The organism is Streptomyces roseoviridis (assembly GCF_039535235.1).
GTDB classification, from domain to species: domain Bacteria; phylum Actinomycetota; class Actinomycetes; order Streptomycetales; family Streptomycetaceae; genus Streptomyces; species Streptomyces roseoviridis.
The window spans coordinates 1-922746 of record NZ_BAAAWU010000001.1 but is presented as its reverse complement, the minus strand read 5'-3'; the positions used below and the strand labels follow the sequence as shown (position 1 = coordinate 922746).

Annotated in this window: 771 protein-coding genes, 1 tRNA gene, 26 pseudogenes and 2 riboswitches (1 of these 800 only partly in view); of the genes and pseudogenes, 452 read left to right on the top strand and 346 right to left on the bottom strand. The window is 73.7% G+C overall.

Annotated elements, in window-relative coordinates; translation table 11 throughout:
• From ABD954_RS04005 to ABD954_RS03990, 4 genes are all read left to right on the top strand, one after another.
• On the top strand, positions 1–386 hold the final stretch of the coding sequence (locus ABD954_RS04005; protein WP_345484350.1) for an amino acid ABC transporter permease. It extends 580 nt beyond the left edge of the window; the window shows 386 of its 966 coding nt (coding positions 581–966); its start codon lies off the left edge, out of view; its stop codon occupies positions 384–386.
• Entirely contained in the window at positions 383–1147 is a 765-nt protein-coding gene (locus tag ABD954_RS04000) for an amino acid ABC transporter ATP-binding protein (protein WP_345484349.1), read from the top strand. The genes ABD954_RS04005 and ABD954_RS04000 overlap by 4 nt, the downstream gene beginning before the upstream one ends.
• Positions 1144–2361, top strand: a complete 1218-nt coding sequence (locus tag ABD954_RS03995; protein ID WP_345484348.1) for a M20 family metallopeptidase — start codon at positions 1144–1146, stop codon at positions 2359–2361. Before ABD954_RS04000 ends, ABD954_RS03995 begins: the two co-directional genes overlap by 4 nt.
• A 175-nt stretch (positions 2362–2536) precedes the next feature.
• Positions 2537–3856, top strand: a complete 1320-nt coding sequence (locus tag ABD954_RS03990; protein ID WP_345484347.1) for a cyanophycinase — start codon at positions 2537–2539, stop codon at positions 3854–3856.
• A 95-nt stretch (positions 3857–3951) separates the two neighbouring features.
• On the opposite strand, the gene ABD954_RS03985 is transcribed toward ABD954_RS03990, so the two are convergent.
• Together ABD954_RS03985 and ABD954_RS03980 are read right to left on the bottom strand one after the other, a co-directional pair.
• The gene (locus ABD954_RS03985; protein ID WP_345484346.1) at positions 3952–4830 is read right to left on the bottom strand and encodes a MurR/RpiR family transcriptional regulator; all 879 of its coding nucleotides are present in this window, start codon (positions 4828–4830) and stop codon (positions 3952–3954) included.
• A gap of 211 nt (positions 4831–5041) precedes the next feature.
• Positions 5042–5182: a hypothetical protein gene (locus ABD954_RS03980; RefSeq protein ID WP_345484345.1), complete on the bottom strand. Its 141-nt coding sequence runs from the start codon at positions 5180–5182 to the stop codon at positions 5042–5044.
• Positions 5183–5520: 338 nt separating this feature from the next.
• On the opposite strand from ABD954_RS03980, the gene ABD954_RS03975 reads away from it, so the two are divergent.
• The 3 genes from ABD954_RS03975 to ABD954_RS03965 all read left to right on the top strand — a co-directional run bounded on the left by ABD954_RS03975 (position 5521) and on the right by ABD954_RS03965 (position 8911).
• Positions 5521–6963: a serine/threonine-protein kinase gene (locus ABD954_RS03975; RefSeq protein WP_345484344.1), complete on the top strand. Its 1443-nt coding sequence runs from the start codon at positions 5521–5523 to the stop codon at positions 6961–6963.
• Positions 6964–7084: 121 nt separating this feature from the next.
• On the top strand, positions 7085–7987 hold the full coding sequence (locus tag ABD954_RS03970; RefSeq protein ID WP_345484343.1) for a YihY/virulence factor BrkB family protein: 903 nt from the start codon (positions 7085–7087) through the stop codon (positions 7985–7987).
• Positions 7988–8059: 72 nt separating this feature from the next.
• Positions 8060–8911, top strand: coding sequence for a DUF72 domain-containing protein (locus ABD954_RS03965; RefSeq protein ID WP_345484342.1), 852 nt, complete (start codon positions 8060–8062; stop codon positions 8909–8911).
• Positions 8912–8936: 25 nt separating this feature from the next.
• On the opposite strand, the gene ABD954_RS03960 is transcribed toward ABD954_RS03965, so the two are convergent.
• The 5 genes from ABD954_RS03960 to ABD954_RS03940 all read right to left on the bottom strand — a co-directional run bounded on the left by ABD954_RS03960 (position 8937) and on the right by ABD954_RS03940 (position 13965).
• The gene (locus ABD954_RS03960) at positions 8937–9344 is read right to left on the bottom strand and encodes an FKBP-type peptidyl-prolyl cis-trans isomerase (protein ID WP_345484341.1); all 408 of its coding nucleotides are present in this window, start codon (positions 9342–9344) and stop codon (positions 8937–8939) included.
• A 94-nt stretch (positions 9345–9438) separates the two neighbouring features.
• Positions 9439–10818 (bottom strand): XrtP-associated glycosyltransferase, encoded by a 1380-nt coding sequence (locus tag ABD954_RS03955; protein ID WP_345484340.1) that lies wholly within the window; start codon positions 10816–10818, stop codon positions 9439–9441.
• Between the two features lie 90 nt (positions 10819–10908).
• Positions 10909–11082, bottom strand: coding sequence for a hypothetical protein (locus tag ABD954_RS03950; RefSeq protein WP_345484339.1), 174 nt, complete (start codon positions 11080–11082; stop codon positions 10909–10911).
• A 91-nt stretch (positions 11083–11173) separates the two neighbouring features.
• Positions 11174–12313 (bottom strand): non-hydrolyzing UDP-N-acetylglucosamine 2-epimerase, encoded by a 1140-nt coding sequence (wecB, locus tag ABD954_RS03945; protein ID WP_345484338.1) that lies wholly within the window; start codon positions 12311–12313, stop codon positions 11174–11176.
• 251 nt (positions 12314–12564) lie between these two features.
• Positions 12565–13965, bottom strand: coding sequence for an erythromycin esterase family protein (locus ABD954_RS03940; RefSeq protein ID WP_345484337.1), 1401 nt, complete (start codon positions 13963–13965; stop codon positions 12565–12567).
• 368 nt (positions 13966–14333) lie between these two features.
• Here ABD954_RS03940 and kdpF point away from each other — a divergent pair, with 368 nt between their 5' ends.
• The 5 genes from kdpF (at position 14334) to ABD954_RS03915 (ending at position 19456) form a co-directional block, all read left to right on the top strand.
• Positions 14334–14423 carry a K(+)-transporting ATPase subunit F gene (gene kdpF / locus ABD954_RS03935; RefSeq protein ID WP_123452475.1) on the top strand — a complete coding sequence of 30 codons (90 nt, stop codon included), beginning with the start codon at positions 14334–14336 and terminating at the stop codon, positions 14421–14423.
• Between the two features lie 8 nt (positions 14424–14431).
• Positions 14432–16096, top strand: a complete 1665-nt coding sequence (kdpA, locus tag ABD954_RS03930; RefSeq protein WP_345484336.1) for a potassium-transporting ATPase subunit KdpA — start codon at positions 14432–14434, stop codon at positions 16094–16096.
• Positions 16093–18204, top strand: coding sequence for a potassium-transporting ATPase subunit KdpB (gene kdpB / locus ABD954_RS03925; RefSeq protein WP_345484335.1), 2112 nt, complete (start codon positions 16093–16095; stop codon positions 18202–18204). The genes kdpA and kdpB overlap by 4 nt, the downstream gene beginning before the upstream one ends.
• Positions 18205–18209: 5 nt before the next feature.
• Positions 18210–18881: a potassium-transporting ATPase subunit C gene (locus tag ABD954_RS03920; protein ID WP_345484334.1), complete on the top strand. Its 672-nt coding sequence runs from the start codon at positions 18210–18212 to the stop codon at positions 18879–18881.
• Positions 18882–19114: 233 nt separating this feature from the next.
• On the top strand, positions 19115–19456 hold the full coding sequence (locus tag ABD954_RS03915) for an alpha-amylase (protein ID WP_345484333.1): 342 nt from the start codon (positions 19115–19117) through the stop codon (positions 19454–19456).
• Positions 19457–19596: 140 nt separating this feature from the next.
• On the opposite strand, the gene ABD954_RS03910 is transcribed toward ABD954_RS03915, so the two are convergent.
• On the bottom strand, positions 19597–21126 hold the full coding sequence (locus ABD954_RS03910) for a SulP family inorganic anion transporter (RefSeq protein WP_345484332.1): 1530 nt from the start codon (positions 21124–21126) through the stop codon (positions 19597–19599).
• A 320-nt stretch (positions 21127–21446) separates the two neighbouring features.
• Between ABD954_RS03910 and ABD954_RS03905 the strand changes: the two genes are divergently transcribed.
• From ABD954_RS03905 to ABD954_RS03825, 17 genes and pseudogenes are all read left to right on the top strand, one after another.
• Entirely contained in the window at positions 21447–21863 is a 417-nt protein-coding gene (locus ABD954_RS03905) for a MerR family transcriptional regulator (protein ID WP_345484331.1), read from the top strand.
• Between the two features lie 221 nt (positions 21864–22084).
• Entirely contained in the window at positions 22085–23344 is a 1260-nt protein-coding gene (locus tag ABD954_RS03900; protein WP_345484329.1) for a helix-turn-helix domain-containing protein, read from the top strand.
• Positions 23345–23736: 392 nt separating this feature from the next.
• Positions 23737–24204 carry a cobalamin B12-binding domain-containing protein gene (locus tag ABD954_RS03895; RefSeq protein ID WP_345484328.1) on the top strand — a complete coding sequence of 156 codons (468 nt, stop codon included), beginning with the start codon at positions 23737–23739 and terminating at the stop codon, positions 24202–24204.
• Positions 24201–25832 carry a methylaspartate mutase gene (locus ABD954_RS03890; protein ID WP_345484327.1) on the top strand — a complete coding sequence of 544 codons (1632 nt, stop codon included), beginning with the start codon at positions 24201–24203 and terminating at the stop codon, positions 25830–25832. Before ABD954_RS03895 ends, ABD954_RS03890 begins: the two co-directional genes overlap by 4 nt.
• Positions 25829–26830: an asparagine synthetase A gene (locus ABD954_RS03885; protein ID WP_345484326.1), complete on the top strand. Its 1002-nt coding sequence runs from the start codon at positions 25829–25831 to the stop codon at positions 26828–26830. Before ABD954_RS03890 ends, ABD954_RS03885 begins: the two co-directional genes overlap by 4 nt.
• Positions 26827–28086 carry a glutamate synthase-related protein gene (locus ABD954_RS03880; RefSeq protein WP_345484325.1) on the top strand — a complete coding sequence of 420 codons (1260 nt, stop codon included), beginning with the start codon at positions 26827–26829 and terminating at the stop codon, positions 28084–28086. Before ABD954_RS03885 ends, ABD954_RS03880 begins: the two co-directional genes overlap by 4 nt.
• A 237-nt stretch (positions 28087–28323) precedes the next feature.
• Positions 28324–33096: an amino acid adenylation domain-containing protein gene (locus tag ABD954_RS03875; RefSeq protein WP_425584107.1), complete on the top strand. Its 4773-nt coding sequence runs from the start codon at positions 28324–28326 to the stop codon at positions 33094–33096.
• Between the two features lie 50 nt (positions 33097–33146).
• Positions 33147–37760 carry an amino acid adenylation domain-containing protein gene (locus tag ABD954_RS03870; RefSeq protein ID WP_345484323.1) on the top strand — a complete coding sequence of 1538 codons (4614 nt, stop codon included), beginning with the start codon at positions 33147–33149 and terminating at the stop codon, positions 37758–37760.
• An 874-nt stretch (positions 37761–38634) separates the two neighbouring features.
• Entirely contained in the window at positions 38635–40509 is a 1875-nt protein-coding gene (locus tag ABD954_RS03865; RefSeq protein WP_345484322.1) for a non-ribosomal peptide synthetase, read from the top strand.
• Positions 40506–41360, top strand: coding sequence for a thioesterase II family protein (locus ABD954_RS03860; protein ID WP_345484321.1), 855 nt, complete (start codon positions 40506–40508; stop codon positions 41358–41360). The genes ABD954_RS03865 and ABD954_RS03860 overlap by 4 nt, the downstream gene beginning before the upstream one ends.
• Entirely contained in the window at positions 41354–42562 is a 1209-nt protein-coding gene (locus ABD954_RS03855; protein ID WP_345484320.1) for a cytochrome P450, read from the top strand. Before ABD954_RS03860 ends, ABD954_RS03855 begins: the two co-directional genes overlap by 7 nt.
• Positions 42563–42760: 198 nt before the next feature.
• A complete protein-coding gene (locus ABD954_RS03850; RefSeq protein WP_128984835.1) occupies positions 42761–42973 on the top strand; it encodes an MbtH family protein in 213 nt (70 codons plus the stop codon).
• 8 nt (positions 42974–42981) lie between these two features.
• Positions 42982–43980, top strand: a complete 999-nt coding sequence (locus tag ABD954_RS03845) for a TauD/TfdA family dioxygenase (RefSeq protein ID WP_345484319.1) — start codon at positions 42982–42984, stop codon at positions 43978–43980.
• Between the two features lie 45 nt (positions 43981–44025).
• A pseudogene (locus tag ABD954_RS03840) lies at positions 44026–57558 on the top strand (non-ribosomal peptide synthetase); the annotation flags it as partial.
• A gap of 6 nt (positions 57559–57564) precedes the next feature.
• The gene (locus ABD954_RS03835) at positions 57565–58872 is read left to right on the top strand and encodes an MFS transporter (RefSeq protein ID WP_345484316.1); all 1308 of its coding nucleotides are present in this window, start codon (positions 57565–57567) and stop codon (positions 58870–58872) included.
• A gap of 68 nt (positions 58873–58940) precedes the next feature.
• Entirely contained in the window at positions 58941–59753 is an 813-nt protein-coding gene (ddaH, locus tag ABD954_RS03830) for a dimethylargininase (RefSeq protein ID WP_345484315.1), read from the top strand.
• Between the two features lie 233 nt (positions 59754–59986).
• Positions 59987–60199 carry a hypothetical protein gene (locus ABD954_RS03825; protein ID WP_345484314.1) on the top strand — a complete coding sequence of 71 codons (213 nt, stop codon included), beginning with the start codon at positions 59987–59989 and terminating at the stop codon, positions 60197–60199.
• A 63-nt stretch (positions 60200–60262) separates the two neighbouring features.
• On the opposite strand, the gene ABD954_RS03820 is transcribed toward ABD954_RS03825, so the two are convergent.
• Entirely contained in the window at positions 60263–63754 is a 3492-nt protein-coding gene (locus ABD954_RS03820) for an AfsR/SARP family transcriptional regulator (RefSeq protein WP_345484313.1), read from the bottom strand.
• Between the two features lie 282 nt (positions 63755–64036).
• Here ABD954_RS03820 and ABD954_RS03815 point away from each other — a divergent pair, with 282 nt between their 5' ends.
• On the top strand, positions 64037–65131 hold the full coding sequence (locus ABD954_RS03815) for a hypothetical protein (protein WP_345484312.1): 1095 nt from the start codon (positions 64037–64039) through the stop codon (positions 65129–65131).
• A 4-nt stretch (positions 65132–65135) separates the two neighbouring features.
• Here ABD954_RS03815 and ABD954_RS03810 read toward each other — a convergent pair whose 3' ends face one another.
• Positions 65136–65861 (bottom strand): DUF2470 domain-containing protein, encoded by a 726-nt coding sequence (locus ABD954_RS03810; protein ID WP_345484311.1) that lies wholly within the window; start codon positions 65859–65861, stop codon positions 65136–65138.
• A gap of 266 nt (positions 65862–66127) precedes the next feature.
• Between ABD954_RS03810 and ABD954_RS03805 the strand changes: the two genes are divergently transcribed.
• From ABD954_RS03805 to ABD954_RS03780, 6 genes are all read left to right on the top strand, one after another.
• A complete protein-coding gene (locus ABD954_RS03805; protein ID WP_345484310.1) occupies positions 66128–66259 on the top strand; it encodes a hypothetical protein in 132 nt (43 codons plus the stop codon).
• A 265-nt stretch (positions 66260–66524) separates the two neighbouring features.
• A complete protein-coding gene (locus ABD954_RS03800; protein WP_345484309.1) occupies positions 66525–67769 on the top strand; it encodes an FUSC family protein in 1245 nt (414 codons plus the stop codon).
• Positions 67766–69259 carry an MFS transporter gene (locus ABD954_RS03795; RefSeq protein WP_345484308.1) on the top strand — a complete coding sequence of 498 codons (1494 nt, stop codon included), beginning with the start codon at positions 67766–67768 and terminating at the stop codon, positions 69257–69259. The genes ABD954_RS03800 and ABD954_RS03795 overlap by 4 nt, the downstream gene beginning before the upstream one ends.
• A gap of 386 nt (positions 69260–69645) precedes the next feature.
• Positions 69646–71061 (top strand): family 2B encapsulin nanocompartment shell protein, encoded by a 1416-nt coding sequence (locus ABD954_RS03790; protein ID WP_345484307.1) that lies wholly within the window; start codon positions 69646–69648, stop codon positions 71059–71061.
• 83 nt (positions 71062–71144) lie between these two features.
• Positions 71145–72404 carry a family 2 encapsulin nanocompartment cargo protein terpene cyclase gene (locus ABD954_RS03785; protein WP_345484306.1) on the top strand — a complete coding sequence of 420 codons (1260 nt, stop codon included), beginning with the start codon at positions 71145–71147 and terminating at the stop codon, positions 72402–72404.
• Between the two features lie 17 nt (positions 72405–72421).
• Positions 72422–73306: a geranyl diphosphate 2-C-methyltransferase gene (locus ABD954_RS03780; protein WP_345484305.1), complete on the top strand. Its 885-nt coding sequence runs from the start codon at positions 72422–72424 to the stop codon at positions 73304–73306.
• 71 nt (positions 73307–73377) lie between these two features.
• Here ABD954_RS03780 and ligD read toward each other — a convergent pair whose 3' ends face one another.
• The 3 genes from ligD to ABD954_RS03765 all read right to left on the bottom strand — a co-directional run bounded on the left by ligD (position 73378) and on the right by ABD954_RS03765 (position 76039).
• A complete protein-coding gene (ligD, locus tag ABD954_RS03775; RefSeq protein WP_345484304.1) occupies positions 73378–74307 on the bottom strand; it encodes a non-homologous end-joining DNA ligase in 930 nt (309 codons plus the stop codon).
• Positions 74308–74607: 300 nt separating this feature from the next.
• Positions 74608–75069, bottom strand: coding sequence for a GreA/GreB family elongation factor (locus ABD954_RS03770; RefSeq protein ID WP_345484303.1), 462 nt, complete (start codon positions 75067–75069; stop codon positions 74608–74610).
• A gap of 331 nt (positions 75070–75400) precedes the next feature.
• Positions 75401–76039, bottom strand: a complete 639-nt coding sequence (locus tag ABD954_RS03765; RefSeq protein WP_345484302.1) for a carboxymuconolactone decarboxylase family protein — start codon at positions 76037–76039, stop codon at positions 75401–75403.
• A 99-nt stretch (positions 76040–76138) separates the two neighbouring features.
• Here ABD954_RS03765 and ABD954_RS03760 point away from each other — a divergent pair, with 99 nt between their 5' ends.
• Positions 76139–76834, top strand: a complete 696-nt coding sequence (locus ABD954_RS03760; RefSeq protein ID WP_345491950.1) for an HAD family hydrolase — start codon at positions 76139–76141, stop codon at positions 76832–76834.
• On the opposite strand, the gene ABD954_RS03755 is transcribed toward ABD954_RS03760, so the two are convergent.
• From ABD954_RS03755 to ABD954_RS03745, 3 genes are all read right to left on the bottom strand, one after another.
• Complete coding sequence (locus tag ABD954_RS03755; RefSeq protein ID WP_345484301.1) at positions 76821–77924, bottom strand: trypsin-like serine peptidase; 1104 nt, start codon at positions 77922–77924, stop codon at positions 76821–76823. The genes ABD954_RS03760 and ABD954_RS03755 overlap by 14 nt on opposite strands.
• 27 nt (positions 77925–77951) lie before the next feature.
• Positions 77952–83546, bottom strand: a complete 5595-nt coding sequence (locus ABD954_RS03750; protein ID WP_345484300.1) for a trypsin-like peptidase domain-containing protein — start codon at positions 83544–83546, stop codon at positions 77952–77954.
• Between the two features lie 239 nt (positions 83547–83785).
• Positions 83786–84646 (bottom strand): DNA/RNA non-specific endonuclease, encoded by an 861-nt coding sequence (locus ABD954_RS03745; protein WP_345484299.1) that lies wholly within the window; start codon positions 84644–84646, stop codon positions 83786–83788.
• 104 nt (positions 84647–84750) lie between these two features.
• Here ABD954_RS03745 and ABD954_RS03740 point away from each other — a divergent pair, with 104 nt between their 5' ends.
• The gene (locus tag ABD954_RS03740; RefSeq protein ID WP_345484298.1) at positions 84751–85563 is read left to right on the top strand and encodes a caspase family protein; all 813 of its coding nucleotides are present in this window, start codon (positions 84751–84753) and stop codon (positions 85561–85563) included.
• Positions 85564–85721: 158 nt separating this feature from the next.
• On the opposite strand, the gene ABD954_RS03735 is transcribed toward ABD954_RS03740, so the two are convergent.
• The 7 genes from ABD954_RS03735 to ABD954_RS03705 form a co-directional block, all read right to left on the bottom strand.
• A complete protein-coding gene (locus tag ABD954_RS03735) occupies positions 85722–89267 on the bottom strand; it encodes a helix-turn-helix transcriptional regulator (protein ID WP_345484297.1) in 3546 nt (1181 codons plus the stop codon).
• 227 nt (positions 89268–89494) lie between these two features.
• A complete protein-coding gene (locus ABD954_RS03730; protein WP_345491948.1) occupies positions 89495–91192 on the bottom strand; it encodes a S8 family peptidase in 1698 nt (565 codons plus the stop codon).
• 502 nt (positions 91193–91694) lie between these two features.
• Complete coding sequence (locus ABD954_RS03725; protein ID WP_345484296.1) at positions 91695–92543, bottom strand: GNAT family N-acetyltransferase; 849 nt, start codon at positions 92541–92543, stop codon at positions 91695–91697.
• Between the two features lie 207 nt (positions 92544–92750).
• The gene (locus ABD954_RS03720; protein WP_345484295.1) at positions 92751–93650 is read right to left on the bottom strand and encodes a diacylglycerol kinase catalytic domain-containing protein; all 900 of its coding nucleotides are present in this window, start codon (positions 93648–93650) and stop codon (positions 92751–92753) included.
• Positions 93647–94651 carry an SPFH domain-containing protein gene (locus ABD954_RS03715; protein WP_345484294.1) on the bottom strand — a complete coding sequence of 335 codons (1005 nt, stop codon included), beginning with the start codon at positions 94649–94651 and terminating at the stop codon, positions 93647–93649. Before ABD954_RS03715 ends, ABD954_RS03720 begins: the two co-directional genes overlap by 4 nt.
• A 239-nt stretch (positions 94652–94890) precedes the next feature.
• Positions 94891–96060 (bottom strand): DMT family protein, encoded by a 1170-nt coding sequence (locus tag ABD954_RS03710; RefSeq protein ID WP_345484293.1) that lies wholly within the window; start codon positions 96058–96060, stop codon positions 94891–94893.
• Entirely contained in the window at positions 96057–96875 is an 819-nt protein-coding gene (locus ABD954_RS03705) for a phosphatase PAP2 family protein (RefSeq protein WP_345484292.1), read from the bottom strand. Before ABD954_RS03705 ends, ABD954_RS03710 begins: the two co-directional genes overlap by 4 nt.
• Before the next feature lie 167 nt (positions 96876–97042).
• On the opposite strand from ABD954_RS03705, the gene ABD954_RS03700 reads away from it, so the two are divergent.
• The 3 genes from ABD954_RS03700 (at position 97043) to ABD954_RS03690 (ending at position 99759) form a co-directional block, all read left to right on the top strand.
• A complete protein-coding gene (locus tag ABD954_RS03700; RefSeq protein WP_345484291.1) occupies positions 97043–97672 on the top strand; it encodes a TetR/AcrR family transcriptional regulator in 630 nt (209 codons plus the stop codon).
• Positions 97673–97886: 214 nt separating this feature from the next.
• Positions 97887–98264 carry a DUF488 domain-containing protein gene (locus ABD954_RS03695; protein WP_345484289.1) on the top strand — a complete coding sequence of 126 codons (378 nt, stop codon included), beginning with the start codon at positions 97887–97889 and terminating at the stop codon, positions 98262–98264.
• Between the two features lie 226 nt (positions 98265–98490).
• A complete protein-coding gene (locus tag ABD954_RS03690) occupies positions 98491–99759 on the top strand; it encodes a cytochrome P450 (RefSeq protein WP_345491946.1) in 1269 nt (422 codons plus the stop codon).
• Here the strand turns inward: ABD954_RS03690 and ABD954_RS03685 are convergent.
• Complete coding sequence (locus ABD954_RS03685) at positions 99749–100258, bottom strand: DUF309 domain-containing protein (RefSeq protein ID WP_345484288.1); 510 nt, start codon at positions 100256–100258, stop codon at positions 99749–99751. The genes ABD954_RS03690 and ABD954_RS03685 overlap by 11 nt on opposite strands.
• Before the next feature lie 115 nt (positions 100259–100373).
• Between ABD954_RS03685 and ABD954_RS03680 the strand changes: the two genes are divergently transcribed.
• Positions 100374–100447, top strand: a tRNA-Pro gene (locus ABD954_RS03680).
• 137 nt (positions 100448–100584) lie between these two features.
• Here ABD954_RS03680 and ABD954_RS03675 read toward each other — a convergent pair.
• Positions 100585–103524 (bottom strand): ABC transporter permease, encoded by a 2940-nt coding sequence (locus ABD954_RS03675; protein ID WP_345484287.1) that lies wholly within the window; start codon positions 103522–103524, stop codon positions 100585–100587.
• Complete coding sequence (locus tag ABD954_RS03670) at positions 103521–104261, bottom strand: ABC transporter ATP-binding protein (RefSeq protein ID WP_345484286.1); 741 nt, start codon at positions 104259–104261, stop codon at positions 103521–103523. The genes ABD954_RS03675 and ABD954_RS03670 overlap by 4 nt, the downstream gene beginning before the upstream one ends.
• Positions 104262–104514: 253 nt before the next feature.
• On the opposite strand from ABD954_RS03670, the pseudogene ABD954_RS03665 reads away from it, so the two are divergent.
• From ABD954_RS03665 to ABD954_RS03655, 3 genes and pseudogenes are all read left to right on the top strand, one after another.
• Positions 104515–104700: pseudogene (locus tag ABD954_RS03665) on the top strand (DUF1918 domain-containing protein); the annotation flags it as partial.
• A 256-nt stretch (positions 104701–104956) separates the two neighbouring features.
• Entirely contained in the window at positions 104957–105874 is a 918-nt protein-coding gene (locus ABD954_RS03660) for a universal stress protein (RefSeq protein ID WP_345484285.1), read from the top strand.
• Complete coding sequence (locus ABD954_RS03655) at positions 105871–106566, top strand: helix-turn-helix domain-containing protein (RefSeq protein WP_345484284.1); 696 nt, start codon at positions 105871–105873, stop codon at positions 106564–106566. The genes ABD954_RS03660 and ABD954_RS03655 overlap by 4 nt, the downstream gene beginning before the upstream one ends.
• A gap of 33 nt (positions 106567–106599) precedes the next feature.
• Here the strand turns inward: ABD954_RS03655 and ABD954_RS03650 are convergent, their stop codons facing one another.
• Complete coding sequence (locus ABD954_RS03650) at positions 106600–107064, bottom strand: MFS transporter (RefSeq protein WP_382746010.1); 465 nt, start codon at positions 107062–107064, stop codon at positions 106600–106602.
• Positions 107065–107127: 63 nt separating this feature from the next.
• Entirely contained in the window at positions 107128–108507 is a 1380-nt protein-coding gene (locus ABD954_RS03645; protein ID WP_345484283.1) for an NAD(P)-binding domain-containing protein, read from the bottom strand.
• Positions 108508–108740: 233 nt separating this feature from the next.
• On the opposite strand from ABD954_RS03645, the gene ABD954_RS03640 reads away from it, so the two are divergent.
• Together ABD954_RS03640 and ABD954_RS03635 are read left to right on the top strand one after the other, a co-directional pair.
• Positions 108741–109103: an ArsR/SmtB family transcription factor gene (locus ABD954_RS03640; RefSeq protein ID WP_345484282.1), complete on the top strand. Its 363-nt coding sequence runs from the start codon at positions 108741–108743 to the stop codon at positions 109101–109103.
• Positions 109104–109149: 46 nt separating this feature from the next.
• A pseudogene (locus ABD954_RS03635) lies at positions 109150–109450 on the top strand (GNAT family N-acetyltransferase); the annotation flags it as partial.
• 17 nt (positions 109451–109467) lie between these two features.
• On the opposite strand, the gene ABD954_RS03630 reads toward ABD954_RS03635, so the two are convergent.
• The 3 genes from ABD954_RS03630 to ABD954_RS03620 are packed head-to-tail and all read right to left on the bottom strand — an operon-like array spanning position 109468 to position 111633.
• Positions 109468–110523 carry an ArsO family NAD(P)H-dependent flavin-containing monooxygenase gene (locus tag ABD954_RS03630; RefSeq protein ID WP_345484281.1) on the bottom strand — a complete coding sequence of 352 codons (1056 nt, stop codon included), beginning with the start codon at positions 110521–110523 and terminating at the stop codon, positions 109468–109470.
• The gene (locus ABD954_RS03625) at positions 110520–111290 is read right to left on the bottom strand and encodes an aquaporin (RefSeq protein WP_345484280.1); all 771 of its coding nucleotides are present in this window, start codon (positions 111288–111290) and stop codon (positions 110520–110522) included. The genes ABD954_RS03630 and ABD954_RS03625 overlap by 4 nt, the downstream gene beginning before the upstream one ends.
• Before the next feature lie 34 nt (positions 111291–111324).
• Positions 111325–111633, bottom strand: a complete 309-nt coding sequence (locus tag ABD954_RS03620; RefSeq protein WP_345484279.1) for an ArsR/SmtB family transcription factor — start codon at positions 111631–111633, stop codon at positions 111325–111327.
• A gap of 109 nt (positions 111634–111742) precedes the next feature.
• Here ABD954_RS03620 and ABD954_RS03615 point away from each other — a divergent pair, with 109 nt between their 5' ends.
• Entirely contained in the window at positions 111743–112156 is a 414-nt protein-coding gene (locus tag ABD954_RS03615) for an arsenate reductase ArsC (protein WP_345484278.1), read from the top strand.
• Between the two features lie 207 nt (positions 112157–112363).
• The gene (locus ABD954_RS03610; protein WP_345484277.1) at positions 112364–112939 is read left to right on the top strand and encodes a flavodoxin domain-containing protein; all 576 of its coding nucleotides are present in this window, start codon (positions 112364–112366) and stop codon (positions 112937–112939) included.
• A gap of 55 nt (positions 112940–112994) precedes the next feature.
• On the opposite strand, the gene ABD954_RS03605 is transcribed toward ABD954_RS03610, so the two are convergent.
• A complete protein-coding gene (locus ABD954_RS03605) occupies positions 112995–113855 on the bottom strand; it encodes a universal stress protein (protein ID WP_345484276.1) in 861 nt (286 codons plus the stop codon).
• A gap of 218 nt (positions 113856–114073) precedes the next feature.
• Between ABD954_RS03605 and ABD954_RS03600 the strand changes: the two genes are divergently transcribed.
• The 6 genes from ABD954_RS03600 (at position 114074) to ABD954_RS03575 (ending at position 120507) form a co-directional block, all read left to right on the top strand.
• Positions 114074–114979, top strand: a complete 906-nt coding sequence (locus ABD954_RS03600) for a universal stress protein (protein ID WP_345484275.1) — start codon at positions 114074–114076, stop codon at positions 114977–114979.
• Positions 114976–115896, top strand: a complete 921-nt coding sequence (locus ABD954_RS03595) for a universal stress protein (protein WP_345484274.1) — start codon at positions 114976–114978, stop codon at positions 115894–115896. The genes ABD954_RS03600 and ABD954_RS03595 overlap by 4 nt, the downstream gene beginning before the upstream one ends.
• A 266-nt stretch (positions 115897–116162) precedes the next feature.
• Positions 116163–116618 (top strand): Hsp20/alpha crystallin family protein, encoded by a 456-nt coding sequence (locus ABD954_RS03590; RefSeq protein WP_345484273.1) that lies wholly within the window; start codon positions 116163–116165, stop codon positions 116616–116618.
• Positions 116615–117118: a flavodoxin domain-containing protein gene (locus ABD954_RS03585; RefSeq protein WP_345484272.1), complete on the top strand. Its 504-nt coding sequence runs from the start codon at positions 116615–116617 to the stop codon at positions 117116–117118. The genes ABD954_RS03590 and ABD954_RS03585 overlap by 4 nt, the downstream gene beginning before the upstream one ends.
• Before the next feature lie 49 nt (positions 117119–117167).
• Positions 117168–117758 (top strand): Rv1733c family protein, encoded by a 591-nt coding sequence (locus ABD954_RS03580; protein ID WP_345484271.1) that lies wholly within the window; start codon positions 117168–117170, stop codon positions 117756–117758.
• A gap of 19 nt (positions 117759–117777) precedes the next feature.
• The gene (locus ABD954_RS03575; protein WP_345484270.1) at positions 117778–120507 is read left to right on the top strand and encodes a cation-translocating P-type ATPase; all 2730 of its coding nucleotides are present in this window, start codon (positions 117778–117780) and stop codon (positions 120505–120507) included.
• Here ABD954_RS03575 and ABD954_RS03570 read toward each other — a convergent pair.
• Positions 120438–121106 carry a DUF4389 domain-containing protein gene (locus ABD954_RS03570; protein WP_345484269.1) on the bottom strand — a complete coding sequence of 223 codons (669 nt, stop codon included), beginning with the start codon at positions 121104–121106 and terminating at the stop codon, positions 120438–120440. The genes ABD954_RS03575 and ABD954_RS03570 overlap by 70 nt on opposite strands.
• Positions 121107–121353: 247 nt before the next feature.
• Between ABD954_RS03570 and ABD954_RS03565 the strand changes: the two genes are divergently transcribed.
• From ABD954_RS03565 to ABD954_RS03555, 3 genes are all read left to right on the top strand, one after another.
• A complete protein-coding gene (locus ABD954_RS03565; RefSeq protein WP_345484268.1) occupies positions 121354–121773 on the top strand; it encodes an Hsp20/alpha crystallin family protein in 420 nt (139 codons plus the stop codon).
• 158 nt (positions 121774–121931) lie between these two features.
• The gene (locus ABD954_RS03560; RefSeq protein ID WP_345484267.1) at positions 121932–122810 is read left to right on the top strand and encodes a universal stress protein; all 879 of its coding nucleotides are present in this window, start codon (positions 121932–121934) and stop codon (positions 122808–122810) included.
• A 78-nt stretch (positions 122811–122888) separates the two neighbouring features.
• Complete coding sequence (locus tag ABD954_RS03555; protein ID WP_345484266.1) at positions 122889–123740, top strand: DMT family transporter; 852 nt, start codon at positions 122889–122891, stop codon at positions 123738–123740.
• A 24-nt stretch (positions 123741–123764) separates the two neighbouring features.
• Here ABD954_RS03555 and ABD954_RS03550 read toward each other — a convergent pair whose 3' ends face one another.
• Genes ABD954_RS03550 through ABD954_RS03540 form a run of 3 tightly spaced genes read right to left on the bottom strand, consistent with a single transcriptional unit; the run spans position 123765 to position 126266 of the window.
• The gene (locus ABD954_RS03550) at positions 123765–125129 is read right to left on the bottom strand and encodes a nicotinate phosphoribosyltransferase (protein WP_345484265.1); all 1365 of its coding nucleotides are present in this window, start codon (positions 125127–125129) and stop codon (positions 123765–123767) included.
• A 2-nt stretch (positions 125130–125131) separates the two neighbouring features.
• Positions 125132–125785 carry a CBS domain-containing protein gene (locus ABD954_RS03545; RefSeq protein WP_345484264.1) on the bottom strand — a complete coding sequence of 218 codons (654 nt, stop codon included), beginning with the start codon at positions 125783–125785 and terminating at the stop codon, positions 125132–125134.
• 10 nt (positions 125786–125795) lie between these two features.
• Complete coding sequence (locus ABD954_RS03540) at positions 125796–126266, bottom strand: cyclic nucleotide-binding domain-containing protein (RefSeq protein ID WP_345484263.1); 471 nt, start codon at positions 126264–126266, stop codon at positions 125796–125798.
• A 536-nt stretch (positions 126267–126802) separates the two neighbouring features.
• Here ABD954_RS03540 and ABD954_RS03535 point away from each other — a divergent pair.
• The 4 genes from ABD954_RS03535 (at position 126803) to ABD954_RS03520 (ending at position 130190) form a co-directional block, all read left to right on the top strand.
• On the top strand, positions 126803–128188 hold the full coding sequence (locus tag ABD954_RS03535; protein WP_345484262.1) for a rhodanese-like domain-containing protein: 1386 nt from the start codon (positions 126803–126805) through the stop codon (positions 128186–128188).
• Between the two features lie 202 nt (positions 128189–128390).
• The gene (locus tag ABD954_RS03530; protein WP_345484261.1) at positions 128391–128975 is read left to right on the top strand and encodes a rhodanese-like domain-containing protein; all 585 of its coding nucleotides are present in this window, start codon (positions 128391–128393) and stop codon (positions 128973–128975) included.
• The gene (locus tag ABD954_RS03525) at positions 128972–129868 is read left to right on the top strand and encodes a sulfite exporter TauE/SafE family protein (protein ID WP_345484260.1); all 897 of its coding nucleotides are present in this window, start codon (positions 128972–128974) and stop codon (positions 129866–129868) included. Before ABD954_RS03530 ends, ABD954_RS03525 begins: the two co-directional genes overlap by 4 nt.
• Before the next feature lie 55 nt (positions 129869–129923).
• The gene (locus ABD954_RS03520) at positions 129924–130190 is read left to right on the top strand and encodes a metal-sensitive transcriptional regulator (RefSeq protein WP_031004254.1); all 267 of its coding nucleotides are present in this window, start codon (positions 129924–129926) and stop codon (positions 130188–130190) included.
• Positions 130191–130294: 104 nt separating this feature from the next.
• Here ABD954_RS03520 and ABD954_RS03515 read toward each other — a convergent pair whose 3' ends face one another.
• The gene (locus ABD954_RS03515) at positions 130295–131734 is read right to left on the bottom strand and encodes an MBL fold metallo-hydrolase RNA specificity domain-containing protein (protein ID WP_345484259.1); all 1440 of its coding nucleotides are present in this window, start codon (positions 131732–131734) and stop codon (positions 130295–130297) included.
• Positions 131735–131909: 175 nt separating this feature from the next.
• Here ABD954_RS03515 and ABD954_RS03510 point away from each other — a divergent pair, with 175 nt between their 5' ends.
• The 3 genes from ABD954_RS03510 to ABD954_RS03500 are packed head-to-tail and all read left to right on the top strand — an operon-like array spanning position 131910 to position 136173.
• The gene (locus tag ABD954_RS03510) at positions 131910–132992 is read left to right on the top strand and encodes an alcohol dehydrogenase catalytic domain-containing protein (protein ID WP_345484258.1); all 1083 of its coding nucleotides are present in this window, start codon (positions 131910–131912) and stop codon (positions 132990–132992) included.
• Positions 132989–133786 (top strand): HAD family hydrolase, encoded by a 798-nt coding sequence (locus ABD954_RS03505; protein WP_345484257.1) that lies wholly within the window; start codon positions 132989–132991, stop codon positions 133784–133786. Before ABD954_RS03510 ends, ABD954_RS03505 begins: the two co-directional genes overlap by 4 nt.
• On the top strand, positions 133783–136173 hold the full coding sequence (locus ABD954_RS03500) for a glycoside hydrolase family 65 protein (protein WP_345484256.1): 2391 nt from the start codon (positions 133783–133785) through the stop codon (positions 136171–136173). Before ABD954_RS03505 ends, ABD954_RS03500 begins: the two co-directional genes overlap by 4 nt.
• Before the next feature lie 52 nt (positions 136174–136225).
• Here the strand turns inward: ABD954_RS03500 and ABD954_RS03495 are convergent, their stop codons facing one another.
• The gene (locus tag ABD954_RS03495) at positions 136226–137218 is read right to left on the bottom strand and encodes an Acg family FMN-binding oxidoreductase (protein WP_345484255.1); all 993 of its coding nucleotides are present in this window, start codon (positions 137216–137218) and stop codon (positions 136226–136228) included.
• Positions 137219–138310: 1092 nt separating this feature from the next.
• Between ABD954_RS03495 and ABD954_RS03490 the strand changes: the two genes are divergently transcribed.
• The 3 genes from ABD954_RS03490 to ABD954_RS03480 are packed head-to-tail and all read left to right on the top strand — an operon-like array spanning position 138311 to position 143585.
• Positions 138311–139171, top strand: a complete 861-nt coding sequence (locus tag ABD954_RS03490) for a universal stress protein (RefSeq protein ID WP_345484254.1) — start codon at positions 138311–138313, stop codon at positions 139169–139171.
• A gap of 7 nt (positions 139172–139178) precedes the next feature.
• Positions 139179–141800, top strand: coding sequence for a cation-translocating P-type ATPase (locus ABD954_RS03485; RefSeq protein WP_345484253.1), 2622 nt, complete (start codon positions 139179–139181; stop codon positions 141798–141800).
• Between the two features lie 51 nt (positions 141801–141851).
• Positions 141852–143585, top strand: coding sequence for a sensor histidine kinase (locus ABD954_RS03480; protein WP_345484252.1), 1734 nt, complete (start codon positions 141852–141854; stop codon positions 143583–143585).
• Positions 143586–143587: 2 nt separating this feature from the next.
• On the opposite strand, the pseudogene ABD954_RS03475 reads toward ABD954_RS03480, so the two are convergent.
• Together ABD954_RS03475 and ABD954_RS03470 are read right to left on the bottom strand one after the other, a co-directional pair.
• A pseudogene (locus ABD954_RS03475) lies at positions 143588–144102 on the bottom strand (response regulator transcription factor).
• An 88-nt stretch (positions 144103–144190) separates the two neighbouring features.
• Positions 144191–144823 (bottom strand): CBS domain-containing protein, encoded by a 633-nt coding sequence (locus ABD954_RS03470; protein WP_345484251.1) that lies wholly within the window; start codon positions 144821–144823, stop codon positions 144191–144193.
• A 518-nt stretch (positions 144824–145341) separates the two neighbouring features.
• On the opposite strand from ABD954_RS03470, the gene ABD954_RS03465 reads away from it, so the two are divergent.
• Entirely contained in the window at positions 145342–145536 is a 195-nt protein-coding gene (locus tag ABD954_RS03465) for a hypothetical protein (protein WP_345484250.1), read from the top strand.
• 354 nt (positions 145537–145890) lie between these two features.
• Here the strand turns inward: ABD954_RS03465 and ABD954_RS03460 are convergent, their stop codons facing one another.
• Positions 145891–146817 (bottom strand): universal stress protein, encoded by a 927-nt coding sequence (locus ABD954_RS03460; RefSeq protein ID WP_345484249.1) that lies wholly within the window; start codon positions 146815–146817, stop codon positions 145891–145893.
• Between the two features lie 63 nt (positions 146818–146880).
• Positions 146881–147672, bottom strand: a complete 792-nt coding sequence (locus tag ABD954_RS03455) for a sigma 54 modulation/S30EA ribosomal C-terminal domain-containing protein (protein ID WP_345484248.1) — start codon at positions 147670–147672, stop codon at positions 146881–146883.
• A gap of 213 nt (positions 147673–147885) precedes the next feature.
• Between ABD954_RS03455 and ABD954_RS03450 the strand changes: the two are divergent.
• Positions 147886–148104: pseudogene (locus ABD954_RS03450) on the top strand (phosphoketolase family protein); the annotation flags it as partial.
• A gap of 186 nt (positions 148105–148290) precedes the next feature.
• Here ABD954_RS03450 and ABD954_RS03445 read toward each other — a convergent pair.
• Positions 148291–148953 carry a CBS domain-containing protein gene (locus ABD954_RS03445; RefSeq protein ID WP_425584026.1) on the bottom strand — a complete coding sequence of 221 codons (663 nt, stop codon included), beginning with the start codon at positions 148951–148953 and terminating at the stop codon, positions 148291–148293.
• Positions 148954–149087: 134 nt separating this feature from the next.
• Entirely contained in the window at positions 149088–150098 is a 1011-nt protein-coding gene (locus ABD954_RS03440) for an alcohol dehydrogenase catalytic domain-containing protein (RefSeq protein WP_345484246.1), read from the bottom strand.
• Positions 150099–150332: 234 nt separating this feature from the next.
• On the opposite strand from ABD954_RS03440, the gene gap reads away from it, so the two are divergent.
• The 4 genes from gap to ABD954_RS03420 all read left to right on the top strand — a co-directional run bounded on the left by gap (position 150333) and on the right by ABD954_RS03420 (position 156548).
• Positions 150333–151361 carry a type I glyceraldehyde-3-phosphate dehydrogenase gene (gap, locus tag ABD954_RS03435; RefSeq protein WP_345484245.1) on the top strand — a complete coding sequence of 343 codons (1029 nt, stop codon included), beginning with the start codon at positions 150333–150335 and terminating at the stop codon, positions 151359–151361.
• A 56-nt stretch (positions 151362–151417) separates the two neighbouring features.
• The gene (locus tag ABD954_RS03430) at positions 151418–151963 is read left to right on the top strand and encodes an Rv1733c family protein (protein ID WP_345484244.1); all 546 of its coding nucleotides are present in this window, start codon (positions 151418–151420) and stop codon (positions 151961–151963) included.
• 142 nt (positions 151964–152105) lie between these two features.
• Entirely contained in the window at positions 152106–154766 is a 2661-nt protein-coding gene (gene adhE / locus ABD954_RS03425; RefSeq protein ID WP_345484243.1) for a bifunctional acetaldehyde-CoA/alcohol dehydrogenase, read from the top strand.
• 69 nt (positions 154767–154835) lie between these two features.
• A complete protein-coding gene (locus ABD954_RS03420; RefSeq protein ID WP_382746012.1) occupies positions 154836–156548 on the top strand; it encodes a sensor histidine kinase in 1713 nt (570 codons plus the stop codon).
• A gap of 178 nt (positions 156549–156726) precedes the next feature.
• Here ABD954_RS03420 and ABD954_RS03415 read toward each other — a convergent pair whose 3' ends face one another.
• Positions 156727–157191: a pyridoxamine 5'-phosphate oxidase family protein gene (locus tag ABD954_RS03415; protein ID WP_345484242.1), complete on the bottom strand. Its 465-nt coding sequence runs from the start codon at positions 157189–157191 to the stop codon at positions 156727–156729.
• Between the two features lie 148 nt (positions 157192–157339).
• Positions 157340–157666: an STAS domain-containing protein gene (locus tag ABD954_RS03410; protein ID WP_345484241.1), complete on the bottom strand. Its 327-nt coding sequence runs from the start codon at positions 157664–157666 to the stop codon at positions 157340–157342.
• A gap of 376 nt (positions 157667–158042) precedes the next feature.
• On the opposite strand from ABD954_RS03410, the gene ABD954_RS03405 reads away from it, so the two are divergent.
• Entirely contained in the window at positions 158043–158768 is a 726-nt protein-coding gene (locus ABD954_RS03405) for a response regulator (RefSeq protein ID WP_345484240.1), read from the top strand.
• Positions 158769–158938: 170 nt separating this feature from the next.
• Here ABD954_RS03405 and ABD954_RS03400 read toward each other — a convergent pair whose 3' ends face one another.
• A complete protein-coding gene (locus tag ABD954_RS03400) occupies positions 158939–159811 on the bottom strand; it encodes a universal stress protein (RefSeq protein ID WP_345484239.1) in 873 nt (290 codons plus the stop codon).
• Positions 159812–160152: 341 nt separating this feature from the next.
• Between ABD954_RS03400 and ABD954_RS03395 the strand changes: the two genes are divergently transcribed.
• The 4 genes and pseudogenes from ABD954_RS03395 to ABD954_RS03380 all read left to right on the top strand — a co-directional run.
• The gene (locus ABD954_RS03395) at positions 160153–161022 is read left to right on the top strand and encodes a universal stress protein (protein WP_345484238.1); all 870 of its coding nucleotides are present in this window, start codon (positions 160153–160155) and stop codon (positions 161020–161022) included.
• A gap of 327 nt (positions 161023–161349) precedes the next feature.
• Positions 161350–163620 carry a formate C-acetyltransferase gene (pflB, locus tag ABD954_RS03390; protein ID WP_345484237.1) on the top strand — a complete coding sequence of 757 codons (2271 nt, stop codon included), beginning with the start codon at positions 161350–161352 and terminating at the stop codon, positions 163618–163620.
• A complete protein-coding gene (gene pflA / locus ABD954_RS03385; RefSeq protein ID WP_345484236.1) occupies positions 163617–164345 on the top strand; it encodes a pyruvate formate-lyase-activating protein in 729 nt (242 codons plus the stop codon). The genes pflB and pflA overlap by 4 nt, the downstream gene beginning before the upstream one ends.
• Before the next feature lie 69 nt (positions 164346–164414).
• Positions 164415–165467: pseudogene (locus ABD954_RS03380) on the top strand (PEP/pyruvate-binding domain-containing protein); the annotation flags it as partial.
• Positions 165468–165877: 410 nt separating this feature from the next.
• Here ABD954_RS03380 and ABD954_RS03375 read toward each other — a convergent pair.
• Complete coding sequence (locus ABD954_RS03375) at positions 165878–167083, bottom strand: globin domain-containing protein (RefSeq protein ID WP_345484235.1); 1206 nt, start codon at positions 167081–167083, stop codon at positions 165878–165880.
• A gap of 568 nt (positions 167084–167651) precedes the next feature.
• Between ABD954_RS03375 and ABD954_RS03370 the strand changes: the two genes are divergently transcribed.
• Positions 167652–168527, top strand: coding sequence for a universal stress protein (locus ABD954_RS03370; protein ID WP_345484234.1), 876 nt, complete (start codon positions 167652–167654; stop codon positions 168525–168527).
• A 234-nt stretch (positions 168528–168761) separates the two neighbouring features.
• Here the strand turns inward: ABD954_RS03370 and ABD954_RS03360 are convergent, their stop codons facing one another.
• Complete coding sequence (locus ABD954_RS03360; RefSeq protein ID WP_345484233.1) at positions 168762–170168, bottom strand: flotillin family protein; 1407 nt, start codon at positions 170166–170168, stop codon at positions 168762–168764.
• A gap of 58 nt (positions 170169–170226) precedes the next feature.
• Positions 170227–170733 carry a hypothetical protein gene (locus ABD954_RS03355; protein ID WP_345484232.1) on the bottom strand — a complete coding sequence of 169 codons (507 nt, stop codon included), beginning with the start codon at positions 170731–170733 and terminating at the stop codon, positions 170227–170229.
• Positions 170734–171181: 448 nt separating this feature from the next.
• Here ABD954_RS03355 and ABD954_RS03350 point away from each other — a divergent pair, with 448 nt between their 5' ends.
• The 4 genes from ABD954_RS03350 to ABD954_RS03335 all read left to right on the top strand — a co-directional run bounded on the left by ABD954_RS03350 (position 171182) and on the right by ABD954_RS03335 (position 175688).
• Positions 171182–171583 (top strand): hypothetical protein, encoded by a 402-nt coding sequence (locus tag ABD954_RS03350; RefSeq protein WP_345484231.1) that lies wholly within the window; start codon positions 171182–171184, stop codon positions 171581–171583.
• A 328-nt stretch (positions 171584–171911) separates the two neighbouring features.
• Positions 171912–173462, top strand: a complete 1551-nt coding sequence (locus tag ABD954_RS03345) for an alanine/glycine:cation symporter family protein (protein ID WP_345484229.1) — start codon at positions 171912–171914, stop codon at positions 173460–173462.
• Between the two features lie 240 nt (positions 173463–173702).
• Entirely contained in the window at positions 173703–175004 is a 1302-nt protein-coding gene (gene nhaA / locus ABD954_RS03340; protein ID WP_345484228.1) for a Na+/H+ antiporter NhaA, read from the top strand.
• A gap of 279 nt (positions 175005–175283) precedes the next feature.
• Complete coding sequence (locus ABD954_RS03335; protein ID WP_345484227.1) at positions 175284–175688, top strand: type II toxin-antitoxin system PemK/MazF family toxin; 405 nt, start codon at positions 175284–175286, stop codon at positions 175686–175688.
• A gap of 296 nt (positions 175689–175984) precedes the next feature.
• Here the strand turns inward: ABD954_RS03335 and ABD954_RS03330 are convergent, their stop codons facing one another.
• On the bottom strand, positions 175985–177307 hold the full coding sequence (locus ABD954_RS03330; protein WP_345484226.1) for an ROK family protein: 1323 nt from the start codon (positions 177305–177307) through the stop codon (positions 175985–175987).
• Between the two features lie 184 nt (positions 177308–177491).
• Between ABD954_RS03330 and ABD954_RS03325 the strand changes: the two genes are divergently transcribed.
• Genes ABD954_RS03325 through ABD954_RS03310 form a run of 4 tightly spaced genes read left to right on the top strand, consistent with a single transcriptional unit; the run spans position 177492 to position 182077 of the window.
• Complete coding sequence (locus tag ABD954_RS03325) at positions 177492–178805, top strand: ABC transporter substrate-binding protein (RefSeq protein WP_345484225.1); 1314 nt, start codon at positions 177492–177494, stop codon at positions 178803–178805.
• Between the two features lie 14 nt (positions 178806–178819).
• Positions 178820–179815, top strand: coding sequence for a carbohydrate ABC transporter permease (locus ABD954_RS03320; protein WP_345484224.1), 996 nt, complete (start codon positions 178820–178822; stop codon positions 179813–179815).
• Positions 179816–179846: 31 nt separating this feature from the next.
• A complete protein-coding gene (locus tag ABD954_RS03315; protein ID WP_345484223.1) occupies positions 179847–180686 on the top strand; it encodes a carbohydrate ABC transporter permease in 840 nt (279 codons plus the stop codon).
• A 35-nt stretch (positions 180687–180721) separates the two neighbouring features.
• Entirely contained in the window at positions 180722–182077 is a 1356-nt protein-coding gene (locus tag ABD954_RS03310) for a GH1 family beta-glucosidase (RefSeq protein ID WP_345484222.1), read from the top strand.
• Positions 182078–182114: 37 nt separating this feature from the next.
• On the opposite strand, the gene ABD954_RS03305 is transcribed toward ABD954_RS03310, so the two are convergent.
• Positions 182115–183134, bottom strand: coding sequence for a LacI family DNA-binding transcriptional regulator (locus tag ABD954_RS03305; RefSeq protein ID WP_345484221.1), 1020 nt, complete (start codon positions 183132–183134; stop codon positions 182115–182117).
• Between the two features lie 226 nt (positions 183135–183360).
• On the opposite strand from ABD954_RS03305, the gene ABD954_RS03300 reads away from it, so the two are divergent.
• The 8 genes from ABD954_RS03300 (at position 183361) to ABD954_RS03265 (ending at position 197325) form a co-directional block, all read left to right on the top strand.
• Positions 183361–185562: a discoidin domain-containing protein gene (locus ABD954_RS03300; protein WP_345484220.1), complete on the top strand. Its 2202-nt coding sequence runs from the start codon at positions 183361–183363 to the stop codon at positions 185560–185562.
• A gap of 253 nt (positions 185563–185815) precedes the next feature.
• A complete protein-coding gene (locus ABD954_RS03295; RefSeq protein WP_345484219.1) occupies positions 185816–187993 on the top strand; it encodes a discoidin domain-containing protein in 2178 nt (725 codons plus the stop codon).
• 163 nt (positions 187994–188156) lie between these two features.
• Positions 188157–189248, top strand: coding sequence for a DUF1996 domain-containing protein (locus ABD954_RS03290; RefSeq protein ID WP_345484218.1), 1092 nt, complete (start codon positions 188157–188159; stop codon positions 189246–189248).
• Between the two features lie 176 nt (positions 189249–189424).
• Complete coding sequence (locus ABD954_RS03285) at positions 189425–191860, top strand: glycoside hydrolase family 3 C-terminal domain-containing protein (protein WP_345484217.1); 2436 nt, start codon at positions 189425–189427, stop codon at positions 191858–191860.
• A 131-nt stretch (positions 191861–191991) separates the two neighbouring features.
• On the top strand, positions 191992–193500 hold the full coding sequence (locus ABD954_RS03280) for a DUF4246 domain-containing protein (protein WP_345484216.1): 1509 nt from the start codon (positions 191992–191994) through the stop codon (positions 193498–193500).
• Positions 193501–193713: 213 nt separating this feature from the next.
• Positions 193714–195243: a Re/Si-specific NAD(P)(+) transhydrogenase subunit alpha gene (locus ABD954_RS03275; RefSeq protein WP_345484215.1), complete on the top strand. Its 1530-nt coding sequence runs from the start codon at positions 193714–193716 to the stop codon at positions 195241–195243.
• Between the two features lies 1 nt (position 195244).
• Entirely contained in the window at positions 195245–196663 is a 1419-nt protein-coding gene (gene pntB, locus ABD954_RS03270; protein ID WP_345484214.1) for a Re/Si-specific NAD(P)(+) transhydrogenase subunit beta, read from the top strand.
• Between the two features lie 80 nt (positions 196664–196743).
• Positions 196744–197325: a HutD/Ves family protein gene (locus ABD954_RS03265; RefSeq protein ID WP_345484213.1), complete on the top strand. Its 582-nt coding sequence runs from the start codon at positions 196744–196746 to the stop codon at positions 197323–197325.
• A gap of 97 nt (positions 197326–197422) precedes the next feature.
• Here the strand turns inward: ABD954_RS03265 and ABD954_RS03260 are convergent, their stop codons facing one another.
• Positions 197423–198118, bottom strand: coding sequence for a type 1 glutamine amidotransferase domain-containing protein (locus ABD954_RS03260; protein ID WP_345484212.1), 696 nt, complete (start codon positions 198116–198118; stop codon positions 197423–197425).
• A gap of 222 nt (positions 198119–198340) precedes the next feature.
• Here ABD954_RS03260 and ABD954_RS03255 point away from each other — a divergent pair.
• The 3 genes and pseudogenes from ABD954_RS03255 to ABD954_RS03245 all read left to right on the top strand — a co-directional run bounded on the left by ABD954_RS03255 (position 198341) and on the right by ABD954_RS03245 (position 200459).
• A pseudogene (locus ABD954_RS03255) lies at positions 198341–199248 on the top strand (LysR family transcriptional regulator).
• A gap of 104 nt (positions 199249–199352) precedes the next feature.
• Complete coding sequence (locus tag ABD954_RS03250) at positions 199353–199745, top strand: nuclear transport factor 2 family protein (RefSeq protein ID WP_345484211.1); 393 nt, start codon at positions 199353–199355, stop codon at positions 199743–199745.
• Positions 199746–199904: 159 nt separating this feature from the next.
• A complete protein-coding gene (locus ABD954_RS03245; protein ID WP_345484210.1) occupies positions 199905–200459 on the top strand; it encodes a flavoprotein in 555 nt (184 codons plus the stop codon).
• Here ABD954_RS03245 and ABD954_RS03240 read toward each other — a convergent pair.
• A complete protein-coding gene (locus ABD954_RS03240) occupies positions 200448–201326 on the bottom strand; it encodes an SDR family oxidoreductase (RefSeq protein WP_345484209.1) in 879 nt (292 codons plus the stop codon). The two genes, ABD954_RS03245 and ABD954_RS03240, sit on opposite strands and share 12 nt — an antisense overlap.
• Before the next feature lie 103 nt (positions 201327–201429).
• Between ABD954_RS03240 and ABD954_RS03235 the strand changes: the two genes are divergently transcribed.
• The 3 genes from ABD954_RS03235 (at position 201430) to ABD954_RS03225 (ending at position 202741) form a co-directional block, all read left to right on the top strand.
• Positions 201430–201705 (top strand): hypothetical protein, encoded by a 276-nt coding sequence (locus ABD954_RS03235; RefSeq protein WP_382746013.1) that lies wholly within the window; start codon positions 201430–201432, stop codon positions 201703–201705.
• 205 nt (positions 201706–201910) lie between these two features.
• Positions 201911–202468 (top strand): phosphatase PAP2 family protein, encoded by a 558-nt coding sequence (locus ABD954_RS03230; RefSeq protein WP_345484208.1) that lies wholly within the window; start codon positions 201911–201913, stop codon positions 202466–202468.
• Between the two features lie 75 nt (positions 202469–202543).
• The gene (locus tag ABD954_RS03225) at positions 202544–202741 is read left to right on the top strand and encodes a hypothetical protein (protein WP_345484207.1); all 198 of its coding nucleotides are present in this window, start codon (positions 202544–202546) and stop codon (positions 202739–202741) included.
• A 444-nt stretch (positions 202742–203185) separates the two neighbouring features.
• Here ABD954_RS03225 and ABD954_RS03220 read toward each other — a convergent pair whose 3' ends face one another.
• The 6 genes from ABD954_RS03220 to ABD954_RS03195 all read right to left on the bottom strand — a co-directional run bounded on the left by ABD954_RS03220 (position 203186) and on the right by ABD954_RS03195 (position 207290).
• Positions 203186–203941 carry a DJ-1/PfpI family protein gene (locus tag ABD954_RS03220; RefSeq protein WP_345491940.1) on the bottom strand — a complete coding sequence of 252 codons (756 nt, stop codon included), beginning with the start codon at positions 203939–203941 and terminating at the stop codon, positions 203186–203188.
• A gap of 152 nt (positions 203942–204093) precedes the next feature.
• Positions 204094–204369 carry a DJ-1/PfpI family protein gene (locus tag ABD954_RS03215; protein ID WP_345484206.1) on the bottom strand — a complete coding sequence of 92 codons (276 nt, stop codon included), beginning with the start codon at positions 204367–204369 and terminating at the stop codon, positions 204094–204096.
• 590 nt (positions 204370–204959) lie between these two features.
• Positions 204960–205907 carry a GlxA family transcriptional regulator gene (locus tag ABD954_RS03210; protein WP_345484205.1) on the bottom strand — a complete coding sequence of 316 codons (948 nt, stop codon included), beginning with the start codon at positions 205905–205907 and terminating at the stop codon, positions 204960–204962.
• Between the two features lie 274 nt (positions 205908–206181).
• On the bottom strand, positions 206182–206448 hold the full coding sequence (locus tag ABD954_RS03205) for a DUF4235 domain-containing protein (protein WP_345484204.1): 267 nt from the start codon (positions 206446–206448) through the stop codon (positions 206182–206184).
• 9 nt (positions 206449–206457) lie between these two features.
• Complete coding sequence (locus ABD954_RS03200) at positions 206458–206922, bottom strand: DUF3618 domain-containing protein (RefSeq protein ID WP_345484203.1); 465 nt, start codon at positions 206920–206922, stop codon at positions 206458–206460.
• A complete protein-coding gene (locus tag ABD954_RS03195) occupies positions 206919–207290 on the bottom strand; it encodes a phage holin family protein (protein WP_345484202.1) in 372 nt (123 codons plus the stop codon). Before ABD954_RS03195 ends, ABD954_RS03200 begins: the two co-directional genes overlap by 4 nt.
• 422 nt (positions 207291–207712) lie before the next feature.
• On the opposite strand from ABD954_RS03195, the gene ABD954_RS03190 reads away from it, so the two are divergent.
• Together ABD954_RS03190 and ABD954_RS03185 are read left to right on the top strand one after the other, a co-directional pair.
• Positions 207713–208990 (top strand): geranylgeranyl reductase family protein, encoded by a 1278-nt coding sequence (locus ABD954_RS03190; protein ID WP_345484201.1) that lies wholly within the window; start codon positions 207713–207715, stop codon positions 208988–208990.
• A 200-nt stretch (positions 208991–209190) separates the two neighbouring features.
• Positions 209191–210063, top strand: coding sequence for a DUF1206 domain-containing protein (locus tag ABD954_RS03185; RefSeq protein ID WP_345484200.1), 873 nt, complete (start codon positions 209191–209193; stop codon positions 210061–210063).
• A gap of 158 nt (positions 210064–210221) precedes the next feature.
• Here ABD954_RS03185 and ABD954_RS03180 read toward each other — a convergent pair whose 3' ends face one another.
• Positions 210222–210674, bottom strand: coding sequence for an SRPBCC family protein (locus ABD954_RS03180; protein WP_345484198.1), 453 nt, complete (start codon positions 210672–210674; stop codon positions 210222–210224).
• A 147-nt stretch (positions 210675–210821) separates the two neighbouring features.
• Here ABD954_RS03180 and ABD954_RS03175 point away from each other — a divergent pair, with 147 nt between their 5' ends.
• On the top strand, positions 210822–211340 hold the full coding sequence (locus ABD954_RS03175) for a DUF6328 family protein (protein WP_345484197.1): 519 nt from the start codon (positions 210822–210824) through the stop codon (positions 211338–211340).
• Positions 211341–211371: 31 nt separating this feature from the next.
• Here ABD954_RS03175 and ABD954_RS03170 read toward each other — a convergent pair whose 3' ends face one another.
• On the bottom strand, positions 211372–212502 hold the full coding sequence (locus ABD954_RS03170; protein ID WP_382746015.1) for a lactonase family protein: 1131 nt from the start codon (positions 212500–212502) through the stop codon (positions 211372–211374).
• Positions 212503–212639: 137 nt separating this feature from the next.
• Here ABD954_RS03170 and ABD954_RS03165 point away from each other — a divergent pair, with 137 nt between their 5' ends.
• The 3 genes from ABD954_RS03165 (at position 212640) to ABD954_RS03155 (ending at position 214620) form a co-directional block, all read left to right on the top strand.
• Positions 212640–212801: a DUF5670 family protein gene (locus ABD954_RS03165; protein ID WP_345484196.1), complete on the top strand. Its 162-nt coding sequence runs from the start codon at positions 212640–212642 to the stop codon at positions 212799–212801.
• 142 nt (positions 212802–212943) lie between these two features.
• Positions 212944–214032, top strand: coding sequence for a magnesium/cobalt transporter CorA (gene corA, locus ABD954_RS03160; protein ID WP_345491936.1), 1089 nt, complete (start codon positions 212944–212946; stop codon positions 214030–214032).
• An 84-nt stretch (positions 214033–214116) separates the two neighbouring features.
• Entirely contained in the window at positions 214117–214620 is a 504-nt protein-coding gene (locus ABD954_RS03155; protein WP_345484195.1) for a universal stress protein, read from the top strand.
• Between the two features lie 137 nt (positions 214621–214757).
• Here ABD954_RS03155 and ABD954_RS03150 read toward each other — a convergent pair whose 3' ends face one another.
• Positions 214758–215114: a helix-turn-helix transcriptional regulator gene (locus tag ABD954_RS03150; protein WP_345484194.1), complete on the bottom strand. Its 357-nt coding sequence runs from the start codon at positions 215112–215114 to the stop codon at positions 214758–214760.
• Between the two features lie 149 nt (positions 215115–215263).
• On the opposite strand from ABD954_RS03150, the gene ABD954_RS03145 reads away from it, so the two are divergent.
• The 6 genes and pseudogenes from ABD954_RS03145 (at position 215264) to ABD954_RS03120 (ending at position 220956) form a co-directional block, all read left to right on the top strand.
• Complete coding sequence (locus ABD954_RS03145) at positions 215264–215818, top strand: universal stress protein (RefSeq protein WP_345484193.1); 555 nt, start codon at positions 215264–215266, stop codon at positions 215816–215818.
• Positions 215815–216876, top strand: a complete 1062-nt coding sequence (locus ABD954_RS03140) for a TerC family protein (protein ID WP_345484192.1) — start codon at positions 215815–215817, stop codon at positions 216874–216876. The genes ABD954_RS03145 and ABD954_RS03140 overlap by 4 nt, the downstream gene beginning before the upstream one ends.
• A 14-nt stretch (positions 216877–216890) precedes the next feature.
• Positions 216891–217309, top strand: a pseudogene (locus ABD954_RS33545) (hypothetical protein); the annotation flags it as partial.
• Complete coding sequence (locus tag ABD954_RS03130) at positions 217306–217704, top strand: hypothetical protein (RefSeq protein ID WP_345484191.1); 399 nt, start codon at positions 217306–217308, stop codon at positions 217702–217704. The pseudogene ABD954_RS33545 and the gene ABD954_RS03130, both read left to right, overlap by 4 nt.
• Before the next feature lie 161 nt (positions 217705–217865).
• The gene (locus ABD954_RS03125; RefSeq protein WP_345484190.1) at positions 217866–219698 is read left to right on the top strand and encodes an ABC transporter ATP-binding protein; all 1833 of its coding nucleotides are present in this window, start codon (positions 217866–217868) and stop codon (positions 219696–219698) included.
• 22 nt (positions 219699–219720) lie between these two features.
• The gene (locus ABD954_RS03120) at positions 219721–220956 is read left to right on the top strand and encodes an ankyrin repeat domain-containing protein (protein ID WP_345484189.1); all 1236 of its coding nucleotides are present in this window, start codon (positions 219721–219723) and stop codon (positions 220954–220956) included.
• Positions 220957–221061: 105 nt separating this feature from the next.
• Here ABD954_RS03120 and ABD954_RS03115 read toward each other — a convergent pair whose 3' ends face one another.
• A complete protein-coding gene (locus ABD954_RS03115) occupies positions 221062–223536 on the bottom strand; it encodes an endo-beta-N-acetylglucosaminidase (protein ID WP_345484188.1) in 2475 nt (824 codons plus the stop codon).
• Positions 223537–223625: 89 nt separating this feature from the next.
• Positions 223626–224684 (bottom strand): LacI family DNA-binding transcriptional regulator, encoded by a 1059-nt coding sequence (locus ABD954_RS03110; RefSeq protein WP_345484187.1) that lies wholly within the window; start codon positions 224682–224684, stop codon positions 223626–223628.
• A 157-nt stretch (positions 224685–224841) separates the two neighbouring features.
• Between ABD954_RS03110 and ABD954_RS03105 the strand changes: the two genes are divergently transcribed.
• The 5 genes from ABD954_RS03105 (at position 224842) to ABD954_RS03085 (ending at position 232336) form a co-directional block, all read left to right on the top strand.
• On the top strand, positions 224842–226152 hold the full coding sequence (locus ABD954_RS03105; RefSeq protein ID WP_345484185.1) for an ABC transporter substrate-binding protein: 1311 nt from the start codon (positions 224842–224844) through the stop codon (positions 226150–226152).
• Positions 226153–226157: 5 nt separating this feature from the next.
• On the top strand, positions 226158–227030 hold the full coding sequence (locus ABD954_RS03100; protein WP_345484183.1) for a carbohydrate ABC transporter permease: 873 nt from the start codon (positions 226158–226160) through the stop codon (positions 227028–227030).
• A gap of 4 nt (positions 227031–227034) precedes the next feature.
• Positions 227035–227883, top strand: a complete 849-nt coding sequence (locus ABD954_RS03095; protein ID WP_345484182.1) for a carbohydrate ABC transporter permease — start codon at positions 227035–227037, stop codon at positions 227881–227883.
• An 89-nt stretch (positions 227884–227972) separates the two neighbouring features.
• Positions 227973–229247, top strand: a complete 1275-nt coding sequence (locus tag ABD954_RS03090; RefSeq protein ID WP_345484181.1) for a glycoside hydrolase 5 family protein — start codon at positions 227973–227975, stop codon at positions 229245–229247.
• A 56-nt stretch (positions 229248–229303) separates the two neighbouring features.
• Complete coding sequence (locus ABD954_RS03085; RefSeq protein ID WP_345484180.1) at positions 229304–232336, top strand: alpha-mannosidase; 3033 nt, start codon at positions 229304–229306, stop codon at positions 232334–232336.
• Positions 232337–232482: 146 nt separating this feature from the next.
• Here ABD954_RS03085 and ABD954_RS03080 read toward each other — a convergent pair whose 3' ends face one another.
• Together ABD954_RS03080 and ABD954_RS03075 are read right to left on the bottom strand one after the other, a co-directional pair.
• On the bottom strand, positions 232483–233412 hold the full coding sequence (locus ABD954_RS03080) for a ketopantoate reductase family protein (protein WP_345484178.1): 930 nt from the start codon (positions 233410–233412) through the stop codon (positions 232483–232485).
• Complete coding sequence (locus ABD954_RS03075; protein ID WP_345484177.1) at positions 233409–233963, bottom strand: winged helix-turn-helix transcriptional regulator; 555 nt, start codon at positions 233961–233963, stop codon at positions 233409–233411. Before ABD954_RS03075 ends, ABD954_RS03080 begins: the two co-directional genes overlap by 4 nt.
• 89 nt (positions 233964–234052) lie before the next feature.
• On the opposite strand from ABD954_RS03075, the gene ABD954_RS03070 reads away from it, so the two are divergent.
• The 3 genes from ABD954_RS03070 to ABD954_RS03060 all read left to right on the top strand — a co-directional run bounded on the left by ABD954_RS03070 (position 234053) and on the right by ABD954_RS03060 (position 237585).
• On the top strand, positions 234053–235273 hold the full coding sequence (locus tag ABD954_RS03070; RefSeq protein WP_345484176.1) for an ROK family protein: 1221 nt from the start codon (positions 234053–234055) through the stop codon (positions 235271–235273).
• A 414-nt stretch (positions 235274–235687) separates the two neighbouring features.
• On the top strand, positions 235688–237124 hold the full coding sequence (locus tag ABD954_RS03065; protein ID WP_345484175.1) for a WGR domain-containing protein: 1437 nt from the start codon (positions 235688–235690) through the stop codon (positions 237122–237124).
• Entirely contained in the window at positions 237121–237585 is a 465-nt protein-coding gene (locus ABD954_RS03060; protein ID WP_345484174.1) for a hypothetical protein, read from the top strand. The genes ABD954_RS03065 and ABD954_RS03060 overlap by 4 nt, the downstream gene beginning before the upstream one ends.
• A gap of 131 nt (positions 237586–237716) precedes the next feature.
• Here the strand turns inward: ABD954_RS03060 and ABD954_RS03055 are convergent, their stop codons facing one another.
• Positions 237717–238139, bottom strand: a complete 423-nt coding sequence (locus ABD954_RS03055; RefSeq protein ID WP_345484173.1) for a DUF350 domain-containing protein — start codon at positions 238137–238139, stop codon at positions 237717–237719.
• A 124-nt stretch (positions 238140–238263) separates the two neighbouring features.
• Positions 238264–238920, bottom strand: a complete 657-nt coding sequence (locus ABD954_RS03050; RefSeq protein ID WP_345484172.1) for an HdeD family acid-resistance protein — start codon at positions 238918–238920, stop codon at positions 238264–238266.
• A gap of 209 nt (positions 238921–239129) precedes the next feature.
• Between ABD954_RS03050 and ABD954_RS03045 the strand changes: the two genes are divergently transcribed.
• The 14 genes from ABD954_RS03045 to ABD954_RS02980 all read left to right on the top strand — a co-directional run bounded on the left by ABD954_RS03045 (position 239130) and on the right by ABD954_RS02980 (position 269166).
• Positions 239130–239735: a DoxX family protein gene (locus ABD954_RS03045; RefSeq protein WP_345484170.1), complete on the top strand. Its 606-nt coding sequence runs from the start codon at positions 239130–239132 to the stop codon at positions 239733–239735.
• An 18-nt stretch (positions 239736–239753) separates the two neighbouring features.
• A complete protein-coding gene (locus ABD954_RS03040) occupies positions 239754–240668 on the top strand; it encodes an NADP-dependent oxidoreductase (protein ID WP_382746016.1) in 915 nt (304 codons plus the stop codon).
• A gap of 106 nt (positions 240669–240774) precedes the next feature.
• A complete protein-coding gene (gene opcA / locus ABD954_RS03035; protein WP_345484168.1) occupies positions 240775–241719 on the top strand; it encodes a glucose-6-phosphate dehydrogenase assembly protein OpcA in 945 nt (314 codons plus the stop codon).
• Between the two features lie 330 nt (positions 241720–242049).
• Positions 242050–242571: a hypothetical protein gene (locus ABD954_RS03030; protein ID WP_345484167.1), complete on the top strand. Its 522-nt coding sequence runs from the start codon at positions 242050–242052 to the stop codon at positions 242569–242571.
• A gap of 155 nt (positions 242572–242726) precedes the next feature.
• Positions 242727–243698: an alpha/beta hydrolase gene (locus ABD954_RS03025; RefSeq protein WP_345484166.1), complete on the top strand. Its 972-nt coding sequence runs from the start codon at positions 242727–242729 to the stop codon at positions 243696–243698.
• Positions 243695–246151 carry a vWA-MoxR associated conflict system protein gene (locus ABD954_RS03020; protein WP_345484165.1) on the top strand — a complete coding sequence of 819 codons (2457 nt, stop codon included), beginning with the start codon at positions 243695–243697 and terminating at the stop codon, positions 246149–246151. The genes ABD954_RS03025 and ABD954_RS03020 overlap by 4 nt, the downstream gene beginning before the upstream one ends.
• Positions 246148–247092 carry an AAA family ATPase gene (locus ABD954_RS03015; RefSeq protein ID WP_345484164.1) on the top strand — a complete coding sequence of 315 codons (945 nt, stop codon included), beginning with the start codon at positions 246148–246150 and terminating at the stop codon, positions 247090–247092. Before ABD954_RS03020 ends, ABD954_RS03015 begins: the two co-directional genes overlap by 4 nt.
• On the top strand, positions 247085–252061 hold the full coding sequence (locus ABD954_RS03010) for a NaeI family type II restriction endonuclease (protein WP_345484162.1): 4977 nt from the start codon (positions 247085–247087) through the stop codon (positions 252059–252061). The genes ABD954_RS03015 and ABD954_RS03010 overlap by 8 nt, the downstream gene beginning before the upstream one ends.
• Before the next feature lie 231 nt (positions 252062–252292).
• The gene (locus ABD954_RS03005; protein WP_345484161.1) at positions 252293–253774 is read left to right on the top strand and encodes an MFS transporter; all 1482 of its coding nucleotides are present in this window, start codon (positions 252293–252295) and stop codon (positions 253772–253774) included.
• Positions 253775–253800: 26 nt separating this feature from the next.
• Positions 253801–265356, top strand: coding sequence for a non-ribosomal peptide synthetase/type I polyketide synthase (locus ABD954_RS03000; RefSeq protein WP_345484159.1), 11556 nt, complete (start codon positions 253801–253803; stop codon positions 265354–265356).
• Between the two features lie 394 nt (positions 265357–265750).
• Positions 265751–267172 carry a DEAD/DEAH box helicase gene (locus ABD954_RS02995; protein WP_345484158.1) on the top strand — a complete coding sequence of 474 codons (1422 nt, stop codon included), beginning with the start codon at positions 265751–265753 and terminating at the stop codon, positions 267170–267172.
• A gap of 68 nt (positions 267173–267240) precedes the next feature.
• Positions 267241–267483 carry a DUF5302 family protein gene (locus tag ABD954_RS02990; protein WP_345484157.1) on the top strand — a complete coding sequence of 81 codons (243 nt, stop codon included), beginning with the start codon at positions 267241–267243 and terminating at the stop codon, positions 267481–267483.
• 664 nt (positions 267484–268147) lie between these two features.
• Entirely contained in the window at positions 268148–268510 is a 363-nt protein-coding gene (locus ABD954_RS02985; protein ID WP_345484156.1) for a hypothetical protein, read from the top strand.
• Positions 268507–269166: a nucleotidyl transferase AbiEii/AbiGii toxin family protein gene (locus ABD954_RS02980; protein ID WP_345484155.1), complete on the top strand. Its 660-nt coding sequence runs from the start codon at positions 268507–268509 to the stop codon at positions 269164–269166. Before ABD954_RS02985 ends, ABD954_RS02980 begins: the two co-directional genes overlap by 4 nt.
• Positions 269167–269582: 416 nt before the next feature.
• Here the strand turns inward: ABD954_RS02980 and ABD954_RS02975 are convergent, their stop codons facing one another.
• The 6 genes from ABD954_RS02975 to ABD954_RS02950 form a co-directional block, all read right to left on the bottom strand.
• Positions 269583–269750 carry a hypothetical protein gene (locus ABD954_RS02975; protein WP_345484154.1) on the bottom strand — a complete coding sequence of 56 codons (168 nt, stop codon included), beginning with the start codon at positions 269748–269750 and terminating at the stop codon, positions 269583–269585.
• A gap of 87 nt (positions 269751–269837) precedes the next feature.
• A complete protein-coding gene (locus ABD954_RS02970; RefSeq protein ID WP_345484153.1) occupies positions 269838–270275 on the bottom strand; it encodes a hypothetical protein in 438 nt (145 codons plus the stop codon).
• Positions 270272–272488: a hypothetical protein gene (locus tag ABD954_RS02965; RefSeq protein ID WP_345484152.1), complete on the bottom strand. Its 2217-nt coding sequence runs from the start codon at positions 272486–272488 to the stop codon at positions 270272–270274. The genes ABD954_RS02970 and ABD954_RS02965 overlap by 4 nt, the downstream gene beginning before the upstream one ends.
• A 50-nt stretch (positions 272489–272538) precedes the next feature.
• Positions 272539–273279, bottom strand: a complete 741-nt coding sequence (locus ABD954_RS02960; protein WP_345491934.1) for a hypothetical protein — start codon at positions 273277–273279, stop codon at positions 272539–272541.
• A gap of 168 nt (positions 273280–273447) precedes the next feature.
• On the bottom strand, positions 273448–274092 hold the full coding sequence (locus tag ABD954_RS02955; protein ID WP_345484151.1) for a Crp/Fnr family transcriptional regulator: 645 nt from the start codon (positions 274090–274092) through the stop codon (positions 273448–273450).
• A 57-nt stretch (positions 274093–274149) separates the two neighbouring features.
• Complete coding sequence (locus ABD954_RS02950) at positions 274150–274668, bottom strand: Pycsar system effector family protein (RefSeq protein WP_345484150.1); 519 nt, start codon at positions 274666–274668, stop codon at positions 274150–274152.
• Positions 274669–275290: 622 nt separating this feature from the next.
• Here ABD954_RS02950 and panD point away from each other — a divergent pair.
• Entirely contained in the window at positions 275291–275716 is a 426-nt protein-coding gene (gene panD, locus ABD954_RS02945; RefSeq protein WP_345484149.1) for an aspartate 1-decarboxylase, read from the top strand.
• A gap of 434 nt (positions 275717–276150) precedes the next feature.
• A complete protein-coding gene (locus tag ABD954_RS02940) occupies positions 276151–277638 on the top strand; it encodes a peptidoglycan DD-metalloendopeptidase family protein (protein WP_345484148.1) in 1488 nt (495 codons plus the stop codon).
• Here the strand turns inward: ABD954_RS02940 and ABD954_RS02935 are convergent.
• Together ABD954_RS02935 and ABD954_RS02930 are read right to left on the bottom strand one after the other, a co-directional pair.
• Positions 277519–278517, bottom strand: a complete 999-nt coding sequence (locus ABD954_RS02935) for a DMT family transporter (RefSeq protein WP_345484147.1) — start codon at positions 278515–278517, stop codon at positions 277519–277521. The genes ABD954_RS02940 and ABD954_RS02935 overlap by 120 nt on opposite strands.
• A 115-nt stretch (positions 278518–278632) precedes the next feature.
• Positions 278633–279394: a carbonic anhydrase gene (locus ABD954_RS02930; RefSeq protein WP_345484146.1), complete on the bottom strand. Its 762-nt coding sequence runs from the start codon at positions 279392–279394 to the stop codon at positions 278633–278635.
• Positions 279395–279712: 318 nt separating this feature from the next.
• Here ABD954_RS02930 and ABD954_RS02925 point away from each other — a divergent pair, with 318 nt between their 5' ends.
• From ABD954_RS02925 to ABD954_RS02915, 3 genes are all read left to right on the top strand, one after another.
• On the top strand, positions 279713–280429 hold the full coding sequence (locus ABD954_RS02925) for an IucA/IucC family C-terminal-domain containing protein (protein WP_345491932.1): 717 nt from the start codon (positions 279713–279715) through the stop codon (positions 280427–280429).
• A 62-nt stretch (positions 280430–280491) separates the two neighbouring features.
• Entirely contained in the window at positions 280492–281976 is a 1485-nt protein-coding gene (locus ABD954_RS02920) for an SDR family NAD(P)-dependent oxidoreductase (protein ID WP_345484145.1), read from the top strand.
• A 314-nt stretch (positions 281977–282290) separates the two neighbouring features.
• Positions 282291–282461: a hypothetical protein gene (locus tag ABD954_RS02915; protein WP_345484144.1), complete on the top strand. Its 171-nt coding sequence runs from the start codon at positions 282291–282293 to the stop codon at positions 282459–282461.
• 77 nt (positions 282462–282538) lie between these two features.
• Here ABD954_RS02915 and ABD954_RS02910 read toward each other — a convergent pair whose 3' ends face one another.
• Both ABD954_RS02910 and ABD954_RS02905 read right to left on the bottom strand, forming a co-directional pair.
• Positions 282539–283948, bottom strand: a complete 1410-nt coding sequence (locus tag ABD954_RS02910) for a lipase maturation factor family protein (protein ID WP_345484143.1) — start codon at positions 283946–283948, stop codon at positions 282539–282541.
• Between the two features lie 24 nt (positions 283949–283972).
• Positions 283973–284137 (bottom strand): hypothetical protein, encoded by a 165-nt coding sequence (locus ABD954_RS02905; protein ID WP_345484142.1) that lies wholly within the window; start codon positions 284135–284137, stop codon positions 283973–283975.
• A 352-nt stretch (positions 284138–284489) separates the two neighbouring features.
• Between ABD954_RS02905 and ABD954_RS02900 the strand changes: the two genes are divergently transcribed.
• From ABD954_RS02900 to ABD954_RS02870, 7 genes are all read left to right on the top strand, one after another.
• Positions 284490–285659, top strand: a complete 1170-nt coding sequence (locus ABD954_RS02900; RefSeq protein ID WP_345484141.1) for a DUF6777 domain-containing protein — start codon at positions 284490–284492, stop codon at positions 285657–285659.
• A gap of 192 nt (positions 285660–285851) precedes the next feature.
• Entirely contained in the window at positions 285852–287840 is a 1989-nt protein-coding gene (locus tag ABD954_RS02895; RefSeq protein ID WP_345491930.1) for a SpoIIE family protein phosphatase, read from the top strand.
• A gap of 215 nt (positions 287841–288055) precedes the next feature.
• Positions 288056–288916 (top strand): Fpg/Nei family DNA glycosylase, encoded by an 861-nt coding sequence (locus ABD954_RS02890; RefSeq protein ID WP_345484140.1) that lies wholly within the window; start codon positions 288056–288058, stop codon positions 288914–288916.
• A gap of 30 nt (positions 288917–288946) precedes the next feature.
• Positions 288947–289699, top strand: a complete 753-nt coding sequence (locus ABD954_RS02885) for a LytR/AlgR family response regulator transcription factor (protein ID WP_345484138.1) — start codon at positions 288947–288949, stop codon at positions 289697–289699.
• 91 nt (positions 289700–289790) lie between these two features.
• On the top strand, positions 289791–290165 hold the full coding sequence (locus ABD954_RS02880; protein ID WP_345484137.1) for a hypothetical protein: 375 nt from the start codon (positions 289791–289793) through the stop codon (positions 290163–290165).
• 24 nt (positions 290166–290189) lie between these two features.
• Positions 290190–291935: a sodium/solute symporter gene (locus ABD954_RS02875; RefSeq protein WP_345484136.1), complete on the top strand. Its 1746-nt coding sequence runs from the start codon at positions 290190–290192 to the stop codon at positions 291933–291935.
• On the top strand, positions 291932–293149 hold the full coding sequence (locus ABD954_RS02870; RefSeq protein WP_345484135.1) for a sensor histidine kinase: 1218 nt from the start codon (positions 291932–291934) through the stop codon (positions 293147–293149). The genes ABD954_RS02875 and ABD954_RS02870 overlap by 4 nt, the downstream gene beginning before the upstream one ends.
• A gap of 24 nt (positions 293150–293173) precedes the next feature.
• Here ABD954_RS02870 and ABD954_RS02865 read toward each other — a convergent pair whose 3' ends face one another.
• From ABD954_RS02865 to ABD954_RS02855, 3 genes are all read right to left on the bottom strand, one after another.
• The gene (locus tag ABD954_RS02865; RefSeq protein WP_345484134.1) at positions 293174–293617 is read right to left on the bottom strand and encodes a M14 family metallopeptidase; all 444 of its coding nucleotides are present in this window, start codon (positions 293615–293617) and stop codon (positions 293174–293176) included.
• A gap of 228 nt (positions 293618–293845) precedes the next feature.
• Positions 293846–294259, bottom strand: coding sequence for a PaaI family thioesterase (locus tag ABD954_RS02860; RefSeq protein ID WP_345484133.1), 414 nt, complete (start codon positions 294257–294259; stop codon positions 293846–293848).
• A 4-nt stretch (positions 294260–294263) separates the two neighbouring features.
• Positions 294264–294830 (bottom strand): sigma-70 family RNA polymerase sigma factor, encoded by a 567-nt coding sequence (locus tag ABD954_RS02855; RefSeq protein WP_345484131.1) that lies wholly within the window; start codon positions 294828–294830, stop codon positions 294264–294266.
• Between the two features lie 230 nt (positions 294831–295060).
• On the opposite strand from ABD954_RS02855, the gene ABD954_RS02850 reads away from it, so the two are divergent.
• Both ABD954_RS02850 and ABD954_RS02845 read left to right on the top strand, forming a co-directional pair.
• Positions 295061–296251 (top strand): CapA family protein, encoded by a 1191-nt coding sequence (locus ABD954_RS02850; protein WP_345484129.1) that lies wholly within the window; start codon positions 295061–295063, stop codon positions 296249–296251.
• 90 nt (positions 296252–296341) lie between these two features.
• Complete coding sequence (locus ABD954_RS02845) at positions 296342–297226, top strand: polysaccharide deacetylase family protein (RefSeq protein WP_345484128.1); 885 nt, start codon at positions 296342–296344, stop codon at positions 297224–297226.
• A 77-nt stretch (positions 297227–297303) separates the two neighbouring features.
• Here ABD954_RS02845 and ABD954_RS02840 read toward each other — a convergent pair whose 3' ends face one another.
• The gene (locus ABD954_RS02840; RefSeq protein ID WP_345484127.1) at positions 297304–297963 is read right to left on the bottom strand and encodes a class F sortase; all 660 of its coding nucleotides are present in this window, start codon (positions 297961–297963) and stop codon (positions 297304–297306) included.
• A 347-nt stretch (positions 297964–298310) separates the two neighbouring features.
• On the opposite strand from ABD954_RS02840, the gene ABD954_RS02835 reads away from it, so the two are divergent.
• Positions 298311–298841: a hypothetical protein gene (locus ABD954_RS02835; protein WP_345484126.1), complete on the top strand. Its 531-nt coding sequence runs from the start codon at positions 298311–298313 to the stop codon at positions 298839–298841.
• A gap of 135 nt (positions 298842–298976) precedes the next feature.
• Here ABD954_RS02835 and ABD954_RS02830 read toward each other — a convergent pair whose 3' ends face one another.
• From ABD954_RS02830 to ABD954_RS02820, 3 genes are all read right to left on the bottom strand, one after another.
• Positions 298977–299543, bottom strand: coding sequence for a hypothetical protein (locus ABD954_RS02830; RefSeq protein ID WP_345484125.1), 567 nt, complete (start codon positions 299541–299543; stop codon positions 298977–298979).
• A gap of 167 nt (positions 299544–299710) precedes the next feature.
• Positions 299711–300475 carry a bestrophin-like domain gene (locus ABD954_RS02825; protein ID WP_345484124.1) on the bottom strand — a complete coding sequence of 255 codons (765 nt, stop codon included), beginning with the start codon at positions 300473–300475 and terminating at the stop codon, positions 299711–299713.
• 18 nt (positions 300476–300493) lie between these two features.
• Positions 300494–301090 carry a hypothetical protein gene (locus ABD954_RS02820; protein ID WP_345484123.1) on the bottom strand — a complete coding sequence of 199 codons (597 nt, stop codon included), beginning with the start codon at positions 301088–301090 and terminating at the stop codon, positions 300494–300496.
• A 496-nt stretch (positions 301091–301586) separates the two neighbouring features.
• Here ABD954_RS02820 and ABD954_RS02815 point away from each other — a divergent pair, with 496 nt between their 5' ends.
• Positions 301587–302399 (top strand): SAM-dependent methyltransferase, encoded by an 813-nt coding sequence (locus tag ABD954_RS02815; RefSeq protein WP_345484122.1) that lies wholly within the window; start codon positions 301587–301589, stop codon positions 302397–302399.
• On the top strand, positions 302396–304648 hold the full coding sequence (locus tag ABD954_RS02810) for a putative bifunctional diguanylate cyclase/phosphodiesterase (RefSeq protein ID WP_345484121.1): 2253 nt from the start codon (positions 302396–302398) through the stop codon (positions 304646–304648). The genes ABD954_RS02815 and ABD954_RS02810 overlap by 4 nt, the downstream gene beginning before the upstream one ends.
• 30 nt (positions 304649–304678) lie before the next feature.
• On the opposite strand, the gene ABD954_RS02805 is transcribed toward ABD954_RS02810, so the two are convergent.
• Positions 304679–305575: a LysR family transcriptional regulator gene (locus ABD954_RS02805; RefSeq protein ID WP_345484120.1), complete on the bottom strand. Its 897-nt coding sequence runs from the start codon at positions 305573–305575 to the stop codon at positions 304679–304681.
• Between the two features lie 95 nt (positions 305576–305670).
• Between ABD954_RS02805 and ABD954_RS02800 the strand changes: the two genes are divergently transcribed.
• The 5 genes from ABD954_RS02800 to ABD954_RS02780 all read left to right on the top strand — a co-directional run bounded on the left by ABD954_RS02800 (position 305671) and on the right by ABD954_RS02780 (position 309855).
• Complete coding sequence (locus ABD954_RS02800) at positions 305671–306396, top strand: succinate dehydrogenase (protein WP_345484119.1); 726 nt, start codon at positions 305671–305673, stop codon at positions 306394–306396.
• A gap of 1 nt (position 306397) precedes the next feature.
• On the top strand, positions 306398–308353 hold the full coding sequence (locus ABD954_RS02795; protein WP_345484118.1) for a fumarate reductase/succinate dehydrogenase flavoprotein subunit: 1956 nt from the start codon (positions 306398–306400) through the stop codon (positions 308351–308353).
• A complete protein-coding gene (locus tag ABD954_RS02790; RefSeq protein WP_345484117.1) occupies positions 308350–309099 on the top strand; it encodes a succinate dehydrogenase/fumarate reductase iron-sulfur subunit in 750 nt (249 codons plus the stop codon). Before ABD954_RS02795 ends, ABD954_RS02790 begins: the two co-directional genes overlap by 4 nt.
• Positions 309100–309265: 166 nt before the next feature.
• The gene (locus ABD954_RS02785) at positions 309266–309412 is read left to right on the top strand and encodes a hypothetical protein (protein WP_345484116.1); all 147 of its coding nucleotides are present in this window, start codon (positions 309266–309268) and stop codon (positions 309410–309412) included.
• 32 nt (positions 309413–309444) lie between these two features.
• Positions 309445–309855 carry a DUF3662 domain-containing protein gene (locus ABD954_RS02780; RefSeq protein WP_345484115.1) on the top strand — a complete coding sequence of 137 codons (411 nt, stop codon included), beginning with the start codon at positions 309445–309447 and terminating at the stop codon, positions 309853–309855.
• 50 nt (positions 309856–309905) lie between these two features.
• On the opposite strand, the gene ABD954_RS02775 is transcribed toward ABD954_RS02780, so the two are convergent.
• Positions 309906–310253 carry a winged helix-turn-helix transcriptional regulator gene (locus ABD954_RS02775; RefSeq protein ID WP_345484114.1) on the bottom strand — a complete coding sequence of 116 codons (348 nt, stop codon included), beginning with the start codon at positions 310251–310253 and terminating at the stop codon, positions 309906–309908.
• Positions 310254–310376: 123 nt separating this feature from the next.
• On the opposite strand from ABD954_RS02775, the gene ABD954_RS02770 reads away from it, so the two are divergent.
• Entirely contained in the window at positions 310377–311291 is a 915-nt protein-coding gene (locus tag ABD954_RS02770; RefSeq protein WP_345484112.1) for an NAD(P)-dependent oxidoreductase, read from the top strand.
• A 222-nt stretch (positions 311292–311513) separates the two neighbouring features.
• Here ABD954_RS02770 and ABD954_RS02765 read toward each other — a convergent pair whose 3' ends face one another.
• On the bottom strand, positions 311514–312527 hold the full coding sequence (locus ABD954_RS02765) for an LLM class flavin-dependent oxidoreductase (protein ID WP_345484111.1): 1014 nt from the start codon (positions 312525–312527) through the stop codon (positions 311514–311516).
• Between the two features lie 73 nt (positions 312528–312600).
• Here ABD954_RS02765 and ABD954_RS02760 point away from each other — a divergent pair, with 73 nt between their 5' ends.
• Positions 312601–313089, top strand: coding sequence for a phosphatase domain-containing protein (locus tag ABD954_RS02760; RefSeq protein ID WP_345484110.1), 489 nt, complete (start codon positions 312601–312603; stop codon positions 313087–313089).
• A 49-nt stretch (positions 313090–313138) separates the two neighbouring features.
• Here ABD954_RS02760 and ABD954_RS02755 read toward each other — a convergent pair whose 3' ends face one another.
• Complete coding sequence (locus ABD954_RS02755; RefSeq protein ID WP_345484109.1) at positions 313139–313354, bottom strand: dodecin; 216 nt, start codon at positions 313352–313354, stop codon at positions 313139–313141.
• A 216-nt stretch (positions 313355–313570) separates the two neighbouring features.
• On the opposite strand from ABD954_RS02755, the gene ABD954_RS02750 reads away from it, so the two are divergent.
• The 3 genes from ABD954_RS02750 (at position 313571) to ABD954_RS02740 (ending at position 316693) form a co-directional block, all read left to right on the top strand.
• The gene (locus ABD954_RS02750; RefSeq protein ID WP_345484108.1) at positions 313571–314818 is read left to right on the top strand and encodes an extracellular solute-binding protein; all 1248 of its coding nucleotides are present in this window, start codon (positions 313571–313573) and stop codon (positions 314816–314818) included.
• A 152-nt stretch (positions 314819–314970) separates the two neighbouring features.
• Positions 314971–315798 carry a GNAT family N-acetyltransferase gene (locus tag ABD954_RS02745; RefSeq protein ID WP_345484107.1) on the top strand — a complete coding sequence of 276 codons (828 nt, stop codon included), beginning with the start codon at positions 314971–314973 and terminating at the stop codon, positions 315796–315798.
• A 7-nt stretch (positions 315799–315805) separates the two neighbouring features.
• Positions 315806–316693 carry a lysophospholipid acyltransferase family protein gene (locus ABD954_RS02740; RefSeq protein WP_345484106.1) on the top strand — a complete coding sequence of 296 codons (888 nt, stop codon included), beginning with the start codon at positions 315806–315808 and terminating at the stop codon, positions 316691–316693.
• Here ABD954_RS02740 and egtD read toward each other — a convergent pair.
• From egtD to egtA, 4 genes are read right to left on the bottom strand one after another with little or no spacing between them, the layout of a single operon-like run.
• Entirely contained in the window at positions 316588–317553 is a 966-nt protein-coding gene (egtD, locus tag ABD954_RS02735) for an L-histidine N(alpha)-methyltransferase (protein WP_345484105.1), read from the bottom strand. The two genes, ABD954_RS02740 and egtD, sit on opposite strands and share 106 nt — an antisense overlap.
• Positions 317550–318302, bottom strand: coding sequence for an ergothioneine biosynthesis protein EgtC (gene egtC / locus ABD954_RS02730; protein ID WP_345484104.1), 753 nt, complete (start codon positions 318300–318302; stop codon positions 317550–317552). The genes egtD and egtC overlap by 4 nt, the downstream gene beginning before the upstream one ends.
• Complete coding sequence (egtB, locus tag ABD954_RS02725; RefSeq protein ID WP_345484103.1) at positions 318302–319630, bottom strand: ergothioneine biosynthesis protein EgtB; 1329 nt, start codon at positions 319628–319630, stop codon at positions 318302–318304. The genes egtC and egtB overlap by 1 nt, the downstream gene beginning before the upstream one ends.
• Positions 319627–320895 carry an ergothioneine biosynthesis glutamate--cysteine ligase EgtA gene (gene egtA / locus ABD954_RS02720; RefSeq protein ID WP_345484102.1) on the bottom strand — a complete coding sequence of 423 codons (1269 nt, stop codon included), beginning with the start codon at positions 320893–320895 and terminating at the stop codon, positions 319627–319629. The genes egtB and egtA overlap by 4 nt, the downstream gene beginning before the upstream one ends.
• Positions 320896–321024: 129 nt before the next feature.
• On the opposite strand from egtA, the gene ABD954_RS02715 reads away from it, so the two are divergent.
• The 6 genes from ABD954_RS02715 to ABD954_RS02690 all read left to right on the top strand — a co-directional run bounded on the left by ABD954_RS02715 (position 321025) and on the right by ABD954_RS02690 (position 325634).
• Positions 321025–321858: a TIGR02452 family protein gene (locus tag ABD954_RS02715; protein ID WP_345484101.1), complete on the top strand. Its 834-nt coding sequence runs from the start codon at positions 321025–321027 to the stop codon at positions 321856–321858.
• A 46-nt stretch (positions 321859–321904) separates the two neighbouring features.
• Entirely contained in the window at positions 321905–322090 is a 186-nt protein-coding gene (locus ABD954_RS02710; protein WP_345484100.1) for a hypothetical protein, read from the top strand.
• 71 nt (positions 322091–322161) lie between these two features.
• Positions 322162–322548: a hypothetical protein gene (locus tag ABD954_RS02705; RefSeq protein WP_345484099.1), complete on the top strand. Its 387-nt coding sequence runs from the start codon at positions 322162–322164 to the stop codon at positions 322546–322548.
• Between the two features lie 306 nt (positions 322549–322854).
• The gene (locus ABD954_RS02700) at positions 322855–323877 is read left to right on the top strand and encodes a LacI family DNA-binding transcriptional regulator (RefSeq protein ID WP_345484098.1); all 1023 of its coding nucleotides are present in this window, start codon (positions 322855–322857) and stop codon (positions 323875–323877) included.
• Between the two features lie 117 nt (positions 323878–323994).
• Complete coding sequence (locus tag ABD954_RS02695; protein WP_345484097.1) at positions 323995–324264, top strand: hypothetical protein; 270 nt, start codon at positions 323995–323997, stop codon at positions 324262–324264.
• A gap of 182 nt (positions 324265–324446) precedes the next feature.
• On the top strand, positions 324447–325634 hold the full coding sequence (locus tag ABD954_RS02690; RefSeq protein ID WP_345484096.1) for a thiolase family protein: 1188 nt from the start codon (positions 324447–324449) through the stop codon (positions 325632–325634).
• 159 nt (positions 325635–325793) lie between these two features.
• Here ABD954_RS02690 and trxA (ABD954_RS02685) read toward each other — a convergent pair whose 3' ends face one another.
• Complete coding sequence (gene trxA, locus ABD954_RS02685) at positions 325794–326162, bottom strand: thioredoxin (RefSeq protein ID WP_345484095.1); 369 nt, start codon at positions 326160–326162, stop codon at positions 325794–325796.
• Positions 326163–326285: 123 nt separating this feature from the next.
• Here trxA (ABD954_RS02685) and ABD954_RS02680 point away from each other — a divergent pair, with 123 nt between their 5' ends.
• Positions 326286–327812, top strand: coding sequence for a dihydrolipoyl dehydrogenase family protein (locus ABD954_RS02680; protein WP_345484094.1), 1527 nt, complete (start codon positions 326286–326288; stop codon positions 327810–327812).
• Complete coding sequence (locus tag ABD954_RS02675; protein ID WP_345484093.1) at positions 327809–328819, top strand: 3'-5' exonuclease family protein; 1011 nt, start codon at positions 327809–327811, stop codon at positions 328817–328819. The genes ABD954_RS02680 and ABD954_RS02675 overlap by 4 nt, the downstream gene beginning before the upstream one ends.
• A gap of 79 nt (positions 328820–328898) precedes the next feature.
• Here the strand turns inward: ABD954_RS02675 and ABD954_RS02670 are convergent, their stop codons facing one another.
• A complete protein-coding gene (locus ABD954_RS02670) occupies positions 328899–329456 on the bottom strand; it encodes a TetR/AcrR family transcriptional regulator (RefSeq protein WP_382746021.1) in 558 nt (185 codons plus the stop codon).
• Positions 329457–329677: 221 nt separating this feature from the next.
• On the opposite strand from ABD954_RS02670, the gene ABD954_RS02665 reads away from it, so the two are divergent.
• Together ABD954_RS02665 and ABD954_RS02660 are read left to right on the top strand one after the other, a co-directional pair.
• Positions 329678–331093 carry a purine-cytosine permease family protein gene (locus tag ABD954_RS02665; protein WP_345484090.1) on the top strand — a complete coding sequence of 472 codons (1416 nt, stop codon included), beginning with the start codon at positions 329678–329680 and terminating at the stop codon, positions 331091–331093.
• A gap of 195 nt (positions 331094–331288) precedes the next feature.
• Entirely contained in the window at positions 331289–332938 is a 1650-nt protein-coding gene (locus tag ABD954_RS02660; protein WP_345484089.1) for an amidohydrolase, read from the top strand.
• A 243-nt stretch (positions 332939–333181) separates the two neighbouring features.
• On the opposite strand, the gene ABD954_RS02655 is transcribed toward ABD954_RS02660, so the two are convergent.
• The 3 genes from ABD954_RS02655 to ABD954_RS02645 form a co-directional block, all read right to left on the bottom strand.
• Positions 333182–333814, bottom strand: a complete 633-nt coding sequence (locus ABD954_RS02655; protein ID WP_345484088.1) for a DUF305 domain-containing protein — start codon at positions 333812–333814, stop codon at positions 333182–333184.
• A gap of 83 nt (positions 333815–333897) precedes the next feature.
• Entirely contained in the window at positions 333898–334461 is a 564-nt protein-coding gene (locus ABD954_RS02650; RefSeq protein WP_345484087.1) for a hypothetical protein, read from the bottom strand.
• A 59-nt stretch (positions 334462–334520) separates the two neighbouring features.
• Positions 334521–334868 (bottom strand): tetratricopeptide repeat protein, encoded by a 348-nt coding sequence (locus tag ABD954_RS02645; RefSeq protein ID WP_345484086.1) that lies wholly within the window; start codon positions 334866–334868, stop codon positions 334521–334523.
• 152 nt (positions 334869–335020) lie between these two features.
• Between ABD954_RS02645 and ABD954_RS02640 the strand changes: the two genes are divergently transcribed.
• Entirely contained in the window at positions 335021–335986 is a 966-nt protein-coding gene (locus ABD954_RS02640; RefSeq protein ID WP_345484085.1) for a pirin family protein, read from the top strand.
• Between the two features lie 239 nt (positions 335987–336225).
• Here ABD954_RS02640 and ABD954_RS02635 read toward each other — a convergent pair whose 3' ends face one another.
• Positions 336226–336369, bottom strand: coding sequence for a hypothetical protein (locus ABD954_RS02635; RefSeq protein WP_345484084.1), 144 nt, complete (start codon positions 336367–336369; stop codon positions 336226–336228).
• Between the two features lie 324 nt (positions 336370–336693).
• Between ABD954_RS02635 and ABD954_RS02630 the strand changes: the two genes are divergently transcribed.
• Together ABD954_RS02630 and ABD954_RS02625 are read left to right on the top strand one after the other, a co-directional pair.
• Positions 336694–337107 (top strand): hypothetical protein, encoded by a 414-nt coding sequence (locus ABD954_RS02630; protein WP_345484083.1) that lies wholly within the window; start codon positions 336694–336696, stop codon positions 337105–337107.
• A gap of 683 nt (positions 337108–337790) precedes the next feature.
• Positions 337791–339032 (top strand): hypothetical protein, encoded by a 1242-nt coding sequence (locus tag ABD954_RS02625; protein WP_345484082.1) that lies wholly within the window; start codon positions 337791–337793, stop codon positions 339030–339032.
• Positions 339033–339222: 190 nt separating this feature from the next.
• On the opposite strand, the gene ABD954_RS02620 is transcribed toward ABD954_RS02625, so the two are convergent.
• The 4 genes from ABD954_RS02620 to ABD954_RS02605 all read right to left on the bottom strand — a co-directional run bounded on the left by ABD954_RS02620 (position 339223) and on the right by ABD954_RS02605 (position 344141).
• The gene (locus ABD954_RS02620; protein ID WP_345484081.1) at positions 339223–340485 is read right to left on the bottom strand and encodes a cytochrome P450; all 1263 of its coding nucleotides are present in this window, start codon (positions 340483–340485) and stop codon (positions 339223–339225) included.
• Between the two features lie 397 nt (positions 340486–340882).
• Entirely contained in the window at positions 340883–341251 is a 369-nt protein-coding gene (locus tag ABD954_RS02615; RefSeq protein WP_345484080.1) for an STAS domain-containing protein, read from the bottom strand.
• Positions 341248–342651 (bottom strand): PP2C family protein-serine/threonine phosphatase, encoded by a 1404-nt coding sequence (locus tag ABD954_RS02610; RefSeq protein ID WP_345484079.1) that lies wholly within the window; start codon positions 342649–342651, stop codon positions 341248–341250. Before ABD954_RS02610 ends, ABD954_RS02615 begins: the two co-directional genes overlap by 4 nt.
• 491 nt (positions 342652–343142) lie before the next feature.
• Positions 343143–344141 carry a collagenase gene (locus ABD954_RS02605; RefSeq protein WP_345484078.1) on the bottom strand — a complete coding sequence of 333 codons (999 nt, stop codon included), beginning with the start codon at positions 344139–344141 and terminating at the stop codon, positions 343143–343145.
• A 214-nt stretch (positions 344142–344355) separates the two neighbouring features.
• Between ABD954_RS02605 and ABD954_RS02600 the strand changes: the two genes are divergently transcribed.
• Positions 344356–344841: a hypothetical protein gene (locus ABD954_RS02600; RefSeq protein ID WP_345484077.1), complete on the top strand. Its 486-nt coding sequence runs from the start codon at positions 344356–344358 to the stop codon at positions 344839–344841.
• A gap of 427 nt (positions 344842–345268) precedes the next feature.
• Here ABD954_RS02600 and ABD954_RS02595 read toward each other — a convergent pair whose 3' ends face one another.
• Positions 345269–345700 (bottom strand): cupin domain-containing protein, encoded by a 432-nt coding sequence (locus tag ABD954_RS02595; protein WP_345484076.1) that lies wholly within the window; start codon positions 345698–345700, stop codon positions 345269–345271.
• Between the two features lie 134 nt (positions 345701–345834).
• The gene (locus tag ABD954_RS02590; RefSeq protein WP_345491928.1) at positions 345835–346482 is read right to left on the bottom strand and encodes a pyridoxine/pyridoxamine 5'-phosphate oxidase; all 648 of its coding nucleotides are present in this window, start codon (positions 346480–346482) and stop codon (positions 345835–345837) included.
• Positions 346483–346756: 274 nt separating this feature from the next.
• Here ABD954_RS02590 and ABD954_RS02585 point away from each other — a divergent pair, with 274 nt between their 5' ends.
• From ABD954_RS02585 to ABD954_RS02575, 3 genes are all read left to right on the top strand, one after another.
• Positions 346757–347497, top strand: a complete 741-nt coding sequence (locus ABD954_RS02585) for a class I SAM-dependent DNA methyltransferase (protein ID WP_345484075.1) — start codon at positions 346757–346759, stop codon at positions 347495–347497.
• Between the two features lie 338 nt (positions 347498–347835).
• Positions 347836–349215 (top strand): chloride channel protein, encoded by a 1380-nt coding sequence (locus ABD954_RS02580; RefSeq protein ID WP_345484074.1) that lies wholly within the window; start codon positions 347836–347838, stop codon positions 349213–349215.
• Between the two features lie 394 nt (positions 349216–349609).
• On the top strand, positions 349610–352165 hold the full coding sequence (locus ABD954_RS02575; RefSeq protein WP_345484073.1) for an NACHT domain-containing protein: 2556 nt from the start codon (positions 349610–349612) through the stop codon (positions 352163–352165).
• 63 nt (positions 352166–352228) lie between these two features.
• Here ABD954_RS02575 and ABD954_RS02570 read toward each other — a convergent pair whose 3' ends face one another.
• From ABD954_RS02570 to ABD954_RS02550, 5 genes and pseudogenes are all read right to left on the bottom strand, one after another.
• Positions 352229–352978: a class I SAM-dependent methyltransferase gene (locus ABD954_RS02570; RefSeq protein WP_345484072.1), complete on the bottom strand. Its 750-nt coding sequence runs from the start codon at positions 352976–352978 to the stop codon at positions 352229–352231.
• A gap of 38 nt (positions 352979–353016) precedes the next feature.
• Positions 353017–353601 carry a class I SAM-dependent methyltransferase gene (locus ABD954_RS02565; RefSeq protein ID WP_345484071.1) on the bottom strand — a complete coding sequence of 195 codons (585 nt, stop codon included), beginning with the start codon at positions 353599–353601 and terminating at the stop codon, positions 353017–353019.
• A 37-nt stretch (positions 353602–353638) separates the two neighbouring features.
• Complete coding sequence (locus ABD954_RS02560; protein WP_382746018.1) at positions 353639–355582, bottom strand: ATP-binding cassette domain-containing protein; 1944 nt, start codon at positions 355580–355582, stop codon at positions 353639–353641.
• Between the two features lie 304 nt (positions 355583–355886).
• Entirely contained in the window at positions 355887–357278 is a 1392-nt protein-coding gene (locus ABD954_RS02555; RefSeq protein ID WP_345484069.1) for a cellulase family glycosylhydrolase, read from the bottom strand.
• Positions 357279–357340: 62 nt separating this feature from the next.
• Positions 357341–359578 (bottom strand): annotated as a pseudogene (locus tag ABD954_RS02550) (glycoside hydrolase family 9 protein); the annotation flags it as partial.
• A 331-nt stretch (positions 359579–359909) separates the two neighbouring features.
• Here ABD954_RS02550 and ABD954_RS02545 point away from each other — a divergent pair.
• The 3 genes from ABD954_RS02545 (at position 359910) to ABD954_RS02535 (ending at position 363404) form a co-directional block, all read left to right on the top strand.
• Complete coding sequence (locus ABD954_RS02545; protein WP_345484068.1) at positions 359910–361022, top strand: lytic polysaccharide monooxygenase auxiliary activity family 9 protein; 1113 nt, start codon at positions 359910–359912, stop codon at positions 361020–361022.
• 479 nt (positions 361023–361501) lie between these two features.
• Entirely contained in the window at positions 361502–362755 is a 1254-nt protein-coding gene (locus tag ABD954_RS02540; protein ID WP_345484067.1) for an MFS transporter, read from the top strand.
• 439 nt (positions 362756–363194) lie between these two features.
• The gene (locus tag ABD954_RS02535) at positions 363195–363404 is read left to right on the top strand and encodes a hypothetical protein (protein ID WP_345484066.1); all 210 of its coding nucleotides are present in this window, start codon (positions 363195–363197) and stop codon (positions 363402–363404) included.
• Positions 363405–363939: 535 nt separating this feature from the next.
• Here ABD954_RS02535 and ABD954_RS02530 read toward each other — a convergent pair.
• The 3 genes from ABD954_RS02530 to ABD954_RS02520 all read right to left on the bottom strand — a co-directional run bounded on the left by ABD954_RS02530 (position 363940) and on the right by ABD954_RS02520 (position 369116).
• On the bottom strand, positions 363940–365970 hold the full coding sequence (locus ABD954_RS02530) for a S9 family peptidase (protein ID WP_345484065.1): 2031 nt from the start codon (positions 365968–365970) through the stop codon (positions 363940–363942).
• Positions 365943–367727, bottom strand: a complete 1785-nt coding sequence (locus ABD954_RS02525) for an N-acetylglutaminylglutamine amidotransferase (RefSeq protein WP_345484064.1) — start codon at positions 367725–367727, stop codon at positions 365943–365945. Before ABD954_RS02525 ends, ABD954_RS02530 begins: the two co-directional genes overlap by 28 nt.
• 198 nt (positions 367728–367925) lie before the next feature.
• Complete coding sequence (locus tag ABD954_RS02520) at positions 367926–369116, bottom strand: carboxylate-amine ligase (protein WP_345484063.1); 1191 nt, start codon at positions 369114–369116, stop codon at positions 367926–367928.
• Between the two features lie 687 nt (positions 369117–369803).
• Between ABD954_RS02520 and ABD954_RS02515 the strand changes: the two genes are divergently transcribed.
• From ABD954_RS02515 to lexA, 3 genes are all read left to right on the top strand, one after another.
• A complete protein-coding gene (locus ABD954_RS02515; RefSeq protein ID WP_345484062.1) occupies positions 369804–370067 on the top strand; it encodes a hypothetical protein in 264 nt (87 codons plus the stop codon).
• Between the two features lie 354 nt (positions 370068–370421).
• The gene (locus ABD954_RS02510; RefSeq protein ID WP_345484061.1) at positions 370422–371042 is read left to right on the top strand and encodes an L-threonylcarbamoyladenylate synthase; all 621 of its coding nucleotides are present in this window, start codon (positions 370422–370424) and stop codon (positions 371040–371042) included.
• Between the two features lie 109 nt (positions 371043–371151).
• Positions 371152–371874 (top strand): transcriptional repressor LexA, encoded by a 723-nt coding sequence (gene lexA / locus ABD954_RS02505; RefSeq protein WP_345484060.1) that lies wholly within the window; start codon positions 371152–371154, stop codon positions 371872–371874.
• A 131-nt stretch (positions 371875–372005) separates the two neighbouring features.
• Here lexA and ABD954_RS02500 read toward each other — a convergent pair whose 3' ends face one another.
• The 3 genes from ABD954_RS02500 to ABD954_RS02490 form a co-directional block, all read right to left on the bottom strand.
• Positions 372006–372662 carry an isochorismatase family protein gene (locus ABD954_RS02500; RefSeq protein ID WP_345484059.1) on the bottom strand — a complete coding sequence of 219 codons (657 nt, stop codon included), beginning with the start codon at positions 372660–372662 and terminating at the stop codon, positions 372006–372008.
• Between the two features lie 62 nt (positions 372663–372724).
• Positions 372725–374026: a cation:proton antiporter gene (locus tag ABD954_RS02495; RefSeq protein ID WP_345484058.1), complete on the bottom strand. Its 1302-nt coding sequence runs from the start codon at positions 374024–374026 to the stop codon at positions 372725–372727.
• A gap of 3 nt (positions 374027–374029) precedes the next feature.
• The gene (locus tag ABD954_RS02490) at positions 374030–374500 is read right to left on the bottom strand and encodes a cation:proton antiporter regulatory subunit (protein WP_345491926.1); all 471 of its coding nucleotides are present in this window, start codon (positions 374498–374500) and stop codon (positions 374030–374032) included.
• 305 nt (positions 374501–374805) lie between these two features.
• Between ABD954_RS02490 and ABD954_RS02485 the strand changes: the two genes are divergently transcribed.
• Positions 374806–376146, top strand: a complete 1341-nt coding sequence (locus ABD954_RS02485; protein WP_345484057.1) for a hypothetical protein — start codon at positions 374806–374808, stop codon at positions 376144–376146.
• A 334-nt stretch (positions 376147–376480) separates the two neighbouring features.
• Positions 376481–376837: a hypothetical protein gene (locus ABD954_RS02480; protein WP_345484056.1), complete on the top strand. Its 357-nt coding sequence runs from the start codon at positions 376481–376483 to the stop codon at positions 376835–376837.
• Here the strand turns inward: ABD954_RS02480 and ABD954_RS02475 are convergent.
• Positions 376827–377647 (bottom strand): IS5 family transposase gene (locus tag ABD954_RS02475; protein WP_382745999.1). Its coding sequence is split into 2 segments (ribosomal slippage): positions 376827–377297 and positions 377300–377647, totalling 819 coding nucleotides; the frame shifts between segments, so codons are not numbered across the junction. The two genes, ABD954_RS02480 and ABD954_RS02475, sit on opposite strands and share 11 nt — an antisense overlap.
• 113 nt (positions 377648–377760) lie before the next feature.
• Between ABD954_RS02475 and ABD954_RS02470 the strand changes: the two genes are divergently transcribed.
• A complete protein-coding gene (locus tag ABD954_RS02470; protein WP_345484054.1) occupies positions 377761–380007 on the top strand; it encodes a LamG domain-containing protein in 2247 nt (748 codons plus the stop codon).
• A gap of 98 nt (positions 380008–380105) precedes the next feature.
• Here ABD954_RS02470 and ABD954_RS02465 read toward each other — a convergent pair whose 3' ends face one another.
• Positions 380106–380750 carry a response regulator gene (locus ABD954_RS02465; RefSeq protein ID WP_345484053.1) on the bottom strand — a complete coding sequence of 215 codons (645 nt, stop codon included), beginning with the start codon at positions 380748–380750 and terminating at the stop codon, positions 380106–380108.
• Positions 380738–381916 carry a sensor histidine kinase gene (locus tag ABD954_RS02460; RefSeq protein ID WP_345484052.1) on the bottom strand — a complete coding sequence of 393 codons (1179 nt, stop codon included), beginning with the start codon at positions 381914–381916 and terminating at the stop codon, positions 380738–380740. The genes ABD954_RS02465 and ABD954_RS02460 overlap by 13 nt, the downstream gene beginning before the upstream one ends.
• Before the next feature lie 256 nt (positions 381917–382172).
• Between ABD954_RS02460 and ABD954_RS02455 the strand changes: the two genes are divergently transcribed.
• Positions 382173–383462 (top strand): YncE family protein, encoded by a 1290-nt coding sequence (locus ABD954_RS02455; RefSeq protein WP_345484051.1) that lies wholly within the window; start codon positions 382173–382175, stop codon positions 383460–383462.
• 66 nt (positions 383463–383528) lie between these two features.
• Here the strand turns inward: ABD954_RS02455 and ABD954_RS02450 are convergent, their stop codons facing one another.
• Both ABD954_RS02450 and ABD954_RS02445 read right to left on the bottom strand, forming a co-directional pair.
• Complete coding sequence (locus ABD954_RS02450; protein ID WP_345484050.1) at positions 383529–385598, bottom strand: galactose-binding domain-containing protein; 2070 nt, start codon at positions 385596–385598, stop codon at positions 383529–383531.
• A 147-nt stretch (positions 385599–385745) separates the two neighbouring features.
• Positions 385746–386339 carry a TetR/AcrR family transcriptional regulator gene (locus tag ABD954_RS02445; protein WP_345484049.1) on the bottom strand — a complete coding sequence of 198 codons (594 nt, stop codon included), beginning with the start codon at positions 386337–386339 and terminating at the stop codon, positions 385746–385748.
• Between the two features lie 529 nt (positions 386340–386868).
• Between ABD954_RS02445 and ABD954_RS02440 the strand changes: the two genes are divergently transcribed.
• The 9 genes from ABD954_RS02440 (at position 386869) to ABD954_RS02400 (ending at position 397005) form a co-directional block, all read left to right on the top strand.
• Positions 386869–389223: a collagenase gene (locus ABD954_RS02440; protein ID WP_345484048.1), complete on the top strand. Its 2355-nt coding sequence runs from the start codon at positions 386869–386871 to the stop codon at positions 389221–389223.
• 59 nt (positions 389224–389282) lie between these two features.
• Entirely contained in the window at positions 389283–390437 is a 1155-nt protein-coding gene (locus ABD954_RS02435) for an NAD(P)/FAD-dependent oxidoreductase (protein WP_345484047.1), read from the top strand.
• The gene (locus ABD954_RS02430; protein ID WP_345484046.1) at positions 390434–390703 is read left to right on the top strand and encodes a (2Fe-2S)-binding protein; all 270 of its coding nucleotides are present in this window, start codon (positions 390434–390436) and stop codon (positions 390701–390703) included. Before ABD954_RS02435 ends, ABD954_RS02430 begins: the two co-directional genes overlap by 4 nt.
• Complete coding sequence (locus tag ABD954_RS02425; protein WP_345484045.1) at positions 390684–392102, top strand: FAD-dependent oxidoreductase; 1419 nt, start codon at positions 390684–390686, stop codon at positions 392100–392102. Before ABD954_RS02430 ends, ABD954_RS02425 begins: the two co-directional genes overlap by 20 nt.
• A gap of 73 nt (positions 392103–392175) precedes the next feature.
• Positions 392176–393078 (top strand): dihydrodipicolinate synthase family protein, encoded by a 903-nt coding sequence (locus ABD954_RS02420; protein ID WP_345484044.1) that lies wholly within the window; start codon positions 392176–392178, stop codon positions 393076–393078.
• Positions 393079–393091: 13 nt separating this feature from the next.
• Entirely contained in the window at positions 393092–394096 is a 1005-nt protein-coding gene (locus ABD954_RS02415) for a proline racemase family protein (protein ID WP_345484043.1), read from the top strand.
• Positions 394097–394152: 56 nt separating this feature from the next.
• Positions 394153–395199, top strand: coding sequence for a proline racemase family protein (locus ABD954_RS02410; RefSeq protein WP_425584106.1), 1047 nt, complete (start codon positions 394153–394155; stop codon positions 395197–395199).
• Positions 395196–396248 (top strand): ornithine cyclodeaminase family protein, encoded by a 1053-nt coding sequence (locus ABD954_RS02405; protein ID WP_345484042.1) that lies wholly within the window; start codon positions 395196–395198, stop codon positions 396246–396248. Before ABD954_RS02410 ends, ABD954_RS02405 begins: the two co-directional genes overlap by 4 nt.
• Before the next feature lie 40 nt (positions 396249–396288).
• Complete coding sequence (locus tag ABD954_RS02400; RefSeq protein ID WP_345484041.1) at positions 396289–397005, top strand: GntR family transcriptional regulator; 717 nt, start codon at positions 396289–396291, stop codon at positions 397003–397005.
• A gap of 88 nt (positions 397006–397093) precedes the next feature.
• Here the strand turns inward: ABD954_RS02400 and ABD954_RS02395 are convergent, their stop codons facing one another.
• The 3 genes from ABD954_RS02395 to ABD954_RS02385 form a co-directional block, all read right to left on the bottom strand.
• Positions 397094–397525, bottom strand: a complete 432-nt coding sequence (locus ABD954_RS02395; protein WP_345484040.1) for a PPOX class F420-dependent oxidoreductase — start codon at positions 397523–397525, stop codon at positions 397094–397096.
• Between the two features lie 318 nt (positions 397526–397843).
• A complete protein-coding gene (locus ABD954_RS02390) occupies positions 397844–398512 on the bottom strand; it encodes a phosphatase PAP2 family protein (protein WP_345484038.1) in 669 nt (222 codons plus the stop codon).
• Positions 398509–399954, bottom strand: coding sequence for a diacylglycerol/lipid kinase family protein (locus tag ABD954_RS02385; protein ID WP_345484037.1), 1446 nt, complete (start codon positions 399952–399954; stop codon positions 398509–398511). Before ABD954_RS02385 ends, ABD954_RS02390 begins: the two co-directional genes overlap by 4 nt.
• Positions 399955–400129: 175 nt before the next feature.
• Here ABD954_RS02385 and ABD954_RS02380 point away from each other — a divergent pair, with 175 nt between their 5' ends.
• Positions 400130–400600 carry a GNAT family N-acetyltransferase gene (locus ABD954_RS02380; RefSeq protein WP_345484036.1) on the top strand — a complete coding sequence of 157 codons (471 nt, stop codon included), beginning with the start codon at positions 400130–400132 and terminating at the stop codon, positions 400598–400600.
• A gap of 21 nt (positions 400601–400621) precedes the next feature.
• On the opposite strand, the gene ABD954_RS02375 is transcribed toward ABD954_RS02380, so the two are convergent.
• Positions 400622–401080, bottom strand: coding sequence for a Crp/Fnr family transcriptional regulator (locus ABD954_RS02375; RefSeq protein WP_345484035.1), 459 nt, complete (start codon positions 401078–401080; stop codon positions 400622–400624).
• Between the two features lie 190 nt (positions 401081–401270).
• Complete coding sequence (locus ABD954_RS02370; protein ID WP_345484034.1) at positions 401271–401906, bottom strand: hypothetical protein; 636 nt, start codon at positions 401904–401906, stop codon at positions 401271–401273.
• 167 nt (positions 401907–402073) lie between these two features.
• On the opposite strand from ABD954_RS02370, the gene ABD954_RS02365 reads away from it, so the two are divergent.
• The 12 genes from ABD954_RS02365 (at position 402074) to ABD954_RS02310 (ending at position 414420) form a co-directional block, all read left to right on the top strand.
• Positions 402074–402829, top strand: a complete 756-nt coding sequence (locus tag ABD954_RS02365) for an amino acid ABC transporter ATP-binding protein (RefSeq protein ID WP_345484033.1) — start codon at positions 402074–402076, stop codon at positions 402827–402829.
• A 50-nt stretch (positions 402830–402879) separates the two neighbouring features.
• A complete protein-coding gene (locus ABD954_RS02360; RefSeq protein WP_345484032.1) occupies positions 402880–403722 on the top strand; it encodes a glutamate ABC transporter substrate-binding protein in 843 nt (280 codons plus the stop codon).
• Positions 403723–403732: 10 nt separating this feature from the next.
• Positions 403733–404398: an amino acid ABC transporter permease gene (locus tag ABD954_RS02355; RefSeq protein WP_345484031.1), complete on the top strand. Its 666-nt coding sequence runs from the start codon at positions 403733–403735 to the stop codon at positions 404396–404398.
• On the top strand, positions 404395–405318 hold the full coding sequence (locus ABD954_RS02350) for an amino acid ABC transporter permease (RefSeq protein ID WP_345484030.1): 924 nt from the start codon (positions 404395–404397) through the stop codon (positions 405316–405318). Before ABD954_RS02355 ends, ABD954_RS02350 begins: the two co-directional genes overlap by 4 nt.
• A gap of 114 nt (positions 405319–405432) precedes the next feature.
• Positions 405433–406713 carry a sulfite oxidase gene (locus ABD954_RS02345; RefSeq protein WP_345484029.1) on the top strand — a complete coding sequence of 427 codons (1281 nt, stop codon included), beginning with the start codon at positions 405433–405435 and terminating at the stop codon, positions 406711–406713.
• Positions 406710–407540 (top strand): ammonia-dependent NAD(+) synthetase, encoded by an 831-nt coding sequence (nadE, locus tag ABD954_RS02340; RefSeq protein WP_345484028.1) that lies wholly within the window; start codon positions 406710–406712, stop codon positions 407538–407540. The genes ABD954_RS02345 and nadE overlap by 4 nt, the downstream gene beginning before the upstream one ends.
• A gap of 153 nt (positions 407541–407693) precedes the next feature.
• Positions 407694–408089: a VOC family protein gene (locus ABD954_RS02335; protein ID WP_345491922.1), complete on the top strand. Its 396-nt coding sequence runs from the start codon at positions 407694–407696 to the stop codon at positions 408087–408089.
• 130 nt (positions 408090–408219) lie between these two features.
• The gene (locus ABD954_RS02330) at positions 408220–409695 is read left to right on the top strand and encodes a cellulase family glycosylhydrolase (RefSeq protein ID WP_345484027.1); all 1476 of its coding nucleotides are present in this window, start codon (positions 408220–408222) and stop codon (positions 409693–409695) included.
• Between the two features lie 68 nt (positions 409696–409763).
• Positions 409764–411101, top strand: a complete 1338-nt coding sequence (locus ABD954_RS02325; protein WP_425584025.1) for an alpha/beta fold hydrolase — start codon at positions 409764–409766, stop codon at positions 411099–411101.
• Between the two features lie 323 nt (positions 411102–411424).
• Complete coding sequence (locus ABD954_RS02320) at positions 411425–412546, top strand: substrate-binding domain-containing protein (protein WP_345484026.1); 1122 nt, start codon at positions 411425–411427, stop codon at positions 412544–412546.
• A gap of 122 nt (positions 412547–412668) precedes the next feature.
• Positions 412669–413562 (top strand): SIS domain-containing protein, encoded by an 894-nt coding sequence (locus ABD954_RS02315; RefSeq protein WP_345484025.1) that lies wholly within the window; start codon positions 412669–412671, stop codon positions 413560–413562.
• 96 nt (positions 413563–413658) lie between these two features.
• Positions 413659–414420, top strand: coding sequence for a PIG-L deacetylase family protein (locus ABD954_RS02310; protein WP_345484024.1), 762 nt, complete (start codon positions 413659–413661; stop codon positions 414418–414420).
• A gap of 66 nt (positions 414421–414486) precedes the next feature.
• Here the strand turns inward: ABD954_RS02310 and ABD954_RS02305 are convergent, their stop codons facing one another.
• Entirely contained in the window at positions 414487–415266 is a 780-nt protein-coding gene (locus ABD954_RS02305) for a VOC family protein (RefSeq protein WP_345484022.1), read from the bottom strand.
• Positions 415267–415411: 145 nt separating this feature from the next.
• Entirely contained in the window at positions 415412–416386 is a 975-nt protein-coding gene (locus ABD954_RS02300) for an NAD(P)/FAD-dependent oxidoreductase (RefSeq protein ID WP_345491918.1), read from the bottom strand.
• Positions 416387–416449: 63 nt separating this feature from the next.
• Here ABD954_RS02300 and ABD954_RS02295 point away from each other — a divergent pair, with 63 nt between their 5' ends.
• From ABD954_RS02295 to ABD954_RS02245, 11 genes are all read left to right on the top strand, one after another.
• On the top strand, positions 416450–417034 hold the full coding sequence (locus ABD954_RS02295) for a helix-turn-helix domain-containing protein (RefSeq protein ID WP_345484021.1): 585 nt from the start codon (positions 416450–416452) through the stop codon (positions 417032–417034).
• A gap of 104 nt (positions 417035–417138) precedes the next feature.
• Positions 417139–418143 (top strand): NADPH:quinone oxidoreductase family protein, encoded by a 1005-nt coding sequence (locus ABD954_RS02290; protein ID WP_345484020.1) that lies wholly within the window; start codon positions 417139–417141, stop codon positions 418141–418143.
• Positions 418140–419366, top strand: a complete 1227-nt coding sequence (locus ABD954_RS02285; RefSeq protein WP_345484019.1) for an acyl-CoA dehydrogenase family protein — start codon at positions 418140–418142, stop codon at positions 419364–419366. Before ABD954_RS02290 ends, ABD954_RS02285 begins: the two co-directional genes overlap by 4 nt.
• On the top strand, positions 419363–420451 hold the full coding sequence (locus tag ABD954_RS02280) for an acyl-CoA dehydrogenase family protein (RefSeq protein ID WP_345484018.1): 1089 nt from the start codon (positions 419363–419365) through the stop codon (positions 420449–420451). The genes ABD954_RS02285 and ABD954_RS02280 overlap by 4 nt, the downstream gene beginning before the upstream one ends.
• A 98-nt stretch (positions 420452–420549) precedes the next feature.
• Positions 420550–422178 (top strand): ABC transporter substrate-binding protein, encoded by a 1629-nt coding sequence (locus ABD954_RS02275; protein ID WP_345484017.1) that lies wholly within the window; start codon positions 420550–420552, stop codon positions 422176–422178.
• Entirely contained in the window at positions 422175–423167 is a 993-nt protein-coding gene (locus ABD954_RS02270; RefSeq protein ID WP_345484016.1) for an ABC transporter permease, read from the top strand. Before ABD954_RS02275 ends, ABD954_RS02270 begins: the two co-directional genes overlap by 4 nt.
• Entirely contained in the window at positions 423160–424005 is an 846-nt protein-coding gene (locus tag ABD954_RS02265) for an ABC transporter permease (protein WP_345484015.1), read from the top strand. Before ABD954_RS02270 ends, ABD954_RS02265 begins: the two co-directional genes overlap by 8 nt.
• Positions 424006–424025: 20 nt before the next feature.
• The gene (locus ABD954_RS02260; RefSeq protein ID WP_345491916.1) at positions 424026–425081 is read left to right on the top strand and encodes an ABC transporter ATP-binding protein; all 1056 of its coding nucleotides are present in this window, start codon (positions 424026–424028) and stop codon (positions 425079–425081) included.
• Positions 425074–425781, top strand: coding sequence for an ABC transporter ATP-binding protein (locus tag ABD954_RS02255; protein WP_345484014.1), 708 nt, complete (start codon positions 425074–425076; stop codon positions 425779–425781). Before ABD954_RS02260 ends, ABD954_RS02255 begins: the two co-directional genes overlap by 8 nt.
• On the top strand, positions 425778–426410 hold the full coding sequence (locus ABD954_RS02250) for a hypothetical protein (protein WP_345484013.1): 633 nt from the start codon (positions 425778–425780) through the stop codon (positions 426408–426410). Before ABD954_RS02255 ends, ABD954_RS02250 begins: the two co-directional genes overlap by 4 nt.
• Positions 426411–426535: 125 nt before the next feature.
• Entirely contained in the window at positions 426536–426730 is a 195-nt protein-coding gene (locus ABD954_RS02245; RefSeq protein WP_345484012.1) for a hypothetical protein, read from the top strand.
• Between the two features lie 144 nt (positions 426731–426874).
• On the opposite strand, the gene ABD954_RS02240 is transcribed toward ABD954_RS02245, so the two are convergent.
• From ABD954_RS02240 to ABD954_RS02230, 3 genes are all read right to left on the bottom strand, one after another.
• A complete protein-coding gene (locus tag ABD954_RS02240; RefSeq protein ID WP_345484011.1) occupies positions 426875–427672 on the bottom strand; it encodes a VOC family protein in 798 nt (265 codons plus the stop codon).
• A gap of 129 nt (positions 427673–427801) precedes the next feature.
• The gene (locus tag ABD954_RS02235) at positions 427802–429019 is read right to left on the bottom strand and encodes a phosphodiester glycosidase family protein (protein WP_425584024.1); all 1218 of its coding nucleotides are present in this window, start codon (positions 429017–429019) and stop codon (positions 427802–427804) included.
• Between the two features lie 121 nt (positions 429020–429140).
• The gene (locus ABD954_RS02230; protein ID WP_345484010.1) at positions 429141–430055 is read right to left on the bottom strand and encodes a DUF6585 family protein; all 915 of its coding nucleotides are present in this window, start codon (positions 430053–430055) and stop codon (positions 429141–429143) included.
• A gap of 602 nt (positions 430056–430657) precedes the next feature.
• On the opposite strand from ABD954_RS02230, the gene ABD954_RS02225 reads away from it, so the two are divergent.
• The gene (locus ABD954_RS02225) at positions 430658–430999 is read left to right on the top strand and encodes a VOC family protein (RefSeq protein ID WP_345484009.1); all 342 of its coding nucleotides are present in this window, start codon (positions 430658–430660) and stop codon (positions 430997–430999) included.
• On the opposite strand, the gene ABD954_RS02220 is transcribed toward ABD954_RS02225, so the two are convergent.
• Positions 430978–431502, bottom strand: a complete 525-nt coding sequence (locus ABD954_RS02220; RefSeq protein WP_345484008.1) for a nucleotide triphosphate diphosphatase NUDT15 — start codon at positions 431500–431502, stop codon at positions 430978–430980. The two genes, ABD954_RS02225 and ABD954_RS02220, sit on opposite strands and share 22 nt — an antisense overlap.
• Before the next feature lie 64 nt (positions 431503–431566).
• Positions 431567–432697, bottom strand: a complete 1131-nt coding sequence (locus tag ABD954_RS02215; RefSeq protein ID WP_345484007.1) for a YncE family protein — start codon at positions 432695–432697, stop codon at positions 431567–431569.
• 233 nt (positions 432698–432930) lie between these two features.
• Between ABD954_RS02215 and ABD954_RS02210 the strand changes: the two genes are divergently transcribed.
• Complete coding sequence (locus ABD954_RS02210) at positions 432931–433512, top strand: Type-2Aa cytolytic delta-endotoxin (protein ID WP_345484006.1); 582 nt, start codon at positions 432931–432933, stop codon at positions 433510–433512.
• An 80-nt stretch (positions 433513–433592) separates the two neighbouring features.
• Here ABD954_RS02210 and ABD954_RS02205 read toward each other — a convergent pair whose 3' ends face one another.
• The gene (locus ABD954_RS02205; RefSeq protein ID WP_345484005.1) at positions 433593–434489 is read right to left on the bottom strand and encodes an NAD(P)-dependent oxidoreductase; all 897 of its coding nucleotides are present in this window, start codon (positions 434487–434489) and stop codon (positions 433593–433595) included.
• 71 nt (positions 434490–434560) lie between these two features.
• On the opposite strand from ABD954_RS02205, the gene ABD954_RS02200 reads away from it, so the two are divergent.
• Complete coding sequence (locus tag ABD954_RS02200; protein ID WP_345484004.1) at positions 434561–434911, top strand: winged helix-turn-helix transcriptional regulator; 351 nt, start codon at positions 434561–434563, stop codon at positions 434909–434911.
• A 149-nt stretch (positions 434912–435060) separates the two neighbouring features.
• Here ABD954_RS02200 and ABD954_RS02195 read toward each other — a convergent pair whose 3' ends face one another.
• From ABD954_RS02195 to ABD954_RS02185, 3 genes are all read right to left on the bottom strand, one after another.
• Entirely contained in the window at positions 435061–435513 is a 453-nt protein-coding gene (locus ABD954_RS02195; protein ID WP_345484003.1) for a DUF6114 domain-containing protein, read from the bottom strand.
• 2 nt (positions 435514–435515) lie between these two features.
• Positions 435516–436169, bottom strand: a complete 654-nt coding sequence (locus tag ABD954_RS02190; protein ID WP_345484002.1) for a DUF6230 family protein — start codon at positions 436167–436169, stop codon at positions 435516–435518.
• 179 nt (positions 436170–436348) lie between these two features.
• Positions 436349–437056, bottom strand: coding sequence for a TetR/AcrR family transcriptional regulator (locus ABD954_RS02185; protein WP_345484001.1), 708 nt, complete (start codon positions 437054–437056; stop codon positions 436349–436351).
• A 479-nt stretch (positions 437057–437535) separates the two neighbouring features.
• On the opposite strand from ABD954_RS02185, the gene ABD954_RS02180 reads away from it, so the two are divergent.
• On the top strand, positions 437536–438201 hold the full coding sequence (locus tag ABD954_RS02180) for a Tat pathway signal sequence domain protein (protein WP_345484000.1): 666 nt from the start codon (positions 437536–437538) through the stop codon (positions 438199–438201).
• Positions 438202–438295: 94 nt separating this feature from the next.
• On the opposite strand, the gene ABD954_RS02175 is transcribed toward ABD954_RS02180, so the two are convergent.
• Positions 438296–439786, bottom strand: a complete 1491-nt coding sequence (locus tag ABD954_RS02175) for an alpha/beta hydrolase (RefSeq protein WP_345483999.1) — start codon at positions 439784–439786, stop codon at positions 438296–438298.
• A 129-nt stretch (positions 439787–439915) separates the two neighbouring features.
• On the opposite strand from ABD954_RS02175, the gene ABD954_RS02170 reads away from it, so the two are divergent.
• Positions 439916–440857, top strand: coding sequence for a helix-turn-helix domain-containing protein (locus ABD954_RS02170; protein ID WP_345483998.1), 942 nt, complete (start codon positions 439916–439918; stop codon positions 440855–440857).
• Positions 440858–441071: 214 nt separating this feature from the next.
• On the opposite strand, the gene ABD954_RS02165 is transcribed toward ABD954_RS02170, so the two are convergent.
• Positions 441072–444080, bottom strand: coding sequence for an AfsR/SARP family transcriptional regulator (locus ABD954_RS02165; RefSeq protein ID WP_345483997.1), 3009 nt, complete (start codon positions 444078–444080; stop codon positions 441072–441074).
• Between the two features lie 238 nt (positions 444081–444318).
• The gene (locus ABD954_RS02160) at positions 444319–445089 is read right to left on the bottom strand and encodes an NPP1 family protein (RefSeq protein ID WP_425584105.1); all 771 of its coding nucleotides are present in this window, start codon (positions 445087–445089) and stop codon (positions 444319–444321) included.
• Between the two features lie 670 nt (positions 445090–445759).
• Between ABD954_RS02160 and ABD954_RS02155 the strand changes: the two genes are divergently transcribed.
• Positions 445760–446419, top strand: coding sequence for a hypothetical protein (locus ABD954_RS02155; protein WP_345483994.1), 660 nt, complete (start codon positions 445760–445762; stop codon positions 446417–446419).
• A gap of 193 nt (positions 446420–446612) precedes the next feature.
• Positions 446613–447764, top strand: a complete 1152-nt coding sequence (locus ABD954_RS02150; RefSeq protein ID WP_345483993.1) for an LCP family protein — start codon at positions 446613–446615, stop codon at positions 447762–447764.
• 18 nt (positions 447765–447782) lie between these two features.
• On the opposite strand, the gene ABD954_RS02145 is transcribed toward ABD954_RS02150, so the two are convergent.
• From ABD954_RS02145 to ABD954_RS02125, 5 genes are all read right to left on the bottom strand, one after another.
• A complete protein-coding gene (locus ABD954_RS02145; RefSeq protein WP_345491912.1) occupies positions 447783–448718 on the bottom strand; it encodes an ABC transporter ATP-binding protein in 936 nt (311 codons plus the stop codon).
• Between the two features lie 83 nt (positions 448719–448801).
• On the bottom strand, positions 448802–449806 hold the full coding sequence (locus ABD954_RS02140) for an ABC transporter ATP-binding protein (RefSeq protein ID WP_345483992.1): 1005 nt from the start codon (positions 449804–449806) through the stop codon (positions 448802–448804).
• Entirely contained in the window at positions 449806–450792 is a 987-nt protein-coding gene (locus ABD954_RS02135; protein ID WP_345483991.1) for an ABC transporter permease, read from the bottom strand. Before ABD954_RS02135 ends, ABD954_RS02140 begins: the two co-directional genes overlap by 1 nt.
• Positions 450789–451706 (bottom strand): ABC transporter permease, encoded by a 918-nt coding sequence (locus ABD954_RS02130; RefSeq protein WP_345491910.1) that lies wholly within the window; start codon positions 451704–451706, stop codon positions 450789–450791. The genes ABD954_RS02135 and ABD954_RS02130 overlap by 4 nt, the downstream gene beginning before the upstream one ends.
• A gap of 60 nt (positions 451707–451766) precedes the next feature.
• The gene (locus ABD954_RS02125; protein WP_345483989.1) at positions 451767–453524 is read right to left on the bottom strand and encodes an ABC transporter substrate-binding protein; all 1758 of its coding nucleotides are present in this window, start codon (positions 453522–453524) and stop codon (positions 451767–451769) included.
• 124 nt (positions 453525–453648) lie between these two features.
• Here ABD954_RS02125 and ABD954_RS02120 point away from each other — a divergent pair, with 124 nt between their 5' ends.
• The 6 genes and pseudogenes from ABD954_RS02120 to ABD954_RS02095 all read left to right on the top strand — a co-directional run bounded on the left by ABD954_RS02120 (position 453649) and on the right by ABD954_RS02095 (position 460079).
• Entirely contained in the window at positions 453649–455016 is a 1368-nt protein-coding gene (locus ABD954_RS02120; protein WP_345483988.1) for an aldehyde dehydrogenase family protein, read from the top strand.
• A 149-nt stretch (positions 455017–455165) separates the two neighbouring features.
• Positions 455166–456280, top strand: a pseudogene (locus ABD954_RS02115) (SDR family NAD(P)-dependent oxidoreductase).
• Positions 456259–456723 carry an SRPBCC family protein gene (locus ABD954_RS02110; RefSeq protein ID WP_345483987.1) on the top strand — a complete coding sequence of 155 codons (465 nt, stop codon included), beginning with the start codon at positions 456259–456261 and terminating at the stop codon, positions 456721–456723. Before ABD954_RS02115 ends, ABD954_RS02110 begins: the two are co-directional and overlap by 22 nt.
• Complete coding sequence (locus ABD954_RS02105; protein WP_345483986.1) at positions 456710–458284, top strand: phytoene desaturase family protein; 1575 nt, start codon at positions 456710–456712, stop codon at positions 458282–458284. The genes ABD954_RS02110 and ABD954_RS02105 overlap by 14 nt, the downstream gene beginning before the upstream one ends.
• Positions 458285–458481: 197 nt before the next feature.
• On the top strand, positions 458482–459348 hold the full coding sequence (locus ABD954_RS02100; protein ID WP_345483985.1) for an SDR family oxidoreductase: 867 nt from the start codon (positions 458482–458484) through the stop codon (positions 459346–459348).
• A gap of 83 nt (positions 459349–459431) precedes the next feature.
• The gene (locus ABD954_RS02095; protein ID WP_345483984.1) at positions 459432–460079 is read left to right on the top strand and encodes an alpha-ketoglutarate-dependent dioxygenase AlkB; all 648 of its coding nucleotides are present in this window, start codon (positions 459432–459434) and stop codon (positions 460077–460079) included.
• A gap of 144 nt (positions 460080–460223) precedes the next feature.
• On the opposite strand, the gene ABD954_RS02090 is transcribed toward ABD954_RS02095, so the two are convergent.
• The 5 genes from ABD954_RS02090 to ABD954_RS02070 form a co-directional block, all read right to left on the bottom strand.
• Complete coding sequence (locus ABD954_RS02090) at positions 460224–463196, bottom strand: NHLP bacteriocin export ABC transporter permease/ATPase subunit (RefSeq protein ID WP_345483983.1); 2973 nt, start codon at positions 463194–463196, stop codon at positions 460224–460226.
• A gap of 1 nt (position 463197) precedes the next feature.
• On the bottom strand, positions 463198–465444 hold the full coding sequence (locus tag ABD954_RS02085) for an NHLP family bacteriocin export ABC transporter peptidase/permease/ATPase subunit (protein WP_425584104.1): 2247 nt from the start codon (positions 465442–465444) through the stop codon (positions 463198–463200).
• A 5-nt stretch (positions 465445–465449) separates the two neighbouring features.
• Positions 465450–466220: an HlyD family efflux transporter periplasmic adaptor subunit gene (locus ABD954_RS02080; protein ID WP_345483982.1), complete on the bottom strand. Its 771-nt coding sequence runs from the start codon at positions 466218–466220 to the stop codon at positions 465450–465452.
• 104 nt (positions 466221–466324) lie between these two features.
• A complete protein-coding gene (locus tag ABD954_RS02075; protein ID WP_345483981.1) occupies positions 466325–466576 on the bottom strand; it encodes a hypothetical protein in 252 nt (83 codons plus the stop codon).
• Between the two features lie 519 nt (positions 466577–467095).
• Positions 467096–468079, bottom strand: coding sequence for a helix-turn-helix transcriptional regulator (locus ABD954_RS02070; protein ID WP_345483980.1), 984 nt, complete (start codon positions 468077–468079; stop codon positions 467096–467098).
• A 196-nt stretch (positions 468080–468275) separates the two neighbouring features.
• Here ABD954_RS02070 and ABD954_RS02065 point away from each other — a divergent pair, with 196 nt between their 5' ends.
• The 4 genes from ABD954_RS02065 (at position 468276) to ABD954_RS02050 (ending at position 473199) form a co-directional block, all read left to right on the top strand.
• Positions 468276–469685 carry an aminopeptidase P family protein gene (locus ABD954_RS02065; RefSeq protein ID WP_345483979.1) on the top strand — a complete coding sequence of 470 codons (1410 nt, stop codon included), beginning with the start codon at positions 468276–468278 and terminating at the stop codon, positions 469683–469685.
• Positions 469686–469959: 274 nt separating this feature from the next.
• Positions 469960–471048 carry a substrate-binding domain-containing protein gene (locus ABD954_RS02060; RefSeq protein ID WP_345483978.1) on the top strand — a complete coding sequence of 363 codons (1089 nt, stop codon included), beginning with the start codon at positions 469960–469962 and terminating at the stop codon, positions 471046–471048.
• A gap of 52 nt (positions 471049–471100) precedes the next feature.
• Positions 471101–471901 (top strand): ATP-binding cassette domain-containing protein, encoded by an 801-nt coding sequence (locus ABD954_RS02055; protein WP_345483977.1) that lies wholly within the window; start codon positions 471101–471103, stop codon positions 471899–471901.
• Complete coding sequence (locus ABD954_RS02050) at positions 471898–473199, top strand: sugar ABC transporter permease (RefSeq protein WP_345483976.1); 1302 nt, start codon at positions 471898–471900, stop codon at positions 473197–473199. The genes ABD954_RS02055 and ABD954_RS02050 overlap by 4 nt, the downstream gene beginning before the upstream one ends.
• Before the next feature lie 112 nt (positions 473200–473311).
• Here ABD954_RS02050 and ABD954_RS02045 read toward each other — a convergent pair whose 3' ends face one another.
• A complete protein-coding gene (locus ABD954_RS02045) occupies positions 473312–474577 on the bottom strand; it encodes an alpha/beta hydrolase family protein (protein WP_345483975.1) in 1266 nt (421 codons plus the stop codon).
• Positions 474578–474745: 168 nt separating this feature from the next.
• Between ABD954_RS02045 and ABD954_RS02040 the strand changes: the two genes are divergently transcribed.
• Positions 474746–474946, top strand: coding sequence for an antitoxin (locus tag ABD954_RS02040; protein WP_345483974.1), 201 nt, complete (start codon positions 474746–474748; stop codon positions 474944–474946).
• A 69-nt stretch (positions 474947–475015) separates the two neighbouring features.
• Here the strand turns inward: ABD954_RS02040 and ABD954_RS02035 are convergent, their stop codons facing one another.
• Positions 475016–475438 (bottom strand): CBS domain-containing protein, encoded by a 423-nt coding sequence (locus ABD954_RS02035; protein WP_345483973.1) that lies wholly within the window; start codon positions 475436–475438, stop codon positions 475016–475018.
• Positions 475439–475501: 63 nt separating this feature from the next.
• Complete coding sequence (locus tag ABD954_RS02030) at positions 475502–476047, bottom strand: type 1 glutamine amidotransferase domain-containing protein (RefSeq protein ID WP_345491906.1); 546 nt, start codon at positions 476045–476047, stop codon at positions 475502–475504.
• A gap of 364 nt (positions 476048–476411) precedes the next feature.
• On the opposite strand from ABD954_RS02030, the gene ABD954_RS02025 reads away from it, so the two are divergent.
• The 3 genes from ABD954_RS02025 to ABD954_RS02015 all read left to right on the top strand — a co-directional run bounded on the left by ABD954_RS02025 (position 476412) and on the right by ABD954_RS02015 (position 480255).
• Positions 476412–477326: a SigB/SigF/SigG family RNA polymerase sigma factor gene (locus ABD954_RS02025; protein ID WP_345483972.1), complete on the top strand. Its 915-nt coding sequence runs from the start codon at positions 476412–476414 to the stop codon at positions 477324–477326.
• A 143-nt stretch (positions 477327–477469) separates the two neighbouring features.
• Positions 477470–478456 carry an LLM class F420-dependent oxidoreductase gene (locus ABD954_RS02020; RefSeq protein WP_345483971.1) on the top strand — a complete coding sequence of 329 codons (987 nt, stop codon included), beginning with the start codon at positions 477470–477472 and terminating at the stop codon, positions 478454–478456.
• Positions 478453–480255, top strand: coding sequence for a thiamine pyrophosphate-requiring protein (locus ABD954_RS02015; protein WP_345483970.1), 1803 nt, complete (start codon positions 478453–478455; stop codon positions 480253–480255). Before ABD954_RS02020 ends, ABD954_RS02015 begins: the two co-directional genes overlap by 4 nt.
• A 93-nt stretch (positions 480256–480348) precedes the next feature.
• Here the strand turns inward: ABD954_RS02015 and ABD954_RS02010 are convergent, their stop codons facing one another.
• Positions 480349–480864 (bottom strand): rho GDP-dissociation inhibitor, encoded by a 516-nt coding sequence (locus ABD954_RS02010; RefSeq protein WP_345483969.1) that lies wholly within the window; start codon positions 480862–480864, stop codon positions 480349–480351.
• 540 nt (positions 480865–481404) lie between these two features.
• On the opposite strand from ABD954_RS02010, the gene ABD954_RS02005 reads away from it, so the two are divergent.
• The gene (locus tag ABD954_RS02005; RefSeq protein WP_345483968.1) at positions 481405–481722 is read left to right on the top strand and encodes a hypothetical protein; all 318 of its coding nucleotides are present in this window, start codon (positions 481405–481407) and stop codon (positions 481720–481722) included.
• A 164-nt stretch (positions 481723–481886) separates the two neighbouring features.
• Here ABD954_RS02005 and ABD954_RS02000 read toward each other — a convergent pair whose 3' ends face one another.
• Together ABD954_RS02000 and ABD954_RS01995 are read right to left on the bottom strand one after the other, a co-directional pair.
• Positions 481887–482042 carry a hydrophobic protein gene (locus ABD954_RS02000; protein ID WP_345483967.1) on the bottom strand — a complete coding sequence of 52 codons (156 nt, stop codon included), beginning with the start codon at positions 482040–482042 and terminating at the stop codon, positions 481887–481889.
• Between the two features lie 59 nt (positions 482043–482101).
• Complete coding sequence (locus ABD954_RS01995) at positions 482102–482593, bottom strand: SRPBCC family protein (RefSeq protein ID WP_345483966.1); 492 nt, start codon at positions 482591–482593, stop codon at positions 482102–482104.
• A 184-nt stretch (positions 482594–482777) separates the two neighbouring features.
• On the opposite strand from ABD954_RS01995, the gene ABD954_RS01990 reads away from it, so the two are divergent.
• The 3 genes from ABD954_RS01990 (at position 482778) to ABD954_RS01980 (ending at position 484976) form a co-directional block, all read left to right on the top strand.
• On the top strand, positions 482778–483536 hold the full coding sequence (locus ABD954_RS01990) for a HemK2/MTQ2 family protein methyltransferase (RefSeq protein WP_345483965.1): 759 nt from the start codon (positions 482778–482780) through the stop codon (positions 483534–483536).
• A 55-nt stretch (positions 483537–483591) separates the two neighbouring features.
• On the top strand, positions 483592–484284 hold the full coding sequence (locus ABD954_RS01985) for an HAD family hydrolase (RefSeq protein ID WP_345483964.1): 693 nt from the start codon (positions 483592–483594) through the stop codon (positions 484282–484284).
• A gap of 167 nt (positions 484285–484451) precedes the next feature.
• Positions 484452–484976 (top strand): VOC family protein, encoded by a 525-nt coding sequence (locus ABD954_RS01980; RefSeq protein ID WP_345483963.1) that lies wholly within the window; start codon positions 484452–484454, stop codon positions 484974–484976.
• Positions 484977–485155: 179 nt separating this feature from the next.
• Here the strand turns inward: ABD954_RS01980 and ABD954_RS01975 are convergent, their stop codons facing one another.
• The 3 genes and pseudogenes from ABD954_RS01975 to ABD954_RS01965 form a co-directional block, all read right to left on the bottom strand.
• On the bottom strand, positions 485156–485791 hold the full coding sequence (locus ABD954_RS01975; RefSeq protein WP_345491904.1) for a UdgX family uracil-DNA binding protein: 636 nt from the start codon (positions 485789–485791) through the stop codon (positions 485156–485158).
• A gap of 98 nt (positions 485792–485889) precedes the next feature.
• Positions 485890–487176, bottom strand: coding sequence for a cytochrome P450 (locus ABD954_RS01970; protein ID WP_345483962.1), 1287 nt, complete (start codon positions 487174–487176; stop codon positions 485890–485892).
• 243 nt (positions 487177–487419) lie between these two features.
• Positions 487420–487878: pseudogene (locus ABD954_RS01965) on the bottom strand (SRPBCC family protein); the annotation flags it as partial.
• Between the two features lie 160 nt (positions 487879–488038).
• Between ABD954_RS01965 and ABD954_RS01960 the strand changes: the two are divergent.
• From ABD954_RS01960 to ABD954_RS01940, 5 genes are all read left to right on the top strand, one after another.
• Positions 488039–488533, top strand: coding sequence for a CDGSH iron-sulfur domain-containing protein (locus tag ABD954_RS01960; protein WP_345483961.1), 495 nt, complete (start codon positions 488039–488041; stop codon positions 488531–488533).
• Positions 488534–488630: 97 nt separating this feature from the next.
• Positions 488631–489746 carry an iron-containing redox enzyme family protein gene (locus ABD954_RS01955; protein ID WP_345483960.1) on the top strand — a complete coding sequence of 372 codons (1116 nt, stop codon included), beginning with the start codon at positions 488631–488633 and terminating at the stop codon, positions 489744–489746.
• A gap of 69 nt (positions 489747–489815) precedes the next feature.
• Positions 489816–490550, top strand: a complete 735-nt coding sequence (locus ABD954_RS01950) for a nucleotidyltransferase family protein (protein ID WP_345483959.1) — start codon at positions 489816–489818, stop codon at positions 490548–490550.
• A complete protein-coding gene (locus tag ABD954_RS01945; protein WP_345483958.1) occupies positions 490543–490815 on the top strand; it encodes a BON domain-containing protein in 273 nt (90 codons plus the stop codon). Before ABD954_RS01950 ends, ABD954_RS01945 begins: the two co-directional genes overlap by 8 nt.
• Entirely contained in the window at positions 490812–491618 is an 807-nt protein-coding gene (locus tag ABD954_RS01940) for a metallophosphoesterase family protein (protein WP_345483957.1), read from the top strand. Before ABD954_RS01945 ends, ABD954_RS01940 begins: the two co-directional genes overlap by 4 nt.
• 104 nt (positions 491619–491722) lie before the next feature.
• Here ABD954_RS01940 and ABD954_RS01935 read toward each other — a convergent pair whose 3' ends face one another.
• Positions 491723–491959 (bottom strand): DUF6480 family protein, encoded by a 237-nt coding sequence (locus tag ABD954_RS01935; RefSeq protein ID WP_345483956.1) that lies wholly within the window; start codon positions 491957–491959, stop codon positions 491723–491725.
• Between the two features lie 226 nt (positions 491960–492185).
• Positions 492186–492383, bottom strand: coding sequence for a hypothetical protein (locus ABD954_RS01930; RefSeq protein ID WP_345483955.1), 198 nt, complete (start codon positions 492381–492383; stop codon positions 492186–492188).
• A gap of 385 nt (positions 492384–492768) precedes the next feature.
• On the opposite strand from ABD954_RS01930, the gene ABD954_RS01925 reads away from it, so the two are divergent.
• Positions 492769–493242 (top strand): DUF5709 domain-containing protein, encoded by a 474-nt coding sequence (locus ABD954_RS01925; RefSeq protein ID WP_345483954.1) that lies wholly within the window; start codon positions 492769–492771, stop codon positions 493240–493242.
• Between the two features lie 584 nt (positions 493243–493826).
• A complete protein-coding gene (locus ABD954_RS01920) occupies positions 493827–494105 on the top strand; it encodes a hypothetical protein (RefSeq protein WP_345483953.1) in 279 nt (92 codons plus the stop codon).
• Between the two features lie 90 nt (positions 494106–494195).
• On the opposite strand, the gene ABD954_RS01915 is transcribed toward ABD954_RS01920, so the two are convergent.
• The 6 genes from ABD954_RS01915 to ABD954_RS01890 form a co-directional block, all read right to left on the bottom strand.
• Positions 494196–495419: an amidohydrolase gene (locus ABD954_RS01915; RefSeq protein WP_345483952.1), complete on the bottom strand. Its 1224-nt coding sequence runs from the start codon at positions 495417–495419 to the stop codon at positions 494196–494198.
• Positions 495420–495548: 129 nt separating this feature from the next.
• The gene (locus ABD954_RS01910; protein ID WP_345491902.1) at positions 495549–496238 is read right to left on the bottom strand and encodes a GntR family transcriptional regulator; all 690 of its coding nucleotides are present in this window, start codon (positions 496236–496238) and stop codon (positions 495549–495551) included.
• Positions 496239–496329: 91 nt separating this feature from the next.
• Entirely contained in the window at positions 496330–496581 is a 252-nt protein-coding gene (locus ABD954_RS01905) for an EF-hand domain-containing protein (protein WP_345483951.1), read from the bottom strand.
• 195 nt (positions 496582–496776) lie between these two features.
• The gene (locus tag ABD954_RS01900; protein WP_425584023.1) at positions 496777–499605 is read right to left on the bottom strand and encodes a hypothetical protein; all 2829 of its coding nucleotides are present in this window, start codon (positions 499603–499605) and stop codon (positions 496777–496779) included.
• Positions 499606–499844: 239 nt separating this feature from the next.
• Positions 499845–500399 (bottom strand): NUDIX domain-containing protein, encoded by a 555-nt coding sequence (locus ABD954_RS01895; protein WP_425584022.1) that lies wholly within the window; start codon positions 500397–500399, stop codon positions 499845–499847.
• A gap of 403 nt (positions 500400–500802) precedes the next feature.
• Positions 500803–501222: a DUF2690 domain-containing protein gene (locus ABD954_RS01890; RefSeq protein WP_345483950.1), complete on the bottom strand. Its 420-nt coding sequence runs from the start codon at positions 501220–501222 to the stop codon at positions 500803–500805.
• 218 nt (positions 501223–501440) lie between these two features.
• Here ABD954_RS01890 and ABD954_RS01885 point away from each other — a divergent pair, with 218 nt between their 5' ends.
• A complete protein-coding gene (locus ABD954_RS01885) occupies positions 501441–502691 on the top strand; it encodes a sensor histidine kinase (protein ID WP_345483949.1) in 1251 nt (416 codons plus the stop codon).
• Entirely contained in the window at positions 502688–503368 is a 681-nt protein-coding gene (locus ABD954_RS01880) for a response regulator (protein WP_345483948.1), read from the top strand. Before ABD954_RS01885 ends, ABD954_RS01880 begins: the two co-directional genes overlap by 4 nt.
• A 115-nt stretch (positions 503369–503483) precedes the next feature.
• On the opposite strand, the gene ABD954_RS01875 is transcribed toward ABD954_RS01880, so the two are convergent.
• Together ABD954_RS01875 and ABD954_RS01870 are read right to left on the bottom strand one after the other, a co-directional pair.
• The gene (locus ABD954_RS01875) at positions 503484–504455 is read right to left on the bottom strand and encodes an ADP-ribosylglycohydrolase family protein (RefSeq protein ID WP_345483947.1); all 972 of its coding nucleotides are present in this window, start codon (positions 504453–504455) and stop codon (positions 503484–503486) included.
• Positions 504456–504516: 61 nt separating this feature from the next.
• Positions 504517–505347 (bottom strand): SDR family NAD(P)-dependent oxidoreductase, encoded by an 831-nt coding sequence (locus tag ABD954_RS01870; RefSeq protein WP_345483946.1) that lies wholly within the window; start codon positions 505345–505347, stop codon positions 504517–504519.
• A 185-nt stretch (positions 505348–505532) separates the two neighbouring features.
• Between ABD954_RS01870 and ABD954_RS01865 the strand changes: the two genes are divergently transcribed.
• The gene (locus tag ABD954_RS01865) at positions 505533–506093 is read left to right on the top strand and encodes a hypothetical protein (protein WP_345483945.1); all 561 of its coding nucleotides are present in this window, start codon (positions 505533–505535) and stop codon (positions 506091–506093) included.
• A 34-nt stretch (positions 506094–506127) separates the two neighbouring features.
• Positions 506128–506733: a hypothetical protein gene (locus tag ABD954_RS01860; protein ID WP_345483944.1), complete on the top strand. Its 606-nt coding sequence runs from the start codon at positions 506128–506130 to the stop codon at positions 506731–506733.
• Positions 506734–506786: 53 nt separating this feature from the next.
• Here ABD954_RS01860 and ABD954_RS01855 read toward each other — a convergent pair whose 3' ends face one another.
• Positions 506787–507812: a DNA topoisomerase IB gene (locus ABD954_RS01855; RefSeq protein WP_345483943.1), complete on the bottom strand. Its 1026-nt coding sequence runs from the start codon at positions 507810–507812 to the stop codon at positions 506787–506789.
• Positions 507813–507997: 185 nt separating this feature from the next.
• Between ABD954_RS01855 and ABD954_RS01850 the strand changes: the two genes are divergently transcribed.
• Positions 507998–508471 (top strand): hemerythrin domain-containing protein, encoded by a 474-nt coding sequence (locus ABD954_RS01850; protein WP_345483942.1) that lies wholly within the window; start codon positions 507998–508000, stop codon positions 508469–508471.
• Positions 508472–508546: 75 nt separating this feature from the next.
• Here the strand turns inward: ABD954_RS01850 and ABD954_RS01845 are convergent, their stop codons facing one another.
• Positions 508547–509083: a cysteine hydrolase family protein gene (locus ABD954_RS01845; RefSeq protein ID WP_345483941.1), complete on the bottom strand. Its 537-nt coding sequence runs from the start codon at positions 509081–509083 to the stop codon at positions 508547–508549.
• A 183-nt stretch (positions 509084–509266) separates the two neighbouring features.
• Here ABD954_RS01845 and ABD954_RS01840 point away from each other — a divergent pair, with 183 nt between their 5' ends.
• Positions 509267–510232: an LLM class F420-dependent oxidoreductase gene (locus ABD954_RS01840; RefSeq protein ID WP_345483940.1), complete on the top strand. Its 966-nt coding sequence runs from the start codon at positions 509267–509269 to the stop codon at positions 510230–510232.
• Positions 510233–510314: 82 nt separating this feature from the next.
• Here ABD954_RS01840 and katG read toward each other — a convergent pair whose 3' ends face one another.
• The 3 genes from katG to ABD954_RS01825 form a co-directional block, all read right to left on the bottom strand.
• Complete coding sequence (gene katG, locus ABD954_RS01835; RefSeq protein ID WP_345483939.1) at positions 510315–512510, bottom strand: catalase/peroxidase HPI; 2196 nt, start codon at positions 512508–512510, stop codon at positions 510315–510317.
• 183 nt (positions 512511–512693) lie between these two features.
• Positions 512694–514373 (bottom strand): mucoidy inhibitor MuiA family protein, encoded by a 1680-nt coding sequence (locus ABD954_RS01830; RefSeq protein ID WP_345483938.1) that lies wholly within the window; start codon positions 514371–514373, stop codon positions 512694–512696.
• Between the two features lie 8 nt (positions 514374–514381).
• A complete protein-coding gene (locus ABD954_RS01825) occupies positions 514382–516544 on the bottom strand; it encodes a DUF4139 domain-containing protein (protein ID WP_345483937.1) in 2163 nt (720 codons plus the stop codon).
• A 107-nt stretch (positions 516545–516651) separates the two neighbouring features.
• Here ABD954_RS01825 and ABD954_RS01820 point away from each other — a divergent pair, with 107 nt between their 5' ends.
• Together ABD954_RS01820 and ABD954_RS01815 are read left to right on the top strand one after the other, a co-directional pair.
• Positions 516652–517008: an MmcQ/YjbR family DNA-binding protein gene (locus ABD954_RS01820; protein ID WP_345483936.1), complete on the top strand. Its 357-nt coding sequence runs from the start codon at positions 516652–516654 to the stop codon at positions 517006–517008.
• Between the two features lie 207 nt (positions 517009–517215).
• Positions 517216–519342 carry a SpoIIE family protein phosphatase gene (locus ABD954_RS01815; RefSeq protein WP_345491895.1) on the top strand — a complete coding sequence of 709 codons (2127 nt, stop codon included), beginning with the start codon at positions 517216–517218 and terminating at the stop codon, positions 519340–519342.
• Positions 519343–519348: 6 nt separating this feature from the next.
• Here ABD954_RS01815 and ABD954_RS01810 read toward each other — a convergent pair whose 3' ends face one another.
• The 3 genes from ABD954_RS01810 to ABD954_RS01800 form a co-directional block, all read right to left on the bottom strand.
• Complete coding sequence (locus ABD954_RS01810; protein ID WP_345483935.1) at positions 519349–521244, bottom strand: transketolase; 1896 nt, start codon at positions 521242–521244, stop codon at positions 519349–519351.
• Between the two features lie 131 nt (positions 521245–521375).
• Positions 521376–522554: an alcohol dehydrogenase catalytic domain-containing protein gene (locus ABD954_RS01805; RefSeq protein WP_345483934.1), complete on the bottom strand. Its 1179-nt coding sequence runs from the start codon at positions 522552–522554 to the stop codon at positions 521376–521378.
• A gap of 115 nt (positions 522555–522669) precedes the next feature.
• Positions 522670–523416 (bottom strand): SDR family oxidoreductase, encoded by a 747-nt coding sequence (locus tag ABD954_RS01800; RefSeq protein ID WP_345483933.1) that lies wholly within the window; start codon positions 523414–523416, stop codon positions 522670–522672.
• A 537-nt stretch (positions 523417–523953) separates the two neighbouring features.
• On the opposite strand from ABD954_RS01800, the gene ABD954_RS01795 reads away from it, so the two are divergent.
• The gene (locus ABD954_RS01795; RefSeq protein ID WP_425584103.1) at positions 523954–525384 is read left to right on the top strand and encodes an MFS transporter; all 1431 of its coding nucleotides are present in this window, start codon (positions 523954–523956) and stop codon (positions 525382–525384) included.
• Positions 525385–525971: 587 nt separating this feature from the next.
• Here the strand turns inward: ABD954_RS01795 and ABD954_RS01790 are convergent.
• The 10 genes and pseudogenes from ABD954_RS01790 to ABD954_RS01745 form a co-directional block, all read right to left on the bottom strand.
• Positions 525972–527033: a glycosyltransferase family 9 protein gene (locus ABD954_RS01790; RefSeq protein ID WP_345483931.1), complete on the bottom strand. Its 1062-nt coding sequence runs from the start codon at positions 527031–527033 to the stop codon at positions 525972–525974.
• The gene (gene rfaE2 / locus ABD954_RS01785) at positions 527030–528835 is read right to left on the bottom strand and encodes a D-glycero-beta-D-manno-heptose 1-phosphate adenylyltransferase (protein WP_345483930.1); all 1806 of its coding nucleotides are present in this window, start codon (positions 528833–528835) and stop codon (positions 527030–527032) included. The genes ABD954_RS01790 and rfaE2 overlap by 4 nt, the downstream gene beginning before the upstream one ends.
• Positions 528832–529578 carry a D-sedoheptulose-7-phosphate isomerase gene (locus tag ABD954_RS01780; protein ID WP_345483929.1) on the bottom strand — a complete coding sequence of 249 codons (747 nt, stop codon included), beginning with the start codon at positions 529576–529578 and terminating at the stop codon, positions 528832–528834. The genes rfaE2 and ABD954_RS01780 overlap by 4 nt, the downstream gene beginning before the upstream one ends.
• 133 nt (positions 529579–529711) lie before the next feature.
• Entirely contained in the window at positions 529712–531118 is a 1407-nt protein-coding gene (locus tag ABD954_RS01775) for a glycosyltransferase (protein WP_345483928.1), read from the bottom strand.
• Positions 531115–532080, bottom strand: a complete 966-nt coding sequence (locus tag ABD954_RS01770; RefSeq protein ID WP_345483927.1) for a glycosyltransferase — start codon at positions 532078–532080, stop codon at positions 531115–531117. Before ABD954_RS01770 ends, ABD954_RS01775 begins: the two co-directional genes overlap by 4 nt.
• A 305-nt stretch (positions 532081–532385) precedes the next feature.
• Positions 532386–533369: pseudogene (locus tag ABD954_RS01765) on the bottom strand (glycosyltransferase family 9 protein); the annotation flags it as partial.
• A 20-nt stretch (positions 533370–533389) separates the two neighbouring features.
• Complete coding sequence (locus tag ABD954_RS33540) at positions 533390–534775, bottom strand: D-glycero-alpha-D-manno-heptose-1,7-bisphosphate 7-phosphatase (RefSeq protein WP_425584021.1); 1386 nt, start codon at positions 534773–534775, stop codon at positions 533390–533392.
• Positions 534772–535842 carry a glycosyltransferase family 2 protein gene (locus tag ABD954_RS01755; RefSeq protein ID WP_345483926.1) on the bottom strand — a complete coding sequence of 357 codons (1071 nt, stop codon included), beginning with the start codon at positions 535840–535842 and terminating at the stop codon, positions 534772–534774. The genes ABD954_RS33540 and ABD954_RS01755 overlap by 4 nt, the downstream gene beginning before the upstream one ends.
• Positions 535839–537530 (bottom strand): carbamoyltransferase family protein, encoded by a 1692-nt coding sequence (locus tag ABD954_RS01750; protein ID WP_345483925.1) that lies wholly within the window; start codon positions 537528–537530, stop codon positions 535839–535841. The genes ABD954_RS01755 and ABD954_RS01750 overlap by 4 nt, the downstream gene beginning before the upstream one ends.
• A 143-nt stretch (positions 537531–537673) precedes the next feature.
• The gene (locus ABD954_RS01745; protein ID WP_345483924.1) at positions 537674–538633 is read right to left on the bottom strand and encodes an NAD-dependent epimerase/dehydratase family protein; all 960 of its coding nucleotides are present in this window, start codon (positions 538631–538633) and stop codon (positions 537674–537676) included.
• Positions 538634–539051: 418 nt separating this feature from the next.
• Here ABD954_RS01745 and ABD954_RS01740 point away from each other — a divergent pair, with 418 nt between their 5' ends.
• Together ABD954_RS01740 and ABD954_RS01735 are read left to right on the top strand one after the other, a co-directional pair.
• A complete protein-coding gene (locus tag ABD954_RS01740) occupies positions 539052–539819 on the top strand; it encodes a 2OG-Fe dioxygenase family protein (RefSeq protein ID WP_345483923.1) in 768 nt (255 codons plus the stop codon).
• A gap of 188 nt (positions 539820–540007) precedes the next feature.
• Entirely contained in the window at positions 540008–540247 is a 240-nt protein-coding gene (locus tag ABD954_RS01735; RefSeq protein ID WP_345483922.1) for a hypothetical protein, read from the top strand.
• A 176-nt stretch (positions 540248–540423) separates the two neighbouring features.
• On the opposite strand, the gene ABD954_RS01730 is transcribed toward ABD954_RS01735, so the two are convergent.
• Positions 540424–541896, bottom strand: coding sequence for an aminotransferase class I/II-fold pyridoxal phosphate-dependent enzyme (locus ABD954_RS01730; protein ID WP_345483921.1), 1473 nt, complete (start codon positions 541894–541896; stop codon positions 540424–540426).
• A 267-nt stretch (positions 541897–542163) separates the two neighbouring features.
• Here ABD954_RS01730 and ABD954_RS01725 point away from each other — a divergent pair, with 267 nt between their 5' ends.
• The 4 genes and pseudogenes from ABD954_RS01725 (at position 542164) to ABD954_RS01710 (ending at position 544603) form a co-directional block, all read left to right on the top strand.
• Positions 542164–542976: an SDR family oxidoreductase gene (locus tag ABD954_RS01725; RefSeq protein ID WP_345483920.1), complete on the top strand. Its 813-nt coding sequence runs from the start codon at positions 542164–542166 to the stop codon at positions 542974–542976.
• 115 nt (positions 542977–543091) lie between these two features.
• Positions 543092–543510 (top strand): annotated as a pseudogene (locus ABD954_RS01720) (CBS domain-containing protein).
• Between the two features lie 260 nt (positions 543511–543770).
• Complete coding sequence (locus tag ABD954_RS01715; protein ID WP_345483919.1) at positions 543771–544220, top strand: universal stress protein; 450 nt, start codon at positions 543771–543773, stop codon at positions 544218–544220.
• Positions 544217–544603, top strand: a complete 387-nt coding sequence (locus tag ABD954_RS01710) for a DUF6213 family protein (protein ID WP_345483918.1) — start codon at positions 544217–544219, stop codon at positions 544601–544603. The genes ABD954_RS01715 and ABD954_RS01710 overlap by 4 nt, the downstream gene beginning before the upstream one ends.
• Positions 544604–544755: 152 nt before the next feature.
• Here ABD954_RS01710 and ABD954_RS01705 read toward each other — a convergent pair whose 3' ends face one another.
• Positions 544756–545526: a class E sortase gene (locus ABD954_RS01705; protein ID WP_345483917.1), complete on the bottom strand. Its 771-nt coding sequence runs from the start codon at positions 545524–545526 to the stop codon at positions 544756–544758.
• Positions 545527–545957: 431 nt separating this feature from the next.
• Positions 545958–546112, top strand: a riboswitch (cyclic di-AMP (ydaO/yuaA leader).
• A gap of 4 nt (positions 546113–546116) precedes the next feature.
• Here ABD954_RS01705 and ABD954_RS01700 point away from each other — a divergent pair.
• Positions 546117–546938, top strand: coding sequence for a transglycosylase SLT domain-containing protein (locus tag ABD954_RS01700; protein ID WP_345483915.1), 822 nt, complete (start codon positions 546117–546119; stop codon positions 546936–546938).
• Positions 546939–547124: 186 nt separating this feature from the next.
• Here ABD954_RS01700 and ABD954_RS01695 read toward each other — a convergent pair whose 3' ends face one another.
• The 5 genes from ABD954_RS01695 to ABD954_RS01675 all read right to left on the bottom strand — a co-directional run bounded on the left by ABD954_RS01695 (position 547125) and on the right by ABD954_RS01675 (position 551484).
• Positions 547125–547697: a hemerythrin domain-containing protein gene (locus ABD954_RS01695; protein WP_345483914.1), complete on the bottom strand. Its 573-nt coding sequence runs from the start codon at positions 547695–547697 to the stop codon at positions 547125–547127.
• A 226-nt stretch (positions 547698–547923) separates the two neighbouring features.
• A complete protein-coding gene (locus ABD954_RS01690) occupies positions 547924–548568 on the bottom strand; it encodes an endonuclease (RefSeq protein WP_345483913.1) in 645 nt (214 codons plus the stop codon).
• 234 nt (positions 548569–548802) lie between these two features.
• Entirely contained in the window at positions 548803–549414 is a 612-nt protein-coding gene (locus tag ABD954_RS01685; protein ID WP_345483912.1) for a histidine phosphatase family protein, read from the bottom strand.
• Positions 549415–549453: 39 nt separating this feature from the next.
• Positions 549454–550350, bottom strand: a complete 897-nt coding sequence (locus ABD954_RS01680) for a class II fructose-bisphosphate aldolase (protein ID WP_345483911.1) — start codon at positions 550348–550350, stop codon at positions 549454–549456.
• Between the two features lie 240 nt (positions 550351–550590).
• The gene (locus tag ABD954_RS01675) at positions 550591–551484 is read right to left on the bottom strand and encodes an SIS domain-containing protein (protein WP_345483910.1); all 894 of its coding nucleotides are present in this window, start codon (positions 551482–551484) and stop codon (positions 550591–550593) included.
• A gap of 184 nt (positions 551485–551668) precedes the next feature.
• On the opposite strand from ABD954_RS01675, the gene ABD954_RS01670 reads away from it, so the two are divergent.
• The 4 genes from ABD954_RS01670 (at position 551669) to ABD954_RS01655 (ending at position 556801) form a co-directional block, all read left to right on the top strand.
• Positions 551669–552454: a DeoR/GlpR family DNA-binding transcription regulator gene (locus ABD954_RS01670; protein WP_345483909.1), complete on the top strand. Its 786-nt coding sequence runs from the start codon at positions 551669–551671 to the stop codon at positions 552452–552454.
• Positions 552455–552656: 202 nt separating this feature from the next.
• Positions 552657–553037 carry a hypothetical protein gene (locus ABD954_RS01665; RefSeq protein ID WP_345492649.1) on the top strand — a complete coding sequence of 127 codons (381 nt, stop codon included), beginning with the start codon at positions 552657–552659 and terminating at the stop codon, positions 553035–553037.
• Positions 553034–555841 (top strand): TIM-barrel domain-containing protein, encoded by a 2808-nt coding sequence (locus ABD954_RS01660; RefSeq protein WP_345491891.1) that lies wholly within the window; start codon positions 553034–553036, stop codon positions 555839–555841. The genes ABD954_RS01665 and ABD954_RS01660 overlap by 4 nt, the downstream gene beginning before the upstream one ends.
• Before the next feature lie 165 nt (positions 555842–556006).
• The gene (locus tag ABD954_RS01655; RefSeq protein ID WP_345483908.1) at positions 556007–556801 is read left to right on the top strand and encodes a polysaccharide deacetylase family protein; all 795 of its coding nucleotides are present in this window, start codon (positions 556007–556009) and stop codon (positions 556799–556801) included.
• 4 nt (positions 556802–556805) lie between these two features.
• Here ABD954_RS01655 and ABD954_RS01650 read toward each other — a convergent pair whose 3' ends face one another.
• Positions 556806–557003, bottom strand: a complete 198-nt coding sequence (locus tag ABD954_RS01650) for a ferredoxin (RefSeq protein WP_345483907.1) — start codon at positions 557001–557003, stop codon at positions 556806–556808.
• Between the two features lie 7 nt (positions 557004–557010).
• Complete coding sequence (locus ABD954_RS01645; protein WP_345483906.1) at positions 557011–558240, bottom strand: cytochrome P450; 1230 nt, start codon at positions 558238–558240, stop codon at positions 557011–557013.
• A 396-nt stretch (positions 558241–558636) separates the two neighbouring features.
• Between ABD954_RS01645 and ABD954_RS01640 the strand changes: the two genes are divergently transcribed.
• Positions 558637–559245 (top strand): SGNH/GDSL hydrolase family protein, encoded by a 609-nt coding sequence (locus ABD954_RS01640; RefSeq protein ID WP_345483905.1) that lies wholly within the window; start codon positions 558637–558639, stop codon positions 559243–559245.
• A gap of 31 nt (positions 559246–559276) precedes the next feature.
• Here ABD954_RS01640 and ABD954_RS01635 read toward each other — a convergent pair whose 3' ends face one another.
• The 4 genes from ABD954_RS01635 to ABD954_RS01620 form a co-directional block, all read right to left on the bottom strand.
• The gene (locus ABD954_RS01635; protein ID WP_345483904.1) at positions 559277–560686 is read right to left on the bottom strand and encodes an FAD-dependent oxidoreductase; all 1410 of its coding nucleotides are present in this window, start codon (positions 560684–560686) and stop codon (positions 559277–559279) included.
• A 54-nt stretch (positions 560687–560740) separates the two neighbouring features.
• A complete protein-coding gene (locus tag ABD954_RS01630) occupies positions 560741–561910 on the bottom strand; it encodes a polysaccharide pyruvyl transferase family protein (protein WP_345483903.1) in 1170 nt (389 codons plus the stop codon).
• 130 nt (positions 561911–562040) lie between these two features.
• The gene (locus ABD954_RS01625) at positions 562041–564551 is read right to left on the bottom strand and encodes a SpoIIE family protein phosphatase (protein ID WP_345483902.1); all 2511 of its coding nucleotides are present in this window, start codon (positions 564549–564551) and stop codon (positions 562041–562043) included.
• Positions 564548–566872 carry a SpoIIE family protein phosphatase gene (locus ABD954_RS01620; RefSeq protein WP_345483901.1) on the bottom strand — a complete coding sequence of 775 codons (2325 nt, stop codon included), beginning with the start codon at positions 566870–566872 and terminating at the stop codon, positions 564548–564550. Before ABD954_RS01620 ends, ABD954_RS01625 begins: the two co-directional genes overlap by 4 nt.
• 577 nt (positions 566873–567449) lie before the next feature.
• Between ABD954_RS01620 and ABD954_RS01615 the strand changes: the two genes are divergently transcribed.
• Both ABD954_RS01615 and ABD954_RS01610 read left to right on the top strand, forming a co-directional pair.
• Complete coding sequence (locus ABD954_RS01615; protein WP_345483900.1) at positions 567450–568544, top strand: globin domain-containing protein; 1095 nt, start codon at positions 567450–567452, stop codon at positions 568542–568544.
• On the top strand, positions 568541–569425 hold the full coding sequence (locus tag ABD954_RS01610; RefSeq protein ID WP_382746078.1) for a pyridoxamine 5'-phosphate oxidase family protein: 885 nt from the start codon (positions 568541–568543) through the stop codon (positions 569423–569425). The genes ABD954_RS01615 and ABD954_RS01610 overlap by 4 nt, the downstream gene beginning before the upstream one ends.
• A gap of 184 nt (positions 569426–569609) precedes the next feature.
• Here the strand turns inward: ABD954_RS01610 and ABD954_RS01605 are convergent, their stop codons facing one another.
• The 4 genes from ABD954_RS01605 to ABD954_RS01590 all read right to left on the bottom strand — a co-directional run bounded on the left by ABD954_RS01605 (position 569610) and on the right by ABD954_RS01590 (position 574403).
• A complete protein-coding gene (locus ABD954_RS01605) occupies positions 569610–570266 on the bottom strand; it encodes a lysophospholipid acyltransferase family protein (RefSeq protein ID WP_345483899.1) in 657 nt (218 codons plus the stop codon).
• A gap of 182 nt (positions 570267–570448) precedes the next feature.
• Positions 570449–572062 carry a pectate lyase family protein gene (locus ABD954_RS01600; RefSeq protein ID WP_345483898.1) on the bottom strand — a complete coding sequence of 538 codons (1614 nt, stop codon included), beginning with the start codon at positions 572060–572062 and terminating at the stop codon, positions 570449–570451.
• Between the two features lie 156 nt (positions 572063–572218).
• A complete protein-coding gene (locus ABD954_RS01595; protein ID WP_345483897.1) occupies positions 572219–573217 on the bottom strand; it encodes a glutathione S-transferase family protein in 999 nt (332 codons plus the stop codon).
• Positions 573207–574403 (bottom strand): YihY/virulence factor BrkB family protein, encoded by a 1197-nt coding sequence (locus tag ABD954_RS01590; protein WP_345483896.1) that lies wholly within the window; start codon positions 574401–574403, stop codon positions 573207–573209. Before ABD954_RS01590 ends, ABD954_RS01595 begins: the two co-directional genes overlap by 11 nt.
• Before the next feature lie 178 nt (positions 574404–574581).
• On the opposite strand from ABD954_RS01590, the gene ABD954_RS01585 reads away from it, so the two are divergent.
• Positions 574582–575475: an SDR family oxidoreductase gene (locus ABD954_RS01585; protein ID WP_345483895.1), complete on the top strand. Its 894-nt coding sequence runs from the start codon at positions 574582–574584 to the stop codon at positions 575473–575475.
• A 77-nt stretch (positions 575476–575552) separates the two neighbouring features.
• On the opposite strand, the gene ABD954_RS01580 is transcribed toward ABD954_RS01585, so the two are convergent.
• Positions 575553–576590: a GlxA family transcriptional regulator gene (locus tag ABD954_RS01580; protein ID WP_345483894.1), complete on the bottom strand. Its 1038-nt coding sequence runs from the start codon at positions 576588–576590 to the stop codon at positions 575553–575555.
• A gap of 137 nt (positions 576591–576727) precedes the next feature.
• On the opposite strand from ABD954_RS01580, the gene ABD954_RS01575 reads away from it, so the two are divergent.
• The 4 genes from ABD954_RS01575 (at position 576728) to ABD954_RS01560 (ending at position 581063) form a co-directional block, all read left to right on the top strand.
• A complete protein-coding gene (locus tag ABD954_RS01575; protein ID WP_345491887.1) occupies positions 576728–577651 on the top strand; it encodes an NADP-dependent oxidoreductase in 924 nt (307 codons plus the stop codon).
• Positions 577652–577781: 130 nt separating this feature from the next.
• On the top strand, positions 577782–578579 hold the full coding sequence (locus tag ABD954_RS01570) for a VOC family protein (protein WP_345483893.1): 798 nt from the start codon (positions 577782–577784) through the stop codon (positions 578577–578579).
• 122 nt (positions 578580–578701) lie between these two features.
• Complete coding sequence (locus ABD954_RS01565; RefSeq protein ID WP_345483892.1) at positions 578702–579262, top strand: PadR family transcriptional regulator; 561 nt, start codon at positions 578702–578704, stop codon at positions 579260–579262.
• Between the two features lie 76 nt (positions 579263–579338).
• Entirely contained in the window at positions 579339–581063 is a 1725-nt protein-coding gene (locus ABD954_RS01560) for an acyl-CoA dehydrogenase family protein (protein WP_345483891.1), read from the top strand.
• 99 nt (positions 581064–581162) lie between these two features.
• On the opposite strand, the gene ABD954_RS01555 is transcribed toward ABD954_RS01560, so the two are convergent.
• The 3 genes from ABD954_RS01555 to ABD954_RS01545 form a co-directional block, all read right to left on the bottom strand.
• Positions 581163–582797, bottom strand: coding sequence for an ABC-F family ATP-binding cassette domain-containing protein (locus ABD954_RS01555; RefSeq protein WP_345483890.1), 1635 nt, complete (start codon positions 582795–582797; stop codon positions 581163–581165).
• A 263-nt stretch (positions 582798–583060) separates the two neighbouring features.
• On the bottom strand, positions 583061–584860 hold the full coding sequence (locus ABD954_RS01550; protein ID WP_345483889.1) for an ATP-binding SpoIIE family protein phosphatase: 1800 nt from the start codon (positions 584858–584860) through the stop codon (positions 583061–583063).
• A gap of 424 nt (positions 584861–585284) precedes the next feature.
• Entirely contained in the window at positions 585285–585839 is a 555-nt protein-coding gene (locus tag ABD954_RS01545; RefSeq protein ID WP_345483888.1) for a helix-turn-helix domain-containing protein, read from the bottom strand.
• A 195-nt stretch (positions 585840–586034) separates the two neighbouring features.
• Between ABD954_RS01545 and ABD954_RS01540 the strand changes: the two genes are divergently transcribed.
• Together ABD954_RS01540 and ABD954_RS01535 are read left to right on the top strand one after the other, a co-directional pair.
• Positions 586035–587162, top strand: coding sequence for an arylsulfotransferase family protein (locus ABD954_RS01540; protein WP_345483887.1), 1128 nt, complete (start codon positions 586035–586037; stop codon positions 587160–587162).
• Positions 587159–588829, top strand: coding sequence for a uracil-xanthine permease family protein (locus ABD954_RS01535; RefSeq protein WP_345483886.1), 1671 nt, complete (start codon positions 587159–587161; stop codon positions 588827–588829). Before ABD954_RS01540 ends, ABD954_RS01535 begins: the two co-directional genes overlap by 4 nt.
• Before the next feature lie 70 nt (positions 588830–588899).
• Here ABD954_RS01535 and ABD954_RS01530 read toward each other — a convergent pair whose 3' ends face one another.
• Entirely contained in the window at positions 588900–589220 is a 321-nt protein-coding gene (locus ABD954_RS01530; protein WP_345483885.1) for a YkvA family protein, read from the bottom strand.
• A 187-nt stretch (positions 589221–589407) separates the two neighbouring features.
• On the opposite strand from ABD954_RS01530, the gene ABD954_RS01525 reads away from it, so the two are divergent.
• A complete protein-coding gene (locus ABD954_RS01525) occupies positions 589408–590040 on the top strand; it encodes a hypothetical protein (protein WP_345483884.1) in 633 nt (210 codons plus the stop codon).
• A 446-nt stretch (positions 590041–590486) separates the two neighbouring features.
• Complete coding sequence (locus tag ABD954_RS01520; protein WP_345483883.1) at positions 590487–590882, top strand: hypothetical protein; 396 nt, start codon at positions 590487–590489, stop codon at positions 590880–590882.
• A gap of 171 nt (positions 590883–591053) precedes the next feature.
• On the opposite strand, the gene ABD954_RS01515 is transcribed toward ABD954_RS01520, so the two are convergent.
• The gene (locus ABD954_RS01515; protein WP_345483882.1) at positions 591054–591227 is read right to left on the bottom strand and encodes a CsbD family protein; all 174 of its coding nucleotides are present in this window, start codon (positions 591225–591227) and stop codon (positions 591054–591056) included.
• A 210-nt stretch (positions 591228–591437) separates the two neighbouring features.
• Between ABD954_RS01515 and ABD954_RS01510 the strand changes: the two genes are divergently transcribed.
• A complete protein-coding gene (locus tag ABD954_RS01510) occupies positions 591438–592250 on the top strand; it encodes an RNA polymerase sigma factor SigF (protein ID WP_345491885.1) in 813 nt (270 codons plus the stop codon).
• Positions 592251–592413: 163 nt separating this feature from the next.
• Here ABD954_RS01510 and ABD954_RS01505 read toward each other — a convergent pair whose 3' ends face one another.
• Positions 592414–592671 carry a WhiB family transcriptional regulator gene (locus ABD954_RS01505; RefSeq protein WP_382746080.1) on the bottom strand — a complete coding sequence of 86 codons (258 nt, stop codon included), beginning with the start codon at positions 592669–592671 and terminating at the stop codon, positions 592414–592416.
• 213 nt (positions 592672–592884) lie between these two features.
• Here ABD954_RS01505 and ABD954_RS01500 point away from each other — a divergent pair, with 213 nt between their 5' ends.
• Positions 592885–593253, top strand: coding sequence for a PRC-barrel domain-containing protein (locus tag ABD954_RS01500; RefSeq protein WP_345483881.1), 369 nt, complete (start codon positions 592885–592887; stop codon positions 593251–593253).
• 92 nt (positions 593254–593345) lie between these two features.
• On the opposite strand, the gene ABD954_RS01495 is transcribed toward ABD954_RS01500, so the two are convergent.
• From ABD954_RS01495 to ABD954_RS01485, 3 genes are all read right to left on the bottom strand, one after another.
• Entirely contained in the window at positions 593346–593948 is a 603-nt protein-coding gene (locus ABD954_RS01495; RefSeq protein ID WP_345483880.1) for a TIGR03086 family metal-binding protein, read from the bottom strand.
• Positions 593949–594458: 510 nt separating this feature from the next.
• Positions 594459–595388, bottom strand: a complete 930-nt coding sequence (locus ABD954_RS01490; RefSeq protein ID WP_345483879.1) for an anti-sigma factor RsbA family regulatory protein — start codon at positions 595386–595388, stop codon at positions 594459–594461.
• Positions 595385–595678, bottom strand: a complete 294-nt coding sequence (locus tag ABD954_RS01485) for an STAS domain-containing protein (RefSeq protein WP_382746082.1) — start codon at positions 595676–595678, stop codon at positions 595385–595387. The genes ABD954_RS01490 and ABD954_RS01485 overlap by 4 nt, the downstream gene beginning before the upstream one ends.
• Positions 595679–596051: 373 nt before the next feature.
• Here ABD954_RS01485 and ABD954_RS01480 point away from each other — a divergent pair, with 373 nt between their 5' ends.
• From ABD954_RS01480 to ABD954_RS01455, 6 genes are all read left to right on the top strand, one after another.
• A complete protein-coding gene (locus ABD954_RS01480; protein ID WP_345483877.1) occupies positions 596052–600347 on the top strand; it encodes a HAMP domain-containing protein in 4296 nt (1431 codons plus the stop codon).
• A gap of 47 nt (positions 600348–600394) precedes the next feature.
• A complete protein-coding gene (locus ABD954_RS01475; protein WP_345483876.1) occupies positions 600395–602905 on the top strand; it encodes a SpoIIE family protein phosphatase in 2511 nt (836 codons plus the stop codon).
• A gap of 38 nt (positions 602906–602943) precedes the next feature.
• Positions 602944–603366 carry an STAS domain-containing protein gene (locus tag ABD954_RS01470; RefSeq protein ID WP_345483875.1) on the top strand — a complete coding sequence of 141 codons (423 nt, stop codon included), beginning with the start codon at positions 602944–602946 and terminating at the stop codon, positions 603364–603366.
• Positions 603367–603428: 62 nt separating this feature from the next.
• Positions 603429–603971 carry an ATP-binding protein gene (locus ABD954_RS01465; protein ID WP_345483874.1) on the top strand — a complete coding sequence of 181 codons (543 nt, stop codon included), beginning with the start codon at positions 603429–603431 and terminating at the stop codon, positions 603969–603971.
• A 255-nt stretch (positions 603972–604226) separates the two neighbouring features.
• Positions 604227–605753, top strand: a complete 1527-nt coding sequence (locus tag ABD954_RS01460) for a DHA2 family efflux MFS transporter permease subunit (protein WP_345483873.1) — start codon at positions 604227–604229, stop codon at positions 605751–605753.
• Positions 605754–606196: 443 nt separating this feature from the next.
• Positions 606197–608182 carry an FG-GAP-like repeat-containing protein gene (locus tag ABD954_RS01455; RefSeq protein WP_345483872.1) on the top strand — a complete coding sequence of 662 codons (1986 nt, stop codon included), beginning with the start codon at positions 606197–606199 and terminating at the stop codon, positions 608180–608182.
• A 239-nt stretch (positions 608183–608421) separates the two neighbouring features.
• On the opposite strand, the gene ABD954_RS01450 is transcribed toward ABD954_RS01455, so the two are convergent.
• Complete coding sequence (locus ABD954_RS01450; protein WP_345483871.1) at positions 608422–609537, bottom strand: AI-2E family transporter; 1116 nt, start codon at positions 609535–609537, stop codon at positions 608422–608424.
• A gap of 198 nt (positions 609538–609735) precedes the next feature.
• On the opposite strand from ABD954_RS01450, the gene ABD954_RS01445 reads away from it, so the two are divergent.
• The 4 genes from ABD954_RS01445 (at position 609736) to ABD954_RS01430 (ending at position 615170) form a co-directional block, all read left to right on the top strand.
• Entirely contained in the window at positions 609736–611520 is a 1785-nt protein-coding gene (locus ABD954_RS01445) for a hydroxysqualene dehydroxylase (protein ID WP_345483870.1), read from the top strand.
• A gap of 322 nt (positions 611521–611842) precedes the next feature.
• Positions 611843–612019 carry a hypothetical protein gene (locus tag ABD954_RS01440; RefSeq protein ID WP_345483869.1) on the top strand — a complete coding sequence of 59 codons (177 nt, stop codon included), beginning with the start codon at positions 611843–611845 and terminating at the stop codon, positions 612017–612019.
• A gap of 288 nt (positions 612020–612307) precedes the next feature.
• Complete coding sequence (locus ABD954_RS01435; protein WP_345483868.1) at positions 612308–613966, top strand: cellulase family glycosylhydrolase; 1659 nt, start codon at positions 612308–612310, stop codon at positions 613964–613966.
• Between the two features lie 199 nt (positions 613967–614165).
• Positions 614166–615170: an acetylxylan esterase gene (locus ABD954_RS01430; protein WP_345483867.1), complete on the top strand. Its 1005-nt coding sequence runs from the start codon at positions 614166–614168 to the stop codon at positions 615168–615170.
• Positions 615171–615339: 169 nt separating this feature from the next.
• On the opposite strand, the gene ABD954_RS01425 is transcribed toward ABD954_RS01430, so the two are convergent.
• From ABD954_RS01425 to ABD954_RS01410, 3 genes are all read right to left on the bottom strand, one after another.
• Complete coding sequence (locus tag ABD954_RS01425) at positions 615340–616356, bottom strand: S1 family peptidase (RefSeq protein ID WP_345491880.1); 1017 nt, start codon at positions 616354–616356, stop codon at positions 615340–615342.
• Positions 616357–616675: 319 nt separating this feature from the next.
• Positions 616676–617692, bottom strand: coding sequence for a LacI family DNA-binding transcriptional regulator (locus tag ABD954_RS01415; protein ID WP_345483866.1), 1017 nt, complete (start codon positions 617690–617692; stop codon positions 616676–616678).
• Between the two features lie 285 nt (positions 617693–617977).
• Complete coding sequence (locus ABD954_RS01410) at positions 617978–619429, bottom strand: NUDIX domain-containing protein (protein ID WP_345483865.1); 1452 nt, start codon at positions 619427–619429, stop codon at positions 617978–617980.
• A gap of 394 nt (positions 619430–619823) precedes the next feature.
• Between ABD954_RS01410 and ABD954_RS01405 the strand changes: the two genes are divergently transcribed.
• The 6 genes from ABD954_RS01405 (at position 619824) to ABD954_RS01380 (ending at position 624046) form a co-directional block, all read left to right on the top strand.
• The gene (locus ABD954_RS01405) at positions 619824–620228 is read left to right on the top strand and encodes a ChaB family protein (RefSeq protein WP_345483864.1); all 405 of its coding nucleotides are present in this window, start codon (positions 619824–619826) and stop codon (positions 620226–620228) included.
• A 111-nt stretch (positions 620229–620339) separates the two neighbouring features.
• Positions 620340–620735, top strand: coding sequence for a hypothetical protein (locus tag ABD954_RS01400; protein ID WP_345483863.1), 396 nt, complete (start codon positions 620340–620342; stop codon positions 620733–620735).
• Between the two features lie 113 nt (positions 620736–620848).
• Positions 620849–621235 (top strand): hypothetical protein, encoded by a 387-nt coding sequence (locus ABD954_RS01395; RefSeq protein ID WP_345483862.1) that lies wholly within the window; start codon positions 620849–620851, stop codon positions 621233–621235.
• A gap of 219 nt (positions 621236–621454) precedes the next feature.
• Positions 621455–621910, top strand: coding sequence for a CBS domain-containing protein (locus tag ABD954_RS01390; RefSeq protein ID WP_345483861.1), 456 nt, complete (start codon positions 621455–621457; stop codon positions 621908–621910).
• A gap of 209 nt (positions 621911–622119) precedes the next feature.
• Positions 622120–622224: riboswitch (ZMP/ZTP riboswitch) on the top strand.
• 28 nt (positions 622225–622252) lie between these two features.
• The gene (locus tag ABD954_RS01385) at positions 622253–623107 is read left to right on the top strand and encodes a bifunctional 5,10-methylenetetrahydrofolate dehydrogenase/5,10-methenyltetrahydrofolate cyclohydrolase (protein WP_345483860.1); all 855 of its coding nucleotides are present in this window, start codon (positions 622253–622255) and stop codon (positions 623105–623107) included.
• Between the two features lie 120 nt (positions 623108–623227).
• Entirely contained in the window at positions 623228–624046 is an 819-nt protein-coding gene (locus ABD954_RS01380; RefSeq protein WP_345483859.1) for a hypothetical protein, read from the top strand.
• A gap of 230 nt (positions 624047–624276) precedes the next feature.
• On the opposite strand, the gene ABD954_RS01375 is transcribed toward ABD954_RS01380, so the two are convergent.
• On the bottom strand, positions 624277–624510 hold the full coding sequence (locus ABD954_RS01375; RefSeq protein WP_345483858.1) for a hypothetical protein: 234 nt from the start codon (positions 624508–624510) through the stop codon (positions 624277–624279).
• A gap of 87 nt (positions 624511–624597) precedes the next feature.
• Here ABD954_RS01375 and ABD954_RS01370 point away from each other — a divergent pair, with 87 nt between their 5' ends.
• Positions 624598–624747, top strand: coding sequence for a hypothetical protein (locus tag ABD954_RS01370; protein WP_345483857.1), 150 nt, complete (start codon positions 624598–624600; stop codon positions 624745–624747).
• Positions 624748–624853: 106 nt separating this feature from the next.
• Here ABD954_RS01370 and ABD954_RS01365 read toward each other — a convergent pair whose 3' ends face one another.
• Together ABD954_RS01365 and ABD954_RS01360 are read right to left on the bottom strand one after the other, a co-directional pair.
• Complete coding sequence (locus tag ABD954_RS01365) at positions 624854–626263, bottom strand: SWIM zinc finger family protein (protein WP_382746084.1); 1410 nt, start codon at positions 626261–626263, stop codon at positions 624854–624856.
• Positions 626260–629370: a DEAD/DEAH box helicase gene (locus tag ABD954_RS01360; RefSeq protein WP_345491877.1), complete on the bottom strand. Its 3111-nt coding sequence runs from the start codon at positions 629368–629370 to the stop codon at positions 626260–626262. Before ABD954_RS01360 ends, ABD954_RS01365 begins: the two co-directional genes overlap by 4 nt.
• Positions 629371–629669: 299 nt before the next feature.
• Between ABD954_RS01360 and ABD954_RS01355 the strand changes: the two genes are divergently transcribed.
• Complete coding sequence (locus ABD954_RS01355; RefSeq protein WP_345483856.1) at positions 629670–630797, top strand: acyl-CoA desaturase; 1128 nt, start codon at positions 629670–629672, stop codon at positions 630795–630797.
• Positions 630798–630879: 82 nt separating this feature from the next.
• Positions 630880–631545 (top strand): MOSC domain-containing protein, encoded by a 666-nt coding sequence (locus ABD954_RS01350; RefSeq protein ID WP_345491875.1) that lies wholly within the window; start codon positions 630880–630882, stop codon positions 631543–631545.
• A 2-nt stretch (positions 631546–631547) separates the two neighbouring features.
• Here the strand turns inward: ABD954_RS01350 and ABD954_RS01345 are convergent, their stop codons facing one another.
• From ABD954_RS01345 to ABD954_RS01335, 3 genes are all read right to left on the bottom strand, one after another.
• Complete coding sequence (locus tag ABD954_RS01345; protein ID WP_382746100.1) at positions 631548–632990, bottom strand: tannase/feruloyl esterase family alpha/beta hydrolase; 1443 nt, start codon at positions 632988–632990, stop codon at positions 631548–631550.
• Between the two features lie 199 nt (positions 632991–633189).
• Positions 633190–634137 carry a hypothetical protein gene (locus tag ABD954_RS01340; protein WP_345483855.1) on the bottom strand — a complete coding sequence of 316 codons (948 nt, stop codon included), beginning with the start codon at positions 634135–634137 and terminating at the stop codon, positions 633190–633192.
• A 258-nt stretch (positions 634138–634395) separates the two neighbouring features.
• Complete coding sequence (locus ABD954_RS01335; RefSeq protein ID WP_345483854.1) at positions 634396–634998, bottom strand: class I SAM-dependent methyltransferase; 603 nt, start codon at positions 634996–634998, stop codon at positions 634396–634398.
• Positions 634999–635190: 192 nt separating this feature from the next.
• Between ABD954_RS01335 and ABD954_RS01330 the strand changes: the two are divergent.
• The 8 genes and pseudogenes from ABD954_RS01330 to ABD954_RS01295 form a co-directional block, all read left to right on the top strand.
• Positions 635191–635952 (top strand): annotated as a pseudogene (locus tag ABD954_RS01330) (MHYT domain-containing protein); the annotation flags it as partial.
• Positions 635953–636264: 312 nt separating this feature from the next.
• Positions 636265–639225 (top strand): nitrate- and nitrite sensing domain-containing protein, encoded by a 2961-nt coding sequence (locus tag ABD954_RS01325; protein WP_345483853.1) that lies wholly within the window; start codon positions 636265–636267, stop codon positions 639223–639225.
• Positions 639222–639656 carry a roadblock/LC7 domain-containing protein gene (locus ABD954_RS01320; protein WP_345483852.1) on the top strand — a complete coding sequence of 145 codons (435 nt, stop codon included), beginning with the start codon at positions 639222–639224 and terminating at the stop codon, positions 639654–639656. Before ABD954_RS01325 ends, ABD954_RS01320 begins: the two co-directional genes overlap by 4 nt.
• 11 nt (positions 639657–639667) lie before the next feature.
• The gene (locus ABD954_RS01315) at positions 639668–640084 is read left to right on the top strand and encodes a DUF742 domain-containing protein (RefSeq protein WP_345483851.1); all 417 of its coding nucleotides are present in this window, start codon (positions 639668–639670) and stop codon (positions 640082–640084) included.
• Positions 640065–640679 carry a GTP-binding protein gene (locus tag ABD954_RS01310; RefSeq protein WP_345483850.1) on the top strand — a complete coding sequence of 205 codons (615 nt, stop codon included), beginning with the start codon at positions 640065–640067 and terminating at the stop codon, positions 640677–640679. The genes ABD954_RS01315 and ABD954_RS01310 overlap by 20 nt, the downstream gene beginning before the upstream one ends.
• Before the next feature lie 107 nt (positions 640680–640786).
• Positions 640787–641200 (top strand): roadblock/LC7 domain-containing protein, encoded by a 414-nt coding sequence (locus tag ABD954_RS01305; RefSeq protein ID WP_345483849.1) that lies wholly within the window; start codon positions 640787–640789, stop codon positions 641198–641200.
• 111 nt (positions 641201–641311) lie between these two features.
• Positions 641312–642472: a DUF6397 family protein gene (locus ABD954_RS01300; RefSeq protein ID WP_345483848.1), complete on the top strand. Its 1161-nt coding sequence runs from the start codon at positions 641312–641314 to the stop codon at positions 642470–642472.
• A gap of 129 nt (positions 642473–642601) precedes the next feature.
• Positions 642602–644149 carry an ATP-dependent DNA ligase gene (locus ABD954_RS01295; RefSeq protein WP_345483847.1) on the top strand — a complete coding sequence of 516 codons (1548 nt, stop codon included), beginning with the start codon at positions 642602–642604 and terminating at the stop codon, positions 644147–644149.
• Positions 644150–644163: 14 nt separating this feature from the next.
• Here ABD954_RS01295 and ABD954_RS01290 read toward each other — a convergent pair whose 3' ends face one another.
• Positions 644164–644697 carry a DUF6328 family protein gene (locus ABD954_RS01290; protein WP_345483846.1) on the bottom strand — a complete coding sequence of 178 codons (534 nt, stop codon included), beginning with the start codon at positions 644695–644697 and terminating at the stop codon, positions 644164–644166.
• A gap of 101 nt (positions 644698–644798) precedes the next feature.
• On the opposite strand from ABD954_RS01290, the gene ABD954_RS01285 reads away from it, so the two are divergent.
• The 3 genes from ABD954_RS01285 to ABD954_RS01275 all read left to right on the top strand — a co-directional run bounded on the left by ABD954_RS01285 (position 644799) and on the right by ABD954_RS01275 (position 646665).
• Entirely contained in the window at positions 644799–645209 is a 411-nt protein-coding gene (locus ABD954_RS01285) for a hypothetical protein (RefSeq protein ID WP_345483845.1), read from the top strand.
• Between the two features lie 377 nt (positions 645210–645586).
• On the top strand, positions 645587–646297 hold the full coding sequence (locus tag ABD954_RS01280; protein WP_345483844.1) for a hypothetical protein: 711 nt from the start codon (positions 645587–645589) through the stop codon (positions 646295–646297).
• Positions 646294–646665, top strand: a complete 372-nt coding sequence (locus ABD954_RS01275; protein WP_345483843.1) for a peptidase inhibitor family I36 protein — start codon at positions 646294–646296, stop codon at positions 646663–646665. Before ABD954_RS01280 ends, ABD954_RS01275 begins: the two co-directional genes overlap by 4 nt.
• Before the next feature lie 62 nt (positions 646666–646727).
• On the opposite strand, the gene ABD954_RS01270 is transcribed toward ABD954_RS01275, so the two are convergent.
• From ABD954_RS01270 to ABD954_RS01245, 6 genes are all read right to left on the bottom strand, one after another.
• Positions 646728–647897 carry a nuclear transport factor 2 family protein gene (locus tag ABD954_RS01270; RefSeq protein WP_345483842.1) on the bottom strand — a complete coding sequence of 390 codons (1170 nt, stop codon included), beginning with the start codon at positions 647895–647897 and terminating at the stop codon, positions 646728–646730.
• 624 nt (positions 647898–648521) lie between these two features.
• Positions 648522–649343 carry a rod shape-determining protein MreC gene (locus ABD954_RS01265; RefSeq protein WP_345483841.1) on the bottom strand — a complete coding sequence of 274 codons (822 nt, stop codon included), beginning with the start codon at positions 649341–649343 and terminating at the stop codon, positions 648522–648524.
• Between the two features lie 272 nt (positions 649344–649615).
• On the bottom strand, positions 649616–650602 hold the full coding sequence (locus ABD954_RS01260; RefSeq protein ID WP_345483840.1) for a hypothetical protein: 987 nt from the start codon (positions 650600–650602) through the stop codon (positions 649616–649618).
• A 453-nt stretch (positions 650603–651055) separates the two neighbouring features.
• The gene (locus ABD954_RS01255; protein ID WP_345483839.1) at positions 651056–651514 is read right to left on the bottom strand and encodes a peroxiredoxin; all 459 of its coding nucleotides are present in this window, start codon (positions 651512–651514) and stop codon (positions 651056–651058) included.
• 69 nt (positions 651515–651583) lie between these two features.
• Positions 651584–652147, bottom strand: coding sequence for a PadR family transcriptional regulator (locus ABD954_RS01250; RefSeq protein WP_345483838.1), 564 nt, complete (start codon positions 652145–652147; stop codon positions 651584–651586).
• A 40-nt stretch (positions 652148–652187) separates the two neighbouring features.
• Positions 652188–653366, bottom strand: a complete 1179-nt coding sequence (locus ABD954_RS01245; protein ID WP_345483837.1) for an FAD-dependent monooxygenase — start codon at positions 653364–653366, stop codon at positions 652188–652190.
• A gap of 178 nt (positions 653367–653544) precedes the next feature.
• Here ABD954_RS01245 and ABD954_RS01240 point away from each other — a divergent pair, with 178 nt between their 5' ends.
• From ABD954_RS01240 to ABD954_RS01230, 3 genes are all read left to right on the top strand, one after another.
• Complete coding sequence (locus ABD954_RS01240) at positions 653545–654051, top strand: TetR/AcrR family transcriptional regulator (protein ID WP_345491871.1); 507 nt, start codon at positions 653545–653547, stop codon at positions 654049–654051.
• Between the two features lie 44 nt (positions 654052–654095).
• Positions 654096–654842 carry an SRPBCC family protein gene (locus tag ABD954_RS01235; protein ID WP_345483836.1) on the top strand — a complete coding sequence of 249 codons (747 nt, stop codon included), beginning with the start codon at positions 654096–654098 and terminating at the stop codon, positions 654840–654842.
• Between the two features lie 233 nt (positions 654843–655075).
• Positions 655076–655531 carry an MBL fold metallo-hydrolase gene (locus ABD954_RS01230; RefSeq protein ID WP_345483835.1) on the top strand — a complete coding sequence of 152 codons (456 nt, stop codon included), beginning with the start codon at positions 655076–655078 and terminating at the stop codon, positions 655529–655531.
• A 66-nt stretch (positions 655532–655597) separates the two neighbouring features.
• Here the strand turns inward: ABD954_RS01230 and ABD954_RS01225 are convergent, their stop codons facing one another.
• From ABD954_RS01225 to ABD954_RS01175, 11 genes and pseudogenes are all read right to left on the bottom strand, one after another.
• Positions 655598–655855 carry a DUF6221 family protein gene (locus ABD954_RS01225; protein ID WP_345483834.1) on the bottom strand — a complete coding sequence of 86 codons (258 nt, stop codon included), beginning with the start codon at positions 655853–655855 and terminating at the stop codon, positions 655598–655600.
• A gap of 33 nt (positions 655856–655888) precedes the next feature.
• Positions 655889–656693 (bottom strand): annotated as a pseudogene (locus ABD954_RS01220) (IS5 family transposase).
• 91 nt (positions 656694–656784) lie between these two features.
• Complete coding sequence (locus ABD954_RS01215; protein WP_345483833.1) at positions 656785–658434, bottom strand: extracellular catalytic domain type 2 short-chain-length polyhydroxyalkanoate depolymerase; 1650 nt, start codon at positions 658432–658434, stop codon at positions 656785–656787.
• Between the two features lie 221 nt (positions 658435–658655).
• The gene (locus tag ABD954_RS01210) at positions 658656–658988 is read right to left on the bottom strand and encodes a cupin domain-containing protein (RefSeq protein WP_345483832.1); all 333 of its coding nucleotides are present in this window, start codon (positions 658986–658988) and stop codon (positions 658656–658658) included.
• 110 nt (positions 658989–659098) lie between these two features.
• The gene (locus ABD954_RS01205; RefSeq protein ID WP_345483831.1) at positions 659099–660304 is read right to left on the bottom strand and encodes an oxygenase MpaB family protein; all 1206 of its coding nucleotides are present in this window, start codon (positions 660302–660304) and stop codon (positions 659099–659101) included.
• An 85-nt stretch (positions 660305–660389) separates the two neighbouring features.
• The gene (locus ABD954_RS01200; RefSeq protein ID WP_345483830.1) at positions 660390–661499 is read right to left on the bottom strand and encodes a polyprenyl synthetase family protein; all 1110 of its coding nucleotides are present in this window, start codon (positions 661497–661499) and stop codon (positions 660390–660392) included.
• A complete protein-coding gene (locus tag ABD954_RS01195) occupies positions 661492–661824 on the bottom strand; it encodes a polyprenyl synthetase (protein ID WP_345483829.1) in 333 nt (110 codons plus the stop codon). The genes ABD954_RS01200 and ABD954_RS01195 overlap by 8 nt, the downstream gene beginning before the upstream one ends.
• 196 nt (positions 661825–662020) lie before the next feature.
• On the bottom strand, positions 662021–662233 hold the full coding sequence (locus ABD954_RS01190) for a hypothetical protein (protein WP_345483828.1): 213 nt from the start codon (positions 662231–662233) through the stop codon (positions 662021–662023).
• Between the two features lie 573 nt (positions 662234–662806).
• A complete protein-coding gene (locus tag ABD954_RS01185; RefSeq protein ID WP_345483827.1) occupies positions 662807–664459 on the bottom strand; it encodes an acyl-CoA dehydrogenase family protein in 1653 nt (550 codons plus the stop codon).
• Positions 664443–665060 (bottom strand): TetR/AcrR family transcriptional regulator, encoded by a 618-nt coding sequence (locus ABD954_RS01180; protein WP_345483826.1) that lies wholly within the window; start codon positions 665058–665060, stop codon positions 664443–664445. Before ABD954_RS01180 ends, ABD954_RS01185 begins: the two co-directional genes overlap by 17 nt.
• A gap of 98 nt (positions 665061–665158) precedes the next feature.
• Positions 665159–665743 (bottom strand): TMEM165/GDT1 family protein, encoded by a 585-nt coding sequence (locus ABD954_RS01175; RefSeq protein WP_345483825.1) that lies wholly within the window; start codon positions 665741–665743, stop codon positions 665159–665161.
• Positions 665744–666086: 343 nt separating this feature from the next.
• Here ABD954_RS01175 and ABD954_RS01170 point away from each other — a divergent pair, with 343 nt between their 5' ends.
• The 4 genes from ABD954_RS01170 to ABD954_RS01155 all read left to right on the top strand — a co-directional run bounded on the left by ABD954_RS01170 (position 666087) and on the right by ABD954_RS01155 (position 671796).
• Positions 666087–666779 carry a TetR/AcrR family transcriptional regulator gene (locus ABD954_RS01170; RefSeq protein ID WP_382746086.1) on the top strand — a complete coding sequence of 231 codons (693 nt, stop codon included), beginning with the start codon at positions 666087–666089 and terminating at the stop codon, positions 666777–666779.
• A complete protein-coding gene (locus ABD954_RS01165; RefSeq protein WP_345483824.1) occupies positions 666776–668548 on the top strand; it encodes an MFS transporter in 1773 nt (590 codons plus the stop codon). The genes ABD954_RS01170 and ABD954_RS01165 overlap by 4 nt, the downstream gene beginning before the upstream one ends.
• Before the next feature lie 39 nt (positions 668549–668587).
• Positions 668588–669733: a PP2C family protein-serine/threonine phosphatase gene (locus ABD954_RS01160; protein WP_345483823.1), complete on the top strand. Its 1146-nt coding sequence runs from the start codon at positions 668588–668590 to the stop codon at positions 669731–669733.
• A 212-nt stretch (positions 669734–669945) separates the two neighbouring features.
• Positions 669946–671796, top strand: coding sequence for a CocE/NonD family hydrolase (locus tag ABD954_RS01155; RefSeq protein ID WP_345483821.1), 1851 nt, complete (start codon positions 669946–669948; stop codon positions 671794–671796).
• Positions 671797–671861: 65 nt separating this feature from the next.
• Here ABD954_RS01155 and ABD954_RS01150 read toward each other — a convergent pair whose 3' ends face one another.
• The 6 genes from ABD954_RS01150 to ABD954_RS01125 form a co-directional block, all read right to left on the bottom strand.
• Positions 671862–673226: an NtaA/DmoA family FMN-dependent monooxygenase gene (locus ABD954_RS01150; RefSeq protein WP_345483820.1), complete on the bottom strand. Its 1365-nt coding sequence runs from the start codon at positions 673224–673226 to the stop codon at positions 671862–671864.
• Positions 673223–674479, bottom strand: coding sequence for an LLM class flavin-dependent oxidoreductase (locus ABD954_RS01145; protein ID WP_345483819.1), 1257 nt, complete (start codon positions 674477–674479; stop codon positions 673223–673225). Before ABD954_RS01145 ends, ABD954_RS01150 begins: the two co-directional genes overlap by 4 nt.
• 714 nt (positions 674480–675193) lie before the next feature.
• A complete protein-coding gene (locus ABD954_RS01140) occupies positions 675194–675778 on the bottom strand; it encodes a nucleosidase (RefSeq protein WP_345483818.1) in 585 nt (194 codons plus the stop codon).
• 78 nt (positions 675779–675856) lie between these two features.
• Positions 675857–677269 carry a VWA domain-containing protein gene (locus tag ABD954_RS01135; protein ID WP_345483817.1) on the bottom strand — a complete coding sequence of 471 codons (1413 nt, stop codon included), beginning with the start codon at positions 677267–677269 and terminating at the stop codon, positions 675857–675859.
• Positions 677266–678168, bottom strand: a complete 903-nt coding sequence (locus tag ABD954_RS01130) for an AAA family ATPase (RefSeq protein WP_345483816.1) — start codon at positions 678166–678168, stop codon at positions 677266–677268. The genes ABD954_RS01135 and ABD954_RS01130 overlap by 4 nt, the downstream gene beginning before the upstream one ends.
• Before the next feature lie 123 nt (positions 678169–678291).
• On the bottom strand, positions 678292–678822 hold the full coding sequence (locus ABD954_RS01125; protein WP_345483815.1) for an SMI1/KNR4 family protein: 531 nt from the start codon (positions 678820–678822) through the stop codon (positions 678292–678294).
• Between the two features lie 267 nt (positions 678823–679089).
• Here ABD954_RS01125 and ABD954_RS01120 point away from each other — a divergent pair, with 267 nt between their 5' ends.
• Positions 679090–679467, top strand: a complete 378-nt coding sequence (locus ABD954_RS01120; RefSeq protein ID WP_345483814.1) for a luciferase domain-containing protein — start codon at positions 679090–679092, stop codon at positions 679465–679467.
• Positions 679468–679594: 127 nt separating this feature from the next.
• The gene (locus tag ABD954_RS01115; RefSeq protein WP_345483813.1) at positions 679595–680485 is read left to right on the top strand and encodes a YhjD/YihY/BrkB family envelope integrity protein; all 891 of its coding nucleotides are present in this window, start codon (positions 679595–679597) and stop codon (positions 680483–680485) included.
• A 50-nt stretch (positions 680486–680535) separates the two neighbouring features.
• Here the strand turns inward: ABD954_RS01115 and ABD954_RS01110 are convergent, their stop codons facing one another.
• Positions 680536–681060, bottom strand: coding sequence for an AMIN-like domain-containing (lipo)protein (locus tag ABD954_RS01110; RefSeq protein WP_345483812.1), 525 nt, complete (start codon positions 681058–681060; stop codon positions 680536–680538).
• A 182-nt stretch (positions 681061–681242) separates the two neighbouring features.
• Between ABD954_RS01110 and ABD954_RS01105 the strand changes: the two genes are divergently transcribed.
• Together ABD954_RS01105 and ABD954_RS01100 are read left to right on the top strand one after the other, a co-directional pair.
• Positions 681243–681464, top strand: coding sequence for a hypothetical protein (locus tag ABD954_RS01105; protein WP_345483811.1), 222 nt, complete (start codon positions 681243–681245; stop codon positions 681462–681464).
• Positions 681465–681559: 95 nt separating this feature from the next.
• Positions 681560–682057: a peptidylprolyl isomerase gene (locus ABD954_RS01100; RefSeq protein ID WP_345483810.1), complete on the top strand. Its 498-nt coding sequence runs from the start codon at positions 681560–681562 to the stop codon at positions 682055–682057.
• A gap of 88 nt (positions 682058–682145) precedes the next feature.
• Here ABD954_RS01100 and ABD954_RS01095 read toward each other — a convergent pair whose 3' ends face one another.
• The 3 genes from ABD954_RS01095 to ABD954_RS01085 form a co-directional block, all read right to left on the bottom strand.
• A complete protein-coding gene (locus ABD954_RS01095; RefSeq protein WP_345483809.1) occupies positions 682146–682907 on the bottom strand; it encodes an alpha/beta fold hydrolase in 762 nt (253 codons plus the stop codon).
• Between the two features lie 90 nt (positions 682908–682997).
• Positions 682998–683252, bottom strand: coding sequence for a type B 50S ribosomal protein L31 (locus ABD954_RS01090; RefSeq protein WP_345483808.1), 255 nt, complete (start codon positions 683250–683252; stop codon positions 682998–683000).
• A gap of 106 nt (positions 683253–683358) precedes the next feature.
• Positions 683359–685971 (bottom strand): SpoIIE family protein phosphatase, encoded by a 2613-nt coding sequence (locus ABD954_RS01085; RefSeq protein WP_345483807.1) that lies wholly within the window; start codon positions 685969–685971, stop codon positions 683359–683361.
• Between the two features lie 125 nt (positions 685972–686096).
• Between ABD954_RS01085 and ABD954_RS01080 the strand changes: the two genes are divergently transcribed.
• The 3 genes from ABD954_RS01080 (at position 686097) to ABD954_RS01070 (ending at position 689026) form a co-directional block, all read left to right on the top strand.
• Positions 686097–686861 carry an alpha/beta fold hydrolase gene (locus ABD954_RS01080; RefSeq protein WP_345483805.1) on the top strand — a complete coding sequence of 255 codons (765 nt, stop codon included), beginning with the start codon at positions 686097–686099 and terminating at the stop codon, positions 686859–686861.
• A gap of 102 nt (positions 686862–686963) precedes the next feature.
• The gene (locus tag ABD954_RS01075) at positions 686964–687212 is read left to right on the top strand and encodes a hypothetical protein (protein ID WP_345483804.1); all 249 of its coding nucleotides are present in this window, start codon (positions 686964–686966) and stop codon (positions 687210–687212) included.
• A gap of 152 nt (positions 687213–687364) precedes the next feature.
• Positions 687365–689026, top strand: a complete 1662-nt coding sequence (locus ABD954_RS01070; RefSeq protein ID WP_345483803.1) for a GMC oxidoreductase — start codon at positions 687365–687367, stop codon at positions 689024–689026.
• Between the two features lie 85 nt (positions 689027–689111).
• On the opposite strand, the gene ABD954_RS01065 is transcribed toward ABD954_RS01070, so the two are convergent.
• From ABD954_RS01065 to ABD954_RS01055, 3 genes are all read right to left on the bottom strand, one after another.
• Positions 689112–689591, bottom strand: coding sequence for a carboxymuconolactone decarboxylase family protein (locus tag ABD954_RS01065; RefSeq protein WP_345483802.1), 480 nt, complete (start codon positions 689589–689591; stop codon positions 689112–689114).
• Positions 689588–690667: an NAD(P)H-dependent amine dehydrogenase family protein gene (locus ABD954_RS01060; RefSeq protein WP_345483801.1), complete on the bottom strand. Its 1080-nt coding sequence runs from the start codon at positions 690665–690667 to the stop codon at positions 689588–689590. The genes ABD954_RS01065 and ABD954_RS01060 overlap by 4 nt, the downstream gene beginning before the upstream one ends.
• A gap of 194 nt (positions 690668–690861) precedes the next feature.
• Positions 690862–691344, bottom strand: coding sequence for a GNAT family N-acetyltransferase (locus ABD954_RS01055; protein WP_382746088.1), 483 nt, complete (start codon positions 691342–691344; stop codon positions 690862–690864).
• A 183-nt stretch (positions 691345–691527) separates the two neighbouring features.
• Between ABD954_RS01055 and ABD954_RS01050 the strand changes: the two genes are divergently transcribed.
• From ABD954_RS01050 to ABD954_RS01040, 3 genes are all read left to right on the top strand, one after another.
• Positions 691528–692298 carry a hypothetical protein gene (locus ABD954_RS01050; RefSeq protein ID WP_345491866.1) on the top strand — a complete coding sequence of 257 codons (771 nt, stop codon included), beginning with the start codon at positions 691528–691530 and terminating at the stop codon, positions 692296–692298.
• 167 nt (positions 692299–692465) lie between these two features.
• Positions 692466–693143: a helix-turn-helix domain-containing protein gene (locus ABD954_RS01045; protein ID WP_345483800.1), complete on the top strand. Its 678-nt coding sequence runs from the start codon at positions 692466–692468 to the stop codon at positions 693141–693143.
• 166 nt (positions 693144–693309) lie between these two features.
• Entirely contained in the window at positions 693310–693777 is a 468-nt protein-coding gene (locus ABD954_RS01040; RefSeq protein ID WP_345483799.1) for a hypothetical protein, read from the top strand.
• On the opposite strand, the gene ABD954_RS01035 is transcribed toward ABD954_RS01040, so the two are convergent.
• The 4 genes from ABD954_RS01035 to ABD954_RS01015 all read right to left on the bottom strand — a co-directional run bounded on the left by ABD954_RS01035 (position 693756) and on the right by ABD954_RS01015 (position 698093).
• On the bottom strand, positions 693756–694295 hold the full coding sequence (locus ABD954_RS01035) for a CGNR zinc finger domain-containing protein (protein ID WP_382746102.1): 540 nt from the start codon (positions 694293–694295) through the stop codon (positions 693756–693758). The two genes, ABD954_RS01040 and ABD954_RS01035, sit on opposite strands and share 22 nt — an antisense overlap.
• A gap of 54 nt (positions 694296–694349) precedes the next feature.
• Positions 694350–695717 (bottom strand): NAD(P)/FAD-dependent oxidoreductase, encoded by a 1368-nt coding sequence (locus tag ABD954_RS01025; RefSeq protein WP_345483797.1) that lies wholly within the window; start codon positions 695715–695717, stop codon positions 694350–694352.
• Positions 695718–695930: 213 nt separating this feature from the next.
• Positions 695931–696935 carry an SGNH/GDSL hydrolase family protein gene (locus tag ABD954_RS01020; RefSeq protein WP_345483796.1) on the bottom strand — a complete coding sequence of 335 codons (1005 nt, stop codon included), beginning with the start codon at positions 696933–696935 and terminating at the stop codon, positions 695931–695933.
• A 270-nt stretch (positions 696936–697205) separates the two neighbouring features.
• Positions 697206–698093, bottom strand: coding sequence for a DUF2382 domain-containing protein (locus ABD954_RS01015; protein WP_345483795.1), 888 nt, complete (start codon positions 698091–698093; stop codon positions 697206–697208).
• A 212-nt stretch (positions 698094–698305) separates the two neighbouring features.
• On the opposite strand from ABD954_RS01015, the gene ABD954_RS01010 reads away from it, so the two are divergent.
• On the top strand, positions 698306–700321 hold the full coding sequence (locus tag ABD954_RS01010) for a prolyl oligopeptidase family serine peptidase (RefSeq protein ID WP_345483794.1): 2016 nt from the start codon (positions 698306–698308) through the stop codon (positions 700319–700321).
• Between the two features lie 507 nt (positions 700322–700828).
• Here ABD954_RS01010 and ABD954_RS01005 read toward each other — a convergent pair.
• Complete coding sequence (locus ABD954_RS01005) at positions 700829–700996, bottom strand: hypothetical protein (RefSeq protein WP_345483793.1); 168 nt, start codon at positions 700994–700996, stop codon at positions 700829–700831.
• Positions 700997–701305: 309 nt separating this feature from the next.
• Between ABD954_RS01005 and ABD954_RS01000 the strand changes: the two genes are divergently transcribed.
• From ABD954_RS01000 to ABD954_RS00970, 7 genes are all read left to right on the top strand, one after another.
• The gene (locus ABD954_RS01000) at positions 701306–702523 is read left to right on the top strand and encodes an RNA ligase (RefSeq protein ID WP_345483792.1); all 1218 of its coding nucleotides are present in this window, start codon (positions 701306–701308) and stop codon (positions 702521–702523) included.
• A gap of 2 nt (positions 702524–702525) precedes the next feature.
• A complete protein-coding gene (locus ABD954_RS00995) occupies positions 702526–703437 on the top strand; it encodes a phosphatase domain-containing protein (RefSeq protein ID WP_345483791.1) in 912 nt (303 codons plus the stop codon).
• Positions 703438–703607: 170 nt separating this feature from the next.
• Positions 703608–704924, top strand: coding sequence for a radical SAM protein (locus ABD954_RS00990; RefSeq protein WP_345483790.1), 1317 nt, complete (start codon positions 703608–703610; stop codon positions 704922–704924).
• 100 nt (positions 704925–705024) lie between these two features.
• Positions 705025–706719, top strand: coding sequence for a serine/threonine-protein kinase (locus tag ABD954_RS00985; protein WP_345483789.1), 1695 nt, complete (start codon positions 705025–705027; stop codon positions 706717–706719).
• A gap of 81 nt (positions 706720–706800) precedes the next feature.
• Positions 706801–707793, top strand: a complete 993-nt coding sequence (locus ABD954_RS00980; protein WP_345483788.1) for an adenosine kinase — start codon at positions 706801–706803, stop codon at positions 707791–707793.
• Positions 707790–708491, top strand: a complete 702-nt coding sequence (locus tag ABD954_RS00975; RefSeq protein WP_345483787.1) for a ribonuclease H family protein — start codon at positions 707790–707792, stop codon at positions 708489–708491. Before ABD954_RS00980 ends, ABD954_RS00975 begins: the two co-directional genes overlap by 4 nt.
• A 257-nt stretch (positions 708492–708748) precedes the next feature.
• Positions 708749–709501, top strand: a complete 753-nt coding sequence (locus tag ABD954_RS00970) for a GNAT family N-acetyltransferase (protein WP_345483786.1) — start codon at positions 708749–708751, stop codon at positions 709499–709501.
• A 44-nt stretch (positions 709502–709545) separates the two neighbouring features.
• Here ABD954_RS00970 and ABD954_RS00965 read toward each other — a convergent pair whose 3' ends face one another.
• From ABD954_RS00965 to ABD954_RS00950, 4 genes are all read right to left on the bottom strand, one after another.
• On the bottom strand, positions 709546–709941 hold the full coding sequence (locus tag ABD954_RS00965) for an STAS domain-containing protein (protein ID WP_345483785.1): 396 nt from the start codon (positions 709939–709941) through the stop codon (positions 709546–709548).
• Positions 709942–710131: 190 nt separating this feature from the next.
• Positions 710132–711076 carry a universal stress protein gene (locus ABD954_RS00960; RefSeq protein ID WP_345483784.1) on the bottom strand — a complete coding sequence of 315 codons (945 nt, stop codon included), beginning with the start codon at positions 711074–711076 and terminating at the stop codon, positions 710132–710134.
• 117 nt (positions 711077–711193) lie between these two features.
• Positions 711194–712840: an FAD-dependent oxidoreductase gene (locus tag ABD954_RS00955; RefSeq protein WP_345483783.1), complete on the bottom strand. Its 1647-nt coding sequence runs from the start codon at positions 712838–712840 to the stop codon at positions 711194–711196.
• Between the two features lie 54 nt (positions 712841–712894).
• Positions 712895–713809 (bottom strand): AurF N-oxygenase family protein, encoded by a 915-nt coding sequence (locus ABD954_RS00950; RefSeq protein ID WP_345483782.1) that lies wholly within the window; start codon positions 713807–713809, stop codon positions 712895–712897.
• Positions 713810–713966: 157 nt separating this feature from the next.
• Here ABD954_RS00950 and ABD954_RS00945 point away from each other — a divergent pair, with 157 nt between their 5' ends.
• The gene (locus ABD954_RS00945; protein ID WP_345483781.1) at positions 713967–714353 is read left to right on the top strand and encodes a nuclear transport factor 2 family protein; all 387 of its coding nucleotides are present in this window, start codon (positions 713967–713969) and stop codon (positions 714351–714353) included.
• A gap of 318 nt (positions 714354–714671) precedes the next feature.
• Here the strand turns inward: ABD954_RS00945 and ABD954_RS00940 are convergent, their stop codons facing one another.
• The 4 genes from ABD954_RS00940 to ABD954_RS00925 all read right to left on the bottom strand — a co-directional run bounded on the left by ABD954_RS00940 (position 714672) and on the right by ABD954_RS00925 (position 717827).
• Complete coding sequence (locus ABD954_RS00940) at positions 714672–715040, bottom strand: DUF4180 domain-containing protein (RefSeq protein ID WP_345483780.1); 369 nt, start codon at positions 715038–715040, stop codon at positions 714672–714674.
• Positions 715037–715516, bottom strand: a complete 480-nt coding sequence (locus ABD954_RS00935) for a helix-turn-helix domain-containing protein (protein WP_345483779.1) — start codon at positions 715514–715516, stop codon at positions 715037–715039. The genes ABD954_RS00940 and ABD954_RS00935 overlap by 4 nt, the downstream gene beginning before the upstream one ends.
• Positions 715517–715666: 150 nt before the next feature.
• On the bottom strand, positions 715667–717574 hold the full coding sequence (locus ABD954_RS00930; protein ID WP_345491864.1) for a serine/threonine-protein kinase: 1908 nt from the start codon (positions 717572–717574) through the stop codon (positions 715667–715669).
• Positions 717575–717644: 70 nt separating this feature from the next.
• Positions 717645–717827, bottom strand: a complete 183-nt coding sequence (locus tag ABD954_RS00925; RefSeq protein ID WP_345483778.1) for a hypothetical protein — start codon at positions 717825–717827, stop codon at positions 717645–717647.
• 402 nt (positions 717828–718229) lie between these two features.
• On the opposite strand from ABD954_RS00925, the gene rpmG reads away from it, so the two are divergent.
• A complete protein-coding gene (rpmG, locus tag ABD954_RS00920; protein WP_345483777.1) occupies positions 718230–718394 on the top strand; it encodes a 50S ribosomal protein L33 in 165 nt (54 codons plus the stop codon).
• Positions 718395–718666: 272 nt separating this feature from the next.
• Entirely contained in the window at positions 718667–719140 is a 474-nt protein-coding gene (locus ABD954_RS00915) for an SMI1/KNR4 family protein (RefSeq protein ID WP_345483776.1), read from the top strand.
• 48 nt (positions 719141–719188) lie between these two features.
• Here the strand turns inward: ABD954_RS00915 and ABD954_RS00910 are convergent, their stop codons facing one another.
• Positions 719189–720094 (bottom strand): arginase family protein, encoded by a 906-nt coding sequence (locus ABD954_RS00910; RefSeq protein ID WP_345483775.1) that lies wholly within the window; start codon positions 720092–720094, stop codon positions 719189–719191.
• Positions 720095–720210: 116 nt separating this feature from the next.
• Between ABD954_RS00910 and ABD954_RS00905 the strand changes: the two genes are divergently transcribed.
• From ABD954_RS00905 to ABD954_RS00890, 4 genes and pseudogenes are all read left to right on the top strand, one after another.
• Complete coding sequence (locus ABD954_RS00905) at positions 720211–721146, top strand: LysR family transcriptional regulator (RefSeq protein WP_345483774.1); 936 nt, start codon at positions 720211–720213, stop codon at positions 721144–721146.
• Positions 721147–721624: 478 nt separating this feature from the next.
• Positions 721625–722983 (top strand): carbohydrate-binding protein, encoded by a 1359-nt coding sequence (locus ABD954_RS00900; protein ID WP_345483773.1) that lies wholly within the window; start codon positions 721625–721627, stop codon positions 722981–722983.
• Between the two features lie 131 nt (positions 722984–723114).
• A pseudogene (locus ABD954_RS00895) lies at positions 723115–723741 on the top strand (discoidin domain-containing protein); the annotation flags it as partial.
• Positions 723742–723789: 48 nt separating this feature from the next.
• The gene (locus tag ABD954_RS00890) at positions 723790–724542 is read left to right on the top strand and encodes a chitosanase (RefSeq protein WP_382746104.1); all 753 of its coding nucleotides are present in this window, start codon (positions 723790–723792) and stop codon (positions 724540–724542) included.
• 133 nt (positions 724543–724675) lie between these two features.
• Here the strand turns inward: ABD954_RS00890 and ABD954_RS00885 are convergent, their stop codons facing one another.
• From ABD954_RS00885 to ABD954_RS00865, 5 genes are all read right to left on the bottom strand, one after another.
• Complete coding sequence (locus tag ABD954_RS00885) at positions 724676–726952, bottom strand: protein kinase domain-containing protein (protein WP_345483772.1); 2277 nt, start codon at positions 726950–726952, stop codon at positions 724676–724678.
• Positions 726953–727153: 201 nt separating this feature from the next.
• Positions 727154–727483 carry a hypothetical protein gene (locus tag ABD954_RS00880; RefSeq protein WP_345483771.1) on the bottom strand — a complete coding sequence of 110 codons (330 nt, stop codon included), beginning with the start codon at positions 727481–727483 and terminating at the stop codon, positions 727154–727156.
• Between the two features lie 9 nt (positions 727484–727492).
• The gene (locus ABD954_RS00875) at positions 727493–727783 is read right to left on the bottom strand and encodes a DUF6296 family protein (RefSeq protein WP_345483770.1); all 291 of its coding nucleotides are present in this window, start codon (positions 727781–727783) and stop codon (positions 727493–727495) included.
• A gap of 10 nt (positions 727784–727793) precedes the next feature.
• Complete coding sequence (locus ABD954_RS00870; RefSeq protein ID WP_345483769.1) at positions 727794–728618, bottom strand: N-formylglutamate amidohydrolase; 825 nt, start codon at positions 728616–728618, stop codon at positions 727794–727796.
• A 182-nt stretch (positions 728619–728800) separates the two neighbouring features.
• Positions 728801–729769 carry an aldo/keto reductase gene (locus tag ABD954_RS00865; RefSeq protein WP_382746105.1) on the bottom strand — a complete coding sequence of 323 codons (969 nt, stop codon included), beginning with the start codon at positions 729767–729769 and terminating at the stop codon, positions 728801–728803.
• 272 nt (positions 729770–730041) lie between these two features.
• On the opposite strand from ABD954_RS00865, the gene ABD954_RS00860 reads away from it, so the two are divergent.
• Positions 730042–730572, top strand: a complete 531-nt coding sequence (locus ABD954_RS00860; protein WP_345483767.1) for an HPP family protein — start codon at positions 730042–730044, stop codon at positions 730570–730572.
• Positions 730573–730811: 239 nt separating this feature from the next.
• On the opposite strand, the gene ABD954_RS00855 is transcribed toward ABD954_RS00860, so the two are convergent.
• From ABD954_RS00855 to ABD954_RS00845, 3 genes are all read right to left on the bottom strand, one after another.
• On the bottom strand, positions 730812–731486 hold the full coding sequence (locus ABD954_RS00855; protein ID WP_345483765.1) for a beta-glucanase: 675 nt from the start codon (positions 731484–731486) through the stop codon (positions 730812–730814).
• 74 nt (positions 731487–731560) lie between these two features.
• Positions 731561–732676, bottom strand: a complete 1116-nt coding sequence (locus ABD954_RS00850) for a mechanosensitive ion channel family protein (protein WP_345483764.1) — start codon at positions 732674–732676, stop codon at positions 731561–731563.
• A gap of 105 nt (positions 732677–732781) precedes the next feature.
• Positions 732782–734800 (bottom strand): CASTOR/POLLUX-related putative ion channel, encoded by a 2019-nt coding sequence (locus ABD954_RS00845; RefSeq protein WP_345483763.1) that lies wholly within the window; start codon positions 734798–734800, stop codon positions 732782–732784.
• A 306-nt stretch (positions 734801–735106) separates the two neighbouring features.
• Here ABD954_RS00845 and ABD954_RS00840 point away from each other — a divergent pair, with 306 nt between their 5' ends.
• Positions 735107–735331: a DUF6458 family protein gene (locus ABD954_RS00840; RefSeq protein ID WP_345483762.1), complete on the top strand. Its 225-nt coding sequence runs from the start codon at positions 735107–735109 to the stop codon at positions 735329–735331.
• A gap of 224 nt (positions 735332–735555) precedes the next feature.
• On the opposite strand, the gene ABD954_RS00835 is transcribed toward ABD954_RS00840, so the two are convergent.
• Entirely contained in the window at positions 735556–735942 is a 387-nt protein-coding gene (locus tag ABD954_RS00835; protein WP_345483760.1) for an ATP-binding protein, read from the bottom strand.
• 260 nt (positions 735943–736202) lie between these two features.
• Between ABD954_RS00835 and ABD954_RS00830 the strand changes: the two genes are divergently transcribed.
• Entirely contained in the window at positions 736203–737057 is an 855-nt protein-coding gene (locus tag ABD954_RS00830; RefSeq protein ID WP_345491862.1) for a SigB/SigF/SigG family RNA polymerase sigma factor, read from the top strand.
• 364 nt (positions 737058–737421) lie between these two features.
• Here ABD954_RS00830 and thpD read toward each other — a convergent pair whose 3' ends face one another.
• The 4 genes from thpD to ectA form a co-directional block, all read right to left on the bottom strand.
• Positions 737422–738321, bottom strand: coding sequence for an ectoine hydroxylase (thpD, locus tag ABD954_RS00825; protein WP_345483758.1), 900 nt, complete (start codon positions 738319–738321; stop codon positions 737422–737424).
• Between the two features lie 106 nt (positions 738322–738427).
• On the bottom strand, positions 738428–738832 hold the full coding sequence (locus ABD954_RS00820; protein WP_345483757.1) for an ectoine synthase: 405 nt from the start codon (positions 738830–738832) through the stop codon (positions 738428–738430).
• A gap of 194 nt (positions 738833–739026) precedes the next feature.
• Positions 739027–740313 carry a diaminobutyrate--2-oxoglutarate transaminase gene (gene ectB / locus ABD954_RS00815; RefSeq protein ID WP_345483756.1) on the bottom strand — a complete coding sequence of 429 codons (1287 nt, stop codon included), beginning with the start codon at positions 740311–740313 and terminating at the stop codon, positions 739027–739029.
• A gap of 156 nt (positions 740314–740469) precedes the next feature.
• Positions 740470–741012, bottom strand: a complete 543-nt coding sequence (gene ectA, locus ABD954_RS00810; protein ID WP_382746091.1) for a diaminobutyrate acetyltransferase — start codon at positions 741010–741012, stop codon at positions 740470–740472.
• A 392-nt stretch (positions 741013–741404) separates the two neighbouring features.
• Between ectA and ABD954_RS00805 the strand changes: the two genes are divergently transcribed.
• The 4 genes from ABD954_RS00805 (at position 741405) to ABD954_RS00790 (ending at position 746115) form a co-directional block, all read left to right on the top strand.
• Positions 741405–742394 carry a Gfo/Idh/MocA family protein gene (locus ABD954_RS00805; RefSeq protein WP_345483753.1) on the top strand — a complete coding sequence of 330 codons (990 nt, stop codon included), beginning with the start codon at positions 741405–741407 and terminating at the stop codon, positions 742392–742394.
• A 48-nt stretch (positions 742395–742442) separates the two neighbouring features.
• Positions 742443–742937 (top strand): MarR family winged helix-turn-helix transcriptional regulator, encoded by a 495-nt coding sequence (locus ABD954_RS00800; protein WP_345483751.1) that lies wholly within the window; start codon positions 742443–742445, stop codon positions 742935–742937.
• A gap of 134 nt (positions 742938–743071) precedes the next feature.
• Entirely contained in the window at positions 743072–745318 is a 2247-nt protein-coding gene (locus ABD954_RS00795; RefSeq protein WP_345483750.1) for an MMPL family transporter, read from the top strand.
• 275 nt (positions 745319–745593) lie between these two features.
• Positions 745594–746115 (top strand): hypothetical protein, encoded by a 522-nt coding sequence (locus ABD954_RS00790; protein WP_345483749.1) that lies wholly within the window; start codon positions 745594–745596, stop codon positions 746113–746115.
• Between the two features lie 794 nt (positions 746116–746909).
• Here the strand turns inward: ABD954_RS00790 and ABD954_RS00785 are convergent.
• From ABD954_RS00785 to ABD954_RS00775, 3 genes are all read right to left on the bottom strand, one after another.
• Positions 746910–747812 (bottom strand): oxygenase MpaB family protein, encoded by a 903-nt coding sequence (locus ABD954_RS00785; protein WP_345483748.1) that lies wholly within the window; start codon positions 747810–747812, stop codon positions 746910–746912.
• 302 nt (positions 747813–748114) lie between these two features.
• Positions 748115–749200 (bottom strand): nitric oxide synthase oxygenase, encoded by a 1086-nt coding sequence (locus ABD954_RS00780; protein ID WP_345483747.1) that lies wholly within the window; start codon positions 749198–749200, stop codon positions 748115–748117.
• Positions 749201–749573: 373 nt separating this feature from the next.
• On the bottom strand, positions 749574–750011 hold the full coding sequence (locus ABD954_RS00775) for a nitroreductase family deazaflavin-dependent oxidoreductase (RefSeq protein ID WP_345483746.1): 438 nt from the start codon (positions 750009–750011) through the stop codon (positions 749574–749576).
• A 207-nt stretch (positions 750012–750218) separates the two neighbouring features.
• Here ABD954_RS00775 and ABD954_RS33535 point away from each other — a divergent pair.
• Both ABD954_RS33535 and ABD954_RS00755 read left to right on the top strand, forming a co-directional pair.
• Positions 750219–751275: pseudogene (locus tag ABD954_RS33535) on the top strand (AraC family transcriptional regulator).
• Between the two features lie 540 nt (positions 751276–751815).
• Positions 751816–753735 carry an FAD-dependent oxidoreductase gene (locus ABD954_RS00755; RefSeq protein ID WP_345483745.1) on the top strand — a complete coding sequence of 640 codons (1920 nt, stop codon included), beginning with the start codon at positions 751816–751818 and terminating at the stop codon, positions 753733–753735.
• A 55-nt stretch (positions 753736–753790) separates the two neighbouring features.
• Here the strand turns inward: ABD954_RS00755 and ABD954_RS00750 are convergent, their stop codons facing one another.
• The gene (locus tag ABD954_RS00750; protein ID WP_345483744.1) at positions 753791–754660 is read right to left on the bottom strand and encodes a maleylpyruvate isomerase family mycothiol-dependent enzyme; all 870 of its coding nucleotides are present in this window, start codon (positions 754658–754660) and stop codon (positions 753791–753793) included.
• 387 nt (positions 754661–755047) lie between these two features.
• Here ABD954_RS00750 and ABD954_RS00745 point away from each other — a divergent pair, with 387 nt between their 5' ends.
• From ABD954_RS00745 to ABD954_RS00730, 4 genes are read left to right on the top strand one after another with little or no spacing between them, the layout of a single operon-like run.
• Positions 755048–755671: a histidine phosphatase family protein gene (locus tag ABD954_RS00745; protein ID WP_345483742.1), complete on the top strand. Its 624-nt coding sequence runs from the start codon at positions 755048–755050 to the stop codon at positions 755669–755671.
• Between the two features lie 60 nt (positions 755672–755731).
• Positions 755732–756070, top strand: coding sequence for an ArsR/SmtB family transcription factor (locus tag ABD954_RS00740; protein ID WP_345483741.1), 339 nt, complete (start codon positions 755732–755734; stop codon positions 756068–756070).
• Positions 756067–756453 (top strand): VOC family protein, encoded by a 387-nt coding sequence (locus ABD954_RS00735; protein WP_345483740.1) that lies wholly within the window; start codon positions 756067–756069, stop codon positions 756451–756453. Before ABD954_RS00740 ends, ABD954_RS00735 begins: the two co-directional genes overlap by 4 nt.
• Positions 756454–756479: 26 nt before the next feature.
• Positions 756480–756950, top strand: a complete 471-nt coding sequence (locus tag ABD954_RS00730; protein WP_345483739.1) for a hypothetical protein — start codon at positions 756480–756482, stop codon at positions 756948–756950.
• A gap of 90 nt (positions 756951–757040) precedes the next feature.
• On the opposite strand, the gene ABD954_RS00725 is transcribed toward ABD954_RS00730, so the two are convergent.
• Positions 757041–757568 (bottom strand): NUDIX hydrolase family protein, encoded by a 528-nt coding sequence (locus tag ABD954_RS00725; protein ID WP_345491858.1) that lies wholly within the window; start codon positions 757566–757568, stop codon positions 757041–757043.
• Between the two features lie 206 nt (positions 757569–757774).
• Positions 757775–759502: a PP2C family protein-serine/threonine phosphatase gene (locus ABD954_RS00720; RefSeq protein WP_345483737.1), complete on the bottom strand. Its 1728-nt coding sequence runs from the start codon at positions 759500–759502 to the stop codon at positions 757775–757777.
• Between the two features lie 390 nt (positions 759503–759892).
• On the opposite strand from ABD954_RS00720, the gene ABD954_RS00715 reads away from it, so the two are divergent.
• The 4 genes from ABD954_RS00715 (at position 759893) to ABD954_RS00700 (ending at position 762385) form a co-directional block, all read left to right on the top strand.
• Entirely contained in the window at positions 759893–760933 is a 1041-nt protein-coding gene (locus ABD954_RS00715; protein WP_345483735.1) for a helix-turn-helix domain-containing protein, read from the top strand.
• Between the two features lie 100 nt (positions 760934–761033).
• Complete coding sequence (locus tag ABD954_RS00710; RefSeq protein ID WP_345483734.1) at positions 761034–761447, top strand: hypothetical protein; 414 nt, start codon at positions 761034–761036, stop codon at positions 761445–761447.
• 112 nt (positions 761448–761559) lie between these two features.
• Positions 761560–761982 carry an STAS domain-containing protein gene (locus tag ABD954_RS00705; protein WP_345483733.1) on the top strand — a complete coding sequence of 141 codons (423 nt, stop codon included), beginning with the start codon at positions 761560–761562 and terminating at the stop codon, positions 761980–761982.
• A gap of 130 nt (positions 761983–762112) precedes the next feature.
• Entirely contained in the window at positions 762113–762385 is a 273-nt protein-coding gene (locus ABD954_RS00700) for a GlsB/YeaQ/YmgE family stress response membrane protein (protein WP_345483732.1), read from the top strand.
• 176 nt (positions 762386–762561) lie between these two features.
• Here the strand turns inward: ABD954_RS00700 and ABD954_RS00695 are convergent, their stop codons facing one another.
• Positions 762562–763764 carry an erythromycin esterase family protein gene (locus tag ABD954_RS00695; RefSeq protein WP_345483731.1) on the bottom strand — a complete coding sequence of 401 codons (1203 nt, stop codon included), beginning with the start codon at positions 763762–763764 and terminating at the stop codon, positions 762562–762564.
• A gap of 69 nt (positions 763765–763833) precedes the next feature.
• Between ABD954_RS00695 and ABD954_RS00690 the strand changes: the two genes are divergently transcribed.
• The gene (locus tag ABD954_RS00690; RefSeq protein ID WP_345483730.1) at positions 763834–764688 is read left to right on the top strand and encodes a TioE family transcriptional regulator; all 855 of its coding nucleotides are present in this window, start codon (positions 763834–763836) and stop codon (positions 764686–764688) included.
• A 114-nt stretch (positions 764689–764802) separates the two neighbouring features.
• Here the strand turns inward: ABD954_RS00690 and ABD954_RS00685 are convergent, their stop codons facing one another.
• Positions 764803–765921, bottom strand: coding sequence for an ABC transporter substrate-binding protein (locus ABD954_RS00685; RefSeq protein WP_345483729.1), 1119 nt, complete (start codon positions 765919–765921; stop codon positions 764803–764805).
• 436 nt (positions 765922–766357) lie between these two features.
• Here ABD954_RS00685 and ABD954_RS00680 point away from each other — a divergent pair, with 436 nt between their 5' ends.
• Complete coding sequence (locus ABD954_RS00680; RefSeq protein ID WP_345483728.1) at positions 766358–766669, top strand: hypothetical protein; 312 nt, start codon at positions 766358–766360, stop codon at positions 766667–766669.
• A 481-nt stretch (positions 766670–767150) separates the two neighbouring features.
• Positions 767151–768692 (top strand): right-handed parallel beta-helix repeat-containing protein, encoded by a 1542-nt coding sequence (locus tag ABD954_RS00675; RefSeq protein ID WP_345483727.1) that lies wholly within the window; start codon positions 767151–767153, stop codon positions 768690–768692.
• Positions 768693–768782: 90 nt separating this feature from the next.
• Here ABD954_RS00675 and ABD954_RS00670 read toward each other — a convergent pair whose 3' ends face one another.
• The gene (locus ABD954_RS00670) at positions 768783–769823 is read right to left on the bottom strand and encodes a vWA domain-containing protein (protein WP_345483726.1); all 1041 of its coding nucleotides are present in this window, start codon (positions 769821–769823) and stop codon (positions 768783–768785) included.
• 205 nt (positions 769824–770028) lie between these two features.
• Between ABD954_RS00670 and ABD954_RS00665 the strand changes: the two genes are divergently transcribed.
• Positions 770029–770865 (top strand): polysaccharide deacetylase family protein, encoded by an 837-nt coding sequence (locus ABD954_RS00665; protein ID WP_345483725.1) that lies wholly within the window; start codon positions 770029–770031, stop codon positions 770863–770865.
• A gap of 102 nt (positions 770866–770967) precedes the next feature.
• On the opposite strand, the gene ABD954_RS00660 is transcribed toward ABD954_RS00665, so the two are convergent.
• Entirely contained in the window at positions 770968–772842 is a 1875-nt protein-coding gene (locus ABD954_RS00660) for a vWA domain-containing protein (RefSeq protein ID WP_345483724.1), read from the bottom strand.
• Positions 772843–773174: 332 nt separating this feature from the next.
• On the opposite strand from ABD954_RS00660, the gene ABD954_RS00655 reads away from it, so the two are divergent.
• Positions 773175–773645 carry a DUF3592 domain-containing protein gene (locus ABD954_RS00655; protein WP_345483723.1) on the top strand — a complete coding sequence of 157 codons (471 nt, stop codon included), beginning with the start codon at positions 773175–773177 and terminating at the stop codon, positions 773643–773645.
• Between the two features lie 75 nt (positions 773646–773720).
• On the opposite strand, the gene ABD954_RS00650 is transcribed toward ABD954_RS00655, so the two are convergent.
• Positions 773721–774164 carry an excalibur calcium-binding protein gene (locus ABD954_RS00650; RefSeq protein WP_345483722.1) on the bottom strand — a complete coding sequence of 148 codons (444 nt, stop codon included), beginning with the start codon at positions 774162–774164 and terminating at the stop codon, positions 773721–773723.
• A 354-nt stretch (positions 774165–774518) separates the two neighbouring features.
• Between ABD954_RS00650 and ABD954_RS00645 the strand changes: the two genes are divergently transcribed.
• Entirely contained in the window at positions 774519–775946 is a 1428-nt protein-coding gene (locus tag ABD954_RS00645; RefSeq protein WP_345483721.1) for a M20/M25/M40 family metallo-hydrolase, read from the top strand.
• Positions 775947–775954: 8 nt separating this feature from the next.
• Here ABD954_RS00645 and ABD954_RS00640 read toward each other — a convergent pair whose 3' ends face one another.
• Positions 775955–777190: a preATP grasp domain-containing protein gene (locus ABD954_RS00640; RefSeq protein WP_345483720.1), complete on the bottom strand. Its 1236-nt coding sequence runs from the start codon at positions 777188–777190 to the stop codon at positions 775955–775957.
• 245 nt (positions 777191–777435) lie between these two features.
• Complete coding sequence (locus ABD954_RS00635; RefSeq protein ID WP_345483719.1) at positions 777436–777825, bottom strand: DUF6463 family protein; 390 nt, start codon at positions 777823–777825, stop codon at positions 777436–777438.
• 93 nt (positions 777826–777918) lie between these two features.
• On the opposite strand from ABD954_RS00635, the gene ABD954_RS00630 reads away from it, so the two are divergent.
• Positions 777919–778503, top strand: a complete 585-nt coding sequence (locus ABD954_RS00630) for a TetR/AcrR family transcriptional regulator (RefSeq protein WP_345483718.1) — start codon at positions 777919–777921, stop codon at positions 778501–778503.
• A 430-nt stretch (positions 778504–778933) separates the two neighbouring features.
• On the opposite strand, the gene ABD954_RS00625 is transcribed toward ABD954_RS00630, so the two are convergent.
• From ABD954_RS00625 to ABD954_RS00605, 5 genes and pseudogenes are all read right to left on the bottom strand, one after another.
• Positions 778934–779416, bottom strand: a complete 483-nt coding sequence (locus tag ABD954_RS00625) for a DedA family protein (RefSeq protein WP_345483717.1) — start codon at positions 779414–779416, stop codon at positions 778934–778936.
• A 296-nt stretch (positions 779417–779712) separates the two neighbouring features.
• Positions 779713–780120 (bottom strand): VOC family protein, encoded by a 408-nt coding sequence (locus ABD954_RS00620; protein ID WP_345483716.1) that lies wholly within the window; start codon positions 780118–780120, stop codon positions 779713–779715.
• A gap of 120 nt (positions 780121–780240) precedes the next feature.
• A pseudogene (locus tag ABD954_RS00615) lies at positions 780241–780638 on the bottom strand (sigma-70 family RNA polymerase sigma factor family protein); the annotation flags it as partial.
• Positions 780639–780963: 325 nt separating this feature from the next.
• Entirely contained in the window at positions 780964–781569 is a 606-nt protein-coding gene (locus ABD954_RS00610; RefSeq protein ID WP_345483715.1) for a class F sortase, read from the bottom strand.
• A 6-nt stretch (positions 781570–781575) separates the two neighbouring features.
• Complete coding sequence (locus ABD954_RS00605) at positions 781576–782256, bottom strand: DUF4142 domain-containing protein (protein ID WP_345483714.1); 681 nt, start codon at positions 782254–782256, stop codon at positions 781576–781578.
• A 332-nt stretch (positions 782257–782588) separates the two neighbouring features.
• Here ABD954_RS00605 and ABD954_RS00600 point away from each other — a divergent pair, with 332 nt between their 5' ends.
• Positions 782589–783692: a glutamate--cysteine ligase gene (locus tag ABD954_RS00600; RefSeq protein WP_345483713.1), complete on the top strand. Its 1104-nt coding sequence runs from the start codon at positions 782589–782591 to the stop codon at positions 783690–783692.
• Between the two features lie 222 nt (positions 783693–783914).
• Here the strand turns inward: ABD954_RS00600 and ABD954_RS00595 are convergent, their stop codons facing one another.
• On the bottom strand, positions 783915–784328 hold the full coding sequence (locus ABD954_RS00595; RefSeq protein ID WP_345483712.1) for a hypothetical protein: 414 nt from the start codon (positions 784326–784328) through the stop codon (positions 783915–783917).
• A gap of 230 nt (positions 784329–784558) precedes the next feature.
• Here ABD954_RS00595 and ABD954_RS00590 point away from each other — a divergent pair, with 230 nt between their 5' ends.
• The 7 genes and pseudogenes from ABD954_RS00590 (at position 784559) to ABD954_RS00555 (ending at position 788745) form a co-directional block, all read left to right on the top strand.
• Entirely contained in the window at positions 784559–784981 is a 423-nt protein-coding gene (locus ABD954_RS00590) for a hypothetical protein (protein WP_345483711.1), read from the top strand.
• An 86-nt stretch (positions 784982–785067) separates the two neighbouring features.
• A complete protein-coding gene (locus ABD954_RS00585) occupies positions 785068–785793 on the top strand; it encodes a DUF6766 family protein (protein ID WP_345483710.1) in 726 nt (241 codons plus the stop codon).
• Between the two features lie 105 nt (positions 785794–785898).
• Positions 785899–786440, top strand: a pseudogene (locus ABD954_RS00575) (SDR family NAD(P)-dependent oxidoreductase); the annotation flags it as partial.
• Positions 786441–786550: 110 nt separating this feature from the next.
• A complete protein-coding gene (locus ABD954_RS00570) occupies positions 786551–786955 on the top strand; it encodes a hypothetical protein (RefSeq protein ID WP_345492645.1) in 405 nt (134 codons plus the stop codon).
• 55 nt (positions 786956–787010) lie between these two features.
• Entirely contained in the window at positions 787011–787469 is a 459-nt protein-coding gene (locus ABD954_RS00565; protein ID WP_345483709.1) for an SUKH-3 domain-containing protein, read from the top strand.
• Positions 787470–787511: 42 nt separating this feature from the next.
• Positions 787512–787751 (top strand): hypothetical protein, encoded by a 240-nt coding sequence (locus tag ABD954_RS00560; protein WP_345483708.1) that lies wholly within the window; start codon positions 787512–787514, stop codon positions 787749–787751.
• 181 nt (positions 787752–787932) lie between these two features.
• On the top strand, positions 787933–788745 hold the full coding sequence (locus tag ABD954_RS00555; RefSeq protein WP_345483707.1) for a DUF6042 family protein: 813 nt from the start codon (positions 787933–787935) through the stop codon (positions 788743–788745).
• Between the two features lie 195 nt (positions 788746–788940).
• Here ABD954_RS00555 and ppk2 read toward each other — a convergent pair whose 3' ends face one another.
• Complete coding sequence (gene ppk2, locus ABD954_RS00550; RefSeq protein WP_345483706.1) at positions 788941–789930, bottom strand: polyphosphate kinase 2; 990 nt, start codon at positions 789928–789930, stop codon at positions 788941–788943.
• A 134-nt stretch (positions 789931–790064) separates the two neighbouring features.
• A complete protein-coding gene (locus tag ABD954_RS00545) occupies positions 790065–790637 on the bottom strand; it encodes an antibiotic biosynthesis monooxygenase (RefSeq protein ID WP_345483705.1) in 573 nt (190 codons plus the stop codon).
• Positions 790638–790903: 266 nt separating this feature from the next.
• On the opposite strand from ABD954_RS00545, the gene ABD954_RS00540 reads away from it, so the two are divergent.
• On the top strand, positions 790904–792244 hold the full coding sequence (locus tag ABD954_RS00540; RefSeq protein ID WP_345483704.1) for an APC family permease: 1341 nt from the start codon (positions 790904–790906) through the stop codon (positions 792242–792244).
• A gap of 288 nt (positions 792245–792532) precedes the next feature.
• Positions 792533–793867 (top strand): PP2C family protein-serine/threonine phosphatase, encoded by a 1335-nt coding sequence (locus ABD954_RS00535; protein WP_345483703.1) that lies wholly within the window; start codon positions 792533–792535, stop codon positions 793865–793867.
• A gap of 123 nt (positions 793868–793990) precedes the next feature.
• Here the strand turns inward: ABD954_RS00535 and ABD954_RS00530 are convergent, their stop codons facing one another.
• Complete coding sequence (locus ABD954_RS00530; protein WP_345483702.1) at positions 793991–795088, bottom strand: carboxylate-amine ligase; 1098 nt, start codon at positions 795086–795088, stop codon at positions 793991–793993.
• A 350-nt stretch (positions 795089–795438) separates the two neighbouring features.
• Here ABD954_RS00530 and ABD954_RS00525 point away from each other — a divergent pair, with 350 nt between their 5' ends.
• The 3 genes from ABD954_RS00525 (at position 795439) to ABD954_RS00515 (ending at position 797834) form a co-directional block, all read left to right on the top strand.
• Positions 795439–796035, top strand: a complete 597-nt coding sequence (locus ABD954_RS00525; protein WP_345483701.1) for a DUF2165 domain-containing protein — start codon at positions 795439–795441, stop codon at positions 796033–796035.
• A 177-nt stretch (positions 796036–796212) separates the two neighbouring features.
• On the top strand, positions 796213–796902 hold the full coding sequence (locus tag ABD954_RS00520) for an esterase/lipase family protein (RefSeq protein WP_345483700.1): 690 nt from the start codon (positions 796213–796215) through the stop codon (positions 796900–796902).
• A 245-nt stretch (positions 796903–797147) separates the two neighbouring features.
• Positions 797148–797834: an esterase/lipase family protein gene (locus ABD954_RS00515; protein WP_345483699.1), complete on the top strand. Its 687-nt coding sequence runs from the start codon at positions 797148–797150 to the stop codon at positions 797832–797834.
• Between the two features lie 141 nt (positions 797835–797975).
• Here the strand turns inward: ABD954_RS00515 and ABD954_RS00510 are convergent, their stop codons facing one another.
• Complete coding sequence (locus ABD954_RS00510) at positions 797976–798413, bottom strand: GNAT family N-acetyltransferase (protein ID WP_345483698.1); 438 nt, start codon at positions 798411–798413, stop codon at positions 797976–797978.
• A gap of 118 nt (positions 798414–798531) precedes the next feature.
• Here ABD954_RS00510 and ABD954_RS00505 point away from each other — a divergent pair, with 118 nt between their 5' ends.
• Positions 798532–799872 (top strand): phospholipase D-like domain-containing protein, encoded by a 1341-nt coding sequence (locus tag ABD954_RS00505; protein WP_345483697.1) that lies wholly within the window; start codon positions 798532–798534, stop codon positions 799870–799872.
• Between the two features lie 162 nt (positions 799873–800034).
• Positions 800035–800472, top strand: a complete 438-nt coding sequence (locus ABD954_RS00500) for a hypothetical protein (protein ID WP_345483696.1) — start codon at positions 800035–800037, stop codon at positions 800470–800472.
• Positions 800473–800577: 105 nt separating this feature from the next.
• On the opposite strand, the gene ABD954_RS00495 is transcribed toward ABD954_RS00500, so the two are convergent.
• Positions 800578–801258 (bottom strand): NAD(P)H oxidoreductase, encoded by a 681-nt coding sequence (locus ABD954_RS00495; RefSeq protein WP_345483695.1) that lies wholly within the window; start codon positions 801256–801258, stop codon positions 800578–800580.
• Positions 801259–801385: 127 nt separating this feature from the next.
• Between ABD954_RS00495 and ABD954_RS00490 the strand changes: the two are divergent.
• Both ABD954_RS00490 and ABD954_RS00485 read left to right on the top strand, forming a co-directional pair.
• Positions 801386–802312 (top strand): annotated as a pseudogene (locus ABD954_RS00490) (AraC family transcriptional regulator); the annotation flags it as partial.
• A gap of 370 nt (positions 802313–802682) precedes the next feature.
• Complete coding sequence (locus tag ABD954_RS00485) at positions 802683–804164, top strand: hypothetical protein (protein ID WP_345483693.1); 1482 nt, start codon at positions 802683–802685, stop codon at positions 804162–804164.
• 209 nt (positions 804165–804373) lie between these two features.
• Here ABD954_RS00485 and ABD954_RS00480 read toward each other — a convergent pair whose 3' ends face one another.
• Positions 804374–805282, bottom strand: coding sequence for a hypothetical protein (locus tag ABD954_RS00480; protein ID WP_345483692.1), 909 nt, complete (start codon positions 805280–805282; stop codon positions 804374–804376).
• 74 nt (positions 805283–805356) lie between these two features.
• Here ABD954_RS00480 and ABD954_RS00475 point away from each other — a divergent pair, with 74 nt between their 5' ends.
• Positions 805357–805515, top strand: coding sequence for a hypothetical protein (locus ABD954_RS00475; RefSeq protein ID WP_345483691.1), 159 nt, complete (start codon positions 805357–805359; stop codon positions 805513–805515).
• 238 nt (positions 805516–805753) lie between these two features.
• Here ABD954_RS00475 and ABD954_RS00470 read toward each other — a convergent pair whose 3' ends face one another.
• Positions 805754–806635 (bottom strand): winged helix-turn-helix transcriptional regulator, encoded by an 882-nt coding sequence (locus ABD954_RS00470; protein ID WP_345483690.1) that lies wholly within the window; start codon positions 806633–806635, stop codon positions 805754–805756.
• Positions 806636–806774: 139 nt separating this feature from the next.
• Here ABD954_RS00470 and ABD954_RS00465 point away from each other — a divergent pair, with 139 nt between their 5' ends.
• Positions 806775–808031 (top strand): MFS transporter, encoded by a 1257-nt coding sequence (locus ABD954_RS00465; protein WP_345483689.1) that lies wholly within the window; start codon positions 806775–806777, stop codon positions 808029–808031.
• Positions 808032–808297: 266 nt separating this feature from the next.
• Here ABD954_RS00465 and ABD954_RS00460 read toward each other — a convergent pair whose 3' ends face one another.
• The 5 genes from ABD954_RS00460 to ABD954_RS00440 all read right to left on the bottom strand — a co-directional run bounded on the left by ABD954_RS00460 (position 808298) and on the right by ABD954_RS00440 (position 814601).
• Positions 808298–809014 carry a TSUP family transporter gene (locus tag ABD954_RS00460; RefSeq protein ID WP_345483688.1) on the bottom strand — a complete coding sequence of 239 codons (717 nt, stop codon included), beginning with the start codon at positions 809012–809014 and terminating at the stop codon, positions 808298–808300.
• A gap of 10 nt (positions 809015–809024) precedes the next feature.
• Entirely contained in the window at positions 809025–811460 is a 2436-nt protein-coding gene (locus tag ABD954_RS00455) for a WD40/YVTN/BNR-like repeat-containing protein (RefSeq protein ID WP_345483687.1), read from the bottom strand.
• Positions 811461–811537: 77 nt separating this feature from the next.
• Positions 811538–812443, bottom strand: coding sequence for an outer membrane protein assembly factor BamB family protein (locus ABD954_RS00450; protein WP_345483686.1), 906 nt, complete (start codon positions 812441–812443; stop codon positions 811538–811540).
• Between the two features lie 239 nt (positions 812444–812682).
• The gene (locus tag ABD954_RS00445; protein ID WP_345483685.1) at positions 812683–813912 is read right to left on the bottom strand and encodes an MFS transporter; all 1230 of its coding nucleotides are present in this window, start codon (positions 813910–813912) and stop codon (positions 812683–812685) included.
• An 86-nt stretch (positions 813913–813998) separates the two neighbouring features.
• Entirely contained in the window at positions 813999–814601 is a 603-nt protein-coding gene (locus ABD954_RS00440) for a TetR/AcrR family transcriptional regulator (RefSeq protein WP_345483684.1), read from the bottom strand.
• A 252-nt stretch (positions 814602–814853) separates the two neighbouring features.
• Here ABD954_RS00440 and ABD954_RS00435 point away from each other — a divergent pair, with 252 nt between their 5' ends.
• The 4 genes from ABD954_RS00435 (at position 814854) to ABD954_RS00420 (ending at position 818858) form a co-directional block, all read left to right on the top strand.
• The gene (locus ABD954_RS00435; protein WP_345483683.1) at positions 814854–815585 is read left to right on the top strand and encodes a DUF2625 domain-containing protein; all 732 of its coding nucleotides are present in this window, start codon (positions 814854–814856) and stop codon (positions 815583–815585) included.
• Positions 815586–815801: 216 nt separating this feature from the next.
• Complete coding sequence (locus tag ABD954_RS00430; RefSeq protein ID WP_345483682.1) at positions 815802–816098, top strand: hypothetical protein; 297 nt, start codon at positions 815802–815804, stop codon at positions 816096–816098.
• 263 nt (positions 816099–816361) lie between these two features.
• The gene (locus ABD954_RS00425; protein WP_345483681.1) at positions 816362–818119 is read left to right on the top strand and encodes an immunity 49 family protein; all 1758 of its coding nucleotides are present in this window, start codon (positions 816362–816364) and stop codon (positions 818117–818119) included.
• Positions 818120–818654: 535 nt separating this feature from the next.
• Positions 818655–818858, top strand: coding sequence for a cold-shock protein (locus ABD954_RS00420; protein ID WP_345483680.1), 204 nt, complete (start codon positions 818655–818657; stop codon positions 818856–818858).
• Positions 818859–819039: 181 nt separating this feature from the next.
• Here the strand turns inward: ABD954_RS00420 and ABD954_RS00415 are convergent, their stop codons facing one another.
• Positions 819040–821205, bottom strand: coding sequence for an MMPL family transporter (locus tag ABD954_RS00415; RefSeq protein ID WP_345483679.1), 2166 nt, complete (start codon positions 821203–821205; stop codon positions 819040–819042).
• Positions 821206–821568: 363 nt separating this feature from the next.
• On the opposite strand from ABD954_RS00415, the gene ABD954_RS00410 reads away from it, so the two are divergent.
• Positions 821569–822900 (top strand): sensor histidine kinase, encoded by a 1332-nt coding sequence (locus ABD954_RS00410; RefSeq protein ID WP_345483678.1) that lies wholly within the window; start codon positions 821569–821571, stop codon positions 822898–822900.
• A complete protein-coding gene (locus ABD954_RS00405; protein ID WP_345483677.1) occupies positions 822897–823574 on the top strand; it encodes a response regulator in 678 nt (225 codons plus the stop codon). The genes ABD954_RS00410 and ABD954_RS00405 overlap by 4 nt, the downstream gene beginning before the upstream one ends.
• A gap of 190 nt (positions 823575–823764) precedes the next feature.
• Here the strand turns inward: ABD954_RS00405 and ABD954_RS00400 are convergent, their stop codons facing one another.
• From ABD954_RS00400 to ABD954_RS00390, 3 genes are all read right to left on the bottom strand, one after another.
• Positions 823765–824073: an SCO5918 family protein gene (locus ABD954_RS00400; protein ID WP_345483676.1), complete on the bottom strand. Its 309-nt coding sequence runs from the start codon at positions 824071–824073 to the stop codon at positions 823765–823767.
• Between the two features lie 216 nt (positions 824074–824289).
• Entirely contained in the window at positions 824290–825786 is a 1497-nt protein-coding gene (locus tag ABD954_RS00395; protein ID WP_345483675.1) for a DEAD/DEAH box helicase, read from the bottom strand.
• A 341-nt stretch (positions 825787–826127) separates the two neighbouring features.
• The gene (locus tag ABD954_RS00390; protein WP_023586116.1) at positions 826128–826331 is read right to left on the bottom strand and encodes a cold-shock protein; all 204 of its coding nucleotides are present in this window, start codon (positions 826329–826331) and stop codon (positions 826128–826130) included.
• A 504-nt stretch (positions 826332–826835) separates the two neighbouring features.
• Between ABD954_RS00390 and ABD954_RS00385 the strand changes: the two genes are divergently transcribed.
• The 7 genes from ABD954_RS00385 to ABD954_RS00355 all read left to right on the top strand — a co-directional run bounded on the left by ABD954_RS00385 (position 826836) and on the right by ABD954_RS00355 (position 842963).
• Positions 826836–828113, top strand: coding sequence for a M20 family metallo-hydrolase (locus ABD954_RS00385; protein ID WP_345483673.1), 1278 nt, complete (start codon positions 826836–826838; stop codon positions 828111–828113).
• A 15-nt stretch (positions 828114–828128) separates the two neighbouring features.
• Positions 828129–828983, top strand: a complete 855-nt coding sequence (locus ABD954_RS00380; RefSeq protein WP_345483672.1) for a formyltransferase family protein — start codon at positions 828129–828131, stop codon at positions 828981–828983.
• A 218-nt stretch (positions 828984–829201) separates the two neighbouring features.
• The gene (locus tag ABD954_RS00375; protein WP_345483671.1) at positions 829202–834913 is read left to right on the top strand and encodes an SDR family NAD(P)-dependent oxidoreductase; all 5712 of its coding nucleotides are present in this window, start codon (positions 829202–829204) and stop codon (positions 834911–834913) included.
• On the top strand, positions 834910–840006 hold the full coding sequence (locus tag ABD954_RS00370; RefSeq protein ID WP_345483670.1) for an amino acid adenylation domain-containing protein: 5097 nt from the start codon (positions 834910–834912) through the stop codon (positions 840004–840006). The genes ABD954_RS00375 and ABD954_RS00370 overlap by 4 nt, the downstream gene beginning before the upstream one ends.
• Entirely contained in the window at positions 840003–841364 is a 1362-nt protein-coding gene (locus ABD954_RS00365; RefSeq protein ID WP_345483669.1) for a hypothetical protein, read from the top strand. Before ABD954_RS00370 ends, ABD954_RS00365 begins: the two co-directional genes overlap by 4 nt.
• Positions 841365–841560: 196 nt before the next feature.
• A complete protein-coding gene (locus ABD954_RS00360) occupies positions 841561–842535 on the top strand; it encodes a helix-turn-helix domain-containing protein (RefSeq protein WP_345483668.1) in 975 nt (324 codons plus the stop codon).
• A 110-nt stretch (positions 842536–842645) separates the two neighbouring features.
• The gene (locus tag ABD954_RS00355; protein WP_345483667.1) at positions 842646–842963 is read left to right on the top strand and encodes a hypothetical protein; all 318 of its coding nucleotides are present in this window, start codon (positions 842646–842648) and stop codon (positions 842961–842963) included.
• 132 nt (positions 842964–843095) lie between these two features.
• On the opposite strand, the gene ABD954_RS00350 is transcribed toward ABD954_RS00355, so the two are convergent.
• Together ABD954_RS00350 and lat are read right to left on the bottom strand one after the other, a co-directional pair.
• Positions 843096–844682: an aldehyde dehydrogenase family protein gene (locus ABD954_RS00350; RefSeq protein ID WP_345483666.1), complete on the bottom strand. Its 1587-nt coding sequence runs from the start codon at positions 844680–844682 to the stop codon at positions 843096–843098.
• Entirely contained in the window at positions 844679–846058 is a 1380-nt protein-coding gene (gene lat, locus ABD954_RS00345) for an L-lysine 6-transaminase (protein ID WP_345483665.1), read from the bottom strand. The genes ABD954_RS00350 and lat overlap by 4 nt, the downstream gene beginning before the upstream one ends.
• Positions 846059–846424: 366 nt before the next feature.
• Between lat and ABD954_RS00340 the strand changes: the two genes are divergently transcribed.
• The 7 genes from ABD954_RS00340 to ABD954_RS00310 all read left to right on the top strand — a co-directional run bounded on the left by ABD954_RS00340 (position 846425) and on the right by ABD954_RS00310 (position 856473).
• Positions 846425–847453, top strand: a complete 1029-nt coding sequence (locus ABD954_RS00340) for a TauD/TfdA family dioxygenase (RefSeq protein ID WP_345483664.1) — start codon at positions 846425–846427, stop codon at positions 847451–847453.
• A complete protein-coding gene (locus ABD954_RS00335) occupies positions 847450–850437 on the top strand; it encodes an AMP-binding protein (RefSeq protein WP_345483663.1) in 2988 nt (995 codons plus the stop codon). Before ABD954_RS00340 ends, ABD954_RS00335 begins: the two co-directional genes overlap by 4 nt.
• Positions 850438–850510: 73 nt before the next feature.
• Positions 850511–851377, top strand: a complete 867-nt coding sequence (locus ABD954_RS00330; protein WP_345483662.1) for a thioesterase domain-containing protein — start codon at positions 850511–850513, stop codon at positions 851375–851377.
• Positions 851374–852597 carry an MFS transporter gene (locus ABD954_RS00325; protein WP_345483661.1) on the top strand — a complete coding sequence of 408 codons (1224 nt, stop codon included), beginning with the start codon at positions 851374–851376 and terminating at the stop codon, positions 852595–852597. Before ABD954_RS00330 ends, ABD954_RS00325 begins: the two co-directional genes overlap by 4 nt.
• Positions 852584–853957, top strand: a complete 1374-nt coding sequence (locus ABD954_RS00320; protein WP_345483660.1) for a hypothetical protein — start codon at positions 852584–852586, stop codon at positions 853955–853957. Before ABD954_RS00325 ends, ABD954_RS00320 begins: the two co-directional genes overlap by 14 nt.
• Entirely contained in the window at positions 853939–855315 is a 1377-nt protein-coding gene (locus tag ABD954_RS00315; RefSeq protein ID WP_345483659.1) for an ATP-grasp domain-containing protein, read from the top strand. Before ABD954_RS00320 ends, ABD954_RS00315 begins: the two co-directional genes overlap by 19 nt.
• 48 nt (positions 855316–855363) lie before the next feature.
• Positions 855364–856473: a hypothetical protein gene (locus tag ABD954_RS00310; RefSeq protein WP_345483658.1), complete on the top strand. Its 1110-nt coding sequence runs from the start codon at positions 855364–855366 to the stop codon at positions 856471–856473.
• Here ABD954_RS00310 and ABD954_RS00305 read toward each other — a convergent pair.
• Positions 856447–857484 (bottom strand): helix-turn-helix transcriptional regulator, encoded by a 1038-nt coding sequence (locus tag ABD954_RS00305; protein WP_345483657.1) that lies wholly within the window; start codon positions 857482–857484, stop codon positions 856447–856449. The genes ABD954_RS00310 and ABD954_RS00305 overlap by 27 nt on opposite strands.
• 159 nt (positions 857485–857643) lie before the next feature.
• On the opposite strand from ABD954_RS00305, the gene ABD954_RS00300 reads away from it, so the two are divergent.
• The 3 genes from ABD954_RS00300 to sbnA all read left to right on the top strand — a co-directional run bounded on the left by ABD954_RS00300 (position 857644) and on the right by sbnA (position 859966).
• Positions 857644–857868 carry a hypothetical protein gene (locus tag ABD954_RS00300; RefSeq protein WP_345483656.1) on the top strand — a complete coding sequence of 75 codons (225 nt, stop codon included), beginning with the start codon at positions 857644–857646 and terminating at the stop codon, positions 857866–857868.
• A gap of 69 nt (positions 857869–857937) precedes the next feature.
• Positions 857938–858978, top strand: coding sequence for an ornithine cyclodeaminase (locus tag ABD954_RS00295; protein WP_345483655.1), 1041 nt, complete (start codon positions 857938–857940; stop codon positions 858976–858978).
• A gap of 16 nt (positions 858979–858994) precedes the next feature.
• Positions 858995–859966 carry a 2,3-diaminopropionate biosynthesis protein SbnA gene (gene sbnA / locus ABD954_RS00290; RefSeq protein ID WP_345483654.1) on the top strand — a complete coding sequence of 324 codons (972 nt, stop codon included), beginning with the start codon at positions 858995–858997 and terminating at the stop codon, positions 859964–859966.
• A gap of 315 nt (positions 859967–860281) precedes the next feature.
• Here the strand turns inward: sbnA and ABD954_RS00285 are convergent, their stop codons facing one another.
• The 5 genes from ABD954_RS00285 to ABD954_RS00270 form a co-directional block, all read right to left on the bottom strand.
• Positions 860282–861349, bottom strand: a complete 1068-nt coding sequence (locus ABD954_RS00285) for a type III polyketide synthase (protein ID WP_382746095.1) — start codon at positions 861347–861349, stop codon at positions 860282–860284.
• Between the two features lie 412 nt (positions 861350–861761).
• Positions 861762–862037, bottom strand: a complete 276-nt coding sequence (locus tag ABD954_RS33530) for a hypothetical protein (RefSeq protein ID WP_425584102.1) — start codon at positions 862035–862037, stop codon at positions 861762–861764.
• 396 nt (positions 862038–862433) lie between these two features.
• Complete coding sequence (locus tag ABD954_RS00280) at positions 862434–862700, bottom strand: acyl carrier protein (protein ID WP_345483653.1); 267 nt, start codon at positions 862698–862700, stop codon at positions 862434–862436.
• Positions 862697–863767 carry an acyl-ACP desaturase gene (locus ABD954_RS00275; RefSeq protein ID WP_345483652.1) on the bottom strand — a complete coding sequence of 357 codons (1071 nt, stop codon included), beginning with the start codon at positions 863765–863767 and terminating at the stop codon, positions 862697–862699. Before ABD954_RS00275 ends, ABD954_RS00280 begins: the two co-directional genes overlap by 4 nt.
• Before the next feature lie 475 nt (positions 863768–864242).
• Positions 864243–865499, bottom strand: coding sequence for a beta-ketoacyl-[acyl-carrier-protein] synthase family protein (locus tag ABD954_RS00270; RefSeq protein WP_345483651.1), 1257 nt, complete (start codon positions 865497–865499; stop codon positions 864243–864245).
• Positions 865500–866088: 589 nt separating this feature from the next.
• Between ABD954_RS00270 and trxA (ABD954_RS00265) the strand changes: the two genes are divergently transcribed.
• Positions 866089–866415 carry a thioredoxin TrxA gene (gene trxA / locus ABD954_RS00265; RefSeq protein ID WP_345483650.1) on the top strand — a complete coding sequence of 109 codons (327 nt, stop codon included), beginning with the start codon at positions 866089–866091 and terminating at the stop codon, positions 866413–866415.
• 207 nt (positions 866416–866622) lie between these two features.
• Here the strand turns inward: trxA (ABD954_RS00265) and ABD954_RS00260 are convergent, their stop codons facing one another.
• Both ABD954_RS00260 and ABD954_RS00255 read right to left on the bottom strand, forming a co-directional pair.
• The gene (locus tag ABD954_RS00260; RefSeq protein ID WP_345483649.1) at positions 866623–867153 is read right to left on the bottom strand and encodes an NUDIX domain-containing protein; all 531 of its coding nucleotides are present in this window, start codon (positions 867151–867153) and stop codon (positions 866623–866625) included.
• A 45-nt stretch (positions 867154–867198) separates the two neighbouring features.
• Positions 867199–867921: a hypothetical protein gene (locus ABD954_RS00255; RefSeq protein WP_345483648.1), complete on the bottom strand. Its 723-nt coding sequence runs from the start codon at positions 867919–867921 to the stop codon at positions 867199–867201.
• Between the two features lie 496 nt (positions 867922–868417).
• On the opposite strand from ABD954_RS00255, the gene ABD954_RS00250 reads away from it, so the two are divergent.
• From ABD954_RS00250 to ABD954_RS00210, 9 genes are all read left to right on the top strand, one after another.
• Complete coding sequence (locus ABD954_RS00250; protein WP_345483646.1) at positions 868418–868609, top strand: hypothetical protein; 192 nt, start codon at positions 868418–868420, stop codon at positions 868607–868609.
• Position 868610: 1 nt separating this feature from the next.
• On the top strand, positions 868611–869081 hold the full coding sequence (locus ABD954_RS00245; RefSeq protein WP_345483645.1) for a hypothetical protein: 471 nt from the start codon (positions 868611–868613) through the stop codon (positions 869079–869081).
• 23 nt (positions 869082–869104) lie between these two features.
• On the top strand, positions 869105–871885 hold the full coding sequence (locus tag ABD954_RS00240; protein WP_345483643.1) for a toll/interleukin-1 receptor domain-containing protein: 2781 nt from the start codon (positions 869105–869107) through the stop codon (positions 871883–871885).
• Between the two features lie 373 nt (positions 871886–872258).
• Positions 872259–872576 (top strand): hypothetical protein, encoded by a 318-nt coding sequence (locus ABD954_RS00235; RefSeq protein WP_345483642.1) that lies wholly within the window; start codon positions 872259–872261, stop codon positions 872574–872576.
• Positions 872577–872804: 228 nt separating this feature from the next.
• The gene (locus tag ABD954_RS00230) at positions 872805–873518 is read left to right on the top strand and encodes a peptidase inhibitor family I36 protein (protein WP_345483641.1); all 714 of its coding nucleotides are present in this window, start codon (positions 872805–872807) and stop codon (positions 873516–873518) included.
• Positions 873515–875107, top strand: coding sequence for a phosphodiester glycosidase family protein (locus ABD954_RS00225; RefSeq protein WP_345483640.1), 1593 nt, complete (start codon positions 873515–873517; stop codon positions 875105–875107). Before ABD954_RS00230 ends, ABD954_RS00225 begins: the two co-directional genes overlap by 4 nt.
• Positions 875108–875331: 224 nt before the next feature.
• Positions 875332–875898 (top strand): esterase/lipase family protein, encoded by a 567-nt coding sequence (locus ABD954_RS00220; protein WP_345483638.1) that lies wholly within the window; start codon positions 875332–875334, stop codon positions 875896–875898.
• 43 nt (positions 875899–875941) lie between these two features.
• The gene (locus ABD954_RS00215) at positions 875942–878896 is read left to right on the top strand and encodes an AfsR/SARP family transcriptional regulator (protein ID WP_345483637.1); all 2955 of its coding nucleotides are present in this window, start codon (positions 875942–875944) and stop codon (positions 878894–878896) included.
• Between the two features lie 54 nt (positions 878897–878950).
• Positions 878951–879931, top strand: a complete 981-nt coding sequence (locus ABD954_RS00210; RefSeq protein ID WP_345483635.1) for an AraC-like ligand-binding domain-containing protein — start codon at positions 878951–878953, stop codon at positions 879929–879931.
• Positions 879932–880001: 70 nt separating this feature from the next.
• On the opposite strand, the gene ABD954_RS00205 is transcribed toward ABD954_RS00210, so the two are convergent.
• Entirely contained in the window at positions 880002–880526 is a 525-nt protein-coding gene (locus ABD954_RS00205; RefSeq protein WP_345483633.1) for a peptidoglycan-binding domain-containing protein, read from the bottom strand.
• A gap of 312 nt (positions 880527–880838) precedes the next feature.
• On the opposite strand from ABD954_RS00205, the gene ABD954_RS00200 reads away from it, so the two are divergent.
• On the top strand, positions 880839–882188 hold the full coding sequence (locus ABD954_RS00200; protein WP_345483632.1) for an outer membrane protein assembly factor BamB family protein: 1350 nt from the start codon (positions 880839–880841) through the stop codon (positions 882186–882188).
• 66 nt (positions 882189–882254) lie between these two features.
• Here ABD954_RS00200 and ABD954_RS00195 read toward each other — a convergent pair.
• Positions 882255–882456, bottom strand: a pseudogene (locus tag ABD954_RS00195) (alpha/beta fold hydrolase); the annotation flags it as partial.
• A 294-nt stretch (positions 882457–882750) separates the two neighbouring features.
• Between ABD954_RS00195 and ABD954_RS00190 the strand changes: the two are divergent.
• Complete coding sequence (locus ABD954_RS00190; protein WP_345483631.1) at positions 882751–883272, top strand: hypothetical protein; 522 nt, start codon at positions 882751–882753, stop codon at positions 883270–883272.
• Positions 883273–883631: 359 nt separating this feature from the next.
• Here ABD954_RS00190 and ABD954_RS00185 read toward each other — a convergent pair whose 3' ends face one another.
• The 3 genes from ABD954_RS00185 to ABD954_RS33520 form a co-directional block, all read right to left on the bottom strand.
• Positions 883632–883964, bottom strand: coding sequence for a hypothetical protein (locus ABD954_RS00185; RefSeq protein WP_345483630.1), 333 nt, complete (start codon positions 883962–883964; stop codon positions 883632–883634).
• 446 nt (positions 883965–884410) lie between these two features.
• Positions 884411–884578 carry a DUF6959 family protein gene (locus ABD954_RS33525; protein WP_425584101.1) on the bottom strand — a complete coding sequence of 56 codons (168 nt, stop codon included), beginning with the start codon at positions 884576–884578 and terminating at the stop codon, positions 884411–884413.
• Positions 884571–884690, bottom strand: coding sequence for a DUF6959 family protein (locus ABD954_RS33520; RefSeq protein ID WP_382746097.1), 120 nt, complete (start codon positions 884688–884690; stop codon positions 884571–884573). Before ABD954_RS33520 ends, ABD954_RS33525 begins: the two co-directional genes overlap by 8 nt.
• A 236-nt stretch (positions 884691–884926) precedes the next feature.
• Between ABD954_RS33520 and ABD954_RS00175 the strand changes: the two genes are divergently transcribed.
• Positions 884927–885532 carry a dihydrofolate reductase family protein gene (locus ABD954_RS00175; protein ID WP_345483626.1) on the top strand — a complete coding sequence of 202 codons (606 nt, stop codon included), beginning with the start codon at positions 884927–884929 and terminating at the stop codon, positions 885530–885532.
• A 112-nt stretch (positions 885533–885644) separates the two neighbouring features.
• On the opposite strand, the gene ABD954_RS00170 is transcribed toward ABD954_RS00175, so the two are convergent.
• Positions 885645–885836 (bottom strand): hypothetical protein, encoded by a 192-nt coding sequence (locus ABD954_RS00170; protein ID WP_345483625.1) that lies wholly within the window; start codon positions 885834–885836, stop codon positions 885645–885647.
• Between the two features lie 347 nt (positions 885837–886183).
• Here ABD954_RS00170 and ABD954_RS00165 point away from each other — a divergent pair, with 347 nt between their 5' ends.
• The 8 genes and pseudogenes from ABD954_RS00165 to ABD954_RS00130 all read left to right on the top strand — a co-directional run.
• On the top strand, positions 886184–886351 hold the full coding sequence (locus tag ABD954_RS00165; protein WP_345483624.1) for a hypothetical protein: 168 nt from the start codon (positions 886184–886186) through the stop codon (positions 886349–886351).
• 792 nt (positions 886352–887143) lie between these two features.
• The gene (locus tag ABD954_RS00160; protein ID WP_345483623.1) at positions 887144–887425 is read left to right on the top strand and encodes a hypothetical protein; all 282 of its coding nucleotides are present in this window, start codon (positions 887144–887146) and stop codon (positions 887423–887425) included.
• A 139-nt stretch (positions 887426–887564) separates the two neighbouring features.
• The gene (locus ABD954_RS00155) at positions 887565–887738 is read left to right on the top strand and encodes a hypothetical protein (RefSeq protein ID WP_345483622.1); all 174 of its coding nucleotides are present in this window, start codon (positions 887565–887567) and stop codon (positions 887736–887738) included.
• 221 nt (positions 887739–887959) lie between these two features.
• Positions 887960–889069, top strand: coding sequence for a hypothetical protein (locus ABD954_RS00150; protein ID WP_345483621.1), 1110 nt, complete (start codon positions 887960–887962; stop codon positions 889067–889069).
• A 34-nt stretch (positions 889070–889103) separates the two neighbouring features.
• Complete coding sequence (locus ABD954_RS00145) at positions 889104–889583, top strand: hypothetical protein (RefSeq protein ID WP_345483620.1); 480 nt, start codon at positions 889104–889106, stop codon at positions 889581–889583.
• A gap of 470 nt (positions 889584–890053) precedes the next feature.
• Positions 890054–892210, top strand: coding sequence for a prolyl oligopeptidase family serine peptidase (locus ABD954_RS00140; protein ID WP_345483619.1), 2157 nt, complete (start codon positions 890054–890056; stop codon positions 892208–892210).
• 30 nt (positions 892211–892240) lie between these two features.
• Entirely contained in the window at positions 892241–893722 is a 1482-nt protein-coding gene (locus ABD954_RS00135; RefSeq protein WP_345483618.1) for a hypothetical protein, read from the top strand.
• A gap of 100 nt (positions 893723–893822) precedes the next feature.
• Positions 893823–894159, top strand: a pseudogene (locus tag ABD954_RS00130) (IS5/IS1182 family transposase); the annotation flags it as partial.
• A gap of 566 nt (positions 894160–894725) precedes the next feature.
• Here ABD954_RS00130 and ABD954_RS00125 read toward each other — a convergent pair.
• From ABD954_RS00125 to ABD954_RS00115, 4 genes and pseudogenes are all read right to left on the bottom strand, one after another.
• A complete protein-coding gene (locus tag ABD954_RS00125) occupies positions 894726–894872 on the bottom strand; it encodes a hypothetical protein (RefSeq protein ID WP_345483616.1) in 147 nt (48 codons plus the stop codon).
• Between the two features lie 625 nt (positions 894873–895497).
• Positions 895498–896483, bottom strand: a pseudogene (locus tag ABD954_RS00120) (TniB family NTP-binding protein).
• 384 nt (positions 896484–896867) lie between these two features.
• Positions 896868–897056 (bottom strand): annotated as a pseudogene (locus ABD954_RS33515) (NucA/NucB deoxyribonuclease domain-containing protein); the annotation flags it as partial.
• A 56-nt stretch (positions 897057–897112) separates the two neighbouring features.
• Positions 897113–897898 carry a hypothetical protein gene (locus tag ABD954_RS00115; RefSeq protein ID WP_345483615.1) on the bottom strand — a complete coding sequence of 262 codons (786 nt, stop codon included), beginning with the start codon at positions 897896–897898 and terminating at the stop codon, positions 897113–897115.
• Between the two features lie 168 nt (positions 897899–898066).
• On the opposite strand from ABD954_RS00115, the gene ABD954_RS00110 reads away from it, so the two are divergent.
• The 3 genes from ABD954_RS00110 (at position 898067) to ABD954_RS00100 (ending at position 898893) form a co-directional block, all read left to right on the top strand.
• Positions 898067–898231: a hypothetical protein gene (locus ABD954_RS00110; protein WP_345483614.1), complete on the top strand. Its 165-nt coding sequence runs from the start codon at positions 898067–898069 to the stop codon at positions 898229–898231.
• A 66-nt stretch (positions 898232–898297) separates the two neighbouring features.
• On the top strand, positions 898298–898465 hold the full coding sequence (locus ABD954_RS00105) for a hypothetical protein (protein ID WP_345483613.1): 168 nt from the start codon (positions 898298–898300) through the stop codon (positions 898463–898465).
• Positions 898466–898485: 20 nt separating this feature from the next.
• On the top strand, positions 898486–898893 hold the full coding sequence (locus ABD954_RS00100; RefSeq protein ID WP_345491854.1) for an ATP-dependent DNA ligase: 408 nt from the start codon (positions 898486–898488) through the stop codon (positions 898891–898893).
• A 554-nt stretch (positions 898894–899447) separates the two neighbouring features.
• Here ABD954_RS00100 and ABD954_RS00095 read toward each other — a convergent pair.
• A complete protein-coding gene (locus ABD954_RS00095; RefSeq protein WP_345483612.1) occupies positions 899448–900926 on the bottom strand; it encodes an MFS transporter in 1479 nt (492 codons plus the stop codon).
• A gap of 758 nt (positions 900927–901684) precedes the next feature.
• Between ABD954_RS00095 and mobF the strand changes: the two are divergent.
• A pseudogene (gene mobF, locus ABD954_RS00090) lies at positions 901685–903079 on the top strand (MobF family relaxase); the annotation flags it as partial.
• A 186-nt stretch (positions 903080–903265) separates the two neighbouring features.
• On the opposite strand, the gene ABD954_RS00085 reads toward mobF, so the two are convergent.
• Positions 903266–904273, bottom strand: a complete 1008-nt coding sequence (locus ABD954_RS00085; protein ID WP_345483611.1) for a helix-turn-helix domain-containing protein — start codon at positions 904271–904273, stop codon at positions 903266–903268.
• 258 nt (positions 904274–904531) lie between these two features.
• On the opposite strand from ABD954_RS00085, the gene ABD954_RS00080 reads away from it, so the two are divergent.
• The gene (locus tag ABD954_RS00080) at positions 904532–905446 is read left to right on the top strand and encodes an endonuclease/exonuclease/phosphatase family protein (RefSeq protein ID WP_345483610.1); all 915 of its coding nucleotides are present in this window, start codon (positions 904532–904534) and stop codon (positions 905444–905446) included.
• A 322-nt stretch (positions 905447–905768) separates the two neighbouring features.
• Here ABD954_RS00080 and ABD954_RS00075 read toward each other — a convergent pair whose 3' ends face one another.
• Both ABD954_RS00075 and ABD954_RS00070 read right to left on the bottom strand, forming a co-directional pair.
• On the bottom strand, positions 905769–905906 hold the full coding sequence (locus ABD954_RS00075) for a hypothetical protein (protein WP_345483609.1): 138 nt from the start codon (positions 905904–905906) through the stop codon (positions 905769–905771).
• A gap of 324 nt (positions 905907–906230) precedes the next feature.
• On the bottom strand, positions 906231–907031 hold the full coding sequence (locus ABD954_RS00070) for a hypothetical protein (protein ID WP_345483608.1): 801 nt from the start codon (positions 907029–907031) through the stop codon (positions 906231–906233).
• Positions 907032–908244: 1213 nt separating this feature from the next.
• On the opposite strand from ABD954_RS00070, the gene ABD954_RS00065 reads away from it, so the two are divergent.
• The 3 genes from ABD954_RS00065 (at position 908245) to ABD954_RS00055 (ending at position 910989) form a co-directional block, all read left to right on the top strand.
• Entirely contained in the window at positions 908245–908709 is a 465-nt protein-coding gene (locus ABD954_RS00065; protein ID WP_345483607.1) for a hypothetical protein, read from the top strand.
• 208 nt (positions 908710–908917) lie between these two features.
• Entirely contained in the window at positions 908918–909514 is a 597-nt protein-coding gene (locus ABD954_RS00060; RefSeq protein ID WP_345491852.1) for an ADP-ribosyltransferase, read from the top strand.
• Positions 909515–909966: 452 nt separating this feature from the next.
• On the top strand, positions 909967–910989 hold the full coding sequence (locus ABD954_RS00055) for an ADP-ribosylglycohydrolase family protein (RefSeq protein WP_345491851.1): 1023 nt from the start codon (positions 909967–909969) through the stop codon (positions 910987–910989).
• Between the two features lie 405 nt (positions 910990–911394).
• Here ABD954_RS00055 and ABD954_RS00050 read toward each other — a convergent pair whose 3' ends face one another.
• Positions 911395–911811, bottom strand: a complete 417-nt coding sequence (locus tag ABD954_RS00050; RefSeq protein ID WP_345483606.1) for a DUF3224 domain-containing protein — start codon at positions 911809–911811, stop codon at positions 911395–911397.
• Positions 911812–911926: 115 nt separating this feature from the next.
• On the opposite strand from ABD954_RS00050, the gene ABD954_RS00045 reads away from it, so the two are divergent.
• A complete protein-coding gene (locus ABD954_RS00045; protein WP_345483605.1) occupies positions 911927–912898 on the top strand; it encodes a helix-turn-helix transcriptional regulator in 972 nt (323 codons plus the stop codon).
• On the opposite strand, the pseudogene ABD954_RS00040 reads toward ABD954_RS00045, so the two are convergent.
• Positions 912895–913246: pseudogene (locus ABD954_RS00040) on the bottom strand (integrase core domain-containing protein); the annotation flags it as partial. The gene ABD954_RS00045 and the pseudogene ABD954_RS00040 sit on opposite strands and share 4 nt — an antisense overlap.
• A gap of 264 nt (positions 913247–913510) precedes the next feature.
• Here ABD954_RS00040 and ABD954_RS00035 point away from each other — a divergent pair.
• From ABD954_RS00035 to ABD954_RS00020, 4 genes are all read left to right on the top strand, one after another.
• On the top strand, positions 913511–914800 hold the full coding sequence (locus ABD954_RS00035; protein ID WP_345483604.1) for an AAA family ATPase: 1290 nt from the start codon (positions 913511–913513) through the stop codon (positions 914798–914800).
• A 187-nt stretch (positions 914801–914987) separates the two neighbouring features.
• Positions 914988–916703: a Mu transposase C-terminal domain-containing protein gene (locus ABD954_RS00030; RefSeq protein WP_382746112.1), complete on the top strand. Its 1716-nt coding sequence runs from the start codon at positions 914988–914990 to the stop codon at positions 916701–916703.
• A gap of 79 nt (positions 916704–916782) precedes the next feature.
• Complete coding sequence (locus ABD954_RS00025; RefSeq protein WP_345483602.1) at positions 916783–917289, top strand: AAA family ATPase; 507 nt, start codon at positions 916783–916785, stop codon at positions 917287–917289.
• A 44-nt stretch (positions 917290–917333) separates the two neighbouring features.
• The gene (locus ABD954_RS00020; protein WP_345483601.1) at positions 917334–918413 is read left to right on the top strand and encodes a hypothetical protein; all 1080 of its coding nucleotides are present in this window, start codon (positions 917334–917336) and stop codon (positions 918411–918413) included.
• A 31-nt stretch (positions 918414–918444) separates the two neighbouring features.
• Here the strand turns inward: ABD954_RS00020 and tpg are convergent, their stop codons facing one another.
• Together tpg and ABD954_RS00010 are read right to left on the bottom strand one after the other, a co-directional pair.
• Positions 918445–919002, bottom strand: a complete 558-nt coding sequence (gene tpg, locus ABD954_RS00015; RefSeq protein ID WP_345483600.1) for a telomere-protecting terminal protein Tpg — start codon at positions 919000–919002, stop codon at positions 918445–918447.
• 524 nt (positions 919003–919526) lie between these two features.
• Positions 919527–922058 carry a DEAD/DEAH box helicase gene (locus ABD954_RS00010; protein WP_345483599.1) on the bottom strand — a complete coding sequence of 844 codons (2532 nt, stop codon included), beginning with the start codon at positions 922056–922058 and terminating at the stop codon, positions 919527–919529.
• A 314-nt stretch (positions 922059–922372) separates the two neighbouring features.
• On the opposite strand from ABD954_RS00010, the gene ABD954_RS00005 reads away from it, so the two are divergent.
• Positions 922373–922666: a hypothetical protein gene (locus tag ABD954_RS00005; RefSeq protein ID WP_345483598.1), complete on the top strand. Its 294-nt coding sequence runs from the start codon at positions 922373–922375 to the stop codon at positions 922664–922666.
• The last annotated feature ends 80 nt before the right edge of the window (positions 922667–922746 follow it).

The following is a 922746-nucleotide window of genomic DNA, read 5'->3' as shown; positions in this document are numbered from 1 at the left end:
AGGCCGCGCACTCGCTCGGCATGCGGCCCGCGCTCACCATGCGCCGGATCGTGCTGCCCCAGGCCATGCGCGTGATCATCCCGCCCATGGGCAACGAGACCATCAACATGCTGAAGATGACCGCCCTCGTCTCGGTCATCTCCGCCCACGACCTGATGTCGAACATCCAGGACGTGTACGCCCAGAACTACCAGGTCATCCCCATGCTGGTCGTCGCCAGCATCTGGTACCTGGCCCTCGTCACCCTCCTCGGCCTGCCCCAGGCCTGGCTGGAACGGCGCTACGGCCGCGGGACCACCCGGGCCGGACACGTCTCGCCCTTCCGGCGCCTGCTCGGCGGAACGGCGGAGCGGTTCGGCAGGAACAGCAAGGAGCAGAAGCGATGAGCACCCCCATGGTGCGCGCCGAAGGCGTACGCAAGCACTTCGGAAGACTCGACGTGCTGAAGGGCATCGACCTCACGGTCGAGCGCGGCCAGGTCTGCTGCCTCCTCGGCCCCTCCGGCTCCGGCAAGTCCACCTTCCTGCGCTGCATCAACCACCTGGAGAAGGTCGACGGCGGCCGGCTCACCGTCGACGGCGAGCTCGTCGGCTACCGGCAGCAGGGCAACAGGCTCCACGAGCTGCGTGAACGCGAAGTCGCCGCACGGCGCCGGGACATCGGCATGGTCTTCCAGCGCTTCAACCTGTTCCCGCACCTGACCGCCCTGGAGAACGTCACCGAGGCGCCCGTCAAGGTCGGCGGCGTCTCCAAGGCCGACGCCCGGGAACACGCCCACGCCCTGCTCGAACGGGTCGGACTCGGCGACCGTGCCCACCACTACCCCGCCGAGCTGTCCGGCGGCCAGCAGCAGCGCGTCGCGATCGCCCGCGCGCTCGCCATGAAGCCCAAGCTGATGCTCTTCGACGAGCCGACCTCCGCGCTGGACCCCGAGCTCGTCGGAGACGTCCTGGACGTCATGCGGCAGCTCGCCGCCGACGGCATGACCATGGTCGTCGTCACCCACGAGATCGGTTTCGCCCGCGAGGTCGGCGACACCGCCGTCTTCATGGACGAGGGCGTCGTCGTGGAGGCGGGCGACCCCCGCCAGGTGCTCGCCGACCCGCGGGAGGAGCGCACCCGCGCCTTCCTGTCCAAGGTCCTGTGAGCGCCCCCACCCGCCGGCAGGAGAGGATCGACGACCTCCTGGACCTGGCCCGCGCCCGCCGCGGCGGTTACCTGCGCGACCTGGAGGAGCTCGTCTCCCTCGACTCCGGCTCCCACAGCGCCGACGGCGTCAACCGGGTCGCCGACTGGGTCGAGCGCAGGCTCGAACGGCTCGGGTTCACCGTGGAGCGCGTCCGTCTCCCGTCGACGCCCGACGGAGACCGGACCGGTGACGCCCTCGTCGGGCGGCGGCGCGGCGGGCTGCCCGAGTCGGCCGGAGGCCGCAGGATCCTCCTCGCCGGCCACATGGACACCGTCTTCGAGGACGGCACCGCGGCCGCCCGCCCCTTCCGGGTCGACGGCTCCAGGGCGTACGGCCCCGGCGTCAGCGACGACAAGGGCGGCCTGCTCGCGGGACTCACGGCCCTGGAGATCCTCGGTGAACTCGGCGTCGACGCGTACGACGAACTGGTCCTCCTCGCCACCCCCGACGAGGAGATCGGCTCACCCGCCAGCCGGTCGCTGATCGAGCAGACGGCCGCAGGCGCGCACTTCGGGCTCGGCCTCGAATGTGCCCGGGAGAACGGCGACCTCGTCATCGCGCGCAAGGGCGTCGCGGACTTCCGCCTCACCGTCACCGGTCGGGCGGCCCACGCCGGGATCGAACCCGAGCGTGGTGCCAACGCCGCCCTCGCCGCCGCCCACCTCACCGTCGCCCTCCAGGCCCTCAACGGCCACTGGGACGACGTGACGGTCAACGTCGGTGTCGTCAGGGCCGGGACCCGCGCCAACATCGTCTGCCCCCGCGCGGAACTGCGCATCGAGGTGCGCGCCGCGACGACGGCCGACATCCGGCGCGTCACCCGGGCCATCCGGGAAGCCGCCGGCCGGCCCGGCGTCCCCGGCGTCACCGTCGAGGTCGAGCGACTCGACCTGTGCCCGCCGATGGAGGACACCCCCGCCTCCCGGCGGATGTTCGACCACGTGCGCCACGTGGCCCGAGCGGTCGGCATCGGACTGGGCGCCGCCGCCACCGGAGGCGTGGGGGACGCGAACCTCATCGCCGGCACGGGAATCCCCGTCCTCGACGGCCTGGGCCCGGTCGGAGGAGCCGACCACACCCCCCAGGAGTGGCTCGACGTCGCCAGCGTCCCGCAGCGCGTCGCCCTCCTCGCCGACCTGATCGCCTCGCTGGGCAAGGCCGGCACCACCTGAACGCGACCGCCGCCGGTCCCTGCTCCGGGTCGCCCCGGGAAGGCCCCCGAGCCGGACCGGCACGGGCCCCTTCCGGGGCGCCCCGGGCAAGCCCCTGAGCCGGTCCCGCAGGGGACCCCGGCCCCCGCACGCCCCACACGAAAGCCCCACCCCCCCGTCCCTCAACGGAGGCACCATGCGCGTCCCTTCCGTACCCGTACCCGTACCCGTCCCCGTACCCGTAGCCGCACGCCGCACCGCGCTCGCCTGCGCCCTCGCCGTGTCCCTCCTCTCCGTCTCGCCCTCCGCCCTCGCCGACGCCCCCACGGCCCGGACCGCGGCGGGATCCCTCGTACTGATCGGCGGAGCCCTCGAGGAGGACAACGCCCGGGTCTACGGCGAGATCATCAAGAGGGCCGGCGGCCGGGACGCCCGCATCGGCGTCATCACGGCCGCTTCCGTACCCGAGAGCCAGGACCCGCACGCCGACGACCCCGAGCGGTGCAGCAACTCCGCCTGCAACGGCGCCTATTACGCCGACGTCTTCGAGCGGCACGGTGCCGCGGACGCCCAGTGGATCCCCCTCGACCTCGACCACGTCGCCAACGCCGACTCCGACGCCGTCGTCGCGCAGGTCGAGTCCATGACCGGCTTCTTCTTCGGCGGAGGCGACCAGTACCGCTACGTCACCACCCTGCTGCGCGGTGACGCGCACCGGGACTCCAAGGTCCTCGCCGCCATCCGCGCCAAGCTCGCCCGGGGCGCCGTCGTCGCCGGGTCCTCCGCGGGCGCCCAGATCGCCTCCGGCCCCGACATGGTCAGCGGGGGAGAGTCCTACGACGCACTCAGGGACGGCAGCGCACCCGGCTACTTCGACGACCCCACGCGCCTCGGCTACCTCCCCGAGGGCGGCTTCGGCTTCCTCGGGTCCGGGCTCATCGACACCCACACCGGTGCCTACGGACGCGAGGGCCGTGCGCTGCGCCTCGCCGCCGACACCGGCCACGACCGCGTCTACGCCCTGGAGGAGAACACCGCCCTCGTCGTCGACCGGCCCGGCAGCGACCGCGAACACCTCGGCGTCCTCGGGCCGAACGGCGTCGCCGTCCTGGACCCGAGGGACGCCCGCGCGCACGACTCCGCGGACGGCTGGTCCCTCCGCCGGGCCCGGTACAGCTACCTCACGGACGGAGACCGGTACGACGCGCGCAGCTGGACGCCGCGCGTCCACCCGTCGAAGCAGCCGCTGAGCCCCGTCGGCACGACGCCCGTCCCCGTCAACAGCGACGTCTTCCACTCGGCGGCGAACCCCGACGGGACCCCCTACGCCTTCCGGAGCACCGCGCGCGCCCTCGCGTCGACGCGGGCGCAGAACAGCGCGACCGCGACCACGTACGAGTCCGGGCCGCGGTTCGCGGTGACGTTCACCAAGGGGCGGGGATTCGCCGCCTTCACCGGCGACGGCGCGGACGTCCGCACGCTCCTCTCGCTGCGCGTCGACATCGCGCCGCGCTGATCGGCCGCGTGAGGCGGAGCCGGCGCCGCTCGGGGGGCCGGCTCCTCGTGCGCGCGATCCCCCTCACAGGAGGCCGGTGCGCCGCGCGATCCCCCTCACAGGAGGCCGGTGCGCCGCGCGATCCTCTCCGCCTCCTTCATGCGCTCGTGGCCGCTGCCGCCGATCCGGTCGAGGACGGCGGCGACGAGCGCTTCGACGACCGCCAGGGCCGGAACGAGGCTGTCGTAGGGGGAGTCGGAGGAGACCTGGGTGATGAGGACGACGTCCGCGTGGGCGGCGGCGGGGGAGAGCCACGGGTCGGTGAAGACGACGACCTTGCCGCCCCGCTCCCGGGCCAGTTCGGCGATCAGCGTCTTGTCGGTCTCGTAACGCCGGTAGTCGAAGAGCACGGTGACGTCGCGTCGGCCGAGCTGCGTGAGGAAGGAGGTCCGTTCCACGTCCTTGTGCGGAAGGAAGCTCACCTGGTCCCGGAACTGCATCAAGTGCAGGCCGAGGTACTCGGCGAGCAGATGTGTGAACCGGCCTCCTGCCACGTGCACGCGGCGCCGGGGGTCGGAGAGGAGGCTCACCGCGTCCCCGAACTCGTGCGCGGCCACCTCGTCGAAGGTCTGGGCGACGGCCTGCCGCACGAGCGACGAGCGCTCGCCGAGGCGGGTGGCGGCCGCGTCCCGCGCGTCCTCCGTCCGCTCGTGCCGCGGCGTCTCCGCGGCCGCGTAGAGCGTGATCGGCGAGGCGTTGCGCGCGTCGAGCTCGGAGCGGAGGGCGGCCTGGAGATCGGGGAAGCCCCGGTAGCCCAGCCGGGAGGCACATCTCAGCACCGTGGGTGCCGACACACCGGCCCGTTCCGCGATCGTGGCGACCGTCTCGAAGACCGCGGCCGGATAACCCGCGAGCAGCACCCGCGCGACCTTGCGCTCCGCCGGGCTCAGTTCTCCGAGCCGGCTGCGGATCTCGTCGGCCAGCGTGGGACCCATGGCTTTCCCCTCCGCGCGTGGGATCACCGAGACGGACGGAACGGTGTCCGTCGAGGCCGCGTCCTCCGGCTTGCCACGTTTCAGATCAGTCGGTTTCAGGGACCGAATGTACCGCCTATTACGGAAGCTGCCCAGTCCCTCCCGAGCCCCCTCCCTCCTGCGCCCGGTCCCTCCTGAGGAGGGGTCGTGAGGGCCGGTCCGAGCCCGGCCCTCACGACCCCTCGTCCTCGTCGTCCCCACGGGTGGGGCGGGCGAGGGGAATGCGGGTCTGGCCCTCGATCGGCGCGGGGGTGCGCTCGCCGAGCCGCTCCTCCAACTGCCGCAGCCTGGTACGGGTCTCCTCAGGCGTCATGTCTCCCCCCGTCACCGCTGTCCCGCGCCGGGGCACAGGAAGGTGTCGTCGGTCATGCTCGTCTCCTTCGCGGTCGCGTTCGCCGTGTGCCGCCCTCGCCTACCCCCTCCGGCACGAGCCACCGCGCCCCCGGGTCGCGTGCGCACGGACCTCCGTCGTGCCGGTGCGACACCCGGCCCTCCTTCCGCGAGGCCGTGGGCCGGACGGGGGATGGCCGGCGGCTGAGGGGGCACACGGTGCACCAGGGCTCGCACCCAGGCGGCCGGGTACGCCATCGGCGGCGCACACGTGGGCGGGCGGACGACGGCAGGTGACGACAGGACGCAGGGAGCGCAGTGATGAAAGTCCGCTCGTGGCCGATCCGACCGGACCTCCGGCTCACCGCCCACGCGGTGGCCGGCCGCTACCGGCTCGACGAACTGCTGGGCCGCGGCGGCGCCGCCGACGTGTACGAGGGAGTGGACCTGCGCCTGCGGCGGCCGGTCGCCGTGAAGGTCTTCCGCCCGGACGGTGCCGCCGACACCGAGGAGCGGTTCGACACCGAGGGCCGGCTGCTGGCCCAGCTGCAGCACCCCGGCCTGATCACCGTGTACGACTGCGGCCGGGACGACGGAACGCCCTACCTGGTGATGGAGCTGGTCAGGGGCACGACGCTGCGCCGGCGGATCGCCGCGGCCACGCTGTCGCCCGCCGAAGCGTGCCGGATCGGAGCCGCGCTCGCCTCGGCGCTGGCCCATGTGCACCGGGCCGGGGTCGTCCACCGCGACGTCAAGCCCGCCAACATCCTGCTGGACGAGACGGGCGCCCCCCGCCTGACGGACTTCGGGATCTCCCGGCTGCTCGGCACCACCGCCCAGACCGCGACGGGCGCCCTGGTGGGCACCGCCGCCTACATGGCCCCGGAGCAGGTGCTGGGGCGGGGAGCCGGGCCGGCAGCGGACATCTACAGCCTGGGACTGGTCCTCATCGAGTCGATCAAGGGTGAACTGGAGTACGACGGGGCGCCGCTGGAGGCGGCGGTCGCCCGTCTGCACCGTTCCCCGGTCATACCGCAGGACATACCGTCGGCGGTCGTCGAACTGCTGGAAGCCATGACCGACGCGGACGAGAGCCGCCGGCCGGACGCCCGCGCCTGTGGGCGCGCCCTGGCCGCCCTGGCATCGGAGGATCCCGCGGCGACGGCCGACGCGCCCGCGGGGTCCTCCGTGCCCGCGGCCGCGCCCGGGAGCGGCGAGAACGGCGCCGACGAGCGACGCGACGCGGACACGCTGAGGTCGCCGGGGACGGGCGCGGCGGCGGGGGCGGCCGGCGGCGAGGCCGCCGTCCCCGCCCGGGGCGGGCCGGAGGCCGCACGGCCGTCTTCCGGCCGGTCCGCCGCACGCCGGGCCGGCCGGCTCCTGGTGACCGCCGGCGCGGCACTGACCGTCCTCGGCGTCGGACTGGCCGGTTCGGTGGGCGGGCCGACCGCCGAGGCGGAGAACGCCGAGTCCGTTCCGTCCCGCCCGGCCGCGACCGAGCCGGCCTCCCCGGCCGCCTCGCCCGCTCCGCCGGCCGGCGCCGCCCCCGTCTCCGCGCCCGCGCCGCGGTCCCCCTCGTACGCCGGGGAACGGCCCGCCGGCTCCGAGGACACGGCCGCCGACAGCGGGACGCCGTCGGCTTCCGGCGTCTCGGAGCGGCAGCGCGGCCGTGCGACCGTCCCGCGGACGGCCGGGCCGGCCCCCGAGAAGGGCGAGGCGCGGCAGGGGAAGCCGAAGCCGGGCAAGGGCAGGCACGCGCGGTGACACCGCCGCGGCTCCCGGCGTCCACGCCCCCTGACGGGGCACCAGACGGCCGACGCGCCGGTGATCCGCCCGGACCGGTGGCGGCCGGGCGGCGGCAGGCCCAGAAGGGAGCGGTGCTGTCATGACGACCGATGCACCCGTGAGCGGCTCACCGCCCGGTCGGCGCGAGCACGGGGCGTACGCCAGGGCCATGGCCCGTACACCGGTCGCCGTCTGGGAGGACGACCTCACCGACTGGGCGGCGGCGCTGACGTACTACGCGGTGCTGGCCGTCTTCCCGGCCCTGCTGGTGATGCTCTTCTCCATCGCCCTGCTCGGCACCGACACCCCCGAAGAGGTCGTCGTGCAACTGTCCGCCTTCGTGCCGGAGGCGGCCCGGCCGGTCCTCGCCCAGGCCCTGACCAGCCCTCAGGACGGCGCGTCGGTGCGCCGGCTGCTGCTCCTGGTCACCGCAGGCGCCGCGCTGTGGTCCGCCTCCAGCTACCTGGCGGTCTTCCGGCGCGCGCTGCACGCGATGTACGGGGTCGCCGACTGCCGCCCGGCGTGGCGGACCTTCCCCGCCACCGTGCTCAGGGCGTTGACCGTGCTCGCGCTGCTGGTCAGCGGGGTGCTGACGCTGACGGCCGCCGAGCGGGTCGCCCGCGCCATCGGCCGGGGCACGGGAACGGACCACCAGGCCGCCCTCGTCTGGGCGGGCCTGAAGTGGCCGCTGCTGTTCGCGGTGGTCGTCGCCCTGGTCCTGCTCCTCTTCCGGTCCGGGCCGCCGGAGACCCGCGGAGTGCGGCAGACGCTGCCCGGCGGAACGCTGGCGGTGCTGCTGTGGCTGCTGGCGTCGGCGGGCTTCGCCTTCTACGCGTCGCACGTCGCGACGTACAACCGCCTCTACGGCTCCCTGGCGGGCGTGGTGGCCTTCCTGGTCTGGCTGTGGGTCTCCCACGTCGTGCTCCTCGCGGGCGCTCAGTTCAACGCCGAACTGGCGCGGGACGGAAGGAACGCGGACCGGGACCCGTGCTCTCCGCCGTGAGAGCCGCCTTCGCCCGTCCGGGGCCGTGACGTGAGCTTTCCCGGGTAGAGGGGCCCCGAGGGAGGGACCGGCATGGGTGAGTTTCTGATCGGTACGTGTTCATGGACGGACAAGGCGCTGGTGGCCAGCGGCTGGTATCCGCCCGGGCGGCGTGACCCGGAGGGGAGGCTGCGGCACTACGCCGAACGCTTCTCCGTCGTCGAGGTCGACGCCGGCTACTACGCTCTTCCCAGCGTGCGCAACAGCCTCCTGTGGAACGAACGCACTCCACCGGGCTTCCGGTTCGACGTCAAGGCGTTCTCCCTCCTGACCGGCCACCCGACCCGCACGGCCGCCCTGCCCGCCGACCTGCGCGGCCACGCCCTCGGCGACCCGGAGCTGCTCGACGAGGTCTGGCACCGTTTCGGCGCCGCGCTGCGGCCCCTGCGCGAGTCCGGCCGGCTGGGCGCCGTACTGTTCCAGTTCCCGCCGTGGTTCGCTCCCGGCGCGCGGGCGGAGACCGTGCTCCAGGCCACCAGGAAACGGGCGCACGACTGGCCGATGGCCGTGGAGTTCCGCCATCCCGACTGGTGGCGCGAGGACCGGCGGGAGCGCACCGCCGCCCTGTTGAGGGACCTGGACGCCACCGCGGTGGCCGTCGACACGGTCCAGGGGCTGCCCGGCTCGATGCCCGCCGTCACACCCGTCACGTCGTCGAGCCTCGCCGTGGTCCGCTTCCACGGCCGGAGCCCCGCCTGGGGCACCGGAAGCAAGGAGGACCGCTTCCGCCATGCCTACACACGGGAGGAACTGGCCGACTGGCTGCCGCGCCTGCGCCTTCTGGCGGACCGGACCGAGCAGTTGCACGTCCTGTTCAACAACTGCTGCGGTGACGCCGCGGTACGCGCCGCCGAGACGCTCCGCGACCTGCTGGAAGGTTCCTGAACGCGGGCCGGGCGGCCGGTCCGTCTCAGGACGTGCCGCTCCACCCGGTGGTCGGGGAGTAGACGTCGAGCAGGTCCACCACGAAGACGAGGGTCGAGTGTGCCGGGATCAGGGGCGAGGGCGACTCCTTGCCGTAGCCCAGGCGCGGGGGAACGACGATCTCGCGCCGGCCGCCGACCCTCATCCCCCGCACGCCCCGGTCCATGCCCTTGATGACCCGGCCGCCGCCCAGGGCGAACTTGAACGGCTCGCCGCGGTCCCAGGAAGCGTCGAACTGCGTCCCGGACGCGAACGTCACCCCGACGTAGTGCACCCGGACCACCATGCCGGGCCTTGCCTCGGGCCCGTCGCCGACGACCAGGTCGCGGACGGTCAGCTCACCGGGAGCGGCACCCTTCGGCACGTCGACCTCGGGCTTCGTCTGCTCACCCATCACAGCCTCATCACTCTCACCGGCACCCCGCACGGACCGGCCGGACGCACGGACTCTTACGGCAGCCTATGCCCACGCGGCCGGGGCAGCGGGGTCAGGCCTCCTTGGCGACGGGGCCGCCGGTCGGGGCCTCGGCGTTGCGGCGGGTCTTGGCCCAGCCGTTGCGGCCGCTGATCATCCGGCCGACGGCCCGCCAGGAGACGACGTAGAGGAAGAGCAGGTAGAAGGGGTAGGCCAGGCCCCAGCCCAGGGAACGCCAGAAGCCGGCGTCCGGTTCGCACTTGCGCCGGTAGAGGGGTCCCCAGATGACGAACTGGCCGAGCGCCATGGCCACGTACAGGACGATGCCGCGCCAGCCCCCGTCGGCGAGGTAGGCGGCCGCGGCCTCGGGGTGGCGGGCGTAGGAGACCGCGAGGGCGATCATCGGGATGGGGTAGAGGAGCGCGCCGATGAGCTGGAGCCAGGGCTGGCTGAGGAAGAAGGAGAGTTCGAGGAAGCCGATGTTGGGGATCCTGTTGCTGCGCCAGATCGCCGGGATGTAGCCGAAGCACTGCATGACGCCCTGGGCCCAGCGGGTGCGCTGGGTGAGGAAGCGCTTGGTGTCGAAGAGGGCTTCCTGCTCGACGTAGGTGTCGGCGCAGAAGGAGTTGATCCAGCCGGCCAGCATGAGGTGGATGCCGAGTTCGAAGTCCTCCAGGAGCCGCCCGGTCCAGGGGCGGCCGCGCTCGGAGTCGAGGTCGTCGAGCGCGGACATGCGGACGAACTGGCCGTTGCCGCCGAGGCACACCGTGCGGGAGGTCTTGCGGGCGTGCTGGAGCGCGGCGACGGGAGCGCGGAACTCCAGGTCCTGCATGCGGATGAGGAGCCGGCTGTAGAAGTTGCCGAGGGCGCCCTTGTCGCGGGCGGGCCGCGGGTCCTCGCGGTTCATCATCCGCACCTCGATCTGGACGCCGCCGATCTCCGAGCGTCCGAAGAAGCGGCGGGCGGCGACGTGGTCGAGGCAGCCCGGCGCGGGGCGGCCGTCGGCGTCGAAGACGCCGACGATGACGCGGTGGCGGTCGGTGCCGGGCGGAAGCGTCGCGCTGAGCATGTCGTACGCGGCGTTGAGGGCCTCGCCCTTGCCGAGGCGGGCGTTCGGGCGCCGGCGCTGGACCAGGTGGACCCCCGGGTCCCGGGTGGCGGCCCGGCGCACGATGTCCCCGGTGCGGTCCTCGGAGTCGTCGTCGATGACCCAGATGTGGGCTTCGGGGCAGGAGGCCCGCAGATAGGCCAGGGTGTCGCCGATGACGGCTTCCTCGTCGCGGCAGGGCACGAACAGGTGCCACCGGTAGTCGCCGGCCTTCCCCTGACGCCGCTTGCGGCGCAGGAGCAGCGGCAGGACCAGCCCGATGAGGTAGAGCGGGAAGAACACGCTCAGGATGAGGCTGAAGTCGGCCAGCAGACCCAGCAGGCCGGAGGGCTCGGAGGACGTCACGGGCGGTTCCTGGTTCGAGGCGGGGGAGCGGGGGGCGGGCGCGGAGCCGGTCCGGCCGGCGCGTACGGCGGACGGACCGGCCGGGCCGGGTCAGCCCTTGGCTGCCTTGATGCGGGCGGAGCGCACCATCAGCACGCCGCCGAGCACCAGGGCGACGGCCAGGAGGGTCGTCACGACCCCCGGTGTCCCGCCCGTCACGGCGAGCTGGCCTCCGCCGATGACCACTCCGGCGCCCACGGCGCCCTTTCCTGCCGACCCGTACACGGGTCCTCCTTTCGTCGGGGAGCCGCGCCGAGCGCTGCGGCGCGGCTCCGGTGGTCGCCGTCGCGCGGTCGGCGCGCCGGCTGCTGCGGGCTCAGTGGCCGTTCGCGGTGCCCGGCAGGGGCGTGCCGTCCGCGAGGGCCGTCGCGAGGGCGTGGATCCGCGCGGAGGCGGTGCCGTCGCCGTACGGGGAGGCGGTGTCCCGCAGGCGGTCGTACGCGTCGGGGCGGGCGAGCTCGGCGCGGGCGGCGTCCAGGAGCGGGGTTCCGGGCTCGACGAGCCGGCTGAAGCCGGCGGTGACGGCCTCGGGGCGTTCGGTGCTGGTGCGGACGACGAGCAGCGGCTTCTTGAGCACGGTGGCCTCTTCCTGGACGCCGCCCGAGTCGGAGACGAGCAGCCGCGCGCGGTCGGCGAGGGCCAGGAAGGTGGGGTGGTCGACGGGTTCGGTCACGTCGAGCCGGTCCAGCAGGTGCTCCAGGCCGAACTGCTTGGCCTTGGCGCGGGTCCTCGGGTGCAGGGGCATCACGACGCGTTCGCCGAGGCCGGCCAGTGCGGTGAGCAGCGCCCGGAGGCGTTCGGGGCGGTCGGTGTTCTCGGGACGGTGGACGGTCGCGAGGACGAACGGCCCGTCGACGCCGTGCTCGCGGGCGATGCGGTCGCGGTCCGCGGGGTCCGGCAGGGACATGAGGGTGGCTTCGACGACCGTGTTGCCGGTGACGCGGATCCGCTCGGGCGCCGTCCCGGCCGCGCGGAGGTTGGCGGCGGCCTGCTCGGTGGCGGCGCAGTGCACGTCGGCGAGGACGCCGACGACGAGCCGGTTGATCTCCTCGGGCATGCCGCGGTCTCCCGAGCGCAGCCCCGCCTCGACGTGGACGACGGGTATGCCGCAGTAGTGCGCGGCCTGCGCTCCGGCGGAGGTGCTGTTGGTGTCGCCCTGGACGACGACCACGCGCGGCGGGTCCTCGACGAAGGCGCGGGCCAGTTCCGCCGTCAGCCGGCCGATCTGCGCCCCGCGTCCCCATGGCCCGGTGGCGCCGTCGAGCAGCAGATGCGGGTGCGGCAGACCGAAGTTGGCGAAGAACGTGCCGGACAGGGCGCTGTCGTAGTGCTGGCCGGTGTGCACGACCCGGGCCCGCTCGCCGAGGAGCCGGATGAGGGGCGCCAGCTTGATGATCTCCGGACGGGTGCCGAGCACCACGGCCACGTCGCGTCTGCCGGAGGGGGTTTCACTCATGTTCTGGTCCTGCCGCGCACACCCGAGCGACCGGAGCACGTGCGCGCGGCCTGGTACCCGGAGCCGTACGTGGTCGACGCGACAGCCGTACACAGCGTATGAGCCATCAGTTGGCCGAAAATGCCACTCCCCGCACTTGTGATCGAATTGTGTTCAACCCGAGGAGATTCGGTGCCTCACGCCCGGAAAGTCCCTTGCGTGCCGCCTGAGTGACACGGGGCCACTCTCCCGCCCCTCGCCCTCCCGGCCGTTCACAGGTCGTCGGCCGCCCGGACCCGGTGCAGGTGGATCAGGATGTCGTAGGCCCGGCCGAGGGCGAGGGTGGGCGGCGGGTCGGGGGTGAACGTCGACCCGGCGTCGTAGACCGGCCGGGCCCGGTCCAGCCAGGCGCGGGCCGGGGCGGGTGCGGTCCGCAGGTCGAGGTAGAAGTCCCGGTGTCCGACCCGGTCCAGGGTGTGCTCGTTCGTTCCGGGGGCTGCCGGCGGCACCGTGACCGGCTTCCAGTCCCCGCCGAGGGAAGCGTCCTTGGTGAGGAAGGAGCCGCCGGCGAAGGCGAAGCCGACGGCGGCGTAGTCGCGGCCCAGCCGCTCGCGCAGCACCGCCCCCTGGGTCCGCGGGTACATGTCCGGATGAGTGGACCGATATCCGACGTGGCCGTTGTGGGCGGACAGCAGCATCTTGTGACCGGTGTGGCGGTGCCACCACAGCACGTTGTCGGCCATGGCCTGGTCACGCAGGCGCTCGGCGGCGGTGACGGACGCCGGGTCGGTGAGGTCGACGGTCGCGAAGGCGAAGGTCTGCGCGATGTTCCGGGCGTGCTGCACCGTCCACGCGTAGGCGTCACCGTCCGCCGCCCGGTGCCCGGCGACCAGGTCCAGCGCCTCCTGGGCACGAGCGGCGTTCGCCTCGCGTTCCGCGACCGGCTTGCGCAGATAGGCGAAGACGTCGTCGAAGGGACGCAGCCCCCGGTACAGCTCGGTGAGCCGGGGCAGGACCTCCGGCCGGTTCTCCCGGACGGACTCCAGGACGCGCTCGAAGACGGCGTCCCCGAGCTTCGGCGCCCCGAGGTCGTCCCCCACGAAGTGGACCCGGTGGCCGGGATGGCGGCGGTTGTGTTCGCGCATCCAGCCGATCAGACTGACGAACTCCTCGCGCTCCCAGGGCGATCCGCCGAGGGCCTCCCGCGCGACGCGCCGCGGGTCGCCCGGGCCGCCCTGCACGTACTCGTCGATCCGCAGCCCGGCCGACCAGCTCATCTCCAGCGCGAAGGCGGTGAAGCCGCGCTCCTCGACGAGGTACCGGAAGACGCGCTCCTTCATGGTGAAGAACTCGTGCGAGCCGTGCGTGGCCTCTCCCAGGCCCACCACCTTCGCGTCCCCCAGCATGCTGCCGAGCGCCCGGAGGTCCGCCGTCCGGCCGCCGGGTTCGGTCGAGCGCAGCGGGTGCGCGGTCCGTTCCAGCGCGCGGACGACGGCCTGTTCCCGGCCCGCGGCGGCGGAGCCGTCCGCGACGGCCGACGCGGCGCGTGCGGCTCCGGCAGCCCGGGCGACCGGAGCCGTCGACGCCGCCGTGACGGCGACGGCCGTGGCGGCGATCACTCCCGTGAGGACGGCCGGCCACCGCCGGCCGGTGGCTGTCCCGTACGCGCGCATGCTGATCACTCCTGGTGGGTGGTGGTTCCGAGCCGATGAAGCGATCTTCGCGTGCCGCGGCGCGGATCGCGCTGGGGCGGCCCACCGGCTCGCCCGAGGGGACGTCCCCGGGGCGGCCCGGGGGACAGCCCCCGTGCCGGGGGGTTCGCGCCGGCACGGCGCGTAGAGGTCGCGTCAAGAGGACCGCCCACGGCGTCAGGAGGGCGTCAACGGAGACGGAACGCGGCCGGGAAGGCTGTTTCCTCGTCTCGTCCGAGAATCCGTCCTTCTTCCCGTCAGGAGCTCACGATGGCCGATCTGGCCTTCGTCGTCACCACGGTCGCGCTCTTCGCGCTGGTCGCCCTCGTCGCCAGGGGGGTGGCGAAGCCGTGAGTGCCGAGAACGTCGTCGGCCTGCTCGTGGCTGCCGCCCTGCTGGGCTATCTCGTCCTCGCCCTCGTCAAGCCCGAGAGGTTCTGAGCCCCGAGATGAGTCCCGTCCTCGCTGGAGTCCTCCAGCTCCTCGCGCTGGTGGCCGCCCTCGTGCTGTCGTACAGACCGCTCGGCGACCACATGGCGCGCGTGTACTCCTCGCAGAAGCACCTGCGGGCCGAGACCTGGGTCTACCGTGCGATCGGGGCCGACCCGTCGGCGCAGATGCGCTGGCCCGCCTATCTGCGCGGAGTGCTGGCCTTCTCCGCGGTCGGCGTGCTGTTCCTCTACGGGCTCCAGCGCGTGCAGGGCCGGCTGCCCGGCTCGCTCGGCTTCACGTCGATCGACCCCGACCAGGCCTTCAACACGGCGGCGTCCTTCGTCGCGAACACCAACTGGCAGTCCTACTACGGCGAGCAGGCCATGGGCCACGTCGTCCAGACCGGCGGCCTCGCCGTGCAGAACTTCGTCTCCGCGGCCGTCGGCATGGCGGTCGCCGTGGCCCTCGTCCGCGGCTTCGCCCGGTCCCGCACCGGCGAACTCGGCAACTTCTGGGCCGACCTCGTCCGCGGCGTCGTGCGGATCCTCCTGCCGCTCTCCGTCGTCGGTGCCCTCGTCCTGGTCGCCCGTGGGGTGATCCAGAACTTCTCCGGGATCCACGAGGTCGGCCAGTTCACGGGCGGTCCGCAGCAGTGGAACGGCGGCGCGGTCGCCTCGCAGGAGGTCATCAAGGAGCTGGGCACCAATGGCGGCGGCTACTTCAACGCCAACTCCGCCCACCCCTTCGAGAATCCCGACGGGCTGTCGAACCTGTTCGAGATCTATCTGATCCTCCTCATCCCCTTCGCGCTGACCCGGACCTTCGGGCGGATGGTCGGCTCGCCGAGGCAGGGGTACGCGATCCTCGGCGCGATGGCCGCGATCTGGATCGGCTTCACCGCGCTGATGATGTGGACCGAGTTCGCGGGCCGGGGAACGGCGTTCGAGCTCGCGGGCGGTGCGATGGAGGGCAAGGAGACCCGCTTCGGGATCGCCGGCTCCTCCCTCTTCGCGGTCGCCACGACACTGACCTCCACCGGCGCGGTGAACTCCTTCCACTCCTCGTACACCGGCTTCGGCGGCGGCATCACGATGCTGGGCATGCAGCTGGGCGAGATCGCGCCCGGCGGCGTCGGCTCCGGCCTGTACGGCATGCTGATCATGGCGGTCATCGCGGTGTTCCTCGCCGGTCTGATGGTCGGCCGCACCCCGGAGTACCTGGGCAAGAAGATCGGCACCCGCGAGATCACGTGCGCGGCCTGCTACCTCCTCGTCACCCCGGCGCTCGTCCTCGGCTTCACGGCCGCGTCGCTCGCCCTCGGCACCCCGGCGCACTCCATGACGAACTCCGGTGCCCACGGCTTCTCCGAGGTCCTCTACGCGTACACCTCGGGCGCCAACAACAACGGTTCGGCGTTCGCGGGGCTGAACGCGGACACCCCGTGGTTCAACGCCACGATCGGCGTCGCGATGCTCCTCGGCCGGTTCCTGCCGATGGTGTTCGTCCTCGCGCTCGCCGGCTCGCTGGCCGAGCAGCGGCCCGTACCGGAGACCGCGGGCACGCTGCGGACCGAGAAACCGCTGTTCACCGGCCTGCTCGTCGGCACGATCGCGATCATCACCGGTCTCACCTACTTCCCGGCCCTCGCCCTTGGCCCGCTCGCCGAAGGACTCGCAGCATGAGCACCCTCACCCCCACCCGGCCCCCCAGGACCGGGACGCCCGCCGCAGCGCCCGCCGGGACCGGGCGCGTCGGCGGCGGGCTCTTCGCCCCCCGGCAGCTGCTCGCCTCCCTCCCGGACGCCCTCCGGAAGCTCGACCCGCGCGTGATGGTCACGTCGCCCGTCATGTTCGTGGTGCTCGTCGGCTCGGTGGTCACCACCGTGCTCGCCGTGAAGAACCCGGGGGACTGGTTCGGCTGGGCGATCACCGCCTGGCTGTGGCTGACCGTGGTCTTCGCCAACCTGGCCGAGGCGGTGGCCGAAGGCCGCGGCAAGGCCCAGGCCGACACGCTCCGCAAGGCCAAGACCGACACGGTCGCCCGTCGCCTGACCAAGGACGGCAAGGGCGAGGAGGAGGTCCCCGGTACCGGGCTGCGCGTCGGCGACCTGGTGGTCTGCGAGGCCGGTGACGTCATTCCCGGCGACGGTGACGTCGTCGAGGGCGTCGCCTCGGTCGACGAGTCCGCCATCACGGGCGAGTCGGCCCCGGTGATCCGCGAGTCCGGCGGTGACCGGTGCGCGGTGACGGGCGGCACGAAGGTCCTCTCGGACCGGATCGTCGTCAGGATCACGATGAAGCCGGGCGAGACCTTCATCGACCGGATGATTGACCTGGTCGAGGGAGCGGCCCGGCAGAAGACCCCCAACGAGATCGCCCTCGACATCCTTCTGGCGTCCCTCACCCTCGTCTTCCTGCTCGCGGTCGTGACCTTGAAGCCGTTCGCGATCTACGCCGGGGCCGACGAGCAGACCTCGCTCATCGTCCTCGCGGCGCTCCTCGTCTGCCTGATCCCGACGACCATCGGCGCCCTGCTCTCCGCGATCGGCATCGCCGGCATGGACCGGCTCGTGCAGCGCAACGTCCTCGCGATGTCGGGCCGCGCCGTCGAGGCCGCCGGCGACGTGAGCACCCTGCTCCTGGACAAGACGGGCACGATCACACTGGGCAACCGCCAGGCCGCCGCGTTCGTCCCCGTACGCGGGACGACGGAGGCCGAGCTCGCCGACGCCGCCCAGCTCTCCTCGCTCGCCGACGAGACGCCCGAGGGCCGCTCGATCGTCGTCCTCGCCGAGGAGAAGTACGGGCTGCGGGAGCGCCACCGGGGCGAACTGGCCCACGCCGCCTGGATCGAGTTCACCGCCCAGACCCGTATGTCGGGCGTCGACGTGGACGGCAGGAAGATCCGAAAAGGCGCCACCGCTTCGGTTGTCGCCTGGGTGAAGGAGCGGGGTGGCGCCGTCGCCGAGGACGCACAGGCACTCACGGACCGGATTTCCGGGGCGGGTGGCACGCCGCTGCTGGTGGCTGTGGAAGACGGCAGGGGCGCGCGGGTCCTGGGCGTCGTCCACCTGAAGGACGTCGTCAAGGAGGGCATGCGGGAGCGGTTCGACGAGCTGCGCCGCATGGGCATCAAGACCATCATGATCACGGGTGACAACCCGCTCACCGCCAAGGCCATCGCCGAGGAGGCGGGCGTCGACGACTTCCTCGCCGAGGCCACCCCCGAGGACAAGATGGCCCTCATCAAGCGCGAGCAGGCCGGTGGCAAGCTCGTCGCGATGACCGGCGACGGCACCAACGACGCCCCCGCGCTGGCACAGGCGGACGTCGGCGTGGCGATGAACACCGGTACCTCGGCCGCCAAGGAGGCCGGGAACATGGTCGACCTCGACTCCGACCCGACCAAGCTCATCGAGATCGTCGAGATCGGCAAGCAGCTCCTCATCACCCGCGGCGCGCTGACGACCTTCTCCCTTGCCAACGACGTCGCGAAGTACTTCGCGATCATCCCCGCGATGTTCACCGTCGCCTACCCCAGCCTCGACAAGCTCGACATCATGGGCCTGGCCTCACCCGAGTCCGCGATCCTGTCGGCCGTCATCTTCAACGCGCTGATCATCGTGGCCCTGGTCCCGCTGGCCTTGAAGGGCGTGCGCTACCGGCCCTCCAGCGCCGACTCGATGCTCCGCCGCAACCTCGGCCTGTACGGACTCGGCGGCCTGGTCGCCCCGTTCATCGGCATCAAGCTCATCGACCTGCTCCTCTCCCTCATCCCCGGAATCGGCTGACGATCATGAACCACTCGGTAGGAAACACCGGCCGCGTCCTGTGGGCGGCCCTCCGGGCCCTCCTCGTCCTCACCGTCGTCTGCGGGGGCCTCTACCCGCTCGCCGTCACCGGGATCGCCCAAGCCGCCTTCCCCGGCAAGGCGAACGGCTCCGAGATCAAGGACGCGAGCGGGAAGGTCGTCGGCTCGGCGCTCATCGGCCAGCGCTACGACCTGCCGCTCAAGGGCGGCGAGGAGACTTTGACCCCGGACCTGCGCTGGTTCCAGCCGCGCCCGTCCAACGGCCTGGGCACCAACTCCGTCAACACCCGGTACGCGCTCATCCTCTCCGGGGCCACCAACCGCTCCGGCGACAACGCCGACCTGATCCGGTGGGTCAAGGACGCCAAGGCGGCGGTGGTCAAGGACAACTCCACCGCCGACTACGAGGTGAAGCCCTCCGACGTGCCGGCCGACGCCGTCACCTCGTCCGGCTCGGGCCTGGACCCGCACATCTCCCCGGCGTACGCGAAGCTTCAGGCCCACCGTGTCGCCGAGCGCAACGGGCTGGACGTCGCCACGGTCGAGAAGCTGGTCGCCGACCACACCGAGGGCCGCGTCCTCGGCTTCGTCGGCGAGCCCCGCGTCAACGTCCTGGAGCTCAACGTCGCGCTCAGGAACCTGACGGGCCGGAGCTGAGGGCGGGCGCCCGTGCCCGTGCCGGCCGTTCCGTGGCCGTCCCCGCAGGGCCTCCGCACTCCCGTGACCTGGACGAAGCCCTTCGTGCGAGTCCAGGTCCTTCCGGCAAACGATGCAAGAACTTGCGACCCGGTAGTGGCTCTGACCTGCATGTTTATTGAGCGATTCGCTGCATGGCTGAAAATAGTTTCATCGGCTTGCGCAAGTGTTGGCAGGCCGTGATGATCCGGGGCATGAGACACCTCCTGACGCTCATCTCCCGTCCTGCCGCCCTCGCCGCCGCCACCGCGACCGGGCTCCTGGCGGCGTCCCTGACCCTCGCGCCGACCGCCGCCGCGGCCACAGAATCCGCGCCCCCGGAGTGCGTGCGGTACTACGAGGGCTGGCGCTACACCCAGGTCGAGAACGCCTGCGACGCCGCCGTCGCCGTCACCGTCGAGTACGCCGACGGTCAGGTCGCCCCGTGCCGCGTCATCGAGCCCGGCGCGTGGGCGACCTTCGCCGGGTACGGGCCGCAGCTCAACCACGTCACCGGCCTCAGGACCTGCGACCCGACGGCGACCGGCGCCGCCTGATCCGCACCGACCGCGACAGGCCCGAGGGACCCCGGCCGGGACCGGGCACACGCGGCGGTCCCGGCCGGCGAACCGGCGCGCGACCCCGACGGCCGACGCCTCGTCCCGCCCGAGCCGCCGGGCGCGGCCGGGGCGAGACGTCAGTTCCCGCCCGCGAGTTCTCCGCTGAGCCTGCCGTGGAGGTCGGCGCTGGGGGAGTTGAGGCCGGTGATCTCGACGGTCTTGCCGCGCTGGGCGTAACGGGTCTCGATCGCGTCGAGCGTCGCGACCGAGGAGGCGTCCCAGATGTGGGCCGCGCTCAGGTCGATGACGACCCTGCCGGGGTCGCCCGCGTAGTCGAAGCGGCCGACCAGGTCGTTGGAGGAGGCGAAGAACAGCTCACCGGTGACCCGGTAGACGACCGTGCCGCCGTCCGGGGCGGTGACGGCCGTGACGTCCGCGAGGCGGGCCACCCGCTTGGCGAAGATGACCATGGCGGTGACCGAGCCGACGACGACGCCCACGGCCAGGTTGTGCGTGACGACCACACAGACGACCGTGACCAGCATGACGGTGATCTCGCCGGCCGGCATCCGCTTCAGGGTCTTCGGGGCGACGGAGTGCCAGTCGAAGGTCGCGAAGCACACCATGACCATGACGGCGACCAGAGCACCCATGGGGATGTCGGACACGACGGGCCCGAAGACGATGCACAGCACCATCAGGAACGCGCCGGCGAGGAAGGTCGACAGGCGGGTGCGGGCGCCGGAGACCTTCACGTTGATCATCGTCTGACCGATCACGGCGCAGCCGCCGATGCCGCCGAAGAAGCCCGTCACGATGTTGGCGATGCCCTGCCCGATGGACTCACGGGTCTTGTTCGAACGGGTGTCGGTGATCTCGTCGACCAGCTTGGCCGTCATCAGCGACTCCATCAGTCCGACCAGCGCCATGGCGAAGGCGTACGGAGCGATCGTCGTCAGCGTGTCCGGCGTGAACGGAACGTCGGGCAGCCCCGGCACCGGCAGCGCGGACGGCAGCTCGCCCTTGTCGCCCACGGTCGGCACCGCGATGCCGGCGGCGACCGTGATCACGGTCAGGACGACGATGGAGACCAGCGGTGCCGGGACCGCGGTGGTGATCTTCGGGAGGAACACCAACAGCGCCAGCCCCGTGGCGATCAGCGGATACACGGCCCAGGGGACACCGGTCACCTCGGGGACCTGCGCCATGAAGACGAGGATGGCGAGCGAGTTGACGAAGCCGACCATCACCGAGCGCGGGATGAACCGCATCAGTCTCGCCACCCCCAGCGCCCCCAGGACGATCTGGAAGACGCCGCCCAGGATCACGGCCGCGATCAGGTACCCGAGGCCGTGCTCGCGGTTCAGCGGGGCGATGACCAGGGCCACGGCGCCGGTCGCCGCCGAGATCATCGCCCGGCGGCCCCCCACGACCGCGGTCGTCACGGCCATCGTGAACGAGGCGAACAGGCCGAGCGCCGGATCGACCCCGGCGATGACCGAGAACGAGATCGCCTCGGGTATCAGCGCGAGGGCGACGACCAGCCCGCCCAGGACCTCGGTGCGCCAGACCTTCGGATCCGACAGCCAGTCCGGCTTCAGACCCCGCAGGCGCGCGGCGGCGGAGGAGAGGGCGGACGAGGACGGCGAAGAGGGCAGGGAAGACAAGAGGGGGACGGACCCGTCGTGCTCGGGCGCGCCCCGTTCGGCGGACCGGGGCGGGCGGGACGACGCGGAAGGGCCGGCTCGGCACTCCGCGGGCGGCTCCGGGGGCGCCATCGGCCCCGGCGCGGCGACGGTCGGGGCAGCGGCACGGCATGACCCGCCCTCGCCACCGGAAACCCTACCCTAACGTTAGGGTAGGGTTCGGCGGCACCGACCCCGGCCGGCACCACGGGGGCGAGAAGGACTCCGCGGAGACGCGGAAGGAACGCCGCGGCGAGCTCAAGGACGTCGCGGCGACGCGAAGAACCGGGGGACCAGCGGGCGTGGACGGCACACACATGCAGATCGGCGAGGTCGCCGCGCGCACGGAGCTGTCCCTGCGCACCATCCGCCACTACGAGGAGACCGGCCTGGTCATCCCCTCCGCCCGCTCGCAGGGCGGCTTCCGCCTGTACACGGAGGCCGACGTCGCCCGGCTGATGGTGATCCGGCGCATGAAGCCGCTCGGCTTCACCCTGGACCAGATGCGCGACCTCCTCGCCGCCACCGACCGCCTCGATGGCGAACCGGGCCTCGGCGCCGCGGACCGCGCGGCCCTGCTGGAGCGGATCCGCTCCTACGAGCGGGCCGCCGTCGAACGGGTGGAGAAACTGCGGGTCCAGCTCGCACGCGCCGAGGACTTCGCCGCCACCCTGGGCGCCCGCCTGGAACACGACGCCGCCGCCCCCACCCCTCCCTGACGCGTCGCAGCGCCCGCGGGAGCCGACGGGCCGTGTGGAGAACGCGTGAACGTGTGGTGATCGGCCGTTGATCGCCCGTAGAGCCGACCCGTGGACCATCGGAGCCAGGGGGAAGACGGCTCGACGGTCACCACCGGTGCGCCGCCGCCCTCGGCGCGCCGCACGGCCGCCCGGGTCCCCCGTCCCCCGTAGTTGGCCATCCCACGGAAGGTGGACCAGGCATGGACGGTGTGCGGTCGCCGCAGTCGACGGCGGGCTTCGGAGAGCTGCTCAGGATCTGGCGCGAACGGGTGGGCCTGACCCAGCAGGTGCTCGCCGATCACGCGACCCTGAGCGTCCGGGCCATCCGGGACATGGAGAGCGGACGGGTGCGGCGCCCCCGGCAGGAGACGGTCCGGCTGCTGGCCGACGCCCTGCGCCTCGAAGGCCGCAACCGGTCGCTCTTCGAGGCCACCGCGCGCCGGCAGACGCCCGCCGAGGAACCGGCCGACGAACCGGCCGCGCCGCCGGTCGCCCGGGGCGCCATCGTCGGGCGCGACCTGGAGGTCGAGGTGCTGGCCGACGCCTTCGCCGTGCACGGCGACCGGCTGGTCACCGTGGCCGGCCTCGGCGGGGTCGGCAAGTCCCGGCTGGCCCTGGAGGTCGCGAGACGGCTGCACCTGGCCTCCCGCTGGTCGGTGCGCTGGATCGACTGCGGCCGGCTGCCGGTCGCCGGTCTCGAACGCCGCACCGACCTCGCCCGCGCGATCGGGGAGCGGCCCACCCTGCTGGTCCTGGACGGCGCCGACGCCGGCGTGGACACGGCACTGCTCGACGAACTGTTCCAGCGGTGCCCCGGCCTGCGGGTCCTGATCACCGCCCGCGTCCCGCAGCCGCTGCCCGGCGGCCAGGTGATCCCGCTCGCCCCCCTGCCCACCCCCGGTCCCGAACTCGACCACGACCCCCTCGCCCTGGCCGACGTGGGCGCCGTCCGGCTGCTGCTCTCGCACCTGCGCCGACTGCGGCCCGGCTACCGGCTCGAGCCCGACGAGGCCCCCGCCGTCGCCGCCCTCTGCCGTCAACTCGACGGCCTGCCCGGCGCCTTGGAGCTCGCGGCCGGCTGGTCCACGGTGCTGTCCCCGCGTCAGCTGGTGGCGCGCCTCGCGGACGGGCCGTTCCACCTGGCGCCGCCCCCCGCCGGTTACGGAGGCAGGGCGGACATCCGGGCGGCGCTGGGAGCCGCCCTCGACCGGCTGACGCTCGGCCAGCGCGACCTGCTGGAGCGGCTCGCGGCCGAACCGGGGGACTGGTCCGGTGAGGACGCCGTCGCACTGAGCGGCCGGCCGCCGCAGGAATGCCTGGCCGCGGTGCACGAGTTGCTGGCGAGCGGCCTCATCCGCAGCGTGCAGGCCCGCGACGGCGTCCGGTTCACCGTGCTGAACCTCTGCCGGAGCCTGTGCGGAAGCCGTGTGGCCTACGCGGAACTGGCCACGGCGAGCTGAAGCCCGTGGGGCGCTCGGCGCCCAGCGGTCACGGCGGCCGACGTACGGCGACCCGCGTACGACTTCCCGCGCGCGACGGTCCTCGTGCGGCGGTCCTCCTACGGCGGTCCTCCTACGGCGGTCCGCGTACGGCGTCGTGGGCGGCGGGTCCGTCCCGGGCGCCGCACGGCGGGCGTTCCGCCATCCCGGGCGCCGCACGGCGGGCGTTCCGCCGTCCCGGGCCGCGGCGATACTGCCCGCATCCTGCCGGGCGAGCTGCCGGTCCGGCGGGCGGATCCTCCCTAGCGTTCTGTCCACGGCCGGGCGAGCCGGACACCCGGACCTCGGGACGCCCCGGCGGGGCCCACCACCCCGGGTCTTCCCACCACCTACCGACACAGAGGGTTTGCGCCGTGGATCAGCATGCCGTGGAGCAGCACGGAAAGGCCGAGCCGGCCGGTCTGGACGTCGTCGTGACGACCATGGCGTCGGACTCCCACACCTGGAACCTGGTCTTCCTTCACCTCCTGCTCGAAGAGCTCGGCCACCGGGTCACCAACCTGGGCGCCTGCGTGCCGGACGCGCTGCTGGTCGCCGAGTGCCGCCGGATCGAGCCCGACCTGATCGTGCTGAGCAGCGTGAACGGTCACGGCTTCCACGACGGCCTGCGGGTGATCGCGGCGCTGCGGGCCTGCCCCGAGCTGGCCCGTACGACGACCGTGATCGGAGGAAAGCTCGGGATCGCCGGCTCCGGCGCCCCCGCCCGGCGGCGGACGCTGCTGGCGGCGGGCTTCGACGGAGTCTTCGAGGAGGGCCGTGCGGTACGGGAGTTCCCGTCCTTCGTGGCCTCGCTGACCGCCGGCGCGGGGGTGCTCCTGTGACCCGGTCCGCCGCCCTGCCGGCGTCCGGATTCGGGGCCTTCGTCGCCCGGGCGAGGGCGGCCGGGGTCCTCGTCGTCCAGCCCAGGATGGGCATGGCCGACCCGCTGCGGATGCGCGAGGGCCTGCTCGCCACCCGGGGCGCCGACGCCGTCACCGTCGGCACGATCACCCTCGACAGCTACACCCGCACCGGTGACCTCGCCGCCGCCCGGCGCGCGCTCGCCGAGGGCGTCGGCCTGAACGGCTACCCCATCGCCACCCACCCCGCGGACACCACCCGCGCGGTGCTCCGGGGCATCGCGGACCCGCGCTTCCCGGTGCAGGTCCGGCACGGTTCGGCGGCGCCGGAGCACATCGTCCGCGCCCTGCTCGCGGCCGGCCTGGACGCCACCGAGGGCGGCCCGGTCTCGTACTGCCTCCCCTACAGCCGGACACCGCTGCGCGAGGCGGTCGAGGACTGGCGGCGCAGCTGCGAACTGCTCGCCGCCACCCGGGAACTCGGCGCCGCGCCGCACCTGGAGACGTTCGGCGGCTGCCTGATGGGACAGCTCTGCCCGCCGAGCCTGCTCATCGCGGTCAGCGTCCTGGAAGCGCTGTTCTTCCGGCAGCACGGCCTGCGCGACCTCTCGCTCAGCTATGCCCAGCAGGCCGATCCGCGCCAGGACGAGGAAGCGCTCACCGTGCTCGGGCGGCTGGCCGCCGAACTGCTGCCGGACGTGGACCACCACCTCGTCCTCTACGCGTACATGGGCGTCTTCCCGCGCTCGCCGGGCGGTGCCCGGCTGCTGCTGGAGGACGCGGCGCGCCTCGCGGTACGGGCCGGTGCGGCCCGGCTGATCGTCAAGACCACCGCCGAGGCGCACCGGATCCCGACCGTGGAGGAGAACGTCCGGGCACTGGAGGCGGCCGCCGCGGCCGCCGCCCACGAGCACGCCCGCCTGGCACGGTCCGGCGCCCCGGGCCCGTACGGCCCGGGCCTCCAGGCCGTCGCCACCGGCTCCGACGACACCGTTCGCGCCGGCACCGGCCTCGTCGGCACCAGCCCCGTCGGCAGGACCGACGGCACCGGCCTCGTCGGCACCAGCCCCGTCGGCAGGACCGACGGCACCGGCCTCGTCGGCACCAGCCCCGTCGGCAGGACCGCCGGCACCGACCCCGTCCGCACCGGCCTCGTCGGCACCGGTCACGGCCCCCAGGTCGTCGACACCGGCATCGAGGCGGAGGCGCGGGCCCTGATCGGGGCCGTCCTCGACCTGGACGCCGACATCGGGCGGGCACTGGTGCGGGCCTTCGCCGCCGGATATCTGGACGTGCCCTACTGCCTGCACCCCGACAACGCGGGCCGCGCCCGCAGCTCGCTCACGCCCGACGGACGGCTCCACTGGTCGAACACCGGGTCCATGCCCCTCGCCGGACTGGCCGACGGCGGGCCGCGCCCGCCGATCCTCGGCTCGGCCGGGCTGCTCTCGGCCCTGTCCCACGTCCAGCGGACCTACGACGCCCGCGCCGCCGCACGCCCGGCCGCCGAAACCTTCGACGGCGCCGCCCCCGTGCCGATCCGAACGCCCGCCGCACCGCCCCGTACGACGTCCATGCCACGACGAGAGTTGGGACTCACCACACCATGACCACCGACGGGCACACGGCCACCTCACCGCTCCCCGACCCCGGCCGCCACCTGACCGCCCCGGCCACCCGCAGCGCCCTGCGGATCCAGCACCAGCTCCTCTCCTCCGCACGGTCCTTCCTGCGCGAGCGGGGCTTCACCGAGCTGCTGCCGCCCGTCATCGGCCCGGTCACCGACCCCGGCTCGCGCGGCTCCAAGCAGGTCGACGTCGACTTCTACGGCCACCGCTACAAGCTGATGACCAGCGCCATCCTCTACAAGCAGACCTCGCTCCTCGCCTTCGACAAGATCTTCTGCGTCGCCCCCAACGTCCGTCTCGAACCGCTGGAGACCGCCGGCACCAGCCGCCACCTCGCCGAGTTCCACCAGCTCGACGTGGAGATGGCGGGAGCGAGCAGGGACGACGCCGTCCGGCTGGTCGAGGAGCTGGTGGTGCACATGGTCGACAGCGCCGTCCGGGAGCTGCCCAAGGACTTCGCCGAACTCGGCCGCGACGTCGAGGCGTTCACCGAGCTCCTGAAGGGGTCCTTCGGCCGGATGCGGCACGCCGAGGCCGTCGCCGAGCTCCGCGGACTCGGCCACGCGCAGAGCTCCGACGCCGAACTCGACTGGGAGGGCGAGGCATTGCTGTCCACCCGCCGCGACCGCCCCTTCTTCGTCACCGACTACCCGAAGGGCTCGCGCGGTTTCTACGACCGGGAGGACCCCGAGAACCCCGGGCTGCTGCGCAACTTCGACCTGATCGCGGCCGAGGGCTACGGCGAGCTGTGCAGCGGCAGTCAGCGCACCAACGACTACGCGGAGATCGTCACCCGCATGCGGGAGACCGGCGAGAACCCGCAGAAGTACCGCTGGTACCTGGACCTGGTCCGCGAGGGCGTGCCCGGCAGCGCCGGCTTCGGCATCGGCGTCGAGCGGCTGACCCGCTACGTCGCCGGTCTGGACGCCGTGTGGCAGGCCAGTGCCTTCCCCAAGCTGGCGGGGGTGGTGTCCCCGTGAGCGACCTCTCGGCGCCCGGCTTCCCGGAGGAGGAGGTCCGCCGCCGCGCCCGGGCGGGGGCGGCCGCCGCCTTCCCGCCGCCCGGCGCGTACGGCAGGGTCCTGTTCGGTTCGGAGCACCGGGGCGACCGCCACCGCCCGGGCGGCGAGCGGGACCCGCTGGACGCCCTGCGGATCACCCCGCCGGTCTTCATGCCCCAGCGGCTCGCCCGGCTGATCGAGCTGGGCAGGGAGCCGGACCACCGGGACGTCGAACTGACCACCGCCGTCGGAGGGTTCACCTCCCCGCTGCCCGTGTACGTGTCGGCGCTCGGCTCCACCCGGGCCGCCGGCGGCGACCTCGGCCTCGCGCTCAGCCGGCAGGCGGGCGAGCTCGGCCTGCCCATGGTGATCGGCGAGAACGTCGTCCCGGTGAACGGTTACGGCCGGCTCGGCGAGGCGGCGGACCGGGCGCTCCTCGGCCGCCTCCGCGCCTACGCCGCAGAACTGCCGGACGGGCGGGGCGGCGTCGCCGTCCAGCAGTCCACGGAGGACGCGGACGCCGAGGTGTGGAACCTCGTCTACAGCGACCCGGCGGCGCTGCCCCTGCTCGAAACGGGCCGGCTGGCCTTCGAGCTGAAGGTCGGGCAGGGCGCCAAGCCGGGACTCGGCGGAATGACGGTGCTCGATGCCGAGGCGGCCGCCCGGCTCGGCGACCGGTACGGGATCGACGACGTCTTCGGCGACGGCCGCGTGCTGCGCTCCGGCACGCCCGGCACCTTCACGGCGGAGATCCTGCGCCAGCAGGTCCGGCTGATGCGCAACAACTTCCCCCGGGCCCGCGTCTGGGTGAAGCTGCACCCCGGCCGGGACGTCGCCGAGGCCGCCCGGGTGGCCGCCGAGGCGGGCGCGGACGCCGTCACGGTGGACGGTGCCGAGGGCGGCACCGGGTGGGCGCCGGACGCCTTCCCGGCCGAGGTCGGCCTGCCCCTGGCGGAGTGCCTGCGCCGGCTGGCCGCCGCCGGGCCGCCGCCCTGCCTGCTGGTGTCCGGCCGGATGTGGGAGGGCGGCCGGGCGGTCAAGAGCCTCGCGCTCGGCGCCCGCGCCGTGGGCCTGGGCCGGGCGGCCCTGCTCGCGACGGCGGAGGACCCGCGGGCCGGGCTGGTCCGGTTCGCCGAGTGCCTCGCCCTCGAACTCCGCCTGCTGATCAGCGCTCTGGGGAAATACGCGCCGGCCGCGCTCGACCGGGACGACGTCTGGTCTCCTGAATTCTCCTGAAGCCCGCCGCAGTACTCTGGATTCTCCCCTCCGGGTGACCGGAGATGAATTCGAGCAGCCCGCCGAAACGCCCGTGCGCGTGTCGGCGGGCTGACCCTTTTCAGGGACAAGACCCGCAGGTCATGCGGCAGGTGAAACTGCCGATGGACTTCCGTGCATTCTGCCGATCGGCCCGCCGGGGCCGCCCTATCGTCGATCTCACTGCTCGCAGCGTCGTCAATTCATCGGGGTTGGATGATGGAATCTCTCGGTTTCCCCTTCATATCCGTCGCACGCCGGTTTCCGGACCGCCCGGCCCTGAGGACCGGCGCGCGGACCGTCGCCTACCGGGAGCTGGACGAGCTGAGCGGTGCCCTCGCCGCCCGGATCCCTCCCGGGCGGACGCTGGCCGTCACCGGCCGCGACCGGCTCGACCACGTGGTCGGCCTGCTCGCCGCCCTCCGCGCCGGCGCCACCTACCTGGCCGTGGACCGGGAGGCGCCCGAGGAGCGCAACCGCTGGATCGGCGAGGACGCCGGAGCCGCCCTCGCCTTCGTCGACGGCGAACTCGTCGGGACGGACGCGGGCGTCCGCACCCGGGCCGGCGACGAGGCCGCCCCCCACCCCGGCCGCGAGAAGGCCGCGGGCTACCTCGTCTACACCTCCGGCACCACCGGCCGTCCCAAGGGCGTGCACGTCCCGCTCACCGCGCTCACCGGCCACCTGGCCGCCGCCGTCGAGCGCTTCGGCCTCACCGAGGACGACGTGGTCCTGCACCTCGCCCGCCCGACCGTGGACGTGGCCGTCGAACAGGCGCTCACCGCCCTGTCGGCCGGCGCCTGCCTCCTCGTACCGGAGGAACACCTCCTCGCGCCGGCCGCCCTTCTGGAGCTGCTCGACGCCGAGGGCGTCACCGTGGCGAACCTGGCCGCCGGTTACTTCCAGGAGGTGGTGGCCGCGCTGCGGGCCGGAGGCCGCGTCCCGCGCGCCCTGCGGCTGATGATCTCCGGCAGCGACCGGCTCCACCCGGACGCCGCCGCCGGCTGGTGGGACGCCACCGGCGTGCCGCTGCTCAACGCCTACGGGCCGACCGAGACCGTCGTCACCGCCACCGTCCACGAGCTCGCGGGCCCCACGGCGACCGCGGAGTGCGATACGGTCCCGATCGGCCGTACGCTCGGCGACCGGCGCGCGTACGTCCTCGACGACCGGCTGCGGCCGGTGCCCGCCGGCACGGCCGGTGAGCTGTACGTCGGCGGGCCGCTGCTCGCCTCCGGCTACCACGGCCGGGCGGGCCTGACGGCCGGCCGGTTCGTCGCCGACCCCTTCGCGCCGGAGCCGGGCGCCCGGATGTACCGCACCGGCGACCTGGTCCGCCGGTCCGGCGCCGACGCCCCGCTGGAGTTCCTGGGCCGCACCGACCACCAGGTGAAGATCCGCGGCTTCCGGGTCGAGCCCGGCGAGATCGAGCAGGCGCTCGCCCGCCACCCGGACGTCGCCGGAGCCGTCGTGGTCGCGCACGAGGGCCGGCTCGCCGCCTACGTCACCGGCACCGGGGGAGGGGCGGCGACCGCCGGTGACGCTCCCGGTCCGGGCCCCGACGCCGCCCTGCTGCGCTCCTACCTGGCCGAGCGGCTGCCCGAGCACATGGTCCCCGCGACCGTCACGCCGCTGGCCGCGTTCCCGCTCACCGCGGGCGGCAAGGTGGACCGCACGGCGCTGCCCGAACCCCAGGCCGCGCCCGCCGCACCGCCCGCCGGCCGCCGCCCGCCCCGCACCCCCGCCGAGCAGCTGATCGCCGCCGTCTGGGCCGACGTGCTCGGCGTGCCCGAGGTCGGCGCCGACGACAACTTCTTCCACCTGGGCGGGGACTCCCTCACCGCCGTACGTGTGGTCGGCCGCGTCTTCGACGTGTTCGGCATGATCTCCCCGTACACCATCTTCGACGCCCCGACCCTCGCCGAGTTCGCCGCCGCCGTCACCGCCGCCTCCGACGCCGCCGAACGGCCGGAGCTCACCCGGACCGGCGCCGCGCAGGCGCCGCTGGCCGGCCTCCAGCGCGGACTGTGGTTCCTCGACCAGTGGAATCCGGGAGCGCCCACGTACAACGTGCCGTGGGTGTTCCGCTTCGCCGGACCCGTCGACCCCGAACTGCTCCGCCGGGCCCTCGCCGGCGTCGTCGACCGGCACGAAACGCTGCGCACCACCTTCGAGCCGGCCGACGACGGCCCCCGGCAGGTCGTCCACCCCTCCGTGGACCTGCCGTTCACCGTCCGCGAGACCACCGCCGACGCCCTGGACGGCCTGCTCGCCGAGGCCGCCCTCGTCCCCTTCGACCTGGAGACCGGCCCGCTGGTCCGCGCCCACCTCTACCGCACCGGCACCACGTCCACCCTGCTGCTGCTCTGCCACCACATCGTCTGGGACGAGGGATCCCTGCCCGTCCTGGAGGCCGAACTCGCCGCACTGTACGAGTCCCTGGCCACCGGACGCCCCGCCGAGCTGCCCGCACTCCCCGTCCAGTACGCCGACTACAGCCTCTGGCAGCAGCGGGACGACACCCCCGAGCGGCAGCTCGACTACTGGCGCGAGCACCTGCGGGACGCGCCCGCCGAACCCCCGCTGCCCACCGACCGCCCCCGCCCCGAACGACAGGCGTTCCGGGGCGCCTTCCACCGCTTCGTCATGCCCCGCCCGGTGGCCGAGGGCGTCCGGGCGCTGGCCCGGGGCGAGGACGCGACCCCCTTCATGGTGCTCCTCGCCGGGCTCGCCCTCACCCTGCACCGGCGCACCGGCCGCCGCGACCTCGTGCTCGGCTCCCCGGTGAGCGTCCGCGGCCGGTCCGAACTCGACGCGCTGATCGGCTACTTCGTCAACCTGCTGCCGCTGCGCGTCCGGGTCGAGGAGGGGATGGACTTCCGCGACCTCGTCCGGCACGTCCGCGAGGTGGCGATCGGCGGCTACCGCCACCAGGAGGCACCGTTCGACGCCATCGCCGGCGCCGTCATGGCGGAGCGCCCCGACGACCGCACCGAGGACCGCAACCCGCTCTGCCAGCTGCTGCTGGAACTCCACCCGCTGGACACCCGCCCGCTGAGCGTCGGCGGCACCGAGGTCACCCGCGAGCTGTACTCCAACCCGGTCTCGCGCTTCGACCTGTCGATCTCCGTCGACGACCGGGGCACCGACTTCACCGGCCGCTTCGAATACGACTGCGACCTCTTCGACGCGGCCACCATGGCCGAGCTGTGCGAGGCATGGCTCGGCACCCTCGCCGCCGCCGTCGAGACACCCGTGCACACGCTCTTCGAGGACCGGGCCGCCCGGCAGCCGCGGGCCCTCGCGCTGGTGTCCGGCGAGGACCGGCTCGACTACGGCACCCTGAACGAGCGGGCCAACCGTCTCGCCCACCACCTCCGCGACCTCGGCATCGGCCGCGGCGACACCGTCGCCGTCCTGGTCGAGCGCGGACCGGACCTGGTCACCGCCCTGCTCGCCGCGCTGAAGGCCGGCGCCGCCTACACCCTGCTCGACCCCGACTTCCCCGCCGGGCGGCTGGCCGGGGCGGTCGCCGACAGCGGCGCCGCCCTGCTGGTCACCCACCGCCACGCGAGCCCCCCGTTCCCCGTCGCCCGCCACCTCGACCTGGACGCCACGGCCACCGCCCTCGCCGCCCGCCCCGGCCACGACCCGGGCCTGCCGGTCACCGGCACCGACCTGGCCTGCGTGATGTTCACCTCCGGCTCCACCGGCCGCCCCAAGGGCGTCGCCGTCCCGCACCGCGCCCTCACCACCACCTACCTCGGGCAGGACTACGCCCGCTTCGGGCCCGACGAGGTCTGGCTCCAGTGCTCCCCGGTCTCCTGGGACGCCTTCGCCCTGGAGCTGTACGGCGCCCTGGCCTTCGGCGGCACGTGCGTCCTCCAGCCCGGCGGGCGGCCCGACCCGCAGGCGGTCACCGAACTCACCCGCCGCCACGGCGTCACCCAACTCCAGCTCTCCGCCAGCCTGTTCAACTTCCTCCTGGAAGAGTTCCCGGAGACCTACGACGAGCTCGCCGTGGCCTTCACCGCCGGCGAACGGGCCTCCGTCACCCACGTCGGCAAGGCCCTCGACCAGTACCCGCGGCTCGTCGTCGCCAACGGCTACGGACCGGTCGAGAGCCTCGGCCTCACCACCTGCCACCGCGCCACCCCGCAGGACGCCGCCGGCACCTCCATCCCCATCGGCCGCCCCCTGCACGGCAAGGCGGTCCACGTCCTCGACGACCACCTGCGCCCCGTCCCGGACGGAACCACCGGCGAGCTGTACGCGGCCGGCGGCGGACTCGCCCTCGGCTACGTCGGCCGCCCCGGGCTGACCGCCGAACGGTTCGTCGCCTCCCCCTTCGGCGCGCCCGGCGAACGGCTCTACCGCACCGGCGACCTCGGCCACCGGACGGCGGACGGCGTCCTGGAGATCACCGGCCGGATCGACGACCAGGTGAAGGTCCGAGGCTTCCGGATCGAGCCGGGCGAGATCGAGGACGCGCTCACCCGCCACCCGTCCGTGCGGGAGGCAGCCGTCACCGTCCGCGAGCCCGCACCCGGCGACCACCGGCTCGCCGCGTACGTCACCACCGCCCCCGACGCACCCGCGCCCGACCCCGGCGCGCTGCTCGACCACCTGGCCGGGCTGCTGCCCGAGCACATGGTGCCCGCCACGCTCGACGTCCTCACCGCACTCCCGCTCAACCCCAACGGCAAGGTCGACCGCCGGGCCCTGCCCGCCCCGGCGGAGCGCCCCGGAACCGCCCCTGCCGACCCGCTCACCGCCGCCGAACGGCTCGTCGCCGACGCCGTCCGGGCCGTCCTCGGCCGGACCGAGGACCTCGGCCCCGACACCGACTTCTTCCGGATCGGCGGCAACTCCCTGGCCGCCGTACGGGTCGCCATGCGGCTCACCCAGGAGACCGGCACCCGGGTCCCGCCGCAGACGGTCTTCCGCGGCCGGACGGTCGGGGCCATCGCCGAGCGGCTGGCCCCGCGATGACCCGGCACCCCGACCGCCCGCCCACCCGACCGACCGAAGGGAACGAGGCCGTGAGCCCGTCCGCCGACCTGCCCGCCGCGCCTTTGCCCGCCGCGCCGGCCGCTCCGCCCGTCGCCCCGCCGGCCCCGGACCCGGCCACCGCGCCGGCAGGCCCGTCCGCCGACCTGACGGCCACCCCGGAGCCCGCCGCCCCGCCGGAGCCCCCGGGGCCCGCGGACCCGGTCCGCACCGCCCCCCTCTCGGGGCTCCAGCGCGGCCTGTGGTTCCTCGACCGGTGGAACCCGCGGGACGCCACGTACACCACCCCGTGGACCTACGACGTCACCGGCCCGCTCGACCTCACGCTGCTCCAGCGGGCACTGGACGGCGTGGCCGGCCGGCACGAGGTGCTGCGCACCACCTTCGCCCTGGACGCCGACGGACCCCGCCAGCACGTCCACCGCACCCTCGCCCTGCCCCTCGCCGTCACCGACCTGCGCGGACTGCCCGAGTCCGAACGGGCGGAGCACGCCGAGCGGCTGATCGCCGAACGGGCCGCCGAGCCGTTCGACCTGAGCACGGGACCGCTGCTGCGCGCGGAGGCGTTCCGGCTCGCCGACGAACGCACCACGCTCCTGTTCGCGGTGCACCACATCGTCTGGGACGGCTGGTCGGCCGACCTCTTCGAGCGCGAACTCGCGGAGCACTACGCCGCCCTCCTGGAGCACCGGGCCACCGACCTCCCCGCCCTCACCCTCCAGTACGCCGACTGGGCCGAGGAGGGACGGCACACCTCGTACGAGGAGCACCTCGCCCACTGGAAGCGGACCCTCGACGGCGCGCCCACCCTCCTGGAGCTGCCCGGCGACCGGCCGCGGCCCGCCGAGCGCGGCCGGCACGGCGCCACCGAGCCGTTCGACCTCCTCCCCGGCACCGCCGCCCGGGTCCGGGCGCTCGCCGAGCAGGAGGGCGTGACCCCGTACACGGTCCAACTCGCCGCCTTCGCCCTGCTGATGGGCCGCTGGACCGGCGCCGACGACCTACTCGTCGGCACGCCCGTCACCACCCGCGACCGGCCCGAACTCGCCGACCTGCTCGGCTACTTCGTCAACCTGCTGCCGCTGCGCGTCCGGCTCGCCCCCGGCACCACCTTCCGCGGACTGCTGGCCGACATCCAGGACGGCGCCTTCGACGCGTTCGGCCACCTCGACGTGCCCTTCGACCAGCTGGTCGACCTGCTCGGCACCACCCGTACGCCCCAGCACCCGCCACTGGTCCAGGTGGTCTTCGGCGCCCACGGCGAGCAACGCGCACCGCTCCCGCTCGGGACCGCCACCGCCGAGCGCACCGTCCGCTCCAACGGCACCAGCAAGTTCGACCTCACCTGGTCCGTCTTCGAGGACGCCGACGGCGGCGAACTGCGCGGCGAGGCCGAGTACAGCACCGACCTCTTCGACCCCGGCACCGTGCGCCGGCTCGCCGCCGACTACGCCGCCCTCCTCGACGCCGCCCTCGCCGAGCCGGACGCCACCGTGCTCCGCCTCACCTCCGCCGCCCCGCCGCCCCGCCCCGCCCGCCTCGACCCGGGCCACTGCCTGCACCACCTCTTCGAGCGGGCCGCCGACGCCCACGGCGACCGGCCCGCCGTCAGCGACCCGGACGGCACCCTCAGCTACGCAGAACTCGACCGGCGCGCCAACCGGCTGGCCCACGCCCTGCTCGCCCACGGCGTGCGCCCCGGCGACCGGGTCGGCCTGCTCCTGGAACGCACCGCCGCCGTACCCGTCGCCATCCTGGCCGTGCTCAAGACCGGCGCCGCCTACGTGCCGGTCGACCTCGCCGCCCCCGCCGACCGGGCCGCCCTGGTCTTCGGCGACACCGCCGTCACCCTGGTCCTCACGGACCGCCCCGACCGCGCCCCCGACGGCAGCTGGCACACCCTCGACCTCGTCGCCCGCGCCGAGGAGATCGCCGCCCGTCCGGCCGTACGACCGCCCGCCGCCGGCCGCCCCGGCGACCTCGCCTACCTCATCTTCACCTCCGGGTCCACCGGCCGCCCCAAGGGCGTCGCCGTCGCCCACGAGCACGTCAGCCGCCTCCTCGACTCCGGCCGCGACCACTTCGGCTTCGGCCCCGACACCGTCTGGACCCTGTTCCACAGCTACGCCTTCGACTGGACGGTCTGGGAGCTCTGGGGCGCCCTGCTGCACGGCGGCCGCCTCGCCGTCGTCCCGTACCTCACCAGCCGCTCGCCCGACGACTTCGCCGCCCTGCTCGACGAGGAACGGGTCACCCACCTCTGCCTCACCCCCTCCGCGCTGCGCCAGCTCGAGCCGGCGCTGCGCCGCAGGCCCCGCGCCCTGCCCGCCCTGCGTCGGATCATGCTCGGCGGCGAGGCCCTCGACCCGGGCGTCGTCCAGCGCTGGTACGACCTCGACCCGCTGCCGCCCGCCCGCCTCTGCAACCTCTACGGCATCACCGAGACCACCGTCCACGTCACGACCCACGACATCGCCGAAGGCGGCGCAGGCTTCGAACGCAGCCTGGTCGGCGCACCCATGGCACACCTCACCGCGCTCGTCCTGGACGACTGGCTGCGCCCCTGCCCGCCCGGCGTGCCCGGCGAGCTGTACATCGGCGGCGGAAGCCTCGCCCACGGCTACTGGGGCCGCCCCGGCCTCACCGCCGGACGCTTCGTCGCCGACCCGTACGGCCCGCCCGGCGCCCGGCTCTACCGGACCGGAGACGTCGCCCGGCGCCTGCCCGACGGCGGCCTCGAATACGTCGGCCGGGCGGACTTCCAGGTGAAGCTGCGCGGCTTCCGGATCGAGCTCGGCGAGATCGAGAACGCCGTCGCCGCCCACCCCGACGTGGACGCCTGCGTCGTCACCGTCCACGACGACCGGCTCGCCGCCTACCTCACCGTGCGCTCCACCGGGAACGCCCCGGCCGAGCCCCACGACCTGCGCGGCTTCCTCGCCCGTACCCTCCCCGACTACATGATCCCGGCGAGCGTCACCGTCCTCGACGCCCTGCCGCTCACCGTCAACGGCAAGGCCGACCGCGCCGCGCTGCCCGCCCCCGACCGGGCTGCCGCCGCCCCGGCCGGCCGGCACGTCGAGCCGCGCACCCCGGAGGAGGAACTGTTCGCCGCCGTCTGGACGGAGGTGCTGGGGGTCGCCGGGATCGGCGTCCACGACGACTTCTTCCACCTCGGCGGCGACTCGATCCGCGCCGTCCAGCTCGCCGGCGCCCTGCACGACCGGGGCTGGCAGATCACCCTGCGCGACGTCTTCAACGCCCCCACCGTCGCCGGACTGCTGCCGCTGGCCCGCCCGGTGGCCGCGGACCCCGACGCCGCCCGGCCCTTCGCGATGGTCGCCGAGGAGGACCGGGCCGAGCTCCCGCCCGACGTCGTCGACGCCTACCCGATGGTGTCCATGCAGCTCTCCATGGTCTTCCACATGGAGGTCGCCGGCGGCACCGACAGCTACCACAACGTCAACTCCTACCGGATCACCGGCCGTCTCGACGAGACCGCCTTCCGCCGCTCCGTCGGCGAGGCCATGGCCCGGCACGCCGTGCTGCGCACGGGCCTCGACCTCTCCGGCTACGGCGAACCGCTCCAGCTGGTGCACGGCACCCTGCCCGCACCGGTCGAGTTCGCCGACCTGCGCGGCCGGCGGGAGCAGGCGCAGGACGAGCGGATCCGGGACGTCTTCGCCGACCACCGGGACCGGCCCTTCGACCTCGCCGCACCGCCGCTCTTCCGGATCACCGTCCAGCGGCTCGCCGACGACGCCTTCCAGCTCACCGTCTCCGAACACCACGCCATCCTCGACGGCTGGAGCTTCACCTCGCTGCTCACCGAGATCCTCGAACGGCACACCGCGCTCGCCGCCGACCCGGCCTCCGCGCCCGCCCCGCCGCCGCGCACCACCTTCCGGGACTTCGTCGCCGTCGAACGCGCGGCCGCCGGTGACGAGGAGTCCCTCGCCTACTGGCAGCGGCGTCTCGCCGGCGCCACCGGTCAGCTGTGGCCCGGCAGCGAGGACGTCCACGAACTGCCCCGCACGGTGGAGCGGGTGCTGCCCGACGCGCCCGGGCAGCTGCGCGCCGTCGCCGACGCGCTCGCCGTCCCCGTCAAATCGGTCGCCCTCGCCGCCCACCTCCACGCCCTCGCCCGGATCACCGGCCGCCGCAGGGTCACCACGGGCCTCGCCATGAACGGCCGTCTCGAACGGCTCGGCGGCACCGAGGTGTACGGGCTCTTCCTCAACACCGTCCCCCTGGTCGCCGCACCGGACCCGGACGACCTGGCCGCCCTCGTCCGGCACGTCCACCGCGAGGAGCTCGACATGATGCCGCACCGGCGGGTGCCCTTCGCCCGGCTCGCCCGGATGATGGCCGACACGTCGCTGGACAGCCAGTTCGGCTACCTGCGCTTCCACGCCCTCGGCCGGCTCACCTCCGCCCGCATCGAGGACGGCCGCATCGGCTGCGAACCGACCCTCCGCCACGAACCCAACAGCTTCGCCTTCGGCGCCTCCCTCATCCAGGACCCGGTCTCCCAGCGCGTGCTGCTCGCCGTGGACCACCAGCGCGCGGTCGTGGACGACGCCACGGCGGAGGAGTTCGTCGACGCCTACGCGGAAGCACTGGCCCGCCTGGCGGCGGACGCCTGACGGGGAGCGTCGGGGGTACGGGCGGGCGCGGGGCGGGTGTGGGTGCGCGGTCCGCGGGGCTTGGGCTACGGCCCGCGGGGCCGGTGCGGCCGGCGCGGTGCGCGCGCCGCGGCCGGGTGCGCGCCCGGGGCGGCGCGGGTGCCCTGGTGCCGGCCGGGGGCCCTGGCCGCCGCCCGAGCTGGGGCGCCTGGCGCGCGCGGCCGTCCGGCCGTCCGGCCGTCAGGGCCCCCAGCCCCACGGCCTGGGCAGCCCGAGCTGGGGCGCCTGGCGCGCGCGGCCGTCCGGCCGTCCGGCCGTCAGGGCCCCCGGCCCCACGGCCGGGACGCCCGAGCCGGCACCAGCCCCGCCCGGCTGCCCGGCCGACAGAGAGTTCCCGCTCCACGGGCCGGCCCCCCGTACGGACGTCCGGCCACCGGTGGCCGTCCGGCCGACGGCAGCCTCCCGCCACCCGGCCGCACCTGACGCCCTGCCCGCGCTGCGTGCCACGCCCGCCCCCGACGCCACGCCGACAGGACGCGACGCCCGCACCCGTCACCACGCCCGCCCCTGACACCCACGCCCGCACCCGACGCCACGCCCGCCCCTGACGCACGCCCGCACCCGACGCCACGCCGACAGGACGCGACGCCCGCACCCGTCACCACGCCCCGCACCCGTCACCACGCCCGCCCCTGACACCCACGCCCGCACCCGTCACCACGCCCGCACGGATGCGACGCCCCCATCCGCCCGCCCGCAGCCCCCACCGTCCCACCCGCCCGGCCGCCCCCGTGTCGCCGAGTCACCCCGGCGGGAGACCGGACCGCACGGTCCTCCGGCCGGACCCCTACGTGATCCGACCCACCCGTCCCACCACCACCGAGGAGCCCTTCCCGTGACCACCTTCGCCGAGCCGTCCACCACCACCGCGGCCCCCGCTCCCAGTCCCACTGCCGGCCCCACCCCCACCCCCGCCCCCGATCTGCTGTCCCGGCTGCGGGCCGTCGTCGCCGCGCACCCGGGGCGGGCGGCCGTGCACGCCGTGGACGGCAGTCTCGACTTCGCCGCACTGGACCGGCGCACCGCCGGCCTGGCCCGGGCCCTGCGGGCGCGCGGGGTGGGGCGCGGGGACCGGGTCGGGGTGCACCTGGCCCGTACGGTCGACCTGCCGGTCGCGCTGCTCGCCGTCTGGCGGGCCGGTGCCGCGTACGTGCCGCTCGACCCGGCGTACCCGGCCGAGCGGATCGCCTTCGTGGCCGCCGACGCGGGCCTCGCCGCCGTGGTGAGCGCCGACGCGGCGCCGCCCGTACCGGCAGGCGTCCCGGTGCTCCGGCCCGACGCCGCCGCCGACGGGCCGGAGCCCGACGCCACGCCCCACCCGCTCGACTCCGCCTACGTGATCCACACCTCCGGCTCCACCGGCCGCCCCAAGGGCGTCGAGGTCCCGCACGGCGCCGTCGCCGCGCTCGCCGCCGCCCTGGAAACCGGCGGCGCCTACCGCCCCGAGCCCGGGGTCGTCGCCTGGAACGCCAGCGTGTCGTTCGACGCCTCCGTCCAGCAGTGGATCCGGATCTGCCGGGGCGACACCCTGGTGGTGATCGACGACGAGCGGCGGGCCGACCCCGCCCGCCTGGTGCGGCTGCTCGCCGAGCACGGCGTCACCGACCTCGACCTGACCCCCTCGCACTGGCAGCTGCTCCGCGAGCCGCTGACGGGCACCCGGGTGCCGCGGCTGTTCATGGGCGGGGAGCCCGTGCCCGCCCGGACCTGGCGCGAACTGGCCGACGGGGGGATCGACGCGCTCAACCTGTACGGGCCCACCGAGTGCACCGTCGACGCGATCACCGCCCGGATCACCGGACCCGGCCCGCACCTGGGCGAGCCCCTCCACGGCGTCCGCGCCCACCTGCTGGACGACCGGCTCGCCCCCGTGACGGCCGCCGGTGCGGTCGGCGAGCTGTACCTGGCCGGGCCCGGCCTCGCGCACGGCTACCCGGGCCACCCCGGGCTGACCGCGGGCCGGTTCGTCGCGGACCCGTTCGCACCGGAGCCCGGCGCCCGGATGTACCGCACGGGCGACCAGGCCCGCCGCACCGCCGAGGGCCTCCTCGAGTACGTCGGCAGGGTGGACCGCCAGGTCAAACTGCGCGGCTTCCGGATCGAGCTCGGCGAGGTCGAGCACGCGCTCGGTGCCCTCGCCGGGGTCACCGCCGCCGCGGTCACCGTGCACGAGGCCGCTCCCGGCGACCAGCGGCTGGCCGGCTACGTCACCGGCGCGGCCGTCCGTCCCGCCGACTTGCTGGCCGGGCTGCGCCGCATCCTGCCCGCCCACCTGGTGCCGTCCACCGTGACCGTCCTGGACGCCCTGCCGCTCACCCCGAACGGCAAGGTCGACCACCGAGCGCTGCCCGCCCCCGTGGCGGAGGCCGTCGCCCCGGCGCCGGCCCCCACGCCGGTCCGGGCCGCCGAGACCCCCGTACCGGACGCGCCCGGGGGAGTGGACGAGCAGGTCGCCGAGGTCTGGCGCACCGTGCTCGGCGTGCCCGCCGTCCGCCCCGACGACGACTTCCTGTCCCTCGGCGGCCACTCCCTCGCCGCCCTGCGCGTCGTCCACCTGCTGCGCCGCAAGCTGAACGTCGAGCTCCAGCTGCGCCACCTCCTCGACGCCGCCGACCTGGCCGACTTCACCGCCGCCGTACGCCGTGCCGCCGCGGCCGGCCCGGCCGCCGCCCGCCCCGCGCTCACCGCCCGCCGCGAGGCCGTCCGATGACCGTCACCCTCGGCGGCGCGCCCCGCACCCCGGCCCCGCGGACCGCCCGGCCCCGCGTCGAGGGCGACTGGCTCCTCGTCCCCGCGCCCCAGGACCACCGCCCGTTCCGGTTGTTCTGCTTCCCGCACGCCGGCGGCGACGCCACCGCCTACACCCCGCTGGCCCGCGCCCTCGCCCCCGTCGCCGAGGTGTGGGCGCTGCGCCCGCCGGCCCGGGGCGGCCGCAGCCGGCACCCCATGCCGCCCGACTTCGACGCCCTGGCCGGTGCCGTCGCCGAGGCCCTCACCCCGCACCTGACGGGCGGCGCCGGCGGCCGCTTCGGCTTCTACGGGCAGAGCTTCGGCGCCCTCCTGGCCTACGAGGTCGCCCGCGCCCTGCCCGCGGACCTGCGCCCCGCGCTCGTGGTGACGGCCGGCGCGCCGGCCCCGGCCGAGTGGGCCGGGCGCGGGACCAGGGACCTGGACGCCGCGGAACTGCTCCGGCTCACCGGTCTGGAGGAGCTGGTCCGGGCCGATCCGGACCTGGCCGAGCTCGCCCTCGGCGCCATCCGTACCGACCTCGCCGTCAGCGCCACCTACCGGTACCGGCCGCACGCCCCGATCGGCTCCGCGCTCCACGCCCTGGCCGGGGCCGACGACCCGATGCTCGCCACCACCGAACTCACCGGCTGGGCCGCACACACCCGCGGCGCCTTCGGGCACCGCGTCGTGCCCGGCGGCCACCTGCTCGCCACCGTCGGCCGGCCCGGCCCGGCCGACCTCCTGGCCTCCCTCATCACGCCCCTGACCGGCCGCCAGGACCCCGCCCCGTCCCGTACCGACCGCAGCAGCCCCCAGGAGCAGCCATGCTGACCACCACCGCCCCCGCCACGGCCACCACGACCGGCGTCGACCTCACCGACCCGGGCCTGTGGGCCCGGTCCGACACCCCGGCCCTGGTCGACGAACTGCGCAGGCAGGCCCCGGTGCACCTCACCGACACCGTCGACGACGGTCCGGTCTGGTCGGTGCTCACCTACCGCGAGTCGGCCGACGTGCTGCGCAACGCGGCCGTGTTCAGCTCGGAGTCCGGCTCGCTGCTCGGCGCCGGTCAGGGCAACGTGCCCGTCGGATCGGGCCGCATGATGGCCCTCACCGACCCGCCCCGGCACCGCGAACTGCGGGCCCCCGCCAACCCGTTCTTCTCCAAGGGCGGGGTGCGCGGCGCCGCGCGCTCGATCGCCGAACGGGCCGGCGAGCTCTTCGACCGGGCCGTCGAGCAGGGCGAGGTCGACCTCGTCGACGTGGTCTCCGCGCTGCCGCTCGCCGTCATGTGCGACCTCCTCGACGTCCCCGAGAAGGACCGCGACATGGTGGTACGGGTCTGCGACGTGGCCTTCCTCGGCCGCACCCCGGAGGAACGCCGCGCCGGACACCAGCAGTTGATCCCGTACCTGCTGCACCAGGTGATGCTGCGCCGCTCCGACCCGCGCGACGACCTGATCTCCATGATGGCCACGTACAAGGTCGGCGGACGGCTGCTGCCGGTCGAGGACGTGGTGCTCAACCTGGACAACATCGTGGTCGGCGGCGTCCAGACCGTCCGCCACACCGCCGCCATGGGGCTGCACACCCTCGTGCAGCGTCCCGACCTGTGGCGGAAGTTGCAGCGGGGCGAGGTGTCCATGGACTCGGCCGTGGACGAGCTGCTGCGCTGGACCTCGGTCGGCCTGCACACCCTGCGCACCGCCACCCGGGACGTCGAGCTGGGCGGCCGGCACATCCACCGGGGCGACCGGGTCGCCGTCTGGGTGTGGTCCGCCAACCGGGACCCGGAGGCGTTCGAGGCCCCCGAGGAGATCCGGCTCGACCGCTCGCCCAACAAGCACCTCGCGCTCGGCCTCGGCGCCCACTACTGCATCGGCGCGCCGCTGGCGAAGGCGGAGCTGAGCGCGCTGTACACGGCCGCGCTGGAGAAGGCCGCCGTCATCGAGCCCACCGGGCCGGTCCGCCACAACCGCTCGATCATCAACTTCGGCCTGGACCACTTCCCGGTCCGTCTGACCCCCAGGTGACCCCGCCCGGCCCCGCCGCCGCCCCGCCCCCGAGGACCCGCCACCCCACCCCGGGACCTCCGCCGCGCGCCTCGGCGGCCACCGCGCGGCAGCGCCGTAACTGCCGCTCACCTGCCGTCCCTTGTGCCGCTGACGCCCGCCCGGCGCCCCTACCTTCGAATCACACCCCAGAGCACCTCTCACCCAACGGAGACCACCATGAGCAACCCGTTCGAGGACGACAACGCCGGCTACCTGGTGCTGGTCAACGACGAGAACCAGCACTCGCTCTGGCCGGTCTGGATCGACGTGCCGGCCGGCTGGACCACCGTCCACGGCGAGGCCCCGCGCCAGGAGTGCCTCGACTGGATCGAGGCCAACTGGACCGACATCCGCCCCGCGAGCCTGCTCGCCACCCTCGACCAGCGGTGAGCGCCGCCATGCCGACCTGGGAACTGAATCCCGGCCGCCCGGCCCTCGCCCACGCGCCGGCCGGCGCCGGCCTCGCCGAGGCGTGCGCCTGGCTGCGCGAGAACGAGGCCGCGCTGACCGCCGCCCTGCACGAGCACGGCACGATCTTCCTGCGCGGGCTGCCGGTGGCGACCAGCGCGGACGTCGCCGCCGTCCGTGACGTGCTGATCCCCGAGCCCACCCCGTACCGGGAGAAGGCCACCCCCCGCAGCGACTTCGGCGACGGCGTCTACTCGTCCACCGACCTGCCGCCCGCCCAGTCGATCCGGATGCACAACGAGAACAGCTACACCCTGACCTTCCCCGGCCGGCTCCTCTTCGCCTGCCTGACGGCCCCCGAGTCGGGCGGCGCCACGCCGACCGCCGACGTCCGCAAGGTCCTCGCCGCCCTGCCCGACCACCTGGCCCGGCGCGGCCGGTCCTCCGGCTGGACCCTCACCCGGAACTACTCGGACTACGTCTCGCTCGGCTGGCGCACCGCCTTCGGCACCGAGGACCGCGCCGACGTCGAGGCGTACTGCCGGGAGAACGGCATCGCCTGGCAGTGGCAGGCCGACGGCAACCTGCGCACCAGCCAGCTGCGTTCGGCCACCGTGCACCACCCGCACACCGGCGAGGAGGTCTGGTTCAACCACCTGGCCTTCTGGAACGAGTGGTCCCTCGACCCGGACATCCGGGAGGCCATGGTCGACGAGTTCGGAGCCGACGGACTGCCGTTCAACACCGGCTTCGGCGACGGCGAGCCGCTGACCCGGGAGGACGTCGACGCCCTCAACGCGGCCTACGACGCCGCCACCGTCCGCGAGACCTGGCAGGCCGGCGACGTGATGCTGGTCGACAACGTGCTCTGCGCGCACGGCCGCGATCCGTACCGCGGCGACCGGAAGATCGCCGTCGCGATGGGCCGCCCCGTCGACCTCCTGGACTGCCGGCCGACGGTGCGGCCCACCGCCGCCGTCCCCGCCTGAGGCAACCGAACCCATCCACGCCGTGACGTGAGCAGAGGAAGCACCGTGATCCCGGTTTCGTACGCACAACAGCGTCTCTGGCTGATCGACCAGATCGAAGGGCCGACCGCGCTCTACAACCTGCCGTTCGCGGTCCGTCTGCGCGGCACGCTCGACACCGCGGCCCTGCGCGCCGCGACGGCGGACGTGGTCGCCCGGCACGAAGCCCTGCGCACGGTGTTCCCGGTGGTCCAGGGAGTTCCGGTGCAGCGGATCCTGCCGTCCGCGGAGGCGGAGACCGCCTTCGAGACGGTGGACTGCGCACCGGACGACTACCCCGCCCTGCGGGACCGGGCCGCCGCCCGCACCTTCGACCTGAGTGCCGAGACGCCCCTCCGGGTCACGGTCTTCTCGCTCACCCCCGCCGCCCCGCCCGGCTCAGGGCACGCGGCACCGGCCCCCGCCGAGCACGTCCTGCTCCTCGTGCTCCACCACATCGCCGGCGACGGCTGGTCGCTCGGCCCGCTCCTCCGCGACCTCGCCACCGCCTACGCCGCCCGCCTGGACGGCCACGCCCCCGACTGGGAGCCGCTGCCGGTCCAGTACGCCGACTACGCCCTCTGGCAGCGCGAACTGCTCGGCGAGGACACCGACCCCGACAGCCTGATGGCCCGCCAACTCTCCTACTGGAGCGCGACGCTGGCCGGACTGCCGGAGGAGCTGGAGCTTCCGGTGGACCGCCCGCGCCCGCCCGCACCGACCGGCGCCGCCGACGCCGTGTCCTTCGCGTACGGCCCCGCACTGCACGCTGCCCTCGCCGACCTGGCCCGCCGCCACCGCACCACCCTGTTCTCCGTCCTCCAGGCCGGTCTGGCCGCCCTCTTCACGCGGCTCGGCGCCGGCACCGACATCCCCCTCGGCACCGGCGTGGCCGGCCGCTCCGACGAGGCCCTGAACGACCTGGTCGGCTTCTTCGTCAACACCCTCGTGCTGCGCACCGACACCTCCGGCGACCCCTCCTTCGCCACCCTCGTCGGCCGGGTCAGGGAAGCGCAGCTCGACGCCTTCGCCCACCAGGACGTGCCCTTCGAGCGCCTGGTCGAGGAGGTCAACCCGGCCCGCGCCCGCGGCCGCCACCCGCTCTTCCAGACCCTGCTCGTCCTGCAGAACCACGAAGAGGGCGCACTCGGCCTGCCCGGCCTCGACACGGCTCCCGAACCCCTCGGCCTGCGGGTCGCCAAGTTCGACCTCAACATCGGCATCACCGAGCGGCACACCCCCGACGGCACCCCGGCCGGCCTCAGCGGATCCGCCGAGTACGCGGCCGACCTCTACGACGCCGCCACCGTCACCGCCCTCTTCGCGCGCCTCGGCCGGCTCCTCGCCGCCGCGGCCGCCGACCCCGAGGCGCCGATCGGCACCCTCGACATCCTCGCCCCCGAGGAGCACCGGCGCCTGCGCGACGAGTGGAACGCCACCGACGCCCCCGTACCGGCCGGCTCGCTGACGGAGCTGTTCGAGGCCCAGGCCGCCCGCACCCCGGACGCCACCGCCCTCGCCCACGACGGCGGCACCGTCTCCTACGCCGAGCTCGACACCCGCGCCAACCGCCTCGCCCACCACCTGATCGCCTCCGGCGTCGGCCCCGAGTCCCCGGTCGCGCTGCAGATGGAACGCTCCGTCGACCTGGTCGTCGCCACCCTCGCCGTCCTCAAGGCCGGCGGCTGCTACGTCCCCCTGCACGCCGGCCTGCCGCCCGAGCGGATGACCGCACTGCTCGCCGACACCGCCGCGCCCGTCCTGCTCACCGACCGCGCCGACCCCGGCTTCCCGCACACCGCCGTCGTGGTCCGCCCCGGCGACGAGAAGGACGCCCCGGCCCACGCCCCCGCCCTGCCCGTCCACCCCGACCGGCTCGCCTACGTGATGTTCACCTCCGGCTCCACCGGCACCCCCAAGGGCGTCGCCGTCCGCCACCGCGACGTGGTCGACCTCGCCGCCGACCGCCGCTGGCGGGACGGACGGCACGAGCGGATCCTGCTGCACTCCCCGCACGCCTTCGACGCCGCCACCTACGAGCTGTGGACGCCGCTGCTGTCCGGCGGCACCGTCGTCGTCGCCCCGCCCGGCGGCCTGGACGCCGACGCCCTGCACGCCGTCGTCACCCGCCACCGCGTCACCGCCGTCTTCCTCACCAAGGCGCTCTTCGACCTCGTCGCCGAGCAGAACCCGGAGACCTTCCGCACCCTGCGGACCGTCTGCACCGGCGGCGAGGCCGCCTCCGCCACCCTCATGCGCCGCGTCCTCGACCACTGCCCCGACCTGCTCCTCGCGCACGTCTACGGCCCCACCGAGGCCACCACCTTCGCCACCCACCACCCCCTCGACCCGGCCGACCTGACCGGCCCCCGGCCCCCCATCGGCGCCCCCCTCGACAACATGCGCGCCCACGTCCTCGACGCCCGTCTGCGGCCCGTGCCGCCCGGCGTCCCCGGCGAGCTGTACGTGGCCGGGGCGGGCCTCGCCCGCGGCTACTGGCGCAGACCCGCGCTGACCGCCGAGCGGTTCGTCGCCGACCCGTACGCCGCAGGGCAGCGGATGTACCGCACCGGCGACCTCGTCCGCCGCAGGGCCGACGGCGCGATCGAGTTCCTCGGCCGGATCGACGGCCAGGTCAAACTGCGCGGCTTCCGCATCGAGCCCGGTGAGATCGAGGCCGTGCTCTCCCGCCACCCCGCCGTCCGCCAGGTCATCGTGATCCCCCGCGAGGACCGCCCCGGCGACGTCCGGCTCGTCGGCTACTGCGCGGTGCTCGACTCCGTACACCAGGAGAACCCCGGACTCGCCGCCGAACTGAAGCACTTCGCCGCCGCCGTCCTGCCCGGCTACATGGTCCCCGCCGCCGTGGTCGTGCTCCCCGCCCTGCCCCTCAACGCCAACGGCAAGGTCGACCGGCGTGCCCTGCCCGCCCCCGGCCTCGGCGCCGACACCACCGGCCGCGCCCCGCGCGACGAGCGCGAGCGGGCCCTGTGCGCACTGTTCGGCGACATCCTCGGCATCGACGACATCACCATCGACGACGACTTCTTCGAACTCGGCGGCCACTCCCTCCTCGCCACCCGCCTGGTCGGCCGGGCGCGCACCGAGCTCGGTGCCGAACTCGCCATCGCCGACCTCTTCCAGGCCCCGACCGTCGCCGCCCTCGCCGCCCGCCTCGCCACCGACCCGGCACGGCCCGCCCTGCGCCCCGAACCCCGGCCCGAGCGGCTGCCGGTCTCCTTCGCCCAACGCCGCCTGTGGTTCCTCGGCCAGGCCGAGGGCCCCGCCGCCACCTACAACGTCACCCTCGCCCTCCGGCTGACCGGCCCGCTGGACGCCGCCGCCCTGGAAGCCGCGCTCGGTGACGTCGTCGACCGCCACGAGGCCCTGCGCACCGTCTTCGACGAGCACGACGGCGTCCCCCACCAGCGGGTCCTGCCCGCGCCCCCGGCGCCGCTGCTCACCCTCACCGACCGTCCCGTGCAGGAGCTGGCCGGCCACACCTTCGACCTGGCCGCCGACATCCCGCTGCACGCCTACCTGCGCCCCGAGCCGCCCGCCACCCCGCACGGGCCCGACGAGCACGTCCTGCTCCTGGTGATGCACCACATCGCCAGCGACGGCTGGTCGCTGCGGCCCCTCTTCCGCGACCTGGCCGCCGCCTACACCGCCCGGCTCGGCGGCGAACGTCCGGTGTGGGACCCCCTGCCGGTCCAGTACGCCGACTACACCCTCTGGCAGCACCGGCTGCTCGGCACGGACACCGACCCGCAGTCCCCGCTGTCCCGGCAGCTCGCCCACTGGCGCGACGCCTTGGACGGCCTCCCGGACGAACTGCCGCTCCCGCTCGACCGGCCCCGGCCGGCGGTCGCGACCCACCGGGGCGACGTCGTCCCGCTGGACCTGGACCCGGACCTGCACGCCCGCCTCGCCGACCTGGCCGCCGCCCACGGCGTCACCCTCTTCATGGTGCTCCAGGCCGCCTACGCCGCCCTGCTGCACCGCTTCGGCGCCGGCGACGACCTGCCGATCGGCACCCCGCTGGCCGGCCGCCTCGACCCGGCCCTCGACGAACTCGTCGGCTTCTTCGCCAACACCCTGGTGCTGCGGACCGACCTCACCGGCCGCCCCACCTTCGCCGAGCTCCTCGCCCGGGTGCGGGAGGCCGACCTGGCCGCGTACGCCCACCAGGACGTGCCGTTCGAGCGGATCGTCGAGGAGCTCAACCCCGCCCGCACGCTGGCCCGGCACCCGCTGTTCCAGGTGATGATCGCCTTCGACAACACGGCCGGCGGCGGCCCCGGGTTCCCCGGCACCCGCACCGCCTACGAGCCGCTCGGCCTGCCCACCACCGCCTTCGACCTCACCCTCAACCTCTCCGAGCGCCACCACCCCGACGGCACCCCGGCCGGCATCGAGGGCGGCCTGGAGTTCGCCACCGACCTGTTCGACCGGTCCACCGCCGAACGGCTCGCCGACGCCCTGCCCCACCTGCTCGCCCAGGCCGCCGACGACCCGCACCGCCCGGTCGCCGAGCTCGATGTCCTGGGCGCGGCCGGCCACGCCGCACTGGCCGAGTGGAACGCCACCGACCGCCCGGGCCCCTGCCCGCTCGTCCCGGCTGCCTTCGCCGCCCAGGTGGCCGCGAGTCCGGAGGAGACCGCTCTGGTCTTCGGCGGGACGCGGCTGACCTATGGCGAGCTGGAGGCGCGTGCGAACCGGTTGGCCCATGGTCTGGTGGCCTCGGGTGTGGGGGCGGAGGACGTGGTGGCGCTGGCGCTGCCGCGCTCGGTGGAGTCGGTGGTCGCGGTGTTCGCGGTGCTGAAGGCGGGGGCGGCGTTCCTGCCGCTGGACGCCGAGTATCCGCGGGAGCGGACCGCCCACATGCTCGCCGACGCCCGTCCGGCGGCCGTGCTGACGACGGCCGGGTGGCCGTTGCCGGAGGTCCTGGAGGGGCTGACCGTGCTGGACGCGGGGGAGGAGACCTGGTCGGGGCAGCCCGCCGTGGCGCCGCCCGTACGGATCGATCCCTCGCACGCCGCGTACGTGATCTACACCTCCGGTTCCACCGGCCGCCCCAAGGGCGTCGTCGTCAGCCACGGCGCACTCGCCGACCTCCTCGCCTTCCACCGTGACGAGACCCTCGCCGCCGCCCGGAAGGCCCACCCGGGGCGCAGGTTCCGGTTCGCCCAGACCGCCTCGCTCTCCTTCGACACGGCCCTCGAATCCCTGCTGTGGATGGTCGCGGGCCAGGAACTCCACCTGCTCGACGACGACGTCCGCCGCGACGCCGCCGCCCTCGTCCGCCACGCCGAGCACACCGGCGCCGATGTCCTCGACGTCACCCCCGGCCAGGCCGAGCGGCTGGTCGAGGAGGGTCTGCTCGACCGCTGCCCGCCCGCCCTCCTGATGGTCGGCGGCGAGGCCCTGGGCCAGAGCCTCTGGACGACCCTCGGCGCCGCCCCCGACACCGTCGTGCTCAACATGTACGGCCCCACCGAGTGCACCGTCGACGCGCTGTACCACCGGCTGGCCGGCGACCCGCGCCCGCTCATCGGCCGTCCGCTGCCCAACCTGCGCGCCCACGTCCTCGACACCGGCCTGCGGCCGGTACCGCCCGGCGTCCCCGGCGAGCTGTACCTCAGCGGCGCCGGCCTGGCCCGCGGCTACCTCGGCCGCCCCGCGCTGACCGCCGAGCGCTTCGTCGCCGACCCGTACGCCGCGGGGCAGCGGATGTACCGCACCGGCGACCTGGTCCGACGGCGCGCCGACGGCCGGATCGAATACCTGGGCCGCACCGACCACCAGGTGAAGGTGCGCGGCTTCCGCATCGAGCCCGGCGAGATCGAGGCCGTCCTGGCCGCCCACCCCGACGTGCTCCAGGCCGCCGTGCTGCCCCACACCGACGCCACGGACGGCGCGGCCGGCACCCGGCTCGTCGCCTACCTCGTCGCGCACACCCCGCTCGACCCGGCCGCGCTGCGCGCCCACACCGCCGCCGTCCTGCCCGACTACATGGTCCCCGCGGCCTTCGTGCCCCTCGACGCGCTGCCGCTCACCGCCAACGGCAAGCTCGACCGGTCCGCGCTGCCCGCCCCCGACTTCGCGGCGAGCGGCGGCACCGGCCGGGCCGCCCGCAGCGCGCACGAGGAGATCCTGTGCGCCCTGTTCGGCGAGGTGCTCGGCGCGACCGGCCCGGTCTCGGCCGACGACGACTTCTTCGCCCTCGGCGGCCACTCGCTCCTCGCCACCCGGCTGCTCAGCCGGGTCCGCGCCACCCTCGGCACCGAACTCGGCATCCGGGACGTCTTCGAGGCGCCGACCGCCGCCGGCCTGGCCCAGCGCCTCGACGGGGCCCGCACCCGCCTCGCCCTGACCGCAGGAGAGCGGCCGGAAAGACTGCCGCTCTCCTCCGCGCAGCAGCGGCTCTGGCTCATCGACCGCATGGAAGGGCCGAGCGCCCTCTACAACATGCCCCTCGCCCTGCGCCTCACCGGCCCGCTCGATCCGGACGCCCTCGCACTCGCCCTCGCCGACCTCGCCGTACGGCACGAGATCCTGCGCACCGTCATCGAAGAGCACGACGGCGAACCCCACCAGGTGATCCTCGCCCCCACCGACGCCGCACCGCCCGTCGAACACCGCGACTGCGCCCCCGAGGCCGTGGACGCCGAGGTCGACCGGGCCGCCCGCCGCCCCTTCGACCTGGCCGCCGAACCGCCCGTACGGGTCACCCTGCTCCGGGTCGCCCCCGAGGACCACGTCCTCGTCGTCGCCCTGCACCACATCGCCGGCGACGGCTGGTCGATGGGCCCGCTCCTGCGCGACCTGGCCGCCGCCTACGCAGCCCGACGCGACGGCACGGCCCCCGACTGGCAGCCGCTGCCCGTCCAGTACGCCGACTACGCCCTCTGGCAGCGCGCGCTGCTCGGCGACGAGTACGACGAGGAGAGCCTGGTGTCGCGCCAGCTCGCCTACTGGCGCGACACCCTCGCCGGCCTCCCCGAGGAGCTCACGCTCCCCGTCGACCGGCCGCGCGGAGCCCGGGCCGACCACCGGGGCGACCGCGTCGCCCTGCCCATCGGACCCGAACTGCACCGCTCGCTCCTGGAGTTGAGCCGGGAGAACCGGGTCACCCTGTTCATGACCTTCCAGGCGGCCCTCGCCGCGCTGCTCACCCGGCTCGGCGCCGGCACCGACATCCCGATCGGCTCCGTGGTCGCCGGCCGCTCGGACGAGGCCCTGGACGACCTGGTCGGCTTCTTCGTCAACACCCTGGTGCTGCGCACCGACACCTCCGGCGACCCGACCTTCGCCGAGCTCCTCGCCCGGGTGCGGGAGACCGGCCTCGGGGCCTACGCCCACCAGGACGTGCCCTTCGAGCGGATCGTCGAGGAGCTCAACCCGGCCCGCTCGCTCGCCCGCCACCCGCTCTTCCAGGTGGCGATGGTCCTCCAGTCCAACGCCGCCGCCGACCAGGCGCCGGCCGGACTGCGCGCGGAGGCGCTCCCGGCGGACACCGGCGTCGCCAAGTTCGACCTCAACGTGACGCTGGAGGAGTTCTTCGACCCGGACGGCACCCCCGCCGGCCTGGACTGCGCGATCGACTTCGCCACCGACCTGTTCGACCGGGAGACCGTCACGTCCCTCGCCGCCCGCTTCGGCCGGCTGCTCACCGCGGTGACGGCCCGGCCCGACCAGCGGATCGGCCGCGCCGCACTGCTGGCCGACGACGAGCGCGCCGCACTCCTCGGCGGCCACCGCCCCCTGCCCGCCGAACGACCGCTCGTCCCGGCTGCCTTCGCCGCCCAGGTGGCCGCGAGCCCGGAGGAGACCGCTCTGGTCTTCGGCGGGACCCGGCTGACCTATGGCGAGCTGGAGGCGAGGGCGAACCGGTTGGCCCATGGTCTGGTGGCCTCGGGTGTGGGGGCGGAGGACGTGGTGGCGCTGGCGCTGCCGCGCTCGGTGGAGTCGGTGGTCGCGGTGCTGGCGGTGCTGAAGGCGGGGGCGGCGTTCCTGCCGCTGGACGCCGAGTATCCGCGGGAGCGGACCGCCCACATGCTCGCCGACGCCCGTCCGGCGGCCGTGCTCACGACGGCCGGGTGGCCGTTGCGGGAGGTCCTGGAGGGGCTGACCGTGCTGGACGCGGGGGAGGAGACCTGGTCGGGGCAGCCCGCCGTGGCGCCGGCCGTACGGATCGACCCTTCGCACGCCGCGTACGTGATCTACACGTCCGGTTCCACCGGACGCCCCAAGGGCGTCGTCGTCAGCCACGGCTCGATCGCCGGTCTCCTCGCCGCCCACCGGGCGGAGACCTTCGCCGGGCCCACCCGGGCACACGGCCGGATGCGGGCCGCGCTGACCGCCTCGCTCTGCTTCGACGCCTCCTGGAACAGCCTGCTGTGGATGGTCGCCGGACACGAACTGCACCTCATCGGCGACGACCTCCGCCGCGACCCCGCCGCCCTGGTCCGGCACCTCCGTACGGCCGGCGTCGACGCCGTCCAGTTCACCCCCACCTACGCCGAACAGCTCATCGAGGAGGGCCTGTTGGACGAGCCCGCGCCCCGGGTCGTCCTGCTCGGCGGCGAGGCGGTCGGCCCGTCCCTGTGGACCCGGCTGCGCGAGGCCCCCGCCACCACCGGCCACAACCTCTACGGCCCCACCGAGTGCACCGTCGACACCCTGCTCCAGGCGTACGAGGACGCGGAACGCCCCACCCTGGGCCGCACCGTGCTCGGCACCCGCGCCTACGTCCTGGACGAACACCTCAACCCCGCGCCCGCCGGGGTGCCCGGCGAGCTGTACCTCGGCGGCGCCGGTCTGGCCCGCGGCTACCTCGGCCGCCCCGCCCTGACCGCCGAGCGCTTCGTCGCCGATCCGTACGCCGCAGGGCAGCGGATGTACCGCACCGGCGACCTCGTCCGGCGCACCCGCGACGGCCGGATCGACTACCTGGGCCGCACCGACCACCAGGTCAAGATCCGCGGCTTCCGCATCGAGCCCGCCGAGATCGAGGCCGTCCTCGCCGCCCACCCGGCCGTCCACCAGGCCGTCGTCACCCCCGACGGCGACCGCCGGCTGGTCGCCCACTGCGCGGTCGCCGCCCCCGGCACCGAACTCGCCCTGGAGCTGCGGCGGTTCGTGGCGGACGCCCTGCCCGCCCACATGGTGCCCTCGGCGGTCGTCACCCTCGACGCCCTGCCGCTGACCGGCAGCGGCAAGGTCGACCGGCGCGCCCTTCCCGCCCCCGACTTCCAGCTGTTCACCGGCGGCCGGGCCGCCCGCACGGCACGCGAGGAACTCCTCTGCGGCCTCTTCTGCGACGTGCTCGGCGTGACCGGGCCGGTCTCGGCCGACGACGACTTCTTCGCCCTCGGCGGGCACTCCCTGCTCGCCATGAAGCTGGTCAGCCGGGTCCGCACGGTCCTCACCGCCGAGATCGGCGTCCGGGACGTCTTCGAAGCCCCGACGGTGGCCGGCCTCGCCCGGCGCCTCGACCGCGCCGGGACCGACGGCACCGGGACCCGCCCCGCGCTCACGGCCGGCGAGCGGCCGGACACCCTTCCGCTCTCCTTCGCCCAGCGGCGGCTCTGGCTCATCGACCGCATGGAAGGGCCGAGCGCCCTCTACAACCTCCCGCTCGCCCTGCGCCTCACCGGCCCGCTCGAGCCGGACGCCCTCGCACTCGCCCTCGCCGACCTCGCCGTACGCCACGAGGTCCTGCGCACCGTCATCGAAGAGCACGACGGCGAACCCCGGCAGCGGATCGTCCCGCCCGCCGAGGCCCGCATCCCCCTCGACCGGCGCACCACCCCGCCCGCCGACCCGGCGGCCGCCCTGGCCGAGTGCGCCGCCCGCCCCTTCGACCTGGCCGCCGAACTCCCGCTGCGGGCCCACCTGCTGCCCCTGCCGGACGCCGACGGCGCCGACCGGCACCTGCTCGTCCTCGTCCTGCACCACATCGCCGGCGACGGCTGGTCCATGGACCCGCTCCTGCGCGACCTGGCCGCCGCCTACGCAGCCCGACGCGACGGCCAGGCACCCGACTGGCAGCCGCTGCCCGTGCAGTACGCCGACTACGCCCTCTGGCAGCGCGCGCTGCTCGGCGACGAGGACGACGAGCAGAGCCTCGCCTCCCGGCAGCTCGCCCACTGGCGCACCGCGCTGGCCGGCCTCCCCGAGGAGCTCTCGCTCCCGCTGGACCGCCCCCGTCGCGCCGACAGCGGACACCACGGCGACCGGGTCGTCGTCCCGCTCGGCGCCGCACTGCACCGCGCGCTCGTCGAGCTCTCCCGCGAGCACCGCGTCACGATGTTCATGACCCTGCAGGCCGGCCTCGCCGCGCTGCTCACCCGGCTCGGCGCCGGCACCGACATCCCGGTCGGCTCCGTGGTCGCCGGGCGCTCGGACGAGGCCCTGGACGACCTGGTCGGCTTCTTCGTCAACACCCTGGTGCTGCGCACCGACACCTCCGGCGACCCCAGCTTCACCGACCTGCTCCACCGGGTCCGGGAGACCCAGCTCGACGCCCACGCGCACCAGGACGTGCCCTTCGAGCGGATCGTCGAGGAGCTCAACCCCGCCCGCTCGCTCGCCCGCCACCCGCTCTTCCAGGTGATGCTGCTGCTCCAGGGCGTCGGCCGGAGCGGTGGCCGGGACGGCGGGCCGGGCGCTCCCGGCGAGGCACCGCTCGACCTGGCGGGCCTGCCCGCCACCGTCGAGCCGATCGGCGGACACGTCGCCAAGTTCGACCTCTCCATCGCCATGGGCGAGTCCTTCGACACCGACGGGGCGCCCGCCGGCCTCGAATGCGCCATCGACTTCGCCACCGACCTCTTCGACCGCGAGACCGTCGAGTCCCTCGCGGTCCGCCTGGGCCGCCTGCTGGCGGCCGCCGCCACCCGACCCGACCGCCCCATCGGCCGGATCGACCTCCTCTCCGCCGACGAGCACGCCGAACTCACCCGAGGCGCCGACCCGTTGCCCGACGACGTGCCCCTGCTGCCCGCCGCCTTCGAGGCCCGGGCGGCCCGCACCCCCGACGCGACCGCCCTGGTCGCCGGGGCGACCCGGCTCACCTGGGCCGAGCTGAACGACCGGGCCAACCGCCTCGCGCACCGCCTCACTGCCGCGGGCGCCGGGCCCGAGTCGGTCATCGCCCTCGCCCTGCCCCGCTCCGCCGAGAGCGTGATCGCCCTGCTCGCCGTGCTCAAGGCGGGCGCCGCCTCCCTCCCGCTCGACGCGGAGCACCCGGTCGACCGGACCGCCGCCATGCTGGCCGACGCCGCCCCCACGCTCGTCGTGACCGCCGACGGCTGGCCGCGACCCGAACTCCTCACGGACCTGCCCGTCCTCTCCGCCACCCCGGAGTACGAGGACAGCGGCCCCGGCGCCGGGAATCCGCCGCCCCGCGCCACCGCCGGCGACGCCGCGTACGTGATCTACACCTCCGGCTCCACCGGCCGCCCCAAGGGCGTCGTCGTCAGCCACGGTTCGATCGCCGCCCTCCTCGCCTCCCACCGCTCCCCGAGCGGCCCCATCGGCGCCACCGAGCTCGAGCACGGCAACCGCCCGCAGAGCGTCGCGCTCACCGCCTCGCTCTGCTTCGACGCCTCCTGGGACGGACTGCTCTGGCTGATCGCCGGCCATGAACTGCACCTCATCGGCGACGAGGTCCGCCGCGACGCCGCCGCACTCGTCCGGCACGTCCGGCAGGAAGGCGTCGACGTCCTGGAGGTCACCCCCTCGTACGCCGAACAGCTCATCGAGGAGGGCCTGCTGGAGGAGCCCGCGCCCCGGGTCGTCCTGCTCGGCGGCGAGGCGGTCGGCCCGTCCCTGTGGACCCGGCTGCGCGAGGCCCCCGCCACCACCGGCCACAACCTCTACGGCCCCACCGAGGCCACCGTCGACGCGCTGACCCGGCCGTTCACCGCCGGGGACCGCCCGGCCCTCGGCCGCACCGTGCTCGGCACCCGCGCCTACGTCCTGGACGAACACCTCAACCCCGTCCCGCCCGGCGTTCCCGGCGAGCTGTACCTCGCCGGGGCCGGCCTGGCCCGCGGCTACCTCGGCCGCCCCGCCCTGACCGCCGAGCGCTTCGTCGCCGACCCGTACGCCACGGGGCAGCGGATGTACCGCACCGGCGACCTGGTCCGGCGCACCCGCGACGGCCGGATCGACTACCTGGGCCGCACCGACCAGCAGGTCAAGATCCGCGGCTTCCGGATCGAACCCGGCGAGATCGAGCACGTCCTCACCCGCCACCCGCGGGTCCTCGCCGCCACCGTGACGGCCCACGAGGACGAGGGCGGCACCGCCGGTCCCCGGCTCGTGGCCCACGTCGTGGCGGACGGCCCGCTCGACCCGGCCGAACTGCGCGCCTTCGCGGCCGAGTCGCTGCCCGGCTACATGGTCCCGGCCGCCGTCGTCCCGCTCGACGCGCTGCCCCTGACCCCCAGCGGCAAGGTCGACCGGCGCGCCCTCCCCGCCCCCGACTTCCTCTCCGCACCCGCCGGCCGCGCCCCTGGGACGTCCCACGAGGAACTGCTCTGCGGCCTCTTCGCCGAGGTCCTCGGCCTCCCCGGCCCGGTCTCCGTCGACGACGGCTTCTTCGACCTCGGCGGGCACTCCCTCCTCGCGATGAAGCTGCTCGGCCGCATCCGCACCGCGCTCGGCGCCGACCTCGGCATGCGGGCGCTCTTCGAAGCCCCGACCGTGGCGGCCCTGGCCCGGCGCCTCACCCCCCACCCGGGCACGCCGGACGGCGCTCCCGGCCTCACCGGCCCCGCCGGTGCCCCCGGCACCTCCAGCGCCCTCGACGTGCTGCTCCCGCTGCGCCCCGGCGGCACCAAGGCCCCGCTGTTCTGCGTCCACCCCGCCGCCGGCATCAGCTGGGTCTACTCCGGCCTGCTGCGCCACCTCGACCCGGACCGCCCGGTCCACGGCCTCCAGGCACGCGGCCTGCTCGGCGGCTCCCCGTCCTCCGTCACCGAGATCGCCGACGACTACGTACGCCAGATCCGCGCCGTCCAGCCCGAAGGGCCGTACCACCTGCTCGGCTGGTCCTTCGGCGCGGTCGTCGCCCAGGCGATGGCCGTCGCCCTCCAGACGGCGGGTCAGGAGGTCGCCCTGCTGGCACTCCTCGACGGCCTGCCCGCCGACCCGGCCCGCCACGCCGCCGCCGGCGGCCCGCCCTCCGACGACCCCGTCGACACCCTCGCCGAACTGCTCGCCTCCCTCGGCCACGACCCGGCCGACGGACAGGGACCGGCCGCCCTCACCGCCCTCCTCGGCGAAGCGGCCGGCGTCCTGCCCGACGTCTTCGACCAGCACCGCAAGCTGATGGCCGAGCACGCACCCGACCGCTACCGCGGCGACGCCGTCTTCTTCGGCGCCACCCTCGACAAGCCCGGCGACTGGCCCCACGGGGCGGCCTGGCGCCCGTACGTCGACGGGCTCGTCGAGGAGCACCGCATCCCCTGCACGCACGGCGCCATGACGCGGCCGGAGCCGATCGCCCGGATCGCCGCCGTGCTGGCCGAGAAGCTTGGAGAGTGACCCGCCATGACCACCGCCTCCGTCCAGCCGCCCCCGGTGCCCGCCTCCTCCCCGGCGGCCGGGAAGCCGCCGAGGAGCCGCTGGGGCCTGTGGGCCCAGGGCGACTTCCGCAAGCTCTGGATCGGTGAGACCACCAGCGGCCTCGGCACCGCCGTCGGCAACGTCGCGCTCGCCCTGGTCGCCGTCGTCACCCTCGACGCCTCGCCGTTCATGGTCGGGGTGCTGACCGCCTCCGCCTGGCTGCCGTGGCTCTTCCTCGGCCTGCTGGCCGGGGCCTGGGTGGACCGCTGGCCCCGCCTGAAGGTGATGCTGGTCTGCGACCTGCTCCTGCTGGTGCTGTTCGGCAGCGTGCCGGTGGCCGGCTGGTTCGGCGTGCTGACCATGGCCCAGCTGGTGGCGGTGGCGCTGCTGGCCGGCGCGGTGAAGGTGTTCCTTTCCACCGCGTACGGCGCCGTCCTGCCCTCGCTGGTCGCCAAGAAGGACCTGCTGGAGGCCAACGTCAAGCTCCGGTCCGGGGACGCGGCGGCGGAGATCGCCGGCCCCGGCCTGGCCGGTCTGCTCGCCCAGGCGTTCGGCGCGGCCAGCGGTCTGCTCGCCGACGCCGCCACCTACCTCGTGTCGGCGCTCTTCCTGGGCTCCATCCGGGCCGAGGAGAAGCCGCCGCCGGTGTCCGAGCGGCGCGGGATCCTGCGCGAGATCGGCGAGGGCGTCCGGTTCCTGGTGCGCGACCCGTACCTGCGGACCCTCGCGAGCTTCGCGGCCGTCGGCAACCTCGGCCTCAACGGCATCCAGGCCGTTCAGATGATCTTCCTGGTCCGCAGCGTGGGCGTGACGCCCGGCGGCGTCGGGGCGGTGTTCGCCGTGGTGTCGGTCGGCGGCCTGGCCGGTGCCGCGCTCGCCGGGCGGATCGCCCGCCGGTTCGGCACGGCGCGCGGCCTGCTGCTGTGCGAACTGGTGGGAGCGCCGTTCATCCTCCTGCTGCCGCTGGCGGGGGAGCGGCTGCCGCTCCCGGTGAGCGCGGCGGCCTGGGCGATCGCGGTCTGCGGCGTCATCGCCGGAAACGTCATCGCCGGCAGCTTCTACCAGGCATACTGCCCGCCCGCCATGATCGGCCGGATCCGGGCCAGCGCCTCGACCGTCAACTTCAGCGCCATCCCGGTGGGCGCTCTGCTCGGCGGCTGGCTGGGCGGCCTGCTCGGTGCCCGCACCACCCTGTGGATCATGGCGAGCGTGCTGCTCTCGGCCGGCGCCGTGCTCCTCGCCAGCCCGCTGCGCCGGCTGCGCAGCTTCCCCGACCGGCCCGCGTCCTCCTGAAACCCCTCGTCCCTCCCCGCCGTCCGGTCCCCTCCCGGCGCGCACCTCCCGACCTCCCGGAGCCCTCCATGACCCGCACCGCGCGCCCGCGCCGCTTCCTGATGTGCCGGCCGACCCACTTCGAGGTCAGCTACGCGATCAACCCCTGGATGGACCCCGCCAAACCGGTCGACACCGACCTCGCCGTCGTCCAGTGGGAGCGGCTCCACGACCTGTACGTCGAACTGGGCCACCGCGTCGACCTGATCGACCCGCTGCCCGGACTGCCCGACATGGTGTACGCGGCGAACGGCGCCACCGTCGTCGACGGCAAGGTGCTCGGCGCCCGGTTCCGCAACGCCGAGCGGGCCGCCGAAGGCCCCGCCTACCTGGAGTGGTTCCGGGCCCGCGGCTTCACCGCCCACGACCCGCTCCACGTCAACGAGGGCGAGGGCGACCTGCTGCTGACGGGCCGGCACCTCCTTGCCGGGCGTGGCTTCCGCAGCGAGTCCGCGGGACACGCGGAGGCCCAGGAGTTCCTCGGCCGCCCGGTGATCGGCCTGGACCTGGTCGACCCGCGCTTCTACCACCTCGACACCGCGCTCGGCGTCCTGGACGCCGACCAGATCGTGTACTACCCCGGTGCCTTCTCGGCCGGCAGCCGGGCGGTGCTGCGACGGCTGTTCCCGGACGCGGTGCGCGTGGAGGAGGAGGACGCGGAGGCGTTCGGGCTCAACCTGATGAGCGACGGCCTGAACGTGGTGCTGCCCGAGGCCGCGACCGGCGTGGCGGCCCGGCTGCGGGAACGCGGCTTCCGGCCCGTCGGGATGGACCTCTCGGAGCTGCTCAAGGGCGGCGGCAGCGTGAAGTGCTGCACCCTGGAGATCCGTGAGGCCGTCTGACCCGTACGGGACGGACGGCCTCGGCCCCGAGCGGCCCCCGATGACCCTTTGAGCAGCACTCCCGGGTCAACGCCTGGGCCGACCCCCCGATCAACGACGGCGGTCGACGCACGGTGCTCGTGCGTCGATCGGCCGTTGAACGCGCCTTGCCATGGTGGTGCCATCAGCCCGGAGCACTCCGGGAGCCCCGAAAAAACCCCTTCCCACCAGGGAAGACGTCCTAGGGAGCAGACATGGCGAAGCGTTTCGACACCCTCGGTGCCACCCGGATCCGCCTGGCCGTCGCGGGCCTCGGCCTCGGCGCGGTGATCGCCCTCGCAGCGGCGGGCACGGCGACGGCCGACGGCAGCACCGGCGCCGGCCAGAGCGGGGCCGTCACCGGCACGGTGGCCACCCCCACCCCCACCCCGACCGACGACAAGGACTGGAACAGCACCGGCTCCTGAGCCGCCGTACCGCGACGCCCCTCCCGCGCAGGACCGTTTCTCCCGGCCATGGCCGCCAGGTCCTCACGGATCGACCAGCGCGAGCTCCGGCTCTTCGAGGAGCCCCGCCACCTCGGCGGCCTCCGGCAGCCCCAGCCGGCAGAAGATCTCATGCGCCTCCCGCAGCCGCACCCCGGCCTCGGCCCCGCGCCCCAGGTCCCGCAGCGCCCCGCCCAGCACCACCAGCGCCTGCGCCTGGTCCCGTTCCGCCCCCAGCTCCTCGCACAGCACCAGCGCCTGCCCGGCGTGGTCGAGCGCCTCGTCGGCCCGGCCCAGCGACCGCAGGCTGTCCGCGAGCCGGTAGCGGGCGTGCGCCGCCCGGTCGCGCAGACCGGCACCCGTCGCCACCGCCAGGCACTCCCCGAACCAGGTCACCGCCTCCTCGTGCTGCCCGAGCCCGTGCAGCGCCAGGCCGAGCACGTACAGGGTGTACGCCCGCCCGGGCTCGTCCTGCCGGGTGCGCAGTTCGGCGAGCACCGCGTGACAGATCTCCACCGCCTCGGCGGCCCGCCCGCTGCGGACGCGTGCGAGCGCGGCGTTCACGGTCGTCACCAGGGCGCCGGAGCGGTGCCCCAGCTCGTTCGCGAGCACCAGGGCCTCGTCGTAGTGGTCCACCGCCTCGTCGAAGCGGCTGAGGAACTGGCAGATCAGCCCGAGGTCGTTGAGGGCCTGGCGCAGGATCACCGTGTCTCCGGCCGTCCGCGCCGCGGTCACCGCCTGGCGGGCAGCCGCCTCGGCCGCGTCGAGACGGGTCGCCGCCAGGGCCACGTTCCCGCGCAGGAAATGCGCCCGACCGGCCGCCCGCACGTCACCGTGTCGTACCGCGGCCTCGGCCAACGCGTCCGCGGTCGTCGCGAGTTGACGGCTCGGCGGACTGAGGACGAACGGGGTGAGCGCGATCAGCAGGTCGATCGCCGCCCGCAGCGCCGTCCAGGGCACCCCGTCCGGAGCCCCGCCCCGGTCCGTCGGCCCCGTCGGCACCCCGGCCCCGGCACCGGTCAGCACCCCCTCCGTTGCCCCGTCCGTCATCGCGGCCGATGCCCCCGCGGGCCCGCCGGTCGTCGTCCCCCTCGTCACTCCGGCCGCCATTCCGGTCGGCGGACCCGCGCTCGCGTCCGCCGCGACCTGGGCCGCCAGTGCCGCCGCGCCCGCCCGTTCCGCCGCCGCCCACTCCCGGGCCGCGTCCCGTCCGGCCAGCGCCACTCCCGGGGAGCGGGCCGGGCCCAGTGCGCCCGCCGCCGGGTCGCCGGGCACCGCGTGCTGGAAGGCGGTGCAGGCCGTGGCGAGGAGATGGTCCAGCAGCCGGTCCCGGGCCGCCACCGCCTCTCCGGCAGCCGCCTCCCCGGCGGCCGCCCCGCCGCCCGCCGCCGCACCGTCCGCCGCCGAGGCGCGGTCCCCTTCCTGCGCGGGACGCCGCCGCGCGAACGCCCGCAGCAGGTCGTGGTAGCGGTAGCGCCCCGGGAACGGCGACTCGACCATCGCCACGTCCACCAGCGCCTCCAGGAGGTCCTCGGCGTCGTACTCGTCGAGGTCGAGCAGCGCGGCGGCGGCCGGGAGGCCGATGTCCGGACCGTCCACCGAGGCGACGAGCCGGAACGCCCTGGCCTGGTCGGCGGTCAGCTGCCGGTAGCTCAGTTCGAAGGCCGCCGCGACCGCGAGGTCGCCGATCCGCAGTTCGTCGATGCGCCGCCGCTCCACCTGGAGCCGGCGGCTCAGGGTCTCCACCGTCCAGCCCGGGCGGGCCGCGAGCCGGGCGGCCACGATCCGGACGGCGAGCGGCAGATGGCCGCAGGCCACCACCAGTTCGCGCGCCGCCTCCCGTTCCGCGTCCAGCCGTGCCGCGCCGATCGTGCGGCCGAGCAGGTCCAGCGCCTCGGCGGGCTGGAACACGTCCAGGTCGACCTGGACCGTGGCCGGGATCCCGGCGGGCCGGGTGCGCCCGGTGGTGAGGACCGCGCAGCCGACCGATCCCGGGAGCAGCGGCCGGATCTGCGCCGCGTCCTTGGCGTTGTCGAGCACCAGCAGCAGCCGCCGCCCGTCCACCACGGACCGGAACAGCGCCGACCGCGCGTCGAGACCGTCCGGCACGGCGTCGCCCGGCACTCCGAGCGCGACCAGGAAGCCGCTGAGCACCGCCTCCGGATCGGCCGGTACGGGGTCGGAGCCGCGCAGGTCCACGTACAACTGGCCGTCCGGGTAGCTCTCCCGGACCCGGTGGGCCACGTGCAGGGCCAGCGCGGTCTTGCCGACCCCGCCCATGCCGACCACGGTGGCGATCACCAGTGCCTGGGCGGAGGGGGTGCCGAGCGCCTCGACCAGCATGCGGACGGACGCGGTCCGTCCGGTGAAGTCGGCGGCGTCCGGCGGGAGCTGGGCCGGTCTGGGCGGTGCGGCGGCCGGTCTCGCGACCGCTTCCCGCGGGTCCCTGCCGTCCCGCTCCGTCCGGCGGCCGGAGTCGGCCGCGTGAGGAGCGGAACCGTCCCCCTCCGCACCGTCGCCACCGGGGCCGTGCGCGCCGGATCCGGCCCGAGCCGCCTCCGCGTCCCGCCGCTCGTCCTGCGGGACCGGCCCCGAACCCGGCCCCGAACCCTCGGATCCCGCCGCCCCTGCCCCCGCTCCTGTCCCCGCGCCCGCTTCCGCCCCTGCTCCGGTCCCCGGCTCCGTCCCCGCGGCCGTGACGGCGGCCGTCGCCGACCGGGCGGTCACCGGGCTCGGTGCCGGAGCGGCCAGGGCCGGATCGCCCTCCAGAATCCTCCGGTGCAGGTGGTCCAGTTCCGCCCCCGGGGCGACGCCCAGCTCGGCGAGGAACAACTGCCGTACGCCGCGGAACACGGCGAGCGCGTCCGCCTGCCGTCCGGCCTGGTACAGCGCCCGCATCAGCAGCCCGTACGCCCGCTCGTGCAGCGGGTGTTCGGTGGTCAGCGAGGTCAGCTCGGGGATGCAGCGCGAGTGGCGGCCGAGCGTCAGGTCGAGGCCGATCCGCTCCTCCAGGAGGGTCAGCCGCAGTTCTTCGAGCCGCTGCCGGTGCCGTTCGGCGAACGGGCCGGGCACACCGGCCAGCGGCTCGCCCTGCCACAGCTCCAACGCCTGGTTGAGCAGGTCGCGGGCGCGCAGCGGATCGGTCCGCGCGGTGCGCTCCGCCTCGCTGCCCAGCGCCTCCGCCCGTGCCGCGTCCACCGCGAGCTTCGGCAGGACCAGCCGGTAGCCGTCGCCCATCGACACCAGCACGCTCGACGCCGGACGTTCGGACCCGGCGCCGGAACCGGACCCGGCTCGGGCGCCCGTGGCCTCGGCCCCCTCCTCGCCCTTCCCCTCGGCGTCCAGCACCTTGCGCCAGCGCCATGCGTAGGTGCGCACCGTGGTCATGGCCGCGCCCGGCGGCTCCTCGCCCCACAGCGCGGAGATCAGATCGGTGGCACTCGCCGCGTACCCCGGCCGCAGCAGGAGCACCGCCAGCATCGCCTGCTGCTGCGGACTGCCCACCTTGAGCGCCGTGGCGCCCCGGTGAGCCCGCATCAGACCGAGTAACGAGAAACGGAGATCGCCCATTGTGCCCCCAACACCCCGGAACACGGTGCCCACCCCCGTCGGCACGCATGTCAGATTTGTGTCACCTTTTTAACCACAGCGTCGTGCTCGGTGTCGAGAGTGTGTTGAGCGTGTGGTGACCGGGTGTTGAACCGTACTGGGCAGAATCGTCGTGCCGCGGGCCCGCCGGAGACGGTACCGGGACCGCCGCCCGCCCCTCTCGCCCGCCGGTGGAGCCGGGCCCTGACCCTACCTTCGGAGGCGGACGTCGTGAACACCGCACTGCTGTACCGGCTGCTCGACGCCGACCCGGCCGACGGCCCCGCCGAACTGCTCCACCGCGCCCGGTCCTGTCGCCATCTGCCGCACCTGGTGCTCTCCGCGCTGGTCCGCGACGGGGTGCGGATGGGCGAGCCCGCGCGCGACGAACTGCGCCGGGCCCGCGACCGCGCCGCCCACTACGCCCGCCTGGCCGCCGGCCTCGCCCGGTCCACCGGCGTCCGCCCCCTCCGCGGTCTCCCGCTCGCCGGTTACTACCCGGCCGGTCTGCTGCGGCCGCTGGACGGCCTCGAACTGGTCGCCCCCGACGAGGCGGCGCTCTGGCAGGCCGTCGTCCGCGTGGTCACCGACCACCCGGTGGAGCACATCGACGTGTCGCTGCTCGGCGAGCGCCCGCACCACACCGCCGTCACGGTCCACTGGCCCGCCGAGGACCCGCTGGCCGACCCCTGGTACCGCGTCCACCTCAGCACGGCCGCGCTTCCGGGTGACGGCGCGACCGTGCCGGTACGGCCGTACCTGGTCGCCGACGAGCCCGTGGAGTGCCTCATCGCCCTCGCCGAGTCCCGGTTGCACCGGCCCGCGCTGCCCCCCGGTCCCGTGACCCTCCTCGACGTCGCCGGGCTCACCGGCCGTCCCTTCGAACCCGCGGAGACCGCCGCCGTCGTCGCCGCCTACCGGCTGGCCCCGGAGGCCGCCGCGCTCCTGGACCGGGCCGCCGACCACCTGCCGCTCGGCCCCCTCGCCGCCGTCCGCGCCGCTCTCGCGCGCGAGCTCGCCCCCGAACACCGGCGCCGCGCCGAGGCGTCCCGTACTCCGCCGCGCCCCGCTCGGCACGGTGTCCTCCTCCGACGCACCGTCATCCGGCACACCTGGGACCGCGCCCGCTTCCTCACTCCCGCGGCCGGCACCCCGCTGCTCCTCACGCCGGTCGCCGACTTCCTCCTGACGCCGGGCCCCGCGTGCCCGGCCGAGAACGCGTGTCCGGCCGAGAGCGCCTGTCCGGACGACTCCGCCGGCCCCGCGGCCCCCGGCCTCCGCGCCGCCGCCCTCCGGGCGCTCCACCAGTGGGACGCCCTGTGCTGACGGCTCAGGGGCGGGGGGACGGGTGGCGGTGGTGATGCGCGCAGCGGGGTGTGGTGAGGAGCCGCCGGACCTGCTCTCCGGCCTCGGCGGCGTCGCGCGCCGTCGCCGGGAAGAGCAGGCGCAGGTCGCAGTGTCCTTCGCGGTACTCGCAGCGCAGCGTGATGCCGTGCCGGTCGACGGCGAGGGGCATCGCCCGCACCACGCCGTGCGGCAGGCGCGAACCGGCGAGGACGACGAGGTCGGCCACCATGTCCTCGTGGGCGTCGGCGAGATGCGTGAGCATCGCCGCCTCCTCGACGGCGAGCGGGTCCGCCTCGGCGAGGGCGAAGGCGCCGAGGCCGACCTCGTGGCGAGCGGTCGCGGTGCGCAGCGTCACCCGCGCCGGTTCGAGCCGGGCCGCACCGCCGCCCGGCGCCCCGGTGGGGACGAGCCGTCCGGAGACCGTCACCCTGGCGCGTACGCGGTCGCGCAGCGGGGTGGGCGCGATGTCGGTGAACTCCAGTACGGCGGGGGAGCCGTCGCCCGGCCCGGTGGCGATCCGCACGGCGAGGGGACTGTCGGCCGGGAGGTGGAGGGTGATCCGCCCGTCGGCGTCCACGGAGTGCATGCCGATCAGGTCGACGTCCTGTCCCTCCAGGGTGAGGGTGAGGGAGATGGCCCGGGCCAGTACGGAACGGACGTGCTCGGCCGCGGTCTGCTCGGGCGGGACGGTGTCGTGGGCGGCGCTCAAGGGGACTCCTCGCGGGACGGATCGGCGACTGAGGTAAGGCTAACCTAACTTATTGCCCACTCGGTGGACCAGCCCTCCCACCGCCCCGCCGTCCTGCCGACATCCACCGCCCGGAACGGCCCTCCGCCCGAGGTGGTCCCGGAGTGGCCACTGGGCTCCACGCCCATGACCACTGACCGTCCCTCTGGTGGCCGGCCCTGCCGCTCGCCGCCGGGCTCGCCGTGACGGGCGTACGGGAAGGGCGCGCGGCCGTCACGGGTCTGGCCGTGACCGTCGAGGCGGCCGTGGACACCGGCCTGGACGGCCTGGCCGAAGCCCTCGGGGTGCCGCTGCGGCACGGCCGGGTCCCGCCCGCCGACGGCGCGTTGGTCAACGCGCTCCTCCACAAGGGCCGCTGAGGCCGCCGCCCCGCCCCCGCCCGGCCGGAGCCCGGCACCCGCCGCACCCGGACCGCCTCGCACGACCCCGGGCGTGGACCGCGTCGAGCGGGGCAGGCGTGGGGCGTGCCCTCCCCCTTCGGAGGGCACACGGACCCGGGCCCGGTGTGCCGGAAGGGCGCCGACGAGGCGGGATGGCACGCTCGGGCGGGCGGGACACCGTACGGCGATGGCGAGGGAGCACGTGACGCAGCCCAGAAGGCGAAGCGCCCGGGACACCGAGCTCATGAGGAAGCTGCGGCGCGATCCGTTCGTCGTCCAGACCGTGCGGTCCACGGCGGCGGCGACCCTGTCGTACGTCGTCGCCCTCTGGCTCAGCAGCGAGGCGGCGCCCCTGACCGCGCCGCTGACCGCCCTGCTCGTCGTGCAGGTGACGCTGTACTCGACCCTCACGACCAGTCTGCGCCGGGTCAACTCCGTCGTCGTGGGCGTGCTCATCGCCATCGCGTTCAGCGTGCTCGTCGGCCTCTCCTGGTGGAGCCTCGCCCTCATCATCCTGGCCTCGCTCCTCGTCGGCCGGATGGTCAAGGTGGAGGAGTTCGTCCCCGAGGTCGCCATCAGCGCGATGCTCGTGCTCGGCGTCACCCAGGTGGCCCACACCGCCTGGGACCGGGTCCTGGAGACGCTGATCGGCGCCGTCGTCGGCATGCTCTTCAACCTGGTGCTCGCACCGCCCGTCTGGGTGGACACCGCCGGGGAGTCCATCGAGGACCTGGCCCGGCGGATGCGCAGACTGCTGCTCGACGTGGCCGAGGAGTTCACCGGCGCCACCCCGTACGAACGGGCCGCGGCCCGGCTGCACGAGGCGCGCCGCCTCGACAACGACGTCGCCGACGTCGACGCCGCCCTGCGCACGGCCGAGGACAGCCTCCGGCTCAACCCGCGCGTCAAGGAGGGCCTGCTGCACCGCATCGTGCTGCGCACCGGCCTGGACACCCTGGAGATCTGCGCCGTCGTGCTGCGCGTGCTGACCCGCACCATCACCGACCTGGCGAAGGAACGCGCCGGCCGGGACCTGCTGCCCCGCTCCACCGCCCTCGCCCTCCAGGAGACCGCCCAGCACACCGCCGACGCCTTCGTCAGCTTCGCCGTCCTCGTCACCGTGTCCGGCAGCGAGGCGGCCGAGGCGGCCGAGACCCGGCTCGCCGGCGAACTGCGGGCCGCCCGCGTCTGCCGCGACCGCGCCGCCGACCTGCTGCTCGCCCTCGCGCTGAGCGAGCCCGCCCGGTGGCAGCTCTACGGGGCGATGCTCACCGAGGTCGACCGCATCCTGGACGAGCTCGACCCCGAGCACCGGGGACGGCGCCTCATGGAAGAGCTCGACCGGCAGGGGCGCGAACGCCGCGAACGGCGCGCCCGGCGCCTGCGGCTGACGTCCCGGCGGGGCGGGTCCCGCAAGCGCCCACGGGGGAGGAAGGCGGACCGGGAAACGCGGGGGACCATCCACGAGAAAGAGGAGAGGGAGACATGACGGCCCCATCGTCGTCCGCGCCCGTGCCGGAGGAGACCGGCACGGTCACCACCGCCGTACCGGCGCGCCTGGACCGGCTGCCCTGGTCACGCTGGCACTGGATGATCGTCATCGGTCTCGGCACCGTCTGGATCCTCGACGGTCTCGAAGTCACCATCGTCGGCAACGTCGCCGGCCGCATCGCCGAGGACGGCAGCGGACTGGCCATCACCTCCGCCCAGGTCACCGGCGTCGCCGCCGCCCTGTACGTGGCCGGAGCCTGCTCCGGGGCGCTGTTCTTCGGCTGGCTGACCGACCGCTACGGCCGCAAACGGCTCTTCATGGTGACGTTGGCGGTCTATCTGGCCGCGACCGCGCTGACCGCGCTGTCGACCGAGGTCTGGTGGTTCTTCCTCTTCCGCTTCCTGACCGGCTTCGGCATCGGAGGCGAGTACGCGGCCATCAACTCCGCCATCGACGAACTGATCCCGTCCCTCTACCGGGGCCGGGTCGACCTGATCATCAACGGCAGCTACTGGCTCGGGGCCATCGGCGGCGCCCTGCTGTCCATCGTCATGCTGGACACCGACATCTTCCCCGAGAACGTCGGCTGGCGGCTCAGCTTCGCCCTCGGCGTGGTCCTCGGCCTGGTCATCCTGCTCGTCCGCCGGCACGTACCGGAAAGCCCGCGCTGGCAGTTCATCCACGGCCGCGGCGAGGAGGCGGAGAAGCTCGTCGCCTCCGTCGAACGCGAGATCGAGCGGGAGAAGGGCGAGCCGCTCCCGCCGCCCGCCCGTGAGATCACCATCCACCAGCGCAAGAGCGTCGGATTCGGCGAGATCGCGAAGACCGTCTTCGCCCGCTACCCCCGCCGTGCCGTCCTCGCCCTGTCGCTCTTCATCGGCCAGGCGTTCCTGTACAACGCGATCACCTTCGGCTTCGGTGCCATCCTCACCACCTTCTACGACGTGCCGACCGGGCACACCGGCTACTACTTCGCCGTCATCGCCGCCGGCAACTTCGTCGGCCCGCTGCTGCTCGGCAGGCTCTTCGACACCGTCGGCCGCCGCATCATGATCTCCTCCACCTATCTGCTGTCCGGCCTCCTGCTGTTCGCCACCGCCTGGCTCTTCGACCGGGGCTCCCTGAGCGCGGCCGGCCTCACCGCCTGCTGGTGCGTGGTGCTCTTCTTCGCGTCGACCGGCGCCTCCAGCGCCTACCTGACCGTCTCCGAGGTCTTCCCCATGGAGACCAGGGCCATGGCCATCGCCTTCTTCTACGCCCTCGGCACCGCGGCCGGCGGCATCAGCGGACCCCTGATCTTCGCCGGCCTCACCGAGTCCGGCGTGGTCGCCGACACCGTCCTCGCCTTCCAGATCGGCGCCGCCCTCATGTGCGCCGCCGGCCTCGTCGCCGTCTTCCTGGCGGTGAACGCCGAACGCCGCTCCCTGGAGGACATCGCCGAGCCCCTCTCGACGGCCAAGCCGTCCACGGAGCGCGTCCGGCCCTGACGGTGGCCAAAAACGTCTCTGCACGAAGACGGCACCGGCGTTTCCGCCGCCGCGACGCGGCCCCGGAGCGCCGGGCACGTCCTGCGCGTCCCCACCGAAGACATCACACCAAGGAGAACGGGAAAGGCAGTTGGCGCCCGGGCGCGGCGAGGAGCCGCCGCCCGGGCGCCCTCGCGCGACTGGCTCGAATGCGGCAGGTGACCCGGATAAACCCCACACCGAGCAAGATCACCGCATCGAGGTAATGCCTCCGGTCTCATGCGGCACGCCGTGCACACGGAGCGTTACTGTTCCCCAGGATCTGGCCGATCTGGCCGGTCTGGCCCGGATTCCCGGTGATTGACCCGGGTTTTCCGCATTCCGCCTTCCAAAGGAGTACCCGTTCCATGACCGTTGAGACCGGTCCGGAGTCCCAGGTGGAGCCGCCGCGGCAGCAGTCCAGCCTGAGCACCGCGGCTGCCCGGAACCTCGCCACCACGACCAAGTCCGCCCCGCAGATGCAGGAGATCACCTCCCGGTGGCTGCTGCGCTCGCTCCCCTGGGTGGAGACGAAGGGCGGCGCCTACCGGGTGAACCGCCGGCTCACCTACACCGTCGGGGACGGGGTCATCGAGTTCGTCCAGGACGGCGCCGCCGTCCGCGTGATCCCCCGCGAGCTCGGCGAACTGGCCCTGCTGCGCGGCTTCGAGGACGAGGACGTGCTCACCGCCCTGGCCGGCCGCTGCGTCCAGCGCGACTTCCGCGCCGGCGAGGTCCTCGTCGAGCGCGGCGCGCCCGCCGACCAGATCCACCTCATCGCCCACGGCCGGGTCAACCAGGCGTCCGTCGGCAAGTACGGGGACGAGGTCTCCGTCGCCGTCCTCGCCGACGGCGACCGCTTCGGCGAGAACGCCCTCCTGGACGCCGACGCCACGTGGGACTACACCGCCACCGCCGAGACCCCCGGCACCCTGCTCACCCTCTCCCGCTCCGACTTCGCCTCCGTGATGGCCCAGGCGCCCAGCCTCGAGGCCCACATCCAGGCGTTCAGCTCCCTGCCCCAGCAGCGGCAGAACCGTCACGGCGAGGCCGAGATCGCCATGTCGGCCGGCCACGTCGGCGAGGTCGAACTGCCCGGCGCCTTCGTCGACTACGAGCTCAACCCGCGCGAGTACGAGCTCTCCGTCGCCCAGACCGTCCTCAAGGTCCACACCCGCGTCGCCGACCTCTACAACGGCCCGCACAACCAGACCGAGGAACAGCTCCGCCTCACCATCGAGGCGCTGCGCGAGCGCCAGGAGCACGAGCTCGTCAACAACCGCGAGTTCGGCCTCCTCCACAACGCCGACTTCAAGCAGCGCATCCAGCCCCACTCGGGCCCGCCCACCCCGGACGACCTCGACGAACTGCTCTGCCGCCGCCGCGGCACCAAGTTCTTCTTCGCCCACCCCAAGACCATCGCGGCCATCGGACGCGAGTTCAACGCCCGCGGGCTCTACCCGGACCACGTCGACCTCGGCGGCCAGCTCGTACCGGCCTGGCGCGGCGTCCCGATCCTGCCCTGCAACAAGATCCCGATCAGCAAGGAGCAGACCAGCTCCATCATCGCCATGCGTACCGGCGAGGACAACCAGGGCGTCATCGGCCTGCGCCAGACCGGCCTGCCGGAGGAGTACGAGCCGGGCCTCTCGGTGCGCTTCATGGGCATCAGCGAGCAGGCGATCATCTCGTACCTCGTCACCACCTACTACTCCGCCGCCGTCCTCGTCCCCGACGCGCTCGGCGTGCTGGAGAACGTCCAGATCGCCCGCAGGCGCGACTAGGACGCCCGTCGAGGAACCTTCCGAGGGCCGCGCCGGGCTTCCCCGGGCCGGGACGGCCCACCCACCCCAGCAAGGAGCCACGGATGCCCGACCCCGGGCTTTCCCCAGCGCAGTCGAGCCCGCCCTCCGCTTCCTCGTCCGCCCCGCCCGCACGGCCGCCGCTGCCCGGCCCGCCCTCCCTCCCGTTCCCGTCCGCCCACCCGGCCGCGCCCGCCGAGCCGGCCGCACCCGACGGCGTACCCGCACCGCCCCACCCCGAGCTCGCACGGATCCTGCGCGGACCCAGCGGGCTCGGCACGGCGGCCCTCTCCCTGGCCCGGCGGCCCGAGCCGCCCGCTTTGCCGGTACCCCCCGCCCCGGCGGAGGGCACCCCGATCCCGGGCCTCTACCACCACCCCGTCCCGGAACCCGATGCGGCCCGGGTGGCGGAGGTCAGCCGCCGGATCAAGGAATGGGCCGTCGACGAGGTCGACCTCTTCCCCGACGAGTGGGAGGGCGACTTCGACGGCTTCTCCGTCGGGCGCTACATGGTCGCCTGCCACCCGGACGCCCCGACGATCGACCACCTGATGATCGCCACCCGCCTGATGGTGGCCGAGAACGCCGTCGACGACTGCTACTGCGAGGACCACGGCGGCTCCCCGATCGGCCTGGGCAGCCGGCTCCTGCTCGCCCACACCGCCCTCGACCCGCTGCACACCACGTCGGAGTACGCCCCCGGCTGGGCCGAGTCGCTCGGCTCGGACGCCCCGCGGCGCGCCTACCGCTCGGCCATGGCCTACTTCGTCCAGTCGGCCACCGCCTCCCAGGCGGACCGCTACCGGCACGACATGGCCCGGCTGCACATGGGCTACCTCGCCGAGGCCGCCTGGGCCGAGACCGACCACGTGCCGGAGGTCTGGGAGTACCTGGCGATGCGCCAGTTCAACAACTTCCGTCCCTGCCCCACCATCACCGACACCGTCGGCGGCTACGAACTGCCGGCGGACCTGCACGCCCAGCCCGCCATGCAGCGGGTCATCGCGCTCGCCGGGAACGCCACCACCATCGTCAACGACCTGTACTCCTACACCAAGGAGCTCGCCAGCCCCGGCAAGCACCTCAACCTGCCCGTGGTGATCGCCGAACGCGAGGGCCTCTCCGACAAGGACGCCTATCTGAAGGCCGTCGAGGTCCACAACGACCTGATGCGCGCCTTCGAGGCCGAGGCCGCCGAGCTGGCCGCCGCCTGCCCCGTACCGACCGTGCTGCGCTTCCTGAAGGGCGTGGCCGTGTGGGTGGACGGCAACCACTACTGGCACCAGACCAACACCTACCGCTACAGCCTGCCCGACTTCTGGTAAGAAACGGACCCTTATCTGTGACCAGCACCGAGTTCACCACCGCCGACCACGCCTCCGCGTTCGTCCCGTCGCCCGCGACGCCCTATCAGGGGGACATCGCCCGCTACTGGAACAACGAGGCCAGGCCCGTGAACCTGCGCCTCGGAGACGTCGACGGGCTCTACCACCACCACTACGGCGTCGGTGCCGTCGACCACGCCGCGCTGGGGGACCCCCAGGACAGCGAGTACGAGAAGAAGCTGATCGCCGAACTCCACCGGCTGGAGTCGGCGCAGGCCGAGATCCTGCTCGACCACCTCGGCCCCATCGGGCGCGACGACACCCTGATGGACGCGGGCTGCGGCCGCGGCGGCTCCATGGTCATGGCCCACCAGCGCTTCGGCTGCACGGTGGAGGGCGTCACCCTGTCGGCCAAGCAGGCCGACTTCGCCAACGGGCGGGCCGGCGAGCTCGGCATCGAGGACCACGTCCGCGCCCGGGTGTGCAACATGCTCGACACCCCGTTCGAGACCGGGCAGATGGCCGGCTCGTGGAACAACGAGTCCAGCATGTACGTCGACCTGCACGACCTGTTCGCCGAACACTCCCGGGTCCTCGCGGTCGGCGGCCGTTACGTCACCATCACCGGCTGCTGGAACCCCAAGTACGGGCAGCCCTCGAAGTGGGTCTCCCAGATCAACGCCCACTTCGAGTGCAACATCCACTCCCGCCGCGAATACCTGCGCGCCATGGCCGACAACCGCCTGGTGCCCCAGGCGGTGATCGACCTGACCCCCGACACCCTGCCGTACTGGGAGCTGCGGGCCACGTCCTCCCTGGTCACCGGCATCGAGGAGGCGTTCATCGAGTCGTACAAGGACGGCTCCTTCCAGTACGTCCTGATCGCGGCCGACCGCGTCTGACCCGCCCCGACCGGCGCAGCCCCGGGGCCGGACCCGCCCGCCGGCGGGTCCGGCCCCGGAGGGACGCGTGCCTAGGACGCCGGCGGTTCCCGCAGGGCGGTGAGCCGGCGACGGGCCGCCGCGAGGGAGCGGCCGCGCGGCGGGTCCCGCCACGGGTCGCGGTCGAGGAGCCGGTCGGCGTCGGCCAGGGTCCAACGGCGCGCCGTCAGGTCAGGGTCGTCCAGTTCGTCCCAGGCCAGCGGCGCCGCGACGGGCGCGCCGGGCCGGGCCCGTACGGCGTAGGGGGCGACGGCGGTCTGGCCGTATCCGTTGCGCTGGACGTCCAGGTAGAGCCGCCCCCGGCGGTCCCGCTTGCGGGCCGCCGTCGTCAGCTCGTCCGGGTACCGGTCGGCCAGCAGGTCCGCGGCCTCCCGGGCGAAGTCCCGTACGTCGTCGAAGGAGTCCCGGCGCAGCAGCGGCACCACCACGTGCAGGCCGCGCGAGCCGGTCGACATCGGCAGCGCGGGCAGCTCCAGTTCGTCGAGGAGCGTGCGCAGCCGCCGCGCCGCCCGCCGGACGGCGCCGAAGTCGTCGCCCGGCGGATCCAGGTCGAACACCAGCCGGTCGGGGTGGTCGGGCCGGTCGGCGCGGGACAGCCAGCGGTGCGGGGTGACGCACGCCTGGCCCGCGAGGTAGACGAGCGAGGCGGTGTCCTCGCACAGCGCGTAGGTGACCGTCCCGTCCTCCTTGGGCAGCTCCACGCGGTCCAGCCAGTCGGGGAAGTGGCCCGGGACGTCCTTCCGCATGAAGCCGGGGTCGTCGATGCCGTCCGGGTGCTGTTCGAGCATCAGCGGGCGGCCGCGCAGGTGCGGCAGCATGCGGGCCGCCACCCGCTGGTAGTAGTCGGCCAGGCCGGCCTTGGTGATGCCGTCGTCGGGGAAGAGGACCTTGTCGGGCCGGGCCACCTCGACGGTGTGCCGTCCGACCCGGATCTCCCGCCTGTCGCCCTTCGCCGCCGTCACGAGACGCCTCCCGTGGTCCGGGCGAAGCCCCGGTGCCGGTGGTACTCGCTCAGCGCGGCCCTCGGACCCACGTCCGCCTCCTCGTGCCTCGTCCCCGCGTTCCGTACGTCCCCGCGCCTACCCCGCGCCCTCCGAGGAATTCCCTTCGGCGGCGCGGCGCATCGCGGCGGGCGGGCACCGGACTCCGGCCGGTGGCCGGGGCGACGAGCGGTCTCTTCGCCGTCCGGCGGCCGGGACCCGTGCGCTGGAAGTCAGGCATGGGGAGCCGGGCCCGGGTCCGGCGGCCCGGCGCCCCGCGCCTCAGTCGCCGAGGGAGACGGCGGTCGCCGACATCGGGCCGCCGGGCGTCCGGTAGCTCACCGTGTCGCCGGGCCTGTGGCCCGTCAAGGCGGTGCCGAGCGGGCTGTCGGAGGTCACCAGGGCCGGATCGTCCGCGTCGGCGAGCTCACCGATGTGGACGGTCGACTCGCGACCGTCCTCGAACCGCACGGTGACGGTGCTGCCCACCCCCACCCGGTCCGAGGGCGGCGCGCCGGCGATGCCCGCGCCGCGGACGCGGCGCTCGATCTCGGCGATGCGCCGGTCGAGCCGGGCGACGTCCGAGGCCCGCCGCAACTCGTCCGCCGCGTCGGCGTCGTCGCCGACCGTGTCGTCGTCCCCCAGCGTCGAGGCCGCCGCCTCGCGTTCGGCGCGCAGCTCGGCCAGCTCCTCCCGGAGCGCCCGGAGGGTGTCGGCGCTGATGGGCTCGGGACCGTCGGTCATGCCTGCTCCCATGTCGTTGGTGGCACGTGCAGTACCAGGGGCTTTCATGAGCGCACCGCCCCGAGGGCCCGGCACATCACCGTGGTCCGGGCGCGCGCGGTCCGCGGAGCGGGTGCCCCGGGGCCGCCGCCCGCGCCGCGTGACCCCCGGGCCGCCCGCGCCGCGTGACTCCGGGACAGCGCCTGAGGAGGGCGGGTCGGCGCCGAACGGCGCGGCGGCCCGGGGCGACCGTGCGGCGTCACCGGGCCGGGACCGGGCACGTCCGTCGCGCCCGGCTCCGGCGCGCCGCCCTCAGGTCCCGTCGTGGGCGCCGTCTCCGGGCCCGCCCTCCTCAGGCGCTGTCCCGGAGGTGCTCGCCCTCCTCCTGCTCGCCCGCTGCCCCGGCCTCCTCCGGCTCCTCCGGCTGGATCCCGGCCAGCAGGTTGAACGCGCCCGTCAGCAGATTGAGCGTCACCACGCCCACCACCTCGGTGATGACGCGGTCGCTCCAGCCGTGGGCGCGCAGCTCCGACACGTCCTGGTCGCCCAGCGTGCTCGGCTCGGCGAGCACGCGCAGGGCGACCGTGATGAGGGCGGCCTCACGGGCGTCCGTCGACGTGCCCTGCCGGGCCAGCTCGATGTCCCGCTCGGACAGGCCGACGGCGCGGGCCGCGGCCACGTGGGCCTCGCGGCAGGTGCCGCAGCCGATCCACTCCTGCACGGCCAGCGAGATCTTCTCGCTCAGGGCCCGCGGCAGCTTCACCCGCTTCATCGCCCGGGACAGGCTCAGATAACCCTCGAGGACCGCCGCCGAGTGGGCCATCGTCGAGACCATCTCACCCGCGGAGCCGTGCCGCTCCACGATGTCGGCGAGCAGCTCGCGCGCCTTCCCGGTGGCCTGCTCCGGTTCGAGCGCGGTCAGCCGCCGCCCCTTGCCTCCCGGCCCCTTGCCTCGCGGCCCCTTGCCTCCCGGCTGGTTGTCACCTGGCACCCTGCCTCCTCAGTTATACCCGTGGGGGGTATAACGCGGGCGCGGGTCCTGGAGTTCCCCGGGGGCCGTTCGTACGATCGGAGGGTGATCAAAGGCGTCATGTTCGACTTCTCCGGGACTCTGCTGCGCATCGAGTCCGTCGCCCACTGGCTGGACGCGGCGCTCGCCGAGACCGGCATCCGGCTGGCCGGCGACGAGTTCGCCCGCACCGTGGAACGGCTCGCCTTCCACGGTGCGATGCCCGGCGGCTCGCACCCGCGGCGGATGCCCGGCCGGCTGGAGCCGCTCTGGGCCGAGCGCGACCTCGACGCCGAACGGCACCACGCCGTGTACACGGCCCTCATGCGCGAGGCCGGCGTGACCGAACCCGCGCTGTGCCGGGCGCTCTACGAGCGCCACAAGGCCCCCGCTGCGTGGCACCCCTACCCCGACGCCGCCCGCACCCTCGGCGAACTGAGTCGCGGCGGCGTCCGGGTGGCCGTCGTCAGCAACGTCGGCTGGGACCTGCGCCCCGTCTTCCGCGCGCACGGGCTCGACGAGTGGGTCGACGTCTACGCGCTCTCGTGCGAGCTGGGCGTCCAGAAACCGGACCCCGGGATCTTCCGCTTCGCCTGCGAGGGGCTCGGCCTCCGTCCGGCCGAGACCTTGATGGTCGGCGACGACCGTACGGTCGACGGCGGGGCGCAGGCGCTCGGCGCCCGGGTCCACTTCGTCGATCCCCTGCCCGTCGACCGGCGGCCGCACGGCCTGCTCCCGGTCTTCGGCCTTCTCGGCGACGCCGTCACACCCAGTTGACGTTCGCCTTCGCCAGCAGAGGATCCTCGAGGAGTTCCCACAGCGCCACGGCCACGTTCCCCATCCGGTACCGCCCGCCGAAGTGCAGACCGAGGACCCGGTGGTCGGTGAGGTCGAAGACGGGGGAGCCGCTGTTGCCGCCGAGGGTCGAGCAGTCGTGCCGCATCACCAGGCCGCCGGGCGTGAACTCGGTGGCCGTCCCCGGCTGCAGGCGCTTCACGTTGTAGACGTCCATGAAGATCCGCCGCATGGACTCCGGCTCGTTGCGGCGCCCGTCCCACGCCGGGTACCCGACGACGTACACCGGCCGGCCCGACAGCTCCGCCGGGGCGTCGGCCGCGACGGCGAGGGGCGTGGGCAGCGGTTCCCCGTCGGGCGGGGCGATCCGCAGCAGGGCCAGGTCGACGTCCGGATGGATGCCGATCACCTCGGTGACCTCGTACGGAAGGGGGCCGGCGGCCGGCACCGGGCCGGGCGCGGGGTGCGGGGGCAGCTCCTCGCCGGGGTCGACGCGGGCCGACATGCCCTGCTGGAAGGACCAGCCGGCGTCCTCGGCGCGGCTGAACTCGACGGCCACGTGCCGGTTGGTCATCACCGTGTCGGGGCCCACGTGGAAGGCGGTCCCGACCCAGTCCAGGTTCGGGTGGCCGCTGACCTCGACCCGGCCCACCCGGGCGATCGACTCGCGGATCGCGGCCCGTGCGGCGTCGAGCACCGACCAGTCGCCCGGCTGCGGGGCGAAGTCCTGCCCCTGCACCAGGATCGCGGGCCGCCCCTCCAGGAGGACGATCGCCTCCACCCCGAAGTACTCGTCCTCGTCGACCTCGTCCGACCGGCCGTGCGCCAGCTTCTCCAGGCCGAAGACACCCGCCTCCAGGACCCGGGCCCGCTCCTCCTGCGCGAAGCGCCCGATCTCGGCGCCCGGGGCGGCGCCGGGCGGAAGGTCCAGGGCGGACTCCTGGATCTCCAGCTCCTGTTCGAGCCGGGCCCGCACCCGGGCGGCCACCTCGCCCAGATCGCCGAAGACCTGCTCGGGTCCGGTCGCGACCGGTGACCCGCTGTGCGAGCCGCTCCGTGATCCGTACGGCATCTCCCGTCACCTCTCCCACGGTCCGTCTCAAAGGTCCGGTTCCGGCGGCAGCGCCGACTGCGCCGCCATGATCTCCTCGTACAACTCCGGTCGGCCCTCCCGCAGATGGGCCAGGATCCGGCTGATCTGCGTACCGACGTTGACGACGGCGCTCGTCCGGCCCCGGTACTCGACGCCGCTGATCCGGCGGGCTCCCCGGTGCAGCGCGACCACCGTCCACCGGTCGGTGAAGACGGGGGAGCCGGAGGAGCCGCCCTGGGTGTCGGTGAAGTAGGCCAGGTTCTTCTCGTCCGCCTGGTAGACCGTGTTGTTGCGCAGCGCGACCCGCTTCGGCATGCCCTTGGGGTGCTGGATGATGTTCACGGCCGGGGCGTCGGCGCCCGCCATCTCGAACGGGGCCGTCGCCACCCGCAGCACCTGCCGCTCCGGCTGGGCCACCGTCAGGCGCAGCACCGCGTAGTCGAGTTCCTCGTCCCAGGCGACGAGACCGGAGGCGGTCGCCTCCTCCGTCTCGGCCTGGTCGGCCCCGTAGTCGAAGCGCGAGCGCGAATTGCGCACCTGGAGCTGGAGGTCCTCCTCCGCGACCCGTCTGCGGCCGCCGCCGATGCCGTTGCGGGCGTTCACCACATGGTGGTTGGTGACGAGGAGCCCGGGAGCGATCAGCCAGCCGGTGCCCGCGTGCGGATAGGCGGGACGCAGCGGTCTGCCCGACTCGTACGGCGGCACGGTGAGCCGGGCGACGGCCGCGCCGGCGAGGAAGCCCTCGTGCAGGAACTCGAACGGCATCATGTCGTCCCGTACGACGATCTCCTCCTTGAACTCGGCGGACAGGAACTCCGCCGGAAGCTCCGGCTCGCCGGCCGCGTCCCGCACCACGTGGTCGAGCGCCCGCTGGAAGACGGCGACCGGGCCCGGCTCCGCGGCCAGCCGGATGGCGTTGCGCAGCCACAGCTCCAGCGGAACCTCGCCCTCCATCAGCCGCTCGACCCGGTTCATGGTCCGCAGATCGGACCGGATCTGCGTGAACGGGGTCGGCTGCGGCGGCAGCGCCGCCCGGAAGTGGTCCTTGACGCCCGCGAAGAGCCCGCCCCGCAGTTCCCGGTCGGCCAGGCCCGCCTCCATGGCGGCCGTCTCCACCGCGAGCAGTTCCTCGTCGGTCAGGTACGGCTCGTCCCGCCACGCCGCCTGGGCCTGGTCGGGTGGCGGAGTGACCCCCACCAGGTCCGTGCCGCCGGACACCGGCGCGTACCAGGGGCGGCCGGCCGCCCCGGACCGGCCGGCGTCGACCGCCTCGGCCACGCCGCGCAGCAGATCGCCGCTGCGGTCGCTCAGCGTCAGCGCCCGCCACGCCAGACTGTCCAGGGTGCCGTGACGCCGCGCCTCCCACAGCGCCTCTTCGACCCGGGAGTGCGGCAGGGTGCTCCCGTACGGGCCGCTCCCGCTCCCGTCCGCTCCCGTCCCGTCCTGCCCCGTCCCGTAGGGGCCGCCGTAGGGGTGGTCCCCGTACGGGTCGCCCCCGTAGGGGCCGGGCAGCGGCGGCGGGGACGGCGGGGACGGCGCGGACGACGGCGGCGGGCCCGTCGGCCGGGCGCCCGTCGCGGCCGAGGCCAGCATGCGGGCCAGCGGCGCGCGCAGCCGCGGCTCGTCCGCCATCGCCGTCTCGATCCAGCGGGCCAGCGCCGCCACCACGGCCTCGTCGTCACCGGGCAGCCCCACGAGCCGCAGGGTGCGCGCCAGGGCCGGCGGGTCCACCCGGCTGGCCGAGACGGCGGCCGCGCGGGCCAGGGCGGGCTGCCGGGCCAGCGCCTCGTCGGGCAGGCCGCGCAGGCTGCGGGCCAGCCGGGCGTCCGTCTCGCCGGAGTCCGCACGGGCGGCCACCGCCAGCCGGGACCGGGCGACCAGGACACCGATCGACTCGTACGGCAGGCCGAGGCCCGCCGCCACCGCCTCGGCCTCCTGGAGCGCGCGGTCGGCGTCGGTGAAGTCGCCCGCGTCCTGCGCGAGGCGGGCGGACAGCTGCAGCAGCTCCAGACGGGTCTCCGCACAGCCGGCCTCCTCCGCCCGGTCCACGGCCCGCTCGGCGGTCTCGCGGGCGTCCGCGCTGCGCCCGGAGCGGGCCAGGGTCTCCACGAGCAGGGCGTGCAGTCGGCTGCACGGCGTCCACGGCTGCCGCTCGGCCAGCCGCCGCGCGGCCACCTCCGGATAGCCCTGGGTGAGCAGGTCCTCGACCTCGCGGGCGGCGATCCGCTCCCAGTCCTCCTGGTCGGCCTCCGCCATGAGCCGGTCCGGCACGTGGCCGCCGATCCTGCCGAGCAGGAACGCCGCCGAGCGGGGAGCCATGTCCCGGTCCGCGCCCGCCAGGTGGTGCTCCACGCCCGGCCGCCAACGCGCCTCCACGGTACGGGGGTTCTCGCCGAGCCGCAGCCGGTGGTAGATCTCCTCGGCACGGTCCGCAACGGAGTCGCGGGCGGCGTAGTAGGCCACCGCCCGGCGGTCCACGGCGCGCATCAGATCCGTCCGCGCGGCGTCGGACAGCCGCAGCATGATCGACCGGAGGTCGGGCCGGTGCCGGATCGCGCGGGGGCCCGCCGACTCCATCAGGTCGAGCCGCGACGTCAGCAGACCGAAGAGCCGGCCCGCCTCGGCGGGCTGGGCGACCGTCACCCCGGCGGGGCCGGCGAGCACCTCGCGCACCAGCTCCGGGGTGATGACCCGCAGCGCCAGACCGGCCTGGGCGAGGGCACGCACGTCGGGGTCGGCGATGTGGTGCAGGATCCGCTCGTAGAGGGTGCCCTGGATCAGCATCCGGTCGACGCTGCCCCGCAGCCGCCTCCGTGACGTCAGGTCGTGCAGCAGTCCGCCGAGCGAGTCGCTGTCCTCGCCGAGCGTCAGCGCCGTGCGCGCGGCGAGCTTCAGGCTGAGGGGATGGCCGCCGACGTGCCCGTACAGCACGCGCGCCACCGGTTCGTCGTCGACGCCGCAGGACATGAGGAGGTCCACGGAGGCCTCTTCGTCGAGCTCCGTCAGCTCCATGGTGCGCGGCGCGAGCACGCGTGCCGGATGGTCGATGGGGGCCCGCCCGGCGACCACGAACCGCAGCCGCGGATAGGCGGCGCGCAGCGCCGTCCACACCGCCCACATGCGCGACAGCACGGGCGAACCGCGGTACTGGGCCTCCTCGAAGGAGTCCAGCGCGATCACCAGCGGCGGTTCCATCCTGCCGGGAGGCGTGCCGACCGCCTCGGTCACCAGGACGGCGAGCTCGCGGGCCAGCTCCTGTTCGACGGCGCTGGCGCGGGCGTGGAACCCGGCGGAGTAGTCGCGGCCCATGGTGGCGCGGGTGGCGGAGAGCCGGGACAGTTCGTCGATCCGGTCGCGTTCGCCGCGCTGCACGGCGGCGGTCCGCCCGCACCGGTCGGCGAGGGCGTCGAACGCGGCCCGGTGACCGGGATACTGCACGCCGAGCTGGCGGGCCGCCTCGGCGATCACCGTCGCCGGTTCGTGGAGGGAGAGCGTCGGGCGTTCGAAGTCGACGTAGGCGAAGGGAAATCCGTCCGGCGCCGCCTCGCGCAGACCGTCCAGGAGGAAGCGTGCCAGCAGGGTGCTCTTGCCGATGCCGCCGATGCCGTGCAGGAGTACCGGCGGCTCCGCGGGCTCCGTCGGCAGCGCGATGTACGCCCGCAGGGCGTCCAGTTCGCGGGAGCGCCCGTGGAAGGTGACCCGCACCAGCCGGCGCAGCGGTTGCAGCAGCCTGGCCCGCTCCAGGCGCCGCTGGATGTCGGCTGAGGACGGCAGGAGGCCCGCGGTGCCGGGCACCTGCTCCAGCCACAGGACGGCCTGGAGGAGGTCGGTGAGCTCGTCCACCTCCGGTTCCGTGCCGTACGTGTCGTACGTGTCGTACGGGCCGTACCCGGGGGCAGCCGGGTGCCCGAGGGACGCGCCGTGCCCCGCGGACGTGCCGTGCTCGCCGTGTCCGTCCTGCGGGCCGGGCGCCGCCGGACCGGCCGCCGTGCCCGAGAGCAGGGCCAGCGCCGCGCGTTCCACCCCCGGCCCCTCCGGCAGCGAGTCGGCGTTGGCGGCGAGCGCGGCCCGCGCGGCCTCGGGGCCGGCGAGTTCCTTCAGGGTGGCCGAGCGCACCTGTGGGCTGAGCACCCAGCGCACCGACCGCTGCGGTCCCGCGAGCGCCGTACAGTCGTCGACGAGCTCCAGGGCCGCCCGGCCGCTCGGTTCGCGCTCGCCGGGCAGGCGCAGCGTCGCCGGGTCGAAGGCGTCGAGCAGGCAGGCGGCCTCCCGGTAGGCGCGGCGCAGCTCCGGCAGGGCGGGCGCGCTCGGGGCCGCTGGGGGCGAGCGCAGGGTGCTGCGCAGCGGCCCGGCGAGGTCCTCGCCGGGGCCGAGGCCGAGCGAGAGCCGTACGACGTGCTCGACGGCCGTGCAGACCCGCCGCATGTGACTGTCGGCGGGATCGGCCGCGTCCACCGCCCGCAGCACCTCCCCGACCGCCGTCTCCACCAGCCCGGCGGGCGGCTCGGCGGCCGGCAGCCGGGCAGGCTCCCCGGACGGCGCGCCGCCAGGACCGTTCGAGCCCCCTTCGGCCCCCGCCCAGGCCCCGGTCTCGGCCCCCGCCCCGGCGCCGTCCCGCGCCCCCGCCCCCGTCTCGGCGAAGAAGCGGCCGAAGAACGCCCGCAGTTCCTCCGGCCCGACCGGGCGCGCCGTGTCCCGGCACACGCTGTTGCGCGTGTCGTACGGGAGGGGGTGCGCGGTGGGGGAGTAGCCGAGGAGCACCAGGCGGGGCACGCCCTCACGCCGTACCGGCGTGTGCTCGTAGACGGCGAGGGCCAGTTTGCCGATGCAGTCCCACACGTCGGAGGTGGGGTCGAGCGCGTCGCACTCGTCGAGGACCAGCCAGAAACGGTCCTCGGCGGCGGTGGCCCGCCCCACGATCCGGTGCACGGCGTCGTCGATCGAGGGCAGTGGATCGTTCAACCGTGTCGGGTTCAACGGAAATCCGTCGGCCTCCGGGCCCGACACGAACGCGGCGAGCCGTTCCACCAGCCGCGCCGCCGTCGAGGTGCGCCCCAGCGTCACCCGCACCGGGCGGAACCCGCAGTGCTGGCCCAGGTGCCGGATCAGCCGGTAGGTGTACGAGCGCCCGCTGTCCGGGGGGCCGTCCACCACCAGCACCGAGAGGTCCGGGTCGGCCACGAACCGGCGCAGCGTGGCCCGCAGCTCCGCCCGGTCGACGAACACCTCGGTGCCGTGCCGCAGCACCAGCGCCTCGAACGGGTCCCGCGCCGCGTGCCGCGCCGCTTCGTCCTCGCGCAGCCGGGCCAGCAGCGCCCGGACCTCCATGCCCCGCCCGACGGCGTCGGTGGCGTCGAGCCGGTCGAGGGCGTCGAGCCGGGAGAGCGCGTCGAGCAGCCGCCGCTGGTCGGCGACGTCCCTGCGGGCCGCTTCCACGATCCGGCGGGCGTTCGCCTCCCGGTCGGGAGTGAGCGGGAGGTCCGCCACGAAGTCGGTGGTCAGCGGGGTGTGGAGCAGCCGCGCCCGGGGATCGGGGTCGTCGAGAAGGTGGTCCCGCACCCAACTGGTGACGAGGCCCCACTCCGTCTCGGTGAGAGGCATGAGGCACCTGACCGGTCGTCCCTGCGCCGATGGGGGGACGCCTGACTGCACCCTGTCATCGTCCCGCCGGGTGCCGGGGGCCGCAATCGCTGCCGGCGGGCACGGCTCCGTCGGTCACCGCCCCGTCCCGGTCACCAGCCGGCCATCGCCCGGTCGGCCATCGCCCGGTCGGTGCGGGTCCGGTCGGTCCGTGCCCGGTCGGTGCGTGCCCGGTCGGTGCGTGCCCGGCCGGTCCGCGCTCAGTCGGTCATCGCGATGTCCTCGTACGACTCCAGGCGCCGCCAGCGCTCCTCGGGCGTGCGCAGCAGGGGCATCAGGTCCACGTCCGGCAGCGGCCCCAGCTCCAGCTCGGCGATCTCGGCGACGTCCGAGACCGGCACCTGGTACGTGCGGAACGGACCGAGCGGCGGCGGCGCGCCCGCCGGCACCCCGGTGAGCGCCCGGTCCGCGTCCCGGCTCAGGTCCGGGCTCTGGTCGAGCACGTACGCCGTCGCCGCCAGCGCCCCGTCCTGCATGAACGCGGCCACCTTCCAGAAGCGCAGCGGCACCTGGATGCCCCGGTAGGGCGGGTCGGAGTCCTGGAGCACGGGCCCGGTGAGCACGACCAGTCTGCGGTCGAAGGCGGCCGCGTGGTCGAGGAGGTGGTTCTCCAGGCCCTGCCAGAGCTTCTTGCCCTGGTTGAACACGTCCGCCTGGGGCGCCGCGTTGGTGAAGTAGAAGGTGTCGGTGTTCGCCCGGCCCGCCACCGCCGCGGTGCCCCACACCGGATCGAGGCGGCGGACCAGGTGCCCGCGGTCCAGGCTGTTGTCGCGGTAGACGTCGTCGCCCGCCTGCTGCTCGCGGGGCAGGCGCGGGTCGTACAGCCACACGTCGTCCCTCGGGACGTCGTCGAGCAGTTCGCGGCCCTCGATGCACACGGCGGTCGACACGGCGAGCCGACGGTCGGGCCGGAAGACGACGGTGAAGTGCGTGTAGGGCAGGATCACGGTCTCCACCGAGGTGCGGGCCGGCAGGGCGAGCGGCACCGTCGGTCCCAGGAAGTCCTCGTCGTAACCGGTGCGGTCGGCGAGCAGATCGTGCCGGGAATCGCTGGAATTCATACGATATGAGTACCGCGTGGTGGAGGGTCGTCCACCGCCCCGGCCCCCCAGGCCACTCGAACAGACGCTCCCGGCGCCCCCTCCACCCGGCCGAGGAGGCACCCATGCCCACCGGAATCTCCCTGCACGTCGGACTGAACCGGGTCGACCCCGACCGCTACGACGGCTGGGACGGCACCCTCATGGCCTGCGAGAACGACGCCCACGACCTGGCGAGGACCGCCCGCGCCAACGGCTTCGAGGACACCGTCCTGCTCACCCGCGAGGGCACCGTCGACCGGGTCACCGCCGCACTGCGCGCCGCCGCCGAACGGCTCGCCGCGGGCGACATCCTGCTCTTCACCTACTCGGGCCACGGCGGCCAGGTCCCCGACCTCACCGGCCCCGACGACGAACCCGACCGGCTGGACGAGACCCTGGTCCTCTACGACCGCCAGTTCCTCGACGACGAGGTCCACCAGGAGTTCCTGCGCTTCGACCACGGCGTCCGGATCGTCACCTTCTTCGACTGCTGCCACAGCGGCAGCAGCATCGAGATCCCCGGCCTCACCGACGAGGCTCCCGGCCGCTATCTGCCCGAGCCGCAGCAGGCCGGCCTCTACGCGCGCGACCGGGACTTCTACGAGGACCTCCAGCGCTCGCTGGCCAAGGCCGCGGCCGTCACCGCCGACGGCCAGGGACCGCCGGCCATCCTGGTCTCGGCGTGCCAGGACAACCAGGTCGCCCTCGACGGAGCCGTCAACGGGGCCTTCACCGAGGCGCTGCTCGCCGTCTGGGACGACGGCGCCTTCCGCGGCGACTACCGCACCTTCCACCGGGCGGTCCAGCGGCGACTGCCGCCCACCCAGAGCCCCAACCTCCACACCACCGGAGCGCCCTCGGAGGCGTTCCTGGCCCAGCGCCCGTTCACGATCTGAGACCACCGCGGTCCCGGCGGCCGGTGGCGGCGGCAGGCCGCCCCGTCCGCCCTCGTCCGCTGCCGTCCCCGTCCCGTTCCGCTGCCGTCCCCGTTCCGCTGTCGGCCGGGTCGGCCGCGTCGGACACGGCCCCGTCGGCCACGGCCCGGGCCGCTCCGTCAGGGCCGGAGTGCGGTCGCCAGCTGCGCCCGCGAGCGCACGTCCAGCTTCTGGTAGATCCTGGTCAGCCGCGCCTCGACCGTCTTCACGCTCAGATACAGCTTCGCCGCCGCCTCCTGGTTGCTGGCGCCCTGCCCCACCAGCCGGGCCAGCCGCAGCTCCGCCTCCGTCAGCGTCGACAGCGCGGGCAGCGTCTCCTCGCCCACCGGTCCCTCGCCCGCCGGACCCGCCGGCGCCTCCGTCGCCAGCGCCAGCCACGGCGCCGCCCCGACCCGCTCGAAGACCGCGGCCGCCGAGTGGAGGGCCGCCTGCGCGGCCGAACGCCGCCGCCGACGACGCTCCACCCGGGCCAGCGCCATCAGCGCCCGGCCCTGTTCGAGCGGCAGCTCCGCCTCCTCGAACCGGGCCGCCGTGCCCGCGAGCAGCTCCGCCGCCTCGTCCGTACGGCCCTCCGCCGCCTGGCAGAGCGCGTACGCCCGGTCGAGTCCGAGCAGCACCGTCGTCCGGCCCAGGCGCTCGCCCACCGGCCGCACCGCCGCGAGGACGGAAAGGGCCTCCTCCACCTCGTCGTGCGCGAGCAGTGCCTCCGCCAGCTCCTCGTGCCAGCGCAGCATCGACGGATCGACCGTCGACTGGGCCCGCTCGTTGGCCTCGACCCGCCGCAGCGTCTCGAGGGCCGCCGCCACGTCCCCGTTGACCAGCTGCACCCGGCCCAGCGCGTACAGGCTGCGGGAGAGGAAGACCCGGTCGCCCTCCTCCTCCGACGCCTGCACGCTGCGCCGGGCGTAGCTGGCCGCCCGGGCGAAACTCCCGCCGGCCGTCTCGGCGAGCGCCAGCGCGTACCACGCCGGCCCGGGCGAGAGGCCCGCCTCCAGGGTGAGCGCGAGCGACTGTCCGGCATGCCCGAGGGCGGCGGGGCACGGGCCGATCCGCGACTCGATCTCGGCGAGCGTGCTCAGCAGCTCGATCGCGTCCTCCACCGAACCGCGCCGCTGCACCAGCGGCAGCAACGCGTTCAACTGCGTCCGCGCGTCCACCAGGCGCCCGTCGAACAGGGCATGACGGATCGTCAGGATCTGTGCCGCGTTGCGGATGCCGGCCGGCCGCTCCGCCGTCTCCAGGGCCCTCGCCTGCGCCAGGACCGCCTCCGCGTCCGGCGAGCCGAGCGCCCGCTCCATCCGTGCCTGCACGGTCAGGGCCTGCGCGGCCGTGCGCGGATCGCCCATCGACGCGGCCAGCGCCGCCGACTCCATCGCGGCCGCCCGCGAACGCAGCGGATCGCCGTCCGCGAGCACGTACTTGACGGCCAGTCGCAGCTGGACGGCGGCCCGCAGGGCGGTGTCGCCCTCGGAGTCCTCCATGGCGTGCACGTACATCTCGTCGAGGCCGGTCAGCCCCTGCCCGGCCGTGTCGAGCACGGCGAGCCGGGCCCGCACCCGGTCGGCGGGCGCCGCGTCCCGGGCCAGCAGGTCGGTCGCGGCACGCATCGCCAGATCCGCCCGCGCGGCCCGGGCGGCCTCCTCGGCCGCGTCCGCCAGCCGCGCGATCCGCCGCTGCCCGTGCGTGCCGGGCGTCGACTCGGCGGCGAGCATGGCCAGTTCGGCGGCGAGCGCGCTGTTTCCGCGCCGCCGGGCGAGGTCCGCCGCCTCGGCGACCTCGGCGGCCAGCTCCTCCCGCGGCGCGTCCGTGGCGAGCGCCCGGTGCCGCACCGCCTCCACCGGATCGTCCACGACCCGCGCCAACGCCGCGTGCCCCGCGCTGCGTTCGGCCCAGCACGCGTCGTGCACCAGGGTCGACGGCAGCAGCCCGGCCGTGAACGCGACCGTGCCGTCCTCGGCGAGCGACACCAGACCGGCCCGCTCGGCCGCCGCCAGGTCCGCCTCCGCGTTGGGGCGGCCGGCCCGCCGCACCAGGGTCGCGGTGGGCCGCAGCGCGAGCGCGGCGTACAGCAGCGTCTCGCGCACCTCGGGCGGAGCGGCCCCCAGCAACTGCCGGGCCAGATCACGGGCACGCCCGGAGACCGTCAGCGCCTCGGCGTGGTGCACCGGCGTGCGCGCGTCGGCCAGGGAGCGGCCCACGGCCAGCGCGAGCCGCGGATTGCCGCCGCTCGCCTTGTGGATGCGGCCCGCCATCCGGGACGGCAGCCGGTGGTGGATGAGCAGCTCGGCGATCTCGTCGGCGTGCAGCGGCGGCACGAGCAGCACGTCCGCCTCCGACGGCACCCACAGCCGGTTGTCGTGCGGGTCCTTGCCGCCGTACGCGGCGCCGGGCACCGTGCCGCGGGCCGCGTCGTACGCCGCGTACGCCTCGGGCGTCTCCACGGCGATCACCCGCAGCGTCGGCGGCACCAGGTGCAGCGCGAAGCGGAGCAGGTCGGCGCTTTCCGGGTCGATGTGCTGCACCCCGTCCACGACGAGCAGCGCGGGCCCCCGGGCGGTCAGCTCGCGCAGGATCCCGGCGAGCCCCAGCCGCAGGGCGATCGGGTCCCAGCCGCCGTCCTGCTGCGGCGCCTCGCGGCACAGCATGGCGACGGCGGCGCGCTGCGGCCCCGGCAGTCCGTCGCACACCCTCGACGCGGTCACGCCGAGGCCGGTGACGGCGTGGCCGTGGTCGCAGCGGGCGTCGGACCCCGCACCGTACGCGGAGGCATCCGCGCCGGGGTGCCCAGGGTCATGGCCGGGACCGCGTCCGGCCAGGAGCGCCGCACCCCCGGTGCCCGCGCCGAACCCGTCGCCGTACCCCGCACCCTGCCCGCCGGCATCGCCGCCGTCGGCGTCGGCCGCGCCGGCGTCGCTCCCGGCATAGGTGCCTTCCCGGCCGGTGTGCGCCGCGGCGAACCCCGTGTCGTGACCCGCGCCGGGGCCTGCGCCGGGGCCCGGGCCCCGCCCCGTGAGGTGCGCCGCGCCGGGCCCGGAGGCGGCGCCGGCGTCCCCGGCGCGCTGCCCGGGCAGACCGGTCTGCCGGGAGGCGTGTCCGGAAGGGTGGGCGCTCCCGGCACCGGGCCGGGCGCCGGGACCGGTGGCCGCCGGTGCGGCCGGTCCGGCGGGTCGTGCTTCCGTGGCGGGGCCGGCGGCACCGCCTCCGGTGGTCGGCGCCGCGCCGGCGCCGCGTCCGCCCCAGTTGCCCGCCGGTCCGCCCGGCTGTCCCGTGGCGGGGTGGCCGGACGCGCCGTCAGAGCCCGCCGGAGCCGGTCCGCCGTCGGTGGTGCGCCGGTCCGAGAGTCCCGAATCGCCCCCGGGTGACGCGCTCCTGGCGCCGCCGGCCCCGGCGGCCGGCCCCGGCCAGGTCACGGTCGCCGCCACGGAGGCGACGAGCGCGGCCGCGGCCGCGCCGGGTATCTCGCGGTCGCCGGGGAGCGTGGCCAGCCACAGCACCGTCTCGCCGCGCGCCTCGGCGCGGGCGGCGGCGGCGAGGGCGACCTCGGTCTTGCCGACGCCGGCGGGCCCGGTGAGCAGCGCTCGGCCCCGGTTGTGCAGGACGCGTTCGAGTCGGGAGAGGAGTTCCTCCCGGCCCACCGGCGCAGGCCGGAGAGGCACTGTCGTCATAGGTCCACCACCCTCCGGCACTCGGGCCCCGGCCCATGAGCCCCGTTGCGCAGAGAATACGGAGCAGATCGCCCCCGTCCAGGCCCTGTGTCCGGCATACGGACAGCGGTCCCCGGTCAACCGAGCGTGGCCGACACACGGAAGCGCCCGTGGTGTAGACCACGGGCGCTTCGCTGACCAGCGAAAACGCTGGTGTGGGGGGTGGGTCGGATGAGAATCCGGGTGGATCAGAAGGTCAGGCTCCACGAGTCGATGTAGCCGGTGTCACCCGACGCCACATCGCGGACCTGGAGCTTCCAGGTGCCGTTGGCGACCTCGCTGGACGCGTCCACGGTGTAGGTGGCCAGGACGTTGTCGGCGCTGTCGGAGGAGGCGGACTGCTTCAGGTTGCGCACGGTGCCGTCGGGGGCGACCAGGTCGATGACCAGGTCACCGCGCCAGGTGTGCTTGATGTCCACGGCGACCTTGAGGGTGGCCGGGGCGTTGCCGGTGAGGCCGGTGACCGCGATGGACGACGACACGGTGGTGTTGTCCGAGATCGTCACGTTGTTCGCGTTGGTGAAGGTGTTGCCGGCCGGCGGCGTGGTGGAGGTCACCGCGTCCACCGTCTTGGCGGCGTCGGCGATGCCGGCGCCGCAGCCGCCGGTGCAGGTGCCGGGCAGCGGACGGGCGTTGGTCTTGATCGCGGACTCGATGTCGGCCGGGGTCAGGGTCGGCTTGACCGACTCCAGCAGGGCGGCGAGGCCGGCGATGTGCGGGGCCGCCATCGAGGTGCCCTGGTACGGCTTGTAGTTCTCGGTCGACTGGACGGTCGAGCCGGAGTTCAGCGTGGAGTAGATGCCGTTCTCGGGCGTGGTGACCGTGCCGGGCGTGTCGGTGGCGCGACGGGTCTCGCCGCCGGGCGCCGCGATGTCCACGATGGTGCCGTAGTTGGAGTAGTACGACCGGTTGCCCTCGCGGCTGGTCGACGCCACGCTGATGACGTTCGAGCAGTTCGCGGGCGTGAAGCCGGAGGTGTTGGCGTTGCTGTTGCCCGCGGCGACGACGACGGTGGTGCCGCGCGAGACGGCGCCGTTGATCGCGGTCTGGTAGACGCTCGGGCAGGTGGAGCTGGCGCCGCCCAGGCTCAGGTTGATGACCTTGGCCGGGGTCGCGTTGGCCGGGACGCCCGGCACGGTGCCGCCGGAGGCCCAGGTGATCGCGTCCGCGATGTCCGAGGACGAGCCGCCGCACTTGCCGAGGACGCGCACGTGCTGGACCTTCGAGCCGTACGCGATGCCGGCGATGCCCTTGGTGTTGTTGGTCACCGCGCCGATGGTGCCGGCCACGTGGGTGCCGTGCCAGGAGGAGTTGGAGGCCCGGGAGCCGGTGCCGCACTCGCCGTCGGTGGCGTTCCAGTCGCCCTCGTCCTTGGCGTCCGCGTCGCGGCCGTTGCCGTCGCGGGCGTCGGCGGACGTGGAGATGAAGTCGTAACCGGCGACCGTGTTGGCCGCGAGGTCGGAGTGGGCGGCGTAGCCGGTGTCGATGACGGCGACGGTGACGCCCGAGCCGGTCGTCTTGTCCCAGGCGGCAGGAACGTTCATGCCACCGGTGGTCTCGAAGAGGTCCCACTGCTTCGCGTAGTCGGTGTCGTTCGGGGTCACCGCCATCGCGTAGGCGCGGATGTCGGGCTCGACGGCGGCGACCTGCGGGTCGGCCTTGAAGGCGGCCATGACCTCGGCCACGTCCTGCGTCGTCGCGGAACCACCCAGGTTGACCAGCGCGGCACCGCCGGCCAGGCGGCGCTCGAAGGAGAGCTTCTCGCCGGTCTTGGTGGCCTTCTCGGCCGTGTCGGTCTTGGCGGCGGCGTTGGAGCCCGCCTCGGCGGACGAGGACTTGTAGGTGACGATGACCTTCTCGACCGGGGCGCTGGGAAGCGCGGTCATCGCCTGCGAAGCCGGTGCGGGCTTCGGGGTGGCAGCGGCCGGGACGGCGGCGAACGCCCCGGAGGTGGTGGCAGCGGCACCGAGGATCGCGGCGCTCGCAACCACCACGGATATGACTCTCCGCCTGGAACCGTTCAAGGTGTGGCCCTTTCGAGTACGACGTGTGTGGAGCAGTGGCGGCGGCGCGGGACAACGGGGCGAAGTGGGGTCGCGTACCGCTGTTCCCTGGGCGTGGGGGGCCCGTGCGCCGCCACCGGCGCGACGGCCCGGGTCAAGGCCGTCCCCGGCGACACTACCCATCCCTTCTCATGCACCTGACAGGTGGGGGAGGGGTTGGGATCCGCCGGTGCGGCAGACAGTAGGGAAAGCCGAGGTGAACTCGATACGGGGAAAACCCTTGTCCCCCCGGGAGGGTGGGAGGGGGAGGGGAGGGGGCACGCTTCCCCGGGCCGCCGAGGAGGCCCGGGAGGCGGGTCTCGGACCCGCTGACCGGCCCGGTGACTCAGCCCAGTTCGAGGGTGGTCACACCGAAGACGCGCTCCCGGGCGAACGGGCGGATCGGGCCGGTGTACATCCGGGCCGTCTCGAAGGTCGGTTCAAGACCACGGGACTCGGCGAGCCGGGCCGCGGCCGGGTTGGACTCCGGCATGTCGACGGCGATCCGGGGCGCGCCGAAGGCGCGGGCCTCCGCGGCGAGGGCGTCGAGCAGCGCGGCCGCGTCGGCGGGCGTGTCCGCGAACAGCGGCCCGATGCGCGCCTCCTGCTCCGCCGGCCGCACGACTCCGTAACCGCAGGGGCGCCCGCCGGTGAGCCGGACCAGGGCGCGATGGCCCGGCGCGGTCAGCCAGGACCGCAGGAAGCGCGGGCGGTCGGCGGGGTGACAGGCGCTGTCGTACGCGGCGATTTCGGCCGGATCCACCCGTTCCGCGGCGACCACTCCGGTCACCGGCCGGTCGGGAAGCGGCATTTCGCCCACGTATCGGGCGGTTCGGTACGCGGGGGCGAACCCGGACCGCCGATAGTTGTCCTGCTGCGCCGGCACGCCGTCCAGACCCACCGTCCGCCCGCCCGCGTGCGCGAGTGCGGCACGCCAGGTCGCCAGGCCGTGACCGCGGCCGCGCAGATCGGGCCGTACGAGATAGAAGCCCAGGAAGGCGTAGTCGTCGCCGTAGTTCACGACCGAGATCGCGGAGACGGGCTCCCCGTCGATCCGCCCGAGGAAGAAGCCCTCCGGATCCTGCGCGAAGAACGCCCCGGCGTCGGACACCCCGGGATTCCACCCCTCCGCCGCGGCCCACGCGCGGACCAGCGCCCAGTCCTGGAGGGAGGCGCGGGAGACATGGAGGGCCATGGGGGTCCCTTCGGCGACGGGGGCGAGCGCGAGCGAGCATAGACCGCCCCGCCCGCCCAAACGGAACCCCACCATCACTTTCCGGCCGCGAGGAGACCGGCGGCGGTGCGGGGCCGGCTCCGCACCCTGCACGCGCGCCGAACGCGCCCGCACGGACGCCGGTCCGTGGGTCCGGACGGGGCGGCCCCGCTTCCGAGCTCGCCTCCCTCACCCCACCAGGCACAACCCCGTCCCCGCCACCCCCACCCGCACCGACTGTCCCCACGTCAGTTCCAGCGCGTCCGACTCCATGCCGTCGCCGAAGGCGACCAGGCGGTCCGACTCGACCTCCAGGCGCAGCGCGTCACCGGCGGTGAGCAGGCCCTCGACCCGGCGGGTGCCGGTGGCGGGGGAGGGCCACGCCTCGCGGACGGTCCAGGCGAGGCGGGAGTCGGACGGGGCGGGCAGCGGGAGCCGGCTGGACCGCTGGGTCCACAGCGAGCGGAGCCAGCCGGTGGCGCCGGTTCCCGTGCCGACGAGGACGCCCGAGGACGCCTGCGCCTCGGGCGGGGCGGCGGGGGCGTGCAGGGTGTAGCGGGCGGTCTGGTGGCCGGGCGGCCCGACGTAGACCTCGTTGAGGGCGAGCAGCCGCTGCCCGTCGTCGGTGACCGCCTCCGCCATGGTGAGCAGGTCCGCCCCCGTCCGTACGGGCGCGGCCGCGACGGACGGCAGCAGCCGCCGCGCGTCCCCGGGCCGGTGGCGGACCAGGACGCCCGGATTGCGCCCCGGATCGCTGTCGATGCCCACGACCGGCTGCCCCGTCAGATACTTGGCCGCGTTGGCCACCAGGCCGTCCTGCCCCACGACCACGACCACGTCCTCGGGTCCGAAGAGGAAGCGGTCGAGGTCCGCCCGCTCGACCCGGGCCTGCCGCCACTGCAGCGGCACCGCCCCGGCCACCTCGGCGAGCGCCCGCCCGGTCCGCTCGTGCCGCTCGCGCACCTCGTCGAGGGAGCGGCCCCGCGCGGCCAGGTGAAAGGCGGCCTGCCCGTGCGTCCCGTGCCGGGCCAGCAACTCCTCGTACTCCGTGGTCCGGTGGACGAGCACCGCCCGCGGCGCGAGGCTCACCGCTCCGCACCGCCGCCCAGCCGGGCGAGCAGCCCGGTCAGCACGTCCGGGGACAGCGTCAGGTGCCCGATCCGCGGCAGCTGCTCCGCCGCCTTGGTCGCCGCCAGCGCGTGGAGCGTCGCCGGAGGGACCTCCGCGTGCGCCCGCAGCCACGCCGTCTGCGCCTCCGCGCGGGCCGCGCCGACCTCGCGCGCCGCCGCCGCCTCGGCGCGGGCGAGCCGCACCTTCCGGGACGCCTCGGCCTCGGCCCGCACCGCGTCGGCCGCCGCCGACTCCTCCGCCTCGCGCCGCGCGTTGGTGCCGCGCTGGTCGACGAGCTGCTCCTCCTGGCGGGCCAGTTCGATCTTGCTGGCCAGCTCGTTCTCGGCGATGGTCCGTTCCCGTTCCACGGCGACCGCCCGGCGCTCGTACGTCGCCCGGTCGGCCTCCTGCTGGATCTGTTCGCGGGCCGGGGTGCGCAGGGCGCGTTCGACCTCGGGTTCGGGGCGCAGGGCCACCACCCGCACGGCCACGACCTCGATGCCCGTGCCGGGCAGTCGCGGTTCCTCCGCGAGCCCGGCCGCGATCCGGTCCCGGACCGCCGCGACCCCGTCCACCAGTGCCTGCGCGAGCGGGATCCGGGCGAGCACGGCGAGGGCGTGCTGCTGGGCGGTCTCGGTGAGCAGGGTGGCGATCTGCTCCAGCGGCGTGCCGCGCCAGGCCCCGGTGTCCGGGTCGACGGAGAAGTCGAGCCGGGTCGCCGCCGCGGCGGGGTCGCCGATGCGGTACGTCACCGTCGACTGGACGCTCACGTCCTGGAAGTCCGCGGTGCGGGCGTGGAAGGCCATCGCCAGCTCCCGGTCGTCGACCGGCACCTCCGAGAGCGCCGCGGAGAGCGGGCGGAACCAGAAGCTGAGTCCCGTGCCGTCGTGCACGAGCCGTCCGCGCCGCTGGTGGCGGATGTGGGCGGTGGGCGCGGAGCGCAGATGGCGCCAGCCGGCCCGCCGGGTGATGTCGGCCATGGGACCTCCCCTTGTCGTCACTGTGACGATAGAGGTCGGTCCACTTGTCGTCAAGGTGACGAATAGAGTGTCGCTGCTTCCCGGCCGGACCGCGCGACGTACAGCCGGCCGGAGAGGTCCTCGTGTCCGAGCCGCCGCGGCACCGGCTGGCTGCGCACCCTCCGGCGACCCCGTCGGCGCCGCCCGGCCGCGGGACGACGACGGGCGGCGCGCCCTGATCCGCACGGAGGCCCGTTCCGTCAGCGGGTCCTGACCGGCTGACGGGCGGGCTCGGGAGCCGGAGCCGGTGCGGGGACCGGTTCGGGTGGGGCGGGGGACGCGGCCGCGCGTTCGGGGGCGAGGACCGGGTGCGGGGGCCCGCCGACGGGGCGGGACGTGGCGCCGGCGCGGGGTGCGGGGGCGGCGTCGAGGGGCCGGGCTCCGCCTCGGCCTCGGCCCGCGGTCCGGGGAGCCGTCTCCTCGCTTCCCGCCTCCGGGCCCTGCCCCGCCGTCAGGAGCACGACGCCGCGTGCCGCGACCAGGGACGCGGCGGCGGCCACCCCCCAGCCCCAGGCCCCAGCCCGGAACGTCTCGCCGAGCAGGGCGACGCCGATGACCGCGGCGGCGGCCGGGTTGGAGAGGTTGACGACCGCGAGCGGTGCGGCGAGCCCGCCCCGGTACGCGGCCTGGGAGAGCAGCAGGCCGCCCACCGCGAAGGCGGCGATCAGGACCGCGAGCAGCGCCGTCTGCCACCAGCCCGCCGGCCCGCCGGGCAGGTCGCGGGCGAGCGCGGCGGTGAGGGTCTGGGTCAGCGCCGAGCCGACCCCGGAGGCCACCCCGGACGCCGTCGCGTGCCCGAGCCCCCGGCCCCGGCCCACGCCCTGGCGCCGACCTGGACCCCGACCCCGCGCCTGACTCCGGCCCGGGCCCCGGCTCCCGACCCCGGCCGCCGCGCCGCCCCCGGCCCGCCCGCGCCCGGCGAGCACACCGATGAGCAGCAGCGTCACCGCCGTCACGACCAGGGCCTCGCGCAGGTTCAGCGCCTCGTCGGGCGCCGCCGGGCCGGTCACCGCCACGAGTCCGACCAGGCCCACCAGGGTCCAGGCCGCCCCGCGCCACTCCGCCCGGGTCACCCGGCGGTGCGCCCCGTACGCGCCGATCGGCAACGCCGCCACCAGCGTCAGCGCGCCCAGCGGCTGGACGAGGGTGAGCGGCCCGTAGTGCAGGGCGGCGACATGGGCGAGCGCGCCGGCGGCGTTCAGGCCCACCGCCCACCACCACTGCGGGCGGGCGAGCAGCCGCCGCAGCGCTCCGGGCCCGCCGGTCGACGCGGAGGCGAGCCGGGACTGGGCGACGGCGGCCAGGGCGTAGCCGGCTGCCGACAGGAGCGAGAGGAGGACCGCGGCGACGGTCCCGCCGACGGCGCTCACCGCGGCGCCCCGGCGGTCGCGGCGGCCGTGGCCGGGGTGAGGGGAGGGAGTGGTCGTTCCTCGTCGGACCGGCGACGGAGGGGCGGCGGTACGAGGAGCAGGGCCAGCGCGAGCAGGGCGGCGGCGGCCAGGGCGTCGAACCAGTAGTGGTTGGCGGTGCCGACGATGACGAGCAGGGTCACCGCCGGGTGCAGCAGCCACCACGCGCGTGCCCGCGAGCGGGTGGCCGCGATCAGTCCGATCGCGAGCATCAGCGCCCAGCCGAAGTGGAGCGAGGGCATCGCCGCGAACTGGTTCGCCATCGAGTCGGTCTCCGGCGTGGCCCCGTACACCGACGGCCCGTAGACCCGGGCGGTGTCGATCAGGCCGCTCTCGGCGAGCATCCGCGGCGGCGCCAGCGGCACCAGCAGGTGCAGCGCGAGTGCGGCGGCGGTCAGCAGGGCGAGGACCCGGCGCGCCCAGACGTAGTGGGCGGGGCGGCGCCAGTAGAGCCAGGCGAGGAAGAGGAGCGTGGCCGGGAAGTGCACGGCGGCGTAGTACGTGTTCGCGGCGCGGACCAGGCCCTCGCCGTGCAGCAGCAGCTGCTGGACCGCGCCCTCGCCGGGCAGGTGCACCGCGCGCTCGGCGTCCCAGACGCGGTCCGCGTTGTGGAAGGCCCGGGTCTCGTGACCGTTGGCGAGGAGCCGGCCGGACTTGTAGACGAGGAAGAGGACCGTGACGAGCAGGAGCTCGCGCACGAGCGGCGGTCGGGGGGTAGCCGTCGCCCCCGGTCCAGCAGGACGTGATCTTCGTATCCCGCGTATCCCGGCAGCCATGGCGCGGCCCCTTTTTCCGTCAAATCCGGCAGCAAACGGACGAACTCTAGATCCGATCCCATCGAGACGCAAGCGTATCGATACGTTTGCGTCTCGATTGTGGAGCCCCTACTCTCGGATGTGCGGAGACAGGGCCGCTGGGGTACGGGGTGTCCGGGAGGAAATCGATGTCCACGCAGGCCGCGACCGCCGCCGCCCGTCGCGGCAAGCTCACGCCCGAACGCGAGGCGGAGCTCTACGAGGCCGTCATCGGCCTGCTGCGCGAGGGCGGCTACGACGCCGTCACCATGGAGGGCGTCGCCGCCCGCACCAAGTGCGGCAAGGCCACCCTCTACCGTCAGTGGGGCACCAAGCCCCGCCTCGTCACCGCCGCGCTCGACAAGCACCGCTGCCCGGTCTTCACCGGCATCGACACCGGCTCCCTCGTCGGCGACCTGCGCGAGGCCGCCCGCCTCGCCGCGTCCCGCCGCGAGCGCGACGCCGAGCTCATGGAAGCGGTCAGCCAGGCGTACATCCAGCACCCCGACCTCCGCGCCGCCCTGCGCGAGACCGTCCTCGAACCGGAGGTCGCCGCGCTCGACCGGATCCTGGCGCGGGCCGTCGAACGCGGCGAGATCGACGCCGGCAACCCGGCCATCGCCTTCGTCGCCCCCTGCTTCCTCGGCATGCTCCGCATCGAGCGCATCTTCGAGGACCGCTTCGCGGACGCGTCCACCCTGCGCACCTTCGTGGACGCCGTCCTGCTGCCCGCCCTCCGGGCGGAGCGGTCCGCCGACGGGGCGGAGCCGGGGGCGTGACCGGTGTGGGCGCTGGGCCGGGGCGTGACCGGTGCGGGGCGGGGCCTGCCCCGGGCGGGAGCCGGCCGGCGGCCGGGGGCGTGACCGGTGTGGGCGCGGGGCCGGGGCGTGACCGGTGCGGCGCGGGGCCTGGCCCGGGCGGGAGCCGGCCGGCGGGGCCGGGGCGACGAGCGGCCGAGGTGTGAGGCCCGGGCCCGTCCGGCACCCTGAAGCCATGCCCGACACCTCAACGTCCCCCGCCCGGGTCCGCGTCCGGCGGATCTACGAGCCGCCCGAGCCCGACGACGGGCTGCGGGTGCTCGTCGACCGGCTCTGGCCGCGCGGGCTGTCCAAGGCCGACGCGCACGTGGACGCCTGGCCCAAGGACCTCACCCCCTCGACCGGACTGCGCCGCTGGTACCACGGCCCGGAGGGGGAGTACGAGGAGTTCCGCCGCCGGTACGAGCTCGAGCTCGCCGAACCGGCCGCCGCCGAGGCGCTCGCGGACCTGCGCTCCCGCGCCGCCGAGGGGCCGGTCACCCTCCTCACCGCCGCCAAGGACCTCTCGGCCGGCCACGCCACCGTGCTCACGGAGATCCTGAAGGCGCCGTAACCGCCCGGCCGTAGCCGCCCGGCCGCGCCGTCGGGCCGTGCCCCGGCCGCCTCTTTCCGCGCTTTTGCGTGCCTTTCCCGCCACCTCCCGGCCCGGCCCTGTTCACCCGCGCGCGGCCCCTGCACCATGGCCGCATCCGACGGCGGCGGCGACCGCGAGGAGGGACCACGTGGACCCGGCCCAGCAGACGGAGCAGGGCGACGAGCGGAGCCCGGCCCCCGAGGAGGTGTCCGACCGGGAGGCGCCGCCGCGTCGTCACGCCGAGCTCGACGAGTTCCAGCGCGACCCGTACCCCCTCTACGCGCGGGCGCGCCGCACCCCCGGCCTCACCTACGTCCCCGCCCTGGAAGCGTGGCTGGTCTCCCGGGACGCCGACGTCCGCCAGGTGCTGCTGCGGCCCCGGGACTTCTCCTCCGCCCAGGCCCTGCGCCCCGACGTGCGGCCCTCACCCGCCGCCCTCGCCGTCCTCGGCGGCGGGTTCGCACCCCGGCCGACCGTCGTCTCCACCGACGGCCCCGCCCACCGCCGCCACCGCGCCCCGCTCAACGACGGCCTGTCCGCCGCCCGGGTGGCCGCCCTCACCCCGTACGTCACCCGGCAGGCGGAGAACCTCGCCGAAGCCTTCGCCGCCACCCTCGCCGCGCACGGCCACGCCGACCTCATGAGCCACTACGCGCGCGTGCTGCCCGGCACGGTGACCGGCCGGCTCCTCGGCCTGGACCCGGCGGACGTCCCGGCCGCCGTCCACGGCTCGTACAGCGCCGAACGCCTCCTCTTCCGCCCGCTCACCGAGGGCGAGCAGATCGCCGCGGCCCACGACGTCCTCGCACTCCAGCACCTGCTCGACCGCTACGCCCGCGACCGCCGCGCCCGGCCCCGCGAGGACCTGGTCACCGCCCTCGTCACCGCCCTGGCACCCGCCTCCGGGCTCGGGCCCGGCCCCCGCGGCCTGAACGACGACCAGCGCTGCGAACTGGTCTCGAACCTCCAGAACCTGCTCATCGCCGGCCACCTCACGACCACCGCCCTCATCGGCACCACGGTGCTCCACCTGCTGCGCCACCGCGACCAGTGGGAACTGCTGTGCTCCCGGCCCGAACTCATACCGGCCGCCGTCGAGGAGGCGGCGCGCTACGACCCGCCCGTCCAGGGCTTCCGCCGGACCACCACCCGGCCCGTCACCCTCGCCGGCACCGAACTGCCCGCCGGTGCCACCCTCTTCGTCGCGTACGGCTCCGCCAACCGCGACCCGGCCCGCCACCGGGACCCCGACGCCTTCGACATCACCCGGCCCCCGCCCCGGCCCCGCCACCTCGCCTTCGGGCACGGCCCGCACGGCTGCCCGGGGGCCCGGCTGGCCCGCGTCCAAGTCCACGCCGCCCTCGCCGCGTTCACCCGGCTGCTCCCCGGCCTGCGGCCCGTGGACGACCGTCACGTCCCGATGCGGCCCACCCTCATCCACCGCTCGCCCGAGGAACTCCTCCTCACCCGCTGATCCGCAGCCGCGGCGCCTCCGCCCCGGCGTCCGGCACCCCGCCGCCCGTCTCCACCCGCGCCGCCAGCTCCCGCGCCCACGCCACGACCCCGGCGACGTCGATCCCGTACACCTCCGCGCCGCCCCGCGCGTACTCCTCGAGCCGCCCGGCCCCGCGCCGCAGCAACCGCGCCCCGCCCGTCGCGTTCCCGCGCGCCGCGTGCGTCAGCCCGACGGCCAGCTGCGCGAGCCCCTGCCACAGGTCCCGCTCACCCGCGGGCCCCGCCTTCCAGGCGTCCTCGAACACCTCGTGCGCGTGGAACGGCATCCCGGAGTCGAGCAGCCGCTGCGCCTCCCGCACCGTCCCCTCCGGCCCCCGGACGACCCCCTCCGGCTGGCGTGCCACCCCCTCGGCGCCGTACGCCAACGGCCGCCCCAGCCCGTCCCGCGGCCGCGCGCTCCGCGCCCGCCCCTCTTCGTCACGGTCCCTGCGCACGTCCCTGTCCCGGTCGCTGTCCATCCCCCCATTGTCCGCCGCCGCCCCGGTGACACCCCGTGTGGTGATCCACCCCGTGAAGTGAGGTAATGTTCTCTTGCACGCCGCCGCGGGGCACGAACCCGGGACGGACGGGCAACGGGACGTGGCGCAGCTTGGTAGCGCACTTGACTGGGGGTCAAGGGGTCGCAGGTTCAAATCCTGTCGTCCCGACTTGCTTTTACGCAGGTCGGAGGCCGTATCGGAAGTACTCGATACGGCCTCGAGATCGTTTTTGGGGACCAGTTGGGGACCTACCCGTCTTGACCGCGTCAGCGGGGACCATGATCGCGCTGGGCCGGGCCGCGGAGTCACTCCGCGACCCGGACCGCGCGTGCGGGCCGGATGGCGGCGGCCCGGCGGGCCGGGCCCACGGTGGCCAGGAGTGACGCGGCGAACGTGGCCGCGGCCAGGCCGACGATGCTGCTCCACTCGACGGGGAACCCGCCTTCGAGACCCGCGAAGGCCGCGCTGTTGTGGTACATGAGCCAGGTGGTGAGGACGCCCAGCACGGATCCGAGGACGATTCCCTCCGCGGCGACGAAGGCGCTCTCCGCGAGGAAGGAGCGTCGGAGGGTCCGTGCCCGGAAGCCGAGGGCCCGCAGGATGCCGATGGTGCGGCGGCGTTCGCGTACGGCCCGGACCATGACCACGCCGAGGCCGGTGATGCCCACGCCGAGGCCGAGGGCGAGGAAGCCCTGCATGAGGCGGAAGAAGGCGGTGCTGGCGTCGAACTGGTGGCGGATCTCGGAGGCGATCGGCGTGGCGACCAGGCTGGACGCCAGCTGCTCGCCCTGGAGTTGGGTCGCCAGGGCGTCGGGGGAGGTCCCGGGGCGGGTGCTGACGAGGGCGGAGGCGCTCTGGGCCTGGTCGTCGAACAGTTCGCGCATGCCCCGCTCGCCCATCACCACAGGGTAGGTCGTCGAACTGGCACCGGTGCCCGGGTAGAAGACCATGCCGTTGCTGAGCACACCCGCGATCACCTTCCGTTCGCTGCGTCCGGTCCGTGGGTCCGTGACGGTGAGGGTGTCGCCGGGGTCGTAGTAGTCACCTGCCGGGCCGCCGGTGCTCCCGAAGAAGCCGTCGACGACGACGAGTCGAGGATCGGTGGCGAGTGCCTGCCACACCGCGGGGTCGTCTCCCAGGCCGGGCAGCCGCTCCCGGAAGGTGATGCCGGTGATCGCGCCGTCGGGGACGCCGACGGCGGCGACGTCGAGCGGCTGAGTGCTGCGGTTCCCGGGATCGGTGGCCCGGCCGGAGGCGTTGAGCAGCGGTGCCACGGTGGCGATGCCGTCGGCCGACGGGCCGCCCCGCAGATCGGCGATCAGCCGGTCGCCCGCGACCTGGGGGTTGTAGTCGAGCCGCAGGGAGTAGCCGGACGTGGCGTCGCGGACGACTCCGTCGACTCCGGCGCGCAGGACCCCGGAGATCTCCGTCAGGAGGACGAGGACGAACACGATCAGCGTGTACATCACCAGCGTCGCACCCGTACGGAACCGCTTCGCCAGCGGATAGGCGACCGCCAGCCGCGCCGCCAGCCCCGACTCCGACGGCCGCTCCAGGAGCCGCCGCACGGGGCGGAGCAGCGTCTTCTGGTTGTCGCTGACGAGCACCACCGCCGAGAAGGCGGCCAGGGCGCCCTGGATGACGTACACGGACATCGACGGCGTGTCGAAGATCCGGGGACGTACGACCGGTGCCAGCAGCGTCCAGGCGAGGACACCGCCCGCCACGAGGGTCGTGACCGTGTGCCGGGGGAGGAGGCGCAGCAGCGCCGGAGTGGCGAAGGCCAGGGCGAGCGCCGGCATCAGGTAGGTCGCGTCGGGCTGGCTCCGTGCCACCGCCGGAACCGCCACGAGCGCGCACAGGACCGCAAGGACGGAGGACACCACGAGCAGTCGGCGGCGCGGCCCCCGCCCGGGCGTCGCGGGCAGGTCGCGGATGGCCGCGATGATGTTGAACCTGCTGATCCGGACGCTGGTCGCGAGGATCGCGGCGAAGGCGATGAGCAGCCCCATGGCCGCGCCGTTGAGGATGCTGGTGGGCGTGACGGCGAAGGCGATCCGGATGCTGCTGCCACCGACCGACCAGCCCTGGAAGATCTCCGCCGCCACCACGGCGACACCCCATCCGACGGCCACTCCGATGGCCACGCCCGGCAGCGCCGACAGCAGCGCGTAGGCGGCTCCCTCGACGGTGAACGACGCGACCAGGCGGGACCGCTTCATGCCGATCGCGCGGACCATGCCCATCTGGGCCTTCCGCTCCTCGCCCAGCATGACGAAGATGTTCACCAGCAGCAGCGCGCCCGCGATGATGCTGAAACTGCCGATCATCAGGAACAGGGCGCCGAGGGAGTCTCCGGCCTGCTGGGCGTCGCGCAGCACGGTGTGCTTGGGCGTCTCGATCGCGGTCCGGTCCGCGAGCGGGCCCAGGGCCTGGCGGATGTCCGAGGTGACCTGCGACGTCAGGGCGTCACCGCCCTCGACACCCCCGCGGTTGGACACGAAGGTGACCGAGCGCGGCTCCGCGCCGGCGGCTCGGGCCGCGGCGTCCAGGGTGCCCGGGGCCAGGAAGGCGTCACGGTTCAGCCTGCCGCCCAGGCCCACGCCAGCGAGGCCCTGCTCCGGCACCACACGGTCCACCCGGAAGGTGTGCGGCGTGCCGAACAGATAGAGCGTGATCGACTGCCCCGCTCCGACCCGCAGCGACTGCGCCAGCGGCGCGTTGATCACGACCTCGCCGGGCTGGGGATCCGGGCCCTCGATCCCGGACTTCCCGCCCGCGGCGCCGAAGCCCGATGCCTTGTCGAAGTCCATCTGCCACGCCAGCACACGGGGTTCGGCGACCGTCCGGCCGTCCAGGCGCGAGACGGCCGACGCCTGCGTGGCCCGGGCGGTCAGCACGCCGTCGACATCGGCATCGCCCTCCAGGACGGCCAGCCGCTCGGCGACCGTACGGCCGGCCGGTCCGGGCGGTGCGACGACGCGCTCGTCCACCGGGCCCAGGGTCCGGTACGCCTCCTGGCGTACGGAGAAGTTCAGGGTGTCACCGACGACCAGGGCGCCGACGATGATGGCCGTCCCGAGCACCGATCCGCCGATCACGAGCGCGGCCTCGGTGCGCCGCCGGGCGAGTTGCCGGAAGGCCAGCCGACGGGACACCGGCTGCCGGACGGCGACCAGTACCAGTGCCGCCAGAGCGAGTGCGAGGACGATGAGCAGCGGGGCCAACAGGTTCGGATACATCATCGGTCCCTGGATGGGGCGTTGGCCGGGTCCGTCGCGGGGACGAGCTGCCGGCGGTCGTCGACCAGCCGCCCGTCGCGCATCCGGATGAGCCGGGGGACGCGGGCGCCGATGGCGCTGTCATGGGTGACCAGGACGATCGTCTGGCCCTCGTCCCGGTTGAGTTCGCACAGCAGGTCCATGACCTGGTCGGCCATGGCGGTGTCGAGGTTGCCGGTCGGCTCGTCGGCCCACACGATGGCCGGCCGTCCGGCGAGGGCACGGGCGATCGTCACCCGCTGCTGCTCACCGCCGGACATCTCGCTGGGGCGGTGCTCGACCCGGTGGCCGAGACCGACCCGTTCGAGCATGGCCAGTGCCCGGCGCCTGGCCTCTCGGGGCCGGGTGCCCACGAGCAGCAGGGGGAGTTCGACGTTCTCCACGGCCGAGAAGACCGGGATGAGGTTGAACGCCTGGAAGACGAAGCCCATGGTGCGCGCGCGGTGCTCGGTGCGGGCGGCGTCCGACATCGCGAAGAGGTCGTGGCCGTCGATCTCCACCCGGCCGCCGTCGATGTCGTCGAGCCCGGACAGACAGTTCAACAGAGTGGTCTTCCCGGACCCGGAGGGACCCATGACCGCCACGAGCTCTCCATGGCGCACGACGAGATCCAGATCGTCGAGGGCGGTGACCGCCACCGAGCCGGTCCGGTAGATCTTGCGGACTCCGGTGGCGACCATGAGGGGTCGGTCGCTGTTCATGTGTTCCATACGAGCCCCCGGGCGGACGGGACGGCCACGGCCGACCAGGCCACCGTTGAGTGCCGAACGGTCCCCTTCCGGGACCGTTGGCCCCTGTGGGCCACGCCGGCTCGCCCGCAGGGTGAAGGGAGGAGCCGCAGAGCGCGGAGACATCGCGGAGATCCGGGACACCGGTGCCCCGCTCTCGCTCCGGGAGGTGAGGACCATGACCGGGACCGGAGCACGATCCGCGCGGGACGAGGACCGCGCCGGTCTGTGGGCCCACGTCGGCGACCGGCTGATCATCGGCGGCGCGACCATCGATGACGCGGGGCGCGACGGTGAGATCGTCGGGCTGCATCATGCTGACGGGACCCCGCCCTACGACGTCCGTTGGTCGGACACCGGCCGGGTCAGCCTGGTCTTTCCCGGCCCCGACGCGCGTGTCCACCACTTCGCGGACTCCGGAGCGGAAGCGGCTGCGCCGCGGCGCTGAACCCCGTCGAGGTCGGCCGCGCGAGGGCCGCACCGGGTCTGGCAAGGACTGGTCAGCCCTGGTGCGTGGCGAGCCGGCGGCGTTCGCCGCTTCCGCACCCGGCTCCGCCGCGACGCGGGACCGGGTGGGCCGATGACAGGACCGACCGGCCCTACCGGGGCATCGCGTCCGGTGCGAGCGTGGCAGTGATCCACCTGGCACTCGAAAGGCGGTGGGGACGATGGCATCGACTGTGGCGGCAGCCCCCGTGGTGGTGGGCGTCGACGGTTCCGACGCGAGCCTCACGGCTCTGGACTGGGCAGTCGACGAAGCGGTACGGCACGGACACCCGCTGCGCATCGTGCACGCCTCTCTGTGGGAGCGGTACGAGGGCGCCGTGCCGGCCTGGACCACGGACCGGCCCTCGGGCCAGGTCCTCGCGGAGAACATCGTCGGCACGGCCGCGGACCGTGCCCGGCGCCGTGCTCCTGGACTCGCCGTCAGCGCGGACGTCCTCGCCGAGGACGCCTCCGGCGCCCTGCTCCGTGAGGGGCAGGACGCCATGGTCCTCGTCGTCGGCTCCCGTGGGCGGGGAGAGCTGGCCGACCTGCTGCTCGGCTCCGTCGGCCTCGTCGTGGCCGCCCGGGCCCACGGCCCGGTCGTCGTCGTCCGCGGGGACCGGTACGCCCTGCGAGCACGCCATCAGCGGATCCTGCTGGGCATCGGCGATCACGACGTGGACGCACCGGCCGTCAGGTTCGCCTTCCGTGAGGCGGCGGTCCGGGACGCGGAACTCGATGTCGTGCGCACATGGCGACGCCCCGCCCACGAACCGGTCGAGCACCCGCTGCTGAGCGGCGAGCCCCGCACGTACTTCGAGCACCGGGCCTCCGAGCTCCTCGACAAGGTCCTCGACCCGCTGGTGCGCGAATTCCCCCGCGTCCGGCTGCGCAGGAGCACCGTCGAGGGTTCCGCGCACCGGGTGCTGACCGACCGCTCCGCCGCCGCCGACCTGCTGGTCGTCGGGGCGCGACGCCAGGGCCGCCTGGTCGGCCTGGAGCTCGGCAGGGTCGCGCACCGGGCGCTGCACCACGCCTCCTGCCCGGTCGCCGTCGTCCCCCAGCACCACCACGCTCCCTCGGAGGGAGAGCAGCCATGAACTCCGCTGCCCCGCACCACATGAGCGACCTCGGCCGCCGCGTCGAGGCCAGGCGAGCCCATCTCGGCCTGTCCCGCGAGGAGGTGGCCGCACGGGCCGGATCCACGCCGGGGTACATCGACCTCCTTGAGGAGCAACTGCCTTCCCCCGGGATCGAGTTCCTGGTACGGCTCGCGAACGCCCTGGAGACCACCGTTCAGGACCTGACCGGTTACACCGCGGAGTTCGGGCCCGGACGTGGCCGGGCCGCCTATCACGCCCGGATGGACACCATCGACGAGCAGGAGTGCTGGGCGCTGCTCGCCGACCACGGTGTCGGCCGCGTCGCCGTCACCGGAAGCGACGGGCCGGAGATCTACCCCGTGAACTACCAGGTCGTGGGCGGAGAACTGGTGTTCATGACCGCGCAGGACGCGCCGCTCGGCCGGGCGGCCGCTGCCGGCGCGGCGATCGCCTTCGAGGAGGACCACGCGGACGAGGCGTTCAGCCAGGGCTGGAGCGTGCTCGTCGTCGGACCCGCGCGCACGGTGTCGGACCCGGCCGCGGCCCGGGCTCTCAGGGAAGCCGCGTACTCGACACCGTGGGCGGACGAGGGACGGGACACCGTCGTCGTGCTCGCCCCTCGCCGGGTGACCGGACGCCGTGTCCGTGCGCCGGGCGCCCCGGGGACGTCGCCCGCGCCCGAGTCCTGACCGAGAACGGGTGCCGGTGCCGGTTCGGCGTGATCAGCGTGCTCGTTCTGCGTGGGAGGTGGAGGTGCCGGCCGCGAAGGCGGTGGAGGCCGGTCCGCCGTCGAGGGTGACGACCGTGAGGGCGCGGACGTGGTCGGGGGCGAAGGAGCGGGTGAGGGCGGCGAACGCGGGCTGGTGGAACGTGGCCGCCATGGCGAGGCCGGCCAGCGGCCAGCCGGTGAAGAAGACCGGCGGGTTCGGCGCCCCCGCGACGACGACGGGACTCACGACGCCCGCGACGGAGCCCGCCGTCATCACCGTGCGGGGCCCGCGGTGGTCGATGGCCTTGCCGACCAGTATTCCGGCGATGCCGGAGGTGATCACGGCGAGGGAGAAGGCGGCCGACGTCATGCTGGTCGACCAGCCGGTCGCGCGGGCGATCCCGGGATTGAGCACGGGGAAGGCGTAGGAGACGACGCCCCAGCCCGTGATCTGCGGGGCACAGAGGGCGGGCAGCACGGCCCGGGGGCCGCGACCGGCCCCCGCCCGGTCGCGGCCCCGCTCAGCGGGTGTTCCGTTCGGTCACGAGCCGCAGGACGGTGCCGGGGCCGCGGTGCCGAGCTGGATCAGCGCCGGGGCGGGGGCGCAGCAGCCGCCGCCCGCCTCGGTCGCCTCGTCGGTCCGGGGCTGGTCGAAGAGGCCGGCGCCGCCGCAGACCCCGGTCTCGGGCAGGACGAGCTCGACGCGTTCGGCGGACTCGCGGTCGCCGGCGATGGCGGCCACGACGGAGCGGACCTGCTCGTAGCCGGTGAGGGCGAGGAAGGTCGGCGCGCGGCCGTAGGACTTCATGCCGACCAGGTAGACGCCCTGCTCCGGGTGCGAGAGCTCGTTCACGCCGTGGGGGTAGACGGTGCCGCAGGAGTGCTGGTTGGGGTCGATGAGCGGGGCGAGGGCGACGGGGGCCTGGAGGCGCTCGTCGAGGCCGAGGCGGAGCTCGGAGAGGAACGAGAGGTCGGGGCGGAAGCCGGTGAGGACGACGACCTCGTCGACCGGGTCGAGGCGGCGGCCGTCCTCCGCGACCAGGACCAGGCGGCCGTCGTCGGCGCGCTCGATCGCCTCCGTGCGGAAGCCGGTGACGGCGTCGGCGTGACCGTCGTCGACGGCGGCCTTGGCCGCGAGGCCGAGGGCGCCGCGGGCGGGCAGCTGGTCGGCGGCGCCGCCGCCGAAGGTGGAACCGGAGATGCCCCGGCGCAGGATCCACACCGCCTTCGTCCCCGCGCCGTCCTCGGACCCGGCCAGGTCCGCGAGAAGGGCGAGGGCGGTGAACGCGGAGGCGCCGGAGCCGATCACGGCGGTGCGCCTGCCCGCGTAACGGGCGCGCACGGCGGGGTCGCCGAGGTCGGGGACGCGGTAGGAGACGCGGTCGGCTGCGGCCTTCTCGCCGAGCGCCGGCAGACCGGAGGCGCCCGCCGGGCTCGGAGTGGACCACGTGCCGGAGGCGTCGATCACCGCGCGGGCGAACAGCCGCTCCTCGCGTCCGTCGGCGTACGTGAGGTGGACGACGAAGGGCTGGGTCTCCCGGTCGGCGTCGACGATCCGGTCCCGGCCCGCGCGGGAGACGCCGGTGACCCTGGCGCCGAGGCGGACCCTGTCACCGAGGACGCCGGCCAGCGGCTCCAGGTACGTCTCCGCCCAGTCGCCGCCGGTCGGGTAGGTCGCCGCGTCGGGCTTCACCCAGCCGGTCGGCGCGAGGAGCTTCTCGGCGGCCGGGTCGGTGACCTCGCCCCAGGGGGAGAACAGTCGCACGTGCGACCACTCGCGCACCGCCGCGCCCGCCTGCGCCCCGGCCTCCAGGACCAGCGGCTCCAGACCCCGGTCGACGAGGTGGGCAGCGGCGGCCAGACCGGCCGGACCGGCTCCGATGACCACGACGGGCAGCTGCTCGGTGGCGGTGACGTTCATGACGAGTCCCCTTTGTTTCGACGTTCGTCGATCTCTTGCGCCTTCAGCATGGCACCGGACATAGATGGACGTCAACATAGACGTTCATCGAAACGACCGGTCGGTGAGGGGAGTACGCCGGGACGGTGGGGTCGAGGGGGCGGCTCCGGAGGGGCGGTCCCCTCCTGGCCGCCGGTCCGACCGGTGTCCGGCGGCCCCTGCCCTGTTGGTTTGACGTGTGTCAACATAGACGTATGTCGAATGCCGAGGTGTTGCCGCTGCTCCAGCCCGAGGTCGAGCCGTGCTGCCCGCCGCTGACCGAGCGACCGCTGACGGCGGAGGAGGCGGAGCGGACGGCGAAGATGTTCAAGGCCCTCGGCGACCCGGTGCGCCTGCGGCTGTTCGCCGCGGTCGCCTCGCACGAGGGCGGGGAGGCGTGCGTGTGCGACATCTCCGACGTCGGCGTCTCCCAGCCCACGGTCTCGCACCACCTGAAGAAGCTGAAGGAGGCCGGGCTGCTGTCCTCCGAGCGGCGCGGCACCTGGGTGTACTACCGGGTCGAGCCCGCCGTGCTGGCGGCCATGGGGCAGCTGTTGACGAAGGCGGCCGCCGCGTAACCGCCTCCGCCCTCGTGTACCGCTCGCGGAGGCGCATGCCGACGAGGTGATCGCGACTCAGGCGGCACCGGCGAGGGCGACGCCACCTTCGAGACCTCGGCCCCACCTGGGAGCAGTTCGACGCGGCCCAGCTGCCCGAGCACCGCTTCGCCGCCGTCGACGCGACCGGCCGGGTCCTGGGCTGGGTCGCCGCCACCCGGTTCTCCGACCGGCGCGCGTACGCCGGCGTGGTCGAGCACTCCTTCTGCGTCCGTCCCCGGGCCCGCGGCCGGGGCCTCGCATCCGCCCTGCTGAAGGTGCTGATCGACGCCATCGAGGCGGCCGGGATCCGGACCGTCGCGTCCGGCACGTGTGCGCTCCCCGGTCAGCGGAGCAGGGCGGAGATCGCGCGGGCGGCTTCGCGGGCGGGGCGGCCGACGCCGATGAGGGTGGCGGAGGCGGGGCCGGTCCAGTCGCCGTAGCCGAGGAGGTGGAGGCGGGGCTCGCCGCTCGCCCGGGTGCCGGCGGTGGGGATGTGGCCACGGGGCCCGCGCAGGCCGAGGGGCGCGAGATGGGAGAGGGCGGGGCGGAATCCGGTGCACCAGATGATCGCGTCCGCTTCCGCCGTCGTGCCGTCCGCCCAGGCCACGCCGCTCCGGGTGATGCGCGCGAACATCGGCCCGGCCTTGAGCAGGCCCGCGTCGCGGGCCGCGCGGACCGGCGGGACGGCGACGATGTCGCCGAGGGAGGCGACGCCGCCGGTGTCGGTGCGGCCCTCGTCGAGGGCGCGGCGGCGTGCGGTGGCGTGGTCGAAGAGGGCGCGGCCGTCGATGTCGTCGGCGAGGTAGCGGGGCAGGCGCGGGGTGACCCAGGTGAGGTCGGTGTCGTGCGCGAGGTCGGCGGCGATCTGGGCACCGGAGTTGCCGCCGCCGACCACGATCACCCTCTGTCCGGCGAAGTCGCGCGGGCTTCGGTACTCGACCGTGTGCAGCTGGGAGCCCCGGAACTCCGTACGACCGGGTACGGCGGGGACGAAGGGCCGTGACCAGGTTCCGGTGGCGCTGACGACCGCCCGGGCGCGCCACGTACCGGAGTCGGTCTCGACGCGCAGGAGTTCGCCGTCGCGGTGGACGGCGGTGACCCGTACGGGGCGGTGGACGGGGAGCTCGTACCGCTGTTCGTAGTCGGTGAGGTACGAGACGACGTGGGCGGCGTCCGGATAGGTCTCGCCCGGCTGCGGGGGCATGAGACGGCCGGGCAGGGAGGAATACGCGGCGGGCGAGAACAGGTGGAGGGAGTCCCAGGTGTGCTGCCACGCCCCTCCCGGCGCCGGCTGGGCGTCGAGGATGAGGAAGTCCAGGCCGAGGCGACGCAGGTGGTAGCCGGCGGCGAGCCCGGACTGGCCGCCGCCGATCACCACCACGTCCACGACCCGGGTCACTCCGCGTCCGCCCTGCCGCGCACGAAGACGACCGCGACGAGCACCAGACCCACGACCGTGCCGACCAGCTGCATGCCGATGAAGCCGGGCACCGAGCCGGGGGCGATGCCGGCGAAGGTGTCGGTGAACGCCCGGCCGGTCGTCACGGCGGGATTGGCGAAGGAGGTGGAGGAGGTGAACCAGTAGGCGGCGCCGATGTACGAGGCGACGGCGACGGGCGCGAAGCGGAGCCGGTCGGTGCGGGCCAGGCCGAAGATCAGCAGGATCAGGCCGGCGGTGGCCACGACCTCGCCGAGGAGCAGGTTCCCGGCGGAACGGTCGTGCGTGGACCACTTGACCAGCGGCTCGCCGAACATGGCGTCCGCCAGGACCGCGCCGAGGACCGCGCCGGCGATCTGGGCGGGGACGTACGCGGCGAGCTCGCGGGCGTTCACGCCGCCACCGCCACGGCGGGCCGTCCACCACTCGGCCAGGGTGACGGCCGGGTTGAAGTGCGCGCCGGAGACCGGGCCGAGGAGGGTGATGAGCACGCCGAGGCCGAAGACGGTGGCCGTGGAGTTGGCGAGGAGCTGCAGCGCGACGTCGTCGGTGAGCCGCGTGGCCTGAATGCCGGAGCCGACCACGATCGCGACCAGGGCCGCGGTACCGACGAGTTCGGCAGCCGCCCGGGCGGTGAGCGGAGCGCGGGGCGGGGTGGCGCCGGGCGCCGGCTGAGGCGACGGGGCGGTGGCTGTGGCGCGCCTCGCGGCGGGCTCGGTGGCGGTCACGGGCGGGATCTCCTCGGGCAGGTGGGGCGAGAGGCTAGGGGCAGGCTCTCTTGGTGGCGGCGGTGGCGCGGGCGGTCGCGGCCAGGGCGGCGAACTGTTCCGCGAGCGTGTGGATGACGTCCGGCTTGAGCCGGTAGTAGGTGAACCTCCCGCAGGGCTCCGTCTCGACGACCCCGGCCTCGCGCAGCACTCTCAGGTGGTTGGAGAGGTTGGTCTGCCGGGCACCGGTCTCCTCCACGAGGTGGGTGGTGCACAGCGTCTCGCGGGCGAGCAGGGTCACGATCCGGAGGCGCAGAGGGTCGCTCAGCACCCTGATCAGATCAGTATCGACTGACGTCATCATGGGCTGATACTGTCACATCACCTGAGACTGATACCAGTCCGGGCTGATCTCCGTGCATGCGCAGCCGGCACCCGTCGCCATGGCCGCGCCGTCCCCCGAGGATGAATCGATGACCGCTCCGCTCGCCTCCGTGCTCTTCGTCTGCGTTCACAACGCCGGCCGCTCCCAGATGGCCGCCGGATTCCTGCGGCACCTGGCCGGCGACCGCGTCGAGGTCCGCTCCGCGGGTTCCCTGCCGGGCGACCGGATCAACCCCTCGGCCGTCGCCGCGATGGCCGAGCTGGGCATCGACATCTCCGACCAGCAGCCCAAGGTCCTGACCGCCGAGGCCGCGCAGGCGTCGGACTACATCATCACCATGGGCTGCGGTGACGCCTGCCCGTACTTCCCCGGCAAGACCTACCTCGACTGGCAGCTGGAGGATCCCGCCGGGCAGGGCGTCGAGGCCGTCCGCCCCATCCGCGACGAGATCAAGGTCCTCATCGAGGGTCTGATCGCCGACATCGACGCCAAGACGGCCTGAACGTGTGACCGACGGAGACCAGGCCGACGATGACCGGACCGACGGAGACCAGGCCGACGGTGACCGGACCGACGGAGACCAGGCCGATGGAGACCGGACCCACGACGATCAGACCGACGACGTAGGCGACGTCGTCACCGTCGGCTCCGGCCGCCGTCGCGGCTCCGCGACTCGCGGTCGGCACGGCACGGCAGGAGACTGGCGGGTGTGAGCACCGTTCCGCAGTCTCTCCGACGACGCGATGGCGTCCGCGTACTCGTCGCCCATGCCGGTGTTCACGGTTCGACCAGGAGCATCGCCGAGCGCATCGCCGCTCGTCTCCAGGAGCAGGGGGCCCGGGTCGGCGTGCTTCCCGTCGAGGAGGTGGGCGACCCGGGTGAGTACGACGTCGTCGTGGTGGGCAGCGCCGTTCACGACATGGCATGGCTTCCTGAGGCGCTGAGCTTCGTGCGCGCCGGCGCGGACCTGTTGGCCGCGCGAGACGTCTGGCTCTTCAGCGTGGGGATGCCGGCCGCCGCGCGGGGGCCGTGGCGGGCGCTGGTCGGCAGGGAGGAAGGCCATGTGGTCGGCGGCCTGATCGACGAGCTGCACCCGCGCGGTCACCGCCTGTTCTCGGGCGTCATCGCCCCCGAGCACCTGACGCCGACAGGGCGCTTGAAATTCCAGGCGATGGGGCTGCGCTACGGCGACTACCGGGACTGGCCCGCGGTCGACGACTGGGCCCGGCACATCGGTCGTGAGGTGCTCGGCAGCGGCGCGGAAGCCGACGACACGCCGGACTGACGACCGCCGAGCCCAGACCGGCCCGCCCAGGACCCGGCGCTGCTCGGCGGCCGGATCACACCAACGGCACCAGGACGACGGGCGCGGGACTGTGGTGGATGACCGCGTGCGCCACATGGCCGAGGTGCGGGCCCACGGGGACCCTCCGGGTCCGGCGTCCCACGACGACGAGATCCGCGTCCTGCGACGCCTCGACCAGGTGGTACGCGGCAGGACCCATGGCAGCCCCGGCCGTCACGCGCACCTCCGGGTACCGCCTCCGCCACGGCTCCAGGAGATCGTCAAGGCCCCCCTCGAGACGGTCGCCCAGCTCCTCGCCGAGCCCCGGATCCGCCAGAGTCGCGTAGCCGTACGAGGCCGGCAGCGTCCAACTGTGCAGGAACCGGAGGGGCAGACCCGTACGAGCGGCCTCCGCGAACGCGAACCCGAGCAGCGCCTCGCACGGGTGGTAGATGTCGACGCCCACGACGATGCCGGCGCGGGGCGGCACCGGCCGTTCACCCTTCGCGCGCACCAGGGCGACCGGCTGCCGGGCGGCGCCGACGACGGAGAGGGACACCGAGCCGACGGCAAAGCCGAGGACGCCGCCCAGACCGCGCGAGCCGAGTACCGTCAGGTCGGCCTCGTTCGCGGCGGCGGTCAGTATCCCGGCCGCCCGGCCCTGCGCCCGCTCGGTGAACACCTCCAGGTCGGGATGCTCCTTGCGTGCCTCGTCCGCCGCGTCCGCGAGCAGGCCGCGGGCGCGTTCCGCGTGGGTGCGGGCGTACGGGGCGGGGATCTCCGGTGTGCTCGGCCACTCGTCCACGTGCACGAGCCGGAGCGGCACTTCGCGGAGCACCGCTTCCTTCGCCGCCCAGCGAGCGGCGGCGGCGCTTTCTTCCGAGCCGTCGAGACCGACGGTGACCTGGGCTGTCATGACCTGCCTCCTCAGCCGGGTCCGTGCCGCGACGTCCGAGCGCCGCGCGCACGCGCCTTCAGCTCCAGCCTGCTGCCCGAGCCTCCACGCCGCAGGGGCCGGGCAGGTCCCGCTCGGGGCCGAACGGCCCATCGCCTCGGAGCCGACCACGGTGCCAGCGTGGGAGATGTCGCTCCCCAGGCTCGGTTCCCGGGTGGCGTACCTGTGAAGGAGGAACCATGAACAACGAGACCCCCGCCCGACCGGAGCTCGGCGATGTCGTCGTGGGCGTCGACGGGTCCCCCTCCGCCCGGACCGCCGCGTTCTGGGCCGCCGCCGAAGCGGACCGCCGGGGCCGGCCACTGTGCCTGGTGCACGCCGCCGGCACCGACCGGCGCGCGTACTGGACGGACGCGGAGACTCTCCAGGCGGTACGGGAAGCGGGCCGCGACCTGCTGACCGAGACCGCGCACGCCGTCCGGGAACGCTACCCGGAGCTTGCCGTCACCAAGGTGCTCAGCCGTCGCGATCCGGTCTCCGGCATCCAGGAGACCGCCGGCGACCGCGGGACCGTGGTGGTCGGCAACCGGGGGCTCGGAGGCTTCTCCGCCCTCCTGCTGGGCTCGGTCGGCCTCGGTGTGGCGGCCCGCGCCGAGGTGCCCGTGATCGTCGTCCGCGGAGACAACGAGCGACCCCAGACCGGATCCGTGACCGCTGCCGTACACGACGCTGCGGACCTCGACGTGTTGCTGCTCGCCGCCGCCGAGGCCGATGCCCACAAGGCGGCCCTGCGCATCGTGAGCGTGTGGAACGTGCTGACGCACGTCGGCCAGGTCACGACCATGCTCGACGACCTCGACGAGATCGCCCGGCACCGCGTGCACGAGGTGAAGGCGCTCGCCGACACCGTCCGCGAGATCTGTCCCCAACTGATCGTCACCCACCACGTGGAGACCGGCACGAGCACCCCCGGCATCCTGATCGAGGCGAGTGCCCGCACCGACCTGCTCGTGATGGGCCGGGGCCGCCGCTCCCTGGGCCTGGGCCCGTCCCTGGGTCGGGTCGCGCACGCTCTCATCCACCACGCCCACTGCCCGGTCCAGATCGTCCCGGACGCCTTCACGGCACGTGACGAGGGGCCGTGAGCGACGTGCTGGCGGGGGTCGACCCCGGCGACTTGTCCGTCCCGGCCCTCGTCTGGGCCGCCGACGAAGCCGCACGCAGACACGCCCGGCTCCGCCTCGTGGCGGCCGTTCCCCCGGTCCACGACCGGCTCCCCTACGCCGCGGTCGGCCACCTGAGCGCCCTGCGGATGCGAGCCGAGGCCACGCTCTCGAACGCGGAGGACGTCGTACGGCGACTGCACGGCGGCCTGCGCACCGCGACGGAACTCGTCCACGGGCTGCCCACGGCCGTGCTGCTCGAGAGAACACCGGGTGCCGTGCTCGCGGTGGTCGGGTCCCGTCGCCTCGGCAGGGCCGCCGAGATCTTCAGCGAGGGCTCCGTGGCGGTCCCGCTGGCGGCGCGCGCCGAGTGTCCCGTCGTCGTGATCCGGGAACCGGAGCACACGGCCGTCCGCCCGCCGCTGATCGTCGTCGGCGTGGACGGCAGCGGAGACTGCCGGGCCGCCGTCGCGTTCGCCATGGCAGAAGCGAGTCTGCGTGGGGCGCGACTCAAGGCGGTGTGGGTGTGGCCCCGGCCGTTGCTGTCGGCCGGCGACGAGAACGAGGGCCTGGCCGAGCGCCGCCTCCTGCTCGCCGAGGCGGTCGCCGGCTGTGCCGTACACCACCCGGACGTCGAGGTGGAGGACGTCGTCGTGCGCGGTCACCCCGTCGAAAAGCTCACCCGCGCCTCCGCGGAGGCACTCGCGGTGGTGGTCGGTCGCAGGGGCCGCGGTGGCCACACCGGAATGCGCCTCGGCTCCACGGTCCACGGTCTGTTGCACCACGCCGAGTGCCCCGTGGTCACCGTCCCGCTGCCGGCGGTCGCAGGGACGGACGGTACCTCCCCCAGGGCCGACCGGTCCCGGCCCCGCACGGACCGACCGGCCCCGACGGGATGACCCTCCTGGCACTGGGGCGCGACAGGCCCCGGGCGGCACGGTGGGAGGACGAGAGGGAGCCCGGACCGCCGTCCGGATCCCCGGAGGAGTGAGCACGATGCAGCAGATCCGGATCAGCCGCCGCCCCCAGCAGCCGCGCCGCCCCGGCCCGCTCGACCTCCGGACGCCCTCCGGCCGCCCGCTCCCGTACTGAGCGCGCGGTGGGAACACCACTTACGCCCTTGATCCATCCGTAGGGCCCAGGCCCGCACATGAGGAGCACGACGATGACCGGACACAAGGTGGAACGCAGGCACAGCCTCTTCCCCGACTTCAACGACTGGTTCAACCGTGAGTTCCCGGGGCTGCCCGGATGGCGTCCCGCCACCGCCGCGCACTCCATCCCGGTGGAGGTGTCCAGCGGTGAAGGCGCGTACGTGCTGCGGGCCGAGCTGCCCGGGATGGACCCCGACGACGTCACCATCACCGTCGACGACAACCTCATCACGGTGAGCGCCGAGCACAGCGAAAGCTCGGAGGACAAGGAGCACTCGGAGTTCCGCTACGGCTCCTTCCGCCGGACCGTACGCCTCCCCGAGACGATCCCCGCCGACGACGTCGACGCCACGTACAAGGACGGCATCCTCACCATCCGCGTCCCGATGCCCGAGCGGAAGCCGGAGACCCGACGGACCGTACCCGTGCGGCGAGCGGGCGGCACAGCAGGAGAAGAGCAGTCATGAACCCGACACGAGTCCTGGTCGCCTACGGCAGCAAGCACGGCGCGACCGCGGGCATCGCCGACGAGATCGGCAGGACGCTCCGGGCCGACGGCCTCGACGCGGTCGTCCTGCCGGCCGACGAGGTCAGGGACGTCAGCGGATACGACGGGGTCGTGCTCGGCGGCGCCCTGTACGCAGGGCGCTGGAACGGCAAGGCGAGCCGCTGCGCCCGCCGCAACGCCGACCAGCTCCGCGACCGCCCCCTGTGGCTGTTCAGCAGCGGCCCCGTCGACAGCTCCGCCGAGCAGGACGACATCCCGCCGGCGCCCGGCGTGGCCCGCCGCATGAAGAAGCTCGGCGCACGGGAGCACGTCACCTTCGGCGGCGCCGTGACCGCCGAGACACCCGGACGCATCGCACGCACCCTGGTCCGCCACGGCAAGGGCGGGGACTTCCGCAATCCGGCACGGATCCAGGAATGGGCGCACCACATCGGCGACGAGCTCGGCACCACGCGCTGAGCGGCACCGCCTGGACGTCCGGCGGACTCGCGCATCCCGGAGGTGCGACATGAGCGAGGAGACGACGGGGCGAGGGGCCACCGTGTCCGGGAGGGGATCCGCCGTGCGGGTTCCGCTGGTCCTGGTCAGCGTGGCCGCCCTCGTCTGCGGCGCCGTGGCCGCGGTCGTGCTGTGGGCCGCCGGTGCCGACGCCGCCCGCGACCTGGCCGCCCACCGCCACCAGGTGCAGGCCACCACGACCGGGCGGGCCGAGGACCCGCCCGTCGCCTCGCGGCAGGGAGGCAGACCACCCTCCGTGGCCCCGGCGGTCTGGGAGTACCCCGATGACGTCCACAGGTCCGGAACCGTCGACGTCCCGCGCCGGACGCCTCAGGGCCGTACCGTCACCATCTGGGTGGACGACCGCGGCACTCCCGTCCGCCCACCCGACGCCACGGCTGACCTCGTCCTGACCGCGCTCGCGGGCGGCACGGCGGCTGCCGGAGCCGTGGCGGCGTCGGGCGCGGGTCTTCTCGCCCTGGTCCGACGAAGCTCCGAAGGGCGCCGGCTCGCCGCCTTGGAGCGGGAGTGGGAGCAGGTGGAGCCTCTCTGGTCCGGCCGGCTACGGCGCGGCACCGGCCCCGGGGGCGACGATGCATGACCGCGCGGGTCGGGACACCGTGGCCGACTCGCAGGCACGGGCGGCGGCCGAGGCGCTTCCCTTCGACCCCAGCGAGCCACTGCCCCGACTGCGCCGCGAACTGGCGACCGGAGCGGACGGTCTGTCCGCCCGCGAGGCCGCCCGTCGCCTCGCCGTCCACGGGCCCAACGAGGTACGGCGCACAGCGCGTTCCTCCCTCGCCCGGGAGCTGACCGGACAACTGGTCCATCCCCTCGCACTGCTGCTCTGGGCCGCCGCCGCGCTTGCCTTCGTCGCCGACCTCGCGGTCCTCGGCTGGGCGATCCTCGCCGTCATCGCCGTCAACGCGGCCTTCGCCCTCCTCCAGGAACGGCAGGCCGAGCGCGCGGTGGAGACCCTCGCCCGGTATCTGCCCGAACACGCCCTCGTCGTGCGGGACGGAAAACCGACCACCGTGGAGGCCCGCGACCTGGTGCCGGGGGACGTCATCGTCCTGGAGGAGGGCGACAAGGTGCCCGCCGACGCGCGCGTGACCGACGGCGGGGTCGAGGTCGACCTGTCGATGCTCACCGGTGAGTCCGTCCCGGCCGAACGGGTCGCCGCGGCCGGGCTTCTCGGCGCGCCGCTCCTCGACGAACCGAACCTCGTCTTCAGCGGGACGACCTGCGTCGAAGGCCAGGCCCGGGCCGTGGTCTTCGCCACGGGCCACCACACCGAACTCGGCCGCATCGCCGCGCTCAGCCAGCGGACCCGGCGTGAGGCGAGCCCGCTGGAGAGGCAGGTCAAGAAGGTGGCCTGGCTCATCGCCGGCGTGGCCACCGGCATGGGCGCCCTGTTCCTCGTCGTCGGGGTGGCCGTCGGCCTTCCGCTCACCGACTCGCTGATGTTCGCCATCGGACTGCTCGTCGCCAACGTCCCGGAGGGACTGCTCCCGACCATCACCCTGGCCCTCGCCGTGGGCGTCCGCGCCCTGGCCCGGCGCGGTGCCCTGGTGAAACGGCTGAGCGCGGTGGAGACCCTCGGCTCGACCAGTGTCATCTGCACGGACAAGACGGGCACGCTCACCCGCAACAGAATGCGGCTGCGCGCCCTGTGGACACCCGGCCACGGCGCCGAAGCGGGCCCGTGGGCCCAGGAACTGGTGCGGACGGCCGCGCTGTGCACGACCGTCACCCGGGACGCCGACGGCGAACCGCACGGCGACCCGACCGAGGCGGCCCTCGTCGCCGGTGCCGCCGAGCGCGGTGTCCCCGTGGACCTCGCGGGCCGGGACACGGGGCGGCTGGCACTGTTCCGCTTCGATCCCCGGCTGCGGCTGATGTCGGCGGTGCAGGACGATCCGGGAACGGGCGGCCAGGTACGGATCGTGGTGAAAGGAGCCCCCGAAGCGGTGCTGCCCCGGCTGCAGCCAGGGGCCGACGTGGACAGCGCCCGTGCGGCGGCGGAGGAGCTGGCCGGGGGCGGCATGCGCGTGCTCGCCGTGGCCGTACGAGAACTGCCCAAGGGCGCCCATCCGCCGACACGGCGCGAGGACGCCGAGTCGTCCCTGAGCCTGCTGGGTCTTGTCGGTCTGTACGATCCGCCGCGCTCCGAGGTGGCCGCCGCCGTCCGGCGCTGCCACGAGGCCGGGGTACGCGTGCACATCGTGACGGGTGACAACGGCGCCACGGCCGCCGCCGTGGCCCGGGAGGTCGGCATCGGCGTACCCCGCCTCCAGGTCGTCACGGCCTCCGAGCGGCTGGACGACGAGGAGCTGGACCGGCTGCTGGTCAAGGGCGATGCCGAGATCGTCTTCGCCCGCTCCTCGCCCGAGACGAAACTCAAGGTGGCCGACACCCTCCGCGCCCACGGCCGGATCGTCGCCATGACCGGAGACGGAGTCAACGACGCTCCCGCACTTCACCGTGCCCACATCGGAGTGGCCATGGGACGCTCCGGCACCGACGTCGCCCGCGAGGCGGCCGCCATGGTCCTCACCGACGACGACTTCACCACCATCGTGACGGCGATCGAGTCCGGGCGCCGCGTCTACGACAACGTCCGCAAGTTCATCGTCTACATCTTCGCCCACGCCACCCCGGAGATCGTCCCCTTCCTCGTCTTCGCGCTGTCCGCAGGGGCGGTCCCGCTGCCGCTCACCGTGCTCCAGATCCTCGCCATCGACCTGGGAACCGAGACCCTGCCCGCCCTCGCCCTCGGCCGGGAACGCTCCGAACCCGGGGTCATGGAACGGCCACCGAGGCCACCGCACCAGGGCGTGATCTCCCGGGACATGCTCGTGCGCAGCTGGGGCTACCTGGGGCTCACATCGGCCGTCCTCGTCATGGCCGGCTACTTCTACGTACTGTGGCGCGCGGGCTGGCACCCCGGCGACCCGACCGGCGTCGGCAGCCCGCTCCATCACGCGTACGTGACGGCCACCACCGCCACGTTCGCCGGCATCGTCACCTGCCAGGTCGGCACTGCCTTCGCCGCCCGCACCGACCACGCGGCGCTCCGCGACATCGGCGTCCTCTCCAACCCGCTGCTCCTCGCCGGCATCGCCTTCGAGCTCGCCTTCACCGCCGCCCTCGTCTACGCGCCCCCGCTCCAGCACCTCTTCGGCACCGCCGCCCTCCCCTTGGACGTCGTCCTGCTCGTCCTGACCTTCCCCGTCCTGGTCTGGGGCACGGACGAGCTGCGGCGCGCCCGACGACGCCGTCAGAGGCGCTTGGCGTCAACCTCGGCCCCGTGCTCCGTGCCGCCCTGGTCGAGCCGGAACGGCGGGTAGGCGTCCGTCATGAGGCTCGCGTACGCGGCGACGCGCAGGACCCAGCGGTTCAGCCCGACGATCAGGGCGAACAGGTCCCGCGGATAACGCTCCGTGAAGGCGAGGGCGAAGGCCGCGATCAGCGCGAGCAGGCTGATCAGTCCGCCGGTCCACCAGCCGGCCCGCAGACCGCCGGTGAAGAAGGCGATCACCAGGTAGTGGGGGATTGCCAACAGCCACCACTTGACCAGGACCAGCGAGCGCGACAGCCGCTCCGGGTAGGCGATGTCGAGTCGGGCCGGATAGTCGGGCTCGGGACCCAGACTGAACGGTGGGTAGCGGTCGGTGCCGAGGGCGCCGTACGAGTAGTACGACACGCGCCAGGACCAGCGGAGCACGCCGAGGTTGAAGTCGAACAGGCCCCGCGGGAACCGCTCGGTGAAGAGGATCGCGAAGAACGCGATCACCGCGACCACGAGGAAGGCGATCCACAGGAAGAACAGCACGATCCAGTGCGGAATCACCAGGACCCACTTGACCAGCCACAGCCAGCGGGACAGCGGGGCGTCGAGCCGGCCCGTGACCGTGACCGGGGGGTACAGGGGGGACGGGTTCTCCATGAGGGGCACTTCCTCACCGCGTCGTCGTGTTCGCCGGCCCACGATCCCGAGTGCGACCTGCGCCCCCCTCCCAGGATCGCCGCCATCTGCGTTCGTGGGCGACCGGGAGGGCCCGTTCGAAGCGATGGGGACCGGTCGGCCCCTCGGCCGAAAGGGCCGACCGGGCCCATAGACGAGGACCGGTCGGCTCATGCGCCTTCTAGCTCTCCTGGTGACGCTGGAGGCGAGGAGGAAGGAGGCGGTGGAGATGACCGCCACGACGGAGCGGCTCCTCGATCGGCCCCCACCGCCGGCCGAGCCCCACCCGTCCGACTGGGCGACGGCGGGATACCCCGTACTGGACGAGATCTCGGCAGCGGACGGGGTCCACGTGGAAGAACGCCTGGCGGACGGGCGGTACGTGCTGCAGGCCGAGCTTCCGGGGATCGACGCCGAGGACATCGAGGTCACGATCACGCAGGGGCGTCTCATCCTCCGTGCCGGACGCAGCGACGAGAGCACCCGGCCGGGCCGCGCGGAATTCCGGTACGGCTACTTCACCCCGTTGCCGCCGGGGGTCATGAGTGACGAGGCGACGGCTGCGTACGAGCAAGGCGTCCTGACCATCACCATGCCGGTGCTGGAGGTGAAGGACGGCCTGAGGGCCGTGTCGGTGCGACACCTCTGAGTGTGTGCCTGGACTGAACCGCGGCGGTGCGCGGGCGCGTGGACATACTGGACGTATGGGAGGCGAGCGGAGTCCCGCGAGGAAGACCCACGTCGCAAGTCCCGAGCCACCAGCCCGCGAGCCGGAGCCGCACCCCCTGACGAAAGGGAGGGCGCAGCATGATCCGTCCCGTGACCGTCGGTGTGGACGGGGCACCCGAGTGCGTCGCGGCGGCCGCATGGGCCGCGCACGAAGCGGTGCTCCGCGGTGTGCCCCTGCGGGTCGTCCACGCGGATCCGTGGCCGGACGGGGTGAAGGTACGGCACGACGCCCCCGAAGCGCGGCGCCTCTGGGCAGAGAACCTGTTGGCCGCCATCGTGGAGACGGCACGGCGAGAGCACCCCTCGCTGGAGATCGAGACCCGGCATCTGTCCGGCCAGCCCGCCGAGGCCCTTGCCGAAGAGGCGGCCGACGCGGGTCTTCTCGTCCTCGGCTCGCGAGGGCTGAGCGGGGTCAGAGGGTTCCTGCTGGGGTCGGTCGGCATGGCGACGCTCCACGCTACGGAGCGGCCGGTCGTGCTCGTACGGGCACCCGGGCGGTCGGCCGCGCCGGAGCAGGCTGCGCCCTCCTCTTCGTCGCACACCGTCGTCGTCGGTGTGGACATCGACCAGTACTTCGCCCCGCTCATGGATTTCGCCTGCCAAGAGGCCGCGGTGCGTGGCGGTCGCGTGCTCGCGCTGCACGGATGGAGGATTCCGCCCGTGGTCCGCGACGCCTCGGCACTGGTGGCCGCCGAGCGGGAGATGGGCCCGGACATGAGCCGGCGTCTCACACAGGCCCTGGAGCCGTGGCGGCGGAGGTTCCCTTCGGTGGAACTCGCGGAGCGGTGCTGCGTCGGCGGCCCCGCCCCACTGCTGCTGGACAGCGCCAGGGACGCGGATCTGGTGGTGGTCGGCCGGCGGGTGCGCAGGGCGTCTCTCGGCACGCACATAGGGCCCGTCACCCACGCGGTCATGCACCACTGCGCCGTGCCCGTGGCCGTCATCGCCCATGACTGACGAGGCGCCCGTGCCGCTCGCGCTCCCCCTCGCGCGTCGAAAGCCGAACCACGGGGCAGTGGCGGGGATCCTGGGGTCATGAACACTGCGGTGGCGGTGCTGAGCGCTCTGCTGTCCGCCGTGTGCTTCGGTGTCGGGTCGGTGCTCCAACACCAGGCGGCGCGACAGACATCCGCACGCAAGGCGCTGCACCCTCGGCTTCTGTTCGACCTGGCGCGTCGGCCGATGTGGGTGGCGGGGACGGCGCTGTCCGTCTCCTCGTTCGCGTTCCTGGCGCTCGCGCTGGCCTTCGGGCCGCTGGTCCTGGTGCTGCCGCTGGCCGCGATGGATCTCCTGTTCGCCTTGCCGCTGCTGGCCCGGCGGCGCAGGGAGCCGCTGACCCGTGTCGAGGCGGCCGGGATGATCTGCACAGCGGGGGGAGTGGCCGTGTTCCTGACGGTCCTCCCGCACTCTCCCGCGAGCTCCGTCGCGACGGTGCGTGACTGGGCACCGGCGTTCGCGGCCTTCGCCGGCGCGGTGTTCCTGCTGGCACCCCTGGGAGCGAGCCGGCCAGGGCGGGTGCGGACGGCCTCGTACGCCGTCTGCGCCGCCTTGACGCTGGCTCTTCTCGACGGCCTGACCAAGAGCACGGCCGGTCGGTTCAGGGCGGACGGTCTCGGAGCGCTCTTCCACTGGGAGCCGTACGCCCTGGTGGCCGTCGGAGTGACGAGTCTCGTCCTGTCACAGAGCGCTTTTCAGGCGGGCTCCCTGGCCATCGCCCTGCCCGTCATCGACACGCTCGAACCGATCGGTGCCGTGGCCATCGGTGTAGCCGTCTTCGGCGAACAGCTCGCCCTCACGGCCGGGGCGCTGACGGTACAGATGGCGGGAGCGGCGGCGGCCCTGACCGGCATCGTGCTCCTGGGCCGGTCACCGTTGGCAGCGGAATGACGCTGCTGATCGTGTCCGGTGTCTTCAGATGCGCGACGCCGCGGTGCCTCGTCGCCCGTCGCCTTCCCGTATGCGCTCCTCGATCCCACGGCGTACGGACGCGGTCAGGGCCGCCAGCCGGGCCGACACCGCGGGCCGGGGCGGAACCGGCTGCCCGATCCTCCTGGCCTCGTCCGGAACCTCCGCGACGTCGGCCTCGAAGCGGGCGCGGGCGGCAGCCAGGTCGTCGGGCGGCCCCGTACGCCGCCCGTCGCGCATCACGGTCCGCAGCAGGGGCTCCGTACCCGCGGGCGGTTCCTCGTCCGCGAGGCCGATGACGTCACGGAGACCGGGGCCTCGGAAGACCTGCTTCCGGCCGGGGGCGGACACCTTCGTGGAGGAGAGCTTCATGACGGGGCGGTCGTCGTACTCGACCAGCTTGTACGCGGTGTCCAGGTACGGGGCGTCGGCGGCCGTGCCGACCTTGGTCCCCACGGCGAACACGTCGATCGGTGCCCCGTCGCGTACGAGCCGGTCGACGCCGTACTCGTCCAGACCGCCGCTCGCGATGATGCGCACGGTCCCCAGCCCCGCGTCGTCGAGGGCCGTACGGGCCCGGCGAGCGAGCGCGCCCAGATCCCCGCTGTCCAGACGGACGCCGCACCCCGGGCCGAGCCCCAGGTCCTTGAACACGCGGGCCGCGGTGGCCACACCACGGCCGGTGTCGTAGGTGTCGACCAGGAAGGTCACCGGGCCGGGATGGCTGCGGGCGAAGGCTCGGAACGCCTGTTCCTCCGAGGCGAAGGTCTCGATGTACGCATGGGCCATCGTCCCGGCGGCGGGGATGCCGTACCGGTGGGCGGCGGCGACGTTGCTGGTGCCGGCGAAGCCGACGAGCGCGCACAGGCGTGCCGCCTGCATGCCCGCCTCCGGCCCGTGCGTGCGGCGCAGGGAGAAGTCCACGAGCGGCCGCCCGCCGGCGGCGAGGACGCAGCGTGCCGCTTTGGAGGCGACAGCCGTCTGATGGCACAGGAGGGACAGCAGGTACGTCTCCACGAGCTGCGCCTGCGGCAGCGGCGCCGTGACCTCCACGAGTGGCTCGCCGGCGAGGACGAGGCGCCCTTCGGGCACGGCGCGGACCTGCCCGTCGAAGGACAGCCCGTGCAGCGGTGCCAGGTCCTCCACCGGACGCTTCAGCGCCTCGGCGAACTCCTCGACATCCCCGCGGCCCACCCGGAAGCGTGAGAGGTAGTCCAGGGCCGGTTCGAGCCCCGCGGCGACGAGGAATCCCCGGCCCGGCGGAAGATCCCTGACGAAGAGGTCGAAGGTGGCCGGTGCCCGCTTGTCCTCCCGCAGGTACGAGAGCGCCATCGTGACCTCGTACAGGTCGGTGGCCGTCACCTCGGACACGGCTACGTCCCGTTCCGGGCGGTGAGCTCGCAGCGCACGTCCACGACCCCTTCGACGGCCCGGGCAAGCCGTTCCGCGAGGGGGACGAGTGCGGGGTCGCGCACCTCTCCGGACAGGGTCACGACACCCGCCTCGACACGGACGTCGACCCGGGGGCCGGACACCGGGAACAGGTGCGCGACGACGTCGCGGCGGACCTCGGCGGCAAGGTCGTCGTCAGGGCGGAGGAAGACCTTGAGGAGGTCGGACCGGCTGACGATCCCTTGGATCGTGCCGCCGGAGTCGACCACCGGCAGCCGTTTCACACGGCGGGTGGCCATGAGGCGCGCGGCCTGCGGCAGGGACGCCTCGGGCGCGATGGTGACGGCGGGCGAGGTCATCAGGTCCTCGGCCCGGCGCGAACCGGCCTTGGCCGTGGCGTCGAGCCGGCGCAGCTGCTCCATGAGCCCCAGGCGGTGGTCGTGGAACTCCTCTTTGAGAAGGAGGTCGGCTTCCGAGACCACACCCACGACACGGCCTTCGCCCTCGACGACGGGGACGGCGGTGACCTTCCACCGCTGCATCGTGGCGACGATCTCCTTGAAGTCCGCTCCGGGCAGGACCGCGACGACCTTCTTGGTCATCACGTCGGCGACGGTGAAGGGCTGGGTGGTCATGGCTGTCTCCTCACCGGGCGTAGGCCAGGGGTTCCGCGCCGACGCGCGGCATCAGGTCGGCGAGGAGCCGGCCGCGGGCGGCCAGCAGCCGACGCGCCATCGTCGCCGCGACGCATCCGAAGACGGCCTCGCCGACGGAAGGGTCCAACGCGCAGAGGTCGCGTACGGCCTGCGCGTCGAACTCGAGAGCCTGGACCTCTGTGGTCGCGGTCGCACCGAGGTGCCAGTGGTAGGGCGGCATGATCCAGGAGCAGCCGAGGAGCGAGCCGCCCACCAAGGTGTCCACGGCGGCGTTGCGGCGCCCGGGCACGTGCGTGTCGAGCTCGACCCTGCCGGTTTCGATGATCCAGAAATGGTCGGCGTGCTGCCGCTCGCGGAAGATGCGGGTGCCCGCCGGGAAGCGGACGGGGCGGGAGTGCTCCAGGAGCCGCCTCCGCGCCTCGGGAGCGAGTTCGTTCAGGAGCGTCCGCGTGGTGGTCATGGTGTCCTCCAGCCCTTCCCTCACAGACTCCCGCGCGGCGTGCGATCCCCGGCAGGGCCGCCCAGGGCACACCGGGGGCCGAAAGGCCCGGGTCGGCGGACCGGGACGGCCTTCCCCGGCCGGGGTGCGAGGGCCCGGCTTCCCAGGCCCCGGTGCGGAGGCGGTGTCAGGGACGACACGGAGCGTCAATACCCCAGGGGGTATTTGACAAGGCTCGATGACGGGTCCTACTGTCGAGAGGGTAATACCCCGGGGGGTATGTGGAGGTATCCCGCCCATGGTTCGTGAAGCAGACCTGCCCGCCTTTGTCGCCGTACGGAGTGCCGGCGCTCGCGGCATCGACGCGCATGAGCCGGAAAAGGGTCGAGCGGGCCCCGGGCCTGGATGGACGGCGGTCGCCCGGTGGTGACGGGGTCCGCCCCCGGATCGGTCTGGCCTTCTGCGCTCGCGCGCCGCCCTCGCGGTGGGAGTGGGCCGCTCCCTGACCTCTCTAATACCCCCCGGGGTATTGAATCAACTCTCTCACGGAGGTTCCCGTGTTCTTCGCCCAGTACTACCTCGACTGCCTCTCCCAGGCGTCGTACATGATCGCCGACGAGACCACCGGCCGGGCCGTGGTCGTCGATCCCCGCCGGGACGTCTCGGAGTACCTGGCGGACGCCCAGGCCCGAGGCTTCACCGTCGTAGGCGTCATCAACACCCACTTCCACGCCGACTTCGTCGCCGGTCACCTGGAGATGGCGGCCGAGACGGGGGCGTGGATCGGCTACGGCCGGCGTGCCGAGACCGAGTATCCGATCCGCAAGCTCGCCGAGGGGGAGACGATCAGCCTCGGCGACGTGACTCTGGAGATCATGGAGACGCCGGGGCACACGCCGGAATCGATCAGTGTGCTGGTCTACGAGCGCGGTGCGGACACCGTCCCCTACGGCGTCCTCACCGGCGACGCGCTCTTCATCGGGGACGTGGGCCGCCCCGACCTGCTCGCCTCCATCGGCGTGACCGCCGAGGAACTCGGCGCCATGCTCCACGACAGCGTGCAGAACAAGCTGATGGGCCTGCCGGACGAGGTGCGGGTCTTCCCCGCGCACGGCGCCGGGTCCGCCTGCGGCAAGAACCTGTCCGCCGAGAAGCAGTCCACCATCGGCGAGCAGCGGGTCACCAATTATGCGTGCGCGCCCATGTCGCAGGCCGATTTCGTGGCCCTCGTGACCGCCGGCCAGTCCGCCGCTCCCGGCTACTTCGCCTACGACGCCGAGCTCAACCGCAAGGAGCGGGAACTGTTCGACCCGGCCGCCGCCCCCCGCCCCCTTGCCGCCGACGACTTCGCCGGTCTACGGGCCTCCGGTGCCGTGGTCGTCGACGCCCGCGATCCGCAGGAGTTCGCCGCCGGTCACCTGCGCGGCGCGATCAACGTCCCGGCAGACGGACGGTTCGCCGAGCAGGCCGGCACCGTGCTGCCCGCAGATGCCGACCTGCTGGTGGTCGCGCCGCAGAACCGCGAGGAGGAGATCGTCACTCGCCTGGCCCGGATCGGCTTCGACCGCGTGGCCGGCTACCTGCGCTCCCCGGACGACGCCCTGACGGCGATGTCCCAGGAGGTCACCCCGGCCAGTCGGCTGACCGCGGCTCAGGTCCGTGCCGCCCTGGCGGGCGACAACCCGCCGGTCGTCATCGACGTCCGCAACTGTGGCGAGCGAGGCGAGCACGGCTTCATCGACGGAGCCCTGCACATCGCGCTGGGCGAGCTGCCCGGCCGCCTGGACGAGATCCCCCGCGAGAAGCCCCTGGTCCTGCACTGCGCGGGTGGCCACCGCTCCTCGATCGCCGCGAGCCTGCTGCGCCACCACGGCTTCGACGACGTCTCCGACATCCTCGGTGGCTACGCCGCCTGGGCCCTGTCGAACACCCCCGCCGCCTGACAGGCAGGGCCGACCCCACGGACACCGACCCGTGCGCGGTCCGCCGGCCTGTGCCGTGCCAGGCCCGCGCGGGGCGGCCGATCTGCCGGTGGGGACGACATTCCGCGGCCTGAACAAGACCTCGGAGCCCGGCGACGGCCTCGTTCTGCTGTCTCACATATACCCCACCCCGTATTCGAACCTTCACCTTGACGGAGTTTTCATGACCACCGACGTCTCCCACACCACCGGCCTCACCCCTGCTGTCCTCCAAGGGCTCATCAAGGACGGGGCCGGGCCGCGGCTGCTGGACGTGCGCACCCCGGGCGAGTTCCGAACCGCCCACATCCCCGGTGCCTACAACGTTCCGCTGGACACCCTGCGTGAGCACCGCGCCGAGCTCCTCGCCCACCTCGACCAGGACGTCGTCCTCGTCTGCCGCTCGGGCGCCCGCGCCTCCAAGGCCGAGCAGGCGCTCGCCGAAGCCGGTCTGCCGAATCTGCGGGTCCTTGACGGCGGCATGATGGCCTGGGAAATGGCCGGGGCTCCGGTCACTCGCGGCGAGGCGCGCTGGGACCTGGAGCGCCAGGTCCGCCTGATCGCCGGATCGATCGTGCTCGTCACCGGCGTCGTGGGCGTGCTCGTGCCGGGCGTGCACCTGATCGGTACTGCCATCGGCGCGGGGCTGACCTTCGCCGCACTGACCAACACCTGCGCCATGGGCATGCTGTTGTCCAAGCTGCCCTACAATCGCGGCCCGCGCACCGACATCCGCACCGTCATCGCCTCGCTGCGGGACCGCTCGTGATCACGCTCGTCCTCGTGGCGTCCGTCCTGATCGGCGTCAGCCTGGGCGTCCTTGGTGGCGGCGGTTCCATCCTGACCGTGCCGATCCTCGTCTATCTGGCCGGGATGGACACCAAGGAGGCCATCGCCACCTCGCTGTTCGTCGTCGGCGTGACGAGCCTGGTCGGGCTCGTCCCGCACGCTCGCGCGGGTCGGGTGCGGTGGCGCACCGGACTGATCTTCGGCGCGGTCAGCATGGTCGGTGCGTACGGCGGAGGCCGCCTGGCCGAGTACGTCCCCGGCACGGCGCTGCTCGTCGCGTTCGCCGTGATGATGCTGGCCACCGCCTCCGCCATGCTCCGCAAGCCCCGTAAGCCGAAGCGGGCCGGGCCCACCCACGCGGACCTGCCCGTCACGCACGTGATCGCCGAGGGCCTGGTGGTGGGCGCGGTCACCGGCCTGGTCGGCTCCGGCGGCGGCTTCCTCGTCGTCCCCGCGCTCGCCCTCCTCGGCGGACTGCCCATGAGCGTTGCCGTCGGCACCTCACTCCTGGTCATCGCCATGAAGTCCTTCTCCGGACTCGCAGGCCACCTCGACGCGGTCCAGATCGACTGGAACCTGGCCTTGCTCGTCACCGCCGCGGCCGTGGTGGGCAGTCTGATCGGCAGCCGCTTCGCCGGGCGCATACCCCAGGAGACGCTCCGCAAGGCGTTCGGATGGTTCGTCGTCGTCATGGGTGTCTTCGTCCTCATCCAGCAACTGCCCCCCACTGTCTGGGCCAGCCCCCTGGCCTGTGCCGGAGCCGCACTGGCGGCGGCGTCGGCCGTCGCCGGGGCCACCGTGCGGGCACGCCGTCGGCGGACCCACACGAACCCGCCCCAGGTAGGCTCTCGGGAGCCGGTCGCGCACTCCTGAATGCATACCCCTCGGGGTATCCTTGAGGGGAAGGCCCACGAGGAGGAGGAGCCCGGTGAAGGTGGAAGAAGAAGCGGCGACCGCGGTCCTCAACCGACTGCGCCGCGCGCAGGGCCAGCTCGCAGGCGTCATCGCCATGATCGAGGCCGGCCGCGACTGCAAGGACGTCGTCACACAGCTCGCCGCCGTCTCCCGCGCCCTCGACCGGGCCGGCTTCAAGATCGTCGCCAGCGGCATGCGACAGTGCCTCGCCGAGAGCGAGGAAGGCGCGCCCCCGATGAGCGAACAGGAACTGGAAAAGCTTTTCCTCACTCTCGCGTGAGTGAACCACGACAGCGGCCGGCGGACATCCGCCGGCCGCGCCGCTTCACACCGCCGGCGGAGGCGTGACGGCCGCGCAGACGGACCGGGGCGCGAAAGGCCCGGTCAGCGGACGAGAACCGCCTCACCGGACCGGGGTACGACGGCCGTCCAGCCCAGCTCGCGGTCGATGCGGTCGCGCAACGCCTCGGAAGCGGCCGGTTCGCCGTGCACGAGGTACGTGGTGTGCGGGGCCGGGGCGCCGCGCAGCCAGTCGACGATCTGGGCCGCGTCGGCATGCGCGGAGAAGTGCGGCACGTCGGCCACCTCGGCCCGTACCGGCACGTACTCGCCGAACATCTTCAGGACCCGGGCCCCGTCCACCAGGTCCCGCGCCCGGGTCCCGGCCGCGGCGAAGCCCACCACGACCACCGCGTTGCGCGGGTCGGGCAGCAGGCGGTGCAGGTGGTGCAGGACCCGGCCTCCGGTGGCCATGCCGGCCGAGGAGACGATGACGGCGGGGCCTTGGGCGCTGCTGATGTCGATGGACTCCTGGACCGTGCGGGCCGCCAGGAACGGGGCCGGGCTCAGCGCGGCCTCGCCCCGGTCCAGGATCTCCGGCCGCAGCTCGGCGGACCGCTCCCGTACGGCCTCCCGGTACACGTCCAGCGCCGCCAGGGCCATGGGGCTGTCCACGTACACCGGCACCGACCGGGGCAGCACACCCGTCTCGCGCAGCCGGGCGAGTTCGTGCAGGACGACCTCTGTCCGGTCGATCGCGAAGGCGGGGATCACCACGGTCCCGCCGCGCGCGACGGTCCGTGCGACGACATCGGCGAAGGCGAACCGTCCCGACTCCTGGTCGTGGCGCCGGTCGCCGTACGTCGACTCCATGAGGAGCACGTCGGCGCCCGAGAACGGCTCCGGCGGCAGCAGGAGAGGGTGCCCGGGACGTCCCAGGTCACCCGAGACGGCCAGGGTGTGACCGTCCTCCAGCGTCAGGCGGGCCCAGGCCGAGCCGAGGATGTGCCCGCCGTGGTGGAGGGCCAGCCAGGTGCCGGCCGTGATCTCCACGTCCTCGCCGACCGGAACCGGGTCGAGGAAGGCCAGCGTCTTGTCGACGTCGGAGTCGTCGTACAGCGGCTTCGCCGGGCGGTGCTTCGACCAGCCGTGCTCGTTGGCGTGCCGGGCCGCCTCCATCTGGAGCCGGGCGCTGTCGCGCAGCACGATCCCGGCGAGCCGGGCGCTGGGGGCGCTGGTGAGGATCGGTCCCCGGAAGCCCTGACGGACGAGGCGCGGCAGATAGCCGCAGTGGTCCAGATGAGCGTGGGTGACGACCACGGCGTCGATGTCGGCGGCGTCACGTGCGAACCGGTCCCAGTTGCGCCGGCGCAGGTCCGCGAAACCCTGGAAGAGACCGCAGTCCAGGAGGATGCGCGCATGGTCGCTCTCGACGAGGAACTTACTGCCGGTGACCGTCCCCACCCCGCCCAGGAAGCTGAGCAGGGCCGGTCGCGGACCGGTGGCCGGAGCGAGGGGATCCGGGTTCGGGTCTGTTTCGGACATCGCCGTCCTCTTTCGGAGTGTGTGCCGGTGTCCACCGTCGCACCCGGACGCTCCTCGACCGGAGGGCCCGACCGGCCCTTCCCTCGGGCCGGTCGGCACATGCGCCGCCGCGCCGCGACGGCCGAGCCTGGACGAGGAAGACGTCCCCACGCGTGACAGGAAGTGGGTGGGCACCATGAAGGCAGCCGTTTTCGAGGGCCCGGGCCGGATCGTCTGGCGGGACGTACCCGATCCGGCCGTCAAGGACCCCGGGGACGCGGTCGTGCGCGTCGACGTCGTCACGATCTGCGGAACGGACCTGCACATCCTCAAGGGAGACGTGCCGGAGGTGACACCGGGCCGGGTGCTCGGCCACGAGGCCGTCGGCACGGTGGTCGAGACCGGACGGGACGTCCGCACGGTACGGCCCGGGGACCGCGTCCTGATCTCCTGCATCTCCGCCTGCGGCCGCTGTCGCTTCTGCCGCGAGGGCCGCTGCGGCCAGTGCCGTGGCGGGGGCGGCTGGGTCCTCGGCCACCTGGTCGACGGCACGCAGGCCGAGTACGTCCGCGTACCGTTCGCCGACCTGTCCGTCCACCCGCTGCCGAGCGCGGTCGACAGCTACGACGCGGTGCTGCTCGCCGACATCTTCCCCACCTCCTACGAGGTGGGCGTCCTGAACGGCCGCGTCCAGCCCGCCGACACGGTCGTCGTGGTCGGCGCGGGCCCCATCGGCCTCGCCGCCATCGCCACCGCACGGCTCTACAGCCCCGGACGGATCATCGCCGTCGACCTCGCGGAGTCGCGGCTCGCGGCGGCGCGCGCACTCGGCGCCGACGCCACCGTGACGGCGGAAGAAGGTCCGGAACAGCTCGTCGAGGACCTGACCGACGGTCTCGGCGCCGACGTCGCCATGGAGGCCGTGGGCGTGCCCGAGGCCTTCGAGATGTGCACGCGGATGGTCCGGCCCGGCGGGCGGATCGCCAACATCGGCGTGCACGGGAAGCCCGCGGTCCTGCACCTCGAAGACCTGTGGATCAAGGACGTCACGATCACCACCGGCCTCGTGGACACCTCGTCGACCCCCATGCTGCTGCGCATGATGGCCGCCGGACGGCTGCCCGCGGCCGAGCTCGTCACCCACCGCTTCGAACTCGGGCAGATGGAGGAGGCGTACGACGTCTTCGCCCGCGCCGGCGACACCGGCGCCCTGAAGGTCGCGCTCGGCGGGCCGCAGCACACGGCCGTGCAGGTCACCGAGACCCCGGACGCCGCGTGAGCGGCCCGCTTCCGGGATCCGTGCCGCCGCGCGGTGTCGTCCTCGACACCGACGGCGTGCTGCTCGACTCCGCCGCCGTCCACGCCGCGGCGTGGAAGACCGCGTTCGACGCCTGCCTCGCGGCACTGGCCCCCGACGACGGAAGCCGTTTCGGCACGCCCTCGTCCGACACGAGGCCGTTCGACGCGGACGCCGAGTACCGGCGGTTCGTCGACGGCAGGTCGCGCCACGACGGGGCCGAGGCGTTCCTGACGGCCCGCGGTATCCGCCTGCCCCCGGGCGAGCCCGGCGACCCGCCCGGGTGCGGGACCGTCTGGGCGGTCGCGGCACGCAAGGAGGCGGCGTTCCGGGAGGCCCTGGCCTCCGAGCCGGTCACCGCCTTCGACGACGCGGCGGTGGCGCTCGAGGCCCTGCGCGTTCGTGGCGTGCCGTGCGCTGCCGTGTCGGCATCGCGCCATGCCCGGGCCCTGCTCGCCGCCGCCGGTCTGGACACGGCACTCGCCGCCCTCGTGGACGGCGAGGACGCCGCCCGGCTCGGCCTCGCCGGGAAACCGGACCCGGCGCTCTTCCTGCACGCGGCCGGTCTCCTCGGCCTCCCGCCGGCCGCCGCCGCGGTGGTCGAGGACGCCGTCGCCGGAGTCCGCGCGGCCCGCCGGGGCGGCTTCGGCCTCGTCGTCGGTGTCGACCGCACCCCTGACGGGCACGGCGCCTCGCTTCTGGACGAGGAGGGTGCCGACCTCGTCGTACCCGACCTCACGACGCTGGTCCGGAGCGTGTGGGGGGAGGGAGGATGACCGTCGACCGCTCCTGGACGTACGACCGCTACGAGCCGGACCGCGAACGGCTCGTCGAGTCCCTCTGCACGCTCGGCAACGGCCGGTTCGCCACCCGCGGCTCCGCCCCCGAGTGCACCGCCGGCCCCGTCCACTACCCCGGCACCTACCTGGCCGGCTGCTACGACCGGCGCACCTCGCTCGTCGCAGGGAGGCGCGTCGAGAACGAGGATCTCGTCAACCTGCCCAACTGGACGCTGCTGCGCTACCGCTGCCTCCCGGACGACGGGCCGCCCGGCGACTGGCTGACGCCCGACTCCGACGACCTGCGCCACAGCGACGTGCACCTCGACCTGCGCGGGGGCGTGCTGAACCGCCACCTGTTCTACCGGGACGCCCAGGGCCGCGGCCTGCGCGTCGGCCACATCCGGATCGTGCACATGGGAGACGCCGGGCTCGCGGCCCAGTGCACGATGTTCCGCGCCTACGGCTGGAGCGGCTCCGTGGAGGTCGAATCCGTCCTCGACGGAGCGGTCGTCAACGCCGGCGTCGAGCGCTACCGGCACCTGGAGGGCCGTCACCTCACGGACCGGCGGAGCGGCTTCGAGCCCGGCGGAGTGGCCTGGCTGACCTGCCGTACGGACGACCCGGGCCGGCGGATCGCGATGGCCGTCCGCACGGTCACCCGACCCGTCCGCCCCGCACGGCAGGACGCCAACAGGACCGGCACCGTCCAGATCTACCGTCTGCCGGTCCGTCCCGGGCGCTCGGCGACCGTCGTGAAGACGCTGGCCCTGCGCACCTCGGTGGACCGGCCCGCCGGCGACCCCCTGGCGGCGGCCTGCGACGCCGCCGCCAACGCCCCGGCCTTCCCCCGGCTGGTCACCACCCACAAAGCGGCCTGGCAACGACTCTGGGAACAGGGCGAGCTGCACGTGCCCGGGGAAGCGGGGCACATCCTGCGCCTGCACCTCTTCCACCTCCTGCAGACGCTGTCCCCGCACACGGCGGAACTCGACGTCGGAGTCCCCGCCCGCGGCCTGCACGGCGAGGCGTACCGCGGTCACGTCTTCTGGGACGAGCTGTTCGTCCTGCCCTACCTCAGCCTCCACTTCCCCGAGGTGGCCCGTGCGCTGCTCATGTACCGGCACCGCCGGCTCCCCGCCGCCCGCGAGGCGGCGCGCCGGGCCGGCGGCGTCGGGGCGAGGTATCCGTGGCAGAGCGCCAGCTCCGGTCGGGAGGAGACCCAGGAGCTGCACCTGAACCCGCGCTCCGGCCGCTGGCTGCCCGACTTCTCACGGCTGCAACGCCATGTGAACTCGGCCGTCGCGTACAACGTCTGGCGGTACGCGCAGACCACCGGCGACCGGGGCTTCCTGCATTCCGCCGGTGCCGAGGTACTCCTGGAGATCGCCCGCAACTGGGCGGGCTCCGCCACGTACGACTCCGCCCTCGGGCGCTACCGGATCCGCGGGGTCGTGGGCCCCGACGAGTACCACGACGCCTATCCCGACGCCTCGATGCCCGGCATCGACGACAACGCCTACACCAACGCGACCACCGCCTGGGTGCTGGCCCGGGGGCTCGACGTGCTGGAAGAACTGCCCGAGGGCCGCCGCGCGGAACTGTCCGAACAACTGGCGCTCGACGACGAGGAACTCGCCCGCTGGGAGGACGTCTCCCGCCGCCTGTACGTTCCGTTCCACCGCGGCCTGGTGAGCCAGTTCGAGGGATACGGGGACCTGGCGGAGCTCGACTGGGAGGGCTACCGGGCCCGTTACGGCGACATCCGCAGGCTCGACCGGATCCTGGAGGCCGAGGGCGACACCGTCAACCGCTACCAGGCGTCCAAGCAGGCCGACACCCTCATGCTCGGCTACCTCTTCCGGCCCGAGGAGCTGTACGCGTTGTTCGCCCGGCTCGGTTACCCGCTGGACGACGAGATCTGGCGCGCCACCGTCGCGTACCACCTCAGCCGCACCAGCCACGGTTCGACGCTCAGCAGTCTGGTCCACGGCTGGATCCTGGCCCGGCAGCAGGGCGCCGACGCCTGGCGGCACTGCCAGGAGGCGCTGCTCGCCGACGTGGCCGACGTCCAGGGCGGAACGACGGGGGAGGGGATCCACCTGGGGGCGATGGCCGGGACGATCGACCTCGTCGAACGCGGGATCACCGGAATGGAAGCCGGACCGGGCGAGCTGCGCGTGGCTCCGGTGGCGCTGGCGGAACTCCCTCGGTTCGCCTTCACGCTCTGCGTCCAGGGCCATCGAGGAGTGCGAGTGCGCGTACTGCCCGGGCGGCTGGCCGTCCGCGTACCGGCGTCGCCCGGCAGCCCGCTCACCGTCGTCCTCCCCGGAGAGCGGCGGGTCACCGTCGCGCCCGGGGAGGAGCGCTGGTTCCGTCTGTGACGGGGCCGGGTCCTCGTGACGCGGCCCGGCCGAAGGCGAGGACCGCCGCAGCTCAGTCGAACGTGAGGACGTCGGAGGCCGGCCGGCGCGGGGTGGCCCGGCCGCGGGGCCCGTATCCCAGGCGGATCATCATCTGGACGTGGCCCGTGGTGGACCCGGGATCCCTTGCCACCGACCGGAGTTCGGGCCATTCCAGCGGCTGGGACATGAGGGAGGCCGACAAGCCGTCGAGGGTGGCCCGCAGCAGCACCCGGTGCATTGCCTGGCCGGCCTTCAGCCACTCCACCGGGGTGTCCTCGACCGTACCCAGCAGGGCGATCTGGGGACTCTTCTCGAAGGAAGCCGACCCGCGCCCAGGGACTCGCCGGTGGGAGCCGAAGTCCCGGACCGGGGAGGTGACGTCGTACTGGCGCGGGCCGAAGGCGTACGACGGGATGCCCTCGGATCCGGCGCCCTCACCGGCCGCACCCGTGCGCGTCCACGCGGCGACCTCGTCCCGTACCGACGCGTCGGCCGACTCGAACCTCTCCGAGTCGTGGACGAGGCCGAGGACGGTGTCGGCGTGCCAGGCGCCCGGAACGACCAGCCGGCAACCCTCCAGGAGGGCGGCCGCCCGGAGGCCGTCGAGAATCTCGGCGGGGATCCGCTCCTCGCTGAACGGGAAGCGGCTGGTGTGCCGCTCGCGCAGCGCCGGCCGGAACACCGCCAGTTCCTCGTCGTGCTCGTCGGCGGCACCGGACGGAAGCACGTCGGCCAGGTGCCAGGGGTCGTCGGGATCGGGCAGCAGCCGGACGGTGGCGTGCAGGCCGCGGTGGGCGGCGGCGACGTGCAGACCGAACAGGGCGGCGCCGCAGCCGAGATGGAGGGCGCGGTGGTCGGGGTCCTCCCTCGGCATCCCCCGGGAGGCGTCGCCGTGCAGCTCGATGGTGCCGGTGCCGGTCCGGTGGACGAACTTCCATGGCTGGGCGTTGTGCATCGACGGGGCGGTGACGGCGTCTTCGATCAGCGACGTCACCAGCGGTCGGGTCAGAGCGGTGGCGGACACGGTTCGTCCTGTCTGTGTGGGGTCACCAGGTGATCGGGTGCGCGCTGCGCGCGGGGAACGCGGATCCGGACGCGTCCTCGTCGACGGCGAGCCGGTCCACCACGGCGACGACGCCGTCCCCTCGTCGGCGAGGCCGACGAGGTCGGTCATCAGGGCACCGACCTTCGGGTGCTTCATCGCCGGGCCTCCTGTTCGAGCGTCTCGAGCGTCCGGCCGTCCAGCCGTCCGGCCGTCCGGCCGTCCGGCCGTCCAGCGGTGGTTGCCTTGCTCCTCCCACCGTCGGCCGCGCGTCGGCGACCTGCGAGGGCCGAACGGGCCAGCGTCGGGCCCGACCGGTCCCGACGGCGCGAACGGGACCTTTGGCCCCGACCTTGCCCCCAGCGGCCCTCCGGCCGCCCGACCGGCGGATGTCACGGTGAGACCAGTCCGAACGGAGCCCGCGGACCGGACTCCCACCGACCGGACTCCCACGGACCGGACGAGGAGGAGCGATGGACGGAACCCCGGACCGTCCCGGCCTCGGCAGGATCGTGGTCGGAGTGGACGGATCACCGTCGGCCCGGACCGCTGCCCGCGGGCCGCGAACGAGGCCGCGCTGCGCGGCAGCGGACTCTGCCTCGTCCACGCGACGGACACCGACGCCGCCCCCTGGATCCGGTCGCCGGCGGAGATCGTCCGGATCGGACGAGCCGCTGAGGAAGTCCTCGACCGGACCGCCGAGGTGGTCGCGGCGCGCCACCCCGATCTCCCGGTCGTCACGGAAGCCCGTGGCGGCCCCCACCCGCGGAGGCCCCGCGACAGGCCGCAGCTCGGAGCGGGACGATCGTCGTCGGACCGGGGCCGCGGCGGATTCTCCTCCCACCTGCTCGGCTCAGTCCAACGCGCCGTCGCGGCCGGCGCCACCACACCGGTGGTCGTGGTGCACGGGCCCGCCGAGGCGACACGGCACGCCGACCTCGTGGTCATCGGCGGCCGCAGGGCCCCCGGATACCTCGGACCGACGCTCGGCCGGACCACGCTCGGCCCGCTACAGCACGCTCACTGCCCGGTGGAACTGATCCCCCGGCACGGACCCGGACACGGGAGCACGACATGACCAGCACCATGGAACGCCGCGACATCGTCGTGGGCGTCGACCCCGTCAGGAACTGGAAGCTCGCGCTGGCCTGGGCGGCCGACGAGGCCCACCGGCGCCGCCGCGCCCTCCGTCTCGTGGTCGTCGTCCCGCCGCTGCACGACACCCAGCACGTCGACGACAGCCCTCGCCACCAGGCACAGACGCAGAACGCCAAGGAGACCCTGCGCGCCGCGGCCGACTGGGCACGCGCCCGGCAGCCGGGCCTGGACGTCACCTCCGCGCTGTTCGACGGATTTCCGGCGCGGGTACTGGCCGCGCAGTCGCAGGATGCCGCCCTGGTCGTGCTCGGCTCCCGGCACCTCAGCCGCACGGAGGAGTTCCTGAGCGCCGGCTCCCTTGTCGTCCCGGTCACCGCACGGGCGCGATGCCCCGTGGTCGTCGTGGGCGACGCCGAGCACAGCACCCAGGACCCGCCGTACCTGGTCGTCGGCGTCGACGGCAGCGAGTCCTCCCGGGCCGCCGTCGCCCTGGCCTTCGAAGAGGCGGACCTCCGGGGATGCGCGCTGCGCGCCGTCGCCGTCTGGCAGCCGCCCGTGTTCACCCTCCGGACGGACGACACCCTGTTCCACGCCGAGCGCCGGCTGCTCTCGGAGACGACCGCCGGATGGGCGGAGAAGTACCCCGACGTGCGGCTCACCCACGAGGTGCTCATCGGCTCACCCGTCGAGATGCTCGCCGACGCCGCCGAACACGCCCTTGCCGTCGTCGTCGGCCGTCGCGGACGGGGCGGGTACATGGGGATGCGCGTCGGCTCCGTCGTCCACGGCCTGCTGCACCGGGCCCAGTGCCCCGTCATCACCGTTCCCGCCGCGTGAGCCGGCCATGACGACCGCCGCAGCGGTGTCGGTCGACGCGGCCGCCGGTCTCACCGAGGCGGAGGCCGCCCGCCGGCTCGCCGCCTCGGGACCCAACCAGGTGGCCGCGACGAAGCCCGTACGACTCCCCACCAGGATCCTGGCCCAGCTGCGCGACCCCCTGATCACGGTGCTGCTCGGGGCCGTCGTGCTCACCCTGGCGATCGGTGACCATCCCGACGCGATCGTCATCGCGGTCGTCGTGGTCGTGAACACGACCGTCGGCGTCGCCCAGGAGATCCGGGCCGACAACGCCGTCGCCGCCCTCTCGGCACTGAGCGCACCTCGCGCGCGCGTCAGGCGCGACGGCGCCGTCCGAGACGCGCCGGCCGCGGAGATCGTCCCCGGCGACGTGCTCCTCCTCGGCGAGGGCGACATCGTCGCCGCCGACGCCGAGCTCGTCGAGGCGTCCGCCCTTCTCGTGGACGAGTCCATGCTCACCGGGGAGTCGGTGCCCGTGGACAAGGACACGGGCGACACCCTCAGCGCGGGTACGGTCGTGGCGCGCGGCAGAGGTGTGGCCGTCGTGACGGCGACGGGCGCCTCCAGTGCCCTCGGCCGCATCGCGGCCCTCCTCGACGACCACCGCGAGCCGACCCCGCTCCAGCGCCGCCTCGCCGCGCTCGGGCGTGTCCTGGCCGCCGTGACGCTCGCACTGTGCGCGCTGGTCTTCGCCCTCGGCCTGGTCCGCGGGCTTCCGCTCGGCACGATGGCGGTCACGGCCATCAGCCTGGCCGTGGCGGCCGTGCCCGAATCCCTGCCGGCGGTCGTCACGCTGGCCCTCGCCCTGGGGGCCAGGCGCATGGTCGCCCGGCACGCCCTGGTGCGGCGGCTGCCGGCTGTGGAGACGCTCGGCTCGGTGTCCGTCCTCGCCACCGACAAGACCGGAACCCTCACGGAGGGCCGCATGGTCGTCCAGCACGTCTGGACGCCGAGCGTGAGCGCGGAACTCAAGGGTGTCGGCTACGAGCCCGAAGGCGAGGTTCTCGTCGACGGGAGGCGGGCGGAGGCGGACGCGCTCGCGCCCGTGCGGACACTGCTGACGATCACGGCCCTGTGCAACGACGCCGCCCTGCGGCCACCGGACGCCGATTCGCCCGACGGTCGCTGGGCAGCACTCGGAGACCCGATGGAAGCCGCCCTGCTCGTGGCCGCCGCCAAGTCCGGGTGCCCGGACCAGGACGAGCTGGCGGCCACCCGGCCCCGTATAGGGGAGGTGCCCTTCGACAGCCTCCGCAAGCGCATGACCACGCTGCACACCGCCGCGGAGGGCGGGGTGCTCGTGTGTCTCAAGGGCGCCCCCGAGGCCGTGCTCGACCGCGCGGTGCTCGTGGACCCTCCGGAGATGCTGAACCAGGCCCGGCAGCGGGCCGCCGACCTGGCCGCGCGCGGCTACCGGGTCCTCGCCGTGGCCTCCGGCGTACGGGACGACGTGCCGGCCCCGGTCGCCGCGGCGGAATCGGGACTCACACTGCTCGGGCTCGTCGCGCTGAGCGACCCGCCCAAGCCGCACGCCGCCGCGACCCTCGCCGCCTGCCGGGCGGCCGGGATCACGCCCGTACTCATCACGGGCGACCACCCGGCGACGGCGCGGGCGGTGGCCTCCAGGGTCGCGCTCGTCGCGGACTCGGACGGAGCGCGGGAGGACACCGGAGGGCGCGTCGTCACGGGGGCGGACGTGGCCGCCGGCCGGGTCCCCGACCTCACCTCCGTGAGGATCTTCGCCCGCACGGACCCCCAGCAGAAGCTGGACATCGTCGAGGCGTGGCGGGCCGGGGGAGCGGTGACCGCCATGACCGGCGACGGGGTCAACGACGGCCCGGCGCTCCACCGCGCCGACATCGGCGTCGCGATGGGCGCCCGGGGCACGGAGGTCGCGCGGCAGGCGGCGGACCTCGTCCTCACGGACGACGAGCTCTCGACGGTCGTCGCGGCCGTCGAGGAAGGCCGCCGTGTCTACGACAACATCCGCCGCTTCCTGGTCTACGGAATGGCGGGGGGCGCTGCCGAAATCCTTGTCATGCTGCTCGGCCCGCTGCTGGGCCTTCCCCTCCCCCTGCGCGCGGGCCAGATCCTGTGGATCAACCTCCTCACGCACGGCCTCACCGGGGTCGCCATGGGCGCCGAACCGGCGGCCCCCGGCACGATGCGACGACCGCCCCGCCCGCCGGACCAGCACATCCTCGGCGGCGGTGCCTGGCAGCGCCTGCTCCTCCTGGCGGCCGTCGTCACGACCGCCACGCTCGGCGCCGGACTCGCCGCGCGGGCGCTGGACCTGCCCTGGCAGAGCGTCCTCTTCCTCGCCCTGCTGGCCGCCCAGCTCGGGGTCGTCCTGGGACTGCGGGCCCGGCTGCTGACCCGCGAGAACCCCTTCCTCCCGCTCTCGGTCCTCGCCTCCGCCCTTCTGGCCGCTGCCGCGTTGTACGTGCCGTTCCTGAGGACGGTCCTGGATACCGAACCGCTCGGCTGGGCGGGCATCGGCCTCGCCGCCGTCTGCGCGCCGGCCGGATTCCTCACGGCACGGCTCGTCCGGACGGCCTTCCGGCAGCCGGGCCCAGCAGGAACCGTCGCGACATCGGGGCTACGGTGAGATCAGGCGTGCCGGGTCCGTCGGGCGCGCCTGACGCGACCGGAGGTTTCGATGGACCGGGAGGGCGCCGGGGCCGCGGACGCACGACTGCCGCGGCTGAGGCTGGACGAGCTCCTCGACGAGCTCCAGGGACGCATCGACGAGGTACGAGGCACCAGGGACCGGCTCAACGGGCTGCTCGAAGCCGTCATGTCCGTCGGCCGAGAGCTGGACCTGCCGCAGGTGCTGCGCGGCATCATCGAGGCCGCCGTGACGCTCGTGGACGCCGAGTACGGTGCGCTCGGCGTGATCGGCGACGACCAGAAGCTCGCGGAGTTCGTCACCGTCGGCATCGACGACGACCTGCGGGAGCGCATCGGCACGCTGCCGTCCGGCCACGGCATCCTCGGCGAGCTGATCCGCAACCCCGAACCACTGCGCCTGTCCGAGTTGTCCGACCATCCGGCCTCGTACGGCTTCCCGCCCCACCACCCGCCGATGCACGCGTTCCTCGGAGTTCCGATCCGCGTACGCGACGAGGTGTTCGGCAACCTCTACCTCACCGAGAAGAGGGGAGGGGCCGACTTCGACGCCGAGGACGAGGCCGTCGTGACGACCCTGGCCGTGGCCGCCGGTATCGCTGTCGAGAACGCACGGCTTTACGAGGAGGGGCGGCTCCGCCAGCGGTGGCTGGCAGCGAGCTCCGAATTCACCAGCGCCCTCCTGTCCGGCGCGGCGGAGACGGACGTCCTCGACGGGATGCTGGAGCGTTCCGTGGACATCGCCGGCGCCGACATGGGGGTCTTCTACCTGGTGGGCCGAGGGGGAGAGCTCCGCGGGTCACTGGCACGCGGTGAAGGAGCGGAGGCGCACCGGGGCGTCGTGCTGCCCAGCAGCGAGGGAACCCTCGCCGCCGTGGCTCTCGCCCAGGACGGTCTGACCAGCGTGGCCGATGTGGAGAACGAACCGCGCATCACCGTGCAGCCGGAACGCTGGAAGGGTCTCGGACCGGCGGTGGCCGTCACGGTCGGCACGAAGGAACGGCTGAGCGGAGTCCTGATCCTCGCCAGGTTCCGCGGGCGGTCGCCCTTCACGGGCGTCGAGATCAGCGCCCTGCCAGGATTCGCCGGACAGGCGGCGCTGGCCCTGGAACTCGCCGAGCGGCGCCGTGACGCCGAACAGGTCAGCCTCCTGGAGGACCGCGACCGGATCGCCCGGGACCTGCACGACCTCGCGATCCAGCGGCTCTTCGCCACCGGCATGACCCTGCAGAGCGCGCGGCGGTTCGTCGAACACCCGGAGGCCCTGGACCGGCTGGCGCGTGCCATCGACGATCTCGATGCCACCATCAAGATCATCCGATCGACCATCTTCGGACTCAGGGAAAGCGAGACCAGGGCAACGGCGCCGAAACTCAGGAACCGCATCGTGCAGGCGGTCGACGCGGCCGCCTCGACCCTCGGATTCGCCCCGGCGCTGCGCATGGAGGGCCTGCTCGACACCGACGTGCCCCCCGCGGCAGCCGAGGAGGTCGTCGCGGTCATCGGCGAAGCCCTCACCAACGTGGCCCGCCACGCGAGCGCACGTCGCGCCGAGGTGGCGGTCGTCGTGGAGGAGAACGTGCTGGCCGTCACGGTGAGCGACGACGGCGTCGGCATCCGGCCCGGTGGCCCGAGGAGTGGCCTGCGCAACCTCACCGCACGGGCGGAACGGCTCGGCGGCGACCTCTCGGTCCGGACCCGGTCGGGCGGGGCGGGCGGCACGCTGCTCGAATGGCGCATCCCGCTGCCGCCCGACCAGGGGTGAGCCTACTTTCCCTCGGCGTCGTGCTCGTGGACCTGTGCCGCGATGACAGCGGCCTGCACACGGCGTTTTACGCCCAGCTTCCCGAGCAGCCGTGAGATGTGGTTCCTGACCGTCTTCTCCGACAGGTGGAGCCGCATGGCGATCTGCCGGTTGGTGAGTCCCCCGCCGATCAGTCCGAGCACCGACCGCTCCCGCTCGACAGCCCGGCCAGCCGCTCGTCCTGCGGCGCCTTGGCCATGATCGCGTCGATGAGGGCGTCCTCGTCGTCGAAGGACGTCAGCATCAGGCACGCGAGTTCCGGCATGCGTGATCGCAGCTCGCGGTACACGGTGATTCCGTCACCGTCGGGCAGGCGGACATCGAGCACCGCCACGTCGGGCCGCAGCGCCGGGCCCCTGGACAGCGCCTGACCGGCCGTCGACGCCTCCCCGACCACCTCCATGTCGGGCTCGTCGTCGATGAGGTCGCGCATGCCCCGGCGGACCACCTCGTGATCGTCCACGAGGAAGACCCGCATGGGTGTGTCGGCTGCCGGCAGACGGTCATGGCGACCCCTGTGGTCGATCGGTGCGTGCCCTACCCGCCCTCACGAGGACGGCCCGTCATCAGGCGTCCTCATGGGCGCCGAGCTCCATCCGTACGTCGACGACTCCTTCCACGGCCCGCACGGCTTTCGCGAGCAAGGGGACCAGCGAGCGGTCGCCGAGGGCGCCACGCAGCGTCGCCACACCCTCCACCACGGTCACGTCCAGCCCCGTGAGCGCCGCCCCTCCGAGCACCGACCGCCGGATCTCCGCCTCGATCTCGTCGTCCTTGCGCAGGAACACCTTGAGCAGATCGCTCCGGCTCACGACCCCCTCCAGCAGCCCGATCTCGTTCACCACCGGCAGCCGCTTGACCCTCCGCCGGGCCATGATGCGCGCCGCCTCCGCGAGCGTGGCGCCCGGGTGCACGGTGACGGCCGGACTCGACATGAGCTCCCCGGCCCGTACGGCCCCGGCCTTGGCGGCCTCCGCGAACTCGTCCGGTCCCGGTTCCCCGCCCCGGAACTCCTCCTTCGGCAACAGATCGGCCTCCGAGACCACTCCCACGACACGTCCTTCCCCCTCCAGGACCGGAAGAGCGCTCACCTTCCACTGGTCCATCAGGGCGACGATCTCCTTGTAGGGCGCGTCACGGCCGATCGCGACGGCGGTGTGGGTCATGACGTCACTGACGCGGTAGCTGGGGGAAGGCATGGTGTTCTCCCGGGGCTGAGGGCGAGTACGGGCGCATGACGCCGAAGAGCGACGCAGTTTCACGCGACTCCCGAAGGTCTTCCCTACGAGTCTCCCCTCACGGGGCGGACGCGAGGAGGGCCGGACGGCCCCCTTGCCCTCCCTGCGCAGACCGTGCGTCCCCTGCGTGTGTGTCCTTCCCCCCCCCACAGGGCCCAGGCCCCCGGGCCCCCAGGGCCGAAGGGCCCTGCGTGCCGTGACCAGTACCTGCGCTTCATGGCACCCCTCATGGGCATGTTGCTGGTGGCGGTCCTCGGCTTCCTGGCGCTCGGGGCGGCCGTGAGCTGAGTCCGGTTCCGACGGCCGGCCGGTGGATCGACGCACGCGCTCCGCCGGCCGGCCGTCGTGTCTGCCGCGGTACGGGCCTCATGGCTCTGCCGGACGGGCCATCAGGCCCCTGGGTGCCCTGCCGCCGTTCGGCGACAGTGTGATCCGGCAGGGGGCAGGGTGCCCGTCAGCCGTTGAAGGAGGTGGGCCCCATGCCCGGGCTGCTGGCCATCGGAGCGATCACATCGATCGGGCTCGGCGCGATACTCGTGTTCGCCGTCGACTGGCAATGGGAGGGCGCCGACCGGCCCCTGGTGGGACTGATCATGATGGCGGTCGGCATGCTGGCCCTGGTCGCCGCCACGCACATGTACGGCCATGACTCCCACTCCGGGAACACGTCCTGAGTCCACGGGGCATTCGTTCCACCGGTGGACCCAAGGCGTCCGGCGGTAGGTGAACTCGTTCCGCCCCCTGCGGCAGGAACGGTGAGGTGACAGCCTCGGCGCCACACCCGGCGTCGGGGCTGTCGTCGGTGACCGTCCGGATGGGCCGCAGGCACCTTGCCGCTTCCCGGCCCGGCCGTGTCGGCTCCGCCGTCGTGGTGCTCGGTCGTCATCGTCGAGAACCGCCGCGAGCGACACCGACCGGCTGGGGGCGGCAACGACCGGGGCCCGGTGTGGCCGCTTCTCCTGAAGGGAAGCGGCCACACCGGGCCCCGGCAGAGACCCCAGCGAGGTCATGCCGACCGCGAACAGCGGTCAGAGGTGCTGCACCACCGCCACGGGCGCCGCCGCACGGTGCAGCACCGCGTGCGTGACCGGGCCGATGCGCGGGCCGACCGCCGAGCGGCGTACCCGCCGTCCCAGGACCAGCAGCGAGGCGTCCCGCGAGGCGTCCACGAGGTGGTCAGCCGCCCCGCCCACCACGCACTGCTCCTTGACGTCGACCTCCGGGAACTTGCCCCGCCACGGCCGCAGCACGTCGGTGAGCACGCTTGCTTCACGCAGTGCCATCGCGACGCCGTGTCCGGGATCGACGGCTTCGGGGTCGTGTCCGGACAGGATCGGTACGTCCCACCCGTGGACGACCCTGAGGGCGGCCCCGCGTGCGGCGGCGGCGGAGAAGGCGAACTCGATCAGCTCGTCGCATGGCCGGGTGAGGTCGAGCCCCAGCACCACATCGAGGTACCGTGCCCGGCCGGCCGGGCCGTCCTCCGGCTGCTTCTCGCACGCGACCCGCTCGCCGGCCCGCACGACGACGACCGGGCACTCGGCGTGCGCGATGACGGGCAACGACACCGATCCGGCCAGAAGACCACCCAGGGCGCCCAGCCCTCGCGAACCCAGAACCAGGACCTCCGCCTTGCTCGCCGCGGCGAGCAGCACCTCGACGGGACGGCCGAAGACCTGCTCGACGCTGACGCGCAGACCGGGATGATCCGCTCGCACCCGCCGGGCCGCCTCATGGGGGACACGCCCGGCCCCGTGCCGGGTGGTGGCCGTTTCGCCGGGGGCGGTGTCCGCACCGGTGAACGGGGCGTGGGCGAAACCCGGCGACCAGTCCTGCCAGGCGTGGACGATGTGCAGGGGCAGACCTCGCAGCAGCGCTTCTCGGGCAGCCCACTGCGCGGCAGCCTGCGACTCCAACGAGCCGTCCACAGCGGCGATGACGGTACCTTGTGACATGGAATCCTCCGTGTAGGGCGGACGGGGCGGAAGCGGGGTGCTTCCGGCCAGAGGGTGCGAGCTCTACCGGGCCAGGGTGATCAGCCCGTAATGGCCGTCGTAGCGGTGGTAGAGCACGCTGCCCCGACCGGTGGCCGTGTCGGCGAAGAAGACCCACGGCAGACCGGTGAGGTTCAGCCGCTGAACGGCCTCGGGCACCGTGCTCACAGGCACGGGGACCGTGCTCACGCTCAGCCGCCCCTCGGCCTCGCGCTCCTGCCCCGAGGGCCCCAGCGATGCCAGACGGTGGCGGCCGGTGCGGACGTCGCGGTAGACCACGCTGTCGTGCCCGGAGGCCAGGTCCGTGAAGACCCAGAAGTCGTAGTCCATGGCCTCCAGGTCGATCACGGCGTCCTCGGGCGTCTGCCGGGTCCGGCTGAACGCCTTGTACCGCTCGATGCGGCGCTCTTCGGCCGGCAGGTGCTGACGGTGCGGACGGTGCTCGCGGCTCGCCCCGTCCCACCACACGTCCTGGACGGTGCCGGAGAGCCCGCGCGGCCCGTACCGCCGTGCCCGGGCCAGCCGCACCGTCAGACGCTCCTGCAGAAGGTCGACCGCTTCGAACATGGTGCCTGCCGCCACGTGGGCACGTACCGGCCGACCGCTCACATCGACCACGGCCTGGGCCGTGGCGGGGCGAGCCGCCGAGCAATGGACCGCCTGGGTGAGCTTCACCTGGGCGGCCAGCACCGGCTCGCCCACGTGGTCGAGGGCCGCGAGCACCTTCTCCCGTGCGTAGGTGGCCGCGCCTCGAGGCACCTGTCCTCGGCTGCGGACCTGGACGTCGACTGCCTGGCTGGTCTTGAGACCGCTCATGGAACTCCTCCTTGATCGCTCTCAGCCTGTCGGGCGCCGACCGTTCCCGGCAGAGCCGACGGGGCCCGTCGCCGCGGGGCGACCGGTCCCCTCCCCGCCCATCCGTCCGGGACGTCCGGGCATCCGCGAAGGGCCGTTCGGTCCAGGGCCAGGCCGGGCACGGAGCCGGGGGCGACGACAGGACGTCCAGCGGCAAGCCCGGACCGGCGCCCCGTCGGACGGCCGCGCCGGCCGGTGATCGTCCTGCGGACGCCGAAGGGCTGGACCGGACCCGCCACCGTCGACGGCCTTCCCGTCGAGGGCACCTGGCGTGCCCACCAGGTGCCCCTGGCGGGCGTCCGCGACGACGAAGGCCACCGGGCCCAACTGGAGGCGTGGCCGCGCTCGTACCGGCCCGAGGAACTCCTCGACGAGACCGGCCGGCCGAGCCCCCATCCGCACGGTCCGACGAACGCCGGATCTCTCTACAGGCCGGCGCGGCACCCCGGCGCGGTGTCACCGCCCCACGGCACCGACGGAGGCGTCGCAGCCGCCCCCGTCCGCGGAGTACCCGGCCCCCCGTCCGGCTCCCGGGGCATCGTCACGGCGGCGGGGCATGTGCGGTACCTGCGAGTCCTCTCACCTGTCCGCCGTCAGCCGGTTGACCACGCCGACGACGCCGTCGACCCGCCAGGCGGACCGGACCAGAGCCGTGGTGTCGATCCCCGGTCCCGCGACGCCCTCGATGGTGACGATCCCGTCCCGGACGTCGATGTGGAGCCCGCCGGCGTCGTGCGAGGAAGCGTGAGGGCGCACCACGCCGGCCACGGATTCGTGGATCTCCTCGTCGGTGCGCAGGAAGACGCGCAGGAGATCGCGGCGGGTGGCGATGCCGATGAGACGGTCCTCCTCGTCCACCACGGGCAGTCGGTCGATGCGGCGGCGTTCCATGATGCGCGCCGCGTCGACCACACGCTGTTCGGGATGCACGGTGACCGCGGGACTGGTCATCAGCCCGTGCGCCGTCAGGGCCGGCCCTGGGGCGGGGCGCGCGTGAACGATCCGCCGCAGGGCCCGCATCACGCGGCCCCGGCCGGATCCGCTCCGGCCGGGCGCCGCCTGCCGCCGGGTGAGGTCGGTCTGGGAGACCACGCCCATGACCTTGTCGTCGTCGTCCACCACCGGAAGACCGCTGATGTGGTGGGAGGTCAGCAGGCGGGCCAGCTCCTTGAAGGAGGTGTCCGGGCGGGCCTGGACCACGTCGCTCGTCATCACTTCGCCCACCGTCCGGTGCTTGACCACGGTTCTCATCTCCCTTTCGCCTGGGTAGCTCGTGCCCGCCGCCCACGGCATCACGGCCTTCGTCCCCGGCAGCGGGGGAGCGGGTCCCGGGGGCGCGGATGGGGGTGCGCGCTCCGCGGGAGGCCGGGGGTGCCTCACATGTCGAAGACGATGCGTGCCTTGACCTGGCCGTCGAGCACCTCGTCGATGCACTCGTTGACGGACGACAGCGGCCGGGTTTCGTAGATCACTCGGGTGCGTCCGGCGGCGTGCAGCTGGAACACCTCGGCCAGGTCCTGGCGGGTACCGACGATCGAGCCGATGACGGACGTGCCGCCGAGGACGGTGGAGAAGACCGGCACCTGGACGACGCCGTCCGCGGGAAGAGCCACCATGACCAGCTTGCCGCCGCGGCGCAGACCGGCCAGGGCCGTTGCGAAGGTCTCCTCGTTCACCGCCAGTGCCAGGGCCGCGTGGGCTCCTCCGTGTCGCTGGAGCACCGCCGCCGGGTCCTCCTTGCGGGCGTCGATGAGGATGTCCGCGCCGAGCTCGCCGGCGAGCCGGAGCTTGTCGTCGGAGATGTCGATCGCGGCGACCGTCGCGCCGGCGATCTTGGCGTACTGCACGGCGAGATGTCCCAGCCCGCCGATACCGGAGATCGCCACGAGGTCGGCCGGCCCGACCCCGGCCACCTTCAGAGCCTTGTAGGTGGTGACTCCCGCACAGGTCAGGGGTGCCGCCTCGCGCGGGTCGACGCCGTCGGGCACGGGCTGCGCGAAGTCGGCGTGGGCGAGCATCTTCTCGGCGTAGGCACCGTCGGTGCCGTAACCGGTGTTGACCTGCTGCGGGCACAGTGTTTCCCAGCCGGACAGGCAGTGCTCGCACCGTCCGCAGGCCCAGCCGAGCCAGGGCACGGCCACGCGCTGCCCGACCGACAGGTGCGTGACGCCCTCGCCGAGCTCCTCGACGACGCCGACCCCCTCGTGCCCGGGAACGAACGGGGGCGCGGGCCTGACCGGCCAGTCGCCGTGCGCCGCGTGGATGTCCGTGTGACACAGGCCGGACGCCTCGACGCGTATGCGTACCTGTCCGGGGCCGGGCACGGGATCGGGCCGCTCCTCGATGACCAGCGGTTCTCCCAGGGTCTTCACCACTGCTGCCTTCATCGCCTGCTCCTTCGTTCGTCGCTGCTTCCACAGTGGTGTGAGGCGCCGGGAGGGGACAGAACCGGTCAGGACCCCTGTCGCGGGCCGAACGGCCCGCGACGGGCCGGGCCGCTCGGCACGTGCCGGAGACGAGGGCCCTACGGCCCCTGCGGCGTCCCCGTTCGACCCTGCCGAGGGGAGGCGGCGGACCGCACGCTGACACCACCGCATCGGCACCCCGGGAGGACGGCGGAGATGACCGTACGCATAGGAATCAACGGCTTCGGGCGCATCGGGCGCACCTACCTGCGCTGTGTCATGGAACGTACGGAGGCAGCCTGCGGCACGCCGGTGGAGGTGGTGGCCGTCAACGACCTGGCCTCGCCGGCCGCGCTGGCCCACCTGCTCACCTACGACTCGACCCACGGCAGGCTCCGCCGCACCGTCGGGCACGACGACGCATCGCTCACCGTGGACGGGCACCGCATCGCCGTCACGTCCGAGCCCGACCCCGCCGACCTGCCCTGGGAGGCCCTGGGCGTGGACGTGGTCATCGAGGCCACGGGCCGCTTCCGCACCAGGGAGGACGCCGGCCGGCACCTGCGGGCGGGTGCGCGCAAGGTGCTGTTGTCGGTCCCCGGCAAGGGCGTGGACGCCACCCTCGTCATGGGCGTCAACGAGTACACCTACGACCCGTACGCGCACCACGTGGTCTCCAACGCGTCCTGCACCACCAACTGCGTGGCCCCGATGGTGAAGGTGCTCGACGAGCGCTTCGGGATCGTCAGGGGACTGATGACCACCATCCACGGCTACACCAACGACCAGGTCGTGCTCGACGGTCCGCACAGCGATCCGCGGCGGGGCCGTACCGCCGCGGTGAACATCATTCCGACCAGCACCGGCGCCGCCCGCGCCGTCGGACTCGTGCTCCCCGAGCTCGCCGGCACCCTGGACGGCATCGCGGTGCGCGTGCCGGTCGAGGACGGTTCGCTGGCGGACCTCACCCTCGTCCTTCAGCAGTCGGTGTCCGTGGAGGACGTCAACTACGCCTTCCGCGACGCCGCGGACGGTCCGCTGAAGGGCATCCTGCGCGTGAGCGACGACCCGATCGTTTCGCGCGACATCGTGGGCGACCCCGCCTCCTGCATCGTGGACGCCCCCCTGACCCAGGCGCACGGGAGCCTGGTCAAGGTCTTCGGCTGGTACGACAACGAGTGGGGTTACACCAACCGTCTGGCCGACCTGACCCAGTACGTCGCCGGCCTGCTCGACCCCCGATGAGGGCCGGGCGCCCGGCCGACCGGGAGGAGGAAGGTGCGACGGATCGGGTCCGCAGGGTGCTGCTGTGGCGGTGGCGCCGCAACGAGCTGCGGCACCGTTCCCACGCGGTGGAGGGCTGGGTCCTTGTGGTCCTGATGGTGGCCGGGTTCATCGGTGCGCCACTGGGCGGCGCGGTGGCCGGGGACGCGGTGCTGGAGGCACGGGCACGGCAGCGGAGCGAGAGCCACCTCACCGTTGCGGTGCTGGCGGAGAGCGCCACACCGCCGGCCGGGGGCAGTACGCGCACCACGGCCGAGGCGCGGTGGACCGACGCCGGCGGCGCGACGCACAGGGGGCGGGTGCCGGTCGCAAGCCACCTGGAGCGCGGTGCGCGTGTCCCGGTGTGGACGGACGAGGACGGGGCGATGACCTCCGCGCCGCCGGGGCAGGCTGCCGCGCGGTACGACGCCGCTGTGGCCGCACTCGCCGTCACGGTGAGCCTCGGTCTTCTGGTGCTCACCCTCCACCGGCTCGTGCGACGGCACTACGAACGGCGCCGCGCTGCGCTGTGGGGCCGGGGATGGGCACGGGTCGCCCCCGAGTGGGCCCGCAAGGACGCCTGACCACCGGGGGACCCGGAGGCCATCGGGCCCCTGCCCGGGACCTTCGGGACCTTCGCCCCGGGCCTCTCCGGCGGAAGGCTGGAGCTGACAGGACGAGCGGAAACCCCGTGACGGCCGATTCCCCGCATCCAGGGAGCTATCCATGACGCACGTGACCCATGACGGCCGCGACACCTCCGGCGGGGGTGCCCCCTCCGACGCGCGGATCGCCGTCGACGGACTGGTCGACAACGCCGCCAAGGCGCTCGCCGACTTCGAGTCCTTCACACAGGAGCAGGTCGACCACATCGTGGCCAAGGCCTCGGTGGCCGCCCTCGACCAGCACACCGCCCTCGCCCGCCTCGCGGTGGAGGAGACCGGTCGGGGCGTCTTCGAGGACAAGGCGGCGAAGAACATGTTCGCCTGCGAGCACGTCACGCACAGCATGTCCGGGACGAAGACCGTCGGGGTCGTCGGCCGGGACGACATCGAGGGCATCGTCGAGATCGCCGAACCGGTCGGCGTGCTGTGCGCGGTCACCCCGGTCACCAATCCGACGTCCACCACCGTCTTCAAGGCGCTGCTGGCGCTGAAGACGCGCAACCCGGTCGTGTTCGCCTTCCACCCCTCCGCGCAGACGTGCAGCGCAGAGGCCGCTCGCATCGTGCGGGACGCCGCCGTCGCCGCCGGGGCCCCCGAGCACTGCGTGCAGTGGATCGAGGACCCCTCGATCGAGGCCACCGGACTCCTCATGCGCCATCCGGGCGTGGCCCTGATCCTCGCGACCGGCGGGAACAGCATGGTCAAGGCCGCCTACTCGGCGGGCAAGCCCGCCGTGGGCGTCGGCGCGGGCAACGTGCCGGCCTACGTGCACCGCAGCGCCGACCTGCGCAGGGCCGTCAACGACCTGGTCCTGTCCAAGTCCTTCGACAACGGCATGATCTGCGCGTCCGAACAGGCGGTCATCCTCGACACCGAGGTGTACGACGAGGCCCTCGCCGAGTTCCGGCGCCTGCACGCCTACGTCGCGACGGCCGAGGAGAAGAGGAAGCTGGAGACGTACCTCTTCCCGCCGGACCCGGCAGGCAGGCAGGGCCGGGTCAACCCCGCAGCCGTGGGCCGCAGTCCCGCGTGGATCGCCGAGCGGGCGGGGTTCGCCGTCCCCGCCGACACGTCGCTCATCCTGGCCGAGGCGGGCCGTGTCGGGCCTGACGAGCCCCTGACGCGCGAAAAGCTCTGCCCGGTACTCGCCGTGCTGCGGGCCGGCTCGACCGAGGAGGGCTTCGACCTCGCGGCCGACATGGTCGCCTTCCACGGGCAGGGGCACAGCGCTGTGATCCACACCGGCGACCCGGGCCTGGCCGAACGTTACGGGCGCCGCATGAAGACCATACGGATCATCGTCAACTCGCCCTCGTCGCAGGGTGCCATCGGCGGGATCTACAACCGCCTCCTGCCTTCGCTGACCCTCGGCTGCGGCTCCTGGGGCAGCACCTCGGTCTCGGACAACGTCTCCGCCGCCCAGCTGCTCAACATCAAGCGCGTCACCACCCGGCAGAACAACCTGCAGTGGTTCAAGGTGCCGCCGAAGATCTACTTCGAGCCGCAGGCCATCCGCTACCTGGCCGCGATGCCGGAGGTCCACCGCGTCACGGTCGTCACCGACGCCACCATGACCCGGCTCGGATACGTCGACCGGGTGAGCCGCGTCCTGCAACAGCGGGAGCAGCCCGTGACCCTCCAGGTCATCGACGACGTGGAACCGGAGCCGAGCATCGGTTCCGTACAGCGCGGGGCCGCCCTCATGCGCGACTTCCGGCCGGACACCATCATCGCCCTGGGCGGGGGGTCGCCCATGGACGCGGCGAAGGTGATGTGGCTGCTGTACGAACAGCCGGACGTCGACTTCGCCGACATGCGGCAGAAGTTCTCCGACATCCGCAAGCGCGCCTTCCGCTTCCCCGTGCTCGGTGAGCGGGCCCGCCTGGTCTGCGTCCCCACCACCTCGGGCACCGGCGCCGAGGTCACCCCCTTCGCGGTGATCTCCGACCCGGCGAGCGGCAAGAAGTACCCGCTGGCCGACTACGCCCTCACCCCCAGTGTCGCGATCGTCGACCCGGTACTCACCGCCGACCTGCCGGCGACGCTCGCGGCCGACAGCGGCTTCGACGCCCTCACGCACGCCACCGAGGCGTACGTCTCCGTCTACGCCAACGACTTCACCGACGGCCTGGCGCTGCACGCCATCAAGCTGATCTTCGAGAACCTGCAAGAGGCCGTCACCGGCCGGGGCGCAGCGCGAACCCGCGCCCGGGAGAAGATGCACAACGCGGGCACCATCGCCGGCATGGCCTTCGGCAACGCCTTCCTCGGCATCGTCCACGCGATGTCCCACACCCTGGGCGCCACCTTCCACATCGCCCACGGGCGCACCAACGCGATCCTTCTGCCGCACGTGATCCGCTACAACGGCACGGTCCCCGCCAAGCTGACGGGCTGGCCCAAGTACGAGAGCTACCAGGCGCCCGAGCGCTTCCAGGACATCGCCCGTGCCCTGGGGCTGCCGGCCTCCACCGCCCCCGAAGGGGTCGCCTCGTACGCCGCCGCCGTGGAACGCCTGCGCGACGCCGTCGGCATCGAACCGTCCTTCCGGGCCCTGGGCATCGACGAGACCGCTTTCATCAGGGCGCTCCCGAGGCAGGCGATGAACGCCTACGAGGACCAGTGCGCCCCGGCCAACCCGCGCATGCCGATGCTGGACGACATGGAGGACATCATGCGCACCGCCTACTACGCCGGCCCTCGGCCACTGCCCCTGAACTGACGCTCCGGGTCACCCGCTCGGCCGCTAGGCTGTCACGGTACGGGCGGGTGATCGAGGTCAGGAGGACCGGTGGGCGTTGAGGAGCCGCTGTCGCGGATGCCCCAGATGCGGCTCGACGAGCTGCTTGAGGAGCTCCAGGCGCGCATCAACGCCGCGCGCGGCACCCGGGACCGCGTGCACAGCCTGCTGGAGGCCGTCGTTTCCGTCGGCCGCGAGCTGGACCTCCCCCAGGTGCTGCGGCGGATCGTGGAAGCCGCAGCGCTGCTGGTCGACGCGCAGTACGCGGCGCTCGGAGTGATCGGGCCCGACGGTCGGACCCTGTCGCAGTTCCTCACCGTCGGGCTGACCGAGCAAGAGATCGCGAAGATCGGCCCCCTGCCGGCCGGGCACGGCATCCTGGGCGAGCTCATCCGTCACCCCGAGCCGCTGCGGCTGACGGACCTCGGTGCCCACGAGGCGTCCTACGGATTCCCCGCCCACCATCCCCCCATGCGGACGTTCCTCGGCGTGCCCATCCGGGTGCGCGACGAGGTCTTCGGCAACCTCTACCTGACCGACAAGCACGGGGGCGTGGAGTTCGACGCCGAGGACGAATCGGTCATCTCCACGCTGTCCGTCGCCGCCGGCGTCGCCATCGACAACGCGCGCCTGTACGAAGCCTCGCAGCGCCAGCAGCGATGGCTGAAGGCCAACGCGGAGATCACCAACAGCCTGCTCTCCGGCAGCCCGCGACTGGCGGTGCTGGAGCTCATCGCCCGCCGCGCCCAGGAAATCACCGGGGCGGCGCTCGCCGACGTGTCCGTGCCCGTGGCCGGAACGAACGACCTCGTCGTCGAGCTCGCCATCGGCGCCGACGGAGAGACCCGCCGCGGCCTGGTGGTACCGGTCGAAGGCACGCTCTCGGGCGCCGCGTACCAAGCCGGCGCGCCCGCGACCACCGCCGGCCTCGCACAGGACGACCGGTACACCGCCGGCCCGCGCCGCTTCGACGGCCTCGGCCCCGCGGTCGCCGTGCCCCTGGGCACAGCCGCCAAGGACACCCGCGGTGTCCTGCTGCTGGCCCGGCACCAAGGAGACCCGGCCTTCACCGAAGCGGAGCTGGAGCCCCTGCTGGCCTTCGCCGGACAGGCCGCGCTCGCCCTCGAGCTGGCCGAACGCCGCAGCGACGCCGAGCAGCTCGCCCTCCTGGAGGACCGCGACCGCATCGCCCGGGACCTGCACGACCTCGCCATCCAGAGGCTCTTCGCCACCGGCATGACCTTGCAGAGCGCCGCACGCCTCGTGCAGCACGAAGGCGCCGCCGAACGCGTCTCGCGCGCCGTCGGGGACCTCGACGAAACCATCAAGATCATCCGCTCCACGATCTTCGGCCTGCGCGCCCGAGAGGAGGACACCGGGCCCAGTCTGCGCGCACGGGTCGCCCGCACCGTGGGGGAGACGGCGACCACCCTCGGCTTCCCGCCCCGTCTGAGCATGGAGGGCCTGCTCGACACGGACGTACCGCCCCAGGTGGCCGAGCACGTCACGGCAGCCCTGACCGAAATGCTCAGCAACGCCGCCCGCCACGCGCATGCGAGCCGGGTCGAGGTCGCGTTGCAGGCCACCAGCGAGGAGGTCGTCCTCACCGTCGCGGACAACGGCCGGGGCATCCCCGCCGAAGGCAGGCGCAGCGGCCTTCGCAACCTCGAGGAGCGGGCCCGCAGCGTGGGCGGCGCCCTGGAGATCGTCTGCCCGGAGGAGGGCGGCAGCCGGCTCGTGTGGCGTGCGCCTCTCGTCTTCTGACCCGCCGGGTGGCCGCAGGTCTCCCGGCCGGAGCACATCCGATCCCGCCCGGTGGCCCGGGGACGTTCGCACGTCGCCAAGGCTCCTGGGGCGGCGCGCATGCCGCGGGTGCCCGCGACGTCGGCGGCGGGCACGTGTGCCGTCGCGGGAGTCGGTCATCCGGTGTGACGGGCAGGCCCTACACGGTGAGCTGCAGGCCCGTCACCAGGTCCGGCCGGATGCGCAGCGCGGCGCTCGTGACGGGGTGTTGCGCCCATGGGCGCAGACGGGCGGCGAAACGCGCGAGCTCCCTCTCGTCGGTGACCCGGCGGGCGTATCCGGTGACCACCACGCTCCAGCCGAGGTGTGTCTCGGGGTCGATGACGTCCGCCTCGTACGCCACCACGACGCCGCCGGCCTGAGTGGGCGTCACGATGGAGGCGAGCACGGCGCCGTCGTGCAACCGGACGATGATGTCCTCGCCGTCCATGAGGTGGTTGACCGGGCGGATGGCCGGCAGGGCCTGGTGCGTGAACACGATGCGCCCGAGCGAGATGCTGCCGAGCAGCCGCAGGGCCTCGGCACGGCCGAGTCGCCCCATGCGCCGGGGCGCCACCGCCTCACGGTGGTCGTCCACCGTGGTACGCGCGGCTTCGTCCTTCATCGTGCTCACCTTCTGCTCCGGATCGGCCCCGACGGCTTCGCCGCCACCGCCAGCGTCTCCCCTCACACGCCGGCTCGGTAGGGCCGATCGGACCTTCTCGACCGGGCCGATCGCCGACGGTCCCGTCGGACCTGATCCTCGCGACGGGTCACGCGAAGGAGCAGGCCACGGCGCGGTCCACGCCCAGGGCGCAGATGACGCGAGCGGGAAGCCGCTGGATGCGGCACAGGCGCAGCCGCACACCGGCCGCCACGCACCGGCGGTGCACGCGCAGGAACAGCGCCACGCCGGAGCTGTCACAGAAGGTGACGTCTGCCAGGTCCAGCAGCAGTTCGCACTCGGTCTGCCCTGCCAGGCGGGTCAGCTCCGCCTCGATGTGCGCAGCGGTGTACAGGTCCAGCTCCCCGGCCAGGGCGACTTCCGTCGTGCTCTGGTCGAGCGGGGCTGTGGTCAGACCGATCGGAGGCGTCATCATGGCAGCTGCCCTGCTTTCGTGGTTCAGGCGGTGTTCCGGGGGCCCCGGCCGTGCCCGCGCCGGAAGTCCACCAGAGCGCGAGCCCGGACAGGCAGGTCCGGCGGGCCCGTAGCCAGAGGGCCGAACGTCCCTCCCCTGCCGTGCCCGGCGCGGGGGAACACACGTCCGAACGGTGAGGAGGAGCGACGGGTGCCGTTCACCCGGCTCGTGATCATCGGCAACAGGAGGTGTATGGGGCCTTGCGGCATCGGGTACGGGCACTGCGGGACCTCGCCCGGTATGAGGGCCGTCCGGCCCTGGGCGAAGGTCCCGCTCGCGCGGCACTATGCACGGAGAGCCCTCACGGGCGGAGAACTCGGCGAACACGGAGTGTGTGATGACGGACAGCAGCGGCGGCCTCACCGAGAAGGAGCCGGTCAGGGTCTTCCTTCTCGACGACCATGAGGTGGTGCGCCGAGGTGTGCACGATCTGCTGGACGCCGAGCCCGACCTGACCGTGGTCGGGGAGGCCGGCACCGCCGAACAGGCGCTGGTGCGGGTGCCCGCACTGCGCCCGCAGGTCGCCGTTCTCGACGTGCGCCTGCCGGACGGGGACGGCGTGAGCGTGTGCCGGGAGCTCCGCTCGCGCATGCCCGACCTGGCCTGCCTGATGCTGACGTCGTTCGACGACGAGGAGGCGCTGCTCGACGCGATCATGGCCGGTGCGTCCGGCTATGTCCTCAAGCAGATCACGGGCACCGACCTGGTCCACGCCGTCCGCACGGTGGCCTCCGGCCAGTCCATGCTGGACCCCGGCGCCACGGCCCGGGTCATGGCCCGGCTCCGCGGCGGATCCCCCCAGGAGGAGCAGCCGCAGGGCCTGCCCGGACTGACCGAGCGGGAACGGGAGATCCTCGCTCTGGTGGGGGAGGGACTGACCAACCGGGAGATCGGCAAGCGGCTGTACCTGGCGGAGAAGACCGTCAAGAACAACATCTCCCGGCTGCTCGCCAAGTTGGGCGTCGAACGCCGGGTGCAGGCCGCCGTCATCGCCACCCAGGCTCTGGCTGCCCGGGAGGACCAGGGCGGTGGGGCCGGGCGGGAAGGCCGCCCGCGAGGCTGACGCCGGTCCCACACGGCTGACGCCGGTCCCCCACGCGGATGCGAACCGCTGACAGCCCCTGCTCGCCGCTCCGCCAGAGCCGAGCAGGGGCCGCGGCGGCATGTCCCAGCGGCGTCGTTCTCGTGGCGCGGGGACCGGCTGTCCCACCGGTCCCCGCCACCAGGAGGCCGTCAGTCGTGCGGTACGACAGCGACCGGGCAGGGGGCATGGTGCAGGGCCGCGTGGGCGACCGACCCGATACGGGTACCGACGGGCCCGCGGCGCGCCCGTCGGCCGACCACGAGCAGCTGCGCGTCGGACACGGTGGACAGCAGTACCTGCCCCGCGCTGCCGATCTCGACGTGCTCGGTCACCGGGACGTCCGGGAACCGTGTGCGCCACGGGGCGAGCGCCTCCGCCAGGGCCTTCTTCTCGAACGGCTCCAGTCCTCCGGCCTCGTCCGCGAGGAGCATCGAGCCGGGGCTGAAGGCGACGACCGGCGGCAGGCTCCAGGCCCGTACCGCACGCAGGGCCGCACCGCGTGCCGCCGCCTCCTCGAAGGCGAAGCCGAGCACCGCGGCGCTGTCCTCCGGCGTGCCCTGCTGGCCCACGACGATCTCGCCGCCCTCCGCCCGGGGCGTCTGCCCGGCGCGGGCGCGCACGGACACCACGGGCCGTTTCGCGGAGGCGATCACCTGCTGACCGTAGGAGCCGAGGAGGAAGCCGACGAATGCCCCGTGCCCCCGCGAACCCAGCACCAGCATCTCGGCTGCTTCGGCTTCCTTCAGCAGAGCGGCGACCGCGGTGTCCTGGACCACTTCGGCGGTGACCGTGAGGGCCGGGTGGCGGCCGGCGACGCGCGTCTCGGCCTCGCGGAGCACGGCGCGGGCGGACGTGGCCTGCGTCTCCCTGTCCTGGACGACGGGGACCTCCAGGGGCTGCCACAGCCAGGCGTGCACGATACGCAGCGGCATACCGCGCAGCTCGGCTTCGCGTGCCGCCCAGTCCGCCGCTGCGAGGCTCTCCGCGGAGCCGTCCACTCCTACGGTGATGGCGCTGGTCATGAAAGTGCCTCCATACGGTTCCAGGGCATGGCCGCTTCGGCCGTGCTTCCTGTCATCAGCCTCCCTGGGGAGGTGGTGGTCCGCCGAGGGCCCATCGGCCCTGTCTCCCGGCCATTCGGCCACGACGGCGTGGCCGCCGGCCGGTGAAGCGCGGTGGCGGGGCCCGTCGGCCCCCAGCAGGGACCTCCGGCCCCCTGCGCGCACCGTCCGCGCCGACCACTGTGGAGGCGCAGGTCCGCCCAGCAGCGCCCCGGAGTGCCGGACGGCGATCGTCGGGCCCCTGAAGACAGCCCGCGTACGCCGCGTCCGGCCCGCCCGGCCGCCAGACCCACGGAGTCTCCATGTCCCGCACCGTCACCGCCGGCCTCGACGGATCCCCGGAAAGCCTCGCCGCCACGCAGTGGGCCGCTCAGGAGGCGTTGCGTCGTGCCGTGCCGCTGCGGCTGCTCCGCGCATGGAGCATCGACGAGGACCCCCGTACACGCGTGGTCGACCCGGCGACGGCACGCGAATGGGGCGCGCGCACCCTCGCCATCGCCGAAAGGCGTCTGCGGCGCCGCCACCCCGGCCTGGACGTCGAGACGGAGTGGGTCGCCGGGGACCCGGTGGAGGAGCTGTGCGGCGCTGCCGAGCAAGCGGAACTGCTCGTGCTCGGCTCCCGTGGTCTGGGCGGCCTGGCCGGGTTCTTCGCGGGGTCGGTCTCCCTGGCGGTGCTCGCCCGCACACGACGACCCGTCGTTCTCGTCCGCCCGCACGACCCCCTGGAGCCCGAGGAGGAACGTACGGGGGAGGTGGTCGTCGGTCTGGACGTGTCCGCCGCCGCCGACGAACTGCTCTCCTTCGGCTTCGCCGCCGCGGACCGGTACGGCTGCGGACTGCGCGTGGTGCACCGGTGGGCCGTTCCGGCACTCTACGGACCCGACCTGGTCGGCGCGCTGCCGCTGCTCATGACGGAGGTCGCCGCGGACGCGCGGCGCGAACTCGACGAGGCGCTGGCCCCCTGGACCGAGAAGTTCCCGGACGTGGCGGTGGTCCGCGACTGCCGCCAGGGCCGGCCGGAGCGGGACCTGACGGAGCTGTCGCGCGACGCCCGGCTCGTCGTCGTCGGCCGCAAGGTCCGCCGGGCACGGATCGGTACCCACATCGGGGCCGTCACCCACGCGGTCCTGCACCACTGCCTGGCCCCGGTCGCCGTCGTGCCCCACGACTGAACGGGCCTCACCGCTGAGCGGCGCGCACGACACCGCCCGTGCCGGGTGCGGCCTCCGGCACCGTCCTCGGACGACTCGGGCGGCCGAGCCGCCCATGCGGCCGCCCCACCCCCTCCCGGAGGCGACACCGGGCGTCCGTGAGGGAGGGCACAAGGTCCCTCGTGTCACCGGGACCACCGGTCCCGTCCATCCGGATCGACCAGGCCGGTCGGCGGCTTCGCACGACCTTTCCGGCCCTCGGCCGGCCGCAGGCGGGCGACGAACATCGAAGGTGAGACCGGACCACCTCGCCCGTCCCGCAGGCCGCCGTCCCTTGGAGATGACGACATGACCGTGACCGTCCAGCCCCCCGCCGACAACGCCGGCCAGACCGACGCGGCGTGGCGCGGCTTCACCGGTGAAGAGTGGATGCGGGAGATCGACGTCCGTTCCTTCATCCAGGACAACTACACGCCGTACGAGGGCGATGCGGCGTTCCTGGCCGGTCCCACGGACCGGACGCTCGCCGTGTGGAGAACAGTCGCCTCCCTCTTCCCCGAGGAGCGCCGCAAGGGCATCCTCGACGTCGACACGGCGACGCCCTCCACCATCACGTCCCACGCGCCCGGTTACATCGACCGCGACCGGGAGCTGATCGTCGGTCTGCAGACCGACGCCCCGCTGAAGCGGGCCATCATGCCCAACGGCGGACTGCGCATGGTCGAGAACGGGCTGCGCGCGTACGGCTTCGAACCGGACCCCTTCGTCACCACGGTCTTCGGCACCTACCGCAAGACCCACAACGACGGCGTCTTCGACGCCTACACCCCCGAGATGCTGCGCGCCCGCAAGGCGGGCGTCATCACCGGCCTGCCCGACGCCTACGGACGGGGCCGGATCATCGGCGACTACCGCCGCGTCGCCCTGTACGGGACCAGCCGGCTGATCGACGCCAAGCGCGCCGAGCGGTCACGCCTCGACCACATCCCGTCCGCGGCCGACGTCATCCGCGACCGCGAGGAACTGTCCGAGCAGATCAGGGCGCTGGGCGAGCTGGAACGCATGGCCGCCTCCTACGGCTGCGACGTCTCGCGTCCCGCCGCCACCGCTCACGAGGCCGTCCAGTGGCTGTACCTGGGCTTCCTGGCCGCGGTGAAGGAGCAGAACGGCGCGGCGATGTCCCTGGGCCGCACCTCCACCTTCCTTGACGTCTACCTCCAGCGCGACCTCGACGAGGGGCGCATCGACGAGACCCGCGCGCAGGAGCTCGTCGACGACTTCGTGATCAAGCTGCGGATCGTGCGGTTCCTGCGCACGCCGGAGTACGACGCACTGTTCTCCGGCGACCCCACCTGGGTCACCGAGTCCGTCGGCGGCATCGGAGAGGACGGCCGGCCCCTGGTCACGCGCACCTCCTTCCGCTTCCTCCAGACCCTCTACAACCTCGGACCCGCCCCGGAGCCCAACCTGACCGTGCTCTGGTCCCGTCGACTGCCCGAGGGGTTCAAGCGGTTCTGCGCCCAGGTCTCCGTCGACACCAGCTCGATCCAGTACGAGTCCGACGACCTGCTCCGCCCCCGCACGGGTGACGACTCGGCGATCGCCTGCTGCGTCTCCGCCATGGCGGTGGGCAAGCAGATGCAGTTCTTCGGCGCCCGCGTCAACCTCGCCAAGGCCCTCCTGTACGCGATCAACGGAGGCCGCGACGAGATGACCGGCGAGCAGGTCGCCCCCGCGACCACCCCGCTGACCGGCGAGTACCTCGACTACGACGAGGTGGCCGAGGCGTACGACCGCATGCTGGACTGGCTCGCCGCGACCTACGTCAACGCGCTCAACGTGATCCACTACATGCACGACAAGTACGCCTACGAGCGCGTCGAGATGGCCCTGCACGACCACCCGGTCCACCGCACGATGGCGTGCGGCGTCGCGGGTCTCTCCGTGGCGGCGGACAGCCTCTCGGCCGTCAAGCACGCTCGTGTGAAGGTCCTCCGGGACCACACCGGGCTCGCCGTCGACTACCGGGTCGAAGGCGACTACCCGGCCTACGGCAACGACGACGACCGGGCGGACGCGATCGCCGTCGACCTGGTCCGCTCCTTCATGGCCAAGGTGCGGCGCCACCCCACCTACCGGGGTGCCGAGCACACGCAGTCGGTCCTCACCATCACCTCCAACGTCGTGTACGGCAAGCACACGGGCAACACGCCCGACGGCCGGCGCGCCGGAGCACCGTTCGCGCCGGGCGCCAACCCGATGAACGGCCGCGACCACCACGGCATGGCGGCGTCGGCCCTGTCGGTCGCGAAGATCCCGTACGACCAGGCCCGCGACGGCATCTCCCTGACCTCGACCATCACTCCGGAGGGGCTGGGGCACGACCCGGACGAACGGGCGGGGAACCTCGTCGGAATCCTCGACGCCTACACGGCCGCAGGCGGCTTCCACATGAACGTCAACGTCCTCGACCGCGCCACACTGGAGGACGCCATGGAACACCCCGAGGACTACCCGGAGCTGACCATCCGGGTCTCCGGATACGCCGTCAACTTCGTCCGGCTCACCCGCGAACAGCAACTGGACGTCATCAGCCGCACGTTTCACGGTGCGCGATGACCACCGGCCGCATCCACTCCTGGGACCTGTCCACCGGCGTGGACGGGCCCGGGACCCGCTTCGTCCTCTTCCTCAGCGGCTGTCCGTTGCGCTGCCTGTACTGCGCCAACCCCGACACCTGGCACATGCGCGACGGGGAGCCGGTCACCGTGGACGACGTGGTGTCCCGCATCGAGCGGTACCGGCGGTTCACCGACCTGGCCGGTGGGGGAGTGACCCTCACCGGCGGTGAACCCCTGCTGCAGTCCGCCTTCACGGCCGAGGTCCTGCGGCGGTGCAAGGAGCTGGGCCTGCACACCGCCCTCGACACCTCCGGTGCCCTGGGCCATCGGGCCGACGACGCCCTCCTGGCCGACACCGACCTCGTCCTGCTCGACATCAAGTCCTTCGACGCCGGCGTCTACCGGCGCCTGACCGGCGGCCGCCTCGCGCCGACCCTCGACTTCGCCACCCGCCTGAACCGTCTCGGCGTCCCCGCCTGGATCCGCTACGTCCTCGTCCCCGGCTGGACCGACGACCCCGCGTCCGTCGACGGCCTCGCTCGCTTCCTCGTGGACCTGGACAACGTCGACCGCGTCGACGTCCTGCCCTTCCACAAGCTCGGTGCCGCCAAGTACGACGCGCTCGGCACCCCCTTTCCCCTCCGCGACAGTCCGCTTCCCGACGTCGCTCTCGTCGAGCGCGTGCGCGACCGGTTCCGCGCCCACGGCCTGCGAGCCCTGTGAGTCAACGGCACTCCGGGCCGTGCGGGGCGTCCACGGTGCCCCTGCTGCCCACAGGAAGGGAGACACCCCATGCATCCGAAGTACGTGTACGACTTCGCCGAGGGCGGCCGGCACATGACCGACCTCCTCGGCGGCAAAGGCGCGCACCTCGCCGAGATGACCCGCATGGGCCTGCCCGTGCCGCCCGGCTTCACGGTCACCACGGACGCCTGCCGGGTCTTCCAGGAGACCGGGGAGCCACCCCCGGAGCTGGAACGCCAGATCGGTGAACACCTCGCGGCCCTGGAACGCACCGTCGGGCGACGGCTCGGCCAGGTGGACGACCCTCTGCTGCTCTCCGTCCGTTCCAGTGCCCCGGTCCCCGTGCCGGGCACCATGGACACCGTCCTCGACATCGGTCTCAACGACCTGTCCGTCCTGGGCCTGGGCAGGCCCCCTGGACCGGAGCGGTTCGCCTGGGACTCCTACCGTCGCCTCGTGCAGATGTTCGGCAGCACGGTCATGGGCGTCGACAGCGCACGCTTCGAGAGCATCCTGACCGCGATCGAACGGCAGCATCACGCCGCCGACGACACCCAGGTGGACACCTGCGACCTGATCCGCCTGGTCGAGACGTACAAGGATCTGATTCTGGAAGAGACGGGAGAGGAGTTCCCACAGGACCCCGCCGAGCAGCTCCGCCGGGCCGTTCTCGCCGTCTTCACCACGTGGAACGGCGAGCGGGCGCGGCTCTCCCGGCGTCGCGAGCACATCCCCGACACCCTGGGCACCGCCGTCACCGTCCAGACCATGGTCTTCGGCAACCGCGGCCCCGACTCCGGCAGCGGCGTCGCCTTCACCCGTGCCCCGGGGACCGGACCGCCCGGCGTCTACGGCGACTACCTTCCGAACGCCCAGGGCGAGGACGTCATCGCCGGAATCCGTGACACCGTGCCCCTCCGGGAACTGGAACACCTCGACCCCGTCTCCTTCGGAAGGCTGCGCGACTGCATGCGGACGCTGGAGAGTCACTACCGGGGCCTGTGCTCCATCGAGTTCACCATCGAGCGGGGCACGCTGTGGATGCTGCGGATCCGCCCGCCGCGGCAGCCGGCTCCCTGCCGCGCCGACGCGACAGCCGAAACGTCCTCGCCGGCCCGGGTGGGCTGTCGGTGTGTGCTCCCGGCCACGGAAGGGGGGCACGCATAGCGTGGGCGTGATGAGTGAGGTGGTGTGGTGAACGCCGACGAGGAACCGGACGCCACACCGGGGCAGGGGCCGCTGCGCGGACCTCGCCGCCGCCCATGCCACCCGGCCACTGGACGCCCTGGTACACGCACTCGCCGACCACCATCCCAGCGACGGCCACGACGACATGGCCGTCCTCGCCATCCGGACCCCCGGCGGAGGGTGACCCCCGCCCGAGCGGCCTTCGCGTCCTGGAGCGCCATGCCCCACCTGGGCCTCCGGCCTGCCCCCCCGCAAGCAGGAGGGGGCAGGAGCCGCTCGGACACGGCGAGGGTCGAAAGGTCCTGGCCGTCGGCCGCGGAGGGTCAGTGCGTGGCGTCGGCCAGCCACAGGTCGGGGCCGAAGACCTCGTAGCGGATGTTGCGGGCGGGTATTCCGCCGCGCAGCAGTTGCGCCCTGACCTCGCGCATGAAGGGGAGCGGGCCGCACAGGTACACGCTCGCGTCGGCGGGCAGTTCCAGCGCATCGAGATGCATCCGCCCCGTCCGGAAGCCGGTCTCCTGCTCCGCGTCCCGTTCGTACCAGAACGTGGCGCGTGCGTTCGGCAGCGTGCCGACGAGCCGGTCGGTGTCGGCGCGCAGGGCGTGGTCGGCGGGTGAGCGGTCGGCGTGCAGGACGGTGACGGGGCGGGTGGGGGCGGTGGCCGCGAGGTGTTCGAGCATGGAGACCATGGGCGTGCAGCCGATGCCGGCGGAGACGAGGAGCAGGGGTGCGTCCGAATCGTCGAGCACGACATCGCCGAAGGGGGCGGAAAGGGTGAGTTCGTCGCCGGCCTCGAGGGTGCGGTGCAGCAGGCCCGACACCTCACCGTCGGGGGCTTCTCCTTCGCCGGTCGCGCGCTTGACGGTGATGCGGCGCATCTGGTCGCCGGGAGCCGAGGAAAGGCTGTACTGGCGAAGCTGGTGCACTCCGTCCGGCATCTGCACGCGCACGCTGACGTACTGCCCGGCCCGAGCACGAGGGGCAGCGGCGCCGTCGGCGGGGCGGAGCAGGAAGGAGACGGTGTCGGGGGTCTCCTGGCGGCGTTCGATGATGGTCCACTGCCGCCACGGGTGTCCGGGCCGTACCTGTGCCTCGAGGTAGAGGCGTGCCTCCTGAGCGATGAGAGCGCCGGCCATCAGCCAGTAGACCTCGTCCCAGGCGGCCGCGACGTCAGGGGTGACCGCTTCGCCCAGGACCTCGGCGATGGCGGCGAACAGGTACTTGTGCACGACCGTGTACTGGTCTTCGGTGACGCCGACGGCGACGTGCTTGTGGGCGATGCGGGCGAGCAGGGCGTCCGGGCGGGTGTCGGGGTCGGCCAGCAGCGCTCCGGCGAAGGCGGCGATCGACCCGGCCAGCGCCCGGCGCTGTGCGCCGTTCGCCTGGTTTCCTCGATTGAACATGCCGTCCAGCAGTTCGGGGTGCTCGGCGAGCATCGTCGCGTAGAAGCGGGTGGTTATCTCGTCCAGCGACTCGCCGACGGCAGGCAGGGTGGCCCGGATCAGCGAGGCCGACTCGGCAGACAGCATGACACTCCTGAGAGAGGAAGCGGAGGGATGGGCGCCGCGCAGCGGCAGGCACCGTCCGGTCTAACAGCTCGGGACCGCCGCGCCGCTTCGGAACGCAGGACGCGGGACCATGGTCCCGCAGGTCAGGGCCCCCCGGGCCCGTCCCGGGCCACGCGAGCCGGGACCAGCGGCCCCTGCGCGGTGCACGACGAACGATCGATGGTCCCGAGGTGCTGAGCAGGGGCCGAACCGGCACTGGCCGGTCACGAACGAGTCGCGGCTGTGGCGCGGTGCGTCGCGGCGTCAGCGGTCCCCCCTGAGCGCGGAGCACCCGGCGCCGAGGCGGACAGGAAGACCGCCGGGCGCCTCCCCTTCCACGGTGCATCAGCCTCGCGCGCCGGACCTTCGGGCGATCACGGCATCCACTCTGGCCGGAGAGCGGAAGGGGGGCGCCCACGCGTGGCAGACCAGGGCCGCTCAGGCCCGCATCGGGGACGATCGGCCCCGGTGCCGTCTGCCGGCCCCGTGTGAGGCTGAGGACATCACATCCGCTGGGGCCCCGCTCTCAACGGCGGCATCGGGAGGCAGCATGTCTGGCATCATCACCGTAGGACTGGACGGGACCGACCACGCCTCGGCGGCGGCGGACTGGGCCGCGCAGGAGGCCGATCGCCGGGGGGCGTCCCTGCGTCTTGTCCACGCCTGGGTCTGGCGCCCCACCGACGTGGTGTACGTCGGCGACCGGGCGGCCGAGGAGCGGTGGGTGCGCGACATGCTCGCCGAGGCCCGGTCCCGCGTGGTCGGGCAGCACCCGACCCTTGACGTCACCACGGAGCTCCTCGTCGAGGACCCGGTGCCCGCCCTCCTTGCCGAGGCCGCACGCGCCGACATGCTGGTCCTGGGGTCACGCGGATACGGGACCCTGACCGGATACCTGGTCGGTTCCGTATCGCTGAAGGTGTTGCGCCATGCGGCAGGGCCGGTCGTCATGGTGGGAAGGCCGAACCCCGGCGCGCCCGAGCGGACCCCGGAAGTGGTGGTCGGTGTCGAACCCGGGCAGACCGGTGAATCGGTCCTGGAGTTCGCCTTCTCCGCCGCGGCCGGACGCGGAGCGACGCTGCGTGCCGTACACGCCTGGAGCGTCCCGACGGTCCTCGCCTGGAGCCCGGGTTCGCTGTATCTGGTCCCCGAGGCGGACGGTCTGGAGCAGATCAACAGGGAGGTCCTGGCCGACACCCTGAAGCCGTGGCGCGACACGTACCCGCAGGTGGAGGTCGTCGAGCACTTCGAGATCGGCTCGGCCTCCGAGGTCCTGCTGTCCAGCAGCGCCCGTGCCGGCCTGGTGGTCGTCGGGCGGCGCAGCCACGAGGAGGGCCTGCGGCGCCTCGGTCCGGTCACCCACGCCGTTCTGCACCATGCCACGGCCCCCGTGGCTGTCGTGCCTCACGACTGTCCCGCCAGTTAGGGCCGCAGCCCGGGGGCGAGTACGCCGCGACCCCTTCGGCCCGCACATCGGCGGCGTCACGCACGCGGTGCTCCACCACGCCACCGCATCCGTCGCCGTCATCGTCCACGGCTGAAGCGCGCCGCGACGAAGAGTTCCGGCCGCCCGGCTGCGCCCGGTCGGCGCAGGAGGGCGTCAGCGCCGCCGCCGGCGAAGAGGACGGCACCCCTCGCGGGGTGCCGTCGGACCCGTCGTTCAGTCGGTGATCTCGACCTGCGCGCCCTGTGTCTCCGGCTTCTTCTGTGTGATGCCCTGGAGGAGCGCGGCGAGGTCGACGCCGGTGGCGGAGGAGAGCAGTTCCATGCCCTGGGTGACGTTGTCGGTCACGGTGCGGGTCAGCCGGCTCGCTCCGTCGGTGGAGATGACGGTCATCTTGTCGACCGCGGCGAGCGGTTCGGCGGCCTTGGCGACGACCTGCGGCAGGACCTCGACGAGCATCTGCAGGACGGCGGCGTCGCCGTACTGCGCGAAGGCGTCGGCCTTCTTCCGCATGGCCTCGGCCTCCGCCGCGCCCTTGGCGCCGATGGCGGCGGCCTCCGCCTCGCCCTCGATGCGTACGGCCTCGGCGAGCGCGGCGCGCTGCGCCTTCTCGCCCTCACCGGTCAGCCGGGCCCGCTCGGCCGCGGCCTCCGCCTCCTTCACCGAGGCGATACGGCGGGCCTCCGCCTCCTGCTCCGCCTGGTAGCGGGCGGCGTCCGCGGGCTTGCGGACCTGGGTGTCCAGCTGCCGGTCCGTCAGCGCGGCCTGGCGGGCGGCGACCTTCTCCTGCTCGGACAGGATGTCCTGCTGCCGGGCGGCCTCGGCGAGCGGACCCGCCGCGTTGGCCTGCGCCGCCGCCTCGTCCGTCTGCGCCTTGATCTCGGCCTGCTTCAGGTACAGCGTCCGCTGGGCGACGGCGATCTCCTCCTCCGCCTTCAGTCGGGCCTGTTCGGCGGCACGGCGGGCGACGGCCTCGGCGATGTCGGCCTCCTGCTTGGCCCGGGCCGCCTCCGGGCGGCCGAGGTCCTCCAGGTAGGAGCCCTCGGTGGTGATGTCCTGGATCTGGAAGGCGTCGAGCACCAGGCCCTGGCCCGACAGGCTCGCCTCGGCCTCCTCGGCGACCTGCCCGGCGAACGCGGCGCGGTCGCGGATGATGTCCTCCACCGACATCCGGCCGACGATGGAGCGCAGCGCGCCGGAGAGCACCTCCTGGGTGAAGCCGACGATGCCGTCCTGCTGCATCAGGAACCGCTGGGCCGCCGCCCTGATCGAGTCCTCGGTCCCGCCGACCTTGACGATGGCGACCCCCTCCAGGTTCGCCTTCACACCGCGCAGGGTGACGGCGCCGCGCACCGCGACGGGGATGTGCCGGCTGGACAGGTCGAGGCTGAACTTCTGCTGCACGAACGGCACGACGAAGACCCCGCCGCCGACCACGACCTTCTGGCCGCTGTTGTCCGTGTACTCGCGCCCGGTCGTGGGATCGGTGGTCTTCTTGCCGCGCCGACCGGTGATGATGAACGCCTCGCTGGGCCCGGCGACCTTGTAGCGCGTGATCACGACGAGGCCGAGCAGCACCAACAGGACGACGATGCCCACCACAGCGGTGAGGACAGGGCTCATGACGAGACCCCCTTCGATCGGAACCAAGAAGTGGAGAAAGCAGGCAGTGGCGGAGGCGTCAGCGTTCGACGGGGCGCACGGTCACCGACGTCGGCGAGAGCACGGACTCGACCCACACCTCGGTGCCGCGTGCGACGGGCGCGCCGGCCCTCGCCGCGTACTTCACCGGCTGACCCGCGAGGTGCAGCAGCACCTCGCCGTAACCGCCGGCCGGGATCGCCGTCACCACCGCACCCGACGTCCCGGTCAGGTCCTCGCCCCGCGGTGCGGGCGCGGCGCCGTCGCGCATGAGCGCCCGGCCGAACCGCCAGGTCCCCCACCCCACGCCGACCCCCGCGACCACGCCCGCACCGGTGGCGACCCCCGCCCCCGTACCGGTCGTGCCGAGCACGATCGCCCCCGTGAAACCGAGGGCCGACACGAACCCGGCGATCACTGGCAACGACAGGATCCCGTCCAGCCCCCCGCCGAACCCGTCGAGGACCCCCTCCCACACCCCGTCGAAGACCAGCGAGAGGACCAGCAGCACCAGACCCCCGATGCCGAGACCAAGAAACCAGACCATTCCCGCTCCTTCGGTCACCGGGTTCGTTCTGCCGTCAGGGCCATCGTGGCAAAGGACCGCGCATGCGTTCACTGCCGTACTTCGGCAATCTTTACGCCCTCTTAATGCCGTGGTCGCGCGGGGCGGGAACGCGGCGGAGAGAGCGGCCCTGCGCGCAGGTGCTTCCTCGAGGTCCACGGGCTCGTCCCGGCTGACGAAGTGCCGCGTGTGGGAGGCGCATCGAGCGGGGTGCGGTCGATGTGTGCGTACCTCGGGCCCCCTCGATCAGGGGCGCATCGCTCCCTGAACGCCGGGAGGGGCGCGGTTTCGGCATCAAGAGGGCGTAAGGATTGCCGAGAACCAGCAATGCGCCAGCGGACTCCCCAGGGTCAGAATCGCTCCGACGGCATCGCGGCCTGTGTGCCCCGATGCCGAGTTCCGGAAGAGGCGAGGGCTGGGGAGGGTGGGCATGTCGGTCCTCCTCGACGCGGCCTGCGGCTTTCCCACCATGCTCCTGACCTCTGCCGTCGCCGTGCTCGTCGGCTTCTGGTCGCTCGTGCTGTGCCGTGCGGTCGGGCGTGACGCCTTCGATGCCGACCTCGACATGGAAGCCCTGGGCTTCGGCGGTGCTCCCGTCGCGCCGGCCGGCACGCTGTTCATCGGGGTCGCATGGGTGCTCGACCTGTTAGGCATGGTGCTGCTGGGCCGAGTCGGTCTGCCCGGACTCTGGTCCCTTCTCTTCTCCGTCGTGCTGCTCGCGGCGGCTCTGGCGGTGTCGTGGCGGCTGACGAGGTGGCTGGCCGGACGGGTGAGGAAACGTCGCCGGGAGGACAGGACCATTTCCTCTCAGGCTCCTGACCTGCGGAGATAAGTGCACGATGAACGGACGGGACCGTCCGGATAACGGTCGCGTCACGAGTGCTGGGCTTTTGGAAGATCACCTTCCGTAATGTGATCCGCATCACGTGCTGTGTGTCAGGTCTCGTGGTAGGAATGCGCAACTCCGCAGGTGGCACCACCCCTCGCCGCCTCGTGGAGGGCCGGTGCACCTCCGGCCTGCTCGACCCCGGTGATCACTGTCCGAGTCCGCGGACGGTTCACCTCCGGTCGCCGAACGGACAACGGCGTTCGCTCAAAGCCCGCACCCCCCACCGGCGCTCCTCCCGCGCGTCGGCCCCTGCGCCATTGAGGTCCCCACCGTGTCACTCGACTCCATCACCCAGTCCGTCGACAAGGCAGTCAGCGGATTCTTCGAGCCCATAGCCACCTGGCTGGGCGAGGTCGTCTTCTTCGCCGTCCCCGTCGGCGGCACCGAGCTGCCCCTCATCGTGGCCTGGCTGGTCGTGGCCGGTGTGGTCTTCACCGGCTGGTTCGGCTTCGTGCAGCTGCGGAAGTTCCGCCTCGCGGTCGACGTGGTCCGCGGCAAGTACGACGAGAAGGGGTCGGCCGGTGAGGTCAACCACTTCCAGGCCCTGACGGCGGCCGTGTCCGGCACGGTCGGCCTCGGCAACATCGCCGGTGTGGCGGTCGCCGTCTCCATCGGTGGCCCCGGCGCGACGTTCTGGATGATCCTCTGCGGTCTGCTTGGCATGGCGACCAAGTTCGTCGAGGTCACCCTCGGCGTGAAGTACCGCGAGGTGCACGCCGACGGCACGGTCTCCGGCGGCCCCATGCACTACCTGCCCAAGGGCCTCGCCGACCGCTTCGGCAAGAACGGCAAGACCCTCGGCAAGGTCCTCGCGGTCCTCGCCTCCTTCTTCGTGCTGTTCTTCGGCCTCTTCGGCGGCAACCTCTTCCAGGTCAACCAGTCCTACGCCCAGCTCGTCTCCGTCACGGGCGGCGAGAGCGGCGCCCTGGGCTCCTCCGCGGGCGCTCTGTTCTTCGGCATCCTGATCGCCGCCCTCGTCGGCATCGTGCTCCTCGGCGGCATCCGCTCGATCGCCTCCGTCACCAGCAAGCTCGTTCCCGCCATGGCCGGCATCTACATCGCCGCCTGCCTCGTGGTCATCGCCGTCAACGTCACCGCCGTGCCCGCCGCCGTCTCCTCGATCGTCGAGGGCGCCTTCAACCCGCAGGGCGTCGCCGGCGGTGTCCTCGGTGCCCTGATCATCGGCTTCAAGCGGGCCGCGTTCTCCAACGAGGCCGGCCTCGGCTCCGCCCCGATCGCCCACTCCGCGGTCAAGACCAAGCACCCCGCCAGCGAGGGCCTGGTCGCCCTCCTGGAGCCGTTCATCGACACCGTCGTCATCTGCACCATGACCGCGCTGACCATCGTCATCGCCAACCCGGCCAGCTACGTCGAACTCCGCAACGGCGGCGACTCCATCGGCGGCGTCACCATCACCTCCGACGCCTTCGCCACCGTTCTGCCCTGGTTCCCGTACATCCTGACCCTCGCGGTCCTGCTGTTCGCGATCTCCACGGTGCTGACGTGGGGCTACTACTGCCAGAAGGCATGGACCCACCTGTTCGGCCGCAGCCGCGCCAGCGAGCTGACCTTCAAGGTCTCCTACACGCTCTTCGCGGTCGCGGGCTCCCTGCTCACGCTCCAGACCCTGATCGACATGGCCGACGCGGTGCTGTTCCTGCTCGCCGTCATCAACATCATCGGCCTCTACCTCCTCGCCCCCGTCGTCAAGCGGGAGCTGAACTCCTTCCTCGCCTTCGTCAAGCGCCGCGACGCCGGCCTCGACACCGACGAGGACACCGAGGGCGACACCGACCAGGAGCCGGTGAAGACCACCGTCTGACCGCCCCCCGGCGGCCCGGCTCCCGAAGGACCCCGTCCCCACCCCGCGCCTTGGTGAGGACGGGGTCCTTCACCCTGTTCCACGCCGTTCCAGCAGGTGAGAGACGCCCTGGTGAGACCCCCGCGCACCCGATAGGGTGTGAAGAACGCATCAAGAACACGATGCTGGTGTGCCGGGAAGTCTGGTCGGCGTCGAGGGGCCCGTGTGCCCACCTGCCGACCACCCCGGAGCTTCCTCCCCATGACCCAGGCACGCCCCCGCAAGACCGCCTTCGGACTGCTTCCCTGGCCCGAACGCCAGGCGATCACCGAGGCCCTGCGCACCGAGACCGTCGGCGGGCTCGTCCTGCTCGCCGCCGCCGTCGTCGCGCTCGTGTGGGCCAACAGCCCGTGGAGCGGCGCCTATGAGTCGATACGGGACTTCCACTTCGGCATACCGGCCCTCGGCCTCGACCTGTCCGTCGGCCACTGGACCGCCGACGGCCTTCTCGCCGTCTTCTTCCTCGTCGCCGGCATCGAGCTGAAGCGCGAACTGGTCGTCGGCGAACTGCGCACCCCCGCCACCGCAGCTCTTCCCGTCGTCGCGGCCCTGTGCGGCATGGCCGTCCCCGCCGCCCTCTACCTGCTCACCGCCTCGGCGGGCGGCGGCAGCCTCGACGGCTGGGCGGTGCCCATGGCCACCGACATCGCCTTCGCCCTCGCCGTCCTGGCCGTCATCAGCACCCATCTGCCCTCCGCGCTACGGGCGTTCCTGCTCACCCTCGCCGTCGTCGACGACCTCGGCGCCATCCTCATCATCGCGATCTTCTTCACCAGCGACCTGAACTTCTGGGCGCTGGGAGGCGCGTTCGCCGGGCTGATCCTCTTCTACGTCCTCCAGCGCCTCCGCGTGCGCGGCTGGTGGTGGTACGTGCCCCTCGGCATCGCGATCTGGGCGCTGATGTACAACTCCGGTGTCCACGCCACGGTCGCCGGCGTCGCCATGGGCCTCATCCTGCGCACCACCCGCGACAAGGGCGAGAAGGTCCCGCCGGGCGGGCGCGTCGCCCACCTCGTCCACCCCTTCTCCGCGGGCGTCGCCGTTCCCCTCTTCGCCCTCTTCGCCGCGGGCGTCAGCGTCTCCGGCGAGGCCCTCGGCCACGTCTTCACCGACCCCGAACCCCTCGCCGTCCTGACCGGCCTGGTCGTCGGCAAGATCCTCGGCATCTTCCTGGGCACCTACCTCGCCGCCCGCTTCACCCGCGCCGAGCTCAACCCCGACCTCGCCTGGGCCGACGTCCTCGGTCTCGCCACCCTCGCCGGCATCGGCTTCACCGTCGCCCTCCTCATCGGCGAACTCGCCTTCCCCGATCCGGCCCGGGCCGAACACGTCAAGGCCGCCGTCCTCATCGGCTCCCTCACCGCCGCCGCCCTCGCCGCCCTCCTCCTGCGCCGCCGCAACCGCGTCTACAAGCGACTGTGGGAAGAGGAGAACCTGGACGAGGACGCCGACGGCGTACCCGACATCTACCAGGCGGGAGCCCAGGCAGGCCGCTCGCATTGACGGGTGACGGCCCGGGGCCGGCCCCGCTCGGCGCGACCGTGGTCCTCGCGCTCCTCGTGAACCGTACGGCCGCCCGCGAGCTCAGGGCTCCAGGGCCCGCTGTCCGGCTCGTCCGGCGCTCGAAAGCCTCCTGCCGGAAGGTAGGGTCTACGCTGTGACGTGCGGTCACCGCATGATCGTCCGTCTTCACCGACCGACGGTCAACGCGGGTCGAACCCGTCTCGACACCGCGTCAGGCCGCGCGGCGTCCGCCTGCGGTCCTGTGTATCGGAGGGGCTTGTGCGACGTGGCGAAGTCTGGTGGGTCCGGTTCGACGAGCGGAGGCCGGTCGTACTGCTGTCCGGGGACGACGCGTCCGGGTTCCAGGTGATGCAGGTCGTCGCTCCGGCGGGCGTCGACATGAGCGGTCTGGGCATCGAGGTGTCGGTCGGCGTCGGTGAGGGGCTGCCGTTCGAAGGCGTGCTGCGGTTCGCGTTCCGGCGTCCGGGCTTCACCCCGTGCACGTGGCAGACCACCGTGTCCCGGGACGACCTGATCGAGCGGGCGGCCGTCCTGTCCTCCGGCAAGCTCGGCGAGATCGACGACGCCCTCCGACTCGCCGAACGCGCACAGGAGCCGACCCCGGCGACGACCGCGAAGCTCAGGGGGATGAGGGACGCCCTCCGTCGCGGTGAACTCGGGTAGGCGGAGAGGGAACCGACGCCCGCGAGGAGCGTGAGGGCGAGCCCGGACGTGCGCGGGGGACCGGTACGCGCGGCCCGGCCCCACCTGCTGCGGACACCCGGGATCGCGCGATCCGGCCGCATTGGAGTCGCTGGAGGCCCCCATAGAGCATGATCAGCGGTCCGGCGGCGGGACTCGGCGGGGGAGGCGGTGGTCAGCACGTCAGCACGTCCTCGGTCCCGCCGACCGCCGTTCCCGCCCGGCGCCCGCCCGGCTTCACGCTCCGAAGGAGCAGACCGCTCGCTCCGGCCTGCCGGTCACTGTGCCGCCCGCTGTCGCAGCGTGCTCTGCCACGCCGGAAGCGGTTCCTCGTCTTCGGTCCTCCTCTGGTGGCCGCCGCGTGCGAAGAAGTCGGCGAGCGGAAGGGTCCCCGCCCCGACGGTGACGGCGTCGGGACCGAATGTGCCGAGGTCGATGCGGACGTGCGCGGCGGGGTGGGCCAGTGCGTAGGAGGTGGCGTAGGTCCGCACCGACTGGAGGAAGCGCGAACCGAGCTGGAGGCCCGCCCAGCCGCCGACGAGGATGCGTTCGGGCTGGAAGAGGTTGATGAGGTTGGCGAAGCCGGCGCCGAGGTACTCGGCGGTCTCCTCCAGCACGTCCAGGGCGGTCATGTCGGGGGCGGGCACGGTGCCGTCGGGGCCGGGGGAGGGGTAGGCGGCGGCGAGCATCGCGGTGAGGGCCGTCTCCTCGTCCGCGTCGGCGGGCAGGCGACCGCCCGCCTCCGCCCAGCGTTCCAGGAGCGCCTCCGAGCCGGCGTACGCCTCCAGGCAGCCCTGGGCGCCGCACCGGCAACGGCGTCCCCGGACCCGTACGGTCATGTGCCCCCATTCCACGGCACGGCCGGTCGGCATGTCCTCGGTGACCACGCAGGCGCCGACGCCGGAGCCGAACAGGACGACGACGGCGCTCTGCGCTCCGCGGCCGGCTCCGAACCACATCTCGGCCTGGCCGAGCGTCTTGGCTCCGTTGTCGATGTAGTACGGGACGTCCGGTGGCAGCAGGCGGGCGTCGCGCAGCAGCCGTTCCAGTGGCACGGCGTCCCAGCCGATGGTCTGTCCGTGCACGACGGCGCCGTCCTCGGGTGTGCGGGCGACGATGCCGGGGACGCCGATGCCGACGCCGAGCAGGCGCTCCGGCGGGATGCCGGCCGTGTCGAGGACCTCGGTGATGCCCTCGCGGAGGTGCCCGACGACGACGTCGACGTCGTAGCGGTCGATGCGGCGCGGCCCTCCTGGCCTGAGGGGCTTCTCCGCGCGTGCCAGTTCGGTGAGGGCGAGGTCGAAGAGCTCGACCCGCACCCGCGTCTCGCCCACGTCCACGCCGATCATGTAGGCGCTGCCGGGTCTGATGCGCAGCAGGGTCCGTGGCCTCCCGCCCTTGGAGTCGACGCTGCCCGCCTCCTCGACCAGGCCCTCGGCGATCAGGTCCGACACCACGTTGCTGACGGATCCGGAGCTGAGTCCCGTGACGGGGCCCAGGGAGAAGCGGCTCAAAGGCCCGTCGAAATACAACCGTTGCAAGATGGCGGTCCGGTTCTCCCGTCGCAGGTCACGTACCGTTCGGCCGCTGCGTGCTCGCACTGTGCCCCCTGTCCTTGAGGTCTCTGATCGCAACATACCTCGGTGACCGCTCTTGACGGGCCCTTCGCTTGCAGTTTAACTCACATCCTAAATTAAGCCGTGGGGTTGTTGGGGAGCGGCTGCGGAGCGCCGCCCCTTCCCCCGCAGTCGGCTTCCCGCCCCTTCCTGAAAGGCCTCTGGAGCCATGCGCAGAGTCAGAGCCGCAGCCATCGGCGCCGTCACCCTCTCGCTCGTCCTCTCCGCCGCCGCGTGCGGCGGCGGGGCCGACGGCGGCGGCTCCCACGCACAGTCCAGGACACTCACGTACTGGGCGTCCAACCAGGGCGCCAGCCTCGAGGTGGACAAGAAGGTCCTCCAGCCCGAGCTCGACAAGTTCGAGAAGCGGACGGGCATCAAGGTCAAGCTGGAGGTCGTGCCCTGGGGCGACCTGCTCAACCGCATCCTCACCGCCACCACCTCAGGCCAGGGCCCCGATGTCCTCAACATCGGCAACACCTGGGGCGCCTCCTTGCAGGCCGGCGGCGCGCTGCTGCCGTGGGACGAGGCGAACTTCGAGAAGATCGGCGGCAGGGACCGCTTCGTGGAATCGGCGCTCGGCTCCACCGGCGCCACCGGCCAGGACCCCGCGGCCGTCCCGCTCTACTCCATGGCATACGCCCTCTACTACAACAAGAAGATGTTCGCCGAAGCCGGCATCACCAAGCCGCCGGCCACCTGGGACGAGCTGGTCGCCACCGGCAAGAAGCTGACCAAGGACGGCAAGGCCGGCATCGGAGTCGAGGGCTCCAACCTCTCGAACAACATCCACCAGGTCTTCGTGCTCGGCAAGCAGCACGGCGCCGACTTCTTCACGCCCGACGGCAAGGCCGACTTCACCTCGGACGGCGCCGTCGCCGCGGTCAAGCAGTACGTCGACCTGATGGCGGAGCACGAGATCGTGGCCGAGGGCAACGCCGAGTACGCCCAGAACCAGTCCCTGAGCGACTTCGCCAAGGACAAGACCGCCATGGTGCTGTGGCAGACCGCCTCCGCCACCTTCGCCTCGCAGGGCATGACGGAGGACGAGTGGGGCGTGGCCCCCGCCCCCGTGCAGTCCGGAGCACCGGGCCAGGGCAGGAACACGAACTCCATGGTCGCCGGAATCAACATGGGCGTGTTCAAGAACACCAAGAACCTCGACGGCGCCCTGAAGTTCGTCCACTTCATGACCGGGGACGAGGAACAGAGGATCCTCAACAAGGCGTACGGCTCCATCCCCCCGGTCAAGTCCGCCCAGCAGGACCCGGCGTTCGACACCCCCGCGCTCACCGTCCTGCGCGACACCCTCGCGACCAGCGCCGCCGCCCTGCCGCAGGTTCCCGAGGAGTCGCAGTTCGAGACCGTCGTGGGCACCGCGGTCAAGGAACTCTTCGCCGACGCGGCCGCCGGCCGGCCGGTGACCACGGAGTCGGTGAGGGCCAAGCTCGAGAAGGCCCAGCAGCAGATGCCGAAGAAGTGAGCGCGGACACCTCCATGACCACCACCGTCACTCCCGACACGGGCCGACGGACGGCAGGCAGGACCCCGCCCGGAGCGACGCCCCGCGCCCGCCGCTCCGGGCGGCTGCGCCGCGTCTCCCTGCCGTACGTACTGCTGCTCCCCGCCGTCGTCCTGGAACTCCTCGTCCACCTGGTGCCGATGCTGATCGGCATCGTCGTCAGCTTCAAGGAGCTCACCCAGTTCTACCTGCGCGACTGGAGCGCGGCGCCCTGGGCCGGGCTCGACAACTACACCGTCAGCGTGGACTTCGACGCCCCCGTGGGCCAGGCACTGCTCGGTTCCTTCGTCACCACGTGCCTGTTCACCGTGCTCTCCGTCGGGCTGTGCTGGCTGCTCGGTGTGACCGCCGCGATCTTCATGCAGGAGACGTTCAGGGGCCGGGGCTTCCTGCGCACGGTGTTCCTCGTCCCGTACGCGCTGCCGATCTACGCCGCGGTCATCACCTGGGCGTTCATGTTCCAGCGGGACAACGGTCTGGTGAACCACGTCATCCACGACCAGCTCGGCCTCACCGACAGCCCGCCGTTCTGGCTGATCGGCGAGAACAGCTTCGTCACCCTGCTCGTCGTCTCGGTCTGGAAGGGCTGGCCCTTCGCCTTCCTCATCATGATGGCCGGCCTGCAGAACATCCCCCGCGAGATGTACGAGGCCGCGGCCCTCGACGGCGCCGGGGTGTGGCAGCAGATCCGCCGGATCACCCTGCCGTCGCTCCGCCCCGTCAACCAGGTCCTGGTGCTGGTGCTGTTCCTGTGGTCGTTCAACGACTTCAACACGCCGTTCGTGCTGTTCGGCGAGGCGGCGCCCGAATCCGCCGACCTGATCTCCCTGCACATCTACCAGTCCTCGTTCCAGACCTGGAACTTCGGCACCGGCTCGGCCATGTCGGTCCTGCTGCTGACGTTCCTGCTCGTCGTGACGGGCGTCTACCTCGCGGTCACCTCCCGGGGAAGGGAGGCGAACGATGTCTGACCACGCTCGGCGTGCGCGCTCGAGGTCACCGATGGCGGCGCCCCGGTCGTTCCTCTGGAGCCGGCGGATCTTCCTGACGCTGCTGACCGCCTTCGTGCTGCTGCCGGTGTACGTGATGGTCTCCAGCTCGCTGAAACCGCTCCAGGACGTGTCGGGGAAGTTCCAGTGGATCCCCACGGGACTCACGATCCGGCCGTACTTCGACATCTGGGAGACCGTCCCGCTCGCCGACTACTTCGTCAACTCGCTGATCGTGGCCGGCGCCGCGACGGTCTGCTCGGTGGTGATCGCGGTCTTCGCCGCCTACGCGGTGAGCCGCTACTCCTTCCGCGGCAAACGGGTCTTCACGGTGACCGTGCTGTCGACGCAGATGTTCCCCGGCATCCTCTTCCTGCTGCCGCTGTTCCTCATCTACGTCAACATCGGCAACGCCACCGGCATCGCCCTCTTCGGCTCGCGCGCCGGGCTGATCATCACGTACCTCACCTTCTCCCTGCCCTTCTCCATCTGGATGCTCATCGGGTACTTCGACTCGGTGCCCCGCGAACTCGACGAGGCCGCCAAGGTCGACGGCTGCGGCCCGCTCGGCGCCCTCTTCCGGGTCATCGTCCCGGCGGCCGTCCCCGGCATCGTCGCCGTCGCCGTCTACGCCTTCATGACCGCCTGGGGCGAGGTCCTCTTCGCCTCCGTCATGACCGACGACACCACCCGCACCCTCGCCGTGGGACTCCAGGGCTACTCCACCCAGAACGACGTGTACTGGAACCAGGTGATGGCCGCGTCCCTCGTCGTGAGCCTGCCCGTCGTCGCCGGCTTCCTGCTCCTCCAGCGCTACCTCGTCGCCGGGCTCACCGCCGGCGCCGTCAAGTGACCTTCCCTCCCCAGCTGATCTCCGAGAGGTTCTCCGTGTCCGACTCCATAGACCTCGGCGCCTTCCCCCGCGACTTCGCCTGGGGCACCGCCACGTCCGCCTACCAGATCGAGGGAGCCGTCACGGAGGACGGCCGCGGCCCCTCCATCTGGGACACGTTCTCCCACACCCCGGGCAAGATCGACAACGACGACCACGGCGACGAGGCCTGCGACCACTACCACCGCTGGCCCGAGGACATCGCGCTCATGCGGCGGCTCGGCGTCGACGCCTACCGGCTGTCCATCGCCTGGCCCCGTGTCGTCCCCGACGGCAGCGGAGCGGTCAACGCCGCCGGCCTCGACTTCTACGACCGGCTCATCGACGCCCTGCTCGCCGCCGGGATCACGCCGTCGGTCACGCTCTACCACTGGGACCTGCCCCAGGCGCTGCAGGACCGCGGCGGCTGGACCGTGCGGGAGACAGCCGAGCACTTCGCGTCGTACGCCTCCGTCGTCGCCGCGCGCCTCGGGGACCGGGTCACCCAGTGGGCCACGCTCAACGAACCGCTCTGCTCGGGCTGGATCGGTCACCTGGAGGGCCGGATGGCCCCCGGCCTCACCGACCTGACGGCCGCCGTCCGGGCCTCCTACCACCTGCTGCTCGGGCACGGGCTGGCCACCCGGGCCGTCCGCGCCGCCCGCCCCGGCGCGCAGGTCGGCATCGTCACCAACCACAGCACCGTCGCGGCGGCCTCGGACAGCCCCGAGGACACCGCCGCGGCCCTCCGCATGGACGGTCACACCAACCGCTGGTGGCTCGACCCGGTCTACGGCCGCGGCTTCCCCACGGACATGCGCGAGCTGTACGGCGTCGAGCTGCCCGAGCAGCCCGGTGACGCGGCAACCATCGCCGCGCCCCTCGACTGGCACGGCCTCAACTACTACTTCCCGGTGACCGTCACCGACGACCCGGCGGGCCCCGTCCCGTACGCCCGCGAGGTGCGCCTGCCCGACGTGCCCCGCACGGGCATGGACTGGCAGATCGACGGGGGCGGCCTCGAAGCCCTCCTGCTGCGGCTCACCGAGGACTACGGCATCCGGAAGCTGTACGTCACCGAGAACGGCTCGGCCTTCCCCGACGCCGTCGGCCCCGACGGCGAGGTCCACGACCCCGAGCGGACCGCCTACTTCGAGGAGCACGTGGAGGCCTGCGCCCGAGCCGTCCGCAAGGGCGCCCCGCTCGCCGGCTACTACGCCTGGTCGCTGCTCGACAACTTCGAGTGGGCCTACGGCTACGACAAGCGCTTCGGGCTCGTCCACGTCGACTACGCCACCCAGAAGCGGACCGTGAAGACGAGTGGCCGGCGCTACGCGGAGATCATCCGCAGCCACCGCAGGATCCACGCGTAACCGCCCGCCACGGCCGGTGCACGCCGCTCGCGGCCGTTCAGGCCGACTCGCGCACGTCCAGCTCGGCGTCGAACAGCACGGAGGCGGGCCGGGTGCGGGTTCCCTGGATGTGTTCCGACAGGAGACGGGCCATCGCCGCCGCCATCTTCTCCACCGGCTGGCGCACCGTGGTCAGAGGAGGGCGGCACGTCACCGCCACGCTGGAGTCGTCGAAGCCGACGACCGCCACGTCCTTCGGGATCCGCTTGCCCTGCTCACGCAGGAACTGGCACGCCCCCTGGGCCATGAGGTCGTTCGCGGCGAACACACCGTCCACGTCCGGGTGGTCACGCAACAGCTCCGCCATGGCCGCGGCACCGCTGTCGACCGTGAAGGTGCCTTCGGCGACAGGAACGTCGGCCACCCCGGCGGAGGCCAGCGCCGCACGGAAGCCGTCGAGACGGTCGCGGGCCGCGGGGATCGACTGCGGGGCCGAGATCGTCGCGATCCGCCGGCACCCTCTGGCCAGGAGGTGCTCGGCGGCAAGGCGGGCCCCTTCGGCGTGCGCGAGGTCGACATGGCTGACGGTGTGCGGATGTTCGGGGCGGGCGAAGAGCACGACGGGGATCCGGGCGGCGGTCAGCATCGCGGGCAGGGGGTCGGCGACTTGGACGGAGACCACCAGCGCGCCGTCCGCGGTGCCCTGGCTCAGATAGTCGACGACCTGTTCCCTCGCGGCGTCGGACTCGGCGACCAGGAGCACCGGATGCATCGCGTGCGACCGCAGGTACCCGACCACGCCGCTGACCACCCGGCCGAAGAACGGGTCGGCGAACACGCGTGAGCCGAAGGTGTCACCCGCCCCGGAGATGATCAGCGCGACCGTCTCCGTCCGCTGGGTGACCAGCGACCTGGCGGCCCGGTTGGGCCTGTACCCCGTCTGCTCGATCGCGTGGCGGACGAGCTCCTGGATGTCGGGGGCCACGTTGCGAACGCCGTTGACGACCCGGGACACCGTCGCCCGGGACACCCCCGCCCGGCGTGCGACATCCTCCAGCGTCGGGCCCCTTCTGCTCATGTCCGGAACCCTAGCGCGCCGTTGCGCCCACGAGGTCGCCGAGCCGACGCGTGCCCGAAGGGCCCGCCCTGCCGCACGGCGGGCCGCCGGCCCGCTCCGTGACGCGCGCTCTCTCCTACTTAATGGAAGGCTAAAGAAAAGTCGGTCAGGATCCTTGACCGCCCCCAGAGGTACAGGCCAAGGTCTGGAGAGCGCTCTCCCGTATCAGCTTGTTAAGGAGCCCTCCATGCCCTTCGGCATACCGGACGCAGCCCCGTCCCGTGGACGCCCCACTCCTCCAGCCCGCAAGGGCATCGCCTTGGCGGTGGCCGCCGCCCTGGCCGGCAGCTTGCTCGCGCTGGTCCCGGCCACGACGGCGCAGGCCGCCCCCACCCTGCTGTCCCAGGGGAAAACGGCGACGGCCTCCTCCGTGGAGGGGCCCGCCTTCCCCGCGAGTGCCGCGGTCGACGGCAATCTCACCGGCACCCGCTGGGCCAGCTCCTGGCAGGACTCCCAGTGGCTCCAGGTCGACCTCGGCAAGAGCGCCACGCTCAGCCACGCCGTCCTGACCTGGGAAGGCGCGTACGGCAAGAGCTACCAGATCCAGTCCTCGGAGAACGGCACGGACTGGCGGACCGTCACCGCCGTCTCCGCCGGCGACGGCGGCACCGACGAGGTCACCCTGTCCGGCACCGGCCGCTACGTCCGGATGAACGGCATCACCCGGGGCACCGGGTACGGCTTCTCCCTCTGGGAGTTCCAGGTGTACGGCTCCGGCGACGGCACCGGACCGACCCTGCCCGGGGGCGGCGACCTCGGCCCCAACGTGCACGTCTTCGACCCTTCGACCCCGGACATCCAGGGCAAGCTGGACCAGGTCTTCCGGCAGCAGGAGTCGGCCCAGTTCGGCTCCGGCCGGCACGCCTTCCTCTTCAAGCCCGGCACGTACAACAACCTGAACGCGCAGATCGGCTTCTACACCCAGATCGCGGGCCTCGGGCTGCGTCCGGGCGACACCACCATCAACGGTGACGTGACCGTCGACGCGGGCTGGTTCAACGGCAACGCCACCCAGAACTTCTGGCGGGGCGCGGAGGGCCTGACCCTCAACCCGGTCAGCGGCACGAACCGCTGGGCGGTCTCGCAGGCATCCGCCTTCCGCCGCATGCACGTCAAGGGCGGCCTCAACCTCGCGCCCAACGGCTACGGCTGGGCCTCCGGCGGCTACATCGCCGACTCGAAGATCGACGGCCAGGTCGGGAACTACTCGCAGCAGCAGTGGTACACCCGCGAGAGCTCGATCGGCGGCTGGTCCAACAGCGTGTGGAACCAGACCTTCTCGGGTGTCGAGGGTGCTCCGGCGACCTCCTTCCCCGAGCCGCGCTACACCACGCTGCACACCACGCCGATCTCCCGGGAGAAGCCCTACCTCTTCCTCGACGGCAACGAGTACAAGGTCTTCGTGCCGGCCAAGCGCGTCAACGCGCGCGGTACGAGCTGGGCGAACGGCACCCCGCAGGGCCAGGCCGTCCCGCTCGGTCAGTTCTACGTGGTCAAGCCGGGCGCCACCGCCGCCACGATCAACCAGGCGCTGGCCCAGGGCCTGCACCTGCTGTTCACCCCGGGCGTCTACCACGTCGACCGGACCATCGAGGTGAACCGCGCCAACACCATCGTGCTCGGTCTCGGCCTCGCCACGATCGTCCCCGACAACGGCGTCACCGCGATGAGGGTGGCCGATGTCGACGGCGTCCGGCTCGCCGGGTTCCTCATCGACGCCGGCCCGGTCAACTCCCCGACCCTGCTGGAGATCGGCCCGCAGGGCGCCGGCGCGGACCACTCCGCCAACCCCACCACCGTGCAGGACGTGTACATCCGCATCGGCGGCGCCCACGTCGGCAAGGCCACCACCAGCATGGTCGTCAACAGCGACGACACGATCGTCGACCACACCTGGGTGTGGCGCGCCGACCACGGCGAGGGCTGGGGCTGGGAGACCAACCGGGCCGACTACGGTGTCCGCGTCAACGGCGACGACGTGCTGGCCACCGGCCTGTTCGTCGAGCACTTCAACAAGTACGACGTCGAGTGGTACGGCGAGCGCGGCCGCACGATCTTCTACCAGAACGAGAAGGCCTACGACGCGCCCAACCAGGCCGCCATCCAGAACGGCACCACCAAGGGGTACGCCGCCTACCGCGTCGACGACTCGGTGAACACCCACGAGGCGTGGGGCCTGGGCAGCTACTGCAACTACAACGTGGACCCGACCATCGTCCAGGACCACGGCTTCAAGGCACCCGTGAAGCCGGGGGTGAGGTTCCACAGCCTCCTGGTCGTGTCCCTCGGCGGCATGGGCCACTACAACCACGTCATCAACGACACCGGTGCCTCCACCATCCCCGCCGGCACCTCGACCGTGCCGTCGACCGTCGTGTCCTTCCCCTGACGCGCCACCGTCTCCTCGCCGGGCTTCGGTGACGAGACGGAGCCGGCAGCGACACCCCGGGCCGGGTGAACAGTCCCCGCGCCCCGGCCCGGGGCACCCACCGCACCACCCGACCGGCCAGGACGCCCCGCCCCGGACGTTCATGAATGACATGGGCATGACAGAGCCGCCGGGCCCGGAGAGCGCCGCACCGGCGGGCGAGCCCCCCCGCCGGGAACCGGCCGCACCACCGCCATCGACGTCAGGAGCCGCAATGCCCCCTCCCCACTCCCCGGCCGCACCGGCCCGCCGCACGCGCGGCACGGCGGCAGCCCTCACCCTCGGAGCGCTCCTCGCTTCCTCCCTCACCCTCACCACCGCGCCCCGCGCGAGCGCCGCGGAGACCCTGCTGTCCCAGGGCAGGACGGCCACCGCCTCCTCACAGGAGGGCGGGGCCTTCTCCGCCGCCGCCGCCGTCGACGGCGACCTCACCGGCACCCGGTGGGCGAGCCAGTGGAGCGACGCCCAGTGGCTCCAGGTCGACCTCGGCGCCGTCAGGGACCTGAGCCGCGTGGTCCTGACCTGGGAAGCCGCGTACGGCAGGAACTACGAGATCCAGGTCTCGGACAACGGAACCGGCTGGCGCACGGTGAAGACCGTCACCGGCAGCGACGGCGGCACCGACGACCTCGCGGTCTCCGGTACGGGCCGGTACGTCCGCATGAACGGCCTCGTCCGCTCCGGCGGCTACGGCTACTCCCTGTGGGAGTTCCAGGTCTACGGCACCGACGGCCCGACCGGCCCTCCGCCGGGCGGCGCGGTCGAGGTGACCGGCGCGCAGGGGAACTGGCAGCTGACCGTCGGCGGCCAGCCGTACACCGTCAAGGGCCTCACCTGGGGTCCGGCCGTCGCGGACGCCCCGACGTACATGCCGGACCTGAAGTCCATGGGCGTCAACACCATCCGCACCTGGGGCACGGACGGGGGCACCAAGCCGCTGCTCGACACCGCCGCGGCACACGGGATCCGGGTGGTCAACGGCTTCTGGCTCCAGCCGGGCGGCGGCCCCGGTTCCGGCGGCTGCGTCGACTACGTCACCGACACGACGTACAAGAACACCATGCTCAACGAGTTCGCCAGGTGGGTCGACGCCTACAAGTCGCACCCGGCGACGCTCATGTGGAACGTCGGCAACGAGTCCGTCCTCGGCCTGCAGAACTGTTACAGCGGCACCGAGCTGGAAGCCCAGCGCAACGCCTACACCTCCTTCGTCAACGACGTCGCCAGGAAGATCCACTCCCTCGACCCCGACCACCCCGTGACCTCCACGGACGCGTGGACCGGCGCCTGGCCCTACTACAAGCGCAACGCCCCGGACCTCGACCTGTACTCGATGAACGCCTACGGCGACATCTGCGGGGTCCGCCAGGACTGGATCGACGGCGGCTACGACAAGCCGTACATCATCACCGAGACCGGCAACGCCGGCGAATGGGAGGTCCCCGACGACGTCAACGGCGTCCCCGACGAGCCGACCGATGTCCAGAAGGCCGCCGGCTACACCAGGGCATGGGACTGCGTCACCGGCCACCGGGGCGTCGCCCTGGGCGCGACGATGTTCCACTACGGCCTCGAGCACGACTTCGGCGGAGTCTGGTTCAACCTGCGTCCCGACGGCCTCAAGCGGCTGTCCTACTACGCGGTGAAGAGGGCCTACACCGGGTCGACCGCAGGTGACAACACCCCGCCCGTCATCACCGGCATGACCGTTTCCCCGGCGTCACAGGCGCCGGCCGGCGGCGAGTTCACCGTCCGCGCCGACATCCGCGACCCCGAGAACGACCCCCTGACCCACAAGATCTTCCTCAGCGGCACCTACGCCAACGGCGACAAGCGGCTGATCGAGGCGAAGTGGCGCGCCACCGGCAACGGCACCTTCGCCGTCACCGCGCCCGAGAGGCTCGGCGTCTGGAAGGTGTACGTCCGGTCCGAGGACGGCCGCGGCAACGCCGGCATCGAGACCAGGTCCGTCAAGGTCGTCGCCCCGCCCGTCACCGGCACCAACCACGCCCTGAACAAGCCCACGACCGCCTCCTCCGCCCAGACCTCCTACGGCGACTGCCCCTGCCCCGCGTCCCGTGCCACCGACGGCGACACCGGCACCCGCTGGGCCAGCGACTGGAGCGACCCGCAGTGGATCAGGGTCGACCTCGGTGCTCCCACCGCGGTCCGCACGCTGCAGCTGGTCTGGGACCCCGCCTACGCCAGGTCCTACGAAGTCCAGGTCTCCGACGACGGCACCACCTGGCGCACGGTCCACTCCACGACCACCGGCAACGGTGACATCGACACGATCGACGTGTCGGCGACGGCCCGCCACGTACGACTGCACCTGACCGCGCGCGGTACCGGCTGGGGCTACTCGCTCCACGAGTTCGGGATCTACGGCTGACCCCGCACCCGTGACGGCGCGACCGCGACCGGTCCGCCCACCGCGGCGCCGACCCCGGCCGCACCACGTGTCCGGACCCCGGGCGGCGGGAGCGAGCCGCCTCCCGCCGCCCGCGGACGCACGGCAGCACCACGCCCACCTCACCCTTCGGCAGGAGATCTTCATGAGACTGACCTCCCAACGGCTCACCGGCCTCCTCCTCGGCTCCGCCCTCGCCGCCGGCGCCCTCGGCTTCGGCACGATGGCCCGGGCATCCGACCCGCAGGACGGCGTACCGCCCGCCGTCGCCGCGGCCGTCAGCCACGTCGGACACCCGACGGCCGCCTCCACCCAGGCGTCCGGCGACGACCCCGACGGCGACGGGTACGTTCCCGCGAACCCGCCGGTCACCGGCGTCACCCCGTCCACGGCCACCCCTCCGCCGGCCTACCATCACGAGTTCCAGGCCGGCTGCTCGGTCACCCACACCGCGCCGGACGACCCGATCGTCTACCCGGGCCAGTTCGGCAGGTCCCACGACCACACGTTCATGGGCAACACCTCCACCGACGCCGCGAGCACCACCGGCTCGCTCTACGGGGGCGCCACCACCTGCAAGGCGCCCGCGGACGCCTCGGCGTACTGGATGCCTTCGCTGTACCGGGGCGACCAGAAGATCCTGCCCGTGGGCCCGCAGGTCATCTACTACAAGGCGGGCGTGACCGACTACCGGAGCGTGCGGCCCTTCCCCAAGGGGCTGCGGTTCGTCGTCGGCAACCCGATGCAGACCGCCCAGGAGTTCCGGGCCCACAAGGGCTTCGTCGAGGGCTGGGAATGCGGTGACAGCTTCTTCAACACCGACATCCCTGCGCACTGCCCGAGCCGGCCCGACGTCCAGCTCAACCTGCGGATGCAGGCCCCCAGTTGCTGGAACGGCCTGCACCTCGACACCCCCGACCACCAGAGCCACATGGCCTACCCGGTGGTCAAGCCCGGCACCAACGACAACATGTGCCCCGCCTCCCACCCGGTCGCCCTGCCGATGATCGAGTTCAAGATGGCGTGGCCGGTCAACGGCGACATGTCCCAGGTCCGCCTGGCCAGCGGTCGCGGCTACTCCTTCCACTACGACTTCTTCAACGCGTGGGAGGAGCGCACCCTCAAGGCCCTGGTCGACCACTGCATCAACGGCGGCCTCCAGTGCGACACCCGGGGCTTCGACCTCTACCGCCCCGAACGCGGTGCCGTGCTCAACGCCGACCACCGCCTGCCCTGAGCCGGCCGGCCAACCGCAGGGGCCCGGTCGCCTCCTCCCGCGTACGGGGGGGCGACCGGACCTCCGGCGCGCGCCGGTGACGGCTGGTCAGGAGGGCCTCGACGCGAAGCCCTCAGCGACGAGATCTTGGCAAGCGCTCTCCCGGCCGGAGAGCGGAGGACGCGACCGGGGTGGCCATGACCGACGACCTGATCGATGGGATGCTGGAACAGCTCGATCTGACCCGGAAGGTGCGGCTGCTGAGCGGTGCCACCACATGGCGGACCGCCGACGAGCCGGCCCTCGGGCTACGCCGGATGGTCATGTCCGACGGGCCGGCCGGCGTAGGCGGAGAGGCGTGGGACGAGCGGCACACCTCCGCGCTGCTGCCCTCCGCGTCAGCGATCGGTGCGCTGTGGGACGAGGAGCTGACCGCACGGCTGGGCGGCCTGCTCGCCTCGGAAGCGGCCCGCAAGGGAGTGGACATCGTCCTCGCCCCCACCCTCAACCTGCACCGCACACCCCTGGGAGGACGGCACTTCGAGTGCTTCTCGGAGGACCCCGAGCTGACGGGCCGCACCGGCGCCGCGCTGATCCGGGGCATCCAGGCGGCCGGTGTCGCGGCCACGGCCAAGCACTACGTCGCCAACGACTCCGAGTCCGAGCGCATGCACGTGGACGTACGCGTCTCGGAGCGGGTCCTCAGGGAGGTGTACCTCGCACCGTTCGAGGCGGCCGTCGCCGCGGGCGTGTGGCTGGTCATGGCCGGATACAACAGCGTGAACGGCGCCACCATGACCGCCAACCCCCTCCTCACCGAGCCGCTCAAGGACGACTGGGGCTTCGACGGCGTGGTCGTGTCGGACTGGGGCGCGCTGCGTTCGACGACGGCCCCCGCGCTCGCCGCACTCGACCTGGCGATGCCCGGACCGCAAGGACCATGGCAGGCGGAGCTGGCCCGGGCGGTGAAGAACGGTCTGGTCCCCGAAGAGGTCATCGACGACAAGGTACGACGCCTCCTCAGACTCGCCCGCCGCCTTCACGCGCTCGGACCGCGCGGGCCCCGACGCGTACCGGCGTCCACATCCCGCGACACCCGTGCGCTGCTGCGCCGGACGGTGGCCGCCGGCGCCGTGCTCCTGCGCAACCGCGGGGTGCTGCCGCTGGACCGGGCCGCCCTGTCGACCGTCGCGGTCATCGGCGAACACGCCGCGTCCCCGCGGGTGCAGGGCGGCGGCAGCGCGGGCGTCTTCGACTCGGGCACGGTCACGCCCCTCGACGGAATCCGTGCCGGGCTGTGCGGACACGCCCGCGTCGTGCACGCGCCCGGCCCCTCCCTGGAGGTGCCCCCGGCCCCCCTCGACCCCGGCCGATGCCGCGACCCCAGGTCGGGGGAGCCCGGAGTGCTGCTGCGGCTCCTGGACGCCGCGGGCCAGGAGTTGTACGCGGAACACCGCCTGTCGGGGAGACAGCTGGAACCTCCGGTCGTCCCCGGCACGAGCACGGTGGAGGTCAGCGCGCTGATCGGAGCGGAGACGACGGGGGAGTGGACCTTCGGAGTCGCCGGCTTCGGCCGCATGTCGCTCACGGTCGACGACCGGACCGTGCTGGACGGCGACTTCCCGTGTACGACCGACGACCCGGCCGTCGTCCATGTGACCCCGCCTCTCCACACCGCACGAGCGACGATCGGCACACCACGAACCGTCCACCTGGTGGCCCGGCGCGAACTGGCCCCCGGAACCGGGCGGGCCGTGATCGTCGCGGCAGCGCCCCCCGAGCGCGAGGCGGCGGCCGCGCTCGCCGAGGCGGTGGAGGCGGCGCGGAACGCGGACGCCGCGATCGTGGTGGTCGGCACCACCGAACACACCGAGACCGAAGGACGCGACCGAACGGATCTCTCCCTCGGCGGACACCAGAACGCGCTCGTCCACGCCGTCGCTGCGGTCAACCCGCGCACGGTCGCCGTCGTCAACAGCGGGGGCCCCGTGGAGCTTCCGTGGCGGGAGGAGGCCGGCGCGGTCCTGCTCACCTGGTTCCCCGGGCAGGAGGCCGGATCGGGACTCGCCGACATGCTCCTCGGGATCACCGAGCCCGGCGGTCGCCTTCCGACGACCTGGGCGGCCTCGCTCCCGGACGCACCCGTCACCCGCTCACGGCCGGTCGCGGGCAGGCTCGACTACGAGGAAGGGCTGCACATCGGCTACCGCGCGTGGGCGCGCGCGGAGAGCGAACCCGCCTACTGGTTCGGGCACGGCGAGGGCTACACGACCTGGGAGTACGGCGCGGTGCGGGCCCCGGCACAGGTGACGGAGGGAACGTGGTTCACCGTCGGCGTCCAGCTGCGCAACACCGGCGCGCGGCCCGGCCGCGAAGTGGTCCAGGTGTACCTGGCACGCCCCGGCTCCACCGTGGAGCGACCGGCCCTCTGGTTCGCCGGCTACGCCGCGGTCCACGCGGAGGCCGGCGCGACGACGACCGCCGTGGTGGACGTGCCCCCACGCGCTCTGCGGCACTGGTCCGACGACGAGCGGACCTGGCGCACCGAGGCGGGCACCTACCGGATCATGGTGGGGAGGTCGGCCGGTCACCTCCTGTGGCACGGAGAACTGAGCGTCCGAGCGACCGGGTGACACGGACGGAAGGGCGGTGCGGGCCGGTGCGTGTCTCCTCACGCGGGCCGTGCCCCCGACGGACGGCCGGGGTGTCGGACCGCTGGGCTATTCTGCCCGGCACCGCACACCGACTGGGGGGACCAGCAGAATTGACCGGCCTGTCAGCATTCCCGCTGCCTTTTCACGCCGCCCGTTCCGGGGCGTTCGCGCCACCGCGGACCCTGAGGGAACTGGAGATGCTGCGGTGCAGCGCGCACATCCGGGAGAAGCCGGGGTGGTACGACAAGAGGAACGATCCCGAGATCGTGGCCAGATGGACGCGAGAAGCGGCCGCCCAGGGACTCACCGAAGCACAAGTGCGGTACGTGCTCGCCGAACTCGCGCACTACGCCGCCCTGCGGGACGCGCGAACGGGCATCGAGGTGTCCGCCGTCGACGGGGTGTGGCAGTCGGACACCCTGGTCGACGACACGCTCCGCTCCCGGCTGCGCGAGGCGGCCCGGGTCCTGGAGGACGTCCCCGAGGCGGAGCGGGACTGGCATCCCGGATCCGGCGGCCAGGTGCTGGACCTGGTGCACCCCTCGCTGTTCTGCCTGGTGCGCGAGGTCAGCGGCGCGCCCGAGCGGGCCTGGACGAACCCGACGGACCGCTACTCGGCGTACGAGTTCTCCGAGCGATTCCAGTGGCTGCCCACGGACGTCGACGTCAGCGACGACGGTGACGTCACCTTCCTCTCGTACGTCAACAACGTCCACCCGGAGAGACACCACGGGCTGGCCGCCGTCCTGCCGGACCTGTTCGCCCGCGTGCTGCCGCTGCTGGAGAACGTGCTCACCGATCTGCGGCACCCCCGGCCGCTGCGGATCGAGGCCGATCCCTACGGGTGGTACGACGCGGAGCCGGAGTGTCCCGACAGGTCCGCCTACGGCGACGACGCCGCCTACGCGGCGGCCCGCCGGGCATGGGCACAGGCCCTGGACGAATGGTGGGAGAACCGCCGCCCGGTCGTCCCGGACGCCCCGGCCTTCACCCCGCCGGAGCTGCCCGACGCCTCCGACCGGGTCGACCTGCGCGGCCGCCGGCTCCAGGTCGTCGTCAAGCTCGCCACCGTTCATCTGACCCCGGACAAGCCCGAGTACCCCGGAGGTTCCTGGCACGTCGAGGGCATGCTGAACGAGCGCATCGTCTCGACCGCCCTCTACTACTGGGACAGCGAGAACATCACCGAGAGCCGGCTCGGCTTCCGGACGGCGGTCGACGACCCGGCCTACGAGCAGAACGACGACAACGGTGTCCGCGAGGTCTACGGCCTGGAGAACGAGGACGCGCTGAACCAGCACCTGGGGTCCGCCCCGACCCCGGCGGGCCGCTGCCTGGCGTTCCCGAACGTCCTGCAGCACCGCGTCGGCTCGTTCCGCCTGGCGGACCCCACCCGCCCGGGACACCGCAAGATCCTCGCGTTCTTCCTGGTCGACCCGTCGGAGAGGATCGTCTCGACCTCCGACGTGCCCCCGCAGCAGCCCTGGTCCGACACCTCGACCATGACGCTGGACGAGGCCAGGGAGTACCGGGAGCAGCTCATGCGGGAGAGGAAGTTCTTCGTCGACGAGCACAACGAACAGCTCTACGAACGAGAATTCTCCCTCTGCGAGCACTGAACCACCGCCCGGGCCGGCCGGAAACGGCCGGCCCGGGCGGAAGCACGCGACGCGGGCCTTGTCGAGTGTTGCGTGTGCCTCACCGGCGGGTGCTGTTCAAAGAGAGCACTCGGCGGTCAAGCTGAGCGGCGTCGCTCCCGATCATCGTGGGCGCACTTCTGATCGAGTCGAGAACATGCCGTGTGCGGCCAGAGCAGCGAACGGAGAACACTCGTGATTGTCGGAGTGCTCAAGGAAGCGCGGGCGGGTGAGAGTCGCGTCGCGGCGACACCGGCCACTGTCGAACAGATCCGCAAACTGGGATATGACGTGGTCGTCGAGCCGGGGGCGGGCAGCGCGGCGGGCTTCACCGACGGCGCCTATGAGGCCGCCGGCGCGAGCACCGGCGACGCGGTGGTGGCGGATGTGGTGCTGGGGGTCAACGCCCCGGCCCCGTCGCAGCTGGACCGGGTACGGCCCGAGGCGACGGTGATCGCCCTGTTCGCTCCGGCGTTCGATCCGGCGATGGTCGAGGACCTGGGCCGGCGTCCTTTTACGGTGCTGTCGATGGACGCCGTGCCGCGCATCAGCCGGGCGCAGTCGATGGACGTGCTGTCGTCGATGGCGAACGTTGCCGGGTATCGGGCTGTCATCGAGGCGGCGCACGAGTTCGGGCGGTTTTTCACCGGTCAGGTGACGGCGGCGGGGAAGGTGCCGCCGGCGAAGGTGCTCGTCGCGGGCGCGGGTGTCGCCGGTCTGGCGGCGATCGGCGCGGCGGGCTCGCTCGGCGCGATCGTCCGGGCGACCGACCCGCGCCCGGAGGTGGCCGACCAGGTCCGCTCGCTGGGCGGCGAGTACCTGTCGATCGAGTCCCCCGAGGTGGAGGTCTCCAAGACCGGCTACGCCAAGGAGATGGGCGAGGACTACAAGGCGCGCGAGGCCGAGCTCTACGCCGCGCAAGCCCGCGAGGTCGACATCGTCATCACCACCGCGCTGATTCCGGGGCGTCCCGCGCCGACGCTGATCACCGCGGAGATGGTGGCGGGCATGAAGCCCGGTTCGGTGATCGTCGACATGGCGGCTGCCAACGGCGGCAACGTCGAGGGCACGGTGAAGGGTGAGAAGGTCGTCACCGCGAACGGTGTGACGATCATCGGCTACACCGATCTGGCTGGGCGGCTGCCGGCGCAGGCGTCGCAGCTGTACGGCACGAACCTGGTGAACCTGCTGAAGCTGATGACGCCCGCCAAGGACGGGCACCTGGTCCTCGACTGGGACGACCCGGTGCAGCGCTCCATCACCGTGGTCCGCGCGGGCGAGTCCGCCTGGCCGCCTCCGCCGGTCCAGGTCTCGGCGGCCCCGGCGCCCGCACAGCCCAAGGCCGCGGCGGAACCCGCGAAGCCGGCGAAGACGCCGATGACGCCGAAGCAGCGGTTCGGCGGCGTGGCCCTCGGCGCCCTGGCGCTGTTCCTCCTCGCCGCGTTCGCCCCGGCGGCGCTGCTGCCGCATGTGACGGTGTTCGTGCTGGCGATCGTGATCGGCTATTACGTGATCGGGCATGTGCATCACGCGCTGCACACGCCGCTGATGTCGGTGACGAACGCGATCTCCGGGATCATCGTCGTCGGCGCGCTGCTGCAGATCGGCCACACGAGCACGGCGGTCACGGTGCTGTCGGTCGTGGCGATCCTTCTGGCCAGTATCAACATCTTCGGCGGCTTCGCGGTGACGCGTCGCATGCTCGCCATGTTCAACCGGAGCTGACATGTCTGCGACCCTTGCCGCACAGGCGGCCTACCTCGTCGCCGCGCTGCTGTTCATCCTGGCGCTGGCGGGACTGTCCAAGCACGAGTCGGCACGGCTCGGCAACGCCTTCGGCATGCTGGGCATGGGCGTCGCGCTCCTCGCGACGGTCGTCCTCGCGATCGACGGCGACGTCAGCACCGCCGGTCTCGGTCTGATGGGCCTGGCGATGCTGACCGGCGCGGTGATCGGCCTCCAGCGGGCCCGCGGCGTCGAGATGACCGGCATGCCCGAACTGATCGCGCTGCTGCACTCATTCGTCGGTCTGGCCGCGGTGCTGGTCAGCTGGAACGGCTACCTCAACGTCGAGCACGACCCCGACGGTCACGAGGCCAGGGCCCTGAACGCCCTCGGCACGCTGGGCATCCACCACGCCGAGGTGTTCATCGGCCTGTTCATCGGCGCCGTGACCTTCACCGGGTCGATCGTGGCCTACCTGAAGCTCGCCGCGAAGATCGACTCCAAGCCGCTGGTGCTGCCCGGCAAGAACGCCCTCAACCTCGGCTCCCTGGTCCTGTTCCTCGCCTTGACGGTGTGGTTCGTGATCACGCCGGAGCTGTGGCTGCTGATCACCGTGACGGCCCTGGCCCTGGCCCTCGGCTGGCACCTGGTCGCCTCGATCGGCGGCGGCGACATGCCGGTTGTGGTCTCGATGCTCAACAGCTACTCCGGCTGGGCCGCGGCCGCTTCCGGCTTCCTCCTCGGCAACGACCTGCTGATCATCACCGGCGCGCTGGTCGGCTCGTCCGGCGCCTACCTGTCCTACATCATGTGCAAGGCGATGAACCGCTCGTTCATCTCCGTCATCGCGGGCGGTTTCGGCATCGAGGCCCCGTCGGGTGCGGACGTCGACTACGGCGAGCACACCGAGATCACCGCCCAGGCCGCCGCCGAACTCCTCGGCTCGGCCCGGTCGGTGGTCATCACCCCCGGCTACGGCATGGCCGTCGCCCAGGCCCAGTACCCGGTCGCCGAGCTCACCTCGAAGCTGCGGGCGAAGGGCGTCGACGTGCGGTTCGGCATCCACCCCGTCGCCGGCCGCCTGCCCGGCCACATGAACGTCCTGCTGGCCGAGGCCAAGGTGCCGTATGACATCGTCCTGGAGATGGACGAGATCAACGACGACTTCGCCAAGACCGACGTGGTCCTCGTCATCGGCGCCAACGACACGGTCAACCCGGCCGGAGCGGAGGATCCCAGCAGCCCGATCGCCGGCATGCCGGTGCTGAAGGTCTGGGAGGCCGGCAAGGTCATCGTGTTCAAGCGCTCCATGGCCTCCGGATACGCGGGCGTGCAGAACCCGCTGTTCTTCAAGGAGAACACCGCGATGCTCTTCGGCGACGCCAAGGCCCGGGTCGAGGACATCGTCGGCGCCCTCTGAGCCGTCTCTCGCGCCTTCGGGGCCTTGCGCACCCCGTACCCCCGTCCGCATCCGTACCGCACGCAGTCCGGGAGCCCTCCTTGCACCCCTTCGATGTCGAGCACCTGACGACGAGCCAGTGGCGCAACGGCGGCGGAGCCACGAGGGAGATCGTGGCGTGGCCCGTGGGCGACGAGGAGTTCCAGTGGCGGGCGAGCGTCGCCGACATCGACCGGGACGGGCCGTTCTCGGCCTTTCCCGGGGTCGACCGGACGTTCACCCTCGTGGCGGGCGACGGCGTGCGGCTGACCGCCCCGGGCACGTTCGACCGGACGGCGCGAGTGGGGGAGCCCCTGGCGTTCTCCGGAGACCTGGAGCTGACCGCCGAACGGCGGGGCGGCGCCTGCCGGGTGCTGAACATCATGGTGCGCCGCGGCCGTAGGGCGGCGCGGGTGGACCGGATCACCGGGCCCCTCGTACCGCCCGGCGGCCATGCCGGGGTGTTCTACGTGCTCCGCGGCCACTGGCGCACGGACGCCGCAGGACGCCCGCTGACCGCGGGGCAGGGCGTGTGGTGGGACGAGCCCGACGGCGCGCCGGACGGTGCGCCGGGCCGGGAGGCGGCCACACCGCTCTCGCCCGACGCGGTGGGCCTGTGGGCGGACATCGCACCGGTGCGGTGAGGACGGGGCCGGGGACGGCGGCGGCTGCCGTCGTCCCCGGCCGGTTCCGTCGGCGGCCGGGCCGGCTTCTTCGCCGGTCGGGCCGCTGCCGCGGCCGTCAGGCCAGCTTCTTCAGCAGTTCGGCGGCCAGCGGGGCGGAGGACGCGGGGTTCTGGCCGGTGACGAGGTTGCGGTCGACCACGACGTGCGGCGCCCACGGCTCGCCGGCCCGCACCTGGACCCCGGCCTCGACGAGGCGGGTCTCCAGCAGCCACTTGGCCTTCTCGGCGAGACCGGCCTGCGTCTCCTCGGCGTTGGTGAAGGCCGTCACCTCGTAACCGGCGAAGGCGTTGGAACCGTCGCCGCGCTCGGCGGCGAGCATCGCGGCCGGGCCGTGGCACACCACGCCCAGGGGCTTGCCGGAGTCGAGGGCGTCGACGAGCAGCCTGCCGGAGACCGGGTTCACGGCGAGGTCCTCCATGGGGCCGTGGCCGCCCGGGTAGAAGACGGCGTCGTAGTCGGCGAGGTCCACCTCCTCCAGGCGGACCGGGCTCTTGATCTCCGGGATCGCGTCGAGCGCGGCGGCCACCTTGTCGGCCCCCTCCTGCCCACCGTTGACGTCCGGAGCCAGGCTGCCCCGGTCCACGGTCGGCACGACGCCGCCGGGGGTGGCGACCGTGACGGAGTGTCCGGCGTCCTTGAAGGTCTCGTACGGGGCGACCACCTCTTCCGCCCAGAAACCGGTGGGGTGCTTGGTGCCGTCGGCAAGCGTCCAGTGGTCGACGCCGGTCATCACAAAGAGGATCGTGGCCATGATGTTTCCGCTCCGAAGACGGGGGGCCGTCGGGCCCGGGTGAATGGGACAACACCGACACGCTGCGGCGATGTCTCGAAGGTAGGCGGCCGCCGCGGGCGGTGACCAATGACGGGACCGATACCTGCCATAGGAGTTTTCATGCCGCGCGGGGGAACAAACAGGGGGCGGCGCCCACGGCACCGCCCCGGCGTGCCATAGGGAGGCATTACCCTCGACGGCGTGAGCCATAGGGATCCTGCGGGGAAAGCGCCAGACGGCCGGCCCGCCGCGCAGGCGGCCGCGCCACCCGACCTCAACCTCCTGCGGACGTTCCTCGCCGTGTACCGCTCGGGCTCCTTCACCGCGGCCGCGCACGCCCTGGGACTGTCCCAGCCCACCGTCACCACCCACATCCGCAACCTGGAGCGCGACACCCGGCGGGACCTCTTCGAACGCCTGCCCCGCGGCGTCGCCCCGACCCCGGTCGCCGACGAACTCGCGGCGCGCATCGCTCCGGCCCTGGACGCGCTGGCCGTCGCCGCCGGGCCCGGACCGGCCGGCGGAGGGCGCGCCGAACCCGTACACCTCGCCGGGCCCGCCGAGCTGCTGGCGACCCGGGTGCTGCCGGCCCTGGCAGGGCTCGTGGCCGAGGGGGTGCGCCTGCGCGTGACGGCGGGCCTGACCGACCCGCTCCTCGACGAACTGCGCGCCGGCCGCCACGACCTCGTCATCGCCACGAGCCGCCCGCGTGGACGGTCACTGGTGTGGGCGCCCCTGACGGACGAGGAGTTCGTCCTGGTCGCCGCCCCCGTCTGGGCGGAGAGGATCAGGGAACCCCTCGCGGCGGAGGGCCCCGGGGTGCTGCGGGCCGTGCCTCTCGTCGCGTACGCGGAGGACCTGCCCATCGTCCGCCGCTACTGGCGGCACGTCTTCGGCACGCGGCTGAACGGCCGGGCCGCGCGGGATTCAGCGTGCTGCCGCGCTACCTGTGCGAGGCCGAACTGCGTTCGGGAGCACTGGTCCAGCTGGCCGATCCCGAGGACCCCCCGATCAACACGGGGTACCTCGTGCAGCGCCCCGGCGTCTTCGCGAACCCGGATGCCGAGCGCGTGCGCGCCCTGCTGCTCGAGGCCGGCCGCTCCTTCTGAGGACGGGGCGTCTCCCGTCCCGGGACACCTCGGCTATGGACATCCACGCCGCACTGCCCTAGCCTCCGACGCAATTATTCAATTAATTGACTAGAGGTGTCCTTGTGCATCCGTTCCGCACGGCCGTCGAGAACCGGGACGAGGCCGCCATCGAGGCGCTCCTCGCCGAGAACGTCGTCTTCACCAGTCCCGTCGCCTTCAAGCCGTACCAGGGCAAGGCCGTCACCGCCGCGATCCTGCGCGCGGTGACGCGGGTGCTCGAGGACTTCACCTACGTCCGCGAGATCGCCGACCCGGGCGGCCGCGACCACGCCCTGGTCTTCACCGCCACCGTCGGCGGACGGCAGATCCAGGGGTGCGACTTCCTCCGCTGCGACGAGGAAGGGAAGATCGACGACTTCATGGTGATGGTCCGCCCGCTGTCGGCCGTCACGGCCCTTTCCGAGGCGATGGGTGCCCAGTTCGACCGGATCGCCCGGGAGGCGGCCGGGGCGTGAGGGGCGACCGGGGCCCGGGAGCGGAGGCCCGGGCCGGGGAACGGTCGCCGGGGAACGGTCGCCGGGGCGGGGTGCGTCCGGGGGCGTGGCGCGTCCTGGGGCGGGGCGCACTGGGCTCTGCCATGGGGGTGGTGAACCGGGTGTGATCGGATGTCCTTCATGATCACTCCGACCCTGTACCTGTTCAGCAGCGCGGCCACCCCCGTCTTCGACGTCGCTCGCGTCATCGAGGAGGCGCAGGCCGACGGCTGGGACGTATGCCTCGGTCTCACCCCGACGGCGGCCGGCTGGCTCGCCGGCTCCCTCGACGGGCTCGCCGCCCTCACCGGCCACCTGGTCCGCTGGGACCACCGCCTCCCCGGCCAGTCGGACCCCTGGCCGGAGCCGGACGCCGTCGTCGTCGCGCCGGCGACCTTCAACACGATCAACCAGTGGGCGCTCGGAATCACGGACAAGTGGCTCGTCGGGGTGGTCGCCGAGGGCATCGGCAAGGGCATCCCCATGGCCGCGATGCCGTGTGTGAACCGGGCGCTCGCCGCGCACCCCCAGTTCGAGCGCTCGATCGACACCCTCAGGGCCGCCGGGGTCAGGATCCTGTACGGCGAGGGCGGCTTCGTCCCCGACGAGCCCGGCCAGGGCGACCCCACCACGTACCCGTGGCGGGCGGCCCTGGACGCCGTCGCCGACGTCCTCCGCCCTGAATCATTCGCCTAGGCACCTCGCGCGCTCGCCCTGTCCGGTCGAGGGAGCCGTCCCTGCGAGGAACTCCCGCGCGCCGCGCAGCCTGGTGCGCAGCCGCGACCGCGAGACGCGGCCGTCGAGGCGTACGTCGAGCGCGCCCGGCAGGTCCGTCTCCGCGCGGAGGCCGGCGGGGAGCAGGGCGGGGTCGATGCCGTCGCGTCGGGCGACGAGCACGCCGAGCTCGTAGCGGCTGACGGCGTCCGGGCCGCCCAGGTGGAAGACCCCGGCCAGGTCGGACAGCGCGAGCTCCCAGAGGGCGGCTGCCAGGTCGGTCACGTGGACGGGACACCGGACGTCGTCCGTGAACAGGGCGCCGTCCCGCTCGCCCGCGGCGAGTTGCCGCACCACCCGCTCGTGGGCGGACCCGCCGTCGCCGATGATCAGCGAGGTGCGGGCGACGGCGGCGGCCGGGTGGAGGAGGCGTACGGCGGTCTCGGCGGCGGCCTTCGCCGCCCCGTAGGGGGTGACCGGGTCGGGGAGTGCCGTCTCGTCGTAGCGCACGTCGGCCCCGGAGAAGACCGCGTCACTGGAGACGTGCACCAGGCGGATGCCCCGCCGTGCCGACGCCTCGGCGAGACGGACGGAAGCGTCCGCGGTCACCCGCCAGTCGGCGCCCCCGCTGGACGCGTTGATCACCGTGCCCGGCGCCAGGGCGTCGAGGACCGCGTCGACGCCGTGGGGTTCGCGCAGGTCCAGCGGGTGCCACGAGACGCCGGCGGCCCCGCCGGGTCGGGAGTGGTACGTCGCGGCCGTGATCCGGCCCGGCCCGTTCGCGCCACCCGCCTGGCGCACCAGCTCGGCCCCCAGGAACCCGCTGCCCCCGATGATCAGCACCGTCATGCCGCCACAAGGTACGCGACGCGGATGACCGGTGCGCGACCGCTGCCCGCCCCGCATACCGGACGGGTCATCGGGTACCGGCGGACCAACGGCACATCACGGGATGAACCGTGCATCGCGCATCGACGAGGGAGTCAGCATGACCGGCAACGGCAGCACCGAGACCGGTGGCGTCACCGGCACGAAGGACAAGGACTACAACCTCTTCTGGTACGTCGAGAGCTGCCTGGCCAACGCCCTGCGGCTGGAGACCTACATCCAGGACGCGGACCGCGAGGGCGACGCCGAGGTCGCCGAGCTCTTCCGCAAGGCCCAGGCCGACAGCCGCAAGGGTGCGGAACTGGGCAAGCAGCTCCTCCGCTCGCGCATGGGAGGCTGACACGACCCCTGGGTCCGGACGCCCGCGGAGCCGTCGCCCTGGCACGGGCGCGGAGGCCGGCACCGGCGCCACCACCACCGGTGCCCACGAGGTGAGTGCCGGCGGGCACCGCGCCGACCGGGACGGCGTCCGGACGCCCGGCGCGGCAGGCCCGGCACGACGGCCCGCCGGGTGTGAAAGGCGGTCGAGCGGGGAGCAGAGGATCATGGGTGTGACCACCGACGTGAGACGAGCGGATCGCGACCTGACCCGGCGTGTCGCCGGCTGGCGGACACCGCTGACCCGCCGGGTCCTGCCCGTGGCACGGTCCGCGGCCGAACACACCAAACTGTGGTGGGGCGCGGCCGTGCTGATGAGCGCCTGCGGCGGCAACCGGGGCCGCCTGGCGGCGGCCGCAGGTCTCGCGGGCATGGCGACGGCCGAAGTGCTGTCCAACGCCGTCTGCAAGCCGCTGTACGAGCGCCGGCGCCCGCCCGAGGAACTCATCCCGCACGACGACGTGGAGGAACGGCCGGACAGTTCCTCCTTCCCCTCCGGGCACACGGCGGCGGCCGTCGGCTTCACCGTCGCCTGTGCGGGCACCTGGCCGGCGGCGGGCGCCGTCTGCGGGGTGCTGGCCGCCGTGGTGGCCGTGGAGCGGGTGCACTCCGGCGCGCACTACCCCAGCGACGTCGCCGCCGGCACCGCGATCGGCGCGGCCGCGGCCTGGCTGGTGCGCCGGTCGCCCCGCCTCTTGCTGCGTCACCTGCTGAAGCCGGGCTGACCGCGGACCGGCCGCGCCGCGAGGCGTTCCAGGCCCGGCCGACCGGCCGGGCGACGAAAGGAAGGGAGCCGAACGATGAGCGAGAACAAGGACCGGTTCGCGCGGGCGCGCAGCGAAGAGCAGCCGGGAGCTTCCTCCGGTTCCGAGCGTCAGGCGCAGGAGCGCGAGGTGCCCGGCACCGCCGGCAGCAAGGAGGGCTACCAGCGGGCGGGCACGGGCGAGGGCGAGCCCCTGAAGGGGGTCGAGGCCGACGAGCAGGAGGACGGCGCGTAGCGGGGAGAACGGGCTGGCCGGGCCCCGCGGGATGCCCCCGGGGCCCGGCCCTGCGCTGACGGCGCTTGCGTGATGCTTGCGGGGCGCTTGCCCGTACGGGGGTCGCGGGATGGCCCCCGGGCCGGGCCCTGCCGGGTACGGCCCTGCGGGATGGCCCCCGGGCCGGGCTCTGCCGGGTACGGCCCTGCGGGATGGTGCCACGGCGGTCCCGGGGCCCGGCCCTGCGCTCACGACGCTGCGGGGCCTTGCGGGATGGTGCCGCGCGGTGGTCCCGGGGCCCGGCCTGCGCTGTACGGCTCTGCGGGACGCCCGTCGGGGCCCTTGCCGCGTACAACGCCGCTGGATGAACCCGGGGCCGGGCCCTGCCGGGTTACGGCCCCGCGTGATGCCCCCCTGGCCCGCGGGCGGCCCGGCCGTGACCGGCCCCTGGTCACCGACGGCCGGTCAGGATGCCTGCCGGCCGGCGGTCCAGACCGTGCCGCGGGTCTCGTACTCCAGCATGGACTCCAGGCCGAGGGCGGCGTCGACGCCCAGTTCCCGGCGGACCAGCCACAGGGCGAGGTCCAGGCCCGAAGTGACGCCACCGGCCGTGACCAGGTCGCCGTCGTCGACGACCCGCGCCTTCTTCAGCACGCCGCCCTGCTGTGTCAGGTCGGCCTGGGCCCGGTGGTGCGTGGTGCAGGGGCGGCCACGGGTGACGCCGGCGGCCGAGAGGAGCATCACGCCGGTGCACAGGGCGGCGACCGTGAGGCCCGGCCGCCGGGCCTCGGCCAGGGCACGGGGCAGAGCACCCCGCCGGATCTCGGCCCGGACTCCCGGCGCCTCCGGGCGGGCGTAGCCGCCGCCGGGGACGACGAGGACGTCCGCCTCCTCGGGGGCCCAGCCGTGGTCGACCCGGAGACGGGTGCCGAAGGCGGCGGTGACGGTGCCGGGGCCGTCGAGGGCGACGTAACGCACCTCGACGTCGCGGTCGGTGAAGTGGTCGGCGGCCGAGAACACCTCGTACGGGGCGGCGAGGTCGAGTTCTTCGACGCCCTGGAAGAGCACGACCTGGACGCGCAGGCGGCCGCCGGCGCCGGACGACCCGGCGGGGGAGGCGGCGCCGGGCGACGTGGCCGCGGCGGTGGCGGCGGGGACACCGGTCGCGAGTCCGGCGGCGCCGAGCGCGGTCGCGGTGCGCAGCAGGGTGCGTCGGTTCAGGGACACACGGATCTCCTGTCGTGGTGCGGAGAAAGAGGAGGAAGGGGAGAAGGGGCAGGAAGGGAAGAGGGGGGAGAGGCAGACGAAGGGAGGAGGGGGCCGGCGGGACGGCGCCCGTGGCGGCGGTGCGGCCGGCCGCACCGCCGCGCCGGTCACACCGTGTTCACGATGCCGCGCCGCTCGTACTCCAGGACTTCCTCGGCGAACAGGGCCGTGTCCGCGCCGAAGAACCGCTCCACCAGCCAGATCCCCAGGTCCACGCCCGAGGTGACGCCTCCGCAGGTGACCAGGTCGCCGTCGTCGACGACCCGGCCGCCGACCACGCGGCCGCCCTGCGCCCGCAGATCGTCCAGGGCGATGTGGTGCGTCGTGCAGCGGCGCCCGGCCGTCAGGCCCGCGGCGGACAGCAGCAGGGTCCCGGTGCACACCCCGCCGAGGACCAGGCCGTCCCGGCGGGCGGGGCAGCGTGCCGCGCCGGATCTCCCGCTCGATGCCGGAGCCCTCGCCGTAGCCGCCGCCGGGCACGACGATCACGTCGGCGGAGCGCGGCGACCAGGCGTCCCGGCAGACGATCTCCATGCCGGCGGAGGTGGTCACCCGGCGGGTCCCGTCCACGGTGACGAACGACTGCGCGACGTGCTCCTCGCCGACGATGCCGAACACCTCGATGTGACCGGCGAAGTCCTGTTCCTCCACGCCGTCGTAGAGCACGGTGTGGACGCGGAGGGGGCGCGAGCGGCGGGGGCGTACGGACGGGGAAGGCATGAAGGGCCTCCGTGGCAGCAGAACGTGGTGGGCTCCCGGCGCGGGCCGGGAGGCGAGAACACGTTCAGTCTTCCGACGGGTGCCGGGCGGCGACACCGGCGCGCGTGCCCATGGTGCGCAAGATACGGCCAGGGCCGGGCCCGGCCGGGGAAAGGCCCGGCCGGGGAAAGGCCCGACCGGGGATAGGCGCGGCCGGGGAAAGGCCCGTCCAGGGAGGTCCCGGACAGAGGCGCGGCGCCCGGGTCCGCTGTCCTCAGTGGCGGAAGGCGGCCCGGTACGCGGACGGGGTCGTGCCGACCTGGCGGGCGAAGTGGTGGCGGAGCGTCTCGACCGAGCCGAAGCCGGTCGCCTCCGCGACGCGTGTCAGGGGGAGTCCCGTCGTCTCCAGGAGCTCCCTCGCGCGCTGGACGCGCTGGGCGAGCAGCCACCGCAGCGGCGTCGTGCCGGTCTGGGCGCGGAAATGGCGGGCGAGGCTGCGCCTGCTCATCATCGCGTGTGCGGCGATGTCGGCCAGGGAGAGCGGTTCGCCGAGCTTGCCGCGCATCCACTGAAGGGTCTCGCCGAGGTCGGCGGAATCCGTTCCGGGTGTGCGGTATTCGATGAACTGCGCCTGTCCGCCGGTGCGTTGGGGCGGCATCACCAGCATCCGGGCGGCCGCAGCCGCAGCCGCCGCGCCGTGGTCGCGGCGGACCATGTGGAGGCACAGGTCAAGTCCCGCGGCGATGCCGGCCGACGTGAGCACGGCCCCCTCGTCGACGTAGAGCACGGACGGGTCGACGCTGGTCCCGGGGAACCGCTCGGCCAGGGCGTCGGCGAACCGCCAGTGCGTGGTCGCCCTGCGCCCTTCCAGGAGTCCGGCGTGCGCGAGGGCGAAGGCCCCGGTGCAGATGGAGGCGATACGGGCTCCGCGGTCCGCGGCCTCCCGCAGCAGCCGTACCGCCCGGGGATCCGGTGTGCCGTCGGCGGGGATGCCGGGCACGACGACCGTGTCCGCGGCCGGCACCTCGTCCCATCCGTACGAGGAGGAGACCCGAAAGGGCGCCGTGGGCCCGGCCGTTGCCACGGTGTCGCGGTCGACGCACACGCGCACGTCGTAGGCGGGCGAGCCGTCGGGGCCGGTGACGAGCGCGAACACCTGGCAGGGTATGGCGAGATCGAAGGCCGACACCCCGTCGAGTGCGAGAACGGCAACCACGTGCATACGGCCGGAGCGTACGCCATCGTCGTGGGCGCCCCTCGAGCGCGACCACACCGTACGACCCGGGCCCCGCGACCACGCCGTACGACCCGCGACCGCGACCATGCCGTTGTCGGCCCCGGACCCGTCCGGTGCCCGAACGGGTCCGGGCCGACAACGGTGCCGCAGGTCCGGGCGCGCAGGGCGACCGGCCGGGACGTGCGTCCCCGCCGGTCGCCCTCTCAGCCCCGGAGCAGACCGGTGCCCCCGGCCGCGGGGGGACCGGGCCGGACGCGGGTCAGCTCGGCCACTTGCCCGTCACGCGGCGGGTGGCGGTCGCTCCGGCCCGGTCGACGGCGGCCTTCACGGAGGCGAAGATCGCGCCCTGCAGGGCGGCCGCGATCAGCACCTCCTTCCAGGACCGGTCCTCGTCGGTGGCGTCCGGCGCGTCATTGTTGGGGTCCAGCATCTTCCACGCCTTCTTGAACAGCGTTCCGGCGACCAGGCCGCTGAGCGCACCCAGGGCCAGACCGACCGGCCTGTAGGCGACCTTGGAGGGCTTCATCGGCTCACCTCACCCCTTCCCGTGCCGACGGACCCGCCACAGCACCACGGCACCGGCGACGGCCACCGCGAGCAGCAGCCCCCGGTGGTCGCGCGCCGCCCTGGTGCCCTGCGCGGCCTTCTGCCGCACCGGCTCCGGCGCCTTCTCGTCCCACAGCCGCCCGGCCCGCGCGGCCTGAGCCGCCGCCGTGTCCCGGACCGTGTCCGGCAGCTTGTCCTGGGCGCGGTGCGCGAGATCGGCCGCCTTCGCCCTGACCTCCTCGACCTGGACGGCCGCCTTCGCCCTGACCTCTTCGGCCCGGACGGCCGCCTCCTCCTTCACCTCCGCGGCCTTGCCCTTCACGCGGGCCTTGACGTCCGCCTGGGCCGCGAGCGCCTCGACGGTCCGCCCGAGCTCCGCACGGGTCCGCTCGACCTGATCGCGCAACTCATCGGGACCGGCGGTGGTCTCCTTGTCCTCTGCGGGACGGTTCATCGGTGCGCACTCTCCTTGATCCGGGCCACGTCGGCCTTGACGTTCTCGATCGTCTGTTCGGGAGCGAGCGGGGTCGCCCGGTCGAACTCCTTCTTGCCGGTCCGTGCCATGACGGCGGCGATCACCCCGAGCACGGCGGTGACGACGAGGGCCGCCGCCCACACCGGCAGCACCAGCGCCAGGGCGGCGATCACGGTGGCCACCAGCGCCTGCAGCATCAGGAACCCGACCACTCCGGCGCCACCGAACAGGCCGCCGCCCTTGCCGTAGCGCCGGCCCTTCTCCTTCATCTCCGCCTGCGCCAGCCGCAGTTCCCCGCGCACCAGCTCGGTCAGCTGCTGCGAGGCCCGCTGCACCAGCTCGCTCACCGGTTCGTTCCCGGGGGCCCGCACGGGCGCCCCTGTGGGGGCGCTCGCGGGGCCGCTCCGCGTTCCGCCCGCCGGCGCGTCCACCCGGCCCAGGCCCGTATCCCGGCCGCCTCCGGTGACCTCCGCTCGTGTGCTCGACACGGCACTCACCTCCCGCCCGTCTCGGTCCGTGCCGGCCGGGAGCAGGTCCCGGCCGCGTGCTCAGCCCTCGACTACCCCGAACCGGCCCGCTCACGGCTCCCGGCCCGCCTCCGGTTTTCCCGTCCGCGCGGGCGGGCGTGCCGGCGGCCGTGCGGGCGTCCGCGCGGACGGGGGAGCGGCCGTCGGGGGACAACCTCGCGCGCAGGCGATCGAAACCACGGGCCGTGGGTACGGATGGGACGCCCCTTCCGCCCGCCCCTCGGCCCCAGCAGAGGAACACCATGGACGACCTGTCTCCCCACCGCGACTCGGCGGACGTCATCGTCGTCGGCGCCGGTCCCGCCGGCTGCAGCGCCGCCTATCACCTGGCACGGGAGGGCCACGACGTCCTGCTCCTGGAGAAGGCCACCCTCCCCCGCGACAAGATCTGCGGTGACGGCCTGACCCCGCGGGCCGTGAAGGAGCTCGTCGGGATGGGCGTCGACGTGACCGGGGACGGCTGGGTCAGAACCCGGGGCCTGCGCGCCCACGGCTCGGGCACGACGGTGGAGATGCCGTGGCCCGTCGTGGCGTCCTTCCCCGACTACGGGCTCGTCCGGGCCCGCGCAGACTTCGACCACCTGCTGGCCCGCCGGGCCGTCGCCGCCGGCGCCCGGCTGCTCCAGGGAACCCAGGTCACCGAGCCCGTCCTCGACACGGCCACCGGGCGCGTCACCGGCGTGGTGGCACGGCGGGGCGACGCCTCCCGCACCTACCGGGCCCCCTTGGTGGTCGCCGCCGACGGCGCCTCCAGCCGGCTCGCCGTCGCCCTCGGCCTCCAGCAGCGCAGGGACCGTCCCATGGGCGTGGCCGTACGCCGCTACTACACCGCACCGCACCGCAACCGCGACCACCTGGAGGCATGGCTCGACCTGGAGACGCGCGACGGCCGCGGCCGGACGTACATGCCGTTCGGCTACGCGTGGATCTTCCCCGTCGGCGACGGCGCCTTCAACGTGGGGCTGGGCACCTTCCACATCGGACGCGGGCCGGAGGTCGACCACCGGCGGCTGTTCCGGGAGTGGACCGCCCGTCTGCCCTCGGCCTGGCACTTCGACGAGGACCACGCCACCAGCCCGCTGCGCGGAGCGCCCCTGCCGGCCGGACTCACCCGACGCCCCCAGTACACCCGCGGCCTGCTCCTGACCGGCGACGCCGGCGGAATGATCAACCCGCTGAGCGGTGAGGGCATCGACTACGCGATGGAGTCCGGCCGGCTGACCGCGGAGACCGTCACGCGCGCGCTGGCACGGCCCACCGCCCACGCGCGCGAGGAGGCCCTGCTCCGCTACCCGGAGGCCATCCGCGAGGCGTACGGGCGCTACTTCACCGTGGGGCGGCTCGTCGTGCAGGCCCTGAACCATCCGCGGGTGATGAAGGTCGTCGCCACCAGGAGCCTCCAGCGGCCCGTCCTGCGGCGGTTCATGTTCAAACTCTGGTCCAACCTCACGGACCCGCACAGCCCCGACGCGCTCGACCGCGTGATCACCGCCCTCCAGCGGGCGGTCCCCGCGGCCTGACCCCGGCGGCCCCTCCCTGGCGGCCCGAGCCTCCGCGGCCTTTCCCTGGCGGCCCGAGCCTCCGCGGCCTTTCCCCGGCGGCCCGAGCCCCCGCGCCCCTTCCCCGGCGGCCCGAGCCCCCGCGTCCCGTTCCCGTCGCTGGGCGGTTCGGCCGGTGCGGACGGGGCACCCGGAAGGGTGCCTATGAGGGGAGAGTCAACATGTCCACGACCGGGTCCACGGGATCCAGAGGCAGCAACGGGTCGGGGGGGTCCACCGGGCCGTCCGGGGCGACGGACGCCGGCCGGAGCGCCGTGCGGACGGCGGCCCGCGCGGGCTTCGTCGCGCGGGGTGTGCTCTACATGCTGGTCGGAGCGCTCGCCGTTCGGATCGGCTTGTCGGGTGCGCGCAGCAAGGAACAGGCCGACCGGGGCGGGGCGCTGGCCGAGGTCGCCTCGTCCCCGTTCGGAACCGTCCTGCTGTGGGCGCTCGGGCTCGGTCTGGCGGGCATGGCGCTGTGGCGGCTCACGGAGGTCTTCCTGGGCGCCGCCGGTCCGAACGGCGACCGCGCGACCCGCCGCGCCGCCTCCGCCGTCCGGGCCGTCTTCTACGCGGTCGTGGCCTTCCTGGTGCTGACCTTCGCGGTGGGCGAGCGGGGCAGCGGCGCCGGCTCGACCGACCGGCAGAGCCAGGACGTCACCGGCCGGCTTCTCGGCCTCCCCGGCGGGCAGTGGTGGGTCGGCGCGGTCGCCGCCGGCGTGCTCGTCGCGGGACTGTGCGTGGCGGGCTCGGCGCTGCTGCGGCGCTTCCGCAAGCGTCTGGAGTGGGGACGGATGTCACGGCACCAGCGCCGCTTCATGAACGTGACCGGTGTCGCGGGCGGTGTCGGCCGGGGACTGGTGTTCGCCGCGGTCGGCTTCTTCGGTCTGAAGGCGGCGGTCACCTTCGACCCGGCCCAGGCCAAGGGCGTCGACGACGCGATCCGCTCCTTCGCCCGGACACCGGTGGGCCCGTGGCTGCTGATCGCCGTCGCCGTGGGGCTCCTGCTGTTCGGACTGTTCTCGCTCGGGCAGGCCAGGTGGCGCAAGATGTGACGCCGACGCCGACGCCGACGCCGACGCCGACGCCGACGCCGACGCCGACGCCGACGCCGACGGGGCGGGGCGGGAACCGTTTCCGGTTCCCGCCCCGCCCCGTCGCCTCGGCCCGAGCCGGCCGGCAAGACCGCCGGGTCGCCGCGGTGTCGCGGGTCTCAGACCGCCCCGCGCCAGGCGCCCGTCGCGTCGCCGCCGCGGTCCTCGATGAAGGTCTTGAACCGCTTCAGGTCACCCGACACCTTCCGCTTGACGAAGCCGAGCTTGTCGCCGACTGTCTCGGTCAGCCCCTCGGGATCGAAGTCCATCTGCAGCATGACCTTCGTGCGCGCGTCGTCCAGGCGGTGGAAGGTGACCACGCCGGCCTGACGGGCCTCGCCGTCGACCGTCGTCCAGGCCACCCGCTCGTCCGGGATCTGCTCGGTGACCACGGCGTCGAACTCCCGCCGCACACCGCCGATCTCGGTCACCCAGTGCGTCAGCGTGTCCGTGCGCTGCTCGATCCGCTCCACGCCGTCCATGAACCGCGGGAACGTCTCGAACTGCGTCCACTGGTCGTACGCGGCGCGGACCGGCACGTCGACCTCGACGGACTCCTCGACCTTCGACATGGGATCTCCCTTTCGTTCGTCGGGACCGTCCCCGGGATGCCGGGAACGGTGTGTCACCGGTCCTCGCGTATCCCGTGCCGCCGGGATCACACCTCCCGTGGCCCTCCGGCCGCGGATGAGGAGTGCGTTCCGGGGCATGAGCCGAACATGGCAACGGACGCGATATCCGGCCGCGGGCCGGGAGAAGAGGAGCCGGGACGGCGCGAGACCCCGGCCGAACGGGCCGACCGGCGGTGGACGGAGATCGTCCAGGAGATACGGGTCGCGCAGACCGGCGTGCAGATCCTGCTGGGCTTCCTGCTCACCGTGGTCTTCACCCCGACCTTCCGGCAGCTCGGACAGACGGACAAGACGATCTACATCGTCACGGTCGTGCTGGGTTCGCTGGCGACCGGGGCCCTGATAGGCCCGGTGTCCCTCCACCGGATCGTGGCCGGACGGCGCATCAAGCCGCAGGCGGTCGTCTGGGCCGCCCGGCTCACCTTCGTCGGCCTCGTGCTGCTGCTCGCCACGCTGACCTCGGCGCTCCTGCTCATCCTGCGCGTGGCGACCCACGACGGCTACGTCCCCTGGCTGGTGTCCGGCGTCCTCGCCTGGTACCTGATCTGCTGGTTCGTCCTGCCCGCCTGGATCCGCATGCGGCACACCGGAGACAACGGCGGGTGACCGCCCGCCGGGCCCCGGCGGGCGGCGCCGGTCAGGAGAACACCAGGCAGGCCGCCGCCGGCACCCGCACCGCACCGGCCGGGCTCAGCCCGCCGTCCGCCGGATCCACCGCGAACCAGGTGACGTCCCCGGACCACTCGTTGACCACGTACAGCAGACGCCCCGAGGCGTCCGTCACGAGATCGCGGGGCCAGTCGCCGCCGCACGACACGACACCCGTCACCCGGGGCCGGTCGGCGCCGTCTGCCAGGGACAGGGTGTGGATCCGGTTCGTGCCGCGCACCGCGGCCCACGCGAAGCGCCCGTCCGGCGCGAACAGGACCACGGACGGGTAGGCCCGCACCCCGGCGGGGACGTCCTCTCCGCCGACCTTCAGCTCCGTCACCGGTTCGAGCCGTCCGGCGCCCGGGTCCCAGTGGCACACCGTCAGCCGGGGCATCAGCTCGTGCAGGACGTACACGACGTCCTCGTACGGGTGGAAGGCCAGGTGCCGCGGCCCGGACCCGGCCCGCAGCGCCGTCTCGGCGTGCGGGCGCGGCGCGCCGGAGTCCGGGTCGAGCGCGCACACCCTCACCGAGTCGGTGCCGAGGTCCACGCTGAGCAGCCAGCGGCCGCTGGGATCGGGCAGCACCTGATGGGCGTGCGGGCCGGTCTGCCGCTCGGGGTCGGGGCCCGCGCCCCGGTGCGCCAGCACGGCCGGCGGCCCCGCGGGCGAGCCGTCGGGGCGCAGGGCCAGGCTGCTGACGCTGCCCGTCCCGTAGTTGGCGGTCAGCAGGCGGCCCGCGGCCACGCTGAGGTACGCGGGTCCCGCGCCGCCCACGTCCACGGGCTCCCCGAGCGGCGCGAGCCGCCCGTCACCGGTGCGGAAGGCCGCCGCCCGCCCCTGGTCGGCGTCGCTCACGGCGTACAGCACCCCGGTGTCCCGCACGAGGGCCAGGCACGACGGATTGACGAGGGAGTTCACCGTCGTGACGGGGGTGAGTGCCCCGTCGGCCGGGTCGACCGAGGCGACCGTGATGCCGTGGCCGCCGCCCGACGTGAACGAACCGATGTACGCCCACCGATCGCCCCCCGGCGCCCCGGGCTCCGCCCGCGCCGTCCGCTCCGCCCGCCCTGCCCTCTCTGTTCGCTCTGTTCGCTCTGTTCGCTCAGCTCCGTTCATGGGTCGCCCAACGAAGCGGCGCGCCACCTGGTCACCGCCCGTTGGGCCGTTGGGATCTCCGGTTCCGGGCCGAAGATCGCACAAGGAGGCATGGGGTAGGGAGCTCGGGGCAGAAGGCGCCACGGAGGTCGATATACATGGTTCCCCTGATTCTGGTTCTTCTGCTCGCGCTCATCCTGTTCGGAGCGGGTTTCGCACTGAAGGCACTGTGGTGGATAGCCGCCATCGTGCTGGTGCTGTGGCTCGTCGGGTTCGTGGCCCGGCCACGCGGTGGCAGCGCGCGCTGGTACCGCTGGTGACCGACCGCTGACGCGGTACCGACGGCACGGCGCCGTCGGTGCCGAGGGGCCGTTCCGGAAGATCCGGGACGGCCCCTCGGCGTACCGCGGGAGCCGCTGGCAGACTGACCGTCGACCTGTCCGAAGGAGCAACCCCGTGTCGATGATCCACCGCCTGCGCAGCGCCGTCCGCCGGACGTACCGGCGTGCCGTGGACCTCAGCCACCCGGCGCGCTCGCCGCTGGGCAGTGCCGTCGTCAACTGCGTGGTGTACGCGGACGGGGTGCGGCAGGAGGACTGCCGGTCGGCCGAGGAGGCGCTGCGGCGGGTACGGCGCGGGCACGGCGGCGACGGTTTCGTGTGGATCGGGCTGCACGAGCCGGACGAGAAGGAGTTCGCCGGCCTCGCCGAACTGTTCGAGCTGCACCCGCTCGCGGTGGAGGACGCCGTCCACGCCCACCAGCGGCCGAAGATGGAGCAGTACGACGACGTGCTGTTCTCCGTCTTCAAGACGGTCCGGTACGTGGAGCACGAGGAACTCACCGCCACCAGCGAGGTGGTGGACACCGGTGAGCTGATGGCCTTCACCGGACCCGACTTCGTCATCACCGTCCGGCACGGCGGACACGGCTCGCTCGGCCCGCTCCGCGAGGCCCTGGAGACGGCTCCCGAGCAGCTCGCCAAGGGGCCCTCCGCCGTCCTGCACGCCATAGCCGACCACGTCGTGGACGACTACCTGGCGGTCGCCGACGCCGTGCAGGACGACATCGAGGCCATCGAGACCGCCGTCTTCTCCGAGCAGACGGACCGCGGCGACGCCGGCCGCATCTACCAGCTCAAGCGCGAACTCCTCGAACTCAAGCGGGCCGTGACCCCGCTGGGCCGGCCGCTGCAGCGGCTCGCCGCCGAGCCGTTGCCGATCGTCGCGCCCGAGATCCGCGCGTACTTCCGGGACGTGGTCGACCATCTGGCCCGGGTCAGCGAGCAGGTCGCGTCCTTCGACGCCCTGCTCGACTCGATCCTCCAGGCCCATCTCGCCCAGGTGACCGTGGCGCAGAACGAGGACATGCGCAAGATCACGGCCTGGGCCGCGATCGTCGCCGTCCCGACGATGGTGTGCGGCGTCTACGGCATGAACTTCGAGCACATGCCCGAACTGCGCTGGACCTACGGCTACCCGGTGGTGATGGGCGTCATGGCCCTGGCCTGCTTCGTCATCCACCGCGGCTTCCGCCGCAACGGCTGGCTCTGACCGGGGCCGCGCCGAAGTGTGCGGCGCCCCGTGCCGGGTAGCCGCGCCGGTGACGCGTCCGTTCCCGCGAGGAAGGACCCCACCATGGACACGAGCGAGGGCGCTCCGCGCGTGGTCGTGGGCGTCGACGGCTCACCCGAGTCGTACGGGGCGCTGCGGTGGGCCGTGCGGCACGCCCGGCTCATCGGGGCGACCGTGGACGCGGTGGCGGCCTACGACGTCCCGGGGGCGATCGGCTGGTCCGCGTCGACCGTGGACGCCGAGCTCGACGGGAGACAGGCCCGCCAGGACATGGCCGAGGAGCTCGGGTCCGTGCTCGGCGAGGGGGACGACGTGCCGGTGACGGAACACGTGGTGCGGGGCCACCCGGCCCAGGTGCTGATCGAGGCGTCCAGGGGAGCCGAGCTGCTGGTCGTGGGCAGCCGCGGGCGCGGCGGCTTCACCCGCCTGCTCCTCGGCTCCGTCAGCGGGCAGTGCGCCGCGCACGCCCCCTGCCCGGTCGTCATCGTCCGCCCGGAGGCGCTGCCGGAGCCCCTGCCTGAGGAGCCGTCCGACCCTGGGGATCACCGGAACCCTGGTCGGCGCTGAGATTGATCATGGTCGACCAGCACGGTGATCGTCCCCAGAGCAGGGGTTCGCTGAAGGGTTCGCCGATCATGAGCGGGGCGCTGCGGTCCGCCTCGTGCCGGTGGACCTCTCGCCCCCCGGTGGCAGCGGATGCCCGGTCACGGCCGTAGGGCCGCCTCCGCCTCGGCTTGCTCGGTGTCCGGGGCGTCCGGGGCGTCCTCGCGGTGGAGGAAGGCGCCCAGGAGGTCGCCGACGGGGTGGTCGGCCTCCAGCGGGTGGCGCAGGGCGACGCTGGAGTCGATGGTGTAGCGGTTGCGGCGGCCCACCCGGGTCCGGGTGAGGTACCCGGCCGCCTCCAGGTCGGCGACGATGATCTGCACCGCCCGCTCGGTGATGCCGATGCCGGCTGCCACGTCCCGCAGCCGCACTTCCGGGTCGCGGGCGAGCCACAGCAGCACCCGCGCGTGATTGGTCAGGAACGTCCATTGGTCGCCGCGTGCCGATGAGCTGCTCATGACCTCCATCATACGAAGCCTGGTTCGCGTATTCATCCACTCGTGCGAACCTTTATTAGCGAAAAAGTTTTCGCGTAATTGTTGACGCATGTCCGGTCGGAGGGTGACGCTGGAGGGGATTCCTCCCGTTCAGGAAGGCGGGCAGCGCCATGACCCGACCGATCTCCCACCCCGCACGCGACAGCGTCCACCGCCCCCCAGGTGCGGGTCTGGTCCAGCCGGTGGCGGCGGTGCTCACCGACCGCCTCGACGATGTCGCCGTGGCCGAGGCCGCCGCCCGCATGGCGCTCGCCCGCCGCGTCCCGCTGCTGCTGATCGCCGTGATGCCCCCGCACGTGCGCCGCTCCGCCGGCCCGGCCTCCGCGCCGGTGCGGGCGGTCCTGGCCCGGGTCATGCCCAAGGTCGGCCCGCACCCCACCGGCCGCATCCCCGAGGTCTTCCACCTCCCGGTGGGCCGGGGTTCGCGGCTGGCGGCGGCCAAGGAGCTGTTGGCGCTGGCCGGCCGTCACCGGGCCCCCGACGTGCTGGCCTCGCGCCACGGCCCGCACGGGATCGACGCCCACACCCTGATCGAGGCCGCGGCCCTGCGCGGCGGCCCGTTCGTCCACGCCGTCGCGCCCGCCTCGTGGGTGCCCCTGCAACCGTCCGCGCCGCCCGCGGCCGACCGGCCGTCCGGCTCCTGGAGAGGAAACGTTTCGCGATGAATGACCTGTCGTTCACGGTCCCGTTGTGGGTGTGGGCCGCCGTCACGGCCGGCATCTGTGTGATGCTCGCCGTCGACCTGATCGCCCACCGCGACAACCACGTCATCGGCTTCAAGGAAGCCGCGGTCTGGAGTGGTGTCTGGATCGCCATCGGCCTGGGCTTCGGCCTGATCCTGCTGGCGTGGCAGGGCGGTGAGGTGTCCTCCACCTACTACGCCGGCTACCTGATCGAGAAGGCCCTGTCGATCGACAACGTCTTCGTCTTCGCGCTGGTCTTCTCCTTCTTCGCCGTTCCCGACGCCTACCAGCACAAGGTCCTCTTCTGGGGCGTCCTCGGGGCGTTGGCGGCCCGGCTGGTGTTCATCTTCGTCGGCGCCGAACTGCTTCAGGTGTTCTTCTGGACCGCGTACCTCTTCGGTGCGTTCCTGATCTGGACCGGTTGGAAGATGGCCGTCTCCAAGGACGAAGAGGTCCACCCCGACCGCAACCCCGTCGTCCGCCTGGTCAGGAAACTCGTCCCCACCGACGCGAGGTTCCACGGCGACAAGTTCTTCGTCCGCATCAGCGGCAAGCGCATCGCGACGCTGCTGTTCGTGGTCCTGGTCGCGGTCGAGGCCACCGACCTGATCTTCGCCGTCGACTCCGTCGCCGCCGTCCTGGCGATCACCACCGACACCTTCCTGGTGTGGACCGCCAACGCCTTCGCCGTCCTGGGCCTGCGGAGCCTGTACTTCTGCCTCGCCGGACTGCTGCGCCGCTTCGCCTACCTCCACTACGGACTGGCGGTCCTCCTCGTCTTCGCCGGCGTCAAGCTCATCCTGTCCGAGACTCCCGTCGGCAAGCTCCCCATCCCCGTCACTCTCGGCGTCATCGCCCTCACCATCACCGTCTCCATCGCCTGGTCCCTGATCGCCACGCGAGGCCAGACCACCCACACCGACGACCAGGCCGCCGACACCGAGGGAGGCGAAACCGGTGAAACGGGTCGGCCGACCGCCGCTCCCGCACCCCAGCGGCCCGCTGCCACCCGCAGCCCGCACACCACGGACCCGTCATGACCACGACGCCCGGGTTCGGCGGACCGCTCGTGCGGTGGTCCACGTACGACCGCCCGGCCCGAAACCTGTTCCTCGGCGAGTCGTGCCGACCGCCGGCCTGGTCCTGCTGGTCCCCGGGCCGGCCCGTACGACACGCCTGCGCATCGCACCCGTCGCCGTGGCGGGCGCGTACATCGGCGCCGCCCACTGGTTCACGTCCTCGGCCTCGTTCGCGAACCCGGCGGTGACGGCCGGCCGTGCCGTCACCGACACCTTCGCGGGCATCGCGCCTGGACGAGGGCGGTCGCCCCGGCCCTCGTCCAGCTCGGCACGACCCGCCCCGCACCTTCCTGCGGCTGACGGAGGACCGGCACTCCATACGGGCGGCGGAGGTCCCGTACCGCGTGTCGTGGCGCTGTACAGAACCCGAGGAAACGTATCTGTGCATCCATGACCAACCACATGGGACATCCGCTGGACGTACGACTGCGCGAGCGTTTCGGCGACGAGGCCGACTGGCCGGAGGCGACCGGTCTCATCGCCCCCTACCTCCGCATCGTCATCGACGCGCTGGGGCCGGGGGACGCCGTCACGTTCCTGACCGCGGTGCGCCACGCGCTGGAGGAGGAGGAGTCCCGGGCAGGAACGATTCACCTCGGCTTCGGCGCCCATCTCTGGGCCCGGCTCGAAGCCGTCTCCTGGGGGAACTCCCTCGCCAAGACCTCGGCCTGGGAAGCGGCGCTCACCATGCACCGCCTCGCCGTGCTCGCCCCCGAACCCGGCCTCGGCGCCCACGTCGACTGCGCCCTGCGGGCCTGCCTCGCGCTGCGCGTCCCGGCCGCCGGCTGACGGCGGACAGCGGCGGGACAGCGGCGGGACGGCCGCGGGACGGCGGCGGGCGAACGGCCGCCGGCCGCCGTCGCATGGCCGGAAAAAACGCTTGGACCGTGCGGGCGGCCGTGCGGGACACTCCCCATTCTGACCTGAAAGCCCGACAAGACAGGGTTGGAATGGGAACGCCCGAATCACAAGGAAGTCCACCGGGCCAAGGCCCGGTCCTCCTCGCACTGCGCTACTACGGCCGGGAGTTGGCCCGCCTGCGGTGGCTGACCGCACCCGCGATGCTGCTCCCGGCCCTCGGCAACATCGGCATCGCCTACATCGCGCCGCTGCTCGTCGCGAAACTCGTCGGACACATCGCCGGGAGCGGCGACGGCGGCCAGGCCACCGGACTCGGCGCGATGCTGCCGTACGTCCTCGCCTTCGCCGGGGTCCTGCTGCTCTCCGAAGCGCTGTGGCGCGTCGGACTGCACTGCCTCAACCGCCTCGACGCCCGTGGCATCGAGCACCTCTACATCATCGGCATGGACGAACTCTTCGCCAAGGACGCGGCGTTCTTCCACGACAACTTCGCCGGGTCGCTCACCAAACGCGTCCTCAGCTTCGCCTCGCGCTTCGAGGAGTTCGTCGACACCCTCACCTTCAACGTCATGGGCAGCTTCGTGCCGCTCGCCTTCGCGTCCGTGGTCCTGTGGACGTACGAGCCGCTGCTCGTCGTCGGCCTCCTGGTGATGATCGCCCTCACGGCCGTGTGCGTGACACCGCTGATCCGCCGCCGCCAAGCGCTCGTCGGCGAACGGGAGGAGGCCATCGCCCGGGTGTCGGGACACGTCGCCGACAGCCTGATGAACATGGACACGGTCCGCGCCTTCGCCGCCGAGGAGCGCGAGGCGGCCGAGCACCGCTCCCGCGTCGCCGAGTCCCGACGGCTCACCCTGCGCTCGTGGGACTACGGAAACCTCCGCATCGACACGCTGGTCGCGCCCCTGTCCGTACTGACCAACGTCCTCGGCCTCGTCGTCGCCCTGTCCCTCGGCGCCGGACAGCACGGCGTGGAGGCGGTCATCGTCGCCTTCACCTACTACTCCAACGCGACCCGGATCATGTTCGAGTTCAACCAGATCTACCGCCGACTGGAGAGCTCGATGACGGAGGCCGCCCAGTTCACCGAACTCCTGCGCACCCCGCCGACCGTGACCGACCCCGAGTCGCCCGAGCCCCTGCGCTCGCCCCGCGCCGCCGACGTCCGGTTCGAGCGCGTGACCTTCACCCACGGGGGCGGCAAGCCGCTCTTCGAGGACCTCGACCTCGACGTGCCCAGCGGCACCCGGCTCGGCCTCGTCGGCCGCTCCGGCGGCGGCAAGACCACCCTCACCCGGCTGCTCCTGCGCATGACCGACGTCGACGCCGGCCGCATCCTGATCGGCGGCCAGGACATCAGCCGGATGGCCCAGGCCGACCTGCGCAGCCTGATCGCGTACGTACCCCAGGAACCGGCGATGTTCCACCGCACCCTGCGGGAGAACATCGCCTTCGCCCGCCCCGGCGCCACCGACGCCGAGATCCGGCGCGCCGCCGAGGCCGCCCACGTCACCGAGTTCGCCGACGCGCTGCCGGACGGCTTCGACACGATGGTCGGCGAGCGCGGGGTGAAACTCTCCGGCGGCCAGCGCCAGCGCGTCGCCCTCGCCCGCGCGATCCTCCGCGACGCCCCGATCCTGCTGCTCGACGAGGCCACCAGCGCCCTCGACTCCGAAAGTGAGATCCTCGTGCAGGACGCCCTGTGGCGGCTCATGGAGGGACGCACCGCGCTCGTCGTCGCACACCGCCTCAGCACCGTCGCCGGCATGGACCGGCTGGTCGTCCTCGACCGGGGACACGTCGTCGAACAGGGCACCCACCAGGAACTGCTCCTCGCCGACGGACCGTACGCGAAGCTGTGGCAGCACCAGTCGGGCGGCTTCCTCGACGACGCCCCGGCCGCCCCGGCCGCGGCGCACTGAACGAAGGAACCACGTGGAAGCCATGCTCATATCGGCCCTACGGGCGGGGGACACCGACGCCGTGGAACACCTGCTCCTGGCGGGCGCCGACCCCGACGTACGCGACGCCTCCGGATCCCCGGCCCTCTGCGTGGCGATCGAGTGCCGTGCCGCACCCGCCGCCCGACTCCTCGTCGAACACGGCGCCGACCGCCGGCGCCACGGACCGGACGGCGCACGGCCCTTGCACAAGGCGGTCGACTCCGGCTCCCCGGCGCTGGTCGAGGCCGTGCTCAGCGGCCGGCGGGGGCAACCCACCGGCGAGGCCGAGCTGCGGGAGGCGCGCGACCTCGCGCGGCACTGGTACGAGACCGGCACCGAAGCCGAACTGCGGCGCCGCACGGGCGCGCCCGGCCCGGCGGCCCGCACCCGCGTCCGGGACGGCGAGTTCCACCTCGTCGACGAGCTCGCGCTCGGCGGGGCGACCGTACGCGACGGGCACCCCGCCGTCCTCACGGACCTGGAGGCCCGGCTCGGCACCGTCCTCCCCTTCGACGAGCTGAGGGAACGCGCGCTCAGCCGCCCCCGCCAGGAGCACCCCGCCTGGTCGTCGTCCGTGACGCTCCTCGCCCAGCGCCGCGACGAGGACACCTGGCGGGCGGCGCGGGCCCTGCGCACCCACCCCGACCCCGTACACCGGCTCTTCGGCGCCGAGGTGCTGCGTCTGATCCACCTCTTCGACGAACGGGACGAGGACCCCTTCGCGGCCCCCGCCCTCGGGCTGTTCACGGACTGGGCGGCCGCCGAGGAGGACCCCGCCGTGCTCGCCGAGCTGCTCGTCGGCCTGTCCGAGCAACCGTCCCCGCACGTCGACGCGGCCCTCCTGCCGCACGCGGAGCACCGGGACGCCCGCGTGCGGCACGCCGTCGCCGCGGGCTTCGACACCGGCGCCCCGGCCTTCGCCCCAGCGGTCCGCGACACGCTGCTCGCCCTGCTGACCGACCCCGACGCCGACGTCCGGCAGCGCGCCTGCTCCACCCTCGCCTCCGGCAAGGACCGGACCCCCGCCCTCGCCGACGCCATGGCCCGGCTCCTGGACGACCCGGTCCGCCGGGTCCGCGTCGCCGCCGTCCACGGCCTCGCCCGCCACGACGACGAACGCTGCGTCGAGGGCGACCGACGCCTCCCGCCGGCCCCGCCCGGCACGCCGCACGAGTACGAACTCGACGAGGTCTGGCGCTACGAGATGCGCCGCGACGGCCCCGGCCGGCAAGGCTGACCGGGGCCGCGTGAACGCGCAGCCGTCGGCGCGGTCCACGCGGGGCGCGCGCCCCGTCCCCACGCTCGGGGTGGGGACGGCGCCCGACGTGTCGGCGTCCCCGGGCTACGACCCCCAGGCCTCGAACTCGTAGATCCTGGCCGCCGGATCCGAGGTCTGGGTCGGTGTGGTGATCACCAGGCGGACGTGCCGGGCCGTCACGGAGACCGGGTGCGTCGTGGTCGCCGCCGTGTTGCCGGTGACGGTCGCGACCGTGGTCCACGGTGCGCTCGCGCCGTCACGGACCTCCAGGCGGAAGTCCCGCGTGTTCCAGCTCGCGCTCTCGCCGCCCGCCGCCGCGTGCTTCACCACGAAGCGGTTCAGGGTGCGGGCCGCTCCGAGGTCCACCTCCAGCCACTTGGCGGAGGTCGTCGTGCACCATTTGTCGGTGTTGCCGCCCGAGGCGCTGCCGTTGACGGCCTTGGCCGGCGTCTCCGACGAGTTGCACTGCCCGGAGGCCGTCGCCGGCCGGTTCAGCGCGAGGTTGGCGTCGGCGGTCGCCGACCAGGTGACCGTGGTGCTCGCGGCGGGGGAGCGGCCGAACTCGGTGGAGACCGCCTCCACGTCCAGCGTCGTCGACGTCTCCGTGCCCGCCCGCTCCAGCTTCGGCACGAAGTAGCTGTCGTTGGGGGTGGCGCCCAGGAAGGTGCGGGAGCCGTCCGCGTTGCGGCGGTGGACCTCGTAGTGGTGCACCGCACCGGTGCCGGGCCCTGGCGCGGAGGCCGTCCAGGCCATCCGCAGCGACTTGGTGCCCGCGCCGGTGTCGCTCGCGCCGAGGACGACCGGCGCGGTCGGTGCCGCCGGGGCGTCCACCGTGCCGTCGTACAGCGCGATCTGGCCCACCCTGATGTCGTACGCGGACGCCGTGCCCGTGGTCTGGAGACCGATCTGCGCCACCGTGCGACCGGCGTACGCGGACAGGTCGAGGGTCTTGCGCTCCCAGCCGGCCGTGGTGGTGGAGCCGAGGTCCAGGGTGGTGAAGGCGGCCGGCGCGTCGGTGAAGGACACGGCCGCCTTGAGGCGGGTCGGGCCGGCCGCCGGGGTCTTCACCACCACGGACAGCCGGGTGTCGGCGGCCACGGGCAGCCGCGTCTGGTAGAGCCGTACGGTGTTGACGGCGTCGAGCGTGCCCGTGAGACGGAGCGCCGAGCCGCCTTCGTAGGCGTCGGTGAAGTCGATCGACGGCTTGAGCTTCGTCCCGGCGGACTGCACCAGCCACCGGTAGGTGGGCGGCACGTCCTGGAGGGACAGGTTGTTCCAGCCCGCCGAGGACACGCGGACTCCGGCGGAGTGGTGGAAGTCGCCCTGGCCGGCGTTGAAGGAGGTGACGAAGGGTTTGGCGGTGACCGGAGAGGACTCGGCGACGTAGTGCGCGAGGCCCTTCCAGGCGGAGGTCGTCGTGGTGTTCGACGGGTCGCCGTTGGCGCCGTCCCAGAAGCGGGCCTCGCGGGCGTAGGAGTCGGCGCGGTCGGCCGAGGAGTTGTGGGTCCACTCGGGGCGGTAGATGCCGAGCGAGGTGGTGTGCGGCTGTCCGGACGGGAAGACCGCGTTCCAGGGGGCGGAGGTGTTGTAGCCGTTCGCCTCGGTGTCGATGCCCGCGAACAGCTCGTACTCCGCGCGGCCCAGACCGCGGGCCAGGGTGCGGGAGGAGCCGAGGTCGGCCGCGTCCCAGCCGAAATCGAGGAACATCGAGTCACTGGTGCGCTGCGAACCCTCCTGGAGGAAGGCGTCGTTGGCGCTGGTGAGCGCGTCCTGCCAGGTCACCGATCCGGACTCGGTCATCGCGTCGTACCACATGAACTCGACGGGGCCGAGGGAGCGGGCGTAGCGCATGGCGTTGCGCAGCTCGGTCGCGAGGGCGGCGTCGCCGCCGGCCGTCTCCTGGTTCACGAACCAGCCGTCGAAGCCGTAGTGGCGTGCGACCTGGGCGAGCTTGTCGGCGACGGGGTAGCGGGTGCCGGACTTCTGGACGAAGTCACGGACCCACTGGATCTGGCCGCCGTAGGCGGTGGGCGGGAAGAAGACCGTGCCGTACACCTTGACGCCGTTGCGGTGGGCGGCGTCGATCACGGTCGGGTTCGGCGCCAGGATCAGGCCCTCCCCGGCGGAACCGCCCCAGAACACCAGCGTGTCGACGTACTGCCAGTGTCCGAAGGCGTAGTAGCGCGGGTCGAGTGACCCCTGGGACGGGTTGTTCGACGTCGGCGCGAAGGACACCAGTGAGGCGATCCTGCCCTCGCCCGCGCGGGCGTTGGCGTTCGCCTTCAGCGCGGGATCGGACACGCGGGGCGCGAGGGGCACGCGGGAGCGGTTGAAGCGTGCGTCGGGATCGGTGGCCGGATCCCAGTTCAGGATCGAGTTCGGGTACCAGTAGGAGGCGTGGGGTTGCCCGCCGGACGCGGTGGAGACAACGTTGTCGGGGGACGGTGCCGACGCGGGCGCCGACGGGGGGGCCGACGCGGAGGCGCTCGGCAGGGCGACGAGCCCGAGCGTCGCCGCGGACAGTGCGGCGGCCAGCAGGAGGTGCAGGGGTCTTCTCATCGGAGCTCCGGTCCAGCGTGAGGGGGAAGGGGCTGGTGGTGCCGGTGGCGCGATGTACGGGATGGTGCGGTGCCGAAAGCTAAAAGGCTTTAGTGAGCGGAGTCAAGGTCTGGGGCGCGGCCGGCGTCCGCGGGGGCCGCCGTGCTCTCCCGGACCGTGAGCCGGGGCGTGGGGTTCTGGACGTCGTGGGCCGAGGACGGGTCGTCGACCAGGGCCAGCAGGGCCGTCGCGACCTGCTCGCCGAGGGCGAAGGTGTCCCGGGAGAGGGCGGTGAGCGAGGGATGGACGATCCGGGTGAGGGCGGAGTCGTCGAAGGAGACGATCGACAGCTCGCCGGGGACCGGCACGCCCATCTCGGACGCGACCCCGAGCCCCGCCACCGCCATCACGTCGCTGTCGTAGACGATCGCCGTCGGACGCCGCCGTCCCGGCCGGGCGAGCAGCGCACGGGTGGCCGCGGCGCCCTCCGCGTCGCTGAAGTCGGTCGGTACGGAGACGGCGTCGGTCAGCCCCAGCCGCCGCGCCGCGTCCCGCACGGCCCGGATCCGGCGCCGGGTGTGCTGGAAGGAGGGCAGGCCCGCGAGGTGGGCGATCCGGCGGTGGCCGAGGGCGGCCAGGTACTCGACGATCGAGGTCATCGCCGCCCGGTCGTCCGCCCACACGGCGGGCAGACGGCCGTGCCGGCCCGGACCGCCGAGGACGACCGTCGGGGTGCCGAGCTCCTCCAGGACCGGGATCCGCGGGTCGCGCACCTGGAGGTCGACGAGCACGAAGCCGTCCACCCGGTGCTCGGAGGTCCACCGCCGGTAGACCTCGATCTCGGCGGCGGTGTCCTCGACGACGAGCAGCTGGAGCGCGGTGCCGCGGGTGGAGAGGGCGGCCTGGAGGCCGGAGAGCAGCTGGCCGAAGAAGGGTTCCAGGCCGATCGTGCGGGCGGGCCGGGCCAGCACCAGCCCGACCGCCCCGGCCCGGGCACCGCCGAGGGCCCGGGCGGCGCTGTGCGGGCGCCAGTTCATCCGTTCCGCGACCCGCAGGATCCGGTCGCGGGTGGCCTCGCTGACCCCCGGGCGGCCGTTGAGCGCGAAGGAGACGGCCCCCTTGGAGACCCCCGCCTCCCTGGCGATGTCGGCGATGGTCGGTCTCGCCATCGGTCGCCCCCTCGTCCCGCGCGTTTCCGCACGCTCTCTTGACACCGGAGTTTAGCCGGGAGCATAGTCCCGCATCGCTAGACCGGTTTAGTCAAGGCACGTCCCCAGCACATCCCGCGCCATGCCAGAGCAAGCGCCAGAGCAAGGGAGACACCTCGTGCGAGACCAACGCGTGCGACGCATTCGAAGGAGCCGGTGGGCGCGGTGGACGGCCGTCGCCGTCGCGGCCGTGACCCTCGCCGGCTGCGGTCTCGGCGGAGCCGAGGACTCCGGAGCTCCCGGCCCGGTGACCACCGGCGGCGAGGTGAAGGGCAGGGTCTCGCTCCAGACGTGGGCCCTCAAGCCGAAGTTCACCGCCTACGTGGAGGGCGTGATCTCCGGCTTCGAGAAGAAGTACCCGGGCGTCGAGGTCGAGTGGCTCGACCAGCCGGGCGAGGGCTACGCGGACAAGGTCCTCAGCCAGTCCGCCGGCGGCACGCTGCCCGACGTCGTCAACCTGCCCCCGGACTTCGCGCTGCCGCTGGTCAAGCAGAACCTGCTGCTCGACATCGGCAAGGCGGACCCCGCCGTGCGGGCCGACTACGTCGAGGGCGGCCTCGACGCGTACCGCTTCCCCGGCCACGAGGGCACCTACGGCTACCCCTGGTACCTCAACACCGACGTCAACTACTGGAACGGCGAGCTCCTCACGAAGTACGGGCTCGACCCGAAGAAGCCCCCGGCCACCCTCGACGAACTGGTCACCGCCGCCCGCACCGTCAAGGCGAGGTCCGGCGGCCAGACGTACCTGATGAGCCGCAAGCCCAACCTCATGGACCTCGCCAACGCCGGCGTCCCGATCCTCTCCGGCGACGGGAAGACCTTCACCTTCAACACCCCCGAGGCCGCCGCCGTCCTCGACACCTACCGCGCGGCCTACACCGAGGGCCTGCTCCCCAAGGACGTCCTCACCGAGACCTACGCCGGCAACACCAAGCTCTTCAGCTCCGGCACCGCCGCCTGGACCACCGCCGGCGCCAACTACATCACCAGCCTCGCCACGGACAACCCGACCCTCGCCCCCAAGGTGGTCTCGTCCCCGGCCATGGGCACCCCGCCGCTGTACGTCCAGGGCCTGTCCGTCCCGAGGAGCACCAAGAACCCGGCCGCCGCCCTGGCGCTCGCCCGCTGGGTGACCAACGCCGACAACCAGGCCGCGTTCGCCCGCGAGACCAGCGTCTTCCCGTCCACCACGGCCTCCGCCGCCGACCCGTTCTTCAGCCGGAGCGACGGCAGCAACGCCGGCGACGCCAAGGTCACCGCCTTCCGCTCGCTGGCCTCCGCCCGCGTCCTCGAACCCGTCCAGGCCAACGACGCGATCAAGACCGTGATCAACCAGCAGATCGCCCTCGCCATCAGCGGCCGGACCGGCTCCAAGGAGGCCCTGGACACCGCGGTCGCCCGGGCCAACCAGCTCCTGAAGGACTGACGTCGATGACCCACCGGCGCTGGTTCACGCCCTGGCTGCTCGCCGGTCCCGCCCTCGTCTGGCTGGCCGTCTTCAACCTGTGGCCCGCGGTCAACACGGTGATCCTGTCCTTCACCAACGCCAGACCGCTCGGCGGAGGACACTTCACCGGCCTGGACAACTACCACCGGGCCCTCGACGACGACCAGCTGACCGACGCCCTGCTCAACAGCGTCGTCTACCTGCTGGTCTGCCTGCCCCTGCTCACCCTGCTGCCGCTGCTGCTCGCCCTCCTCGTGGAGAAGAAGCTCCCCGGCATCACCTTCTTCCGCACCGCCTTCTACACCCCGGTCGTCGCCTCCGCGGTCGTCGTCGGCATCATCTGGGGCTGGGTGCTCGACGAGCGGGGCCTGCTCAACGGCATGCTGCACCAGCTCGGCCTCGCCGACCGGCCGGTCTCCTTCCTCACCGACCGCTGGCTGCTGCTGTTCAGCGCCATCGCCCTCACGGTGTGGAAGGGGCTCGGCTACTACATGGTCATCTACCTGTCCGCGCTCGGGAACGTCGGCCGGGAACTGCACGAGGCCGCCGCCGTCGACGGCGCCTCCGCCGTCCGCAGGTTCTGGCACGTCACCCTGCCCGGCGTGCGCCCCGCGATGCTCCTGATCTCCGTCCTGATCTCCGTCTCCGCGCTGCGCGTCTTCTCCGAGCTGTACGTGCTGTCCAACGGCACCGGCGGCCCCGGCGGGCGCGACATGTCGGTGGTCATGCTCATCCAGATGTACAGCCGCGGCTTCACCGGGCACATCGGCTACGCCTCCGCCCTCAGCGTGCTGCTGTTCCTCCTCACCGTCGGACCGATGCTCCTGCTGGCCCGGCTCAACCGGAAGGCGGCGTGAGCGCATGAGCTCCGGCAGCACCGGCCGCAACCCCTCCGCCACCGAGAAGGCGGTGCGCTACCTCCTCCTCGTACTCGTCCTGCTCCTCACCATCGGCCCCTTCCTGTGGCAGCTGTCCACCTCGCTCAAGGGCCCCGGCGAGGACGTCTGGTCCCGCACCCCCGGCTTCCTGCCCGAGGACCCCACCTTCGCCAACTACCTCCAGGTCGCCGACACCATCCCGGTGTGGACCTACGCCGCCAACTCGCTGATCGTGGCCGCCGTCGCCGTCGCCGGGAACGTCGTCGGCGCCACCCTCGCCGGCTTCGCCCTGGCCCGGCTGCGGTTCCGGGGAGCCCGGCTCGCCCTCGGCCTCTTCGTCGCCACCCTGGTGCTGCCCGGCGAGGTCACGATCGTCTCCCAATACGTGACGGTCCGCAGCCTCGGCCTGACCGACACCCTCCTCGGCGTCGCCCTGCCCGGCGCCATCGCCATGCTCAACGTGCTGCTCATGTACACCGCCTTCCGGGCCGTCCCGCCCGAACTCGACGCCGCCGCACTGGTCGACGGCGCCAACGTCCGGCAGCGGCTCGTGCACGTGGGCCTGCCCAGCGTCCGCGGCATGCTGAGCGTCGTCGTGATCTTCACCTTCATCGGAGCCTGGGACGACTTCCTGTGGCCGCTGATCGTGCTCAACGACCCCAGCCGCTACACGCTCACGGTGGGAATCCAGTACCTCGACGGCACCTTCTCCGCCAACCCCCGGCTCATCGCCGCCGGCACCATGATCGCCTTCCTGCCGATCGTGGCCGTGTTCGCGGTGCTCCAGCGGTTCTTCTTCAGGGGGGTCGAGGAGGGCGCGATCAAGGGATGACCACCGCGCGCCCCGGGACAACCCGGGCTCCCGCCCCGCCACCGCCGCGCCCGCCAAGGGACCGCACCCGCGAAGGGACCGCACCCCGCATGACGAACCCCCGGCACCGCCCCGGCCCGCGCTTCGGCGTCAACTACACCCCCAGCAAGGGCTGGTTCCACCACTGGCTCGACTTCGACCTCGACGCCGTCCGCGCCGACCTGGACTCCGTCGCCGCCCTCGGCCTCGACCACGTCCGCGTCTTCCCGCTCTGGCCGCTCTTCCAGCCCAACCGCGCCCTGATCCGCCCCAGGGCCCTCGACCAGCTCGGCCGGCTCGTCGACGCCGCCGGCGAACGCGGACTCGACGTCGCCGTCGACGGCCTCCAGGGCCACCTGTCCAGCTTCGACTTCCTGCCCGCCTGGACCCGGACCTGGCACCGGCGCAACCTCTTCACCGACCCCGAGGTCCTCGACGGCCAGACCACCTACCTGCGCACCCTCGCCGCCTCCCTGGCCGACCGGCCCCACTTCCTCGGCATGACCGTCGGCAACGAGATCGACCAGTTCTCCGGCGACCCCCACCCCGACCCCGACCGCATCACCCCCGCCGAGGCCGACGCGTGGCTGCGCCGCATGCTCGCCGCCTGCGAGGACGGCGCCCCCGGCCGGCTCCACCTGCACGCCACGTACGACGCCGCCTGGTACCTGGACGACCACCCCTTCACCCCCGCCCACGCCGCCCGCCTGGGCGCCGCGACCGCCGTCCACTCCTGGGTCTTCAACGGCACCGCGCAGCGCTACGGCTCCGCGTCCTTCGAGGTCGGACAGCACGCCGCGTACCTCATCGAACTGTCCAAGGCATGGGCGCAGGACCCCCGCCGTCCCGTCTGGCTCCAGGAGGTCGGCGCCCCCGCCCCGCACGTCCCGACGGACCGCGCGGCCGCATTCACCCGGACGACCGTCGCCGCCGCGCTCGACTGCCCGGATCTGTGGGGTATCACGTGGTGGTGCTCCCACGACGTCGACCGCTCGCTCGCCGACTTCCCGCAACTCGAATACGGACTGGGCCTCTTGACCAACGACCGGCGGGTCAAACCGGCCGGCCGGGCACTGGCCGCCGCCGTCGCCGAGGCCCGAGCGTCCGCGGACCCGCCGGCCACCCGGAGCACCGCGCTCGTCGTCGACCTCCCCGACGACGCGCCCGAGCGCGCCGCATGCGGTCCCGGCGGCCGGTACTTCGACGCCTTCATGCGGCTCGCCGCGGACGGTGCCCGCCCGGCCGTGGTCCTCGCCGACCGCGCCGCCGACCCCGCCCACCTCGCCGCCCGCGGCATCACCGAGCTCGTCGCCCCCGGCGACCTCGTCCCCGCCGCGCGCACCTGACCCGCTCGCATCCGCTCCGCTGAATTCCGTCCCGCCGCGCCCCCGGAGAGTTCCGCATGCATGACGACCGCAGCCTCGTCGAATCCCGGCTCAAGCGGGTCCTCGACGAACGGATCCGCCCCGCCGTCCACCCCGCCTCCGTGCCCCTCCAGGCCGGGATCTGGACCGCCCCGGGCGAACCCGTACCCGTCGCCGAGGGCCTCGCCGCGCCCCGTACCCCCGTCGCCGTCGGCGACGCGTGGGGCGCGCCCTGGGGGACCAGCTGGCTCACCGTCTCCGGCACCGTGCCCGAGGAGTGGGCGGGCCGCACCGTCGAGGCCCTGATCGACCTCGGCTTCGACGCCAACATGCCCGGCTTCCAGTGCGAGGGCCTGGTCTACCGCCCCGACGGCAGCCCGGTGAAGGGACTCAACCCGCGCAACCAGTGGGTGCGGATCGCCTCCCCCGCGGCGGGCGGCGAGGAGGTGTTGCTGCACGTCGAGGCCGCGTCCAACCCGGTCATCCTCGACTACCACCCCTTCCTGCCCACCGAGCTCGGCGACAAGGACACCGCGGGCGACCGGCCGCAGTACCGCCTCGCCCGCCTCGACCTCGCCGTCTTCGACCAGACGGTCTGGGAACTCGTCGCCGACCTGGAGGTCCTCGGCGAGCTCATGGCCGAACTGCCCGTCGAGGGCGCCCGTCGCTGGGACATCCTGCGCGCCGTCGAACGCGCCCTCGACGCCGTCGACCTCCAGGACGTCGGCGGCAGCGCCGCCCGGGCCCGCGCCGAACTGGCCGGCGTCCTCTCCGCCCCCGCCGAACCGTCCGCCCACCGCATCAGCGCCGTCGGCCACGCCCACATCGACTCCGCCTGGCTCTGGCCGCTGCGCGAGACCGTGCGCAAGGTGGCGCGCACCACCGCCAACATGACCGCCCTCCTGGAGGACGAGCCCGACTTCGTCTACACGATGTCCCAGGCCCAGCAGTACGCCTGGATCAAGGAGCACCGGCCGGAGGTGTACGCCCGGGTGAAGAAGGCCGTCGCCGAGGGCCGCTTCGTCCCGGCCGGCGGCATGTGGGTCGAGTCCGACACCAACATGCCCTCGTCCGAGGCGATGGCCCGTCAGTTCGTGCACGGCAAACGGTTCTTCCTCGACGAGTTCGGCATCGAGAACCAGGAGGCATGGCTCCCCGACACCTTCGGCTTCGCCGGCGGACTCCCGCAGATCATCAAGGAGGCCGGTTCGAAGTGGCTCCTCACCCAGAAGATCTCCTGGAGCCAGGTCAACTCCTTCCCCCACCACACCTTCTGGTGGGAGGGCGTCGACGGCACCCGGATCTTCACCCACTTCCCGCCGATCGACACCTACAACTGCTCCATGCAGGGCAAGGAGATCGCCCACGCCGTACGGAACTTCAAGGACAAGGGCCGCGCCTCGCACTCCATCGCCCCCACCGGCTGGGGTGACGGGGGCGGCGGCACCACCCGCGAGATGATCGCCAAGGCGGCCCGGCTGCGCGACCTGGAGGGCTCCGCCCGGGTGCGCTGGGAGCGGCCCGCCGAGTTCTTCGCCAAGGCCCAGGCGGAGTACCCGCAACCACCGGTGTGGGTGGGGGAGCTGTACCTGGAGCTGCACCGGGCGACCCTGACCAGCCAGGCCCGCACCAAGCAGGGCAACCGGGCGAGCGAGAACCTGCTGCGGGAGGCCGAACTGTGGGCCGCCACCGCCGCCGTGCGGGCCGGTCTCCCCTACCCGTACGAGGAACTGGACCGCATCTGGAAGACGGTGCTGCTCCACCAGTTCCACGACATCCTGCCCGGCTCGTCGATCGCATGGGTGCACCGCGAGGCCGAACGCACCTACGCCGCCGTCGCGGAGGAGCTCACCGCGATCGTCGACCGGGCCCAGCGCGCCCTCGCGGGCCCGGGGGACTCCGAGGTGGTCTTCAACGGTGCCCCGCACGCCCGAGCCGGAGTGCCGGCCGGCGGGGCCCGCCGCGCCGGCACCCTGCCCGCCGCCGGCGACCGCTGCACCCTGGAGGCCGCCGACGGCGGCGGCCACGTCCTCGACAACGGGCTGCTCCGGGTGACCGTGGACGCCCGCGGGCTCGTCGTCTCGGTCGTCGACCTCGGCACCGGACGCGAGACGATCGCCCCCGGCGCCGCCGCCAACCTGCTCCAGCTCCACCCCGACTTCCCCAACATGTGGGACGCCTGGGACGTCGACCGCTTCTACCGCAACACCGTCACCGATCTCACCGCCCTCGACGAGCTGGCCGTCACCGCCGACGGCCCCGAGGCCGTCGCCGTCCGCGTCACCCGCACCTTCGGCTCCTCCACGGCCGTCCAGACCGTCACCCTCACCGCCGGCGCCAAGCGGCTCGACCTCGACACCGAGGTCGACTGGCACGAGACCGAGAAGTTCCTCAAGGCCGCCTTCCCGCTGGACCTGCACACCGACCGGTACGCCTCCGAGACCCAGTTCGGCCACCTCTACCGCCCCACCCACACCAACACCAGCTGGGAGGCCGCCAAGTTCGAGGCGTGCAACCACCGGTTCACCCACTTCGAGGAGCCCGGCTGGGGCGTCGCCCTCGTCACCGCCTCGACGTACGGCCACGACGTCACCCGGACCGTACGGCCCGAGGACCACGGCACCACGACCACCGTCCGGGCCTCGCTGCTGCGCGCGCCCCGCTTCCCCGACCCGCGCACCGACCAGGGCCGCCACCGCTTCCGGCACGCCCTCGTGCCCGGTGCGGACATCGGCGACGCGGTCCGCGAGGGCTACCGGATCAACCTGCCTGAGCGGCGCGTGCCCGGCGGCGCCGACGTGGCGCCTTTGGTGACCGTGGACGACGACGCCGTCGTCCTCAGCGCCGTCAAACTGGCCGACGACGGCAGCGGCGACGTCGTGGTCCGCCTCTACGAGTCGCGCGGCGGCCGCGCCCGCCCCCGCCTCACCGCCGGCTTCCCCCTCGCCGCCGCCCGCCCCTGCGACCTCCTGGAACGCCCCCGGGAGGGCGCGCTCCCGGTGCAGGCCGACGGGGTGGCCGTGGACCTGCGGCCCTTCCAGCTGGTCACCCTGCGCCTGACCCGCGCCTGACCCCGCGCCTGACCGTGTCCGCCGCGTGCCCGGCCCGCGTGTCCGGCCCGTGTCCGGCCCGTGTCCGGCCCGCGTCCGGCCTGCGGCTGACCCGCGTCGGACGCGCCGCCCGAGGCCCACGGAGCCGCCGTGGGCCTCGGCGGGCCTCAGGCGGTGACCCGGGCCTGGTGGACCCTCAGGTGCAGGGTCGCCAGGTCCAGCAGGGGCGTGGGCACGCCGAGGGCGCGGGCCCGGGCCGTCAGGTCGCCGAAGAGGTGCTCGACCTCGGTGGGCCGCCCCGCCGCGAGGTCACGGTAGAGCGAGGGCACGATCGGCGACCCGGCGGCCGTCACCACGTCCAGGCTCGCCCGCCGCTCGTCCTCCGGTACGGCGTGGCCGGCGGCGGCCGACACGGCGGCCGCCTCGTCGAGCAGGGCGGTCGCCAGCTCCGTACCCCCCGGTGCCGCGTTGACCTCGCCGACCGTGCCCCGCATCAGGGCCGTCAGGCCACCGATCGTGGTGATGAAGACCCACTTGTGCCACAGCGCGGTGACGACGTCGGCCGGCACGCGCGCGTCGATGCCCGCGTCGGCGAACACCTTCCGTATCTCCTCCACGCGGGGCGACACGCTGCCGTCCAGCTCACCGAGCGCGAACTGCGCCAGCGGGGCGAGCCGCAGGATGTCGCCGTCCCCGTCGAGGGTCGTGACGACCTTCGCGACCCCGCCGAGCACCCGCTCCGCACCGAAGCGGGCGGCGAGCGCGTCGATGTGGGCGAGGCCGTTGAGCTGCGGCACGATCGCCGTGTCCGGCCCGACGGCCGGGGCGAGGTCGGCGATGGCGGCGTCGAGGGCGGTGGCCTTCACCGAGAGCAGCACCAGGTCGTACGGCGTGGGCGCGGCCGCGAGTTCCTCCGCGGTGACGAGCGCGGGGTCCAGTCGCCACACCTCGTCCCCGTCCACGACCCGCAGGCCCCGCCGACGCAGGGCGGCGGCGCGCCCCGGCCGGACGAGGAAGGTCACGTCCTGTCCGGCGCGGGCGAGCACGGCTCCGAAGTAGCCACCGGTGGCACCGGCGCCGACGACCAGGATCCTCATGGCTGTACGACCTCTCTGTGGTCGGGGTGGGGGAGGAGCGGGGTGAGCAGCCGGTGCGGCCGGGCCAGGGCCACCGTCACCGGATCGGCGTCCGGTCCGGCGGGAGCGGCCCCCGGGCCCGGGGTGACGAGGAGGTCGCCCACCGGGACGAGCGTGCCGCAGCCCGTACAGGCGCCGTCGGCCGGGACGGGGGCGTCGTCGGCGGCGTGCCGGTAGACGCGGCGCGGACCGCCGTCCGCCGGATAGAACCGCTCGCCCCACTCGACGAGCGCGCGGACGGCGGGCCAGAGGGCGATGCCCTTGGGGGTGAGCCCGTACACCTCGCGCCGGCCGGTGCCGGGGCGGCGCTCCAGGACGCCGGCCCCGGTGAGGGTCGCGAGGCGGTCGGTGAGGACGGCCCGCGGCACCGAGAGGTGCGCGGCGAACTCGCCGAAGCGGCGGACCCCGTGGAAGGCGTCCCGCACGATCAGCAGCGTCCAGCGCTCGCCCACGACCTCCATCGCGCGGGACAGGGCGCAGCTCTGCCCGCTGTAGTCACGAGGAAGTGTCATGGACAGACCCTACCCTCAAGAGTTCGGTCACCGAACCGTTCACCGGCGCACGGGCCGTACCGCCGCTCTGCGGTTAGGCTCTGCGCACGATGACCAGTCCGCGACACCCCCCGCAGCCCTCGGCGCCCAAGGCCGACAAGGCGGGCGTGCGCCGGCACAACCTGAGCCTGGTGCTGCGCACCGTGCACGAGAGCGGCGAGACGACCCGCGCCGCCGTCGCGGCCCGCGTCGGCCTCACCCGGGCCGCCGTCTCCTCGCTCGTCGAACAGCTCCTGGAACGGGGGCTCCTCGTCGAGTCCGGCAAGACCTTCAGCGGCCAGGCGGGCCGCCCCGGCACCGTCCTGCGGCCCGCCGCCACCGGACCCGCGGGACTGGGCGTCGAGCTCAATGTCGACTACGTGAGCGTGTGCGTGGCCGACCTCGCCGGCGCCGACCGGGTCCGCCGCACCGTACGGCTCGACAACCGCGCCCTCGCCCCGGTCGAGGTGCTGCGCCGGGCCGCCGCCATCGCCGCCGAAGTGCTCGCTGAGGCCGCCGAACGCGACCTGAGGCCCATCGGCGTACGGCTCGCGCTGCCCGGCCTGGTCTCCGGCGGCACCGTCCAGCAGGCCCCCAACCTCGGCTGGAACCGGGTCGACGCGGACGCCCTGTTCGCCCGCGCGCTCGGCGCGGCCCGGCCCTCCGGCGCCCCCGCCCTCCCCGTCGCCTCCGACAACGAGGCCAACGTCGCCGCGCTGGCCGAGCTGTGGTTCGGCGGCCTCGGCGACATCCGCAGTTTCCTGCACGTCACGGGCGAGATCGGCGTCGGCGGCGCCCTGATCCTGGACGGCGAACTCCTGCGCGGCGCCCACGGGTTCGCCGGCGAGATCGGCCACCTCACCGTCGTGCCCGACGGCCCGCGCTGCCGCTGCGGGTCCAACGGCTGCCTCGAACGGTACGCGGGACAGTCCGCGTTGCTGCGCGCCGCCGGGGCGCCCGGCGTCGACGCCCTCGTGCGCCGCGCGGAGGAAGGCGAGGCGCGCACCCTCGCCGCGCTCGGCCAGGCCGGCCGGATGCTCGGCGTCGCCGTCTCCGGCGCGGTCAACCTGCTCGACCCGCAGGCCGTGGTCCTCGGCGGCATCTACCCGCGCCTGATGCCCTGGCTCGCCCCGGCCGCGGAGGCGGAGCTCGCCGTGCGGGTCGTCTCCGGCCTCTGGGCCCCCGCCAAGGGCCGGCTCCGGGCCGCCACCGGCACCGCCGACGCGGCCCGCGGCGCCGCCGCCCTGGTGGTCCGCGACGTCCTGGCCGACCCGCAGGCGTACGGCGGCTGACCGCCGCGCGTACGGCGACCGACCCCCTCTGCCGGTGCGCGCCGCCCCGGCGCGGGTCCGCGCGCGGTGGCGCGTGGCGCCGGTGACGCGAAGGGGGCGCGCGGGTCTACGTCATGGCCGGCGAGCACGACCCCCTGAACGGGCGGCTCGCCCTCTCCGACCCGCTGGTCTCTCGCTACCGCGCCGCGGGCCTCACCGACGTCCGTACCGCACCTACGCGGGAGCCCGCCACGAAGTGCTCGACGGGACCGACCGGGACGAGGTCGTCGCCGATCTGACCGCCTGGATCGAGCGCGTGGCGGGCTGACCGCGGGCCGCGCGGTCACATCCGCACCCGGCTGCCCGCGGACTTCGGACCCTGCCGGCGACCGTGTCCGAGGCGCGTTGTCAGTGCCTCCCCCTACCGTTCTCGACATGACGACGAAGACCTATCTCGAGCTGTCCCAGGACGGCGGCGGCGCGCACAAGTTCTACGAGGTGACCGTCGACGGCACGGTGGTGTCGGTCCGTTACGGGCGGATCGGCGCGGCCGGCCAGACGCAGACCTCGACCTTCGCGACGGTCGAGAAGGCCCGGGCAGCGGCGGCGAAGAAGATAGGCGAGAAGGTCCGCAAGGGGTACGCGCCGGCCGTCCAGGGGCAGCGCGCCCCGCGCGCCGTGACCCGCCGCGCGGTCAGCTCCGCGCCCTCGACGGCCCGTTCCGTCGCGCCCGTCCTGTGGCGCTTCCGCACCGGCTCGGCGGCCTTCGGCATCCACGTCGACGACGAGCGCTGCTGGGTCGGCAACCAGGCGGGCGAGGTCTTCACCCTCGGCCACAGCGGCGAGGTGCAGGCCCGCTTCAGCCTGCCCGACGGCGTCAAGTGCCTGGTCGCCGACGACTTCTGGATCTACGCGGGCTGTGACGACGGCCGGGTGTACGACCTGTCGTCCAAGCTGCCCTTCGCCGCGTACGACATCGCCGCCGACGTGGACATCTTCTGGCTCGACATCCACGAGGGCGTGCTGAACGTGGCCGACCGCTCCGGCCGGCTCACCGTCATCGACCACGAGGACGAGCACCAGTGGGCGCGTTCCGGCCCCGGCGAGCACGCCTGGATGGTCCGCGCCGACTCCCACGCCGTCTACTACGGCGACAGCCGGGGCGTCACCGCCTACGCCCCCGACGGCGGCGGCGAGCTGTGGCACACCGCCGCGGACGGCGGGGTGCTCTTCGGCTGGCAGGAGGACGCGTCCGTCTACGCGGGCACGGCCCGCCGCAAGGTGCACCGCCTGGCCAAGAAGGACGGCCGGACCGAGGCGGTCTACGGCTGTGACAGCCCCGTCTACTCCTGCGCGACCTCGCCCGGCGGCCGGTTCGTCTTCGCCGGTGACAACGCCTCGTCCGTCTACTGCTTCGCCGAGGACGGCACCCGGCTGTGGAAGCTGGGCACGGGCGGCGGCTCGGCCCTCTCCATGCAGTACCGCGACGAGCGGCTGTATCTGGTCACCACCGACGGCTCGCTGCTGTGCGTGGACGCGAGCGAGGCGGCCATCGCCGCCGCCCAGCAGGGCACCGTCCCGGTCGCCCAGGACATCAAGCTCGCCGCGGCGCTCCCCACCTACGCCCCTGCGACCACCGTCGCCGCCGTCGACGCGGTCCGTGCCGTCCCGGCCGGCTCGGTCGTCGTCGAGTGCGTCCAGGAGGGCGGCAGGACCCGCGTCCACGTGGTGACCGAAGGCTACGAGTCCGGGTGGAACGTGCAGTTCCCGCGCGCCATCCGGGAGCCCGGCGCACGCTATGTGGTCGACGCCCTGCACCCGGCCTCCGGCGGCTTCTACCGGGTCCGCGGCGACATCCGGCGGCTGCTGTGAGCGGCGGCTTCGAAGCGGCCACGGGGGACGGGCCGCCGCTGCCCGAGAGCGAGGCGGAACAGCGCTCCCGCGAGGTGCGGGCCGCCGTCGGAGGACTGCTCCAGATCCGGCGCCTGACCGCCGGTCAGGGCGATCCCGCCGCCGCGCCCGCCGCGTGGGAGCGCCTGCGGCCGGTCCGGGCGGTGGCCCTGGCCCTGGAGGCGGCCGGACAGCCGCCGTCGGCGGTCGACGCCTCCGGCGCCCGCGTCGCCACCGGGTACCGCGTCACGCCGGGCGAGCGTCCCGGCACCGCGGTCGTCGAGTGGCTGGGCCCGCCCGGCTCCGGCGCCGCCCGGCAGGAGGAGGCCGCCCTCACCGCCTGCGCCGCCGCCCTCGGTCGTCTCGGCTGGGACGCGCTCCTCTACCGAGGCCCCCGTCGCCACCGCTTCCTGGAGGTGGAACCGGCCGGTCCGCCCGGCTGAGCCGGGCCCGCCCCGTCGGAGACCACTCGCGGCTCGGAGGGAGGCTGGGGGCGTCCTCCCCGGTGAGACCCCTCGGCCCTCAAGGGCCGCCGGCCGTCCGGGGGCCGGGGCGGCGTTGCCGAGGGAGGGGCTCAGGCGATGGAGGCGGACATGACGGCCGCCACCGCGAGGTTGCAGGAGGCCGTGACCCATACCGCCGGGTGCGGCTCCGGGTCGACCAGCGTCTTGCCCAGCTTGCCCGGCGTGACCAGGTCCACCACCCAGAACGCCACCGCCATCATCGCGAGTCCGAGCAGCCCGAAGGCGGCCGTGGACACCAGGCCCTTGCCGAAGTCCTCGTACGTCGTCCAGATCGAGGTGAAGACGATGCCTCCGATGCCCAGGAGCGCGGAGCTCAGCAGGACCGCCGCATTGCGGTTGCGGTCCTCCCAGATCTGCCGGCCGAGCTTGCCGGGCGTCAGGAGGTCGACCAGGACGATGCCGAGGATCAGCAGGACGACGCCGAGGGCGCCGTAGGCCGCCGTCCGGCCCAGGCCGTTGACGATGTCGGTCATGGAATGCCGGCTCCGGAGAGAAGTGATCGTGAACGATCGCGGTCAAGGACCGGCAAAATGTAGCGCAAGGCCCCCCGGCTCCTGCCGGGGGGCCTTGCGCGCCGGGCCTTGCGGGCCGGGCCGCTCAGACGCCCGGCGGGATGCGCTTGGCGCGCGAGCGCACCTGGAGCGCGGTCGCGATCTCCGCCGCTCCGACCGCGATCAGCCAGATCCCGCCCAGCAGGGTCAGCACCGCCGCCGACTCGAGCGGCGAGACGATGAGCACCGCACCGGCGAGCGCGCTCACGATCCCCAGGAAGACCTGCCAGCCACGGGCCGGCATCGCCGGGTCGGAGGCGGCCGCCACCGTCTGCGTGATCCCCCGGAACAGCCAGCCGATGCCGATCCACAGCGCGAGCAGCAGGATCGACTGCATCGCGCCCCGGAAGCAGAACAGGCCGAGCAGGATGGACAGGGCGCCGCTGACGAAGGCCAGCACCCGCAGCGAGGTGCGCGTGTGCGTACCGAAGGCCGCGACCAGTTGCAGTACACCGCTGAACAGCAGGTACAGGCCGAACAGGACACCCGCCGCGACCAGCGAGGCACCCGGCCACACCAGCACGAGCACGCCGAGTACGAGGGCGGCGACGCCGGCGAGCAGCAGCGCCTGCCAGGCGCTGCCGGCCAGCGCGCCGAGCGGCCCGGGCGGCAGGTCCTCCCGGGCGTCCGGCGACGGCCCCGCGTGCGACGGCCCCGTCCGCGTCGGTCCGGTCCGCGTCTGTCTTCCATGCGTCTGTGCCATGGCGGTACTCGCTCCTTCCCGGGCCCCGCCCTCGGAGCGGGGGACGTACGCACCAGCGCTCTCACTCAAGCAGCACGGGGCGAATGTCGCAAAACATGACCTGTATGGACGAACAACGCATCCTGGCAGACGTCCGCACGGCGCAGAGTGGAGGACGACTGTGGAGGGCGCGCACACCCGCCGCGCCCGCGTCCCTACCGGGAGAACCCATGACCGCTCTCAACCGCCGCGACCTCGGTCTGCTCGTCCTGCGGGTCGGCACCGGCGCCGTACTCGCCGCGCACGGAGCCCAGAAACTCTTCGGCTGGTTCGGCGGCGGCGGCATCGAGGGCACCACCCAGGCCATGGAGGCCATGGGCTTCTCGCCCGGTCGGCAGAGCGCCGTCGCGGCCGGACTCGGCGAGGCCGGCGGCGGCGCCCTGCTCGCCCTGGGCCTCGCCACCCCGGCGGCCGGCGCGGCCGCGGCCGGCGCGATGGCCGGCGCCGTCGCCGTGCACGCCCCCTCCGGTTTCTTCGCCATGAGCGGCGGCTACGAGTACCCGGCCTTCCTCGGCTTCGCCGCGGCCGCCATCGGCGTCACCGGAGCCGGCCGCTACTCCCTGGACCACGCCACCGGGCATGTGCTCGACCGGCCCTGGGTGGTCGCCACCGCCTTCATCGGCACGGCCCTCGCCGCCGCGGCCGTCGTCGGCCGCCGGGCCCAGGCGATCGCGGCCCCGGACGGGCAGGACGCCGAACCGGGCCCGGCCGGGGCGCCGTCAGCGTCCGGCGAGCCCGAGCCCGAGCACGGCACCGCCCGCGAGACGGAGGGCTGATCCGTGAAGGCGATGGCCATGCCCGCGTACGGGGGCTTCGAGAGGCTCGCCCTCACCGACCTGCCCGAGCCGAAGGTCGCCCCCGGCGAAGTGCTCGTACGGGTCGAGGCGGCGGGGGTCAACCCCGTCGACTGGAAGCTCGCCGCCGGCGGACTCGACCCCATCATGGTCGCCCACTTCCCGATGATCCCCGGATGGGACATCGCCGGGGTCGTGGCCGGCAACGGCCTCGACTCACCCGAATTCGCCCCCGGCGACGAGGTCTTCGGCTACATCCGCAAGGACAGCGCCGAGCACGGCGGTTACGCGGAACGCGTCGCCGTCCCCGTCCGCATGCTCGCCCGCAAGCCCCGCGCCCTCAGCTGGGCGCAGGCGGCCGGCCTCCCGCTCGCCGGGCTCACCGCGCTGCAGGCCGCCGACCGGGTCGGCGCGGGCGCCGGCGACACCGTGCTCGTCCACGCCGCCGCCGGGGGAGTGGGCTCCCTCGCGACCCAGATCCTGGTCGCCCGCGACGCCCGCGTGATCGGCACCGCGAGCCCCGCCAACCACGACTTCCTGCGCGACCTCGGCGCCGAACCCGTCGCGTACGGTCCCGGACTCGCCGACCACGTCCGTGAGCTCGCCCCCGACGGCGTCGACGTCGCGCTCGACTTCGTCGGCGGCGAGTCCGTGGACGTCTCCGTGGAACTGCTGCGCACCCCCGAGCGCCTCGTCTCCGTCGCCGACCACCGCGCCGCCGCCCTCGGCGGCCACTACGTGTGGGTACGCCCCGACGGCGAGGGACTGGCCGCCCTGGCCGCGCTCGCCGACGAGGGCCGGCTCACCGTCTTCGTCGAGAAGGTCCTGCCGCTGCGCGAGGCCGCGGAGGCATGGCGCCTCAACAGCGAGGGGCATACGCGGGGCAAGCTCGTCCTCTCGCTCGGCGAGTCCTGAGCGCCCGCATACCCTGGGGGAAGATCCGGAGCCGATCCGGTGCTACGGGGAGAGCGGGGGAGAGCCGCGACATGCGCGCACGCGACGGAAGGAACCGGTGCCGGTCATGAAGATCGACCTCACGGACACCAACTCCAGCAAGATCAACAAGGCGATCCTGCAGGGCCGCCGGGCCGTCGGCACCCCCGCCGTCGGCATGGTCCTCACCCTCGTCGTCGTCACCGACGAGGAGAACGCCTACGACTCCGTCAGAGCCGCCAACGAGGCGTCCCGCGAGCACCCTTCCCGCACCCTGGTCGTCATCAAGCGCCACGCCCGCTCGCCGCGCGCACGCAACGAGCCCCGCCTCGACGCCGAGGTCCGCGTCGGCACCGACGCGGGCGCGGGCGAGACCGTGCTGCTGCGCCTCCACGGCGAGGTCGCCCGCCGCGCCGACTCCGTCGTCCTGCCGCTGCTGCTGCCCGACGCGCCCGTCGTCGTCTGGTGGCCCGTCGACGCCCCCGACGTCCCCTCCCGCGACCCGCTGGGCGCCCTCGCCCAGCGGCGCATCACCGACGCGTACGCCGTCGAGGACCCCCTCGGCGCCCTCGCGACCCGCGCCGCGGCCTACGCCCCCGGCGACACCGACCTCGCCTGGACCCGGCTCACCCCGTGGCGCTCGCTGCTCGCGGCCGCCCTCGACCAGGCCCGTACGACGGTGACCTCGGCCGCCGTGGAGAGCGAGGCGGAGAACCCCAGCGCGGAACTCCTCGCCCGCTGGTTCGAGCAGCGCCTCGACGTCCCCGTCGAACGGGTCGTCAGCGACGGCCCCGTCGTCACGGCCGTCCGCATGGGCACGCCCGGCGGCGAGATCCGCATCGACCGCCCCGAGGGCCCGGTGGCCCACCTGGCCATCCCCGGCCAGCCGAGCCGCGTCATGGCCCTCAAGGTCCGCACCACGGCCGAACTCATCGCCGAGGAACTGCGCAGGCTGGACCCGGACGAAGCCTACGAGGCCGCCCTGCGCCACGGCACCGCTGACGAACGCGTCACCGGCGTTCGTACACGCTGAAGGGCCGTCCCCCGTCCTCGTCGGCCACGCGCAGAGGTCCCGGGACGTGGCACGTCCCGGCCCGTGAGGGCTGAGGGCCGGTCGGCGGAAGTCCCGCTCGTCCTCCTCGTCGCCCGTGGCCGCGTCGAGGGCGACCATCCGGTCGCCGTACGGGCAGCTGGGGCGGCCGGGATGGCGCAGCAGGGCCCGGCCACGGCCCGGGGCCGTAGCGCGGTGGAGCGCGCCGGGGCGCGGGCACGGTCTCCCGGTCGTCCGCCGTGCCCGCCGGAGCACCGGACGACGAGAGGGTGGGGCACCCGGGGCGCCGAGACGGGGGAGGGGAGCGGGCACATGGCGATCGGCGAGCTCGTACGGGCCGAACTGGCCCGGCACGACTGGGCGTCGTTGCGCTGCGGCTGCGGCGACGACGCGGAGCACCTGCCGTTGATGTTCGAGACGATCCTGGAGGCGCAGACCCCCCGGGACATGATCGGTTACACCCTCGAGGACCACGTCGAACGCAACGGCGCCCTCTTCTCCTGCTCGCCGCCCGCCGTCGCCGTGATCCTGGCCGCCCTCGCCTCCGGCCCCTCGCCGCTCGCGCGCGGAGTGCTGCTCCAGACCCTCTGGTTCATGTCGGGATGCGACCTGGCCCTCGGTCCGCCCGACACGATCCTGGCGGACTGCCGGGCCGCCGCCGGCCAGGGGTTCTGGGTCCTCGCCCACCTCGGGCTCGCCGGCGACGCCGAGGAGGCCGAGCACGTCGCCGACATCTGTGCCTCCTTCGGTCTCGGCGGCGAGCGGTACGCCGACTACCAACGGCTCCTGAGGGAGAGAGCGGTGGCGAAGACGAAGCGCCGCCACCGGAGGTGAGCACCGGCGGCCGCCTGGGCGCGACGGACCGCGTACATCTCGCCAAGCTGCCCGGGGAGTTGGCCGAGACGCGCTGGTGCCGCCTCCGCGGCTTGCTCCGACGCCGCCGCACCGGCGAGGATCGCCGCTGAACGACGCGTCGAACGGGGGACCCCATGAAGCCTCGCCTGGTCTTCGTCCACGGCATCGGCGGTCCCCGGGACGCCGCCGCCGACCTGGACGAGTGGCTGCGGGCCGTCGCCGCGGGCGCCCGCGCGGCGGGGCACTCCGCTCACGTCTCGGCACTGACCGGCGGCTGGGGAGCCGACGCCCGCTTCGCCTACTACGGCGACCTGTTCCGTACCGCCGGCGCCCAGGGCGGACCCGCCGGGACCACCGAGGACGAGGACGACGAGCTGCTCGCCGCGCTGCTCCTCGAAGCCGTCGACGAACGGCTCGCCGACCCCACCCTCGCCCCCGCCCTCGACCCCGCCGAGACCCGCGCCCTGCACGCCGCCCGCACCCGCCTCGCCCCGCCCGGCGGCGCCCAGGGCGCCGGCGCGCCGGCCCGGCGCGCGGTCAACGCCGTCACCAGCCTGCTCGCCGTGCCCGGCCTGCGCTCCGTCGGCGGCTGGCTCAGCGCCCGCGCCACCGTCGGCATGCTCGGACAGGTCGCCCGCTACCTCAACCGCGGCGAGACCGACGGCACCGCCACCCTCGACCAGCGGATCCGCGCCCGCGTCGCCGACTGCCTGGACCCCGACGGCCCCAACATCGTCGTCGCCCACTCCCTCGGCACCGTCGTCGCCCTGGAGACCCTGCACGAACAGGCCGCCGACGTCGCCCTGTTCGTCACCCTCGGCTCGCCGCTCGGCATCCGCACCGCCGTCCGGCCCCGGGTCCGCCCGCACCCCCTCGGCACGCCCGACGGCGTCCGCCGCTGGCTCAACTTCTGGGACCGCGACGACATCGTGGCCGCCCGGCCGCTCCTGGAAGGCTTCGTACGGCCCAACGCCGACGCCGTCGTGCCCGTGAGCCGCCGCGTCGACTCCGACGGTGCCTGGGTGCACCCGGCCGCCACGTACCTGGCCCAGCCCGCCGTCGCCGGTCCCCTCGTCGAAGCGCTCACCACCGTCGCGGAGCGATGAGCGCACCGCGGCACGTGCTGGTGATCGGGGCCCAGTGCCCCGACCTCGGCCTGCTCTCCGACCTCGAACGGGCCGCCCGCTCCCTGCACGACACCCTCACCACCCCCTGGGCCGGCGCCTGCGAGAAGGACCCGGCCCACGGACCCACCCTGCTGTACGGCCCCGGCCTGACCCAGCAGCGGATCGAGAACGCCGTACGCCGGGCCGGCCGCACCGCCGCCGAGGCGGGCGCCGTCCTCGTCCTCGCCTTCCTCGGCCACGGCATGGCCGCCGGCACCCAGCTGTACTTCATGGCCGGCGACTCCCGCGCCGAGGACCCGCTCAGCGCCGTCGACGTCGGCTCGCTGCTCGGCGGGCTCCTCGACAGCCCCGGCCTCGACGGGCTCGTCGCCCTCGTCGACACCTGTCACGCCGGCCACGCCCTGCCCGACCTGAAGTCCCTCGCCGGCGGCATCCGGCGCGGCGACACCCGCCTCTCGCTGCTCATGGGAGCCGCCGCCGACGAGGAGGCCTACGCCCTCCGCTTCAGCACCACCCTCGTCAAGGTGCTCCACGAGGGGATCCCCGACGCGGGCGAGACCCTCACCGGAGCCGTCGTCGCCCGGGCCGTACGCGAGGACGGCGGCGCGGTGGGCCAGGCCGTCCAGCACGTCGACTACGACGGCGCCCAGTTCGCCGCGGGCCCCCTGTGGCTCGCCCGCAACGCCCGGCACGCCGTCCACAGGACCGGATCCCCGCTCGGACCCGTCGGCCGCGCCGAACTCGACCGGGCCCTGCACCCCCTGCGCCTCCTGGACGGTGACGGCGACGGCGCACTCGGCCACGACGGAGGCGGCGAGGGCGGCGGCGCGAGCGCGTGCTTCGCCGCGACCGCCCTCGACGGCGAGCTCCACCCCCACGACCTGGAGGCCCTGCGCGCACGCGTCGAGACCCTGCCGGCGCCCGAACGCCAGTGGGCCCACGGCGTCCTGGACGCCCTGCGGGACGCCGCCCGCACCGTCGGCCTGCTCGACTCCTGGCCCGGCACCGCCCTCACCACCACCCTGCTGCGCCGCGCCCTCGCCGCCGTCGAGGCCGCCCCGACCGCCCCGCTCCCGCAGTCCACCGGCACCGACCTGCTCCGCGACGCCGTCGAGCACCTGCTGCTCCGCGCTCCCCGCGCGGGGCGCAGCCGCACCGGACCGCTCGCCGAGTTCGTCGCCCTGCTGGCGCGGGAGACCGGGGTCGACCCGCAGGACACCGCCCTGCGCGCCTGGGCCAAGGAGACCGGCGCCGTCATCGACCTCAACGACGCCTTCGCGCGACTCGCCGAACGCACCGAGGAGATGCGGCTCCGGCTCGTCGTCAGCCTCCACTCCGCCGTCGGCGACGAGTGGCCCGAGTCGCTCGCGGCCTGGCTCCTGGACGGCGGCACCGTCCGCCACCGCGAGGAGTTCCCCTGCGCCGGCCAGGACCGCGCCGGCACCGAACGCACCCTCGGCACGGTCCTGCGCTGGGCCTCCGGACTCGCCCGGACCCTGGACACGCCCCTGCGCCGGGTGGAGATCGCCGCGCCCGCCCCGCTGCTCGCCACCTGGCGCCCCGAGGAGACCGACCTCGGCATCCGCCTCGGCACCCGCTACGACGTCGTGCTGCGCTGGAGCGACCGGATCCAGCCGCCCGACCACCTGTGGTGGATCAACGACCAGGCCCGCGACATCCTCAAGGCCATCGACCGGGGGCCCGGCGGCGACGGCAGCCGCGTCGACTGGCTCGGCGAGGCCGACACCGGGCGCGTCACCGAACTGCGCGCCCGCCTCACGAGCACGCCCCGCACCCGGGCCCTCGCCCTGGCCCACCGCCCGGAACGGCTCGAAGACCTGATGGAGACCCTGCTCGCCTCCTCGCCCATCGTCCTGTGGCCCGACGACGACCCGGCCCGCCCCGCCGTGACGCCCGTCCCCGCGCCCGTACGACGCACCGTGGACACCCACTGGCACCTGCTGCCCGTCGGATTCTGCCGCGCCTACCGGGAGAAGTGGAGCGCCTGTTCCGTCCCCGACGACCACGCCTCCGCCGCCGACGGCGGCGGCCTGCACCACCTCGCCCGGCTCCGTACGGTCTGGGACGGGCCCGAATGGCTGGACTTCTGCGCCTGGTTCGACCGGGAACACCTGGACGACGCGCCCATGGACCACGCGCCCACGGTGTACGCGCACACCGACCACGCGCCCACGGCCCACGGGCACATGGATCGCCCGCACACGGATCCCGGCCACACGGACTCCGCGCACGAAGACCGCGCGCACACAGTCCCCGGCCACACAGTCCCCGGCCACACGGACCGCGCGCACCTGGGCCACGCGCACACCGACCACGCGCACACCGACCACGCGCGCATGGATCACGCGCACACCGAACGGGAAGGCTTCCACCCGGAGCCGCTCCCGACGCACGGGGAGGAACCCGCATGACCTGGCAGCCCTTCTACGCCGGCCACGGCACCCCGCCCGCCGAGCCGGCCGACCGCGTCGCACTCCCGCCGGCCCCGCCGTGGCGCGAGTTCCCGCGACGTTCCCTGCACCGCCAGTTCGTGCCGCCGACCGGGCTCGTCGAGGCCGTCAACGCCGCGCTCGCGCTGCGCCGCCCGCTCCTCGTCACCGGACCCGCCGGCTCCGGCAAGTCCACGGTGATCGAACAGGTCGCCGCCGAACTCGACCTCGGCACCGTGCTGCGCTGGCACATCACCTCCCGCAGCAACCTGGCCGACGCCCTCTACCGTTACGACGCCCTCGGCCGCATCCACGCCCAGCGCCTCCAGGGCCCCGCCGGCGGCGACGACATCGCCCCCTTCCTGCGGATGGGCCCCCTCGGCACCGCCCTGCTGCCCGCCGACCGGCCCCGCGCCCTGCTCATCGACGAGATCGACAAGAGCGACCTCGACCTGCCCAGCGACCTCCTCGACGTCCTCGAACGCGGCGAGTTCGAGATCCCCGAGCTCGCCCGCTACGGGACGGACGTCGTCGCCGTTCGGGAATGGCAGGGCGACGAGCACCACGAGGTGCGCCGCGGACGGGTGCAGTGCACCGAGTTCCCGTTCATCGTGATGACCAGCAACGGCGAACGCGACTTCCCCGCCGCCTTCCTGCGCCGCTGCGTCCGCTTCACCATGCCGCTGCCCACCCCCGAGACCCTGCTGCGGATCGTCGAGGCCCACATGGGCGCCGGCACCGCCGGCACCCCCGAGGCCGGCCGGCTCGTCACCACCTTCCTGGACCGCCTCAGCGCCGGGGAGAGCCTCGCCGTCGACCAGCTCCTCAACGCCGTCCACCTGCTGTCCGGCACCGACGCCCCCGACGAGGCACGCCGCCAGGCCGTCGAGGACCTGATCCTGCGCGAGCTCTCGCATGCCTGATCCCCTGCCCCGGCTGCTCTCCGCCCTGCGCACCGCCGTCCCCGAACTGGACGGCACGGCGCTGGCGGAGGCGCTGTGGCTGGCCGCCCGGATGGCCGACCGGCAGGAGGGCGCCGGGCCCGGCCCCGTACCCCACCCGCCGGCCGACCCGGACCGGCCCACCCGGGCGCACCCCGTGCCGCCCGCCGACGCCGGCGAGCACACCCGGAGCGCGACACCGGCCCCGGCACCCGCCCCGCGGTCCGGCACGCCCGACACCACGCCCGCCGCCCGGCCCCTGCACGAACGGCTCCCCGGCAGCGCCGCCCCGATCCGCGGCCACGCCGTCGCCGCGCCGCACGCCGCCGGCCTGCCCCGCCCCCTGGAACTCACCCGCGCCCTGCGCCCGTGGAAACGGCGCTGGCCGGAAGGCCGCCGCGCCGCCCTCGACATCGACGCCACCGTCGACGGCTACGCGCGCAGCGGTGAGCTGATCCCGGTGTTCAAGGCGGCGCCCGAGCGCTGGTTCGACCTGGTGCTGGTCGTCGACCGCTCACCCGGCATGCGGGTGTGGGCGGAGACCGTCGCCGAGTTCACCGCGGTCCTCGACCGCCTCGGCGCCTTCCGGACCCTCCAGGTCACCGACCTCACCTTCGCCGCAACCGGCGAACCGCACGCCCCGGGACCACTGCGCGCCGCCGACGGACGCCGGCTGGTCGTCGTGGTCTCCGACTGCATGGCCGACGCCTGGCGCCGCCCCGAGATCTGGCACCTCCTCAGGGAATGGGCCGGTGCCCATCCCACCGCCGTGCTCAACCCCTTGCCGACGAAACTGTGGCGGCGCGGCGGCCTCAACCTGCCCACCACCCGCTTCACCCCGGCGGCCCCCGGCACCCACCGCAGCCGCGTCCCCGTCACACCGCCGCCGATGCTCGGCCCCACGGGCCCGACAGCCCCGACAGGCCCGGCAGCCCCGACAGGCCCGACCGGCCCGGCGGCCCAGAGCCTGGCGACCCAGAGCCCGGCGACGGACGTCCGTGGCGGACAGGACGGCGACGGCCCGTGGCTGCCGATCCCGGTCCTCTCCCTCACCCCGCACTCCCTCGGCCGCTGGTCGCGCACCCTGATGCGGGGCGACCCCGAAGGCTGCACCGCCGTCCTCGTCCCGCCCACCGGCCGCACCACCACCGGGACCGCCCGCCCGCGCACCACCCCCCTGCCCCCGGCCGAACTCGCCCGCCGCTTCCTGCGCACCGCCTCGCCCCGGGCGGCCCGCCTCGCCGTGCTCTGCGCCCCCTTTGACCGGCTGAGCCTGCGCCTGCTGCACCTGATCCGCGAGAGGCTCGTCCCGGACGCGGCGGTGGCCGACGTGGCCGAGGTCGTCACGAGCGGCGTGTTCGACGTGGTCGAGCGGGACGGGAGCGGCCCCGGGACAGCCGCCGGAGCGGGGTTCGGGATCGTCGAGCTGGTCCTGCCGCCCGACGCCCAGGAGGTGCTGCGCGAACACCTCCCGGCCCACGAGGTGTGGGCCCTCCACCAGGCACTCGACCACCACATCGCCTCCCGCGGCAACGGGCGCACCCGCCTGCCCTCCGTCGCCCACGACGGCGAGGGCCCGCGCGACCTGGCGGCGGAGAAGGCGGCCTTCGCCCGCGCCTCCCGCCGCACCCTCGAACTCCTCGGTCTCGCCGAACCCCGGCCGCAGGGCGAGCCGGACCCCGCACCGGGGGAGGGGGACACCGCGACCGGGACGGTCCTGCCGCCGGCACCCGAGCCGTACATCGGCCACGCGGACCTGGCCGACGCCCTCGTCCGGAACCTGAGCCGGGGGACCGTGCGGGCCGCGTGGATCACCGCCGAGGCCGACGTTCCGGGCGCCGGCCGGACCGCCCTCGCCCTGCACGCGGCCCACCGGCTCCGCGAGGACTTCCCCGACGGGGTGTTCTTCGTACCGCTACGGAGTTCCGGCCGGCATCCGGTGGCCCCCGACGCGGCACTGCAACGTCTGCTCGGCGACCTCAGCGACCTCAGCGACCTCGGGACGCGGACGGGCCGGGCGCCGGAGCCGGTCCGGCCGGGCCGCGACGGGTTCGCGGACCTGGCCGCCGTCAGCGCACTGCACCGGGCCCTGCGCGGACGCCGGGTCCTGCTCGTCCTGGACGACGTGGCCACGGAACAGATCGCCCACGAGTTCGCGCGGGAGCTCGTCGACGGCCTGCCCGAGGGCTGCGCCGTCGTCCTCACCACCCGCGCCACGGAAGGAACGCCCGGGCGCCACATGGGCGTGGAACTCCCGCCGCTGACCGGCCGGGACGCCGCCCGGTTGCTCGCCGTCTCCGGCGAGGGCACCGGCGAACCCGCCGAGCACGGCGCCTGGTGGCCGCTCACCCTGCGCATCCTCGGCGGTGCCTTCGGCTCGCGCGACCCCATGGTGGTCCCCAAGGCCGGCCGCTACGCCGCCGAGTGGCGAGCCGCCGGCGGGGCGGAAAGCCCCGCCGGCGCGGTCCGCCTCTGGCTCACCGACCTCGCCCGGGGGCGCGCCACCACCCTCGTCGGACTGTCGGTCGCCGCCGCGGGAGAGTTCACCCGCGACGAGGCGGCGACCGTGCTGCGCGCGGAGCCGGAACGGGTCGCCGCCGAGCTCGAAAGCCTCGTACGGGAAGGGCTGTTGGAGCAGCCGGACCCCGGCCGGTACGCCTTCCCGGCGGTCGTCGAGGCCGAGCTCGCACGGCTCGAGGGCTACGAGGCGCGGCGAGAGGTCGCCCGCGCCCGCATCGGCCCGTTCTACCGGCGGGCCGCCGCCGCCCTCTACCGCGACCGGCGGGAGGGCGGCGCACTGGCCGAACGCCTGCGGATCAGGGCCGTACGAGCCCCACGGCCCGAGGTGTGGGTGCCCAACGCGCTCGCGTTCGACGGCGTCGACGCCGAGACGCTGCTGCTGCTCCACGAGGCGGGGGCGGCGGAGCTCCACCCGGAGCAGTTCCTACGGGCGGCGAGGGCGCTCCACGCGGCGACCGGCCCGGATCCGCGGGGAGACGGCCACGGGGAGGTGCGGGCGGCACTCGTCCTGGCGCTGGCGGAGTACGCGGCCGGGCGGCCCGAGACCGCCTGGGAAGCCCTCCAGGGCGTGGGCCCCAGCCGACTGGAGAGCGACCCCGCCGCGTACGGGGTGGCCGCGCCGCTGCTCGCGAGGACCGCATGGGCCGTCCTGCCGGACGGACCGCGCGCGGCCGTCGCCCGGGCCGAGGAGGCCCTGGCGTACCCCTGGGGCGACACGGCGCCGGAGACCGGGGACCTCCTGCACCTCCTCGCCGAGGCCCTCACCGCCCTCGGCGAGCACGAGCGACTGCTCTCCGTCCTCGTCCGGCTGGCCGGCCACTGCCGGGACCGCGGCCTGCGCGCCGGCCAGGCCCGGGCGCTCGTCCGCACCGCCACCACCCTGCTGCGGCTTGACCGTCCCGCCCAGGCCGAGGCCGCGGCGCGGCAGGCGCTCGACCTCCTGGACCACCTCGACCGCCTCGGGGACGGAGACCCGGCCGCCCGGGAGGACGCCTGGCGGCTGCTCCGTACCGCCCGCAAGGACGGCGCCTCCACCGTCATCGCGATCGACGTTGCCGCCGGCCGAGGCGGCCGCGTGCCGCTGAGGGAGGCGCTGTTCGCGAACCGGCCGCTCCTGGAGAACGCCCCCTACCGGACCCGGTCCTTCGACGACTGCCTGCTCCTGGTGGCCGACGGCGACGCGCCGCTCGGCCCGCTCCTGCGCGAACTCGCGGCCGCCCTGCCGGGATGGGGGGACGGCGCACCCCGACCGCGGGGCGTGCCGCGCCTCGCCGTGCACCGGGGCCCGGTGGGGCCCGACCCGGCCACGGACCTCGCCGTCGAGTACACGCGGACGATGCTGCGCTCGGCGGAGTTCCGCAGGGTGGCGGACAACTACCCGGACGACGCCGTGCTGTGCGTCTCCCCGGAGGCGTACGAGACGCTGGAGCGCGAGGAGGGAGCGGGCGCGGCGCTGACCCGTGAGCTCACCGCGCGCGAGGTGCGCGGTCCTTCGGGGGAGGTGGTGTGCGTCATCCTCGTCCCGCGCGTCGACCTGTCCGCCTACGACGCCGAACTCCTCCAGCTCGCGCGGCTCTTCAACGAGCTCGACCCGGAAGGCCGGACCCTCACGGGCGTCCTGCGCCGCTGCCTCGATGTCGCCCTGACAACCCGGCACCCGGGACTCGTCGACGTGCGGGACCTGGGCGACGCGGAACGGGAGGTGCTGCAGGAGGAGTTCGCGAAGGCACTGTGCGACGTCCTCCCCTTCGCCCCCGCGCCGGACGGCCGCACCGGCGGCCTCGTGTGGGAACGGCGGCAGGGAACGGTGCCGTTGCGGGTGCGGCTCTCCCTCGACGGCCCGGGCGCGACCCCGTTCGAGGCCGAGGCGGAAGGCTCCGCGTGCCTGGTCGTCTTCCCCGACGACCGGCGCGCCCGCTGGTCGGCCGGTCTCGTACGGGCCAAGGAGGGGCCGCTGGCACCCGGCGCGGTGCTCTGGCTGCACCGGGACGCGCCGCTCCCCGAGAACGTCCTCCTCGGCCTCGCCCCCGAGGACCGCGCCGCGGTCCTCGCCCGCCCCGACGACGTGCGACGTGTCGCCGAACTGTTCCGCCGTACCCCGGGCCGTACCGTGCCCGCCACCGCGCTGCGGCCCCTGGTGCGCGAGAGCGCGTGGGAGAAGGAATGGGTGGTGCGCCTCGCCGGCGCGGAGCTCCGCCGGGACGGGCTGCTGCTCCTCGCGGCGAACGCGCGCGGCCGGGCCACGGCGGAGGCGCTGCGACAGCCCGTACCGCGGCCCGGCGAGTACGTGTGCGTGCCGCTGGTCCGACGGCGGCCGGAGCACGGGGGCCGGCCGTCGGTCGTCGTGGACGGCGTCGCGTGGGTCGTGGCCCGCGAGGAGGACGAACGCGCGCCGCTGACGGGCGGATTCCCGGGCCTGCGCACCCGCTGACCGCTCGGTGGCGACCGGGGCGGCGGCCCGTACGCGCTCAGCCGGGCGGGTCCGGCCCCCAGGCGCCCCACGCCCGTCTCCTCACCCCTCCCGGGAAGGGCGCCGGTCGCCCGGACGTCATCTCCCCGCCCTTCGCAACGCACTCCCGCTGTCCGTGATCGCTTGGTAGCCTCCGTCCGTGCTGCACGCGCGTCGACCACCCCACGACGGCCGCGGCGGACCCTCGTGATCGTGCGTCAGGTGATGCGCCGGGCCGCCTCGGTCACCGGGCGACCCCCGCGTGTGGCGTCCGGTCCCGCCTCGGCGGGGCAGCTGAGGGCGGTCGTGGCGGCCTACGCGGTCTCCTCCTACGGCACCTTCCTCAACCTCGTCGCCCTGAGCCTGTTCGTCTACGCGGTGACCGGCAGCGGTCTCGGCCTCGGACTCCTGATGGCCCTGCGGCTGTTCGCCGGTCTGCTGGCCGGGCTCGGCGCCGGTGCGCTGGCCGCCGCGATCGGCCGCAGGCGGATGATGATCACGGCGGACCTGTGCCAGGCCGCCGCCATGGCGGTCCTCGTCGTGCAGGGCCGCGCGGTGCCGGTGTGGCTGCTGGCCGTCGTGGTGAGCGTCCTCGGCGCCGGGAACACCTTCTTCAACGTGGCCCTGCGCAGCGCGATCCCGGTCCTCGTGGGCGCCGGGGCGCGGGTGCGCACCAACGGCCGCCTGGTGACGGCCCGTTCGCTCGCCACCGTGGCCGGCTTCGCCTCCGCGGCACCCGTCGTCGGCCTCGCCGGCCACGAGGCCGCGTTCGCCCTGAACGGCGCCAGCTTCCTGGTGTCGGCGGCCGTGATGCTCCGCCTCCGGGTACGCACCGAGGAACCGGAGGATGCGCCACGGGCCGAAGACCCGGAGCAGGAGTCGGGGCCGGGGTCGGAGTCGGGGGCGGAGCCGAAGCCGGAGTCGGGGCCGGGGTCGGGGTCGGGGGCGGAGCCGAAGCCGGGGTCGGGGACGGAGCAGAAGCCGACGCCGGAGCCGGCGCCGGAGTCAGGGGCGAAGCCAGGGGCAGGGGCGAAGCCGGAGCAAGGTCCGGGGGCCGCGAACCTGAGGCAGGTCCTCACCACGGTGCCGGCCCTGCTGCTCGGCATGGTCGTCCTGCGCGGCGTCGACGCCCTCGCCTCCTCCTCGCACAACGTCGCCCTGCCCCTCGTCGCCGAACTCCGCACGCCCGGCAACCCCGCCCTCTTCATGACCCAGTTCTGGGCGTCCTGGGCCGCGGGCACCTTCCTGGCCCACCAGATCCTCGGACGGAGGCAGACGGCCGTCGCCGAGGGACCCGGCGGCACCCTCGCCTTCGCCGTCGGCACGTGCGCGATGTCGATCTGCTTCGTCCTCGCCTTCACCGGTCCGGGGCCCCTCCTCCTGGCCCTGGTCGCCGGCCTCGCGGGCGTCGCGGACGGAATCACCGAGATCGTCTACACCTCCCGCCTCCAGGCGGCCCCGGACCGGGAGCGCAGCCGTCTCTTCGGCCTGTCCGCGACGGCGGAGACCTGCGGCTTCACCCTCGGCACGGTCGGCGCCGCGGCCGCCCTCGACGCATGGCCGGCCCTCGTGGTCGTGGGCCTCTTCCACGGCCTGGCTTGCTGCGGCGCGCTGACCCTGCTGCTCACCACGTACACCGCCCGCCGCCGGGCGGACCGATCACGCCTCCCCGCCCCCCGCACCACCCCACGCTGACGTCGACGCACGAGGAGAGCCGACCCATGGAGCGAGCGCCCGGCCATGCCCTGTACCGAGGGCCGGAGCTGGAGTTCACCGACGACGACGCGCCGCACGCCGTCGCGGCCCTCCACCGTGCGGCGGAACGCCACCCCGAGGCCGGGGTCGTCATCGTCGAGGACGACGGCAGCACCCGCACGCTGCGCTACCCCGAACTGCTCTCCCAGGCCCGCCGCATGCTCACCGGGCTGCGGCGGCACGGCCTGCGCCCCGGCACGGACATCGTCCTGTGCGGCCTGCCGCTGCCCCTGTTCTTCCCGGCCGTCTGGGCCTGCCTGCTCGGCGGCGCCCGGCCCGCGCTCGTCGCCGAACGCGCCGAGCCCGCATCCCCCGCCCTCGAACGGCTGCGCCACGCCTGCGCGTTGCTGGAAGAACCGCTCGTGCTCACCGACCGGGCGGGCGCCGCCTCCCTGGCCACCACCGCCCCCGGCCTGCGCTCCGCGGTCGCCGAGGACTGCCTCGACGGACGGCCGCAGGGGGCCGGAGCCGACCACGGCGAGCACGGTGAGCACGGCGGACCCGGCGAGCACGGCGGACCCGGCGAGCACGACTGGTACGAGGAGGGCGTCGTCGAGCCCGAGGGCTCCGACGTGGCCCTCCTCATGCTCTCCTCCGGCAGCACCGGAGCGCCCAAGGCGGCCCGGCTCACCCACGCGGGACTCGCCGAGTTCGCCGCGAGCACCCGCCGGATCCTCGACGTACGGCCGGGCGACACGAGCGTGAACTGGCTCCCGCTGGACCACAGCGGAGCCTTCCTCCTCTCCCACCTGCTCGAGGTGTTCGCCGGCTGCACCAACGTGCACGCGCCGACCGGATACGTCCTGGCCGAGCCCCTGCGCTGGCTGGACCTCCTCGACGCGCACCGCGCGAACCACGGCTGGGCGCCCGCCTTCGCCTACCGGCTGGTCGCCGAAGCGGTCGCGGAGCACCCCGGCCGCACCTGGGACCTCACCGGCATACGGTCGCTCCTGTGCGGCGGCGAACAGATACCCCTGCCGGTGATGCGGGCGTTCCTCGGCGCCCTCGGACCGTACGGCGTGCGCGAGGAGCACATCGTCCCCGCCTGGGGCATGGCGGAGACGGTCACGGCCATCACGTACGGGCGGCTCGGACGCGCGGGCTCCGTGCACCGGATCCGGAAGGACACCCTCGGCGGCGCCCTCGTGACCGCCGACGCCGGCACACCGGAGCGGGACGTGCTGACCTTCGTGTCCGTCGGCGCCCCCGCGCACCGCACGGAGGTACGGGTCGTCGACGGCCGGGGCGAGCCGCTCCCCGAACGCCGGGTCGGTGCGCTCCAGGTGCGCTGCGCGGCCCGGGTCACGCCCGGTTACGTGCGCGACGCCGAGGCGGACCGCGCCGCCTTCCCGGCCGGCCGGGACTGGCTCGCCACCGGCGATCTCGCCTTCCTCGCCGACGGGCAGGTGACCATCACCGGCCGGAGCAAGGACCTGATCATCGTCAACGGGCACAACGTGCTCTGCCACGAGGTCGAGGACGTCGCCGCCACCGTCCCCGGCACGCGCGCGGGCGCCGTCGCCGCCTGCGGGGTGCCCGACCCGGCCACCGGCAGCGAGTCGCTCGTCGTGTTCTTCGTCGGCTCGGGCAGCCCGGCAACCGACCGGGACGTCGCCGCCGGGATCAAGGCGGCCGTCTTCGCGGGACTCCGGCTCACCGTCGCCCGCGCCGTGCCCGTCGCCGACGCGGAATTCCCGCGCACACCGGCCGGGAAGATCCGGCGCGGGGAACTGCGCGACCGCCTGCTCACGGGCACCTTCGACCGGGCCCCGGCCCCGGCCCCGGCCCCGGCCCCGGGCCCGGGTCCGGACGCGCAGGTGGACCCGGACGTGGTGCCGGGCCCTGACGCCGACACCGCTCCGGACACCGCCACCGCCACCGGCTTCGCCTTCGACTTCGCCTTCGATGCCGACGGCGACGCTCGGGACGCGATGCTGGACGAGGTACGGGAGGCCGTTGCCGCCCTGGTGGGGCAGCCGGTCGACCCGTACACGCCCTTCTACGAGCTGGGCCTGACCTCCCTCGCCCTCGGCCGGCTCCGGGGCCGTCTGGAACAGCGCCTGGGCCGGACCGTCCCGGTCACCGCCCCCTTCGAGCACCCCACCGTCGCCGCCCTCGCCGCCCACCTGGTGGGCGAACCGCCCCTGCCCGCAGGGCCGTCCACCGTCCGGGCGAGCTCCCGGCACGCCTCCGAGGCGCCCGCCCCCGAGGCCCCCGCCCCGGAGGCCGCCCCCGGCGACCCGGCCCGGCCCGAGCACCGCATCGCGATCATCGGCCTCTCCGCCCGCCTCCCCGGCGCCGCTTCGGTCGACGCCTTCTGGGACAACCTCCGCGACGGCAGGGACAACGTCAGCGTCTTCCCGCGCCGCTCCGCAGCACCGTCCCACGTGCCCGTCGGCGGTGTCCTCGACGACATCGAGGGCTTCGACGCCGAGTTCTTCGGCATGAACCCGAAGGAGGCCGGACTCACCGACCCCGCCCACCGGCTCTTCCTCGAATGCTGCCACGAGGCACTGGAACAGGCCGGTCACGCGGCGTCGGCGCCCGAGACCCGCATCGGCGTCTTCGCCGGCAGCGGCATGAACCTCTACGACCACCAGAACACGGCCCGCACCGAGCCGCCCACCACCGGCTCCGCCCCGGAGGTCCCCGCGGACCCGGCCACCGGGCTGCTCACGGCCATAGGACGGCAACCCGACTTCCTCGCCACCCGCGTCGCGTACCGGCTCGGCCTCACGGGTCCCGCCATCGGCGTCCAGACCGCCTGCTCGACCTCCCTCGTCGCCGTCCACCTCGCCGCCCAGTCGCTGCTCAGCGGCGACTGCGACCTGGCAGTGGCCGGTGCCGCCGCCGTCCACACCCCGCAGGACTCCGGCTACCACAGCCACCCCGGCTCCATCCTCTCCCCGACCGGCCGCTGCCGGGCCTTCGACGCGGACGCCGACGGCACCGTGGGCGGCAACGGCGTCGCGGCCGTCGTCCTCAAGCGGCTGGACCGCGCGCTCGCCGACGGCGACACCGTGCACGCCGTCATCCTGGCCTCGGCGGTCAACAACGACGGTGCGGACAAGGCCGGTTTCAGCGCCCCCGGGCCGGCCGGTCAGGTCGACGTCGTACGGCAGGCGCTGCGCAAGGCGGCCGTCCCGCCGGAGACCGTCACCTACGTCGAAGCGCACGGCACCGGCACCCAGCTCGGGGACCCCGTCGAATTCGAGGCCCTGTCCCGTGCCTACGGGGCCGGCACCGGGCACACCGGCTTCTGCACCCTCGGTTCGGTCAAGCCGGCCATCGGCCACCTGGACAGCTGCGCCGGCATGGCGGGCCTGATCAAGACGGTGCTGATGCTGCGGCACCGCACCCTCGTGCCGACGCTCCACCTGAACCGCCCCCACCCCGCCCTCGCCCTCGACGGCAGCCCCTTCGTGCTCGGCACCCGGCTGCGGCCGTGGACCGCGCCGCCCGGCATCCCGCTGCGGGCCGGGGTCAGCGCGCTCGGCGTCGGCGGGACCAACGCCCACGTCATCCTGGAGGAAGCGCCGGCCCGCCGCACCCCCGCCGCCTCCCCGCACCAGACGGCGACGCCCGCCACCTTGCCGCACCCCGTGCTCGTGCCCGTCTCCGCGCGGGACCCGCAAGCCCTGGCCGAGCTCACCGGCACGCTCCGCCGTCATCTGCTGGACCACCCCGGCCTGAGCGCCGCGGACGTGGCGGCCACTCTGGCACTCGGCCGGCCCCACCGCCCGCACCGCACGGCCGTCGTGGGCCGCACACCGGGGGAGCTCGCCGCCGCCCTGGAACACGCCACCGCCGACGGCACCCCGCTCGGCCGTGAGGCGTTCGCCTACCCCGGTCAGGGCAGCGCCCGCCCCGGCATGGCCCGCGAGATCCACGCCGCCCACCCCGAGGCCCGCCGGATCCTGGAGCTGTGCGAACGCCTCTACGCGGAGGAGTCCGGCGGCACCCTGCTGCCGCTGCTGCTCGACGAGGACGCGGACGCGGGCACGGGCACGGGCACGGGCACGGGCGACCACCGTCCCTGGCCGACCTCGGTGGCGCAACCCGCCCTCTTCGCGCACCAGATGGCGCTCACCGCGCTGTGGCGGGCGGCCGGTGTGACTCCCGCCCTCGTGCTCGGGCACAGCGTCGGCGAGTACGCCGCGCTGTGCGCGGCCGGCGCCCTGTCCGTCGAGGACGGGCTGCGGATCACCGCCTGGCGCGGCCGGCTGATGGAGCGCGCGTGCCCGCCGGGCGGCATGTTGACCGTCCGCGCCGACCTGATGACCGCGCACCGCGTCGCCGAGAGGTCCGGAAGCGAGCTGGCGGCGGTCAACGGGCCCCGCTCCCACGTCCTTTCGGGCACGCCCGACGCGCTGGCGGAAGCCCGCCGCCTCCTCGACGCCGAGGGCACCCCCTGGCGCACCGTGCCGGTCGACCGGGCCTTCCACTCGCGTCACCTCGACGCCGTGCTCCCCGAGCTGCGGACACTGGTCGAGGGCCTGGAACGCCGCCCGCTGCGGCTTCCGCTGGCCAGCACCCTCGACGGCGCGGTCCGCCCGCCCGGCTGGAGGGTCGACCCCGAGTACCTGGTCCGCCAGGCGCGCGAACCCGTCCGCTTCGACCTGGCGGCGGCCGCGGCCGCGCGCGAAGGATGCGCGGACTTCCTGGAGATGGGCACCGGCGAGGTGCTGGCCCGCGTGGGCCGGCACTGCCTGCCCGACAGCCGCTGGCGGCCCGGCCAGGGAGCCGCCGCGGGCGAGCAGTGGCAGGGCTTCCTCGACTCGCTCGGCGAGCGCTACCGGCGCGGTGCGGACGTCGACTGGTCGCGGGTGACCCCGGCGGCCGGGCGCGTTCCGCTGCCGGGCCACCCGCTCCGCCGGCGCCGCTTCCCGCTGCCGACCGCGCCTTCCACCCCTGCCGCCGCTCCTTCCCCCGCCGCTGCCGCCGCTCCTTCCCTCGCCCCTGCTCCTGCCTCCGAACCGGTGGGGGCGCGGGCCCGAGGGGCCGTGCCGGAAGACGTGATCCTCGGCATACGGGAGCTGGCCGCGGTCAAGCTGGGCCTGGACCCGGCGGAGGTGGGGCCCGAGCACTCCTTCTTCGCCCTGGGTGCCGATTCCCTGGCGTTGATGGGCCTCACCGCCGATCTGGAGCGCCGCTACGGGGTACGGGTCCCCGTGCGCGAGCTCTTCGCCGACGCCGACACGCCGCGTGCCCTCGCCGAACTCGTCGTACGGCTCAGGGGTGACGCGCTGGAGCAGCCGGCCCCGGAGCCGCGGCCGGAACCCGCCCCGGAGCTGCGGCCGACCCCGACCCCGACTCCGGCGCCCGAGCCGGAGCCGAACCCGGAGCCCGTCCCGGAGCCCGTCCCGGAGGCGGGTGACGGTGACGGCGGCGGTGATCTGCGGGAGGTCGTGGCGCAGCAACTCCGTTTTGCGGAGCACCTCGTGGACCGGATGACGGACCTGATGGAACGCCAGCTTGAGGCGCTGAGCGATGCCCGGTCGACCACCGCTGCCCCGGCCCCCGCCCGAGCCGCGACTCCTGCCGCAGTGACGACTCCTGCCCCGGTCACGACTCCTGCCCCGGTCACGGATACGGCGGCGGTCCCGCCCCGGGGCCCTGCCCCGGTCCCTGATGCGGCCATGACCCCTGTCCCGGAGCCGATTCCCGCACCCCGCCCGGCCCCGGCTCCGCAGCCGTCCCCCCAAGCCGCCCCGCCCGGCTGTGACTTCAGCCTGTACTTCTTCGGTGACTATCCCGAGACCGGCGTCGCCGATACCTACGGGCTGATCCTGGAGGCGACGGAGTTCGCGGACCGGAACGGCTTCCACGCGGTCTGGTTCCCCGAGCGGCACTTCGACTCGTTCGGCGCGCCGTTCCCCAACCCCTCCGTCCTCGCCGCAGCCCTCGCGACCCGTACCAGCCGGGTCCGGCTGCACGCGGGTTCCGTCGTCCTCCCGCTGCACCACCCCGTACGGGTCGCCGAGGAGTGGTCCGTCGTCGACAACCTCTCGGGCGGCCGGGCCGGGCTCTGCTTCGCGAGCGGCTGGCACGCCCGGGACTTCGCGCTCGCGCCGGAGAACTTCGGGTCGCACCGCGAGGTGATGTACGAGCGCCTGGACACGGTCCGCGCCCTCTGGTCCGGCCGGCCGGTCACCCTGACCGCAGGAGACGGAGACCCCGTCGACATCCGGCTGCACCCGACTCCCGTCCAGGACCGGCCGCCCCTCTACGTCGCCGTCCTGGGCAACCCCGGCAGCTACCGCCGGGCGGCCGCCGAAGGACTCGGCGTCGTCACCAACCTGATGGCGCAGTCGGTCGAGCAGCTGGCGGAGAACATCGCGCTCTACCGGCGGACCCGGGCCGAGCACGGTCACGACCCCGCCACCGGCCGGGTCGTGGTCCTGGTGCACACCTACCTCACGAAGGACGCGGAGACGGCACGGCAGGAGGCGTACCGGCCCTTCGTCTCCTACCTCCGCTCCTCACTGGCCCTCTTCGACCAGGTCACCAACAGCCTGGGCTTCGACGTGGACCTGGCGAACACCCCCGAGGAGGACGTCGAGTTCCTGCTCGGGCGTGCCTACGAGAGCTACTGCGCCTCCCGTGCGCTCATCGGTGACGCCCGGTCCGTCGCGGAGACCGTGCGGCGGCTGACCGAGGCCGGCGCGGACGAGATCGCCTGCTTCGTGGACTTCGGCGTCCCCGCGGACAAGGTGCTCGCCGGGCTGCCCGAGATCGACGCCCTCCGCAGGCGGACCGGAGAACGCCCCGCCGTCCCCAGCCCGGCCGCCGTACCCGCCCCGGCCACTGTCCCAGTGCCGGCCGCCGTCCCCGCCCCGGCCGTTCTCCCCGGCCCGGCCGCCCCCACTGCCGCCCCCGCCCCCGCCGTCACCTCAGCTGTCACCGTCACCGGTGAACTGACGCCACCCGAGCGGCGGATCTGGCTCGTGGAGCAGATGTACCCCGGCACGAGCATGTACCACGAGCCGAAGGCCATCCGTCTGGACGGACCCCTGGACGTGGACAGGCTGCGCCGGGCGCTGCGGTGCACGGTGGCGGGGCAGCCCGCGCTGCGCACGGTCTTCGACACGGTCGACGGCGAACCGGTCCGGCGGATCCACGACGCGGTCGAGGTCGACTGCCCGGTCGAGGACCACACGGGCTCCACCGAGGAGCAGGCCCTGGCCGCCGCGCTGGCCGGGGCGGCGGGGACGGGCTTCGACCTGGCGACGGGCCCGCTGTTCTCGTGCCGGCTGCTGCGCCTCGCGGCGGACCGGCACGTCCTCTTCCTCCTGGCCCACCACATCGTCTTCGACTCCTCCTCCACCGTCGTGTTCACCCGCGAGCTCGCCGCCCACTACCGGGCCCGGCCGGACACCGCCCGGGACACCGTGCCGGACACCGCCCCGGCGCCGCGCCCGCCGGCCGCCCGGCCGGTCCCCGACGTCGCGCCCGCACGCCGGGCCGAGGTCCTGGACTTCTGGCGGCGCGAACTCGCGGGCGCTGCGGATGCGACCCTGCCCTCGGACCGGGCCCGCCCGGCCGTGCGGTCCGGCCGGGGCGCGAGCCTCACCCATGCCCTCGACGGACGGCTGACCGCCGGCCTCAAGGGCTTCGCGGCCCAGCGGCGCTCCACCCTGTTCATGGTGCTCACGGCGGCGATCGGCGCCGTCCTCGGCCGGCTCGGCGGGCATGACGACGTGGTCGTCGGCACCGCCGTGTCGGCGAGGCCCGAGGGCGCCGAGGACGAGATCGGCCTGTTCCTCGACACGGTGGCGCTGCGGGTGGACCTGGCCGGCGACCCGGACTTCACGGAGCTGCTGCGCCGGGTGAAGGAGCGCAGCACCGCCGCGTACGAACACCGGGACGTCCCCTTCGACGAGCTGGTGTCCGCGCTCAACCCGCGCCGCGACCCCGGCCGCAACCCGCTGTTCCAGGTGATGGTCGAGTACGAGAACGAGGGCCGGGTGGACTTCGACCCGCCGGGCCTCGCCGCGACGCTCCTCGACATGCCGTCCGCCCGCGCCCCCTTCGACCTCGGCGTCTATCTGACCCACCACCACGACGGCGTGCGCTTCATGGCCGAGTACGACACGGACCTGTTCACCGAGAGCGACGTCCGACGGTTCACGGACCACGTCGAACAGCTGCTGCGGCGGGTCCTCGCCGATCCCGGGGCGCCACTCGCCGCGCTGACCGCGCCCACGCACACCGGCCGGGTGGAGCTGGCCCGGCTCGGGCGCGCCGAGGAGCCCTGGCCGGCCGTCACCGAGACCCTCCACGGGCTGTTCGAGGCGCAGGCGCGCCGGTCACCGGACGCCGTCGCCCTGCTGTCCGCCGCCGACGGCGGGCGGACGAGCTACGCGGAGCTCGACCGTGCCGCCGACCGGCTGGCGGCCCGGCTGCGCGCGCGGGGCGCGGGCCGCGGCGAACGGGTCGCGGTGCTGCTCCCGCGCGGCCCCGGGCTGATCACGGCGCTGCTCGCGGTGCTGAAGAGCGGGGCCGCGTACCTGCCGGTCGACGTGTCCCAGCCCGGGCCCCGCGTCGAACAGCTCCTCGCCGACGGCCGTCCCGTGCTGGTGCTGACCGACGCGGCGACCCGGGCCCGCCACCCCGCCCTGGAAGGCCGGCGACTCCTCACCGTCGAGCCGCCCGCCCCGGACGACGCCGGCCCGGACGAGGCCGCCCCGGAACAGGCCATGCCGGACGAGGCCATGCCGGACGAGGCCACGCCAGAAGACCCCGACGGGCTCCCGGCGGTGACGCCCGACGACCCCGCGTACTGCATCTACACCTCCGGCTCCACCGGCCGGCCCAAGGGGGTGGTCGTGCCCCACCGCGGCCCCGTGAACATGGTGTTGCGGCACCTGGAGGAGCACCCCGGGCTCCGCACCCTGCAATGGACCTCGCCCGCCTTCGACGTCAGCGTCCAGGAGATCTTCACCACCCTGGCCGCCGGGGCCGCCCTCGTCCTGATCGACGACGCGCTGCGGCACGACCCCGCCGCCCTCGTCGAGACCGCCCGCCGGCACCGGGTGCAGCGCATGTTCCTGCCGTGCACCCCGCTCACGTACCTGATGGAGACCGGGCCTCGGCTGCCCGACCTGCGCGAGCTGTTCTCGGCGGGCGAGGCCCTGCACCTCACCCCCGCGTTCCTCGACTTCCTCGACCGGCACCCGGACTGCGCCCTGCACAACCAGTACGGGCCGACCGAGACGTCCGTCATCGTCACCTCCCACCGGGTGGACCCCGCCGGGGGCACCCGGCCGCCCATCGGCCGGCCGCTGCCCGGCGTGCGGATCACCCTGCGGGACGCGACCGGCGCCGAGGTGCCCCGGGGCGCGGCCGGCGAGATCCACGTGGGCGGTGTCGCCGTGGCGTACGGCTACCACGGGCGGCCCGAGGAGACGGCCGCGGCCTTCCTCACCACCCCGGCGGGCGAGACGGTCTACCGCACGGGCGACCTGGCCCGCTGGAGGAACGACGGCACCCTGGAGTTCCTCGGCCGCGTGGACGACCAGGTCAAGATCCGTGGCCACCGGGTCGAACCCGCCGAGGTCAAGGAGGCGTTGACCCGGCGGCCCGCCGTGCGCGACGCGGCCGTCGTGCCCCGCAGGAACCACAATGGCGACACGGAACTCGTCGCCTACCTCACGCCCACCGGACCGCGCGTCCCCGACACGGCCCGTGAGGCCGAGGCGCTCCGTGCCGATCTGGCCGCGGAGCTGCCCGACCACCTCGTGCCGCGGCACTGGGTGTGGCTGGACCGGCTGCCGGTCGGCACGTCCGGGAAGCTGGACCGGAGCCGGCTGCCCGCGCCCGAGGACGCCGCCGCCCCGGCCCCGTACGACTCCGGCGACGAGCCCGCGACCGGTGCCGAGAAGGCCCTGCACGAGCTGTGGTGCGAGGAACTGGGCGTCGGCCGCGTGCCGGTGACCCGTTCGTTCTTCGAACTCGGCGGCCACTCGCTCAGCGCCGTCCGGCTGCTCAACCGGATGGCCGCCGAACACGGCGTCGCCCTGTCCATGGCGGACTTCTTCCGCGCCCCGACCCTCCGCGCCGTCGCCCGCCTGCTCGATGCCGAGGACCCCGCGCCGCCCCCGCCCGCCGTACGGCCGGCCGGCCCCGTCCCCATGCCGGCCACGCTGCGCCGGCTCTGGCGCCGTCACCACGAGCGCACCGACCCCGCCGTCTACAACGTCGTCCACCGCGTCGACCTGCACGGCCCGCTGGACCCGGAGGCGCTCGCCCGTGCGCTCGCCGCCCTCGTACGCCGTCACGACGCCCTGCGCAGCCGCGGCGTGGAACGCGACGGCGAGCTCCTGGTCGAGACCCTCACCGACGTTCCGGTCGACCTGCCCCTCGACGACCTCACGCCGCTCGGTGCGCCGGCCGTCGACCGCTGGTGCCGGGACGAGGCGGAGCGGCCCTTCCGGATGGACCGGGCGCCGCTGTTCCGCTTCCGGCTCGGCCGGACGGCCGAGGACCGGTGGGTCCTCATGGTCGTGCTCCACCACGCCGTCTGCGACGGCTGGTCGATGGGCATCCTGTGGAACGACCTCGGGCGCCTGTACCGCCCGTACCGCCCGCACGGGGGACACGGCGGCGAAACGGCCGCCCGAGCAGCCGCCCCGGCCGTCCCCCTCGCGTCGCCCGCTCCGGCGGACCTGCCCGCCCCGCCCGCCGCGCAGTTCACCGACTTCGCCCGCTGGGAGGCGGAACAGCTCACCGGCCCCCGCCGCGCCCGCCTGGAGTCCTTCTGGCGCGAGGAACTCGACGGTGCCCGGCTGCACATCGGGCTGCCGTACGACCGGCCCCGCCCCGCGACGCTCTCCGGAGAGGGGGCCCTGCACCGGCACGTCGTCGAGGGGCCCGTACCGGACCGGGTCGCCGAGGTCGCCGGCCGGCTCGGCGCCACCCCGTACACGGTGCTCGCCGCGTCCTTCGCCACCTGGGCCGCGGGCCTCGGCGGCACGGCCGCCCGCGACGTGGTGCTCGCCGCCTCCAGCGCCAACCGGGCCGGGCGGCGCGCCCACGAGGAGATCGTCGGGCTCCTGGGGGACGCCGTCCTGCTGCGGGCCCGCCTCTCCGAGGCGGAGACCTTCGCCGACCTCGTCACGGGCCTCGGCGGCACGCTGTTCGGCGTCCTCGACCACCAGGCGCTCCCCCTGGAGGAGGTGGTGCGCCTGGTCGCGCCACAGGAGGCGGACGGACTCTTCCCCAGGGTGCTGTTCACCGTCGTCACCACCCCGGCACCGGTCCTGCGGCTGGGCGAGGTCTCGGCCACCGTCACCTCCGTCCCCGTCCGGGGAGCGGCCCGCAACGAGCTCTACGTGGTGCTCGTGCCCCGCCCGGGCAGCATCACAGTCACCTTCGAGTACTCCACCGACCTCTTCGACGCCGCCACGGTCGCCCGCTGGGCGGAGGAGTTCACCCGGCTCCTCGCGACCGTCACCTCCCGCCCGGACACACCGCTGTCGGCGCTGACCGAACGGCCCGCGCTCCAGGGCCGGTCGACGTGAGGGCCCGCCCCCGGCGGTGGCCCGCCCCGGCGAACGGCGCTCTCCGTGGGAGCGCCGTTCGCCCGGCGTATCCGGGCATCCGGCCGCACGAAGCGGGGCCCGCCGGCCCCCCGCACCGGCCCCTCCCGCCCCGACCGTCAGGTTCGGGCCCTCCCACCCCGGCCGCCCGGTCCGGTGCCGAACGCCGGGGAGACGGCCGGTGCGGTGTGCTTCGACAGGCCGTCGCCGCGTCACCGCGTCACCGCGTCACCGCGTCACCGCGTCACCGCGTGCTAGGATCACGCTTTTGCGTGGTCGTCGCGGTGGGCGATTCCGTCTGTTCGGATCCGCCGGTGCGCGGTCCGTCCGGACCTGCCGGGCCTTCCTCGGTACGTCTCCCTGCGGAAGGCTGTTCATGAATCACCCCGACGGCTCCCCCTCCGGCACCGCTCCCGGCGGTCCCGCCCCGTCCGAGGCCCCGGCGCCGGTGCCGGCCCCGGCCGTCTCGTTCGCCGATCTGGGGCTGCCGGCGGAGGTCCTGCGCACACTCGGCGACCTCGGCGTCCGCGCACCCTTCCCGATCCAGGCCGCCACCCTCCCCGACGCCCTGCGCGGGCGTGACGTCCTGGGGCGCGGTCGCACCGGATCGGGCAAGACGCTCGCCTTCGGTCTGCCGCTCCTGACCCGTACGGCCGGGCGGCGCGCCGAACCGAAGCAGCCCCTCGCCCTGGTCCTCGTGCCCACCCGGGAGCTGGCCCAGCAGGTCACCCAGGCGCTCGCGCCCTACGCCGAGGCGTTGCGACTGCGCATGGCCACGGTCGTCGGCGGCATGTCCATCGGCCGGCAGATCGCCGAGCTCCGCGAGGGGGCCGAGGTGGTCGTCGCCACCCCCGGGCGCCTGCACGACCTCGTCGAGCGCAAGGCCTGCCGCCTGGGACGGGTGCGGATCACCGTCCTGGACGAGGCCGACCAGATGTGCGACCTGGGCTTCCTGCCGCAGGTCGCCGAAGCGCTCGACCAGGTGCGCCCCGACGGCCAGCGGATGCTCTTCTCCGCCACCCTGGACCGCGACGTCGACCAGCTGGTCCGCCGGCACCTGCACGACCCCGTCGTCCACTCGGTCGACCCGTCCGCCGGTACGGCCGCGACGATGGAGCACCACGTGCTGGTCGTGCACGGCCCCGACCGCTACGCCGTCACCACGGAGATCGCGGCCCGCGACGGCCGCGTCCTGCTGTTCCTCGACACCAAGCACGGCGTCGACCAGCTCACCCGGCACCTGCGGGCCCACGGGGTGCACGCCGCGGCGCTGCACAGCGGCAAGTCCCAGCCCCAGCGCACCCGCACCCTGGCGCAGTTCAAGAACGGCCAGATCACCGTCCTGGTGGCGACCAACGTCGCCGCCCGCGGCCTGCACGTCGACGACCTCGACCTCGTCGTCAACGTCGACCCGCCCACCGACCCCAAGGACTACGTGCACCGGGCGGGCCGCACCGCCCGCGCCGGGGAGTCCGGCAGCGTCGTCACGCTCGTGCTGTCCGGCCAGCGCCGCGAGACGAGCCGGATGATGACCGAGGCGGGCATCGAGCCGACCGTCACCAAGGTGCGCTCGGGCGAGGCGGCCCTGAGCCGGATCACCGGCGCGAAGGCCCCCTCCGGCACCCCGCTCGACGCCGGGCCCGCCACGGCCCGGCCGAAGAACACCAACACGCCCTTCCGCGGCCTCGGCACCAGCAAGGACACCTCCCGCGCCGCCGGTGGCAGGTCCCGCAAGGCGGGCGAGGCCCGCAAACTCGCCGAGGCCCGCAAGGCCGCCCTCGTGCGCCGCAACGGCTGAGAGCGGCGCCCGCGCCCCGTTCGGCGTGACAAGCTGTGCCTGCCCATCACCGAACCCAGGAGGTCACCATGACCGCAGAACCCGAGACGACCGAAGGTTCGGAGCCGGCCGCCCCGGAGACGTCCCCCGTGGCGCCCGACAGCGACGGCAACTACGACCTCAAGCGCAGGTTCCGCGAGGCCCTGGCCCGCAAGCAGGGCGGGCAGGCGGACACCACCGACGGTGCCGCCAACCCGAACGCCTCCAAGGTGCGGGCGGCCCACGGCCCGGCCTCCAGCCAGCGTTCCTTCCGTCGCAAGAGCGGCGGCTGACCCCCACCGACCACCGCCGCCCCGCCCCGCCGTGCCCGGGGGGGCGGGGCGTCGGCGTGACCGTGATCACGGATCCACTCCGGCCGGTGTTGCGTACGCTGGTCTCGGTTGGCGTGAGTCCGTGGGGCCTTCGGGACAACTCCCCGTGCACCGACCCGTTGTACGGTGGGAAAACAGCACTTGACCTGCATGAACGCAGGCAGGGAGCCGAGCTTTCGGGAGTACCTCCATGATGCGCACCATGTTCAAGTCCAAGATCTAGCATCTGTGTGTTTTCGCAGGTCAGAGGATTGATCGACCCGCTCAGATCAGCAAACGGTCAGCATCGGGCGCAGGAGCGTCCCAGCTTGCTGACGGGTGGCCGCCATGATGGGTGACCTCGACAGGTCTCTGGCTCCCACCAGGCCGAAGCCGGACCCACCGTGGCGGCCCTCCGCGTGACCTGCTGCGTCATGATCACCCGCGCCCGCGAGCGGGGGTTGGTCCCGGGCCTGCGGGGGCAGCCGGTTGCCGCGCCACCTGGGGGCCTGCACGGGTAGGCGATGATGCGCCAAGCGCCCACTGGGTGAGATGTCCGAGGGAAGGGCGGGCGCCCGCCCGACGTACGTACGACAGGGGACCCGTATCCGCCATGCCGCCGCCTCCGAGCAGCGATACTGGATGCATGGACGCGACGATCACCGCCCCCCGCGCCGAGGTGCTGCGGGACCGCTACCGCAGCCGACTGCCCGAGCGCTTGCAGGAGCTGGCCGGCCCCGTCGAGGGCACCGTGGACCTGCCGCTCCATATTGTCTGGTCCGGGCGTACGAGCTACAGCCTGGACCGTCCGAAGTCCCGCATGACGCTCTACCGGACGGTCCTCGCCGAAGGACTGCGCGAGGACCTGGTGACCCTCCTGCACCACCGACTGCTCGCCGAGCAGTGGCCCGTGCTGCGGCGCTTGATCAGTCCCTACATCTGCGAGGTCTGGGAGGACGCCTTCCCTGAGCTGCTCCGCAGCGCTCCGGCCGACACGACCGCCGCGTGAAGCTCACTCCGCTCCACGAGCGTCTCCTCGCCGACATTCTCGACCTCGGCTCCCCCTACCCTCTGGTCCTCACCGGCGGATACGCCGTGCAGGCCCACGGCCTGGTCGAACGCTTCAGTCGTGACCTCGACGTCGCCACCGAGAACCCCGCTCCGATGCAGGAGATCGTCGCCTCACTCACAGCCGGCCTCAGCGCGCGTGGATGGCGGACCACGCACGTCCAGACCGATCCGCTCAGCGGCCGGTTCCTCGTCACCGACCCGGACACCGGCGAGGAGTGTGAGGTCGACGTCCTCAAGGAGGCGTTCTGGGCTCCGCCCGCCCAGACCCCCTACGGCCCCGTTCTTTCCCTCGACGACGTAATCGGCACCAAGGTCCGTGCCCTCGCCGACCGCGGCACCGTCCGCGACCTCATCGACGTCCAGGCCGCATCCCGCCACCGCTCCACCGCCGACCTCGAATCCCTGGGCCGCCGTCGCGCCCACGACGAGTTCAGCCTGGAAGACCTCCGGGACCGGCTGATCGGCGCGGACTGGTACGAGGATGAGGACTACACCGCGTACGGGCTCACCTCCCGGCAGATCGAAGAACTCAAGGCGTGGGCGCTGGAGTGGGCGGAGGATCTAAGTGCACGGATCCATGACGAGAACGCCTGAGAGGCGGTCAGCGCGTCCATCCTTTCTACCGTCGTTGCAACGAGAGGATGCGGTGTGGACAGCAGGTTCCAACTCGGAGCTGTCCACGGTGGGTGGCTGCCCTGCACGGCGGATGTGCAGGGCAGCCGAGCGACACCGTGCAGTGGACTGACGGCGAAACCGGGCTGCGGTAACGGTCGAACAAACAGGTGCTTACGGAAGGCGGTAAGTGTTCCCGTCCGGTTCCGCATGGCCTCCCTCGTCGTCGATGGGGAACTGGTGGCCGTGCAGTCGGTAGACCATCTCGTCTGGCGCAGACAGCATTCGTGCCTGCCGCCAGGCTATATCGAATGACAGGTGGCCGCCCGCTTCGCGTCGCAGGCGAAGCGCACGCCAGGAAGAGAGGGGGTCCAAAACGATGCGCCACAGAGCCAGGCTCATTCCGTGCGCCGACCTTCCGTGGCACCGGGAGAAGGGACAGAAGCGTCGTCCGATGTGTCATCGCCCTTCAGCTTCTGCAGCGCATCGCAGAGCGCGAGCATGGCCCGGTTCTGCAGCTCAATGTCGTTGAAGCCCTGGCCGACCTTCTCCCACTGGTCGAGCATGGGCTGCCACCATTCGTCAGCCGCGACCATCCATCGCGCCAGGCGCTGCCATTCGGCAACCTGCTGAGCGCCCGGCCAATCGCCCTGCTACTCGATCCGGTCCAGCACGAAAAGGTCGGGCTGCTCGTACAGGTTCGTGCGCAGGAACCGCAGCCGCCGTATCCGTGCCTCGTCTGCCTGCTGCTGAGCAAGGTCCTCCCGTGCGCGCTCCGAGAGCGCCAGTTGCACACGGGCATCCAGACACCGGTACACGGTGGCGCGGGTGTGTTCCGGGGCGCCGAGTTCGGCGTTGATGGTGTCCTGTGCGGTGCGCACCTCGACGGCTGGGAAGAGCTGCGCGACCTCGCCGGCCCGCGCCAGGGTCCGGCTGAGTACGAGGTCTTCGAGATTGGGCCGGACCCGTAGCGGGGGACGCCACTCGATCGTGAACGTGGCCTCGAAATGGATACCGGGGGTCGCGCAGCGGAGCATCCGTGGCTGGGTGCAGTGGATCGTACGGGCCCGGCGCTGCCAGAACCACCTCACGCTGGATCCCTGTTGAGCTGAATCACCGTGCGGACACGCGGGTCTACGAGACGGTCCCAGAAGTCGTTGGCGGCATTGGTGTCCCCGTCGACCGAGACGTGCTCCAGTGCCTGCATCAGGCTCACGGAAGCCTTGAAGATCTTTTGGCCGCGTAGGACGGGGAGTAACCCGTCGCGGACGCGGGCGTAGGTGTCGGGGTCGGTTGCCGACTGCTTGATCCATGTGGTGAGGCGGTCGATGGCGTCCGGTGCCGTGTCGATGTTTCCCAACAGGTCCTGCAGTGCCCGGTTCACGTCCACTTGGGAAGGGACTTCATCGGACAGCAGCCACGGGGTGGTGGAGCCCGGTACGGACATCAGGGCCAGGAAGGCCGCGGTACCGGCCCCGCGGGACCGACCTGACTGCTGCCACGTTCGTACCTCGGTGATGAGCCGGGCCACCCCGGCGGGGTGCTGCGCCTGCTCCACGAAGGCTTTGAGGGCCTCAGGCCAAGCTGATTCGTGCCCGCTGTTGGCGGCTCGCCGCAGGCGGACCATGGCCATCCTGGCGTGAGAAGAGGTGACATCGGCGGTGTTCAGGACCCGTCGGCAGACGGCCACCACGGTGGTTGCGCGTTCCTTGAGCGATGCCCAACCGTACAAAAGGCCCCATACCTGGCGGCCAATGTGCTCGTCCTGAATGGCCTGGATCAGGAGGGCGCTGAGGAGTTCCTTCTTCACTGGGTAGGCCGGAGAGCCGAGTTGTACGAGGTGGTCGACGTTGCCGTGCCGCAGGGTCAGAGCGGCGATGGCATCCACGACGTGCTCGTTCGCCTCGCTGTCGTCCCCGGACGTGAGCCATTTCAGCAAGGGCTCACGCATGACCTCGTAGTTGTCCCAGACGTAGGTCAGGACGGCCCTGCCGTAGCCGGGCTGGTCGAAGACGACTTCGTCGTGGCTGCCAACTCCGGCGCCGGTATCGACGACACGGCGGCGCAACCCGCGGCCGGCGAATGCTGCACTTGTCGTCGAGGCGAAGCCGCTTCCGTCGGCGGCGTCGGCGCAGATGATGCGCTGCAGGTCCCGGGCGGCCTTGGCCACTACGGGCAAGGGAGCGGATTGCCGCACAGCGAGGGCCAGGAGGAGGCAGCGGTCCTCCAGCGGCAGCGACGTGTCCTTGCCTCCATGTACGGAGACGGCCTCTCCGAACAGCATGTCAAGTTTGTCCCGCCAGTCGGACAGGGCGGACGTGATCCGTTCAGCAAGCCCCGCGTCGAGCGCGGACCACGACGACGGCACGTCCATGGGGAGCGAGGAATCGGTCAGCCGTTCGTGTTCTCGCCATGCGAGCACGACCGAGTCCGCCGCGCGGACCGCTTCCACGGCGTCGAGACCGCTCAGCGAAGCTTTGGTCTTGTCGACGGAGTGAAGGTAGGCAATCAGACCGGGGGCCTTGCGAGCTCTCAGCCGGGCCTCCACGACACTCTGGGCGGGCGGCGGCTCGTTTAGGTGGACGATGTGAATGCCTGACTGGACCGGGATATAATGATCAGTCCACAGGTCTTTGGCCACGTTCAAGACGAGGTAGGAGCCCAGTTTCTCCAGAAGCCCCGCATGCTCTTCGAGCATGGTGAGGAAATCGGCCGAGATCCGGTCGCGTTCGGGGTCCTTGAGGTCGACCTGGTAGGCGCGGTGCTCCTCGGCGGGAAGTCGGCCCACTTTGGGTGTCTTCCAGTCCGCGTCCAGCTTCACGATGTCGGTGTCCTCATCCGTGTGCCGGGCGAGGAGGTGCAGGGCCAGGGTGGTCGATCCGTACGACCGTGGCGCGACAATGATCAGTACGTGCTTTCGCGGGTGTAACCCCGCCGGATCCAGAGCCTGCTGCCACGTCTCGGCCCATTGGCCTTCGCGGACGATCGGCTCCTGCTTGATCCGGTGACGAGGAAGAGTGGGGCCTTCGAGGATCCCCTGCTTGCGGGTCTCGTTGATGATCTTGTCGGCGTGGTTGACGAAGAACTCTGGGCGGTTCACCGTGATCGGCGCCGGTCCGGAGCCCGGTACGGGGGGCACGACGAACGCTGCCGGGTCCGCCCGGCCGCCGTCAGCGACCTCCGCGCCTTCAGTAGCGTTACTGCTGGGGCCCGTCGGCCACGTAGCCTTGCCGCCCGCTCCCTTCAGTGGAGGCTCGGGCTCGTCGGGAGGGCGGGGTGGAAACAGGGGGCGATCATCGGACATGTGTTCTCTGGTTCCTTTCGGTGCGGCGCGGGTACGAGGGCACGGGACGGTCAGATCCGGCGCCGGTCGATGCGCATGGTTCCGACCTTGTTGATCACGGTGGTGTCGGTCATTTCGCCGTTGAACTGGAAGACGGCGCCGGGCGGGTTATTCGGGTCGGCCAACGACGTCGGCGAAGCTTTTCCACCGCTACCTCCGGGTGGCTCCGGGTTGATCAGCGGGGCGAGGGCTCGCGGTGTCATCTGGGGTACGAAGAGCCAGCACGGCTCCTCGAACGCCTTGCCGTGTACCCGCGCCATGGCGCGGAGGAAGTGTTCCTCGTCGAGGTCCGGCGTGCGTCCCGCACGGACGGTCCGCCGGAACGCCGCCTCTGAGACGACGGCGGCCAGAAAGCCGCCCCGGTGTTCCCTGGCCGCGGTGAGGCCGGCGCGCACCACCTGGCTGTCGAGCAGTCGGCACACCTCGTTGATGGCGTCGCCACGGTGGTCAGGCAGGGAGAGCGGTCCGACGTGCAGAGCAGCACGCAATCGGATCGCCGGAGCGCTGGATAGCCGTTCACGGTCGTACCGGACGAGCGCTGCGTGCAGGTGCTCCAGCAGTGGGTCGACCAGCCTTGCGATGTCCTTGGCTGGCATGACGAAGATGGCGCCGTCACCGGTGTCCTTGAATGCACCGGTCCGGTCTCGGGGGTCCTGCAGTCCAACGTGGGCCAGCACATTGGTGAGGACGTCGTCCAAGTCCGAGCGGACCGGTGCCATCTTTGCTTCCGGGATCTGGCTGTACCCCTGCATGTCCACGGCCAGGAGCGCCTGCTCCGGAGGGACATCGGGGGACGACGGCGGGGCAAGGGGCATGCTGTCACCGACCTTTCGGTCACGACGGAGGGATTGAGTGCCCCATGCTGATCGGCCCCGACACGCCTTGGTGCCCACTACTGGGCACCATCCGGGTGCGGCCGGTCACATTGCGCTGCGGGCGTGGGTCGCGATCGATGTGATGTCGTGGATCAACAGTCCGCCGCCCGGATCCGTCTCCAACCAGCCCTCTTCCCGCCAGGGCTTGATCGCTGCACCGACTGCGTTGCGGGACGCACCGATCATCTGGGAGAGCTCTTCTTGAGTCAGTCGGACACTGACCGCCGGTCGATTCGTCGTAGCCGCATCCACGAGCCGGCTCAGGGCGCTGGCCAGGCGTACGGGAACACACGCGGTGGCGAGTTCGAGCCTGACGGTCTCGGACTCCCTGACCCGCGCGATCGCATGGCGCAGCAACGGGTTGAGCAGGCCGTTGCTCTCGACGAAGGAAAGGAATTGGAGGGCCGGAATGAGGTGCACGCGGCAGGGTTCCGCGGCGATCACAGAAGCAGAGCGGGGCCGCGCATCCAGGACGGCCAGTTCGCCGAGCAGCTCACCGGGCCCGCGTACCGCGAGCAGGGCCCGTTCTCCGTTCGGCCCCGTCAGCGTCACGAGGGTCGAGCCCGAAGCCAGCAGGACCACATGGGTGCCGGGATCCCCCTGCCGTAGGAGGACGCTGCGGGCCGGGCGCACCCGCATGGGGGCGAGCTCACGCAACTGCGACCACAGACTCTGGCCGATCACTGCCATGTGCGACTGATACATATCCCCCCAAACGTAGGGACCAACCCACAGAGGGTGAGATTTTCAAGACATGAGGAAGGTGAGCAACAGGGCTAATCCGGCCACACTGACTGCGGCCACAGTGAGATCGACGGCCACCCGGATCGCCCGGAACTTTCGGCGCGCGAGGGTGGTCAGAGCGGCCTCACGTTCCGGCAACTCGGAGCAGTTCACCGGGCGTCGTGGGCCGGATGCCGACGCGTGCCTGCTTCCGGTGCCTCCGCCGACGAAATCCTCACGCCAAACGAGCCCGTCGTCCTTCGGGAAGATGGGGCGCAGTGCCGTCAAGGCTGATACCAGGGCTGCCCCGACCAGCGTGCCCACCAATGCCACAGCCACACTGAGCACGCGCGACGAGCTGACAGGTGTGGACAGGGCCGTCCCTGCCGTGATCGCAAGCAATGCACCAGTGACTCCGCACAGCGCTGTCGCTTTTGTATCCGCACGCTGAACCTCGACGAACATCCTGGTTTCGCCACTTGGGGGAACGCCAGTGGCTGTTGAGGCGGACAGCGGGACGTTCTGCGGTTCGGATCCTTCCACTGCCTTCTCCTTTTCGTTGCCTTGCGGCTCGGAGTAGCAGTCTGGGCAGACAGTCGGAACGCAGCTGCCCAACAGGTGGTAGCCGCCGCGATCGATCGGTCACAGTCGGGAGCCACGCTTGGTTTGAACCACAAGGCTGCCCAGCTTGTGTGCTCCCCACCGAGGCGGCGGGTCGTGTCAGTGAATCACGGCTTTCAGCTCGGGGCGGGGTAACCCGTAGTCGCGGCCAGGTGCCTGTGGAGCATCAGCGAGTCCTTGGGACCACCCCACCGCCTATTGTTTGGGACCGGGTGAAGCCCCGGGATGCCAGGTGCGTTCAACGACTTCCCGGTCGATGTGGAGGGTGGCTCCGTGCCGTACGAAGTGCGTACCTGGCGCATCGTCAGATAAGTCAGCATCTGGTCAGCATCAGTTCACGCACCTTACGAGACGGCTGTTCAGACAGGTGCGTGGTCGGCGATGGTGCAACAGGCTGTTCGCAGGGAAGCGCAGGCAGGGAGCGCCCTACATGGAGTGAAGCGATGTTGCTCACAATCTTCGTCTCAGGCGCGTGCCAGTTGTAGGGTGATACCGCCTTTGACCTGCACAAAGCAGGCAGGGAGCCGTCACCCAGGAGTCCAACATGCTGCGCACCATGTTCAAGTCCAAGATCCACCGTGCCACCGTCACCCAGGCCGACCTCCACTACGTCGGCTCCGTGACGATCGACGCCGAGCTGATGGAGGCCGCCGACCTGCTGCCCGGCGAGCTGGTGCACATCGTCGACATCGACAACGGCGCCCGCCTGGAGACGTACGTCATCGAGGGGGAGCGCGGCTCCGGCGTCATCGGGATCAACGGGGCGGCCGCCCATCTCGTGCACCCCGGTGACCTCGTCATCCTCATCAGCTACGCGCAGGTGACGGACGCCGAGGCGCGCAGCCTCGTGCCGCGCGTGGTGCACGTCGACGCCGACAACCGGATCGTGGACCTCGGCGGCGACCCTTCGGCCCCCGTGCCGGGCAGCGACACCGTCCGCCCGCCGCACGCGGTCCCCGCGCAGGTCTGAGCCGCACCGGCGCGCCCGCCCGCCGGGCGCGCCACCCGAATGAATGGGTCCTGGGGGCGGGGGCACACGGACCGGGTGAAGCTTGAGCCGAAACCCGTCCCCGAGTGCCGGAGCGCGTCATGACCCAGCCTCCCGTCCCCGACCCCGTGCCGCCGTCGCCCACGCCGCCGCCCGGTCCGGCGCCGGTGCCCCCGCCGAGCCCCGTGCCTCCGCCCAGCCCCGTACCGCCGCCGAGCCCCGTGCCTCCGCCCAGCCCCGTACCGCCGCCGGATCCGACGCCCGTGCCCGAGCCGGAACCGCAGCCCCAGCCGGGTCCCGCCGGGGTGTGACCCGGGGGAGGTGACGGAAGCGGCGGGGGATTGCCCCGAAGCCCTTGTCACGCACGGTTGCCCGCCCCTACCGTGGGCGACTGCCGATGCGTTCGAGGGGGGCCCATGGCCGTACGCGGGAAACACCGCCGGTACCAGCCGAGCCGGATCAACCGTGCCTCGCTCACCGTCACCGCCGGTGGTGCGGGCATGGCCCTGCCGCTGATCGGCGCGGGCACGGCACAGGCCGCCTCGCTGGACGTGTGGGAGAAGCTCGCCTCCTGCGAGTCCTCGTCCAACTGGCAGATCAACACCGGCAACGGCTACTTCGGCGGTCTGCAGTTCACACAGGCCACCTGGGAGCGCTACGGCGGCACCCACTTCGCCCCGCGCGCCGACCTCGCCTCCAAGGACCAGCAGATCGCCGTCGCCGAGCGCGTGCTCAAGGGCCAGGGGCCCGGCGCCTGGGCGGCCTGCGCCCCTCGCGCCGGACTCGACGCCGCACGCGAAAGCGACGGGCCCGACCGTGGTGACCGGCCCTCCGGGACCGCCGCCCAGACGGCGGGTGTCCGCCCCTTGGCGCAGGCCGCGTTACCCGTCCAGCGGACCGGTCCGGCCGGCGGGGGAGCGCCCGCGAGCCCGACCACCGTGCCGACCGTCCGCGAGATGTACACGGTGACCCCCGGCGACTCCCTGTCGAAGATCGCCCGCGAGCAGCACGTACGGGGCGGTTGGCCCCGGCTGTACGAGGCCAACCGCACGGTGGTCGGCACCGACCCCGACCTGATCCACCCCGGCCAGCGCCTCACCCTGCGCATCGCCGCCCCGGCCGCGCCCTCCGCCCGGCCCGACGTGCGACCGCAGCCGAAGCCGGACGCCCGGCCGTCCACCCCGCCGAAGCAGCTCCCGAAGCAGACGCCCAAGCCCAGGACGACGGCGAAGCCGCCCACGGCGCCCGGTGCGAAGACCTCCACCGCGCCCACGGCGAGGCCGTCCACTCCGCCCGCCGCCAAGCCGGCGCCCACCCGCCCCGCCGCGCAGCCGGTCCACCGCCCCGCGCCCCGGCCCGTCACCGAGCCCGCCGCGAAGCCCTCGGTCAAGCCACCCGCCAGGCCCGTGGCGAAGCCCGTCGCCAAGCCCCCGGCCCGGCCGGCCACAAAGCCCGCGGCCCGGCCGGCCGCCAGGCCCGCGCCGAAGCCGCCCGCCGCCGGCTTCACCTCGCCCGTCGCCGACGGCGACATCGGGACGCGCTACCGCAAGCAGGGCTCCTCCTGGTCCAGCGGCTACCACACGGGCGTCGACTTCCCCGTCCCCACCGGCACCTCGGTGCGGGCCGTGGCCACCGGCCGGGTCGTCTCGGCCGGATGGGCCGGCGCCTACGGATACGAGGTGGTCATCCGCCACCAGGACGGGCGCTACAGCCAGTACGCCCACCTGTCCGCCCTCACCGTGCGTGAGGGGCAGCGGGTCAACACCGGGCAGCGGATCGGGCGTTCAGGGTCGACCGGCAACAGTTCCGGACCGCATCTCCACTTCGAGGTGCGTACGGGTCCCGGGTACGGGTCCGACATCGACCCGCTGGCCTATCTCCGGGCCCGCGGCGTGTCGATCTGACGCCGACGGCGCGTCCCCGGAAGGGGCCGGCCGGTCGGCCCCCGGCCGGTCCACGACCGCCATCCGGTGGACCGTGAGCTCCACCAGGCCGGCCGCCGCCACCGCGCCGCAGATCAGCGCGGCGACGGTGCCGGCCGCCCCGTAGCGGAACGATTCGCCGAACAGGGTCAGGCCCACGACGGCCGCGATCACCGGGTTCACCACGGTGACGGTGGCGAGCGGTGCGGCCAGGCCCGCGTCGCGGTACGAGGCCTGCGACAGCAGCAGCCCCGTGATCGCGAGCGCCGAGAGGACCAGCACACTGGTCCACTCGGCCAGCGGGGCGTTCGCCCTCCACACCTCCGCGACCGTCTTCGTGAACACCGAGGCGAGTCCGAAGGCCACACCGGCCGCCGCGGCGAGGACCACACTGCGCAGCACCGGCCGCCGCACCGCGTGCGCGAGCAGGAACAGCAGCGCCACCGCGCCGAAGGTGCCCAGCGCCAGCAGCGGCCGGGCACCGTCGGACAGCGACCGCGGCCCGTCGCCGCCCGTGACGCTGAGCAGCCCGGCCAGGCCGACGGTCGCCATGACGGCGCCCCGCCAGGCGGTACGGCCGGCCCGGCGGCCCACGAACAGCGCCGCCATCGGCAGCGCGAACACGATGGTGAGGGCGCCCAGCGGCTGGACCAGACTGAGCGGCCCGTACGCGAGCGCGGCGACGTGCAGGGCCGCGCCGAGACCGTTGAGCAGCACGGCGCACCACCACGCCGGCCGGCGCAGCGGGGCGTAGCGCGGACCCGCGGCCGAGGCCGCGACCCGTTCCTGCACGATCGCCGCCGCCGCGTAGGCGACCGCGGAGACGAGGGAGAGCAGGACGGACAGCAGGAGGGGGCTCATACCTCCACGATCTCTCTTCCGGGCGTCCGCGTCGTCGTACCCGGGAACGCGATCACCCGTACCGCGGACGGAGTACGCGGCCCGCCCGTACTCCCGGGGATGTACGCCCCGCCGGTCAGGACGGGCGGAAAGCGACCTCTCCGGTGTCCAGGTCGAACCGGGCGCCCACCACGAGGGCCCGGGAGAAGGCCGCGTCCCGGGTCAGTCGGCGCCGCACCCGGTCCACCTGCGCCCGCACCGTGTTCTCCACCCAGTCGCCCGGCAGGCCCCGGGCCGACCGCGCGGCCGGCGTCAGCTCCTCGACCACCCGCGCCAGGTGCCCCGCGACGGGCTTTCCGGTCCGTACGTGTTCCACGGCGGCCGCCGCGGCCCCGCAGCGCTCGTGGCCGAGGACGACGATCAGCCGCACGCCCAGTTCGTCCACGCCGAACTGGAGGGAGCCGAGCACGGCCTCGTCCAGGGCCTGGCCGGCGGAGCGCACGGTCAGCAGATCGCCCAGCCCCTGGTCGAAGACGAGCTCCGGCGGGACGCGCGAGTCGACGCAGCCGAGCACGACGGCGAAGGGGTGCTGGGCCGCGGCTATGCTCGCGCGCCACGCCGCGTCCTCGTGGGGGTGACGCTGCCGGAGCGCGGTGTAGCGGGCGTTGCCGGCCCGGAGTTCGGCGAGCCCGGCGAGCGGACCCAGCGGACCCAGCGGACCGAGCGGACCGGAAGGGCCGGCCGGGCCACCGGATCGGCGTGCGGGGGAGGGGAGGAGCGCGGGAACCGCCGCCGCCGATGCGGGGGCGGCCGGGGCGGCGGCGGTCGCGAGCCCGGCCAGCCCCAGGGCGAGCAGCCCGCGGCGGCCGGGAGCGGAGGGAGGCGTCATGGAGTTCATGGCCCGAGCGTCGTCCGGCCGGCCGCCGCCCGGCGGTAGGTTTGACAGAGTCATGACCGGTTCCTGACCGAGAGCGTCCGAGTCCGTGAACCGTCCGTGAACCGTCCGTGAACCGGCCGTGGGCAGCGGCACACGAGAGCGGTGGCACCCGGCCGGGCCGGGGCCCGGAGAGGACCAGGGGTGGGCGGCGCGAAGGCGGAGGGCATCGAGGTGGAGGGCATCGAGGTGGAGGGCATCGAGGTGGACGGCGTCGAGGTGGACGGCGTCGAGAGGACGGGCGTGGGGGCGCGCACCCCGGCGGCCGGGGAGGACATCGGCGTGGACCTCGACGCGTGCGCGTCGGTCGGCGGCTTCTTCGCCCTGCGCACCACGGCCCCCGACGGCGGCGGCGACCACCGTCCCCTCGCCCTGCTGTACAGCGGCGCCTACGACACCCCGCTGGCCGCCCGCGTCGACCGGGTCGCCGCCCGGCTGGGCGCGCCCGAGCGACGGGTCGGCGCCTCCGTCGCCCACCTCGGCCTGGCCGCCCGGCTCTGGTCGACCGCCCTCGGCCCCGCCGCCCTGTACGGCCGCTTCCCCGACCTGACCCCCGGCACCCTGCACTGGGACGGCGCCCTGACCTCGCCCGACGACCTGTGGTGGTCCGGCACCGGAACCCGCCCCGGCACCGTCGCCGAACTGCGCGCCGCCGTCCAGGAGGCCCACCTCGTCCCGCTGCACGCGGCCTTCGCCCGCGACGGCCGGATCTCCCCGCGCCTGCTGTGGGGCAACGCGGGCTCCGCACTGGCCGGCGCCCTGCGCGAACTCCTGCGCTGGGCCCGGGCCCACGACCGCCCCGAGGCCGCGCAGCGGGCCGCCGCGCTCGTCCGGGGGCTCTTCGACCACCCCGACCTCGCCCGTACCGTCCGGGGCCCCGCGCTGCGCCGGACCAGCTGCTGCCTCTACTACCGCTGCCCCTCCGGAGGGCTGTGCGGCGACTGTGTGTTCGACCACCCGCCCCGAACGGGTTTGGATCGGCGGCCTCCCGCTCCGTAGAGTTGCGGATTCGGGAGTACCGACGTAATGCAGGCGCGAGCGATCGAGGAACGACGAAGGCCATGACGGTGACTGAAGAGACCCAGGATTACGGGCCGGGCATCGACCCCGAGCGCCTGGCCGTCTGCCTGAGCGTGCTCGACGAGCTCGACAAGCTGGAGGTCGACCACCCGGACGCGATCGCCGTGCGCCGTGCCACCGCCGGCATCTACCGGACGGTGAAGCAGCGCCGTCGTCAGGAGCGCCGGGCCGCCAAGACCGCCCACGACAAGGCGGTCACCGAGGCCACCGCGACCGGCTCCGCCCAGCGCATCGACGACGAGACCGAGGGCCTGCTGCCCTCCTCGGTCACCGAGGAAGGCCGGATCGCGGGCATACTCCAGCGCCCCCGCTCCTGCTACGTCTGCAAGACGCGCTACGTCGAGGTCGACTACTTCTACCACCAGCTGTGCCAGAAGTGCGCCGCCGAGAACCGGGCCCGGCGCGACGCCCGCGCCGACCTCACCGGCAAGCGCGCCCTGCTCACCGGCGGCCGGGCCAAGATCGGCATGTACATCGCGCTGCGGCTGCTCCGCGACGGCGCGCACACCACCATCACCACGCGCTTCCCCAAGGACGCCATCCGCCGCTTCAAGGCGATGGAGGACTCCGCGGACTGGATGCACCGCCTGGAGGTGGTCGGCATCGACCTGCGCGACCCCGCCCAGGCCGTGGCGCTCGCCGACCAGGTCGCCGAGGCCGGTCCGCTCGACATCCTGGTCAACAACGCGACCCAGACCGTGCGCCGGCTGCCCACCGCGTACGCCGCCCTGGTCGAGGGCGAGAACGCCCCGCTGCCCGCCGGCGAGCTGCCCGCCCACCACGTCATCGGCGCCTTCAACTCCGGCGCCGTCGGCGAGCTCGTCGGGCCGGCGGGCCTGCCGGCCGGCGTCAGCGGCCTCGACGCGCAGGCGGTCGCCGACCTCGCGCTGGTCGGGGGCAACGCCAGCGTCGCCCGGCACCTCGACGGCACCGCGATCGACGCGGGCGGCCTGGTGCCGGACGTCGTCGACACCAACACCTGGGTGCAGACCATCGAGCAGATCTCCCCGGTGGAGCTGCTGGAGACCCAGCTGTGCAACTACACGGCCCCGTTCATCCTGATCAGCAAGCTGCGACAGGTGATGGCGGAGGCGGCCGCGAAGGCGGCCAGCCGCCGCGCGTACGTCGTCAACGTCTCCGCGATGGAGGGCGTCTTCGGCCGCGGCTACAAGGGCGCCGGGCACCCGAACACCAACGCCGCCAAGGCCGCGATCAACATGGTGACGCGGACCAGCGCACAGGAGATGTTCGAGACCGACGGCATCCTCATGACCTCGGTCGACACCGGCTGGATCACCGACGAGCGCCCGCACTTCGACAAGCTGCGCCTCGCCGAGGAGGGCTTCCACGCCCCGCTGGACCTGGTCGACGGCGCCGCCCGGGTCTACGACCCGATCGTGCGCGGCGAGCAGGGCGAGGACCTGTACGGCGTCTTCCTCAAGGACTACGCCCCCGGCAACTGGTGATCCGACCGGATCCGACCGGATCCGACCGCCGTCCACGGACCTCGTACGACCGTCATCCGATCGATCATCGGGCGTCCGACCTCGGCAAACGGGCCAGTGTCACCCGATCGCGTCACACTTTTGTGCCCCATAGAGCGCTGACGCGCTCATCTGGTTAGTCTGATGTCCACGGTCGGCCACAGGGGTTTCACCGAACCCCCACGGCCGGCCAGGGGACAGGTCTTCCACCAAGGCCGCGGTCCCGCCCGCAGAACGGCGCCACCGCGACCGAACGGCCTCTCGTCCCTTTTGAACGCGACACAAAGGAGTGCGCGGTGACATCTGAACTGACCAAGCAGGACCAGTCTCCGGCCGAACCGACCGAGCGTCCGCGCCGGTCCGGCGAACTCGGCAGCCTCGAAGTGTGGGCCCGCTCGGCCCCCATTCGCCTCGCCGGCTACGAGGACGACCTCGCCGAGCCGCACATCCTGCCCGGCATCGACTGAGCCGCGACTGCCGCCACGCCCGTGCCCCCGGCCGATCCCCGGTCGGGGGCACGGGCGTGTCCGGCGGACGCCCGGGGTCAGTCCCGCAGCCGCACCGGCGGCATGTACTCCCTCAGCAGCGTCCGGTGCCACCACGCCCCGGTCGTCCGCAGCTCGCGCCACGTGGTGAAGCGGTAGCGGTAGAGACGGGCCCGGACGTGGGTGGGCGGCGCGTCCGGGAACGGGTTGTGGCGCAGCAGCCGCAGGGTGTCGCGGTCACCGGCGAGCAGGCGCTCGACGAACGGACCGAACCAGTCGCGGGCGTAGGCGGGGGAGAGCGCCGCGAACCACATCAGCCAGTCGAGGCGCAGGTGGTACGGCGCGTACTGGCGCGGCAGCCGGCGCGGATCGCCCGGCTTTCCCCTGAAGCCGTACTCCTTCCACTCGGTGCCCGGGCCGGGGTCCGCGTCGTCCGTGCCCTCGATCACGATCTCGTCCCGCACCCGGCCGACCGTGCCGAAGGCGCCATAGGTGTTGACCAGGTGCAGCGGGTCGTACGAGCGGTTCATGGCCTGCCGCCGGGAGAGCAGGTTGCGGGCCGGCTGGTAGCTGCGGAACAGGATCAGGGCCGCGGCGGCGCACACCACGACCACGTACCACAGCGGCGCCTCGGGCTGCGGGTGGTCGCCCACCAGGAGCGAGCCGTCGACGACCGAGAGCGCGAGCACGATGGTCAGCCAGTTCAGCCAGGCGAAGTTCCCGGAGAGCACCAGCCAGAGCTGGGTCACCACCATCAGCCCGGCCGCGGCCGTCGCCACCGGCTGAGGCGCGAAGAGCAGGACGGGCACCCCGAGCTGTACGACGTGGTTGGCGGCGCACTCGACCTTGTGCAGGGGGCCCGGCAGACGGTGGAAGAACCAGCTCAGCGGGCCGGGCATCGGCTGGGTCTCGTGATGGTGGTGCAGGCAGGTCAGATCGCGCCAGCAGCGGTCGCCGCGGATCTTGATGAGTCCGGCGCCGAACTCCACCCGGAACAGCAGCCAGCGCAGCAGGTAGAGCACGACGACCGGCGGTCCGGTGTCGTCGTTGCCGAGCAGGACGGCGAGGAAGCCGGTCTCCAGGAGCAGGGACTCCCAGCCGAAGGAGTACCAGGTCTGGCCCACGTTCACGATGGACAGGTACATCGCCCAGATCAGCAGCCACAGCAGCATCGACACGGGCAGCGGCACCGCGTCGCCCGCGCCCGCCATCAGGGCCAGCGCCAGGGCCGCCCCGGTCCACGCGACCGTCGCGAAGAGCCGGTCGGAGTAGCGCCACTGGAACAGGCTGGGCGCGCGCCGGGCCGGGACGGCGCGCACGAAGTCCGGCACCGGCAGCATGCCGCGCTCGCCGATGAGGGCCCGGAACTGCAGACCGGCCGAGACGAAGGCGACCAGATACAGTCCGGCGAGCCCACGCTGGAAGACGATCCGGCTCAGCCAGTGGTCAGGGGCGGTGAACCACTCCACGGCGTCCGCGTGCGGCGCGGGATGTCAGCGCTTCTCGTCGTCCGCCGCCGTGCGCTCGCCCTCCGCCTGCGAGGGGGTCGTGCGGGCCACCATCGGGTGGACGTGCGCCTTCTGCTGCGCGTCCATGTCTTCGTCGAGACGCTCGCCCTCGGCCTGTGAGGGGCTGGTGTACTCGTCGTACTGGCTCATGGCCGCCTCCTTCGAGGAGCACGCGGGAGTACAGAAGGAGCGTAACTCTCCTCGGCGCCCGGTTCCCCTCGGTGTCCGGTTCTCCTCCGCGCGCGGCTCTCCTCGGTGTCCGGCTCTCCTCGGCGCGCGGCTCTCGCCCGCGCCCGGCTCTCGCCCGCGCGCGGCTCGCACCCGCACCCGGCTCCCGCCCGGCTCTCGCCCGCGCCCGGAGCTCCGGGCCCTGCCCGTGACCGGGGCGGTCAGGGCGCCCGGACCATTCGGACGCGTCCCGATTGCGGACCCCCGGCCCCTGCGGCAGACATGAAGAGCGGCAGACACGAGGCAACGACACGGGCGAAGGCGGGAGACCCAGGTGCGCGACGCGATCCGACGATGGCCCACGCGGTCCGGTGCCGGAGCGGCCACCGCGCTGGCCGCCGCCCTGCTCCTCGCCGGCTGCTCCTCCGGCGGCCCCGATGACCCGGGCGAACCGGCCGCCCGGCAGACCACCGCGGCGGCCGCCGCCCGCGAGGTGCTGCTCCAGCCGGCCGACTCCCCGGGCCCGGCCCCCTTCACCCCCTCCACCGTCCTCGAGGGCCCGCCCCCGAACCCCGGAGCCCCGCCCGCCGCCGGCGTCGGCGAACCGGCGCCCGCCGGCCGCGCCCTCACCGGCGCCACCCCCGGCCTCTACGGCGGCACCCGCTCGGTCGCCAGCTGCGACGTCGAGCGGCAGATCTCCTTCCTCACCGCCGACGGCAGCCGGGCCCGGGCCTTCGCCGAGGCCGCCGGCATCCCCGAGGGCAACATCGCCGGCTGGCTGCGCGGCCTCACCCCCGTCCTGCTGCGCGCCGACACCCGGGTCACCGGCCACGGCTTCCGCGACGGCGGGCCCACCGCCTTCCAGTCCGTCCTCCAGGCCGGTACGGCCGTCCTCGTCGACCCGTACGGAACCCCGCGCGTCCGCTGCGGCTGCGGCAACCCGCTGCGCTCCCCGGTCGACACCCGGGGCGCCGCGCACTCCGGGAAACCCTGGCCCGGATACCGGCCCGACCGGGTCCTCGCCATCACCCCGACCAGCACCGTCGTCACCCGCCTGGTGATCGCGAACAACGCCGACAACACCTGGATCGAGCGGAAGACCGGCAGCCGCGGCGACCAGGACCGCAGGCCCGACGTCCTGCCGCCCTGCGCCCCCGCCTCCTGCGACCTCGTCGCCGCGCCGCCCGCGCCCCTCCCGGACGGCCCCGCCGCGCAGCCGCCCACCGTGCCTCCCGCGGACCCCACCGCTCCCGCCGACCCCGGCGTGCCCGAGCAGCCCGACGCGCCGGCACCGGACGACGGCACGACCGCCCCCGTCCCCGAGGTACCGGACGACGGCGGGACGGCACCCGTCCCGGAGGAGCCCGTGGTGCCGGAGCCGCCCGACCTGCCCGTGCCGCCCGACGGACCCCAGGAGCAGCCGCCGCACGAGCCGCCGCCCTCCTTCGAGGAACTGTTCCCGGACGAGACCGCGCCGCAGCAGCCCGAGACCTTCGAGGGCTGAAGTGGGCACCGTGGACGCGTTGTTGCCAAGCTGTTGCCGATCTTCACCGTGCGCGGCGGCGTGGCTGCGCCTAGCGTGGCCACCATGAACGCGGGCAGAGGGGGCGGGGAGGCGGCCGAGCGGTGCCGCTGCGCAGTGGGGACGGACGGACCGGCCTGCTGCTTCCTCCATGAGTTCGGCCGGGAATTCCGGATGGGCAGCTTCGACTGGGACCTGGCCACCGGCCGGATGACCATGGACGAGGGCGCCCTCAACGTCTTCGACATGGCGCCCGGCGAGTACGACGGCGATCCCAGGACCCTCGGCTCGCGCGTCCTGTCCGACGAGAGCCGCCGCCTCGACGCCCTGGTCGCCCAGGCACTCAAGGACGGCAGCGAACGCTACGGCGCCTACTTCCGCATCCGCACCCGCGCGGGCGTCCAGCGCTGGACGCACACCCAGGGCCTCGTACGGCGCGACGAGGAGGGCCGGCCGGTCCGTATCGTCGGGGTCGTCCGCGACGCCTCCGAGGAGCTCACCGAGTCCGCCGCCCGCCTCGGCCTCGACGAGGGCCGCCGGCAGCGCACCAGCGTCGTCGAGGGCATGACGGCCGCCCTCGCCCACGCCCGGACCGTCCAGGACATCATCGACCTGCTCAACGACTCCCAGGGCCTGGAGCACTTCGGCGCCGCCAGCCTCGTCATGGGCCTCCTGGAGGCCGGGCGCATCCACCTCGTCGCCGAAGGGCCCGACGGCGCCTTCGTCCCCGGCACCCGCTTCACCCGTGTGGACGAGCCCTACCCGATGAGCGAGGTCGTCCGCACCCTGCGGCCCCGCTTCATCGAGTCCCCCGAGGACTTCGCGAGCTCCTACCCGATCCTGTGGCCCCACATCAGCGGACTCGGCATCACCTCCGCCGCCTACCTCCCGCTGATCGCCCAGGCCCGCCCCATCGGCGCCCTCGGCCTGCTCTACAGCGACCGCACCGGCTTCAGCGCCGACGAGCGCAACCTCCTCGTCGCCCTCGGCAGCTCCATCGCCCAGAGCCTCCAGCGCGCCATGCTGTACGAGCAGGAGCACGACCTCGCCGAGGGCCTCCAGCAGGCGATGCTGCCCCGCCGCATCCCCGACGTTCCCGGCACCCAGATAGCGGTCCGCTACCGCTCCGCCCGGCTCGGCCGCGACATCGGCGGTGACTGGTACGACATCATCCCGCTGCCCGGGGGCCGCGTCGGCGCCGTCATCGGGGACGTGCAGGGCCACGACACCCACGCCTCCGCCGTCATGGGCCAGCTGCGGATCGTGCTGCGCGCCTACGCGGCCGAGGGCCACACGCCCGCCACCGTCATGGCCCGCGCCTCCGTCTTCCTCCACGAACTCGACACCGAGCGCTTCGCCACCTGCACGTACGCGGAGGCCGACCCCGCCACCGGACTCGTCCAGATCGTGCGCGCCGGGCACGTCGACCCGCTCGTCCAGGACCCGGACGGCACCGCGCACCGGGTCGCCGTCGAGGGCGGCCTCCCGCTCGGCCTCTCCGCCGAGTTCGGCCGGCTCGACTATCCCGTCACCACCGTCGAGCTCGACCCCGGCCACACCCTCCTGCTCTACACCGACGGCCTGGTCGAGAAGCCCGGCGCCGACCTCGACGAGGGCCTCCAGTGGCTGTCCTCACTGGTCAAGCGCGGCCCGCGGAACCTCGCCCAGCTCGCCGACCACCTCTGCGACGTCGTCGACGAACGCGGCGGCGAGGACGACGTGGCCGTCCTGCTGCTGCGTCGCGAGGGCGCCCACCCGCCCGCGTCGGGCGGCCGCCTCCAGCAGCACGTGGGCCAGAACGACCCCGAGGCCCTCCGCTCCGCCCGCCACATGATCCGCGCCGCCGTGCGGGCCTGGGGCGCGGCGGGCCGCGCCGACGAGATCGAGCTGGTCGCCGACGAGCTGACCACCAACGCCCTGATGCACACCGACGGCGGCGCCATCCTCACCCTGCGCATGCTCTCCGGCCCCGACCGCCGGCTCCGCGTCGAGGTCGAGGACCGCTCCAGCGCCCTGCCCCGTCGCCGCGAGGCCGGTGACTCCGGCGTCTCGGGCCGCGGCCTCCTCCTCGTCGACCGCCTCGCCGACGCCTGGGGCGTGGAGCCCCGCGGCAGCGGCAAGTGCGTGTGGTGCGAGTTCGTGACCGAACCCCGGGAAGCCTGACCACGGCGCGGGCCCGGCGCCCGGCGCCCGGGGGCCTGCCCGCCGGACGGCAGGCGTACGGCGCCGCCGCCCGGCCGCCGGTGACCGTCCTCTTCCGCCGCCGTCCGCCCCGGCGACGCGCCGGGGAGCCCGCTCCTCCGCCGGATCCCACCGCCCGCGCGACCACGTGGCTCTCCCGACGCGCGCCCGCACCGCCCGTGCGGCAGGCTGTGGGCATGCCCGAGTTGCCCGAGGTGGAAGCCCTCCGCGTGTTTCTGGACGAGCAGCTCGTGGGCAAGGAGATCGCCCACGTGCTGCCCGTCGCGATCAGTGTGCTCAAGACCTACGACCCGCCGCTGAGCGCGCTCGACGGGACGCGGGTGACCGGGGTGGCCCGGTACGGCAAGTTCCTCGGGGTCGAGGCGGGGGGACTGCACCTGCTCACGCACCTGGCGCGGGCCGGGTGGCTGCAGTGGAAGGACGTGCTGCCCTCCGGTGCGCCCCGGCCCGGAAAGGGACCGCTGGCGCTGCGGGTCGCGCTCACCGGGGGCGACGGCTTCGACCTCACCGAGGCCGGCACCACCAAACGGCTCGCCGTCCACCTCGTCCGGGACCCCGCCGAGGTGCCCGGCGTGGCGCGGCTCGGGCCCGACCCGCTCGGCGAGGACTTCGACCTCGCCGCCTTCACCGCCCTCCTCGCCGGCGAACGGCGCCAGATCAAGGGCGCCCTGCGCGACCAGAGCCTCATCGCCGGCATCGGCAACGCCTACAGCGACGAGATCCTCCACGCCGCGAAGATGTCCCCCTTCAAGCCCACCCAGAACCTCACCGAGGAGGAGACCGCCACCCTCTACACGGCGCTGCGCACCACCCTCGCCGAGGCCGTCGAACGCTCCCACGGCCTCGCCGCCGGCCGGCTCAAGGCCGAGAAGAAGAGCGGCCTGCGCGTCCACGGCCGCACCGGCGAACCCTGCCCGGTCTGCGGTGACACCATCCGCGAGGTCTCCTTCAGCGACTCCTCCCTGCAGTACTGCCCCACCTGCCAGACCGGCGGCAGACCGCTCGCCGACCGCCGGCTGTCCAAGCTCCTCAAATAGGCCCGCGCGGCCTGAAATAGACTCCCGCGCATGCTGCGCGTACTGGCCGTCGACGACGAGGCGCCGGCCCTCGGGGAACTGCTCTACCTGCTGCGGGCCGACCCTCGGGTGCGCAGCGCCGAGGGCGCGGCGGACGCCACCGAGGCGCTGCGCCGGATCGGGCGCGCCCTGGAGGCGGGGCCCGACGGGGACGAGGGCGTCGACGTCGTCTTCCTCGACATCCACATGCCCGGACTCGGCGGGCTCGACCTGGCCCGGCTGCTCGGCGGCTTCGCCCGGCGCCCGCTGATCGTGTTCGTCACCGCCCACGAGGGCTTCGCCGTCCAGGCGTTCGACCTGGAGGCCGTCGACTACGTGCTCAAGCCCGTGCGCCGCGAACGCCTCGCCGAGGCCGTGCGCCGCGCCCACGACCTGGTCCACGCGCAGGCCGCGCACCACACCCCCCCACCGCCCGAGCAGATCCCGGTCGAACTCGGCGGCGTCACCCGCTTCGTGTCCGTCGACGACATCGCCTACGTGGAGGCGCACGGCGACTACGCCCGCCTGCACACCGACCACGGCAGCCACCTCGTCCGCATCCCGCTGTCCACCCTCGAAGAGCGCTGGGCCGCCCGCGGCTTCGTCCGCATCCACCGCCGCCACCTCGTCGCCCTGACCCGCATCGACGAGCTCCGCCTCGACGGCGGCGCGACCTCCGTGCGGGTCGGCGACGCCGAACTCGCCGTCTCCCGCCGCCACGCCCGCCACCTGCGCGACCTGCTGATGCGGCGGGCCGGCGGCTGACCGGCGGACCCCCGCCGAAGACCCCTACCGGGCCCGCGCCCCTTCTGCGTACACTCCTCGGACCCACCGGACCGTGAGAGAGCGGACGCCCATGTCCGAGGACCCCCAGCGCCGGCCGCGGCGCGAGACCGTCACGTACGCGACGGCCCTCGGCGACGGCCCCGTGCCCCGGCCCCGCCCCCATCACGCGCCCGCCCGCTCCGAGATCAGCGAGCAGACCACCCTCGGCCACACCTACGTCCGCTCCCTGATGCGCAGCCAGCTCCGTGCCGCCCTCACCGGACTCGGCGCGCTCGTCCTGCTCGTCGGCTCCCTGCCGCTGCTGCTCGCCCTGCCCGCGCCCGAGGCCGTCGTCTGGGGCGTGCTCGGCGTCGGCGTGCACCCGGTCGTCTGGGCCGTCGCCCGCTGGTACGTGCGCCGCGCCGAGCGCAACGAACGCGACTTCACCGTCCTCGTCGAACGGTGACCCGTCCCCGATGAGCCGGATCCCGTGAACCAGGCCCACGCGGTCGCCGCCGTCACCGCCGTCGTCCTCGCCACCGTCCTCATCGGCGGTCTCGGCCTGCGGATCTCCCGTACCACCTCCGACTTCTTCGTGGCCTCGCGCACCGTCGGCCCCCGGCTCAACGCGGCCGCCATCAGCGGCGAGTACCTCTCCGCGGCCTCCTTCCTCGGCATCGCCGGGCTCGTCCTCGTCCAGGGCCCCGACATGCTCTGGTACCCGGTCGGCTACACCGCCGGCTACCTCGTCCTGCTGCTCCTCGTCGCCGCCCCGCTGCGCCGATCCGGCGCGTACACGCTGTCCGACTTCGCCGAGGCGCGCCTCGAGTCGCCGCGGGCCCGCCGCCTCGCCAGCCTCTTCGTCGTCGGCATCGGCTGGCTCTATCTGCTGCCCCAGCTCCAGGGCGCCGGACTCACCCTGGAGATCCTCACCGGCGCCCCCGACTGGCTCGGCGGTCTCGTCGTCGCCCTCGTCGTCACCGGCATCGTCGCCGCCGGAGGCATGCGGAGCATCACCTTCGTCCAGGCGTTCCAGTACTGGCTCAAGCTCACCGCCCTGCTCGTCCCCGCCCTCTTCCTCCTCGCCGCCTGGTACGGGGACGGCGCCCCCCGCGCCCGCTTCGACGCACCCGCCGTCTTCCGCGAGCACACCGCCGTCCGGGTCGCCGACACGGTACGGATCGAGGTCGGGGCACCGCTGACGCTCACCGTCACCGGCCGCGTCGACGGCCGCCCGCACGACGGTGACACGGTCACGCTGCGCCCCGGCACCCACCGCGTCGACGCCGGCACGGCACTCGCCTTCCCCGCCGGCACGCCCGTCCCCGCCCGGACGTCCAGCGGCACCGACCCCCTCGGCTGGTCCCAGCCGCTGGCCGGCGGCCGCGACGGCCACCAGCTGTACGCCACCTACGGGCTGATCCTCGCCACCTTCCTCGGCACCATGGGCCTGCCGCACGTCGCCGTCCGCTTCTACACCAGCCCGCACGGCCGGGCCGCCCGCCGCACCACCCTCGTCGTCCTCGGCCTGGTCGGCGGCTTCTACCTGCTGCCGCCGCTGTACGGGGCGCTCGGCCGGATCTACGCCCCCGAACTCGCCCTGACCGGCGCCGCCGACGCCGCCGTGCTGGTCCTGCCGGAGCGGATGCTCGGCGGTGCCCTCGGCGACCTGCTCGGCGCGCTCCTCGCGGGCGGCGCCTTCGCGGCGTTCCTCTCGACGGCCTCCGGCCTGACCATGTCCGTCGCCGGCGTCCTCGCCCAGGACGTGCTGCCCGCGCGGGGCGCCCGTCACTTCCGGCTGGACTTCCGGCTCGCGAGCCTGCTCGCCACCGCCGTGCCGCTGAGCGCCGGGGCCGTCGCCTCCGAGGTGCCGGTCGCCGACGCCGTCGGCCTCGCCTTCGCCGTGTCCGCCTCGTCGTTCTGCCCGCTGCTCGTCCTCGGCATCTGGTGGCGGCGGCTCACCCCGCCCGGCGCCGTCGCCGGGCTGCTGCTCGGCGGCGGCTCGGCCCTCGCCGCCGTCATGGCCACCCGGGCCGGGCTGCCGCCGCAGGGGTGGCCGCACACCCTGATGGCCTGGCCCGCCGTCTGGTCGGTGCCCCTCGGCTTCCTCAGCATGATCCTGGTGTCCCTCGCCACCCCGCGCAGCGTCCCGGCCGGAACGCCGGCGATCCTGGCCCGGCTGCACCTGCCGGAGGAGCTCGGCGGCAGGGCGCTGTCCAGGGGAGGCGAGCGGTGACCGGCATCGAACTGGCCGCGGCGGGCGCCACCGGGGCGGTGCTGCTCGCCGCCGGGTTCGTCCTCGGTCGGCTCGCCGCCCGCCGGGGACGCCGGCTCGCCGACCTCGACCTCGGCACACCCGTCGAACGCGCCACCTTCCACACGCTGCACACCGCCTCGCTCGCCGCGCCGCCGCTGCGCGCCGGACTCACCGAGGACACCGCGCGGAAGGCGGCCGGCCGGCTGCGCTCCCTGCTCGGCACCGAGGCGCTGTGCCTCACCGACCGCGGCGCCGTCCTCGCCTGGGACGGCCCCGGCGAGGAGCACCACCGCGAGCGGGTGAGGGACCTGGTCGCCGGGACCCTCGCCTCGGGCCGCAGCCGCTCCGCCCACACCGGGTGCGCCGACGACTGCGCCGACGCCGAGTGCCCGCTGCGCTGGGCGGTGGTCGCCCCGCTCACCGGCGAGGACGGGGTGCTCGGCGCGCTCGTCGCCTACGGCCCTCGGGAGTCGGCGGTCCTGGCGCGGGCGGCGACGGAGGTGGCCCGCTGGGTCTCGGTCCAGCTCGAACTGGCCGAACTCGACCGCTCCCGCACCCGGATCGTGGAGGCCGAGATCCGCGCCCTGCGCGCCCAGATCTCCCCCCACTTCATCTTCAACTCCCTGGCCGCGATCGCCTCGTTCGTCCGCACCGACCCCGAGCGCGCCCGGGAACTGCTCCTGGAGTTCGCCGACTTCACCCGCTACTCCTTCCGCCGGCACGGGGACTTCGCCCAGCTCGCCGACGAACTGCGCGCCATCGAGCAGTACCTCGCCCTCGCCGGCGCCCGGTTCGGGGACCGGCTGAAGGTGACCCTGCGGATCGCGCCCGAGGTGCTGCCGGTGACGCTGCCGTTCCTCTGTCTCCAGCCGTTGGTCGAGAACGCGGTCAAGCACGGACTGGAGGACTCCGCCGAGGGCTGCCGGGTGGTGATCTCCGCCCGGGACGCGGGCGCGGAGGCCGTGGTCACCGTCGAGGACGACGGGGTGGGCATGGACCCCGAGGTGCTCCGCCAGATCCTGCGCGGCGAGCGGCCCTCCGCCTCGGGCCTGGGCCTGTGCAACGTCGACGAACGGCTGCGCCAGGTGTACGGGGCGGAGCACGGCCTGGTCATCGAGACCGGCATCGGCGCGGGCATGAAGGTGACCGTACGGATCCCCAAGTACCGTCCGGGCGTGCACCCGGCGGTGTGACCGGCACCGCGCGCCGGCGGCCCGTCAGCACAGGTGCAGTGCGAGGTGGCCGAGGGCCACGCCCACCTGCCAGGCGGGCAGCCACACCTGCCGGTCCTCGTCGACGCCGCCGAGCCCGGTGAGCCCGGCCAGGTCGGCGGCCCGCAGCTCGGTCGCCCGCAGCCGGCGCCAGGTGTCCCGGGCCAGGGCGGCGTCGGGCCCGTCCGGCGGCGCCCCGTCGAGCCGGGCGGCGACCCAGGCGGACCAGGGGTGGTCGTGGGCGGTACGGCGCAGCCAGCCGTCGGTCCCGTCGCCGGAGAGCAGGATCGTGAGGGCCAGGGTCTGCACCCCGGCCCGGAACTCCAGCGAACCGGGCTCGGCGAGCCCGCTGGTCCGCATCACGTCGTCGGCGACGTACTCTGCGCACAGCCAGTCCATGGGGACGGCGAGACCGCCTCCGCCGGCGCCGTTCGTGCTTTCGGGCAGCACCGTTTCCACCTTCTCCCGGACGTCCTGGTCGAGACCCCGGTGACGAGCCTCCTCCCAGAAGGGCGCGCGCGGGGCGCATTCGCTCAACTCGCCCGGGTGGATCGGGACACGGGCCGGCCCCACATCGGGGCAGGTGGGGGCCGTGTGACGAACGGTAACTGCAGGGGCGCGCGGGGCTGGTCCGGCGGCAAGCGGGACGGGCCGGTCCGGCCGGTTCGCGCGGTGCGTTCAGCCGAGCAGCGCGTACACCGCCGTGGCGTGGGCGGCGGTCTCCTCGGAACCCTCGGCGGTCATCGTGATGTCCGCGAAGGCCATCCGTTTCCCGGCCTTGGTCAGCCGCGCCCGCACCAGGACGTCGGCGCCGGCCACCGCGCGCTGGAAGCTGATCGACTGCTGGACCGTGGTCATCGGGACGAAGCCGCCGCGGGCCGCGGCCACCGCGATCACCGTCGCCGTGTCGGCCGCGGCCATCAGCGCCTGGCCGGAGAGCCCGCCGCCCTCCCGGGCGAGCCGGTCGGACCAGGGCAGCCGCAGGACGGCCTCCTGGCCGTCGACGGAGTCGACGGAGAGCCCCAGGTCGAGCACCCAGGGGGCGAAGTTGTCGGAGAGGATCTTTTCGGCGGCGGCGAGAGTCAGCGTCACGACGTCATTGTGGGGCGGCGGCGGTGGGCCGGGCAACGGTCCCGCGGCGCGACGGCCGGTAGCCGGGGAGCCGGTGGCCGAGCTGGCGCAGCGCGTAGTGCGAGCGGGACTTGACGGTGCCGGCCGGGATGCCGAGGTCGGCCGCGGCCTCGTTGACGGTCAGCCCGTGGAAGTAGAGCCGGACCAGGACCGCGCGGTGCTCGGGGCTCAGGCCCCGCACCGCCGCCCGGACGTCGAGCGCCGCGTCGCAGGACTCGGTGGGGTCGGCCGGGGCGGCGGTGAGCGCGAGCATCCCGTCGCCGGTCTCGGCGGGCCGGGACAGCCGGGCGCGGCGCGCGTCGATGGCGAGCCGCCGGGCGACGGTGAACAGCCAGGGCCGCATCGACTCGTACGGGGAGTCGAAGGCCTCGGGGTGCAGCCACGCCCTGACCAGGGTCTCCTGCACCAGGTCCTCGGCGCGCTGCCGGTCGCCGTGGGTGAGTCCGAGGAGGAAGGCGAGCAGGGCCCCGCCGTGTTCGCGCTGGAGTTCCTTCAGGGCCCGCTCGTCGGTGGTCGTCGTTGCCGTCGTCATGCGCCGTATACGAACGCATTCGTACGGCGGGGGGACAGGGAACGGACGGATGTCTGCGACGAACGGTCGCACCGAGCGCTGAACGGTACGGCGAGCGGTCGGGCGGAACCGTTGCGTCCGATTCAGCGGGGTTTACCCCGCCCTGCGGCAATGACCCTTGACTGGGGTCTTCGTCCACTGTGAATTCGCATGAACAGATGTTCATCCCATGAATCAGCGGAGTTCGGCAGATGACCCCACGCACCAGACCCGGCGCGGCGGCCCTCGCCGCCGTCCTGCTCGCCGCCGCCACCGGCTGCGCCGCCGCGGACCGCACACCCCCCTCACCGGCGGCCACCGGCAAGGCGCCGAACCGGCCCGCCGCGCCCGGGGGCGCGTCCGCGCCGGCCTCCTTCACCCTCGTCGCCTCCGGCGACGTCCTTCCGCACGCCTCGATCATCCGCCAGGCCGCCGCCGACGCCGGTGGCCGGGGCTACGACTTCCGCCCCATGCTCTCCGGCGTCAAGCCGGTCGTCTCCGCCGCCGACCTGGCGATCTGCCACATGGAGACCGTCTACGGCAAGCCGGGCGGTCCCTACACCGGCTACCCCGCCTTCAAGTCGCCGCCCGAGGTCGCCGAGGCCCTCAAGGAGACCGGCTACGACTCCTGCTCCACCGCCTCGAACCACACCCTGGACGACGGCGCCGCCGGGCTGGGCCGCACCCTCGACGCCCTCGACGAGGCCGGCGTCCGCCACGCGGGCTCCGCCCGTACCGCCGAGGAGGCGGCCCGGCCCACCCTCCTCGAGGCGGGCGGCGCCACCGTCGCCCAGCTCGCCTACACCTACGGCACCAACGGCTATCCGCTGCCCGAGGGGCAGCCCTGGGCCGTCAACCTCATCGACGAGCAGAAGATCCTCGCCGACGCCCGCGCCGCCCGGCAGGCCGGGGCCGACGTCGTGGTCGTCTCCCTCCACTGGGGCACCGAGTGGCAGACCGCCCCCGACGAGCAGCAGCTCACCCTCGGCCGCGCCCTGACCGCTTCGCGCACCGGCGGTCGCCCCGACATCGATCTGCTGCTCGGCACGCACGCCCATGTGCCGCAGGCGTACGAGAAGGTCAACGGCACCTGGATCGCCTACGGCATGGGCGACCAGATCGCCGGTGACATGATCAACTACGCGGGCTCCTACGACCGCCGCGGCAACGAGGGCACCCTGGCCCGCTTCACCTTCGGCCCGCCCGCCGCGCCCGGCGGCCGGTGGGAGGTGACCCGGGCCGAGTTCATCCCCCAGTACTTCGACACCGCACGCGGACGGGTGGTGAACCTCAACGCCGCCATCCGGCAGGGGGAGCGGCAGTACACCGAGATCCGCGACACCATCCGCGAGGTCGTCGAGGGCCGGGGCGCCGCCGCCGACGGACTCGTCATGGGGGAGTAGCCGCCCGCCCTATCGGCTCATCAGGTGCTTCTCGGCCGGGCGCCGGTGTCGCTGCGCGGGCCGCGACGTCCTCCGTTCGCACCATTGGTCATGAAAAAGGATGAGACGACCACAGGGCGGCGGTCGCTGCTGCGCCTCGCCGCCGCCCTCGGCGCCACCACGGCCGTCGGAGTCTTCGCCACCGACCGCCTGACCGGCCCCGACGGCCCGCCCGCCGCCGCGCCCGGCGCCGCACCCCCGGCCGGCCGGCCCGCGCCCGCCCCGCCCGGCGCGGCGGCCGGGCCCCAGGCCCAGGCCGCCCGGCTGAGACCCTCCGCGTACCGGCTCCAGCCCATGACCGGCTACGCACCGCCCGCCTTCCGCAAGGCGGTCCCCCCGGTGCGGACCCGGCCCTTCCTCCATCTCACCGGCGTCGGACGCTCCATGGTGCTCAGCTTCGACGACGGCCCCGACCCGCGTTACACGCCGGAGATCCTCGCCGTCCTGCGCCGCCACGGCTGCCGCGCGATGTTCTTCGTCTGCGGCGAGATGGCGGCCGGCCGTGAGGACCTGCTCAAGGAGATGGCCGACGACGGCCACGTGGTCGGCAACCACTCCTGGTCCCATCCCCTGGTGCCCAGGCTGCGACCCTCCCGCATCCGCCAGGAGCTCGGCTCCACCAGCGACGTCGTCGAACGGGCCCTCGGCGCCCCGCCCCTCTGGTACCGGGCGCCCTACGGGGCCTGGAACCGCCACTCGTTCGAGATCGCCGCGGAACTCGGCATGGAACCGCTCGCCTGGACCGTCGACACCCTCGACTGGAAGGAGCCTCCCGCCGACAGCATCGTGCGCCGCGTCCTCGACGGCGCCGGCCCCGGCGTGGTCGTCCTCAACCACGACGCCGGCGGCAACCGCTCCCACACGGTCACCGCCCTCAGGCGCTATCTGCCCGAACTCCTCGACGCGGGCTACAGCATCACCGTTCCCCGCCGCTGAGCCCACCGGCGGTACGACGAGGGCCCCGGCGCCGTCCGCGCGCCGGGGCCCTCCGTGCGTGTCCGGCCCTGGTCCGGCTACCGGGAGCCCACCATCCGGGCGTAGACCACGACGTTCCCCTCGTAGCCGCGGGCGCGCGAGTAGCCGCCGCCGCAGGTGATCACCCGCAGCTCGGGCTGCCCGGTGTCGCCGTAGACCTGGACGCCGGGGAAGTTGTCCTTCTGGTAGACCTCGACCCCGTAGATCTCGAAGACGGCCACCCGGCCGTCGTAACGGTCCACCTCGACGTGCTGGCCCTTCTCCAGCGAGCCGAGGCCGTAGAAGACCGCCGGGCCCGCCGTGTTGTCGACGTGGCCCACCACGACCGCGGTGCCGCGCTGACCCGGCGCGATGCCGTTCTGGTACCAGCCGGCGAGGTTGGCGTCCTGCGGCGGCGGAGCGGCGATCCAGCCGTTCTGGTCCAGGCCCACGTCCATGATCGGAGCGGCCACCCGGATCGCCGGGATCCTGATCCGCGAGGCCGGGGCGAAGGGCAGCTCCTGGAGGCCGGCGGTGGTGGGCGCCGGGCCGACCGGACGGGCCACCGGGCGGGCCGCCGCCGCGGGTTGGGGCGGACCGGACTCGAAGCCGACCCCGTTGCGCATTATCGCCAGGCCCGAGAGCATGACGAGGGCCAGGGCGCCCCAGGGTTGGCGTCTCCTGGCGGCTTCGAAGAGGCTGAAGTCCTTGGGGCTCATGGTCCTCCCTTGGTGGCGTCACGTGGAACGGTAAGGGCGGGGACGCCGACCGGCGATCAGAGCGGGGCGAACGGGTGGCGGGGCCGCCGCGGCGGGTGCGCCGGGGCCGCGGGCCGGGTGAACGGCGGATGACCCATCCGAGTATTCGTCAGATCATCACGCCGACGCCGTGTGACCTGCGGCTCGACCGGATTCCCACCCCCGTTCGGCCGGTACGGGGGCTCACCGGGGTGGCCCAGCGCCGAAGTGCGCGGACCTTTCCGTTTTGTGATGGTTCGTCATGGAAGGCGTACTCGTCGAATCTCCCGGAGCACCGCTTTGGGGCGTCTTCCACTGGAGGTTCAACCATGCGTGCTGCACGCACTCTGGCGGTGACGGCGACCGCGTTCGCGGCGCTCGGGCTCGCGGCCCCCCTCGCCACCGCCACCCACGGGCCCAGCAGTGTCACCGTCGGTTCCTCCGCGGTGCAGCGGGGCGGTGACGGCATCCACGTCAACGTCATCCCCTCCGCGGTCCACCAGGGATCGACCCTCACCATCACCGTCAAGGGCTGCGGCGGCGGCGTCGTCTCCTCCTCCGCCTTCCCGACGGTCAGCCTCTCCGCGCCCTTCGGTGGCGTCTCCAGCGCCGTCGCCCGCGTCTACAACCACGCCACGCCCGGCGAGCACACCCTGACCGTCAACTGCACGAGCCCCAACCGGGTGCTCACCCACCGGTTCCGCGTGCTGGCCGGCCAGGGCACCTCGGGCGGTCTGGGCGGCGCGCTCGCCCCCAGCTCCACCGAGATGGCGGTGGGCGGCAGCCTCGTCGCCGCCGCAGCCCTGGGCGGCGGCCTGTTCATCGTCCGCCGGCGCCGCATGTCCGGCGCGGGGGTCTGACCGGCCGAACCTCCCGGTCGGCCCGCAACGCCCGTCGCCCCCGGATCCCTAAGGATCCGGGGGCGACGGGCGTCATGGCGGTGCGGGTCGTGGTGGCGGATGCCGGCGGTGCGGATCGGGGCACCGTCGGCGCCGTCAGCCGCGCCGGCCGGCGGCCGCCCTGCGACGGACCACGAAGACCGCGCCGCCCGCCGCCGCCAGCACCATGGCGCCACCGGCCGCGATCGTCCAGGCGCCCGGTCCGACCGAGCCGCCGAGACCGCCCTGCACCCCGCGCGGCGGGGGGAGCAGCGTCGAACTGGCCGTCGGTGTGGGAGTCGGCGTCGGCGTCGGGAAGCCGCTGATGGTGAGGTCGACGGAGCCCTGCACGCCGCCCGTGCAGTTGAAGGAGACCGTGTAGACGGCGCCCCGCTTGGCGTCGATGTCCACCGTGGCGGTGGCGGCCGAGCCGGGGGCGATCGTGACCGTGTCGAAGATGCCGGCCGAGGCCGTCGCCGTGCTCGCGCAGCCGGGGGCGCTCAGGGTGACCCGGCCCCCGGGCGCCACGACGGCGGGGGAGACGAGGAAATCGCCCGGTGCCTTCGCCCGGGCCGCCTGGGGGTTCGGCGCCGGGGCGCCGTCGGCGGCGACGGAGAGGGGAGCGGCCAGGGCGAGGGTGGCCGCTCCCAGCAGAGCGGTGGAAGCGGCACGTATCGCGTGCATGCGTGAGTCCTCCGGATTCCGAGGAGCAGCCGCGGAAGGGTTTTCCGCAAAGGGCAGGGAATGCACCTCGATGTCCGAAACGCTAGGAGTCCATTACCACAGCCGCGATCCCAGACCGGCGAATGGGGCACGCGTGTCCCCCGTACGGCCCACGGGCCGTCCCGCGGTCAGTCCGTGAGCCGCGGGAACAGGTCGGTGAAGGGTCCCGCGGTCGCCGAGATCCCCCGCCCGTACGGCGCGTCGAAGTTCCAGATCAGGAAGAGCAGGAAGGCGATGAGCGCGCTGAACAGGCCGGCGAGCAGCAGTTCCCTTCCGGTGCGCCGGATCTGGAGGGTGAAGATCAGTCCCACCGTCACCAGGGCGCCGATGATGAGGCCGAACCACACCACCCCCGGCATCGTCTCGCCGGCGCTCTGCCCGCGCGCCCCGCGGGCGTCGTCGGCGACGGCCACCTGGTCCACCAGCGGCTGGTAGGCCTGGCCCTCGAAGTCGTTGGCGGGCTGGTAGTCGGTCACGCCGCGGCGGACCTGCTCCAGGAGCTCCCTGCCCCGTTCGGTCAGCTCGCCGTGCTCCGCCATGTGCGGGAACTCCTCCTCGACGACGTACGACACGTACGCGTCGACGTCGGCCCGGATGCGCTCCCGCACGGCCTGCGGGTAGACCTCGGCCCGCGCGGAGATCTCGTGCAGCGCCTGCGCCTCCTGGCGCACCGTCTCCTGCGCCGCGCTGCGGGCCTCCCAGACGCCGGCGATGGCGAGGCCGAGGACGATGGCGTACACCACGCCGATCATCATCGTCATGTACTCGATGACGTCCGGGGTCTCGCTGGGGTCGTCGTCCTCGGGGATCCGGCGGTTGTTGATGACGACGATGGTGAGCACGACGGCGCAGGCGGCGGCCATCGCGAGGGTCAGAACAAGCCATTCGGACACGTGTGCACTCCGGGGGGATCAACGGGAACGGGAGCGCAGGATCGCGGTCGCGAGCACTGCGGGGGCGGTGATGAGCAGGGTGGTGCTCAGGACGTTCGGGGCGCTCTTCGGCTTGGCCCGGGCCGTGCGCCGGTAGTGCGGCAGGGCGACCGGGGCCGGCGGCCGGGGGCGCAGGGTCGGCGCGGGAGACGGCGAAGGGGGCGCCGGCGGCTCGGGCACCGGCTCGGGCTCCGGGGGCGCGGGGCGCGGCGGAGCGGGCTTCGCTGGCGGCACCGGCCTCGGCGGCGGGGCGGGCCGGGTGGCGGGCGGCGGCGCGGGGGCGGGCGGACGCGGCTTGGCCGTCGGCTTCGGGGTCGGTTTCCCGGTCGGCTTCGGCGGCTTGCTGGGGTGGGGTGGGTGTGTGGGGTGGGGCGGATGAGTCGGGTGCGGCGGGTGGCTCGGGAAGCAGGGCCCCGGACCGGTGGACACGATCGCGACGCTCGAACCGTCGGGGCCGGTCGAGGCGTAGGCGCACGCGTCGGCGGCGGCGGGCACGGGTGCGGCGAGCAGCCACACCAGCGCGCCGGCCGCGAGGGGCCGTGACAGGAGCGATCCGTACGGAGGTGACAGGGACACGCCTCGCAGCCTGATCATATGGATCGGCCCCGCGGGCCGGAACGGCCTCTGATTCCCTGGATGGAGCGGATCGCGCGGTGCGCGGGTTTGACGTTTCCGTGCGTTCTGTCGTCTCACGCGTACCCCAACGCCGCCAACGCCCCCGTCGTTGCGGTCCGTTCCCCAGGAATGCGCGAGCGGCGGAACCCGCCGGAATCGCTTACGCGCGGAAGTGGCCGGTAGTAGCCTTTCGTTGAGCCGGGCATCGCGCCTTCCGGACCCGTTGGTCCGGGTCTGACGGCGCGCCCGGGCCGTGCACGGCCATCCGCACGTGAAGGTGCACGGGCCGAAGGCGTGAACTCTTCCGTTCCGGGCGCACGTGCCAATGGCGTGTGACCAAGAACGGATCGTGAATTTCCGTTTCTACTCGCTCTCTCGGCGGGCGATCAGTAGCCTCAGCTCGAACGTCCGCGGCGAACACCTGGCCGCATCCCGTGGCGACTTGTTGGAGACTTTGATGGAGCGTCCCGCCTGGGCTCCGCCGGGCATCGATATCTCGGTGCCGAGCGTGTCCCGTATGTACGACTTCTATCTGGGCGGCTCGCACAACTTCGAAGTGGACCGGGAAGCGGCCCGCAAGGCCCTGGAGTTCCTCCCCGGACTCCCCAAGATCATGCAGGCGAACCGGGCCTTCATGCGGCGCGCCGTCCGCCACGCCGTCGCGGAGGGCATCACCCAGTTCCTCGACATCGGCTCCGGCATACCGACCTTCGGAAACGTCCACGAGGTCGCCCAGGCCGCGAGCGACCGGGCGCGGGTCGTCTACGTCGACCACGACCCGGTCGCCGTCGCCCACAGCCGGGCCGTGCTCGAAGGCGACGACCGGTCGGCCGTGGTCGCCGCCGACCTGCGCAAGCCGCGCGAGATCCTGCACAGCCCCGAGGTCGGCGAACTCCTCGACCTGGACCGCCCGGTGGCGCTGCTGCTCGTCGCGGTCCTGCACTTCCTGGAGGACGCCGACGAGCCGTACGAGGCGGTCGCCGAACTCCTCGACGCGCTCGCCCCGGGCAGCCTCCTCGTCCTCACGCACGCCTCCTACGAGGGCATCCCCGTCTCCCAGGAGCGCGCCGGCGGCGCCGTCGGCGTCTACCGCGACATCCGCAACCCGCTGGTGATGCGCTCCCACGAGGAGATCACCCGCTTCTTCGACGGCACCGAGCTCGTCGCGCCCGGAGTCGTGTCCATGCCCCGGTGGCGGCCCGACGACCCGGACGAGGAGGAGGACCCCTTCGCCTTCTCCGGCTTCGCCGGGGTGGGGCGCAAGGCGTGAACCTGCCGCCCCAGCCGGCCGTCTGCGTCGCCGACGGACCGGAGGACAGACTCAGACGCTTCGTGACCATCTGGAGCCGGGCGGTCTTCCCGGTCACGGCCACCTCGATGACCCGGCAGGAACTCGAGCGGCACCTGCTGCCGCCGGCCCGCGAACTGTCGAAGGCCCTGCACGCCCGGCCGTTCGACACCGCCCCCGCCCACCGGGTCGGACAGGCCCTGGTGGCCGCCCACTGCACCGACCCCGAAGCCCTCGCCCGCAGCCTCGGGGTGGTCGACGCCTATCTGGTGCTGTACTGCGCGGGCGCCGGCCACGGCGACGAGCCGGACACCCGTCGGGGAGACGCGCGGCAGCGGGAACGCGGCGAGCGGGACACCCCGGCGCGGGACACCCCCCTGCCGGCCGAGGAACTGCGGGCCCGCTGCTCCAAGCTCCAGCACGCCATGGCCGCCGGCTTCGCCCAGGCCCTGCGCGAGAGGACCCTCGTCGAGCAGGAGTCCATCGCCCACTCGGCGCTCTCCGCCCGAACCGCCGCCGAACTCGCCCTGCACGCCACCGAGAGCCGCTTCCGCGCGGTCTTCGACGGCGCCGCCATCGGCATCGGCATCGCCGACCTCCAGGGCAACGTCCTGGAGGTCAACGAGACCCTCACCCGGATGTTCGGCGGCCTCGAACAGCACGTCGTCAGCCGCAACATCGCCGAATGGGCCCACCCCGAGGACGGCCCGCACGTCTGGCGGCTCTACGACGAGCTGGTCCGCGGCGAACGCGAGCACTACCGGGTCGAGAAGCCCTTCCACCGCGGCGACGGCAGCGTCCTGTGGACCAACCTCACCGTCTCCCTGCTGCGCGACGCCGACGGCGTGCCCCAGTACCAGCTGGCGCTGATGGAGGACACCACCGAGCGGCGGCTGCTCAACCTGCGGCTGCGGTACGAGGCGACACACGACGCGCTCACCGGGCTGCCCAACCGGACGCTGTTCTTCGAGCGCCTGGAGAAGACCCTCGCACCGGCCGACGGCAGCCGCTTCGGCCTGTGCTACCTCGACCTCGACGGCTTCAAGGTCATCAACGACAGCCTCGGCCACGCCACCGGCGACCGGCTCCTCGTGGAGGTCGCCGACCGCCTGCAGAGCTGCGTCACCGCGCCGGGCGAGATGGTGGCCCGGCTCGGCGGCGACGAGTTCGTCGCGCTCACCACCGGACCCGGCACCGAGCGCAAGGTCGCCGAACTCGCCGACCGGATGCTCGGCGCCCTCTCCACCCCCATCCTCATCGACGGCCGCGAACTGCCCGTCCGCGGCAGCGTCGGCGTCGTCGAGGGCGCCGCGGGGGAGCGGACCGCGGCCGAGGTGCTGCGCAGCGCCGACATCACCATGTACCGGGCCAAGTCGGCGGGCGGCAACCGCTTCGAGTTCGCCGACGCCGAGGCCGACGCCCGCGCCATTACCCGGCACGGACTCACCACCGCCCTGCCGGCCGCCTTGGAGCGCGGCGAGTTCTTCATCGAGTACCAGCCGCTCGTGCACCTTGACGACGGCAGCGTCCACGGCGCCGAAGCGCTCGTACGGTGGTGCCACCCGCAGCACGGCGTCCTCGGCCCGGACCGCTTCATCCCCCTCGCCGAGAACACCGGCCTCATCGTGCCGCTCGGCCGCTGGGTGCTCCAGGAGGCCGTCCGCCAGGCCCGCTTCTGGCAGGACGGCGCCCCCGGCGGCCACCGGGCGACCGGCCCGCTGAGGATCAACGTCAACCTGTCGCCGACCCAGCTGCAGCACCCCGGCCTGGTCGCGGAGACCGTCGACGTCCTGGAGCGCTCCGGACTCGAACCGGGCGCGCTCTGCCTGGAGGTGACCGAGTCGGCGCTCATCGGCGCCGACGACGACCTCCTGAAGCCGCTGCGGCAGCTCGCGGAGATGGGCGTGGACATCGCCCTCGACGACTTCGGCACCGGCTACTCCAACCTGGCCAACCTGCGCCGGCTCCCGGTGAGCGTCCTCAAGCTCGACCGTTCCTTCACCCAGGGCATGCAGCAGCACCCGGCCGACCCCGTCGACCTCAAGATCGTCGAGGGAATCGTGCACCTGGCCCACAGCCTGGAGCTCGCGGTCACCGTCGAGGGCGTGGAGACCGGCGCCCAGGCCCAGCAGCTGCGCGAGCTCGGCTGCGACACGGCCCAGGGCTGGTACTACGCCCGCCCCGGCGCCCCGGACCGCATCCACTCCCTGGTCCTGGCGGACGCGGTGTAGCGCCGCCCGTCCGGCCGGCGGGGCTTCCCGCTAGCCGGCGGGCGTGCCGCGCCGGGAGGCCATGAGCAGCTTCTGCAGCTCGCGCGCCGCCCTCGGGGGCGCCACGTCGCTGCGGTGGGCCAGCGCGATGGTCCGGCGCAGGCCGGGCCGGGCCAGGGCCGTGACCCGCAGGTCGCGGCCCGCCCGGGCGGCCACCATCGTGGGGACGACGGCGAGGCCGAGACCGGCCCGTACAAAACCGAGCACGGCGTCCATCTCGCCGCCCTCCACCGTGAACGACGGCTCGAAGCCCTCCGCCCGGCAGGCGGCCACCGTCAGCTCCCGCAGGTCGTAGCCGTGCCGGAACATCACCAGCGGCTGATCGCGCAGATCCGCGATCCGCACCGGCCGCCGCGGCGCCGGCGCGGACGCCGCCGAGACCACCACCAGGTCCTCGGTGAGCAGCTCCACCGTCGTCAGCGCGGGCGAGGGCGTCGGCAGCGGCAGCACCACCAGCGCCAGATCCAGCGCGCCGCGCGCCAGCTCCCGTACGAGATCGTGCGAGCCGCCCTCCTCGATGAGCAGCCGGATCCCCGGATGCAGATCGTGGAAGGCGCGCAGCACGTCCGGCAGCAGCCCCGTGCACAGGCTGGGCGTCGCCCCCAGCCGCACCCGGCCCCGCCGCAGCTGCACCAGCTCCTGCACCTCCTGCCGCGCCGTGTCGGTGTCGGCGAGGATCCGGCGGGCCAGCGGCAGCAGGGCCTCGCCGGCGTCGGTCAGGGCGATGTTGCCCCGGGCCCGGCTGAACAGCTCCGCGCCCAGCTCCTGCTCCAGGGCCTTGATCTGCTGGGAGAGCGAGGGCTGGGACACGTGGACCCGCTCCGCGGCCCGGGTGAAGTGACGGGTCTCGGCGACGGCCACGAAATAGAGGAGCTGCTGGAACTGCATGACACCACCCTACGCCGATCCATAGGTCGCGCCTATCGAGATCAGCCGAACCATGTCTTGGACCTCTCAGCCTCTCCGGCCCTACCGTCGCTGGCATGGCTCTGGCAACCAAGACCGAGCGGCGGTCCGGCCGGCCGCCCTCCCCGGCACCGACCCGCGGATTCTGGGCGTCGACGATCGGCAAGAAGACGGTCATGGCCGTCACCGGCCTGATCATGCTCGCCTACCTCGTCGCCCACGTGGCCGGCAACCTCAAGGTCTTCTTCGGCCCCGAGGAGTTCAACGCCTACGGCCGCTGGCTCCGCGTCATGGGCGCCCCCGTCCTGCACCACCACTGGGGCCTGTGGATCGCCCGGACCGTGCTGCTCGCCTCCGTCGTGGCCCACGCGGTCTCCGCGTACCAGCTCAGCCGCCGCGACATCAAGGCCCGCCCTACCCGGTACGTCCACCGCCGCAAGGGCGCGTCCTACGCCACCCGCACCATGCGCTGGGGCGGCGTCATCCTGGCCCTGTTCATCGTCTGGCACGTCCTCGACCTCACCACCGGCACCGTCCACCCCGGCGGATTCGAGGAGGGCCGGCCCTACCAGAACGTCGTCGACACCTTCTCCACCTGGTACGGCAACGTCATCTACATCGTCGCCATGCTCGCCGTCGGACTCCACGTCCGGCACGGCTTCTGGAGCGCCGCCCAGACCCTCGGCGTCGGCAACGCCCGCCGCGAACGCCTCCTCAAGGCCACGGCCAACACCCTCGCCCTCGTGCTGACCGCGGGCTTCGTCTCCGTCCCCGTCGCCGTCATGACCGGAGTGGTGAGCTGACATGACCTCCCCCGACCGCCTCCCCGACTACCGCCTCGGCGAGCCCGTCACCGACACCAAGGCCCCCGCCGGCCCCATCGCCGAACGCTGGGACACCCGCCGCTTCCAGGCCAGGCTGGTCAACCCCGCCAACCGCCGCGGCCACCGGATCATCGTCGTCGGCACCGGCCTCGCCGGCGGCTCCGCCGGCGCCACCCTCGCCGAACAGGGCTACCAGGTCGTCCAGTTCTGCTACCAGGACTCCCCGCGCCGCGCCCACTCCATCGCCGCCCAGGGCGGCATCAACGCCGCCAAGAACTACCGCAACGACGGCGACTCCGTGCACCGCCTCTTCTACGACACGGTCAAGGGCGGCGACTTCCGCGCCCGCGAGTCCAACGTCCACCGCCTCGCCCAGATCTCCGTCGAGATCATCGACCAGTGCGTCGCCCAGGGCGTGCCCTTCGCCCGCGAGTACGGCGGACTCCTCGACACCCGCTCCTTCGGCGGCGTCCAGGTCTCCCGCACCTTCTACGCCCGCGGCCAGACCGGCCAGCAGCTCCTCCTCGGCGCCTACCAGGCGCTGTCCCGGCAGATCGCCGCCGGCAACGTCGAGATGCACCCGCGCACCGAGATGCTCGACCTGATCGTCGTCGACGGCCGCGCCCGCGGCATCGTCGCCCGCGACCTCGTCACCGGCCGGATCTCCACCCACTACGCCGACGCCGTCGTCCTCGCCACCGGCGGCTACGGCAACGTCTTCTACCTGTCCACCAACGCCATGAACTCCAACGCCACCGCCGTGTGGCGGGCCCACCGGCGCGGCGCGTACTTCGCCAACCCCTGCTTCACCCAGATCCACCCCACCTGCATCCCGCGCACCGGCGACCACCAGTCCAAGCTCACCCTGATGAGCGAGTCGCTGCGCAACGACGGCCGCATCTGGGTCCCCAAGGCCAAGGGCGACACCCGGCCGCCGCACGAGATCCCGGAGGACGAGCGCGACTACTACCTGGAGCGCATCTACCCCTCCTTCGGCAACCTCGTCCCCCGTGACATCGCCTCCCGCGCCGCCAAGAACGTCTGCGACGAGGGCAGGGGAGTGGGCCCCGGCGGCCAGGGGGTGTACCTCGACTTCGCCGACGCGATCCGCCGCATGGGCCGCGCCAAGGTCGAGGAGAAGTACGGCAACCTCTTCGACATGTACGAGCGGATCACCGCGGAGAACCCGTACGAGGTGCCCATGCGGATCTACCCGGCCGTGCACTACACGATGGGCGGACTGTGGGTCGACTACGACCTCCAGACCACCGTCCCCGGCCTCTTCGCCATCGGCGAGGCCAACTTCTCCGACCACGGCGCCAACCGGCTCGGCGCCTCCGCCCTCATGCAGGGCCTCGCCGACGGCTACTTCGTCCTGCCCGCCACCATCAACGACTACCTCGCCCGCCACCCGCACGCCGAACCCGTCACCGACGACCACCCCGCCGTCCGGGACGTCCTCGCCGAGACCGAGGACCGCCTCCACCTCCTCCTCGCCGTCGACGGGGACCGCACCCCCGACTCCTTCCACCGCGAACTCGGCGAAGTCATGTGGGAGTTCTGCGGCATGGCCCGCACCAAGGGGGGACTGCGCACGGCGCTGCGCCGCATCCCCGAGATCCGCGAGGAGTTCTGGCGGCGCATCAAGGTCCCCGGCACCGGCGAGGAGTTCAACCAGTCCCTGGAGAAGGCCAACCGGATCGTCGACTACCTGGAGCTCGCCGAGCTCATGTGCCTCGACGCCCTCCACCGCGAGGAGTCCTGCGGCGGCCACTTCCGCGAGGAGTCGCAGACGCCCGACGGCGAGGCCGCACGGCGCGACGAGGAGTTCTCCTACGCGGCGGCCTGGGAGTTCGCCGCCGACGGCCCCCCGGTGCTCCACAAGGAAGACCTGACCTTCGAGTACGTCCACCCCACCCAGCGGAGCTACGCATGAGGCTCACCCTGCGCGTCTGGCGCCAGAAGAACGCCGACGCCGAAGGCGCCATGGCCGTCTACGAAGTGGACGGCATCTCCTCCGACATGTCCTTCTTGGAGATGCTGGACACCCTCAACGAGGACCTCATCCTGCGCGGCGAGGACCCCGTCGCCTTCGACCACGACTGCCGCGAGGGCATCTGCGGCGCCTGCAGCCTCGTCATCAACGGCGACGCCCACGGCCCCGAACGCACCACCACCTGCCAGCTCCACATGCGGTCCTTCCGCGACGGCGACACCATCGACATCGAACCCTGGCGCGCCGCCGCCTTCCCCGTCGTCAAGGACCTGGTCGTCGACCGCTCGGCCTTCGACCGGGTCATCCAGGCCGGCGGCTACATCAGCGTCCCCACCGGCTCCGCCCCCGAGGCCCACGCCACCCCGGTCCCCAAGGCCGACGCCGACTTCGCCTTCGAACACGCCGAGTGCATCGGCTGCGGCGCCTGCGTCGCCGCCTGCCCCAACGGCTCGGCGATGCTCTTCACCTCCGCCAAGATCAACCACCTCGGCGCCCTCCCCCAAGGCGCCCCCGAACGCGAGACCCGCGTCCTCGACATGGTCGCCCAGATGGACGCCGAGGGCTTCGGCGGCTGCACCCTCACCGGCGAGTGCGCCACCGCCTGCCCCAAGGGCATTCCGCTGCCCTCCATCACGGCCATGAACCGCGAATGGCTGAGGGCGAAGCGGAAGGGGACGCGGCGCTAGACCGCTACCTCCGGAGCTCCCAGGTCGGGCGCGATCCGAGGAAGACGGCCGAACCGGGTCCTGTCGGCGGGGTGCCGGACGCCGCCCGGCGGATGCGCGCCCGGGAGGGCATCGTCCGGGTGGTACGGGGTAGGCGATGGTCATACGGACGACCGAGGGAGGACCCATGCCCGGTTTGATCACGCGTCTCAAGGAGTTCGCCCGCAGCCCGCAGGGGCAGCGCGCCGTCGCGTCGGCCCGGCGGGCCGCCGCGGACCCCCGCAAGCGCGCGCAGGCGCGCAGTCTGCTCGGACGGCTGCGCGGGCGCCGGTGACGGCGGGGAGGCGGCGAGGGGCGGACACGACCATGGCATGGCAGTCACTGACACGGTGGGAACGTGCCCTGGAGCGGTGGCAGAGCGCTCTCGTCTCCCGGCTCCGCCCCACCCACGAGCCCGTGGAACTGATCGACGCGCTGCACCAGGAGTGCGACAGCAACGCCGTGGTGTGCAGCGAGAGCCGCGTGGTGGTCCCGAACGCCTTCGAGGTCGAGCTGGACAGCCGCGTGTTCGCCGAGCTGGTCCGCAACGGCTGCGGTGACGTGGGCGTGATGCTGACGGACAACCTCGCGCGGCACGGGCGGCGCCAGGGCTACGAGTGGGCGGGGCCGCTGACCGTCCACGTCACCCCGAGGCCGCTGCCCTCCGGTGACCCGTATCGCGTCCGCAGCGGCCCGATGGCCCACGTGCGGGCCGACGCCTTCCCGCCGGAGGGCTGACCCGCCCGGCCCGCCGGTGCCGAGGGCCACCACGGCGGCCGCTCAGCTCCCTAGACGAGGGTCTGCTGCTCTCGGATGGCCTCCAGGCGTTCGAGGTGGTCCTCGCCCCACTGGCCGAGGGGGGCGAGCGCGGTGACGAGCGACCGGCCGAGCTCGGTCAGGGAGTACTCCACCTTCGGTGGCACCTGATGGTGGACCTCCCGGTGCACCAGGCCGCTCGCCTCCAGCTCCCGTAGCTGGAGGATGAGCATGCGCTCGCTGATCCCGGTCACGGTCCGCCGCAGCTCGCCGAAGCGCAGCGGGCCCTCCCCGAGCCAGAAAAGGATCAGCCCCTTCCATTTCCCGCCCATGACGTCGATCGCGGCGTCCAGGCCACAGGTGTAGCTCCGCTTCTGCATCAGCCCGCCCTCTCATGCACTTACAAAAGTGTGGGTACCCGAGGAAATTGTAGGTACTTGTAGAAGAGTTGGTGTCCCCGCAGCATGGTCCGGTAGCCACCGGGACGCGAGGCAGGAGACATCATGACCGGGCATCACCGCACAGCCGTGACCGTCGTCGGGCTGGGCTCGATGGGCAGCGCGCTCGCCGGCGCGTTCGTCGACGCCGGGCACCCGGCCACCGTCTGGAACAGGACGCCGTCGAAGGCCGAACCCCTCGTGTCCAGAGGCGCCCACCACGCCCCGGCCATCGGCGAGGCGGTCGCGGCGAGCCCGCTGGTCGTCACCTGCCTGACCACGTACGAGGACACCATCGCGGCCCTGGAACCGGCCGGGGCCGCGATGGAGGGGCGGGCGCTCGTCACGCTGAACAGCGGTTCCCCGTCCGGCGCCCGCAAGATGGCCGCCTGGGCCCTCGGGCACGGCATGCGGTACCTCGACGGAGCGGTCAAGGACGTGCCGTCCGCCGTGGGAGGCGGGGACACCCTCCTGTACTACGCGGGCGGCCCGGCCGTCTTCGGCGAATTCGCCCCCGTGCTGCGGGCGTTGGGCGGCGACACCGTCCATCTCGGGCCCGACCCCGACCTCGCTGCCCTGTGCGAGACGGCGGTGGGCGGCACCCTGCTGCCGGCGCTGGTCGGCTTCTTCCAGGGCGCGGCCGCTCTGCGGGCGCGCGGCCTGGAGGCGGCCTCGATGGTGCGCTTCACGGCCAAGTGGTTCGAGATGATCAGCTCGGTGCTGCCGGTCTTCGCGGCGGAGATCGACCGCGGCGACTACGGCGACGGTGCCTCCTCGGTGAACCTGTTCCTGGCGGGAGCCGCGCACGACGTGGAACTCGGCGAGGAGGCCGGCCTCGACGTCGCGTGGCACGAGCCCTTCCACGACCTCCTGAGGCGCGCTGCCGACGCCGGCCACGGCGATCACAGCATCTCCGCCCTGACGGAGGTGCTCAGGAAGCCGGTGCCCGCCGGCACGTCCGGAGGCACCGCGGCGGAGTGAGACCGGGCCGTGGACCGGCCCGGGTCCGGTCCGGTCCGGTCCGGTCACGGTCCCGCCCGGTCCGGTACGGTCACGGTCCCGCCCGGTCCGGTACGGTCACGGCTCCGTGCAGCCCGTCCCCCCGGCCCAGCCGCCCCCGCGACAGAGCGCCCCCGGGGCAGGCCGCCTCCCGGGCAGGGCCCCGGGGCAGGCCCTGGTCCCTCCCGGTCACGCCGTCTCCGGTCAGGCCGGTGTGAGACCGGCCAGGCGGGCGAGCCTGCGGTACGAGTCGAGCAGTGCGGTCCGGTCGTACGTGCTCGTCGTCACCAGGACCTCCTGCGCCCCGGTCTCCTGCACCGCCCGCGTCAGCTCGGCGGCGACCTGCTCCTCGGTGCCGTACACGTGCCCCTGGAGCCCCGACTCGTAGAATCCGCGCTGCTTGTCGGTCATCTCCAGGGCCGTGATCCGCTCCGGCGGCGCGAGCGGCGGGAAGACGCCCCGGGTGCGGGAGTACGCCAGCGACCAGGCCTCCGGCATCAGCATCCGGCGGGCCTCCTCCTCCGTACCGGCCACCGCGACCGTGCCGGCGACGACGACGTACGGTTCGGACGACCAGACGGAGGGCCGGAAGGCGGACCGGTAACCGTCGATCGCCTCGAGGAGCCGGGCCCGTCCCTTCAGGTCCCCGATGACCAGCGGCAGACCCGCGGCCGCGGCGATCGCCGCGCCCTCGCCCGTCGCGAGCACGTACGGCGGCACCCGCAGCCCCTCGGCGGGGCGGGCGTGCACCTGGGGGTGGGCGGTCTGCTCGCCGGTGAACCAGCCGAGCAGTTCGTCCAGTTGACCGGCGAACCGGTCGGCGTCCTCCTTGTCGCGGCCGAGGGCCCGCCGGATGCCGTCCGTGAAGCCCACCGAACGGCCGAGGCCCATGTCGATCCGGCCCGGGAACAGCGACTCCAGGACGCCGAACTGCTCCGCCACCACCAGTGGCTGGTGGTTGGGCAGCATCACCCCGCCCGTGCCGACCCGGATGCGCGTGGTCGCGCCCGCCACGGCCGCGGCCAGCACGGTCGGCGCCGACCCGGCCACGCCGGGCACACTGTGGTGCTCCGACACCCAGAACCGGTGGTAGCCCAGCGCCTCGGCCTCCCGGGCCAGGCGCACCGTGTCGCGCAGCGCCCGGCCGCCGTCCTCGCCCTCCCGGGTGCGGGAGCGGTCGAGGACGGAGAAGCGGATGCCTTCGAGGGGTGTCGTCATGGTGCTCACGCAGGGTTCAACGCCGCGGAGCGCCGGGGATTCCCGCACGCCCCGGCATGCCTACGCTGGGGGAGTGACCCGACACCGCAGGCCCGTGGCCGTCTTCGACCTCGACAACACCCTCGCGTCCACCGCCCACCGCCAGCACTTCCTGGAGCGGCGCCCGCGCGACTGGGACCGGTTCTTCGCCGCCGCGCCTCAAGACCCGCCGCTCCCGGAGGGCGTCGAGCTGTGCCGGGAGACGGCCGAGGAATGCGACATCGTCTATCTCACCGGGCGGCCCGAACGCTGCCGCCGTGACACGCTCGACTGGCTCGCCGAGCACGGCCTCCCCGAGGGACCGGTGCACATGCGGCGGGACCGCGACTTCCGGCCCGCCCGGCAGACCAAGCTGGAGCTGCTGCGCCGGCTCGGCCGCGACCGCGAGGTGCGCGTGCTCGTCGACGACGACGAACTGGTCTGCGACGCCGCCGAGACGGCGGGCTTCACCGTGGTGCGGGCCCGGTGGGCGGTGCCGTCGGAGGCGCTGAAGGACGCGCAGGAGCGAGAGGGCCGGACCTGAGCGGCCAGTCGGATCCCGTGTCCGGGGTCGTCGGATCCACGGTCCCGGATCAGTCGCCGTCCTCCAGGCGGAAGCCGACCTTCAGCCCCACCTGGTAGTGCTCGATCGCCCCGTCCACCAGGTGCCCGCGCACCTGGGTGACCTCGAACCAGTCGAGCCCGCGCAGGGTCTGTGAAGCGCGCTGGATCCCGTTGCGGATGGCCTGGTCGACGCCCTCGGTGGACGTGCCGACGATCTCGGTGACGCGGTAGGTGTGGTTCGACATGGGAGCCGGACTCCTCTCGGTGCCCTCGGTGGGTTCCCTCCACCGTGCCCCACTCCGGCGAGGACCGCGACACGTCGCCCGCCCGGCGGGGTACGGCCGAGGACTTGACCTGCCGCATTGGTCCAGACCAGAATCCGGCCCATACCCGCGCGAACCTCCCGTCAGGTCCCCCCACACGTCGGGTCGGCAACCCTCCCCCGCAGAAGGTGACCTCACGTGAAGAACCGCCGTCTCGCCTGTCCGCTGGCAGTCCTCTCCGCCCTCGCCCTCTCCGGGTGCGGGCTCCTTCCCGGAGGGGGAGACACCACCCGCACGGTCAACCTCTGGCTGATGCGCGACAGCGCGAGCGAGGACTTCCTCACGCGGTTCACCGCGTCCTTCGAGGCCGAGCACGAGGGCGTCGAGCTGGAGATCACCATCCAGGACTGGACCGGCATCGGGAAGAAGGTCACCGACGCCCTCAACGGCCCCGGCGGGCCCGACGTCATCGAGGTCGGCAACACCCAGGTCGCCCAGTACGCCGACACCGACAAGCTCTACGACCTCACCCTGGAGTCGGTCCGCGACCTCGGCAGCGAGGACTGGCTCCCGGGCCTCGCCGAGCCCGGCAGCATCGACGGAGCCCAGTACGGCATCCCCTGGTACGCGGCCAACCGCATCGTCATCTACAACAAGGACCTCTTCGCCGACGCCGGCGTCAAGCCGCCCGCCACACGGGCCCAGTGGCTCGACGACACCGAGAAGCTCAACCGGAACGGAACCCAGGGCATCTACCTCGCCGGCCAGGACTGGTACACCCTCTCCGGCTTCATCTGGGACGAGGGCGGCGAACTCGCCGTCGACCGGGGCGGCCTGTGGGCCGGCGCCCTCGACAGCCCCGCCGCCCTGCGCGGCATGGACTTCTACAAGGACCTCCAGGCCCTCGGCAAGGGCCCCAGGAACGCCGACGAGCAGAACCCCCCGCAGGCCGAGGTCTTCGCCAAGGGCGACGTCGCCCAGATCATCGCCACGCCCAGCGCCATCCCGGTGATCACCAAGGCCAACCCCGCGCTCAAGGACAAGCTCGGCTTCTTCCCCATCCCCGGCAAGAAGGCCGGACAGCCCTGCGCCGTGTTCACCGGCGGCTCCGACCTCATCATCCCGGAGAACGCGCCCGAGCGCACCGCCGCGCTCGAGGTCGTCAAGGCCCTCGCCGGCGAGAAGTGGCAGAGCGAACTGGCGCGGGCGATGAACTACGTGCCCAACAAGACCTCCCTCGCCTCCGTCGTCGCCGGCCAGGAGGCCACCGCCACCATGGCCGTCGGCGCCGCCCGCGGCCGGGCCACCCCCAACTCGCCCCAGTGGGCCGACGTCGAGGCCGACAACCCGATCAAGCCGTACATGACCGCGGTCCTCACCGGCGAGGACCCGAAGGAAGCCGCCCGGTCCGCCTCCGAGCGGATCACGGACACCCTCGCCGAATAGAGCGCGCCCCCACACCATTCAGCGCCTCCACACCAACCGGCCCCCGGCCGGTCACGTCGAATCCAGCCACCCACGGAAGAAACGAGGAGTCGGGCCACCGCTCGCACGGCCCGGCTCCCTGCCGTCTTTCCGTACCGCCGGAGGATCCCGACATGGCCGCCGTACCCCTCGCCCAGCCCGTCGCCGAACCGGCGGGCCGGCCCCTCGCCGCCGTACCGCCCCAGCAGCGCGCCGGGGACGAGCCCCAGCCCCGTTACGTCGTGGGCCTCGCCCGCGACCAGGAGGACGTCCGGGCCGCGCAGCGGCTGCGCCACCTCGTCTTCGCCGGAGAGATGGGCGCCCGGCTCGAGGGGCCCGAACCCGGCCTCGACAGCGACGCCTTCGACGCCTACTGCGACCACCTCCTCGTACGGCGGGAGGACACCGGCGAGGTCGTCGGCACCTACCGGGTGCTGCCGCCCGAGCGGGCCGCGGTGGCGGGACGGCTCTACTCCGAGAGCGAGTTCGACCTCACCCGGCTCGCCCCGATCCGGCACGACCTCGTCGAGGTCGGCCGCTCCTGCGTCCACCCCGCCCACCGCAACGGCGCCGTGATCGCCCTCGTCTGGGCCGGCCTGGCCCGCTACATGACCCGCACCGGCCACGACTGGCTCGCCGGCTGCTGCTCCGTCCCGCTCGCCGACGGCGGCACCCTCGCCGCCGCCACCTGGGACGCGGTCAGGACCCGGCACCTGGCCCCCGAGGAGTACTGGGTCACCCCGCACCGGCTGTGGACCCCCGACCCGGCCGCCGCGCCCGCCGAGGGCCGGATCGAACTGCCCCCGCTGCTGCGGGGCTACCTGCGGCTCGGCGCGTGGGTCTGCGGCGCCCCCGCCCACGACCCGGACTTCGGCGTCGCCGACCTCTACGTGCTGCTGTCGCTGCGCCGCACCAACCCCCGCTACCTGCGGCACTTCCTGTCGCTCGCCCCCGCCCGGTGAGCGTCCGGTGAGCGCCCCCACGGCCCCCTCCCCGTGGCTGCCCACGGCGCCGTGCACGCCCGGCCCGTGCACCGCCCACCCCGGCCCGGCCGTCCCGGCCGCCGGAGCCGGCCGGGGCGTGCTGCGGCTGGCCGCGGGGCTCGCCGCCGTCCTCCTCGGCGTGCTGCTCGCCCCGCTCGCGGCCCCGCTGCCGGCGGCCGGGCGTCTGCTGCTCGTCCGGTGCTGGTGCCGGGCCGTGCTGCGGGCGTTCGGGGTACGGGTCCGGGTCACCGGCCGGCCCGCGCCCGAGGGCGGCCCGCTCCTGGTGGTCGCGAACCACGTCTCCTGGCTGGACGTGCCCCTGGTCGCCGCCGTGCTCCCGGGGCGCATGCTCGCCAAGCGCGAGGTGCGGAGCTGGCCCCTGTTCGGCCCGCTCGCCGCGCTCGGCGGCACCCTCTTCATCGACCGCGACCGGCTGCGGACCCTGCCCGCCACGGTGGCCGCGACGGCGCGCGTCCTCGCCGCCGGCGGCCGGGTCGTCGTCTTCCCGGAGGGCTCCACCTGGTGCGGCCGGGCGAGCGGCGTCTTCCGGCCGGCCGCCTTCCAGGCGGCGCTGGACACCGGATCCGGAGTCCAGCCCGTACGGATCGACTACCGGCCCGCCGGGCCCGCCGCGTTCGTCGGCGAGGACACGCTGGGGGCGTCACTGTGGCGGATCGCCACGGCGCGACGGCTCGACGCCGAGATCCGGATACTGGATCCGATATCCAGTCTCCACCATCCGGATCGTCGCTCCCTCGCCCGCGCCGCTCAGTCCACCGTCGCCAGGGAGAGCGCGAACCTCCCCTCCCCGTCCGTCCACCAGCGGGTCAGCGACAGGCCCGCCTCCGCCAGCTCCGTGCGCACGCCCTCCTGACGGAACTTCGCCGACACCTCCGTCCGCAGCTCCTCACCCGCCTCGAACGGCACCACCAGATCGAGCTCCGGGATCTTCACCGACAGCGCGTGCCGCGCCCGCAGCCGCATCTCGATCCACTCGCGCTCCCGGTTCCACAGCGCCACGTGGTCGAAGTCCTCCAGGCGGGCGTCCGCCCCCAGCTCACGGTCGATGACCGCGAGCACGTTCTTGTTGAAGGCGGCCGTCACGCCCGCCGCGTCGTCGTACGCGGCCACCAGCGTCGCCTCGTCCTTCACCAGGTCCGTCCCGAGCAGCAGCGCGTCACCGGGCGAGAGCATCCCCCGGACCGCCCGCAGGAACTCCCGCCGCTCCCCGGGCAGCAGATTGCCGATGGTGCCGCCCAGGAACGCCACCAGACGCGGCCCCGGGGCGTCCGGCAGATCGAGACCGTGGGTGAAGTCGGCGACCAGGGCGTGCACCCGCAGCCCCGGCCGTTCGGCGGCCAGCGCCTCGCCCGCCCCCTTCAGCGCCGACTCGCTCACGTCCACCGGCACATAGGCGACGAGCCCCGGCAGCAGTGCGTCGATCAGGTGGCGGGTCTTCTCCGACGAGCCGGAGCCGAGCTCCACCAGGGTCTGCGCCCCGGTGGCCGCCGCGATCTCCTCCGACCGGGCCATCAGGATCTCCCGCTCGGCGCGCGTCGGGTAGTACTCGGGAAGCCGGGTGATCTCCTCGAACAGTTCGCTGCCGCGCGCGTCGTAGAACCACTTGGGCGGCAGTTCCTTCGGATCGCGGGTCAGGCCGTGGAGCACGTCGGCACGCAGCGCGGCGTCCGCGGCGTCCTCGGCGAGGGTGCGGGTCAACTGGAACGGGCTCACGGGGAGGGCTCCTTGAGCGGGGTGAGGACGACTTCGCCGGGCGAGGCGGTGAGGACCGTCCGGTCCGGCACCTCCGTCCAGCGCGGATCGTCGTCGTACGGTTCGGAGGCCACGACCGTCCGGCCGGGCCCGGTCAGGTACCAGAGCGAGTTCCCCCACGCCGTCGCCGCGATCGTCGCCCCGTCCGTCAGCAGCAGGTTCAGCCGGGCGCCGGGAGCGGCCTCGGCGACCTCCCGGACGGTGTCGGCGAGCGCCCGGTCCGGCGCGTCCCCGGCCCGCAGCCGGTGCAGCACCAGCGCCCACACGAACGCCGAGTCGGTCCGCGCCTCCAGGGCCAGCAGCTCCGCCGCCGGCAGCGTCGCCGCGAGCGCCGTGAGCGACCCGGGCCACCCCGGGACCGCCCCGTTGTGGCTGAACAGCCACCGGTCCGCGGCGAACGGGGCCGCCGCCGCCTCCCCGTCCGCCCCCGGCACGGTGGCGCCCCGCACGGCGCCGAGCAGCGCCCCGGAGCGCACCACCCGGCCCAGGTCGGCGAAGGAGAGGTCGCCCCACAGCGGCCCCGTCCCGCGGTAGCGGGCGGGCACCGGGTCGCCCTGCGCGTACCAGCCGACGCCGAAGCCGTCGGCGTTCACCACGCCGCTGCTCTGCGTCCGCGGCTGCCAGGCCTGCCGTTCCAGCGAGTGCGCGGGCCGCAGCAACAGCTCACCGAGGGCCACCGGCGGGCCCACGTAGGCCAGGTGCCGGCACATCAGGCCGGCTCCGCGTTCCGCGCGGTCCGGAAACCGGAGAAGATCTGCCGCCGCACCGGCAGGTCCCAGTTGCGGAAGGTGCCCCGGCACGCCACCGGGTCCACGGCGAACGACCCGCCGCGCAGCACCTTGTGCGCCGGGCCGAAGAACACCTCGGAGTACTCCTTGTACGGGAAGGCCCGGAACCCCGGATACGGCAGGAAGTCGCTCGCCGTCCACTCCCACACGTCACCGATCAGCTGGCGCACGCCGAGCGGTGAGGCGCCCTCCGGATAGCTGCCGGCCGGCGCGGGCCCCAGGTGCCGCTGTCCGAGGTTGGCGTGTACGGGGCCGGGGTCGGCGTCGCCCCACGGGTAGCGCCGGGACCGGCCGCTCGCCGGGTCGTGGCGGGCCGCCTTCTCCCATTCGGCCTCGGTGGGCAGCCGCCGCCCCGCCCAGCGGGCGTAGGCGTCGGCCTCGTACCAGCTGACGTGCAGCACCGGCTCGTTGCCGGGCACCGGCTCGGTCACCCCGAACCGGCGGCGCAGCCACTGCCCGCCCTCGCGCCGCCAGAACAGCGGTGCCTCGATGCCGTGTTCGCGGATCCGCGCCCATCCCTCCGGCAGCCACCAGCGCTCGTCGTGGTAGCCGCCGTCGGCCATGAAGGCCAGATAGGCGCCGTTGGTCACGGGCGCGGTGTCGATGAAGAAGGCCGGGACGATCCGGGTGTGCGCGGGGCGCTCGTTGTCGAGCGCCCACGGCTCGTCGGAGGTGCCCATGGTGAACGGGCCGCCCGGCACCAGCACCTCGCTCGCCGTCAGCGGGTCGGTGACCGTGACGGGCGGGGGAGGGGCGGTGAGCGCCACCGGACCCTCACGGAGCTGATGGGTGATCAGCATGGTCTCGTCGTGCTGCTGTTCGTGCTGGGCGATCATCCCGAACGCGAAGGCGGACTCGACCAGCGGGTCGGCCTCCAGGCGGGTGGCGTCGAGGACGCCCAGGACCCGGTCGCGCACCTCCGCCGCGTACGCACGCGCCTCGGCGGGCGCCAGCAGCGGCAGCGACGGCCGGCTCGCGCGGGGGTGCCGGAACGCGTCGTACAGCGGGTCGATCTCCGGCCGCAGTGCCTCACGACCGGCGACCGCCCGCCACAGCCACTGCTCCTCCTGGTTGCCGATGTGTGCGAGGTCCCACACCAGCGGGGACATCAACGGCGAGTGCTGGGCGGTCAGTTCGCCGTCGTCCACGCAGGAGGTGAGCAGTGCGGTGCGCTCCCGCGCCGTGGTCAGCGCCGCCACCGCCCGCGACCGCAGCGAAGCCTCCTCGTGTGGGGTCTCCGGCACGGTCATGACGCCACCTCCCGCAGCTCGTCGGCGGGGCAGCCGCCCCCCAGCACATGGCGTTCGTGGAACGCGGCCACCGCCCCCACGACCTCCGCCGACGCCCCGATCCGGGGCAGTGCCTCCAGGGCCGCCTCGAACACCGCGAGCGCCGCCGTGTGCAGCCGCGGGTCGGTCAGGCCGTCCCGTGCCGCGGCCCGCCACAGCGGGTTGCGGGGAGCCGGGCCGTGACCGGCCAGCGCCTCCAGCGGCCCGACCGCCCGGTGGGCGGCCTCGGCGGCCCGGGGGTCCTCGAACAGGGCGGTGGTCACCGCCACCGGCACCATCCAGCCGTCCAGGCCCGGCTGTGCGTCGATCATCCGCAGCTCCAGGTGCCCGCGCGGCCGCACCGGCGGGAAGAGGGTCGTCAGGTGGTAGCGCAGGTCGTCCGCGTCGGCCTGCCGCGGCCGGCCCGTGCGCAGCCATTCCCGGAACGTCAGTCCCTCGGGCACCGCCCAGGGCCCCTGCGGGGTCCGTACGCACAACACGGGGGTGTCGAGGACGTGCGCCGCCCACTCGGCGCGCGGCTCGCCGTCCGGCGGCGGGGCCAGGGTGCGCGTCGGGTCGAGGTCGCTCCACAGGGCCTGCCGGGTGGAGCGCCAGCCGGTCCGGCGGCCGCCGTGGACGGCGGAGTTGGCGAACGCCGCCACCAGCACCGCGCCCAGCAGGTGCGCGAGCCGCCAGCGCCGCCGGTAGCCGAGCGGCCCCGGTCCGTCCAGACCGGCGTCGAGACAGACCTGCACGGAGGCCGACTCGCACATCATGGCCCGCCCGGCGGGGCCGTTCCTGGCGAGGGCGGTCTCCATGGCGTCGTACCGAGGCTCGTGCAGCACGCGCGCGCGTGGCGTCTGCCACGGGTCCACCCCGTAGCCGCTGAGGCCGAGTCCGAGCGGGGCGAGGGCCTCCCGCACCGCCCGCAGATCGGCGGCCAGCGAGTCCAGGCACTCCATGAGGGAGGCGGCGGGCAGCGAGCTGAGCTCCAGTTGCCCACCGGGTTCGAAGGTGAGGGCCGCGACCAGCGGCACGGCCCGCACGGTGTCGATCGCCGCGGCCAGCCGGCGCGGCGCGACGGGAAGGCGGGGATCACGCAGCTCGTGGACGAGCCATTCCAGCTCGACCCCGACCGCACGCGGCGGTCCCGTCTTGAAACAGATACATCGCAGCAGGTCCTCGGCCTCCTCCTCGGTCAGAGGAGGACCACCCCTCGGTATGCCGTCCGACGACGGTGTCGTCATCGCTCCACCTCCTGGGAAAGCGCTGATTCCACCTAAAGCCACCGGGCACGGGCGTGCAAGAGCGCCTCCCGCGCCCGGCCGGGAAAACCCGTTGCCGCCGCGAACACGAGTCGATCATGCTTTCGGGTCATGAGCGCACGACTGCGGGCCCTCGCCCGCGAGACCGAGGAGATCGTGGCGGCGGGCCGCTACACCGCCCCCGACGGCCGGACCGTCCACCTCGCCGCGCAGCTGGCCGCCGCGCTGGCCGGGACCCGCCTCCACGGCCCCGAACCCGTCGCCGTCACCCCCGGCACCGACCGCGCGACGACCCTCCAGGTCACCGCCGAGAGCAGCCTCGCCGCCGCCCGCCGCATGACCCGCGCCGACCCGGGAACCCCCGTGGCGGTCCTCAACTTCGCCTCCGCCCGCAACCCCGGCGGCGGCTACCTCAACGGCGCCCAGGCCCAGGAAGAGGCCCTGTGCCGCTCCTCCGCCCTCTACGCCACCCTGCTGCGCGCCCCCGCGTACTACGACCACCACCGGGCGGAACGGGACGCCTTCTACACCGACCGGGTCATCCACTCGCCCGCGGTACCCGTCTTCCGCGACGACCGCGGCGCCCTGCTCGCCGAACCGTTCACGGCCGGCTTCCTCACCTCTCCCGCGCCCAACGCCGGGGTGATCCGCCGCCGCACCCCCGAGCTGGCCCACCGCGTCCCGGCGGCCCTCGCCGCCCGTGCCGAGCGGGTCCTGGAGACCGCCGCCGTCCACGGCTACCGCAGGCTGGTGCTGGGTGCCTGGGGCTGCGGGGTCTTCCAGAACGACCCCACGGAGGTCGCGACCGCCTTCAGGACGTTGCTCACCGGGGAAGGCCGCTTCGCCCGTCACTTCGACGAGGTCGTCTTCGCGATCCTGGACCGTACGCGCGACCAGGGCACCCTCGGCGCCTTCCGGCGCGTCTTCCCTGACCCGACCGCCTGACATGCGGCTTTCGTACTCCCGTGCGAGCCTGGGAGCGAGATCTTCCATGACGGGAGGCACGATCGTGGGCAAGAAACAGACCCGGGTCAACAAGGGTGCCCGCACCGGCGGCCACGAGCACCGCGCGGCGGTCTCGGCGAAGGAGACCCCCCGTTCGTCCTCCTCCGAGGCGCCGCGCCCGGCCATGGACGTCCCCGCCCACCGCAAAGAGCGCAGGTTCGGGCACAACTGAGAGGCGCGTGACCACCGTGGGGACGGCGCGTGGATGATGGACCCCCTTTCCCGCTCGTCCCAGGGGGGTACATGCGCACCACTCGTCTCACCGCCGTCCTCGCCGTCACCCTGCTCGCCGGTCTCACCGCCTGCACCTTCGAGACACCACCGTCCGCGCGGGCCGAACCGACGGCCGTCGTCTCGGTGGACACCGTCCCGACGGCCACCACCGCCCCGCCCGAGCAGCCCGCGGCGGGCGGCGGCATGCCCGACCTCATCGGCGGAAGCGTCGCCGGCGCCTATGCCCAGCTGTCGGGCAGCATGAGGTTCGAGGACGTCTCCGGCCAGGGCCGGATGGTGCCCGTCCGGACGTCGGCCGCCGCCGACTGGAAGATCTGCACCCAGCAGCCCGCCCCCGGCGCCGCCGTCGACGGGACCATCGTGCTCGGTGCCGTGAAGAAGAACGAGAGCTGCTGACGACGGCCCGCGGACGTACGGGGTCGGCGCCGGCGCCCCGTCCCGTACGCCCCGGCGCCGGACCGAGCCCGAACCGAGCCCGGACCGAGCCCGGACCGGGCCCGGCATCCGCCCCGCGTACGGCCCCTCCCCTCCGGTCCTTCACCCCCGTCGGCGCCAACAGGCCCACGGCGGCGCGCAGATGACCCCGCGCGGACCTCGGGCACCTGTGTCACCCGCAGGCGGCGCGTGTGCGTCCCGCGCAGAACTCCATTCCGGCCATCCGCCGGAGCCCGTGCCGGAGGGTTCTGGAAAGATGCCGGTTCGATGAGCCAGTCACCCAAGCAGTCCGCCGGACGTTCCGTCCCCACCAGCGCCGACGTGGCCCGGCTCGCGGGGGTCTCCCGTGCCACCGTGAGCTACGTCCTGAACAACACCGCGGCCGTACGGATCAGCGAGCCCACCCGCCGCCGGGTGCGCGAGGCCGCCGAGGAGCTCGGTTACGTGCCGCACGCCGCGGCCCGCAGCCTGCGCGCCGGGCACAGCAGGATGGTCCTGATGCCCACCGCGCACGTGCCGATCGGCCCGCTGTACAGCGGCTTCCTCAACGAGCTCCAGTGGGCCCTGCGCCGCCTGGACTACACGGTGGTGCAGTACGCCGGCGTCGGCCTGGAGGCGGACGAGGCCGCCCGCGCCTGGGCCGAGCTGCGACCGGTAGCGGTGGTCTCGCTGGGCCGGGCGGGGCTGACGCCGTCCGGAGTGGAACTGCTCAAGCGCGCCGGCGCCAGGGCCGTCATCACGGTCGGCCCGCAGCAGATCGCCGGCACCCACGCGCTCGTCATGGACCAGACGACGGTCGGCCGGGCGGCGGGCGCCCATCTGGTCGAGCGCGGCTGCCGGGCCGTCGGGGTCGTGATGCCCGAGGAGCCGGGCCTGGAGATGTTCTCCGTGCCGCGGCTCGACGGCGTGCGGGCGGCGGCGGAGCGGGCCGGCGCCACCGTCGTACCCCTGCCGCTGCGGTACGAGGAGGAGCCCGCCGACCGGCTCGCAGCGCGCTGGCGCGAGCTGGGCCTCGACGGCGTCTTCGCCTACAACGACGAGTACGCGATGCTCCTCATGCGGGCCCTCCAGGACGCCGGGATCGCGATCCCGGAGGAGACGGCCGTGGTCGGCTCGGACGACCTCGTGCTCGGACGGCTGCTGCGGCCCCGGCTCAGCACCGTGCACATCGACATGGTGCGGGGACAGGAGCTCGCCGAGCTGGTCGACCGGGCGGTCCGTGATCCCGAGGCGGCGCCGGAGCGACGGGAACTGCTCGCGTCGCGGATCGTGCGCCGCGAGTCCAGCTGAGCGAGTCCGGGTGAGCGAGTCCGGGTGACCGGCTCCCGAGGGGACGGGTCCGGCGGCATCGGGACGCTCCGGCGGCGTCGGGAGGACGCGGCCGCGCGGTCGGCTTAGCGTCGATCCATGAGCACACATCCGAAGCGTTTCGAGATCCTTCTGGTGCCCTCCCACGTGGACGACCGCGGCGGCGCCTCCGTACAGGACAGCGCCGTGCGCTCGGCCGTCGTCGAGGCGACCGGCCGGATCGGCGAGTCCGGCTATCCGATCTACGAGGGGCACGGGCTGATGGCCGACATCGACCCGCAGACGCGGACGGTGGAGGCGCTGCTCGTGGACGGCCGCGAGCTCGACTACGGACTGACGGCGCTGATCAGAGGGCCCGGGACGGCCTGAAGGGGCGTTGACAGAAGGCGCGCACCGGCGGAGACTCGGGCCCGCGAGGGACGAAGAATACTTCGCCGGGCGAACATCGCGGCGAACGGCGAAGGGAACACCGGGCGAGCCCGGGGGCGTTCGGCGCGTTCCGACTCCCCGCGCCGTTGCCCGTACGCGAAGGTCCCCGTGGGAGAGAACCGATGAGCATCCGCGACGTCTACATCGTCGACGCCGTCCGCACCCCGATCGGCAAGTTCGGCGGCGCGCTCTCCTCCGTCCGGCCCGACGACCTCGCCGCCCACGTGGTGCGCGCCCTGGTCGACCGCACCCCGGACCTCGACCCGTCCCGGATCGACGACGTGTACTTCGGCGACGCCAACGGAGCGGGCGAAGACAACCGCGACGTGGCCCGCATGGCCGTCCTGCTCGCCGGCCTGCCCACCTCGGTCCCCGGCGTGACCGTCAACCGGCTCTGCGGATCCGGCCTGGAGGCCGTCATCCAGGCCGCCCGCGCGATCGCCCTCGGTGACGCCTCCGTCGCCGTCGCCGGCGGCGTCGAGTCGATGTCCCGTGCCCCCTGGGTGCTGCAGAAGCCCGAGCGCGCCTTCCCGGCCGGCCACCAGCAGCTGCACTCCACGACGCTCGGCTGGCGCATGACCAACCCGCGCATGCCCGCCGAGTGGACCGTCTCCCTCGGCGAGGGCGCGGAGCTCGTCGCCGACAAGCACGCGATCGGCCGCGAGCAGCAGGACGCCTTCGCCCTCGCGAGCCACCGCAAGGCCGCCGAGGCATGGGCCAAGGGCCTCTACGACGGCGAGGTCGTCCCCTACGAGGGAGTCGAGCTGGTGCGGGACGAATGCATCCGCGACACCACCTCCCCGGAGGCCCTGGCCCAGCTGAAGCCCTCCTTCCGCCCCGACGGCGGCACGGTCACGGCCGGCAACGCCTCCCCGCTCAACGACGGGGCCGCGGCCCTGCTCCTGGTCGACGAGGCGGGGCTGCGCGAGACCGGCCGTGAGCCGCTGGCCCGGATCCGCGCCTCCGCCGTCACCGGCATCGAGCCGCAGCTCTTCGGGCTCGGCCCGGTCGAGGCGGTGCGACGGGCCCTGGACAAGGCGGGCCGGGACTTCTCCGACCTGACGACCTTCGAGCTGAACGAGGCGTTCGCCGCCCAGGCCCTCGGCTGCCTGGCCGAGTGGCCGGAACTCGACCCCGACGTGGTCAATCCGCGCGGCGGCGCCATCGCGATCGGCCACCCGCTGGGCGCCTCGGGCGCCCGCCTCGCCGGCGCGGTCGCCCACCAGCTGGCGGCGGCCGGCTCCGGTACGGGCCTCGCCGCGCTCTGCATCGGCGTGGGTCAGGGCCTGGCCCTCGTCCTGGAGCGCTGACGCCTCCGCGCAGACGCCGGAGGGGCTCCGGAGACACGCGCTCCGAAACCCCTCGGCGGCCACGCCGCTTCTCGGCCGCCGGCCGCGGACCGGCCGTCGGCCGCGGACCGGCCGTCGGCGTGTGGTGTCAGACGCCGGCTGCCGCCCGGCCGTCGGCTGCTACTTCTGCTGTGCCTCGGCGGCGATGGACTTGCGGACCTCGTCCATGTCCAGCTTGCGGGCCTGGCCGATGACGTCCTCCAGAGCGACCTCCGGGAGGGCGCCGGGCTGCGCGAAGATCGCGACCTTGTCGCGGACGATCATCAGGGTCGGGATCGAGCGGATCTCGAACGCCGCTGCCAGTTCCGGCTGCGCCTCGGTGTCCACCTTGGCGAAGACCAGGTCCTCGTGGCGCTTGGAGGCGGCCTCGAAGACGGGCGCGAACTGACGGCACGGACCGCACCAGGAAGCCCAGAAATCGATCAGAACGAAGTCGTTCTCACTCACGATCTGGTCGAAGTTGTCCTTGGTGAGCTCTACGGTGCTCATGCTTCCTACCTCTCGGGGTCCAGTGCCTGTCACCTGCGGTCCTCACGGTCCCCTGGGGACTCACCCCGCACAACGGCGTATCGAGCCGCGCTATTCCGCACCGCTACCCGGCAGACTTGGACCATGACACGAGCGGCGGAGAACGCAGACGCGCACACGTACGACGTGGTGGTCCTGGGCGCGGGACCGGTGGGCGAGAACGTGGTGGACCGGGTCCGGGCGGCCGGGCTCAGCGTGGCGGTGGTGGAGGGCGAGCTGGTCGGCGGCGAGTGCTCGTACTGGGCCTGCATGCCCAGCAAGGCGCTCCTGCGGCCCGCCATCGTCCGTTCCGAGGCGCGCGGGACGCCGGGGCTGCGCGGTCACTCGTACGGGCCGCTGGACGCCCACGAGGTGCTGGCCCACCGCGACTCCGTGGTGGGGGACTGGAAGGACGACGGCCAGGTGGAGTGGGTGGAGTCCACCGGCGCCCACCTCTACCGCGGCCACGGCCGGCTCCACGGACCCCGCGTCGTCACCGTCCGGGGGCCCGAGGGCGACCGCCACGTCCTGACGGCCCGGCACGCCGTCGCCGTCTGCACCGGAAGCCGCGCCGTCCTTCCCGACCTGCCGGGACTGCCCGCAGCCGGGCCCTGGACCAGCCGCGAGGCGACGAGTTCGGGCCGGGTGCCCGAGCGGCTGGTCGTCGTCGGCGGGGGAGTGGTCGGCGTGGAGATGGCGACCGCCTGGCAGGCGCTCGGCTCACGGGTCACCGTGCTCGTCAGGGGCGGCGGACTGCTGCCCCGCATGGAGCCGTTCGCGGGCGAACACGTCGCCGCCGCCCTCGCGGAACGCGGCGCCGACATCCGCACCGGCGTCACCGTCGCCGCGGTGGTGCGGGACGGCAGCACCGGACCGGTCACCGTCGTCCTGGAGGGCGGCGACCGGGTCGAGGGCGACGAGGTGCTCTTCGCGACCGGCCGGCAGCCCCGCACCGAGGACATCGGCCTGGAGACGGTCGGGCTGGAACCCGGCTCGTGGCTGTCGGTCGACGACAGCCTCCGGGTCGAGGGACACGACTGGCTCTACGCCGTCGGGGACGTCAACCGGCGCGCCCTGCTGACCCACCAGGGCAAGTACCAGGCGCGGATCGCGGGCGCCGCCATCGCCGCCCGGGCCGCCGGGAACGGCTCGGGGGGCGGCCCCGGCGACGGCTCGGACGCAGGCTCGGCGGGCTCCGGGGACGGTGCGCGGAACACCGGCACCGGCCCCTGGGGCCCGTACAGCGCCACCGCCGACCACGCGGCCGTCCCCCAGGTCGTCTTCACCGACCCCGAGGCGGCCTCCGTGGGGCTCACGCTGGCCGCCGCCGAAGCGGCGGGACTCCGGGTGCGGGCCGTGGACCTCGACCTGACGGCGGTGGCGGGCGCGGGGCTGTACGCCCAGGGATACCGGGGCCACGCGCGCATGGTCGTCGATCTCGACCGGGAGACGGTCGTCGGCGCCACCTTCGTCGGACCCGGCATTGGCGAACTCCTCCACTCCGCCACCGTCGCCGTCACCGGCGAGGTCCCGATCGCCCGCCTCTGGCACGCCGTTCCCGCCTATCCGACCCTGAGCGAGGCGTGGTTGCGTCTCCTGGAGGCGTACCGGGACGGGGCGGGCACGTCGTGAGCCCGGGGGAGCGGGACGGGAGGGACCGCGCGCGGAGCGAGCGTGCGCAGAAGGAGCGTGCGCAGAAGGAGCGTGCCAACGAGTACGACGCCTCCTGCGCGCGCTGCGGCGGCCCGGTCCCGGCGGGCGCCGGAGTGCTGCGGCACGGCGCCAGGGCCTGGGAGGTCTACCACCCGGAGCACGCTCCCGAGCCCGGCCCGCCCCCGCCGGGAGACCACTCCGGCTGGCACCGGCGGCGCCTGCTGGCACTGGACATCGGATCCACCGGGTATCGGCCGGCCGTCGATCGGATCCGATCCGCGGCGCTGCGGGGCAGCGACGGGACGTCGTACGACTGGATCGTGGATCCAGGATCCGATATCCAATCCTCTGATGCCGGATCCGATCTCCGTAGAGGAATCAGATCTGATCTCCGCGGAGGAATCGGATCCGATGTCCCCGGACGAATCGGATCCGATGTCCCGGACTCCGGGCCCACCGCAGCGCGGGACAGCGGATCCCCTGTCCCGCCCACCGTCACCCCGCCCCACCGCGCCCTCGACGAACTCGCCACCCTCGTCGCCGCGCACCTCGCCGCCAAGGAACTGCTGGTCGTCTGGTTCGCCCCGCACGTGCTGACGACGCTGCACGCCGAACTCCTCCGCCACGGCCTCGCCCCGCTCACCGAGCGCCTGCCCTCCGGTGTGGCACCCGTCTGCGACCCGCTCGTCCTCGACCGCCACGTCGACCGCTACCGCCCCGGCAGCCGTTCCCTGCGGTCCGTGGCCGAGTGGTACGGAGTCCCGCACGCCCGCCCCGGGGACCCGGGGTCGGACGCCGGGGCGGCCCTGCTCCTGGCCGGGACCCTCGCGGCCCGCCACCCGGCGCTCGCGCGGCTCTCCCGGCCGGCGCTGCACACGGAGCAGGTCCTCTGGTACGCCGAGCAGACGAGCCGTCACATGGACGCGCCCGCCTGGCCGTTCGCGCCCGTCGAGCCACTGCCCTGGGAGCCGCTCCCCGAGGACTGACCTCCGGCCAGAGGGCTCCTGCCTGAGGGCTCCTACCGAAGGGCCCGGTCAGAGGGCCCCAGCGCCCGAGGGCCGGCGCTCAGGCCCGGGGGACGAGCAGCTCCGCCGCCGCCCGGGCGGCGTCCAGAGCGCTCCTGGTGTCCCGTCCCGACTCCTCGCCGAGCACCACTCGCGTGCTCAACCCGTCCAGGAGCGCGAGCAGTTCGGAGGCGCGGGCGGTCACGTCCATCGGTGCGAAGTGTCCTTGCGCGACGCCCTTGGAGAGCAGGGCTTCCAGGTCGTCCTGCCAGCCCCGGTCGAGTTCCGCCTGTGCGGCGCGCAGTTCCTCGTTGGCCGGAATGCGCGCCCACAGTTCGATCCAGAGCGTCCAGCGCGGGTCGCGCGGGCCGCGCGGGAGATACAGCCGCAGGAACGAATCGAGCCGGCGGGGCGCGGTGACCCTGCGCGCGAGCAGTCGCCGCCGCTCCTCGCCGAGGGTCGCCTCGCTCCAGCGCAGGGCCGCGAGCAGCAGGAGGTCCTTGCTGCCGAAGTAGTACAGGATGTGGCCGCCACTGGTCCCGAGGCGCTCGGCGAGCGCGGACATGGTGAGCGCGCCGAGCCCGTCCTCGGCGATGGCGGTCATGGCCTCTTCGAGCATCCGCTCCCGCGTGATGCTCCCGTCCCGCCGCCGCCCGGCCCGTGCTGCCCCTGCCACCGATCCCGTCCTCGTGCCGACTCCCGCGTACGGGTCGACCCTAACCGCAATCCGCAAGGGGCTTGACGTGGCCGGATCCAGCCAGCATCTTGAATGCCGTTCAAAGAGTTAGAACGCCATTCAAGAAATCCGTTCCGAAGTGAGCAGGACGAAGGAGGTGCGGAGTGCTCGGACACGAGACGGCGCCCGTGACGGCGGGCACGGCCGGCGCGGCGGGCCGCGACGAGGTCTTCCAGGTCGAGGGCCACGGCATCGACCCCATCCCCGAGGGCGAACGGCACGGCGGGGCCAAGGACCTCTTCTGGCTCTGGTTCGGATCCAATCTGACCTTCACCTACGTCATCAACGGTGCTCTCGCCGTCGCCTTCGGCCTCTCCTTCTGGCAGGCGACCGCCGTGGTCGTGCTCGGCGGGCTCTCCTTCTTCGCCATCAGCGCCGCCGGCCTCAGCGGCGTCCGCACCGGCACCGCCACCCTCGTCATCTCCCGCGCCGCCTTCGGCGTGCGCGGCAACTGGCCCGCCGGCCTGCTCAACTGGGTCGTCAGCATCGGCTACACCATCGTCAACACCGTGGTCGGCACGCTCGCCCTCGAAGCCCTCCTCGCCGAACTCGGCTGGAGCGGCGGCCGGCTCCCGCGCGCCCTCGCTCTCGCGGTCACCCTCACCCTGACCTTCGCCGTCGCCCTGTGGGGCCACGCCACCGTCCAGTGGGCCGAGCGCTGGATGGCCTACGCCCTCGCCGCGGGCTTCGCCGCCCTGCTGGTCTTCGTCCTGCCCGGCGCCGACACGGCCGCCCCGGCCGCCGCACCCGGCCCGTCGGGCTGGAGCCTGGCGTTCGTCGTCATGCTCGCGGGCCCCTTCTCGTACGTACCGATGCCCGCCGACTACACCCGCTACCTGCCCCGCACCACCTCGCTCACGGCACTCACCTGGAGCGGTGGTCTCGGCGGCCTGGTCGCCTCCGTGGCCCTCGGCGTCGCCGGCGTGGCCGCCGCCACCCAGACCGACATGACCGACGCCGTCGCGGGCACCTCCGAACTGCTGCCCGGCTGGTTCCAGCCCCTCTTCCTGGCCCTCGTCCTCGGCGGATCGATCACCAACTCGATCATCACCCTCTACTCGTCGAGCCTGAACCTCCAGGTCCTCGGCATCCCCTGGAGTCGCGCCCGCGCCATCGTCATCAGCGCGGTCGTCACCGCCGCCGGCTCCCTCGGCGCCCTCTTCCTCACCGACTTCACCACCTCGCTGCTCTCCTTCCTCTCGCTCCTCATCATCGTGTTCGCCCCGTGGGGCGGCGTCTTCCTCGCCGACATGGTGCTGAGGCGCTGCACCTACGACTCCGCGGCGCTGCACGCCGGTGAGCGCGGGGCCTACTGGTACCGGGCGGGCTGGCACCCGGCCGGACTCGCCGCCCTCCTCGCGGGCATGCTCTTCGCCGCGCTCACCTGCGACTCCGCGCTGTGGACCGGCCCGCTCGTGGCCCCGCTCGGCGGCGCCGACCTCTCCCTCCTCGGCGCCGCCGTCTCCGCCGCCGTGTACGTCCTCCTGGCCCGCCGCACCGCACGGCCCGTCCCCGCCTGACCCACCGAGCCGGGCCCGCGCGCCCCACTCCGTACCGGACAGAGCCCGCGCGCCGCCTCCCGGCCCGACCCGTCGAGGGCCTGGCCCCCCCCGCCCCGTACGGGACAGAGCAGCCCGCGCGCCGCCTTCCGGCCCGACCCGTCGAGGTCCTGGCCCCCCGCCCCCACCCCGTACCGCACCTGGAGAAAGACCCGTATGAACCGCCCTGCCCCCGCCGACCTCCTCCTCACCCACGCCCGCGTGCACACCGTCGACCCCGCCCGGCCCGAGGCCGAGGCGTTCGCCGTCCGCGACGGCCGCATCGTCTGGATCGGCGATGCCGCGGACGCCGACGCCTGGACCGGACCCCGCACACGCGTGCTCGACGCGGGCGGGCGCCTCGTCCTGCCCGGTTTCGTCGACGCCCACAACCACGTGCGCCTCGGCTCCGACGACGCCTGCGTCCAACTCGCCGGAGCCCGCGACCTGGACGAGATCCACGCCCGCGTCCGCGCCTGGCGCGCCGCACACCCCGACGCCCCGTGGATCGAGGCCGAGGCGTTCGACTACTCCGCGATCCCCGGCGGCCGCATGCCCACCGCCGCCGACCTCGACCCCGTCACCGGCGACACCCCCGCCCTCGTCCTCAGCTACGACGTCCACACCGCCTGGCTCAACACCGCCGCCCTGCGCCGCCTCGGCATCCGCGCCGACCGCACCGAGCTGCCCTTCGGCACCGCCGTCACCGACCCCGCGACGGGCGAACCGACCGGATTCGTCCGAGACTTCGCCATCAAGGGCCTCTCCCGCGAAGGCCACCGGGCGCTGCGCGAACTCGGCGTGCCGTGGGCCTCGCCCGACCGCCAGTACGGGCGGCTCGCCAAGAGCCTCGACGCCGCGATCGGCTACGGCATCACCACCGTGGTCGAACCCCAGAACTCCCTCGACGACCTCGCCCTCTTCCGGCGCGCCCGCACGGAGGGCCGGCTCCGCTCGCGGATCGTCGCCGCGCTGTTCCACCCGCGCGGCACCAGCGACGCCGAGCTGGACGAATTCGCCGCGGCGGCCAAGGAGTTCGCGGACGACCGGCTGCGCGTCGGGCCGCTCAAGCTCTACATCGACGACGTCGTCGAGCCCCGCACGGCCGCCCTGCTCGAACCGTACGCGGGCTGCGGCCACCACCGCGGCGACACGTTCTACCCGCCCGAGGAGTTCGCCGCGCTCCTCACCCGCCTCGACGCGCGCGGGTTCCAGTGCTTCGTGCACGCCACCGGCGACCGTGGCATCCGCACCGTCCTCGACGCCGTCGAGGCGGCCCGGGCCGCCAACGGTCCGCGCGACGCCCGCCATCAGATCGTGCACGTCGAATGCCTCGACCCCGCCGACACCCCGCGGTTCGCCGAGCTCGGCGTCACCGCCTGCATGCAGCCCCGCCACGCCGCCCCCGACATCGCCGGCCCCGGCCAGGACTGGGCCGAGAACATCGGCCCCGAGCGCTGGCACAAGGCGTGGCCGCTGCGCAGCCTGCACCGCGCCGGGGCCCTGCTCGCCCTGTCCAGTGACTGGAACGTGGCCGAGATGGACCCCATGATCGGCATTCACGCCGCCGTGACCCGCCGCCCGCCCGGCGGCGGCGAGGCGTGGACCCCCGGGGAGACCCTCGACGTCGCCACCGCCGTCGAGGGCTACACCCTGGGCTCGGCCCGTGCCAACTTCCTCGAGAACGAGCGCGGTTCGCTGACCGTCGGCAAGCTCGCCGACTTCGTCGTCCTCTCCCGGGACATCCTGCGCGCCGACCCCGACGACATCCCGGGCACGGTCGCCGAGACCGTCGTCGTGGGAGGCGAGGTCGTCCACACGGCGTGACGGGCGGCTCGGGTCCGCGAGCGTCGGCCGCGCGGTCGCGCGGGGCCGACGGTCGGTGGCAGGACCGGATCCGGACGCATCCGGACGCATCCGGAGCGGATCCGGAGCGGATCCGGAGCGGATCCGGAGCGGACCTTGAGCGGATCCGGCGGCAGGACCGGTCGATGGACGGCCGGTCGGTGACAGGGCCCCGGCGCGACCGGACCCGTAGGGCGGGATGCGGTCACGCCGGGGCCGTTCCGGTCAGAGCCGTTCGAGGATCTTCTTCAGCTGGGCGATCTCGGCGGCCTGCGTCCGCACCACGTCATCGGCCACCTTCTTCGCGGCCGCGTCCTTGCCGTCCTTCTGCTCGGTCCTCGCCATCTCCACCGCGCCCTCGTGGTGCGCGATCATCAGCTCGGCGAACTTGCGGTCGAAGGTCCTGCCCTTGGAGGCGGCGAGGTCCGTCATGTCGGTGTCGGACACCATGCCGGCCATGCCGTGGCCGCCGTGGCCCATGGACTCGGGCTTGCCCCAGGTCTTCAGCCAGGACCGCATCTTCTGGATCTCGGGGTCCTGCGCCTTCTCGATCTCACCGACGAGCTTCTTGATCTCCGGGTCCTCGGCGCGGCCGTCGGCAAGCCTGGCCATCTGGAGGGCCTGCTCGTGGTGGGGGATCATCATCTGCGCGAAGGTCACGTCCGCGTCGTTGAACGCCCCGGCGGAAGCCGAGGCGGAAGCGGAGGCGGTGGCGGTGGCGGTGGCCGAGGGCTTGGCGCCGTGGTCCGTGCCGTTGGCGGAGTCGTCGGATCCGCAGGCGGAGAGCAGGAGCCCGGCGGTGGCGACGGCGCCGGCCACGGCGAGCTTGCGGGCGGCGGAGTTGTGGAAGGCACGCATGCGTGTACACCTCGTGTGCTGGGGTTCTGGAAAGGTCGAACGCGTCTGCGGGCAGCGCGAAGCGCCCGCGGTGGCGGGACGGCCTAGATCCGCAGAACGGACAGCCGGGCGAGGTCGGATGGCCGGGGTGGGGGAGCGTTCGGACCGAGCGCGGCCAGCAGCCGGGCCGACAGGTCGTCGATCCGCACGGTACGGCGGACGAGCGCGGCCCGGACGAGCGCGGCGATCAGCCAGACGCCGAGGACGGCCACGCACAGCGTGGTCATGTCCATTCCGGTGCCGCCGGAGTCATGGGACGAGGAGGGGTGCGGGGCCGGGCCCCGCGCGGCCGGGTCCAGCGGTGACGGCCCGTGCGGGGAGGCGGCGAGGGCGATGCCGGGTTCCGCGTCCGAGACCGGGACGACGGCTGGCTCGTACGAGGGGCGCCCGAGGCCGGCCGCGTCGTGCGCGTCCGCATGGTGCGCGCCCGTGGGGTGCCCGGCCGCATGGTGCGCGCCCGAACCGCCGGGGGCGGTGCCCCCGCCCGGTGAACCCTCCGGGTGTCCCGTCGAGTGCATCATGAAGACGCCCAGGGCGAGCACGACGACGAGCAGCAGGTGCGCGAGGGCACCTGCTGCTCGGGTACGTCCGTGTCGTTCGAGTCCCACGTGCACGGAACCGACCCTAGCGGATACCCCCGGGCGGTACCGACTTCGGGGTCGGTGTGTCACTCCACCGTGTCGCCGCTCATGGCAGCGGCGAGCCGCAGGTGCGGCGCCGCCTCCACGGGACGGCCCTGCCGCTCCAGGGTGCGGCCGAGCATGAGCCGGGCGTAGTGCTCGACGGGGTCGCGCTCCAGGACGGCGCGGAGCTCCTCCTCGGCGCGGACGAGCTGGGCGGAGTGATAGTACGCGCGGGCGAGCAGCAGGCGCTGGGCGGTCTGGTCCGGGTGCTCGGCGACCAGGCCGCGCAGGATGCGGGCGGCCGTCAGGTACTCCTTCGCCTCGAAGAACAGCTGCGCCCGGCCCCAGCGGTCGGCCGCCGTGCCGAACTCGTAGTACGTCTCCTCGCTCACCGTTCGCTCTTCTCTGTCGTCGGGACCGGTCGTCCGGTGTACCGATGCCGTCAACCCGACGAGATCGTTGAAAATTCCACCAACGTTGCGGACCGAAATTAATGGCGCGGGTCCGCCCCACAGGGCACCCCGACAGGAATAGGTTGAGCGGCATGAGCAATCTTGATCGGCAGGCCGCCCTCCAGGTCTGCGGTGGCCGGGGCTTCGTCGTCGCCGAACCGGTACGAGAACTCCTCAGTCCGCGCCATGTCCAGCTCGGCGAATCGACCGAGGTCCGCCGGCTGCTCCCCAACCTCGGCCGCCGCATGGTCGGCGCCTGGGCCTTCGTCGACCACTACGGCCCCGACGACATCGCCGACGAACCCGGCATGCAGGTCCCGCCCCACCCGCACATGGGCCTGCAGACCGTCAGCTGGCTGCACGAGGGCGAGGTGCTCCACCGCGACTCGACCGGCAGTCTGCAGACCATCCGCCCGCGCGAACTGGGGCTGATGACGTCCGGCCGGGCGATCTCCCACTCCGAGGAGAGCCCCCGGCCCCACGCCCGCTATCTGCACGGCGCCCAACTGTGGGTGGCGCTGCCCGACGCCCACCGCCACGTCGAACCGCACTTCCAGCACCACGCCGAGCTCCCGCAGGTCACGGCACCGGGCCTGACCGCGACGGTCATCCTCGGCGCGCTCGACGGGGCGGTGTCACCCGGCACCGCCTACACCCCGATCACCGGCGCCGACCTCGCCCTGGCCGCCGGCACCGAGACCCGCCTCCCGCTCGACCCCGACTTCGAGTACGCGGTCCTCTCCATGTCCGGCGAGGCCCACGTCGACGACGTCCCCGTGCTCCCCGGCTCCATGCTCTACCTCGGCTGCGGCCGCACCGAACTCCCCCTGCGCGCCGCCTCCGACGCGGGCCTGATGCTCCTGGGCGGCGAACCGTTCGAGGAGGAGATCGTGATGTGGTGGAACTTCGTCGGCCGCACGGACGAGGAGATCCGCAAGGCGAGGGAGGACTGGATGACGTCCGACCGCTTCGGCGAGGTGAAGGGCTACGACGGCGGACGCCTGGACGCTCCGGAGGTCCCTGCGACGCAGCTGAAGGCGCGGGGCAGGGTGCGCTGACCGGTGGTTTCCCTGTCGCGCGGACGTGGGGCTGAGAGATGAGCGACCCCTGCCTGTCGCTGGCGCGGCGACTGTGGGAGGGGGGCACGTCGCAGCCCTCCCGCAGTCGCACGGTTGGCAGGTGCGTTTTCACCGTGTGCTCGTCTGCGGACAGGTCTGGTCAGCTGAATGCGGACCTTTTGCTGACTTGACTGACTCCGCTGCAGCCCAGGGCGCGCAGCAAGGGGCTCGCACAGGGTCTACGTCTCCCACGACGTCTCATCGGCCCGCGAACCGGACTGGTACACGGCGGGCGAGTCGTGCCATTCGATGTCGTCGATCAGTCGCGGGGAGCGCCGCGAGAGACCGTCGAGGAGGGTGAAGAGCCGGGGGACTGCCGTCAACCGGTGTTGGCTGGGGCCGGTCGAAGCCGAATTGGTAGGCGTCACGTGCCGTGCCCGAGAAGGTGGCCTTCCCCTCCTGTGCGCACAGGGCTTCTTCGCAGAGTTGTTCGTCGCCCCCGATCACCTCATGGGCCGGCCAGCGCCCACAGGGACGTGATCGGCCACCTTCCCCAGCCAGAACGACGAGGGGCCCGCGCCGCTCAACCCCATTGAGCCGTACCGGGGGCCAGCTGCACACCGATTTTTTAAGCGTGTTCAAATGGGTGGTGGGGTGGCAATCCCGCTGCCTGGTCCGGGGGGAGAAGTGTGGACACACGGGTCGACATGAAGACGGCACGAGGGATGGGGAGGAGCGGCTTCGTCGCCGTGCTGGTCGCACTGATGACGGTTCTCGTGTCGGGGTGTACAGGTCTGGGCCCGGTCCATGTCGACCCGGGCGACCTGCCCGGGGTGTACCGGAATGACGACACGGGTGCGGAGATCCGCTTGGACGCGGGCGGTCGATTCTCCGCCGTCGGCTTCTCCCAGGACGATGTGGAGATCGATGGGGGTACGGCCACCCTCGACGACTTCGGCGGCACCTGGGATCCCACCCCCTCGAACTTCGTGTATCTGCAACCCGAACCTGACGGGATGAGCGACATCCAGCTCTGGACGGTGAGTTCGAAGAAGGTGTACCTGCAGCCGGACGTGGACGGACCGATCACCGTGATACTGGTCAAGGTCAAGGAGTCCTGACTCCCGGAGGACGGCTGGCGGCGGGGGGCGGACAGCACGGGCCCCAGGCCGGGCTCGGCTGCGAGTGAACACCGCCCTGACCTCCGAAAGAGCTCATCTTGCGACGAAGGACACGGCTTACGACTGCCGTGACTGATGCAACGCTCCACCGGAGAGGGCCTGGTGATCTGAGTCGGAGATTCGTCGGCAGTAGGCGGCGACTTTGTCGAGGATCTCGTCGGCTGGTTTGGTGCGACGAAGGGGCTGGGGTGTTCGTTCCACTCGGCGAGCCAGGCTGGGACGTGGTCCACGCGTACGAGTGGAAGAACGATGGCTTGGCGGAGGCAGTTGTCAGCGGTTCCCCATGAACTGGATCGTGAGATCAAGAAAGTCATCAGGGTTGCCGTTCTTGGGAGCCTCGACCAGCGCCAGTCTTCCCTCCCTGATTCGAGGCAGAACCGGGTGCCTGCCTCCAGGCCTTCGAGCTGAATCCGCCGATGAACCGAGTGACCGACTCCGCGGATGAGTTCGAGGCAGGGGGTGGTGCGGATGAGCGCAGGTGGCCCACGAACGTCCCGAGCGTCGTCGCCGACGAGCGCCTGCGGGACTACGGACGGGTTGATCAGCCCATAATTGGAGACAGTGCCGAGCGACCCGGCGCACCGCACCCGCCCCGGGTGCACTCACCGCGATCGGAGAGCACCGTGGAGAACAGGGCGTTGTGGCGTGTAGTTGACAACGAGAATGGTAGCCAGTCCATCGTCAGTACGCCCTCCGAGGCGGTCGCGTTCGTCAATAGCCGGTTCGACACCGATGACGACGACGAGCCGTTCAGCATCACCGAGGTCGGTCCTCTCCTTCCGAAACCGCTCGGGGTCATCACCGCATGGGCCGCCGAGAAGGACGGCGAGCGAACCGATGGGCGTACTGCCCCGATCACCATCAGGCCGGTTGTGACGGACAACGCCGGCGAGTGCGATGACGTCGTGCTCTGGGGCGACGTGTACGTTTCCTGGGACCACGACATGTACACCGTCGAGGGGTCGGAAGGCTCCGAGTACAGCGAGGCGCACAGCGCAGCCGAGTTGAGCGCGATCCTCGACGAGTACGCCGGCGACTACGAGTACGCGCCTGAAGGGCCCGACAGTCACCGGTGGCCGAAACCGGAAGAGTTGATCACCTACGGCGCCCAGGAGTGTGCCAAGCGGTTCGGGCACCTCGACGACGACGCCCTGTTGTGGCTCGCTGCCACCCGCATCACGCTCGCCGTGTGGCGCAACACACCCGTCGAGAACTGGCATGCCGGGAAGAGTCCGCTGCACGACGGCACGATGATGCGGATCAACACGGCAACCACCCGACTCGTGCGCTCGATGCTGTCGTTCGACCATGTCGACTGGATCGGTCTCGGTCTCGCGATCGTCAACCCGTCCCGGGTTCTACCGACCGGGCAGTCCGTGCTCGAGCTCGGGCTGGCCTGCCACAACCCTGACGACCCGGCGCACGAGGTTGATCCGCGCGATGAACTCGCGGAGATGGCGCAGGCCGCGATCTCATGGGGGCGAAGGTACTGCCTTCACGAGAAGGAGTTCGGCCTGCGAACCCTGATCGAATCCTTCTGTGCGTCCGACAACGGCTGGTTCGGAGCACCGAGTTGGGGGCGCATCGTCGATCGGTTCCTTACGGCTGTCGACGACCGGGAGAATGCGCACTGGCACATGTGCCGGGACGAGCCTTGGTTCGACGAGTGGTTCGCCAACCGGCCGGCCGACCTTGCGGACACCACGGAATTTCGTCGGCTGCTCCTTGCCGGGCCCGACCTGCTTTCCGAGGAGGCCGCCGAATGGTGCGTGGATGGTGCCATCGGCCACGTCTGCCAGGACGACCACGCGAACGACTGCTGGCGGTGCGGTATCCCGCTGGCAACGGAGTCCCCGAACGAGTGAACGTGGGCAGCCTCCTCCGCGAGCGCTACCTTCGTGGGGATGCCCGGACCCGGCCCAGGTTGTCGTCGCGATCGCGGAAGAGGGGGTGGCGTCTCCCTCCCGCGATCGCGTCGTCGGGGAGTGCGCTTCCAGAGTGTGCTCGCGCTCTTGCCCGGTACCGTCGCCGTGAGACGCCAGTTCTGCGGGAGTACTAAGTGATCACCCGGACGCGTAGAGGGGCGCGGAAGGACAGCAGGCCGAGGATCGGCGGTCGCTCGTCCGCCGGGGCGATCTGGGCGTGGGGCAGGCGACGGGCCGCGACGCGGAGGGCGACGGCGGCTTCCGTCCGGGCCAACGACGCGCCCGGGCAGCGGTGTCGGCCCACGCCGAAGGACAGGTGGTGGCGGGCGTTGGCGCGGTGCGGGCACATCTGGTCCGGGGCGTCGAACACCTCCGGGTCCGATCCGCTGCCCATGAGCATCAGCAGCAGCTGGGCCCCGGCGGGGACGTCCACGCCGCCGAGCGTCACGGGCTCGGCGGTCACCCGGCGCCACGTGGTCACCGGTGGTTCGCGGCGCAGTACCTCCTCCACCCACGCCTCGCTCAGGCCCTGCTCGTCGGCCGCGCGCGACCACATGCCGGGCTCGGCCAGGGCCCGGTGCAGCGTGGTGGAGATGAGCTGCCCGGTGGTGGACTGGCCGGCAATGAAGACGAAGAAGCACGCGCCGACCGCGGTCCCGACGTCCACCGGCCGGCCGTCGGGCAGGCGGTGCCGGGTCAGCGCCTCGACGAAGCTGCCGGGCCGCGCCGGGGCGGCGCTCACGGTCGCGGTGAGCCACTGGTGGAACTCGCCGACGAGCGCTGCCAGTTCCAGCTGCCGCTCGGGTGTGGGCCTGCCCCAGAACAGCTCCAGTGAGGCGTCGCTCCAGCGGATCAGTGTGGCGGGGTCGACACCGTCGATGCCGAGGAGCTCCATCAGCACCCGGCAGGGCAGGATCTGGGCGTAGGTCTCGAACAGGTCGCAGGATCCGGTCGAGTCGAGGCGCCGCTGCGCGGCGTCGAGGAGTTCGTCGGCGACGCGCTCGATGACGGGGACGGCCGCGGCGACACGCTGGGCGTTGAAGAACCGGGTGACCACGCGCCGCAGACCGTGGTGACTGTCCGTGCCGTTGTTGGCGAGCGCGGGCGGCAGCCTGAAGCCGGCCCGGGCCAGTACCCGCAGCACGCTGACGGGCAGCGGGGTGACGGCGTCCTGCGCGTTGTCGGGGTGGAACACCGCCGGGTCCAGCAGGACGCGCCGGATGTCGTCGTACCGGCTGACCAGCCACAGTCCGGTGCCCGGGTCCTGGTGCACGGGGGCGTCGGCCCGCAACGCGTCCAGCCAGGGGTAGGGGTCACGGACGAAACCGTCCCCGAACAGGTCGAGCCGGGACAACGCGGCAGGTGAGGGCAGGTCGAGGTCCTGGGGAGTCACGGCCGGACGCTAACACGCACGGGGTTCGGCGTTCCGAGGGTGTGCCAGGAGTCACGGCTGGATCTCCGGCGAGGCCGTCCCGGACCGGCAGCGGAGGCGGCGTCTGCGCGAGTCATGGCAGGAGATGCCAGAGGCGCCCAGCTCCGTTCGCGTCGACGGCACATCGACCGTTCACCGGACTGGACCTCCGCCGCCGTCGGTCCGCACGGTGGTCAGAAAGCAGGTCCTGCGTTCCTGCCGGAAGATGTCCCCGTCGGTGGGCACGGCGGCGTCGGTGTGCAACGGTCGGTCCCCTCCGTACGAGCTGCTCGGGCACGAGACTCGGACTCAAGAACGGCGCCGGGCAGGCCGCATCGACCGGGGATCTCGTGGAGCCGCCTGTGCGGGTGGAGGGTCTTCAGGCGGTGGTGCGGTTGCCTTGGCGGGCGGCAAGCGCAGCTTCGGCGGTGGGGTAGGCGGGCAGGAAGGTGTCCATCCCCGTAAGGCTGAGCAGGCGGCTCAGCCGGTCGGGGATGGCCGACAGGGTCAGGGTGCCGTCGGCCTCCTTGGCGCAGCGCCAGATGCCGACGAGGGCTCCCAGCCCGGAGGAGTCGCAGAAGGTGACGCCCGCCAGGTCGGCGACCAGGTGGGGGTGGCCGTCCGCGATCAGGTCCAGGGCGCGGGCACGCACGGCGGGCGCGGCGTTGATGTCGAATTCGCCGGACAGCGCGATCACGGCCAGGGTGCCGTCGGTGTGCGGGACGTCGATGTGGAATGCGTCGGTCATGGGCGTCGGTTCTCCTGCCCGACGGAGGCGTCGGCGGGTGCGGTCGGGGCGGCGGCGCTGTGGGCGGTGGTGGTGGTGCCGATGGGAGCGGCATCCGCGGTGGGGACGGACAGGGCCAGCAGCGCCACGTCGTCGCGTTCGGTGTCGGGGAGGGTCTCCAGGAGCGCGACGGTGTCGTCGATCAGGGTGCCGGCACCGACCGGCCCGGTTCGTTTGGCCAGGAAGTCCGCCAGACCGCTGTCGGCGAGCATCTGTCCGTCGGCGGTACGGGCCTCGGTCAGCCCGTCGGTGTAGAGCAGCAGTCCTTCGCCGGGGGCCAGGTGCAGGACGCGTGAGGCGAAGACCGCTTCGGCGAACGCGCCGACCAGCATGCCGCCCTTGGCGCGGACCGCCTCGACCCGCACACCGCCGTCCTCGGTGGGGCTGAGGTGGTAGGCGGGCGGGTGGCCGCCGGTGGCCAGCGTCACCGTGAAACCGCCGTCCCGAGCCGGATCGAGCAGGCCGAAGACAGCGGTGCAGAAGCGGGTGCCGACCGATGCGTCCAGCAGCAGCGCCGTGTTCAAGGCCTGCAGCGCGGCCATCGGGTCGGCGTCGACGAGGGCCGCGGCCCGCAGCGTGTAGCGGGTGAGCGAGGTGACCGAGGCGGCTTCGGCGCCCTTGCCGCACACGTCGCCCAGGAAGAACGCCCACTGGCCCTCGCCGACGGGGAAGACGTCGTAGAAGTCGCCGCCCACTTCCTGCGGGGAGGCCGTCTTGTAGTGACAGGCCAGCTCGAGCCCGGGTACGGCGGGCAGAGCGGGAGGCACCAGGGTGCGCTGCAGCGTGGAGGCGAACGCGGTGATGGCCGCCTTGTCCCGCTCCGCACGCCGGCGGGCTTCCTCCTCCGCCTGACGCTTCTCCTCTTCGACCTTGCGGCGCTCCTGTTCGGCGCGTACGGCGTTCAGCGCGGACAGCCGCAGCTCGAGCTGGTCACGTACCACCGCGGCCAGGTCCGCGAGCGTGGCCGAATCCGCCTCGCTGATCTCACGGGGACGGGTGTCCAGGACGTTGACCGTGCCCAGGCGGTACCCGTCGGCGGTGATGATCGGAGCGGCGGCGTAGAACCGCACCCCCATCGGGCCGGCGACCAGCGGGTTGGAGCAGGCGACCGGATCGAGCAAGGTGTCGGGAATGACGGTGGTGTCATCGGTCAGGACGGCCGAGGCGCACAGGCCCGGGTCGCGGCCGATCTCGGTGACCCCTTCCAGCCCGTGCGTGGCCTTGAACCAGATCCGGTCCTCGTCCACGATCGTGACGGTCGCCACCGGAACCTCGAACAACCGTGCGGCCAGTGCTGCGACGCGGTCGTAGGCGCCGTCCGGCGGGGTGTCCAGAATGTCGTAACGGCGCACTGCCGCCATCCGTGCCGCCTCGACCGATGCGGCACGAGGTCGGCTCGGCGCTATCGCAGACGGGCTTGCTTGCTCCGGCATGGTCCTCGTCTCGCTCGTCCCCCCAGGAAGGCACCGACCGGACAGCCAGCACACCAGGACTCTACCGAACGCCTCCCATGTCACCGGATCCGATGACGCTGGGCGCCTCTCCCGCACGAACAGCCCGGTCGAGGTCATCACCGCGTGTCGGAAGCCTCCGGCTCAGATCGGTGGCCGCGCTGATCCCGGGGATTCCCGTACCGATGATCACTGCGTCGAACGCCCCGACGGCGTCCATGCCTGAGCCGTCATGACGTTTCCTTGCCGCCCGGGTGGGGTGCGACCTCTGCCGAGCCGCACCCCACTGCCGACCACCGCATGAGCGCAAGGCCGCGGCCGGCCGGTGCGTCGTGCACCGTACGTGGCGGCAGCGGGTGCTCCGTGTCGCTCTCACCGTTCGTTCCGAGGTGAGGAGGCGGTCAGGCGCCGGCCGCCACGACCGTCAGCCAGGCGTGCCAGTCGCTCTCGTAGTCCAGCGTGTCCAGGAACGTGCGCGCGGCGGTCCAGTTCCCGGTGCGGTAATGGCCGAGGACGGTCGCGACGTCGGCCGGGTGCCGCTCGACCATGTACCGGGTGGCGAGGTAGCCCCAGTTGTAGGTGCGGTTGACGTCGCTGTTGGCGTAGGTGGTGTCGAACAGGGTGCGCAGCGCGTACGTGTGCTTGCCGGCCTCGACCAGCGCGCTGGTGTAGGGGACGCCGCGGTACGAGTAGGAGACGTACTCGGCGATGCCCTCGCCCCACCAGACGGTGGGGGTCGTCTGGCTGTCGGCGAAGTCGCCGTAGAGGTCGAAGCGGCCGTCGAGGTAGTGGGTGTACTCGTGGTTGAGGTTCCAGATCTGCCAGCCGGGGCTCACGTCGGTGCGCTCGTAGCATATGAATCGGGGCTGGTTGCCGGCCCGGGCCGGGTCCCCTTCCAGGTACATGCCGCCGTTGTTGGTGTCGATGCCGTAGATCCGCCCGGCGTACGCCTTGTAGTCCGCGCTCGAGTTGAAGACGTCGACCTCGAGCTTGGTGTTGTAGTCGTCGGCGACGGGGCCCGAGTCCTTGACCACGCCGTGGAAGTAGGCGTCCTGGTTGGCGAGGCTCGCGCAGGTGGCGGCCAGTTGGGCGGCGGTCATCTCCTGGGCGCGGATCCGCAGTGCCGGGCTGCAGTCGTGGACGATGGGCAGGATTCTGGCCTCGAGTCTGCCGCCGCCGGACGCGGTCGGGGTGGGCGTGTTCCTGCTCGTGCCGTGGGCCGGACGCTGCCCCGCGTCGGCGAAGACGTGGTCGGGCCCGGGCTCGGCCCGGCCGGCTGTCGGCGCCGTCTCGGTGACGGCCCGGGGGGTGTGGGCGTCCGCGGCGGCCGGAGCCTGGTGGGCGGCGACAGGGGTGGCGGCTGCGATCAGCACGGCGGTGGCGATGGCCAAGGTGCGCAAAGTCGGCTCCTGGGAGGCGAGTTGGGGAGACCGTCGACGACGGATGCGCTGTAAAATGGCACATGTCACATGCCTTAGCAAGGGTGTTCGCAGCGCCGCCGTGGTAACCCAGAGCGCCGATGGCTCCTGGAAGGGGCGTCGCTCGGCGGGCCACTGTCTTCGTCAGCTGGAAACGGGCGTGCGTCGAGTCGGTGGGCCGGGGCAGCATGGCGGGGTGGCTGATCTGCTGTGGGATGACGTGAAGTGCCTCTTCGACCCGGACCCGATGGGGGCGCTGCCGGACGTACGTGTCCCGGATGCCTCGGTGGAGGACTGGCAGGCCGTCCTCGATCTGGTCGCGGGGAAGGGCTGGAAGCGTCAGTACCCCGAGGGAGAGACGCTGCTTCCCGTGCCCCGGGCGGAGGTCGTGCTGTCCCGCCTGCCGGATGCCGAGTGTCCGGAGCTGAGGGTCTGGCCGACTGCCGATGTATCGGCGATCTTCCGCTTCCATGCTGCCGATGAAGTCGACTTCGATGCCGACCTGCGGGAGTTGCAGGGCCAGGAGCGACTGGATGTGTTCTGCGACTTCCTCCGGGAAATCGGCCGACGGCTGGGCAGGCCCGTGCTGATGGACCCCGAAGGCGACGGTGGCCATCCGGTGATCGGCTTCGACGTCGAGGCCGATCGAGTCGTTGTCCTCGCAGACCTCCAGGTCAGGTGACCGCGCGCGAACGGCTGCCGTTCAAGGAAGGTTCCGCCGCGGGTGGGGTGGTGTTCGCCCTCGCCGACGTCAAGGCCGGGGAGGACGTCGCCGGGGAGGACGTCGGTGTCGCCGGTGTCGATCACGTGCAGGCCCCTCCGTCACGCTTTCGTCCGGCCCTGCCTCGGCACCGAGCTGCCGCACCTACGTGACGGAGAGCTCTTCCGGGTCGGGTGAAGCCGGTGCGGAAGCCCCTCGTCAGCGGTCCGTCGATGCGCCCGGACCCGGTGACACCATCCCTTGGATCAGGAACAACAAGGGGGGGAGTCGTGCCGGACCCGGAGGCCGGACCGCATTGCGGAGCCACGAAGAAGGCAGCGGGGGCGCGGGGTCCCGTCGGCGCCTGCGTGGACGCGTCGGGCCCGTGTTGCGGCGAAGGCGCGCGGGGTCACAGCATCTCGAAGTCCTCGAAGTCGAAGCCGGGAGCGACGACGCAGGACACCAGGGCCGGCTCGTCACCGGCCGGCTCCGCCGTCTGCCAGGTGCCGGCAGGCACCAGCAACTGCGGCTGCTCCCCGTACTCGACACGCGGTCCCAGGACGGAAGCGCCCCCGGCGCTGGGTGCGTCCCCGTCCCCGCCGAGCCGCATCGTCAGCGGTCCGCCCCGGTGCCACAGCCACAGCTCGTCGGAGCGCACCCGATGCCAGCGTGAGACCTCACCCGGGTGGAGGAGGAAGTAGATCCCGGTGGCGAACGGACGCGTCCCCCCGTACCCGTCCGGCACCGCTTCCGCCTCGGTGCACCAGGTGCGGCGAAACCAGCCCCCCTCGACGTGGGGTTCGAGCCCGAGGAGTGCGACCAGTTCAGAAATCTCGCCCATGACGCCACATCCTGACGCACGACGAGTCGCGACGTGCCCGGAACGACCCCGAACGACCGGTCGCATCTGGCCGGCCGGTCGAGTTGCCGCCCGTGCACGGCCGCCCGCCCCCCGCCCGCGCGCGCCGGTTCCGCTCAGGGCCACAGCAGCTCGTGATGCCAGGGAGCGCCGGCGGCGTCCCTGCGGTAGACCACGCGGTGATGGACCCGGTCGGTGCTGGCCTCCCAGAACTCGATCTCGGTGGGGGCGAGGGCGTACAGCGTCCAGCTGGGCGGGCACGGCACCTCATCGGGGTGGAGCTCGCCGAGCCGCTCGAACTCGTCGAGCGCGGCCCGGCGGGAGGGCAGCGGCCCGGGGCGGTGCAGATGGGCCGACAGCCGGGACTCCCGCCCGCGTTCGGCGAAGTCGCCCTCGGAGGCGGCCCGGCCCTGGTCGACGGCGACCCCGACCAGCCGGACCTGACGCCCGGCCGCCGGCCAGTGGAAGTGGGCGGCGACCCGCGGGCAGGCGGCGATCTCCAGGCCCTTGCGGCTGTCGGCGGGCGTCGCGAAGTAGAGCGCGTCCTCGTCGATGTCCTTCACGAGCAGCACGCGGCTGGACGGGACTCCGTCGGCCGAGACCGTGCAGATGCTCATGGCGTGCGGCTCCGCCTGACCGGCGGCCTCGGCCGAAAGAATCCATTCCCCGACGCGCGGTACGGGATTCTCCGGAAGGTTCGTGTCGGTGAACGCCGTCGCGGCGACGTTCGCGAATACCGGAATCGACCTCAGCCTGTCGCGCATCGTCTCGTTCACTTTCCCGAACCTACGCCTCCCAAGCGTCCGCACCAAGAACACGTCCACGTTCAGGGCCACCAGCGGGGCATTCCACCACGCGGGGCGGCTCGCCGTCCGCAACGCCCTGTTCCGCGCGTACGGCCCTCCGGCCCCTTGCCTGAGGGAGGTTCGCGGGCCACGAGGCTTCGGCCGCCGCCATGGCGCCGTGCGACGGACGCGGCGCCCGCGGGAACGAAAACGTGTCGACAGCGCCCCTCGGCACCCGGCACAGTGGCCGTTCGTGACGAGCAGTGAGCTGTGGACCCGCGCGACCGCCGACCGCTACGACGCCGAGGAGGCCGAAGCGTTCTCGGCTGCCGTTCTCGGGCCGGCCCTCACCTTCCTCGCCGACCTCGCCGGAGAGGGCCGGGCGCTGGAGTTCGCGATCGGGACAGGACGGGTGGGCGTCCCGCTCCGGGAGCGAGGCGTGCCGGTGGTGGGCATCGAACTGTCCGAGGCCATGGCCGCTGTGCTGCGGCGCAAGGTCGACGAGGACACGCTCCCCGTCGTCATCGGGGACATGGCCACCACCGTCGTCCCCGGTGAGTTCGCGTTGGTCTATCTCGTCTACAACACCATCACGAACCTGCTGACTCAGGACGAGCAGGTCGAGTGCTTCCGCAACGCCGCACGGCATCTTGCGCCCGGTGGTCGATTCGTCATCGAGCTGGGCGTGCCGCCGCTCCGGTTTCTGCCGCCCGGCCAGGTCGCCGTGCCGTTCGACGTCTCCGAACGGCACAGCGGCTTCGACACCTTCGACCTGGCCGAGCAGATCCTCGTCTCCCACCACTTCACCCGCGACGGCGACGACGGCCGCTACCGCCGGGAGAAATCCCGGCACCGGTACGCCTGGCCGGCGGAGCTCGATCTGATGGCACGGATCGCCGGACTGGAACTGGAACGGCGCGTCGCTGACTGGGACGGGTCCTCGTTCACCCAGGACTCCACGAAGCACGTCTCCGTGTGGCGCAAGCCCGCCTGAGGCCACCGGCCCCCGCGCCGGCCGGGGCGGCGGGCCGCGGGCGCGGCGGTGACCCCGGAGGGGGACGGCAGCGTCGCCGCGCTGGGGAACGCCACCCTCCACTCGTGACGCCGTCGGCCGCGTCCTCGCCGTCGTCGGGCGGGGTGCTGTGAGAGGCGCCGGTGCCTTCGCGTCCGGACCGGGAGGGTGCCGTGCCGTGGGCGCGAGTAGTGCCGGGCGGGTGAAGGCGGCCGTGGTCACGGCTGTGTGAGCCGTCGGCGACGCCGGCGGGCGGCCAGGATGAGCCGGGCAGCAGTCCCGACGCAGACCCCGCCCACGGCCCCGGAAGGACTCACTCCATGACGACGCCGAAGGCCCGCCGCCCCCCGGGCCCCTCCGAAGAGCCGGTGGAGGCAGCGGAGGCCGACCGGCTGCGGGACCTCCTGCGCACGCCCGCGTACCGCAAGGTCCTGGTGTTCAGCGCCCTCATCGGCATCCCGATCTCCCTCGCCGCCTTCTGGTTCCTCGTCGCCCTGCACGAGCTGGAGCACGTGCTGTGGGCCGACCTGCCGAAGGCGTGGGGCTGGGACACGCCGCCGGCCTGGTGGCCGCTGCCGCTGCTCGCCGTCGCCGGGATCGTCGTGGGGACGGTGGTGACCCGTCTGCCCGGCGCGGGCGGTCACGTTCCCGCGTACGGCCTGCAGACGGGCGGGCCCGCGGCGGCCGCCCTGCCCGGTGTGATCATCGCCGCGGCCGCGAGCCTGCCGCTCGGTGCCGTCCTCGGCCCGGAGGCGCCCCTGATCGCACTCGGCGGCGGTCTGGCCCTGCTCTTCCGGGACCTCGTCCGCGCACCGGCCACACCACAGAGCACCGCGCTGCTGGGTGCGGCAGGCGCGGCCGCCGCCGTCGCCGCCATCTTCGGAAACCCGCTCATCGCCGCGGTCCTGCTGATCGAGGTGGCGGGCGTGGGCGGGCCGCGCCTGTTCGCCGTCATGCTCCCCGCGCTGCTGTCGAGCGGTGTCGGTGGAGTCGTGTTCACCGGCTTCGGACGGTGGACCGGCCTCCAGACGGGCAGTCTGTCCGTGCACTTCCCCCTGTCGCCCTCACGTCTGGACACGGGCGACGTGGTGTGGTCGATCCTGCTGGCGACCGGCATCGGCGCGCTCGTCCACCTCGTGATCCTCGGCGGTCGTCTGACCGCCTCGTTCGTGGCGGCGGCACCGCTGCCCCGGACGGTGGCGTGCGCGGTCACGGCCGGAGGCTGCGCCGCCCTCTACGCGGTCGTCACGGGCCGCAGCCCGGGGGAGGTCGCCTTGTCCGGGCAGGCCGCCCTGGCCCAGCTGACCGCCGATCCGCAGTCCTGGGGCGTGGGCGCGCTGCTGGCCGTCCTGCTGTTCAAGGCCACCGCGTACGCCCTGTGCCTGGGAAGTCTCCGCGGCGGCCTGGTGTTCCCCGCGCTCTTCTTGGGCGCGGCGGCCGGCGTGCTGCTCGCGCCGCTGCCGGGACTCGGAGTGGTCCCCGGCGCTGCCGCCGGCATGGCCGCCGCGTGCGCGGCCTCGCTGCGGCTTCCGGTCAGCAGCGTGGCCCTGGTGGTCCTGGTGCTCGGGAACTTCGAGACCGTCCCCGTGGTCATCCTGGCGGCCGTGACGGCCTTCGTCACGGCCGAGCTGCTTCCGCAGGGGCCGTCGGCCGCGCCGGACGCCGCCCGGGAGAGGAGACGGCGGACGGCGGCACCGTGAGGGCCCCGCGAACCGTTCCCCCGCACGCAGGTTCGGGCACGGCGGGATCCGGGCAGGTACCGTTCGGAGAGTGCTCCATCGGCTGAGTCAACTACACGTATCACGGCGGGAGTTGAACGGTCTCACGGAGGGGAGGGGGCCCATGGAGGCGATCACGGCCGAGCTCCTCGCGGAGCCGGCCGGCGACGCGGCGGGCGCGGCGGGGCAGCGGGCGGGGATGTCGCTGCGCGGCCTCGTACGGCGCCGTACCGCACCGGCGACGCCGCGGTGCTCCGGCTGCCGCGAAAGGTGCTCCGACGTGACATCACCGATGCGCCCTCAGGTGCCCGCGCGTCCGAGGCGGGGCCTCCCGCCGCTTTCCCGCGGGCCGCGGCAGAGGACCGGCTGAGCGGCCATGTCGGAGCGGTCACGGGGCGACGTGCACAACGTGTTCTCGGGCCAGGCCACGTACGTGATTCAGGGCCGGGACTTCAGCGGCGTACACCTGCATCTGCCGTCCCCGCAGACACCGCAGGACCGTGCTGCCGGAGAGCTGGCGCGCGTGGTGCTCGCCCAGTGGCGGGACGAGGCGGGGGTCCTCGGCCTGGCCGGCAGCGCCAGGCTCGCGGTCGGCTGGCGGGCTGACTGGACGGTCGCCGATCACCGTGAGCACGTCGGGGCGGACGTCGCCGGCAGCACCGCGGGACTCACCGAACTCGCCGCCGCCTTCCAGGCCCTGCCCGCCCGCCGTCTGGTGATCATCGGCGGTCCCGGCACCGGCAAGACGTCCCTGGCGATCCTCCTCGCGTTGCAGCTGCTCACCCTGCACGACGTGACGAAGCCCGTCCCCGTACCGCTCCTGGCCTCCTCCTGGGACGCGACCAAGGAACACTTCGACGTCTGGCTCGCGCGCCGCGTCCACGAGGAATACGTCGGCCTGAGCAGGGACCTCGACCGGGCCCGGATCCGCGCACTCGTGCGCGACCGGCGGGTGCTCCCGGTCCTCGACGGCCTGGACGAACTGCCCCGCCCGCTGCGGTCCGCGGCCCTGGCCGCCCTCAACAAGGCAGGCACCGACAGCACACCGCTCATCCTCACCTCCCGCACGACCGAGTACACCGAACTCGTCGAAGAGGAAGAGGTGTTGCAGGCGGCGGCCGTGATCAAGGCGCAACCGGTGGCAGGGGCCGCGGCGGCCGCGTACCTGCGCGGCTCCTCGCACCCCCGGCACGCCCAGCGCTGGCAGGGGCTCCTGGACCACCTCACCCGCCACCCCGAAGCCGTGCCGGCCAGAGCGCTCTCGTCCCCCCTCATGCTGTGGCTGGCCCGCACCGTGTACGCCCGCGCGGACTCCGACCCCACGGAGCTCACCGACGCCTCCCTCTTCCCCGACGTCGCCGCCGTGGAACGGCACCTGCTCGACTCCATCGTTCCGGCGGCCTTTCCCTCCGGGCCGCCCTCGCCCCACCAGCCCCGTCCCGTACGCCGCTGGGGGCACGCGCAGGCACAGCGTGCCCTCGGTTTCCTGGCCGCCCATCTCACCGCGGTGAAGACCCGAGAGTTCGCCTGGTGGGAACTGCACCGGGCGAAGGCACCGACCTTCCTCAAGGCCCCGGCGCTGGTGGCCGGCTACGTCCTGTTGATGGCGGGTTCCTCGTGGTTCAACGGCTGGATCGCCGGAGGCGATGTGTTCCTCGCCTTCCAGATAGCCGCCGGAGCCACGGCCGCCACGATGCTCGGCATCATGGGAGGCATAATCCTGCTGCTCTCGCAGCTGTGGAAGGGACCTCTTCCCCGTCGGCTCGCCCTGTTCGGCAGGCACCGCACCCGTATCCCGGCTCTGTTCTGGCTCCTTCTGTGCCTCGCACCCATCGTCCTGCTCCTCCAGCAGGACGAACCGCTCATGGCGCTGGGCTTCGTCGTTCCGCCGCTGCTCATGATGGTGGTCGGCGCGCCCGCCGACACCGCACAGGCCGTCGGGCCACGGGCCCTGCTGCGCGGCGAGCGGGCCAGCACCCTGCTCATGGTGTTCGGCGTCGCACCGGTGATCGGAGCCATCGGCACCCTGACCGTCGTCCAGGTCCCCGACCGGATCGTGCTGCTCGGCAGCTGGATCTCCGGAACGGCGGGGGCGGCCGCGGTGATCATGGCACTGAGCCCCTGGACGCAGTGGCTGCTCGCCAAGGTGACCCTCGCGGGCCTGGGAAGGCTGCCGTGGTCGACCATGGCGTTCCTCGAGGACGCGCGCAGGGTGGGGCTGCTGCGACAGGTCGGCGGCGTCTACCAGTTCCGGCACGCCCAGATCCAGGCGGGCTTCGCGGCCCGCGGGCGCGGCGGCCGCCCGGAACCCCGACGGCGGTCCACCATCCGCGCGCCCTGGCCGGTCCGCCCGCTCCCCGCGGCGAGCAGCACCCCGCGGTCCGTCCGCATCCCCGGCTACGTCGGCCTGCGGGTCACCAGAGGAAAGCCGGCCTTGTACGTGGGCATGTGGACGCTCGCGCTGGTGTGGAGCGGCATCATCACCTACGAGGACGGCTGGCAGGATCCCGGTGCCGTGCAGACCGTGGGGTTCTTCGTGGCCCTTCCCCTCGCCGTCGACCTGCTGGTCGCGCCCCTCACCTGGCGGCGCGCCGAGTTGCGCCTGGACGAGGACGGGATCGCGTACGCGTGGGGCAGGCGGACGGTCCGTTTCGAGTGGCGGGACATCGCGGAGGTCGCGCCGCGCCTGTTCCAACCACCGCTCGGGAAGAACGACGACGCCACCGTCATGCTCCACCTGCGGTTCACCGCCGAGGCCGCTCCGGGACCGCGGATCCGTGTCAACAGCGACGGCTGGGTGGCTCTGTGGCCGCTCGACTGCCCTACCGGAGTCCCGGACGAGGCGACGGTCCCACCCGAACTGGAGGACGCGCTCGCACGCTTCGCGGGTCAACGGTGGCGGCCCCCGCGACAGCCTCCGATCGGGAGATGACGGGCCGCCGGGGAAGCCGCTCGACCGGCCGGGCGCTCCCCGGGGCGCGCGGTGCCCATTGGGTCAGGGGCCGGCCTCGACCGGGGCGGTGATGCGCGCGCACCGTCTGGACGGATCGAGCATCGACTCCGGGCGGCGGGCCGCGTACAGCCGGTACGACAGCGGCTGACCGGCCTGCGGGGAGTCGATCGTGGTGACCGACTCCACGACGAGGCCGTGGTCGACGAGGAGGCCCTCCCACAGCCGCGGTTCGAGGACCCACATGGGCATCCGGTGCTCGGTGTCCGTGCCGGGCAGCCTCAGAATCTCGGGGCGCGCGGTGACGGAGTCGGACGGCCCGTCGCCGTGGGAGTTGGTGTGCAGTGCGCTGAACACCAGCCGCCCGCCGGGCGTGAGCCCGGCGGCCAGGGCGGGCAGCAGCCGGTGCGGGTCCAGGAAGGGGATGCCGCTGACCGAGTACACGAGGTCGTAGGGGGCGGCTTCTCGCAGGTGGTCGACGGCGTCGGCACACACCAGGCGCAGCCCGGGGGTGTCGGGGTAGCGGGCGAGGGCGCGCTGGTACTGGGTGGGGGAGGCGTCGACGGCCGTGACGTCGGCGCCGAGGGCGGCGAGACGCGCGGCGTGCCGGCCGACTCCGGCTCCCAGGTCCAGGACGCGCAGACCGGCGACCTCGCCGAGCACGTCGATGCCGGGTCCGACCTGCGGGATGTCCCAGGTCCAGTCGTCCAGCTCGGGCAGGTCGAAGGTCCGGCCGAGCTGGTGACGGCCGTAGAGGGACCAGATCTCGGCGATGTGCTTCTCGATGTCCGGCACGGGTTCGTGTCCTTCCGGTCGCGGGCGGGGTGCGGGACTCAGGGCCGCAGGGCGTAGCAGCGCAGGACGTCGAGGTCGGCGGTGCGCACGACGGACCAGCCGGTCGCGAGCAGTTCGGCGTCCGCCGGAGAGATGCCGAGCTCGCGGCGGGCGGGGTCGGTGGTCGTGCGGCGGCCGGCGAGCCCGGTGACGACCCAGAAGGTACCGCCGGGTGCGAGGAGCCGGCGGACGCGGTCGAGAAAGCCGGGCTTGTCGTCCATCCACCGGTAGACCAGGCGGCAGGTGACGAGGGCGTAGGCCGCGTCAGGGAGGGCGCTGAGGTCATCGGTGGTGATGTCCGCGCACCGCCACGCCGGCCCCGGCCCGGTGTCCTGGGCCGCGGCGAGCGCGAGTGCGCTGGGGGAGCAGTCGACGCCGGTCGTGCGGTAGCCGAGCTCGTGGTGGAGGTGGCGGGCGAGGCTGCCGTCGCCGCTGCCGACGTCGAGGGCGGGGCGGCCTCCACCGGGGCCGAGGTGTTCGGCCATCAGCCGCTTCTCGGCCTCGCACAGCCGCCGGTAGCGGCGGCCGGCGGCCCAGAGCGGTTCCCAGTAGGCGGGGCCGGCGGTGGACGTGGTGAGGGGCATGGGGCTCCTTCTCGTGCGGGCGTTGCGGCCGGGCGGGTCAGGCGGGGCGGTTCACGTCGTGGCCGGTGCGCCGCTCCAGTTCCCACAGCGTCCGGAACAGCCCGGGTTCCCGGGTGAGCTGGGCGTACGTCCCCTCCTGTACGAGGCGGCCCCGGTCGAGGACGACGATCCGGTCGGCGACGGCCACATTGGCGAGCCGGTGCGTGATCAGGAGGACGGCCCGGTCCTTGGCGAGCTCCCGAAGCCCGGTGAAGACGTGGTGCTCGGCACGGGCGTCGAGGGCGGCCGTGGGCTCGTCCATCACGAGCAGGGCGGCCTGCCGGTGGAACGCCCGGGTCAGGACGACGCGCTGCCACTGCCCGCCGGACAACTGGTGGCCTCCGAACCACTCGGATGTCAGCAGGGTGTCGAGACCGGACCGCAGCTCGGGCAGGATGTCCGCGGCCCCGGACGCCTCGCAGGCCGCGAGGACGGCGGCGTCACCGGTGTCGCCCTGCCCGAGGGTGATGTTGTCGCGGAGGGTGAGCGGCAGATAGGTGAACCTCTGCGGAGCCAGCGCGACGTGCTTCCACGCCTCCCACGGCTCAAGGCGCACCGTGGTCGCGTGGTCCCAGGCGACCTCGCCGGAGGTCGGCAGCAGCAGGCCGCAGATCAGCCGGGACAGCGTCGTCTTCCCCGAACCGTTCTCCCCGACCAGCGCCACGATCTCCCCGCGCCGCACCCGCAGCGACACCCCGGTGAGGCTGTCCCGCTCCGCGCCGTCGTACCGGTAGGTGACGTCACGGACCTCGAACCGCTCCGGCGCCGCCGCCGGCAGCTCGGAGCCGCGCGATGAGGTCATCGCCTGGCCGTGGGCGTTGTCGAGGAAGTTCTGCCAGTCCTGCACGTACCAGCCGGTGCGCACGAGCCGGGCCCCGCCGTTGATGATGCCCCGTACGGACCCGGTCGCCGTCTGCAGTGCGAAGACGGCGCCGCCCCCGGCGGCCAGGTCCGTCCGGCCCGAGACCAGGAGCCACAGCAGCGTCGCCCACACCGCCGCCGACGCGACCCCGCCGGCCGCCGCGCCGACCAGCCCCATCCAGGCCCCGGTTCCGGCGGCCTTGCGCTCGGCGGCGTTGACCGACGCGGCGAGGCGCCGGTAGCGGCCGAGGAGGAAGGGGCCCGCCAGGCAGGCCCGCATCTCCTCGCCGGACTCCATGTACGACATGTGCCAGCGCAACTTGTGCAGCATCCGCCGGCGCCCGGACGTCTCGAGGCCCGCCAGGTACACCACGCGCGCGGCCCGCACGTACGCGGCGGCCTGCGGCAGGCACGCCAGGAGCAGCAGCGGGAGGAGAACGGGATGGATCACGGCGAGGACGGTCGCCCCCGCCGCGAGGGTCGCCGTGGCGGCCAGGACGTCCTGCGCCTCCTCCACCAGGTCGGGGGTGACCTGGGCACCACGGTCGGCGATGTCGTACGAGTCGTTGTAGCCGGGCTTGTTGGTCGCCGCGGCCTCGGCGCCGAGCGCCGCCTCGACCATGCTCACCTCGGCGGCCCGGGCGAGCACCGGGCGCAGCCGGCCGGTCAGCCACGTCACGGTGATGCCGAGCAGGGCACGCAGACCGGTGGCCGTGGCGATGACGGCCAGCCGCGGGGCCGCCTCGCGCAGCCGCTCCGTGATGTCACCGGAGGCGATCAGCGCGCTGAGCGTCCCGGTGACGGCGAACAGGCCCAGGGCGGCCAGCACGCCGGAGCCGATCTGGCACGCCAGCAACCCGGCCGTGGCGACCCGGTCCACCTGCCACGCCATGGCCAACGACCGCCGTACCAGCGCGGGCAGGCGCCGTGCCATCGTGGCGGTCGTCATCTGCTCGCCGGCCCGCAGCCGGGATTCGTCCCGGAACCGGAACTCCTCCTCCTGCGCGTTGCCCGCGTCCTCCGGCCGAGCTCCCTCGGCTTCGCCCGCGTGCGCCTGTCGGGATGTGCTGTCCACGGTCAAGCTGTCCCCCTGCCTCGTGATCCGGGGTCGGTTCACGAGGTTCAACGAGTCGGCCGGGATATCGAACGTGTGTGTTTCGGTCGAGCGTGACATCCCGGAACGGCGGGGGCGCGGGAGCGTGGCGGATGCATCGACCCGCTTCCCACCACAGGAGTCGGGAGGCGGGCGATTGGCCGAAACGCCGACGACGGCGGGGTGGGCGTCGAGTACGGCCCGGTCGGCTCCGCCGCTCGGTGCCGCTTGCTCCTGACGTCGCCGAGCGGTCGGGGCGGGGGCTCCGGCACGGCCGGAGCCCCCGCCGGGGTCAGCCGGTGGGGAAGTGGTCGGTGGTGCTGATCCGGCTCTTGATCAGGGCCCCCGACTCCGTCAGCACGCCGCTGCTGCCGTAGTCGCCGCCGGCGCACGTGCCGGGACGCAGCGCCGCGCTGGACTCGGGAGCGTCGGAGTAGGTCCAGTTCGCGTAGCCGATCTTCAGCTGGTCGAGCAGGTCCAGCCAGGCCGTGGTGCTCGCCCGGTCCAACGTCCCGTCGCCCGTGGCGCTCACCGTGCCGAACTCCGTCACGAACAGCGGGAGTCGCGAAGCCGCCCGGCTCAACGTGGTGCGGTAGACGTCCTTGTGGCTCGCGGCGTAGAAGTGGAACGCGTACATGATGTTGTCGGCATCGACCGGATTGCTGACGATCTCGTTCTCGTCGGAGCCGTCCGAGACGCCCAGCGACGACCAGCCGCGGGTGCCGACGATGACGACCGCGTCCGGGTCGGCGGCCCGGATCACCGGGATGACCTGCTCCGCGTAGCTCTTGACCGCCGCCCAGCTCACGCCGTTCGGCTCGTTGGCGATCTCGTAGATGACGTTCTTCTTGGCGGCGTTGCGGGCCGCGACGGACGCGAAGAACGTCTTCGCCCGGTCGAGGTTGTGGTTCGGGTCGCCCGGCGTCAGGGTGTGGAAGTCGATCAGCGCGTACATGCCCCGGGCCTCGGCCATGTCGACGAGACCGTTCACGCGGCTGGTGAATCCCGCCGGGTCGGTCTCGTAACCGCTCTCCTGGACGTACATGGCGATGCGCAGCAGGTCCGACTTCCAGTCCTTCGCGAGCGCGTCCAGGGACGCCGCGTCGTAGCACCGGGCGAACCACTGGATGCCGTGCGTGCTCATGCCGCGCAGCTGGACCGGGCGGCCGTACTGGTTGCACAGGTGGACGCCGCAGACGCGGAGCAGGCCGTTGACGTCCACGGGGGTGCCGGTGCCCGGTCCGGGGGTGGGCTCGCCGCCTCCCGGCGGGGGCTCTTCGACGGCGCCCGTGCAGGCGACGCCGCCCAGGGTGAACGCCGTCGGCTGGGGATTGGCGCCCGTGAAGGAGCCCACGAATCCCAGGTCGGCGGACGCGCCGGTGCCCAGCGTGCGGTTCCAGTCGACGTTCGTGGCGGTGACCGTCGAGCCGGACTGCGCCCAGGTGGCGTTCCAGCCCTGGACGACCCTCTGTCCGGCGTCGGGCAGGGCGAACTTCAAGGTCCACCCGTTGACCGGATCTCCCAGGTTGGTGACCTTCACTGCGGCCTGGAAGCCGCCCTGCCACTGACTGGTGACGGTGTAGTCGACCTCGCAGCCGGCGGCGGCCGCCGCCGGGGGGTTCGAGAGGGACATCAGTCCCAGGGCTGTCGCGCCGGTCGCGAGCACGGCCAGGAGGCGTTTCACCGTGTTCCTCCTCGTGCGGGTCGGAGGGAGCCGTGGGGAGCGTTCCCGAGGGCCGCCGGTGCGCCCTGGTCGGCCACGAAGGAGGCCATCCAGGTCAGAGCGGAGTTCCAGTTGATGGTGAGCTCGTTGGTCGACCAGGACTGGATGTCGTCGATGAAGCAGAACTGCCCGGTGCAGCCCTGGAGCCTGCTCTGGGCAAGCGGGTCCTGGATGCTCGAGTTCGGACCGCCGGAGAGCGAGCCGGCGGGCGGCTTGGGCAGCTTCGGGTCGAGCTGGCGGGCGTACCAGCGGCTGTGCTGGTTCTGCGCGCTGACCTCGCCGTAGTCCGTGACGTACGAGATGTTCAGGGCGTTGCGGCCCAGGACGTAGTCCATGCTCTGGACGGCCCCGTCGCGGTACTTCGCGCCGCCCGTGATGTCGTAGGCGGTCGCCAGGACGACGGCGTTGTTGAGGATCTGGTGGGTGGATCCCCAGTCGTACCGGTGACCCTCCGGGGCGTAGGGCATGCCGTAGGGATGGGCCTTCAGGGTGGCCAGGTAGCGGTCGGCTCCCGCGCGTACGGACCGGCGGACCTGGTCGCGGCCGGGCAGCCGGTTCGGGACCGTGGCGAGGTCGAGGCGGGCGGGGACGGCCGTACGCGCCCAGTCGAAGCCGATCGGCCCGAAGACGTCGGCGGTGTGCACGGGGGAGTTCAGGACGTGGTCCCGGAACTCCCGCCCGCCCGTGGTGAGGTACAGCTCGGCGGCCGCCCAGTAGAACTCGTCGCTGACGTCGCGGTCGGCGTAGCTGCCGCCGCCGATGCCGTCGCTCTCGGAGGCCAGCACGTCGGGGTGGGCGAGGGCCGCGGCCCACGCCTTGCGGGCGGCGGCGAGCGCGGTGGCGGCGAACCGGGGGTCGTACGCCGTGTAGAGGCGGGCCGCCTGGGCGGCGGTCGCCGCGAGGTTCAGCGTGGCCGCGGTCGTCGGGGGGTGCAGGGCGCGCTTCTGCGGGTCGTCGGAGGGCAGCAGGGGCAGGCCGGTCCACTGCTCGTCGTGGATCTTGTGGTGGGCCATACCGGCGAGCGGCTCGCCGTCCGGCACCTGCATCTTGAGGAGGAACTCCAGCTCCCAGCGGGCCTCGTCGAGGATGTCGGGGACCTTGTTGCCGCTCTCCGGGATGTCCAGGGACCCGTCGCCCAGCTTCTCCGGGTGCCCGGTGCGGGCGTGGCGGGCGCGTTCGTAGGTGCTGAGGAGCTGCCAGACGGAGATGCCGCCGTTGACGACGTACTTGCCGTGGTCGCCGGCGTCGTACCAGCCGCCGGTGACGTCGAGCGCGTAGTCGCACACGCCCACCTGGCAGGGCACGTGGCCGTCTCCCTGGTTCGGGGCCACGTCGACGTGCCCCGCCTCGCGGCCGTAACCGGGACGCAGGTCGTCGCGGATCTCGATCCCGCTGCGCTGGGTGTAGTAGAACTTCGCGGCGTCCAGGCGGAGCTTCTCGTAGGCGGCGGTGCCGATGTCGAAGGGCCGGCTGGTCTCGCCGTCGGCGACCAGGGCGAAGCCGGACCCGGCCCCGCGGTGGCCGCCGAAGTCGATCGTGTGGACGTTCTGCCCGGACGAGGGGTCCACCCCGCGCGGCACGGTGCGGCCGCTCGCGACGACCGCGCCGGACGCGTTCTTCAGCTGCCAGGGCAGCGGCCCGGTCGCCTCGGTGACGAGCGTGGCGTTCTTCGGGCCCCCCGGCAGGTAGGCGACCTGGTTGACCCGGACCCGGGGGCCGGTGTCGGGCTCGTACTCCTCCGGCGGCACGCCGCCGAGCAGGGACACGTCGTCGAGGCAGAAGCGCCAGGGCTCGGCGGCGCCGCCGAGCTGGAAGGCGACCTGGCCCTGCGGCGTGTCGACGGGCGAGGTGAACGTGTAGCTGTACGTGTTGCCGGAGACGCTCAGCTGCGGAGTGACCTCCTGGTACGCGTCGTACGGCGCCACTTGGAGCCCCACGACGGCGCGGACCGAGTTGCCCTCGGGGGCGCCGGTCGCATGGAAGCGGAACCGGTACGTCTCTCCCTTGACGAGCGTGAGGTCGTTCTGGCCGACGGCGGCGTCCCAGCGGTTCGCCGTGCCCCCCGGCACGTCGGCGCAGAGTCTGCCGTCGGCCGGTGCGACGGTGAGGTTGCTCGTCCACCACGCGTCGGTGCCGGTGTCGAACGTGCCGTTCCTGACCTGCTCGACCTCGTCCGCCCCCGCGGGGCCGGCGGGGACCGCGGTGAGGCCCGCCGCGAGCAGGGCTGTCAGGGACAGCAGGGCGGTTCTGCGTTTGTTCACGTCTCGGCTCCTCACAGGGGACAGGGAGCGAACCGCTCATGGGAGCGCTCCCATCGGGCAGGGTCATACTCGTGGCCGGGGTGCCGGGCCGTCAACGTCCCGGACGCGACCCGTTGCATTCGGGGGCGAGGGCGACTCCGGTCGGCGGGAACCGGACGCCGGGTTCCGTGCTGATGGGTTGTCAGGCGCACGCGTCTCGCTTACAGTCCCCTCCGAAGTCATGCAGTGGGAGCGCTCCCACTGCGGCCCGCCGCGCTTCCCGCGACCGGCGGGCGAGCCGCGAGGAGGCAAGCAAGAGCCCGGACCACCCCCCAGGCAACAGGAGACATCCATGGTTCGACGCAAGAAGCGACTGCTCTCGCTGGCGGCGGTCTTCACGACCCTGCTCGGCGGAATCGGCCTGGTCCTGCTGGGTCAAGGCAGTGCCCAGGCGCACGGCGTCACGATGATGCCCGGATCGCGCACGTACCTCTGTTACCTCGACGCCAAGACCAGCACCGGCTCGCTGGATCCGACCAACCCGGCCTGCCGGGCCGCACTCGACGAGAGCGGTGCGTCGTCGCTCTACAACTGGTTCGCCGTGCTCGACTCCCAGGCGGGCGGGCGGGGGCCCGGTTACGTTCCGGACGGAAAGCTGTGCAGCGCCGGCGACCGGTCGCCGTACGACTTCACCGGCTACAACGCCGCCCGCCCGGACTGGCCCCGCACCCACCTGACGTCCGGGAAGACGATCCAGGTCAAGCACAGCAACTGGGCCGCGCACCCGGGGTCCTTCCGGGTCTACCTCTCCAAGCCGGGTTACTCGCCGAGTACCGAACTGGGCTGGGACGACCTGGAGTTGATCCAGACCGTCACCGACCCGCCGCAGACGGGCTCCCCGGGCACGGACGGGGGCCACTACTACTGGAACCTGAATCTGCCGTCGGGCCGCTCGGGCGACGCGGTGATGTTCATCCAGTGGGTGCGCTCGGACAGCCAGGAGAACTTCTTCTCCTGCTCCGACATCGTCTTCGACGGCGGCAACGGCGAGGTCACCGGCATCCGCGGCTCGGGCGGCACGCCGACCCCCACCCCGACCCCGACCCCCACCCCGACTCCCACCCCGACCCCCACTCCCACCCCGACCGATCCGCACACCGGCTGCATGGCCGTCTACACCGTGACCAACTCCTGGAACAGTGGCTTCCAGGGCTCCGTCGAGGTGATGAACCACGACACGACGGCACGCGACGGCTGGGCCGTGAGGTGGAAGCCCGGAGCCGGCACGAGGATCAACAGCGTCTGGAACGGAGCTCTGACCACCGGGTCCGACGGCACGCTCACCGTCGCGAACCTCGACTACAACCGGACCATCCCGCCGAACGGCAGCGTCACGTTCGGCTTCACGGCGACCTCGACCGGCAACGACTTCCCGGTCGGTTCCCTCGGCTGCGTCACCCCGTAGCCACCGCCGAGTGAGACGGCGCCGCCTCCCGCCCCGCGCGAGAGGCGGCGCCGTGGCGTGTCGCCTCGGGCGCCCCTGAGCGCGCCCGCCCCGTCCTCAAGGCGACACGGCCCGCCCGCTCCGGCGCCGGCGCCAGGGCTCGGGGTCGCCCAGGAGCCGGCGGCGACGGGACGCCGCACGCGCATGCGGCGGCCGGCCGACCCGCCCACCGCCCGAGCGCGCCCCGAGCGGCACCCCGTCGCCCGCCCGCGCCGCGACCCCTCGCGGCCCCCGCTCCACGGCAAGCCGGCAATGTGTGCGCGCTCTCTAGGCACGGAGCCCTGAGGGTGTTACACAGGTGCCACCGCAGCTGACACGTGTAACCGGCGAGCCTGGACCACCGCCCCCCGGGCCGCCCTCTGCCGTGCCGCGACCCCGTTTCCCCCGCCGCCGCTCCCGTCCCCCGTACCCGGGCTCAGCCGTGCTCCAAGGAGGCCGCCATGAGCAGACCCGAGATCCAGACTCCGCCGCAGGAGACACCGGCCGCCCGCTCCGGCGGTGGCCCCCTGGCACGACTGCTCGTCCTGCTCGCCGTCGGGAACACGGCGATGTTCATGGTCTACATGGGCGTCGGCCAGGTGCTGCTGCCCGTGCAGGTGGAACTGCTGGACCCGGCGGACAAGGTGGCCAACCTTGGCCTGGTCTCCGGTGTCTCCGCGGTCTTCGCCACCCTCTTCAACCCGCTGGCAGGGCTGCTGTCGGACCGCTCCGGGCGACGGAACCCGTGGATCCTGGGCGGCGGTCTCGCCGCCCTGGACGCGCTCGCCCTGCTGGGCGCGATGCGCACCCTGCTGCTCGTCACCATCGGCTGGTGCCTGGTGCAGGCGATGATGAACATCTACCAGGCCGCCATCACCGCCGTCGTCCCCGACCGCGTCCCGGTCGAGCGGCGGGGCCTGGCGTCCGCGATGGTCGGCATCGGCACCCCGCTCGGCGTGATCGCCGGCGTCACCCTCGCCGCCGCCTTCGTTCCCGACGGCATCCGCACCGGCTACCTCGCTCTGGGCGCGGTGATCGCCGTGGTGGCCGTACTGTTCACCGCGCTGGTGCGCGAGCAGCGCCTTCCCGCTCGGGAGGCGGTGCCGCTGAGCCGGCAGCTCGCGGCCTTCGGCACGGCCCTGAGGGCGGGCGACTTCCGCTGGGCGTTCACCGGCCGGTTCCTGATGATGCTCGGCTACTTCATGGTCACGCTCTTCCAGCTGTACGTCCTGCAGGACCACGTCAGCCTGCCCGCGGAGGTCGGGCCCGCCGCGGCCATGGCGGTCCTCTCGCCGGTCAACGCCGTGTGCATGCTGCTGGCGACGGTCGTCGGCGGGCTGCTGTCCGACCGCATCGGGCGGCGCAAGCCGTTCATCGCGGTCTCCTGCGTCCTCACCGCGATCGGCATGCTGATACCGGTCGCCAGTCCCACCTGGACGGGCATGATCGCCTTCGCGATCGTCACCGGGCTGTCGTTCGGCTGCTTCATGGCGGTGGACACGGCCCTGGTCACCCTGGTCCTGCCCAGCGCCGACGACGCGGCCCGCGACTTGGGCGTCCTCAACATCGCCAACGCGGGCCCCCAGATCATCGGCCCGTTTCTGGCCTCCCTGGTCGTCGCCTCACTCGGTGGCTACGACGGCCTGTTCGCCGCGGGCGCGCTGATCACCGTCGTCGGAGCCCTGTCCGTCGTCCCGATCCGCGGCGTGCGCTGACCCCGTCGGGCCGCTCGACGGGGCCGACGGCCCCGCCGGGCCCGAGAGCCGGCCACCGTACGGGCTGCCCCGCTCCAGGGTGCCGTCCCGTCACCGCCCACACCGTCCCACCGTCCGCGCGCCGCACCGGAGGACCGCGCCCATGACCCCTGCGTCCACGTTCTTCGAGCGGGCCGACCGGCGCGACCTGCGGATGCTGTGCGGGAAGGTCCTGATGGACCGCGAGCCGTACGCGCCCGCCTGCCGCAGGGACGCCGGCGTCGAACAGGCGGATCGACGACAGCGACCGCGCCCGGCTGGCCGCCGCCGGGTCGGCCCTTGCGTTCCGCCCCATGTCCGACCTGTTCCTCGGCAGCGGCCTGTTCGACCTGCACGCGGCCCGCGACCAGCGCGTGCGCGTCGGCACGGGAACCGACATCGGCGCGGGCACGCGCTACTTATGCTGCGCACCCTCGACGAGGGGTACAAGGTCACCGCCCTGCGCGGCCGCGGACTGTCCGCCCACCGCGGCTTCTGCCTCGCCACCCTCGGCGGCGCCCAGGCGCTCGACCTCGACCGGGTCATCGGCAACTTCCTCGCCGGCAAGGAAGCCGACTTCACCGTCCTGGACTGGGCCGCCACCCCGGAACGGCGTGGACGCGGCTGCTAACCCCCATACGTAAGCGGTGGGTTCTTCCGGCGTTTGACCCAAATAAGTTAACCGACTGCTCTAAGCTCGTGGATGTTGCTTATTCGCGTTCCGGTATGTATTTCGGTTACCGGTACCGAGACGTACGGCGGGCGACCGAGGATCCGTCCTCAACCGCCCGCCGTCGGCGCCCAGGACCGCAAGCCTGGAAAGTGGGCGGCCCTGAGCGGTCACGAGTGGTCGGCTGGCTAGCGGTCGATGACCCACCACAGAAGGTGGATCAACGACCACGCGGCCAGCCGACCCCACCACCCGTCTCCGGGCGGTGTGGGGCGGCGACGCCTACCCGGACCTCGTAACATCCAGCTCTCCTACCTGCCTGGCACCGAACCTCGGCACGGGTGCGGAATCCGATCAGCCGAGCAGGCGGAAGAGCTTGACGCGCCAACACTACGAGAAATGTGCCCGCCACAAGGCGACTTGGACGAATTGACGCCCGGCCGCGCCGACGGCCCCGTCGGGCCCGGTCGCGGCCGACGCGTTGATGACGCCGCTCTCACGCCGTGAGCCAGCGCTCCAGCCAGTCCGCTGCCGTCCGCCGGAAGAGCCGGCGGCTCTCCGCGCGGCGGAAGTCGTGGCCCTCCTCGTGGAGGAGGAGCAGCTCGGCCTCCAGGCCCCGTTCGCGGGCCGCGTGGACGATCTGTTCGGATTCGCGGGGCGGGACGTTGGTGTCGTGCTCGCCGTGGACCGCGAGCAGCGGGACGCGCAGGGCGTCGACGCGGCTCATCGGGGACAGGGCGTGGAGCAGGGCCCGGTCGCGGTCGGGGTGGCCGTACTTGTGGGCCGCCGATTTCGCCAGCCACGGTTCGGTGCCGGCGAAGAAGGTGCCGAAGTCCGACATCCCGCAGACCGTGACGCCCGTACGGAACAGTTCGGGGTGCCACACGAGGGAGGCGAGCGTGAGGTAACCGCCGTACGAGTGACCCATGACGGCGAGGCGGCGCGGGTCGGCGAGACCCGCCTCGATCACGTGGGCCGCGCAGTCGGCCACGTCGTCGATGGCCGCGAAACGCCCCTCGCCGAGGTCGGCGTCGCGGAAGGAACGCCCCCAGCCCGAGGAGCCCCGGACGTCCGGGGCGAAGACGTCCAGCCCCCGGCCCAGCAGCTCGTGGTAGAGCGGGGCGAAGACCGGGCGTTCCTGCTCCTCGGGGCCGCCGTGCAGATGGAGCACGCACGGCGCGGGTTCCCCGGGGCCGCGCCCCGGCGCCCGGTGGTACCAGCCGCCCAGGAGCAGCCCGTCGCGGGCCGTCGGCCGCAGGGGCACCGGCCGTACGGGGGGAGGCCCCGGCGGGACGGTCTCCGCGTCCCGCGCCGACCACGGCGTACGCACGGCGGCGCCGGTGCCCGGCACGCGCCACACCCCGGGCCTGCGCTGGGATCCCGACAGGGCGACCAGCATCCCGTACGGCCCGGCCGGCGTGACCCGGGTGACCACCTCGTGCGCCAGCTCCACCGCTCGGGGCGCGGGCGGCGCCGCGCCCGGTTCCGCGAGCGGCAGCGTCTCCAGTTCGCTGGTGCCGCGGACGTTCCAGGAGAGCGCGGCGCGCCGGCCGTTCTCCACGAAGGAGAGCAGCTCCAGGTCACATCCGTGGCGTTCGGCGACGACCGTCAGGCCGGTCCGCGCCCCCGTCTCGTCGAGGTCCAGGGCGAGCAGCGCCGCGAACTCCCGCTGGTGGTCGCTGCGCAGCCACACCGTACGGCCGTCGGGGGAGAAGCGGCCGATCCACGGGTCGCCGTCCGCGACGGGCAGCGTGCAGACGGGCGTCCGGTCGGGCAGGCGGACCACCACCGCCTCGCGTTCTCCGCGCGGACCGCGGCGCAGCAGGGCCAGGCGCCCGTCCGGGCTGACGTCGCACACGCGGAGCGTCGCCGCCTCGGTCTCGTCGGCCAGGAGGACGGGGGCGGTGGTCCCCGCCGGGTCGAGGAGGTAGGCGGTGAGCCGGTCGTGGACCGGGGGCCCGCCGTCCTCGGTGCCGTGCGTCCCGGCGCCGAGGAGGACGGCGTGTCCGTCGCGCTCGGTCCACCCCGCGGGGCGCTCGGCCAGCGCGAGGAGATCGGGCCGGTCGGCGACGGGCTCCGCGATCGTGACCGCGAGCGCCGCGCCGTCCCGGGTCCAGCAGCCCAGGTAGGCCGAGGAGTCCGGATCGGCGCCGGACATGATCCGGCGGTCCGAGCCGTCCGGGCGGACGCACAGCACCCGCGTGTGGCCGCTGCCGCCGGGCGCGACGGTGTACGCGATCCACTGCCCGTCCGGCGACCAGGACACCTCGGTGACGTGGTCCGGACCGGCGTCCAGCAGGCGCGCCTCCTCGCCGTCCACCGCGCCCACCCACAGCTGCGGCACGCCCCCGCGGTCACAGATGAACGCCGCTCGTTCGCCGCCGGGGTCCACCGCCGGGTACCAGCAGGCGTGGGCGGTCAGCCCCCTGGAGGCGTCCTGGGGACCGGCGGCGGCGGCCAGCGGCTGCGTCGCGGGAGCCGCCGCCGGGCTCTCCAGGGTCAGTCGATGCCGTGCGTCTGCAGCCATATCTCCAGCAACGCTACCTGCCACAGGGCGTTGGCCCCTCGGTTCGTACGGTGGTCGTCCGGGGCGTCCAGGAGCGAGGCGACGTACTCGTCCCGGAAGAGCCCGCGTCGGCGCGCGGCGGGAGCCGCCAGTGCCTCGCGCACCCGCTCCAGGACCGGGTCCGCCATTCGGCGGATGGCCGGTACGGGGAAGTAGCCCTTCTGCCGGTCGACGATGTCCACCGGCAGCACCGTGCGCCCCACGTCCTTCAGGACGCCCTTGCCGCCCTGGGCGAGCTTCAGTCCGGGCGGGCAGGCCGCGGCCAGCTCGACCAGTTCGTGGTCGAGGAACGGCACCCGGGCCTCCAGACCCCAGTCCATGGTCATGTTGTCGACGCGCTTGACCGGGTCGTCGACGAGCATCACGTGCGCCTCGGTGCGCAGTGCGGCGTCGAGCGCGGTCTCGGCGCCGGGCGCGGCCATGTGTCTGCGGACGTACTCCCGGGACGGGTCGCCGTCGGCCAGCAGGCCCGGCTGCAGGATCTTCTCCAGGTCGGCGTGCGACCGGTCGGAGTAGACGTCGGCGTACCGTTCGGCGGCCTGGGCGCGGGCGACCTCGGCCATGGCCGGGTGCCAGTGGTAGCCGGCGAACACCTCGTCGGCGCCCTGGCCGCTCTGCACGACGCTGACCTCCTTGGAGACCAGCTCCGACAACAGGTGGAAGGCGACGACGTCGTGGCTCGTCATCGGCTCGCTCATCGCGGCCACCGCACCGTCGAGGGCGGTGGACACCCGGTCCGACGGCACCATCAACTGGTGGTGGTCGGTGCCGAAGAGCCGCGCCACCCGGTCGGAGTAGACGAACTCGTCGCCCTCCTCGTCGCCCTCCGAGTCGAAGCCCACGCTGAAGGTGGCCAGGTCCTTCTGGCCCTCCTCGGCGAGCAGGGCGACGATGAGACTGGAGTCCAGGCCGCCGGAGAGCAGCACCCCGACCGGCACGTCGGCCACCATGCGGCGGCGGACGGCGGTGCGCAGCGCGGCGAGGACGGCGTCCCGCCAGTCCTGCGCGTCCATCCCGGCGTGCTCGGCGCGGCGGGTGTAGGAGGGCTGCCAGTAGCGGTGGTCCTGGTGCGTGCCGTCCGGTTCCACCACCCGCACGGTGGCGGGCGGGAGCTTGCGCACGCCGTTGAGGACGGTGTGCGGGGCGGGGACCGTCGACTGCCAGCTCATGTAGTGGTGCACGGCGACCGGGTCGAGCGAGGTGTCCACTCCGCCGGCCGCGAGGAGGGCGGGGAGCGTGGACGCGAACCGCAGCCGGCCCGGCCGCTCCGCCAGATAGAGCGGCTTGATGCCCAGCCGGTCGCGGGCGAGCACCAGTCGTCCGGTGGCGTGCTCCGCGATCGCCACCGCGAACATGCCGACGAAGTGGCGGACGAAGTCCGTGCCCCATGCGCGGTACGCCCGGAGCACGACCTCGGTGTCCGACGTCGTCGTGAAGCGGTGCCCCAGCCGGCGCAGTTCCTCGCGCAGCTCCTCGTAGTTGTAGATGCAGCCGTTGAAGACGCAGGTGAGACCCGCTTCCTCGTCGGTCATCGGCTGGGCCGCGCGGTCCGACAGATCGATGATCTTCAGCCGCCGGTGACCGAGGGCGACGGCTCCCCGGGACCACAGGCCCTTGCCGTCGGGTCCCCGTGCCGCCATCTTGTCGGTCATTCGTTCCACGGCGGCCAGGTCGGGCCGCTCACCGTCGAAGCGGATCTCTCCGCTCAGGCCGCACACGCCGGACCTCCCTCGGACAGGACGACATACAGGGGACTGGGGGAGGGGGCGGTGCGTTTTCGCATGATCCGTTCTCCTTGACGCGGATGGTGCTCTGGATGTGCTCTGGTTGTGCTGTGGTGTGTGCTGTCGGTGTGGTGTTGGCGGTACGGGCCGGGGAACCGGTTCCCGCCGGCGTGCGGAGGCCCGCGGTCGCCGTCAGGCGCTCGCCGCCGTCCAGCCGTCCCGCCGACCGCCCGGCCGGGTGTGGGTGGCCCCGATGCGCCTCGGCCCCCGGCCGCTGCCGGCGGGGCGGAGCACCTCTCCACGGGTCTGGGCGAGGACGTCGTCCAGGGCCGCGAGCAGGTCCTCCTCCGCGGCCTTGGTCCGCAGGCGGTGGGCGGCGCTGCCGCGGGCCAGGGCCTCCTCCGTCAGGGAGACGACGGCCTCCCAGTCCCCGTGCTCCTCCAGGGTCGGGCGCAGCCGCCGGAGCATGCCGCGTACGACCGCGGGGGCGGGCGCCGCGAGCCGGGTGACGGGGTCGATGAGGTCGCCCTCCAGACCGGACCGGGCGGCCCGCCAGGTGGCCGCGCGCAGCCATTCGTGCCGGCCGTCGCATCCCGCGCTGCCGGTGGCCCGGACCGTCTCGCAGGCGTCAGTGACGAGCGCCCGGAAGAGCGCGGCGATCAGCACCACCGTCTCGACGCGGGGGCAGGCGTCGCAGATGCGCAGTTCGAGCGTCTGCAGGTGCGCCGACGGGCGGATGTCGTAATAGATCATGCCGGAGTCGCTGAGCACGCCCGAGCGGACGAGCTCGTCCAGCGTGCGGTCGTACTCCTCGGCATCGGCGAAGCACGCCGGTGCGCCCGAGGTGGGCCAGCGCTGCCACACCATGGTGCGCCAGCTCGCGTAGCCGGTGTCCTCGCCGAGCCAGAAGGGCGAGCTGGCGGACAGGGCCAGGAGCGGCGGCAGCCAGGGGCTGACGGCGCACATGGCCCGCACCGCGGTGTCCCGGTCCGGCACGTCGATGTGCACCTGGGCACCGCAGATCAGCTGCTCGTCGGCGAGCCGCCGGTACTCGTCCGTCATGTGCAGGTACCGCGCGTCCGTGGTCGGCGGCACGGTGCCGAGCCGGCTCAGCGGCGCGGTGCCCGCGGCGGCGATGGCCAGGCCCTGGGAGGAGGCGGCCCGGTCGAGCCGTCGCCTCGAGGCGGCCAGATCCGCGTGCAGGTCCTCCAGGGAGTCGTGCACTCCGCTGTTGGTCTCCACCACCGACTGCTGCAGTTCGCGTGCGTATCCCTCCGCGTGCGCGCCCAGCCTGCGGAGCACCGCATCGGCTCGCGGGGCGAGTGCCCCGCTTTCGACGTCGATCAGGTGGAACTCTTCCTCGACCCCGATCCTGACGGTCACGGCGCCTCCCAGCGGACGATTCGGCTTTTCCGACCGGCCGCCGTGATCGACGGCGCCGGTGTGACCGTACGGGTGCCCCGCTTCGGGGAACGTATGCACAGCAGTGCTCATATGAGAAGTAGTGCGCACGCCTGAGCGCCCGGGGGTGGGGTACCCCCGGGCGCTTCCGCAGGACGAGTGCCCGCTGCGGAGGGATTCATGGCCCCTGCCTGCGGCTGCGCGGCTCGACGGGGTTGCGGCGCACCTCGTCGGCGTCAGCCGGGACGGCGGCCCGGCCGTGCGCGGGCCTCCTGCGGCGGTGACGGCCAAGGGCCGCAGGGCGGAGTCCCGGTCCTTCGTGGTGATCGCCGTGGCCGCCCGCACGTGGCCGCCCGCTCGCGGCTTGCCTGCGCGGGTTCCGGGACCGTCGTCGGCCCTGCCCGGCCCGGCCCCCGCGACCCGTGGGCCTCGGCCGTCCCCGTCGGGCGGCCGGCCACCGCGGATGCCGTAAGCCGCTGTGCCCGACGTCGAAGAGCCTCGACCCGCCGTGCCGGGCGCTCGGCGGATCGATCAGGGACGCCGGCCAGGAGTCGACAAGTCGGTCGTGGTCGGCGGCGGAGGCGCGGCCACGGGCACTGTCAGACCCGGCCCGTAGCGTCGGAGGACATGGGGCCGGGAGTGCCGGCCCACCGTCGCAAGGGAGCCGTCATGGGTGAGCTCAGCGTGGACCGACAGCACCTCGACCACCTCCTCGTGGACGCCGCGAGCGGGTACGACGCCCCCTACCAGCAGGTGTTCGCCGAGCTCGCGGTCTCCCACCGGGGACGACCCGCGGCGACGATCGTGCCGCTGCTGCGCGCGGCGGCGGAGCGGGCGCTCCTCGGCTTCACCCCGGCCGACCTGGCCGACCAGGCGGAGGCCATCAGCAGCGGAAGACCGTACGAGCTGAGGATCCGCGTCATAGGCCGGTAGGTCCGTCGGCCCGTCGGCCCGTCGGCCCGTCGGTCCGTCGCCCGTCGCCCGTCGGTCCGTCGGTCCGTCGGTCCGTGGCCCGTCGGCCCGCGGCCGGGCGCCGGTGCCCGGCCGCCGACCGCGAGGACCCGTCCGGCGGCAGGCCCCGGGCCGGCGGGAGACCCCGGGTCGGCGGGAGACCCCGGGTCGGCGGGATCGGCCCTGCACAACCGGATGCCGGGGGCCGCGTCCCACCCCCGGCGCGTGCGTCCGGAGCCCGGAGCGATGCCGTCGACGCGCCGGATCGCCCGCCCGGAAGGGGCGGGCGCACCGCCGTCCCGCGTCCGGACGCGGCGGATCCCGTAGGGTCGGAAAATGGCCAAGTACTTCGACGTCCATCCCCAGTCCCCGCAGCCGCGCACCATCGGCACGGTGGTCGACAGCCTCCGGTCCGGATCCCTGATCGCGTACCCCACCGACTCCTGCTTCGCGCTCGGCTGCCGCATCGGCAACCACGACGCCCTGGAGCGGATCAAGACCATCCGGCGCCTGGACGACCGGCACCACTTCACCCTGGTCTGTGAGAACTTCGCCCAGCTCGGACAGTTCGTGCACGTCGACAACGACGTCTTCCGCGCCGTCAAGGCGGCGACTCCGGGCAGCTACACCTTCATCCTCCCCGCCACCAAGGAGGTCCCGCGCCGGCTGATGCACCCCAAGAAGAAGACCGTCGGCGTGCGGATCCCGGACCACCCCGTCGCCCGGGCGCTCGTCGCCGAACTGGGCGAGCCCCTGGTGTCGAGCACGCTGCTCCTGCCCGACGAGGAGGAGCCGCTGACGCAGGGCTGGGAGATCAAGGAACGGCTCGACCACGTGCTCGACGCCGTCGTCGACTCGGGCGACTGCGGCACCGAGCCCACGACGGTGGTCGACTTCTCCGGCGGCGGCGCCGAGGTCGTACGGCGCGGAGCGGGCGACCCCTCGCGCTTCGAGTGACCGGTCGGCAGCGGGCGTGCCGGCCGGCACCCGGACCCCGACCTGCTGCGATGCCGGTGGTCCGGGTTAGTGTGCCCTCATCGGCGAAGCTGAAGAACGGAGGCCGACCATGGGCAGGAACCGTGCCGGCCGGCCGCCGGGCACCCGGACGAACCGGGACGGGCTGACCGAGCGACAGCAGCAGGTCCTGGACATCATCCGCCTGCACACGCGGCAGCACGGCTTCCCGCCGTCGATGCGGGAGATCGCCGCGGCCGCGGGGCTCCTCAGCACGTCCAGCGTCTCGCACCAGATCCGGGCCCTGGAGAAGAAGGGCGTCCTGCGGCAGGACCCCCAGCGCCCGCGCGCGTACGTGCTCGCCGACGGCGGACCGGACACCGACGCGACCGGCGGGGGCCCGCGCACCGGCGCGACCGGCGTCGGGCCACAGAGCCCGATCGCGCGGGAGGGAGAACGACAGGCCGTGGTCGTGCCCTTGGTCGGGCGCATCGCGGCCGGTGCGCCCATCACCGCCGAGGAGCACGTCGAGGACACCCTCGTGCTGCCCGCCCAGGTCGTCGGCGCGGGCCGGGTGTTCGCCGTCACCGTCGTCGGCGACTCGATGCGGGACGCCCACATCGAGGACGGCGACGTCGTGGTCGTCCGGGCCCAGGACACCGCGGACGACGGCGACATCGTCGCCGCCATGCTGGACGGGGAGGCCACCGTCAAGCGCCTCTCCCATGACGGCCCGCACGTCTGGCTGCTCCCCGCCAACCCGCGCTACGAGCCGATCCCCGGCGACGAGGCGACGATCCTGGGCAAGGTCGTGTCCGTGTTCCGCCGCCTCTGAGGAACGTACGGGCCACCCCGGCGGCGCCTCCCTTCGTCGGCGGTGTCGGCAGTGTCGGCACCCGGGGCGAGGCCCCGCTCGGCGTCAGGGCGGGCGCAGCGCGGGGCCCCGGCCTCCTCCGTCCCGTCCCGTCACCTCAGCGCCGACGCGTCCGGCACCACCACCCCGTACAGGTCCCCGATCGTCGCGAGCGCGCCCCGGTGGAGCTGCTCGGCGGACACCTGGCCGCCCGGGGTGGCCAGGGGGCGGGTGGCGCAGGCGTCGGCGACGACGGTGGGGCGGTTGCCGCGCAGAAAGGCCCCGGCCGTCGTGAACGCCACGCACATGTGAGTCATGAACCCGGCGACGACGACGTCCTTGGTGCCGGCCGCGTCGAGGTGCTCGCCGAGGTCCGTGCCGACGAACGCGTCGGGCGCGGTCTTGACCACCACCGGCTCGCCCTCCACCGGCGCCACCCGGGGATGGATCTGCCCGATCTCGGCACGGATGTCGTACGGGGTCCCCTCGCCGCCGTCGTTGATGACGTGGACGACCCGGGCGCCCGCGGCCCGGGCACGCGCGAGCAGCTCCGCGGCCGCGTCGAGGGCGGCCTCCCAGCCGGCCAGCTCCATCACGCCCCGCGTGTAGGTGTTCTGGTAGTCCACCAGGATCAGGGTGGATCCGGCGAGCGAGGCCGGGGTCGGGTCGAAGCCGCTGAGCTCGCGCAGGGTGGTCGACGCCGCGGCGGTGGAGGGCGCCGCGGGGGAGGCGGCGGAAGGCGTGGCGGGGGAAGGCGTGGTGGTCGGCATGACTGCCCTTCTACGTGGTGCGGTGGGTCCCCGGAACGGGGCCCGGTGGCTGTGCTCCCACGCTACGAACCCCCTCGGGATGGCGGCAATGTCATGTGAGTTGCAGATCCGGACATCGCCGTGTCCGGGTCGACGGTGAGGGCGGGCCCCTCGGAAGCGAGCGCCGGCGGGGCGTCGCCGGCCGAGGTGTCCGGGCGGTGACGGCGGGTCAGCCGGGACAGCCGGGTGGCGAGGGGCTCGGTGTAACGGGCGGTGAGCGGGCCCAGGACGACGAGGATGAGGACGTACGCGGTGGCGAGCGGGCCCAGGGACGGCTCGATGCCCGCGGTGACGGCCAGTCCGGCGATGACGATGGAGAACTCGCCGCGGGCCACCAGGGTGCCGCCCGCGCGCCAGCGGCCCTTGACGGAGATGCCCGACCGCCGGGCCGCCCAGTAGCCCGTCGCGATCTTCGTGGCGGCGGTGACGACGGCCAACGCGAGCGCGGGCAGCAGCACGGGTGGGATGCTGGCCGGGTCGGTGTGGAGGCCGAAGAACACGAAGAACACGGCGGCGAACAGGTCGCGCAGCGGACTGAGGAGGTTGTGGGCGCCCTCGGCGACCTCACCGGACAGGGCGATGCCCACCAGGAACGCGCCGACGGCGGCCGAGACCTGGAGCTGCTGGGCGAGGCCGGCGACCAGCAGGGTCAGGCCCAGGACCACGAGGAGCAGCTTCTCCGGGTCGTCGCTGGAGACGAAGCGGGATATGAGCCGCCCGTAGCGGACCGCGAGGAACAGCACCAGGCCCGCCACGCCGAGCGCGACGGCCAGGGTGACGCTGCCCGCGGCGAGGCCGACGCCGGCGAGGAGCGCGGTGACGATGGGCAGGTAGACCGCCATGGCCAGGTCTTCCAGGACCAGGATGCTCAGGACGACCGGGGTCTCCCGGTTGCCCAGCCGGCCCAGGTCGCCGAGCACCTTGGCGATGACGCCGGAGGAGGAGATCCAGGTGACCCCCGCCAGGACCACGGCGGCGACCGGACCCCAGCCGAGGAGCAGGGCCATGGCCGCGCCGGGGAGGGCGTTGAGGGCGGCGTCGACGAGACCGGCCGGATACTGGGTCCTGAGGTTGGTGACCAGGTCGGTGGCCGTGTACTCGAGGCCGAGCATGAGCAGCAGCAGGATGACGCCGATCTCGGCGCCGATGGCGACGAACTCCTCGCTCGCGCCGAGCGGCAGCAACCCGCCCTCGCCGAAGGCGAGTCCGGCGAGCAGATAGAGGGGGATGGGGGAGAACTTCAGCCGTCCGGCGATCCGGCCGAGGAGGCCCAGGCCGAGGATGATCGCACCGAACTCGATGAGGAAGACGGCGGACGAGTGCATGGATCACTCCCTTTCGAGTATCAGGGCGGCGGCGTCGACCCCTTCGCGGGTGCCGATGACGATGAGGGTGTCGCCCCCGGCGAGGCGGAAGTCGGGGCCGGGGGAGGGGATGGCGTCGGCGCGGCGCAGCACGGCGACGATCGAGACGCCGGTACGGGTGCGCATCCGGGTCTCGCCGAGGTGGCGGCCGTTCCAGTGGGAGGCGGAGGACAGCGCGATCCGCTCGGCCACGAGGCCGAGGTCCGTGGTGGAGAGCAGGTTCGGGCTGTGGTGCGAGGGCATCAGGGCGTCGATCAGGGCCTCCGACTCGCCTGCCGTCAGCCGTACCGACAGGGAGCACTGATCGGGGTCGTCACGGTGGTACGCGCTGAGCGTCCGTGTGCCGTCGCGGCTCGCGACGACCGAGAGCCGGCGGTCCTCACGGGTGGTCAGGTCGTAGCGCACGCCGATGCCGGGCAGCGGAGTACGGCTCATACGGGCGGTGGACACGCGGATGCTCCTGAGGGTGGGCAGGGGAGGGTGGCACCCCCCGCGCGGCGAGGCGGCGGGCGGCTTGACCATGACTTTACCCAGGTAGCGAAAGGGTGCTTTCCCTGACACATGCGGGTCTAAGGGACCGTTCCGGCCCTCATGGAGGCTCCGCGCGCGGATGGGTCACGCCGCGTGCCACCGCGTCAACGGCGCCGTGGAGGGCGCTCCTTGCGCGCCCGTTCGTGTCGTGATCGGATGTGCTGTCCGTTCCAAGATCATGACATGGGGGGTACATGATGACCGGGGCCATGGACCGCAGGTCCGTCATCCGAGGAGTGACGACGGCGGGTGCCGGTGTCGCCGCGGGGGCGCTCATGGCGGGCGGCGGCACCGCGTACGCGGCGGGTGCCGGGGGAGACCCGTACGTCGTCAACGTGATGAGCCACAACGCCGATCCGACGGGCGCCACCCCGAGCGACACCGCCTTCCGCGCGGCCGCCGCCGAGCTGCTCGCCGCCCCCAACTGGCAGAAGAACCCGATCTCGGGGACGATCCTCAAGAAGGTCCTGCTGATCCCGCCGGGCAACTACCTCCTGACGCAGCCCGATTCGCTCCTGCCGAACGTCGACGGCCGTGGCGGCGGCGGAGTCGTCGACGGCATCACCATCACCGGCTACGGCAAGCGGATCTCGCGGATCGTGTACGCGCCGACGGCGAACGACACCACGCTGTGGACGAACTACCGGCGCTACAAGAACATCCGGATCTCCGGCCTCACCTTCACCAGCGACAACCCCACCTCCAGCTTCTGCTACTCGTACGCGGAGGACAACGGATACGGCGCCCAGGACACCTGGTACACCGACGTGGAGTGGCGGGGCGACTGGAAGCGCGGCATCGGTCTGGACGGCCCGCCGGACGCCACGACGGCGGGCGTCGCGCAGTCCGACCTGAACAGCGAGATGGGCTGGGACCACTGCCAGATCGGAGGCACCTACTCCGAGGGGTTCCTGGTCACGGGCATGAACTCGGCCGCCACCCAGCAGGACCAGTTCCTGAACTACTGGTTCCGCGACTGCAAGGTGGAGTTCAAGTCGGGGGTGTTCGTGAAGAACGTCCGGGGCGGCTCGATGAACTTCATCGGCGGCTCCTACATCCTCACCGACACGACGAAGCCCGGCACCTTCTTCCAGCTGACCGCCGACGCCTCCTCCCGGTCCGACTCCGTCCTGCGCCTGTACGTCCAGGGCATCCGCTTCGAACTGCGCAGCCGGGACCACAAGGTGATCCACTCCCGCTGGACGCGGGGCAACATCACCTTCGTGTCCTGCGACGACACCGCGCAGCACTTCCAGCCCTTCGCGCCGACGGCCGTGCCGCACGCGTACGACTTCGCCGTCGACGGCGCCGGCGGGCCCATGGTGCGCTACGTCGACTGCGCGCTGATGGGCTCCCACCAGGTCAGGACCGGGACCGCGCCGACGACGTCGGGCAAGGTGCTCTACGACGGCTGCCGCTTCATCGACATGACCAAGGCGACGGGCACCGAAGGCTTCCTGCGCTGGACGGGCGCGGCCGCGCCGCGCCACGAGATCCGCGACTGCCTGGCCGGATCGACCTACACGGCTGACGTGAAGTACCCGGCCTGACCCGGTCGCCGCGAGGGCGGCACGGGGGAGACCCCCGCACTCCCCGTGCCGCCCCTCCCCGTTCCCCCTCGCCGAGCAGTTCCGGTGGCGCCGCGGCTACGGGGGTACGGCCGCGGCGCCGGGCACGACGATAGGGGGCGTGGCCCCACCCCCTGAAGCCGCCCTTTTGGGGGGCTTGCGCCGCGACCCGGCCGACTCGGCGGCACGCCTCGGGGAGCCAGGCCGTCCTCGACATGCTCAAGGGCCCGTGCGCACGGCGGACTCCTGTATCCAGGAGCGGGTTCCTTAGACGTCGTTTCTTATGGCTGTCAGAGCGGCATGAGAGCCTCCTGGCATGAGCTACGACCTTGCTGTCTGGGAAGGCGAGAGGCCGGCGGATGACAAGACCGCTGGCCGGGTCTTCGACGACCTGTACGACCGCTACATTGACAGCGAGGTGGAAGAGCCTCCGTCCGAGCGCATCGCGGCTTACGTGGCCACGTTGCTTGAGCGGTGGTGCGACCTCACCGAGGACGAGGAGGACACCTCGCCCTGGTCAACCGGGCCGCTGATCGGCGAGGCCAGCGGCCCGCTGATTTACTTTCCCATGCGGTGGGGCATGGCCGAGGAGGTGTCGGCGTACGCGGCGGCCGTGGCGGAGTCCATGGGGCTGGTCTGCTTCGACGTACAGCAGAACCGGCTCAGGCCGTAAGCAGAGCCGTCAGTCGGCGGTAGCCGATGAGGGCTGCGGCTATGCCGACGAAGGCGAGGAAGTGTTCGGCCTTGCGTTCGTAGCGACGGTGAAGTCGTCGGCAGCCGGCCAACCAGGACACGGTTCTTTCGACCACCCACCGATGCCGGCCCAGCCGCTGCGAGGACTCGACACCCTTGCGGGCAATGCGATGGCGGATGCCGCGCTCGCGAAGCCATCGGCGCAGGTGGTCGTAGTCGTAGCCCTTGTCTGCATGCAGCTTCGCCGGCCGCCGACGCCGGGGACCACGACGGGATCGGATCGGTGGGATGCCGCACACAAGCGGCTCCAGGCCCAGACTGTCGTGCATGTTCGCGCCGGAGATGCCTAGGGACAGCGGCAGTCCGTTCCGGTCGCAGATCAGATGAATCTTCGATCCCGGCTTGCCGCGGTCGGTCGGATTCGGTCCCGTCAGCGGCCCCCTTTTGCCGCCCGCAGACTGACCGAGTCGATCGCGCACCGCGACCAGTCCAGCTCGCCCCGCGCGCCGAGTTCGTCGAGGATCACGCGGTAGAGCCGGGCCCAGACCCGTTCCTGGCTCCACTGGGCGAACCGGCGGTAGACCGTCTGCCAGGCCGGGCCGAACACCGGTGGCAGCTGCCGCCAGGTGCAGCCCGACGTCGCCACGAAGATGATCGCCGCCAGGGCTTCGCGGTCACCTGACCGGCGGCGGCCACCGCCCTGCGGGCGTATCACCTCAGTCGGTGGCACCACCCGCCGGAACAGCACCCACAACTCGTCCGGCACCAGTCGCTCCACGAGATCCGCCATGCACGGATCAACGAACGATCACGCCATAAGAAACGACGTCTTATAGTCCTGGGGCTGCCCTGGCCTCCAGGGCGGGGGGACGCGGACACCCATACGTCCGGTTGTGAGCTGACATGAGAAGATTCGCGGCCCGATGGCTGCACGCGTGGGCGCCCGCCCTGGCCGCCGTCCTCCTCGTCGGGAGCCAGGCGACGCCCGCCACGGCCCTCGTCCCCGGGGACGCGACGGCGACCGGCTACACCCGCGAGTCGGTGCGCGCGGCGACCTGGAACATGTGCGGGGAAGCCGGCGGTCGGACCGCCTCGGAAGACGGGTACTGCCCCTGGCGCAACGGTGCCGCCACCGGAACGTACGACGAGGACGGCTTCTCGATCCCCGACGGCTCCGGCCCGCGCAGGAAGATGGAGGGCGTCGTCAGGCTCATCAACGAGCGCAAGCTCAACGCCGTGCTGCTCCAGGAGGTCTGCGTCGGCAGGACACCGGGCGACGTCACCGGGACGAGCCACCTCGACGAGCTCGCCAAGCTCCTCCCCGCGGGCGAGTGGAGCTTCGCCTCGGCGGGTGTGACCCGGCCTTCCGACCCGTACGAGGAGCCCGAGCGCAAGGACGCCGAGCTCCTCGACTCCGAGGGTTCGGACTGCCGTGGCGATCACCTGACCGGCACGCTGAGCAACGTCATCGCCGTCAAAGGGAAGATCACCTGGCGGTCGGAGGACGACTTCCACACTCCGGTCGGCACCGGCCTCTCCATGAGCAGCGGCACCATCCTCTGCGCCGAGGTGGAGGGGTGGGAGAGCCATCTGTGCAGCACGCACATCTCCAACTTCCACTCCGACACGACCAAGCAGAAGGACCCGACCAAACCGGAGCAGAATGACTGGGAGGTCCCCATCTCGGCGGCGACGGCCGCGGCGTACTACAAGCAGCAGCTCGACATCGTCGTGCGGGTGGTGAAGCAGTTCCCGTCCGTGGTTCTGGGCGGTGACTTCAACACCAGCAACCAGGAAACGCTCAAGCCGCTCTACGACCTGATGGCGGAGTGTGACCAGCGGGCGTACGTTCCCGGCGACGCCGTCAACGAGCACACGAAGCTCACCCGGGTCAACGAGGTCACGACGGCCAACGGGGGCTACACGTCGTACACCATGACCTCATCCAAGATCGACTACCTCTTCTCGACCGGCGGCTTCACCGGCTGCGACTCGCGGACGGAGTTCGGCGACCGCACGGACTACCTGGTCGCGACCCAGAAGGAGTGTCACCTGGGCAAGAGGAACTGCAGGCCCGACGACGACGCCTACTCCGACCACACCCCGGTCTACGGCTACACCCAGGGCGGTCCCGCCGTCTCCTGGAAGCTCGACGGCAGCGCCACCGCGACGACCGGCCCGACGGTCGCGCTGAACGGCGCGAGCAGTGATGGCACGAGCGACTGGCGGACGGCCGAGCACGGCGGCGCACTCTACATGGACGGGCGAGTGGACGAGGCCATCGTCGCCGGCGCTCCCGCAGTCGACACCACCCACAGCTTCACCGTCTCCGCCTGGGCCAAGCTCGATGCCGACGCGGGCACGTCCGCCGTCCTGTCCCAGGACGGCACCCGGGTCAGCGGCATGATCCTCTTCTACAACGCGAGCGACAACTCCTGGCGCTTCGGCCTGCCGAGGGCCGACGCCGACGGCTGGAACATCGACCAAGCCGTCGCGCCCGGCGCGGTCAAGGGCCGGTGGACCAGGCTCACCGGCGTCCACGACGCCTCCACCGGCAAGGTGAGCCTCTTCGTCGACGGCACGAAGAAGGCCGAGACCACGCACACCGCCAGGTGGAACGCGAGCGGCCCCTTCGTCGTCGGCCGCGACCTCGTCAGCGGCGTGCGTAACGCCGGCTTCAAGGGCCACATCCAGCGGGCCGAGGCCTTCTCCTACGCCCTGCGGGACGACCAGGTCGCCTCGTACGCCGGGACCATGGCGGCCCCGACGGACAAGAGCATCGTGATGCCCCCCGTGGAGGGCATGAACTCCCAGGGCTGCCACCAGCACGGCGGCGGCCTCTTCGGGAACGCCTTCGGCACCGCCGCCACGCTCACGCCGACGCTCACCGCGACGGTGCGGCACCCCGACCCCTCCAAGGAGGTGTGGGCCGAGTTCTCCCTGTGGGACAACACCACCTCGACCCAGATCCTGAGCCTGGGCACGCCCGGCTCGAAGAGCTCCACGGTCAGGGGCCAGGGCACCGTCTCGCTGACCGTGCCGACGCTCACCCCCGGCCACAGCTACGGCTGGCGGGTGCGGACGGCCGACGTGACGACCAACGACAACCCCGTCTCCGCCAACTGCCACTTCCTGACGCCCGCCGCCTGATCCCGCAGGCGAACCCGGTGTGCCCCGGTCGGATGCGTCCGACCGGGGCACGCCCCGTTTCGTACATCTGGACGAACGAGTCCGGTGGACTCGTTCGTCTACCCCGTGTCGAGGCTGTCCTCGCGGACCCGGCTGGCCAGGTCGATCTTGGTGTACGCGGGGCGGCCGGCCTGGCGGTACTTGGTCTTGACGCGGTCGAGGTAGTCCTTCGCCGTGTGGACCGTGATGCCGGCGCGGCGGGCGGCCGACTTGAGGGTCAGGCCGGAGGCGTAGTCCAGCAGGATCTGCCGTTCGCGGGGCGAGAGCCGGGGCCGGGCGGGGCTGGTGTCGTGCGCGCAGGCGAAGGCGAGTTCGGGGGAGTGGGCGCCGTGGCCCGCGGCGATGTCCTTGACGGCGGCGACGAGGGTGGGCAGGTCGTTGTCCTTCGTCAGATAGCCGTCGGCGCCCGCACGGACCGACTCGATGATCCGGGTGCGGTCGGGGACGGTGCTGATGACCAGGACCCGGCTGCCGGTGCCGAGGAGCCGCCGGATGTTGTCGGCGGGCACGGAGCCGTCCCGCAGGACGAGGTCGAGCAGGACCACGTCCGGCGGCGGCGCGGCGGAGCCGGACGCGAGCAGTTCGCCGACGGTGGCCGCGGTACCCACGAGGCGCAGCTCCGGCACGTCGCCCAGCCAGGCCCGCATGCCGTCCAGGAGCATCCGGTCGTCGTCGACGACGGCGACGGTGATCAGACCGGCCATCTCAGCTCCACCCGTACGCCCTCGCCGGGCGCGCTGTCGACGACGGCCCGGCCGCCGACCTCCGCCATCCGTCCGTGCACCGAGCGGCGCAGGCCGAAGCCGGACTCCCGGTCGCCGGGGGTGAAACCGGGGCCCCGGTCGACGACCGTCACGACGGCGCCGGGCCGGCCGTCCGGACCCTCGGCGGACCCCGTTGCGGTGAGGTAGGCGTGTCCGGTTCCGGCGTGGCGCCGTACGTTGTTGAGCGCCTCGCGCGTGGCGTCGGCGAACGCGGCGGCGACCTCCGGCGGCACCTCGGGCAGCTCGTGGTACTGCGCCGTGACCCGCAGCCGCAGGCTCTCCGCCGAGCGGACCGCGTCCTCCAGGGCCGCCCCGATCCCCTCGTCCGGGAGCTCGTCGGCGCCGCGCTGCACCAGCCGGCGCAGATAGGCGGCCTCCCGGGCGCAGCGCTCCCGCACCTCGGGCGCGTTGGCGTCGATGCCGCCCGCGGCGAGGGCGGTCAGGGTGGCGAGAACGGTGTCGTGGAGCGCGCGGTGGTGGGCGAGCCGCTCCGCGTACCGGGCCTTCTGCGCCTCGGCGGCCACGGCGCGGGCGTTCGCCTCGTCGAGCAGCCGGCCCTGCCGGCGCAGGTACCACCACATCACCCAGACCATGACGGCCGAGGACACCAGCGAGTTGAGGTGCCCGCCGAGGACGGCCCGGCTCGCTCCCACCAGGTGGTAGCCGTACAGGTGGGTCCCGACGAGCAGGACGACGGCGGCCAGGGCGTACGGACGGGAGAGGGCGACGGCCGCGACGGCGCTCGCCGACCCGCCCAGCAGCATGGCCCAGCCGAGCGACGGGGTGTCCCGCACGCCGCCCCAGGCGTACAGCGCGAAGGGCAGCGCGCACCCGGTGACCAGCACGTCCGCCCCGACCTGTCCGGGCTCGAACCAGCCGCGCCGCAGGGCGGAGCCGTACACCAGGACGCTCAGCCCCAGTGCGACCGCGAGCCCGAGATACGGCGCCGGGCGGTCCGGGCGGTGCTGGGCCACGGCGAGGACGCCGACGACGAGATGGCTCGCCCGGTAGAGGAGGGTGGTCAGGATCATGAAGGAGCGGGCTCGCCGGAGCGCCGGACCCGTCCCGCTCGGCCCCCGCAGCGCGCGCCACCGCGTCAGGGGCACGGACCCCTCCGCCACGACCATCTCCCACTCCCCGCCCTGTCCCGACCGTCCCCGTCGCCCCGCATCCTGCCCGCGCGGGCGGGCTCGGACACGCTTTCCACCAGCCCTTTCGCGGGCCGTGTGAAGGCGGTGTGCGGAGCGTGTGAGGACCGGTCGTACCGCAGGGTAACAGGCCGCTTCCGAGGGCTTGTTGGGCGTGGCATGTCCATGGTTACCTCGGGTAAGTCGTCGTCCGGAGCCGGAAGAAGGAACCCCCATGCCCTCTCCCCGCCTGCCCCAGCCTCCCCGCGGCCCCCGCGCCCGGCGCCGCCTCGGCGTGGCCCTCGCGGCCGCCCTCGCGCTCCTCGCCACCGTCGGAGGCACCGGCGCCGTCGCCTCGCCGGGATCCCGGGGCGCGGAGGCGCTGCGCGAGGTGATGTTCGTCGGGAACAACTGGGACGGCACGGCCGACGTCATCGAGGCCCGCGGCGAGTTCCGCCGCGTCGCGCGCGTGAACGTCATCCCCGACCGCGAGGAGCGGCTGCGCGAGATCCACCTCGACCCGGTCAAGCTGGCCTTCTTCCTCGGCGTGCGGCACGGGCCGGGCGAGGGCCACGACCAGTTCGTCGACGACATGTACGCCACCCCCGACGGCTCGGCGATGGTCGTCTCCCGGCCCAGCTTCGCCGACGTCGTCTCCGTCGACCTGCGCACCGGCCGGATCAGCTGGCGCTTCCCCGTGGCCGGACACCGCTCCGACCACATGGCCGTCTCGCCCGACGGCACCCGCGTCGCCGTCTCCGCCTCCACCGCCAACACCGTCCACGTCCTCGACATCGTCACCGGCCGCCAGCTCGGCTCCTTCAAGACCGGCGACAAGCCCCACGAGAACGTGTTCACCGCCGACGGCCTGCTGTGGAACATGTCGATCGGCGAGGTCACCACGGCCCTCGACGCACCCTGGCTCGACTGGACCAAGGGCGACCGGAAGATCACCGTCGTCGACGCGGCTACCTTCCGCACCGTACGCGTCATCGACATGCGCGAGCGCCTCGACGCCTTTGGGCGCGGCGACCTCTCCGACGCCGTCCGCCCCCTGGTCTTCACCCCGGACGAGAAGAAGCTCTACTTCCAGGTCTCCTTCCTGAGCGGCTTCCTGGAGTACGACGTCGCCACCGACCGCATCACCCGCCTCAAGAACCTCCCCGGCAACCCGGCGACCGACCCCGACCGCACCAGCTGGGTCAACGACTCGCGCCACCACGGCCTGTCGATGAGCCCCGACGGCACCAAGCTGTGCGTCGCGGGCACCATGGACGACTACGCGACCGTCGTCGACCGCGCCACCCTCCAGGAGGGCCCGCTCGTCGAGGTCAGCAAGCCCTACTGGGCCACGGTCAGCGGCGACGGCCGGTCCTGCGTCGTCTCCGAGAGCGGCGCCGACCGGGTGACCGCGATCGACTTCGCCACCGGCAGGCGGGTGGCCACCGTGGACGTCGGCGACCACCCGCAGCGGGTCCGCCTCGCCCACGTCCCCGCCGACTGGACCGGCCCCGCGGCCGGCTGAGCACCCGACACCACGAAGGGCCCGCCGGATCACCCGGCGGGCCCTTCGGCGGTCACCGGCCGGAGCTCAGGACCTGGTGACCTTCACCTCGTGGAGCGAGTAGCCCCATCCGGTCGCCCGCCGCACCCCCTGGACGCGCAGATAGCGGGCCGACTGCGAGGTGAACTCCGCCGTGTCGTAACCGCCGTCCCCGACATCCGTGGACCAGGCCGTGCGCCAGTTCGTGCCGTCGTCCGACACGTCGATGCGGTACGCGCGCGCGTACGCCCGCTCCCAGTCGAGGGTGACCCGGCCCACCCGGTGCACCGCGCCCAGGTCCACCTGCCACCACTGGCCGTCCGACCACTCGCTGGCCCACCGGGTGCCCGTGTCCCCGTCCACGGCGAGGCCGGGGGAGTGGTCGACGAACGGGTTCCACCACTGCGTGGTGCTGGCCGACGTCGGCTTCCCGGCGGCGAGGTCCACGCCCGGCCGGTGTCCCTGCGTCCTCTTCCACGTGGTCAGGTACGACTCGGCGCCCCGCGCCAGCTCCTCCACCACGGACGCCCCGCCCGGCGTGAGCCGGATCTGCTCGATCCAGTCCGGGACCAGGCCGTTGTGCGCGGCGCCGTCGGTGTTCAGGTCCCAGGTGCGCTCGCCCGTCACCTGGCGGTCCAGGACCGAGCCGCCGTCGAAGCTGCGGAAGGGGTACTTCACGGCGTTCGGGGCGCCCGCGCCGACCGGTCCCGGCCAGCCGCCGACGCCGTTCATGTCGGTGCCGTAGCCGAGGCCGACCCCGTACTTCCTGCGCAGCTCCGCCTTCTGGGTCGCCTCGCCGACGAAGCCCTGGGCGCCGTGCATGTACGGGGCGACGAAGCCGCCCAGGCGGTAGACCCGCTCCGTCCAGTCCAGGTCCATCCAGCTGTGGGTGGACAGCACGCCCGGATACTCCTCGGCCTCCAGGATGTCCAGGGCCCGGCCGGCCGCCTTGACGCTCATGTGGTCCAGCTCCAGCATCATGCCGCGCTGCATCATGCCCTTCAGGGCGTACTCCCCGAGCCGGGTCAGCCCGCGGGTGTTGCAGCGGGCGTCGGAGGCGTACGAGGGCACGCTCACCCCGGGCGGGAGCTTCGCCGCCATCGCGGGCGGTGCCGTCAGGCCGATCGGGTTGTCGGTCTGCGGCCCCGCGCACTTCTCCGTCGTCCAGAAGGTGCCCGTCGACAGGAACTGGCCGATGTTGACCGCCACGCCCGTGGTGCCGCTGTCGAAGCGCACCCCGCACAGCGCGTTGTCGAACTTGTGGCACAGGAACATGCTGCGCACGCCGAGCGCGTACAGCTCGTCCAGGCCCTTGTCGATGTCCGTCCGGTCGCACTGGGCGACATCGAGGACCTGCTTGCAGCCGAACGGCTCCGAGGTCTCCACGCCCAGCACCACCGCGAGCTTGCCCTGCTCGATCACCGAGCGGGCCTGCGCCGCGTCGGTCACGACGCGGAACCAGCCCTTGCCGGGGCCGCCCCACATGCGGTCGACGTAGTCCTGCAGCTCGTAGGTCTTGCGCGCCTCCAGGCGGATGGCGTCCATCTCGTCGCAGCCGCGGTCCCGGGGCAGCAGCGAGCAGATGAGCCCGTTGGTCACGAGGTCGTTGACCAGGACCCGCTGGCCGCCGCGCCAGGCCCGCTCCACCCAGGCGTAGTAGTTCTGCTGGTGGCTCAGCGAGTCATGGGCCGGCCAGTGCTTGAAGGTGGGCCAGCCGACCGGGTCGTGGTGGCCGTCGTCACCGCCGGTGAGATGCTCGAAGATGGCGCCCGCGCCGTCCGGATAGTGCTCGGGGCAGTCCTTGAGGGCGTCGGCCACGCCCGCCTCCGAGAACGTGCTGCCGCAGATCATGCGGCCGCCGAAGCCCTCGTTGGACATCAGGTGGTTGTGCGCGTCGACGAAGCCGCGCACCTTGCCGTCGGCGTCCGTCCCCGTGAAGGGGGCGCCCGTGACGTTGATCTGCGAGTCGGGTGCCGGCCGTGCGGCGGGCTCCCACCAGTTCGCGCCGGCGTCGGCGGCGGGGACCGGCCCCGCGCCGAAGACGACGGTGGCCAGGGCGATGAGCAGGGACACGAGGGCGAACCGGCCGCCCGCCCCGCGCGTAGATGGTCGTTTCATGTGGTCAGCCACGCCTTCGGTCATGGGGGATACCGGGCTGTGAGCCGTCCCGTGGGGGTTTCTCGCGGTAACAGCGGCTCGGGGCGAGGATCGCGAGGATCCCCGAGCGAGTCAAGGGTCCGGGTCGGATGACCTGTTGACGGCCGGTCAGCCCTCGATGAGTGCCACCAGCTGGTCGGCGGTCACGTCGAGCAGGTCCGCCGCGGCCCGCTCGTCGCCGAGGACCAGGTACTGGAGGGTGAGCCCGTCGACGGCCGCCGCGAGCACCCGGGCGAGCAGCTGCACCGGCACCCTCGGCGTCACCCCGCGCAGCGCGCACACCTGCTCGACCAGGGCGGTCGCCGACGCCACGTACTGCTCGTACTGCGCCCGCGCCAGATGCTCGAAGCCCTCCTCGCGCAGCGCGTACTGGGTGAGCTCATAGGTCAGCATGTGCTCGGCCGGACGGTCCGTCACATGGTCCCAGTACGTCCCGAGCGCCGCCCGGACCGTCTCGCGCAGCGTCGCCCGCGGCTCGACGGCCGACATCACCCGTGCCACGTAGCTGCCGGTGATGGACTCGATGGCGGCTTCCAGGAGCGCCTGCTTGGAGTCGAAGCAGTAGTGGAAGACGCTCAGCGACACCCCGGCCTCGGCGCACACGGACCGGGTCGTCGTCCGCGCCACCCCGTCCCTGGCCATCACCCGGACCGCCGCCTCCACCAACTGCCGGCGCCGCTCGGCCGACGGCATCCGCGCCATGCTTCCTCCTCGGGTCCGGCGCCAGGGTATCCGCCGGGCCCCCGCCCCGCGCCGTTACGGCACCGGGTGCGCCGCCCGGAACGCCAGCCGCTCTGCGGCGCCTGCGCCGACGGCGTGCACGGCCGCCCCGAAGGGCACCACGTCCCGGTCGAGGCCGAGCCCGGAAACCGCCGCTCGACCCGGCCGGCCGGCCGTGCCGCCACGTCGTGGACGTCCCGGAGGTGGAACACGAGCCGTGGCGGGGCGGCGAGTGCGCACAGCAGACCGGCGGCGGGCCCGGGCGGCGGGCGCGGCGGCGGGGCCGTGGAGGTCGCCCCGGGCGGGAGCGCCGAGGGCCATCGGGGCGGCGTCATCAGCCGTGCCCGGGTGAACGCGGCGGAACTGGGAGGTGCACAGACCTTGTCAGTGCAATTTCACATTACTATGTTACAGCTCACGGCGTGGCGGCCCAGGTCGCCAACTCCTCCGTGAGCCGGGGGAGTTCGCCGTGCGCACCGCATCCCCCACTACTCCCCGACCAGGAGCCCAGGTGTCCCAGCGCAGAGTCGTGCGTACCTCCCTTCTCGCCACCGCCGTTGCGGTGACCCTCGTCGCCACCGCCGGACAGGCCGCGACCCAGGCCGCCGAGCGGCCCGCCCCCGCCCCCGCGGCCCCCGCCCCCGTGGCCGCAACCGGCGCGAACCCCTTCGACGAGGTCGACCACCTGGCGAACGCCCGGCCGCTCGTCCCCGCCCCGGCCCCCGCGCCCGGCGGCACCGCGGCGCAGCCCCGCGTCCCCGGCCCCGCCAAGAGCGCCCAGCCCAAGGCCACGGCGCACACGGCCCGTTCGGCCGACGCCCCCGTCCTCGCGGCCGGGGTCCCCTGCACCCTGGACGGCATCACCACGCTCGCCCCCGAGCGCTTCGCCGACTTCCTCGCCGACCCGGCCGTCACCGCCGACGGCTGTCTGCGCGACCTGATCTGGACCTGGGACGCCCGCCTGGCGCCCGTCATGTCCGACGCCCACGTGCAGGCCGTCGCCCGCCGGATCTCCACCCTCGCCGCCGCCCACGACGGCCGCAACTCCTCCCACCTCGAGGAGATGTTCACCTACCTCCACGCGGTCGCCTACCACGACTTCGCCCGCACCGAGATCGACATCACCGACGCGCCCACCGTCGACGCGGTCCGCAGGGCCATCGCCGACTTCGGCAACGCCGCCCGCACCTTCGACGTCACCGCCTCCAACGCCCGCACCCTGCGCGAGGCCCTCTACATCGGCAGCGCCCCCGGCCTGCGCCAGCACCAGCTCGGTCTCATCGTCAAGGTCCTCGCCACCATGGACGCCGCGCACCCCGCGACGCACCAGGACCCCACCTGGGCCGGCGCCGCGCTCGCCGCGCTCTCCGTCAACTACCTGGGCGTCTACCCCGGCAACCAGGACCTCGCCTTCCACGGCGCCGTGAAGGCCGCCCCGGCCTACCGCGCCGCCTTCCGCGCCTTCTCCGGCCACACCCACCTCAAGGGCGGCGCGAACGCCTGGGTGGTCCGCGACGCCCTGGCCGAGTACGGCCGCTTCGGCCAGATAGCCGGCCTGGAGAGCCAGATCGTCGCCGACCTGGGCGCCCTCCTCCGCCCGGTCGAGACCGCCTTCGGTTCCGGCAGCCAGCCCTGGGCCAAGCTCGTCACCTGGCTCAACTTCTACGACGCCTGCGCGCCCTACGGCGTCTGCAAGGCCGACATCGAGAAGCGCATCTTCCCCTTCACCTACACGTACGACAACGGCACCATCCGCGTCCGCACCGGTCTCGACCGGGCCACCGTCGACCAGCTCTACTACGCGAGCAAGCAGGTCAAGGCCCAGTACCACCGCGTGCTCGGCACCGAACAGCCCCTGGCCGGCGACCCCAACACGACCCTGAACATCGTCCTGTACGCCTCCCGCGCCGACTACGAGAACTACCACCCGATCCTGACCGGGTACGACACGAACAACGGCGGCATCTACATCGAGAACGGCGCCACCTTCTACACCTACCAGCGGCGCGTCCCCCAGGACTCCACCCTCACCCTGGAAGAGCTCTTCCGGCACGAGTACGTCCACTACCTCAACGGCCGTTTCGCCGTGCCCGGCTTCTTCGGCGAGGGCCCCTGGCACCAGAACGACCGCACCACGGCCATGGACGAGGGCACGGCCGAGTTCTTCGACGGCGCCACCCGCGCCGACGGCATCGCCGTCCGCAAGTCCCTGGTCCGCGGCATCATCAACGACACCGCCTCCGGCGGCCCGCGGATGAACGTGCGCCAGATCCTGCACGCCACCTACGACGGCGACGGCTTCCGCTTCTACAGCTACGCCGGCACCTTCTTCGAGTTCCTGTGGACCGAACGCCCCTCGCTGCTGCGCGAGATGTACACGCACCTGCGCGCGAACGACGTCACGCGCTACGACGCCTGGCGCGAGCGCCTCAGCGCCGACAGGGGCCTGCAGAGCGGATACGACCGCTTCCTGGACGCCCAGATCGCCCAGGTCGACCGCCTCCACGTCCCGAACACCACGTACACGCCCAACGAACAGCTCACCTACTCCACCGTGGCGGGGGTACGGGCCGCCTTCGCCGGGGCCACGTACAGCAACCCGGACTGCGTCGAGAACGGCGACCCCGGCAAGCGGCGCTTCGTCTGCACCGGACGCATCACCGCCAACCTGACCGACGCCGCCAGCGACGACCGGAACTTCAAGGACATGTCCGAGACGGTCGACTACTTCCTCCTCGACCGCGCCGCGGAGGCCCGCCTGAACAACCTGGCCGACATGAACTGCAGCTTCGGGCCGATCGAGATCTGGTCCAACCGGACCGCCGGCACGTCGAGCTACCGCTGCGAGGGCCCGCTCCGCAGCTGACGCCCAGGCCCGGGGGGCAACCCCTGGGCACCGCCTGAAGAATGTGACATATTACTGCCGTGCCCAAGAGACACTCCCTGGACGCCGTGATCATCGGTGCCGGCGTCGTCGGAGCCGCCTGCGCGTACTACGCGGCCCGCTCCGGCCTCTCCGTCGCCGTCGTCGACCGCGGTCCCGTCGCGGGCGGCACCACCGGTGCCGGGGAAGGCAACCTGCTCGTCTCCGACAAGGGGGCGGGCCCCGAGCTCGACCTCGCGCTGCTGTCCACGAGACTCTGGCGCGAACTGTCCGGCGCACTCCCGCCGGACATGGAGTACGAGCCCAAGGGCGGTCTCGTCGTGGCGCCCGACGAGACCACCCTCAAGGCCCTCCGCGTCTTCGCGGAGGGCCAGCGGGCCGCCGGTGTCACCGCCACCGAAGTCCCCGGCGACGCACTCGCGGACGTCGAACCCCACCTCAGCCCCGCCATGGCGGGCGCCTTCCACTACCCCGAGGACGCCCAGGTCCAGCCCGCGCGGGCCGCGGCCCGCCTCCTCGCGGCCGCCTCCTGCGCCACCCACCTCGGCGAAGAGGTCACCGAGATCCTCCGCACGCCCACCGGAGCCGTCCGCGGCCTGCGCACCCCCCGCCGCGAACTCCTCGCCCCCGCCGTCGTGAACGCGGCCGGCACCTGGGGCGGACGGATCGCCGACCTCGCCGGCTCCCACCTGCCCGTGCTGCCCCGCCGCGGCTTCGTCCTGGTCACCGAACCCCTGCCGCGGGTGGTCCGCCACAAGGTCTACGCGGCCGACTACGTCGCCGACGTCGCCAGCGACTCGGCCGCGCTGCAGTCCTCGGCGGTCGTCGAGGGCACCCCCGCCGGCCCCGTCCTCATCGGCGCCACCCGCGAGCGCGTCGGCTTCGACCGCTCCCTCTCCCTCGAAGCCCTCCGCCGCCTCGCGGCCCAGGCGGCAGCCCTCTTCCCCGTCCTCGCCGACGTCGACGTCCTGCGCACGTACCACGGCTTCCGCCCCTACCTCCCGGACCACCTGCCGGCGATCGGCGCCGACCCGCGCGTCCCGGGCCTGTACCACGCGTGCGGCCACGAAGGCGCGGGCATCGGCCTGGCCCCGGCCACCGGAGTCCTCGTCACCGCCGCCCTGACCGGCGCCGCACCACCCCTCGACCCCACGCCCTTCCGACCGGACCGCGACTTCGAAGGATCACCCTCATGAGCAGCCTGAGCTTCGACGGCCGCGAACTGCCCTTCCACGAGGGACAGTCCATCGCCGCCGCGCTCTGGTCGGCCGGCGTCCTCGCCTGGCGCACCACCCGCTCCGGCGGCGCCCCGCGCGGTGTCTTCTGCGGAATCGGCCAGTGTCACGACTGCCTGGTCACCGTCAACGGCCGCCCCAACCGGCGCGCCTGTCTCGTCCCGGCCCGGCCGGGCGACACCGTCACCACCCAGGAGGGAACGGGCCGTGCCGCACTCGGTCGCTGATCTCGCCGTCGTCGGCGCGGGCCCCGCCGGCCTGGCCGCCGCGGTCACCGCCGCCGACCTGGGCCTCTCCGTGGCCCTCGTCGACGCCGGAGCACGCCCCGGCGGCCAGTACTACCGCCACCCCGCCCCCGAGCTCCGGGCCGCCCGCCCCGACCTGACCGTGCACCACCACGACTGGCGCGCCTTCACTTCCCGCGCATCCCGCCTGCGCGCCCACGAGGCGGCGCACCGCGTCACCTTCCTGCCCCGTCACCACGTCTGGACCGTGACCCCCGAGGGCCCCGCCTGGACCCTCCACACCCGCACCGAGGAGGACACCGCCGCGCCCGCCACCGTCACCGCCCGCGCCGTGCTGCTCGCCACCGGCGCGTACGAGCGCCAGCTGCCCTTCCCCGGGTGGACCCTGCCGGGCGTGGTCGCGGCCGGCGGCGCGCAGGCCATGCTGAAGGGCGGCCTGGTGCTGCCGGGCCGGCGGACCGTCGTGGCGGGCAGCGGCCCGCTGCTCCTCGCCGTCGCGGCGTCCCTGGCCGCCGCGGGCGCCCGGGTCCCCGCCGTGGTCGAGGCGGCCGCGTACGGCGGATACGCCCGCAACGTCGGGACGCTGCTGCGGAATCCGGCGAAGCTGGCCGAGGGGGCCCGCTTCGGCGCCGCCCTCGCCCGTCACGCGGTGCGGCTGCTGACCCGGCACTCCGTCGTGGAGGCGCACGGCACGGACCGGGTGGAGGCGGTGACGGTCGCGCGCCTGGACCGCGACTGGCGCCCGGTGCCCGGAACCGGCCGACGGATCCCCTGCGACTCCGTGGCCGTCGGGCACGGCCTGGTCCCCGAACTGTCCCTCGCCACGGCCCTCGGCTGCGCCACCCGCGTCGCCGCCGACGGCACGGTCGCCCTCGACCTCACTGCCGATCAGCGCACTTCGGTGCCGGGCGTCTGGTCGGCGGGGGAGACCGGCGGCATCGGCGGCGCCCGACTGGCCCTGGTGGAAGGGGAGCTGGCGGCCCGCTCGATCGCCGCGTCCCTGGGCGCCACGCCCGCACCCGCCGGCGTCCCGGCTGCGCTGCGCCGCCGCCGGGACCGTCTGCGGGCCTTCGCCGACGCGATGGGCGCGGCGCACCGCCCCGGCGACGGCTGGCGGGACTGGCTGCGGGACGACACGGACGTCTGCCGCTGCGAGGAGGTGCCGGCCGGCCGCGTCCGGGAGGCGGTCGACGAGCTGGGGGCGCGGGACGCGCGCACGGTGAAGCTGCTGACCCGGGCCGGCATGGGCTGGTGCCAGGGCCGCATGTGCGGTCCGGCGGTGGCGGCGCTGTGCGGAACGGACCCGGCCCCGGACCGCAGGCCGCTGGCGTGCCCCGTGCCGCTGCGCCGGCTGGCGGAGCTCCCCGCGGATCAGGACTGATCCTCCCCCGACGCGGTCTTGTGGCCGTCGTACGACAGTCAGTAAAATGTCACACCCTACAAAGGAGTCATTCATGAGCAGCTGGACCCCGGCCCGCCCCTGGCGCGGCATCATGGTCGCCACCGCCCTCCCGTTGCGCCAGGACCTGACGGTCGACTACGACGCCTACGCCGAGCACGTCCACTGGCTGGTCGAGAACGGCTGCGACGGCGTCGTGCCCAACGGTTCCCTGGGCGAATACCAGACCCTCACCGACGAGGAGCGGGCCCGCGTGGTCCGTACGGCGGTGGAGGCGGCCGGCGACGGGGCCAGGGTCATGCCGGGCGTCGCCGCCTACGGCAGCGCCGAATCCCGGCGCTGGGCCGAGCAGGCCGCCGAAGCCGGCGCGGGCTCGGTGCTGCTGCTGCCGCCGAACGCCTTCCGGGCGGACGAGGCCGCGGTCCTCGCCCACTACGCGGAGGTCGCGGAGGCCGGACTGCCGGTCGTCGCCTACAACAACCCCATCGACACGAAGGTCGACCTCACCCCCGCCCTGCTCGCCCGGCTGCACGCCGAGGGCCGCATCGTCGCGGTGAAGGAGTTCAGCGGCGACGTCCGCCGCGCCTACGAGATCGCCGAACTCGCACCCGAACTCGACCTGCTGATCGGCGCGGACGACGTCCTGCTCGAACTGGCCCTGGCCGGCGCGGTGGGCTGGGTCGCCGGCTACCCGAACGCGCTGCCCTCCTCCTGCGCCGAGCTGTACCGGGCCGCCGTGGCAGGGGACGTCGCCACCGCCCTCCCGCTGTACAGGTCGCTGCACCCGCTGCTGCGCTGGGACTCCAGGACCGAGTTCGTCCAGGCCATCAAGCTCTCGATGGACCTCGCCGGACGGCCCGGCGGCCCGACCCGCCCGCCCCGGCTGCCGCTCGGCGGCGCCGCCGAGGGCGCCGTACGCTCCGCGACCGAGAAGGCCCTGGCCGACGGCCACCACTGACCCGGGGGAACCCATGCGCACCCGTCACGTCTACCACGCCGTCGACTCGCACACCGAGGGCATGCCCACCCGGGTGATCACCGGGGGAGTCGGGGTGATTCCCGGCGCCACCATGGCCGAGAAGCGGCTGCACTTCATCGAGCACCTGGACCACCTCCGGACGCTCCTGATGTACGAACCGCGCGGCCACGCGGCCATGAGCGGCGCCATCCTCCAGCCGCCCACCCGCCCCGACGCCGACTACGGCGTCCTGTTCATCGAGGTGTCCGGCCTGCTCCCCATGTGCGGCCACGGCACGATCGGCGTCGCCACCGTGCTCGTCGAGACGGGCATGGTGCCGGTGTCCGAACCGGTCACCACCGTCCGGCTCGACACCCCCGCGGGCCTCGTCGGCGTGGACGTACGCGTCGAGGACGGCGCGGCCACCGCCGTCACGCTCACCAACGTGCCGGCCTTCTGCGTCGGCCTCGACCTGAAGGCGGAGGTCCCCGGACACGGCACCGTCACCTACGACCTCGCGTACGGCGGCAACTTCTACGCCTTCGTGGACCTCGACGCGCTCGGTCTGCCCTTCGACCGGTCCCGCAAGGAGGACCTGCTCGCCGCCGGGCTCGCCGTGATGGACGCCGTCAACGGCGGCCCGAACCGGCCGGTCCACCCGGAGGACCCCGCCCAGGGCGGTGTGAAGCACGTCTATCTCGCCGCCCCCGGCTCCGACGCCCGCCGCTCCCGGCACGCCATGGCCATCCATCCCGGCTGGTTCGACCGCTCGCCGTGCGGCACGGGCACCAGCGCGCGGATGGCCCAGCTGCACGCCCGCGGACTGCTGCCGCTGGACACCGACTTCGTCAACGAGTCCTTCATCGGTACGGAGTTCACCGGCCGGCTGGTCGGCGAGACCACGGTCGGGGGCCGCCCGGCCGTGGTGCCGACGGTCACCGGCCGGGCCTGGATCACGGGCACCGCCCAGTACTTCCTCGATCCGGCCGACCCCTTCCCCGGAGGCTTCCTCCTGTGAGCCCCACCGCCCCGCACCCCGTGCCACCGGCCTCGCGGGCGGCCGTCCCCGAGGCCGTGTCCCCGGCCGAGGTCCGCACCACGGACTACCACACCGCGGGCGAACCCTTCCGGATCGTGTCCGAAGGATTCCCCCCGGTCCCCGGCGACACCGTCGCCGAGCGCCGCGCCGGCCTCCTCCGCCCGGCCGGCCCGGCCGGCACGGGCCCCACCCCCCGCGCCACACCGCACGACCGGCTGCGGAGGCTGCTCGTCCAGGAACCGCGCGGCCACGCCGGCATGTACGGCGGCTTCGTGGTGCCGCCGGACGACGACGGTGCCCACCTGGGCGTCGTGTTCTGGCACAAGGACGGCTACTCGACCGCCTGCGGCCACGGCACGATGGCGCTCGGCGCCTGGGCGGTCGACACGGGCCTGGTGGCCGCCCCGGCCGACCGGGACGTCCAGGTCCGCATCGACGTCCCCTCCGGGCGGGTCACCGCGACCGTGCACCGCGCGGGAGGCCGCACCACCGGCGTCACCTTCCGCAACGTCCCCGCCCGGGTCACCGCCCGGAAGGTCCGCCTGACCACGCGCCTCGGCGAGGTCGACGTCGACCTCGCCCACGCCGGCGCCTGCTACGCCTCGCTCCCCGCCGACGCCCTCGGCCTCCGCGTCGACCGGGCCGCGCTGCCCGAACTGGTCGCCGCGGCCCGGGAGATCAGGACCGCGCTCGACGGCCATCCCGCCACCCGGCATCCGGACGGACCGCTGCTGTCCGGTGTGTACGGGGTGATCCTCCACGAGGAGCTCCCCGACACCCCGGCCGGGCCGCACCAGCGCAACGTGACCGTCTTCGCCGACGGGCAGGTCGACCGCTCACCCTGCGGCTCGGGCACCTCGGCCCGGCTCGCCCTGCTCGCCGAGGACGGACGCCTCCGCGAGGGCGGGGAGCTGACCCACGAGTCGGTCACCGGCACCCTCTTCACCGGCCGGGCGCTGCCCCGAGCGGTGCCGGCGGCCGAGGGACTGGTCACCGAGGTGACCGGAACGGCGCACCGCACGGGCGAGCACCGCTTCGTCCTCGACCCGTACGACGCCCTCGGCACGGGCTTCCCGCTGTGAACGCCACGGCGCCGTGGGGCGGCGAGGGGCCGCGGTGGATCGACGGCCCGGCCGTCGCGCGCCTGCTGCCGCCGGCCCGGGCGGTCGACGCGCTCGCCGACGTGCTGCGCGAAGGGCTCGACCCGGAGCGCTGCCCGCGGCGGACGGCGCTGCCCGTACCGGCCGGCGAACTGCTGCTGATGCCGGCCGCCTGGGGCTCCTGGGCGGGCGTGAAGATCGCGGGCGTGGCCCCCGGCAACCCCGCCGCCGGGCTTCCCCGGATCACCGGCGGCTATCTGCTCCTGGACGGCACCCGTCTGCGCCCCGTGGCCCTGCTCGACGGAGCGGCCCTCACCGCCCTCCGCACCCCCGCCGTCTCGGCCCTGGCCATCCGTCACCTCGCGCCCGACGGTCGGCCGTTGCGCCTCGTCCTGTTCGGCTCGGGGCCGCAGGCGTACGGTCACCTGGCGGCGGTGCTCGCCGTGCGCGAGGTGGCCGAGGCGGTGGTCGTCGCCCGAGACCCGGCGCGCGCGCAGCGGCTCGCCGCGCACGCCCGGACCCTCGGCGTGCCCCGGGCCCGTACCGGAACGCCCGGCGACGTGGCGGGCGCCGACCTGGTGGTGTGCTGCACCACGGCCCGTGCCCCGCTCTTCGACGGGCGGCGGGTGGTGCCGGGTGCCACGGTGGTGGCCGTCGGCTCGCACGAACCCGACGCCCGGGAGACCGACTCGGCCCTGGTCCGGCGGTCCTCGGTCTGGGTGGAGTCGCGGGCGGCGGCGCTGCGCGAGGCGGGCGACCTGCTGGTCCCGCGGGCCGAGGGCGCGATCGGCCCGGACCACGTCGCGGGCACGCTGGCCGACCTGGTCACGGGACGGTCCGGGCCGCCGCCGGACGGAACGGGGCCCCGCCTCTTCAAGAGCGTCGGCATGGCCTGGGAGGACCTGGCCGTGGCGGTGGCCGTCCACCGGGCGGCGCTCACGGAGCCCCCGGCACCGCCGCCGTCGCCCCCGGCGGTGCCGGAACCGCCGCCGGCACCGCACCGCGCGGCCGGGGCCGACCGCGAAACGTGACATTGTACGCTGTCCCTCTGCGAGTTCTCGGAGGATCAGCGTGGGTGACCTGAAGCAGCACAGTCTCATCAAGGCCCAGGAGCGGCTCCGCGACCAGGTCGGCCACGCCCTGCGCGCCGCCCTGATAGCGGGCGAACTCCGGCCGGGCAGCGTCTACTCCGCGCCGGGACTCGCCGCCGAGCTCGGCGTGTCGGCCACGCCCGTGCGCGAGGCGATGCTCGACCTGGCCCGCGAGGGCCTGGTCGAGCCGGTCCGCAACAAGGGCTTCCGGATCACCGAGGTCAGCGAGCGCGAACTCGACCAGTGCACCGAACTGCGCATGCTGATCGAGGTCCCGACCGTCGGCCGGGTCACCGGACTGGCCACCCGCGAACAGCTGGAGGAACTCCGCCCGCTCGCCGAGGAGATCGTCACCAACGCGCGCGAGCACAACCTCATCGGCTACCTGGAGGCCGACCGCCGCTTCCACCTCACCCTCCTCGGGCTGGCCGGGAACGACCGGCTCGTGGAGACCGTCGGTGACCTGCGCAAGCGCTCCCGCCTCTACGGCCTCACCGGCCTCGACGAGGCCGGCAAGCTGGTCTCCTCGGCGGAGGAGCACCTGGAGCTCCTGGACCTGATGATCGCCGGCGACGTGCGGGCCGCCGAGGCGTGCATGCACCGTCACCTCGGCCACGTCCGCTCGCTCTGGGCCGAGGCCCGCGACGAACCGGTGGAACGCCCCGCCGGCCGCCTCGGCCCGGTCCGCAAGGGCTGACCCGCACGCGCCCCGGGGGCCGCCCGGGACCCGGTCCCGACCGGCTCCGGGAGCCGGCGGACCGGGGAACCCGGCCTCCCGGGGTGCCTCAGCGCACGGACTGCCCATACACGTGGTCCACGGGCATCCGCATGAGCACCCGCCGGTCGGCGACCATCACCGACCGGTACTCCTCCCAGTCCGGGTGCTCCCCGGCCGCGAGCCGGTAGTACTCCACGAGCGCCTCCACCTCCGGCCCGTACGGGTCGGTCCCGGGGCCGGTCAGGGTCACCGTCCCCTCGGCGGTGGCCCACGACCAGCCGTCCTCGCTGGTGACCTCCAGGGCCGCGCGAGGGTCGCGCCGCAGGTTCACGGTCTTGGCCCGGCCCTCGGTCATCGACACGTAGACGGTGTCGGTCCCGGCGTCGTAGTACGGCATCACGGGGGAGAGCTGCGGGCGTCCGTCGGCCTTGAGGGTGGCGAGGACGCCGAGCCGGCTCGTGGCGAGAAGGGCGCGGGGGTCGAACCGTGTCGTCGTCATGTCCCTCTCCAAGTGCCGCACACCGGCGCTTTGTTCCCGTGCTCCGCCCGCGCCCGCGCTCAGGACCGACCGGGCGGGAACGCCGCGTCGGTGACGACGTCCGACGGGCCGGCCCCGTCCCGGTCCGGCTCGGTGCGGACCGCGCGGGCCGGCGCGGCGATCGTCTCCCCGCGCTCCCGCAGCCGGTCCTCCGCCGCCGCGTGGGCGGTGAGATCCGCGGGTACGGCCCCTCCTCGCCGATCCTCGCCGGTCCTCGCGGTCCCCGGCCCTTCCGGTTCCTCCGGTCGCGACGAGCCTCGTCCCTGCCCCAGGGCAGGGTCAGGCGCGGGCGGCGAGGCGCGCTCCCGGGCCCGTCGCGCGCGCGACGGCCAGGGCCGCGGCGGCGCTCGCCATGCCGAGGACGGCGCCGGCGGCGACGTCGCCCGGATAGTGGACGCCGGTGTGGACGCGGGAGTACCCGACGGCGCTCGCGAGGATCCCGAGCGGGACGGCGGCCGGCGGGAGGACCACGCCCACCGCCGTCGCGAAGGCGACCGCCGAGGCGGTGTGGCCCGACGGGAAGGACGCCGAGGTCGGCATCGGCACATGGCGGTCGACGGTGACCCGCGCCGCCTCGCGGTCCGGACGGGCCCGGCGGACCAGGCGCTTGCCGAGCAGGTTCGCGGACGCCGAGGCCACGGCCACCGCCCCGACGCCCGCGACCGCCGCCGTGCGGGCCTGGCCGCCGAGCAGGGTGAGCGCGGCGGCGACGGACAGGGAGATCTTGGAGTGGTCGGCCGTGTGGGAGAGACGGCGCAGGGTGCGGTCCAGGGTCGGCGTCGGCGTCGCCGCCACCGCCGCGTACAGGGCGCCGTCGACCGCGCGCAGGTCCGACAGGACGGCGCCGACGGTGCCCCATCGCGCTTTCGGCCGGGACGCGTCCCCCTCGGCGGGGGAGGGGGTGCGGGGGGCCGGGCCGGGCGTGGGTTCGTTCATGGGTTCCTTCATCGGGACTCTCCTCGGGGGCCGAAGGCCAGGGCGACGATGCGACGCCACCGCAGCGGCGGGGCGGGCGGCACGGTTCCGGGCCGGTCGCGCGGGACGCGCACGCGCAGGGCGCGTGGCCGCAGGGTGCAGACGACGGGGGCGGGCAGGACCAGGGCCTCGCCGTCCACCGCCACCGGAAGCGTGCCGGTGGCGGCGGTGACCTCGACGCGGCGGGCGGCGAGGATGTTCAGACCTTCGGACTGCGCGCCGCGGACGGCGAGTTCCGCCGCCTGCGCCGCGCCCTCCACACGGACCGCGATGACTCCGAGGACCCCCCGGTCGAGGCGGGGCCGGCGCCCGGCGCCCAGCGGGTCGGCCGGGGTGTCGTACGGGTTGTTGCTGACCAGCAGGGCCTGCTGCTCCGGCAGCGTCGTCCCGTCGACGACGGCGTCGAACCGGCGTCCGCCGTCGCCCGTCAGCAGGTCGGGCATGACGCTGAGGGCGGTGCCCGCCTTGGCGTCGCGGTACTCGGGCCGCTGCACGACGTCCGCGTACACGCCGAAGGAGACGGTGTTCACGAACGCCCGCCCGGCGACGTCACCCAGGTCGACCCGCAGCTCCTCGCCGTCGGTGAGGGCGTCGAGGCAGCGGGCCGGGTCGTCCCGGTCGAGCCCCAGGTCCATCGCGAAGTGATTGCGGGTGCCGGCGCTGATGACCAGGAACGGCAGGTCGTGCTCGGCCGCGACCGCCGCCACCAGGGCCTGCGTCCCGTCGCCGCCGGCCACGCCGAGCAGATCGGCGCCGTCCGCGACGGCCTGCCGGGCGAGCGCGGCGACGTCCAGGTGCCCCGGCCCGCCGGATCCGGCCTCCCCGGGCCCGGTGTCCTCCCGCTCCGGTTCGCCGCGCGGTTCGGCCTCAGCGTCGGTGTCCGGGTCGGCGGGCCGCTCCCGCGCCTCGTCGCCGTCCAGGAGGACGACCCGCGCGCCGAGCCGCTCGGCGTACTCGACGAGGCCGAAGCGCTCCACCTTGCCGCCGCCCGACCGCGGGTTCATGAAGAGCACCGGCCGGCGCGGGCGCGGTGCCGGTGTGGCGGCGCGCGGCCGGTGGGGCCGGCGGAGGGCCGAACGGGCGCAGGACAGCGCCACCGCCCACAGGCCGAGGGCGGTGAGCGCCGACCGCCACAGACCGCCGTCGACGTAGAGCAGCAGCACGCCCACGGGCGTGCCGACCGCGAGCAGCGCCCCGAGCAGGCGCACCGGCCCGCGGTGCGCGAGGAACCACCAGGTGCCCGCCGCGCACAGGACGAGCCCCGCGAGCCCGAGAGCGATGATCAGCAGACCCCCGCTCCCGAACGGCACGAACAGCGAGACGACGGCCGCCACGGCGCACAGCAGCGCGAGGCGTGCGAGCAGCCGCGCCCGCGCCGTGACGACTCCGGTGCTCGTCACCGTCTGTCTCTCCATGTCCGGGCCCTCCCCGTGTCTCGGCCCCCAGCCTGGTACCCGGCGGGGCGCGGCACAGTCCCCACACGCCCGTTCGAGTGAGGACGTCCTTCTGGGTGAATCGTCTCCGGACAGCTCCGCGCGTCCGGCCGGATACCGATTGTGGTGCCTCCCGGGAGCCGACAAGATCACTGGGGTGCACGAAGACGCGAAGCTCTCCGACGGAGTCGTCACCCTGTCACCGCTGGCCCCCGGCGAACCGGACCCGGTCCCCGCGCTCCATGACCCCCGGCTGCGGGCGGCGTGGCGGGTCCACGGTCCCTCGCGGGCCTTCGGCATCGGGGCCGACGAAACGGTCGGCACCCTCCGCCTCTGCCCGGCGGCCGCCGGGCTGGTCCAGGGTGACGTCGAGGTGTCCTACGCCCTCCTGCCGGAGGCCCGCGGCCGCGGCCTGGCCACCCGCGCGGTCCGCCTCGCCTGCGCGCACGTCCGGGCGCAGGGCGCCCGCCGGGCGGTGATCCTCGTCCCCGCCGGTCCGGCCGCCCCGGCCGCCGTCGCGGGCGTCTCCGCCGTCGCCCGCCGCGCCGGCTTCACCCGGCGCGGCCAGATCAGCCACGCCGACGGTGCCCTGTGGGACTGGTACGTGCGGCTCCTCCGGCGGGCCTGAGGAGCCCCCGGGCCCGGCGGCTCAGGCCAGCGTCCCGCTTCCGTGCGGCGCGTACAGGTCGAGCAGTCTGACCCGGGTCACCTGAAGCCGGCGGGCCAGGATCTGCCCCACCCAGAACAGCACCGACGAGCCGAACTCCGGGTCCGTGCGGCACATCGACCGCACGGCCGTCGCGTCGAACTCGTACGCCCTGACCGGGGTCATCGCCTCGGCGCCCGACTGGCACAGATACGGCGGGAACAGCCACGACAGGCCCACCAGCTCGCCGTGCCGCAGCGTCTCGATGACCGGCCGGCCGCGTCCCGGCACCCTGGCGTCCAGACCCACCGCGCCCGTCTTGACGATCCAGAACCGCTCGGCGCGGTCCTGCTCCTCGAAGAGCCGGTGCCCCGCCTCGAAGTGCACGTCCTCGGCGAAGGCCATCAGCCGCTCCCGGTGCTCCGGCGGCAGGGTGCTGACCTTGGGTGCGGCGCTGCTCATGACGGACCTCCTCGGACCCGCGGATACGGTGCGTCCGCCTCCAGTGTCCGCCCGCACGGGCCCGTGCGCAGGGACCCCGCGGACCCCGTGCGGCCGTCCGCCGTACACCGCCGCCCGCGCGACCGCGGGCCGGCCGCCCGCCCCGGGACCCGGCCCGCCCCACAGGCCGACCGGGGCGGGCCGTCGCGGTTCAGGAGACCGCGGCCGCCGCGCGGTCGCCGGGCCGGTCGCCGGTGGAGCCGACGAGGTCCCCGGGCGCCACGCGGTCGCCGGTGGAGCCGACACGGCCCCCGGGCGCCCTCTCGCTGCCGGCGATCAGGACCGGCACCGGTCCGTCACCCGAGGACCCGGAATCCGCCGACGGCGCCTGTGCGTACAGGGCGAAGCAGCAGTCCAGCCGACCGCCCCCGGCCGGGCCGGCGCCGGCACCGAGGCCGGGGCCCAGGAGGAAGACGGTCTCGCCGGCCGCCGGTCCGGGCAGCGCGGCCCGGCAGCGCCCGAAGCGCGGCCGGCTGTCGAGCCCGGCGGCCAGCCAGCCGTCGATGTCGGCCTCCAGCGCCGCGGCCTGGTCGTCGAGGGCGTGCCGCCGGTACCAGGCGGCGCCCTCCCGCCGGATCCGCAGCAGCAGCGTCCGGTCGGCCTCGTCAGGCGCCGGGACGGTGCCGTCGTCGGACTGGCGGGCCCGGAAGCGGTTCACCAGAGGGATGAGCGAGTCCACGAGCACGGCGGCCTCGGCGCGCAGATACTCCGGGATGGCGGCGGCGATGGCGAGCTCCCTCCTCGGCGGCGTCCCCTGGGGCGCCCGCCGGGTGTGCGCTGTCTTCACGGGTGGAGAAGATCCAAGCAACCCCGGGCCGCCGACGGCAAGGGCCCGCACGCCCTGTCCCGCATGCCGGGCGCGGGCCGCCCGGCGTGCGCGCGCCCGGCGGAGGGCGGAGCATGAACGTGAAGAGGGAGGGAGCGGCAAGCGGGGGCGGTGACCAGGAGGGTGCCATGCCCGTCCCGGACGGCGGCGACGCGCTCGTCGTGCTGAAAGACGTCGACAAGCACTTCGGCACGCTTCATGTGCTCCAGTCCATCAACCTCACCATCCACCGCGGCGAGGTCGTGGTCGTCATCGGGCCCTCCGGGTCGGGCAAGTCCACGCTCTGCCGCGCCGTCAACCGCCTGGAGACCATCGACTCCGGCAGCATCGTCATCGACGGCAGACCCCTGCCCGCCGAGGGGCGGGAACTGGCGGCGCTGCGCGCCGACGTCGGCATGGTCTTCCAGTCGTTCAACCTCTTCGCGCACAAGACCGTGCTCGAGAACGTCACCCTCGGCCAGATCAAGGTCCGCAAGAAGGACCGCAGGAAGGCCGAGGAGCACGCCCGCACGCTCCTCGACCGGGTCGGGGTGGCCAGTCAGGCGGACAAGTACCCGGCGCAGCTGTCCGGGGGCCAGCAGCAGCGGGTCGCGATCGCCCGCGCGCTGGCGATGGAACCGAAGGTGATGCTCTTCGACGAGCCGACCTCGGCCCTCGACCCGGAGATGATCAACGAGGTCCTGGAGGTGATGCAGCAGCTGGCCCGGGACGGCATGACGATGGTGGTCGTCACCCACGAGATGGGCTTCGCCCGGTCCGCCGCCAACCGCGTGGTCTTCATGGCCGACGGCCGGATCGTCGAAGCGGCCACCCCCGACGAGTTCTTCGGCAACCCGCGCAGCGACCGCGCCAAGGACTTCCTGTCGAAGATCCTGCACCACTGACCCGTACGACTCGGGGCCGGCCCGAGTCCGACCGTCCCACCGCTGGGGTGATGACCATGAACCCGCTCAGGAACCGAAGGCTCGCGGTGACCGCGGCCGCCGCGGTCGCCCTCTCCTTCACCGGCACGGCGTACGCCGCCGCGCTGCCCGCCGGCCACGGCGAGGACAAGATCACCATCGGCATCAAGTTCGACCAGCCCGGCATCGGCCTGAAGACGCCGGACGGCACGTACACCGGCTTCGACGTCGACGTGGCCACGTACGTCGCCAAGGAACTCGGCCACGAACCCTCCGAGATCGAGTGGAAGGAGGCCAAGAGCGCCGACCGCGAGACGCTGCTCCAGCGCGGCGACGTGGACTTCATCGCGGCCTCGTACTCGATCAACGACAAGCGGGCCGAGAAGGTCGACTTCGCCGGGCCGTATCTGCTCGCCCACCAGGACGTGCTGATCCGCGCCGACGACGACTCCGTCAAGAAGCCCTCCGACCTCAACAACAAGAGGCTCTGCTCGGTCACCGGCTCCACCTCCGCGCAGAACGTGAAGGACAAGATCGCGCCGGACGCCCAGCTCCAGGAGTACGGCGGCTACTCGGAGTGCCTGACCGGGCTGGAGAACGGGGTGATCGACGCCCTCACCACGGACGACTCGATCCTCGCCGGATACGCCTCGCAGGAGGCGTTCAAGGGCAAGTTCAAGCTCGGCGGCTTCAAGCTGAGCAACGAGAACTACGGCATCGGCGTCCAGAAGGGCAGCGCTCTCAAGGACAGGATCAACAAGGCGCTCGAGAAGATGGTCGCCGACGGATCCTGGGACAAGGCCGTGCAGAAGAACTTCGGGCCGGCGAACTACAAGAACGAACCCGCCCCCGCGATCGGCACCGTGGTGAAGTGAGCGGACCGACGTGTTCGACTTCCTCGAAGGCTACGACCTGCTGGGAGCGTTCTGGACGACGGTCCGGCTGACCGTCTACTCCGCGGTGGGCTCCCTGCTCTGGGGGACGCTGCTGGCCGCCATGCGGGTCAGCCCCGTCCCCCTCATGAGGGGCTTCGGCACCGTCTACGTCAACATCGTCCGCAACATCCCCCTCACCGTCATCATCGTCTTCACCTCCCTCGGTCTCTTCCAGACCCTCGGCGTGGACCTGGGCGCCCGGGACTTCGGCGTCATCAACTTCCGCCTCGCGGTCCTCGGACTCATCGCCTACACGGCGGCCTTCGTCTGCGAGGCCCTGCGCTCCGGCATCAACACCGTCCCGCTCGGCCAGGTCGAGGCCGCCCGCGCCATCGGGCTGAACTTCACACAGACCCTGCGGCTCGTCGTGCTGCCGCAGGCCTTCCGGTCCGTCGTCGGCCCGCTCGCCAACGTCCTGATCGCCCTCACCAAGAACACCACCGTCGCCGCCGCCATCGGCGTCGCCGAAGCGGCCCTGCTGATGCGGGAGATGATCGAGAACGAGGCCCAGCTCATCCTCATCTCGGTGATCTTCGCCGTCGGCTTCCTCTGCCTCACCCTGCCCACTGGGCTGATCCTCGGCCGCGTCGCCAAGAAGGTGGCGGTGAAACGGTGAAGACCAGACCCGCCGTCCTCTACGACGTCCCCGGCCCCAAGGCCCGCCGCCGCAACCTCCTCTACACCGTCGTCTTCCTCGTCGCCCTCGGCTTCGCCGTCTGGTGGATCGCGGCGAGCCTCGCCGACAAGAACCAGCTCGACTGGGACAAGTGGGCCCCCTTCTTCACCGACTCCCGGGTGTGGACCACCTACGTCCTGCCGGCCCTGAGGAACACCGTCGTCGCCGCGGCCCTCGCCATGGTCATCGCCCTGCCGCTCGGCGCGCTCTTCGGCATCGGCCGGCTCTCCGACCACCGCTGGGTCAGGGCGGGCGCCGGCACCGTCGTGGAGTTCTTCCGCGCCATCCCGGTGCTCATCCTGATGCTGTTCGCCAACGCCGCGTACTCCGAGTTCACGAACATCAGCCCCGAGACGCGCCCGCTGTACGCGGTCGTCACCGGCCTCGTGCTCTACAACGGGTCCGTCCTCGCCGAGGTGGTCCGCGCGGGCATCCTCGCCCTCCCGGCCGGCCAGACGGACGCGGCGAAGGCGATCGGCATGCGCAAGGGGCAGACCATGACCTACGTGTTGCTGCCCCAGTCCGTCACCGCCATGCTGCCGGCGCTCGTCAGCCAGCTCGTCGTCATCGTCAAGGACACGGCCCTGGGCGGCGCGATGCTCGGTTTCTCCGAACTCCTCGCCTCCGTCCGTCCGATGAGCGCCAACTACGGCGCCAACACCATCGCCAGCTTCACCGTGGTCGCCGTCGTCTTCGTCGCCCTCAACTTCCTGCTGACCTCCTTCGCCGCCTGGCTGGAGGCCCGGCTGCGCCGCGCCAGGAAGTCCACGGGCGCCGTGGTCGGCGCCGACGCGGTGGAGGAACTGGCGACCCCCGGGGAGCACGCGCCGCCACGAGGCGGCGGCGGGGGCGTCACGTAGCGGGGCCACGGGTGCGGCGGCCCGGGACGGGGCCGTCGCCCGGACGCGTCGCCCCGGGCCGCGTCGCCCCCGGCCGCGATGGTGCCGTGGCGGCGGCCGGCGCACCATGAAGACATGAACGACTCCCCGGCTCCCGGCCCCGGGGCGGAAGGCGCCCCGGTGGGCGGCGGAGCGGCGAAGGGCGCCCCCGGCCTCCGTGACGTCAGCGCGCCGGGCCGGCTCGCCGGGCCGGGCGAAGGGGTCGGCGCGGCGGAGCTGGGGCTCGCCGCGCGGAACCACGGGCTGCCGCTCGAAGCGCTGCGGTACGACGTGACGCCGCCCGGGCTGCACTACGTCCTGGTGCACTACGACATCCCCGCCGCCGGCGCCGACGACTGGCGGCTCACCGTCGGCGGCCGGGTCGGCCGCCCCCTGTCCCTGGACCCCGCCGCCCTGCGCGCACGGCCCGCGGTCACCCGCCGGGTCACGCTGGAGTGCGCGGGCAACGGGCGGGCCCGGCTCGTGCCGCGGCCCGTCAGCCAGCCCTGGCTGGTGGAGGCCGTCGGCACCGCCGACTGGACCGGGGTCCCGCTGGCCGCCCTGCTGGCCGAAGCCGGGGTCGGCGAGGGCGCCGCCGAGGTCGTGTTCACCGGCGCCGACCACGGCGTCGAGCGCGGCGTCGAACAGGACTACCAGCGCGCCCTGCCGCTGTCTCTCGCCGCCGACCCGGCCCGCGACGTGCTCGTGGCCTACGCGATGAACGGCGCCCCGCTGCCGCCCCAGCACGGCTTTCCGCTGCGCCTGGTGGTGCCCGGCTGGTACGGGATGGCGTCCGTGAAGTGGCTGCGCGACATCACCGTCACCGACACCCCGTTCACCGGCTTCCAGCAGACCGCCGCCTACCGCTACCGCCAGGACCCCGACGAGCCCGGCACACCGGTGGACGTCATCAAGCCGCGGGCCCTGATGATCCCGCCCGGCTTCCCCGACTTCATGTCCCGCGCCCGCGTCGTCCGCCCCGGCCCCGTCCCGCTCGCCGGCCGGGCCTGGTCCGGCCACGGCCCGGTCGTGCGCGTGGAGCTCAGCACCGACGGCGAGGAGACCTGGACCGACACCGAGGTCTCGCCGGACCCGGCCGGACCCTGGGCCTGGGCCGCGTGGCACACGACCTGGACGGCGGCCCCCGGCCGGTACCGGCTCAGCGTCCGCGCCACCGACGCCGCCGGGCACACCCAGCCCCTCACCGCCCCCTGGAACCGGGGCGGCTTCGGGAACAACCTGGTCCACCGGGTCGAGGTGGTCTGCCTCACGGAGCGCCTCGGCGGCCCCGGGCCCGCGGAAGGCGCCCGGGCCCGGGATAGAGTCGTTCCGGGACGTCCACCGCACACCACCGCACCACCGAGGAGCATTCCGTGACCGACCCGGAGACCACCGCCCTGCAGCAGCAGATCGCCCGGGAGCTGGAGGTCTCCGAGACCTTCGACCCGCGCGAGGAGATCGAGCGCCGGGTGGCCTTCCTCGCCGAGCGCCTCACCTCCACCGGCCTGCGCTGCCTCGTCCTCGGCATCAGCGGCGGCGTCGACTCCACCACCGCCGGACGGCTCTGCCAGCTCGCCGTGGAGCGGGTCCGCGCCGCGGGTCACGACGCCACCTTCTACGCCATGCGGCTGCCCTACGGCGTCCAGGCCGACGAACACGACGCCCAGGTCGCGCTCGGCTTCATCCAGGCCGACGAGGTGCTCACCGTGGACGTCAAGCCGGCCGGCGACGCCGCCCTCGACGCCGTCCGCGCCGCCGGTGTCGCCTTCCGCGACGACCACCACCAGGACTTCGTGCACGGCAACATCAAGGCCCGCCAGCGGATGATCGCCCAGTACGCGGTGGCCGGCGCCCACAACGGCCTGGTCGTCGGCACCGACCACGCCGCCGAGGCCGTCTCCGGCTTCTTCACCAAGTACGGTGACGGCGCCGCCGACGTCGTCCCGCTCACCGGCCTCACCAAGCGCCGCGTCCGCGCCGTCGCGGCCGAGCTCGGCGCCCCCGCCGAGCTGGTCTGGAAGACGCCGACGGCCGACCTGGAGACCCTGGACCCGGGCAAGCCCGACGAGGACGCGCTCGGGGTCACGTACGACGAGATCGACGACTTCCTGGAGGGCAAGCCGGTCGACGAGGCCGCCTTCGCCGCGATCGTGCGCCGCTACGAGCTGACCGAGCACAAGCGCCGCCTCCCGATCGCCCCCTGACCCGGGCCGCCGCCCGCACCCGAGGGTGACAGGCGGAGGACCATCCGGCCGTTTCCGCGTGGCGGGGACGGCCGGTCGTCTCGCGGGTGGTGTGCCCTGAGGAGACGTCCGCGGATGCCGGCGGACGTTCCACCGAAGGGAGAACCACCCGTGTTGCTCGGCAGCACCCCGGCCTACAGCAGCTTCTCGGTCGACGACTTCGACGCCGCCCGCACCTTCTACGGCGACACCCTCGGCCTCCAGGTCGCCGAGGAGGGCACGGGGGACATGCGCATGCTGTTCCTCACGCTCGCCGGCGGGGCGAAGGTCCTCGTCTACCCGAAGGGCGACCAGCACGCACCGGCGACCTTCACCGTCCTGAACTTCCAGGTCGACGACATCGACACTGCCGTCGCCGCCCTCAAGGCCAAGGGCGTCGACTTCCAGCGGTATCCCGGCTTCGACGCCGACGACCAGGGCATCGTCCGCCCCACGGAGAACGAAGGCCCCACCGGCATCGCCTGGTTCACCGATCCGGCGAGGAACGTCCTCGCCGTCCTCCAGGAATAGATCGTTCCCCCGACGGCCGATCACGGGGCTGAACGGCGTTCTGTGTCATGACTCTTGTGGGTGGGGCGGCGGTCCTGCTATCTCTCCGTTAGGAAAGTTTCCTTCCAGTCCATCGTCCGCGGAGACCCCCATGACTTCGGCACGATCGGTTCACATATCCGGCGGCCTCGGCGCCGCCCTCGCCGCCCTCCTGCTCGGCCTCACCCCGCCCTCCACCGCCGCGGCGGCCCCCGCCGCCGCCCCCGCCCCCACTGCCGCCTCCGCCGCCGTCCACGAGGCCGAGAGCGCCACCGTCTCGCAGGGCGTCGTCGAGTCCAACCACACCGGGTTCACCGGCGGCGGCTTCGTCAACTACCACAACACCACCGGCGGTTACGTCGAGTGGAAGGTCGACGCGGCCGCCGCCGGAAACGGCACGCTCACCCTGCGGTACGCCAACGGCAGCACCGCGAACCGGCCCATGGACATCACCGTCAACGGCACGCTCGTCGCCGACGAGCGCGCCTTCGCGCCCACCGGCGCCTGGACCGGCTGGTCCACCACCAGCCTCACCGCCGCCCTGAGGGCCGGCACCAACACCGTCCGTGCCACCGCCACCACCGCCGCCGGCGGCCCCAACGTCGACCACCTCGCCGTCGACACCACCACCCCGCCGCCCGTCACCGGCACCCCCGCGGCCGTCAACGGACAGCTCACGGTCTGCGGCACCAAGCTCTGCAACCGCCACGGCCGGCCGGTCCAGCTGCGCGGCATGTCCAGCCACGGCACCCAGTGGTACGCGCAGTGCCTCACCAACGGCTCCCTCGACGCCCTCGCCAAGGACTGGAATGCCGACGTGCTGCGCGTCTCCACCTACGTCCAGGAGGGCGGCTACGAGACCGACCCGCGCAAGTACACCGAACTCGCCTCCGCCCTCATCGACCAGGCCACCGCGCGCGGCATGTACGTGATCGTCGACTGGCACATGCTCGACCCGGGCGACCCGTACGCCAACCTCGCCCGCGCCAAGACCTTCTTCACCGAGATCGCCCAGCGCCACGGCACCAAGACCAACCTGCTGTACGAGATCGCCAACGAGCCCAGCGGTGTCGCCTGGTCCCGGATCCGGGGCTACGCCGAGGAGCTGATCCCGGTCATCCGCGCCAAGGACCCCGAGGCGCCCGTCCTGGTCGGCACCCGCGCCTGGTCCTCGTTCGGCGTCTCCGAGGGAGGCAGCGAGGCCGAGGTCGTCGCGGACCCGGTGAAGGCCGCCAACATCATGTACACCTTCCACTTCTACGCGTACTCCCACCGGGACGAGTACCTGAACACCCTGTCCCGCGCGGCCGACCGGCTGCCCGTCTTCGTCACCGAGTTCGGCACCCAGAACTACGCGGGGGAGGGGAGCAACGACTTCACCATGAGCCAGCGCTACCTCGACCTCATGGCCGCCAAGAAGATCAGCTGGGTCAACTGGAACTACTCCGACGACAGCCGCAGCGGCGCCGTCTTCAAGGCCGGCACCTGCGCGAACAACGGGCCGTGGACCGGGACCTCCTCGCTCAAGCCCGCCGGGGTGTGGATCCGCGACCGGATCAGGACGGCGGACGACTTCCCCACCTCCTGACCCCGTGACCCCGCCGACCCCCTGAAGCGGTGCGCACCCCCGCCCTGTGATCCACTGTCCTGGCGGGGGTGTCACGAACAGGAGCAGTCAGCCTGTCCACGTACCGTCAGCCGGGGCTCGTCCTCACGGACCGCCGGTTCACCGTCCCCCTCGACCACGACCGGCCCACGGGCGAGTCCATCGAGCTCTACGGACGCGAGGTCGTCGCGAGCGACAAGGCCGACCGGACCGACCTGCCCTGGCTGCTGTACCTGGAGGGCGGCCCCGGCTTCGGGGCCCGCCGCTTCATCGGCCGGCAGGGCTGGCTCGGCCGGGCGGTCGCGGAGTTCCGCGTCCTCCTCCTCGACCAGCGCGGCACCGGGAACTCCACGCCCGCCAACCGGCAGACCCTGCCGCTGCGCGGCACCCCGCGCGAGCAGGCCGACTACCTCGCCCGCTTCCGCGCCGACTCCATCGTCAGGGACTGCGAGCTGATCCGCCGGCAGGTCACCGGCGGCGCCCCCTGGACCGTCCTCGGCCAGAGCTTCGGCGGCTTCTGCGCCACCCACTACCTCGGCGCCGCACCGGAGGGCCTCGCCACCGTCCTCGTCACCGGCGGCCTGCCCTCCCTGCACGCCACCGCCGACGAGGTCTACCGGGCCGCCTACCCCCGCGTCCGGCGCAAGAACGAGGACCACTACGCCCGCCACCCCGAGGACGTCGAGCGCGCCCGCCGCATCACCGCCCACCTCCACGAGCACCGCGTCACCTTGCCCGGCGGCGGACCGCTCACCCCGGAGGCGTTCCAGTCCCTCGGCATCCTCCTCGGCGGCGGCACCGGCACCAACCAGCTGCACCTGCTCCTGGAGCACGCCTTCGTCCGCACCCCGGCCGGCCCCGCCCTCTCCGACGCCTTCCTCGAAGCCGTCCAGGCACAGCTCTCCTACGCCGCACACCCGCTCTACGCGGTGCTCCAGGAGGCCATCTACGCCCAGGGCCCCAGCCGCGGCCAGGGCCCGACCGACTGGGCCGCCGAACGGGTCCGCGCCGAGTTCCCCGAGTTCGACGCGGCCGGGGCGCTCGCCGGCGACGGGCCCGTCCTCTTCACCGGCGAGACGATCCACCCCTGGCACTTCACCACCGACCCGGCACTGCGCCCGCTGCGCGAGACCGCCGAACACCTCGCGGCGCGCACCGACTGGCCGCCGCTCTACGACCCCGCCCGCCTGGCCGCCAACGAGGTGCCGGTCGCCGCCGCCGTGTACCACGACGACATGTACGTCGACACCGCCCACTCCCTGGAGACCGCGCGGGCGATCCGCGGGCTGCGCACCTGGGTCACCGACGAGTTCGAGCACGACGGCGTACGGGCCGGCGGGCCGCGCGTCCTCGACCGGCTCCTCGCCCTGGCCCGCGGCGAGCTGTGAACCCCGGCGAGCTCCGACCCGCGACGAACTCGGGCCCGGGGGACTCCTGACCGGTGGCGAGCCCGGACCCGTCGCGGGTGGCCGCCGTGTGCCGTCGGCCCGATGGGGCGGGCTTCGCGGCCCGCCTCGCGCGACGAGCGTCACGGCCGCGACCGGCGGCGCCCGTGCGCGCCGGTTCCGGGTGTGGCTCGCACGAGGGCCCGCTGCCGGAGGCGACCGCGCGGAAGCCTCCGTTCCGAAGCCGCCGTTCCGCACGGGAGCAATCCGCTGACGCGGGGATAGGATTCGCGGCGCAATCGACGACCGGAGCACCAGGGGGCCCGATGGCACACCGCGCGATGGCCGCGCCCGCGGCCGGACGCGAGCTGAAGTTCCGCGCCCTGGTGGCCCAGTTGCGCCGGGGCATGCTCGACGGCACCTGGCCGCCGGGCAGCAAGCTCCCCACCGAACGCGCCCTGGCGGCCGAGACCGGCGTCTCGGTGACCACCGTCCGCCGTGCCTACGAGGACCTGGTCGCCCTCGGCCTGGTCGAACGCCGCCAGGGCGCCGGGACGTTCGCCGCCCCGCGCACCGAGGACGACCGCCCGGACCGCCGGGTGGTCGGCGTCCTCGTCCCCGACACCGCCTTCTACTACCCCCGCGTCCTCCACGGCATCGAGCAGGAGCTCACCGCGGCCGGCGCCCGGCTGGTCCTCGCCTGCTCCCGCTACGACCCCGCCGAGGAGGACGCCGCCGTCGGACGGCTGCTGACCGCCGGTGTCCACGGGCTGCTCCTCGTGCCCACCCTGCACACCGCCACCGATCCAGGGCGGCGGGCCGAGGAACTGCTCGCCCTGCCGGTGCCGGCCGTCCTCGTGGAGCGGCGGCTCGCCGCCCACGGGCCCGGTGACCCGACGGAGCACGTGTGCACCGACCACGAGGGCGGTGCCTATGACGCCGTACGCCATCTGCGGGCCCTCGGACACCGGCGGCTCGGCCTCGTCGTCCGCTCCGACGCCCCCACCACCGCGCCCCTCGAGTCCGGCTTCGCCCGCGCCGTCGCCGACCTCGGCCTGCCCGCGCCGCACCGGCAGAGCGACGTGATGGCCGAGTGGAACGCGGAGCGTGCCGACCAGGCCGTGGCCGCCCTGCGCGAGGCGGGGGTGAGCGCCGCGCTCTGCTTCGGCGACCGCGAGGCCGCGCTGGTGCTCGCCGCCGCCCGCCGGGCCGGACTGCGGGTCCCCAACGACCTCGCCCTGGTCAGCTACGACAACGAGTTCGCCGACGTGGCCGAGACCCCGCTGACGGCCGTGTCACCTCCCAAGTTCCAGGTCGGCAGGCTCGCCGCCCAGATCCTGCTGCGCCGGCTCGCCGACGGCGACGCCTCTCCGCTGCACCAGGTCCAGCTGCGGCCCCGGCTGGTCGTCCGCGCCTCCTGCGGGGCGGCCCGACGCACCGGCTGCTGACAGCGGTCCGGTGGCACCGTCCCCGACGAAAGTCCAAGCGGTGCTCACCCATTGCTCATGGTGCGCGCGGCCGCGAGGGGATAGACATCCGTCCGGAGCCCCGAGAGAGGAAACCGGACGCCATGACCACTCATGCCGACACCGAGATCGCGAGCCAGCCCGACTGCTGGCGCCGTGCCGCCGTCCTCGCCGCCGAACGGGCCGACCTGCTGCCCCGGTCCGGCGAGCGCATCGCCGTCGTCGGCTGCGGCACCTCGTACTTCATCGCCCGCTCCTACGCGGCCCTGCGCGAGTCCCTGGGCGCCGGCGAGACCGACGCCTTCCCAGCCTCCGACCCCACTCCGCTCGGCCGCCGCTACGACCGGATCGTCGCCCTGTCCCGCTCCGGCACCACGACCGAGGTCGCCGCCCTGCTCGACGGTGCCGCCGGCCGGATCCCGACCCTCCTCCTCACCGCGGTCCCGGACGGCCCCGCCGCCCACCGGGCCGACACCGTCCTCGACCTCGCGTTCGCCGACGAACGCTCCGTCGTCCAGACCCGGTTCCCCACGACGGCGCTCCAACTGCTGCGCGCCGGACTCGGCGTCGACCTCGCGCCCTCGGTGGCGGACGCGGAACTCGTCCTGTACGAGCCGCTGCCCGCCGCCTGGACGGCGCACCGCCAGTTCACCTTCCTCGGCACCGGCTGGACCGCCGGCCTCGCCGACGAGGCCGCGCTCAAGCTCCGCGGGGCCGCCCGCGCCTGGGCCGAGTCCTACCCGGCGATGGAGTACCGGCACGGCCCGATCAGCATCAGCGATCCCGGCAGCCTGGTGTGGTGCCTGGGGCCCGTCCCCTCGGGACTCGCCGACGAGGTCCTCGCCACCGGCGCCCGGTTCGTCTCCGACGCCGTCGACCCGGTCGCCGCCCTGGTGCGCGCCCAGCGGCTCGCCGTCGCCCTCGCCGGCCGGCGGCGCCTCAACCCCGACCGGCCCCGGCACCTCACCCGCTCCGTGATCCTCGCCGGGGCGAGCTGAGCCGGGGCCCGCGGACAGGCCCCGCCGGGCAGGACCCCGCAGGACGGGGACCCCGTCGCCCGGGCCGCCGGGGCCCTCGGCCCGTATCCTGCCGCCATGATCGAGAAGACCGAACAGGCCCTGCCCCAGCTGGAAGAGATGCCCTCCGACTGGCAGCGCGCGCTCGCCGTCGTCGCCCACCCCGACGACCTCGAATACGGCTGCGCCGCCGCCGTCGCCGGCTGGACGGACGCGGGCAAGGAGGTCGCGTACCTGCTCGTCACCCGCGGCGAGGCGGGCATCGACGGGCTCGACCCGGCCGCCTGCGGCCCGCTGCGCGAGCGGGAGCAGCGGGACAGCGCCGCGGTCGTGGGCGTGCGGACCGTGGAGTTCCTCGACCACGCGGACGGAGTGATCGAGTACGGGCTCGGTCTGCGCCGCGACATCGCCGCGGCGATCCGGCGGCACCGGCCCGAACTCGTCCTCACCCTCAACCACCGCGACACCTGGGGTCCGGAGCCGGGCGGTGTCTGGAACACGCCCGACCACCGGGCCGTCGGCCGTGCCACCCTGGACGCGGCCGCCGACGCCGGCAACCGCTGGATCTTCCCCGAACTGACCGAGCAGGGCCTCGCGCCCTGGAACGGGGTCCGCTGGGTGGCCGTCGCCGGATCCCGCCTCCCGACCCACGCGGTCGACGCCCGGCCGGGTCTGGAGCGCGCCACCCGCTCGCTCCTCGCCCACCGCACCTACATCGAGGCGCTGACCGACCGCGACGCGGAGGAGTACTGCCGCGACTTCGTCACCGAGTCCACCGCCCGGGCCGCCGCTCGCTTCGGCGGCCGCCCGGCGGTGACGTTCGAGGTGTTCCCCCGCTGACCGGCGCCCCGGAGTCCGGCTGACGGCGACCGGATCCGCCGCGCAGAGGAGCCGGTCCCGCCCGCGTCAGTGCATCGGCGCGGGCCTCAGGACGGCGAACGGCGCGCCGAAGGGGTCGGCGAGCCAGGCGATCCGGCCCACCTCCGGCACGTCCGCCGGCGGCATCAGGACCGATCCGCCGCTCTCCTGGGTCGAGGCGGCGATCACGTCCGCGTCCGTCACCGCGAAGTACGGCACCCAGCGGGCCTTGGACGCGCCGCTCTGGAGCGGCGCCACACCGCCGAACGAGGCGTCCTGCTGGTCGCCGTCGGCCGTGGAGATCACCCGGTACGTCATGCCCGGCGTGTCCATCGCCTGCCAGCGCCAGCCGAACAGCGCCCGGTAGAAGGCGAGGGTGGCCTCGGGGTCGCCGGTGTGCAGCTCCGTCCAGACCAGGGTGTTGTCCTGCGAGGTCCGCTCGAGACCCTTGATCGTGCCCGGCTGCCACACGGCGAACTCGGCGCCGCCCGGGTCGGTCAGGGCCGCCATCCGCCCCGCGTCCATGACGTCGAGGGCGTGCAGGCGCACGGTCCCGCCGTTGGCCTCAGCGGCGTGCTCGGTGGCCTCGACGTCGGGCGTCTGGAAGTAGACGGTCCAGGCGCTGCTCGCGCCCTCCTCCGTGAGCGGGCCGAGCGCGGCGACCGTACGGCCCTCCTGCTGGAAGAAGCCGTAGCCGCCCGCGCCGGGGCCCGCCGGGGTGAAGTCCCAGCCGAAGACCCGGCCGTAGAAGACGGCCGCCGCGTCGGTGTCGGGGCTGCCGAGGTCGATCCAACTGGGGGAGCCCGTCGTGAAGTCCGTACCGAGCATGGGGTGAGTCCCGTCCTTCCCTGGGGGATGTCTTCCCGTCACCATGGCCGATCCTCGGCCCTGCCTCCGGTCCGCGTGCCCCGCCGGCCCGGGTTTCATCCACTCGGCCCAGCGCCCGGCGCCGCCCCTCCCGGCGCCCCGGCCGTCAGCGCGTGACCGCCGCCACCCGCCGGTCGAGGTCCGCCAGCAGCAGCTCCGCGTTGACCGTGACCGCCGCCCGGTAGCCGCCGCTCGCCGCGTTGACCACCTGCTCGTGGGCCCCGATCGCGTTGCCGGCCGCCCACACCCCGGGCACGCTCGTCCGGCCGGTCTCGTCGACGGCGACGAAGCGCCCGGACGGCGTCTCGTGCGTGGCCGCGCCCAGCGCGGTGAGGAACCCGTCGCGGGGCTCCGTCCTGGTGCCGACGAACAGCACCTCGCGGGGCACGGTCCGCCCGTCCCCCATCCGTACGCCGGTCAGCCGGTCGTCCTCGACCGCGAGGCCCGCGACCTCGCCGGTCACGACCGTCACGCCGGCCGCCGCGAGCCGGGCGGCGTCCTCGGGGGAGGGCTCCGGGGCCGTGTGCAGGAACAGGGTCACGTCGGACGACCACTGCGAGACGATCAGGGCCTGGTGCGCCGGAAGGACGGGGTGGGCGATCACGCCGAAGGCCCGGTCGCGCACCTCCCAGCCGTGGCAGTACGGGCAGTGCAGCACGTCCCGGCCCCACCGCTCGGCGAGGTCGTCGACCTCGGGCAGCAGGTCGACGAGGCCGGTGGTCACGATCAGCCGCCGTGCGCGGACGGCGCGGCCGTCGGCGAGCGACACGGTGAAGCCCTCCGGGCCGTCCGGCGCGGCCGCCGTCACCAGGCCCCGCGTCCACTCCACCCCGTACGCGGCGACCTCCTCCCGTCCCACGGCGAGGAAGTCGGCCGGGCTCATCCCGTCCCGGGACAGGTAACCCTGCATATGGGCGGCGGGGGCGTTACGGGGCTCGCCGGCGTCGATCACCAGGGTCCGGCGCCGGGCCCGGCCCAGGACCAGGGCCGCGCTCAGGCCGGCCGCGCCGCCGCCGACCACCACCACCTCGTACGTGTGCTGTGCCGTGTCCACCGGGTTCTCCTTCACGTTCGGCTCCATGCCGAGAGCTTCGCCCCGCATGGCGAAGTTGACAAACACAGTTGCCATTTCTGCAATAGGAAAATGACCGAAGACGAACGCATCGCCTCCGTCCTGGACGAGGTCGGACCCCGCCTGCGCCGCATCCGGCGCGAGCGCGGGTCCACCCTGGCCGAGCTGTCCGCCGCCACCGGCATCTCGGTGAGCACCCTCTCCCGCCTGGAGTCGGGCGGGAGACGGCCGAGCCTGGAACTGCTGCTGCCGATCGCCCGCGCCCACCAGGTCCCCCTGGACGAGCTCGTCGGCGCCCCGCCGGTCGGCGACCCCCGGGTCAGGAACCGGCCGATCGTGCGCCACGGCCGCACGCTGTACCCGCTCACCCGCCAGCCCGGCGGCCTCCAGGCGTACAAGGTCGTCCAGGAGCCCGGCGCCGAGCAGCCCGACGCGCGGGTGCACGAGGGCTACGAGTGGCTCTACGTGCTCTCCGGGCGGTTGCGCCTCGTGCTCGGCGAGCACGACGTGGTGCTCGGACCGGGAGAGGCGGCCGAGTTCGACACCCGGGTCCCGCACTGGTTCGGGCCCGCGGGGGACCGGCCGGTGGAGTTCCTGAGCCTGTTCGGGCCGCAGGGCGAGCGGATGCACGTACGGGCGCGGCCGAAGAAGTCCTGAGCGCCTGGTTCCGTCAATCCAAGCGACCGCTTAGTATGCGACCCGTCCGTGCGGAACCCACCGCGCGGCGCCCAGGACCACGACGGCTGCGGGAGGCCCTTCGCATGCAGGCATGGCGAGTGCACGAGAACGGCGAACCGGGCGAGGTGATGCAGCGCGACGAGGTGGAGCGGCCCGAGCCCGGCCCCGGCCAGGTGCTGCTGAAGGTCCGCGCCACCGGCCTCAACTTCCCCGACGCGCTGCTGTGCCGGGGCCAGTACCAGGTGCGGCCGCCGCTGCCCTTCACCCCCGGAGTGGAGGTCTGCGCCGAGACCGAGGACGGCCGCCGGGTCATCGCGACCCCGGCACTGCCCCACGGCGGGCTCGCCGAGTACGCGGTCGCCGACGCCGCCGCGCTGCTCCCGGCGCCCGAGGCGCTCGACGACGCCGAGGCCGCCGCCCTCCACATCGGCTACCAGACCGGCTGGTTCGGCCTGCACCGCAGGGCCGCCCTCAAGGAGGGCGAGACCCTCCTCGTGCACGCCGCCGCGGGCGGGGTCGGCAGCGCCGCCGTCCAGCTCGGCAAGGCGGCCGGCGCCACCGTGATCGGCGTCGTCGGCGGCGCCGACAAGGCCGCCGCCGCCCGCGCGCTCGGCTGCGACACCGTCGTCGACCGGCACGCCGAGGACGTCGTCACCGCCGTCAAGGAGGCCACCGGCGGCCGCGGCGCCGACGTGATCTACGACCCGGTCGGCGGCGCCGCCTACCAGCAGTCCGCCAAGCTCGTCGCCTTCGAGGGCCGGATCGTGGTCGTCGGCTTCGCCAGCGGCACCATCCCGAGCCCCGCCCTCAACCACGCCCTGGTGAAGAACTACTCGATCGTGGGCCTGCACTGGGGCCTGTACAACCTCAAGGACCCGGCGGCCGTGCTGCGCTGCCACGAGACCCTCACCGAACTCGCCGCCAAGGGCCTGATCAAGCCGTACGTGAGCGAGCGCGTACCCTTCGCCGACGCCGCCGACGCCGTGCAGCGCCTGTCCGAGGGCGTCACCACCGGGCGCCTGGTCGTCCTGCCGGCCGGAGCCGCGGACGGACGCGCCGACGGACCCGCGGAAGGAGCCCGCGCATGACCCCCCGGGACAGCGTCGCCCCCGACGCCGCCGCCGCCCGTACCGTCGACGCCGCCGCGCTGCGCGACCTCACCCGCCGGTTCCTGGCCGAACACCCGCCGGCCGGCACCGACCGCACCGCCTTCCTGCGCGCCCGCTTCGACGCCGGACTCGCCTGGGTGCACTATCCGGCCGGCCTCGGCGGACTCGACGCCCCGCGCGCCCTCCAGGCGGTCGTCGACGCCGAACTCGCCGCCGCGGGAGCCCCCGACAACGACCCCCGCCGGATCGGCATCGGTCTCGGCATGGCCGCCCCCACCCTCCTCGCCCACGGCTCCGACGAGGTCAAACAGCGCTTCCTGAAGCCGCTGTGGGTCGGCGAGGAGGTCTGGTGCCAGCTCTTCAGCGAACCCGGCGCCGGCTCCGACCTCGCCGCCCTCGCCACCCGGGCCGTCCGCGACGGGGACGACTGGGTGATCAACGGGCAGAAGGTGTGGACCTCCAGCGCCCACGTGGCGCGCTGGGCCATCCTCATCGCCCGCACCGACCCGGACCTGCCCAAGCACCGGGGCATCACCTACTTCGTCTGCGACATGACCGACCCCGGCGTCGAGGTCCGGCCGCTGCGCCAGATCACCGGCGAGGCCGAGTTCAACGAGGTCTTCCTCACCGACGTCCGCATCCCCGACGCCCACCGCCTCGGCGAGGTCGGGGACGGCTGGCGGGTCGCCCAGACCACCCTCATGAACGAGCGCGTCACGATCGGCGGCGCCCGCATCCCGCGCGAGGGCGGCATGATCGGGAAGGCAGCCGGCACCTGGCGCGACCGCCCCGAGCTGCGCACCCACGACCTGCACCGCCGCCTCCTCGACCTCTGGGTGGACGCCGAGGTCGCCCGGCTCACCGGCGAAAGGCTGCGCCAGCAGCTCGTCGCGGGACAGCCCGGCCCCGAGGGCAGCGCCATGAAGCTCGGCTTCGCCCGCCTCAACCAGGCCATCAGCGCCCTGGAGGTCGAACTCCTCGGTGACGAGGGCCTGCTGTACGGCGACTGGACGATGGCCAGGCCCGACCTGGTCGACTTCACCGGCCGAGACGCGGGCTACCGCTATCTGCGCGCCAAGGGCAACTCGATCGAGGGCGGGACCACCGAGGTGCTGCTCAACATCGTCGCCGAGCGGGTGCTCGGCCTGCCCGCCGAGCCCCGCAACGACAAGGACGTCGCCTGGAAGGACCTCGCCCGATGAACGCAACGCCGGACCTCCTCTACTCCGAGACCGAGGACGACCTGCGGGCGGCGGTCCGCTCCCTGCTCGCGGACCGGGCCGACGCGCAGACCCTGCTCGGCCGCGTCGAGGAGCCGAGCCCCTACGTCCCCGGTCTGTGGGAGGCCCTCGGCGCCGGCATCGGCGCCGCCGGACTGCTGGTCCCCGAGAAGCTGGGCGGCCAGGGCGCGAGCCACCGCGAGGCGGCCGTGGTCCTGGAGGAGCTCGGCCGGGCGGTGGCCCCGGCCCCGTACCTGACCAGCGCCGTGATCGCGACCGAGACCCTGCTCGCGCTCGACACCGAGCGCGAGCCGGTGGCCGAGCTGCTCGCCGGACTCGCGTCCGGCGGGACCGTCGCCGTCCTGGCGGCCCCGCTCTCCACCGCCCCCGGCGGCCCGCCACCCCTGGCCGACGGACCCGTTCCCGCCGTCGCGGACGCCGTCGCCGCCGACGTCCTCCTCGTGCCGCGCTCCGACGGGCTGTACGCGGTACCCGCCGCCGAGGCGGTCCTCACCCCGCTCTCCCCGCTCGACCTGACCCGACCGCTCGCCCGGGTCGACGCGGGCGGCGCCGTCGGCATTCGCCTCGCCGACGCCGAGCGGGCGCGCGAGGCGGTCCGGCGCGGCCTGCTCGCCGGCGCCGGGCTGCTCGCCTCCGAGCAGCTCGGGATCGCCGCATGGTGCCTGGAGGAGACCGTCCGGCACACCAAGGAGCGCCACCAGTTCAACCGGCCGATCGGCTCCTTCCAGGCGCTGAAGCACCGCATGGCCCGGCTCTGGCTGGAACTCGTAGGCGCCCGGGCCGCCGCCCGGGCCGCCGCCGACGCGCTCGCCACCGGCGCGCCGGACGCGGAACTGACCGTCGCCGTCGCCCAGGCCCACTGCTCCAGGACCGCCGTGCACGCCGCCGAGGAGTGCGTCCAGCTGCACGGCGGCATCGGCATGACCTGGGAGCACCCGGCGCACCTGGCCCTCAAGCGGGCCAAGGCCGATCAGACCGCGCTCGGTTCGCCCGGCCGGCACCGGGACACCGTCGCCGCCCTGATGGACCTCCCCGCCCCCGCGTGAGGAGCGGTAAGGACCCCATGTGTCCGCACCCCTTTACATACTGTTTAATTGCGATCAGTTCGCAATAACAGTTGATCTTCAAGAGGGGTGTGGACACCATGGCCGCCCGAACCGTCCGCCGCGCGACCGCCGCGATACTCACGGGGGCCGTCGCCCTCACCGCGGCGGCCTGCTCCCACCCCGGCAACGGCGCAGCGGGCTCCGGCGGCCCCAAGGACTCCGCGGTCGTCGGCATCGCCTACGAACCCGACACCCTCAGCCCCCTCCTCGGCTACGGCAAGGACGGCAACTCCAAGATCTTCGACGGCCTCCTCGCCTTCGACGCCGACCTGAAGCTCCGGCCCGCCCTCGCCGCCGCCCTGCCGACGGTCAGCGCCGACGGCCTCACCTACACCTACAAGCTGCGCCCCGGGGTGAAGTTCAGCGACGGCAAGCCCTTCACCGCCAAGGACGTCGTCTTCACGTACAGGACGGTCCTCGACCCGAAGACCAACAACCCGTCCAGGACCGAGCTCGACGCCCTCGAGGACGTCAGGGCCGTCGGCGACGACACCGTCGTCTTCACCCTCAAGTACCCCTACGCGCCCTTCGCCGAGCGCACCGTCCTCGCCATCGCCCCCGAGCACGTCGCGGGCCGCCAGGACGTCAACAACGGCCCCTTCACCACCAAGCCGATCGGCACCGGGCCGTACGTCCTCACCGGCTGGTCCAAGGGCGAGAAGCTCACCTTCCAGGCCAACCCGAACTACTGGGGCGGCGCCCCGGCCGTGAAGAAGTTCACCATGGCCGTCATCAAGGACGACGACGTCCGCGCCACCCGCCTGCGCGCCGGCGACCTCGACGGCGCCATCCTGCCGCCCAACCTCGCCGCCAACTTCAAGACCGACAAGACGAAGAAGACCTACGCGGCCACCACCTACGACTACCGCACGGTCACCCTCCCCACCCACAACGAGGTCACCGGCGACACCGCCGTCCGCCGCGCCCTCGACCTCGCCGTCGACCGGCAGGCCATGGTCGACAAGATCCTCGAAGGCGCCGGCAAGCCCGCCTACGGGCCCGTCCCCACCGGCAGCCCCTGGTTCGCCAAGGGCACGGAACGCCGCCACGACCTCGCCGGCGCGCGGAAGATCCTCGACGAGGCCGGCTGGAAGCCCGGACCCGACGGCATCCGCGTCAAGAACGGCGTCCGCGCCGCCTTCCCGCTCTGGTACCTCTCCGGTGACAAGCTCCGCCAGGACCACGCCCTCGCCTACGCCTCCGACGCCAAGAAGGCCGGCGTCGAGATCACGACCCAGGCCGGCACCTGGGAGGTCATCGAACCCCGCATGAAGACCGACGCCGTCCTCGCCGGCGGCGGCTCGCCCGGCGACCCCGACTTCGACCAGTACCTGCTGCTGAAGTCCGCCCTCGCCGGCGACGGCTTCAACAACATGGCCTGGTACGACAACAAGGCCGTCGACCGCGCCCTGGAGGAGGGCCGACGCACCGACGACCCCGCCCAGCGCCGCGCCGCCTACGACACCGTCCAGCGCGAACTGGTGAAGAACCCCGGCTACACCTTCCTCACCCACATCGACCACCTCTACGTCGTCGCCGACCGCTGGACCACCGACGCGGGCGACCTCACCACCCAGACCGAGCCGCACGACCACGGCCTCGCCTCGGGCCCCTGGTGGAACGTCGAGGACTGGAAGCCGAAGGGCAGCGGAGCGACCGCCAAGTGAGCCGCCGTCTCCCCTGGGGAGCCATGGCCCGGATGACGGGACGGCGCGCCCTCGCCGCCGTCCCCGTCCTCCTCGGCGTCACTCTCGCGGTCTTCGCCGTCGCCGCCGCCTCCCCCTTCGACCCCGTCAAGGCCTACGCCGGCACCGCCGGCCTCACCGCCTCCCAGGAGAACCTCGACCAGCTGCGTGCCAACCTCGGCGCCGACCGGCCCTGGCTCACCCGCTGGTGGGAATGGCTCGGCCGCGCCGTCACCGGCGACCTGGGCGACTCCAGCGTCATGCGCCAGCCCGTCGCCGACGTCATCGCCGAACGCGTCGGCTGGTCCGCGCTGCTCGCCGCCACCGCCTTCCTCCTCGCCGTCACCCTCGGCACCGCGCTCGGCGTCCTCGCCGGCCGCCGCCGCGGCGGCCTCCTCGACCGGGCCGTCAGCTCCGCCGCGTACACCCTGGAAGCCGCCCCCGCCTTCTGGCTCGGACTGCTCGCCATCTGGTTCTTCGCCCTGAAGCTCGGCGCGCTGCCGGCCGGCGGCCTCACCGACACCGCCAGCGAGACCGTCACCGCCGGCCAGGTCGCCCACCACCTCGTCCTGCCCGCCCTCGTCCTCGGGATCTCCCAGCTGCCCTGGTTCTTCCTCTACGTACGCCAGGGCGTCGGCGACGCCCTGGAGGAGGACCCGGTGCGCGGCGCCCGTGCCCGCGGCCTCGGCGAGAGGACCGTCCTCACCGGCCACGCCCTGCGCTCCGGAATGCTCCCCATGCTCACCCTCATCGGCTCCCGCGTCCCCGAACTCATCACCGGCGCCCTTCTCGTCGAGACCGTCTTCAGCTGGCCCGGCATCGCCGCCGCCACCGTGCAGGCCGCCGTCTCCGTCGACTTCCCGCTGCTCGCCGCGCTCACGGTGCTCGCCACCGCCGCCGTCCTGCTCGGCAACCTGCTCTCCGACCTCCTGTACGGGCTCGCCGACCCCAGGGTGGGCTTCGATGGCTGACCCGCACCGCACCCGCAGCCGGCGCGTCCGCCTGTGGAGCTCGGCCCTCGTCACCGGCGCGGTCGCGCTCGCCGTCCTCCTCGTACCGCCCCTCGTCCAGCTCGACGAGCAGGCCGTCGACCTCGGCAGCAAGCTCCTGCCGCCGTCCTGGGAGCACCCCTTCGGCACCGACGACGTCGGCCGCGACCTGCTGCTGCGCTGCGTCTACGGCCTGCGGATCTCCCTGCTCGTCGGCCTGGTCGCGGCGCTCGTCGCCACCGTGATCGGCACCGCCGTCGGCGCCGCGGCCGGAGCGCTCGGCGGGCGCACCGACCGGTTCGTCATGCGGATCGTCGACGGCTTCGCGTCCGTGCCGCACCTGCTGCTCGGCATTTTCATCGTCGCCATGTTCCGGCCCGGCGTCTGGCCGGTGATCGTCTCCGTGGCGCTCACCCACTGGCTCTCCACCGCCCGGATCGTCCGCTCCGAGGTCCTCTCGCTGCGCTCCCGCCCCTTCGTCGACGCGGCGATCTCCGGCGGCGCGTCCCGGTGGCGGATCGCCGTGCGGCACCTGCTGCCCGCCGTCCTGCCGCAGGCCGGCCTCGCCGCCGTCCTCATGGTGCCGCACGCCATGTGGCACGAGTCGGCGCTCTCCTTCCTCGGCCTCGGCCTGCCCAGTCACCAGGCCAGCCTCGGCAACCTCGTCCAGAGCGCCCGCTCCTCGCTGCTCGCCGGCGACTGGTGGCCGACGCTCTTCCCCGGGCTCCTCCTCATCGTGCCGACCCTCGCCGTCGCGGGCCTCGCCGGCGTCTGGCGCGACCGGCTGAACCCCCGCCGACGATCGGAGCTGATGCTGTGAACGCCGCGAACGAGCAGGTCCTGCGGGCCCTCCAGGCCGTCACCGCCGAACGCGCCGACGACGCCCTGCTCAGCGTCCGCGGCCTCACCGTCCGCTTCCGCCTCCGCGCCGGGCGCACCGTCGCCGCCGTCACCGACGTCTCCTTCGACCTGGCGGCCGGCGAATGCCTCGCCCTCGTCGGCGAGAGCGGCTGCGGCAAGTCCGTCCTGGCCTCCGCCCTCCTCGGCCTCCTCCCCGCGAACGCCCAGACGCAGGGAACGGCCCTGCTCGCGGACGGCCCCCGGGACGGCACGCAGCCGCAGGACGCCGCTGCCCGGACCGGCGAGAGCGGCCGGCGCGCGGACGGCCCCGTCGACCTGCTCGCCGCCGACGAGCGGACCCTCGCCCGCACCGTACGCGGGCGGCGGATCGGCCTCGTGCCGCAGAGCCCGGCCGCGCATCTGACGCCGGTGCGCACCGTGCGGGCGCAGCTGGAGGAGACCGTACGCGCGCTGACCGGCACGCCGCGCCGGGAGCGCCGGGCCGCGGCGGAGGCCGCCGCCGAGCGGGCCGCGTTTCCCGTGGGACACCTGGACCGGTACCCGCACGAGCTGTCCGGCGGCCTCGCCCAGCGGGCCGCCACCGCGCTCGCCCTCATCGGGGACGCGCCGCTGCTGCTCGCCGACGAACCCACCACCGGACTCGACCGCGCGCTCGTCGACCGCACCGCCGACGAGCTGCGCCGCCACGCCGACCGGGGCAAGGCCCTGCTGCTCATCACCCACGACCTGGCGGCGGCCCGGCGGGTGGCCGACCGGGTGGCCGTCATGTACGCGGGGCGGATCGTCGAGATCGCACCCGCCGACCGCTTCTTCGGGGAACCCGGCCCCCGGCACCCCTACGCCAGGGGACTGCTCGACGCCCTCCCCGAGCGCGGCTTCACCCCGATCCCCGGTCTGCCGCCCGAACTGTCGAACCTGCCTCCCGGCTGCGCCTTCGCCCCGCGCTGCCCCCTGGCCACCGACGCCTGCGCCACCCGCCCGGAGCTCCTCGCCGGCGTCGCCTGCCACCACCCCGACGGAGCACCCCGTGCTTGAACTCACCGACATCACCGCCGGATACGACCGGCGCCACCCCGTCCTGCGCGGCGCGAACCTCGGCGTCGCCCCCGGCGAGGCCGTCGGCCTGCTCGGCCCCAGCGGCTGCGGAAAGTCGACCCTGGCCCGGGTCGCCGCCCTGCTGCACCGCCCCGACGCCGGCCGTGTCGTCCTCGACGGCACCGAGATACGGGCCTGGCGGCACCGCGCCCCCCGAGCCCTGCGCACCGCCGTCGGCGTCGTCTTCCAGCAGCCCCGCCTGTCCGCCGACCCCCGCCTGCGGCTCGCCGACCTGATCGCCGAGCCGCTGCGCGCGACCGGCCGCCGCGACGAGGTCCCCGGCCGGCTCGCCGAGCTCGTGCCCGCCGTCGGCCTCACCGAGGACCTCCTCGGCCGCCGCCCGCACGAGGTCAGCGACGGCCAGCTGCAGCGCGCCTGCCTGGCCCGCTCCCTGGTCCTGCGGCCCCGCTGGCTGATCTGCGACGAGATGACCGCCATGCTCGACGCCTCGACGACCGCCGCCCTCGTGACGGCCGTCGAGTCCTACCGCGCCGAGACCGGCGCGGGCCTGCTCGCCGTCGGCCACGACCGGGTGCTCCTGGAGCGCTGGTGCGACCGCACGGTGGAGTGGGCCGACTGCCTGGGCGGCCGAACTCCGTCGCCCGGGGCGGCAGTCGAGCCGGTGCAGGACGCGTCATGACCAGTCCCTGGGCGCCGCTGCCCGACGACCACCCCCTCGGCGGGCTGCGGCCCGTCCTCGACGGGCCCGACGCCGAACTCGGCCACGAGCCGCGCGCGGGCTTCGAGGACCGCTGCTGGATCCTGCACACCATCCGCGACGAGCGGGGGCGCCGGCTGCGCTGGCACGAGGTCCTGGCGGAGGCCGGCCGCAGCCTGGCCGACTGGCCGCACACCCCCTCGTACCTGCTCTTCGAGGGCATCGCCGCCGCCGACGCCCACGACGGCCCCTCCGACGGCGAGATCGACCACGCATGCCTCGTACGGCTCGTCGAACTCCTCGCACGCCACGGCCCCGGCGGACCCGACACCCCGTGCTACGCCGTCCACGCCGGCATCGAGCGGGCCGGGCAGCCGCTCCCGGCCCGCCTCGGACGGCTCGCCGACGCCCCCGCCCACCACGCCGGGGGAGAAGCGAACTTCCCGGCCAACTGGTGGGCGGTCGACGGGAGTTGGTTCGTGCTCACCGACTGGGACCTGTGCGCCACGGAGGTCTTCGGCAGCGCTTCGCTGATCGCCGCCCTTCTCGCCGACGAGGAGCTGGAGGCGGTCCGCCACCCGAGCATCGCCGAGGCCCTGGGCATGCCCTGAGGAACGGCCGGATCCGGAAAGTCACCCGGATGGCCGCCCCGCCATGCCTCCGTCCGGATCGTCCGTTACGTCACACTGTCCGCCGAACGCCGCAATTCTGGTGCGGCGCAAGGAGGGTGAGCGCGATGGCCATTTCCGTGTCCGTGGTACTGCTTCTGCTGATCCTGGCCGTGATCTTTCTCCGCAGCGGCGGCCTGAAGCTCTCGCACGCCATCGTCTGCGCGCTGCTCGGCTTCTTCCTGGCGAGCACCAGCATGGCGCCCACCATCCAGAACGGCGTGGCCGCCACCGCCAACGTCGTCTCCAGCCTCAGACCCTGACCGTTCCACGACGCCCCCGGCCCGGAGAACGCCGGCCCCGCGAAGACCGCTCCCCGGTAGCCCTCGGCCGGGACGGCCGCGCCATGCCGATGCCCGAGACCTTCCTGGTCCCGGGCATCGACGCGTACGACGGGGGAGTGCGGGTCACTCCATCTCGGGCATCTCGCCGACGGTCGTCCGCACGTCGATCACCGCGAACGCCGCCCCCTGCGGGTCGAGCAGCGCCGCGAACCGGCCGAAGGGGCTGTCCATCGGACCGAACACCTTCCGGCCGCCGGCCCGCTCGGCCGCCTCGACGGCCTTGTCGCAGTTGTCGACGGCGAAGTAGATCTGGATGTAGGCGGGGATGTCGGCCGGGAAGTCGTCCGCCGTCATCACCATCCGGCCGAGCAGCGGATCGGCACCGAGGTCGAAGACCCGGTAGTCCATGTGCTCGTCCTTGATCTTCTTCGAGTGGAAGCCGAAGACCCGGGTGAAGAAGTCGTCGGCCTTCTCCGGCTCGCGGGTGAACACCTCGGCCCAGACGTAGCTGCCCGGCTCGCCCTCCAGCTCGAAGCCCTCGTGGGTCCCGGGCTGCCAGACGCCGAACACCACGCCCGACGGGTCCTGCCCGAGGCACATGGAGCCGAATTCGCCCACCTGCATGGGCTCCATCAGGACCGCCCCGCCCGCCTGCCGGATCTTCTCGGCCGTGGCGGCGACGTCGGGAGAGGCGAAGTAGAGACACCAGGCCGACTTGGGCTCGCCGTCCTGGCCGGGCATCGGCGGCACCACCGCCGCGACGGCCTTGCCGTTCTTGTAGGCCTGGGTGTAGTTGCCGTACTCCGAGGAGGACTCGCCGAAGGTCCAGCCGAGCACGTCGCCGTAGAACGACTTCGCGCCCTCGATGTCGGTGAACATCGCGTCGGTCCAGACCGGGGTGCCTTCAGGTCGTGAGGGCATGACGTACTCGCTTCCGATCGATGACGTCTCTGTCTCACCGGCCACGCTAGCCATGCCCGGCGCGGTCCGCTCGGTGACCCACCGCAGCCGCCGGGGCCGCCCGCCCCGGCGGCTTCGCCTCCGGCCCGCTCAGCGGCGCGAGAAGACACCGACACCGTTCGGCACGGGCCGCTCGATGCCTCCGCTCGGGTGGTTGCGCACGGTCACCGACGTCTCGCCCGCCGCCCGCGCGACCAGCGTCGACGAGCCGCCGCCGTCCAGCCCGAATCCGTCGTGCGCGCCTTCCCGCGCGAGCAGCTCCGCGACCTCGGCGAGCGTCATCCCGCTCCGGAGGCCCGGCGAGCCGTCCAGGGCCATCAGCAGCAGTCCCCGGCCGCCGTCCGTGATGCCCGCCGCCGTCCGCACCGCCGGGGTGACCCGGTCCAGGCCGGACAGCGGCGTGCCGTCGCGCAGCAGCGGATGGCCGCCGACGGCGAAGCGGTACGGCACGCGGGAGTCCTCCGCGACCAGGCGGTGGCGGACCTTCACCCGGTCGCCGACGGCCAGCGCCCGCAGCCGCCGGGCACCCGCCTCCCGGCCCACCAGGACCTCGGTGTCCCGCGCGACCGGGCCGCGTCCCGGGGCGTCCGACACGGCCACCACCCGGTCGCCGCGCACCGTCACCTCGTACGTCTCCGTGGAGCAGGGCGCCGCCCGGTCGGTGTCCGTCCCGCACACCGCGCGCTTCCGTGAGGCGTCGCCCCAGTCGGCGGTGTACGCGCCGACGGACCCCACGGGCAGCGCGTACTGGTTGAGCCCGCCCAGCGGGAAGGAGCCCTGCGGGGCGTCGACCGCCCCGTCCAGGACCAGCCGGTCCATCCGGGCCCGGCGGTCGGTCCCGACGCCGAGCACCTCCCGCGTCCCCGTCCCCGTCGGCAGCGCCGGCCCGAAGCGCTGTCCCCGCGGCACCGCCGCCTTCAGCTCGCGCCCGCCGGCGACGGCGGGCCCGACCGGCGCGCCGGTCGCCTCCACGCCCGGGTGCTGCGTCTCCGACATGTGGAAGAAGTCCCCGTTGATCCCGGCGACCGCTCCACTGGCGTCCGCCAGCCGGGACAGCGGCGCCCGCGCCGCCACCACCCCCGGGTGCAGCAGATCGACCTCGACGCCCGCGTGGCGCAGGTCGACGGAGAGCAGATGCACCCGGACCCTCCCGTGCGCCGCCGTGGTCTCGAAGCTGCGGTAGGCGACGCCCGGCGCCGGCTCCTGCCGGGGCGCCGCGACCGCTTCGGGCGCGAGCCCCAGGGCCACCGCGCACCAGACGACCAGCAGGGCCACGACCTCGCGCGGCCGCGTCCGTCGACACGTCACAGATCCCCCCGGCTCACCGGCGTCCCCGACACCCCAGGCCCCCTGGCGCTCCCTCCAATGTCCCAACAACAGCGGGAGTTGGCCAGACGCCCGTTCGAGTGACGCGCGATCCGGACACACCTCAGCGGCGGAACTCGCGCGCGTGCGGGAACAACTCCTTCGCCAGCGTCCAGAACACCGGGAAATCGGGGATGTCCTTCGCCTCGCGCGCCCAGCGCCCGGCCCCCGCGGTCCGCACCACGACCAGCCCGTCCCCGCGCCACTCCAGCCGCCGCACCCGCTCCCACGGCGCCGTCCCCGACGGCAGCGCGATGCCCTCCGCGTGCAGCGCCACCTCGCCGAACACGACCCGCTCGCCCTCCTCCAGGGCCGTGACCGCCGGGGGCAGCGCCCGCCGCACCGTCTCGTCCAGGACGATCTGGGCCAGCTCGCGGATCTGCGGATCACCCGCCCGCGGCACCGCCGTCTCCTCGTCGAGGAACCCGCCGACGGTCACCCCGCACCGCGCGCCGGTGCGCAGCCGGTACGCGTAGTGGGTGCCGGTGTAGCCGCCGTTCACGTACGTGCGCGTGACGTCCTGGTGCATGGCGGTGACGGACCGCCAGGGCACCGCCCGCGCCGTGCCGCCCTCGCCCGGGCAGACCAGCCCCCGCTCGTACAGGTACACGTACTCCCCGGGCCGCAGCGACGGCGTGGTGACGCGGAACGACCGCCACAGGAACCGGGCCAGGGCCCCGAACGGCACCAGGAGCAGGGGCACTCCGAGCTCCGGCCCCACCAGCCGCGTCGCCACGGCGGGCAGCAGCAGGGACGCGCCGGCGAGCAGGAGCACGCAGAGCCGCGTCAGGGTCCCCCGGCGCCCCGGCCGTCGCCCGTCCTCGGCGCAGCCGTCCTGGTCACGGTCGTCCTCATCGTAGTCGTCCGCGTCGTGCCGGGCGCGGAACCCGCGCAGATAGACCCCGAGCTCCGCCTCCCGCGCGGCCCGCGTCGCCGTCTCGTCCGGCGGAGGCACCGTCACCCGGTCGTGCTCCCCCATGGCGCATCCCCCCGTCGGCATCATGACAGCGGCCGTCCCTCCCTGCCAGAGCCCCGGCGACCGCACGGCGGAAGTCCGGGCCGCCGGCCACGTCGGTGTGCGCGCAGCCCGGCGCGCACTCGACGAGCCCCAACTGGGCGCGGGCCGCGGCGATATCGGCGCACCGCACGGCGGCCCGCAGCGCCTCCCGTTCCCCGCCGGGCCGTTCCCCGCCGGGCCGGGCGCCGCCGGCAGCGTGCCGATCGGGGCGAGCGAGAGCCCCGCCTCCGTCGCCCGCGGGATCACCGCCTTCCGCGCCACGTCCGCCGCCCCGCCGCGTCCCGCACCGGATCCAGCAGCCCGACGCTCTGCCGGTGCCGCGGCACGTGCGGGACGCGCCCGCAGCGGCCGGCCGGCGCGCCGATGCTCCAACACCGCGGAGACACACGGCTGTTCGCTCGACTTCATGTCCGCTTGAAACGGCAGCGTGGGACGCGTGCCCGCGAAACCGGCGGCGCGGCGCGGCCCCGCCCGTCCACCCGGCTCCTCGCCCTGCCCCGACCGCTTCTTCCTCGCCCTGCCGCTCTTCCCGGCGGTCGGCACGCGATGAGACGATCATGGGCATGCGTATAGATTCCGTGGTCACGCGGCAGCGCGTGGACGACCTCGACGCGGCCGTGGCCTTCTACGAGAAGCTGACCGGCGCGCCCGCGAACCGCTTCGCCTTCGCCGGGGTCAGCCTGGCCGCCGTCGGACCTTTCCTGCTCTTCAGCGGCCCGGACGAGGCCGTGTCCCAGGTGGCCCGGGTAGCCGCCACGCTGACCGTCGCGGACGTGTCCGAGGCGGTGGCGGAAGCCGTGGCGGCCGGCGCGGAGGTCGTCGCGCCCGCCGTACCGACCCCGAACGGGCACCGAGCGGTGCTGCGGCACCCGCACGGCGGTGTCTACGAGTACGTGGGGTCCTGACCCCGTCCCCGCCCCGGCCCACGGGGGGCCGGGTCCATCGCGTACCGGTGGAACGGGCCCTCTGGCAGCGGCAGTCCGGGCAGCCAGAAACCCAGGGCCTGGGCCGAGGGGAGGAAGAGCGACTCCGGCAGCCGGTCGGGCGGGAACCACTCCCAGCGGTCGATCTTGTCGGGCTCGGCCACGGCCGGCGTGCCGGTGTGGGCGCGGACGACCGTCGCCGCCGTCAGCCGGGTCAGCTCGGCGGAGGTCGCGGTGTCGAGGACCAGACCGATGACCGAGACGTCGTCCGGCGAGGCCACCAGCGTGGTCTCCTCGGCGAGTTCCCGTACCGCCGCCTGCTCGATGGACTCGCCCGGCTCGACCTTGCCGCCGGGCAGTTCCCACACCCCCGAGCGGTGCAGCCCGAGCAGCACCCGGCCGGCGCCGTCGGTCACCACCACGCCCGCGCCCAGGGATGCCTGCGCGTCGGGCGGCTGGGCGTTGCGGTGGGCGGCGACGGTCATGACGGTTCTCCTCCTGCGGGATCGGCTGCGGGTCCCAGCCAACACCATGGCGCCGGCGCGGGCGTCACAGGACCGCGACGCCGAGCGGGCGCGAGCCCGCCGGCAGGCGCCGCGCGGAGCCGTCCGACAGGTCGACGACCGTCAGGCCGTCCCAGAAGCCGTCGCGGGTGAAGCCGCCGGTGACGTAGGCGGTGCGGCCGTCCCGGGACACGGCGACGTTCTCGTGGGGGCCTTCCAGCGGGAAGACGCGCTCGGTGCCGTCGGGCGCCCGGACGGTGAGCGAGGGCCCGCGGTCGGTGGCCGGGTCGACGGGACCCGTACCGACGGTCAGCAGGGTGCCGTCGGGGGTGACCGTCACACCGTGCTGGTGGGTGTTCGCCGTCATCGGCAGGATCTCCGAGCGGCCGGTGCCCGGATCGACCACCACGAGCCGTTCGCCCTCGAAGGGCAGCAGGAGCCGTCCGTCCGAGGGCCGTACGGCCGCGTAGTGCGGCTTCAGCCAGGAGCCGAGTCCGCCCTCGGTGCCGTAGGGGGCCACCTCGATCCGGCGGGTCCTGAGGCCGTCGGCCCGGACCGCGGTCACGTCGAAGGAGTCGTGGCCGGTGGCGTACACCTCCGCGCCGTCGCGCGAGACGTCCACGTCGAAGGGGCGCCGGCCGACCGGCACCCGGTCGGTGACCTTCAGCGAGGCGGTGTCGATCACCTCCAGGGTGCCGTTGCCGCCGGGCACGTTGACGCCGACGTAGGCCAGGCGCCCGTCCGGGGAGAGTGCGATGCCCATGCCGCCGCCCCGGTACTCGCCGTCGGTTACGGGGCCCGACGCGGTCCGGTACGGCACGAGCGCGAGGCGGGTGCGGGTGCGGGTGTCCACGACGGCCACCCCCTCGGCCGTGGACACCCAGGCGCGGCCGTCGGCGCCGACTGCCACGCCGTAGGGGGCGGTGCCCACCGCCACGGAGGCGAACGGACCCCTGGCCGGGTCCACGAAGGTGACGGTGTCGGAGCCGAAGTCGGTCACCAGGAGCGTGCCGGCGGGGGTACGGCCCGACGGCGAGGGAACCGCGTGAACGGCGGAGGGCGCGGCCGTCGCCGGGCGGCTCCCGGCGGACCGGGCGGGCTCCCCGCCGCCCTGGGCGCAGCCCGCGAGCAGGGCGGCGGAGGCGGCCAGCACGGCGAGGGCGCGGGGTCGGTTCATCGGCGGAGCTCCCGGAGGGCGAGACGTGGGGACGGCGGGAGCGCACCGGACGGCCCGCCCCCTTCCCATGCTCCGTCCGCTCCCGGCGCCCCGGGGTCAGCCGATCGGCTGACCCCGGGGTCGGTGCCCCGGACGACGGCCGTGGCACGCGCAGGATTGCCGGGGACCGCCGGGCACGGACATACTGACGCCTCCTTGAATCAACAGAATGTTGAAAAACCTCAGGAGGAGTCTTGGCCGCGAGCTTCAGGACGGTCATCGAGGTGGGGCCCGCCCACCTCGCCCAGGCGGAGGCCCTCGGCCGCGCCTTTCAGGAGGCCATCGCCCCCGCCACCGTGAACTTCGACTTCGACCACATCCGCGACGCCGCCGCGGCCGTCCCCGACAGCACCGTCGTCAGGATGGTGCGCGGCTGGGGCCTCCAGGAGGAGGCTCCCGTCCTCGTGATGGTGCTCTCCCTGAAGGAGGCCGTACGCCAGGCCCTGCCGCCCGAGTCGGCGGAGGCGTCGTTCTGGGACACCATCGAGCGCGAGCTCGTCACCGCCTTCACCGGCCTCGCCGACCAGGAGGGCATGCCCGGCCTCTCCTACTACGAGGAGGCCCCCGACCGCACCCGCTACTACCGCGACCTCCTCTTCGCCCTCCAGGACGAGGAGACCGGCGCGTACCTGTACGCCATCGCCTTCTGCATCGACGTCACCATCGGCCTCGACAAGGCCCGCGTCGGCGCCCTGCGGATGACCGACACCGCCCCGTTCGCCCTCCGGCTCAACGCGATCGTCGTCCGCCAGGACCTCGCCCCCGTCGCCGCCTGACCTCCCCGTCACCCGTCACGGCCCGCCGTCCCGGGCCCCGGCCGCCCCCGCGCACCGGACGGTGACGAGGAGCCCCCGGCTCAGCGGCGCCCGAGGACCTCGGTGATCCGGGAGAAGCCGTCGGCGCCGTGGCCGAGCCCCACCGCGCGCCGGGCCAGGCCCTCGGCGGCCCGCATCACGCCCGCGTCGATGCCGTGCGACTCGGAGGCATGCACGACGTGCGCCATCGAGGACACCGCGGACGTGAGCGGATTGCCCTCGCCGGAGAAGGTGCCCTTCTCCACGTCCTCCGCCCATTCCTGGAACACCGGCGGCAGGATCGCACCGATGCCCTGCGCGAACGGGGCCAGTTCACCGGCCGTGACGCCCTCGGCGGCGGCGAGCGCGAGCGCGTGCCCGTAGCCCGCCATGGCGGTCCAGAAGATGTCGAGCAGCGCGATGTCGTACGCCGCCGCCCGGCCGACGTCCTCGCCGAGGTGGGTGTGCGTGCCGCCCAGCGCGTCCAGCACCGGGCGGTGCTCCCCGTAGAGGCCGGCGGGTCCGCTGTGCAGGAACACGGCCTGGGGGGTGCCGATGGTCGTGGTCGGGGTCATGATCGCGCCGTCGAGATAGGCGATGCCGTGCTCGGCGGCCCACCGCCCGGTGTCGCGTGCGCGCTCGGGGACGTCCGCGCTCAGGTTCACCAGCGTGCGGCCCCCGAGGGCGGCGGTCACCTCCTCCTGGCGCAGCACGGCGTCCGTGGCGTCGTAGTTGACCAGGCAGATCACGGTCAGCGGGCTCGCCGCGACCGCCTCGGCGGCGCTCGCGGCCCCCGTCGCGCCCCGCGCGACCAGGTCGCGGTCCCGGCCCGGGGTGCGGTTCCACACGGTGGTGCGGACACCCGCGGCTAGGAAGGCGCCGGCGAGCGCACGGCCCATGGGGCCGAGCCCGATCACGGTGACGGACCGCTCCGGCGCGGACTGCGGGGAAGAGGACATGAGGGAACTCCCTTGTCGTGCAGGCAGGATGGAAGAATGTGAGCAACCGAGAGAAGAGAAGGACGCGAACGATGGCGCGCATGCGGAGCAGAGAGACGAACGTGTGCGGTGTCACCGCCGCCGTCGCGGTGATCGACGGCAAGTGGAAGACACTGCTGCTGTGGCTGCTCGAATCCGGCCCGCACCGGCCCGGCGAACTGCGCCGGAGGATCCCGGAGATCAGCGAGAAGGTGCTGACCCAGGCGCTGCGCGAGATGGAGGACGACGGTCTGGTGCACCGCGAGGTATACGACGTACTGCCGCCGAAGACTGTCTACTCGCTGACCGTCGAGGGCCGCGAGCTCTCCGAGGCGCTGGCTCCGCTGTCGGACTGGGGCCACCGCCGGCTGGACCGGCTCGTCGCGGAACGCGCCGTGTCCTGAGGCGGCCGCTTTCCTCGTGCCTCTCCTTTCCCTCGGCCACCACCAGGTTCTCCCGGGGGCCGGGGCGTCACAAGTACCCACAAAAAAGTGGGTGTGGCGCCCGACCGGGGAAGGGCGGGCGCCAGTGACCGACAAGAGGGGCGGGCCGGCTAGCCGGCCTCCTGAGTGCGGCGGCGGCCCCGGCGCAGCCACGAGCGGCGCCGGGGCCGGTCGGGCAGCCAGCCGAAGGCCAGCGAGCTGCCCACCAGACCGAGCAGCATGCCGACGAAGAACCCGCCGAGGTTGGACGTCACCCAGCTCGCGAGCGACGCCAGCACACCGATCACCGAATAGAACAGCCGCTGGCGGGGGTTGACCACGATGAGCACTCCGCAGACCACCATCATGATCGGCAGCACATAGCCCGCCAGGCTGTCCGCGCCGGCCGCGAGGACCACCGACACGCTGGCCCGCTGGGTCACCAGGATCTCCGCACCGCCGAGCGCCAGCGCGAGGCCCGCCCCGAACGGACGGCGGTGCCGCCACCGCCGGAAGTCCTGCCAGAGGTGCCGGCGGCGGCCCGCCGCCGGTGCCGCGAGGGCCCCGTCCGTGCCCGGCGCCACGCTCAGCAGCCCTTCGAGCTGAAGCCCATGTGCAGGTCGGGCAGGGTGAACCGGGTCGCCGTGGTGGCGTAGTTGGTCTGCCGCACGTTCTTGATGCGCACGGTGTCCGCCTGCTGGCCGAACGAGCCCAGCGGGCCCTTCACCGGTGGCTTGTCGAAGGTGCTGGCGTCGCCGCCGATCTCGATGTTGTCGAACTCCGCCAGCTTGGCGGCCATCGCCGTCGAGTCGGTGGTCAGACCGGACGCCTTGACCGGGACGCCGCGGTTGCCGGCCGTGATCAGCAGATGCGTGCCGCCGAGCTCCACGCTCTGGCACAGGTTGGTGAGCTTGGCCTCGCGGATCGCGGTCACGATGACCAGCACCTGGCCACCGGTGTCACCGGCGTTCGGGCTGCCCTCGGCCATGTTGTCCAGGGCTCCGAACTGTCCGAAGCCGGTGCCCTCCAGGGTGTCGGCGGTCACGGTGAACGGCATGCCGGAGATGGCGAACTGGGCGGCCAGGGCACCCTGCGCGGTGAGCACCACCAGGGTGCTCGCGGCGAGGAGCGCGGGCACGCCCATGAGGGCGGCGCGGCGGTAGCGGACCCCGCCGCCACGCTCCGCGTCGCCCGGGGAGGGCGGGGAGACGGGGTCGGTGGGGTCGTCGGACAGGGCCATGCGGTGCTCCTGACGTGATGAGGAAACAGAGCGCGGCGACGTCCTGGCGCGGACGGTTCCCCATCCACCTGGGTCTTCCCGGACTCGTGCGGAGGCGGCCGTGCCGCAGGGAACCGAAACGGACCGTACGCGCGGTTATAACTCGCGTCAACTAGTCAGTAACAAAAGCCTGTTGACGATCATTCAGGATCATCGGGCCGGGCGAAGGGCGTCACGACGACGTGCACGAGCACGTCCAGGAGACCGGGAAGCCCGCCGGGCCCCGCGCCCGCTTCCGTGAACCGGCCCTCGTCGACCGCCCGGTGCACCGCCGCGTGCACCGCGCCGACCACCGTGTCCACCAGCTCCGCCCGCTCCACGCCGGGCGGGCCCGGCGGCGCGTCCGCGAAGAACCGACGAAAATCGGCCAGAAGTTCGGTCCGGGCCCGGCGCCCCGCGGGCCCGACGGACTCGATCTCCACCACCATCGTGGCGAAGGCCGGCGTCTGCGCCAGCAGGGTCAGCAGCACCCGCAGCCCGGCCCGCACCGCCACCGGCCAGTCGCCCGCCCCACCGGCCTCGTCGTAGGCCCGCTGCATGGCCCGCACCACGGTCTGCGTCCCGCCCCGGTACGCGGCGAGCACCGCGTCCTCCTTGCCGGAGAACAGCTCGTAGAACACCGGACGGGTCACCCCGGCGGTCCGGCAGATGTCACTGATCCGCGCGCCCGTGTAGCCGTTCGCCGCGACCGTGCGGGCCACACCGTCGAGGAGCCGCTCCCGCTGACGGGAGGCCACCTGCTCGGGGGTCAGCCGGCGCGGACCGGGGCGCAGCGAGCGCTCGGGCTCGCGGCCCGTGCGGGCTCCCGGCAGGACCAGTTCCTCCTCGGCGCCGCGAACGCTCGTCATCGGCCACATCCTTCTGCGGTTGTTGACGTCACATACTCGACAGGATTACAACCCTCGTGGGTTTTCCTCTCGGTGCTCCGGGCGATCCGGTGGAGCCGCACCCCAGTGGGACGGGATGCGCCGCCGCCGCGCACCGCACACCGAGTATTACGCTCCACCCCGTATCGCGACACCGCTGCCGGAGATCCGTGGCGCCGGATCGTTCCGGCGGCGGCCGTCGCCCTCATGGTGCCGCCGTGTCACCACGCCACCGTGCCCACGCCTCTCGCCGTCTCCAGCGGTGTCCCCGTCGCCCCCGGCGTCCTCGCCGGCGGCCCCGGCGACGCCGGAGCCGCGACCGGCGCGTGCCGGTGCGTGATCCCCACCACGGCGCACCCCCTCGTACCTCCAGCGGTGTGCGTACGTCCCCCGTGCGCCCACCGCACCCACGCCGACCATCGCGTTCTTCCACCCTCCGCCATCGTGCGAAAGGAACCCCCATGGACAAGCGTGCTCTCTCCGCGGCCTTCGGAGCCGCCGTCGCCACCGTGCTCGCGGTGACCGCCTCCGCCTCCGCGACCGCCTCCGCCGGCAACGTCCTGACCACCGGCAGCGCGGGCGGCACCGCCGTCGCCGCCGGTGACGTGCTCTCCGCCTCCCTGGCCTCCGGGTCCCAGGCGAAGATAGCCACCACCCTGGGCGGCAGCACCGGCATCACCTGCAACAGCTCCGCCTTCACCGCCACCGTGAACAGCAACCCGACCGCCCCCGGTACGGCCACGGAGACGGTCACCGCCCACACCCTCAGCAGCTGCACCACCAACATCACCGGCGCCACCGGCGTGCAGAGCATCACCGTCAACAACCTGCCGTTCGCCGCGGCCGTGGCCTCCGCGAGCGGCCTCACCGTCTCCGCGGGCGCCGCGGGCCCGATCCAGACGACCCTGAAGATCAACACCATTCTGGGCGTCACGACCTGCGTCTACCGGGCCGGCAGCCTCACGGCCACGCCGAACAACGCCGACAACTCGCTCACCTTCTCCAACCAGCTCTTCACCAAGTACAGCGGCCCGTCCACCTGTCCGGCCAACGGCTACTTCAGCGCCAAGTACGGACCGGTGCGCGACACCAGCCAGGCCGGCAGCCCGGTGGTGTTCGTGAACTGACGCCCCCGCGGGGCGGGGCGGCACCGGACCGCGAGGCCACCGGCGCCGCCCCTTCGGTCCGCCCCGCACCGGACCGTCCGGCGAACCCGTACGCTCACCCCGTCACGTACCGCCGCACCGCCCGCGCCGCGCGGCGCACCGCCGCCCGGGTCTCCTCGGTGTGGTCCAGGGTCTCGAAGCCGTGGCGGGCCGTGGGGACGTCGATCAGGTCGACGGTGGCGCCCGAGCGGTCGGCGGCGGCACGGAAGGCGTCGACCGTCGCCTGGAACACCGGGTTCTCCAGGCCCGCCCGGGTCAGCACGACCGGCGGGCCCGACGCCCCCACCGCCCTCACCGGATCGAACCGGGCGGGCACCGCGCGCCAGTCCGGCGGCGGCGCGAGGAGCGGACAGGTCAGCGCCACGCACCGCAACCACGGCGGCGCCTGCGCCAGCCAGTCCGCCGCGAGCAGACCGCCGGCGGAGAAGAACCACAGCGCGATCCGCTCCCCGTCGACCCGCGGGTCCGCCCGGACCAGCTCCACCGCCTCCGCGAGGTCCCCGGCCGCCCGCGGAAAGGCCCCGAGCCCGTACAGCCGGTGGTCCAGGGTGGCACCGACCAGGCCCTGGCCCGCCACGAGACGCCCGTACCCGAGGAACGTCGCCGAGTCGCGCGGCGTGGGCCGCTGCTCCGCGGACACGGGGCCGCCGTGCACGAACAGCACCGCCGGACGCGGGCCCCCGGCCTCCGGGAGGTGCAGATCGACCCGGCCCCGGCGCACCCGGGGCCGCTCCGGCTCGTCGAGGAGGAAGGACCCCGCGTGCGCGGGCGGCGTCGCCGCGTCCGGGACGGTCAGCCGCGTCCCCTCGCCGATCGCGGCCCGCAGCAGCACGTCGGCCAGCGGGCCGGGCGCGGAGAGCATCGGCCAGTGGCCGGTGTCCAGTTCGAAGAAGCCCACGCGGGGACCGGCGAGCACCGCGAACCGTGGCGGGCCCGACGCCACCAGCATCTCCACCATCGAGATCCCCGAACCGTTCGCGGTGCACAGCACGCCCGTCACCGGCCGGTCGAAGGGGCTGCCGGTGAGCCGCAGCGGCTGGGTCAGCGTCCGCACCGGCTGCGGCACGGCCAGCCGGTCGAGCCGCGCCAGGTCCCCGGCCGACAGGCCCGCCGTGCTGCCCCAACGCTCCCACCGCCCGCCCGAGGGGGCCGGGACGAGACCGTCGGCCGCACCCGCGACGGAACCGTCCGGGAGCGATGCCGCCGCCGGATCGCCGTCCGCCGGCATCCCCGCGTCCAGAAACACCACCCGCCCGCACCGGTCCGGCCGCCGGTCGGCGGCCCCGAGCACCGGATGGATCCCGTAGTCGTGCCCCACGAGGACGAGTTCACGGGCCCCGATGCCGTCGATCACCCGCACCACGTCCTCGACATGGGCCTCCAGATCCACCTCCCCGGCCGGGACGCCCGCGGTCCCCGCCTTCTTCTCCATGCCGGACAGCGTCACCGCGTACGCCTCGGCCCCGGCCGCCCGCAGCCGTCCCACCACCTCCTGCCACACCCACCCTCCGGTGAAGGGCCCCGACACCAGCACGAAAACGGCCATCACGCTCTCCTCTGCGCTGTCCTTCGCGTCGCCTCGCGTCGCGCCGGAACCGTAGGAACTCCCCCTGGGGGAGGTTCAACACGGAAGCCGGCGCCGGAGCGCTGACGGACCCTCAGTAGGCTGGTCGGCATGGGACTGGACGTCACCACCGACGACGGCGGACCGTGGAGCATCGGCGACCTCGCCGCGCGGGCCGGCGTCACCGTGAAGACCGTCCGCTTCTACTCCGACCGGGGGCTGCTGCCCGAGGCCGCCCGCAGCGGCGGCGGGCACCGGCGGTACGGGCCCGAAGCGCTGGACCGGCTACGGCTCATCCGGTCGCTGCGCACCCTCGACCTGCCGGTCCCCGACGTGGCCCGCGTCCTGGACGAGGAGGACGCGCTCGATGACGTCGTCGCGCACCGACTGGACGAGACGCGCGGCCGGCTGGCCGCGCTGCGGTGGCGGGAGGCGGCGCTGCTGCTCCTGCGGGACTGCGCGCCGGGGGAACGGGCGCAACGGCTACGGCTCCTCGGCGGGCTGTCCCTGCCCCCCGACACGACGGCCCTCGCGCGCTTCTGGCGGCGCACCCTGCCCGTACGCCTGCCGGCGCCGCTCACCGCCGCGGTCCTCGACGCGGCCGTGCCGCGGCCACCGGACGACCCCACCCCCGCCCAGGTGCTCGCCTTCGCCCGCCTGCACGCCCTCGTCTCCCGCGCCGCCGCCCCGGTCGTGCACCTCGCGGGTGTCGAACACCGGCCGAGCGCGCTGTACGCGGGCCTGGGCGAGGCGTACGAGCTGGCCGTGGCCGAGCCGGACGCCTCCGGCACGCGGGCCGGACAGTCACTGGACTGCTTCGTCGCCGCGTACGCCGCCGCCCTGCGCACCCGCGACAGCCCCGCCTTCCGTCGCCGGCTCGCCGGCCTGCTGTCGAAGAGCGCCGATCCGCTGATCGGCCGCTACTGGCAGCTCGCGTCCGGCCTCACCCCCGGCCCCACGGCCGGTGCCCTGCACGGCCGCCTCTGCGCCGACCTGAAGGCGGACCTCGACCCGCCGCCACCGGGCCCGCCGGGCCGGACCTGGCCCGGGTGAGTCCTCCGGTCCTCCCCCGGGGCCCTCGGGCCTCCGTCGGGCCGCGAGAAGGCCGCGAGAAGGCCGCGCGACGGGGCGCGGGGCAGGCGCGGGACGGGCGCGGAGACCGGCGCGATCCCCGGCCGGCCCTGCGCGACCCGGGGTCAGACGGCGCGAGGTCCGCTTCCCGGGGGCGCGCTGCCCGGTGCGTCGCCGTTCCGAGGTCGCGCCGGTCTCAGGCCGTCTCGCGGATGCGGAGCAGCTGGGTCTCCACGCGGCGGACGCTCTCCTGGTACCCGTGGGCCAGACCGAGCTCACGAGCCCGGGTGAGGGTGGCACGGGCCTCGGCGGGGCGGCCCAGGTCCAGCAGGGCGGCGCCGGCCGTGGCGGTCAGTTCGCTCTGGCGGATGCCGACCAGGCCGTTGACGGTGTCGCCGTCCAGCGCCAGGCCCTCGCGCGCACAGGCGAGGGCCCCGCGCGGGTCACCCACCGCGAGGAGCTGGCGGGCGCGGTGCTCCAGGGCGAGGAGTTCGGTCATCACGTCACCGCTGCCACGGACGAGTTCGGCGGCCCGTGCCGTGTGGGCGAGGGACTCCTCGGTCACTCCGGTCCGGTCCAGTGCGACCGCGAGGTTGACCAGGGCCGTCGCCTCACTGGACCGTTCGCCCGCACGGGCCGCGAGCGCGGGAGCGAGCCGCAGGTGCACCAGGGCCTCGGCCAGGCGGCCGTCCTGGGTCAGCAGCCAGCCGAGGAGCGCCCGGGCCCGGGACTCGGCGTCGGGGTCGTCCACCCGCGCGGCCGAGTCCACGGCGTCCTCGAGCAGCGGCACCCAGCCGTCGTGGCTGTTCCACAGGATGTACGGCCACTGCAGGACGGCGAGCCGCCAGGCCCGGTCGTGGTGCCCGGCCGCCCGGGCGGCGGCGACGGCCGCCGCCAGGTTGTCGCGCTCGGCCGCGTACCAGAGCAGCGCCGCGTCGCGGCCCGCGAAGCGCACGGCGGTACGGGGCGTCCTGGCGTCCGGCGGAGCCGCGCAGCACGGCAGGTCGTCCGGCTCCGCCGCCCGCGCCGCGGCCATGGCCGTCAGGGTGTAGTGGTCGAGCAGTCGCAGCAGCGCGTCCTCGTCGGGTTCCAGGCTGCGCGCGTACAGCCGTACCAGGTCGTGCACGGTGTGCCGGCCCGGCGCGTACTCGGAGAGCAGGTGCGCGTCGCAGAGCCGGTCGAGGGCCTCCGCGGCGACCGCCGGCGTACCGTCCAGGAGCGCGGCGGCGGCGTGCCGGTCCAGGTCCGTCCCCGGCGCCACGCCCATCTGCCGGAACAGCCGCGCCGCCTCCGCCGGCAGGCCCTGCACGGTCAGCCGCAGCGCGGCGGCCACGCCCGCGCCCTCGGCGTCCTCCTCGGCACCGCCCACCGACAGCAGTGCCAGGCGCCGCTGCTCGTCGGCGAGTTCGTCGGCGAGATCCGCGAGCCGCCAGTGCGGGCGGGCGGCCAGCTGCGCAGCGGTCACCCGCAGGGCGAGCGGCAGCCCGTCGCACAGTTCGGCGAGCCGCCTGGCGGCGGCCGGTTCCGCCGCGACCCGGTCCGTGCCGACCGCCGCCGCGAGCAGGGCCGCGGACTCGTCGAGGCCGAGGACGCCGAGCGGCACCGGCCGGGCCAGCTCGGACACCACGAGCCCGCCGAGCCGCAGCCGCGAGGTCACCACGGTGGCGCTGTGCGCCCCGGCGGGCAGCAGGGGCCTGGCCCGGTCGGCGCCGCGCACGTTGTCGAGGACGACGAGCAGCGCCCGGTCCTCGGTGAGCGACCGGTACAGCGCGGCGGCCGCCGTCGGCGACTCCGGGATCCGGCGCGGCGGCACGCCGAGGGCGGGCAGGAACTCCCGGAGGACGTCGAGGGCGTCGAGCCCGTCGTCGGCGCTGAAGCCCCGCAGGTCGGCGTAGAGCACGCCGTCGGGGAAGTCCCCGGCCCGCCGGTGCGCCCACTGCAGGGCGAGCGCGGTCTTGCCGACTCCGGCGGGGCCGGTCACCAGGGCCACCCGGGCCGTGTCGACCGCCGCGTCGAGCGCCGCGAGCTCACGCTCGCGGCCGAGGAACCCCCGCGGGGTGCGGGGCAGCAGATCCGGCGCGGGCAGGGCGGGCGGAGCGGGTGCCGCCGGGCCGGCGGTGCCGTCCTCGTGCCCGGCGGCTGAGGCGGCGTCGCCCGAGGACGCGCCGCCGTCGGGGGACGCCCCTGCGCCCGGCAGACCGGCACCGGGGAAGCCGGGACCGGGGGAGCGGAGACCGGGGGTGCCGGTGCCCGAGGAGGCGGGACCGGGGGAGCCGGTGCCCGCGGGGCCGGCGTGCGGGATGCCCTCGCGCGGGCCAGCGTCCTCCCGGTGCCCGCCGCCCGGCAGGCCGTCGTACGGCGCGCCCGTCGCGGCGGCCCCTGACGTGCCGTCGGTCCAGGGGCCGGGGTGCGGGCCGGGGGCCCCGTACGCGGCCTCGGGCCAGGGCACGGTCTGTCCCGCGGGCGCCAGCCCCCGCAGCACCGCCTCGTACGCGGCCCGCAGCGCCGGGCCCGGGTCCACGCCCAGCTCCTCCGCCAGCTGGGTGCGCGTGCGGTGGTAGACGTCCAGGGCGTCCGACTGGTGCCCCGCCCGGTACAGCGACAGCATCAACGCCGCCGCCAGGGACTCGCGCAGCGGGTGCGCCGCCGCCTCCGCGCGCAGCAGGGCCGCCGCCTTCGCGTGCTCGCCGAGCCGCCCGTGCGCCGCGGCCAGCTGCTCGACCGTCACCAACCGGGTCTCCTCCAGGGCCCGGGCCGCGACGAGCAGCGGCTCGCTGGCCACCGTCCCGGTCAGGGCGGGGCCGCGCCACAGCGCCAGCGCCTCACGGAGCATCAGGACGGCGTCCGCCGGGTGCTTCTGGTGCCCGGCGAGCTGGACCAGCTCGTCGAAGCGGTGGGTGTCGAGCAGCTGCTCGGGCATGCGCAGCTCGTACGCCTGGGTGTGCGTGGCCAGCTCGACCCCGTAGTCGCCCGCGCCGCCCTGGTCGAAGAGCGCCCGCAGCCGGGAGACGTGTCCCTGGACGACGGTGCGGGCCCGCGCGGGCGGGTCCTCGTCCCAGACCGTGTCGATCAGCCGGTCCACGGGGACGGCGGAGTTGGCGCGCAGCAGCAGCGCGGCGAGCACGCTGCGCCGCTTGGCGGGGCCGAGCGGCAGTTCACCCGTCTCGGCCGCGATGGACACCGTCCCGAGCAGGCGGAACTCCACCCGGCCCTCCCTGTCGCTCTGTTTCGTGGGGTCCCAGTATCCCCACCGGCGCGCCCAGGACCTTTGTCGGAACCCTCCAGACGTCGGAAGAGGCCGGAACCGGACGGATCCGGGGCCGGAACCGGACCGGCACCGGACCCCGGTCCGTCCGGCACCGGTCCGGACCAGCGCAAAGGTCCGCGGGTCCGGCCGGGAGCCTTCGGCCGCGGCCGGTGCGGGCCGCCTGGGACCGCCCGGCTCAGGCGTAGGGGTCGAACGGAAGGCCCGCCGGCTCGGAACGGGCCAGGGCGTTCGCGAAGTCCGCGTCCCGGATCTTGAGGGTCGCCGAGCCGAAGTCCGCGGCCGTGAGCTTCTCGCGCAGTCCGGCCGGATAACCGTTCCAGCCGACCAGACGGGGCCGGAACCAGGCGCCGGTGGCGTTCTCGATCTGCTCGTCGGCCGAGCCGGCGAAGCGGTAGCAGTGGGTGGAGGCGCCGTCCTTGTGGTAGACGATCTTGGGGTGGGTGCCGTCGAAGCGGATCGCCGACCGGGCGGCCACCTGGTAGCCGCTGTGCTGCGAGACCGAGACGTACTGGACCTGGTCACCGCTGATCCAGACCACCACGTGCTCCCAGTCGTGGCGGTGCCCGAGGGCGAGCGGTCCCCAGGTGGCCTGGTCCTTCTCGTAGTAGCCGGCGTAGACGACGGCGCACCAGCCGTTGTTGCACTTCGCGCGGGAGTAGGAGTTGGCGGCGGCCAGCTGGGCGGGGTCGTGGCACTGTCCGTTGACGGTGCCGCCCAGCTTGAGCCCCGGGTTGAGCGTGCCGTCGGCACCGATGGCGGCCGTCATGTAGCAGCCGTCGGTGTCGAAGTCGTACACCGGCGCGTAGGTCAGCTCCAGGCCGTCGGCGTTCTGCGGCAGCGGCTGGAGCACGGCGGCGTGGGCGGTCGCCGGAAGTCCGAGGACGAGGGCGAGGGCGCACAGGACGGCGGCGAGCACCGACCTCCGGCGCCCCGACGTGAATATCAGGTGCACGTCAACTCCTTGGGTGTGGGGGAGGGCTGCCAGACCTTCGCAGCCGGGCGCGCGGAGCGTCAACCACCGTGCGGAGAACGGTGGGTTACGGGACGCACGGGCGTGCGGACCAGGGGGAGCGGCGCGGGTGGGGCGGGCGGGGGAGGGGTGCGCGTGACCCGTGCGGCCGGTGCGCGGCGGGCGGACGGGAGGCGCGCGAGGGGCGCGTGAACCGTCAAGCGGGAGGCCGTGCCTTCGTCGGATCGTGTGGGACGCGCCGGAAGATCGCCGAACACGGCGCGGGACACGGCAGGATCGGGGTGCGGGGTCACAGCCGAACGGGAGCCGTGGGGGCTCCCGGACCCCGCACCCCGAGCGTCGTGCGCCGACATCGCCGCTCCCGCCGCCCCCGGATCGAGGCTCCGCTCCGGGGGCGGTGCCGTGCCCGGGGTCCCCGGTGATCCGCGTTCACGAGGAGGAGGCCGATTCGTCGTCACGTCGCTGTCAAGCACCCGGTCCGGCCAAGCTTGCTGACGAGTCGTCAGTACTGGCGCGAATCGCTCCTGGACACCCCTACCGGCCAGTTCTACTCTCAAGTCACTTTGCGCGTACCCCCACCTGACACGTCAGCCCACGCGCATCCGCACCTCCTCGCTCCCCACCCTCCGACACCGAGGAGATCCCCATGTCCAAGCTGCTCGTCTCCGCGACCGGGCTCGCCGCGGCCACCGCGCTCACCTTCGGCGCCACGGGCACGCAGGCCGTCGCGCCGACCACGCTGCTCCCGGCCGGTCACTCCTTCTCCGCCCAGCTCACCGGCAAGGCCACCTTCGTCGCCGGCTCCACCACCATGACCTGTACGGTCTCCGCCTCCGTACCGACGTCCGGGGCCAACAACAAGATCCCCGCCGCCCCCGCCAACCACAACGCGGCCGGCCCCGTCACCGTCCCCGTCAACCCGCCCACCTTCAGCGGCTGCACGACCAGCGTCGCCGGTGTGGGCGTGACCGTCACCAGCAACGCCACCAACGGCGCCTGGACGCTCTCCGTGCAGAACGGCGCCCCGGCGACCGGCGGCTTCACCATCCCCAAGGGCGGCGTCGTGCTGAAGACCAGCGGCTTCGCCTCCTGCACCATCACCGCCTCCCCGAGCGGCCCCACCGCCGTCGCCGGCACCTGGACCAACGGCGCCCCGTCCACCCTGGCCCTCGCGAACGCCCCCGTCCCGGCCACGGTCACCGGCGGCTTCCTCTGCCCGACGGGCAACCAGTCGGCCACCTTCAGCGCCACCTACCGCATCACCGACACGACCGACCCCGCGCAGCAGATCACCGTCACGGGCTGATCCCCCGGGCCGGTGCGGGACCGTCACCCCCCCCCGCACCGGCCCGCTCCCGGCCCGATCCCGTCCGGCTTCCCCGGAGTCGCCCCGCGGCGGGCGCGTCTTCGGCATCCTGGTGGCCTGAAGCACTCCTCGGGCGGGGCGGGCCGGGGAGCCGGAGGAGCCGGGGCGGGCAGCGAAGGGGGAGACGCAGCCGATGGACGCGCGGGAACGGGCCACCGAAGAACGGGCCACGGAAGAACGGGCCACGGAAGAACGGGCCACACAAGCACGGGCCGCACAAGCACGGGCGACGAGGGCACAGGCAGCGGAGGAACGGCAGGACGCGGCGGAAGGGACCGGCCAGGCCGGGGCCCGGACGCGCGGGCGGCGACGCCCGAAGGCCAGGACGGTCCTGCTGACCGCGCTCGCCCTGCTCGTCGGGGCCGTGCTGCTCACCGCGGGCACGGGATACTGGGCGTACCAGCACTACACCGGCCGGGTCCAGCGGATCCCGCAGACCTTCCCCACGAACGCGCCGGTGCCCGCCGCCTCCAAGGGCGGGCAGAACTTCCTCCTGATGGGACTCGACTCGCGCTCGGACGTGCCCACGACCGGCAGCGACGCCAAGGGCAGGCTGTGGAAGTACGGCGACCAGCGCAGCGACGCGATGATGCTGGTGCACATCCCCGACGACCACTCCGCCGCGTACGTCGTCTCGCTGCCCCGCGACTCCTGGGTCGACGTCCCCGGCCGGGGCCGGGCCAAGCTGAACGCGGCCTTCTCCTGGGGCGGGCCGCCGCTGCTCATCGACACCGTCCAGCGCCTGACCGACGTCCGCGTCGACCACTTCGCCGTCATCGACTGGAGCGGCTTCCGCAAGCTCACCGACGCCGTCGGCGGCGTCGATATCCTCATGGCCGACGGCGAGCGCCGGCACATGAACGGCGAGCAGGCCCTCGCCTACGTCCAGGAACGCAGGAACCTGCCCAACGGCGACTTCGACCGCACCCACCGGCAGCAGAACTACCTGCGCACGGTCCTGGAGAAGGTGATGACCTCCTCGTCCCTGAAGGACCCGCGCGGCCTGAAGCGGACCCTCGACATCTTCACCGAGACCGTCAGCGTCGACGAGCGCTTCGACGACGACGAGATGCGCCGCCTGATCTGGGACATGCGGGAGGTCCGCGCCGGGGACATGACCTTCATGAACGCCCCGGTGAAGGGCACCGGCACGCAGGCGGGCCAGTCGGTGGTCCACCTCGACCCGGCGCGCTGCGCGGAGCTGTGGCGGGCGTTCAAGGACGACGACCTGGCGACGTACGTGAACACCCACCCCGTCGACCGGCTCCGCCCGGCGACCAACTGACGCCCCGGCCGGCCGGCTTCAGCCCGACTCGGGGAAGTGGCAGGCCACCTCCCGCGCCTCCCCGGCCCGGGTGATCCGCAGCAGCGGAGCCTCCGTCCGGCAGACGTCCCGCGCCTTCGGACAGCGCGGGTGGAAGGCGCAGCCCGGCGGCGGCGCGGCCGGGCTCGGCGGATCACCGAGGAGGGTGATCCGCTCCCTGGCCCGCTCGGCCACCGGGTCGGGCAGCGGCACGGCCGAGAGCAGCGCCCGGGTGTAGGGGTGGGCCGGATCCGCGTACACCCGGTCCTTCGGGCCGGTCTCCACGATCCGCCCCAGGTACATCACGGCCACCCGGTCGCAGACCCGCTTCACCACCGACAGGTCGTGGGCGACGAAGAGGAAGGCGAGGCCCAGCTCCTTGCGCAGCCGCTCCATCAGGTTGACGATCTGCGCCTGCACGGACACGTCGAGTGCCGACACGGGTTCGTCGGCGACCACGAGCCGCGGTCCGGTCGCCAGGGCCCGCGCGATCCCGATCCGCTGGGCCTGCCCGCCGGAGAACTCGTGCGGATGGCGGTTCAGGTGTTCCGGGATCAGCCCCACGAGCTCCATCAGCTCCGCCGCGCGCCGGCGCGCCTCGGCGGCGGGAGTGCCGTGCACCAGCAGCGGGTCGGCGATGATCCTGCCCACCGTCTGGCGCGGGTTGAGGGAGGAGTGCGGATCCTGGAAGACCATCTGGAGTTCGCGCCGCAGCGGCTTGAGGGCGCGCTGGGACAGCCCGCTGATGTCCCGGCCGTCGAACACGACGCTGCCGGAGGTCGGCCGGAGCAGCCGCACGATCATCCGGCTGGTCGTCGACTTGCCACAGCCGGACTCGCCGACCAGGCCCAGGGTCTCGCCCGCGGCGATGTCGAAGCTCACGCCGTCGACGGCCCGGACCCGGGCGGAGCGGGACCGGCGCCCGGGAAACGTCATCGTCAGGTCCCGCACGGACAGCAGCGGTGGTGCGGCAGGGCCGGCCGAGGGTGCGGGCCGCGGGGTGGGGGTGGGCTGTGTGGTCACGGGGCGACGCCTTCGTACGCGGGGAAGTGACAGGCGACCGGATGGCCGGCCGGGCCGGTGAGCACCGGGCGCTCGCTCGCGCACCTCGCCCGCTCCTCGCCGGTGCCGGCGGACGGACGCGGGCAGCGCGGCGCGAAGGCGCACCCGCGCGCCGGTTCGAGCAGCGAGGGCGGCGAGCCCGGGATGGCCCGCAGCGGCAGGTCGTCCCGGTCGTCGAGCCGGGGCAGCGAGTCGAGCAGCCCCCGGGTGTAGGGGTGCGCGGGGGCGGCGAACAGGTCGTCCACCGGGGCCCGTTCGGCGGCCCGCCCGCCGTACATCACCAGGACCTCGTGCGCGACCCGCGCCACCACGCCCAGATCGTGCGTGATCATCACGACGCCGAGTCCCCGTTCCTGCTGGACCCGTGCGACGAGCTCCAGGATCTGGGCCTGCACGGTGACGTCGAGGGCGGTGGTCGGCTCGTCGGCGATGAGCAGGTCGGGTTCGCAGACGAGCGCCATGGCGATCATCACGCGCTGGCGCATGCCGCCGGAGAACTGGTGCGGGTACTCGCCGGCCCGCCGCCTCGGATCCGGGATGCCGACCTCGCCGAGCGCGTCGACCGCCCGCCGGCGCGCGGCGGCCCGGCGGGAGCCGAAGTGCACCCGGTGGTGCTCGGCGATCTGCTCCCCGACCGTGTAGAACGGATGGAGGCTGGACAGCGGGTCCTGGAAGATCATCGCCATCCGCCGGCCGCGCAGCCGGTTCAGCTCGCGCTCCGGCAGGCCGACCAGCTCGCGCCCCTCCAGCGTGACGGAGCCCGACACCTCGGCGCCCGTGTGCAGCCCCATCACGGCCATCGACGTCACCGACTTGCCGGAGCCGGACTCGCCGACGATGCCGAGCGTGCGTCCGCGCGGCACGTCGAAGTCGAGCCCGTCCACGGCGCGCACCGGCCCGTGCCGGGTCGGGAAGACCACCGTCAGACCGCGGACGGACAGCAGGGTCTCGGGAGCGGTCATCAGTACCTCACTCGCGGGTCGACGACGGCGTACAGCAGGTCGACGCACAGGTTGGCGACGACGATGAAGGCGGCGGCCAGCAGCGTGACGCCGAGGATCACCGGCTGGTCGCCGGTGGCGAGGGCCCCGTAGAAGAGCCGCCCGACCCCCGGCAGACCGAAGATCGACTCGGTGATGACGGCGCCCGCGAGGAGCCCGCCCAGGTCCATGCCGAAGATGGTCAGGATCGGGGTCATCCCGGCCCGCAGGCCGTGCTTGACCACCACGGTCCGCCGCGGCAGGCCCTTGGCCCGGGCGGTGCGGATGTACGGCTCCGCCATCGACTCGATCATGGAACTGCGGCTCTGCCGGGCGTACATGGCCGCGTAGAGGACCGCCAGGGCCAGCCAGGGAAGGAGCAGGTTCGACGCCCACGACAGCGGATCGGTGCCGAACGGCACGTACGTGGGATAGGGCAGCACTCCGGCGACCCGGATCAGACCGTAGATCAGCATGACCGAGGTGAAGTAGACCGGCAGCGAGGCGGCGGCGACCGCGCCGACCATCAGCGCCCGGTCGGTGAGCGTGTCCTTGCGCAGGGCGGCGGTGACACCGGTGCCGAGGCCGAGCGCCAGCCAGATCACGGCGGCGCCGACCGCGAGCGAGACCGAGACCGGGAGCCGGTCCACCAGCAGGTCCCAGACGGGCTGGCTGTTCTCGTACGAGTAGCCCAGACACGGGAAGTCGCAGGCGAGCGCGTACGGGCCGGTGCCGATGGTGCGCCCGGTGAAGACGCCGGTCAGGAAGTCGGTGAACTGCCGCCACAGCGGCTGGTCCAGGCCCATGTGGGCGCGGATCGCCGTGAGCCGCTCGGCGCTGCACGACTTGCCGCAGGCCGCGGCCGCCGGGTCGGAGGGCAGCACGTAGAAGATGACGAAGGTGATGGCGGCGACGGCGACGAGGACACCGAGCACGCCGAGCAGCCGGCGGCCGAGGTAGAGGATCACGACCGGCCTCCGCGGGGGTCGAGCACGTCCCGCAGCGCGTCACCGAGGAGGGTGAAGGCGAGGACGGTGAGGAAGAGGCACAGGCTCGGCACGACGAAGTACATCGGGTCCGTGTCGTAGAAGGCCACGCTCTCGGCGATCATCTGGCCCCAGGACGGCGTCGGCGGGCGCACCCCGACGCCCAGGTAGCTGAGCGCGGCCTCGGTGGCGATCATCCCCGGGATGATCAGGGTGGTGTACGCGATGACGGGCCCGGCGACGCCGGGCAGGATGTCCCGGGTGAGGATCCGCAGGTGGGAGGCGCCGCTGACGCGGGCCGCGGCCACGTACTCGCGGTGCTTGAGCGAGAGGGTCTGGCCGCGCACGACCCGGGCGATGCCGGGCCAGCCGAACAGGCCGATGACCAGGGTCATGAGCACGATCCGGTTGACGTCCCGGGCCACCGACATCATCGCGATCATGAAGATGAGGGAGGGGAAGGACATGGTGAGGTCCATCAGCCGGGACAGCACGGTGTCCGTGCGGCCCCCGAACCAGCCGGCGGCGACGCCCGCCGCGACCCCGGTGACGACCACGATCGCGGTCGCGGCGAAGGCGATGAGCAGCGAGACCTGAGCGCCGTGCACGACCCGGGCGAACAGGTCGCGTCCGGTGACCGGTTCGACGCCGAGCCAGTGCTCGGCGGACATCCCGCCGAGCGGGCCGATGGGCAGGCCGCCCAGGTAGGGGTCGACGGCCGAGGGGTCGAACTCGTCGGGGCCCCAGCCGCCCAGGGCGCTGAGCAGCGGGGCGGCCGCCGCCATCACGGCGAACAGCGCGACGACGCCGAGCGCCACGAGAGCGGAGGTGCGGCGGCGCAGTTCTGCGGCGGCGAGCCGCCAGGGGCCGCCGCTCGTCGTGGCGGGAGGCTTCACGGTGTCGGCGGCCGGTGGCCTGCCGGCGCTCCGTGCGGTGTCGGTGGAGGTCACGGGGTCTCAGCTTCCGCTCGCGGCGGGGTTCTTGAGGCCGACGGTCGCGTAGTCGATCTGACCGCCGAAGGAGGTGTGGCCGAAGGCGCCCGCGACGTTGGGGCCGACGAGGAGGGGCAGCCGCTCGACGACGGCGGGCGCGGTGGGCGCCTGGGCGAGGATCCGCCCGTCGAGCTCCTGCCACGCCGTGTCGGCCCGCGCGGCGTCGGTCATGGCGGCGATCTCGTCCATCCGCTTCATGGTGGCCGGGTCGCGGAAGAGGGAGTGGTTGCCGGAGTTGCCCTTCTCCTTGATGTAGCGGCCGTCGAAGACGAAGGGCAGGAAGGTGGATCCCGAGGGGTAGTCGGGGCACCAGCCGGTGTAGACGAGGTCCGTCCGGTTCTTCGTGTCGCCGATGGTGTCGTAGAAGGCGGACGGGTCGACGGTCTCGATGACCACCTTGATGCCGGCGCGGCCGAGGGACTGCTGGACGGCCTCGGCCACCGCCTTGTCGCCGGTGGAGACGGTGAGTCCGGTGGTGAAGCCGTCGGCCTTGCCCGCCTCCTCGAGGAGCTGTCTGGCCTTGGCCACGTCGCCGGTCGGCGGGATCCTCAGGGTGTCGGGCTGCTTGCCGCCGGCGAACAGGGAGCCGGGCATGAGCGCGGTGGCGGGGTCGTTGAGCGCCGGGCCGCCGGAGGCGGTGAGCACGGCCTGGCGGTCGAGGGCGTACTGCACGGCCTTGCGGATCCGGATGTCGTCGAAGGGGGCGCGGCCGGTGTGCATCTGCACCATCTCGGTGCAGTTGGTCGACTCGGCGAGCAGCCTCGACCTGACCTCGGGCCGGGTGAGGACCTTGGGCGTGGACTCGGGGCGGAGCTTGGCCCAGGCGACGGCGGAGGCGTCCGCGCCGGCGCCCGCGATCAGCCGGTCGTCGATCTGGTTGCCCTTGAGGCCCATCGTCACGACGATCCGGTCCGGGTAGGCCTTGCGGACCGTGTCGGTGGCGGGGTCCCAGTGGGGGTTGCGGACGAGGACGAGCTGCTTGTCGCGGGCGTACGACTCGATCCGGTACGGCCCCGAGGAGAAGGGGCGGTTGTCGTACCGCGGGCCCTTGTCCTGGGACCGGGGCACGGGGGCGAAGGTGGGCAGCACGGTGGCGTAGGGGAACTCGGCGAAGGGCTTGCGCAGTTCGAAGACGATCGTGCGTTCGTCGGGCGTCTTGATCGAGTCCAGGTGTCTGCCGCCGGCCGGCCCCTGGTAGCCCTCGGCGCCGGCGAGGTAGCGGGCGGCGTAGTCGGGTCCGCCGGGCAGGTCGGGCGAGAAGGACCGCTCCACGTTGTACTTGACGTCCCGGGCCGTGACGGGGGTGCCGTCCTCGTACTTCAGGCCCTTCTTCAGGCGGAAGGTCCAGGTCCTGGCCCCGTTGGACGAGGTGCCGAGGTCCTCGGCGAGGTCGGGGACCAGCTCGCCGCCCTTCGCGCCCGGTTCGGCCTTGTAGGTGAGCAGGGTCCGGTAGAGCAGCCGGGTGCCGAAGTCCATGTCGCCCATCACCCAGTTGCGGGCGGGGTCGAGGTGGGTGAAGTCCTGGTTGGACAGGACGGTGAGGGTGCCGCCCCTGGCCGGAGTGCCGCCGATGACGGTGCCGTTGGTGCCGGTCGCGGGGTTGGTGCCGGTGCGTCCGCCGCTCGCGGCGGTGCCGCCGCCCGCGCCGGAGCACCCGGCGGTGGCGAGGGTGAGGGCCGTCAACAGGGCGGCGGCGGAGGCGAGTCGAGCGTGCTTGTCCATCAGGGTCACTTCCGGTGGCGAGGCGCAGACTGAAATGTGACCCGTAAAATAGTAATGTGAAATTGTACTGCGCAAGCCCTCGGACACCACCAAGCCCACGGACGCCACAGAAAAGGTGCGCCGCATGACCGTCATCTCCCGCAACCCCGCCGACCCGGCCGACGTCCTCCTCGCCCTCCCGTCCCCCGGCGCCTTCGCCGCGGCCGACGCGGTCGAACGCGCCCGCGCCGCGCAGCCCGACTGGGCGTACGCAGGCGCCGCCGCCCGGTCAGCCGCCCTCGGCGCGGTCGCCGACGCCATCGAGGCCGAGCGCACCGACCTCGCCGACCTCGCCGTCCGCGAGGTCGGCAAGCCGCTCGTCGAGGCCCGCGCGGAGCTCGCCCGCACGGTCGCGATCTGGCGCTACTACGCCCAGGCGCCCTACGAGCCCACCGGCGCCGTCCACGACACCGCCGCCGGACCGGGACTGCTCCTGACCCGGCGCCGCCCGCACGGCGTGGCCGGACTCGTCACGCCGTGGAACTTCCCCTTCGCCATCCCGAGCTGGAAGGCCGCCCCGGCGCTGGCCACCGGCAACGCCGTCGTCCTCAAGCCCGCCCCCGAGGCCACCGCCTGCGCCCTGCGGCTGGCCGAGCTCGTCGGACGCGCCCTGCCCGAGGGCCTGTTCACCGTCGTGCCCGGCGGCGCCACCGAGGGCGGGGCGCTCGTCTCCGCCGCCGACGTAGTCTCCTTCACCGGCTCGTCCGCCGTCGGCCGGACCGTCGTCCGCTCGGCCACCGCCCGGGGCATCCCCGTCCAGGCCGAGATGGGCGGACTCAACGCGGCGATCGTGCTGCCCGACGCCGACCCCGGCCGGGCGGCTGCGCACATCGCCGCCTCCGTCGCCGGCTACGCGGGCCAGAAGTGCACCGCCACCCGCCGGATCGTCGCCGTCGGCGCCGCCCTCGACCCGCTGCGCGAGGCACTCGCCGAAGCGCTGCGGGCCGTCCCCGTCGGCGACCCCGCCGACCCCTCGACCGTGTGCGGCCCGCTCATCACCGAGACGGCCCGCAACGAGACCGGCGCCGCCTGGCAGGGCCTGTCCGTCCTCGCCGGCGGCACCCTGCCCGACCGGCCGGGCTGGTACGCGGCGCCCACCCTCGTCGAGAAGGTCGCCCCCGGCCACCGCCTCCTGCGCGAGGAGGTCTTCGGCCCCGTCGCCACCCTGCTCCCGGCCCGCGACCTCGACCACGCCGTACGGATCACCAACGCGGCCCGCTACGGCCTGGTCACCTCGGTCCACACCGCCGACCTGGACACCGCCCTGCACGGCCTCGACCGCCTGGACACCGGCATGATCCGCGTCAACGCCCCCACCACCGGCGTCGACTTCCACCTCCCCTTCGGCGGCGCCAAGTCCTCCGGCTACGGACCCCGCGAACAGGGCCGCGCCGCCCTGGACTTCTACACCGCATCGCGTACCTACACGCTGGGATCGGCCGGGACGGTCTGAGGGCCCGCGGCCACCCCACCGGTCCCGACACGCGCCCCCGACGGCCGGCGCCCGGGACCGGCCCCGGGACCGGCCGGCCCGCCCCTCCCGCGCCCGGCACCCGGGCCGGACGGCCCGCACCGCCCGGCAGACGGTTCGCCGCGCAAGGCATGAAACCCCCGCGAACGGGAGACACGCCGGGGGTGAACCTGCTCGCACACGGGAGCCGGCCCGGACTCGTCGCCGTCGTGACCGGTGCCTCCAGCGGCATCGGCCGCGCCACGGCGCTCGCCTTCGCCCGGCGCGGCGCCCACGTCGTGGTGACCGCGCGCAGCCGCGAGGCGCTGGAGGAGGTGGCGGGAGCATGCCGGTCCGCGCACCCCGCGGCCGGGGCGGTCGCCGTGCCCGCCGACGTCACCGACGCCGCGGCCGTCGACCGCGTCGCCCGCACCGCGCTCACCCGCTACGGACGCATCGACGTCTGGTGAACGCCGCCGGCGTGGGCATCCTCGGAAGCCTCGGCGAGGTGCCGCTCGACGACGTGCACCGGCTGTGGGACGTCAACGTGCTGGGCGCCCTCCACGGCGCCCGGGCCGCCCTGCCCCCGATGCGCGCGCGGGGCCGAGGAGTGATCATCGACATCTCCTCGATGCTCGGGGCGGCGGTCCAGGCCCCCTACATGGGCGCCTACGCCGCCTCCAAGGCCGCGCTCGTGACCCTCGACGAGACCCTGCGCCGCGAACTGTCCCTCGCGGGCGACCACGGCGTGACCGTCTGCACCGTCCTGCCGACCGGGGTCGACACCCCCTTCTTCGACCACGCGGCCAACCACACCGGCCGCCGCCTGCGCGCCCTGCCGGCGGTCGCCACACCGGAACGGGTGGCCCGCGCCGTCGTGCACGCGGCCGCCCGCCCGCGCCGCCGCGTGACCGTCGGTCCGGGCGCACGGCTGCTGCCCGCCGCGACGGCCGTCGCCCGGCGGCCGCTGCTCGGCCTCATCGCCTGGCGGACCGAGCACCACTACCTCGGCGCACCGGGATCCGCCGACGACACCGAGGGCCGCCTGCGCCTCCCGTCGGGCGCGTCCGCCGCCGTACGGGGCGGGCGCGCCGGCCGCGCGCGCACGGCGGCACGCGCCGCCTGCGCCGCCTCCGTCCTCGGCGCGGCGGCCGCCGCAGGCGCCCGAGCGGTGGCCCGGACCCGCTCCCGACCGGCCTCATCTCTCCCGCGTCCGTTCGCCCGACCCGTAAGGAGACCGCGCTCATGGCTCAATGGCACCGACTGATCGAGGCGCCCCCGGCGGACGTCTGGTCCGTCCTCGGCGACGGGGAGCTCTACGCCCGATGGGTGGTGGGCACCCACGACACCTGGGAACGCGACGACGCGTGGCCGGCCGAAGGCGCGGAGCTGGGCTACACCGTCAAGATCGGCCCGTGGACCGTCGAGGGCAGGACCATCTCGCGGCTCTGCGAGCCGGAACACCGCCTGGAGCTGGAGGCGGTCAACGGCCTCGGCAGCGCGCGCATCGGCTTCCGCACCCTGCGGTGGGGCGAGGGCTGTCTGGTCCTGGTCGACGAACACCCGCTCACCGGCCCCGCGACCCCCTTGCACAACACCGCGCTCGACGCGCTCATCCGGTGGCGGCACCGCCGGATGCTCGCCCGCCTCGAACGAGCCGTCGAGGAGAAGACCGGCACCCACGAGGACCCGTCCCGTGCCTCCGTCTGACGCCGTCGTCATCGGCGCGGGCCCCAACGGCCTGGTCGCCGCCAACATCCTCGCCGACGCCGGCTGGCACGTCGTGGTCCTGGAGGCCCAGGACGAGCCCGGCGGGGCCGTGCGCAGCGACCGGGGCGTCCACCCGGACTTCGTCCACGACACCTTCAGCGCCTTCTACCCGCTGGCCGCCGCCTCGCCCGTGCTCGGCGCGCTCCGCCTGGAGCGCCACGGACTGCGCTGGAGCCACGCCCCCGACGTCGTGGCCCACCCGCTCGCCGACGGCCGCTGCGCGGTCCTGGGCCGGGACGTGAAGCGGACCGCCGAGTCCGTCGACGGCTTCTCACCCGGAGACGGAGCGGCCTGGGAACGGCTGCACCGCCTGTGGGAACACGTCGGCGACGACCTCGTCCGCTGCCTCTTCACCCCGTTCCCGCCCGTACTGGCCGGGCTGCGCCTGGCCGGCCGCACGGGCCCCGACCTGCTGCGCCTGGCCCGGACCATGCTGCTGCCCGCCCGCCGCTTCGGGGAGGAGAACTTCGCGGGCGAGGGCGGCCGGCTCCTGATCGCCGGCAACGCCCTGCACGCCGACCTCGGCCCCGAGTCCGCCCTGGGCGGCGGCTTCGGCTGGCTGATGAGCATGCTCGGCCAGGTCCACGGCTATCCGGTGCCGGTGGGCGGCGCCGGGATGCTCACCCGTGCCCTCGTCGACCGGTTCCGCGCCCGGGGCGGCGAACTGCGCTGCGGCCACGCCGTGACCCGGGTCCTGGTGCGCTCCGGCCGTGCCGTCGCCGTCCGTCTCGACGACGGTACCGAGGTGCCGGCGCGGCGGGCCGTCCTCGCCGACGTCCCCGCACCCCTGCTCTACCGGCGGCTGGTCGGCGAGGAGCACCTGCCCGCGCGCGTGCGCGCCGACCTGGCCCGCTTCCAGTGGGACTTCGCCACCGTCAAGGTGGACTGGGCCCTGGCGCGCCCCGTCCCCTGGGCCTCTGCAGGCGCGCGGGGCGCCGGCACGGTTCACATCGCCGAGGGCGTCGACGCGCTCACCCGCTTCGCGGGACAGCTGGCCATGGAGCAGGTCCCGGAGGTGCCCTTCACCGTGCTCGGCCAGATGACGACCGCCGACCCGGCGCGTTCGCCCGCCGGCACCGAGTCCGCCTGGGGATACACCCACGTGCCCCAGCGCGTCCGGGCCGACGCCGGACCCGACGGGATCGCGGGCCGCTGGGACGAACGGGAGAAGGAGGCGATCGCCGACCGCGTCGAGGCGGGCATCGAGCGGCTCGCTCCCGGCTTCCGGTCCGCCGTCCTCGCCCGGCGGGTGCTGGCCCCGCCCGACCTGGAACGCCGCAACGCGGCCCTGACCGGGGGAGCGGTCAACCAGGGCACGACCAACCTCCACCAGCAGCTCGTCTTCCGCCCCCTGCCCGGCACCGGCCGCCCCCGTACGCCGGTCCGCGGGCTCTACCTCGCCTCCGCCACCGCCCACCCGGGCGGCGGTGTCCACGGCGCCCCCGGCGCCAACGCGGCCCGCGCCGCGCTCCGGGCGCACCCGCGGCTCCCGCGGAGGTGATCGGCGGCCGGCGCGCACCCGGGCGCGGGCGCGCCGCGCCCGGGTGCGCGCGGCGCGGCGGCGCGGTCGAATGGGGGTCCGGGCCGGTCAGGACGCGGGCGCCGACCGGCGTACGGCCTCCCGTGCGGCGGCGGGGTCAGGGACACGGCGCCCGGACGTGAACACGAGCCGGGACCCGGCGGAGAGGACGGCAGGGCATGGGCGAGCTGATCGCGGTCACCGGGGCCACCGGGCGGATCGGACGGCGGGTGGTGCGGCACCTCGCCGAGGCGGGCGCCGACGTCCGCGCGCTGGGGCGCGACCCGGCGAGACTGGCCGCGCTGCCGGTCGCCGACGGCCGGACCGCGTCCTACGACGACGCCCCCGGAATGCGGGCCGCCCTCGACGGCGCGACCACGCTCTTCCTGGTGTCGGCCCACGAGGCGCCGGGCCGGGTGAGGACCCACGGCACCGCCGTGGACGCCGCCGTGGCCGCCGGGGTGCGGCGGATCGTCTACCTCTCCTACCTCAACGCCGCTCCGCACGCCACCTTCACCTTCGCCCGTGACCACTGGCACACCGAGCAGCGCATCCGCTCCACCGGTCTTTCCTTCACCTTCCTGCGGGACAGCACCTACCAGGCCGACCTGGTCGCCATGACGTCCTCCGAGGGCGTCCTGCGCGGTCCGGCCGGGGACGGGCGCGTGGGCGCCGTCACCCACGACGACATCGCCGACGCGGCCTCGGCGGTGCTGCTCGGTGACGGGCACGACGGCGCCACGTACGACATGACCGGTCCCGAGGCGCTGAGCTTCGACGAGATCGCCGCCGCCCTCACCCGCGCGTGCGGCCGCACGATCACCTACCACCCGGAGACCCGCGAGGAGGCGTACGCCTCGCGCGCGGTCTACGACGCCCCCGAATGGGAGGTCGAGGGCTGGGTGACCTCGTACGAGGCCGTGGCCGCCGGGGAGATGGACGACGTGTCCGACGACGTGCGCACCCTGACCGGGCACCCGCCGCAGTCCTTCGCGGACTTCCTCGCGGCCCACCCGGAGAGCTACCGGCGCCTCCTCGCCTTTTGAGCCGCCGACCCGCGGCCCGCCGGACCACCACCCACCACCGCCTCGAATCGCTCGCGCGTTCGATTGTCGTCTACGCTGGAACCATGACCGCCGTACGACCCCACCTCCCGGGATTCCAGGGCTCCCTCTTCGACCAGGGCTCCGACATCGGACCCGGTCCCCTCGACGGCGTCCGGCGCACGGAGCTGGGCGACGGCGCCTGGGTCGACCACCTGCCCGGCTGGTTCCACGGCGCCGACGCCCTCTTCGAGGAGCTGGTCACCGGCGTCCCCTGGCAGGCCGAGGAGCGCACGATGTACGACAACGTCGTGGCCGTCCCACGGCTCCTCGCGTCCTACCGGGAAGGCGCCCCGCTGCCGCACCCCGCGCTCACCGAGGCCCGCGAGGCCCTCGACGCGCACTACGCCGACGAGCTGGGCGAACCGTTCGTGACGGCCGGGCTCTGCCTCTACCGCGACGGACGCGACAGCGTCGCCTGGCACGGCGACCGCACCGGCCGCTCCTCCACCCAGGACACCATGGTCGCGATCCTCGCCCTCGGCGACCCGCGCGACCTGGCCTTCCGCCCGCGCGGCGGCGGCCCGGTGGCCCTCCGCCTGCCCTCGGGCCACGGCGACCTCCTCGTCATGGGCGGCTCGTGCCAGCGCACCTGGGAGCACGCCGTCCCCAAGACCAGCCGCGCCGTCGGCCCCCGCATCAGCGTGCAGTTCCGCCCGCGCGGGGTCCGCTGAGCGCGGGGGCGAGCGAGCCGGAGGGCGCCGCGCGCACCGAAGGGGAGACCGCGCGCAGTCCGTCGAGGAACGAGCGGGCGGGCGCCTCGGCCGTCGAGGCGCGGAAGGCGCCCGCAGGCGGGTCGAGCCCCCCACATAAGGGCGTCAGCGCAGCTGGCGGCGCACCAGCTCGTGGAACAGACCGCCCGCGTCCGCGAGGAGCTCCGCGGGAGTGCCCTGCTGGACGATCCGGCCGTCCGCCATCGCGATCACCCGGTCGGCGCCCATGACCGTGGAGAGCCGGTGGGCGATCACCACCCGGGTCGCGGCCAGCGCCTTCGTGGACTCGATGACCACCCGCTGGGCCTCGTTGTCGAGCGCGCTGGTCGCCTCGTCGAGGAAGAGGATCCGCGGCTTGCGGATCAGGGCCTGGGCGATCATCAGACGCTGCCGCTGTCCGCCGGAGACGGTGCCGCCGCCGTCCGACAGCATCGTGTGCAGGCCCATCGGCATGGCCTTGACGTCCTCGGCGAGCCCCGCGAGCGTCACGGCCTCCCACGCCTCCTCCAGCGTGTACGCCTCCGCGCCGCGCAGGCAGTCCAGGATCGACCCGGTCAGCGGCCGGGCGTGCTGGAGGACCACCCCGCACTGGCGGCGCACCGCCGCCTGGTCGAGGGCGGCCAGGTCCTGGCCGTCGTACAGCACGCTTCCCTCGGTCGGCCGGTCGAAGCCGATGAGGAGCCGCAGCAGGGTCGACTTGCCGCAGCCGCTCGCCCCCACGATCGCGACGAACTCGCCGGGCCGCACCGCCAGGTCGATGCCGTCGAGGACCAGCGGGCCGTCCTCGCTGTAGCGGTACGACAGCTGCCGGGCCTCGATCGCGCCGCTGAGCACGCCGGGCCGCGCCGCCCCGCCGCGCACCTCGGGCTCCGCCCGCAGGATGGGCTCGACCTGCTCGAAGACCGGCAGCACGGCCGCGACCGACAGGAGCGCCCCGGTGAGCTGGGTGACCGAGGACAGCAGCATCGTCAGGGCGGTGGAGAAGGTGAGGAACCCGGCCGCGGACAGGCTGCCGCGGGCCGGGCCGGCCAGCAGCACGAACATCACCAGGCCGCACAGCGGCAGGCACACCGCGCCGAGCACCGTCAGCGCGTTCTGGATCCGGCCGGCCCGCTGCTGGAGCACCCGGGTACGGGCGAACTCCCGCGCCCAGGCCGCGTACGCGAAGCTCTCGGCGGCGGCGACCCGCAGCTTCGGCAGCCCCCGCAGCGTCTGGAAGGCCCGGTTGTCCAGTCGGTTGCCCAGCTCGACCAGCCGTCTCTGGTAGCGCAGCTGCCACAGGCCGAGTCCCAGGAACACCGTCGCGACGACCAGCAGCAGCGCGAGCGCCACCAGCGCCAGCGGCACGCTGTGGACGAACAGCAGGACCAGGTTGGTCACGCCGACCGTGCTCGCCTGGAGGCACACCGGCGCGACCCCGGCCAGCATGCGCCGGACGGCGCCGATGCCGAGCGCCGCGTTGGCCAGCTCGCCCGTCGAACGCCCGGTGAAGAACGTCGTCGGCAGTCTGAGCAGCCGGTCCCACACCGCCGGCTGGAGGGTGGCCTCGATCCGGCCCTCCATGCGCAGCAGGGAGACGTTCTGCAGCAGCATGAACGCGGCGGACACCACGGCGGCCGCGACGAGCGCCATCGAGGTCTGCACGATCAGGTCGCGCTCGGCCGCGGGGACGTACGCGCCGAGGACCCGCCCGGTCGCCACCGGCACCGTCGCGCCGAGGACCACCGCCACGAGACCGCCCACGAGCAGGTCGCGCAGCTCCTGGCGGGTGCCGCGGAGGCTGAAGCGCAGCAGCCGGGGCAGCCCGAGGCGGCCCTCCGGCAGCGGCCGGTAGAACATCACGGCGCGCCGCTCGAAGGCGGCCTCGTTCGCCTCGTCGATCCGCTCCCGGCGCCCGCCGGCGCGGTCCACCGCCACGTAGCGGCCGCGCCGCCACAGCAGCGCGACCGGTGCACCGTCCGCCTCGCGGCGGCCCACCAGCGGCCCGCAGTTCTCCCGCCACCAGCGTCCGCGCAGCCCGACCTCGCGGGTGCGGATCCGGGCGGCGAGCGCGATGCGGTCCACCGGGTCGGTGCGCTCCTCGCCGGTCCCCGCCGTCGCGGAGACGGCCGAGGCGACCGAGTCAGGCAGCGCGATCCGGGCCTCCGCGGCCACCAGGCGGCACACGGCGAGGGTGGCGTCGGTGCCGTCGCCGCGCCGGTCCCGCCCGCCCGGACGGCCGAGGGCGGCGAGCAGCGCCCGGTCCGCCTCGCTGCCGGCCGCGCGGCCCGCCGCGAGGCCGGCGGCCGTCCGGTCCTCCTGGGCGCGTTCACGCTCCTCGATCCAGTCGTCGAGCGCGTACAGCAGCCGGTACTGCTGCTCGACCATGCCCTGCCACAGCACCGGGTCGACGAGCAGCGTGCCGGCCGCCTCCGCCTCGTAGGCAGCGCCGTAGGCCAGGCCGCCCGGCGTGACGTGCATCCACACGACCTCGTCGTCGGCGGCGCCCCGCGCCTGCCCGAACCTGCCGTCGAGCGGAGCCTCGTACAGCACCCGAAGGCCCCGGCCGATACCGAGCGCGAAGGCGTCCTCCAGCGGGCTCGCGACCGGCGCGCCGACCGGGGAGCCGGCCGGCGCGGCCGTCCCGTACCCGTCGTACGCCCCGTAGCCGCCTCCCTGGTCCTCGTACCAGGAACCGCCCCAGGCCCCGCCCCAGCCGCCGCCCTGCTCGGGCACGGCCCCGTACTCCGGCCGCCGCAGTTCGCGCAGTTCGATCCGGCGCAGCAGGCACTCCTGGGAGGGCCGGCCGACCAGGGTGTGCCGGGGGCCCTCGGCGGGGCCGAGCAGCAGCGCGCCCGCCTCCACCCGGCCGAGGAAGTGCCAGGCGCCGGCGTGGGCGGCGTCGACGGCGAACAGGTCGAGGCTGCCGTGGACGACCAGCCACAGCACGGACGGGCCTTCCAGGGGGAGGCTGCGCAGGCCCGAGCCTTCCACGGGCGCGCCGAGGGCGCCGAGCGCGGTGAGCACCGGGTCGGACGCCGGGGCGGTCGCGGCGGCCGTGGCGGGCGAGGGGGCCGGGAACGGGGTCGGCGAGGTCACGTCAGTGCTCCTTGACCAGGTCGGCGTACGGGCCGCCCGCGGCCAACAGCTCGGCGTGCCGGCCGCGCTCGACGACCGTGCCCCGGTCGAGGACGAGGATCTCGTCGCTGTCCCGCACGGTGCTGAGCCGGTGGGCGATCACCACGCACGCGCAGCCGCGCCGCCGCAGGTTGTCGATGACCTCGCGCTCGGTCACCGCGTCCAGGGCGCTGGTCACCTCGTCCAGCACCAGCACGCTCGGGTCGCGGACCAGCGCCCGCGCGAGCTCCAGGCGCTGGCGCTGGCCGCCGGAGAAGTTCCGGCCGTCCTGCTCGACCCGGCTGTGGATGCCGCCCGGCCGCCGGGACACCACGTCGAGGACGGCGGCGTCGGCGAGCGCGGCGACCACGGCCTCGTCCGGCACGGACGGGTCCCACAGCGCCACGTTGTCCCGGACGGTGCCCTCGAAGAGGAAGACGTCCTGGTCGACGAAGGCGACGGAGGCGGCGAGCGCGCCGCGCGGGATGTCCGCGAGCCGCATCCCGTCGATCCGGACGGTGCCCTCCCAGGGGGCGTACAGGCCGGCGATCAGACGGGACACCGTCGACTTGCCGCTGCCGGAGCCGCCGACCAGCGCGACCTGCCGGCCGGGCCCGACCGAGAGCGAGAAGCCGGTGAGCAGCGGAGGGTCCAGCGGGCTGTAGCCGAAGGTGACGGCGTCGAGTTCGACGTGACCGGTGAGCCGGCGGGCGCCGCCGGCGGGCTCGCGCCGGGTGTGGACGGGGTCGACGGGGAAGTTCTCGACGTCCTTCAGCCGGGCGACGTCGGCGGCGAAGTCCTGGGCCCGGCCCGCGACCGCGCCGAGCCGGGCGATCGGCGTGGTGAAGCCGGTCACGAGGGTCTGGAAGGCGACGAGCAGACCCACCGTCAGGTGGCCCTCGACGGCCCGCAGTCCGCCGATCATCAGGATGAGGGCGCTGTTCAGCGCGGCGAGGGTGGGTGCGACGATCGCCAGCCACGCGCTCGGCACCCCGAGCCGCTGCTGCACGTCGAGGGTGACGGCGTGCTGCCCGGACCAGCGGCGGAAGAAGCCGTCCTCGCCGCCCGTCGCCTTGATCGTCTCGATCAGCTGGAGACCGCCGTACGAGGTGTTCGTCAGCCGGGCGCTCTCGGCGCGCAGCTTGTGGGTGCCGGTGGCCCTGACGCGGACCGCGATCCGCAGGGCCACCACGTTGAGCAGCGCGACACCGACACCGACGACGGTGAGCTGCGGGTCGTAGGTCCACAGCAGCACCGCGTACAGCAGCACCACGACCGCGTCCACGCCGGCCGCGGACAGGTCGCGGGCGAGGGTCTCGGCGACGGAGTCGTTGGACCGCAGCCGCTGCACCAGGTCGGCCGGGCTGCGCTGCGCGTAGAAGGCCACGGGCAGCCGCAGCAGGTGCCGCAGGAAGCGGGCGCCGCCCAGGGTGGAGGAGACGATCCGCCCGCGCAGCAGATTGGTCTGCTGCAGTGCGGTGAGCACCGCCGTGAGCACGAGCGCGGTCGCCATCGCCGCGAACAGCACCCCGAGCAGCGAGTCCTGGCCGCCGATGAGGAAGGTGTCGATGTACGTACGGCTCAGGGCCGGCACCCACGCGCCGACGGCCACCAGCAGGATGCTGGAGAGCACCGCGGCGGCCATCGTGCCCGAGGTGCCGCGCAGCCGGACCGGCAGGGCGCCGAGCACACCGGGCCTGCGGCCGCCGGGGCGGAAACCGGCACCCGGCTCGAAGACGAGGACGATGCCGGTGAACGCGGTGTCGAACTCCTCCATGGGCACGAAGCGGCGGCCCTTGGCCGGGTCGTTGACGTAGACCCCGGTCCGGCCGAAGCGGCGGCCCATGCCGTCGTAGACGACGTAGTGGTTGAACTCCCAGAACAGCACCGCCGGGGCCGCGACCTCGGCGAGCGCCGCCAGGTCCATCTGCATGCCCTTGGCCTGGAGCCCGTAACCACGCGCCGCCTTCAGCAGGTTGCTGGCCCGTGAGCCGTCCCGGGAGACGCCGCAGGCGATCCGCAGCTCCTCCAGCGGGACATGGCGGCCGTAGTGGCCGAGGACCATCGCGAGCGCTGCGGCGCCGCACTCCACCGCTTCCATCTGGAGCACCGTGGGGGTGCGGACGGTCCGGGGACGGCCGCCCCCGAGGACGGGACGGCGCCGGGGCGCGGGGCGGCGGCGGGGCGCGGGGCGGCGGCGGGCCGGGGAGGTCTTCTTGCGCGGGTTCAGCCGGTTCACGGGAGCAGCCAGTCGACGGGGCGTTGCGAGGAGAGGTGGACGGCGCCGGTGACCGGCGTGCCGGAGTCGTCGGCGTCGGGGCGGCCGCCGGAGCGCTCCAGGGTCACGAGCACCGCCACCGGGCTGCCCTGCCGCGTGAAGTGCGCGGCGAGGCCGTCGTCGCCGAGGAAGCCGCCGATCTGCGCCCGCGTCTGCGGCGCGCGGCCCACCGAGCCGACCCGGCCGCGCAGCACCGCGCCGCCGCCCCCGGCCACCGAGGGCAGGGTGACGTCGACCCGGGCGCCCGTCCGGACGGTGCCGGTCGCGCCGGGCGGTACGTACAGGACGGCCACGAGGCGGTCGTCGCCACCGGTGACGCGTTCGACGGTCGCCACGTCCGCGCCGGTCGCCAGGACGGCGCCCGGCGCCACGTGCAGCGCGGCCAGTCGGCCGCCGGCCACGACGCGCACCGGCCGGTCGCCCCGCTCGGTGCGGACGACGGCGAGCGGCTGACCGGGGGAGACCCGGGCGCCCTCGGCGACGAGGAGCTCCGTCACCTGTCCCGCGACCGGGCTCTGCAGCAGGTACCGGCCCTCGGGCCGGGTGAGGATCCCGGGCGCGCTCAGCTTGGACGTCACCGTGCCGGTGAAGGCCCACACGCCGGCGACGGCCATGACGAGGACCGTGACGGCCAGGACGAGACGGCCCTGGGGCCGGGCGAACCGCACCGGCAGGTCGAGTTCTTCGGGCGACTGCAGCTTGGACAGGGCCTTCTGGCGGAATTGCATGGACTGTTCCTTCGACTGCCTGTGCTGCGCTGCGCCGTGAAGAGCGGCGGGGGGCCGTGGACCCCGGGGCGCTCCCGCGCCCCGGGGTCCACGGACGGGTCTGCTCAGAGACCGGCGAGACCGGTCACGGCGGCGGTGTTCACCGAGACGCCGGTGATGCCCTGGGCCAGGCCCGGGACGCCGGTGGCGATGCCCTCGACGGCCTGCACGGACTGCAGGGAGCCGACGGTGCCGAGCAGGGTGGCGACGTCACCGGTCGCGGCGCCGGCGAGACCGCCGTTCACGCTGATGACACCGCCGGAGACGGCGTCGAGGGCGTTGTCGTCGAGCTCGAGGGTCTCGATGTCGTTACGCATGGAGCGCACCTTTCGTCAGGGTGGGGGGAATCCGAATGCCGCGGCGCGGCAGATCAAAGCACGCGAACGGGTGGCCGTTCCACTTCGGTTGACGCCCTGTCAGGCTCGTTCCTGCACGTCGGGAGACCGGCGTGCAGCATGTTTCACGCGATGGCGACAACTTCTCCGCGAAACGGAGTAACAGATTCCAGCGGTCCGTTGCGCTCGGTGGAGGAATCGGGTGAAGCACGACAGAAGGGCCCGGCCGGCTGTGCCGGACCGGGGAGCGGCACAGGAGGCCGGCTTCGCGGCACGTACACAATGTGCGGGTTCCCGGCAGAGAGCGGGAACGGCGCGCGACCCGAGGGGCAGGGCGGGCGCGGACCGGGCGGGCGCGAGCGGCGCGGGCGGGGCGGGCGGGGCGAGCGGCGCGGGCCCGGCGGGCGGGGCGGGCGGCGCAGGGATCGGCGGGCGGGGCGGGCGCGGGCGGTGCGGGGCCCGTGCGAGGCCGGGCCACCCGGCCCGGACCGGACGCGGCCGTCACAGCCACCCGGAGCGCTGGGCCTGCAGCGCCATCTGGAACCGGTTCGCCGCGCCGAGCCGCGCCATCAGGACCTGGAGGCGCCGGAACAGGGTGCGGCGGCTGATCCCCAGCTCCCGGGCGATGACCTCGTCGCTCGCGCCTCCCGCGAGCAGCCGCAGCAACCGCCGGTCGGCCGGCGGCAGACCGGCCGGGCGCGCGGTGCGGCCGTGGAAGGGCAGGGCGCTCCGCCAGGACTGCTCGAACAGCGCCACCAGCGCGGACAGCAGCCCGCACGGCTGCACCACGAGGACGGTGTTGACCACGTCCGCCTCCTGGATCGACAGCGACACCAGGGCGTACGCCTCGTCGATGATCAGCAGCTTGACCGGCACCGACGGCAGCACCCTCGCCTGCTCGCCCGCCTCGATGCACGGCTCGATCACCGTGGCCAGCTTCCCCGGGTGCTCCAGCGAACCCTGCGAGTAGACCACCCGCTGCGTCACGCCCCGGGCGAGCGTCGCCAGCGCGTCCTCGGTGGCGCCCGCGATCGGGACGTACGGCGGCGAGTCCAGCTGCCGGATCTGCTCCCGGGCGCTCGCCCATGCCTGCCGCATCCGGGGAGCGATGGCGTCCCCGGTGACGACCTCCACGAGGTGGTCGTTGTACGCCGCGAGCCGATGCCGCCGGAACGACTCGAAGGCACCGCCCACCGCGATCCTCGACTCCTCCAGCTCCGCCGCCCGGTGCCGGGCCAGGATCTCCAGACCCGCCGCCGGCGGCACCGGCGCCACCATGTCGCCGTCCTCGGCGGCGGCGCTCGCCAGGCCGGCGCCGACCAGCTCCCCGTACGCCGCCGTGAGCTCCGCACCGGCCAGACCGGCCGCCCGCCCGATCGCGCCCAGCGGCGCGGGCGCCGCGTCGAGCAGGGCCAGATAGACCCGGCGGGCCGCCTCGCCGACACCGAGCAGCCGCAGCGCCTCCCCGAGCCGCCCGTCGCTCATGCGCCCGTCGCGTTCCTCACGCGCCCGTCCCGTCCCCATCCGTCCGTCCCTTCGTCCCGCCCCGCATTATCGGCCCGCCCCGCTCCCCGTGTGGCCGATCAGTGCCACTGGCACTTCCCGGCCCCGCACGGCCGTCCGGCGGGCTACGGTCCGGGGGCCGACACAGCGCACACACCCACTCGACGAAGGGGCACTCGTGGCCAAGCGCCGAAAGAACGGTCTGTACACGGAGATCTCCGAGGAACTGTCCGCCCTCATGCGCACCGGCTGGGCCGACACCGAGCGGCACGACCTCACGCCCGACGAGCAGGCCCCGTACGCGGCCCGCCGCCGCGCCGCGCTCTCCGCCCGCTTCCCGGGCGAGCGCCTCGTGATCCCCTCGGGGAACCTCAAGACCCGCTCCAACGACGACACCTACCCGTTCCGGCCCTACTCGGGCTATGTGCACATGACCGGCGACCGGACCCGCGACGGCGCCCTCGTCCTGGAGCCGCGCCCCGGCGGCGGACACGACGCGTACTGCTACCAGCTGCCGCGCGACAGCCGGGACACCGACGAGTTCTGGATCGGCTACCACGCCGAACTGTGGACGGGCCGGCGCCGCTCCCTCGCCGAGTCCGCGCGCGTCCTCGGCCTCGCCTGCCGCGACGTGCGCACCGCCGCCGAGGACCTCGCCGCCTCCACCGTCCCCACCAGGATCGTCCGCGGCATCGACCCGGCCCTCCAGGCCGCCGTCACCACCGACGAGGAGCGCGACGCCGAGCTGGAGGAGGCGCTCGGCGACCTCCGGCTCGTCAAGGACGCCTGGGAGATCGGCGAGATGCGCAAGGCCGTCGACTCCACCGTGCGCGGCTTCACCGACGCCGTCGCGGAGCTCTCCCGCGCCGTCGCCACCTCCGAGCGCTGGATCGAGGGCACCTTCTTCCGGCGCGCCCGCCTGGAGGGCAACTCCGTCGGCTACGGCTCCATCTGCGCGGCCGGCGAACACGCCACGATCATGCACTGGACCGACAACGACGGCCCCGTCCGCCCCGGCGACCTGCTGCTCCTCGACGCGGGCGTGGAGACCCACACCCTCTACACCGCCGACGTCACCCGGACCCTCCCGATCAGCGGCACCTTCACGCCCGTGCAGCGCCGCGTGTACGAAGCGGTGTACGAGGCCCAGGAGGCCGGCATGGCCGCGGTCAAGCCGGGCGCCGCCTACCGTGACTTCCACGAGGCGGCCCAGCGCCACCTTGCGGCCCGCCTGGTCGACTGGGGCTTCATTGAGGGCCCCGCCGAGCGCGCGTACGCCCTGGGACTCCAGCGCCGCTTCACCATGGCCGGCACCGGGCACATGCTCGGCCTCGACGTCCACGACTGCGCCGAGGCCCGCAACGAGGACTACGTCGACGGCGTCCTCGAACCGGGCATGGTCCTCACCGTCGAACCGGGCCTGTACTTCCAGCCCGACGACCTCACCGTGCCCGAGGAGTGGCGGGGCATCGGCGTCCGCATCGAGGACGACCTGCTCGTCACCGAGGACGGCCACGAGAACCTCTCGGCCGCGCTGCCGCGCTCCGCCGACGAGGTCGAGGCATGGATGGCCCGCACCGCGGGCTGACCACCGGCCGGCCCGCCGCCCCGCCCCCGCCGCGGGGCGCGGGCGCGTCACCGGAGCGGCGCCGCGCCACGGGGGCGCGGCGCCGCTCCCGTACGCCGCTCCCGTACGCCGCTCCCGTCCCCACGGGCCCGCACGCCCGGCCTGCGCCGCCCCCGACCCGGGGCTAGTGTCGATACATAGGCCATAGGTGCGCCGGCGCTCCCGCGGCTTGGCGGTTCTCGCAGCCCCACAGCCCCGCGGTGGAGGGACCCGGGGCGCGCGGAAGGAGCCCGCCATGACCCGAATCGTGCGAGCGGCGATCGCCCTCACCGGAACCGCCGCCCTCTCCCTGGGCTTGCTCGCCACCAGCGGCGCGCAGGCGACCGGCCAGGCGGCCGCCCAGGAGGACGTGAGGATCGGACTGCTGCTGCCGGAGAGCAAGACCACCCGGTACGAGAAGTTCGACCGGCCCTACATCGAGGCCAAGATCAAGGAACTCGCGCCCGGCGCCCGGATCGACTACTACAACGCGGCCGAGAGCGCGACGACCCAGCAACAGCAGGTCAACACCGCCCTCGCCAAGGGCAACAAGGTCCTCATCCTGGACGCCGTCGACGCCAAGTCCATCCAGTCCTCCGTGGACAAGGCCAAGCGGGCCGGCGTGAAGGTCGTCGCCTACGACCGCCTCGCCCAGGGCCCGGTCGACGCCTACGTCTCGTACGACAACCGCAAGGTCGGCGAACTGCAGGGCAAGGCGCTCCTCGACGCGCTCGGCGACCGCGCCGGCGACGGCGAGATCGTGATGCACAACGGCTCGCCGACCGACCCCAACGCGGCCGAGTTCAAGGCCGGTGCGCACTCCGTCCTGGACGGCAAGGTGAAGATCGGCAAGGAGTACGACACCCCGAACTGGGACCCGAACAACGCCAACCAGCAGATGTCCGGAGCCATCAGCGCGCTCGGCAAGGACCGGATCGTCGGCGTCTACTCGGCCAACGACGGACTGGCCGCCGGCATCGCGACCGCCCTCAAGGCCGCCGGCATGAACGTGCCCCTGACCGGCCAGGACGCCCAGCTCGACGCCATCCAGCGGATCCTGCTCGGCACCCAGACCATCACCGTGGAGAAGCCGTACAAGCCGGAGGCCGACATCGCCGCCCGGATGGCGGTCGAACTCGCCGAGGGCAAGCCGCTCTCCAAGGACCTGACCCCCACCACCGTCACCAGCGGCAGCGGCCAGAAGGTCCCGGCCACCCTGCTGACCCCGGTCGTGGTCGACAAGGACAACATCAAGGACACGGTCGTCAAGGACGGGCTGTACACGGTCAAGGAGATCTGCACGCCCGCCTACGCCGACGCCTGCAAGAAGGCCGGACTCCAGTAGCCCGGAGCCTCGCCACAGCCCTCACCCGTATCCCGCCGAGGAGGCGGTCGCGGTGCCGGAAGCACCAGTGCTGACACTGCGGGGGGTCTCCAAACGGTTCGGCGCGGTCCAGGCCCTGTCGGACTTCGACCTCGAGGTCCGCCCCGGTGAGGTCGTCGCCCTCGTCGGCGACAACGGCGCCGGCAAGTCGACCGCCGTCAAGGCCATCGCCGGAGTGAACCCGCCCGACGACGGCGTCATCGAATGGCAGGGCCGGCCGGTCACCATCCACCGGCCCCACGACGCCCAGAACCTCGGCATCGCGACCGTCTACCAGGACCTCGCGCTCTGCGACAATCTCGATGTCGTCGGAAACCTCTTCCTCGGCCGGGAGCTGCGCCGCTTCGGCGTGCTCGACGAGGTCCGCATGGAGCAGCGCGCCCGCGAGCTGCTCGACACCCTGTCCATCAGGATCCCGTCGGTCCGCATCCCCGTCGCGTCCCTCTCCGGCGGTCAGCGCCAGACGGTGGCCATCGCCCGGTCCCTCGTCGGCGACCCGAAGGTCGTCATCCTCGACGAGCCGACCGCCGCGCTGGGCGTCGAGCAGACCGCCCAGGTCCTCGACCTCGTCGAACGGCTCCGCGAGCACGGTCTGGGCACCATCCTCATCAGCCACAACATGGTGGACGTGATGGCCGTCGCGGACCGGATCGCGGTGCTGCGGCTCGGCCGCAACAACGGCGTCTTCGACAAGCGCTCCACCACCACCGAAGAGATCATCTCCGCCATCACCGGGGCCACCGAGAGCGCCGTCACCCGCCGCCAGGCCCGGATCCGCGAGGAGCGGGAACAGCGGGGGGAGGAGACGCCATGAGACGCTCCCGGGACTCCCAGGGCCCCGAGAACCCGCTCGGGCACGGCAGCGCCGCGCAGGAGCCCGCGCCCGAGGCCGTGCCCGCCGTCGACAGCCGGCTGATCGTCCGGGAGGAGGGCCTGCGCGGCTACGCCGGCGAGGTCCGGCGCAAGCTCCGCAGCGGCGAGCTGGGTTCGCTGCCGGTGGTCGTCGCCGTGATCATCATCTGGACCGTCTTCGGCACCCTGGACAGCGCCTTCCTCTCCGCCCAGAACCTCTCCGACCTCAGCCAGCAGATCGTCGGCACCGGCATGATCGCCGTCGGAATCGTCTTCGTCCTGCTGCTCGGGGAGATCGACCTCTCCGTCGGCTCCGTCAGCGGACTGTGCGCGGCGATCTTCGCCGTGCTCAACGTCCTGAACGGCATGAACGAATGGCTGGCGCTGCTCGTCGCCGTCGCCGGGGGAGCGGCCGTCGGCCTGATCCACGGCTTCTTCTTCGCGAAGGTGGGCGTGCCCGCGTTCGTCGTCACCCTCGCGGGCAACCTCGCCTGGAACGGGCTCATGCTCCAGGTGCTCGGCACCACCGGCACCGTCAACATCCCGGCCGAGAGCGTCGTCTCCCGGCTGTACTCGACCCTCTTCCACAGCCCCGCCGCCGCGTACGTCACGGCCGCCGTGGGCGTCGGACTGTTCCTGCTCGCCTCGCTCCTGGACGCGCGCCGCCGGCAGGCCGCCCGGGTGCCGTTCCGGCCGGTCGCCGAGATCGTGCTGCGTACGGTCGTGCTCGCGGCCCTCGCCTTCGCCGCCGCCTACATCCTCAACCGCTACCAGGGCCTGCCCCTGGCGCTGCTGATCTTCCTGATCCTGCTGGTGCTGCTCGACTTCGTCCTGCGCCGCACCCGCTACGGGCGGCAGATCTTCGCGGTCGGCGGCAACATCGAGGGCGCCCGCCGGGCCGGCATCAGCGTGCCCTTCGTCCGGATGAGCGTCTTCACCATCGCCGGCACCATGGCGGCGATCGGCGGGGTCTTCCTGGCCGGGCAGATCCAGTCCGCGAGCCAGACCTCCGGCGGCGGCAACCTCCTGATGAACGTGATCGCCGCCGCCGTCATCGGCGGCACGAGCCTGTTCGGCGGGCGCGGCTCGGTCTGGTCGGCCCTGCTCGGCGCCCTGGTGATCGGCTCCATCCAGTCCGGCATGAACATCATGGGCGTCAGCAACGCCGTCCAGTTCATGATCACCGGTTCCGTGCTGCTCGCCGCGGTGGTCGTCGACTCGCTGTCGCGGCGCAGCCAGAAGGCCGCGGGACGCGCCTGAGGCCGGGCGCGCCCGCGGCACGGTGGCTCCGGGCCGGGCTACGGCTGCTGGAGCACCGTCTCCGGATGCTCCGGGCTACGGCTGCTGGAGCACCGTCTCCGGATGCTCCGGGCTACGGGTGCTGGAACACCACCTCCGGATGCTCCGCGCTCGGCCCGTTCAGGAGGGCCTGCGGACGGCCGCGCAGATGCTCGTCGAAGAACGCGGCGAGGTAGGCGCGCGTCACGCCCAGCGCACGGCCGGCCGGGATGGGGCCGGCGGGCAGTCCGAAGTGGTGCTGGATCACCGGGCCGTCCGAGAAGCTGAAGTGGTCCGACCCCGACACCGTCAGCCAGCGCTTCCAGCCGCCGAGTGCCCGCCAGGTCTCGTCCCAGCTGGTGTCCTCTCCGCCCGGGCGGTGGAACTCGTCCGTGCCGAGGAAGAGGAACGGTCGGCCGCCCAGGCCGTCGGCCGGCAGCGCTTCCCAGAAGGAGCCGTCCATGTTCACCCCGGCGTCGACGCGCCGGTCCGCGGCCATGGCCGTGGCGGCGGAGGCGCCGCCGATGGAGTGCCCGGCCATGCCGATCCGCGACCGGTCGATCGCCCGAGCCGCGTACCGCCAGGCGGGCCTGGGGCCGGTCAGCCGGTCCAGGACGAAGCGGACGTCCGCCGCCCGCGCGGCCGTCACGTCCCGGCCCTCGGCGCGGCCCTCCTCCAGCGCGGTGCAGGCCGCACAGGTGAGGATCCGGCCGCCCGGGACGGCCGTGCCCGAGGTCTCGTAGGCGTGGTCGACGGACGCGACCACATAGCCGCGCGACGCGAGGTCCACGGCGACGTTCGTGAGCGTGAACCGGGGCACCCCGAACCCCGGCGACAGCACCACCAGCGGATGCCGGCCCGGCGCGGGCCGCGCGTCCGTCGCGGTGTACGTGCCCATGCCGGCCAGGGCGCGTACGGAGCCGGGGTCGGTCACGCCCACGCCGCTCAGGAGCAGCCGGGCCTCCTCCTCGGTCGCGTACGGCGCGGGACGGCCCGACGCGCGGCGCGCGGCGGGATAGTGCAGCGTCACCATGAGCTCACGGCCGTCCGCCGCGGGCACCCAGGGGTCGGGCCGGGACCGGTCGACGAGGTGGACGATGGTGCCGCCGACCCCGGACCGCCCGGTGGGGGCGGGGAGTTCGAGCGGGACGGAGGCCGCCCGGGGGGAGGAGCCGGCTGCGATCGAGACGGGCGTGACGGAGGAGGCGGCGGGGGAGGAGTGGGCGCCGGAGGGGGCGGGGGCGGGGACCGGCGTCAGGGCCGGCGCCGCGGTGGCCGCGGAGGCGGGGAGGGCGGTCAGGGGTAACGCGACCGCGCAGGCGAGAAGGGCGGCAGCGGCCGCCCGAGTCGGCTTGATCATGCCGAGGACGTTACGGCGCGGCCCACCGCGCCTGCGTCAGACCACGGTCGGAGCCCGCCGCGGCGCCGTCACCCGCAGGGCGGACGTCTCCCTCCGCCCTGCGGATGCGGTCCGCGGACCGTTCCGGGATCCTGGACGGGACAGGGGGGCCATCCGAGGAGGGCCGCGATGTCCGTGATGGACAAGCTCAAGCAGATGCTCAAGGGGCACGAGGACCAGGCGGGAAAGGCCGTCGACAAGGGCGGTGACTACGTCGACAAGAGGACGCAGGGCAAGTACAGCGGTCATGTCGACACCGCCCAGGAGAAGCTCAGGCAGCAGCTGGGCGACACGCCCCAGCGGCCCCCGGAGGAGCCGCCCCAGCGGTGACCCGGGAAGGGCGCGCGGCCGCTGTCCGGCCGCGCGCCCCGTTCCGCCCCGCCCGTCCCGGGCGAGCTGTCAGGACTCCTGCGAGACGTCGCCCACGAGATCGCCCACCTGGGTGTGCGGGAGGGTACGGGCGATGTCCGCCTGGGCGATGATGCCGACCAGGATGTGACCGTCGATGACGGGCACCCGCCGGATCCTGTGCTCGCTCATGACGCGCAGCACCTCGCTCGCGTCGTCGTCGACGGAGACCGTGACGATCTCGCCCTGGGCGAGGTCGCCGGCGGTGCACCGCGCGGGGTCCTTGCCCTGGGCGACGACCTTCACGACGATGTCACGGTCGGTGAGCATGCCCTTCAGCCGTTCGTCGGGCCCGCAGACGGGCAGGGCGCCCACGTCGAGCTCGACCATCTTTCGGGCCGCGTCGACGACGGTCTCGCTCGCCTTCACGCAGGTCGCGTCCGCGGTCATGATGTCGCGTGCGGTGGTGGTCATGGGTGCTGCCCCTCCTCGTGTCGTGGTGGGCTCGGAAGGTCCGCCGCCGTGCGGGCCGCGCCGTCAGCCGGCGCGGTCCTCCAGGGCGCGGACGATCGCCGCCGAGAAGGCCTCCAGGTCACCGGGCCTGCGGGAGGTGATCAACGGATGTCCGCCGGAGGTGTCCACGACGACCTCCTTGTCGCGCCAGGCGGCTCCCGCGTTCTCCAGGTCCGTGCGGAGCGAGGGGTACGAGGTCAGCTCGCGGTCCCGGACCACCCCGCTGTCCACCAGGAGCCACGGGCCGTGACAGATGGCCGCCACGGGCTTTCCCGCCTCGGCGAAGGCCGAGACCAGCCGCTGCGCCCGGTCGTCGACGCGCAGCCGGTCGGCGTTGAGCGTGCCGCCCGGCACGACGACCGCGTCGTACTCCTGCGCGGAGGCGTCCGCGAAGGTCATGTCCGGTTCGACGACCGTGCCCGGCCGTCGGTCGGACACCACCGTGAGGACGGGCTCCTTGCGCTGCGCGGCGACCGTGACCCGGGCGCCGGCCTCGCGCAGCGCCGCCACGGGCTGGTTCAGTTCGTCCTGCTCGGTGCCGTAGTTGGTGGTGAGGACGAGCACGTTCATTCCGTCGAGCGTCACGGTCGACAACTCCTCATCGGTCCGGATGCCGTTGCGATTGCGCCTCGCCGCCCGGCGGTCCTCCGCCGGGCGAGGGGGCCTTTCCACGCCGCTGCCCGCTCGGGCGGCCTTCATGCGCGGCCCGTGACCGGCCGGCCGTCCGTCCCCGGCGGCCTCGCCGTGACCGCCGGGCCCTCGCGGAGGGCCCTCCCCGGGCGGTCCCCGCGGGCGAGCCCTCGCGCACCTCCTGTGGAACGATTCGTGTCAAACCATCCTGAAACGGGAATCCTGTCCTCAGGACGCTCGACTGACGGACCCCGCCGCCGCCCCGCGCGCGGCGCAGGCCCATCGCCACCGTCGAAGGAGCCTCATGTCCACCCGCACCGCCCGAACCGACACCAGCACCAGCAGCGCCACCCGGCCCGGCTCACAGGCCGCGGCCGTACGCCGCCAGGCGCTGCACGGCCTGCCCGAGATCGACCGGCCGACCCAGGTCTCCACGGACGACGCCCAGACGCTCTCGGCCTCGCTCCTCACCCGGCTGCGGGAACTGGAGGAGGGCACACCCGAGCACGCGTACGTGCGCAACACGCTGATCGAGCTCAACCTGAGCCTGGTCCGCTTCGCCGCCCGTCGCTTCCGGAACCGCCCCGAGCAGCGGGAGGACATCGTCCAGGTCGGCACCATCGGCCTGATCAAGGCCATCGACCGCTTCGACCCCACCCGGGGCATCGAGTTCTCGGCGTTCGCGCTGCCGACGGTCGTGGGCGAGATGAAACGATTCTTCCGCGACACCAGTTGGGCCGTCCGGGTCCCACGGCGGCTCCAGGAGCTGCGCGTCGACATGGCCAAGGCCGCCGACGTGCTCGAACAGCGGCTCGGCCACCGCCCGACCCGCGCCGAGGTCGCCGCCCACCTGGACCTCCCCGAGGACCGGGTCGCCGAGGGCGAGCTCGCCGCCCGCGGCTACACCGCCCACTCCCTCGACGTCACCGTCGCCGAGGACGACGCCCCCCGCGACAGCTCGCGCCGCCTCGCCACCGCCGAGCCCGCCTACGAACTCATCGAGGACTTCGAGTCGCTCAAGCCGCTCATCGCCCGTCTGGGCGAACGCGACCGGCAGATTCTGTCGCTGCGTTTCGGCGAGGACCTCACCCAGGCGGAGATCGGCGAACGGCTCGGACTGTCCCAGATGCACATCTCCCGCCTGCTCACCCGCATCCTCGACGAGCTGAGGGCGGGCCTCCTGGAGGACGGGGACGAGCCCGCGACCACCGACGGCTGAGCGCGGCCCGGCCCCCGGACCCGGGCCCCCGGCCCCGGGAGTCCCGGCCGGACCGACCCGGCCGCGTTTCCCTCTCGGTCACCCGGGCAGCCGCACCGACGGAACCACCGGACGGAGCGACGACCCGCACCCATGGAGGTGTCATGACCGAGTTCGGCTACTTCCTGTCCTGCGAGGAATTCGGGCCCCACGAGCTGGTCGAGCAGGCCAGGATGGCCGAGGACGCCGGCTTCCGCTCGCTGTGGATCTCGGACCACTTCCACCCGTGGAACGACGAGCAGGGCCACAGCCCCTTCGTCTGGTCCGTGATCGGCGCGCTCTCGAAGAGCTGCGGCCTGCCCGTCCAGACCGCCGTGACCTGCCCGACCGTCCGCGTCCACCCCGCCGTGATCGCCCAGGCCGCCGCCACCTCCCAGGTCCTCCTGGACGGTCGCTTCCGGCTCGGGCTCGGCAGCGGCGAGGCGCTCAACGAGCACGTCCTCGGCGACCCCTGGCCCCCCGCCGACGTACGCCTGGACATGCTGGAGGAGGCCGTCGACGTCATCCGCAAGCTGTTCACCGGCGAAGAGGTCACCCACCGGGGACGGCACTACACCGTCGAGAACGCCCGGCTCTACACCCTGCCCGAGACCCCGCCGCCCATCGACATCTCCGCCTTCGGCCCCCGCGCCGCCGACCTCGCCTCCCGGATCGGCGACGGCTTCGTCACCACCCAGCCGGACCCCGGCATGATCGCCCGCTTCCGGGCCCGCGACCCCGGGCGGCCCCTCTTCGCCGGCACCAAGGTCTGCTGGGCGCCCTCACGCGACGACGCGGTCCGCACGGCGCACCGCGTGTGGCCGACCGAGCACCTGCCCGGCGAACTCAACCAGATCCTCCCCACCCCCAGCCACTTCGAGCAGGCCTGCGAGCTGGTGACCGAGGAGACGGTCGCGGGCGCCGTCGCCTGCGGCCCCGACCCCGAGGAACACGTCCGCCGGCTGCGCCCCTACGTCGAGGCCGGCTTCGACCGCGTCCACATCGGCCAGATCGGCCCCGACCAGCGCGGATTCTTCGACTTCTACCGCAAGGAGGTCCTGCCGCTCCTCGACGGGACGAGCGTCGGCGGACCGAACGGAGACGAGGCATGACCAAACAGACCGTCAGCGACCACCTCCTCGACCGGCTCCGCGCCTGGGGCGTCACCCATGTCTTCGGCTACCCCGGCGACGGCATCAACGGCCTGATCTCGGCCTGGGCCCGGGCCGGCGACGACCCCCGCTTCGTCCAGGCCCGGCACGAGGAGATGGCCGCCTTCGAAGCCGTCGGCCACGCCAAGTTCTCCGGCCGCGTCGGCGTCTGCGCCGCCACCTCCGGCCCCGGCGCGGTCCACCTCCTCAACGGCCTCTACGACGCCAAGCTCGACCACGTGCCCGTCGTGGCGATCGTCGGCCAGACCGCCCGCAGCGCCATGGGCGGCTCCTACCAGCAGGAGGTCGACCTGCACAGCCTGTTCAAGGACGTGGCCTCCGCCTACCTGGAGACCGTCAACGTCCCCGAACAGCTCCCCAACGTCCTCGACCGGGCCGTCCGCACCGCCTACGCCCGCCGCGCCCCCACCGCGCTCATCATCCCGGCGGACGTCCAGGACCTGCCGTACTCCCCACCGGAGCACGCCCACAAGATGGTCCCCTCCAGCCTCGACGTCAGCGGCTGGGCGCCCGTGCCGGACGACGACTCGCTCGCCCGCGCCGCCGAGGTCCTCCGGAGCGGCCGGCGCGTCGCCGTCCTCGTCGGACAGGGCGCGGCGGGCGCCGCACCCGAGGTCGAGCGGATCGCCGACGTCCTCGGCGCGGGCGTCGCCAAGGCCCTGCTCGGCAAGGACGCCCTCAGCGACGAACTGCCGTACGTGACCGGCTCCATCGGACTGCTCGGCACCCGCCCCTCGTACGAGCTGATGCAGAACTGCGACACCCTCCTGACCATCGGCTCGAACTTCCCCTACTCCGAGTTCCTGCCGCCGTACGGCCAGGCCCGCGCCGTGCAGATCGACATCGACCCGCACATGGTGGGCCTGCGCTACCCGTACGAGGTCAACCTGGTCGGCGACGCGGCCGCCACCCTGCGCCGGCTGCTGCCCGTGCTCGACCGCAAGGAGGACCGGAGCTGGCAGGAGGGCGTGGCCGACGGCGTACGCCGCTGGAAGAAGGTCATGGCACGCCGCGCCGCCCTGTCGGCGGACCCGGTCAACCCGGAGTACGTGGCCCACGCCCTGGACCCGCTGCTCCCCGACGACGCCATGCTCACCTCGGACTCCGGCTCCGTCGCCACCTGGTACGCCCGGCACCTCACCCTGCGCGGCGCCATGCGGGGCTCGCTGTCCGGCACCCTCGCCAGCATGGGCTGCGGCGTCCCGTACGCGATCGGCGCCAAGTTCGCCCACCCCGACCGGCCCGCCATCGCCCTGGTCGGCGACGGGGCGATGCAGATGAACGGCATGGCCGAGCTCGTGACGGTCGCCAAGTACGCCACCGAGTGGACCGACCCCCGGCTGATCGTCGCCGTCTGGAACAACCGGGACCTCAACCAGGTCAGCTGGGAGCTGCGGGCCATGGGCGGCACCGCGCCCTTCCAGCCCTCGCAGGCCCTGCCCGACGTGCCCTACGCCGACTTCGCCCGTTCCCTCGGCATGAACGGCATCCGCGTCACCGACCCCGGTGACGTCGAGGACGCCTGGCGGCAGGCGCTCGCGGCCGACGGCCCCACCGTGCTCGACTTCCGCACCGACCCCGACGTACCGCCGATCCCGCCGCACTCCACCTGGGAACAGATTGAGGCCACCCTCGCCTCCCTGGTCCACGGGGACGGCCACCGCGGCCATGTGGTGGTGCAGGGGCTCAAGGCGAAGGCACAGGAGCTGCTGCCGCGCCGGCCGGGCGGCGGCCGGTGACGCACGTGCGCCGCGGCAGGGCGCCTGACCCCGGGCGGCGCTGACCGGCCCGAGCCGGCCAGGCCCACGGCGCGAGGCCGCGAGAGCCGCGTCTCAGGCCGCCGGGGTCTCCCCGGGCAGAACCGTCGGAGCGTCCCCGTGGAAGGCGGTCGGCGGGTGGTCCGGGGAGGGCGCGTCACCGACCCAGCGCTTGTGGGCGGCCGGCTGGTGGACGACCCGCACCCGGTGGCGCTCCAGGGCCAGCTCCTGGCCCCCGCCGTCCGTGAACCGGCCCGTCACCTCGTAGATCCCGCAGTGCGCCCGGCCCACCGGCAGCCGCTCCGCCGGCAGCCGGACCTCGTACGGGCCGCCGGCCCGGAAGCCGCCCAGCACCGTCCGGGTACTGCCGAGCACGGCTCCGTCCCGGAACCGGGAGTCCTCGAAGGCGACGCCGTCGATCTCCCGGCCGAGCCGGAAGGTCAGGCCGACGCTCACCACCGCCCCTTCGGGCAGCGTCAGCGGCTCGGGATCCCCGCCCGGCCCGTCCTCCCGAAGGGGCACTTCCAGGCGCCCCAGCTCCTCCGTGTACAGGGACACGTCCAGCAGTTCGAAGTCCTTCACGACGGTCACCGCCTTTCGGCACGGGATCGACGCACCACGCGGGCCCGAGCGGCCCCGGCGACCGCTCCGGGAGACGGCGGTGTGCGGCGAGCGGGCTGCGGCCTCGTCGTCGGACACCCCGCGCGCGCCGCCGGCACGGCACCGGTGCCCTGCGGCGGATTCCACGGGGGGTGCGGGCTCGGGGCCGCCGGCTCGCCGCCCGGCCGTGCGTCGTACCCCGTACGGGCAACGTACCCGCCGGGGAGCGCCGGGGCCATCCGGCCGACCGGCCCCGCGGACGCGACGGAGCGTCCGGCGCGGGGCGGTGCGGCGCGTCCCCGCCGGAACGGGACGGCCCACGGCGTACGGCCCATGACGGCGCTCCTTCTCCCTCCCGCCGGGGCGACTGCCCCGGCGGGCGCGGAACACGCCTCACCGACCCGGTCCCGCGAGGATGCGACCCCGTCGGCCGGGTACACGCAGCCCACACGAGGAGATGACCGCCGACCGGCTCGGCGTCGGGCCCCGTGACCGGGCCCGGCCGGACCGCCGCACCAGGAGGTGTCCGCAATGGACGATGTCCTGCTCTCACCGCGCGAGCAGCGCATCCTCGCCGAGATGGAGGAGATGCTCCGCCGGGGCGAGACCCCCGACCGCCGGCCGCGGTCGCCGCGCCCGCGGCCGGGCGGGGTGCGCGGGCTCCTCCTGCCGGCGGGCGTGGCCGTGGCGTTCACCGCGTCGGCCGTCCTGATGGGGCTCGCCACCACCACGGGGCGGCCGGCCTTCGTCTGGGCCTTCGCCGGCGCGTGGACCACGACCCTGGCGGGCCTGACGGCCCTGGTCGTGCGCTGGTGCCGCCGGTGGGCGGCGTCCCGGCCGGACGCGTGACGGATCGGGGCCGGCGCGCGTGGACGGAGCCGGACGCGTGGCCGGACAGGAAGGCGCCCGCCGTTCCCCGGTGAGAGGAGCGGCGGGCGCGATGCGCCCGCACGGAAGGTGCCGGGCGCGCGTCGGACGGGGGTGGAGGGCGGCGGGGCGCGAAGTCCGCGCCGTCACCACCGGTACCAGCGGCCTCCCCCACTGCGCATCAGGAAGCCGAGGAGCCACACGACCAGCAGGGCGATGGCGATCCACCACAGCACGTCGAGGGCGAAGCCGCCGCCGAAGAGCAGCAGGATCACGAGGAGGACGATGAGAAGCGGGACCATGACAGTCTCCTAGACAAGGGTCGGGTCGATGACGATGACGTGGTCGTACGGGGTGGTCCTCACGTCGCGGGAGGCGACTCGGACGGGCTGTCGGCGGGTTTCAGCCGGCCGCGCCAGCCGCCCGTCGCACGGCCTCGGTCCTCCATGAATTCCTTGAACCGGTTCAGGTCTCCCTCCACGCGGCTGTCCAGGACGCCCAGGGCGGTTCCCGTCCGGTCGACCGCGCCCTGCGGATCGACGTCCATGGCCAGGCTCACGCGCGTGTGCGTGTCGTCGACGCGCTCGAAGGTCACCACGCCCTTCTGCCGCACGTCGCCGCCCACCGTCCGCCACGCGATCCGCTCGTCGGGCAACTGGTCGACGATCTCGGTGTCGAATTCCCGGGTCACCCCGGCGACCCTGGTGCGCCAGTGGCAGTGCCGGTCGTCGACCTGCCGGACCTCCTCGACACCGTCCATGAAGCGGGGAAACTCCTCGAACTGCGTCCACTGGTCGTAGACCTCACGCAGTGGGGCCGTCACCTCGATCGTCTCGTGCACCATCGCGGTCATCTCCCTCGGTCGGGCGCGGCAGTGCCGGTGCGGAACCGGTCCGCTGCGCGAGTACCCGGCGACGCCCCGCGTAATCGTTCGGCGGCGGTGGCGTGTACCGGCCGTTGCCGGGTAACCGCGCGGGATGAAGCCGATCCAGAACGACACGGCACGCGACGGGGAACCCGGGACGGAGGCGATGGGGATGAGAGTGGTGAGGGCGCCTGGTGTGTACGGCCCGCAGGGCGACACGGAGCTGCTGCTGGAGAGCCTCGCCCGCGAGCAGCTTCGACCGGGAGCCCGCACCCTCGACCTGTGCACCGGAACCGGCGTCCTCGCCGTGGCCGCCGCCCGCAGGGGCGCCCGCGCGACGGCCGTCGACATCTCCGGCCGCTCCGTGATGACGGCACGGCTCAACGCATGGCTCCACCGCTGCCGGATCCGGGCCGTCCGCGGGGACCTGACGGCACCCGTCGCGGGCGAGCGGTTCGACCTGGTGACGGTGAACCCCCCGTACGTGCCGGCCGACTCGCCCCGGCTGCCGGCCCGGGGCCGCCGGCGCGCCTGGGACGCGGGTCTGGACGGCCGGCTCCTGCTCGACCGGATCTGCCGCGAGGCCCCTTCGCTGCTCGCCCCGAACGGAGTGCTGCTGCTCGTGCAGTCCTCCCTCAGCGACGTCGGGGCGAGCGTGGACGCGCTGACCCGCGCGGGACTGCGGACCCACGTGGCGGCGTGCAGCACCCAGCCGTACGGCCCGGTGATGAGCGAGCGGGCCGCGTGGTTCGAGGAGCGGGGACTGGTCCCGCCGGGGACGCGCAGCGAGCGGCTCGTGGTGATCCGGGCGGTGCGCGAGGCGGTCCGCGAGCCCGTCCGCATGACGGCGGCCCTGAGGGGCACCCGCTCCCTGACCGGTCCCGTGACGCCGGACGGCAGCGGCGGCCAGGAGGAAGCGGAAGCGGCCTGACCGGCCGGCGGCACCCGGTCCGCGGCGCGGGCCGAAGCGGAGGAGGACGGACCCGATGACAGCTCGCGGTGGACGACCGGACCGGGGCGCCGCCCTGTTCGACCTCGACGGAACCCTCGTCGACACCAACTACCTGCACACCCTCGCCTGGTGGCAGGCCCTGCGCCAGCACGGCCACCTGGTGCCGATGGCGCGGATCCACCGCGCCATCGGCATGGGCTCCGACCGGCTCCTCGACGCGGTGCTGGGCTCCCAGCGCCGCCGGGACGAGGACGCGTCCCTCTCCGACGCGCACAGCACCCTCTACGCCGTCTGGTACGACGTCCTGCCGCCCTTCGAGGCCGCCGCCGACCTGCTGCGCGCGGTGGCGGCGCGCGGCTGGCGGATCGTCCTGGCCAGCTCGGCCGCAGAGGAGGAGGTGGCGGCCATCCGCAGACGCCTCGACGCCGAGGACGTCATCACGGCGGCCACCTCGGGCGGCGACGTCGACACCACCAAACCGGCCCCCGACCTCGTCGAGAGCGCCCTGAAGTCCGTGGGGGCCGAACCCGCCGACGCGGTGTTCGTCGGCGACACCAACTGGGACGTCGAAGCCGCGGGCCGCGCCGGCGTCCCCTGCGTGGGCCTCCTGACGGGCGGCAGGACCCGCCGCGAACTGGAGGAAGCGGGCGCGGTCGCCGTCTACGAGGACGCCCGCACCCTGCTGCGCCACCTCGACTCCAGCCCGCTCTCCCGGCCTCCGGCCTGACCCGCGCGGCCGGCGGCCCAGCACCGGAGCCCGGCAGCCCGGCAATGCCGGTACGTCCCTCACGCCCGCCCGCCTCACCCGCTCACATCTAGGTCACAACCTGACCTAGTGGCGTCCTACGGTCATCACACCGAGCACCACGAAGGACCGCACGAGGGGACGAGATCATGAAGCACACCGCGCCCGAGGGCTACACCAGCGTCGCGCCGTGGGTGGTCACCGACGACACCGGCGCGCTGCTCGACTTCATCGCCGCCGTGTTCGACGGCGAGGAACTCGCACGGGTGCCGGTCGAGGACGGCACCATCGGCCACGGTGAGATCCGGATCGGCGACACGGTGGTACTGGCCTTCGACCGGCGGCCCGACTGGCCCGTGATGCCCTCCCTGCTGCGGGTGTACGTCCCCGACGCGGACGCCGCCGTGGCCGCTGCCGTCGCGCACGGGGCGCAGGTGGTCACCGAGGTCGCCGACAGCGCGTGGGGGGATCGCGGCGGCCGGGTGCGCGATCCGTTCGGCAACATCTGGTGGGTGACGAGCCGGGTCGAGGAGATCGAGCCGGACCGGGCCTGGGCGCGCCTCTCCGAGCCGGAGTACGCCGAGGCGATGCGCCTGGCCCAGGAGACGCTGGACGCCGAGCTCAGCGGCCGGGACTCAGGGGTGGCGAGTGCGCCGAGGCGCCCGGTGCGCTGACCGGCGCCGACCCCTCCGCGCGAGCGTCTCGGGCCGCCACCGCGGCCCGAGGCGGGCGCCGCGGGCCTCCACGACGGCCGGAGGCGAGCGCCGCCCGGGCCCCTGCCGCCGGTCCGATCAGAGCGCGGCACACCTGGCCTCACGAGGATCCTCCGAGAGCGGCTCGCGCAGAGCTGGCCTCACAGGGATTCCGCGGCCGTCCGCAGGTCGGCGACGAGGCTCGCGTACATGCTCTCCCGGTCCTGGTCGCGGGCCCGCAGGACGGCCGAGGGGTGGACCGTCGCGAGGACCCGCACCCCCTCGCGCACCGTCTCGTCGAAGCCGCCCTTGGCCCCCGCGGGCGGCAGGGGCCTCGGAACGCCCCGGTCGGTGCCCACGCGGAAGGACGGACCCAGCAGCGCCCGGCCGGCCGTGGCGCCCAGGGTGACGATCAGCTCGGGGGAGACGAGGCGGAGTTCCGCCTCCAGCCAGGGCCGGCAGGCGAGCGCCTCGCGCAGGCTCGGCGCCTTGTGGATCCGCCGCTTCCGGGTCTCCTCCTGCGTGAACTTGAAGTGCTTGACCGCGTTCGTGACGTACACGCCCTCCTCGTCGATCCCGGCGTCCCGCAGCGCCCGGGTGAGCAGCCGGCCCGCCGGGCCCACGAACGCCACGCCCTCGCGGTCCTCCTGGTCGCCCGGCTGCTCTCCGACGAGCATCAGCCGCGCGTGCGGGTCCCCGCGGCCGAAGACCGTGCCGGTCGCGTCCCGGTGGAGCGGGCAGCCCCGGCAGTCGGCGGCGGCCCGGCGGTAGGCCGGCAGTCCGCCGCGCCGGGGCAGGAAGGGCGTCGCGTCGTACGGCTCGGGGGCGTCGGCCGAGCCGGTCGCGTCGCCGTGCGCGGCCTCGCGGTCACGCGTCGCCCGCGCGCGGGTGGCGTTCACGGCAGGACCTCCTCGGGACGGCTCCGGTGCCGCGCGCCCGCGCCGACGACGAGGCGGAGGCCGTCGCGCGGCCGGGTGGGGATCCGGTGCAGCGGAACGCGCAGGTCCTGCTCGGGCACGGTGAAGTCGAGCCGGGCCAGTTCGCGGGCCAGAGCGGACAGCACGGCGATCGTGACGTCCTCGCCCGGACAGCGGTGCCCGTCGCGCGGCCCGCCGCCCTGCGGAATGAGCCCGGGGGGATGCGCCGGTGCGCCGAGGAACCGGTCGGGCACGAAGCGGAACGGCTCGTCCCACAGAGCGGGGTCGTGGTTCTGCCCGTACACGTCGAGCAGCAGCATCGTGCCGCGCGGCACCGGCTCGCCGTCGAGCACCAGCTCGTCGGGGGCGAGGGCACCGAGGAACGGCACGAACGGATAGAAGCGGCGCACCTCGTGGGCGAAGGACGTGGCGAGGCCGACCGGCTCGTCGTCCGCGAGCCTCTGCCGCAGCGCGGGGTCGTCCCGCATGGCGTGTGCGGCGAAGGCCGTGAACCAGGTGATCGCGACCGTGGGCCGCACGATGTTCAGCAGCTCGACGGCGGCCGTCGCCGCGTCCAGCGGCGAGCCGTCCGCCTCCCGGTGCGCCAGGACCGCCTCGAACGCGGTACGCGGCACCGCCGCCCCCTCCCGGGCCCGCGTCTCCCACGAGCCCGTCTCGCGGGCGCGCACGACCGCCGCGCGCAGCAGCGCCTCCTGCCGCGACCGGGCCCGCCGGGCCCGCAGGTGGCGCGGTCCCGGTGTCGCGAAGCCGTCGACCATGGCCACGCAGTCCCGGGCCAGCCGCCCGGCGCCCGCGGCGTCGAGACCGGGCAGCCCGGCCCAGTCGCCGACGGCCCGGGCGAGGACGAGCGCGCCCTCGTCGAAGAGGGACACCTCCCGTCCGGCGAGCCCGGCGAAGGTCTCCCGGAATTCCTCGCACACCCGGGCGGTCAGCGTTCCGACGGCCTGCGGCCCGGTGAGCCGGGACAGGAACAGCGCCTTGCGGGCGCGGTGTTCCGAGCCGTCCAGGGTGTGCACGGCGCCCCGGCCGAAGAGGGTGTCGAGCACCGGGCCGGGCAGCGCGCCGCCGCGTCGCGCATGGTGTTCGTCGTAGAAGAAGGAGACCGCCTCCGGGCCGTGCAGCACGCGCACGGGACGGCCGAGGAGGCGGGTGGTCACCGGGCCGTCGCCGCCGTGGCGCCGCATCAGGTCCGGAAGCCAGTCGTAGCCCTTGAGCAGCAGGGCGAGGGTGTTGTCGCCAGGCATGAACCGCCTCCTCGGCTATCTCCGTCCGCCGGGTTTCCCCGGTCGCCGTCCCGCGCCGTGCCGTCCTCCGGGTCAGGCCCGGGGCTCCTCACCGGGGTCGGTCGGGAGCGGGCCGGCGTAGGGGCCCGGCCGCTCGGGCTCCGTGCGGGGCATCCCGCCCGTGCCGGGGCTCGTGCCGGTGCCGCTGCCGGTGGCCGCACCCGGACCCGTGCCCGTCGCGCCCCCGGCCCCGGCCCCGGTGCTGTCCGCGGGCCGCAGCCGGCCGCGCCAGGCGCCGGTGGCCTCGTCGCGTTCCTCGATGAAGTGCTTGAACCGCTGCAGGTCGCCCTGGACCCGGCTCTCCAGGAAGCCGAGGGCGTCGCCGGCCTTCTCGACCATGCCCTGCGGCTCGACGTCGAGGGCCAGGCTCACCCGGGTGTGTGTCTCGTCGAGGCGCTGGAACGTGACGACGCCCTTCTGCTTGACGTCGCCGCCGACCGTGCGCCAGGAGATCCGCTCGTCGGGGAGCTGGTCGACGATCTCCGTGTCGAACTCGCGGGCCACCCCCGCGACCTTCGTCCGCCAGTGGCAGTGCCGGTCGTCGAGCTGCCGTACCTGCTCCACGCCCTCCATGAAGCGGGGGAACTCCTCGAACTGCGTCCACTGGTCGTAGACCGCGCGCAGCGGGGCCTCCACCCTGATCGTTTCCTGCACCATGCTCATGGGGTCCTCCTCGAAGGGGTCCGGGCGGTCCGGCCGGGTGGGGGGCTGGACGTCTGCGGCTACCCCGGATCCCGGGGGCTCACGCGTTCCGCCCGGACCCCGCATACCGGCGGCGGAACGGGGCACCCGTCTGGCACGCCGATGCGAGCGGAGGTGTGCCGTGAGCTTTTCCGACGACAGCGCGACGAACGACCGCGCCCCGACCGAGACCGCCGGGACCGAGCGCCCGATGACCGGCCGGGCCGCGACCGGCCGGGCCACGCTCGACCGCGCCACGGACGGGGACGTCCCGGACGCGGGGGCCCCCACCGGAGGTGCCACGCTCCGGCGGCCCGCCGCGGCGCGGGTCACTCCCGTCGCGGGCGGCCCGCTGCTGGTCGAGGGACCCGTGGAGATCGTCCTCGACGACGGCACGGTCCGCCGCTCTGACCGTCCCGTGGTCGCGCTGTGCATGTGCCGGCGCAGTCTCCGCGCGCCCTTCTGCGACACGAGCCACCGCCCCCGCCTGCGGCGGACCGCCCGGGACGGGGGGCGTCGCGACGAAGCCGGGGACGAGGACGCCAAGGGGCACGCCGCCGACGAGCACGGCGCCGAGGAGCACGCGTCCGACGAGCACGGTGCCGACGAGCACGCGCACGCCGAGCACGAACCGTGAGCGGCGGACACCGACGCGACGCACAGGAAGGCGACGGACGCGCCGGACACGGACGAGCCGGACACGGACGCCACGGAGACGTAGAGGATCCCCTGCCATGACCACCACAGCCCCGCGCGGGACGGTCGACCGAGCGGTCGACGCACCCCAGGTCGACGAACGGACGGACGAGCGCGACCGGGCGGCCCGGCGGCCCGACCGCCGCCCCGTCCTCCCGCCACCCCGAGGCGAGCTCTCCGAGGCCGTGGCCGACTTCCTGCTCGGCCGGACGGCCACCCTTCCCGGACCCCGCGCGACGGAGGCCGCCGATCCCTTCGGCGAGGACCTCCACCTCGCCCTGCACCTCGCCTACGAACTCCACTACCGGGGCTTCGACGGCGTGCCGGACGACACCGAGTGGGACCCCGACCTGCTGCGGCTGCGCGCCCTGCTGGAGCGGCGGTTCGAGGACGCGCTGCGGATGCGCTGCGGGCGGTTCGGCGGCGTGCGCGAGGTGTTCGACGCGCTGCTCACCGAACCGGTCGACGGCCGGGGCGCCTCGCACTACCTGCTCCGCCACGGCACCCTCGGCCACCTCCGCGAGTACGCCGTCCTGCGCTCGGTGTACCAGCTCCGGGAGGCCGACCCGCACCTGTGGGTGGTTCCCCGGCTCCAGGGCCGCGCCAAGGCGGCCATGATGACCATCCAGTTCGACGAGTACGGCTGCGGCCGGCCCGAGCAGATGCACGCGCGGCTGTTCGCCGACCTGATGGAGGACCTCGGCCTCGACTCCTCCTACGGCCGCTATCTGCCCCACGTCGGCGCACCGGCCCTGGCCGCGGTGAACCTGATGTCGCTGCTCGGACTCCACCGGTCCCGCCGCGGCGCGCTCGTCGGCCACTTCGCGGCCCTCGAGGTCACCTCCTCGCCCGGCGCGTCCCGCATCGCCGCCGCCATGCGCCGGATCGGCGCGGGGCAGGCCGCGATCCGGTTCTACGACGAGCACGTGGAGGCCGACGCCGTGCACGAGCAGCTGGTGCGGCGGGACGTCGTCGGCGGGCTCCTCGCCGACGAGCCGGACCTCGCCGACGACGTGACCTTCGGTGTCGAGGCCACCGTCCTCCTCGAGGACGCGCTCTCCGACGCCGCCACAGACGCCTGGGAGGCCGGTACGACGGCCCTGCGGACGCCTCTCGGCGATGCCGACGACGACCACGGTGGTGGGGATGCTTAGCGCCGTTCGGGGTAGTGGCAGGGCTCCGGCCCCCGACGAGACGCCGGTCGTCCCCGGGAGGAGGACCCCATGAAGCTCACGGAAGGGCGTCGTGACGACGCCCGCGCCCCGCTCACCCAGCCGCACCAGCTGCGGACGGACCAGGGCGAGATAAGGGTGGAGCGCGACGACCGCGCCCACGCCCTGCCACCGGACCACACCCAGGCCATCCTGGAGGTCACGAAGGAGGTCGCCGCCGTCCTGAAGACGTCGGGCTGCCCCTTCGCCCTGGTCGGGAGCGTCGCGGCGTACGCGCACGGGATCCCCGTGCGGCTCCAGCACGACACCGACTTCGCCGTGCGCAGGGAGGACGCCGACACGGTCACCGAGCTGCTGCGCGAGCGCGGCATCCGGATCGTGGACCCGCCGGAGGACTGGCTGGTGAAGGCCCGCAGCGGGGGAGAGGAGATCGACCTCATCTTCTCGCTGGCCGGCCGCCCCGTCACCACCGAACTCCTCGGACGGGCCCTGACGCTGCCCGTCGACTCCGTCCACATGCCGGTGATCGAGCCCACCGACCTGATGACCGTCCGGCTCGCGGCGCTCTCCGAGCACCACTGCGACTTCGGCGCCCTGCTGCCGGTCGCCCGCGGACTGCGCGAGCGCGTCGACTGGGCACGCGTGCGCGCGGAGACCGAGGGACTGCCGATGGCGGAGGCGTTCCTCTACCTCCTCGAACTCCTCGACGTCATCCCCAGGGCCGGGGCAGCCGGTGCCGGGGCGGGCGGCACGGCGACGCCCGGGGGAGGGAGCGGTGATGAGTGAGCCACAGCAGCATGCCGGAGCGCACGAGGGCGAATACCGCATCGCCCGGCTGCGCGAGCGGCTCGCGGGCGACGACCTGGCCGAACTCGGCGTACAGATCGAGCAGCGGGGCGCCGCCGTCGTCCTGACCGGCACGGTGCCGACCACCACGCGGCGGGACGAGATCGTCCGGCTCGCCCGCGACGAGCTGGCCGGCTTCACCGTGCTCGCGGACCTGGCGGTGGCCTGCGCGGACGCGCCGGAGCGATGGGAAGAGCTGCCATGAGCACAGCCACCTCGACAGCGCACGACGTCGTCAGGGTGGCGGCGGTCGGCGACATCCACCTCAGCGAGGACTGCGAGGGACTGCTGCGGCCCGCCTTCTCCCGCCTGGCCGACTGTGCCGACCTGCTGCTGCTCGCCGGCGACCTGACCCGCCACGGAACGGCCGAGGAGGCCGCGGTGGTCGCGGGCGAGGTACGGGACTGCGGTGTGCCGGTGGTGGCCGTGCTCGGCAACCACGACTACCACTCGGGCCAGGAGTCCGAGGTCACCCGCGTGCTCCAGGACGCCGGCGTCACCGTCCTCGAAGGGGACGCGGTGGTGCTGCCGGTGGCCGGACGCAAGGTCGGCGTCGCGGGGGCCAAGGGGTTCTGCGGGGGCTTCGTGGGCCGCAGCGCGGGCGAGTTCGGCGAACCCGAGATGAAGGCGTTCGTCCGCACCACCCGGCTGAGCGCGGAACGGCTGACCGCCGCGCTCGGGGACCTCGCGGTCGGCGACTGCGCCGTCCGCATCGCCCTGACCCACTTCTCGCCCGTTCCCGACACGCTGGCGGGCGAGCCGCTGGAGATCTATCCGTTTCTCGGCAGCTACCTCCTCGCCGAGGCGATCGACTCGGCGGGCGCGGACCTCGCGGTGCACGGCCACGCCCACCTGGGCACCGAGCACGGCATGACGGCCGGCGGCGTACGCGTCCGCAACGTCGCCCAGCCGGTGATCCGCCAGGCCTTCGCCCTCTACCAGCTGCCGGTCGACGGCCACCACCCGCCCGACGCCGCTCCCGGGCCCGGCGCCGTGGCACCTCACTGAACGCGCCGCGCCGCCGTCGGATCCCGGTCCGCCGCGAGGGACGCCGCCCCACCGGGGCGGCGTCCCTCTTCGTCCGGGCGCCCCGCGCCGGGGGCGCCCGCCGTTCAGCGCGTGGCCAGGACGATGCCGTACACCGCGAAGAACAGGGCGACGACGAGGACCAGGATCCACAGGACGACCATGGGGCCGGCGGCCCAGCCACGGGTGGGGCGCCGGTAGGGCCCCGTTCCGGTACCCGTGCCCGCCTCCGCCGGAGGCGTCTCGCCCGGCGGCACGCCGCCGCCCGGCTCCAGGCCCGCCGAGGTCCGGGGGTCGGGGTCGGGGTTGCTCGGGGTGGTCATGACGGTCACCTCCTCGGCGGCCGGTCGGCCGCGTGCCCGGCGCCTACCCACGGGTCGCGCCCCGCATCCGGCCATCGGCCATCGGCTCCGCCGGCCGTCCGGCCGCCCGGTCGCGGGGGCCTGGTCCGCACCGCGCCGGCCCTCGTCCTCACCGGCACGGAAAGGGGCCTCCGGCGCGAAGCCGAAGGCCCAGGACGTCGCCGCCCGCGAGGGGCGGGCCCGTCGGTCAGGCGTGCGGTTCGGGCTGCTGGTCGGGAGGCGTGCCGCCGCCCTCACCGCCGCCGCGCTCGCCCTTGTCGGTGCCGTGCGGCCGGCCCTTGCCCCGCGACCCCGCCGGCTGGTTCGCCTTGAGGGCCGAGCTGTCCTGCGGGGTCCCGGCTCCTCGCCCGCTGCGCCTCTGCTCCGGTTGCTGGGGGTTGCTCATCGGGTTCTCCTCGCCGTGTGACGGAAGGGTTCGCCGGGCGTCTCACCCGTCCCGTGGATTTCATTCGTCCCGCGGATCCGGTGTCTGTCCCGCGCCCGCCGGGGTAGTCGCACGGGCAGACACCGCGCAGCCGGCAGGCCGCGCCCGGCGTGCCGACGCCGCAGCGGCCGCCGCCCCCCGTCCGGTCGCCCACCCCGGCGACGGGAGCCGACCCAGGAGGACCGCGGATGACCGGGCGGCGCGGCAGCGGCACGTCAAGGCGACCACGCCGATCGTGAGGCACGACGACGCCGGCTCCCGAAGCAGGACGAGCCGACGCGTACGGCCCGGCGGCGGACGTACCCGGCACACCGAAACGCACGAACGACCGAGAGGAGCCCTGACGATGTCAGAGGACCCCGCGACGACAGCGGACGGGCGAGGGGACGAGGTGTACCAGCCGACCGGCTCGGACGCCTCCAACCGGCCCAGCGACCCGTACGACCCCGAGAACGCCCTGGACACCGACGCCACCGAGGCCGTGGAGGACCCCGGCTACTCGCCGCCCGACCGGCCGACCGCCGTCACCCGGCACGGCACCACCCCGCGCGAGCAGCGCGAGGGCTCGTCCCTGGACGACCGGCTCGCCCAGGAGCGCCCGGACGTGACAGCGGCCCGCGGAGACGAGCTGGGCGACCTCCCGGACGGGGAGGGCGAGCCCGTCGACGAGGAGGCCGGCGCCACCCGGGCCGGGCGGCTCGTCGGCGCCGGGCCGGCCGTCTCCGGCGGGGTCGCCGCCGAGGACGTGGGGATCGACGACGGAACGGCGTCGGCCGAGGAGGCGGCGGTCCACCGGGACACCGGCATCGACGGCCGCTGACCGCCCCGCCGCCGGCCCCTCGCCGAGCGCGGAGGCGCCGGGCCGGCGGACCGGGCGGCCGTCCCGCCGACGCTCACGACCGACGGCCGGGCCCCACGACCGGACCCGGCCCGACAGCACCACGGACCGATGCGGGGGACGGCGGCGGAGCCCGGCCCCCTCGGGCCCGTGGCCCGCGAAGGACCCCGGGCGTCCGCGTACGCCACCACCGGGCCACCCGACGGGAACGCCGACCCGGTGACCACCCGTAGCAGCTCGTCCACAGGCCGTCGGAACGGCCGCCCGCACGCCCCCGGCACCCGGTTCCCGCCGGGTCCCGGGGGCGTGCGGGTGCGATCACGGCGGGCCTCTGCCTAGCCTTGTCCGGTACGACGACTCCGTACGAAGGCGTACGAGTCCGCGTACGGGTCCGGGCCGGCACGGACGCCGTCGGCACCGCCCTCCGCGCTCCCCGGCACGTGCCGCGAAAGGACGCACGTCGCCCGCTTCTCCGCATCCTGGGTGAGCCGCCCCGCCTGCCCTGCTCATCCCCACAGCACGCCGTGCGGCCGGGGCGGCCCCTCGAGCGGCGGAAGGAGACCGTCATGCTCATCAGCCACGCCTTCGAGGACGGCGTCCTGCACCTGTCGCTGCTGCGGGACCTCGACGTGACCAGCCGGGCCGCCGCCTTCCTGGAGACGGAGGCGCTGCTCTACGCCCACCGGCCGCGGCACGTCCGCATCCAGCTCCCGACGTCCGACCCGTCACCGGCCTCGCTGAGCGCGCTGTCCAGGGCCCGCCGGATCTGCGAGACGCTGGGCATCCCGCTCACCGTGGTCGGCCCGCTGACCCCCGCCCGGCCGCCCCGCCCCGCGGCGGCGTAGCACCGCTGGCCGGGCCGGGACCGGCCGGGACGGGACCGGCCGGGCGCGCCGGGCCGGGACCCGGGATCCCGAGGGCTCGCGGTCTGCGGTTCAGACGAGGAACTCACCGTCACGGGCGACGACGGCCCCGCCGTGGACGACCATGTCCCGGCGGGGCATGTCCACGACCACCTGCGGCAGGCACTCGCCCCGCACGAGGACGAAGTCGGCCGGAGCGCCGGGCGTGAGGTCGGCGTGCGGAAGGCCCAGGACGTCGGCGCCCCCGTGTGCGGCGACGTCGTAGCAGTCCGCCAGTTCCTCGTCGAGCCGGACGTCCGTGACCCGGCCGAGGATGTGGGCGCGGTGCAGCATGTCCGCGTCGCCGAACGGGCTCCAGGCGTCCCGCACCCCGTCCGAGCCGAGCCCGACGCGCACGCCGTGCTCGCGCAGCCGGGCGATCGGCAGCACGAGGGAGTCGGACGGTGCCACCGTGGTCAGGGCGATGTCCTGCTCGCCCAGGCCGGCGGCGAGGGAGTCGAGTTCGCGCTCGGAGAGGGCCGGCAGGCAGAAGACGTGGCTGACGGTGACCCGCCCGGCGAGGCCCAGGGCGCGGGTGCGGTCGATGATCCCGCGCAGGGCCACGAGGCCGTTGTCGCCGCGGTCGTGCAGATGGATGTCGACGCCGACGCCGTGCCGGCCGGCGATGCCGAAGACCAGGTCGAGCTGCTCGTCGAGAGCCTGGTCGAAGCCGACGGGGTCGATGCCGCCGATCAGGTCGACGACGCCGGCGCGCGCCGCGTCCTCCAGGAGTCGCGCCGTGCCCGGCGTGCGCACGACGCCGTGCTGCGGGAAGGCCACGATCTGCACGTCGAGCGCGTGCCGCAGTCGTTCGCGGGCCTTCGCCAGTCCCTCGACGCAGGCCAGGCCGTAGGCCGGGGCGACATCGGCGTGGGCCCGCATGGCGCGGGTGCCACGGGCGACGGCGTGGGACATCAGCCCGTACGCGCGCTCCGCGACGGGGCGGCGCCGGCCCTGGAACAGCTCCACGTCCTGCTCGGCGTAGTCCGCGATGCCGCTCGCCGGGCGCCGGGACACCCAGGAGCCGCCCCACGTCGTCTTGTCGGGGTGGATGTGGGCGTCCACGAGCGAGGGCAGCGCGATCCGGCCGCCTCCGTCCACCACCGTCGCCCCGCGCGGCGCGGGCCCGTCCGCGATGCGGCCGTCGGCGACCACCAGGTCCGTGGCCTCCGCCGCGCCGAACGGCCGTACGTCACGGAAGACCACCGTCCGCGCCTCGCGCGAGAGCACGCCGGTGGAGGGGGAGGAGGACTGCACGGGGACTCCTTCGGCCGTTACTGGTCCCCGTTTTGTATACCAAGCTTCCTTCGGCGAACAAGAGGTGCGCCGTGGAGCGGGGATGTGCTGGATTGGTCGAGGATGGGATGGCGGGATGGTATACAAAGCCTAGGCTTCGCCGAAAAGGCTGCGCAGGGCGACCGCCCTGCTGTCCCGCACGTGCAGCAGCGTGCTCGCCGCCGCGGCCTCCTGGTCGCCGGCGGCGATGTGCCGGTGCATCTCGGCGTGCTGGGCCCGCATGTGCGCCGGCTCGGCGCGCAACCCGAACAGCAGCCGCAACTGCCGGCTCAACTGCTCCATGGTGCGGCCGAGCAGCGGATTGCCGGCCATGGCGACGATGTCCTCGTGGAAGGCGGTGTGCGCGGCCACCTCGCGCGCCCCCTCGTCCTCGGCGGCCGCCTCCTCCGCCTGCCGCAGCCGCTCTTCGAGCACGGCGAGCCCCGCCGTGTCGCCGGCCGCGACGGCCCGCGCCGCGAGCCGCGAAGCCTGGACCGCCAACGGCTCCCACACCTCGTACAGGTGCTCCACGTCGGCGCGCTCCAGCCGCCGCACGCGCACACCGCTGTGGGGGAGGAGTTCGAGGAGCCCCTCCGCGACCAGCGCGCGCAGCGCCTCCCGCACGGGGACGCGGGACATGCTCAGCTCCTCGGCGACCTCCCGCTCCACGAGCCGGGCGCCCTGGGGGTAGCGCTGGTCGACGATCCGCTGGAGCACCTCCTCGCGCGCCCGCGCGCTCAGCGACGCGGCCCCGGCCGTGCGCGAACCGTCCCCGCCGCCGCGGGCTCGCCCGCCCGGCACCCCGCCCGCCACCTCGTCCGACCTCTTCACGTCCCTGTCCGTCCCTCGCCGCGTGTCCGCGCCGAGGATACGTCGGGTGGGCGCCGGTCCCTCACCAGCCGAAGCGGCGGTTCACCAGGGCGGCGAACTCCTCGAACGTCAGGACGCGGTCGCCGTTCTGGTCGGCCTGGTCGAACAGCGCGGAGGCGGCGTCGTCGCCGCTCACGCCCCACAGCGGGATCACGCCCTGGGCGGCGAGGGTCGGGCCCTTGGCCCGCAGGGCGCCGATGACCTCCGTGCGCGTCAGCGTGCCGTCGTGGTCGAGGTCGAGCGCGTCGAAGAGAAGCCGGGCCTTGTCGCTCATCACGTGTCCTGTTCGACGAATCCTGGGCGGCCGCGTACGGGCCGAGGGGTGCTGTGGGGAAGGACGCGGGAGACGGTCACGAAGTTGCCTCCCACCCCCACCCGACCCGCACCCGCACCCGCGACGGCGGACGGGAGAGGGGCGGCCGCTCGGACCGCCCCTCCCCGGCCGTTCGGGCCGTGCGACCGCGGCCGGTCAGCCCGCGTCCCGCACCGTCCCCGTCAGCTCCGGACCGGGCACCCGCTCCCACTCCGCGTCGTAGGCGAACAGCCCGCCCCGCACCGACTCCGCCGGCTCGGCGACCCCGTCCGCGACGGTGGGAACGGTGACCTCCGTGCTCGTCTCCCCGGCCGGGACGGAGAACGCGAGGTACGCGCCGTCCTCCACCGGCCGGGACAGCGGCCGCGGCGGGTCGGGCACGATCCAGAAGTGCTCCTCGAGCCAGCGCCGGTCCACGTCCGCCGTCGACAGCTCCGTGCCCCGGGTCACCGGCAGGAACTCGACGCCGCCCATCACGTCCGCGTCGGCGGCCGCGGACAGCGTCACCCGCCAGGTCAGCGCCTTGCCCTCGGTCACGTCGACCGCGACGGGCGTCACGCTCACCGTGGGCAGCGGGTCGTCGTTCCGCGCGGTCACCCCGCCGCGGTGCGATCCGACCACACTGCCGCGCACCGCCTTGACGAAGGCGTCCCGCGCCACGTCGTAGCCGTAACGGGTGTTGCCCCGCACCTCGACCGGTATCTCGATGTCGTGCCGCCCGGGGCGGACCGTCACCACGCGGGACGCGACCTCGTCGCCGTCCGGCCGGGGCACGAACAGCCTGACCTGCCCCGCGCCCTTGCCGGTCACCCGCACCGGAACCCGGTACGTACGGACCCCCTCGTCGCCCTCGTCGACCGTCAGCCGGCCGATGTCGACCCGGGCCAGCGGCGCGGGGGCCGCCTTCGGCGTGCCGGGCCGCCAGCCCCAAGCGTCCATGAGCCACGCCCGGCCGGAGCCGCTCCGCGGGGTCAGTTCGAGCGTCCCGATCCGCCGGGTGTCCAGGCCCGCGCGCACGGCCGCGGCCAGCGGGACGCGCACCTCACGCGCCCAGTACGAGGCGGTCCGCTCGCTGCCCGGCAGACCGTCGGCGCGGACCCGGCCCAGGTGCGCGCGGCGATTGGACGCGTCCCGCACGGCGACGTCGAACTCGGTGCCCGCGCTGCCGGGCGGAACGATCAGCCGCAGGGCCAGGGCCTCGGAGCCCGCCAGGGAGACCGGCCGCCCGGCCCGTACGGCGACCGCGGATCCCGGCCCCTCCCAGCGCAGCGCGACCGCGTCACGGCCCGGCTCGGAAGACGCCTCCCAGAACGCGAAGTGCGGGGACACGCCGCCCTCCTCGGGCGGCAGACAGGCGCGGGCGGCGTCGGGATCGACCTGCGCGCACAGCCGGGCGCCGGCACCGGACACCGTGACCGAGGGGCCCGGCAGGAACGCCGGCGTGCGGTGCGCCCCGACGGCGTGGGTGAGGACCCGGGCCGGGCCGGCCGACGGCGCCCGGCGGCCGGTGCCGTCGAGCAGCGGACGCACCCGGTCGTCACCCGCCACGAACAGGCGGGCCGCCGCGGCGATGTAGGTGGCCCCGGCCGCCTGCTGCTGCGTCGCGGTCAGCCGGGTCGGCGTGCCGGGGCTGCACACCGGGTCGGTGCCGTCCCCGGACGGGAAGTCGTCGATCGCGGGCGCCTTCGCCTGCCCCGGGGTCCACTCGCTGTTGAAGAAGTTGTGGTTGGCGCCGACCATGTAGACCGCGCTGTGCAGGGCGGCGCCCCGGCTGACCCCTCGGGTGCCGTCGACGTAGATCTGGCCCTGGAGATCGGAGACGTCACCGTCGCAGCCCGGCAGCAGGGTCGCGGACGGCACGTCCGGCACCGGGTTCTGGCCGAAGACGGTGGGACCGATCAGGACGTTGCCGCGGATCTTCCACCGGACGGGCCCCCGGTGGCCGTCCTGGTCCGCGGGCGGGGTGTACAGACTGTCGAGCGCGGCCCGGTTGACGCCCTCGCCGCCCCGGGAGTGACCGACGAGCAGGACGCGCGAGAGGTCGGCGGGCGCCACCCGGCGCACGGCGGCCGGGGCGCCGTCGCGGCCGGCCGCCCACTGTGCCCAGCGCGCCAGGTGCAGCCGGACCAGGGAGGAGCGGGCCTGCGCGCCGCCGTCCTCGGCCCGGAAGTCCTGCCCGTTGATGCCGTTGGCGGATATGGACAGCGTCACGTAACCCTGCGACGCGAGGAGCCGCTGGGCGCGCTGGTAACCCTGGTGGCTGGGAACGGGCCGCGTGCCCGGAGGGCACGGCCAGGCGCCGTCGACGTCCTCGGTGCCCGGTGTGTAGCAGGTGGAGTGACGGCCGTGCAGGAAGAGCGCCACGGGCCGCTTCCCCGGTGCGTCGGCCGGGCCCACCACGGCGGCGCGCATCTCGACGGGCTCCGGGAAGCCGGGCAGCCGGACCGGATCGAGGGCGTACTCGCCGCCGACGGTGCGGTAGGGGCCGGGCACTCCGGGGTCCACGGCGTTCGCGGGCGGCGGGGCCTGCCCGGTGCCGGGCCGCGCGGTCGGTGCGGGAGGCGCGGACGGCGTGAGGCGCCGGGCCTTGTCCGAGCGGCCCCGGCCGGTCGCGTCCAGCGCACGGCCGCCGGCCGTCGCCCGCAGCCGCTCGTCCCCGTCGAGCCGGACGTCCCCGAGCGCCAGCCGGAAGGAACGGCCGTCCGGCCGCGGCACCGGATACCCGAGGAGTCGTTCGCCGGCCCGGAACTCGACCCGTGCGTCCCCCATGGGTACCGGCTCGTCCGGCGTCCACACCAACTGCCTGCCCGGCCCGCGCCCGGTGAGCTGCCAGCCCTCCGGCAGCCGGGGCTCCCCGTACCGGCTGCCCGGCGAGGCGGCCGTCGGATCGCCCGGCGAGGGCTGCGCGAACGCCGGTCCGGGCGACGCGGTCGCCAGCGCGAGTAACGCCACGGCGGTGGTCATGCCGCGTGTGACACGTATCAAAGCGGTCTTCCTCACGATCGTTCTCGTCGAGGCACCGGGAGCCGTCGGGAATCCCGACGGCGGACCTCCTGGGTCGAAGGCGCCTCTCTCGCCCCGGGAGGACGGTGAGAAGACCGCCCCGGTTGCCTGATGTCACGTCATGAGCGGTCCGGGAGAACGACGGTGCGCGGCTGCCGCCGTCGGCGCCGGCGCCGGCACGTACCGGCGGCGGGCCGCGGTGAGGGGGAGCGCGGGCCGGGCTACGCCTCCCAGTCCCACGTGTCGAAGTACGCGGTCACTCCGCTGCGGCGGGCCTCCATGACCGTGGAGAGCCGGTCGAAGTCCCGCGCCGGCATGAGCCTTCGCCACTCCTCCAGCGGCAGCACCCGCACCTCGTCGTGCTCCTCCGGGGCGAGGGTGATGGCGGCGATCCGGCGGTCGCTGAGCCGGCCGCCGTCGAAGACGTACCCCGCCGTCGCGAACGGCCACGCCGCTCCCGGCAGCCCGAACACGGCGGCCAGCAGCCGCGGCGGCCCCGGGACCACGATCCCGGTCTCCTCCTTGGTCTCCCGCACGGCCGTCTCCCACGGCCGCTCGCCGCTCTCGGCCGTACCGCCCGCCCACTGCCAGGGGTGCTCCGGGCTGTAGACGGACCGCAGTTGGACGGGACGGTCGCGCTCGTCGGTGAAGAAGACGCAGCCGAAGAGGGTCGCCTTCGGCAGCGTCGCCGCGTACTCCTCCGGGGGCAGCCACGTCCCGCTCGTGCCGGGCCGCGGCGGAGGGGTGGGGCGGGGGACGGGCTGGGAAGCGGACACGGCGCTCACCTCTCCTGGGTCGACGGCTCGTCCGGGTGTCACGCAGCCCAACGACGGCACTCCGCGTGTCGAACCCATGTGTTTCGGACGAGCCGTGCACCCGAGAGGCGGGGTGGACGCCCCTGAGTCCGGCGCCCGTCGGCCCTTGCCGGGCGGCCCCCTCGACTCGGTCCGGACCCGGCCGCGACGCCCCCCGCCCCGCCCGCGTGACCCTGGCCGAAAACGCCTCCCCCGGTGAGCCGGCGGATGTGGCGGCGAGGCCGGTCACCGACGGGAGACCTCGCCGCCACGCCCCGGGACGACGCCGGTTCCGCTCGTTCCCCCGTTTCCCCCGTGAGCGAGCGGGACCGGCGCCGGGTCTCCACGGCGTGCGGCCCGGGACGGGCCGCACGCCGGTGGCGGATCAGTACCAGCCGGTGCAGCGGATGTTGCCCGTGGAGTCGTTCCACGCGCACGCCCGCATCACGTAACCGGCGTCGTTGTACGCCGGGGTGTGGGTGTCCGAGCCGGACTGGACGGTGGTCATGCCCAGCGGGCCCGTCCAGGACGCCCCGCCGTTGCTGGAGCGGTCGACCCACACCTTGTCGCCCGGGTCGGCGGCGGTGATCCGGCCCCAGGCACAGCGGCTGGAGGTGCTGTAGCGCAGTTCGATGCGGATGCCGTCGACGCTCGCGGTCCGCGGGGTGGTCGCGTTGCTCGTGCTGCACGCCATCGCCGACGCGGGCGAGGCCGTGCTCGCCTGCGCCGCCGTGGCGGCCCCGCCGAAGCCGAGCAGCAGCGCCGCCGTGGACACGAGGACGCCGGTCCGCCTGCTGATCATCATGTTCTCCCCCTGGATGCTCGATGTGTGTTCGGTGCGATCCGTGCGCTCACCGCGTGGTCGTGGTGCGGTGTCGCCCCCGTACGATGCCCCGGGCACCGCCCCCGGGTCGTCCACCGCGGAGTTGACCGCAGGGGTAAACCCTCGCGGTAGTGCCCGCCGGGCCGCGCTGCCCCGGAAGGGGGACGACCGGCCGCCCGGCCCGGCCGTACCCTCGTCCGATGCGTGCGAGGGCCCGTTGGGCGGGGCGTCTGGGCGAGCTGGATCCCCGGCTCGTCGACGCCACGACGGCCCTGGGCCTGGTGGCGGCGACGGCGGCGGCCGGCCATCAGTACCACCCGGCCCCCTGGCCGCCGTTCGACACCGGCGCCTATCTGCTCACCGCGCTCGCCGGCCTGCCGCTCGCCCTGCGCCGGGTCGCCCCCGTCGCCGTCCTGGTCGTCACCTGCCTGGCGTTCGCCGGGTACCTGGCCGCCGGATACCAGCCCTCGCTGAACTTCTGGTTCCCCGCGATCGCCCTGTACGGCGTCGCCGCCCAGCGCCCGCCCCGGACGACCGCCGCCGCCGCCGCGCTCACCGCCGCCGTCGTGCTCCTCAGCGGCCTCACCGTCCCCGAACTCGGCCTCCTCCTCTCCGTCGTCCAGGCCGTGGCCGTCCCCGCCGTCGTCTGGGCGTTCGGCACCAGTACCCGCCGCATCAGCCGCCGCAACCGGCAACTCGCCCTGCTCAGCGCACGGTTGCGCCAAGCCCAGGAGGAGAGGGCCAAACACGCCGTCGCCGAGGAGCAGCGACGCATCGCCCGCGAGCTGCATGACGTCGTCGCCCACCACATGTCGGTGATCAACGTCCAGGCCGGCATGGCCGGTTACGTCTTCGACTCCGCGCCCGACACCGCCCGCGCCGCCCTCGGCACCATCACGGAGACCAGCCAGGAAGGGCTGCGGGAGCTGCGCCGCATCCTCACCCTGCTGCGCTTCGAAGCCGACGGGAACCCCGGCGCGGACCAGGACGCCGACGCGGATCCTGGCGCCCGGTACGCCCCCGTGCCCGGACTGGCCCGGCTGCCGGACGTCGCCGCGCGGGTCCGCGCGGCCGGCGTCCCCGTCGACCTGCGGACCACCGGCCCCGCCCGCCCGCTCGCGCCGGGCACGGAACTGTGCGCCTACCGGGTCGTGCAGGAGGCGCTCACCAACGTCATCAAGCACGCCCGGCCCGCGCGGGCCACGGTGCTCGTCGAACACCGGCCCGGCGAACTGGTCGTCACCGTCACCGACGACGGCCGGCCCGACCAGCCGGATCCGGACAAGCTCGGCCCCCCGCTGGGTCACGGCTTGATCGGGATGCGCGAACGCGCCAGGCTCTACGGCGGAACAGTGGACGCCGGCCCTCGGGCCGAAGGGGGATTCCGCGTGTGCCTCAGACTTCCCGTGACCGAGAACGACGACCGGCGGGGCAGTCGGCCACCGGCATGACCACCGTGCTCGTCGTGGACGACCAGGACCTGATAAGGGCCGGCCTCGTCGCCCTGCTGCGGGCCGCTCCCGGCATCGACGTCGTCGGCGAGGCCGCCGACGGGGAGAGTGCGGTCGCCGAGGCGGCGCGGCTCCGGCCCGACGTCGTCCTCATGGACATCCGCATGCCCGGCATGGACGGCACCGCCGCCACCGAACGCATCCTGGCCCGCGCCGAGGACCCCGCGCCCCGGATCCTCGTCCTCACCACGTTCGACCTGGACGAGTACGTCTACGCCGCGCTGCGGGCCGGCGCCGCCGGCTTCCTCCTGAAGGACACCGGTCCCGAGCGGCTCATCGAGGCGGTGACCGCCGTGGCCCGCGGCGACATGCTCTTCGCGCCGAGCGTCACCCGCCGCCTCATCGAGGCCTACGTCAGCCGGGGCGACCGGCCCGCCGACCCGCCGGAACCCGCCGCCGGCCTCGACGTCCTCACCGCCCGCGAGTGCGAGGTGCTGCGGCTGACCGCCCGCGGCCTGTCCAACACGGAGATCGCCGAACGGCTCCGCATCGGCGAGGCGACCGTCAAGACCCACCTGAACCGCACCATGACCAAACTCCACGTCGACAGCCGCGCCCAGGCCGTCGTGGTCGCGTACGAGACGGGTCTCGTCGTCCCGGGCAGTCCACCGGTGTGACCCGGGGGCCCGCCGCACCGGCGGCAGGGGGCCCTCCGCGCGCCGGCCCGCGGCGAGGAGGCGGGCGACGTCGAGGACCTCCCCCCGGGGAGCCCGTCGCCTCCCGCGCCGCCCCCTACGCCCGACACGGCGGCGCCACGGAGCCGGACGCCGCCGCCCCGGTGACCGCCGGCCCCTGCCCCGGCACGATCGCGGGGAGCGGCTCGCGGGCGGTGTGCCAGATGGCGGGGAGGGCGGTGACGCCGGTGCGGGCGGCGATCACTCCGCCCGCGATGGCGCAGGTGGTGTCGATGTCGCCGCGGCCGGCGACCGTGGTCCACAGGCCCTCGTGGAGGTCGTCGAGGTGTCCCGCCGCGCACCACAGCGCGTAGGGCACGGTGTCGGGTCCCGACATCGCCGAGCCGGAGCCCAGGACCGCCGCCGCGTGCGTGACCGAGGTGCGCCGGGGCATCCGGGACGCGATCCGCACTCCCGACCGGACGTCGCCGTCGGGGAGCCGTTCGGCGACCGCCCGGAGGAACTCCGGCCGGGCGGGGGCCGGGCCGCCACGGCTGCGGGTCGCCAGTGCCGCGGCGACGGCGACGGCCACCGCCCCGGTGACGGCCTCCGGGTGGTGGTGCGAGACGGCGGCCTGCCGGGCGGCCTGCTCGGCGGCCGCGTCCAGGTCGGCGGCGTGCCAGGCACCGAGCGGGGCCACGCGCATGGCCGCGCCGTTGCCCCAGGAGCCCTGCCCGCCGAACTGCCCGGCGACCACGTCCCGCCAGGGCTCGCCCGCGCCGATCCGCCGCAGCACGTCGTGCATGGACGCCCCGTACCCGCGGTGGGTGTCGGCGGCGTAGGCCGCCGCGAAGCGGCGGGCGAGGCGGTCCTGGTCGACGCTGCCGTCGCCGTCGGCGAGCTCCCGTACGAGGACGAGGGCCTGCGCGGTGTCGTCGCTCCACCGCCACAGCGGCTCGGGAGGCGGGGTGCGCGCGGCCAGGGCCGCCGGACCTTCCCGGCGCAGGATGCCGAACCAGCGGTCACCGAAGGCGTCGCCGAAGGCGAGCCCGTGCAAGGAGTCCAGGACGGCGGCCGGCATCGTGATCATCGCAGCAGTATCGCCGCGCGACGGCGCCGCGCGCACTCCGTTTCGGCCGCGGGCCCGCCGCTCAGCCCGCCGCCGGCTCCTCACCGATCAGGCGGTGCGTCAGCGCCATCAGGCGGGCCCGGGCGCCGGCGTCGTACGCCTGCTCATGGGCCCGTGCCTCGGTGAACCGGTCGAAGTAGCGGCCCGTGACCGTGGCCGTCTCCGGGTCGAGCAGCAGGCGCACGGTGGGGCGGACGCCCTCCTCCGTGCCGACGAGGGGCGTGAGGCCGTACGCGCGGACGCCGGGCGTGTCCATCAGGTGGGCGGGGTGGAGGGCGTTCACCGTTACGCCCGTGCCGCGCAGTTCGTCGGCCAGCTCGAAGGTCGCCATGATCATGGCCAGCTTGCTGCGGCAGTAGGCCCGCAGGCCCTCGTAGTCCCGCTCCGTCATGACGTCGTCGAAGTCGACGGCCTCCTGGCCGATCGAGGCGACGTTGACGACCCGGGCCGGGGCGGAGGCGGTGAGCAGGGGCAGCAGCGCGCGGGTGAGCGCGTAGGGCGCCAGGTGGTTGACCGCGAAGCGCAGTTCGTGGCCCTGCCGGCTGAGCTCGCGGACCGTAGGCCGCTCCCCGCCGCCCGCCACCGCGTTGTGGACCAGGCCGTCGAGGTGCGGCTCCGCCGCCCGGATCCGGGCGGCCATGGCGTGCACCTGGTCCAGGTCGGACAGGTCGGCGAGGTAGGTACGGATCGTGGTGCCGGGGCCGGCGGCCCGGGCCTCGGCCGCGACGGCCGCCAGCCGGCCGGGGTCGCGGCCGTGCAGGAGGAGGGTGCCGCCGCGTGGTGCCAGGTCGAGCGCGAGTGCGCGGCCCATGCCCTGGGTGACGCCGGTGATCAGAGTGGTGCGCTGGGTCATGGCCGCCACTGTGGCGGCACCCGCGGGACCGCGGGAGGGCGTACCGCACCTGGTGTCAGCACCACCAGGCTGCGGGGGAGCGGGGGCGGGGGACCACGCCCGGCATACCCGGCTGCCGTCCCGTTTCAGGGTCTCGGCCCTGGGCAGCCGCCGTGGATACGGAAGAGACCGAGGGAGCGAGGCCGATGTCGACAGGAACGATTCTGGCCATCGTCATACCCGTCGCGGTGGTGATCGTGCTGATCGCGCTCGCCGTCGTCCTGGACCGCAGGCGCCGGAGCCGGCTGCGCGAGCGCTTCGGACCCGAGTACGACCGCACGGTCGACGACGCCGGAAGCAGGAGGGCCGCCGAGCAGGAGCTCGGGGCCCGCGAGAAGCGCCACGACGAGCTGGACATCACACCGCTGTCGAGCGGGGCGCGCGAGCGCTACGCCGAGCAGTGGCGCGGCGTCCAGGAGGAGTTCGTGGACCGGCCCGAGGGCGCGGTGCACGACGCGGACCGGCTCGTGACCTCGCTCATGCGCGAGCGCGGCTACCCCACGGAGGGCTTCGAGCAGCAGATCCGGGACCTCTCCGTCGAGCACGGCCGCACCCTGGAGCACTACCGGGCGGCGCACGAGGTCAACACGCTCAGCTCCTCGGGGCAGGCCACCACCGAGCAGCTGCGAGGGGCGATGGTGCACTACCGGGCGCTCTTCGACGAACTCCTCTCCAACGGCGACGCGGCCGGCCCCGGCCGCACCTGACGCATTCCGGCGCATCTGACGCGGAGGCCATGACATGCGTGAGCACGACACCCCGGACCGGGCCGGCAACGGCTCGGAAGGACCACCCGTCTACCCGGGAGAAAGCACCGACACCCCTACGGGTACGACCCCCGGCACCGACCCCGGCACCGACACCGGCACCGGCACCGGCGACGCCACCGGCACCGAGGCGTTCGCCGGCACGGACCCGTACGGCGGAACCGACACCTACGCCGGTACCGGCACCCCGGCCGGCACTGACAGCGGAGGGGAGACCGACACGGGCACCGGCACCGGAAGCGAGACCGACACCGGCGCCACCGGGGACACCGAACCCCGGGCGGACGCGGCCGCCACCGGCCAGGACGAGGGTCCCCAGCTCCTCGACCCCGCCGACGACGTGGAGTTCCGCACCCGCTGGCGCGACATCCAGAGCCAGTTCGTCGACGACCCCAAGGAGGCCGTGCACGCGGCCGACACCCTGGTCGCCGACGTGATGCGGAAGCTCGCCGAGACCTTCGCGGACCACAAGCGGAACCTGGAGGGACAGTGGAGCGAGGGCGAGGACGTCGACACGGAAGGACTGCGGACGGCCCTGCGCCAGTACCGCTCCTTCTTCAACCGGCTCCTCACCCGCTGACGAACCGCTGACGCGGAAGCCGAAGGCCGGCCGGTGCGGTGGCGTCCCCGACGTCACCGCACCGGCTCGTCCTCGTCCAGGAGGTCGAGGACCGCCCGCTCGATCGCGCCGTGGGTGGCCGGACTGCCGGAGGCGGCGTCCTCGCCCAGCCGTCCGAGCGCCGGGGCGACCGTCTCCCCGTCGGCGTACCGCTCGATCACCCGGGGCGCGATGTACGAGCTCCGGCACACGGCCGGCGTGTTGCCCAGGTAGTCGGCGACCTCGCCCACCGCCCGTCGCACCGCCCTGCGGCGGGCGGTGACCGAGTCCCGGGCGGCCGGCTCCGAGACGGCCAGCGCCACGGCGGCCAGCACGGTGGCGTGCCAGGTCCGGAAGTCCTTGGCGCTCATGTCCACCCCGGACCGGTCCCGCAGATAGGCGTTGAGCTCGCCGGCGCGCACGTCGTGCCAGGCCCGGCCCTGCCAGTACGCGAAGAGCCGCTCCCCGCCCCGGCGGCGCAGCAGCGCGCGCACCACCCGCAGCACGGAGTCGTCGGCCGCCTCGAAGGTGATGCGGCGCCCCGCCTTGCCGGTGAAGTCGAAGACGACGCGGCCCCGCGCACAGCGGACGTGCTCGCGCCGCAGCGTGGTCAGACCGTACGAGTCGTTGTCCCGCTGGTACCGGTCGCCACCGACCCGCAGGAAGCCCAGGTCGAGCAGCCGGGCCGCACAGGCGAGGACCCGTTCGCGGCACAGGCCGCGCCCGGCGAGGTCCTCCTCGACGGCCTGTCTGAGCCGGGGCAGCGCGGCGGCCACCTCACGGACGTGGGCGTGCTTGGCGCGCTCGCGCCGGGCCCGGTACTCCTGGTGGTAGAGGTACTGGCGGCGGCCCGCGTCGTCCGTTCCCACCGCCTGCAGATGGCCGTTCGGCCAGGGGCAGATCCACACGTCCCGCCAGGCCGGCGGAATGACCAGGGCCCGCACCCGCTCCCGGTCGGCGGGCGACAGGGGCCGGCCCATCTCGTCGACGTAGCGGAATCCCCGGCCGTGGCGGATCCGCCGCCAGCCGGGCCGCTCCGGGTCGCTCGTCCGTAGCCGCACGTCATGACGGTTGCCCGCGGAACGCCGGGCCACACCCTCCCGCCGCCCGGAGCGGACGGCGGGAGCGAGGGCGGCGGGGGAGCGGCCGAACTCGGGAGGTTCGCCGCGCGCGGTCCGGGGCATTCGCACCGGCGGACCGCCCCGGCCGCCCGGCGGGGCGGCGGCCCGACGAGGGAGGACACCCGATGGACGGAATCGTGCTGCTCCGCGAGGACCACAAGGCGGTGGAGAAGCTGTTCAAGGAGTTCGAGCGGGCGGCCGACGACGCGCACGGCCGCAAGCGGGAGATCGCCGACGAGGTGATCCGCCGGCTCACCGCCCACGCCTGGATCGAGGAACGGGTCTTCTACCCGGCGGCCCGAGAGGCCGCGCCCGACACCACCGACCACGTCCTGGAGAGCGTCGAGGAGCACCACGCCGTCCTGTGGATGCTCTCGGAACTCGTCGGGTTCGACCCCGAGGACGAGCGCTTCGACGCCAAGATGACGGTGCTCATGGAGAACGTGCGGCACCACGTCGAGGAGGAGGAGAAGGACTGGTTCCCCGAGGTCCGCAAGGCCATGGGGCGCAAGCAGCTCCTCGCGCTCGGCGAGCGCATGGAGGAGGAGCTGAAGTCGGCCCCGGACGACCCCCTCAAGGTGCCCAGCGCCCACGAGTAGCGCCGGCACCCGCCCGCCCCGCGCCCCTCCCGGCGGCCCGTCCCCCGCTCGTTCCCGCGCCGGTCGGGCCGCGCGTCACCAGGCGACGTCGGCGGCACGGACCACCCGGCCGCCCATGTTCACCTCCACCATCCGCAGGGCCGCCTCCGCCAGGTCCTCGTGGATGTGGGCCACCGCGTCCCGGGGCACGACCACGCCGAAGTGCCGGATGTGCGCGTCCAGCGCGGAGTACAGCACGCACTGCTCGGTCACCTGGCCCGTGAGGACGAGCTCGTCGACCTCCAGGCTGCGCAGCAGGTACGCGAGCGGCGTCTCGTAGAAGATCGAATGGCGTGCCTTCACGACGAAGAGGGAGTCGTCGTCGGGCCGGACGGGATCGACCAGCTCGGGATGCCGTCCGGCCAGGGCCGTGTCGAGGATCTGGCCGTGGTGCGAACGCCACCGGCCGAAGTTGTCGTTCGCGTACACGACGGGCGCGTCCGCGGCCCGCGCGCGCTCCAGCAGACCCACGATCGCCGGCAGCGCCTCGGTCACCGACGGGACGAGCAGCTCCGCGTCCTCGTGCCCGTAGTCGTTGAGCATGTCGATCACCACGAGCGCGCTCTTCGCCACGGTCTCTCCGGTTCCGCTCTCCGCTGCCGGCCGGCGCCCGCTCCGGGCGCCCGACTCCGGCCTACCTCCCCCCGGCCGCCCCCGCAACTCGGGCGCGGCCGGACGGAGGACGGCACGGGCTTCGCCGCGGGTGGCGCCGGATCCACCGTTTACGGACCCCCGGTCCCGGCAAACCGCCAGGGCATGACGCAGATCGGCTACACGATGATGACCGAACAGGCGGGCCCCAGGGAGCTGGTCCAGCACGTGGTCGAGGCCGAGCGGGCGGGCTTCGACTTCTCCGTGATCTCGGACCACTCCTTCCCCTGGCTGGAGTCCCAGGGCCACGCGCCGTACGCGTGGAGCGTGCTCGGGGCCGCCGCGCAGGCCACCTCCCGCATCCCCCTGATGAGCTATGTGACCTGCCCGACCTTCCGCTACCACCCCGCCGTGATCGCCCAGAAGGCCGCGACCGTGCAGCTGCTCTCCGAGGGCCGCTTCCGGCTCGGCCTCGGCTCGGGCGAGAACCTCAACGAGCACATCATCGGCGAGGGCTGGCCCTCCGCCCGCGTCCGCCTGGAGATGCTGGAGGAGGCCGTCGAGATCATCCGCGCCCTGTTCGACGGCGGCTACGTGTCCCACCGAGGGCCGCACTACCAGGTCGACGACGCCCGGCTCTGGGACCTCCCCGACACGCCGCCGCCCATCGGCATCGCCGTCTCGGGCCCGCGGTCCTGCGCCCTCGCCGGCCGGCACGCGGACCTGCTCGTCGCCACCGAGCCCAAGGGCGAACTCGTCGAGGCGTTCGAGCGGCAGGGCGGCGCGGGCAAGCCGCGCGTCGGGCAGCTGCCCCTGTGTTACGACCCCGACCGCGACGCGGCGGTGGCCCGCGCCCACGAGCAGTTCCGGTGGTCCGTGGGCGGCTGGCGGCTCAACTCCGAACTGCCCCTGCCCGCCGGCTTCGAGCAGGCGACGGAGCACGTGCGGCCACAGGACGTGGCGGAGCAGATCCCCTGCGGCGACGACGTCGACGCGGTCGTGGAGGCCGTCCGTCCCTACGTCGAGGCGGGCTTCACCGAGGTGGCGCTCGTCCAGATCGGCGGGGACCACCAGCTGCCGTTCCTGCAGTGGGCGGAGAGCAAGCTGCTGCCCGCGCTGCGCGCCCTCTGACCCGGGCCCGCTCCCGGCTCCCCGGCCCGGTGCCGGCGGCGCGTGTGCGTCACGCGCCGCCGGCACCGAGGAACGGGCCGGGTCAGCCGGCCCGGCGCAGGTCGAAGCGGTCCAGGTTCATCACCTTGTCCCACGCGGCCACGAAGTCGCGGACGAACTTCTCGTCCGCGTCGGCGGCCGCGTACACCTCCGCGAGGGCCCGCAGCTGCGCGTGCGCACCGAAGACGAGGTCGACGGCGGTCGCCGTCCACCGCACCTCACCGGTGGCCCGGTCCCGGCCCTCGAAGACGTTCTCCTGCGACTCCGACGCCTTCCACTCCGTGCCCATGTCCAGGAGCCGGACGAAGAAGTCGGTGGTCAGCGCCTCCGGCCGGTCGGTGAACAGACCGTGCCGGGAGCCGTTGAAACCGGTGTTCAGCACCCGCATGCCGCCGATCAGCGCCGTCATCTCGGGAGCGGTCAGGGTCAGCATGCTGGCACGGTCGAGGAGCAGCGTCTCCGGCGACAGCTTCTCGCCCGCCCGCAGGTAGTTGCGGAAACCGTCCGCCTTGGGTTCGAGCACCGCGAACGTGTCCACGTCCGTCTGCTCCTGCGAGGCGTCCGTACGCCCCGGCGCGAACGGCACCGTGATGTCGTGCCCGGCGTTCCGCGCGGCCCGCTCGACGGCCGCGCACCCGCCCAGGACGATCAGGTCGGCGAGCGAGATCCTCGTCCCGCCGCCGGATCCGTTGAACTCCTCGCGGATCCGGTCGAGGGCCTCCACCGTCTGCCGCACCTCGGGCAGGTCGTTGAGCTCCCAGTCCTTCTGCGGCGCCAGCCGGATCCGCGCCCCGTTGGCCCCGCCGCGCTTGTCGGTGCCGCGGAAGCTCGCCGCCGACGCCCACGCGGTGGTGACCAGCTGGGGCACGGACAGTCCCGAGTCCAGGATCCGGGCCTTCAGCGTCGCGATGTCGTCGGCGCCGACCAGCGGGTGGTCGACCTCGGGCACGGGGTCCTGCCACAGCTGCGGTTCGGGCACCCACGGGCCGAGATAGCGCGCCAGCGGACCCATGTCACGGTGCAGCAGCTTGAACCAGGCCCTGGCGAACGCGTCCGCGAGCTCGTCCGGGTTCTCGTGGAAGCGCTTGGCGATCGGCGCGTAGACCGGGTCCGCCTTCAGCGCGAGGTCGGTGGTCAGCATCATCGGCGCGTGCCGCCTGGACGGGTCGTGCGCGTCGGGCACGGTGTCCTGCGCCGCCGGGTCGGTGGGCTTCCACTGGTGCGCGCCGGCGGGGCTGCGCGTCAGCTCCCACTCGTACCGGAAGAGGTTCTCCAGGTAGCCGTTGTCCCACCTCGTCGGCGCGGTGGTCCAGGCGCCCTCGAGACCGCTGGTGAGCGTGTCGGGGCCCTTGCCGCTGCCGTGGGTGTTGTGCCAGCCCAGGCCCTGCTGCTCGAGGGGAGCGGCCTCCGGCTCCGGACCGATGTACTGCGGGTCGACCGCGCCGTGGCACTTGCCGAACGTGTGCCCGCCGACGATGAGCGCGACCGTCTCCTCGTCGTTCATCGCCATCCGGCCGAACGTCTCGCGGATGTCCCGGGCGGCGGCCAGCGGATCCGGATTGCCGTTGGGGCCCTCCGGGTTGACGTAGATCAGTCCCATCTGCACGGCGGCGAAGGGGCCGGTGAGCTCCCGGTCGCCGCTGTAGCGCTCGTCCCCGAGCCAGGTGTCCTCGGGGCCCCAGAAGATCTCCTCGGGCTCCCAGATGTCCTCGCGGCCGAAACCGAAGCCGAAGGTCTTGAACCCCATGGACTCCATGGCGCAGTTGCCGGCGAAGACCAGCAGATCGGCCCAGGAGATCTTCCGCCCGTACTTCTGCTTCACGGGCCAGAGCAGCCGGCGCGCCTTGTCGAGGCTCGCGTTGTCCGGCCAGCTGTTGAGCGGGGCGAACCGCTGCGCGCCGCTGCCGCCGCCGCCCCGGCCGTCGGCGATGCGGTACGTCCCCGCGGCGTGCCAGCTCATCCGGATGAACAGCGGCCCGTAGTGGCCGTAGTCGGCCGGCCACCAGTCCTGGGAGTCCGTCATCACCGCGAAGACGTCCCGCTTCAGCGCCTCGACGTCGAGGCTCGCGAACTCCTTCGCGTAGTCGAACTGCCCGCCCATCGGATCGGACAGGGGCGAATGCTGGTGGAGAACCTGCAGGTCCAGCTGGTTGGGCCACCAGTCCTGGTTCCGCTGGGGCCGCTTCTCCGTGGGGGTCGGGGAGGGAATCGCCGGGTTTTCGCTTTCGCTGCCGGGCACGTCGCTCCTTCTTCCGCTCGATCGTGACTGTTTCGGCGTCCGTATGGTCGCGCACGGCGGACCGTGCCGCCGTGAGAACACGCAGAGCCCCTACCCGACGGATATGGATAGGAAAAGCCGACTTATCCCTCTCTTCGTTTCTTTACCGGGACGGCCGGACCCGTTCCCCGGCCGGCGCTCCGCTCAGAGGCCGGTGACGTTCGCCTTCGCCGACAGCTCGTACACCAGGGTGACCGTGCGCCGCCCACCGGGCGGCAGGGCGACCTCCCAGCGGGCGATGCCCTCGGCGTCGACGGCGTCCGGCGCGGGGGAGCAGACCTCCGGGCGCACCCGCACCTCGACCTCCGACACCTCCGACACGGGAATCCGCTCCCGCAGCACGACCACCCGGTCGCCCCGCTCCCCGGGCGCGGAGAACCGCGACAGGTGCAGCCGCACCGTACGGGTGACCACGGTCCGCTGGGCGATCCTGGAGGTGTCGCGGGACTCCTCCGCGTACCGCACCACCCGGCAGTCGTCCGAGGCGCCGAAGGCCAGCTCGGCGGCGGCACCGGGAGCGGTGAAGTCCAGCGCGGCGCGGCCGGTGAACCCGCTGCCGAGCACCAGGTCCACCGGGCCGGCCAGCAGGGCGTGCCCGGACCGGTTGTCGAACCGCACCATCCGGGTGACCAGCGGCGACAGCTCCGGCGCGCCGGTGTACTCGTCGCGCGCGGCCGTGGTGAACGCCGACAGCGGCACCCGGTGGGCACGGCCGTCCGCGCGCACGGACACCGGTGCCGGGGCGGCCAGCACCCGGACCTCTCCGCCGTCGTCCACCCCCGCCAGACCGAGCACGGGGGCCGGGCCGAGGGTGCCGGTCTCCTCCTCGCGCAGCTCCACCTCGACGGTGCGCCGCTCGGCCGCGGAACGGTCCTTCAGCGTCAGCCGGTCCTCGACCAGCCGGGGCGGATCGCCGGCCCGCGAGGAACGGGCCGTGGACAGCGTCAGCCGGACGTCCGACCAGTCCTCCCCGGTGCGCTGCCAGACCACGGCGTCGGTCTCCAGCGTCAGGGCGTCCCCGTCGAGCACGGCCCGGTAGGCCGGCCGCCACAGCGCGCACGGGGTCAGATGGGTCAGCCGCAGGGCGGCCGGGCCCGCGGCCGCCGCCTCCACGGTCAGTTCGACGTGGCCGACCAGCTCGGCGGGCTCCTCCTCGGCCAGCTCCATGGCCCGCCCGGCCTCCCCGAGCTCCGCGCCCACGGCGCCGAGCCGCGCCTCCACGGTGCGCAGCTCCTCGGCGCAGGCGTCCCGCTCGCCGTCGACCCGGTCCAGTTCGCGGGCCCACCGCTGCCCCTCGGACTCCCCGGCGCCGGCGCCCTCGCCGATCTCCCGCAGCAGATCCGCGGCGAGCCCGCCGAGCAGGTCGAGGCGGGTACGCAACCGGTCGCGCCGCCGTTCGAGGGTGCGCCGCTCCTCTTCGAGGGCGTGCGCGTGCCGGCGCAGTGCCGAGTCGTCCTCGGCGGGCCGCCGCGGCCCGCGGGGCGTCCAGTCCCGGACGATCCGTACGTCGAGTACGTCGAGGCCGTCACGGTCCTCGCGGATGCCGGGTCCGCCGGGTCCGCCGGGGCCGCCGTCCGGCGGGCCGGCGGTCAGCTCGGCGTGGACGGTGCGGTCGACGGCCAGCGCGCTGATCGGCCCGAGGCGCAGCCGCTGGACACCGGCCGCGAGGTCGAGCACGGCGGTGCGCTCGACCTGCGCACGGTCCTCCAGACAGGTGACGGCGGTGACGGGCAGCGCGATCGGCGGCGCGGCGGACGAAGGGAGGTGCTCGGCGGCGGGAGGCGCGGGCGGATTCACCGGGGACACGGGCGGGGTGGTGGACATGGTGGGTGTCAGCTCCTGCGGTTGCCGCCGACCAGGGCCTTGCCGGCCGGGATGCGGATCTCGTAGCCGCCGTCGAGGGCGGTGGTGCCACCGGCGGGCAGTTCCACCCGCCAGACGCGGGTGCCCGGGGCGTGCCGCTCCGGCTCCGTGCCCTCCTCGGGCACCGCCCAGTCCGCCCGCTCCTCGATCCGGACGTCGGCGTCGGAGGTGACCGGCACCCGCTCCCTGACCTCGACGGTGACCGGCCCCGGGAGCCGGTTGGCCAGCTCCACGTGCACGCGGTGGTCGAGCACCGTGGTGGTGTTGCGCAGGCCCGAGGACGACTCGACGAGGTGCGTGCGCCGGGTGACCCGGATGCCCTCGGCGGGTCCGAGGCCCAGTCGGCGCACACCGCCCGGGGCGAGCGTGGGCAGCGCGGCCGTCAGCAGGAACTCGTCGTCGACGACGACCTCCACCGGCCCGGCGAGGAGGGCCTGGCCGGTGGCGTTGGACAGCACCAGGGTGGCGTACGCGGTCGGCTCCACGGACGGCACGCAGAGGTACTCGGTGCGCAGACCGACCGGGATCTCGCCCACGGTCACGGTGTGCCAGGTGCCGTCGGACGGGACGTCGGCGCGGGCCGCGGCGTCGAAGCGGTGGTCGAAGGAACCCGCCGACTCGCGGGGCCGCACGGCGTGTCCGGGCAGCGGAAGGCCGGCCACTGCCTGGGCCCGCCTGCGGTGCTCGGCGGCCAGTGGGTCGAACGGGGCCTCGGGGAACAGCAGCCCCCGGCGGCCGCCCGGCTCGTCGGGGCCGCTCAGGACCAGCGCGGCGTAGTCCAGCTCCTCGCCGCTCGGCCGCGGCGGACCGGCCACGGGCGGCACCGGCGGCGGGGCCTGGGCGGGAGCGCCGGGGGCCGCCGGGCCCGGGGGCGCGGCGCGGCGGGCCCGGGCCAGGGGGGCGGGGGCGCCGCGGAAGACCTCCGGGGCAGCACCGTACGCGCCGCCGTACGCGCCGCCCGGAGCGCCGCCGTACCCGCCGCCCGGGGCGGGCGGCGCGGCGGGCGCCCCGGCAGAGGACTGGGGGGCCGCCGCCGGTGCGGACACCGGCAGGGCGGCTGCGGGCGGCGGCAGCGGCGGGACCGGTCCGGCCGCGGCCGGCGGGCCGCTCGCGACCGGCGCGGAACCGGCGGCGAGGGCGCCCACCGGCGGGCGCGGCCCGGCCGCGTCGTACCCGGTGAAGAGGTCGGCGAGCCCGGGCGGCGGCTCGCGCCAGCCCGACGGCGCGGGGGCCGCCTGGCGGCGCCCGATGCGGATCGAGCGCAGCGGCGGCAGGTCGCTCCTGCGCCGCAGGTCGGCGGTGGCCAGGGCGATCCGTACCCCCGTCCAGTCCTCACCGGTGCGCTGGGCGACCGAGGCGCGCAGCAACAGGCGCCCCTCCCCGTCGCCCTGACGGTGGGTGAGCCGGTAGGCCGGAACCCAGACGGCCCCCGGCACCCCGTACTCCACCTCCAGCTCCACCTCGCGTGCGGGCTCGGCGATCAGGCCCGCACCCGCGTCCGACTCCGCCCGCGCGGGCGTGTCGCCGCCCGCCACGAGCGTGAGCACCGCGCTGACCGTCGTCTCCACGTGCGCCGCCGGGGCGGCCCCGGTGGAGGCGCGGGCCAAGGCGTCCTCGGCGACGGCCAGTTCGTGCCCGGCACGTTCCAGGGCCTCGTCCCGTTCGGCCAGGCGGGCGTGCAGCCCGGCCAGGCGCGCGTCCACGAAGTCGGCGAGTTCCAGCCACGCGTCGACGGGGGTACGGCGGTGCGGGTCCTCCCGCCTGCGGGGCGGCGGCACCGGGCGCAGCCCCTCGGTCTCCTCGACCAGACGTGCCTGCCGGTCCCGGCGGTCACGCGCCGCCTCGTACGCGTCGCGTCGCCGCTCCACCTCCTGCAGGAGCCCCCCGTCCGCGCCCCCGGCGGGCGGCGCCGCCTCGAACTCCACCCGGGCCTCCGCCACCCGCAGCCCGGAGGCGGCCGGCACGCGCACCCGCAGCGAGCCCGGATCGAGGGAGCGGGGCAGCCCCGTCACCCGCACCCGGCCGTCGGGCGGTACGGTGCCCCGCGCCAGTCGGCGGCAGAGCGCGCCCTCCGCGTACACCACCACCGCGTCGAGGGTCGATCCCCATCCGCGCATCGGTTCCGTCGCCATGTCCCCAGAGCCCCCTGCCCGCGTCCGTGCCCCGCGCAGCCTACGCCGGGCGGCACACACCCCGGCGCCGGGGCCCCGCTGTCGGTGGCACGGCGTACCGTCTGGGCATGATCACAGCCGACGAAGTCCGCGCCCTCGCCCTCGCGTTGCCGGAGACCGTGGAGAAGGAGGCATGGGCCATGCCCACCTTCCGGGTCGCCGGGAAGATGTTCCTCACGCTGCCCGACGACGAGACGTCGATGGCGGTCCGCTGCCCGAAGCTGGACCGCGACGAGCTGGTCCTCGCCGAGCCGGAGAAGTTCTGGGTCGCGGACCACGAGGCCGCCTTCGCGTGGGTACGGGTCCGCCTGCGAGCCCTCGACGACGCCGACGAGCTCCGGGCGATCGTGGTCGACTCGTGGTGCCAGGCGGCGCCGCCTGGCCTGCTCAGGGACCACCCGGAGCTGGCGGCCCCGGCGCCCTGACTCCGGCGGCGGACCGCGCCCGGACAGGCGCTGACCGGACGGACGGCCCTGTCGCGCGGGCGGCCGCCGTCCGACGTAAGGTCCGGATATGGGTGTGGTCCGCCGCCGTCGACTCCGTGCCGCCCGACCGCCTCGCCCGGCCCGTGGGTGAGCGGCGTGGGCGGCCCCATCGGTGCGGACACCGACGACGTCTTCGGCGACGGGCGGATGGACGCCGTCGTGGCCGACGTCATGCGGGAGACCGAGGCGTCCATCGGCCTGCTCTATCTGCAGGTGCCGGGGGAGCGCATGCTGCGGCTCGTCCTGGTGTCGGGTGTCTCCCCGGAGATCGCCGCGCCCTGGGTCCGGGTCCCCGCCGACGCCCCCGTCCCCGTCGCCGACGCCATCCGGGAGCGCCACGTCGTCTGGCTGGGCGGCCAGCAGGAGATCGCCCGCCGCTACCCCCGGGTCGGGATCGTGCTGCCGTACGACTTCATGCTGGCGGCCGCGCCCCTCGCCGACGACACGACCGTGTGGGGCGGCATCGTCCTGCTCTGGCCGACCTGGCACGCGCCCCAGCTCGACGAACGCGAGCGCAGGGCGCTCGACGACTGCTGCCGCCGCTCGGCGCGGCTGCTGCGGCGGGCCGCCGAACAGGACCCACCGCTCACTCCGCCCGCGGAGCTGCGCGTGGTCCACCCCGTACGCCCCTCCGAGGCCGACCCCGTCCTCGGCGCGGCCGCCGTCGGCTTCGCCGAGCGGCTGCCCGTGGGATGCTGCGCCCTGGACCTCCACGGGCGCATCACCTTCATCAACACCGCCGGCGCCGAACTGGTCAACGCCGGGGCGGCCGCGCTCCTCGGCAGACGGCCGTGGGAGGTGCTGCTCTGGCTGAACGACCCGGACTTCGAGGACCGCTACCGCGAGGCGGTGGTCACCCGCAGGCCCACGTCCTTCACCGTCATGCGCCGCCCGGCGACCCGGCTGCTCTTCGAGCTCTACCCCGACGTCACGGGCGTCAGCGTCCACATCCGTCAGGTCCCGGGCCCCGACGTCACGGACGTGCCGTCCGCCGCCGGGGCCCCGCCCGGCGCCCCGGACCCGCAGCGCTCCGCCGAGCCGGTCGGCGCCACCGCCGTGTACCAGCTCATGCACCTGGCGGCCGCCCTGACGGAGGCGGCCGGGGTCCGCGACGTCGTCGAGCTCGTCGCCGACCAGATCGTGCCCTCCTTCGGCCCGCACGGCCTCGTCCTGATGAGCGCCGACGAGGGCCGCCTGCGCATCATCGGCCACCGCGGCTACGACCAGGAGTTCGTCGCCCGCTTCGACGGCACGCCGCTCACCGCCGACGTCGCCGACGCCCGGGTGCTCGCCACCGGCGTGCCCCTCTTCTTCCCCACGCTCGAGGACCTGCTCCGCGCCCACCCGCACGCGCCGCGCTACGAGGGCCGCCACGCCTGGGCCTTCCTGCCCCTCATCGCCTCCGGCCGGCCCGTCGGCTCGCTGATCCTCTCCTACGAGCGGCCGCGGCCCTTCCCGGCGGCCGAGCGGGCGCTCCTCACCTCCCTGGCCGGACTCATCGCCCAGGCCCTCGCCCGGGCCCGGCTCTACGACGCCAAGCACTCCCTCGCGCACAGCCTCCAGACCGGTCTGCTGCCGCACGGCCTGACCCCGATCCCCGGCGTCGCCGTCGCCGCCCGCTACCTCCCCGCCGGCCACGGCATGGACATCGGCGGCGACTTCTACGACCTGGTCCGCGCCACCCCGACCACCGCCATCGCCGTCATCGGCGACGTCCAGGGGCACAACACGACCGCCGCGGCCCTCATGGGCCAGGTGCGCACCGCCGTCCACGCGCACGCGACGGCCGGTGCGTCCCCCGGCGACATCCTGGCCCGCACCAACCGGCTGATGGCGGACCTCGACCCGGACCGCTTCACCAGCTGCCTCATCGCCGAGTTCGACCTCGTCCGGAACCGGATCCGGCTGGCCACGGCCGGACACCCGCCGCCACTCCTGCGCCACCCCGACGGCCGTACCGAGGTCGTCGACGTCCCTCCCGGGCTGCTCCTCGGCATCGGCGTCACGGACGACGCCGACTACCGCACCACGGAGCTGCCCTGGGAGCCCGGCTCCGTCCTCGCCCTCTACACCGACGGGCTGGTCGAGGCCCCCGGCCACGACATCGGCACGGCCATGACGGACCTGGCCGAACGGCTCGGCCGGTCCCGGGCGGCGGACCTCGACGGCCTCGCGGACGACCTGATCCGCCACGTCACGGACGCCGCCCACCGCACCGACGACGTCGCCCTGCTGCTCGTCCGCCGCGAGCACCCCTCGGCGGACGGCTCCTGACGTGCGCTAACCGGCCACGAGGGAACGGGCGGCGCGGGCGATGTGGGTGCGGGAGATGCCGCAGGCGTCGAGGAGCTCCGGCGTCGTGCCCGAGCCGGGCAGCTGCGTGACGGCGAGGTGGGCGAACGCGGGCCGGGGACCGCCGTCCGCCGCCAGCGCCGACAGGACCGCCTCGCCGATGCCGCCCTCGGGGTGGTGGTCCTCGACGACGACGAGGGCGCCGGTCTCCCGTGCGGCGCGGGCCAGCGTCGCGGTGTCGACGGGCTTCACGGAGTACAGGTCGACGACCCGGGCCCGTACGCCCTCGGCGGCCAGCTCGTCGGCGGCGGCCAGGCACTCCTGCAGCGTGACCCCGGCGCCGACCAGGGTGACCCGGTCGTCCGCGCCGTGCTCGCGCAGCGTCTTCGAACCGCCCACCGGGAAGGACTCGTCGGGCCCGTACAGGACCGGATAGGACCCGCGGGTCGTGCGCAGATAGGAGATGCCGTCCAGGTCGGCCATGGCCGCGGTCAGCGCGGCCGTCGACGTGGCGTCACTCGGATAGAGCACCGTCGAGCCGAGCACGGCCCGCATCATGGCGAGGTCCTCGACGCCCATCTGCGAGGGGCCGTCCGCGCCGATCTCGACACCGCTGTGCGTGCCGCACAGGGCCATCGTGATCCGCGAGACGGCGGCCATGCGGATGAAGTCGTGGGCGCGGGTGAGGAAGGCGGCGAAGGTGGTGGCGTACGGGCGGAAGCCGCGGACCGCCATGCCGACCGCGTCGGCGATCATCTGCTGCTCGGCGATGTACGCCTGGAAGTACCGCTCCGGGTGGACCTTGCCGAACTCCTCCGCGTGGGTCGAGTTGCCGACCTCCGCGTCCAGGGCGACGACCTCGGGCCGCGCGCCGAGGGCGGCCAGGGCGGCGCCGAACGCCTTCCGGGTGGCGACCTCGTCACCGACCTCGTAACGGGGCAGCTCGACGGTGACGGCACCACCCCGCCCCGTACCGGCGGGCGAGACGGCGGACGGGTCGGCGGACGGCCGCGGACCGCGCACCCGCAGGTCGCGTACGCCGCCGAGCTCGGCGACGGCCCGCTCGGCCATGTCCTCGGGCAGCGCCTTGCCGTGCCAGCCGCCCTTGTCCGCCACCTCCGCCACACCGCGGCCCTTGACCGTCCTCGCGACGATCACGGTGGGCGCCTGCCCGTCGGCGGCCGTGGTCAGGGCCCGGTCGACCTCCTCCAGGTCGTGGCCGTCGACCTCGATCGCCCGGCACCCGAACGCCTCGGCCCGGCGGGCGTACGCGCCGGTGTCCCACTCCAGCTCGGTGGGACCGCGCTGACCGAGCCGGTTCACGTCGATCAGGACGGTGAGGTTGGCCAGCCGGTGGTGTCCGGCCTTGTCGAGCGCCTCCCACACCGACCCCTCGGACATCTCGCTGTCCCCGCACAGCACCCACACGCGCGAGGACCGCTTCTCCAGGTCCCGGACCGCGAGCGCGATGCCGACGGCGTAGCCGATGCCCTGGCCGAGGGAACCGGTGGCCACGTCCACCCACGGCAGTTCGGGCGTCGGGTGGCCCTGGAGGCGGTGCCCGAGGCGGCGGTACGTCGTCATCAGCTCGTCGTCGCCGATCGCGCCGGCGGCCTTGAACATCGCGTACAGCAGCGGCGAGGCGTGCCCCTTGGAGAACACCAGGTGGTCGCCGGCCGGGTCGTCGGGCGCGTCCCAGTCGTAGCGCAGATGGCGGGTCATCAGCACCGCCATCAGGTCGGCCGCCGACAGGCTGGAGGTGGGATGCCCGGAGCCCGCCGCCGTACTGGCGCGCACGGAGTCCACCCGCAGCTGCTGGGCGAGCTCGAAGACCTGGGACAGGTCGCTCCGGGGGCCGAGCGTGGTGGTGGCGGGTGCGGTCATGACGGAGGTCCTTTCACACACGGGGGTCGCGGGCACGCGGCGTGCGCGCCCGTGCTCCTGCGTCTGCTCCAGGAGACCCCGGTCATGCACCGCCCGCACCCCGAACGCCGCCCGCGGGGCCGGCGGGCCCCTCAGGGCCTGAAGAGCACCTTCACCACGCCGTCCCGCTTGGCCTGGAACATCTCGTAGGCCCCCGGCGCCTCCGACAGCGGGAGCCGGTGCGTGGCGAAGTCGTCCACGCCCAGCGGGTCGGCGTCGGTGAGCAGCGGCATGAGGTCGTCGACCCAGCGCAGCACGTTCGCCTGCCCCATGCGCAGCCGCAGCTGCTTGTCGAACATCACCAGCATCGGCATCGGGTCCGCCGCGCCCCCGTACACCCCGGCGAGCGAGACCGTCCCCCCGCGCCGCACCAGCTCGACCGCCAGGTGCAGCGCCGCCAGGCGGTCCACGCCGTAGCGGCGCATCAGGCCCCGCGCCAGCGCGTCGGGCAGGTGGGCGACCATCGAGTGCAGGCCGCGCGCGACCGGAGCCCCGTGGGCCTCCATGCCGACCGCGTCGATCACCGCGTGCGGTCCCCGCCCCTCGGTCAGGTCCCGCACCCGGTCGACCAGCTCAGGATCGGACGGGTCCAGGACCTGCACCCCGCGGGCCGCCGCCCGGTGGCGGCGGTCGGCCACCGGGTCGATGCCGACGACGAGCTCCGCCCCGCGCAGGAGGGCGATCCGGGCGGCCATGTCGCCGATCGGGCCGAGCCCGAGGACCGCGAGGGAACCGCCGGGCGGCACCTCCGCGTACTCCACGGCCTGCCACGCCGTCGGCAGCACGTCCGACAGATAGACGAAGCGGTCGTCCGGCGGACCCTCCGGCACCGGGATCGGCAGGGTGTCGCCGAACGGCACCCGCAGGTACTCCGCCTGGCCGCCGGGCACCTGCCCGTACAGCTTGGTGTAGCCGAACAGGGCGGCACCCGTGCCGTACGCGCGCACCTGCGTGGTCTCGCACTGCGAGTGCAGCCCGCCGGCGCACATGGCGCAGGTGCCGCAGGAGACGTTGAACGGCACCACGACCCGGCTGCCGGGCCGCAGCCGCCGCACCTCAGGGCCGACCTCCTCGACGACGCCCATCGGCTCGTGTCCGAGCACGTCGCCGGCATCCAGGAACGGCCCGAGGACCTCGTACAGGTGCAGGTCCGACCCGCACAGCCCGCTCGACGTGATCCGCACGATCACATCGGTCGGCTCCCGCAGCACGGGGTCGGGCACCGTCTCCACCGACACCTTCCGCCGGCCCTGCCACGTGACGGCCCTCATGGCGGCCACCTTCCTGTCCGTCGCGGCTGTCGTCGTCGCGCTGTCCGGCGCGTCGTCCCGGAGCACGCCCGGCCGGATCCCCGCCGAGTGCTCCGTGAGGGGCGGGTGCCCCGCCTCACGGCCAGGACACCTCCCGCCGGGGGACGACCACGAGCTCGGCGGCCGCGCTGCCCGCCGGCACGGACAGGGCGTACATCACGGCGTCCGCGACGACCTGCGGGCTCTGCAGGAGCGCCGTGTCGGTCTCCGGGAAGCGCTCCATGATGAACGGCGTCTCCATGCCGCCCGCGACGACGCCCGTGACCCCGATCCCGGGACAGTCCCGCTGCGCCTCCTTGAACAGCGTGTGCGTGAAGGCGCGCAGCCCCGTCTTCGCTGCGGAGTACGGGCCGGCCTCGGTCCAGGTGCGGAGGGAGGCCGTCGACAGGATGTTCACGATGTGCCCGCCGCCCCGCGCGACCATCCGGCGGTACCCCTCCCGGCACAGGTACATCGGGCCGAGCAGATCGGTCGTGATCACCCGGGTCATCTCCTCGGCCGTGAGCTCGGCCACCGACTTCGTCACGTCCACGGCGGCGCAGTTCACCAGCACGTCCACCCCGCCGCCCGCCGCGTCCAGCTCCTCGAAGAGCTCCGCCACCGCCTCCGCGTCCCGTACGTCGAGACCGACCGGCCGGGCCCGCAGGCCCTCGGCCAGGAGGTTCTCGCACAGCTCCTTCGCCGTCTCCTGCCGGACGTCGGCGACCAGGACCTCCGCCCCGGCGCGCGCCAGTCTGCGCACGATCTCCGCACCCAGGCCCCGCGCACCTCCGGTGACGAGCGCCGACCGGCCGTCGAGCGTGATCTCCACCTGGTTGTTCATCGTCGTCCTCCTCGCGAACCCCACGAATCGTCGTGAGTCTGTGTGAACCCTTGTGAACCTCTGCGGGCCCTCGTGGACCCGTCGCGAACGGCATGCCGCGGACGCGTGTGAGCAAGCCCACGCGAACCCCACGGGCCTTGCGGCGCCGAGGAGTTGGGGTGGTGCGCGGCACCGGTGGAAGGGCGGTGTAGGGCGGGTCACTCGCTTCTCGGGAACCGTCTGCCACGATGGGCCGCTGACCCGATCCCCCCGTGCCGGCGTTCCCGGCGCCCCTGGCGCCCCCGGAGTCCCCGGCGCGACGGAGCGCGGTCGACCCGCCGCCCCCGCTCCCTCCGCTCCTCGCGCGCGCCTCGTGCCGCCCCCGGTGACCCCGTGCCTGCCATGCGTCTGCTCCCGTCCCCCGCCTCCCTCGCCTCGGCCCTGCGCCCCCGGCGCGCCCTGACCTCCGCGCGCGGCGCCCGCCGCCCCGCCGCGCGCGGCGCCCGCCGCCCCGCCGACGACGACACGTCGCCCTGGCGTTCGCTCCGCCACCGCAGCATGCGTTGGTGGGCCGTCGCCCATCTCGTCTCCAACACCGGCACCTGGATGCAGCTGACCGTCCAGAACCTGCTGGTCCTCCAGATCACCGGCTCGCCCGCCGCCGCCGGTCTGTCCCTCTCCGCCCAGGCGGCCCCCGGCCTCCTCATGGGGCTGCTCGGCGGAGCCGCCGTCGACCGCTGGCCCCGCAAGGTCACGGCCGCCCTCGCCCAGGTGACCCTCGGCCTCGTCGCCCTGGCCACCGCCGCCCTGGTGGCCCTCGACCAGCTGAACCTGCCCGTGCTCATCGGCCTCGCCGTGCTCACCGGCCTCGTCGCCACCGTGGACGGTCCCGCCTGCGCGCTGCTCGGCAACGACCTCGTCCCCGTGCGGGACGTGCCCTCGGCCATCGGCGTGGGCTCGCTCGCCCACAGCGCGGGCCGGCTCGCGGGAGCCGCCCTGGCCGGCATCACCGTCGCCACGCTCGGCACGGCGGCCGCCTACGTCGCCAACGGCGTCTCGTTCTTCTTCGTGGCCGCGGTCATCCCCTTCCTGACCCTGATCCGTCCCCAGCACGGCCCGGCGAAGGCCGCCCGGGGACGCGCCGGGGCCGGACCGGCCGACGGCGCCGAGCGGACGGCCGGGTCGGACGGGCCCGGCAGGGCCGCCGCCTCCGGCCTGCCGGACGCCGCCGACACCAGCGTCCGCGGGGGGCTGCTGTTCTTCGCCCGCCGCCCGCGGCTCGTCGCCCTCGCGGCCCTGAACGCGGTCAGCGCCCTCTTCGGCCGCAACTACTCCCTCACCCTGGCGGTCCTGGTCACCGGCCCGCTCGCCGGCTCCGCGAGCTCCTTCAGCGCCGTCTCCTCGGCCCTGGCCGTCGGCGGCATCGTCGGCGCGGTGCTCGGCGCGCGGCTGCGCAGCCCCCGCGTCCGCATGGTCGCCCTGCTCACCGCGGGCGGCGCGCTCCTCCAGGTCGCCGCGGGTGTCTCCCCCTCCCTGGCGTTCCTCGTGGTGCTCGCCCTGCCCATGGCCGTCGCCGAGTCCGTCACCGACACCGCCCAGAACACGCTGCTCCAGACCGACCCGCCGCCCCACATGCGCGGCCGCGTCCTCGGCGCCTGGAACAGCATCCGCACGCTCTGGGGCCTGGCCGCGCCGCCGACCCTGGGCCTGCTCATGGAGGTCCTGGGCGCGCGGGGCGCCCTGGTCACCGGCGGCCTCGTCGTCGCCGCGGCGGTGACCGCCGGATGGCTGCTGCGCGGCCCCCGGTCCGCCGGCGCGACCGTCCGCCCGGTCGCGGTTCCGGTCCCGGTCGCGGTCCCTGTGCCGGAGCCGGTCCCGGTCGCGGTCCCTGTGCCGGAGCCGGTCCCGGTCGCGGTCGCGGTCCCTGTGCCGGAGCAGGTCCCGGTCCACGTGCCCGTCACCCGGCCCGCCCTGGAGAGCGCGGCCTGATCGCGGCGCCTCCGACCCCCGGCCGGCGGCCGTCCCCGGGCCGTCGGCTGTCCCCGGGCCGTCGGCCGTCTCCGGGCCGTCGGCCGTCCCCGGGCCGTCGGCCGTCTCCGGGCCGTCGGCCGTCTCCGGGCCGTCGGCTGTCCCCGGGCCGTCGGCCGTCTCCGGGCCGTCGGCCGTCTCCGGGCGGTCGGTCGTCCTCGGGCGGTCGGTCGTCCTCGGGCCGTCGGTCGTCCCCGTGGCGTGCCCCGCGCACGGCGCCGCCTCCGGCGCGGTCGTTTCCCGCGCGACCGCCGTACCCCGCGCGCCCGCCGTTTCCCGCGCGCCCGCCGTTTCCCGCTCGACCGCCGTATCCCGCTCGACCGCCGTTTCCCGTACGTCAGCCGCTCCTTGCACGTCGGCCGCTTCCCGTACGTTCACCGCTTCCGGCGGTGCCGGGCGCGGCGCGCGCCGGGCCGGGCGGCGCGGGAGGCTCCGCGCACCCGGTGAGCCGAGCGACGTGACCGGCCGGGGCCGCGCACCGTCGGCCGGCCCGGCCCGCAAGGGCGTCGCGCCGCCCCGCGCGGCCCGGCCCGCCGGGAGGGGCCCGCTCATCGGCTCGCCGCCTGGACGACGCTCCCCGGGCCGGGAGCCGTGGGAGCGGCCCCGCCCGCCGTCGGTTCCAGGACCGCGTCCAGGACCTCGTCCACCGTGATCTCCATCAGCCGCGGATCGGGGCGGTCCGCATGCGGGTCGCCCGGCCGCGCCACCTCCTGACCCTCCCCGGGATGCCACAGCGCCCGGTGCGGACCCGTGTCCGGCGGCCCCCAGAGCGCCGGCGACACCGGCCCGAACAGCACCACCGAGCGGGTGCCGAGCGCCGTCGCCAGATGGGCGAGACCGGTGTCGCCCACCACCACGCAGCGCGCGTGGGCGACCAGCCCGCACAGCTCCTCGAACGGCACCCCCGCGTCCCCGCCCACCACCGCGGACGGGGCCAGACCGGCGTGCTCGGCGACCGACCGCGCCAGCGGCGCCTCGCCCGGACCGGCCGTCACCACCACCGGCAGGCCCGCCCGGCGGACGCCCCGTACCACCGCCGCGAAACGGTCCACCGGCCAGCGCCGCGCTGCCGACTGCGCTCCCGGATGCACCACGACCGCCCCCGGCGGCACGGGACCCGGCCCGGCCGGGGCCGCGATCCGTACGTCGTCGGGGTCGGCGTCCAGCCCGTACCAGCGCAGCAGCCGGCACCAGCGCACCCGCTCGTGCTCCTCCGGCGCCCAGGCCGGGCCCCGCACCCCGGGGACGGCCGGGTGCCCGAACGCCCACAGGTGCTCCGGCCCCAGACCGGCGAGCAGACGGTGACTGTCCGGCCCGCGGCCGTGCAGGTTCACCGCGAGGCGCGGCGCCCGTGCGTCCCGGGGCAGCACGGCGGGCACGCTCCGCCCCGGACCGGAGGCCGGGAGCAACCGGTCCACGCACCCGGTGGCCCGCGCCACCGGCTCCAGCTCCGCCGGGGCGGCGAGCACCAGTTCATGGTCCGGCAGCCCACGGCGCAGCGCCCGCAGCGCCGGTACGGCGGTCAGCAGGTCCCCGAGCCCCAGCGCCCGCAGCACCAGCGCCACCGGCCGGCCACGGCCGCGGGCCACCTCCTCGGCCGCCCGCCTCACCGGGCCCTCCGTCCCGCCGCCGCGGCGCGGGCCGCCCGGTGGGCGATCCGGGTGGTCGAGCGGCCGTCGAGGTAGGGCAGCACGACGGTCTGGCCGCCCCAGCGCCGCAGCGCCCGGGTCTCCGGGAGGCCGTCGGGCGAGTAGTCGCCGCCCTTGACCCACACGTCCGGCCGCAGGGCCTCCAGGAGGCGTTCCGGGGTGTCCTCGTCGAAGGCCACGACCGCGTCCACGCTGCCGAGGGCGGCCAGGACCCGCATCCGGTCCGCGAGCGGGGTCAGGGGACGCCCGGGGCCCTTGAGGCGGGCCAGGGAGGCGTCCGAGTTCACGCACACGATCAGGCAGTCCCCGATCCGCGCGGCGCGTTCGAGGAGGCCCACGTGGCCGGCGTGCAGCAGGTCGAAGCAGCCGCCGGTGGCGACCACGGTGCCGCCCCGGGCCCGGACGCGGCGGGCGAGGGCGAAGGCGTCCCCGGGCGGCTCGGCGCCGTGCGACGGCGGCGCGGACGGCGTCGCCTCGCCGGACACCGCCGAGGCGCCCCCCGCGCCGACGAACGCGGCGGCCTCGGCCACCGCCCGTTCCACCGCCTCCTCCGGCAGGGCACCGGCGGCGAGGGCCACCGCCGCCGCCGCGGCGAAGCAGTCGCCCGCGCCGCACGGATCGCCCCCCGCGACGGGGGGCGCCGGCACCAGCAGCGGAGCCGTCGAACCGGCCCGGGTCAGCAGCGCCCCCGCCGCGCCGAGGGTGACGGCGACATGGGTGACCCCCCACCGTTCCGCGAGGTCGGCGCCCCGGTCCGCGTGGGCGCGCAGGGAGGAGCCCGGACGGTCGCTGAAGGCCGCGGCCTCCTTGGCGTTCGGGGTCGCCAGGCGGGCTCCGGCGACGGGCGGGCCGCCGCGGGGATGCGGATCCCATACGAGGGGTACGCGGCGGGCCGCCTCGGTGAGGGCGTCGCGCAGCACGTCGGCCGTGCCCCGGCCGTAGTCGGCGACCAGGATCGCCCCCGCCGACTCCAGCACGCGCAGGACCTCGGGACCCGGCCGCCCCGGGGTGCCGCCGCCCCGGTCGAGGCGCAGGAGCGGCCGACCGCCGGCCAGGACCCGCGTCTTGACCGGCAGGGTGCCGTCGAGGGGGACGGCGACGACCCGGATCCCGTCGCCCAGGCACCGCCGGGCGATCTCGCCGGCCTCGTCGGAGCCCAGCGCGGTGACGAGCACGACCTCGACGCCCGCGGCGGCCTCGCTGTCGGGCAGGGACGCCACGCGGGGCGCCGTTGCGACGCCGGGCGGGACCTCGCTGTCGTGCACGGACTCCGCGCCGGGCGCCGCCTCGACGTGGGGCGCGACCTCGACGTGGGGCGCGACCTCGACGCCGGCCAGGGCTCCTGCGCCGGGCGCGACCTGGACGTCGGCCAGGGGTCCTGCGCCGGGCGCGACCTGGACGTCGGCCAGGGGTCCTGCGCCGGGCGCGACCTGGACGTCGGCCAGGGGCCCTGCGTCGGGCGCGACCTGGACGTCGGCCAGGGGTCCTGCGTCGGGCGCCGCCTCGACGCCGGACAGGGTCCCGGCCCGTCCGGTCCGCCGGGCGGGCTTCGGGTCCCTGCGCCGGCCGGTCGCCGGATCCGTCCGCCGGTCCGAGAGACGCGCCGCCAGGACCGCGGCCAGCCCCGCCCCGCCCGCCCGCCGGCGGACCCCCGCCACGTCCACCACCGGCGCCGGCGCGTCCGGCGCCAGCCGGCTCGCCTCGCCCTCGATGTCCTCGTCGAGGAGCAGATCACCCACGACGACCAGCGGCCCGCGGCTCACGGCGTCCTCCAGCCCACCGACGCCCCGCCGCCGGGACGCCCCTCGCCCTCGGCGCCCGCCGGACCGGCGGCCCGGTACGGCGTGCCCGCGTAGCGACCGCCGCCCGTGAGGCCCGCCGCCGCACCCGTCCCCGTGGTCGTACGGCCGTCCGACGCGCCCGCGCCCACCAGGGTCGCGTCGAAGAACTCGCACAGCAGGTGGACGACGACCAGGTGGGCCTCCTGCACGGTGGCCGTGGTCGGGGCGTCGATGGTCAGGGCGTCGTCGGCGGCCTCGGCCAGGGGATTGGGGCCGGGGCCGGTCAGGGCCCAGACGGCGAGGCCGCGCGAGCGGGCGGTCACCGCGGCGGAGAGGAGGTTGGGACTGTGGCCCGAGGTCGACAGCAGCACGAGGAGGTCTCCGGGACGACCGTGCGCCGCCACCTGGCGGGCGAAGACCTGTTCGAAGCCGTAGTCGTTGCCGATGGCCGTGACGCTGGACGTCTCCGCGTGCAGCGCCAGCGCCGAGTAGGCCGGACGCTCGTCGCGGTAGCGCCCCACCAGCTCCGCCGTGAGGTGCTGCGCCTGGGCGGCGCTGCCGCCGTTGCCGGCGGCGAGCAGCCGTCCGCCGTCGGTGAGCACCGCCGCGAGCCGCCGTCCCCACCGGGCGAGCCGTCGCAGGTCCGCCCCGCCGAGGCTCTCGACGGCCTGGCACAGCGCCCGGCAGTGCAGCCGTGCGTCCTCGTAGATCTCGGATTCGTTCATGTCGGGTCGGCCGGGCGCCCTGCCGGGACCGGGCCGCACCTCCTTCGCCAGTCGGTCCCGGGCCGCCGTCGGGATGCTCGGCGGCCCGGGGGAGGGGAGAGGGGAGCGGGCAGGGGGAGAGGGGGAGGGAGGGTCAGAGCGGCGCTCCGGCCATCGGCGCGTGCGCGGCGACGACCGCCCGGTAGGAGGCTTCCGTCGCCCCGGCCACGCGCTGCCAGGAGTAGTGCTGCAGGACCCGGCGGCGCCCGGCCCTGCCGTACTCCGCGCGCAGCGCGGGATCGGCCAGCAGCAGCCGTGCCGCCGCCGCGAGCACCGGCGCGTTGCCGGGGGGCACCAGCAGGCCGTTCACGCCGTGGGCCACCGTGTCCTGCTGGCCGCCCACCGCGCTGGCGACCAGCGGCCGGCCGCAGGCCATCGCCTCCAGGGGCACGATGCCGAACGGCTCGTAGTCCGCCGGGCACAGGACGACGTCGGCGCTGCGCATCAGCACCGGCACCGCCGCCGGCGGCACCGCTCCGGTGAAGGACACCCGGTCCGCGACGCCCGCCTCGGCGGCGAGCGCGCGCAGCCGCCGCACCTCCGGGTCGGTGTCGAGCGCCTCGGGCGGGGGCCCGCCGGCGATCACGAGCTCGGTGTCCGGCAGCCGCCGGAGCGCGGCGACGGAGACGGCCGCGCCCTTCCGGGGCACGAGCCGGCCCAGGTGCAGCAGCCGATGGCGGTACGGGCCGCGCCGTGCGACCGGTCCGTCCGGCCGGAAGACGGCCGGGTCGACACCGCAGGGGACGATGTCGGCCTTGGCCCGGGCTATGCCCATGGCGGCCAGTTCCTCCACCTCGTCACGGCAGGTGGCGACGACCCGGTCGCAGCCGAGGCCCACCTCCCTCTCGTACGCGACGCGGGTCGGCGGACTCGTGTCGGCGGCGCCCTGGTGGCGCCGCTTCACGATGCCGAGCGCGTGGTACGTGTGCAGGAACGGCACACCGGTCTCCCGGCTCGCCCAGAGCGTGGCGAGCCCCGACATCCAGAAGTGCGAGTGGGCCACGTCGGGACGGTCCACGCGCCACCGGTCGGCCAGATAGCGGGCGAAGGGCCGCATGTGCGGCAGGAGTTCGTCCTTCGGCAGGTGCTCGGGCGGGCCCGCCGGGACGTGGTGGACGAGCACTCCGGCCCGCAGCGGCACCGTCTCGGGCAGCGTGGCGTCGTCCCGCCGGGTGTAGACGGTCACCCGGTGGCCCCGGTCGGCGAGGGCGCCCGCCAGCTGGGCGACGTGCACGTTCTGACCGCCGGCGTCCTCGCCGCCGAGGGTGGCGAGCGGACTCGCGTGCTCGGAGACGAGCGCGATCGACAGCGGGCGGCGCGAGCGGGCGGCGGCGGACGCTCCCGCCGACGCCGACGCCGACGCCGATGCCGATGCCGATGCCGACGCGGATGCCGACGCGGGAGCGGAGCCGGACCGAGCCGTCCTCTTGCCCGGCGTCGGCGACCCCGAAGTGGAAGAGGGGTCCGACGGGGGCGAGGGAGTCGAGTGGAGAGGGGTCATGAGCATGCCTCCGCGATCAGGCGCTCCCAGTCGTCGAGGAAACGCTTGAGGCCGTAGTGTTCGAGGGCCGCCTGCCGGGCGCGCGCGCCGTCGGCGGCGGCCGCGTCGGGGTCGGCGAGGTAGCGGCGGGCCGCCCGGGCGAGCACCTCCGGGCGCGTCGACAGGGTTCCGGCGCCGACGGGCACCGCCTCGACCGCCTCGGTGGTGGCGAGGGCGACGACCGGCATGCCCAGGTGCATCGCCTCCAGCAGGGACAGTCCGAGGGACGTCCAGCGCACGGGGTGCAGGTAGAAACGCCGTTCCGCCATGGCCGCGTGCAGCCGCGCCTGGGGCAGGTCGGCGGTGCGGCACCGTTCCTCCGGCAGCCCCAGGTGCGCGGCCAGGCCCTCGGTCCGCATCCCGAACACGTCGAGGGGCGTCGCCCGCGCCAACTCCGGCAGCAGGTCCGTGCCCACGTAACGTCCGCGCCGCACCGGCTCGTTGACCACCACGGCGGCGCGGGCCAGCTCACCGGTGTAGCGGTGGCCGGGGTCGACGATCCCGTGTTCCACGACGGCCGTCCTGGTCGTCCCGTTGTCCCACAGCAGCCGGTTGAAGTGCGTGACGTGCACGAGGGTCAGATCGGGGCGGTCGGCCATCGGATGCCGGGTCAGCGGCACGTCCCCCCGCGGGGTGTTGTGCTCCACGTAGACCGCCGGAACGTCTCTGCCGGGCCGTCGGCCGCCGAGCCATCGGGTCGCCAGCGACTCCTCGTGGGGCCGCTGGAGGACGACCAGGTCGACCGGCGCGTCCCGGAGCCGGTCCGGTTCCACCTCGTGGACCGAGTCGGGCCACGGGAAGGTCTCGGCCCTGCCCCGCCCGTCCGGCCCGCGATCGGGCGTGACGGGTGTCAGGTAGGTGTGCGGCCCCTGGACGAACGCCGTCGTCCAGGATCCGTGGACGTGCCACAGCAGGATGTTCATGCGGTCGTTCCTCCTCTCGCCCCCGCCACGGAGGTCGCGGCGGAGGTCGCTGCGGCCGGGCGGTCCCGGCGCGCGACGAGGTCACGGGGGCGTTCGGCGCGACCCGGACCGTCCGGGCCGTGCGAGCCGTCAGGGCTGTGCGAGCCGTCAGGGCCGTGCGAGCCGTCCAGGTCGTCCGGGCCGTGCGAGCCGTCCGGCCCGTGCGAGCCGTTCGGCCCGTGCGGGCCGCCGGGGCCGGGAGGAGCACCGGGCGCCCGGGCGCCCGGGGGCGGGACCGGGCCCGGTCCGGGCCGGGGAGCCGGACGCAGGAGCGAGGCCACGGCCCCGGTCACCTCGGCGTCGCCCACCCCGTCGAGGCACGGATGCCCCGGTACGGGACAGACGCGGGCCCTGGTCTCCGCGCACGCCGCCCGCTGGTCGCCGAGCAGCACGTGCCGCACCCCGTAGGGCCGCCAGCGCCCGGCCGGGACGACCGGCGCGAACAGGCACGCCACCGGAGTCCCCACGGCCGCCGCGAGATGGGCGGGGCCGGTGTTGCCGGTGACCACCGCGCGGGCCCCGGCGAGGACACCCGCGAGTTCGCCCAGGCCGGTGGTCGCGCCGCCGAGGTCGAGACCGTGCCGGCCGGCCACGCGAGCCGTGAGCGCGCGCTCCGCCGGGCCCCCGGTGACCACCACCCGGTGCCCGGCCCGGTGCAGCGCCGCCGCCGCACGGGCGGCCCGGTCGGGGCTCCACGCCCGCGCCGGGACGGCCGCGCCGGGGTGCAGCACGACGTACGGGTCGCCGCCCGTCAGGTGTGTGGTGTCGGGCACGGGTCCGACCCGCAGCCGGCCGTCGTCGCCGGGCGGCAGCGCGAAGCCCGCCGCCCCGGCCAGGTCGAGCGCGGCCTCGGCCTCGTGCCGCCCGTCCGCGCGGTGGTGCCGCAGCTCGAGCAGGGCCCCGGGGTAGTCCTCGCTGTCGGCGCCGATCCAGGGCACGCCGGCCAGGCGCAGCAGCAGCGCGGCCGGCAGCGGGCTCTGGTGGTACGAGACGAGGACGAGAGCCCGGTCGAACCGGCCCGCGGCCACTGCGTCGACGAGCCGGCCCACCCCGTCCGGGGTGAGCGGCGGCGGTTCGAGGCCCACCCACGGCGCCTCGTACACGAGCACCTCGTCCACGCCGGGCAGCAGCCGCGCGGCGGGCGCTCCCGCCGGGCCGCACAGCACGGCCGTCCACGAGGAGCCGGCGGCGACGGCGCGCACGGCTGGACCGGCGAGCAGCACGTCGCCCGCGCTGTCGAGGCGCACCACGAGCGTGCGCGGACGGGCGTTCACCGGTCACCGCCCCGGCCGGGTCCGTCGGCCCGGCCCCGCGGCGCCGCGGCGAGCGCGAGGCGCACCGCCGCCGGCAGGTCGGGCGCGGTGCGGGGTGCGGCGGCGACCTCCTCGGCCCGGGTGACGGGGGTCGGCACGAGCACGCCCCGCGCTCCGGCCGCGCGCGCGGCGTCCATGTCGGAGCCGATGTCGCCGATCACGACGGTACGGGAGGGGCGCGCGCCCAGCCGGGCACAGGCGGCGAGCACGAGGCCGGGCGCGGGCTTGCGGCAGCCGCAGCCGTCGTCGGGCCCGTGCGGACACACCGCCCACACCCCGAAGGGCCCGAGCAGCGCCTCCACGCGCCGGCGCACCGCGTCGACCTGACCCCTCGTCAGGAGCCCGCGCGCCACGCCGGACTGGTTGCTCACGACACCGACGGGGATGCGCAGCGAGCGCAGCAGGGCCACGGCCTCCTCGGCCCCCGGCAGCAGGGCCACCCGCTCGGGGTCACCGTTGTACGGCACGTCCACGATCAGGGTCCCGTCCCGGTCGAACAGCACCGCGTCGAGCCCCGGCCCGGTGGCGGCCGGGTCCACGGGGGCGCCGTCCCGGCGGTCGCCGAACAGCCACGGCCCCCCGTCGGGGCTCCGGGCCGTCGTCCGTCCGTCGCCCTTCACGGCGAGGACGGCGGGGGTGGCGGGTCCGGGGGCACCGACCGAGGCGGCCGGAGGCTCCTGCCCGGCGCGGCCCCTCCGTACGGCCGCCTGCGCGCCGGGAGTCGCGGGCACCGGCACCGGCCCGGAGCACCCGAAGACGGACGTGGTCGCGCCTGCGGCCGCGACCGCGGTCGTGGCCCCGGTCGTGGCCCCGGTCGTGGCGGGGCGGTCGCCCGCCGCCCTGCCGGTCGTTCCGGTCGTGCGGTCGTTCGCGTCCGCGCGGTCGGTCCGTGTCGCGCCGCGCGTCGTGGGGGTGGCGCCGGTCCGTGTCGTGCCGGGCGTCGTGGGGGTGGCGCCGGTCCGTGTCGTGCCGGGCGTCGTGGGGGTGGCGCCGGTCCGTGTCGTGCCGGGCGTCGTGGGGGTGGCGCCGGTCCGTGTCGTGCCGGGCGTCGTGGGGGTGGCGCCGGTCCGTGTCGTGCCGGGCGTCGTGGGGGTGGCGCCGGTCCTGGTCGTACCGCGCGTCGGTGGTGCAGCGACCGTCCCGGTCGGGCCGCCGGTCCGGCGCACGCCGGCCGTCGCCGGGCCACCGCCGGTTCCGGTCCCGGCGGCCGTCGCGGCCCCGGGCCCGTCCCCCGCGCCGGTCCCGGTGTCCGTCCCGATCGGGCCGGTCGCCGGCGCTTTCCCGTTTCCCGGCGCTTTCGCGTTCCCCGGTGCCGCCTCCGTGCCCGTCACCTCGGCCGTCATGACACCGCCTCCTCGACCGCCTGCGGCCGGGCCGGTCCGGTGGTGGTGGGCTCCGGTGGGCGGACCGGCGGGCGCGGGCGGGCGTTGCGGTGGGCGAGGAGGCCGCGCAGCCAGTGCCAGGTCGCGGCCGGAGGGATGGCCGCGCTGGTGAGGACCATGTCGACGACCTCCGTACGGGTACGGGGGCCGGGCCGCACACGGGCCGCGGTGAACTCGGCCGTGCCGGCGCACCACAGCGCGCCGCACGCCGCCGCGGCCCGCCACCGGCCCGCGAGCGCGCACGCCAGGGCGGCCGCGCCGGCGGCCGTGACGGCGCGGTGGCGCGGCAGACGGCCGCGCGGCGCGCCGGCGCGGATGCGCCAGTCCGGTCCGTGGAGCCGCCGCATCAGCACGTCGTCGCCGTTGCCCGCCTGCTGGCGGACCGACAGCCAGCGGCCGCCCTGGCGGGGCGGATGAGCGGTCAGACGGCGTCCCTGGCCGAGCAGCCAGCCGCCGTCGAGCAGCCGCAGCGCGAGGTCCGCGTCCTCGCGGAAGGCCCGGCGGAAGCGCTCGTCGAAACCTCCCGCCCCGTCGAACGCCTCGCGCCGTACGGCCATGTCCGCGGTGATCCACCGGGCCGTGGCGAGTGCGGCCGTGTTGCGCTCGCCGTCGGTGGGGCGCCGGCCGTCCGGCAGCGGCACCTCGATCCGGGCCGCGACGGCGGCCGTTCCGGCCGACGCCTCCGCCAGGTCACGGGCCAGGTCCTCGCCCCACCGGGCCGACGGCACGACGTCGTCGTCGAGGAAGACGATCCACGGCACGTCGCCGGTGTGGCGCGCGCCCTCGTTCCGCGCGGCGGCGGGGCCGCGCGCCGGGCCGGGGACCACCGAGGTGACGTCGCGCAGCCCGGCCGGCACGGGCAGCTCCGGCACGGTGCCGTCGCGCCCCGGCCGGTCGTGCACCACGATCACCCGGGAGGGCCGCCGTCCGCCCGCCCGGGCCAGGGCCTCCAGACAGAGCCGCAGGCTCGGCCGGCCCGTCGTGGGCACGACGACCGCGTAACGGGGGCCGGTGGGAAGGCCGTTCACCGGCCACCTCCTCCGCCGGCGGCCGTGACGCTCCACCCGTTGGCCCCGGTGGAGAACATCTCGCTCCGTCGGACCGCGAACGGCCCGATCGCGAGGAGGTCGATGGGCGTCGAGCCGAAACACTCCAGGGCGTCGCGCGGATCGTCCACCATCGGACGCCCCGCCGTGTTGAGGCTGGTGTTGACCACCACGGGCAGTCCCGTCCGCCGCTCGAACTCCTCCAGCATGCGGGCCACCAGCGGCTCGTGCCGGCGGTCCACGGTCTGGATCCGCGCCGTGCCGTCGACGTGGACGACGGCCGGGATGCGGTCGCGCCACTTCGGAGCGACGTCATGGACGAAGAGCATGTACGGGCTGGGCAGCGGGCCGTCGAAGATCTCGGCGGAGCGTTCCGTCAGCACCATCGGCGCCACCGGCCGGAACTGCTCGCGTCCCTTGATGTCGTTGAGCCGCTCCAGGTTCCCGGCGTGCCCGGGGTGCGCGAGCAGCGAGCGGTGACCGAGGGCCCTCGGGCCGTACTCCGAACGCCCCTGGAACCAGGCCACCACGCCGTTCGCGGCCAGCACCTCCGCCACGGCGACGGCGATGTCCGGCGGCCGCTCGAAGGGGACGGCCGCCGTCTTCAGGCGCCCGGCGATCTCGGCGTCCGACCACTCCCGGCCGAGGGCGGCCCCCGGCATCGGCGAGGGCTGCTCGCCGGCCTCCGCCGACAGCAGCAGCGCCCCGCCGAGCGCCGTGCCCGCGTCGCCCGCGGCCGGCTGGATCCACACACGCGAGAACGGGCCCTCGCGGGCGATCCGCGCGTTGGCCACGCAGTTCAGGGCGACGCCGCCGGCCAGGGTCAGGACGCTGTCGTGGGTCTGGCCGTGCAGCCACCGCACCAGGTCGAGCAGCGTCTCCTCCAGGACGAACTGGGCGCTCGCCGCCAGGTCCGCGTGGTCGGCGGTCCACGGCTCCTCCGCGCCGCGCGGCGGGCACAGCTCGGCCCAGGGCACCCCGTGCGCGCGGAAGCCGCCGTCACCCGTGGGGTGGACGTACCGTCGTATCTCGTCCGCCATCCGGGGCCGCCCGTGCGAGGCGAGCGCCATCACCTTGAACTCGTCGGAGGAACGCAGGAATCCGAGGTGCTCGGTGAGCTCCTCGTACACCAGGCCCAGCGAATCGGGCAGCAACTGGGCCCGCAGCGGCTCCAGATGGTCGCCCACGCGCCGCGCGGCCAGGTGCGAGGCGCACTCGCCGCGGCCGTCGAGCACGAGCACCGACGAGGTCTCGGCGGCCTCGGCGGCGAACGCCCCCGACGCGGCGTGGGCCATGTGGTGGCCGACGAACCGGACCTTCTGCGGGTCGAGTCCCGGCAGGGCCGTCGCGAGGAACTGCGGGGCGTGCTGGGCGTAGGCCTGGCGCAGGCTGTCCCACGGGTCGTCGAGGCCCATGTCCTCGGCGGGCCGGGCCAGCGCGGGGTCGTACGAGTACGCGACGACGTCGATGTCGGCGGGGCGCAGCCCGGCGTGTTCCAGGCACCACCGCGCGGCCTGCTCGGGCAGCTCCCAGGCGGAGAAGGGCACCGGCCGTTTGCCGTGCTTCCGTCTGGAGAAACGTTCCTCCTCGGCGGCGGCGACGGTGATGCCGTCGACGACCAAGGCGGCGGCCGGGTCGTGGTAGAGGGCGTTGATGCCGAGTACGCGCATGGGGCGGGCCTTCCGGTCGGATACGGCGCAGGGCGCCCGGGGGGAGAGGCGGGGAGGAAGAGGAGCGGGAGGGGGAGTGGAGGTGGGGGGAGAGCGGGCGGGGTCGGTTGACCCAGTGGCAGGAGGCGGCCGGACCGCCGTGCTCATTCGGTCTGTTGCGTCCGGAACCACTCGATCGTCCGCCGCAGCCCCTCCTCCGCCGTGACCACCGGCTGCCATTCGAGCTTGTCACGGGCCAGGGTGATGTCGGGGCAGCGCACGGCGGGATCGTCGACGGGCCGTTCGATGAAGCGGATCGTGGAGGCCGAGCCGGTCAGTTCGACGATCCAGCGGGCCAGGTCCAGCATCGAGATCTCGGACGGGTTGCCGATGTTCACCGGTCCGGGCATGCCGTGCGCGGCGGCCGCGAGGACACCGCGCACGGTGTCGTCGACGTAGCACAGGGACCGGGTCTGGCGTCCGTCCCCGGCGACGGTGAGTGGTTCACCGGCGAGCGCCTGCCGGATGAAGGTGGGGACGGCGCGGCCGTCGTGACCGCGCATGCGGGGCCCGTAGGTGTTGAACAGACGCACGATCAGGGTGTCGGTGCCCCGGGAGTGCGCGGCGGTGGTGAGCGCCTCGCCGAAGCGCTTCGCCTCGTCATAGACGCTCCGGGGGCCGATCGGGTTCACGTGCCCCCAGTAACGCTCGTTCTGCGGATGCTCCTCGGGGTCGCCGTACACCTCCGAGGTCGAGGCGAGGACGAAGCGGGCACCGCAGGCATGCGCCAGCGCGAGCGCGTTGCGGGTGCCGAGGCTGCCGGTCTCCAGGGTGTGTACGGGCAGGCGCAGATAGTCGACGGGGGACGCGGGAGAGGCGAAGTGGAGGACCAGGTCCGGATCCGCGTCCACCGTGAACGGCTCGCGGACGTCCGCCTCCACCAGGCGGAACCCGGGATGGTCCCGAAATCCGGCCACGTTGGCGGGCGTTCCCGTACTGAAGTCGTCCACACAGGTCACTTTCGCGCCGCCGGCGAGGAGCGCGGCGCACAGATGGGATCCGACGAAACCCGAACCGCCGGTGACGACGGCATGTTCCCAACGGGCTGTGGGGGACGTGGCCATGGATCTCTCCTCAACCGGGTCAACCGGAACAGTGAGGGGACGAGCCGCGGCTCCGGACGGTCGCTGCCGCCACCGCCCGGGAACCGGTCGGCCCTCCGGGCTTATCAGGCGTCGACCGTCAGTCTCACCCGGTGGCGGGAGGGCCGCCACCTGACCGATTCGTACGGGTGCCGTGGCTCGTGGGTGTGTGTGACGCGGCTGCGTGCCGGAGGATCCGGCAGCGCGCGGGCGGCTACCCCGGAGGAGCAGCGCTACTCCTCGCATCCGGCACATTTCTCCACGAGTTGGTTGATACCTGGACAGTCACGTACCAAACCGGCCTTTCGAGAGGGCGGATCCGCTCGTCGGCCGACGCGGGCGGCTGCGGGCGGCTGCGTGCGGGCGCATGCCGGGGGAGAGCCGGGGAACCCGCCCGCCCATGAGCGACCTCGACCTCGACCGCGACTTCGATCTCGACCTCGATCTCGACCTCGGACTCGAACCCTTCACCCGGCACCTCGTCGATCCCGGCGTCTGTCTCCTCCCGGCCGAGGTGACCGCCCGCCGACTCGGCGCGGACCCCGGGCGGTGGGCAGCGTTCGACCGCCACTGGGACGACCTCGTCCCCGACCCCTACCTGCGCTCCCCGGGGAGCCTGCGGCTGCGCCGGTACGGACACGTCGGCCTCTCCCGCTCCGGGGAGATACGGCCACGGCCGCACGGGCCCTTCCTGCACCCGGGGGACGGCCATCCCCTGTACGTGGGGCGCGAACGGCACTTCGAACCGCTCACCGACGCCTTCGCGACCGATCCGCTCCTCGGGGACATCCTCGCCCTGCTGGCCGAGGCGGCCGCCGTGCTCGCCGATCCGCCCGAGTGGTCCGTCAAGATCCATCCGTACCGGGAGACGGCGACCACCGGCCGGCTGGGGGAACCCCCGCCAGAGGGCGTGTACCGCGACGGGGTCACCCTGGTCGCCTTCCTGCTGGTCGACCACGGCAACGCCGACGGCGGCGAGAGCACCGTCTACCACCCCGACGGGGTGCCCCTCTTCCGGACCGTCCTGGACCGCCCGGGCACGCTGCTCCTCGGCGACGACCGCCGCACCCTCCACGGCATGTCGGCCGTGCGGCCCCGCGCCCCCGGGCGCCGCGCGCACCGCGACGTCCTGGTGATTACCTTGGCCGAGCCCGAGCCCGGGCCCTAGCCCAAGCCCAAGCCCTATCCCCCAGCACCAGCCCTCGCCCCAGCCCGAGCATGCAGGAACCCCGGCCCGCCCCTCCGCTCCGGACGGGCGCGCCCCCCGGACGGGCGCGCATGCGACGGCGATCGCGGGGGAGACGCGGTACGACAGAGGTACGACAGAGCGAGCCGGCCCGACCCGAGGAGGCGGTCATGACCGATCCGCAGAGCCGCACGCAGCGACACGGCGACCGAAGCACGGCCACCCCGAAGGACCTCGCCGAACTGAAGGCCCGGCAGGCCCACCGGCACGAGGGCAAGGAGCAGGGCACGGTACAGGGCGCGGAGCACCGCGACGACCACCGGGAGCCGGGAGGCCGGGGCGCACGGGCGGAGAAGGGCGTGGGCCCGGACGGAGGCATCCCCACCGGGCACCGTCCGGACGAGCCCTGATCCCCGAACGGTTTCGGTCACGGTGCGTCCTGGGGGACCGGTCCCGAGGGTTCCGGACACCTGGACGCGGTCCTGAGGACCGAACCCCGGACGAGCCTCCCGCGCCCCCTCGCCACGTGTCGGCGAGGGGGCGCGGGAGGCTCGGTGCCCGCGTGGGTCCAGGGCCCGCCGGGCCGTCAGCCCTCGCGGGCCACCACCCGGAACGTCTCGAGGGAGGGGTCGGCGGCGTCGGGAATCAGCAGTCCGTGCGCGATGCCGCTGCGCAGGTAGTCCACCACCTCGGCGGTGATCACCTCGCCGGGTGTCACGGCCGGTACGCCCGGAGGGTAAGGACTGATCGTCTCGGCCGAGATCCGGCCGACCACGTCCTTCGCCGCCACGTGTTCCGCCTCGCCGAAGAACGCGTCCCGCGGCCGGCGGGCCTGCTCCAGCTCCAGAGCGGGCGGCTGCGGCAGCCGCACCTCGGGCCGCGGTGCGAGGGGACCGGTCCGGTCCGCCTCCGTCAGTGCCTGGAGCGCGTCCAGGAGCACCCGCTCGGTCGTGTCGTCGTCCGCGTGCGTGATCGACAGGCTGATCCGGCAGGTGTCGGAGCCGCCCACGTCGACGTGGCGCTCCTCGCGGAGCCACTCCGCCGCCTGCATGCCGCTGATGCCCAGGCCCCGTACGTCGATCACGATCTTCAACGGGTCGAGCTCGGCCGCGAGTCCCGCCGCCACCACCTCGTCACCCATCGGCGCGAGTCCGGGCAGGCTCGCCGCCGCCTTCCGCACCCGCTCGGCACGCTGGAGCGCTCCGCCGAGGAGTTCCCGCCCGTGCTGGACCATCTGCCGCCGCCAGCCGTCGAGCGTCGCGTACACCAGCGAAGAGGCACTGGTCGTGCCCAGCAGGTCCTCGCGCTGCTTGAGGACCTCCGGCGACACCCGGTCGTGCTGCAGGTGGAAGACCGAACTCTGCTCGATCGCCCCGCCCATCTTGTGCACGCTGGTCACGACCAGGTCGGCGCCCGCGTCGATGCCCCAGACCGGCAGCTCCGGGTGGAAGGGCAGATGGGCGCCCCACGCCTCGTCGACGATCAGTGGCACGCCGGCGGCGTGGCAGGCGTCGGCCACGCCCCGCACGTCCGCGCAGGTGCCCCAGTCGGTGGGGGTGATCAGCAGCATGCCCTTCGCGTCGGGGTGCTCCCTCAGCTTCGCGCGCACGTCGTCGGGCTCCGGAGGATGGGCCATGTGCCGCTCGCCGTCGAACTTGGGGTGCACCCAGATGGGCTCCACGCCGTTCACGATCACGGCCGCGATCACCGACTTGTGCGCGTTGCGCGACAGCAGCAGCTTCTCGCCCGGGCCCGCGACGGACAGCATCGCGGTCTTCACGGACAACGAGCTCCCGCACGTCGAGAAGAACGCCTGCTCCGCGCCCACCGCGTCGGCCATCAGCTCCTGCGCCCGGTCGAGCACGCCCTGCGACTCCCGCCGGTCGTCCAGGCCGTTGAGCAGCAGCACGTCCGACCGGAAGACCTGCTCCCCGACGACCTCGGCGACCCGGGGGTCGACACCCCGGCCCTGCTTGTGCCCCGGCGGTCCGTAGACGATGTCCCCCCGGCGTCGGAAGTCCTCCAGCGCTTCGAGCACCGGTGCACGCGAGTGATCCATGGTTCCTCCGGGTTCTCCGGCCGTCGTTGCTGAGCGCGCCGCACGGGCGCGAGGCGCGTCTGCCCCGGACGTTTCCGGCGAAACGGGACGCACGGCCGGACGGCCGACACCGACGGCGGCCGGCCCGCCCGCACGCATGAAACCCGCCCCGGTGGGCAGCGGCGCCCTGCGCTCCGGAGGACCGGAGCGGCGGGAACCGGCCCGGGTCCGCAGGCCCGGAGGCCGGGAAACGGCCCGGAGAACCGGCCCACGACCGAGGAAGGCGTCATGAACAACACTCCGTCCACCCCCCGCCCCCGGACCGCCGTCGTCACGGGCGCGGATTCCGGGATCGGCCGGGCCACGGCCGTACGGCTCGCCGCGGAAGGCATGGACGTCGGCATCACCTGGCACCGTGACCGGCGCGGCGCGGAGGAGACCGCCGAAGAGGTACGGGCCCAGGGCCGCGAGGCGTTCGTCGAGCACCTGGACCTGACGCGGCTGCCGGACGCGGCCGACGTCGTCGACGCGCTCGCGGACCGGCTCGGCGGCGTCGACGTGCTGGTGAACAACGCCGGCGTCGGCACGTCCACCCCCTTCCTCGAACTCGACCCGGGCACCGTCCGGGAGGTCCTGGACGTGGACCTGGTCGGCCCGCTGCTGTGCTCGCAGCACGCCGCTCGGCGCATGGTCCGCCAGGGCCGCGGGGGCCGCATCGTGAACGTGACCTCCGTCCACGAGCACCAGCCGCGGGTCGGCGCCGCACCGTACTGCGCGGCCAAGGGCGGCCTCGGGCTCCTCACCCAGGTCATGGCCCTGGAACTCGCCGCCCACGGCATCACGGTCAACGCGGTCGCACCGGGCGAGATCGCCACGCCCATGACCGGGCAGGAGGACACCGACGTCACCGCCGAGCAGCGGCCGGGCGTCCCGCTCGGACGCCCCGGCGACGCCCGCGAGGTCGCCGCCGTCATCGCCTTCCTTGCGGGCCCCGACGCCTCGTACGTCACCGGCGCGTCCTGGGCCGTCGACGGCGGCATGCTGCGGATGGGACCGATGGCGGGCTCGCACCTGCGGGACGACGACTGGCGCGGTGTCTGATGCGCGGCGGCCGGAACGCGTATCACCCCCGGAGCCGGGTAGCCGGTCCCATGGAACCCCAGCTGCACCGGCCGCACCGGCGGCGGCAGGAGCGGCAGCAGCGTCAGGAGGAGACATGACCCGGTCCGTGCGCGACGTCATGAACGGCCACCCGGTCACCGTCGGCCCGCTGACGTCGGCCGCGGAGGCGGCGCGGGTGATGCGCGACGCCGGCATCGGCGACGTGCTCGTCGCCGACGGCGACCGGCTGCTCGGCATCGTGACCGACCGTGACCTCGCCTCCGCGTGATGGCGGAGGGCAAGGATCCGGCGGACACCACGGTCCGGTCGGTGTGCGGCGACCGGGCCGTCACCGTGGCACCCGGCGACGGCCTCGACCGTGCCGTCGGCCTCATGCGCGAGCACGCCGTGCGCCGCCTGCCCGTGACCGAGGAGGGCCGGCTCGTCGGCATCGTCACCCTGGGCGACCTCGCCGTCGAGAAGGACCCGGGATCGGCGCTGGCGGACATCTCGTCCGTCGAGGGCGACACCTGAGCGGCGGACCGGTCCGGCCCGGACGGCGGACCCGTACGGAGGAGGCGAAGCACCGTGACGCACACCCCGCCCGAGGCACAGCAGGAGACCGGGCCGCCCACCCAGCCCTTCCCCCGCGACCCGACCGACCCGCACCCGGCGCCACCGACCCGCCCCTTCCCGCCCGACCCCCAGGCCCCCCGGCCGGCTCCCCGGCCCTCGCCCCAGCCCGCTCCCAGGCCCGACCCGCCCACGGCGGACCGCACGAGGAGGCCACGGCCATGAAGGACGCCGGCGGACGGAACGCGCGCGTGGTCGTGGGCGTGGACGGGTCGGACTCCTCGTACGGGGCCCTGCGGTGGGCCGCCCGGCACGCGAGGCTGATCGGGGCGACCCTGGAGGTGGTGGCGGCGTACGACGTCCCCGGCGCCGTGGGCCGTTCCGCGCCGCCGGTCTCCGCCGCGTTCGACGAGGAGGCGGCCCGCCGGGCCCTGTCGGACGAGATACGGACCGTGCTCATCCCGGTCGGCGAGGTGCCGGTGGTCGAGCACGTGGTCCGGGCCCGGCCGGCCGAGGCGCTGATCGACGCGTCGGCCGGAGCGGAGTTGCTCGTCGTGGGCAGCCGCGGCCGGGGCGGCTTCACCGGTCTGCTCCTCGGCTCCGTGAGCCAGCAATGCGTCGCCCACGCCTCGTGCCCTGTCGTCGTCGTCCGCCCGGAGGCCGCACCGTGAACGCGCCCACGTCCTTCATCGTCCTTGCGGACGGCCACCTCCTGGTCCCCGCCGACCAGATGACCGGCCTGCTGCGCCGCGTCGCGGCGGGCTGGCTGCAGGCCACCGACCAGGGCTACGAGGACCACGACCCGGCGACCGTGCTGTCCCTCGCGACCGGGCTCATGGAGATCGCCGACCAGATCGACGCCGAGTGCATCGGACTGATGCCGCTGAGCGAGGACGAGGACGCGGACGCCGACGAGGGTGCGGGCGAGGGTCCGGGCGAGGAAGAGGCGGGCGGTACGGGCGGGGCCGGCCACGACGCGGGAGCGGCCCGTACGGACGGCGACGGGCCCGAGGAGAGCGCGGACGGGGGACCGGACGCGCGACCGGGCGACTGAGCCGGGCGAGCCGCCTCGGTCAGGAAGTCACCGAGTCACCACCGCGTCACCGGGCATCGAAGCACCGGGCATCGCGTCACCGGGCATCGAATCACCGGTCACCGCGTCACCGGGCACGGAGCCACCGGGCACCGGGGCACATCGCCGGGCGTTCACGCGGGGCGGACCGAGACGAGTACGCCGATCTTGTCGATGCGGTGCTCGGGGTTGCCCAGGGCGTCCCGCCAGTAGTTGCCCGCCGCGTCGTCCTCCGGCGTCGCGCAGGTGGAGAGCGTGATCACCGCGCGCGTGGGCTTCTCGCCCGGAGCCCCGGGCACGGCGGCACGCTGCTCGGCGAGGGACCGCGCGGAGCGGAAGGAGGTGGTACGGGTCTCGGTGATCCGGTACTCGTACACCTCGCGGCCCGCGGTCACGAACACCCGGTCGCCCACGTCGACGGCCGGCAGGTCCCGCAGCGGTCCGCCGGCCGAGAGCCGGTGCGCCGTCACCAGGTAGTTGCCGACGTCGCCCGGTCCCACTCCGCCGCGCCTGCCGTAGGGGCTCGCGGCCACGCCACGGTCCTGGATCCGGGTGCCGGCCCGGTCGTCGGTCGTGCCCTCGTACGGCACCACCCGCAGGTCCCTGACCCCGATGGACGGTATGTCCAGGTCGGCCGGCCGGGGCCGTGGGACCGGGGTGGGGGGCGGTGCGGGCACGGGCGCCGAGGCGGGCGGGGACGTGCTCGCGCGCTCCGCCGGCGGCGGCGAGGCGGATGCCGGGATCTGCGACTTCCCGTCGGCGCTCCGACTCGTGCCGGGAGCGCAGCCGAGGAGCACCCCGACGACCGTCATGACGACGGCCACGACGAGCACGACGGCCCGGCGCGAGCCGGGACCGGCACGGGCACCGTTACGGGGACGGACAGCGCGACGAGATCGGTTCATGATCACCCACCGTGGGGCGGGACGGCGAGGTGCCGTCGGAAGGGCCCCGACACCTCCACGCTACGCGCTGCCGCCCCTGGGGGCGCGGGACGGCAGCAAGGGCAAATCGGTCGATGTCCTCTTATTCATCCTCAATGCCGGAATGGTGAATTGAGTGACGCAAGGGCGGTATTCCTCCGGTAAAAGGCGGACCCCGCCCCTCGGGTGATCTGAATCACGCCGCGAAGAACGGCCGTGAGCCCGACGGGGCGTCAAGTGCGAGAACGCGGAAAAGTGTTGACGAAACGTCGCCGGAAAATCGGGATGATCCTTTCCGTTGATCTTCCTCACCTATTTGCTTTGATTAATTCCCGTCTTGTTATCGCGCTTTGTCTTCGCATACGGTCACGCGTCAACCGGATGGAAACGCCGAGTCCTGCCACCGTCCGGTCACCACACTCACGACCCTTCCGGCAGGAGCGGGGGACCCACGTTCTCCGCCGTGTCCGGCGTCACGGACACGGCTCGGGGTGAAGCCGCGCGCGCCGCGGCCGGGCATCTCCTGCCCGAACCCGACAGCTCACCTCGCAGGCGAAGGAGAGGAACTCGCCATGCGTGGTCACGGGAAGCACCGTCGCCCCAAGAACGCCCCGCTCGCTCGTGGTCTCGCCGCCGCCGGCCTCACGGGCAGCGCGGCACTCGCCCTGCCGCTGGCCGGGGCGACGAGCGCCGGAGCGGTCGCTCCGCAGGGAACGCCCTCCGTCGCAGTCGTAAAGGCGGCCACCGTCAAAACGGCGCCGAAGACCGGACTGGTGAAGTACACCGTCGTCTCCGGCGACTCGCTTTCGAAGATCGCGCACAAGTACGCGGTGCCGGGCGGGTGGAAGAAGCTCTACCGCGACAACCAGGCCGCCGTGGGCGCCGACCCCAGCCTCATCAGGCCCGGCCTGAAGCTCACCGTCCACGCCGAGGCGAAGGGCAGGGACAAGTCCGCGCCGCGCGCCGACCGCTCGGCCGAGCGCACGACGGTGAAGCGCTCCTCGGCCCAGGGCGCCGCCGCGGCACGCCCCGCCGCGGCGGTCCGGGCGGCGGCCCCGAAGGCCGCCACCTACGCGAACAACCTCGACGGGTGGATCCGCGAGTCGCTCGACATCATGGCCGCCAAGGGCATCCCCGGCAGCTACGACGGCATCTACCGCAACATCATGCGCGAGTCCTCCGGCAACCCGCTGGCCATCAACAACTGGGACTCCAACGCCGCCGCCGGCACCCCCTCCAAGGGCCTGCTCCAGGTGATCGACCCGACGTTCCGGGCCTACCACGTGGCCGGCACCCCCTTCGACCCGTACGACCCCGTCGCCAACATCACCGCGGCCTGCAACTACGCGGCCGACCGGTACGGCTCCATCGACAACGTCTTCGGCGCCTACTGAGCCGTTACGGAACCGACAGGACCGCGCCCGCCTTCCGGCGGGCGCGGTCCTGTGCTCATCAGGCCAGCGCGGCGGCTCACTCGCCGTCCAGGCCGCGGAGCTCCTCGCCCTCGGGGCCCCGGCCCCGTGCCGTGTCCGAACCGACGGGACCACGACCGTCTCCCGCGCGTCCGGGCGGTAGCGGCGTCACTCGCGGCGCAGCGCGTCCTTCGCGCGGTCCAGGAGCGCCGCGAACGGGCCGACCGTCCACTGGGCGGCGGGCGACCCGGCGGTCCGGGGATGGGGATGCGTGGGGGCCATGCGCTCGACGGTCCGCAGCCGGCGTCCCATCGAACGGCGGTCGTCGATGCCGCACTCGGCGCGGATCCGGGGGAACTCCTCCTGCTCCTCGTGCCGCGCGTGGTCCTCGACCGCCTGCTGGAAGGCCCTGAGCCGGGCGTCGAACTCCGGGCTGTGCACGTCGAGCTGCTCCAGTTCGGCCAGCTTCTTGTTGGCCTGCGACTCCTCCTCGTTCCGGGCCTCGGCCTCCTCCTTGCCGGCCACCCGCTTGGCCACCGGCCGCAGGATCATCTCCTCGGCCGTCTCGTGGACGGCGAGCAGGGCACGCAGCTCGTCGAAGCACTGCTGCTTGGCGTCCTTCTCGGATTCGAGCGTCTCGGCGAAGAGCTGCCGGATCCGGTCGTGCTGTTCGAGCAGCTGCTCCAGGATGTCGTCCTCGGGCTGGACCGTGCGGGGCGAACCGCTCGTCATCCTGCTCATGACCTCTCCTTCGGCGTGGTGATCGGGTCGCGGACGCCGTCGCCCCGGTGCGTCGTCGAGCGGGTACGCCGTCGTCCTCGCTCCGCGTCTAGCCCGTCACCGTCCGGGCAAACCCCCACCAACGCTCTCAAAGCCCGCGAAGCGGTACCCACGAAGCAGCTCCGAACCCCCGTAAGCTCCGCACCCCACAGCACCTGCGCCACTCGGCACCGGCTCCCGCCGTCCCTCACGCGCCGGGTCGCGAGCCCTCCTCCCGAATACCGCCCGACAGACGCGTGCGCACCAGCGCCGCCGCCAGCCTGGCCACGTCGTCCGGCGGTACGTGGCGGGCGAGACCGGCCGCGGTGTGCGGGAGCCCGAGGGCCCCGGCGGTCGCGAGGGAGCGTTCGTCGAAGAACGGGCGCAGCTCCGGCCAGACGGCCTGGGCCTCGCGGCAGAAGATGCCGGCGCCGACCGGCCCGATCCTCGGCACCTCCCGCAGCAGCGAGCGGAGCGCGTCCCGGTCGCCGCCCGCCTCTTCCCGGAGCTTGCGCAGGTCCCCGCCGAAGCGGTCCAGGACCAGCTCGGCGCCCTCGCCGAGCGCGGTCGCCGTGCTCTCGTCGTAGCGCACGTAGCGCGCACGCCCGAGGGCGTCCACCCGCCGCTGCCAGGCCGAGTCCGCCATGGCCCGCGGCGTGCGCAGCCCGTCCGAGAACAGCTCGCGCGCGGCCGCCGTGGCCGTACCGGCGCTGATCCGGACCGAGGACAGCACGGTCAGGACGAGGAGCTGGTAGAGCGGCGCCGGCTTGTCGCGCAGGCTGATGCCGGCCTCCTCGGCGTAGGTGCGTCCGTGCGCGCGCAGCAGTCCGGCGATCGACTCGGAGGTTCGCATGACGTCGCTCCTCTTCTGTGCCCGGCGGTTCGGCCCAGGAGGCCGGCCCTCGCCCCCGCCCGGTTACCCGCCGACGGGCTCCCCACCCGCCCGGCGGGCCGCCCGGGGCCGCCCGCCGGGCGTGCGCGCACGGCGAGGCCGGTGCCCCGGGGCGGGGCGGCGTTCGCGCAGCCGCCGTCGCGGTCCCGGGAGCTCCTGGGGGGGGCGGCCGTCCGGGGGCCCGCGCCCGGCGGGTCAGCCGTGGGGACGGGGGAGGGGGCGCTCGTTCCATCCCGCGACGACGGGGAGGCCGTGCTCCGTGGACAGCCGCCCGAGCGTCGCCGTCCGCAGCAGGAACAGCCGTCCCCCGGTCGGCGGCAGACCGAGGTGGCGGGCGGCGAGCACCCGCAGCAGATGTCCGTGCGCGACCAGTACGCCGTCCTCCGACGAGTCCGCGAGGAGGGGCGCGATCCGCTCCAGTACGCGGTCCGCCCGGCGCCCGACGTCCTCGGCGCCCTCGCCCGGCCGCCCGTCCGCATGCGGCGGAACGCCGTCCCGCCACAGCGACCAGCCGGGCCTGTCCTCGCGGATCCGGGCCGTGGTCAGGCCCTCGTACCCGCCGTAGTCCCACTCGGACAGGTCCTCGTCCGTCTCAGCGCCGCGCAGCCCGGCCAGTTCGGCCGTCCGCCGGGCGCGGCGCAGCGGACTGGTGAGGACGAAGGCGACGGGGCGCCCCTCGAAGTACGGGGCCAGCGTGCGCGCCTCCGCCTCGCCCGCCGGTGTCAGCGGCAGGTCGGTGCGCCCGGTGTGCCGCCCGGCGGCGCTCCACGCCGTCTCACCGTGGCGGATCAGGAGAAGGTCACCCATGACCGCGCTGCTCCCTTCGCAGGCCGGGACCGGGAAGCCTCACCGTACGCGGCCGGACGGGCGGCTGCCCGTCTCCACGCGGTCCACCGCCGGCCGGACGACCGGGGCGTTCAGCACCGTGAGCAGGCGGGCGACCTCCTCGCCCATGGCGGCGCGGCCCGGGGCGAGATAGCGCCGGGTGTCGACCAGGGCCGGGTTCTCGGCCAGGGTCCGCCGGACGGCGGTGGTGAAGACGTGGTTGAGGTGCGTGGCTATGTTGATTTTGGTCATGCCGTGGGCGACCGCCAGCGTCAGGTGCTCGTCGGCCACGCCCGAGGAGCCGTGCAGGACGAGCGGCACGGGCAGGGCCGCCCGCAGCGTCCGGATCAGCTCGAAGTCGAGCACGGCGTCACGGGTGAGCATCGTGTGGGAGGTGCCGACGGCCACGGCCAGCGCGTCCACGCCGGTGGCGGCGACGAACGCGACGGCCTCGTCCGGTGAGGTGCGCGCGCCCGGCGAGTGCACGCCGTCCTTGCCCCCGACCTCGCCGAGCTCGGCCTCCACCCACACGCCGGCCGCGTGGCAGCGGGCGACGACCTCCGCCGTGGTCCGCAGGTTGTCCGCGTAGTCCCGCGCGGAGGCGTCGAACATGACGGAGGAGAAGCCGAGTTCGACGGCCTGGGCGACGAGGGCGGCGTCGGTCGCGTGGTCGAGGTGGACGGCGACCGGCACGGGAGCGGCCTCGGCGACGGCCAGCACGGCGGCGGCCAGCGGCGCCAGGGCGCCGTGGTAGCGGACGGCGTTCTCGCTGATCTGCATGACCACCGGGGAACCGGCCGCCGCCGCACCGGCGACGACGGCCTCGGCGTGTTCGAGCTGGACGACGTTGAACGCGCCGACGCCGTGTCCGGCGTCGGCGGCGGGCCGGACGAGGGCGCCGGTTCCTACCAGGGGCATGAGGTCTCTCCTTGCTGGGCGGTGCGGTGAGGGGAGGAACGGTCCGCCGGAGGGTGCGGGCCGGTTCCCGCGCCGGCGCCGCGTCCGCGTCGCGGTGCGCGGTGGGGCCGCCCGGGTGCCGGTCCCCGCCGGAGCCGCCGCCATCCGCCCCGTACGTCCCTCCGGCACCGGGCGAGGCCGTCCGCGTCCGGCGCGTCCGGCACCGCGGGCGTCACGGGCCGGCCGGCCCGTCCGTCCGCGTCACGGCCGGGGGCCGCTCGGGGCGGCGTCCAGGACGACCGAGCGGGTGAGCCCCTGCGGCCGGTCCGGGTCGAGGCCCCGGGCCTCGGCGAGGGCCACCGCCAGGCGCTGGGCGCGGACGAGGTCGGCGAGCGGGTCGAGATCGGAGGTCACGAGGGTCGCCCCGGTGGCACGGACCTGCGCCGGCAGTCCGGCGGGCGGTTCGCCGAGGAACCAGACGACGCTGTCCGGGCCGGTGATGCTGATGGGCCCGTGCCGGTATTCCATCGCCGCGTACGACTCGGTCCACACGTTGGACGCCTCGCGCAGCTTCAGCGCGGCCTCGTTCGCCAGGCCGATCGTCCAGCCGGTGCCGAGGAAGGTGAACTGGCCCGCCTCGGCGGCGCCCCGGGGCAGCTCGGCCCGCAGGGCGCGCTCCGCCTGTTCGGGCAGGTCGGCCGGCGCGAGGCCCAGCCGGCCGCGCAGCAGCGCCAGGCAGGTGGTGGCGAACCGGGTCTGCACGACGGACCGTTCGTCCGCGAAGCCGAGGTCCACCACGGTCCCCGCCGCCTCCGTGATCGGTGTGGCGAGGTCGCCGGTGACGGCGACGGTGGGCGTCGTGCCGCCGGTCCGGCGCAGCGCGTCCAGCACCTCGGTGGTGGTGCCGGAGCGGCTGATGGCGAGCACCCGGTCGTAGCGCCGCGCCGCCGGGAACTCGGACGCCGCGAAGGCGTCGGTCTCGCCGATGCCCGCCGCCTCGCGCAGCACCGCGTACGCCTGGGCGATGTAGAAGGAGGTGCCGCAGCCGATGACGGCCACCCGTTCGCCGGCCTCCGGGAGCCCTGCCGGGTCCGTCTCCAGTGCCCGGCGCCAGCAGTCCGGCTGACTGGCGATCTCCTTGCCGACATGGGTCATGGTGCGTGCCTCCTGCGAGGTGCTCGACAGCGCGTATGCGTGAAGATGTTTCTTGTATAGCGGTTTCGATCAGAAACGAGCAAGACGGTGCGCGGTCGAAGTCGGCCGGGTATCGGCCACCGGGCGGGCGCGACCTGCCGCGATACGCTGCGGCCCGCAGGGCACCGAGGTGAGGAGAACGGCGATGGGGGCGCACGAGCGCTGGACGGGACTGCTCGACGCGCTGAGCGAGCGAGGTCGGATCGAGGTCGCCGAGGCGGCCGAGCTCCTCGGGGTCTCCGCGGCCACCATCCGCCGGGACATGGACGAGCTGGCCCGCCAGCAGCTGCTCACCCGCACCCGTGGCGGCGCGGTCCTGAGCGGAGTCGCGTACGACCTGCCGCTGCGCTACAAGACCGCGCGCCAGGCCGACGAGAAGCAGCGGATCGCCCGGGCGGCGGCCGGCCTCGTGCCGCCGGGAGCGGTGATCGCGCTCAACGGCGGGACGACCACCTCGGAGGTCGCCCGTGAACTGGTCACCCGGCCCGACCTCGCGGGCCACGGCACGGCCACGGCGCTGACCATCGTCACCAACGCCATCAACATCGCCAACGAGCTGGCCGTCCGGCCGTACGTGAAGACCGTGGTGACCGGCGGGGTCGCCCGCCCCAGCTCGTACGAGCTCACCGGCCCGCTCGTCGGCTCCGTGCTCCAGGGCCTCGCCCTCGACTACGCCGTCCTCGGCGTCAACGCGGTCGATCCGCGCTTCGGCGCCGCCACGCACGACGAGGGCGAGGCCGGCGCGAACCGGGCGATGGCCGAGCGCGCCGACACGGTGATCGTGGTCGCCGACTCCACCAAGCTCGGCCGGCGCGCCTTCGCCCGGGTCTGCACGGTCGCGGAGATCTCGGTGCTCGTCACCGACGTCGGTGCCCCGGACGACCTGGTCGAGCAGTTCACCGGCCAGGGCGTCGAGGTCCACCGGGTCTGAGCGGCCCGGCACCCGCCCCGGGGGCCCGTCAGCCTGCGCTTTCCCGTCTCTCCGTGCAGTCGTCTGCGCATTTCTGATCGAAGAGGACCCGAAACGCGCACTTGACGTCACCCCCCGGCCCTGCTCTCATGACCGGGCACCACGGTCATGGACATGGCAGCGAGTGCCTTCTGTGCGCTCGCCCGGCCGAAAGGCGGCTGCGATGGAACCACGTTCGGGACGGGCCCGCAGGCGGAGCCCCGGCAGAGGCGGCGGGCGGCTCACCGTCCTCGGGGTGGTCGCGGCCCTGGTCGCCGCGCTCCTCTCCCTCGGCGGCCTGGCCGCCCCCGCGGCCGCGGCGAGCGCCGGCAACGTCACCGGCATCACCCAGTCGGGCAGCACCTTCACCATCAGCACGTCCACGGCGGCGAAGGCCCGCGTCGTCGTCGCCCGCCCGGACATCTTCCGGATCTGGCTCTCCCCGCAGGGCACCTTCACCGACGACCCCGCCGGCAAAGCGCTCGCCGTCGACACCGACTTCGGCCCCGTGACCGCCGGCGTCACCGACGCCGGCACCCACTACCGGATCACCACCCGGCCCTGAACATCCGGGTCGACAAGTCCCCGCTGCGCTTCTCCGTCTACCGGGCCGACAACACCACCCTCGTGTGGCAGGAGGCCCAGCCGCTCTCCTGGACCGGAACCCAGACCAGCCAGCGCCTCACCCAGGGCGCCGACGAACAGTTCTACGGTACCGGCCTGCGCCTCGGCGAATGGGCGCTGCGCGGCAAGACCGTGCCCGTCGCCGTCGCCAACACCTGGAAGGAGAACACCAACGCCAGCCCGGCCCCCTTCTACCTGTCCACCAACGGCTACGGCGTGATGCGCAACACCTGGGCTCCGGGCAGCTACTCCTTCGGCGCGCCCGGCACCTTCACCCACGACGAGAGCCGCTTCGACGCCTGGTACTTCGTCGCCGACTCCCTCAAGGGCGTCCTCGACGCGTACACCGACGTCAGCGGAAAGCCGTTCATGGCCCCGATGTGGGGCTTCGAGCTCGGCAACGCCGACTGCTGGAACGCCTCCAACCCCGAGTACAACGGCGACCACGACCGGCCGCGCCACCAGACCACCCCCGACGTGGTCGGCTATGCCGACGACGCCCGCGCCGCCGACATGCCCTCCGGCTGGTTCCTGCCCAACGACGGCTACGGCTGCGGCTACACCGCACCCCTCAAGAGCACCGTCGACGCACTGAAGGCCAGGGGCTTCCAGACCGGCCTGTGGACCTCCACCGGCCTCGCGGACATCGGCCAGGAGGTCGGCACCGCCGGCACCCGAGGCGTCAAGACGGACGTCGCGTGGATCGGCTCCGGCTACAAGTACGCCTTCGACGGCGTGCAGCAGGCCGTGGACGGCATCGAGAAGAACTCCGACGCCCGCCGCTACGTGTGGACCGTCGACGGCTGGGCCGGCACCCAGCGCAACGCCGTCGTCTGGACCGGCGACACCTCCGGCACCTGGGACGCCATGCGCTGGCACGTCCCCGCCATCACGGGCGCCGGCCTGTCCGGCCTCAACTACGCCTCCGGCGACGTCGACGGCATCTTCGGCGGCAGCCCGAAGACGTACGTCCGCGACCTCCAGTGGAAGGCGTTCACCCCGGCCTTCATGACCATGTCCGGCTGGGGTCCCGCCAACCCCTCGGCCGGCTACCAGGACAAGCAGCCCTGGCGGTTCCCCGACCCGTACCTCTCCATCAACCGCAAATACCTGAAGCTCAAGATGCGGCTGATGCCCTACCTGTACTCGATGAGCCGCGTCGCCCACGAGACCGGCGTGCCCTCCACCCGGGCCATGGTCCTCGAACACCCCGACGACCCCGTCGCCCGCGGCAACCTGACCAGCGGCCAGTTCCTGTCCGGCGACTCCTTCCTCGTCGCCCCCGTCGTCTCCGACACCACCACCCGCGACGGCATCTACCTGCCGGCCGGCACCTGGACTGACTACTGGACGGGGAAGACCTACAGCGGACCGGGCTGGCTCAACGGCTACGCCGCCCCGCTCGACACCCTCCCGCTCTTCGTCAAGGGCGGCGGCATCGTGCCGATGTGGCCGCAGATGAACCACACCGGTGAGAAGCCCGTCTCCACCCTCACCTACGACGTGTACCCGCGCGGCTCGTCCGCCTTCACCCTCTACGAGGACGACGGCATCACCCGCCAGTACCGGACCGGCGCCTACGCCAAGCAGCAGGTGGACGTCACCGCCCCGGCCGCCGGCACCGGTGACGTGCGCATCGCCGTCGGCGCGAGCACCGGAGCGTACGCGGGAAAGCCCGCCTCGCGCGGCTACGAGTTCACCGTCCACGCGGCCGGGGCTCCCCGCGCCGTCACCGTCGACGGCACGACCCTGCCGGCGCTCACGTCCAAGGCGGCGTACGACACCGCCGCCACCGGCTGGTACTTCGACGCCGCCGACCGCTCCGGCACCCTGTGGGTCAAGACCGGCGCGAAGTCCGGCGCCTTCACGGTCACCGCCTCCGGGGTCACCCTGCTCCCGAGCGCACCCGTCCCCGGCACCTCCGGCACACCGGTCCCCAAGGCCGGATGGAAGGTCGTCCGCGCCGACAGCCAGGAGACCTCCGCGGAGAACGGCGCGGCGGTCAACGCCATCGACGGCGACCCGGCCACGCAGTGGCACACCGCCTACTCCGGCACCGCCGCACCGCTGCCGCACGAGATCCAGATCGACCTCGGCGCCCGCTACGACATCGACGGCGTCCGCTACCTCCCCCGCCAGGACGGCGGGGTCAACGGCCGCGTCGGCACCTACGAGGTGTACGTCTCGGAGACCACGAGCGACTGGGGCAGCCCCGTCGCCACGGGCACCTTCGCCGACACCGCCACCGAGAAGACGGTCACCACGGCCGCGAAACGCGGCCGCTACCTGAAGCTGCGGGCGCTCACGGAGGCCGGCGGCCGCGGCCCCTGGACCAGCGCGGCCGAGATCTCCGCCCTGGGCACGGCCGTCCCCCTCCCGACCGGCGCGACCCTGGTCAACGGCGCGTCGGCCAGCTGCGTCGACCTGCCGTACGGCGCCACCACTCCGGGGACCGAACCGGCCCTCTACACCTGTCACGGCGGGGCGAACCAGCGGTGGACGTTCACCTCCGCCGGCACCCTCACCGGCAAGGACGGCGTCTGCCTCGACGGTTCGGCGAACCCCGTCACGGTCCGGGCGTGCGACGGCTCCGCGGCACAGCAGTGGCGGCTCGGCCCCGAGCTGTCGGTGACCAGCGGCGGCCGCTGCCTCGCCCCGGTCCGCTCCGGAACGGCCGGCGGCACCGAGCTCGAACTCGCCGGCTGCACGGGCGCCGCGGCCCAGCGCTGGACGCCCACGGCCTGAGGCGTACCCCACAAGGCTCCGGCCGGGCCCCCGGCCGGAGCCGTCACTTGATACGGGGGAGCGTGAACGGCAGCACGTCAAGACCCGGAAGAGTGAACCTTCCCCCGGTGAATTCCGTCCTCTGGTGGAGAAAGACGGTCAAGAACCTGCGGGGAGTGGGCATCCATGGGGCTGAAGGGCACGTACACCGCGCACATAGCCGTGGCGGCTTCGGCGGTCGGACTCGGCGTGGCCGTGTGGGGCGCCGCCGTCCTGACGGACACCGAGGCGGCCGCCGGAAACGCGGCGAGGCCCACGCGGCACGCCCCGGCGGAACGCGCTCCGGAGCCCGGGGCGCCGCCGGTGAAGATGCCCGAGAGCATCGCGCACGCCGCCGAGAAGGGCGGGAACGCCGTGAACATCACCATCGACGACGGCCCCGACCCCCGCTGGACGCCCAAGGTGCTCGACGTCCTCGAGCAGAACGACGTCAAGGCCGTCTTCTGCATGGTCGGCCCGCAGGCCGCGCGGTACCCGGAGCTGGTCCGGCGGGTCGTCGCCGAGGGTCACCGGCTCTGCGACCACACCGTCTCCCACGACACGACCATGGACAAGAAGCCCGTCGCCTACCAGAAGCAGCAGATCCTCCAGGGCAAGAAGATGATCGAGGACGCGGCCGGCGGGGCGAAGGTCGAGTACTACCGGGCCCCCGGCGGCGCGTTCACCCCCGACAGCCGGCGGATCGCCGCCGCGGCGGGCATGCGGCCGCTCGGCTGGAACGTCGACACGAAGGACTTCCACCGGCCCGGCACGGACGCGATCGTGAACACGGTCCGGTCCGAGCTGTCCAACGGGCCGACCATCCTCTTCCACGACGGCGGCGGCGACCGCCGTCAGACGGTGGCCGCCCTCAGGCAGGTGCTGCCCTGGCTCAAGGACCAGGGCCGCTCCTTCAGTTTCCCCGTGCGGACGGCACCCTGACGCCTCACGGCCCGGTGAGGGTGATGGCGGCCGCCGGGCACACCCCGGCGGCGACGCGGACCGCGGCCCGCAGGTCCGCCGCCGGCCGGGCGTCGAGGACGAGGACGAGTCCGTCGTCCTCGTCCTGGTCGAAGACCGCGGGGGCGGTCAGGGCGCACATCCCGGCACCGAGGCAGCGGCCGCGGTCGACACGGACGTCCATCGCGGAATCAGACCTCGTCCCAGGTGACCGGCAGCCGGTGCACCCCGTAGATGCTCATGTCCGTGCGCAGCGGCACGTCCTCGGCCGGCCCGGCGAGCCGCAGGGTGGGGAAGCGCCGCAGCAGGGCGGGCAGCGCCACCGTCAGCTCCACGCGGGCCAGTTGCTGGCCGAGGCACTGGTGGATGCCGTGCCCGAAGCCCAGGTGCCCCGTGGCCTTGCGGCGCAGGTCGAGGACGTCGGGATCGGGGAACCGTTCCGGGTCCCGGTTGGCGGCCTCGAAGGAGAGGGTGACGCTCTCGCCCGCCCGGATCAGCCGACCCTCCAGCTCGATGTCCTCGAGCGCCGACTTCACGCCGGTGTGGGCGACCGTCAGATAGCGCATCAGCTCCTCGACGGCCTGCGGCGCGAGGTCCGGGTCGGTGCGCAGCGCCTCGGCCTGGTCGGGGTTGCACAGCAGCGCGAAGGTGCCGTGGGCGATCATGTTCGCGGTGGTGTCGAGCCCGGCGGCGAGCAGGAAGCCGCCGACGCCGACCAGTTCCTCGTCGGTGAGGTCGGACTCCCGGGCCAGGTCGCCCAGCAGGTCGTCGGAGTCCTCGGCCTTCCCGGTGCGCTTGGCCGCGACCAGCTCGGCCATGTACTCCTGGAGCCCCGCGAAGGCGGCGTACCGGTCCTCGGGCGTCACGTCCATGGCCATCAGGGTGTGGGCGTGGCCCTGGAAGCGGTCCCGGTCGCCGTAGGGGACGCCCAGCAACTCGCAGATCATCAGCGCGGGCAGGGGCCGTGCGAACGCCTCCACCAGATCGGTGCCGGGCCCCCGGCGTTCCATCGCGTCGAGGTGCTCGGCGGTGATCTCCTCCACGCGTGCGGTGAGCAGACGCATCCGGCGGACGGTGAACCTGCCCGCGAGGAGCCGCCGGAAGCGGGTGTGCTCGGGCGCGTCCATGCCGGTCATGTCGCCGACCGGCGCGGGCGGGAGCGGGCCCTCGGGGGCGCCGGGGAAGGGGTGGTGCATCAGCTCGTAGCGGGAGCTGAAGCGCGGGTCGCCCATGATGGCGCGGATCGTGGCGTGTCCGGTGGCCAGCCAGCCGACGTGCCCGTCGGGGTACGTCATCCGGGCCAGCGGCCGCTGTCCGCGCAGCTCCGCGAGGCCGGCGGGCGGGTCGAAGGGGCAGCCGGCGGCGCGCCGGGTGGGCAGCGTGACCGGCTCGGCGGGGTGGGACGCGTGTTCGTGCTGCACGGTGTCCTCCGTAGGAGAGGTGAGAGGGCGTAAGAGCTCGGCCGTGGTGCCACTGGTGCCAGCGATGGCGCCATGTCGGCCGCGCGGTCGCATCGCTAGGGAATGCGGAAGAAGCGGAAGGTTTTCGGAGGGATCCTCAGGGGAGGGGTGGCCGTCCAATGCCCTCACGATGACACCACTATGGCGCCACTGCAAGTCAATGTGATGCCAAAGTGAGTCGATCTGGCTCCGACTGGCGTGATCTGGCGCCCAAACCGCCCCCCGGCCCGCCCGCGCGCCGTGTTCGCACGCCCCAGCCCCTCTGTTGCGGCAAAGATCTTGAGAGGGCACCATGACCCACCGACCGGCCACCGCGCTCACAGGGACGCGAGCGACCGGCCACGGAAGGGACACACCATGATCCGGCTCGCGGACGGCCCCATGACCTGGGTGGCGACCGGGGACAGCATCACGCAGGGCGTGCTGCACACCCACGGCGCCCGAAGCTGGGTGGAGCACCTGCAGGAACGCGTCCGGTGGCAGCTCGACCGGCTCACCGACATCGTGATCAACACCGGAGTCTCCGCCTGGGGAGCGGCCGACGTGCTCGCCGCGCACGACCGGCTGATCGGCCGGTTCCAGCCCGACGTGCTGTCCGTCTCGCTCGGCACCAACGACTGCCTCGCCGGCACCGGGGGACTGCCCGCGTTCCACGACGCGATGCGCCGGATCGTCGCGGCGGCCGGGCCGCGCACACAGCTCGTCCTGCACACGCCCGTGCTGGTCAGCGCCTCCGGCCGGGAGCGCCGCGCCGCGCTGCCCGACTACTGCCAGGCCGTACGCGAGATCGCGCGGGACACCGGCGCGCTGCTGGTCGACCACGAAGCCTACTGGCGGGAACACTTCGGGACCGACGACCCGATCCCCTGGCTCGACGACCCGGCGCACCCCAACGCCGTCGGCCACCTGCGGATGGCGAACCACACCCTGCGCGTCCTCGGCCTCGGAGAACTGGACGCCCTCTGACCCGACGGTGCCCGTCCGCGCCCGCCCCGGCTCACCGCAGACTGGCGCCCTGCGCGCGCAGCTCCCGCCGCACGGCCTCGGCCGGGATCTCGCGCGGCAGCCGGCCACCGGCCGAGGCGAGGGCCGCGCAGACCCCGGCTGCCTGCCCCGTCGCCATCGAGATGGGCATCACGCGGTACGAGGAGTGGGCCACGTGGTCCCCCGAGATGCAGCGGCCCGCGACCAGGACCCGGTCCACGCCCCTCGGGATCAGACAGCGCAGCGGGATGTCGTACGACGCGCCGCGTGGCAGCCGCCGCAGCGTGGTGCCGCGACCGCTCGGGTTGTGGATGTCCACGGGATAGGCGCCGCGGGCGACGGCGTCGTCGAACGCGCGCGCCGTCAGCACGTCCTCCCCGGTGAGCTCGTACTCCCCGAGGATCCGGCGCGTCTCGCGGACCCCCACCTGCACGCCGCTCTGCACCACGTACGACGACCCGAAGCCGGGCACCCGTCCGCGCAGGAAGCGCGCGATCTGCTCCATCTGACGGTGGGCCGTGAACTCCGCCTGCGTCAGGTCCCAGACGCTGGTGCCCAGCACCTCGGTGACCCGGGTCGAGTTCACCGCGACCTCGCCGTCGTTCGGCGTGGCGAAGAAGAGCATGTCCTCACGGTGGAGGTCCAGCTCGCCGGCGTCGGTCGCCTCGCGGACCAGGTCCCACAACCCGTGCACGCCCTTCCACTGGTCCGGGTGGGTCCGGGCGTAGTCGGAGAACTCCTCGTGGTCGAAGCGGACCATGCGGAACATCAGCGTCATGGGCTGCGTCCAGCCGTCCTCCGGGCGCCCGATGTCGTACGCCGCCCCGGCCGCCGCGGCGATGTCGCCGTCGCCGGTGCAGTCGACGATCACGTCGGCGTCGATGACCAGCGGACCGGACTTCGTCTCGAACACCGCACGCGCCCGGTCCGGCAGCGGGACCACGCCGGAGGCGAAGGCGTGCAGCAGGGTGCGCACCTCATGGGTCTCCAGCAGGTCGTACGCCACCAGCTTGAACAGCTCGGCGTCGAAGGGCACCGTGTAGCCGGTCTCCACCGAGGGCCGGATCGCCGCACCGGCGTCCACCAGCCGTTCGAGCAGCATCCGCAGGACGCCGCCGACGACCGGCTCGCCCTCGCCGTGGTCGGGCGGCAGCAGCCGTGAGGCGTCCCCGACGACGGCCTGCTTCACCTCGTTGTGGAAGCTCATCAGCGGCATGACGAGCGCGGCCGTGGCGTTGCCGCCGAGGAAGCCGTACCGCTCGACGAGGATCACCTCGGCGCCCGCGTTCGCGGCACCGACCGCCGCACCCAGGCCCGCGGGCCCGCCGCCGACGACCAGCACCTGCGTGGAACCCGCGTGCAGGCCCGTACGCGCGGGCAGCTCCACGTGCCGCGGGACTCGGGGCCGGCGCAGATAGGTCACGTGATCTCCGGGAGTCGGGAGGGGACGGGACGGCGGGTGGCGGCGCCGTGGGGCTCAGCCGACCGGCGCCAGCGGCGCCGACGGGTCCGCGAGCAGCGGCGGGGGAGCGATCCGGTCGAGGTAGGCCAGGAAGCGTTCGGCCGTCTCGTCCGCCCGCAGCCGGAGAGCCGCCGTCCGGGCTGCCGTCTCCGCCAGCCGCGCCGGCCGCTCGTCCCACAGGCGGTCCACCTCGGCCAGGAGCAGACCGACGTTCTCGCGCACCACGCCCCGCAGGGCGGGCGCTCCGACCTGCGTCGCGAAGTCGAAGACCTTGCCGGCGTACGGCAGCGGAAGCAGCGGGACCCCGGACAGCGCGGCGAAGATCAGGAAGTGCAGCCGCATGCCGATGGCCAGATCCAGCTGCTTGACGATGTCGAGGACCTGCTGCGGCCGGGAGGCACCCCGCAGGACCGTGCACGCCCCCGCGTCCGCCATGTGCGAGGCCACGGCGTGCGCGTGCCGGATGTCGTCGCGCTCCATCGGCACGAAGACGACATGGGCGTCGAGCCGGTTGACGAGGAAGTCGCCGACATGGGCGAGGAGTTGGTGGTACCCCTCCTCGTCGAGGTGCTCGGCGGCACGGCCCGGCTCCCGCACGCTCATGCCCACCAGCCGCACTCCGGTCGGCACGGCCTCGGCCCGCAGCAGCTCCGCACCGCCGTCCCCAGGCCGCAGCAGCAGCGCCGGATCGGCGGTGACGGTGATGTGACGCTCCAGACCGGCCTCTTCGAGGACCACCTTCGACTCCTCGTCGCGGACCGTCACCTCGACCGCGTCCGCGAGGGTCGTGCGGACCCAGTTGCAGTCGACCTCGTCCGTGAGCGGACCGGCGCCCACCGCGTACGTGAAGACGGGGACCCCGTACGCCTGGGCGGTGCGCACCAGCCGCAGATAGCGGCGGGCCTCGGTGTTGTAGAGGATGCCGCCGCCGCCGAGCACGAGCACGTCGAGGCGCCGCAGGTGCTCGGAGGTCCGTTCTCTCGGCAGACCCTCCCAGCCCACCACCTCGACGTCCGGGCAGACGCCTCGGCTGTAGTCCGGGTTGCGGGAGAACATCACGATCCGGACATCCGGTCGTGCCGCCCGCAGGCGGTCCAGCATGGCGGTGAGGATCGCCTCGTCGCCCACGTTCCGTCCACCGTAGGAACCCAGCACTCCCACGGTGACTGTGCTGTCTTCGCCCATGATCGCCTCTCGTGACCGGTGCGCGTACTCCTACACCAGTTCACCCCATCACGGGATTTACGCATCTCGGGACGCCGCCTTCTCGCCCCGGGATCGTCGCGGGCCTCCGCCCGGCAGCCGGTCGCGCGGCTCACGCCTCGGGCGACGGGAACTCCTGCTCCGCCCAGATGGTCTTGCCGCTGCGGCTGTAGCGGCTGCCCCAGCGGGTGGTCAGCTGCGCCACCAGGTACAGGCCGCGGCCGCCCTCGTCGGTCAGGCGCGCCCGGCGCATCCGGGGATGGGTGGCGCTCGGGTCGGAGACCTCGCAGATGAGCCGGCCGGCGCGGATCAGCCGTACCTCGATCGGCCCTCCGGCGTACCGGACCGCGTTGGTCACCAGTTCGCTCAGTACCAGTTCGGTGGTGAACACCAGGTCGTCGAGACCCCACGCGTGCAGCCGCGCCGTGGCCGCCTCCCGCACGGTGCCGACCGCCGCCGGGTCGGCGTCGATGGTCCAGAAGGCGGTGTCCTCGGCCGGGACGGCGCGGGTACGGGCGAGCAGGAGCGCCACGTCGTCCGCGAGCCCGTCGGCGGGACGGCCCGCCACGATCTCGCGGCCGAGTTCGCGCAGGGGCCGTTCCAGGACGCCCGGGCGGCCCAGATGCGCGGCGAGGCGGGCCATGCCCTCGTCCAGGTCGCCGTCGTGCCCCTCCACGAGTCCGTCGGTGTACAGGGCGAACAGGCTGCCCGGCGCCAGGTCGGTCTCGGTCGACTCGAAGGGCAGCCCGCCGACCCCCAGCGGAGGGCCCGGGTCGACCGGAAGGTACGACACACGGCCCTCCGGGTCGACGACGGCGGGCGGCGGATGGCCCGCGGACGCCACCACACAGCGCAGGGTGACCGGGTCGTAGACCGCGTACACGCAGGTCGCGCCGGTGGGCGAGGAGGCGTGGCGGGCGCCCCAGTCCTCGTCCTCCTCCCGGCCGACCGCTCCGTCCCCGCCGTCACCGGCCGGTCCTTCCCCGTCCTGCCGTCCGCCCCCGCTCTCCCGGTCCTCCCGGTCGGTCTCCTCGGGCTCGGCCAGCAACTGGGCCACCAGGTCGTCCAGATGGGCGAGCAGCTCGTCCGGCTCCAGGTCCAGGTCCGCGAGGGTGCGGACGGCCGTGCGCAGCCTGCCCATGGTGGCGGTGGCCGCGAGGCCGTGGCCCACGACGTCCCCGACCACGAACGCCACCCGCGCCGAGGACAGCGGGATCACGTCGAACCAGTCGCCGCCCACGCCGGTCGTCGTGTCCGCGGGAAGGTACACGCCGGAGGTGGTCGCCCCGACGGTCTCGGTCTGCGTGGGCGGCAGCATGCTGCGCTGGAGCCCCACGGCCGCGCGCCGCTCGCGCGTGAAGCGCCGCGCGTTGTCCAGGGCGAGCGCCGCCCGGTCGGCGATCTCGCGCAGCAGCTCCCGGTCGGCCTGCTCGTACGGACCCCGGGCGGCGTGCCGGCCCACGGACACCCGGCCGAGCACGGTCCCCCGGGCGCACAGGGGCGCCGACATGGTCATCGGATAGCCGCCCGCGTCGGCCGCGGTCCCGCCCCCGGCGTCGGCCCCGGCGTCGAGAGCGGCATCGACGTCATCGGCGTCCGAACCGCCGCCGGTCGCCGGGCGTCCCGCCACGGCGGTCCGGCGCAGCGCCGGCCGCCCGTCCCCGCCGGGGGCCGGTTCCTCGCCCAGGGACACCGCGTCCGCGATCTCGACGACCGCGAGGTCGCAGAGGCCGGGCACGAGCGCGGCGGCCAGTTCCCGGCCCGTGTCCCGGACCGACAGCGATCCGCCGACCCGGGCCGTGGCGTGGTGCAGCAGCGCCAGCCGCTCGCTCGAACGGCGCAGCTCGGTCTCGTCGGTGAACAGGCCGGTGACGCCGAGCACCTGTCCGTCGGGAGCCTGCAGCCGGAACGCCGTGATCGCGATGACGACTCCGCCACCGGGATCCTCGACGGTGCGCAGCAGCTCCTCCGCCCGGATCAGCGGCCGGCCCGTGCGCAGCACCTCCCGCAGCTTCTCCTCGACCGCCGCCGCGTCCCCGGGCCAGAGGAAGTCGCTCAGCCGCCGGCCGCTCAGATCGGAGGGCACGCCCGTGTACGGCAGCAGATGGGTGTTGGTCCGAAGGAGCCGCAGCTCCGGGTCGAACACCGCGAGCCCCACCCGGTCCTGGAGGAACAGCTCCGTGACGAAGGCCTGGTCCTGATGCCAGCGGGCCGCCAGGGACGCCGTGGTGGCCAGGACGAGACACCCCGCCCCTCCTCCCGCACTCCCGCCGCCTTGTGCCGCGCCGCCCGCGGTCCCGCGCGCTCCGCCGCTCCCGGCGTCGCCCCCGTCCAGGGCGAAGGCCCGGAAGACGACGGGCACGTCCTCGCCCCGGCCCGAGCGCAGCACCGCCTCGCCGCCCCCGGCGCCCCGCGCGTACGCCTCCGTCAGCGCCGTCCACGCCGCGGGGTCCGCCAGGAGCAGGCGGGCGGGCAGGCCCACGACCTCGGCGGCGGACCGCCCGAGGAGCGCGGCCGCCTCCGGTGTCCAGGCGCTGATCCGCCCGTGACCGTCCAGGAGGGCCCCGGCCGTGCCCTCCGGGAAGGGCGGGAGGCTGTCCCCGCGGAAGGACGATTCGCTCACGGCGCCCCCTCCTCGTGGCCGTCCGCGCGGCCGTCCGCCTCTGCCGCGCCCTCGGCCCGCCGGAAGTCCGTGCGGTTCCGCGTCCGGTTCCCGGAAGGGTTCCCCGTCCGGCTCTCCGCCCGGTCCTTCGTCCGGTCCTTCGTCCGGCTCTCCGCCCGGTCTGCCGTCCGGTCCTCGGGCCCGCCCGCCCGTTCCCGCCGGTCGGCCTCCCAGGAGCCCCCGGGTTCCGCCCCGGCCTCCGACGGCCCGTGCGCCCGGGCGATCAGCAGGGCCACGTCGTCGTGGTCGTCGGGGCCGCGCAGCGCGCCCAGGAGCAGGTCGCAGGTCTGCTCCAGCGGGAGGGAGGACGACAGGGCGAGCAGGTCCGTCAGGGCCGCGAGCCGGACGTCGATGTCCTGGTCGCGGGTCTCCACCAGGCCGTCGGTGTACAGCACCAGCTCGTCACCCGGGTCGAACGGGATCTCCCGGGTCTCGAAGGGCACGCCGCCGACGCCCAGGGGCGCGCCCGTGGGCAGGTCGAGCAGCCGGGGGGCCCGGCCCGCCGGGACGTGGACCGGCGGCGGGTGGCCGGCGACGGCGACGCGGCAGATCCTCCGCCGCGGGTCGTACACCGCGTACACGCAGGTCGCCATCGCCTCGTCCAGACCGGCGACCGTACGGTCCAGATGGGTCAGCACCACGGCCGGCGGCAGCCCGAGCGCGGCGAGCGTGCGGGCCGCGGTGCGGACCTGGCCCATGGTGGCCGCGGCGTTGATGCCGCTGCCCATCACGTCCCCGACCACCAGGGCCGTCTCGCCGCCCGGGAGCGGGATCGCGTCGAACCAGTCGCCGCCGACCTCGACCGCCGCGGAGGCCGGCTGGTAGCGGTAGGCCGCCTCCAGCCCGTCGAGCCGGGCCGGTCCGTGCGGCAGCAGATGGCGCTGCAGGGCCAGCGCGGCCTGGCTCTGGTGCCGGTACCAGCGGGCGTTGTCGATGGCGACCGCCGCCCGGGCCGCCAGCTCCCCGGCGAGGAGGACGTCGTCCCGGTCGAAGGGCAGCGAGTTGCGGGCCCGCTTGAGGTCGAGCACGCCGAGGACGACGCCCCGGGCGCGCAGCGGGACGGCGAGGTAGGAGTGGACGCCCGCCTGGCGCAGCAGCCGGGCCGCCGAGTCGTCACGGGCGATGCGGGACATGTCGTCGTCGGTGACGCGCTCGACGAGGACCGGGCGACCGGTGCGGGCGCACTGGGTGACCAGCCGCTCGGCGCCGTAACGGGCCGGTTCGCCGACCGGGTCGGCGGCCTCCTGCGCCGGAGTGGGATACGCGGCCTTCACCGCCAGGGCCCGGAACACGGCCGGACCCGACGCCCGCGTCCCGCCGGGATGCGGACCGGCCAGGATGTCCTCCAGGACGTCGACCGCGGCGATGTCGGCGAACTCCGGCACCACCAGGTCCGCCAGCTCATGGGCGGTCAGGTCCAGGTCGAGCGTGGTGCCCACCCGCTCGGATGCGTCGGCGATCACCGCGAGCCGGCGCCTGGCGCGCGCGGCGGCCCGGGCGGCGTGGTGCTGGTCGGTGATGTCCACGACCGAGGCGGCGACCCCGACGACCCGCTGGGCCGTGGTCTCCAGGCGGTACAGCGACATCGACCAGACCTGCTGCCGCCCTCCGGGGCGCAGGGGGCCCTGGACGCTCCGGGAGAGGACGGGAACCCCCGTCTCGAGCACCTCGCGCAGCGCCGACTCCACCACCTCGGCGTCCGGGGTCGGGACCGCCTGGCGGAACGTACGGCCCAGGTGGTCGGCGGCGCCGCGGCCGTCGATCCGTTCCAGCGCCGGGTTGACCAGCACGAACCGGAGGTCCAGGTCCAGCACCGCCAAGCCGATCGGCGAATGGGCGACCAGCCGGGACGACAGGGCGAGGTCCTGCTCCACCCGTCTGACGGTGGCCCCGTCCGTGGCCAGGCCGAGCGCGTAGCGGTGTCCCTGGAAGTCGAGGAGACGGGTGTTGCGGAACTCGACCGGGATCGTACGGCCGTCCTTGTGACGGACCGGGAAGACACCCGCCCACGCGCCGCCGCCCGCCATCACCCGCTCGAACAGGGTCAGCACCCGGTCCCGGTGGCGCTCCTCGACCAGCAGCCGCGCGGCCGGGTGGCCCAGCGCCTCCTGCGCCGTGTATCCGAAGATCGCCTCCGCCTGGGGGCTCCACAGCACGATCCGGCCCGTCGCGTCGAGGACGACGGCGGCCACTCCGAGTACGTCGAGGAGCCCGCCGGGTTCCACGGCGAGCTCACCGTTCGCCGGGTCCGGGCCGGCAGGGGGAAGGGCCGCCGCGCTCATCCTCTCCATCATCGCGCCACGGGAGCGGACCGCCAGTCGTCCCGCGGCTCGACGGCAGATGTGGAGAAGTTCGGGTGACCTCGTGACTTTTCCGTCGTGGAATCCCTCGAAGATCACCCGCCGGACGAGAGTCCTCTCCTGTCCAACTGATCAGTAACCCCAACTGACCAGGGGTAACGCGTGCACCGGCGGCCGGGCGCACGAAAATCCGTCCGTTCGAAAGTCCGATGTATGGTCGGGCCGCCCTGGGACAGGTGGGCGTGAAGGCGAGGCAATTCGAGGCGAGGCACACCGAATGGGAACTCCGACCACTCCGTCGTCCGGCGGAGCAGGCGAAGGCGGGGGCTGGTTCACGCGCAGACCGGCCCAGACATCCGGCGCGGCCTCCCCACCGCGGACGCCCGCGCCTCAGGCGCCCTCTGCCCCGCAGGGGCCGTCCTCGCCTCACGCGCCCTCCGCATCCCGGGCGCCCCGCACCCCCCAGGCGGCGCCCACCGCGCCCACCGCGCCCACGGCGCCCGCGCCGACGGCGGCCGACCGGGCGGACGAGTCGGACGCGGCCCTCCTGCGCCGCACCATGGCCGAGATCGAGCCGATCGCCGACCAGGTCACCTCGTACTTCTACGCCCTGCTGTTCCTGCGCCACCCCGACCTGCGGGAGCTCTTCCCCGCGGCCATGAACACCCAGCGGGACCGCCTCTTCAAGGCGCTGCTCACCGCCGCGACCCACGCGGACGACCCCGCCACCCTGACCACCTACCTCACCCACCTCGGCCGCGGGCACCGGAAGTACGGCACGCGGCCCGAGCACTACCCGGCCGTCGGCGAGGCCCTGATCGGCGCCCTCACCCGTTATGCCGCGGCCGTATGGGGGCCGAGGACCGAGGCCGCGTGGGTCGCCGCGTACACCACGATCTCGCAGATCATGATCGACGCGGCGACCGAGGACGAACTCCGCTCGCCCGCCTGGTGGCAGGCCGAGGTGGTCGCCCACGAGATGCGGACCCCGGACATCGCGGTCGTCACGGTCCGGCCCGACCAGCCCTACCCCTTCCTCGCCGGGCAGTACACCTCCCTGGAGACCCCGTGGTGGCCGCGCGTCTGGCGGCACTACTCCTTCGCCTCCGCGCCCCGCTCCGACGGGCTGCTGTCCTTCCACGTCAAGGCCGTCCCGGCGGGCTGGGTCTCCAACGCCCTCGTGCACCGTGCCCGCCCCGGCGACGTCATCCGGCTCGGTCCGCCGGCCGGCTCCATGACCGTGGACCACAACAGCGACAACGGGCTGCTGTGCCTCGGCGGCGGCACCGGCATCGCCCCCATCAAGGCCCTCGTGGAGGACGTCGCCCGGCACGGCCGCCGCCGCACCGTCGACGTCTTCTACGGCGCCCGCGAGAACGACGGCCTCTACGACATCGAGACCATGCTCCGGCTGCGGCAGTCGCACCCCTGGCTCTCGGTCCGCCCGGTCCTGGACGACGCCCCCGGCGGCCTGCCCTCCGGCGGCCTGCCCGACGCCATCCGCGAGCACGGCCCGTGGCACACCCACGACGCCTATCTGTCCGGCCCGCCCGGAATGATCCGCCGGGGCGTCGAGGCCCTGGTGGGCGTCGGCATCCCCACCCACCGCATACGACACGACTCCCTAGAGGAACTGGCCGGGGCAACGACGTGAGCACTTTCCAGCAGGACCCGAGCACCATCGAACCGACCGGCCACCGGGGGACGGCGCCCCTGCGCACCACCCGCCCGGGCAGCGACGGCGAACACCTCGTGCAGCGGCGCCTGGGCACCACCGAACGCGCCGACCGGTTCTACGCCGAACAGGTCCTCGACCGGCTGAACCCCCGGATGCGCGAGTTCACGGCGCGGCAGGAGATGTTCTTCCTGGCCACCGCCGACCGCCACGGAGCCTGCGACAGCACCTTCCGCGCCGGCCCGCCCGGCTTCCTCCACGTCCTCGACGACACGACGCTCGCCTACCCCGAGTACCGGGGCAACGGCGTCCATGCCAGCCTCGGCAACATCGAGGAGAACCCGCACGTCGGCCTGCTCATGGTGGACTTCCTGCGCGACCGCATCGGCCTCCACGTCAACGGCCGGGCCCGGGTCCTCGCCGACGACGAAATGCGCCGCGTCCACCCCGACGCCGGGCTGCCCGTCGACCCGGTGCCCGGCCGGCGGGCCCTGGTGTGGGTCGAGATCGCCGTCGACGAGGCGTACATCCACTGCGCCAAGCACATCCCCCACCTCCAGAAGGTCCCGGCCCGCAGCGGCCGTTCCTGGGGCACGGACGACGTCAGGCGCAAGGGCGGCGACTTCTTCGGCGCGGCCGCCGAGGCCCCGGAGCGCGGTCCCTTCGTGCCGCCGCCCCGCGCCGACGCGGCGACCTGGCGCGCGGCGGCCGAGACGGTCCTGGCGAGGGCGGACTCCGCGGCGGAGAGCGGGGCGTTCAGCGGCTGGTTCAGCCCCGGCAGCCTCAGTACCGGCCCGAGCCCGCGGGGCCGCGACCCCCGCCCGAGCATCAGCCCCAGCCCCAGCATCAGCCCGAGCTGAGTCGTCCCGGCGGAGCCGGCGGCCCTCCCGCGCGGCGCGCGGCACCGCGGACCTCTCGCACCCGCAGCTGCCGACCCGCACCCGCCGATCCCGCAGCTGCCGACCCGCGCGCGCCGATCCCGCGCGCCGCCGGGTTCCGCGGGCGGGCGCGCCCGGCGCCCGGCTCATCCTGACCGGAAGGGAGTCACGCGGCGGCCGTCCGCGTCAGCCGGTCCACGGCGGTGCGCCACGCGGTCGTCACCGCCGCGTGCGCCTGCGCCGTCCGCGTCGCGCCGTCACCGCGCAGCACGACCGGCGCCCCCACGTGGACGTGCAGTCCGGGCCGCCGCAGCGGTGCGGTGGCGAGCCCGGCCAGCTGCTTGGCCGTGCCGCCCGAGATCACGCGGCGCGCGCCGGCCTGCCCGATCGGGACGACCGGGGCCCCCGTGCGGTGGGTCAGGCGCGCGATGCCGCTGCGGAAGGCTTCCGGCGGCGCCTCACCGGCGTCCCTGCGGCGGGGCAGGCCGCCCTCGGCGTAGATGAGCACGATCCGGCCCCTGCCGAGCGCCGCCGCGGCCAGGTCGAGGGCGTCGGCGGCGCGTTCGCTGCCCCGGTGCACGGGGATGTGGCCCTCGCGCGCGAGCGCCGTGCCGAGCCACGGGACGCGCCACAGGCCGGCCGTCGCCGCGACGACCGGTTCGATGCCGAGGCGGTGCAGCGCGGCGAGGACGATCGCGGGATCGGCGAGCGAGGTGTGGTTGGCGACGACGATGCTGCCGGGGGCGAGCGCGGCCCGGGGATCCGCGGTCACGGTGAGACGGCCCACGGTCGGTACCAGGGCGCGGGCGATGCGGCTGAGCACGTGCTCTCCCCGAGGTCGGCGACGGGATGTCCCCCCATGCTCGGCGCGCCGCCCGGGCCGGTCCTGAGCTCCGCTACTCATCCGCCGCCCGGCACCGTACTCAGCGCCGGGCACCGTCCCCGCCTGCCAAGGGTGTGGTGCGGGCCGGACGTTCCCGGCCCGCACCGTCGGGGAGGCGGCCGTCAGCCGGCGTACGTCTCGAACTCGGCGACCTTCGGGGTGCCGGCCGAGCCGGTGATCTCGAAGGTGACCTTGCTCAGCGAGGTCCGGGGGAAGGTGATCGCGCCCGCGCCCGTGCCGGAGGTGAGGACGGCCCCGGTGTCGGCGTTGACGACCCGCCAGGTCCGGATGGTGCCGGCGGAACCGGCCGCCTCCCGGATGACGAGCGCCGACACGGAGACGGGCGAGCCCCACTTGACGGAGACGGAGCCGGTCGGACCGGCCGGTGACCAGTAGGTGCTCGGGTCGCCGTCGCGTACGTTGCCGTAACTCGTCCCGTCCGCCTTGCTGGAGCCGTCGGAGCCGGCGCCGATGCTCAGGTTGGTACCGGCCGGCGGGGCCGTCGTCGGGGTCGGGGCCGGCGTCGGGCTCGTCCCGGTCGGCGTGGGCGTCGGCGCGGGGGTGGTGACCGTCGCCGTCGCCGTCGGCGCCGGGGTCTGCGGGGTGCAGGAACCGTCCGACACGAGCAGCCCCTTGCCGGCGCCCGCCGTCCGGCTCACGACACCGGGCACGCAGGACGCCGCGTCGAGCGCGTACGGGTACGGGATGCTCACCGTGGTGTTCGAGCGCACGTCCGGTCCGGCCGGCCGGTAGTCCGTCCCCGGCGCCGACCAGGTGACGCCGTCGAAGGTGTTGCCGCTCACCTGCCAGTAACCGGCCGCGGTGGTGTAGAAGGTGCCCAGGACGTCCTTGGAGTCCTCGAAGTAGTTGTGGTCGACCTTGGCGCGGGCCCCGGCACGGGAGTTGATGCCGGACTCGTTGAGCCGCAGGTAGTGGTTGTTGTACATGTGCGCGATGCCGCCGCGCAGCAGGGGAGCGCGGGAGTCGATGTTCTCGTACAGGTTGTGGTGGTAGGTGATGAAGCCGTTGGACAGCTCGGTCTCGCTGGAGCCGACGAGGCCGCCGCGGCCCGAGTTGCGCAGGACGCTGTAGGACAGCGTCACGTACTGGGTGTTGTCCTTCATGTCGAAGAGGCCGTCGTAGCCCTCGGACTCCCCGCCGGACGCCTCCAGGGTGACGTGGTCGACCCAGACGTTGCGGACGTCGCTCTCCATGCCGATGGCGTCGCCGCCGTTGGAGACGGGGGAGCCGGACTTCTTGACGTTCCGGACGGTGACGTTCTGCACGATGATGTTGCTGGCTTCGCGGATGTGGATGCCGAGCTGGTCGAAGACGGCTCCGCCACCGACGCCGACGAGGGTGACGTTGCTGATCTGCTTCAGTTCGATCACGCCGTCGGCGGTGTTGCAGCTGGTGCCGGAGACCTTGGCGGTGTTGGCGTGGTTGATGGTGCCCTCGACCTCGATGACGATCGGGGTGCTGCTGCTGGCCCGGCCGCACAGGGCCGCGTGGATCGCGGTCCCGGTGGTGGCCCGTACGGTGCGGCCGCCCGCGCCGCCGGTCGTGCCGCCGTTCTGGGTGGCGTAGCCGGTGGCGCCTGCCGCGGCCGCCGTGGCTGTGGCGCCGGCCGTGGCGGAGGCCGTGGCCTGGGGCACGGCCACCACCACGCCGGCCACGGCGGCCAGGGCCGTGGCGGCCAGGCCCGCGCAGAGGCGTACTGCGACTGGTCGTCTCATCGTCGTCTCCCGGTTGTCGTCGATGCCGGCCGCCCCGCCGAACGTAGAAAGCGCTTTCTGCGCTGCGCGCCGACGATAGGCCCGACACGGGGAGCTGACAAGGGATACGACACACCGGGGCGGGCGGGAGTCCGTTCCGGGAGCCCGCCGGCCCGCTCAACCGAGCGGCGGCACCCGCTCGGCCGGCGGAGGCGGGCCGGGCGGGCTGCCGTCGCCGAACGGGCGTCCGCCGAGCTGCTCCCGTCCGTGCGGCGAGAGCCAGCCGCGGACGTCCGGGCCGGCCGGCACGATCCCGGTGGGATTGATGGTCTGATGGACCACGTGGTAATGCGCCTTGATCTGCGCGAAGTCGATCGTGTCGCCGAAGCCGGGGGTCTGGAACAGGTCCCGCGCGTACGCCCACAGCGCCGGGAGCTCCGTCAGCTTCTGCCGGTTGCACTTGAAGTGACCGTGGTACACGGCGTCGAAGCGGGCGAGGGTCGGGAAGAGGCGGACATCGGCCTCCGTGAGGGTGTCGCCGACCAGGTAGCGCCGGCCGGCGAGCCGCTCCTCCAGCCAGTCAAGCCGCTGCCACAAGCGCCGGTACGCCTCGTCGTACGCCGCCTGCGTGCGGGCGAAACCGCACGCGTACACCCCGTTGTTGACGTCCCGGTACACCTTCCCGGCCACGTCGTCGATCTCGTCGCGCCACCGCTCCGGGTAGAGGTCCGGCGCCCCCTCCCGCTGGTGCGCCGACCACTGGCTGCCGAGGTCGAGGGTGATCCGCTCGAAGTCGTTGGTGACGACCTCGCCGGTGGGGACGTCGACGATCGCCGGCACGGTGATGCCGTGCGGATAGCCGGGATCGCGCCGCAGGAACGCCTCCCGCAGCCACTCGATGCCCAGCACCGGGTCCCGGCCGCCCGGATCCAGGTGGAAGCACCAGCTGCGCTCGTCGTGCACGGGCCCGGCGATCCCGAGCGACAGCACGTCCTCCAGGCCCATCAGGCGGCGGACGATCGCGGCCCGGTTCGCCCAGGGGCACGCGCGGGCGATGACCAGCCGGTAACGTCCGGGCTCCACGGGAAAGCCGTCCCGACCGTCCGCCGTGATCCGCGTCGTGAGACAGCTCCGGTCGCGCTCGTACGCGCCCCCGCCGTTCCCGTCAGCGCCCATGACCCCGGTCCTTCCCCGCCCGCCCGCGGCCGGCCGGCCCGGCAGGGCGCGTCCGCAGCGTCCGCATGTCCTCCTCGCTCCACGAGCGGGTGTCACGCGGCTCCACGTACGGCTCCTCGTCCGGCGGCATGCCGCCCTCGACCGCCCGCTGGCGCAGCGCCTCCGCGTCGAACTCCAGGCCGAGCAGCACCGCCAGGTTGGTGATCCACAGCCAGATCAGGAAGACGATGACGCCGGCCATCGTCCCGTACGTCTTGTTGTACGAGGCGAACTCGGCGACGTAGAGGGCGAAGCCGGCGGAGGCGGCCATCCAGATCAGCAGGGCCAGGGCGCTGCCCGGAGTGACCCAGCGCCAGCCCCTCACCTTCGCGTTCGGACCCGCCCAGTACAGGAGCGCGATCATCGCGGTCACCAGCACCAGCAGAACCGGCCACTTGGCGATCGACCACACCGTCAGCGCCGTGTCGCCGACCCCCAGCAGATCGCCGACGCGGCGCGCCACGTCGCCGGACAGGACGACGATCAGGGCGCTCGCCGCGGCCATGACCATGAGGGCGGCGGTCAGGGCGAGCCGGATCGGCAGCACCTTCCAGACCGGGCGGCCCTCCGGCAGGTCGAAGACCTGGTTGGCGGCGCGCATGAACGCCCCCACGTAGGCGGAGGCCGACCACAGGGCGAGCACCAGGCCGACCACCGCCATGACGGCCCCGGTGCCCGTACCGCCCTGGAGGTTCTCCACGGCCCGGCCGAGCACGTCGCGGGCCGGTCCGGGCGCCAGCTCCCGCAGGTTGTCCAGGACCCGGTCCGTGGTCGACCGGCCGCTGAGGCCGATCAGCGAGACGAGCACGAGGAGCCCGGGGAACAGGGACAGCACGCCGTAGTAGGTGAGGGCGGCGGCCCGGTCGGACAGTTCGTCGGAGGTGAACTCGCGCAACGACCCCTTGAGCACGGCGGCCCAGGAGTGCCGGGACAGACCGGTCGGCGACTCCGGCGCCCGCTCGTCGACCGCGGGGCCGGGGCCGACGTCCCGCGGATCCGGTGGCGTACGGGGCGGGTCCGCGTCCCCGGCGGCCGCTGCGGGGCCGTCCGGCCCGCGCCCGTGCGGCGCGCGGTCCGGCGCGGGGTGCTCTCGTTCCGTGCCGTCTTCCGGCGAGCGGTCTTCCTGAGGGGGCTTCCGATCGACCATGCCGACGCGGCTACCCGCGTCCGGGAGCCCTACGCGCGGCGCTCCCGCCGGTCGGGCGAAACACGCCAAAAGGGGTGGATGCCGTGCCGGGTCCCGGGTAGTCGACCCCCAGACCCCGGCCGGGGCCCCGATCTCCGGCCGCCGACGGCAAGCGTCCCTCCCCTCGAAGGAGCACCGGATGTCCTCACCCGCAGAGTCCCGCGACCCCGACCCGCAGACGCGCCACCCCCGCCCGCCGCAACCCGAGCAGAACCAGTCCCACCCCGGTACCACCGAGGCCATGGAACCCCGGCCCGACCACGGGGAGGACTCCTACCGCGGAAACGGGCTGCTCGCCGACCGCGCGGCGGTCGTCACGGGCGGGGACTCCGGGATCGGACGGGCCGTCTGCCTGGCGTTCGCGCGCGAGGGCGCGGACGTGGTCTTCACCCACCTGCCCGAGGAGCAGGAGGACGCCGAGGAGACGGCCCGGCTGATCCGCGAGGCGGGCCGCAAGGCGGTGCCCGTCGCCTGCGACATCCGCGACGAGCAGCAGTGCGAGGAGCTGATCGGGACGGCGGTGGGCACCTTCGGCCGCATCGACCTCCTCGTGAACAACGCCGCCTACCAGATGGCGCAGCCCGAGGGCATCGAGGCCATCACCACGGAGCAGTTCGACCGGGTGATGAAGACGAACCTGTACGGCATGTTCTGGCTCACCCGCGCGGCGCTCGCCCACATGCCCCGCGGCGGCAGCGTCATCAACACCACCTCGGTCCAGGGCTACCAGCCCAGTCCGCACCTGCTCGACTACGCGATGACCAAGGCGGCCATCATCTCCTTCACCCACGGCCTGGCCCAGATGGTGGCCGAGCGGGGCATCCGCGTGAACGCGGTCGCGCCCGGACCCGTGTGGACACCGCTGATCCCCGCCACCATGCCGGAGGTGGAGGAGTTCGGGAAGCAGTCACCGCTCGGTCGGGCGGCCCAGCCCGCCGAGATGGCTCCCGCGTACGTCTTCCTGGCCTCCTCCGCGGCCGGCTACATCACCGGAGAGATCGTCAACGCCACGGGCGGCACGCCCCTGCCCTAGGCACGGTGCCGCCCCCCGGGCGTGGGCTCGCCCCCCCCGGGGCGCGGTCTCGGCCCCCGGGGGGACGGCACCTGGCGTCAGCGCGCGCCGGTGCCGAAGGCGCGGCGGTAGGCGGCGGGCGTGATCCCGAACGCGGCCCTCATGTGCGCCCGCAGGGAGTTACCGGAGCCGAGCCCGGAGCGGTGCGCCACCAGGTCGACCGGCAGATCGGTCGTCTCGAGCAGCTGCTTGGCGAGTTCCAGACGCTGCGCCGTGAGCCACTGCACCGGCGTCATGCCGACCTCGTCGCGGAACCGGCGGCTGAAGGAGCGCAGGCTCATCCGGGCGTGCTCGGCGAGCCGGGCGAGGGTGAGCGGTTCCGCGAGGTGTTCGAGGGCCCAGGCGCGGGTGGCGGTGGTGCCGGCCAGGGTGGGCTCCGGGACGGGCCGGTCGATGAACTGGGCCTGGCCGCCGTCCCGCCAGGGCGGGACGACGCACATGCGGGCCGCGCGGTTGGCGGCCGCGGCGCCGTGGTCACGGCGGATCATGTGCAGGCACAGGTCGACGCCCGCCGCGACGCCCGCGGAGGTCAGCACGTCGCCGTCGTCGACGAAGAGCACCTCCTCGTCGACCTTGACCGAGGGGTAGGCCCGGCGGAACTCCGGGGCCAGGTTCCAGTGGGTGGTGGCCGGCCGCCCGTCGAGCAGCCCGGCCGCCGCCAGCACGTACGACCCGGAGCAGATCGAGACGAGCCGGGTGCCCGGCCGGATCCGGGCGATGGCGGCCCCGACCTCGGGCGGCAGCGGACCGCCCCTGCCGAGCTCCGGCATGGCGTGGGTGGGCGGGACGACCACCGTGTCGGCGGCGGCGAGCGCCTCCGGCCCGGCCGCGGGCAGCACGGTGAAACCGGCGTCGCTGAGGACGGGCGCCCCGTCGGCCGTGCAGACGGTGACCTCGTAGAGCGGGCGGCCCTCGGCGTCCGCCGCGCTGCCGAAGACGCGGGAGGGGATGCCGAGTTCGAAGGGCGGCACGCCGGGCAGGGCGAGGACCGCGACGCGGTGGGGCCGGGCCGGGCCGACGTTGCGCCCGTCCCGCTCGTCGTGGGGGAGGGCGGCCGTGACCGGGGGAGCGCTCATGGCCAGATCCTGTCACATGGTGGCCGGACGGCCAATACCGTGCCGGCGCCCCGTGCCCGATCGTGGAGCGGTCGCCGCCGGACGGCTCCGGCGGCGGACGACGAAGAATCGACGTGGTACGAAGAGAGGCGGACGGCATGCGCGCCGTGGTCGTGGAGCAGTGGGGCGGACCCGAGAAGCTGGTCGAGCGCGAGGTGGAACGACCCGAGCCGGGTCTGAACGAGGTCCTGGTGCGGGTGCACGCCGCCGGGGTGAACCCGGTGGACTGGAAGACCCGCGCCAGTGGAGCCCTGATCGCCTGGGGCGACGTGCCGGCCGTCGGCTGGGACGTCTCCGGCACGGTGGAGGCCGTCGGTCCCGGCGTCGGGATCTTCCGCCCCGGCGACGAGGTGTTCGGCATGCCGCACTTCCCGCGCCAGGCGGGCGCGTACGCCGAGTACGTGGTGGCCCCGGCCCGCCACCTCGCTCCGAAGCCGGCCTCCCTGACCCACGTGGAGGCCGCGGCGCTGCCGCTCGCCGCCCTGACCGCGTGGCAGGCCCTCGTCGACACGGCCGGTGTGCGCCCGCGGGAGCGGGTGCTGGTGCACGCCGCCGCCGGGGGAGTGGGGCACCTCGCCGTGCAGATCGCCAAGGCCCGCGGCGCCTACGTCATCGGCACGGCGAGCGCGGCCAAGCACCAGCTGGTGCGGGAGCTGGGCGCGGACGAGGTGATCGACTACCGCACGGCCCGCTTCGAGGAGACCGTGACCGACGTGGACGTGGTCCTGGACGGCCTCGGCGGCGAGACGGCCGAGCGCTCGGTGAAGCTGCTCCGCCCCGGCGGGAGGCTCATCACCCTGCCGGGCCCGGACGACGTCCCCGCCGCCCCGGAGGGCGTGAGCGCGGCCTGGGTCCTGGTCGAGCCGGACCACCTCGGACTGCGCGCGCTCGCGGACCTGGTGGACAGCGGGCGACTGCGGCCGGTGGTCGACACGGTGCTGCCGCTGGCCGACGCGGCGAAGGCCCATGCGATCGGCGAGCGGGGCCGCACCACGGGGAAGATCGTCCTCACGGTCGTCTGACCCGGCCGCGGCCTCGCCGCCGCCCGGCCCTGGTGCCCGGGGCCGGGGCCGGGGGCGGGCGCGCCGACGCGCGCCTGCCGGTGCCCGGTGCCACTCTGGGAGCACCCGTGACCGGAGAAAGGGCACCGCCGTGATCACCACTGACTTCGCCCCCGGCTCCCCCTGCTGGCTCGACCTCGGGGCCCCCGACGTCCCGGCCGCCGCGGCCTTCTACGGTGCCGTGCTGGGGTGGGATCACGAGTCCATGGGGGAGGCGGAGGGCATGGAGGGCGGGACGTTCCGGAAGGACGGCAGGACCGTCGCCGGCCTCGGCAAGCTCACCGAGGAGGGAGCCCGCTCGGCCTGGATGATCTACTACACCGTCACGGACGCGGACGAGACGACCCGGGCCGTCGAGCACGCGGGCGGCACGGTACGGGTGGCGCCGAGGGACCTCGGCGACTGGGGCCGGATGGCGCAGTACAGCGACCCGCTGGGCGGCCAGTTCGCCGTCTGGCAGCCGGGGACGGACCGGGGCGCCGAGCTGGTGGACCAGCCGGGCTCGCTGTCCTGGACGGAGCTCTACACGAGCGACGCCGAGGCCGCGAAGGAGTTCTACGGCGGCGTCCTCGGCTGGTGGTTCAGCGACGTGCGGATGCCGGGCGGCGGCACGTACTCCCTCATCACGCCCGCCGGGCTGCCCGAGGAGCGGATGCACGGCGGCATCCTGCAGGTCGGCGCGGACGCCCTCGCCCCGGCGAACGGGCGGCCCTCCTGGCATCCGGTCTTCGCCGTCGACGACTGCGACGCCGCGGTCGAGAGGGTCACCCGCAACGGCGGCAGCGTACCGATGGGACCCGAGGACGCGCAGGACGTCGGCCGGCTGGCCTACTGCCTCGACCCGTCGGACGCGGACTTCGTCCTGCTCACCCCCGCATCCCGCAGCTGACCGACGGGACACGACCGGTCCGGCGCCCGTGCGGGGGCGCCGGACCGGTCATCTTCCCGGGTGAGCGGCGTCTCACCCGGTCGCCCTTGCTATGCAACGAAGTGCATAGCAAGATCGGGCGCATGGCGCTCGACCACGCGATCCTCGTCTCCCTGCTCGAGAAGCCCGGGTCCGGATACGAGCTGGCCCGGCGCTTCGAGCGGTCCATCGGATACTTCTGGACCGCCACCCACCAGCAGATCTACCGGGTGCTCAAGCGCATGGAGGGCGAGGGCTGGGTCGACGTCCGCGACGTGCCGCAGCACGGCCGCCCGGACAAGAAGGAGTACTCCGTCGCCGCCGCCGGACGGGCCGCGCTGTCCGCCTGGCTGGCCGCGCCGATCGAGCCCGAGAGCGTACGGCACGACCTCGCCGTCAAGATCCGCGGCGCCGCCTTCGACGATCCCGCCGCCCTGATCGGCGAGGTCGAACGGCACCGGCAGGCCCACACCGACCGGCTGGCCCACTACCTCGCGGGCGAAGCGCGCGACTTCGGCTCCCCGCCGCCCGCCGCCGCCCCGCTCGACGCCGAACGGGAGCTCCAGCACGTCGTGCTGCGCGGCGGCATCGCCTACGAGCGGATGATGATCGCCTGGCTCGACGACGTCCTCGCCACGCTGGCCCGCTTCCACGACGGGCCCTGACACCCGCCGCGGCACTCCACCCCGTACCACGTCACGCGCACCACCACCCTCGTCCCGAGCCGGAAAGGCGGACCTCATGGCCGATTCGCTGCTGTTCAACCCGCACACCTACGACCCGTCGCACTTCGACCCGGAGACGCGCCGGCTGCTGCGCGCCACCGTCGCCTGGTTCGAGGCGCGCGGCAAGCGCCGGATCATCGAGGACTACCGGACCCGTGCCTGGCTCGGTGACTTCCTCGCCTTCGCCGCCGAGGAAGGACTCTTCGCCACCTTCCTGACGCCGTCGTCGGCCGCCGGCGAGCAGGAGGGCGACAAGCGCTGGGACACCGCCCGCATCGCCGCCCTCAACGAGATACTGGGCTTCTACGGCCTCGACTACTGGTACGCCTGGCAGGTCACCATCCTCGGCCTCGGCCCGGTCTGGCAGAGCGACAACGCAGCCGCCCGCGCCCGCGCCGCCGAACTCCTCTCCCAGGGCGAGGTGTTCGCCTTCGGCCTCTCCGAGAAGTCGCACGGCGCCGACATCTACTCCACCGACATGCTCCTGGAGCCGGACGGCGAGGGCGGCTTCCGCGCCACCGGCTCCAAGTACTACATCGGCAACGGCAACGCGGCCGGGCTGGTCTCCGTCTTCGGCCGGCGCACCGACGTCGAGGGCCCCGACGGCTACGTCTTCTTCGCCGCCGACAGCCGCCACCCGGCCTACCACCTGGTGAAGAACGTCGTCGACTCCTCCAAGTACGTCAGCGAGTTCCGCCTGGAGGACTACCCCGTCGCCGCCGAGGACGTCCTGCACACCGGCCGCGCCGCCTTCGACGCCGCCCTCAACACCGTCAACGTCGGCAAGTTCAACCTGTGCACCGCCTCGATCGGCATCTGCGAGCACGCGATGTACGAGGCCGTCACCCACGCGCAGAACCGCATCCTCTACGGCCGGCCCGTCACCGCCTTCCCGCACGTGCGCCGCGAACTGACCGACGCCTACGTCCGGCTCGTCGGCATGAAGCTGTTCAGCGACCGCGCCGTCGACTACTTCCGCACCGCCGGTCCGGACGACCGCCGTTACCTCCTCTTCAACCCGATGACGAAGATGAAGGTGACCACGGAGGGCGAGAAGGTCATCGACCTGATGTGGGACGTCATCGCCGCCAAGGGCTTCGAGAAGGACAACTACTTCGCGCAGGCGGCCGTCGAGATCCGCGGTCTGCCGAAGCTGGAGGGCACGGTCCACGTCAACCTGGCGCTGATCCTGAAGTTCATGCGCAACCACCTCCTCGACCCGGTCGCGTACGAGCCCGTCCCGACCCGCCTCGACGCGGCCGACGACACCTTCCTCTTCCGCCAGGGCCCCGCCCGCGGCCTCGGCTCGGTCCGCTTCCACGACTGGCGCCCGGCCTTCGACGCGTACGGCCACGTGGCGAACGTCGCCCGCTTCCGCGAGCAGGCGGACGCGCTGTGCGAGTTCGTCCTCAAGGCGGCCCCGGACGAGGAGCAGAGCCGTGACCTCGACCTCCTCCTCGCCGTCGGCCAGCTCTTCGCGCTCGTCGTCCACGGCCAGCTGGTCCTGGAGCAGGCGGCGCTGACCGGTCTCGACGAGGACGTCCTCGACGAGCTGTTCGCCGTCCTCGTCCGCGACTTCTCCGCGCACGCCGTCGAACTCCACGGCAAGGACTCCGCGACCGAACAGCAGCAGCTCTGGGCGCTCGGCGCGGTCCGGCGCCCCGTCGTCGACGAGGCGCGCTCGGAGCGCGTGTGGCAGCGGGTCGAGGCCCTCTCGGGCACCTACGAGATGGCCCCCTGACCCGGCGGCCCCGCCGCCCGTCCCTGATCGGGCGGCGGGGCCCCGCACCTCGGCGGCAGCCGAGCGCCGGGACAGCGCCCTCGCGGGCCGGCCGGCCGCTCACACCTCGGGGGCGGCCGTCTCCCGGAGCGTTCCGCCGTCCAGACGCAGCCAGCGGTTCACCCCGATCTCGGTGAGGAACCGCTCGTCGTGGCTGACCACCACGAACGCGCCGCGATAGGAGTCGAGCGCACTCTCCAGCTGCCCCACGCTGACCAGGTCGAGGTTGTTGGTCGGCTCGTCCAGGAGCAGCAACTGCGGGGCCGGTTCCGCGCACAGGACACAGGCGAGGGTGGCACGCAGCCGTTCGCCGCCGGAGAGCACACCGACGGGCAGATGCGCCCGGGGACCGCGGAACAGGAAGCGGGCGAGCAGGTTCATCCGCTCCGCGTCGGACCGCTCGGGCGCGAACGACGCGAAGTTCTCCGCCACGGAGCGGTCCAGGTCCAGCAGGTCCAGCCGCTGCGAGAGCGAGGCGATGCGGCCGTCACCACGCCGGATCTCCCCGCCGGCCGGGGCGAGCTCACCGGTGATCAGCCGCAGCAGGGTGGTCTTTCCGCCCCCGTTGGGACCGGTGAGCGCGATGCGCTCCGGTCCCCGTACCGACAGGTCGACACCGCCCGCCGCGAACACGTCCTTCCCGTCGTGCCTGACCTGCATCCCCGTGCCGAGGAACAGGTCGCGGCCGGCGGGCACCTGGGTGTCGGGCAGGTCCAGGACGATGAGCTGCTCCTCGCGCAGCGCGCGCCCCGCCTCGTCGAGACGGGCCCTGGCCTCGCCGACCCGGGACGCGTGCACCTGGCCGGCCCGGCCCGCCGACTCCTGCGCACCGCGCTTCATGGTGCCGGCGAAGATGCGCGGCAGCCCGGCGCTCGCGAGGTTGCGGGCGGCGTTGCCCGCGCGGCGCTCCGCGCGCTCACGGGCCTGCTGCAGCTCGCGCTTCTCCCGCTTCAGCTCCTGCTCCGCGTTGCGGACGTTCTTCTCGGCGACCTCCTGCTCGGCCCGCACGGCCTCCTCGTAGGCGGTGAAGTTCCCTCCGTACCACCGCAGCCGGTCGCTGCCGAGTTCGGCGATGCCGTCCACGCGGTCGAGCAGGGCCCGGTCGTGGGCGACCACCAGGAGCAGGCCGGGGAAGTCCGCCAGGACGTCGTACAGCTGGTGGCGGGCGTCCCGGTCGAGGTTGTTGGTCGGCTCGTCGAGCAGCAGCACGTCGGGACGCCTCAGCAGTTGCGCGGCGAGACCGAGGGAGACGATCTGGCCGCCGCTGAGGGTGCTCAGGCGGCGGTCGAGGGCGAGAGCGCCCAGGCCCAGCCGGTCGAGCTGGGCCCGGGTGCGCTCCTCGACGTCCCAGTCGTCGCCGATGGTGGTGAAGTGCTCCTCGCGCACGTCCCCGGATTCGACGGCGTCCAGGGCGCGGATGACCTCGGCCACGCCGAGCACCTCGGCGACGCTGAGCTCGCCGGTCAGGGGCAGGCTCTGCGGCAGGTACCCGAGCGTGCCGGTGACCGTCACCGAGCCCGCGGAGGGCCGCAGTTCACCGGCGATCAGTTTGAGCAGGGTGCTCTTGCCGGCCCCGTTCGGGGCGACCAGCCCCGTGCTGCCGGCGGTCAGGGTGAAGGACAGGTCGTGGAAGACGGGGGTGTCGTCCGGCCAGGCGAACGAGAGGCGGGAGCAGACGACGGTGCCGTGGGACATGGGAAGGACCTCGGAAGGACGGCCGGGGGCGGGCACAGCTCCGCCCCGGGAAGACGTGCGGAAAAGGGGTACGACGAACGGGCCCTCCGGCGCTGCGCTCCTCGGCGCGTCCGGTGGCCGTCAGATCCGGATCTCACCCGGAGATGTCGTCGTCACCCACCACGTCTGTCACTCCTCCGTACACGGTCGACGTTCGCGGCCACCTTAACAGCCGCCCGCTCCAGCCGCTCGGACATGACACGGCTCCGTGAGCCACCTGCGCCTCAGGACGGCATGTTCTGTTCCGCCCAGACCACCTTGCCGGTGACCGTGCGGCACGAACCCCACCGGCGGCACAGCATGTTGATGAGCTGGAGCCCCCGGCCGCCCTCGTCGCTGAGGTCCGCGTGCTGGATCTGGGGCAGGTCGGGGCCGGTGTCCGAGACCTCCACCACCAGGCGCTCCCCGCGCAGCAGCCGCAGACCGCCGGGGCCGTTGCCGTAGCGCAGCGCGTTGCCGACCAGCTCGGAGACGACGAGTTCGCAGACGTCGGCGAGCTCCGCGAGCCCCCAGGCGGCCAGCTGCTCGGTGACGAGGCCCCGGGCGACGGAAGCGGCCCGCCCGTCCTGCGGCAGCTCCCACACCCGCAGGTCTCCGGCCGGGAGCGAGGAGCTCGTGGTGACGAGGAGCACGGCCTCGTCGAAACGGGCGGCGGCCGCCGGAGCGCACTCCACCAGGCCCCCCTGCTCCAGCGATCCGGGGGCCAGGCTCAGCGCCGCCGACCGCAGCCGGTCCAGCTGGACGTCCACGTCCTCGTCCCGCGTCTTGACCAGGCCATCGGTGTACATGATCAGATGGGCGCCCTCCGGGACGCGCACCCGCAGCGGGTCGTACGGGATCACCCCGGCACCCAGCGGCGCGCCGGTCGGCACCGAGACGAACTCGGCGCCGCCCTGACCGTCGAGGAGCAGCGGCGGCAGGTGCCCGGCGCTCGCCAGCGTGTACGTGGAGTCGGCGGGGTCGTAGACGGCGCACAGGGCGGTGGCGACCTGCTCGTCCTCCAGGTCGCGGGTGGCCAGGTCGAGCCGCGCCAGGATCCGCTCGGGAGCCATGTCCAGCGTCATCAGGGTGCGGGCGACGGTCCGCAGGCGCCCCATCGTCGCCGCCGCCGGCAGCCCGTGTCCCATGACGTCGCCCACCATCAGGGCCGTCCGCCCGCCAGGCAGGCCCATCACGTCGTACCAGTCCCCGCCCACCCCGTGACGGGCCACCGAGGGCGCGTACTCGGAGTGCACCACGAGGCCCGGCGTCGCCGGGGTCACCCGCGGCAGCAGGCTGCGCTGCAACGAGACGACGTGCTCGCGCTCCCGTCCGTACATCCGGGCGTTGTCGATGAAGACGGCCGCCTTGGAGGCGAGCTGCTCCGCCAGGGCCAGGTCGGTGGAGGAGAACGGCGGCGTCCCGGGGCCGCGGACGAAGTCGGCGCTGCCGAGGAGCAGTCCGCGGGCGATCAGGGGCACGGCGAGGTAGCTGTGCACCCCGGCGGACCGCATCTTCTCCGCCGCGCTCGCGGTGGGCGCCACCCGGAGGAAGTCGTCGTCCCGCATGCGGCTCAGCAGGACCGGTTTGCCCTGCCGCAGGCAGTACCGGTGCAAGAGCGTCTCGTGCGGCTGCTCGGCGTGGACGAAGGTCTCGCCCAGCGGGGTCGGCTCCAGGGAGGAGAGCTCCTCGATGGCGCACAGCGCCGTCGCCCGCATGGGCGGGATCCCGGGCTCCGTCCACCGGGCGCCCTCGTCACCGCGCAGGACGCTTTCCAGGATGTCCACGGCCGCCCCGTCGGCGAACCGCGGCACGGTGAACTCGGCGAGCTCCTGCGCGGTCCGCTGCAGGTCCAGGGTCGTGCCGATCCGGGAGGTGGCGGAATTCAGCCAGGCGAGCCGGCTGCGCGTGGTGAACCGGTCCGGCGGCTGCAGCCCCCTGCTCCGGCGGAACCGCGCGTTCCCCCCGGTCGTACGGCGCACCGCGGGATTCTGGCCGGACGAGCCCCGGCTGTGCAGACGCCGTCTGCCGCTGCCGCCGTTCACTCTTCCGGCCCCCAACAGGATTCGACGCCACTTGGTGCCCAGTGTGCACCGGAAACCGCTCCCGCGCCTCCTGCCTCGGGGATCTTCACCTCCGGACCGGGCAGTCGGTGCGGCCCGGCGGACCGGTCCGTCACGATCTGCCCGGGAGCGCGCTCCCGGCGCCGGGGGCGGCCGGTTCCAGCCGTACGCGGCAGTGGCCGTTCCAGCCGTGCAGCAGCGGCCCGGGACGGCGGGCCGGACACGCCAGGAGGCCGTCGCCCGCGAGGCCGTCGAGGACGCCCCGCAGCAGGGGGCGTTCGGCGGGCAGTCCGACACCGCGCCGCGCGACGTCGAACTCCCGCTCGGCGCGGGCGGCCTCGCCCGACCGGCCCGTCAGCGCTGCCAGGTGACCACCGGCCGCACCGACGGCCGCCGGCCCGGCCTGTCAGCTCTCCCCGACCTCCACGTGGTCCCCGATCGCCACCACCAGGACCCGCGACCGGGGATCCGTCGTGCGCCAGCGGTGGCGGACGCCGCCCGACAGCAGGAGCGTGTCGCCGGGCCCCAGGCGGTGGACCCGGCCGTCGGCCTCCACCTCCACCGCGCCGTCGGCCACGTACATCAGCTCGTCGTGACGGTGCCGGAACTCGCGGTCCGCCTCGTGCGCGCCGGTGAACTCCAGCGCGTGCAACTGGTGGCGGCCGCGCACCACGGGCCGCACGCGGGCCGCACGGTCGAGGCCGCCGTCGTCGCCGGCGCGCACCACGTCGACCGTGCGGGCCTCGGCGGACGCCGCGAGCAACCGCACCGCCGTCGTGCCGAGGGCGTCCGCGATCCGCTGGAGCGAGCGCAGACCGGGGCGCGCCCGGTCGTTCTCGATCTGGCTGAGGAACGGGGACGAGAGCCCGCTGCGCCGGGCCACCTCGGCGAGCGTCAGACCGAGCGCGCGGCGTCGGCGGCGTACGGCGGCGCCCACCCGCGGTGTGTCCGCAGCCTCCATGAGTTCCCGCCCTTCCCCGCCCCGCCCCGCCCCGCGGCGCCGCGCCCGATCGCACCTGACGGCACCCTACGCGGCCCGCGAGGAGGACCAGGGCACGGTTTCGTACGGCTGACACACGCCCGTCACACCACGCCCCTAACGTCAAAGCCGGTTGTTCTCATCAAAGAAAGTTTGACGACGAGAAGGAGTACCGGCATGCCCGCGATCGACCAGAACTCACGCCGCCGACGACCGACCGGCCTCATCGCCGTCGACGAGACCGCCGCGTTCGACGGACCCACCCTCTACGCCCCGCTCACCGGCAGCGGCGAGGTCTACCTCGTCGATCTCCACGGCCGCACCGTCCACCAGTGGAACCTCCCCTACCGCCCCGGCCGCCACGCCCGGCTGCTCACCGGCGGAACCCTCGCCTACAACGGCGTACTGCCGGGGGAGAAGGCCCTCTTCCCCATGTGGCACAAGTACCGCGGCGGTGTCATGCTCCACGCCGCCCCCGACGGCACCGTGCTCCGGGAGCACCGCGACCCCCTCCAGCACCACGACGCCCACCACCTCGACGACGGCCGCATCCTCTACACCGCCCTGGAACCCCTGACCGGGGCCGATGCCGCCGGGGTACGGGGCGGAGTGCCCGGCTCCGAGGCGCCGGGCGGCGTCGTCTGGGCCGACACCATCAAGGAGGTCGGCCCGGACGGTGAACTCCTGTGGTCCTGGCGCGCCTCCGAGAACCTCGACCGCGAGACCTTCGCCCTGCACGAGGCGTACGCCCGCGAGCACTGGCCCCTGGTCAACAGCGTCACGCCCCTGCGCGACGGCAACGTCCTCGCCAGCCTCCGCAGCGTCTCGGCCGTCGTCGTCATCAGCCGCGACACCGGCGAGATCCTCTGGCGCAGCAGCCCCGGCACGGTCAGCCAGCAGCACGCGCCCACCGAACTCGACGACGGCCGCCTGCTCGTCTTCGACAACGGCGTCTTCCGGCCCGGCCACGACGTCCCCCACTCCCGCGTCATCGAGATCGACCGGGCCGACGGTGCCATCGCGTGGGAGTACCACGACCCGGCCCGCGAGTTCTTCTTCGCGCCGTTCATGGGCTCCGCGCAGCGCCTGCCGAACGGCAACACCCTCGTCACCGACTCCCCGTCCGGGCGGCTCTTCGAGGTGACGCGGGAGGGATACCTGTGCTGGGAGTACGTCGTCCCGTACTTCGCCGGATACGGCGAGAGCGAGGTCCGGGGCCTCTTCCCGTCCGAACCCAACGCCGTCTTCCGCGCCTACCGTTACGCCGCGGCCGACATCCCCTGGCTCCCGGCGGCGGCGTCATGACGACCACCCCCGGCTCCCGGCCGGCCTCCCCCCGGCCCGCGGCGCCCGCCGGCACCGACCCCGCCCGCGCCGGCACCGACCCCGCCCGCGCCGGCACCGACCCCGCCCGCGCCGGCACCGACCCCACCCCCTCTGGTGCCGCCCCCGCTCCCTCCGCCGGCGGTCACCCGCCCGAACCCGAACCCGTCGACGCCCGGCTGCCGGTCCGCCGGCTGCTGCCGCTGGCGGTCCAGCACGTGCTGGCGATGATCGCGGCCCCGGTCGCCACCGTCTTCCTCGTCGCCGGCACCCTGGAGATGCCGCCCGGCGCGACCGCGTCGCTGCTCAGCGCCGTACTGCTGCTGTGCGGCGCGGGCGCGCTGCTGCAGTCCCTCGGCGTGTGGCGGATCGGCGGCCGACTGCCGTTCGTGATGCTGCCCGGCGGCGCGGCGACCGCCCTCTTCCTCCAGATCGCGCAGGACCACGGGGCACCGGCCGCCACCGGAGCCGTGCTCATGGCGGCCCTCCTGCTGCTCTCGGTGCTGCCGCTGTACGCCCGCGTCGTACGGCTCTTCCCGCCCCTGGTCATGGGCGTGACCGTGCTGCTCATCGGGATCGCGATGATCCGGGCGGCCGCCGGACTGGTCACCGGGCCGGACGGCACCGGCGAGCCGCGCGCGGTGGTCCTCGCGGGGCTCACGGTCGCGGCGACCGTCGCCGCGTACGTGCTCCTGCGCGGAGTCTGGCGCCAGACCGCCGTCCTCATCGGGATGGCGGCGGGCACGGCCGTCGCGGTGGCGACCGGCCTCGGTTCCCTGGCCCCGGTGGCCGGCAGCGGTTTCGCGCTGCCCGCGCCGCTGCCCTTCGGGGCACCGCGGTTCGACCTTCCGGCCGCCCTTCCGCTGCTGCTGTTCAGCCTCACCACACTGGCCGAGATCACCGGACAGACCGTCCTGAACAGCGAGACCGCCGGCCGGACGCCCGCCCCCGCGAGGGACGTCCCGCGCGTCGCCCGCGCCGACGCCCTCGTGTCCCTGGCCGGCGGACTCTTCGGCACGTCCCTCATGGTCACCAGCGCCGAGAACATCGGCATCGGCCGGCTCACCGGCGTCCGCAGCCGCTTCGTGACCGCCGCCGCCGGAGCACTCCTCGTCGCCCTCGGCCTGGCCACGCCCGTCTCCCGGGCGCTGGCCCGGATACCCGGGGCCGTCGTGGGCGGCTCCTCGCTCGTGGTCTACGCCGTCATCGCCGTGATGGGCGTGGAGATGCTCCGCCGGGCCGACCTGTCCGGCACGGGCACCGGCACCCTGACGGCCGCGCTCGCGCTCGCCGCGGGACTGCTGCCGCTGCTCGCTCCCGGCCTGTACGCCGGTTTCCCTACCTGGGCCCGTACGGTCCTGAGCAGCGGTGTCGTCGCCGGCACCCTGACGGCGGTCCTCCTCACCGCCCTCCTCGGCCGTGCCGACCGCGCACGCCACCTCCCGGCCCGCCCGCGCCGCCCCCGCGACCACCAGCCGAGAAGGCGCTCCAGGGCCGCACCACGGCCTGACCACCCCGAGCCGCGCGGACGTGCCCTCGCGATCCGAGGGCACCGCGCGGCCACGTCCGTCCCGCAGTGGCCGTGCCGTTGCTCCGCGGCCCCCGACTGGTCTCTGGCCGTCAACTCCACGACCCGGGCCGGAAGATGACGAGTTCGGCCCGACGGCGGCCCGGCCCCGCCGTGGTGCCCCTCGGCGCGGAGGCCGAGGCCCCGGTGACCTACGCCTCCGGCGCCCGCCCCGGGGCACTCGCGGTGCGGCCGCCCGGCAGAGCCCCGGCGGCCGCCGCGTGCAGCGCACGCAGGGCGATCAGGAGCACGCCGATGTCGTCCAGATACACCGGGTCGGGGATGAGGTCGACCGGCGAGACCGTGTACGCGACCGCCGCCCAGAACAGGGCCTTGGACCGCAACGGGACACCGGCGTCCAGCAGCAGCCGGCGCGCCCGGAAGACCCGTACGAGCAGCACGGCCGCGCATGCCGCCACCGCGACCAGGAGAACCACGGCCACGACGACCCAGAGGGTGTGGGTGCTGTCCATGCTGCTCTCCTACCCCGCGACGACGACCGGTCCGCCCGGCCGCCCGCGACGACCGGCCGCGACGCGGACAAGGCTACGACGCCGAGCGACCGGGGTTTGACACTCCGAGATGCGGCAAGCCGAATTTAGAGGCGCCTCGCACACCCTGACGAACAGCCAGCCGGAGTCCCCCTCCAGGAAGGCAGTCATGTCGACCCTGACCGCAGTTCTCATCATCGGGGCGACGGTCGCCGCGCTCGTGGCGGCCGCTGTCCTGCTCCGGGCCCGCTCGGGCACGGGCAGCGGCACCCGCTCCCTCAGACGACGCTTCGGCCCCGAGTACGACCGCGCCCTCGAACGGCACGGCGGCCACACCGAGTCCGCCCATCACGACCTGCGCGAGCGGCTCGAACGGTACGGCGGAGTCCGCCCGCTGCCGCTGGAGCACGCCGTCCGCGAGCACTACGCCGCTCAATGGACCATGCTCCAGGAGCGCTTCGTCGACGCGCCGCGGCAGGCCGTCGCCGACGCCGACGAGCTCCTCGCCCGGATCGCCGCCACCCGGGGCTTCCCGGAGCCCGACGCGCGCGAGGAGCAGCTCGCCGCCCTCTCGGTGCACCACCCGCACCACGTGGAGAGCCTGCGCACCCTCCGCCGCACGGCGCAGTCCCCGTCCGCCTCCACCGAGGAGCTGCGGGCGGCCCTGCTCCACGTACGCCCCCTGTTCGAGGAGCTGACGGCGGCCGCGACCCGGACCGGTGACCGACCCGACCGGGCCGGCGCGGAGTCCGGGCGACACCGCCGCGGACATCTCCTCAAGCCGAAGGGAAGTGGTGCGTGATGGCACAGAAGCATCCGAACCGGCGGACACCGGGCGGGGCCGAGGGACACGCGCGGCGCGCACCGGCCCCGCCGAAGCCCCCGGGAGCGGCAGGACCGACGGGCATGGCCGCGGGCACCGGCGGCCCGGCGCCCGCCGGAAGCGGGACAGCCCGCTCCGCCACCGCGCCCGCCCGGCCCGCCGCGACCGCCCGGCCCGCCGCGACCGCCCCGACCGGCCCTCCCGCGCCACCCGCCACCGCGCCATCCGCCACCGCACCGCCGGCCACCGCACCGCCGGCCACCGCACCGCCGGTGGCCGGGCCCCCGGTCGGCGCGCCGCCCCCGCCGCCCACGCCCGCCCCGCCGCCGGCGATACCGCTGTCCCAGGCGCCGCAGTCCGCAGTCCCGTCCGAGGACCCCAGTGCCACGGGCCGGAGCGGCGGGAGCCGCACCCACGCTCCCGCCGTGACCCCCGCCGCACCGCGCGGACGGGACACGGCGGACCGGCCGGGCGACGGGCCCGCCCCCGACGACGGCCGGAGCCCGGGACACGGGCCCGCCGCCGGCGCCGGCCCGGCCGGCCCGCTGCTCGGCGACGGCGAACGCGACCGTCTCGGCGAGCGCCTGCACCACGCGCTCACGGCGTTCGTCGACTCGCCGCGCGACTCGGTCGCCGAGGCGGCCGAGGTCCTCGAAACGGCGGAGCGACAGCTCATCGCCTCCCTCAGGGACCGACGCGCCGCGCTGCGGGCGGGCTGGCAGGAGAACGGCGACCCGGACGGCCCGGGTCCCGACACCGAGCAGCTACGGCTCACCCTGAGGACCTACCGCGAGGTGACCGAACGGCTGCTCCGCGCCTGACCCGGCGCGGCGCCCGGAACGGCGGAAGCCCCCTTGGAGTCCAAGGGGGCTTCCGCCGTTCCGGCGCCGAGGGGCCGCCCGCCCACGTCACGCCCGCGCCGCGAGGGGCACGGCGAAGGGGCGGCCCGCTGTCGCGGAGCCGCCCCTTCGCCGCCGGACGAGGGCCGTGCCTCAGTGCTTGAACACGTCCTTCGCCTTCTCCTTAGCATCGCGCGCGTCGCCCTTGACCTGCTCGCCCCGGCCCTCGGCCTCGAGGCGCTCGTCACCGGTCAGCCGCCCGGCCGCTTCCTTGATCTTGCCCTTGGCCTGCTCGGTCTTGGCCTTGCTCTTCTGCTCACCGGACACAGTCGATCACTCCTTGTCCGCTCGGCAATCTCTCGCAAAGACGCCTGACCCCGAACCGCGACACCAAACCCTCGAAAAATTTCTGACATGAGCTGCGGAAGCGGGGGTAAGCGAACCTCTCACGGGGCAACCGCTACCGACGGACGAGAGAAGGTCATCACAGTGCCGACCGAGGTGACGACGCAGACGAGGGCTGGTGTCGAGACGGGTATGGAGGACCTGCCCGTACTCGAATCTCCCCGCAAGGTCGCTCCGAAGGACGCGCGCGAGCTGTCGAAGGTCTTCTTCGACAAGCTGGCGGTGGTGGAGGAGGGGACCCATGAGTATCAGTACGTCCGCAACACGCTGATCGAGATGAACATGTCGCTCGTCCGCTACGCCGCCGGCCGGTTCCGCGGCACCCGTGGCGACGAGATGGAGGACATCGTCCAGGTCGGCACCATCGGCCTGATCAAGGCCATCGACCGGTTCGACCTCTCCCGCGAGGTGGAGTTCACCAGCTTCGCCGTCCCCTACATCGTCGGCGAGATCAAGCGCTTCTTCCGTGACACCTCCTGGGCGGTCCACGTGCCGCGCCGTCTGCAGGAGGCCCGGGTGGAACTGGCCAAGGCGACGGAGGAGCTGAGCTCCCGCCTCGGCCGCTCGCCGACGGTGGCGGAGCTGGCCGGCCTGATGAACCTCTCCGAGGACGAGGTGATAGAGGCGCGGATCGCCGCCAACGGATACAACTCCGCGTCGCTCGACGCCGCCATCGGCCCGGACGGAGAGGACGACGCCGCGGCGCTCGCCGAGTTCATCGGGGTGGAGGACCCGGCGCTCGAACTCTTCGAGGACTTCCACACCCTCGCTCCGCTGCTCGTCGAACTGGACGAGCGCAGCCGCAGGATCCTGCATCTGCGTTTCGTCGAGGAGATGACGCAGTCGGAGATCGGCAACGAGCTCGGCATCTCCCAGATGCACGTCTCCCGGCTGCTCTCCCGCAATCTGGCCCGCCTGCGCAAGGGCATGCTCGACCGGTCGTAGGCACGGTCCCGTGCGTGGGCACGGACCGGGCCGCAGGCACCGGTCCGCTCGTCGGCGCGGACCGGTGCCACCGACAGGGCCGGACGCCGCCCGCACACGGAACGGCCTCACCGACTCCTTGCGGTGAGGCCGTTCCGTCCGTCCGTCCGTCTGTGGCCTCTCATCACGTGTGGTCCGCCCGGCGACGCCACTTCCGCTTCAGCGCCTGCCGCTCGTCCTCACGCAGGCCGCCCCACACGCCCGTCACCTGACGGGAGTCGTCCATGGCCCAGCGCAGGCATTCCTCGCGCACCGGGCAGCGCCCGCAGACCTCCTTGGCCTCCTCGGCCTGGATCAGCGCCGGTGCGCCGGTCCCCACGGGGAAGAAGAGGTCGGGGTCGACATCCTGGCAGGCCGCACGTGCGCGCCAGCTGTCCAGCATCGGTTCCTCCTTGGCATGCGTTGCTCCGCCCGCCGCGCCGAGTGCGCGGCGGGCCTGTCCGGCGCCGTTCCTCCGCTCGTAACCCCAGACGCGGATTTCACGCATGCGGCGGGGCGGGGGAATGCGTCGCCGGGCTCGGGGCAGGCGGAGTCCAGGCGGGAGACACCCGCTGCGAAGGGCACGCCGTCCTTGCTACCGGAGGAGTTGTTTCGCGTGACTGAGCACGTCTGGAGCTACAAGTCGACCGCGGGTCACCTGGCCGGCACCGACCTGACCGGCTACAAGGTCGAGGCGGTCGACGGCAGCATCGGCAAGGTGGACAAGCACTCCGACGAGGCCGGGGACGCCTATCTGGTCGTGGACACCGGGGTCTGGATCTTCGGCAAGGAGGTCCTGCTGCCGGCCGGCGCCGTGGTGCGCATCGACGTGGACGAGCAGAAGGTCTACGTCGACCGGACCAAGGAGCAGATCAAGGACGCCCCCGAGTTCGTCCGCGAGAAGCATCTGCACGATCCCGAATACCGCCAGGATCTGGGGTCCTACTACGGCATGGGCGGCCCCTTCGGGGGCCCGGTGGTGTGAAGGCTCCTGAGCCCGCGCACGCGCGCGTGAGGCACTGCGAGGAGGGCCCGGACTCGTCGAGTCCGGGCCCTCCTCGCATGGTGCCGGTCCCGTCACCCCGGCGTCGGCGGCGTCCAGCCCGGGTCGCGGCCGCTGAGCCCGACCGTCCGGTCGAGGAGCGGGGCATCCTCCGGTACGGGGACGACGGGCCCGAAGATGTCGCCGCGGCTCTCGTCGTCCTCGGACGCCCGCAGGAAGGCGTAGGAGGCGCGCAGAGCGGCCCCGTCGGGCGCGTAGGGCAGTCCGGTCGCCCGGGCCAGGTCCCAGCCGTGCACGACCAGCTCGTCGGCCGCCACCGCACCGGCGACCTCACCGGGCAGGTCCACGCCACCGGCGCGGGTCATCCCGGCCCACGCGTCCGGCTGCCGCCACGCTTCGGCCAGCTCGCCGAGGACCCGGGGGAGTTCCTCGCGCCAGGCGTCGGAGAGCGACGGCGCCTCGGAGTCGGGCGCGGTGTCCGTCGTGGGGCCCAGGTCCTTGCGGGCGGCGTCGCGGAAGGCGACGGCCAGTCCGGAGATGTGGCCGAGCAGGTCGCGCACCGTGTAGTCGGGGCAGGGCGTCGGGTCGTCGAGCCGCGCGTCGGGGACACCCGCCGCGAGACGGGCCACGATCCGGGCCTGGGGCATGAGGTCGAGAGGAGGCGTCGCGCCGGTCATCCACCGCTCCTTGTCTGAGATGGGCCGAAGGGTAGACCGGCACCGTGGCCCGTACTCATCGGCCGCCAGACCGCGGCTCCTGCCGGGCTGTGCCGGGAATTCGTGTTCGGTGGGGAGGCGGTGGCTTCGGCCGGGCTGTGCCGGGGGTTCGTGTTCGGTGGGGAGGCGGTGGCTTCGGCCCGGTTGTGCCGGGGGCTCGTGTTCGCGGGCAAGCGGTGGCTCCTGCCCGGTTGTGCCGCGGGCTCGTGATCGGCGGGCAGGCCGTGGCCCGTACTCATCGGTCGGCAGGCGGTGGCCCGCTCCGGGCCGGCATCCCGGCTCCGGCCGCCTCCCGTGCTGCCGACGCCCGGTCCGTGCCCCCGGGGCGACCGTCCGTCCGCCGGGCGACCGTCGCCGTCCGAGTCGCGCACCGGCAGGCCCCGGCCCCGACCCGGCGCCAGGGTTGGACGAGGAGCGCCCTTCCCGCCGGACAGCGGGCCCCGCGCGATCGTGCGCGCGCCCCGCCGGCCGCTACAGGCTCAGATAGAAGCGCACCGTCGTGCCGTCGTCGCCGGTGTGCACGCGCACCAGGTCGGACACGTAGTGCACCAGCATCAGGCCCCGGCCGCCGATCTGCCCCGGCTGCGGGGGCCGGCGGCCCGCCAGGGGATCGGACAGCCGTCCTGCGTCGCGCACCTCGCACACGAGCTGCCCGGCCTCGCTCCACAGCGCCAGCGTCCCGCGCCCGCCGCCGTGGATCACGCTGTTCGTCGTCAGCTCGGCGACGGCCAGCTCCGCATCGCCCAGTCGCTGGCCCGCGAGCCCCAGCAGTCCCGCCTGGGCGACGGCGAACCTGCGGGCCGTCGGGAGGTCGTCGCCGTCGAAGGCGAGGACCGCGGCCTCCGTCACGGCCGACAGCGGCTCGTTGTACCGGGAGACGACCGCCTCCCAGTCGTACGCCTCGCTGTTCTCCTCCCGGCCACCGCTGATGAGCGTGGGGTGGGTCATGCGCGCGTCGGCGATCACCCTCGGATCCAGCCGCGCCTCGTCGTACGGGCACAGGATCGTCACCGCACGGCCCTCGAAGGCCGCGTTGATCAACGCCTCGTGCTGCGCGCACGCCGGGTACTCCACCGCGCTGCGCCCGGCCCAGATCGGCTCGCCGATGATCCGCACCCGCCCCTGCGGGTGGGCGTCGGCGAAGCCGCGCAGCACCCGGGGGATGATCCGCCCGGGGTTACGGCCCACATCGGTCATGTCGAGGAAGAGAACGCCTTCGGCCTGAGCGCCCAGGCCCTTCCGGATCAGCTCCAGGTTGGGCCCGGGGACCGCCACGGCCAGCGGCTCACCACTCGCCAGGCCCTCCCGCAGGAAGGACACGGTCTGCTGCGTGTACTCCTCGTCGGTGCGGTAGAACAGCGCCGGGTGCACGAACCGCTCGTCGGTGCTCACGGTGCTCATCGCCGCACCACCTCGATCTGCGGGAGGTCCGGCCAGAACATCTCCAGCACGCGCGGGAGCTGGGGCGGCGGGTGCTGCACCACCACCCGCCCCTCGGTCAGGCCCATGGCGGTGACGGCCAGTGCCGTCACCCCGGCCACGTCCACGAAGGAGACGTCCGACAGCTCCACGTAGGACACGCCCGAGTGCTGCCGCGCCAGGCCGGACAGAGCCTCCTCCCAGGACCCGCGGGTGACCTCGCTGATCTCACCGCAGGCACATATCCCGGAACGACCGGGCAAGGGGCTCACCTCCAACGCGGCCCTCGCTGACGCCGTCACGCCGGGCCCGCCCACCAGATGCGGGTCATCTACGCTCGGACTCCTCCACGATCCGCCGGCGGCCCGTCGGCGTTTCGGCTCGCCGGGCCGGCAGGCAACGTCTTCCAGCTGTGCAGCCTATCCCGACCTCGCGTTCCCAACCGCTCCGGGGGCCGCCGATCTTCCGGAGCGCCGCGCGGCGGGACGTCCGGGGCGGTCGGGACGAGTGTGTGGGGCCGTGCAACCGGTGGGGTAGCCTCCGGGGCGGTACGCGCCCCGCCATCTGGCGGAATGTCAGGTGATGGTCGGGGGAGGATCGGGTGTGCCGGGACTCTGGCCCGGCGATCTACGGAGGCGACGTTCGATGGCTGGCCCTACAGCGCCCGGAACCGCACGGACGGGCAAGGACACGGAGTCCCCGGCCGCCGCTCCGGCCGGCGAGTCCGAGCTGCGGTTGCTGCTGGCCGGCCTGACGGCCGTACGGGACGGTGACTTCGGCACCCGGTTGCCCTCCGACGCGGACGGCCTGCTGGGCGAGATCGCCATGGTCTTCAACGGCATGGTCGACCAGCTGTCGCTGTTCACCTCGGAGGTCACCCGGGTGGCCCGGGAGGTCGGCACCGAGGGGCAGCTCGGCGGGCAGGCCCAGGTGCCGGGCGTCTCGGGCACCTGGGCGGACCTCACGGACTCCGTCAACGCGATGGCCGGCAACCTGACCACTCAGGTGCGTGACATCGCGCAGGTCGCCACCGCGGTCGCCAAGGGCGACCTGTCACAGAAGATCACGGTGGACGCGCGCGGCGAGATCCTGGAGCTGAAGAACACCGTCAACACGATGGTCGACCAGCTCGGGTCGTTCGCCGGCGAGGTGACGCGGGTGGCGCGGGAGGTCGGCACCGAGGGGATCCTCGGCGGGCAGGCCGACGTCAAGGGCGTGTCGGGCACCTGGCGCGACCTGACCGACTCGGTGAACTTCATGGCCGGGAACCTGACCAGCCAGGTCCGGTCGATCGCCCAGGTCGCCGCCGCCGTGGCGGAGGGCGACCTGTCGCAGAAGATCACGGTGGACGCCCGCGGCGAGATCCTCGGCCTGAAGGAGACCATCAACACGATGGTCGACCAGCTCGGGTCGTTCGCCGGCGAGGTGACGCGGGTGGCGCGGGAGGTCGGCACCGAGGGGATCCTCGGCGGGCAGGCCGACGTCAAGGGCGTGTCGGGCACCTGGCGCGACCTGACCGAGTCCGTCAACGTGATGGCCGACAACCTCACCGCCCAGGTCCGGGCGATCGCCGAGGTCACCACGGCGGTGGCCAAGGGCGATCTGACCCAGAAGATCCGCGTGGACGCCCGGGGCGAGATCCTGGAGCTGAAGACCACCATCAACACCATGGTCGACCAGCTGTCCGCCTTCGCCGACGAGGTCACCCGGGTCGCCCGCGAGGTCGGAACCGCCGGCAACCTCGGCGGCCAGGCCACCGTGCGGGGCGTCTCCGGCACCTGGAAGGACCTGACCGACAACGTCAACGTGATGGCGTTCAACCTGACCGGCCAGGTCCGGTCGATCGCCCAGGTCGCCGCCGCCGTCGCCCGCGGCGACCTGTCCCAGAAGATCACGGTCGAGGCGGAGGGCGAGGTCGCCGCCCTCGCCGGCGTGATCAACACCATGGTGGACACCCTGTCGGCGTTCGCGGACGAGGTGACCCGGGTGGCCCGGGAGGTCGGCACCGAGGGCATCCTCGGCGGCCAGGCCCGCGTGCCGAACGTGGCCGGGACGTGGAAGGACCTCACGGACAACGTCAACTTCATGGCGCACAACCTGACCAGTCAGGTGCGCAACATCGCCCAGGTCACCACGGCGGTGGCCCGCGGCGACCTGACCCGCAAGATCGACGTGGACGCCCGGGGCGAGATCCTGGAGCTGAAGACGACCATCAACACGATGGTGGACCAGCTGAGTTCGTTCGCCGCCGAGGTCACCCGCGTCGCCCGCGAGGTCGGCAGCGAGGGACGGCTCGGCGGACAGGCCGAGGTCGCGGGCGTCTCCGGCACGTGGAAGCGCCTGACGGAGAACGTCAACGAACTGGCGGGCAACCTGACCCGGCAGGTCCGCGCGATCGCGGAGGTCACCAGCGCCGTGGCGGCCGGTGACCTCACCCGCTCGATCACCGTGGACGCCTCCGGAGAGGTCGCCGACCTCAAGGACAACATCAACTTCATGGTGGAGTCCCTGCGGCAGACCACGCGCGCCAACGAGGAACAGGACTGGCTCAAGACCAACCTCGCCCGCATCACGGCCCTGATGCAGGGCCGGCGCGACCTCACGGTGGTGGCCGAGTCCATCATGGACGAGCTCACGCCGCTCGTCTCCGCCCAGTGCGGCGCCTTCTACCTGGCCGAGGACACGGCGGACGGCACCGTGCTCAAGCTCGTCGCCTCCTACGCCTTCCCGGACGGCGCCCGGCCGACCCGCTTCCGCCTCGGCGAGTCCTTCGTCGGCCAGGCCGCCCGCAGCAGGCGCCCCATCGCCGTCGACGACCTGCCGGCCGGCTACCTGCCGGTGGCCGGCGGCCTCGGCCGGACCGAGGCACTGTCGCTCATCGTCCTGCCCATCGTCGTCGAGGAACAGGTCCTGGGCGTCATCGAGCTGGCGTCGGTGCACCGGTTCACGCAGATCCACCGGGACTTCCTCGACCAGCTGATGGAGGCGATCGGGGTGAACGTGAACACGATCGTCGCCAACGCCCGCACTGACGAACTGCTCGGCGAGTCCCAGCGCCTCACCGCCGAACTCCAGGCCCGCTCCCAGGAGCTCCAGGCCCGCCAGGAGGAACTGCAGCGCTCCAACGCCGAGCTGGAGGACAAGGCGGCGCTGCTCGCGGCCCAGAACCGCGACATCGAGACCAAGAACCTGGAGATCGAGCAGGCCCGCCAGGAACTGGAGGAGCGGGCGCACCAGCTCTCGCTCGCGTCGAAGTACAAGTCCGAGTTCCTGGCCAACATGAGCCACGAGCTGCGGACCCCGCTCAACAGCCTGCTCATCCTCGCTCAGCTGCTCGCCCAGAACCCGACCCGCAACCTCACCGCCAAGCAGGTCGAGTACGCCGGCATCATCCACTCGGCCGGCTCCGACCTGCTGCAGCTGATCAACGACATCCTCGACCTGTCGAAGGTCGAGGCCGGGAAGATGGACGTCAACCCCGAGGCGGTCCCCGTGGCCGGGCTCCTCGACTACGTCGAGGCCACCTTCCGTCCGCTGACCGGCCAGAAGAACCTCTCGTTCACCGTCCGCACCTCGCCGGACGTGCCGGACGAGCTCCTCACCGACGACTACCGGCTGCGGCAGATCCTGCGCAATCTGCTGTCCAACGCGGTCAAGTTCACCGAACAGGGCGGCGTCGAGCTGCACATCGAGCCCGCCGAGGAGTCCCGGATCCCCGACATCGTCCGCCGGGACGGCCCGGTCCTGGCGTTCCGGGTGACCGACACCGGAATCGGCATCGCGCCCCAGCACCTGGAGACCGTCTTCGGCGCCTTCCAGCAGGCCGACGGCACCACCAACCGCAAGTACGGCGGCACCGGCCTCGGCCTGTCCATCAGCCGCGAGATCGCCTACCTCCTGGGCGGCGCCATCACCGCCGAGAGCACCCTGGGCAAGGGCAGCACCTTCACCCTCTACCTGCCGGCGGCCCGTACGGACTTCACCGAGGCCGAGCCCGTACGGCCCCGGCGCTCGGGCGAGCAGGCCGCCATCGAGGCGGCCGACCGGCCCGGCGAGGACGCGGCGGGCGCCGCGCCGACCGCACAGCAGCGCCGCCTCCTCGTGGTCGAGGCCCGGCCCAACGGTCTGCTGACGCTGGTCGCCGAGAGCGCCCTCGGCGACCTTCCCCGCCAGGCCGGGGCACCCGGTCAGCGCGGCGTCGAGGTCATCACCGCGGTCGGCGCCCAGGAGGCCGCGGCCACCCTGGCCACCCACCCCTGCCACTGCGTCGTCCTCGAACTGGACGCCGACGGCGCCGCCCTCGCCCTCCTGGAGGGGATGGAGCGCGACCCGGCGCTGCAGACGGTGCCCGTCCTGGTCCACACCAGCCGCGGCGTCGCGTCCGAGGACGAACGGCTGCTGAAGCGGCAGGACGGCGCACGGCTCCTGGAGCTGATCACCAGCCTCGACGAACTGCGCGAACGCATCGCCCTGCACATGAGCGCCGACCGCCCCGCGGACGTCGTCCCCCTGGTGCGCGGCACGGACGGCGCGAGCGTCGTGTGGCAGTCGGACGTGGACGCGTCGCTGGCGGGCCGGACGGCCCTCGTCGTCGACGACGACGACCGCAACCTGTACGCCATCACCGGCATCCTCGAACTGCACGGGATGCGCGTCATGCAGGCGGAGAACGGGCGGGCGGCGCTCGACGCCCTCGCGGCGCACCCGGAGATCGACGTGATCCTGATGGACGTGATGATGCCCGAGATGGACGGCTACACGGCCACCGCCGCCATCCGGTCGATGCCGGAACACGCCCGGCTGCCCATCATCGCGGTCACCGCGAAGGCGATGGTCGGCGACCGGGAGAAGAGCCTCGCCTCGGGAGCCACCGACTACATCACCAAGCCGGTCGACTCCGGGGAGCTGATCAGCCGCATCAAGCACCACCTGGCGCTGTAGCGGGCACGCCGGCGACAAGCATCCCACGGATCCGAGGAGCGTCCTTCGTGCACCAGTCCTCCCAGCCGCCCGGCCCGCGCGGCCGCGTGGCGGCCGCCCCCGACCCCGCCGCCGACGGGCGCCGGGTCGGGCCCCAGCGCGGCGTGGTCGCGCGGCCGGCCGCCGCCTCCGGCCACGACGGAGAACCCGCCGTCGGCCGCGGCGCGGACGCCTCGGCCGTCGGCCGGCTGGCGACCACCGTCGAGCGCCTGCGGCAGGAGCTGCAGCGGGCCCAGGAGGACGCCGCCGGACGGGCCCTGGTGGAGATGGCCGTGGGCATGCTGATCGAGCGGCTGCGCTGCGGTCCCGCCGAAGCCGCCGTCCAGCTGTCCGATCTGGCCGCCCAGGCCGACGTGTCCGTCCTCGAACTCGCGGCCGACCTCGTCAACCACGCGGCCGCCGACCGGATCTCCGCCATCGCCCGCGAGTTCGTCCGCTCCTCGGCCGAGCCCGCGGCCGACTCCGCCGCCCTGCGCCTGCGCTGCGCCGAGGCGCACGCCCTGACGGGAGGGGACACCGCGGCGGCGGCCCGCTCGATGCTCGAACAGGCGCTGCGCCCCCTCGGCGCGGTCGCCGTCGCCATCTGGGCGGCCCACCCCGACCAGTCGCTGTCCCTCGCCGGCAGCGCCGGCTTCAGCGCCCAGGAAGCCACCCGCTGGCGGCACGTGCCGCCCGGCGTGCCCACGCCCGCCCGCCGGGCGCTCGACGAGCGGGCCGCCGTCGGCTACGCCACCCTGGCCGAGGCCGCCCTGCCCTCCATCGGGCAGCACGACGTCCGCGGCGGACGCCTGGCGGTCCCGGCCGGCATCGGCGGACGGCTCACCGGCGCACTGGAGATCTGCTGGCCGGACGAGCTGCCCGCCCTCTCCCAGTCCCTGGAGCGGCAGTTCGAGGCCCTCGCGGAGCTCGCGGCGGCGACCCTGGAGACCTGGGCCGACCGCGGCACCGCCGACCCGGCCGAACCGGACGCGCAGCTGGAGGACCTCCGCCGGCTCGTCGACGGCCTCTCCGACCCGTGCCTCGTCCTCCAGGTGGCGCCCGACAGCACCGAGCTGCCGCTGGAGTTCACCATCCGGTACGTCAACCCGGCCTTCGTCGACTTCGCCGGCCGCCCCGCCGGCGCCGTCCTGGGTGCCCGGCTCCTCGAGGCCTACCCGCTCGCGGCGGAGACCGGCGGCCTCATGGAGAAGGTCGAGCACGTCTTCGTCACCGGCGAACCGTTCCGCGCCGCCGATATGCAGCTCACGGCGATGGTCGAGGGAGTCCCGCTCAGCGCACGGGCCAGGGTCAGCATCAGCCGGCACGGCGACAGCCTGGCGGTCGTCTGGCGCCTGGACGACGGCACGCCCCGGGTGGCGCGACTGCTCCAGCACGCGCAGCGGCTCGGACGGATCGGCGGCTTCGAGGAGAACCTGCAGACCGGACAGATCGCCTGGAACGAGACGGTCTACGAACTGCACGGCCTGCCGCCCACCGCCCAGCCGATCCCGCTGAACCAGCTCGCCGAGCACGCTCACCCCGACGACCAGCACAGCATCGGCCGGTTCCTGCGCACCCTGCTGCACCACGAACGCCCCGCGTCGACCGCCTTCCGGCTGCAGCGCCCCGACGGCGTCGCCCGTCACATCCGGATCGTGGCCGAACCGGTGCGCGACCCCGACGCGGGCCTGCGGATCGTCCGCGGAGCGTACCAGGACATCTCCGCCCAGCACTGGACGGAAGTGGCCCTCGCCGCGACACGGGACCAGCTGGCCCAGACCGAGCAGCAGGCAGCCGAGGGCAACCGCTTGGTCCTGCAGCTGCAGCACGCCATCATGCCGCCGAGCCGCGGCACCGTGAACCTCCACGACCTGCGGGTGGCCGTCCGCTACCGGCCGGCCGAGAAGGAACACCTCGTGGGCGGCGACTGGTACGACACCCTGATCCTGCCCTCGGGCGAGGTCCTGCTCTGCGTGGGCGACGTCGCCGGCCACGGCATCGACGCGGCCACCGGCATGGTCGCGCTGCGCAACGCCCTGCGGGGCCTGGCCGCCACGGGCGCCGGCCCCGCGCAGATGCTGACCTGGCTCAACAGCATCACGCACCGGCTCACCGAGAACCTCACGGCCACGGCGGCCTGCGGGCTGTACGACCCCGCGACCCGCCGCCTGCGCTGGGCACGCGCCGGTCACCTGCCCCCCGTCCTGCTGCGCGAGGGGCGCGCCACCGCCCTTCCCCAGCTCGGCGGTATCCTCCTCGGCGTGCTGGAACAGGCCGAGTACGACGAGGACGAGGTCCACCTCCAGCCCGGCGACATCCTCGTGATGTACACCGACGGCCTCATCGAACGCCGCGACCAGGGGCTGCAGACCTCCCTGGCGAACCTGGTCGCCCTGACCGAGAGGGCCGACAGCGAGTCGGGGGAGCGCCCCAACCCCCTCGAGGCGCGCCTGGACCACCTGCTGCGCTACAGCGGCTCGGACACGGACGACGACACCTGCCTCGTCGGCGTCTCGGTTCAGAGTCCGGAGCGCGGGTAGACCCCTATCCGTCCGTACCCAAGGAGAACACCATCACGATGCGAGCCGACAACGGGCAGGACACCGCGGCACCGGGCGCCCCCGGGGCACAGACGCCACCGGCGGCGGCACCGCGCGCCGAGGCCGCGGTGACGCTGCGAACCCACCACACCGAGACGGGCGCGGCCGTGTGCACGATCGTCGGTGACCTCGACTTCGACACGCTGGCGGCCGTCCAGGAGGGCCTGACCGAGCTCGTCGACGAGCACCCGCCCGTGCTCGTCGTCGACCTCGCCCAGGTCGGCTTCTGCGACTCCTCGGGCCTGAACCTGCTGCTGCGCACCCGCGCGGCGGCGGTCACCGCCGGGACGGAGCTGCGGCTGGCCGGGGTGGCCCCCGCCGTGATGCGGGTTCTGGAGTTGACCGGTGCCGACACCGTGTTCTCGCTCTACGATTCGGTGGCGGACGCACTCGCCGCGTGAAGGGCTCCCCGCGAGCCCGCCGCCACCTCGCCTCGTCGTCGACGCCGAAGGGATCCCAGCACATGACCATCAGCGGGGGCGCCCGGGACGGCGCACCACTGCGGGCCGACGCCCAGGCGTGCCGGGAGGTGCCGGGGACGGCCCGTCGCTCCCGGCCGACGGGCCGGGAGCGCCCGGCCTTCCCCGACGGCGCCCGTCGCCGGCTGCGCCTGGCGGGGCTCCCCTCGCCCGCCGGCCGGGCCCGGGCCTTCACCGTGGAGGCGCTCGCCGACTGGTTCGGGTCCGGGACCGCCGTGGACGCCGACGCCGCCGCGGCGGGCGACGTGGTGCTGGTCGTGGCCGAGCTCGTCGCCAACTCCGAGGCCCACGGAGGAGGCGCGCTGGAGCTCGTCCTCGACGCCGACGACACCCGCCTGCGGATCGAGGTCAGTGACAACGGCGCGCTCCTGCCCGCTCCGCGCCCGTCGCACCATCCGGCACAGCCCGGTGGCCACGGCCTGTTCATCGTCGAGCGGGTCACCGACCGGTGGGGCGTCGAGCAGCACGCGTGGGGCAAGTCGGTGTGGGCCGAGGTGGACGCCAAGCGCCTGACGCCCGGGGCCTGAGAGCCGACGTTTCCGGGGCCCGAGCCGTGTGCCGCCCGGCGTCTGAACTCGGCGTCCGGGGCCCGAGCCGCGTGCCCGGCGCCTGGGCTCCGCGCCCGGGGTCCGGGCGGGGCGGACCGGCCGCGCGAGCCGCTGCCGGAGCGGCAAAATCGGTTGAGCCAGGACGGCGGCACCGAGAAGATCGGGGGACACCGATGAGTTCTTCCCGGCGCCGAGGTCTGTCCGAGTGACCTGCCACGTGCGGAGGGCACTCACATGACGGAAGGCACCATGCTCGCACCCCACGCCACCCCCACCCTCTCACCCGCCCGCGTCACGGCCGTGCTGCGGATCCTCGTGCTGTCCACGTTCGTCGTCCTCCTCAACGAGACGATCATGGTCAACGCGATCCCGCGGCTGATGCGCGAGTTCGAGGTCACCGCGGCAGCCGCGGGGTGGCTCTCCACGGCCTTCATGCTCACCATGGCCGTCGTCATCCCCGTGACGGGTTGGTTCCTCCAGCGCGTGACGACGCGGACCGCCTTCGGCCTGGCCATGACGCTGTTCCTGGCCGGCACGGCGCTGGCCGCGGCCGCGCCCGCCTTCCCCGTCCTGCTGGCCGCCCGCGTCATCCAGGCCTGCGGCACGGCGGTCATGATGCCGCTGCTCATGACGACGCTGATGACCCTCGTGCCGCCGCAGGACCGCGGCCGTGTGATGGGCAACATCACGCTCGTCATATCCGTCGCCCCCGCCCTCGGCCCCGCCGTCTCCGGTGTCCTGCTCCAACTGGGCACCTGGCGCCTGCTGTTCCTGGCCGTGCTGCCCATCGCCGGAGCCATGGCCCTCTTCGGCCGCAGCCGGCTGGTCAACATCGGTGAGCCCCAGGCCGGTCCGATCGACTGGCTGTCCGTCCCCCTCGCGGCGGCGGGCTTCGGCGCGCTGGTCTACGGCCTGAGCGAGCTCGGCGCCGCGGACGCGGCCCAGGCCCCCGTGCCCCCGGCGGCCACGACCCTGGTCGGTGCCGTCCTCGTCGGCCTGTTCGCCTGGCGGCAGCTGTCCCTGCAGCGCTCCTCCACGCCGCTGCTCGACCTGCGGACCCTGACCTTCCGCCACTTCTCCGTGGCCCTCGCCCTGATGTGCCTGTCCTTCATGGCCCTCATGGGTGCGTTCATCCTGCTGCCGATCTATCTGCAGGAGGTGTGCGGCCTGTCCTCGCTGCAGACCGGCCTGCTCCTCATCCCCGGCGGCCTGACCATGGGCCTGCTCGGACCGCAGGTCGGCAAGCTCTACGACCGGCTCGGCGCCCCCCGCCTGGTCGTGCCCGGAGCGGCGCTCACGGCGCTCTGCCTCGGTCTGTTCGCCCTGACGGGCGAAGAGACCTCGCCGTGGCTGGTGCTCGCCCTCCACGTGGCGCTCAGCGCCGGCATGGCGTTCGTCTTCACCCCCGTCTTCACCTCCGGCCTGTCCGTCCTTCCGCCGCACCTCTACCCGCACGGCTCCGCCATCCTGGGCTCGCTCCAGCAGGTCGCGGCCGCCGCCGGCACCGCGCTGGTCATCAGCGTGATGTCGGGACGCGCCGCCACGGCCGCGGCGGACGGCGCCGACGCCACCGGCGCCCTCGCCGCGGGCATCCGGTGGGGATTCGGCGTCGGCGCCGTGCTCGGCGGACTGGCCGTCCTGCTCGCCCTCCTGGTCCGCACCCCGCCCGTTCCGCCGCAGCCCGCCGCGCCCGAGAGCCCGGCGGAGGACGGCACCGCGGACGGCACCGCGACCGACAAGTCCGCCCACACACCCGGCTGACCTCCCTCCCGGACGGCCCGGCGGCGCGCAGCGCGCCGGCGGGCCGTCCGGGCCGTCCGGGCCGTCCGGGCCCGATCCGCGCTCAGGCCGGATGCCGAGCGCGGAGCGAACCCTCGGATCTGCCGCGTGGCACATGAAGGTCGGTGCACGCCGGCGGCTCGTCCGCCGCGGCACCTTCGTGCCTCGCGGTCGTACGGGCAGGGGCCGGCCCGGTGCGCTCGTATCCACGCTCCCCTGCCCCGCTCCCCGGGCCACCGAGTCCATGAAGACGGCTCGGTAGAAGGATCTTGAATGATCTAATGATCGACGGCCCGCGGTCGTCGGTCGCCGTCCTCGCCATGGTCGTGGCGAGACGAACGATCCGGCGGGGCGAGGCCCGCCCCCATGCACCCCTACGAGGGGTGCATTTTTCTCGTTCGACGGCAAGGGATGTGAAGAGCTGGATGAGAAGACCTTCCATAGCAGTGGGCTCGGCCGTGCTGTGCTTGGCTCTGCTCGGTCTGTCCACGGGCGCCGGTAGCGCGACCGCCGCGCCCGGGCAACCGGCAGGGACGGCCACGGCGTTCGACGGCACGGCGGAGGCGCCGGCCCTGGAGGCGGCCCAGTCGGACACCGGTGTCCGGTCGGCCGGCACCGGTGCCCGTCACGACTACAACGGTGACGGCCGCAGCGATCTGGCCGCCTGGTACGACTACGCGGACGGGCACGACGCCGTACGCACCTTCCTCGCGGGCTCGAACGGCGCCTTCGCCGCGCCGGGGGTGGGCTGGGAGACCCCCGCGGGCAACTACTGGGTCGAGAACATGAAGCGCCTCACCGGCGACTTCAACGGCGACGGTGTGGGGGACCTCGCGTCCTTCTACGGTTACGAGGACGGCCGGGTCACCCTGCTGACCTGGCTCGGCCGCGGAGACGGCCGATTCGCCAGTCCTCTCCATTCCTGGACCGCGGCGCCCGGCAACTGGAACTTCGACGCCATGACCGCCCAGTCGGGCGACTTCAACGGGGACGGCCGTGACGACGTCGCCGTCTGGTACGCCTACGGGGACGGCAGCGACAAGCTCTTCACGATGCTGGCCCGCCCGGACGGCGGTTTCGGCGCGCACTTCTCCTCCTTCCAGCGGGCAGCTGCGGACGGCTGGTACGTCAACCGCATGAAGTTCGCCACCGGTGACTTCAACGGGGACGGCCGCGACGACCTGGCGGCGCTGTACGGGTACCGGGACGGCAGTGTGAAGCTGTTGTACTGGGCCGGGCGGACCGACGGCGGGTTCGCGGAGCCCGTGCACGGCTGGGAGTCGACGGGCTGGACGTTCCGGCAGGCCAGTGTGCACGCGGGCGACTTCGACGGTGACGGCCGTGACGAACTGGCTGCCTGGTACGACTACGCGGACGGACACGACGCGGTGATCGGTTTCCGTCTCGGAGCGGACGGAAAGTTCGGCGGCCGGCGGGACATGCTGGTCCTCCCGGCGGGCTCGTACGACCGTTCGCGCATGAAGATCGTCACCGGTGACTTCAACGGGGACGGCCGCGACGACCTGGCCACCCTCTACGGCTACGCCGACGGACGGGTGAAGACGATCACCTTCACCGCCCAGACCGACGGCGGCCTCAACAGTCCCCTGCACAGCTGGGAGTCCGAGCCCGGCAACTGGACCTTCGGCCAGGTCCACATGATGGAGGGGTACACCAGCCCCGCCCTGCTGCCCTACTGCCCCGCGGTGTTCGGGCACGGCGGGTGGCCCCAGGAGGAGGGGGGCTGGGCGGAGGACCAGATCCGTGCGGCGAACCACCCCAGGGGCCTCGCCCAGGAGAAGAGCTGGGGCGCGGCCGGCGTGGAGGCCGATCTGCGGCTGACCAAGAACGGCACCAAGGCCGTGATGTGGCACAACAGAACCACGTACGGGCTGACCGGGGCCTCCGGTGACATCTCGGAGCTGACGTGGGCGAGCGGACCGAACCCGCTCGACGGACGCACCATCACGCGCGGCCCGTACGCGGGTGAGACCGTGTACACGTTCCGCGAGTGGCTCGACAGCGCCAAGGCCCTCGGCATGGTCGTGCTGGTGGAGGTGAAGCCGGAAACGAAGGACCTCCTCCTCGGCAGCGACGCGTCGATCCGGGAGACGGCCTGGAACGAGGTGCTCGCACCGATCGCGGAGCGCATCGCGTCCCAGGAGATCATGATCTACACGTCGGACGCGCAGCTGGATCCGGTGCTCCGGAGCCGGGTCAAGGCCGCAGGGCTCTCCGCGGCCCTCACCGGTTTCCCCGACTGGTACGACGTCGTCGACTGGCAGGAGCCGCCCCCGCCGGCCTCCGGCAACTACGCCTCCTGGCAGCGGGCGCTGGACGCCGATGCGACCCGTCTGGCCACCTCGTGGACGCCGGGCCTCACCGACTGGATGGACGGACGCTGCGTCTGACGTGCGCACGGGCCGCCGGGGAGACGACGAAGTGCGCCTTCCGGCGGCCCGGTGCCTTCCCCGTACCGCTCCACCGACGGAGCGGCGAAGGAGAGGGCGCACCGCGCCCCGCGGCCTGCCCGGGAGACCTGCACGGGCTCGGGCGCGGGGCGCGGTGCGCCCGCACCCGGAGTCGCGAAGGGGGAGCGGGCGGCGGCCCCGGCCCCGCGCGGCCGAGCCGGGGCCTCGTGCCCGTCAGGTCACGACGTGACGGGCACCGGAGCGGGAGCGTCGTCGGGCTCCGCCTCCGGCCTCTCCTCGCTGAGCTGCTCCCGCACGTACGTCCAGAACACCGCGATCATCGCGGCCAGCGGGACGGCCAGCAGGCTGCCCACGATGCCGGCGAGGCTGCCGCCGAGCGTCACCGCCAGCAGGACGACGGCCGCGTGCAGACCGAGCCCACGGCTCTGGATCATGGGCTGGAAGACGTTGCCCTCCAGCTGCTGCACCACGACGATGATCGCCAGCACGATCAGCGCGTCCGTGACACCGTTCGACACGAGCGCGATGAGGACCGCCACCAGGCCGGCGAAGAGGGCGCCCACGATCGGCACGAACGCGGAGACGAAGGTCAGCACCGCGAGCGGAAGGACCAGGGGCACGTCGAGTATCCACAGACCCAGGCCGATGAACACGGCGTCCAGGAGGCCGACGAACGCCTGGCTGCGCACGAACGCTCCCAGGGTCTCCCAGCTCCGTTCCGCGACGACCGGCACGTCGACGGCGAGCCGCCCGGGCAGCTGACGGGCGAGCCAGGGGAGGAACCGGGGGCCGTCCTTCAGGAAGAAGAACATCAGGAAGAGGGCCAGGAAGGCCGTGACGACGCCGTTGAACACCGTGCCCACGCCGGTCGCGACGGCGGTGACCATGCTGCCGACGCTGTCCTGGACCCGGGCCATCGCCGTGTCGAGGGCGCCGGAGATCTGGTCGTCACCGATGTTGAGCGGCGGCCCCGCCGCCCACTCCCGCAGCCGCTGGATGCCCTCGACCACGCCCTTGGAGAGCTCCCCGGACTGGGAGGCGACCGGTACCGCGATGAGCGCGACGATGCCGACGACGACCAGCACGAACACCACCGTGACGACCGCCGCGGCCAAGGCGGGCGGCCAGCCGTGCCGCCGGAGGAAACGCGTCAGCGGCCAGGTCAGGGTCGTCAGCAGCAGCCCGACCACGAGCGGCCAGACGACCGACCACATGCGACCCACGATCCACAGGGTCACCCCGGCCATCAGAAGAACCAACAACGACTCGGCGGACACACGAGCCGCTGTGCGCAGCGCGCCGGCGGCTTTCGTCGAACTCAACGTGGCAGACATGGGGCCCACCTTAGGGAGGTTCACGCGGCGCGCCGCCAGTCGGGTGCGGTCGACCCGCCCCTGACACGTCACCGGGAGGCAGGGGCGGGATCGCGCCATGTACGCACCCGGAGGCCGCACGCGTCTTCCGGGGCCCGGGGGGACCGCCCTATGCTCCTGCGCCGGACGTCGGGTTACCGCCGGTAAAGGGGTTGGGGCATGGACCGTAGGGGCAACTCGCGACGCACCTTCGTGGCGGGCGCGGCCGCCGTGACCGGAGCGGTCGCCACCGGGGGCCTCGGCCCCGCCGCCGCACCGGCCGTCGCCGCCGGGTCGTCCGCGCCGCAGTCGGTGGCCGTGCTCGGCGGAGGCGTCGCGGGCCTGACCGCCGCCCACGAACTGGCCGAACGCGGCTTCCGCGTCACCGTCTACGAGCGCCGGGCGCTGGGCGGCAAGGCCCGCTCCATGGACGTGCCGGACAGCGCGCGGGGCGGCCGGCGCCCGCTCCCCGCCGAACACGGCTTCCGGTTCATCCCCGGCATCTACCACAACCTCCCCGACACCCTGCGGCGCATCCCCTTCCCCGGGAACGCGGACGGCGTCTGGGGCAACCTCGTCGCCCCGGCCGAGATGTCCTTCGCCCGCACCGGCCGGGAAGACCTGCGCATCCCGCTCCCCTGGCCGGGCCACCGGCCCGCCGAACTCACCCTCGACGAGATCCGCCGCGCCGTGACCGCCGCCCTCGACACCGCCCGCTCCATCCCGCTCCACGAGACCGCGTACTTCGTCAACCGCTTCCTCGTCTTCCTGACCAGCTGCGACGAGCGGCGCGACCAGGAGTGGGAGCGGACGCCCTGGTGGGACTTCCTGGGCGCCGAGCGGATGAGCTACGACTACCAGCGCATCCTCGCCGTCGGGCTCACCCGCAACATCGTCGCGACCAAGGCCGAGGAGGCCAGCACCCGCACGGTCGCCACCCTTCTGGAAGCCTTCGTCTTCAACGCCCTGGGCCGCGGCGCCGACGGACCCCTCGACCGGATCCTGAACCTGCCCACCAACGAGGCGTGGATCGACCCCTGGGCGGCTCATCTGACCGGCATGGGCGTGGAGTTCCGCATCGGCTGGACCCTGCGGGAGCTGGCCTACGACTCCGGCACCGGCCGGGTCGGGGCCGCCGTCATGGAGGACCCGCAGGGCCTCCGCCGCCCGGTGACCGCCGATCACTACATCTGCGCGATCCCGGTGGAGCACGCGCGACGGACCTGGGGTGCGGCGCTGCGGGCGGCCGACCCGCAGCTCGCGCGGTGCGACCGGCTCGAGACCGACTGGATGACCGGCATCCAGTTCTATCTCACCGAGCGCGCGCCGCTGCTCGCCGGGCACGCCAACTGCATCGACTCCCCCTGGTCCTTGACGGCGATCCAGCAGGCACGCCACTGGCCGTCCCGTGACTTCCCCGCCGACTACGGCGACGGGGCCGCCGTCGACTGTCTCTCCGTCGACATCTCCGAATGGGACCGGCCCGGCGTCCTCTACGGCAAGACGGCCAAGCAGTGCACCCGCAGCGAGGTCGCCCGCGAGGTCTGGGCCCAGCTGAAGGCCGCGTTCAACGACGCCGGCCGTACGGTGCTGAAGGACTCGGCACTGCACTCCTGGTTCCTCGATCCGGGCGTCGACGGCCTCGGCACACCGCACCCGACGAACGAGGACCAACTCCTCATCCACCCGGTCGGCACCTTCCACAACCGGCCGCAGGCCGCCACCCGGATCCCGAACCTGTACCTCGCCGGCGACTATGTGGCCGTCGACATCGACCTGGCGACCATGGAGGGCGCCAACGCCTCGGCCCGCCAGGCCGTCAACGCCCTGCTCGACCGTACGGGCTCCACCGCCGCGCGCTGCACCGTGCGACCGCTCTTCCGCGCCCCGGAGATGGACGGGTTCAAGCGCCACGACCGGCTGCGCCACCGCCTCGGCCTGCGCAACGCCCTCGACGCGGGCTGAGCCGGGCGGCTGCTGCATCGGCGGACGCGGCGGCATCGGCGGACGCGGCGGCGCCGGACCCGAAGCCGGGCGCAGGGCCGCGGAGTGGGTCATGGCAAGGGAGTCCTTCGGGAGGGGGCGTGCAGGCGGCTGCGGGAATACAGGGCCGAGCGTGAGCCGATGCGGTGGCGCCGTCCCGGCGGGAGCTCGCATCGGCTCTGGTCCTACATCGGCCCTGGTCTTACCAGACGACGGCTCAACTGAACCCGTTAACTGGACAACGTGGTCATGAGCCCTCAGGGCGTGGGACGCATTGCCTGTTCGCGCCGGGGGAGAGGCCCGGGTGACCTCGGCCGCGGCGGGCGAGACCCTCCCGATCGCACCGGGGTACGCCGTCCACGTCCCCGCCTCCGAGGCCGTCTCGCTCGCGGGCGAGCGGACGGCCTTCCGCTCCACGGTCGGCATGGAGGTCGCCTCCCGGTTCCCGGCGGAGCCGCCCCGTCCGAATCCGCCGATCTGACTTAACCGGTTAGGTCCGGCTCTTGTTTTTGCTGCCCGCTCCCCTCTAACCTCATTCCCGGTCGCCGGACGTCTCGCGAATCCGCCACGCCACCGCCGCGCGGGGACACCACCCCACCGGCGCGGCGCGCTTCCGCCCGCTGCTCGGTGAGAGCCGCAGAACCACACCGGGCAGCGGGAATCCACCGGCTCCCGCCGGTCGCCCCCCGGCGACGCGTCATACCGCGGGGCCGGCAGCACCGCACCCTCCATGTCAGGCAGGCCCGCATGCCAGGGCACCGTCCGGCGCATGCGCGCGACCGAGTTGGGAGCACCGCACATGATCAGGACACTGGCCACCGCCGCGGGAGCGCTGCTCGCCGTCGCCGCCGCGGCGACCACCGTGCCCGACACGGCCCACGCCGCCGGCACCCCCACCCCCGGCTTCCACGTCGCCGACGGCCGTCTCCTCGACGCGGGCGGCCAGGACTTCGTCTTCCGGGGCGTCAACCTCGCCCACACCTGGTACCCCGGCCGGACCGACCGCGCCCTCGCCGACCTCAAGGCGCTCGGCGCCAACTCGGCCCGCGTCGTGCTCAGCACGGGTGACCGGTGGGCCAAGAACGACGCCGCCGACATCGCGGACGTCGTCACCCGATGCAAGGCCAACAAGCTGGTCTGTGTCCTCGAAGCCCACGACACCACCGGCTACGGCGAGCAGAGCGGCGCCGTGTCCCTCGGCAAGGCGGTCGACTACTGGCTCGAGGTCGCCGGCGCGGTCAAGGGCCAGGAGAAGTACGTCATCATCAACCTCGGCAACGAACCGCACGGCAACACCGGCCACGGCGCCTGGACCGAGGACACCAAGAACGCCGTCACCCGGCTGCGCGCCGCCGGCTTCCACCACACCCTCATGGCGGACGCCCCCGACTGGGGCCAGGACTGGTCGCACACCATGCGGGACAACGCCCCCGCCGTCCTCGCCGCCGACCCGGAGCGCAACACCGTCTTCTCCGTCCACATGTACGGCGTCTACGACACCGCCGCCGAGGTCCAGTCGTATCTGAACAGCTTCGTCACCCGGAAGATCCCGCTGGTGGTCGGCGAGTTCGGCAACGACCACTCCGACGGCAACCCGGACGAGGACGCCGTCATGGCCACCGCCCGGCAGCTGGACCTCGGCTACCTCGGCTGGTCGTGGAGCGGCAACGGCGGGGGAGTGGAGTACCTCGACCTCGCCACCGACTTCGACGCGAGCCGGCTCACGCCCTGGGGTCAGCGCCTGTTCAACGGCACCGACGGCATCCGGCAGACCTCGCGCGAGGCCGGCGTCTACGGCGGTGCCGGAGGCGGCGACACCCAGGCGCCGACCGCCCCCGGAACCCCCACCGCGTCCGACGTGACCGCCACCGGCGCCCGGCTGACCTGGGCCGCCGCCACCGACGACACCGGCGTCACCGGCTATGACCTCGTACGCGTCGACGGCCCGGCCGAGACCACCGTGACCACCACCACCGGCACGAGCGCCACGCTCACCGGACTCACCCCCGCCACCGCCCACACCTTCGCCGTGTACGCCCGGGACGCCGCCGGCAACCGCTCCCCGCGCTCCGCGAGCACCACCGTCACGACCCCGGCCGGCCCCTCCACCGGAAGCTGCACCGTCACCTACCGGCTGCAGGACTGGGGCACCGGCTTCAACGCCGACGTCACCGTCCGCAACACCGGCACCCGTCCCGTCCAGGGCTGGCGGCTCGACTTCGCCTTCCCCGGCGGCCAGACGGTGACCTCCGCCTGGAACGCCAAGGTCAGGCAGGAGGGCAGGCAGGTGCACGCCACCCACGAGCCGTGGACCGAGAACATCCCGGCCGGCGGCAGCGTCGGCTTCGGCCTCAGCGCCTCGTCCACCGGCGGCAACGGCGTCCCCGCCGCCTTCACCCTCAACGGCGCCGCCTGCACCAGCAGCTGACCCGGCCCACCCCCGACCCGCGGGGGCGGCCCACCCCAGACCCGCGGGGGCGGCCCGCACCCTCCGCCGCCCCGGCGCGGCCACCCCCCCCCACGGCGCCGACCGCCGGGGGAGGTCCCCGCGTACCGCCCCCACGGCCGGCGCACAACCCCCCCGCAACGCGACGGGCCCGGCCGGCCCGCACCGTCAGGAGACTCCCGTGCCGTACACCGACCTTCCCCCGGACCACCCGGCCGCCCGCGCGGCCGAACCCCCACAGGAACCCGCGGAATTCGACGCCTTCTGGACCGAAACCCTGCGGACGGCCCGGCAGGCCGGCGGCGACCTCGAGATCCGCCCCGTGGCCGACTCGCCCCTGACCACCCTCGACACCTACGACGTGCGGTTCGCCGGCTGGGCCGGCCAGCCGGTGGCCGCATGGCTGCTCGTCCCCTCCGAGGCCGAGGAACCCCTGCCGACGGTGATCACGTACATCGGCTACAGCGGCGGCCGCGGGCAGACCGTCGACCACCTCCTGTACGCCTCGGCCGGCTACGCCCACCTCGTCGTCGACAGCCGCGGCCAGGGCCACGACACCCCCGATCCCCACCCGGACAGCGCGACCCACTGGGTGCACGGCTACATGACCAGGGGCATCGAGTCGCCCTTCGCGCACTACTACCGACGCCTCGTCACCGACTGCGTCCGGGCGGTTGACGCCGCCCGCACGATCCCCCACGTCGACGCGGAGCGCATCGTCGTCCAGGGCGCCAGCCAGGGCGGTGGCCTCGCCCTGGCCGTCGCCGGGCTCGCCGGCGACCGCATCGCCGGGGCCCTGCCCGACGTACCGTTCCTCTGCCACATCCGGCGCGGCGCCGAGACGGCGACCGAGGGGCCGTACACCGAACTCGTCGACTACCTCCGCCACCACGCCCCGTACGCGACGGACCAGGTCTTCGCCACGCTGAACCACTTCGACGGCGTCCACTTCGCCCGCCGGGCCACCGCTCCCGCGCTCTTCAGCGCCGGCCTGATGGACCCGGTCTGCCCGCCGTCCACCGTGCTCGCCGCGTTCGGCGCCTACGCGGGCGAGAAGGACATCAGGCAATGGCCCTTCGGCGACCACGCCGGGGGCCGGGGCGCGACCGCCGTCGAGCACCTCCGCTGGCTGCGCGAGCACGGACTCGCCCCCGCCGACCGCAGGCGAACGGCCCGCCGGCCTTAGACGTCGTCGCATCCGGCGGGTTCGTCGACGTCGACCCTCGACCGTGATCATCGCGGAGCGCCTTGTCCCCTACGGGTTACGGGAGTTGTTTCAACCGGTGGTGCCGGTGGTGCCGGTGGCGCCGACACGTCCGCAAGGCGGCGGGCGACGCCCTTGAGGGCTGTTCGGCTCAGGCGGCGTTGCGGGCCTTGCGGCCGTGCAGGACGGCGGCGGCGCCGCCACCGGCGACGATCAGGGCGCCGGCCGCACCGGCGATCGCGGCGGTGTGGTCGTCGGTGCCGGTCTCGGCCAGTACGGAGCTCGTGTCAGCCGCGCCGGTCGTGGCGAGGCCGGAGCCCTGGTCGGCGGCCGGGGGCGTGGTGGACCGCGCGGGGGCGTTGGCCTTCATCGTCTTGGTGATCCAGTTCAGGTAGGCGGGTGCGCTGGTGTAGAGGCCGGGGCCCTCGGAGCACGGCACCTTCGGGGCACCGGGCCCGGAGGTGACGCCGATCAGCTCCCAGCGGTCGCCCCGCCCCTTCTTGATCTGCGGTCCGCCGGAGTCGCCGAAGCAGGCCATGGACTTCGGCTGGGTGGTGATCGTGCACAGGCGTGTGCGGTCCGCGTATCCCGGCGCGCATTCGGACTCGGCGCCCCTGCGGGTGTTCAGCTCCTGCAGCCGGTCGGGGAAGGTGAGTTTGGTGTCGCTGGTGGTGCCGAAGCCCAGGAGCCGGGTGGGTGTGCCGGGCCGCCCGGGCTCGTCGGCGATCTTGATGGGCTTCTGGGTGACGGGGCGGTCCAGGCGTATCAGCGCGATGTCGTTCTTGTTGGCGGCCCTGTTGTCACCGTTGACGTAGCCGGGGTGGACGAAGGACCGGTCGATCTTGCGGACCGTGCCGCCGGACTTGCGGTGGTCGGTGCCGATGCGCACGATGCCGTCGAGTTCGATGCCCTCGACCGCGAGGCAGTGGGCCGCCGTCAGCACCCACTGCCGGTCGATCAGCGACGCCCCGCAGTTCCCGTCGATCAGCCCCTGCGACGGCGCCGACTCCGGGATGACCGCCATGAAGGAGTAACTCTCGGTGGAGTCCGACCCGTTGACGATGGCCGTGGCGCTGCCGGCCATCACGGTGGTGCAGACCGCGACGGCGAGGGCGCCGACGGAGGCGGTGCGGACGGTACGGCGGCCCAGGGGCATGAGACTGAACACAGATGGTTCCCTTTTGCTTGGTGGATCCGTGCATTCAGCCTCGTCGTGCCGGGTCAGGCAGACCATCCGGGCAACAGGTCGGTCGGTCCTGGGGGCAGCCCTCCCTGCGCACGGGGGAACTCGGTAGTCGTCGCCCTCGTCGGCATGGAGCCCGGCGGGCCGGCGCCGCCGGGCGCCTGTGCGTGAGCGGATGGGCGGTGTGCCGCGTACCAGGCGTTCGAGCCCGAGGCCGTCGTGGGTGTTCGCGGCGGAGGTGTGGCGGACACGGCCTACCACACAGGAGACGGGGGCAGGAGGGACGCCCGGCCGGGACGACCGCTCAGGCCGACGCCGCGGCGGTACTGCCCCGCGGTACGAACCGGGCGTAGTTGTTCCGGACATGCCCGACCTCCTCGTTCGCGACGAGGGCGAGCAGGGCCCGCGCCGCGGCCGCTCCGTACGCCGGGATGTCGCGGGCGAGCGCGGACAGCGCGGGCCGGACGACCTGGGTGAGCGGTGACTCGTCCCAGGCCACGACCGACAGGTCGCGCGGGATCGACAGACCGAGCTCCTGGGCCACGGACAGCGCGGCCACCGCCATGATGTCGTTGTCGAAGATCATCGCGGTCGGGCGCTCGGCGGCGATGAGCAAGCGGCGGGCGGCGCGGGCCCCTTCGTCCCCGGTGTAGTCGGTGTGGACGATCTCGGGCTCGGGCAGGCCCGACTCCGCGCAGCCCTCGCGCAGGGCGGCGTCCCGGACGGCGGTGTGCGCCAGATCCTCCGGACCGGCCACCCGCGCGATGCGCCGGTGACCGATCGCCGCCAGGTAGCGCACCGCCTCGTGGACGCTCTGCGCGTCGTCCGACCAGACGGCGGGCAGCGAGCCCGCCGTGTGCGGGGGCCCGATCACCACGGCGGGAAGGCCCAGGGCCTCGACCGCCGGCACGCGCGGGTCGTCGGTGTGCAGGTCGACCAGGAACACGCCGTCCACCCGCCGCTCACCCCACCAGCGCCGGTAGATCTCCGTCTCGCGCTCCTCGCTGTCGACCATCTGCAGCATGAGGGCGTACGCGCGGTCGGACAGGACGCTCTCTATTCCGCTGATGAACTCCATGAAGAAGGGCTCGGTGCCGAGGGTGGACGCGGGCCGCCGTACGACGAGACCGACCGCCTGCGCGCGGGCACCGCTGAGCGCCCGTGCGGCGCTGTTGGGGCGCCAGCCGAGCTCCTCCGCGATCGCCTTGATGGCGGCGCGGGTCGTGTCGGACACCCCGGGCTGGTCGTTCAGGGCGTAGGACACGGCCACCTTGGACACTCCGGCGCGGCGTGCGATGTCCGCGATCGTCGGCCGCTTCACGCCTGACCCCCTCCGCACTGATCCTCCCGTCGCGGTGACCCTACCCGTACCGGCTCGGGGGCCCGCCAGGTGTGCCGCGCGGCGGCGGACGACGTCGAACCGCTGCCCGTCGAAGAAGAGCGGGGCGGAGGGCCGTCGCGCCGTTGCCGCGACCGAGGTCCGGGTTCCGCGGAGGTGCGGCCGGGAGCTCGCCGAGAGGCCGGCGTTCGACCAGGTCGCGCCGGAGCCGGTCCCGTGCACCGGGGGAGCGGACGGAGCGGGCGGCGCCCGGTCCGCCGTATCCGGTCATCGCGGCCACCCCATCTCCGTGTACGCCCGCCCCGCCCGGATTCCCTCGACCGCCGCACGGGTGTACGGGACGACGGGCTCGGGCAGGTCCTTGGCGTCCCACCACCGCCAGGTCACGCACCTGTCCGGCTCCCGCAGCTCCGGCGTCCCCTCCCACCGGCGGGCCCGGAAGAAGAGCTGGACGCGGGGCGGACCGCCACGACGATCGGCCATGTGCACGGTGTGGACGAACTCGACGCCGGCAGGGTCGATCACCAGCCCCGCCTCCTCGTACGCCTCCCTCACGAGGCACGCGGCAGCGGATTCCGCCTCGCAATGGCCCGCCAGGACGTGCCAGGCCCCGCCGGCGTACGCCGAATCCGGGTGCCGCAGACCCAGGAGGACCCGGCCCTCCCGCTCCAGGTAGAGGTGAACGCCGACCAGGTGCGCGACCGCCCCGGACGGCGTCCGCGCCGACGCGGTCCCCGGCGCCGCGTGTTCGGCGGCGTGGCGCTCCAGCAGCGTCCGCGTGGAGCGCGGCATCGTCATGTACGGGAACTTCTCCGGCCGTACCCAGGCGAGCATCACGCCCTCGGTGAGCGGCAGCCGGTCCGGGTCGCCGTTCCAGCGGCCGGTGAAGAGCTGGACCGGCACGCGGGTGCCGTCGGTGCCGGTGACGTGCTCGACCGCGTACGGCTCCAGGCCGGCGACGGTCAGGCCGGCCTCCTCGCGCAGTTCCCGGCGGGCCGTGTCCTCCAGGGTGCGGTCCTGCGGCTCCCGGCCGCCACCGAGCAGCGACCAGCACCCCGGCTCCCAGATCCACGGCTTGTTGGCGTCCCGCAGGTGCAGCAGGTACCGGCCGCGGCCGTCGTGGACGATCACGGAGGCGTTCCACGGAACGATCACCCCGTCCAGGGCGGAGGCGTCGAGCTTGCCGCGCAGCGCCGGGGAGGGCACCTCGTCGAACGGCAGCCATGCCGCGCCCTGTGTCTCCTCGGCGTTCGGGACCGGTTCGGGAGCATCGTCGGCGAGGTAGAAGGCGAAGCGGAAGTCGTAGTGCCGGTGCGCCGGTTCGCCCTTCGACGGGTTGGGGCCGACATCGTGGATGTCGACGTCGATGGGCCCGCTCCGGAATCCGGGCGGCGCGACGAGGGCGGAGGCCGGCAGCCCCGTCTCCTCCTCGACTTCGCGCAGGGCGGCGGCCCGCAGGGTGTCGTCGGTGGCCTCGACGTGTCCGCCGGGGGTGAGCAGCAGTCCTCCGCTCGCCCGGTGGCGGATGTGCAGGACCCTGCGGTTCCGGTCGATCACCACCGCGCCGCAGGTGACGTGGCCGGGCAGAGCGGAGCGGTCGGTCGGGTCACCTCCGGCGTCCAGGGCGGCCAGCAGCCCTGCCAGGGCGTCGCGTTCGTCGGGGTGCCGGTCCAGGTAGGCGGTGACCAGGCTGCGGAGGTGGGGGACGGAGGGCGGCATGTCGGTACCTCGGGGGCTGAGGAGCGGCAGTTCGGGGTGTCATGCGGCTCAACGACGCCGCCCGGCCTGTCGAACACATGTGTTTCGGACGCACTCATAACCCCGCGAACAGGCGAATGCGTGTTCGTGCCGTATGCATCGACCCCCGCCCCGAGGGGTGTCGGCAGCACCCGGGAATGGCCGAAACCGGTGCGCCGGGTGAGCCGCGGGCGGGCCGGCGGGCCGGGCGTCGCGGTGAAGGGAGGAAGCCCCCGCCCCCGGTACCGTCCAAGGCCTGGACCGTTTGACCTGGAGCCGTCCGGGCATACGCGGCCACGCGGAAGGATCGGGACAAGCAGCGGTGTGCGGTCGGCCGAACCGCGTCGGCACACACCTCGTACCACCGGAGGGCGCCATGCCAGGACGTGAGGAGCTGCCTTCCACGCTGGAACGTTCCCCTGAGGACGCACAGCGGACGTGGATCAAGGCCCATGACTCGGCTGTCGAGCAGTACGGGGAGGGCGAGCGGGCCCACCGGGTCGCCTACAGCGCCCTCAAGCACAAGTACGAGAAGGTCGCCGACCACTGGGAACGCAAGGAACACGGCCGTAAGGGCCCCTCCGACCCCAGGGCCGCGACTCCGCGGGGCAAGCCCGCCCGCAGCGGCGAGGGCGTCGACGAGAACGCGACCAAGCACCACCTGTACGCATTGGCCCGGCGGCTGGACATCGGCGGGCGGTCACGGATGAGCAGGGCCGAACTGCTGGAGACGATCCGCAAGGAAAACCGCTCACGGACACGACAGGCCCGTTCCCGCTAGCGTGGGAATCGAGGCATAAACGCACCCCGTGCGGTGTCTGTGTCATTGATTCCAGGAAAGAAGAAAAGGGAGACCAGGCGACGGACCGTGCAGAGGAAAGAGGTGAGAGGCATGATCACCGAACTCGCACTTGAGCGCGTGCATTTCGCCTGCGGGCGCTGCTGGCACGAGTGGAGCGTCGACTACGACGTCCAGCAGTACCGGGACGATCAGGGCAGCGACTGGGAGTACTTCTCCCGCGACGGTGCGTCCGTGCCCTCGCCGTACACCCCCGCCGGTGCCGTGCCGTGCCCCGTCTGCGGTCGCCGATGGGTGGGCCGCATCCTTGCCCGCCGCAGCATTCCGACGGCCCCCGGACCTGCCGAGACGCCGCGCGAGAGCGTCCTCGACGCCCCCGGCCACCGCCCCGAGCGGCACGGCGCTCCGCTGCTCGGCGCCACCGCCCACGGCCAGCCGAGGCAGCCGGGGCCACCCGCCGAACACGCCGCGGTGGCGGCGGCCGACTGACCGCTTTCCCATGCGGCGACGTCGGTCCCCGTCTCGACAGGGAAATCCGGCAGGAGTTCGTCCGGCACGGGTGTGCGTATGAGGTCTCCATTCGTGGAAGGAGGGTTGCGGTCGTGGCGCGCCTGCTGGTTCAGAACGACGACGTGGTCGTGCGCCTGTCATGGCGTGAGGCGCTGCTCGCTCGTCGAAAAGGGATTCGCGTTCCCCTGACGGACGTGCGAGAGGCGTGGGTCGAGCCGGACTGGTGGCGAGCCATGCGGGGAACCGGTGAGCGAGGAAAATGGCGGCCGGAACGCTTCTGCACGGGTACGTGGCGGCACGCGGGCGGCATGGATGTCGTCGCCGTGCGCGGGCCCGGACCGGTGGCCGTCGTGGATCTCTTTCCGGGCCGCCGGTTCGCCCGCCTCTCCGTTTCCACCGCGGATCCCGAGGGCGCCGTGCAGGCGGTGCGGCTCGCCGCCCAACGGGCCCGGGAGGAGCGGTCCGCCCGAGGGGCGTGACGGTGGATCCGGACCACGGCCGACCCCCGCGTACTCGACCGCGTCGACCGAGGCTCGCGGGGGTGACCCGGGCGGCCCGTGGTGCGACGGCGGAGAACGCGCGGAGCCTAGAGTGGGAGGGGGAACGAGAAGTGTGACGTGTGCGCTGTCGTCGTGGTGCCGAGGCCCCGTGTCCGCGGTCCTCGCCCGCGCCGGCGGCACAGCGAATGAGGAGGCGCCGTGCGAGCCCGCGACCTGGCCGAGTCGTATCCCTTCGTCACGACCGACGACGACGCGATGGACGCGGCCCGTCTGCTGGCCCGGAGTTCACTGCCGGCCCTTCTCGTGCTGGACTCGGACGGGCAGCCGCACGCGATCGTGCCCGGCTCGCAGGTCCTCCGGCAGACGCTCCCCGAGTATGTGATCAACGATCCGCTGCTGGCCTCCGCAGCCGCCGAAGCGGTCGATGCCGAGATCGCCGACCGGCTCGCCGGGCGCACGGTCGCCGAATGGCTGCCCCGCCGTCTCTTCCCGCCGCCGTACGTGGGCCCCGACGCGACGGCGGTCGAGGTCGCGGCCCTGATGGCCCGCACTCACAGCCCTCTGGTGGCGGTGATCGAACGCGACGGCGACGGGGTCCGTCTCGTCGGCACGGTGACGGCCGCCCGCCTCATGAGCTGCTTCCTGGACCGGTGACCCGGGCGGCGCGCGGCGGCACGTCCCCGGCCGGGCGGGCGCGTGCCCGGCGGGCGGCAGCGCGCGGAGCGTCGCAAGGCGCGGTGCGCCGCGGGCGGCAGGGCCGAGGACGCGCCCGTGAGGCGACGGGCCCGCGCTCGGCACCACGACCGCAGAAGACCGCGCACGCGCCCCGACCCGTACCCGTCCGCCACCGTCACGTAGAGTGGGGCCCGGGCCGTGACTGGCGCTTGAGGTGGATCACCACCGGGGAGCGGCCCGGCGGACGCACGTATCCCGCGGCCGTGTCGAAGCCGTGCGCCTGGGCGATCCACCGTTCTCGACGACGCCCAGGAGTGGCCCATGTCCACCAGCACCGCCCGCCTCATGGACGGCACCGCGCTCGCCCGTCGCACGGTCGAGGAGACCGCCGCGCGCGCCGCCGAGATCACCCGCCGCACCGGCACCACCCCGTGCCTCGCGACCGTCCTCGTCGGCGCCGACCCGGCCTCCGTCACGTACGTGAAGATGAAGCAGAACCGCTGCGCGCAGGCCGGCATCCGCTCCCGGCACGTCGAACTTCCCGCCGAGACCACCACCGAGGAGCTCGTCGCGGCGATCACCGCCCTCTCCGAGGACCCCGAGGTCCACGGCATCCTGCTCCAGCACCCGGTCGGTCCGCACATCGACGAGCGCGCCGCCTTCGAGGCCATCGCCCCCGAGAAGGACGTCGACGGCGTCACCATGGCGTCCTTCGCCGCCATGGGCTTCGGCCTGCCGGGCTTCGTCTCCTGCACCCCCGGCGGCATCATGCGCCTGCTCGACGCGTACGACGTCGAGCTCAGCGGCAAGCGGGCCGTGGTCGTCGGCCGCAGCGCCATCCTCGGCAAGCCGGCCGGCCTGCTGCTCCTGGGCCGCGACGCGACCGTCACCTACTGCCACTCCCGCACCACCGACCTGTCCGCCGCCGTCCGCGAGGCCGACGTCCTGGTCGCGGCCGTCGGCAAGCCCCGCTTCATCAAGGGCGAGGACATCAAGCCCGGCGCCGTCGTCATCGACGCCGGCTACAACCCGGGCAACGTCGGCGACGTCGACTTCGACGGCGCCGCCGAGCGCGCCTCCCTCATCACCCCCGTGCCCGGCGGCGTCGGCCCCATGACCATCGCCGTCCTCCTCGCCCAGACCGTCGACGCCGCCGAGCGTCAGCTGGGTCTGTAGAGCCGTGCGGCCGGCCGAGGATCTCGCGCGAGCCGCGGTTTCGTCACGGTTCTGTACGAGCGGGGCCCAACCGGCCGGTATCGCTCGCCACACGGGCGAGCGCGGGCGACCCTGATTCCCATGCTCCGCCCGTCGACGGAATTCCCGTCCCGCGACGCCCGGCCGCCGAGACGGCCGGGCGTCGTCGTCCTGCCGCTCGCCGCGCTCGTCGCGATCCTCATCGTCTCCCTGGCCGTCGCCGCGCGCGGCGGCACGGACGACGGCGATCCGCACGCCACGCCGTCCGCTCCCGGCCCGGCCGGAGCGGACGCGCAGGCGCGGCGCGCGGGGGCCGAGGACGCGGCCGCCGACAGGCTGAGCGGAACACCGGACGACGCGTCGAGCGGTACGCCGGGCCTGCGGCCCTCCGCCCAGGGCGAGAGCGCCTCTCCGCTGCCCGAGCCGAGCGCGAAGCGCCCCGCGCCCGCGGGCACGGACCGGGTCCCCGGCAAGCAGCCCGCCGCCACTCCGACCGCCTCCGCCGTCCCGCCCGGCACCGCGAGCCCCCGGCCCCGCCCGAGCGCCGGCCGCCGGTCCGCGAGCGCCGCCCCGCGCACGCCCTACGACACGCTGCGCGCCGGCCACTGCTTCGACATCGTCCGCGACGCGCCGGGCACCGTCGTCCGTCGCGCCTGCGACACACCCCACGACGCGGAACTCGTCGCGCGGCTCCGCCTCGTCGGCAGCTACGCCGACGACCGTGCCGTACGGGACGCCGCGGCCGCCCTGTGCCGGGCGCCGCTGCGCGCGAAGGCTGCGGAGCAGCCGCTCGGCACCCGCTGGGCCACCTTCGTGCAGTACCCCTACCGCACCAGTTACCTCCTCGGCACCGACAGCGTCGCCTGCAGCCTCGCCGCGCCCTCCGACTCTGACCGGAAGCTCAGGGCGCCGCTGCACTGACGGGGCGGGACGCCAAGGGCGCGCGACGGGGTGTCCGGCGCGACACCCCTGGAGCGCCGTGTACGTCAACCAGTGGGGCGCAACGCCTCGTCACCCGGCACCTCCCCGGTCGTCCTGCGGCGGTACGCGGCGGGGGAGCACGAGCAGGCGGTCGGTCACCGTCCCCGAGGCCCCCGCGTCGGCGTCGACCGGCCCGCGTTCCCGCCGTGGTCCCTCGGGCGTCCGGGTGATCAGCCGGCCGTCGCCGGACTGCGGCAGGAGGCCGATCCGTTCGCCGCTGCCGCGCAGTGCGGCCGAGAACGGTCTGACCGCCGGAAGGCCGGGTTGGCGACCAGGTCCAGGTTCTCGCTGATCGCGTCGGCCGCCAGGTCGTCGGCGCCGCCGAAGGCGGCGGCCGTCGCACGGGCCGAGCCCGCGGTACGGCCGGCCGCCCCGCCCGGGCCCGGAACCCGACCGTTCGTCACCGCCCACGCCTCGGCCTGCCGGGAACGCGACACACCGCGCTTCCGCCGCCGGCTCCTCTCCTGGGTGCCGCCGACCGCGGCCCGCGGATGCGCCGCTACTGGCGGCTCGTCGCCGAGGCCACCGGCGATCCGGCCATCGGCGATCCGGCCATCGGCGGCCCGGCCACCGTCACCCTCGGCGCGACCCACCTGTGGCTGACCGATTCCCTTCGGGTCTCCGTCCGCGCCCGCCGGTGAGTCGGCCTCCCTTCAGGTCTCCGCCCGCGCCCACCGGTGAGTCGGCTCGGGCCCCCGATGCCTCGGCGCGTCCTGGGGAACAGGCCGGACGCCGGCACAGCGGAGGTCACGCCACCTCCGCCCCCGCCAGGGCCGCCGCCGGGTCCTGTTCCGGCGGGCCCGCCGGGGTCCAGTGGCCGTGGTCCTCGCGATAGGGCCACCAGCGGCCGTCCGGGCCCAGGCGGAGCTGGGCGGAAGTGCCGGTGACCGTCCAGCGGCCGGGGCCGGAGGGGTGCAGGGCGGGGCGGTCGGCGGCGTCCCACGCTTCGGCCAGCCGGGCTTCGGCACGGCGCAGGGTCTCGGGGTCGGGGACCCGGTCCTCCTCCAGGACCGCGAGGCCGGCCGGACCGCCGGACCGCCAGGCGCGCACCGCGCGGTCGAGCCCGGTCCGGTCACGGCCCGAGCCCTCGGCGAGTCGTGCCGCGATCCACGGCGCGGGGGAGCGGGCGGCGAGCCGCACCGCGTCCTGAGCCGCCGTCAGGGGCGCGGCGTCGAACGGCACCGCACCGGACAGCAGGCCCTGCGCCCGGGCCGCGGCGTCCGCCGCGAGGAACTCGAGGGCGACCGGGTCGATGCCCGGCCCCGGCGCGACCTCCGTGTCCAGGGACGGCGGCTCGCCCGGTGCCGTGGGCGGGACCGGCGGGGCGGGCAGCGGCGGCAGGATGTCCCGCGCGGCGAACGCCTCGTACGCCGACACGCCCGAACCGACCGTCGAGCCGGGCACGCCCGCCGTGGCCGACGCGCCCGTCCCGCCGCCGGTCGCGCCCGGCCGCGCCCCGCGCGCCCGCTCCGCGGCCGTCGCACGCGCCGCGCTCCGCTCCTGCAGCGCCTCGACGAGCGCCCGCTCCCCCCGCCCCCGCAGGAGCAGCAGCACGAACGGATCCTCGTCCAGCAGCCGCGCCACCTGGTAGCAGAGGGCCGCCGTGTGCGGGCAGTGGTCCCACGCCTCGCATCCGCACTCCGGCTCCAGGTCGCCGATGCCGGGCAGTAGTTCGAGCCCGGCCGCCGCCGCGTCCTCGACCAGGTGCGGCGGCATCTCCCGGTCCAGGAGGGCCGCGATGTGCCCCGCGCTGTCCACCGCGAGGTCGACGAGCCGGTCCCACTCCTCCTCGGACAGCTCCTGGCACAGGACGTCGCTCCGGTACGCCGTGCCGTCCCGGTCCTGCACCACGGCCGTGATCCGGCCGGGCCGCACCGACACCGCGCCGACCGCTCCCGCCCTGGCGTGTCGCCGCCCCGCCTTCAGCTGCTGCCCGTCGAGCGCCGTGTCCTCCAGCGCCTTCAGCCACGCCCGGCCCCACCAGGTCCGGGCGAAGACCCCGCCCCGCACCGGAGGCAGCGCCGCGAAGGTCCGCTCGTCCGCACCCGCTCCACCGGTCACACCCGCTCCACCGTTCGAACCGCCTCCGCCGTTCATGCCCGCCCCGCCGTTCATGCCCGCCCCACCGTTCACGTCGTGCGCCCCGTGTCCGCTCATCGACCGTCCTCCCCGCGCAGCCGCACCAGTTCCGCCAGCTCGGCGTCGGTCAGCTCGGTCAGCGCCGCCTCGCCCGAGCCCAGCACCGAGTCGGCCAGCGCCCGCTTGCGCTCCAGCATGGCCGCGATCCGGTCCTCGATCGTGCCCTCGGCGATCAGCCGGTGCACCTGCACCGGCTGCGTCTGCCCGATCCGGTACGCGCGGTCCGTGGCCTGCGCCTCGACGGCCGGGTTCCACCAGCGGTCGTAGTGCACCACGTGACCGGCCCGGGTCAGGTTGAGCCCGGTGCCCGCCGCCTTCAGGGACAGCAGGAACACCGGCACCTCGCCGGCCTGGAACCGGGCGACCATCTCCTCCCGCTCGGCGACCGGCGTGCCCCCGTGCAGGAACCGGGTCGGCACCCCGCGCGCCGCCAGGTGCTCCTCCAACAGCCGCCCCATCGCCACGTACTGCGTGAAGACGAGCACGCTCGCCTCCTCCGCGAGGATCGTGTCGAGGAGCTCGTCGAGCAGCTCCAGCTTGCCCGAGCGCCCCCCGATCCGGGGCCGTTCCTCCTTCAGGTACTGCGCCGGGTGGTTGCAGATCTGCTTGAGTCCGGTGAGCAGCTTCACCACCAGACCGCGCCGCTCCATTCCGTCCGCCTCGGCGATGGCGGCGAGGGTCTCGCGCACCACCGCCTCGTACAGGCCCGCCTGCTCCTTCGTGAGCGCCACCGCGTGGTCGGTCTCCGTCTTCGGCGGCAGCTCGGGCGCGATGCCCGGGTCCGACTTGCGGCGGCGCAGCAGGAACGGCCGGACCAGCGCGGCAAGTCGCGCCGCGGCGGCCGGATCGGCCCCGCCCTCGACCGCGGAGGCGTACCGCGCGCGGAACCCGCCCAAGCCGCCGAGCAGTCCTGGTGTCGTCCAGTCGAGGATCGCCCACAGCTCGGACAGGTTGTTCTCGACGGGCGTGCCGGAGAGCGCCACCCGCGCCTTCCCGCCGATGGTGCGCAGCGCCCGCGCGGTCGCCGAGTACGGGTTCTTGACGTGCTGAGCCTCGTCGGCGACGACCAGCCCCCAGGGCCGCTCGGCGAGCCGCGGCGCGTCCAGCCGCATCGTGCCGTACGTGGTGAGGACGAAGCCCTCGTCGGCGCGTGCTTCGCGTGCCTCCGTGCCCTCCGATCCCTCTGATCGCTCGGGCTCCTCAGGGGCCTTTGTCCCGTCCGGTCGCTCCTGCCCTCCCAGCCCCTCCAGCGTTCGCGACGGGCCGTGGAAACGCCGTACGGGCGTGCCGGGGGCGAACCTCTCGATCTCCCGCTGCCAGTTGCCCATGAGCGAGGTGGGGCAGACCACCAGCGTCGGACCGGCGGTGGCCGGGTCGGTCTGCCGGTGCAGGTGCAGCGCGATCAGGGTGATCGTCTTGCCGAGGCCCATGTCGTCGGCGAGACAGCCGCCGAGTCCGAGCGAGGTCATCCGGTGCAGCCAGCCGAGGCCACGCAGCTGGTAGTCGCGCAGGGTCGCGGCCAGCGCGGCGGGCTGTGCGATCTCCCGGTCACCGCCCTCGGGGTCGGCGAGCCGGGCCCGCAGCCGCTCCACCCAGCCGGTCGCCTGGACCTCGACCTGCCGTCCGTCGACCTCGGTGGTGCCGGTGAGTACGGCGCCGAGCGCGTCGACCGGGGTCAGCTTGTGGTCCTGCCGGGCCCGGGCGCGCCGCACCTCCTCGGGGTCGACCAGGACCCACTGGTCGCGCAGCCGTACGAGCGGGCGTCCGGCCTCGGCGACGAGGTCGAGTTCGGCACGTGTCAGCTCCTGGTCGCCGATCGCGAAACGCCAGTCGAAGGCGAGCAACGCGTCGGCGGAAAGGAAGGACGGCAGGGCGTCGCCCCGGTCCCGGCCGCGCCCGTCGCCGCGCTCAGGACCGTCGGGATCGCCGGGACCGTGCCCATCACCGGGACGGTGGGAAGCGCCGGGACCGTGGGAATCGCCGGGCGTGTCGGGCGGTCCGATCACCGCGCGGGCGGTGAGCCGGTGGGCGAGTTCACGCGGCCAGTGCACGCGGACCCCGGTGGCGGCGAGGGCACGTGCGGCCGGACCGAGGAGTTCGGCCACCTCCTCGTCGTCGAGGTCCACGGCGTCGGGCACGGCCGCCGAGAGCAGCCGGGAGAGCGGTGGCCAGGCGCGCGCCGCCCTCCGCAGCGCGAGCAGCGCGTCCATGCGGGCGCGGGCGCCGAAGGCACCGCCCGCCACGGTCGTACCGGCCCACACCTCGGCCGCGTCCGCGACGAGCGCCGGGTCGGCCACGCCGTGCATCTGCAGCACGGCACGGAAGGAGGGGCCGGACGCGGTGCCGCCCGGCTCGCCGGGCTCGTCCCACTCGTCCCCGTCGCCGGCCCCGACCAGCTCGACGCGCAACGAGAGCCGTACGCCCGCGTCGTGTCCGGCGGCCACATCGGCGGCCCAGGCCCGCTGGTGCGGCAGCACCTGCGGTTCGTGGTCCTCGTCGGCCGCGAACGCGGGTCCGCCGGCGGCCATGGGGGCCGCCGGGGTACGGGGCATGAGGTCGGCGACGGCGTCGGCGAACGCCCGCAGCAGCAGCTCCGGTTCCGGCAGCAGCAGCGAGTCGTCGTCCCCCGGCGCCGGGGCCAGCGGTACGGCGTGGGCCGACGGCGGCATGGACGCGGCGAGGTCGCGCAGCGCGGCCAGCTCCTCGGGGCTGAGCGGGCCGACCCGCCACGCGTCGAGGTCGGTGGCGGTGAGGCCGGGCAGCAGCAGCCCCCGGGCGACGAGGTCGAGCGAGAACAGCGACGCCGCGCCCCAGAAGGCGGCCGACGCGGAAGCACCGGCGTCGAACCGGGCGCGTGCGAGGACGGGCAGGGCCTCCCGCACGGACAGCAGGAGCGCGGGTACGGTCCGCTCCCGCACGTCGTCGTCGACGACCGTCAGTTCACCGGGGACGCGGTCCAGGGCGGGAAGCGCCCCGGGGTCCGGGTCGGCGGGGGACCAGAAGGCGATCCGGCCCGCGCGGGGCGGGTCGGCGGGCAGGAAGACGGCCGGGCAACGGGTGAGTTCACGGAGCTCCGAGGACGGGGCCGAGGCCGCGTCCGGGGCAGGGGCAGGGGCAGGGGACAGCGAGGGCGAAGGAGACTGCGGCAGCGACTGCGACAACGCATTCCTCAAATTTGACTACTGGGTCGAGCGGCCGAGGGTACCCCAACTCTGCAGCCTCCCGCACGGACCGGTGCGGTGATCCACGTCACGCCGACAGCCCGGGGTGGGGCAAGCCCCACCCCGGCCCCCGGGCCGCCCCCCGAGCAGGGCCGGGTGGTGCCGCCATGGCCGCGGGCGATCACCGCTCCGTACGTTTGCGGTAGCCGGCGCGGCCCGCGCGACGGCCGCTTCCACGGACTTCCACGGACACCGGAGACCGCATGTCCCAGGCCACCGCGACGCTCACCGAGCCCTCCGCCGCGCACCCCGCGACCACCGACCCCCACCGCCCGGCCCGCCCGGCGCGCGGTCACGGCAGGGGCGGCGGCAGCGAGTTCGCCCCGCTCCTGCGCACCATGAAGCAACAGGGCCTCCTCGAACGCCGCCACGGCTGGTACGCCCGCGGCATCGCGGCCAACCTCCTCGGCGTCGCCGCCGTCGTCACCGGCCTCGTGCTCCTCGGCCCGACCTGGTGGGCGCTGCCGCTCGCCCTGCCCCTCGCCCTCTTCTCCGCCCGCATCGCCTTCGTCGGGCACGACGCCGGCCACGCGCAGATCACCGACAGCCGCCGGCTCGGCCGGATCATCCAGCTGGTCCACGCCAACCTGCTCCTCGGCATGAGCCGCGAATGGTGGAACGACAAGCACAACCGCCACCACGCCAACCCCAACCACCTGGAGAAGGACCCGGACGTGGCCGCCGACGTCCTCGTCTTCGCCGCCCACCAGACCACCGGCCGCACCGGCCTGCGCCGCTGGCTCACCCGCCACCAGGCATGGCTCTTCTTCCCTTTGACCACCCTGGAGGGCATCGCCCTGAAGGTGTACGGGATCCAGGCCCTGCTCTCGCGGACCGGCCCCTACCGCACCCGCCGCGAACGCCTCGTCGAGGGCGCCCTGCTCCTCGCCCACATCACCGGCTACACGGCCCTTCTCCTCGCCCTGCTGACCCCGCTCCAGGCCCTGGTCTTCGCCCTCCTGCACCAGATGCTGCTCGGTGTGCACCTCGGCATGGCCTTCGCCCCCAACCACAAGGGCATGGAGACGCCCGACGCCCACCCGGACGGCGACTCCTGGGGCCATCTGCGCCGCCAGGTGCTGACCTCCCGCAACATCCGCGGCGGGGCGTTCACCGACTGGTTCCTCGGCGGGCTCAACTACCAGGTCGAGCACCACCTCTTCCCGAGCATGCCGCGGCCTCACCTCCGCCTGGCCCAGCCGGCGGTGCGCGCCCACTGCCAGGCGCTCGGCATCCCGTACACGGAGACCGGCTTCGTCGACTCCTACCGGCAGGCGCTCGGCCACCTCCACGAGGTGGGGGCACCGCTGCGTGCCGGCGGGGTCGCGTAGGGTCGAAGGGGCGAGACGCCTCGGTACCCGGGAGAAGGGGGATCCCCACGTCATGAGCACGGGCATCGCAGACCCGACGGACATGCCGGACACGCCCGAGGAGGGCACGCACACGGACGCCGGTACGGACATCGACAGCGACACCGGGACCCGGACCGGCGCGCGCACCGGCGCCGACACCGGTACGGACGGCCGCGGCGTCGCCGCCACGGGCACCGTCACCACGGTCAGCAGCAACGGCGTCTACTCGTTCACCAAGCCCAACCGGGAGAGCATCACGCTGCTCGCCGGCCTGGGCGTCGAGGGCGACGTCCACGCCGGAACGACCGTCAAGCACCGCTCGCGCGTCGCCAAGGACCCGACCGCGCCCAATCTGCGCCAGGTCCACCTGATCCACTCCGAGCTCTTCGACGACGTGGCGGGCGCCGGTTTCGACGTCGCTCCGGGCGAGCTCGGCGAGAACATCACGACCCGTGGGATCGACCTGCTCGGTCTGCCGACGGGTACCCGGCTGCACCTCGGCCCCGACGCCGTCGTGGAGGTCACCGGCCTGCGCAATCCCTGCGCGCAGATCGACAACTTCCGGCACGGGCTGCTCAAGCGGGTCCTCGGCCGCGACGAGCACGGACGGATCGTCCGCAAGGCGGGCATCATGTCGGTCGTGCTGACCGGAGGGGAGGTGCGGCCGGGCGACGCCATCCGCGTCGAGCTTCCGGCCGGACCGCACCGTCCCCTGGAGATGGTCTGACCTCAGCGCAGCGCGCAGGAGTTGACCACGTCACCGCCCGCCGGCCGTGCGATCACACGGTCGGCGGGCGGCGGCACTTCCGCCTCCACCCACCGCCGCAGTGCCGTGAACGCCGAGCGGTAGCAGGGCAGGATCGGCCGCAGCCGGTCCGGGTGGGTGTCGTACAGGCCGTCGGTGTGCGTGCCGTCCTGGACCGTGTAGTAGCGGTGCAAGGCGCCCCGGCCCCGGCCGTCGACCATCCGCGCGTACACGTCCGAGTCGGTGGCGGCGGGCAGCAGCGCGTCGAGATCGCCGTGCAGCGTGATCAGCGGCTTGCCGATCCGCCCGGTCAGCGCGACCTTCGCGACCGCCCGGCGTACCGGGGCGGGCCGGGCGGCGTAGTCGTACGAGGCGTCCGAGGCACACGGCGCGAGGATCCGCTCCGGCGTCGAACCGGCCGTCCGGCCGGGGCACTCCGGGTCGTAGGAGGGATCGAACTCGGCCCGGAAGACCTTCTGCGTCAGCCCCCAGTAGGCCCTGTCGTGGTACGGCCACAGGAAGCGCGAGCCGGGGGCGAAACCGGCGTCGATCAGGTCCTCGTCGGAGACCGTGCCGAAGTGGCGGGCGACGGTGACCGGCAGGCTGGTGAGGAGGTGGGGGCCGCGGGCGGTCCAGAGCACTCCCTCCCAGTCCACGCCGCCGTCGTACAGCTCGGGCCGGTTCTCCAGCTGCCAGCGGGTGAGATAGCCGGCGTTGGAGACGCCCGTCATGTACGTCCGCCGCGGTGCCGTCCCGTAGCGCTGCCGTACGGCCTGCTTCGACGCCTTCGTCAGCTCGGTGACCCGGTGGTTCCACTCGGCGACCGCGTCACCGGGCTCCCGCCCGTCCGTGAAGAAGTCCGGCCCGGTGTTGCCCTTGTCGGTGGCGGCGTACGCGAATCCCTGCGCCAGTACGTGGTCGGAGACGATCGTGTCCGTGGAGTACTGCCGGCGGGTGCCGGGGGCCCCGGTGACGACGAGGCCGCCGTTCCAGCGGTCGGGCAGCCGGATCACGAACTGGGCGTCGTGCGCCCACCCGTGGGTGGCGTTGAGCCGCGAGCGGTCGGGGAAGTAGCCGTCGATCTGGATGCCGGGCACCCCGGACGGGTTGACGGTGCCCTTCGCGGACAGACCCGCCTGGTCGGCCATGTCCGTGTACCGCGTGCCCGCGAGCCCCGCCGTCGTCAGATCGGGCAGACACGCGGCTTCCTGGTGCTCGGCCCCCGGCACGTCCAGGCGTTCCTGGCGCGCGCAAGAACCGGCCTCTCGCGTCCCGGCTTCCCGCGTCCCGGCCTCTCGCGCCCCGGCGGGCGAGGCCGGACCGAGCACGGTGAGACCCGCCAGGAGGGCGGCGAGCAGGGGAACGCCTCGGGGGACGACCGGGCGAACGCCCCGGGCGCGTCGAGGGGGAAGTGCGCGGGCGAGCAGGGGTACGCCTCGGAACGGGCGGCGCATGCGGGCCTCCGGGGGACGGCGGTACGGGGCGGCTGCCCGGCGCGGGTGCGCCGGGCGCGCGCCGTGATGCGTCGGCGGACACCTCGGCGCGTCGCCACATCCTCCGGGCGACACGATCACCCGGCCATGGGCCCGCACCACACCTCGGAGCACCTCGCCGTGTGGGGCGCGCTCAGCTCGGCCGGACCGCCATGGCGTCCAGCGCTTCGAGGAGCGCGGGCAGCTTCGGACCGCGCGTCACGGGCAGCACCTCGTGCGGCTCGTCGTCGAGCAGGACGAACGCCATGTCGTCGGTCCGCGCGACCAGCGACCAGCCCGGCCCGTCGGCCCGCAGCATCCGGGCCCCCTCCCCGGCGAAGCTCGACCGGACCCGCCCGACGGGAGGCGCCTGCACCACGTACTCGCCGAGCTCCCTCAGGGCGCGCCGCACCCCGTCGTACGGGTCGGGGCGGCCGCCCTCCGGCGTGCCGTGCCCGGCACCGGCCGCCGCACCGGCGCCGCTGCCGCCGGTGTCTCCGCCCGGGTCTCCCGCGTCGCGTGCGCCACCGGCGCCGCTACCGACTCCGTCTCCGGCTCCGTGTCCGGCCGTGACCGCCTCCCCGTCCCCGACCGTGTCGTCACCCATCCGGGCCCGCCACTCGCTCCACTGCAGCGCCACCATGTCCGCGCCCAGGCGCCGCTGGGCCGGCCCCCACGCGGCCCCGTCCGGAGGCGCGAGCGGCGCGGGGTCACCGGCCTGCGGTACGGGGTCATGCGGCGCGGGGAGACCGGGCGCGGAGGTGGCGACGGCGAGCGGCCAGCCCGGCAGCGCCGACACCACGGACCGCTCGTCGGGGGACAGGTCGTACTCCATGCCGCAGTCCCAGGACGCGATGGCGACCGCGACCATCGACACGTCGTCGACGACCACCGTCCAGCGCGCCCCGGTGCCGTCCTGGCCGAGGACGAGCCCGTACCCCTGCGCGTACGGCTCCAGCCGCAGCGCCGCACAGGCCGCCGGATAGTCGTCCCCGAGCACGCTGGGAAACTGCGCGGGCGTGAGCAGCGCCGCCGTCAGCACGAACAGCGCGTCGTCGTCGCCGTCCTCCGTGCCGCTCGCGGCGGTTTCCGGTCCACTCACGTGAGCCTCCCCATCTGGTCGTCGGCGCACCCTAACCAGTGAGTAACCCGCCCGTCGAGAGCTGCCGGGAGAACGTCTCGGCGGGCGGGCGAGAGCTCGGACACGCCGGTCGGACCAGCAGAGCTCGACGCCCGCCCTCGCGATGGCGGTGTCGCCGTCGGAGTACGGTCCGCCCTGGGAGAGCCACACGGGTCCGCGGGCCCGCGGTCACCGGGTCACATGATCACCGGATACGGCATCACGGGCTCACCGCTACCGTCACTCCGAACGGCGCACGGCCAGTGCCAGGTAGCGGTGGTCCTCGTCCACGTAGCTGCGCAGCTCCCAGCCCGAAGCGGCGAGGAGCGGACGGAGCTGGGGCTCGGCGCGCAGGTCGTCGTCGGTGATCTGCCGGCCGTGGCGGGCGGCGAGGGCGGCGCGGCCGATCGGGTGGAAGAGCGCGAGCCGGCCGCCGGGCCGCACCGCGCGGGCCAGTTCGCGCAGACCGCCGGCCGGGTCGGCGAGGTGCGAGACCAGCCCCGCCCCGAACACGGCGTCGAGGGCGCCGTCCCGCACGGGCAGCCGCGCGACGTCCGCGAGGATCAGCGTCCCGGTCCGGTCGCGCCCCGCCTTGACCGCCTCGGCCAGCATCTCGGGCGTCAGGTCGGCCCCGATCACCGTCCCCGTCGGCCCGACCGCCTCGCGCAGCGGAGGGAGCGCACGGCCGGTGCCGCATCCCGCGTCGAGCACGGCGTCGCCGGGACGCAGTCCGAGGTCGGCGGCGGCGGCGGCGTAGGCGGGCCCGTCGTCGGGAAACCTGGAGTCCCAGTCGGCGGCGCGGACGCCGAAGAACTCCCGTACCTGTGTGGGGTCATCGCTCATGTGCCCCATGATCCCGCAGCACCGATCACTCGCAGGCGTGAGTCTCCCCGTCCGCATCACCTCGTGTGAGTGAACGATCTGTGCACACGTTCGAGCTCATGCTGATCGTTCGGGAACATCTCGCTGTCATATTCCATCACCTTGCGAAATGCGCCCCCGGTGCGCCCCCGATGCGCCTAGCGTCCCCGAGTCATGGGACACCTGGACCACGCCGCCTACGGCTGGCTGACACCCGTGCTGTCGTACGCGATGGCCTGCATCGGCGCGGCCCTCGGCCTGCGCTGCACCGTACGCGCCCTCGACGCGACCGGCCGCTCGCGACGCAACTGGCTGCTCACCGCGGCCTCCGCCCTCGGCACCGGCATCTGGACGATGCACTTCGTCGCCATGCTCGGCTTCGGTGTCACCGGCACCGACATCCGCTACGACGTCCCGCTCACCCTCCTCAGCCTGCTCGTCGCCATGGCCGTGGTCGGCGTCGGCGTCTTCGCCGTCGGCTACGGCCGGGACCGGAGGCGCTCGCTGCTGATCGGCGGGCTGACGACGGGCGCCGGGGTGGCGAGCATGCACTACATGGGCATGGCGGCACTGCGGCTGCACGGGGAGGTGCGGTACGACCCCCTCCTCGTGGCCCTCTCGGTCCTCATCGCGGTGGCGGCCGCCACCGCGGCCCTGTGGGCGGCGCTGAACATCCACGCTCCGGCGGCCGTCGCCCTCGCCTCCCTCGTCATGGGCGCGGCCGTCAGCAGCATGCACTACACGGGCATGTTCGCCGTGCGCGTCGAGGTCGCCCCCTCCCCGGACCCCCTCACCGGCGCCACCGTCATGCAGTTCATCTTCCCGCTCGCCGTCGGCCTCGGCTCCTACCTCTTCATCACCTCGGCGTTCGTCGCCCTCTCGCCCACGGCGGGCGAACGGGCCGCCTACGCCTCCGCCGGACGCCTGACGGCACCCGACGAGCGGGCCGTGGACGTCGCACCACCCGGCTTCCACCCCGAAGCGGCACCCCCGGGCGAACCACCCGCCGCGCCCGCCCGCGCGCACCCGTCGGGTCCGGTGTACGGCCCGGCCGGCGGCCGTACCGCCGGCGCCGCACACGACGCCCGCACCTGAAGCCCTACGGCATCTCCCGTACGCGTCCCCCGTACGCGTCCCCCGTACGACCCCCCCCGTACGGCACCTCCCACACGTCACGTCCCCATCAGCGCCCAGCGCCGACGGGCCCCGCCGCTCCCACGGGCCCGTGAACGAAGGAACGAGGAGGCCATGCGAACTCCCCGCAGGACCCCGGACGACGCCGGGGCCCCGGCCCGGCCGCCCACGGCGGCCCGCGGACGCCGCGCCCACGCCGGCCCGCCCGCCGACGAGACGGCGTCCCGCGCGCGGCCGGGGAAGACGGACCCCGCCACCGCCTTCCCGCCGACCACCCCGGTGGCCCCCGCGCCGGCGGACGACCGGGGGCGCGAAGGGGGCACGGCGGGGCCGGGACCGTCCGCCCGGCCGAGAGGCGTGGAGGCGGGTGGCGGCGGGGTCCGCGGGCTGCGGCCCCGGACCGTACGCGCCAAGATCGTCTCGCTGCTCATGGTCCCGGTCGTCTCCCTGCTCGCCCTGTGGGGATTCGCCACCGTCACCACCGCCCAGGACATCGCCCGGCTCCGCCTCCTGCAGTCCGCCGACGCCCAGGTCCGGCAGCCCGTCGCCGCCGCGATCACCGCCCTCCAGGAGGAACGGCGCGCCGCCGTACGCCAGGCGGCGGCCCCCGGCGCCGGGCGCGCCGCCGAGCTGAAGGAGCGTGCCGACGCCACCGACTCCGCCCTGTCCCGGCTCCGCCTCGGCGACCGCTACACCGTGGGCGACAGCGGCGGCCTGCCCCCCGACGTCGCGACGCGCGTGGCCGCGTTCGTCGTACGCGCCGAGGGCCTCGGCTGGCTGCGCACCGCGGCCGCCGGCGGACGGGCCGACGGCGACCGGCTCTACGAGGAGTACACCGCCGCCATCTCCGCGGGTCTCGCCGTCACCGGTGCCCTCGCCGGCATCGAGGACACCGGGGGCGGCGCCGAGGCACGCGTCCTGCTCGAACTCGGCCGCGCCGCGGAGATGCTGGCCCGCGAGGACGTGCTCCTCACCACCGCCCACCTCACCGGCCGGTTCGACGCCGAACGGCTCCGCGAGTTCGGCGGGGCCGTGGTCGCCCGCCGCACCCTGATCGAGTCCGCCACCGCGGACCTGCCCGCGCCGCAGCGCACCGCCTGGCGTCACCTCACCGCACAGCCCGCCTACCGGCAGCTCCACGCGGCCGAGGAACGGGCCCGCGCCGCGGCGCCCGGCCGGCGCGGAGCCCAGGCCGTGACCTCCGCCGACTGGGACGCCGCCCACGCCGTCGTACGCGAGGGCATCGCCGCCGTCGAGAACGCGGCCCGCGCGGGCGCCGCGGACCGCTACGAGCCCTTCGGCGGCGGCCTGTTGAGCACCGGTGGCGCGGCGGTCGTGCTCGGCCTCGCCGCCGTGGCCGCCTCCCTCGTGATCTCCGTACGCATCGGCCGAGGGCTCGTCGTCGAACTCGTCAGCCTCCGCAACGGGGCTCTGGAGATCGCAGGCCGCAAACTCCCCGCCGCCATGCGACGGCTGCGTGCCGGCGAGGAGATCGACGTCCTGGCCGAGGCCCCGCCGGGACCCGCGCCCCAGGACGAGATCGGACAGGTCGGCGAGGCGCTCACCACCGTGCACCGGGCCGCGCTCTCCGCCGCCGTCGAGCGCGCCGAACTCGCCAACGGCATCTCCGGCGTCTTCGTCAACCTCGCCCGCCGCAGCCAGGTCCTGGTGCACCGCCAGCTCAACCTGCTCGACAGCATGGAGCGCCGCGTCGACGACCCGAACGAACTCGGCGACCTCTTCCGGCTCGACCACCTCACGACCCGGATGCGCCGCCACGCCGAGAGCCTCATCATCCTCTCGGGCGCCGCCCCCGGCCGCGCCTGGCGCATGCCCGTACCCCTCACCAACGTCGTCCGCGCCGCCGTCTCCGAAATCGAGGACTACGCGCGCGTGGAGGTGCGCCGCCTCCCCGAGACCTCCGTCGTCGGCGGCGCCGTCGCCGACCTCACCCATCTGCTCGCCGAGCTCATCGAGAACGCCGCCCAGTTCTCGCCGCCCCACACCAAGGTGCGGGTCAGCGGCGAACCCGTGGGCAACGGCTACGCCCTGGAGATCGAGGACCGGGGGCTCGGCATGGGCAAGGAGAGCCTCGCCGAGGCGAACGCCCGCATCACCCAGTCCGAGGCCCTGGACCTGTTCGACAGCGACCGGCTCGGTCTCTTCGTCGTCAGCCGCCTCTCCGCGCGACACGACATCAAGGTGCACCTGCGCACCTCGCCCTACGGAGGAACCACGGCGGTCGTCCTGCTCCCCACCGACCTGCTGCAGAGCGCCCTTCCGCCCGGCCGCGCCTCCGCCGGCACGGCCCCGGCCGAAGCCCCCCGGCCCTCCCACGCGCCCGCGCCCGGGGACGCGTCCGCGCCCGGGGACCCGCACGCCGAGCGGCCCTCCGTACCCGGCCCTCGTTCCGCCGCCCCGGCCTCACCTCCGGGCTCCTCCCCGGTGCGCGCGGCCGCCGTCCCGGCCGGTGCTCCCGGCACCGGCACCGGAATGGCGCCCTTCGCTGCCCCTGACCCGCCTCGCGCCCCGGCCCTCGAAGCGTCCCCCGAGCCGGAGCGTCCGCCGGCCGGGGTGACCGCCCTGCGCCGGCGGAGCCGGTCCCTCCCGCCCCCTCCTTCCGCACCGGTGGCCCTGCCCGACCCTTCGTCACCCCAGACACCGCAGGCACCGCAGGCACCGCAGAACCCGCAGACACCCCGTACACCCGGCGCGTCGGGCGTGTCGGGCGTGTCCGGCGCCTCCGGCGCTCCGGCGGAGGACGCCGCTGCCGACCTGCCCCGCCGGGTTCGGCAGGCGAGCCTCGTACCGCAGCTCCGCGAGGCCCCCGCCCCGGCTCCGTACGCCGCCCCCGCTCCCGCAGGCGGCGCGGGCGAGCGGACCCCGGAGCAGGTCAGGGACCGGATGTCCGCCTACCGCGACGGCTGGCGACGCGGCGGCGGCCCGGCACCCGGCACCCCGGCCGGCGGGACCCCGGTCAGCGCCACCCCGGCCGGCCATCGGCGCCCGCCGGTCACCGGTCACGGCCCGCAGCCATCCACCGAACACGGCAGCAGCGAAGGAGACGACGAATGATCGACCACGAGAGGACGGCCCACCACCGCTCCGGAGAGCTCGACTGGCTCCTGGACGACCTCGTCACACGCGTCCGGGAGGTCCGCCACACGGTCGTGCTCTCCAGCGACGGCCTCGCCGTCGGCGCCTCCAGCGGTCTGAGCCGGGAGGACGCCGAGCACCTGGCCGCCATCGCCTCCGGCTTCCACAGCCTCGCCAAGGGCGCCGGCCGCCACTTCCACACCGGCGGCGTGCGCCAGACGATGGTCGAGATGGACGACGGCTTCCTCTTCGTGGCGGCGGCCGGGGACGGCTCCTGCCTGGCCGTGCTCAGCGCGGTCAACGCCGACATCGGTCTCATCGCCTACGAGATGGCCCGCCTGGTGAAGAGGGTCGGCGAGCACCTGTACACCCCGCCGCGGCTCACGGTGCCGCCGCCCGCCGCCGGCTGACCGGAGACCCCATGAACGAGGACAGCACCGGCGACGGCCGAACCGCCCCGGGCAGCCGGTGGTACGACGCCGAAGCCGGACCGCTCGTACGGCCGTACGCCCTGACCGGCGGCCGCACCAGACCCGGACCGAGCAACGTACGGTTCGATCTCATCGCGCTCGTCGTCGTCGACGACGACCCGCCCGGCCCCGCCGAGGAGTCCCTCCTCGGCCCCGAGCACCGGGCCCTGCTCGCGCTGTGCCGGGCCGAGACGCAGTCGGTCGCCGAACTGGCCGCCGACGCCGACCTGCCCGTAGGAGTGGTCAGGGTCCTCCTCGGCGACCTGCTCGAAGCGGGCTTCGTCAAGGTCAGCCGTCCCGTCCCGCCCGCACAGCTCCCTGACGAACGGATCCTGAGGGAAGTCATCGATGGCCTACGAGCGCTCTGAGAGCACCCCGGCGGGAGGCGTGGACACCACGGCCCTCGCACTGAAGATCCTGGTCGCCGGCGGCTTCGGAGTGGGAAAGACCACCCTCGTCGGAGCGGTCAGCGAGATCCGGCCCCTGCGCACCGAGGAACGGCTCAGCCGCGCCGGCGAGTTCGTGGACGACACCGGGGGAGTGGCGCAGAAGACCACCACGACCGTCGCCATGGACTTCGGCCGGATCACCATCCGTTCCGGGCTCTCCCTCTACCTCTTCGGCACCCCGGGACAGGACCGCTTCTGGTTCCTGTGGGACGAACTGTCGCAGGGGGCGCTCGGCGCGGTCGTCCTCGCCGACACCCGGCGCCTGGAGGACTGCTTCCCCGCCGTGGACTACTTCGAGCACCGCGGGATCCCGTTCGTCGTGGCCGTCAACTGCTTCGCCGGCGCGCGCACCTACGGCGCCCGTGACGTCTCGCGCGCACTGGACCTGGACCGCGGCACTCCGGTGGTGCTGTGCGACGCCCGGGACCGCGACTCGGGCAAGGAGGTCCTCATCCGGCTCGTCGAGCACGCGGGACGGATGCACACGGCGCGGCTCCTGAACTCGGTGGGCTGAGGCCGGCGGGAAACGCGGGGACACGGCGGCCGGGGCGGGTCCTTGCCCTGCCCACGACAGTGCGTAAGGCTGAGCCGAAGCATGCATCACACAGGGGGAGGACACGCATGGCGCTCGACAAGGAACTCGACTGGCTGTTGGACGACCTGACCCGGCGGGTCGGCTCGATACGGCACGCGCTGGTGCTGTCGAACGACGGGCTCGTGACCGGAGCCAGCAGCGGTCTGGAGCGGGAGGACGCCGAGCACCTGGCGGCGGTCTCCTCCGGCCTGCACAGTCTGGCCCGCGGCTCGGGACGCCACTTCAAGGCGGGCCGGGCGCGGCAGACGATGGTCGAGTTCGACGAGGCACTGCTGTTCGTGACGGCCGCCGGAGAGGGCAGCTGCCTGTGCGTCCTCAGCGCCGCCGAGGCCGACGTCGGCCAGGTCGCCTACGAGATGACGCTGCTGGTCAACCGGGTCGGCGAACACCTGGGCGTGGCGGCGCGGCAGCCCGGCGACAGGGGCGCGGGCGCACTCTGACCCTCCCGGACGCCGAGTTATCCACAGGGTAGGCGCGGTGTCGTCACTGTGCGTTACGGTCCTTCCCGGAAGTGTTCGAGCCGAAGGGGCATACGGGGGAGGACCGATCGCATGACCACGCACGGGACGGCGGAGAAGACCGCGACGGACGACGGGGGCACCGTGACGTCGGGGAGGGCCGCGCGGGAACTGGCCCTGACGCGCGACGAGTTCCAGCTGGCGGTCCACCTGGGGATCGTGCGCACGGTGCCGGGACCCGCCCCCGGACCAGGGGCGGGTCCCGGCACCGCCCCAGGACGAGGGGCGGGTCCCGGCACCGTGGACGTGCTCGGCGCCGCCGCACGGCGGCGTGTGGCCCGGAGCGAGATCGCCCGGCTCAGAGCGGCCCCCGACTTCCCCGACGGACTGCGCGAGCGGGTCAGGGCCGTCGGGGCGACCGAGGGCGCGCGGCTGCTCTCGGTGACCCGGGACCGGTTCGCCCGGCTGGCCAGGACGGGCCACTTCAGTCCCGTGCGGTTCTACGTCAACCGCTACCGGACCGTCGTCTGGCTGTATCCGGCGGCGGAGTTGAGCGAGTTCGCCCTCACGCATCCGGGGCTGCTCTCGGGCCGGCTGCCGCTGGACGTCCGCACCCGGTCGGACGGCGGCGAGGACTGGCGGCCCCGGAACTGGCGGGCCCGAAGGCTCGGGATTCTGCTGCGGGCCGACGACGACCCCTGGGCGCGCACGGCCGCCATCGCCTCGCTCCTCGATCCGGCCCATGTCGCCGAGGTCGTCGACGACCCCTATGAGCGCGCCTATCTGGACCGGTTCCGGCCCGGCCCGCCCGGCCGGCGGCCGAACGCCCCGGCCGCCCGGGAGATCGCCGACCGCCTGCTGCTCGCGGACGACCCCGACGAGATCCTCTGGCACCGGATGAGTCTCACCCTCGCCCTGGACGAGGCCCGGGCCGACCGCCAGGCACCCCACCCGGGCACCACCACACCCCCGACCGGGCCTCTCGTTCCCGTCACACCCCCGGCCGGGCCTCTCGTTCCCGTCGCGCCCTTCACTCCGCCCCGGCCCCCCGCGCGGCTCGTCCCGCTCCGGGCCGAGGCGTCCGTCGTACGGGCGGAGGCCGTGCCCGTCCCTGCCGGTGAAGGCCGGCCCGCTCCGTGGCCCGGACCGGCGGGCCACGGGCGGCCGGTGGCCGTCACCCGCCCGCCCGGGCGGCGGATCCGGCGGAGCCTGCTCGACCGGCTGCGCAGACGGAAGGAGGCCGGCTCCCGGTAGCGGCCCGGGGACGTCCGGACCGCGAGGGCTCGCGGCTCCGCCGGAGCGGGCGGCACCGGACGTGTGCCACGGGGCGTCCGATCGGCCGACCGGGGTGCGCGGTGCCGGGCGCGCGGGCAGGATGGGCGCATGCTCCTTGCCCGAGTCGCCGAAGTGTCGGGGCAGGTCGCCGCCACGTCGGCGCGGTCACGGAAGACCGGGCTGCTCGCCGAACTGTTCGCGGAGGCCCGGCCCGAGGAGAGTCCGCTCGTCATCGCCTACCTCTCCGGGCGGCTTCCCCAGGGCCGGATCGGCGTCGGCTGGAGCGTCATCAAGAACGTCCTCCCGCCGGCCGTGCCTCCCGCGGCGCGGCCCGCCCTCACCCTGGCCGACACCGACGCGGCGATGACCGTCCTGGCGGCCGTCGCCGGGGCGGGGGCGCAGGCACGGCGGACTGGGCTCGTGCGCGACCTGCTGGCCGCCGCGACCCTGCCCGAGCAGGAGTTCCTGCTCCGGCTGCTGTCCGGCGAGGTCCGGCAGGGGGCCCTCGACGCTGTCGCGCTCGAAGGCGTCGCCAAGGCGGCCGCCGTCCCGCCCGGGGAGCTGCGGCGCGCCGTCATGCTCGAAGGGTCGCTGCCGCGGGTCGCCCGGGCCGTCCTCGCCGAGGGGCCGGCCGCCCTGGAGCGCTTCACCCTCCGGGTCGGCAGCCCCGTGCAGCCGATGCTCGCCCACACCGCGGGCAGCGTCACCGAGGCCGTCGCGGCCCTCGGGCCCTGCGTGGTCGAGGAGAAGCTGGACGGCGTCCGCATCCAGGTGCACCGCAGCGGCGACGACGTCCGCGTCTACACCCGCTCCCTCGACGACATCACCGACCGGCTCCCCGAGGTCGTCGCCACCGCCCGGGAGACGGCGGGTGACGCCTTCGTCCTGGACGGCGAGGTGATCGCCCTCGACCCGGCGACCGGCCGGCCCCTGGCCTTCCAGGACATCGCCTCCCGCGTCGGCTCCCGCCTCGACGTGACCACCGCCCGAGCCGCCGTGCCGCTGTCACCCGTCTTCTTCGACGTCCTCGCCGCGGACGGCGAGGTGCTCGTGGACCGGCCCGGGCACGAGCGGCACGCCGTGCTCGCCCGGCTGCTGCCCGAGCCGCTGCGGGTGCGCCGCACCGTGGTCGCCGACGCCGGGGACCCGGCCGCGGTCGACGAGGGCGAGCGCTTCTTCCGGGACACCCTCGCCCGCGGTCACGAAGGCGTCCTCGTCAAGGCGCTCGACGCGCCCTACGTCGCCGGGCGCAGGGGACGCACCTGGCTGAAGGTGAAGCCGGTCCACACCCTCGACCTCGTGATCCTCGCGGCGGAACGCGGCCACGGGCGGCGCACCGGGATGCTGTCAAACCTTCACCTGGGGGCCCGCGCCGCCGACGGCGGCTTCGTCATGCTCGGCAAGACGTTCAAGGGGCTCACCGACGAGATGCTGCGCTGGCAGACCGAGAGGCTGGGCGAACTCGCCGTGGAGGACGACGGCTACACCGTCCGGGTGCGTCCGGAGCTGGTCGTGGAGGTCGCCTACGACGGACTCCAGCGCTCCACCCGGTACCCGGCCGGAGTGACGCTGCGGTTCGCCCGGGTCGTACGCCACCGGCCCGACAAGCCCGCCGCCGAGGCGGACACCGTCGAACGGGTCCTCGCGGGGGGCTGACCGCCGCCGCGCCGTCAGCCGCGCGGCCGGCTCGTATGACGGTGCCGCACCCACAGGGGCAGCACGAACCAGCACAGCAGGTACCAGACCAGAAGAGCGGACACCAGCCAGGGCACGTAGGTCGCCCCGGTGGCCACGCGCAGCACCAGCAGCAGCGCGGCCCCCAGGGTGGCGAGGAGCAGCACGAGCCCCACGAAGGTCAGTCGGGAGGCCCAGGCCACCGCGCGGGGCTTGATCCGGCGGCCCGTGACGATGCGGTGGAAGGAGACCGGGCCGATCAGCGCACCGGTCGCCGCGGCGCCCAGTGTGACCGTGACGATGTAGATCACCCGGTCGCTCTGCGGCAGCTCGGGAAAACGGGGGGTGAAGACGACCGTCAGAAGAAAACCGAAGAGGATCTGTACGCCCGTCTGGGCGACCCGGATCTCCTGCATCAGCTCGGTCCAGCGCCGGTCCGCGTTCTCCTCGGGCGTCTCGTGCCGGCCCCGGTACAGGCCGTCGGCATCCCACCCGTCGCTCTTCGTGGGCCCCTCTCCGCCTCCGGCCACGCCGCCTCCCGGGTCGCGCTCCGTCCACCTCCTCCCACGGTGCCACGAACCTCGCGGGACGCGCCGCCGCGAGGGATGCTGGAAGCCGCACCCGCGAGGAGATGAGCGCCGTGTACGACTTGCACATCGACACCGACGTCACCGTGCAGCTGAGCGAATGCTGCCAGGAGGACGCCCAGGCCGTCTTCGACGTCCTCGACCGCGTCTACCAGCTGGAGGACGTGACGGCACCGGGCCCGCAGGCGGCCGGCGGGCCCCGGCCCACCGTCTGGATGGCCACCTTCGACACGGCCGGCGGCCGCCACGAGGAGTCCCCGCCCGTCCGGCTCACCGGAAAGGTCGGAGCACTGCTCACCGGCGGCTATCACGCCGTCGACGAGGTCGAGAAGGTCCTGGCCCGCACGTTCGAGATCGAGTCCCTCCAGTCCGTATCCGGCGACCAGGAGACCGAGGCCCGGCTCCTCCTCGCGTCCCCGGCCTCGGCCGGACCGGTCGGCGGCCAAACAGGGTGAGATGGCTCACATGCGGCACAGGGGACATGCCGGAACAATAGGTGAAGGTTTATCGTTCATCTGTATGTGACGGTGAAGGGGCCCGGTCCCCGAGGTTCCCCCCCAAGAGGTGACCGCCCTTCCTAGACGTCACGGCGAAAAGCCCCGGTTGGAATCCCCCGTCCAACCGGGGCTTTGTCGTCTCCCGGCCCTTCGGCCCCCGCCCCTCCGCGCCCCGCGGACGCCCTCTTGGCGGCGCACGCTCCGGCGCGTTCGACCCCTTCGGGTGAGTCGCCGCATCCCCCCGCATGGCCCGCCCGGCACCGGGCATTGATCGCCACGAAACCGGCGCCCGCACCCGCCGGCCACCACCGCCAGGCCCGCCACCAGGGAGAACCATGCGCCACGCCGTCCGCCGGACGCTCCTCACCGCCGCCGCCGCACTCGTCCTCGCGGGCTGCGCCACCGTACGCCCCGCGCCCGCCCCACCCGCCGCCGCACCACCGTCCCGGCCGGAACAGGACCGGATCCTCAAGGCCGCCGAGCACCGGCTCGTGGTCGACTGCCTCACCGCCCAGGGCCTCGCCCTCAGACCGGTCTCCCAGGCCAGAGCCCCGGCCGACGACAGCCGCCTGCAGACCGCCCTCTTCGGCAAGGACCCCCGCGAACTCTCGATCACCCTCGCCACCGGCCACACCGTGACCGCCAACAGCGACGGCTGCGTCGCCGCCGCCCGCGCCAACCTGTACGGCGACCAGACCCGCTGGTTCCGGGCCCAGGTCACCGTCGACAACCTGCGCGCCGAGGCCCAGGCCCGGATGAAGGACGACCCCGCGCACCGAGCCGCCCTCGACCGCTGGACCAGATGCGCCGCCCCCTCGGGCGGGCCGCGCACCGGCCGCCCCGACCCGGCCGTCGCCGACCGCTGCACCCGCGAGAGCGGACTGGCCGACGTACGGGCCCGGCTCGAACCGGTCGAACTCGCCACCGTCCGCACCCTGCGCCGCGACCAGGTCGCCACCTACGAGCAGCTGCGCGCCCGCGCACTGCTGCGGGCAGCCGAGCTGTCCGCGCACGCCACCCAGAAGAAAGGCAACGACGCTTCATGAAGCGACTCCTCGGCCCCGCCACCGCCGCACTCCTCGCCCTCGCCGGCGGTCTCGCCCTCACCGCCCCGGCCGCGGCCGCCGACTGCCCCTCCGGACACTTCTGCGCCTGGCAGGAGGCCAACTTCGGCGGGCAGCGGGCCAACTGGAGCGGCGACGACGGCTGGTGGGAGAGCTGGATCGCCGACACCGACTCGTCGTGGGCCAACCACGGCATCTCGGGACCCGGTGTCAAGGACTACGTCCGGGTCTACGAGTCCGCCTGGCAGGGCGGCTCCATGACGATCTGCCTGGCCCCCGGCCAGGAGGTCGGCTACAACGGCGCCGCCAACGACCGGGGTGACTCGCACACCTGGGCCACCGGCTGCTGATCCCGCCCACGGGTCCGCCCGTCCGGCCCGCCTCAGCGGGCCGGACGGGCGGATCGCCCCCGTCAGAAACCGATGGCCTCCCGCAGCAGCAGCACGGTGGCACGCCCGGGGCGCGGCTCCGCGTTGAGGACCAGCAGCCGGTTGACGGCGCTGGGCACCCCGTACGCCCGCCGGGCGCGGGCGTCCTCCAGCGGCAGGACGTGCTCCTCGACACGGCGCAGGGCGGTGCTCAGATCGGGCACCACCTTCTGCGCCCCGACGATCCAGACCGCGTGGGCCGCACCGCCCGCGTTGGCGGGGAGCTGGCTGCCGCTGCCCGAGGCGAGGACGAGCGAGCCGGTCCCGGTCACCGCCGCGACGCTGTTGACGACGTAGTCCGGCACGGCCAGCAGCCTGCGGATCTCGTCGGCGCCGGTGGCGCGGTCGATGGCCGCGAGGCGCGGCCTGACGGCGTCGTACCGGCCGCTCGCGTTGATGTCCTCGTCGATTCCGGACAGCCGGAGGGTCTCGCTGGCTCCCGTCAGCACGACGGCGCCCTCGGGCAGCAGGTCCTTGACGCGTACGCGTGCCTGCGCGGCGTCGTCGAGGATCTCGACGACGAAACCGTGGGCACGCAGCGCGGCCGCCACCCGCTCCAGCTCCCCGTCCGTGGCGGGCTCCGTGAAGGACGCGGCAGCAGCCGCGCGGTCGGCTCCCTGCGCCTCACCGGCACCGGCACCGGCACCGGCCTCCGCCTCGACACTGGAACCGGCCACCTCGACACCGGCCTCGGCACCGGCCTCGGCGCCTCGCGCCGTGCGGGGTGCCGTGCCCGCCGGCGGAGAGGTGTCGAGGTACCTGACCTCGTACACCCGCTCGGCGAACCTCCAGCCCTCCTCCGTGCGCTGGTAGCGGTCGTGGTAGACGGCGTGGTTCAGATGCCCGCGGCCGTACAGGGTGCGTGCGAGTTCCTGGACGTAGGCGCGGCCGGTCGCGGTGTCGCCGTCGAGGCGGATCGTGCCCGGGTGGCTGTTCTGCACGAAGAAGTCCCACTGGCCCTGCAGCCGCTCGCCTCCGGCGATGATCTCCTCGCGGCCGATCTGTTCGACCGGAATGTTCGGCATGCGCAGGACACCGTCCGGTGTGAACAACGACGCGAGACGGGGCCGGTCGCGCATCATCACCGCGTCCGTGAACTCGCCGCGCAGTGCTTCGATCTCGACGCGGTCCGCGATGGCCTGGAAGTCGTTCATCGATGTCCTCTCCCGCTCTCTCGCTCCTGTCGTCGCCCCGATGAGAGGAGCGACACCGTGATGACTCGGCAGGGACCCGGAATGTGAGGCGGGCGGGCACGGGTCAGTCGGCAGACGCGTGCGGGCGACGGGACGCCGGAACCGCTGCCGGCCACGGGGGAGTGGAGCACGGGCGCTGCGGGGAACCCGGCGGCGCGCCGGCCGCGCCGACCCGCTCACCGCCGACGAGCCGCCAGACGATGGCCGTCCCGGTGGTCCGCCCCGCTGCCGGGCACCCGGGCAGGCCGGCAGCGTCCGCCGGAGCAGCAGGGTGTGGCAGGCATCGAGGCCGTGGTCAGGCCGCCGCCCCCCGGCCCCGTCGCCGCCCCCGCCCCCGTCGCCGACACCGTCGCGACGCTGACCGCTGACCGCCGACAGCGGCAGCGACGGATCGGCTGGTCACCCGTCGCCCCGACCGTGGCCGGTGAGGAGTGCATCGCTCGCGACCGGCCGCCTGGCGCCCCGTGCCGCGGCAGGCCGGCAGGCTTCCGACGGCGCTCGTGTCGAGGTCGCGCACGGCCGGACCGGGCGAGGCGCATCCGGGGTGCGGATGGCCGTGAAGCGCCGCGTCCTGCGGATCGCCCGCTAGCGGGTTCGGTCCGGCCGTGCTCCGATGGCCCCCCGGCGGCCGGGGGCCGTGCCCGGCCGGCGCAGCGCCGAGGACAACAGCAGGCCCGCGCCGCGGACGGTGCTGGTGGCCGGGTGGTTGGCGAGGCGGAGCCGGGCGTCGAGGCGGAGCGCGAGGCGGCTCGTCAGGTCGAGGCGCAGGGCGCCGCCGCCGGTGACGAGGACGCCGCGGCGCAGCGCTCCGCGGACGGCGCCGGTGCGGTCGGAGCGCCACAGGTCCGTCACCATGTCCGCCGCCGCGTGCACCACCGGGGCCGGGGATCCGCCCGGCTCCGGAAGGTCGTCGAGACCGACCTCGGCCTGCCGGGCGTCCTGGACCAGGCCGTCGACGAGCAGGGTGATCTCGGTGAGTTCCGCGCCCAGGTCGACCACGAGCAGCGGCCCCCCGTCGGCCGGTGCCGCATAGGCCGCGGCGGCTCGGGCGCTGTCCACCGAGACGACCCGGGCCGGGCCGAGCCCGGCCACCAGCCGGCGGGCCGCCTCCCGCTGTTCCGGGCCCGCGAGGACCGGGTGGCAGAGCATGACGACCGTGTCCCCCAGGCCGGTGGACGCCGAGCCGCCGAACGCCGAGCCGCCGAACGCCGAGTCGGCGACCTTTCGCAGCAGCCGGTGATGCGCTCCGGCGTCCATGACCCGGCCGCGCCGGACCGGGCCGCTCGGCACGTCGGCGAGCACACCCAGGCCCGGCGCCCACGCCCGGGTGCGGGAGCTGCCGATGTCGAGGGCGAGCGCGCGGACCGTGCCCGCCGGCCCGCGCACTGCTCCGTGCGCCGCACTCATCCGCCACTCCTGCCGCTGATCCTGAGGTGAATTCGCGGCATCACTATGCAATATCCGGGTGCGTTGCGCCATAGCGTGAAGGATCGATGGTGATGCGTGGACGGTCTCGGTCCGCGTCGCCCAGCCCCGACCGGGGCCGGGCACCTGGTGACGGACGTCTGCCGGGGCCCTCACGCCGCGTCGGCGCGCGCACGTGCCGGTGCCCGCCTGTCGTCGACCCCCTGGCCCACGCACGGGCTCCCGGAGCCGCCAGGAATGCCGTCGGGCCTGCCTCACCCGCGGCGCGAACGCAGCCGGCGCCCCACCCACCAGCCGCCGACCAGCACCGATGTCGTGCACAGGGCGATCCCGAGGACCGGCCATCTGCCGCCGGCGATCCGCAGGTCCGTGAGGAGGACGGCGGCCACCGCCGCGGCCGGTACGAGCAGGGAGACCAGCGCCCGCGTCAGCGCCAGCAGCACGGCCGGAACGACACGACCGGGGGCGCGCGGAGCCGGCGCTCCGGCGTAGAAGACCGTCGCTCGGTCCAGGAGCCGCGCCGTGTTGCGGCGGTACGTGAAGGCCAGGTACGGCAGCCACACCAGCGGCGCCACCAGCCCGGTCAGGAACACCGCCGCCGACAGCGCCCAGCCCCCGATCCGCGCGAGCAGACCGGCGTCCTCGTTCGTGGGCGTGAGGACGCCGAGCAGGCGGGCCATCCGCAGGCTCAGGTCCCACAGGGCGGCGATCCGGCCGGGCCGCCGCTTCCTGCGCCGGCCCCCCTTCCGGTCACCTTCCCGGTCCTCGTCCCGGTCATCGCCCCGGTCCTCGTCCCGGTCCTCGTCCCGGCCCTGGCCCCGGTCATCGCCCCCGCTCCCTCCGCTCCCGCCGTTCCCGTCGGCGCGGTCCGGGGAGCTGAGGGCCGCGCGTGCGGCGTCGACGTCCTCGTACACGCCCTGGAGGAAGAGGAGTTCGGCGCCGCGTTCGGGATCCGCCGGGTCACGGCCCTCCAGGGCCGCGAGCTCCAGGATCGTACGCGCCTGTGACAGCAGCGCCGCGCAGAACGCGAACGGGACGAGGACGAGGAACGGCCCGCCCACGAACGCGCCCTCGGCCGCCACGGTCCGCTCGCCCCGCGCCACCACACGGGCGCGCAGCTCGTCCGGGGGCGCCTCCGGCAGGTCGTGGCGCAGCCGCAGGACCGTCCGTCCGGCCCGTGGGCCGAGCCGGCTCGGCCCGGCCGCGGCGATCAGCTCGGGCAGCCGGCCCGGCTCGGCCACCGCCTCGCGAAGCAGCGAGCGGGAGAGCCGGGCCGGCGTCTCCTCCTCGCCGGGTGAACGGATCAGGACCGGACCCTCGCCTTCGCCTTCGCCTTCGCCTTCGCCTTCTCGAACCCTCGTCCGCGACGGCCGTCCCGGCCCACCCGCCGCGTTCGTGGCCGCGGAGGGGGCCGGGCAGCGGAGCGTCGTGCACGCCGGCACTCCGCTCGGTCGTCCCGCGCGGGCCCGGTCGGCCGCCTGTACCAGCGAGTGTGGTCGAGCCCGCACCACCTCGCACGTCGTGCTCGGCTCCGCGTGCGCTGCGCCGACGTCCGTGTGCGTCTGGACTGTCCCGCGCCCTCGAGGCCCCGTGCGACCCGTCGTACGGCCCGCCGGAGCTCCGCCGCTCAGGGGCGCCCGGGACCGGCGGTGCCCGGTGCGCGGCGGGCCGCAGGTCCACCCGGGCCGGCCGCCTCAGTCCCTGACGCGGGCCCGGAGCGCTGCCAGCGCCTTGTCGGCGTGCGCGCTCATCCGCAGTTCGCTGCGGACGACCTCAAGCACCCTGCGGTCCTCGTCGATGACGAAGGTGACCCGCTTCGTCGGCGCGAGCGAGAACCCCCGCTTCACCCCGAACCGGTCCCGGATCTCCCCCGACGGGTCGGAGAGCAGGGGATAGCCGAGCGCATGACGGTCGGCGAACTCCTGCTGCCGCGCCACCTCGTCCGTGCTGATGCCGACGGGCCGGGCGCCGACCGCGCGGAACTCGCCCGCGAGGTCACGGAAGTGGCAGGCCTCCGCGGTGCAGCCCGGAGTGAGCGCCGCCGGGTAGAAGAAGAGGACGACAGGACCTTCGGCCAGCAGCCCGGAGAGCGAACGGGCCTGCCCCGTCTCGTCCGGAAGGGTGAAGTCCTCGACGATGTCACCGACGTTCATGCGCACGGACGCTACCCCACGGTAGCCACGGGCGTCACCAGCCCTGCGCGCCGGGGGCCGGCGCCGCGCCTACCCCCGGGCGGCCTCCCGCTCGGCGAGAATCGTCAGGGCCCGCTCGCCCCAGCGCACGTTCTCCTCCTCGAAGGCGATGCCGCGCAGCAGCGTCAGATACGGTCCCACCCGGTCGGCCTCGCGCAGGTACACGTCCTCGTCCCGCCCGTCGAGCAGCCGCTCACGCATCCGCCCGTAGCGCGCGAGCTTCGCCCGGGCGTGCTCCATCCGTTCCCGCACATGGGCGCGGACCGCCGCGGTGTCGCCCTCGTCGCAGGCCTGCACCTGCACCATCAGCTCGTCCCGCACCGCCGTCGGCCTCGGCGGATGCGCGGTGTACGCCACGAGGTCCCGCCGGCCCGCCTCGGTGAGGGTGAACATGCGCTTGTTGGGGCGGCGTTCCTGCTGCACCACCCGGGCGGCGATGAGACCGGCCTCGGAGAGCCGCTCCAACTCCCGGTAGAGCTGCTGCGGCGTCGCCGCCCAGAAGTCGGCCACGGACACGTCGAAGAGCTTGGCCAGGTCGTACCCCGACGCCTCTCCCTCCAGGAGAGCCGCCAGGACAGCGTGCTTGAGAGACATCCGGACAAACTAGCAGTCCGTTGAATAGTTTCCTCGGCACCTATTCACCCGTGAAAGACCTGGTGAGAGGCGGGGTCCAGGCGGCGTGACGCAGGATCGCCCGCACCGCCGCACCCGAGGGCGCCAACCGGAGCAGGGTGTTGCGCAGGGGCACGGCGAGCGGATGGCTGAGCTGCTGCCCCATCCGGCCGGCCCGTCGGGCAGCCGCCGCCACGGCCGTGTTGCGCGGGCGCCGCTCGGCGTCGTACCGGGCGAGCGCCGTGTCGACGTCTGCCCTACGGTCGAGCTCCGCGGCCAGGACGACGGCGTCCTCCAGCGCCTGGCAGGCGCCCTGACCGAGATTCGGCGTCATCGCGTGGGCCGCGTCGCCGAGCAGCGCCACACGGCCGGAGACGAAGGACGGCAGCGGAGTCGCCAGTTCGCCGACGTCGTGGTGCAGGACGTCCTCGGCGCGGGTCGCGGCCAGGAGCTCCGGGATCGGGGCGTGCCAGTCGGCGAAGCGACGGCGCAGCACCGCGAGCGGGTCGTCATGACGCACTCCGGCGGGCGCGTTGAGGACGGCGTGCCACTCGGCCCGCCCGTCGGCGAAGGCGATGTGACCGAACTCGGCCCCGCGCCCCCAGGTGAGCTCGAAGTCGGTACGGAGGTCCACCGGCCGGCACGTGATCGCCCGCAGCACGGTGGAGCCGCTGTGCACCGGACCCGGATGGCCGGGGAACAGCGCGGTACGGATCCGGCTGCCGATCCCGTCGGCGGCGACGACCAGGTCCGCCTCCAGGGGCTCGCTCCCCGGACCGAGGTCCACACGGGCGCGTCCCCCGGCGAGCGTCGTGGCGGTCTCGGCCGTCAGGCCCGTACGCAGGGTGCCCGGCCTCGTTGCGGCCCGCAGCAGCCGGTGCAGTTCGGCGCGCGGGATGCCCACGATGGGGGAGCCGAGGGCGCGTTCGAGCACGGCCCCGTCCATCCGGGCGAGCCAGGTGCCGCTCGGCGTGCGGGTGCCTCCGGTGTACTGGCCGCGTCCGGCGGCCCGGACGGCGGCGCCGAGTCCGAGCACGTCGAGCGCGCGGATGCCGTTGGCGGCGAGGGAGATGCCGGCGCCCGCGTCGGCGAGGACGGGGGAGCGGTCGACGACGGTCACCTCCCAGCCGATGCGCTGGAGTCCGACGGCGGCGGCGAGTCCGCCGATGCCCGCGCCGACGACGACTGCGGTGTGGCCCATGGTCCGTGCCCTTCTCGTGAACCGCTTCTACAGGTGTAGAAGACGCCGAGCAGCCTAACCCTCGTCTCTACAGGTGTAGAAAGAGGGGGTGACCTCCTCCGACCGCAGCGCACCCCCCGCCCCCGCCCGGCGCACCCTTCTGGCCGACGCGGCCCTCGGCGTCCTCGCCGACGCGGGCATGCGCGGACTCACCCACCGGGCGGTCGACGCCGCCGCGGGCCTGCCCGCCGGTACGACCTCCGCGTACTTCCGCACCCGCTCGGCCCTGCTCACCGGCCTCGTCCGCCGGCTGGTCGAACTCGACCAGGCCGAGCTCGCGGCGGCGGCCGAGCGGGCCCCGGTGCCGCGCACCGCCGACGACCTCGTGCGGAGCCTCGCCGCCCTCGTCGCCGCCCGGACGGCCGGTGAGGGGCGCCGGCGCAGCCTCGCCCGCTACGCCTGCGTCCTGGAGAGCGTGCGAGACCCCGAACTGCGAGACATCCTGGTGCCGAGGGAGAACCCCGGACGCGACGCCGTCCGGACCTTCCTCGCCGCCCAGGGCGTCGCGGATCCCGAGGCCCGCACGCTGACGCTGCTCGCCTGCGTGGACGGCCTGGTCCTGGACCGGGTCGTCGCCGGAGAGCAGGCGGTGAGCCGGGGGACCGACGAGATCGAGGGCCTCGTGGCGGCGGCCCTCCGCCCGTGAGCACACGGGCGGGCACGCGGACGTCAGCAAGGGAGCAGGCTCCGATGGACAGCAACCCCAGCATGGACAGCAGCGTCGGCACGGGCAGCGACCCGGGCGTGGACGGCGGCGCGGGCAGAGGCACCGGCACCGGCACGAACGGCGGCGTCGGCAGAGGCGACGGCACCGGCACCGGCGCGGACAGCGGCGTCGGCACGGACGGCGGCGCCGGCGGCAGCCCCGTCGGCGGCCGAAACGGCCCCGAGGACGGCGCCCCCACCCGTGGCGGCGACCGCGTCTCGGACCGTGACACCGGCGCGACCGGTGACGGCAGCGGTGCCTTCGTCTACACGGCGTACATCCGCACCACGCCCGACGAGCTGTGGAAGGCGCTGACCGACCCGGTCCTCACCCGCCGCTACTGGGGCGTGGCCTTCCAGACCGACTGGACGACCGGGGCGTCCATGGTCTGGGAGGAGGGCGGACGGACCACCTCCGACCCCGCCCAGGTCGTCCTCGCCGCCCGCCCCGGACGGCTCCTCTCGTACACCTGGCACACCTTCACGCCCGAGTGGGCCCAGGCCGTCGGCATCGGCGAGGACGTGTACGCCCGGCTCGCGCAGGAGGGCCGCTCCAAGGTCACGTACCGGATCGAACCGGCCGGGGACATGGTGAAGCTGACCGTCGTCCACGACGACCTGGACCCCGGCGGCACGATCCGTCGACTCGTCGCCGAGGGCTGGCCGGCGCTGATCTCCAGCCTGAAGTCGCTCCTGGAGACGGGAGAGGAACTCCCCGAGGTCCCCCGCTGACCACGGTCCACCCCCCGGACGCCCTTCCGTGACCCCTTTCGGCTGAAACTGACCCCTGTGATCTGGCTGGAAATCGCCTAATCGGGAGGGCGTGCAAGGCTAGCGTGCGCGCATGACCGCCACCGCCACAGCCACCGTGACCGTCCTGACCGCCGGATACGTCGGACCGCGCACCGCCTCCACCGTCACCCTGCTCCGTGACGGGGACACGGTGGTGGTCGTCGAATCCCGGGATGGTCGCCGACCGCGCCCTGATCCTCGGACCGCTGGCCGACGCGGGCGTGACGCCCGAACAGGTCACGGACGTGGTCTTCAGCCACCACCACCCGGACCACACGCTCAACGCGGCGCTCTTCCCGGCCGCCCGCTACCACGACCACTGGGCGATCTACCAGGACGACCTGTGGACCGACCGCCCGGCCGACGGCTTCGCGCTCTCGCCCTCCATCCGGCTCGCCGCCACACCGGGCCACACGGCCGAGGACATCAGCACCCTCGTGGACACCGCCGAAGGGCTCGTCGTCCTCACCCACCTGTGGTGGTCCGCCGACGGCCCCGCCGAGGACCCGTACGCCACCGACCCCGCGGCCCTGCACGCCTCCCGGCGCGCGATCCTCGGCCTCGCCCCGGTCCTCGTCGTCCCCGGCCACGGCGCCCCCTTCGCACCGACCGCCGCGACCCCGCGCTGACCTCCCGGCACCACGCGCCCCGGGTGCAGCGGCGTCGCCCCGGCTGGGGCCTGTCTCCTTGAATGGCTACGGGCGCCAATTCTGCTGGTAGGCGGGGTGCTCGGCGTATGACTGGCCAAGGACTCGCAGCGCGTGGGCCAGTCCGTCCGCGCGGGAGTCCGAGGGGGCCATGGCTTTGTAGTCGTTCGCCAGTTGCTCGATCAGATCGAGCATGGGGAGGTGGCTGTCGAGAAGTGCCTCGCCGCCCAGGGTGCCGGCCACGTAGGCATAGGCGTGGTTGTCGTCCATGATGCGTGCGACGAGGAACTCCACAAGATCGTCCATGTGGCCATGTTCGCGGGCAGTGTGCGTGGGCAGTCAAGCGGCTGTCCAGATGAGCATGGCGGCGAGGTGGAGTGCGGCCTGGTAGGCGATGGCGAGCTTGTCCGTTCGCATGGCCAGGCCGCGCCACTGCTTGAGTCGGTTGATGTACTGCTCGAGCGAGTTGCGCTGCTTGTACGCTCAGGCGTCGAGAGCCGGTGGGCGACCCCCGTCGCAGCCTCGCCGCAGCCGGTGGCCGACCTGGTCGGACGGCTGGGGGATGACACTGCGGATCCCGTGTCGGCGGAGGTGACTCCGGATCGCACGGGAGGAGTACGCGCGGTCCGCCAGGACGGCATCGGGTCGGGTTCTCGGTCTACCGGGTCCGCTTCGTGGGACACGGATGGCGGCCATGACGGCCTCCAAGGCCGGGGCGTCGCCCGCCTGGCTTGCGGTGCGCGGAGGGCCAGAGGCCGTGCAGGCCGTCCCTGGTGAGGTGAACTTTCGTGCTCAGGCCGCCGCGGGAGCGCCCGAGGGCGTGGTCGTCAGGTTCGGCCCGGTCTGGCGCCCCTGTTTCCCGGCACCGGCAGCGTGCTGGTGAGCCCGGCAGACAGTGGAGTCCACCGAGACGGTCCAGTCGAGGTCGGCATCAGCGTGGGCCGCTGCCAGAACGGCGGCGGGGATGCGTTCCCAGGTGCCGTCCATGGCCCACCTGAATCAGGCGTTTGTGAGCGGTATGAAACGAGCTGAGCTCGTCCGGCAGGTCCCGCCAGGGAAAGCCGGTGCGGTACTTCCACACGATGGCTTCCAGGGTTCGGCGGTGATCGGCCCATCGCCGGCCGCGGACCGGATCGGCCGGCATCAACGGCCCGATCCGGTCCCAGATCACGTCAGTGATCACTAAACGGACGGACGCATCCGATCAACTGACCAACCGACCAAAGAGACACGCTCTACCGGTACTCGACCGTCAGCGTCACCGGAGCGGCCTGGTTGACGAAGAGGTACGCCGTCCCCGCCGGAGCCGACGCGAAGCCCAGGCGCAGCTGTGTCGTACCGCTGCGGTCCAGGGCGGCGAGGCCGGCCGGTGACAGATCGCCGGACACCGTGCCGCCCGACCCGAACGGGCCGAGCTGCGCCACGCCCGCCGCCGTCGCCGGCGCCGCCCAGTCGCCCGCCTCCACCGCGCACCCGCCGAAGCAGCCCGTACGGACGTCCGCGAGCAGCCGGTTGCCCGCGGGCGACGCCCAGGGGTCGCCCGAGCCGCTCGACCGGGTCACCGTCAGATAAGCCCGGGTGACCTCCTTGCCCGCCGGGATCCTCGAGGTGTCGAACGAGAGCAGCGTCCGGTTCACCTTCCCGTCCGACCCCCGGCCGAGCGCGAAGCCGTACGTGTCCTCCAGGGTCCCGACCGCCGCCCCCGAACCGTCGGCCGCCGCCTTCACGTACCCGTCCTGCGCGTCCACGCTCGGCAGCGTCACCGAGCCGCCACCGGCCGGCGGCGGCTCGGTGGTGCCGCGCAGCGCCCGGACCATGCCCATCACGGCCTCGATCTGCTTGCCGCCGTGGTGCGCGTAGGCCGCGTCCCCGAGATATCCCCACCAGTTCCAGCAGCCGTTGGGGTTCTCCAGGGTGGCGGTCGGGGCCGCCTGCGGGTAGAGCACGATCATCGCGTTGGTGTCCGCGTACTCGTTCAGATAGGCGTTCTCGACGAACCGGGTCCCGAAGCCCTGGTAGGCGTAGCCCTGCTTGCAGCCGTGCAGCGCGACCATGAGCGTGCAGGCCGCCCCGTCCGCACAGGACTTCGGCACGTACGCGAAGCCCTCGTTCCCCATCGACAGGGCCGCCGCCGAACCGCCGGGCGCGTAACCGTTCTGGTCGAAGCGGATCAGGGTGCCGGACGGGACCAGGGCGGGCGCCTCGACCGGGCCGAGGAGATGGCCGAGCAGCTCACGCTCGGCGTCCACCCCGCAGTCGTTGATGAACGGCGTCTGCGTCACTGCGCAGGCGTTCGGGCCGAGCGGACTGATCCACGCGTGACCGGCCGCCGTGGTCCGCTGATAGCGGACCCGGGCGCCGAAGCGGCCGTAGTAGTCGGCGAGCGCGGTCGCCACCGGCTGCTTCACGGTCGCGTCGTTCGTCCCGCTGAAGACGTACACGGGATCCCCGGACAGATGGGACACCGGATCCACCATCCCTCGTGCCGACCAGTCCCGGGTCGTCCGCTCCAGCCGGCTCGACTGGAGGTCCTGGAGGGTGTCCATGCACGCGTTGAGCGCGGTGGACAGGCTGTTCTGAGCGCAGTGGTACGGGCCCGAGGCGAAGGCGGCCGATCCGGAGATGGTGCCCGAGTACGCCACGTGCAGCTGCGTCGCCATGTAGCCGCCCGAGGAGATCCCGGCCGTGTACACCGAACTGACGTTGTACGGGGCGAGGGTGCCCGGCACGGGCGCGGGCGCCGCCGCCGCGGCGGGGGACGCGGGCGCGGCGAGGGCCAGGGCGGAGACGGCGGACAGCAGCAGCGCCGCGAGGCGCCCCGGCCGGGGGACGCGCGGTGTCCGGGTGTGTGGTGCTCGGGTGTGTGGTGCTCGTGCAGGTCGCATCAGGACTCCCGTGCGGCTCGTACGGGTGGGGATGCGCCGGAGAGTAGGGGCGGCGCACCCCGCACCCCTATGGGCCGGGAAGCCACAAACGACCGGTCGGAGTATGGCGCGCCACGACCTGGCAGCGCCCGGTCGGACCGGCGGAACGCGGCCGGACCAGCGGAGCGCGGCCGGACCGGAGGGGCGCGGTCGGACCGGAGGGGCGCGGTCGGGAACGGCTCTCAGTCGTTGACGGCGGTCAGCAGCACGACGGCGTCCTCGAGCGCGGTCAGGCCCTGGCGTTCCTTCGGGAGCATCTGGAGCTGCCCCGCCGCCAGTTCCCGCGTCCGCCCCGACGCCGTCAGCTCCACCCGGCCCCGCAGCACCTGGAGGCTCGCGGCCGGCGGGGCGTTGTGCTCGTCCAGTGCCATCCCGCCGATCAGCGCGATCACGCTCTGCCGGAGCACCCCGTCGTGCACGAGCAGATGGGCGCTGCGGCCGTGCGCGTCGGAACGCGCGTTGGCCAGATGCTCGTCGACCAGGGCACCGAGGTCGAAGGGTTCGGGCTGCTGCATCGTCTCTCCCTGCGGGTGGCGGACCGGTACCCCCAGCCTTGCGCGTACCGGCCGCCACGCAACTCGGGACCGCCCGCGGGCGTCGATTCCCGCCGACGTCCACGAGGGCGTCACGTGGCCGCGCCCGGGCGACGGTCCCCGGCCCCGGACCAGGAGGCGTCGACGACAGGCGGGGGCGGGGTCCACCTGCGCTTGGCGGAGACCGCAGAGGACAGGCCGTAGTCCTTCCTGAGGTGTTCCGGGATGGCGTAGTGCATGACCCGGCCCCGGGTGAGGGAGGACAACTCGAACACGGTCGTCAGGTGACCGAGCCGGTCGAGGAGCCACGCGCCGAGCGGGGAGCGGTCCTCGACGGTCTCGAGCACGCCCAGCAGACGCGGCACCGCCTTCACGACCGTGTCCCACGCCGTGCGCGGCACCTCCAGCCAGTCGGCGCACGTGTCGCCCACCAGATGCCGGACGAGGGCCGAGACGATCGGGTCGAACAGGGTGCCCGGCACCACCTCCTCGTAGAGCTCGATGAGCTGCCGGGTCAGCTCCGCCCCCTCCGGCGAGGGCCCCATGTGCCGGATCATGTAGAGGTCGAGGAACCGGCGGGCCTCGTCGAGGTCCTTCGGCACGGCGTCCTGGTCGACGCCGAGCATCGCGCCGACCACCCGCCAGGCGTACAAGTAGGCGTTCGCGCCCTCGGCCGACATGTGGATGCCGAGCCGGTGCAGACTGTCGAGGACCAGCATCGAGAAGAACATCTGCCCGCCGATCATGTCCTCCTGACAGATCGGCACCCCGAGCTCCGCCGTGTCCCACAGGCCCTCGCGCCGCAGATGGTGGCGGATCGAGGCGTGCAGCAGCCGGACCTTCTGCGCGGCCGGGACGAACCGGCCGCCCGCCTCGAAGGCGTCCGGCCGCATCAGGTACACCGTGAACTGCCCGGTCTCCGCCATGCGCTTCGCGGGGTACCGCAGGCCGTGCGTCGCGGACAGCAGGCGCGCCACGTGCGGGACCAGATAGCAGGCGGGCATGGCGGCGAAGGACAGCGCCGTCGTGATGTGCACGTCGTTGTCGGTGAAGAACAGCCGCGCCTTCTCCATCTCGCCCCAGTCCACCCAGCTCGGCGGTGCGGCGGTGGCCTGCAGGTACTCCCGGGCCACCTCCGGCAGCCCGTCCGGCAGGGGCGAGCCGGACGTGGAGACGTAACGCATCAGCGTGTTGAACGTGCCGACCTGGCCGCGTTCGAAGAGGGTGGCGACGGTGGCGTCGGCCAGCTCGTCACCCGCGTGGCGCAGGGCGTCCATCGACGCCTCGATGGGGATCATGCGTGCTTCCTTAGGGCTTCGGCTTCGGGGCTTCAGGGTTCCGGCGCTTCGCCGGCTCGCGCTCCGGGGCGGAGGCGGGGCGGGGTCAGGACAGGCGGGTCGAGGCGGAGTGGGCCAGCGACGTGAGCGCGGCGACGGCCGCGGGCGGCGCGTCGAGCTCGTCCAGGGCGCGCAGCGCCTCCTCGACCCGGGCGGCGATCATGCGTTCCACCCGTTCGGGTGCCTTCAGGCTCCGCATCAGCACGCGGACCTCCTCCGGACCGCCGTCGCCGTGGCCGGCGTCGTGGCCGTCCTCGCCGTGGCCGCGGTCGGCGCGGTCCGCCACCGGCGCCCCCCGGTGCCCCAGCAGGGCCCGCAACCGCTCCCGCTGCGCGGCGTCCGCGGCTCGCCAGGTCTCCGCGAGCAGCGCCGTGGGCCGGTGTCCCCGCAGGTCGTCACCGGTGGCCTTGCCGGTGCGCTCCGGGTCCCCGAACAGACCCAGCAGGTCGTCCCGCAACTGGAAGGCCTCACCGAGCGGCAGGCCGTACGCGGAGTAGCCCTCGCCCAGGCGCGCCGGCGCACCCGCCAGCGCGCCCCCGATCAGCAGTGGCTGCTCCACCGTGTACTTGGCGGTCTTGTAGCGGATCACCTTGAGCGAGGCCGCGGTGTCCGGAGCGGCGCCGGTGTGGAGGATCTCCAGGCACTCGCCCGCGATCAGGTCCCGGGCGAGCGCGGCCCACAGCGGGCGCGCCCGGCCGAGATACGCCGCGGGCAGCCCGCTGGTGACGAACAGCTGCCCGGCCAGGGACATCAGGAGATCGCCGACCAGCATGGCGAGGGACCGCGCGGCGCCCGGCGCCCGCGGATGGCGCGGGACGGCGGCACGCAGCGCCCGGTGTGCGGTGGGCCGCCCGTGCCGCAGGGGGCTGTCGTCGATCAGGTCGTCGTGCACGACCGCCGCCGCGTGCACCAGCTCCATCGAGGCCGCCGCCCGCACCAGCGCGTCGCTGTCCGGCTGGCCGCCGCCGCGCCAGCCCCAGTAGCAGAACGCGGCCCGCAGCCGCTTGCCGTCGGCCACCGCCGACTCCAACTGCTCGGCCACCGGCCCGAGGGACGCGTCGACGGCCGTCAGCTCGTCGGCCTCCCGGGCCACGAAACGGTGCAGCACCTCGTCGACGCGGGCCTTGAAGGCGGCCGCGTCCCAGAGCTCAGTCATCGTCACGGTCCCGGCGGTCGTCGGGGTGCCAAAGGTCGTGCCGGTCCTGGCGTTCGCGCCGGGCCAGCACGTGCCGGGCCAGCACCTCCAGGTGGGCGGGAGGCGGCGCCGTACGGCGGTCCAGGGCCAGCCGTCCGCGGGCGACCAGGTCCCGCTCGGCCTCCTCGACCAGTTGTGCGGTGTCCGAGCGCCGCAACAGCCCCCGCGCCGTGCCGAACGCCGTGCCGAGCGTGCTCACCGCCAGATCCGCGAGGCCGGCGACCAGCAGCACCGCCCGGTCCTGCCCGCTGGGATGCCCGTTCTCTTGATCGTTCCCCGATGTCATGGCAGTCAGCGTGGACAGCCGCGCCCGCCAGCGCGCCGGAAACTCACGAACGAGTGAACCCGCTCCGGCCCGCTGCTCCGGCCGGCCGCTGCGGCCAGCCGTTCCCGTCAGCCGGCCCGGTCAGCCGGTCGTCAGAGCGCCCGTCAGATGGTCGTACCGCCCACGGCACAGCACACCCAGGTTCCCCGAATCCGAATCACCGGGCCACGTGCGCGTGCGGCCGGACGCCACGGACCAGGGTGTCGTCGTCCGCGTGGAAGCGCGGGTTGTGGTGGGTGACCGGACCGCGCCCGCCCTCGACCGGAACCGGGCGCCCGGCCGCGTCCGGGGCCGCGTCCCGGACGCCCGGCATCACGCACAGGCCGCCGAAGCGGTTCACGAGCTCGGACGCGTCGTCGTAGCCGAGCATCGCCCCCGTCTCCACGACCCGGTCGACGCCGCCGCCCCTGCGCAGGGTCAGCGGCCCCGCCGCCCCAGTCGTGCCCGCACGCGTGCGACACCGGGAACGGGCCGCCCGGACAGTCCGCGTCGACCGCCTCGGACGCGAAGTCGGCCCCCCGTGGGTCGGGTACCGGAGGGGCGTCGGTGTCCGCCCGCGACGCGACCGTGCGCGGCCCCGGCCGACCGCTCCTCGCCCAGAGCACCCCGACCACCGCGTGTCCGGCGATGCCGGTGCGGACCTGGTCCGGACCGAGGGAGCGCAGATGACCGGCCACCAGCCCGGCTGTCCGCTCCTCCCCGTGGGACAGTTCGGGGTGCCGGTGTAGATGCCGCCGCCAGGTGACGACCTGGGCGCCGCCTTCTCGGCACGCCGGTCCGGCTCCGCGCGGACCGCCTCGCGGGCCTCCTCGGGGGACCGTTCGCTGCTCAGCGCGGACGGTCCTCCGTCTCGACTGGGGGAAGGGCACGCGCCCTCGGATTGCCACGGAGGGCCCGCCCGCGCGCGGAGCACGGCACCGCGACGTCCACCGCGGGGCCGCGGCTACGCCCCCGGGAACACCGGCGTACCGCGCTCGATGATCGCCGCCGTGTCCAGGCCCGGCGGGAGGGTGCCGAAGGCGATGCCCCAGTCGGCGTCGAGGCGCGAGGCGCAGAAGGCGTCCGCGACCGCCGGGTGGCCGTGCCGCACCAGCAGGGAACCCTGGAGGACCAGGGCCAGCCGCTCGACCAGGCGGCGGGCGCCGTACTGGAGCGCGGCCGGGTCGGCGACGTCGGCGAGGTCCTTGCGGAGACGGACGACGGCCGCGTCGAGACGGCGGTCGGCGCCGGCCGCGCGGTCGACCTCCGCGAAGAACGCCTCCACCGCCTCGGGCTGACGGCCCATCGCCCGCAGCACGTCGAGCGCCGCCACGTTCCCCGAGCCCTCCCAGATGGAGGGCAGCGGGGACTCGCGGTACAGCCGGGGCAGACCCGAGTCCTCGACGTAGCCGTTGCCGCCCAGGCACTCCAGGGCCTCGGCCGCGTGTGCGGGTGCCCGCTTGCACACCCAGTACTTGGTGACCGCGAGGCCCAGCCGGCGCAGCTGCTCCTCCTGCGCGTCGCCGGCCGCGGCCCGGTCCACGGCGCCCGCGAGCCGCAGCGCGGCGACCGTCGCGGCCTCCGCCTCGACCGCCAGGTCCGCGAGCACGTTGGTCATCAGCGGCTGGTCGACCAGACGGGCACCGAAGGCGCTGCGGTGGCGGGCGTGGTGCACGGCCTGCACGAGGCCCTGGCGCATCCCGGACGCGGAGCTGACGGCGCAGTCGAGCCGGGTCATGTTCACCATGCGGATGATGGTGGCGACGCCGCGGCCCTCCTCGCCGACGAGCCGGCCGAGCGCGCCTTCGTACTCGATCTCGCTCGACGCGTTCGAACGGTTGCCCAGCTTGTCCTTCAGCCGCTGGAAGCGGACGGCGTTGCGCGAGCCGTCCGGCAGCACGCGCGGCACGAGGAAGCAGGAGAGTCCCCCGGGGGCCTGGGCGAGGGTGAGGAAGACGTCGGACATCGGGGCCGAGGTGAACCACTTGTGCCCGGTCAGCGCGTACATGCCGGACTCGCCCGTCGGGACCGCGCGGGTGGTGTTGGCGCGGACGTCCGAACCGCCCTGCTTCTCCGTCATCGACATGCCGGCGATGATGCCGCGCTTCTCCGTGGGCACCCGCAGCCCGAAGTCGTAGTACGGGGAGGACAGCAGCGGCTCGTACACGGCGGCCAGCTCCGGCTCGGCGCGCAGGGCGGGCACGGCCGCGTACGTCATCGAGACCGGGCACAGGTGCCCCGGGTCGGCCTGCCCCCACACGAACACCTTGGCGGCGCGGGCCACGTGCGCGCCGGGCCGGGGGTCGGCCCAGGGCGCGCCGTGCAGACCGTGCCGCACGGCGACGTTCATCAGCTCGTGCCAGTACGGGTGGAACTCGACCTCGTCGATCCGGTGGCCGTACCGGTCGTGGGTGTGCAGGACGGGGGAGTGGCGCTCGGCGAGCCGCCCCCACTCCTGGGCCTGATGACCGCCCGCCCGCAGGCCGAGCTCGCGGAGGTCCGTCTCCGCCCAGCCCGCGCCCTCGCGGCGCAGCGCCTCCAGGAGCGCCGGGTCGGCCGAGACGTCGTGACCGGTGAGCGGCGGGACTTGGTTGGTGACCTCATGCGTGGTCGGCATCGGGTACTCCCAGGGCTCGCAGGGTGAAGGTGACCAGGGCGGGGACGGTGCCGGGGCCGACGGCCCCCTCGGCGAGGGGACCGACGAGCGCCTCCGCGCCCGCGCCGACGAGCGCGGAGGCGGTCAGCACGGCGTCCTGGGGGGGCAGTTCGCCGGCGCGCACGCCGGCGTCGATCCGTGCGGCGAAGACGTCGCGGAAGGCGCGCCGGAAGACGAGGCGCTCGGCGTCGACGGCCGGGTCGACCGGCTCGGCGAGCAGGGCGTAGGCGAGCCGGGGTGCCTTCAGGGCCCGGCTCGCGAAGGTCTCGATGACCGCGACCACCCGCTCGGCGGCGGTCCGGTGACAGGACAGTGCCGCGGCCTCGGACACCGCGGCGACCTCGCGCCGGACGACCGTCCGGAACAGCTCGACGGAGAGCTCGGCCTTGCTGGGGAAGTGGCGGTACACGCTCCCGGTGGCGATCCCGGCCCGTGCGGCGACCGCGGCCATGGTGCAGCCGGCGTAGCCGTGCTGGGCGAGCAGACCGAGGCCCGCCTCGACGACGGCGGTGCGCTGTGCGTCGAGCCGTGCCTGGACGGCGGGCGTGCGTCGGTACGGCATGGAAGGAGTGAAGCAGTGATTCAGTCCTTCAGCAAGGGTGCGCCCGGCGGCCGGAAGGGTGGCCGCCGGGCGCGGGCCGGTGAGCGCGGGCGGGTGCGTCAGCCCGTGAAGACCTCGACCAGCGACCAGAGCGCGAGCGCGGCCATGCAGAGGCCGCCGATCCGCTGCACGGTCCTGAGCGGGACGCGCTTCGCGATGAACCGGCCGGCGACGAGGGCGAGCGCCGAGACGGACATCAGGGCGGCGGCGGAGCCGATCGCCGTCGACCAGGTGTCGTTGGTGGCGGCGAGGTTGGCCGTGGTGATCTGGGTCAGGTCGCCCCACTCGCTGATGAACACGGCCATGAAGGCGGTGGAGTAGACGGGCCAGAAGCCGGTCACCGTGGCGCCGCCCGTGTCCTCCTCGTCGTCGTCGCCCCCGCCGCGCAGCAGCATGAAGGCGCCGAAGGCGAACAGGAGCGCCGAGACGAGCTTGACGATCCAGCCGGGGAGGAGGCCGAGCAGGCCGCCCGCGCCGACGGCGATGGCCACGTGGACGACGAACGCCGTCGCGGTGCCGAACCAGACGTACAGTGGACGCATGCGCGTGCCCATGGCGAGGGACGCGAACATCGTCTTGTCCGGAAGTTCGGCGAGGAAGATCAGCCCGAAGGCGGTGACGATCGCCAAGGGGTCGAGATGCATACCGGTGGCTCTCTGCTCTGGACCGGGCCCGGGACCGACACGGCGCCTCGATGGGCGACGGGAGGACCACTCGGCCCGGCATGACGGACCACGCCCACAGGGATGCGGACGTGGCGCTACTGCCTGGCCGAAGGTCTCGCCCGTCCGCGGCCGGTACGGCGGCGGACCCGGTCACCGGGAACCCGGGGGCTCCAGTGTGTCGACGACCGGTTCGCAGGGCTACTCCCCTTCGCTGCGGTCCAGTGTAACGGACGGCGGAGCCCGATCTCGGTAGACAGTGTCTACAAGCGTGGTAGAACGGTGTAGACAGTGTCTACGCACGATCGACCGGACGGACGGATCCATGACGAACGAGCCACGGCCCTCGAAGCCCTCACCCCCTGACACGCCGCATCCGGCTGAGGACCCCCGTCCCTCCGGCCGCGCGCGGCCGGAGGCGGCCACGGACCCGCTTCCCCCGGAGGCCACACTCCGCGACCGGCTCGTCCGGACCGGCGTGGAACTCGTCGACGCCGAGGGCGCCCAGGCCCTCTCGCTGCGCGAGATCGCCCGCCGCGCCGGCGTTTCCCACGGCGCGCCGCGCCGCCACTTCCCCACCCACCTCGACCTGCTCTCCGCCATCGCCCGCGAGGGCTTCCGCGAGCTCGCCGAGCGTTCGGCGGCCGCGGATCGCGAGGGTGAGGAGCCCCGCGCCCGGCTCGAGGCACTGGCCCGCGGCTATCTCGACTTCGCCCGCCTCCGTCCCGGCATGTACGAGCTGATGTTCCGGCACGACCTCCTGGAGAGCGGACGGCTCGGCCTGCGGGACACCAGCCTGCCGCTCTTCGGCCGGCTCGCCGAGCTCGTCGCCCGCGCCCGCCCCGACGTCGCCGACCCCATAACGGCCGCCGGCGCCCTGTGGGCCAACCTGCACGGCATCGCCCAGCTCTGGCGCTGGGGCAGCCTGCGCCTCGCGACCGGTGCGGACGACGTGACACCGCTGCTCACCGCCGCCCTCGACGCCCACCTCGGACCGACGGCGCGGGACCGCCGATGAAGGGCACCACCCTCCGCCGCCCCCTCACCCTCGCCTGCAGCGTCGTCGGGGCCGCCGTCGTCGCCCTCGACGGCACCGTGCTGACCATCGCCCAGCCCGCGCTCCAGCACGACCTCGGCGCGGACACCGGCCAGGTGCAGTGGACCAGCACCGGCTACCTCGTCGCCGTGGCGAGCCTGCTCGTCTTCGGCGGGCGGCTCGGCGACCGGTACGGGCACCGCAGGCTCTTCGCCGTCGGCTGCCTCGCCTTCGCCGCTGCTTCCGCCGGGATCGCCGCGGCCCCCGGCATCGGATGGGTCATCGCCCTCCGCGTGGCCCAGGGCGCGGCCGGCGCCCTCCTCCAGCCCGCCACCCTCGGCATGCTGCGCCACGCCTTTCCCCCCGAACGGCTCGCCATGCCCGTCGCTCTGCGCACCAGCGCCATCGGCCTCGCCGCGGTGGCCGGCCCGCTGATCGGCGGCGTCCTCGTCGACGCGTACGGCTGGCGCGCGGTCTTCCTCATCGGCGTCCCCCCGACGCTCGCCATCGCCCTCCTCTGCCTCGCCGCACCGGCGGCGGGGGAGGAGGGGGAGGAGCGGGAACACGGACCCGCGCCCGTGCGGACGCCCGGGGCACCGCCGGTACCGGGAGCCGTCCCGCCGCCGACGGCGACGGCGGTGTCCGGCCCGGCGAGCCGCCCGGCACCATCCACGGCGACCGCCGTCACGGGCCCGGCGGCGCCCACCTCTCCGACCGCCGTCACCGCGACCGCGACCGCGACCCCGACCCCGACCGCGTCCGAACCCGCCCGCACCAGGCCCGCGATCCCACCGCAGCCGCTCCCGCCGGTCACCGTCACCGAGCCGGCGCACGAAACGGCGCACGGAAGGGTGCACGGAACGGCGCACGGAAGCGTGCACGGAACGGCGCATGACACGGCAGCCGTCGACACCAATGGCGCCGCCGTGATGGGACGCCCCCGCACCCCCGCTCCCGCGCACAGCGGCACCCCCACTCGGCCGGGGGCCGCCGCGGCGCTGGACCTGCCGGGGGCCTGTCTGCTCGGGCTCGCGCTCGCCTGTCTCGTGCAGGGGCTCGCGCACGGGGCGGTCGCCGGGGTCGTGCCCGCGCTGGTCGCCGCCGCGGTCGCCGCGGTGGCGTTCGTCCGGCACGAGAGGCGTGCGGCACGGCCCCTGGTGCCGATGGAGATGCTGCGGCCCGGGCCGGTCGTGGCCGGACTCGGGGCGCTGGTGGCCGCTTCGGCCGCGCTCTCCGGCACCCTGTTCACCGCCACCTACCTGTTCCAGGGCACCCTCGGCCTCGACGCCCTGGCCACCGCACAGCGCATGGTGCCGCTCGCGCTGCTCATCGTGGTCGGAGCGCCGGTCAGCGCCCTGCTCAAGGGGCGGATCGGGGCGCGCCGCACCGCGGCCGGCGGGGCCGCGCTGCTCGCCGCCGGGGTGCTCCTGCTGGCCTGGCCCGCCGTGACCGCCTCCGGCCCGGCCACCGGCGCCTGCGCGGGCCTCGTGGGCGCCGGGTTCGGGGCCGTCATGGTGACGGCGACGTCCGTCGTGGTCCACCGGGCCGCCGAGGAGCACGCGGGGGTGGCCGGCGGACTCCAGCAGACCGCCATGAACACCGGCCCCGTCCTCGGCGTCGCGCTGGCGACCCTGCTCCTGCCGTACGGGACCGCCCTGCCCGCCCTGGCCGCCGTCGCCGCGCTCGCGGTGCCCGCCGCCCTCGGCCTGCCGGGACCGCCGCGGGACACGGACACGCCAGCGCGGCCGTAACGCCCGGGGTCCGGCCCGCCCCGTACGTACGATCACGAAATGCCCACCGGTGGTTCCCGTGTCCCCGCCGCGCCGGGGACCCGCGCCCAGTTCAACCTCGGCCTCGCGCTGCCCTTCCTGGCCCTCGCCCTCGTGGTGGTGGCCGACCTCATCACCGCGGAGGGGCAGCACTTCGACCGGCTCCTCGTCATCGGGCCCGCCCTCGCCGCCATCACCTGGAGCGTCCGCGGCACCCTCGCCGTCGGCCTGCTGGCCCTCGGCCTGCGGCTCCTGCTGGCCGTGGCGCAGGGCGACCCCGCCCAGGACACCGTCGCCGCCGAGCTGGTGCTGGCCGCCGTCACCGCGGCCGCCCTCTGGGTCAGCCAGGTCCGCACCCGCTACGAACGCGACCTGCGCGAGGTCACCGCCGTCGCCGAAGTGGTCCAGCGGGTGCTGCTGCGCCCGCTGGCACCCCGGCTCGGCGGCGTCGAGCTCCACCTGCTGTACGTCTCCGCGGCCGCCAAGGCCCGGATCGGCGGCGACTTCTACGAGGCCGTCCGCGTCCCCGGCGCCGTCCGGGTGATGCTCGGCGACGTCCAGGGCAAGGGCCTCGGCGCGGTCGAGACCGCCGCCGTACTGCTCGGCTCCTACCGCGCCGCCGTCACCGAGGCCCCCGACCTCGCCGCCCTCGCCGACCGCCTCGAAGAGGGCCTGGAACGGTACGGGGCGTGGGACCCCGACTCCGACGCCGCCGAACGCTTCGCCACCGTCCTGCTCCTCGAACTGCCCGACGACCAGGACGTCGTACGGCTCCTCAGCTGCGGCCACCCCGCCCCGCTGCTCCAGCACGACGGGCGGGTGCGCACCGTCCCGCTCACCGACCCCTCGCTGCCGCTCAACCTCGCCGGACTGTGCGCCTCCCGGCACCACGTCGAGGAAGTGCCCTTCCGGCCCGGGGACCGGCTCCTGCTGTTCACCGACGGCGTGAGCGAGACCCGCGACCGGACCGGCACGTTCTACCCCCTGGAGGAGCGGCTGCTCGGCTGGGCCGGAGAACCGGGCGACCGGGTCCTGCCGCTGCTCCACCGCGACCTCGCCGCCTACGGGGTGAAGGGTCTCGACGACGACGTGGCCGCCCTGCTCGTCGTACGACCGCCGGAACCGGCCGCCGCGCGCGAGCCGGCCGCTCCGGCGCCCCTGAGCTAGGCGGCCCGGCCCGCTTCAAACATCCGAAACCGGGCAACCGGTGTCGCTCCCGCCCCGGCCGGGTGTCTCACGCGCCCTTGGTGCGCTCTCTGGTGACCCTGTCCCCCATGGGCCACTCTTGTCGACCGTGCGCCGGCCGTCCGCAATGCGGACGCGGCCCCCGGCGGGCCGGTGCGCGGACACGCCGGACCAGACGAGAGGAGCGGGTGCAGGTGCCCGACGACAACGCCTTCGGCTCGTTCGACAGCGGACCCCTCACCGAGGCCGAGGTGACCCGGGTGGCCGAGCACGGCATCTGGGGCCGCAGCGGGACGCTCGACCCGGGCGCCGTCCGGATCGGCCGGACGCTGGCCGCGGCCCTCGCCGACGAGACCCGGTCGGCGCTGCTGACCGACGAACTCGCCGATCTGGTCGCGCACGTGCGCGGGATCGCCGTCCCCGCCTTCCCGCGCATCGAGTCCACCGACGGGATCCGCCTCTCCGCCTTCACCCTCCGGCTGCTCGCCCCCGGCCCCCATCCGTTGGTCGTCATGCCGGCCGGCTGGACGCCGCTCGGCTGGCCGCTGTTCATGTACGCCTACCTGACCCTCGCCGCCAGGGGCTACCACGTCGTCGCGTACACGCCCCGCGGCCTCGGCACCAAGGGCCTGCCCTCCAGCTCGCCCGGCTTCGTCGACGTCGCCGGCCCCCACGACCGGGCCGACGGCTCCGCCGTCATCGACCACGCCGTCGAGCACTTCGCGCCCGGCCCGATCGGTTTCATGGGCGAGTCGTACGGCTCCGGCATCAGCCAGCTGGTGGCCGCCCACGACGAGCGCGTTCAGGCCGTCGTGGCCCTCAGCACCTGGGGCAACCTGGCCACCTGCCTCTACGACAACGGCGTCCGGCACGTCGCCGCCGTAGGGGCACTGCTCCGGCTCACCGGCGGCCCGGTGGAGGAGAAGTTCGACGCGCGGAACCGCGCGCTCCTGGCCGGCTTCCAGGCGGGCACCGGCATGGCGGCCGTCGTCGACTGGGGGAACCTGCGCTCGCCGCAGTCGTACCTCGACTTGACCAACGAGAAGGGGACACCGACCTTCCTCTCCAGCACCTGGCACGAGGCCCTGTTCGCCCCCAACCAGCTCGTGGACACCTTCGAGGGTCTGGAGGTGCCCAAGCGGCTCTCCCTGTGGATCGGCGACCACACCGTCCCCGAGGGCCGCGGCCTCGTCGCCCCGCCCGCCAGGCCCGGCGACGTCAACCTCCCCGTGCAGGAGGCGTACGCCTGGCTCGACCACCACCTCAAGGGCGAGCGGAACGGCGTGGAGGACTGGTCCGCCGTCAGCTACCAGATCATGTTCACCTACCGGACCGTCCCGGTGCGCGACCCCGAGTCGGGGCAGCCCCTCGGCGAGAACCGGATCGTCGGCCCGGCGCTGCGCGAGTCCCGCGCCGCCTGGAGCGACGTCACCACCGGCACCGAACACCTCGCCCTCACGCCGGGAGGCGCGGACGGCGCCGACGGCGCCCTCGTCCCGGCGGACTCCGGCGCGGCCGAACCCAGCTGGGAGCGGGCCTTCGTCGCGGGCGTGGACACCGACGCCACCGCGATGGACGGGATCATGCGGACCGGCGAGGCGGAGTGGTCCGGCAACCCCAAGACGTACGACACCCGGAAGATCGACCGCACCCACGCCCTGGTCTGGACGACCGGACCCCTGACGGGGCCGCCCGGGAGCACCGCAGCCCGCCGCGTGCGGGGCATCCCCCGATTGAGCCTGACCGTCCGCTCGGCGGCCCGCGCGGTCACCCTCGTCGCCCGCCTCCTCGACGTCGCGGAGGACGACACGGCCCGGATCATCACCCACGAGCCCCTGAACGTCGACGGCCTGACCCCGGGACAGGACCGGGACGTCACCTGGCGGCTGCGGGCGGCCGCGTACGACATCCCGGAGGGGCACCGCCTGATGCTGGTGATCGACAGCAAGGACCCCCTGTACGGCGACGTGACGCCGGTCTGGACCCAGACCGTCGTCTCCTCGTCCGCACGGGCGGCGGCGATCCTCGAACTGCCCCTGGGGTGAGCACCGGTACGACGACGGGGGGCCGGGCGGGCGTTCCCGCCGGGCCCCCTCCGGGGCGGTACGGGTCAGGCGGGCGGCCGCAGTCCCAGGTGCTCCCGCAGCGTCGTACCGGTGTACGACGTCCGGTACACGCCGCGCTCCTGGAGCTCCGGAACCAGCAGGTCCACGATGTCGTCCAGGCCGTCCGGGATCAGGTACGGCGAGATGTTGAAGCCGTCGACCGCCCCGTGCCGCGCGAAGCGGGTGAAGGTGTCGGCGAGGCCCGACGGCGTGCCCACGTGTCCCCGCTGCGGGCCGAGCGCGATCACCGTCTCCCGCAGCGACCAGCCGTTCGCCTCCGCCTTCGCCCGCCACTCGGCGGCCACGGTCCGCGGATCGGCGATCCGCGACGAGCCGAACGCACCGGTGTCCTCGACCACCACCGGGTCCTCGGCGGGCAGCGGCCCGTCGGGGTCACGTCCGGAGAGGTCCATGTTCCACACCCTTCCGGCGACGGCGAGGGCGGTCGCCGGGGTGACCTGTTCGAGCCTGACCCAGCGCGCCTTCTCCTCGGCCTCCTTCTCGGTCGCCCCGATGACGATCTCGGTGCCGGGCAGGATGCGCAGCGCGTCCTGCGGCCGGCCGGCCGCGCGCAGCCGGCGCCGGACGTCCTCGGCGAACGCGAGGGCGTCGTCGAAGTCCTGGCCGTGCGCGGAGAAGATGACGTCCGCGTTGCGGGCGGCGAAGTCCCGGCCCTCCGGCGAGTCGCCCGCCTGGAAGATCACCGGGTGTCCCTGCCGGCTGCGCGGCAGCGTCGGCACCAGGTCCACGTCGAACTGCGCCCCCGCCGCCCGTACCCGGCCGACCGAGCCCGGCACGGACCAGGCGCGGGCGTCGGCGGAGTCGGCGACCGCGCCGTCCGCCCAGCCGTCCCAGATCGCGCGGGCCACGGTGAGGAACTCCTCGGCGCGGCGGTAGCGGTCGGCGTGGTCGAGGAAGCCGCCGCGCCGGAAGTTGGCACCCGTCCAGGCGTTGTCGGTGGTCACGACGTTCCAGCCGGCCCGGCCGTCCGACAGCAGGTCGAGGCTCGCGAGCCGGCGGGCGAGGTCGCCGGGCTCGTTGAAGGTGGTGTTGGAGGTCGAGACCAGGCCGATCCTGTGGGTGACGGCGGCCAGCGCGGACAGCTGCGCGAGCGAGTCGGGGCGCCCGGCGACGTCCAGCTCGTGGATCCGCCCGCCGGTCTCGCGCAGCCGTAGCCCGTCACCGAGGAAGAAGGCGTCGAAGAGACCGCGTTCGGCGGTCTGCGCGACGCGCCGGAACGAGGCCGGGTCGATCTGCGAGCCGCTCTCCGGGTGGGACCAGACGGTCCAGTGGTTGACGCCCTGGAAGAAGACGCCGAAGTGCAGCCGCGCGTCGGGGCGGGGAACGTCGTGCGGGTCGGTCCGGGTCATCGGTTCCCCTCCGGGGCGACGGTGGAAAGGATCCCCTTGGCGGATGCGGCGGATGCGGCGGATGCGGCGGATGCGGCGGATGCGGTCGGTGTGGCCGGTGTGGCCGGTGCGGCGGGTGTCGCTGATGCGCCTGGTGTGGTGCGCGTGGCGGGTGGTGCGGTGGTGAAGCGGCTCTCGGGGCGGGGGAGTCCGAGCGCGGTACGGAGGGTGGTGCCCGGCAGCGGGCGCGCGGCGACGCGCCGGACGAACAGCTCGGGCAGGACCAGGCGCGACAGCACCGCCAGGTCCTCGTCGAGGACCAGCGGATGCAGCCGCACGCCGTCCACCACATCGCTCAACTCCTCCAGGAGGTCGGCGAGTCCCGCCGCGGAGCCGGTGTAGCGCAGGCGGCCGGACGGCTGCCCCGGTGCCGCCTCCCACGCCGCGTACCGCTCCAGGTCGCCGATCCGTTCGGCGGCCGGCTCGTCCGGGGTGTCCAGGGCCACCTCGATCTCGGCGAAGGCCAGCGGCGCGCCGGAGGCGGCCGCCGCCTCGCCGAGGAGCGCGGGGGAGGTGCCTTCGACGAGGGCGACGTCGACGAGCTCCGGCGGGACGAGACCGGCGGGTGCGAGGACCACGGGCCTGCCCTGCGGCGGACGGGGCACGATCGCGGGGCCCTTCACGCTGTACGTCTCGCCGGTGAAGTCGATGGGGTGCAGCCGCCCGCGGTCCAGATAGCGGCTCGTGGCGACCGAGCGGATGACGGCGTCGTCCTCCCACGAGTCCCACAGGTCCCGCACCACCCGGAGCCCGTCCAGAGCCTCCCGGCGCAGCGCCGACGCACCCTCGACCGGGGGCCGGCCCCACGCGCGGGCGGCGTCCGGGCCCTCCTCCACGCCCACGACCCAGCCGGCCCGGCCGGACGAGACGTGGTCGAGCGAGGCGAGGCGGGTGGAGACGTGGAACGGTTCGGCATAGGTGGTCGCGACGACCGGGGCCACCCCGAGCACACTCGTGGACGCGGCGACGAACGCGGCCCGCTCCACGGCACCGAGCCGTCCGGCGGGCCCGCCCGCGGCGGCGGACGCGGGCGGCAGGATGCCGTCGTCCAGCGTGACCAGGGTGAAGCCGGAGTTCTCGGCGACGGCCGCGACCTTGGCGACCCGGCGCGGTGTCAGGAGCTCGCCGGGCCGGTGCGCGGCCCGGCGCCAGGCGGCGGGATGGGCACCGTCGCCGTCGATCTCGACGGCCAGGTGCAGGGCGGGGTGGGGCATGGCGGTCCTTCCGGGGGCTGGGGCGGCACGGCGAGCCCTCGCCGGGCGCGGTCCGACTCCACCCGACGCCACTCGTCCACTCACCGACACCCGCCGACAGGCGTCGGCACGCGTCGGCGCACGCCGGAGTTCCGAGACCACGACGGGCCAGGCGGCGGCGTGACGGTACGGAGAGGGGAGGAGGGGGCGCGGTCGGTGCTCACGCGGCAGGCGACGACCCGCCACCGCCGCGCGGGAACGCGGCGGCGGGGCGGGGATCAGCGCGCGGAAGGACAGATGGCCGAGGCGGTGCGGCAGAAGTCGACATGCCGCCGGCAGCTCAGCAGCGCCCCCGCGGGCACCGTACGACGGCCGCGGCGCGCCGCGGCGACCGGTGCCTGCACGGGGGCCTCCAGGAGTTCCGCCGAAGGTACGGAAGAGATCCGGACCAGCTTAGGCCGGGGCCGCGACGCGGTGTCAAGGGGCGGCCGGCCACCGGCGAGGGCCGAACGCTCCCCTCCCGAGGGGGCGTTGGGTCCCGTGACGGGGTCCGGGGACTCACCGGGACCGCGCAGGGCCCTGCCCGTCCCGCGCCCGGGCGGCGGGCGGCCGACCGGACCGCGCGGAGCGCCGGGGGCAGCGAGGACCCGGCACGCGGTGGCCGGAGGGTCGGAGCGCGGGGAGCGGTGGCCGGAGGACCCGGACGGGCGGGCGCCGGGACGGAACCGGATCCGGTCAGCCGCGGTAGGGCGTGTGGGCCTCGGCCCAGTCGGCCAGGGCCCGCGCGCACGCGGCGACGGACTCGCGCCAGCTGCGGGCCGCTCCCTCACCGGCCTCGTCGCTCACGTGCTTCACCATCCGCAGCGGCACCCCGGCGAGCGCGGCCGCGCTCGCCAGCGCGTACCCCTCCATGTCCACCAGCGTGGCCCGCAGGGCGAGCCGCTCCCGCGCCGCCTCGTCCGCTATGAACGCGTCACCGGTCGCGAGGACCACGTCACCGCCGTCCGGCAGGGTGAGCGGCGCCCCGTACGTCTCGCCGGTGAGGGTGGCGAGCAGCTCGGAGTCCAGGTCGTGCTGGAGCACCGTGCCGACCACGTGGGTGCCGGTCCAGCCGGGGCGCAGGGCGCCCGCCGTGCCCAGGTTGACGACCTCGGAAGGACGCGGCCCGCGGGCGAGGACGGTGGCGAGCGCGGTCGCCGCGTTGACCTTGCCCATGCCGGTCAGGAGCACCGGCAGGTCGGTGTCGAGGTGCTGCGCCTCCTCCTTGACCGCGAGGACGAGCAGGGGACGGCCGGCCGTGATCTCACCCAGAAGTTCCATGCGGGTCACGCTACCCGGTGCGCCCGGATCCCCCTGCTCAGGAGGCATGATCGCCGGGGCACCCCGCCACGCGGGCTCCTAGACCGGGAGCAGCCGGCCGATCAGCTCGGCGAGCTGCCGCGCGTTGCGGCAGGGCCGCATGTCCACGAGCTCCGCGTAGGCGTGGGCGGCCGAATCGCCGGTGGACCACAGGGCGGGCTGTTCCGGGTTGAGCCAGTACACCCGGCGGGCCCGGTCCGCGATGCGCTTCAGGGCGGCCGGGTTCGGGTCGCTGTGGTTGGTGCGGGCGTCGCCGAGCACGAACACGACGGTCCGGGGGCCCAGCGCGTCGGCGTACCGCTCGGCGAACTCGCCGAGCGCCGTCCCGTAGTCGCTCTGCCCGTGCCAGCCGGTCACCGTCGCCTCGGCCAGGATCCGCTCGCCGAGCCCCGCCGGATCGGCCCCGCCGCGGGCGACCAGGCCCGTCACCTCGTCGACCCGGTTGACGAAGGCGAACACCCGCACCCGGCCGAACTGGTCGTGCAGCGCCCGCACCAGCAGCATCGTGAACTGCGCGAAGCCCGCCACCGAGCCCGACACGTCGCACAGCAGCACCAGCTCCGGCCGTCCCGGCCGACGCCGCCGCAGCACGGGCCGCACCGGTACGCCCCCCGTCGACAGCGAACGCCTCAGCGTGCGCCGCAGGTCGATCTCCCCGCGCGCGGCCCGGCGGCGGCGTGCGGCGAGCCGGGTCGCGAGCCTGCGGGCGAGCGGGCGCACCGTACGTCGGAGCTCGTCCAGCTGGGCCCGTCCGGCCAGCAGGAAGTCCACCCGGTCCGGGGTCGCGGCGACGGCCCGCCGGGCCACCCGGTCACGGCCCTGCCGCTCGGCGACCCGGCGGCGCGCCTCCGTCCGCACCCGTTCCCGGAAGTCCTCGATGCGCCGCCGGATCTCGTCGTCGGTCAGCCGGTCGGCGAACTCCGGCTCCGCCGCGCCGCCGCCCTCCCGCAGCGCGCGGACCCGGGCGAGCAGCGTCTCCGGCCGGAGCCGGGACAGCGTCCGGTGCGAGGACCAGCCGTCGGACCCGGGTGAGGCACCGTAGCCGCCGAGCCCGCCGACGGCCTCGCGCGCCAGCAGGTTCAGCGCCGCGTCGTCGCCCCCGGCGAGCGCCGCGGCAAGGCGGTCGCGCAGCCGGGCCGCGTCGGCCGCCGGGTCCTCGCCGGTCCGAGGCCCCGGCTCCTGCGGCCGCCCCTCGGAGGGCGGGAAGTAGAGGTCGAAGACCCGGTCGAACACGCGACGCTGGGCCTCGCCGTGCAGCAGGGTCGCGGCGAGCGCCGCGCGCATCCGCTCCGGGTCGTCGAAGCCGACGGCCTCCAGGGCGAGGCCGGCGTCCACGGTCTCGCCCGTGCCGATGCCGAGGCCGTGCGCCCGCAGCGCCCCGACCAGGCCGGTGAGCCGGGCGGTGACCTCCCGGGGAGCCGTCGCGGCGACCTCCTGGGGAGCCGCGGTCACACCGCCTCCAGGCCGAGCTCGGCGGCGGCCGTCAGGATGTCCTCCCGGTGCTTGAGGATCACCCCCAGGCTGTCCCGCACGACCGCCTCCGAGAGGGTGTCCGCGCCGAGCGCGAGGAGCGTGCGGGCCCAGTCGACGGTCTCTGCGACCGAGGGGGCCTTGCGCAGGTCCATCGCGCGCAGCGCGCCGACCACCCGCACCACCGACGCCGCGAGGGCCTCGTCGATGCCCGGCACCTTGCTCCGTACGATCCGGCGCTCCAGGTCCTCCTCGGGGAAGCCGATGTGGAGGAAGAGGCACCGGCGGCGCAGAGCCTCGGAGAGCTCGCGGCTCGCGTTGGAGGTGAGCACGACGAAGGGACGGCGGGTGGCGGTGATGGTCCCGAGCTCGGGCACGGTCACCTGGAAGTCGCTCAGCACCTCCAGGAGCAGCCCCTCGACCTCCACGTCGGCCTTGTCCGTCTCGTCGACCAGCAGCACGGTCGGCTCCTCGGAACGGATCGCGGTCAGCAGCGGACGGGAGAGAAGGAACTCCTCGCCGAAGATGTCGGTGCGGGTCTCGTCCCAGCTCTCGTCCCGGCCCGCGGTGATCCGCAGCAGCTGCTTGGCGTGGTTCCACTCGTACAGTGCGCGGGCCTCGTCGACGCCCTCGTAGCACTGGAGCCGCACCAGCCGCGCTCCCGCGACCTCGGCCACCGCCTTGGCCAGCTCCGTCTTGCCCACCCCGGCCGGCCCTTCGACGAGCAGCGGCTTGCCCAGGCGGTCGGCGAGGAACACCGTGGTGGCGACGGCGGGCGAGGCCAGATAGCCGGTGCCGGCGAGCCGCGAGGCGACGTCGTCCACGGAGCTGAAGTACCCGGTCGTCACAGCCGTCCCCCCGGAGTTCCCTCGGTTACCCATCAGTAGGGGCAGCCTAGCGACCGGCACGCCGCTCGGCCACGGCCCCGCGCGACCGCCTCGCGCGGCGAGGCGCACGCCGCTCGGCCACGGCCCCGCGCGACCGCCTCGCGCGGCGAGGCACCCCTACCGGCACAACGCGAAGGTCTCGTCCTCGAAGGCGGGGAACTCGGCCGCGGCGGCCGCCACGGTCTCCGCCGCCGGACGGCGCGAGCCGACGCCGCCGTGGCGCGCGGCGATCGCGGCGAGCCCGGCGTGCGGACGCGGCGCGCGCCGCTCGGACCAGACGAAGTCGAGCGGGCCGTAACCGTCGGCGAGGAGCCAGAGGAATCCGGAGAGGTCCCGGGCGAGCACCCGCACCTCGCCCTCCGAGCCGAGGAACACCACCGGCTGCTCTGCCGGCGGCCGCCCCGGGCGGACCCGGTGGAAGGCCACCTGGCCGCCCGTCCCGTCCATGCCGAAGGGCAGGAAGGCGTCGCCGTCGAGCTCCTGGTTCCCCGTCCACGCCCGGATCCACTCCGTGGTCTCCTCGGCGCTCGGGAAGGCGGCGTACGGCTCGTAGTCCACGCCGTAGCCGTCGCCGTCGGCGTGGGCGAAGGAGACCCCGGCCACGTCGGCGAGGGCTTCGGGAAAGGTGCGGTCTTCCGTGTCGATCATGCCCGTCACCGTAGCGCCGCCCCCTGACAACGCCTTCCGGTCAGGAGGCCGCGCGGGACGGACGCGACGTCGGCGGGACGGGGGCGGAACGGGGGCGGGACGGGGGCGGGACGGGGGCGGGGCGCCCTCGCGGACGAGGCCGCCCGGCCGGCGGCGCCGGTCCGTGAACGGTCCGTGACGCGAGGCGAGTCGACGATTTCAGGCCTCGGCGGAATTCTTTCGCCAGGACGCTTGTGCAGGTCCCCGCGGAGCGGCACGCTCCTCGGTATGAACACAGCCAGGCACGCCAGTGAACGCCTGATGAGCTGGCCCTCGCTGATCGCCGACCGCGCGGCCTGCGGCGCCGAGCTCGGACTGCGCACCGCGACGCAGCAGATCGTGCACTTCCACGGTGAGAACGAAGCCGACGTCCACCTCACCCGCGCCATGGTCGCCCGGCTGCGGCCGGCCCTCCTGGGATCGACCGCGCTGCGACTGCGCGCCGGCTCGGGCTGGGTGACGGTCCGTCTGGACACGGGATCGGACATCGACCTGCTGGCGACCCTGGTGAGCGCCGCCCTCCAGGCCACCGGCGCCCCGTACCCCGCCGACGACCAGGCCCCCGACCACTGCACCCGCACGGGCCGCCCCTTCGCCCGTTCCTGAACGGTCCGCCCGCCGGCCCGTTCGGGCCGCCCCCGATCGGCCCGGCGGGCACCGGCGTGCTCCGCCTCCGCACCCGTTCGGCCGCATGCCGGACGGAATCGGCCCACCGGCGGGTACTCGACGAGGCATGCCCCCCACTTCCGGTGCGCCGCGCGACGGTGCCCCCGCCGAGCACGGACACTGGTTCCACCGGCTCCATGTGCGCCTGATGTCCTCACCGGTCGGGCTCACCTGGAACCGGGGGCGCGAGATGGAACTCATGCACCGCGCCATGGGGTTCGCCGCCCTCAGCCTGCTCACCCTCGTGCCCCTGCTGATCGTGGTCGCCGCCGCCGACCTCGCGAGCGGTCAGGGCTTCGCCCGCTGGCTCGTCCAGGGCCTCGGCGTCTCCGAGGTCTCCCAGGAAGAGGTCGAACGGCTCTTCGGGCAGCCGGGGCAGGCCCTCCAGCGCACCACCGCCTTCGGTCTCGCCGCGCTCGCCGCCTTCGGCGTCACCTTCGGATCGGCCGTGCAGACCGGCTACGAACGCGTCTGGGGCCTGCCCACAGCCCGCTGGCACACCATGTGGCGGCACGTCGTCTGGCTCGCCGTCCTGGTCGCCGCCCTGCTGCTCTTCGTCGCCACGACCGTCCCCGGGCGCTCCTCGGCCCGCGGCGCCGTCCTCGTCGCACTCGGCGACCTCACCGGCACCTTCCTGTTCTTCTGGTGGTCGCAGCGCTTCCTGCTCTGCGGCCGCATCCGCTGGCGCGCCCTGCTGCCCGGCTCGCTGCTCACCGCCTTGGGGCTGTTCGGCCTGCGGATCTTCTCCCAGCTCGTCTTCTCCCCCCTCATCGCCTCCAACGCCGTCACCTACGGGCAGTTCGGCACGGTCCTGGTCCTGCAGTCCTGGCTCGTCGGTGTCGGATTCGTCGTCTACGGCGCCGCCCTCGTGGGGCGGCTCGTCCACGAGCGGCTCGTCCTGCGCCGGCTCGACCGCGGGCCCCGGGAGGGCGGGCCGGCGGGCCCCGGCCCGCACTGAAGGGACGGTGGCCGCCGCGAGGACGGCCACCGCCCCGTGGGCGGACGGGATCACCCGCGGCAGACGGGTGCGGGACGGGCGACATCGAGCACGAAGCGCTCGGGGTGGTGCAGCACGAAGGTCTTGTAGACGGGTTTGGCGGCGAAGGCGGCTCCGACGGTGACCACGCCCTCGAAGTCGCCGGTGAGGGCGACGCCCTTGAGCGCGGGAAGGTGGATCTTGAGCAGCCGGGGTCCCTGGTAGACGGAGGCGCCGGCCTCGTTGTGGGCGACGGCCGGGGAGAGCCGGATCTCCAGGAAGTACTTCCCGGCGAGCGGCACCTTGTTGCCCGAGCCGTCGTAACGCAGCTCCTTCACCGGCTTGACGCTCACCGGGGGCATCGTGCCCCGGACGTCGATCACGAGCCGGTCGAAGGTGGAGTGGCCGCCCCAGCGGACGTCGACGACCCGGGCCGTGGCCGGGGCGGTCGTCGTTCGGGAGGCAGGGGCCGTGGCCCCCGCGGGGGCGGTGGCGCCGATCCCGGCGGTGAGAAGGATGCCCGCGGCCGCGGCCGCGAGGGTCTGGCGATGGAACATGGCGTCCCCCGATTCGTTCTGCGACGGGGACAGTGGTGTCACTGGGAGAGACATCCGCCTGGAATGAATGGTTCCGCCCGAAGGGCGGGTATTCGGAATCGTTCCCTCGTGCGTCCGGTGGGGGTACGGAATCGGTGCCACGGCCGCCGTAACCTCAAGGCCCCTCGGTAGTTGACCAGGGCATGAAGAAGCGCAGCATGCTCGCCATCGCCTCCCTCGCCGCAGGCGTCGTCACCGCCCTCGTCAGCCCGCCCCAGGACGCCTCCGCCGCCGAGGCCGGCGGCCCCGCCGACAAGGTCACCGGCCTCCTCCAGGAGGACCAGGCCGTCGGCTCCCTCGTGGGCGAGACCGTCGAGGGCGCCGGAGGCGGCCTCCAGGCCCCGCAGGCCGGCGGGCTCCTCTGACCTCCGCCCCCGCCCGTGCCCCGTACAGCCCCTTCGCGGCCGTGCGGGGCACGCCCCGTGTGCGCGTGACGCTCGGGGAATGACAGGATGTGCCCATGAGCGACAACGTCTACTTCGACATCACCATCAACGGCGAAGAGGCCGGCCGGATCGAATTCAAGCTCTTCGACGAGGTCGTCCCGAAGACCGCCCGCAACTTCCGCGAGCTCGCCACCGGCCAGCACGGCTTCGGCTACGCCGGCTCCCCCTTCCACCGCGTCATCCCCCAGTTCATGCTCCAGGGCGGTGACTTCACCAACGAGAACGGCACCGGCGGCAAGAGCATCTACGGCGAGAAGTTCGCGGACGAGAACTTCCAGCTGAAGCACGACCGCCCGTACCTGCTGTCGATGGCGAACGCGGGCCGCAACACCAACGGCTCCCAGTTCTTCATCACCACCATCGTCACCAACTGGCTCGACGGCAAGCACGTCGTCTTCGGCGAGGTCGTCAAGGGCCAGGAGATCGTCGACAAGATCGAGAAGCTGGGCTCCGCCTCCGGCCGCACCAGCGCCGACATCCGCGTCGCCAAGTCCGGCGTCGTCGAGGCCTGATCCGTCCGCACGGCCCGCGCCGAACCACCGCCCACCGCCCCCGCCGCCGCACCACCGGCCCGGGGGCGGCGGCACGGCCGGGGCCGGTTCAGGTAAGGGCGCGGGCGAGAGCCAGGGCGAAGCCCTCCGGATTGTCGATCGTCATGTTGTGCCCGGCGGCCGGCACCTCGAACACCGGTATGCCCTGCGCCGCGGCCTTCTCGGCGTCCGCGTCCGGCAGGCTGAGCTCGCCCACCAGGAAGGCCCGCGGCCGCTGGAGGGCGAACAGCAGCTCGCCCTCCGCCGGCACCGAGCCCTCCACCAGCGCCACCGAGCTGCGGTGCACGGCCAGCGGATCGGCGAGCCGCAGCCGCGCCGCGTAGTCCGCACGGTCCTGACCGGCGACCATCGCGGCGAAGCCCTCCCGCACGAAGGACTCCTCGTCCTGGGCGGCGACGGGAGAGGAGAACGCGCCCCCTCCCGCGTACAGATTGGGCTCGGCCACCACCAGCCGGTCCACCAGATCCGGGCGCGACGCGGCCAGCCGGATCGCGACCGCCCCGCCCATCGAGTGCCCGACCAGCTCGACCCCGGACAGGCCCTCGTGGTCGAGGATCCGGGCGACGGCCGCCGCCTGTGACTCCATGCGGTAGTCGAAGGAGCGCGGCCGGTCGCTCAGACCGAAGCCCAGCAGGTCGACGAGGAGCGAACGCCGTCCGGCGAGCTCCGGACGCACCGCGACGTGCGCGAAGTCGGACGCGCCGCTGCAGCCGAGGCCGTGCACGTACACCCGCGCCAGCCCCGTCGCCCCGCCGGGCAGATCGATCCACCGGACGCATCCCCCCGCCTCCGCCAGAAACAGCTCGCGCATGGTGCTCCGCCTCCCGTGACACCCCGTAGGACCGGCTCCCCACCGGTCCCGGTCACTCTAGGGGGCAGCACTGACAACGGCCCCGCCCGCTCAGGAACCGTCGCCCTCCCCGTAGCGCCGCTCGAACTTCGCGATCCGGCCCTCGCTGTCCACCGTGCGCGCCTTGCCCGTGTAGAACGGGTGGCTCTCGGAGGAGATCTCGACGTCCACCACCGGGTAGGTGTTGCCGTCGTCCCACTCGATGGTCTGGTCGCTGCTCGCCGTCGACCGGGTCAGAAACGCGAACCCGGCGGACCGGTCGCGGAACACCACGGGCCCGTAGTCCGGCTGCTTGTCCTGCTGCACGTGTCCTCCTCGGACGTCCTGCCAGTCTTCCCCCGGTGCGCCCAGCCTCCCCGCACGCCGCCCGCACGACCAGCGCCGCACACCCACCCGGGTGACGACACACCCGTCACGCCCGGTGCGCGCGCGTCCCCCAGCGGGCCGCCAGGAGCAGGGCGATGTCGTCGGGCCGGTCCGCGGACTGCCGGGCCTCGCGGATCAGCCGGTCGGCGGTCTCCGGCAGCGGCGCCGAGCCGGTGGCGGCCAGGGCACGGCGCAGCCGCTCGATGCCCTCGTCGATGTCCGTGTCCGGCCGCTCCACCAGGCCGTCCGTGAACAGGGCGAGCACCTCGCCCGGTCCGAGGCGCAGCCGGGTCACCGGATACGTGGCGCTGTCGTCGACCCCCAGCACCACTCCGCCCGCGAGGTCCACCCCGACCGTGGAGCCGTCTGTCCTGCGCAGCAGCGGCTGCGGGTGCCCGGCCCGTGCGGCGTGCGCCTCACCGGTCTCGGGGTCGAGGACGACGTAGCAGCAGCTCGCGAACTGCCCCGGATCGAGGTCGATGAGCAGCCGGTTGGTGCCCCGCACCACGTCCTCGGGCGCGTGCCCGCCCAGCGCGAACGCCCGCACCGCGCTGCGCAGCTGGCCCATGGTCGCCGCGGCGGCCACCCCGTGCCCCTGGACGTCCCCGATGACGAGGGCGAGGCGGCCGTCGTCCGTCTCGATCACGTCGTACCAGTCGCCGCCCACGTCCATGCCCTGGGTGCCCGGCAGGTAACGGCCCACCGTCTCCACCCCCTCGTGCACCGGCAGCCGGTGGGGGAGGAGCGCGTCCTGCAGCCCCCGGGCGAGCGCCGACTCGGAGTCGTAGCGCTGCGCCCGCTCCAACGCCTGGGCGATCAGGCCCGCGAGCGCCGTCAGCACCGTGCGCTCCTCGGCAGTGAAGCCGCGCGGCGCGTCGAAGCCGAGGATGCACGAGCCCACTGGCCGGCCCGAGGCGATCAGCGGCAGGAACGCCCGCGCCCCCGTGTGCGCGTCCAGCGGCAGCCCCGGGTACGCGGCGCCGAGCTGGTCCATCGACTCGAAGAACAGCGGCCGGCCGGAGGTGAGCGTCTCCACACCGGGCACGTGGGCGTCCAGGCCGACCCCGTCGAAGGGCTCCAGGAAGCCCGGCGGGAAACCCGTCTCCCACGCCAGGTACAGATGCCGTTCGCTCAGCAGGTAGATCGCCAGTTGCCGGCCGCCGAAGGCCGGCAGCAGCTCCTCGGTGACCACCGCCGACACCTGGCGTGCCGTCACGGCCTCCGACAGGGCGATGGCGAGCGCAACCGGGCGGTAGAGCGCCGCGGCCCTGCCCTCCGGAGAGGTCAGCCCGTCGGCTTCCGCGGCCTCGTCGGCCTTGTCGGCCCGCCTCACGCTCCCGACGCCGGGTGGCCGGCCCGCCGGGTCGTTCTTCTCCGGGACGAGCACCAGGGTCACCCCGTCCTGCCCCGGATACAGGGACACCGACAGCCACGCGCCGTGCCCCGGATGCGCCAGGAAGTGGATCGGCTCGTCGGACAGGAGCGCCCCGCGCAGCTGCTCCTCGTGGTACGGGTGGGCGAACCACGGCAGGGCCTCCCAGAGCGCCCGTCCGGCCAGGGTGTCGCGCGGCAGGCCGAGCAGGGACTCCGTGCGCGCGTTGACGTACGTGATCCGCCCGAGCCGGTCGATGGCCAGGATCGCGCGGGGCAGCCGGTCGGTGGCGTCGGAGCCGAGGAGGCCGGTGCCGAGGTCGACCAGGGAGCCGGTGAGCACGTTCCCGGCGGGGCCGTGCGCGACCGGGCGGGCGGTCACCTCGAGGAGGTGCAGCCCGCCGTCCGGCCCCTTCAGCCTGATCCTGCGGGCGGCCGGGCCGCCCGAGCCCGCCGCCTGCCGGGCCAGCGCCCACAGGGCGTAGGTGTCCTCGGGCACGAGCCGGGCGGTGAGCGCCTCGACGCTCCAGGGGGACGGCGCGTCCTCCCCGAGGATCGCCCGCAGGCCGGCGTCGGCCGTGACGGTGCCGGTGTCCAGGTTCCAGTCGAAGTAACCGATCCGCACCGGCGGACCGGTCCGGACGGGCAGCTGGACGGAGACCGGTTCGCCGGGCCACTCCACGCGGGTCCCGCCCGCGGCGAGGTCGTCGAGGGCCAGGCCGAGGCGGCGGGCCTCCGCGAGCATGCGGCCGCGGTCCGGCGCGTCGACCGGCATCCCGGGCGTCGGCGTCCGCAGCACCACCAGGACGCCGTAGCGCTCACGGCCGCGGACCACGGGGATGTACAAAGAGGCGAAGGGGAAGGGAAGGCTCGCCACGAGCTGCGGAAAGAGCCGCATGGCCTCCTCGACGTCCCCGAGGTGCACCGGCTGCCCCGACCGGTGGGCCTCCGCCACGGGGAAGGGCCGGTTCTCGTGCATCCGCCACCAGGGGCGGAACAGCGAGGAGGGCAGGCCCGCGAGCACGGCGAGCCGCAGCAGCCCCGGCGTGCCGGAGCGCAGATAGACCCCGCCCGCGTAACCGCCGGCCGCCTCGACCGCCCGCAGCACGGACTCGGCGAGCACCACCGGCAGGGCGTCCGCCGTCAGGGCCTCCGGCGCCGGCCCGTCCCCCGCCGGCCCGTCGGCGCCGGCGCCCCGCCGGGGCCCGGGCGAGGCCGACGGGGCGGGGCCTGCCGCGCCGTACGAGGTCACACAGCCAGCATGCTCCCCGCCGTGAGGGCCACGCATCCGGAGTGCGCACAGGTGAACCACTCCTCGGGGGCATTGACCCCGCTCGGCGCCGCTCGCGAGACTCGGTGCTCGGCCGCCGCGCCCGCGCGCGGCCCACCCACACCTCTCGACCAGGGGGCTTGATGACGGGCCGGGTTCTTCCGTACGACGTGGAGGGCAGCGGTCCGCGCCGCGCCCTGGTACTGCACAACTGGTTCGGCGACCGCACCAGCTTCGCGCCGCTGCGGGAACACCTCGACCGGGACACCGGCTCGTACGCCTTCCTCGACTGCCGCGGCTACGGGGAGGCGATGGACGCCGACGGCGCGTACACCATGGAGGAGGTCGCGGCGGACGCCCTCGCCGTCGCCGACGACCTCGGCTGGGAAGAGTTCTCCGTGGTGGGCCACTCCATGGGGGCCAAGGCGGCCCAGCTGATGCTGCTCGACGCACCCGGGCGGGTGCGCTCGATCGTCGGCATCTCGCCGGTGTCCGCGGCGGGCTTCCCGCTCGACGCGGAGACCTGGGAGCTGTTCGCCGGGGCCGCCGAGAGCGCGGCCAACCGCCGGGCCATCATCGACAACACCACCGGCGGACGGTACGGCGACGCCTGGCTGTCCGGCCTCGTGGACCGCTCCCTGCGGCGCTCCTCGGCCACCGCCTTCCGCGCCTACCTGGACTCCTGGTCGCGCACGGACTTCCACGAGCGGGTCCGCGACAACCCGGCGCCCGTCCTCCTCGTCGTCGGCGCCCACGACCCGGCGCTCGGCGCGGAGGCGATGGAGGCGACCTGGCTGCGCTGGTACCCCAACGCCCGGCTCACGGTGCTGCCCGACGCCGGGCACTACGCGCCCGAGGAGACCCCGAAGGACCTCGCCGACGCCATCGAGGCCTTCCTGGCCGCCTGACGCGCGCCCGCCGCCGAACCCGGGGACACTGGTCGGCAGCGACCGGCCCCGGGTCCGGCAGACCGGCCCCAGGGGCCGGCAGCGGGGGAGAGGCGGTGCGGCATGATCCTGGCCCTGACGGCGGCCGTCGCGGCGGCGCTGCTCGTCTGCCGGCTCGCCCTGCGCGAACGGCGCGTCCCCGGGACCGCCCGCCGCGCCCTCTCCTTCACCCGCGACCGGCGTGCCCTCGCCGCCGGCCTCCTCGCGGGGCTCCTGCTCGCCGTCGCGGGCTGGCGCGCGGCCGGTCCCGGCGCCGTGGCCTGGGCCGCGCTCGCGGCCGTCCTGGTGGCCGGTCTGACGGCAACCGGCTGAACGCCGCCCCTGCGACCGCCCGTTCCGCGGTGAGCGCGATCGGCCTGATTCCAGCCCGTTCCGGCCACAAGTTACCCGGCGGTTTCGCGTGACTTCCCACGAACGCGCCAGTAGAACATGTTCCCGTTCACTCCCCGAGTGAGGAACATCACGTGCCTGACACATCCTTTTCGGCCTCGGGTTCCCGAGGTCTGACCCGCCGCCGGTTCGTCACAGGAACAGGTTCTCTTCTGGGCGGCCTGGCGCTCGCCGGACCCGCCACCGGAGCGAGCGCCGCCGGCCGCGCCGAAGCCACGGCCTCCGCCCTCGCCGCCCCGATCGCCTCCGGCGCCCACGTCCCCGTCCTCGTCGTCGGCACCGGATACGGCGGCTGCGTCGCCGCGCTCCGGCTCACCGTCGCCGGCGTCGACGTGCACATGGCCGAGATGGGCATGGCGTGGGACACCCCCGGCCCCGACGGCAAGATCTTCGCCAACACCACCAGACCCGACTACCGCTCCTTCTGGCTGCGCACCCGTACCCGGCAGCCGCTGAGCAACTTCCTCGGCTTCCCGCTCGACAAGGACGTCCCCCGTCACACCGGCATCCTCGACGCCGAGGACTTCGCCGGCATCACCGTCTACCAGGGCCGGGGCGTCGGCGGCGGCTCCCTCGTCAACGGCGGCATGGCCGTCACGCCCCGGCGGGACCTCTTCCCCGCCGTCCTGCCGACCGTCGACCCGGCGGAGATGTACGGCACCTACTACCCGCGCGCCACCGCGGGACTCGGCGTCACCCCCGTCGACCCGGCCTGGTGGGAGGCCGCCGACTGCTACCAGTACGCCCGGGTCGGCCGCAGGCACGCCGAACGGTCCGGATTCCCCTTCGTCTTCGTCCCCAACGTCTACGACTGGGACTACATGAAGCGGGAGGCCGCCGGCGGCGTGCCCAGGTCCGCCCTGGAGGGCGAGGTCATCTACGGCAACAACCACGGCAAGAAGACCCTCCCGAAGACCTATCTCGCCCGGGCCGCCGCGACCGGCCGCCTCGCCGTCTCCCCGCTCCACGAGGTCACCGCCGTCACCCCGGCCCCGCGCGGCGGCTACACCGTCACCCTGGAGCGGCTCGACACCACCGGCGTCACCGTCGAGACCAAGACCGTCACCGCCGACCGGGTCTTCTTCGCCGCCGGAAGCGTCGGCACCAGCAAGCTCCTCACCCGCCTCAAGGCCACCGGCGCACTTCCCGCCCTCAACGACCAGATCGGCAAGGGCTGGGGCGACAACGGCAACGTCATGTGCGGCCGCGCCAACCACATGTGGGATCCCACCGGAAAGCTCCAGTCGGCCATGCCCACCGCCGGCATCGACAACTGGGACGCGGGCGGAGCCTTCGCCGAGGTCGCCCCGCTGCCCACCGGCATCGAGACCTACGCCTCCTTCTACCTCTCCATCACGAAGAACCCGCACCGGGCCGAGTTCCGCTGGAACCCCGCCACCCGGAACGTCGAGCTCACCTGGGACCGCGCGTGGAAACAGGCGTCCATCGACGCCGCCAGGACCATCTTCGACAGGATCAACGCCAAGGAGGGCACGATCTACCGCACCGACCTGTTCGGCGGCAACAGGATCTGGGGCGACCACCTCACGTACCACCCGCTCGGCGGCGCCGTCCTCGGCCGCGCCACCGACAACCACGGCCGGCTGCACGGCTACGACGGCCTCTACGTCATCGACGGCGCGCTCATCCCCGGCAACACCACCGTCAACCCGTTCGTCACCATCACGGCGCTCGCCGAACGCAACATCGAGCACATCGTCGCCAACGACCTGTGACGCCCGCGGCGGTACGGACCCGACGGGACCGGCCTGACAACCCCGGCCGGCCCCGTCACGACGGGCTCCGCCCGAGCGCGTCGTCTCAGTGCCCCGGCAGCACGCACACCGTGTCGAGCCCCAGCACCCGGTTGAGCCGCCCGAACGCCAGCCACGAGCCCAGACTCATGGTCAGCTCCACGATCTCCACCTGGCTGTACGCCGCGGTCATCCGCGCCCAGAACTCCTCGTCCAGGCGGTGGTGGTCCAGCGCGTACCGCTCCGCGTACTCCGCCGCGAGCCGGGTCCGCTCGTCGAAGGCCCCCGTCGTCCGCCAGGCGAGCACCGCGTCCGCGAAGTCCTCCTCGACCTTCTCCCCGTCCCGGTCCGTCCGCCAGTCCAGACAGAACCGGCACCCGTTGATCTGGGCGATCCGCAGCCGCGCCGCCTCGAACTCGCGCAGCCCGAGCGTCGTGTGCGCGTACACCGACAGCGAGAAGTTCGCCGCCGCCATCCCGATCCCGGGCACCATGTCGCCCCACACGTAACCGATCGGCTCCTGGCCCTCGGGAATGTCGATGATCACCGCGGTCTCCTTCCCAGCTTCCCCACCGCCGGGCGCAACGGCACGTCCAGCGCGTCGTAGAGTCCCGGCTCCGCCGCCACGAGCCAGTCGATCGCTCCCACCAGACGGCCCACGGCGGTCGCGTTGCCGCCCGCGGAGCGGTTCTCGCCCTCGTCCGTCGCCTCGACCGTGACCTCGATCCGCGGCCGGCCCTCCACGATCACCCGGTGCGCCCCCGAACCGTCCGGCGGCACCGGCCAGTCCGGCGCGCAGTCCGGGTGGATCCGGGTGACGTGCTCGATCACCAGCAGCGGCTCGCCGTCGACGACCCCCTGCACCTCGAAGCGGACCGCGCCCTGGGTGCCGGCCCGGAACTCGCCCATCGTGCGGGTCCGCACCGTCGTCTCCAGCGGACGCCGCTCCAGCGTCTCGCGGATCTCGTCGAGCTCGACGCCCAGCGCCCGGGCCATCAGCCGCAGCTGACCGCCCCACACCATCGCCGGCACCGACGGCAGCAGCATCGGCGGCTCGTACGTCATGGGCTGCCCCATGCCGACGAGGAGACGGACCGACTCCTCCTGCTCGTACGTCGAGTAGTCGAAGATCTCCTGGCAGCGGATCGCCTCCACGGTGCTGCCGAGCCCGCTCACCAGCAGCGGCAGCACGTCGTTGCCCCACCCCGGGTCCACCCCCGAGGCGAACAGCGAGCCGCCGCCCTCCCGCACCGCCGCCAGGACCGGCTCGCGGAACTCCGGCGGTGCGCCGCGCTGGTCGTACAGCGGGTACAGCGAGGGCGTCACGACGACCGCCCCGGCCCGTACCGCCCGCACCACGTCGGCGAGCGCCTCGTCGGGGCGCAGGTCACCCGACGCCGCGTACACCACGGCGCCCGGCCGGCCCGCGAGGACGGCGGCGGCGTCGTCCCGCGCCGCGATCCCCAGCTCGCGCCCGAGGCCGGCGAGCTCGCCCGCGTCACGGCCGACCTTGGCACGGTTCGCCACGAGGACGGCCGAGAGGTCGAGCGCCGGGTGGGCGTCGACGGCCCGGATGGCCGCGCGCCCGACGTTTCCCGTTCCCCACACCACGGTCGGAATCATGCGCGGAGGGTAGCGCCGGGACCGTGAGGTTCCCAGAGTCCGGACGGAGCGCATCTGACGACTCGTCAGAATGCTCCGGTCGTCCCGGGGGCGGGCTGCGGGGGCGGGCCCGGCCTCACCGCCTTCCGGGCCCGCCGCCTTCCGGGCCCGCCGCCTTCCGGGCCCGCCGCCTCCGGGTTCACCGTCCTCCGGCCTCACCGCCCGTCGGCGAGGCGCAGGGTCACGAACGGCACGGTGTCCCCCGGCAGCACGTACCGCTCGATCTCGACGAAGCCGCGGGCCAGCGCGAACCGCAGCCCCTCCGTGTTGCTCGCCAGCACGACGGTCTCCACGCCGGCGTCGCTCAGCGTCCTCGCGTGCGCCAGGCCCCGCTCGTACAGCGCCGTCCCGTAGCCCCGGCCGCGGTACGGGGGCAGGACGCGGGAGATGACCGTGGCGGCCGGGGTCTCCGCGTCCGGTGGACGGACGGTGGAGCAGCCGACGACGGTGCCGTCCGCGTAGGCGACGTCGAGCCGGTTGCGGCCGGCCCGCTCACGCACCTCGTCGGCGGAGAGCGGGGCGGTGGGGACGACCGTGTCGTGGACCAGCCGCCAGTCCGCCAGGAGCGCGGACACGGCGCCCGGGCCGGCGGGGTCGATCCGTTCGATGCGAAGGGCGTTCGCGGGTGAATTGTTCACCGGAGCAGGAGACCGCCGCACCCCATGGCGCGTCAACTTCTCCGCCCGGGCGGAGCCCTGCCCGCCGGTCATGGGCCCGGACGGGTGAGGAGACCCGGCCGGGGCGACACGTGTGCGCACGGACCGGGTACGGATGCGCGCATTGCCCCGAACCTCGGAGGTGGCCCACCCATGCCCGTCCGCATGCCCGTCCGCGAGGGCACCGCCACGGTGCTGACCTGCGCCCTGTCCGCGGTCCTGGTGCTTGCCGGATGCGCCCCGGCCCCGCCGCCGGCCGCGGCGCCCGCCAAGGCACCCGCGAAGGCGTCCGCCGCACCCGCGCCGCCACAGGGGGAGGGGCGCGACGACGCCGGCCGCGCCCCCGCGCGCATCCCCGGCGTCGGCCCCCGCACCCAGGCCCGCATCCCCGACGGCACCACCCAGGCCCTCGTCGTGAGCGGCGAGGGCGTCGACGCGGACGTGGCCGTCGCCGTGCTGTACGAACGGGACCCGGCCGGCCGCTGGCACCGCACGGCCGGACCCTGGACCGGCCACAACGCCCTGCGCGGCTGGACCGAGAACCACGTGGCAGGCGACCTGCGTTCGCCCATCGGCGTGTTCCGCCTCGGCGACGCGGGCGGCCGGCTCCCCGATCCCGGGGCGCGCATCCCGTACGACCAGGACGAGGAGTTCGCGCTCTCCGGCACCGGATTCCTCGGCGAACCCCTGGAGGGCTCCTTCGACTACGTCGTCGCCATCGACTACAACCGGGTCCCGGGCACCACCCCGCTCAACAAGGAGCGTCCGCTCGGCCCGGAGAAGGGCGGCGGGGTCTGGATCCACGTCGACCACGGCGGCCCCACCCAGGCCTGTGTCTCCCTGCCGCGCGAGAACATGACGGAACTGCTGCGCGCCCTGGACCCGGCCCGCGAGCCCGTCGTCGTCATGGGGCCGGCCGAGGTCGTCGCCGGCTGACCGGTAACACGTGACCGGGCACCGGGCGACACCGCTCCGGGAGCGCGCCACGCCGTGCGAAAGCCTTGGCCGGTACGTCCGTTCTGCCGCAAGGTGTCCCCGGCGTCCGGGGCCGCGCCATCGGGGGACGACGGCCGGGCGGGACAGGTCCAGGGGGGACACGGGACATGCCGACGACCACGACGGCGGGGGACACGTGCACGGCGAGCCGGGGCAGGGGGGTCCTCGAAGGGGCCTTCGCGCTCCTGGAGGCCCTGCGAAGACACGGCGACGACGCGGTGGGCGTCACCGAACTCGCCCGCGCCTGCGGGGTGCCCAAGGGGACCGCGCACCGGCTGCTCGACCAGCTCGTGGCCCTCGGCGCCGTCGAGCGCCGCGACCGGCGCTACCGGGTCGGCCCGCAGCTCTACCGGCTCGGTCTCGCCTGGGAGCCGCACCCGGGCCTGCGGGCCGCCGCCCGGCTGCCGCTGCACCGGCTGCGGGCCGCGACCGGGGCGAGCGTGCTGCTGGTGGTGATGCGGGAGGACCAGGCGCTGACGGTGAGTTCGGTGCCCGGGGAGCCGGAGCCCGTGCTCCCGCTGCGTGACGGGACCGCCTTCCGCCTCGACACGGCGGCGGGACGGGCACTGCGCGGGCCGCGCGGCGCGGGCGCGGTCCTCGACCGGGAGGACGTGATGGCCGGGGTGTGCTGCGCGGCCCTGCCCGTACGGTCGCCGGACGGCCGGACCGTGGCCGCGCTGGCCGCCGTGGTCCGCGCCGGGCGGCGCCTCGAACCGCTGGCCGACGCGGTCGCCGAGGCCGCCGGCGCACTGGCCCGCGGTCTCGCCCGGGGCCTGCCGGTGTGACCAGGGGCACGCTGTTCCGTCCAGTGGAACGCGCGTAGAACGGGCCTCGGCGGGCCGGGCACAGTAGGGGACGTGCCGAGGGGAACGGCACCGAAGGCCCGCCGGAGCGGCGGGGCCGCACACCGGACGTCACCTGATGTGACGTCATGAACCTGGGGGATTCACCATGAGCAAGAGCCGCACCGTCCGGATGGCCGCCGCCGCACTGCTCGGACTCGGCAGCCTCGGCGTCTTCGCCGGCACCGCCCAGGCCGAGCCGATCGACTACGTGAAGATCGAACTCCTGGAGCTGACCTGCCACAAGAACAGCGAGGGCAACCACGACGAGGCCTACCTCAACATCACGGACGCCAACGGCAACCAGGTGAAGGTGTGGCCCGGCAACGGCATCACGTACCAGACGATGGGCGCCGGCTACGTCCGCTCGATGACCGACGGCAACAGCAACAACGCGCTGATCCTCGGCCGTCAGCAGGCCCGCACCCTCACCCTGTGGGACAAGGACACCTTCGGCGCCGACAAGCTGGGCGCCACCCTCGTCACCGGAAGCGAGGCCGGCGCCGAGGTGCAGTACCGCTCCCTGGAGGGCTCCGGCGGCATCTACACGATCGCCTACCGCGTGATCGACATCTGAGCGGACCCCGCCGCCCCGGCCCGCCGGTGCGCCGCGACCCGCTCGCGGGTGGCGCACCGGCGCGAGCAGTAACGCCGGCGCTCCCTGCCGCCGCCCAGGGGAACGAACACGTCCTCGCACGTGGCCGACGCGCACACGCCGCCGGGCGCGCGGCCCCGGTCCCACAGCAGCACGGCCAGGGACAGGCAGGACGACGCGAGGAACCACTCCGCCCACGGCGCGTCGTCGTCCCGGTCCACGTGGGGATGCCAGGGGCTCGCGCCGCCGTGGGTGGTGAGCCGCAGGGGACCGGTCCGCTCGGCGAGCAGCGCGTTGAGCGTCAGCGCCGCCGCGTCGACGCCGTCCGCGGCGAACACCGGCCGCAGCGCCCCGGCCGCCTCGCGGAACGGCTGCGCGCCCAGGTGTTCACCACCGGAGCCAGTGTCAAGATCACCGCGTTCGCCCTGGGGGCGGCCGTGGCGGGACCGCTCGCCGAAGGCTCCCTGCCGGGCGCGCTCCTCGCCGCCGCGGGGGTGCAGCTGTCCGCCGCGGCGGCGTACCCGCTGGTGGGCGCGCGCAGGTCCGGACGGGCCTCAGGAGGCGGCGGCGCGCAGTGAGGCGGTGTGGGCGCGGACCTGGTCGGGCGACAGATAGGCGTCCGTGTACTCGAAGTCCCGCAGCGAGCCGGACTTCGAGGCCAGGAAGCCGGTGCGGACGAAGTCGTCACCGGCCACCGCGTTGAGCAGCCAGTTCGTCATCACCCGGGTCTTCGCCACGTTGGTGCGCAGCGCCGCCCAGTGGTAGGCGCGGGCGACCGCCTGGGCCGGCATGCCGTGGAGTTCCACGCCCAGCGGCTTGGAGACGCCGTCCAGACCGCCGAGGTCCACCACGAGTCCCAGGTCCTTGTGGACGTACGGACGGGTCTTCTCGCCCCGCAGGGTCGCGACCAGGTTGTCGGCGATCACCTTGCCCTGGCGCATGGCGTGCTGGGCGGTCGGCGGGCAGACCGCGCCCTCCTCGCCCTTGGCGAGGTCCGGCACCGCGGCCGCGTCGCCCAGCGCGTACACACCGGGCAGGTTCGGCACCGCCATGTCCGGGCCGACCACGAGCCGGCCCTTGAGCGTCTCGGCGCCGAGGGTCCCGATCAGCGGGCTCGCCGCGACCCCGGCCGTCCAGATCAGGGTGCGGCTGGGCAGCACCCGGCCGTCCGTGAGCGTCACCGTCTTCTCGTCCACGGAGGCCACCGACACCCCGAGCGAGACCTCGATCCCGCGCCGCCGCAGGATCTCGAGCGCCGCCGAGCCCAGCTTCGGCCCCAGTTCGGGCATCAGCGTGGGCGCGATGTCCACCAGGTGCCACTTGATGAGCCGGGGGTCGAGCCGCGGATACCGCTTGACCGCGTTGTGGGTCAGCATCTGCAGACAGGCCGCCGTCTCGGTCCCCGCGTAGCCGCCGCCCACCACCACGAACTGCAGCCGTGCGGCCCGCTCCGCCTCGTCCTGGCTCGCGTCGGCGAGGTCCAGCTGGGCGATCACGTGGTCGCGGATGTACACCGCCTCGGCGAGGGTCTTCATGCCGCGGGCGTGCTCGGTGAGTCCGGGGATGTCGAAGGTGCGGGTGACGCTGCCGGGGGCCAGGACGAGGTGGTCGTACGGCTCCGTCTCCAGCCCTCCGGTGAGGGACCGCACCACGCAGACCTTGGCGTCCGTGTCGATGCCGACCGCGCCGCCGGGGATGATCCGCGTGCGGTGCCGCTCGCTGCGCCGCAGGGACAGGGCCACCGACTGCGGAGTGAGCACCCCGGAGGCCACCTGGGGGAGCAGGGGCAGATACAGCTGGTACGAGAAGGGCGAGAGCAGCGAGATCGCGGCCTCTCGCCCGGTCAGCCGCCGTTCGAGGCGCCGCACGCACGCGACCCCGGCGAAACCGGCGCCCACCACGAGGATTCTCGGTCGAGACACGGTGAAAGACCGCCTTTCCACGCCTTGTCCTGCGGTACGGGCCATGGGCGGCCCTCCCGGCCTGACTCACCGAACTTATCATCCGGAAATCATTCATATCCGGCAAAAGGGCGAGAAGCGGTGAGGGGCCCAGGACTCCGGCTACCCGGGTGAGGACGAAGCACTCGGGTGAGGCCGCGGCGGTCGCCGACGGGACGTGCCCGGCGTGGTGGATCAGGCGGGGCCGCGCCCGTACATCGCCGCGATCGACTGGGCGACGGTGTCGCCGTTGCCGTCGCGGCCGGTCTCGTCGGCGGCGAGCAGCCACGGCAGCGTCTGGTGGAGCAGGGTCACGCCGGAGGGTTCGAGCAGACCGCCGACGGCCCGGTCGGCGCCGTCGCAGGCGGTGGCCGCGCCGGTCGCCGCGTAGAGGTCGACGAAGTGGGCCTTGTGCTCCTTCGCCTTGGCCGCCATCAGGGAGTTGAGCCGGGCCTGCACCTTGGTGTCGAGGAAGCCCCACGCGGACTCCGGCACGTCGGCGAGCGGTCGTCCGGCGCCGCCGGGAAGCGCGGTGCGGCAGCGCTTGCGGTCCTCGGGGACGAGGCGCGGATAGCCCACGAGGACCGTCCGGGCCGAGGGCGACTCGCTGCCGATCTCGGAGAACAGCTTGTCGAGGTCCTTGCCGGTCTGTTCGAAGCGCCGTTCCAGCCAGTCCGCGCCCGCGCCCCGGGCGAAGTACGTTCCGCACGTCGTGGTGGGTGAGGTGGCGTCTACGGGCGGGTCGGGCAGATGGGAGCCCTCGCTGCCGCGCAACCGCTGCGAGCACTGCTTGAGCACCTGCCCGAGGCCCGCGGTCCCGGCGCCGAGCCCGGCGACGACCAGCTGCGTCTCCTTCGTCAGCGCCCGCTTCTGCGGTACGGCGCTCGTGCCGCCGCCGAGGTCCTGCTCCTCCCAGACGTGGTGCAGCGCGGCGCCGGCGCAGGACACGTCGGCGGTGATGTCCAGGAGGATGGCCTGGTCGGCCAGTTGGTCCTCGATGACGTCCGGCAGGTTCTCCCGGGCCCGGACGCAGAGCAGCGCGCCCGGGTCGACGGGGGCGATGCCCCACCCGGCGACGGAGGCGTCGCCGAGGAAGACGGTGGGAATCTTCGGGGGGTTCACGCGCACGGCGGGGGCGCCGGGTCCCGCGGCCGTCACCGCCAGCAGTGCCGCCGCGCACAGCGTCCTCGTCAGCCTCATGAGGGACATTCAAGGGTCGTCGCCGGGCCTGCGGCTCGCCCGGGACCCGTTTCCACCTGGGAGAGCGAATCCACCGGGCGCACGGAGGCACCCCGGGTTTGCGCCCGGCCCCGTCCTGTGACCTCGGCGCCCGTGGTGCCGGGTACGGCGGACGGCCGCACCGGGCCGGCGCGGCTTCGGGGGGCGGAACCCTCCTCGGCCGGCCGGTCCGGTGGGGCCGGATCCGTCCTGCTGCGTACGGTCGCGGTCCGTGCGGTGGGTGCGGCGGTGTCAGATGCCGCGGCCCTCGCCCGTGTCACGGCCCCGGGTCATCCCGGTCTCGTCGGTCTCCACGTCGATGCGTTCCTTGCGGATCTCGCCGGAAACCGTCTCCTCGTCGGTGACCTCGTCCGTCCGCAGGCGCACCCGCTCCTTGGGGACGGCCCTGGTCTCGACGACGGGGCGCTCCTCGTGGAGGACGACCTCGTGCTCGGCCTCGGAGATGTCGGGTCCGGAGAGGGCCTCTTCGCGGTTGGCCTCCGTGATGGGCTCCCGCTCCAGGCGCACCTCCTCGTGGCGGACCGGAACGGTCTGCTGGACCTCTTCGGTGACGACGTACTTGCGCAGCCGGACGTGCCCGGTCTCGACGCGTTCGGTGCCGACGTGCATCTCCTCCTCGGACCGCGTCATCGCGTCGTCGCCCATCGAGCGGCCCGCCATGGCCGTCCCCGCCTCGTCGTCCGCGAAGCCGGCCCGCTCCCGGCCCGTCATACCGGCGGTGCCGGCCGCTCCGGCCGCTCCGGCGGTACCGTGTGCCCAGCCGCCCTCACCGGGCTCGTTGGCCTGCTGCCACGCCTCGTCCCACGCGATGCCGTAGTACTCGTAGAGGCGCTGCTCCTCGCTCGCGTCGAGGTGTCCGCCGCCGTCGACGTCCACGTGCGGCGCGCCCTTGATGCGGTCCTTCGGGTAGGGCACCTCCAGGTGGCCGTCGACGAGCGACGCGTCCTTGATCGGGACGAAGGACTCGCTGGTGCCGAACATGCCGGTCTTGACGGTGACCCATTCGGGGCGGCCGCTGGCGTCGTCGACGAACACGTGCTTGGCGTCGCCGATCTTCTTGCCCTCGGGGTCGTAGACCGGATGGTCCAGCACAGCGGGGATCTGTTCCTGGGCGATCATGTTTACCCTCCTGGCGTTGTCGTGGTCCCCCTGCGGCTTACCGAACAAAACGGCAGAAAACGTGCAAATCCCCGCTGTTTTGGTTGAGTCGTGACCTGTTGACCGTTGAAGCGAATCCTTCCGGGGTGAGGCCCGCTGCCGACGCGCCCGGGGCGGATGGAATCCTGGACCACCCGACGCGGGCACCACGGCGAGCAGGAGGAGTACCGGGCGTGAGCGACACCGACCCCTATGAGTGGCTGGAAGACGTCGACGGCGAGCGGGCGCTCGCCTGGGTGCGCGAGCGCAACGCCGAGACCGAGGCCGAGCTCGCGCGCGGAGAGGAGTTCGCCGGGCTCGTGGCCGAGCTGCGCGAGGTGCTCGACGCGCCCGACCGCATCCCGTACACCACTCGCCGGGGCCCGTACCTCTACAACTTCTGGCAGGGCGCCGAGCACACCCGCGGCGTCTGGCGGCGCACGACCCTGGAGGAGTACCGCGCCGACGAACCCTCCTGGGACGAACTGCTCGACCTCGATGCGCTGGCCGAGGCGGAGGGCGAGGACTGGACCTGGGCCGGGGCGCAGGTGCTGCGGCCCGCCTTCCGACGGGCGCTGATCAGTCTCGCGCGGGGCGGCGGGGACGCCGTCGTCGTGCGCGAGTACGACCTGGAGGACCGGGCCTTCGTCGCGGACGGCTTCCGGCTGCCCGAGGCGAAGACCGACATCGGCTGGATCGACGAGGACCACGTCTTCGTCGGCACCGACGAGGGCCCCGGCTCCCTGACCGTCTCCGGCTACCCGCGCACCGTCCGCCGCTGGCGCCGCGGCACCCCCCTCACCGACGCCGAACTCGTGTACGAGGGGGCGGAGTCCGACCTCGCCGTCTCCGCCTGGCACGACCCGACCGAGGGTTTCGAGCGCGACTTCGTCGTCCGCTACCGCGACTTCTGGCACCACGACACCCATCTGCTCACCGCCGACGGCGCACTGCGCCGGATCGACGTCCCCGACGACGCCGACAGCTCCGTCCACCGGTCCTGGCTCCTCGTCACCCCCAAGACCCCCTGGCTCGGGCAGCCCGCCGGCTCCCTGCTCGCCTTCCGGTTCGACGACTTCCTGGCCGGAGCGCGCGAGCCCGACGTCCTGTTCACCCCCGACGAGCGCACCGCCCTCGCCGGGCACGCCTGGACCCGCAACCACCTCGTCGTCGAGACCATGGAGGACGTCGCCAGCCGGATGCACGTCCTCACGCCCGACGCCTCCGGCGGCCGCTGGGAGCGCGGCGAGCTCGCCGACGTCCCGCCGCTCACCTCCGCCGCCCTCACCGACACCGACCCGGACACCGGCGACGAGTACTTCCTCTCGCTCACCGGCCACCTCCAGCCGCCCACCCTGCACCGCGGCGAGATCGGGAAGCCCGGCGAACGCATCAAGCAGGCGCCCGAACGCTTCGACGCCACGGGCCTGACCGCGCGCCAGTACTTCGCCCGCTCCGCCGACGGCACCCGCGTCCCGTACACCGTCGTCGGCGGTGGCGGCCTCCCCGGCCCCACCCTGCTCACCGGGTACGGGGGCTTCGAGGTCTCCCTCACCCCCTCGTACGACAGCGTCCGCGGCCGCGCGTGGCTCGCCCGCGGCGGCACCTACGTGGTGGCCGGCATCCGCGGCGGCGGCGAGTACGGCCCCCGCTGGCACCGCAGCGCCCTCAAGGCCGACCGGCCCCGCGCCTACGAGGACTTCGAGGCCGTCGCCCGTGACCTCGTCGACCGCGGCATCACCACCCCCGCACGCCTCGGCATCACCGGCGCCAGCAACGGCGGCCTGCTCATGGGCGCGATGCTCGTCCGCAGCCCCGAACTCTTCGGCGCGATCGTGGCGCACGTCCCGCTGCTCGACATGCTGCGCTTCCACACGCTGCTCGCCGGGGCCAGCTGGACCGCCGAGTACGGGGACCCCGACGACCCGGCCGACCGGCCGCACCTCGCCGAGCTCTCGCCGTACCACCGTCTCGCCGCCGGCCGGCCCTACCCGCCCGTGCTGCTCACCACCTCGACCCGCGACGACCGCGTCCACCCCGGCCACGCCCGCAAGACCGCCGCGCGGCTGCGCGAGCTCGGCCACCGGGTGCTGCTCCACGAGACCCTGGTCGGCGGCCACGCCGGGGCCACCGACCACGAACAGACCGCCTACAACAGCGCCCTGGAGCACACCTTCCTCTGGCGTACGCTCGGCGCCCGCCACGGCTGAACGGCGCCGTCCACCGCCACGGGCCGGCCCCGCCCCTCCCGCACCCGGTGGGCCGGGCGTCACGCGTCCGGAGCGTCCCTCGGCGTGGCGGGCCGGCAGGGAGCAGCGCCGCGTCCGCGCCTCGTGTCGGTACGGTGCCCGCTCCGGTCCGGCCTCGATGCGCATCCCGGCCTCGCGCAGAGCCGTGGCGACCGCCTCGGGCCGGAGGGGGTGGAAGCCGACGTCCATGTCGTGCGCCCACCACTCGGTCCGCGGCCCTGGCGGGGGACAGGCCCACTCCGACCACCGAAGGCCCCCGTCGCCGAGCGAGGCGGCGACGTGCCCGGGCCCGCGGGCCGGTCGGCCGGCACCGCCCCGGCGCCCGCCTCCTCGCGCAGCGCGGCCGGCAGCGCCCCGCCGAGCTCTCTGCCGATGCGGGCGCGGTACTCCTCGGCCCCGGCGTCGTCGCCGCGGCGGACGCGCTCGTGCCCTGGCTCTCCCGCGTCCGTCGTGCCCGTGGCCCGCGTGCTACTGCATCGGCGCTCCGGTCGGACCGAGCCCGGCCGGCGGCATCTGGATCACACGGCTGAGGTCGCGCAGCACCTCCTCGGCGGTCCGGCGCACGTCCCCGGGAACGTCCCCCTGCTCACGTATGAGCTCGGAGTAGATCGGGGCGGTCGTGTCCGCGTAATTCATTGCGCTCGCTTCCTGGGCTTTCCGGACGGTCTTCGGGCGGCGAGTCTACGGGGCCCCTCGGACAGCCCCGGGCACCGGCCCGGATGCCGGACCCCTCCCCGGACGGCCGCGCCCGGCCCCCTTCGCCGGGGCCCGGGCCCGGCGGCCGTGACGCCGCGACGGGGGGTCCCGGGCGAGGGCCCTTCGCCGCCGCACCGGGCACCCGGCGGTGGCACACCGGCCAACTCGACCGGAGCGCGAGCTAATTCGCTGGTCAGGGCTGCCGGGGCACAGAAGAATGAGCCTCCTCGAAACCGGGAGGGAAACCCCATGAGCCAGGCGCCCCTGACTCTCGACACGCTGCTGCCGCCGCACGAGCTGGCGGCAGCCGTCGAAGCCGGGCACGTGACCCGCAAGTCACACCCCGAGCTGCCGCTGTCGATCTACACGTACACGCGGACCTGTCAGTACGAAGGCGTCTGGAACCAGGTCACCACCCGCTGCCGGGGGCTCGTCGCCGACGACCGCACCGGTCGGATCGTCGCCCTGCCGCTGCCCAAGTTCTTCAACGTCTCCGAGCACGCGACCGGCCGTCCCTACGCCCCCGCGCTCCCCGACGAGCCCTTCGAGGTGTACGAGAAGGTGGACGGCAGCCTCGGCGTGGTCTTCCACTACGCGGACCGGTGGCGGGTCGCCTCCAAGGGCTCCTTCACCAGCACCCAGGCCACCTGGGCGCAGCGCCGCCTGGACGCGGCCGACACGTCGGCGCTCGTGCCCGGGACGACGTACCTCGCCGAGATCGTCTACCCGCAGAACCGCATCGTCGTCGACTACGGCGACCGCCGGGACCTCGTGCTGCTCGCCGCGTTCCGCCCCGACGGCACCGAGACACCGCTCACCGAGGCCGCGAGCGCCTGGCAGGGCATCGGATCCGTCGTCACCGTGCACCCGCCCGTGCCGCTCGACGTGCTGCTCAAACTGACGGAGTCCAGCACGCGGCCCGACGGCAGCCCCGCCACCGGCACCGACGCGGAGGGCTTCGTCCTCCGCTTCGCCTCGGGCGTCCGGGCCAAGGCCAAGATCGCCGAGTACGTACGGCTCCACAAGGTCCTCACCGGAGTCACCGAACGCGACATCTGGCGCGGCCACGGCATCCAGCGCTTCGCCGGCACGTCCGCCAAGGTCCTCGCCCAGGGCCTCGGCCTGTCCATGGCGGAACTCGGCGGCATCCGCTCCCAGGGCGGGCGCCCCCTCGACGCCCTCCTGGAGCAGGTGCCCGACGAGTTCGACGCCTGGGTGCGGTCCGTGATCGCCCGCCTCGAGGACGACTTCGCCGCCCGTACCCGCGCCATCGACGACGCCTGGACCTCGCTCGCGCCCCTCGCCTCCGACCGCGGCGCGTTCGCGCGGGCCGTCAAGGAGCTGCCGGACGCCCGGCTGCGCTCCGCCCTCTTCCTGCGCCTCGACGGGCGCCCCACCGACCTCCTCGTCTGGCGCGCGCTGCGCCCCGAGGCCGCCGACCCCTTCACCACCGACGAGGAGAACTGACCGTGCCCCTGGTCCACGTCATGACCGGACTGCCGGCCTCCGGCAAGACGACCGCAGCGCGCGCCCTCCAGGAGCGGTCCGAGGGCCGGATGCGCCGCGTCAACCTCGACGACCTGCGCACCATGCTCGACCTGCCCGGCGGCGACCGCTCGCACGCCCACGAGCAGACCGTCCTCGGCATCCAGGACGTCGCCGTCCGCGCCGCCGTCGACGACGGCTTCGACGTCGTCGTCGACAACACCCACCTCACCCCGCACATCCCGCGGCGGCTCAAGGCCGCCCTCGCCGGCCGCGAGGCCACCTTCGTCGTGCACGACTTCACCGGCGTGCCCGTCGACGAGTGCGTCCGCCGCGACGCCGCCCGCGCGCGGCCCGTCGGCGAGGAGATCATCCGCATCCTCGCCGACAAGCACGCCAAGGCCACCCGGGGCGGCTGGCGGCTCACCGACGACTGGCTCAACGACCGACCCGCCGCCACCCCCTACGTGCCCGACACCGCGCTTCCCTCCGCCGTCCTCTGCGACATCGACGGCACCCTCGCCCTGCGCGGCGACCGCGGGCCGTACGACTTCAGCCGGTGCGACCTCGACGTCCTCAACGTCCCCGTCCGCGACGCCCTGCGCGCCTTCCGCGGCTCCCACCGGGACCGGATCGTGCTGCTCTCCGGCCGCAGCGAGGACCACCGGGAGATGACGGAGGCGTGGCTGGAGCGGTACGCGGTCCCGTACGACGAGCTGTGGATGCGGCCCTCCGGCGACGGCCGCTCCGACGACCTCGTCAAGGCCGAGCTCTTCGACGCGCACGTCCGCCACCGCTACGCGGTCCGCGTCTCCCTCGACGACCGGGACCGGGTCGTCGCCGTCTGGCGCCGGATGGGCCTGCCGACCTGGCAGGTCAACTACGGCAACTTCTAGGGACCGCCCCGGCCGGGACCGGCTCGGCTCCGGTTCCCGCGACGCGCCCGCTCCGCCCGTCGGCGGAGCCCGGCCGCGACCGGGGTCGGATGCCGGTCCCGGCGGCACCGTCCTAGGGTGGTCGGTGGCCCCGCGCACGCGACCGCACGACCGAGGAGATGTACTCGCGCATGATCCGCCGCACCGACGAGGTCGAAGACCTCATGCACCGCTTCCCCCACGTCCCGAAGGAGGCGGTGATCAAGGAGGACCTCCTGCGGGGCGGCATCGCGTTCGACGACTCGGCGCTCACCGAGTCCGGCGACGAGGCCTCCGGCGAGGTCAAGCCGAAGTCGTACTTCATCTTCTCCTTCGACCACCGCACCCTGCCGGAGCTCGGCCAGGCCGCCCTCCGCCGGCCGCCGGAGGAGATCGTCCTCACCGGCGGCCCCTACGAGCTGCGCCGCACCGTGGTGTCCGTCCGCGTGAACCCCGGCTCGCCGTACCGGGTCGCGGCGGGCGACGACGGCCTGCTCGGGCTCTACCTCGACGGGCGCCGCATCGCCGACGTCGGCCTGCCGCCGATGCCGGAGTACTACCGGCACACCCTCTCCAACGGAAAGTCGGTGATGGAGGTCGCCCCCACGATCCAGTGGGGCTACCTCGTCTATCTGACCGTCTTCCGCGTCTGCCAGTACTTCGGCGCCAAGGAGGAGTGCCAGTACTGCGACATCAACCACAACTGGCGCCAGCACAAGGCCGCCGGACGCCCCTACACCGGCGTGAAGCCGGTGGAGGAGGTGCTGGAGGCGCTGGAGATCATCGACAAGTACGACACCGCCGGCGCCTCGACCGCGTACACCCTCACCGGAGGCGCCGTCACCTCCCGTGTCGCCGGCAAGGACGAGGCCGACTTCTACGGCCAGTACGCCCAGGCCATCGAGGAGCGCTTCCCCGGCCGCTGGATCGGCAAGGTCGTCGCCCAGGCCCTGCCCAAGGCCGACGTCCAGCGCTTCAAGGACTACGGCATCCAGATCTACCACCCCAACTACGAGGTGTGGGACCGTCGGCTCTTCGAGCTGTACTGCCCGGGCAAGGAGCGCTACGTGGGCCGGGACGAGTGGCACCGGCGCATCCTCGACTCGGCGGAGGTCTTCGGCCCCCGCAACGTCATCCCCAACTTCGTGGCGGGCGTGGAGATGGCCGAGCCCTTCGGCTTCACCACGGTCGACGAGGCGATCGCCTCGACCACCGAGGGCCTGGAGTACTTCATGTCCCGAGGCATCACGCCACGCTTCACCACCTGGTGCCCCGAGCCCACCACTCCGCTCGGCAAGGCCAACCCGGCGGGCGCGCCGCTGGAGTACCACATCCGGCTCCTCGACGCCTACCGCGCGACCATGGAGTCCCACGGCCTGAGCTCGCCTCCCGGCTACGGACCGGCCGGCCCCGGCCGCGCGGTCTTCTCCGTCAGCTCCTTCATGGACAGCCTCCCGGGCGAGGACTGACGGCCACCCGCAGCCGCCGGGCGGACCCCGGGTGCGCCCGGCGGCTGCCGGGGGAGGGTGTCCGCCGGGGCTGTCACCGGCAGCGCCTACCATGCCGCCCATGAGTACGAGTGAGGGTGGCAGACCCCTGGTCGACGGCCGTTTCCGGCTGATCGCCCGGCTGGGCAGCGGCGGCATGGGCACGGTGTGGCGGGCGCGGGACGTGGCGCTCGACCGGGACGTCGCGCTCAAGGAGGTACGGCCGCCCGACCCGGCGGTCGAGGAGGCCGATCCCGGCTTCGCCGCGCAGCTGCGCGAGCGGGCCGTCCGCGAGGCCCGGGCGCTGGCCCGGCTGTCGCACCCGCACGTCGTGACCGTCCATCACATCGTCGAACCCGGTGACGGCTCGCACCCGTGGATCGTGATGGAACTCGTCGAGGGCCGCTCGCTGCACGACCGGATCGCCGGGGGCCCGATGCCGGTCGCCGAGGTCGTCACCCTCGGCCGCCAGGTGCTGTCCGCGCTGCGAGCCGCGCACGCCGCCGGCATCCAGCACCGGGACGTGAAGCCCGCCAACGTGCTGCTCCGCCCCGACGGCGGCGCCGTCCTCACGGACTTCGGCATCGCCGACTTCAGCGAGGCCACGCGGCTGACGTCCACCGGGGACCTGATCGGCTCGGCCGACTTCATCGCGCCCGAGCGGGTCCGCGGCGAGGAGGGCAACCCGGCCTCCGACCTGTGGTCGCTGGGCATGCTCCTCTACGTGGCGGCCGAGGGCCATCATCCGCTGCGGCGCGCCACCAGCCTGGCGACGGTGGTGGCCGTCCTCGACGACCCCATCCCCGCGCCGGTGCGGTCGGGGCCACTGGCACCCGTCCTCGCGCGCGTCCTGGTCCGCGACCCGGCCGCGCGGCCGGACGGGGCGCTGCTCGACCGGCTGCTCGCCGAGGCCGAGGCGCAGACCTCCGGCGCCGTCGGGGCCGTGCCGTCCCCGCCCCAGGCCGGCTTCGGCGCTCCGTACGCCCACCCCGCCTACGCGACCCCCGCCACCCCGCTCGCCTGGCAGGCGCAGCCGCAGGCCGTCCCGCCGGGTGCCACCGTCCCGCCGGGTGCCACCGTCGCCCGCCGGGGCCGGTCCGCCCGGCGGGCCGGGCCGGTGGCCGCGGCGGTGGCGCTCGCGGCGGTGGCCGTGGTCGGCGTCGTGAACCTGCTGCCCGGCGACGGCGGCGGTACGGAGAAGGAGACCGGCGCCCAGCGAAGCCCGGCCTCCTCGACGCCGAGCCGCGCACCGGGCGGCTCCACCGGCGACGGCTCGGCCGGGACCGGCAGCGGGGCCGGGAGCGGGACCGAGGCGGCCCGCGGCGATCTGCTGACCCCGGCTCATGTCCGGAGCGTGATCAGGGCCTTCGGCGAGGCCGCCGGCGGCCGTACGGCCATGGTGGAACTCACCGTGTACGAGGAGTACGCCCTCGCCTCCATCCCGACCGGGCCCGGCGCGAAGACCTACGACCGGTACGAGTACCGCAACGGCGTCGCACGCAACACCGGCCCCGGCGGCACCATCGGCGACGACCCGGACGAGCAGCCCTTCGACGCCGCGGCCCTGCCCTGGGACACCCTGCCGGGACTGATGGAGCGGGGCGCACGCGAGCTCAAGGTCGACAAGCCGACGATGCGTTACGTCATCGCCGAACGCTGGACCTTCAACCGGGACCGTCCCACCGTGCGCTTCTACCTCATCAACGCGTACAGCGCCGCCGGCTACCTGGCCGCCGACCAGAACGGCAAGGTCGTCGCCAGCCACCCGGCCTCCTGAGCCCGGGGGCGCCCCGAGCCGCTTGCTGCAAGTTCATGGAAGCCCTTGCAGGGAGTGGGGCGGCCGCTGTTGACTGCCCGTATGAGCAGCTCCCCTGACAGCGGCCCCGGGCCCGGGCCCGACATCGACGTCCTCGTCCTCGGCGGCGCCGGGGTCGACACCATCGTGTACGTGCCGGAACTGCCCCTGCCCTACGCCGACAGCCACATGATCCGGCCCGGCATCGAGACGCGGGCCGGGCAGACCGGGGACTTCGTCGCGCTCGGGCTGCACCGCCTGGGGCTGCGCACCCATCACCTCGACCTCGTCGGCGCCGACCCCGAGGGCGACCTCGTACGCGCCCTCCACCGCGACCAGGGCATCCCGCTCACCGAGGTGCGGCAGCCCGCCGGCACCAAGCGGGCCGTCAACCTCGTCGGCCCCGACGGGCGCCGGCTCTCCCTCTACGACGCCACCCGCGGCCACGACGACGACCGGCTGCCCCCGCACACCGTCAAGGCGCTCGCCGCCCGCAGCCGGCACGCCCACGTCTCCCTCACCCAGCCCTGCGCCCACACCCTCCCGCTGCTGCGCGAGGCGGGCGTGACGATCTCGACCGACCTGCACGACTGGGACGGCAGCGCCGCCTACCACCAGTCCTTCGCCTTCGCCGCCGACATCGTGTTCCTCTCCACCACGGCCCTCGACGACCCCGAACGCACCCTGCGGGAGATCGCCGTCCGCGGCCGCGCCTCCGTCGTCGTCGGCACCGCGGGCGCCGCCGGCGCCCTCCTGCTCACCGGCCCGGACGAGGACCTGCACCACGTCCCCGCCGTCACCCCGCCCGGCCCCGTCGTCGACAGCAACGGCGCCGGCGACGCCTTCGCCGCGGGTTTCCTGTACGCCTGGCTCGCCGGAGCGGACCCGGTCACGTGCGCCCTGCACGGCACGGTGGCCGGCGCCTTCGCCTGCACCGTGCCCGCCACCCGTACCGAGGCCATCGGCCGCGACGCCCTCCTCGCCGAGGTGGCACGGCTGGGCTCCCCGGACGGTGGTCCCCGGCCGGTTCCGGGGCATGTCAGGATCGAGGGATGACAGAGAAGATCATCGCGGCGTGTGACGGCGCCTCCAAGGGGAACCCCGGGCCCGCGGCCTGGGCGTGGGTCATCGGGACCGAGGGCGGCGAGGTCGCCCACTGGGAGGCCGGGCCGCTCGGCACCGCGACCAACAACGTGGCCGAACTCACCGCGCTCCTCAGGCTCCTGGAGCGCCTGGACCCCGCCGTCCCCGCCGAGGTGCGGATGGACTCGCAGTACGCGATGAAGGCGGTCACCACCTGGCTCCCGGGCTGGCGCCGCAAGGGCTGGAAGACCTCCGCGGGCACCCCCGTCGCCAACAAGGAACTGGTGGTGGCGATCGACGAACTGCTCGCCGACCGTCGCGTGGAGTTCGTCTACACGCCCGCCCACCAGGTCGACGGCGACCCGCTCAACGACGCCGCCGACCGGGCCGCCAGCCACAGCGCCCGCACCCAGGAGCCCGCCGGGTCCGCCGCCGGCTCACCGCTGCCGCCGCCCGAGCCCGGCTCCGTCCGCCCGGCGGCCAGGCGCACCTCCAGGGCCTCCGCCGGCGGCGCCCGGCCGAAGCGCGCGGGATCGGGTTCCTCCGGGCCCACCCTCAAGGCCCGCTTCCCCGGCAGGTGCCGCTGTGGACAGTCGTACGGCAAGGGCGAGACGATCATGAAGAACGCGGACGGCTGGGGGCATCCCACCTGCGCGGACGCCGCTTCCTAGGGCGTCGGCGGGACCTCGTCCGGTCGAACGCGGGATCGGGGTGAACCGGACATTCACCCAGCTGTGTGCGCGGGTTCGTGTGGGGTTCTGTTCTCCGAGCGCTCGGGGCTGCATACTGTTCCTCCTCGCACCGGTGACGAACCGTTTCAGTCGCCTGCCCTTCGGCGAAGTGGTCGGCATCGGGCGCGAACCTCACCCCTTCATCCCGCCGCGATCCGGCGTGCGATGACCCCTGCCCGTGAAAGACCCGAGGTTCCGTGCCAGTACCCGTAGTCCTTGCCGGGCGCACCGTGCGCCTGGAGCCGCTGGCCATGCGCCACGCCGAGGGCATCGCCTGGGCGGGCGCACTGGATCGTGCGTCCTACGCCTACACCGCCGTGCCCCACGGCCTTGACGCCTCCTGCGACTACATCGCCCGTGCCCTCGCCGAACAGGCGGCGGGCAAGGCGCTGCCCTTCGCCCTGGTGAACCCGCTGACCGACCGGGTCCTCGGGTCCACCCGCTTCCTGGAACTCGACTACTGGCGCGGGCCCCTGGTGTGGCCGCCGACCACCGGCGTGCCGCACGGGGACCCGCTCAGCGCCGTGCCCGACGCGGCCGAGATCGGGAACACCTGGATCTCGGCGGAGGCGCGCGGCACCGGCGTCAACACCGAGGCCAAGTACCTCATGCTGCGGCACGCCTTCGAGACCTGGGGCGTGCGCCGGATCTCGCTGCGCGCCGATGCCCGCAACACGCGCTCCCGGGTCGCGATCGAACGGCTCGGCGCCACCTGCGAAGGCGTCCGCCGGGCCCACTCGCGCGGCATGGACGGAGTGGTCCGCGACACCGCGTTCTACTCCATCCTCGACGAGGAGTGGTCGGCCGTGCGCGGCATCATCGAGCTGCGGCTGCCCGGCCTGCGTCCGCAGACCGGGCTCTCCGCCCCGCTGCCCTCCACGCTCCCGTCCGCCGGCTTCCCGGGCGAGACGCGCGAGCACGGGGGCGCGGGGGAGCTGCTTCCCGCCTGAGGCCGCCCGGCCCGCGCGGGGGCGGCCCGGCACGGCCCCGCCGGTCACACCGGCAGCCGTCCCGGCAGGCCCGCACGCGGAGCACCCGTCCCACCGCCCCCCGGCGGCGGGACGGGCGGCGACGGCCGCAGGACGTCGTCGAGCCCGGCGAGCCGCACCAGGCGCAGGATCATCGGCTGGTCGCACACCAGGCGCCAGGCCGCGCCCCGCTCCCGCACGCGCTGCGCGCAGCGCACCAGGAGCCCGAGCCCCGACGCGTCGCAGAACGTGACGTGGCGCAGGTCGACGGCGAGTGCGGCCGCCTCGCGGGCCAGCACGTCGATTTCGGGCCGGACGCGCTGCACCAGCACCAGGTCGAGCTCGCCGTACAGCTCGACCGTGGTCAGGCCCTCGCTCGACCGGACGGCAAGGTGCGGATCGCCGCGTCGGATCAGATGCATGGACACGCTCCACTGGATCGGTCCCCGTGCATCGAGGTTCGCGGTCGGTCGGGAGGAAGACACGTTTCTCCACATCCGCCATCACCCGAAGAGGTGAAGCGGGAGCATTTCCGCCCGCTCGTGCTCGGGCGCGGTCCCGGCTCGTACGACGGCGCACCGCCGGGCCCCGCTCCCGGTCCGCCCACGGTGCTCAGGACGTCCGGCCCGGCGGCACCACGGCGACCGGGCAGGCCGCGTGGTGCAGCACCGCGTGCGCGACCGATCCGACCAGCAGGGTCTCGACCCGGTGCCGGCGGTGCCGGCCCACGACCAGGAGGCCGGCGTCCCGGGAGTCCTCCACCAGCCGGCCGGCCGCGTCGGCGGGCGTGACGACCGGGACCACCTCCACCTCCGGGAACCGACCGGCGAAGGGACGAAGCCGCTCCTCCTGGCGGCGGGTCGTCGCCTCGACCAGCTCCGGCGTCTCGTCCGGCAGCGGGGGCGGGACCTGGAGGGCCGGTGCGGGCGCGCCGATCAGCAGGGCGGGCGAGGGCGGCACCGGATAGGCGGTCACCACCTCCAGGGGCACCCCGCGCAGCCGCGCGGCCCGGAAGGCGAAGTCGACCACCTCGTCCGAGGTCTCCTCGGGGTGCAGACCGAGCAGCACCCGGCCCGCCCCGGCCCCGCTCTCCAGGGACGCGGACCGCGCCTCGTGCGGCACGACGACCACCGGGCAGGGCGCCGAACCGGCCAGGGTGCGACCGGTCGAGCCGAGCAGCAGGCTGGCGAAGCCGCCCCGCCCCCGCGAGCCGACCACGAGCAGTCGCGCGTCGCGGGCCGCCTCGGCCAGCGCGTCCGCCACGGAGCCGTCGAGCGAGGCGTAGCGCACGTCCAGACCCTCGGCCGGCGGGCCGGCCTGCGCGGCGACGGCGACCAGGACGGTGTCGGGCAGGTCGGGCGCCGGGCCCAGGGAGTCGATCCGGGCGCTGCCGAGCTGGAGCGCCTCGGAGCGCACATGGGCGACGGTGAGCGGCGCCCGCAGGCTCCGCGCCGCGCGCAGGGCCCATTCCAGGGCCCGCAGACTGTGCTCGGAACCGTCGACGCCCACCACCACGGCTGATCCCTCGCGTGACTTCTCGTGTGCTTGCTCGCTCATGCTTGGCACTCATATCGGGACCTCCCGGTCCTTCTCGGATGCCACGCCGCGGGTACGAGCGAGAGGAGGCGGTGGACGGGGCACGGGGACGGGCCCCGCACCCCCCTACCCTCCGGCTCAGCGCAGCAGCCGCCGGCGTGCGCGGGCGGCGGCGACCAGTTCCGGCACCGTCCCCAGCTTCACCCGGGGCCGGCCCGCCTCCTCGCCCCTGGCCCGTTCCGCCCGCTCGATGGCCGCGAGGCCCCGCGCGTCGACCACGTGCCGGGCGCGACCGCGGGCGAGCCGGTCGAAGGCGCGCGCGGTGCCCGTGGGCGCCGGCAGGGCGCCGTCGACGGCGTCCGCCAGGAGCGTGCCGACGGTCTCGGCGGCGCAGGTGCGGTTGGCTCCGATGCCGCCCGAGGGGCCGCGTTTGATCCAGCCGACGACATAGCTGCCGGGCCGTCCCTCGACCCGCCCGCCGCGGTGCGGCACCGTCCCGGTCTCCTCGTCGAACGGCAGCCCCGCGACCGGCAGCCCGCGGTAGCCGACCGCCCGCAGCACCACTCCCGCCGGGATCCCGACCGGACCGGCGCCGCCCGTCACGCGCACCGCGCCGCCGAGGACCTCCTCGGGCGCGGAGTGGAACCGGAAGACGATCCGCCGCTCCGGCCCCCGCGGCACGGGCGCGGACCAGTCCACGCGCTCGTACACCGCGTCCCGCAGGAGCGCCGCCTTCTCGTGCGGCGCCGCGTCGGCCACGGCCGCCCGGATCCGGGGGTCGTGGTCGTCGACGACCAGGCGCACGCCCGGCAGCCGCCCGAGGGCGAGGAGTTCGGGCGCGGTGCAGGAGACGTCCTCGGGGCCCCGCCGCGCGAGCAGCACCACCTCGCGCACGGCGGAGGCCCGCAGCGCGGCGAGCGCGTGGTCCGCGATGTCCGTCGCCGCCAGCGCCTCGGGGTCGGCGACCAGGATGCGGGCGACGTCCAGGGCGACGTTGCCGCTGCCGACCACCACGACCCGTTCGGTGCCCGACAGGTCGATCGCGTCGGGCGCGACCTCGGGGTGGGCGTTGTACCAGGCGACGAACCGGGTGGCCGAGACGCTTCCCGGCAGGTCCTCGCCCGGGATGCCGAGGCGCCGGTCGGCCGCTGCCCCGACCGCGTACACGACGGCGTGGTGGTGCGCGGCCAGTTCCTCCGCCGTGACGTCCGTGCCGACGTCGACGCCGAGGTACATCCGTACCCGCGGGTGCGTGTGGAAGCGGGCGAAGGTGTCGCCGATCCGCTTCGTCGCGGGGTGGTCCGGCGCCACCCCGTACCGCACGAGGCCGCCGGCCACCGGCAGCCGGTCGACCAGGGTCACCTCGGCGTTGGTGTGCAGCAGCAGGTCCTCGGCCGCGTACATGCCGGCGGGGCCGGTGCCGACGACGGCGACCCGCAGCGGTGCGAAGTCGGCGGGCAGGGTGCGCGGGAAGGAGGGTGCGCCCCAGGCGTGGAAGACGGGCCCGCCCTCGGGCGCGGGGCGCGGCGCCCGCTGCTCGTAGAAGGCGGCGTTGACCGCGGCGTACTCCTCCTGCCCGGCGGCGAGCGAGTCCGCCGGGAAGATCGCGTCGACCGGGCAGGCGTCGGCGCAGGCGCCGCAGTCGATGCAGGCCCGGGGGTCGATGTACAGCATCTCGGTGCGGCCGAAGTCCGGCTCGTCGGGCGTCGGGTGGATGCAGTTGACCGGGCAGACGGCCACACAGGTGGCGTCGTTGCAGCAGGTCTGGGTGATGGCGTAGGTCATGTCGTCGTCAGCTCGCGGGGCTCCGGGGCGGGCGGTTCGGGCGGGGTCTGCGGCTCAGATGAGGTGGGCGCGCCGGTAGACGGCGACGGCGGGGCGGGTGAGCAGCCGGGCCGAGGCCAGGAACTCCATCAGGCCCGAACAGCTCGACCGCATCAGGGCCTTGTGGTGCTCGTTGGCCTTGGCCTCGGCGAGCGCCCGCTCCACGTCGAGCCCGGCGTTCGCGTACACCTCGCGGTTGACCATGCTGGTGACGATGAAGTACGAGGCGATGGAGACCACCAGCGCCTGGAGGTGGCGGCGCAGCGGGCCCGCCTTGCGCAGCCGGGCGCGGGTCTCCTCGCGCGCGAACTTCATGTGCCGCGACTCCTCGACGACATGGATGTTGTTGATGGTCCGCACGAAGGGGACGACCCGCTCGTCACGCATCCAGTCGCGCTGCATGACGTCGAGGACCTCCTCGGCGACGAGGATGGAGGCGTACGCGGCCTCGCCGACGGCCAGCGTCTTGAAGGCGCGCCCCAGTTCGAGGACGAACCGCGGCGGGCGGTAGGCGGGGGCGCCGAGCTTGGCCGCGCCGCGGCCGAACATGATCGAGTGCCGGCACTCGTCGGCGATCTCGGTCAGGGCCCACTGGAAGCGCGGGTCGGTCGGGTCCTTGGCGTACATGTCCCGGAGCACCATCTGCTGCAGGATCATCTCGAACCAGATGCCGGTGCTGGCCACCGACGCCGACTCCTGCCGGGTCAGCTCCTTGCGCTGGGCCTCGGTCAGCTCCTGCCAGTAGCGGGTGCCGTAGAGGGTGCTCCACTCGGGGCTCATCCCGTGGAAGTCCTCGTCGAGCGGGGTCTCCCAGTCCACCTCGGTGGCGGGGTCGTAGGAGAGCTTGGCGGAGGATTCGAGCAGCCGGCGGGCCGCGTCGCGCTCGGGCTGCAGGGCCTGGTCCGCCGGCCGGACGGTGCTGCTTTCCATGGTGCGGCTCCTCGATGACCTCGGGGCGGGAACGGACGCTTGTTAGACACGTTGTCTAGCAAGCTGTTGGACGGAAGGTATAGCAAGACCGGCCGTCCGCCTACCCGTCGGTACCGAATTCCTTGCTCCGGATCGCCGGCCGCGAGAGGATGCGCCCATGATCGACAGCAGTGAGAGCGCCGCGGTCGCCGCCGCCATCGAGGGCGAACTGCGCCTGCTCGACCCCGCGGTCCGGACCGACGCGGCCGAGGCCCGCCGCCTCCACGACCCCGAGTTCACCGAGGTCGGCGCCTCGGGACGGCACTGGACGTACGAGGAGATGCTCGCCGCCCTCCCCGGGCTCGACGGCGGCGCGGCGGACGGTCCGCGCTTCGAGGTGTCCGGCATGCGCGGCGTGCTCCTCGCCCCCGGCCTCGTCCACCTGACGTTCGAGACCCTCTTCGACGGCCGCAGGGCGCGCCGCAGTTCGATCTGGCGCAAGGGCGAGGGCGAGACCGGCTGGCGCCTCTACTACCACCAGGGAACACCCGTCCCCGAGGGATGACCCGTCCCTGAGGGATGACCCGTCCCTGAGGGATGACCCGTCCCCGAGGGACGAGAGCCCGTGTTCCCATGGGGCGTTGAGCGCGGGAGAGTCGACGGCGTGGAGAACCCGGGCGGCCGGCTCGCCGCCGACGTCTCCCGGGTGTGCCTGAACGTGCTTAGGTCCCGCGACGGCCGCCGCCGGGACTCCCTCGACGGCCGGTCGTGCGAACGGGACGCGACCCGGAGGAGCAAGCCGTCACGGCCGACTCCGTCGGCGTGGCCCTGCTCTGCCCCGGCGCCGTGCGGCTTGGCGCGACGGAACTCCGGGGACCCGCCTTCAGTCCGCCGGAGTGAACCGTGCCGCGAGGGCCTCGGCATCCGGGACGAACCAGATCTGCCCGCCCCTGTTGCACTCGCGGACGAAGTCCCGCAGCGCGGAACTCCCCTCCAGGTGGGCGGAGATGTCGCCCAGGACGACGAGTCCCATCCGGTACTGGGCGAACTTCTGCACGATGTCCCCGGCCACCCGCGTGCTCAGCCGGAAGAAGTCCTCGGTGAACCGCTCGACCGGCACCGCCACCCAGGCCGCCCCGCTGTACGAGCCCTCGCCGATTAGGTCGGTCGCGTCCCGCTCGCCGAGCAGCGCGGGCCCGTCCGGCGGGCAGACCAGGACGGACGTGCCGTGGATGTCCCGCAGTGTGTTCACCGTGCGTCTCCGATCAGTGCGTCGATCACCTTGAGCAGACCGGCGGTGGTGGCGAGGTCGCCGAGGACGACGAACTTGAGGGACGCGCGCTCCTCGTCGAAGACGGTCTCGACCCGCAGCCGGCACCGGTCCGCGTCCGCGCCGCCCGCGCGTCCGTGCCGCCCCAGCGCGGTGGCCATGACGGCGTTCGCCAGCCGGTCGGCCGTCCGCCGGTCCACCCCGTCGACCTGCACGATGCTCGACACGTCCGCGTGCGGCGCCGGGGGAGCGGGGGCGGCCGGGGCGCCCTCGGAGGCGGACGCCGCCGGTGTCGGGCCGGGCGAGCCCGTGAAGGCGTCCAGGTCCTCCTGGCGGATCCGGTACTGCCGCCCGACCCGCGTGGCCGGCAGCCGCCCGTCGCGGACGTAGCCGCGGACCGTCTTGACGTGCAGGCCGAGCAGATCCGCGACCTGCTCGACCGTGTGGAACCGCCCCATCACTTCCTCGTCCCCGCTCTTGTTTCCGCTGTCGCTCCCTAGTGTACGCGGATGACGGGGTCGAAAGGGAAGTTGAGGGAAGCTCGGAGGAATCCGGGGAAGGTCGGGGAACGTCGGGGGAGGCGGGGGAGTGTGGGGGAGTGCGGGTGGTCAGGCCGCCCCGTTGCGCCAGACCGTCAGGTCCAGCGTCATGTACGTGCTCGGCGAGCCCTCCGGCGAGAAGCCCTTGACGGTGACGAGACCCATGTGGCCCGACCCCGTGGTCACGCACACCTGCCGGCCTTTGGACAGCTTGTTCACGTAGACCTCCTTGGTGAAGCGGGTCTCGGCACGGCAGGTGGCGAGCGAGCCCTCCTGCCCGGGGTCCAGGAGCACCAGGTTGCCGCCGGTGGTCTCCGCGTCCAGGTACCCGCCGGTGTCATAGGAGAGCTCGTAACCGCCGTCCTCGCCGTCCTGGGGCCGTACGACCTCGTCGCCCAGCGTCAGGTGGTAGCCGGCCGTCAGGTCGATGTCCTGGAACACGGCGGGCTTCGGCCCGGTCCGGGCGGACGGCTTCCCGGCCGCCGTCGCCCCGGCCGAGCCTCCCGACGCACCGGCCGACGATCCGCCCGAGTCCTTCTGCCCGCCCGGATCGCCGTCGGCGCCCGCCGTGGTCTGCTGCTCCTTGTCCTTGAGCAGGACGTACGCGGTGCCGGCGCCGCCCAGGCCGAAGACCAGCGCGGCGGCGAGTACGGCGAGCAGCGTCCGCTTGCCCGAGCCGGCGGACGGCGCTCCCCGGCCGGGCGCGGCCGCCGGGAACGCCGTCCCGGGGAACGGCCCCGAAGCCCCGTACGGATTCGGGTGCGCCGGACCGGCGGGCGAGCCGGCTGCCGGGACCGGCCCCTGCGTCGGCGCGTAGGCGTGGCCGGGAGCCGGGGGGTGGCCGTGGAGGCCCTGCGGGTGGGTGGGCGCCTGGCCGTGCCCGTACGCGTGCGGCGCGTGCGGCGCGTGCGGAGCCCCCGGCGGGACGGGCGCAGGGTGCGACGGAGCCGTCGGGGGAGGGGTGGCGGGGGACGGCGGGGCCGAGGCGGGCGCGGTCGGGGTGTGGCCCACCGAGGGGGCCGTCGCGGGCGGCGGCGGTGTCTGCGCCGGGGCGGGCGTCGCCGCCCGTGCCGTGATGTCGGCGGAGACCGCCCCGGGCAGCCAGTCCTCGGGCCGCCGCAGCACCGTCGCCGCGTTGGCCGCCTGGCAGAGCCGGATGACCTCGGGGACGGACGGCCGTGCCTCGGGGTCCTTCGTCAGACAGCGGGAGACCAGCTCCGTGAGCCGCTCCGGGACGCCGCTGAGGTCCGGCTCCTCGTGCACGATCCGGTACAGCACGCCGTGCGAGGTGCCCTCGCCGAAGGCCGGCAGGCCCGTCGCCGCGTACACCGCGACCTGACCGAGCGCGAAGATGTCCGTGGCCGGCGTCACCCGCCGCCCCGCCGCCTGCTCGGGCGCCATGAAGGAAGGCGTGCCGATGGTGACGCCGCTGCCCGTGAGCGAGGTGGCGTCGGCGGCGTGCGCGATCCCGAAGTCGATCACCCGGGGGCCGTCCGCGGCGAGCAGCACGTTCGACGGCTTGAGGTCCCGGTGCACGAGCCCCGCCCCGTGGATGACGTGCAGGGCCTCGGCCATCCCGGCGACCAGCAGCAGCACCGTCTCCACCGGCAGCGCCCCGTGCGTCACGACGGCGTCGGCGAGCGAGGGGCCCGGCACGTAGGCGGTGGCCAGCCACGGCTGCGCGCCCTCGGCGTCGGCGTCGATGACGGGCGCGGTGTACAGGCCCTGCACGCGCTGCGCCGAGCGGACCTCCTGGGCGAACCGGCGCCGGAACTCGGCGTCCTCGCCGAACTCGGGCCGGATCACCTTGACCGCGACCGGACGGCCGCCGGGCGTGTACGACAGGTACACCTTTCCCATGCCGCCGGCTCCGAGGCGGGCGGCCAGCCGGTAACCGGCGACCGTCCTCGGATCGTCGGCGGCGAGCGGCTGGAACACCGCGGAGGCACCGGCTCGGCCCGGCTGCTGACCACTGATCAATTGTCTTCTCCCCGTGCACGACGCGACGATCCCGTCGCCCGCCCGGCACCCTACCGGCTGATGGAGGTCAGCAGGTCCGGGGCGCCGGGCGGCCGAGGCAGCGCAGGGCGAGACCGAGGGACGGCTTGAGCTCGCCGTCCACGTCGGTGAGGTCGCAGACCTCCAGCCAGGACAGATGACCGCGCCGGGCGAAGAGGACGAGGTCACCCAGGAGCGTCCCGTCCTCCGCCTGGAAGATCCGCGATGCCACCGACCCCGTACCGGGGCCGTCGGGGCGGCGGGGACGGTCGCCGTGTCGATGGAGAAGTCGGTGGTGCCGCAGCCGCAGGAGCACCGCCCGGCCGTCCTCAGGTGCGGGACCTGGCGGCGCAGTTCGGCGTGCACGGGGTCGTCCGGGTCCAGCAGGAGATCGAGGGCGGCCGCCACGTCGGAAGGCAGGGCGTCGTTCATCCCGCCACCGTAGAGGCCCGCGTCCAGGCCCTCGGGCACCGGCCGGGACCTGCACGGGCGCTGCGGGGGAGGGGGCCTGGAGGGGCGCCGCCGGGAAGGGAATGCGCCGGCCGGGACCGGTGTTGCACCCGACGAGGCTGACATGCCCGAATCAACCGAACGGTCGACCGACCCGACGGCGGGCGCAGCCGGAAGGAGCACCATGCCACGCACCACCCACCGCCCCGTGATCACCCTCCGGTCCACGGCGGGCACCGGTGTCACCTACGTGACCCGCAAGAACCGCCGGAACGACCCCGACCGTCTGGTCCTGCGCAAGTACGACCCCGTCGCCGGCGCCCACGTGGAGTTCCGCGAGACGCGCTGACCAGCACGCCAAGGGCGCCGGAACCCGCACGCGGACCGGCGCCCCGGTCACCCCGTCCCGCCGCACGGCGCCCACGTCCCCGACGGCTTGCCCCCTTCCGCTCCCGAGGCCCTGAGCGTCATACGCGACCGGTCTGAGAATCTGAGCGGGTGGACGACCTCATCGGGACTCAGGCACCGCCCTTCCGACTGACCGGAGCTGCTGATGCGGTCGCATGTCTGGAGCGGGCCGTACCCGGGCTTGCTGCGCATCGGCTGCCTGCTTCGGCCGGCGTGGACTGGGGTCTGGTGGAGGCGGAGCTGGGACTGGCCCTCCCTGCGGACTTCACACTGCTGTGCACCCTCTACCCGACGTTCGACCTGGGCGACTTTCTCCGGGTTGCCGCGCCGGTTCCCGGTCAGGAGCAGGCGTGGGTGCAAGGAGTGCGGGACGATCTGGACATCGTCGCCGAGTGGTGCGAGGACGCGGAGCTCGTCGTCCCGCTGCGCCCGTATCCCGCACCAGGGGGTGTGCTCCCCTGGGCGACCTCTCTTCAGGGCGACTTCTTCCTGTGGTCGACCAGTCCGGCCGGACCCGGGGAATGGACGGTCACCGTCGCCTCCCGCAGCGGTGGATGGTGGCACTACAGCGGCGGTGCGGTCCAGTTCCTCGCCGACCTGGTCACGGGCGCAGTGGAGCCCTGGGGGCTGCCTTCGGTCCCTGCACAGGTCACCTGGGTACTCGGCCGAGACGCCGACAGCCGATGAGGGCGGCCATGCCGACGAAGCCGAGGTAGTGAGCGGACCGGAGGAGGCTCAGCTCTCCCCGAAGGACGCCACGACGAGATCGGTGAGGAGCGCGCCGGCGGTGCCGTCGGGGTCGAGATCCGGGTCGTAGATCGTGACGTCGAGCCCGACGCAGCGCGGGGAGCGCACCAGCGGCCGCAGCAGGGCGAGGAGTTCGTCCGGCAGCAGGCCGTCCGGGTCGGGGCTGTCCACGGCCGGCATCACCGTCGGATCCAGGACGTCCGCGTCCAGGTGCACCCAGAAGCCGTCCAGGGCCGGTGTCTCCAGACTGAGGGCGGTCGCGGCCCCCAGGTCGGCGGGGCCCCACTCCCGCAGCTCGGACACCGTGGCGACGGGCACCTTCAGCGCCCGCAGCTCCACGAGCTCGGGGTCGTCAAGGAAGGCGTCGCGCGTGCCGAGGAGCCGGACGTCCTCGTCCCGCAGGTAGGGGCGCCGTCCCTCCAGATCGGTCAGGTCGGCCTGGCCGCGGCCGGTCGCCAGGGCGAGCTCCTCGCCCGCGGCCGCGCCGACCCGGTCCGAGTTGCCCGGATGGCGGAAGTCCGGGGACGCGTCGACGGAGGCCAGGCCGTACCGGCCGAGCCGGCGCAGCGCGAGGGCGGCGCCCAGCTGCACCGAACAGTCGCCGCCGAGGACGAGCGCGAAGTCCCCGGCGGCCACGTGGCGTTCGACGCGGTCGGCGAGCCGGACGGTGTACCGGGCGAGGGCCGCCGCGTGGAAGACCCCGTCGCCCTCCCGCCAGTCGCCCAGGTCGTAGCGGGGCGGTACCACGACCCCGCCCTCGGACGTCCCCAGTCTCCGCACGATCCCGTTCTCGCGGAGCGCCCCCGCCAGTTTGTGGCAGCCGGGCACGGTGCCGGGGGCCGGCGGCCGCAGCCCGAGGTTGGACGGGGCGTCGACGATCACGATGTTCCGCATGCGGGTCATCCTGGCCGTCCCCCGGAGCCGGCCGCAACGGACCCGCCCGCGCCCCGGCGGTCTCCGGCCCCGTCGTTGGTCTGGACCTTCGCGGTCCAGGGCGGCAAGCTCTCGGCATGGACTTGGAGTTGCGGCACCTGAAGACGATCCGGGCCATCGCCGACGCCGGCAGCCTCACCCGGGCCGCCACCGCCCTCGGCCTGGCCCAGCCCGCCCTCAGCGCCCAGCTCAAACGCATCGAACGGGCCCTGGGCGGAACGCTGTTCGAGCGCGGCCGGGACGGAGTGCGGGCCACCCCGCTCGGCGACCTCGTCCTCGACCGCGCCCGGGTCGTGCTCCCCGCCGTCTGCGAGCTCCAGGAGGAGGCCGTGCGCTTCGCCCGCGAGGGCGCGAGGGGGCACCGCCTCGGCGGCACCCACGGACCACTGCTCGGCGGCCTCGTCGACCGGCTCGCCCGCACCGGCGAGGGCGCGCCCGTCACCACGTACACCTCCTGGTCCGAGCGGGAGATCGCCGGCGGGGTCGTCGCCGGCCGGCTGGACTTCGCGCTGGTCGGGGTCTGCGGCGAGAGCAGCCCGCCCGAAGCCGGACGGCTCGCCTGGACCGAGGTCGCCCGCGACCCGGTGTACGTGATGCTCGCCGCCTCCCATCCGCTCGCCTCCCGGACCGAGATCGCACTCGCCGAACTCGCCACGGAGGCGTGGACCGACGTCCCCGGCGACGGCTGCTTCGGCGACTGCTTCGCCGCCGCGTGCGTGCGCGCCGGGTTCACCCCCGCCTGCGTGTACGAGACGGACACCGCCTCGTGCGTCCACCTGGTCCAGGTGGGCCGGGCGGTCGGCCTGTGCCGGGCCACCTTCCCCGCGACGCCGGGCCTGGTCACCCGCCCGCTGGCCGGCGCCCCGCTGATCTGGCGCCACCTCCTCGGCTGGCACCCGGAGGGCCGCGCGGCGAACCGCGCTTCCGCCGTCCTCGGCCACGCCCGCGCCGCCCACGCCGAGGCCCTGTCCCGCAGCGCGGCCCACGCCCCGGCACCCTCCGCCGGCCCGTGACGGGCCCTGGCCGCCCCGGCGGGGGGACCACTGCGGGGGCGGCTCCCCGGGCGAGGAGGACGCGGAGCGGGGGCGGCCCCCCGGGCGGAGGAGGACCGGACGGCTCCTCGGGCGAGGAGGACGCGGGCGGCCCCCCGGGCGGAGGAGGAGCGGGACGGCTCCTCGGGCGGAGAGGGCCCCTCGGGTGCGCGGAAGGAGAGGGGCCCCTCGGGTGCGCGGACGGAGACACCCCTCGGGTGCGCGATCCACGGCGGCGCGCGGTGCTCGTGGCGGCGCCGGGCCGGCCGCCGCTGCCCCCGCGGCCTCCGTCGGTCGGTGCGGCACGGGCCTGGTCGCCCCCACCGGGTCGGAGACCTCGGCCGGGCCGCACACCGCACCGCCCATAACGCGAGGCAGAGGGCCGACTGACAACTCCCCCCGGACACGCCCCCGTTCCTACGGTGCCGTCAGTTCCCCCACCACACCGAGGAGACCTCCCATGCTCCGACGACCCGCCCGCGCGGCCTGGACCGCGCTGGTCGCCGCCGGGCTGGCACTGGCCGGCCTTCAGGCCGGTTCCGCCACCGCGGCACCCCAGCCGGCCCCGCCCGCGTCCGCCGCCGCGACCCTCCGGACGGACGCCGCCCCGCCCGAGCTGCTCCGGGCCATGGAGCGGGACCTGGGCCTGACCCGTCCCCAGGCGCTCAGCCGCCTCGCCCACGAGGCCGAGGCCGGCGCGACGGCCGCGCGCCTCCGCCAGGCGCTCGGCGGCGCGTTCGCCGGCGCCTGGGTCGACGGGCCCGAGGCCGCCACGCTCACCGTGGCCACCACCCGGGCCGCCGACACGGCGGCGATACGGGCCACCGGCGCCCGCGCCGTGGTCGTGACGCACGGTCTGACCGCCCTGGAGCAGGCCCGGAACACCCTCGACCGCACCGCCGGAGCCGACACCCCCGTCCGCTACGTCGACGTCCGTGCCAACCGGATCGTCGTCGAGGAGGCCCGCCCGGGCGCCGGGGCCCGGCTGCTCGCCGCCACGGGCGTGCCCCGCGAGCTGGTGCGCGTCGTCCCCACCACCGAGGCGCCCCGCCCGCTCTACGACATCCGGGGCGGCGACGCCTACTACATGGGCGGCGGCGGCCGGTGTTCGGTCGGCTTCGCGATCACCCGCGGCACCACCCAGGGCTTCGCGACCGCCGGTCACTGCGGCCGCGCCGGCACGGCCACCAGCGGCTACAACCAGGCCGCCCAGGGCAGCTTCCAGGCCTCCGTCTTCCCCGGCAACGACATGGCCTGGGTGGCCACCAACACCAACTGGACCGCCACGCCGTACGTCAAGGGCGCCGGCGGCGCGAACGTCCAGGTGACGGGCTCGGTCCTGCAGCCCGTGGGCGCCTCCGTGTGCCGCTCCGGCTCCACCACGGGATGGCACTGCGGAACCATCCAGCAGCACAACACCAGCGTCACCTACCCCGAGGGCACCATCTCGGGCGTGACCCGTACGACGGTGTGCGCCGAGCCGGGCGACTCCGGTGGCTCCTACATCTCCGGCAGCCAGGCGCAGGGCGTCACCTCGGGCGGCTCCGGCAACTGCTCCAGCGGCGGCACGACCTTCTTCCAGCCGCTCAACCCGATCCTCCAGAACTACGGGCTGACGCTGCGCACCACCGGTTCCGACCCGGGCCCCGGCCCCGGTCCGGGCGAGCCGGAGCCGGGCGGCACCTGGAAGGCCGGCACGGTGTACAAGGCCGGTGACGTCGTCACGTACGGCGGCGCGAGCTACCGCTGCCTCCAGGGCCACCAGGCCCAGGCCGGCTGGGAACCGCCGAACGTCCCGGCGCTCTGGCAGCGCGCCTGACCGCCCCTCGGCCGCCCCGGGACCACTTCGGCCCGGGGCGGCCGCGCGTGTGCACCCGACTCGGGACGGCTGCGCGTGCGCGCCCGACTCGGGGCGCCGCGCGTGTGCACCCGGCCCGGGGCCGGGCACGTATGCGACGTGCTCTGTCCCGTCCCCAGGTCAAGGCGGTTCCGGGGCGTTGCGGCGGCTCCCTGCCGGCCGCGGTATCCGACGTCCCGTCAACTTCCCCGTCCGGCCGCGCCCTTGCGCCGCTCCGGAGCGCCCCCTACTGTCAGCCGGAGAGAAAGTTAGGAAGCTTTCCTATTAGTCTCTTCGAGAAGTGGAGTGACATGCCCGCCACCCTCACCGCGCGCCGGCGCCGCCGCACCGCCGCGCTCGTCGCCGCCGCCGCGACCGCCGGGACGCTGCTCCCCGCGGCGGTCGTCTCCGCGACCGCCACCGCCGCGGCCGGCAACCTCGCCCAGGGCCGCCCCGTCACGACCTCCTCCACGGAGAACAGCACCCTCACCGGCACCAAGGCCGTCGACGGCTCCGCCTCCACCCGCTGGGCGAGCGCCGAAGGCGTCGACAACCAGTGGATCAGGATCGACCTCGGCGCGGGCACCGCCGTCAAACGGGTCGTCCTGACGTGGGAGGCCGCCTATGCCAAGGCGTACCGCGTCGAGCTCTCCGACGACGGCTCGACCTGGCGTCCGATCCACTCCACCACGGCGGGCGACGGCGGCACCGACGACCTCACGGTCAACGGCACCGGCCGCTACCTGCGCGTCTTCGGCACCCAGCGCGGCACGCCGTACGGCTACTCGCTGTGGGAGGTCGAGGCGTACGGCACCGGCTCCACCACCCCGCCGTCCACCGGCACGGGCCTCGACGACCCGGTCAAGAAGGAGATCGCGATGAAGCTGGTCTCCACCTTCGAGAACTCCTCCCTCGACTGGCGGGCCCAGTTCGCCTACATCGAGGACATCGACGACGGGCGCGGCTACACCGCCGGCATCATCGGCTTCTGTTCCGGTACGGGCGACATGCTCGAACTGGTCGAGCGGTACACCGCCAAGAAGCCCGGCAACCCGCTCGCGCCCTACCTGCCCGCCCTGCGCCGGGTCGACGGAACCGACTCCCACGAGGGCCTGGACCCCGGCTTCCCCGACGCCTGGCGCCGGGCCGCCCAGGACACGGTCTTCCAGCAGACCCAGGAGGAGGAGCGGGACCGGGTCTACTTCAACCCCGCCGTCTCGCAGGCGAAGACGGACGGCCTGCGCACGCTCGGCCAGTTCGCCTACTACGACGCCGCCGTGATGCACGGCGAGTCCGGCTTCCGCAGCATCCGCGCCGTGGCCCAGTCCCGGGCCCTCCCGCCGTCGCGCGGCGGCGACGAGCGGACGTACCTCCACGCCTTCCTCGACGCGCGTGAGGAGGAGATGCGCAAGGAGGAGGCGCACAGCGACACCACCCGCGTGAGCACGGCCCAGCGCCGCTTCCTGAACGAGGGCAACCTCGGCCTGAACACGCCGCTGTACTGGAGCGTCTACGGCGACGCGTTCTCCCTCACGAGCTGAGCCGCGTCCTGCCCCGCGCGCTGAGCCGCCCGGCTCCGGCGACGGGCGAAGCGGCGGTACGGCCCGCAGCGGGGCCGTACCGCCGCTTCCGGCAGCGCCCCGCCCGCTCGCGCGGCCTCACGGACCCTGCCCGTCACCGCCAGGCGGGATGCCCCTCCGGGACGTCGCCCGTGGTGAGCCGGCGCTCGCCCGTGCCGTCCGCGCGCACCGCCCAGATGACCGGCTTCTGGTACGGGCCGCGGACGAAGGCCAGCCAGCCGCCGTCCGCCGACCACGCCGGGTCCATCTCGTGCTCCGCCGTCACCACCAGCGGCCGGTCCCCGGTCCCGTCGGTGCCCACCAGTCGGATGTCACCCTTGTTCGGGCCCTGGTAGGAACCGGCGGTGTAGGCGAAGGTGCGGCCGTCGGGCGACCACACGGCGTCGAGCGCCGGGTGCGGCAGCCGGGTCACCTGGCGCGGCGCCCGGTCCGGAGCCGACGGATCCACGGTGTGCACCTGCCAGTTGCCCTTCCCCGCCTCCAGACTGACGGCGATCCGCGTGCCGTCCGGGGACCACGCGGGATCCTCGACCCGCCCGGGCCCGTCCGTGAGCTGCCGGGCGGAGCCGTCCGACACCCGCACCTCGAACAGCTGCTGCACGCCGTCCTCCACCCGCAGCACGGCGAGCCGGGTGCCGTCCGGCGACCAGGACACCCGTCCGCCGGAGATGGCGGCGATCCGCCGCGCGCCGGAACCGTCGGCCTTCGCGGTCCACACCGCCGTCTCCTCCGGCGTCACGCGCGTGAACGCGAACGAGGCCCGGTCCGGCGCCCATTGCGGCAGGTAGTCGCAGGTCCCGTCCGGCACGAGCCGCCGCGGCCGGTCCGTGCCCGCCGGACGGACCGCGATGACCCCGTGGCAGTCGGAGGGCCAGCCGGGCGCGGTGTCCTGGCGGACCAGCAGCGTCGTGTCGGGGAACGCGGCGGGCGAGGCGACGGCGGGGGAGGAGGTGCCGCCACCGGGCTCGGCGCCGCCCTCGGTGCCCTTCCACGGCTGCCAGACCAGCAGGCCCGCGGCGACGGCCGCGCACACCACCAGTGCCGCGGCCACGGTCACCCGCCGCCCGCGCCGGCCCGCAGGCCGTTCCGCACGCCGTCCCGGCACGTCCTCCGGCACGGACGTCGCGGGTCCGGCCGTCGTGGGCACCGGCGTGGCGGGTCCGGCCGTCGTGGGCACGGCCGTGGGCGGGGGCGGGGGCTGGACCGGGGCGGGTCCAGGGGGCGGCGCGGCGGCGGTCGGCGGCTCGCTCCCGGCTCCGGCCCCGGCTCCGGCCTCGGCTCCGGCCACGGGCCCGCCTCCGGTCCCGTCCTCGGCTCCGGCCACGGGCCCCGGCTCTGCGTTCCGCGCGGTCGGCGGCGCCGCCGGTGCGGTCCGGTCCGCACGGCCCGTCCCGTCCGTCCCGTCCGTCCCGTCCGTCCCGTCCGTCCCGTCGGGCCGCCGCGTGTCGTCCCGTACGGCACCGGCCGCTTCCCGCTCCTCGGGTACGACGGCGGTCTCCGGGTGCTGCGGAACCGTCGACAGCAGCGCCGTGGCCTCGTCGGGAAGCCAACCGCCGTCCTCGCGGTGGCGGACGGTCAGCCGGTCCAGGAAGGCCGCCGGGGTGGGCCGCCGCGCCGGGTCCTTGGCCAGGCAGGCCGCGACCGCCTCCCGCAGCGGCTCGGGGACGGCGGAGAGTTCGGGCTCCTCGTGGACGACCCGGTAGAGCCAGGCCGCCGAGGTGCCCTCGCCGAAGGGTGCGCCGCCCGCCGCCTGGCACAGCACGATGCCCAGGGCGAACATGTCCACGGCCGGTGTGATCGTGCCGCCGGTGAGCTGCTCGGGGGCGAGATAGCCCGGCGTACCGACCTGGAGGCCGGTCCGGGTCAGCGCGGCCGTGCCGTCCAGGGCCCGCGCGATGCCGAAGTCGATGACGCGCGGCCCGTCCTCGGCCACGATGATGTTGGCCGGCTTGAGGTCCCGGTGGATCACCCCGGCCCGGTGGATCGCCTCCAGGGCCTCCGCGAGCCCGGCGGCCAGCACGGTCAGGCTGTCCGCGGGCAGCGCGCCCACCTGGTCGAGCACCGCCCGCAGGGTCGGACCGGGCACGTACGCGGTGACCAGCCAGGCCGGGTGCCCGTCGGGGTCCGCGTCGACCACGGGGGCCGTGTGGAAGCCGCCGACCTGGCGCGCCGCCGCGACCTCGCGGGCGAAGCGGCGTACGAACTCGGGGTCGGTGCTCAGATCGGGCCGGACGACCTTGACGGCCACGGCCCGGCCGGAGCGGGAACGGCCGAGGTAGACGACGCCCATGCCTCCCTGGCCGAGCCGTCCGACCAGCCGGTATCTGCCGTCGCCGACCGATTCCGGATCCCCCGCCTCCAGCGGCTTCATGGTGCCCCCTCGCAAGTCGTACGTGCAGGGATCTCCTACCAGCCGGGCGGTGCTCCGGTCGAGTTCGGCGCGGCCGCGGGCCCGGGAAAGACACCGGAACCCCGCCGGCGGCCCGGGGACCACGGTGGGCCCGGTCCCGTGCGGGGGCCGGGCCGCGCGGCCGGGGCCCGGTCGGTCGACCGGGCCGTGGGACCCGGTCCGTCAGTCGACCGGGTGCTCCTCCCAGGTCTCGTCGTCCGGGTCGTACTCGGTGTGGGCGGACTCCCAGGTGGCGGAGGTCAGCTCCACGCCGGGGATGTCGCCGAGGAGGGCGATCGGGTCGATGAAGTGGGCGAGGGAACCGGACGGGTCCAGCTCGATCGCCTCGACGGACTGGGCACGCTCGGCGTCGTCCAGGTACTCGTCGTCCCGGACCTCGGCCAGCGCGGCGGTCTTCAGCGCCTGCTCGTCGGTGATCTCGGCCACGAGCTCGATGGTGACGCGCACGTACCGGGGGCCGGACTGCTCGGATGAGGGGTCGATGGTGGTCATCCGCGAAGCTTAGGCGACGTCCCGGGGCCCGTCGCTCCGGCCCCCGCCGCCCGGAGCCCCGTCCTGCCGCGTCTCCCGCAGCGGGCGGGCGACCACGGCCTGCGCGGGTTCCTGGTGGCCCCCGGAGGCGAGGACGCGCACCTCGTCGCGGTCGCTGATCTCCGCCCGGATGATGCCGGACGGATCGGTGTACACCGGGTGTCCGCCCGGTCCCGTGGCGGCGGTGCGCTCGACGACCACGACGTCGCGGGCCGCGCCCACCGCGTCGGAGAACACCAGCTCGTACCTGGCTGCGCTCACGTAACCGATTTTACGCGGCGGGACCCGGACGGAGCATCTCGTCGGTCACGGCGTCGACGAGGGCGGCGAGCGCGACGCCGAGCGCCCGGGCGCCGGGGCCGGCCGGACCGCCGGGCTCGCTCATGTACAGATCGCGGCGGATCTCCACCATCAGGGCGCTGACCCGGATGTCCCGGCCGTAGTGCGCAAGGGGCACGTACGTTCCGGCGAAGGGGCTGTCCGTGCCCACCCCGCCGAATCCGGCGAAGGCCCGCCGTGCCGCGGCCGACAGGGTGGGCGGGGTGTGGAAGGCGTCCGTGCCGAGGCAGACGGGCGGCCGGGGGCCGTCGCCGTGCAGCTCGTAGGGGAGCGCCGCCGTCGGGTACGAGTGCACGTCCACGATCACCGCGTGGCCCGTCGCCGCGAGGCGCGCCTCAACGGCCCGGGTCATGGCCTGCGCGTACGGGGCGAAGTACCGGTCGACGAGGGGTGCCGGGTCGAATCCGGCCGGCCGCAGCTCGGCCCGGTGCGTGGTGCGCGTGTACACCGCGCCCATGCCGACCGCGAGCATCTCCTCGCGTTCGTCGGGGAACCGCTCCGGGTCGACCACCAGCCGCGAGAGCCGGTTGACGAACCGCCAGGGAGTGGTGCCCGCCGACGCCGCGGCGACGGCGGCGATGGCGTCGGTGTGGGCGTCGGTGATGTGGTCGAGCTCGCGCTCCAGTTCGGCGTCGCCGAGGACGATCCCGGCCCGCACGTCCGCCGGCACGGCCCGGGAGGAGTGCGGTACATGGAGCAGGACGGGGGAGTCCGGTGCCCCCGGGAGCAGTTCGAAGGGGGCGGGGGCATCGCTCATGGTGCGAGGTTCCTTGCGGTCGTTCGGAAGCCGGGTGGCCGGGTGGTCGGGGGCCGCGTGGTCGGGCGCCTGGTGCCGGGCATCGGTGGGCCGTGGAGGGGAGGCGTCGGGACTGCCCGCGCCGGGCGGTCGCGTCGCGGGCGGTTCCGTGACCGGCGGGGCCGGCCCCGGCGCCGGGGCGGCTACGGGAGGGCGGCGCCCCGGGCGGTGATCCACAGGCGGTACCACTCCTCGTGGGTGAGGTCGGGCGCGGCGACGGCCGCGTCCCGGCAGGCGCGGATCCGGGTCGGGTTGGTGGTGCCGATGACCGGGGAGATCCGCGCGGGGTGGCGCTGGAGCCACCACAGCAGGACCGTCTCCGGTGTGGTGCCCTTGGCCTTCGCGAGCTCCGCGACGAGCGCGGCCGTGGACTGCTCCTGCGGGGTCTCCTGGCGACCGGTGTAGCGCCCCTGGGCCAGCGGGCCCCACGCCTGGAGGGCGATCCCGTGGTGCAGACAGTGCTCGACCGTGCCCGCGGTGAAGCCGACGGAGGCCGACGCGGGCGTGTTGACGAGCACGCCCTCCTCCAGCCAGTCCCGGCGCAGCAGGCTCATCTCCAGCTGGTCGGCCACCAGCGGCACTTCCAGGTGGGCCTGGAGCCGGGCGATCTGGTGGGCGTTCATGTTGGAGACGCCGAAGCGGCGCACGAGGCCCTGCCGGTGCAGCGACTCCAGGGCCGCGGCGACCTCGGCCGGGTCGGCCAGCGGATCGGGCCGGTGCAGGAGCAGCACGTCGAGGACGTCCGTGCGCAGCCGGGCGAGGCTCTCCTCCACCTTCCGGACGATGGTGGGCCCGCGCAGGTCGTACATTCCGGGCCGGTCCCCGTCGGCCGGCCGGATGCCGCACTTGGACTGGAGCGTGATCCGGTCGCGCAGTCCCGGCGCGCGGGCGAGCACCTCGCCGAAGACGGCCTCCGCCTTGCCGTGCCGGTAGATGTCGGCGTGGTCGAAGACGGTGATGCCGCTCTCCAGGGCCGCCTCGACGGCCGCTTCGGCGGCGTCGACGTCGGCGGGAGTGTACGGGGCGGTGTCCCAGGTCCCGCCGAGGCCCATGCAGCCGAGCAGGACACGGCCGGTGCCGTGGGCGGGTACGGGGGCATCGCTGGAGGTCACAGGGGTGGTCGTCACGGGCTCACCCTGCCACAGGGCGGGCGGTTGCCGGGAGGGGCGACGGGGCAGCGACCGGCGGGGTGGCGGTGCGCCACCCGGCCCGGTGGGGCCTTCGACGTTTTGTATACAATCGGATCGGTCGTGCCGCCCCCACCCGGGCGGCGCGGGCCTGGGCGCAAGGGCGGGCCGACCGTCGATCACGGGGTCCGTACGCCGGCCCTTCCGATCCCGCCCCCGTCGGCCCGAGGCCGCCCTACCCCCGGAACAGACCCCGCATGAGCACCGACACCGCCGAGCCCGAGACGCCGGCGAAGCCCCGCATCACCGGCCGTGCCCCCGCCCGCCCGGCGCCCGCGGCGGCCCTCCACAGCGTCAGTGCCGTGACGGTCGTGCTGCTCGGCCTGGTCGCCATCGGCGCCGTCCTCCACGAGCCCGTTCTGATACCGCCGCTGGCCGCCAGCGCCGCCCTCGTGCACAGCGCCCCGACGCTCCCCCTCTCCCAGCCGCGCAGCGTCGTCCTCAGCCATCTCCTCGCCGCCGCCGCGGGCTACGCCACCCTCACGGTGGCGGGCGCCACCGCCTGGGCCGCCGCCGTGGCCGCGGGCCTCACCCTGGCCCTCACCACCCTCGCCCGCACCCCGCACTCACCCGCCTGCGCGACCGCGGTGGTCATCGTCCTCCAGTCCCCGGCCCCGGCCCGCTTCGTCCCGCTCCTCCTCGGCGCCACGCTGCTCCTGGTGACGATGGAGTACGCCTTCTCCCGCATCCGCAGAGGCGCGACGAAGTACCCGACGTACTGGTGGTGACCGGGTGGGGGCGGTGGGGCCCTGTCGGCGGCGCGCTCGGATCCGAGGGGCAGCGCCGCACGGCAGGCGAGCGAGCCGTTCCGGACCTCACGGCGCCGCCGAGGACCGGGACCGGCTGCGCTGTGCCCCGGCGAGGAGGGGTCCTCGACGGGCCGCCGCGGTTTGGGCGGTCCGCCGTCCGGGACGGTCGGGCACGGTGCGGGATTCCCCCCGCACCTCGGCTGACGACGGGGGCGCGGTCACCTCGCGGGCCGGAACACCCGCAGGTCACGCACCTCGTAGGACATCCGGGTCGTGTGCTCGTCGGGCGCCGGGTGATAGCGGCCGGCGCACACCGAGAGGTTGACGATCAGATACGCGTGCCAGCGCCGTCCGACCCCGCGGCCGTCGGAGAAGACCTCGACGTCGTCGAGCCACCAGACCACCGAGCGGGCGCCGAACTCGGTCCGCAGCCGTATCCAGCCACCGGGGCGCACCGACGGATCGCGGTGGTAGCGGTGGGCGCCGCGCACCCGGTTGGAGAGTTCCAGCAGATCGGCGTTGTCGGGGTGGTACTCGAAGACGTCGATCTCCTGGCCGCCGTCGCGCCACGTCCAGATGGCCGGCCAGGCACCGGTCTCCTCGGGCAGCCGCACCCGCGCCTCCAGCACGTCCCCGGAGCGCACCTCGAAGCCCTCGGGGCTCCCCTCCGTCGTCAGCAGGCCCGTGTCCCACAGCCCGTCGGGGCGGCGCTCGGCGCGGAAGACCCCCGAGCGGCTGAAGTCGGGATCCTCCACCAGGTGGTCCAGCTTGTTGTCTTGCGGGTTGACCGGACCTCCGTCGGGATAGGCCCAGCTGCGGCCCGCGATCCACTGTTCCGTGGAGGCGAAGTCCGCGGTGAAGACCGGCTCTTCGGCCGGTGGCCAGGTGGACATGGGTGCTCCTCGCGTCAGGGGTGGTCCTCCGTCCGCTGTTCTGCCCCACCCCGCCCGCCAGGATGCGGAATCCCTCACTCCTTGTCAGGAAGTCGCCACGAGGCGTCATGCCGCGAGCTGCGTTCCCCCGCGTCCTCGCCCGTCTCGGCCGCCGGGGCCGCCGCCGGAGCGGTCAGGATCCGGGGGAGTGCCTCGGGGTGTTCCCGGACGAGCCAGGCCATGAGTTCCTCCCGCACCGCGCAGCGGGTGGTCCACAGGTCGTCGGCGTCCTTCGCCGTGACGATCGCCCGGACCGTCACACAGGTGGGCGAGGTGTCCGTGACCGCGAGGTCCCAGGCCCGGCCGTCCCACGTCGGACAGGTGTCGAGGAACTCCTTGAGCCGCGCCCGCATCGGCGCCACCGGCACGGAGTGGTCGCAGTAGAAGAAGACCGAGCCCGTCATCTCCGCTCCGCCGCGCGACCAGTTCTCGAACGGGCGCGAGGTGAAGTACGAGACGGGCAGCGTGACCCGGCGCTCGTCCCACGTCCGCACGGTCAGGAAGGTCAGGGTTATCTCCTCCACCGTCCCCCACTCCCCGTTCACGACCACCGTGTCGCCGATGCGGACCATGTCGCCGAACGCGATCTGGAAACCGGCGAAGAGGTTGCCGAGCGTCGACTGCGCCGCGACGCCCGCCACGATGCCGATGATCCCCGCCGAGGCGAGCAGGGACGTCCCGACGGTACGGAACGCCGGGAAGGTGAGGAGCGCGACGGCCCCGGCGATCACCCCGACGGCGACCGCCACCACCCGCATGATCAGCGTCACCTGCGTCCGGACCCGGCGCACTCGGGCCACGTCGTGCGAGCGTCCCGCGTAGCGCGCGTACGAGGACTCGACGACGGCCGAGGCGACCCGTACGGCCAGCCACGCGCCGCCACCGATGAGACACAGGACGAGGAGGTGGGACACCGTGTCGGCGTGATCGTCCAGGGGCGCCCAGCGCGTCGCGCGGAAGGTCCACCCGAGCAGGGTGGTGAACAGCACGACGAACAGCGGTGTACGGCAGCGCCGCAGCAGGCCCCAGAGCGGGGTCTCGGGGCTGCGCGCGTCGGCCTGCCGCGCCAGGACGTCGGCCGCGCGGACGGCGGCCAGCGCCACCAGTGCGGAGCCGCCGAGGACGATCACCAGTCGAAGGACGCTCTCCATGGCTCCCCAGTAGACGAGTCGAAACGGTCGTCCTCACGCCTCACCCCCGTGGCGCCCGCCAAACACCCGCCACCCGGCGGCCCGCGCCGCGCCGGGTGTTCCCGGTCACTCCGCCGCGATCACGATCACCACGTCCCCGTCGGCCCAGCACCGCACCTCGCCCTTCGGCGGGTTCAGCCGCACACCGCGGTACGGAGCGGAGTCCGCCGCCCCCGCGGCGCGGTAACCGATGGCGCACGCGCCCTGACGTCCGGCCGAGGCCACGACCGTCGCGAACGTGGCCCGCGCGCCGGGGGTGACGAAGTCTCCGGCCGGCCGAAGCCGCACCGCGTTGCCGTGCCCCGAGAACAACTCGGCGAAGACCGGGGCGAGATGGCCGTTCTGGGAGATCTGGGCCATCAGCAGCCCGACGAGCCGGCCGGTGAGGAGCACGTCCGCCGCGGCGCCGACCGGGGCCAGGGGCCGGTTGCGGACATCGGCCAGCTCGGTGACCAGGGCGGTCCGCAGTCCCTGCTGCCGCACTCTCGCCCGAAGGTGGAGCAGGGTGACGAGGGTTTCGTCGTCGGGGCTCGCCGGATCCGGACCCTGGTCGGGAGCGAGGACCACCACGCGGTCGTGACCCGCGCCGACCCGCCGTACCGCCGCGGCGGTGGTGGGGTCGGCCCGGTGCACGACGACGTCTGTGGCGGCCGGTGGCACGGTGTCCGGCGCGTCCGTGGCGGCTGGCGGCATGGTGTCCGGCGCGTCCGTGGCGGCTGGCGGCATGGTGTTTGGCGCGTCCGTGACGGCCGGTGGCATGGTGTTTGGCGCGTCCGTGACGGCCGGTGGCACGGTGTCCGGCCCGTCCGCGACCGCCGCAAGCGCCCAGCCCGGACCGGACGTGACCGTGGCCGCCTCCGCGTCCGTCACCACCTCCACGACCGACCCCGGGGCCGTGCCCCTGGTGAGTGCCTCGATCACCCGTGCGGCACGGCGGTTCCAGCCGAGCACCACCACCCGGGACGGCCGTGGCGGGCGCACCGGCGCCGTCGCCATCACCGTCGGGTCGGGCCGCGGGGCACCGGCCGGCGGACGGGCCGTCACGTCGCCGTCCTCCGCGAGCACCACCAGGCCGTCCCCCTCGCCCAGCTCCGTGTCCGCCGCCGGGTTCAGGACCGGCTCCCCGTCGCTCCGTACGATCCCGACCACGCACACTTCCGCGCCGCCCGCCCGCAGCTCACCGAACGACCGGCCGGCCAGGCCGGGTTCGCGCCGCGTGTGCAGCTCGGCGCCCGCGAAGTCCAGGAGGTCCTCCAGCGCGAAGGAGAGCCCGGGTTCCCCGACGCACCGCACCAGCAGCCGCGCCGCGATGTCGTCCACCTCCAGGACGGTCGAGCCCTCGCCGGCGGCCAGTTCCGCCGCGGCCCGGAAGCGGCCCGCCCGCACCGCCGCCACCACCCGGACCGGGCAGCCGTCGCCGACCGCGGCCCGAAGCGCCAGCAGCGTCCGCACCACCTGCGCGTCCTCGGCCGGATCGTCCGGCGGCAGGACGAGGACCGCCTCCGCCGTCGCCGGGCTCACCCGGGCGAGCGCGACCGGATCGGAGGGACGCCCCCGGCGGCACAGCAGCCGCACGCGCCCGGCGACGGCCCCGTCGCCCCGCAGCTCCTCCTCCATCTCGGTCTTGTCCCGGTCCGCCAGGACCACGACCGCACCGCCTCGCCGCTGGGCGTGCGCGGCGACCAGCTCGGCCACGACCGTGGGCGTCTGCTCCGACCAGCCGAGCACGAGCGTGTGCCCCTCCTCCACCACTGTGGAGTGCCCGCGCTGAAGTTCCGTCAACCGGTCCGTGAGCGCGGTGGTGACGAGTCCGACGAGGGTGGACACGTACAACAGCGCCACCAGGGCGAGCAGCAGCGACAGCGCGATCCGCAAGGGCGGACCGACCTCGCCGCCGAGCCGCAGCGTCTGCCCGACGGTGCGCCACACCGCCGCCAGTTTCCCCTCCAGCGTCGCCGGCGCCCTGCTGTCCGTCCACACCAGCACGGCGCTCGCCGGCGCCACGACCGCCAGGCAGGCCAGCGCCAACCAGCCGACGAGGGCCGTCATGCCCTTCACGACGGTCCGGTCGACCCAGTACCGCACCCGTTCCCGCGTCCCCGCTCCTGTCGCCGGCCGCCCCGCCGACCGCCGCGCCGGCGGACGCGCCGGACCGGCGGGCCGGGCCTGCGCCGCTACGCGACGCTGCTGCGACGGGACGGTGAACTCGCGCTCTTTACGCACGTCAGCAGGGTGACGTCCGTCCGTGCGCGAAACGCCGCCGACGGCCGCCGTTCATCCTTTCGTGCACACGGGCGACCGGTCCGCCGGCCGACGGCCCCGCGCCGCAAAGGGGATGAGGACCGCGACGCGGGGTACGCGAGACCCGTCCAGCCCGACAAGGGAGGAAACATGGGACTCGGAGCCTGCATCATCCTGATCGCCGTGGGGGCCATCTTCACCTTTGCCTCCGACTGGGAGCTCGAGGGGGTGAACCTCGACCTCGTGGGGCTGATCCTCATGGCGGTGGGCATCATCGGCACGGCGGTGTACACCAGCATCCTGCGCCGGCGCCGGATGGTCGTCCCGCCCGTCGCCCCGACCATCGCCGAAGACGAGCGCCGGGACCTTCACTGACGTCCGATCCGGTATTCGTCGTCCCGTCAGTCCGTCCGTCGCTTCGTTCGCTCGCCCCGACCGACACCCCGTCAAGAAAACCGTCGGACAGGCCGTCCGACGCCAGACGCCCGGCCCGCACCCCGCACGGGGGAGCGGGCCGGGCGTCGTCGTGGACCACCACCCGCACCTCCGCACGCGTCCGCGCTCCACACGGGTCCCGGCCGGGATCCGACGGAGGGCCGTCAGTCGAGCGGCACCACCGCGTGGACGGTCTTGCCGTCCGGACGGACGTCCAGCGTGACCCGGCGGCACAGGTGCAGCACGATCGGCCAGCCGAACCCGCCCGGCCGCAGCTCCCGGTGACGCGCGTACTGCGGCGTCCGGGGACTGGCGTCGCTGACGGACAGGGTGACGCTGTCGCGCGCTATGCCTATCGCGAAGGCGGTCACCCCGCCCGCGTGCCGCAGCGCGTTGGTCACCAACTCGGAGGCGACCAGCATCAGGTCGTCCATCCGCGAGGGACTGACCGGCGGGCGGGAGGCCAGGGCCCGGCGAACGGATCGTCGTGCCTGCGCCGACGTGCGTACGACGGCCTCCTCCAGTCGCGCGGCGCCGGGGGACGCGGTCACGGGTGTCGACGGACTGGGCCGGGCGTCGCCCCGAGTCTTCATCACGAGTCCCTTTCCTACCGATTGGTGAAGCTTCCGGCGTTTTTCGCCTTCCCCCGGATCGCCGGGCGATGCGCCGCCGCCCGCCCGGCGCCCTCACGAACGCGGCTCGGTGAGAAAGGAAGCGTGGGCATGCGAACGGCGGGTAGGCGAAGCGTCACAGGCGAACGTTCGTCGAGAAACAGGAGGTTGGCCCCGTGCGGACCGAGATGGTCAAGGCGATGACGACGACCGCGGAAGGCGGTACGTACAACGACCTGCCCGTGCTCGAGGCTCCCCACGAGATCGCGCCCCAGGACGCGCGCGCCCTGTCGAAGGTGTTCTTCCGAGAACTCGCGGTCAGGGAGGAAGGAACCGCGGAGTACCAGTACGTCCGCAACACCCTGATCGAGATGAACATGTCGCTCGTCCGGTACGCGGCCGGCCGGTTCCGCGCGCGGGGCGACGAGATGGAGGACATCGTCCAGGTCGGCATCGTCGGCCTCATCAAGGCGATCGACCGCTTCGACCTCTCCCGTGAGGTCGAGTTCGCGACCTTCGCCGTGCCGTACATCGTGGGGGAGATCAAGCGGTTCTTCCGGGACACGACCTGGGCGGTCCACGTGCCGCGCCGCCTGCAGGAGGCGCGCGTGGAGCTGGCGAAGGCCAACGAGGAACTGGGCTCGCGGCTCGGCAGGGCCCCGCGCGTCGCCGAACTCGCCGAGCTGATGGGCATCTCCGAGGAAGAGGTCGTCGAGGCGCAGATCGCGGCGAACGGCTACCACTCCACCTCCCTGGACGCCGCCCTCGGCGGCGGTGACGAGGAGGACGCGGACGCCTCCCTCGCCGACTTCATCGGCGGCGAGGACCCGGCGATCGAGCTGTTCGAGGACTTCCACACCCTCGCCCCGCTCGTGGAACGCCTCGACGAGCGCGACCGGCTGCTGCTCCACCTGCGCTTCGTGGAGGAGCTGACCCAGTCCGAGATCGGCGCCCGGCTCGGGGTCTCGCAGATGCACGTCTCCCGCCTGCTCGCCCGCGCCCTGGCCCGGCTCCGCGAGGGCATGCTGGCCGAGGACGCCCCGGCCGCCGGCTGACCGGCCACCGGCCGAGGGCCGCCGGACGAACGACCCGGTGCCGGCCCCGGGGCCGTATCCCCTCCATGGATACGGCCCCGGGGCCGGCACCGCTGCATGTCCCTCGTCACGTCCCGCAGCCGTCGGTCCGAGCCTTCCACCCGTTCCACCCGTCCCACCCGCCCCACCCGGTGCGCCCTCCGCGAGCGCGAACTCCCCACGAGCCGCGCCCGCCCCGCACGGGCGGCCGTGCGGGGCGGGACAACGGACGGGTCATCGGGCGGGGCACCGAGGCGGGGCCCCGCCGACGAGGCGGTCGCCGTCACGGAAGCGGTGCGGCGCCGCGCCGGCCGAGGCCCCGCGGAACGGGACCACGACGTACGGCTCACCCGATCGGTGTGACGTCGCGGGCGGCGATGAAGGAGGGCCGCCGGACGGGCGCGGCGAACGGCATCTCCGGCGCGTTCTCGACGCTGTTGAAGACCAGGAACACGTTGCTGCGCGGGTACGGGGTGATGTTGTCGCCCGAGCCGTGCAGCGCGTTGCAGTCGAACCAGGTCGCCGAGCCCGGCGCGCCGGTGAACTGGCGGATGCCGCACGCCTCGGCGAACGTCGTCAGCGCCTCGTCCGACGGGGTGCCGGCGTCCTGCATCTGCAGCGACTTCTTGTAGTTGTCCTTCGGGGTGGCGCCGGCGCAGCCGAGGAAGGTCCGGTGCGAACCCGGCATGATCATGAGGCTGCCGTTGGTGGTGTGGTTCGCGGTGAGCGCGATGGACACCGAGACGGTCCGCATCCGCGGCAGGCCGTCCTCGGCGTGCCAGGTCTCGAAGTCGGAGTGCCAGTAGAAGCCGCTCGCGCCGAAGCCGGGCTTGACGTTCACGCGCGACTGGTGGACGTACACGTCCGAGCCGAGGATCTGCCGGGCGCGGCCCACGATCCGGGGGTCGGCGGCCAGCCGGGCGAAGACCTCGCTGATCCGGTGTACCTCGAAGACGGACCGGATCTCCTGGGACTTCGGTTCGACGATCGCCCGCTCGTCGGCGCGCACCTCCGGGTCGGCGACGAGCCGGTCCAGCTCGGCCCGCAGCTCCACGACCTCGTCCGGCGTGACGAGCTCGTCGACCGTGAGGAAGCCGTCGCGCTCGTACTCCTCCAGCTCACGGGCCCAGAAGGGGCCGGGCGTGCCGGGGGCGGACCAGACGACGGGGTCCTTGCGGCCGATGAGCACCTCGTCGGTGCCACGGGTGGGGTAGAGGTCGACGGGACGGGTGGGGGCGGAGGTCATGAGGGACGGTGCCTTCCTTTCTCGTACGGACTGCGGGAGGTGCGGACGACCGGGGGCCCGCTCCGGGCCCGGTCAGGCCGCGCCGGGCGGGGACGGCGCGGAGGGGTCAGGCCGGGTCGGGCTCGGTGAGGAGCGGGTACACGCCGTTCTCGTCGTGGTCCTCGCGGCCGGTGACCGGCGGGTTGAAGACGCACAGGCAGCGGAAGTCCTCCTTGACCTTGAGGGTGTGCCGCTCGTGCCCGTCGAGCAGGTACATCGTTCCGGGCACGATCGTGTACGTGCGGCCCGTCTCGTGGTCGGTGAGCTCGGCCTCGCCGGCGGTGCAGACGACGGCCTCGACGTGGTTCGCGTACCACATGGACGTCTCGGTCCCGGCGTACAGGACGGTCTCGTGCAGGGAGAAGCCGACCCGTTCGCGGGCGAGGACGATGCGCTTGCTCTCCCAGGTGCCGGAGGCGGCGCGGACGTGCCGGTCGGTGTTCTCGATCTCGGCGAAGGAACGGACGATCATGGTGCGGACCTTTCGTTGGTCAGGGCCGTACGCCGTGCGCCGTGCGTCGGGTGCCGGGCGTCGGACGTTGCACGCCGGACGCCGGACGCCGGACGCCGGACGCCGGACGCCGGACGCCGGACGCCGGACGTCTGTCGGCGGACGTCTGTCGGCGGGGGCCGGGGCGGAGGAGGCGGGTTGTCGGCGGTGGCGGGTCAGACCGCGACGCGGTCGGCCGCGTGGCGGACGGAGCGGGCCAGGATCCCGAGCCCCTCGTCGAGTTCGTCGTCCGTCGCGGTCAGCGGCGGCAGCAGCTTCACGACCTCGCCGCGCGGTCCCGAGGTCTCCAGGAGCAGCCCCAGCTCGAAGGCCCGCCGGCACACGGCCTCGGCCCGCTCGCCGTCGGTGAACTCCAGGCCCCACACCAGTCCCCGGCCGCGGTACGAGACGGCCGTCCGGCCGTCCTCGCCGCACAGGTCGCCGAGGGCGCGCTCGACGCGGCCGGCCCGGGCGAGGGTACGCTCGCGCAGGGTGCCGTCGCGCCAGTACGCGTCGAGCGCGGCGGTCGCGGTGACGAACGCCGGGTTGTTCCCGCGGAAGGTGCCGTTGTGCTCGCCCGGCTGCCACACGTCGAGCTCGGGCCGGAAGAGGCACAGCGCCATGGGCAGGCCGTAGCCGCTGATGGACTTGGACAGGGTGACGATGTCGGGCGTGATGCCCGCCTCCTCGAAGGAGAAGAAGTCGCCGGTGCGGCCGCAGCCCATCTGGATGTCGTCGACGATCAGCAGCATCTCGTGCCGCCGGCACAGGTCCGCGAGGCCGCGCAGCCACTCGGCCCGGGCGACGTTGATGCCGCCCTCGCCCTGCACGGTCTCGACGATCACGGCGGCCGGGTGGTCGAGGCCGGAGCCGGAGTCGGACAGGAGCCGCTCGAACCACAGGAAGTCCGGCACCTGGTCGTCCAGGTAGTGGTCGAAGGGCATCTGCGTGGTGTGGGTGAGCGGCACGCCCGCCCCGGCCCGCTTGGCGGCGTTGCCGGTGACGGCGAGCGAGCCGAGCGACATGCCGTGGAAGGCGTTGGTGAAGGAGACGACGGTCTTGCGGCCGGTGACCTTGCGGGCCAGCTTCAGCGCGGCCTCCACGGCGTTGGTGCCGGTCGGGCCGGGGAACATCACCTTGTACGGCAGGGCGCGCGGCTCCAGGACCGTGGAGCGGAAGGTCTCCAGGAAGTCGCGTTTGGCGGTGGTCGACATGTCGAGCCCGTGGGTGATGCCGTCGTCCGCCAGGTAGTCGAGGAGCGCCCGCTTGAGCACCGGGTTGTTGTGGCCGTAGTTCAGGGAGCCCGCTCCGGCGAAGAAGTCGAGGAAGGGGCGCCCGTGCTCGTCGTACAGCCGGCTCCCGCGGGCCTGCTCGAAGACCACGGGCCAGGCACGGCAGTAGCTGCGCACCTCGGATTCGACGGTCTCGAAGACGGACGGGGCGGTGTCGGTGAGGGTGGTCACGGTTCTCCCGGTTCTCGGTTTTCGGTGTTCTCGTGCGCAGTGCTCGGTCGCTGTTCCGGTCCGAGTGCTCGTTCGGTGTGCGCGGTCGGTGTTCTCGTTCGGTGTCCTCAGCCGGTCGGCCGGGCGTCGGCGACGGCTCAAGGTGTCCGGCGCGCGCTACGCCGGGGGGCCGATCCGGTAGAGCACCTCCGGCTCGTGGCCGCCACCCGCGTCGGGCGCGTCAGGGAACGCGTCGGACGGGAACAGCACCTCCCGGGTCACGGTGGCGCCGTGCCGACGCGCGTAGGAACGGAACAGCCGGTCGGAGGCCACGTTCCCCGGAGTGACGGTCGCCTCGAGCCGGATCGGCCCGTGCTCGGCCGCCACTCGGGCGGACAGAGCGTCGAGCAGTGCTCCCGCTACCCCGGTTCCGCGGTGCGAACCATCCACGGCCACCTGCCAGACGAAGAGCGTTCCCGGTGCCTCGGGCCGCAGGTAGCCGGTGACGAAGCCGACCGCCCGCCCGGACGCGTCCCGGGCGACCGCGGTCGTGCCGGCGAAGTCACGGCACCACAGCAGGTAGCTGTAGGGCGAGTTGACGTCCAGGTCCCCCGCGTCGCGGGCGAGCCGCCAGAGGTCGGCGCCGTCCGTCACCTCGGCCGGTCCGATGTCGACACCGGCACCTCGTGTTGTCACTTCTGCAACGTGCGCTGTGGTCATGGGCGCCGAAGCTACCTATCGATTCCACGAACTTCCTGGTGCGGCGGGGTTGTGCCGGAGGCGGGGTTGCGATAGGTGCGGGAACGGGACGCGGCGGGAAAGTCCGTCACTTCCACCCCTGCAATTCGGGCGATAAGGCCACAAAGTGTCCGTTTATAACGGATGGATAACGGCCTGGAGGTGCGTGACCTGCTCCTCTCCGATCCGTGAGACCCTCACCTCTTTCGCGTTTGAAGCCGCCCCGTCCGGTCAGGTGTAGGTGTTCGCGCGGCGGATGAGTCCGCTGTCCGAGGAATGGGCGGCCCTGTCGCGGGAGTTCGCCCGCCTCTAGGCTCCGCAGCGGCCGCACCTTCGGTGCCGGCGTCCGTGGGCGACAGAGGGTGGGAGACGGCGTGAGCGCGACCGTACGGTGGGGTGTACTGGCCACGGGAGGCATCGCGGCCTCCTTCACGGCCGATCTGCTGGAGATGCCGGACGCCGAGGTCGTCGCCGTGGGCTCACGGAGCACCGCGTCGGCCAAGGCGTTCGCCGAGCGGTTCGGCATACCGAGGGCGTACGGGGACTGGGCGGAGCTCGCCGCCGACACCGACGTCGACGTCGTCTACGTGGCGACGCCGCACTCCGCGCACCGGGCCGCGGTGGAGCTGTGCCTGGACAACGGCCGGGCCGTCCTGTGCGAGAAGCCCTTCACCCTGAACGCCCGCGAGGCCGCGGAACTCGTCGCGCTCGCCCGCCGGCGCGGACTGTTCCTCATGGAGGCCATGTGGATGTACTGCAACCCCGTCGTCCGGGAACTGGCCCGGCTCGTCGCCGACGGGGCCATCGGCGAGGTCCGCACGATCCACGCGGACTTCGGCCTCGAGGGTCCCTTCGCCCCCGACCACCGGCTGCGTGACCCGGCCGCCGGCGGCGGTGCCCTGCTCGACCTCGGTGTGTACCCGGTCTCCTTCGCCCAACTGCTCCTCGGCGAGCCCGACCGCGTCCACGCCGACGCGCTCCTCTCGCCCGAGGGCGTCGACCTCAACACGGGCGTGCTGCTCGGCTGGGACTCCGGGGCCACGGCCCTGCTCTCCTGCTCCCTCGTGGCCGACACGCCGCTGACCGCCTCGGTCACCGGCACCACGGGACGGATCGAGGTGCCGCGCGGCTTCTTCTGTCCGGAGGGCTTCGTGCTCCACCGCGACGGCCGCGAACCGGAGGAGTTCACCGTGCCGGGACGACGCGCCGGCTTCCAGTACGAGGCGGCCGAGGTCATGCGCTGCCTCAGGGCCGGCGAGACCGAGTCGCCCCTGGTCCCCCTGGACGGCACCCTGGCCGTCATGCGGACCCTGGACGCCGTACGCGAGCGCATCGGAGTCCGGTATCCGGCGGACACCGTCTGAGCGGGCGGGCCGTCCCGGCCGTCCCGCGGGTGTGTATACGCTGGTCACGTGGCCAGCGGACAGGAGAACGACGTCGAAGCGAACAGCGCCGGGAGCCCCCCGGCGGACCTGCAGAGGTTCGCCGTCGCGCTGCGGCGCACGATCGCCGAGGTCAACCGGCTCTCCCACGGCTTCGCCCTGGCCCAGGGGCTGCACCCCACCGACGTCTCGGCGCTGTCCTTCGTGCTGGACAGCGCCGACCCGCCGACCCCGGGAATGCTGCGGGAGCATCTGGGCCTGACCTCCGGAGCCGTGACGGCCTGTCTGGACCGGCTGGAGAAGGCCGGACACATCCGGCGGACGCGGGACAGCGCGGACCGCCGCGTCGTGCACGTGCACTACGTACAGGACGCCCGGGCCGTCGCGCGCAGCTACTTCCTGCCGCTGGCCCAGGCCGCCGAGCGCACCCGCGCCCGGTTCGACGAGGCCGAACTCGCCGTCGTCCAGCGCTATCTGGACGCCCTCAACGCCGAACTCGGTGATCTGCGGGTGCCGAGGCGCTGACCCGCGGCACCCGGCGCCCGGCACCCGGCGCGCCCGGAGCCGTGCCGATGAAGTCGTCCCGGAGGAGCCCGTGCTTCAATATCTCTCAATCATTGAGATTATTTACCGCTGAGATAATCGCTCCGGGAGTTTCCATGTCCTCACCCCCGTCCTGGGCCCGCCGCGTGCTGCCACTGCTGCTCCTCGTCGTCTGGCTCGCCATCGGGGCGGGCCTCGGCCCCTTCGCCGGCAGGCTCGGCGAGGTCGCGACCAACGACCAGGCGGCCTTCCTGCCCCGCAGCGCCGAGTCGACCAAGGTCCTGGAGGCCCAGAAGTCCTTCCGCCAGGAGGAGTCCCTCCCCGCTCTGGTCGTCTGGACCTCGAAGGACGGCGAGCGCCTCGACCCCTCCGCCGCCGCGGCCGCCACCCGCGCCCTCGCCTCCCTCGAGGGACGGCCCGGTGTCGTCGAAGCCCCCTCGCCCGCCCTGCCCTCCGAGGACGGACAGGCCCTCCGCGGCGTCGTCCCGCTCCGCCCCGGCCTCGGCGACGGCCTCGCCCCGGCCCTCGACGAGATCCGCGCCGCCGCGGCGACCGTGCCCGGCACCGACGCCCACGTCGGCGGCCCCGCCGCCACCCAGGCCGACCTCTCCGACGCCTTCGCCGGCATCGACGGCCTGCTGCTCGGAGTGGCGCTCGCGACCGTCCTGGTCATCCTGCTGCTGGTGTACCGGAGCGTCCTGCTGCCGCTGATGATCATCCTCGGCGCGGTGTTCTCGCTCGGCCTGGCCTGTGCCGTCGTCTACGTCCTCGCCGACCACGACGTCGTCCGCGTCGACGGCCAGGTGCAGGGCATCCTGTCCATCCTGGTCATCGGCGCCGCCACGGACTACGCCCTGCTCCTCGCCGTCCGCTACCGGGAGGAGCTCGGCAGGCGCGACGGCGACCGCTTCCCCGCCATGCGCGCCGCTCTGCGGCAGACCGCGGGCCCCGTCGCGGCGAGCGCGGCGACCGTCGGACTCGGCCTGCTCGCCCTCCTCCTCAGCGACCTCACCAACAACCGCGCCCTCGGCCCGGTCGGCGCCATCGGCATCGTCTGCGCCGTACTCGGCGCCCTGACCTTCCTCCCCGCCGTCCTGGTGCTCCTCGGCCGCGCCGCCTACTGGCCCGCCCGCCCGAAGACGGCACCCGCCCGCCCGGAGGCGACCACAACCACTCGCCCGGGGACGACCTCCAGCGGCACGGTGACGGTGTCCACTCGCCCTGAGACGGGCCGAGACAGTCGCTCGGACACCGGCCGGGACACCCACCCGGACACCGGCCGGGACACCCACCCGGACACCGACGCGGACGCGCTCGGCGACGCCCACACCGTGTGGCGCCGCGTGGCGGCCCTGGTCGACCGTGCGCCCCGCCCGGTGTGGGCCTGGACGCTCGCCGCGCTCCTCGCCTGCGCCGCCTTCGCCCCGACCCTCGACTCCCGCGGAGTGCCCCTCGACGAGATCTTCGTCAAGGACGCCCCGTCCGTCACCGCGCAACGGCAGCTCGGCGAGCACTTCCCGGGAGGCGCGGGCAACCCCGCCATCGTGATCGCCGACGCCCGTTCCGCCACCGAGGTGCGGTCCGTCGCGGCAGGCGTCGAGGGCGTCGACTCCGCCGCCGTCCTCACCACCGGCGGCCCCGGACGACCGGGCGAACCCCTGGTCGCCGACGGGCGCGTCCGCGTCGACGTCACCCTCGAGGACGCCGCCGACAGCGACGCCGCCAAGGACACCGTCGCCCGCCTGCGCACCGCACTGCACTCCGTGCCCGAGGCGGACGCGCTGGTGGGCGGCTACACCGCCCAGCAGTACGACACCCGGCGGACCGCCGAGCGCGACCGGCTGCTCATCGTGCCCGTGGTCCTCGCGATCATCCTCGTGATCCTCGTCGGACTGCTCCGCTCACTGCTGCTCCCCGTGCTCCTCGTCGCCACGGTCGCCCTCAACTTCGCCGCCACGCTGGGCGTCTCGGCCTTGGTCTTCCACCACGTCCTCGGCTTCACCGGCACCGATCCCGCGGTCCCCCTCTACGGGTTCGTGTTCCTGGTGGCCCTCGGCGTCGACTACAACATCTTCCTGATGTCCAGGGTCCGCGAGGAGACCATGGCGCACGGCACCCGTGAGGGCGTGCGCCGCGGACTGCTCGCGACGGGCGGCGTCATTACCTCCGCCGGGGTCGTACTGGCGGCCACCTTCGCCGCGCTCGGCGTCATCCCGCTCGCGTTCCTCGTGCAGATCGCCTTCATCGTGGCCTTCGGCGTCCTGCTGGACACCCTCGTCGTGCGCTCCCTGCTGGTGCCCGCCCTCGTACGGGACATCGGGCCGCGCGTGTGGTGGCCGGGGGCGCCGGACCGCCGCGCCTGACCGGCCGCGCCCACCGCGGCACGGCCCCCGCCGACGGCCACCGGGCCGCCGGCGGGGGACCGGGTTCGGCCGAACGCGCCGGGAACCGGGACCCGGATGTGAACCTTCGCCGCCAACGGGGTAAAACCATGGCCAACACCCCTCTCACTCGAACGGACACGCGCGCGTTGAGCATGCTTCCCGGATCACGTGTGCCAGGCAGGACCTGGACGGTTCGTCTCACCGGTCATCCCGACCACTCCGCCACGGTCACCTGCACGACGGCGGGCTGCCGCATGCCGGCACGGTCCAGGGACATCCAGGCGCTGCGCGTCTTCGCCGCCGAGCACGCCCGCGCGCACGGCCGCCTCGCCACGCCCCGCCCGAACGCGGACTGCGCCTGCGGAGCCAGCGGCTGCCGCCACCACACGGCCCGCGCCACCTGCAACGGCCGGACCCTGCTGGTCCTCATCCACAATCCCGCCGTCGCCGAGGTCTGGACGCTGGCCGAGATCTGCCAGGCTTGCGCGCCCCTGATCGCCCACGCCACCGTGGTCGCCGGGGCCGGCGCCGCTGGCTCCCACGACTCCCTGGCCGCCCGCGCGGCCGCGGCGGCCGGGGGAGCGACGACCGCTCCGCCCGTCCCCCCGACGACCTCGCCCGCGGCCCCTCCTGCGGTGCCGATGATGTTCTCGTCCCCGGAGGCCGCCGGCGGCCCCGCGGTCTCCGGACCGCCCTCCCCGCGCAGACGCCCCGGCCGCCGCGGCCAGGGCGGCGGCCAGGGAGGAGGCCGCCCCCGACGGGGCGGCCGCGGCTGACGCCCCGGCCGGTCGTACCCCGACCGGCGCGTGATCCGGCCGACGGGCCGGCGCCTGTTGCCCGGGCAGGGCAGGACGACCCGGCTGAGCGCGGAAGCGGGAGCCGGGTCGGATAGGCGAAAGGCGTCGTGCGCTCGCGCGGCGGGGTACGCGACGGGGTCCGCCGATGACGGCAGTGCGGAAGTGGCGGCGCCTTCGGACGGCGGCGAGGCCGCGCCGTACGTGCCGGGCTCCGGGCCCGGACTGGAGGAGCGGGAGCCGGGTCGGGTCGGCGAAAGGCGTCGTGCGCTCGCGCGGCGGGGTACGCGACGGGGGCCGCCGATGACGGCAGGACGGAAGTGGCGGCGCCTTCGGACGGCGGGGCGAGGCCGCGCCGTACGTGCCGGGCTCCGGGCCCGGTCTGGAGGAGCGGGAACCGGGTCGGGTCGGCAGGGGCATCGTCCGCTCTCCAGCCCGGGGAGCCGGGACCGGTCCGTCCCCGTGAAGTGCGCCGTCGGCACCGTGCGTCGGCGCATGCGCTGTGAACCCACGCGCCGCGCCCACCCGCCTGCTGCCCCGAGGGCTACGCGGAACCGTGCGTCGGCGCCTGCGTCGGGAGCCCTATGGGTCGCCCCCACCCCCCTGCCGCCCCGAGGGCTACGCGGCACCGCGCGCCGGCTCACGCGCCGTGAGCCCCACGGGCCGCGCCCACCCGCCCGCTGCCCTGACGGCTACGAGGGAAGCGCGGGCCCGAGCGCGAGGACACCGCGCCCCTCGCGACGCCGCCGAGCCGCCGCCCGAGTGGCCCGCGCGCCCTACTGCCGGTCCGGCCGCTCTTCCGCCGCGCCCGATCCCCGGGGGAGTGGTGGCGTCACCCAGCGGATCGCCGCGACCACCGCGTGACCGCCCGGGCGGGCGAGCGGCAGGAGCAGGCGGGTGGTGTACGGCAGGTCCAGCAGGGGCCTCGCCCACGCGGGCAGGAGGTCGACCGCGGCCGCGCTGAGGAAGGCGTACGGGAGCCGGGCGGGCCAGGGCAGGGGCGGGTGGGCGAGCAGGAAGCGGGCGGTGTCCCGCGAGGCGGTGGTGGCACGGAGTCCGGGGCGGTACGCGGACAGGACGGCCGCCAGCGCCGCTCGGCTCTCCGGCGGGTCGGTCACGCCCAGTCGCCGCGCCACCCGCGCCATGTCCGCCACGTACCCGTCCGCCCCCGCCGCGTCCAGCGGAGCCCTGCCGTACCGCTGGTGGGCCTCAAGGAAGCAGTGGGCCTCGGCCGCGTGCACCCAGGCGAGCAGCCGAGGATCGGACGCCCGGTACGGCACGCCCTCCGGCGTCCGCCCGTGGACCACGTCGTGCACCGCGCGCACCCGCCCCACCGCTTGCTCGGCATCCTCGGCGGTGCCGAAGGTCGTGGTCGCCAGGAAGGTGCTGGTGCGCTGGAGCCGCCCCCAGGGGTCGCCCCGGAAGCCGGAGTGCGCGGCGACCGCCGCCATGGCGACCGGGTGCAGGGACTGGAGCAGGAGCGCCGCCAGCCCGCCCACGTACATGGACGCGTCCGCGTGCACGACCCGTACGGGACGGCCCGGGCCGAACCAGCGCGGCCCCGGAGTCCCGTGGATCCGGACGCGCTTCTGGTGCGCGGTGGGACCGGCGACCCGGTGCAGCAGTGCCTCACCGGCCCGTTTCCGCAGCGCGCCGGAGAACGGCACAAGCCAGGGCACGACTCAAGTGTGCGCCCCGTTCCCGGTGCCCGGGAAGGTCCCTGCCGTGGCTGACCCGCCGGGTCCCACCCCGCCTGGGCCGCCCGCTCCCGCTGGTGGCAGGCGGCTGCGGACCGGTCCCCGCCATGGCGACCGCGGTGGCGCCGCTCTCCCCGCACTCGGTCCTCACCCTGCTGCTGTGGCGGATCGAGATCTCCGGCGTCTTCGACTTCCCCTACTTCCGGGGCACCACCTACCGGGCGAGCCGCACCGTCCTGCGATGCCGCGCGACCGCCACCTCAAGGCCCCCGGGGCCCGGTGGACTACCCGTAGGACGGCTCGCCCGGGAGGAAGGCCGGCCGCAGCGACGGATCCACCGGGTCGTAGTAGCGGTGGAAGACGGAAGTGGCGGAGCCGGACACCGGCGGAACGATCCAGCTCCAGTCGGCGGGGGTGGCCCTGCCATGCCGGCGCTCCCGCTCGATGTGCCGGAGGAACCGCTCGGACTCGGTGTGATGGTCGGCCATCGTCACCCCCGCCTCCTCGAAGGAGTGCAGAACGGCCACGTTCAGCTCGACCAGCGCACGGTCCCGCCACAGCGTGCGCTCGCTCGACCGGTCGAGCCCGAGCCGGTCGGCCACCACCGGGAGGAGGTCGTAGCGCCCGGTGTCCGCCAGGTTCCGGGCGCCTATCTCCGTTCCCATGTACCAGCCGTTGAAGGGCGCCGCCGGATACCGCAGCCCGCCGATCTCCAGGACCATGTCGCTGATCGCCGGCACCGCGTACCAGCGCAGCCCGAGCTCGGCGAACCACGCGTGGTCCGGATGCCGGAGCGGCACCTCCGACACGGCGTCCTCCGGCAGCTCGTACCACTCCGGCCGCGCCGCCGGACGCTCCCGCACCATCAACGGCAGCACCTGGAACGCCTCCTCCTCGCGCTTCCAGCCCAGCGCCCGGGCGCGCTCCGTCGGCGCCCCGCCGCGCGGATCGCCGATCCAGCGTCCCGCGGACGTGCGGTGCCCGGCGTAGCGGACCAGCTGGTCGTTGACGATCCGCGGCCCGGCACGGTCCGGCCGGTCCGGAGCGAACACCGAGATGACCGGCCGGATCCGGCCACCGTTGAAGGCCAGCCGCAGATGCTCGGCACACTGCTCCGCGACGTCGTCGGCGGAGGTCACCCACCGCAGGTCGCGCACCACGAGAGAGCGCCAGTAGAGCCTCCCGATGCAGCGCGCCGCGTTGCGCCACGCCACCCGCGCCCCGAAGGCCAGCTCGGCGGGGGAGTGCTCATAGGTGCCGGTCCGGTCGATCTCGGCGAGCACCTCGCGGACCCGCCGCTCCACGTCCCCCGCGTGCGACTCCTCGTGGTGGAACCGGCGCAGGAACTCCTCCGCCTGCCCCCGGTCCACGACACGTGGCCCCGGTGGCCGCCCCGGTCGCGCCTGCGGCGACCGGGGTTGCGATACGGCTCCGAACGGACACGAGCCGGCGACCGCGACCGAGGGGACGGACGCCGGCTGAACGGCCGCCGGCGGAACGGAGACCGGTTGAGCGGATACCGATGGAACGGAAGCCGGTTGAGCGGATACCGGCGGGACAGAGGCCGGTTGCGCGGAGAGCGACTTCCGGCGACGACTCAGGCTGAAGACCAAGGTGTTCCCTCCCTGGCCCCATGACTACCGTACGCACGCACGGAGGCGTGGAGAGTAGCCGTTCTTCGCCCCGAACCCACTGCCGGCTGCTAGGGTGCCCGCCAGTCGGCGCAGGACCTCGCCAGAAGTCCTAGCCGACCGGTTCGACGACGAAGAGCGGAATCTCCCGCTCGGTCCTGCGCTGGTAGTCCGCGTAGTCGGGGAACGCGGCGACCGCCCGCTCCCACCAGACCCGCCGCTCCTCGCCCTCCGCGAGCCGCGCCTTCATGTCCCACACCTTCGGGCCGTCCCGCAGCTCGATCAGCGGCGAGGCCAGGACGTTGTGGTACCAGACGGGATGCCTGACCGCGCCGCCGTTGGAGGCGACGAGCGCGTACGCACCCTCGTGCTCCACCCGCATCAGCGGCGTCTTGCGGAGCCTGCCGCTCTTCGCGCCGACCGTCGTCACCAGCACGACCGGCAGGCCCCGCATCGTCGTGCCCTTCGTGCCGCCCGACGACTCGTACAGCTCGACCTGATCGCGGACCCACTTCTCCGGGCTCGGCTCGTACACACCCTCGAGGGACACCACTGACCTCCATGGACACGGCGGACACCAACCCCCGTGAGGCTACTCCCCGGCCGGCCCCGAAGCACCGGACGCCGTACGGAACCGGCCGTCCTCCCCACCCGCCGCCCGTCGGCCCGCCGCCCGCCGGCCCGGCGTCCGTCGTCGCTCGCCGCGTCCGCCGCCTAGGCTCCCGCGGGACGCGCCCCTCGGGAGACGGAGAGTGCAGTGGCGATCGGGACGGTGTTCCGCAGCGAGGACTTCGCCGCCGGTGAGCGGTTCGACCGCTGGCGGGAACTGATCCACCGCAGTCGTACGAGCGACATCAGCAGCGACCACGCGGCGGACTTCCCCGCGGAGTTGCGCCTGATGGAGCTGGGGCCGGTCACCGTCTGGCGGACGTCCTTCCCGACCGCGCTCTTCCGCCGGAGCAGGCGCAGGATCCGCCGGGACGACACCGGGCTCTACCACCTGTCCCTGCCGTCCGACGGCAGACTGACCGTGTCGCACGAGCGGGGAGGATCCGCCACGGCCGGCGCCGGCGGACTCCTCGTGGATTCCAGCCGGCAGGCCTGCGAAGCCCTGGCGCACGCCCCGGAACCCACGAGCCGGCGGCGGCCCGGAGTCGTCACCGGCGTGGGCGTGGACCTCCCGGCGTCCGCCCTGCCCCTGCCCCCGTCCCGGGTGGAGCGGCTCCTCGGTCAAGGGCTGTCCGTGCGGAACGGCCCGGGAGCCCTCCTGACGGACTACCTCACGGGCCTCGCCCGGCAGGCCGAACATCCAGCCGGCCGACGCGCCCCGCCTGGGCACGGTCACGCTCGACCTGGTCGCCGCCCTCTTCGCCCACGTCCTGGACGCCGAGGCCGCCCTGCCTCCGGAATCCCGGCGCGACCTCCTGGCCCGCCGCATCCGGACCTTCATCCTGCACGCCCTGCCGGATCCCGAGCTCACCCCGGCCACGGTCGCCGCCGCCCACCACATCTCCCTCAGCCATCTGCACCGCGTCTTCGGCGCATGCTTCCCGGGCGAGACGGTCGCCTCCTGGATCCGCTCCCAGCGCCTGGAAAGGATCCGCGCCGACCTGGCCGACCCGTCCCTGCGCGCCACTCCCGTCCATGTGCTCGCCGCACGCTGGGGGATGCCGAACGCCTCTGCTTTCACCCGCTCCTTCCGTTCCGCGTACGGGCTCACCGCCCGCGACCACCGCCGGCAGGCGCTGTCAGCCAGGGACGCCGCCCCCGCCCCGGCCACCCCCGCCCCTCGGGCCCCGGACGGCATGCGGTAGGCGGTGAGCGGTGAGCGGTGAGCGGTGAGCGGGGGCTCCGGGGTGGCGAGGATCCGGACAGGACCCGCGCGACGCGGGCGCTCACCGCGTCGAGGGCGACGGTGACCCGCGGTTCGCAGTCGTAGAGGGCGAAGGGGGTGCCCCGCGTCCGGACGACCTCGGCCTCGGTCTCTGCCCGGCGGCGGATCGTCTCCCGGCCCTGGATCCGGCCGGGCCACGCCGACGAGCAGGCGTTGCGCAGGAGAGCCCCGAGTGACCGAAGGGGTGGTTTGAACTCCCCGTACGTGTGACGCAGCTGGCACCGCGTCAGGCCGCGCCCCGAGCATGTACGGCGGACGGCTCCCCGTCATGTGAGCCCTCCTCGGACACCCTTCCGCACACCCTTTCGCACACCCTTCTCGAGCCCTCCTGGGAGTGAGCATCTCCAGCACGAACGACACGGCCGCCGCACCGAGCGCACACGAACCCCCGGTCCCGCACGCTTGCGGGGACACACGGGCATCGGTTCCGCCGCTCCCCGTCCGGCCGTCGCGGCGGTCGGTGGTCACCGCGAGCGGCGCCACGGTGCTCGCCGCCGGACTCGCCGCCGCCCCGGCCGCGCCCGCGACCGCGCTGCACCCCGGCACCGTCCCCGCCCCCGCCGCCGCCCCCTCCTTTCTCCCACCCGGCACCGACCCCTCCGCGTACACCACGGTCGCCCGCGCCATCGCCGTGTACGACGCACACGACAGGCCCCTCGTCCCCGGGTATGTGAAGGTCGTCCGGAACGGACTGCCGCCGAGCCGGGGAAGGGCCACCAAGCGGGTCCTGATCGTCGGAGCCGGACCGGCCGGGCTGCTCGCCGCCGACCTGCTCAACCGGGCGGGCCACGACGTCGTCGTGATCGAGGCCAACGGCAACCGGGTCGGCGGCCGCGTCAAGACCTTCCGCAAGGGCGGCCACGAGAACGGACGGCAGCCCTTCGCCGACCCCCGGCAGTACGCCGAGGCCGGGGCCATGCGGCTGCCGGGCAGCCACCCGCTCCTCATGGCCCTGATCGACATGTTCGGCCTCCCCCGCCAGGAGTTCCTGCTCGTCGACGTGGACGTCGACGACCCGACGAAGAAGGCCAACCGCACCTGGATCCACGTCAACGGCGTCCACATGCGCAAGGCCGACTACGAAAGGCACCCCGAAGTCCTCAACGACACCTTCGGCGTCCCCGGCCCCCACCGCACGAAGACGGCGGCCGTCATCCTCGCCGAGGCCCTCGAACCGGCCCGCCGCCTCGTCCGGGACAAGGAGGGAACCGCCCTCGTCGACGGCTGGGCCGAGGTCCTCAGGCGGTACGGCCACTGGTCCATGTACCGCTACCTGACCGAGGCGGCGGGCCTGGACACCAGGACCGTCGACCTCGTCGGCACCGTCCAGAACCTGACGTCACGGCTCCACCTGTCCTTCGTGCACAGCTTCCTGTCCAGCGCGCTCATCGCCCCCGGCACCACGTTCTGGGAGCTCAAGGGCGGCACCGCGGTGCTCGTGGACGCGCTGTACGCGCCCGTGAAGGGAAAGGTCCGGCTCGACCGGCGCGCCGTCCGCGTCGAACGGGCCCGCGGCCGGGTGCGGGTGCACACCGTGTCCGAGGACTGCCACACCGGCGGGGGAGGGGTCACCGAGGTCTTCGAGGGCGACGAGGCCATCATCACCGTGCCGTTCTCCGGACTGCGCCACGTCGCCTTCGACCCTCCGCTGAGCTACGGCAAGCGCCGCGCCGTCACGGAGCTGCACTACGACGCCGCGACCAAGGTGCTCCTCGAATTCTCCCGGCGCTGGTGGGAGTTCACCGAGGAACAGTGGGAGGCCGAGCTGAACTCGGTCGAGGACGGCCTGTACGCCGCGTACAAGGCGGGCCGGGTCGAGGACGGCCGACACCTCGGCGCCCACCGGTCGGTGAAGGACCTGGGCGTGACCGTCCCCGACGGACTCAGGCACTGCTTCACCGCCTTCCGCCCCGCCGCCCCGGGCCGCGAACCCGCGGCCGCCCACGTCCGCGGCGGCGGCTCCGCGAGCGACAACGCCAACCGCTTCATGTTCTTCGAGCACGCCCACCCCATGGAGGGCAGCGACGGCGGCGTCATGCTCGCCTCCTACAGCTGGGCCGACGACGCCCTGAAGTGGGACTCCTACGCCGACGAGGAGCGGTACCTCCGCGCCCTCGCCGGAGTGCAGGCCGTCTTCGGCCGGCGCTGCGAGGTGTTCTTCACCACCAAGTGCAGGACGCAGTCGTGGATGCGGGACCCCTACGCGTACGGAGAGGCGTCCGTGCTCCTTCCCGGGCAGCACACCGAACTGTTCCCCGACGTCCCCACCTCGGAGGGCCCGCTGCACTTCGCCGGGGACCACACCTCCGCCAAACCCGCCTGGATCGAAGGAGCCCTCGAATCCGCGGTCCGCACCGCGCTGGCCGTCCACACCGGCTGAGCGGCACTCCGCCCGACCGCGCACCGGCGGCCCCGCGACCCTGCGGTCGGCCGTGTCAGGGGCTGGCGATCAGCTCGTTGAGCCGGGTCGCCAGCCAGGGCCTGCGGCCGCCGGCCCTGATCCGGCCGCGGACGACCTCCTTCCAGAGCGGCGCGCGCCGGAAGGACACGAGCAGGAAGGAGACGGGCGCCGCGCTGATCCGGCAGTCGTAGGCACGCGGAGGGGCGTCGCGGATGACCGTCGCCGCCCCGCCCTCGACGACAACCGCCAGGCGCGGACCGCCCCCGACCGCGAGGTCGAAGGCGAGGGTGACTCCCCGGGCGCGCACGGGGTCGAGCGCCAGCGGCATCACCGACGGCATGGCCTGGCCGAGCACCAGGCGCGCCTCGTCCGGGGAGATCGACCACGGGAGCCCGGCACCCCGGGCGATGTCCAGGCCGTGCACGAGGCTCTCGCTGAGCATCATGCCGGTCGCCGCCGAGAGGGGGAGGCTGACCTCCGGGCCGAGCCAGGGCGCCGGGACGGGGGTGTCCGGTGCGAGCCGTTCGGTGGACCGCAGGAACGCCTCACCCCGTTCGGCGAGGAAATCGGCCAGGCGGGCGCGGTCCGCGCGGTCGAAGAGGGCGATCGAGGCGGCGTTCACGGCCGCGATCCGCTCGGCGAGCGGCCCGTCGCCCGGCGGCAGCAGGCCCTCCCACTCCAACGGCTCGCCGGCGAAGGCCGAGCCGTACGCGAGGAAGACGGCGGCGAGATGGGACCCGACATCGCCCACCGTCCACACGGGGACACCCGAGGGGGCGTCGAGGTCGGGTACGGCGCGCAGCAGCCGGACCAGGCGTTCCATCGCGGCGTCCAGCGCGGCCCGGGTCCTGACGTGCTCGGCGACGGGATCGAACCCGGTGACGCTGTCCATGCGGCTGTCCATGCGGCTCCCCCTGCTGCTGACGAGCCCGCAGATTACCGGCGGGTAGGCGCGGACGACAGGGCTCCGCGCGATCCCGCGACGGCCGCACGGTGGCGATCACCGTGAGAGGCGATCCCGCGAGGGCCGTCGTACGGCGGGATCACCGCGACGGCCGTGCGGTGGCGATCACCGTGAGAGGCGATCACCGCGAGGGCCGTCGTACGGCGGCTTCCGTAACGGCCCGCGAGGGCGGTACGGCGGTGAGCCCGCGGCCGGTGGCGTCCGAAGGCCGGGACCCCGTGCCCCCGGGCGCCTTCCCGCCGCGGAACCGCGCCGCCCGTGCCGGCGTCCGTCCAGGCATCCGCAAGATCACCAACAGGACGACACACCCTTCCGGAGGAGTCGCCGATGACGGCCACCGCTGCCCGCTACCTCTACCTCACCCGCCACGGCGAGGCCACGCCGGACGAGACCGGCCTGACCGACAACGGCCGCCGCCAGGCCGTCCTGCTGGGAGAGCGCCTCCGCGGCGCCCCGCTCGCGGCGATCCACCACGGCCCGCTCGCGCGGGCCCGGCAGACGGCGGAGCTGATCGGCGAGCAGCTCGACGGTGTCCCCCTGAACCAGTCCGAGGCCGCCGGTGACTACGTCCCCCATCTGCCGCAGCGCGAGGAACTGCCCGCGGAACCGGCCGACGCCATGCTCGGGCACCTGGCCCTGTTCCCCGCCGGGGAACGGGAGCGGGGCCCCGGACTGGCCCGGGAGGCGGTCGCGCGGTTCACGGGCCCGGTCGACGGCACCGAGCCGCGCCACGAACTCGTCGTCACCCACAACTTCCTCATCGGCTGGCTCGTACGGGCGGCCCTCGACGCCCCGAAGTGGCGCTGGATGGGCCTCAACCACGCCAACGCCGCCCTGACCGTCATCCGCTACGCACCCTCCCGCCCCGCGTCCGTCCTCTTCTTCAACGACACCGCCCACCTCCCCGCCGGCCTCCGCTGGACCGGCTTCCCGCCCGAGCTCCGCGTCTGACCGGCGCGAAGCGAGAGGCGCGATTTGATAGGCAAGTCGCTACTTGCCTATCGTGGGGTCATGGCAGAGGATGTCTTCAAGGCGCTGGCCGACCCCACCCGCCGGCGCATCCTCGACGAGCTGGCGGAGCGGGACGGCCAGAGTCTGTTCGAGATATGCGCGCGACTGGTGACCAAACACGGCCTGGGGCTGTCGCGCCAGGCGATCAGTCAGCATCTGGCCGTCCTGGAAGCCGCGGGCCTCGTCGTGTCACGGCGCGAGGGCCGCTACAAGTTCCACGACCTCGACACCGGACCCCTCGAGCGCGTCATGACCCGATGGCTCCGACCCCCCAGCGCCGGAAGCCCCACGAGCACCGAGAGCGCCGAGCGCGCGGACACCACGGAGAGCACCCCATGAAGATCCACCTCACCAGCGTCTTCGTCGACGACCAGGAGAAGGCCCTGCGCTTCTACACCGACGTGCTGGGATTTGTGCAGAAGCACGACGTCCCGCTCGGGAAGGACCGCTGGATCACCGTCGTCTCGCCCGAGGAGCCGAACGGGACGGAGCTGCTGCTCGAGCCGTCCGGACACCCCGCCGTGCAGCCCTACAAGACGGCGCTGGTGCACGACGGCATCCCGGCCGCCTCCTTCGCCGTGGACGACGTCCGGGCGGAGTACGAACGGCTGCGCGGGCTCGGCGTGTTCTTCACCCAGGAGCCGCTGGAGATGGGCTCCGTCACCACCGCCGTCCTGGACGACACCTGCGGCAACCTCATCCAGATCGTCCACAGCGCGTAGGGCCGGGTCCTGGGGGGAGGCACCGCATGACCGACGTACCCCTCGGCCCCGAGCCGGCCGAACACCGGCGTTTCGCCCGGTACCTGACCGCGCTCGGGACCGTCGCCGAGCCGGACGAGGCGGAACTGGTGGCCGCCGTGCTGAGGGACGAGGATCCGGTGATGGCGCAGAGCGCGGTGGTCCGCCACGTCGACCGACGAGCGGCCGAACTGCTGACCGACGCCCGGTTCCCCGCCTGGTGCCGCGCGCTGTCCGGCGTCGTCGCCGGGCGGGACGTGCTCGCCCGCCGGCTGCGCGAATGGACCCTGCTCAGGGCCCTCGTCCTCGGTGAGCCATGGACCCCCGCGGAGCTGACCACCGCCTCCGACTGGTGCCAGCGCACCGCCGTCACCGGTACCTTCGCCGTGTCCCCGGCGGCCCTCGCCCTGCTCGCCGAGCGGGGATGCACACGCCGCGTCCGCCACACGGCCGCACGCCGGCCGCGACACCCCGGGTGACGGCCCCGCACCGGCCCGGCCTCCGTCGAGGACGGCGACGTCACGCCCCGCGGACCGCCGCGGACCCGCCGGCCGCCGCCCTCGCCGATCTCAGAACGCGTGGCCGACGTGCGCGAGCGCCTGCTTCAGCAGGACCGCGTGACCGTCCGGCATCTCGCTCCGCACCGCCGCCGAGGATGCCTCCTGCGGGCTGAACCAGACCAGGTCGAGGGCGTCCTGCCGGGGGCGGCAGTCACCGGTGACCGGCACGATGTAGGCGAGGGACACCGCGTGCTGGCGCGGGTCGTGGTACGGGGTGATGCCGGCCGTGGGGAAGTACTCGGCGACGGTGAACGGCTGGAGGGACGCGGGGATGCGCGGCAGGGCCACGGGGCCGAGGTCCTTCTCCAGGTGCCGCAGCAGCGCGTCGCGTACCCGCTCGTGGTGCATCACGCGCCCCGACACCAGGGTGCGGCTGATCGCTCCGTCCGCGCCGATCCGCAGCAGCAGTCCGATGCTGGTGACCTCGCCGCTGTCGTCCACGCGTACGGGCACGGCGTCGACGTACAGGATCGGCATCCGGGCCCTGGCCATGTCCAGCTCGTCCGTGCTCAGCCAGCCGGGCGTGGTCTCAGTCATGTCAGACATCGCTTGATCATACTTTCCTGGAGGGGCCGCGGTGGCAGAACCGCCCGGGCGCGTCCCGTGTCTTCGTTCCGTCGCGCGTCCCGTCCGCCGTCCGGACGGTCCGGACCGCGGGGGACACCCCAGGGACATCCCCTGCCGACGGGCCCGCCAGTCCTGCGAGTTCGCGCACCCGCGGGCGCCCGCTCCGGCTCCGTCCGTCACGGCCGCCTGGTGAGCTGGATCGCCAGCATGCAGGCGTCGTCCTCGTGGCCGGCCTGATCGGGGTCGGCGAGCACGGTGTCGATCAGGTCCTGCGGCCCGGCCCCCCGCGAACGCGCCATCAGATCGGCGAGGCGCTCGATGCCCTTGGTGACGTCCTCTCCCCGGCGCTCCACGATCCCGTCGGTGTACAGGAGCAGAAGGTCGCCCTCGCGCAGTTCGGTCGTGGTGGTCTCGTACGCGTAGCCCGGCAGGGCACCGAGCAGCGGGCCGCGCTGCGGCGTGTGGAGCGGGGCCGCCCGGCCGTCCCGGAGCAGGAGGGGAGCCGGGTGGCCGGCGTCGGCCCAGTGGAAGGCGTGGTGCTCGTCGATGTGCCCCGTGATCATGGTGGCGGTCTGCCCCGAAGGCTCGCTGCAGACCAGCTCGTTCAGCCAGGTCGTCATCTCACCGGCCGACGCTCCGGTCTGCGCGAGACCGGCCAGCGCGTGACGCTGCTGTGACATCCGCGCCACCGCGTCCAGGCCGTGCCCGGAGGCGTCGCCGATCGCGATCAGCACCCGTCCGTCCGGCAGCAGCCGGCACTTGTACCAGTCGCCGCCCACCGCGGCGTCCGGTTCGGAGGGCTTGTACGACGCGGCGACGGACAGCCCCACCGCGGCGAGCGCCTCGGAGTGGGTCGGCAGCAGCGCTTCGCGCAGGGCGTCGGCGATCCGCCGCTCCGCCCGGGCCTGCCGCCGCAGCCGGTCCGATTCGCGCTCCGTCTCCGCCAGCCGGCGGCGGCTGCGGATCTGCGGGGTGAGGTCCCTGGCCACCAGGTTGACGGCCCACGGCCTGCCGTCGGTGCCGGCCACCGGGCGGCCGAGCAGGTCGAGCGTCCGCACCTCGCCGAGCACCAGGAACCGGATCCGGGTCCAGGCCGGTTCCTCGCCCGCGAGGACGGACGTCAGGAACTCGGAGAACGCCGTCAGATCGTCCGGCAGCAGCGCGTCGCAGAGCTGGTCCAGCGTCCAGGGCATCCGGACGTCGGCGTGGAAGATCCGGCTGAGCCCCTCCGACCAGGTCACCTTCCCCGACAGCAGGTCCCAGTTGCCCCAGCCCAGCGAGGCCAGGTACTGGGCGTCGATCGTCAGCAGCTCCGTCTGGCTCTGCACCGGCCGCCAGGTGACGAGCAGCTGCTCGCCGCAGAGCGCCGCCGAGTACAACAGGGGAGCGCGGTGCAGCCGGCCGAGCCGCTGCTCGGTGTAGTCGACCACCCGGCCCTCCATGGGCCCGCCGCCGCCGGTGACCTCGACGAGCGAAGCGAGCAGGCCGCTGCTCGCCGCTCCCGGCCGTGCCTCCAGGAAACGCTGCCCGACCTGCTGGTCCGGGGACTCCAGCCAGTCGGCCGAACGGGTCCGGTTGCCGGCCACGATGAGGTAGTCCCGTACGGTGCCGGTCCCGTCCTCGCGGATCGGCTCGAGGAGCGCGGCGGACGCGGGGATCGCGCTCAGCGCCGCGCACGTCCCCAGCGTGTCGGGGTCGTGCGTGCTGCACAGACAGCGGGGCGCCGGCTCGCGGGACGAGGCGGACGCCGGGGCGAGCAGTCGCACCGGAGAGGTGATCTCCTCACCCGGTACGGGGGTCGGGGGACGCTCCGCGGTACGCCGCACGGAGCCGCGCAGGGCGGACACCTCCCGGCTGATCAGCGATTTGAGCTCGTCGACGGTGTCAGGCAGCGGAAAATTCACGATCGCCTCCCGGGCCGGGCCACGCGCGCTTCGGGCTCACCCGTGGCTCCGGCTCGCGCGCGCATCGAACCGGCGGCTCGGCCCTCGCGCCACCGGCTGCCACCCGCGCCGCTGCCCACCACGCCCCGGATCATGCGTGCCGCCCGCGGCCTCCGGTACGGCGAAGGGCCCCGTCACCCGTCCGGAGGCACCCCGGAGCAGGACCGGCCCGACCGCCTCCGCACAATCGAGGGGGCGCGGCACGGGGGCCACGCGGACGGGTCACCGAGGCGCGTCGCGCGGGCGCGTCACGAAAATCCCTCCCTGCCCGTCCATGAGGCAGGGGGCCGGCCGGGGCAGTCCGGCCGGCCCCACGGACGCCACCCGCCCGGGAGAACGGAGAGTGATGCGATGATCGGGACCGTGTTCCGCAGCGAGGACGTGCCGACGGAGGACAGGTTCGACTGCTGGCGCGAGCTCACCGGACGGACGCGGCACTGCGAGGCGATCAGCCCCCACGCCGCCGACTACCGGGCGGAGCTGCGGCACATGGAGATGGGCCCCGTGACCGTGTGGAAGACCTCCATACCGCCCACCCGCTTCGTGCGGAACGCGACCATGGCACGCCGCGACGACCCCGAGCTCTACCACCTCACGCTCGTGCTCGACGGCGACCTCGCCGTGAGCCCCGACGCCGGCCCGACGGCCACGGTCGGCCCGAGCTGCCTCACCCTCATCGACAGCTCGACGCCCTACGACGTCCGCTCGTACGACGCCGGCTCCTACGACGCCCGCGCGTACGAGACCCGGTCCGCCGGCCCGGAGCGCGACCGCGTGGTCGGGGGCGTGGCCGTCGACCTGCCCAAGGCGATGCTCCCGCTGTCGCCGCACCGCGTGCGCCACCTGCTGGGCCGTTCGCTCCCCGCCCGCGAAGGCACCGGCGCGCTCCTCGCGGACTTCCTCGTCGGCCTCGAACGGCAGGCCGCCTTCCTCCAGCCCTCCGACGGCCCCCGCCTCGGCACGGTCGTACGGGACCTCATGGCGGCCTGGCTCGCCCACCTGCTGGAGGCCGAAGCCGCGCTGCCCCCCGAGACCCGCCAGGAGGCCCTGCTCCAGCACATCCGCGCGTTCATCCAGCGCAACCTGCACGACCCGGAGCTGACCCCCGGTGTGATCGCCGCGGCGCACCACATCTCGCTCAGCCACCTGCACCGCGTCTTCACCCGGCAGTCGGGCGGCGAGACGGTGGCTGCCTCGATACGCGCCCAGCGACTGGACAGGGCGCACCGCGACCTGGCGGACCCGGCGCTGCAGACGACCCCGATCCACGCGGTCGCCGCACGCTGGGGCATGACCCGTGCCTCCGACTTCACCCGGGCCTTCCGAGCCGCCTACGGGCTCTCGCCCAAGGAGCACCGGCAGCGGTCGCTGAGCGGGGCCGACACGCGCTGAGCCGGGCCCGGGCGCACTCCACCGGCCCCGGCACGCCGGGACGACGGCCGCGCGAAGCCGGGAACTACGCTGGAGGTGCGGCACGGACTGGGAGGCGGCCGTGACAGGGGTTCGTCAGCGCCGGTTCCACCTCGACCAGGGTGGGCATTCCGTCACCGTCGTGTGGGAGGCCGGACGGCATCGGGCCGAGTTGCTCGTCGACGGCAAAGTCGTGGCCGTGGCGCGCACGGCACCCGGCGCGACCACAGAGCTCCGCGGCGAGATCGCCGAACCGGACCGCGTCCTGCGGCCGCTGACGGTCCGCCTGGCCGACCTGCCCGACGCCGAACCCCTGTGCGCCGCGGTCATCGAGGGCCGGCAGTACCTGATGCCGCTGGCCCCGCTCACCAGACGGGAACACTGCCCGGCCGAGCCGCCGCCCCCGCCCCGTACACCCGCCGAACTCCTGGCGCGCTGGCGCCGCCGCCTGCGCCGCCGCCTGCGCCGGCGCGCCCGCCGGTTCGGGGGCGGTTGAGCCGGGAAGGGGCACGCCGATTCCCCCTTGTCGGGGATCGGCGCTGGTCAGATGGGGTGAAGTGGACGCGTGCCTCGTGTCCCGAGGGCGGCCGTGCCGTGTTGATGGAGGCGTGAGTACCTCAAGCACACCACCCCCGATACTGCCCGCCGCTCCCGCGCCCCTGACCGCCCGCTCCCCGCACGACCCGGGCGCGGACACCGCGCCCGGCGTCATAGTCGTCGACGCCTGCACCACCCTCGGCACGACGCTGGTCGTCCAGGTCAGCGGGGAGATCGACCGCTTCAGCAGCGCCCCGCTCGGGGCCCTGCTGGTCTCGGCGGCCGCGGAGGGATACACCGGCCTTGTGCTCGACACCTTCCGGGTCACCTTCTGCGACTCCGGCCTGCTCCGCGTCCTCGGCTGGTGGCCCCGCAGCGGACGCCGCCTCCGGCTCGTCAACCCCTCCCGCGCCGTGACCCGCCTCCTCGAAGCCGCCTCCTCGAAGCCGCAGCGGCGAGGACACCCGCCGGTGCCGGCCCGCTCGCCGGGGTGACCGCCCGTGACCTCCGGCCGGCCCCCCGCCCACCCGCCGATTCCAGGTCGGACGGCACGTGAGGGTTTGGGACGCGGTGTGGGGCGCATACGGAGGGACAGGAATCGACCGTGTTGAGAAGAGGTACACCGTGGGCATAATCGGCTGGATTCTGGTGGGCCTGATCGCCGGCATCATCGCGAAGCTCCTGATGCCGGGTAAGGACCCGGGCGGCTTCATCGTCACGATCCTGATCGGGGTCGCGGGAGGACTGCTGGGCGGATGGCTCGGCAAGGTGATTTTCGGCGTCGACTCCATCGACGGGTTCTTCGAGCTCTCGACCTGGATCGCCGCCATCGTCGGTTCCCTCATCCTGCTGGCGATCTACCGGCTTGTGGCCGGTGGCAGGAGCCGGCATTCCTGACCGGCGGGTGACCGGAGCGGGCCGGTGACCGGACGCGGACCGAAAGGGGTTCCGCGCCCGGTCACCGGCCCGCACCCATGAGCGCTCACCGCCCGGCGGCTGCCACACGCGGGAGCGCGCCCCGATGCGCGGCTCGACCCGCGGCGCACCCAGGAGACCGGCGCCGGCAGCCCCTCTCACCCCTGCGGGACGTCCCTGACGAACACGAGGGCGTCGCAGTCCGTCAGGTGGGCCGGGTCGAACGGCGCGTAGCCGAACCAGGGGGACACCCTGGGTGCGGGCCGCGTGTCACCGAGGACCGTGGCCAGCAGCCGGGAGTCGACGAGGCACCGGTCCTCCGGGAGGGCGTACAGCAGTCCTTCGAGGGTGTCCGGCGGCGGAGTGTCCACCCCGCGGTGCCGCAGCGTGCCGAGAGCGGTGGCCACGAAGGCGTACTCCTCGCCCAGCTCGGCGCTCACCAGCGCACCGGCGCTCCACCACTCCAGGGGCGCCCCACCCATCCGCATCGTGCTCTTCTCCCGCTGGAGGTGACCGTTGTGGGAGTGGACGAACACCCGCCCCCGAGCGGAGAGCGCCAGGAGGTTGCGGGCCATCATCTGGTCCCGTACCGCGACCAGCCGGGCGAGACGGGCCGGGGAGGCGTCGGCCATCCAGTGGTGGTAGCGGAGCAGACCGAGGGCGGTGCGCGCGTGGAGGCGCGCCCGGTCCCAGTCGTCGCCGGAGGCCGCCCGGCGCAGCTGGGGCGTGTGGGCGTCGAGCAGTTCCACCAGATCGTCCGCGAGCAGTCGGAGCCGCGCTGCCTCGGCCGACTGCCCCACGGACCGTGACGGGTCCCGCATCGCGGCGGGCTCGGTCCACCGCTCGTCCGCTCCGAGGAGCAGGTCCAGCGTCTGCGCCGAGCAGGGAAGCAGCTGTGCCCCCAGCCGCGCGGCGAGGAAGCCGTGGAGCGCGAGGAGGGCCTGCCGGGGACTCGCGGCGGCGGTGATCTCCAGCGGACCGTCGAAGCCGGCGAAGCGGACCTGCTCGGACGCGGGCCGGCCGTCGTTGTGGGCACGCATCCAGCGCACCAGTTCCCGGTTGGCGGCGCAGACGCCCCAGTCGTGGCTGAAGCCCTGCTCCATCACCTCCTCCAGGGTGCCCGCGCCCGAGGTGACGTAGTCGTCGACGAGCAGTCCCCGCAGGCAGTCCGTCTCGATCGCGATCGTCCGGTAGCCCCCCTCCTCGACGAGCTGCCGGAAGAGTTCGTTGCGCAGGCCGAGCAGGGTGTCCTCGGTGTGGGTGGGCTCGCCCAGGGCGAGGACGCGGGGCCGTACCGGGAGCAGCCTCATGAGGGCGGCAGCGTCGACGGGATGGGCGGTGTCCTTGATGTCAGTCGCCATGCCTTCAACGCTATCGTTGAACCCTCGGTGGAGACTTTTCGAGAGAGACCCCGCTGTAAGGTCGGTGCCATGGGGCACAACCTTCAAAGCGGGGAACGGCTGCGTCCGATCGATCTGGCCCGCGGGCACGGTCTGTCCACGCAGGCCGTCAGGAACTACGAAGAGGCCGGCATCCTTCCGGCCGCCGCCCGCACGCCCCACGGCTACCGCACCTACACCTCCCTGCACGCGGCGGCTCTGCGCGCGTTCCTCGCGCTGGTGCCCGGCCACGGCCATCGGACGGCGGCGTCGATCATGCGGGCCGTGAACGAGGGCGCCGTCGACGAGGCGTTCCGCCTCATCGACGAGAGCCACGCCCAGCTCCTCGACGACCGGCGGACCCTCCAGGCCGTGGAGAAGGCGCTGCGCGACCTGGGACCGGGCACGCTGTCGGGGCAGGCGGTGGAGTCCCGGCAGGCGGAGTCCCGGGCGGCGTCCGTCTCCTCGCCGACGCCCGTCACCGGGGCGGGGGAGGGGCCGGTGTCCGGGCCAGGGCCACGGTCCGGGTCCGGGTCCGGGTCGGGGCCACGGTCCGGGTCCGGGGACACGTTCATCGGACCGCTGGCACGGAAGCTCGGTATCCGGCCCGCGACGCTGCGCAAGTGGGAGGGGGCCGGCCTGGTGCGCCCGCGCCGCGACCCCCGGACCGGATACCGCGTCTACGACGAGGCCGACGTGCGCGACGCGCGCCTGGCCCACCAGCTCAGACGGGGCGGTTACCCGCTGGACCAGATCGCACCGCTGATCGACCGCGTACGGGCGGTCGGCGGGCTGGAGCCGCTGCGAACCGCCCTGCACGACTGGCACGGTCGGCTGACCGCCCGCGGGCGTGCGCTGCTGACGGGCGCCGCTGAGCTGGAGACGTACCTCCACCGGCGCGCGTGACGCCAGTGCCGCGGGCGCGCCGCGCACCGGGGCACGGCCTCGGCCGGCGGCGTCGTTCCTGGCGTCGTTCCCCTGTCGTCCCGCGGCATCGGCCCGCCGCGTCGGAGAGTGCCCTCAGCCCGTGTGGAGGATCCGGAAGCGATCGCCTGCCGACGGATCCCGATCGACCACCTGCACCGGCGCGCCGTCCCACTGCCACACGCTGATGCCGGGAGTGCGGGAGAACCGGATCCGCCCGCGGGTCCCCGCCACGTCCACGCGCGGCCACGACGCGGCGGTGCGCGCCCTGTCCGCGCCGCCGCCGGCGAGCCGCAGCACGTCGGCGAGGACGGTGATCGTGTCGTAGCCCTCGAAGGCGACGAACGAGGGCGCCGTACCGAGCCGTTGGCGCAGGGCCCGCTCGACGCGTTCGCCGAGGGGAGTGAGGCGGTCGGGCAGATAGCGCAGGAACGGGATCGCGGTGCCGTCGCCGCCGAGCAGCCGCGCCCACTCGGCGAACTCCGGCTGCCCGGCCGGAGCGCCGACCGTCAGCCCGGCGAGGCGCCGGTCGCGGCGGACGGCCTCGACGACCGGCACGGCCGGATCCGGGTGGCCCAGCAGGAGCAGGAGGGCCGTCGCGCCGTCTTCGGCGAGTGCGCCGCACATCCCGTCCGGATCGAGCGCGGCCATGTCGAGGTCGGCGACGCTGCCGCCGCGTGGAGCCAGGTGCTCCCGCAGGATGCGGGCGCCCGACGCCCAGTAGACGCTCGGCTGGGTGGCCACGGCGATACGGCGGTGGCCCGCGCCGAGCAGGAAGTCGGCGTACGCCCGCCAGCCGCGGGACTGCGGCGGAGCGAGGCGCGCGACCCACCGCGTGGGCTCTTCGGTGAGCGCGTCGAGGACCGCCGACGAGCAGAGGAACGGCAGGCCGAGGACGTCGGCCCGGCCGGCGGCGGCCCGCGCGACGACGCTGTGGTACTCGCCCGCGAGGGCGGCCACGCCGAGTTCCGCCAGTTCGTCCACGGCCGCCACGGCGCGCCGCGGGTCGGCCGCGGTGTCCCGAACCACCAGTTCGAGCGGCCGGCCGTCGATTCCGCCGGCCTCGTTCACGTCGTGAACTGCCAGCGTGAGCCCCGCGAGCAGGTGCCGGCCCGCCTCGGTCCAGCCGGGCCGCGCCAGCGGCACGAGAGCGCCGACGCGCAGGACCGGTCGGGCCGTCCGTTCCGTTCCGGAGGGCGAGGTGGGCGTGTTCATGCGCGGGCGTCTCCCGGGTGCGGTGCGGCTGCCGTGTTCCCCCTGTCGCTGAGTGAACGTCAGGGGCCGCCCGAGAGTAGCCGACCCGGTCCCGGCCGGATCCGGCGGCCGCCTCCGCTCCGGCCGACACCGCGCGACCGCGGGCGGATCGCGACGCCGGCAAGGTGACCCTCGGGCGCCTCGCCGAGGACCGAAGGCCGGGCACGACGGGCTAGCCTGGACGGAGCCCCGTGCCGGCCGTCGGGTCCGGCAGCCACACGTCCGGAGGAGCGCCATCGACACGCCTGCCATCGACACGTCCGGAACGGAGAGCTCCGGTATCGGCACCCCGCCCGCGGACCGGCACGGCCCGGCCCCGCGACCGGCCCGCCGCGGGGCGGGCATCGGCGCCTTCCTGCTGGGCGCCGCGGCCGGCGTCGTGGTGACCGTCGTCGTCGTGGCCGCACTGTGGTGGCCGCGCACCGAGGTCACGTACCGGAGCACCCAGCCCTCGTCGGTGGTGTACGAGGACGGGTTCCCGCACGTCCTGTCACTGGTGCACGAGCACACCCTGTCCGGGCGACACCGCTACCGACTGGTGATCGGCCGGGACGCGAGCGCCTCGTACGGACACTGGGTCGAGGTCGAACCGTACGTGGCGGCCCAGGGCGTCGACTCCACCACGTGGACCGGGCAGGCCGTCCGGATCCGCTTCCGTACCGGCCACGAACTCGCCGTCCCGGCCCGCTTCTTCCTCTACGGCAGATGACGGACGCGGCGGCGCCGCGCACGCCGGTACGCCATGCCGATCGGTTCGCCGCCTCCGGTGCGGGCCCCAGGACGGCACGGAACCGGACCCTGAGCGTCTGGACCGGGAAGCGGCGGGTCTGGACCGGGGAGCGGCAAAAGGCGGCGGCGACGTCCTTGTCGGTCTCGGGGTACGTGGGCTTCGCGAACGCCTCGGCATAGATCAGCCGGAAAGCGTCCTGGGCCTGTGCTGCCGCCGCGCCGTCCATGCGCTCCGGCTCGACGACTCCCTCCGCTCCATATGACGCCCCCTCAGGCCGCCCGCCGATCCACTCGCCCGGAAGCGGAGTCGTTCACGATCTCAATCCTCATTGGCGGGGGGAGTGAGGGGAGTTCACCCCACTTCCTGATCGAATTTCGATCAATCGACCGTGATGCGTTGACTCGATCACCCGCCGCGTCTAGCTTCTGGCGACACCGAACCGCCAGAAGGGTGTGACGCCATGACGTTCGGAGCATCCGGAAGACGACGGGCGGCCGGTCGCCGCATCGCCGCCGCTCTCGCTCTCGCCGGCACCACCGCGCTCGCCTTCACGAGCGCCCCCACCGCCTCGGCGACCGCCGTCGCCGACGCGTCCACCACGGCCGCGAGCACCACCTACGTGGACTGCTCCAGACCGACCGCCGGTGACGGGAGCCAGACCTCGCCGCTCAACAGCATCGCCCAGGCCAACGCCCGGACCTACGCACCCGGTGACACGCTCGCCTTCGCATCCGGCACCACCTGCACCGGCACGCTCGCCCCCAAGGGCAGCGGCACCGCCACGGCCCCCATCACCCTCACCTCCTACGGCACCGGCGCGCTCCCCGTGATCGACGGCAACGGCGCCGCCGACGCCGTACTGCTGAGCAACCAGGACCACTGGCGGGTCGGCAACCTCCACCTGACCAACCCGGCCGCCACCCTCGCCCGCCGAACCGGCCTTCGCATCACCGCCACCGACGGAAGAGCCCACCGAGGCTTCGACATCGGCCCTCTGATCGTCGACCGGGTCGCCGGTCAGACCGACAAGACCAGCCCCACCACCGAGGACTTCGTCCAGTCCGCCGGAATCGTCACGGGCGCGAGCGGCACCAACTCGACGCTCCACGACGTCCACGTCCACCACAACCGGATCAGCAACACCGGCGGAGGCGGCCTCAAGATCCGCGTCGGTGCCATGGCCGTCAAGGGCTCCGGGGTGCTGATCGAGCACAACACCATCAAAGACGTCGGCGGCGACGGCATCATCGCCAGCTACGCCGACGCGCCGATGATCCAGTACAACAACGCCTCCGGCGTGGGCAACGGCGTCTACCCCTTCTCCGGCGGCAACTTCGCCGGCATATGGGTGCTCGGCGACCACAACCCGACCATCCAGAAGAACGCCGTGTACGGCATCACACGGATGTCCGTGGCCGACAGTCAGGCCTTCGACTGCGACTGGGGCAACACCGGCACCTGCACCGTCCAGTACAACTTCAGCCGCGACAACATCGGCGGCTTCTTCCTCGACTGCGACGGCTGCGGCACCATCGGCGGCGCCCGGCAGATCATCCGCTTCAACATCTCCGAGAACGACTGCCGCATGAGCAGCGTCAGCGCGGGCCGGTCCGCGCTGCACCTGTACAACAACGTCTTCTACTGCACCGACAGGAAGCTCGACATCACCCTCCCCGACGAGAGCGTCGTGGAGAACAACATCTGGGTCGGCACCCCCGACTCCCGGCTCCCCACCGCCCCCGGTGTCCAGTGGCTGTGGAACGTCTTCCAGGGCGTCCCCCGGCCGACCGCCAACGGCATCGCCGGCGACCCCCGGTTCGTGAACCCCGGCACCGGCGGCGACTCCCTCCACTCCGCCGACGGCTACAAGCTGCGCTCCACCTCACCCGCCCTGGACAACGGCTCCGTCATCAGCGGCAACGGAGGCCGCGACTACTGGGGCAACCCCGTCTCCACGACGACCAAACCCCACCGCGGCGCCTACAACGGACCGGGACTGTAGAGGGCCCGCACACGAGCAGGAGGAGGCCGGCCCACCCCGGCCCCTCCGGCCGGCCCCCGGTCCGCGCCCCTCCGGCCGGAGGCGGCAACGTCAGTTCATCAGCAGGAGCCGGGTCTGCGGGACGAGCTTCCGGTTCACACTGGTGCTCTGCACGAAGATGGTGAAGTCGTCGTTGTGGTCGGGCCTGACGCGCGCCTCGACGTCCGGCAGCCCCAGCAGGGCCCGCGCCTCCGGGCCCGTGTAGACCAGGTCGGTCTTCTTCTCCACCACCGCGATCTGCTTCCTCGCCTGGATCTTCTCCGGCTTGCTCAGCTGGTAGAACGCACCACCGGTCCGGTACGTGTGCCCGCACTCGACGACCCAGTCCCGGATCCCCGACTCGCGGGTCACCGCTATCAGCTGGTAGGCCGACCGCTCCACCGGAGTGAGACCGGCCGCCGCGATCGTGTCCTTGTTGACCGCGTCGGCGCCCGTCGAGAACACCGCCCGCGACCCACGGATGCCCCGGGCACGGCCCACCATGAACTTCTCGGTGGCCTCCTGGATGACCTGCCCGGCCTCCTCGAGCCCGTGCGTGCTCGTGGCGTCCCAGATGGCGATGTTGTCCTTCGGGAAACCGCAGTTCATCGCCTCGCGCTTGCCCATCTGGTCCGGGACGAGGACGGCCAGCGTCCAGTTGTCCTGCTGGGACTCGATCATCCGCGCCACGGCCTGGACCAGTGCACGCGGATCCCTGGCAGGGGCGTCCGCGCAGCGGTGACTCGCGTTCTCCTGGCCGTCGGTCAGGACGAACGTCAGGAAGCTGTGGTCGCCGTACAGCTGGGCCGTCTGCGCCAGCTCCGCCTGCGACTTCAGCGCCGCCGCCAGCAGGGCCGTCATGCCGCCGACCCGGTACAGCTGCTTCAGGGACGGCATCCGCAGCACGTCCTTGTCGTAGATGACGCACTCCACCTTGTCGGCGAAGACGTACACCGTGACCCGCGTCTCCTGGTCCAGCTCCCTCGAACGGCGGGCGAGATACGCGATCTGCTGATCGGCGACCTCGACGACCTTCCGGCTGAGGTGCGACATGGACGAACTCGCGTCCAGCACGAGAGCGACATGGTTGATGTAGTTCTGGTTTCCGGACATGGCAGCAGCTCCCCCTCGTGTTCCGGCTTGACGTTCCCACCGTCTCACCCACCACTGACAATCGGCCCCGGCTCCCGGACGGGCGGAGTGCGCGACACCCGGCGGCTCACTCTCCGGCCGCGGTCAGGCTCATACCGGTACCGGCTCCCGGCACGAGTGCCGCGGGTGCGCTCAAGGCCCCGGCCCGGCCGGCCGATGGCTGGGTGTGCTCTCACTTTCCGCGCTCAGGGGCCGTCGTCCCCTCCTCCGGCGCCTGCCGCCGACCGGCGCCGGGCTCACCGCCGCCCTGCTGTGGACCTTCGCGCAGGGGCCGGTGGCCCGGCCGGCGGAGACCGTCACGCCGCCCCCGCGGCCGGTGTCGGTGCCGGCGTCCGACCACAAGGGACAACCGCCGGGCCTGCGGGCGCTGTTCGGCTCGGAGAACCGGGTGATGCGCACCCGCGAACGGGTGATCGCCGTGACGTTCAACGCGGCCTGGAACGACGCCGGTGTGAACAGCGTCCTCGGCGAGCTCGCCCGCCGCCGCACACCCGCGACGTTCTTCCTGACCGGCGACTTCGCAGGGCGCCACCCCGCCGTGGTGCGGAGGATCGCCGTGGCCGGCCACGGCCTGGGCAACCACTCCTTCAGCCACCCCCGCTTCAAGGACCTCACCGAGACCGGACGACGACACGAGGTCGTGGCGACGGACCGGGCCCTCCGCGCGGCCGGGGCGGGCCGCGCGCTGACGCCGTTCTTCCGCTTCCCCTACAGCGAGACCAGTCCCGCCCACATCAAAGAGGTCAACGCCCTCGGGTTCGCGGCCGTCGAGTTCACCACCGACACCAACGGATGGAAGGGAACCGAAGGCGGCATGACGGTGGACCGTGCCGTCGGGCGGGCCGTGGACGCACTGCGACCGGGAGCGGTCCTGCAGATGCACGTCGGGGCGTCACAGGGCCGCACGGAGGTGATCGACGCCCAGGCCCTGCCCCGCATCCTCGACGCCCTCACCGCCCGTGGCTACCGCGTCATCGACCTGCGGACCCTCCTCACAGCCTGAACGCCGGGCCCGGGGCCTGACACGATGCCCCAGCTCAACGGCAGGACGAACCCTGCCCCGTGCCCGGATGTCCTGGTCGCCGCACCTTCCCGCGCACCGGTGTCAGGCAGCCCTGCGGCGCCTGAGGGCATAGAAGGTGATGCCGCCGATCAGGAGGACACCGGCGCCGGCACCGAGCGGCAGCGCGAGCCTGTCCACGAGCGAGTCGTCGTCCTTCGCGGCGGCCGCGGCGCCGCCGGTCCCGCCGCGTTCGCCGTTCCCGCTCGAAGCGGACGGCGAGGGCCCCTGGCCGGTGGCGGCGTCGTCACCGAAGAAGAACACCGGGCTGGCATCGGATCCCGGAGTGCCGGAGACGTCCACGGTCAGCGAGATCGGTACGACGATGCCCTTCGCCTCGGCCGCCGGCTCGGCGACCTGCGCCTGGATGTAGTACGTGCCGGGGACGTCGTACCCCTTCGAGTCGGGGCTCCTCGCGTCGTCCTGCCCGGTGATCTCCCAGGGGCCGCAGACCCGCTCGAAGTGCCCGGTCCTCCCCGCGAACAGCTCGGTCGCGCGGTGGTCCTCGTTGCACAGCGTCGACTCGCGCTGGGCGTTGTAGACGGTGACGCCCCACCCGGTGGTGGCGGACTGGGGGAAGTCGCCGGGGACGTCCACACCGGCCTTGACCGTCAGCCTCTGGCCCGCCTTCACCTCCACCCGCCAGAACGGCGCCTCACCGACCGCGATGGACTGCCGGTGGGTGCCCGGCCCGATCGGGGTGGCGCTGTTGAAGGAGAAGCCGCCCTCGGCGGCGGCACCGCTGCGCGGCTCGGGGACGCGCGGCCCGGACGCCTGCGTCGACCGGTCGGCGATGCCGACGAGGAGCTCGACGGGCATCGGCTCGTCGCCGGGCCGGGTCACCTGGTTCTCGACCACGATGCAGCCGGTGTCGCCCGGGGCGGGAGATTCGTCGCCCGCTCCGGGCTTGCTGCGACCGCCGGTGGAGAGGACGTTCGCCCACCCCATCGACTGGGAGAACTCCCGCAGCCAGGCGTGTGGTTTGCCGCTGCCCGCCGGGCCGGCGGCCACCGTGATGAGGGAACCGCGCGAGTACCCCTCCTCGGCGACGGCGGTGGCGCTCACCTGGAGCCGCTGGTCCGGCCGCTTCTTGACCCTGTAGTAGAGGTCGCGTCCGCCGGTGAACCGGTCCAGGTACTGGCCGGGGGTGACCAGCGGGGCGTCCTGGCAGCCGTTCAGGGATCCCGAGACCGGTGTACCGGTGGCGTGGTAGGTCCGCCACGCCGTGCGGAACAGGGTGCCCAGACGGTCCGTCAGGGAGTCGCCGTCCTCGGCGTCCGCGTACGACCCGTCGGTCACGTCGGCGATGCACTTCAGCTGCGCACGGGCCGAGGAGGGCGCCCGGAACCCGATCACGTCCACGGCGAGGTCGATGCCCTGGGCCTTGAGTTCGCGGGCCACCTCGCACGGAGGCGGCGGCGCGCAGGTGTCGTCACCGTCCGACACCAGGACGATGCGGCGCTTTCCGCTCGTGCCGAGGTCCTTGGCGGCCTCGCGGAGCGAGACGCCGATCGGGGTGAACCCGACGGCCTTGAAGCCCGCGACCCGCTGCTTGGCGTCGGCACGCGCCGCGCGGTCCATCGGAGTGACCGGCAGGACCTGCTGCGTGTCGGCGCAGCCCCGCTTCTTGTCCTCTCCCGGGTACGTGGCTCCGTAGACGCGCAGCCCCAGCGGGGCCTGCTCGGGGGCGGTGTCGATGATGCGGGTGACGGCCTGTTTGGCGGCGGCCAGGCGGGTCCGACCACCGGCGTCCTTCTCGTTCATCGACCCCGACAGGTCGAGAACGAGGTCGATCCGTGCGGGCTCCGGCGCCTCGGTCGCGGCATCGGCGGCACGCGCGGTCGCCGCCGGCGACAGGAGCGTGCCGAGCGTCAGCAGGGCGACAGCGGCGAGCACGCGCCGGCGTGGTCTCGAATGCATGAAGGCGATCTCCAGAGGTGTGTCCGTCCAGGTGCGGAAGCCACCCGCGGACGAACTCCGCCCCGTGCCGCTCCTGCCCGCGCGGTTCGCACCCCTCACGGCAGTGCTTCCGGGGTGGCCTCGGCGGTGTGCCGGTCCACCGGCATCCGGCACGGCACCCGTGACCGGCGAGTGGCTCCGGAGGCGAGTCTCGCGCCGATCGATCGGTCTTTCCAGGGGCTCCCAGTGCAGATAATGGGGCCGCCCCCGGCCCCCGCGCATGATGCCCCCTGGCCCCGAGTCCCGCGCCCGCCTGGGATAACGTCCCTCTCCGGACGATAGGGAGGGACGTCGTGCAGGTCGAGGTGCGGGGGCGACGGGCCCGTCGGTGGGTGGCCTTCGGGCTGATCGCGTTCGGAGCGCTGTTCTCCGTCATCGGGTTGGTTCTCGCGGGAGTGTCGGTCTCCTACGTGGCCGACGGGGAGCGTGCGTCGGGCACGGTGGTGGCCCTCGACTGGCAGGGCGGCCACGCCGGCGGCTCCCGCAAGAGCCGCTCCGGGAACGAGCCGGTGGCGCACCCGGTGGTCGAGTTCACCCCGGCCGGCGGCACACCGACGAGGTTCCGCGAGTTCACGGGTTCCAACCCGCCGGCGTACGAGGTGGGCGAACGGGTCGACGTCCGCTACCGCGCCGACTCCCCCGAGGACGCCCGGATCGAGGCCTTCACCACGATGTGGCTGCTGCCGCTGGTCTTCGGCGGACTCGGTCTCCTGATCGCGGGCGTCGGCACGGGCATCGCGCTGTACGGCCGCGAACGTTCCTGAAGCACCCGCCTGCAGCCGTACTTGAGACGCGCGCCGTGCGGGGGACGGAAGGGCTTCGGCCGGTTGGCCGGCCCCTCACGCCTGCCGTGAACGGCGCCTCAGTTGCCGCACGGCGAGGGTCCCGCCGGTCACCGTGGCGCCGGCTGCCAGGGACAGGCCCATGACCCACGTGAGATCCGTGGGGCCCGACGCACCGCCGATTCCCGCCTCGGTGCCGCGCGTCGGCATGACAGGGGTGGCCGGTCGAAGGGGAGTCGGGGTGGTACTCGGGTTCACCGGCTGGACGGCTTCGCCGCTCGGGCTGACGGGCCGCGCGGGCTCCCCGGTCGTGCGCCTGGGCAGTGCTTCGCAGGCGATGCCGTCATCGGGCCCCTGATCCTCGTCAAGGCCGTGCGGGTCGCTCGGGTCCCGGTCGAACTCCGCCTGGGCGTCTTCCTGATAGCGAAAGTTCCGGCAGTCGAGATCCTGAGCGTGAGCGACACCGGACAGGGGGGCCAGGGAAGCCACGGCCAGAACCATGCCGGCGACGACAGAGCGACCACTCATCAGAACACCTCCAGTGCTCTCCGAAGTCACCCGTCACGCTAAGAGGGCCCTCGCCCCGGGGCCTGCGGCACTGCTCCGAACGGGTGTTGCGCCCCCTCGCCTCGCGTACGTCCCGACCGACCGACCGACCTACCTACCGTCGGACCGTCGGACGGGCAGACAGACCGACGGCCCGGCCCGCACCTACGACCGGACTTCGCCGCGACGCCGTGCTCGACCGCCTGTCGTCCGACCGGACCGTACGGTCGCCCGCTGACCCGGTCCGTCCGCCGCGCCCGCCCACGAACGGCCGCGATTGGAACCCGCGATGCCGGGCATCCGCCGACCATGAACGCCATCGGGTCCGCCACGACGCGAGACGCCCTGACCGACCCCCTGGATCTGGACGCCCTGGCGGAGTGGGTGGGCATTCCGTCCGTGTCGTCCGACGCGGAGCGCGCGGGTGACGTACGGCGGTCCGCCCACTGGCTGGCGGACACCCTGCGCGACATCGGCTTCCCCCGCGCCGAGGTGTGGGAGACGGACGGTCTGCCGGCGGTGTACGGCTGTCTGCCGGCCGCCGATCCCGACGCCCCCGTCCTGCTGGTCTACAGCCACCACGACGTCCATGCCGCCGATCCCGCCGAGTGGCGGGTGACGGCGCCGTTCTCCCCGCTCCGGCGTGACGGACGTCTGTACGGGCGGGGGGTGTCGGACGCCAAGGCGCAGATCATGGCCCACCTGTGGGCCGTGCGCGCCCACCTCGCCGACCGGGCCGCCCCGGCGGTGACCGTGAAGTACCTGATCGAGGGAGAGGAGGAGATCGGCTCCGTCCACATGGCCGACCTGCTCTCCGAGCACGCCGACGCACTGTCCGCCGACGTCGTCATGGTGTCCGACACCATGCTGTGGTCCCTACGGGAACCGACCGTCTGCGCCACGGTCCGCGGCTCGGTCACCGCGACCCTCACCGTCCGCGGCGCCGAGCGGAACCTGCACAGCGGAGCGGTGTCGGGCGCCGCCGCCAACGCGGCGCTCGAACTGTGCCGGCTGCTCGGTCTGCTCACCGACGACTCCGGCCGGATCACGCTCCCGGGCTTCTACGACGCGGTGGCCGGCCCCGGCCCGGAACTGCGCCGGTCGCTGGACTCCCTGCCGTTCGAGCTGCCGAGGTGGCTCGCCGACACCGGCACCTTCCGGGCCGAGGGGGAGGACGGCTTCACCGCGCCGGAGCGGTTGTGGACCCGCCCCGCCGTGGAGGTCGCCCGTCTCACGGCCGGCCGCACCGACACGCCGTCCCTCGGTCTCATCCCCGCCGAGGCGAGCGCGGACCTGCTGCTCAGGCTCGTCCCCGACCAGCGGGCCGACGAGGTCGCCGACCAGCTGCGCGCCTGGCTGGCCGCACACCGCGGGCCGGGCTTCGACCACGACCTGGAGATCTCCTCCACCATCTCGGACCCCTACCGCACGCCGGAGGACCATCCCGCGCTCGCCGCTCTCGTCCGGGCCGTCGGCCGCGCCTACGGCTCACCCGCCCGCCTGATCGGCAACGGCGGCGCCGCGCCCGCCGCGCAGCTCGCCCGTGCGTGCGACGCACCGGTGCTGTTCTTCGGCACCGGCCTTCCCGGCGACGGCTGGCACGGCCCGGACGAGCGGGTCGAGATCGAGGCCCTCCGCCTCGGCGTGCGTACGCTCGCCGCGTTCCTGGAGGAACTGCCCGCCCGCCTGGCGGACCCGCCGGCCGGCAGGGCGAAAGGGCCGGCCCGCCCCCGGTGACGCCCGGCTCAGCGGGCGGTGGCCCACGAGGACCGCAGCAGCTCCTCGTAGCGGGCCACCGCGGCATGGTCGGGGGCGATCACCGCGTACCGCCACGTCAGCCCGTCCGGCGGCGGCCCGGCGTACAGGACGACGCCTTCTGCGCGCGAGACGTCGTAGCCGATCCCGGTGGTGCTCAGCCGCTCCACGGCCGCGTCGAAGCAGAGCACCTCCGGCGCCCGCAGCCGGCCCGTCGCCCAGGCCGGCTCGCCCGCACCGGACCGGGCGGCGAGGCGGGCCACCATGGCTTGGGGCGTGGTCGTGGCCGTACGCCGTACGTTGCTCTCCCCGGCGAACACCTCGCCGTCGGCCGACACCATCGCGTCGATGCTGAACGGCCCGGCGTACCCGTGGTCCGCGAGGAAGCCGCCCAGCGCACGCCCCCACGCCTCCAGCACCGGCCCGGTCCCGGCCGCGCCGTCCGGCAGCGGTGACAGATAGCCCGTGAAGCAGCCCGCCACGGTGCGCATCTCACCGCTGAACAGCGCCCTCGATCCCCCGGGGCCGGTCTCCATCTGGACGCTCACCGAGCGGGCGACGTCGATCCGTTCCTCGACGATCCACAGCCCCTCGGGCCCGCCGACCGTGGCGAGATCGGCTCCGGTCCACGGCTGTGCCGCCGCCGTGAGGAAGCTCAGACCGTGCCCGCCCGCGGACCGGTCGGGCTTGACCACGACCCGCCCGTGCGACGCGAGCAGTTCGGCCACGGCGCCGGCCACCTCGGTGCGGCGGCAGACCCGGCCGTCGGGCAGCCGCATGCCGAGCCCGAGGGCGGCGTGCCGAAATCCGGCCTTGGTGTTGAGGCGCCTGGTGGGCTCGAGCGCGGCTTCGGCCCGGTCCGCCGAGGCGTACGGCGCGACCGGGACGCCGAGTCCCCGGGCGAGGCCGACCGCCGCGCCGTCGAGGGCCGTCGGGAGGACCGCGCTCACGGAGCGGCCGCCGAGCGCCGCGCGCACGGCCTCCACGGCCGTACGGTGCGGAGCCGGCCGGTCGGCCGCGGCGAACGCCTCCGGCAGGGTGAGCACGCCGACCGAGTCGGGGCAGACGCCGATCAGCGCACAGGAGTACATGAGGAACGCCTTGTCGACCGGCACCGGCGTCACCAGCACGTCACCGGCCCGCAGCAGCCACGCCTCCCGCGGCGCCTGTTCCGCCCAGGCGCCCAGCACGTCGTGCTCGTCCAGGTCCACCGCGAGATCGGACACCAGATTCGCGTAGAGAACCCGGGACCCGGTCCGCGCAGGGCGGGACTCGAGCGCTTCGCCGTCCACCGTCACCTCCCGTTCCCCCGGTCTTCTTGCCTGTCCCCGTCACGGTCCCTGTCCGCGTACCCGCCCCTCGTTCCTGCCCCGTTCCTCTTCCCCCATTCTGCGGCGGACGGCGTCTGGCGCCCGGTCCGCGGCCGCCCTCCGTGTGACGGCCCCGGCGCGGCGCGAGGCCGGCCGCCTGCCTACCTCCCGCGCGGGTCCCGTGCCGGCCCGGCCGCCTTCGCCTGCTGACGGGACGTCAACAGGGCGAGCACTCCGACCAGGACGAGACCGGGCGCGCCGGAGACCGGGTAGAGGACCAGGAGCGGTACGCCGATCGCGAGCAGGTACCAGCCCAGCTGTGCGGGGAGGCGGCCGGTGTCGCGGACGAGGCGCCGGCTGAGGGTGCCGAGGGCCAGCAGGCCGAACCCGGCGAGGAGGAACCACAGCTCGTAGGCGCGCCGCGGCTCGCCGGGAGCGGTGTTCCACAGCCCTTCCCGGGCCATGTCGTCGAAGGTGGTGGAGGCCAGCACGAACACCGCGAAGTGTGCCGCGGCCAGGGCCATGACGAGCCGGGGAATCCACTTGGCCACCGGGTTCTCCTTCCTGGGCGGGTGCCGTACGAGACCTCCCGGACCTCGTTCCGTACACCCCTGTATGGACGGACCGTACAGTACTGTATGGCGATGGCACGAAAGCAACTGGCGCCCGAGGACTGGTCGACGGCGGCGCTGCGGGCAATGGCACGCGGCGGCGTGGCCGCGGTCTCGGTCAACGCCCTCGCGAGCGAGCTCGAAGCGACCCGGGGCAGCTTCTACTGGCATTTCAAGGACCGCGACGCGCTGCTGACGGCCGCGCTCGAACTGTGGGAACGCCAGAACACCGCGAGCCTCATCGCCGAGCTGAACGGCGTCACCGACCCGCGCCGACGCCTGCGGACCCTGTTCTCCACCGCCCTGGGGCCACAGGAGATCGCCGGTCTGGAGCCCGCGATCGTCGCCCACGCCGGCCACCCGGCCGTCGCACCCGTCCTGCGCCGGGTCACCGACCGCCGGATCGCCTACCTCACCGAGCTCTACGCCGACCTGGGACTGGAGCCCTTGCCGGCCCGCCGGCAGGCGGTCGTCGCGTACGCGGCGTACCTCGGCTGGGTGGAACTGCGCCGCGCCGCCGTCGACGTCCTTCCCGAGGTCGCCGGCACGGGTGATGCGGCCGCCGCCGCGCTCGAACACCTCCTCGCGGAACTGGAGAGGCCGGGCGTACGGGACTGAGGCGACGGGTCCGGCTCCGGCGCGCCGCACCGGACGCGGGGGAGCGCGGGCCCGGCAGAGCGACGCGGGAAAGGGAAGGGCGGCGTCCGAGGACGGCGGGCGGGCTGCCGCTCGGCGCCCCCGGCGTCGCACACCCTCCGCGCCGAAACGCGCACACCCTCCGCGCCGCCGAAAAAAGCGCGCATGGCTCCCGCGTCCGGGGGCAGACGGACGTCGAGCGTCTGGGACCGCTCAGCCGCCGCCTGTGGCTTCCCCCTCCACAGCGCCGGCGGGGTGTGACCGGCCCGCACCCGGGGCGGGTGCGGGCCGGTCAACAGTGCGCCGCGGCGTCACCCCTGCCGGGGTTCCCCGCACCGCGTTCAGCGCTCACGTCTCCGAGCGAAGCCATGACCGTACGGCCGCCCCGCCCCGCCCTGGCGCGCGGCCGCGCTCACGACTTTCCGGACGCGGTCTCGTCGGAGGTCGGGGCCGCCCTTCGTCTGCGGTACACCACCAGCGCGCAGGCCGCGAGGAGGAGGACGGCCACGGCGGAGACCCCGAGGGCCGTCCGCTCGGCGAAGAGCCTCGCCAGCACTTCCAGCACGCCGATCCCCGCGGTCGCGTAGATCAGCGCCCAGGCCGCTCCGCCCACGAACAGGGCGGGAAGGTAGCGCCGCAACGGCATGCGCATGCTGCCCGCCAGGAAGTTGGCGGCGGTCTGGAAACCGATGGTCAGGAAGGAGACGGCCACCACCGGCGCGCCCCACCGCTGGATCGCCCGCTCGGCACGCAGGAACTTCGCCGAGGAGATCCGTCCGGCGAACCGGCTGCGCCGGGCACCGGCGCCCGCGAGCCATCCGACGGCGAACGTCCCTCCGGCGCGGAGCAGCACGATGACGTACAGGGCCCCGGCCGTGAGCGCGATCTTATCCACGACGCCTCGCCCCGGGCTCCGAGCCGGTCCGCGCGTCCCCCGTCACCCGCACGGGATTCCCGCCCCACCGGGCGCACGACGCGCACAGGCCCTGGTCACCCTCGTTCACCCGCGCCCTGCCTCTGCCCGTTCCGTCCTTCGGGTCCCGGCCTGCGGCACAGGAATCCGAACCTGCACGCCCGCATGCCAGGCAAGGCCAGCCTAACCGAACCCGGATACGGCGGATACGGGGCACCGGGCTCCGGAGAGCGTCGCCTCCAGCCCGCCGCCGACAGAGGCCTCCCGGCCCGGCGGTGTCAGCCTGCCGGGACCGGCTGCGTCAGGTTCACCGGGTTGCCGTCGGGGTCCTTGATGTGGGCGACACGCTGTCCCCACGGCATGTCGTTCGGGCCGCTGCTGACGGAGCCGCCCAGCGGCGCCACCCGGGCGAGCGTCGCCTCGACGTCCTCCACACCGATGCTCAGCAGGATCCGGGGAGGCGCCCCCTCGGCGCCCGGGTGCGCCCCGGACCCCGGGGCCGCGCCCGGTGCCGGGTCCGCCTTGGCCACCAGGCCGAGGTCGGTGTCACCGATGCGCAGGCCGAGGTAGAAGACCGGGCCTTCCTCCGGCACCCGGAAGACCTCCTCGGCGCCGAACAAGGCCGTGTAGAAGGAACGCAGGGCGTCGTGGTCGGCGGTGATGATGACCGGCTGGATGGTGGACATGGCACTCCTGTCGCCAACGGGCATGTCGGCGGGGTAGACCCCGCGAGGACGGTGAACTCATCGGTCACGCCGCCCTGTGGGGCGATCCCCTGCCATCCCGGCGTCAGCCCGTCCGTATCGGCGGCTCACCACGGTCTCCCGCTCGACCCGTGACAGCTTCTCGGGACTGCGTACGGCGTGGAGCCCGGTGATGAGGCCGTCGTCGATCCGCACCGCCAGGACCGTGTCGATCGCGCCGTCGAGCCGGAGAATCAGCGCCGGGTGACCGTTGACCTGCGCCGACCGCAACGAAGCCGAGGCGCCGAAGCGGGCGAGTCCGGCGACCGGGGGGGCTACCTCGGCGGCCCCGACGACGGGCGCCGCACGGCCTGGACGACTCCGCCACCGTCGCCCAGCAGGACGACGCCCGGCGCGAGGACGTCGAGCAGCCGTTGCAGATCACCGGTTCCGACCGCCCGCCGGAAGGCGTCGAACGCGTCGCGGGCCTCGGCCGCGGAGGCGCGCCCGCGCGGTCGGCGCGGTTCGGCGTCCTCACCCGCATGCGGGGAGGCTCCGACGACCCGGGCGTCTTCGCCGGCCTGACCGCCGGCCTGACGGACTGACCGACGGGCGTGACCGATCCGCGGGCACGAGGGGGTGCCGAGAGCCGAGCACCGCGCGCCGTGCGTCGCAGGACCTGGCCCCGGCTCCCCCCTGCCGGCACGTGCGGCGGTGCGGTCGCACGGCGGTCCGCGGCGGTCCGCGACGGTCCGCGGCGGGGAGATCACCGGTAGAAGCGCTGCCCGAGCCCATCGGGTCCTGTGCGCGCCGGGGTCTTCCCGCGCCGGGGGAGTGCCCGGCCCGTCAGGCGGCGGTGACCGGAGCCGCGTAGAGGACGAGGTTGTCGGCGTAGCGACCGGTGGCGGGGTCGTAGTCGCCGGAACAGGTGAGCAGGGCGAGGCGGGGTGCGCCGTCCGCGGAGAAGAGGTCGGCGGGAAGCTCGCCGCGGCCGTACGTACGGCGGGCCGTGACCCGGTAGGGGTGGCTGCGGCCGTCCGCCCCCGTCACGTCGACGCGGGCGCCGACGTCGAGGTTGTGCAGCTCGGCGAAGGCTCCCAGCCCGGCCTCGGTGTCGACGTGTCCGGCGAGCAGGACGGTCCCCCGGCCCGACCCGGGGGCCGCGCCCAGGGCCCACCAGCCGACGACGTCACCGTCCCGGGGCAGCGCGAGGTCTCCCTCGCGCGTGGCGGCGACGGGGCTGACCGTGGCCCGCAGCGGGTGCGGCCCGCCGACGGCGACGGCCACCGGAGGGGAGTACGGCGTCGTCCGTACGGCGGCGGGGGAGGCGGCGGGCAGGGTCCCCACGTCCCCGGGCGGCCGGGAGACGTCCAGGAGCACCCAGCCCGCCGCCGTCAGCACCGCGCCGGCGCCGAACACGGTCATCACGCCGACGCGGCGGGCCCGTGACACGTCCGGTCAGCTCCGGCCGGAGGCGCGGCGGCGCGCTCGTACGGTCCACCAGCCGGCGCCGGCCACGAGCAGGAGCCCGCTCCCGACCGCCGCCGTGCCGAGCACTTCACGGTCGTTGGTGAGGGCCGCGAGCTGCCCGCCGCTGCCCGCGTGGACGTTCTCGGGCGCCTTCGCGGCGTGACAGACTCCGCCGCGCACCATGTCCAGGTGCATCGCGACGACGGGTCGGGCGGACCTGGCCGCCGCGAAGACCTCGCTGTTGCGGCCGGTCTTGAGCTCCTGGTCGATCAGGGCGAGGGTCTTGGTGTGCGCGGCCTCCTGCCCGGCCAGCCAGCCCGCGTCGTACGCCGGCGTCCCGGACTTCGACCGCAGCGCCTCCAGCTTCCGCTCCTCCTCCGGCTCCGGCCCCGCCGGGAGGGACACGCCGAGCTTCTTGGCCAGCGCCGTCACGTCCGCGTCCAGCTTTCCGTGATCCCGCACGAGCACGCCCCCGACCGCCTTCACGCACGAGGTGGTCGCGTGCCGCTGGGCGTCCTGTCCGGCGGCGATCTCCGCGAGGTTGCCCTGGTGCGCCGCCTCGAGGAACATCCGGTCCTGATCGGTGAGCTCGGCGGCGACCGCCTGGGGCGCGCCGAAGAACGCCGTGGCGGCCACGAGCGCGGTGGCCGATATGACGCTGATCCGCATGGGAGTACTTCCTTCCGCCCGTGGACGCATCCACCGGGCACGACGAGCGGGCGCTCTCTAGCACCCACACGCCATGTCTCCCGGCCCGACACGCCGTCGCATCACGGAGAGTCCACCTCTCACTGCAAAGAGTGACGGGCGGCGGCCGAACGCCTCCCCGTGATGGCGGCCGGCGGGAGGCGTCCGTCCCGCACGCCGGGCGGGCGGCTGATCTTTTCGCGAGGCGGGGGCGTCACCCCCGCCGTCCTGGGCATACGGATGACCTGCGGACTTACCGGTTACGGGGTCCGGGCCCAGGGGCCGGGGACGGCCCGTGTCGTACAGGAGCTTTGATGCGCACCGTAGGAGTCGAAGAGGAACTGCTGCTCGTCAGCGCCACGACGGGCGAGCCGCTGGCGGTGTCGTCGGCGGTGCTGGCGGCCCAGGCCGTCAACGGGAACGGGGAGGAGCAGGACGCGTTCGAGAAGGAGCTGCATCAAGAGCAGGTGGAGTTCGCGACCCGTCCGTTGAGCGACATGCGCGAACTGCGCGAGGAGATCGTCCGCCTGCGCGGGATGGCGGGGCGGCACGCGTCCGAGGCGGGCGCCCGGGTCGCGGCGCTCGCGACCTCGCCGCTGCCGGTGGAGCCGTCACGGAACCTCGGCCCCCGCTACCGGTGGATGGCGGAGCAGTTCGCCCTCACCACGCAGGAGCAGCTCACCTGCGGTTGCCACGTCCACGTCTCCGTGGAGTCCGACGAGGAGGGCGTCGCCGTCCTGGACCGGATCCGGCCCTGGCTGTATCTGCTGAACGCCATCAGCGGGAACTCGCCCTTCTGGGACGGACAGGACAGCGGATACAGCAGCTACCGCAGCCGGGTCTGGAACCGCTGGCCGTCCGCCGGGCCCTACGAGCCGTTCGGCAGCGCCGAGGGCTACCACGAGCGGGTGCGCGACATGCTGGCCACCGGTGTCCTGCGCGACACGGGCATGATCTACTTCGACGCCCGGCTGTCCCAGAACTACCCGACCGTCGAGATCCGCGTCGCCGACGTCTGCCTGGAGGCGGACACCACCGTCCTTGTGGCGACCCTGGCCCGCGCGCTGGTGGAAACCGCCGCCCGCGCCTGGCGCGACGGCGAACCGCCCGCCCGGATCCCGGCCGGGCTCCTGCGCCTCGCGTCCTGGCGGGCCGGCCGCTCCGGCCTCCAGGGGCCCCTCCTCGACCCCCGCACCCTGCGCGAGACGCCCGCGGAAGCGGCCATGGAGGTACTGCTGGAACACACCGACGCGGCCCTGCGCGACTCCGGCGACCGGGACGGGGCCCACCGGGCGCTGGCTGCCCTGCTCGCCCGCGGCGGTGGAGCCCAGCGCCAGCGCGAGCTCCACGCCGGCGGGTGCGATCTGGGCGAGGTCGTGCGGGAGTGCGTGCGCATCACGGCCGGCGAAGCCGACTGACCGCCGGAGACGGACCCGTCAGACGGGCGACGCCGCCCGGCCGCGTCAGGACCGCGTCCGACCGCGTCCGCCGGACCGGCTCACCGCGTCGGTCCGCCGGACCGGTTCACCGCGTCGGTCCGGCGGATGCGCTCGGGCGGTTGCGCTCGGGCGGTTGCGCCCGTGTGCGTGCGGTCCCGCGCCTTCGGGAGCGGGAGCCGCCGACGGAGCCGGATCCGGCTCCTACGCCGCGATCCGGGTCAGTGTGGCGGCCAGCTGCCGCAACGCGTCCTCCGCGTCGGTGAGCTGTTCGGGCGTCGGATGCGTGGTGCCGAACGCCGGTGCCTGGCCCGCGGGCAGGGCCCGCCAGTGAAGGATGGGTGAGAGCGCCTCGATGCACGCGGCGAGGAACCACGCGAGACGGCCGTGGGTACGGGCCAGGGTGATCGCCAACGCGGCCAGGGCCTCGCGCAGGTGCGCCAGCCTCTCGATGTCGGGAAGGTCCTCCCCGTCCTGCCCGGCCCCGACCGCCTCGCGCAGTCCGGCGGCCGTTTCCAACGCCAGGGCCCGGTCGCCCGACGACGGATCCCACATCCGCTCCCTGACCTGCTGCTCCGCCTCTTCGACCAGCACTGCGATCGCCGACTGCACTCCCATGGACGTCACCATAGATCGATCACGGGTCGCCGTCTGTGCCCCGGAGGTGGTCAAAAACGCTTCTTCGGCGACCGGGGCACCCAAGCCGGTGCCGGGAAAGGGTCCTTGGCACTGCCCGCGAGCCGGCTCCGGTTGCGGGCCGACAGGCGTACGGGTCCCATAAGGGGTATTCGTGTGTCAGGTGATCGACCGTGGTGGACCCGTTTCCGCCCAGGCCGCCGGGAGGCAGGATGCGAGCACCGCGGTACGGGCCGGCGATCGGCGTGCTGGCGGTCCTCGCCGCGGTCAGTGCCTGCGGCACGCTCCCTGAGCGGCGTGACGAGGTGACGGCGGAAGTCACCCGTTTCGAGCAGGCCCTGCGGGCCGGACAGCACGAGCGCTTGTGCGCGGCCCTCGCGCCCGCCACCAGGGAAGAACTGGAGCAGTCGGCCGAGAGCCGCTGCGGGCAGGCGATCGGCCGGGCGATCGGGGAGCGGGAGCTTTCGGCGGCCGGCGCCGTACGGACCGTGGACGTGTACGGAGATCAGGCCCGGGTGGTGCTGGAGGGGGACACCCTCTTCCTGGCGCACTTCCCCACCGGCTGGAAGGTGACGGCCGCCGGGTGCCGGCCTCGCCCCCAGCGGCCGTACGCGTGCGAGATCAAGGGCGGGTGAGGGACCATGAGGACACTGTTCACCGTGACCCTGCTCATCATCTTCGGTGGTCTGGCGTACTTCATGACGCTGGGGGTGATGCACCGGTGAGCCCCGCACAGGAGACCGGCGGGAACGACCAGCGGTCCCCGCACCGCGCCCGGCGCTTCCTGCGGCACAACAGCCTGGGCCTGTTCTTCCTGACCACGTTCCTGCTCGCGCTGGTGGGCCAGGCCGTGGCGGGGCACGCGGAGTTCAACAACCAGCTCGTCAGCGACGGCATGAACCCCGTCGGCTTCGGCGCCTATGTGACGTCGTCGGACTTCGCGGTCGACGTCACGGAGAACTGGCAGTCGGAGTACCTGCAGTTCTTCCTGTACATCTTCGCGACCGTCTGGCTCGTGCAGCGGGGCTCGCCGGAGTCGAAGAAACCGGAGCAGGCCGGCACCGAGTCGGACGAGGACCAGAGGGTCGGGGAGTACGCCCGCGACGACTCCCCCCGCTGGGCCGCGCACAAGGACTGGCGCGGACTGGTCTTCTCCCGCTCGCTGGGACTGGTCATGGGCCTCGTCTTCGTGCTCTCCTGGCTCGCCCAGTCGGTCACCGGCGTCGCGGCCCACAACGAGGAGCAGCTGCGCCGTCTGGAAGCGCCCACCACGTGGGCGCACTACCTGTCCTCCGCGGAGTTCTGGAGCCGCACGCTGCAGAACTGGCAGTCCGAACTGCTGGCGGTCGCCTCGATGGCCATCCTCGCCATCTACCTCAGGCAACGCGGATCACCCGAGTCCAAGCCCGTCGGAGCGTCCCACTCCGCCACCGGCGTCGAAGGCTGAGCCACCTCGGGCCCGCGGCGGGGAAGAGGCGGGCACCCCCGTGGAAGAGTCCGTCCCGGCACTCCCGAGGCCCGGCGGACGAACCGTTCGAAGGAAGGCTTCTCCATGCGAGTGCGGGATTCCGTGGTCGTGATCACCGGCGCTTCCAGCGGCATCGGCCGGGCGACCGCCCTCGCGTTCGCCCGCAGAGGGTGCTCCGTGGTCATGGCGGCCCGGCGCGCCGAGGCACTGGAGACGGTCGGGCGGGAGTGCGGACGTCACCGTGGCGCACGAGCACTGGCCGTACCGACCGACGTCACGGACCCGGGCGCCGTCGACGACCTCGCCCGCCGTGCCGTGCAGCGCTTCGGCCGCATCGACGTCTGGGTCAACTGCGCGGCGTCACCCTCTTCGGGCCCTTCGAGGCGACCCCCTTGGAGGACTTCCGCAAGGTCCTGGACGTCAACGTCATGGGCTGTGTGCACGGAGCCCGCGCCGCCCTGCGGGTCATGCGCGAGCAGGGCAGCGGCACACTGGTCAACGTCTCGTCCGTCGTGGGCGTCGCCGGCCAGCCGTACACGCACGCCTACGGCATGTCCAAGCACGCCGTACGGGCGCTGAGCGCGAGCCTGCGCCAGGAGCTGCGGCTGGACAAGGCCAAGGGCATCCACGTGTGTACGGTGCTGCCGGCCACCATCGACACACCGCTGTTCGAGCACGCCGCGAACCACACGGGACGCAAGCCGCTTCCGATGCCCCCGTCTACAGCCCGGAGCGCGTGGCACGGGCGGTCGTGGACCTGGTCCGCGTGCCCCGCCGCGAGGCCGTGGCCGGGCCCATGGGCCGTTTCCTGGTGCTGGGGTCCCGCCTCGTGCCCGGGACGGTGGAGCGGACGATGTCCCGGCAGGTGGACAGGACCCATCTGTCACGAACGGAACCCGCCCCCGCAGGCCACGGCAACCTGTACGCGCCCGCGCCGGGCGCGGGCGCCACCCACGGCGGCTGGGGCGGACGCCGGCGCACCGCGATGCGCCGGCTGACCACGGCCACCGTGCTGGCATGCGTGGGCGTGAGGATCGCACGGCGGCTCCGCCCGCGACGGCAGGCCGGTCGCCTCGCGGTGGACGGCCGATGGACTGCGGACCCCCCGGTCGGGGCCGACGAGTACTCCCGACTGCCGTGAGGACCGCGCGTTCACGTGGGCGTCGGGGCGAGGTGACAAGAGAGGTGCTCACCGGATGGGTGACGAGCACAGCAGGCTGAGGGAGGAGTCCCTCAGCAGGGCGTTCGCCGGTGCCTCGCGCGTCGAGTGCGGTCCTGTGGACGTCGAGGCGGCCCGCCTGGCCTACCGGGAGGCGGGTTTCGACGTCACCGACGGGCTCGTGGAGTTCCTCGGGACGTACGGCGAGACGACGGTCTTCTGGCCGTCGCACGTGACCGGGGACGAGACGTCGCTGACGATCTCGGTCGCGGAGGCCGCGCAGGCGTTCGCGCCGAACGTGCGGCACTACGAGAAGCGCCTCGGGATGTCCGCCCTGCCGGTGGGCATCGCCTTCGAGACCGAGGAGGTGGTTCTCCTCGCGGAGAACGGTGACATCGTCCTCGGTGGTGACGCGGGAGTTCAGCGGGTCGCGCACGGGTTCGAGGACGCCGTGCGGGCCCTGATCTCGGGCCACTGGGACATGACGTTCTTCTAGGGCCCGTCGTGGAGGTGCCGGCCACCGGCATTCGCAACGCAGATGCACGGTTCGATCCGCTGGCACCAGGTGATCTGGCCGGCGGTGTTGGAGCGCGGGTACGACGGGCGGGTCGAACACGACGGGGTCACCCTGGTCTTCAACTGCGACGACCCTGGAACCGACCGGCGGATCGGGACCCACACGGTATGCGTCGACGTCCATGGGACCGGGGACTGGCGGGGCTACGCCGCCTGGCTGGCCGAGCAGGTCGGCCTGGCGGTCATCGGCCCCGTTCGGTGACGGCCGCGATCAGCACCGTCGCCAGGTCGACTCTCGCGGCGGCCGATGCCGGCCAGAAAGGCCCGTGCGCCGCACCGCGTCGCGGCCTGGCCGTCACCTCCGCCGGCCTCGGGCCGGGAGAACGCGGCCGCCCCAGTGCGTACCCTGCGAGCGTCCGGCCGTTTTCCAGGAAGAGCTGCGGATGACTGAGAACCCGTCTGTACCCGGTCCCCGCCGGGACCTGGCGATGCACAACGACTGGTGGGTGTCGGGCTGGGAGCACGTCCTGCCCCGCCAGGGCCTGCCCCTGGCCATGCTGATCGGGACCGCGAGCCACTCCGGCTTCACCGGATCTCTGGACGATCTGCTGCAGGAGATCTTCGGCGGTCACTGGGACATGATCGGCGGCGACCTGGACGGTGGGCTCACGTTCTCGTGGCCCGACGAGGAGTGGGACCACGAGGAGGCGCCGGAGGGCCGGGAGGCGTTCGAGGCGGAACGTCGGGAGAAGTTCGGCGCCATGCTGACGGCCGCCGGCTTCCCGGTGCCCAGGACGGTGCGGGAACTGTCCGAGCTCTACCTGACGTGGGGTCTGGCCGACCGTGAGGAGACGCCGGAGGGCACCCGGTGGTCGATGCCCGCCGTACTGCCGTTGCCCGGTGACCTGCTGCCGCTGGACGCCGACGTCGTCGAGCGGCTCGACAGGATCCGCTGGTCGCAGCGGACCGACCCGCTCGTCAACACCCTGGTCAACCACCTGGTCGACCATTGGGGTGAACCGGAGGAGGTCCTCACCTCGCTGGACCGGCTGGCCGCCGCCACCGGCATGGACGCCGACGACGTGCGCCTCGCCCTCGCGGAACTCGCGGAGTCCGGGGACGCCCGCGTGTACCGCGGCCAGGAGCCGGCCGACGCCGAACGTCTGGAGACGCACCGGCGCTTCCGCCTGGTCATGGACTGGGAGCACTTCTACGACGACCGGGTGCAGCTGACGCACGTCGTCGACGACGCGTGACGCGGAGTCTGCCGGGCACCGGGGGAGCCGAGGACGGGGAACCCTCCCGCCGGACGTCATGGAGACCGCCACCGGTGACGCCGGTGAGCGCGGCCCTTCCGGACCGAGCAGGCAGACACGGGAGCAGCGACGACGGCGCGTCCGTGCAGGGGCCCCGGAGACCTCAGGGCCCCTCCCGCGTCACATCGCCGGGCGTCACGGACCGGACTGCCGGGGATCGTGGTCGGGGTGGAGGCCGGGGCCGAGGGGAGGGCCGGCCAGGGGAGTGGGGGAGAGGTCGGTGGGTTCCTCGCCGGCCTCCAGGAGCGTGTCGGCGGCACCGACGATGAGGCCGTCGGGGCGGCCCACCGCCGCCTCGTCCTTGCGGTCGTAGTCGATGCGCCACAGCAGGCTGCGCATGGCTTCGAGGCGACCGCGTCGTTTGTCGTTGCTCTTGACGACCGTCCACGGCGCGTGGGCGGTGTCGGTCGCGCGGAACATCTCGATCTTCGCGGTGGTGTAGGCGTCCCACAGGTCCAGTGAGGCCAGGTCGGTGGGGGAGAGCTTCCACTGCCGGACGGGATCGACCTGGCGGATCGCGAAGCGGGTGCGCTGTTCGGCACGGGAGACGGAGAACCAGAACTTCACCAGCAGGATCCCGTCCTCCACCAGCATGGCTTCGAAGGCGGGACACTGCCGCAGGAACAGTTCGTGCTCCTCGGGCGTGCAGAATCCCATGACCTTCTCGACGCCGGCCCGGTTGTACCAGGAGCGGTCGAAGAAGACGATCTCGCCGGCGGCCGGCAGGTGGGCGATGTACCGCTGGAAGTACCACTGCCCCGCCTCCCGCTCGGTCGGCTTGTCCAGGGCCACGATCCGTGCCCCACGGGGGTTGAGCCGTTCGGTGAACCGCTGGATCGTGCCGCCCTTGCCCGCCGCGTCCCGCCCCTCGCAGATCACGACCAGCCGCGCCCCGGTGTCCTTCACCCAGCGCTGCAGCTTCAGCAGCTCGATCTGCAGGATCCGTTTCGTCCGCTCGTACTCCGCGCGACGGATCCTGTGCTCGTACGGGTAGTTCTCCCGCCAGGTCTGTATCGGCGCACCGGAGGAGTCCAGCAGCACAGGCTGTTCCGGGCGGCGATCGTCGACGCTGAGCCCGGACAGCAGGTCCTCGGCTTCCGTCCGCTGCGGCTTCTGCTCGTTCACGACCCGCGCCTACCCGCCGCGCACCCTCGTATGGCTGCGAGCCCGCCCCGGCCGTCGGGAGCCCCCGGCGGCGCCGACCGACCGGCACCGCGACTCCATGGACGACGGCGACCGGCTGCCGCTGTGCGCCGCCGCTACGGGGTGAGCCAGCCGCGAAGGAGTCTGCTGACCGCGGGCATCGCCACGTACGTCATGAGGACGTTGAAGACGCAGGCCACCACGGCGCTGCTCAGCAGGGTGGGGAGTGCGGTGAGGTGGGGGAGGAGGAAGAGGCTGCCGAGGACCGAGATGGGGTAGATGGCGAGGGTGGCGCTGATGGCCATCTTCCAGCGCGGCGGCGCGGGCCTGGTGGAGCCGGGCTTGGCGAACCAGGTCTCCATGCCGGTCAGCGTGCGCCGGGCGATCTCGGTGTGGTGGTGGCCGTCGCAGTCGGCGAACCAGGCGGCCCGTTCGGGTGAATCCTGCCACCGCCGGCAGGCCTCGGCGTCCCGGAAGCGGTGGACGAGGAACCAGGGCGCGTCCCCGCCGGAGGAGCGGAAGAGTCCGTATCCGAGGTGCCCGGGGAAGGCGGCCGCGGTGTCGAGGATCCCCTTGGCCCACCGCTCGAAGGCCGCTTCGTGGCCGGGGTCCACCCGGCGGGCTATCAGGAGGGTGACCTCGCCGGTGTCGGCGGGGACGGTGGCGTGCTCAAGGCTGACCGCGGTCAAGACAGGCTCCTCGTGATCTCGCCGCGCCCCGGCGTACTATACGCACCCGCCTCGCGCGCCAAGGGCCCCGGCGCCCGTGCCGGGCGCCGGCCACCCCGGCTCACGGACAGGTCGCCTCGGCGCCCGTGGGGTCACCGTCGGCCCCTGAGGCCGGGAGCGGTGAGGCGTCCGGCGCAGGCCACGGGCCGGGGACGGCCGCTCCTGTCGCCCGCGGCCTGTCGCCGGCGGGAGGTGTGCACCTCGCCATCCAGGGGATACGAGTCGACATGTCGACAGGTAGAACCGCACCCCCCACGGCCGTGACCGAGCCTTCCCTCAAGCGCGCCCTCACCACCCCCCTGCTCTACTTCTTCATCCTGGGAGACGTCCTCGGCGCCGGCGTCTACGTCCTGGTCGGCCAGATCGCCGCCGACTCCGGCGGCGCCGTGTGGGTGCCCCTCGTCGTCGCCCTCCTGCTGGCCCTGCTGACCGCCGCCTCCTACGCCGAGCTGGCGACCAAGTACCCGAGGGCCGGTGGAGCCTCCCACTACGCCACACGGGCGTTCGGCCCGGCCGTCGGCTTCGTCGCCGGGTTCTGCATGCTCGCCGCGGGAATCGTCTCCGTCGCGGCACTCGCCCGGGGCTTCGGCGGCGCCTACCTCTCGGCGTTCGTCACCCTGCCCGTCGGGCTGGTCGCCGTGGTCTTCCTCGTCGCGCTCGCGCTGGTCAACGCCAGGGGCATCAAGGAATCGACCCGTGCGAACGTCGTCGCCACCGTCATCGAGGTCGGCGGCCTCGCCGTCATCGTGGGCCTCGGCATCTGGCTGCTGGCGCGCGGCGAGGGCGACACGAGCCGGCTCACCCAGCTCGGCACCCCGGAGAAGGGCGCCGCCGCGGCGGTGCTGAGCGGTTCCGTGCTGGCGTACTACTCCTTCGTCGGCTTCGAGACCTCGGTGAACGTCGCCGAGGAGACCCAGAACCCACGCCGCTCCTACCCGCGAGCGCTGTTCGGCGCGCTCGCGACGGCTGGTGCCGTGTACGTCCTCGTCGGGATCGCCGCCTCCGTCGCCGTGCCGACCGACACGCTCGCGGGGTCGAGCGGCCCGCTGCTCGAAGTCGTCAAGGCGGCCGGCGGAGTGCCGACGTGGCTCTTCAGCGCCGTCGCCCTCGTCGCCGTCGCCAACGGCGCGCTGCTCACCGGCATCATGTCGTCCCGCCTCGCCTACGGCATGGCACGCGAAGGGCTGCTGCCGTCCGCACTGACCAAGGTGCTGCCCGGCCGCCGCACGCCGTGGGCGGCGATCGCGGCCACCACCGGGCTGGCGATGCTCCTCGCGCTGACCGGAAGCGTCGACCAGCTGGCCTCCACGCTCGTCCTGTTGCTCCTCGTGGTGTTCTTCATCGTCAACGCCGCGGTCCTCGTCCTGCGCGGCGACTCCGGCGACACCGACCACTTCCGGGCTCCGGCCGCGCTCCCCGTCCTCGGCCTGGTCTCCTGCGTCGTGCTCGCGACGCAGATCGAGGCACTGGTGTGGGTGCGCGGCCTCCTGGTGATCGCGGTCGGCGCGGTCCTCGCGGCGGCCGCCGTGAGGAGCCGGAGGAAGCGCGGCGACGCGAGCGTCGTCTGAACAGCCCGGGCTCCCCGTCCCGCCCTCCGGGCGGGACGGGGAGGATCCCACGGTGGGAGGGACGGCTCTGTTCGGGTGCGCGGGCCGCGGTGCGGTCCGGACGGCGACGGTGTCGCAGGTGGCGTCGCCGATGCGCGGCCGCCGGGGAGGCGCTCCCTCCGGGGACGGGGCGTGCGGGCGTACCGCGTCGACGCCACCGGGGCGAGTGAGATGCGCGGGGCCCCGGGGGGAAGGCGTAGCCGTAGCCCGCCGGCTCCGGTGGGTCTCGGCCTGGTGGAAAGGTGAGGCATGGAAGATTTTGATGTGGACCAGGTGGTGCAGCGGGCCCTCGACCGCCTGACGCTCCTGGCGGAGACCACGACCGCCATGACCAGCACGCTCGACTCCCATGCCGCCGTACGCCGGGTGTGCCGCATCCTGGTCCCCCAGCTGGCCGACTGGTGCGCGGTCGACCTGCTCGACGAGAACGGGCGCCCCCGCCGGGTCAGCGTCGTCCACCGCGATCCCGGCCGACTGCCGGTCGGCGGCCTCACCGGGCTGCTGCCCGACGTGCCGGAACACCCCGTCGGCCCGCTGTCCCGGGTGCTCGTCGGCGCCGGCCCCCTGCTGCTGACCTCGGACGACATCCCCAGCCCCGACGAGGCGGCCGATCCCCTGCACGCCCGACAGCTCGAGATGTTCCAGCAACTGGGCACCGACACCGCCGTGGTCGCCCCCGTACGCGCCCGCCGACAGGTCCTCGGTGCACTGACCATCGGCCGCTCCGCCGATCGTGCCCCGCTCACCACCGACGACCTCGCCATGGTGGAGGACCTGACCCACCGCGTCGCCCTCGGCGTGGACAACGCCCGGATGCACCGCGAGACGCAGCACATTGCCGAACGCCTCCAGCGCTCGCTCCTGCCCACCCTTCCCCGCACCGGACCGCTCCGGCTCGCCGCCCGCTACGCACCCGCCGCCACCACCGCCGAAGTCGGCGGCGACTGGTACGACAGCTTCACCCTGCCCAACGGCAGCACCACCATGATCATGGGCGATGTGACCGGCCACGACCTCCGCGCCGCCATCACCATGAGCCAGCTGCGCAACATGCTCCGCGGCATCGGATGCGACCGGCAAGAACCCCCGGGCCACATCCTGCGCCGCCTCGACCTCGCGCACCACGCGCTCTATCCCCACGCCACCGCCACGTGCCTCTACGGTCTGCTCGACCAGGACGACGCGGGGAACTGGACGATTACGTACTCCAGCGCCGGGCATCCGCCGCCGCTGCTGGTCACCCATGAAGGGGACACGCACTACCTGCAGGGCGGCCGCGGGCTCCTCCTCGGCGTCGACCCGGACCTGCCACGCCACCACGCCACCGAGACCCTGCCCCCGAACTCCACCGTGCTCATGTACACCGACGGGCTCACCGAACGCCGCGGCGAGGACCTCACCCACGGCATGACCCGCTTGCGCCAGCACGCGGCCGCCCTCGCGCGGGAAGACCTCGACACCTTCTGCGACGAACTGCTCACCGGCATGACCCACGACCACACCGACGACGTGGCCCTCCTCGCGGCACGAACTCCCCTGAAGCAGGAGGACGGTGCTGCGGCCGCACGGCGTGCTGCCCGCTGAACTCCCTCTCGCGCACGCGCCGTGCGGTCCGCTGGGCAGCGACCTTCCGAACCGGAGGAGCGCCACGACCGAGGGCTGCGGGACTCGCCCTCGGGAGGCTCCGGGAAGCGCCGTGTCCAGCCGTCAGCGGCGTTCGCCCGGGAGCGGGGCCGTGGCGGTGATCAGATGGTCGACCACGTCGGCGAGTTCGGCCCGGTGCCGGTAGGCGGCGCGTTGCCGATCCGCTCCGGTGCCCGCGGTCTCCACGCGGGTCCACAGGGCGTGCACGAGCTCCGTGTCACCGTGTTCGAGCAGCGCGGGCCCCACCCAGGCCAGCAGCCGGCCGATCATCGCGGTGCCGGGAGCGAGGCGGCCCGTGCGCACGTCGATGCCCTCTCCGGCGAGACCGACGCGGGCCGCGCGCCAACAGGCGGCCCGCAACAGCTCCGACGCGGGCCGCGGTGCCGGCTCACCGGCCTCGACGGCGCGCAGGGCCGTGGCGACCATCGCCCTGACGAGACCGGCGAGCAGCACGGTCTCGTCGGCGGTGGTGGTCGCGTCAGCCATCCGGAACTCGAGCGTCGGCAGGTGGTGCGAGGGCCTGATGTCCCAGTAGAGGCCGCCCCGGTCCATGAGGACCCCCGTGGCGAGGAAGCCGCCGACGAGGTCCTCGAAGTGGCCGGCGGATTCGAAGTACGGCGGTGGCCCGGCGACCGGCCATCTTCCCCACGTCGTCGTACGCCAGCTGGCGTGCCCGGTGTCCTGCCCCGCCCAATAGGGCGAGTTGGCCGTGAGGGCGATGAGGGCCGGAATCCAGGGGCGCAGATGGTTGCTGACCCGCAACGCCTCGGACAGTCCCGGGACGCCGATGTGGACGTGGCAGGCGCAGGCGCTCTGTTCGTCGTCCAGGGCACCGAACCGCTCGGCGCTGCGGGCGTAACGGGCGCCCGGGCTCAGGGGCGTCGGGGCGGCCTGGCCGAACACGGGGGTCCCGCTGGAGACGATCCGCAGCCCCTGGCGCGCGGCGACGCGGGCGAGCGCGGTACGGGTGGACCGGACCTGCTCGCCCAGCTCGGCGAGGCTGGTGTGCGGTGCGGAGCGGGCTTCTATCTGGTAGCGGGTGATCTCCGGGGTGATCTGGTCGCCGAGCTCGCCGACTGCCTCGGCCAGCACTTTCTCCGCCTCGGGGGCGACGGCGCGAGAGACCGGGTCGACGAGGAGGTACTCCTCCTCGACTCCCATCGTGAGGGGGACGGTCGCCCTCGCGGTGCGGTGATCTCGGTCCTGACCCTCCGTCGGGCCCTGTTGCGAGTCGGCTGCTGCGTGCCCTGTACTCGTCATGGTGAGCATGATGTCACCCACAGTGATCACCGGCCAGAAGGCCCCAGCCGGGTGCAGGAACCGCAAGGGGACCGGGCCCTGCCGCCCTCTGCGGGCACGCCCGGCCCGGCGGACGGCGGGTGCGCCGTGCCGCCTTCCTCCCGTCCGGAGGGCCCGTGCGCGGCGGGACGGCTGGCGGCCCCGCAACCGGGGAAGGGAGGGTACGACCCGCGGTCCAGGCGTCCGCGGGACGACGAGGGAGGTCACATTCCATGGCACAAGCCCACCGGCCGGCCGGCACCGACTCCGGCGCCCGTACTCCGGAAGCCGCCCCGGCCACCCGGCCGACCTGGCTCTCGCGGCTCGGCGCGCCGCCCGTCGCGGCGACCGCCCTGACGGCGACCGTCGCGCTCTACATGACCCTGGTCGCCTTCGGGAACATCACCGACTTCGGCACCAACCAGCAGTTCGTCCAGCACGTCCTGAGCATGGACACCACGTTCAAGGACCCCGACCTGATGTGGCGTGCGGTCGAATCCCCCGCCCTCCAGAACGCCGCCTACGTCACCATCATCGTCTGGGAGACGCTGGCCGCGGCGGTCCTCCTCGCCGCCACGTGGTTCTGGATCGCGGGGCTGCGCCGCCACGCGTACGCCCGCGCCCGCGCGGCGAGCACGGTGGGGCTGGTGATGGTGCTGCTGCTCTTCGGGCTGGGTTTCCTCGCGATCGGCGGCGAGTGGTTCGCCATGTGGCAGTCGTCCGACTGGAACGGCCTGGACGCCGCCGCCCGCAACGTCGCGCTGGCCGCCTTCACGCTCCTCGTGGTGCACCTGCCCGGCATGCGCCGACCGGGTGCCGAACAGACCTGACCGGCAGAGCCGACCACGGGGCCCCGACGACCCATCCGAATCGCTACGAGGAGGAGCGAAACTGCAGGTCAAGGACGTGTATCGGTCCCCGCACGGCTCTTGACCGAGCGGCCCAACCGGGGAGTAGCCTCCTGGCGGCCTCCCCCCACAGAGCCGACCCCCTTCCCGAGGTGTGCGTTGAAGAAGTACGTGCTCTCCGCCGCCGCGAGCGCTCTGACGGCGTTCGCGTTCGTGTCCGCCCCCGCCCCGGTCCAAGCCGCCGGCACAGCGGCCTACGGCCCGTCCAGCCATCCCGTCCTGTTCGTGCACGGCTACAACTCGTCCGGCTCCTACTGGAACACCATGGCCGGCAACTTCCGGGCCGACGGCTGGCCGTCCTCCCACCTGCACCAGTGGTCGTACGACTGGCGTCAGTCCAACGCCACCACCGCCCGGCAACTGGCCGCCGAGGTGGACCGTCTGCTCGCGGCCACGGGCGCGTCCGAGGTCGACGTCATCACCCACTCCATGGGCGGACTTTCGAGCCGCCACTACGCCAAGAACCTGGGCGGCAGCGGCAAGATCGACGCCTGGGTGTCGCTGGCCGGTCCGAACCACGGCACCGACTGGGCCAACGGGTGCGACGACGTCTCCTGCCACGAGATGCGCATCGGTTCCGCCTTCCTCACCGCCCTGAACTCCGGCGACGAAACCCCCGGGGCCCCGCGCTACGGCACCTGGTGGTCCCCCTGCGACACCGTCATCAATCCCGACTCCAGCGTCGCCCTGAGCGGCGCCACGAACACCCGCACGGCCTGCCTGGGGCACGTGGCGATCGGCTCGGACACCACCACGTACACCCAGGTCCGCGACTTCGCGGACGCCTGACCCACCCGCCGGGTCAGCGAGTTTCCCGACGGGTGACGGGTGACGGGTGACGGGTGACGGCGGGCGGCGACGGCCCGGCAGCCCGCGCGCGACAGGAGTCGGGTCGTCCGCCGCCAGGGGACGGGCCGCGGCGACGTGAGGGCTCCGACGGCTTTCACGTTTCTGCGGTGAAACACCGCCGCCGGTCGGGTGATGAAGCGCCGCGGGCCCTGCCGGCCCTGTCATCGACGCGCTACAAACCGCGTGTGATCAGAACTCTGTCGCGGAGCCCGCTCCTCCTTCTCCTCGCGCTCCTGCCCTCTCTCCTTCCCGCCGCCGCGTCGGCGGCCGACGGCCGGCACCGGGCCCCGCGGCCCGACCCCGTCGTCTTCGTCCACGGCTGGAACTCCGACGGCTCCACCTGGCGGACCATGGCCGACCGCTTCCACGCCGACGGGTGGCCGGCCGGCCACCTCGACCGGTGGACGTACGACGCCACCCAGTCCAACGTCACCACCGCCGCCCGGCTCGCCGAGGAGATCGATCGGGTCCTGGACCGCACGGGGGCATCCAGGGTCGACGTCGTCACCCACTCCATGGGAGGGCTGTCCTCCCGCCACTACCTCAAGAACCTCGGCGGCGCCGCCAAGGTCGACGCGTGGGTGTCCCTGGCGGGACCCAACCACGGTACGGACACCGCGCGTTGGTGCGGGGGCGCCCCGTGCGTCGAGATGCGGCCCGGATCCGCATTCCTGAACGCCCTCAACAGCGGAGACGAGACGCCCGGCACCGCCCGCTACGCCACCTGGCGCTCTCCGTGCGACATGATCATCAGCCCTTCGCAGAGCGTGGCCCTCTCCGGCGCCGTCAACACCACCACGGCCTGCCTCGGCCACAGCGACCTGCAGGGCGACCAGACGGTCTACGAGCAGGTCAAGAAGCACATCGTCTGACGAGCACCACCCGGCGTCCCGCCCGGCCCCCCGCCCCGGGCGGGACGCCATCCCTCACCCCCGCCGTCGCGCGTACCCCGGGCCCCGCGGGCCGGAGAAGGCCGAGTCCCGTGCCCCGCTGGGCGGATCGGGCAGCACCCGTCAGACCAGCTCGATCTGATAGCGCAGGAAGCCCCGGTTCTCGGCGACCTTGTCGTACAGCCGTCGCGCCGTCGCGTTGGTCTCGTGGGTGTTCCAGTACACCCGTACGCACCCCTGCGCGCGCGCCCAGTCGGCCACGGCGTCGATCAGCGCACGCGCCACGCCCCGGCCCCGCACCTCCGGGGCGGTGAACAGGTCCTGGAGGTAACAGACGTCCGGCCCCGTGGTGTTCGCGTGCACGAAGAAGTGCGTGATGCCCACGATCCGGCCGTCGAGCCGCGCCACGCGCGCGTGCATCCGCGACTCCGCCAGGAACTCCTCCCAGGCCCGCTCGTACATCGCGGGCGGCTCGACCCGCTGGTAGAAGTCGATGTAGGCGCGGAACAGTGCCTCCCACGCCTCTCGGTCGCCCGGTCCGGGCTTCTCGATGGTGATCACGCCACCACTGTGGCACGGAGCCGTGGGGCACCGGTGCCGTACGGCCCGATCCGCCGTGCGGATCGGGCCCCTCGGCACGCCGGCGGCGGCTCCCACGCCCGCCAGTAGGGTGGCGGCCGTGATCAAGAACAGACTCCTCGCGGCCCTCCTCACCGTCGGCCTTCTCGTGGCCGGTGCCCCGGCCGCCACCGCCCAGGCCGAGACGTACGTGAAGACCGGCGTCGTCTTCAACAAGCCGAACGGCACGACCGCCGAGCAGGGCGTGATCCTCAGCCACCTCGGACGCCTCGTCAACGGCGCCCCCAGCGGGTCGACCATCCGCATATCCCTGTACGCCTTCGGGTCGTCCTGGCTCGCCGAGCAGCTCGTCAAGGCCCACCAGCGGAACGTGAACGTACAGGTCCTCGTCGACGACACCAGCGTCACCGCGGAGTGGATGGGAACGGCCGGGAAGACGGTCCGGGACAAGCTCCAGGCATCCTTCGCGGCGCAGTCCGCGCCCGGTCAGACCTCGTGGTTCCGGGTCTGCGCGGCGGGCCGGCCGTGCCTGGCGGCGGGGACGGGCGGCGTGAACCACAACAAGTTCTTCCTGTTCTCCCACTCCACCGGCAGCGGCTCGCCGACCACGGGCGCGGTGGTCGAGAACATCGTGGTGCAGTCCTCCGGCAACCTCACCACGTGGGACCGCGAGTCCGGCTGGAACGACGCCATGACCGTCACCGACAACGCCGCCCTGCACGCCGGCTACGTCCGCTACTTCGACCTGATGGCCGCTTCGCAGGCTCAGCCGGACGGATCCAGGACGGTGAGCGACCTGGCGATCGACGTCGAGGCCGGTCCGGCCAAGGGCTACTTCTTCCCGCGCTCCTCGACCGACGTCGTCGAGAACATCCTGAGCATGGTCGAGACCCGCGTGCCGAACACCGACGGGACCACCGCTCCGGTCTGCCACGGCAACACCCCGGGGCACGGCACGGCGGACGGCCGCACCGTGATCCGCATCGCCAACGGGCACATCTCGCGGCCCGCCGTGGCGCAGAAGCTGTGGCAGCTCGCCGACGCGGGCTGCTACGTCGACGTCGTCCACGGCAAGCTCTCCGACTACGCGGCCGCCGGCACGCACCGGGAGACGGCGTACTGGCTGACGCGTTCGACGGCGAAGGGGAAGATCTCCCTCCACCGCCTGGACAACGACGACGCGAAGAACCCGGCCGCCCCCGAGGTCTCCGGCACGACCACCCATACCAAGTACCTGCTGATCGAGGGCTCGTACAAGGGGGTCAAGGACCAGAAACTCGTCTTCACGGGCAGCCACACGTACACCGGCCTGGCGCTCACCGCCAACGACGAGGCACTCCTGAAGTACGTCGGCCCCGAGGTGCACGACGCGTACGTGACCAACTTCCGCGACCAGCGCGCCGCCGCTCTCGCGGAGTCCCAGTACGGCGGCGTCTTCTAGGAAGCGCCTCCCAAGGCGACGACGTGCCCAGCCCGCTGACATGAGACGCGCAAGCGGGCCCGTGTTGGCCTGAAGGAGCGTTACCCGCGAGCGGCGGCACCGCTACCTTCGTCGGCACAGGGCGCGCTCCGCCGGCATCCGGCATGACGACAGGGGAGACCCGTGCGACGCATCTCGACGTACGTCATCGCGCTTCTGGCGCTGGTCGGCTTCTCCGTCTTCGGCGCCTCACCCCCGGCGGCGGCGGCCGGCAACCCCTGCGGCGGCTCGCCCTACGCCTGCGCGGACGGCAAGTTCTACGCCTGGAACGGCGACAACGGCGCCCGCTGCGAGTGGGTGGGCGACGCGCCGACGCTCGGATCGTGCACGAACAAGAACTACCTGGTCGGCAACTACGGCTACGCGTGCTCCGGATGCGACTGGATCCGCCTCTACTGGGGCTCGTCCTACACCGGCGCCTACTTCTGCATCCCGCCCGGGTACGGCTACGGGCAGGCCACCTCACCGAACCTGACGTTCAACAAGGGCAGCGGCCTCGCCGGATACGGGCAGAGCATCTGGTACAACGCCGCCTCCGCGCGGTGGAGCGGCCCCTGCTGAGCCGACAGCGCCGTACGGAACGCCCGGCCCGGGGGAGGTGGGGACACGCGCGTGCCCCCGCCGCCCCGCGGGGCCGTGCCCCTCGCGCGCGGACCGCCCGGGCGGTCAGACCGCCACGAGCTCCTCGGCGACGAACGCCTCCACGAACTCCCGTGTACGGCGGTCGAAAGCCGCGTACTGCGCCTCTCGCTCCGCGCCCGCGATCGCGTCGCCGACCAGGAGATTGCCTGCGGCGTCCACGCGCTGAGGGCGCTCCTCCGCGTCGGTGAGCAGGCCGACGGTGGAGCTGGAGAAGCCGCAGTAGAAGGCGATGCCCTCGTTCAGGCTGGTTTCCAGAACGGTCTGCATGCCCGCCACGACCGGATCGTCGGCGGTGGCGCCGGCCAGGCCCAGCCACAGGATGCGCTTGCCGGCGAGGCGGGGCTTGCTGCGGCCGTAGGCGAAGCCGTAGTTCCACACGCGGTCGATCCAGCCCTTGAGGATGGCCGGCACGCTCTGCCAGTACACCGGGAAGACCGCGACGACGGCATCGGCGTCGAGGATGCGCTGCATGTGGGCGTGCACCTCGTCCGAATACCTCTTCTCCCGGTCGCCCCAGTCCGGCTGGTCCGCCACGTTCATCCGGGGGTCGAACCCCTCGGCGTGCAGGTCGAGCAGGTCCACGCGGTAGCCGGCGGCCTCGAGCTGGGCCGAGGCACGGCGCGCCGTGTGCGCGGTGAGGGAATCGGTGCGGTGGTGTGCGACGACGACGAGGGCTGTCCTGGCAGGGCGGTCGTGCTGCGTCACGGTGTCTCCTGGTGGGTCACGATCGGTCCCGGTCGGTCCGATGCACGAGTCCAGTACAGCCGCCGCCACGTAGATGATCCATGGGAGAACCGCTCCAGAACATAGGAGATCGTCTACGGTACCTTCCATGGATCCTTTGAGTTCCCTGCTGAGCGGCATCCGGGCCGAGGGGTCGGTCGTCAGCCACGCCGTGCTCACGGTGCCCTGGGCCGTCCGCTTCGCCGACTCCGCGCCGCTCACCATGATCAGCGTGCTGCGGGGCGGGGGCGTCCTGCTGCTGCCCGACGGAACGGAACGAGCGGTCGGCCCGGGCGACACCGCCCTCGTGCGCGGCCCCGGACCGTTCCACCTCGTGGACCACCCCGCCACCCTGGACAGCTCCCACGCCGCGTACGAGATCGCCTGCTTCACCGAGAGCACCGAGTGCGGCGCCCGGGAACTCGGCGGCATCCGGTGGGGCGCCGACTCGGCGGAGGCGACCGCGCTGATCGTGGGCGCCTACCGTGCCTCGGGCCACCGCCACGAGAGGCTCCTGCGCGCTCTGCCGCCCGTCCTGGTCGTCGAGGAGGACGCCGACGTCTGTGCCTGGCTGGAGACGGCCGCCGCCGACGCCGCCCGGCTGTCGGCCGGTTCCCAGGCGCTGATGGACCGGCTCCTGGACTGGGCCCTGGTGTGTACGCTGCGCAGCTGGTTCGAGAAGGCGGGCGCCGACGCGCCCAGCTGGTACCGGGGTCTCGCCGACCCGGTCCTCGCCCCCGCGCTGGAGTCCTTCCACGACCGGCCCGCCGAACCCTGGACGGTGGCCTCCTTGGCCGCTCGGGCCGGCGTCTCCCGGGCCCTCTTCGCCAAGCGCTTCACCCACCTGATGGGCCGTCCGCCCCTCGCCTACATCACCGAATGCCGCATGGACGAGGCCGAGGCGCTGCTGTCCGACACCGACCTCGGCATCGCGCAGATCGCCAGGTCGGTCGGCTATGCCGACGCCTTCGGCTTCAGCGCGGCCTTCAAACGCCACAAGGGCCGCAGCCCCAGCACCTACCGTGCCGCGGTGGCCGTGGCGGGGACCGGTTCCCTCGTCCAGGTGGACGGGCGACGCGACACGCGGAAGTCACGGGCCCCCGCCATGGAGGGACGGCCGGCGGCGCGCTGACAAGCGCCGCCAGTCCGGCCCCGGCGCGCGGCCACCGGAAAACCCCCTCGCGGTCCGCCTGTGCGGTCGCGGAGCGCGTGGCGGTGCCGTTCGAGCTGGCCGGAGGATGGAATTCCGGTAGGCGGGATGCGCCGGGGGCGAGGTCGGTCGCCTGTGCGATGATCGCGGCTGATCCTCGTCCCACCGCCCCAAAGGGAAAGCAATGCACCCTCGCGTGTCCGTGTACGCCGGATCCGGGAGACCGGCCGCGTACCTCACCGCGCTTCTTCTCGCCGTGTCGACGTTGACGACCCTGGTGCTGCCCGCACCGGAGGCAGCGGCGGCCCCGGCCGTGGTCCGGGCCGAGGACTGCCCGCAGGACCCGTGCTCCGACGAACCGGTCGCCTACACGTCCCTGGCGCCGTCGGCCGCGGCCAGCGGCACGAAGGCCGTCGTGACCCTGACCGGGTCGGGCCTCAAGGCCGAACTCAAGCTGCGGATCGAGAACTTCTCCGGTGACCGCATCGAGGCCACCACCCTCTCCGTCGCCGCCGACCGCCGCTCGCTGACCGCCGAGTTCGACCTCACCGGCGCCCCGGCCGGTGTCTGGTCGCTCGGCGTCGCCGACGGGCCGTACACCGGCGCGGTGAGCCAGACCGGCACCTTCACGGTCACCCAGCCCGGCACGGCCGGCCTCGGCCTGTACCAGCCGGTCGCGCCGACCCGGCTGATGGACACCCGCTCCGGTCTCGGAGTGCCGCGGGCGAAGGTCGGTCCCGGAGGGACCGTGACGCTCCAGGTGGCAGGGGCGGCCGGGCTGCCGGCCACGGGCATGACCTCCGTCGTCCTCAACGTCACGGCGACCAACCCCACGGCGGCGAGCTTCGTGTCCGTGTACCCGGACGGGGCGCCGCGCCCGAGCGCGTCGAACCTGAACTTCACGGCGGGCCGGACCATTCCGAACGTGGTGGTCGTGCCCGTGGTCAACGGCAAGGTGAGCTTCTACAACCACGCCGGCTCCGTGGACCTCCTCGCCGACGTCGCCGGCTACTACACCGTCGGCGACGGCTCGGGCCTGACGTACCGGCCGGTGCGGCCGATCCGCCTGATGGACACCCGTACCGGGGTCGGCGTCCCCCGGGGCAAGGTCGGCCCGGGGCAGACGGTGACGATGCCGGTGCCGGAGCCCGGCATCCGGGCGGTGGTCCTGAACGTGACGGCGACCAACGCGACGGCGTCCGGCTTCGTCTCGGTCTACCCGTACGACACGCCCCGCAGCAGCGCCTCGAACCTGAACTTCACCGCCGGGCAGACCATCCCGAACCTGGTGGTCGTGCCGGTCCAGTACGGCAAGGTCACCTACTACAACCACTCCGGCACCGTCGACCTCCTCGCCGACGTCGCCGGCTACTTCACCGTGGACGGGACCGACGCCGCGTTCGAGCCGGTGGCCCCGCAGCGGCTCATGGACACCCGGACCGGCCTCGGCGTCCGCAAGGGCAAGGTCGGCGCGCGGGAGATCGTGACGCTGCCGGTCCGGGCCGACGTCGACGCGGTGGTCCTGAACGTGACGGCGACCGGCCCGACGGCGTCCGGCTTCGTCCAGGTCTTCCCCGACGGCACGATCCGGGACACCGCGTCGAACCTCAACTTCACCGCCGGACAGACCATCCCGAACGCCGTGGTCGTGCCCGTGGTGAACGGCAAGGTGAGCTTCTACAACCACGCCGGATCGGTGGACCTGCTGGCCGACGTCTTCGGCTACTACAGGTCGTAGCCGTACACCGGACGTACGAAGCGGGGGCCGCGGCGACGACTCGCCGCGGCCCTTCGTTTTCCTCCGGCCGGGTGCGGAGCAGGACGCCCCGGCCCGGCCGCCCTGCTCTTCGTGCGTCGACGTCGTCCGCCGTGGCCGGACGAGTCAGCGATGCCCGTGCCAGGCCGTGGACTTCCGGGTGGGCCGGAGGGCGCCGGCATCCGCCGGTCTCAGTTCACCGGCATGCCGATGCCCGGCAGCCACAGTCCGCCGCGGTCGTTGACCGTCAGCTCCCAGGCGACCAGCTCGTCCGGGCAGACCGACCCCCGGCCGCGGACGTCGGCGACCAGCAGCCGTGCCGCCGACCGCGCCGCCTCCGGGTCCTCGTCCGCGAACACCGCCCGCCACCAGCCGCCCTCGCGCACCTGCCAGCCCCGCTCCCGCAGGGTCTCCTCCAGGCCGGGTTCCTCGGCCGTGGTCCGGTGGTCCACCATCAACGACAGCTGCCCGCGGTCCTGGCTGTACCCCACCCGCAGGTGCCGCGGCCAGTCCCGCGAACACCCCACGACGAAGGACGCCCAGTCGCCCGGCAGCTGCACCGGCAGCTGTTCCATCCAGGAGCCCAGGAGCAGCGTGAGCGAGGACTCCAGGTGCTCCCAGGACGCGGCCGTGTGGTGACCGTCCCAGCGGAAGCCCGGCCAGCCGCGCTCCGGGCCCCGGTGCAGCAGCCAGAGGTAGGGAAGCGCGTCGAAGCCGTGCGGCTGCTCCGGCCGCCAGCCGACCGAACCCGACTCCACGGCGGTGTACTCGCGCATGTGCAGGTCGGACGCCGTGTGCACGGAGAGCGTGGCGCCCTCCGGGCCGCCCGCCAGCAGCACCACGTGCGGCCCGCTGTGCCAGCGCACGCTGGGGCCGGCGGCCGACCCGCCGTACAGGGTGGGTGCACCGAGCTCGCCCGCCACCGCTTCGTACACCGGGCGCAGCGCCTCCCGCCGCGCCGCACGTCCGGCCCCCGGCGGGTACGGAGCGACGAGCACGGCAGGCGCGGCCAGGTGCGCGTCGGGGCGGTCGTACAGCGCGCGTGCGCGTACGGCAGCGCCTGCGGGACCGGAATACGAGGGCGACGAACCGATGACCATGGCGCCATCGTGCCAGGCGCCCCGCGACCCTCACCCGCAAGCCCGCTGACGAACTCCGTGCCGATCGGATCCAGGTGAACGCCGTCTGCCCCGGCCGGATCGCCACCGACACGGGCGGTCCGGGCGGCGCACCCGTCGAGACGGGCGCCGCCGGCGTGGTCCGGGCCGCCACCCTCCCCGACTCCGGCCCGACCGGCGGCTTCAGCCGCAACGGCGAGCCACCGGCCCGGTGAAAGGCCCCGCTCCGGCGCTCCCGGCGGCCCGGCCGTACACACCAGAACCGCATGTCCTCGCTGGGGTACACGTCCCGTTTCACCGGTGAGAGGTCCCCGGTGCCCGCGTCCGGCCCCTGACCGCGGGCAGGCGCCCGTACGGTGAGCCCGTCAGCGCGGCGAGCGCCGCGGCCCGCTGTCGCGGAACCGCCCCTTCGCCGCCGGACGGAGCGGGATCCTCGGGGCGGCGGGGCGCCCGTCAGGACTCGGCCGCCAGGCGCCGTACCTCCGTCAGCGCCTCGCCCACCGCTGCCGGGATGTCCGTCACCGGGAAGCGCGCGTGCCGCACCACGCGGTCGCGGTCCACCACCAGCACGGCCCGCTTCAGCCGCAGCATCTGCCCGGCGCGGAAGGCGGGCAGCCGCAGGGCGGCGGCGAGGCGCAGGTCGACGTCCGAGAGGAGAGTGAAGGGCAGGCCCTCTTCGACCGCGAACACCCGCTGTTCGTCCGGGCGTTGTGTGCTGACGCCGTGCACCTCCGCACCCGCCGCGCGGAAGTCCTTGTAGGCGTCCCGGAAGAGCCGGTTCTCCAGCGTGCAGCCGAGGGCGCCGGGGATGCTCGACCAGCCGTCCGGCAGGGGGCCGGGGGTCCCGGTCGCCGGGTAGCAGAACAGGACGGTGGCGACGCCCCCGGCCACCGGGTCCACCGGTGCGCCGTCTTGGTGGCCCGGCAGTTCCAGGAGCGGCAGTCGCTCGCCCGTCAGGCCCGCGACGCGCCGCGCCTCCGCGCTCTCCTCGTCGGCGGTGCCGCTGAGCGAACCGTCGCCGAAGACCCAGCGGTCGGCCCAGTCCTGCATCGACAGCAGCACCGGCAGCAGCCCCCGGCCGCTCTCCGTCAGCCGGTACTCGTGCCGCAGCGGCCTGTCCTGGTACGGGACCTTCTCCAGGACCCCCGTCTCCACGAGGTGCGCCAGGCGCTCGGTGAGCACCTTCCGGGAGATGCCCAGCTCCTCCTGGAGCGCGTCGAACCGGTGGTGCCCGCGCGCGGTCTCCCGGATCAGGAGCAGGCTCCACCAGTCACCGACCACCGCCGCCGCCTGCGCGATCGCGCAGGCGGCGTCCCGCTCGGGCACCGACCTCATCACAGCGACTCCCCTTCTCCGCGCGCGGCGGCCGCTCATCGGGACCATCTTGCGCCATGCGGTCGGTTCCCGATAGAAACTCACCCGGAACAAGTGAGTTCCTAAAAGAGACTAACGAGGTCCAGGGGGTGGGCGCCGTATGAGCGGGACACGAACGATCCCGGAGCACGACCGACGCGACGACGAGAAAGACACCTCGCCGCCCGGCGTCTTCTGGCGCTTCTGGGCCGCCGCCACCGTCAGCGGCGCGGGCACCGCCGTCACCGCCCTCGCCCTGCCGCTCGTCGCCCTCACCGTCCTCGACGCCACCGCCTTCGAGGTCGCCCTGCTCGCCGCTGCCGGGCAGGTCTCCTGGCTGCTCCTCAGCCTCCCCGCGGGCGTCCTCGCACAGCGCGTCCCGCTGCGCGGGCTCCAGGTCACGCTCGACCTCGTACGGTTCGCGGCGCTCGGATCCCTGCCTCTCGCCTGGTGGCTCGGTGCCCTCACCTATCCGCACCTGCTGTTCGCGGCGCTCGTCACCGGCGCGGCGACCGTGCTGTTCGACATCGGCAACTCCACCTTCCTGCCCGCCGTCGTCCCGGCCCGGCAGCTGGCCGCCCGCAACAGCGTCATGTCGGGCACGCACGCCGTCACCGACACCGGCGGCCCCTCCCTCGGCGGCCTCCTGATCGGCGCGACCGGACCGGTCGGCGCCCTCGCCGTGGACGCCGTCAGCTACCTGGCGTCCGCGGTGCTCCTGCGCACCCTCCCCGAGAGCCGCCCCGCGCCCCGCACCGGCGAGAGCGCGTTCCGGCTGATGCGCGAGGGCTGGCGGTACGTCACCGGACATCCGGTCATGCGGCCCTGCATGATCTGGGCGACCGCCGCCAACTTCGTCAACGCGGCCCTGGTCGCGCTCACCCCCCTCTACCTGGTCCGCGAGGCCGGCCTCGATTCCGTGGGACTCGGTCTCGTCCTCGCCATGGACGGAGTCGGCGCGCTCGCCGGCGCCGCCGTCGCGGTCCGGGTCACCACGCGCCTCGGCACCGCGCGGGGCGTCATCGCCGCGGACCTGGCCGGCGGCGCGCTGCTCCTGCTGGCCCCGCTGACCACGTCGGCGGGCGACGCGTACTGGTTCGCCCTGGGCAACGCCGGCTTCGCCTTCGGCACCGTCATCGGCTCGATCACCACCCGCACCTACCGGCAGACCCAGTCGCCCCCGGAACTGCTGTCCCGCGTGATGGCCACGGTCCGCTTCGTCTCCTGGGGCGCGCTGCCGCTCGGCGCGCTCACCGCCGGTCTCCTCGCCACCTGGGCCGGCGCCCACACCGCCCTCTGGGCCGTCTGCGCCGCGGCCCTCCTGCCCCCGCTCTACCTCTTCTCCACCGGGGTGGGCCGCCACCGCGACCTCGTCTGAGGCGCCGGACCCGGAAGCGGCAGGCCCGGGGTTCGACGCGACGGCGGCCCCGCCCCTGGGGCGGGGAGGCCGCCGCCGCTCGTACCCGTGCCGGGGCGGAGGCTCGGGGAATACCCCGGACGGTCCGGGGCACACGAGGAGAGCCCCAGCTCCGCACGTCGGCCGAGCTGGGGCACCTCGGGTGCGCTGCCGCGCAGGCCCGTCCGCGCCGGCCCGGCGGGTCGAGGGGGACGAGGCGGTCGAGGGGATCCGGCCGGGCCGAGGGTTCACAGGCCGGCCAGCAGGCGGCCCGTGTAGCCGGCCATGACGGTCCAGAACAGGCCGGTGTAGCCCCGTTCGCCGATCCTGGTGTTGAACCGCCTGCCGAGGAAGGTCGCCGCGAACATGAGCGGCACGCACACCAGCGCCACGAGGTAGTCCCGGCCCGTCAGCAGGGCGGCGTCGGTCCAGACGGCGGTCTTCGTCACGTCTCCCACGAGCGACACCAGGGACAGCGCGCCCACCAGGTGGAGGCGGTCCAGGTCCAGTCCGCGCACCGCGAGTCCCTTCAGGGGCCCGGACGTTCCGCTGAATCCGGACGTCGCACCCGAGGCGAGGGCCAGCAGCGGTGAACCGGCCCGCTTCCAGCGGGTCAGGTCGAAGGTCTCCACGAGGAACGCGGCGGCGAAGCCCGCGATGACCGCGAGCGTCACGGCCCGTTCCGGGGCGTGGACGAGCAGCGTGGCCCCCAGGAAGGCGCCCGCGGCGACCAGCACGATCACGACCGCGGCTTTGCGGAACGGAAGCGTCGCCCGGTAGGCGAAGACCTTCACCAGGTTGTTGGACGCGAGGAGGAGGGCCGCGAGCGCCACTCCCGACTTGGTGCCGAGAACCAGCGCCAGCGTGGGGACGAGGATGAGGCTGCCTCCGAAGCCGGCCGAAGCGGACAGCAGGAAGGCGGCCGCCACCGCGAGGAACACGATCGGAATCAGAAGCGGATCCATCGCTGTCGCCCTACGGGACCGTCGACAGGTCGATCCGGAACATCCCGCGCCCGTGGGTCACGCAGATTAGGTCCTCGTCCATCCAGAACAGGTCGTCGACGGAGCAGTTCGTCGGCCCCTCGTTCGTCGGCGACCAGCTCGCACCGGCGTCCTCGCTGGCGAACAGCCCCACCTCGGTGCCGCAGTAGAGCAGGCCGGTCCGCCGCGGGTGCACGGCGAGGGCCCGGATCGGGGCACGGGGCAGGGCGGTGGCGAGGTCGGTCCAGGACGCTCCGGCGTCCGTGGTCACCCACAGGTTGCCGCGCTCGTACCCGCCGAAGGTGACGTAGGCGGTGTCCGGGTCCTCCGGGTGCACGGTGATGCCGGTGCAGTAGCGCCGTGGCGTCAGCGGGCTCGGTCCCGTCGCGCCGACGCGCGCCCAGGTCGGCGTCGGCGCGGTGCCGTTGCCGGTGCGGAAGAGCATGCCGTCCTCGTGGCCCACCCACACCACGTCCGAGTTGCCGCGAGCCACCGCGATCGCGCTGATCATCGCGCCGGAGCCGGGCTTGACCGCCCGCCAGGCCGGGCCCGAGGCAGGGGTGTTGGGCCGCTTGGCGTCGTTCGTGCGCCACAGCGACACGCCGCCCGCCAGGATCCGGTTCTCGTCGTTCGGATCGAGGACGAACGGGGCGATGAAGAGCGCGTTCTCGTTCTTCGCGTCCGGGATGCGGAAGGGCACCTGCTTCCAGGACCACTCACGCGTGGAGAAGTCGAAGAACTGGCCGCTGATGTAGCGGTCGCCCCGCGTGTCGTCGGTGGTGGCGCCATCGGTGTTGCGGTGGATGTTGAGGAAGACGTACTCGCCGTAGAACACCTGCGGATCCGTGGGGTCGGAGGCGCACCAGCCGCCGTCACCGCCGAAGAACGCGCGCCAGTCCTCGGTGCCGAGGGCCGGGTCGAAGACGAGCGAGCCGTTGTCCTGCGCGCCCCCGATGATTTTCCCGCTGCCGGGATGGCCGGCTCCCGCGTAGAACTGCGTGACGCCGTAGTCGTTGACGAGTTCGGTCCAGCCGTTCACGAACGGCGGCTCCGGCTCGGTCCCGACGGCTGCCAGGTCGTCCGCCCTGAACACACCGCCGTCGTTGCCGAAGAACACCGTGCGGTTGGTGACCCCGTCGTACGAGGGGTGGGCGACGATCGCGTGCTGGTCCGCGTGGACCGAGGCGGGCTCCCACCAGGTGCTGATCTCGGCCAGGTGGTCGCCGCCGTCGGTACTGCGGTACAGGTTGACGCCACCGGCGATCACCAGGTCGGCGTCGGTCGGGTCCCCGGCCCAGACGGCGTTGTCGTACCAGCCCTGCTCGGCGAGGTACGCCGAGGGCACGCCGTTCGCGGTCAGCGTCTTCCTCTTTCGGTAGGACGCCCCGCCGTCCGTCGACCGCCAGATCTGACCGGTGGTCATCTGGACCGACGCGTAGACGACGTCGGGGTCCTGGGCCGCGTGGGCCAGTTCGACCCGGCCGGTCCACGGCCCGCCGGTCGCGAGGGCCCAGGTGGTTCCGCCGTCCCGGCTGAACCAGGCGGCGCCGTCCCGCAGCGCCCCGGCCACCGCCCTGTCGCTGTCCCGCGGATCGAACCGGACGTCCCCGAGGGGGTGGCCGAGCACCTTGGTCCAGGTGGCGCGCGCGGAGTCGGCGCTGCGGAAGAGGCCGGTGGAGGTCGCCGCGAGGACGACCGTCCCGTCACCCGACACCGCGATCCGGCTCACGAACTGGAAGTCCGGGGTCTGCGTGGCCGCCAGCGGGGCCCAGGAGACCGCGTCGGTGGTGCGGAAGACGCCGTTGCCGCGGATGGCGTCGAGGTTGTGGAAGGCTTCGCCGGTCCCCACGTACAGCGTGGCCGCGTCGGAGGGGTCGGCGGCGATGCAGCCGCAGGAGAGGTTCTCCAGGAAGTCGTCGACCGGAGCCCACCGGGCGCCGCCGTCCCCGGTGTGCCACACGCCGCCGCCGGCGCTCACGGCCCACATGCGGTCCGGATCCGCCGGGTCGATGACGATGCCCCGGGTCCGTCCGCCGATGTTCCCGGGACCGAGCCACCGCCAGGCGGCCAGCCGCATGCCGGCCGTCGGAGCCGGTCCCGCGCCCCGCGTGAGGACGTTCGGTCCGGTCGGCACACCGGCCGTCATGGACGGCGCCGCACGGCTCAGCATGCCCTCCACCTGCGTGTAGGCCGCGCCCAGACCGTGCGGCCGGACGGTCCCGTCGTCGCTGCGCTCCTGCTTGAGGCGGAAGAGCCCGCGGGCCGTCGGCAGGTCGGGGAAGTCGAGGCGCAGCAGGGCCCGGCGCACGGCGGCCTCGGGCAGGGCGGCGAGCGTCTCGTTCGTCGTGCCGCGGGAGCGGCACAGCATCTGCACCTGCGTGACGCTGATGTGCTTCGACCGGGCGACTTCTTCGTCTGAGATGGCCATGACGGCACCCTCGATCGGCGCGAGGCGGTGGGTGGGAGGGGCGCGGGGACACGCCCGGGCCGGAGCTAGGGCCGGAGCTAGGGCCGGAGCCTGGGCGCCCGCCGCGGGGTCGTGCGGTCCAGTTCCACCTCCCACGCGGGCGTGCCGGTACGGGCATCCGCGGCCCTGAGGACGACGATGCCCGCATCGCGGCGCAGGACGAGTTCCAGGCGGCGCTCGCCGACCAGGCACTGGTCCAGGACGATGGACTGCCCTGCGGACGGGGCCTTCGGTGGTACGGGGGCTGGTACTCCGCCGTCGTCCGCCTCCGGGAGCGCCCGCGCGTCCGCCCCGTCGGCCGCTCGAACCCCGGCATCCGCCTCCGGGTCCGTCTCGCCCTCCGACCAGGCGGCGGCCCCGGCATCCGCTTCCGGGTCCGTCTTGCCCTCCGGCCAGGCCCCGGCCCGGGCATCCGCTTCCGGGTCCGTCTTGCCCTCCGACCAGGCGGCGGCCCGGGCATCCGTCTCCGCCTCGGCATCCGCCCCCGCCTCCGCCTCGGGAAGCACGGCCAGGGAAGGCGGATCCGTCAGAGCGACCCGCACGGCTCCGGACGCCGTGTGCCGGGACTCCTCCAGGACCCGGCTGCTCGGTGCGGCGCCGCCGCGGTACGAGGCCCGCACGGTCCAGCGGAGCACCACGAAGTCGGCGCCCGTCTCGGTCCGCAGGGAGAAGCCGCTGCTGTCGTCCAGGGTGCAGCGCGCCCACGGCGGCAGGGCGACCCGCTCCGATGCCCAGCGGTCCTCACCGGTGTCGGCGTCGAGCACCACCACGACGAGCGTCGGCGACGGGCTGATCCGCAGGGCCACGACCGACCCGACGAGCAGCGCGCACGGCCGCAGACTCGGTTCGTGCCGCCACAGCGGTGCGCCGTTCTCCAGGTCCAGGGCAATCAGCGCGCCTTCGTGGTCGTGCACGACGGCCCGCCGGCCACGCTCGTCGACCACGCCGCGCGGAACTCTCGCCATCCGGGCCCCCAAGTGGGCTTGGCAGGAACGCGGATACGGGATCACATGCCGGAGCCGCGAGGCGTACGCGGGCCACCCGAGGCGACCACCACGTCAGGGCCCGGCCGTGGACCGCAGCGCACTCTCATCGTCCCTCCGGCCGCGAGGCGCGGCAAACGCACCGCTCCACCGCCTCCTGCACGACTCGCCGCGCCCGGACGCCCACCCCGACACAGCAGTCACCTGCTGCCGCGAGCGGCCGACTCATCGGCCGTCGCGACCTCGTTCGCGTCGTCAGGCGGGGCGGACGACGGGGTCGCGCCGCCGGCCGGGGCGGTGCGCCGGGTGAGGTCGGGCAGGACGGTGGCCAGACCGACCAGCGCCAGGGCAGCACCGAGCCAGAGGGGAGCGCGCAGTCCCCACGTGTCGATCACGACGGCGCCGAGGGAGGAGCCGAGGATGACGCCGAGGGTGATGAAGGAGGAGTGCACGGTGTTGACGAGGGGGCCCGCGTTGCCGGTGCGCTGGACGCGGGTCACCATCGCCGGGTTCATGGTGACGCCGACCAGGCCGATGCCCATCATGCAGAGGACGGCCGGGGCGGGTTCGTCGGCGAGGAGGGCGAAGGCGGTCAGGAACAGCGTGTTGAGAAGGAGACCGACGGCCAGGACCGGGACGGTGTGCCGGTCGGCGAAACGACCGACGACGTTGTTGCCCACGAGGGTGGCGGCACCGTAGGCGACGAGAAGCAGGGGGACGGTGGCGGAGGAGAAGCCGGTGACGTCGGTGAGGATGGGGTTGAAGTAGCTGAAGGCGGAGAAGGTGGCGCCGATGATCAGTGTGCTGCTGGACAGCGCCAGCCACATCGTGGGTTTCCTGAAGACGTCGGCTTGCCGGCGCAAACCGCCGCTGCTCCGGTCGCGTTCGACGCGGGGTACGCCGAGCAGGGTGGTCCCGGCCGCGACCACGGCGATCAGGGTGATGGTCCAGAACGCGGCGCGCCAGCCGAAGCGCTCGCCGACCAGAGTGGAGACCGGCAGGCCGAGCAGGGTGCCGAGCATGAGGCCGTTCATCAGGACGGCGATCGCGCGGCCACGCACCTCGGGGCGGGTGAGGCGGACGCACATCGAGACGGCCACGCCGAAGAACGCCTGAGAGGCGACGCCGGTGATGATCCGTGCGGCCAGCATCGTGCCGTAGCCGCTTGCGGTGGCGGCCAGGACGTTGCCACCGAGGAAGACGGCGAACAGGACCATCAGGGCCGTCCGCGGGGGGAACTTCGTCAGGACCGCGGTCAGGAACGGACCGCCGGCGGCCATGGCCACCGCGAAGGCGGTGATGAGGTAGCCGACTTGCGAGACGGTCGCGTCCAGTCCCCGGGCCATCTGCGGCATCAGGCCGGCGACCACGAACTCGCTGGTCACCATGGCGAAGATGCCGAGCGCCAGGACGTACACGGCACGAGGCACGGATTGATCTCCTTCCCGGTTCGGTTATGTATCGAACGGTCCAAAACGTGGGCAGGCGTGGACGCGGAACCCGGCGGCGCGTGCCGTCAGCCGGTGAGGGCGTCCATGACGATCTCGGCGATCGACTCCAGTGCGGCCCGGTCGGCACCGCCCTGACTGGAGACGCGCATGCCGCCGATCGCGGCGTTGACGAAGCGCGCGAGCGCTCCGGCGTCACGGCGAGAGGTGATGCTGCCTTCCCGCTGACCCTCCTGGAGCACCGCGCGCAGGGCCGCCAGGCGGCGCTGTGTGTCCCGGTCCAGTATGTCCGCTGCTCGCGGGTCCCGGGCGGCCAGTTCGACCGTCGTGTTCACGGTCAGGCAGCCGAGGCCGCGTCCGCCCGTCCGGCGTTCCGCCTCCGTCTCGCCGTCGACGACCATGGCGAACAGGGTGCGCAGCCGGTCGGCGGCGCTGTGACGGGTGTCCTCCAGGACGGCCAGCTGGGCGGTCGTCATGGCGTTGATGTAGCGGGACAGTGCGCGCTCGAAGAGGTCGTGCTTGCTCTTGAACGTGTTGTAGATGCTGCTGCGCCCCAACCCCGTGGCGTCGCACAGGTCCTGCGTGGAGGTGGCTTCGTAGCCCTTCTTCCAGAAGGTGTGCATCGCCGCGTCCAGGGCGGCGTCCTCGTCGAACGTCCTCGGTCGGACCATGCCGCGACTCTAACCGTTTTGGATCGGTCGTTTCAATACCGGCGTGGAAGTAGGCGGCGTCTGCCGGGCCTTGAGACCTTGCCGAGTGGCCGGTTCCACAGGAGCGACCCGAGACCGCCCCTGACGCCGGCCCGCACCGACCGCCGCGTCCCCCACAGGCGTCGATGCGCCGCCGGTCTCCGGGCTGCCTGTGGGATGCGGGGCAGTGGGGGACCGGCACGCGCAGGCGCCCGCGGTGCCTACCATCGTCGGATGCGAGGCATCGATGAGCTGGTCACTGTGGACGACCCCGCGTGGCCCGAACTGAAGCGGGCCGTCAGGGAGAGCTCCGTGCGGGTTCGAGTGCTGCCAGGAGACATCGACGAGGGCCGCCGATGCCTTCTGCAGATGCAGGTCAGCGCGCGATCGATGCTGGGCGCACTGGTGCTGAACACCGGCGGACTGCTCGTGGACGACGGGTGGCTCCGAGTGTTCGGCGGCGGTTCGCGTACGGTCTCGGAGGGGCGGCTTCCGAGTCTGGCGCAGGTCAACCGCTTCCCCACCGACTTCGACCCCGGCTGGCTCCCCGCGACAGGTCTGGTCGTGGCCCATGACGTCGTCGGAGGGGTCTTCGCGCTGAACGGCGCCGATCCTGCGGCTGCCGGCCGTCCCGGGGCACCTGGCCAGATGACGTACTTCGCTCCGGACACTCTGGAGTGGGAGGCGATGGAGACGGGACACTCCGGGTGGGTCGCCTGGCTGCTCTCGGGCAGGCTGGAGACCTTCTATGACGGACTGCGCTGGCCCGGCTGGCGCGAGGAGGCCGCGGCCCTGGCCTTCGGGCAGGGCCTGTCCGTGTATCCGTTCCTGTGGTCCGAGGAAGCTCACGCCGACCTCGCGGCCACGAGTCGGCGGCCCGTACCGATGCGCGAGGTGCTCGGAGTCGCAGCGGACTTCGCCCGGCAGGCGGGGCCGTCCGATCCCGGGTTCCTGGGCGACGTGTGACCGGCTTCGCCGCCGGTCCCGGTGCGTCGGCGAAGGCCGGAAGCCGGGGGACCGGACCGAGTTCCTGCGGGTAAGGCGGGGCGGCGACCGCCCTCCCGACCTGACGGGTCGACCGCGCGAGGCGTCTCGTCACACGACCGCCGTGCGAGGAGGTCCTGACTGGGCCGGGGCCCGGCGCCGGGCCGCGTTGTCGGTGGCGGCTGGCAGGCTGGTCGGATGAACGGTGACGAGCAGCTGCTGCGCGGCCGGGTGTACGGCCACGACCACGACGACCCCCACCCGGGCCCTCTGGCGCACCGGACCTACGCCGAGTTGGTCGGCGGTCCGCTGGACGGCCTGTTGCTGGACATCCACGGCTGGCGAACCGAGGAAGTCGACAAGGGCGTCGCCCTGCCCACCGAGCTCTCCCGGTGGCCCGGTGGCCGAGCCCTGTACGACCCGCGCCCCGGCGAGCCGCGCGCCCCCGGTCCCGGCGTCACGTGCCGCCTCTACCACTCCGGCGACATGCCCTGACCGCCGGCCCGCCGGGCAGCCGCGGCCCGTGGCCGGCCTTCGCCGGCTGGCCGGTGTCCTCGATCCACAGCCGCGTCCACGCGACACCGGCCCGGGATCGGCCACCGCCACCCTGCCTGGTCGCGCACCCTGCCGGCTCACGCCACCGACAGAGGCGTGAAGGCAGCCGCGGTAGGCGCGGGCGAGCCCCCCGATTCGGGGGAGGCCGTCCTGTCAGAGGCGACGTCTAGGCTGTCCGCAGGATTGGATCAAGGAGCGGGACAGTGCAGATAGAGCGTCATCAGGTCGCCGAGGCCGTCGTGTCGGCGGCGCGCGAGGACTTCACCCACCGGATCGGAGGACGGGTGCGCTCCATGTCGCGGGGCGGCCGGATGGACACCTACGCGTGGCAGACCATCGCCGAGGACTTCCTCGACTACCTGGGCGCCCTCTCCGTCGCGACGCCCGATCTCGACACCCCGGAGGCCAGGGCCGCCCTCAAGGACGCCTCCGAAGCCGCGGCCGGTGCCGTCGCCTACGCCGCGTACCACCCGCACTGCTCCTTCCAGGTGTTCTTGGACTACGTGAACTTCGGCATGAGCTACGACCCGGGCGATGACGCCCCCGCGGAGAGCGTCACCCCCGGCGAGTGGACCGACGCGCTCTGCCTGACGGTCCTCAGGGACAAGGCCAAGTGGCACGGCGAGGCCTTCCACTTCGCCCGGCAGAAGTTCGCCGAGCAGGCGAAGGGAACGCCCGCCGGCGAGCTCGCCACCGGACTGACGGCCCTGGCCCTGGACGACACCGGCGACGACGAGGAGTATCCGCCGAGCGCGCGGGCCAAGCTCGCCGCCGTCGACGCGGCCCTGGACCGGATCCGTACCCGTGCCGAGGAAACCGGTGAGCCCCTGCTGGACCGGCCGGCCACCGCGGCGCTGCGCACGCTGCGCGCCCTGGCCGCCGAGGACCGGGAGACCTTCGACACCGCGCTGGCCGACCTCCTGATCAGGCACAGGGCCCTGCACGGCGCCTCGACCTCGCCGCGCAGCCTTCTCCCGCTCGTCCCCCTCGCCCTCGCCGCCCTCGCGTACCGGACACTGGGCTGGACACCGGCCGTCAGCTCCGGCTACCTCCCGCACGCCCTGGTCACCGGCTTCGAGAGCCGCGGCCCGCGCGTGGCGGGATTCGGCCGCACCAGGCGGGCGGACGCGGTCGCAGCCCTTGCCGCCGGCCCGCTGGTCGTGGACCGGCCGGCTCTGGACTGGACGGTGAGCCCCGAGCTCGAGGCCGACTACGAGAAGCGCGTCCAGGAGGCGCTCACCCCCCTCGACGCGGCACCTTTGGCCGTCTCGCGGCTCGTGGGCGTCATGGAGGACCAGGAGCGTCTTCTCAAGTGGCGTGCGGGAGGCCGCGGCGAGGGCACGGATGCCCAGCTCGCCACCGTTCGCAGGATCTCCCAGATGGGGGCGGCCCTGTTCCGCATCGCCCTGGCCGAGCCGGACACCGAGGTCGAGGTGACGATCGACGGCCGCGAACTGCGCTACCGCGCCGCCCGGGACCGCAAGGCAGACGCCCACCAGTGGCACAGGGCAACCGCCTTCGCCCTCATCACCGGCGCTCGCGAAGACCTCGCCCCGCTGGTCCTGTCCGGCCCCGCCATCGCAGGACCGGACGGATCCGCCTTCAGCGCCTACCGTGAGGCGCTCCACGCCTACCTGAAGGGCACCGACCCCGAGGCCGCCGCACAGCGGGCGCTGCAGCGGGCCGAGCAGGCGAAGGACTGGGGCTTCGCGATGCCGCCGGCCGTGCTGCTGTCCCAGCTCGTGGAGGGAGACGAGGAGAGCTTCAACCTCGCCCTGGCCGACGCGCTCGAAACCCACCGCGCCCACTACCAGGTCGCCGACCGCGACGGCGATCCCGACTCCGCCGTCGACCTCGACTCCCTCGCCCTCGCCTGCCACGCCCGGCGCCGCGGCTGGACCATCCGCGTCGAATCCCCCTACCTCCCGCAGAGCATCCTGCGGACCGCCCAACCCTTCTAGGGTCGGCCCGCACCGCAGCGCCGCGAGCCGGAAGACGCGCCGGCCGAGAGGTGCTCTGCGCGTCTCCTGCGGGCGCGTGCCCCGGGCAGCGGCCGCCAGGCCGCTCCTCGTGCGGAGAACCGCGGGGCGAGCGCATGGCCGGCCGCCCCCGACCACAGGCGGGCGAGGGGAGGCGTTTCGACCGGTGCCCGCCGCTCGATCCGACGGGAGGTCGGGCGGCGCCGCCCGGCGCGACGGGCCGGGAACCGCGCCATGGGGGCGTCCTCAGGACGCGGTCGCACCGGCGCCCGATGACGGGCCCGGCGCCGCCGTCGGCCCCGCCCCCACCTCGTTCGAGGCGCGACGTGTGCGCGCTTGCTGTGGTGACAACGTGTGCGGACGTGTACCGTCTGCGTCAGCTGTCGTGGTTCGGAAGTTCCCTTTGCCCACTCCTCCGGCGTGGGCGTTTTGCTGTGCTGTGCCGCAGGGACCAGGGCGATCACCTCCGCCTTCCGCAGAGTGCGGGAGGCGTTTCATCGACTGGAAGGCATGAGACATGGCTACGGGAACTGTGAAGTGGTTCAACGCGGAGAAGGGCTTCGGCTTCATCGCCCAGGACGGCGGCGGCCCCGACGTCTTCGCCCACTACTCGGCGATCAACTCGTCGGGCTTCCGTGAGCTCCAGGAGGGCCAGACCGTGACGTTCGACGTCACCCAGGGCCAGAAGGGCCCGCAGGCCGAGAACATCACGGTGGCCTGACCCTTCCCGCAGCACCGGCAGTTGATCCTGCCCCGAAGGCTCTGCTCCTCCCCCTGGATTTCCGGGAGGAGCAGGGCCTTCGTGCTGTCCCGCCGCCGATGACCGACGGCGAGGCCGCCGGCCCGCTCACGGCTCAAGGCCGGCGCGGGCCGCGCGCGCGGACGAGGGCCGCCGCTCGGGGTCAGGCGCCGTGCCGACGGTCCTGTCCCGCGCGCTGCGGCCACCACATCGCCCGCCCCAGCAGCGCGGCGGCAGCCGGCACCAGCAGGAGCGAGACGAGGAAGGCGGACAGGAGGATGCCCAGTGCGGTGGCGAAGCCGATCTGGCGGGTGGAGGGATCGGCGTTGACGGCGAGGCTGCCGAAGGAGGCGGCGAGAACGACGCCCGCCGTGGCGATGGCCGGTGCGGTGTGGCGTACCGCTCGGGTGACGGCCTCGCGGACGGAACCGGCGCGGGCCATCTCCTCGCGCAGACGGTCGCTGATGAGGATGTTGTAGTCGGTGCCCAGGGCCACCACGAACAGGAACAGCACCAGCGGCAGGACGAAGTTGACGCCCGGCTCGCCGCCCAGGTGCTGGAAGACCAGCGCGGAGGCGCCGTACGTCGCCGCGAAGCACAGCCCGATCGCGAGCATCAGCACCAGCGGGGCCGACAGACTGCGCAGCAGGACGAACAGGATGAGCGCGATCAGTGCCGCGGCCAGCGGGAACACCGTCTTCAGATCCCGGTCGACCGCCGTCGCCACGTCGGCGAAGACGGCCGCGGTGCCGCCCACATGGGCCGTCGTCCCGGCGGGCGCCGCCTCCCGCGCGGCCTGCCGCACGGGACCGGTCACGAGGTCGCGCGCCTGCTGCGTCTGGGCGCCCGCCTTCAGGTACACGTCCAGGCGGGCAGCCGTGCGGTCGGCGTTGAGGACGGGGGCGGCCACCTTGCCGACGCCGTCCGTCCCGGCCAGCACCTGCGGGAGCCGGCCCAGCGCCGCGGCGTCCATGGGGCGGCCGTCGTTGGTGGTGACGTACACCGTCGTCGGGTCGGACACCCCCGGCGGCAAGGCGCCCGCGATCTCCCGCGCCGTAGCCGCCGCCGCGGTGTCACGCGAAGTGCCGCCGGTGGCGAAGTCCATGCGCACACCCGTCACACCGGCCGCGAGCGCGCCGAGGACGGCGACCGACACCACGAGCACCAGCAGCGGGCGGCGGGCCACCAGACGTGCCGTACGGTCGGCCAGACCGGGGCGCGCCGTCTTCGTCAGCGTCCGCGAAGGCCAGAACATCCGCCGCCCGGTCACCGCCAGGAGCGCCGGCATCAGCGTCAGGCTCGCGACCAGCATGACCAGCACGGAGACGGCCACCGAGGGGCCGAGCACCCGGAACTGGCCGAACGTCGCCAGGCCCAGCGTGGCGAACGCCGCGACGATCGTCAGCGCGGCGGAGGTCACCGCCGTGCCCACCCGTCCCGATACGTCGCAGGCCACCAGACGGTGGTCGTCCTCAGGACGCCGTCGCAGTTCCTCACGGAAGCGGAACAACAGGAAGAGGAAGTAGTCGACGCCGATGCCGACCAGCACGGTGCCGATCATGCCCGGGGTGCCCGGGTCCAGGTCGAAACCGGTCAGCAGGGCCGCTGCCACGACCGTGCCCGCGGCGGCGCCGCCCACCACGGAGACGGCGACCAGCGGGATGAGCGCGGCCATCACGCTGCGGAACACCAGCACGTTGATGAGAATGATCAGACCGACCATGAACAGGCCCACCAGGGTCTGCGTGGTCTCCTCCGCCTCGATTCCGTCCACCACGTCCGCCACGCCGCCGGTGAACCCGGTGCGCATCCCGGCCTGTTCGAACTTCTGCTCTGCACGGTCCTGGAAGGCCCGGTACAGCAGGTGCATGCCGGGGTCGGTGGAATTGCCCCGCAACTGGGCCCGGAGCAGCGCGAACGATCCGCCAGGTGCGGTCATCGCCACCGCGACCCGAGGGGTCTGGGAATAGTCCGTGGAGAGCCCCGGTATCTGTTCGTCCGTCCACGGCATCTCCACCCGGGTGGCGCTCAGCTCGCGCGCCACCCCGGCCACGCGCTCGCTGTCGGCGGCCCGGAGCGGCCTGCCGTCGCGCCGTGCCACCAGCACCGTCACCGCGTCGGTGTCCGACCGGACGCCGAACTCCTCCCTGGCGACCCGCAGGGCCTGGGCGGCGTCGTACTCGGAGGGCAGGAAACGGGCGCTGTCGGTCTGGGTCACGCGGAAGACCAGGGACTGGCCCACGACGGCGGTCAGGATGCCCAGTACCGCCCACAAGGCGATGACCCGCCAGGGTCTGCGGGTCGAATACGCGGTCAGGGCACGGATCACGGAAAGCCTCCGGAACGGGTACGAGGGTCGGCCGCGGGCGGCACGGGAGGCCGGGCGGCGGGCTGCACCGGGCGGCTCCCGGTACGCCTCCAGCACATCAGCGCCGTACGGCCCCGGCTTCGGAGCCGAGGACGAGAAACCGCCTGGGAGCACGGCCCTGGCACCGCCCCGGCCCAGGACCCTGCTCCTGGTCGCCCCTGGGCCCTGGTCCCGACGCCGGACCCCCGGGCGCGCTGGGACAATGGGCGGCGCACAGGACGAACCGCAGGGGCGACGCGAGGGACGGGGGAGGGTCGCCCCGCCGCCGACGGCGGCAGAAGAGACGCACGGCAGCAGACGCACGGCAACGCACGAGAGGGCGGCATGAGACAGCGCGAGGACGAGGCGGGGGCGGCCGGCGGCCGGGCGGGCCCGGGCGCGGCCGGTGAAGGGGCGGACCCTGCCGGACCGGGAGCGCACGCGACCGGTGGTGACGGGACCTCGAAGGACGTGACCGAAGCGCCTCCCGCCGGCGTGGAGCCGAAGAACGGCAGCCGGCTCCCGCTGTGGAGTCAGCACGACGGCCTCGTCGCCGCCGGTGCCGCGGCGCTCGACCTGGTGGGGTTCGCCATCACCAGCCAGATGGACCAGGGACACGTGCCGGCGGCCGGCTGCCTGATCGTGGTGGCCGCCGCACTGCTGCTGCCCGCCCGCCGCCGCGCGCCCCTGGCCGTGCTCGCGGGCGTCGTGGCGGTGAACCTGTCCCTCAACTGGTTCAGCGCCGTCGGCCCGCACTACGGTGCCGCGACCGCCGTCGCCCTGTACACCGTCGTACGGCACCACCGTGCCGCGGTCGCGGCTGCGGCCGTCGCCGGCTGCGTCGCGGTGCTCCACCTCGTCCACCCGGGGCTGCCCGCGCCGTCCCTGCCGGAATTCGCCGGCAACGTCGCCTCCGCGCTGTGCGTGACCGGCGCGGCCGTCGCCGTCAGCCGCTGGCAGCGCAACGCCCAGGCACACCGGCGCCTGCTCGCCGACCGCGCCGTCGCGGCGGAACGCCGCCGCATCGCCCGCGAACTGCACGACATCGTCGCCCACCACCTCACCACGATGCAGCTGCTCGCGGGCGGCGCCCGCGCGAACCTCGAGCGGTCACCGCAGGCCGCCCGCGAAGCCCTCGTCGCCCTCGAGGGCTCCGGTCGCACCGCCCTGCACGAGATGCGTCATCTGCTGGACGTACTGCGCGCCGGTGACGAGCCCGGCGAGGGCGAGGCGACCGCGCCGCAGCCCGGCATCGGCGACCTCGACCGTGTCGTCGAGGACAGCCGTCGGGCCGGCCTGCCGACCACGCTCGTCACCGACGGAGACCTGGGAGCGCTGCCGCCCGGCGTCGCGCTCGCCGTCTTCCGTATCGTCCAGGAAGCCCTGCCCAATGCCCGCAAGCACGCGGGGCACGGCGCCCGGGTGGACGTCCGGCTCAGCTGCACGGCCGAGGACGTGCGAGTCGCCGTCACCGACGACGGGCCGCCCCCCGGACGTCCGGCCCGTACCGCTCCGCGCGGCGTCGGCCACGGGCTGATGGGAATGCGCGAACGCGTCGGACTGCATGGCGGGACGCTGCACGCCGGACCCGAGGGTGGCGGCTTCACCGTCCGCGCCCGTCTTCCCCTGCGCGCGTCCGCGTCGACGCTCGGCGTCCATGAGGAGGCGTGGACATGAGCGCGGTGGTGAAGGTGCTCATCGCCGACGACCAGCCCCTCGTACGTCGCGGTCTCGCCCTGATGCTCGGCCCCGAACCCGGCTTCCAGGTCGTCGCCGAAGCCGCCGACGGGGCCGAGGCGCTGCGCCTGGCGCACGAGCGGCGCCCCGACGTGGTCATCATGGACATCCGTATGCCGGTCCTCGACGGGATCGCCGCGACACGGCGACTGAGCGCCGAACTGCCCGAGTGCCGCGTGCTGGCCCTGAGCACCTTCGACATGGACGAGCACGTGGTGGCCGCCCTGCGGGCCGGGGCCTGCGGGTTCCTGCCCAAGGACATCTCGCCCGAGGACCTGGTGGCGGCCCTGCGCGTGGTCCGCGACGGGGAGGCCATCCTCGCTCCCCGGCTCCTGACCCGCCTCATCTCCACGCACGTCACCGCCTCGGACCGCACCGTGGCCCGGCCGACACCCCAGGAGACCGACGGGCTCACCCCGCGCGAGCGGGACGTGTGGCAGCTGATCGCCGGCGGGCTGGACAACACGGAGATAGCCGCGCGGCTGGGCGTGAGCGCCTCCACTGTGAAGAACCACATCACGGGCCTCTTCGCCAAACTCGGAGTGCGCGACCGGGCCCAGGCGGTCATCGCCGCCTACGAGACCGGCCTGGTGACGGCACGACCCGGACCCTGAACCCGGCCCGCCGGGTGGCCGCCCCGGGAGCCGACGCCGAGGGAGGAGCAGGAGTGCTTCGCCGCCTGGGCCGGGCGGCCACCGGTGGGCTGGATGCGGCCCCACCACGGCACGCACCGAGGGACCGACCGGCGCGCGCTGGTCGGTCCCTCGGTGCTGTTCTGGTGTCGTCGGGTGCCTGCTCTGCGGGTCAGACCGACAGGGGAGTGCCGAGCATCGCGGAAGCCCGCTGCAACGGGCTTTCGATCCGGGCGGGCGCCGTCCGGGGGAGGGGGCGGCAGGTGAAGCCGAGCCGGGCCATGGCCCTCAGGACTTCGCCGGCGCTGAAGTCGCGGCGGTCCTGGCGGGTGATGACCTGGCCGACCTGCTTGGCGGGGTAGTGACGCCGTCCGATGATGACGGAATCGCCGGTGACCGGTTCGGGCTTGACGCCCTTCATCGATTCCAGCACGCCGATCCTGGTCAAGTCGAACGGGAAACGGGCGATGACACAACGCATGGTGCCTCACAGGCAGAAGGGGAAACGGAGCCGGCCGTCGTTCAGCGGTTCAGCGGTTCAGCGGTGCAGCGGTTCAGCCGTTCGGCGCGAGGGCGAGGACGCCCGGATCGCTGCGTGTGCGTCGGCCACGGCACCGGCCCGGGTCACCCGCAGGGCCCCGCGTCCCGGGCAGCGAGTCCTCGTGCCCGAACGGGCCGCGTTCCCGGTCACGCACTTCTACGCGGCCGCACCGGCAGTGGACCGGCGCGCGCCGGCGCGCCGGGGCGCAGGGACGGGACGGCGTCGGCCCCGTGAGGTGGCGCCGCGCTTCTTGGGACGTTCGACCACCGGCGCGGTGATGACGACCGGAATGCCGGTCGGGGCCTGGGCGCCGGTGATGCGGCGCAGGGCCTCTTCGCCGGTGCGGACCTGAGTGGTCTGCGGGACGATGCCGGCCGCTGTCATGAGGCGGGCCATGCCGCGCCGCTGGTTCGGGGTGACCAGCGTGACGACGCTGCCCGATTCGCCGGCCCGGGCCGTGCGGCCGCCGCGGTGGAGGTAGTCCTTGTGGTCGGTCGGCGGATCGACGTTGACGACCAGGTCGAGGTTGTCGACGTGGATGCCGCGGGCCGCGACGTTGGTGGCGACCAGCACGTTGACGTGACCCGTCTTGAACTGTGCCAGGGTGCGGGAGCGCTGCGGCTGCGACTTCCCGCCGTGCAGGGCCGCGGCCCGCACCCCGCTGTTCAGGAGGTGCTCGGTGAGGCGGTCGACGGCGTGCTTGGTGTCGAGGAACATGATGACGCGGCCGTCGCGTGCGGCGATCTCGGTGGTGGCGCCGTGCTTGTCGGCGCCGTGGACGTGCAGCACGTGGTGCTCCATCGTCGTGACCGCGCCGGCCGAAGGGTCGACGGAGTGCACCACGGGATCGGTCAGGTAGCGGCGCACGAGCAGGTCGACGTTGCGGTCGAGAGTGGCGGAGAACAGCATGCGCTGCCCCTCCGGCCGGACCTGGTCGAGCAGGGCGGTCACCTGCGGCATGAAGCCCATGTCGGCCATCTGGTCCGCCTCGTCGAGGACGGTGATCGAGACCTGGTCAAGCCGGCAGTCGCCGCGTTCGATGAGGTCCTTGAGGCGTCCGGGAGTGGCGACGACGACCTCGGCGCCACCGCGCAGCGCGCTGGCCTGCCTGCCGATCGGCATTCCGCCCACGACCGTGGCGAGGCGCAGCTTCACGGAACGGGCGTACGGGACGAGGGCATCGGTGACCTGCTGCGCCAGCTCACGCGTCGGTACGAGGACCAGCCCGAGCGGCTGCCGGGGCTCGGCGCGCCTGCCGGCCGTACGGGCGAGCAGCGCCAGCCCGAAGGCGAGGGTCTTGCCGGAACCGGTACGGCCGCGGCCGAGCACGTCACGGCCGGCGAGGGAGTTGGGCAGCGTCGCGGCCTGGATGGGGAACGGTACGGTCACACCCTGCTTGCCGAGTTCGGCGAGCAGTTGCCCCGGCATGCCGAGAGAGGCGAACGCCTCGGCGGCGGGAAGCGCGGGGGTGAGAGTCGACGGCAGGGCGAACTCCCCCTGCACTGCGGCGGGCCGACGGCCGTGACCCTCGGCGCGCCTCGGCCCACCGGACCGGCGAGGGGCCGGCGGACCGAATCGGCCGTCACCCCTGCCGGAGTCGCCACCGCCGTTACGGCTACGGGAGAAGCGGTCGTTCGTGCGTGTGCGGTTCATGCGGAACCTTCCTTGATGCGGCTCATATCAAGGAATTCCCGCAGCAATGAGCGGCACGGGGAATTGCGAGAATGGGCCGATGGAGCGCGGCAGCGATCCGGCTGACGGAAAATCCGTGCGGACGCAGGCGCTGAAATGAGTGGATGCGTGGACTCGCGTACCGGGAGCCCACCGCGAGGCATCCGCGAAGGGATGCTGTGCGCTTCGGGGCTGTCAGCGAGGACTGAGCCCACGATGTTCTGCTCGCTGCCCGCAGGCGAAAACCGCTGCGGGAAACGCATGGAGCTGGGGCCCGCACCCCGAGGGATGCGGGCCCCAGCTACGAAAAGCGACAGTCGGCGTCAGGCGGGAACGATGTTCTCGGCCGTCGGGCCCTTCTGGCCCTGCGCGATGTCGAAGGTCACCTTCTGGCCCTCCAGCAGCTCGCGGAAGCCCTGGGCGGCGATGTTCGAGTAGTGGGCGAACACGTCAGCGCCGCCACCGTCCTGCTCGATGAAGCCGAAACCCTTTTCCGCGTTGAACCACTTCACGGTACCAGCAGCCATGTCATATCTCCTTCGGGGCAGTGCATACGGGATCCGCACCGTGCGCATCCCGTGTCGCCGCGATGATCACCCCGCCGGAAAGACCGGCAATATAAAAGCGCTCCCAGCGGCACGAGGCCGACCGGAGAGCACTTGAAGTTTCGGGAACCACAACTGCAACTGACACCGACAGTAGCACGCCGCGGCATCCAATGTGCGGCGAAGAACGCGCCCCTTTTTATTGCGCCAGAAAATCTGTCGCCCTGTTTCCTTGAAACCTCAGCGCGTGGGCACAGATATTGACCCACGGCCCGGCGCATCCCGGAGTGTCGGCTCGATCGAGCGGAACTGGCGTCGCGAACGCGCGGGCGTCATCCGGGGGTGCTCAGGTTCCTGCCGTGCACGTTACTGATCTGTCGTGCCGGTGGAGTCCCCGCGGGGCGGCCGACATGATCGGAAAGTCCCGCCGCCGTGCGTACGGCGCGGGCGGTCCGAACCCCTGACACCCCTGCCCTGAGGAGAACCATGCCCCGTGACGTACCCGAGCACGTCACCGTCGACGGTGACCGGTTGTGGCGGTCGCTCATGGAGCTGGCGGAGATCGGCGCGTACGAGGACGAGCAGACGGGTCTGCGCGGCGTGCGGCGGCTGGCGCTCACGGACGCCGACGCACAAGGGCGCCGCAAGCTGGTGTCGTGGATGGAGGAGGCCGGACTCACCGTGCGCGTCGACGCGGTGGGGAACATCTACGGCCGCCGGGCCGGCACCGTGCCGGACGCCCCGCCGGTCATGATCGGGTCCCACATCGACAGCGTGGCGACGGCGGGCGCCTTCGACGGTTGCCTGGGCGTCCTGGGCGGCCTGGAGATCATCCGCACGCTGAACGAACGCGGCATCACCACGCGCCGCCCGTTGGAGATCGCCTCCTTCAGCGAAGAGGAAGGCGTCCGGTTCGGCACCGACATGCTCGGAAGCGCCGTCGCCGCGGGCCGGATCCCGCTGGAGGAGGCCCACGCCCTGACGGACGCGGACGGCCTTGCCTTCGGCGACGAGCTGGCCCGGATCGGCTTCGCGGGCCCGCACGGCGTGCGGCTCGACCCACCGCCGTACGCCTACGTCGAATGCCACATCGAACAGGGCCCGCTGCTGTTCCGCTCGGGCACCGACGTCGGGGTCGTCACCGGGACGCAGGGCATCTCGTGGCAGGAGATCGTCGTCCACGGCCGCGCCGCCCATGCCGGGGCCACCCCCACCGAGATGCGCGCCGACGCCGGTCTCGTCGCCGCCGGGATCGTGCGCCACCTGCGCACCATGGTGGACAGCGGCGACTACGGCCGCCTCCGAGCCACCGTGGGGCACCTGACTCTCCATCCGGGCGACACCAACATCGTCCCCGCCAGGGCCGACCTCACGGTCGACCTGCGCAATCCCGACGAGGAGTGCATGGTCCGCGCGGAGGAACACCTCGCGCGCCACCTCGACCGGCTGCAGGAGACGCAGGACGGGGTGCGCATCACCACCCGCCGCATGGCACGCACCTCGCCGGTCGCCTTCGACGGCAGACTCCGGAAGATCGTCGCCCGGGAGGCGGAGGCCCTCGGCCTGACCCACAGCCCGATCCTCTCCGGAGCAGGGCACGACGCCCAGGAAATGGCGGCCGTCTGCCCGGCGGTCATGGTCTTCGCCAGGGGCGAGTACGACGGCATCAGCCACAGCCCGCGCGAGTACTCCACGGCCGAGTCCTGCACGCGCGCCATCAACCTTCTCGCGGCCACGGCCCTGACCCTCGCCGACGAGGAATGACAAAGGAGAACCGACGTGGAGTCCACGTGTGTCCTGATGTCGGAGGGGAGCTTCCACGCGACCTATCTGATGTCCCAGTGGCTCGAGGAGTTCGGCGCCTCGCCGTCGTTCGGCGGCGTCCACGTACGCGACGACCCGGCCCGGGAAGGTCTCTACCGGCAGCGCGTCCGCTTCCACCGGGCCCATGCCGGAAAACGGGTCCTCACCCCCGGCGAACACGAGGAGCTGCGCCGCCTCTACGGCGACCTCGGCGAGACGGACGAGGCCATGCTCCACCTGTACGGAGTGCCGTCGCTGCCCGAGGACCTGCCGGGGCGTCTCGGCTTCCTCGGTGAGAACCTCAACGCCCCCGAGGTCCGCGTCTGGGCCGAGGAGCTGTGCCGCCGGGAGCCCTCCCCCTACTTCTTCGTGTTCCTCGACCGCCTGCTGGCGCCGTGGTGGATCGAACTGGCCCCCGACCGGATCGTCAACGGCCACTCCGCCGTGCTGCCCCATGCCCGGGGCATGTACGCCACCGAGCAGGTCGCCGCCCAGCGCGACATGGAACGCTTCCGGCGGTGCGCCGGTGCCACGGTGCACTTCGTGGACAACGGGGTGGACACCGGTCCGCTCATCCGTGCCGAGCGGCTGCGTGACCCGTTCGCCTTCGAGTCCCTCTGGGAGTGCAAGGGTGCCTCCTTCCGGACGGCGTTCGACCTGCTGGTGGGCGTCGCGCGGGACGTGAGCCGGCGCACCGACACCCTGCCCGCGGGACTGCGGGTCGTCGCTCCCGACGACCGCGACTTCCGGAGCAAGGACTTCGACCGGTCCCGCAGGGCGGCCGCCGTGGCCGGCTACGCCGACATGAAGCGACGAGCGACGGCGGTCTGAGCCCGCCGTCGCAACCGGCCCGGGGCGCGGTCGAGGCGCCCTTCCGTTCAGTGCATCCAGCGGCTGCCGGTCCCTCGCGACGACCCGCCTCGCCGGTCCCGAGACCCGGCGCGGGCACGCGCGTCCCGAGCGGACGGCGGCACACCCCGCCCGGCCCGGGCTCCGCGATCCCGCGGGTGCCCCCGCCGCCGGGCCTTTGGCGAGGAGCGAACCACACCATGAACGCAGCACACGAGGGCCTCGCCCCCATAGCCGTGATCGGCATGGCGGGGCGGTTTCCCCGGTCGGCGGACATCGACGAGTTCTGGGCCCACTGCGTGGCCGGCGACGACTGCGTGTCCCGGTGGGACACGCACTCCGAGGAGGGCGGGCGGGTCGCGGCGTCCGGTCTGCTGGAGGACGCCGACGCCTTCGACGCCGAGTTCTTCGGCGTGTCGCCGGCTGAGGCCGAACTCCTGGATCCGCAGCACCGTGTCTTTCTGGAACTGGCCTGGCAGGCGCTGGAATCGGCAGCCGTCGTGCCCGGCGGAGAGGAGGTCGTCTCCGTCTACGCGGCGTCCGCGCCCAGCCGCTACCGGCCCGCGCTGTCCGGCCCGGGCTCGGAGAACGAGCGCTACCAGCGGATGATCGCGAACAGCCCGGACTTCCTCGCGACCCGCGTCGCCTACCTCCTCGACCTGCACGGCGAGGCGGTCAACGTCCAGACCGGCTGCTCGTCCTCACTGGTCGCCGTGCATCTGGCAGCCCAGAGCCTCCGGTCGGGACTCACCGACGTCGCGCTCGCCGGAGGCGTCTCCCTCGACCCCGACCAGCACGGCGGCTACGTCTACCAGGAGGGGATGATCGCCTCCCCGGACGGCAGGTGCCTGCCCTTCGACGCGCGCAGCAACGGCACGGTGCCGGCGAACGGCGCCGGAGTGGTCGTGCTCCAGCGGCTGGAGGACGCGCTCGCCCAGGGCCGGCCGGTGCAGGCCGTCATCCGCGCCACCGCCACCAACAACGACGGCCGCGCCAAGAGCAGTTTCATGGCGCCCACGGTGCGCGGCCAGAGCGAGGTCATCGCCACGGCGCTCGCGCTGGCGGACGTCGAACCCGAGAGCATCGGCTACTACGAGGCCCACGGCACCGGCACCCGGCTGGGCGACCCGATCGAGATCGAGGCAGCCCGCCGCGCGTACGAACTCTTCACCGACAAGACCGGTTTCGCCGCCCTCGGGTCGCTCAAGTCGAACTTCGGACACCTGGACCGGGCCGCCGGCGTGGCGGGACTGATCAAGGCGGTGTGCGCGGTCCGGGACGGGGTGCTCCCGCCGCTCACCGGATTCCGCGAGCCGAACCCCGACCTGCACCTGGACACCTCGCCGTTCCGGATCCCCCGCGAGGCCGAACCGTGGCCCGAGGCGGACCGCAGGGCCGCCGTCAGCTCTTTCGGCGTCGGCGGCACCAACGCCCACGCGATCGTGGAGCGCCACCGGCCCGAAGCGGCGGCCCCGGCCACCGCGCACCCCGCCGCCCCCGTGGTCCTGCCGCTGAGCGCGCACGACAGCCGCGCCCTGGCCCGCGGCAAGGAGGCGCTGGCCGAGCTGCTGGAGGGCGCCGCGCCGCCGGCGCTCAGCGCGGTCGCCCACACGCTCGCCGCCGGGCGCACCGTCCACGCCGCCCGCACCGCGGTGGTCGCCCGCACCGGCGCGGAGGCGGCGGCCGCGCTGCGCCAGGCAGCAGCCGGACCGGTCAGTGGCGGGGCGGACGGCGCCGACGGTCCCGTGGTGCTGACCTTCCCCGGCCAGGCCGGACGCAACGACACGGAGGTCCGCGAGATCTACGAGCGCTTCGCCGAGTTCCGGGAGGAGATCGACGCCTGCGCCGCCGTGCTCGGCCACACCGGACCCGAGCTGCTGTCCGGCCTCACCGGTCCGCCCACGTCCCCGGCGGGGGCCTCGACGGCGGGCAATCCGTACCAGCCCGCCCTGGTCGCGGTGGAGATCGCCCATGCGCGCCTGCTCGCCGCCGCGGGCGTCCGGGTGGCCGCCGTGACCGGCAGCAGCCTCGGCGAGTTCGCCGCCGCGTACCAGGCGGGCGTCTTCGACCGGGACGGGCTCATGCGACTGCTGCACGAGCGGGACCGGCTGATGCGGGCCACCGCCGAGGGCGCGATGACGGCCGTGGCGGGCGGTGCCCGGCTCGTCGAGGACCTGCTCGGCCCCGAGCTGTCGCTGGCGGGCGAGAACGCCCCCGACCGCGTCGTCCTCGCGGGCACGCCCGGGGCCGTGGCCCGGGCCGAGGAGCTGCTCACGGCGGGCGGCCACCGCTGCCGCCGGCTGCCCGGCGGCATCGCCTTCCACTCGCCCCTGATGGAACCGGTGATCGCGCCGTTCCGCGAGGCCGTACGGCGCGCCGCGCCGCGTCCTCCCCGACTTCCCGTCGCCTCCTCCCTCACCGGCCGGTGGCTGCGGCCCGAGGAATCGGTCGATCCCGAGCACTGGGTCCGGCACCTGCGCGAACCGATCCGGCTGGCGGGCGCCTTCGCCACGCTCCTGGAGGCCGGCCACCGCCGTTTCGTCGAAGCGGGACCGGGCACCGCGCTGACCGGACTGCTGCTGCGGAACGCCACCGACACCGTGTCACCGCTGGCCGTGAGCGTCTCCGGAAGCGATGGCACCGGCGGCTTCACCGGCCTGGCGACCGCCCTGGCCGCACTCTGGCAGGACGGGGTGACGATCGACTGGGACGCGGTCAACAAAACGGCCCGCGAGCCCTTCGTCACCCTTCCCGGGCACGTCTTCGACCGGCGTGGCCGCTACTGGAACCATCGGCCCGACGCCGACGGGGCCGCCCCGGGAAACCGCCGCGCGGCCACCCTGGACGTCCCCGAATGGCGCGTGTCGCCGCGCGCCGGCCGCCTCGGCGACCTGCCGCCCCGGGTCGCGCTGCTGACCCGCGGCGGCCCGCTGGCCGACGCCGTGGCCCGGCTGCTCGCCGACGCGGGGAGCACGGTCGTACCCGGCGACGGCGCCCGACCGGCCGACGCCGTGGTGGACCTGCGGTGGGCGGAGAAGGAGCAGACCCCGCACCCGGAGCCGCGCCTCGGCACGGACGTCGACGCCTGGCTCGCCGAAGGACTCTGGGACCCGGCCCGCGAGCTGCTGACCCGGCGCCCGCTGCCCGCCGCGTACTTCCTGGTCACCCGTGGCCTCACCCCCGTCCTGCCGGCCGAGGGAGCCTCGGCCGCGGCCGCCGCCGGGCTGGGCCTCGTCCGCTGCCTTCCGCACGAGGTCCCCGGCCTGCGCACCCACCTGGTGGACGTCGGCGCCGGGGACACCGCCGCGGCCGCCGCGACCGCCGTCCTCGCGGAACTCGCGGCCCCCGACCCGCGCGACGTGGCGTACCGGAACGGCACCCGGTTCACTCTGCACCACCGCGCCGCCGTCGCGGGGGAGCGGGACGTCGTCCGGGAAGGAGGCACCTACCTGGTTCTCGGCGGCACCGGCCGGCTGGGTGCCGTGGTGGCGGACGCGATCAGCCGGGAGGCCCCGGCGACCGTGCTGCTCGCCGGGCGCGACCCCGGGCGGAGCCTCGGCAAGGCGCAGCAGGAGATGGTGGACGCGGCCCGGCGCCGGGGCTGCACGGTACGGACCGTCCGGCTCGACGTGACCGACGAGCAGGCCCTGCGTGCCGTCCTGGCCGAGGCGGACCGCGAGTTCGGACGGGTGGACGGGGTGTTCCACCTCGCGGGACACACCGACACCGAGGAATTCCCGCTCCTGCAGGAGGCCCTCGCGGACCCTTCGTCCCGGGTGGCGGAGGCGAAGGTGCGCGGTGCGACCGTGCTCGCCGAGGTGCTCCGCGACCGCTCCTGTGACTTCGTCGTGCTCTTCTCCTCGATCTCCACCGTTCTCGGCGGCCTCGGCTTCGGCCCCTACGTGAGCGCGAACGCGTACCTCGACGCCCTGGCGGTCAGGGAACGGGCGCGCACCGGGGTGCCGTGGACCAGCATCGGCTGGGACGGCTGGAGCGCGGATCTGCGGCCCGCCGACGGCGCCCTGGACGGCGCCGAGGGCAGCCGGCTGCTGCGTCGGGCCCTGCGCGTGTCCGCCCCGGTGACCGTCGCCGCGGTGTCGGACACCGAGACGCGGCGTGCGGGTGTCCGCGCGGCCCTGGCACGCGTGGCCCGGGACACCGTCACCCACGGCGGCGCGGCCGGCGGGGACGAGCCCGGCCAGGTACTGTGCACGGTCCTGGAGACGGTGGAGAAGGTGCTCGGCCGGGCACCGGACGACCCGGACAAGAGCCTGCGCATGCTGGGCGCGGACTCCCTGCAGATGATGCAGATCGCGGCCGGACTGCAGGCGGCGCTCGGCGTCGAGGTCCCGCTCGCCGCCCTGATCCGGGCCCGGTCCGTGCGGGAGCTGGAGACGGTCTGCGCCGCCGCCCGCACCCCGGACGACGACGGGCGGCCCTCGGAGGCGGCGGCCGGAGCCGACGAACTCGCCAGCGTGCAGCAGAGGTTGTGGTACCTCTGGCAGCTCGACCCCCAGGAGGCCAACTACAACGTCCCCTTCGGCTGGTGCCTGCCGGGTGTCGCGCCACAGCGGGTGGTGACGGCGGTCCGCGCCCTGCTGGAACGGCACGCCGCCCTGCGCACCACGTACGACGTCGACGCCACCGGGACGCCGCGCCGCCGGGTGACCGGGCCCGAGGCGGTGGACATCGAGTCGGTCGAGCTCGCGGGCGGCGGTGAGGCGGAGTGCGAGGCGGAGTTCCTGGCACACGCCCAGGAGTTCATCGGCCGGCCCTTCGACCTGACCAGCGCCTCCGTACGGGTCCTGGTGGCCGGGTCCGGCGAAGCGCCGCAGCCGCGCACGAGCCGGGTGCTGCTTGTCTGCCACCACATCGCGGTCGACGCCTGGTCGGTGGAGCTCATCCGCGGGGACCTGGAGGAGCTGCTCACTCCTGGCGGCCCCGCGGCGCTGCCGGAGCCCACGTCCTCGTACGACGACTTCGTGCTGGCGGAGCGGAAGTTCCGCGACTCGGCCGCCCACCGACGGCAGGTGGCCCACTGGACCGAGGCCACGCGGGGCATCGAACCCGTGGCACCGCCCGCGGACGCCGTGGCGGCGGACGGCAGCCGCGGGGCGGCGGGCGAGGCGCTCGCGGCGCTCTCCCCGGACGTGCTCGCCGAGCTGCGGCGCGTCGCCGCGCAGGCGGACAGCACGCTCTACACGCTGGCGCTCACCGCGCTGACCCTCGCCCTGAGCGAGTGGTGCGGTCGGGACGAGGTCGTGCTCGGCACCAACCTGGCCAACCGGAACCTGCCCGGTCTCGACTCCGTGGTCGGCATGTTCGTGGACCCGGTCGTGCTCCGGGTGCGCCCGCGCCCGGAGGGCGGCGACGGCACGCTCGGCGCGTCGCTGTCGGCGGTGCGCGAAGCCTTCCTGACCGCCCTCGACCACAGCGAACTCCCGTACCAGGAGGTCGTCCGGGTGTCCGGCCTCGGCGGGCGTGGGGCGGAGAACCCGCTCTTCTCGGTCATCGCGACCATGTTCGACGGGCAGCCCCGGCCCCGGCCCGACGGCGCGCCGGAGATGCGTCCACTGCGGCTCCCCGCGCAGTCGCGGGTCAAGTTCCGCCTCAGCGTCGAGTTCCTGCCGGGGCCGGACGGACTGGCCCTCCAGGTGCTCTACCCCACCGAGCACTACCTGCCCGAGACGGTGCAGCGGTTCGCCGACCGGGTGATGGGCCTGCTGGACGCGCTCGCCCGGGACGGACTGGACGCGGTGGCCGAACCTCCCGCGCCGGCCGGCGCCGGAACGACGGCCCGCCGCCGCTTCTCCGAGCGCTTCGCCCGGTCGGCACCGGCCGCGGCACCGGACCCGGCCGCGGTACCGGACGCCAACCCCCGCACCCCTTTGATCGAAGGTGACCCCCGATGAGTCTGCAGCACGAGACCCTGGGCGCCGCCGTCATGGCGGAAGCCCGCCTGACGCCGGACCGCACCGCCGTCCACGACGCCACCGGGAGCTGGACCTACGGCCGGCTCGGCGCGGTGGCCTCGGCCGTCGCCGCTCACCTGCACCGGGCAGGTCTGCGGACCGAGGACACGGTCGCCGTCGTCGGCGGCCGGTCCGCCCGGACGGTCCTCGCCCTCGTCGGCGTGCTGCACGCCGGCGGCGCCTACTGCGTGGTGGACCCTGAACTGCCGCCCGCCCGACGGGACCTCATGCTGGAGGACCTCGCGCCGAGGGCCGTGCTCCTCGCGGACGCGGACGCCGTCCCCCCGGCCGACGGGCCCGCGGGCATCCCGGTCCTGCGCCTGGACGAGATCGCGCCCCTGGACCCGGACGACGGGAGGCTTCCGCCTCCGGTCCCGGGAGCCGAGCAGGCAGTGACGCCGTCGAACCTCGCGTACGTCATGTTCACCTCGGGCTCCACCGGGCGACCGAAGGGCGTGCAGATCGAGCACGGCTCCGTCCTCAACATGCTCCGCGGCTTCGAGGAGATCGCCCCCACGCAGGGCACGCCGGTGGGCTCCCTCGTCGGCGGCACCTCCTTCGACGTCTCCGTCTGGGAGATCTTCGCGACGCTCGCCCTCGGCGGAACCCTGTACCTGCCGCCGGCCGATCTCCTCACCGACCCCGACCGGCTCTGGGCCGAGCTCTGCACGCGGGGCGTGACCAACGCCTACATCCCGCCCGGTGTGCTGCCCGGCGTGGTCGAAGCCGCCGAGCGCGGCGGCGACCCGGCGCTCGACCGGGTCCTCGTGGGCGTCGAACCGCTGCCGCAGGAACTGCTCGCACGGTTCGCCCGTGCCGTACCCGGACTGCGCATCGTCAACGGCTACGGCCCGACGGAGACCACCGTCGTGGCCACCCTGCACCTCTTCGACGCCGAGCGGGTCGAGGAACCGTGGCGGCGCACCCCGATCGGCCGCGCACTGCCCGCCACCGATGTCATGGTGGTCGACGGTGACCTGCGGCCCGTCCCCGACGGCGAGACCGGTGAGCTCGTCGTCGCCGGCGCCGGCCTCGCCCGCGGCTACCACGGCCGACCGGAACTCGCCGAGGGCCGGTTCGCCGTCGACCCGGCGAGCGGGCGGCGCCTCTACCGGACCGGGGACTACGCCCGGGTGCTCCCCGACGGGGAGCTGGAGTTCGTCGGCCGCGTGGACAGCCAGGTGAAGGTCGGAGGCTTCCGCATCGAGACCGGCGAGATCGAATCGGTGCTGGTCGCGCAGCGGGGCGTGCGCAGGGCCGTGGTGTTCACCCAGGACTCCCCGGCGGGCCGTTCCCTGTGGGCCGCCGTGGAGTGTCCCGCGGTCGAGGGCGAGGCCGCGCCGGACCCGGCCGAGCTGCGCGCGACCCTCGCGCACCGGCTGCCGGCCTTCATGCTGCCCCGGCGCATCCTCGTCGTGGCGGCCCTGCCGCTGACCGCCAACGGCAAGGTCGACCACCGGGCTCTGCTCGGTGAGGCCACCGCCCGGCCCGACGGCATGGGCGAGCAGGTGCCACCGGCGAACGCGCGCGAGGAGTCGCTGGCCGGTATCTGGCGGGAAGTGCTCGACGCCGCCTGGCTCGGCGTCACGGACGACTTCCACCGCTCGGGCGGCTCGTCGCTGGCCGCCATGCGGATCGCGGCGCGGATGCGCGACGCCGGTCTCGACGCCACGGCCGCCGACGTGCTGGCGGCCGGCACGGTCCGCGAACTCGCGCTGCGCTGCGCGGAACGGCCGGCCGACGCGCCGGCATCGGACGGCGGAAACGGCCGGGCGGCGGACAGCGTGGAGGTCTTCCCCGCGACGCCGTCGCAACAGGGCCTGTGGGCGTGGCGCGAACTGCACCCCGACTGCGCGGACACCACCGTGCTGCACGCCGTCCGCCTGGACGGCCCGCTCGACGAGAACCGGCTGCGCGCCGCCCTCCAGCAGGTGACGGACCGCCACCAGGCCCTGCGCACGGTACTGCGCACCGACGCGTCCGGGGCGCTGGAACAGCACGTCCGCGCCTGGGCCGAGGCGCCGTGGTCCGTACGGGAGGTGTCCTCGCCGGCCGAGGTCGCCCACCGCCTGGAGCAGCTGCGCGGCCGCCGCCTCGACGTCACCGTCCAGGCCTGGGACGCCGAGCTGCTGCGCGGTCCCGACTTCGCCGCGCTCCTGGTCGCGGCCGATCACACCGTCTTCGACGGCTGGTCCGCCGAGATCCTGGACGGCGAGCTGGCCCGCGCGTACGCGGAACCGGATGCCCGGGACACCCTCGTCCAAGCGGCGCCGGGCCCCGCCGCCCGCGCCCTGCGGTCCTGGCTCGACGGTCCGGAAAGCTCCGCGGCTCGCGCCTTCTGGGCACGCGAGCTGGACGGTTTCGCCGACCAGATGCGTCTCCCGGAGCCGTTCCTGCGCCCGGCAGGGCCGGCCCCGCGCCGTACCACGGAGTCCGTGCTCGAGGTCCCGGCGCCGATCGTCACGGCCCTACGGCAGTTCGCCGCCGAAGCGGGAACCACCTTCTTCACCACCGTCCTGGCCGCGTTCAAGGCGTTCCTGCACCAGCGCGGACTCGGTCCCGACAACACGGTGTGCGTGGCGCGTTCGGTCCGGGACGACCTGCGGACCCACGACGCACTGGGCTACTTCGTCAACCTCGTACCGGTCCGTGACACGGTCACCCGGGAGGCGTCGTTCCGCGCGTACCACCGGGAGCTCGCCGAGCGGGCGGCGCGGGCGTTCCGCCACGCGGCCCTGCCGTTCGAGGAGATGGTCAGGCCCCTGTCCCTCGGCCGCGGAGGTGGCGTCGCGGCGCCCGCCCGCATCGTGGTCGCCCAGGAGGTCGGGGCCGGGGAGCCCCGGCACGCGGCGGAAGCGGTGCTGACCCGGTGGCCGGACGTACCGATGAACGCGGTCTACGACCTCGCCCTCTTCGTGGACGAGGCGAACGGTCTGCGACTGCGCTGGGTGTGCGACGACGGCGCCTTCCTGGAGGGCGAACGGCAGCGCCTCATGGACGGCTTCCTCGAGCTGCTGGCCGCCGTGGCGGCGGAACCCGACGCGGAGGTCGGCCGGCTGCCGGCCGTCGGGCCGCGCGAGCGGCGGCTGCTCGACGAGGCGGCCCGCCCGGTGCCCGGCACGGCCACGGACGACACCACGGTCCTCGCCCTGTTCGACCGGCGAGTCGCCGAACGGCCGGACGCCGAGGCCGTCGTGCTGCCGGGCCGCCCGCCGGTCACCTACGCGCAGCTCTCCCGGCGCGCGGACGCGCTGGCCGCCGCCTGTGCCCCGTGGACCGGAGAGGACCGCAGTCCCGTGGTCGTCGTCCTGGACAAGTCGGCGGATCTGGTCGCCGCGCTGGTGGCCACGGCCCGGCTGGGCCGCCCCTACCTTCCGCTCGACCCGGGACACGCGCGCACCCGCCTGCGCGATCTGGCCGAGCGGGCGGGAGCGACCGCCGTCGTCAGCCGGACAGGGCTGCTCGACGGGCTCACGCTGCCGGCGGCCGTCGGCACCGTCCTCGTGGACGAGGTGCCCGCGGAGCCCTCCCCCACGGCTCGGGGCGACGTCGTGCCCGACGGCGCGGACACCGGGCCGGGGCCGGACGACCTGCTCTACGTGATGCCGACCTCGGGCACGAGCGGCACGCCCAAGCTGGTGGGGGTGCCCCACCGGGCGGTGGTGCGGCTCGTCCACGGCAGCACCACACTGCCGATGGACCGGGGCGACCGCACCATGCTGGTGGCCAACTCCTCCTTCGACGCGGCGACGCTGGAGGTGTGGGGACCGCTGGTGAACGGCGGCGCCGTCGTCGTCCCGGACCCCGCGGACCTCTCGGATCCGGGCCGGCTCTGTGCGGCCGTCTCCGCCCACGGCGTGACGGTCGGCTTCTTCACCGTCACGCTGTTCGCCCGGATGATCGAGGCGGCGCCGCGCCACCTGGCGGGGATGCGGCACCTGCTCGTGGGCGGTGAGGCGGTGCCGCCCGGGCTGTTCGCCGAGGCCGAGCGGCACGTGCCGCGGGGCGTGCTGGTCAACGGATACGGCCCCACGGAGAACACCACCTTCTCCTGCTGCCACCGGCTGGACCGCGATCCGGCGTCACTCCGGTCGGTTCCGGTGGGCCGGTCCGTCAGCGGCTCCACCGCGCAGGTCATGGACGACCGGCTCAGGGCGTTGCCCGTCGGAGCCGTCGGCGAGATCGTGGTCGGCGGCTCCGGGCTCGCCGTCGGCTATCTGAACGACCCCGAGCTGACGGCCGAACGCTTCGTCCCCCACCCCGACGGCTCGGGGGCCCGGCTGTACCGAACGGGCGACCGGGGACGGCTGCTGCCCGACGGGGCGATCGAATACCTCGGCCGCAACGACGGGCAGGTGAAGATCCGCGGTTTCCGGGTGGAGACCGGAGAGGTGGAACACGCCCTCATGGCGCATCCCGCCCTGAGGCAGGCGGTGGCACTGACCGCCCCCGACCCGGCCGGCGGCCTGCGGCTGCTCGCCGCGGTCGAGACCGGGCCCGCGGCGGAACGGCCGACCGAGGCGGCCCTGCGCGCCTGGCTGCGGGAGCGGCTGCCCGGCTACCTCGTCCCCGCGCGCGTCGCGGTCCTCGACCGTCTGCCGCTCACGGCCAACGGCAAGGTCGACCGTGCCGAGGTGCTCGCGGCCCTCACCGGCACGGGTGAGGCGGACCGCGGTTCACCGGAGCCGATGACGCCGGTGGAGCGCGAGGTGGCCGAGGAGTGGGAGCAGGTCCTCGACCGGCGCCCCATCGGTCCGGACGACGACTTCTTCGCCCTGGGCGGTGACTCCATGGCCGTGCTCACCGTGTGCCACCGGCTGGCGCGCCGCCTCGGACGGGCCGTGCCGTCCCACCTGCTCTTCGAGCACCCGACCGTCAGGAGCCTGGCGGAGCGGCTCGCGCCGCCCCCGCCGGACGGGTCCGCCGGTCCGCGCGCCGGCGGACCGGACCGCGAGGCCCTGCTGCGGCGCGTGCGTCGGGTGCGCGGTCTCGCCACCCGCCCCACGGCCCCGGCCGCACCGGAGCGGACGTGAGCGGGGCGGGGGACGCCGCCCGGGCATGGCAGCGGGCCCTCGCGCGGACGGAGGGGGAGGGGGAGGCCCTGGCGGACGCGATGCGCGGTCATCCCTTCGCGGACGGAGAGGGCTGGATGCCCGCCCGCCCGCTGCTCGTGGACCGAACGGAACTCCGGTCGGCGCTCGCGGACCTGCGGGAACTCACGGCGCTCATCCGCGACGAGGCACTGCGACGCTGCGACGGCGACCCGGGACGGCTCGCCGCCCTGGCCGGCGTCGAACACCGCCGGCCGGCCCCGGGCACCCCCGGCATCGAGCACTGGGCCGATTCCGTACGGGCCGATGTCGTGCTCGGCGCGGAGGGCTGGCGGGTCTGCGAGGTCAACGTGGACAGCGCGCTCGGCGGTGCCGGGGCGATGGCCGCCGCGGTGGGCGCCCACCTCGGCGGCCCGGCCGCCCGGCGGCTGAGGTCGCAGGGCCTGCGACTGACCGCGCCCGACTACTACGCCCGCAAGGCCGAGGCGCTGCGGGCCTGGGCACCGGGCGCCGGGGGAGGGCCGCCCCGGGTCGCCGTCCTCGGGGTCACCCAGCCCGGCGAGCCCCACCCCGACGCCGTCTTCGACGACGAGGTCCGGATGCTCCGGCGACACGGTCTGGCCGCCTCTCGAGAGGATCCGCGTGACGGAGTGGAGGTCGTCGCCGGCCGGCTGCGCAACCGTTCGGGAGACGCTTACGACCTCGCCGTCCGGTACTACGTGCCGCGGGTCGCCGAGCGGCTGGGAGCACGGGCGGCGCGGCTGCACGAGATCGAGGGCGCGGCCCGGACCGTGACGTTCGTCCCCCGGACGGCGTTCGGATTCGCGAGCAAGCGGATCCTGGCCTGGCTGTGGGAGGCCGCGGCGAGCGGCCGCGCCGGCCATGCGGTGGTCAGGCGGCGGGTGCCGTACACCGTCCTCGTCGCCGACCGCACGGTGGTCCTGCCGGACGGCCACCGGACGCACCTGCCCACCCATCTGCTCCGCCGGCAGGCCGGATACCTGCTGAAGCCGGCCTTCGAGATGGGCGGACGCGGTGTGCTCCTCGGGCGCGCGACGGACGAGCGCCGGTGGCGGCTCGCCGTCGACGAGGCGCTGTCGGGGGAGTGTCCGACGGTCGCGCAGCGCTACGTCGCACCGCGCCCGGTCGGCGTACCCGTCGTGCGCGGGGGCGCCCTGGAGGTGCGCCGGGTCACCGCGGTGGTCTCGCCCTTCCTGCTGCGCGGGCGGTACGCCGGGAGCTTCTGCCGGCTCGCTCCGGCGCACCGGTCCCCGGTGGTCAACTGGGAGGACGACCTGCTGCACACCGCGCTGGTCTCGGTGGACCGCGGAGCCGCCTGACGGGACCCCTGCGAACGGCCGGTGGGCCGCCCCTCGACCAGGGGTGGCCCACCGGCCGTTTGCGTCGGATTCTTCCGCTTTTCGGCGCTCAGCATGGTGAGTTGCATGTTCCTGACCCCGACGCGGGACTCCCCTCCGGGCCCGTGCGCTGCAAGCTGAGGACACCGGGAGAACGGAGAGTCGGGAGGACGTGGCGATGTTGGAGGTACTGGGGCTCGACGCGCGTGCGAGCCGGGTCTACGAGGTCATGGTCTCGCAGCCGGAGTGGACGGTCGCGGACATCGCCGCCCATCTCGGGGCGGCTCCCGACGAGGTCCGCGACGCCCTCGACACCCTGGCCCGGAAGTCCTTGCTGCGCCCCGCCGAGGGGCACCCGGAGCGGCTGCGCGCGATCAACCCGGCCATCGGACTGTCGGCCCTGCTCGCCGGACAGGAGGCCGAACTGGCCGAACAGCGCGCGCAGATCGCCCGCACCCGTCAGGAGGCCGCCCGACTGGCCTCGCGGTGGACGGCCAGCCACGCGCCCCACGGCTCGGTGGAACTGCTGGAGGACGAGGCCGAACTCCGGCGCCGCCAGGAGGAGCTGAACGAACGGTCACGGCTCGAGGTCCTGTCGTTCCTGCCGGGCGGTGCCCAGAGCGCGGACGTGCTGGCCGCCGGGCGCGAGGCGGCCGAGGGGTGCCTGTCCCGCGGAGTGCGGATCCGGGCCGCCTTCACCACCAGCGCCATGAACGACGCGGCGACCGGCGCCCACACCGAGTGGATGGACCGGGCCGGGGCCGAGGTCCGCCTGGCCCCCGCCCTGCCGACCCGGCTGGTCGTCTGGGACAACCACACCGCCCTCGTCCCGGCCGAACCCGGCCCGGTCCTGCGCGCGGGCCTCCTCCTGACGGCTCCTGGAATCGTCACCGCCCTCGTCGCCCTCTTCGAGGCGGTGTGGGCCGGTGCGGAGCCCTTGCGCACGGAGGCCCCGCACGACCGGAGCGCCGACCCGCAGGACCTGCAGCTCGTGCGCTTCCTCCGGTCCGGACTCACCGACGAGGCGATGTCGCGCCAGCTCGGCGTCTCCGTACGGACCACCCGCCGCATGCTGGCCGGTCTCTACGCCCGCCTCGGTGCCCGCTGCCGGTTCGAGGCCGGCTACGAGGCCGCCCGACGCGGCTGGCTCTGAACCTCCTCCTGCCGTGGTCTGCTCCGCCCCCGCTGGCATTTCGCTGCCGTGGCAGGATTCCGCCCTGCCGGAGCGAGACACGGAACGCCGGTAGGCGTCACCCTCATGGCATGCATTCGATCCTCATCCGGCTGCGCGGTCCGGCAGGAACCGGCGGACCGGCTCAGGGCGCCGACGCCCTCGCCCATCGCTTCATGACCGCCTCCGCGCCGGGGGTGGAACACGTCAGCCTGCAGCCCGTCACCGACGGGCTCGACGGCATCGTCTTCGTCGTCGCGCCGACCCTCGTGCAGGCCGTGCGCCGCACCCGCACGGTGTGCGAAACACTGCTGGCCGCCGGGGCGCTCGGCGACGGGTGGTGGCTGCAGACGTGTCAGGCCGACATGCTCAACGTCAGCGGGCTCTGGCTGCCCGCCCGCGCGCGCTGACCCACCCACCCCCTGCCCCGCCCCGGCGGAGCCGCGCGGCGGACCGCGAGACGGCGAGGCCCCCTGGATCCTTCTCCAGGGGGCCTCGCCGTGTCGTGTCGCCGCCCCCAGGGGGGCGACGGGGCCGTGCCGCTAGGGCAGCCGGTAGTCGAGGTCGGCGACCGTCTCGGCCGTGTCCATCTGGGCCTTCTGGAGCCGGCCCGAGTAGTCCCAGTTCATCGACTGCCACCGGGTGAACTGGTCCAGCACCCAGACGCCCGACTGCCGTGAGCCGTTTCCGGAGCGCCCGTTGCCGCCGAAGGGCAGATGGGCCTCGGCACCCGAGGTCGAGTTGTTCACGCTGATCATCCCGGCCCGGACGCGCCGGCGGAAGGTGAAGGCGGTGCGCGCGTCGTTCGTGTAGACGGCTGCCGACAGCCCGTAGCCCGGAGCGTTGGCCAGCTCCACGGCCTCGTCGAACTCGCGGTAGGTGGTCACCCCCACCAGCGGCCCGAAGGTCTCCTCGAGGAAGAGCCGGTCGTCCGGGCGTACACCCGAGACCACGACGGGGTGGTAGTACAGACCCGTGTCCGGGTCTCCGACGAAGCCCGCGCGGGGATGGGCGGCGGTGATGCGGCCGGGCCGGGCACGGCCGTGCACCGTGTGGTGGGGGCGGATCCAGGTGAGGTACTCCTCGAAACGCTCGGCGAACCGCCGGTCCAGCAGGGGCCCGTAGAGCACCGGCCCGGTCGGTTCGCCGATCGCTGCGGCGTCCACCGCCGCGGTGAACCTCACGAGGAAGTCCTCCGCCACGGACTCGTGCACGATCAGGGTGCCGAGCGAGGTGCAGCGCTGCCCGGCCGAGCCGAAGCCGGCGAACAAGGCTCCCTCCACGGCCAGGTCGAGGTCGGCGTCGGGGGTCACCACCAGCGGGTTCTTACCGCCCAGCTCGAGGCAGGGGGACTGCAGATGGCGGCCGGCCAGCTCACCGATGCGGACGCCGACCTCGGAGGAACCGGTGAAACCGATCTTGTCGACGGTGCCCGCGGCCAGCGCTTTCTCCAGACCCGCGAAGGTCTGCTCGCCGTCCGCGTGCACGATGTTCAGCACGCCCTCGGGCAGCCCGGCCCGGCTCAACAGCTCGTGGAGCGCGGCGGCGCCGGCCGCCGCGTACTCCGCGGGCTTCCAGACCACGGCGTTGCCGCACAGCAGGGCGGGCACGATGTACCAGGCGGGCACCGCCACGGGAAAGTTCCCGGCGGTGACGACCGCCACCACCCCGACCGGTTCGCGGAAGGTGAGCAGCTGTTTGTCGGGCATCTCGCTCGGCACCGTCTGCCCGTACAGGCGCCGCCCCTCGCCGAGGAAGAAGTCGCAGGTGTCCACGATCTCGCGGACCTCGCCCAGGGCTTCGGCGTACGGCTTGCCGATCTCGCGGGTGACCAGGGCGGCCAGGCGCTCCGCGTTGGCCTCCACGAGGCGCCCGGCGGCCGCGATGGTCCGGCCGCGCACGGGAGCAGGGGTGTCGGCCCACGCCTGCTGCCCGGCCTTCGCGGCCGCGCAGGCCGCCGCGAAGCCGTCGGCACCGACGAGCTCCACTTCCGCCACCGCTTCGTCGAGCCGGGCGGGGTTGTACGAAACGCGGGCTCCGGCGGTGTGCTCCGGTGGCAGCGGCCTGCCGGCGACGATCGAGGCGACCGAGGACGTGTTCGCGGGGGAAGAGACGTGGCGGGTGTTCACAGCCGACCCTCCGAGGCCATCCGGACGAGGGTGCGGTCCAGGGCGGACAGCGACAGGTCCAGCTCCGCGTACGCGATGTTCAGCGCGGGCCTCGCCCGGACCGTCCGCTCTCCGCCGGGCAGCACGAGCACCCGCTCCTCCTCCCGCATCCGGCGCACGACCTCGTCGCGGAGCTCCGGGGTCGGCATGTCGAAGGCGCACATCAGGCCGCGTCCCCGCACGTTGTCCATCACTCCGGGATGCCGGTCGGCCACCCGGCGCAGGCCCGTGACGAAGTGGTCGCCGGCCTCGGCGGCGCGGGCGATCAGCCCGTCGCGCTCGATGACCTCGAGCAGGCGGGTGGCCCGGACCATGTCGACGAGACCGCCGCCCCAGGTGGAGCTGATGCGGCTGCTCACCCGGAAGACGTTGTCCGGCACCTCGTCGACGCGCCGCCCGGCCATGATGCCGCCCACCTGGGTCTTCTTCGAGAAGGCGACGATGTCCGGCTCGATGCCGAGCTGTTGGTACGCCCACGGGGTACCGGTGAGGCCGACACCGGTCTGGACCTCGTCGACCACGACGAGGGCGTCGTGCCGCCGGCAGAGTTCCTGCACGGCCCGGAGGAACTCCGGCCGCATGTGGTTGTCGCCGCCCTCGCCCTGGACCGGTTCCGCGACGAAGCAGGCGATGTCGTGCGGATGGGCGCGGAACGCGGCCTCGGCCTGGGCCAGGGCGCGCCGCTCGGCCTCCTCCACCTCGGCCAGGTGGTCGGAGAGCGGGAAGCGCACGGCGGGCACGTCGATGCGCGGCCAGTCGAAGGCCGGGAAGCGGTCGGTCTTGGTGGGGTCGGTGTTGGTCAGCGACATCGTGTACCCGCTCCGGCCGTGGAAGGCGCGGGTCAGGTGGAGTGCACGCCGGCCGAGCTCCGGGGAACGGCCGTGGGCCTCGTTGTGGCGGCTCTTCCAGTCGAACGCGCACTTGAGCGCGTTCTCCACGGCGAGCGCGCCGCCCTCGACGAAGAACAGGTGCGGCAGCGCGGGGTCGCCGAGGACGCGCTTGAAGGTCTCCACGAACTCGACCAGGTACGTGGTGTACGTGTCGCAGTTGGCCGGCTTGTTGGCACCCACCCGGGCGAGCCGGTTCATCATCTCCGGGTCCTCCACCACGTCGGGCGGGTTGATGCCCAGCGGACTCGAGGCGAAGAAGGTGTACATGTCGAGGTAGGCCTCGCCGCTGACGGCGTCCACCAGCCAGCTGCCGTGACTGCGCGCCAGGTCCAGAACCATCGGGAAGCCGTCCACCAGCATGTGAGCGGCCAGTCGGGAATGCACGTCGGCCGGGTGGACCTCCGCTGTGACGCCGGGCGCCGGGACCAGGTGTGTCGCGTCAAGCATGAACGTTCCTCCAGAAGTGGGCTGCCCGGGATGCGGGAAGGGGTCGGACGACTGCCGACGACCGGCCGCGGGAACTCCCGGCATGGCTCCGATCGCTGCCGACCGTAGCCCAGTGGCACTCCCGCCCGGCCCGGTCCCCGATGGCATTCCACTGCCCTGGCAGAGGGCGGCCACAGGGAAGTGATGACGTCCGGCGCCGCCGCACGGCACAGTCGGAGCACAGACGAAGCGACCCGCTTCGAGGAGCCGCCCGAGCGACAAAGATCCCACCGGAACCGGCTCCCTCTTCGGTCTCCCGACCACCCCGGCCCAGCCCCCGGGTGGCGGCGACGAACCGTCAAGGACATCCGCGAAGGAGAACAGCCCGTGCCCATCGGCAAGTTCGCCCGGCTCGATTCCGGGGAAACCGGCGGAGCGACCGCCACGGATCTGGTGCGCCGCACCGCCTACAACGAAGAGCAGCTGCCGCTGGCCTTCGAGGCCGACGCCGATGTCGATCTGGCGGCCTGGGTCCGCGAGCACCGCGAGGAGCTCCGGGCCGACCTGTACCGCCACGGTGCGCTGCTGTTCCGGTCGCCGACCAAACCCGACTTCGACGCCGTGGTCGAGGCGTTCAGCGGTCAGCTGGTCGACTACGCGGGTGGTGCCGCCATCCGCAGCCGGGTCGGCAAGACCACGTACACCGCGAGCGAGTACCCCGAGGACCTCGACATCCGGCAGCACAGCGAGTTCTGCTACTCGCACGACTGGCCGATGCTGCTGTTCTTCCAGTGCGACATCGAGCCCAAGGACCGCGGGCAGACGCCGCTCACCGACAACCGCACCCTGATGCGGGCCATCCCCGAGGACATACGGCGGCAGTTCGCCGAGCGCGAGCTGCTGTACGTCCGCGGTTATGGATACAACCGCACCTGGCAGCGCTCGTACGAGACCGACAGCCGCGAGGAGGTCGAGGAGCTCTGCCGCGCCGAAGGCCGCACCGTCGAGTGGATCGGCGACGACCAGCTCCGTACCTCCGAGCGCCGGCCCGCGATCGCCCGGCACCCCGTCACGGGCGACGAGGTGTGGTTCAACTACGCCCACGGCTTCCACATCTCCCGGATGGACAGCGGCATCCGCGACGCCCTGTCGACCTCGCCGGACGACACGGACGAACAGCTGTGGCCCAACAACGTCTTCTGGGGTGACGGGTCGGACATCGACGCGGACGTCATCACGGTGGTCAACGACATCGTCGAGAAGCACACCGTCCAGTTCGACTGGCGCGAGGGCGACATCCTCATCGTCGACAACATGCTGGCCGCCCACGGCCGCCGGCCCTTCAGCGGACCGCGTCGCATCCTCCTGAAGATCGCCGAGTCCTACCGCAGCGTGGTCGGAGGAGCACAGGCATGAGCATCACGGACACCTCCACGGCCCCGGCCTTCGACCTCAGCCCCCTGCAGCGCGCCGCGCTCGACGCCGGCGACCGCCGGCTCACCCTCAGCGTGCGCGTGCCGGCCACCTCGGCCACCGCGCTGGCCGAGGCACTCGGCGCGGCCCTGACCGCCGCACCGGTCCTCACCGCCGACCGCGTCAGTGTCACCGGACTGCGGGTCCCCCGGCAGCGCAGCGCCGGCGCACCGCGGTGGACGGTCACCGCGGACGGCGTGAGGGAACTGGTGAGCGGCACCCTGACGGCCTCGGTCGCCGACTCCTGGGACGGCCCCCTGCTGACCGTCTCCTGCGACGCCCTCTTCGCGGACCCGGCGTCCCTGTCCCTGCTTCTGGCGGACGTCGCCCGCCGGCTCGGCGGCTCCGGGACCGGGACGGAGCCCGCCCTGGACTTCCTGACGGTGGCCCAGGGGCACAGCGCCATGATGCGCGAGGGCGAACTCCGCGAGGAGGAGCACTACTGGTCCGCCCGGCGGCGCGCCGCCGACACCGGTTCCCCGCGCCTGACCGACGTCTTCCCCGGCGCGGCCGGTACGGGCGCGGCGGGCGCCGAGGGTGCCACGGCCGCCGACCGGATCCTGGGACCGGACGAGACCGCGCTGCTCGGCGCGCTCGCGGAGCGATCCGGCTGCGACATCGCCGAGATCGCCCACCTGGCGCTCGACACGATGGCCCAGCGGCTCGGCCTCGGCCCCCACGCCGTCGGCCTGCGCTGCGACGCCCGCGAGGTGATGGGCGTCGACACCCTCGTCGGTCCGCTGACCCAGACCGTCGCCACCGGCTGGGAGGTCGACCTGACGCGGGCGGCGACCGCCGCCCTGCCCGAGCGCCGGGCCGACCTGGCCGAACTGTCCGAGATGCTCGGCGGACCGGCCCTGCCCGGTGAGACGGACCGGCCCCCCCTGGTCTTCGACCCGGTCGGCACGCCGGCGCTGCCCGACGGCTGGTACCTGGAGACCTGGTCCGCCCCGCTCGACGGTGACATCACCCTGTCCCTGCGTACCCACGGCGCAGCCTGGCGACTGCACGCCGAGTCGGCGACCGGAGAGGGAGGCCGGTGGCTCCTCGACACCCTGCTCACCCTGTGGGCCGGAGTCCTCGCCGACCTCGCGCACCGCCCCTCGGCGCCGCTCGGCACCCTGCGCCTGCTGCCGCTCGCGGAAGCGGCCGCGATCGCCGAACGCCTCGACGGCGGCAAGGACCGTCCCGCCGCCGCGCCGCTGACGGACACGGTCCTGGCCCACATGGGCGAGCGCCCGGACGCACCGGCCTTCCGGCACGGCGACCTGGTCCTCACCTACCGGGACCTGGGCGCCCGCGTGGCGGCGCTGTCCGGTGCGCTGTCCGACGTCCCCGCCCAGGGAGTGGTCGCCGTGCTCGCCGACCACGGGCCCGACCTGCTGGCCGCGCAGCTGGCGGCGCTGTGGCGGGGGGCCGCCTTCCTGCCGCTGTCGACGCAGGAACCGGCTGCCCGGCTGGCCGATGCGCTGGAGTGGGCGCAGGCATCGGTGGTCCTGACCGGCGCGGACGCCCCTGAGGTGCCCCTCCCGCACGGCTGCAGGGCCGTGCGGATGGAGGACGTGCACACCGTCCCCGGGGCCCTCCCCGGCGAACCGGCGCACGTCGACGGCGACACGACCGGCTACCTCCTGCGCACCTCGGGCTCGACGGGCCTGCCCAAGCTGGTGCAGGTGAGCCGTGCGAGCCTGGACAACTACCTGTCGGCGATGGCACGCACCTTCCTGGCCGACGGGGCGACGCTGCCCGTGATCTCCAGCCCGGTCTTCGACGCCAGCTTCAAGCAGACACTCGGCGTCCTGTACCACGGCGGCTGCGTCTGGCTGCCGGCCGCCGACCGCCTCGACCTCGCCGCGGTCCGCGCCGAACTGGCCACCGCCACCACCGCCCTCACCCTCAACTGCGTCCCCAGCTACCTCTCCGCCCTGCTCGACGCGGCCGACCCGTCGGAGGACGGCGATCCGCTCCGCGTCAGCCGCTTCCTGCTGGGCGGCGAGGCGCTCGACGAGCAGCTCGTACGGCGCATCTGGCAGCACTTCCCCCAGGCCGAGATCTGGAACCTCTACGGCCCGACCGAGGCCACCGCCACCGCCACCGCCGGCCGGCTGGAGCCCGGCGGCGACATCCACGTCGGCACACCCGTCGCGGGCGCCGGAATCGTCGTGGTCGACGCCTCGGGCGAGGTACTGCCCGAGGGGGTGCGCGGCGAGGTGGCGATCACCGGGCCGGGACTCGCCGCCGGTTACCTCACCGGGCACGAGGGCGCCTCTCCGTTCACCGAGCTCCGGGTGGCCGGCCGCCGCTTCGCCGCCTACCGCACGGGCGACATCGGACACCTCGACGCCACCGGCACGCTGCGGCTCGCGGGCCGCAGCGACAGCCAGGTCAAACTGAACGGCTGGCGCATCGACCTGCGGGAGATCGAGCGGGTGGCACAGCGCGCCGAGGGCGTGCGCGACGCCGTGGCCGTGGTCGACCGGCGGAACGAGGAACCCCGGCTGCGCCTGTTCGTCCGTGGCGAGACCGACCCCGACACCGTCACGCGGCTGCTCCGCGAGTGCCTGCCCAGGCCGATGGTCCCCGAGTCGGTCACGGTGCTCGACCGCTTCCCCACCACCGTCTCGGGCAAGGTCGACCGCAACGGCCTGCCGGCCTTCGCCGGCACGGACGTGGAGGCCGACCCCGCCGGCTACGACCCGCAGGAGCTGCTCGTCGCGACCGCCTGGAAGCAGCTCGTCGGCCGTGGCTGGCCGCGCCCCGACGACGAGTTCTTCGCCTCCGGCGGACACTCGCTGCTGCTCGCCCGCCTGGTCAACCAGCTGCGCGCGCAGGGCTACGACAACCTGTCGCTCCGGCAGGTCGTGCGCCGCCCGACCGTGGCGACGATCGCGGCGCTGATGCGCACGGGGTCCGCGGTCACCGCGTGAACCCCTCCCACCCCTGGGCCGGACCCGGCTTCGGCCCAGGGGGCCCACAGACGAGGAAAAGACAACTGTGCTCGTGGACACCGGAAATCTCGTACCCCTGAGGGAGGCCGGACGGGGCCGGACGATCGTCTTCGTCCACCCGGCGGGCGGCGGAGCGGGCGGCTTCCGCAGACTGCTGCCCCACCTGCCCCCGGACTGGCGCGTGTTCGCCTTCGAGGCGATCGACCCCGGCCCGCCGGACCGGTGCTCCGTCCCGGCCATCGCCGAGGACTATCTGACGGCGCTGGAAGAGGTCGCCTCGCCGACCGGTGCGGTGCTGGCCGGCTGGTCCTTCGGCGGCGCGGTCGCCGTGGAGATGAGCCGTCGGGCCGAGGCCGCGGGCCACCGGCCCGACGCGGTCGTCCTCTTCGACAGCGCGACCCCGGACGTGCTCGCGCGTCGGGAACGCTCCGCACCCGCCGAGATCGCCGGGCTGTTCGGGGTGGAACTGCCGGACCGCCTCGGGGCGGACGAGGAGCTGGCCCTCGCCGAGGTCGCGGCCGCCCTCAACCGGGCCACGCCCGGCGCGAGCATCTCACCGACGGAACTGCGCCCCGTCCTCGACGTGTTCCGCTGGCACCTCGACGCCGTGCGGCGACCCTGGCCCGACGCCGGCTGCTCCGCGCCCTGCTTCCTGGTGCGCGCGGCGGACGAGGAAGGCTGGGGCGACGCCCCGGAGGACCTGGGCTGGGACACGCTCCTGGCGCGCCCCGTCACCCGGCGCCGGGCGCCCGGCACGCACGACTCGCTGTTCTCGGCGGAGCACGTCCCCGCGCTGGCCGCGGTCGTCCGCGAGATCGTCGCCGGCCTCGGCGACGGTCCTCGCAAACGCAGGACGGCCGACTTCTCCCGGCTGCGGGGAGAACCGAGCACGGCGGGGACGGGAGGCGTCGGCCGGTGAGACCGTTCCGGGTCCTGCTGACCTCGTTCTCCGTGTCCACCCTGGCCGACGGCCTGACCGCGGTGCTGCTGCCGCTGATGGCCGCGGCAGCCTCCCGCTCCCCGCTGGACGTGGCACTGGTCTCCGTGGGACGGGCCCTGCCCTGGACCCTGCTCGCACCCGTGGTAGGCGTACTGGTCGAACGGACACCGGTCCGTACCGTGCTGCTGCGGGCCGGCGGGTGCCGCATGGCGGTGCTCGGAGCACTGCTGACCGTCCTCGCGGTCACCGGACCGAGCATCCCCGCGCTGGTCGTCGCAGCCGTCGCGCTCGGCGTCCTGGAGGCCTTCTACGAGGTGGCCGCCCAGAGCTGCGTCCCGTCGATGGTCGGGCCGGACCGGCTCGTGGCGGCCAACGCCAAGCTCACGGCCACGGAACTGGTGATGCGCAGCTTCCTCGGTCCCTCCGCCGCAGGCGCCATCGCCTCGCTCAGCCTGCTGACCGTCACCGGGACCAGCGCCGCCCTGTACGGATGCGCCGCGCTGGTCATGCTGGCCCTGCCGGCCGTTCCCGCCGTGGCCTCCGGGCCGCGGCGGCACATCCGGTCGGAGATCGTCGAGGGGATGCGCTTCCTGCGGCGCGATCCGCTCCTGACGCGCTTCGTCGCCATGACCGCCTGCAGCGCGGTGGCCTACGCGGCCTGGATGCCCGTCTTCACCCTGTACGCCCTGGCCCCGGGACCCGTCGGACTCACCAGCACGGGTTTCGGGCTGGCCATGGCCGCCGCCTCGCTCGGCGGCCTGACCGCCACCCTGCTCACCCCCCGACTGCCGCGGACGCTGTCGCCGATGGGCGTCCTGACCGGGGCCGTCGTGATCGGCACGGCCGCCCTCGCGGTCCCCGTCGTCACGGCCCGGCCGGCCGCCAACGTGGCCGCCCTGATGGTGTACAGCGCCTCCGTGGTGACCTGGAACATCATCACCGTCTCCTACCGGCAGCGGTCCACACCGGCCGGGATGCTGGGCCGGATCAACGCCTCTTACCGGGCGCTCGCCTGGTTCCTGGTGCCGCTGGGCCCGCTTCTGTCCGGAGCGGTGGGCACGCTGCTGGGGCTGCGGGGGGCGCTGCTGCTCTGCGTGGCGATCTCCGCGGCGGCCCTGCTCCTCGCACCCGGTGCGCACAGGCACGCCGGTGCTCTCACCCGCGCTACCCCTCAGGAGGACATCCATGATCGCGTATGACCGCTTCGCCCGGTCCTGGGACGAGCGGCTGCTGGCCGACGGGGGGCCCGACGGCCGGGCGGCCGCGATCGCCCACGGCCTCGACGAGCGGCTCGGCGACAGCATGTACCGCCACCCTCGAGGGCCCGTGCCCCTGCGTCCCGTGCTGCTGCCCGCCGCCCTCGCGGAGGAGATGCGCACCGTCGGCCTCCGGCTGCTCGACATCATCCGCCGGGTCGCCGCGACGCGGGCGACCGGCGTCTTCGAGCTGGCCGACCTCGTCGGCTACCGCCGCCCCGGTGTCTGCATGCTCACCGAGGACCCGGAGTGGAACGCCTCCGCGTTCGACATGGCGCGACCCGACATCGTGGTGAGCGGCGGCGTCGTCCGCGTGGTGGAGTGCAACATCATGAGCGCGGTCGCGGGCCCCGAACAGGTCACCAGGATCGACCGCTACTTCCGTGAGGTCTACGGGACGGACGGCCCCTGTGCCGACACCTCCCGCCTGGTCGTCCCCGACGTGATGGGACCGCGCCGCGACGTGGTCCGGGCCGTGGCCCGCGCCCGCGGGGTGGACCGGCCACGGGTGGCGGTGCTGGGCTGGGACCGCGGTACCGGCTTCGGCTCGGCCGCGTACTTCGGCGACGTCGTCGACGACTTCGTACGGCACGGTGTGGACGCCGAGTTCGCCGTGCCCAACGACCTGGAGGCGGACCGGACCTCGCTGCGCCACCAGGGCCGCAGGATCGACGTGGCGCTGCGCATGTTCGTCTCCGCCGACGCCCCGAGGGCCGACCTGGACATGACCGCGCCGCGCGACGCCATGCTCGCCGGTACCGCCATCACCCTCTCGCCCGAGGTCGCCGACGTCTACTCCAGCAAGAAGCTGCTCGCCTGGGTGTCGGAGGCGGCGGAGCACATGCCGTCCACCGACCGCGACTTCCTCGACCGCCACCTGCCCTGGACGCGTCTGCTCGTCGACGACAAGGTCACGTGGCGAGGTGCTTCGCACGGACTGGTCGACCTGCTGCTCGGCGAGCGGGAGCGGTTCGTCATCAAGCCCTCCGACCAGCACGGCGGCGAAGGCATGTCGGCGGGCGCGGACACCGAACCCGAGGCGTGGGCCGAGGCGGTCGAACGGGGCCTGCGGGACGGCTCGTACGTCGTGCAGGAGTTCATGCGCCCCGACCCGCTCCCCGTACCCGTCCTCCGCGCCGCGGACCAGTCCCTCGAAGTGGCCCGGGTGGCGTCCGTCTTCGGCCCGATGCTGATGGGCGGCCGGCTGGGCGGCATCCTGGCCCGCCACACCGACCGGGCCGACACCACGATGGTCAACGCGATCGGCGGCGGCGTCATGAACACGTGCTGGATGACGCCGTGAACCGCGCCGCCACCGCCCACCCCGAGGAGAACACCATGCTGGACACCTGGGACGAGCTCGCCCATCCCGACGACCTCGCACGCGTCCGGGACGGCAGCGCGGACGTCGCCGGGCGGATCCGGCACGCGCTGCGCGGCCTGCCCTTCACCCCGGACGAGCGCCTCACCCCGGTGCAGCCCGTCGCCCTCGCCGAGGGCGTGCGCCGCAGGATGGAGGACGCGGCCGTACGCCTGGTGCGGCTGATCGAGCGGGTCTGCTGGTCCCTGTCCGAGGACCCGGCCGTCCTGCGGGACCTGGTCGGCCTGACCCCGGCCCAGGTGCCGTTGCTCGGTGCCGGGGGAGCAGCGGCCGAACGGTCCCGCGCGGGCATGCTGGCCCGGCCCGACGTGGTCGTCGAGAACGGCCGGCCGCGGTTCCTGGAGTGCAACTTCGGAACCGCCGACATCGGTCCGGTGGTGGCCCGTCACCTCACCTCCGCGTACGGCGCGCTGTACCGGACGGCAGCGGAGCGGCTCGCACGCCCGGGCGCCCACCAGCCGTACGCGGGCAGGGCGGCCCTCTTCCGCCGCCTGTGCGAAGAGCGCGGGCTGCCACCGAAGGTCGCCGTGGTCGGCACCATGCGGGAGGAGAACGTCGGCGACTCGCGCTACTTCGAGACCGAGGCCCGCTACCTCCGGGACCACGGCTTCACGTCGGAGTTCTTCGAGCCGGAGGAACTTCAGGCCGCCGGCAGCCACTGGCCGGTCGTGGTCAACCACTTCATCGCGGCCGAGTGGCGGCGGATGGGCATCCCGCTGGACGGGATGCGGCGGCTCCACCGGCAGTCGGTGATCGTCGCTCCCGACGCCGGCATGCTCCTGTCGAGCAAGCTGGTGCTGGCCTGGCTGTCCGCCGGCCGCTTCGAACTCTCCGCCGCGGAGGCCGCCCTGGTCGCGGAGTGCGTGCCGTGGACACGGTCGCTCGACAAGGGGACCGTCGTGTACGACGGACGCGAGGAAAGCCTCCCCGAACTGGCGATCCGCCGCCGGGAGGACCTCGTGCTGAAGCCCGTCGGGGCCTTCGGCGGCAGGGACGTCGTGCTCGGCCGGTCCGCCGACCCGGCGGAGTGGCGCGCCAGGATCGAGTCCGCCGTGGCGGAAGGAACCCACATCGTGCAGGAACTCGTGCGGCCCGACCCCCTGACCGTGGCCTTCCACGACGCGGCTGCCGGCCGGCTGGTCAGGCATCCCGTCTCCTACGTCCTCGGCCCCTACGTGGTGGACGGCACCCCTTCCGGATACATGGTCCGGCACGCGCCCTCAGAGGTCCCGTCCGTGGTGAACTTCGCCCGGGGCGCCTCCTTCAACCTCGGTGTATGACATGCCGCGGAGATGACGACGCGAGCACGGACCCGACAAGGAAACGACATGCAACCGGCACCCGCACTCGCATGGCTGGACGCGTTCCGACGGCTGCGACAGGGCCAGCGGGGCGACCTCGCCTCCCGGCTGGCCGCGGTGGAACCCGTACTCTCCCCGGCCGGAGCGAACCCCGGCATGCCGCTCAGACCCGTCCTGATGCGACGGCACCACCTGCGACAGCAGGCGGACGTCGGCGGCACACTCATCGGTCTCCTGACGGCCGTCGCGCACCGGCGGGCCGGCGGCGACCCACGGCGGTTGGGAGAGCTGCTGGGGGAGAAGCCGCCGGCCGGCCGGGCGCCGCGCCTCGCCCCGGCGGACGACGGCACCTGGTGTGCCACCGTCCATCCCCGTGCGGGCGTGTGGTGGTTCACCGACTTCGAACGACGATCCCCCCAGCCCGGTCTCGACGCTGTGCACGCGGTCGCCGCGGCTCACGCGACCTGCCCCGTCGCCCAGGCGCTGCGGGCAGCGGGCGCCTCGCTCGGACCTGTGGACCCACGGGGGGTCCGCGGCCGCCCGCGTGCGGCCACGACCCCCACCCACGCCTCCCAGGCGATGACCTGCGCACGGAGGACCGGACGGCCCTCCGCCCCCGAGGACCGCTGGTACGCCAACCGGCTGCTGCTCGCCTGGCTCTACGAGGCGCGCGGCGAGTTCGGGCCGCACCACGCGGGAATGGTCGAGCGCCACGTCCCGGCGACGTACCCGGTCGAGGACCGTGACGTCGTGGTCGACGGGGTGCGAACGTCGCTGCTGCGGCACCTCGTGGTCGCGCGGGCCCGTTACGTGCTCAGGAGCGCCCGCCCCGGCGACCCGCCCGGGACCTTGCTGGGGTGGGCCACCGGTGGTGACGCGTGGCACCGGGCGCTGGAGGAAGCGGTCAGCAGGCGCACGTGGATGGTGGCCCAGCGCCTCGTGCCGCCCGGACGAGCGGCGGTTCCGGTGGGGTGGTCCGACGGCTCCTGGCGCCTCGAGAGCCTGGGGACACGTCTGGAGGCGCACTACCGCGGCACGGAGTACGCGGGCGCGCTGGTGAGGCTGCTCGGCCCTCCGTCGGCGACGGGGGGCTGCGCCGACGCCGGCCTGTCAGTCGTCCTGAGCCTCGATCCCTGACGGGTCGTCGTCCTGGTCCGGGTGCTCGAGCAGGCCGAGCCGGTGCGCGACGTACCCGCCCTGGAAACGGCTGGTGGCCCCCAACTGGAGCATGATCGCGGCGATGTGCTTGCGGCAGGTACGGACGGACATGCCGAGCCGGCGGGCGATGACCTCGTCCTTGAGGCCCTCGGCGAGAAGTTTGAGGATGCTCCGCTTGACGTCGCCGGAGATGCTGCGAGTGGACTCACGGTCGTTGCTGCCGGTGTCGAACGCGTCGGCAGCCTGCCAGCTGCGCTCGAACACGTCCACGAGGAACGCGACGATGGACGGCTCGCGGACCACGACCGCCGCCGCGGGATCGGTGTGGTCCGGAATGAAGGCGGTCTCCCGGTCGAAGACGATGAGCCGGTTGAAGAGCTCGTTGGACGTGCGCACCTCCGCTCCGAGCGCGGTGACCTCTTCCACGTACGCGCGGGCGGGCTGGTTGTAGCGGGTGGTCCGCTGGTACAGCGTGCGCATGGCGACACCCCGCTCCAGCATCCGGCGGTCGCGAGGCAGGGCGTCCGCCAGGACCTCCGGGTTCCTGACCCCGCCGGGCTGTGCCGTGAGCACCTCGAAGCGGCAGCGCTCCGCCGTCTCCTCGAGGAGCAACCGGATCTTGTGCAGGTCCTTGAGGCGGTGGACGCCGCCGGTGGCGGCGGCCATGCCCTCGGTGTAGCGGGCGACGAGGGCTTCCTTGCTCTCGGCTATGCGCACGATGGCCCGCTGCCGCTCGAGCACCTCGCTGGAGAGCGCGCTGGTCAGTTCGGCGGCGGCCGTCTGCGGCGCCACCGGAACGAGGGTCCCCGGCCTGGTCGTGGACCGTCTGAGCAGCCGTACCGCCATGAGTCTGGCCACGCTGCGCTCGACATCCTCGGGAGTCATCCCGTCCGGCCGCGATTCGTGAGCCGGCGGCAGTCCCCCCTTCTTGATGGCCAGGTCGTACACGGCAAGGTCCTGAGGGTCGAGATCGTCGAACCCTTTTTCCATTGTGTCCATGTTCAAGCGCTTTGTTAGGTGCTCACTTTGCTGCGTTGCACGTTGGTGTGTGATCAACGCTCTGTACCCGAGTGTAGGAGTCCCGACAGGCTCGTCTTCATGATCCGCCCCGATCGACGGGGTGTTGCCACATGCAAGGGATGCGTCGATATGAGCATGATCACCTGCCACTCGAGCCACTCGATCGCCCTGCGAACCGCCGGGCTCCTCTCCGTCGCCGGGATCGCCGTCACCACCCTGCTGGGCCTCTCGCCGTCCCCTGTCGCCCCTGATGTCACGGCGGTGTCGGCCACCGGTCCCGCGTCGGACGACACAGGCTGGGGCGTGTCGCCCAAGAGCGAGCCGGACACGGGCTGGGGAGCCCCCTCCGCCTGACGGTCCCGCCGTCCACGGGCCTCGCGGCAGCCGCCTCCGCCCCACACTCCACGACCCAAGGAATATGTCATGTCACGCCAGCCAATGTCCGACCTCTTCTATCTGACCAGGGCCGATGTCGCTCAGGCGCTGAGCCGCATCGACCCGGTCGCCGTCGCCGCGGACGTCCTTCGGGCGCACGCGCGGGGGGAGACCGTCGTGCCGGACGAGGGCTACCTCGGCTGGACCACCGCAGACGGGCACAGCGCCCGCAGCCTCAACATGCCCGGCCTGGTCGGAGGACCGGAGCCCGTGGTCGGCACGAAAATCATCAACGCCTCGCTGGGCAACACCGCGCGCGGCATCCCGAGGGCGGACGGCCTGACCTTCCTCTTCGACCCCGAGACGGCCCACCCCTACGCGATGATGGACGCGGCCCTGATCAGTGCCACGCGCACGGCAGCGGTGTCGGCCGTCGCCGTCGGGCTGCGGACCCGCCCCGTGTCCCGACTGGCATTCCTCGGGTGCGGCGCTCAGGCGGACGCCCACCTCGGGCTGCTGCTGCCGCGGCTGGAAGACCTCACGGAGCTGGCCCTGTACGACCAGCAGCCCGCAGCCGCGGCGGCGTTCGCCGAGAAGCACCGGGCGGCCGCGGAAGCCGTCGGCGTCCGGCTGACGGTGACGGCGACCGCGCAGGAGGCCGTCCGCGGCTCGGACGTCGTGGTGCCGCTCACCACCGTGACCGAGGGGTACGTCCGCGCGGAGTGGCTGCTGCCCACCGCCACCGTCGTCCACGTCTCGCTCGACGACCTGCTCGCGGAGGTCGTGCTCGGCGCCGCCCAGGTCGTGGTCGACGACTGGCAGCTGGTCCGTACGGATCCGCGCCGACTCCTCGGCCGGATGTACCGGGAGGGACTGCTGTACGGCCCGGACGAGCCGGAGCCCGGCCGGCCTGCGAAGCGGGTCGACGGGACGCTCGGCGAACTCCTGCTGAAGGAGGCGCCGCTGGCCGACCGGGACGGCGTGACGGTCGTCAATCCGTTCGGCATGTCGGTCCAGGACGTCGCACTCGCGCACCGGGTGTTCACCGCCGCGACCGAGCTGGGCATCGGCTCCCGGTTGCCCCGATGAACGCCATGGAGGCGGCATGATCCACGACAACATAGCCGGAGCCGTCGGCAACACTCCGGTCGTCCGGCTGGCACGCCTGTTCCGCGACGAGCCCTTCGAGGTCCTGGCCAAGCTGGAGTACCTCAACCCCCTGGGCAGCATGAAGGACCGGGCCGCTCGTCACGTCATCGAGAGCTGGCTCGCCGACGGAACGGTGCGCCCCGGCACCCGGCTGGTGGAGAGCTCGTCCGGCAACTTCGGCATCGCCCTGGCCGCTCTGGCCCCGCTGTACGGGCTCCACGTCACCTGCGTCCTCGACCCGAACACCTCGGCGACGAACCTCGCCATCCTGGACAGCCTCGGGGCGGACCTCGACATGGTCTGGGAGCGGGACGCGGGCGGCGGCTACCTGGAGACCAGACTCGCCCGGGTGCGGGAACTGGTGGCCCGGGACCCCGCGGTCGTATGGGTCAACCAGTACGCCAACGACTTGTGCTGGCAGGCCCATTACGAGCAGACCGCGGCGGAGATCCTGACCCAGGTGCCCGACGGCCTCGACGTGCTGGTGGCCGCGGTGAGCACCACAGCCACGCTCCAGGGCGTGGCGCGCCGTCTGCGTGGACGGTGGCCGGCGCTACGGGTCGTGGCGGTCGACGCGTTCGGCTCGGTCATCTTCGGCGGACCGTCCGCGCCCCGCAGACTGCCCGGGCACGGATCGAGCCGTGTCCCGGAGCTGGCCGCCACGCTCGAGCACGACGACGTGGTCCACGTACGCGACGAGGAGGCGGTCGCAGGGTGCCACGCGCTCCTGCGGAGCGAGGGCATCCTCGCCGGAGCGTCGTCGGGAGCCGTGGTGAGCGCCCTGCGGAGCGTGGCTCCGTCGCTGCCTGCCGGGTCCCGGGTCCTCACCCTGTTCGCCGACCGAGGGGAGCGCTACATGGACCTCGTCTACGCCGGTACCGCCGACACGCGGCCCGCGGATCTGAGGGAGCCGGTCGACATCCGGTGACCGGACGGACCCGTGCTCTCGCCCTGCCTCGGGAGGGCCGCTCGAGGCGGGGGAGGGCGGGTCCCGCTCCAGCCCTCCTCGGTGGCGACCATCGCGTGGACCTCCATGTCGCGGCGCCTTCCCCCACCCTGTTGCCGGCTTCGCCGCAGCCCCTCCCGGACGCATCCGGCACGCACACCATCTGGAGAAGGCCGACAGCCAGGCCGCTCGCCCGCGCAAAGACTCTCGCGGCGGACGGGGCCGCGAGCGCGGGAGGGAGGGGCACGGGCGGCGGCACGGGCGGCATGGGCGGGCGGCGGCCCTCGTCTCGCGTGCTCACCAGCGGGTGAGGACCAGCTCGATGGAGAAGCCCGGACCCATGGCGGCGATGACGCCGGCGGAGCCCTCGGCGGGCGGCGTCCGCATGAACGTCTGCAGGACGTGCAGGACGGAGGCCGAGGAGAGGTTGCCCTTCTCCGCCAGGGACCGCCGGGTCGGTTCCAGCGCGTGCGGCGGCAGGCCGAGCGCGTGCTCGACGGCGGCGAGCACCTTCGGCCCGCCGCCGTGGACGATCCAGGCGGCGACCTGTTCAGGCGTGAGCGCGTGCCGGCCGAGGAGTTCGCGGACGGCCCCGGGCAGGTGCGCCGCCGTAAGGGCGGGCACCTCCGGGGAGAGCAGGATCCTCAGACCGTGCGAACCGATCTCCCAGCCGAGCGCCTCCTCGGTGTCGGGCACCAGATGACTGTGGCTGTCCACGAGTTCGGGAACGCCCGGGCCGTCCTCCCCGCCCGTGTCGCGGTGCCACCGCGCCCCGGTGGCCACGACGGCCGCCGCGCCGTCCCCGAACAGACTTCCGGCGACGATGTTCGCCATCGAGGTGTCCTGCATCTGGTACGCGACGGAGCACAGTTCGACCGAGAGCAGCACGGCGACGTGGCCGGGGTGGCCGAGCAGATAGTCACGCAGACGGGCCAGTCCGGCGGCGCCGCCCGCGCAGCCGTTCCCGAACAACGGAATCCGCCGTACGTCCGGACGCAGACCGATCCGGTGCGCGAGCCGGGCTTCGAGCGACGGCACGGCCAGGCCGGTGACGGTCGTACTGATCACGGCGTCCACGTCCCCGGGCCGCACGCCCGCCGTCTCCAGCGCCTCCGTGAGAACGCGCTCGCCGAGTTCCAGGGCGGTGTCGAGCCAGACGCGGTTGGCGTCGGTGAAGTCGGTGAGGGCGCGCAGTTCCGCGAGCGGCCGGGCGAAGTGGCGGGTGACCACACCGGCGTTGGCCTGGATTCTGCGGAGCATCTGCCGGCCGGTCAGGGTCCGCCCCAGCGTCGTACCCGCCAGCGCCTCCATGATCTCTTCCTGGGGGAAGCGGTGCGGTGGTACGGCGGTGCGGATCGCCCTCACGCGTGGTCCCGCAGCGCGTCGCCCGGAGGCGCTCGGGCCCCGGTCGTCGCTGCTCGTGGTCGTCGGGCCTGTGATCGTCCGGCTCGTTGGCACTGGGCTTTCGGCCTTCCCCTTGCGGTCTGCGTCGTACGGCTGGCGGTGGTGCGGGCGATGGGGGCGGGGAGGCGGCGCGGGCGCTGCCGGGGCCGGTGCCGGACTCGGCAAGATCCGAAGGACAAGGTCCTGGTCCGCGGTGAGCAGCACCACGGGCGGCGCGAGTTCTGGCCGCCGAACCCGAAAGAGCAGCCGCCGACACGCGGGAGGGGACCGGGATCCCCGCCCCTGTGCCGGAAGGGGCCGTCGCGCCACCACGTCGAGCTTGTGAGCGCCGTCCTGCCCCTCGAAGTCGGCGACGGGGGGACCGTGCCGTGGTTCAGCGCGAGCACGGTGCGGGCCGCCCGGACGGCGCCGGCCCCACTGGGGCATGGCCGATCACTCCCTTGGCCGCGGTGGCTGGCGGTGTCGTGTCACCGAAGACGCGGGCGAGGGCGGCTGCCTCGGCCGCGTCGCCCGGCGGCGTACCGGTGCCGTGTGCGTTGATGTCCCCGGTGTCCCCGGTGTCCCCGGTGTCCCCGGTGCCGCAGTCCGCTTCGCGCAGCGCGACCGTGACGGCGCGTACGGCGTCGTCGCCGAGGCGACGGTGGGCGATAGGGGCGATGGGGAGTTACGGGGGTGACGGGGCGCCGGGCGTCGGCCCCGCTCCGAGGCCGCGCTGGACGGCGCGTCCGCGGCCGAGGCCCGTTCCAGGACGAGGTCGGCGGCGCCCTCGCCGAGGACGCAACCGTCCCCCGGTACGTCGAACGGCCGGCCGGGCGACGCGGGTTCGTCACGGCACCGGGACAGGGAGCCCCCGCGTTCGTTGTCGAAGTCGCTGGGCGCCCGCAGGCCCTTGACGATGGCCGGGATGTCGCGCACGCGGGGGAAGCGGGTGGCCGTCATCCGCGAACGGGTCTCGACCTGGGCGCGCGCGGGCCGAACGTCACCACCGCGAGCGCCTGCGCCTCGGGCTCCACCGGTGACCAGGCCGGGACCGGTGACGGCGACCTCAGCGGGCACGGCGCGCGCCGTCGAAGGCACGGGCCGCCTCGGCGAGCGTGGACGTGGGGGACAGGTCCAGGGTCTCCTCGGGAAGGATCGTCCCGAACTCCTCCTCGGCGGCCACCACCAGCTCCATCAGGGCCAGCGAGTCCACGCCGAGACTCCCGAACGTGGTCGACGGGGTGAGGTCGCCGGGATCGACCTTCACGTCCAAGTGGTCGGTCAGCAGCGTGACAAGCTGCTCGGGCAGGGTGTCCGGGATCGACTGGGTCATGCCTGTGCCTCTCTTGCGCGTACCGCGGCGACCGCGGTGTTCCTGTCGGCGTACCTGTCGGTTTTCGTCTCCGAGCCCCTGCCCCTGCCCCTGCCCCTGCTCGTGCCCGTCCCTGTGCCCGCGTCCGCGTCCGCGCCCGTGCCCGAGTCGGTGTTCATGCGCTCGAACAGCTCCCGGGCGCGGGCCGCCTGCGCGCCGAGCCGTTCCAGATGGAGCACGAGCCGGTCCCGCGCCCGCTCACCGGCGGGTCCCAGGCCCGGGAGCGTCGCCACCTTCAGCCCCCGCAGCAGGGGGGTGACCACGTGAGCGAGGTGGACGTCCACGTTGTAGATCCCGGCGGCGGCGATCCGCACCGCCCTGGCCCGGAAACCCGGAATGGTCGCACCGGGCATCGCGAACCCGTGCAGCACATCCGCCAGCGCGGTGAGGGCCGCGTCGGGGAAGAAGCCGAGCGCGTCGGCGAACAGATCCCGGTAGAACAGCATGTGCAGGTTCTCGTCGGCGGCGATCCGCGCCATCAGCCGCTGTCCGGCGGCGTCGTGGCACGCGGCGCCGACGTTGCGGTGCGCCTGCCGCGTGGCCAGCTCCTGCACGGTGACGTACGCCAACGAGTGCAGGGGCGTCGGCAGATCGGACCGGAAGCCGGTACCCACGTGGCGCATCCGCAGCTCTTCGAGTGCGACGGGGTCCACGGCCCGGCGGGCGTGGACGTAGGCGCGCAGCACCGCCGCGTGGCGGTCCTCCTCCGCCGTCCACCGGTGTACCCAGGCCCCCCAGGCACCGTCCCGACCGAACCGGGTGGCGATCTCGAAGTGGTAGCTGGGCAGGTTGTCCTCGGTCAGCAGATTGACGACCAGCGCGTCCTGCACGGCGCGCGGCAGCGCCGACTGCTCCGGGGACCAGGCCGTGCCGCCCAGCGGGCCGTCGTAGTCCCGGCCGGCACCCCACGGCACGTACTGGTGCGGGAGCCAGTCCCGCGCGGCGTCCAGATGCCGCGCGAGCAGCCGCTCCACCGACGGCTCCAGCTCCCGCAGCACGGTCTCCACCGCGACGGCGGCCTCAGTCATCCGTCCGCTCCTGCTCGTCTCGCGCAGCCATGGCCCTGCACCGGTCTGTCAATGCGAACGGGCAGGCGGGTAACCGACCTTTCAACACTTCGCGCACCGGCGGCGGCCGACTCTTCCCGGAATCACCTCACCGAGGTACGAGACGGCCCCACGGGCTGCTCCGTGTGGCCCAGAGGACGACTTCTACGGCGACCCGCCGATCAGCACCCACGGAGTCGATGAGCTCACCGCGGGACCCATGGTCCGCCGGACCGGCGAGACCCAGGACGGGCCTTGTGGGAGCCCGAAGTTCTTTCTTCCGGGGGCGGTTGAGGGCTGCGAGGCCAGGCAGCACGGGCGGGCATACGTCGGCGGCCCGTATGCCGGCTCGTCGGATCGGCACTTCCGGGCGGCGCCCCGCGGGCGGTTCGGCCGGCGCAAGGGCCAGCGGGCGGCCGCGGCCGGCCGGGTGCGCTTGGAGTGGGCGCCGCAGCTGTCACGGCGTACCGAAGACGAGGACGGTGTTGTGTCCGCCGAATCCGAAGGAGTTGGTGATGGCGGTGGTCATGGGTGTCGGCTGGGGGCGACCGGTGACGATGTTCAGCGGCAGAGCGGGGTCCTGGCGTGAGAGGTTCGCGGTCGGGGGGACGAGCTGGTGGTGCAGGCTCAGGACGGTCAGGGCTGCTTCGATGGCCCCGGCTGCGCCGAGGGAGTGGCCGAGGACGCTCTTGGTAGCGGTGAGCGGGGGCTGGTCGTGGCCGAAGACGCGGAGCAGGGCAAGTCCTTCGGCGGCGTCTCCGACCGCCGTGGCGGTCCCGTGGGCGTTGATGTGGTGGATGTCGCCGGGGCTCTGACCGGAGGCGGTCAGGGCGGCGCGGATGGCGGCTTCGGCCCCCGCGCCGTCCGGGCGGGGAGCGACGGGGTGGTAGGCATCGCTGGTGGAGGCGTGACCTCGGAGGAGTGCGCGGGTGGAGGCGCCGCGTCGGCGGGCGTGGCGGGGATGTTCCAGCACGAGGACCGCTGCACCCTCCGACAGGACGAAGCCGTCGCGGTCGGCGTCGAAGGGGCGTGAGGCGGCACTGGGGTCGGCGTGGTGTCGTGAGAGGGCCTGCATGCGGGCGAAGCAGGCGGCGGTCATGGGGGCGAGTCCGGATTCGGCGCCGCCGGCCAGCACGATGTCGCAGGTTCCGGCGGTGAGCAGGTCACTGGCGAGGCCGATGGCGGCGGAGCCCGAGGCGCAGGCGCTTGCGACGGTGAAGTTCGGGCCGCCTGCCTTGAGGTCGATGGCGGTCTCGGCGGCGGCCATGTTGGGGATGCTGCGGGGCAGCGCCAGCGGGGAGACGTCGGCGTGGTGCCCTTGGCCGAGGCGGCTGAACTCGCGTACGTAGCCGCTCAGGCTGTTGCTGCCGACACCCATGACGACACCGACGCGCGGGGAGTTCCACGTGGTGTGGTCGAGTCCGGCATCAGTGACGGCGCGACGGGCGGCGGCCAGGGCGAAGCACGTGAAGCGGTCCAGTCTGCGTGCGAGGCGGTGACCGAGTTCCGCTGCGGGGTCGAAATCGGTGACGGCGCAGGCGAAGTCGACGGGCAGTCCGGCCAGAGAGCCGTGGCGGCGGGCGAGTCCTTGTCCTTCGCACACTGTGGCCCAGGTGGTGTCGGTGGTGGAGCCGGCGGGTGTGAGCATGCCGATACCGGTGACGGCGACGGTGCGGTCGCTCAGTGACGGGGCGGGCGGGGATGCGGACGGCATGGTGTGAGCTTCCGGTGCGGTGCCCTCGGGCGCATGCGTGTGAAGTCGAGGGGGGCGGGCGCGGGTCGGTGGGTGGTGGCGTGCGGAGAATCAGGGGGGCGGGTGCGGGGGGCCGGGATCAGGTCCTCGACGAGAGAACGCCGCAGGCCGCCGGGGGAGCAGCCATGACGTCCCCGGGGCCCGGCCCGTGGGGTCGCCCCGTCCAACGACGTGCGACCTCGGCCGTCACGCGGTGCCCGGCTGTCGTTGTCGGCCTCGGTGGGTGACCGGTGGGGGCGTCGGGCCCAGGGTCGATGCGCTGGAGGCGTGCAGGTCCCGTGGTCGGGGCCATCTGGTCCTCGACCTGCGGGGGAGGCCTTCCTCCGGCCATGACGCCGTCCACAGCTTGAGGCACAGGGCCAGGACAACCCAGGCACAAGATCCACGTTCGTCACACCGCCGAGGCGACGGGGCCCCACAGCTCCTCGGGAAACCGGCGTGGGAGCGCGAGGTGCGTACACGAGGAGATTGCGACATTGAGGGGAAAACCGATACCAAAGCGGAGCTTGGGCGTTGTGCATCTCGTAGACAGCCACCGTAGGGAGACCGGATGCCCGAGCAGATCGTGCATGTGACCGACGCGTCGTTCGAGTCGGACGTGCTCAAATCAGATCGTCCCGTCCTGCTGGACTTCTGGGCGGAGTGGTGTGGGCCGTGCAAGATGATCGCGCCGCTCCTCGAGGAGGTGGCCAGGGACTACGGGGACCGGCTCCAGGTTGCGAAGATCGACGTGGACCACAACCCCTCCACGCCGGCGAAGTTCTCCGTTCGAGGCATCCCCACCCTGATCCTTTTCAAGGACGGTGTGGTGAAGCAGGCGAAGGTCGGTGCCTTGTCGAAGGCCCAGATCACCACCCTGATCGACAGCCACATCTGACCAGGACGGGGTCACGCACCCGGCGGCCCTCGATGTCGCCGCCGAGACGCCGCGGCTGTCAGGGTCGTCCTCCCCCTCGGGGTGTCCTGACCTCGTCGACGCCTGGGCCGACCGGAACGCCGACGCCGACCTGGTCGCTGACACAACGGACCCGGTATGAGTCGTGGCGGGGTCCCCGAGCCGGGGCCGCGCCGGTGACGGTCCGGTTCAGCCCGTCAGGGAAAGGACCAGTGCGGCGCTCGAAGCGCAGCGGAGCCGGCCCTCGCGTACCGCGGCGACGGCCTGCGGCAGGGGGACGCGGAGGACCCTCAGGTCCGCCTCGGACGACTCCGCGGCGGCCGGACCGGATGCCGGCTGGTCGACGCGCCACAGGTGGACCCGGCAGTCGGTGAGGCCCGGCAGCGGGTGGAGGAAGCCGTACCCTTTCCAGGTGCCGCCGCGGTACCCCGTCTCTTCGGCCAGCTCGCGCCGCGCCGCGGACAATGCGCCGTCGTCGTCCGGGTCGACGGATCCGCCGGGCAGCTGCCACAGAACTCCGGCGAGGTAGTGGTACTGCTCGATCAGGAGGAGCTGCCCGTCGACGAGAGCCGCCACCCGCACCTGGTCGGGTGCCTGGACCCAGTCGTAGTCGCCGGGCCGTCCGTCGGGCCCGGTGACCTCGTCACGGTGTACCTGGAAACGGGGGGTGCCGTACGACATCGTGCCGGCGTGCCGGGTCCATGGTCCTCGCTGCTCCACGGGGACGACCCTACCGGCCTGCCAGTGGGCCCGGGGCGTCGGTTGTCAGCCACCCACGGAGCCACGGGGCTGCACCACGGCACGGACGCGGTGGCCCGGGGGTGCGTCGATCATCGCTTCGGCGTCCCGGACACCGGCGAGTCGCGCGAACGCCAGCAAGTAGTCGCGGGCATGGTCCTGAAGCAGCCGCAGTTCGGCGCGGCAGTCCGCGGCGAGAGGCCACTCCGTCTCGGGGCGCCCCGGTGACGCCTCTTCGAAGGCCCGCAGGCGCGGGTGCCATCGGGACAGGAACGGACGCAGTTCGAGGTTGAGGAAGTTCACGGCCAGGCATTCCACGGTCATCCCGACGCTCACATGAGTGGAGGGGCGACTGACCTTCAGCGTTTCGCGGGTGGTCGCGAACAGTCCGTACAGGGACGTCAGGGCCTCCCGCAGCACGCCGTCCTCGTCGTCGAGCCGCTGCACCGACACGCGCGTCACCGACTCGACGAACAGCTGCCAGGCGACCTGCCGGGAGTCGTTGTTCACCACGAAGGTGAGTTCACTGAGCTGCGGCACGGTCACCTTCACCTCCGTGAGGCGGGCGGAGCGCCGGTAGGCGTCGAGGCCGACGGCAACCAGGGCCCCCGCCAAAGCGCCGGTGATCGCGAAGAGGAAGAAGCCACTGGTGTGGCCGACGGCGTGGACGCCGAGCCCGACCGCCGCCCCCACGACCACCGACAGTCCGATGCGTCCCAGACGACCGGCTCGCGTGCCGAGTCGACTCATGTGCGTCCCCCGCAATCCTGCGTTCCCGTTCCCACGACCACGATCGGCCCTGATCCGATGGCGGAACCCTACCCGCACCCCCGCGGGACCAACTGCCCTTCCGCGTAGCCGGGTTCGGCGTTCGACCCGGCTGTGGTGAGCGAACCGACGACGGTGACATTCCCGCGCCGCGTACGGCCGCCTCCGCCTGGGCTGCGCGCCCCGCGCACCGGTCGCCGCCGCGCACCACCGCTCACCGCCGCTCAGCGCCGCGCACCGCCGCGTGGCGACGCCTGGCAGTGGCCCGGCTTTGTCCAAGTCCCTCCCAACGGCGCGCGCCGTCGGTAGAGTTGAGCGCCGACCTGGCTGATCTGTCCTACTCGGACGCAGGGGGGCCTGCCATGACGTCCAGCACATCCCCGTGTTTACGACGACGAAGCGTCCGTCGCCCGCTCCGCTCGACCGCGGCACGGACCGCGCTGCTGGTCCCGGCCCTGGCGGGGGTGTTCGCCGGCGGATGCACCACCACGAGCGGGCCGCCCCCGGCGGCGCCCTCATCGGTGTCGTCTCCGCCCGCGGCGACGCCCCCGTCATCGGTGTCGTCTCCGCCCCCGGCGGCGCCCCCGTCATCGGTGTCGCCTCCGGCCCCGGCGACATCCCCGGTCTCGCTTCCGCCCAGTCCACCAGCTGCCGCACGGTGCGACGGTGACGTGCTGGACCACCGGGACATCCGCCATCCCGAGCTGGGAACGGTCCGCGTGTTCCTCGTCCGGAGGTCCGTCTCCCACTACCCCAAGGGGTGCGTCGCGTCCGTCACCGGCAGCGGGCGTCCCCTGGCCTCCGTCTACGTGGACATCTACGAGAACGACCTGAACTTCGCCGACCCCGCGACCGACACCACCGGGAACACCTTCGTGGTCTACAACCCTGGTCGCTATGACGGGGTACTCGTGCTCGTACCCGACGCGGACGGGTTCGAGGACATCGGCTGGAGAAGCACCACCGAGCACTACTCGGGAGGCCGGTTCGCCTACTACCACGCACGGCTCGACGGCCCGGGCGAAGACGGTCGCTACACGATCATCCAGTCCGAGAACTCATGCGTGCCCTCCTGTGCCCAAGGTGCCACCAGCCAGGTGTCGTTGCACTGGAACGGCCACGAGTACCTGCCGGCCGGATAGTGTTGCGGGGCTCTTGGGCACGGGTGGGCGGGCTCGGCGCGGCGCTCGCGCGGCTGAGGTCCGCCCTGGCCGGCCGGGGGCGGGTCAGGGCCGAGATCGGGTATGGCGTCTTCCTCTCCTACAGCGGTGACCGCGACCGGCAGTGGCTGCCGCACCTGCAACGCGTGATCGAGAAGCAGTCCCGCCCCTGGTACAAGCCGCCGCGCATCAGGGTCTTCCTCGACTACAGCGGTGTGTCGATCGGGCCGCAGCTGTGGGCCAAGATCAAGGCCGGTCTCGCCCGCTCGGACTGGCTCGTCGTCCTGGCGTCGCCGGAGGCCAGAGCCTCGGTGTGGGTGGACCGGGAAATCGAGTGGTGGCTGGAGCACAAATCGGTCGACACCATCCTGCTCGTCGTCACCGCGGGGCGGCTGGTGTGGGACGAGCGGCGGGGCGACTGGGACCCGAGGCTGTCGACCGCGCTGCCGGCCCGGTTGGCGGGACGATTCGAGCAGCAACCGGTCTGGAAGTCCGTGGACCTCCGCCGCTTCGGCAGCGGTGCCGATTCCCTGCCCGACGTCGACGTCGACGTCGACGGTGTCGCGTTCGGGATCGCGTCCGTCGTGCGCGGCCTTCCCGAGGACGAGCTCAGGTCGGAAGGTCTCCGCGACACCAGGCGCAACCTGCGAACAGCGAGGATCGTGGCGGCCGTACTGGGCTTCCTGCTCCTGGTCGTGAGCACGGTGTCGGTGATCGCGGTGGTCGAACGTGCCGAGGCCACTCGCCAGCGTGACCATGCCGTCGCGCAGCAACTGATCACCCAGAGCTACCTCCTCGCCGACCGGGACCCGTTCGGCGCCCGGCTGAAGGCACTGGCGGCGTGGCGCATCGCCCCCTCTCCGCAAACCCGTCTCGCGGTCCTCGACGCCGCCGTGAACCCGGAGTCCGGCCTGCTTCCCCACTCCTGGCCGACGCGCTCGGTGGCGTTCAGCCCCGACGGCAGGATGGTCGCCTCGGGGGGAGGTGACGGCGTGGTGCGGTTCTGGGACACGGCAACACAGCAGAAGGCAGGCAACGCGCTCGTCGGACACCACCGGGGCGTCACGTCCATGATGTTCGGGCCGGGCGGCAGGACGCTGGCCACGTCGAGCTTCGACGGCACCGTGCGGCTCTGGGACGTCGCGGGCCGCAGGCAGATCGGTGCCCCGTTCAGCGCCCACGCCGGGGCGGTCAACGCGGTGGCCTACAGCCCCGACGGCAGGACCCTCGTCACCGCCGGGGACAGCGTGCGGGTGTGGGACGTGACGACCCACCGCCAGATCGGCGGGCCCCTCGGCGGTCAGGTCCCCCACGTCGCCGCCGTCGCCTTCAGTCCCGACGGCAAGACGTTCGCCGCGGGCGGCAGCGGCGTACAGCTCTGGAACACCAGCACCCGTGCTCCGATCGGCAGGGTGCTCGGGGGAGACGCTCTCGTCACATCGGTCGCCTTCAGTCCTGACGGCAGAACCCTCGCCTCCGCCGGCACCAAGGGCGGCGTGCGGCTCTGGGACACCAGCAGCCGAAGCGCGATCGGTACACCACTGGGCACTCCCACCACATGGACCGAGTCGGTGGCCTTCAGCCCCGACGGCGCGGTGCTCGCCGCCGGGTACGAGGACGGCAGCGTGCGGCTCTGGGACGTCGTGCGGCACACCCGGATGGGGGCGCCGTTCACCGGCCACACCGGTACGGTCCGGGCCGTTGCCTTCAGCCCGGACGGGGCGGTCCTGGCCAGTTCGAGTGACGACACCACCGTCCGCCTCCGGGACGTCCGCACACAGCGGCAGGCCGGCGCACCGCTCGCGATCGGGGGCCAGCAGGCGGCAGCCCTCGGCCCCGACGGCCGGACCCTGGCCGTCGTGGGCCCCCGCTCCACCGTGCGTTTCTGGGACGTCGCCACGCGTCGCCAGACCGGTTCCCCCCTGCTCCACGGTGACGAGGGCTTGACCTTCGCCCTGACCTTCAGTCCCGACAACGCCGTGCTCGCCATCGCCTCCGACGGTCTGCGGCTGTGGAACGTGGCGGCCCGCCGCCCCGTCGGCGCGTCGCTGTCCGCCTCGCGCGAGTTCGCGGATGACATCAACGCGGTGGCGTTCAGCCCGGACGGCAGGACCCTCGCCGGCGCCCACTCGGACGCGGTGCACGTGTGGGACCTGGCGGCACAGCGCCGGACCGGCAAAGCACTCGACGTCAGTGCGGTGGACATCGAGTTCAGCCCCGACGGCCGCACCCTGGCCACCGACACGGAGAACAACACCGTGGCGCTCTGGGACGTCACCACGCATCGTCGTATCGGCGAGATCCCCGCCCGTCACACCGCGCAGGTCACCGCGGTGGTGTTCAGCCCCGACGGCCGGACGTTCGCGACCGCGAGCCGCGACAACACCGTCCGACTGTGGGACACGGCCACACGCGAGCAGGTCGGGGACGCGCTGACCGGCCACCGCAGCGGCGTCCTGTCCGTGGCGTTCAGTCCCGACGGGACGATCCTGGCCACCGGCAGCATGGACCACACGGTCAGGCTCTGGGACGTCGCCACCGGGCGCGAGATCGGCGATCCGCTCGACGGGCACAGCGCTGACGTCACCGGCGTGGCCTTCGGCCCCGGCGGCAGCACGCTGGTCAGCTGGGGCGGGGACGACACGGTGCGGGTATGGAACATCGAGGCGACCGTGGATCCGGTGCGGTCACTGTGCACATGGGCCAAGGGAGCCTTCACCGCCGACCGGTGGCGTGACGACGTGCCGCCGGGCCCCGCCCCTCGCGCACTGTGCCCGACGGCGTGATGCGCGTGCGCCGGGTCGGGCCCGGTGCCCCCAGCCACGCGGCCCGTCGAGGACGCCATGCGCCGCTACCACGACGCGACCGAGGCGGTACGCGAGGACCGCCTCGACGCTCCGGCGAATGGCCCGGCTACGGCACCGCCCTCACCGATGCCGTCCGCATCCCCGAAGAGTTCGAACACGCAGGAAACCGCACCACCGAAACCCTCCCGCTTCAGGTGACCGCCGCGCTCGCGGACTCCCGCAGACCGTGCGTGACGGCGCTCAACGCCAACCGCGTGGCGCTGTGCGCTGAAGACGGCGCCCGCGCGGCGGGGCAGGATCGACACGCAGTTCGTTCCACCTGACCGTTCAACTCTGTCCTGCAGGGGGAAGTATGAAGAAGATCTACTCGGGCCTGGCCGCCGCGGCGCTGATGTCGTCGGTCCTCATGGCGGCGCCCGCCGTGGCGAGCGCGCCCGGCGCGACCGGCGAGCGCGCGGCCGCCGCCTGCCAGACCTGGCACGACAACGCCGGCCCCGGCGGAGCGGGTCGCTACCACGCCAAGTGCGCGGGCTCGGGCAAGTACGTCAAGGCCACGGTGCGCTGCGCCAACGGCAGCACCGCGACCAGCTCCTGGCGCTGGGAGTACGCCAAGGCGGAGTGCCCGTACGGCGTGGACTCCCGTTCCGGTTCCTACAGCACCCGGAGCTGACCGCGCGCGGCACCGGGCCGGCCGAGGAGCCGGTGCCGACCGGTCGCTCCCCTCGTGCCGACCCGGTGCCGAACCGCCGTGTGCGTCCCCGCCCCGCGATCACGCGGGCCGGGGACGCCCCCGTCCCGGCCGCCTGTACGCGTACCGAGGCCCTGCGACGACCCGCCGCAGCGGCCGCGCCCCGGGCCGGCGGTGTGCCGTTCGGGGCGTCTGTCAGACTTGCCCGCCGTGAAGATCACCCTATTCCGAAGCTCCCTGGTCCTGGGAGCCCTGGCGCTGCTCTGTTCCCTGCTGTTCGTCGCACCCACGACCGCGGCGGCGTACGAGAACTGTGACACGAACACCCTCTGCTTCTACGACCAGGACAGCGGCACGGGCGCGCTCGAGAAGGCCACCGCCCGAAACCTCCTCATCCTGCCCCAGTCGCACAACAAGGGGAATCTGACGGCCCGCTCCCTGCACAACAACACCACCTCCTGGGTGTGCCTGTACGCGGACGCCTACTACGGCGGCACGCTCGAGGCGGTCGCACCGAAGACCGAGGCCAATCTCCCCGACCTCGCCGGCGAACTCCAGGGCCGCGTCAGCTCGTACAAGCTGACCCCTTCCAAGGGGCACTGCTTCACCGGCTTCGAGCGCTGCGAGCAGGGCAAGCTCTGCATCTTCGCGGAGGAACGGGCCCGCGGCGGCATGTACGCGACCACGGACTCCCACAACGGCTACGCGCGCGTCTGGCACGACCGTGTCCACTCCGTCGTCAACAACACCCTCTCCTTCGCCTGCTTCTACCCCGCGGCCGGCCATCGCGGCGGGTGGAGGGACGCCGACGGCACCTCCTACGGCGCGTACAAGGTGATGCCGGGCGACAGCACGACGCTCCCCGCGCCCTTCGCCAAGACCTTCCGCTCCCACAAGCTCACCGAAAGGGCGGACTGCTCATGACGACCCGCGCCTCCGGACGCCCCTCCCGCCCGCGCCGCCGCTCCGTCGCCGCGGCCCTCGCCCTGAGCGCCGGCCTGCTGGTCGCCTCACCCGGTGCGACCAGTGCGACCGGTGCGACCGGTGCGACCGGTGCGGCCGGTGCCACGGCACCGGAGCCGTCACTGCTCGACGCCTGGACGGAGAGCGGCCGTTACACGCTGGCCGCCGGAGTGACGTACGTGCGCTACACCGAGCGCGCCGTGACCGAAGGCCGCGTCGCCAAGCGCGAGCTGAACGTGGTCGTCGCCGACCCGGCGCTCGGTGCGACCCGCCTCGAAAGCACCGTGGGCGGCGCCGCCGCCCGGGCGGAGACCGTCGGCGCCCAGCTGGCCGCGGTCCGACCGGAGCGGCCCCTCGCCGGGATCAACGGCAGCTTCTTCGCGCCGGAGCCTCCGCACGAGGGCGGCATCGCCTTCGGAGGAACCGCGGTCCGTGACGGCCAGGTCAACGGCACGGGTTGCCTGAACGGAAACCAGGCGGTCGTGCTCCAGCACGGACTGCCGTACATCTCCAAGCTCCGGGCGACGGTGACGCTCCAGGCCGTCGACGCGTCCGGCGCCGTCGTCGCCGAACGCCTCCTCGACGACGTCAACCGCGATCCCGGCCGCGGGGTGGGCTGCGTGCGCGGGGCGGACGACGTGCGGAAGGACCTCGCGTACGACCCGAGCGCCCCCGACGACAAGACGACCGTCTTCGTCGACGGGGACGAGCTCGTCGCCTTCAACGACTCCTACAACCTCCCTACGCCCTCCTCGGGGCGCGACACCCACCCCGAGGTCACCACGGACGACGACCCCGGGTACGAAGTGACCGTCGACCCCCAGGGCGTGTTCACCCTCCCCAAGGACGCCGGCGGCCAGTGGACCGAGGGACGGGGCGGAAAGAACGTCGCGACCGGAGGCTTCGTGCTCCAGGCGGTGGGCGCCGAGGCCGAACGGTGGCTGCGGGACAACCTGACCGCCGGGCGCACGCTCCAGCTCCGGCAGGAGGTCGTCGACCTCGAGTTCCCGGACCACCACATCGCCCTGGACGAGTCCGTGGACATCGTCTCCGGACTGGCGCACCGGCTCCTCGACGACGGCGCGACGGCCACCACCAGCGACACCTGTGCACGTCTCTTCGACAGGACCGGCGTCAGGCGGAAGGGCGAGCCGCAGCCCGGAGACCACTGCAGGGACTCCCGCACGGCCCTCGGCGTCGACACCAGGGGCCGTACGGTGATGGCGACCCTCACCGGCCGTCGGGACGTGCTCGACGCCCAGGGCGGGGTCCTGCACCCGACCGACACCGCGGACACCGCAGGCGTCGACGGTGCCTTCCTGCACGAGTTCGCGGCGATCCTCAAGCTCCCCGAGCTCGGCGTGATCGACGCCGTCAACCTCGACGGCGGCGGCTCGACCACCCTCTACACCCTGGACAAGCGACAGACCGGCATGACGGACATCGCCCGGCAACCCGACGGCACCTATCGGCGAGTCGAACGCCCCGTCGCGGACGGGGTCTACCTCACCCGCGGCGGCTACGCCCTACCAGGGGGAACCCTGCCGTAGCCCTGCCCTGCCGTAGCCGACGCCGGGCAGGGGGAGGAGACGGCGTGAGGCGGCAGGTCGCCCCACGGGCGGCGGAAGCTGCGGCGCCGGAGCTCGGTGGGCTGTCACGTTTCCGCGGTGGAACAGGGCCTTCGGCCGGGTGAGACCGTGCACCGTGACCCGCCGGTCCGCCGGTCCGCCGGTCCGCCGGTCCGCCGGAGCGCCGCCAAACCGCCTGTGATCAGGTGAATCTGTGGCGCAGCCTGCTGCTCCTCCTCGGGCTCCTGTCCACTTTTCTCCCCGCGGCCGCCGCGTCGGCGGCCGACGGCTGGCACCGGGCCCCGCGGCCCGACCCCGTCGTCTTCGTCCACGGCTGGAACTCCGACGGGTCCACCTGGCGGACCATGGCCGACCGCTTCCACGCCGACGGGTGGCCGGCCGGCCACCTCGTCCGGTGGACGTACGACGCCACCCAGTCCAACGTCACCACCGCCGCCCGGCTCGCCGAGGAGATCGATCGGGTCCTGGACCGGACGGGGGCATCCAAGGTCGACGTCGTCACCCACTCCATGGGGGGCCTGTCCTCCCGCCACTACCTGAAGAACCTCGGCGGCGCCGCCAAGGTCGACGCGTGGGTGCCCCTGGCGGGACCCCGTCACGGGACCGCAGGGCAAGAAGCACTTCGGCCCGTCGAGGCCCCCGCGAGAGCGCACGGACCGGGCCCGCCGACGAGTCGACACCCGCCGGCGGGAGAGCGGCGATCTGGCCGGGCCTCGCCGGTCATCAGGCCCTCGGGTCGCCCCCACCCGTAACGTACGGATGATCACATCGTGCTGACCACACGAAGGGGGGACCATGACGCCGGTGCACTTCCGGTTACTGGGCGGCATCGAGGTGCTGACGGACGGCCGGGCCGTCGACGTGGGCCATACGCGCCAGCGGTGCGTCCTGGCGGCCCTGCTCGTCGACGCCGGACGGCCGGTGACGGTGGACAGGCTGATCGACCGTGTCTGGGCGGACCACCCGCCCCAGCGCGCCAGGGACGCCCTCTACAGCTATCTCTCGCGGCTCCGCCGCGCACTGGCCCACGCGCCGGACCCCGCGACGGAGATAGAACGGCGGGACGACGGCTATGTGCTCCGTGCCCGGCCCGAGACGATCGACATCCACCACTTCCGCACCCTGGTGTCCCGTGCTCGGGCCGCCACCGACGACGAGCGGGCCATGACCCTGTACGACCGGGCCCTCGCCCTCTGGCACGGGGAGCCCTTCGGCAGTGTCGACGGCCCCTGGTTCCGGCAACAGCGCGACGCCCTGGGGCAGGAGCGGCTGGCGGCCGAGCTGGACCGCAACGACCGCGCCCTGCGCTGCGGCCGGCACACCGCCCTGGCGGCCGAGCTGCACGGCCGCGTCGAGGAACACCCGCTGGACGAACGCCTCGCCGCCCAGCTGATGCGCGCCCTCCACCACTCCGGCCGACCCGCCGAGGCGCTGGCTCAGTACCGCCGCCTCCACCGCGCCTTGGCAGAGGAGCTGGGCATCGCCCCCAGCGAACCCCTGCGCACCCTGCACCAGCGTCTGCTGGCATCCACCGCGGCGACGGACAGCGGTGCCGTACGGACCGGCGGTGCCCGACGCGCGACCGAGGACAGCGGTGGCCCGCACCCGGCCGCGACCGCGAGGGACGGAGCGGGAGCGGGTGGGGGAGCGGGTGACACGCCGCCGGGCCGGCCACCGTACCGCGTACCCCGTCAACTCCCCCCGACCTCCCTCCACCTGATCGGTCGCGGTGCCGAGACCGCCTTCCTGGACGACCTGCTCCCGGCTCCCGCGGCCCCCGGCACCGCAACCGCCGCCACCGCTCCGCTCGTCACGCTCAGCGGCCCGGCCGGAGTCGGCAAGACCACCCTCGCCCTCCACTGGGCCCACCGGGCCAAGGACGGCTTCCCCGACGGGCAGCTCTACATCGACCTGCGCGGCTTCGCGCCCGACGCCTCCCCGCTGCCTCCCGACGAGGCCGTGCACCGCTTCCTGGAAGCTCTCGGTGCCGGCCCCGGCGTGATTCCGGCCGACCCCACGGCCCGCTCCGCCCTCTTCCGTACCCTCGTCGACGGCAGACGTCTGCTCATGGTCCTGGACAACGCCCGCGACACCGACCAGGTACGCCCCCTCCTCCCGGGCACGCCGCACTGTCTCGTGCTGGTCACCAGCCGCCGGCGGCTGGCCGGCCTCGTCGTCCACCACGAGGCGCGCCATCTCGCCCTGGACGTCCTCAGCCCGCACGCCGCCCGGGAACTGCTGACGGCCCGCCTCGGCCCGGACCACGTCCACGCCGAGCCGGACGCGCTCGCCGAACTGGTCGAGCGCTGCGGCCGCCTGCCGCTCGCGCTCAGCATCGCCGCCGCCCGCGCGACCACCAGTCCCGGACTGTCCCTGGGCGCCCTGGTGGCGGAGCTGCGCGACGGGCGGCACCGGCTGGCGGCGCTGGCCACGGGCGACGGCGGGGACACCGACGTGACGTCGGTCTTCTCCTGGTCGTATCGCGCGCTGACTCCGGACGCCGCCCGGCTCTTCCGGCTGCTCGCCGACCACCCGGGCCCGGACACCACCGCGGCCGCCGCCGCCGCGTCGGCCGGACTGTCCTTCGACCAGGCCCGCGCCCTGCTGGCCGAGCTCGTCAACGCCCACCTGCTGCAGTGCCACCCGTCGGACCGCTACCAGCTGCACGACCTGGTCCGCGCCTATGCGGCCGACCGGCTGGCCGCCGACGAACCCGAGACGGACCGCCGGGCGGCCCGCCACCGGTTGTTCGACCACTATCTGCACTCGGCGCTCAGCGCCGACCGGCTGCTCGACGAGCACCGCGATCCCATCCCCGTGGACCCGCCCGTACCCGGCGGCCACCCCCGCCCGATCACCGGCCCGGAGGAAGCCCGGGCGTGGTTCGCCGCCGAGCACACCGCCCTGGTCGCGGCCGTGGACGAAACCGCCCGCGGCGGTCCGGCCGGACACGCCTGGCGGCTCGCCTGGGCCCTCGGCCCGCACCTCCAGCGCACGGGCGCCTGGACGGAGTGGGTGAGGGCGCAGCGCGTCGCCCTGGCCGCCGCGACCGACGCCGGCGACGCGATTGGCCGTGCCCACGCCACCCACGCCCTGGGGCTCGCCTGCGCCTGGGCGGGACAGCACGCCGAGGCCGAGGCCCGTCTCGCCTCGGCCCTCACGGAGTACGCCGAGTTCGGCGACCTGCGCGGGCAGGCCCACACCCACCGCACCCTGGCCTGGCTCGCCCAGCGCCAGGACCGGCACGCGGACGCCCGCCACCACGCCGCCCGCACCCTGCGCTTCTACACACGAGCCGGCTTCCTCCCCGGCCAGGCCAGCGCACTCAACGTGATCGGCTGGAGCCAGGCCCAGCTGGGCCACCACCGTCAGGCGCTCTCCGCCTGCGGGCGGGCCCTGCGCCTCTTCGAACAGGTCGCCAACACGACCGGGCAGGCGCACACCTGGGACAGCCTCGCCTACGCCCACCGGGGCCTTGGCCGGCACGAACAGGCGATCGCCTGCTACGGGGAGGCCGTGCGGCTCTTCCGCACGCTCGGCGACCGCTACAACACCGCCACGTCGCTGACCGGACTCGCCGACAGCCACAGCGCCACGGGCGACCTGAACGCGGCGCGAACGGCGTACGGCGAGGCTCTGACGATCCTCGACGAGCTGGACCACCGGGAGGCCCGGGAGATACGCCGCCGCCTCCGGTCGGCCGATTCCAGAAACGTACAAGGTCCGCCCAAGACCGGGCGGCCACGATGACGGCACCTTGACCGTACGCGACCACCTGTCGCATGCACCTCATGGGGGACCGTCATGCCGACGACCGTGCTGGACACGTCGTCCTTACCGCGACCGGAACGCACCGAGGCATGGGCCGCGGCCACGGCGCGGGCCCTGCTGACGACACGTCTGCGGTTTCCCGATCCTGAGCGGTTCGACGCCCGCATGCGGGCCACGACGCTCGGACCGGCGCAGCTGTCCGTCCTGACCTACCGGCCCCTGGCCTGCCACCGGTCGGCCGCGCACATCCGCCGCTCGGATCCCGAGCTCCACCAGCTGGCCTTGATCACGTCCGGCCGCCACACCGTCGAGCAGGCCGGCCGCCGGGCCGTCTGTGGTCCGGGGGACCTCGTCCTGTACGACAGTTCCCGCCCCGTCGACGTCGTGGCCGGACCGGACGGTCAACCGGGCGCATGCCTGCTGCTGCAGTTCCCGCGCAGCGCGATGCGGCTGCCGGACAAGCTGGTCGCCGCCGCCTGCGCGACGCCCCTGACGGCGTCGAAGGGCCTGAAGCGGGTGCTGCGGGAGACACTCGGCACCCTGGGCGGGGCGCCGGACGACTTCGACGACAGCGACCGGGTCAGGATGGCGGGCACTCTCGTGCAGCTCGCCGCGTCCGTCGTCGCGGGGCACACCGAGCGGGCGGGCGAGCTGCCCGCGCCGTCGAGGGCCGCCGCTCTCTACCACGACAGCAGGGAGTTCATCGCGGCCAACCTGCACGACCCGGAGCTCGACCCGGCCGCCGTCGCCGCCGCCCACCACGTGTCCCCGAGGACCCTGCACAGGGCCTACGCGTCCTTCGAGAGCACCGTGAGCGACACGATCCGCCGGGAGCGGATCGGCCACTGCCGCCGGGACCTGGAGGACCCGCTGTTCGACGCCTCCCCGGTGAGCGTGATCGGCGCCCGGTGGGGGTATCCGAGGGCGTCGGACTTCACGCGGGCCTTCAAGGCCGCCGTCGGCATGCCTCCGGCCGCCTACCGCGCGGCGGTCCGGCGTGGCGACCGGCCGTGACCGGCCTTCCGGCGGGACGCCGCCCGAGGGCTGGGACGGCAAGCGCTCCGGCCCCCGGTCTCCACCGAGGTCAGCCGCAGGTCTCGTAGTTGTAGCCGGCCACGCGCTTGTCGCCGTTGCGGTCGTAGAAGGTGTAGTCACCGTCCCCGTCCCGGGACACCGCGAAGGAGCGGCCTCCGCTGCCCTGGTACGTGTCCACGGAGCCGTTCCCGTCCGTGTCCTTCAGCCACTGACCGGCCTTGCCGAACGTGTCCTTGCCGACCACGCCGTCCGCCGAACCCACGTAGGCGCGCTGCCAGGCGATCGTGGCCTGCTTCGTCCTGTCGCCGAAGGCGCCGTCGATCTCGTTCCACGCCAGGTGGCCGTCCGCCCACAGGATCTTCTGCCACAGGCACGTGGCGTTCGACGAGGCGTGACGACTGGTGGACAGGATCCCCTCGTCGTTCCAGTCGTCCGAGAAGCCCGAGCCTCCGCGCACGAACGCGAGGCCGCTGTAGTCACCGCTGGCCGCGGCCGGCGAGGCCCCGACCAGGACCGCCGCCGTCACCGCGACCGCCACACCGCCCGCCGCCCGGACACGCTTCCACGCCGTCATGTACGACCCCCTCACTCAGCGGCCGGGACCCTCCCGGCCCTCCTCTCCGGTGTCCACCACGCGCCGGGCGCGTGGTCCGGGAGGCACACGACGACTGTGCCGTCTCGCCGTCCACCGGTCCTCAGCACAGGGCGCCACGGACTTTCCGGAGAGCGCCAGGTGTCACGGGGATCGGTCCGGGCGCGCTTCCCCTCCGGGCAGGGCGAGCGGGCAGGCGGCCCGCATGGGGCGTCCTGCCGTCCGCACCGTCTCGTCCGGGACCACAGGAGAACCCTTTCTCCGGCGCGCGCCGGATCCTTAGGATGATCGCCGGTGAGGAACGAGGGGGACGGGGACATGACCGTGCACGACAACGACCTACCGGCCGGCCGGAGCACCGGTCGCCGCCGCCTGGTCAGGACGGTGGCGGCCGTGGTCGCTCTCTGCTGTCTCGCCGCGGGGTGCGGCCTGTGGGCCGAGGACATGGAGGTCGCCTGGGACACGCCCGTGGACCGCAGGGCCGAAAGCCAGGGCAACGGCGCCTGGTTGGCCGGCGACACCCTGGTCCACAGCCGCTTCGACGCGGTGCGCGGATACGACGCCTCCAGCGGCGAGCGGCGCTGGGAGTACGTGCCGCCCGGCCGCTCGGCCGTCTGCCACGCCGCCGCCGACGCCGACCGCTCCGTGCTGGTCCTCACCCGCGACGGGGACGGCCCTTCCGCCTCGGCCAAGGGCAAGCCCTGCGCCACCCTCGTCGCCATGGACATGACCGACGGTCGGGAGCTCTGGCAGGCCCCGCATCCCGCCACCGACCCCGGGCTCCAGGACTTCCGTCCCTCCACGGTGTCCGCGGGAGGCGGCATCGCGGTGTTCCCGAAGGGAGACGACCTGCACGCCGTGGACGTCCGCACGGGGAAGCCGCGCTGGAAGGCGGCCCTCCCTCAGGGCTGCGTCCCGGGCAGGACCGCGGTGGCCGAGCGCCAGGTCGCCGCCCTCCTCGCGTGCGGCGGCACCGGCGACCGTTCGGACGACGCGATCCCGGTCGGCGCGGAACTGCATGCCGCCGCCTTCGACTCGGCGTCGGGCGCGCTCCTGTGGTCCGGTCCGCTCGGGGGCCGAACCGCCATCCACTGGACCAGCCGCGCGGAGTTCGTCTCGGCCGACCCCGTGGTCGTGGCCGCCTCGGAGTCCGGCGATTCGAAGGGCGGGGCCTACCTCTCGTTCGACAGGAACGGCCGCCCGAACCCGCCGATCGATTTCAGCGGCCCCTACGGCGAGATCAGGCAGGACGATCGGCTCACGGCGGCGGTGGACGGCGCCAGGCTCTACGTCGTGCCCCGCCACACGGTCCGGCTCAGCCGTTACGAGTACCGACTGACCGCCTTCGACCTGACCACCGGCGCGCCCGTGTGGGGCGGCACCCGCGACGACGACCGTCTGGACGGCGGAGAGAGCGCCCGGTTCCTCCTCGGCGACGGAAACCTCACCGTCCTCGCCTGGCACGACGACGGTGCCCGCCTCCATGTCCTCGATCCCGCCACGGGCGACCGGCGTGATGTCTACGAACTGCCCGCAGACATGGACTACGTGAGCCAGGTCTTCGAGTACAAGGACCGCCTCATCGTCGCCCGCTACGGCGCTCAGGAACCCGTCAAGCCCTTCACGGCCTACGACCGCCGCTGACCGGCCACCTGCGCAACGCCGCCGCTCCCTTCGCTCCCGGGAGGACGTGCGCTTTCTGGGGGCGGCTCACGAGGCGCCGTCGAGGACCTCGCGCAGCCGCCGCGCGAACTCGTCGGGCTTTCCCGGGCATCCGGACTCTCCGTCGCGCAATCCGCCGCAAGGCTCGGGAAGACGGTCACTCCCCGTCCGAGCAGCTCGGCGGCCGCGACCGGGTGCGTCCGGTCTCCACGAGCGCGGACTCCTCGCCCATGGCGATCACGACGCGGGTCATGGGAGGGAGGAGGGTTGGTGTGGTGTCCTGCGTTGTGTGCCGAGCGGAGTTGGGCCGGTTGTAGTCAGTTTCAGCGTGTAAGGCCCGGTTGCTGTTTGTGCCGATCACGGCTGTTCTGCCCGATCAAAGGGTTTATCGGCGTGGCGGCGGGCCGGTCCTGGCCGCCTGCTCAGGCTGAACGGGGAATTCACGATTGCCGCAGCGTGGTTTCTGATCACTTCATGTTGGCCCTCGCCATCCTGTGCGTTGATGCACCGCTCTTGGTGCACCCCTGGAGGAAAGCTTGGTCGAGTGAAGCCCACCCAGCGGTTCGCCGCCGTCACTGCCGCTGCTGCGGCTTCGATTCTCCTCAGTGCAGGCGGCGCTCTGGCTCAGAACGACGAGGGACTCCTCTCACCGCTGCTTGGCAACGTGTCGCTCCTCCAGGTCTGTTACCCGATGGGCCAGGTAGGCCACGGCAACACCTTCGCCGGCACGCAGAACATCAACTGCAACCAGAACGCAGAGGTGACGGCCCCGGCAGCAAACGGGGGAAATGGCACAGGCGTGACCGGAGCGGAGAGGGTGTCCGAGAGCGCGGTTGTCGAGCCGGGCCAGTTCGGCAGCGCCGTTGCTCTGTGCCCTGAAGGGAAAGTGGTCACCGGCGGTGGCTTCTCAGCCTTCCCTGAGGGCTTCCAGATCCAATCGGCGGATCCGCTTCCGACCGTCAGCACCGAAGCACCCATCGCGTACAGCGTTAGCGGGACGAATCAAGGAACGCAGCCGGTCACCCTGACCGCGCACGCGGTCTGCGTCAACGGCGTCAGGGCCTGAAAATTCAGGTCAGACCGAGTTCTGAACCACCCCTGCGTGAGCAGTCAGCCGAGGAAGCCTCGGAGCACGGCTCCGGGGCTCTCGCTTCTATCGCTTGCCGGTGGAAGCTCTCCACCTGGCTCCGACGAAGCGGCCGCGGCACGAAACGGCGGCCGTCCCGCACCACCACCCGCGCGGGACGCCCCCACCCCATGAGGCCTGCGGACGGGGCGCCGTAGTGGCCGAGGAAGTCCTCCCATTCGGCGTCGGTAAGGGTGCGGTACTCCTCGTCGGGGCGCAGGGCGCGCCGACGCCAGTGGACCCGGACCGGCTTCAGAGCGACAGCATCCAGGGGGCGAAGTCCCGGGGATCCCTTCGCATCACCCGATCCACACCAGCCCCCAGCGCTCCAGGAACCGACACCAGCGCAGCAGGTCCATCCCGTACGAACGGACCGTCGATGACGGACACCCGCACCCTTGCAACTCGACGAAGATCGGCAACAGGTACGGCCGCGCCGGACCAGCCGTCTGCACCAGCCCACCGGATTCCGGCAGCACAAAGCCGCCCAGATCCCGGGCGGACTCACCCGTCTCAAGCATGGCCACCGCGCAGGTGGGTGGTGCCGCCTGCGAAGTGAGTGGTCCGCAGGCGACCTGCCAGCCGTCGACCGTCACCGTCCACGACTGGGGGTTGTCCGTGGTCGGCGCCACTGACGCGCATCTGCCCATGGAGCGTGCTTCACCCCTTGCCCTAACGAGAGCATGGCGGTGGTTGTCGGGGCCACATGGGCGTGGAGTGCATGGGGCCGTTCCGCCAGCGCCTGCGGCTTCTCCCGTCCGCAGACCTCATGGGGTGGGGGCCGCCCCGCACCGGCGGTGGCGCGAGGGCCACGAGCCGTGCTCCGGCTTCTCCTCGGCTGACTGCTCACGCAGGGGTGGGCACGCGGGACACACTCCTGGCGGCACGCATACAGCCGGGTCGATATCAAGGGGTCATCCGCGGCCACGGCCTGCCGCACGACGAAGTCCAGGCCCGGGAAGACCGTGTCATCGGCAGTTTCCAGCTCCATGACGGCGTGATCCCCTGGCGGACTGATCCTGCAATCTCTTCACCTCTCAGCGCATAGCGCCAGGTGCGAGCTGTCGCAACTGGGCGATCAGGGAGCCTGGTAGAAGGGTATGGGAATGTCGTGTGCCTTCGGAGCCGCCGTGTAGTGAGCCAGCAGCTCGTCGAGGTTGGAGAGGAGGAAGGCAGCCTCGTCTCGGGCTTCATCGACATCACCCTGGTCGCAGGCCTTTACGATCCCAGCGACGTCGTCACGGATGCTCGAGAGGGAATCGCCCTGGATCAGCGCCGCCCGGAAAGCTACGCGGGGGCAGACGGACTACCGCATCGTCACCCGCGTCCGTGAACAGCTCAACCTCGATACGTTCCATCCGGCCATCCAACCGCAGGACCCGTCCGCACCAGAGGCGTAGCCATCACGGGAGCGCGGTCAGAGCCTTGTGCTCGGCCCGGCTGAGCGTGACGGTGGGCTCGGCCGTTCGCGGGTGGCGCGCCGCTGATCTGATCGGCTGCGGCGTCATGGGTTTTCTCGTCACTTCACGGCGGGGCCGATGAGTTTCTGTCTCCCGGCCGGTCCAAGCTGGTGTCACCTAGGAAGGACACCGCCATGTCGGAGCTTCTCGTCGACTTCATCACCTCCCTCGACGGTCACGCATCGGGAGAGGGATGGCCCGGTTTCTGGGGCCTCGAGGGCCCGGAGTACCTCGCATGGCTCGGGGAGCAGCCCGAGGCCACCTACCTGATGGGAGCGAACACGTACCGCCTGATGTCGGGCTTCGCCGCAGGCGAGGTCCCGAAGGGCCAGGACGAGTTCCGGCCCGAGGAGGAGGCGTCCGTCGACGAGCTCACGCAAGCGTCCAAGGTGGTGTTCTCCTCCTCACTCGAGGAGCCGCTGATGTGGGCGAACTCCACGCTCGTCCGCGACGACGCGGTCGAGGCGGTCCGCGCCATGAAGTCGAGCGGCTCGGGGCTCCTCAGCACGATCGGCAGCCTCAGCCTGTGCCGGTCCCTGCTGCGAGCCGGACTCGTCGACCGCTTCCGGGTCGTGATGTTCCCGGTGATCACCGGGGCCACGGGCGAAGAACGCATCTATGACGGCTATCCGGACGTTGCCCTCGAGATGATCGATCACCGGACCTTCGACGGCCGCATCCAGCTGGTCGAGTACAGGCCCCGCGTGCTGGAGCACCCGCCCCTCGGCGTCCCTGCGTGACGTCGCCCCGTCCGCCGGTCTGGACGGCCGCCAGGCCGGCAGCAGGTGCGAGCAACACCTGACAGGGCCCGGCCAACGTCAGGGCGACGCCGGTCCGCCTGGACCCGATCCGTCACAGGTCAGTCCATCCGAACGCCGCTCCCTCGGCCCCGGCGCGCAGACCGCGCCAACCCAGGCCGCCCCGGCCGACCTGCTCGCCGACCTTCCCGGCATCCGCCTGCCCGACCTCGCCGAGCTCTGCCACCGTGGCGTGTTCGGCGCCCGGCAGGTGCAGGCCCCCGGCGCGCGCCGCGCGCTCGGTCAAGGCGTCGGTGGGTTGCCGGCCGTATTTGGAGGCGTCTTCTGCCTCGCCGGGCCATTTTGGGCGGGCGGGGACGGCGAGGTGAGGGGGGTAGGGGTGCCTTTCGGTCGGAGGAGTTGTGGCCGCGAGTCCCGGCAGGGATCCGGTGTAGGTGCCGGCGTCGCGGTCGATGACGTGGGGCCCGCCGGTGGTGGCTCCGCTGTGGTTATACGGGGGTGCGGTTGTTTGTCTGGATGGCGGTGGGTGACGAGTCACGGCGACGGAGGGTTGTCACGGCACGGCACGGCACGGCACGGCACGGCAGGAACAGGCGACACGGCCGGACCCACTACCGGCACCCGGACCGCACCGTGATCACCGTCGGCGGGGAGGTGGACGCCGACACCGAGGGCGGCCTGCTCGCCGTCACCGGGCTTCAGCCTCCGCCTGTGCGGCTGCTGCACCTGACCGAGACCTATGAGTTGTTCGCCGTCGACACCGCGACCGTGGCCGGCTCGCGCGACGCCCTGACCGCTTGAGCCGGGCTCCGGTAGAGGCGCCCCCGGGCGCGGGCGATGACGCGGCGCCGGCCGGCCTCGGCCGTTGAATCGACTGCAGCCTCGGGGGGACACAGTGGTGGGGGGCGTCAGGGGTGCCGAGGCGGTCGTCGGCCAGGGTGATGGTGGCGGTGATGCGTTTGCCGACCGGTTCACGGCGGGGGGTGAAGCCCTCGCTGACGGCGAGGATGATCTGCGGTCTGTGCTGGCCGAGCCGGTCGGGGTCGGGGGCTCGGGGGATCGGTAGGGCCGGATCGCTGTCTCCCATGGTGACGTGGATCGGGCCCTCGATGGGCTCTTGGGTGAGGATGCTGGGCCCGGGGGCGTGTTTGCGGGCGTTGGTGACCAGCTCGGTGACGATCAGCTGCACCGTGCCCGTGACGTGGTCGGTGACGGGCAGGCCGTGGACGGCTTGCGGGTTCGGTCAGGGAGGCGCGGGTCAGATGGCGCGCGGCGGCGGCGATGTCCTCGCTGCCTTCGAACGCGGCGGTGACCGTGATGGGGGCGGGGAGCAGCGTCTGGTGCTGACCACGGTCGGCGTGGTCCATGGTGGCCTGCCTTGAGCCCGCTCTCGGAGGTCTATGAATGGAACACGATTGCCCTCAAGACCGGGCTCGCCGAGCGGGCGCGGGCGGTGGCCGTGGCGGTGTGGGTCCGGGCCTGCGGTTGTGGTCGATGTAGCGCGGCTGGTGGTCGATGTCGTTCTGGCCGCCGTGGACACCGTCGCCGTGGTGTATGTGGTGCGCGGCGCGTTCGTGTGCCGGCACCGTCGCCGTGCCCGACGCCTCGAGGTCGCGCTCGCGGTCCTTCCGTGACGGCCCGAGGGACGGCCGCGTCCTGAAGCCGGAGACCGGCATCGACAGGGTGGAGCGGACCCGCCAGACCTTGGAAGCCGCCGCCGTGAAGGTGGCCGCCGCGCTCCAGGACAGCCGGCGGGCGCGCGAGGCCGCCCACGGCCTGCGCCCGCAGCCCGCCCCGGCGGCGGTTCCGCCGCCGCACACCCAGCAGCCCGGCATCCACCCCGCGTCGGGCCGAACCACAGGAGGAGTCACGTGAGCACCCGTGAAGAACGCCCCCACCTTGACGACGCGCTCGAGCGCCGGAGCCGGAGTCGAAGGCGGAGTCGAAGGCGGAGCTGGGTAGGCGGCGGACGCGGCTCCAGGAAGCCGCTCAGCGCCGTCTCGATGCGGAGGGTGTGCTCCGGCCGGTCTTCCTCGCCCGTCACGGTCCCAAGGACGTGGACGCGCGTCGCGAAGCCGCCGCGCGGCCGGCCCGCGTCAGCGAGGGCCTCGGCGGGGGAGCGGACATGGAAGCGGTGACGGTCCAGCTGCTGTGCATGCTGCTGCCTCGTACGTCAGTGGCCCGGTAGGGGCGGGCTGGCGGGAAGGGAGCGGGAGCGTTCCCTCTCCCGGCGGAGGTGTTGGTGACCGGCTCTCGCTGTGGGAGTGGGCAGCACGATCCGTGTCCGCCCGGTCAGCTCCGGCCGGACCGGCACCGGCGTGAATCATGCTGGGTTGTGTCGCCTGTTCGTACGAAACCGGCGATTCCCGTGCCGTCTCGCGACGAGGCATCACTGATCATGAAGCCACCGTGTCGAGCAAGCAGGCTGAAGGGCTGATCTCAGTGGGAAGACGCCAGATCGTAGGGACCTCGGCAGCCGGCATCCTCCTGCTCGCCGGGATGGTCGCCGCACCGCCGCCTTCGCAGGCGGACACCAGCGAGGGCCGGGCCACGGATGTGGCGTACGTGAACCCGTACAGCATTCCCTGTGACGGCGTGCAGTACGCCGTTCGCAATGGGTACGTCTCCACTTACCGTGCGAGCGCTGGAACTGCGCAACATGTCAACGAAGGCTATGTAGGGCCCTATACCTTCAAGGCCGTCAAGGGTGAATCAACGACGAACACAGTGACGGACACTCACACGGTCAGTGTGAAGCTCGCAGGCAAGCTCGTCGGCGCGGACAAGCTGGCCGAAGGCAGCGGAGAGTTGAGCTACACATACGCCCATACCATCTCCGAGGCGAAGTCCGTGACGTTCTCCACAGAGAACAGCTTCACCATTGTCGCAAAGGGTGGCTACATCGAGGCTGTTCCGGAGTACGTCAAGACGCAGGCCAGCGCCGACTACTGGACGCGTTCCCGGGACGATGGCTGCGAGCCGAAGCGGAGCAAGGACCGCATGAGCATGGACGCAGTCACCTCGATGGGCTGGCGACTGCTGTGCGGGCCGGCGAGAAGGCCCTGCGTGGCGGGCAAGGACTACGAGGCGAAGTCGGTCTCTGCTCCCACTGAGGAAAGCACCGCTGCGAGCGTCTATCTGCACGGAAACATGCCGCACGTGCCCTACCGCCATGTTCAGGAGTGCCACTACACCGAGCTCTTCCACAACCGCCGCTTGTGCGACTTCTCCCTTCCCGAACGCTGCCAGGTCAACGTGGCCGGCTATCGAGAATTCCGTGCAACGCTCGAGTGTCCGACCACGGTGCATTTCAAGGGCTATCGCATCATGGGCAAGGACTACCACGTGAGTGTGACCAACGGACAGTGGCCGTCGGTCAGGTTCGACTTCCGTGCCGACGACGAGAAGAGTTGCCTGACCGGCCGCAATTGCGATTGGGGGCAGGTCGCCTATGGAAGCATGTGGACCAGCGGCGACGCCAATCGCGAAACCGTGAACGTCGTCACCCCGCTCTATTAGCGGCCCTCCCTCTCACTTCTGATCGGAAGAGGACATGAAGCTCCGCGCCGCGCTGGCATCCGCACTCGCCCTCCTGTGCTGCAGCACCGCAGCAGGCCTCGCACTCGGCTCCGCACACGCGGATCCCCGAGCGGTCGACTGCTACGACCTGAAGGCCGATCAGCTCGCGAAACCGTCGTTCGACAGCATCACAGGTCGGCTGCGCTATGCGTTCCAGATGAGCCAGAGAGGCGAGGAATGCTCCATCCGCGTCTCCTACCTCGATATCTCCACGACGGACGACGGCGCCACCGGCGAGTACAAAAGCGTCGAATACCACTCCTGGGTGGTCGGAGACAACGTGCTCCTCGGCCCCCACCACACCGTGCGTGACCTTGAAGTAGTCGTCGAGCCGCGTTCAGCGGAGGCGAACCAGCCTTTCGACAACGGCAGCCGTATGAAGGCTTGGGCCTGTTACGAGCACGCCCGTGACTGCACCCAGGGCGATGCCATCGCATTCATGCCCGTCGAATGACCCGCCGCCTTCGGTCTCGTCGGGGGTGGGCAGCGGCAGCCGACGCGTGTTCGTGTCGTCGTGGGTCACGGGCGGGAAGGCGGCCGCGACGCGACGATCCGCTGCGCCGGCCGAAGGTCACGTCGTGACGAAGCCTCGGACGCGTACGCCCGGCCGAAGGCCGTGCGGGCCTCCCACTGGCGTGTCAGCCTCCCTGCCGGCAGGCGACGGCGGGTCCGCGCGAGGCGGCGGTCTTCGCGCCGGAGCCCATGGAGCTGCCCTTGGCAGGTACTCACTCGGATGGGGCAGCCCGAAGTGGTGACGAACGGGTAGGGATCGGACAGTAATTCGTCCCTCCTCTTCAACAAGGAGTACCTGATGGGTGAACTGCCTGGACTCGGCCACGGCCTTCTCATCGTCCTCGCGGACGAGGTCCTCGAGCTGCCGGAGTGGCGCCTGGAGCTGGCCACGGGCGGAAACGACTGACTTCGTTGACGTTCACACGGCAGGCGGCGGGTTCCGCGGTTGCGGGGAGCCCGCCGTCCCACACATCCCTGGCGTATCCCGGTGCTGTCCGCCTGCCGGTCGTCGACGAACTGCACGGCCGACGCGTTCTTGATCCCTACCGGTGGCTGGAGGACGACGAGGACCCGGCGTGCACGCGGTGGCTGGACGAGCAGGAACGGCTGTTCGCCGCGCATGCCCCGTCCTGGAACAGCCGCCCGTACTTCAAAGCGGCAGTAAGACAGCTGCAGGAGCTGGGTGGCGCGGTGCTGCCGATGGCGACTCCGCCGGTGTGGCGCGGGCCGCGACGGTTCTACCTCCACCGGGACAAGACGGCCCAGTTGCCGGTACTGGTGGTCGCCGACGGCACCCAGGCAGCTCAACAGCAGGGGCAGGTGCTGGTCGATCCCATGGGCCTCGACCCGGCAGGGCTGACTCTCCTGACCGCGTGGCGGCCCTCCTGGACCGGCCGCCTGATCGCCTGCCAGCTCACACACCGGGGCAGCGAAAGCCCGCAGCTCCGGGTGCTGGACGTGACCAGCGGCCACACGGTGGACCGTCCGCTGCAGCCCGGCCGGCCGACCCCGGTGGCGTGGCTGCCCGACGACACCGGCTTCTTCTACGTCACCCACGGCAGCACATCGGCCTCGCGCGGCGTGCGGCTGCACCGTCTCGGCAGCGACCCCGCCACTGATCCGCTGGTCTTCGACACCTCGCACGCGCACGTGTCCGTAGCGATCAGCCCGGACGGTCGGTGGCTGACCATCAGCTCCGCGCCGGGCGCCCAGAGCGGAAACGACCTGCGCCTGGCGGACCTGTTCACCTCCGGCCCCGAGTCTCCCGAGCTGCGGCTGATCCACCACGGCGCCGAGGAGCGAACCAGCGCGCTGCTGAAGTTCGGCCCGCACGGCCTGCTGTACGCAGTCACCGACGCCGACGCACCCTACGGCCGGGTGTGCAGCGTTGACCCGGCCGAACCCACCCGACCGGCATGGTCCACCCTGATCGCCCCGGAGCCGGGCACTTTGCTGATGGCGTGCACGGCGCTGACCGACCCCGGCAGCGGACAACTGCGGCTGCTGGTGGGCACCAAACGTGACGGCGCAGCGCACCTGGCCGTGCACGACGGAGCCGGCCGAAAACTCACCGACGTGCCCCCGCCGGGCACCGGACCTGGGACGATCAGCAACGTCAGCGCTCCTCCAGGTGACGATACGGGCCAGGTCTGGTTCACCTACACCGACTTCGTCACCCCTCCGGCCGTCTACCGCTTCTGCGCCCGGCAGAGCCGCTGCTTCCCGGACGCACCGGCCGGCTCCGCGGATGCGCCCGCGTCTGCAGCGCCCCGCGTACGGCAGCTCACCTACCGCTCCGAAGACGGCACCCCCGTAAGGCTGTACCTGATCGAGCCACCTGAACCGGCAACCGGACCGAGACCCACGATCCTGACCGCGTACGGAGGCTTCGGCGCTCTGGCGGCGCCCGCATACTCCCCCACCATCCTGGCCTGGGTACGAGCCGGAGGCGTCTATGCCGTCGCCCAGGTCCGCGGCGGCGGCGAGCGCGGCACAGGCTGGCACGCGGCGGGAAGCGGGACCAACAAGCCGAACTGCTTCGCCGACTTCGCCGCCGCAGCGCGCCACCTCATCGATCAGGGCATCACCACACCCGACCGCCTGGCCATCAAGGGCGCCTCACACAGCGGCCTGGTCGTCGCCGCGGCAATCACCCGCGACCCGGACCTCTACTCGGCCGCCGTCTGCTCCGACGCCCTCACCGACATGGTCCGCTACCCCCACCTCGGCATGGGCCCGATGTGGGCGCCCGAGTTCGGCACCGCCGACAACCCCGAACACCTGACCGTGCTACTCGGTTACTCTCCCTACCACCAGCTGCGGACCGGCACCCACTACCCGGCCGTGCTCCTCACCAGCCCACGCCTCGACCCCCGCGTCGGCGCCGCCCACATGCGCAAGTTCACCGCAGCGCTGCAACACGCAAGCGCCTCCGACCAGCCCATCCTGCTACGCACGGAAGCCGACGTCGGTCACGGATACCGCACCGCCGCCCGCTGGGCAGACCTCGCAGCCGACACCCTCGCCTTCTGCGCCACCCACACCGGCCTCACACCAGCGCCGGTGTAGGAATGGGCAGGAGGTGGTCGCACCGCGGCAATGGCCCGGCGCCGTCGGCAGGGCTGGAGAGAGAATCAGCAGGTTCCGCTGGCGGAAGCGGACGTGGTGGTGCGGGCGCCGGGGGCCGGGGTGCCGCACGAGCTGATCCGGTGGACTGCCCGGCGCAGCGACCAGAGCGCCGCCTCCCTGGCTGAGCTGGAGCACGAGTACGTCACCGCCGTCGACGACGACGGCGAGCTGAAATTTCTGCCCGTGGTCTCGGGGCGGGCCCGCGCCACGATGAACCAGATCGCCGCCCGCAAGACCCGCCCGCCCAAGCACAAGACCAAGCCGCTCGCGCAGCTGCGCGTCTGGTGGAAGGTGAGCGCGACCCTGACCTCCAAGGCGGCCGCCGACGTCATCGACTCCCTCCTCGAGCACGCCCGCGCCGCGGCTGCCGCGATGCGGGCCCGGGGCGCGGCCGTGGTCGACCTAGCGCTGGCGGCCGTCGACGTCACCGCGACGGTGTTCGTGATGAACGAGGGCGGGTACTTTCACCGCCGGCACCTGCTCGCCGAAGCCCGCCGTCATCTCGCCCTGGTCCTGCGCGGCCGCCGTCGCGCTCCCGGCCTGGACGAGGAGATCGTGGCCGCCGCCATACCCCTCCACTACGTGGACGTCACCGAGCCGAAGACCGTACGCGGCCTGAGGCCGGCTACCGCCTCCACACCGCCCGGCGGATCCTGTCCGACCCCGCCCGCCCCAGCGCCACCTGCCGCTACCTCGGCGAGTGGGTCACCACCAAGCTGCGCTGGGCCTGCCCGCCGGCCAGGCCGCAACCGACGCCACCAAGGTCTACGCCGGCGGCCCGTGCGAGCAGCAGGTCGTCCACTACACCACGACGTAGCCACCGCGCCCACCCCTGGCCGTACGCGGTCTTCGGAATGCCGCGACGAGCAGCGCTTCACCGGTACGGAGGAGTTGGGCCCGGCCGCGTACCTCCCCCGTGTCCACCGCCGGGCCCGCCGGTGTGGGAGCCCCGCCCGGCGACCGGGTTTGCGGGGAGGACCTGGTTGCTGTCGAGCGCGCACCCCGGTCGCCTGCCACAGCGGCGAAGAACACCCGGTTGCGCCCCACGAGGCGGGGGAGCGCCCGTACAGTGACGCCATGGACATGAGCTGGGTCAAAGACGGCGTGCGCTACACCTTGAAAGTGGTCGAGCACCCGGACTGGACGGCGCTGTCCGAATCGAGCACTCCCGGCGTGCTCCGGGCCCTGCTGCGCGGGACCGGCAACAAGATCGTCGGTCACGGGGGCCTGCGCTCCGCGACTGGTGTTGTCGCGGGTGTCGCCGCGGTGTCGGCGACGGTGGGCGGTGGGCTGGTGTTCGCGGGCATGAAGCTCAAGAGCCACCTGGACGACCGCAAGGCCGAACACGACAAGGCGCCCGCGGGCGCCTCCGAGGAGACGGCCGCGAGCGCCGATGTGGTCAAGGTCGAGGAGACGGCCGTAACCGTGACTCCCAGACTGCGCGCTGTGTGAGCGTCAGGCGAAGCGCTGGCGCAGGTGCAGATCCGCATGACGTTCGGGGCGTCGCCCGTTCCGCGCGTACGCAGGACGCCACGGCGGCGGCGAGCGCGCAGTCCGCTCTCCACGACGCTGCGGGGCTTGGACCCCGCCCCCCGACCATCTCGGCGGCGATAAGGCCTCCAGCTCCCCCCGCGCTATCTGCGCCGACGCCAGATCAAGCACATCATTGCCGAACCGAAGGACCAGCGGGCCAACCGCCGACGCAGGGGCAGCAAGGGCGGCAGGCTGGCCGGGTTCGACAAGGAGATGCAAGCCGACGCAACGAGGTCGAGCGCACGATCAACCAGCTCAAGCACTCCCGGGCCGTGGCCACGCGATACGACAAGCGGGCCCACGTCTTCGCCGGAACCGCCACCGTGGCCTCGATCCGCCTCTGGCTCAGGCCATGAGCGGCAGCCTTGGTGCCCTGCTGGACGAGATCCAGTAGCGTCCGAGCATTTCGGCGGCCGGAATGCAGTCGCTCATGGTGTTGGCCCAGTCGTTGGGTTTGTTGAGGACCAGCCGGGTCAAGAGCCTGTCACGGGCTCGCTGATGTGACGGGTCAGTGATCTTCAGAGGGTTGGGCTGTTTGGTCTCGTGTTTTGGCTTTGGGGGGCGGGGCGGGGTGGAGTGGTTGCGTTCAGGCGTGATGAGCGTGGTCTGGGGGCGTGTTCGGTTTGGTTGTTCGGGCGCTTAGCCTGCGGTCCTGTGGTTGTGTGGGATTGATCTTGGTTTTCTCGTAGGTGTGGTGGCACGTCTGTAGGCGATTGCGTTCTCTGGGAGCTCGGGGTTCCGGATGGTGCTGTTCAGTGGCGTGTGTGGGTGAGGAAGGCCTGGAGCGGATCGTTCGCGTTGAGGGGCAGGCGGGGTAGTCCGAGGCGGTGGGCGATGAGGCTGAGGGCGTTGCCGGTGTCGCGGTGTGGCCGGTTCGGGAGGGTGGCGAGTGCGCGGGCGAGGGCAACGGTTTCGGGATAGGTCAACAGGTCCCGGGCCGGGAGGCGCTGTGCGTGGTGGTCAGGTGGGGGTTGGCCACGCGGAGCCGGGCCAGGCGGGTGTGCCAGCGGTGGGTGAGGTGTTGCTGGTGGTCGTACCAGTGGGTGGTGATGGCGCGCGCCTGTTCCATGCGGTGGCGGCTCGGGGGTGTCGTAGGAGTCGCTGGTGTGCGTGGTGCGCGGCGGCGGTCTCGGGCGTCGCCCGAGTGTGGAGGGGGAAGGTGAGCCGGGGGTCGGGGGTGGCTTGCTGATGGCGTGGGCACACCAGTCGGTGCGGCGGCCGATGAGCCCAGGCGGTGTCGGTGGCGTCGTGGCTGCGGTGGGGGGTGCACAGGGTGCAGGCGCGGACGGACTGCTGTGCGGCCTCGAGCCGTTTCCAGCGTGCGGTGGCTGTGGTGTGGTGGGCGTCGTCGTTGGGGGCGAGGCGGGGCAGGGCGCGCGCCAGGTGGGGGAGTGGGATGCGGGTCAGGGTGGCGAGGTGGTCGCAGGCGGCGGGGCTGAGGTGGAGTTCAGCTGTCGGTAGCGTGCCGTGGCCGGTCAGGGGGATGCCGGCGCCGTCGAGAAGCTGGGGCAGCGTCAGCCGGTAGGCATCGGCGAGGGGTTGCCGATAGGAGGCGGTCGCCTCAAAGGTCAGCGGCCGTACACGGAGCATGCCCGGAGCGGCTGACGGGATCCGCAGCGATACCTCTGTGGTGAGGATGGCGCGCTGGGCGGGGGCGGCTGCGACCGCAGTACTGGCTGTGACGTCTGTCCGGCTCACGGGGTGCTGGTATTGCGGCTTCGGGGCCGGGCGCGGGGTTGGTAGTGCTGTTCGGCGAGGTGGTCGAGGCGGACGGCGTCGAGTGTGGTTTTGGTGATGCGTTCGGTGCCGTCAGTGAGGGCGGTGATGGCGGCTTGACGGATGAGGCGGGCGAGGCTGCCGATGCGGCCGGCGGTGCGCTCATGGAGGTAGGGGGCCAGCTTGGGGAGGGTTCCGGTGCGGTGGTGGCGCAGGTCGAGCGCGCCTTCCATGGCGGTGAGGAGGTCGCGGAAGGGCTCTTCGTCGCCGAGGCGAGCGGGGAAGGCGGCGCAGTCGATGAGGGAGGCGCGTCCGGCGAGCTGGGCTCCGCGCACACCGGTGAACAGGGGTGTGGTGGTGACGTCGATGCTGGCGTAGACGAAGGTGGCGCCGATGCGTTCGGTGAGGTCTTTGATCAGGTCGGCGCTCTGGGCGCCGGTGGTGGTGCGGGGGTTGAGCCGGTGGATCTCGTCGATCATCACCAGCTGTACCCGGGCGGCGGTGTAGGTGTGGCAGACAGCGCCTGTGATCTGGGCCTGGGACATGCTGGCGGTGACGGGGATGCCGAGTTAGCGGGCGAATTCGGTGGCGAGGGTCTTGGCGCTGGCTGCGGGCGGGACCAGGACGTAGGCGACCGGGGCCTGTCCGGCTGTTGCTGTGGGGCTGTGGCGGCGGGTGTGGGCGAGGTGGCAGGCGCGTCCGACCTGGAGCAGGGCGGTGGTTTTCCCGGCGCCTGCGGGGCCGGTGACGATGAGGGACGGCCGTGCGGTGACGGTCTGGTGGCGGCCGAGGATCATCAGGGTGCGCACGTTTTTGGCGAGAGCGTCGATGGCCGGGGTGCGCACGGTGACGAACCGCGAGTGCTAGGCCAGGCGTTCCTCAAGGCTGCGGGGCGGCGCGCCGGATGGGGGAGGGGCTGCCACGGGGTGGTGGCGAAGGTCTGGAAACCGTCCCAGGTGGTCACCGATCGCTGCTGCGGATCGGGGGGGGCATCGTTAGTGCTTGCCGCGGCCCCGGTAGACCGGTCAGCCGCCCGTGGGGACCTGCTGGCCGATGCATCGCTCGTGCCCGGTGAGGCGTTCACCACTGCTCGGCCTCCGCTTCGAGCTAGCGCAGTTCTCCCGCCGCTCCGCCTTTGGCGGGGTCGAGAAGGGAAGCATCGGGAGGCCGTGTACGTATGGACGTGACGAGGTTGCTCGTGTGACGCAGACGGGGGGTGTCGCGTATGGGGTGGAGAAGTATGTGATCGACTTCTGGCCGAAGGCCTGACAGGTGTGGCCGGCGCTCGGCGCCGGCCACACCTGGTTTTGACTTTGACGGGGAATCCGTCGTCTAGGCCGTCGATGATCCGGTTGGCATTGTAGAAGCCGCTCAGCAGGTTGCCGGCGGCGCCGTTCTGGGGACCGGGTACGGGCAGCACAGAGAAGTTGTTCTCTTCGACGTGCATGTCGAACTCGGAGGCTGCGGAGCCTTCGTAGGTGGTGGCGAAGGGAAACTCGTCGCACTCTTTGCCGCCGGCGGTTAGTTCGCGCCCCATGCGCGGGTGCACTCGCGGATCGCGACGGCACGGTTGCGGTCCCGGCGCTCTCGTCGTTACGCACCATGGGCAGCATGGGGCTGTCGCCGCCGGAGCAGCCAGGCCGTGTACACCACGACCGGTACGGCAACGGTGGGAACAACCCACGACGGTATGCCGAGCCACACGGAAGGCAACCCCACGGCAGCACAGCTAATTGCCAGGGCGGCGACCAGGGGTTTCCCGTACCGGCGCCAGGTATAGGGCTCGTGGTCGAGGGGCCTGACCATCCGCACCGCGCCGAAGACGAGGCCCATGGCTGCCAGGAGACCCAGGAACGTGCCGAGGGCGACTGTCATCTGGGGTTCGTCGCGGGGTTCTTCGGAGGTGCTCTGCTGAATATCTCCCTTCCTGAGCGTCGTGACGTCGCCGCGCCAGACGGTGCCGGTGACCTGGTCTCCCGGCTCAAGCCGTTCCAGCAGCGGCCCCGGGTCTCCGAAAAGCACGACCCCGTTCCAGAAGGGTCCGCCCGACAAGGTCGCTTTGTAGCTGCCGCTTTTACTCTGCTTGATCTTCGTGCTCTGGACGGTGAAAGAGACCGTACGAAGACAGTTCTCCCCTTTTTCCGACGTCGTGCCGGCAGGGCAGGGCTCGGCCGCCGCGTAGTCCTGATATCGCTTGCTGTCGGAGGGCAGCCACGCGGTGAACACGAGATAGCAGCCCAGGGCCGGAATCAGGGACGACATGATCAGTAACGCGCCCATGAGCCGCAGTCGGCTGGGAGACCGCCGGGCGGGTCCGTCAACGCCCTGCGGAAGCAGCGGCGGCCCCTCCGTCCCGTGGATGGGGTTCGTGCTCGTCATTCTCACTCACCTCTCGTAGCCGGACCTAAGGCCCTGCCGCCGCGGAACGGTCCAGACCCGCCGCCGTAGTTTCCTTGAGCTCAGAACCGGAAGACAACGAGGTTTGAAAGCAACCTGGTTCCCTCGTCCTTTCCGGGGTTCGGCAATCACCGGGCGACGGCGGCCCGGATGCCGGAGTCGACCAGCGCCGCGCACGCCTTCGACACCGTCACCACCGACCCCGTCCGAGTCCGGCCACTCCTCGACCTGGTCGTCACCCTCGCCGTCCGCCTCGCTGGCGGCGCCACCGCCGAACGGACCGGACCCGCTGGTGACTACCTGAAAGCCAGCTGACGAACCCGTACGACGACCTGGCCGCCCCGGCACCCGCCCGGTACGGTCGCCGATCACGGCGCACGCATGGCGCCGCAGCAGATGCTGTTCGTTGCGGTGCTCTTCGACCCACTGAGCGAACAGCTTCAGCGCCTGCTGCTCCTGATCGGCGTCGAAGTCGCTGTAGGGGCCGACGCCGAGGGTGCAGGCGTTGGCCTCCTCCCGCTCAGCGGGCGAACGCTGCGGTCAGGCTGATGCGGTAGCCGTCCTCTTCCATCAGCACGACGTCGACGCCCGGCCCGCTGCTGGTCCAGTCCCGCCGCGGCGGCCTCCCGCGGAGCCGCTTTTCTGATCTCGTGGATGCGGCTGCGGACCTTCCCGACGGCGTGGTCATGGATGGCGAGCTGGTCGTGTGGGTGGAGGGCCAGATGTCGTTAGAGGCGCTCCAGCGGCGAGCGGTCTCCGGCGGCCGGTCCGCCGCCGGGCTTGCCTGGGAGATGCCGGCGCACTTCATCGCCTTTGACGTCCTCCAGCTCGAGGGCCATGAGCTGCTGCACCTCCCGTACGGCGAGCGGCGCGCACGCCTGGAGGAGCTGTTCAGCGACCGGGGGCTGGGTGCCCGGTGGACGCTGTGCCCGGGGACGACCGACCCGGCGACGGCCACCGAGTGGCTGACGTCCTGAACGCAGGTGCCGGGCGTCGAAGGGCTGGTGATCCGGGGGAGCGGGAAGCGGTATCGGCCGGGGAGCCCGCGCGCTGTACAAGGTGCGCCACCGCGATACCACCGAAGCCGTGGTGGGCGCGGTCACGGGCACCGTGCGGCGGCCGCGGACGCTCGTGCTGGGCCGCCTCGACCCAGACCGGCATGCTCCGGCCGGTCGGCCGCAGTCCGCCGCTGCGGCCGGACGCGGCGCGCGACCTGGCCGAGCGGCTGACGCCCGCGAGGCTCGGCCACCCGTGGGAGGGGGTACGGTTCACGACCTCCTGGAGGCCCCGCGCCCCGCTCGACGTCGTGCTCGTCGAACCGGAGCTGGTCGCCGAGATCACGGCCGACACCAGCGCCGGAGTGCGGAGCTTGGCGGCACCCGGTGTGCTTCGCCCGGCTTCGGCTGGACGTCGCGGTCACACACGTCCCGCCCTTCGGCGCGGGCGCCGAGCCTGCCAGCGGCTGACCCCGGGTGAGGTGTACGGGGAGAGGCGGCGGCACTGGGAAGTGCCGCCGCCTTGGGGAGCCGGCTCAGCCGGCCCGGTTCTTCGTGCGCTTGGGCAGGAAGAACATCAGGGCCCACATCAGGGCGAGGAGGCTGCCGACCCACCACAGCACGGTGATGAACGCGTCGCGGTTGACTCCGGCGTCGGGCGAGCCACCGGTCGTGGTGAAGAACACCAGGGCAGTCAGCGCGGTGCCCAGCGCGATGCCCAGATGGATGGCGGTGTTGAACAGACCGGAGGCGGCTCCGGCGTCCTCGTGGCGGACGCGGGCCAGCGACAGGTCGGCGAGCGGGCCGCTGACCATGCCGAGACCGAACCCGATCAGCACCACCGGAGCGGTCAACGCCAGCAGGGTCAGGTCTGCCTGACCTCCAGCGGCCTGGAGTCCGTAGGCGGCCATCGAAGCGGCCGCAATGAGGGCTCCGGCCTGGGGAAGGCGGCGGGCAAAGCGCCCGCCGCTCTTCGCCGCGAGCGTCGCGCCGGCCAGCTCCCCCAGGGAGAGCAGTACGAACGCCATGGCTGCGTGGAAGGGGCTCATGCCCAGCCCGTGCTGGAGGTACAGGGTCCAGGTCATGAAGAACAGCCCGCACAGCAGGCCGTGCACCAGCTGCGCGGCCGTACCGCCGGAGAACTGCCTGCCCCGGAAGAGGGACAGCGGCACAAGGGGTGCCTTGTCCTGCTTGCGCTGCTGATGGCGCAGGAAGACGCCCAGCACAAGGAGACCGGCGGCGAGCATGACGAAGCACCACAGCGGCCAGTGATGGAGGTGGCCCTCGCTGAGCGGAAAGACGATCAGCACGACGGCCAGGGCGGACAGCAGCATGCCGGTGAGGTCGGGCCGGTCGGCCTTCTTCACGCTGGACTCGGGGATGAATCGGCGTCCCAGGAGGAGCACGGCGAGGCCGACGGGCACGTTGACCAGGAAGATCGGCCGCCAGGACAGCCCGAACAGGTCGGCCTCGGTGAGCAGGCCGCCCATCACCGGGCCCAGGACATTGGCGAGCGACATGATGGCCCCGTACAGACCGAACACCTTGCTGCGCTTCTGCCCGTCAAAGGCGACGTGGAGGGTGGCCAGGATCTGCGGGATCATGATGGCCACGCCCACGCCTTGGAGGGCGCGGGCGCCGATCAGTACGCCCAGCCCGGCAGCGAGGCCGCACAGCAGCGAGGCCGTGGTGAACACGGCGGTGCCGATGAGGAGGATCCTGCGCCGGCCGTAGAGGTCGCCGAGGCGTCCGCCGGTGATCAGTCCGACGGCGATGGGCAGGGAGTAGCCGGTGGTCAGCCATTGCACCGCGTCCGGTCCGGCGCCGGTCGACTCCTGGATCGCGGGCAGGGCGGTCAGGACGACCGACTGGTCGATCATGTCCATCAGCTCGGCGCCCAGTAGCACCAGGAGGGCGATCCAGGCAGCCAGGCCCATCTTCGACAGGCCGGGTGTGGGGTGGTTTGGGGGCAGGGTGGTGTGCTGCGGCTCGTTGTCGAGCGCGGGGGAAGGCACTGTGGGGCTCCTGATTCACGGAGTCGGGGAGCCCTGCGGTCAGCCGCACCGGGGTCGGAAAGCACGAAACCCGGGGCAGACGGCAGAGCTGCACCCGGGAAGAGACAGGGAAACGCGGGGGTGGGTGACGCAACTCAGGCCAGCGCGACGTCCGCCCCCGGACACGTTCAAACGATCAGAACGTGGGGGAACTGCGGACGGCTACTTGGCCTGGGAGATAAGTCGTCACCTCGAAACACAGCGCCGGGCCCCGGAGTGGGCGCAGGCGGAACTCAAGCAGGGTAAAGGCCCCTCCGGGGGCCGTGCAACGCGATAACTCACCCACACCCCGCTGCGGCTTGCCGGACCCGCCTGGTAACTCTTTGGTCCGCAAGATCCTCCGCAACTCCTGGGGCGGTCTGGCAGCCGTCGCGGTGGTACCGGAGGAAGTTGGTGCGGGCCGGATGGTCTTGTCGCGGAGCGGCCGACGCTGCGGAACTCGGGCTCCATCGGTCGTGAGGACAGCGGGCAGGGGTCTGCGTAGGTCGGTTGCTTCAACATGCGGCGGACTGTGCACAGGTCGGCGGCTTACCGTCTCGGGCTGATCGGACGGCCCGCCTGACGGGCGGGGCGGTAAAGATCTGGTGATGCCTCCCGCTCGGCGGGACGCACCCGAGATCGCGCTTCTGTGCAGGTCAGCGCCGGGTTTCTATGGGCCGGTGATCAGCAAGTCGGAGGTCCGCCCGTGGAACGGGTGGCGCTATCTCTTCCGTGGCGTGATGGTCGGTGACGGCCACCGCCGGTGGGCACGCCGCTGCGCGCCGCCCAGGACGAAGCCGGTGTCCCGCCCGGCGTGTGGAAGGGCCGGGGCCTTGCCGCGCTCGGCCTGACGGACGGGGACGTGGTGACCGAGCGGCAGGGCGAACTTCTCCTGGAGGAAGGCCGGCACCCGGACGCCGACCGGATCGAGCGCGAGCTCCTGGCGCAGGGCAAGAGCCCGACGCAGGCGAGGCGGGCGACCGTGCTGGGCAGGCCCATCGTCCACAACGCCTCGCCGAAGACCGACAAGGCGAAGGAGCGCACGCCGTGGCTGGAGCTGGACTTGGTCTTCCGGGCCCGTCGACGGCACACATCGCGTGGGCGCTCGGAGGTGACGAGACCCGGCTGGTGCTGGAGTCGTGCCAGGACGTCGCCCGGGACAAGACGCTGGCGTGATGGGAGGAGTCGGTCGCGCAGATCCGATGGGGGAGCGGCGGCAAGCACCGCCGGCCGGTGAAGGACGGGCCGATCGTCGCGGTGTTCCGGCACTACGAGTCCCGGGCTGCCGAATCCAAGCCACTGCTCCACGACCACGCGGTCGTGTCGATCCGCGCCCGGCGGCCGGACGGGACGTGGGGCAACCTCTCCGCGAACACGATGCTGGACCACATCGTCGCGGCCGACTGCCTCTACACCCTGCTGTACATGGAGGAGGTGACGGCCCGGCTCGGGTGGGCGTGGGCGTGAGCCCGGGCCGCCTGCTTGTCATGGAGATCGCCGGGGCCGACGGGCGGCTGATCGGCTGGCAGTCGACCCGCCGCCAGCAGTTCGAGGATGCGCTGTCCGTTCTCACGGACAAGTACGAGGAACGGCAGGGGCGCCCGCCGGGTTGCGGGCCGGCTACGCGCTGGCGTGCCAGGCTGCCGACCAGACCCGCCCGCCCGAGCGCACGGAGCTGCTGTCGCTGACCGAGCCGTGGACGCGGTGGCGGAATCGGCGGTCCGGGCGTTCGGAGCCTGCACCGTCTACGGGCTCGCCGAGCGGGCGCGGGCGCGTGCGGCGCGGCCGCGGCGGTGTGGGCCCGGGTCGCGGCGGTGGTCGATGAAGCGCGGGTCGTCGATGTCGTTCTGGTGGCCGTGGACACCGTCGTCGTGGTGTATGTGATGCGCGGCGCCTTCGCGTGCCGGCACCTGCTCGCCGAAGCCCGCCGCCACCTCGCCTACGCCCTGCGTGGCCGCCGCCATGAACCCGGGCTTGAGGAACGGATCGTGCAGGCGGCCCTCGACAACTGCACCCGCCCCGTCGGGCACGGCCGGAGGACGACCGCCGACCTGCGCGCCCTGTACCCGCGCGACACCGAGGACCAGGCCGTGCTGCGCCCGCTGGCCCGCAAGCGGACCGCCCCGCAGTACGAGAACAGGGACGAGGTCCCCGTGCCGGTGCTGACGCGCGGGGGCTGCATGGGCCAGGAGTCTCGCCGGGACGGGCGAGGCACGTCAATGCCGCAGGGAGCGTTGACGCGCGCGTAGTTCACATGATCAACACGAGTCGTCGGCAGGATGAAGCGGCTTGCGACGGGATGCGCCCGTGGGCCTTCGGCATCACCGGAAGACGGTGTGCCGCAAAGAGGCCGGCGTGGTGCCGTGCCAGCGCTGAACGGCTCGCCGCAGCGCGCGGGCGTCGGCGTACCCGGTGCGGCCGGCGATGGCTTCGACGCTGAGCTCCGTGTCCCGCAGGAGCCGCGTCACACGATCGCGGCGTACCTTGTCGACCTCGCTGCTCCACGTGGTGCCGTGCTCAACAAGGCGGCGCTGCAGCGTGCGGGCGCTGACGCTCATGCGCCGCGCCACCGCCTCCAGCGTGAAGTCTTCTTCGCCACGGGCGGATTCGAGCGCGGCGTGGAACAGATCCAGCCAGATGTGGAGTGGTCTTGCGCTGCTGAGGGTGTTCTCGGCGTGCTGCCGCAGGACGGGGGAGAGACCCGGCTGGGCGTGCGGCGACCGGACGGTCAGATCAGTGGTGAGAAAGGTGATCGAGCTGGTCGGCGCTTCGAAGTCGATTGCGCGGGTTCCGTACAGGCGGACCAGGGTGTCGTGCCGTTTCGGCGCTGCGGCGGCCAGAGACACCTTGACCGGAGTGAGTCCACGGCGGGCGGCTTCGCCGAGCCGTCTTCGGTACAGGCCGAGTCCGTAGGCACGTACGGCGCACGCCGCCTCGTGGGCCATGTCGGCACGGTTGCTGTGGCTGATGGTGACCTGCCCACCGTCCACGCTGACCTGCAGGTGGTCGCTGCCCGCGTCGGCAACGGTGGCGAAGAGGTCTGCCGCGTCCCGGATGCCCTGCAGGGGAGTGGGGGCGGCCGTGATCAGGTAGTCCCAGACGCCGAGCGCACCGACATGCGAAGACCCCGTCAGCAGCGCGGCGAGATCGGGCCAGTCCAGGCGGCCGGTCGCCAGCTCGGCGATGCGAACCGTGGTGGCGGAGGGTATGCGGCACCGGTCGTCGCCGAGGTACTCCGGCGCCAGGCCCAGGAGGTGTGCGTAGTCGACGTCCGGGACGCCGGCCAGTCTTGCCGTACCGACGCTCAGCCGGGCAAGGGCGGAGGACATGGTCCCGTGATGTCTAGCCACGTACGGAGATCATAGATCACCTCAAAGCACAAGATCGGCTACGGCTGTTGGCGCACTCTGTCCCCAAGACGGCGCGAGGTCCTGTGGCGCGGGCCCCCGGGGGCGAGCCGGTTGGCACCCCGTGTCCCCCTGGTGGCGCCTCCGGTCCCCGAGAAGACGGCCCGACGGCACGGAAGATGATCGACGTCGAAGTGCAGTTGGCAACGTCAGGGGAGAGAAGTGCGCAAGATATGGGGGATGGCGGCTGCCGCCGCTCTGGTGATCGTCGGCGCCGTGCCGGGAGGGAGCGCCGCGGTAGCGCCGCCGGCGGGGACGAACCTGCAGGTGCTGGACTGGAACATGTGCGACGTACCGCGCTGGGGCTGCGGGGAGCGGAAAGTCACGGAGAAGGTCGCGCTGCTGAAGCAGAAGGTGCAGGACAAGTATGTCCAGGCCATGCTCCTGCAGGAGGTCTGCCAGAGCACGCTGACCGAGCTCAAATCGCAGCTCGGTGCCGCGTGGAGCGTGAACTTCACCCCGTACCACTGGTCGCAGAAGGGCGCACTGACGGTCAGCCCCTGCGAGACCCTGCCGGGGACCAACCAGCCGAAGGACGCCGCCGACAACGTCGGCACCGCGATCGTGGTGAAGGCGGGCCTCACGGATCCGGTGCAGTACCCGATGCTGCAGCCTCAGACGGCGCTGGTCCCGCCGTTCCAGTGCGCGACGGCCACCTACTTCGAGGTCCGACTGTGCAACGTCCACTCCCCGCGCAGTGAGTCGGACCAGGACTTCCCTCAGCTGGATTACCGCGACGACTACCAGCTGGCGGTCAAGGACATCGTCGAGGACTTCCCCCAGGTCGTCTTCGGCGGCGACTTCAACACCCGTACGCCGGAGGCCGGGGCCGAGCACGCCAAGGTGTGGAAGCCGGCCGAGCTGTACGGGCTTCCGGGCGAAGCGGGTTACGCCGAGTGCGACCAGCAGAACTACCCGAACCGACGGACGGGCGCCCCGACCCACGAAGCCGGCGTCAAGCTCGACTACCTCTTCAGCAACCTCAAGGGCCGCTGGTGCGTCGTCGAACCCAAGGCCCCGGAAGGCGAGACGAACCTCTCCGACCACCGGTTCCTGATCTACAGCGTGGAGGTGACCCCGACGGCCACGGCCTGACCCGCGATCTCGACCTGCCGGCCTCGCTCCACAGCGGGGACCAGCGTGCGCGCCTGGGGGCGGCGGGGGTGGAGGCCGGACACGTACCCGAGCTTCGGGACGTCGGCCCGGTTGGGTGGCGGCGGTCTCCTGAGGGCCTGAGCGTCTGACGGCCTGACGGCCTGACGGCCCAACGGACGACGGCGGCCGAGGATGTCGTTGCCCAGGCCGCGGAAGCCGAGGTCGGCCAGTGCCCCGAGGCCGGCGGCGCGCAGATGGCCAGGATGAGGTCGTGGCGGGCGGCGGTGTTGTCGTGGGTACGGCCGGGCCAGGTGGCAGATATTCAGATCAGGCGACCGTTCTCGTCGGTCAGGGCGCGGGAGTGCAGGCCATGGCTGCGGTGCTTGCCGGAGCAGTTCCGTCGGTCGGCCTTGCCGGTGCGACACCTGGTGCCGATGAGGGTGCCGTCGATCAGGACCACCTCCCCGCTCTGCTTGGCGACCTTCCGCGGGGCACGCTCCAGCCGCGGCGCCTGGGAGGCGAGTAGTCCGACCAGCTCGTCGTGCCAGCGGCGGACGGTGACGAGGACACATCGTTGCCGCCGGCCATGTCGGCCAGGCGCTGATCATGGCGCAGTACGGCCAGGACGATCACCGCGATCTTCCCCGGCGGCAGGATCCGCCACCTGGACCGAATCGCCTTCAGAAGACGCCTCAGCAGATCGGCGAGTCCGTCCGGCCCCAGCGGGCAGGAACTGGGATGTGCCCGCGCTCCAGGGCCGGGAAAGGGTCAGGGCTGCTCGTCATCAGTGTGCCCAGGGCAGGCGAACCGCCTCGATTTCGGAGTCGTTCAACAACGCGTCGATGAGGGCTGGTGAACCGGCGACCTTGGTGGCCCACAGGTCGTAGTCGGTGCACAGGACCCAGGAGCGGTCATCGGCCCAAAGATTGGACGGGCTGAAGTCTGCTTCGGACTGGTCGTACAGGAGGTCGGCGTCACCGAGCTGACCCGCGCGCACGTGGAGGTTGTCGAAGTCGGTGGCTCCGAGCGTCAGCGGGTTGTAGTAGGCAAGGCAGCGGGTGTCCGGGCCTGCGGGGCTGTACTGGGTGAGGGTGGCGATCAGCCGGTTCCAGGTCTCCCGGTCCAGGCTTCCTTCGGTCGGTGGGACCATGCCCAGTGGCCAGCTGCCCTCCTTCTTGGCTGAGGGGAAGCAGCGGTAGGAGGGCATCAGTCCGTTGGGCACTATCGGGTCGCCGGTCCGCTGGGCGAGCTCGGTCCAGCGCAGCCGCCGCCAGCCAGAGCCGGGGTGCCGGGCACGGCCCAGACCTCCCCCCGTGGCGACGTTCACGGCGTCGAGATCGAGGCCCCCCACAATGTGGGGCTGGGTGCTTCCGTCGGCAAGACGTGCCTGGTGGTACTCGTCGTACGACACTTCGGTTGGTCCCTGCTCGTGCTTGTACATGGCGTTGAGCACCCACGCCGCGTCAGGCATCGCCGGAGGCATGAACCCGCTCAGGCCGTCGCCACACAGCTCCAGCAGCCAGTCGGTGGCCCCAGGCGGCACGAGCGGCCACAGGTTGGACATCGGGTTCGGTTCCTCGGGCATCCGCTCATGGTCGCAGGTGCGAATCCGCCCTCCTGTGAGGGGCCGAGATAACGAGACGTACCGCCCTGCTACCGCGACGTTCCTCCTTGACATCGCCGGTTTCGGCTCGCTATCAGATCGCGGTCAAGGGGGGCGGTGACGGGGATGAAGACGCGCGCGGCGACGTCCAGGAGCAGCCGGTGCAGCTCCGGGCCTGTGTCGTCGGCGACCTGGCAGGCGGGGTCTATGTCGGCGGCATGGATCGCCCGGACGTAGCGAAGGCGTCGGCGACGTCTTCCGGCTCCATCGGGGCGAGCGGCGTGGTGACGGTGTGGTCGGGCATGACAGCTCCTCACGTGCGGGCCGTCCGACTGATCGCGGCGGCCTCGGAACCGATGCCCGGGTGGCGGCCCTGTGAACAGAGGCCGGGCGCCGGAGAGGGAGAACTCTCCCTCTCCGGGTTTGTCCTCTGACATCGAAGTTGGATCAATTGTCGTTCAAGATGGTCGGGCTGGATCCTCTGGCCTATCTTCTGCGCGCCCTCGTCACCAGGAACGCCACTCCGACAATGACGATCACAGCAATGGCGATGATCCAGAAGGGCGGGGAGCCCTGTCCTGCTCCTTTGGCCAAGAACTGCATGTGCGACATGTCTTTCCTGTCCATCCGTAGCGACTGTCTGTGGCAGTCGGCCGAGTACCGGATGCACGCGTACCCCGTGAACCCGTCCAACTTCGTTGGCAGACGGCTCAAGTGCACTGGCACAGGACAGGGTTGATCACGATGCGGTCACGGCGGAGAGGTTCTTCGAGGTCGGCGTCACACGGAGCCCGATTGCGCACCTGTAGAAGGTGGACGGCGGATCGGCCCGCCCCACCTCCAGGAGCATCCCTTGGCGACCGCCGGCGATCCTGAGCAGCCCATTGACCCGGCCGAACAATCCCCCTCCGTGGACGCCTCCATCACCCCCTCCGTGCCCCGTCGTTAAGGGCCGGGAGTTTCCGCAGGTCAGCCCTGGTGGACAGGGGGTCGCCGCAGGTCCGACAACCCTCATGTCCCAAGGCGTCCTACTCACAGGAAGAACTCGACAGGGCCCCGGCGGAGGGAACTGCTGCAAGCGCTGGGGATCTTCCAGAGGGCGACGCCCGATCAGTGGTGGAAGCTGACCCGTCCGGACAACCAGCACGACAAGCTCGTACGGGACACCCTGCTGGATCTTCAGGACCGCCGTCTGGTGAGGGTCGAGCTTGTCCGGGAGGACCAGCGGCAGGTGTGGGTGCTGACCCGGCGAGGCCACGGCGAGGCGAAGAAGTTGCTGGAGCCGAAGGGCATAAGCATCTCGGCGTTGCGCGAGGAGAAGTACGACCCGGACACCGGGCAACTGCTCGGTACCAGCTACGACGACCACACCGCGGCGGTCACGTCGACGGCCACCGAACTGCACCGTGCCGGGATCGGGCACCGGCTCGGCTTCCAGACGGAGATCGGGCAGGCACCGGCTCGCGGACGGCTACGTCCAGCGGGCGGACCTGGCGGTGCGGGCGCCGGAGGCGGGGGTGCCGGTGCTCACACCGAAGACAGCCTGGTCGCGAGCCGGCCCGCCCTGGCCGCCGAGACCGGCAAGACCGACGGCTGGTGGGTCCAGGCGATCGGCAACGCATCGCCGCGCACCGTCGACTTGTACGTCACCTGCGGCTGACCAGGCACCCCTGCCACCCGGCGGGCACCAAGACGTGCGTCGACTTCCGGGAGACCGGCCAGAGAGCCTGCGTCCAACTGTGACGACACCGGCGGGGAAGCGCGAACCGCGGTGATGATGTTCTCCGTACCCGGGTCGACTCCCCGACCGGTGAAGCGGACACGATTCCGCTCCGGCCACAGCACGGCGCGGGCTACTCACCTGCGGCATCAGCGCTGCCCTTCACGGCGAGGACCTCCGAGACCGGGCAGCCCCATGCCGCTCCCCGGTCCGGCGGGGCGCGAGTAACCTTCCCGATGCGACCAAGAAGTCACTTTTCGACTACTCGGACGACCATTGGGGAGACGCGGACCCTGCGCATGCCACGTACAAGGAGATGAATGGATACCTCCGAGGAAACGGCGACCTGGGAACCCCCGACGTCCTCCGTAACATCGACGAGGTCGACAGGGCTCTCGCCGGTCGCCCGCTGCCGGAAGACGTCATGGTCGTCCGTGGGCAGGGGGTGAGCCACTTCGGTGTCGACAACCCCGGGGATCTGGTCGGGAAAACCCAGACCGATCCCGCCTACATGTCCACCTCGCTCGGCGATCATCCGGTATCGGCCTTCAAGGACAAGCCCGGCATTCTTCACCTCCGCGTCCCCGAGGGAACCGACGCCATCTGGATGGAGAAGGTCAGCCATTTCGGCATGGGCGAGCGGGAGCTCCTGCTCGGACGTGGGACGAGCTACAAGGTGACACGGGCCTTTGAGGACGAGAACGGCCAGTGGCACATCTACGGGGAAGTTCTGCCCCGGGGTTGAGGAAGGTACAGCGAATGATCGTCGAACAAAGGGGACAGTTCCGCTTCATCAAGCGGACGACCCCTCCGCACACTTTGGACTACGGTCCCGTGATTCAGAAGGCGGGCCCTCCGGAATACGCCTCTCACACCCGCGAACCCGTGCAGTACGTCGCCGTGGCTGATACCAGCGGGACGGTGATCGGCTACGTGTGGATCAACGACAAGGACGCGGCCGCGAGCTTCGAGCCGCGAAGGGTCCACCCCAACCACGGTGGCGGGTGGATCGAGCGGCTGCGTGACGCCAAGGCGCGTGGCCTCGCTCCGTCCGAAGCGCTGGCCGAACTGACCCGGAACCCGCTCACCCACAGCCACATCGTGCCGGGCTCCCTCGCGGAGGCACCGAGCTCCGCCGCCGTCAGAGACCTTGCCGGGCACCCGCCCAAGGAGCGCCCGTGGCACGCGGCCACGGGGGTGCTGCTCGGCCTCGCACTCGGCGATGCCATGGGCTACCCCACCGAGTTCCTCACGATGGAACAGATCACGGCCACGTTCGGCCCCTGGCACAAGATGGAGATGCCGCTCTCCGAGGGCGATGTCGTGCGGGTGACCGACGACACCCAGATGACTCTGGCCGTCGGGGAAGCCCTGGCGGAGATCACTACAAGCCCCCGCGAGACGGGAGGGGCTTGGGGAGCGCTGCAGCCCGTCACCCCTGCCCAGGTCGAGGCGGCCCTGCGCAAGCACCTCGTGGCCTGGCTGCGCTCTCCGGACAACAACCGGGCTCCCGGGCAGACCTGCCTGAACGCCTGCGCCGCACTGGAGCGCGGCCTCCCCTGGCAGGACGCCACGGTCATCAGCTCCAAGGGCTGCGGCGCCAACATGCGCGTCGCCCCCGTCGCCCTCGTACCGGGCCTGACGGCCGAGCAGCGCTCGGGCATCGCACAGTTCCAGGCGGCCATGACGCACGGCCACCCCACCGCGCTCGCCGCCAGCGACCTGACGGCCCACACCATCTGGCTCATCCTCCACGGCTGCGCCATGGACGATCTCCTTCCCCAACTTCGCTCGTACGCCCAGGAGTCGCGGCACACCTATCACTCCGACTGGCTCGGAGACCTGTGGCGCAAGGCAGGGGCTCCCGATCCCGCGTCGTACATCGCGTTCGGATGGGACGAATGCCTGCGCGCCCTCGACAAGGTGGCCGAGGCCCTGCGCGAGCCGGTCATGGACCGGGACCCCAGCGAGGCCGTCGGGGCCGGCTGGGTCGCCGAGGAAGCCCTGGCGACGGCCCTGTACTGCTTCCTCCTCGTCAAGGGCGACGCGCGCGGGTCGATCATGCGAGGAGCACACTCGTCAGGGGACTCCGACTCCATCGCCGCCCTCGCCGGCGCGTTCGCCGGGGCCAAGCACGGAACCTACTACTGGCTACCCGAGTGGATCGAGGTGCTGGAGTACGACGACCGCATCCGCGCCCTGAGCCAAGGCTGGGACTGAGGACCGAGGTGGAACGTATCGCCACAGAGGCGTCCCCGGCCCCGGCCGGGGCGCCGCACCCCACCCGGCAGGCGACCGCCTGGCTCCGCGCGGTCTACGGCGGGCTCGTCGAGCTCGCCGTGCCCCACCCCGTGCACGAGACCGACACCGCCTGGCTGCTGTCCTGCCACGCCCTCCCTCAGCCCGGGTACCCGCGATCGCCTATGCTCGCGGCCTCGCTCGTCGTGCCCAAGGACGGCGGCTCCCCGTTCCACCCGGCAGAGGGCACGAGCGCCGCTTCGGCCGGACGGAGCGGCACTGTGGTCCGACCAGTACATCAGGGCCACCGGCGGGCCGTCCCTGAAGGCGATGCCGAGAGGGGCGTCCCGGCCCGGGTGGCGCAGGTGCGCCACCCGGGCCGGGAGCTCAGACGATCGCGTACGTGAAGGTGTACGCGACGGAGGTGTCCCCGTGGCGGTAGGTGAACCCGCCGGAGCCCGTCAGGCCGGCCAGCTCCCCGGTTCCCGAGCCGGGGACCACCTCGAAACGGCAGGTGGTGCCGGTGGCGTCGAAGCCGCCGCGCTCCTCCAGGACGAAGGTGCCCTTGCGGCCCTCGACGCCGCCCGAGAGCAGTTCCATGCCCGAGTAGGTGCCGACGTTCTCCCCGGTGTAGGCGATCGTGTACGAGCAGGAGGTCGCGGCCGCCTCGATCCCGCCGGAGAAGGCGTTGGTGACCGTGGCGTGGGCGAGGCTCGGGGTGGAAGCCGGGGAGCCGACGGGCTGCTCCTGCCAGTCGGCGAAGGTGAAACGGCCGGTCGTCTCACCGGTGGTCGGCGTGGGCATGCGTCATCCTCTCGGCTGGCCGGTCGGTCTCCTCCGCCCGGCATGCCCTCAGCCTGGCAGCCGTACCTGACACCTCCTGTCAGGTACGGCATCCCGTACCGCGACAATGGCCGCCATGCGCGCCGACCGGCTTCTCTCCCTGCTCCTGCTGCTCCAGAACCGCGGCCGGATGACCGCGCCCGAACTCGCCGACGCGCTGGAGGTGTCCGTCCGCACCATCTACCGGGACATCGAAGCCCTCGGCGCCTGCGGAGTCCCCGTCCTCGCCGACCGCGGCCCGGACGGCGGATACCGGTTGGCGGACGGCTACCGCACCCGCCTCACGGGCCTCACTGATACCCAGGCCGCCTCCCTCTTCCTCGCCGGCGCCCCGGGCCCGGCCCGGGAGCTCGGCCTCGGTGCCGACCTGGCCGCCGCCCAGCTGAAGCTCCAGGCCGCGCTGCCCGCCGCGCTCGCCGGCCGGGCCAGGCAGATTCAGGACCGCTTCCACCTCGACGCCCCCGCCTGGTTCCGGGACGCCGACCCCGTGCCGCACCTCGCTCAGATCGCCCAGGCCGTCTGGGACCAGCGGATCCTGCGCACCCACTACCGCCGGTGGCGCGGCGAGGTGCACCGCGAACTGCATCCGCTCGGCCTCGTCCTCAAAGGCGGCATCTGGTACCTCGTGGCCCAGACTGAGGGGGCGGTGCGTACCTACCGCGTCTCGCGGTTCCTGGCCGTGGACACCACCGCAGACGACTTCGAGCGGCCCGCAGACTTCGAACTCGCAGCCTACTGGCGCGTGTCCACCGACCGTCTCGACGCCGCCCTCCACCAGCAGACCGCCGACCTGCGGCTCTCGCCCCGCGGGCGGCGGCTGCTCCCGATGAGGTTCGGCGCCGCGGGGGAACGGGCGCTCGCACAGGCCGGCCCGGCCGACGCGGAAGGATGGGTACGGATCGCCCTCCCGGTCGAATCCGCCGCCGTCGCGGTCGGCGACCTCCTGCGCATGGGCGCGGACGCCGAGGTGCTCGGACCACCCGAACTGCGCGCCGCCCTCGCGGAGACGGTCACGGCCCTGGCGCAGCAGTACGGGGTGCACACCTAGGTGCATTGACCCGGAGCGTTGTTGACGCGGCTGATGGGGGGGGTGTCCGTCGAGTGCGGTGTGGCAGCGGTGGTGGTTGTAGGTGTGGAGGAAGTCTGCCAGGGCTTCGGCCCGCTCGGTGTTCGAGGTGTAGGGCCGCAGGTAGGCCCACTCGTCCAGGAGGGTGCGGTTGAAGCGTTCCGCTTTGCCGTTGGTCTGCGGCCGGTAGGGCCGGATCTTTTTATGGACGATACCGGCTGAGGCGAGGTTCTGGGTGAAGAGCTTCGACTTGTAGCAGGCGCCGTTGTCGGTCAGGACGCGTTCGACGGTCATGCCGTGGGCGGCGAAGAACGCGTTGGCCCGGCGCCAGGTGTGAGTGGGTGGTGGGGTGGCAGTGGGTGGGCGTCAGCGGGATCGTGATGCGGATGTCCTGGTAGAGGGCGCGGGACGGGTTGTGCTTGCTGTCATGTGATGACCAAGCGGCTGATGCTGGGTGGCTAGCAGGTCTGGTTGCGGCTGTCATGAGTTTCGCTGTTCCTGTGTGAGGGGCGGGCGGGGTCGGGTGGGCTGGGCTGTATGACGGTTCACGGGGCGGCGGGTGTGGCCGAGGGCGGGGCAGGATCGGCTGGGGCTGTGCCGGCCGGGCGTGTGTCGTTGGCGCGGGGTGTGGTGGTACGCCGGCTTCTCGCGGTGGACGGGCAGGGAACGCTGACTGCGCTGCATGTGCGGATCGCGGCGGAGCTGGCGGGTGTGTCGGAGCGGACGGTGTGGCGGTGGCTGGCCGATGGGCGCCGGGGCTTCGTCGAGGCACGGCCGCGACAGGACGGGTTTTCGCTGAGTGACGCTTTGTGGGAGACCCTCGCGCAGGTCGGCGGGAACGTCGCGGAGTTGCGCCGCAGGATGATCCAGGCCCAGGAAGAGGGGACGCTGGAGGGGTGGGGTGCGCAGTGTGTGCCCTCGCTGCCGACACTGCACCGGGTGATCAAGCGGGATCTGAGGGCGGGCCGGGTTCTTGAAGTGGCGCGTCCGGCAGGGGCCCGGGCCGGGCTGGAGCCCAGCCGGTATGACCGGGCGCTGGCGGATCTGGGGCTCATGGACGGGCAGGGTGGTCCGCTGATTGTCGACGGGCCGCCCGCCGACGGGCCTGTTCCCGAGGGCGGGGCTCCGGATGCGGGCGCGCGGGGCGGTGGCGTGCGCTTGTACGTGCCGGGGGCCCGGCTGGTGTCGACTCGGCAGGTGGCCGCTGTTGTGGAGGCGGTGGGGCATACGGTCGCGGCGCGCGGGATGTGCTGTGTGTACGGGGACACGGGCCTGGGGAAGACGGTCGCCGTCGAGCAGGCGTTGCGTCTTCTGCCCGGCCGGGTGCCGGTGTGGCGGATGGTGGCCGGTGTGGCGCCCGGTCTGCCGCAGCTTCGGGCCTCGCTGTGTGAAGCGTTCGGGATGCAGTCGGGGGCGCTTGCGCACCGGGCCGGGTCGGCCAGCCAGGCTCTGGTGCGGGCACTGGCCGAGCCGGGTGTGCTGTTTGTCGATGACGCTCAGCGGCTGACGCCGCCGCTGCTGGACTATCTGCGGCAGCTGTGGGACGCGCCGGGCTGTGCGGCGGCGCTGGTGCTGTGCGGTGCGGGAAGCGAGCGCGCCCTGGCCCGCGCTTCGGCGCTGCGCTCGCGCGTGCTGACCTGGCACCAGGTCGGCCGGCTCGAGGCGTCACAAGTGCCGCAGACACTGACTCTGTTCCATCCCGTGTGGGCGCAGGCGGACCCGGACGACCTCGCGCGGGTGGACGAGCAGATGGCGCGCGGCAATCTCCGCACGTGGGCGAAGATCACGTCACATCTCTACGCGGCCCTCGAGCGCGATCCGGCAAGGCGTGTGGACCGGGAGCTGATCGAGCAGGCCTGCGCGCGTCTTGGCCCCTACCCGTGACGGTCCGCGTTGCGCGAAAGGCTCATGTACGGGGCCTCACCTGCTCCAACGAGGTGAACGAGGGCGTGCTCATGGAAGCGGACGAGAACGAAGGGGACATGGCGTGGACGGACAGTCGCTGCCGCCGCCGGACGATCCGGCGGGTGTTCTGGGTAAGGAGGCCCTGACGGCGTTGCGGACGCCGGCGGTGCGTCGTCTGCTGGCGCTGCGCGCCGAGCGGCGCCTGTCGCGGGGGCATGTGCGCCTGGCCGGGGAGTGCCTGGGCGTGTCGGAGCGGACGGTGTGGCGATGGCTGGCTGAGGCCTCACGTTCGCCGCAGGCAGCGCTGCGCCCCGGGGAACGCAGCGGTGACCGGTTCAAGATCACCAGGGAGATCCGGGTGCTGCTGGCGTACTGGCACGGCAACGCTTCCGCGGTCCACCGCCAGTTGGTGGCCCGGGCCGAGACCGGCCCACACGGCCACGGCGGTCAGCCGACGACCACGGCTGCATCAGCGGCTTCTCCCGCGGGCGCCCCGCCGGTCGCAGTGCCGTTGCTGGACCCGGTGCCGTCGCTGTCGACGTTCCTGCGCGCGGTGCGCCGTGACCTCACCGCGGGGGAGCGGGCCGGTCTCGCCGCGGGACCGGACGCGGCACGCGCCCACGATGTCTTCGGCAAGCGGGCGGCGTCCTGGCGCAATCACATCTGGGAGGCCGATCACGTCCAGGCACCGCTGCTGGTTGATGCCGATGGTGACCTGGTGCGCCCGTGGGTGACCTGGTTCATCGACACCGCCACCAAAGTCATCACCGGCACCGCGGTCACTCCTGGCGTCCCTTCCCGTGCCTCCGTGCTGGCGGCGCTGCGTGCCGCTGTGCTGCGCGAGGAGCCCTACGGTCCTGCGGGAGGGACGCCGGAGCAGGTGGGGGTGGACCGAGGCAAGGACTTCCTGTCCACCGCCGTCATCACGGCGTTCGGCACGATGGGCGTGACGGTGAAGGATCTGCCGGCCTACAGCCCCCATCTCAAAGGCACAGTGGAAAACCTCAACCGGGCCGTCGACCGGATGCTGTTCGCCGCCCTGCCCGGGTACACCCTCACACCCACGAAGCACCGCTCAGGACGGCGAAGCAAAGGCGCGGTCCGCAAGCCGGAGACGTCCGGTGCCATGTCGTTTCAGGACTTCACCGCGGAGGTGCTGGCATGGACCCACTGGTGGAACACCGAGCACCGCCCCCAGGCGCTCTCCGGCCGTACGCCGCTCGAGGCATGGCAGGCCGACCCGACCCCTGTCACCGACATCCCCGCCGCCGACCTGTGGACCTTCACCCTCGAGGACGACGGCCGGGCGCGGAAGCTGACCAGCCACGGGGAGCGGTGGCGCGGGCGCACCTACATCGCCCCGTGGATGACCGGCCAGGCCGGCCGTACCGTCACCGTGCGCTACATGCCGCACCACGATCACGAGATCGACATCTGCGCCGCGAACGGCAAGTATCTCGGGCCCGCGCATCTCGCGGACGCGGCTACCCCCGAACAACTCAAAGCCCTGCGCACAGCCCGTGCTGAGCGTGCCCGACGTCTGCGCGCCGAGGTGAAAGCCGCCGAGACGCTGCGCCGGCAGCGCTTCGCCCCGGCCACCACGGCCGGGCCGGCCCAGCGACTGGGAGCCCTCACCTGCGCTCAAGCCGGGGACGAACTGGCCGCCGCCGAGCACACCGACGCCTCGAAACTGGCGCTGCCGGACCTCATTCCGCCTGCCGCGCCGCCGGCCGACTGGCGTACCCCTGCCTCCCTGGCCGCACTGACCACACCAGGCCCGCCCGTCCGGTACCCGTATGGACATGACGGTGCTTCCGCCCCGGACGGCCCGGGCGGGCGGGCCGCACCTCCCACCACCGACGAAGACGGAGACGCCTCGTGAGCGCGGCCACCTACCAGTACGTCGACCTGCCCGACGCCTCCGTGGTCACCACTGCCGGGCCCGGCCCACCGCCCGTGCGGTGCGCTACGAGTTGTTCACCGCGCTCGACCTGGCCGGCGAGCCACCGCGCCACCCCAGCGAGTTCGACCGCCTGCTGAAGACCGCCCTGGCCGAACGCCCCCGTACCTTCCTCGTCGACGAGGCCCAGTGGCTCAACGGGGAGGCGTTCGAATACTTCCGCTACCTCTGGGACGAACCCTCAACCCAGCTCGCCATCATTTTCGTCGGCGGCGCGGGCTGCCACACCGTGCTGCGCCGCGAACCGATGCTGTCTTCCCGTGTCTTCATCTGGCAGCAGTTCACCCGCCTCACCCCCGACGAGGTCCTCGAGGTGATCCCGCTGTTCCACCCGGTCTGGGCCGACGCCGACCCCGAGGACATCACGTTCGCCGACAGCCACGCCGCACATGGCAACTTCCGCGCCTGGGCCCAGCTGACCGCCCACACCCGCACCGCCCTGGCACGCACCGGCCGCCCCCGCGTCGACCAAGAGCTGCTGCGCTGGGCCTTCAGCCGCCTCGCCTGACCACACCGTCAATGCCTCCCGCCCCGCCGCTGCCTTCCGTCACCGTGGTTCTCGACCGTCACGACGACACGCTGCACACGCACACCGCTCTGGCCGCCCACCACCCGTCGTCCGGCCGGATCACCCTGCACCCCGGCCCCGGCACCACCAGCGAGACCGGCCTTGCCCACGACCTTCTCGCCGCCCTGGGCAAACCGCCCCTGCTCCCGGGCCGCTTTCCCGCCGGGCGCCAGCCCGCCTGGGAAGCCGCCAACGCCTGGATGACCGCCCTGCCCGTTACCCGGCTGACCGTCCTGCGCGCCCACCGCCTCACCGCCCGCCGCACGATGCGCCTCCTGGAGCTGCATGCCCTCACCGGGATCCACCTGACTCTGGTCTGCCATCGCCCCCATCTTCCCGCCGCCCTGCACCAGGCCCTGCAGACGGCCGACTACTCCCTCACCACCGACTTCGACGCAGCCCGCCGCCACTACTACGGCACACCGGTCACCGAACCCCCACTCGCAGACGAGCCCGCCGGGCCGACCGGCCGGTGGCTCACCCTGCCCGCACTGGACCGCCTCATCTCCTACGACAGCCCCCGCCCCTGCACCGACCCGTGCACCCCGCCCCCGATCGCCTGGCGGCACCGCCCACCGCCCGCTCCTCTCACCGCGCACACCGCCCAGCAAGTCGCCCACCGACTGCACGCGGCGACCGCACATCCGCGCCTGGCCGCGGCCGTCGCCGCCGCACTGTTCACCGGCGCCTCCCTCCAGCAACTTGCCACCGCCCGCCCCCGCGACTACGACACCGCCGCGGCCACGCTCGCCCTGCACGACCGCGCCCGCTACACCGACGGCTGCGCCGCCCACCCCGTACCGCCCTGGGCGGGCGTCTTCCTGCGGGCCTCGGCTTGTTTCACCCGGCTTACCTCCGGTGAGGACCAGGAGCTGCTCGTCGGGCCAGGTGACCGTGGGCACCTGCTCCGCGTGGCGGAGACGGCCAGGCTGCGCCCGCCCCAGCCGCCCGCGGCTCGCCGCAAAGGCCCGGTCGGCCGTGTGGAGTGGGACTGGCGCGAGCGGAAGGAAGCCGAGAGGTACGAAGCAGTTCCGACCAGTCGCGTCAGGCCCTCACGACGCTGAACACCCTGACCTGTGACGCGACGGGCCGGGCTCAGCCGATCGAGATTTCGGCGAACGCGACGTCGCTGAATGCGATGTGCAGACCGTGGGCCCGGCGGCCCCAATCGCGAAAGTAGGCGTGTCCCAGCGCGCGGGCGAGGATCACCGTCTGCTGCTGCTCGCCCGCGCCGGCATCCCGTGCGGCGAAGAGCTCCCGGGCTACCTCTCCCGGCAGGTCCTGGGTGATCCACCGCACCCGCGGGTCGTCCGAGGACCCTGCAGGAGCCGCGAACCCGAATCGCGCCCTGGTATGGAAGACGAACCCCTCCGCCTCTGCCTGGGCACGCCGACGGGCCCGTACTCGCGGCTGCCACCGAGCCAGGACCGCTTCCTCGATCGCTCGCACCTGCGTCGGACCCGGGGGACGACGCGCTCCTGGTTTCATCGTCACCCACCGCTGCACGGTGCGCTGCGAGACCCCCAGCACGGCGGCCACCTGCCGGGTGGAACCCCGATGCGCCGCCAGCAGAAAACGCAGGCGGGCCTCGGTGCTTGAGGGAACGGGCCGGGTGCGCAACGCGCGCTCCAAACCCTGCTCGATCTGTCCCATGCCCGCCTCTCGAAGCGGCTGGCCGGCGGGGCCGACACATGCAGTCCGTTGCGTCAGTTCTCCCACGTCGTCTGCCCCTGCCTGCCAGTTTCTGCAAACTCCAGACAGCGCTGGCTGACGCAGGCTACGAGCCCCTGGGTGAGCATCCCGATAAGCCGAAGGAACGGGTCACGACAGACGCAACCGGCATCCCAGTGCTGTCCTTCTGGTACCGAGCCCAGGGCGAGGCGGGAGAGCTCCGCCGGGAGAAGACCTGGCGTGCCCCTCCGACTGCGCCTCGTCCACGACGCCGTCCGCTAGCGCCGGTTCCGGAGGCCTCACTGCCGCGCACCCCGGCGGGAGGCTGGGGGAGCAATGCGCCCTCAGGGGGGGTGGGGTGCTTCGCAGCAGCCACAGGATGATCCTTGGGCCTCCGGAGCGCTACAGAAGAAGATCAGCAGTCAGCAGGCGTACAGCGACGAACCTCCCTTCTGAGCACGGACCACCCGGTCTGCCCGGCACTCATACGACCGGGACCGCTGTGACTACGCCCACCGCATCCCGATCGTGGACAGCAGCTTCACGCGTTCCGGGGACAGCGTCGCCGCCCGGGAGCGCTGGTTCCCGACCCATGCCCCGAGCCGGATCTCTCGTTCCTCCCGCTGCTCCTGGTCTTCGCCGACGATGATCCGTTCGATGTGCTTGCGCGGCACCTGTAGGTGCCCCTCGCGCTCGTAGAACTGGCGGGCGGCGGCGTAGTTCATGGCCCACTTGTCGGCCTGCGACCGGCGCGGTTTCGGCTTCTCCTCCTCGGTGGCGGGTGTGATCCCGAGGACGTGCTCACACATCCATTGCTGCACGGTGGTGAGGTTGTCCCAGCCGAGCCGCTGCGCCCGCACCCATCGCCCGAGGTCCTCGCCCTGGTGCATGACCTCGCCGGGCTCGGTCGGCAGTGTGCCGCCGGCCTCCTCGAGGTGGAGCCGGACGAGGTGGAAGGCGCGTTGCCATTCCACCGGCCAGGCCGGGCACCAGGAGGGGTCGATGTCCTCCAGCTGCTCGCGCCGCTCCTGCGACAGGGCGCCGGACCAGGACTCCACCGGCAGACCCTCGGCCTGGCGCTGTTCGAGTTCCTGGGCGCGCCGGGCGGCGGCGCGGGCGTTCTTCAGCCAGGTGCCCACCCGGTAGCCCTGGTGCGTGGCATCGAGCGGGGCCAGGAGGTGCCCGTTCACCTCGGCCCACCCGCGCGCGGCGGACAGGCCCTCCTCCCATGCGACGTCGTAGTGGCTCCACACCATGCCGAGCTTCTCCAGCTGCGCGATGCGGTCTTCGTCCATGTCCCCGCGGGCGTAGAACCGGCGAGCGTCGGCGATCCACTGCCCGAGCGGGAAGTTGGCGAGCGAGGCCGGCCACCCGATCCCCTCCGCCTCCTCGCCCTCCGGCACGCGGTACGTGAACGGCACGCGAAGGTCGCCGTGCTCGCGCGCTAAGATGACGGCGGCCTCCACCCCGCGCCGCCAGTGCTCGTGCTCGGGGTTGAGGACCCGCAGGTTGATGAACGCCGCCAGCTGCGCCGGGTCGCGCGGCGTCGAGAACTTCAACAGCTTCCGCGCGGGCGCCGACGGCCCGCCGGACCCGTTCCCCTCACCCCGGCTCTCTTGGCCCCCGCTGCGGCTCTGAACGCCCCTGACACGGCTCTGGGCCTGCTGCTCGGCGAGCTGCTCCACCACTCGAGCGTCGTGCGCCCTGAGCGCCTCCAGGAGCTTGGCCAGCCCACCGAACGCCCTGGAGGTCAGCATGTTGTCCGGTGTCTCGCCGGGCCCGAGGAGCACCGGCACCACGAGGGACGCGACCTTGCCTTCGCCCGGGTGCATCCGCAGCGCGCGGCCGACGGCCTGGACGAGGTCGGGCATGGAGCCGCGGACGTCGGCCCAGTAGACCGAGTCACATTCCCGGGTGTCCACGCCTTCCCCGAGTACCTTCACCGAGCCCAGGAAGCCCTTTTCCACCACCGTGCCGTCCGTGGCGATGCCGGAGGCGAACTCATCGAGGACCCGCCGCCGGTGGCCCGGCTTGTGGTCGCCGCACAGCCAGTCCGCCCAGATCGTCTTGGGGTACAGCTCGGGGTCCGCGGCGTGCAGCTGCGTGGCGACGTCGGGCAGGCCGGTCGCGAACGCTTCGGCTTCCTTGACGACGTGGTGGAAGACCAGCGTCCTGCGGAAGCCTTCCTCGGCCGACGCCTTGAGCAGCGCGGTCTGGAGGGCTGCGAGCCGGGCTCCGCGGACCTCGTCCGAGCGGCCTTCGGCGCCCAGGAGCTGCGCGGCCTGGAGCTGGGTGTCGGTGATGTCCACGCACACCACCTGGTAGGGGGCACAGATTCCCCGGTCGATCGCCTCCGACAGGGTCAGGGTGAACGCCCGGCTGCCGAAGGGCCCGTCCGGGTCGTCCTCCATGCTCGCCACGAGCTCACCTGGCGCGCCCTGGTCGGCGTCCTCGTCCAGCTGCCACAGGCGGGGCGTGGCGGTCATGTAGAGGCGGCGCAGTGACGGGATACGGGTGTTGTCGTGGACGACCGCCCACGGCTTGCCCAGCCGCCCCGAAGTTCGGTGCGCCTCATCGACCACGATCAGGTCCCACCTGGGAAGGCCGGCGGCGTGTGCGCGCTCCAGCGTGCCCAGCCCGAGGGAGGCGTACGTGGCGAACGCGGTGACCTTGTCGAAGGGCCGCACCCAGTCGACCAGCTCGTCCACGTCCGTGGTGTTGGGGAAGGACACGTCCTCGCCCCGCAGGGACGAGACCCCGATCATCGGGCCCGTGCGGCCGGCCACGCGCCACGCGGCCTCGGTCTGGGTGAGCAGGTCCAGTGAGGGGACGAGGACCAGCACACGGCCCGCACGGAGCTTCTCCGCGCTGCGGGCCGCGACCCGGGTCTTCCCGGACCCGGTCGCCATGATCACCTGAGTCCGCAGACCCCTCCCGGGCGCAAGCGATCTTGCAGGCAATTCGAGGGCACGGACAACCGCGTCAATGGCTTCCTGCTGCGCCGCCTCACGCTGATCGGTTCGGCTCGTGATCGACATATCTGTCTGCCTTCTCCTGGGCTCTATGGGGCTGGAAACGGGAAACCTGCACGTAGATGGCGTGCGATCGGCTACGGTGAACCTCACCGGAACCCGGTCAAAGCCTCGGTCCAGTAGCGGGGGAGCTAGATCGAAAAGCCGATTCCTGACCTTAGTAGTGGTGCTGTCTGATACCAGAGTATATCTAGGCCCCTAAAATGAAGCACCGGACCGAAAAATCACGCGGAAGCCCGGACGGCAGGCAGGCAAGCGGACCAGAGACCACACCAGCCTTCCCCCCGGTGGATCGCCTGCTTGGGGGTACACGGGCCGGCATGGCACCGAAGAGCGAACACTCCATGTCCCTGCGGGCCGTACGCCAGCTGCGCCGGACCCGCTCCTTCTACACAGCCGGCGTCCTGTTGTGGGCGGCTGCAGCGGCCTGGACGGGATGGACTCACCCCGGAAGCCGGCAGATGTGGGTCTCCCTTCTCCTCCTGGCCGTCTTCGCAAGCCTGCTCGCCACCACCTCCCTGTGGCTGTACCGCCTCCAAGCCACCCCGATGCACCGGCCGGCCCATCACGCCCGGCCCCGACGGGCCGTCACCCCCCGCCACGCAAACGCCTGAACCCCACAGCACCCCCCACCCTGTAGCCAGCCCGGCCCGCGCCAGCGGGCCCAAAGGCCCTGAAGGCGCAGCCGAAGGAC

Bases quoted from the DNA above. Each gene is read 5' to 3' on its own strand.
- ABD954_RS04000 (WP_345484349.1), top strand. From the start codon at position 383: ATGAGCACCCCCATGGTGCGCGCCGAAGGCGTACGCAAGCACTTCGGA.
- ABD954_RS03990 (WP_345484347.1), top strand. From the start codon at position 2,537: ATGCGCGTCCCTTCCGTACCCGTACCCGTACCCGTCCCCGTACCCGTA.
- ABD954_RS03985 (WP_345484346.1), bottom strand. From the start codon at position 4,830: ATGGGTCCCACGCTGGCCGACGAGATCCGCAGCCGGCTCGGAGAACTG.
- ABD954_RS03980 (WP_345484345.1), bottom strand. From the start codon at position 5,182: ATGACGCCTGAGGAGACCCGTACCAGGCTGCGGCAGTTGGAGGAGCGG.
- ABD954_RS03975 (WP_345484344.1), top strand. From the start codon at position 5,521: ATGAAAGTCCGCTCGTGGCCGATCCGACCGGACCTCCGGCTCACCGCC.
- ABD954_RS03970 (WP_345484343.1), top strand. From the start codon at position 7,085: ATGACGACCGATGCACCCGTGAGCGGCTCACCGCCCGGTCGGCGCGAG.
- ABD954_RS03965 (WP_345484342.1), top strand. From the start codon at position 8,060: ATGGGTGAGTTTCTGATCGGTACGTGTTCATGGACGGACAAGGCGCTG.
- ABD954_RS03960 (WP_345484341.1), bottom strand. From the start codon at position 9,344: ATGGGTGAGCAGACGAAGCCCGAGGTCGACGTGCCGAAGGGTGCCGCT.
- wecB (WP_345484338.1), bottom strand. From the start codon at position 12,313: ATGAGTGAAACCCCCTCCGGCAGACGCGACGTGGCCGTGGTGCTCGGC.
- ABD954_RS03940 (WP_345484337.1), bottom strand. From the start codon at position 13,965: ATGCGCGCGTACGGGACAGCCACCGGCCGGCGGTGGCCGGCCGTCCTC.
- kdpA (WP_345484336.1), top strand. From the start codon at position 14,432: ATGAGTCCCGTCCTCGCTGGAGTCCTCCAGCTCCTCGCGCTGGTGGCC.
- kdpB (WP_345484335.1), top strand. From the start codon at position 16,093: ATGAGCACCCTCACCCCCACCCGGCCCCCCAGGACCGGGACGCCCGCC.
- ABD954_RS03920 (WP_345484334.1), top strand. From the start codon at position 18,210: ATGAACCACTCGGTAGGAAACACCGGCCGCGTCCTGTGGGCGGCCCTC.
- ABD954_RS03915 (WP_345484333.1), top strand. From the start codon at position 19,115: ATGAGACACCTCCTGACGCTCATCTCCCGTCCTGCCGCCCTCGCCGCC.
- ABD954_RS03900 (WP_345484329.1), top strand. From the start codon at position 22,085: ATGGACGGTGTGCGGTCGCCGCAGTCGACGGCGGGCTTCGGAGAGCTG.
- ABD954_RS03885 (WP_345484326.1), top strand. From the start codon at position 25,829: ATGACCACCGACGGGCACACGGCCACCTCACCGCTCCCCGACCCCGGC.
- ABD954_RS03875 (WP_425584107.1), top strand. From the start codon at position 28,324: ATGGAATCTCTCGGTTTCCCCTTCATATCCGTCGCACGCCGGTTTCCG.
- ABD954_RS03860 (WP_345484321.1), top strand. From the start codon at position 40,506: ATGACCGTCACCCTCGGCGGCGCGCCCCGCACCCCGGCCCCGCGGACC.
- ABD954_RS03855 (WP_345484320.1), top strand. From the start codon at position 41,354: ATGCTGACCACCACCGCCCCCGCCACGGCCACCACGACCGGCGTCGAC.
- ABD954_RS03850 (WP_128984835.1), top strand. From the start codon at position 42,761: ATGAGCAACCCGTTCGAGGACGACAACGCCGGCTACCTGGTGCTGGTC.
- ABD954_RS03845 (WP_345484319.1), top strand. From the start codon at position 42,982: ATGCCGACCTGGGAACTGAATCCCGGCCGCCCGGCCCTCGCCCACGCG.
- ABD954_RS03835 (WP_345484316.1), top strand. From the start codon at position 57,565: ATGACCACCGCCTCCGTCCAGCCGCCCCCGGTGCCCGCCTCCTCCCCG.
- ddaH (WP_345484315.1), top strand. From the start codon at position 58,941: ATGACCCGCACCGCGCGCCCGCGCCGCTTCCTGATGTGCCGGCCGACC.
- ABD954_RS03825 (WP_345484314.1), top strand. From the start codon at position 59,987: ATGGCGAAGCGTTTCGACACCCTCGGTGCCACCCGGATCCGCCTGGCC.
- ABD954_RS03820 (WP_345484313.1), bottom strand. From the start codon at position 63,754: ATGCGGGCTCACCGGGGCGCCACGGCGCTCAAGGTGGGCAGTCCGCAG.
- ABD954_RS03800 (WP_345484309.1), top strand. From the start codon at position 66,525: ATGAGGAAGCTGCGGCGCGATCCGTTCGTCGTCCAGACCGTGCGGTCC.
- ABD954_RS03795 (WP_345484308.1), top strand. From the start codon at position 67,766: ATGACGGCCCCATCGTCGTCCGCGCCCGTGCCGGAGGAGACCGGCACG.
- ABD954_RS03790 (WP_345484307.1), top strand. From the start codon at position 69,646: ATGACCGTTGAGACCGGTCCGGAGTCCCAGGTGGAGCCGCCGCGGCAG.
- ABD954_RS03785 (WP_345484306.1), top strand. From the start codon at position 71,145: ATGCCCGACCCCGGGCTTTCCCCAGCGCAGTCGAGCCCGCCCTCCGCT.
- ABD954_RS03770 (WP_345484303.1), bottom strand. From the start codon at position 75,069: ATGACCGACGGTCCCGAGCCCATCAGCGCCGACACCCTCCGGGCGCTC.
- ABD954_RS03760 (WP_345491950.1), top strand. From the start codon at position 76,139: ATGTTCGACTTCTCCGGGACTCTGCTGCGCATCGAGTCCGTCGCCCAC.
- ABD954_RS03755 (WP_345484301.1), bottom strand. From the start codon at position 77,924: ATGCCGTACGGATCACGGAGCGGCTCGCACAGCGGGTCACCGGTCGCG.
- ABD954_RS03750 (WP_345484300.1), bottom strand. From the start codon at position 83,546: ATGCCTCTCACCGAGACGGAGTGGGGCCTCGTCACCAGTTGGGTGCGG.
- ABD954_RS03745 (WP_345484299.1), bottom strand. From the start codon at position 84,646: ATGAATTCCAGCGATTCCCGGCACGATCTGCTCGCCGACCGCACCGGT.
- ABD954_RS03740 (WP_345484298.1), top strand. From the start codon at position 84,751: ATGCCCACCGGAATCTCCCTGCACGTCGGACTGAACCGGGTCGACCCC.
- ABD954_RS03735 (WP_345484297.1), bottom strand. From the start codon at position 89,267: ATGACGACAGTGCCTCTCCGGCCTGCGCCGGTGGGCCGGGAGGAACTC.
- ABD954_RS03730 (WP_345491948.1), bottom strand. From the start codon at position 91,192: ATGACCGCGCTTCCCAGCGCCCCGGTCGAGAAGGTCATCGTCACCTAC.
- ABD954_RS03725 (WP_345484296.1), bottom strand. From the start codon at position 92,543: ATGGCCCTCCATGTCTCCCGCGCCTCCCTCCAGGACTGGGCGCTGGTC.
- ABD954_RS03715 (WP_345484294.1), bottom strand. From the start codon at position 94,651: ATGGCCGACATCACCCGGCGGGCCGGCTGGCGCCATCTGCGCTCCGCG.
- ABD954_RS03705 (WP_345484292.1), bottom strand. From the start codon at position 96,875: ATGGCTGCCGGGATACGCGGGATACGAAGATCACGTCCTGCTGGACCG.
- ABD954_RS03700 (WP_345484291.1), top strand. From the start codon at position 97,043: ATGTCCACGCAGGCCGCGACCGCCGCCGCCCGTCGCGGCAAGCTCACG.
- ABD954_RS03695 (WP_345484289.1), top strand. From the start codon at position 97,887: ATGCCCGACACCTCAACGTCCCCCGCCCGGGTCCGCGTCCGGCGGATC.
- ABD954_RS03685 (WP_345484288.1), bottom strand. From the start codon at position 100,258: ATGGACAGCGACCGGGACAGGGACGTGCGCAGGGACCGTGACGAAGAG.
- ABD954_RS03675 (WP_345484287.1), bottom strand. From the start codon at position 103,524: ATGATGTATCCGAACCTGTTGGCCCCGCTGCTCATCGTCCTCGCACTC.
- ABD954_RS03670 (WP_345484286.1), bottom strand. From the start codon at position 104,261: ATGAACAGCGACCGACCCCTCATGGTCGCCACCGGAGTCCGCAAGATC.
- ABD954_RS03660 (WP_345484285.1), top strand. From the start codon at position 104,957: ATGGCATCGACTGTGGCGGCAGCCCCCGTGGTGGTGGGCGTCGACGGT.
- ABD954_RS03655 (WP_345484284.1), top strand. From the start codon at position 105,871: ATGAACTCCGCTGCCCCGCACCACATGAGCGACCTCGGCCGCCGCGTC.
- ABD954_RS03645 (WP_345484283.1), bottom strand. From the start codon at position 108,507: ATGAACGTCACCGCCACCGAGCAGCTGCCCGTCGTGGTCATCGGAGCC.
- ABD954_RS03640 (WP_345484282.1), top strand. From the start codon at position 108,741: ATGTCGAATGCCGAGGTGTTGCCGCTGCTCCAGCCCGAGGTCGAGCCG.
- ABD954_RS03620 (WP_345484279.1), bottom strand. From the start codon at position 111,633: ATGATGACGTCAGTCGATACTGATCTGATCAGGGTGCTGAGCGACCCT.
- ABD954_RS03615 (WP_345484278.1), top strand. From the start codon at position 111,743: ATGACCGCTCCGCTCGCCTCCGTGCTCTTCGTCTGCGTTCACAACGCC.
- ABD954_RS03605 (WP_345484276.1), bottom strand. From the start codon at position 113,855: ATGACAGCCCAGGTCACCGTCGGTCTCGACGGCTCGGAAGAAAGCGCC.
- ABD954_RS03600 (WP_345484275.1), top strand. From the start codon at position 114,074: ATGAACAACGAGACCCCCGCCCGACCGGAGCTCGGCGATGTCGTCGTG.
- ABD954_RS03590 (WP_345484273.1), top strand. From the start codon at position 116,163: ATGACCGGACACAAGGTGGAACGCAGGCACAGCCTCTTCCCCGACTTC.
- ABD954_RS03585 (WP_345484272.1), top strand. From the start codon at position 116,615: ATGAACCCGACACGAGTCCTGGTCGCCTACGGCAGCAAGCACGGCGCG.
- ABD954_RS03580 (WP_345484271.1), top strand. From the start codon at position 117,168: ATGAGCGAGGAGACGACGGGGCGAGGGGCCACCGTGTCCGGGAGGGGA.
- ABD954_RS03570 (WP_345484269.1), bottom strand. From the start codon at position 121,106: ATGGAGAACCCGTCCCCCCTGTACCCCCCGGTCACGGTCACGGGCCGG.
- ABD954_RS03565 (WP_345484268.1), top strand. From the start codon at position 121,354: ATGACCGCCACGACGGAGCGGCTCCTCGATCGGCCCCCACCGCCGGCC.
- ABD954_RS03560 (WP_345484267.1), top strand. From the start codon at position 121,932: ATGATCCGTCCCGTGACCGTCGGTGTGGACGGGGCACCCGAGTGCGTC.
- ABD954_RS03555 (WP_345484266.1), top strand. From the start codon at position 122,889: ATGAACACTGCGGTGGCGGTGCTGAGCGCTCTGCTGTCCGCCGTGTGC.
- ABD954_RS03545 (WP_345484264.1), bottom strand. From the start codon at position 125,785: ATGACCACCCAGCCCTTCACCGTCGCCGACGTGATGACCAAGAAGGTC.
- ABD954_RS03540 (WP_345484263.1), bottom strand. From the start codon at position 126,266: ATGACCACCACGCGGACGCTCCTGAACGAACTCGCTCCCGAGGCGCGG.
- ABD954_RS03530 (WP_345484261.1), top strand. From the start codon at position 128,391: ATGACCACCGACGTCTCCCACACCACCGGCCTCACCCCTGCTGTCCTC.
- ABD954_RS03515 (WP_345484259.1), bottom strand. From the start codon at position 131,734: ATGTCCGAAACAGACCCGAACCCGGATCCCCTCGCTCCGGCCACCGGT.
- ABD954_RS03510 (WP_345484258.1), top strand. From the start codon at position 131,910: ATGAAGGCAGCCGTTTTCGAGGGCCCGGGCCGGATCGTCTGGCGGGAC.
- ABD954_RS03500 (WP_345484256.1), top strand. From the start codon at position 133,783: ATGACCGTCGACCGCTCCTGGACGTACGACCGCTACGAGCCGGACCGC.
- ABD954_RS03490 (WP_345484254.1), top strand. From the start codon at position 138,311: ATGACCAGCACCATGGAACGCCGCGACATCGTCGTGGGCGTCGACCCC.
- ABD954_RS03485 (WP_345484253.1), top strand. From the start codon at position 139,179: ATGACGACCGCCGCAGCGGTGTCGGTCGACGCGGCCGCCGGTCTCACC.
- ABD954_RS03480 (WP_345484252.1), top strand. From the start codon at position 141,852: ATGGACCGGGAGGGCGCCGGGGCCGCGGACGCACGACTGCCGCGGCTG.
- ABD954_RS03470 (WP_345484251.1), bottom strand. From the start codon at position 144,823: ATGCCTTCCCCCAGCTACCGCGTCAGTGACGTCATGACCCACACCGCC.
- ABD954_RS03465 (WP_345484250.1), top strand. From the start codon at position 145,342: ATGCCCGGGCTGCTGGCCATCGGAGCGATCACATCGATCGGGCTCGGC.
- ABD954_RS03460 (WP_345484249.1), bottom strand. From the start codon at position 146,817: ATGTCACAAGGTACCGTCATCGCCGCTGTGGACGGCTCGTTGGAGTCG.
- ABD954_RS03455 (WP_345484248.1), bottom strand. From the start codon at position 147,672: ATGAGCGGTCTCAAGACCAGCCAGGCAGTCGACGTCCAGGTCCGCAGC.
- ABD954_RS03440 (WP_345484246.1), bottom strand. From the start codon at position 150,098: ATGAAGGCAGCAGTGGTGAAGACCCTGGGAGAACCGCTGGTCATCGAG.
- gap (WP_345484245.1), top strand. From the start codon at position 150,333: ATGACCGTACGCATAGGAATCAACGGCTTCGGGCGCATCGGGCGCACC.
- adhE (WP_345484243.1), top strand. From the start codon at position 152,106: ATGACGCACGTGACCCATGACGGCCGCGACACCTCCGGCGGGGGTGCC.
- ABD954_RS03415 (WP_345484242.1), bottom strand. From the start codon at position 157,191: ATGAAGGACGAAGCCGCGCGTACCACGGTGGACGACCACCGTGAGGCG.
- ABD954_RS03410 (WP_345484241.1), bottom strand. From the start codon at position 157,666: ATGATGACGCCTCCGATCGGTCTGACCACAGCCCCGCTCGACCAGAGC.
- ABD954_RS03405 (WP_345484240.1), top strand. From the start codon at position 158,043: ATGACGGACAGCAGCGGCGGCCTCACCGAGAAGGAGCCGGTCAGGGTC.
- ABD954_RS03400 (WP_345484239.1), bottom strand. From the start codon at position 159,811: ATGACCAGCGCCATCACCGTAGGAGTGGACGGCTCCGCGGAGAGCCTC.
- ABD954_RS03395 (WP_345484238.1), top strand. From the start codon at position 160,153: ATGTCCCGCACCGTCACCGCCGGCCTCGACGGATCCCCGGAAAGCCTC.
- pflB (WP_345484237.1), top strand. From the start codon at position 161,350: ATGACCGTGACCGTCCAGCCCCCCGCCGACAACGCCGGCCAGACCGAC.
- pflA (WP_345484236.1), top strand. From the start codon at position 163,617: ATGACCACCGGCCGCATCCACTCCTGGGACCTGTCCACCGGCGTGGAC.
- ABD954_RS03375 (WP_345484235.1), bottom strand. From the start codon at position 167,083: ATGCTGTCTGCCGAGTCGGCCTCGCTGATCCGGGCCACCCTGCCTGCC.
- ABD954_RS03370 (WP_345484234.1), top strand. From the start codon at position 167,652: ATGTCTGGCATCATCACCGTAGGACTGGACGGGACCGACCACGCCTCG.
- ABD954_RS03360 (WP_345484233.1), bottom strand. From the start codon at position 170,168: ATGAGCCCTGTCCTCACCGCTGTGGTGGGCATCGTCGTCCTGTTGGTG.
- ABD954_RS03355 (WP_345484232.1), bottom strand. From the start codon at position 170,733: ATGGTCTGGTTTCTTGGTCTCGGCATCGGGGGTCTGGTGCTGCTGGTC.
- ABD954_RS03350 (WP_345484231.1), top strand. From the start codon at position 171,182: ATGTCGGTCCTCCTCGACGCGGCCTGCGGCTTTCCCACCATGCTCCTG.
- nhaA (WP_345484228.1), top strand. From the start codon at position 173,703: ATGACCCAGGCACGCCCCCGCAAGACCGCCTTCGGACTGCTTCCCTGG.
- ABD954_RS03325 (WP_345484225.1), top strand. From the start codon at position 177,492: ATGCGCAGAGTCAGAGCCGCAGCCATCGGCGCCGTCACCCTCTCGCTC.
- ABD954_RS03320 (WP_345484224.1), top strand. From the start codon at position 178,820: ATGACCACCACCGTCACTCCCGACACGGGCCGACGGACGGCAGGCAGG.
- ABD954_RS03315 (WP_345484223.1), top strand. From the start codon at position 179,847: ATGGCGGCGCCCCGGTCGTTCCTCTGGAGCCGGCGGATCTTCCTGACG.
- ABD954_RS03305 (WP_345484221.1), bottom strand. From the start codon at position 183,134: ATGAGCAGAAGGGGCCCGACGCTGGAGGATGTCGCACGCCGGGCGGGG.
- ABD954_RS03300 (WP_345484220.1), top strand. From the start codon at position 183,361: ATGCCCTTCGGCATACCGGACGCAGCCCCGTCCCGTGGACGCCCCACT.
- ABD954_RS03295 (WP_345484219.1), top strand. From the start codon at position 185,816: ATGCCCCCTCCCCACTCCCCGGCCGCACCGGCCCGCCGCACGCGCGGC.
- ABD954_RS03290 (WP_345484218.1), top strand. From the start codon at position 188,157: ATGAGACTGACCTCCCAACGGCTCACCGGCCTCCTCCTCGGCTCCGCC.
- ABD954_RS03285 (WP_345484217.1), top strand. From the start codon at position 189,425: ATGACCGACGACCTGATCGATGGGATGCTGGAACAGCTCGATCTGACC.
- pntB (WP_345484214.1), top strand. From the start codon at position 195,245: ATGTCTGCGACCCTTGCCGCACAGGCGGCCTACCTCGTCGCCGCGCTG.
- ABD954_RS03260 (WP_345484212.1), bottom strand. From the start codon at position 198,118: ATGGCCACGATCCTCTTTGTGATGACCGGCGTCGACCACTGGACGCTT.
- ABD954_RS03245 (WP_345484210.1), top strand. From the start codon at position 199,905: ATGATCACTCCGACCCTGTACCTGTTCAGCAGCGCGGCCACCCCCGTC.
- ABD954_RS03240 (WP_345484209.1), bottom strand. From the start codon at position 201,326: ATGACGGTGCTGATCATCGGGGGCAGCGGGTTCCTGGGGGCCGAGCTG.
- ABD954_RS03235 (WP_382746013.1), top strand. From the start codon at position 201,430: ATGAACCGTGCATCGCGCATCGACGAGGGAGTCAGCATGACCGGCAAC.
- ABD954_RS03230 (WP_345484208.1), top strand. From the start codon at position 201,911: ATGGGTGTGACCACCGACGTGAGACGAGCGGATCGCGACCTGACCCGG.
- ABD954_RS03225 (WP_345484207.1), top strand. From the start codon at position 202,544: ATGAGCGAGAACAAGGACCGGTTCGCGCGGGCGCGCAGCGAAGAGCAG.
- ABD954_RS03210 (WP_345484205.1), bottom strand. From the start codon at position 205,907: ATGCACGTGGTTGCCGTTCTCGCACTCGACGGGGTGTCGGCCTTCGAT.
- ABD954_RS03205 (WP_345484204.1), bottom strand. From the start codon at position 206,448: ATGAAGCCCTCCAAGGTCGCCTACAGGCCGGTCGGTCTGGCCCTGGGT.
- ABD954_RS03200 (WP_345484203.1), bottom strand. From the start codon at position 206,922: ATGAACCGTCCCGCAGAGGACAAGGAGACCACCGCCGGTCCCGATGAG.
- ABD954_RS03190 (WP_345484201.1), top strand. From the start codon at position 207,713: ATGGACGACCTGTCTCCCCACCGCGACTCGGCGGACGTCATCGTCGTC.
- ABD954_RS03185 (WP_345484200.1), top strand. From the start codon at position 209,191: ATGTCCACGACCGGGTCCACGGGATCCAGAGGCAGCAACGGGTCGGGG.
- ABD954_RS03180 (WP_345484198.1), bottom strand. From the start codon at position 210,674: ATGTCGAAGGTCGAGGAGTCCGTCGAGGTCGACGTGCCGGTCCGCGCC.
- ABD954_RS03175 (WP_345484197.1), top strand. From the start codon at position 210,822: ATGGCAACGGACGCGATATCCGGCCGCGGGCCGGGAGAAGAGGAGCCG.
- ABD954_RS03170 (WP_382746015.1), bottom strand. From the start codon at position 212,502: ATGAACGGAGCTGAGCGAACAGAGCGAACAGAGCGAACAGAGAGGGCA.
- ABD954_RS03165 (WP_345484196.1), top strand. From the start codon at position 212,640: ATGGTTCCCCTGATTCTGGTTCTTCTGCTCGCGCTCATCCTGTTCGGA.
- corA (WP_345491936.1), top strand. From the start codon at position 212,944: ATGATCCACCGCCTGCGCAGCGCCGTCCGCCGGACGTACCGGCGTGCC.
- ABD954_RS03155 (WP_345484195.1), top strand. From the start codon at position 214,117: ATGGACACGAGCGAGGGCGCTCCGCGCGTGGTCGTGGGCGTCGACGGC.
- ABD954_RS03150 (WP_345484194.1), bottom strand. From the start codon at position 215,114: ATGAGCAGCTCATCGGCACGCGGCGACCAATGGACGTTCCTGACCAAT.
- ABD954_RS03145 (WP_345484193.1), top strand. From the start codon at position 215,264: ATGACCCGACCGATCTCCCACCCCGCACGCGACAGCGTCCACCGCCCC.
- ABD954_RS03140 (WP_345484192.1), top strand. From the start codon at position 215,815: ATGAATGACCTGTCGTTCACGGTCCCGTTGTGGGTGTGGGCCGCCGTC.
- ABD954_RS03130 (WP_345484191.1), top strand. From the start codon at position 217,306: ATGACCAACCACATGGGACATCCGCTGGACGTACGACTGCGCGAGCGT.
- ABD954_RS03125 (WP_345484190.1), top strand. From the start codon at position 217,866: ATGGGAACGCCCGAATCACAAGGAAGTCCACCGGGCCAAGGCCCGGTC.
- ABD954_RS03120 (WP_345484189.1), top strand. From the start codon at position 219,721: ATGCTCATATCGGCCCTACGGGCGGGGGACACCGACGCCGTGGAACAC.
- ABD954_RS03115 (WP_345484188.1), bottom strand. From the start codon at position 223,536: ATGAGAAGACCCCTGCACCTCCTGCTGGCCGCCGCACTGTCCGCGGCG.
- ABD954_RS03110 (WP_345484187.1), bottom strand. From the start codon at position 224,684: ATGGCGAGACCGACCATCGCCGACATCGCCAGGGAGGCGGGGGTCTCC.
- ABD954_RS03100 (WP_345484183.1), top strand. From the start codon at position 226,158: ATGACCCACCGGCGCTGGTTCACGCCCTGGCTGCTCGCCGGTCCCGCC.
- ABD954_RS03095 (WP_345484182.1), top strand. From the start codon at position 227,035: ATGAGCTCCGGCAGCACCGGCCGCAACCCCTCCGCCACCGAGAAGGCG.
- ABD954_RS03090 (WP_345484181.1), top strand. From the start codon at position 227,973: ATGACGAACCCCCGGCACCGCCCCGGCCCGCGCTTCGGCGTCAACTAC.
- ABD954_RS03085 (WP_345484180.1), top strand. From the start codon at position 229,304: ATGCATGACGACCGCAGCCTCGTCGAATCCCGGCTCAAGCGGGTCCTC.
- ABD954_RS03080 (WP_345484178.1), bottom strand. From the start codon at position 233,412: ATGAGGATCCTGGTCGTCGGCGCCGGTGCCACCGGTGGCTACTTCGGA.
- ABD954_RS03075 (WP_345484177.1), bottom strand. From the start codon at position 233,963: ATGACACTTCCTCGTGACTACAGCGGGCAGAGCTGCGCCCTGTCCCGC.
- ABD954_RS03070 (WP_345484176.1), top strand. From the start codon at position 234,053: ATGACCAGTCCGCGACACCCCCCGCAGCCCTCGGCGCCCAAGGCCGAC.
- ABD954_RS03065 (WP_345484175.1), top strand. From the start codon at position 235,688: ATGACGACGAAGACCTATCTCGAGCTGTCCCAGGACGGCGGCGGCGCG.
- ABD954_RS03055 (WP_345484173.1), bottom strand. From the start codon at position 238,139: ATGACCGACATCGTCAACGGCCTGGGCCGGACGGCGGCCTACGGCGCC.
- ABD954_RS03050 (WP_345484172.1), bottom strand. From the start codon at position 238,920: ATGGCACAGACGCATGGAAGACAGACGCGGACCGGACCGACGCGGACG.
- ABD954_RS03045 (WP_345484170.1), top strand. From the start codon at position 239,130: ATGACCGCTCTCAACCGCCGCGACCTCGGTCTGCTCGTCCTGCGGGTC.
- ABD954_RS03040 (WP_382746016.1), top strand. From the start codon at position 239,754: ATGCCCGCGTACGGGGGCTTCGAGAGGCTCGCCCTCACCGACCTGCCC.
- opcA (WP_345484168.1), top strand. From the start codon at position 240,775: ATGAAGATCGACCTCACGGACACCAACTCCAGCAAGATCAACAAGGCG.
- ABD954_RS03030 (WP_345484167.1), top strand. From the start codon at position 242,050: ATGGCGATCGGCGAGCTCGTACGGGCCGAACTGGCCCGGCACGACTGG.
- ABD954_RS03025 (WP_345484166.1), top strand. From the start codon at position 242,727: ATGAAGCCTCGCCTGGTCTTCGTCCACGGCATCGGCGGTCCCCGGGAC.
- ABD954_RS03020 (WP_345484165.1), top strand. From the start codon at position 243,695: ATGAGCGCACCGCGGCACGTGCTGGTGATCGGGGCCCAGTGCCCCGAC.
- ABD954_RS03015 (WP_345484164.1), top strand. From the start codon at position 246,148: ATGACCTGGCAGCCCTTCTACGCCGGCCACGGCACCCCGCCCGCCGAG.
- ABD954_RS03010 (WP_345484162.1), top strand. From the start codon at position 247,085: ATGCCTGATCCCCTGCCCCGGCTGCTCTCCGCCCTGCGCACCGCCGTC.
- ABD954_RS03000 (WP_345484159.1), top strand. From the start codon at position 253,801: ATGGAGCGAGCGCCCGGCCATGCCCTGTACCGAGGGCCGGAGCTGGAG.
- ABD954_RS02995 (WP_345484158.1), top strand. From the start codon at position 265,751: ATGAATCACCCCGACGGCTCCCCCTCCGGCACCGCTCCCGGCGGTCCC.
- ABD954_RS02990 (WP_345484157.1), top strand. From the start codon at position 267,241: ATGACCGCAGAACCCGAGACGACCGAAGGTTCGGAGCCGGCCGCCCCG.
- ABD954_RS02985 (WP_345484156.1), top strand. From the start codon at position 268,148: ATGGACGCGACGATCACCGCCCCCCGCGCCGAGGTGCTGCGGGACCGC.
- ABD954_RS02975 (WP_345484154.1), bottom strand. From the start codon at position 269,750: ATGCTCGACCAGTGGGAGAAGGTCGGCCAGGGCTTCAACGACATTGAG.
- ABD954_RS02965 (WP_345484152.1), bottom strand. From the start codon at position 272,488: ATGTCCGATGATCGCCCCCTGTTTCCACCCCGCCCTCCCGACGAGCCC.
- ABD954_RS02960 (WP_345491934.1), bottom strand. From the start codon at position 273,279: ATGCAGGGGTACAGCCAGATCCCGGAAGCAAAGATGGCACCGGTCCGC.
- ABD954_RS02955 (WP_345484151.1), bottom strand. From the start codon at position 274,092: ATGGCAGTGATCGGCCAGAGTCTGTGGTCGCAGTTGCGTGAGCTCGCC.
- panD (WP_345484149.1), top strand. From the start codon at position 275,291: ATGCTGCGCACCATGTTCAAGTCCAAGATCCACCGTGCCACCGTCACC.
- ABD954_RS02940 (WP_345484148.1), top strand. From the start codon at position 276,151: ATGGCCGTACGCGGGAAACACCGCCGGTACCAGCCGAGCCGGATCAAC.
- ABD954_RS02935 (WP_345484147.1), bottom strand. From the start codon at position 278,517: ATGAGCCCCCTCCTGCTGTCCGTCCTGCTCTCCCTCGTCTCCGCGGTC.
- ABD954_RS02930 (WP_345484146.1), bottom strand. From the start codon at position 279,394: ATGAACTCCATGACGCCTCCCTCCGCTCCCGGCCGCCGCGGGCTGCTC.
- ABD954_RS02920 (WP_345484145.1), top strand. From the start codon at position 280,492: ATGACGGTGACTGAAGAGACCCAGGATTACGGGCCGGGCATCGACCCC.
- ABD954_RS02905 (WP_345484142.1), bottom strand. From the start codon at position 284,137: ATGAGCCAGTACGACGAGTACACCAGCCCCTCACAGGCCGAGGGCGAG.
- ABD954_RS02895 (WP_345491930.1), top strand. From the start codon at position 285,852: ATGGGCAGCTTCGACTGGGACCTGGCCACCGGCCGGATGACCATGGAC.
- ABD954_RS02890 (WP_345484140.1), top strand. From the start codon at position 288,056: ATGCCCGAGTTGCCCGAGGTGGAAGCCCTCCGCGTGTTTCTGGACGAG.
- ABD954_RS02885 (WP_345484138.1), top strand. From the start codon at position 288,947: ATGCTGCGCGTACTGGCCGTCGACGACGAGGCGCCGGCCCTCGGGGAA.
- ABD954_RS02880 (WP_345484137.1), top strand. From the start codon at position 289,791: ATGTCCGAGGACCCCCAGCGCCGGCCGCGGCGCGAGACCGTCACGTAC.
- ABD954_RS02855 (WP_345484131.1), bottom strand. From the start codon at position 294,830: ATGACGACGGCAACGACGACCACCGACGAGCGGGCCCTGAAGGAACTC.
- ABD954_RS02850 (WP_345484129.1), top strand. From the start codon at position 295,061: ATGACCCCACGCACCAGACCCGGCGCGGCGGCCCTCGCCGCCGTCCTG.
- ABD954_RS02845 (WP_345484128.1), top strand. From the start codon at position 296,342: ATGAAAAAGGATGAGACGACCACAGGGCGGCGGTCGCTGCTGCGCCTC.
- ABD954_RS02840 (WP_345484127.1), bottom strand. From the start codon at position 297,963: ATGAGCCCCAAGGACTTCAGCCTCTTCGAAGCCGCCAGGAGACGCCAA.
- ABD954_RS02835 (WP_345484126.1), top strand. From the start codon at position 298,311: ATGCGTGCTGCACGCACTCTGGCGGTGACGGCGACCGCGTTCGCGGCG.
- ABD954_RS02830 (WP_345484125.1), bottom strand. From the start codon at position 299,543: ATGCACGCGATACGTGCCGCTTCCACCGCTCTGCTGGGAGCGGCCACC.
- ABD954_RS02815 (WP_345484122.1), top strand. From the start codon at position 301,587: ATGGAGCGTCCCGCCTGGGCTCCGCCGGGCATCGATATCTCGGTGCCG.
- ABD954_RS02805 (WP_345484120.1), bottom strand. From the start codon at position 305,575: ATGCAGTTCCAGCAGCTCCTCTATTTCGTGGCCGTCGCCGAGACCCGT.
- ABD954_RS02800 (WP_345484119.1), top strand. From the start codon at position 305,671: ATGGCTCTGGCAACCAAGACCGAGCGGCGGTCCGGCCGGCCGCCCTCC.
- ABD954_RS02795 (WP_345484118.1), top strand. From the start codon at position 306,398: ATGACCTCCCCCGACCGCCTCCCCGACTACCGCCTCGGCGAGCCCGTC.
- ABD954_RS02790 (WP_345484117.1), top strand. From the start codon at position 308,350: ATGAGGCTCACCCTGCGCGTCTGGCGCCAGAAGAACGCCGACGCCGAA.
- ABD954_RS02785 (WP_345484116.1), top strand. From the start codon at position 309,266: ATGCCCGGTTTGATCACGCGTCTCAAGGAGTTCGCCCGCAGCCCGCAG.
- ABD954_RS02780 (WP_345484115.1), top strand. From the start codon at position 309,445: ATGGCATGGCAGTCACTGACACGGTGGGAACGTGCCCTGGAGCGGTGG.
- ABD954_RS02775 (WP_345484114.1), bottom strand. From the start codon at position 310,253: ATGCAGAAGCGGAGCTACACCTGTGGCCTGGACGCCGCGATCGACGTC.
- ABD954_RS02770 (WP_345484112.1), top strand. From the start codon at position 310,377: ATGACCGGGCATCACCGCACAGCCGTGACCGTCGTCGGGCTGGGCTCG.
- ABD954_RS02765 (WP_345484111.1), bottom strand. From the start codon at position 312,527: ATGACGACACCCCTCGAAGGCATCCGCTTCTCCGTCCTCGACCGCTCC.
- ABD954_RS02755 (WP_345484109.1), bottom strand. From the start codon at position 313,354: ATGTCGAACCACACCTACCGCGTCACCGAGATCGTCGGCACGTCCACC.
- ABD954_RS02745 (WP_345484107.1), top strand. From the start codon at position 314,971: ATGGCCGCCGTACCCCTCGCCCAGCCCGTCGCCGAACCGGCGGGCCGG.
- egtC (WP_345484104.1), bottom strand. From the start codon at position 318,302: ATGTGCCGGCACCTGGCCTACGTGGGCCCGCCGGTGGCCCTCGGTGAG.
- egtB (WP_345484103.1), bottom strand. From the start codon at position 319,630: ATGACCGTGCCGGAGACCCCACACGAGGAGGCTTCGCTGCGGTCGCGG.
- egtA (WP_345484102.1), bottom strand. From the start codon at position 320,895: ATGACGACACCGTCGTCGGACGGCATACCGAGGGGTGGTCCTCCTCTG.
- ABD954_RS02715 (WP_345484101.1), top strand. From the start codon at position 321,025: ATGAGCGCACGACTGCGGGCCCTCGCCCGCGAGACCGAGGAGATCGTG.
- ABD954_RS02710 (WP_345484100.1), top strand. From the start codon at position 321,905: ATGACGGGAGGCACGATCGTGGGCAAGAAACAGACCCGGGTCAACAAG.
- ABD954_RS02705 (WP_345484099.1), top strand. From the start codon at position 322,162: ATGCGCACCACTCGTCTCACCGCCGTCCTCGCCGTCACCCTGCTCGCC.
- ABD954_RS02700 (WP_345484098.1), top strand. From the start codon at position 322,855: ATGAGCCAGTCACCCAAGCAGTCCGCCGGACGTTCCGTCCCCACCAGC.
- ABD954_RS02695 (WP_345484097.1), top strand. From the start codon at position 323,995: ATGAGCACACATCCGAAGCGTTTCGAGATCCTTCTGGTGCCCTCCCAC.
- ABD954_RS02690 (WP_345484096.1), top strand. From the start codon at position 324,447: ATGAGCATCCGCGACGTCTACATCGTCGACGCCGTCCGCACCCCGATC.
- trxA (WP_345484095.1), bottom strand. From the start codon at position 326,162: ATGAGCACCGTAGAGCTCACCAAGGACAACTTCGACCAGATCGTGAGT.
- ABD954_RS02680 (WP_345484094.1), top strand. From the start codon at position 326,286: ATGACACGAGCGGCGGAGAACGCAGACGCGCACACGTACGACGTGGTG.
- ABD954_RS02670 (WP_382746021.1), bottom strand. From the start codon at position 329,456: ATGCTCGAAGAGGCCATGACCGCCATCGCCGAGGACGGGCTCGGCGCG.
- ABD954_RS02660 (WP_345484089.1), top strand. From the start codon at position 331,289: ATGAACCGCCCTGCCCCCGCCGACCTCCTCCTCACCCACGCCCGCGTG.
- ABD954_RS02655 (WP_345484088.1), bottom strand. From the start codon at position 333,814: ATGCGTGCCTTCCACAACTCCGCCGCCCGCAAGCTCGCCGTGGCCGGC.
- ABD954_RS02640 (WP_345484085.1), top strand. From the start codon at position 335,021: ATGAGCAATCTTGATCGGCAGGCCGCCCTCCAGGTCTGCGGTGGCCGG.
- ABD954_RS02630 (WP_345484083.1), top strand. From the start codon at position 336,694: ATGAAGACGGCACGAGGGATGGGGAGGAGCGGCTTCGTCGCCGTGCTG.
- ABD954_RS02615 (WP_345484080.1), bottom strand. From the start codon at position 341,251: ATGACCGACGCATTCCACATCGACGTCCCGCACACCGACGGCACCCTG.
- ABD954_RS02610 (WP_345484079.1), bottom strand. From the start codon at position 342,651: ATGGCGGCAGTGCGCCGTTACGACATTCTGGACACCCCGCCGGACGGC.
- ABD954_RS02595 (WP_345484076.1), bottom strand. From the start codon at position 345,700: ATGGGCGAGATTTCTGAACTGGTCGCACTCCTCGGGCTCGAACCCCAC.
- ABD954_RS02590 (WP_345491928.1), bottom strand. From the start codon at position 346,482: ATGCGCGACAGGCTGAGGTCGATTCCGGTATTCGCGAACGTCGCCGCG.
- ABD954_RS02580 (WP_345484074.1), top strand. From the start codon at position 347,836: ATGACGACGCCGAAGGCCCGCCGCCCCCCGGGCCCCTCCGAAGAGCCG.
- ABD954_RS02575 (WP_345484073.1), top strand. From the start codon at position 349,610: ATGTCGGAGCGGTCACGGGGCGACGTGCACAACGTGTTCTCGGGCCAG.
- ABD954_RS02565 (WP_345484071.1), bottom strand. From the start codon at position 353,601: ATGCCCCTCACCACGTCCACCGCCGGCCCCGCCTACTGGGAACCGCTC.
- ABD954_RS02545 (WP_345484068.1), top strand. From the start codon at position 359,910: ATGGTTCGACGCAAGAAGCGACTGCTCTCGCTGGCGGCGGTCTTCACG.
- ABD954_RS02540 (WP_345484067.1), top strand. From the start codon at position 361,502: ATGAGCAGACCCGAGATCCAGACTCCGCCGCAGGAGACACCGGCCGCC.
- ABD954_RS02535 (WP_345484066.1), top strand. From the start codon at position 363,195: ATGCTGCGCACCCTCGACGAGGGGTACAAGGTCACCGCCCTGCGCGGC.
- ABD954_RS02530 (WP_345484065.1), bottom strand. From the start codon at position 365,970: ATGGCTGCAGACGCACGGCATCGACTGACCCTGGAGAGCCCGGCGGCG.
- ABD954_RS02515 (WP_345484062.1), top strand. From the start codon at position 369,804: ATGGGTGAGCTCAGCGTGGACCGACAGCACCTCGACCACCTCCTCGTG.
- ABD954_RS02510 (WP_345484061.1), top strand. From the start codon at position 370,422: ATGGCCAAGTACTTCGACGTCCATCCCCAGTCCCCGCAGCCGCGCACC.
- lexA (WP_345484060.1), top strand. From the start codon at position 371,152: ATGGGCAGGAACCGTGCCGGCCGGCCGCCGGGCACCCGGACGAACCGG.
- ABD954_RS02500 (WP_345484059.1), bottom strand. From the start codon at position 372,662: ATGCCGACCACCACGCCTTCCCCCGCCACGCCTTCCGCCGCCTCCCCC.
- ABD954_RS02495 (WP_345484058.1), bottom strand. From the start codon at position 374,026: ATGCACTCGTCCGCCGTCTTCCTCATCGAGTTCGGTGCGATCATCCTC.
- ABD954_RS02490 (WP_345491926.1), bottom strand. From the start codon at position 374,500: ATGAGCCGTACTCCGCTGCCCGGCATCGGCGTGCGCTACGACCTGACC.
- ABD954_RS02485 (WP_345484057.1), top strand. From the start codon at position 374,806: ATGGACCGCAGGTCCGTCATCCGAGGAGTGACGACGGCGGGTGCCGGT.
- ABD954_RS02480 (WP_345484056.1), top strand. From the start codon at position 376,481: ATGAGCTACGACCTTGCTGTCTGGGAAGGCGAGAGGCCGGCGGATGAC.
- ABD954_RS02470 (WP_345484054.1), top strand. From the start codon at position 377,761: ATGAGAAGATTCGCGGCCCGATGGCTGCACGCGTGGGCGCCCGCCCTG.
- ABD954_RS02465 (WP_345484053.1), bottom strand. From the start codon at position 380,750: ATGGCCGGTCTGATCACCGTCGCCGTCGTCGACGACGACCGGATGCTC.
- ABD954_RS02455 (WP_345484051.1), top strand. From the start codon at position 382,173: ATGCCCTCTCCCCGCCTGCCCCAGCCTCCCCGCGGCCCCCGCGCCCGG.
- ABD954_RS02450 (WP_345484050.1), bottom strand. From the start codon at position 385,598: ATGAAACGACCATCTACGCGCGGGGCGGGCGGCCGGTTCGCCCTCGTG.
- ABD954_RS02445 (WP_345484049.1), bottom strand. From the start codon at position 386,339: ATGGCGCGGATGCCGTCGGCCGAGCGGCGCCGGCAGTTGGTGGAGGCG.
- ABD954_RS02430 (WP_345484046.1), top strand. From the start codon at position 390,434: ATGAGCAGCCTGAGCTTCGACGGCCGCGAACTGCCCTTCCACGAGGGA.
- ABD954_RS02420 (WP_345484044.1), top strand. From the start codon at position 392,176: ATGAGCAGCTGGACCCCGGCCCGCCCCTGGCGCGGCATCATGGTCGCC.
- ABD954_RS02415 (WP_345484043.1), top strand. From the start codon at position 393,092: ATGCGCACCCGTCACGTCTACCACGCCGTCGACTCGCACACCGAGGGC.
- ABD954_RS02395 (WP_345484040.1), bottom strand. From the start codon at position 397,525: ATGACGACGACACGGTTCGACCCCCGCGCCCTTCTCGCCACGAGCCGG.
- ABD954_RS02390 (WP_345484038.1), bottom strand. From the start codon at position 398,512: ATGAAGGAACCCATGAACGAACCCACGCCCGGCCCGGCCCCCCGCACC.
- ABD954_RS02385 (WP_345484037.1), bottom strand. From the start codon at position 399,954: ATGGAGAGACAGACGGTGACGAGCACCGGAGTCGTCACGGCGCGGGCG.
- ABD954_RS02375 (WP_345484035.1), bottom strand. From the start codon at position 401,080: ATGAGCAGCGCCGCACCCAAGGTCAGCACCCTGCCGCCGGAGCACCGG.
- ABD954_RS02365 (WP_345484033.1), top strand. From the start codon at position 402,074: ATGCCCGTCCCGGACGGCGGCGACGCGCTCGTCGTGCTGAAAGACGTC.
- ABD954_RS02360 (WP_345484032.1), top strand. From the start codon at position 402,880: ATGACCATGAACCCGCTCAGGAACCGAAGGCTCGCGGTGACCGCGGCC.
- ABD954_RS02345 (WP_345484029.1), top strand. From the start codon at position 405,433: ATGAACGACTCCCCGGCTCCCGGCCCCGGGGCGGAAGGCGCCCCGGTG.
- ABD954_RS02330 (WP_345484027.1), top strand. From the start codon at position 408,220: ATGACTTCGGCACGATCGGTTCACATATCCGGCGGCCTCGGCGCCGCC.
- ABD954_RS02320 (WP_345484026.1), top strand. From the start codon at position 411,425: ATGGCACACCGCGCGATGGCCGCGCCCGCGGCCGGACGCGAGCTGAAG.
- ABD954_RS02315 (WP_345484025.1), top strand. From the start codon at position 412,669: ATGACCACTCATGCCGACACCGAGATCGCGAGCCAGCCCGACTGCTGG.
- ABD954_RS02310 (WP_345484024.1), top strand. From the start codon at position 413,659: ATGATCGAGAAGACCGAACAGGCCCTGCCCCAGCTGGAAGAGATGCCC.
- ABD954_RS02305 (WP_345484022.1), bottom strand. From the start codon at position 415,266: ATGCTCGGTACGGACTTCACGACGGGCTCCCCCAGTTGGATCGACCTC.
- ABD954_RS02300 (WP_345491918.1), bottom strand. From the start codon at position 416,386: ATGGAGCCGAACGTGAAGGAGAACCCGGTGGACACGGCACAGCACACG.
- ABD954_RS02295 (WP_345484021.1), top strand. From the start codon at position 416,450: ATGACCGAAGACGAACGCATCGCCTCCGTCCTGGACGAGGTCGGACCC.
- ABD954_RS02290 (WP_345484020.1), top strand. From the start codon at position 417,139: ATGCAGGCATGGCGAGTGCACGAGAACGGCGAACCGGGCGAGGTGATG.
- ABD954_RS02285 (WP_345484019.1), top strand. From the start codon at position 418,140: ATGACCCCCCGGGACAGCGTCGCCCCCGACGCCGCCGCCGCCCGTACC.
- ABD954_RS02280 (WP_345484018.1), top strand. From the start codon at position 419,363: ATGAACGCAACGCCGGACCTCCTCTACTCCGAGACCGAGGACGACCTG.
- ABD954_RS02275 (WP_345484017.1), top strand. From the start codon at position 420,550: ATGGCCGCCCGAACCGTCCGCCGCGCGACCGCCGCGATACTCACGGGG.
- ABD954_RS02265 (WP_345484015.1), top strand. From the start codon at position 423,160: ATGGCTGACCCGCACCGCACCCGCAGCCGGCGCGTCCGCCTGTGGAGC.
- ABD954_RS02250 (WP_345484013.1), top strand. From the start codon at position 425,778: ATGACCAGTCCCTGGGCGCCGCTGCCCGACGACCACCCCCTCGGCGGG.
- ABD954_RS02245 (WP_345484012.1), top strand. From the start codon at position 426,536: ATGGCCATTTCCGTGTCCGTGGTACTGCTTCTGCTGATCCTGGCCGTG.
- ABD954_RS02240 (WP_345484011.1), bottom strand. From the start codon at position 427,672: ATGCCCTCACGACCTGAAGGCACCCCGGTCTGGACCGACGCGATGTTC.
- ABD954_RS02230 (WP_345484010.1), bottom strand. From the start codon at position 430,055: ATGGGGGAGCACGACCGGGTGACGGTGCCTCCGCCGGACGAGACGGCG.
- ABD954_RS02225 (WP_345484009.1), top strand. From the start codon at position 430,658: ATGCGTATAGATTCCGTGGTCACGCGGCAGCGCGTGGACGACCTCGAC.
- ABD954_RS02220 (WP_345484008.1), bottom strand. From the start codon at position 431,502: ATGACCGTCGCCGCCCACCGCAACGCCCAGCCGCCCGACGCGCAGGCA.
- ABD954_RS02215 (WP_345484007.1), bottom strand. From the start codon at position 432,697: ATGAACCGACCCCGCGCCCTCGCCGTGCTGGCCGCCTCCGCCGCCCTG.
- ABD954_RS02205 (WP_345484005.1), bottom strand. From the start codon at position 434,489: ATGTCCTCTTCCCCGCAGTCCGCGCCGGAGCGGTCCGTCACCGTGATC.
- ABD954_RS02200 (WP_345484004.1), top strand. From the start codon at position 434,561: ATGGCGCGCATGCGGAGCAGAGAGACGAACGTGTGCGGTGTCACCGCC.
- ABD954_RS02190 (WP_345484002.1), bottom strand. From the start codon at position 436,169: ATGGCCCTGTCCGACGACCCCACCGACCCCGTCTCCCCGCCCTCCCCG.
- ABD954_RS02185 (WP_345484001.1), bottom strand. From the start codon at position 437,056: ATGACGAGCGTTCGCGGCGCCGAGGAGGAACTGGTCCTGCCGGGAGCC.
- ABD954_RS02180 (WP_345484000.1), top strand. From the start codon at position 437,536: ATGGACAAGCGTGCTCTCTCCGCGGCCTTCGGAGCCGCCGTCGCCACC.
- ABD954_RS02175 (WP_345483999.1), bottom strand. From the start codon at position 439,786: ATGGCCGTTTTCGTGCTGGTGTCGGGGCCCTTCACCGGAGGGTGGGTG.
- ABD954_RS02170 (WP_345483998.1), top strand. From the start codon at position 439,916: ATGGGACTGGACGTCACCACCGACGACGGCGGACCGTGGAGCATCGGC.
- ABD954_RS02155 (WP_345483994.1), top strand. From the start codon at position 445,760: ATGTCCAAGCTGCTCGTCTCCGCGACCGGGCTCGCCGCGGCCACCGCG.
- ABD954_RS02150 (WP_345483993.1), top strand. From the start codon at position 446,613: ATGGACGCGCGGGAACGGGCCACCGAAGAACGGGCCACGGAAGAACGG.
- ABD954_RS02145 (WP_345491912.1), bottom strand. From the start codon at position 448,718: ATGACGTTTCCCGGGCGCCGGTCCCGCTCCGCCCGGGTCCGGGCCGTC.
- ABD954_RS02140 (WP_345483992.1), bottom strand. From the start codon at position 449,806: ATGACCGCTCCCGAGACCCTGCTGTCCGTCCGCGGTCTGACGGTGGTC.
- ABD954_RS02125 (WP_345483989.1), bottom strand. From the start codon at position 453,524: ATGGACAAGCACGCTCGACTCGCCTCCGCCGCCGCCCTGTTGACGGCC.
- ABD954_RS02120 (WP_345483988.1), top strand. From the start codon at position 453,649: ATGACCGTCATCTCCCGCAACCCCGCCGACCCGGCCGACGTCCTCCTC.
- ABD954_RS02110 (WP_345483987.1), top strand. From the start codon at position 456,259: ATGGCTCAATGGCACCGACTGATCGAGGCGCCCCCGGCGGACGTCTGG.
- ABD954_RS02100 (WP_345483985.1), top strand. From the start codon at position 458,482: ATGGGCGAGCTGATCGCGGTCACCGGGGCCACCGGGCGGATCGGACGG.
- ABD954_RS02095 (WP_345483984.1), top strand. From the start codon at position 459,432: ATGACCGCCGTACGACCCCACCTCCCGGGATTCCAGGGCTCCCTCTTC.
- ABD954_RS02080 (WP_345483982.1), bottom strand. From the start codon at position 466,220: ATGCAATTCCGCCAGAAGGCCCTGTCCAAGCTGCAGTCGCCCGAAGAA.
- ABD954_RS02075 (WP_345483981.1), bottom strand. From the start codon at position 466,576: ATGCGTAACGACATCGAGACCCTCGAGCTCGACGACAACGCCCTCGAC.
- ABD954_RS02070 (WP_345483980.1), bottom strand. From the start codon at position 468,079: ATGAGCGACGGGCGGCTCGGGGAGGCGCTGCGGCTGCTCGGTGTCGGC.
- ABD954_RS02060 (WP_345483978.1), top strand. From the start codon at position 469,960: ATGACCCGAATCGTGCGAGCGGCGATCGCCCTCACCGGAACCGCCGCC.
- ABD954_RS02050 (WP_345483976.1), top strand. From the start codon at position 471,898: ATGAGACGCTCCCGGGACTCCCAGGGCCCCGAGAACCCGCTCGGGCAC.
- ABD954_RS02045 (WP_345483975.1), bottom strand. From the start codon at position 474,577: ATGATCAAGCCGACTCGGGCGGCCGCTGCCGCCCTTCTCGCCTGCGCG.
- ABD954_RS02040 (WP_345483974.1), top strand. From the start codon at position 474,746: ATGTCCGTGATGGACAAGCTCAAGCAGATGCTCAAGGGGCACGAGGAC.
- ABD954_RS02035 (WP_345483973.1), bottom strand. From the start codon at position 475,438: ATGACCACCACCGCACGCGACATCATGACCGCGGACGCGACCTGCGTG.
- ABD954_RS02030 (WP_345491906.1), bottom strand. From the start codon at position 476,047: ATGAACGTGCTCGTCCTCACCACCAACTACGGCACCGAGCAGGACGAA.
- ABD954_RS02025 (WP_345483972.1), top strand. From the start codon at position 476,412: ATGTCCACCCGCACCGCCCGAACCGACACCAGCACCAGCAGCGCCACC.
- ABD954_RS02020 (WP_345483971.1), top strand. From the start codon at position 477,470: ATGACCGAGTTCGGCTACTTCCTGTCCTGCGAGGAATTCGGGCCCCAC.
- ABD954_RS02015 (WP_345483970.1), top strand. From the start codon at position 478,453: ATGACCAAACAGACCGTCAGCGACCACCTCCTCGACCGGCTCCGCGCC.
- ABD954_RS02005 (WP_345483968.1), top strand. From the start codon at position 481,405: ATGGACGATGTCCTGCTCTCACCGCGCGAGCAGCGCATCCTCGCCGAG.
- ABD954_RS02000 (WP_345483967.1), bottom strand. From the start codon at position 482,042: ATGGTCCCGCTTCTCATCGTCCTCCTCGTGATCCTGCTGCTCTTCGGC.
- ABD954_RS01995 (WP_345483966.1), bottom strand. From the start codon at position 482,593: ATGACCGCGATGGTGCACGAGACGATCGAGGTGACGGCCCCACTGCGT.
- ABD954_RS01990 (WP_345483965.1), top strand. From the start codon at position 482,778: ATGAGAGTGGTGAGGGCGCCTGGTGTGTACGGCCCGCAGGGCGACACG.
- ABD954_RS01985 (WP_345483964.1), top strand. From the start codon at position 483,592: ATGACAGCTCGCGGTGGACGACCGGACCGGGGCGCCGCCCTGTTCGAC.
- ABD954_RS01980 (WP_345483963.1), top strand. From the start codon at position 484,452: ATGAAGCACACCGCGCCCGAGGGCTACACCAGCGTCGCGCCGTGGGTG.
- ABD954_RS01970 (WP_345483962.1), bottom strand. From the start codon at position 487,176: ATGCCTGGCGACAACACCCTCGCCCTGCTGCTCAAGGGCTACGACTGG.
- ABD954_RS01955 (WP_345483960.1), top strand. From the start codon at position 488,631: ATGACCACCACAGCCCCGCGCGGGACGGTCGACCGAGCGGTCGACGCA.
- ABD954_RS01950 (WP_345483959.1), top strand. From the start codon at position 489,816: ATGAAGCTCACGGAAGGGCGTCGTGACGACGCCCGCGCCCCGCTCACC.
- ABD954_RS01945 (WP_345483958.1), top strand. From the start codon at position 490,543: ATGAGTGAGCCACAGCAGCATGCCGGAGCGCACGAGGGCGAATACCGC.
- ABD954_RS01940 (WP_345483957.1), top strand. From the start codon at position 490,812: ATGAGCACAGCCACCTCGACAGCGCACGACGTCGTCAGGGTGGCGGCG.
- ABD954_RS01935 (WP_345483956.1), bottom strand. From the start codon at position 491,959: ATGACCACCCCGAGCAACCCCGACCCCGACCCCCGGACCTCGGCGGGC.
- ABD954_RS01930 (WP_345483955.1), bottom strand. From the start codon at position 492,383: ATGAGCAACCCCCAGCAACCGGAGCAGAGGCGCAGCGGGCGAGGAGCC.
- ABD954_RS01925 (WP_345483954.1), top strand. From the start codon at position 492,769: ATGTCAGAGGACCCCGCGACGACAGCGGACGGGCGAGGGGACGAGGTG.
- ABD954_RS01920 (WP_345483953.1), top strand. From the start codon at position 493,827: ATGCTCATCAGCCACGCCTTCGAGGACGGCGTCCTGCACCTGTCGCTG.
- ABD954_RS01905 (WP_345483951.1), bottom strand. From the start codon at position 496,581: ATGAGCGACAAGGCCCGGCTTCTCTTCGACGCGCTCGACCTCGACCAC.
- ABD954_RS01890 (WP_345483950.1), bottom strand. From the start codon at position 501,222: ATGATGATCAGCAGGCGGACCGGCGTCCTCGTGTCCACGGCGGCGCTG.
- ABD954_RS01885 (WP_345483949.1), top strand. From the start codon at position 501,441: ATGCGTGCGAGGGCCCGTTGGGCGGGGCGTCTGGGCGAGCTGGATCCC.
- ABD954_RS01880 (WP_345483948.1), top strand. From the start codon at position 502,688: ATGACCACCGTGCTCGTCGTGGACGACCAGGACCTGATAAGGGCCGGC.
- ABD954_RS01875 (WP_345483947.1), bottom strand. From the start codon at position 504,455: ATGATCACGATGCCGGCCGCCGTCCTGGACTCCTTGCACGGGCTCGCC.
- ABD954_RS01870 (WP_345483946.1), bottom strand. From the start codon at position 505,347: ATGACCCAGCGCACCACTCTGATCACCGGCGTCACCCAGGGCATGGGC.
- ABD954_RS01865 (WP_345483945.1), top strand. From the start codon at position 505,533: ATGTCGACAGGAACGATTCTGGCCATCGTCATACCCGTCGCGGTGGTG.
- ABD954_RS01860 (WP_345483944.1), top strand. From the start codon at position 506,128: ATGCGTGAGCACGACACCCCGGACCGGGCCGGCAACGGCTCGGAAGGA.
- ABD954_RS01850 (WP_345483942.1), top strand. From the start codon at position 507,998: ATGGACGGAATCGTGCTGCTCCGCGAGGACCACAAGGCGGTGGAGAAG.
- ABD954_RS01840 (WP_345483940.1), top strand. From the start codon at position 509,267: ATGACGCAGATCGGCTACACGATGATGACCGAACAGGCGGGCCCCAGG.
- ABD954_RS01830 (WP_345483938.1), bottom strand. From the start codon at position 514,373: ATGTCCACCACCCCGCCCGTGTCCCCGGTGAATCCGCCCGCGCCTCCC.
- ABD954_RS01825 (WP_345483937.1), bottom strand. From the start codon at position 516,544: ATGGCGACGGAACCGATGCGCGGATGGGGATCGACCCTCGACGCGGTG.
- ABD954_RS01820 (WP_345483936.1), top strand. From the start codon at position 516,652: ATGATCACAGCCGACGAAGTCCGCGCCCTCGCCCTCGCGTTGCCGGAG.
- ABD954_RS01815 (WP_345491895.1), top strand. From the start codon at position 517,216: ATGGACGCCGTCGTGGCCGACGTCATGCGGGAGACCGAGGCGTCCATC.
- ABD954_RS01810 (WP_345483935.1), bottom strand. From the start codon at position 521,244: ATGACCGCACCCGCCACCACCACGCTCGGCCCCCGGAGCGACCTGTCC.
- ABD954_RS01805 (WP_345483934.1), bottom strand. From the start codon at position 522,554: ATGAGGGCCGTCACGTGGCAGGGCCGGCGGAAGGTGTCGGTGGAGACG.
- ABD954_RS01800 (WP_345483933.1), bottom strand. From the start codon at position 523,416: ATGAACAACCAGGTGGAGATCACGCTCGACGGCCGGTCGGCGCTCGTC.
- ABD954_RS01795 (WP_425584103.1), top strand. From the start codon at position 523,954: ATGCGTTGGTGGGCCGTCGCCCATCTCGTCTCCAACACCGGCACCTGG.
- ABD954_RS01780 (WP_345483929.1), bottom strand. From the start codon at position 529,578: ATGAACGAATCCGAGATCTACGAGGACGCACGGCTGCACTGCCGGGCG.
- ABD954_RS01775 (WP_345483928.1), bottom strand. From the start codon at position 531,118: ATGACCCCTCTCCACTCGACTCCCTCGCCCCCGTCGGACCCCTCTTCC.
- ABD954_RS01770 (WP_345483927.1), bottom strand. From the start codon at position 532,080: ATGAACATCCTGCTGTGGCACGTCCACGGATCCTGGACGACGGCGTTC.
- ABD954_RS33540 (WP_425584021.1), bottom strand. From the start codon at position 534,775: ATGACGGCCGAGGTGACGGGCACGGAGGCGGCACCGGGGAACGCGAAA.
- ABD954_RS01750 (WP_345483925.1), bottom strand. From the start codon at position 537,530: ATGCGCGTACTCGGCATCAACGCCCTCTACCACGACCCGGCCGCCGCC.
- ABD954_RS01745 (WP_345483924.1), bottom strand. From the start codon at position 538,633: ATGGCCACGTCCCCCACAGCCCGTTGGGAACATGCCGTCGTCACCGGC.
- ABD954_RS01740 (WP_345483923.1), top strand. From the start codon at position 539,052: ATGAGCGACCTCGACCTCGACCGCGACTTCGATCTCGACCTCGATCTC.
- ABD954_RS01735 (WP_345483922.1), top strand. From the start codon at position 540,008: ATGACCGATCCGCAGAGCCGCACGCAGCGACACGGCGACCGAAGCACG.
- ABD954_RS01730 (WP_345483921.1), bottom strand. From the start codon at position 541,896: ATGGATCACTCGCGTGCACCGGTGCTCGAAGCGCTGGAGGACTTCCGA.
- ABD954_RS01725 (WP_345483920.1), top strand. From the start codon at position 542,164: ATGAACAACACTCCGTCCACCCCCCGCCCCCGGACCGCCGTCGTCACG.
- ABD954_RS01715 (WP_345483919.1), top strand. From the start codon at position 543,771: ATGAAGGACGCCGGCGGACGGAACGCGCGCGTGGTCGTGGGCGTGGAC.
- ABD954_RS01705 (WP_345483917.1), bottom strand. From the start codon at position 545,526: ATGAACCGATCTCGTCGCGCTGTCCGTCCCCGTAACGGTGCCCGTGCC.
- ABD954_RS01700 (WP_345483915.1), top strand. From the start codon at position 546,117: ATGCGTGGTCACGGGAAGCACCGTCGCCCCAAGAACGCCCCGCTCGCT.
- ABD954_RS01695 (WP_345483914.1), bottom strand. From the start codon at position 547,697: ATGAGCAGGATGACGAGCGGTTCGCCCCGCACGGTCCAGCCCGAGGAC.
- ABD954_RS01690 (WP_345483913.1), bottom strand. From the start codon at position 548,568: ATGCGAACCTCCGAGTCGATCGCCGGACTGCTGCGCGCGCACGGACGC.
- ABD954_RS01685 (WP_345483912.1), bottom strand. From the start codon at position 549,414: ATGGGTGACCTTCTCCTGATCCGCCACGGTGAGACGGCGTGGAGCGCC.
- ABD954_RS01680 (WP_345483911.1), bottom strand. From the start codon at position 550,350: ATGCCCCTGGTAGGAACCGGCGCCCTCGTCCGGCCCGCCGCCGACGCC.
- ABD954_RS01675 (WP_345483910.1), bottom strand. From the start codon at position 551,484: ATGACCCATGTCGGCAAGGAGATCGCCAGTCAGCCGGACTGCTGGCGC.
- ABD954_RS01670 (WP_345483909.1), top strand. From the start codon at position 551,669: ATGGGGGCGCACGAGCGCTGGACGGGACTGCTCGACGCGCTGAGCGAG.
- ABD954_RS01665 (WP_345492649.1), top strand. From the start codon at position 552,657: ATGGAACCACGTTCGGGACGGGCCCGCAGGCGGAGCCCCGGCAGAGGC.
- ABD954_RS01655 (WP_345483908.1), top strand. From the start codon at position 556,007: ATGGGGCTGAAGGGCACGTACACCGCGCACATAGCCGTGGCGGCTTCG.
- ABD954_RS01650 (WP_345483907.1), bottom strand. From the start codon at position 557,003: ATGGACGTCCGTGTCGACCGCGGCCGCTGCCTCGGTGCCGGGATGTGC.
- ABD954_RS01640 (WP_345483905.1), top strand. From the start codon at position 558,637: ATGATCCGGCTCGCGGACGGCCCCATGACCTGGGTGGCGACCGGGGAC.
- ABD954_RS01630 (WP_345483903.1), bottom strand. From the start codon at position 561,910: ATGGGCGAAGACAGCACAGTCACCGTGGGAGTGCTGGGTTCCTACGGT.
- ABD954_RS01620 (WP_345483901.1), bottom strand. From the start codon at position 566,872: ATGAGCGCGGCGGCCCTTCCCCCTGCCGGCCCGGACCCGGCGAACGGT.
- ABD954_RS01615 (WP_345483900.1), top strand. From the start codon at position 567,450: ATGGCCGAGATCGAGCCGATCGCCGACCAGGTCACCTCGTACTTCTAC.
- ABD954_RS01600 (WP_345483898.1), bottom strand. From the start codon at position 572,062: ATGAGACGACCAGTCGCAGTACGCCTCTGCGCGGGCCTGGCCGCCACG.
- ABD954_RS01595 (WP_345483897.1), bottom strand. From the start codon at position 573,217: ATGGGCGCTGACGGGAACGGCGGGGGCGCGTACGAGCGCGACCGGAGC.
- ABD954_RS01590 (WP_345483896.1), bottom strand. From the start codon at position 574,403: ATGGTCGATCGGAAGCCCCCTCAGGAAGACCGCTCGCCGGAAGACGGC.
- ABD954_RS01585 (WP_345483895.1), top strand. From the start codon at position 574,582: ATGTCCTCACCCGCAGAGTCCCGCGACCCCGACCCGCAGACGCGCCAC.
- ABD954_RS01580 (WP_345483894.1), bottom strand. From the start codon at position 576,590: ATGAGCGCTCCCCCGGTCACGGCCGCCCTCCCCCACGACGAGCGGGAC.
- ABD954_RS01575 (WP_345491887.1), top strand. From the start codon at position 576,728: ATGCGCGCCGTGGTCGTGGAGCAGTGGGGCGGACCCGAGAAGCTGGTC.
- ABD954_RS01565 (WP_345483892.1), top strand. From the start codon at position 578,702: ATGGCGCTCGACCACGCGATCCTCGTCTCCCTGCTCGAGAAGCCCGGG.
- ABD954_RS01560 (WP_345483891.1), top strand. From the start codon at position 579,339: ATGGCCGATTCGCTGCTGTTCAACCCGCACACCTACGACCCGTCGCAC.
- ABD954_RS01555 (WP_345483890.1), bottom strand. From the start codon at position 582,797: ATGTCCCACGGCACCGTCGTCTGCTCCCGCCTCTCGTTCGCCTGGCCG.
- ABD954_RS01545 (WP_345483888.1), bottom strand. From the start codon at position 585,839: ATGGAGGCTGCGGACACACCGCGGGTGGGCGCCGCCGTACGCCGCCGA.
- ABD954_RS01540 (WP_345483887.1), top strand. From the start codon at position 586,035: ATGCCCGCGATCGACCAGAACTCACGCCGCCGACGACCGACCGGCCTC.
- ABD954_RS01535 (WP_345483886.1), top strand. From the start codon at position 587,159: ATGACGACCACCCCCGGCTCCCGGCCGGCCTCCCCCCGGCCCGCGGCG.
- ABD954_RS01530 (WP_345483885.1), bottom strand. From the start codon at position 589,220: ATGGACAGCACCCACACCCTCTGGGTCGTCGTGGCCGTGGTTCTCCTG.
- ABD954_RS01525 (WP_345483884.1), top strand. From the start codon at position 589,408: ATGTCGACCCTGACCGCAGTTCTCATCATCGGGGCGACGGTCGCCGCG.
- ABD954_RS01510 (WP_345491885.1), top strand. From the start codon at position 591,438: ATGGAGGACCTGCCCGTACTCGAATCTCCCCGCAAGGTCGCTCCGAAG.
- ABD954_RS01505 (WP_382746080.1), bottom strand. From the start codon at position 592,671: ATGCTGGACAGCTGGCGCGCACGTGCGGCCTGCCAGGATGTCGACCCC.
- ABD954_RS01495 (WP_345483880.1), bottom strand. From the start codon at position 593,948: ATGACCGGCGCGACGCCTCCTCTCGACCTCATGCCCCAGGCCCGGATC.
- ABD954_RS01490 (WP_345483879.1), bottom strand. From the start codon at position 595,388: ATGAGCACCGTGAGCACCGACGAGCGGTTCGTGCACCCGGCGCTGTTC.
- ABD954_RS01480 (WP_345483877.1), top strand. From the start codon at position 596,052: ATGGCTGGCCCTACAGCGCCCGGAACCGCACGGACGGGCAAGGACACG.
- ABD954_RS01470 (WP_345483875.1), top strand. From the start codon at position 602,944: ATGCGAGCCGACAACGGGCAGGACACCGCGGCACCGGGCGCCCCCGGG.
- ABD954_RS01465 (WP_345483874.1), top strand. From the start codon at position 603,429: ATGACCATCAGCGGGGGCGCCCGGGACGGCGCACCACTGCGGGCCGAC.
- ABD954_RS01460 (WP_345483873.1), top strand. From the start codon at position 604,227: ATGACGGAAGGCACCATGCTCGCACCCCACGCCACCCCCACCCTCTCA.
- ABD954_RS01455 (WP_345483872.1), top strand. From the start codon at position 606,197: ATGAGAAGACCTTCCATAGCAGTGGGCTCGGCCGTGCTGTGCTTGGCT.
- ABD954_RS01450 (WP_345483871.1), bottom strand. From the start codon at position 609,537: ATGTCTGCCACGTTGAGTTCGACGAAAGCCGCCGGCGCGCTGCGCACA.
- ABD954_RS01445 (WP_345483870.1), top strand. From the start codon at position 609,736: ATGGACCGTAGGGGCAACTCGCGACGCACCTTCGTGGCGGGCGCGGCC.
- ABD954_RS01435 (WP_345483868.1), top strand. From the start codon at position 612,308: ATGCGCGCGACCGAGTTGGGAGCACCGCACATGATCAGGACACTGGCC.
- ABD954_RS01410 (WP_345483865.1), bottom strand. From the start codon at position 619,429: ATGCCGCCCTCCGTCCCCCACCTCCGCAGCCTGGTCACCGCCTACCTG.
- ABD954_RS01405 (WP_345483864.1), top strand. From the start codon at position 619,824: ATGCCAGGACGTGAGGAGCTGCCTTCCACGCTGGAACGTTCCCCTGAG.
- ABD954_RS01400 (WP_345483863.1), top strand. From the start codon at position 620,340: ATGATCACCGAACTCGCACTTGAGCGCGTGCATTTCGCCTGCGGGCGC.
- ABD954_RS01385 (WP_345483860.1), top strand. From the start codon at position 622,253: ATGTCCACCAGCACCGCCCGCCTCATGGACGGCACCGCGCTCGCCCGT.
- ABD954_RS01380 (WP_345483859.1), top strand. From the start codon at position 623,228: ATGCTCCGCCCGTCGACGGAATTCCCGTCCCGCGACGCCCGGCCGCCG.
- ABD954_RS01370 (WP_345483857.1), top strand. From the start codon at position 624,598: ATGCGCCGCTACTGGCGGCTCGTCGCCGAGGCCACCGGCGATCCGGCC.
- ABD954_RS01365 (WP_382746084.1), bottom strand. From the start codon at position 626,263: ATGAGCGGACACGGGGCGCACGACGTGAACGGTGGGGCGGGCATGAAC.
- ABD954_RS01355 (WP_345483856.1), top strand. From the start codon at position 629,670: ATGTCCCAGGCCACCGCGACGCTCACCGAGCCCTCCGCCGCGCACCCC.
- ABD954_RS01350 (WP_345491875.1), top strand. From the start codon at position 630,880: ATGCCGGACACGCCCGAGGAGGGCACGCACACGGACGCCGGTACGGAC.
- ABD954_RS01335 (WP_345483854.1), bottom strand. From the start codon at position 634,998: ATGAGCGATGACCCCACACAGGTACGGGAGTTCTTCGGCGTCCGCGCC.
- ABD954_RS01325 (WP_345483853.1), top strand. From the start codon at position 636,265: ATGCGAACTCCCCGCAGGACCCCGGACGACGCCGGGGCCCCGGCCCGG.
- ABD954_RS01320 (WP_345483852.1), top strand. From the start codon at position 639,222: ATGATCGACCACGAGAGGACGGCCCACCACCGCTCCGGAGAGCTCGAC.
- ABD954_RS01315 (WP_345483851.1), top strand. From the start codon at position 639,668: ATGAACGAGGACAGCACCGGCGACGGCCGAACCGCCCCGGGCAGCCGG.
- ABD954_RS01310 (WP_345483850.1), top strand. From the start codon at position 640,065: ATGGCCTACGAGCGCTCTGAGAGCACCCCGGCGGGAGGCGTGGACACC.
- ABD954_RS01305 (WP_345483849.1), top strand. From the start codon at position 640,787: ATGGCGCTCGACAAGGAACTCGACTGGCTGTTGGACGACCTGACCCGG.
- ABD954_RS01300 (WP_345483848.1), top strand. From the start codon at position 641,312: ATGACCACGCACGGGACGGCGGAGAAGACCGCGACGGACGACGGGGGC.
- ABD954_RS01295 (WP_345483847.1), top strand. From the start codon at position 642,602: ATGCTCCTTGCCCGAGTCGCCGAAGTGTCGGGGCAGGTCGCCGCCACG.
- ABD954_RS01285 (WP_345483845.1), top strand. From the start codon at position 644,799: ATGAGCGCCGTGTACGACTTGCACATCGACACCGACGTCACCGTGCAG.
- ABD954_RS01280 (WP_345483844.1), top strand. From the start codon at position 645,587: ATGCGCCACGCCGTCCGCCGGACGCTCCTCACCGCCGCCGCCGCACTC.
- ABD954_RS01275 (WP_345483843.1), top strand. From the start codon at position 646,294: ATGAAGCGACTCCTCGGCCCCGCCACCGCCGCACTCCTCGCCCTCGCC.
- ABD954_RS01270 (WP_345483842.1), bottom strand. From the start codon at position 647,897: ATGAACGACTTCCAGGCCATCGCGGACCGCGTCGAGATCGAAGCACTG.
- ABD954_RS01265 (WP_345483841.1), bottom strand. From the start codon at position 649,343: ATGAGTGCGGCGCACGGAGCAGTGCGCGGGCCGGCGGGCACGGTCCGC.
- ABD954_RS01255 (WP_345483839.1), bottom strand. From the start codon at position 651,514: ATGAACGTCGGTGACATCGTCGAGGACTTCACCCTTCCGGACGAGACG.
- ABD954_RS01250 (WP_345483838.1), bottom strand. From the start codon at position 652,147: ATGTCTCTCAAGCACGCTGTCCTGGCGGCTCTCCTGGAGGGAGAGGCG.
- ABD954_RS01245 (WP_345483837.1), bottom strand. From the start codon at position 653,366: ATGGGCCACACCGCAGTCGTCGTCGGCGCGGGCATCGGCGGACTCGCC.
- ABD954_RS01240 (WP_345491871.1), top strand. From the start codon at position 653,545: ATGCGCGGACTCACCCACCGGGCGGTCGACGCCGCCGCGGGCCTGCCC.
- ABD954_RS01235 (WP_345483836.1), top strand. From the start codon at position 654,096: ATGGACAGCAACCCCAGCATGGACAGCAGCGTCGGCACGGGCAGCGAC.
- ABD954_RS01230 (WP_345483835.1), top strand. From the start codon at position 655,076: ATGGTCGCCGACCGCGCCCTGATCCTCGGACCGCTGGCCGACGCGGGC.
- ABD954_RS01225 (WP_345483834.1), bottom strand. From the start codon at position 655,855: ATGGACGATCTTGTGGAGTTCCTCGTCGCACGCATCATGGACGACAAC.
- ABD954_RS01215 (WP_345483833.1), bottom strand. From the start codon at position 658,434: ATGCGACCTGCACGAGCACCACACACCCGAGCACCACACACCCGGACA.
- ABD954_RS01210 (WP_345483832.1), bottom strand. From the start codon at position 658,988: ATGCAGCAGCCCGAACCCTTCGACCTCGGTGCCCTGGTCGACGAGCAT.
- ABD954_RS01205 (WP_345483831.1), bottom strand. From the start codon at position 660,304: ATGATCCCCATCGAGGCGTCGATGGACGCCCTGCGCCACGCGGGTGAC.
- ABD954_RS01200 (WP_345483830.1), bottom strand. From the start codon at position 661,499: ATGACTGAGCTCTGGGACGCGGCCGCCTTCAAGGCCCGCGTCGACGAG.
- ABD954_RS01195 (WP_345483829.1), bottom strand. From the start codon at position 661,824: ATGACATCGGGGAACGATCAAGAGAACGGGCATCCCAGCGGGCAGGAC.
- ABD954_RS01190 (WP_345483828.1), bottom strand. From the start codon at position 662,233: ATGCTCGGCTACGACGACGCGTCCGAGCTCGTGAACCGCTTCGGCGGC.
- ABD954_RS01185 (WP_345483827.1), bottom strand. From the start codon at position 664,459: ATGCCGACCACGCATGAGGTCACCAACCAAGTCCCGCCGCTCACCGGT.
- ABD954_RS01180 (WP_345483826.1), bottom strand. From the start codon at position 665,060: ATGCCGTACCGACGCACGCCCGCCGTCCAGGCACGGCTCGACGCACAG.
- ABD954_RS01175 (WP_345483825.1), bottom strand. From the start codon at position 665,743: ATGCATCTCGACCCCTTGGCGATCGTCACCGCCTTCGGGCTGATCTTC.
- ABD954_RS01170 (WP_382746086.1), top strand. From the start codon at position 666,087: ATGACGAACGAGCCACGGCCCTCGAAGCCCTCACCCCCTGACACGCCG.
- ABD954_RS01165 (WP_345483824.1), top strand. From the start codon at position 666,776: ATGAAGGGCACCACCCTCCGCCGCCCCCTCACCCTCGCCTGCAGCGTC.
- ABD954_RS01160 (WP_345483823.1), top strand. From the start codon at position 668,588: ATGCCCACCGGTGGTTCCCGTGTCCCCGCCGCGCCGGGGACCCGCGCC.
- ABD954_RS01150 (WP_345483820.1), bottom strand. From the start codon at position 673,226: ATGACCCGGACCGACCCGCACGACGTTCCCCGCCCCGACGCGCGGCTG.
- ABD954_RS01145 (WP_345483819.1), bottom strand. From the start codon at position 674,479: ATGCCCCACCCCGCCCTGCACCTGGCCGTCGAGATCGACGGCGACGGT.
- ABD954_RS01140 (WP_345483818.1), bottom strand. From the start codon at position 675,778: ATGGAACTTCTGGGTGAGATCACGGCCGGCCGTCCCCTGCTCGTCCTC.
- ABD954_RS01130 (WP_345483816.1), bottom strand. From the start codon at position 678,168: ATGGGTAACCGAGGGAACTCCGGGGGGACGGCTGTGACGACCGGGTAC.
- ABD954_RS01125 (WP_345483815.1), bottom strand. From the start codon at position 678,822: ATGATCGACACGGAAGACCGCACCTTTCCCGAAGCCCTCGCCGACGTG.
- ABD954_RS01120 (WP_345483814.1), top strand. From the start codon at position 679,090: ATGAACACAGCCAGGCACGCCAGTGAACGCCTGATGAGCTGGCCCTCG.
- ABD954_RS01115 (WP_345483813.1), top strand. From the start codon at position 679,595: ATGCCCCCCACTTCCGGTGCGCCGCGCGACGGTGCCCCCGCCGAGCAC.
- ABD954_RS01110 (WP_345483812.1), bottom strand. From the start codon at position 681,060: ATGTTCCATCGCCAGACCCTCGCGGCCGCGGCCGCGGGCATCCTTCTC.
- ABD954_RS01105 (WP_345483811.1), top strand. From the start codon at position 681,243: ATGAAGAAGCGCAGCATGCTCGCCATCGCCTCCCTCGCCGCAGGCGTC.
- ABD954_RS01100 (WP_345483810.1), top strand. From the start codon at position 681,560: ATGAGCGACAACGTCTACTTCGACATCACCATCAACGGCGAAGAGGCC.
- ABD954_RS01095 (WP_345483809.1), bottom strand. From the start codon at position 682,907: ATGCGCGAGCTGTTTCTGGCGGAGGCGGGGGGATGCGTCCGGTGGATC.
- ABD954_RS01085 (WP_345483807.1), bottom strand. From the start codon at position 685,971: ATGCGTGGCCCTCACGGCGGGGAGCATGCTGGCTGTGTGACCTCGTAC.
- ABD954_RS01080 (WP_345483805.1), top strand. From the start codon at position 686,097: ATGACGGGCCGGGTTCTTCCGTACGACGTGGAGGGCAGCGGTCCGCGC.
- ABD954_RS01075 (WP_345483804.1), top strand. From the start codon at position 686,964: ATGATCCTGGCCCTGACGGCGGCCGTCGCGGCGGCGCTGCTCGTCTGC.
- ABD954_RS01060 (WP_345483801.1), bottom strand. From the start codon at position 690,667: ATGATTCCGACCGTGGTGTGGGGAACGGGAAACGTCGGGCGCGCGGCC.
- ABD954_RS01050 (WP_345491866.1), top strand. From the start codon at position 691,528: ATGCCCGTCCGCGAGGGCACCGCCACGGTGCTGACCTGCGCCCTGTCC.
- ABD954_RS01045 (WP_345483800.1), top strand. From the start codon at position 692,466: ATGCCGACGACCACGACGGCGGGGGACACGTGCACGGCGAGCCGGGGC.
- ABD954_RS01040 (WP_345483799.1), top strand. From the start codon at position 693,310: ATGAGCAAGAGCCGCACCGTCCGGATGGCCGCCGCCGCACTGCTCGGA.
- ABD954_RS01020 (WP_345483796.1), bottom strand. From the start codon at position 696,935: ATGAGGCTGACGAGGACGCTGTGCGCGGCGGCACTGCTGGCGGTGACG.
- ABD954_RS01015 (WP_345483795.1), bottom strand. From the start codon at position 698,093: ATGATCGCCCAGGAACAGATCCCCGCTGTGCTGGACCATCCGGTCTAC.
- ABD954_RS01005 (WP_345483793.1), bottom strand. From the start codon at position 700,996: ATGAATTACGCGGACACGACCGCCCCGATCTACTCCGAGCTCATACGT.
- ABD954_RS01000 (WP_345483792.1), top strand. From the start codon at position 701,306: ATGAGCCAGGCGCCCCTGACTCTCGACACGCTGCTGCCGCCGCACGAG.
- ABD954_RS00990 (WP_345483790.1), top strand. From the start codon at position 703,608: ATGATCCGCCGCACCGACGAGGTCGAAGACCTCATGCACCGCTTCCCC.
- ABD954_RS00985 (WP_345483789.1), top strand. From the start codon at position 705,025: ATGAGTACGAGTGAGGGTGGCAGACCCCTGGTCGACGGCCGTTTCCGG.
- ABD954_RS00980 (WP_345483788.1), top strand. From the start codon at position 706,801: ATGAGCAGCTCCCCTGACAGCGGCCCCGGGCCCGGGCCCGACATCGAC.
- ABD954_RS00975 (WP_345483787.1), top strand. From the start codon at position 707,790: ATGACAGAGAAGATCATCGCGGCGTGTGACGGCGCCTCCAAGGGGAAC.
- ABD954_RS00965 (WP_345483785.1), bottom strand. From the start codon at position 709,941: ATGCATCTGATCCGACGCGGCGATCCGCACCTTGCCGTCCGGTCGAGC.
- ABD954_RS00960 (WP_345483784.1), bottom strand. From the start codon at position 711,076: ATGAGCGAGCAAGCACACGAGAAGTCACGCGAGGGATCAGCCGTGGTG.
- ABD954_RS00955 (WP_345483783.1), bottom strand. From the start codon at position 712,840: ATGACCTACGCCATCACCCAGACCTGCTGCAACGACGCCACCTGTGTG.
- ABD954_RS00950 (WP_345483782.1), bottom strand. From the start codon at position 713,809: ATGGAAAGCAGCACCGTCCGGCCGGCGGACCAGGCCCTGCAGCCCGAG.
- ABD954_RS00945 (WP_345483781.1), top strand. From the start codon at position 713,967: ATGATCGACAGCAGTGAGAGCGCCGCGGTCGCCGCCGCCATCGAGGGC.
- ABD954_RS00935 (WP_345483779.1), bottom strand. From the start codon at position 715,516: ATGGGGCGGTTCCACACGGTCGAGCAGGTCGCGGATCTGCTCGGCCTG.
- rpmG (WP_345483777.1), top strand. From the start codon at position 718,230: ATGCCACGCACCACCCACCGCCCCGTGATCACCCTCCGGTCCACGGCG.
- ABD954_RS00910 (WP_345483775.1), bottom strand. From the start codon at position 720,094: ATGCGGAACATCGTGATCGTCGACGCCCCGTCCAACCTCGGGCTGCGG.
- ABD954_RS00905 (WP_345483774.1), top strand. From the start codon at position 720,211: ATGGACTTGGAGTTGCGGCACCTGAAGACGATCCGGGCCATCGCCGAC.
- ABD954_RS00900 (WP_345483773.1), top strand. From the start codon at position 721,625: ATGCTCCGACGACCCGCCCGCGCGGCCTGGACCGCGCTGGTCGCCGCC.
- ABD954_RS00885 (WP_345483772.1), bottom strand. From the start codon at position 726,952: ATGAAGCCGCTGGAGGCGGGGGATCCGGAATCGGTCGGCGACGGCAGA.
- ABD954_RS00880 (WP_345483771.1), bottom strand. From the start codon at position 727,483: ATGACCACCATCGACCCCTCATCCGAGCAGTCCGGCCCCCGGTACGTG.
- ABD954_RS00870 (WP_345483769.1), bottom strand. From the start codon at position 728,618: ATGAGCGATGCCCCCGCCCCCTTCGAACTGCTCCCGGGGGCACCGGAC.
- ABD954_RS00860 (WP_345483767.1), top strand. From the start codon at position 730,042: ATGAGCACCGACACCGCCGAGCCCGAGACGCCGGCGAAGCCCCGCATC.
- ABD954_RS00855 (WP_345483765.1), bottom strand. From the start codon at position 731,486: ATGTCCACCTGGCCACCGGCCGAAGAGCCGGTCTTCACCGCGGACTTC.
- ABD954_RS00850 (WP_345483764.1), bottom strand. From the start codon at position 732,676: ATGGAGAGCGTCCTTCGACTGGTGATCGTCCTCGGCGGCTCCGCACTG.
- ABD954_RS00840 (WP_345483762.1), top strand. From the start codon at position 735,107: ATGGGACTCGGAGCCTGCATCATCCTGATCGCCGTGGGGGCCATCTTC.
- ABD954_RS00830 (WP_345491862.1), top strand. From the start codon at position 736,203: ATGACGACGACCGCGGAAGGCGGTACGTACAACGACCTGCCCGTGCTC.
- thpD (WP_345483758.1), bottom strand. From the start codon at position 738,321: ATGACCTCCGCCCCCACCCGTCCCGTCGACCTCTACCCCACCCGTGGC.
- ABD954_RS00820 (WP_345483757.1), bottom strand. From the start codon at position 738,832: ATGATCGTCCGTTCCTTCGCCGAGATCGAGAACACCGACCGGCACGTC.
- ectA (WP_382746091.1), bottom strand. From the start codon at position 741,012: ATGACCACAGCGCACGTTGCAGAAGTGACAACACGAGGTGCCGGTGTC.
- ABD954_RS00795 (WP_345483750.1), top strand. From the start codon at position 743,072: ATGTCCTCACCCCCGTCCTGGGCCCGCCGCGTGCTGCCACTGCTGCTC.
- ABD954_RS00790 (WP_345483749.1), top strand. From the start codon at position 745,594: ATGCCGGCACGGTCCAGGGACATCCAGGCGCTGCGCGTCTTCGCCGCC.
- ABD954_RS00750 (WP_345483744.1), bottom strand. From the start codon at position 754,660: ATGGACAGCCGCATGGACAGCGTCACCGGGTTCGATCCCGTCGCCGAG.
- ABD954_RS00745 (WP_345483742.1), top strand. From the start codon at position 755,048: ATGACGGCCACCGCTGCCCGCTACCTCTACCTCACCCGCCACGGCGAG.
- ABD954_RS00740 (WP_345483741.1), top strand. From the start codon at position 755,732: ATGGCAGAGGATGTCTTCAAGGCGCTGGCCGACCCCACCCGCCGGCGC.
- ABD954_RS00735 (WP_345483740.1), top strand. From the start codon at position 756,067: ATGAAGATCCACCTCACCAGCGTCTTCGTCGACGACCAGGAGAAGGCC.
- ABD954_RS00730 (WP_345483739.1), top strand. From the start codon at position 756,480: ATGACCGACGTACCCCTCGGCCCCGAGCCGGCCGAACACCGGCGTTTC.
- ABD954_RS00725 (WP_345491858.1), bottom strand. From the start codon at position 757,568: ATGACTGAGACCACGCCCGGCTGGCTGAGCACGGACGAGCTGGACATG.
- ABD954_RS00715 (WP_345483735.1), top strand. From the start codon at position 759,893: ATGATCGGGACCGTGTTCCGCAGCGAGGACGTGCCGACGGAGGACAGG.
- ABD954_RS00695 (WP_345483731.1), bottom strand. From the start codon at position 763,764: ATGGCGACTGACATCAAGGACACCGCCCATCCCGTCGACGCTGCCGCC.
- ABD954_RS00690 (WP_345483730.1), top strand. From the start codon at position 763,834: ATGGGGCACAACCTTCAAAGCGGGGAACGGCTGCGTCCGATCGATCTG.
- ABD954_RS00685 (WP_345483729.1), bottom strand. From the start codon at position 765,921: ATGAACACGCCCACCTCGCCCTCCGGAACGGAACGGACGGCCCGACCG.
- ABD954_RS00675 (WP_345483727.1), top strand. From the start codon at position 767,151: ATGACGTTCGGAGCATCCGGAAGACGACGGGCGGCCGGTCGCCGCATC.
- ABD954_RS00670 (WP_345483726.1), bottom strand. From the start codon at position 769,823: ATGTCCGGAAACCAGAACTACATCAACCATGTCGCTCTCGTGCTGGAC.
- ABD954_RS00660 (WP_345483724.1), bottom strand. From the start codon at position 772,842: ATGCATTCGAGACCACGCCGGCGCGTGCTCGCCGCTGTCGCCCTGCTG.
- ABD954_RS00650 (WP_345483722.1), bottom strand. From the start codon at position 774,164: ATGGTTCTGGCCGTGGCTTCCCTGGCCCCCCTGTCCGGTGTCGCTCAC.
- ABD954_RS00645 (WP_345483721.1), top strand. From the start codon at position 774,519: ATGAACGCCATCGGGTCCGCCACGACGCGAGACGCCCTGACCGACCCC.
- ABD954_RS00630 (WP_345483718.1), top strand. From the start codon at position 777,919: ATGGCACGAAAGCAACTGGCGCCCGAGGACTGGTCGACGGCGGCGCTG.
- ABD954_RS00620 (WP_345483716.1), bottom strand. From the start codon at position 780,120: ATGTCCACCATCCAGCCGGTCATCATCACCGCCGACCACGACGCCCTG.
- ABD954_RS00605 (WP_345483714.1), bottom strand. From the start codon at position 782,256: ATGCGGATCAGCGTCATATCGGCCACCGCGCTCGTGGCCGCCACGGCG.
- ABD954_RS00600 (WP_345483713.1), top strand. From the start codon at position 782,589: ATGCGCACCGTAGGAGTCGAAGAGGAACTGCTGCTCGTCAGCGCCACG.
- ABD954_RS00595 (WP_345483712.1), bottom strand. From the start codon at position 784,328: ATGGGAGTGCAGTCGGCGATCGCAGTGCTGGTCGAAGAGGCGGAGCAG.
- ABD954_RS00590 (WP_345483711.1), top strand. From the start codon at position 784,559: ATGCGAGCACCGCGGTACGGGCCGGCGATCGGCGTGCTGGCGGTCCTC.
- ABD954_RS00565 (WP_345483709.1), top strand. From the start codon at position 787,011: ATGGGTGACGAGCACAGCAGGCTGAGGGAGGAGTCCCTCAGCAGGGCG.
- ABD954_RS00560 (WP_345483708.1), top strand. From the start codon at position 787,512: ATGCACGGTTCGATCCGCTGGCACCAGGTGATCTGGCCGGCGGTGTTG.
- ABD954_RS00555 (WP_345483707.1), top strand. From the start codon at position 787,933: ATGACTGAGAACCCGTCTGTACCCGGTCCCCGCCGGGACCTGGCGATG.
- ABD954_RS00540 (WP_345483704.1), top strand. From the start codon at position 790,904: ATGTCGACAGGTAGAACCGCACCCCCCACGGCCGTGACCGAGCCTTCC.
- ABD954_RS00535 (WP_345483703.1), top strand. From the start codon at position 792,533: ATGGAAGATTTTGATGTGGACCAGGTGGTGCAGCGGGCCCTCGACCGC.
- ABD954_RS00530 (WP_345483702.1), bottom strand. From the start codon at position 795,088: ATGGGAGTCGAGGAGGAGTACCTCCTCGTCGACCCGGTCTCTCGCGCC.
- ABD954_RS00525 (WP_345483701.1), top strand. From the start codon at position 795,439: ATGGCACAAGCCCACCGGCCGGCCGGCACCGACTCCGGCGCCCGTACT.
- ABD954_RS00480 (WP_345483692.1), bottom strand. From the start codon at position 805,282: ATGGTCATCGGTTCGTCGCCCTCGTATTCCGGTCCCGCAGGCGCTGCC.
- ABD954_RS00470 (WP_345483690.1), bottom strand. From the start codon at position 806,635: ATGAGGTCGGTGCCCGAGCGGGACGCCGCCTGCGCGATCGCGCAGGCG.
- ABD954_RS00465 (WP_345483689.1), top strand. From the start codon at position 806,775: ATGAGCGGGACACGAACGATCCCGGAGCACGACCGACGCGACGACGAG.
- ABD954_RS00460 (WP_345483688.1), bottom strand. From the start codon at position 809,014: ATGGATCCGCTTCTGATTCCGATCGTGTTCCTCGCGGTGGCGGCCGCC.
- ABD954_RS00455 (WP_345483687.1), bottom strand. From the start codon at position 811,460: ATGGCCATCTCAGACGAAGAAGTCGCCCGGTCGAAGCACATCAGCGTC.
- ABD954_RS00440 (WP_345483684.1), bottom strand. From the start codon at position 814,601: ATGGTCCGACCGAGGACGTTCGACGAGGACGCCGCCCTGGACGCGGCG.
- ABD954_RS00435 (WP_345483683.1), top strand. From the start codon at position 814,854: ATGCGAGGCATCGATGAGCTGGTCACTGTGGACGACCCCGCGTGGCCC.
- ABD954_RS00430 (WP_345483682.1), top strand. From the start codon at position 815,802: ATGAACGGTGACGAGCAGCTGCTGCGCGGCCGGGTGTACGGCCACGAC.
- ABD954_RS00420 (WP_345483680.1), top strand. From the start codon at position 818,655: ATGGCTACGGGAACTGTGAAGTGGTTCAACGCGGAGAAGGGCTTCGGC.
- ABD954_RS00410 (WP_345483678.1), top strand. From the start codon at position 821,569: ATGAGACAGCGCGAGGACGAGGCGGGGGCGGCCGGCGGCCGGGCGGGC.
- ABD954_RS00405 (WP_345483677.1), top strand. From the start codon at position 822,897: ATGAGCGCGGTGGTGAAGGTGCTCATCGCCGACGACCAGCCCCTCGTA.
- ABD954_RS00400 (WP_345483676.1), bottom strand. From the start codon at position 824,073: ATGCGTTGTGTCATCGCCCGTTTCCCGTTCGACTTGACCAGGATCGGC.
- ABD954_RS00395 (WP_345483675.1), bottom strand. From the start codon at position 825,786: ATGAACCGCACACGCACGAACGACCGCTTCTCCCGTAGCCGTAACGGC.
- ABD954_RS00390 (WP_023586116.1), bottom strand. From the start codon at position 826,331: ATGGCTGCTGGTACCGTGAAGTGGTTCAACGCGGAAAAGGGTTTCGGC.
- ABD954_RS00385 (WP_345483673.1), top strand. From the start codon at position 826,836: ATGCCCCGTGACGTACCCGAGCACGTCACCGTCGACGGTGACCGGTTG.
- ABD954_RS00375 (WP_345483671.1), top strand. From the start codon at position 829,202: ATGAACGCAGCACACGAGGGCCTCGCCCCCATAGCCGTGATCGGCATG.
- ABD954_RS00370 (WP_345483670.1), top strand. From the start codon at position 834,910: ATGAGTCTGCAGCACGAGACCCTGGGCGCCGCCGTCATGGCGGAAGCC.
- ABD954_RS00360 (WP_345483668.1), top strand. From the start codon at position 841,561: ATGTTGGAGGTACTGGGGCTCGACGCGCGTGCGAGCCGGGTCTACGAG.
- ABD954_RS00355 (WP_345483667.1), top strand. From the start codon at position 842,646: ATGCATTCGATCCTCATCCGGCTGCGCGGTCCGGCAGGAACCGGCGGA.
- lat (WP_345483665.1), bottom strand. From the start codon at position 846,058: ATGCTTGACGCGACACACCTGGTCCCGGCGCCCGGCGTCACAGCGGAG.
- ABD954_RS00335 (WP_345483663.1), top strand. From the start codon at position 847,450: ATGAGCATCACGGACACCTCCACGGCCCCGGCCTTCGACCTCAGCCCC.
- ABD954_RS00320 (WP_345483660.1), top strand. From the start codon at position 852,584: ATGATCGCGTATGACCGCTTCGCCCGGTCCTGGGACGAGCGGCTGCTG.
- ABD954_RS00310 (WP_345483658.1), top strand. From the start codon at position 855,364: ATGCAACCGGCACCCGCACTCGCATGGCTGGACGCGTTCCGACGGCTG.
- ABD954_RS00305 (WP_345483657.1), bottom strand. From the start codon at position 857,484: ATGGAAAAAGGGTTCGACGATCTCGACCCTCAGGACCTTGCCGTGTAC.
- ABD954_RS00300 (WP_345483656.1), top strand. From the start codon at position 857,644: ATGAGCATGATCACCTGCCACTCGAGCCACTCGATCGCCCTGCGAACC.
- ABD954_RS00295 (WP_345483655.1), top strand. From the start codon at position 857,938: ATGTCACGCCAGCCAATGTCCGACCTCTTCTATCTGACCAGGGCCGAT.
- sbnA (WP_345483654.1), top strand. From the start codon at position 858,995: ATGATCCACGACAACATAGCCGGAGCCGTCGGCAACACTCCGGTCGTC.
- ABD954_RS00280 (WP_345483653.1), bottom strand. From the start codon at position 862,700: ATGACCCAGTCGATCCCGGACACCCTGCCCGAGCAGCTTGTCACGCTG.
- ABD954_RS00275 (WP_345483652.1), bottom strand. From the start codon at position 863,767: ATGACTGAGGCCGCCGTCGCGGTGGAGACCGTGCTGCGGGAGCTGGAG.
- ABD954_RS00270 (WP_345483651.1), bottom strand. From the start codon at position 865,499: ATGCCGTCCGCATCCCCGCCCGCCCCGTCACTGAGCGACCGCACCGTC.
- trxA (WP_345483650.1), top strand. From the start codon at position 866,089: ATGCCCGAGCAGATCGTGCATGTGACCGACGCGTCGTTCGAGTCGGAC.
- ABD954_RS00255 (WP_345483648.1), bottom strand. From the start codon at position 867,921: ATGAGTCGACTCGGCACGCGAGCCGGTCGTCTGGGACGCATCGGACTG.
- ABD954_RS00250 (WP_345483646.1), top strand. From the start codon at position 868,418: ATGCACCACCACGAGCGGGCCGCCCCCGGCGGCGCCCTCATCGGTGTC.
- ABD954_RS00235 (WP_345483642.1), top strand. From the start codon at position 872,259: ATGAAGAAGATCTACTCGGGCCTGGCCGCCGCGGCGCTGATGTCGTCG.
- ABD954_RS00225 (WP_345483640.1), top strand. From the start codon at position 873,515: ATGACGACCCGCGCCTCCGGACGCCCCTCCCGCCCGCGCCGCCGCTCC.
- ABD954_RS00215 (WP_345483637.1), top strand. From the start codon at position 875,942: ATGACGCCGGTGCACTTCCGGTTACTGGGCGGCATCGAGGTGCTGACG.
- ABD954_RS00210 (WP_345483635.1), top strand. From the start codon at position 878,951: ATGCCGACGACCGTGCTGGACACGTCGTCCTTACCGCGACCGGAACGC.
- ABD954_RS00205 (WP_345483633.1), bottom strand. From the start codon at position 880,526: ATGACGGCGTGGAAGCGTGTCCGGGCGGCGGGCGGTGTGGCGGTCGCG.
- ABD954_RS33520 (WP_382746097.1), bottom strand. From the start codon at position 884,690: ATGGAACGTATCGAGGTTGAGCTGTTCACGGACGCGGGTGACGATGCG.
- ABD954_RS00175 (WP_345483626.1), top strand. From the start codon at position 884,927: ATGTCGGAGCTTCTCGTCGACTTCATCACCTCCCTCGACGGTCACGCA.
- ABD954_RS00145 (WP_345483620.1), top strand. From the start codon at position 889,104: ATGAAGCTCCGCGCCGCGCTGGCATCCGCACTCGCCCTCCTGTGCTGC.
- ABD954_RS00135 (WP_345483618.1), top strand. From the start codon at position 892,241: ATGGCCCGGCGCCGTCGGCAGGGCTGGAGAGAGAATCAGCAGGTTCCG.
- ABD954_RS00125 (WP_345483616.1), bottom strand. From the start codon at position 894,872: ATGGAACAGGCGCGCGCCATCACCACCCACTGGTACGACCACCAGCAA.
- ABD954_RS00115 (WP_345483615.1), bottom strand. From the start codon at position 897,898: ATGACGAGCACGAACCCCATCCACGGGACGGAGGGGCCGCCGCTGCTT.
- ABD954_RS00110 (WP_345483614.1), top strand. From the start codon at position 898,067: ATGCCGGAGTCGACCAGCGCCGCGCACGCCTTCGACACCGTCACCACC.
- ABD954_RS00105 (WP_345483613.1), top strand. From the start codon at position 898,298: ATGGCGCCGCAGCAGATGCTGTTCGTTGCGGTGCTCTTCGACCCACTG.
- ABD954_RS00085 (WP_345483611.1), bottom strand. From the start codon at position 904,273: ATGTCCTCCGCCCTTGCCCGGCTGAGCGTCGGTACGGCAAGACTGGCC.
- ABD954_RS00080 (WP_345483610.1), top strand. From the start codon at position 904,532: ATGGCGGCTGCCGCCGCTCTGGTGATCGTCGGCGCCGTGCCGGGAGGG.
- ABD954_RS00070 (WP_345483608.1), bottom strand. From the start codon at position 907,031: ATGCCCGAGGAACCGAACCCGATGTCCAACCTGTGGCCGCTCGTGCCG.
- ABD954_RS00050 (WP_345483606.1), bottom strand. From the start codon at position 911,811: ATGCCCACGCCGACCACCGGTGAGACGACCGGCCGTTTCACCTTCGCC.
- ABD954_RS00045 (WP_345483605.1), top strand. From the start codon at position 911,927: ATGCGCGCCGACCGGCTTCTCTCCCTGCTCCTGCTGCTCCAGAACCGC.
- tpg (WP_345483600.1), bottom strand. From the start codon at position 919,002: ATGGGACAGATCGAGCAGGGTTTGGAGCGCGCGTTGCGCACCCGGCCC.
- ABD954_RS00010 (WP_345483599.1), bottom strand. From the start codon at position 922,058: ATGTCGATCACGAGCCGAACCGATCAGCGTGAGGCGGCGCAGCAGGAA.
- ABD954_RS00005 (WP_345483598.1), top strand. From the start codon at position 922,373: ATGGCACCGAAGAGCGAACACTCCATGTCCCTGCGGGCCGTACGCCAG.